859 protein-coding genes, 3 tRNA genes, 14 pseudogenes and 3 riboswitches (2 of these 879 only partly in view) are annotated in these 911,113 nt (G+C 73.2%); of the genes and pseudogenes, 359 read left to right on the top strand and 517 right to left on the bottom strand.

Features of this window, described 5'->3' with window-relative positions; translation table 11 throughout:
- The 11 genes from pgeF to EKG83_RS38870 all read right to left on the bottom strand — a co-directional run.
- A protein-coding gene (gene pgeF, locus EKG83_RS38820; protein WP_033430714.1) for a peptidoglycan editing factor PgeF crosses the window boundary here: on the bottom strand, positions 1 to 476 show its 5' portion. The gene continues 229 nt to the left of window position 1, outside the view; only the first 476 of its 705 coding nucleotides appear in the window; the start codon lies at positions 474 to 476; the stop codon falls past the left edge of the window.
- Positions 477 to 749: 273 nt separating this feature from the next.
- Entirely contained in the window at positions 750 to 2,099 is a 1,350-nt protein-coding gene (ftsZ, locus tag EKG83_RS38825; protein ID WP_033430715.1) for a cell division protein FtsZ, read from the bottom strand.
- A gap of 208 nt (positions 2,100 to 2,307) precedes the next feature.
- Complete coding sequence (locus tag EKG83_RS38830; protein WP_228122374.1) at positions 2,308 to 2,820, bottom strand: DinB family protein; 513 nt, start codon at positions 2,818 to 2,820, stop codon at positions 2,308 to 2,310.
- Positions 2,821 to 2,887: 67 nt separating this feature from the next.
- The gene (locus EKG83_RS38835; RefSeq protein ID WP_033430716.1) at positions 2,888 to 3,613 is read right to left on the bottom strand and encodes a cell division protein FtsQ/DivIB; all 726 of its coding nucleotides are present in this window, start codon (positions 3,611 to 3,613) and stop codon (positions 2,888 to 2,890) included.
- On the bottom strand, positions 3,610 to 5,031 hold the full coding sequence (gene murC, locus EKG83_RS38840) for a UDP-N-acetylmuramate--L-alanine ligase (RefSeq protein ID WP_051765586.1): 1,422 nt from the start codon (positions 5,029 to 5,031) through the stop codon (positions 3,610 to 3,612). Before murC ends, EKG83_RS38835 begins: the two co-directional genes overlap by 4 nt.
- Before the next feature lie 46 nt (positions 5,032 to 5,077).
- Positions 5,078 to 6,181, bottom strand: coding sequence for an undecaprenyldiphospho-muramoylpentapeptide beta-N-acetylglucosaminyltransferase (murG, locus tag EKG83_RS38845; RefSeq protein ID WP_033430718.1), 1,104 nt, complete (start codon positions 6,179 to 6,181; stop codon positions 5,078 to 5,080).
- A gap of 45 nt (positions 6,182 to 6,226) precedes the next feature.
- Positions 6,227 to 7,675, bottom strand: a complete 1,449-nt coding sequence (ftsW, locus tag EKG83_RS38850) for a putative lipid II flippase FtsW (protein ID WP_033430719.1) — start codon at positions 7,673 to 7,675, stop codon at positions 6,227 to 6,229.
- A gap of 82 nt (positions 7,676 to 7,757) precedes the next feature.
- Positions 7,758 to 9,119 carry a UDP-N-acetylmuramoyl-L-alanine--D-glutamate ligase gene (gene murD, locus EKG83_RS38855; RefSeq protein WP_033430720.1) on the bottom strand — a complete coding sequence of 454 codons (1,362 nt, stop codon included), beginning with the start codon at positions 9,117 to 9,119 and terminating at the stop codon, positions 7,758 to 7,760.
- Positions 9,120 to 9,122: 3 nt separating this feature from the next.
- Complete coding sequence (gene mraY / locus EKG83_RS38860; protein ID WP_033430721.1) at positions 9,123 to 10,211, bottom strand: phospho-N-acetylmuramoyl-pentapeptide-transferase; 1,089 nt, start codon at positions 10,209 to 10,211, stop codon at positions 9,123 to 9,125.
- Positions 10,208 to 11,677, bottom strand: coding sequence for a UDP-N-acetylmuramoyl-tripeptide--D-alanyl-D-alanine ligase (locus EKG83_RS38865; RefSeq protein ID WP_033430722.1), 1,470 nt, complete (start codon positions 11,675 to 11,677; stop codon positions 10,208 to 10,210). The genes mraY and EKG83_RS38865 overlap by 4 nt, the downstream gene beginning before the upstream one ends.
- Positions 11,674 to 13,203 carry a UDP-N-acetylmuramoyl-L-alanyl-D-glutamate--2,6-diaminopimelate ligase gene (locus tag EKG83_RS38870; protein ID WP_033430723.1) on the bottom strand — a complete coding sequence of 510 codons (1,530 nt, stop codon included), beginning with the start codon at positions 13,201 to 13,203 and terminating at the stop codon, positions 11,674 to 11,676. The genes EKG83_RS38865 and EKG83_RS38870 overlap by 4 nt, the downstream gene beginning before the upstream one ends.
- A 388-nt stretch (positions 13,204 to 13,591) precedes the next feature.
- On the opposite strand from EKG83_RS38870, the gene EKG83_RS38875 reads away from it, so the two are divergent.
- Positions 13,592 to 14,401 (top strand): transposase family protein, encoded by an 810-nt coding sequence (locus EKG83_RS38875; protein ID WP_084717238.1) that lies wholly within the window; start codon positions 13,592 to 13,594, stop codon positions 14,399 to 14,401.
- Positions 14,402 to 14,432: 31 nt separating this feature from the next.
- Here EKG83_RS38875 and EKG83_RS38880 read toward each other — a convergent pair whose 3' ends face one another.
- The 4 genes from EKG83_RS38880 to mraZ form a co-directional block, all read right to left on the bottom strand.
- Positions 14,433 to 16,334, bottom strand: coding sequence for a peptidoglycan D,D-transpeptidase FtsI family protein (locus EKG83_RS38880; protein WP_033435970.1), 1,902 nt, complete (start codon positions 16,332 to 16,334; stop codon positions 14,433 to 14,435).
- Positions 16,334 to 16,981, bottom strand: a complete 648-nt coding sequence (locus tag EKG83_RS38885) for a hypothetical protein (protein WP_033435969.1) — start codon at positions 16,979 to 16,981, stop codon at positions 16,334 to 16,336. Before EKG83_RS38885 ends, EKG83_RS38880 begins: the two co-directional genes overlap by 1 nt.
- Positions 16,978 to 17,925: a 16S rRNA (cytosine(1402)-N(4))-methyltransferase RsmH gene (gene rsmH, locus EKG83_RS38890; RefSeq protein WP_033435968.1), complete on the bottom strand. Its 948-nt coding sequence runs from the start codon at positions 17,923 to 17,925 to the stop codon at positions 16,978 to 16,980. The genes EKG83_RS38885 and rsmH overlap by 4 nt, the downstream gene beginning before the upstream one ends.
- Before the next feature lie 203 nt (positions 17,926 to 18,128).
- Positions 18,129 to 18,560 (bottom strand): division/cell wall cluster transcriptional repressor MraZ, encoded by a 432-nt coding sequence (gene mraZ, locus EKG83_RS38895; protein WP_033435967.1) that lies wholly within the window; start codon positions 18,558 to 18,560, stop codon positions 18,129 to 18,131.
- Between the two features lie 665 nt (positions 18,561 to 19,225).
- Here mraZ and EKG83_RS38900 point away from each other — a divergent pair.
- Genes EKG83_RS38900 through EKG83_RS38910 form a run of 3 tightly spaced genes read left to right on the top strand, consistent with a single transcriptional unit; the run spans position 19,226 to position 24,064 of the window.
- On the top strand, positions 19,226 to 20,356 hold the full coding sequence (locus EKG83_RS38900) for an AAA family ATPase (RefSeq protein ID WP_063741586.1): 1,131 nt from the start codon (positions 19,226 to 19,228) through the stop codon (positions 20,354 to 20,356).
- Position 20,357: 1 nt separating this feature from the next.
- Positions 20,358 to 21,620 carry a DUF58 domain-containing protein gene (locus tag EKG83_RS38905; RefSeq protein ID WP_033435966.1) on the top strand — a complete coding sequence of 421 codons (1,263 nt, stop codon included), beginning with the start codon at positions 20,358 to 20,360 and terminating at the stop codon, positions 21,618 to 21,620.
- A gap of 2 nt (positions 21,621 to 21,622) precedes the next feature.
- Positions 21,623 to 24,064, top strand: coding sequence for a transglutaminase TgpA family protein (locus tag EKG83_RS38910; RefSeq protein ID WP_033435965.1), 2,442 nt, complete (start codon positions 21,623 to 21,625; stop codon positions 24,062 to 24,064).
- A gap of 607 nt (positions 24,065 to 24,671) precedes the next feature.
- Here EKG83_RS38910 and EKG83_RS38915 read toward each other — a convergent pair.
- The 6 genes from EKG83_RS38915 to EKG83_RS38940 form a co-directional block, all read right to left on the bottom strand.
- A complete protein-coding gene (locus EKG83_RS38915; protein ID WP_033435964.1) occupies positions 24,672 to 25,055 on the bottom strand; it encodes a DUF3040 domain-containing protein in 384 nt (127 codons plus the stop codon).
- Between the two features lie 551 nt (positions 25,056 to 25,606).
- A complete protein-coding gene (locus tag EKG83_RS38920) occupies positions 25,607 to 26,569 on the bottom strand; it encodes a hypothetical protein (RefSeq protein ID WP_153278715.1) in 963 nt (320 codons plus the stop codon).
- Positions 26,570 to 26,726: 157 nt separating this feature from the next.
- The gene (locus EKG83_RS38925; RefSeq protein ID WP_033435963.1) at positions 26,727 to 27,008 is read right to left on the bottom strand and encodes a hypothetical protein; all 282 of its coding nucleotides are present in this window, start codon (positions 27,006 to 27,008) and stop codon (positions 26,727 to 26,729) included.
- A 95-nt stretch (positions 27,009 to 27,103) separates the two neighbouring features.
- A complete protein-coding gene (locus EKG83_RS38930; RefSeq protein ID WP_033435962.1) occupies positions 27,104 to 27,745 on the bottom strand; it encodes a Crp/Fnr family transcriptional regulator in 642 nt (213 codons plus the stop codon).
- Between the two features lie 406 nt (positions 27,746 to 28,151).
- Positions 28,152 to 29,426, bottom strand: a complete 1,275-nt coding sequence (locus tag EKG83_RS38935; protein ID WP_033432640.1) for a DNA polymerase IV — start codon at positions 29,424 to 29,426, stop codon at positions 28,152 to 28,154.
- Between the two features lie 37 nt (positions 29,427 to 29,463).
- Complete coding sequence (locus EKG83_RS38940; protein WP_033432641.1) at positions 29,464 to 30,561, bottom strand: amidohydrolase family protein; 1,098 nt, start codon at positions 30,559 to 30,561, stop codon at positions 29,464 to 29,466.
- Between the two features lie 36 nt (positions 30,562 to 30,597).
- On the opposite strand from EKG83_RS38940, the gene EKG83_RS38945 reads away from it, so the two are divergent.
- Positions 30,598 to 31,929 (top strand): glutamine synthetase family protein, encoded by a 1,332-nt coding sequence (locus EKG83_RS38945; protein ID WP_033432642.1) that lies wholly within the window; start codon positions 30,598 to 30,600, stop codon positions 31,927 to 31,929.
- A 4-nt stretch (positions 31,930 to 31,933) separates the two neighbouring features.
- On the opposite strand, the gene EKG83_RS38950 is transcribed toward EKG83_RS38945, so the two are convergent.
- From EKG83_RS38950 to EKG83_RS38960, 3 genes are all read right to left on the bottom strand, one after another.
- Positions 31,934 to 32,527: a sigma-70 family RNA polymerase sigma factor gene (locus EKG83_RS38950; RefSeq protein ID WP_084716720.1), complete on the bottom strand. Its 594-nt coding sequence runs from the start codon at positions 32,525 to 32,527 to the stop codon at positions 31,934 to 31,936.
- A 231-nt stretch (positions 32,528 to 32,758) separates the two neighbouring features.
- Positions 32,759 to 33,343 (bottom strand): sigma-70 family RNA polymerase sigma factor, encoded by a 585-nt coding sequence (locus EKG83_RS38955; protein ID WP_033432643.1) that lies wholly within the window; start codon positions 33,341 to 33,343, stop codon positions 32,759 to 32,761.
- An 81-nt stretch (positions 33,344 to 33,424) separates the two neighbouring features.
- Positions 33,425 to 34,147: a class I SAM-dependent methyltransferase gene (locus EKG83_RS38960; RefSeq protein ID WP_033432644.1), complete on the bottom strand. Its 723-nt coding sequence runs from the start codon at positions 34,145 to 34,147 to the stop codon at positions 33,425 to 33,427.
- A gap of 34 nt (positions 34,148 to 34,181) precedes the next feature.
- Between EKG83_RS38960 and EKG83_RS38965 the strand changes: the two genes are divergently transcribed.
- From EKG83_RS38965 to EKG83_RS38980, 4 genes are read left to right on the top strand one after another with little or no spacing between them, the layout of a single operon-like run.
- Positions 34,182 to 35,018 carry a ParA family protein gene (locus tag EKG83_RS38965; protein WP_051766296.1) on the top strand — a complete coding sequence of 279 codons (837 nt, stop codon included), beginning with the start codon at positions 34,182 to 34,184 and terminating at the stop codon, positions 35,016 to 35,018.
- Entirely contained in the window at positions 35,015 to 35,647 is a 633-nt protein-coding gene (locus EKG83_RS38970) for a LysE family translocator (RefSeq protein WP_033432645.1), read from the top strand. The genes EKG83_RS38965 and EKG83_RS38970 overlap by 4 nt, the downstream gene beginning before the upstream one ends.
- Positions 35,634 to 36,431, top strand: a complete 798-nt coding sequence (locus EKG83_RS38975) for a DNA-formamidopyrimidine glycosylase family protein (RefSeq protein ID WP_033432646.1) — start codon at positions 35,634 to 35,636, stop codon at positions 36,429 to 36,431. Before EKG83_RS38970 ends, EKG83_RS38975 begins: the two co-directional genes overlap by 14 nt.
- Before the next feature lie 10 nt (positions 36,432 to 36,441).
- On the top strand, positions 36,442 to 37,467 hold the full coding sequence (locus tag EKG83_RS38980; protein ID WP_033432647.1) for a quinone-dependent dihydroorotate dehydrogenase: 1,026 nt from the start codon (positions 36,442 to 36,444) through the stop codon (positions 37,465 to 37,467).
- On the opposite strand, the gene EKG83_RS38985 is transcribed toward EKG83_RS38980, so the two are convergent.
- The 7 genes from EKG83_RS38985 to rimO all read right to left on the bottom strand — a co-directional run bounded on the left by EKG83_RS38985 (position 37,464) and on the right by rimO (position 44,033).
- Positions 37,464 to 38,708 (bottom strand): uracil-xanthine permease family protein, encoded by a 1,245-nt coding sequence (locus EKG83_RS38985; RefSeq protein ID WP_033432648.1) that lies wholly within the window; start codon positions 38,706 to 38,708, stop codon positions 37,464 to 37,466. The two genes, EKG83_RS38980 and EKG83_RS38985, sit on opposite strands and share 4 nt — an antisense overlap.
- Before the next feature lie 338 nt (positions 38,709 to 39,046).
- Positions 39,047 to 39,826 carry a phage shock envelope stress response protein PspM gene (pspM, locus tag EKG83_RS38990; protein WP_033432649.1) on the bottom strand — a complete coding sequence of 260 codons (780 nt, stop codon included), beginning with the start codon at positions 39,824 to 39,826 and terminating at the stop codon, positions 39,047 to 39,049.
- A gap of 16 nt (positions 39,827 to 39,842) precedes the next feature.
- Positions 39,843 to 40,718 (bottom strand): PspA/IM30 family protein, encoded by an 876-nt coding sequence (locus EKG83_RS38995; protein ID WP_033432650.1) that lies wholly within the window; start codon positions 40,716 to 40,718, stop codon positions 39,843 to 39,845.
- 272 nt (positions 40,719 to 40,990) lie between these two features.
- Positions 40,991 to 41,437, bottom strand: coding sequence for a helix-turn-helix domain-containing protein (locus EKG83_RS39000; protein ID WP_033432651.1), 447 nt, complete (start codon positions 41,435 to 41,437; stop codon positions 40,991 to 40,993).
- 156 nt (positions 41,438 to 41,593) lie between these two features.
- The gene (locus EKG83_RS39005; RefSeq protein WP_228122376.1) at positions 41,594 to 42,079 is read right to left on the bottom strand and encodes a CinA family protein; all 486 of its coding nucleotides are present in this window, start codon (positions 42,077 to 42,079) and stop codon (positions 41,594 to 41,596) included.
- Positions 42,076 to 42,660, bottom strand: a complete 585-nt coding sequence (gene pgsA / locus EKG83_RS39010; RefSeq protein WP_033432653.1) for a CDP-diacylglycerol--glycerol-3-phosphate 3-phosphatidyltransferase — start codon at positions 42,658 to 42,660, stop codon at positions 42,076 to 42,078. Before pgsA ends, EKG83_RS39005 begins: the two co-directional genes overlap by 4 nt.
- Positions 42,657 to 44,033 carry a 30S ribosomal protein S12 methylthiotransferase RimO gene (rimO, locus tag EKG83_RS39015; RefSeq protein WP_051766297.1) on the bottom strand — a complete coding sequence of 459 codons (1,377 nt, stop codon included), beginning with the start codon at positions 44,031 to 44,033 and terminating at the stop codon, positions 42,657 to 42,659. The genes pgsA and rimO overlap by 4 nt, the downstream gene beginning before the upstream one ends.
- Before the next feature lie 214 nt (positions 44,034 to 44,247).
- Between rimO and EKG83_RS39020 the strand changes: the two genes are divergently transcribed.
- The 4 genes from EKG83_RS39020 to EKG83_RS39035 all read left to right on the top strand — a co-directional run bounded on the left by EKG83_RS39020 (position 44,248) and on the right by EKG83_RS39035 (position 46,659).
- The gene (locus EKG83_RS39020) at positions 44,248 to 44,748 is read left to right on the top strand and encodes an amino-acid N-acetyltransferase (protein ID WP_033432654.1); all 501 of its coding nucleotides are present in this window, start codon (positions 44,248 to 44,250) and stop codon (positions 44,746 to 44,748) included.
- Between the two features lie 61 nt (positions 44,749 to 44,809).
- Positions 44,810 to 45,661 carry a MerR family transcriptional regulator gene (locus tag EKG83_RS39025; protein WP_033432655.1) on the top strand — a complete coding sequence of 284 codons (852 nt, stop codon included), beginning with the start codon at positions 44,810 to 44,812 and terminating at the stop codon, positions 45,659 to 45,661.
- A 70-nt stretch (positions 45,662 to 45,731) separates the two neighbouring features.
- A complete protein-coding gene (locus EKG83_RS39030; protein ID WP_033432656.1) occupies positions 45,732 to 45,989 on the top strand; it encodes a hypothetical protein in 258 nt (85 codons plus the stop codon).
- A gap of 193 nt (positions 45,990 to 46,182) precedes the next feature.
- The gene (locus tag EKG83_RS39035) at positions 46,183 to 46,659 is read left to right on the top strand and encodes a phospholipase (protein WP_033432657.1); all 477 of its coding nucleotides are present in this window, start codon (positions 46,183 to 46,185) and stop codon (positions 46,657 to 46,659) included.
- A 146-nt stretch (positions 46,660 to 46,805) separates the two neighbouring features.
- On the opposite strand, the gene EKG83_RS39040 is transcribed toward EKG83_RS39035, so the two are convergent.
- Positions 46,806 to 49,352, bottom strand: coding sequence for a DNA translocase FtsK 4TM domain-containing protein (locus EKG83_RS39040; RefSeq protein ID WP_084716722.1), 2,547 nt, complete (start codon positions 49,350 to 49,352; stop codon positions 46,806 to 46,808).
- Between the two features lie 130 nt (positions 49,353 to 49,482).
- Between EKG83_RS39040 and EKG83_RS39045 the strand changes: the two genes are divergently transcribed.
- The gene (locus EKG83_RS39045) at positions 49,483 to 50,253 is read left to right on the top strand and encodes a lysophospholipid acyltransferase family protein (protein ID WP_228122377.1); all 771 of its coding nucleotides are present in this window, start codon (positions 49,483 to 49,485) and stop codon (positions 50,251 to 50,253) included.
- A gap of 112 nt (positions 50,254 to 50,365) precedes the next feature.
- Positions 50,366 to 50,941 carry a dihydrofolate reductase family protein gene (locus tag EKG83_RS39050; protein WP_033432660.1) on the top strand — a complete coding sequence of 192 codons (576 nt, stop codon included), beginning with the start codon at positions 50,366 to 50,368 and terminating at the stop codon, positions 50,939 to 50,941.
- Positions 50,942 to 51,124: 183 nt separating this feature from the next.
- Here EKG83_RS39050 and EKG83_RS39055 read toward each other — a convergent pair whose 3' ends face one another.
- The 5 genes from EKG83_RS39055 to EKG83_RS39070 all read right to left on the bottom strand — a co-directional run bounded on the left by EKG83_RS39055 (position 51,125) and on the right by EKG83_RS39070 (position 54,937).
- On the bottom strand, positions 51,125 to 52,168 hold the full coding sequence (locus EKG83_RS39055; RefSeq protein WP_063741383.1) for an MFS transporter: 1,044 nt from the start codon (positions 52,166 to 52,168) through the stop codon (positions 51,125 to 51,127).
- A 26-nt stretch (positions 52,169 to 52,194) separates the two neighbouring features.
- Positions 52,195 to 52,365 (bottom strand): hypothetical protein, encoded by a 171-nt coding sequence (locus EKG83_RS48725; protein ID WP_228122378.1) that lies wholly within the window; start codon positions 52,363 to 52,365, stop codon positions 52,195 to 52,197.
- Positions 52,366 to 52,542: 177 nt separating this feature from the next.
- Complete coding sequence (locus tag EKG83_RS39060) at positions 52,543 to 53,754, bottom strand: MFS transporter (protein ID WP_033432661.1); 1,212 nt, start codon at positions 53,752 to 53,754, stop codon at positions 52,543 to 52,545.
- Positions 53,755 to 53,931: 177 nt separating this feature from the next.
- Positions 53,932 to 54,105 (bottom strand): DUF397 domain-containing protein, encoded by a 174-nt coding sequence (locus EKG83_RS39065; RefSeq protein ID WP_084716724.1) that lies wholly within the window; start codon positions 54,103 to 54,105, stop codon positions 53,932 to 53,934.
- Positions 54,077 to 54,937, bottom strand: coding sequence for a helix-turn-helix domain-containing protein (locus tag EKG83_RS39070; protein ID WP_033432662.1), 861 nt, complete (start codon positions 54,935 to 54,937; stop codon positions 54,077 to 54,079). Before EKG83_RS39070 ends, EKG83_RS39065 begins: the two co-directional genes overlap by 29 nt.
- Before the next feature lie 121 nt (positions 54,938 to 55,058).
- Between EKG83_RS39070 and EKG83_RS50075 the strand changes: the two genes are divergently transcribed.
- From EKG83_RS50075 to EKG83_RS39080, 3 genes are all read left to right on the top strand, one after another.
- Positions 55,059 to 55,289, top strand: coding sequence for a class III lanthionine synthetase LanKC N-terminal domain-containing protein (locus EKG83_RS50075; protein WP_456153896.1), 231 nt, complete (start codon positions 55,059 to 55,061; stop codon positions 55,287 to 55,289).
- Between the two features lie 437 nt (positions 55,290 to 55,726).
- A complete protein-coding gene (locus tag EKG83_RS39075) occupies positions 55,727 to 56,212 on the top strand; it encodes an RICIN domain-containing protein (RefSeq protein ID WP_033432663.1) in 486 nt (161 codons plus the stop codon).
- Positions 56,213 to 56,283: 71 nt separating this feature from the next.
- Positions 56,284 to 56,808: an RICIN domain-containing protein gene (locus EKG83_RS39080; protein ID WP_170191884.1), complete on the top strand. Its 525-nt coding sequence runs from the start codon at positions 56,284 to 56,286 to the stop codon at positions 56,806 to 56,808.
- Between the two features lie 59 nt (positions 56,809 to 56,867).
- Here EKG83_RS39080 and EKG83_RS39085 read toward each other — a convergent pair whose 3' ends face one another.
- The 6 genes from EKG83_RS39085 to thyX all read right to left on the bottom strand — a co-directional run bounded on the left by EKG83_RS39085 (position 56,868) and on the right by thyX (position 62,763).
- Positions 56,868 to 58,550, bottom strand: a complete 1,683-nt coding sequence (locus tag EKG83_RS39085; RefSeq protein WP_033432665.1) for a ribonuclease J — start codon at positions 58,548 to 58,550, stop codon at positions 56,868 to 56,870.
- A complete protein-coding gene (gene dapA, locus EKG83_RS39090) occupies positions 58,547 to 59,443 on the bottom strand; it encodes a 4-hydroxy-tetrahydrodipicolinate synthase (RefSeq protein ID WP_033432666.1) in 897 nt (298 codons plus the stop codon). Before dapA ends, EKG83_RS39085 begins: the two co-directional genes overlap by 4 nt.
- A gap of 38 nt (positions 59,444 to 59,481) precedes the next feature.
- Entirely contained in the window at positions 59,482 to 60,099 is a 618-nt protein-coding gene (locus tag EKG83_RS39095) for a TIGR03085 family metal-binding protein (protein WP_033432667.1), read from the bottom strand.
- A 13-nt stretch (positions 60,100 to 60,112) separates the two neighbouring features.
- On the bottom strand, positions 60,113 to 61,552 hold the full coding sequence (locus tag EKG83_RS39100; RefSeq protein WP_033432668.1) for a serine/threonine-protein kinase: 1,440 nt from the start codon (positions 61,550 to 61,552) through the stop codon (positions 60,113 to 60,115).
- Between the two features lie 72 nt (positions 61,553 to 61,624).
- Positions 61,625 to 62,014 carry an ACT domain-containing protein gene (locus tag EKG83_RS39105; protein WP_033432669.1) on the bottom strand — a complete coding sequence of 130 codons (390 nt, stop codon included), beginning with the start codon at positions 62,012 to 62,014 and terminating at the stop codon, positions 61,625 to 61,627.
- Positions 62,011 to 62,763 carry an FAD-dependent thymidylate synthase gene (gene thyX, locus EKG83_RS39110; RefSeq protein ID WP_033432670.1) on the bottom strand — a complete coding sequence of 251 codons (753 nt, stop codon included), beginning with the start codon at positions 62,761 to 62,763 and terminating at the stop codon, positions 62,011 to 62,013. The genes EKG83_RS39105 and thyX overlap by 4 nt, the downstream gene beginning before the upstream one ends.
- Positions 62,764 to 62,914: 151 nt before the next feature.
- Between thyX and EKG83_RS39115 the strand changes: the two genes are divergently transcribed.
- On the top strand, positions 62,915 to 63,421 hold the full coding sequence (locus EKG83_RS39115; protein ID WP_033432671.1) for a toxin-antitoxin system HicB family antitoxin: 507 nt from the start codon (positions 62,915 to 62,917) through the stop codon (positions 63,419 to 63,421).
- A gap of 11 nt (positions 63,422 to 63,432) precedes the next feature.
- Positions 63,433 to 64,323 carry a DUF4097 family beta strand repeat-containing protein gene (locus EKG83_RS39120; protein WP_228122379.1) on the top strand — a complete coding sequence of 297 codons (891 nt, stop codon included), beginning with the start codon at positions 63,433 to 63,435 and terminating at the stop codon, positions 64,321 to 64,323.
- Positions 64,324 to 64,421: 98 nt separating this feature from the next.
- Here the strand turns inward: EKG83_RS39120 and EKG83_RS39125 are convergent, their stop codons facing one another.
- From EKG83_RS39125 to EKG83_RS39145, 5 genes are all read right to left on the bottom strand, one after another.
- Positions 64,422 to 64,838, bottom strand: coding sequence for a universal stress protein (locus EKG83_RS39125; protein ID WP_153278717.1), 417 nt, complete (start codon positions 64,836 to 64,838; stop codon positions 64,422 to 64,424).
- 371 nt (positions 64,839 to 65,209) lie between these two features.
- Positions 65,210 to 65,815: a TetR/AcrR family transcriptional regulator gene (locus EKG83_RS39130; RefSeq protein WP_033432672.1), complete on the bottom strand. Its 606-nt coding sequence runs from the start codon at positions 65,813 to 65,815 to the stop codon at positions 65,210 to 65,212.
- 25 nt (positions 65,816 to 65,840) lie between these two features.
- Positions 65,841 to 66,833 (bottom strand): aldo/keto reductase, encoded by a 993-nt coding sequence (locus EKG83_RS39135; protein WP_033432673.1) that lies wholly within the window; start codon positions 66,831 to 66,833, stop codon positions 65,841 to 65,843.
- 63 nt (positions 66,834 to 66,896) lie between these two features.
- Positions 66,897 to 68,102, bottom strand: a complete 1,206-nt coding sequence (locus tag EKG83_RS39140) for a winged helix-turn-helix domain-containing protein (protein ID WP_033432674.1) — start codon at positions 68,100 to 68,102, stop codon at positions 66,897 to 66,899.
- 42 nt (positions 68,103 to 68,144) lie between these two features.
- On the bottom strand, positions 68,145 to 69,011 hold the full coding sequence (locus EKG83_RS39145) for an EamA family transporter (RefSeq protein ID WP_033432739.1): 867 nt from the start codon (positions 69,009 to 69,011) through the stop codon (positions 68,145 to 68,147).
- 65 nt (positions 69,012 to 69,076) lie between these two features.
- Between EKG83_RS39145 and EKG83_RS39150 the strand changes: the two genes are divergently transcribed.
- Complete coding sequence (locus EKG83_RS39150) at positions 69,077 to 69,619, top strand: GNAT family N-acetyltransferase (protein ID WP_033432675.1); 543 nt, start codon at positions 69,077 to 69,079, stop codon at positions 69,617 to 69,619.
- A gap of 21 nt (positions 69,620 to 69,640) precedes the next feature.
- Positions 69,641 to 70,138 carry a YqaA family protein gene (locus EKG83_RS39155; protein ID WP_033432676.1) on the top strand — a complete coding sequence of 166 codons (498 nt, stop codon included), beginning with the start codon at positions 69,641 to 69,643 and terminating at the stop codon, positions 70,136 to 70,138.
- Here the strand turns inward: EKG83_RS39155 and EKG83_RS39160 are convergent.
- From EKG83_RS39160 to rimP, 20 genes are all read right to left on the bottom strand, one after another.
- Positions 70,086 to 70,463: a hypothetical protein gene (locus tag EKG83_RS39160; protein WP_153278718.1), complete on the bottom strand. Its 378-nt coding sequence runs from the start codon at positions 70,461 to 70,463 to the stop codon at positions 70,086 to 70,088. The two genes, EKG83_RS39155 and EKG83_RS39160, sit on opposite strands and share 53 nt — an antisense overlap.
- A gap of 241 nt (positions 70,464 to 70,704) precedes the next feature.
- Positions 70,705 to 71,160 (bottom strand): tetratricopeptide repeat protein, encoded by a 456-nt coding sequence (locus EKG83_RS39165; protein ID WP_033432678.1) that lies wholly within the window; start codon positions 71,158 to 71,160, stop codon positions 70,705 to 70,707.
- Between the two features lie 10 nt (positions 71,161 to 71,170).
- Positions 71,171 to 71,962, bottom strand: coding sequence for a 4-hydroxy-tetrahydrodipicolinate reductase (dapB, locus tag EKG83_RS39170; protein ID WP_033432679.1), 792 nt, complete (start codon positions 71,960 to 71,962; stop codon positions 71,171 to 71,173).
- The gene (locus EKG83_RS39175; protein WP_033432680.1) at positions 71,959 to 73,368 is read right to left on the bottom strand and encodes a M16 family metallopeptidase; all 1,410 of its coding nucleotides are present in this window, start codon (positions 73,366 to 73,368) and stop codon (positions 71,959 to 71,961) included. Before EKG83_RS39175 ends, dapB begins: the two co-directional genes overlap by 4 nt.
- On the bottom strand, positions 73,365 to 75,614 hold the full coding sequence (locus EKG83_RS39180) for a polyribonucleotide nucleotidyltransferase (protein WP_033432681.1): 2,250 nt from the start codon (positions 75,612 to 75,614) through the stop codon (positions 73,365 to 73,367). Before EKG83_RS39180 ends, EKG83_RS39175 begins: the two co-directional genes overlap by 4 nt.
- 226 nt (positions 75,615 to 75,840) lie before the next feature.
- On the bottom strand, positions 75,841 to 76,110 hold the full coding sequence (rpsO, locus tag EKG83_RS39185) for a 30S ribosomal protein S15 (protein ID WP_033432682.1): 270 nt from the start codon (positions 76,108 to 76,110) through the stop codon (positions 75,841 to 75,843).
- Positions 76,111 to 76,234: 124 nt separating this feature from the next.
- Positions 76,235 to 76,708 (bottom strand): 2'-5' RNA ligase family protein, encoded by a 474-nt coding sequence (locus EKG83_RS39190; protein WP_033432683.1) that lies wholly within the window; start codon positions 76,706 to 76,708, stop codon positions 76,235 to 76,237.
- Between the two features lie 17 nt (positions 76,709 to 76,725).
- Entirely contained in the window at positions 76,726 to 77,205 is a 480-nt protein-coding gene (locus tag EKG83_RS39195) for a helix-turn-helix domain-containing protein (RefSeq protein ID WP_033432684.1), read from the bottom strand.
- 91 nt (positions 77,206 to 77,296) lie between these two features.
- The gene (locus tag EKG83_RS39200; RefSeq protein ID WP_051766299.1) at positions 77,297 to 78,238 is read right to left on the bottom strand and encodes a bifunctional riboflavin kinase/FAD synthetase; all 942 of its coding nucleotides are present in this window, start codon (positions 78,236 to 78,238) and stop codon (positions 77,297 to 77,299) included.
- Positions 78,239 to 78,248: 10 nt separating this feature from the next.
- Positions 78,249 to 78,617, bottom strand: a complete 369-nt coding sequence (locus EKG83_RS39205) for a hypothetical protein (protein WP_153278719.1) — start codon at positions 78,615 to 78,617, stop codon at positions 78,249 to 78,251.
- Positions 78,618 to 78,784: 167 nt separating this feature from the next.
- Positions 78,785 to 79,687, bottom strand: coding sequence for a tRNA pseudouridine(55) synthase TruB (truB, locus tag EKG83_RS39210; RefSeq protein WP_084716726.1), 903 nt, complete (start codon positions 79,685 to 79,687; stop codon positions 78,785 to 78,787).
- Positions 79,688 to 79,698: 11 nt separating this feature from the next.
- Positions 79,699 to 81,021: an MFS transporter gene (locus EKG83_RS39215; protein WP_033432688.1), complete on the bottom strand. Its 1,323-nt coding sequence runs from the start codon at positions 81,019 to 81,021 to the stop codon at positions 79,699 to 79,701.
- An 83-nt stretch (positions 81,022 to 81,104) separates the two neighbouring features.
- Positions 81,105 to 82,409, bottom strand: coding sequence for an MATE family efflux transporter (locus tag EKG83_RS39220; protein WP_033432689.1), 1,305 nt, complete (start codon positions 82,407 to 82,409; stop codon positions 81,105 to 81,107).
- A gap of 192 nt (positions 82,410 to 82,601) precedes the next feature.
- Positions 82,602 to 83,609, bottom strand: a complete 1,008-nt coding sequence (locus tag EKG83_RS39225; RefSeq protein WP_228122380.1) for a DHH family phosphoesterase — start codon at positions 83,607 to 83,609, stop codon at positions 82,602 to 82,604.
- 10 nt (positions 83,610 to 83,619) lie between these two features.
- Complete coding sequence (rbfA, locus tag EKG83_RS39230) at positions 83,620 to 84,069, bottom strand: 30S ribosome-binding factor RbfA (RefSeq protein ID WP_033432690.1); 450 nt, start codon at positions 84,067 to 84,069, stop codon at positions 83,620 to 83,622.
- 18 nt (positions 84,070 to 84,087) lie between these two features.
- Positions 84,088 to 84,384, bottom strand: coding sequence for a DUF503 domain-containing protein (locus tag EKG83_RS39235; protein ID WP_033432691.1), 297 nt, complete (start codon positions 84,382 to 84,384; stop codon positions 84,088 to 84,090).
- Positions 84,385 to 84,477: 93 nt separating this feature from the next.
- Positions 84,478 to 87,543 carry a translation initiation factor IF-2 gene (gene infB, locus EKG83_RS39240; protein ID WP_033432692.1) on the bottom strand — a complete coding sequence of 1,022 codons (3,066 nt, stop codon included), beginning with the start codon at positions 87,541 to 87,543 and terminating at the stop codon, positions 84,478 to 84,480.
- Positions 87,544 to 87,632: 89 nt separating this feature from the next.
- Positions 87,633 to 87,902: a YlxR family protein gene (locus EKG83_RS39245; protein ID WP_248782405.1), complete on the bottom strand. Its 270-nt coding sequence runs from the start codon at positions 87,900 to 87,902 to the stop codon at positions 87,633 to 87,635.
- A 97-nt stretch (positions 87,903 to 87,999) separates the two neighbouring features.
- Positions 88,000 to 89,022 carry a transcription termination factor NusA gene (gene nusA, locus EKG83_RS39250; protein ID WP_033432694.1) on the bottom strand — a complete coding sequence of 341 codons (1,023 nt, stop codon included), beginning with the start codon at positions 89,020 to 89,022 and terminating at the stop codon, positions 88,000 to 88,002.
- The gene (gene rimP / locus EKG83_RS39255) at positions 89,019 to 89,543 is read right to left on the bottom strand and encodes a ribosome maturation factor RimP (protein ID WP_033432695.1); all 525 of its coding nucleotides are present in this window, start codon (positions 89,541 to 89,543) and stop codon (positions 89,019 to 89,021) included. Before rimP ends, nusA begins: the two co-directional genes overlap by 4 nt.
- A 156-nt stretch (positions 89,544 to 89,699) precedes the next feature.
- Between rimP and EKG83_RS39260 the strand changes: the two genes are divergently transcribed.
- Together EKG83_RS39260 and EKG83_RS39265 are read left to right on the top strand one after the other, a co-directional pair.
- Complete coding sequence (locus tag EKG83_RS39260) at positions 89,700 to 90,143, top strand: hypothetical protein (RefSeq protein ID WP_033432696.1); 444 nt, start codon at positions 89,700 to 89,702, stop codon at positions 90,141 to 90,143.
- Positions 90,140 to 90,568: a ferritin-like domain-containing protein gene (locus EKG83_RS39265; protein ID WP_033432697.1), complete on the top strand. Its 429-nt coding sequence runs from the start codon at positions 90,140 to 90,142 to the stop codon at positions 90,566 to 90,568. Before EKG83_RS39260 ends, EKG83_RS39265 begins: the two co-directional genes overlap by 4 nt.
- 180 nt (positions 90,569 to 90,748) lie before the next feature.
- On the opposite strand, the gene EKG83_RS39270 is transcribed toward EKG83_RS39265, so the two are convergent.
- Genes EKG83_RS39270 through EKG83_RS39285 form a run of 4 tightly spaced genes read right to left on the bottom strand, consistent with a single transcriptional unit; the run spans position 90,749 to position 93,797 of the window.
- Positions 90,749 to 91,447: a hypothetical protein gene (locus EKG83_RS39270; RefSeq protein ID WP_051766302.1), complete on the bottom strand. Its 699-nt coding sequence runs from the start codon at positions 91,445 to 91,447 to the stop codon at positions 90,749 to 90,751.
- 55 nt (positions 91,448 to 91,502) lie between these two features.
- Complete coding sequence (locus EKG83_RS39275; RefSeq protein ID WP_033432698.1) at positions 91,503 to 92,513, bottom strand: aminotransferase class V-fold PLP-dependent enzyme; 1,011 nt, start codon at positions 92,511 to 92,513, stop codon at positions 91,503 to 91,505.
- Between the two features lie 7 nt (positions 92,514 to 92,520).
- Positions 92,521 to 92,994 (bottom strand): DUF4442 domain-containing protein, encoded by a 474-nt coding sequence (locus EKG83_RS39280; protein WP_033432699.1) that lies wholly within the window; start codon positions 92,992 to 92,994, stop codon positions 92,521 to 92,523.
- A 26-nt stretch (positions 92,995 to 93,020) separates the two neighbouring features.
- Positions 93,021 to 93,797, bottom strand: coding sequence for an SDR family NAD(P)-dependent oxidoreductase (locus EKG83_RS39285; RefSeq protein ID WP_051766303.1), 777 nt, complete (start codon positions 93,795 to 93,797; stop codon positions 93,021 to 93,023).
- Positions 93,798 to 93,858: 61 nt separating this feature from the next.
- On the opposite strand from EKG83_RS39285, the gene EKG83_RS39290 reads away from it, so the two are divergent.
- The 4 genes from EKG83_RS39290 to EKG83_RS39305 all read left to right on the top strand — a co-directional run bounded on the left by EKG83_RS39290 (position 93,859) and on the right by EKG83_RS39305 (position 96,718).
- The gene (locus EKG83_RS39290) at positions 93,859 to 94,266 is read left to right on the top strand and encodes a YjbQ family protein (RefSeq protein ID WP_033432742.1); all 408 of its coding nucleotides are present in this window, start codon (positions 93,859 to 93,861) and stop codon (positions 94,264 to 94,266) included.
- Positions 94,267 to 94,338: 72 nt separating this feature from the next.
- Entirely contained in the window at positions 94,339 to 95,349 is a 1,011-nt protein-coding gene (locus tag EKG83_RS39295; RefSeq protein ID WP_051766304.1) for a flagellar basal body-associated FliL family protein, read from the top strand.
- Positions 95,349 to 96,041: a hypothetical protein gene (locus EKG83_RS39300; RefSeq protein ID WP_033432701.1), complete on the top strand. Its 693-nt coding sequence runs from the start codon at positions 95,349 to 95,351 to the stop codon at positions 96,039 to 96,041. The genes EKG83_RS39295 and EKG83_RS39300 overlap by 1 nt, the downstream gene beginning before the upstream one ends.
- Positions 96,038 to 96,718 carry an HAD family hydrolase gene (locus EKG83_RS39305; protein ID WP_228122381.1) on the top strand — a complete coding sequence of 227 codons (681 nt, stop codon included), beginning with the start codon at positions 96,038 to 96,040 and terminating at the stop codon, positions 96,716 to 96,718. The genes EKG83_RS39300 and EKG83_RS39305 overlap by 4 nt, the downstream gene beginning before the upstream one ends.
- On the opposite strand, the gene EKG83_RS39310 is transcribed toward EKG83_RS39305, so the two are convergent.
- Entirely contained in the window at positions 96,715 to 98,463 is a 1,749-nt protein-coding gene (locus EKG83_RS39310; protein ID WP_033432702.1) for a proline--tRNA ligase, read from the bottom strand. The two genes, EKG83_RS39305 and EKG83_RS39310, sit on opposite strands and share 4 nt — an antisense overlap.
- A 281-nt stretch (positions 98,464 to 98,744) precedes the next feature.
- Between EKG83_RS39310 and EKG83_RS39315 the strand changes: the two genes are divergently transcribed.
- The 3 genes from EKG83_RS39315 (at position 98,745) to yaaA (ending at position 100,779) form a co-directional block, all read left to right on the top strand.
- Complete coding sequence (locus EKG83_RS39315; protein WP_033432703.1) at positions 98,745 to 99,095, top strand: VOC family protein; 351 nt, start codon at positions 98,745 to 98,747, stop codon at positions 99,093 to 99,095.
- A 122-nt stretch (positions 99,096 to 99,217) separates the two neighbouring features.
- Positions 99,218 to 100,030 carry an endonuclease/exonuclease/phosphatase family protein gene (locus tag EKG83_RS39320; RefSeq protein WP_051766305.1) on the top strand — a complete coding sequence of 271 codons (813 nt, stop codon included), beginning with the start codon at positions 99,218 to 99,220 and terminating at the stop codon, positions 100,028 to 100,030.
- Between the two features lie 11 nt (positions 100,031 to 100,041).
- A complete protein-coding gene (yaaA, locus tag EKG83_RS39325) occupies positions 100,042 to 100,779 on the top strand; it encodes a peroxide stress protein YaaA (RefSeq protein WP_033432705.1) in 738 nt (245 codons plus the stop codon).
- Positions 100,780 to 100,929: 150 nt separating this feature from the next.
- On the opposite strand, the gene EKG83_RS39330 is transcribed toward yaaA, so the two are convergent.
- Positions 100,930 to 101,175 carry a hypothetical protein gene (locus tag EKG83_RS39330; RefSeq protein WP_033432706.1) on the bottom strand — a complete coding sequence of 82 codons (246 nt, stop codon included), beginning with the start codon at positions 101,173 to 101,175 and terminating at the stop codon, positions 100,930 to 100,932.
- A gap of 87 nt (positions 101,176 to 101,262) precedes the next feature.
- On the opposite strand from EKG83_RS39330, the gene EKG83_RS39335 reads away from it, so the two are divergent.
- The 3 genes from EKG83_RS39335 (at position 101,263) to EKG83_RS39345 (ending at position 104,209) form a co-directional block, all read left to right on the top strand.
- A complete protein-coding gene (locus tag EKG83_RS39335; RefSeq protein WP_033432707.1) occupies positions 101,263 to 102,228 on the top strand; it encodes a GlxA family transcriptional regulator in 966 nt (321 codons plus the stop codon).
- Positions 102,229 to 102,279: 51 nt separating this feature from the next.
- The gene (locus EKG83_RS39340) at positions 102,280 to 102,768 is read left to right on the top strand and encodes a hypothetical protein (RefSeq protein ID WP_033432708.1); all 489 of its coding nucleotides are present in this window, start codon (positions 102,280 to 102,282) and stop codon (positions 102,766 to 102,768) included.
- A 526-nt stretch (positions 102,769 to 103,294) separates the two neighbouring features.
- Positions 103,295 to 104,209 (top strand): serine protein kinase RIO, encoded by a 915-nt coding sequence (locus tag EKG83_RS39345; protein ID WP_033432745.1) that lies wholly within the window; start codon positions 103,295 to 103,297, stop codon positions 104,207 to 104,209.
- Here EKG83_RS39345 and EKG83_RS39350 read toward each other — a convergent pair.
- Complete coding sequence (locus EKG83_RS39350) at positions 104,172 to 104,759, bottom strand: TetR/AcrR family transcriptional regulator (RefSeq protein ID WP_051766306.1); 588 nt, start codon at positions 104,757 to 104,759, stop codon at positions 104,172 to 104,174. The two genes, EKG83_RS39345 and EKG83_RS39350, sit on opposite strands and share 38 nt — an antisense overlap.
- Positions 104,760 to 104,785: 26 nt before the next feature.
- On the opposite strand from EKG83_RS39350, the gene EKG83_RS39355 reads away from it, so the two are divergent.
- The 3 genes from EKG83_RS39355 to EKG83_RS39365 all read left to right on the top strand — a co-directional run bounded on the left by EKG83_RS39355 (position 104,786) and on the right by EKG83_RS39365 (position 108,881).
- Complete coding sequence (locus tag EKG83_RS39355; protein WP_033432709.1) at positions 104,786 to 105,277, top strand: HXXEE domain-containing protein; 492 nt, start codon at positions 104,786 to 104,788, stop codon at positions 105,275 to 105,277.
- A gap of 179 nt (positions 105,278 to 105,456) precedes the next feature.
- A complete protein-coding gene (locus tag EKG83_RS39360) occupies positions 105,457 to 106,932 on the top strand; it encodes a DEAD/DEAH box helicase (protein WP_033432710.1) in 1,476 nt (491 codons plus the stop codon).
- A gap of 329 nt (positions 106,933 to 107,261) precedes the next feature.
- Positions 107,262 to 108,881, top strand: coding sequence for an ABC-F family ATP-binding cassette domain-containing protein (locus EKG83_RS39365; protein ID WP_033432711.1), 1,620 nt, complete (start codon positions 107,262 to 107,264; stop codon positions 108,879 to 108,881).
- Here EKG83_RS39365 and EKG83_RS39370 read toward each other — a convergent pair.
- The gene (locus tag EKG83_RS39370) at positions 108,878 to 109,894 is read right to left on the bottom strand and encodes a 4Fe-4S binding protein (protein WP_033432712.1); all 1,017 of its coding nucleotides are present in this window, start codon (positions 109,892 to 109,894) and stop codon (positions 108,878 to 108,880) included. The genes EKG83_RS39365 and EKG83_RS39370 overlap by 4 nt on opposite strands.
- 82 nt (positions 109,895 to 109,976) lie before the next feature.
- Between EKG83_RS39370 and EKG83_RS39375 the strand changes: the two genes are divergently transcribed.
- Positions 109,977 to 110,423, top strand: a complete 447-nt coding sequence (locus EKG83_RS39375; protein WP_228122382.1) for a winged helix-turn-helix transcriptional regulator — start codon at positions 109,977 to 109,979, stop codon at positions 110,421 to 110,423.
- Here the strand turns inward: EKG83_RS39375 and EKG83_RS39380 are convergent.
- The 3 genes and pseudogenes from EKG83_RS39380 to EKG83_RS39395 all read right to left on the bottom strand — a co-directional run bounded on the left by EKG83_RS39380 (position 110,413) and on the right by EKG83_RS39395 (position 112,625).
- Positions 110,413 to 111,267 (bottom strand): ArsR/SmtB family transcription factor, encoded by an 855-nt coding sequence (locus EKG83_RS39380; RefSeq protein ID WP_228122383.1) that lies wholly within the window; start codon positions 111,265 to 111,267, stop codon positions 110,413 to 110,415. The genes EKG83_RS39375 and EKG83_RS39380 overlap by 11 nt on opposite strands.
- Positions 111,268 to 111,459: 192 nt before the next feature.
- A pseudogene (locus EKG83_RS48730) lies at positions 111,460 to 111,600 on the bottom strand (GNAT family N-acetyltransferase); the annotation flags it as partial.
- A gap of 416 nt (positions 111,601 to 112,016) precedes the next feature.
- The gene (locus EKG83_RS39395) at positions 112,017 to 112,625 is read right to left on the bottom strand and encodes a PadR family transcriptional regulator (protein ID WP_033432714.1); all 609 of its coding nucleotides are present in this window, start codon (positions 112,623 to 112,625) and stop codon (positions 112,017 to 112,019) included.
- 157 nt (positions 112,626 to 112,782) lie between these two features.
- Here EKG83_RS39395 and EKG83_RS39400 point away from each other — a divergent pair, with 157 nt between their 5' ends.
- Positions 112,783 to 113,730, top strand: coding sequence for a hypothetical protein (locus EKG83_RS39400; protein WP_063741384.1), 948 nt, complete (start codon positions 112,783 to 112,785; stop codon positions 113,728 to 113,730).
- 37 nt (positions 113,731 to 113,767) lie between these two features.
- Here the strand turns inward: EKG83_RS39400 and cobA are convergent, their stop codons facing one another.
- From cobA to EKG83_RS39445, 9 genes are all read right to left on the bottom strand, one after another.
- The gene (gene cobA / locus EKG83_RS39405; RefSeq protein WP_033432715.1) at positions 113,768 to 114,985 is read right to left on the bottom strand and encodes a uroporphyrinogen-III C-methyltransferase; all 1,218 of its coding nucleotides are present in this window, start codon (positions 114,983 to 114,985) and stop codon (positions 113,768 to 113,770) included.
- Between the two features lie 51 nt (positions 114,986 to 115,036).
- Complete coding sequence (locus EKG83_RS39410; protein ID WP_033432716.1) at positions 115,037 to 115,318, bottom strand: hypothetical protein; 282 nt, start codon at positions 115,316 to 115,318, stop codon at positions 115,037 to 115,039.
- A gap of 70 nt (positions 115,319 to 115,388) precedes the next feature.
- Complete coding sequence (locus EKG83_RS39415) at positions 115,389 to 116,174, bottom strand: S1 family peptidase (protein ID WP_033432717.1); 786 nt, start codon at positions 116,172 to 116,174, stop codon at positions 115,389 to 115,391.
- Positions 116,175 to 116,275: 101 nt separating this feature from the next.
- Positions 116,276 to 117,538 (bottom strand): cobalamin biosynthesis protein, encoded by a 1,263-nt coding sequence (locus EKG83_RS39420; RefSeq protein ID WP_033432718.1) that lies wholly within the window; start codon positions 117,536 to 117,538, stop codon positions 116,276 to 116,278.
- A 171-nt stretch (positions 117,539 to 117,709) separates the two neighbouring features.
- On the bottom strand, positions 117,710 to 118,552 hold the full coding sequence (locus EKG83_RS39425) for a bifunctional cobalt-precorrin-7 (C(5))-methyltransferase/cobalt-precorrin-6B (C(15))-methyltransferase (protein WP_153278720.1): 843 nt from the start codon (positions 118,550 to 118,552) through the stop codon (positions 117,710 to 117,712).
- A gap of 1 nt (position 118,553) precedes the next feature.
- The gene (locus tag EKG83_RS39430; protein WP_033432719.1) at positions 118,554 to 119,645 is read right to left on the bottom strand and encodes a cobalt-precorrin-4/precorrin-4 C(11)-methyltransferase; all 1,092 of its coding nucleotides are present in this window, start codon (positions 119,643 to 119,645) and stop codon (positions 118,554 to 118,556) included.
- Positions 119,646 to 119,709: 64 nt separating this feature from the next.
- Complete coding sequence (locus EKG83_RS39435; protein ID WP_084716734.1) at positions 119,710 to 121,122, bottom strand: cobyrinate a,c-diamide synthase; 1,413 nt, start codon at positions 121,120 to 121,122, stop codon at positions 119,710 to 119,712.
- Complete coding sequence (gene cobO, locus EKG83_RS39440; RefSeq protein WP_033432721.1) at positions 121,119 to 121,733, bottom strand: cob(I)yrinic acid a,c-diamide adenosyltransferase; 615 nt, start codon at positions 121,731 to 121,733, stop codon at positions 121,119 to 121,121. The genes EKG83_RS39435 and cobO overlap by 4 nt, the downstream gene beginning before the upstream one ends.
- Before the next feature lie 10 nt (positions 121,734 to 121,743).
- Positions 121,744 to 123,717, bottom strand: a complete 1,974-nt coding sequence (locus EKG83_RS39445) for a putative cobaltochelatase (protein ID WP_033432722.1) — start codon at positions 123,715 to 123,717, stop codon at positions 121,744 to 121,746.
- 59 nt (positions 123,718 to 123,776) lie between these two features.
- Positions 123,777 to 123,844: riboswitch (cobalamin riboswitch) on the bottom strand.
- A 109-nt stretch (positions 123,845 to 123,953) separates the two neighbouring features.
- Here EKG83_RS39445 and EKG83_RS39450 point away from each other — a divergent pair.
- Entirely contained in the window at positions 123,954 to 124,268 is a 315-nt protein-coding gene (locus EKG83_RS39450; protein ID WP_153278721.1) for a DUF6247 family protein, read from the top strand.
- Positions 124,269 to 124,362: 94 nt separating this feature from the next.
- On the opposite strand, the gene EKG83_RS39455 is transcribed toward EKG83_RS39450, so the two are convergent.
- Entirely contained in the window at positions 124,363 to 124,953 is a 591-nt protein-coding gene (locus tag EKG83_RS39455) for a TetR/AcrR family transcriptional regulator (RefSeq protein WP_051766309.1), read from the bottom strand.
- 91 nt (positions 124,954 to 125,044) lie between these two features.
- Between EKG83_RS39455 and EKG83_RS39460 the strand changes: the two genes are divergently transcribed.
- Positions 125,045 to 125,941, top strand: coding sequence for a quinone oxidoreductase family protein (locus EKG83_RS39460; RefSeq protein ID WP_033432723.1), 897 nt, complete (start codon positions 125,045 to 125,047; stop codon positions 125,939 to 125,941).
- Here EKG83_RS39460 and EKG83_RS39465 read toward each other — a convergent pair.
- Positions 125,861 to 127,093 (bottom strand): cytochrome P450, encoded by a 1,233-nt coding sequence (locus EKG83_RS39465; RefSeq protein ID WP_063741385.1) that lies wholly within the window; start codon positions 127,091 to 127,093, stop codon positions 125,861 to 125,863. The two genes, EKG83_RS39460 and EKG83_RS39465, sit on opposite strands and share 81 nt — an antisense overlap.
- Before the next feature lie 36 nt (positions 127,094 to 127,129).
- Here EKG83_RS39465 and EKG83_RS39470 point away from each other — a divergent pair, with 36 nt between their 5' ends.
- Positions 127,130 to 128,308 (top strand): 8-amino-7-oxononanoate synthase, encoded by a 1,179-nt coding sequence (locus EKG83_RS39470; protein ID WP_033432724.1) that lies wholly within the window; start codon positions 127,130 to 127,132, stop codon positions 128,306 to 128,308.
- Here EKG83_RS39470 and EKG83_RS39475 read toward each other — a convergent pair.
- Positions 128,262 to 128,720: a GNAT family N-acetyltransferase gene (locus EKG83_RS39475; protein ID WP_033432725.1), complete on the bottom strand. Its 459-nt coding sequence runs from the start codon at positions 128,718 to 128,720 to the stop codon at positions 128,262 to 128,264. The genes EKG83_RS39470 and EKG83_RS39475 overlap by 47 nt on opposite strands.
- 20 nt (positions 128,721 to 128,740) lie before the next feature.
- On the bottom strand, positions 128,741 to 129,463 hold the full coding sequence (locus EKG83_RS39480; RefSeq protein ID WP_051766311.1) for a S1 family peptidase: 723 nt from the start codon (positions 129,461 to 129,463) through the stop codon (positions 128,741 to 128,743).
- Between the two features lie 177 nt (positions 129,464 to 129,640).
- Between EKG83_RS39480 and EKG83_RS39485 the strand changes: the two genes are divergently transcribed.
- A complete protein-coding gene (locus tag EKG83_RS39485; RefSeq protein WP_033432727.1) occupies positions 129,641 to 130,246 on the top strand; it encodes a LysE family translocator in 606 nt (201 codons plus the stop codon).
- A gap of 53 nt (positions 130,247 to 130,299) precedes the next feature.
- Here the strand turns inward: EKG83_RS39485 and EKG83_RS39490 are convergent, their stop codons facing one another.
- Both EKG83_RS39490 and EKG83_RS39495 read right to left on the bottom strand, forming a co-directional pair.
- A complete protein-coding gene (locus EKG83_RS39490; protein ID WP_033432728.1) occupies positions 130,300 to 131,052 on the bottom strand; it encodes a S1 family peptidase in 753 nt (250 codons plus the stop codon).
- A 53-nt stretch (positions 131,053 to 131,105) separates the two neighbouring features.
- Positions 131,106 to 132,143, bottom strand: coding sequence for a M48 family metallopeptidase (locus EKG83_RS39495; protein ID WP_033432729.1), 1,038 nt, complete (start codon positions 132,141 to 132,143; stop codon positions 131,106 to 131,108).
- Positions 132,144 to 132,212: 69 nt separating this feature from the next.
- Here EKG83_RS39495 and EKG83_RS39500 point away from each other — a divergent pair, with 69 nt between their 5' ends.
- Entirely contained in the window at positions 132,213 to 133,157 is a 945-nt protein-coding gene (locus tag EKG83_RS39500) for an alpha/beta hydrolase (RefSeq protein WP_228122384.1), read from the top strand.
- Between the two features lie 6 nt (positions 133,158 to 133,163).
- Here EKG83_RS39500 and EKG83_RS39505 read toward each other — a convergent pair whose 3' ends face one another.
- Positions 133,164 to 133,409: a hypothetical protein gene (locus EKG83_RS39505; RefSeq protein WP_033432730.1), complete on the bottom strand. Its 246-nt coding sequence runs from the start codon at positions 133,407 to 133,409 to the stop codon at positions 133,164 to 133,166.
- A gap of 450 nt (positions 133,410 to 133,859) precedes the next feature.
- Between EKG83_RS39505 and EKG83_RS39510 the strand changes: the two genes are divergently transcribed.
- Positions 133,860 to 134,492 (top strand): class I SAM-dependent DNA methyltransferase, encoded by a 633-nt coding sequence (locus tag EKG83_RS39510; RefSeq protein ID WP_033432731.1) that lies wholly within the window; start codon positions 133,860 to 133,862, stop codon positions 134,490 to 134,492.
- Here the strand turns inward: EKG83_RS39510 and EKG83_RS39515 are convergent, their stop codons facing one another.
- Positions 134,493 to 135,335, bottom strand: a complete 843-nt coding sequence (locus tag EKG83_RS39515) for a serine hydrolase (protein ID WP_033432732.1) — start codon at positions 135,333 to 135,335, stop codon at positions 134,493 to 134,495. It lies immediately after the preceding gene.
- An 88-nt stretch (positions 135,336 to 135,423) separates the two neighbouring features.
- Positions 135,424 to 136,365: a LysR substrate-binding domain-containing protein gene (locus tag EKG83_RS39520; protein WP_033432733.1), complete on the bottom strand. Its 942-nt coding sequence runs from the start codon at positions 136,363 to 136,365 to the stop codon at positions 135,424 to 135,426.
- A gap of 92 nt (positions 136,366 to 136,457) precedes the next feature.
- Here EKG83_RS39520 and EKG83_RS39525 point away from each other — a divergent pair, with 92 nt between their 5' ends.
- Positions 136,458 to 137,456: an MBL fold metallo-hydrolase gene (locus EKG83_RS39525; protein WP_153278722.1), complete on the top strand. Its 999-nt coding sequence runs from the start codon at positions 136,458 to 136,460 to the stop codon at positions 137,454 to 137,456.
- 226 nt (positions 137,457 to 137,682) lie between these two features.
- Here the strand turns inward: EKG83_RS39525 and EKG83_RS39530 are convergent, their stop codons facing one another.
- Positions 137,683 to 138,240, bottom strand: a complete 558-nt coding sequence (locus EKG83_RS39530) for a TetR/AcrR family transcriptional regulator (RefSeq protein ID WP_228122385.1) — start codon at positions 138,238 to 138,240, stop codon at positions 137,683 to 137,685.
- A gap of 228 nt (positions 138,241 to 138,468) precedes the next feature.
- Here EKG83_RS39530 and EKG83_RS39535 point away from each other — a divergent pair, with 228 nt between their 5' ends.
- Positions 138,469 to 139,122 carry a CatB-related O-acetyltransferase gene (locus tag EKG83_RS39535; RefSeq protein ID WP_084717213.1) on the top strand — a complete coding sequence of 218 codons (654 nt, stop codon included), beginning with the start codon at positions 138,469 to 138,471 and terminating at the stop codon, positions 139,120 to 139,122.
- Positions 139,123 to 139,162: 40 nt separating this feature from the next.
- Positions 139,163 to 141,070 carry a patatin-like phospholipase domain-containing protein gene (locus EKG83_RS39540; protein WP_033435918.1) on the top strand — a complete coding sequence of 636 codons (1,908 nt, stop codon included), beginning with the start codon at positions 139,163 to 139,165 and terminating at the stop codon, positions 141,068 to 141,070.
- A gap of 73 nt (positions 141,071 to 141,143) precedes the next feature.
- Here EKG83_RS39540 and EKG83_RS39545 read toward each other — a convergent pair whose 3' ends face one another.
- On the bottom strand, positions 141,144 to 141,944 hold the full coding sequence (locus tag EKG83_RS39545; RefSeq protein WP_033435919.1) for an SAM-dependent methyltransferase: 801 nt from the start codon (positions 141,942 to 141,944) through the stop codon (positions 141,144 to 141,146).
- Positions 141,945 to 142,244: 300 nt separating this feature from the next.
- Between EKG83_RS39545 and lon the strand changes: the two genes are divergently transcribed.
- A complete protein-coding gene (gene lon / locus EKG83_RS39550) occupies positions 142,245 to 144,599 on the top strand; it encodes an endopeptidase La (protein ID WP_033435920.1) in 2,355 nt (784 codons plus the stop codon).
- An 83-nt stretch (positions 144,600 to 144,682) separates the two neighbouring features.
- On the opposite strand, the gene EKG83_RS39555 is transcribed toward lon, so the two are convergent.
- Complete coding sequence (locus EKG83_RS39555) at positions 144,683 to 145,168, bottom strand: AMIN-like domain-containing (lipo)protein (protein WP_033435921.1); 486 nt, start codon at positions 145,166 to 145,168, stop codon at positions 144,683 to 144,685.
- Positions 145,169 to 145,323: 155 nt separating this feature from the next.
- Here EKG83_RS39555 and EKG83_RS39560 point away from each other — a divergent pair, with 155 nt between their 5' ends.
- Both EKG83_RS39560 and EKG83_RS39565 read left to right on the top strand, forming a co-directional pair.
- A complete protein-coding gene (locus tag EKG83_RS39560; protein WP_033435931.1) occupies positions 145,324 to 145,851 on the top strand; it encodes a YbhB/YbcL family Raf kinase inhibitor-like protein in 528 nt (175 codons plus the stop codon).
- Positions 145,852 to 145,894: 43 nt separating this feature from the next.
- A complete protein-coding gene (locus tag EKG83_RS39565; RefSeq protein WP_033435922.1) occupies positions 145,895 to 147,271 on the top strand; it encodes a mycothione reductase in 1,377 nt (458 codons plus the stop codon).
- A gap of 145 nt (positions 147,272 to 147,416) precedes the next feature.
- On the opposite strand, the gene EKG83_RS39570 is transcribed toward EKG83_RS39565, so the two are convergent.
- Entirely contained in the window at positions 147,417 to 148,670 is a 1,254-nt protein-coding gene (locus EKG83_RS39570) for a CynX/NimT family MFS transporter (protein WP_033435923.1), read from the bottom strand.
- Between the two features lie 86 nt (positions 148,671 to 148,756).
- Here EKG83_RS39570 and EKG83_RS39575 point away from each other — a divergent pair, with 86 nt between their 5' ends.
- Positions 148,757 to 149,428, top strand: coding sequence for a FadR/GntR family transcriptional regulator (locus EKG83_RS39575; protein ID WP_033435924.1), 672 nt, complete (start codon positions 148,757 to 148,759; stop codon positions 149,426 to 149,428).
- A 3-nt stretch (positions 149,429 to 149,431) separates the two neighbouring features.
- Here EKG83_RS39575 and EKG83_RS39580 read toward each other — a convergent pair whose 3' ends face one another.
- Positions 149,432 to 150,340, bottom strand: coding sequence for a LysR family transcriptional regulator (locus EKG83_RS39580; protein WP_033435925.1), 909 nt, complete (start codon positions 150,338 to 150,340; stop codon positions 149,432 to 149,434).
- Between the two features lie 73 nt (positions 150,341 to 150,413).
- Here EKG83_RS39580 and EKG83_RS39585 point away from each other — a divergent pair, with 73 nt between their 5' ends.
- Together EKG83_RS39585 and EKG83_RS39590 are read left to right on the top strand one after the other, a co-directional pair.
- Complete coding sequence (locus EKG83_RS39585) at positions 150,414 to 151,328, top strand: EamA family transporter (protein WP_033435926.1); 915 nt, start codon at positions 150,414 to 150,416, stop codon at positions 151,326 to 151,328.
- Between the two features lie 22 nt (positions 151,329 to 151,350).
- On the top strand, positions 151,351 to 152,271 hold the full coding sequence (locus EKG83_RS39590) for a pentapeptide repeat-containing protein (RefSeq protein ID WP_033435932.1): 921 nt from the start codon (positions 151,351 to 151,353) through the stop codon (positions 152,269 to 152,271).
- A gap of 346 nt (positions 152,272 to 152,617) precedes the next feature.
- Here the strand turns inward: EKG83_RS39590 and EKG83_RS39595 are convergent, their stop codons facing one another.
- The gene (locus EKG83_RS39595) at positions 152,618 to 154,141 is read right to left on the bottom strand and encodes a cobyric acid synthase (protein ID WP_033435933.1); all 1,524 of its coding nucleotides are present in this window, start codon (positions 154,139 to 154,141) and stop codon (positions 152,618 to 152,620) included.
- Between the two features lie 42 nt (positions 154,142 to 154,183).
- Here EKG83_RS39595 and EKG83_RS39600 point away from each other — a divergent pair, with 42 nt between their 5' ends.
- A complete protein-coding gene (locus EKG83_RS39600; RefSeq protein WP_033435927.1) occupies positions 154,184 to 154,888 on the top strand; it encodes an alpha/beta hydrolase family protein in 705 nt (234 codons plus the stop codon).
- Here the strand turns inward: EKG83_RS39600 and map are convergent.
- From map to dxr, 6 genes are all read right to left on the bottom strand, one after another.
- The gene (gene map / locus EKG83_RS39605; RefSeq protein ID WP_033435928.1) at positions 154,875 to 155,732 is read right to left on the bottom strand and encodes a type I methionyl aminopeptidase; all 858 of its coding nucleotides are present in this window, start codon (positions 155,730 to 155,732) and stop codon (positions 154,875 to 154,877) included. The two genes, EKG83_RS39600 and map, sit on opposite strands and share 14 nt — an antisense overlap.
- An 83-nt stretch (positions 155,733 to 155,815) precedes the next feature.
- On the bottom strand, positions 155,816 to 157,615 hold the full coding sequence (locus EKG83_RS39610; RefSeq protein ID WP_084717214.1) for a penicillin-binding transpeptidase domain-containing protein: 1,800 nt from the start codon (positions 157,613 to 157,615) through the stop codon (positions 155,816 to 155,818).
- Positions 157,616 to 157,658: 43 nt separating this feature from the next.
- Positions 157,659 to 158,513 (bottom strand): GNAT family N-acetyltransferase, encoded by an 855-nt coding sequence (locus EKG83_RS39615; RefSeq protein WP_033435929.1) that lies wholly within the window; start codon positions 158,511 to 158,513, stop codon positions 157,659 to 157,661.
- Positions 158,514 to 158,562: 49 nt separating this feature from the next.
- Positions 158,563 to 159,720, bottom strand: coding sequence for a flavodoxin-dependent (E)-4-hydroxy-3-methylbut-2-enyl-diphosphate synthase (ispG, locus tag EKG83_RS39620; RefSeq protein ID WP_153278723.1), 1,158 nt, complete (start codon positions 159,718 to 159,720; stop codon positions 158,563 to 158,565).
- Positions 159,721 to 159,736: 16 nt separating this feature from the next.
- Positions 159,737 to 160,933, bottom strand: a complete 1,197-nt coding sequence (locus EKG83_RS39625) for a M50 family metallopeptidase (protein ID WP_033436069.1) — start codon at positions 160,931 to 160,933, stop codon at positions 159,737 to 159,739.
- 2 nt (positions 160,934 to 160,935) lie between these two features.
- The gene (gene dxr, locus EKG83_RS39630) at positions 160,936 to 162,162 is read right to left on the bottom strand and encodes a 1-deoxy-D-xylulose-5-phosphate reductoisomerase (RefSeq protein ID WP_153278724.1); all 1,227 of its coding nucleotides are present in this window, start codon (positions 162,160 to 162,162) and stop codon (positions 160,936 to 160,938) included.
- A gap of 174 nt (positions 162,163 to 162,336) precedes the next feature.
- On the opposite strand from dxr, the gene EKG83_RS39635 reads away from it, so the two are divergent.
- A complete protein-coding gene (locus tag EKG83_RS39635) occupies positions 162,337 to 162,603 on the top strand; it encodes a GlsB/YeaQ/YmgE family stress response membrane protein (RefSeq protein WP_033431425.1) in 267 nt (88 codons plus the stop codon).
- 138 nt (positions 162,604 to 162,741) lie between these two features.
- Here the strand turns inward: EKG83_RS39635 and EKG83_RS39640 are convergent, their stop codons facing one another.
- The 6 genes from EKG83_RS39640 to EKG83_RS39665 are packed head-to-tail and all read right to left on the bottom strand — an operon-like array spanning position 162,742 to position 169,044.
- Entirely contained in the window at positions 162,742 to 163,392 is a 651-nt protein-coding gene (locus EKG83_RS39640; RefSeq protein ID WP_033431426.1) for a response regulator, read from the bottom strand.
- A 3-nt stretch (positions 163,393 to 163,395) separates the two neighbouring features.
- Positions 163,396 to 165,039 carry a sensor histidine kinase gene (locus EKG83_RS39645; RefSeq protein WP_033431427.1) on the bottom strand — a complete coding sequence of 548 codons (1,644 nt, stop codon included), beginning with the start codon at positions 165,037 to 165,039 and terminating at the stop codon, positions 163,396 to 163,398.
- Positions 165,040 to 165,079: 40 nt separating this feature from the next.
- Complete coding sequence (locus tag EKG83_RS39650; protein WP_033431428.1) at positions 165,080 to 165,904, bottom strand: ABC transporter permease; 825 nt, start codon at positions 165,902 to 165,904, stop codon at positions 165,080 to 165,082.
- Positions 165,901 to 166,743: an ABC transporter permease gene (locus tag EKG83_RS39655; protein ID WP_033431429.1), complete on the bottom strand. Its 843-nt coding sequence runs from the start codon at positions 166,741 to 166,743 to the stop codon at positions 165,901 to 165,903. Before EKG83_RS39655 ends, EKG83_RS39650 begins: the two co-directional genes overlap by 4 nt.
- Positions 166,743 to 167,891, bottom strand: coding sequence for a polyamine ABC transporter substrate-binding protein (locus tag EKG83_RS39660; protein WP_033431430.1), 1,149 nt, complete (start codon positions 167,889 to 167,891; stop codon positions 166,743 to 166,745). The genes EKG83_RS39655 and EKG83_RS39660 overlap by 1 nt, the downstream gene beginning before the upstream one ends.
- Positions 167,884 to 169,044 carry an ABC transporter ATP-binding protein gene (locus EKG83_RS39665; protein ID WP_228122386.1) on the bottom strand — a complete coding sequence of 387 codons (1,161 nt, stop codon included), beginning with the start codon at positions 169,042 to 169,044 and terminating at the stop codon, positions 167,884 to 167,886. Before EKG83_RS39665 ends, EKG83_RS39660 begins: the two co-directional genes overlap by 8 nt.
- Positions 169,045 to 169,243: 199 nt before the next feature.
- Here EKG83_RS39665 and EKG83_RS39670 point away from each other — a divergent pair, with 199 nt between their 5' ends.
- Together EKG83_RS39670 and EKG83_RS39675 are read left to right on the top strand one after the other, a co-directional pair.
- Positions 169,244 to 169,501, top strand: coding sequence for a DUF2631 domain-containing protein (locus tag EKG83_RS39670; RefSeq protein ID WP_033431431.1), 258 nt, complete (start codon positions 169,244 to 169,246; stop codon positions 169,499 to 169,501).
- Positions 169,502 to 169,657: 156 nt separating this feature from the next.
- Entirely contained in the window at positions 169,658 to 170,149 is a 492-nt protein-coding gene (locus EKG83_RS39675) for a beta-class carbonic anhydrase (protein WP_033431432.1), read from the top strand.
- Between the two features lie 392 nt (positions 170,150 to 170,541).
- Here EKG83_RS39675 and rlmN read toward each other — a convergent pair whose 3' ends face one another.
- A complete protein-coding gene (rlmN, locus tag EKG83_RS39680) occupies positions 170,542 to 171,648 on the bottom strand; it encodes a 23S rRNA (adenine(2503)-C(2))-methyltransferase RlmN (protein ID WP_033431433.1) in 1,107 nt (368 codons plus the stop codon).
- 106 nt (positions 171,649 to 171,754) lie between these two features.
- Between rlmN and EKG83_RS39685 the strand changes: the two genes are divergently transcribed.
- Positions 171,755 to 172,390, top strand: a complete 636-nt coding sequence (locus EKG83_RS39685; RefSeq protein WP_033431434.1) for a PadR family transcriptional regulator — start codon at positions 171,755 to 171,757, stop codon at positions 172,388 to 172,390.
- 55 nt (positions 172,391 to 172,445) lie between these two features.
- Here EKG83_RS39685 and EKG83_RS39690 read toward each other — a convergent pair whose 3' ends face one another.
- Positions 172,446 to 173,429, bottom strand: a complete 984-nt coding sequence (locus EKG83_RS39690; RefSeq protein ID WP_033431435.1) for an aldo/keto reductase — start codon at positions 173,427 to 173,429, stop codon at positions 172,446 to 172,448.
- Between the two features lie 64 nt (positions 173,430 to 173,493).
- Positions 173,494 to 174,240, bottom strand: coding sequence for a class I SAM-dependent methyltransferase (locus EKG83_RS39695; RefSeq protein WP_051765919.1), 747 nt, complete (start codon positions 174,238 to 174,240; stop codon positions 173,494 to 173,496).
- A gap of 91 nt (positions 174,241 to 174,331) precedes the next feature.
- Here EKG83_RS39695 and EKG83_RS39700 point away from each other — a divergent pair, with 91 nt between their 5' ends.
- From EKG83_RS39700 to EKG83_RS39710, 3 genes are all read left to right on the top strand, one after another.
- A complete protein-coding gene (locus EKG83_RS39700) occupies positions 174,332 to 175,111 on the top strand; it encodes a VOC family protein (RefSeq protein WP_228122981.1) in 780 nt (259 codons plus the stop codon).
- Between the two features lie 13 nt (positions 175,112 to 175,124).
- On the top strand, positions 175,125 to 176,090 hold the full coding sequence (locus tag EKG83_RS39705; RefSeq protein WP_033431436.1) for a hypothetical protein: 966 nt from the start codon (positions 175,125 to 175,127) through the stop codon (positions 176,088 to 176,090).
- Positions 176,091 to 176,160: 70 nt separating this feature from the next.
- On the top strand, positions 176,161 to 176,928 hold the full coding sequence (locus EKG83_RS39710; RefSeq protein WP_033431437.1) for a VOC family protein: 768 nt from the start codon (positions 176,161 to 176,163) through the stop codon (positions 176,926 to 176,928).
- Between the two features lie 3 nt (positions 176,929 to 176,931).
- Here the strand turns inward: EKG83_RS39710 and EKG83_RS39715 are convergent, their stop codons facing one another.
- From EKG83_RS39715 to rpsB, 5 genes are all read right to left on the bottom strand, one after another.
- Positions 176,932 to 177,783, bottom strand: a complete 852-nt coding sequence (locus EKG83_RS39715) for a phosphatidate cytidylyltransferase (protein WP_033431438.1) — start codon at positions 177,781 to 177,783, stop codon at positions 176,932 to 176,934.
- A gap of 83 nt (positions 177,784 to 177,866) precedes the next feature.
- Positions 177,867 to 178,424: a ribosome recycling factor gene (gene frr / locus EKG83_RS39720; protein WP_033431439.1), complete on the bottom strand. Its 558-nt coding sequence runs from the start codon at positions 178,422 to 178,424 to the stop codon at positions 177,867 to 177,869.
- Positions 178,425 to 178,472: 48 nt separating this feature from the next.
- Entirely contained in the window at positions 178,473 to 179,183 is a 711-nt protein-coding gene (gene pyrH, locus EKG83_RS39725; protein WP_051765984.1) for a UMP kinase, read from the bottom strand.
- 127 nt (positions 179,184 to 179,310) lie between these two features.
- Positions 179,311 to 180,126, bottom strand: coding sequence for a translation elongation factor Ts (gene tsf / locus EKG83_RS39730; RefSeq protein ID WP_033431441.1), 816 nt, complete (start codon positions 180,124 to 180,126; stop codon positions 179,311 to 179,313).
- Between the two features lie 94 nt (positions 180,127 to 180,220).
- Positions 180,221 to 181,051 (bottom strand): 30S ribosomal protein S2, encoded by an 831-nt coding sequence (gene rpsB, locus EKG83_RS39735; protein ID WP_033431442.1) that lies wholly within the window; start codon positions 181,049 to 181,051, stop codon positions 180,221 to 180,223.
- A 353-nt stretch (positions 181,052 to 181,404) separates the two neighbouring features.
- Here rpsB and EKG83_RS39740 point away from each other — a divergent pair.
- Positions 181,405 to 181,860, top strand: a pseudogene (locus EKG83_RS39740) (peptidoglycan DD-metalloendopeptidase family protein); the annotation flags it as partial.
- Between the two features lie 591 nt (positions 181,861 to 182,451).
- On the opposite strand, the gene EKG83_RS39745 reads toward EKG83_RS39740, so the two are convergent.
- The 3 genes from EKG83_RS39745 to EKG83_RS39755 form a co-directional block, all read right to left on the bottom strand.
- A complete protein-coding gene (locus EKG83_RS39745; RefSeq protein ID WP_407690804.1) occupies positions 182,452 to 183,405 on the bottom strand; it encodes a FliA/WhiG family RNA polymerase sigma factor in 954 nt (317 codons plus the stop codon).
- 139 nt (positions 183,406 to 183,544) lie between these two features.
- The gene (locus EKG83_RS39750) at positions 183,545 to 184,522 is read right to left on the bottom strand and encodes a tyrosine recombinase XerC (protein ID WP_033431443.1); all 978 of its coding nucleotides are present in this window, start codon (positions 184,520 to 184,522) and stop codon (positions 183,545 to 183,547) included.
- Positions 184,523 to 184,555: 33 nt separating this feature from the next.
- Positions 184,556 to 184,996, bottom strand: coding sequence for a DNA-processing protein DprA (locus tag EKG83_RS39755; protein WP_051765924.1), 441 nt, complete (start codon positions 184,994 to 184,996; stop codon positions 184,556 to 184,558).
- Between the two features lie 198 nt (positions 184,997 to 185,194).
- Here EKG83_RS39755 and EKG83_RS39760 point away from each other — a divergent pair, with 198 nt between their 5' ends.
- The 3 genes from EKG83_RS39760 to EKG83_RS39770 are packed head-to-tail and all read left to right on the top strand — an operon-like array spanning position 185,195 to position 189,305.
- Positions 185,195 to 186,301 (top strand): tyrosine-type recombinase/integrase, encoded by a 1,107-nt coding sequence (locus tag EKG83_RS39760; protein WP_228122387.1) that lies wholly within the window; start codon positions 185,195 to 185,197, stop codon positions 186,299 to 186,301.
- The gene (locus tag EKG83_RS48735) at positions 186,298 to 188,781 is read left to right on the top strand and encodes a tyrosine-type recombinase/integrase (RefSeq protein WP_228122388.1); all 2,484 of its coding nucleotides are present in this window, start codon (positions 186,298 to 186,300) and stop codon (positions 188,779 to 188,781) included. Before EKG83_RS39760 ends, EKG83_RS48735 begins: the two co-directional genes overlap by 4 nt.
- Positions 188,778 to 189,305: a DUF6262 family protein gene (locus EKG83_RS39770; RefSeq protein WP_084716465.1), complete on the top strand. Its 528-nt coding sequence runs from the start codon at positions 188,778 to 188,780 to the stop codon at positions 189,303 to 189,305. Before EKG83_RS48735 ends, EKG83_RS39770 begins: the two co-directional genes overlap by 4 nt.
- Positions 189,306 to 189,870: 565 nt before the next feature.
- Here EKG83_RS39770 and EKG83_RS39775 read toward each other — a convergent pair.
- From EKG83_RS39775 to EKG83_RS39795, 5 genes are all read right to left on the bottom strand, one after another.
- Positions 189,871 to 190,389 (bottom strand): hypothetical protein, encoded by a 519-nt coding sequence (locus tag EKG83_RS39775; RefSeq protein WP_153278725.1) that lies wholly within the window; start codon positions 190,387 to 190,389, stop codon positions 189,871 to 189,873.
- A 161-nt stretch (positions 190,390 to 190,550) separates the two neighbouring features.
- Positions 190,551 to 191,672, bottom strand: a complete 1,122-nt coding sequence (locus tag EKG83_RS39780) for an XRE family transcriptional regulator (RefSeq protein WP_084716466.1) — start codon at positions 191,670 to 191,672, stop codon at positions 190,551 to 190,553.
- Positions 191,650 to 192,279: a hypothetical protein gene (locus EKG83_RS39785; protein WP_033431445.1), complete on the bottom strand. Its 630-nt coding sequence runs from the start codon at positions 192,277 to 192,279 to the stop codon at positions 191,650 to 191,652. The genes EKG83_RS39780 and EKG83_RS39785 overlap by 23 nt, the downstream gene beginning before the upstream one ends.
- A 91-nt stretch (positions 192,280 to 192,370) precedes the next feature.
- Complete coding sequence (gene cyaB / locus EKG83_RS39790; protein WP_051765928.1) at positions 192,371 to 192,922, bottom strand: class IV adenylate cyclase; 552 nt, start codon at positions 192,920 to 192,922, stop codon at positions 192,371 to 192,373.
- Positions 192,922 to 193,806 carry an aldo/keto reductase gene (locus tag EKG83_RS39795; RefSeq protein ID WP_084716470.1) on the bottom strand — a complete coding sequence of 295 codons (885 nt, stop codon included), beginning with the start codon at positions 193,804 to 193,806 and terminating at the stop codon, positions 192,922 to 192,924. Before EKG83_RS39795 ends, cyaB begins: the two co-directional genes overlap by 1 nt.
- Here EKG83_RS39795 and EKG83_RS49310 point away from each other — a divergent pair.
- A complete protein-coding gene (locus tag EKG83_RS49310; RefSeq protein WP_051765931.1) occupies positions 193,784 to 194,548 on the top strand; it encodes a hypothetical protein in 765 nt (254 codons plus the stop codon). The two genes, EKG83_RS39795 and EKG83_RS49310, sit on opposite strands and share 23 nt — an antisense overlap.
- An 861-nt stretch (positions 194,549 to 195,409) precedes the next feature.
- Here the strand turns inward: EKG83_RS49310 and EKG83_RS39810 are convergent.
- A complete protein-coding gene (locus EKG83_RS39810; RefSeq protein WP_084716487.1) occupies positions 195,410 to 196,294 on the bottom strand; it encodes an AbiV family abortive infection protein in 885 nt (294 codons plus the stop codon).
- Positions 196,295 to 196,518: 224 nt separating this feature from the next.
- Between EKG83_RS39810 and EKG83_RS39815 the strand changes: the two genes are divergently transcribed.
- The 5 genes and pseudogenes from EKG83_RS39815 to EKG83_RS39835 all read left to right on the top strand — a co-directional run bounded on the left by EKG83_RS39815 (position 196,519) and on the right by EKG83_RS39835 (position 200,521).
- A complete protein-coding gene (locus tag EKG83_RS39815) occupies positions 196,519 to 197,106 on the top strand; it encodes a DUF6932 family protein (protein ID WP_051765933.1) in 588 nt (195 codons plus the stop codon).
- A complete protein-coding gene (locus EKG83_RS39820; protein ID WP_153278726.1) occupies positions 197,103 to 197,993 on the top strand; it encodes a hypothetical protein in 891 nt (296 codons plus the stop codon). Before EKG83_RS39815 ends, EKG83_RS39820 begins: the two co-directional genes overlap by 4 nt.
- A gap of 338 nt (positions 197,994 to 198,331) precedes the next feature.
- Positions 198,332 to 199,558 (top strand): hypothetical protein, encoded by a 1,227-nt coding sequence (locus tag EKG83_RS39825; protein WP_153278727.1) that lies wholly within the window; start codon positions 198,332 to 198,334, stop codon positions 199,556 to 199,558.
- Positions 199,559 to 199,687: 129 nt separating this feature from the next.
- Positions 199,688 to 199,882 (top strand): annotated as a pseudogene (locus tag EKG83_RS39830) (DNA-processing protein DprA); the annotation flags it as partial.
- A gap of 351 nt (positions 199,883 to 200,233) precedes the next feature.
- Positions 200,234 to 200,521 (top strand): hypothetical protein, encoded by a 288-nt coding sequence (locus tag EKG83_RS39835; protein WP_153278728.1) that lies wholly within the window; start codon positions 200,234 to 200,236, stop codon positions 200,519 to 200,521.
- On the opposite strand, the gene EKG83_RS39840 is transcribed toward EKG83_RS39835, so the two are convergent.
- Positions 200,506 to 201,693 carry a tyrosine-type recombinase/integrase gene (locus EKG83_RS39840; protein WP_051765937.1) on the bottom strand — a complete coding sequence of 396 codons (1,188 nt, stop codon included), beginning with the start codon at positions 201,691 to 201,693 and terminating at the stop codon, positions 200,506 to 200,508. The genes EKG83_RS39835 and EKG83_RS39840 overlap by 16 nt on opposite strands.
- A gap of 476 nt (positions 201,694 to 202,169) precedes the next feature.
- Between EKG83_RS39840 and EKG83_RS48745 the strand changes: the two genes are divergently transcribed.
- The 5 genes from EKG83_RS48745 (at position 202,170) to EKG83_RS39860 (ending at position 207,966) form a co-directional block, all read left to right on the top strand.
- Positions 202,170 to 202,307, top strand: coding sequence for a hypothetical protein (locus tag EKG83_RS48745; protein WP_157591524.1), 138 nt, complete (start codon positions 202,170 to 202,172; stop codon positions 202,305 to 202,307).
- A gap of 86 nt (positions 202,308 to 202,393) precedes the next feature.
- Positions 202,394 to 202,714 (top strand): hypothetical protein, encoded by a 321-nt coding sequence (locus tag EKG83_RS39850; protein WP_153278729.1) that lies wholly within the window; start codon positions 202,394 to 202,396, stop codon positions 202,712 to 202,714.
- A 651-nt stretch (positions 202,715 to 203,365) separates the two neighbouring features.
- On the top strand, positions 203,366 to 203,497 hold the full coding sequence (locus tag EKG83_RS49315; protein WP_265590303.1) for a hypothetical protein: 132 nt from the start codon (positions 203,366 to 203,368) through the stop codon (positions 203,495 to 203,497).
- Between the two features lie 930 nt (positions 203,498 to 204,427).
- Positions 204,428 to 205,612 (top strand): tyrosine-type recombinase/integrase, encoded by a 1,185-nt coding sequence (locus EKG83_RS39855; RefSeq protein WP_153278730.1) that lies wholly within the window; start codon positions 204,428 to 204,430, stop codon positions 205,610 to 205,612.
- Positions 205,609 to 207,966 (top strand): tyrosine-type recombinase/integrase, encoded by a 2,358-nt coding sequence (locus tag EKG83_RS39860; protein ID WP_051765941.1) that lies wholly within the window; start codon positions 205,609 to 205,611, stop codon positions 207,964 to 207,966. The genes EKG83_RS39855 and EKG83_RS39860 overlap by 4 nt, the downstream gene beginning before the upstream one ends.
- Here the strand turns inward: EKG83_RS39860 and EKG83_RS39865 are convergent.
- The 24 genes from EKG83_RS39865 to allB form a co-directional block, all read right to left on the bottom strand.
- Positions 207,900 to 208,682: a DNA-processing protein DprA gene (locus EKG83_RS39865; protein WP_084716473.1), complete on the bottom strand. Its 783-nt coding sequence runs from the start codon at positions 208,680 to 208,682 to the stop codon at positions 207,900 to 207,902. The genes EKG83_RS39860 and EKG83_RS39865 overlap by 67 nt on opposite strands.
- Positions 208,683 to 208,853: 171 nt before the next feature.
- Complete coding sequence (locus EKG83_RS39870) at positions 208,854 to 210,362, bottom strand: YifB family Mg chelatase-like AAA ATPase (RefSeq protein WP_033431452.1); 1,509 nt, start codon at positions 210,360 to 210,362, stop codon at positions 208,854 to 208,856.
- On the bottom strand, positions 210,362 to 210,715 hold the full coding sequence (locus EKG83_RS39875) for a YraN family protein (protein ID WP_033431453.1): 354 nt from the start codon (positions 210,713 to 210,715) through the stop codon (positions 210,362 to 210,364). Before EKG83_RS39875 ends, EKG83_RS39870 begins: the two co-directional genes overlap by 1 nt.
- A 425-nt stretch (positions 210,716 to 211,140) precedes the next feature.
- Positions 211,141 to 211,464 (bottom strand): DUF2469 domain-containing protein, encoded by a 324-nt coding sequence (locus EKG83_RS39880; protein WP_033431454.1) that lies wholly within the window; start codon positions 211,462 to 211,464, stop codon positions 211,141 to 211,143.
- 23 nt (positions 211,465 to 211,487) lie between these two features.
- On the bottom strand, positions 211,488 to 212,258 hold the full coding sequence (locus tag EKG83_RS39885; RefSeq protein WP_033431455.1) for a ribonuclease HII: 771 nt from the start codon (positions 212,256 to 212,258) through the stop codon (positions 211,488 to 211,490).
- A gap of 10 nt (positions 212,259 to 212,268) precedes the next feature.
- The gene (gene lepB / locus EKG83_RS39890) at positions 212,269 to 213,171 is read right to left on the bottom strand and encodes a signal peptidase I (protein WP_033431456.1); all 903 of its coding nucleotides are present in this window, start codon (positions 213,169 to 213,171) and stop codon (positions 212,269 to 212,271) included.
- Positions 213,172 to 213,187: 16 nt separating this feature from the next.
- Entirely contained in the window at positions 213,188 to 214,081 is an 894-nt protein-coding gene (gene lepB, locus EKG83_RS39895) for a signal peptidase I (RefSeq protein ID WP_033431457.1), read from the bottom strand.
- A gap of 35 nt (positions 214,082 to 214,116) precedes the next feature.
- Entirely contained in the window at positions 214,117 to 214,476 is a 360-nt protein-coding gene (rplS, locus tag EKG83_RS39900; protein ID WP_033431458.1) for a 50S ribosomal protein L19, read from the bottom strand.
- Between the two features lie 148 nt (positions 214,477 to 214,624).
- Positions 214,625 to 215,377: a tRNA (guanosine(37)-N1)-methyltransferase TrmD gene (trmD, locus tag EKG83_RS39905; RefSeq protein WP_033431459.1), complete on the bottom strand. Its 753-nt coding sequence runs from the start codon at positions 215,375 to 215,377 to the stop codon at positions 214,625 to 214,627.
- Positions 215,367 to 215,885 (bottom strand): ribosome maturation factor RimM, encoded by a 519-nt coding sequence (gene rimM / locus EKG83_RS39910; RefSeq protein ID WP_033431460.1) that lies wholly within the window; start codon positions 215,883 to 215,885, stop codon positions 215,367 to 215,369. The genes trmD and rimM overlap by 11 nt, the downstream gene beginning before the upstream one ends.
- An 8-nt stretch (positions 215,886 to 215,893) precedes the next feature.
- On the bottom strand, positions 215,894 to 216,133 hold the full coding sequence (locus EKG83_RS39915) for an RNA-binding protein (protein WP_015104447.1): 240 nt from the start codon (positions 216,131 to 216,133) through the stop codon (positions 215,894 to 215,896).
- Positions 216,130 to 216,582, bottom strand: coding sequence for a 30S ribosomal protein S16 (gene rpsP, locus EKG83_RS39920; RefSeq protein ID WP_153278731.1), 453 nt, complete (start codon positions 216,580 to 216,582; stop codon positions 216,130 to 216,132). Before rpsP ends, EKG83_RS39915 begins: the two co-directional genes overlap by 4 nt.
- A gap of 154 nt (positions 216,583 to 216,736) precedes the next feature.
- The gene (locus EKG83_RS39925) at positions 216,737 to 217,489 is read right to left on the bottom strand and encodes a LamB/YcsF family protein (protein ID WP_033431462.1); all 753 of its coding nucleotides are present in this window, start codon (positions 217,487 to 217,489) and stop codon (positions 216,737 to 216,739) included.
- Positions 217,486 to 218,268 carry a CPBP family intramembrane glutamic endopeptidase gene (locus EKG83_RS39930; protein ID WP_033431463.1) on the bottom strand — a complete coding sequence of 261 codons (783 nt, stop codon included), beginning with the start codon at positions 218,266 to 218,268 and terminating at the stop codon, positions 217,486 to 217,488. Before EKG83_RS39930 ends, EKG83_RS39925 begins: the two co-directional genes overlap by 4 nt.
- Positions 218,269 to 218,277: 9 nt before the next feature.
- The gene (locus tag EKG83_RS39935; protein ID WP_033431464.1) at positions 218,278 to 218,979 is read right to left on the bottom strand and encodes a CPBP family intramembrane glutamic endopeptidase; all 702 of its coding nucleotides are present in this window, start codon (positions 218,977 to 218,979) and stop codon (positions 218,278 to 218,280) included.
- A gap of 181 nt (positions 218,980 to 219,160) precedes the next feature.
- Positions 219,161 to 220,237, bottom strand: coding sequence for an amidohydrolase family protein (locus tag EKG83_RS39940; RefSeq protein WP_194282968.1), 1,077 nt, complete (start codon positions 220,235 to 220,237; stop codon positions 219,161 to 219,163).
- Entirely contained in the window at positions 220,234 to 221,781 is a 1,548-nt protein-coding gene (gene ffh / locus EKG83_RS39945; protein ID WP_033431465.1) for a signal recognition particle protein, read from the bottom strand. The genes EKG83_RS39940 and ffh overlap by 4 nt, the downstream gene beginning before the upstream one ends.
- A gap of 92 nt (positions 221,782 to 221,873) precedes the next feature.
- Complete coding sequence (locus EKG83_RS39950; protein ID WP_228122389.1) at positions 221,874 to 222,419, bottom strand: AAA family ATPase; 546 nt, start codon at positions 222,417 to 222,419, stop codon at positions 221,874 to 221,876.
- Between the two features lie 286 nt (positions 222,420 to 222,705).
- On the bottom strand, positions 222,706 to 225,060 hold the full coding sequence (locus EKG83_RS39955; protein ID WP_051765943.1) for a [protein-PII] uridylyltransferase: 2,355 nt from the start codon (positions 225,058 to 225,060) through the stop codon (positions 222,706 to 222,708).
- Between the two features lie 33 nt (positions 225,061 to 225,093).
- A complete protein-coding gene (locus tag EKG83_RS39960) occupies positions 225,094 to 225,432 on the bottom strand; it encodes a P-II family nitrogen regulator (protein WP_033431467.1) in 339 nt (112 codons plus the stop codon).
- On the bottom strand, positions 225,429 to 226,772 hold the full coding sequence (locus EKG83_RS39965) for an ammonium transporter (RefSeq protein ID WP_033431468.1): 1,344 nt from the start codon (positions 226,770 to 226,772) through the stop codon (positions 225,429 to 225,431). Before EKG83_RS39965 ends, EKG83_RS39960 begins: the two co-directional genes overlap by 4 nt.
- Positions 226,773 to 227,149: 377 nt before the next feature.
- Positions 227,150 to 228,628 (bottom strand): alpha/beta fold hydrolase, encoded by a 1,479-nt coding sequence (locus EKG83_RS39970; protein WP_228122390.1) that lies wholly within the window; start codon positions 228,626 to 228,628, stop codon positions 227,150 to 227,152.
- 164 nt (positions 228,629 to 228,792) lie between these two features.
- The gene (alc, locus tag EKG83_RS39975) at positions 228,793 to 229,797 is read right to left on the bottom strand and encodes an allantoicase (protein WP_033431470.1); all 1,005 of its coding nucleotides are present in this window, start codon (positions 229,795 to 229,797) and stop codon (positions 228,793 to 228,795) included.
- Entirely contained in the window at positions 229,794 to 231,092 is a 1,299-nt protein-coding gene (gene allB, locus EKG83_RS39980) for an allantoinase AllB (RefSeq protein ID WP_033431471.1), read from the bottom strand. The genes alc and allB overlap by 4 nt, the downstream gene beginning before the upstream one ends.
- Positions 231,093 to 231,342: 250 nt before the next feature.
- On the opposite strand from allB, the pseudogene uraD reads away from it, so the two are divergent.
- The 3 genes and pseudogenes from uraD to pucL all read left to right on the top strand — a co-directional run.
- Positions 231,343 to 231,819: pseudogene (gene uraD / locus EKG83_RS48750) on the top strand (2-oxo-4-hydroxy-4-carboxy-5-ureidoimidazoline decarboxylase); the annotation flags it as partial.
- 18 nt (positions 231,820 to 231,837) lie between these two features.
- The gene (locus tag EKG83_RS48755) at positions 231,838 to 232,116 is read left to right on the top strand and encodes a hydroxyisourate hydrolase (protein WP_228122984.1); all 279 of its coding nucleotides are present in this window, start codon (positions 231,838 to 231,840) and stop codon (positions 232,114 to 232,116) included.
- A gap of 2 nt (positions 232,117 to 232,118) precedes the next feature.
- On the top strand, positions 232,119 to 232,997 hold the full coding sequence (pucL, locus tag EKG83_RS39990; RefSeq protein WP_033431472.1) for a factor-independent urate hydroxylase: 879 nt from the start codon (positions 232,119 to 232,121) through the stop codon (positions 232,995 to 232,997).
- Positions 232,998 to 233,004: 7 nt separating this feature from the next.
- Here pucL and EKG83_RS39995 read toward each other — a convergent pair whose 3' ends face one another.
- Genes EKG83_RS39995 through aceB form a run of 3 tightly spaced genes read right to left on the bottom strand, consistent with a single transcriptional unit; the run spans position 233,005 to position 236,248 of the window.
- A complete protein-coding gene (locus EKG83_RS39995; protein ID WP_051765944.1) occupies positions 233,005 to 233,463 on the bottom strand; it encodes an Imm1 family immunity protein in 459 nt (152 codons plus the stop codon).
- Between the two features lie 51 nt (positions 233,464 to 233,514).
- A complete protein-coding gene (locus tag EKG83_RS40000; protein ID WP_033431473.1) occupies positions 233,515 to 234,714 on the bottom strand; it encodes a DUF6986 family protein in 1,200 nt (399 codons plus the stop codon).
- Position 234,715: 1 nt separating this feature from the next.
- A complete protein-coding gene (gene aceB / locus EKG83_RS40005) occupies positions 234,716 to 236,248 on the bottom strand; it encodes a malate synthase A (RefSeq protein WP_033431474.1) in 1,533 nt (510 codons plus the stop codon).
- Positions 236,249 to 236,332: 84 nt separating this feature from the next.
- Between aceB and EKG83_RS40010 the strand changes: the two genes are divergently transcribed.
- Positions 236,333 to 237,088 carry an IclR family transcriptional regulator gene (locus tag EKG83_RS40010; protein ID WP_033431610.1) on the top strand — a complete coding sequence of 252 codons (756 nt, stop codon included), beginning with the start codon at positions 236,333 to 236,335 and terminating at the stop codon, positions 237,086 to 237,088.
- 59 nt (positions 237,089 to 237,147) lie between these two features.
- Positions 237,148 to 237,690: a flavodoxin family protein gene (locus EKG83_RS40015; protein WP_033431475.1), complete on the top strand. Its 543-nt coding sequence runs from the start codon at positions 237,148 to 237,150 to the stop codon at positions 237,688 to 237,690.
- 146 nt (positions 237,691 to 237,836) lie between these two features.
- Here the strand turns inward: EKG83_RS40015 and ftsY are convergent, their stop codons facing one another.
- On the bottom strand, positions 237,837 to 239,240 hold the full coding sequence (gene ftsY, locus EKG83_RS40020; protein ID WP_033431476.1) for a signal recognition particle-docking protein FtsY: 1,404 nt from the start codon (positions 239,238 to 239,240) through the stop codon (positions 237,837 to 237,839).
- 116 nt (positions 239,241 to 239,356) lie between these two features.
- Here ftsY and EKG83_RS40025 point away from each other — a divergent pair, with 116 nt between their 5' ends.
- Entirely contained in the window at positions 239,357 to 240,496 is a 1,140-nt protein-coding gene (locus EKG83_RS40025; RefSeq protein ID WP_033431477.1) for an anhydro-N-acetylmuramic acid kinase, read from the top strand.
- A complete protein-coding gene (locus EKG83_RS40030) occupies positions 240,483 to 242,027 on the top strand; it encodes a sodium:solute symporter (RefSeq protein ID WP_033431611.1) in 1,545 nt (514 codons plus the stop codon). Before EKG83_RS40025 ends, EKG83_RS40030 begins: the two co-directional genes overlap by 14 nt.
- Here EKG83_RS40030 and EKG83_RS40035 read toward each other — a convergent pair.
- Positions 242,003 to 242,938, bottom strand: coding sequence for a GNAT family N-acetyltransferase (locus EKG83_RS40035; protein WP_051765945.1), 936 nt, complete (start codon positions 242,936 to 242,938; stop codon positions 242,003 to 242,005). The two genes, EKG83_RS40030 and EKG83_RS40035, sit on opposite strands and share 25 nt — an antisense overlap.
- 51 nt (positions 242,939 to 242,989) lie before the next feature.
- On the opposite strand from EKG83_RS40035, the gene EKG83_RS40040 reads away from it, so the two are divergent.
- The 6 genes from EKG83_RS40040 to EKG83_RS40065 all read left to right on the top strand — a co-directional run bounded on the left by EKG83_RS40040 (position 242,990) and on the right by EKG83_RS40065 (position 247,014).
- A complete protein-coding gene (locus EKG83_RS40040; RefSeq protein ID WP_033431478.1) occupies positions 242,990 to 243,565 on the top strand; it encodes a maleylpyruvate isomerase N-terminal domain-containing protein in 576 nt (191 codons plus the stop codon).
- 10 nt (positions 243,566 to 243,575) lie between these two features.
- Positions 243,576 to 244,745 (top strand): cytochrome P450, encoded by a 1,170-nt coding sequence (locus EKG83_RS40045; protein ID WP_033431479.1) that lies wholly within the window; start codon positions 243,576 to 243,578, stop codon positions 244,743 to 244,745.
- A gap of 45 nt (positions 244,746 to 244,790) precedes the next feature.
- A complete protein-coding gene (locus EKG83_RS40050; RefSeq protein ID WP_033431613.1) occupies positions 244,791 to 245,132 on the top strand; it encodes a hypothetical protein in 342 nt (113 codons plus the stop codon).
- A gap of 15 nt (positions 245,133 to 245,147) precedes the next feature.
- Complete coding sequence (locus EKG83_RS40055) at positions 245,148 to 245,849, top strand: lysophospholipid acyltransferase family protein (protein ID WP_033431480.1); 702 nt, start codon at positions 245,148 to 245,150, stop codon at positions 245,847 to 245,849.
- A gap of 252 nt (positions 245,850 to 246,101) precedes the next feature.
- Complete coding sequence (locus EKG83_RS40060; protein WP_051765946.1) at positions 246,102 to 246,620, top strand: RNA polymerase sigma factor; 519 nt, start codon at positions 246,102 to 246,104, stop codon at positions 246,618 to 246,620.
- A gap of 13 nt (positions 246,621 to 246,633) precedes the next feature.
- Positions 246,634 to 247,014, top strand: coding sequence for a hypothetical protein (locus EKG83_RS40065; protein WP_033431481.1), 381 nt, complete (start codon positions 246,634 to 246,636; stop codon positions 247,012 to 247,014).
- A gap of 361 nt (positions 247,015 to 247,375) precedes the next feature.
- Here EKG83_RS40065 and smc read toward each other — a convergent pair whose 3' ends face one another.
- The 4 genes from smc to EKG83_RS40085 are packed head-to-tail and all read right to left on the bottom strand — an operon-like array spanning position 247,376 to position 252,574.
- Positions 247,376 to 251,032 carry a chromosome segregation protein SMC gene (gene smc, locus EKG83_RS40070; protein WP_051765948.1) on the bottom strand — a complete coding sequence of 1,219 codons (3,657 nt, stop codon included), beginning with the start codon at positions 251,030 to 251,032 and terminating at the stop codon, positions 247,376 to 247,378.
- Positions 251,033 to 251,090: 58 nt separating this feature from the next.
- Positions 251,091 to 251,741: an anti-sigma factor family protein gene (locus EKG83_RS40075; protein WP_033431482.1), complete on the bottom strand. Its 651-nt coding sequence runs from the start codon at positions 251,739 to 251,741 to the stop codon at positions 251,091 to 251,093.
- Entirely contained in the window at positions 251,738 to 252,244 is a 507-nt protein-coding gene (locus EKG83_RS40080; RefSeq protein ID WP_033431483.1) for a sigma-70 family RNA polymerase sigma factor, read from the bottom strand. The genes EKG83_RS40075 and EKG83_RS40080 overlap by 4 nt, the downstream gene beginning before the upstream one ends.
- Positions 252,245 to 252,277: 33 nt before the next feature.
- Entirely contained in the window at positions 252,278 to 252,574 is a 297-nt protein-coding gene (locus EKG83_RS40085; RefSeq protein WP_033431616.1) for an acylphosphatase, read from the bottom strand.
- 82 nt (positions 252,575 to 252,656) lie between these two features.
- Between EKG83_RS40085 and EKG83_RS40090 the strand changes: the two genes are divergently transcribed.
- The 3 genes from EKG83_RS40090 to EKG83_RS40100 all read left to right on the top strand — a co-directional run bounded on the left by EKG83_RS40090 (position 252,657) and on the right by EKG83_RS40100 (position 254,527).
- Positions 252,657 to 253,379, top strand: a complete 723-nt coding sequence (locus EKG83_RS40090; RefSeq protein WP_033431484.1) for a CAP domain-containing protein — start codon at positions 252,657 to 252,659, stop codon at positions 253,377 to 253,379.
- A gap of 18 nt (positions 253,380 to 253,397) precedes the next feature.
- A complete protein-coding gene (locus tag EKG83_RS40095; protein ID WP_153278733.1) occupies positions 253,398 to 253,919 on the top strand; it encodes a hypothetical protein in 522 nt (173 codons plus the stop codon).
- 128 nt (positions 253,920 to 254,047) lie between these two features.
- The gene (locus EKG83_RS40100) at positions 254,048 to 254,527 is read left to right on the top strand and encodes a hypothetical protein (protein ID WP_153278734.1); all 480 of its coding nucleotides are present in this window, start codon (positions 254,048 to 254,050) and stop codon (positions 254,525 to 254,527) included.
- A gap of 3 nt (positions 254,528 to 254,530) precedes the next feature.
- Here the strand turns inward: EKG83_RS40100 and EKG83_RS40105 are convergent, their stop codons facing one another.
- Positions 254,531 to 255,061 carry a GNAT family N-acetyltransferase gene (locus EKG83_RS40105; protein WP_033431487.1) on the bottom strand — a complete coding sequence of 177 codons (531 nt, stop codon included), beginning with the start codon at positions 255,059 to 255,061 and terminating at the stop codon, positions 254,531 to 254,533.
- A gap of 71 nt (positions 255,062 to 255,132) precedes the next feature.
- Between EKG83_RS40105 and EKG83_RS40110 the strand changes: the two genes are divergently transcribed.
- Complete coding sequence (locus EKG83_RS40110; RefSeq protein ID WP_051765951.1) at positions 255,133 to 256,233, top strand: NAD(P)/FAD-dependent oxidoreductase; 1,101 nt, start codon at positions 255,133 to 255,135, stop codon at positions 256,231 to 256,233.
- A 272-nt stretch (positions 256,234 to 256,505) separates the two neighbouring features.
- On the opposite strand, the gene EKG83_RS40115 is transcribed toward EKG83_RS40110, so the two are convergent.
- A complete protein-coding gene (locus EKG83_RS40115) occupies positions 256,506 to 257,183 on the bottom strand; it encodes a response regulator (RefSeq protein ID WP_033431488.1) in 678 nt (225 codons plus the stop codon).
- A 256-nt stretch (positions 257,184 to 257,439) separates the two neighbouring features.
- Here EKG83_RS40115 and EKG83_RS40120 point away from each other — a divergent pair, with 256 nt between their 5' ends.
- Positions 257,440 to 257,874: a MarR family winged helix-turn-helix transcriptional regulator gene (locus EKG83_RS40120; protein ID WP_033431489.1), complete on the top strand. Its 435-nt coding sequence runs from the start codon at positions 257,440 to 257,442 to the stop codon at positions 257,872 to 257,874.
- Here the strand turns inward: EKG83_RS40120 and mutM are convergent, their stop codons facing one another.
- The 13 genes from mutM to EKG83_RS40185 form a co-directional block, all read right to left on the bottom strand.
- A complete protein-coding gene (mutM, locus tag EKG83_RS40125; protein ID WP_033431490.1) occupies positions 257,875 to 258,732 on the bottom strand; it encodes a bifunctional DNA-formamidopyrimidine glycosylase/DNA-(apurinic or apyrimidinic site) lyase in 858 nt (285 codons plus the stop codon).
- Between the two features lie 10 nt (positions 258,733 to 258,742).
- Positions 258,743 to 258,877, bottom strand: a complete 135-nt coding sequence (locus EKG83_RS49320; RefSeq protein WP_265590304.1) for a hypothetical protein — start codon at positions 258,875 to 258,877, stop codon at positions 258,743 to 258,745.
- A gap of 109 nt (positions 258,878 to 258,986) precedes the next feature.
- Entirely contained in the window at positions 258,987 to 259,790 is an 804-nt protein-coding gene (gene rnc / locus EKG83_RS40135; RefSeq protein WP_051765953.1) for a ribonuclease III, read from the bottom strand.
- Between the two features lie 32 nt (positions 259,791 to 259,822).
- The gene (gene rpmF, locus EKG83_RS40140) at positions 259,823 to 260,005 is read right to left on the bottom strand and encodes a 50S ribosomal protein L32 (protein ID WP_033431492.1); all 183 of its coding nucleotides are present in this window, start codon (positions 260,003 to 260,005) and stop codon (positions 259,823 to 259,825) included.
- A gap of 2 nt (positions 260,006 to 260,007) precedes the next feature.
- On the bottom strand, positions 260,008 to 260,595 hold the full coding sequence (locus EKG83_RS40145; RefSeq protein ID WP_033431493.1) for a YceD family protein: 588 nt from the start codon (positions 260,593 to 260,595) through the stop codon (positions 260,008 to 260,010).
- Between the two features lie 116 nt (positions 260,596 to 260,711).
- Complete coding sequence (locus EKG83_RS40150; protein WP_033431494.1) at positions 260,712 to 261,428, bottom strand: DivIVA domain-containing protein; 717 nt, start codon at positions 261,426 to 261,428, stop codon at positions 260,712 to 260,714.
- A gap of 285 nt (positions 261,429 to 261,713) precedes the next feature.
- Positions 261,714 to 262,196: a pantetheine-phosphate adenylyltransferase gene (gene coaD / locus EKG83_RS40155; RefSeq protein WP_033431619.1), complete on the bottom strand. Its 483-nt coding sequence runs from the start codon at positions 262,194 to 262,196 to the stop codon at positions 261,714 to 261,716.
- A gap of 53 nt (positions 262,197 to 262,249) precedes the next feature.
- Positions 262,250 to 262,816: a 16S rRNA (guanine(966)-N(2))-methyltransferase RsmD gene (gene rsmD / locus EKG83_RS40160; protein WP_033431495.1), complete on the bottom strand. Its 567-nt coding sequence runs from the start codon at positions 262,814 to 262,816 to the stop codon at positions 262,250 to 262,252.
- A gap of 4 nt (positions 262,817 to 262,820) precedes the next feature.
- Entirely contained in the window at positions 262,821 to 263,525 is a 705-nt protein-coding gene (locus EKG83_RS40165) for an SDR family NAD(P)-dependent oxidoreductase (RefSeq protein WP_033431496.1), read from the bottom strand.
- The gene (locus tag EKG83_RS40170; RefSeq protein WP_051765954.1) at positions 263,522 to 264,607 is read right to left on the bottom strand and encodes an MBL fold metallo-hydrolase; all 1,086 of its coding nucleotides are present in this window, start codon (positions 264,605 to 264,607) and stop codon (positions 263,522 to 263,524) included. The genes EKG83_RS40165 and EKG83_RS40170 overlap by 4 nt, the downstream gene beginning before the upstream one ends.
- Positions 264,608 to 264,703: 96 nt before the next feature.
- Positions 264,704 to 265,000, bottom strand: a complete 297-nt coding sequence (locus EKG83_RS40175) for a hypothetical protein (protein WP_153278735.1) — start codon at positions 264,998 to 265,000, stop codon at positions 264,704 to 264,706.
- Between the two features lie 4 nt (positions 265,001 to 265,004).
- A complete protein-coding gene (locus tag EKG83_RS40180) occupies positions 265,005 to 271,043 on the bottom strand; it encodes a PA14 domain-containing protein (protein ID WP_051765955.1) in 6,039 nt (2,012 codons plus the stop codon).
- Between the two features lie 408 nt (positions 271,044 to 271,451).
- Complete coding sequence (locus tag EKG83_RS40185) at positions 271,452 to 274,829, bottom strand: pyruvate carboxylase (protein ID WP_033431498.1); 3,378 nt, start codon at positions 274,827 to 274,829, stop codon at positions 271,452 to 271,454.
- 517 nt (positions 274,830 to 275,346) lie between these two features.
- On the opposite strand from EKG83_RS40185, the gene EKG83_RS40190 reads away from it, so the two are divergent.
- Positions 275,347 to 276,651: a coiled-coil domain-containing protein gene (locus EKG83_RS40190; RefSeq protein ID WP_063741350.1), complete on the top strand. Its 1,305-nt coding sequence runs from the start codon at positions 275,347 to 275,349 to the stop codon at positions 276,649 to 276,651.
- Between the two features lie 111 nt (positions 276,652 to 276,762).
- Here the strand turns inward: EKG83_RS40190 and EKG83_RS40195 are convergent, their stop codons facing one another.
- The 3 genes and pseudogenes from EKG83_RS40195 to EKG83_RS40205 form a co-directional block, all read right to left on the bottom strand.
- Positions 276,763 to 277,578 (bottom strand): hypothetical protein, encoded by an 816-nt coding sequence (locus EKG83_RS40195; protein ID WP_153278736.1) that lies wholly within the window; start codon positions 277,576 to 277,578, stop codon positions 276,763 to 276,765.
- A gap of 301 nt (positions 277,579 to 277,879) precedes the next feature.
- A pseudogene (recG, locus tag EKG83_RS40200) lies at positions 277,880 to 280,057 on the bottom strand (ATP-dependent DNA helicase RecG); the annotation flags it as partial.
- A gap of 120 nt (positions 280,058 to 280,177) precedes the next feature.
- Complete coding sequence (locus EKG83_RS40205; RefSeq protein ID WP_033431501.1) at positions 280,178 to 281,770, bottom strand: DAK2 domain-containing protein; 1,593 nt, start codon at positions 281,768 to 281,770, stop codon at positions 280,178 to 280,180.
- Between the two features lie 145 nt (positions 281,771 to 281,915).
- Here EKG83_RS40205 and rpmB point away from each other — a divergent pair, with 145 nt between their 5' ends.
- Positions 281,916 to 282,107, top strand: a complete 192-nt coding sequence (rpmB, locus tag EKG83_RS40210; protein ID WP_033431502.1) for a 50S ribosomal protein L28 — start codon at positions 281,916 to 281,918, stop codon at positions 282,105 to 282,107.
- Positions 282,108 to 282,597: 490 nt separating this feature from the next.
- Here the strand turns inward: rpmB and EKG83_RS40215 are convergent, their stop codons facing one another.
- The 4 genes from EKG83_RS40215 to EKG83_RS40230 are packed head-to-tail and all read right to left on the bottom strand — an operon-like array spanning position 282,598 to position 285,265.
- Complete coding sequence (locus EKG83_RS40215) at positions 282,598 to 283,272, bottom strand: uracil-DNA glycosylase (protein WP_153278737.1); 675 nt, start codon at positions 283,270 to 283,272, stop codon at positions 282,598 to 282,600.
- Between the two features lie 14 nt (positions 283,273 to 283,286).
- Complete coding sequence (locus EKG83_RS40220) at positions 283,287 to 283,808, bottom strand: gamma carbonic anhydrase family protein (protein ID WP_033431503.1); 522 nt, start codon at positions 283,806 to 283,808, stop codon at positions 283,287 to 283,289.
- Position 283,809: 1 nt separating this feature from the next.
- Positions 283,810 to 284,286, bottom strand: coding sequence for a GNAT family N-acetyltransferase (locus EKG83_RS40225; RefSeq protein ID WP_033431504.1), 477 nt, complete (start codon positions 284,284 to 284,286; stop codon positions 283,810 to 283,812).
- A 13-nt stretch (positions 284,287 to 284,299) separates the two neighbouring features.
- A complete protein-coding gene (locus EKG83_RS40230) occupies positions 284,300 to 285,265 on the bottom strand; it encodes a thiamine-phosphate kinase (RefSeq protein ID WP_033431505.1) in 966 nt (321 codons plus the stop codon).
- 97 nt (positions 285,266 to 285,362) lie between these two features.
- Between EKG83_RS40230 and EKG83_RS40235 the strand changes: the two genes are divergently transcribed.
- Both EKG83_RS40235 and EKG83_RS40240 read left to right on the top strand, forming a co-directional pair.
- The gene (locus EKG83_RS40235) at positions 285,363 to 285,596 is read left to right on the top strand and encodes an Lrp/AsnC family transcriptional regulator (protein ID WP_033431506.1); all 234 of its coding nucleotides are present in this window, start codon (positions 285,363 to 285,365) and stop codon (positions 285,594 to 285,596) included.
- Between the two features lie 20 nt (positions 285,597 to 285,616).
- A complete protein-coding gene (locus EKG83_RS40240) occupies positions 285,617 to 286,195 on the top strand; it encodes a DUF3515 domain-containing protein (RefSeq protein ID WP_051765956.1) in 579 nt (192 codons plus the stop codon).
- A 7-nt stretch (positions 286,196 to 286,202) separates the two neighbouring features.
- On the opposite strand, the gene EKG83_RS40245 is transcribed toward EKG83_RS40240, so the two are convergent.
- Complete coding sequence (locus EKG83_RS40245) at positions 286,203 to 287,270, bottom strand: D-alanine--D-alanine ligase family protein (RefSeq protein WP_033431507.1); 1,068 nt, start codon at positions 287,268 to 287,270, stop codon at positions 286,203 to 286,205.
- Positions 287,271 to 287,334: 64 nt separating this feature from the next.
- Positions 287,335 to 288,723: a MocR-like pyridoxine biosynthesis transcription factor PdxR gene (pdxR, locus tag EKG83_RS40250; protein ID WP_033431508.1), complete on the bottom strand. Its 1,389-nt coding sequence runs from the start codon at positions 288,721 to 288,723 to the stop codon at positions 287,335 to 287,337.
- 67 nt (positions 288,724 to 288,790) lie between these two features.
- On the opposite strand from pdxR, the gene EKG83_RS40255 reads away from it, so the two are divergent.
- Positions 288,791 to 289,453 (top strand): pyridoxamine 5'-phosphate oxidase family protein, encoded by a 663-nt coding sequence (locus tag EKG83_RS40255; RefSeq protein WP_033431509.1) that lies wholly within the window; start codon positions 288,791 to 288,793, stop codon positions 289,451 to 289,453.
- Here EKG83_RS40255 and EKG83_RS40260 read toward each other — a convergent pair.
- The 4 genes from EKG83_RS40260 to EKG83_RS40275 all read right to left on the bottom strand — a co-directional run bounded on the left by EKG83_RS40260 (position 289,422) and on the right by EKG83_RS40275 (position 292,979).
- Positions 289,422 to 289,904 (bottom strand): cysteine dioxygenase, encoded by a 483-nt coding sequence (locus EKG83_RS40260; protein WP_033431510.1) that lies wholly within the window; start codon positions 289,902 to 289,904, stop codon positions 289,422 to 289,424. The two genes, EKG83_RS40255 and EKG83_RS40260, sit on opposite strands and share 32 nt — an antisense overlap.
- Before the next feature lie 210 nt (positions 289,905 to 290,114).
- The gene (locus tag EKG83_RS40265) at positions 290,115 to 291,236 is read right to left on the bottom strand and encodes a cystathionine gamma-lyase (RefSeq protein ID WP_033431511.1); all 1,122 of its coding nucleotides are present in this window, start codon (positions 291,234 to 291,236) and stop codon (positions 290,115 to 290,117) included.
- Between the two features lie 32 nt (positions 291,237 to 291,268).
- Positions 291,269 to 292,273: an NAD(P)H-dependent glycerol-3-phosphate dehydrogenase gene (locus EKG83_RS40270; protein WP_033431512.1), complete on the bottom strand. Its 1,005-nt coding sequence runs from the start codon at positions 292,271 to 292,273 to the stop codon at positions 291,269 to 291,271.
- Between the two features lies 1 nt (position 292,274).
- On the bottom strand, positions 292,275 to 292,979 hold the full coding sequence (locus EKG83_RS40275; RefSeq protein WP_033431625.1) for a lysophospholipid acyltransferase family protein: 705 nt from the start codon (positions 292,977 to 292,979) through the stop codon (positions 292,275 to 292,277).
- Positions 292,980 to 293,061: 82 nt separating this feature from the next.
- Here EKG83_RS40275 and cofC point away from each other — a divergent pair, with 82 nt between their 5' ends.
- Complete coding sequence (cofC, locus tag EKG83_RS40280) at positions 293,062 to 293,673, top strand: 2-phospho-L-lactate guanylyltransferase (RefSeq protein WP_033431513.1); 612 nt, start codon at positions 293,062 to 293,064, stop codon at positions 293,671 to 293,673.
- A gap of 126 nt (positions 293,674 to 293,799) precedes the next feature.
- On the opposite strand, the gene EKG83_RS40285 is transcribed toward cofC, so the two are convergent.
- Positions 293,800 to 295,326 carry an LVIVD repeat-containing protein gene (locus tag EKG83_RS40285; RefSeq protein WP_051765958.1) on the bottom strand — a complete coding sequence of 509 codons (1,527 nt, stop codon included), beginning with the start codon at positions 295,324 to 295,326 and terminating at the stop codon, positions 293,800 to 293,802.
- Positions 295,327 to 295,411: 85 nt separating this feature from the next.
- Between EKG83_RS40285 and EKG83_RS40290 the strand changes: the two genes are divergently transcribed.
- Genes EKG83_RS40290 through EKG83_RS40300 form a run of 3 tightly spaced genes read left to right on the top strand, consistent with a single transcriptional unit; the run spans position 295,412 to position 298,876 of the window.
- Complete coding sequence (locus EKG83_RS40290; RefSeq protein WP_033431514.1) at positions 295,412 to 295,606, top strand: hypothetical protein; 195 nt, start codon at positions 295,412 to 295,414, stop codon at positions 295,604 to 295,606.
- Between the two features lie 59 nt (positions 295,607 to 295,665).
- Positions 295,666 to 297,957, top strand: coding sequence for an RNA degradosome polyphosphate kinase (locus EKG83_RS40295; RefSeq protein WP_033431515.1), 2,292 nt, complete (start codon positions 295,666 to 295,668; stop codon positions 297,955 to 297,957).
- A 7-nt stretch (positions 297,958 to 297,964) separates the two neighbouring features.
- Positions 297,965 to 298,876 (top strand): NUDIX hydrolase, encoded by a 912-nt coding sequence (locus EKG83_RS40300; RefSeq protein WP_153279015.1) that lies wholly within the window; start codon positions 297,965 to 297,967, stop codon positions 298,874 to 298,876.
- A 304-nt stretch (positions 298,877 to 299,180) separates the two neighbouring features.
- Here the strand turns inward: EKG83_RS40300 and EKG83_RS40305 are convergent, their stop codons facing one another.
- The 3 genes from EKG83_RS40305 to leuC all read right to left on the bottom strand — a co-directional run bounded on the left by EKG83_RS40305 (position 299,181) and on the right by leuC (position 302,157).
- Positions 299,181 to 299,927, bottom strand: coding sequence for an HU family DNA-binding protein (locus EKG83_RS40305; RefSeq protein ID WP_033431517.1), 747 nt, complete (start codon positions 299,925 to 299,927; stop codon positions 299,181 to 299,183).
- A gap of 209 nt (positions 299,928 to 300,136) precedes the next feature.
- Positions 300,137 to 300,739, bottom strand: coding sequence for a 3-isopropylmalate dehydratase small subunit (leuD, locus tag EKG83_RS40310; RefSeq protein ID WP_033431518.1), 603 nt, complete (start codon positions 300,737 to 300,739; stop codon positions 300,137 to 300,139).
- A gap of 14 nt (positions 300,740 to 300,753) precedes the next feature.
- Positions 300,754 to 302,157, bottom strand: coding sequence for a 3-isopropylmalate dehydratase large subunit (leuC, locus tag EKG83_RS40315; protein WP_033431519.1), 1,404 nt, complete (start codon positions 302,155 to 302,157; stop codon positions 300,754 to 300,756).
- A 69-nt stretch (positions 302,158 to 302,226) separates the two neighbouring features.
- On the opposite strand from leuC, the gene EKG83_RS40320 reads away from it, so the two are divergent.
- The gene (locus EKG83_RS40320; protein ID WP_051765960.1) at positions 302,227 to 302,928 is read left to right on the top strand and encodes an IclR family transcriptional regulator; all 702 of its coding nucleotides are present in this window, start codon (positions 302,227 to 302,229) and stop codon (positions 302,926 to 302,928) included.
- Between the two features lie 237 nt (positions 302,929 to 303,165).
- Here the strand turns inward: EKG83_RS40320 and EKG83_RS40325 are convergent.
- The 4 genes from EKG83_RS40325 to gltX all read right to left on the bottom strand — a co-directional run bounded on the left by EKG83_RS40325 (position 303,166) and on the right by gltX (position 305,847).
- A tRNA-Glu gene (locus EKG83_RS40325) sits at positions 303,166 to 303,238 on the bottom strand.
- Between the two features lie 110 nt (positions 303,239 to 303,348).
- A tRNA-Gln gene (locus EKG83_RS40330) sits at positions 303,349 to 303,420 on the bottom strand.
- Positions 303,421 to 303,514: 94 nt separating this feature from the next.
- Positions 303,515 to 304,252: an HAD family hydrolase gene (locus EKG83_RS40335; RefSeq protein WP_228122391.1), complete on the bottom strand. Its 738-nt coding sequence runs from the start codon at positions 304,250 to 304,252 to the stop codon at positions 303,515 to 303,517.
- Between the two features lie 104 nt (positions 304,253 to 304,356).
- Positions 304,357 to 305,847 carry a glutamate--tRNA ligase gene (gene gltX / locus EKG83_RS40340; RefSeq protein ID WP_051765963.1) on the bottom strand — a complete coding sequence of 497 codons (1,491 nt, stop codon included), beginning with the start codon at positions 305,845 to 305,847 and terminating at the stop codon, positions 304,357 to 304,359.
- An 89-nt stretch (positions 305,848 to 305,936) separates the two neighbouring features.
- Between gltX and EKG83_RS40345 the strand changes: the two genes are divergently transcribed.
- The gene (locus tag EKG83_RS40345; protein WP_153278738.1) at positions 305,937 to 307,184 is read left to right on the top strand and encodes an FAD-dependent oxidoreductase; all 1,248 of its coding nucleotides are present in this window, start codon (positions 305,937 to 305,939) and stop codon (positions 307,182 to 307,184) included.
- 36 nt (positions 307,185 to 307,220) lie between these two features.
- Here the strand turns inward: EKG83_RS40345 and EKG83_RS40350 are convergent, their stop codons facing one another.
- Positions 307,221 to 307,991, bottom strand: a complete 771-nt coding sequence (locus EKG83_RS40350; RefSeq protein WP_033431522.1) for a fumarylacetoacetate hydrolase family protein — start codon at positions 307,989 to 307,991, stop codon at positions 307,221 to 307,223.
- A gap of 56 nt (positions 307,992 to 308,047) precedes the next feature.
- Here EKG83_RS40350 and EKG83_RS40355 point away from each other — a divergent pair, with 56 nt between their 5' ends.
- Positions 308,048 to 308,668 carry a S1 family peptidase gene (locus EKG83_RS40355; protein WP_033431523.1) on the top strand — a complete coding sequence of 207 codons (621 nt, stop codon included), beginning with the start codon at positions 308,048 to 308,050 and terminating at the stop codon, positions 308,666 to 308,668.
- On the opposite strand, the gene cimA is transcribed toward EKG83_RS40355, so the two are convergent.
- From cimA to EKG83_RS40410, 11 genes are all read right to left on the bottom strand, one after another.
- The gene (gene cimA / locus EKG83_RS40360; RefSeq protein WP_194282969.1) at positions 308,649 to 310,262 is read right to left on the bottom strand and encodes a citramalate synthase; all 1,614 of its coding nucleotides are present in this window, start codon (positions 310,260 to 310,262) and stop codon (positions 308,649 to 308,651) included. The two genes, EKG83_RS40355 and cimA, sit on opposite strands and share 20 nt — an antisense overlap.
- A 221-nt stretch (positions 310,263 to 310,483) precedes the next feature.
- Positions 310,484 to 311,461 (bottom strand): ABC transporter substrate-binding protein, encoded by a 978-nt coding sequence (locus EKG83_RS40365; protein ID WP_033431524.1) that lies wholly within the window; start codon positions 311,459 to 311,461, stop codon positions 310,484 to 310,486.
- Positions 311,458 to 312,207 (bottom strand): ABC transporter ATP-binding protein, encoded by a 750-nt coding sequence (locus EKG83_RS40370; protein ID WP_051765964.1) that lies wholly within the window; start codon positions 312,205 to 312,207, stop codon positions 311,458 to 311,460. The genes EKG83_RS40365 and EKG83_RS40370 overlap by 4 nt, the downstream gene beginning before the upstream one ends.
- A 1-nt stretch (position 312,208) precedes the next feature.
- Complete coding sequence (locus tag EKG83_RS40375; protein WP_084716477.1) at positions 312,209 to 313,294, bottom strand: FecCD family ABC transporter permease; 1,086 nt, start codon at positions 313,292 to 313,294, stop codon at positions 312,209 to 312,211.
- An 88-nt stretch (positions 313,295 to 313,382) separates the two neighbouring features.
- A riboswitch (cobalamin riboswitch) is annotated at positions 313,383 to 313,498 on the bottom strand.
- A 195-nt stretch (positions 313,499 to 313,693) separates the two neighbouring features.
- A complete protein-coding gene (locus tag EKG83_RS40380; RefSeq protein ID WP_033431525.1) occupies positions 313,694 to 314,734 on the bottom strand; it encodes a 3-isopropylmalate dehydrogenase in 1,041 nt (346 codons plus the stop codon).
- Positions 314,735 to 314,967: 233 nt separating this feature from the next.
- The gene (locus EKG83_RS40385) at positions 314,968 to 318,294 is read right to left on the bottom strand and encodes a S8 family peptidase (RefSeq protein WP_033431526.1); all 3,327 of its coding nucleotides are present in this window, start codon (positions 318,292 to 318,294) and stop codon (positions 314,968 to 314,970) included.
- Between the two features lie 282 nt (positions 318,295 to 318,576).
- Positions 318,577 to 320,166 (bottom strand): phosphoglycerate dehydrogenase, encoded by a 1,590-nt coding sequence (gene serA / locus EKG83_RS40390; RefSeq protein WP_033431527.1) that lies wholly within the window; start codon positions 320,164 to 320,166, stop codon positions 318,577 to 318,579.
- Between the two features lie 399 nt (positions 320,167 to 320,565).
- Positions 320,566 to 320,841, bottom strand: coding sequence for a DUF397 domain-containing protein (locus tag EKG83_RS40395; RefSeq protein ID WP_033431528.1), 276 nt, complete (start codon positions 320,839 to 320,841; stop codon positions 320,566 to 320,568).
- Between the two features lie 68 nt (positions 320,842 to 320,909).
- Entirely contained in the window at positions 320,910 to 321,923 is a 1,014-nt protein-coding gene (gene ilvC, locus EKG83_RS40400; RefSeq protein ID WP_033431529.1) for a ketol-acid reductoisomerase, read from the bottom strand.
- Between the two features lie 29 nt (positions 321,924 to 321,952).
- On the bottom strand, positions 321,953 to 322,459 hold the full coding sequence (ilvN, locus tag EKG83_RS40405) for an acetolactate synthase small subunit (RefSeq protein WP_033431530.1): 507 nt from the start codon (positions 322,457 to 322,459) through the stop codon (positions 321,953 to 321,955).
- A gap of 54 nt (positions 322,460 to 322,513) precedes the next feature.
- Positions 322,514 to 324,355, bottom strand: coding sequence for an acetolactate synthase large subunit (locus tag EKG83_RS40410; RefSeq protein ID WP_033431531.1), 1,842 nt, complete (start codon positions 324,353 to 324,355; stop codon positions 322,514 to 322,516).
- Positions 324,356 to 324,673: 318 nt separating this feature from the next.
- On the opposite strand from EKG83_RS40410, the gene EKG83_RS40415 reads away from it, so the two are divergent.
- From EKG83_RS40415 to ilvD, 3 genes are all read left to right on the top strand, one after another.
- A complete protein-coding gene (locus tag EKG83_RS40415) occupies positions 324,674 to 325,111 on the top strand; it encodes a PH domain-containing protein (RefSeq protein WP_170191849.1) in 438 nt (145 codons plus the stop codon).
- Entirely contained in the window at positions 325,108 to 325,554 is a 447-nt protein-coding gene (locus EKG83_RS40420; protein ID WP_051765968.1) for a vitamin K epoxide reductase family protein, read from the top strand. The genes EKG83_RS40415 and EKG83_RS40420 overlap by 4 nt, the downstream gene beginning before the upstream one ends.
- Before the next feature lie 83 nt (positions 325,555 to 325,637).
- The gene (gene ilvD, locus EKG83_RS40425; protein WP_033431532.1) at positions 325,638 to 327,482 is read left to right on the top strand and encodes a dihydroxy-acid dehydratase; all 1,845 of its coding nucleotides are present in this window, start codon (positions 325,638 to 325,640) and stop codon (positions 327,480 to 327,482) included.
- Between the two features lie 80 nt (positions 327,483 to 327,562).
- Here ilvD and EKG83_RS40430 read toward each other — a convergent pair whose 3' ends face one another.
- The 3 genes from EKG83_RS40430 to EKG83_RS40440 form a co-directional block, all read right to left on the bottom strand.
- Positions 327,563 to 327,829, bottom strand: a complete 267-nt coding sequence (locus EKG83_RS40430) for a hypothetical protein (RefSeq protein WP_033431533.1) — start codon at positions 327,827 to 327,829, stop codon at positions 327,563 to 327,565.
- Between the two features lie 5 nt (positions 327,830 to 327,834).
- Positions 327,835 to 328,545 carry a DoxX family protein gene (locus tag EKG83_RS40435; RefSeq protein ID WP_033431534.1) on the bottom strand — a complete coding sequence of 237 codons (711 nt, stop codon included), beginning with the start codon at positions 328,543 to 328,545 and terminating at the stop codon, positions 327,835 to 327,837.
- A 72-nt stretch (positions 328,546 to 328,617) separates the two neighbouring features.
- The gene (locus EKG83_RS40440; RefSeq protein WP_033431535.1) at positions 328,618 to 329,532 is read right to left on the bottom strand and encodes a 2-hydroxyacid dehydrogenase; all 915 of its coding nucleotides are present in this window, start codon (positions 329,530 to 329,532) and stop codon (positions 328,618 to 328,620) included.
- Positions 329,533 to 329,562: 30 nt separating this feature from the next.
- On the opposite strand from EKG83_RS40440, the gene EKG83_RS40445 reads away from it, so the two are divergent.
- Both EKG83_RS40445 and EKG83_RS40450 read left to right on the top strand, forming a co-directional pair.
- Complete coding sequence (locus EKG83_RS40445) at positions 329,563 to 330,429, top strand: alpha/beta fold hydrolase (RefSeq protein WP_033431536.1); 867 nt, start codon at positions 329,563 to 329,565, stop codon at positions 330,427 to 330,429.
- Between the two features lie 10 nt (positions 330,430 to 330,439).
- Positions 330,440 to 331,624 (top strand): PQQ-dependent sugar dehydrogenase, encoded by a 1,185-nt coding sequence (locus EKG83_RS40450; RefSeq protein WP_033431537.1) that lies wholly within the window; start codon positions 330,440 to 330,442, stop codon positions 331,622 to 331,624.
- 88 nt (positions 331,625 to 331,712) lie between these two features.
- Here the strand turns inward: EKG83_RS40450 and EKG83_RS40455 are convergent, their stop codons facing one another.
- The 6 genes from EKG83_RS40455 to gatC all read right to left on the bottom strand — a co-directional run bounded on the left by EKG83_RS40455 (position 331,713) and on the right by gatC (position 338,677).
- Complete coding sequence (locus EKG83_RS40455) at positions 331,713 to 334,367, bottom strand: CHAT domain-containing protein (RefSeq protein ID WP_407690742.1); 2,655 nt, start codon at positions 334,365 to 334,367, stop codon at positions 331,713 to 331,715.
- A 72-nt stretch (positions 334,368 to 334,439) separates the two neighbouring features.
- Positions 334,440 to 334,760: a hypothetical protein gene (locus tag EKG83_RS40460; RefSeq protein WP_033431539.1), complete on the bottom strand. Its 321-nt coding sequence runs from the start codon at positions 334,758 to 334,760 to the stop codon at positions 334,440 to 334,442.
- A gap of 419 nt (positions 334,761 to 335,179) precedes the next feature.
- Entirely contained in the window at positions 335,180 to 336,682 is a 1,503-nt protein-coding gene (gene gatB / locus EKG83_RS40465; RefSeq protein ID WP_033431540.1) for an Asp-tRNA(Asn)/Glu-tRNA(Gln) amidotransferase subunit GatB, read from the bottom strand.
- A complete protein-coding gene (locus EKG83_RS40470; RefSeq protein WP_033431541.1) occupies positions 336,679 to 336,870 on the bottom strand; it encodes a hypothetical protein in 192 nt (63 codons plus the stop codon). Before EKG83_RS40470 ends, gatB begins: the two co-directional genes overlap by 4 nt.
- Positions 336,867 to 338,381: an Asp-tRNA(Asn)/Glu-tRNA(Gln) amidotransferase subunit GatA gene (gene gatA / locus EKG83_RS40475; RefSeq protein ID WP_033431542.1), complete on the bottom strand. Its 1,515-nt coding sequence runs from the start codon at positions 338,379 to 338,381 to the stop codon at positions 336,867 to 336,869. The genes EKG83_RS40470 and gatA overlap by 4 nt, the downstream gene beginning before the upstream one ends.
- Positions 338,378 to 338,677: an Asp-tRNA(Asn)/Glu-tRNA(Gln) amidotransferase subunit GatC gene (gene gatC / locus EKG83_RS40480; protein ID WP_015104569.1), complete on the bottom strand. Its 300-nt coding sequence runs from the start codon at positions 338,675 to 338,677 to the stop codon at positions 338,378 to 338,380. Before gatC ends, gatA begins: the two co-directional genes overlap by 4 nt.
- Positions 338,678 to 338,886: 209 nt before the next feature.
- Between gatC and EKG83_RS40485 the strand changes: the two genes are divergently transcribed.
- Positions 338,887 to 339,540, top strand: a complete 654-nt coding sequence (locus EKG83_RS40485; protein ID WP_033431634.1) for an ACT domain-containing protein — start codon at positions 338,887 to 338,889, stop codon at positions 339,538 to 339,540.
- Positions 339,541 to 339,601: 61 nt separating this feature from the next.
- Here EKG83_RS40485 and EKG83_RS40490 read toward each other — a convergent pair whose 3' ends face one another.
- Together EKG83_RS40490 and EKG83_RS40495 are read right to left on the bottom strand one after the other, a co-directional pair.
- Positions 339,602 to 340,240: a LysE family translocator gene (locus tag EKG83_RS40490; RefSeq protein ID WP_033431543.1), complete on the bottom strand. Its 639-nt coding sequence runs from the start codon at positions 340,238 to 340,240 to the stop codon at positions 339,602 to 339,604.
- Positions 340,241 to 340,494: 254 nt separating this feature from the next.
- Positions 340,495 to 341,205, bottom strand: a complete 711-nt coding sequence (locus EKG83_RS40495; RefSeq protein ID WP_033431544.1) for a 3-keto-5-aminohexanoate cleavage protein — start codon at positions 341,203 to 341,205, stop codon at positions 340,495 to 340,497.
- Between the two features lie 26 nt (positions 341,206 to 341,231).
- Between EKG83_RS40495 and EKG83_RS40500 the strand changes: the two genes are divergently transcribed.
- Positions 341,232 to 341,642, top strand: coding sequence for an SWIM zinc finger family protein (locus EKG83_RS40500; protein ID WP_051765972.1), 411 nt, complete (start codon positions 341,232 to 341,234; stop codon positions 341,640 to 341,642).
- Here the strand turns inward: EKG83_RS40500 and EKG83_RS40505 are convergent.
- Positions 341,623 to 342,129: a GNAT family N-acetyltransferase gene (locus tag EKG83_RS40505; protein WP_033431636.1), complete on the bottom strand. Its 507-nt coding sequence runs from the start codon at positions 342,127 to 342,129 to the stop codon at positions 341,623 to 341,625. The two genes, EKG83_RS40500 and EKG83_RS40505, sit on opposite strands and share 20 nt — an antisense overlap.
- 139 nt (positions 342,130 to 342,268) lie before the next feature.
- Here EKG83_RS40505 and EKG83_RS40510 point away from each other — a divergent pair, with 139 nt between their 5' ends.
- Positions 342,269 to 342,691: a protein-tyrosine phosphatase family protein gene (locus EKG83_RS40510; protein ID WP_033431545.1), complete on the top strand. Its 423-nt coding sequence runs from the start codon at positions 342,269 to 342,271 to the stop codon at positions 342,689 to 342,691.
- A gap of 832 nt (positions 342,692 to 343,523) precedes the next feature.
- On the opposite strand, the gene ligA is transcribed toward EKG83_RS40510, so the two are convergent.
- From ligA to EKG83_RS40535, 5 genes are read right to left on the bottom strand one after another with little or no spacing between them, the layout of a single operon-like run.
- On the bottom strand, positions 343,524 to 345,740 hold the full coding sequence (gene ligA / locus EKG83_RS40515) for an NAD-dependent DNA ligase LigA (protein WP_228122392.1): 2,217 nt from the start codon (positions 345,738 to 345,740) through the stop codon (positions 343,524 to 343,526).
- A gap of 31 nt (positions 345,741 to 345,771) precedes the next feature.
- Positions 345,772 to 346,428 (bottom strand): hypothetical protein, encoded by a 657-nt coding sequence (locus tag EKG83_RS40520; RefSeq protein WP_033431546.1) that lies wholly within the window; start codon positions 346,426 to 346,428, stop codon positions 345,772 to 345,774.
- A gap of 12 nt (positions 346,429 to 346,440) precedes the next feature.
- The gene (locus EKG83_RS40525; RefSeq protein WP_033431547.1) at positions 346,441 to 347,187 is read right to left on the bottom strand and encodes a succinate dehydrogenase/fumarate reductase iron-sulfur subunit; all 747 of its coding nucleotides are present in this window, start codon (positions 347,185 to 347,187) and stop codon (positions 346,441 to 346,443) included.
- On the bottom strand, positions 347,184 to 349,109 hold the full coding sequence (locus EKG83_RS40530) for a fumarate reductase/succinate dehydrogenase flavoprotein subunit (protein ID WP_033431548.1): 1,926 nt from the start codon (positions 349,107 to 349,109) through the stop codon (positions 347,184 to 347,186). The genes EKG83_RS40525 and EKG83_RS40530 overlap by 4 nt, the downstream gene beginning before the upstream one ends.
- 1 nt (position 349,110) lies before the next feature.
- On the bottom strand, positions 349,111 to 349,740 hold the full coding sequence (locus EKG83_RS40535; protein WP_033431549.1) for a succinate dehydrogenase cytochrome b subunit: 630 nt from the start codon (positions 349,738 to 349,740) through the stop codon (positions 349,111 to 349,113).
- Positions 349,741 to 349,813: 73 nt separating this feature from the next.
- Here EKG83_RS40535 and EKG83_RS40540 point away from each other — a divergent pair, with 73 nt between their 5' ends.
- Entirely contained in the window at positions 349,814 to 350,716 is a 903-nt protein-coding gene (locus tag EKG83_RS40540) for a LysR family transcriptional regulator (protein WP_033431550.1), read from the top strand.
- 191 nt (positions 350,717 to 350,907) lie between these two features.
- On the opposite strand, the gene EKG83_RS40545 is transcribed toward EKG83_RS40540, so the two are convergent.
- The gene (locus tag EKG83_RS40545) at positions 350,908 to 351,918 is read right to left on the bottom strand and encodes a methionine synthase (RefSeq protein ID WP_033431638.1); all 1,011 of its coding nucleotides are present in this window, start codon (positions 351,916 to 351,918) and stop codon (positions 350,908 to 350,910) included.
- Between the two features lie 190 nt (positions 351,919 to 352,108).
- On the opposite strand from EKG83_RS40545, the gene EKG83_RS40550 reads away from it, so the two are divergent.
- Complete coding sequence (locus tag EKG83_RS40550; RefSeq protein WP_033431551.1) at positions 352,109 to 353,446, top strand: cellulose binding domain-containing protein; 1,338 nt, start codon at positions 352,109 to 352,111, stop codon at positions 353,444 to 353,446.
- On the opposite strand, the gene EKG83_RS40555 is transcribed toward EKG83_RS40550, so the two are convergent.
- Positions 353,443 to 353,979 carry a cadmium resistance transporter gene (locus EKG83_RS40555; RefSeq protein WP_153278740.1) on the bottom strand — a complete coding sequence of 179 codons (537 nt, stop codon included), beginning with the start codon at positions 353,977 to 353,979 and terminating at the stop codon, positions 353,443 to 353,445. The genes EKG83_RS40550 and EKG83_RS40555 overlap by 4 nt on opposite strands.
- A 39-nt stretch (positions 353,980 to 354,018) precedes the next feature.
- Between EKG83_RS40555 and paaI the strand changes: the two genes are divergently transcribed.
- The gene (gene paaI / locus EKG83_RS40560) at positions 354,019 to 354,414 is read left to right on the top strand and encodes a hydroxyphenylacetyl-CoA thioesterase PaaI (protein WP_051765996.1); all 396 of its coding nucleotides are present in this window, start codon (positions 354,019 to 354,021) and stop codon (positions 354,412 to 354,414) included.
- Here the strand turns inward: paaI and EKG83_RS40565 are convergent.
- Positions 354,377 to 354,766, bottom strand: a complete 390-nt coding sequence (locus EKG83_RS40565; protein WP_153278741.1) for a hypothetical protein — start codon at positions 354,764 to 354,766, stop codon at positions 354,377 to 354,379. The two genes, paaI and EKG83_RS40565, sit on opposite strands and share 38 nt — an antisense overlap.
- A 66-nt stretch (positions 354,767 to 354,832) precedes the next feature.
- Positions 354,833 to 356,005 carry a hypothetical protein gene (locus EKG83_RS40570; RefSeq protein WP_033431554.1) on the bottom strand — a complete coding sequence of 391 codons (1,173 nt, stop codon included), beginning with the start codon at positions 356,003 to 356,005 and terminating at the stop codon, positions 354,833 to 354,835.
- Between the two features lie 41 nt (positions 356,006 to 356,046).
- Here EKG83_RS40570 and EKG83_RS40575 point away from each other — a divergent pair, with 41 nt between their 5' ends.
- On the top strand, positions 356,047 to 356,553 hold the full coding sequence (locus tag EKG83_RS40575; RefSeq protein ID WP_033431555.1) for a DUF6584 family protein: 507 nt from the start codon (positions 356,047 to 356,049) through the stop codon (positions 356,551 to 356,553).
- A gap of 16 nt (positions 356,554 to 356,569) precedes the next feature.
- On the top strand, positions 356,570 to 357,445 hold the full coding sequence (locus EKG83_RS40580) for a serine/threonine dehydratase (RefSeq protein ID WP_033431640.1): 876 nt from the start codon (positions 356,570 to 356,572) through the stop codon (positions 357,443 to 357,445).
- Positions 357,446 to 357,565: 120 nt separating this feature from the next.
- Here the strand turns inward: EKG83_RS40580 and EKG83_RS40585 are convergent, their stop codons facing one another.
- The 5 genes and pseudogenes from EKG83_RS40585 to EKG83_RS40605 form a co-directional block, all read right to left on the bottom strand.
- Positions 357,566 to 357,919: a hypothetical protein gene (locus EKG83_RS40585; RefSeq protein ID WP_153278742.1), complete on the bottom strand. Its 354-nt coding sequence runs from the start codon at positions 357,917 to 357,919 to the stop codon at positions 357,566 to 357,568.
- 36 nt (positions 357,920 to 357,955) lie between these two features.
- On the bottom strand, positions 357,956 to 359,041 hold the full coding sequence (mnmA, locus tag EKG83_RS40590; protein WP_033431641.1) for a tRNA 2-thiouridine(34) synthase MnmA: 1,086 nt from the start codon (positions 359,039 to 359,041) through the stop codon (positions 357,956 to 357,958).
- Between the two features lie 5 nt (positions 359,042 to 359,046).
- Positions 359,047 to 360,222: a cysteine desulfurase family protein gene (locus EKG83_RS40595; protein ID WP_033431557.1), complete on the bottom strand. Its 1,176-nt coding sequence runs from the start codon at positions 360,220 to 360,222 to the stop codon at positions 359,047 to 359,049.
- On the bottom strand, positions 360,222 to 361,592 hold the full coding sequence (locus EKG83_RS40600) for an MFS transporter (protein WP_033431558.1): 1,371 nt from the start codon (positions 361,590 to 361,592) through the stop codon (positions 360,222 to 360,224). The genes EKG83_RS40595 and EKG83_RS40600 overlap by 1 nt, the downstream gene beginning before the upstream one ends.
- A gap of 449 nt (positions 361,593 to 362,041) precedes the next feature.
- Positions 362,042 to 362,755: pseudogene (locus EKG83_RS40605) on the bottom strand (serine hydrolase domain-containing protein); the annotation flags it as partial.
- A 123-nt stretch (positions 362,756 to 362,878) separates the two neighbouring features.
- Here EKG83_RS40605 and EKG83_RS40610 point away from each other — a divergent pair.
- Positions 362,879 to 363,394 (top strand): class I SAM-dependent methyltransferase, encoded by a 516-nt coding sequence (locus EKG83_RS40610; RefSeq protein WP_033431559.1) that lies wholly within the window; start codon positions 362,879 to 362,881, stop codon positions 363,392 to 363,394.
- On the opposite strand, the gene EKG83_RS40615 is transcribed toward EKG83_RS40610, so the two are convergent.
- The 5 genes from EKG83_RS40615 to EKG83_RS40635 form a co-directional block, all read right to left on the bottom strand.
- Positions 363,395 to 364,195, bottom strand: coding sequence for a class I SAM-dependent methyltransferase (locus EKG83_RS40615; RefSeq protein ID WP_033431560.1), 801 nt, complete (start codon positions 364,193 to 364,195; stop codon positions 363,395 to 363,397).
- Between the two features lie 193 nt (positions 364,196 to 364,388).
- Complete coding sequence (locus tag EKG83_RS40620; protein WP_228122393.1) at positions 364,389 to 365,234, bottom strand: lysophospholipid acyltransferase family protein; 846 nt, start codon at positions 365,232 to 365,234, stop codon at positions 364,389 to 364,391.
- Positions 365,231 to 366,001 carry a GNAT family N-acetyltransferase gene (locus tag EKG83_RS40625; RefSeq protein ID WP_033431561.1) on the bottom strand — a complete coding sequence of 257 codons (771 nt, stop codon included), beginning with the start codon at positions 365,999 to 366,001 and terminating at the stop codon, positions 365,231 to 365,233. The genes EKG83_RS40620 and EKG83_RS40625 overlap by 4 nt, the downstream gene beginning before the upstream one ends.
- A 146-nt stretch (positions 366,002 to 366,147) precedes the next feature.
- Positions 366,148 to 367,107, bottom strand: a complete 960-nt coding sequence (locus tag EKG83_RS40630) for an electron transfer flavoprotein subunit alpha/FixB family protein (RefSeq protein ID WP_033431562.1) — start codon at positions 367,105 to 367,107, stop codon at positions 366,148 to 366,150.
- Between the two features lie 14 nt (positions 367,108 to 367,121).
- Entirely contained in the window at positions 367,122 to 367,904 is a 783-nt protein-coding gene (locus EKG83_RS40635) for an electron transfer flavoprotein subunit beta/FixA family protein (RefSeq protein WP_033431563.1), read from the bottom strand.
- Positions 367,905 to 368,195: 291 nt separating this feature from the next.
- Between EKG83_RS40635 and EKG83_RS40640 the strand changes: the two genes are divergently transcribed.
- Complete coding sequence (locus EKG83_RS40640) at positions 368,196 to 369,038, top strand: DegV family protein (protein WP_033431564.1); 843 nt, start codon at positions 368,196 to 368,198, stop codon at positions 369,036 to 369,038.
- Positions 369,039 to 369,109: 71 nt separating this feature from the next.
- Complete coding sequence (locus EKG83_RS47285; protein ID WP_170191851.1) at positions 369,110 to 369,253, top strand: hypothetical protein; 144 nt, start codon at positions 369,110 to 369,112, stop codon at positions 369,251 to 369,253.
- An 86-nt stretch (positions 369,254 to 369,339) separates the two neighbouring features.
- Here the strand turns inward: EKG83_RS47285 and EKG83_RS40645 are convergent, their stop codons facing one another.
- Genes EKG83_RS40645 through EKG83_RS40655 form a run of 3 tightly spaced genes read right to left on the bottom strand, consistent with a single transcriptional unit; the run spans position 369,340 to position 371,600 of the window.
- Positions 369,340 to 370,008 carry a hypothetical protein gene (locus tag EKG83_RS40645; RefSeq protein WP_033431565.1) on the bottom strand — a complete coding sequence of 223 codons (669 nt, stop codon included), beginning with the start codon at positions 370,006 to 370,008 and terminating at the stop codon, positions 369,340 to 369,342.
- A gap of 9 nt (positions 370,009 to 370,017) precedes the next feature.
- A complete protein-coding gene (locus tag EKG83_RS40650; protein ID WP_033431566.1) occupies positions 370,018 to 370,455 on the bottom strand; it encodes a hypothetical protein in 438 nt (145 codons plus the stop codon).
- Positions 370,455 to 371,600 (bottom strand): coiled-coil domain-containing protein, encoded by a 1,146-nt coding sequence (locus tag EKG83_RS40655; protein WP_033431567.1) that lies wholly within the window; start codon positions 371,598 to 371,600, stop codon positions 370,455 to 370,457. The genes EKG83_RS40650 and EKG83_RS40655 overlap by 1 nt, the downstream gene beginning before the upstream one ends.
- 317 nt (positions 371,601 to 371,917) lie before the next feature.
- Between EKG83_RS40655 and EKG83_RS40660 the strand changes: the two genes are divergently transcribed.
- The 5 genes from EKG83_RS40660 (at position 371,918) to EKG83_RS40680 (ending at position 377,844) form a co-directional block, all read left to right on the top strand.
- Positions 371,918 to 372,664 carry a class I SAM-dependent methyltransferase gene (locus tag EKG83_RS40660; RefSeq protein ID WP_033431568.1) on the top strand — a complete coding sequence of 249 codons (747 nt, stop codon included), beginning with the start codon at positions 371,918 to 371,920 and terminating at the stop codon, positions 372,662 to 372,664.
- Positions 372,661 to 374,169, top strand: coding sequence for a 1,4-alpha-glucan branching protein domain-containing protein (locus EKG83_RS40665; protein ID WP_051765977.1), 1,509 nt, complete (start codon positions 372,661 to 372,663; stop codon positions 374,167 to 374,169). Before EKG83_RS40660 ends, EKG83_RS40665 begins: the two co-directional genes overlap by 4 nt.
- Positions 374,157 to 375,407 (top strand): glycosyltransferase family 4 protein, encoded by a 1,251-nt coding sequence (locus EKG83_RS40670; RefSeq protein ID WP_033431569.1) that lies wholly within the window; start codon positions 374,157 to 374,159, stop codon positions 375,405 to 375,407. Before EKG83_RS40665 ends, EKG83_RS40670 begins: the two co-directional genes overlap by 13 nt.
- Before the next feature lie 266 nt (positions 375,408 to 375,673).
- On the top strand, positions 375,674 to 376,474 hold the full coding sequence (locus EKG83_RS40675; RefSeq protein WP_033431570.1) for an IclR family transcriptional regulator: 801 nt from the start codon (positions 375,674 to 375,676) through the stop codon (positions 376,472 to 376,474).
- A gap of 2 nt (positions 376,475 to 376,476) precedes the next feature.
- Positions 376,477 to 377,844: a nucleoside/nucleotide kinase family protein gene (locus tag EKG83_RS40680; protein WP_033431571.1), complete on the top strand. Its 1,368-nt coding sequence runs from the start codon at positions 376,477 to 376,479 to the stop codon at positions 377,842 to 377,844.
- Positions 377,845 to 377,856: 12 nt separating this feature from the next.
- Here the strand turns inward: EKG83_RS40680 and EKG83_RS40685 are convergent.
- Together EKG83_RS40685 and EKG83_RS40690 are read right to left on the bottom strand one after the other, a co-directional pair.
- Positions 377,857 to 378,159: pseudogene (locus EKG83_RS40685) on the bottom strand (acyltransferase); the annotation flags it as partial.
- Positions 378,160 to 378,221: 62 nt separating this feature from the next.
- The gene (locus tag EKG83_RS40690; protein ID WP_033431572.1) at positions 378,222 to 379,112 is read right to left on the bottom strand and encodes an SDR family NAD(P)-dependent oxidoreductase; all 891 of its coding nucleotides are present in this window, start codon (positions 379,110 to 379,112) and stop codon (positions 378,222 to 378,224) included.
- A gap of 90 nt (positions 379,113 to 379,202) precedes the next feature.
- Between EKG83_RS40690 and EKG83_RS40695 the strand changes: the two genes are divergently transcribed.
- Positions 379,203 to 379,784, top strand: a complete 582-nt coding sequence (locus tag EKG83_RS40695) for a TetR/AcrR family transcriptional regulator (protein WP_033431573.1) — start codon at positions 379,203 to 379,205, stop codon at positions 379,782 to 379,784.
- 57 nt (positions 379,785 to 379,841) lie between these two features.
- Here EKG83_RS40695 and EKG83_RS40700 read toward each other — a convergent pair whose 3' ends face one another.
- Positions 379,842 to 380,600, bottom strand: coding sequence for an acyltransferase (locus EKG83_RS40700; RefSeq protein WP_033431574.1), 759 nt, complete (start codon positions 380,598 to 380,600; stop codon positions 379,842 to 379,844).
- Positions 380,601 to 380,680: 80 nt separating this feature from the next.
- Between EKG83_RS40700 and EKG83_RS40705 the strand changes: the two genes are divergently transcribed.
- Both EKG83_RS40705 and EKG83_RS40710 read left to right on the top strand, forming a co-directional pair.
- Positions 380,681 to 381,616 (top strand): nucleoside hydrolase, encoded by a 936-nt coding sequence (locus EKG83_RS40705; protein ID WP_033431646.1) that lies wholly within the window; start codon positions 380,681 to 380,683, stop codon positions 381,614 to 381,616.
- A gap of 67 nt (positions 381,617 to 381,683) precedes the next feature.
- Positions 381,684 to 384,758 carry an NACHT domain-containing protein gene (locus tag EKG83_RS40710; RefSeq protein WP_051765980.1) on the top strand — a complete coding sequence of 1,025 codons (3,075 nt, stop codon included), beginning with the start codon at positions 381,684 to 381,686 and terminating at the stop codon, positions 384,756 to 384,758.
- On the opposite strand, the gene EKG83_RS40715 is transcribed toward EKG83_RS40710, so the two are convergent.
- From EKG83_RS40715 to EKG83_RS40730, 4 genes are all read right to left on the bottom strand, one after another.
- On the bottom strand, positions 384,728 to 385,879 hold the full coding sequence (locus EKG83_RS40715; protein ID WP_033431575.1) for a THUMP-like domain-containing protein: 1,152 nt from the start codon (positions 385,877 to 385,879) through the stop codon (positions 384,728 to 384,730). The two genes, EKG83_RS40710 and EKG83_RS40715, sit on opposite strands and share 31 nt — an antisense overlap.
- On the bottom strand, positions 385,879 to 386,856 hold the full coding sequence (locus EKG83_RS40720; RefSeq protein WP_033431576.1) for a class I SAM-dependent methyltransferase: 978 nt from the start codon (positions 386,854 to 386,856) through the stop codon (positions 385,879 to 385,881). The genes EKG83_RS40715 and EKG83_RS40720 overlap by 1 nt, the downstream gene beginning before the upstream one ends.
- Entirely contained in the window at positions 386,846 to 387,625 is a 780-nt protein-coding gene (locus EKG83_RS40725; RefSeq protein ID WP_033431577.1) for an enoyl-CoA hydratase/isomerase family protein, read from the bottom strand. The genes EKG83_RS40720 and EKG83_RS40725 overlap by 11 nt, the downstream gene beginning before the upstream one ends.
- Before the next feature lie 75 nt (positions 387,626 to 387,700).
- The gene (locus tag EKG83_RS40730; protein ID WP_063741352.1) at positions 387,701 to 388,471 is read right to left on the bottom strand and encodes an ABC transporter ATP-binding protein; all 771 of its coding nucleotides are present in this window, start codon (positions 388,469 to 388,471) and stop codon (positions 387,701 to 387,703) included.
- 173 nt (positions 388,472 to 388,644) lie between these two features.
- Here EKG83_RS40730 and glgX point away from each other — a divergent pair, with 173 nt between their 5' ends.
- The 4 genes from glgX (at position 388,645) to EKG83_RS40750 (ending at position 393,441) form a co-directional block, all read left to right on the top strand.
- The gene (gene glgX / locus EKG83_RS40735; RefSeq protein WP_033431579.1) at positions 388,645 to 390,753 is read left to right on the top strand and encodes a glycogen debranching protein GlgX; all 2,109 of its coding nucleotides are present in this window, start codon (positions 388,645 to 388,647) and stop codon (positions 390,751 to 390,753) included.
- Positions 390,754 to 391,030: 277 nt separating this feature from the next.
- Complete coding sequence (locus EKG83_RS40740) at positions 391,031 to 391,609, top strand: cysteine dioxygenase (protein ID WP_033431580.1); 579 nt, start codon at positions 391,031 to 391,033, stop codon at positions 391,607 to 391,609.
- Positions 391,606 to 391,992, top strand: a complete 387-nt coding sequence (locus EKG83_RS40745) for a rhodanese-like domain-containing protein (protein ID WP_033431581.1) — start codon at positions 391,606 to 391,608, stop codon at positions 391,990 to 391,992. Before EKG83_RS40740 ends, EKG83_RS40745 begins: the two co-directional genes overlap by 4 nt.
- 291 nt (positions 391,993 to 392,283) lie before the next feature.
- Positions 392,284 to 393,441 (top strand): hypothetical protein, encoded by a 1,158-nt coding sequence (locus EKG83_RS40750; protein ID WP_033431582.1) that lies wholly within the window; start codon positions 392,284 to 392,286, stop codon positions 393,439 to 393,441.
- A gap of 69 nt (positions 393,442 to 393,510) precedes the next feature.
- On the opposite strand, the gene glgP is transcribed toward EKG83_RS40750, so the two are convergent.
- Positions 393,511 to 396,063: an alpha-glucan family phosphorylase gene (gene glgP, locus EKG83_RS40755; RefSeq protein ID WP_033431583.1), complete on the bottom strand. Its 2,553-nt coding sequence runs from the start codon at positions 396,061 to 396,063 to the stop codon at positions 393,511 to 393,513.
- Positions 396,064 to 396,775: 712 nt separating this feature from the next.
- Here glgP and EKG83_RS40760 point away from each other — a divergent pair.
- The 4 genes from EKG83_RS40760 to glgB all read left to right on the top strand — a co-directional run bounded on the left by EKG83_RS40760 (position 396,776) and on the right by glgB (position 404,226).
- Positions 396,776 to 398,752: an alpha-1,4-glucan--maltose-1-phosphate maltosyltransferase gene (locus tag EKG83_RS40760; protein WP_033431584.1), complete on the top strand. Its 1,977-nt coding sequence runs from the start codon at positions 396,776 to 396,778 to the stop codon at positions 398,750 to 398,752.
- Positions 398,753 to 398,876: 124 nt separating this feature from the next.
- Positions 398,877 to 400,682: a maltose alpha-D-glucosyltransferase gene (gene treS, locus EKG83_RS40765; RefSeq protein WP_153278743.1), complete on the top strand. Its 1,806-nt coding sequence runs from the start codon at positions 398,877 to 398,879 to the stop codon at positions 400,680 to 400,682.
- 5 nt (positions 400,683 to 400,687) lie between these two features.
- Positions 400,688 to 402,028: a maltokinase N-terminal cap-like domain-containing protein gene (locus EKG83_RS40770; RefSeq protein WP_033436058.1), complete on the top strand. Its 1,341-nt coding sequence runs from the start codon at positions 400,688 to 400,690 to the stop codon at positions 402,026 to 402,028.
- Positions 402,025 to 404,226, top strand: coding sequence for a 1,4-alpha-glucan branching protein GlgB (glgB, locus tag EKG83_RS40775; protein WP_153278744.1), 2,202 nt, complete (start codon positions 402,025 to 402,027; stop codon positions 404,224 to 404,226). Before EKG83_RS40770 ends, glgB begins: the two co-directional genes overlap by 4 nt.
- A gap of 321 nt (positions 404,227 to 404,547) precedes the next feature.
- On the opposite strand, the gene EKG83_RS40780 is transcribed toward glgB, so the two are convergent.
- Complete coding sequence (locus EKG83_RS40780) at positions 404,548 to 404,973, bottom strand: hypothetical protein (protein WP_033435398.1); 426 nt, start codon at positions 404,971 to 404,973, stop codon at positions 404,548 to 404,550.
- A 260-nt stretch (positions 404,974 to 405,233) separates the two neighbouring features.
- Between EKG83_RS40780 and EKG83_RS40785 the strand changes: the two genes are divergently transcribed.
- The 3 genes from EKG83_RS40785 to EKG83_RS40795 all read left to right on the top strand — a co-directional run bounded on the left by EKG83_RS40785 (position 405,234) and on the right by EKG83_RS40795 (position 408,742).
- Positions 405,234 to 405,809, top strand: coding sequence for a snapalysin family zinc-dependent metalloprotease (locus EKG83_RS40785; RefSeq protein WP_033435397.1), 576 nt, complete (start codon positions 405,234 to 405,236; stop codon positions 405,807 to 405,809).
- An 88-nt stretch (positions 405,810 to 405,897) separates the two neighbouring features.
- Complete coding sequence (locus tag EKG83_RS40790; RefSeq protein ID WP_033435396.1) at positions 405,898 to 407,274, top strand: neutral zinc metallopeptidase; 1,377 nt, start codon at positions 405,898 to 405,900, stop codon at positions 407,272 to 407,274.
- Positions 407,275 to 407,305: 31 nt separating this feature from the next.
- On the top strand, positions 407,306 to 408,742 hold the full coding sequence (locus tag EKG83_RS40795) for a neutral zinc metallopeptidase (protein WP_033435395.1): 1,437 nt from the start codon (positions 407,306 to 407,308) through the stop codon (positions 408,740 to 408,742).
- Positions 408,743 to 409,222: 480 nt separating this feature from the next.
- Here EKG83_RS40795 and EKG83_RS40800 read toward each other — a convergent pair whose 3' ends face one another.
- From EKG83_RS40800 to EKG83_RS40810, 3 genes are read right to left on the bottom strand one after another with little or no spacing between them, the layout of a single operon-like run.
- Complete coding sequence (locus EKG83_RS40800; RefSeq protein WP_033435394.1) at positions 409,223 to 410,191, bottom strand: tetratricopeptide repeat protein; 969 nt, start codon at positions 410,189 to 410,191, stop codon at positions 409,223 to 409,225.
- On the bottom strand, positions 410,188 to 411,081 hold the full coding sequence (locus tag EKG83_RS40805) for an SCO6745 family protein (RefSeq protein ID WP_051766954.1): 894 nt from the start codon (positions 411,079 to 411,081) through the stop codon (positions 410,188 to 410,190). Before EKG83_RS40805 ends, EKG83_RS40800 begins: the two co-directional genes overlap by 4 nt.
- Before the next feature lie 27 nt (positions 411,082 to 411,108).
- Positions 411,109 to 411,411 (bottom strand): MTH1187 family thiamine-binding protein, encoded by a 303-nt coding sequence (locus tag EKG83_RS40810; protein WP_033435393.1) that lies wholly within the window; start codon positions 411,409 to 411,411, stop codon positions 411,109 to 411,111.
- Positions 411,412 to 411,455: 44 nt separating this feature from the next.
- Between EKG83_RS40810 and EKG83_RS40815 the strand changes: the two genes are divergently transcribed.
- On the top strand, positions 411,456 to 411,959 hold the full coding sequence (locus tag EKG83_RS40815) for a MarR family winged helix-turn-helix transcriptional regulator (RefSeq protein ID WP_033435392.1): 504 nt from the start codon (positions 411,456 to 411,458) through the stop codon (positions 411,957 to 411,959).
- Positions 411,960 to 412,038: 79 nt separating this feature from the next.
- Complete coding sequence (locus EKG83_RS40820) at positions 412,039 to 413,070, top strand: aminoglycoside phosphotransferase family protein (RefSeq protein WP_051766953.1); 1,032 nt, start codon at positions 412,039 to 412,041, stop codon at positions 413,068 to 413,070.
- Here EKG83_RS40820 and EKG83_RS40825 read toward each other — a convergent pair.
- From EKG83_RS40825 to EKG83_RS40845, 5 genes are all read right to left on the bottom strand, one after another.
- Complete coding sequence (locus EKG83_RS40825) at positions 413,052 to 413,366, bottom strand: DUF3817 domain-containing protein (RefSeq protein WP_033435391.1); 315 nt, start codon at positions 413,364 to 413,366, stop codon at positions 413,052 to 413,054. The two genes, EKG83_RS40820 and EKG83_RS40825, sit on opposite strands and share 19 nt — an antisense overlap.
- 61 nt (positions 413,367 to 413,427) lie before the next feature.
- Complete coding sequence (locus EKG83_RS40830; RefSeq protein WP_033435390.1) at positions 413,428 to 414,471, bottom strand: ABC transporter permease; 1,044 nt, start codon at positions 414,469 to 414,471, stop codon at positions 413,428 to 413,430.
- Complete coding sequence (locus tag EKG83_RS40835) at positions 414,468 to 415,382, bottom strand: ABC transporter ATP-binding protein (protein ID WP_033435389.1); 915 nt, start codon at positions 415,380 to 415,382, stop codon at positions 414,468 to 414,470. Before EKG83_RS40835 ends, EKG83_RS40830 begins: the two co-directional genes overlap by 4 nt.
- A 135-nt stretch (positions 415,383 to 415,517) precedes the next feature.
- Positions 415,518 to 417,695, bottom strand: a complete 2,178-nt coding sequence (locus EKG83_RS40840) for a GH92 family glycosyl hydrolase (protein WP_228122394.1) — start codon at positions 417,693 to 417,695, stop codon at positions 415,518 to 415,520.
- Positions 417,696 to 417,700: 5 nt separating this feature from the next.
- Positions 417,701 to 420,880: a GH92 family glycosyl hydrolase gene (locus EKG83_RS40845; RefSeq protein WP_248782471.1), complete on the bottom strand. Its 3,180-nt coding sequence runs from the start codon at positions 420,878 to 420,880 to the stop codon at positions 417,701 to 417,703.
- Between the two features lie 262 nt (positions 420,881 to 421,142).
- On the opposite strand from EKG83_RS40845, the gene EKG83_RS40850 reads away from it, so the two are divergent.
- From EKG83_RS40850 to EKG83_RS40880, 7 genes are all read left to right on the top strand, one after another.
- Positions 421,143 to 422,126 (top strand): LacI family DNA-binding transcriptional regulator, encoded by a 984-nt coding sequence (locus EKG83_RS40850; RefSeq protein WP_033435388.1) that lies wholly within the window; start codon positions 421,143 to 421,145, stop codon positions 422,124 to 422,126.
- Positions 422,123 to 423,133: a class I mannose-6-phosphate isomerase gene (locus EKG83_RS40855; RefSeq protein WP_033435387.1), complete on the top strand. Its 1,011-nt coding sequence runs from the start codon at positions 422,123 to 422,125 to the stop codon at positions 423,131 to 423,133. Before EKG83_RS40850 ends, EKG83_RS40855 begins: the two co-directional genes overlap by 4 nt.
- A 2-nt stretch (positions 423,134 to 423,135) precedes the next feature.
- Entirely contained in the window at positions 423,136 to 423,897 is a 762-nt protein-coding gene (locus EKG83_RS40860) for an ATP-binding cassette domain-containing protein (RefSeq protein ID WP_033435402.1), read from the top strand.
- Entirely contained in the window at positions 423,894 to 424,883 is a 990-nt protein-coding gene (locus EKG83_RS40865; protein ID WP_033435386.1) for an ABC transporter permease, read from the top strand. The genes EKG83_RS40860 and EKG83_RS40865 overlap by 4 nt, the downstream gene beginning before the upstream one ends.
- A gap of 16 nt (positions 424,884 to 424,899) precedes the next feature.
- The gene (locus EKG83_RS40870; RefSeq protein ID WP_033435385.1) at positions 424,900 to 425,862 is read left to right on the top strand and encodes an ABC transporter substrate-binding protein; all 963 of its coding nucleotides are present in this window, start codon (positions 424,900 to 424,902) and stop codon (positions 425,860 to 425,862) included.
- 233 nt (positions 425,863 to 426,095) lie between these two features.
- Positions 426,096 to 426,551, top strand: a complete 456-nt coding sequence (locus EKG83_RS40875) for a hypothetical protein (RefSeq protein WP_153278747.1) — start codon at positions 426,096 to 426,098, stop codon at positions 426,549 to 426,551.
- 33 nt (positions 426,552 to 426,584) lie between these two features.
- Positions 426,585 to 427,142 carry an NUDIX hydrolase gene (locus EKG83_RS40880; protein ID WP_033435383.1) on the top strand — a complete coding sequence of 186 codons (558 nt, stop codon included), beginning with the start codon at positions 426,585 to 426,587 and terminating at the stop codon, positions 427,140 to 427,142.
- On the opposite strand, the gene EKG83_RS40885 is transcribed toward EKG83_RS40880, so the two are convergent.
- Positions 427,119 to 428,042, bottom strand: a complete 924-nt coding sequence (locus EKG83_RS40885) for an XRE family transcriptional regulator (RefSeq protein ID WP_228122395.1) — start codon at positions 428,040 to 428,042, stop codon at positions 427,119 to 427,121. The two genes, EKG83_RS40880 and EKG83_RS40885, sit on opposite strands and share 24 nt — an antisense overlap.
- Positions 428,043 to 428,162: 120 nt before the next feature.
- Positions 428,163 to 428,504 (bottom strand): annotated as a pseudogene (locus EKG83_RS49905) (helix-turn-helix domain-containing protein); the annotation flags it as partial.
- A 157-nt stretch (positions 428,505 to 428,661) separates the two neighbouring features.
- Here EKG83_RS49905 and EKG83_RS40890 point away from each other — a divergent pair.
- Positions 428,662 to 428,928, top strand: a complete 267-nt coding sequence (locus EKG83_RS40890; RefSeq protein ID WP_033435382.1) for a hypothetical protein — start codon at positions 428,662 to 428,664, stop codon at positions 428,926 to 428,928.
- Positions 428,929 to 429,027: 99 nt separating this feature from the next.
- Here the strand turns inward: EKG83_RS40890 and EKG83_RS40895 are convergent, their stop codons facing one another.
- Positions 429,028 to 430,026, bottom strand: a complete 999-nt coding sequence (locus tag EKG83_RS40895; RefSeq protein WP_033435381.1) for a hypothetical protein — start codon at positions 430,024 to 430,026, stop codon at positions 429,028 to 429,030.
- 128 nt (positions 430,027 to 430,154) lie between these two features.
- Here EKG83_RS40895 and EKG83_RS40900 point away from each other — a divergent pair, with 128 nt between their 5' ends.
- Positions 430,155 to 431,699 (top strand): alpha/beta hydrolase, encoded by a 1,545-nt coding sequence (locus EKG83_RS40900; protein WP_051766951.1) that lies wholly within the window; start codon positions 430,155 to 430,157, stop codon positions 431,697 to 431,699.
- 28 nt (positions 431,700 to 431,727) lie between these two features.
- Here EKG83_RS40900 and EKG83_RS40905 read toward each other — a convergent pair whose 3' ends face one another.
- The 5 genes from EKG83_RS40905 to EKG83_RS40925 all read right to left on the bottom strand — a co-directional run bounded on the left by EKG83_RS40905 (position 431,728) and on the right by EKG83_RS40925 (position 436,973).
- Positions 431,728 to 432,381, bottom strand: coding sequence for a response regulator (locus tag EKG83_RS40905; RefSeq protein ID WP_033435380.1), 654 nt, complete (start codon positions 432,379 to 432,381; stop codon positions 431,728 to 431,730).
- Between the two features lie 23 nt (positions 432,382 to 432,404).
- Positions 432,405 to 434,006 carry a GAF domain-containing protein gene (locus EKG83_RS40910; protein WP_033435379.1) on the bottom strand — a complete coding sequence of 534 codons (1,602 nt, stop codon included), beginning with the start codon at positions 434,004 to 434,006 and terminating at the stop codon, positions 432,405 to 432,407.
- 47 nt (positions 434,007 to 434,053) lie between these two features.
- Complete coding sequence (locus EKG83_RS40915) at positions 434,054 to 434,452, bottom strand: pyridoxamine 5'-phosphate oxidase family protein (protein ID WP_033435378.1); 399 nt, start codon at positions 434,450 to 434,452, stop codon at positions 434,054 to 434,056.
- Positions 434,453 to 434,814: 362 nt separating this feature from the next.
- Complete coding sequence (gene meaB, locus EKG83_RS40920; RefSeq protein WP_033435377.1) at positions 434,815 to 435,780, bottom strand: methylmalonyl Co-A mutase-associated GTPase MeaB; 966 nt, start codon at positions 435,778 to 435,780, stop codon at positions 434,815 to 434,817.
- 5 nt (positions 435,781 to 435,785) lie between these two features.
- Positions 435,786 to 436,973, bottom strand: a complete 1,188-nt coding sequence (locus EKG83_RS40925) for an acetyl-CoA C-acetyltransferase (RefSeq protein ID WP_033435376.1) — start codon at positions 436,971 to 436,973, stop codon at positions 435,786 to 435,788.
- A 125-nt stretch (positions 436,974 to 437,098) separates the two neighbouring features.
- On the opposite strand from EKG83_RS40925, the gene mce reads away from it, so the two are divergent.
- The 3 genes from mce to EKG83_RS40940 all read left to right on the top strand — a co-directional run bounded on the left by mce (position 437,099) and on the right by EKG83_RS40940 (position 440,518).
- The gene (gene mce / locus EKG83_RS40930) at positions 437,099 to 437,542 is read left to right on the top strand and encodes a methylmalonyl-CoA epimerase (RefSeq protein ID WP_033435375.1); all 444 of its coding nucleotides are present in this window, start codon (positions 437,099 to 437,101) and stop codon (positions 437,540 to 437,542) included.
- Positions 437,543 to 437,803: 261 nt separating this feature from the next.
- Positions 437,804 to 439,132 (top strand): crotonyl-CoA carboxylase/reductase, encoded by a 1,329-nt coding sequence (gene ccrA, locus EKG83_RS40935; protein WP_033435374.1) that lies wholly within the window; start codon positions 437,804 to 437,806, stop codon positions 439,130 to 439,132.
- 69 nt (positions 439,133 to 439,201) lie between these two features.
- Entirely contained in the window at positions 439,202 to 440,518 is a 1,317-nt protein-coding gene (locus EKG83_RS40940) for a coiled-coil domain-containing protein (protein ID WP_033435399.1), read from the top strand.
- Between the two features lie 108 nt (positions 440,519 to 440,626).
- On the opposite strand, the gene EKG83_RS40945 is transcribed toward EKG83_RS40940, so the two are convergent.
- A complete protein-coding gene (locus EKG83_RS40945) occupies positions 440,627 to 441,436 on the bottom strand; it encodes a transposase family protein (RefSeq protein WP_084717238.1) in 810 nt (269 codons plus the stop codon).
- Between the two features lie 172 nt (positions 441,437 to 441,608).
- Positions 441,609 to 442,319 (bottom strand): alpha/beta fold hydrolase, encoded by a 711-nt coding sequence (locus EKG83_RS40950; RefSeq protein WP_033432755.1) that lies wholly within the window; start codon positions 442,317 to 442,319, stop codon positions 441,609 to 441,611.
- 37 nt (positions 442,320 to 442,356) lie between these two features.
- Here EKG83_RS40950 and EKG83_RS40955 point away from each other — a divergent pair, with 37 nt between their 5' ends.
- Positions 442,357 to 442,887: a GNAT family N-acetyltransferase gene (locus EKG83_RS40955; RefSeq protein ID WP_033432756.1), complete on the top strand. Its 531-nt coding sequence runs from the start codon at positions 442,357 to 442,359 to the stop codon at positions 442,885 to 442,887.
- Here the strand turns inward: EKG83_RS40955 and EKG83_RS40960 are convergent.
- Positions 442,863 to 443,621, bottom strand: coding sequence for an alpha/beta hydrolase (locus tag EKG83_RS40960; protein WP_228122396.1), 759 nt, complete (start codon positions 443,619 to 443,621; stop codon positions 442,863 to 442,865). The genes EKG83_RS40955 and EKG83_RS40960 overlap by 25 nt on opposite strands.
- Before the next feature lie 395 nt (positions 443,622 to 444,016).
- Positions 444,017 to 444,310, bottom strand: a complete 294-nt coding sequence (locus tag EKG83_RS40965) for a hypothetical protein (protein WP_033432757.1) — start codon at positions 444,308 to 444,310, stop codon at positions 444,017 to 444,019.
- Positions 444,311 to 444,362: 52 nt separating this feature from the next.
- Here EKG83_RS40965 and EKG83_RS40970 point away from each other — a divergent pair, with 52 nt between their 5' ends.
- Both EKG83_RS40970 and EKG83_RS40975 read left to right on the top strand, forming a co-directional pair.
- Positions 444,363 to 444,779, top strand: a complete 417-nt coding sequence (locus tag EKG83_RS40970) for a hypothetical protein (RefSeq protein WP_153278749.1) — start codon at positions 444,363 to 444,365, stop codon at positions 444,777 to 444,779.
- A gap of 5 nt (positions 444,780 to 444,784) precedes the next feature.
- Positions 444,785 to 444,994 (top strand): FmdB family zinc ribbon protein, encoded by a 210-nt coding sequence (locus EKG83_RS40975; RefSeq protein WP_033432870.1) that lies wholly within the window; start codon positions 444,785 to 444,787, stop codon positions 444,992 to 444,994.
- 450 nt (positions 444,995 to 445,444) lie between these two features.
- Here the strand turns inward: EKG83_RS40975 and EKG83_RS40980 are convergent, their stop codons facing one another.
- The 12 genes from EKG83_RS40980 to nucS all read right to left on the bottom strand — a co-directional run bounded on the left by EKG83_RS40980 (position 445,445) and on the right by nucS (position 457,211).
- Positions 445,445 to 446,038: a DUF3558 family protein gene (locus EKG83_RS40980; RefSeq protein ID WP_033432759.1), complete on the bottom strand. Its 594-nt coding sequence runs from the start codon at positions 446,036 to 446,038 to the stop codon at positions 445,445 to 445,447.
- 124 nt (positions 446,039 to 446,162) lie between these two features.
- The gene (locus EKG83_RS40985; RefSeq protein WP_033432760.1) at positions 446,163 to 447,941 is read right to left on the bottom strand and encodes a 3-hydroxyacyl-CoA dehydrogenase family protein; all 1,779 of its coding nucleotides are present in this window, start codon (positions 447,939 to 447,941) and stop codon (positions 446,163 to 446,165) included.
- A gap of 171 nt (positions 447,942 to 448,112) precedes the next feature.
- Positions 448,113 to 448,805, bottom strand: coding sequence for a dihydroxyacetone kinase phosphoryl donor subunit DhaM (gene dhaM / locus EKG83_RS40990; protein ID WP_033432761.1), 693 nt, complete (start codon positions 448,803 to 448,805; stop codon positions 448,113 to 448,115).
- Positions 448,802 to 449,431: a dihydroxyacetone kinase subunit DhaL gene (gene dhaL / locus EKG83_RS40995; RefSeq protein ID WP_033432762.1), complete on the bottom strand. Its 630-nt coding sequence runs from the start codon at positions 449,429 to 449,431 to the stop codon at positions 448,802 to 448,804. The genes dhaM and dhaL overlap by 4 nt, the downstream gene beginning before the upstream one ends.
- Positions 449,431 to 450,432, bottom strand: a complete 1,002-nt coding sequence (gene dhaK, locus EKG83_RS41000; protein WP_033432763.1) for a dihydroxyacetone kinase subunit DhaK — start codon at positions 450,430 to 450,432, stop codon at positions 449,431 to 449,433. Before dhaK ends, dhaL begins: the two co-directional genes overlap by 1 nt.
- Positions 450,433 to 450,512: 80 nt before the next feature.
- On the bottom strand, positions 450,513 to 452,018 hold the full coding sequence (locus tag EKG83_RS41005; protein ID WP_033432764.1) for an aldehyde dehydrogenase family protein: 1,506 nt from the start codon (positions 452,016 to 452,018) through the stop codon (positions 450,513 to 450,515).
- Positions 452,019 to 452,088: 70 nt separating this feature from the next.
- Positions 452,089 to 453,084, bottom strand: coding sequence for a DUF3558 domain-containing protein (locus tag EKG83_RS41010; protein WP_153278750.1), 996 nt, complete (start codon positions 453,082 to 453,084; stop codon positions 452,089 to 452,091).
- A 223-nt stretch (positions 453,085 to 453,307) separates the two neighbouring features.
- Positions 453,308 to 453,553: a hypothetical protein gene (locus EKG83_RS41015; RefSeq protein ID WP_033432766.1), complete on the bottom strand. Its 246-nt coding sequence runs from the start codon at positions 453,551 to 453,553 to the stop codon at positions 453,308 to 453,310.
- A 31-nt stretch (positions 453,554 to 453,584) separates the two neighbouring features.
- The gene (locus tag EKG83_RS41020) at positions 453,585 to 455,270 is read right to left on the bottom strand and encodes a sodium:solute symporter family protein (RefSeq protein WP_033432767.1); all 1,686 of its coding nucleotides are present in this window, start codon (positions 455,268 to 455,270) and stop codon (positions 453,585 to 453,587) included.
- A 149-nt stretch (positions 455,271 to 455,419) separates the two neighbouring features.
- Complete coding sequence (locus EKG83_RS41025; RefSeq protein ID WP_033432768.1) at positions 455,420 to 455,857, bottom strand: hypothetical protein; 438 nt, start codon at positions 455,855 to 455,857, stop codon at positions 455,420 to 455,422.
- Positions 455,858 to 455,992: 135 nt separating this feature from the next.
- On the bottom strand, positions 455,993 to 456,376 hold the full coding sequence (locus EKG83_RS41030; RefSeq protein WP_153278751.1) for a hypothetical protein: 384 nt from the start codon (positions 456,374 to 456,376) through the stop codon (positions 455,993 to 455,995).
- A gap of 175 nt (positions 456,377 to 456,551) precedes the next feature.
- On the bottom strand, positions 456,552 to 457,211 hold the full coding sequence (gene nucS, locus EKG83_RS41035) for an endonuclease NucS (protein WP_033432770.1): 660 nt from the start codon (positions 457,209 to 457,211) through the stop codon (positions 456,552 to 456,554).
- A gap of 101 nt (positions 457,212 to 457,312) precedes the next feature.
- On the opposite strand from nucS, the gene EKG83_RS41040 reads away from it, so the two are divergent.
- Positions 457,313 to 458,650 carry an amino acid permease gene (locus tag EKG83_RS41040; protein WP_084716745.1) on the top strand — a complete coding sequence of 446 codons (1,338 nt, stop codon included), beginning with the start codon at positions 457,313 to 457,315 and terminating at the stop codon, positions 458,648 to 458,650.
- Between the two features lie 2 nt (positions 458,651 to 458,652).
- On the top strand, positions 458,653 to 459,189 hold the full coding sequence (locus tag EKG83_RS41045; RefSeq protein WP_033432872.1) for an NUDIX domain-containing protein: 537 nt from the start codon (positions 458,653 to 458,655) through the stop codon (positions 459,187 to 459,189).
- A 79-nt stretch (positions 459,190 to 459,268) separates the two neighbouring features.
- Here EKG83_RS41045 and EKG83_RS41050 read toward each other — a convergent pair whose 3' ends face one another.
- Together EKG83_RS41050 and EKG83_RS41055 are read right to left on the bottom strand one after the other, a co-directional pair.
- Positions 459,269 to 460,042, bottom strand: coding sequence for an enoyl-CoA hydratase-related protein (locus EKG83_RS41050; RefSeq protein WP_033432771.1), 774 nt, complete (start codon positions 460,040 to 460,042; stop codon positions 459,269 to 459,271).
- 219 nt (positions 460,043 to 460,261) lie between these two features.
- Positions 460,262 to 462,253, bottom strand: coding sequence for a methylmalonyl-CoA mutase family protein (locus EKG83_RS41055; RefSeq protein ID WP_033432772.1), 1,992 nt, complete (start codon positions 462,251 to 462,253; stop codon positions 460,262 to 460,264).
- 92 nt (positions 462,254 to 462,345) lie between these two features.
- On the opposite strand from EKG83_RS41055, the gene EKG83_RS41060 reads away from it, so the two are divergent.
- Positions 462,346 to 462,642 (top strand): hypothetical protein, encoded by a 297-nt coding sequence (locus EKG83_RS41060; protein ID WP_033432773.1) that lies wholly within the window; start codon positions 462,346 to 462,348, stop codon positions 462,640 to 462,642.
- 55 nt (positions 462,643 to 462,697) lie between these two features.
- On the opposite strand, the gene murA is transcribed toward EKG83_RS41060, so the two are convergent.
- Positions 462,698 to 463,957 carry a UDP-N-acetylglucosamine 1-carboxyvinyltransferase gene (gene murA, locus EKG83_RS41065; protein WP_033432774.1) on the bottom strand — a complete coding sequence of 420 codons (1,260 nt, stop codon included), beginning with the start codon at positions 463,955 to 463,957 and terminating at the stop codon, positions 462,698 to 462,700.
- Between the two features lie 105 nt (positions 463,958 to 464,062).
- Between murA and EKG83_RS41070 the strand changes: the two genes are divergently transcribed.
- The gene (locus EKG83_RS41070) at positions 464,063 to 464,635 is read left to right on the top strand and encodes a cob(I)yrinic acid a,c-diamide adenosyltransferase (RefSeq protein ID WP_033432775.1); all 573 of its coding nucleotides are present in this window, start codon (positions 464,063 to 464,065) and stop codon (positions 464,633 to 464,635) included.
- Position 464,636: 1 nt separating this feature from the next.
- Here the strand turns inward: EKG83_RS41070 and EKG83_RS41075 are convergent, their stop codons facing one another.
- The 3 genes from EKG83_RS41075 to EKG83_RS41085 all read right to left on the bottom strand — a co-directional run bounded on the left by EKG83_RS41075 (position 464,637) and on the right by EKG83_RS41085 (position 466,718).
- Complete coding sequence (locus EKG83_RS41075; RefSeq protein ID WP_033432776.1) at positions 464,637 to 465,068, bottom strand: DUF2550 domain-containing protein; 432 nt, start codon at positions 465,066 to 465,068, stop codon at positions 464,637 to 464,639.
- Between the two features lie 22 nt (positions 465,069 to 465,090).
- Positions 465,091 to 465,456, bottom strand: a complete 366-nt coding sequence (locus EKG83_RS41080; RefSeq protein WP_033432873.1) for a F0F1 ATP synthase subunit epsilon — start codon at positions 465,454 to 465,456, stop codon at positions 465,091 to 465,093.
- Between the two features lie 74 nt (positions 465,457 to 465,530).
- Positions 465,531 to 466,718, bottom strand: coding sequence for an MFS transporter (locus tag EKG83_RS41085; RefSeq protein WP_033432777.1), 1,188 nt, complete (start codon positions 466,716 to 466,718; stop codon positions 465,531 to 465,533).
- A 69-nt stretch (positions 466,719 to 466,787) separates the two neighbouring features.
- Here EKG83_RS41085 and EKG83_RS41090 point away from each other — a divergent pair, with 69 nt between their 5' ends.
- Positions 466,788 to 467,534, top strand: a complete 747-nt coding sequence (locus EKG83_RS41090; protein WP_033432778.1) for an IclR family transcriptional regulator — start codon at positions 466,788 to 466,790, stop codon at positions 467,532 to 467,534.
- A gap of 62 nt (positions 467,535 to 467,596) precedes the next feature.
- Here EKG83_RS41090 and EKG83_RS41095 read toward each other — a convergent pair whose 3' ends face one another.
- The 12 genes from EKG83_RS41095 to EKG83_RS41150 all read right to left on the bottom strand — a co-directional run bounded on the left by EKG83_RS41095 (position 467,597) and on the right by EKG83_RS41150 (position 478,382).
- A complete protein-coding gene (locus EKG83_RS41095) occupies positions 467,597 to 468,085 on the bottom strand; it encodes an NUDIX domain-containing protein (RefSeq protein ID WP_033432779.1) in 489 nt (162 codons plus the stop codon).
- 103 nt (positions 468,086 to 468,188) lie between these two features.
- A complete protein-coding gene (atpD, locus tag EKG83_RS41100) occupies positions 468,189 to 469,625 on the bottom strand; it encodes a F0F1 ATP synthase subunit beta (RefSeq protein WP_211269163.1) in 1,437 nt (478 codons plus the stop codon).
- Complete coding sequence (locus EKG83_RS41105) at positions 469,618 to 470,553, bottom strand: F0F1 ATP synthase subunit gamma (RefSeq protein ID WP_033432781.1); 936 nt, start codon at positions 470,551 to 470,553, stop codon at positions 469,618 to 469,620. The genes atpD and EKG83_RS41105 overlap by 8 nt, the downstream gene beginning before the upstream one ends.
- A 7-nt stretch (positions 470,554 to 470,560) precedes the next feature.
- Positions 470,561 to 472,207: a F0F1 ATP synthase subunit alpha gene (gene atpA / locus EKG83_RS41110; protein ID WP_033432782.1), complete on the bottom strand. Its 1,647-nt coding sequence runs from the start codon at positions 472,205 to 472,207 to the stop codon at positions 470,561 to 470,563.
- A 63-nt stretch (positions 472,208 to 472,270) separates the two neighbouring features.
- Positions 472,271 to 473,098, bottom strand: a complete 828-nt coding sequence (locus tag EKG83_RS41115) for a F0F1 ATP synthase subunit delta (RefSeq protein ID WP_033432783.1) — start codon at positions 473,096 to 473,098, stop codon at positions 472,271 to 472,273.
- Between the two features lie 10 nt (positions 473,099 to 473,108).
- Positions 473,109 to 473,657, bottom strand: a complete 549-nt coding sequence (locus EKG83_RS41120; RefSeq protein WP_033432784.1) for a F0F1 ATP synthase subunit B — start codon at positions 473,655 to 473,657, stop codon at positions 473,109 to 473,111.
- Between the two features lie 27 nt (positions 473,658 to 473,684).
- Positions 473,685 to 473,939, bottom strand: coding sequence for an ATP synthase subunit c family protein (locus EKG83_RS41125; protein WP_194282970.1), 255 nt, complete (start codon positions 473,937 to 473,939; stop codon positions 473,685 to 473,687).
- A gap of 64 nt (positions 473,940 to 474,003) precedes the next feature.
- Positions 474,004 to 474,783 (bottom strand): F0F1 ATP synthase subunit A, encoded by a 780-nt coding sequence (atpB, locus tag EKG83_RS41130; protein ID WP_153278752.1) that lies wholly within the window; start codon positions 474,781 to 474,783, stop codon positions 474,004 to 474,006.
- A gap of 151 nt (positions 474,784 to 474,934) precedes the next feature.
- Positions 474,935 to 475,393, bottom strand: a complete 459-nt coding sequence (locus EKG83_RS41135) for a hypothetical protein (RefSeq protein ID WP_051766317.1) — start codon at positions 475,391 to 475,393, stop codon at positions 474,935 to 474,937.
- A 445-nt stretch (positions 475,394 to 475,838) separates the two neighbouring features.
- Complete coding sequence (locus EKG83_RS41140) at positions 475,839 to 476,981, bottom strand: glycosyltransferase family 4 protein (protein ID WP_228122397.1); 1,143 nt, start codon at positions 476,979 to 476,981, stop codon at positions 475,839 to 475,841.
- 89 nt (positions 476,982 to 477,070) lie between these two features.
- The gene (locus EKG83_RS41145; RefSeq protein ID WP_033432786.1) at positions 477,071 to 477,721 is read right to left on the bottom strand and encodes an L-threonylcarbamoyladenylate synthase; all 651 of its coding nucleotides are present in this window, start codon (positions 477,719 to 477,721) and stop codon (positions 477,071 to 477,073) included.
- A gap of 43 nt (positions 477,722 to 477,764) precedes the next feature.
- Positions 477,765 to 478,382, bottom strand: a complete 618-nt coding sequence (locus EKG83_RS41150; protein ID WP_033432787.1) for a hypothetical protein — start codon at positions 478,380 to 478,382, stop codon at positions 477,765 to 477,767.
- A gap of 64 nt (positions 478,383 to 478,446) precedes the next feature.
- Here EKG83_RS41150 and EKG83_RS47290 point away from each other — a divergent pair, with 64 nt between their 5' ends.
- The 3 genes from EKG83_RS47290 (at position 478,447) to EKG83_RS41165 (ending at position 481,331) form a co-directional block, all read left to right on the top strand.
- Positions 478,447 to 479,127 (top strand): hypothetical protein, encoded by a 681-nt coding sequence (locus tag EKG83_RS47290; RefSeq protein WP_051766318.1) that lies wholly within the window; start codon positions 478,447 to 478,449, stop codon positions 479,125 to 479,127.
- 627 nt (positions 479,128 to 479,754) lie between these two features.
- The gene (locus EKG83_RS41160; protein WP_153278753.1) at positions 479,755 to 480,972 is read left to right on the top strand and encodes a hypothetical protein; all 1,218 of its coding nucleotides are present in this window, start codon (positions 479,755 to 479,757) and stop codon (positions 480,970 to 480,972) included.
- A gap of 2 nt (positions 480,973 to 480,974) precedes the next feature.
- Positions 480,975 to 481,331 (top strand): hypothetical protein, encoded by a 357-nt coding sequence (locus EKG83_RS41165; RefSeq protein ID WP_033432789.1) that lies wholly within the window; start codon positions 480,975 to 480,977, stop codon positions 481,329 to 481,331.
- Between the two features lie 121 nt (positions 481,332 to 481,452).
- Here EKG83_RS41165 and prmC read toward each other — a convergent pair whose 3' ends face one another.
- From prmC to rpmE, 5 genes are all read right to left on the bottom strand, one after another.
- Positions 481,453 to 482,313 (bottom strand): peptide chain release factor N(5)-glutamine methyltransferase, encoded by an 861-nt coding sequence (prmC, locus tag EKG83_RS41170; protein WP_033432790.1) that lies wholly within the window; start codon positions 482,311 to 482,313, stop codon positions 481,453 to 481,455.
- Between the two features lie 18 nt (positions 482,314 to 482,331).
- The gene (gene lpdA / locus EKG83_RS41175) at positions 482,332 to 483,717 is read right to left on the bottom strand and encodes a dihydrolipoyl dehydrogenase (RefSeq protein WP_033432791.1); all 1,386 of its coding nucleotides are present in this window, start codon (positions 483,715 to 483,717) and stop codon (positions 482,332 to 482,334) included.
- A 10-nt stretch (positions 483,718 to 483,727) separates the two neighbouring features.
- The gene (locus EKG83_RS49325; RefSeq protein WP_051766319.1) at positions 483,728 to 484,927 is read right to left on the bottom strand and encodes an acyl-CoA thioester hydrolase/BAAT C-terminal domain-containing protein; all 1,200 of its coding nucleotides are present in this window, start codon (positions 484,925 to 484,927) and stop codon (positions 483,728 to 483,730) included.
- Between the two features lie 19 nt (positions 484,928 to 484,946).
- Positions 484,947 to 486,002: a peptide chain release factor 1 gene (gene prfA / locus EKG83_RS41185; RefSeq protein ID WP_033432792.1), complete on the bottom strand. Its 1,056-nt coding sequence runs from the start codon at positions 486,000 to 486,002 to the stop codon at positions 484,947 to 484,949.
- Between the two features lie 133 nt (positions 486,003 to 486,135).
- Positions 486,136 to 486,348 carry a 50S ribosomal protein L31 gene (gene rpmE / locus EKG83_RS41190; RefSeq protein WP_033432793.1) on the bottom strand — a complete coding sequence of 71 codons (213 nt, stop codon included), beginning with the start codon at positions 486,346 to 486,348 and terminating at the stop codon, positions 486,136 to 486,138.
- Positions 486,349 to 486,590: 242 nt separating this feature from the next.
- Between rpmE and EKG83_RS41195 the strand changes: the two genes are divergently transcribed.
- The gene (locus EKG83_RS41195) at positions 486,591 to 486,995 is read left to right on the top strand and encodes a hypothetical protein (RefSeq protein ID WP_051766320.1); all 405 of its coding nucleotides are present in this window, start codon (positions 486,591 to 486,593) and stop codon (positions 486,993 to 486,995) included.
- Between the two features lie 207 nt (positions 486,996 to 487,202).
- Here EKG83_RS41195 and rho read toward each other — a convergent pair whose 3' ends face one another.
- From rho to argS, 6 genes are all read right to left on the bottom strand, one after another.
- The gene (gene rho / locus EKG83_RS41200; protein WP_033432794.1) at positions 487,203 to 489,287 is read right to left on the bottom strand and encodes a transcription termination factor Rho; all 2,085 of its coding nucleotides are present in this window, start codon (positions 489,285 to 489,287) and stop codon (positions 487,203 to 487,205) included.
- Between the two features lie 344 nt (positions 489,288 to 489,631).
- Positions 489,632 to 490,507, bottom strand: coding sequence for a homoserine kinase (thrB, locus tag EKG83_RS41205; protein WP_033432795.1), 876 nt, complete (start codon positions 490,505 to 490,507; stop codon positions 489,632 to 489,634).
- Positions 490,504 to 491,580 carry a threonine synthase gene (gene thrC / locus EKG83_RS41210; RefSeq protein ID WP_033432796.1) on the bottom strand — a complete coding sequence of 359 codons (1,077 nt, stop codon included), beginning with the start codon at positions 491,578 to 491,580 and terminating at the stop codon, positions 490,504 to 490,506. Before thrC ends, thrB begins: the two co-directional genes overlap by 4 nt.
- A complete protein-coding gene (locus EKG83_RS41215; RefSeq protein WP_033432797.1) occupies positions 491,577 to 492,875 on the bottom strand; it encodes a homoserine dehydrogenase in 1,299 nt (432 codons plus the stop codon). Before EKG83_RS41215 ends, thrC begins: the two co-directional genes overlap by 4 nt.
- Before the next feature lies 1 nt (position 492,876).
- A complete protein-coding gene (gene lysA, locus EKG83_RS41220) occupies positions 492,877 to 494,301 on the bottom strand; it encodes a diaminopimelate decarboxylase (RefSeq protein WP_033432798.1) in 1,425 nt (474 codons plus the stop codon).
- Positions 494,301 to 495,944, bottom strand: a complete 1,644-nt coding sequence (gene argS, locus EKG83_RS41225; RefSeq protein ID WP_033432799.1) for an arginine--tRNA ligase — start codon at positions 495,942 to 495,944, stop codon at positions 494,301 to 494,303. Before argS ends, lysA begins: the two co-directional genes overlap by 1 nt.
- A gap of 170 nt (positions 495,945 to 496,114) precedes the next feature.
- Between argS and EKG83_RS41230 the strand changes: the two genes are divergently transcribed.
- The 3 genes from EKG83_RS41230 to EKG83_RS41240 all read left to right on the top strand — a co-directional run bounded on the left by EKG83_RS41230 (position 496,115) and on the right by EKG83_RS41240 (position 499,954).
- Positions 496,115 to 496,921 carry a DUF3105 domain-containing protein gene (locus EKG83_RS41230; RefSeq protein ID WP_033432800.1) on the top strand — a complete coding sequence of 269 codons (807 nt, stop codon included), beginning with the start codon at positions 496,115 to 496,117 and terminating at the stop codon, positions 496,919 to 496,921.
- A 4-nt stretch (positions 496,922 to 496,925) separates the two neighbouring features.
- On the top strand, positions 496,926 to 497,615 hold the full coding sequence (locus EKG83_RS41235) for a DUF305 domain-containing protein (protein ID WP_033432801.1): 690 nt from the start codon (positions 496,926 to 496,928) through the stop codon (positions 497,613 to 497,615).
- Positions 497,616 to 498,064: 449 nt separating this feature from the next.
- Positions 498,065 to 499,954, top strand: a complete 1,890-nt coding sequence (locus EKG83_RS41240) for an acyl-CoA dehydrogenase family protein (RefSeq protein ID WP_033432802.1) — start codon at positions 498,065 to 498,067, stop codon at positions 499,952 to 499,954.
- 357 nt (positions 499,955 to 500,311) lie between these two features.
- On the opposite strand, the gene EKG83_RS41245 is transcribed toward EKG83_RS41240, so the two are convergent.
- Positions 500,312 to 501,445, bottom strand: coding sequence for an ROK family transcriptional regulator (locus EKG83_RS41245; RefSeq protein ID WP_051766334.1), 1,134 nt, complete (start codon positions 501,443 to 501,445; stop codon positions 500,312 to 500,314).
- A 172-nt stretch (positions 501,446 to 501,617) separates the two neighbouring features.
- Here EKG83_RS41245 and EKG83_RS41250 point away from each other — a divergent pair, with 172 nt between their 5' ends.
- Positions 501,618 to 505,892 (top strand): GH92 family glycosyl hydrolase, encoded by a 4,275-nt coding sequence (locus tag EKG83_RS41250; RefSeq protein ID WP_407690743.1) that lies wholly within the window; start codon positions 501,618 to 501,620, stop codon positions 505,890 to 505,892.
- A 6-nt stretch (positions 505,893 to 505,898) separates the two neighbouring features.
- Here the strand turns inward: EKG83_RS41250 and EKG83_RS41255 are convergent, their stop codons facing one another.
- The gene (locus tag EKG83_RS41255; protein ID WP_033432880.1) at positions 505,899 to 506,807 is read right to left on the bottom strand and encodes a cation diffusion facilitator family transporter; all 909 of its coding nucleotides are present in this window, start codon (positions 506,805 to 506,807) and stop codon (positions 505,899 to 505,901) included.
- 198 nt (positions 506,808 to 507,005) lie between these two features.
- On the opposite strand from EKG83_RS41255, the gene EKG83_RS41260 reads away from it, so the two are divergent.
- Positions 507,006 to 507,077, top strand: a tRNA-Arg gene (locus EKG83_RS41260).
- A 111-nt stretch (positions 507,078 to 507,188) separates the two neighbouring features.
- Here the strand turns inward: EKG83_RS41260 and EKG83_RS41265 are convergent.
- Positions 507,189 to 507,626, bottom strand: a complete 438-nt coding sequence (locus EKG83_RS41265; RefSeq protein WP_051766321.1) for a hypothetical protein — start codon at positions 507,624 to 507,626, stop codon at positions 507,189 to 507,191.
- Positions 507,627 to 507,885: 259 nt separating this feature from the next.
- Here EKG83_RS41265 and gdhA point away from each other — a divergent pair, with 259 nt between their 5' ends.
- Positions 507,886 to 509,226, top strand: coding sequence for an NADP-specific glutamate dehydrogenase (gene gdhA, locus EKG83_RS41270; RefSeq protein ID WP_428829927.1), 1,341 nt, complete (start codon positions 507,886 to 507,888; stop codon positions 509,224 to 509,226).
- 189 nt (positions 509,227 to 509,415) lie between these two features.
- Here the strand turns inward: gdhA and EKG83_RS41275 are convergent, their stop codons facing one another.
- Positions 509,416 to 510,300, bottom strand: coding sequence for an NAD(P)-dependent oxidoreductase (locus tag EKG83_RS41275; RefSeq protein WP_033432805.1), 885 nt, complete (start codon positions 510,298 to 510,300; stop codon positions 509,416 to 509,418).
- A 49-nt stretch (positions 510,301 to 510,349) separates the two neighbouring features.
- On the opposite strand from EKG83_RS41275, the gene EKG83_RS41280 reads away from it, so the two are divergent.
- From EKG83_RS41280 to EKG83_RS41290, 3 genes are all read left to right on the top strand, one after another.
- A complete protein-coding gene (locus EKG83_RS41280; RefSeq protein ID WP_033432806.1) occupies positions 510,350 to 510,757 on the top strand; it encodes a MerR family transcriptional regulator in 408 nt (135 codons plus the stop codon).
- A 70-nt stretch (positions 510,758 to 510,827) separates the two neighbouring features.
- Positions 510,828 to 511,181, top strand: coding sequence for a transposase (locus tag EKG83_RS41285; RefSeq protein WP_033432807.1), 354 nt, complete (start codon positions 510,828 to 510,830; stop codon positions 511,179 to 511,181).
- Positions 511,182 to 511,275: 94 nt separating this feature from the next.
- Positions 511,276 to 511,713, top strand: a complete 438-nt coding sequence (locus EKG83_RS41290) for a hypothetical protein (RefSeq protein WP_033432808.1) — start codon at positions 511,276 to 511,278, stop codon at positions 511,711 to 511,713.
- A 10-nt stretch (positions 511,714 to 511,723) separates the two neighbouring features.
- Here EKG83_RS41290 and EKG83_RS41295 read toward each other — a convergent pair whose 3' ends face one another.
- The 4 genes from EKG83_RS41295 to EKG83_RS41310 are packed head-to-tail and all read right to left on the bottom strand — an operon-like array spanning position 511,724 to position 516,778.
- Entirely contained in the window at positions 511,724 to 513,337 is a 1,614-nt protein-coding gene (locus EKG83_RS41295; RefSeq protein ID WP_033432809.1) for a dipeptide ABC transporter ATP-binding protein, read from the bottom strand.
- On the bottom strand, positions 513,334 to 514,203 hold the full coding sequence (locus tag EKG83_RS41300) for an ABC transporter permease (protein ID WP_033432810.1): 870 nt from the start codon (positions 514,201 to 514,203) through the stop codon (positions 513,334 to 513,336). Before EKG83_RS41300 ends, EKG83_RS41295 begins: the two co-directional genes overlap by 4 nt.
- Positions 514,200 to 515,168, bottom strand: coding sequence for an ABC transporter permease (locus EKG83_RS41305; RefSeq protein ID WP_051766322.1), 969 nt, complete (start codon positions 515,166 to 515,168; stop codon positions 514,200 to 514,202). The genes EKG83_RS41300 and EKG83_RS41305 overlap by 4 nt, the downstream gene beginning before the upstream one ends.
- Positions 515,165 to 516,778, bottom strand: a complete 1,614-nt coding sequence (locus EKG83_RS41310) for an ABC transporter substrate-binding protein (RefSeq protein ID WP_033432811.1) — start codon at positions 516,776 to 516,778, stop codon at positions 515,165 to 515,167. The genes EKG83_RS41305 and EKG83_RS41310 overlap by 4 nt, the downstream gene beginning before the upstream one ends.
- A gap of 194 nt (positions 516,779 to 516,972) precedes the next feature.
- Between EKG83_RS41310 and EKG83_RS41315 the strand changes: the two genes are divergently transcribed.
- From EKG83_RS41315 to EKG83_RS41340, 6 genes are all read left to right on the top strand, one after another.
- Entirely contained in the window at positions 516,973 to 517,869 is an 897-nt protein-coding gene (locus EKG83_RS41315) for an ABC transporter substrate-binding protein (protein WP_033432812.1), read from the top strand.
- Entirely contained in the window at positions 517,866 to 519,386 is a 1,521-nt protein-coding gene (locus tag EKG83_RS41320; RefSeq protein WP_051766323.1) for an MFS transporter, read from the top strand. Before EKG83_RS41315 ends, EKG83_RS41320 begins: the two co-directional genes overlap by 4 nt.
- Positions 519,387 to 519,942: 556 nt before the next feature.
- The gene (locus tag EKG83_RS41325; protein ID WP_051766324.1) at positions 519,943 to 520,410 is read left to right on the top strand and encodes a DUF4291 family protein; all 468 of its coding nucleotides are present in this window, start codon (positions 519,943 to 519,945) and stop codon (positions 520,408 to 520,410) included.
- The gene (locus EKG83_RS41330; protein ID WP_033432814.1) at positions 520,407 to 520,769 is read left to right on the top strand and encodes a YciI family protein; all 363 of its coding nucleotides are present in this window, start codon (positions 520,407 to 520,409) and stop codon (positions 520,767 to 520,769) included. The genes EKG83_RS41325 and EKG83_RS41330 overlap by 4 nt, the downstream gene beginning before the upstream one ends.
- A complete protein-coding gene (locus tag EKG83_RS41335) occupies positions 520,759 to 521,994 on the top strand; it encodes an RNA polymerase sigma factor (protein WP_033432815.1) in 1,236 nt (411 codons plus the stop codon). Before EKG83_RS41330 ends, EKG83_RS41335 begins: the two co-directional genes overlap by 11 nt.
- A gap of 72 nt (positions 521,995 to 522,066) precedes the next feature.
- Positions 522,067 to 522,747: a dihydrofolate reductase family protein gene (locus tag EKG83_RS41340; RefSeq protein ID WP_033432816.1), complete on the top strand. Its 681-nt coding sequence runs from the start codon at positions 522,067 to 522,069 to the stop codon at positions 522,745 to 522,747.
- Between the two features lie 44 nt (positions 522,748 to 522,791).
- Here the strand turns inward: EKG83_RS41340 and EKG83_RS41345 are convergent, their stop codons facing one another.
- Positions 522,792 to 524,498 carry an RICIN domain-containing protein gene (locus tag EKG83_RS41345; RefSeq protein WP_033432817.1) on the bottom strand — a complete coding sequence of 569 codons (1,707 nt, stop codon included), beginning with the start codon at positions 524,496 to 524,498 and terminating at the stop codon, positions 522,792 to 522,794.
- Positions 524,499 to 524,620: 122 nt separating this feature from the next.
- The gene (locus EKG83_RS41350) at positions 524,621 to 524,902 is read right to left on the bottom strand and encodes a hypothetical protein (RefSeq protein WP_153278755.1); all 282 of its coding nucleotides are present in this window, start codon (positions 524,900 to 524,902) and stop codon (positions 524,621 to 524,623) included.
- A 326-nt stretch (positions 524,903 to 525,228) separates the two neighbouring features.
- Here EKG83_RS41350 and EKG83_RS41355 point away from each other — a divergent pair, with 326 nt between their 5' ends.
- Positions 525,229 to 525,387 carry a hypothetical protein gene (locus EKG83_RS41355; RefSeq protein WP_153278756.1) on the top strand — a complete coding sequence of 53 codons (159 nt, stop codon included), beginning with the start codon at positions 525,229 to 525,231 and terminating at the stop codon, positions 525,385 to 525,387.
- A gap of 452 nt (positions 525,388 to 525,839) precedes the next feature.
- Here the strand turns inward: EKG83_RS41355 and EKG83_RS41360 are convergent, their stop codons facing one another.
- Both EKG83_RS41360 and EKG83_RS41365 read right to left on the bottom strand, forming a co-directional pair.
- Complete coding sequence (locus tag EKG83_RS41360) at positions 525,840 to 526,043, bottom strand: cold-shock protein (RefSeq protein ID WP_033432819.1); 204 nt, start codon at positions 526,041 to 526,043, stop codon at positions 525,840 to 525,842.
- Positions 526,040 to 526,303 carry a hypothetical protein gene (locus tag EKG83_RS41365; RefSeq protein ID WP_033432820.1) on the bottom strand — a complete coding sequence of 88 codons (264 nt, stop codon included), beginning with the start codon at positions 526,301 to 526,303 and terminating at the stop codon, positions 526,040 to 526,042. The genes EKG83_RS41360 and EKG83_RS41365 overlap by 4 nt, the downstream gene beginning before the upstream one ends.
- A 208-nt stretch (positions 526,304 to 526,511) precedes the next feature.
- On the opposite strand from EKG83_RS41365, the gene EKG83_RS41370 reads away from it, so the two are divergent.
- The 3 genes from EKG83_RS41370 to EKG83_RS41380 all read left to right on the top strand — a co-directional run bounded on the left by EKG83_RS41370 (position 526,512) and on the right by EKG83_RS41380 (position 527,888).
- Positions 526,512 to 526,739, top strand: a complete 228-nt coding sequence (locus EKG83_RS41370) for a hypothetical protein (protein WP_033432821.1) — start codon at positions 526,512 to 526,514, stop codon at positions 526,737 to 526,739.
- A 95-nt stretch (positions 526,740 to 526,834) separates the two neighbouring features.
- Positions 526,835 to 527,449: a DUF2306 domain-containing protein gene (locus EKG83_RS41375; RefSeq protein WP_033432822.1), complete on the top strand. Its 615-nt coding sequence runs from the start codon at positions 526,835 to 526,837 to the stop codon at positions 527,447 to 527,449.
- Positions 527,450 to 527,711: 262 nt separating this feature from the next.
- Positions 527,712 to 527,888 carry a hypothetical protein gene (locus EKG83_RS41380; RefSeq protein ID WP_153278757.1) on the top strand — a complete coding sequence of 59 codons (177 nt, stop codon included), beginning with the start codon at positions 527,712 to 527,714 and terminating at the stop codon, positions 527,886 to 527,888.
- A gap of 31 nt (positions 527,889 to 527,919) precedes the next feature.
- Here the strand turns inward: EKG83_RS41380 and EKG83_RS41385 are convergent, their stop codons facing one another.
- Positions 527,920 to 528,312 (bottom strand): VOC family protein, encoded by a 393-nt coding sequence (locus tag EKG83_RS41385; protein WP_322746622.1) that lies wholly within the window; start codon positions 528,310 to 528,312, stop codon positions 527,920 to 527,922.
- A 107-nt stretch (positions 528,313 to 528,419) separates the two neighbouring features.
- Between EKG83_RS41385 and EKG83_RS41390 the strand changes: the two genes are divergently transcribed.
- Positions 528,420 to 529,367 carry a helix-turn-helix transcriptional regulator gene (locus EKG83_RS41390; protein ID WP_033432824.1) on the top strand — a complete coding sequence of 316 codons (948 nt, stop codon included), beginning with the start codon at positions 528,420 to 528,422 and terminating at the stop codon, positions 529,365 to 529,367.
- A 70-nt stretch (positions 529,368 to 529,437) separates the two neighbouring features.
- On the opposite strand, the gene EKG83_RS41395 is transcribed toward EKG83_RS41390, so the two are convergent.
- Entirely contained in the window at positions 529,438 to 530,367 is a 930-nt protein-coding gene (locus EKG83_RS41395; RefSeq protein WP_407690744.1) for a response regulator, read from the bottom strand.
- Positions 530,360 to 532,369, bottom strand: coding sequence for a sensor histidine kinase (locus EKG83_RS49330; protein ID WP_153278758.1), 2,010 nt, complete (start codon positions 532,367 to 532,369; stop codon positions 530,360 to 530,362). Before EKG83_RS49330 ends, EKG83_RS41395 begins: the two co-directional genes overlap by 8 nt.
- Before the next feature lie 155 nt (positions 532,370 to 532,524).
- Here EKG83_RS49330 and EKG83_RS41405 point away from each other — a divergent pair, with 155 nt between their 5' ends.
- Both EKG83_RS41405 and EKG83_RS41410 read left to right on the top strand, forming a co-directional pair.
- Positions 532,525 to 533,892 (top strand): alpha/beta hydrolase, encoded by a 1,368-nt coding sequence (locus EKG83_RS41405; RefSeq protein WP_228122398.1) that lies wholly within the window; start codon positions 532,525 to 532,527, stop codon positions 533,890 to 533,892.
- Positions 533,893 to 534,333: 441 nt separating this feature from the next.
- Positions 534,334 to 534,927: an NYN domain-containing protein gene (locus tag EKG83_RS41410; protein WP_033432825.1), complete on the top strand. Its 594-nt coding sequence runs from the start codon at positions 534,334 to 534,336 to the stop codon at positions 534,925 to 534,927.
- Between the two features lie 333 nt (positions 534,928 to 535,260).
- Here the strand turns inward: EKG83_RS41410 and EKG83_RS41415 are convergent, their stop codons facing one another.
- The gene (locus EKG83_RS41415; protein WP_033432826.1) at positions 535,261 to 536,082 is read right to left on the bottom strand and encodes an alpha/beta fold hydrolase; all 822 of its coding nucleotides are present in this window, start codon (positions 536,080 to 536,082) and stop codon (positions 535,261 to 535,263) included.
- A gap of 72 nt (positions 536,083 to 536,154) precedes the next feature.
- On the opposite strand from EKG83_RS41415, the gene EKG83_RS41420 reads away from it, so the two are divergent.
- The 3 genes from EKG83_RS41420 (at position 536,155) to EKG83_RS41430 (ending at position 539,311) form a co-directional block, all read left to right on the top strand.
- Complete coding sequence (locus EKG83_RS41420) at positions 536,155 to 537,156, top strand: sigma-70 family RNA polymerase sigma factor (RefSeq protein WP_033432827.1); 1,002 nt, start codon at positions 536,155 to 536,157, stop codon at positions 537,154 to 537,156.
- Positions 537,157 to 537,624: 468 nt separating this feature from the next.
- A complete protein-coding gene (locus EKG83_RS41425; protein ID WP_153278759.1) occupies positions 537,625 to 538,953 on the top strand; it encodes a hypothetical protein in 1,329 nt (442 codons plus the stop codon).
- A 151-nt stretch (positions 538,954 to 539,104) separates the two neighbouring features.
- Positions 539,105 to 539,311 (top strand): hypothetical protein, encoded by a 207-nt coding sequence (locus EKG83_RS41430; RefSeq protein ID WP_033432829.1) that lies wholly within the window; start codon positions 539,105 to 539,107, stop codon positions 539,309 to 539,311.
- Positions 539,312 to 539,352: 41 nt separating this feature from the next.
- Here EKG83_RS41430 and EKG83_RS41435 read toward each other — a convergent pair whose 3' ends face one another.
- From EKG83_RS41435 to EKG83_RS41445, 3 genes are all read right to left on the bottom strand, one after another.
- Positions 539,353 to 539,814, bottom strand: coding sequence for a DoxX family membrane protein (locus tag EKG83_RS41435; RefSeq protein WP_051766336.1), 462 nt, complete (start codon positions 539,812 to 539,814; stop codon positions 539,353 to 539,355).
- A gap of 321 nt (positions 539,815 to 540,135) precedes the next feature.
- On the bottom strand, positions 540,136 to 540,480 hold the full coding sequence (locus tag EKG83_RS41440) for a hypothetical protein (protein WP_033432830.1): 345 nt from the start codon (positions 540,478 to 540,480) through the stop codon (positions 540,136 to 540,138).
- A gap of 57 nt (positions 540,481 to 540,537) precedes the next feature.
- Positions 540,538 to 543,165 carry a glycoside hydrolase family 3 protein gene (locus tag EKG83_RS41445; protein ID WP_051766326.1) on the bottom strand — a complete coding sequence of 876 codons (2,628 nt, stop codon included), beginning with the start codon at positions 543,163 to 543,165 and terminating at the stop codon, positions 540,538 to 540,540.
- Positions 543,166 to 543,524: 359 nt separating this feature from the next.
- Here EKG83_RS41445 and bdeA point away from each other — a divergent pair, with 359 nt between their 5' ends.
- From bdeA to EKG83_RS41460, 3 genes are all read left to right on the top strand, one after another.
- A complete protein-coding gene (gene bdeA / locus EKG83_RS41450; protein ID WP_033432831.1) occupies positions 543,525 to 544,397 on the top strand; it encodes a bis(hydroxyethyl) terephthalate hydrolase in 873 nt (290 codons plus the stop codon).
- Positions 544,398 to 544,762: 365 nt separating this feature from the next.
- On the top strand, positions 544,763 to 545,110 hold the full coding sequence (locus EKG83_RS41455) for an RNA polymerase sigma factor (RefSeq protein ID WP_051766327.1): 348 nt from the start codon (positions 544,763 to 544,765) through the stop codon (positions 545,108 to 545,110).
- A 162-nt stretch (positions 545,111 to 545,272) separates the two neighbouring features.
- Positions 545,273 to 545,521 carry a hypothetical protein gene (locus EKG83_RS41460; protein WP_033432832.1) on the top strand — a complete coding sequence of 83 codons (249 nt, stop codon included), beginning with the start codon at positions 545,273 to 545,275 and terminating at the stop codon, positions 545,519 to 545,521.
- A gap of 5 nt (positions 545,522 to 545,526) precedes the next feature.
- Here EKG83_RS41460 and EKG83_RS41465 read toward each other — a convergent pair whose 3' ends face one another.
- Positions 545,527 to 545,982, bottom strand: coding sequence for an Lrp/AsnC family transcriptional regulator (locus EKG83_RS41465; protein ID WP_033432833.1), 456 nt, complete (start codon positions 545,980 to 545,982; stop codon positions 545,527 to 545,529).
- 93 nt (positions 545,983 to 546,075) lie between these two features.
- Between EKG83_RS41465 and EKG83_RS41470 the strand changes: the two genes are divergently transcribed.
- The 3 genes from EKG83_RS41470 to EKG83_RS41480 all read left to right on the top strand — a co-directional run bounded on the left by EKG83_RS41470 (position 546,076) and on the right by EKG83_RS41480 (position 548,138).
- Positions 546,076 to 546,909, top strand: a complete 834-nt coding sequence (locus tag EKG83_RS41470) for a TIGR03619 family F420-dependent LLM class oxidoreductase (protein ID WP_033432834.1) — start codon at positions 546,076 to 546,078, stop codon at positions 546,907 to 546,909.
- On the top strand, positions 546,906 to 547,313 hold the full coding sequence (locus EKG83_RS41475; protein WP_033432835.1) for a nucleoside deaminase: 408 nt from the start codon (positions 546,906 to 546,908) through the stop codon (positions 547,311 to 547,313). Before EKG83_RS41470 ends, EKG83_RS41475 begins: the two co-directional genes overlap by 4 nt.
- A gap of 153 nt (positions 547,314 to 547,466) precedes the next feature.
- Positions 547,467 to 548,138 (top strand): lytic polysaccharide monooxygenase auxiliary activity family 9 protein, encoded by a 672-nt coding sequence (locus EKG83_RS41480; RefSeq protein WP_033432836.1) that lies wholly within the window; start codon positions 547,467 to 547,469, stop codon positions 548,136 to 548,138.
- 52 nt (positions 548,139 to 548,190) lie between these two features.
- Here the strand turns inward: EKG83_RS41480 and manA (EKG83_RS41485) are convergent, their stop codons facing one another.
- Both manA (EKG83_RS41485) and EKG83_RS41490 read right to left on the bottom strand, forming a co-directional pair.
- Positions 548,191 to 549,297 carry a mannose-6-phosphate isomerase, class I gene (gene manA / locus EKG83_RS41485; RefSeq protein ID WP_228122399.1) on the bottom strand — a complete coding sequence of 369 codons (1,107 nt, stop codon included), beginning with the start codon at positions 549,295 to 549,297 and terminating at the stop codon, positions 548,191 to 548,193.
- Position 549,298: 1 nt separating this feature from the next.
- Positions 549,299 to 550,285, bottom strand: coding sequence for an ROK family protein (locus EKG83_RS41490; RefSeq protein WP_051766328.1), 987 nt, complete (start codon positions 550,283 to 550,285; stop codon positions 549,299 to 549,301).
- 148 nt (positions 550,286 to 550,433) lie between these two features.
- On the opposite strand from EKG83_RS41490, the pseudogene EKG83_RS41495 reads away from it, so the two are divergent.
- Positions 550,434 to 550,679 (top strand): annotated as a pseudogene (locus tag EKG83_RS41495) (pectate lyase); the annotation flags it as partial.
- A gap of 69 nt (positions 550,680 to 550,748) precedes the next feature.
- On the opposite strand, the gene mgrA reads toward EKG83_RS41495, so the two are convergent.
- Genes mgrA through EKG83_RS41510 form a run of 3 tightly spaced genes read right to left on the bottom strand, consistent with a single transcriptional unit; the run spans position 550,749 to position 555,006 of the window.
- A complete protein-coding gene (gene mgrA / locus EKG83_RS41500; RefSeq protein WP_033432837.1) occupies positions 550,749 to 551,729 on the bottom strand; it encodes an L-glyceraldehyde 3-phosphate reductase in 981 nt (326 codons plus the stop codon).
- An 8-nt stretch (positions 551,730 to 551,737) separates the two neighbouring features.
- Complete coding sequence (locus EKG83_RS41505) at positions 551,738 to 552,571, bottom strand: LacI family DNA-binding transcriptional regulator (protein ID WP_211269164.1); 834 nt, start codon at positions 552,569 to 552,571, stop codon at positions 551,738 to 551,740.
- Positions 552,568 to 555,006, bottom strand: a complete 2,439-nt coding sequence (locus EKG83_RS41510) for a glycoside hydrolase family 2 protein (protein WP_033432839.1) — start codon at positions 555,004 to 555,006, stop codon at positions 552,568 to 552,570. The genes EKG83_RS41505 and EKG83_RS41510 overlap by 4 nt, the downstream gene beginning before the upstream one ends.
- Positions 555,007 to 555,547: 541 nt before the next feature.
- Between EKG83_RS41510 and EKG83_RS41515 the strand changes: the two genes are divergently transcribed.
- Together EKG83_RS41515 and EKG83_RS41520 are read left to right on the top strand one after the other, a co-directional pair.
- Positions 555,548 to 556,645, top strand: a complete 1,098-nt coding sequence (locus EKG83_RS41515) for a hemopexin repeat-containing protein (protein WP_033432840.1) — start codon at positions 555,548 to 555,550, stop codon at positions 556,643 to 556,645.
- Between the two features lie 31 nt (positions 556,646 to 556,676).
- Positions 556,677 to 557,243, top strand: coding sequence for an RICIN domain-containing protein (locus tag EKG83_RS41520; RefSeq protein WP_033432841.1), 567 nt, complete (start codon positions 556,677 to 556,679; stop codon positions 557,241 to 557,243).
- A 47-nt stretch (positions 557,244 to 557,290) separates the two neighbouring features.
- Here EKG83_RS41520 and EKG83_RS41525 read toward each other — a convergent pair whose 3' ends face one another.
- From EKG83_RS41525 to EKG83_RS41540, 4 genes are read right to left on the bottom strand one after another with little or no spacing between them, the layout of a single operon-like run.
- Entirely contained in the window at positions 557,291 to 558,154 is an 864-nt protein-coding gene (locus EKG83_RS41525; protein ID WP_033432842.1) for an ABC transporter ATP-binding protein, read from the bottom strand.
- Positions 558,151 to 559,950 carry a dipeptide/oligopeptide/nickel ABC transporter permease/ATP-binding protein gene (locus EKG83_RS41530; RefSeq protein ID WP_033432892.1) on the bottom strand — a complete coding sequence of 600 codons (1,800 nt, stop codon included), beginning with the start codon at positions 559,948 to 559,950 and terminating at the stop codon, positions 558,151 to 558,153. The genes EKG83_RS41525 and EKG83_RS41530 overlap by 4 nt, the downstream gene beginning before the upstream one ends.
- A gap of 13 nt (positions 559,951 to 559,963) precedes the next feature.
- Positions 559,964 to 560,953 carry an ABC transporter permease gene (locus EKG83_RS41535; RefSeq protein WP_033432843.1) on the bottom strand — a complete coding sequence of 330 codons (990 nt, stop codon included), beginning with the start codon at positions 560,951 to 560,953 and terminating at the stop codon, positions 559,964 to 559,966.
- 29 nt (positions 560,954 to 560,982) lie between these two features.
- A complete protein-coding gene (locus tag EKG83_RS41540; protein WP_051766329.1) occupies positions 560,983 to 562,674 on the bottom strand; it encodes an ABC transporter substrate-binding protein in 1,692 nt (563 codons plus the stop codon).
- Positions 562,675 to 562,825: 151 nt separating this feature from the next.
- Here EKG83_RS41540 and EKG83_RS41545 point away from each other — a divergent pair, with 151 nt between their 5' ends.
- On the top strand, positions 562,826 to 564,091 hold the full coding sequence (locus EKG83_RS41545) for an ROK family transcriptional regulator (RefSeq protein WP_033432844.1): 1,266 nt from the start codon (positions 562,826 to 562,828) through the stop codon (positions 564,089 to 564,091).
- 45 nt (positions 564,092 to 564,136) lie between these two features.
- Here the strand turns inward: EKG83_RS41545 and EKG83_RS41550 are convergent, their stop codons facing one another.
- Positions 564,137 to 565,213, bottom strand: coding sequence for an SGNH/GDSL hydrolase family protein (locus EKG83_RS41550; RefSeq protein WP_033432894.1), 1,077 nt, complete (start codon positions 565,211 to 565,213; stop codon positions 564,137 to 564,139).
- A gap of 276 nt (positions 565,214 to 565,489) precedes the next feature.
- Here EKG83_RS41550 and EKG83_RS41555 point away from each other — a divergent pair, with 276 nt between their 5' ends.
- On the top strand, positions 565,490 to 566,347 hold the full coding sequence (locus tag EKG83_RS41555; protein ID WP_033432845.1) for a helix-turn-helix domain-containing protein: 858 nt from the start codon (positions 565,490 to 565,492) through the stop codon (positions 566,345 to 566,347).
- Complete coding sequence (locus EKG83_RS41560) at positions 566,319 to 566,501, top strand: DUF397 domain-containing protein (RefSeq protein WP_033432846.1); 183 nt, start codon at positions 566,319 to 566,321, stop codon at positions 566,499 to 566,501. Before EKG83_RS41555 ends, EKG83_RS41560 begins: the two co-directional genes overlap by 29 nt.
- 2 nt (positions 566,502 to 566,503) lie before the next feature.
- Here the strand turns inward: EKG83_RS41560 and EKG83_RS41565 are convergent, their stop codons facing one another.
- From EKG83_RS41565 to EKG83_RS41585, 5 genes are all read right to left on the bottom strand, one after another.
- Positions 566,504 to 567,139: a ThuA domain-containing protein gene (locus EKG83_RS41565; protein ID WP_033432847.1), complete on the bottom strand. Its 636-nt coding sequence runs from the start codon at positions 567,137 to 567,139 to the stop codon at positions 566,504 to 566,506.
- 27 nt (positions 567,140 to 567,166) lie between these two features.
- Positions 567,167 to 568,453, bottom strand: coding sequence for an NtaA/DmoA family FMN-dependent monooxygenase (locus EKG83_RS41570; RefSeq protein WP_033432848.1), 1,287 nt, complete (start codon positions 568,451 to 568,453; stop codon positions 567,167 to 567,169).
- A 15-nt stretch (positions 568,454 to 568,468) separates the two neighbouring features.
- On the bottom strand, positions 568,469 to 569,350 hold the full coding sequence (locus EKG83_RS41575; protein ID WP_033432849.1) for an LLM class flavin-dependent oxidoreductase: 882 nt from the start codon (positions 569,348 to 569,350) through the stop codon (positions 568,469 to 568,471).
- Positions 569,351 to 569,411: 61 nt separating this feature from the next.
- On the bottom strand, positions 569,412 to 570,467 hold the full coding sequence (locus EKG83_RS41580; protein WP_033432850.1) for an FAD-dependent oxidoreductase: 1,056 nt from the start codon (positions 570,465 to 570,467) through the stop codon (positions 569,412 to 569,414).
- A gap of 13 nt (positions 570,468 to 570,480) precedes the next feature.
- Positions 570,481 to 571,128: a TetR/AcrR family transcriptional regulator gene (locus EKG83_RS41585; protein WP_033432851.1), complete on the bottom strand. Its 648-nt coding sequence runs from the start codon at positions 571,126 to 571,128 to the stop codon at positions 570,481 to 570,483.
- 84 nt (positions 571,129 to 571,212) lie between these two features.
- Between EKG83_RS41585 and EKG83_RS49475 the strand changes: the two genes are divergently transcribed.
- The 5 genes from EKG83_RS49475 to EKG83_RS41610 all read left to right on the top strand — a co-directional run bounded on the left by EKG83_RS49475 (position 571,213) and on the right by EKG83_RS41610 (position 575,191).
- Entirely contained in the window at positions 571,213 to 571,908 is a 696-nt protein-coding gene (locus EKG83_RS49475) for an MSMEG_6728 family protein (protein ID WP_063741387.1), read from the top strand.
- Between the two features lie 80 nt (positions 571,909 to 571,988).
- Positions 571,989 to 572,408 (top strand): DoxX family protein, encoded by a 420-nt coding sequence (locus tag EKG83_RS41595; protein WP_033432852.1) that lies wholly within the window; start codon positions 571,989 to 571,991, stop codon positions 572,406 to 572,408.
- Positions 572,409 to 572,497: 89 nt separating this feature from the next.
- Positions 572,498 to 573,337: an SDR family oxidoreductase gene (locus tag EKG83_RS41600; protein ID WP_033432853.1), complete on the top strand. Its 840-nt coding sequence runs from the start codon at positions 572,498 to 572,500 to the stop codon at positions 573,335 to 573,337.
- A 134-nt stretch (positions 573,338 to 573,471) separates the two neighbouring features.
- The gene (locus EKG83_RS41605) at positions 573,472 to 573,894 is read left to right on the top strand and encodes a YciI family protein (protein WP_033432854.1); all 423 of its coding nucleotides are present in this window, start codon (positions 573,472 to 573,474) and stop codon (positions 573,892 to 573,894) included.
- A 55-nt stretch (positions 573,895 to 573,949) separates the two neighbouring features.
- Complete coding sequence (locus EKG83_RS41610) at positions 573,950 to 575,191, top strand: RNA polymerase sigma factor (protein WP_033432855.1); 1,242 nt, start codon at positions 573,950 to 573,952, stop codon at positions 575,189 to 575,191.
- A gap of 8 nt (positions 575,192 to 575,199) precedes the next feature.
- Here the strand turns inward: EKG83_RS41610 and EKG83_RS41615 are convergent, their stop codons facing one another.
- Positions 575,200 to 575,835, bottom strand: a complete 636-nt coding sequence (locus tag EKG83_RS41615; protein ID WP_033432856.1) for an L-2-amino-thiazoline-4-carboxylic acid hydrolase — start codon at positions 575,833 to 575,835, stop codon at positions 575,200 to 575,202.
- A gap of 115 nt (positions 575,836 to 575,950) precedes the next feature.
- On the opposite strand from EKG83_RS41615, the gene EKG83_RS41620 reads away from it, so the two are divergent.
- Positions 575,951 to 577,156 carry an MFS transporter gene (locus tag EKG83_RS41620; RefSeq protein ID WP_033432857.1) on the top strand — a complete coding sequence of 402 codons (1,206 nt, stop codon included), beginning with the start codon at positions 575,951 to 575,953 and terminating at the stop codon, positions 577,154 to 577,156.
- Between the two features lie 3 nt (positions 577,157 to 577,159).
- Here EKG83_RS41620 and EKG83_RS41625 read toward each other — a convergent pair whose 3' ends face one another.
- The gene (locus EKG83_RS41625) at positions 577,160 to 577,804 is read right to left on the bottom strand and encodes a helix-turn-helix domain-containing protein (RefSeq protein WP_051766338.1); all 645 of its coding nucleotides are present in this window, start codon (positions 577,802 to 577,804) and stop codon (positions 577,160 to 577,162) included.
- An 85-nt stretch (positions 577,805 to 577,889) separates the two neighbouring features.
- Here EKG83_RS41625 and EKG83_RS41630 point away from each other — a divergent pair, with 85 nt between their 5' ends.
- The 5 genes from EKG83_RS41630 to EKG83_RS41650 all read left to right on the top strand — a co-directional run bounded on the left by EKG83_RS41630 (position 577,890) and on the right by EKG83_RS41650 (position 583,614).
- Positions 577,890 to 578,627 carry an NAD(P)H-binding protein gene (locus EKG83_RS41630; protein WP_033432858.1) on the top strand — a complete coding sequence of 246 codons (738 nt, stop codon included), beginning with the start codon at positions 577,890 to 577,892 and terminating at the stop codon, positions 578,625 to 578,627.
- A 147-nt stretch (positions 578,628 to 578,774) separates the two neighbouring features.
- On the top strand, positions 578,775 to 579,299 hold the full coding sequence (locus EKG83_RS41635) for a hypothetical protein (RefSeq protein WP_153278761.1): 525 nt from the start codon (positions 578,775 to 578,777) through the stop codon (positions 579,297 to 579,299).
- Positions 579,300 to 579,421: 122 nt separating this feature from the next.
- The gene (locus EKG83_RS41640) at positions 579,422 to 580,702 is read left to right on the top strand and encodes a PepSY-associated TM helix domain-containing protein (protein WP_033432897.1); all 1,281 of its coding nucleotides are present in this window, start codon (positions 579,422 to 579,424) and stop codon (positions 580,700 to 580,702) included.
- 102 nt (positions 580,703 to 580,804) lie between these two features.
- On the top strand, positions 580,805 to 581,896 hold the full coding sequence (locus EKG83_RS41645; RefSeq protein WP_033432859.1) for an MFS transporter: 1,092 nt from the start codon (positions 580,805 to 580,807) through the stop codon (positions 581,894 to 581,896).
- 86 nt (positions 581,897 to 581,982) lie between these two features.
- Positions 581,983 to 583,614, top strand: coding sequence for a hypothetical protein (locus EKG83_RS41650; RefSeq protein WP_153278762.1), 1,632 nt, complete (start codon positions 581,983 to 581,985; stop codon positions 583,612 to 583,614).
- Between the two features lie 7 nt (positions 583,615 to 583,621).
- Here the strand turns inward: EKG83_RS41650 and EKG83_RS41655 are convergent, their stop codons facing one another.
- Positions 583,622 to 585,040 carry an NB-ARC domain-containing protein gene (locus EKG83_RS41655; protein ID WP_051766332.1) on the bottom strand — a complete coding sequence of 473 codons (1,419 nt, stop codon included), beginning with the start codon at positions 585,038 to 585,040 and terminating at the stop codon, positions 583,622 to 583,624.
- Positions 585,041 to 585,242: 202 nt separating this feature from the next.
- Between EKG83_RS41655 and EKG83_RS41660 the strand changes: the two genes are divergently transcribed.
- Positions 585,243 to 586,406: an alginate lyase family protein gene (locus EKG83_RS41660; protein ID WP_033432861.1), complete on the top strand. Its 1,164-nt coding sequence runs from the start codon at positions 585,243 to 585,245 to the stop codon at positions 586,404 to 586,406.
- On the opposite strand, the gene EKG83_RS41665 is transcribed toward EKG83_RS41660, so the two are convergent.
- The gene (locus EKG83_RS41665) at positions 586,403 to 586,663 is read right to left on the bottom strand and encodes a hypothetical protein (protein WP_153278763.1); all 261 of its coding nucleotides are present in this window, start codon (positions 586,661 to 586,663) and stop codon (positions 586,403 to 586,405) included. The two genes, EKG83_RS41660 and EKG83_RS41665, sit on opposite strands and share 4 nt — an antisense overlap.
- Before the next feature lie 96 nt (positions 586,664 to 586,759).
- On the opposite strand from EKG83_RS41665, the gene EKG83_RS41670 reads away from it, so the two are divergent.
- Positions 586,760 to 588,511 (top strand): hypothetical protein, encoded by a 1,752-nt coding sequence (locus EKG83_RS41670; RefSeq protein ID WP_228122400.1) that lies wholly within the window; start codon positions 586,760 to 586,762, stop codon positions 588,509 to 588,511.
- Here the strand turns inward: EKG83_RS41670 and EKG83_RS49335 are convergent.
- On the bottom strand, positions 588,508 to 589,788 hold the full coding sequence (locus EKG83_RS49335) for an isocitrate lyase/PEP mutase family protein (RefSeq protein WP_033432900.1): 1,281 nt from the start codon (positions 589,786 to 589,788) through the stop codon (positions 588,508 to 588,510). The two genes, EKG83_RS41670 and EKG83_RS49335, sit on opposite strands and share 4 nt — an antisense overlap.
- Before the next feature lie 57 nt (positions 589,789 to 589,845).
- Between EKG83_RS49335 and EKG83_RS41680 the strand changes: the two genes are divergently transcribed.
- Positions 589,846 to 590,526 carry an ArsR/SmtB family transcription factor gene (locus tag EKG83_RS41680; RefSeq protein WP_033432863.1) on the top strand — a complete coding sequence of 227 codons (681 nt, stop codon included), beginning with the start codon at positions 589,846 to 589,848 and terminating at the stop codon, positions 590,524 to 590,526.
- Here the strand turns inward: EKG83_RS41680 and EKG83_RS41685 are convergent.
- Positions 590,523 to 591,272 (bottom strand): PP2C family protein-serine/threonine phosphatase, encoded by a 750-nt coding sequence (locus tag EKG83_RS41685; RefSeq protein ID WP_051766333.1) that lies wholly within the window; start codon positions 591,270 to 591,272, stop codon positions 590,523 to 590,525. The two genes, EKG83_RS41680 and EKG83_RS41685, sit on opposite strands and share 4 nt — an antisense overlap.
- A 55-nt stretch (positions 591,273 to 591,327) precedes the next feature.
- Positions 591,328 to 592,368, bottom strand: a complete 1,041-nt coding sequence (locus EKG83_RS41690) for an ROK family transcriptional regulator (RefSeq protein WP_033432864.1) — start codon at positions 592,366 to 592,368, stop codon at positions 591,328 to 591,330.
- Positions 592,369 to 592,422: 54 nt separating this feature from the next.
- Between EKG83_RS41690 and EKG83_RS41695 the strand changes: the two genes are divergently transcribed.
- Positions 592,423 to 593,442 (top strand): Gfo/Idh/MocA family protein, encoded by a 1,020-nt coding sequence (locus EKG83_RS41695; RefSeq protein ID WP_033432865.1) that lies wholly within the window; start codon positions 592,423 to 592,425, stop codon positions 593,440 to 593,442.
- Positions 593,439 to 593,897 (top strand): heme-degrading domain-containing protein, encoded by a 459-nt coding sequence (locus EKG83_RS41700; protein ID WP_033432866.1) that lies wholly within the window; start codon positions 593,439 to 593,441, stop codon positions 593,895 to 593,897. The genes EKG83_RS41695 and EKG83_RS41700 overlap by 4 nt, the downstream gene beginning before the upstream one ends.
- A gap of 374 nt (positions 593,898 to 594,271) precedes the next feature.
- Here the strand turns inward: EKG83_RS41700 and EKG83_RS41705 are convergent, their stop codons facing one another.
- Positions 594,272 to 595,378 (bottom strand): serine hydrolase domain-containing protein, encoded by a 1,107-nt coding sequence (locus EKG83_RS41705; protein ID WP_153278765.1) that lies wholly within the window; start codon positions 595,376 to 595,378, stop codon positions 594,272 to 594,274.
- A 273-nt stretch (positions 595,379 to 595,651) separates the two neighbouring features.
- Between EKG83_RS41705 and EKG83_RS41710 the strand changes: the two genes are divergently transcribed.
- Entirely contained in the window at positions 595,652 to 597,280 is a 1,629-nt protein-coding gene (locus tag EKG83_RS41710; RefSeq protein ID WP_033432868.1) for a glycosyl hydrolase family 18 protein, read from the top strand.
- 124 nt (positions 597,281 to 597,404) lie between these two features.
- Here the strand turns inward: EKG83_RS41710 and EKG83_RS41715 are convergent, their stop codons facing one another.
- The 7 genes and pseudogenes from EKG83_RS41715 to EKG83_RS41730 all read right to left on the bottom strand — a co-directional run bounded on the left by EKG83_RS41715 (position 597,405) and on the right by EKG83_RS41730 (position 602,543).
- On the bottom strand, positions 597,405 to 598,214 hold the full coding sequence (locus EKG83_RS41715; RefSeq protein ID WP_084717238.1) for a transposase family protein: 810 nt from the start codon (positions 598,212 to 598,214) through the stop codon (positions 597,405 to 597,407).
- Between the two features lie 232 nt (positions 598,215 to 598,446).
- Entirely contained in the window at positions 598,447 to 598,680 is a 234-nt protein-coding gene (locus EKG83_RS49910; protein WP_407690745.1) for a GDP-mannose 4,6-dehydratase, read from the bottom strand.
- 86 nt (positions 598,681 to 598,766) lie between these two features.
- Positions 598,767 to 598,814 (bottom strand): annotated as a pseudogene (locus EKG83_RS49915) (hypothetical protein); the annotation flags it as partial.
- A gap of 122 nt (positions 598,815 to 598,936) precedes the next feature.
- Positions 598,937 to 598,996: pseudogene (locus EKG83_RS49920) on the bottom strand (hypothetical protein); the annotation flags it as partial.
- An 11-nt stretch (positions 598,997 to 599,007) separates the two neighbouring features.
- Positions 599,008 to 599,154 (bottom strand): NAD-dependent epimerase/dehydratase family protein, encoded by a 147-nt coding sequence (locus EKG83_RS49925; protein WP_407690746.1) that lies wholly within the window; start codon positions 599,152 to 599,154, stop codon positions 599,008 to 599,010.
- Positions 599,155 to 599,204: 50 nt separating this feature from the next.
- A complete protein-coding gene (locus EKG83_RS41725) occupies positions 599,205 to 600,962 on the bottom strand; it encodes a M14 family zinc carboxypeptidase (RefSeq protein ID WP_084717030.1) in 1,758 nt (585 codons plus the stop codon).
- A 183-nt stretch (positions 600,963 to 601,145) separates the two neighbouring features.
- On the bottom strand, positions 601,146 to 602,543 hold the full coding sequence (locus EKG83_RS41730) for a M14 family zinc carboxypeptidase (protein WP_033434731.1): 1,398 nt from the start codon (positions 602,541 to 602,543) through the stop codon (positions 601,146 to 601,148).
- Positions 602,544 to 602,706: 163 nt separating this feature from the next.
- On the opposite strand from EKG83_RS41730, the gene EKG83_RS41735 reads away from it, so the two are divergent.
- Both EKG83_RS41735 and EKG83_RS41745 read left to right on the top strand, forming a co-directional pair.
- Complete coding sequence (locus EKG83_RS41735) at positions 602,707 to 602,949, top strand: DUF2630 family protein (RefSeq protein ID WP_033434732.1); 243 nt, start codon at positions 602,707 to 602,709, stop codon at positions 602,947 to 602,949.
- A 611-nt stretch (positions 602,950 to 603,560) separates the two neighbouring features.
- Positions 603,561 to 604,388 carry a MerR family transcriptional regulator gene (locus EKG83_RS41745; RefSeq protein WP_033434733.1) on the top strand — a complete coding sequence of 276 codons (828 nt, stop codon included), beginning with the start codon at positions 603,561 to 603,563 and terminating at the stop codon, positions 604,386 to 604,388.
- A gap of 87 nt (positions 604,389 to 604,475) precedes the next feature.
- On the opposite strand, the gene recD2 is transcribed toward EKG83_RS41745, so the two are convergent.
- Positions 604,476 to 606,641, bottom strand: coding sequence for an SF1B family DNA helicase RecD2 (gene recD2, locus EKG83_RS41750; RefSeq protein ID WP_033434734.1), 2,166 nt, complete (start codon positions 606,639 to 606,641; stop codon positions 604,476 to 604,478).
- Positions 606,642 to 607,490: 849 nt separating this feature from the next.
- Between recD2 and EKG83_RS41755 the strand changes: the two genes are divergently transcribed.
- Positions 607,491 to 608,315 carry a GAF domain-containing protein gene (locus EKG83_RS41755; protein WP_228122402.1) on the top strand — a complete coding sequence of 275 codons (825 nt, stop codon included), beginning with the start codon at positions 607,491 to 607,493 and terminating at the stop codon, positions 608,313 to 608,315.
- 249 nt (positions 608,316 to 608,564) lie between these two features.
- Here EKG83_RS41755 and EKG83_RS48785 read toward each other — a convergent pair whose 3' ends face one another.
- The 3 genes and pseudogenes from EKG83_RS48785 to EKG83_RS41770 all read right to left on the bottom strand — a co-directional run bounded on the left by EKG83_RS48785 (position 608,565) and on the right by EKG83_RS41770 (position 609,976).
- Positions 608,565 to 608,870 (bottom strand): transposase, encoded by a 306-nt coding sequence (locus EKG83_RS48785; RefSeq protein ID WP_228122403.1) that lies wholly within the window; start codon positions 608,868 to 608,870, stop codon positions 608,565 to 608,567.
- A 232-nt stretch (positions 608,871 to 609,102) separates the two neighbouring features.
- Positions 609,103 to 609,210: pseudogene (locus EKG83_RS49930) on the bottom strand (hypothetical protein); the annotation flags it as partial.
- Positions 609,211 to 609,457: 247 nt separating this feature from the next.
- Positions 609,458 to 609,976 (bottom strand): hypothetical protein, encoded by a 519-nt coding sequence (locus EKG83_RS41770; RefSeq protein ID WP_033434735.1) that lies wholly within the window; start codon positions 609,974 to 609,976, stop codon positions 609,458 to 609,460.
- A gap of 111 nt (positions 609,977 to 610,087) precedes the next feature.
- Between EKG83_RS41770 and EKG83_RS41775 the strand changes: the two genes are divergently transcribed.
- The 3 genes from EKG83_RS41775 to EKG83_RS41785 all read left to right on the top strand — a co-directional run bounded on the left by EKG83_RS41775 (position 610,088) and on the right by EKG83_RS41785 (position 613,428).
- Entirely contained in the window at positions 610,088 to 610,762 is a 675-nt protein-coding gene (locus tag EKG83_RS41775) for a response regulator transcription factor (protein ID WP_033434736.1), read from the top strand.
- 26 nt (positions 610,763 to 610,788) lie between these two features.
- A complete protein-coding gene (locus tag EKG83_RS41780; RefSeq protein WP_033434765.1) occupies positions 610,789 to 611,778 on the top strand; it encodes a HAMP domain-containing sensor histidine kinase in 990 nt (329 codons plus the stop codon).
- 336 nt (positions 611,779 to 612,114) lie between these two features.
- Positions 612,115 to 613,428, top strand: a complete 1,314-nt coding sequence (locus EKG83_RS41785; RefSeq protein ID WP_051766808.1) for a DUF4153 domain-containing protein — start codon at positions 612,115 to 612,117, stop codon at positions 613,426 to 613,428.
- Here EKG83_RS41785 and EKG83_RS41790 read toward each other — a convergent pair.
- Positions 613,406 to 614,236 carry an alpha/beta fold hydrolase gene (locus EKG83_RS41790; RefSeq protein WP_211269251.1) on the bottom strand — a complete coding sequence of 277 codons (831 nt, stop codon included), beginning with the start codon at positions 614,234 to 614,236 and terminating at the stop codon, positions 613,406 to 613,408. The two genes, EKG83_RS41785 and EKG83_RS41790, sit on opposite strands and share 23 nt — an antisense overlap.
- A gap of 68 nt (positions 614,237 to 614,304) precedes the next feature.
- On the opposite strand from EKG83_RS41790, the gene EKG83_RS41795 reads away from it, so the two are divergent.
- The 3 genes from EKG83_RS41795 (at position 614,305) to EKG83_RS41805 (ending at position 616,565) form a co-directional block, all read left to right on the top strand.
- A complete protein-coding gene (locus EKG83_RS41795; RefSeq protein ID WP_033434738.1) occupies positions 614,305 to 614,925 on the top strand; it encodes a TetR/AcrR family transcriptional regulator in 621 nt (206 codons plus the stop codon).
- A gap of 67 nt (positions 614,926 to 614,992) precedes the next feature.
- Entirely contained in the window at positions 614,993 to 616,120 is a 1,128-nt protein-coding gene (locus EKG83_RS41800; protein WP_051766809.1) for a mechanosensitive ion channel family protein, read from the top strand.
- Positions 616,121 to 616,163: 43 nt separating this feature from the next.
- Entirely contained in the window at positions 616,164 to 616,565 is a 402-nt protein-coding gene (locus tag EKG83_RS41805) for a hypothetical protein (protein WP_153278767.1), read from the top strand.
- Positions 616,566 to 616,589: 24 nt separating this feature from the next.
- On the opposite strand, the gene EKG83_RS41810 is transcribed toward EKG83_RS41805, so the two are convergent.
- Positions 616,590 to 617,078 carry a hypothetical protein gene (locus tag EKG83_RS41810; RefSeq protein WP_153278768.1) on the bottom strand — a complete coding sequence of 163 codons (489 nt, stop codon included), beginning with the start codon at positions 617,076 to 617,078 and terminating at the stop codon, positions 616,590 to 616,592.
- Positions 617,079 to 617,358: 280 nt separating this feature from the next.
- Positions 617,359 to 620,604, bottom strand: coding sequence for a S8 family serine peptidase (locus tag EKG83_RS41815; RefSeq protein ID WP_033434742.1), 3,246 nt, complete (start codon positions 620,602 to 620,604; stop codon positions 617,359 to 617,361).
- 256 nt (positions 620,605 to 620,860) lie between these two features.
- Between EKG83_RS41815 and EKG83_RS41820 the strand changes: the two genes are divergently transcribed.
- Both EKG83_RS41820 and EKG83_RS41825 read left to right on the top strand, forming a co-directional pair.
- Positions 620,861 to 621,682, top strand: coding sequence for a hypothetical protein (locus EKG83_RS41820; RefSeq protein ID WP_051766810.1), 822 nt, complete (start codon positions 620,861 to 620,863; stop codon positions 621,680 to 621,682).
- 328 nt (positions 621,683 to 622,010) lie between these two features.
- Positions 622,011 to 623,660 carry an FAD-binding dehydrogenase gene (locus EKG83_RS41825; RefSeq protein ID WP_033434743.1) on the top strand — a complete coding sequence of 550 codons (1,650 nt, stop codon included), beginning with the start codon at positions 622,011 to 622,013 and terminating at the stop codon, positions 623,658 to 623,660.
- 220 nt (positions 623,661 to 623,880) lie between these two features.
- On the opposite strand, the gene EKG83_RS41830 is transcribed toward EKG83_RS41825, so the two are convergent.
- Positions 623,881 to 626,604 (bottom strand): AfsR/SARP family transcriptional regulator, encoded by a 2,724-nt coding sequence (locus EKG83_RS41830; RefSeq protein ID WP_033434744.1) that lies wholly within the window; start codon positions 626,602 to 626,604, stop codon positions 623,881 to 623,883.
- A 154-nt stretch (positions 626,605 to 626,758) separates the two neighbouring features.
- Between EKG83_RS41830 and EKG83_RS41835 the strand changes: the two genes are divergently transcribed.
- From EKG83_RS41835 to EKG83_RS41855, 5 genes are all read left to right on the top strand, one after another.
- Positions 626,759 to 627,187, top strand: a complete 429-nt coding sequence (locus EKG83_RS41835; RefSeq protein ID WP_051766811.1) for a hypothetical protein — start codon at positions 626,759 to 626,761, stop codon at positions 627,185 to 627,187.
- 10 nt (positions 627,188 to 627,197) lie between these two features.
- Complete coding sequence (locus EKG83_RS49345) at positions 627,198 to 628,829, top strand: PPE domain-containing protein (protein ID WP_033434745.1); 1,632 nt, start codon at positions 627,198 to 627,200, stop codon at positions 628,827 to 628,829.
- Positions 628,826 to 629,587 (top strand): ESX secretion-associated protein EspG, encoded by a 762-nt coding sequence (locus EKG83_RS41845; protein WP_033434746.1) that lies wholly within the window; start codon positions 628,826 to 628,828, stop codon positions 629,585 to 629,587. Before EKG83_RS49345 ends, EKG83_RS41845 begins: the two co-directional genes overlap by 4 nt.
- A 496-nt stretch (positions 629,588 to 630,083) precedes the next feature.
- Positions 630,084 to 632,207, top strand: coding sequence for a putative bifunctional diguanylate cyclase/phosphodiesterase (locus tag EKG83_RS41850; protein ID WP_170191946.1), 2,124 nt, complete (start codon positions 630,084 to 630,086; stop codon positions 632,205 to 632,207).
- A 45-nt stretch (positions 632,208 to 632,252) separates the two neighbouring features.
- Positions 632,253 to 633,086, top strand: coding sequence for a S1C family serine protease (locus EKG83_RS41855; protein WP_033434748.1), 834 nt, complete (start codon positions 632,253 to 632,255; stop codon positions 633,084 to 633,086).
- A gap of 67 nt (positions 633,087 to 633,153) precedes the next feature.
- Here the strand turns inward: EKG83_RS41855 and EKG83_RS41860 are convergent, their stop codons facing one another.
- On the bottom strand, positions 633,154 to 634,383 hold the full coding sequence (locus tag EKG83_RS41860; protein ID WP_033434749.1) for an SAM-dependent methyltransferase: 1,230 nt from the start codon (positions 634,381 to 634,383) through the stop codon (positions 633,154 to 633,156).
- A 13-nt stretch (positions 634,384 to 634,396) separates the two neighbouring features.
- The gene (locus EKG83_RS41865; protein WP_033434750.1) at positions 634,397 to 635,728 is read right to left on the bottom strand and encodes an FAD-binding oxidoreductase; all 1,332 of its coding nucleotides are present in this window, start codon (positions 635,726 to 635,728) and stop codon (positions 634,397 to 634,399) included.
- 87 nt (positions 635,729 to 635,815) lie between these two features.
- Between EKG83_RS41865 and EKG83_RS41870 the strand changes: the two genes are divergently transcribed.
- Together EKG83_RS41870 and EKG83_RS41875 are read left to right on the top strand one after the other, a co-directional pair.
- A complete protein-coding gene (locus EKG83_RS41870; RefSeq protein WP_033434751.1) occupies positions 635,816 to 637,408 on the top strand; it encodes an acyl-CoA dehydrogenase family protein in 1,593 nt (530 codons plus the stop codon).
- A complete protein-coding gene (locus tag EKG83_RS41875) occupies positions 637,405 to 638,160 on the top strand; it encodes a crotonase/enoyl-CoA hydratase family protein (RefSeq protein WP_033434752.1) in 756 nt (251 codons plus the stop codon). Before EKG83_RS41870 ends, EKG83_RS41875 begins: the two co-directional genes overlap by 4 nt.
- Positions 638,161 to 638,245: 85 nt before the next feature.
- On the opposite strand, the gene EKG83_RS41880 is transcribed toward EKG83_RS41875, so the two are convergent.
- From EKG83_RS41880 to EKG83_RS41900, 5 genes are all read right to left on the bottom strand, one after another.
- Positions 638,246 to 639,460: a hypothetical protein gene (locus EKG83_RS41880; protein WP_033434753.1), complete on the bottom strand. Its 1,215-nt coding sequence runs from the start codon at positions 639,458 to 639,460 to the stop codon at positions 638,246 to 638,248.
- Positions 639,461 to 639,574: 114 nt separating this feature from the next.
- Positions 639,575 to 640,729 carry an acyl-CoA dehydrogenase family protein gene (locus tag EKG83_RS41885; RefSeq protein WP_033434754.1) on the bottom strand — a complete coding sequence of 385 codons (1,155 nt, stop codon included), beginning with the start codon at positions 640,727 to 640,729 and terminating at the stop codon, positions 639,575 to 639,577.
- Positions 640,730 to 640,732: 3 nt separating this feature from the next.
- On the bottom strand, positions 640,733 to 642,649 hold the full coding sequence (locus tag EKG83_RS41890) for an acetyl-CoA carboxylase biotin carboxylase subunit (RefSeq protein ID WP_033434769.1): 1,917 nt from the start codon (positions 642,647 to 642,649) through the stop codon (positions 640,733 to 640,735).
- A gap of 35 nt (positions 642,650 to 642,684) precedes the next feature.
- Complete coding sequence (locus EKG83_RS41895) at positions 642,685 to 644,289, bottom strand: carboxyl transferase domain-containing protein (protein ID WP_033434755.1); 1,605 nt, start codon at positions 644,287 to 644,289, stop codon at positions 642,685 to 642,687.
- A gap of 114 nt (positions 644,290 to 644,403) precedes the next feature.
- Positions 644,404 to 645,192, bottom strand: coding sequence for an SGNH/GDSL hydrolase family protein (locus tag EKG83_RS41900; RefSeq protein WP_033434756.1), 789 nt, complete (start codon positions 645,190 to 645,192; stop codon positions 644,404 to 644,406).
- A 189-nt stretch (positions 645,193 to 645,381) separates the two neighbouring features.
- Here EKG83_RS41900 and EKG83_RS41905 point away from each other — a divergent pair, with 189 nt between their 5' ends.
- The gene (locus EKG83_RS41905) at positions 645,382 to 645,957 is read left to right on the top strand and encodes an SACE_7040 family transcriptional regulator (protein WP_033434757.1); all 576 of its coding nucleotides are present in this window, start codon (positions 645,382 to 645,384) and stop codon (positions 645,955 to 645,957) included.
- 217 nt (positions 645,958 to 646,174) lie between these two features.
- Complete coding sequence (locus EKG83_RS41910) at positions 646,175 to 648,328, top strand: phospholipase A2 (protein ID WP_033434758.1); 2,154 nt, start codon at positions 646,175 to 646,177, stop codon at positions 648,326 to 648,328.
- A gap of 3 nt (positions 648,329 to 648,331) precedes the next feature.
- Here the strand turns inward: EKG83_RS41910 and EKG83_RS49935 are convergent.
- From EKG83_RS49935 to EKG83_RS41930, 4 genes and pseudogenes are all read right to left on the bottom strand, one after another.
- Positions 648,332 to 649,246, bottom strand: a pseudogene (locus EKG83_RS49935) (acyltransferase family protein); the annotation flags it as partial.
- A 32-nt stretch (positions 649,247 to 649,278) separates the two neighbouring features.
- Positions 649,279 to 649,959, bottom strand: coding sequence for an alpha/beta hydrolase (locus tag EKG83_RS41920; protein ID WP_033434760.1), 681 nt, complete (start codon positions 649,957 to 649,959; stop codon positions 649,279 to 649,281).
- Between the two features lie 63 nt (positions 649,960 to 650,022).
- The gene (locus tag EKG83_RS41925) at positions 650,023 to 650,670 is read right to left on the bottom strand and encodes a response regulator (RefSeq protein WP_033434770.1); all 648 of its coding nucleotides are present in this window, start codon (positions 650,668 to 650,670) and stop codon (positions 650,023 to 650,025) included.
- Positions 650,671 to 650,683: 13 nt separating this feature from the next.
- Positions 650,684 to 651,820: a sensor histidine kinase gene (locus EKG83_RS41930; RefSeq protein WP_033434761.1), complete on the bottom strand. Its 1,137-nt coding sequence runs from the start codon at positions 651,818 to 651,820 to the stop codon at positions 650,684 to 650,686.
- 163 nt (positions 651,821 to 651,983) lie between these two features.
- Between EKG83_RS41930 and EKG83_RS41935 the strand changes: the two genes are divergently transcribed.
- On the top strand, positions 651,984 to 652,484 hold the full coding sequence (locus EKG83_RS41935; protein ID WP_033434762.1) for a hypothetical protein: 501 nt from the start codon (positions 651,984 to 651,986) through the stop codon (positions 652,482 to 652,484).
- Between the two features lie 494 nt (positions 652,485 to 652,978).
- Positions 652,979 to 654,541, top strand: coding sequence for a cellulose binding domain-containing protein (locus EKG83_RS41940; protein ID WP_051767062.1), 1,563 nt, complete (start codon positions 652,979 to 652,981; stop codon positions 654,539 to 654,541).
- Here the strand turns inward: EKG83_RS41940 and metX are convergent.
- Both metX and EKG83_RS48805 read right to left on the bottom strand, forming a co-directional pair.
- Entirely contained in the window at positions 654,538 to 655,611 is a 1,074-nt protein-coding gene (metX, locus tag EKG83_RS48800; protein ID WP_033435839.1) for a homoserine O-acetyltransferase MetX, read from the bottom strand. The genes EKG83_RS41940 and metX overlap by 4 nt on opposite strands.
- Positions 655,608 to 656,897 (bottom strand): bifunctional o-acetylhomoserine/o-acetylserine sulfhydrylase, encoded by a 1,290-nt coding sequence (locus EKG83_RS48805; RefSeq protein ID WP_033435840.1) that lies wholly within the window; start codon positions 656,895 to 656,897, stop codon positions 655,608 to 655,610. The genes metX and EKG83_RS48805 overlap by 4 nt, the downstream gene beginning before the upstream one ends.
- Positions 656,898 to 657,116: 219 nt before the next feature.
- On the opposite strand from EKG83_RS48805, the gene EKG83_RS41955 reads away from it, so the two are divergent.
- Together EKG83_RS41955 and rdmE are read left to right on the top strand one after the other, a co-directional pair.
- Entirely contained in the window at positions 657,117 to 658,136 is a 1,020-nt protein-coding gene (locus EKG83_RS41955) for a Gfo/Idh/MocA family protein (protein ID WP_033435841.1), read from the top strand.
- Positions 658,137 to 658,161: 25 nt separating this feature from the next.
- Positions 658,162 to 659,709 (top strand): aklavinone 12-hydroxylase RdmE, encoded by a 1,548-nt coding sequence (gene rdmE / locus EKG83_RS41960; RefSeq protein WP_033435842.1) that lies wholly within the window; start codon positions 658,162 to 658,164, stop codon positions 659,707 to 659,709.
- Here the strand turns inward: rdmE and EKG83_RS41965 are convergent.
- The gene (locus tag EKG83_RS41965) at positions 659,663 to 660,973 is read right to left on the bottom strand and encodes an MFS transporter (RefSeq protein WP_033435843.1); all 1,311 of its coding nucleotides are present in this window, start codon (positions 660,971 to 660,973) and stop codon (positions 659,663 to 659,665) included. The two genes, rdmE and EKG83_RS41965, sit on opposite strands and share 47 nt — an antisense overlap.
- A gap of 401 nt (positions 660,974 to 661,374) precedes the next feature.
- Between EKG83_RS41965 and EKG83_RS41970 the strand changes: the two genes are divergently transcribed.
- The 6 genes from EKG83_RS41970 (at position 661,375) to EKG83_RS41995 (ending at position 666,538) form a co-directional block, all read left to right on the top strand.
- On the top strand, positions 661,375 to 662,184 hold the full coding sequence (locus EKG83_RS41970; protein ID WP_228122404.1) for an SGNH/GDSL hydrolase family protein: 810 nt from the start codon (positions 661,375 to 661,377) through the stop codon (positions 662,182 to 662,184).
- 41 nt (positions 662,185 to 662,225) lie between these two features.
- On the top strand, positions 662,226 to 662,579 hold the full coding sequence (locus EKG83_RS41975) for an SSI family serine proteinase inhibitor (protein ID WP_033435845.1): 354 nt from the start codon (positions 662,226 to 662,228) through the stop codon (positions 662,577 to 662,579).
- A 303-nt stretch (positions 662,580 to 662,882) separates the two neighbouring features.
- A complete protein-coding gene (locus EKG83_RS41980) occupies positions 662,883 to 664,790 on the top strand; it encodes an ABC1 kinase family protein (RefSeq protein ID WP_033435846.1) in 1,908 nt (635 codons plus the stop codon).
- A 31-nt stretch (positions 664,791 to 664,821) separates the two neighbouring features.
- Positions 664,822 to 665,508 carry a hypothetical protein gene (locus tag EKG83_RS41985; RefSeq protein WP_153278769.1) on the top strand — a complete coding sequence of 229 codons (687 nt, stop codon included), beginning with the start codon at positions 664,822 to 664,824 and terminating at the stop codon, positions 665,506 to 665,508.
- 9 nt (positions 665,509 to 665,517) lie between these two features.
- Positions 665,518 to 666,006 (top strand): glutathione peroxidase, encoded by a 489-nt coding sequence (locus EKG83_RS41990; protein ID WP_033435848.1) that lies wholly within the window; start codon positions 665,518 to 665,520, stop codon positions 666,004 to 666,006.
- A gap of 106 nt (positions 666,007 to 666,112) precedes the next feature.
- Positions 666,113 to 666,538 carry an NUDIX hydrolase gene (locus EKG83_RS41995; RefSeq protein ID WP_033435849.1) on the top strand — a complete coding sequence of 142 codons (426 nt, stop codon included), beginning with the start codon at positions 666,113 to 666,115 and terminating at the stop codon, positions 666,536 to 666,538.
- Between the two features lie 45 nt (positions 666,539 to 666,583).
- Here EKG83_RS41995 and EKG83_RS42000 read toward each other — a convergent pair whose 3' ends face one another.
- Together EKG83_RS42000 and gcvH are read right to left on the bottom strand one after the other, a co-directional pair.
- A complete protein-coding gene (locus tag EKG83_RS42000; RefSeq protein ID WP_033435850.1) occupies positions 666,584 to 667,948 on the bottom strand; it encodes an L-serine ammonia-lyase in 1,365 nt (454 codons plus the stop codon).
- A 1-nt stretch (position 667,949) separates the two neighbouring features.
- Complete coding sequence (gene gcvH, locus EKG83_RS42005; protein WP_033435851.1) at positions 667,950 to 668,330, bottom strand: glycine cleavage system protein GcvH; 381 nt, start codon at positions 668,328 to 668,330, stop codon at positions 667,950 to 667,952.
- 146 nt (positions 668,331 to 668,476) lie between these two features.
- A riboswitch (glycine riboswitch) is annotated at positions 668,477 to 668,568 on the bottom strand.
- A gap of 194 nt (positions 668,569 to 668,762) precedes the next feature.
- On the opposite strand from gcvH, the gene ald reads away from it, so the two are divergent.
- The 6 genes from ald to EKG83_RS42035 all read left to right on the top strand — a co-directional run bounded on the left by ald (position 668,763) and on the right by EKG83_RS42035 (position 676,759).
- Positions 668,763 to 669,863 carry an alanine dehydrogenase gene (gene ald / locus EKG83_RS42010; RefSeq protein ID WP_033435857.1) on the top strand — a complete coding sequence of 367 codons (1,101 nt, stop codon included), beginning with the start codon at positions 668,763 to 668,765 and terminating at the stop codon, positions 669,861 to 669,863.
- Positions 669,864 to 670,204: 341 nt separating this feature from the next.
- Entirely contained in the window at positions 670,205 to 670,387 is a 183-nt protein-coding gene (locus EKG83_RS42015) for a hypothetical protein (RefSeq protein ID WP_033435852.1), read from the top strand.
- 6 nt (positions 670,388 to 670,393) lie between these two features.
- The gene (locus EKG83_RS42020) at positions 670,394 to 670,768 is read left to right on the top strand and encodes a hypothetical protein (protein ID WP_033435853.1); all 375 of its coding nucleotides are present in this window, start codon (positions 670,394 to 670,396) and stop codon (positions 670,766 to 670,768) included.
- Positions 670,769 to 670,817: 49 nt separating this feature from the next.
- On the top strand, positions 670,818 to 672,017 hold the full coding sequence (locus EKG83_RS42025; RefSeq protein WP_033435854.1) for an ABC transporter ATP-binding protein: 1,200 nt from the start codon (positions 670,818 to 670,820) through the stop codon (positions 672,015 to 672,017).
- Positions 672,017 to 672,889 (top strand): ABC-2 transporter permease, encoded by an 873-nt coding sequence (locus tag EKG83_RS42030; RefSeq protein ID WP_033435855.1) that lies wholly within the window; start codon positions 672,017 to 672,019, stop codon positions 672,887 to 672,889. Before EKG83_RS42025 ends, EKG83_RS42030 begins: the two co-directional genes overlap by 1 nt.
- A gap of 96 nt (positions 672,890 to 672,985) precedes the next feature.
- Positions 672,986 to 676,759 (top strand): ABC transporter ATP-binding protein, encoded by a 3,774-nt coding sequence (locus tag EKG83_RS42035; protein WP_051767063.1) that lies wholly within the window; start codon positions 672,986 to 672,988, stop codon positions 676,757 to 676,759.
- A gap of 529 nt (positions 676,760 to 677,288) precedes the next feature.
- Here the strand turns inward: EKG83_RS42035 and EKG83_RS42040 are convergent.
- Positions 677,289 to 677,771 carry an SRPBCC family protein gene (locus EKG83_RS42040; RefSeq protein WP_033435816.1) on the bottom strand — a complete coding sequence of 161 codons (483 nt, stop codon included), beginning with the start codon at positions 677,769 to 677,771 and terminating at the stop codon, positions 677,289 to 677,291.
- The gene (locus tag EKG83_RS42045) at positions 677,768 to 678,139 is read right to left on the bottom strand and encodes an ArsR/SmtB family transcription factor (protein WP_211269331.1); all 372 of its coding nucleotides are present in this window, start codon (positions 678,137 to 678,139) and stop codon (positions 677,768 to 677,770) included. Before EKG83_RS42045 ends, EKG83_RS42040 begins: the two co-directional genes overlap by 4 nt.
- A 353-nt stretch (positions 678,140 to 678,492) precedes the next feature.
- On the opposite strand from EKG83_RS42045, the gene EKG83_RS42050 reads away from it, so the two are divergent.
- Together EKG83_RS42050 and EKG83_RS42055 are read left to right on the top strand one after the other, a co-directional pair.
- Positions 678,493 to 682,257, top strand: a complete 3,765-nt coding sequence (locus EKG83_RS42050) for a multifunctional oxoglutarate decarboxylase/oxoglutarate dehydrogenase thiamine pyrophosphate-binding subunit/dihydrolipoyllysine-residue succinyltransferase subunit (protein WP_084717196.1) — start codon at positions 678,493 to 678,495, stop codon at positions 682,255 to 682,257.
- Positions 682,258 to 682,260: 3 nt separating this feature from the next.
- Entirely contained in the window at positions 682,261 to 682,443 is a 183-nt protein-coding gene (locus EKG83_RS42055; RefSeq protein WP_033435814.1) for a DUF6104 family protein, read from the top strand.
- 96 nt (positions 682,444 to 682,539) lie between these two features.
- Here EKG83_RS42055 and fxsT read toward each other — a convergent pair whose 3' ends face one another.
- The 4 genes from fxsT to EKG83_RS42075 all read right to left on the bottom strand — a co-directional run bounded on the left by fxsT (position 682,540) and on the right by EKG83_RS42075 (position 690,118).
- Positions 682,540 to 686,517, bottom strand: coding sequence for an FxSxx-COOH system tetratricopeptide repeat protein (gene fxsT / locus EKG83_RS42060; RefSeq protein ID WP_265590306.1), 3,978 nt, complete (start codon positions 686,515 to 686,517; stop codon positions 682,540 to 682,542).
- Positions 686,514 to 687,509: an AAA family ATPase gene (locus tag EKG83_RS42065; protein ID WP_033435812.1), complete on the bottom strand. Its 996-nt coding sequence runs from the start codon at positions 687,507 to 687,509 to the stop codon at positions 686,514 to 686,516. Before EKG83_RS42065 ends, fxsT begins: the two co-directional genes overlap by 4 nt.
- On the bottom strand, positions 687,502 to 688,989 hold the full coding sequence (locus EKG83_RS42070; RefSeq protein ID WP_153278770.1) for a VMAP-C domain-containing protein: 1,488 nt from the start codon (positions 688,987 to 688,989) through the stop codon (positions 687,502 to 687,504). The genes EKG83_RS42065 and EKG83_RS42070 overlap by 8 nt, the downstream gene beginning before the upstream one ends.
- A 136-nt stretch (positions 688,990 to 689,125) precedes the next feature.
- The gene (locus tag EKG83_RS42075; protein WP_033435810.1) at positions 689,126 to 690,118 is read right to left on the bottom strand and encodes an aldo/keto reductase; all 993 of its coding nucleotides are present in this window, start codon (positions 690,116 to 690,118) and stop codon (positions 689,126 to 689,128) included.
- Between the two features lie 283 nt (positions 690,119 to 690,401).
- On the opposite strand from EKG83_RS42075, the gene EKG83_RS42080 reads away from it, so the two are divergent.
- A complete protein-coding gene (locus EKG83_RS42080; RefSeq protein WP_033435809.1) occupies positions 690,402 to 690,848 on the top strand; it encodes a hypothetical protein in 447 nt (148 codons plus the stop codon).
- 10 nt (positions 690,849 to 690,858) lie between these two features.
- Here the strand turns inward: EKG83_RS42080 and hutI are convergent, their stop codons facing one another.
- From hutI to EKG83_RS42115, 7 genes are all read right to left on the bottom strand, one after another.
- Complete coding sequence (gene hutI / locus EKG83_RS42085; protein ID WP_033435808.1) at positions 690,859 to 692,007, bottom strand: imidazolonepropionase; 1,149 nt, start codon at positions 692,005 to 692,007, stop codon at positions 690,859 to 690,861.
- The gene (locus EKG83_RS42090; RefSeq protein WP_033435807.1) at positions 692,004 to 693,269 is read right to left on the bottom strand and encodes a formimidoylglutamate deiminase; all 1,266 of its coding nucleotides are present in this window, start codon (positions 693,267 to 693,269) and stop codon (positions 692,004 to 692,006) included. Before EKG83_RS42090 ends, hutI begins: the two co-directional genes overlap by 4 nt.
- Positions 693,266 to 694,441, bottom strand: coding sequence for an allantoate amidohydrolase (locus EKG83_RS42095; RefSeq protein WP_033435806.1), 1,176 nt, complete (start codon positions 694,439 to 694,441; stop codon positions 693,266 to 693,268). The genes EKG83_RS42090 and EKG83_RS42095 overlap by 4 nt, the downstream gene beginning before the upstream one ends.
- Positions 694,438 to 696,078: a urocanate hydratase gene (gene hutU / locus EKG83_RS42100; protein WP_033435805.1), complete on the bottom strand. Its 1,641-nt coding sequence runs from the start codon at positions 696,076 to 696,078 to the stop codon at positions 694,438 to 694,440. Before hutU ends, EKG83_RS42095 begins: the two co-directional genes overlap by 4 nt.
- Positions 696,079 to 697,584: a histidine ammonia-lyase gene (hutH, locus tag EKG83_RS42105; RefSeq protein WP_033435804.1), complete on the bottom strand. Its 1,506-nt coding sequence runs from the start codon at positions 697,582 to 697,584 to the stop codon at positions 696,079 to 696,081.
- Positions 697,585 to 697,656: 72 nt separating this feature from the next.
- Positions 697,657 to 698,616, bottom strand: a complete 960-nt coding sequence (locus EKG83_RS42110; RefSeq protein ID WP_033435803.1) for a hypothetical protein — start codon at positions 698,614 to 698,616, stop codon at positions 697,657 to 697,659.
- Positions 698,613 to 699,092, bottom strand: a complete 480-nt coding sequence (locus tag EKG83_RS42115) for a SigE family RNA polymerase sigma factor (protein ID WP_033435802.1) — start codon at positions 699,090 to 699,092, stop codon at positions 698,613 to 698,615. Before EKG83_RS42115 ends, EKG83_RS42110 begins: the two co-directional genes overlap by 4 nt.
- Positions 699,093 to 699,136: 44 nt before the next feature.
- On the opposite strand from EKG83_RS42115, the gene EKG83_RS42120 reads away from it, so the two are divergent.
- From EKG83_RS42120 to EKG83_RS42130, 3 genes are all read left to right on the top strand, one after another.
- The gene (locus EKG83_RS42120; RefSeq protein ID WP_033435801.1) at positions 699,137 to 699,925 is read left to right on the top strand and encodes an IclR family transcriptional regulator; all 789 of its coding nucleotides are present in this window, start codon (positions 699,137 to 699,139) and stop codon (positions 699,923 to 699,925) included.
- Positions 699,926 to 700,136: 211 nt separating this feature from the next.
- Positions 700,137 to 700,478: an IS110 family transposase gene (locus EKG83_RS42125; protein WP_228122405.1), complete on the top strand. Its 342-nt coding sequence runs from the start codon at positions 700,137 to 700,139 to the stop codon at positions 700,476 to 700,478.
- Positions 700,479 to 701,041: 563 nt separating this feature from the next.
- Positions 701,042 to 702,340 (top strand): DUF11 domain-containing protein, encoded by a 1,299-nt coding sequence (locus tag EKG83_RS42130; protein ID WP_194282972.1) that lies wholly within the window; start codon positions 701,042 to 701,044, stop codon positions 702,338 to 702,340.
- Positions 702,341 to 702,534: 194 nt separating this feature from the next.
- On the opposite strand, the gene EKG83_RS42135 is transcribed toward EKG83_RS42130, so the two are convergent.
- A complete protein-coding gene (locus EKG83_RS42135) occupies positions 702,535 to 702,876 on the bottom strand; it encodes a MerR family transcriptional regulator (protein WP_033429163.1) in 342 nt (113 codons plus the stop codon).
- Between the two features lie 52 nt (positions 702,877 to 702,928).
- Between EKG83_RS42135 and EKG83_RS42140 the strand changes: the two genes are divergently transcribed.
- Positions 702,929 to 703,693 carry an alpha/beta fold hydrolase gene (locus EKG83_RS42140; RefSeq protein ID WP_033429162.1) on the top strand — a complete coding sequence of 255 codons (765 nt, stop codon included), beginning with the start codon at positions 702,929 to 702,931 and terminating at the stop codon, positions 703,691 to 703,693.
- 50 nt (positions 703,694 to 703,743) lie between these two features.
- Here the strand turns inward: EKG83_RS42140 and EKG83_RS42145 are convergent, their stop codons facing one another.
- The 4 genes from EKG83_RS42145 to EKG83_RS42160 are packed head-to-tail and all read right to left on the bottom strand — an operon-like array spanning position 703,744 to position 707,018.
- Positions 703,744 to 704,628 carry an ABC transporter substrate-binding protein gene (locus tag EKG83_RS42145; RefSeq protein ID WP_033429161.1) on the bottom strand — a complete coding sequence of 295 codons (885 nt, stop codon included), beginning with the start codon at positions 704,626 to 704,628 and terminating at the stop codon, positions 703,744 to 703,746.
- The gene (locus tag EKG83_RS42150) at positions 704,625 to 705,344 is read right to left on the bottom strand and encodes an ABC transporter permease (RefSeq protein ID WP_153279020.1); all 720 of its coding nucleotides are present in this window, start codon (positions 705,342 to 705,344) and stop codon (positions 704,625 to 704,627) included. Before EKG83_RS42150 ends, EKG83_RS42145 begins: the two co-directional genes overlap by 4 nt.
- Positions 705,344 to 705,943 carry an ABC transporter permease gene (locus EKG83_RS42155; RefSeq protein WP_084716154.1) on the bottom strand — a complete coding sequence of 200 codons (600 nt, stop codon included), beginning with the start codon at positions 705,941 to 705,943 and terminating at the stop codon, positions 705,344 to 705,346. Before EKG83_RS42155 ends, EKG83_RS42150 begins: the two co-directional genes overlap by 1 nt.
- A gap of 49 nt (positions 705,944 to 705,992) precedes the next feature.
- On the bottom strand, positions 705,993 to 707,018 hold the full coding sequence (locus EKG83_RS42160; protein WP_033429159.1) for an ABC transporter ATP-binding protein: 1,026 nt from the start codon (positions 707,016 to 707,018) through the stop codon (positions 705,993 to 705,995).
- Between the two features lie 103 nt (positions 707,019 to 707,121).
- On the opposite strand from EKG83_RS42160, the gene EKG83_RS42165 reads away from it, so the two are divergent.
- Entirely contained in the window at positions 707,122 to 708,678 is a 1,557-nt protein-coding gene (locus tag EKG83_RS42165) for a bis-aminopropyl spermidine synthase family protein (RefSeq protein WP_033429158.1), read from the top strand.
- A gap of 6 nt (positions 708,679 to 708,684) precedes the next feature.
- Here the strand turns inward: EKG83_RS42165 and EKG83_RS42170 are convergent, their stop codons facing one another.
- The 8 genes from EKG83_RS42170 to EKG83_RS42205 all read right to left on the bottom strand — a co-directional run bounded on the left by EKG83_RS42170 (position 708,685) and on the right by EKG83_RS42205 (position 717,324).
- Positions 708,685 to 709,263 carry a hypothetical protein gene (locus tag EKG83_RS42170; protein ID WP_033429157.1) on the bottom strand — a complete coding sequence of 193 codons (579 nt, stop codon included), beginning with the start codon at positions 709,261 to 709,263 and terminating at the stop codon, positions 708,685 to 708,687.
- Complete coding sequence (locus EKG83_RS42175; protein ID WP_051764951.1) at positions 709,260 to 710,507, bottom strand: WXG100 family type VII secretion target; 1,248 nt, start codon at positions 710,505 to 710,507, stop codon at positions 709,260 to 709,262. The genes EKG83_RS42170 and EKG83_RS42175 overlap by 4 nt, the downstream gene beginning before the upstream one ends.
- The gene (locus EKG83_RS42180) at positions 710,507 to 710,809 is read right to left on the bottom strand and encodes a type VII secretion target (RefSeq protein WP_033429156.1); all 303 of its coding nucleotides are present in this window, start codon (positions 710,807 to 710,809) and stop codon (positions 710,507 to 710,509) included. Before EKG83_RS42180 ends, EKG83_RS42175 begins: the two co-directional genes overlap by 1 nt.
- On the bottom strand, positions 710,806 to 711,309 hold the full coding sequence (locus EKG83_RS42185) for a YbaB/EbfC family nucleoid-associated protein (RefSeq protein WP_051764949.1): 504 nt from the start codon (positions 711,307 to 711,309) through the stop codon (positions 710,806 to 710,808). The genes EKG83_RS42180 and EKG83_RS42185 overlap by 4 nt, the downstream gene beginning before the upstream one ends.
- Positions 711,310 to 711,395: 86 nt before the next feature.
- Positions 711,396 to 712,169 carry a hypothetical protein gene (locus EKG83_RS42190; RefSeq protein WP_033429155.1) on the bottom strand — a complete coding sequence of 258 codons (774 nt, stop codon included), beginning with the start codon at positions 712,167 to 712,169 and terminating at the stop codon, positions 711,396 to 711,398.
- Positions 712,166 to 712,666, bottom strand: coding sequence for a YbaB/EbfC family nucleoid-associated protein (locus tag EKG83_RS42195; RefSeq protein WP_051764947.1), 501 nt, complete (start codon positions 712,664 to 712,666; stop codon positions 712,166 to 712,168). Before EKG83_RS42195 ends, EKG83_RS42190 begins: the two co-directional genes overlap by 4 nt.
- 50 nt (positions 712,667 to 712,716) lie before the next feature.
- Complete coding sequence (locus tag EKG83_RS42200; RefSeq protein ID WP_084716146.1) at positions 712,717 to 715,911, bottom strand: sensor domain-containing protein; 3,195 nt, start codon at positions 715,909 to 715,911, stop codon at positions 712,717 to 712,719.
- 225 nt (positions 715,912 to 716,136) lie between these two features.
- On the bottom strand, positions 716,137 to 717,324 hold the full coding sequence (locus EKG83_RS42205) for an NAD(P)-dependent malic enzyme (RefSeq protein ID WP_033429154.1): 1,188 nt from the start codon (positions 717,322 to 717,324) through the stop codon (positions 716,137 to 716,139).
- 288 nt (positions 717,325 to 717,612) lie between these two features.
- On the opposite strand from EKG83_RS42205, the gene EKG83_RS42210 reads away from it, so the two are divergent.
- Entirely contained in the window at positions 717,613 to 718,206 is a 594-nt protein-coding gene (locus tag EKG83_RS42210) for a dTDP-4-dehydrorhamnose 3,5-epimerase family protein (protein WP_033429153.1), read from the top strand.
- 112 nt (positions 718,207 to 718,318) lie between these two features.
- Here EKG83_RS42210 and EKG83_RS42215 read toward each other — a convergent pair whose 3' ends face one another.
- Complete coding sequence (locus EKG83_RS42215) at positions 718,319 to 718,618, bottom strand: S26 family signal peptidase (protein WP_033429152.1); 300 nt, start codon at positions 718,616 to 718,618, stop codon at positions 718,319 to 718,321.
- A 93-nt stretch (positions 718,619 to 718,711) separates the two neighbouring features.
- On the opposite strand from EKG83_RS42215, the gene sodN reads away from it, so the two are divergent.
- The 3 genes from sodN to EKG83_RS42230 all read left to right on the top strand — a co-directional run bounded on the left by sodN (position 718,712) and on the right by EKG83_RS42230 (position 721,587).
- Positions 718,712 to 719,131 (top strand): superoxide dismutase, Ni, encoded by a 420-nt coding sequence (gene sodN / locus EKG83_RS42220; protein WP_033429151.1) that lies wholly within the window; start codon positions 718,712 to 718,714, stop codon positions 719,129 to 719,131.
- Between the two features lie 330 nt (positions 719,132 to 719,461).
- Entirely contained in the window at positions 719,462 to 720,301 is an 840-nt protein-coding gene (locus EKG83_RS42225) for a hypothetical protein (protein ID WP_153278772.1), read from the top strand.
- 638 nt (positions 720,302 to 720,939) lie between these two features.
- On the top strand, positions 720,940 to 721,587 hold the full coding sequence (locus tag EKG83_RS42230; RefSeq protein ID WP_033429150.1) for an HAD family hydrolase: 648 nt from the start codon (positions 720,940 to 720,942) through the stop codon (positions 721,585 to 721,587).
- Positions 721,588 to 721,608: 21 nt separating this feature from the next.
- On the opposite strand, the gene EKG83_RS42235 is transcribed toward EKG83_RS42230, so the two are convergent.
- Positions 721,609 to 723,057 (bottom strand): helix-turn-helix domain-containing protein, encoded by a 1,449-nt coding sequence (locus EKG83_RS42235; RefSeq protein WP_051764943.1) that lies wholly within the window; start codon positions 723,055 to 723,057, stop codon positions 721,609 to 721,611.
- A gap of 189 nt (positions 723,058 to 723,246) precedes the next feature.
- Here EKG83_RS42235 and EKG83_RS42240 point away from each other — a divergent pair, with 189 nt between their 5' ends.
- The 5 genes from EKG83_RS42240 to EKG83_RS42260 all read left to right on the top strand — a co-directional run bounded on the left by EKG83_RS42240 (position 723,247) and on the right by EKG83_RS42260 (position 726,129).
- Entirely contained in the window at positions 723,247 to 723,492 is a 246-nt protein-coding gene (locus tag EKG83_RS42240; protein ID WP_228122407.1) for a hypothetical protein, read from the top strand.
- Positions 723,489 to 723,845, top strand: coding sequence for a hypothetical protein (locus tag EKG83_RS42245; protein WP_051764941.1), 357 nt, complete (start codon positions 723,489 to 723,491; stop codon positions 723,843 to 723,845). The genes EKG83_RS42240 and EKG83_RS42245 overlap by 4 nt, the downstream gene beginning before the upstream one ends.
- Positions 723,846 to 724,024: 179 nt before the next feature.
- Complete coding sequence (locus EKG83_RS42250; RefSeq protein ID WP_153278773.1) at positions 724,025 to 724,999, top strand: hypothetical protein; 975 nt, start codon at positions 724,025 to 724,027, stop codon at positions 724,997 to 724,999.
- A 46-nt stretch (positions 725,000 to 725,045) separates the two neighbouring features.
- Positions 725,046 to 725,651, top strand: coding sequence for a histidine phosphatase family protein (locus tag EKG83_RS42255; RefSeq protein WP_033429147.1), 606 nt, complete (start codon positions 725,046 to 725,048; stop codon positions 725,649 to 725,651).
- The gene (locus tag EKG83_RS42260; RefSeq protein ID WP_084716145.1) at positions 725,644 to 726,129 is read left to right on the top strand and encodes a GNAT family N-acetyltransferase; all 486 of its coding nucleotides are present in this window, start codon (positions 725,644 to 725,646) and stop codon (positions 726,127 to 726,129) included. The genes EKG83_RS42255 and EKG83_RS42260 overlap by 8 nt, the downstream gene beginning before the upstream one ends.
- Here EKG83_RS42260 and EKG83_RS42265 read toward each other — a convergent pair.
- The gene (locus EKG83_RS42265; RefSeq protein WP_084716144.1) at positions 726,104 to 726,592 is read right to left on the bottom strand and encodes a hypothetical protein; all 489 of its coding nucleotides are present in this window, start codon (positions 726,590 to 726,592) and stop codon (positions 726,104 to 726,106) included. The two genes, EKG83_RS42260 and EKG83_RS42265, sit on opposite strands and share 26 nt — an antisense overlap.
- Before the next feature lie 71 nt (positions 726,593 to 726,663).
- Here EKG83_RS42265 and EKG83_RS42270 point away from each other — a divergent pair, with 71 nt between their 5' ends.
- Positions 726,664 to 727,119, top strand: a complete 456-nt coding sequence (locus EKG83_RS42270) for a MarR family transcriptional regulator (RefSeq protein ID WP_033429144.1) — start codon at positions 726,664 to 726,666, stop codon at positions 727,117 to 727,119.
- 39 nt (positions 727,120 to 727,158) lie between these two features.
- On the opposite strand, the gene EKG83_RS42275 is transcribed toward EKG83_RS42270, so the two are convergent.
- From EKG83_RS42275 to EKG83_RS42285, 3 genes are all read right to left on the bottom strand, one after another.
- On the bottom strand, positions 727,159 to 727,953 hold the full coding sequence (locus tag EKG83_RS42275) for an SAM-dependent methyltransferase (protein WP_228122408.1): 795 nt from the start codon (positions 727,951 to 727,953) through the stop codon (positions 727,159 to 727,161).
- 224 nt (positions 727,954 to 728,177) lie between these two features.
- Positions 728,178 to 728,915 (bottom strand): S1 family peptidase, encoded by a 738-nt coding sequence (locus EKG83_RS42280; RefSeq protein WP_033429142.1) that lies wholly within the window; start codon positions 728,913 to 728,915, stop codon positions 728,178 to 728,180.
- 126 nt (positions 728,916 to 729,041) lie between these two features.
- Entirely contained in the window at positions 729,042 to 729,440 is a 399-nt protein-coding gene (locus EKG83_RS42285) for a hypothetical protein (protein ID WP_033429141.1), read from the bottom strand.
- 255 nt (positions 729,441 to 729,695) lie between these two features.
- Here EKG83_RS42285 and EKG83_RS42290 point away from each other — a divergent pair, with 255 nt between their 5' ends.
- A complete protein-coding gene (locus EKG83_RS42290) occupies positions 729,696 to 730,640 on the top strand; it encodes a diacylglycerol/lipid kinase family protein (protein WP_033429140.1) in 945 nt (314 codons plus the stop codon).
- 224 nt (positions 730,641 to 730,864) lie between these two features.
- Positions 730,865 to 731,119, top strand: a complete 255-nt coding sequence (locus tag EKG83_RS42295) for a WhiB family transcriptional regulator (RefSeq protein WP_015104912.1) — start codon at positions 730,865 to 730,867, stop codon at positions 731,117 to 731,119.
- Between the two features lie 131 nt (positions 731,120 to 731,250).
- Here EKG83_RS42295 and EKG83_RS42300 read toward each other — a convergent pair whose 3' ends face one another.
- Positions 731,251 to 732,729 (bottom strand): sensor histidine kinase, encoded by a 1,479-nt coding sequence (locus EKG83_RS42300; protein ID WP_033429139.1) that lies wholly within the window; start codon positions 732,727 to 732,729, stop codon positions 731,251 to 731,253.
- Complete coding sequence (locus tag EKG83_RS42305) at positions 732,730 to 732,945, bottom strand: biotin/lipoyl-binding carrier protein (protein WP_033429138.1); 216 nt, start codon at positions 732,943 to 732,945, stop codon at positions 732,730 to 732,732.
- A gap of 108 nt (positions 732,946 to 733,053) precedes the next feature.
- Between EKG83_RS42305 and EKG83_RS49940 the strand changes: the two genes are divergently transcribed.
- Positions 733,054 to 733,128 carry a 50S ribosomal protein bL37 gene (locus EKG83_RS49940; protein ID WP_096498094.1) on the top strand — a complete coding sequence of 25 codons (75 nt, stop codon included), beginning with the start codon at positions 733,054 to 733,056 and terminating at the stop codon, positions 733,126 to 733,128.
- A 360-nt stretch (positions 733,129 to 733,488) separates the two neighbouring features.
- Here the strand turns inward: EKG83_RS49940 and EKG83_RS42315 are convergent, their stop codons facing one another.
- The 3 genes from EKG83_RS42315 to EKG83_RS42325 all read right to left on the bottom strand — a co-directional run bounded on the left by EKG83_RS42315 (position 733,489) and on the right by EKG83_RS42325 (position 735,727).
- Positions 733,489 to 734,676: a class I tRNA ligase family protein gene (locus tag EKG83_RS42315; protein ID WP_033429137.1), complete on the bottom strand. Its 1,188-nt coding sequence runs from the start codon at positions 734,674 to 734,676 to the stop codon at positions 733,489 to 733,491.
- Positions 734,677 to 734,792: 116 nt separating this feature from the next.
- Positions 734,793 to 735,104 (bottom strand): mycothiol system anti-sigma-R factor, encoded by a 312-nt coding sequence (rsrA, locus tag EKG83_RS42320; protein WP_033429136.1) that lies wholly within the window; start codon positions 735,102 to 735,104, stop codon positions 734,793 to 734,795.
- The gene (locus EKG83_RS42325) at positions 735,101 to 735,727 is read right to left on the bottom strand and encodes a sigma-70 family RNA polymerase sigma factor (protein ID WP_033429135.1); all 627 of its coding nucleotides are present in this window, start codon (positions 735,725 to 735,727) and stop codon (positions 735,101 to 735,103) included. The genes rsrA and EKG83_RS42325 overlap by 4 nt, the downstream gene beginning before the upstream one ends.
- 226 nt (positions 735,728 to 735,953) lie before the next feature.
- Between EKG83_RS42325 and ybaK the strand changes: the two genes are divergently transcribed.
- Entirely contained in the window at positions 735,954 to 736,430 is a 477-nt protein-coding gene (gene ybaK, locus EKG83_RS42330) for a Cys-tRNA(Pro) deacylase (RefSeq protein ID WP_033429134.1), read from the top strand.
- Between the two features lie 5 nt (positions 736,431 to 736,435).
- Here the strand turns inward: ybaK and EKG83_RS42335 are convergent, their stop codons facing one another.
- Complete coding sequence (locus EKG83_RS42335; RefSeq protein WP_033429133.1) at positions 736,436 to 737,047, bottom strand: alpha/beta hydrolase family protein; 612 nt, start codon at positions 737,045 to 737,047, stop codon at positions 736,436 to 736,438.
- The gene (locus EKG83_RS42340; protein ID WP_033429216.1) at positions 737,044 to 737,805 is read right to left on the bottom strand and encodes an SOS response-associated peptidase; all 762 of its coding nucleotides are present in this window, start codon (positions 737,803 to 737,805) and stop codon (positions 737,044 to 737,046) included. Before EKG83_RS42340 ends, EKG83_RS42335 begins: the two co-directional genes overlap by 4 nt.
- A 97-nt stretch (positions 737,806 to 737,902) precedes the next feature.
- Between EKG83_RS42340 and aroA the strand changes: the two genes are divergently transcribed.
- From aroA to EKG83_RS42360, 4 genes are all read left to right on the top strand, one after another.
- Positions 737,903 to 739,168 (top strand): 3-phosphoshikimate 1-carboxyvinyltransferase, encoded by a 1,266-nt coding sequence (gene aroA, locus EKG83_RS42345; RefSeq protein WP_033429132.1) that lies wholly within the window; start codon positions 737,903 to 737,905, stop codon positions 739,166 to 739,168.
- Position 739,169: 1 nt separating this feature from the next.
- Positions 739,170 to 740,180: a ribosome small subunit-dependent GTPase A gene (gene rsgA, locus EKG83_RS42350; RefSeq protein WP_033429131.1), complete on the top strand. Its 1,011-nt coding sequence runs from the start codon at positions 739,170 to 739,172 to the stop codon at positions 740,178 to 740,180.
- Between the two features lie 84 nt (positions 740,181 to 740,264).
- Positions 740,265 to 740,633: a VOC family protein gene (locus tag EKG83_RS42355; protein ID WP_033429130.1), complete on the top strand. Its 369-nt coding sequence runs from the start codon at positions 740,265 to 740,267 to the stop codon at positions 740,631 to 740,633.
- Between the two features lie 74 nt (positions 740,634 to 740,707).
- Complete coding sequence (locus EKG83_RS42360; protein ID WP_033429129.1) at positions 740,708 to 741,283, top strand: maltokinase N-terminal cap-like domain-containing protein; 576 nt, start codon at positions 740,708 to 740,710, stop codon at positions 741,281 to 741,283.
- A gap of 1 nt (position 741,284) precedes the next feature.
- On the opposite strand, the gene EKG83_RS42365 is transcribed toward EKG83_RS42360, so the two are convergent.
- Genes EKG83_RS42365 through EKG83_RS42375 form a run of 3 tightly spaced genes read right to left on the bottom strand, consistent with a single transcriptional unit; the run spans position 741,285 to position 743,851 of the window.
- On the bottom strand, positions 741,285 to 741,776 hold the full coding sequence (locus tag EKG83_RS42365; protein ID WP_033429128.1) for a DUF6912 family protein: 492 nt from the start codon (positions 741,774 to 741,776) through the stop codon (positions 741,285 to 741,287).
- Positions 741,773 to 743,149: a WS/DGAT/MGAT family O-acyltransferase gene (locus EKG83_RS42370; protein ID WP_033429127.1), complete on the bottom strand. Its 1,377-nt coding sequence runs from the start codon at positions 743,147 to 743,149 to the stop codon at positions 741,773 to 741,775. The genes EKG83_RS42365 and EKG83_RS42370 overlap by 4 nt, the downstream gene beginning before the upstream one ends.
- A 45-nt stretch (positions 743,150 to 743,194) precedes the next feature.
- A complete protein-coding gene (locus EKG83_RS42375) occupies positions 743,195 to 743,851 on the bottom strand; it encodes a phosphotransferase (protein ID WP_033429126.1) in 657 nt (218 codons plus the stop codon).
- A gap of 12 nt (positions 743,852 to 743,863) precedes the next feature.
- Here EKG83_RS42375 and EKG83_RS42380 point away from each other — a divergent pair, with 12 nt between their 5' ends.
- Entirely contained in the window at positions 743,864 to 744,661 is a 798-nt protein-coding gene (locus EKG83_RS42380; protein WP_051764964.1) for a TrmH family RNA methyltransferase, read from the top strand.
- On the opposite strand, the gene EKG83_RS42385 is transcribed toward EKG83_RS42380, so the two are convergent.
- A complete protein-coding gene (locus tag EKG83_RS42385) occupies positions 744,650 to 745,045 on the bottom strand; it encodes an HAD-IA family hydrolase (RefSeq protein ID WP_228122410.1) in 396 nt (131 codons plus the stop codon). The two genes, EKG83_RS42380 and EKG83_RS42385, sit on opposite strands and share 12 nt — an antisense overlap.
- A 60-nt stretch (positions 745,046 to 745,105) precedes the next feature.
- Here EKG83_RS42385 and EKG83_RS48810 point away from each other — a divergent pair, with 60 nt between their 5' ends.
- Positions 745,106 to 745,519: an Rv3235 family protein gene (locus EKG83_RS48810; RefSeq protein ID WP_228122411.1), complete on the top strand. Its 414-nt coding sequence runs from the start codon at positions 745,106 to 745,108 to the stop codon at positions 745,517 to 745,519.
- Between the two features lie 531 nt (positions 745,520 to 746,050).
- Here EKG83_RS48810 and secA read toward each other — a convergent pair.
- The 7 genes from secA to EKG83_RS42425 form a co-directional block, all read right to left on the bottom strand.
- Positions 746,051 to 748,936 (bottom strand): preprotein translocase subunit SecA, encoded by a 2,886-nt coding sequence (gene secA, locus EKG83_RS42395; protein WP_033429215.1) that lies wholly within the window; start codon positions 748,934 to 748,936, stop codon positions 746,051 to 746,053.
- A 533-nt stretch (positions 748,937 to 749,469) separates the two neighbouring features.
- Entirely contained in the window at positions 749,470 to 750,147 is a 678-nt protein-coding gene (hpf, locus tag EKG83_RS42400) for a ribosome hibernation-promoting factor, HPF/YfiA family (RefSeq protein ID WP_033429122.1), read from the bottom strand.
- A gap of 431 nt (positions 750,148 to 750,578) precedes the next feature.
- Positions 750,579 to 751,385, bottom strand: coding sequence for a ComF family protein (locus tag EKG83_RS42405; protein ID WP_228122412.1), 807 nt, complete (start codon positions 751,383 to 751,385; stop codon positions 750,579 to 750,581).
- A gap of 85 nt (positions 751,386 to 751,470) precedes the next feature.
- Positions 751,471 to 753,201, bottom strand: coding sequence for an LpqB family beta-propeller domain-containing protein (locus EKG83_RS42410; RefSeq protein ID WP_033429121.1), 1,731 nt, complete (start codon positions 753,199 to 753,201; stop codon positions 751,471 to 751,473).
- The gene (mtrB, locus tag EKG83_RS42415) at positions 753,198 to 754,958 is read right to left on the bottom strand and encodes an MtrAB system histidine kinase MtrB (protein WP_051764937.1); all 1,761 of its coding nucleotides are present in this window, start codon (positions 754,956 to 754,958) and stop codon (positions 753,198 to 753,200) included. Before mtrB ends, EKG83_RS42410 begins: the two co-directional genes overlap by 4 nt.
- Positions 754,959 to 754,968: 10 nt before the next feature.
- Positions 754,969 to 755,646, bottom strand: coding sequence for an MtrAB system response regulator MtrA (mtrA, locus tag EKG83_RS42420; protein WP_033429120.1), 678 nt, complete (start codon positions 755,644 to 755,646; stop codon positions 754,969 to 754,971).
- A gap of 185 nt (positions 755,647 to 755,831) precedes the next feature.
- On the bottom strand, positions 755,832 to 756,473 hold the full coding sequence (locus tag EKG83_RS42425; protein ID WP_033429213.1) for a dTMP kinase: 642 nt from the start codon (positions 756,471 to 756,473) through the stop codon (positions 755,832 to 755,834).
- Between the two features lie 141 nt (positions 756,474 to 756,614).
- Here EKG83_RS42425 and EKG83_RS42430 point away from each other — a divergent pair, with 141 nt between their 5' ends.
- Complete coding sequence (locus EKG83_RS42430) at positions 756,615 to 757,571, top strand: hypothetical protein (RefSeq protein WP_084716142.1); 957 nt, start codon at positions 756,615 to 756,617, stop codon at positions 757,569 to 757,571.
- Positions 757,572 to 757,781: 210 nt separating this feature from the next.
- On the opposite strand, the gene ahcY is transcribed toward EKG83_RS42430, so the two are convergent.
- Complete coding sequence (gene ahcY / locus EKG83_RS42435; protein ID WP_153278775.1) at positions 757,782 to 759,245, bottom strand: adenosylhomocysteinase; 1,464 nt, start codon at positions 759,243 to 759,245, stop codon at positions 757,782 to 757,784.
- A 125-nt stretch (positions 759,246 to 759,370) separates the two neighbouring features.
- On the opposite strand from ahcY, the gene EKG83_RS42440 reads away from it, so the two are divergent.
- Positions 759,371 to 761,746 (top strand): hypothetical protein, encoded by a 2,376-nt coding sequence (locus EKG83_RS42440; RefSeq protein WP_051764935.1) that lies wholly within the window; start codon positions 759,371 to 759,373, stop codon positions 761,744 to 761,746.
- A 1-nt stretch (position 761,747) separates the two neighbouring features.
- Here the strand turns inward: EKG83_RS42440 and EKG83_RS42445 are convergent, their stop codons facing one another.
- Positions 761,748 to 761,963 (bottom strand): hypothetical protein, encoded by a 216-nt coding sequence (locus EKG83_RS42445; RefSeq protein WP_033429118.1) that lies wholly within the window; start codon positions 761,961 to 761,963, stop codon positions 761,748 to 761,750.
- A gap of 406 nt (positions 761,964 to 762,369) precedes the next feature.
- Here EKG83_RS42445 and EKG83_RS42450 point away from each other — a divergent pair, with 406 nt between their 5' ends.
- Both EKG83_RS42450 and EKG83_RS42455 read left to right on the top strand, forming a co-directional pair.
- Entirely contained in the window at positions 762,370 to 762,810 is a 441-nt protein-coding gene (locus tag EKG83_RS42450; protein ID WP_153278776.1) for an RNA polymerase sigma factor, read from the top strand.
- On the top strand, positions 762,803 to 763,768 hold the full coding sequence (locus tag EKG83_RS42455) for a Crp/Fnr family transcriptional regulator (protein ID WP_228122413.1): 966 nt from the start codon (positions 762,803 to 762,805) through the stop codon (positions 763,766 to 763,768). Before EKG83_RS42450 ends, EKG83_RS42455 begins: the two co-directional genes overlap by 8 nt.
- A gap of 46 nt (positions 763,769 to 763,814) precedes the next feature.
- Here the strand turns inward: EKG83_RS42455 and EKG83_RS42460 are convergent, their stop codons facing one another.
- Positions 763,815 to 765,335, bottom strand: a complete 1,521-nt coding sequence (locus tag EKG83_RS42460; protein ID WP_033429116.1) for an amino acid permease — start codon at positions 765,333 to 765,335, stop codon at positions 763,815 to 763,817.
- 84 nt (positions 765,336 to 765,419) lie between these two features.
- Between EKG83_RS42460 and EKG83_RS42465 the strand changes: the two genes are divergently transcribed.
- Both EKG83_RS42465 and EKG83_RS42470 read left to right on the top strand, forming a co-directional pair.
- A complete protein-coding gene (locus EKG83_RS42465; protein WP_033429115.1) occupies positions 765,420 to 766,652 on the top strand; it encodes a glutamate mutase L in 1,233 nt (410 codons plus the stop codon).
- A 10-nt stretch (positions 766,653 to 766,662) separates the two neighbouring features.
- Positions 766,663 to 768,918 carry a hypothetical protein gene (locus tag EKG83_RS42470; protein WP_051764933.1) on the top strand — a complete coding sequence of 752 codons (2,256 nt, stop codon included), beginning with the start codon at positions 766,663 to 766,665 and terminating at the stop codon, positions 768,916 to 768,918.
- A 4-nt stretch (positions 768,919 to 768,922) separates the two neighbouring features.
- Here the strand turns inward: EKG83_RS42470 and EKG83_RS42475 are convergent, their stop codons facing one another.
- The 6 genes from EKG83_RS42475 to EKG83_RS42500 all read right to left on the bottom strand — a co-directional run bounded on the left by EKG83_RS42475 (position 768,923) and on the right by EKG83_RS42500 (position 774,183).
- On the bottom strand, positions 768,923 to 769,843 hold the full coding sequence (locus EKG83_RS42475; protein ID WP_033429114.1) for a cation diffusion facilitator family transporter: 921 nt from the start codon (positions 769,841 to 769,843) through the stop codon (positions 768,923 to 768,925).
- Between the two features lie 44 nt (positions 769,844 to 769,887).
- A complete protein-coding gene (gene manA / locus EKG83_RS42480) occupies positions 769,888 to 771,099 on the bottom strand; it encodes a mannose-6-phosphate isomerase, class I (RefSeq protein ID WP_033429113.1) in 1,212 nt (403 codons plus the stop codon).
- A gap of 11 nt (positions 771,100 to 771,110) precedes the next feature.
- Complete coding sequence (locus EKG83_RS42485) at positions 771,111 to 772,187, bottom strand: SIS domain-containing protein (RefSeq protein ID WP_033429112.1); 1,077 nt, start codon at positions 772,185 to 772,187, stop codon at positions 771,111 to 771,113.
- A gap of 6 nt (positions 772,188 to 772,193) precedes the next feature.
- Entirely contained in the window at positions 772,194 to 772,391 is a 198-nt protein-coding gene (locus EKG83_RS42490) for a Trm112 family protein (RefSeq protein ID WP_033429208.1), read from the bottom strand.
- Positions 772,392 to 772,396: 5 nt separating this feature from the next.
- A complete protein-coding gene (locus tag EKG83_RS42495; protein ID WP_033429207.1) occupies positions 772,397 to 773,749 on the bottom strand; it encodes a phosphomannomutase/phosphoglucomutase in 1,353 nt (450 codons plus the stop codon).
- A gap of 77 nt (positions 773,750 to 773,826) precedes the next feature.
- Positions 773,827 to 774,183 (bottom strand): DUF3499 domain-containing protein, encoded by a 357-nt coding sequence (locus tag EKG83_RS42500; protein WP_084716141.1) that lies wholly within the window; start codon positions 774,181 to 774,183, stop codon positions 773,827 to 773,829.
- 147 nt (positions 774,184 to 774,330) lie between these two features.
- Here EKG83_RS42500 and EKG83_RS42505 point away from each other — a divergent pair, with 147 nt between their 5' ends.
- Positions 774,331 to 774,777 (top strand): metallopeptidase family protein, encoded by a 447-nt coding sequence (locus tag EKG83_RS42505; RefSeq protein ID WP_033429206.1) that lies wholly within the window; start codon positions 774,331 to 774,333, stop codon positions 774,775 to 774,777.
- Between the two features lie 117 nt (positions 774,778 to 774,894).
- Here the strand turns inward: EKG83_RS42505 and EKG83_RS42510 are convergent, their stop codons facing one another.
- Entirely contained in the window at positions 774,895 to 778,242 is a 3,348-nt protein-coding gene (locus tag EKG83_RS42510; RefSeq protein ID WP_084716140.1) for a glycosyltransferase family 2 protein, read from the bottom strand.
- A 67-nt stretch (positions 778,243 to 778,309) separates the two neighbouring features.
- Positions 778,310 to 778,591: a WhiB family transcriptional regulator gene (locus tag EKG83_RS42515; RefSeq protein WP_033429204.1), complete on the bottom strand. Its 282-nt coding sequence runs from the start codon at positions 778,589 to 778,591 to the stop codon at positions 778,310 to 778,312.
- 308 nt (positions 778,592 to 778,899) lie between these two features.
- Between EKG83_RS42515 and EKG83_RS42520 the strand changes: the two genes are divergently transcribed.
- The 5 genes from EKG83_RS42520 to EKG83_RS42540 all read left to right on the top strand — a co-directional run bounded on the left by EKG83_RS42520 (position 778,900) and on the right by EKG83_RS42540 (position 783,713).
- On the top strand, positions 778,900 to 779,646 hold the full coding sequence (locus tag EKG83_RS42520; protein WP_033429203.1) for a site-2 protease family protein: 747 nt from the start codon (positions 778,900 to 778,902) through the stop codon (positions 779,644 to 779,646).
- A 25-nt stretch (positions 779,647 to 779,671) separates the two neighbouring features.
- Positions 779,672 to 780,637 (top strand): 2-phospho-L-lactate transferase, encoded by a 966-nt coding sequence (gene cofD / locus EKG83_RS42525; RefSeq protein ID WP_033429110.1) that lies wholly within the window; start codon positions 779,672 to 779,674, stop codon positions 780,635 to 780,637.
- The gene (locus EKG83_RS42530) at positions 780,630 to 781,964 is read left to right on the top strand and encodes a coenzyme F420-0:L-glutamate ligase (protein WP_033429202.1); all 1,335 of its coding nucleotides are present in this window, start codon (positions 780,630 to 780,632) and stop codon (positions 781,962 to 781,964) included. The genes cofD and EKG83_RS42530 overlap by 8 nt, the downstream gene beginning before the upstream one ends.
- Positions 781,961 to 782,500: an NUDIX hydrolase gene (locus tag EKG83_RS42535; RefSeq protein WP_033429109.1), complete on the top strand. Its 540-nt coding sequence runs from the start codon at positions 781,961 to 781,963 to the stop codon at positions 782,498 to 782,500. Before EKG83_RS42530 ends, EKG83_RS42535 begins: the two co-directional genes overlap by 4 nt.
- A 79-nt stretch (positions 782,501 to 782,579) precedes the next feature.
- Complete coding sequence (locus EKG83_RS42540; RefSeq protein WP_033429108.1) at positions 782,580 to 783,713, top strand: glycoside hydrolase family 6 protein; 1,134 nt, start codon at positions 782,580 to 782,582, stop codon at positions 783,711 to 783,713.
- 270 nt (positions 783,714 to 783,983) lie between these two features.
- Here the strand turns inward: EKG83_RS42540 and EKG83_RS42545 are convergent, their stop codons facing one another.
- Positions 783,984 to 784,376 carry a hypothetical protein gene (locus tag EKG83_RS42545; protein ID WP_051764931.1) on the bottom strand — a complete coding sequence of 131 codons (393 nt, stop codon included), beginning with the start codon at positions 784,374 to 784,376 and terminating at the stop codon, positions 783,984 to 783,986.
- Positions 784,377 to 784,531: 155 nt separating this feature from the next.
- On the opposite strand from EKG83_RS42545, the gene manB reads away from it, so the two are divergent.
- Together manB and EKG83_RS42555 are read left to right on the top strand one after the other, a co-directional pair.
- Positions 784,532 to 785,608: a mannose-1-phosphate guanylyltransferase gene (manB, locus tag EKG83_RS42550; protein ID WP_033429107.1), complete on the top strand. Its 1,077-nt coding sequence runs from the start codon at positions 784,532 to 784,534 to the stop codon at positions 785,606 to 785,608.
- Entirely contained in the window at positions 785,601 to 786,494 is an 894-nt protein-coding gene (locus EKG83_RS42555) for a DNA-3-methyladenine glycosylase family protein (protein WP_033429106.1), read from the top strand. Before manB ends, EKG83_RS42555 begins: the two co-directional genes overlap by 8 nt.
- Positions 786,495 to 786,732: 238 nt before the next feature.
- On the opposite strand, the gene EKG83_RS42560 is transcribed toward EKG83_RS42555, so the two are convergent.
- The 4 genes from EKG83_RS42560 to EKG83_RS42575 all read right to left on the bottom strand — a co-directional run bounded on the left by EKG83_RS42560 (position 786,733) and on the right by EKG83_RS42575 (position 790,348).
- The gene (locus tag EKG83_RS42560) at positions 786,733 to 787,584 is read right to left on the bottom strand and encodes a glycosyltransferase family 2 protein (protein WP_084716151.1); all 852 of its coding nucleotides are present in this window, start codon (positions 787,582 to 787,584) and stop codon (positions 786,733 to 786,735) included.
- A 10-nt stretch (positions 787,585 to 787,594) separates the two neighbouring features.
- Positions 787,595 to 788,038: a DUF4396 domain-containing protein gene (locus EKG83_RS42565; RefSeq protein ID WP_228122414.1), complete on the bottom strand. Its 444-nt coding sequence runs from the start codon at positions 788,036 to 788,038 to the stop codon at positions 787,595 to 787,597.
- Between the two features lie 68 nt (positions 788,039 to 788,106).
- Positions 788,107 to 789,234, bottom strand: coding sequence for a glycosyltransferase family 4 protein (locus EKG83_RS42570; protein ID WP_033429200.1), 1,128 nt, complete (start codon positions 789,232 to 789,234; stop codon positions 788,107 to 788,109).
- 79 nt (positions 789,235 to 789,313) lie between these two features.
- Positions 789,314 to 790,348 carry a glycosyltransferase family 4 protein gene (locus EKG83_RS42575; protein WP_033429103.1) on the bottom strand — a complete coding sequence of 345 codons (1,035 nt, stop codon included), beginning with the start codon at positions 790,346 to 790,348 and terminating at the stop codon, positions 789,314 to 789,316.
- Between the two features lie 20 nt (positions 790,349 to 790,368).
- Here EKG83_RS42575 and EKG83_RS42580 point away from each other — a divergent pair, with 20 nt between their 5' ends.
- The 5 genes from EKG83_RS42580 (at position 790,369) to EKG83_RS42600 (ending at position 796,137) form a co-directional block, all read left to right on the top strand.
- The gene (locus EKG83_RS42580; protein ID WP_228122415.1) at positions 790,369 to 791,289 is read left to right on the top strand and encodes a glycosyltransferase family 2 protein; all 921 of its coding nucleotides are present in this window, start codon (positions 790,369 to 790,371) and stop codon (positions 791,287 to 791,289) included.
- 32 nt (positions 791,290 to 791,321) lie between these two features.
- Entirely contained in the window at positions 791,322 to 791,702 is a 381-nt protein-coding gene (locus EKG83_RS42585) for a CU044_2847 family protein (protein WP_033429102.1), read from the top strand.
- A gap of 79 nt (positions 791,703 to 791,781) precedes the next feature.
- Positions 791,782 to 794,274, top strand: coding sequence for a glycosyltransferase (locus EKG83_RS42590; RefSeq protein ID WP_033429101.1), 2,493 nt, complete (start codon positions 791,782 to 791,784; stop codon positions 794,272 to 794,274).
- Entirely contained in the window at positions 794,267 to 795,352 is a 1,086-nt protein-coding gene (locus EKG83_RS42595) for a glycosyltransferase family 4 protein (RefSeq protein WP_033429100.1), read from the top strand. Before EKG83_RS42590 ends, EKG83_RS42595 begins: the two co-directional genes overlap by 8 nt.
- 344 nt (positions 795,353 to 795,696) lie before the next feature.
- Positions 795,697 to 796,137 carry an Imm1 family immunity protein gene (locus tag EKG83_RS42600; RefSeq protein ID WP_033429099.1) on the top strand — a complete coding sequence of 147 codons (441 nt, stop codon included), beginning with the start codon at positions 795,697 to 795,699 and terminating at the stop codon, positions 796,135 to 796,137.
- Here EKG83_RS42600 and EKG83_RS42605 read toward each other — a convergent pair whose 3' ends face one another.
- Complete coding sequence (locus EKG83_RS42605; RefSeq protein ID WP_033429098.1) at positions 796,138 to 796,881, bottom strand: hypothetical protein; 744 nt, start codon at positions 796,879 to 796,881, stop codon at positions 796,138 to 796,140. It abuts the gene before it with no gap.
- 61 nt (positions 796,882 to 796,942) lie between these two features.
- Between EKG83_RS42605 and EKG83_RS42610 the strand changes: the two genes are divergently transcribed.
- A complete protein-coding gene (locus EKG83_RS42610) occupies positions 796,943 to 797,299 on the top strand; it encodes an SdpI family protein (protein ID WP_033429097.1) in 357 nt (118 codons plus the stop codon).
- Positions 797,300 to 797,865: 566 nt separating this feature from the next.
- On the opposite strand, the gene rfbD is transcribed toward EKG83_RS42610, so the two are convergent.
- Both rfbD and rfbB read right to left on the bottom strand, forming a co-directional pair.
- Entirely contained in the window at positions 797,866 to 798,759 is an 894-nt protein-coding gene (rfbD, locus tag EKG83_RS42615) for a dTDP-4-dehydrorhamnose reductase (protein WP_033429096.1), read from the bottom strand.
- Positions 798,759 to 799,751, bottom strand: coding sequence for a dTDP-glucose 4,6-dehydratase (rfbB, locus tag EKG83_RS42620; RefSeq protein ID WP_033429095.1), 993 nt, complete (start codon positions 799,749 to 799,751; stop codon positions 798,759 to 798,761). The genes rfbD and rfbB overlap by 1 nt, the downstream gene beginning before the upstream one ends.
- A 191-nt stretch (positions 799,752 to 799,942) precedes the next feature.
- On the opposite strand from rfbB, the gene EKG83_RS42625 reads away from it, so the two are divergent.
- The 3 genes from EKG83_RS42625 to EKG83_RS42635 all read left to right on the top strand — a co-directional run bounded on the left by EKG83_RS42625 (position 799,943) and on the right by EKG83_RS42635 (position 803,444).
- Positions 799,943 to 801,451, top strand: coding sequence for an LCP family protein (locus EKG83_RS42625; protein WP_228122416.1), 1,509 nt, complete (start codon positions 799,943 to 799,945; stop codon positions 801,449 to 801,451).
- A gap of 89 nt (positions 801,452 to 801,540) precedes the next feature.
- Positions 801,541 to 802,725, top strand: a complete 1,185-nt coding sequence (locus tag EKG83_RS42630; RefSeq protein WP_033429094.1) for an LCP family protein — start codon at positions 801,541 to 801,543, stop codon at positions 802,723 to 802,725.
- A 23-nt stretch (positions 802,726 to 802,748) separates the two neighbouring features.
- Positions 802,749 to 803,444 carry a TIGR03089 family protein gene (locus EKG83_RS42635; RefSeq protein ID WP_033429093.1) on the top strand — a complete coding sequence of 232 codons (696 nt, stop codon included), beginning with the start codon at positions 802,749 to 802,751 and terminating at the stop codon, positions 803,442 to 803,444.
- Here the strand turns inward: EKG83_RS42635 and EKG83_RS42640 are convergent.
- A complete protein-coding gene (locus tag EKG83_RS42640; protein WP_033429092.1) occupies positions 803,441 to 803,842 on the bottom strand; it encodes a DoxX family protein in 402 nt (133 codons plus the stop codon). The genes EKG83_RS42635 and EKG83_RS42640 overlap by 4 nt on opposite strands.
- 130 nt (positions 803,843 to 803,972) lie before the next feature.
- Between EKG83_RS42640 and EKG83_RS42645 the strand changes: the two genes are divergently transcribed.
- Positions 803,973 to 804,308: an ArsR/SmtB family transcription factor gene (locus EKG83_RS42645; protein ID WP_033429091.1), complete on the top strand. Its 336-nt coding sequence runs from the start codon at positions 803,973 to 803,975 to the stop codon at positions 804,306 to 804,308.
- Positions 804,301 to 804,777, top strand: a complete 477-nt coding sequence (locus EKG83_RS42650; protein WP_033429090.1) for an SRPBCC family protein — start codon at positions 804,301 to 804,303, stop codon at positions 804,775 to 804,777. Before EKG83_RS42645 ends, EKG83_RS42650 begins: the two co-directional genes overlap by 8 nt.
- Before the next feature lie 5 nt (positions 804,778 to 804,782).
- On the opposite strand, the gene EKG83_RS42655 is transcribed toward EKG83_RS42650, so the two are convergent.
- The gene (locus tag EKG83_RS42655; protein ID WP_033429089.1) at positions 804,783 to 805,565 is read right to left on the bottom strand and encodes a hypothetical protein; all 783 of its coding nucleotides are present in this window, start codon (positions 805,563 to 805,565) and stop codon (positions 804,783 to 804,785) included.
- Positions 805,566 to 805,702: 137 nt separating this feature from the next.
- Between EKG83_RS42655 and EKG83_RS42660 the strand changes: the two genes are divergently transcribed.
- Entirely contained in the window at positions 805,703 to 806,575 is an 873-nt protein-coding gene (locus EKG83_RS42660) for a TRADD-N-associated membrane domain-containing protein (protein WP_153278779.1), read from the top strand.
- Positions 806,576 to 806,676: 101 nt separating this feature from the next.
- Here EKG83_RS42660 and EKG83_RS42665 read toward each other — a convergent pair whose 3' ends face one another.
- From EKG83_RS42665 to EKG83_RS42690, 6 genes are all read right to left on the bottom strand, one after another.
- Complete coding sequence (locus EKG83_RS42665; protein ID WP_033429087.1) at positions 806,677 to 807,840, bottom strand: acyl-CoA dehydrogenase; 1,164 nt, start codon at positions 807,838 to 807,840, stop codon at positions 806,677 to 806,679.
- A 38-nt stretch (positions 807,841 to 807,878) separates the two neighbouring features.
- A complete protein-coding gene (gene purE / locus EKG83_RS42670; RefSeq protein WP_265590307.1) occupies positions 807,879 to 808,403 on the bottom strand; it encodes a 5-(carboxyamino)imidazole ribonucleotide mutase in 525 nt (174 codons plus the stop codon).
- The gene (locus EKG83_RS42675) at positions 808,400 to 809,593 is read right to left on the bottom strand and encodes a 5-(carboxyamino)imidazole ribonucleotide synthase (RefSeq protein ID WP_033429086.1); all 1,194 of its coding nucleotides are present in this window, start codon (positions 809,591 to 809,593) and stop codon (positions 808,400 to 808,402) included. Before EKG83_RS42675 ends, purE begins: the two co-directional genes overlap by 4 nt.
- Before the next feature lie 80 nt (positions 809,594 to 809,673).
- Positions 809,674 to 810,669 carry an ABC transporter permease gene (locus tag EKG83_RS42680; protein ID WP_033429085.1) on the bottom strand — a complete coding sequence of 332 codons (996 nt, stop codon included), beginning with the start codon at positions 810,667 to 810,669 and terminating at the stop codon, positions 809,674 to 809,676.
- Entirely contained in the window at positions 810,666 to 811,538 is an 873-nt protein-coding gene (locus tag EKG83_RS42685; RefSeq protein WP_051764929.1) for an ABC transporter ATP-binding protein, read from the bottom strand. The genes EKG83_RS42680 and EKG83_RS42685 overlap by 4 nt, the downstream gene beginning before the upstream one ends.
- Entirely contained in the window at positions 811,535 to 811,924 is a 390-nt protein-coding gene (locus EKG83_RS42690; RefSeq protein ID WP_033429084.1) for a GntR family transcriptional regulator, read from the bottom strand. Before EKG83_RS42690 ends, EKG83_RS42685 begins: the two co-directional genes overlap by 4 nt.
- Before the next feature lie 249 nt (positions 811,925 to 812,173).
- On the opposite strand from EKG83_RS42690, the gene EKG83_RS42695 reads away from it, so the two are divergent.
- On the top strand, positions 812,174 to 812,653 hold the full coding sequence (locus EKG83_RS42695) for a ricin-type beta-trefoil lectin domain protein (RefSeq protein ID WP_033429083.1): 480 nt from the start codon (positions 812,174 to 812,176) through the stop codon (positions 812,651 to 812,653).
- 167 nt (positions 812,654 to 812,820) lie between these two features.
- On the opposite strand, the gene EKG83_RS42700 is transcribed toward EKG83_RS42695, so the two are convergent.
- Positions 812,821 to 813,615, bottom strand: a complete 795-nt coding sequence (locus EKG83_RS42700; protein WP_228122417.1) for a GGDEF domain-containing protein — start codon at positions 813,613 to 813,615, stop codon at positions 812,821 to 812,823.
- 193 nt (positions 813,616 to 813,808) lie between these two features.
- Between EKG83_RS42700 and EKG83_RS42705 the strand changes: the two genes are divergently transcribed.
- Genes EKG83_RS42705 through EKG83_RS42715 form a run of 3 tightly spaced genes read left to right on the top strand, consistent with a single transcriptional unit; the run spans position 813,809 to position 817,254 of the window.
- On the top strand, positions 813,809 to 816,112 hold the full coding sequence (locus EKG83_RS42705) for a sigma-70 family RNA polymerase sigma factor (RefSeq protein WP_063741265.1): 2,304 nt from the start codon (positions 813,809 to 813,811) through the stop codon (positions 816,110 to 816,112).
- 35 nt (positions 816,113 to 816,147) lie between these two features.
- Complete coding sequence (locus EKG83_RS42710) at positions 816,148 to 816,663, top strand: GtrA family protein (protein ID WP_051764958.1); 516 nt, start codon at positions 816,148 to 816,150, stop codon at positions 816,661 to 816,663.
- Positions 816,664 to 816,699: 36 nt separating this feature from the next.
- Positions 816,700 to 817,254 (top strand): GtrA family protein, encoded by a 555-nt coding sequence (locus tag EKG83_RS42715; protein ID WP_033429082.1) that lies wholly within the window; start codon positions 816,700 to 816,702, stop codon positions 817,252 to 817,254.
- Between the two features lie 2 nt (positions 817,255 to 817,256).
- Here the strand turns inward: EKG83_RS42715 and hisN are convergent, their stop codons facing one another.
- Entirely contained in the window at positions 817,257 to 818,042 is a 786-nt protein-coding gene (hisN, locus tag EKG83_RS42720) for a histidinol-phosphatase (protein ID WP_033429081.1), read from the bottom strand.
- Between the two features lie 33 nt (positions 818,043 to 818,075).
- On the opposite strand from hisN, the gene EKG83_RS42725 reads away from it, so the two are divergent.
- Together EKG83_RS42725 and EKG83_RS42730 are read left to right on the top strand one after the other, a co-directional pair.
- Positions 818,076 to 818,747: a response regulator transcription factor gene (locus tag EKG83_RS42725; RefSeq protein ID WP_033429080.1), complete on the top strand. Its 672-nt coding sequence runs from the start codon at positions 818,076 to 818,078 to the stop codon at positions 818,745 to 818,747.
- On the top strand, positions 818,747 to 820,021 hold the full coding sequence (locus EKG83_RS42730; protein ID WP_033429079.1) for an ATP-binding protein: 1,275 nt from the start codon (positions 818,747 to 818,749) through the stop codon (positions 820,019 to 820,021). Before EKG83_RS42725 ends, EKG83_RS42730 begins: the two co-directional genes overlap by 1 nt.
- Positions 820,022 to 820,100: 79 nt before the next feature.
- Here EKG83_RS42730 and EKG83_RS42735 read toward each other — a convergent pair.
- The 8 genes and pseudogenes from EKG83_RS42735 to EKG83_RS42770 form a co-directional block, all read right to left on the bottom strand.
- Positions 820,101 to 820,349 (bottom strand): annotated as a pseudogene (locus tag EKG83_RS42735) (hypothetical protein); the annotation flags it as partial.
- Entirely contained in the window at positions 820,346 to 822,943 is a 2,598-nt protein-coding gene (locus EKG83_RS49350; RefSeq protein ID WP_051764926.1) for a TNT domain-containing protein, read from the bottom strand. The pseudogene EKG83_RS42735 and the gene EKG83_RS49350, both read right to left, overlap by 4 nt.
- Positions 822,944 to 822,957: 14 nt before the next feature.
- On the bottom strand, positions 822,958 to 823,266 hold the full coding sequence (locus tag EKG83_RS42745) for a WXG100 family type VII secretion target (protein ID WP_033429078.1): 309 nt from the start codon (positions 823,264 to 823,266) through the stop codon (positions 822,958 to 822,960).
- Positions 823,263 to 823,724 carry a YbaB/EbfC family nucleoid-associated protein gene (locus EKG83_RS42750; RefSeq protein WP_033429190.1) on the bottom strand — a complete coding sequence of 154 codons (462 nt, stop codon included), beginning with the start codon at positions 823,722 to 823,724 and terminating at the stop codon, positions 823,263 to 823,265. The genes EKG83_RS42745 and EKG83_RS42750 overlap by 4 nt, the downstream gene beginning before the upstream one ends.
- A 162-nt stretch (positions 823,725 to 823,886) precedes the next feature.
- A complete protein-coding gene (locus EKG83_RS42755; protein WP_033429077.1) occupies positions 823,887 to 824,453 on the bottom strand; it encodes a GNAT family N-acetyltransferase in 567 nt (188 codons plus the stop codon).
- A 4-nt stretch (positions 824,454 to 824,457) separates the two neighbouring features.
- A complete protein-coding gene (locus EKG83_RS42760) occupies positions 824,458 to 825,387 on the bottom strand; it encodes a hydroxymethylglutaryl-CoA lyase (RefSeq protein ID WP_033429076.1) in 930 nt (309 codons plus the stop codon).
- Entirely contained in the window at positions 825,374 to 825,907 is a 534-nt protein-coding gene (locus EKG83_RS42765; RefSeq protein ID WP_033429075.1) for a PH domain-containing protein, read from the bottom strand. Before EKG83_RS42765 ends, EKG83_RS42760 begins: the two co-directional genes overlap by 14 nt.
- A gap of 30 nt (positions 825,908 to 825,937) precedes the next feature.
- Positions 825,938 to 826,717 carry a biotin--[acetyl-CoA-carboxylase] ligase gene (locus tag EKG83_RS42770; protein WP_033429074.1) on the bottom strand — a complete coding sequence of 260 codons (780 nt, stop codon included), beginning with the start codon at positions 826,715 to 826,717 and terminating at the stop codon, positions 825,938 to 825,940.
- Positions 826,718 to 826,894: 177 nt separating this feature from the next.
- Here EKG83_RS42770 and EKG83_RS42775 point away from each other — a divergent pair, with 177 nt between their 5' ends.
- Both EKG83_RS42775 and EKG83_RS42780 read left to right on the top strand, forming a co-directional pair.
- On the top strand, positions 826,895 to 828,526 hold the full coding sequence (locus EKG83_RS42775; protein ID WP_033429073.1) for an acyl-CoA carboxylase subunit beta: 1,632 nt from the start codon (positions 826,895 to 826,897) through the stop codon (positions 828,524 to 828,526).
- A complete protein-coding gene (locus EKG83_RS42780) occupies positions 828,523 to 828,735 on the top strand; it encodes an acyl-CoA carboxylase subunit epsilon (protein WP_033429072.1) in 213 nt (70 codons plus the stop codon). Before EKG83_RS42775 ends, EKG83_RS42780 begins: the two co-directional genes overlap by 4 nt.
- On the opposite strand, the gene EKG83_RS42785 is transcribed toward EKG83_RS42780, so the two are convergent.
- Positions 828,732 to 829,127 carry a hypothetical protein gene (locus EKG83_RS42785; RefSeq protein ID WP_153278781.1) on the bottom strand — a complete coding sequence of 132 codons (396 nt, stop codon included), beginning with the start codon at positions 829,125 to 829,127 and terminating at the stop codon, positions 828,732 to 828,734. The genes EKG83_RS42780 and EKG83_RS42785 overlap by 4 nt on opposite strands.
- 116 nt (positions 829,128 to 829,243) lie before the next feature.
- Here EKG83_RS42785 and EKG83_RS42790 point away from each other — a divergent pair, with 116 nt between their 5' ends.
- Positions 829,244 to 829,852: a Maf family protein gene (locus EKG83_RS42790; RefSeq protein ID WP_033429070.1), complete on the top strand. Its 609-nt coding sequence runs from the start codon at positions 829,244 to 829,246 to the stop codon at positions 829,850 to 829,852.
- A gap of 174 nt (positions 829,853 to 830,026) precedes the next feature.
- Positions 830,027 to 831,346 (top strand): dicarboxylate/amino acid:cation symporter, encoded by a 1,320-nt coding sequence (locus tag EKG83_RS42795; RefSeq protein WP_033429069.1) that lies wholly within the window; start codon positions 830,027 to 830,029, stop codon positions 831,344 to 831,346.
- 88 nt (positions 831,347 to 831,434) lie between these two features.
- On the opposite strand, the gene EKG83_RS42800 is transcribed toward EKG83_RS42795, so the two are convergent.
- The gene (locus tag EKG83_RS42800) at positions 831,435 to 832,106 is read right to left on the bottom strand and encodes a hypothetical protein (RefSeq protein WP_051764922.1); all 672 of its coding nucleotides are present in this window, start codon (positions 832,104 to 832,106) and stop codon (positions 831,435 to 831,437) included.
- A 116-nt stretch (positions 832,107 to 832,222) separates the two neighbouring features.
- Here EKG83_RS42800 and EKG83_RS42805 point away from each other — a divergent pair, with 116 nt between their 5' ends.
- The 9 genes from EKG83_RS42805 (at position 832,223) to EKG83_RS42845 (ending at position 840,015) form a co-directional block, all read left to right on the top strand.
- Positions 832,223 to 834,004, top strand: a complete 1,782-nt coding sequence (locus EKG83_RS42805; protein WP_033429068.1) for an acetyl/propionyl/methylcrotonyl-CoA carboxylase subunit alpha — start codon at positions 832,223 to 832,225, stop codon at positions 834,002 to 834,004.
- 10 nt (positions 834,005 to 834,014) lie between these two features.
- Entirely contained in the window at positions 834,015 to 834,389 is a 375-nt protein-coding gene (locus EKG83_RS42810; RefSeq protein ID WP_051764920.1) for a DUF1707 SHOCT-like domain-containing protein, read from the top strand.
- Positions 834,386 to 835,258 (top strand): HAD family hydrolase, encoded by an 873-nt coding sequence (locus EKG83_RS42815; RefSeq protein ID WP_170191784.1) that lies wholly within the window; start codon positions 834,386 to 834,388, stop codon positions 835,256 to 835,258. The genes EKG83_RS42810 and EKG83_RS42815 overlap by 4 nt, the downstream gene beginning before the upstream one ends.
- A gap of 11 nt (positions 835,259 to 835,269) precedes the next feature.
- On the top strand, positions 835,270 to 835,710 hold the full coding sequence (locus EKG83_RS42820) for a GNAT family N-acetyltransferase (RefSeq protein WP_051764917.1): 441 nt from the start codon (positions 835,270 to 835,272) through the stop codon (positions 835,708 to 835,710).
- A gap of 6 nt (positions 835,711 to 835,716) precedes the next feature.
- On the top strand, positions 835,717 to 836,301 hold the full coding sequence (locus tag EKG83_RS42825) for a DUF3558 domain-containing protein (protein ID WP_033429184.1): 585 nt from the start codon (positions 835,717 to 835,719) through the stop codon (positions 836,299 to 836,301).
- Between the two features lie 100 nt (positions 836,302 to 836,401).
- Positions 836,402 to 836,779, top strand: a complete 378-nt coding sequence (locus EKG83_RS42830; protein WP_033429067.1) for a hypothetical protein — start codon at positions 836,402 to 836,404, stop codon at positions 836,777 to 836,779.
- A gap of 28 nt (positions 836,780 to 836,807) precedes the next feature.
- The gene (locus tag EKG83_RS42835; protein ID WP_033429066.1) at positions 836,808 to 838,106 is read left to right on the top strand and encodes a PPE domain-containing protein; all 1,299 of its coding nucleotides are present in this window, start codon (positions 836,808 to 836,810) and stop codon (positions 838,104 to 838,106) included.
- Positions 838,106 to 838,912, top strand: a complete 807-nt coding sequence (locus tag EKG83_RS42840) for an ESX secretion-associated protein EspG (protein WP_051764916.1) — start codon at positions 838,106 to 838,108, stop codon at positions 838,910 to 838,912. Before EKG83_RS42835 ends, EKG83_RS42840 begins: the two co-directional genes overlap by 1 nt.
- 188 nt (positions 838,913 to 839,100) lie before the next feature.
- Positions 839,101 to 840,015 carry a DUF559 domain-containing protein gene (locus EKG83_RS42845; RefSeq protein WP_033429065.1) on the top strand — a complete coding sequence of 305 codons (915 nt, stop codon included), beginning with the start codon at positions 839,101 to 839,103 and terminating at the stop codon, positions 840,013 to 840,015.
- A 114-nt stretch (positions 840,016 to 840,129) separates the two neighbouring features.
- On the opposite strand, the gene EKG83_RS42850 is transcribed toward EKG83_RS42845, so the two are convergent.
- Entirely contained in the window at positions 840,130 to 840,579 is a 450-nt protein-coding gene (locus tag EKG83_RS42850; RefSeq protein ID WP_033429064.1) for a gamma-glutamylcyclotransferase family protein, read from the bottom strand.
- Between the two features lie 128 nt (positions 840,580 to 840,707).
- Here EKG83_RS42850 and EKG83_RS42855 point away from each other — a divergent pair, with 128 nt between their 5' ends.
- The gene (locus tag EKG83_RS42855; RefSeq protein ID WP_033429063.1) at positions 840,708 to 842,111 is read left to right on the top strand and encodes an NAD(P)H-quinone dehydrogenase; all 1,404 of its coding nucleotides are present in this window, start codon (positions 840,708 to 840,710) and stop codon (positions 842,109 to 842,111) included.
- A 57-nt stretch (positions 842,112 to 842,168) separates the two neighbouring features.
- Here EKG83_RS42855 and glpK read toward each other — a convergent pair whose 3' ends face one another.
- Complete coding sequence (gene glpK / locus EKG83_RS42860) at positions 842,169 to 843,671, bottom strand: glycerol kinase GlpK (protein ID WP_033429062.1); 1,503 nt, start codon at positions 843,669 to 843,671, stop codon at positions 842,169 to 842,171.
- 14 nt (positions 843,672 to 843,685) lie between these two features.
- The gene (locus EKG83_RS42865; protein ID WP_033429061.1) at positions 843,686 to 844,426 is read right to left on the bottom strand and encodes an MIP/aquaporin family protein; all 741 of its coding nucleotides are present in this window, start codon (positions 844,424 to 844,426) and stop codon (positions 843,686 to 843,688) included.
- A gap of 197 nt (positions 844,427 to 844,623) precedes the next feature.
- On the opposite strand from EKG83_RS42865, the gene EKG83_RS42870 reads away from it, so the two are divergent.
- Complete coding sequence (locus tag EKG83_RS42870; protein ID WP_033429060.1) at positions 844,624 to 846,339, top strand: glycerol-3-phosphate dehydrogenase/oxidase; 1,716 nt, start codon at positions 844,624 to 844,626, stop codon at positions 846,337 to 846,339.
- Positions 846,340 to 846,448: 109 nt separating this feature from the next.
- Here the strand turns inward: EKG83_RS42870 and EKG83_RS47310 are convergent, their stop codons facing one another.
- Positions 846,449 to 847,153, bottom strand: coding sequence for a TauD/TfdA family dioxygenase (locus EKG83_RS47310; protein WP_051764913.1), 705 nt, complete (start codon positions 847,151 to 847,153; stop codon positions 846,449 to 846,451).
- Positions 847,154 to 847,182: 29 nt separating this feature from the next.
- Positions 847,183 to 850,593, bottom strand: coding sequence for an NB-ARC domain-containing protein (locus tag EKG83_RS42880; RefSeq protein ID WP_084716135.1), 3,411 nt, complete (start codon positions 850,591 to 850,593; stop codon positions 847,183 to 847,185).
- A 332-nt stretch (positions 850,594 to 850,925) separates the two neighbouring features.
- Between EKG83_RS42880 and EKG83_RS42885 the strand changes: the two genes are divergently transcribed.
- Positions 850,926 to 851,306, top strand: a complete 381-nt coding sequence (locus tag EKG83_RS42885; RefSeq protein WP_211269018.1) for a RidA family protein — start codon at positions 850,926 to 850,928, stop codon at positions 851,304 to 851,306.
- 28 nt (positions 851,307 to 851,334) lie between these two features.
- Positions 851,335 to 852,276: a threonine ammonia-lyase gene (locus EKG83_RS42890; protein ID WP_033429057.1), complete on the top strand. Its 942-nt coding sequence runs from the start codon at positions 851,335 to 851,337 to the stop codon at positions 852,274 to 852,276.
- A 48-nt stretch (positions 852,277 to 852,324) separates the two neighbouring features.
- Here EKG83_RS42890 and EKG83_RS42895 read toward each other — a convergent pair whose 3' ends face one another.
- The 6 genes from EKG83_RS42895 to EKG83_RS42920 all read right to left on the bottom strand — a co-directional run bounded on the left by EKG83_RS42895 (position 852,325) and on the right by EKG83_RS42920 (position 860,435).
- Positions 852,325 to 853,620 carry an amidohydrolase gene (locus EKG83_RS42895; RefSeq protein WP_051764911.1) on the bottom strand — a complete coding sequence of 432 codons (1,296 nt, stop codon included), beginning with the start codon at positions 853,618 to 853,620 and terminating at the stop codon, positions 852,325 to 852,327.
- Entirely contained in the window at positions 853,617 to 854,804 is a 1,188-nt protein-coding gene (locus EKG83_RS42900; protein WP_051764909.1) for a M20 family metallopeptidase, read from the bottom strand. The genes EKG83_RS42895 and EKG83_RS42900 overlap by 4 nt, the downstream gene beginning before the upstream one ends.
- Positions 854,805 to 855,001: 197 nt before the next feature.
- On the bottom strand, positions 855,002 to 855,337 hold the full coding sequence (locus EKG83_RS42905) for a hypothetical protein (RefSeq protein ID WP_153278783.1): 336 nt from the start codon (positions 855,335 to 855,337) through the stop codon (positions 855,002 to 855,004).
- 61 nt (positions 855,338 to 855,398) lie between these two features.
- On the bottom strand, positions 855,399 to 856,418 hold the full coding sequence (gene meaB, locus EKG83_RS42910; RefSeq protein WP_033429055.1) for a methylmalonyl Co-A mutase-associated GTPase MeaB: 1,020 nt from the start codon (positions 856,416 to 856,418) through the stop codon (positions 855,399 to 855,401).
- Positions 856,411 to 858,663, bottom strand: a complete 2,253-nt coding sequence (gene scpA / locus EKG83_RS42915; protein ID WP_228122418.1) for a methylmalonyl-CoA mutase — start codon at positions 858,661 to 858,663, stop codon at positions 856,411 to 856,413. The genes meaB (EKG83_RS42910) and scpA overlap by 8 nt, the downstream gene beginning before the upstream one ends.
- Positions 858,660 to 860,435, bottom strand: coding sequence for a methylmalonyl-CoA mutase family protein (locus tag EKG83_RS42920; protein ID WP_033429054.1), 1,776 nt, complete (start codon positions 860,433 to 860,435; stop codon positions 858,660 to 858,662). The genes scpA and EKG83_RS42920 overlap by 4 nt, the downstream gene beginning before the upstream one ends.
- A gap of 99 nt (positions 860,436 to 860,534) precedes the next feature.
- Between EKG83_RS42920 and EKG83_RS42925 the strand changes: the two genes are divergently transcribed.
- From EKG83_RS42925 to EKG83_RS42935, 3 genes are all read left to right on the top strand, one after another.
- Entirely contained in the window at positions 860,535 to 862,226 is a 1,692-nt protein-coding gene (locus EKG83_RS42925) for a serine/threonine-protein kinase (RefSeq protein ID WP_228122419.1), read from the top strand.
- 124 nt (positions 862,227 to 862,350) lie between these two features.
- The gene (locus EKG83_RS42930; RefSeq protein WP_194282974.1) at positions 862,351 to 863,163 is read left to right on the top strand and encodes a purine-nucleoside phosphorylase; all 813 of its coding nucleotides are present in this window, start codon (positions 862,351 to 862,353) and stop codon (positions 863,161 to 863,163) included.
- Positions 863,160 to 864,779, top strand: coding sequence for a phospho-sugar mutase (locus tag EKG83_RS42935; protein WP_033429053.1), 1,620 nt, complete (start codon positions 863,160 to 863,162; stop codon positions 864,777 to 864,779). The genes EKG83_RS42930 and EKG83_RS42935 overlap by 4 nt, the downstream gene beginning before the upstream one ends.
- Here EKG83_RS42935 and EKG83_RS42940 read toward each other — a convergent pair.
- Positions 864,766 to 865,098: a hypothetical protein gene (locus EKG83_RS42940; protein ID WP_033429052.1), complete on the bottom strand. Its 333-nt coding sequence runs from the start codon at positions 865,096 to 865,098 to the stop codon at positions 864,766 to 864,768. The genes EKG83_RS42935 and EKG83_RS42940 overlap by 14 nt on opposite strands.
- Before the next feature lie 188 nt (positions 865,099 to 865,286).
- Between EKG83_RS42940 and EKG83_RS42945 the strand changes: the two genes are divergently transcribed.
- The gene (locus EKG83_RS42945; RefSeq protein WP_033429176.1) at positions 865,287 to 865,736 is read left to right on the top strand and encodes a flavodoxin family protein; all 450 of its coding nucleotides are present in this window, start codon (positions 865,287 to 865,289) and stop codon (positions 865,734 to 865,736) included.
- Between the two features lie 74 nt (positions 865,737 to 865,810).
- On the opposite strand, the gene EKG83_RS42950 is transcribed toward EKG83_RS42945, so the two are convergent.
- The 5 genes from EKG83_RS42950 to EKG83_RS42970 all read right to left on the bottom strand — a co-directional run bounded on the left by EKG83_RS42950 (position 865,811) and on the right by EKG83_RS42970 (position 869,706).
- Entirely contained in the window at positions 865,811 to 866,734 is a 924-nt protein-coding gene (locus EKG83_RS42950) for an aldo/keto reductase (protein WP_084716148.1), read from the bottom strand.
- Between the two features lie 147 nt (positions 866,735 to 866,881).
- Positions 866,882 to 867,790 carry an aldo/keto reductase gene (locus tag EKG83_RS42955; RefSeq protein ID WP_051764954.1) on the bottom strand — a complete coding sequence of 303 codons (909 nt, stop codon included), beginning with the start codon at positions 867,788 to 867,790 and terminating at the stop codon, positions 866,882 to 866,884.
- Between the two features lie 86 nt (positions 867,791 to 867,876).
- A complete protein-coding gene (locus EKG83_RS42960) occupies positions 867,877 to 868,260 on the bottom strand; it encodes a MerR family transcriptional regulator (RefSeq protein WP_033429050.1) in 384 nt (127 codons plus the stop codon).
- A gap of 477 nt (positions 868,261 to 868,737) precedes the next feature.
- Entirely contained in the window at positions 868,738 to 869,136 is a 399-nt protein-coding gene (locus tag EKG83_RS42965) for a type II toxin-antitoxin system death-on-curing family toxin (protein ID WP_033429049.1), read from the bottom strand.
- A 363-nt stretch (positions 869,137 to 869,499) separates the two neighbouring features.
- Positions 869,500 to 869,706, bottom strand: coding sequence for a type II toxin-antitoxin system VapB family antitoxin (locus EKG83_RS42970; protein ID WP_015105038.1), 207 nt, complete (start codon positions 869,704 to 869,706; stop codon positions 869,500 to 869,502).
- A 75-nt stretch (positions 869,707 to 869,781) separates the two neighbouring features.
- Between EKG83_RS42970 and EKG83_RS42975 the strand changes: the two genes are divergently transcribed.
- Entirely contained in the window at positions 869,782 to 870,372 is a 591-nt protein-coding gene (locus EKG83_RS42975) for a TetR/AcrR family transcriptional regulator (RefSeq protein WP_033429048.1), read from the top strand.
- A 60-nt stretch (positions 870,373 to 870,432) separates the two neighbouring features.
- On the opposite strand, the gene EKG83_RS42980 is transcribed toward EKG83_RS42975, so the two are convergent.
- On the bottom strand, positions 870,433 to 871,722 hold the full coding sequence (locus EKG83_RS42980) for a glycoside hydrolase family 18 protein (RefSeq protein WP_033429047.1): 1,290 nt from the start codon (positions 871,720 to 871,722) through the stop codon (positions 870,433 to 870,435).
- A 198-nt stretch (positions 871,723 to 871,920) separates the two neighbouring features.
- Between EKG83_RS42980 and EKG83_RS42985 the strand changes: the two genes are divergently transcribed.
- The gene (locus EKG83_RS42985; protein ID WP_033429046.1) at positions 871,921 to 872,763 is read left to right on the top strand and encodes an NAD(P)H-binding protein; all 843 of its coding nucleotides are present in this window, start codon (positions 871,921 to 871,923) and stop codon (positions 872,761 to 872,763) included.
- A gap of 228 nt (positions 872,764 to 872,991) precedes the next feature.
- On the opposite strand, the gene upp is transcribed toward EKG83_RS42985, so the two are convergent.
- A complete protein-coding gene (gene upp / locus EKG83_RS42990; protein WP_033429045.1) occupies positions 872,992 to 873,615 on the bottom strand; it encodes a uracil phosphoribosyltransferase in 624 nt (207 codons plus the stop codon).
- A 225-nt stretch (positions 873,616 to 873,840) separates the two neighbouring features.
- Between upp and EKG83_RS42995 the strand changes: the two genes are divergently transcribed.
- On the top strand, positions 873,841 to 874,827 hold the full coding sequence (locus tag EKG83_RS42995; RefSeq protein ID WP_033429174.1) for a Gfo/Idh/MocA family protein: 987 nt from the start codon (positions 873,841 to 873,843) through the stop codon (positions 874,825 to 874,827).
- Positions 874,827 to 875,273 (top strand): hypothetical protein, encoded by a 447-nt coding sequence (locus EKG83_RS43000; RefSeq protein WP_051764907.1) that lies wholly within the window; start codon positions 874,827 to 874,829, stop codon positions 875,271 to 875,273. Before EKG83_RS42995 ends, EKG83_RS43000 begins: the two co-directional genes overlap by 1 nt.
- Before the next feature lie 7 nt (positions 875,274 to 875,280).
- Here EKG83_RS43000 and EKG83_RS43005 read toward each other — a convergent pair whose 3' ends face one another.
- The gene (locus EKG83_RS43005) at positions 875,281 to 875,643 is read right to left on the bottom strand and encodes a hypothetical protein (RefSeq protein ID WP_153278785.1); all 363 of its coding nucleotides are present in this window, start codon (positions 875,641 to 875,643) and stop codon (positions 875,281 to 875,283) included.
- A gap of 21 nt (positions 875,644 to 875,664) precedes the next feature.
- Here EKG83_RS43005 and EKG83_RS43010 point away from each other — a divergent pair, with 21 nt between their 5' ends.
- The 7 genes from EKG83_RS43010 to EKG83_RS43040 all read left to right on the top strand — a co-directional run bounded on the left by EKG83_RS43010 (position 875,665) and on the right by EKG83_RS43040 (position 882,016).
- Positions 875,665 to 877,458 carry a caspase, EACC1-associated type gene (locus EKG83_RS43010; RefSeq protein ID WP_051764905.1) on the top strand — a complete coding sequence of 598 codons (1,794 nt, stop codon included), beginning with the start codon at positions 875,665 to 875,667 and terminating at the stop codon, positions 877,456 to 877,458.
- Between the two features lie 65 nt (positions 877,459 to 877,523).
- A complete protein-coding gene (locus EKG83_RS43015) occupies positions 877,524 to 877,814 on the top strand; it encodes a hypothetical protein (protein WP_033429043.1) in 291 nt (96 codons plus the stop codon).
- A gap of 2 nt (positions 877,815 to 877,816) precedes the next feature.
- Positions 877,817 to 878,047: a hypothetical protein gene (locus tag EKG83_RS43020; protein ID WP_033429042.1), complete on the top strand. Its 231-nt coding sequence runs from the start codon at positions 877,817 to 877,819 to the stop codon at positions 878,045 to 878,047.
- A 10-nt stretch (positions 878,048 to 878,057) separates the two neighbouring features.
- Positions 878,058 to 878,696 carry a DUF1707 SHOCT-like domain-containing protein gene (locus EKG83_RS43025; RefSeq protein ID WP_033429041.1) on the top strand — a complete coding sequence of 213 codons (639 nt, stop codon included), beginning with the start codon at positions 878,058 to 878,060 and terminating at the stop codon, positions 878,694 to 878,696.
- 68 nt (positions 878,697 to 878,764) lie between these two features.
- On the top strand, positions 878,765 to 879,730 hold the full coding sequence (gene deoC, locus EKG83_RS43030) for a deoxyribose-phosphate aldolase (RefSeq protein WP_033429040.1): 966 nt from the start codon (positions 878,765 to 878,767) through the stop codon (positions 879,728 to 879,730).
- Complete coding sequence (locus EKG83_RS43035) at positions 879,727 to 881,160, top strand: aldehyde dehydrogenase family protein (RefSeq protein ID WP_033429171.1); 1,434 nt, start codon at positions 879,727 to 879,729, stop codon at positions 881,158 to 881,160. The genes deoC and EKG83_RS43035 overlap by 4 nt, the downstream gene beginning before the upstream one ends.
- Positions 881,153 to 882,016, top strand: coding sequence for an aldehyde dehydrogenase family protein (locus tag EKG83_RS43040; protein ID WP_033429039.1), 864 nt, complete (start codon positions 881,153 to 881,155; stop codon positions 882,014 to 882,016). The genes EKG83_RS43035 and EKG83_RS43040 overlap by 8 nt, the downstream gene beginning before the upstream one ends.
- Here EKG83_RS43040 and EKG83_RS43045 read toward each other — a convergent pair.
- The 9 genes from EKG83_RS43045 to EKG83_RS43085 form a co-directional block, all read right to left on the bottom strand.
- Positions 882,013 to 882,579, bottom strand: coding sequence for a hypothetical protein (locus EKG83_RS43045; RefSeq protein WP_033429038.1), 567 nt, complete (start codon positions 882,577 to 882,579; stop codon positions 882,013 to 882,015). The genes EKG83_RS43040 and EKG83_RS43045 overlap by 4 nt on opposite strands.
- Positions 882,576 to 883,919 (bottom strand): hypothetical protein, encoded by a 1,344-nt coding sequence (locus EKG83_RS43050; protein ID WP_051764904.1) that lies wholly within the window; start codon positions 883,917 to 883,919, stop codon positions 882,576 to 882,578. The genes EKG83_RS43045 and EKG83_RS43050 overlap by 4 nt, the downstream gene beginning before the upstream one ends.
- The gene (locus tag EKG83_RS43055; RefSeq protein WP_033429169.1) at positions 883,916 to 884,701 is read right to left on the bottom strand and encodes an ABC transporter ATP-binding protein; all 786 of its coding nucleotides are present in this window, start codon (positions 884,699 to 884,701) and stop codon (positions 883,916 to 883,918) included. The genes EKG83_RS43050 and EKG83_RS43055 overlap by 4 nt, the downstream gene beginning before the upstream one ends.
- An 18-nt stretch (positions 884,702 to 884,719) precedes the next feature.
- The gene (locus EKG83_RS43060; protein WP_051764902.1) at positions 884,720 to 885,490 is read right to left on the bottom strand and encodes a zf-HC2 domain-containing protein; all 771 of its coding nucleotides are present in this window, start codon (positions 885,488 to 885,490) and stop codon (positions 884,720 to 884,722) included.
- Complete coding sequence (locus EKG83_RS43065) at positions 885,487 to 886,017, bottom strand: RNA polymerase sigma factor (protein ID WP_033429037.1); 531 nt, start codon at positions 886,015 to 886,017, stop codon at positions 885,487 to 885,489. The genes EKG83_RS43060 and EKG83_RS43065 overlap by 4 nt, the downstream gene beginning before the upstream one ends.
- A 50-nt stretch (positions 886,018 to 886,067) precedes the next feature.
- Positions 886,068 to 886,412: a hypothetical protein gene (locus tag EKG83_RS43070; protein ID WP_033429167.1), complete on the bottom strand. Its 345-nt coding sequence runs from the start codon at positions 886,410 to 886,412 to the stop codon at positions 886,068 to 886,070.
- Positions 886,409 to 886,864 (bottom strand): hypothetical protein, encoded by a 456-nt coding sequence (locus EKG83_RS43075; protein WP_033429036.1) that lies wholly within the window; start codon positions 886,862 to 886,864, stop codon positions 886,409 to 886,411. Before EKG83_RS43075 ends, EKG83_RS43070 begins: the two co-directional genes overlap by 4 nt.
- Positions 886,865 to 886,890: 26 nt before the next feature.
- Positions 886,891 to 887,580, bottom strand: a complete 690-nt coding sequence (locus EKG83_RS43080) for a collagen-binding domain-containing protein (protein ID WP_033429035.1) — start codon at positions 887,578 to 887,580, stop codon at positions 886,891 to 886,893.
- A gap of 85 nt (positions 887,581 to 887,665) precedes the next feature.
- Complete coding sequence (locus tag EKG83_RS43085) at positions 887,666 to 888,232, bottom strand: SMI1/KNR4 family protein (RefSeq protein WP_051764898.1); 567 nt, start codon at positions 888,230 to 888,232, stop codon at positions 887,666 to 887,668.
- Positions 888,233 to 888,368: 136 nt separating this feature from the next.
- Between EKG83_RS43085 and EKG83_RS43090 the strand changes: the two genes are divergently transcribed.
- The 5 genes from EKG83_RS43090 to EKG83_RS43110 all read left to right on the top strand — a co-directional run bounded on the left by EKG83_RS43090 (position 888,369) and on the right by EKG83_RS43110 (position 891,983).
- Complete coding sequence (locus EKG83_RS43090) at positions 888,369 to 888,692, top strand: type VII secretion target (protein ID WP_033429034.1); 324 nt, start codon at positions 888,369 to 888,371, stop codon at positions 888,690 to 888,692.
- A gap of 1 nt (position 888,693) precedes the next feature.
- Complete coding sequence (locus tag EKG83_RS43095; RefSeq protein ID WP_033429033.1) at positions 888,694 to 889,842, top strand: bifunctional WXG100 family type VII secretion target/C40 family peptidase; 1,149 nt, start codon at positions 888,694 to 888,696, stop codon at positions 889,840 to 889,842.
- 4 nt (positions 889,843 to 889,846) lie between these two features.
- Positions 889,847 to 890,218, top strand: a complete 372-nt coding sequence (locus EKG83_RS43100) for a hypothetical protein (RefSeq protein ID WP_033429032.1) — start codon at positions 889,847 to 889,849, stop codon at positions 890,216 to 890,218.
- The gene (locus EKG83_RS43105) at positions 890,215 to 890,706 is read left to right on the top strand and encodes a YbaB/EbfC family nucleoid-associated protein (protein ID WP_033429031.1); all 492 of its coding nucleotides are present in this window, start codon (positions 890,215 to 890,217) and stop codon (positions 890,704 to 890,706) included. Before EKG83_RS43100 ends, EKG83_RS43105 begins: the two co-directional genes overlap by 4 nt.
- Positions 890,707 to 890,771: 65 nt before the next feature.
- A complete protein-coding gene (locus tag EKG83_RS43110; protein WP_033429030.1) occupies positions 890,772 to 891,983 on the top strand; it encodes a hypothetical protein in 1,212 nt (403 codons plus the stop codon).
- A gap of 40 nt (positions 891,984 to 892,023) precedes the next feature.
- On the opposite strand, the gene EKG83_RS43115 is transcribed toward EKG83_RS43110, so the two are convergent.
- Positions 892,024 to 893,082, bottom strand: coding sequence for an adenosine deaminase (locus EKG83_RS43115; protein ID WP_033429029.1), 1,059 nt, complete (start codon positions 893,080 to 893,082; stop codon positions 892,024 to 892,026).
- A gap of 396 nt (positions 893,083 to 893,478) precedes the next feature.
- On the opposite strand from EKG83_RS43115, the gene EKG83_RS43120 reads away from it, so the two are divergent.
- Positions 893,479 to 894,687, top strand: coding sequence for a coiled-coil domain-containing protein (locus EKG83_RS43120; RefSeq protein WP_033429165.1), 1,209 nt, complete (start codon positions 893,479 to 893,481; stop codon positions 894,685 to 894,687).
- A 624-nt stretch (positions 894,688 to 895,311) separates the two neighbouring features.
- Here the strand turns inward: EKG83_RS43120 and EKG83_RS43125 are convergent.
- The 6 genes from EKG83_RS43125 to EKG83_RS43150 form a co-directional block, all read right to left on the bottom strand.
- Positions 895,312 to 896,586: a thymidine phosphorylase gene (locus EKG83_RS43125; protein WP_033433965.1), complete on the bottom strand. Its 1,275-nt coding sequence runs from the start codon at positions 896,584 to 896,586 to the stop codon at positions 895,312 to 895,314.
- Positions 896,583 to 896,990 carry a cytidine deaminase gene (locus EKG83_RS43130; RefSeq protein WP_228122421.1) on the bottom strand — a complete coding sequence of 136 codons (408 nt, stop codon included), beginning with the start codon at positions 896,988 to 896,990 and terminating at the stop codon, positions 896,583 to 896,585. Before EKG83_RS43130 ends, EKG83_RS43125 begins: the two co-directional genes overlap by 4 nt.
- Complete coding sequence (locus EKG83_RS43135; protein WP_407690747.1) at positions 896,983 to 898,248, bottom strand: ABC transporter permease; 1,266 nt, start codon at positions 898,246 to 898,248, stop codon at positions 896,983 to 896,985. The genes EKG83_RS43130 and EKG83_RS43135 overlap by 8 nt, the downstream gene beginning before the upstream one ends.
- The gene (locus EKG83_RS43140) at positions 898,245 to 899,315 is read right to left on the bottom strand and encodes an ABC transporter permease (protein ID WP_033433963.1); all 1,071 of its coding nucleotides are present in this window, start codon (positions 899,313 to 899,315) and stop codon (positions 898,245 to 898,247) included. The genes EKG83_RS43135 and EKG83_RS43140 overlap by 4 nt, the downstream gene beginning before the upstream one ends.
- Positions 899,315 to 900,928 (bottom strand): ABC transporter ATP-binding protein, encoded by a 1,614-nt coding sequence (locus EKG83_RS43145; RefSeq protein ID WP_084716922.1) that lies wholly within the window; start codon positions 900,926 to 900,928, stop codon positions 899,315 to 899,317. Before EKG83_RS43145 ends, EKG83_RS43140 begins: the two co-directional genes overlap by 1 nt.
- A gap of 100 nt (positions 900,929 to 901,028) precedes the next feature.
- On the bottom strand, positions 901,029 to 902,165 hold the full coding sequence (locus EKG83_RS43150) for a BMP family lipoprotein (RefSeq protein ID WP_033433962.1): 1,137 nt from the start codon (positions 902,163 to 902,165) through the stop codon (positions 901,029 to 901,031).
- A 407-nt stretch (positions 902,166 to 902,572) separates the two neighbouring features.
- On the opposite strand from EKG83_RS43150, the gene EKG83_RS43155 reads away from it, so the two are divergent.
- The 3 genes from EKG83_RS43155 to EKG83_RS43165 all read left to right on the top strand — a co-directional run.
- Entirely contained in the window at positions 902,573 to 903,073 is a 501-nt protein-coding gene (locus tag EKG83_RS43155) for a YbaB/EbfC family nucleoid-associated protein (protein WP_033433961.1), read from the top strand.
- A gap of 18 nt (positions 903,074 to 903,091) precedes the next feature.
- Positions 903,092 to 904,744, top strand: a complete 1,653-nt coding sequence (locus EKG83_RS43160; RefSeq protein WP_051766605.1) for a hypothetical protein — start codon at positions 903,092 to 903,094, stop codon at positions 904,742 to 904,744.
- A 195-nt stretch (positions 904,745 to 904,939) separates the two neighbouring features.
- Positions 904,940 to 911,113: the start of a hypothetical protein gene (locus tag EKG83_RS43165; protein ID WP_153278786.1), read on the top strand. The gene runs 12,684 nt beyond the window's last position; 6,174 of the gene's 18,858 nt are visible here — the first part of the coding sequence; its start codon is at positions 904,940 to 904,942; the stop codon falls past the right edge of the window.

A 911,113-nucleotide genomic window follows, 5' to 3' on the forward strand; every position in this document is an offset into this window, starting at 1 on the left:
GCAGGCACCTCGTAGCACTGCCCGCACACGGCGGGCCCCAGCAGCACCTCGACCCGCCCGGGCTCGGCACCCAGCTCGACCATCCGCCCCAGCGCCGCCGGCACCACGCCCACGCGCGCCCCGACGCGCCCGGCGTGCACGGCCGCGACCACCCCCGCCTCGGGGTCGCCCATCAGCACCGGCACGCAGTCGGCGGTCAGCACGACCAGCCCCAGCCCCGGCTCCCGGGTGACCACGGCGTCGGTGGCCTCCAGCGGCCCGTCCACGGGCCCGTCGACCACGCCGACCGTGCGCCCGTGCACCTGCTCCATCCACACCAGCCGCTCCGCCCCGAGCCCGATCCCCCCGGCGAGCCGCTCCCGGTTGGCCGCGACGGCCGCCGGGTCGTCCCCCACGTGGTCACCCAGGTTGAACGACTCATACGGCGGCTTGGAAACGCCACCCTCACGCGTGGTCACAACACGACGGATCCGCACCCCCCAAGCTTCCCAGACCCGCGTGTCATGCACTCAGCCCCCGCGTGTCATGCGCTCAACACCGGCGTGTCATGCCTCCAGACCTCGCGTGTCATGCGCTCAGGCCCGCCGAGTCCTGCACTCGCGCCTCCGGCCCGCCGATCCGGCCGGGGCCGGAACGCAGAACTCGGGGGTGCTGAATGCATGACACGCCGGGCCTGGAGGCATGACACGCCGGGTCTGAGTGCATGACACGCCGGTGTTGGAGGCATGACACGCGCGGGTTTTAGGGGGTCAGCGGCGCATGAAGGGGGGGACGTCCACCTCGTCGTCGGGGTCGTCGGTGACGGGGACGGCGCGGTTGGGCAGGCTGCCGCCGGTGCCGGACAGGCCCGGGGACAGGGGGCGGGGGACGCCCGGCTGGGACTGGGCGTGCGGCTGGGTGTGGGACGGCTGGGCGTGGGACTGGGTGTAGGGCGACTGGCCGTTGCCCTGGCCCGGCTGGGGCTGCTGCGGCACGGACGGCCGCTGCGGGACGACCTGCGCCTGCTCGGCCTGCACCGGCTGCACCGCGGGCACGGTGGGCTGCGCCATGCCGGCGGGCTGCGCGGACAGCTCACCCGCGGTCGCCGTGGCGACCGGGTTGCCGCGCGGCGGCCCGGCCAGCGCCTGCGGCTCCAGCTTCTTGTGGGTCGGCCCACCGCTGTCGAAGCCGGCCGCGATCACGGTCACCCGCACCTCGTCGCCGAGGGAGTCGTCGATCACCGTGCCGAAGATGATGTTCGCGTCGGGGTGCGCGGCCTCCTGGACCAGCGACGCCGACTCGTTGATCTCGAACAGCCCCAGGTCGCTGCCGCCGGCGATCGACAGCAGCACGCCGTGGGCGCCCTCCATGGACGCCTCCAGCAGGGGCGAGTTGATGGCCTTCTGGGCGGCCTGCACCGCCCGGCCCTCGCCGCGCGCCGAGCCGATGCCCATCAGGGCGCTGCCCGCCCCGGACATGACCGACTTCACGTCGGCGAAGTCGAGGTTGATCAGACCGGGCGTGGTGATCAGGTCGGTGATGCCCTGCACACCGGAGAGCAGCACCTCGTCCGCCGACCGGAACGCGTCCATCAGCGAGACGCCGATGTCGCCGAGCTGGAGCAGCCGGTCGTTGGGGATGACGATGAGCGTGTCGCACTCGTTGCGCAGCGCCTGGATGCCCTCCTCGGCCTGCTTCGCGCGCCGCTTGCCCTCGAACGAGAACGGCCGCGTCACCACGCCGATGGTCAGCGCGCCGAGCTTGCGGGCGATCGAGGCCACCACGGGCGCGCCGCCGGTGCCCGTGCCGCCGCCCTCGCCGGCGGTGACGAACACCATGTCCGCGCCCTTGAGGACCTCCTCGATCTCCTCCCGGTGGTCCTCGGCGGCCTTGTGGCCGACCTCCGGGTTGGCGCCGGCGCCGAGACCGCGGGTCAGTTCGCGGCCGATGTCGAGCTTCACGTCGGCGTCCGACATCAGCAGAGCCTGGGCGTCGGTGTTCACCGCGATGAACTCGACGCCCTTGAGCCCGACCTCGATCATGCGGTTGACGGCGTTCACGCCGCCACCGCCGATGCCGACGACCTTTATCACCGCGAGGTAGTTGTGCGGGGGCGTCATCGGTCCGCCTTCCTGATCGTGTCCGTGCTCATGTGCTGGAGTGGATGACCACCGGTGTCACACCCGGACGGATCACCACCCGGATTGAAACCCTCAACCAGAGGTAGAGAGTTATGTCAACCCCGTATGTTCCTGCTGGACGTTATGCACCGGGAATGCCTCGGTCCAGCAGCCACGCCGTGTCGTGTCCTGACCGGGTGAGGGGTCACTACTCGCCTGTTACCCCGTCGAGCAGTTCCCGCACCACGTCCAGGTGTCCCGCGTGCCGACCCGTTTCCTCGATCAGGTGGATCAGCACCCAGCGCGTGGAAAGCCGTTCTCCCCCGCGGAACGCGACCTCGTGGTCGAGGTCGAGCCCCGCGACGAGTTCCCGGCTCGCCGCGCACTCCGAAGCGTAGTCGGCCAGCAGACCGGAGATCGTCTCACCCGGCTCGACCCGCCAATCCGCGTCCGGATCCTCCCCTGTGTAGGGCGCCAGGCTCGGTTTTCCGCCGAGCACGACCTGGAACCAGTAGTTCTCCACCCACCGCAGGTGCTTGACCACCCCGGCGGCGGTGTTGAGCCGCGAGGGCAGCAACGACCTCCGTGCCTGCTCATCGGACAGGCCGGCGCACTTGAACCCGATCGTCCCGCGCAGGTAGTCCAGGAACGCGTTCAACAGGGTCCGCTCGTCCCCGGAGAACGGCACCTCGACCCGGTCGTCCCCCACGTCGCTGCTCACCGCGGCAGTATCGCCGCCCGGGCACCGTCCCCGCGCGCGCTTTCCGCGTCCCGCGCTGTGGCGGGTTTCACGAGACGGTCGGCAGCTCCGGGCTGGAGACGTCGAACACCTCGCCCTCGCGGGTCAGCAGGACCTCCAGCACGGCGGCCTTGCGCGGGCTGTCGGCCACCGAGCCCCAGCGGACCTCGCGGCCCGCGCTCAGGGTCAGCCGCACGCCCGACGGCGACCCGGCGGTGACGACCAGCACCTCGCGCCGCAGCGCTTCGGGCAGCTGCGTGACCACGCCCACAGCGGCGTCCAGCGCGGCGCCGGACGCCTTGAGCTCCGGCAGCCCGGCGGGCGGCTGCGCCACCGTGGCGTAGTCGCGGCCGGTGGCGTCCACCAGGTGCGCGCCGTCGCCGGCGAGGACCACGCCGACCGGGTCGCGCTCGTCCACGGTCAGCCGCACCGAGCCGGGCAGCACGCGCTCCACCCGCACCCCGGCCACCCGGCGCAGCTCGCGCACCCGCGCGGCCACCGCCTCGGTGTCCACCCGCACCAGCGGGGTGCCCGGCTCGATCGCGGCCGCTTCGAGGACCTGCACCTCGGTCATCTCGACCACGCCGCGCACCTCGACCTCGCGGACGCCGAGCACGGGCGTGAACCACACCGCGCACACCACCGCCGTGACGACGGTCATGACGAGGATCGCGACCAGCCGCCTGCGGACCACCGTGCGCCGGGACGGGGCGCGGCGCACCGGCCGCCGCCGCGGTGCGGCCGCCGGGCGACGACGCGCCGTCCTCGTGCTCACGCGCGGTCCAGCTCGCCGATGATCTCCGGGCCGAGCACGGTCACGTCGCCCGCCCCCATGGTGACCACCACGTCGCCGTCCCCGACCAGGCCCGCGACCAGCGCGGGCACCCGGTCGAACGACGGCTCGTAGTGCACGCGGCCCTCGGCCAGCGGCACCCGCTCGGCGACCAGCGCGCCGGTCACGCCCGGCTGCGGGTCCTCGCGCGCGCCGTAGACGTCGAGCACGACCACCTCGTCGGCCAGGGCGAGCGCGGCGCCGAACTCGTCGGCGAACAGCCGGGTCCGCGAGTACAGGTGCGGCTGGAAGACCACGACCAGCCTGCCCTCGCCGGCCACCGGCCGGGCGGCGGTGAGCTGGGCGGCCACCTCGGTGGGGTGGTGGGCGTAGTCGTCGTAGACCCGCACGCCCGCCGCGCGGCCCTTGAACTCGAACCGCCTGCGCACCCCGCCGAACGCGGCCAGGCCCTCCAGCACGCCCGCCGGGTCCGCGCCCAGCTCCAGCGCGGCCAGCAGGGCGGCGACCGCGTTGCCCGCCATGTGCTCGCCGGGCACCGCGACCCGGACCTCCAGCACCGCGCCGTCGGCACCGCCCTCGGCGCCCGCGGCCAGCTCGACCTTCACCAGGCCGCCGCCGCCCTCGGGCTGGTAGTCGACCACGCGGGCCGCGCCCGGGCCGGTCGCCGCGCGGCCGTAGGGCCGCACCCGCACGCCCAGCTTCGCGGCCCGCTCGGCCAGCGCCGCCGAGCCGGGGTCGTCCGCGCACACCACCAGCACGCCGTCCGGCTCGATGCGCTGCAGGAAGGAGTCGAACACCGCCACGTACGCCTCGACGGTGCCGTGGTGGTCCAGGTGGTCGGCCTCGACGTTGGTCACCACCGCGACCGACGGCGAGAAGCACAGGAACGACCCGTCGCTCTCGTCGGCCTCGGCGACGAAGACGCCGCCGGTGCCCTGGTGGGCGTTGGCGCCGGACTCGTTGAGGTCGCCGCCGATGGCGAACGACGGGTCCACCCGGCAGTGCTGGAGCGCGACGGTGAGCATCGAGGTGGTCGACGTCTTGCCGTGCGTGCCCGCGACGCAGGCGACCCGGTGGCCGACCATCAGCGCGGCCAGCGCCTCGGCGCGGCGCAGCACGGTCACCCCGCGCTCGCGCGCCGCGACCAGCTCCGGGTTGTCCTCGCGGATCGCGGTGGACACCACGACCGCGGTGGGGCCGCCGGGGAGCTGGTCGAGGTTCGCGCCGTCGTGGCCGACCGCGACGGCCGCGCCCTGGGCCCGCAGCGCGAGCACGGTGCGGGAGTCCTTGGCGTCCGAGCCGGACACCTGCGCGCCGCGCGCGAGCAGGATGCGCGCGATGCCGCTCATGCCCGCGCCGCCGATGCCGACCAGGTGCACCCGCTCCAACACGTCGCTCACCACGCCCTCCAAGCCGAACCCGATCTTCCCGCGCCCACCCCGGCCGTCACTTCCGGATCACGTCCAGCACGATGCGGGCCAGCACCTCGTCGGCCTCGCGGTGCCCGGTGCCCAGCGTCGCCGCGGTCATCGCGGCCAGCCGGTTGCGGTCGGCCACCAGCGGCACCACGTTGTCGACCACCCACTCCGGGCTCAGCTGCTCGTCGGGCACCAGCACGGCACCGCCGGCGGACACCACCGGGCCCGCGTTGAGCGCCTGCTCGCCGTTGCCGATCGGCAGCGGCACGAACACCGCGGGCAGGCCGACCGCGGACACCTCGGCCACGGTCATCGCGCCCGACCGGCACAGCACCGCGTCCGCCGCCGCGTACGCCAGGTCCATCCGCTCCAGGTAGGGCACGGGCACGTACGGCGGCGCGCCCGGCACCGACTGCACCGCCACGGTGTTCTTCGGCCCGTGCGCGTGCAGCACGCCGATCCCGGCCTGCGCGAACGCGGGCGCCGCCGCGGACACCGCGTTGTTGATCGACCGCGCGCCCTGCGAGCCGCCGAACACCAGCAGCACCGGCGCGGTCGGGTGGAGGCCGAAGTGGGCGCGGGCCTGCTGCCGCAGCGCCGCCCGGTTGAGCGAGGTGATCGAGTGGCGCAGCGGGATGCCGATGATCTCCGCGTCGGTCAGGCCGGAGTCGGGCACGGCGGCCGCGACGCGCGCGGCGAACTTCCCGCCGACCTTGTTGGCCAGGCCGGCCTTGGCGTTGGCCTCGTGCACCACGATCGGCACCCGGCCGCGCGCGGCGAGGTACGCGGGCAGCGCCACGTAGCCGCCGAAGCCGACCACCACGTCCGCGCCGACGCGGTCGAGCACGTCCCGGGTCTGCTTGACCGCGCCGCGCACCCGCAGCGGCAGCTTGAGCAGGTCGGGCGTCGGCTTGCGCGGCATCGGCACGGGCGGGATCAGCTCCAGCGGGTAGCCGCGGGCGGGCACGAGCCTGGTCTCCAGGCCGCGCTCCGTGCCCAGCGCGACCACGCGCGCGTCGGGCCGCAGCCGCATCACCGCGTCGGCCAGGGCCAAGGCGGGCTCGATGTGCCCGGCGGTGCCGCCTCCGGCGACCACCACGCACGGTCCGGCCTGCTGGGGAACCCCGGTCACGCACTTCCTCCTCGCGTCGAGAACCGTCTGGGAATGGCTTTGGCGCTATCGCCCGTCACGGCGCCGGGACCGCACGTCGCGGTCCTGGCCGGCCTTGCGGGATTCGCGACGACGGTACTCCGACGGCGGAGCGTGACGGCCGGCCATCCGCCTTTCGTCCACCGGCGGCGGTGCGGCCTTGCGCCCGCGCGGCGGCGGCGAGGGCCGGGACGGCCGCCTGCGGGGCGGCGGCTTGTACGCCTCGGGCGCGGGCAGCTTGAGCACGCCGCCGACCCGGCCGGGGCCCAGCGAGCGCAGCGCGGACACCGCCTCCGGCTCGTGGCGGGCGCAGCTGGCCAGGATGGCGAACACCACCATGGTCGTCACCACCGACGTGCCGCCGGAGGAGATCATCGGCAGCGTGATGCCGGTGACCGGCAGCAGCCGGACCACGTAGCCGATGTTGATCGCGGCCTGCGCGACCAGCCACACCGTCAGCGTCGCGGCCACCATGCGGATCCACGGGTCGGTGTTGCGCGCGGCGATCCGCAGGCCGACCACGGCCAGCAGCGCGAACAGCCCCAGCACCACCAGGCAGCCGATGAAGCCCAGCTCCTCGCCGATCACGGCGAAGATGAAGTCGCTGTGCACGTTGGGCAGGTAGCGCCACTTGGAGCTGCCGTTGGTCAGGCCCTTGCCGAAGAACCCGCCCTCGGCCAGCGCGTACAGCGCCTGGAGCGACTGGAGGCCGGAGCCGGTCGGGTCCTCCTCCGGGTTGAGGAACGACCGCAGGCGGTCCATCCGGTAGGCCGCGGTGATGGCGAACACCGCCGCCGCGGTCACCGCGCCGGTGATGATCACGCCGAACAGCCGCATCGGCGCGCCCACGAACCACAGCAGGCTGAGCAGCACCACGCCCAGGGTGATCGTGCCGGTGAGGTCGGGTTGCAGCATGACCAGCGCGAACAGCAGCAGCGCCACCGGCACCACCGGCACCAGCAGGTGCCGGTACTGGTTGAGCAGCGCGCGCTTGGTGACCAGCACGTGCGCGCCCCACAGCGCGAGCGCCAGCTTGGCCGGTTCGATCGGCTGGAGCGAGATGGACCCGACGGTGAACCACGACTGCGCGCCGTAGTGGGACGTGCCCAGCGGGGTCAGCACCAGGCCGAGCATGATCAGGCAGACGAGCATGGCCGTGGTGCTGACGTGCCGGACCGTCCGCAGCGGGATGCGCAGCACGACCAGGAAGATCACCGCGCCGACGCCCACGTACAGCAGCTGCTTCTTGAACACGCTGTACGCCGACTCGCCGACCGCCACCGCGTCGGGCGCGGACGCCGACAGCACCATGATCAGGCCGATCGCGGTGAGCATGCCGAAGATCGCCAGCAGCAGGTGGAAGTCCGCCAGCGGCCGCCCGAGCCACGCGGTCAACGAGGTGCGCACCGCCACGGCCCGCCGCGGCCGGGGCGGACGCGCCGGCCGCTCCACCGGAGCCCGTTCCACCGCAGTCATGCGCCCATCGTCTCCCGCCTGCCGGTGGAGAACCCGAAAATCCGCCGCGTGTCGCGCGATGCGCACGTGATCCCGGCGGCACCTACCCCGGGTTCACCAGTGTTCGGACGGCCTCGGCGAACGCCTGGCCGCGGTGGGCGTAGTCGCTGAACATGTCCATCGAGGCCGCCGCGGGGGCGAGCAGCACCGCGTCGCCGGGTCGCGCCATGGACCGGGCCGCGCGCACCGCGTCGGCCATGGTCGCGCCGTCGAGCACGGCCACCGGCACGGCCGGCGCGTGCCGGTGCAGCGCGGTGGCGATGGCCTCGCGGTCGGCGCCGATCAGCACCGCGCCGCGCAGCCGGTGCGCCTGCGCGCGCACCAGCTCGTCCACGGACGCGCCCTTGAGCAGCCCGCCCGCGATCCACACCACGCTGTCGTGGGCGCGCAGCGACGCCTCGGCGGCGTGCGGGTTGGTGGCCTTGGAGTCGTTGACGTAGGTGATGCCGCCCGCCTCGGCGACCAGCTCGGCGCGGTGGGCGCCGGGCCGGAAGGCGCGCAGGCCGGCGGCGACCGCCTCGGCGGCCACGCCGTGGGCCCGCGCGAGGGCGGCGGCGGCCAGCGCGTCGGCCACGCCGAGCGGCCCGGCGGGCCGGACCTCGGCCGCGTCGAGCAGCACCGCGCCGTCGCCGAACGCCCGGTCGACCAGCTTCCCGCCGCGCACGCCCAGCTGGCCCTCGGCGGGGTCACCGAGGGTGAAGCCGACGCGGGTCCTCGCCGGGGCCGCCGCCAGCAGGTCCGCCACCACCGGGTCGTCCACGCCGCCGATGGCGACCTCGCCGGTGAGCACGCCCGCCTTGGCCGCGGCGTAGGCCGCGAACCCGCCGTGCCAGTCCAGGTGGTCCTCGGCGAGGTTGAGCAGCACGCCCGCGAACGGCCGCACGGACGGCGACCAGTACAGCTGGAAGCTCGACAGCTCGACCGCCAGCACCCGGCGGCCCGCCAGCAGCGCGTCCACCACGGGCAGGCCGACGTTGCCGCAGGCCACCGCGTCGATGCCGGCCGCGCGCAGCACCGACTCCAGCATGCCGACCGTGGTGGTCTTGCCGTTGGTGCCGGTCACCGCGAGCCACGCGGGCGGGTCGGCCAGCTCCAGGCCCATCCGCCAGGCCAGCTCGACCTCGCCGATCACCTCCACGCCGGCCGCGGCCGAGGCGGCCAGCAGCGGGTTGTCCGGCCGCCAGCCCGGGCTGGTCACCACCAGGTCGGTGCCCGCGGGCGGCCCGACCAGGCCCGGCGCCACGGTGACGCCGGGCGTGAGCTGCTCCAGGGCGTCGAGGCGGTCGGCGGAGGAGTCGGTGACGGTGACCGACGAGGCGTCGGCCGCCAGCAGCGCCTCCACCACCGACCGGCCGGTGACGCCCGCGCCCGCGACGAGGACGCGGCGCCCAGCGAGGAAACCCATGCGTCAGCTCCCGACCGCGGTCAGCCACTCGCTGTAGAACAGGCCGAGGCCGAGCATGCAGCACATGGCCGCGAGCAGCCAGAACCGGATGATCACCGTGGTTTCCGCCCACCCGGCGAGCTCGAAGTGGTGGTGGAACGGCGCCATGCGGAACAACCGGCGCCGGGACGTGCGGAACACCGCGACCTGGAGCACCACCGACAGCGCCTCGACCACGAACAGGCCGCCGATGACGACCATCAGCAGCTCGGTGCGGGTGGTGATGGACAGGCCGGCGACCAGGCCGCCCAGCGCGAGCGAGCCCGTGTCGCCCATGAAGATCTTGGCGGGCGCGGCGTTCCACCACAGGAAGCCGATGCAGCCGGCCATCGCGGCGGCGGCCACCAGCGCCAGGTCCAGCGGGTCGCGCACGTCGTAGCAGCCCGCCACCAGCAGGTTCGAGCAGTTGTAGCGGAACTGCCAGAAGCTGATCACCACGTAGGTGCCCAGCACCATCGCCGACGTGCCGCCGGCCAGGCCGTCCAGGCCGTCGGTCAGGTTGACCGCGTTGGACCAGGCGCTGATCGCGGCGTAGCAGAACACCACGAAGCCGACGATGCCGAAGGACACCACGGCGATGTCGCGCACGAACGACAGGCTCACCGAGGCGGGGGTGATGCCGTCCTTGTTCGGGAACTGGATGACCAGGACCGCGAAGATGATGGTGGCGATGAACTGGCCGACCAGCTTCGCGGTCTTGTTCAGCCCCAGGTTGCGCTGCTTGCGGATCTTGATGAAGTCGTCGAGGAAGCCGACCACGCCCAGCGAGGTGGTCAGCATCAGCACCAGCAGGCCGGACGCGCTGGGCGTCTGGTCCTGCGCGGACGCCGACATCGAGTTGACCAGGTGCGCGCCGAGGTAGCCGGCCCACATCGCGACCAGGATGGCCACGCCGCCCATGGTGGGCGTGCCGCGCTTGGTCTTGTGGTGCTGCGGGCCCTCCTCGCGGATCTCCTGGCCGAAGCCCTGGCGGGAGAAGATCTTGATCAGGTACGGCGTCAGCATGATCGACGCGATCAGCGCGATGGCCGCCGCGATGAGGATGCTCTTCACTTGCTGACCGCCTCCAGGAGGGCCTCGGCAACCCGCCACAGGCCGTATGAGTTGGATGCCTTCACCAGCACGACGTCACCCGGTCGCACCTCGGCGCGCAGCAGCTCCGCGGCCGCCGCCACGTCCGGCACCAGAATCGCTTCTTCGCCCCATGATCCTTCCAGGTGCGCGCCCTGGTGCATCGCGCGGGCGTCGTCGCCGACCACGACCAGCTTGTTGATGTCCAGGCGGACCGCGAGCCTGCCGATCTCGTCGTGCGCGCGGACCGCGTCCGCGCCCAGCTCGGCCATCGGGCCCAGCACGGCCCAGCTGCGGCGCGCCGGGGTGGTGGCGCGGGAGATGGTGGCCAGCGACTTCAGCGCCGCGCGCACCGATTCGGGGTTGGCGTTGTACGCGTCGTTGATGACCGTCACGCCGTCAGGACGTTCGGAGACCGCCATGCGATGCGCGGAGACCCGCTCCGCCCGGCCGAGGGCCTCGGCCACCTGCTCCGGGGTGGCGCCCAGCTCCAGCGCGATCGCGGCGGCGGTCAGGGCGTTGCCGACCTGGTGCGCGCCGTGCACGGCGAGCCGGACGCGGGCCTGCCCCTGCGGCGCGACCAGCGTGAACGAGGCGCGGGCCTGCTCGTCGAGGGCGATGTCGGTGGCGCGCACGGCCGCGTTCGGGCTCTCGCCGACCAGGACGACCCGGGCCCGGGTGCGCCCGGCCATGCCGGCCACCAGCGGGTCGTCGGCGTTGAGCACGGCCACGCCGTCGGCGGGCAGGGCCTCGACCAGCTCGCCCTTGGCCTGCGCGATGCCCTCGCGGGAGCCGAACTCGCCGACGTGGGCGCTGCCGACGTTGAGCACGGCGCCGACGCGCGGCGGGGCGACCCGGCACAGCGCGGCGATGTGCCCGCGGCCGCGGGCGCTCAGCTCCAGCACCAGGAAGCGGGTGTCCGCGGTGGCGCGCAGCGCGGTCCACGGGTGCCCCAGCTCGTTGTTGAACGACCCGGGCGGCGCGATGGTCGGGCCCAGCGGGGCCAGCACCTGCGCGATGAGGTCCTTGGTGGAGGTCTTGCCGGACGAGCCGGTCACGCCGACGACGGTCAGCCCGGTCTGCGCGGCGAGCCGGTCGGTGACGTGGCGGGCCAGCCTGGCCAGGGCGGCGAGCACGGCCGCGCCCGCGCCGTCGGTGTCGCCGGACAGCACGTAGGCGTTGCCGCCGGCAGCGGTGACCGGCGGCGCGATGACGGCGGGCGCGTCGACGGGGCGGCCCGCGAGCACGCCGGCCGCGCCCCGTGCCACGGCCTGGGCGGCGAAGTCGTGGCCGTCGACCCGTTCGCCGGGCAGGGCCAGGAACAGCCCGCCCTCGGTGACCTCGCGGGTGTCGAACTCGACGGAGCCGGTCACCACCTCGTCGCCGGTGGCGTTGTGCAGGGTGCCGCCGACGACCTCGGCGATCTCGGCCAGGCTCAGCGGGATCACTGGAGAACTCCCCGGATGGCGGTGGTCAGTGCCTCGACGTCGGAGAACGGGTGGACCACACCCGCGACCTCCTGGCCGGTCTCGTGGCCCTTGCCCGCGACGACGACCACGTCGCCGGGGCGCGCGAGGGACACGGCGTGCTCGATGGCGCGGCGGCGGTCGCCGATCTCGACGACCTCGCCCCGCTGGTCGGCGGGGACGTCCAGGGCGCCGCGCACCATGGCCTCCCGGATCGCCGCTGGGTCCTCGCTGCGGGGGTTGTCGTCGGTCACGACCAGCACGTCGCTGCGCCGGGCGGCCTCTTGGCCCATCAGCGGGCGCTTGGCGGTGTCGCGGTCGCCGCCGCAGCCCAGCACGGTGATGACGCGGCCGGTGGCGCGGGCCCGCACGGCCCGGAGCGCCAGCGCGACGGCGGCGGGCTTGTGGGAGTAGTCGACCACGGCGGTGAAGTCCTGGCCCTCGTCCACGCGCTGCATCCGGCCCGGCACCCGGACCTCGCGCAGGCCGGTGCGGACGGCGTCGAGCGGGACGCCCCTGGCGTGCAGGCAGGCGATGGCCAGCAGGGCGTTGGCCACGTTGAAGTCGCCGGGCAGGCCCAGTTCGACGTCGAGCCGGGCGCCGCCGGGGCCGTGCGCGGTGAAGGACTGCTCGCCGGTGGCGGTGACGGTGGGGTCCGACGCGGTCCAGTCGGCGTCGCGGGTGGTGGCGACCGTGACGGTGCTGTCCTTGACCAGCCGCGGCCCCCACTCGCCGTCGACGCACACCACCTCCAGCCGGGCCCGGCCGTCGAACAGGCGGGCCTTGGTCTGGAAGTAGTCCTCCATGTCCGGGTGGAAGTCCAGGTGGTCCTGGGAGAGGTTGGTGAACGCGCCGACCGCGAAGCCGACGCCGCCGACGCGCCCGAGGCCCAGGGCGTGGCTGGAGACCTCCATGGTGACGTCGGTGGTGCCGCGCTCGTGCATGACGGCCAGCAGGGCCTGGAGGTCGGGCGCCTCGGGCGTGGTGAGCGCGCTGTCGAGCCGGTCGGTGCCGATGCGGGTCTCGACCGTGCCGATCAGGCCGGTGGCGCGACCGGCGGCCCGCAGCGCCGACTCGATCATGTAGGTGGTGGTGGTCTTGCCGGACGTGCCGGTCACGCCCCAGACGTCCAGCCGCGCGGACGGGTCGCCGTAGACGCGCGAGGCCAGCACCCCCAGCACCGCGCGCGGGTCGGGGTGCACCAGCACCGGCACGTCGCGCACCTTGGCCGCGCCGGCCGCGTCGGTCAGCACCGCGACCGCACCGCCCGCCACGGCCTGGTCGGCGAAGTCGGCGCCGTGCGCCCGGGTCCCGGGCAGGGCGGCGAACAGGTCGCCCGCGCGCACGTGCTGGGCGCGCAGCGTGGCGCCGGTGACCTGGACGTGCGCCCGGTCGGGAGCGGTCAGGTGGGCGCCGACGGCCGCGGCGAGCTCGGCCACGGCAACGGGGTGGGTGCGGGAAGGGCGAGGCGGGGCGGTCGCGACCTTGCCCTCTAGCTTGGCAGGCACGCGCGGAAGGCTACCGGCGCACGCAGAGTGGTCGTCCGGCACGTCCACTCCGGACCCGCCCCACCCCGCGAGTCATGCACTCAACACCCGCGTGTCATGCATCCAGCCCCCGCGTGTCATGCGCTCAAGCCGGGCGAGTCGTGCACTCGGTACCGGTGAGTTCGACGTTCAGCCGGTTCGTGCCGCAGGGCTGAATGTCGAACTCGGGAGGTCTGAGCGCATGACACGCCGGGTCTGAATGCATGACACGCCGGGTCTGAGCGCATGAGCGTTATTCAGAACTGCTGGCTGGGGTGGCCGGTGGTGATGCCTGGGCTGACAGCGCAACAGCCCTGCCCGGATAGGGTCGGTTTCCTCTCACAGAAGCACGACCACCAGGACAGGGCTGTTGCGCTACCACTCTACGACCGGGCTGTCCCCTGCCCAGCTGCGGGAGCTGACCACCCGGATCCGCCAGGTCGTCCCCGATCCCGACCTGCGACGGGGACGACCGCCCGCGCTCAGCCTGCACCGTTGTGTGCTGCTCACGCTGGTGCTGCTGCGCCACAACCTGTCCCAGACCCTCGCGGCCGACCTGTTCGGCGTCTCCCAACCCACCGTCTCCCGGATCTTCCGTCGCTTCACGCCCCTGATCGGCCAGGTCCTCTGTCTGCACACCCCGCGCCTGCCCGACCTGCCGGCCCGCCTGACCACGGTGCTGGTCGACGGCACCCTGATCCCCACCGGCACACGCGCCCACCCCGACCCGCACCCCACCGACGCGCCACGGCGCGGCCCGCACCCCAACCACAACGGCAAACACCGCAAACAAGGACTCTCGATCCAGGTCCTGACCGACCGGCGAGGCCGACTGCTCGCCGTCCTCCCACCCCTGCCCGGCCGCACCCACGACAGCCGCGCCTACCGCCTCTCCGGCCTGGCCGACCTGCTGGCCACCACCGTCGTGATCGGCGATCTGGGCTACCAGGGCACCGGCGTGACCACCCCACGCCGCAAACGCCCCGGCCACACCCGCCACACCCCCACAGACCAGGCATGGAACACCCTGCTCGCCCGGCACCGGTGGCCCGTCGAACGCGCCATCGCCCACCTGAAGAACTGGAAAATCCTCGCCACCGGCTACCGCGCCCGCCTGGCCGAACTCCCCACCATCATCCGCATCGTCACCAACCTCGAGCACTACCGCCTGAGCCGATGACTTCTGAATAACGCTCGAGGACTCGCGCGGGTTAGTTGGAGGTGAGGATCAGGGGGGTGAAGGGGGTTTGGTCGGCGGACATGGGGACCTGGAAGCGTTGGGCCAGGTAGGAGGCGATGTCGTGGAAGAGGGGGGCCGCGGTCATGCCGCCCTTGGTGGGGCGGTCGAGCATGATGCCCACCACGAAGCGCGGGTTGTCGGCGGGGAAGATGCCCGCGAAGGTGATCCAGTGGTCGGAGTAGGAGTAGCAGCTGCACTTGGGGTCGACCTGCTGCGCCGTGCCGGTCTTGCCGCTGACCTGGTAGCCCGGCAGCGCGGCCTGCCAGCCCGTCCCGCTCTGCTGCTGCGGCGCCTTCTGCACCACGGCCCGGAACATGTCGCGCACGGTCTTGGCCGTCTGCGGTGAGACCACCTGCACGCTCTCCGGCCGCGGCGTCTCCTTGCGGGTGCCGTCGGCCGACACCTCGGCCCGGATGACCCTCGGCGGGATGCGCACGCCGTCGTTGGCGATGGCCTGGTACATGCCGGTCATCTGCAACAGCGTCATGCTCAGGCCCTGGCCGATCGGCAGGTTGCCGAACGTCGAGCCGGACCACTGGTTGCGCGGCGGCACGTAGCCGGGCTCCTCGCCGGGCAGCCCCGACTGCGTGCGCTTGCCCAGGCCGAACTTGCGCAGCATGTCCGAGAACCGGTCCGGCCCCACCTGCTGGGCGGTCATCAGGGTGCCGACGTTGGACGACTTGGCGAACACGCCGGTGAAGGTCATGTCCAGCACCTCGTGCTCGGTGGCGTCCTTGATCAACCGGTCCGCGACCTTGATCCGGTCGTCGACCTGGAGCACGCTGTCCGGCTGGTAGATCCCGTCCTCGATGGCCGCCGCCGCGGTCACCACCTTGTTCACCGACCCGGGCTCGAACACCGACGAGACCGCGACGTTCCGCATCTGCTCCTCGGTGGCCTTGCCGAAGTCGTTCGGGTCGAACGTCTTGTCGTTGGCCATCGCCAGGACCTCGCCGGTCCGGCTGTCCAGCACCACCGCGGAACCGGTGCGCGCGCCCGTGTCCTGCGTGTACCGGGTGACCATGCGCTGCAACGCGTACTGCGTGTCCACGTCCAGCGTCAGCTCCAGGCTCTTGCCGGGCGTGGCCGCGGCCAGCTCGCGCGAGCGGTCCGGGCCGGGGATGACCACGTCGTCGTTGCCCTGCATGGTGTCGACGATGCGCCGCCCGTTCTTGCCGGCCAGCAGGTTGTCCTGCGAGTTCTCCAACCCCATCAGGCCGTGCGTGGCGGGCGGCTCCTCGTTCTTGCGCCAGTTCGCCGCGCCGATGATGTTCGACGCCAGGTCGCCGTTGGGGTACACGCGCACCGCCCGGTACTCCGAGCCGATGTCGTCGTACTTGTCGGTGATGACCGCGGCCTTGGCGGGCTCGACGTTGTCCACCAGCTCCACGTAGGTGGTGTCGCGGGACAGCTTGGCGAAGACGGTGTCGCGGTCGGTCTTCTGACCGCCGACCTCCTTGCCCAGCGTCTGCTCGACGAACGCGGCGATGTCGGCGATGCGCTGCTCGAAGCTGCCGATCTTCGGGTTGTCCTCCATCGCCTTGGCCCAGTTCGAGCGCATGATCCGCGGCACGGCGTACAGGGCGCGCGCCTCGACGCTGAACGCGAGCTGGTTGCCGTTGCGGTCCAGGATCGAGCCGCGCTCGGCCGGGATGTCGATGGGCGTGGCGCGCTGCTGCTCGGCCTGCGCGGACAGCGCCTCGGCCTGGAAGCCCTGCACCTGCACCAGCTTCACGCCCGCCGCGAGCAGCGCGCCGACCAGCAGCAGCCGGCCGACCGCCAGGCGCACCCGGCTGTTGCCCCGCCGCTTGGGTGCCGCACCGCGCACGGACAACGGGCGTCGTGCGGGTCTGCCCCGGCTGGGCCCCGGCATCACTGACCTCCTGGTACCGACTGCTCCGTCTGCTGCCCCGAGGCGGGCGGCTGCCCCGAAGTGGGCTGCTGGCCCGACGCGGGCGGGGTGGTCGTCTGCTGCGCCGCGGTCGTGGTGGGCGGCGCGGACGAGGTGCTGGGCGGCGGGGGCGGCTCGACCGCCGACGGCGTGCCGTGCACCTCCACCGTGCCGTCCGGCAGTTGGCGCAGCCACGCCGGGTCGCCGGCGGGCAGCATCCCGAGCTTCGCCGCGGCCGCGGCCAGCTCCAGCGGCGACTCCGCCATGGCCACCTCGCGCCGCAGCTGCTCGACCTGCCGCGCCAGCCTGGTCTCCTCGGCCCGCGCGTCCTGGAGCCGGTAGGAGTCCGCGGTCGCCTGGGTGGACAGCCACATGATCGCCGCGATGCCCACGCCGAGCACGACCATCACCATCACCACGAACGGCGCCTTGGGCGCGGGCGCGGACTGCCGCGTCACCGCCGGCCCGCGCCGGGGCGAGGTGCGCTGCGCCCGCCGCGCGTAGGCCCGCTCGACGGCCGCCGAGCGGCGCCGCTCCGGCGGCACCGCGCGCAGCGCGCGTTCCCGCGGCTTCGCGGACCTGCCCGGCTTCGGCGACGCGCCGCCGCCGGTTCGTGCCGGCGCGGTCACGTCGCCTCCCGGATGCGTTCCGCCGCCCGCAGCCGGACCGGGGCGGACCTGGGGTTCTCCTCGACCTCCCGCTCGGTCGCCTGCTCGGCGCCGCGCGTCACCAGCCGCAGCTCCGGTCCGTGACCGGGCAGCTCGACCGGCAGGTCCTGGGGTGTCCTCGAGGCGGCCAGCGCGGCGAACGCGCGCTTGACCATCCGGTCCTCCAGGGACTGGTAGGACTCCACCACGATGCGGCCGCCGACGGCCAGCACCGACAGCGCCGCGGGCAGCGCGCGCCGCAGCGACTCCAGCTCCTCGTTGACCTCGATGCGCAGCGCCTGGAACGTCCGCTTGGCCGGGTGGCCGCCGGTGCGCCGGGTCGCCGCGGGCACCACCGCGTACAGCAGCTCGACCAGCCGCCCGCTGGTGGTGAACGGCTCGCGCGCCCGCTCCCGCACCACGGCCGAGGCGATCTTGCGGGCGAACCGCTCCTCGCCGTAGTCGCGCAGGATCCGGGCCAGGTCGTCGGCGGAGTAGGTGTTGAGCACGTCGGCCGCGGTCGGCCCGGTGCCCGCGCTCATCCGCATGTCCAGCGGCGCGTCCTTGGCGTAGGCGAACCCGCGCTCCTGCGCGTCGAGCTGGAGGGAGGACACGCCGAGGTCCATCAGGATGCCGTCGACCCTGGCGCCGCCGACCGCCTCGGCGATGCCGTCGTAGGTGGTCTGCACGAACGTCACCCGGTCGCCGAAGGGCGCCAGCCGCCGCCTGGACAGCTCGATGGCCTGCGGGTCGCGGTCCAGGCCGATCAGCCGCACCCGCGGGTGGGCGCGCAGGACCGCCTCGGAGTGCCCGCCCAGGCCGAGCGTGCAGTCGACGAACAGCGCGTCCCGGTCGGCCAGCGCGGGGGCCAGCAGGTCGAGGACGCGGTCGAGCAGCACAGGCACGTGCCGCGCCCGCTCCACCACGAACCCTCCCTGGATCGGTCCCCCTCCTCACGTCAAGCCAAGACGAAAATTCGGGTGCAGTCAGGTCCCCGCCCGCCCGTCGGACCTGGCGCCGGGGAAGGTGCGCCAGGGCCGAAAGCCGAGCGGACCGAGGCCAAACGGCACCCGAAACCTCGAACGAACGACCGTGCTGAAACCACAGCCGGGCTGAACCCGCAACCGGGCTAGAACAGCCCCGGGAACACCTCCTCGCGCGTCTCCGCGTACCGCTGCTCGTGCTCGTCCATGTAGCGCTGCCATGCCTGGGCGTCCCAGATCTCCAGCCGGTTGATCGCGCCGATGACCACGCACTCCTTGGTCAGCCCCGCGTACCGGCGCAGCTCCGGGGCGATCAGGACCCGGCCCTGGCCGTCCGGCCGCTGCTCGTCGGTCCCGGAGAACAGGTAGCGCTGGTAGGCGCGGACCGCCTCGTTGGTGAACGGAGCCTCCGCCACCTTGCGCGCCATCTGCTCGAACTCGGCCCGGGGGAACACGTAGAGGCAGTGGTCCTGGCCCTTGGTGACCATCAGACCCCCCGCTAGCGCGTCCCGGTACTTGGCAGGCAGCGTCAGCCGGCCCTTGTCGTCCAGCCTCGGGTGGTGCGTGCCCAGGAACACGGCGACCCACCTCCCGGTGCCGGAACGCATGTCCGAACCGGCGGCGGGGCCCCCGTCTGCCCCACCGGCCGCCACAGTACCCCACTTTTCACCACAGTCAACGCTGAACCGGGTGGTTGATCGACCCGCCGCTCGACGTTTCCGCAGGTAGAGCGAAGATGGCGGCGGTGGAGGGCGGTGGGGGAAGTTGACCGGCACCACCTCGCCGAGTGAGCCGAACCGGGCCGAAATCCACCCGAACAGCCCAACGAAATCGGGCAAAACAGCGTCTTCGGGGACTCGGGTGGGGGATCGTGGCGGGGCGGTGGTGGAAGGTGGTGGGGCGGCGGCGAGGCGACGGTGGGACGGTAGCCGGGCCGGCGGCGGAGGGCAGTCCGGGCGGGTGTCGCGGCGGCCGGGTCGTGGCGGGCGGCGGGAGCCGTCGGCCGGGTCGTGACGGGTGGCGGGGAATAGCGGCGGCCTCGGCGGCCGGATCGTGTCGAGTCGGTGGCGGAACGTGATAGAGCCGCCGGTGGACCGGGTATCCGCAGCATTCGTGGAAACCGGCAGCGCGAAACTGTTCAATCGGTGTGGGGCGCTTCGCCCCGGTTTGACACACTGCGTGAAACGCTCACCGCCACCGCGAACCGGTCGCGGGAGGGCCGCGCCCTGCTCCAGGAGGTCGAGTGACTCCGAGTACCCAGCCAGCCGCCCTGCCCGAGCACTCCTACGGGGGCGGCGGCGGACCGGCGAACCACGTGAACAACGTGCACGCGCCCGGTGCCGCCCACCCCCAGCAGGGGCAGCAGGTCAGGACCGACGAGGTGCTCGCCGAGCTGCACGCGGTGGTCGGGCGGATCGCCGCGAACGTGGAGAAGGTGATCGTCGGCAAGCCCGACGTGGTGCGGGTCGCGCTGGTCACCCTGCTGGCCGAGGGCCACCTGCTGGTCGAGGACGTGCCCGGCGTGGGCAAGACGTCGCTGGCCAAGGCGCTGGCCCGGTCGATCGACTGCACGGTCAGCCGCATCCAGTTCACGCCCGACCTGCTGCCCAGCGACATCACCGGTGTGTCGATCTACAACCGGCAGGACAACGACTTCGAGTTCCGCCCCGGCCCGGTGTTCGCCAACATCGTGGTGGGCGACGAGATCAACCGCGCCTCGCCGAAGACCCAGTCCGCGCTGCTGGAGTGCATGGAGGAGCACCAGGTCACGGTCGACGGGCAGACCTACCCGCTCGGCTCGCCGTTCATGGTGATCGCCACGCAGAACCCGATCGAGATGGAGGGCACCTACGCCCTGCCCGAGGCGCAGCGCGACCGGTTCACCGCCCGCGTGTCCATCGGCTACCCGGACCCGCAGGCCGAGCTGGCCATGGTGGACGAGCACGCGGGCCACGACCCGCTGGCCGAGCTGCGCCCGGTGTCCGACGGCGAGCAGGTGCGCAAGCTGGTCCACGCGGTGCGGCGGGTGCACCTGTCCCCCGAGGTCCGCCGGTACGCCGTCGAGCTGGTCGGCGCCACCCGGCGGCTGCCGGAGCTGCGGCTGGGCGCGTCGCCGCGGTCGACGCTGCAGCTGGTGCGGGCCGCGCGGGCGCAGGCGGCGCTGGCCGGGCGCGACTTCGTGGTGCCCGACGACGTGCACGCGGTGGCCGTGCCGGTGCTGGCCCACCGGCTGGTGCTGACCGCGGAGGCGTCCGCGGCCCGCCGGTCGCCCGCCGACCTGGTGCGCAACCTGGTCCAGCGGGTGCCGGTGCCGACCGCGGCGCTGGACCCGGCGGGCCAGTTCCTCAACCACGTCAACCCGAACCACCGCTGACGTGCGGGGCGCCCTGTCCGGCCTGACCACCAGGGGCCGGTGCCTGCTCGCGGCCGGGTTCGCGGCCGGCCTCTGCGCGATCGTGCTCAACGAGCGCGACCTGCTGCGCGTGGCGGTCTTCGTGGTGGCCCTGCCGCTGCTGGCGGCGTGGCTGGCGCAGCGGGCCCGGGTGGGCCTGCACGCGAACCGGCAGCTGCACCCGAGCCGGGTCCAGGTGGGCTCGGCGGCGGACGTGCGGGTCGAGCTGCGCAGCGCCGGCCGGCTGCCCACGGGCGGCCTGCTGCTGGAGGACGCGGTGCCGTACGCGCTGGGCGCGCGCCCGCGGTTCGTGGTGGAGCGGCTGCCGCGCAACACGGTGACCGCGCTGCGCTACCAGCTCAAGCCGGTCATGCGCGGTGTCCAGCAGGTCGGGCCGCTGCTGGCGCGGATCACCGACCCGTTCGGGCTGGCCGAGTTCGACCGGGAGATGGCCGGTCGCAGCCGGCTGGTCGTGGTGCCGCGGGTGGTGCCGCTCAACGGGCTGCCCGGCGGTTCCGGCATGGGCTCCGGCGACGACGGCTCGATCCGGCTGCGCGCCGGGCAGGGCGAGGACGACGCCGTGGTGCGCCCGTACCGGCACGGCGACGACCTGCGGAAGGTGCACTGGCGCTCGACCGCGCGGCGCGACGAGCTGATGGTGCGCGTGGAGGAGCGGCCGTGGCGCGGCGGCACGACCGTGCTGCTGGACCACCGGCTGGCCGCGCACCGCGGCGGCGGGCCCGGCGCGAGCCTGGAGTGGGCGGTGTCGTTCGCCGCGTCCGTCTGCCTGCACCTGCACCGGTACGGCCACCAGGTGCGCCTGGTCGGCGACGACGGCCGGGTGCTGGCGGGCGGTCCGGGCGACTCCGGGTACAGCGACGCGGTGGTGCTCGACGCGCTGGCCGCGCTCCAGCCCTCGCACCGGCGCGAACCGGCGGTGGGCGACCCCGGCGCGGGTCAGGAGGTCATCGCGGTGCTGGGCGGCTGCACACCGGCGGCGGTCGACGCGCTGGTGCGCAACCGGCCGCGCGGGATGCGCAGCCTGGCGGTGGTGCTGGACGTGGCGGCGTGGGCGTCGTCGTCGGAGGACCCGGCGCCGAGCGCGGACGACGCGCGGCAGCTGCTCGCCACCGCCGGGTGGGGCGTGGTCGTGGCGCGACCGAACACGCCGATGGGTCAGGTCTGGCAGGAGCTGTGCCACAGCGCGGGCAACCGCGGCCCGGTGGTGCGCACGGAGGTGGGCTGAAGGTGACCGGCAGGACCGCGGTGCGACCGGGCGGCAACTGGGTGGTGAGCAGGACGCCCGCCGTCGCCGGCCTGGCGACCCTGTGCGCCGCGACCGCGCTGACGAGCGTGATCTCGGGCGTGCTGTGGCTGGTGTACCTGGCGGTGACGGTCGCCGTGGTCGGCGGGGCGGGCGTGCTGCTGCGCGCCACCCGCAGGCTGCCGGGGCCGCTGGTGGTGGCGGGCCAGGTGTTCGCGCTGCTGTGCCTGCTGGTGACGATCTTCACGCGCAGCGGCGTGCTGGTGTTCCTGCCGGGTGCGCAGTCGCTGTCCGACCTGTTCGGCGTGCTCGGGCGGGCGCTGGAGGAGGTGCAGACCGGTGTGCCGCCGGTGCCGGACAGCCCGGCGATGCGGTGCCTGGTGATGCTGGCCATCGGCGTGGTGGCGATCGTGGTGGACGGGCTGGCCGTCGGCGCGTCGGCGCCCGCGGCGTCCGGCCTGGTGCTGCTGTGCGTGTTCGCGGTGCCGGCGTCGCTGGCCGAGGAGATGCTGCCGGCGTGGACGTTCGTGTTCGGCGCGGCCGCGTTCGCGCTGCTGCTGGCCGTGGACGGGCAGCACCGGCACGAGGCGTGGCGGGGCAGGTTGCCGGGCGGCGGGCAGAACGGCTCCGGTCCGGCGGCGACCGCGGTGGGCGCGCTGGCCGTGGTGGTCGCGCTGGTGCTCGGCGGCAGCATGACGCTGGTCGGCACGGTCGGGCGGCTGCCCGGCACCGGTGACGAGATCGGCGGCGGTTCCGGCGCGCTGGGGCTGGACCCGATGACCGAGCTGCGCGGCATGCTGAACCAGGGTGCGACGCGGGAGATGTTCCGGGTGCGCGGGCTGCCCAGCTCGGCGTACCTGCGGGCGATGACGTTGCGCGAGTACGTGCCGAACGAGGGCTGGCAGCTCGGCGACAACCTGCCGGAGGGCGTGGCGGCGCTGGGCGCGCTGCCCGAGCAGCCGGGCGACCCCGGTGACGGCGAGGTGACCGAGGTCCAGGTCGAGCCGGTGAACTGGGTGGACAACTGGCTGCCGGTGTACGGCAGGCCGCGCGCGATCCAGGACGTGGACGAGAACTGGCGGTACGACCCCGGGCGCGGGATGGTCTACAGCGTCCGGGCGCGCAAGGCCGGGCAGTACCGGCTGGAGACGGTGCTGTCGACGCCGTCGGCGGACACGCTGCGCGGCGCGCGGGGCGACTACGACGTCGACCCGGTGTACCTGGAGGCGCCGGGCGTACCGCCGCGGGTGGCCGAGCTGGCGCGGTCGCTCGTGAACGGGTCCGGCAACCAGTTCGACCGGGCGACCGCGCTGTACCGGTACTTCACCGACGGCACGCAGGGCTTCAGCTACACCACGGAGACCGCGGAAGGCCAGGGCGTGGACGCGCTGGAGGACTTCCTGTTCAACGGCAAGCGCGGGTACTGCGAGCAGTACGCGTCGGCGATGGCGATCATGGCGCGGTCGGTCGGCATGCCCGCGCGGGTGGCGCTCGGCTTCACCGCCGGGTTCCCGACGGAGGACTTCCAGACGATCACCACGCAGGACGCGCACGCGTGGGTGGAGATCTACTTCCCCGGCTACGGCTGGATGACCTTCGACCCGACCCCGCTGTCGGACGGCCGGGGCGTGACCCCGCCGTACATCTCGGGCCTGGAGGCCGACGACGAGGAGGACGGCTCCAGCGCCACCGCGACCACGACGACCACCACCACGGCGGCGCCGGGTGCGTCGACGTCGGCGTCGGTGCTGCCGGACGCCCAGGCCGGCGACGGGACGGCGGACGGCGGGACGACGATCCCCGCGTGGCACCTGGTGCTGCTGGGGGTGGTGGCGGTGCTCGCGGCGCTGCTGACGTGGTTGGCGCTGGTGGGCGGCCGGGCCGGGTGGCTGATGCGCCTGCCCTGGCTGCGGCCCGCCGTGGCGGCCGCGGCGGTGGTGGCGTGGGCGGTGGTGCTGGCGCTGCTGGTGGCGCTGCTGTGGTGGCCCGCGGCGATCGCGCTGCTGGTGCTGCTGGCCGCGGCGGCGCCCGCCGGGCTGCGCGAGTGGCGGCGGCGGGTGCGGTTGCGGGCGGTGGCCGGGTTGGGGCCGGACGCCGCGGGGGCGGCCTGGCAGGAGCTGGTGGCCGAGTCGGTGGACCGCGGGACGCGGGTGCCGGGCACGGAGACCGTTCGGGTGGCCGCTCGGCGGTTGGTCAAGGCGCACAACCTGGACGAGCAGGGGCGGGACGGGTTGCGCGCGGTGGTCGGTGCGGTGGAGCGGGCCTGGTACAGCGCTCGGGCGGAGGCGGACCCTGCTCTGCCCCGGGCTGTGGCGGACGTGCGGGCCAGTTTGAGCCGGAACGCGCCGTTGGCCTTGCGGGCGAAGGTGTTGCCGCGGTCGGTGCTGCAGCCCCGGGCTCCGGGGGAGAACGACACCAACGAGTGATTTTGGGAAGTGGGTCGGCCCCCGGTGCCCTGGTGGGTGGCGGGGGCCGGTTCAGTTTCGGGTGGTGCTGCGGGGCGCGGGAGCCTGGTCGCGGGGACGGCTGACGGGCGGCAGCTCACGAACGGCAGCTCACGGACGGCGGCTCACGGACGGCCGGTGGTGGCTGGCCGGTGATGGCTGGCGGCTCGCGGGAGGTGGGTCGCCGCTGCCCGGTGGCGGCTGGCAAGTGGCAGCTCACGCGGGCGGCGGGCGGCGGCCGGCCACTGGCAGGCGGCGGCTCTCGGGAGGCAGGCAGTGCCTAGCCGGTGGCGGGCGGCGGCTCACGGGCGGCGGGCGGCCAGTGGCAGGTAGCGGCTCTCGGGAGGCAGGCAACGGCTAGCAGATGGCGGGAGGCGGCTCTCGGACGACCGGGCGGCGGGCGGCCAGTGGCAGGCGGCGGCTCCCAGGAGGCGGGCAGCGGCCAGCCGGTGGCGGGAGGCGGCTCACGGGTGGTGGCGGCTCGCGGGTCACCGGAGTGGCCGGCAGGCGGCGCACAACACCGCACGGCCCGCCCCGTGGTGCTCGGGGGCGGGCCGTGTGCGTTGTTCTGATCGGGCTGTTACGCGGACTACTCGTCCTCGAAACGGCGACGGAAACGTTCTTCCATCTTCTGTGAGAACGAGCTGCGGCTGTGCCGGCTCCCCTCCTCGCTGGGCTCCTCGGCACCCTGGTCACCACGACGCAGCGTCGTCACGGTGAGCAGCACGCCGAAGAACATCAACAGGAAGCCGACGACGCTCACCACCGGGATACCAGCGAGCTTCGGCAACATCACACCTGTCACCAGCAACGCCACACCCACGGCGAACAACGCGATGCCCTGGATGCGACGACGACGGGACGGTTTGCGCAACTTGGCGCCGCGCACGGTGGATGCGAACTTCGGGTCCTCGGCGTAGAGCGCGCGCTCGATCTGGTCGAGCAGTCGCTGCTCGTGCTCGGAGAGTGGCATGGCTCCTCCTCCGGCACAGCGGTCGCGGGCGCCGGGTAATCACGGTTGCCGCCGGTCCCGGCGGACGCCCCGCCCGGGGGGCGTCACAACCAGGATACGATTTGGGAGGCTCGCCGACTACCCAGTCCGTGCCCCTAAGCGGTTCGTTAGGTCACCATCATCCTCACGGGTCAACGGTCAGACCTTCGTGAGGTCGTACATCCCTCCTCCTCGTGCCACCCGCCAGATCAACTGTCAAGAGGCCGTGAGGGGCCTCGGTGGTGCTCCGGGCGCCCGGCATCCCGTGTTCCCGAGCCGTTCACCTGCGGGTTCGGGATCACGTACGGTCCGGCCCGGTGCGGCGGGACGGGGGGCGCGTCGGTGCTGCCGCCGGGTCGGGGCGGTCGCCGGGCCGGCTGGGGCCGCCGCTAACTCCGCTCGGTTGTCGACTCCTCCCGATCGCTAAATTCGCCCGATAGCTGAACCGGTCCCGGGCTGCCGGCTCGGTCCGGTCGTGGAACCGGCCCCGGAGGTCGGTTCAACGCGGTCGTGGAACCGGCGCCGGAGCCGGCTCAATCCGGTCGCCAACCCGCAACCGCCGCCAATGCGAGGCCGCCGACGCGGGTGGGGCGCGCTCGGGCTGTCGCAAGCCTGAGCCCGCCGCCGGCTCGGTCCCGCTGCCGGTCCAGGGCCGTTGTCAGGGCGGGGTCGCTGACGGTTCGGTCCCGCCGCCAACCCAGGGCCGCTGTCGGGGCGGGGTCGCTGACGGCTCGGTCCCGCCGCCAACCCAGGGCCGTTGTCGAGGCGGGGCCGCTGCCGGTTCGGTCCCGCCGCCAACCCAGGACCGCTGTCGGAGTGGGATCGCTTCCGGCTCGGTCCCGCTGCCGGGTGGGGGTGGTCATCGGGGTGGCTGAACCGGTTGAGCCGGGCGGCTTGACCACACCGGTTGAGCCGGGCGGCCTGGCCAGTTCGGCCAGGGCCTGCCTGGCCGGCTCCGGGCCCCTGGACAGCAGCAGCCTCAGTTCGGCGACCCTCGCACCGCCCCGGTGGACGGCCTCCGCCAGGACCGCCCGGATCTCGTCCGGGCGGTCCAGCAACCTGACCGCGTCGGCGGCCGCCCGGGCCGGGGGTGCCACCGGGAAGCCCCCGCGCAGTTCCGGTACGGGCGGGTACCGGGTTCGGGTCACTCGTACGCGTGATGTCGACTCGACCTGCCGGTCGGCCAGGACGTGGACCGGGCCGGTGGCGGTGAGGACGCGCATCCCGTGCAGTTGGAGCGCGTCCCGGCCCGTCAGCACGGCTCCGGCTCCCGCGTAGCGCAGTGCCGCCTGCACGAGTTGCGCCCTTGTCGGTGGTGCGCTGGACAGGAGGAGCACGCCGGGCAGCAGGGGTCGCCACAGTCCGCGAGGGCGGCAGCGGGTGATCAGGTCTTCGCTGGTCAGGCCCAGGGCGAGCAGGTCGGAGGTGGTGGTCACCCGGTGTGGGAGGAGGGTGGCCAGGGCGGTCAGGTCGATGGTGGCGCGGTCGGTGTTCATGTCTTCACGATCGACCTTCCGAGGGCTTTGGTCGACCGTCGGATCGGGATCTGTGGACAACTCGGAAAAGGCCCCCTGCGGACCCCGGTCGGGATCCACAGGGGGCCGGTCCGCGGTGGGCACCCCTCGCTGTCCACCGCCGTCCTTCAGCGCCCCGTCACCGTGCCGCGTGCGCTACTGGCGGACTGGGCTCTTCCCGGCGCCGGCGCTCCACCTCCCGTGAGCGGTGGGCGGAGCGCACGTCGTGCCACGCGTCGTACATCGCGATCACGCCTCCCGCCAGCACCAGGGCCACGGCGGCGGCCAGCGGGCCGCGGGCGTCCGTCTCGACGAGCACCACGACCGCCGCCCACAGCTGGACCGCGGTGAAGACCAGCGTGCAGGCGAGGCGTTCGGCGAACCGTCGGCGGGACTTGGCGGGTTCCTCGTTCTGGTTCATCTTTCCCCCTCTGAGCAGGTCCGACAGCTCATTTGTAGGGGGTTCGCCGCCGGAGTTCTGCGTCAGATGACGCACAACGGGAATTCGGGCGGGAATCAGTTGGTGAAGTCGTAGAGCCGGCTCACGTGGTGTATCTCGATCTTCCGCCGGCCGGTGCTGATGATGCCCTCCTCGCGCAGCGAGCGCAGCACCCTGACCAGCGACTCGCGGGACGTCCCGGCGATCCCGGCCAGCTCCTCCTGGCTCAGCGCGATCGCGCCCTGGTCGGCGATGCCGCGCCGCAGCGCCACGTCGATCAGGACGGCGGCCACCCGCTGGGTCGCGGTGCCGCTGATCTGCACCCGCTGCCGGTCGGTGTCGCGCTGACGGGACACCACCACGGTCAGCACCGCCCACGCGATGCGCGGGTAGCGCTGGCACAGGGTGGCGAACGACGGCGCCGACAGGACCAGCGCCCGCACCCCGCCCAGGGCCCGGACGGTCGCCGAGCGCGGTCGGCCGTCCACGGCGGAGCGCTCGCCCACGATGTCACCGGCGCCGCGGACCGCCAGCACCTTCTCGTGCCCGCCCGCGGTCGTGGCGGTCACGCGGAGCAGGCCGCGGCGGATCACCAGCACGTGGCGGGTGACCTCGCCCTCCAGGCACACCACGGCGCCGGGCGGGTAGTCGCGTTCCGCGCCCGTGTCGACGAGCACCTCGTGCTCGGCGGGCGTGAGGAGGCCCCAGAACCGGTCCACGCGACCAGCGTGCCCAAAGATCGTCGGCGGCGGGGTGAACCGGCCCCCCAACCACCCGAACGGCCCGGTCAGTGGCGTCCCCGAGGTGCGCCGGAGGGTGACTGCCCGGTGACGGAGGACAGGAGGACAGAGGGCGGAGGGCGGAGGGCGGAGGGCGGAGGTTGGCTGCGGGCCGGCGGGGGCGGCCGGCGGGGGCGGGGGTCGACTGGCGGGGTCGGGGGTCGACTGGCGGGGGCGGGGGGCGACTGGCGGGGTCGGGGGGCGACTGGCGGGGTCGGCCGCGGGCTGCCAGGTGTCGGGGTCGGCCGGCGGAGGGCGGCTGTGAAGGCTGGTCACCGTCGGCATCGGCCCCGCTGGACGGGCACCGGGTCGCCGGACGCGCCAGGCCGAAAAAACGCTCCCCCGCTCACTCCGGCCGCGGCGCCCGCTCCCCCGACCTCGCCGGCCCACCGGTCAGCAACGACGCCGGCCGCACCGCCGCACGACCGAACCGCGACCTCGCCTGGTCCGCCGCCTGCTCCGCCTCACGCCACCCGCGCTCGGGCGCGTCGAACATCAACTGCTCACCCCCGTCCCCCTCGACCAGCTGCTCGATCCGCACCCCGATCAACCGCACCGCCCCCGCCGGCACCTGCTCCGCCAGCAGCGCCGCCGCGGTCTGGTACACCTCCTGCGTCACGTCCGTGGCCACCCGCAGCGTCTTCGACCGGGTGATCGTGGTGAAGTCCGCGAACCTCACCTTGATCGACACCGTCCGCCCGCGCAGCCCCCGCGCCCGCAGGCTCGCCGCCGACCGCTCCGACAACCTCAGCAGCTCGCGCTTGAGCAGCTCCCGGTCGAAGTGGTCCACCTCGAACGTCTCCTCGGCGCCGATCGACTTCTCCCTGGTCGACGGCACCACCGGCCGGTCGTCGTGGCCCTGCGCGAGCGCGTGCAGGTGCTCGGCCAGCGCCACCCCGAGCACCCGGCGCAGCCTGGGCAGCGGCGTGGCGGCCACGTCGGCCACCGTCTCCAGGCCGACCCGCGCCAACTGCTCGGCCGTCCGCTTGCCCACCCCCCACAGCGCCGACACCGGCAGCGGGTGCAGGAACGTCAGCACCTCCGACCTCGGCACCACCATCAGCCCGTCCGGCTTGCACATCCCGGACGCCAGCTTGGCCAGGAACTTCGTCGGCGCCACCCCGACCGAGCAGGTGATCCCGAACGCGGCCTCCACCTGCTCGCGCACCGACCGCGCCACCCCCGCCGGGGTCAGCCGCAGCCTGCGCAGGGCGCCGGAGACGTCCAGGAACGCCTCGTCCAGGCTCAGCGGCTCGACCAGCGGGGTGATGTCGCGGAAGATCGCCATCACCCCGCGCGAGACCTCCTGGTACCGGGTGAAGTTCGGGGGCACGAACACCGCGTGCGGCGCGAGCCTGCGCGCGTGCGCGGTGGGCATGGCCGAGCGCACGCCGAACTCGCGCGCCAGGTAGTTGGCCGACGCCACCACGCCCCGGTGCGCCGTGCCGCCCACGACCACCGGCCGGTCCACCAGCTCCGGCCGGTCGCGGATCTCGACCGAGGCGTAGAAGGCGTCCATGTCCACGTGCAGCATCGGGCAGCCGGTGTCGTCCGGCCACCGGTCGCCGCGCGCCAGGAAGCGGTCGACGAGACCGCGTGGCAGGTCCGCACTGCGGCCCACGACCCACCCCCCACAAGCAGAACACCTGTTCGAAACACTACTCCAGTTGGTAGACGCGGTGCGCGTTCTCCCACCCGATCAGGTGAGCGATCCGCTCCGCGTCCGCCTCGCCGAACGCATCCTCCCCCATCCCACCGACGAGGAACTCCGACAGCGCCCGGCGGAAGAACAGCGCCCCGAGGTAGTACAGCTCCGCCAGCGCGTAGGCGTCGGTGGAGAACAGGAACTTCCCGAACGGCACGACCTCCAGCGCCTCGGCCAGCACCCGCCCCGCCTGGTGCGCCACCGCGTGCGTGGCCAGCCCCACGTCCGCGAACACGTGCGGGAACACCTGCGCGAGGTACCCGGCGTGCCGGTGGTACGGGTAGTTGTGCAGCAGCAGGACCGGCACGCCCAGCGGCGCGGTCGCCCGCAGCAGGTCGGTCAGCAGCAGCGGGTCGCACCGGTGCAGCGCCAGGTCCGCGTCGCCGTAGCCGACGTGGAACTGGACCGGCAGCCCCCGCTCCAGCGCCTCCCAGACCAGGAACCGCGACACCACCTCGTCGGCGCACCGCGGCGACCCGCCGCCCAGCCACCGGTCCACCGCCGCCACCACCGACGCGTCCGAGGGCCGCCCGGGCGCCAGGTCCAGCCCCACCCGGTAGGCCGCGATCGACTTGGCCGCGACCGCGGTGGTCGACGCCAGCGCCTCGCGCACGCGCGCCGGGAACCCCGCGGCACCCCCGGGCGCCACCTCCTCGGCCAGCCCCTCCAACCGCAGCACGCCCAGCTCGCGAGCCCCCACGTGCGCCGACGGCGCGGTCAGCCCCTCCGGCCACAACCCGCCGTCCACCAGGAACACCTCGATCCCGGCCGCCGCCAGGAACACCCGGTTGACCTCGGCCGCGCCCAGCGACCGCCGCCGCGCCACGTACTCGTCCGCCGGCGCCATCGGGTCCAGGTCCAGCAGGGGCGCGCACCGCCGCCGCACGGCCAGCCCCAGCGAGGAGTCGAACAGCGAGGTGCCCAGCGGCGACACCGCCGACGCCTCGGTCAGCGCCGCCTCGAAGCCCTCCCGGTCCAGGTCGGTGCCCAGCACGCCGTGGCAGTGGTGGTCCACCAGGCGCGACGACGCCACGAACGGCAGCGGTTCCACTTGTTGGATGGTAGAGACCTGGTGTAACCACGCACGGTGGACACAGCCGAGCGGGAGCACCGGCGGGCGCGGGCCGCGGAGCTCGTGGACGACCTGCTGGAGCGGGACGTGGTCGCGGTCGCGGTGACGTGGGTCGACCACAGCGGCATCACCAGGGTGAAGTCCGTGCCGGTCGCGGGCCTGCCGCGGGCCGCGGCGGACGGGCTGGGCGCGTCACCGGTGTTCGACGCCTTCCTCCTCGACGACACGATCGTCGCGGGCAGGCACGCGGGCGGCCCGGTCGGCGACCTGCGCCTGCACCCGGACCTGGACCGGCTCACCGTGCTGGCGGCCCAGCCGGGCTGGGCGTGGGCGCCCGCCGACCGGTACGACCGGGATGGCGCGCCGCACCCGCAGGACGAGCGGGGCCTGGCCCGCGCGGTCGCCGACCGCCTGGCCGTGCACGGCTACGAGGTGCGGGCGGGCTTCGAGGTGGAGTGGGTGGTCGGCGCGGGCGGCACGGACGAGTTCCGGCCCGCCACCACCGGCCCCGCCTACGGCCACGCCCGCCAGGTCGAGCTGTCGGACTACACCGCCGACCTGATGTCCGCGCTGGCCGACCAGGACGTGGAGGTGCTGCAGTTCCACCCCGAGTACGCGCCGGGGCAGTTCGAGCTGTCCACCGCGCCGGAGGACCCGGTGCACGCGGCGGACACGTCGGTGCTGGTGCGCGAGACGGTCCGGGCCATCACCGCGCGCCACGGGATGCGCGCCTCGTTCTCCCCGAAGGTCACCGCGGAGGGCGTGGGCAACGGCGGCCACCTGCACCTGAGCCTGTGGCGGGACGGCCGGAACCTGTTCGGCGGCGGCGACGGCTGGTTCGGCATGACCGACGAGGCGGAGTGGTTCTCGGGTGGCGTGCTCGCCCGGCTGCCCGCGCTGTGCGCGATCGGCGCGCCGTCGGTGGCGGGCTACCTGCGGCTGGTGCCGCGGCACTGGGCGGCGCCGTACGCGGTGTGGGGCCTGGAGAACCGGGAGGCGGCGTTGCGCCTGGTCGCGGGCCGCGACCTGGAGGTGCGGTGCTTCGACCTGACGGCGAACCCGTACCTGGCGGTGGCCGCGACCATGGCGGCGGGCCTGGCCGGGCTGGTGGACCGGGTGCGGCTGCCCGAGCCGGTGGGCGTGGACCCGGCCGACCTGCCGGACGGGGTGCGGCTGCCCGCGAGCCTGGAGGAGGCGGTGGCGGCGTTCGAGGCGGACGAGGTGCTGGCCGAGGCGTTCGGCGCGGAGTTCGCCGCGACGATCGCGGACGTGCGGCGCGGCGAGATCGCCCGGTTCGCCGGCTGCTCGCCGGAGGAGGTCGCCGCGCTGACCCGCTGGCGTCACTGAGGCACTACTCGCCCAGCGCCTTCCGCAGCCGTTGCAGCGCCCGGTGCTGGGCCACTCGCACGGCGCCGGGGGTCGAGCCCACCACGTCCGCGGTCTCCTCCGCCGACATGCCCATGACCACGCGCAGCACCAGGATCTCGCGCTGCCGCTCGGGCAGCACGCCCAGCAGGCGCCCCATCCGGTCGGACAGCTCGCCGTGCAGCGCCCGCTGCTCCGGTCCCGGCGCGGTGCCCGCGCTGTCGGGCAGCTCCGGCACGGCGTCCGCGCGGTCCCGCGCCGCGGCCCGGTGCACGTCGGCCACCTTGTGCGCGGCGATGCCGTAGACGAACGCCAGGAACGGCCGCCCCTGGTCCCGGTAGGCCGGCAGCGCCTTGAGCACCGCCAGGCACACCTCCTGCGCCACGTCGTCGGCCGACGACCGCGACCGCTCGCCGCGGCCCACGCGGGCCCGGCAGTACCTCACGACCAGCGGCCGGATCAGCGCCAGCAGCGCCTCCACGGCCCTCCGGTCCCCCCGCACGGCCGGCTCGACCAGCGAGTCCGGCCCCCCTTCGGCACGCACCGCGTAGACCGGGACGTCCTCGCAGCTCACGGACATCACCGCCCTCCCCGAGCGGACGGGCGCCCGCCCGCCAACCCCCGGCGTAAGACCGGCACCAACCACCACTGCCATCGCGTGCTCCTCGGCGTCCGCGCGCTGGACCACCCCTTGGGCCACATGCGAGAGCGACGTCGGCACCGCGCGAGGATGACGCAACTCACCGGAAGTTGCTCCGAATGGTGACGTTTGGAACTCTAACGGACTAACGAGCGTCCCCCAATGAACACGCTACGTGACCGCCATCCAGGCTGATCGTTCCACCTCACGGCGCAGCCGCGTCAGCGCGCGGTGCTGCGCGACCCGGACCGCGCCGGGCGAGGCGGCCACCGCGTCGGCGGTCTGCTCGGCCGAGAGCCCCACCACGACCCGCAGCAGCAGGATCTCCTGCTGCTTGTCCGGCAGCACGCGCAGCAGCTCGCCGAGCTTGCGCGACAGCTCGCCGTGCAGGACGCGGCGCTCCGGGTCGGCCGACTCGTCGGGCGCGTCGGGGATCTCGGGCACGGGCTCGGCCCGGTTTCGCCGGTCCGCGCGGTGCGCGTCGGCCACCTTGTGCGCGGCGATGCCGTAGACGAACGCCAGGAACGGCCGGCCGTGGTCGCGGTAGGTCGGCAGGGCGGTCAGCACCGCCAGGCACACCTCCTGCGCCACGTCATCGGCGGAGGAGGACGAGCGCTCCTGGCGGCCCACGCGGGCCCGGCAGTAGCGCACCACGAGCGGCCGGACGGTGGCCAGCAGCTCCGCCACGGCGGCCCGGTCGCCGCCGACGGCCGCGCGCACGCGGGCCTCCAGCTCGTCGGCACCCGGGCCGGTCATGCCCGGGCTCCGGGTAAGGGCGGGTCTCCCACGGCGGTGGTCCTCTGCGGTCGGCGGCGGATGCCTACCGTTCTACCGCACTCAGGCCGACTTGCGCGCCAGCACGTGCAGCCGCGCCGCCACGTCGCGCAGCGGCGACCGCGTCGCGGCGACCAGCTCCAGCTCGGCCAGCGCGTCGGCCGCGCCCGGGTTGGCGTCCAGCACCGAGCCCGGCACCAGGTCGGACACCACGCCGTGGCCCTGCACCAGCTCGACCTTCAGGCCCGCGGCGGGCACCAGCGCCTCCAGCGCGGCCACGTCGAACCGGCGCAGCAGCGGGTCCCTGGTGCCGGCGAGCCGACCGGCCTCGTCGTCCAGCAGCCGCCGCGCCTCCACCAGCCGGCCGGCGATGGCCCGGTGCAGCACGGCCGCGAACCTGTTCGCCACCAGCACCGACACCGCGCCGCCCGGTGCCGCGGCCGCCGCCAGCGCGCCCAGGGCGGCGGTGACGTCGTCCACGACCTCCAGCAGCCCGTGCCCGAGCACCAGGTCGGCCGCGCCGTCCTGGTCGAGCACGTCGGTGTCGCCCTGCACGGCGGTCACCCGGTCCAGCACGCCCGCCTCGGCCGCCCGGCGGTGCAGCGTGGCCAGCGCGTCCGGGCTGGGGTCGACCACGGTCACCGCGCACCCGGCCACGGCCAGCGGCACGGCCCACACGCCGCTGCCGCCGCCGACGTCGAGCACCCTGGGCGGTTCCCCGCCCCGGCGGTCCCGCGCGGCGGCGAGCTCCGTGTCGAGCACCCTGTGTACGGCGTCCGGTCGCATGGCCCCAGAGCGTAAGGGTCGTAGGCTGCACGTTGTGCATACGGTGGCGGTGCTCAGCCTCAAGGGTGGCGTGGGCAAGACGACGGTCGCGTTGGGTCTCGCGTCGGCCGCGCTGCGGCGCGGGGTCCGGACACTGGTCATCGACCTGGACCCGCAGTGCAACGCCACCTCGACCCTGGAGCCCGAGGAGACCGGGGCCAGCATCTACGACGTGCTGCGGGAACCCACCGAGGAGAACCTGCGCAACGCCATCGCGCCCAGCGGGTGGGGCGAGGGCGTGGACGTGCTGGCCGGCTCGGAGGACGCGGAGTCGCTGAACCACCCCGACCCGGGCGAGACCCGCCTGGGCCGGCTGCGCGAGGCGCTGGCGCTGCTGCGCGGCGACGAGGAGCCCTACCAGCTCGTGCTGCTGGACTGCCCGCCGTCGCTGGGCCAGCTGACCCGGTCGGCGCTGGTCGCGGCCGACCGCGCGCTGCTGGTGACCGAGCCCACCATGTTCGCGGTGGCGGGCGTGCAGCGGGCGTTCGAGGCGGTGCAGGCCGAGCGCGAGCACAACTCGGCGCTCCAGCCGCTGGGCGTGGTGGTCAACCGGGTCCGGCCGCGGTCGCACGAGCACCAGTTCCGCATCGACGAGCTGCGCGACATCTTCGGCCCGCTGGTGATGCCGGTCGCGCTGCCCGACCGGCTGGCCGTGCAGCAGGCCCAGGGCGCGTGCATGCCCATCCACGAGTGGGGTACCCCCGGCGCGCGCGAGGTGGCGCTGGCGTTCAACCTGCTGCTGGCCCGCGTCCTGCGGGTGAGCCGCAGCCGCAGGCGGCCCTCGCACCAGGACTTCGACGACGAGGAGATCCAGGAGGCCGTGGAGGCGTGAGCACGACGTCCCTGCTCGCGTTCACCGCGACCGCGCTCCTGCTGGTCGTCACGCCCGGCCTCGACACGATGGTGTTGTTGCGCACCGTGCTCGGCGGCGGTCGCCGGGCCGGGCTGTTCGGCGGCTTCGGCACCACGCTGGGCTGCCTGGTCTGGGGCTGCGCGGGCATCGCCGGGCTGACCGCGCTGCTGGTGGCCTCGCGCCTGGCCTACGACGCGGTGCGCTGGGCGGGCGCGGCCTACCTGCTGTGGCTGGGCGTCTCGGCGCTGCGCGCCTCCTGGCGCGGGCGGTCGGCCGCACCGGTCGACGTGCCGGTGGTCACGCCCGCGGCCGCGCTGCGGATCGGCTTCACCACGAACCTGCTCAACCCCAAGATCGGCGTGTTCTACCTGAGCCTGCTCCCCCAGTTCCTGCCCGCCGACCACTCGTCGGCCGCCTGGGGCGCGGCGCTGGTCGGCATCCACGTCGCGCTGGGCCAGCTGTGGCAGCTGGTCGTGGTGTGGCTGGCCGCGCGGGCCGCGGTGGTGCTCGGCTCGCCCCGCGTGCGGGCGTGGACCGAGCGGCTGACCGCGTCCGTGCTGATCGGGTTCGGCCTGAAGGTCGCCTGGGACAGCGGTGCCCGAGGGTGACACGGTCTTCCTGGCCGGCCACCGCCTGGACGAGGCGCTGGCCGGTCGGACGCTGCTGCGCGGGCAGCTGCGCCACCCCCGGCTGGCCACCGCCGACCTCAAGGGCCGCGACGTGCTCGGCGTGCGGTCGGTCGGCAAGCACCTGTTCACCCGGTTCTCCGGCGACCTGAGCCTGCACAGCCACCTCCGGATGGACGGCGCGTGGCACCTCTACCGGCCCGGCGAGCGCTGGCGGCGCCCCGGCCACCAGGTGCGGGCGGTGCTGGAGGTGCCCGACCGGGTCGCGGTGGGGTTCTCGCTGCACGACCTGGAGCTGCTGCCCACCGACCAGGAGTCCCGGCTGGTCGGCCACCTCGGGCCCGACCTGCTGGCCGCGGACTGGGACGACGGGCACGAGGCCGAGGCGGTGCGCAGGCTCGCCGCCGACCCCGACCGCGAGCTGGGCCTGGCGCTGCTCGACCAGCGCGTGATGGCGGGTGTGGGCAACCTCTACAAGGCCGAGGTGTGCTTCCTGCTGCGCGTCTCGCCGTGGAGCCCGGTGGCCGCGGTGGACCCGGCCGAGGCGGTGCGGCTGTCGCGGAAGCTGCTGCTGGCCAACGCCTGGCGCCCGGAGCAGAGCACCACCGGCGAGCTGGCCCGGGGGCGGCAGCACTGGGTGTTCGAGCGGACCGGCCGGCCGTGCTTCCGGTGCGGGGCGCGGGTGCGGGCCGGCGGGCAGGGCGCGGGGGTGCTGGAGCGGCCCGCGTACTGGTGCCCGCGCTGCCAACCAGGACCGATCGCTTAGGGTAGTCGCCGTGGTCTACAAGAGCGTGGTGCGCAGGGCGTTGTTCCGGATGCACGGCGGTGACGCGGAGCGGGTCCACGAGACCACCCTCGGCGCGCTGGCGGCGGTGAGCCCGGCGGCGAAGCTCGTGCGGCGCGCACCCGCGCCGGGGCGCACGGTGTTCGGCGTGCGGTTCCCCAACCCGGTCGGCCTGGCCGCCGGGCTGGACAAGAACGGCCGGGCGCTGCCCGCGTGGGGCGCGCTCGGGTTCGGGTTCGTCGAGGTCGGCACGGTCACCCGGCACCCGCAGCCGGGCAACCCGAAGCCGCGGCTGTTCCGGCTGCGCGCCAGCGAGGCGATCATCAACCGGATGGGCTTCAACAACGACGGGGCCCAGGCGCTGGCCGACCGGCTGGCCCGCCTCGGGCCGCTGTCCGTGCCGCTGGGCATCAGCCTCGGCAAGTCCAAGGTCACGCCGGTGGAGGAGGCCGTCGAGGACTACCAGGTCTCGCTGCGCGCGCTCTACCGGTTCGGCGACTACTTCGCGGTCAACATCAGCTCGCCCAACACGCCGGGGCTGCGCAGCCTCCAGGACCGGGGCGCGCTGACCGAGCTGCTGGGCGGGCTCAACGCCACGGCGCGCGAGCTGGCCGGCGGCGCGGCGCCCAAGCCGATCCTGGTCAAGATCGCCCCCGACCTGACCGACGAGGCCATCGGCGAGCTGCTGGAGGTGTGCGCGGAGCACGGCGTCAGCGGGCTGATCGCGACCAACACCACGCTGTCGCGCGACGGGCTGGCCTACGCCGACCAGGGGCTGGCGGGCGAGGCGGGCGGGTTGAGCGGCCGGCCGCTGGCCGCGCGGGCGCGCGAGGTGGTGCGGTTCGTCAGCAGGCAGACCGACGGCGCGCTGCCGATCATCGGCGTGGGCGGCATCGCGAGCGCCGACGACGCCAAGCGGATGCTGGACGCCGGCGCGAGCCTGCTCCAGGTCTACACCGGGTTCATCTACGAGGGGCCGGGGCTGGTGCGGCGGATCAACCGGTCGTTGCGCGGCTAGGCGCCGCGGGCGGCGCGCAGCCAGCGCAGCACCGGGTGCAGGATCACCACCAGCAGCGGGCCCCACACCAGGCCGCCCAGCTCCATGTCCCCGACCTCCAGGGTCAGGTCGCCCACGCCCGCGACCAGGGCCGCGCCGCCGACCAGGGCGTTGGCGGGGTTGGTCAGGTCGACCCGGTTCTCCGTCCACACGCGCACGCCGACCAGGCTGATCAGGCCGAACAGCACCAGGGTCGCGCCGCCGACCACGCCCGCGGGCACGGTGCCGAACACCGCGGTGACCTTCGGTGAGAAGGACAGCAGCGCGGCGGCCACCCCGGTCACCGCGAACGCGGCGGTGGAGTAGACCTTCGTCACGCCCATCACGCCGATGTTCTCGGAGTAGGTGGTGGTGCCGGAGCCGCCGCCGAGGCCGCCCAGCGTGGTGGACAGGCCGTTGGCGATGATCGAGTCGCCCACGCTGCCGTCCAGGTTGCGGCCGGTCAGCGCGGCGACCGCCTTGACGTGGCCGACGTTCTCCGCGACCAGCACGAGCACCACCGGCAGCACCAGCAGGGTGACCGACGGGCGCAGCTGCGGCGAGTGGAACTCGGGCAGGCCGAACCAGTCCGCCCGCGCGACCGCGGCCGTGTCGACCAGGCCGGTGGAGAAGCCGAGCAGCCACCCGCCGACCACGCCGGCGAGCACGGAGAACCGGAACGTCGTGCCGCGGCCGAGCACCCCGCACAGCAGGATGATCGCCATGGTGACCACGGCGGGCAGCGGTTGCTCGGCGAAGGGCTCGGTGGCCCGCCCGGACAGGTTGAGCCCGATGATGATCACCACGGCGCCGGTGACGACCGGCGGCATCACCGACTCCAGCATCCGCACGCCCAGCGCCTTGACCGCCACGCCGATGATCAGCACCAGCAGGCCGGCCGCGAGCACGCCGCCGAGCTGGGCGGCGATACCCTCGTCGCGGGCGGCCCACAGCGGTGCGATGAACGCGAACGACGGGCCGAGGTAGCTGGGCACCCGGTTGCGGGTGATGACCAGGAACAGCAGGGTGCCCACGCCGGAGACCAGCAGGGTGGTGCTGACCGGGAGGCCCGTGGTGGCGGGGACGTAGATCGTGGCACCGGCCATCGCGACGAGGTGCTGGGCGCCGAAGCCGATGGTGAGCGGCCAGCTCAGTCGCTCCTGCGGGGCGATGGCGTCACCGTCTGCGGTGCGGCCATCGCCGTGCACGGTCCACAACGCCACGCAACGACCTCCCCGGCGACCAGGCCGAACCACGCTGTTCGACAAGGGATACTGCCACGCCACGTAGTGGCTCGGGCTATGTAACAGTCTGATAATCACACGATCGCAGCAGCGTACGCCACTGATCTGATCATGTCAGCCCAGGTCGGCTACGTAACGTGAGGTAACGGGGGTTCGTGCAGATGGCCTCGCGGCGACCCGCGCGGAGCTTCGGGTGACCGCAGGGTGGTGGCACAGCGCGACCGCCCACGGGCTCAGCGCGACAACCCGCGAGCACAGCGCGACCGCCCACAGGCACAGCGCGACAACCCACAGGCACAGCGCGACAGCTCACGGGCTCAGCGCGACAGCTCGCGCAACCCGGCCGCGAGACCCGCGAGGTGGTCGGTCGCCTCGCCCAGCACCTCGCGGGGGTTGGCCGCGGTGCTCTCGGCCAGCACCCGCCCCGCCGCGGCGACCAGGCCGCAGTACCCCTCCACGCCCTCGTCCAGCTGGGCCCGCAGCCTCCGCACGCCCTCCACCAGCGGCGCGCGGTCCAGCGGCGGCGCCGTGTCGCGGGCCCGCTCCACGGCCTGGAGCTGCAACGACACCGCGCGGATCGCGGCGGCCGCTTCCGCGCCGGTCGCGCGGGCCTGCTCGACCGAGTCCGACGGCACGGAGGTCAGCGCCGCCGAGTCGAGCTGGCGCAGCAGCTCCCGCAGGGTGTCCTCGGCCTCTTCGAGCCGTTCCATCGGCTGCCGCGCGGCCGAGGCCCGGGCGGGCAGCGGCGACCGCGCCGGGGCGGCCGCGAGCTGCTGCCTGGCCTGGTTGACCTGCCGCATCCGCACGCCGGTGCGCACGGCCAGCACCGAGGTGCCGGCGAGCCCGAGGGCCGCGCCGACCCCGACGCCCGGGGCCACCGCACCCACCAGCGCCAGCGTGCCGACCGCGGCGAGCAGGGCCAGCACGATCAGCCAGAAGGTGAGCGCGCGGCTCGACCGGCGGTAGCGCCGGTCGAGCTTCGCGCGCGGGTCGTTCCACGCGGCGACCCGCCGCCGCACCTGGTCCGCGAGCTGCCCCTGGAGCTGACCGCCGACGAACTGGACGATCTCACCGGCCGCCTTCCGCCGGGGATCCATCGCGGACACCATCCTCTCAGCCCTGGTTGGTCTGGGGGTTCTGCTGCTGGGCGGGTGCCTGCTGGACCTGCTGCGTCGGCTGGGCCTGGGCCTGCTGCACGCGCTGCTGGATCTCCTGCTGGATGCTCGCGGAGGCCGACCGGCCGCTGGTGACCTCGCCCGCGACCTTGCCGCCGGACAGGGACGCCCGGATCTGCTCCAGCCGCGCCGAGCCCGCCATCTGCGTGGTCGACTGCTGGACCTCCAGCATCCGGCCCTGCACCGAGTTCTGCGCCAGCTCCGCGGAGCCGAGGGCGGTGGTGTACCGCTTCTCGATCTTGTCGCGGACCTCCTCCAGCGACGGCGTGTTGCCGGGGGCGGCCAGCTCGGTCATCTGGCGCAGCGAGTGGGAGACCTGCTCCTGCATCTTCGCCTGCTCCAGCTGGCTGAGCAGCTTGGTGCGCTCGGCGAGCTTGCCCTGGAGCACCATCGCGTTGCGCTCGACGGCCTGCTTGGCCTGGCCGGCGGCCTGCAACGCCTGGTCGTGCAGGGTCTTGAGGTCCTCGATGCTCTGCTCGGCGGTCACCAGCTGGGTGGCGAACGACTGCGCGGCGTTCTCGAACTCGGTCGCCCGCTGCTCCTCGCCCTTGGCGCGGGCCTCGTCGGCCAGCACGAGGGCCTGGCGCGCCGACGCCTGCAGCTTCTCCACCTCACCGAGCTGGCGGTTGAGCTTCATCTCCAGCTGGCGCTGGTTGCCGATCACCGCCGCGGCCTGCTGCGACAGCGCCTGGTGCTGGCGCTGGGCCTCCTCGATGGCCTGCTGGATCTGCACCTTCGGGTCGGCGTGCTCGTCGATCTTCGACGAAAAAGCCGCCATGAAGTACTTCCACGCCTTCGCGAAAGGGTTGGCCATCTCCTACGCCTGCCTTCTCCGCACGTCCTTGGCTCGCGCTCGTGATTGGCAACGACCCGGTGCTGTTGTTGGTTCCATCGTTCCAGTTGTCCCGCGCGGCTTCCACCGACCCCGGGAGATCTCCGGGATTCCCCTGAGGTACCCCGGACCCACCCCGGGCCTTCCGGCGCCGCCGTGCCCGTGTGACGCGCGGACCGGGCGCGGGGTTGCCACCCAACGCCGAGAGCCGAGCCGGGTGATCCCGGCTCGGCTCGTCGCAGGTCCTCGATGTGCTACGCCGCCACCACGGCGCCGCGCGGCTTGGCGATCGACGTGGACAGCCGGTGCGAGAGCACGGGCTGCAGCCGCAGGTCGGACAGGTCGTTGCCGATCACGGCGGGCACGATCGCGCCGCCCTCCAGGCCGTCCAGACCCGCGCCGTCCAGCCCCGCCGCGGCGGGCGCCGGGCGCTCGGTCAGCTCGGCCGGGCTCGTGACGGGCTGCTGAACCGCGCCGATGTCCGAGGCCACCAGGTGCAGCAGCTCGGACAGGGGCAGGTCCAGCGCCTCGCAGATCGCGGCCAGCAGTTCGCTGGACGCCTCTTTGCGGCCACGCTCCACCTCGGACAGGTACCCCAGGCTGACGCGGGCGGTCCTGGAGACCTCGCGCAGCGTGCGGCGCTGGGTGGTGCGGGCATGGCGGAGCCGATCACCGATCGCCTCGCGTAGCAGCACGGTCATCGCGCGCCTCCTTCCGGCCGGCCGTGCCACCACGTTACCGACCCGCCCCGTCGACGGGCAGTGAGTTCTGTGCACGTCCGCCAAGGGCGAACGAGTGAACCGACGGGTAAGTTCCCGGGTTGTCCGCGTTGTGTGACGGAAAACTCGCTGGTCAGTTCACCTGATCGAGATCTTGAGGTGCTCACCGAGCAGATCAAGGGCCGCCGCGGCGGAGGCTGCGCGCACTTCGTGACGACCACCACCCAGAGTGAACGTTTGCACGGTCGAAACGGATCTACCGGACAAACCGACGTGGACCGTGCCGGGTGGCACCCCGTCCTGCGGGTCGGGCCCGGCCACGCCGGTGAGGCCGAGGCCCCAGGTCGCGCCGCACCGGGTGCGGGCGCCCTCGGCGAGCTGCCGTGCCACTTCCGGGTGAACCGCGCCGTGCTCGGCGAGCAGGTCCGCGTCCACGCCCGCGAGCGCGTGCTTGAGGTCCGTGGCGTAGACCACCAGGCCGCCGCGCACGACGGCGCTGGCGCCGGGCACGTCGGTCAGCGCGACCGCGACCAGGCCGGCGGTCAGCGACTCGGCGGTGGCCACGGTCTCGCCGCGCTCGCGCAGGGCCGCGACCACGTCCCGGGCGTCCACACCACCGCTCACGCCCCGGCCACCGCCCGCTTGCCGCGCGCCCGCAGCCTGACCGCGCGGATGACGTAGTCCACGCCCGTCACCACCGTCAGCACCACGGCCGCACCCATGGTGACCTGCGCCAACGGCTCCAGGTAGGCGGGCAGCGGCAGCAGGTAGAGCCCGATGGCCACGATCTGCACCAGCGTCTTGGCCTTGCCGCCCCGGCTGGCCGGGATCACCCCGTGGCGGATCACCCAGAAGCGCAGCAGCGTCACGCCCAGCTCGCGCACCGCGATGACCACCGTCACCCACCAGGGCAGCTCGCCGAGCAGGCTCAGGCCCACCAGCGCGGCACCGGTGAGCGCCTTGTCCGCGATCGGGTCGGCGATCTTGCCGAAGTCGGTGATCAGCCCGAGCTTGCGGGCCAGGTTGCCGTCGACGTGGTCGGTCACCGAGGCGACCGCGAACACGCCGAACGCGCCCAGCCGCCACCAGAACTGCCTGCCGTCCTCGGCGAACAGCAGGTAGAGGAACACCGGCACGAGCACCAGCCGGGACATCGTCAGCACGTTGGCGATGTTCAGCACCGGCACGCGCGCGGGTTCGGTCACCTGGCGAGCACCTCGACGGCGGAGACCACCAGGTCCACGCCCTCGGCCGCGTCGACGCGGCAGCGCACCAGGTCCCCGACGCGCAGCCCGTCGGCGTTGGTGATCACGCACTCGCCGTCGACCTCGGGCGCCTGGTGCGCGGCGCGGCCGACGCAGTCGTTCTCGTCGTCCTCCTCGGTCTCGACCAGGACGACGACCTCCTCGCCCACGCGCTCCTCGGCGCGCTGCGCGGTCAGCTCCTCGACCAGGTTGGAGATCCGCGCGACGCGCTCGGCGACGGTGTCGGCGTCCAGCTTGCCGGGCAGGCCCTCGGCCTCGGTGCCGTCCTCGTCGGAGTAGCCGAACACGCCCACCGCGTCCAGCCGGGCCTCGGTGAGGAACCGCTCCAGCTCGGCCACGTCCTCCTCGGTCTCGCCGGGGAAGCCGACGATGACGTTGCTCCGGATGCCCGCGCGCGGCGCCAGCGACCGGATCTGCGCGATCAGGGCCAGGAACGACTCGGTCGAGCCGAACCGGCGCATCCGCCGCAGCACCGGCTCGCTGGAGTGCTGGAAGGACATGTCGAAGTAGTCGGCCACGCCCTCGGTGGTCGCGATGGCCCGGACCAGCGTCGGCTTGGTCTCCGCGGGCTGGAGGTAGGACACCCGCACGCGGTCGATGCCGGGCACGGCGGCCAGCCTGGGCAGCAGCTGCTCCAGGCCGCCCAGCTCGCGCGGCAGGTCCTTGGCGTAGGAGGTGGAGTTCTCCGAGACCAGGAACACCTCGCGGACGCCCTGCTCGGCCAGCCACATCGCCTCGGCGACCACCTCGTCGGGGTGGCGGGAGACGAAGGCGCCGCGGAAGGAGGGGATCGCGCAGAACGAGCAGCGCCGGTCGCAGCCCGAGGCGATCTTCAGCGGGGCGACGGGCGTGTCCTCCAGGCGGGTCCGCAGCACGCGCGGCCCCCAGCCGTGGCCCGGGACCTGCACCTCCTCGGCGGCCTTGGGCCGCTGCACGGGCGTGAGCGGGAGCAGGGTGCGCCGGTCGACGGGCTTGTGGGACTCCACGGCCCGGCCCGCCAGCACGTCGTCCAGCCGCTCGGCGAGGGTGCCGTAGTGGTCGAACCCGAGCACGGCGTGCGCCTCGGGCAGGCTGTCGGCCAGCTCGGTGCCGTAGCGCTCGGCCATGCACCCGACCGCGACCACCTTGGCGCCGCTGTCGGCGGCGGCCAGCAGGGTGTCCACGGAGTCCTTCTTGGCCGACTCCACGAAGCCGCACGTGTTCACCACGACCACGTCGGCGTCGTCGTCGACCAGCTCCCAGCCGTCGGCGGTCAGCCGGCCGGCCAGCTCCTCGGAGTCGACCTCGTTGCGGGCGCACCCGAGGGTCAGCATGGCGACGCGCTTGGACGTGGTGGGGGAAGACACGGTGCTCAGGGTAACCGGCGCCGCCGCGGACCAGCGCCGGCCGGTCGGCGGGTGCCCGGGGACGGCGAAACGAGGCGGTAAGAAATCAGGCATATGCGCCCGAAGGATCGTTAGGGCACACCCACGTGCCGTAAGGGCCTCTGACCGCTCGCCCGCCGACGCCGCGGGTTACTTTTGCACCGTGACCGACCGGATCAACGTCCGTCGCGCCCGCACCGGTGACGTGCGCGCGATGAAAAGCCTCATCGACCAGTACGCCGGCAAGGTGCTGCTCGCGAAACCGCTGGTGACGCTGTTCGAGGACATCCAGGAGTTCTGGGTGGCGGAGGAGGACGGGCAGGTCCTCGGCTGCGGTGCCCTTCATGTCCTCTGGGAGGACCTGGCCGAGATCCGGACGGTCGCGGTCGAGCCGGCGCAGAGCGGGCGCGGGATCGGTCACCGGATCGTCGGCAAGCTGATCGAGACGGCGCGCGAACTCCAGTTGGAACGCCTGTTCGTGTTGACCTTCGAGACCGCCTTCTTCAACCGGCACGGTTTCGTGGAGATCGACGGCACGCCCGTCTCCCCCGAGGTCTACGAGGAGATCATGCGGTCGGCCGACGAAGGGGTGGCGGAGTTCCTGGACCTCTCCTACGTCAAGCCCAACACCCTGGGCAACTCGCGGATGCTGCTGCACCTCTGACCATTCGAGCTTGAACTAGAATAGTGTTGACTCGACGATACCGGCGGGCCAGGCTGGGCCCGTGGAGCAGTTGACGGTCGACGAGCTGGCGGTCCGCGTGGGCCTGCCCGGCAGCACCATCCGCATGTACCAGACCAAGGGCGTGCTGCACCCGCCGCGCCGCCAGGGCCGCGTCGCCCACTACGACGCCTCCCACGTCGAACGCCTCACCCTGGTCGGGCGCCTCCAGTCCCGCGGCTTCTCGCTGCCCGCCATCGCCGAGCTGGTGAAGGCCCGCGAGAGGGGCGCGAGCGTGGCGTCCGTGCTGGGCGTCGGCGAGGCCGAGGGGCCCGACGACTGGGTGCGGATCAGGGTGCGCGACATCCGGCGGCTGGTCCCGCTCGGCGACGTGCGGCCGAGCCTGGTGGCCAGGGCCTCGCAGCTCGGGCTGATCCGCTGGCGCCGGGGCTGGCCGCACGCCCGCCGGTGGGCGCTGGAGGCGGGCAACCGGCTCGCCGCGCTGATGGTGCCCAGCGACGACGTGCTCGACAGCTTCACCGACCTGCGGCGCGCCACCGACGCCATCGCGGCCAACTTCGTGGACGTGTTCGAGCGCCGGCTGTGGCCGCAGCTCGCGGACAACGCCGACCAGGAGGACCAGCTCGACCGGGTGCGGGCCCTGCTGGTCGAGCTGACCTACACCGCCGAGACGGCCGTGGTCGGCACGCTGCGCGAGTCGATCCGCGACGCGGCCGAGGAGTTCGCCCGCCGCCACGGGCTGGTGCCCGGGGACGACTTCCGGCCCGCCTGGTTCGAGGAGCCGGTGCCGATCGCCGAGCGGCTGGTGGAGGGGCCCGGCGACGACGAGGTGCCCGACGAGCCCGCGATCCGGCGGTTCCTCGACCGGGACGACCACGACGAGCCGGGCCGGTGAGGGGGTTGCGGCCCGCGCCGGCCGTGACCGCCGGCGTGGTCGTGCACCGCGTCCTCACCAGGCGGCCGTCGTGATCGCGCTGGTGGGCGCGCTGGTCGGGTTGCGCGCGGGCTACCGCTACGACCGCTCGATCAACCGCCACCCGATGCGCTCGGGCGTCAAGCGGCTGGTGTTCTGGCTGCTGCTGCTCCTCGTCGAGTGCCTGACCGTGCCGTCCGCGTTCGCCTCGGCGGGACCGCTGATCGGGCCGCTGGTGTTCGGGTACGTGCTGGCGGTCGGGCTGATCGGCCCGTGGGTGGCGGAGTACTACCGCAGGCGGTCGGCGTGACCGCACCTCCTCCGCGCTGCCCGGGCCGTCGACGACTTCCGGGCCGCCGGGTCCGCGGGGCGGCCCGGCCGCGACCACCGCGTGCGGGCGCGGGTTCACCCGTCTTCGCCGCGGCGTGAGCCGTTCGGGGCTGTCACCGGTCGGGCGCACGGGGTAGTAACCCCTCAAGCCCGTACCACGAGGGGAAACGACCGTGAGAACCCTGCGCGACGCCCTGGCCGGCGTGCTCGCCTCGCTCGCCCTGCTGGCCGGTTCCGGTGTCGGCCACGCGACCGTCGACGCACCGGCCGTGACCGACGAGTACCTGTTCCGCACGGCGCTGGCGGAGTTCACCGCCATCCGGGCCCAGGCGCCGTACGCCGACCAGCTCGACTGGTCGTCCGACGGCTGCTCCTGGTCGCCGGACAACCCGTTCGGCTTCAAGTTCCTCCCGGCCTGCCACCGGCACGACTTCGGGTACCGGAACTACAAGCGGCAGGGGCGGTTCGACGAGTCGACCCGGCTGGCGATCGACAACAACTTCAAGGCGGACCTGTACTTCCAGTGCGCCGGGAACTGGGCGTGCAACCGGACCGCGGACCTGTACTACGCGGCCGTGCGCGAGTTCGGGGCCAGCGCGACGCAGGCGCAGGTGGAGCAGGTGCTCGACCGCATGGCTCGCGGGGTCTGAACGCATGACACGCCCGACCTGAACGCATGACACGCCGGGTCTGGATGCATGACACGCGCGGTCTGAGTGGAGGACACGCGGTGTCCGAGTGGAGGACACGCGCGGGTTCGGGGGGGTGTGCGGGGTGGGCGGCCGGGGGTGGGCGGTTAGTCCTCGGGGTCGTCCACCGGGCCGCCGCCTCGGATGATGTGGACCACCGATGGTAGTTCGTCCGGTTTGATCAGGACCTCGCGGGCCTTGGAGCCTTCCGAGGGGCCCACGACGCCGCGCGTCTCCAGCAGGTCCATCAGCCGGCCGGCCTTGGCGAAGCCCACGCGCAGCTTGCGCTGGAGCATGGACGTGGAGCCGAACTGGGAGGTCACGATCAGCTCGGCCGCCTGGATCAGCAGCTCCAGGTCGTCGCCGATGTCCGGGTCGATCTCCTTCTTCTCGCCCGCCTTCGCCGCGGTGACGCCGTCGGTGTAGTCCGGCTGCGCCTGGTCCTTGACGAAGTTGACGATCTCGGAGATCTCCTCGTCGGCGACGAACGCGCCCTGCACGCGCACCGGCTTCGACGCGCCCATCGGCAGGTACAGGCCGTCGCCCATGCCGATCAGCTTCTCCGCGCCCGGCTGGTCCAGGATGACCCGCGAGTCGGTCAGCGACGACGTGGCGAAGGCCAGGCGCGACGGCACGTTGGTCTTGATCAGGCCGGTCACCACGTCCACCGAGGGCCGCTGCGTGGCCAGCACCAGGTGGATGCCCGCGGCGCGCGCCTTCTGCGTGATGCGGACGATGGCGTCCTCCACGTCGCGGGGCGCGGTCATCATCAGGTCGGCCAGCTCGTCGACGATGGCCATGATGTACGGGTACGGCCGGTACACCCGCTCGCTGCCCGGCGGCGCGGTGATCTCGCCCGACCGCACCTTCCGGTTGAAGTCGTCGATGTGCCGCACCCGGTTGACCTGCATGTCCTGGTAGCGCTGCTCCATCTCCTCCACCAGCCAGGCCAGCGCGGCGGCGGCCTTCTTCGGCTGGGTGATGATGGGCGTGATCAGGTGCGGGATGCCCTCGTACGGGGTCAGCTCGACCATCTTCGGGTCGATGAGGATCATCCGGACCTCGTCCGGCGTGGCCCGCGCCAGCAGCGACACCAGCATCGAGTTGACGAAGCTCGACTTGCCCGAACCCGTGGAGCCGGCGACCAGCAGGTGCGGCATCTTGGTCAGGTTCGCGGTGACGAAGTGGCCCTCGATGTCCTTGCCCAGCCCGATGACCATGGGGTGCGCGTCCTTGACCGTGGACGGCGCGCGCAGCACGTCGCCCAGCCGCACCATCTCGCGGTCGCTGTTGGGCACCTCGATGCCCACCGCGGACTTGCCCGGGATCGGCGCGAGCAGCCGCACGTTGTCCGTGGCCACGGCGTAGGCGATGTTCTTGGTCAGCGCGGTGATCTTCTCGACCTTCACGCCGGGGCCCAGCTCCACCTCGTACCGGGTCACCGTCGGGCCGCGGGTGAAGCCGGTGACCTGCGCGTCGATGGAGAACTGGTCGAGCACCCCGGTGATGGCCTCGATCATCTGGTCGTTGGCCTTGCTGCGGGCCTTGGGCGCGTCGCCGTCCTTGAGGATCGTCGGCGGCGGGAGCTGGTAGTCGCCCTCCACCGCGCGCACCACCAGCGGCGCGGCCCTCGTCTCCGGCTTCGGCTCGGGCGTCGCCTTGGCCTTGACCTTGGGCGCGACCGGCGGCGGTGGCGGTGGCGGTGGCGGCGGGGGTTCCTCCTCCAGCGGCAGCTCCGGCTGTTCGTCGGGCTCGACCGCGGCCGCGCGCCTGCTGCGCGAGGGGCGGCGGAGCTTGACCGGCTTCTCCGGTTCCTCCTCGGCGGCCTCGGCGAAGTCCTCCGGGTCGTCGGTGAAGCCGTCGAGCCGGTCGCCGCGGCGGTTGAGCAGCCCGCCGAGCCGCGCGGGCACCTGGCGGACCGGCACGTGCAGCAGGAGCAGCAGGCCGTAGGCGAAGATCAGCACCAGCAGGGGCCCCGCCACCCACGGCGTCAGGCCCTGCGCCAGGAACCCGCCGGCGAGGTAGCCGAGCGCGCCACCGGCGTCCCGCCGCGCCACCGGGTCCATCGGCAGCCCGCCGACGAGGTGGAACATGCCGAGGAAGCCGACGCCCACCAGGACCGCGCCGATCACCAGCCGGGGCCGGGCCTCCGGGTCGGGGTCGCTGCGCATCAGCGCCACGCCGACGGCCAGCAGCACCACGGGCACGATCACCGCGGGCCCGCCGACCGAGCTGCGCACGGCCACGTCGACCCACTGCCCCACCGGTCCGCCGGCCTGCCACCACACGCCGGCCGCGGCGATCACGGACAGCGCGATGAGGCCGAGCGCGATGCCGTCGCGGCGGTGCTCGGGGTCCAGCTCCTTGCCCCGGCCGACCGCGCGCACCACGCCCCCGGTGCCGCGGCTGAGCCAGCCCCACAGCATGCCGAACGAGCCACCCGGGGGGCCGGACCTGCGGGCGGGCGCCCTCCTGGCCGCGGGCCTCTTCGGGGCCCGGGACGACTTGGCCCGCGAACCACCGGACCGGGAGGCGGTGGAGCGGGAGGCGGTGGAGCGGGACGCGCCGGCGCGGGACGAGCTCGCACGGGGCTTCGACCCGGTTCCGGTGCTGCGGGTCGTGCCCTTGCGCGAGGTCCCAGATCGGCCGGCCATGGTGTATACCGTAGTCCCTCAAGCCCCGGGTGCCCCACGTGTCACGTGGGACGTGACGTGCGCTGCCAGTCGTCCATGGTTGCCCCGAACCCGGTGCGCCGGCACGTCGACACGCCGTAGCCTGCCCGCTGTGTCCACACCACTGCTGTGGCGCGTGCTGACCGCCGTCGACGAAGCCGTCGTCGCCCTCAGCGGACGACTCGAAGTCACCGGCGACGTCCCGGCGGACCTGAGGGGCCGTCCCCTGCTGCTCGCGTCCAACCACATCGGCAACCTCGACCCGTTCGTGCTCATCGCGGCGTGCCGGCGGCTCGGCGTCGCCCCCCGCTTCCTGCTCGCGGGCGGCCTGCTCGACGCGCCGGTCCTGGGGCCGGCCCTGCGGGCGTCGGGGCACCTGCGCGTCGACCGCGCCTCGGCCGACGTCGGCGAGGCGTACCACCGCACGGTGGAGGCCCTCAAGCGCGGCGGCGACCCGATCGCCATGTACCCGGAGGGCCGGATCAGCCTCGACCCGGGGCTGTGGCCGGAGCGCGGCAAGACCGGCGCGGCGCGGCTGGCGCTCAGCGGTGGCATCCCGGTCGTGCCGGTGAGCCAGTGGGGCGCGCACGAGGCCGTGTACTGGGGCAACCTGAAGGTGCAGGGGTGGGCGGACGCCAAGCCCTACCTGACCTCCTACCTGCGGGGGCTGCGGAACCGGCCGACGTTCAAGGTGCACTTCGGCAAGCCCGTGGACCTGTCCGGCCTGGTGGACGGCAAGCCGGGTGACGCGCGGCGCGCGCACGAGCGGATCATGCGCGCGATCACCGAGGGCCTGGTGCCGCTGCGCGTCGACGAACCGGACCTGCCGAAGTTCCACGACCCCACGCGGCCGACGACCGGTTCCAGCCCCTGGCGGCCCTGACCGGGCCTGGTCGAAAAAACTCCGGCACGCGTGTCGATCCGGCGGGCCCCCGTTCGACGCCCTGGTGACGGCACGGAGCACAACCGCACCGAGCACGACCGAGGAGCACCTGATGCGCACCCTGATCTCGACCGCGTTCGTCTCGCTCGACGGCGTCGTGGAAGCCCCCGGCGGGGAGCCGGGCTACCGCAACACGGGCTGGACCTTCAACGGCATCGAGTTCGACGAGGCCGCCTACGAGCTCAAGGCCCGCGAGCAGGACGAGGCCGCCGCCATGATGATGGGCCGCGTCAGCTACGAGGCGTTCTCGCCGGTGTGGCCGGGCATGACCGAGGAGTTCCCCGGCTACAACGCGATGCCGAAGTACGTCGTGTCGACCACGCTGCGGGAGGAGGACCTGGTCACCAACTGGGGTGAGATCACCGTCCTGCGGTCGACGGACGAGGTGGCCGAGGTCAAGGGGGGCGAGGGCGGCCCGATCATCATCCACGGCAGCGCCGCCCTCAACCGCTCCCTGTCCGACGCCGGCCTGATCGACCGCTACCACCTGCTCGTCTTCCCGGTCCTGCTCGGCGCGGGCAAGCGGCTGTTCAGCGACACCGACAAGGACAAGCAGGACCTCGCGCTGGTCGAGAGCCGGTCCTACGGCAACGGCATCCAGAAGCTGGTCTACGACGTCCGCCGCTGACGGGGTGCGCCGGTCCGGGTGCCCGCGTCCGGTACCGGCCACCCCCGGCGGCGGACCGGCGCGCGGCCCGACACCCGGTCCCCGCCGGGCACCCCGCCCGGCCGGGTGACCGAGAGGAGGTCGGGATGCGCGACAGGGACTGGACCGCGCGCCCGGAGAGCCGGGACTGGACCTGGCTCGCCGTCAACAAGACGTGGTGACGACCTGATCGGCCGCTCGCCGGCGGTGTGCCGGCGAGCGGCCGGTCGGCCCGCCGCCACGCCACCGCGCAGCCCGGGCACAGCAGCGCGCCCACCCCGCCGGCCACCGCGACCGCCGTGGCCGGGTCCCACGCGTCGGCCCACAGCCCGCCGACGAGGACGGCCACGCCCTGCGACGCGACCACCCCGACGCCGCCACCCCGACCGCCCGCTCCCGCTCCCCCTCCGGCGTGGCCCGCACGAACCCCGCCTGCGCCTGGAGCAGGTACGCGGTGGACGCCGCCCCGGACAAGCCCCACAGCACGAGCGTCACCACCAGGCCGGGCCGCACCGCGCACGGCACCAGCGGCAGCCCCGCGCCCACCGCCACGACACCCACCAGCCGCTGCCGCAGCGCGGCGGGCACGAACCGCACGAACAGCCACGCGCCCACCACGCTGCCCAGCGGGTCGGCCGCCATCAGCACCCCGACCGCGGTCGGCCCCGCGCCGAGCCCGTCGGCGTACGGGGCGGCCAGCGCCTCGGGCACCACGTACCAGCCGACCAGCCACGCCGGCAGCACCAGCACCCGCCGCCGGGGGTCGCGGGCGACCGAGGCGGCCACCCGCCCCGACGACCCGCCGGACCGCTCCGCCGCCCCGACGACCGCCCGGTCCACCAGACCGACCCGGAGCAGCAGCGCGGACAGCAGGAACGTGACCGCGTCACCGACCAGCGCCACCTCCGGGCTCACGGCGGCGATCAACACGCCCCCGCCCGCGAAGCCCAGCAGCTTCGCGGTCTGCCCGGTCATCTGCCGCACCGCCGGCCCCTGGTCGTACCGGTCGCCCAGGACGTCCGGCAGCACCGCCCCCCGGGCGGCGGCGAACGGCGCCCCCAGCAGCACCACGACCACCAGCAGCGCGCACAGCGCCCACAGCGGCAGCCCTGGCCACGCCATCGCGGCGACGAGCGGGGCCCGCACCAGGTCGCACCCGACCATGACCTCCCGCCGCCGGTACCGGTCGGCGAGCCAGGACAGCAGCACCCCGCCCAGCAGCGCGGGCAGGAAGGTCAGCGCGTAGACGACCGCCGCCCACAGCGCCTCCCCGTCCGCCCGTGCACCAGCACCGCCAGCGCGACCCGCGCCAACTGGTCGCCCAGCACCGAGCACACGTCGGCCGCCCACAGGAACCGGAACTCCCGCACGCCGAACACCGCGACCAGCCCGTCCCCGCTGCGCATCCGGCCAGCCTGCCGCCCGCCGCGCCCCTCCCCCGCGCCTGTCACCAACCGGCCATCACCCGCGCGAGTCGAACCCCCAGCCCCCTCGTGTCGAACCTCCAGCCCCCCCGAGTTCCACATTCGAGCCCACGCCGGGGGTGCGCGAACGTGGAACTCGGGGGTCCGGAAGGTTCGACACTACGGGCGGGAAGGTTCGACTCGCGCGGTTCGGAGGGGGTGCCAGGCCAGGGCGGTGACGGCGGCCACTGCGGCGCCGGCCAGCCAGAACGGGGCCAGTAGGCCCAGGTGGCGGGCCAGGAGGCCGCCGCCGAGGGCGCCCAGGGCCGAGCCGCCGACCGAGGCCAGCTGGTAGGTGCTGCCCACCCGGCCGCGCAGGTGGTCGGGGGTCAGGGTCTGCCGGACGGTGGTCGACACCGAGCCCCAGACCACGGCGTGCACGCCGAACAGGGCCATGACCGCGCCGGCGAGCCACGGGTCCCGCAGCAGGGCCAGCACCGGGTAGGTCAGGGACTCCAGGACGAGACCGGCGCGCAGCAGCAGGACGTGGCCGAACCGGCGTTCCAGGAAGCCGTAGGCCCCCGAACCGACCACGCCGCCGACCGCGCCCGCCGCGATGAACAGGCCGAAGCCGAAGCCGGTCAGGCCCAGGCGCTGCTCGGCGTAGAGCACCCACAGCGCGAACGCGCCGACGCCGGTCAGGTTCATCACGAGGATGCACAGCGCCAGCACGCGCAGCGCCGGGTTGCCCAGCAGCCACCGCACGCCCTCGCGCACGTCGGCGATCAGGGTCGCGGGCTCCCGCGCCACGACCGGTGTGCCGGCGACCCTGGTGACCAGGACCGCGCCGAGCGCGTAGACCAGCGCGTGGAACCCGAACGGCAGCGCCGCCACCGCCGCGAACATCACCGCGCCCAGCGGCGGGCCGACGAGCTGGTTGCCGATGGTGCCGGTGAGGTTCAACCGGGCGTAGGCGCGGCCGAGGAGGTCGCGCGGCACGCTGTTGGCCACCAGCGCGCCGTAGGCCGTGTCGGCCAGGGTCTCGCCGGTCCCGAGCAGGAACGACACGAGGTAGACCAGCCACAGCTGCGCGGCGTCGAGCAGCAGGGCGACCGCGAGCCCGCCGAGGACGGCGGCGCGCAGCGAGTTCACCACCGCGACCAGCGCCCGGCGCGGCAGGCGGTCGACCAGCGCCCCGCTGGTCAGGGCGAACAGCAACCACGGCACCTGCTGGGCGAACGCCGCGCCGGCCACCGCGACCGGGTCCCCGGTCAGCGACGCGACCAGCAGCGGACCGGCGGCCAGCAGCGCGCCGTCACCGAGGTTGGTGATCGCGGACAACCACCACAGGCGCCGGAAGTCGAGATGATCTTGGAAGGTAGTCCTGGGCATGCCAAAGCTCCTGATGAGTGCGGACGCGTGTCGTCTCGGGACAGCGCCTCACCAGGAGCCGGGAATCGGGAACCGGGGAACTACGACCTCAGCGAGGGGACTCCTGGGAGGCGAGCGCACCAACCAGGTCTGCGGACGTCTGCGGCATCAGCCTCCCCTTCCGTGATCGAGTACTGATCAGAGCTTAGCGACGAACGCCCGCCACGCGGCGGGGGTGAAGGCCAACTGCGGAGTGGTGTTCTTGGAGTCCCTGACGCCCACGGCTTCGGACGCAAACGCCACTTCGACGCAGTCTGTGCCCACCCCCTCGCTGTAGCTGCTCTTACGCCACAGCATCGCCTCCTGGTACATCTTCAGCCTCCCGCAGTCGGTCGAACCGGTCCGCCCACTTGGCGAACACCGACCGCGATTGTTCCTCACTCAGCGCCACTCGCGCGAGGTCGTTGCAGCTCTGCTGGGTCGCCTTGGTCGCCTCGAACGTGTCCAGGAACAGCGACACCGACCCGCACTCGACGTAGGTGAGCGGGAAATGGTCGTCGAAGGTCATGAAGGTGAACGGCGAACTCAACGACCGCGGTAGGGCCGCAGCGAAGGGGATCAGTCGCACCCCGCCGCGGAACAACAACTGCAACATCTGCTCGTACATCACCTGCGGGCCGCCGATCATGCGGTGCAGCGCGGCCTCGTAGATGAAGAACCGGGCCTTCGGAGGAAGTGGCTTGTCGAAGATCCCCTGCCTGGTCATCCGGTCGTTCACCGCCAGGTCGGCGTCCAGACCATCCCCCATCAACGCCTGGGCGTAGTCCGCCGTCTGAAGCAGCCCCGGGATCACGATGGTCTGGTAGGAGCGGATCGTCTTGGCCATCTGCTCGTGGAGGATGAGCATCCGCAGGCTGTCCGGCATGGCGACACCGTGGGGCCGGACGTAGTGTCCGCTGTTCGGCTCGTGGGCCAAGGCCATGATCTTGTCGTAAGTCCCGATGTCGACGTGGATGTGCCCGGCCAGGCGGGCGACGTCGTCCGGGCTGGTGCCGCGCATCCCGATCTCCAGTTTGGACAACTTGCCGGCGGACCAGCTCAGTTCCTCCAACAAAGTCTTGGTCCTGACCTTCGCCCGGCGTCGGGCCTGGCGCAGTGCATCTCCGAGTTCGCGACTGAGCGCGTTGGACGTCCTGTACTCCATGCAGGCAAGCTAGGGCGGGCTGATCAGGGGATTCCAGCCAATCGCGCCGAATCCACCCCAAGGGATCACGTGGGGACCAACGGTCCCGAACCGGTTCTCGACATCGGTGAACGCCTTGCCAATGTTGCGCACGCACAACAGCGAAAGTCGACGACGTGCAACTGCACTCCACCCCGGACGGCCTGACCGGCCCCCCGGCCCCCACGTCCTCAGCGACGCCCGGTGGCGGGACGGGCCGCTGCGGGTCGGGTACGGCGGGTCCACCCGGCGCCACCACCGGACGTTCGACGGCGAGCGGGTCCCGGCCGCCGCTCCGGTTCTTCCGCACAAGAGCGGAAAGCCATTCCGGTAGAGCCACCCGCCGTGACGGCGCAGGCGGATGACATCACCTGGACCGGACTGTCGGCGCAGTGCCGCGTCACCCGGATCGCCGCGCACGGCACCTGCCGGTGCCCAGGAGGACGGAGAACCGGGTACTGGTCCACCTCTGTGGACTGATATTTCCGGATAGCGGTTTCCCGGCGCACGTGACCACGCGTCGCCAACGGGCCACTCGGACGTGGGTGGAATTCCGGTGAACCGCTCTCCCCGGGCAGGTCCCCACCGACCGGGAAAGCCCGATGTGACACTGCGGAATTCACCCCTGCGGGCCCCTGCCACCCGCTGGCGATCAAGCAGAACGCGTGTTGTGCTTTATCCGCACCTCCTCGCCGCGGGGCGACGCCCCGGGCACGAGGTTGTTCAGGCCCGCGAAAAATCGGGCAAATTCGACCGAAGGAGTTTTTCAGGATGAACCTCGTCCGTTCGATGTCGATCGCGGTCGCGTCGGTCGCACTCGTCGCCTCAGCCGTGCTGACAGCAGGAACGGCTTCGGCCGACTACGTGTACTACGAGTTCAAGACCGATTCCGGACTTTGCATGGACACCGGGGACCACGATGTACCCCCGGTGGGAACGATCCTCCGCGGGTACGAGTGCAACAGGTCCAACGCGCAGAAGTTCCGCACCGGCTACATCAACGACGACTACTTCAGGATCATCCACAAGACCACGGGCCTATGCGTCACGGCCAACAAGGACAAGGTCTCCTTGGAAAAGTGCAGCCTGAAGACCGACGCCAAGGAGCAATGGGACCACCAGAAGGACAAGACCTTGAAGAACGGCGACCTGGCCCGCCTCCTCAAGGAAAACGGTTACAACAAGCCCCTCACCGCAGAAAAGAAGCCCTCCGGCATCACCAACGATTACCGGTGGAACCTCAACCCCATCGCATAGAGGCTTTCCGGCGGTCCCGTCCCCACCGGCCGCTCGCGGCACCGAACCGAACACCAGCACCAGGAGGACCCATGCCGTCAGTCCGGAGGGTCGGCCCGAGGATCGCGACCGCCGTGTGCCTCACCGCCGGTTCCGTGATCACCGGGGTCACGGTCCCCACGGCGACCGCCGCCCCCGCGCGCATCGCCAGCGCGAACTACATCAGCAACGGGTCCGGCGACTGCCTCACCACCGAGGGCACCAAACCCGAGGTCAACAGCCTGATCACGACCTCGGAGTGCGAGCGGAAGGCCCCTCAGCGCTGGACGCTCGAACCCCACCCCGACGGCGGGTTCGCCATCGTCCACAACAGCTCCGGGCTCTGCGCGGAGAGCGTCGCCGGCCTGGCGGCGGCCACCGCGGTCAAGGTCTCCATCTGCGGCCTGGGCCCCTACGGCAGCCAGCGCTGGTACTACCTGAACGACCGGCGCATCCGCAACTACCAGCAGGCCCGCGACCTCACCCGCACGGGGACCGACGAGCCCGCGATGGCCGTCATGGGCCAGGAACCCGGGGCGGAGAACAAGTGGACGTTCGATCCCGTCCCGCTCGGGTGAGCTGCTGAGCGGGTCCGGTCGGGGCCGCCGCGCGGGGGCGCCCGACCGGACCCGTCGGCTCAGTTCACCGGGATGATCGTCGGCACGATCATCGGCCGCCGCCGGTAGGTCTCGGCGACCCAGCGGCCCACCACGCGCCGCACGGCCTGGGCGATGCGGTGCGAGTCGGTGATGCCCTCGGCCTCGGTGCGCGACAGCTCCATCTCCACCAGCGAGACGGCCTGGTCGAGGGCCTTCGGGTCGTCGGAGAAGCCGCGGCCCGACACGGTCGGCGGGGCGACCGCGCGCCCGCTCGACGAGTCCACCGCCACGGTGATCGCGATGAAGCCGCCCTCGCCCAGCACCAGCCGGTCGGACAGGGTCGACTCGCCCACGTCGCCCACGGACAGGCCGTCGACGTAGACGTGGCCCACCTCGACCCGGCCGCTGACCGCGGCCTTGCCGTCGACCATGTCGACCACCACGCCGTCCTCGGCGATGACCACCCGCTCCTCGTTCACGCCGGTGGCCACGGCCAGCGCCGCGTTCGCGCGCAGGTGCCGCCACTCGCCGTGCACCGGCATCACGTTCGACGGGCGCACCGCGTTGTAGAGGAACAGCAGCTCGCCGGCCGGCGAGTGGCCCGAGACGTGCACCTTGGCGTTGCCCTGGTGCACCACCGTCGCGCCCAGCCGCGCCAGGCCGTTGACCACGCCGAACACCGCGTTCTCGTTGCCCGGGATCAACGACGAGGCCAACACGATCGTGTCACCGGCCTTGATCGAGATCTGCCGGTGCTCGCCGCGCGCCATCCGCGACAGCGCCGACAGCGGCTCGCCCTGCGACCCGGTGGACACGAACAGCACCTGGTCCTCGGGCATGTCCATGGCCTCGTTGAGGTCGACGAACAGCCCGTCGGGCACGTGCAGGAAGCCCAGCTCGGCGGCGATGCCCATGTTGCGGACCATGGACCGGCCGACCAGCGCCACCCGCCGCTTGTACTGCACGGCCACGTCCAGCACCTGCTGCACGCGGTGCACGTGGGAGGCGAAGCAGGCCACGATCACCCGCTGGTTGGCCTTGCGGATGACGTTCTCCAGCACCGGGCCGATCTCGCGCTCCGGCGCCACGAACCCGGGCACCTCGGCGTTGGTCGAGTCCACCAGGAACAGGTCAACGCCCTCGTCGCCCAGCCGGGAGAAGCCCGCCAGGTCGGTCAGCCTGCCGTCCAGGGGGAGCTGGTCGAGCTTGATGTCACCGGTGTGCAGCACCAGCCCGGCGGCGGTGCGGATGGCCACCGCCACGGCGTCCGGGATGGAGTGGTTGACCGCGAAGAACTCCAGGTCGTACGGCCCGAAGGAGCGGCGCTCGCCGTCGGCGATCTCGACCAGCCGGGGCGTCTGCCGGTGCTCCTTGCACTTGGCCGCGAGCAGCGCCAGGGTGAACCTGGAGCCCACTACCGGCACGTCCGGGCGCAGCTTGAGCAGGAACGGAACCGCGCCGATGTGGTCTTCGTGGCCGTGGGTGAGGACCAGCGCCTCGATGTCCTCCAGCCGGTCCTCGATGGCCCGGAAGTCGGGCAGGATCAGGTCCACGCCCGGCTGGTCGTCCTCGGGGAAGAGCACACCGCAGTCCACGACGAGCAGCCGGCCGGCGTGCTCGAACACGGTCATGTTGCGGCCGACCTCGCCGATACCGCCCAGTGCGACGACGCGCAGACCTCCGTCGGGCAGTGGGGGCGGGGGTGAGCTCGGGTTGATCACGCGTTGACTCCCAGTTCGGCCTTCACGGCCTCGATGTCCTCGTTGGTGGGTGGCAGCAGCGGCAGCCTCGGGTTACCCACGTCCAGGCCGCGCAAGCGCAGCGCGGTCTTGGCGTAGGTGACCCCGGGCAGCCTGGTGAACGGCCGCATCAGGGGCAGCAGCCGGTGGTGGATCTCGATGGCGTTCTTGACGTCGCCCGCCTCGAACGCGTCGAGCAGGTGGCGCAGGTGGCCGGCGGCGAAGTGGCCGATGACGCTGACGAAGCCGACCGCGCCGACCGACAGCCACGGCAGGTTCAGCGGGTCGTCGCCGGAGTAGTAGGCCAGGTCGGTGGCCGCGATGACCCGGCTGGCCGCGTGCAGGTCGCCCTTGGCGTCCTTGACCGCGAGGACGCGCGGGTGCTCGGCGAGCCTGAGCAGGGTGTCGACCTCGATGGGCACCACCGAGCGCGGCGGGATGTCGTAGAGCATCACCGGCAGGTCGACCGCGTCGGCCACGGTGGTGAAGTGCGCCAGGATGCCCGCCTGCGGCGGCCGCGAGTAGTACGGGGTGACCAGCAGCAGGCCGTGCGCGCCCGCCTCCTGCGCCTGCTTCGCGAGGTGGACGCTGTGCGCGGTGTCGTAGGTGCCCGCGCCGGCGATCACGGTGGCCCGGTCGCCGACCGCCTCGACCACGGCGCGCAGCACGGCGGCCTTCTCCGCGTCGGTGGTGGTCGGGCTCTCGCCGGTGGTGCCGTTGACCACGAGGCCGTCGTTGCCGAGGTCGACCAGGTGCTCGGCGAGCCGCTGGGCCCGGTCGAGGTCGACCGCCCCCTCGGCGTCGAACGGGGTGACCATGGCGGTGAGCACTCGGCCGAACGGTCGGCCGGGTGCGGCGGTTGGACTCGCGGTCATGTCCGGAAATCTACCGCGTCACCCTCGGCAACCTGCGACTACACACCCCGGTCGAGGCCCCGCACCACGCGCACGTCCGCCTCGGCGCCGTCGTAGTCCACGCGCGCGGCGTCGCGGCCGAAGGCGTGCATCAGCAGCTCCGAGACCTGGCCGGTCAGCACGACGGGGTTCGCGCCGGGCCTGGCCGTGACCGACTGTCCGTCCGGGCGCCGCAACACCACACCTACGGGTGATTTCCGGTAGGTGAGCCGGGCGATGCCGGCCAGCCGCCGCCACAGCTGGTCGTCACGCACCGGATCGGGTGACCGCGGCTCCCAGCCGTCGCGGGCCCGGCGCACGTCCTCGTGGTGCACGAAGTACTCCACCGCGTTGGCCAGGTCGCCCGCCAGCGACACCGGCGAGAGCCGCGGCGGGTTGCGGACCAGGTCCACCAGCTCGGCCCACGGCTTGGCCGCGTAGGAGTCCTGGACCTTCTGCGTGTGCCCGGCCAGCGGCTTGAGCAGGATGCCGGCGGCCGCGTCCGGGCGGCGCTCGCGCAGCGCGAGGTGCGCGGCCAGGTCGCGGGTGCGCCACGGGTCGCACAGCGTCGGCGCGTCGGGTCCCACTTCGAGGAACAGGTCGGTCAGCTGTCTGCGTTCGTCGTCGGCGACACCCATGTCGCCACGCTACTCACTCCGCGGACACCTGGCTGGCGAGCTCGGTCTTGTCCTTGTTCCACAGCGCGCACGCGACCTCGCGGGTGCCCTCGTCGGACTTGGCCGGGTCGGCCCGCCACTCGCCCTCGGTGGGCACCACGGCGGCGTAGGCGAGCTTGTCCTCCTTGTCCTCCACCGGCACCGTGTCGGACATGAAGTGCAGCGTGCAGAAGTCCTCGGCGTAGTTGCGCAGCCACTCCCGCCCCGGGTAGGCGCGCTTGTCCGAGGAGCCGAACGGGGTGCCGACGGCGAAGAACTCCACCCGGTGGCCCTTCGCGCAGTCGGCGTAGTTGACCGTGGTGTTGGGCTCCAGGTAGTTGTCGCCGCACCGGCCGCTGCTGATCTTGAGCTGGTCGGCCGACATCGAGCCGCCGGGGCCGAAGAAGATCGCCTCGGCCATGGCCGCGGGCGGCTGCTCGGTGAACAGCCAGCGGCCCAGGAACGCGCCCGCGACCAGCAGGGCGACCGCGGCCAGCGCGCCCGCGGTGACCAGCAGGGGCTTGAGCCTGGAATTCTTCCGCGCCTGCGTCAGCTGGGTGTGCAGCACGGTCTGCTGGGGCGCGCCGAAGCCCGTGGGCGGGGTGGGCTGGGCGGCGGCGCGTTCGAGCATGGCGCGGGCCTGCGGGCCGGTGAGCCGGGCGTTCGGGTCGGGCATCAGCAGGCCGGTGATCACCGCGCCGAGCGCGCCGTGCGCCCTGGTCAGGCGGGGCGGCTCGTTCATGATCGCGTGCAGCGTGGCCGCCGTGGTCGACCGCTCGTAGGGGTTCACGCCCTCCACCGCGTAGGCCAGCGTGGCGCCCAGCGCCCACAGGTCCGCGGCCGGGGACGCCTCGTGGCCGTGGATGCGCTCGGGCGACATGTAGGCGGGCGAGCCGATCAGGCTGCCGCTGGTGGTCAGGCGCGGGTCGTCCACGGCCTGGGCGATGCCGAAGTCGGTGAGCTTGACCCGGCCGTTCGGGGTGACCATGAGGTTGCCGGGCTTGACGTCGCGGTGCACCACGCCCGCCTGGTGGGCGGACTCCAGCGCGGACAGCGACTGGAGCGCGATCGAGACGACCCGGTCCGGCGGCATCGGGCCGTGCCGGCTGATCAGCGCGGACAGCGTGGTCGCCTCGACCAGCTCCATCACGATGTAGGTCATGCCGCCCTCGACGACCACGTCGAACACGGTGACCACGCCGGGGTCGTTGAGCCGGCCCGCGGTGCGCGCCTCGCGCAGCACCCGCTCCTCCAGCACCCGGCGCTCCTCGTGCGCGATGCCGTCGGGCAGGTGCAGCTCCTTGATCGCGACCTGGCGGCCGATCACGTTGTCCTGGGCGCGCCAGACCACGCCCATGCCGCCGCGCCCCAGTTCGGCGAGCAGGGTGTAGCGGCCCGCGATGACGCGTGGTTGCACGCTCTGTGGACTGTTCACCGCGACTCCTCGACACACCGGCCCCGAACGGGCGCACACGCTAGCTCAGACCGCGCACGGCCCGAACCGGTTTCACGGTTTCGTGACTTCGTGCCCCGAGTTGCGCAGCGCCTGCACGGCGCGGCCGAGGTCGGTGGCCTTCACCAGCAGGTGGTCGGTGTCGTAAGTGGACAGGGCGAACAGGGTCACGCCCGCCGCGGCCAGCTCGCCGGACAGCGCGGCCATGATGCCGGTGAGGGTGAACTCCAGCGGGCCGCGCACGGTGAGCAGGCGCCAGCCGGGCTGGACCTCGTCCGTGCGCGGCGCGTGCTCGCTCGGGCACACGATCGACAGCTCGGCGGGCGTGCGCGTGACGCAGACCAGGCCGGGGCCGTCGAGCAGTCCGGGAGGGACGGACGCGTCGGCCGGCAGGCGGGCGATCGTGTACTCGCCCGGGCGCACGTCGACGACGAGCCGCCTCATCCTTCGGTGACGAGCGGGCTGGAGGCCACCTCCGTGCCGTCGGGCAGGGTGGAGACGGTGAAGTCCGCGAAGGCGTTCGCGGCGGCCTTCTGGAGCTGGCGCAGGCACTCCACGGCCAGGGCGCGGATCTCCACGTCGGCGTGCTCGGTGGCGCGCATGGCGATGAAGTGCCGCCAGGCGCGGTAGTTGCCGGTGACCACGATGCGGGTCTCGGTGGCGTTGGGCAGGACCGCGCGGGCGGCCTGGCGGGCCTGCTTGCGGCGCAGGGTGGCGCTCGGCGCGTCGGAGAACTTGGTCTCCAGGCCCTTGAGCAGGTCGTTGTAGGCGTCGACGCTCGCCTGGGCGGCCTTCATGAACAGCTCGTGCAGCTCGGGGTCGTTCGCGATGACGTCCGGCTCGACCATGGCGGCGTCGCGCTCGGGCACGTAGCGCTGGGAGAGCTGGCTGTAGGAGAAGTGGCGGTGCCGGATCAGCTCGTGGGTGAGCGAGCGGGACACGCCGGAGATGTAGAAGCTCACCGAGCCGTGCTCCAGCACCGACAGGTGGCCGACCTCGATGATGTGCTTGATGTAGCCGGCGTTGGTGGCCGTGGCCGGGTTGGGCTTGCCCCAGGACTGGTAGCACGCGCGACCGGCGAACTCGGCCAGCGCCTCGCCGCCGTCGGCGTCGGTGGACCACGGGACGTCCTCCGGCGGGAAGAACTCCGTCTTCGCGATCAACTGCACCTTGGGCGACGCGGTCTCGGCCATGCCCGAACCCTAACCGACGGCAAATCCTCCAGTTGTACCACCGCTGGGTACCGCGATTCAGAGCATCGCTCCAGCGGTGACGCACGCGTGACGTCATGCCTGGCGTCATCTTGTCCTTGACCGATGTCGTTCGTGGTGTCATGGTGATGTCATGGATCTGTCGCCGTACATCGCAGCGCTGCGCGAAGACCTCGCGACAGCCGCCTCCGCCGGGGACGAGGGCACCCGGCGGACCGCCGCCACGCTGGCCGCGGCCCTGGAGCCGGCCGCCCGGCTGGCACTCATGAACGCCCTGTCCGACCTGGCCGCCGAGGTCACCGCCGCCCTGGGCGGGCCGGTGGTGGACGTGCGGCTGGACGGGCGCGACGTGAAGGTCGTCGTCACCGGCGCCCCCGAGGAGCACCCCGGACCGGAACCGCAGGAGGTCCCCCGGCCCACCGCCGGGGACGCCACGCGCATCACCCTGCGCCTGCTCGACGAGCTGAAGAGCAAGGCCGAGCAGGCCGCGGCCGCGCAGGGCATGTCGCTGAACACGTTCGTCGCGCAGGCCGTCCAGGGGGCGGTCGGCGGGCGGCGCGGGCACCACAAGTCGTGGGGCCCGCCGAAGGACCGGCAGGGCGACCCCGGGTCGCGCGTGCGCGGCTGGGTGCAGGGCTGAAGGGGGAGGACGTGGAGTCCGACGTGGTGCGGCGGCAGAGCTTCGACGAGGTGACCGGGGCGGTCGAGGTCGACGTGGCGTTGCTGGCCGGAGGGGTCCGGGTGCACCTGGTGGACGAGCCGGGGGTGCACGTCGAGGTCCGGCACGAACCCGCCCCGGGTGCCGAGCCGTGGACGGCGGGGCTGTCCAACCTGCTGAGCTGGGTCAACGACCAGTTCGGCGACCGCACGCAGCCCACCGGGGCGGGCGAGGCGGTGCGCGACGCGCGGGTGGAGCTGGTGGACGGCCGGCTGACCGTGCGCTCGTCCAAGGCCCTGCCGCTGCGCGCCGTGCCGCTCGGGGTGACCGTGCGGGCGCCGGAGGGGTCGCACGTGATCGCCAAGGTGGGCACCGCGGACGTCACGGTCACCGGCAGCGCGGGGCGGCTGGAGATCCGCACCGACACCGGCGACATCACCGCGGACCGCGCCGAGGACGAGTCCCGGGTGGACTCGCGGTCGGGCAAGGTGCGGCTGGGCCCGATGCTCGGCGGGGTGCGGGCCAGGACCGGCAGCGGCGACATCGAGGTGTCCTCGATCGGCGGGAACACGGTGCTCCACACCGGCACGGGCCACGTCTGGCTGGGCGCGGTGCAGGACGACGTGCAGGTGCGCACGGGCAGCGGTGACGTGACGGTCGCCGACGCGGCGGCGGGGCGGATCCAGATGGGCACGGGGTCCGGCGACGTGCGCGTGGGCGTGCGACCGGGGGTGGCCGCGGAGGTCGACCTGATGTCCACCTCGGGTGCGGCGCGCAGCGAGCTGGCGGTGTCGGACACGCCGCCGGACAACGCGCCGGAACTGTTCATCACCGGCCGGACCGGAACGGGCAGCGCCCTGGTGACCACGGCCACCACTGCTTAGTCCCCATTCCCGGTCGATCCACGAGAATTGTTCGGGTATTCCGGGTTTCGTCGAATTCGGTAGCCGTGGTGGTCCGTCGACCACCACGGCACCCCTCGTCACACGATCGGCGGATTCACCGCCGGGACGATGACGACCGGGCAGGTCGCGTTCCGCAGGCAGTGCATGATCACCGACCCCATGACCGTCTCCGGGCCCCGCCGGTACCCGTGGCGGCCGAGCACCAGCCCGTCGGCCTCCTCGGCGAGCCGGACCAGCGCGGGCCCGGGCTCACCGTCGAGCACCGCCTCCTCCACGAGCACCCCGTCGTGCGCTCCGAGCCTGGCCAGGGCGTCGCGCAGGATGCGCAGGCGGGCGCCGTGGAAGGCGTCCCGGCCGCCGTTGGACCCGACCATCCCGCACACCGACGCCGCCACCACGGTGCCGCCGTCCCGCGTGTGCCGCACCGCCCACTCCAGAGCCGCCGCCCCCGCAGGCGAGCTGTCCATGCCGACCACGATCTGCTTGGCATCCACCACGTGCCTCCCGCCGGTCGAACGTCACCGAGCAAGGTGAATGGTTCGTCAGCGATCCATTGCTGTCGAGGTGTCGGGGGCGGTCTTTACGTTTTGCTTATGCCCGAAATGTGCGGTCAATCAAGGAACGGCGGAGGGGGCTTTAACAGACCTTGACCCCGATTCCGGGAATCCGCGACCACCACGACCGAGGCGGTTCGCGATCGGCCCGCCCGGCCGCCGGCCGCCCGATCGATCCGGTCACCGAGCGGTCCGACCCGCGGAGGTCCGCGGCGTTCCGGGACCCCCGATCGGCCCACCGCCCGTCAGCCGTCGGGCCGAGCGGCGTCACGCGTCGCCGACGCGCCGGGCGGTGACGCCCCGCCGCCCCGTCACGCCCCCGACCGCAGCCCCGCGACCAGCAGCGACACCACGGCCTCGAACGCCGCGTCCACCCCCGGCTCCGACCACTCCCCCGCGTGCGCCGGGTCGTGGAACCGGGCCGTGGCGGCGAAGACCGCCCGCGCCGCCACCGCGGGGTCCGCGGCGGCGAACTCGCCCGCCGCGACCCCGTCGCGGACGATGCCGGTCAGGTCGTCCACCATCTCGGCGATGTGGGCGGCGACCACGGCGCTGCTCTCGCCCACCAGCACGGTGAAGGTGGCGAACAGCTCCGGGTCGCCCAGGGCCTTCTTCCGCTTGGCCTCGAACAGCGCCGCCAGCCAGGCGCGCAGGCGCTCGGGCGCCGGGGCGGGCGACGTCGCGATCTCGGCCAGGCCCGCGTGCGCGCGGTCGAGCCAGCGCTGGGTCACGGCCTCGCGCAGCGCGGCCTTGGTCGGGAAGTGCCGGTAGACGCTGCCGTGGCTCACGCCCAGCGCGCGGGCCACGTCCACCACCGTCGCCTTGGCCGGGCCGTAGCGGCGCAGCACGTCCTCCGTGGTGCTGAGGATCGTCTCTGCGGTCAGTGCCTCGGCCACGGTGGTGCTCCTCGCGGTCATCGGGTGGTCCCCCGATTGTGCGTGATCACCTCTCGCTGTCGAGGTGGGCCATCTGCGCGGTGGCGTAGCGGTCGCCGGCGGCCTCGGGGACGGTCTCGTCGATCCTGGCCAGGTCCTCGGCGGTCAGGGTGACGTCCAGGGCGCCCAGGGCCTCGGTCAGGCGGTCGCGGCGGCGGGCGCCGACCAGGGGGACGACGTCCTCGCCCCGCGCCAGGACCCACGCGATGGCGAGCTGGGCCACGGAGACGCCCTTGTCGGCGGCGATCACCCGCAGCGTCTCGACCAGGTCGAGGTTGCGCTCCAGGTTCTCGCCCTGGAAGCGCGGGGAGGTCGCCCGGAAGTCGTCGGCCTGCCGCCCCGGCGTCCAGTGGCCCGAGATCAGGCCCCGGGACAGCACGCCGTAGGCGGTGATGCCGATGCCCAGTTCGCGCGCGGTCGGCAGGATCTCCGCCTCGATGCCGCGCGTGACCAGGGCGTACTCGATCTGGAGATCCACGATCGGGTGAACGGCGTGGGCGCGGCGCAGGGTGTCCGCGCCGACCTCGGACAGGCCGATGTACCGGACGTGGCCCTTCTCGACCTGCTCGGCGATGGCGCCGACGGTCTCCTCGATCGGCACCGCCGGGTCCAGGCGGGCCGGGCGGTAGACGTCGACGTGGTCGGTGCCCAGCCGGCGCAGGGTGTAGGCCAGGGAGTTGCGCACCGTCTCGGGGCGGCCGTCGTTGCCGTGCCAGCCGCCGTCCGGGTCGCGCAGGGCGCCGAACTTCACGCTGAGCAGCACGTCGTCGCGCTTGCGGTCGCGCAGGGCCTCGCGGATCAGCAGTTCGTTGTGGCCCATGCCGTAGAAGTCGCCGGTGTCGAGCAGGGTCACGCCGGCGTCGATCGCCGCGTGGATGGTGGCGACGCCCTCGGCCTCGTCGGCCGGGCCGTACAGGTCGGACATGCCCATGCAGCCCAGGCCGAGGGCGGAGACGGCGGGACCGGACGCGCCCAGGCGCCGTTGGTTGATAGCGGTCATGAGACCACTATCAACCATCAGCTGACAGATTTCAATATTTGTTACCCCAAGAGGTGACTCCGGTCACCGCACCACCACCGACAGCGCCGGCGCGAGGTCGCCCCGCGGCACCACCGCGACCTCGTCCAGCCCCAGCCACCCCGCCATCTCCCGCAGCTCCGCGGCCAGCTCGACCGCCACCCGGCCGTGGTCCACCCCGGGCTCCGCGTGCGCCGCCTGCACCCGCAGCACCCCGGCCGCCCGGTCCGCCTTCAGGTCCACCCGGCCCACCAGCCGCCCGTCCAGCAGGAACGGGAACACGTAGTACCCGTGCACCCGCTTGGCCGCCGGCACGTAGATCTCGATCCGGTAGAAGAAGTCGAAGATCCGCTCGGTCCGGGCCCGCTCCCAGATCAGCGGGTCGAACGGGCACAGCAGCGCCCGCCCCTCCACCCGCCGCGGGACGCGCGCCGCCGCGTGCTTGTACGCGGGCGCCTTCCACCCGCGCACCACCACCGGCTCCAGCACGCCCTCCTCCACCAGCTCCAGCACGGCCTGCCGGCTGCGCTCGGGCGCGAGCCGGTAGTAGTCGCGCAGGTCCGGTTCGGTCGCCACGCCCAGCGCCGTCGCCGCGCGGGCCACCAGCTCCCGCGCGCCCTCCTCGGCCGTCACCCGCCGGGCCAGCACCTCGGGCGGCAGCACGCGCTCGGTCAGGTCGTACAACCGCTCGAAGCCGCGCCGCGCCCCGGTGGTCAGCACGCCCTCGCCGAACAGGAACTCGCAGATCTTCTTGACCTCCGACCAGTTCCAGCCCCAGTGGTCCTTGCGCCGCGGCCCGCCGCCCTCCAGCGCCTTCTCGATCGCGCCCGCCCCGACCGGCCCCAGCTCCTTGACCACGGCCACGATGTCCTCGACCAGCCGCGGCGAGCGCGCGGCCAGCTCGGTGTGCCCCTTCCACCACCCCTGGCGCTTGGCGCCGGAGCGCAGCAGCGGCCAGTCCTCCACCGGCACCAGGCTCGCCTCGTGCGCCCAGGTCTCCACCAGCAGCCGCGGCCGGCGGGCGCTGTGCGACCACGCCGCCTCGTCCACCAGCTCCGGCGCGTACGGGCCGAGCCTGCTGAACAGCGGCGCGTAGTGCGCGCGGACCGCCACGTTCACCGAGTCCAGCTGCAACAGCCGCACGCGCGAGAGCACCTTCTGGAGGTGCCGCCTGGTCGGCTCGCCGACCGGTCGCGGGTCCGCGAAACCCTGCGCGCCCAGCGCGATCCGGCGGGCGACGTCTGCGCTCATCGTCTGCACGGGGCGAATGCTCCCACCCGGGTACGACAAAGATCACCCCACCGGCGCGGGCCGGCGCTCCGCCCGGACCACCAGCACGACCGCGAGCACCACCAGCAGCCCGCCCACCGCCTGGAGCGCGCCGAACCGCTCGTCCGCCAGCCACACCCCGAGCACCACGGCGATCACCGGGTTCACGTACGCGTAGGTCGCCACGGTCGACACCGGCAACTGCCCCAGCACGTACACGTACGAGCTGAACGCCAGCAGCGACCCGATCACCACCAGGTACCCCCACGCCACCCACGACGACGCGGTGACGGACCCGGGCGACACGCGCTCCCCGGCCAGCAGGCCCGCCACCGCCAGCACCGCCCCGCCGGCCAGCATCTCCACCGCCGACAGCGCGAACGGGTTCGCGGGCGCGGGCAGCCGGCCGCTCAGGAACGTGCCCAGGGCCCACCCGAACGCCGCCAGCAGCACCACCCACGGCCCCCACCACGACGACCCGCCCACGTCGTCCAGCAGCAGCACGGCCAACCCCACCAGCCCGACCAGCACACCGAGGTGGGTCACCGCGGGCGGCCGCTCGCCGGCGAAGCGCCGCATCAGCACCACGTACAGCGGCACGGACGCCACCAGCAGCGCGGCCAGGCCCGAGGCCACGGACGCCTCGGCCAGCACCACCAGGCCGTTGCCCCACGCGGGCAGCAGCACACCCAGCAGCACGCCGGTGCCGAGCTGCCGCGCCGTCATCCGCATCCCGCCGCGCCAGGCCACCACCAGCGCCAGCACGGCGCCCGCCAGGAAGAACCTCAGCCCGGCCGACAGCAGCGGCGGCATCGACTCGATGGTGAACTTGATGGCCACGTAGGTGGAACCCCACACCACGTACACGACGCCCAGCGCTGCCCAACGCACGACGGTGACGCTGTCATGCGAGACCACCCGGAATCACGCGGATTTCGGCCACTAGGGTTCCGGGCATGGCCGACGCCGCAGTGCGCACCGCGACCCCCGACGACGTCCCGGAGATCGCCCGCATCCACCGCGACACCTGGCGGACCGCGTACCGCGACCTGCTGCCCGAGGAGGTCCTGGCGGACCTCGACCCCGCGGCCGGGTGGGCCGAGGCCGTGGCGGCGGGCCAGGTGCTGGTGGCCACCGAGGGCCGCTGGCTGGTCGGGTACTGCTCGGTCGGCGCGGCGCCCGCGGACGAGGTGGCGCTCGCGAACGGCTCGCTGCCCGCCGACGCGGCCACGACGGCGCTGGTCAGCGTGCTCGTCGAGCCCCGCTGGGGTCGGCGCGGGCACGGCGGGCGGCTGCTGGCCGAGGCGTCCGGGCGGCTGCGCGACGCGGGGGCCACCCGGGCGATCGCCTGGGTGCCGGAGGCCGACAAGAGCTCCACCGCGTTCTACCGGAAGGCGGAGTGGGAGCCGGACGGCACCGTGCGGACCCTGGACGCCGGTGGGCGACCACTGCGGGAAATCAGGGTTTCCGGGGGGTTGACCCCACCTTCTCCGGGCTGATCCGTTGGTAGCCTCGGCCGGGTGCTTGGGTGGCTGTGCCTGACCTTCGGCGTCGCGTTCGGCTCGTCGCTGGTCCCGTTGATCAGCATCGAGTTATTCGTCATCGGCCTGGTGACGCAGCAGCCGCACCTGTCGTGGTGGTGGGTCGGGCTCGCCGTCGCCGTGGGCCAGATGCTGGGGAAGCTGTTCTACTTCCTGGCCGCGCGCGGCTCGCTGCACCTGCCCGCGTTCCTGCGGCGCGCGGAGAAGCCGAAGAAGTCCTCGCCGTGGCGGCTGAGGTGGCGGGCGCGGATGGAGCGGGTGCGCGACCGCTGCCACCGGCACCCGCACTGGATGCTCGGCACGCACGCGGTCAGCTCGGTGGTCGGGCTGCCGCCGTTCATGTTCACCACCGTGCTGGCGGGGCTGGCGGGCATGTCGTCGTGGCTGTTCATGTCCACCGGCGTGGTCGGCCGGTTCGCCCGGTTCAGCGTGCTCGCTGCGTCACCCGCCGCGGTCGCGGGGTGGTGGGTGCACTGACCTCGCGCCGGTGGCGCACCAGGCGCTGCTCGGGCGGGGTCAGCCCGTAGTGGTCGTGGAACTCGGCCTGCTCGTCCTCGGACAGCTCCGGCCCGCCGACGCGCGGCGCGTCCTCGACCTCGCGCCGGTCGACGGGCACCACGAGCCCGCGGTCGCGGACCTGGGCGCCCCGGATGGGCACGAGGGTGGTGCCGCGCGGGCCGCGGACCGAGGCCCACAGGGGACGACCGCCGGCCAGCCACAGCTCCGCCACGGTGCCGATCGGCAGGCCGTGCCGGTCCAGCACGTCGCGGTCGTAGAGGTGGTCCACCGCTGATCGATCCATGCCCTCGCGTCTACCCGACGCGCGGGTGATCTCACGCCGAACCACACGTTCGTGTGACGTGGCTGGTCCGTTCAGGCAGCGGTCGCGGCCGCGCCCAGCGCGGTGAGGACGACGAGCAGGGCCACGAGCAGCCGGAGGTTCAGACAAGTCTTGACCACGGCCTCCACGATACGAAGACTCGCCGCAAGATCAAAGGCGAAAGCCCTTTGATGCCGAATGAATCGTGTCTCACCCGACTGGCTCACACCTGATTCGTCGGCTCCTGGAAGAGCGTGATGGCCTTGCGCATGGTCTCCCGGGCCCGTCCCCGGTCACCCGCCAGGTCGTACGCCTGGGCCAGCGCGAACCACGCCCGCCAGTCGCCCGGCCGGTCCTCCACCTCGGCCCGCCGGCGCTCGAACCACTCGTCCGCGGCCTCCCGGTCCACCCGGCCGGACGGGCGGCGCGGCAGCCCGGAGGTGTCGGGCAGGGCGCCCTCCTCCGCGAGCCGCCGCGCCATCCGCTCCGTGGTGAAGCCGAAGCGCAGGTTCGTCCACGCGATCCAGGCGCCGATCACCGGCAGCAGCAGCACGCCCGCGCCGAGCCCGATCCCGACCGGGTCGCCGGTGCCCAGCAGCACCACCGCCCGGCCGCCGAGCAGCACGAAGTACACCACCAGCGCGGCGGTGACCAGGAACGCGGCGGAACGGGTCCTCATCGGGAGCGGCTCACAGGTCCATGTACTTGTCGAGCCCCACGGACAGCCCCGGGTGCTTCGCGATCGACCGCACGGCCAGCAGCACGCCCGGCATGAACGACTTGCGGTCCAGCGAGTCGTGCCGCAGCGTCAGCGTCTCGCCCTCCGTGCCGAACACGACCTCCTGGTGCGCGATCAGCCCGGCCACGCGCAGCGAGTGCACCCGCACGTCGCCCACCAGCGTGCCGCGCGCGCCGGGCGCCTCCTGCGTCGTCGCGTCCGGCATCGGGCCGAGCCCCGCCGCCTCCCGCGCCTGCGAGATCAGCCGGGCGGTGTGCGCGGCCGTGCCCGACGGCGCGTCGACCTTGCGCGGGTGGTGCAGCTCGACCACCTCGACCGAGTCGTAGTACCGCGCGGCCAGCTCGGCGAACCGCATGGACAGCACCGCGCCGATGGCGAAGTTCGGCGCCACCAGCACGCCCAGCTCCGGCTTCGGCTCCAGCCACTCGGCGATCGTGCCCAGCCTGCGGGCGTCGAACCCGGAGGTGCCCACCACCGCGTGGATGTCGTTGTCCACGCAGAACCGGATGTTGTCCATCACCACGTCGGGGTTGGTGAAGTCGACCACGACCTCGGCGCCCGCGTCGGCCAGGTTGAACAGCCAGTCACCCGCGTCGACCATCGCCACGACTTCCAGGTCCGGCGCGGCCTCGACCGCCCGGACCACCTCCGCGCCCATCCGGCCGCGCGCGCCGATGACGCCCACGCGGAGGGGTTCGGCCGAGGACCCGCTCGCGGGGTCGAGCGAAGGCTGAGTAGTCAAGAGATCACCTCGTGCACCTGGGACGGCAGATCGTCGGCGTGAGCGTAAGGGCCGACCACGGCGGCGGCGACGGGGCGTCGCAGCAGGTCCCGCGCCAGCGCCGCGACCTCGTCGGCGGAGACCGCGTCGATGCGCGCCAGGGTCTGCGCCACCGACAGGTGGTCGCCGTAGTTCAGCTCGCCCTTGCCGATGCGCGACATGCGCGAGCTGGTGTCCTCCAGGCCCAGCACGAGCCCGCCGCGCAACTGCCCCTTGCCCCGGGCCACCTCGGCGTCGGACAGGCCGTCGCGGGCCACCGTGGACAGCACGTCCCGCACCACGCCCGCCACGTCGCCCAGCCGGTCGGGCTGGCAGCCCGCGTAGACCGACAGCGTGCCGGCGTCCGCGTACAGGCCCACCGACGAGTACACCTGGTAGGCCAGGCCGCGCCGCTCCCGCACCTCCTGGAACAGCCGGGAGCTCATCCCGCCGCCCAGCGCGGCGTTGAGCACGTTCAGCGCGAACCGGCGCTCGTCGTGCCGGTCCAGCGCCCGCACGCCCAGCATCAGGTGCGCCTGCTCGGTGTCGTCGGGGTGCAGCACGAGCTTGCGCGCCGACGGGATGCGGGCCCGGCCCACGCGCGGCGCGACGGGCGTGCCCACCCGGTCCAGCCGGTCGCCGAGCCGCTTGCGCACCAGGCGCAGCACCTGCGCGTGGTCCACGTTGCCCGCCACCGCGAGCACCATCCGCGGCAGCGTGTAGCGCCGCTTGTAGAAGTTGAACAGCGCGTCGCGCCGCATGTCCCCGATGGACTGCTCGGTGCCCAGCACCGGGCGGCCCAGCGCGTGCTCGCCCATCAGGGCGTCGAGGAACGCGTCGTGCAGCAGGTCCTCGGGGTCGTCGTCGCGCATGGCGATCTCTTCGAGCACCACGCCGCGCTCGGTCTCGAAGTCGCGCGGCTCGCACAGCGCCTCGAACACCACGTCGCACACCAGGTCCACGGCCAGCGGCAGGTCCTCGTCCAGGACGTGCGCGTAGTAGCAGGTGTGCTCCTTGGCGGTGAACGCGTTCAGCTCGCCGCCGACCGCGTCGATCTCCTCCGCGATCGCCGCCGCCGTGCGGTTGGCCGTGCCCTTGAACAGCAGGTGCTCCAGGTAGTGCGCGGCACCGGCGACGTCCGGCCGCTCGTCGCGCGAGCCGACCTGCACCCACAGGCCCACCGAGGCCGACCGCACGCCCGGCACCCGCTCGGTGATCACGCGCAGCCCCGACGGCAGCAGCGTGCGGCGCACGGCCACGCCGTCGTCGCCGCGCTCCAGGTTCACCGTGGTGCCGGGCTTCTGGAGATGGCCGGGTGCCCGGCGCGGAAGCGGACGGCCGCGGGTGCCCTGGGCACCCGCGGCCGTCCCGTTGACGCTCGTGGTCACTCGGCCGAAGCCTCCGCCGGAGCGGCGTCCTGGGCCGGGTTGTCGGCCTGGGCCTCGTCCGCCTTGGGCGCGTCGGCGTCCTCGTTGACCAGCACGAGGCTGATCTTGCCGCGCTGGTCGATGTCCGCGATCTCCACGCGGAGCTTGTCGCCGACCTTGACGACGTCCTCGACCTTGCCGATGCGCTTGCCGTTGCCCAGCTTGGAGATGTGGATCAGGCCGTCCTTGCCCGGCAGCAGGGACACGAACGCGCCGAACGCCGCGGTCTTGACCACGGTGCCCAGGAAGCGCTCGCCCACCTTCGGCAGCTGCGGGTTGGCGATGGCGTTGATCATGCCGATCGCGGCCTCGGCGGACGGGCCGTCGGCCGCGCCCACGTAGATCGTGCCGTCGTCCTCGATGGAGATGTCGGCGCCGGTCTGCTCGGTGATCGAGTTGATCATCTTGCCCTTGGGGCCGATGACCTCGCCGATCTTGTCGGTCGGGATCTTCACCGAGGTCACGCGCGGCGCGAACGGGCTCATCTCGTCCGGGCGGTCGATGGCCTCGGCCATGACCTCCAGGATGGTCAGGCGCGCGTCGCGGGCCTGGTTCAGGGCGCCCGCCAGCACGTCGGACGGGATGCCGTCCAGCTTGGTGTCGAGCTGGAGCGCGGTCACGAACTCCTTGGTGCCGGCGACCTTGAAGTCCATGTCGCCGAACGCGTCCTCGGCACCGAGGATGTCGGTCAGCGCCACGTACTCGGTCTTGCCGTCGACCTCGTCGGAGACCAGGCCCATGGCGATGCCCGACACCGGCGCCTTCAGCGGCACGCCCGCGTTGAGCAGCGACATCGTGGACGCGCAGACCGAGCCCATCGAGGTCGAGCCGTTCGAGCCCAGCGCCTCGGAGACCTGGCGGATCGCGTACGGGAACTCCTCGCGCTTGGGCAGCACGGGCACCAGGGCCCGCTCGGCCAGCGCGCCGTGGCCGATCTCGCGGCGCTTGGGCGAGCCCACGCGGCCGGTCTCACCGGTGGAGAACGGCGGGAAGTTGTAGTGGTGCAGGTAGCGCTTGTGCGTCTCCGGCGACAGCGAGTCGATCTGCTGCTCCATGCGCAGCATGTTCAGCGTGGTGACGCCCAGGATCTGGGTCTCGCCGCGCTCGAACAGCGCCGAGCCGTGCGCCCGCGGGATCAGCTCGACCTCGGCGGACAGCGAGCGGATCTCGGTCAGGCCGCGGCCGTCGATGCGCACCTTGTCGCGCAGGATGCGCTGGCGGACCAGCTTCTTGGTCAGCGAGCGGAACGCGGCGCCGACCTCCTTCTCCCGGCCCTCGAACTGCTCGGCCAGCTTCTCCAGCACCGACGCCTTGACCTCGTCGATGCGGTTCTCGCGCTCCTGCTTGCCCGCGATGGTCAGCGCCTGGGCCAGCTCGCCCGACGCGGCCTGCTCGACGGCCTCGTAGGCGTCGGGCTGGTAGGCCGGGTAGGTCGGGAACTCGCCGGTCGCCTTGGCGGCCACCCGCGCGAGCTGCGCCTGCGCGTCGCACAGGGCCTTGATGAACGGCTTGGCCGCCTCCAGGCCCGCCGCGACGACCTCCTCGGTGGGCGCCTGCGCGCCCTCGCCGACCAGGTCGATCACGTGCTCGGTGGCCTCGGCCTCGACCATCATGATCGCGACGTCGTCACCGACCACGCGGCCGGCCACGACCATGTCGAACACGGCCTTGCCGAGCTGCTCGTGGGTCGGGAACGCCACCCACTGGCCCTCGATCAGCGCCACCCGGACGCCGCCGATCGGGCCGGAGAACGGCAGGCCGGCCAGCTGCGTGGACGCGGACGCGGCGTTGATCGCCACCACGTCGTACAGGTCGGCCGGGTTCAGGCTCATCACCGTGATGACGACCTGGATCTCGTTGCGCAGGCCGTCCACGAAGGACGGGCGCAGCGGCCGGTCGATCAGGCGGCAGGTCAGGATCGCGTCGGTCGACGGGCGACCCTCGCGGCGGAAGAACGAGCCGGGGATGCGGCCCGCGGCGTACATGCGCTCCTCGACGTCCACCGTGAGGGGGAAGAAGTCGAAGTGCTCCTTGGGCTGCTTCGAGGCCGTGGTGGCCGACAGCAGCATGGTGTCGTCGTCCAGGTAGGCGACGACGCTGCCCGCGGCCTGGCGGGCCAGCCGGCCCGTCTCGAAGCGGATGGTGCGGGTGCCGAACCGACCGTTGTCGATCACGGCTGAAGTCTCGTGGACCTCGATGTCCGTCATGTGCGGAACTCCTCGTCAATGCATGCGGGCCGCAGCGCGCTCGGGCGCGGGGTCGCGGTTCGGACGAGGCCGGTCTTCGATCGAAGTCCCCTGGTCTTCCCGCCAGGGGGCCACTACCGAGGACCGGCGAACTGTCGTCCCGTGCGCCGCGCGTGCGTCCCTACGTGTTGTGTTTGCTTAAGCCGCGGGGGGAGTGATCGTCGTGATCACTCCCCCCGGGCACGTCTCACCTGCGCAGGCCGAGGCGACCGATCAGGTCGCGGTAGCGCTGGATGTCCACCTTCTGCAGGTAGTTGAGCAGCCGGCGGCGACGACCCACCAGCAGCAGCAGACCACGGCGCGAGTGGTGGTCGTGCTTGTGCTTCTTCAGGTGCTCGGTCAGGTCGGCGATGCGCTTGCTCAGCAGCGCGACCTGGGCCTCGGCGGAGCCGGTGTCCGTGTCGTGGACGCCGTACTCGGCGAGGATGGTCTTCTTCTGCTCGGTGGTCAGTGCCACGTTCCCGCTACTCCTAGTTTCCGTTTTCGGTTCCGTGTGGCCCCGCCTGCACGGGGTAGTCGGTACCGGCCGCCACGGACCGCAGCCGAACCCAAATGTCGAGGTTACCAGCAGTGGCCGACGACTACCCGTTTGGCGTGCTCAAGGGCACGCGGTCGAGCACGGTGTAACCCGCGGGCGGGCCGCTGCGGACCAGCGCGACCTCGGTGGCGGTCCACTCCCGACCGGTGAAGGCGGGCAGCGGCAGCTCGTCGTCGCGGCGGCGGGCGCGGGCGACGGTGAGGTGGGGGTGCCAGTCCACCACCCGGGCGGCTTCGCCCAGCTCGGCCAGCGGGCCCTCCACGCCGATCCAGAGGACCTGCCGGAAGTGGCCGCTGCCGGCGAGCCGGAGGGTGGGTGCGGGCACGCCGGCCAGGTCGGCGAGGTGCGCGGCGTGGTGCGCGTCGGGGTCGACCGGGCCGAAGAAGCGGACGGTGACGTGCCAGCGGGCGGGGTCGGCCCAGCGCAGCCGGGGGTGGGCCCGGCGCAGCGGGTCCAGCGCCCCGTCCAGCTCGGCCACCGCCTCGGGGGGCGGGAAGAGGGCGGTGAAGAGGTTCACGCGGCCGGTCCCGGGCTTCAGCGTTCCTTCGCGGCCCGGCGCAGCAGCTCGGCCAGCGACGGGAAGTCCTCGCCCAGCACGTCGGCCGCCTGCGACAGCTCCCGGCGGTCGGCCACGCTGCGCAGCAGCGGGAACACCATGGCCTCGGCGTCGGCGGCCGCGACCGGCAGCGAGTCGCGGCTCACCGTGGGCTTGGACTCGCGCACCTCGTCCAGCGCGCGCTGGAGCGCCTCCGGCGCCCCGGTGGCCACGTCGGGGGTGAGGACCTTGCGCTCCAGCATGATCATCCGGGCCAGCACGGACGGGTTGCCGATCTTGGCGCGCCGCCCGCTCATCACCTGGCTCAGCATCGGCGCGCTGATCCCCAGCACGTCGGCGAGCTGGGCCTGGGACACGTTGAACGCGACCACCAACCGGCGCACGCGGTCACCCAGGGGTTCCCCGTACCACTCGCGCTGGAGCGCGAGGTTGCGCTGGACGATCTTGTGGTCCTCCACCGGCGCCCTTCCCTGGTCCGCTCTACGTGTGAGGCATCTTGCCAGGTCGCGTGGCCGGGCAAGAGCGGTTCCACTCACGTGGCCCACGGCGTCACGCGGGGTCCGGCGCGTCGAGCAGTTCCCGGGTCTCGGCCACGTCGCGGTGCATCTGCTCCAGCAGCGCCTCGACCGTGTCGAACTTCTCCATGCCGCGCAGCCGCCGCACGAAGTCCAGCGCCACCCGCTGGCCGTAGAAGTCCTCGTCCACGTCGAGCACGTACGCCTCGACGCGCCGCTCCCGGCCGGAGAAGGTGGGGTTCGTGCCCACGCTCACCGCGGCCCGGCGGCGGCGGCCGGCGCCGTCGACGAACCAGCACGCGTACACGCCGTCCGCGGGCACGGCGGCGAAGCGGGTGGTGGACAGGTTGGCGGTGGGGAAGCCCAGGTCCTTGCCGCGGCCGTCGCCGCGGACCACGATGCCCTCCAGGCGGTGCGGTCGGCCCAGCGCCTGGGCCGCGGTGGCCACGTCGCCGGCGTCGATGCACGCCCGGATGTAGGTGGACGAGTACGTCACGCCGTCGTCGGTCACCAGGTCCGCCCCCTCGGTCACGAAGCCGAAGCGCGTGCCCAGCTCGCGCAGCAGCCCCACGTTGCCCGCGGCCCGGTGGCCGAAGGTGAAGTTCTCCCCCACCACCACGGCGGCCGCGTGCAACCGGTCGACCAGCACCTCGTGGGCGAACTCGTCGGCGGGCATGCGGGACAGCTCGGGGGTGAAGGGGATGACGCAGAAGACGTCCACGCCCAGGCCCTCGACCAGTTCGGCGCGGCGGTGCAGGCTCGTCAGCTGGGCCGGGTGGCTGCCCGGTCGGACCACCTCGGACGGGTGGGGGTCGAAGGTGATCAGCACGCTGGGCACCCGCTTGTCGGCCGCCAGGGCGACCGCCCGGGCGATCAGCGCCTGGTGCCCGCGGTGCACCCCGTCGAACACGCCGATGGTCACGACGCAGCGGCCCCAGCCGCCCGGAAGGTGGTCCAGCCCTCGCCAGCGTTGCACGCGCGCAAGCCTAAGGGTTGGGGTTGACGTCCCGTCCCGCCTGGTAGACGGTGCCGCCGTCGCGGGCGACCGCGTTCTGGTTGATCGTGGTCGGCGAGTGGATGGTCACCGAGTCGAGGTTGCCCGCCTGCACGACGCCGCCGTGCACGGTGCCGCTGACGCTGTTGTGCACGGAGGGCTGCGGGCGGACCTCGGGTGCCGCCGCCGGGCCGGCCGCGGCCGGCTGCACGCGCATGCCCACGACCACGCCCAGCGCGGTCAGCACGACGACCGCCACCCAGGCCCACGCGTTGGTGGCCAGATCCGTGGCCAGGTTGATCACCACGCCGGTGGTCGACGCCACCACACCGGCCGCGGCCGGCCAGACCCATCTCGCCATGCCCCCACGGTAGGCCCACCAGCCGGGTGCCCGTACCCCCAACGGGTCAATCCCCCGCCCTCGGGCGTCCCCTCCCGCGCGAGTCGAACCCCCAGCCCCCTCGTGTCGAACCTTCGGGACCCCCGAGTTCGACGTTCGGGGGTCCGACGTCCGGGGTAGGGCGCCGGTCAGCCGGCGGGCGTGAGCACGACCAGCGGCTTGGCGATCGGGCCCTCGTCCTTGGCCAGCGCGACCACGTGCCCGTCCGGCCCGAACACCCCGTAGGTCCCGTCCAGCCCGCCCGCGGCCAGGCGCTGCCCGTGCGAGAGGGCCACCGCCTCGCGCGGCGCGATCTCCCGCCGGGGGAACGCCATCGCCACGGCCGCGTCCAGGTCCAGCGACAGCCCCGGCTCCTCCTCCAGCCGCGCCAGCGTCCGGGCCACCCGCAGGTCGAACGGCCCGACCCGGGTGCGCCGCAGGTTCGCCAGGTGCCCGCCGACCCCCAGGTCGGCGCCCAGGTCGCGGGCCAGCGCCCGGACGTAGGTCCCGGACGAGCACTCGATCATCACGTCCAGCTCGGTCGCGCCCTCCTCGCGCCGGATCGACAGCACGTCGAACCGGTGCACGGTCACCGGGCGCGGCGGCAGCTCCACGACCTCGCCGCTGCGCACCCGCGCGTAGGCCCGCTTGCCGTCGACCTTCACCGCGCTCACCGAGCTGGGCACCTGCTGGATCGGCCCGGTCAGCCTGGCGACACCGGCGCGGATCGCCTCCTCCGGCACGTCCGAGGCGTCGGCCGTGGAGACCACCTCGCCCTCGGCGTCGTCGGTGGTGGTGCTCGCGCCGAGGCGGATGGTCGACAGGTACGCCTTGCTGTCCAGCGCCAGGTGGCCCAGCAGCTTGGTGGCGCGCTCGATGCCCAGCACCAGCACGCCGGTGGCCATCGGGTCGAGCGTGCCCGCGTGCCCGACCTTCCGGGTGCCGAGGATGCGGCGGACCCTGGCCACCACGTCGTGGGAGGTCATGCCGTCGGGTTTGTCGACGACGACGAGGCCGGGCGGAACGGGGGGACGAGAAGATGCTGCGGACACGACCGAGCATCTTAGGCGTCGGCCAACACGTCCCAGCGACGGCGACGGACCTCCACCGGCACGACCTCGCCGCGCTCCAGCGCCGCCAGCACCACGCCGCGCGCCCGCAGCCACCACACCACCGTGCGCCACACCCCCAGCAGCAGCACCGCGGCCACCGACAGGAACGCGACCCGGTACGCCTGCGGCGCGCTCAGCGCGGGTTCCACCAGGTCCAGCAGCACGCCGACGACCAGCGCGGTGAACGTGATCGCGGCGAACCCGCCGACGTTGGCCACGCCCGTGGCCGTGCTGACGCGGTGCAGCGGGTGGTAGTCGCGCACGATCGCGAACGCCACGCCGGACACCGGGTTGCCGATCGCCAGCACCGCGAACAGCGCGTACAGCACCGGCGCCGGCAGCACGCCGCCCGGCCAGCCCAGCAGCACCGCCCAGCAGACCACGGCCACGGCCAGGTAGGCGCCGACGATCGGCATGCGCCACACCGGGTACCGCCCGATCACCGCGCCCATCACCGGCCCGGCGACCACGGCCACCAGGACCAGCGTGCTCAGCACCGCCGACGCGGCCGGCCGCGACATGCCCTGCGCCTCGACCAGGTACGGGAAGCCCCACAGCAGGCTCAGCAGCGCGGGGGTGAACATGGTGGTGAAGTGCACCCAGAAGCCCAGGCGCGTGCTCGGCTGCCGCCAGGCCGCGACGACCTTCGCGCCCACCGCGCGCAGCGGCACGGGTTCGGACACCGGCTGCGGCACGCCGTCGGGCACGTCGCGCACCCGCCACGTGACCACGGCCGAGTACGCGGCGGTCGCGCCGCCCGCGATGAGGAACGTGGCGGTCCAGCCCGCGTTCTGCAGCAGCAGCGTCAGCGGCACCGTGGCCACGAGGTTGCCCGCGCCGCCGAGCGCGGCCGACAGGGTCATCACCACGGTGTAGCGGCGGGGCGGGAAGTGGGCGGCGGCCAGGCGCAGCACGCTGACCCACGTCATGGCGTCGCCGACGCCCAGCACCGCGCGGGCGGCCAGGCCCAGCGGGTAGGAGTCGGCGAGCGCGAAGAGGGCCTGGCCGGTGCCCATGAGCAGCGCGGCGGCGGTGAGCACGCGGCGCGGGCCGAAGCGGTCGACCAGCAGGCCGGTCGGGACCTGCATCAGGGCGTACAGGCCGATCTGGAGGACGGTGAACGTGCCGAGCGCGGCCGGTCCGACGGAGAAGCGGTCGCCGGCCTCCAGGCTGGCCACGCCCAGCGAGGTCCGGTGGAACAGGGCTGCCACGTAGACGATGACGGCGGTGGACCAGATCAGCCACGCTCGCTTGGTGGCGCGATCGACCGGCAAGGCGGCGCTCCTCGACTCGGTGCGGCGGCACTTCCAGTATCGAGAAACAGTTGCCTATTGTTAACGATTCCCGGTCGTGCCGCTCACCACACCGCGCCGACCCGCGCCCACTCCCCCGACCTGGTGCGCAGCAGGACCAGCACCAGCCTCAGCAGCATGAACGCCGTCAGCCCGCTCCAGATCCCGACCAAGCCCCACCCGAGCGCGTAGGACGCCCAGGTCAGCGGCAGGAAGCCGAACGCGGCAGCCGCCAGCGTCGCGGTGCGCAGGAACTTCGCGTCACCCGCGCCGAGCAGCACGCCGTCCAGCGCGAACACCACCCCGGCGACCGGTTGCAGCGCGACGAAGAACCACCAGGCGTGCGGCACCTCGTCCAGCACGGCCCGGTCGCTCGTGAACACCAGCGGCAGCGGCCCGGACAGCGCGGCGAACACCACGCCGAGGACGACGCCGAACACCAGGCCGTAGCCGGTGACCTGCCAGGCGAACCGCCGCGCCTGCTCGCGCCGCCCGGCGCCCAGGGCCGCGCCGACGATCGACTGGGCGGCGATGGCCAGCGAGTCGAGCACGAGCGCCAGGAACGTCCACAGCTGCAAGACCACCTGGTGCGCCCCGACCGCGCCGACGGACGTCCTGGCCGCCACCGACGCGGCGGACAGGAAGCACGCCTGGAACGCCAGGCTGCGCAGCACCAGGTCGCGGCCCAGGCCGAGCTGGGCGCGCATCAGGCCCGGGTGCGGCCGCAGGTCGGCCCCCTCGGCCCGCAGCGCCCGGATGAACAACCCGGCCGACAGCACCTGCGCCACCACGTTGGCGACCGCCGAGCCCTCCAGCCCCCAGTCGGCGACGTGCACCAGCACCGGGCACAGCACGGCCGAGATGCCGTTGCCGACCAGCACGTACCGCAGTGGCCTCGCGGTGTCCTGCACCCCGCGCATCCACCCGTTGCCGGCCATGGTGACCAGCACGAACGGTGCGCCGAACAGGGCGATCCGCAGCCAGTCCACGGCGTTGTCGGCGACCTCGCCAGGTCCCGCCAGCAACCGCGCGGCCGGTGCCGCCAGCACCTGCCCCAGCACCACCACGAGCGCGCCGACCGCCAGCGCGAGCCAGGTCGCCTGCACGCCCTCCCCGACCGCCTCGGTCCGCCGCCCGGCCCCGAACAGGCGGGCCGCCCGCGCCGTGGTGCCGTACGACAGGAACGTCAGCTGCGTGGCGACCTGCGTGAACAGCACGCCGCCCAACGCCAGCCCGGCCAGCGCCAACGCCCCGTAGTGCCCGACCACCGCCGTGTCCACCAACACGTACAACGGCTCGGCCGCCAACACCACCAACGCCGGCGCGGCCAACCCGACCACCCGCCGAGCCGGCACCCGCTCCTCCACCAACCCACCCCCCGAAACCGCGCGAGTCGAACCTCCAGGCCCACCGTGTCGAACACTCCGGACCCCCGAGTTCAACATTCGGGGCAACCGGCAGGTCCCGGCCAATCCAAGCACCTCTCACATTCGGGACCTGAACGTAGAACTCGGGGGTCCCGAAGGTTCGACACGAGGGGTCGGAGTGTTCGACTCGCGCGGTTAGGGGGTGGTGGTGCGGGTCAGGGCGGTGCGGAGGTCGGCCAGGACCCGGTCGGCCGGGCCGGTGGCGGTGAAGCCGGCGGCCAGGCGGTGGCCGCCGCCGCCGAGGAGCTGGGCCACCTCGCGGACGTCGACGCGCGAGACCGCGCGCAGGGACACCGACCAGTGGGACGGGCGCAGCTCCTTCAGCACGGCCGCCACCTCGGCCTCGGACGCGGTGCGCACCAGGTCGACCACGCTCTCGACCTCCTCGGGCCGCAGGCCGGCGGCGTCCTCCAGCGTCACCACCGCGTGCACCAGGCCCAGGCCGCCCGCGGCGTCGCGCTCCAGGCACGCCCGGCCCAGCACCTTGGCCAGCATGCCGAGGTACCCGAACGGGTGAGAGTCCATCAGGGGGCGGCTGACCGCCTCGGCGTCCACCCCGGCCGCCAGCAGCCGGGCGGCCACCTCGTGCGTGGACGACGACGCGTGCCGGAACGAGCGGGTGTCGGTGACCAGGCCCGCGTAGATGCACCTGGCCACCGGCTCGTCCAGCTCGACGCCCAGTTCGTCCAGCAGCCGCAGCACGACGACCGCGGTCGCCTCGGCCTCGTCGTCCACCACGTTCACGTGCCCGAACCGCGGGTTCGACACGTGGTGGTCCAGCACCACGACCACCCCGGCGGTGGACACCCGGTCGGCCAACGGCCCCAGCCGCCCGACACTGCCCGTGTCCAGGGCCACCAGCACCGGCGGCGCGGCGGGCACCTCGGCGGCGGGCACCAGCAGCCCGGCCACGTCCAGGTCGCGCAGCGTCTCCGGCACCTCGTCGGGCGCCCCGAACGACACCCGCACCGCGACCCCGCGCCGGTGCAGCACCAGGCCGAGGGCCAGGGCGCTGCCCAGCGCGTCCGCGTCGGGGTTCACGTGCGCGAGCAGGGTGACGTCGGTGGCGTCGGACAGGACCCTGGCCGCCTCGGCGATATCGGCGGTCAGGTCGACAACAGGTGCGCGATGCTCGTTGGACACGACGGGAACGCTAGTCCGCGTCCTCGGCCTCGCGCGGTGGCTTGTACGGGTCGGGTTCGCCGGCGGGTTCGGCACCCGAGGCGATGCGCGCCACCTCGGCGTCCGCCTCCCGCGCCCGCGCCAGCAGCTCGTCCATCCGCCGCGCCTCGTCGGGCACGGTGTCGGTGACGAACGACAGCGTCGGCGTGAACCGGACCCCGGTCTGCTGGCCGACCATGGTGCGCAGCACGCCCTTGGCCTTCTCCAGCGCCGCCGCGGCACCCGCGAAGTCCGGTTCGGCGTCCAGCTTCTCGCCGAGGACGGTGTAGTAGACCGTCGCGTCGTGCAGGTCACCGGTCACGCGCGTGTCGGTGATCGTGACGCGGGCCAGCCGCGGGTCCTTCACCTCGTGCTCCAGGGCGGAGGCCACGATCTGCGAGATCCGCTTGGCCAGCTTGCGAGCCCGTGCCTGGTCGGCCACGGCGCTCCCCTCCTCTTCCTACTCGTCCTCCGGCCCGACCAGCCTGTGGCGGGCGGAGAGCAGCTCCAGTTCGGGGCGTCCGGCCACAAGTCGCTCGCAGGCGACCAGGACGTCCCTGACATGCTCGGCGTCCGCCGCGACGGCCGCCACTCCGATCAACGCGCGGCGATGGAGGTCCAGGTGGCCGGCCTCGGCGACGGACACCTCGAACTTGCGCCGCAGCTCCGCCACGACCGGCTTCACCACGGACCGCTTCTGCTTCAACGAGTGGACGTCACCGAGCAGCACGTCCAGCTCAAGGGCACCGACGAACAAGGTTGATGATCACCCGGGGTGCTCAGGGGCAGCGGGGGGCCGCCCCGGGGACGAACCCCGGGGCGGCCCCGCCACCAACCGACGTGGAGACGGTCAGGCGCGCGGCTTCTCGCGCATCTCGAACGTCTCGATGACGTCGCCGACCTTGAGGTCGGCGTAGTTGCCGAGCGTCAGACCGCACTCGAAGCCCTCGCGGACCTCGGTCGCGTCGTCCTTGAACCTCTTCAGCGAGCTGATCGGCAGGTTCTCCTGGACGACGTTGTTGTCGCGCAGCAGGCGGGCCCGCGCGTTGCGGCGGATCTCGCCCGACAGCACCATGCAACCCGCGATCGTGCCGACCTTGGAGGACTTGAAGACCTCGCGGATCTCCGCGCGGCCCAGCTGGACCTCTTCGTACTCCGGCTTGAGCATGCCCTTGAGGGCCTGCTCGATCTCGTCGATCGCCTGGTAGATCACCGTGTAGTAGCGGACGTCCACGCCCTCGCGGTTCGCCAGCTCCGTCGCCTTGCCCTCGGCCCGGACGTTGAAGCCCAGGACGATCGCGTTGCCGGCGACGGCGAGGTTGATGTCGCCCTCGGTGATGCCACCCACGCCGCGGTGGATGACCCGCAGCTCGACCTCGTCGCCCACCTCGATCTTCATCAGGGCGTCTTCCAGGGCCTCGACGGTACCCGAGTTGTCACCCTTGATGATCAGCGTGAGCTGGCTGGTCTCCTTCAGCGCGGCGTCCAGGTCCTCCAGGCTGACGCGCTTGCGGCGGGCGGCGTTGAGCGCGTTGCGGGCGCGGGCCTGGCGGCGCTCGGCGATCTGCCGGGCCACCCGGTCCTCCTCCACCACCAGGAACGTGTCGCCCGCGCCCGGCACCGAGGTCAGACCGATGACCTGGACCGGACGGGACGGGTACGCCTCGGTGACGTCCACGCCGTGCTCGTCCACCATGCGGCGGACGCGGCCGTACGCGGCGCCGGCGACGATCGAGTCGCCGACCCGCAGCGTGCCGCGCTGCACCAGCACCGTGGCGACCGGACCACGACCGCGGTCCAGGTGCGCCTCGATCGCGACGCCCTGCGCCTCCATCTCCGGGTTGGCCCGGAGGTCGAGCGAGGCGTCGGCGGTCAGCAGGATCGCCTCCAGCAGGCCGTCGATGTTGATGCCCTGCTTCGCCGAGATGTCCACGAACATGGTGTCGCCGCCGTACTCCTCGGCGACCAGCCCGTACTCGGTGAGCTGCTGGCGGATCTTGGCGGGGTTGGCCCCCTCCTTGTCGATCTTGTTGACCGCGACCACGATCGGCGCGTCGGCCGCCTGGGCGTGGTTGATCGCCTCCACCGTCTGCGGCATGACGCCGTCGTCGGCCGCCACCACGATGACCGCGATGTCGGTCGAGTTCGCACCGCGGGCTCGCATGGCGGTGAACGCCTCGTGACCCGGGGTGTCGATGAAGGTGATCAGGCGCTCGTTGCCCTCCAGCTCCGTCGTCACCTGGTAGGCGCCGATGTGCTGGGTGATGCCGCCGGCCTCGCCCTCCGCGACCTTCGCCTTGCGGATGGTGTCCAGCAGGCGCGTCTTGCCGTGGTCGACGTGACCCATGACGGTGACGACCGGCGGGCGGACCTGGAGGTCCTCCTCGCCACCGGCGTCGTCGCCGTAGGTGATGTCGAACGCGTCGAGCAGCTCGCGGTCCTCCTCCTCGGGGGACACGACCTGCACGTTGTAGTTCATCTCGGAGCCGAGCAGCTCCAGGATCTCGTCGGACACCGACTGCGTCGCGGTGACCATCTCGCCGAGGTGGAACAGCACCTGCACCAGCGAGGCCGGGTTGGCGTTGATCTTGTCGGCGAAGTCGGTCAGCGAGGCACCCCGCGGCAGGCGGATCGTCTCGCCGCTGCCCTTGGGCAGGCGGACGCCACCGACCGAAGGCGCCTGCATGTTGTCCATGTACTCCTGGCGCTTCTGCCGCTTCGACTTGCGGCCGCGGCGCGCGGGACCACCGGGGCGGCCGAAGGCGCCCGCGGCACCACCGCGGCCACCGGGGCCACCGCCACCGGGACGACCGCGGAAACCGCCGCCGCCACCACCGGCCGGGGCACCGCCGCCACCGCCACCGGGGCGGAAGCCGCCGCCACCGCCACCGCCGCCGCCACCGGGGCCGCCGCGGAAGCCACCGCCACCGCCGCCACCACCGGGACCGCCGCGGAAGCCGCCGCCACCGCCACCGGGACGACCGCCGCCGCCACCGGGACCGCGACCACCGCCACCGGGGCCGCCGCCGGGACGACCACCACCGCCACCGGGGCGGGGACCGGCCGGGCGACCGGGCATCATGCCCGGGTTCGGCCGCGGCGGCATGTTGCCCGGGTTCGGGCGCGGGCCGCCGGAACCGGCGGAGCCGCCCGGACGGGGACCGGCCGGACGCGGGTCACCGGGCTTGGGCGAGCTGGGGCGCTCGCCGCCGCCACCCGGCGCCTGCGGGCGCGGGCCCTGCGGACGGGGCGCGGGCGCGCCACCGCCGACGCCGAACGGGTTGTTGCCCGGGCGCGGCGGCCGGGGGCCCTGCGGCTTGGGGGCCTGGGGCCTCGGCGGCACCACGGACGGGTTGTTCTGCGCGGCCTGCGGCTGCGGGCGCGGGCCGGGGCGCGGACCGCCCGGCTTGGGCGCCTGCGGGGCCCTGGGGGCCTGGGCCGCGGGCTGCTGCTGCTGGGCGGCGGGCTGCCGCTCGGCGGGCTGCTGGGTCGGCGCCGGGGCCGGGGCGGGCGCCGGGGCGGCCGCCTGCGGCTGGGGTGCCGGCGCGGGCGCCGGGGTCTGGGTCACCGGCGGCTTCGGGGCCTGCGGCTTCGGGCCGGGCACGGGGCGCGGACCGGGTCGCGGACCGGGGCCGGGCACGCCGGGGCGCGGGGCCTCGGCGCGGGGCTCCGCGGTGCGGTTCTGGGCCGCGGGGGCCGGGGCCTGCGGCTTCGGGGGCGCCGGGCGGGCGCCGGACGACTTGGGCTTCGACTCGCCCTTGGCGTACGCGTCGCGCAGCCGACGGGCCACCGGGGCCTCGACGGTGCTGGACGCCGACTTCACGTACTCGCCCTGGTCGGCGAGCTTGGTGAGTAGTTCCTTGCTCGTGACTCCGAGCTCCTTGGCGAGCTCGTGCACGCGGGCCTTGCCTGCCACTGCACTCCTCTGGCGATGGAGGCCGGCGGGCAGTCCCCGTCGACCTCGTCTTATCGTCGCGCGTTCATGTCTTCAGCTTCACGGCTGACTCATGACGGGTCGACCTGCTTCCTTGCTTCCTGTCGGTCGCGGGGCGTTCCCGCGACCTGCTTCGACTGCTGCTCGACGTGACCGCGCACACCCTCCACGTCGAGCGGTCCCCCGATCCGGAAGGCCCGCGGGAACGCCCGTCGCTTCTCGGCGTTGCGGAGGCAGTCCGGGTCGGGGTGCAGCCAGGCACCCCTGCCGGGCAACCTGCGGCGTGTGTCCGGGATCACGACCCCGTCCACGACCACCATGCGCAGCAGCTCGGAGGGCAACGTCCGAGCGCGGCACCCTACGCACGTACGAACTGGGCCGATGTGCTCTGGATCCGATCCCCGACGTTGAACCACTGATAAGTCTATCCCCTACCGCTTATTCAGCCGAACCGGATGTCGCCGCGCCCGCCGGGGCGGAACCGCCGGCGTCCGCGTCGGACCGGATGTCGATGCGCCAACCGGTCAGCCGAGCGGCCAACCGGGCGTTCTGCCCCTCCTTGCCGATGGCGAGGGAGAGCTGGAAGTCCGGCACGACCACGCGGGCCGTCTTGGCGCGCTCGTCGAGCACCCTGACAGAGACAACCTTCGCAGGCGAGAGGGCATTCCCGACGAACGTGGCCGGGTCGTCCGAGTGGTCGATGATGTCGATCTTCTCGCCCGCCAGCTCGCTCATCACGTTGCGCACCCGGGCGCCCATCGGGCCGATGCAGGCGCCCTTGGCGTTGACCCCGGGCACCGTCGAGCGGACCGCGATCTTCGAGCGGTGACCTGCCTCACGTGCCACCGCGGGGATCTCCACGGTGCCGTCGGCGATCTCCGGGACCTCCAGCGCGAACAGCTTGCGGACCAGGTTCGGGTGGGTGCGCGAGAGGGTGATCTGGGGGCCGCGCGCGCCGCGTGAGACGCCCACCACGTAGCACTTGATGCGCGAGCCGTGGTCGTACGCCTCGCCGGGCACCTGCTCGGCCGGCGGCAGGACGCCCTCGGTGTCGCCGAGCTGGACGACGACCATGCCGCGGGCGTTGGCGCGGGCGTCGCGCTGCACCACGCCGCCGATGATCTCGCCCTCCTTGGCGGAGAACTCGCCGAAGGTGCGCTCGTGCTCGGCGTCGCGCAGGCGCTGGAGGATCACCTGGCGGGCGGTGGTCGCGGCGATGCGGCCGAAGCCCTCGGGCGTGTCGTCCCACTCCTCGGCGACCGTGCCGTCGGTGTTCAGCTCCTGCGCCAGCACCCGGACCACGCCCGTCTTGCGGTCGATCTCGACGCGCGAGTGCGGGTGGTGGCCGTCGGTGTGCTTGTAGGCGGTGAGCAGGGCGGTCTCGATGGCTTCGAGCACCGTGTCGAAGGGGATGTCCTTGTCCCGTTCGATCGCCCTGAGAGCGGCGATGTCGACGTTCACTCCGACTCCTCCTCCGAGTGCTTGCCGTCGAGGAGGGCCAACTCCTCGACCGGCGGCTGCTTGAACTCCACTTCCACCACGGCGCGCTCGACGTCCGCGTACTCGACGCGGCGCAGCTCGCCCTTGACCAGCAGCACGACCCCGGTGTCGTCGGCGTCGCCCACCCGGCCGAACCACTCCACCTGATCGGGTTGCTTGACCTTGACCAGGCGCAGCCGGTTGCGCTTCCAGTGGCGCGGCCTGGTGAGGGGGCGCTCCGCGCCGGGGGAGGTGACCTCCAGCGTGTACGGGCCGGCCATCAGGTGGTCGTGCTCGTCGAGGGCGGTGGACACGGCACGGGTGACGCGCGCCACGTCGTCCAGGCCGATCCCGTCGTCGCCGTCGACGACGGCCTTGACGTGGCGGCGACGCCCAGCCTGGTTCACGTCGAGGGACTCCAGGTCGTAGCCGGTGGACTCGACCGCCTCCCGCACGACGGGCGTCAGCTGCGCGGCGAGCTCTCCGCGCGGCGGGCTGGACACGTGGTGACTCCTGTTCGTGGTGTTTCGCGGTGTGCAGCGGGCACGGCGACCCCGGTCGACGCTGCACTCGCCGGCCGTGGTCGCCCAGACTATCTCGTCCGGCGGGGTGCGCACGTCCCACGGGCCACCGGGGCGGCTCTGGCAGGATCGGGACACGTGATCGGTAGAACCGCGCCCAGCAGGCGGGGGGTGCTGCTGGCGGTGGCCGCGGTACCCCTGGCAGTCGCGTGCACCACACCCGAGCCCACCCCGTTGCCGCCGGACGCGCTGGAGGAGCTGATCCGGTCGGCGCGCGCGGACGCCGCCCTGGCCGCGGCCGTGGGCGCGCCGGAGACGGCGACGGCGCGGACCGAGCACGCCGACCGGTTGGCGGCCGAGGTCTACCGCGCCACACCGCGGGTGCCCGGGTCGTCGGTGCCGCCGTCGGCGCCGCCGTCCGTGGCGCCGCCGGCGGGTGCGACGCGGGAGGGGCTGGTGGCGGCGCTGCGGACGGCGCAGAAGCAGGCGGCCGACCTGGTGGCGTCGGTGCCGGCGCACCGGGCCGGGTTGGTCGCGTCGGTGGCGGCGGGGTGCGCGAGCCTGGTGGAGGCGTTGTCGTGAGCGTGGAAGCGGTGCAGGAGGCGTTGGCCGCCGAGCACGCGGCGGTGTGGACGTACGGGCTGGTCAGCGCGTTCATCACGCAGCAGGGCGCGGCGGTGGCGGAGGGCGCGACGGCCCACCGCGCCCGGCGGGACACCACCGAGCGGTGGCTGCGCGACCAGGGCGCCACCCCGACCCCGCCGGCCGCCGCCTACCTGCCCCCGACCCCCGTGGACAGCGCCGCCTCGGCCATCGCGGCCCTGATCGCGGTCGAGACCGACGCGTGCGTGGCGTGGCGCGGCGTCCTGGAGCGCACCGACGACGCCACCCTCCGCACCTCGGCCCTGGACGCCCTGACCACCTCGGCGGTGCGCGCCACCCGCTGGCGCAAGGCAGCCGGCCTGACCCCGCTCTCCATCACCTTCCCAGGCACCCCAGTCGGCTGACCCCGGCGTGTCATGCACTCGAACCGCGCGTGTCATGCGTTCAGCACCCGTGTGTCATGCACTCAGCACCCACGTGTCATGCGTTCAGGCCCTCTGAGCGCTGAACTCGGAGGGTCTGAACGCATGACACGCCGGGTCTGAACGCATGACACGCGCGGCGGGAAGGCATGACTCGCGGGGTTAGGTGAGGTTGGCGGCTAGGCGCAGGGCGTCGAAGCTGATCTTCTTCATCAGGTGGTTGTGCTCGGGTTCGTTGGGGCCGTGCTTGACGGAGTCCGACTCGACGATGACCACGTCGCGGTCGCGCTGGGTGGAGGCGAAGCCGCCGCGGGCCAGGGTGGTCAGGCCCTCGACCTTGACCGCGCCGTCCTTGACCAGGTCGTTCACGTTCCCGGTGCCGTCGCGGGTGGTCAGGTCCTTGAGCTTGGCGGCGTCCTCGGTGGTCTTCATCCGGACCACTGACACGGACGTGTAGACCGTCATCCCGTCGGGGGTGGTGGTCGTGTACAGGCCGCGCGTGAGCTGCTGGCACGGGGTCCGCGTCAGGAACGCCTTCGTCTCCCCGTACGCGTGCACCGCGCAGTCGCTGTCCTTCAGCGGCTCGGGCACCTGCGGCGACTCGGCGAAGGTGAACTGCCCGGCGGGCGCCGACGTGGGGGCTGGTGTCGCCACCGGGCTCTTCTCCGGCTTCACCAGCAGCCAGACCAGGCCGGACACCAGCGCCACGCCGAGCAGCCCCAGGCCCTTGACCAGCAGCCCGCGGCGGGGGCGGGCCGGCGGGGGCGGGGTGGTGCTCATCAGCGAGTCCAACTGCCCCAGCTCGGACCGCCACAGCGGGGCGGTGTCCGACGGCCGGATCGGCGGGATCCGCTGCGTCACCTCTTCGGGTGATTCAGGAGGAACCGACACAAGAACTCACGGTAACGGAAGCGGCTCAGCCGAGCGCTTCGAGCACCAGTTCGACGTCCTCCGCCGAGTTGTACAGGTGGAACGCCAGCCGGACCCGCCCCGCGCGCACGCTGGACCGCACGCCGGCCGCCGCCAGCCGCTCCGCCGCGGCGGGCGGGACGTCGAGCGAGACGATCGCGCTGCCCCGCGCGGGCAGGCCCAGCCCGGTCAGCAGGGCGTCGGCCAACCCGACGTTGTGGTCCCGGACCTCCGCCAGGTCCAGCGACGCCAGGTAGGCCAACGACTCGGCCGCCCCGTACTGCGACAGCCACACCGGCGCCACGTCGAACCGGCGCGCGTCCGAGGCCAGCCGCACCGGCAGCCCGTACACCGTCGCCATCGGGTCCTCGCCGCCGTACCAGTTCGCCGCCACCGGCACGGTCCGCTCCAGCGCCGACGGCGAGCAGGCCAGCCACGCGCACCCGCGCGGCGCCATCAGGAACTTGTACCCGACCCCCACCACCCAGTCCGCCCAGCCCAGGTCCAGCGGCAGCCACCCGGCGGCCTGGGAGACGTCCAGCAGCACCGGCACCCCGGCCGCGCGCAGCCCGCCCAGGTCGACGACCCGCCCGTCGGCCGACTGCACGACGCTCACCGCGACCAGGTCGTGCCCGCCGGCCGCGGCCGGCACCTCGTCCAGGTCGACCTCGGTCACCCGCAGCCCCCGGGCCGCGAACGGGAAGGTCACGCTGGTGAACTCGCCGCGCGCCACCAGCACCGACGCCCCCTCGGGCAGCGCGGCCGCGACCATGGCCACCAGGTGCGCGGCCGTGGCGCCCTGCGCCACCCGCGCCGCGGGCACGCCCACCAGCCGGCCGAACCCCGCCCGCGCGGCGGCGATCGACGGTTCGGCCGAGTCCGGCGTGTCCTGCCCGCCCGCCCACCGCCCCACGGCGGCGGCCACGGCCTCGGCGGCGGGCCGGGGCGGCACGCCGATGCTCGCGGTGTTCAGGTAACCCGGCGGGACGTCGAAGGTGGTGCCGAAAGCGCTGCGCATGTGATCATCACACCGCCCGGAGCGCCCCGCCGTCCACGGACTTCTTGCGCCGCGCGTAGACCTGCTTGCGGGTGCGCGCCACGACCTGGCCCTCCGCGTCGACCACGTCGGTGGTGAACCACACCAGCGCCTTGCCACCGTCGGCCGCCAGCGACCGCACCTCGTCCAGCTGCTCGTCGGTCAGCCGGAACTCCGCGAACACGTCGCCGCGCCCGGGCCGGACGAACTCGATCTCGGCCGCCTTGTCCCACACCACGTGGTCGCGCCGCAGGTGCTGGAGCACCATCAGCATCCAGAACGGGTCGGTCATCGCGAACAGCGAGCCGCCGAAGTGGGTGCCCACGTAGTTCCGGTTCCACCGGTGCATCCGCAGCCGCACCCTGGCGTAGCGGTAGTCGTCGGACAGCTCGACCACGCGGATGCCCGCGAACAGGAACGGCGGCCACAGGTTCATGCCGCGACGGAGACGCGAAGCCTTCATGGGCGACATGTTACCCATGGGTAATTTCAGTGGAGGATGATCGTATTCCTCGTCACCCTCGCCGCCGCGTCCGAGCACAGGAACGCGATCACGCCGGCCACCTCCTCGGGCTGCGACACCTCGTGCGAGGCGCGCACCGCGTCGTTGACCCACCCGGTGTCGACCACGCCCGGCTTGACCACGTTCGCCGTCACGCCGTGCGGCCACAGCTCGCCGCCCGCGGCCAGGGTGTAGCTGTCCATCGCCGCCTTGGCCGCCCCGTAGGACACCTCGCCGGGGAACCCGAGCGGTCCGCCCGAGGTCAGCCCGACGATGCGGCCCCAGTTGCCGCCGCGCGCGACGTGCCGCCGGGCGAACTCGGCGATCATCAGCGCGCTCGCCCGCGCGTCCACGGCGAACTGCGCGTCGAAGGTCTGCGCGGTCACGCCCCGCAGCACCCGCCCGAACCGGTCCACCTCGGTGGCCAGGAACGTGTCCTGCACCCAGGCGGAGGCGTTGTTGACCAGCACGTCCACCGGCCCGAAGACCCGCTCGGCGGTGTCGAACAGCCGCGCCGGCGCGGTCACGTCGGCCAGGTCCGCCTCCACCGCGTGCGCCCGGCCGCCCGCCCCGGTGATCGCGGCCACCACCTGCTCGGCGCCCGACTCGCGGGCGGTGAAGTACGCCCCGGGCAGGCTCGGGTCGGGCGTGGGCACGAACCGCAGGTAGGTGACGAGGACCTGCACCCCCTGCGCCGCGAGGGCCCGCGCGGTGGCGGCGCCGATGCCCTGGTTGGCCCCGGTGACGATCGCGGTGTGGATCACGGCCCGAATCGTGCCGGCCGGTCGCGCGCGGTCGCACGGCGTTTACCGGCACAATGCCGACGTGCGCAGCGAAGAGATCCAAGTCCGCACCGGCTCCGAAGAGGTCGTCTACGACCTGACCCGCCATTGCGAGGACTTCCTGGTCGACGTGGACGGTGACGGCCTGCTGCACATCTGGGTGCCGCACGCCACGGCGGGCGTGGCGGTCCTGGAGACCGGCGCGGGCAGCGACGACGACCTGCTGACCGCGCTCAAGGACCTCCTGCCGGCCGACAACCGCTGGCAGCACCGGCACGGCACGCCCGGCCACGGCCGCGACCACGTGCTGCCCGCCCTGGTGCCGCCGTACGCGACGATCCCGGTGCTGGGCGGCGTGCTGGCGCTGGGCACCTGGCAGTCGGTGTGCCTGGTCGACACCAACGTCGACAACCCGGTCCGGAAGGTCCGGCTGAGCTTCCTGCCCGGGTAGCGGCGGAGCTCCCCCCTGTCGAATCGCTCTCGTCCACCCCGAACGGATGAACCGACGAGGTACGGTGCCCGGGTGACTTACCCAGGTGACGGGCAGACCGGCTGGGGCGGCCAGCCCAACCAGGGCGGCTGGGACCAGCAGGGGCACGGCCAGCAGCAGGGCCAGCAGCAGGGCCAGCCGCAGTACGGGCAGCAGCCGGAGTACGGCCAGCAGTACGGGCAGCCGCAGTACGGGCAGCAGTACGGTCAGCAGCCCTACGGCCAGCCGGACTACGGGCAGCAGCAGTACCCCGGCGGGTACGGCGGCCTCGGCGTGTTCTCCGGTGGCGGGGAGCCGCCGCGCAAGAGCAGGACCAAGCTGTGGCTGGCCATCGGCGCGGTCGTGCTGGTGCTCGTCGGCGGTGGCGCCACGGCGTTCCTGCTGACCAGGGACGAGACCCCGTCGGCCGGGCCGAGCAGCAGCAACACGTCGCAGCCCACCACGACGAGCCGCCCCAAGCCGACCACCACCACCAAGCCCTCGACCGACCCGGCCGCGACCTGCGAACCGGTCAAGCCGGGCTGGAACTGCCTGCCCGTCCCCGCGCTGTCCTACAGCTACGACGTGCCCAAGGGCTGGTCGCCCTCGTCGGGCACCGCACCGGTCGAGGGCATGACCGACGTGCGGCTGACCGGCCTGTCCCTGGTCGACGCCTACGACTGCGGCGGCAAGGGCTTCACCCGCGGCGGCGCGGGCGGCGCGGTCGTGCCGCAGAGCGACCTGGCCGCGGTCGCCAAGGACTTCGCCCAGAAGCTCGGCACCCAGTTCTACAACTCGGCGCCGAAGTCCGAGGTGAAGCTCGGCGAGCCCAAGTCGGTCGAGCTCGGCACCATCGAGGGCGTCCAGGTCGACGCGACCATCACCACCTCCGGCGACCAGTGCCTGGCCACCAAGGGCATGGTCAAGGTGCTGGTGCTCAAGGGCGACCGCGGCTACCACGTGTTCTTCGCCAACGGCGACCTGGAGGGCGGGCCGGCCGACCCGAAGCCGGCGACCGAGGCCGACCTCCAGGCCATGGTCGACTCCGTGCGGCCGCTGGGCTGATGAGCTACACCGGGCTGGGCGCCTACCCGCCGCAGCTCCCGCCGAGGCGGCCGAGCCGGGCACCGCTGTGGATCGCGCTCGCGGTCGTCGCCGTGCTCGCCGCCGTCGTCGGCGTGGTGGCGTTCACCCTGCTCGGCGACCACGAGGGGCAGGCGGGCACGCCGGCACCGACGAGCACCTCGCCCGCGCCGGACTGGCTCGCGGTCGAGGACGACGAGGCCGGCCTGCGCTACGAACTGCCGCCGTCGTGGGAGGAGGGCGGCACCGGCGCGCTGGGCCGCCTCCGGATCACCGGGTCCCACGTGTCCCGGCCGTTCCAGTGCCAGGGGCGCGACATGGTGCAGGCGCAGGCCGTGGCCGGGTCCGTCGCCTCGGGGAACGCCGAGGAGATCGCCACCGACGTGGTGAACCGGCTCGCCCGGGGCGGCTACACGGTCGACGGCACCGCGCCCGGGATCGGCGAACCGCGCGTCGAGACCTCCGACGACCGGGTCGTGGTCAGCGTCGAGGTGACCCCCAAGGCCGTCAACGCCTGCTACGCGCCCGGGGCCGTGGTCACCGCGGTGGCGCTGCGCAAGGGCTCGAAAACCGCCGTCTTCGCCCTCAACGTCGCCCAAGGCGGTCCCCACGCCGCCCAGGGACCGGCCGAGGACGACGTGCGGCGCATCCTGGAAGGCGTCCGGCTGACGTGAACACCCTCGTGCTGTGGGACATCGACCGCACCCTGGTCGACGTGCGCGACCTGGGCCGCCACTGGTACCGCTCGGCGCTGCGCGCGGTGGCCGGGCTCGACCTGGTGCACACGCCCCACTTCGGCGGCCGCACCGAGCGGTGGATCACGCTGGAGCTGCTGACCTCGCACGCCCTCGACCCCACCGAGGAGCTGGTCGCCCGGATGCACGCCGAGCTGGTCGACGTCGCCACCCGCGAGCACGCGCAGCTGGCGACCGCGGGACGCGCGCTGCCCGGCGCGCGGGCCGCGCTGGAGGCGCTGGCGGGGCGGGCGGACGTGGTGCAGTCCCTGGTCACCGGGAACCTGCCGGAGATCGCCCGGTTCAAGCTCGCCGCGTTCGACCTCGACGAGCACCTGGACTTCGGGATCGGCGGCTACGGGCAGCTGTCCGAGCACCGGCCCGAGCTGGTGCTGGAGGCGGTCCGGCTGGCCGAGGCCAAGCACGGCCGCGGGTTCCGCACCGTGGTGGTCGGCGACACGCCGCACGACGTGGAGGCGGCGCTGCGGCACGGCGCCGTCGCGGTGGGCGTGGCCACCGGGTCCAACACGGCCGAGGAGCTGCGCGAGGCCGGTGCGCACGTGGTGCTCACCGACCTCGCCGACACGGCGGCCGTGCTGGCCGCCGTGCTGCCCTAGCCCTTCACCAGATCGGTGAGGTGGGCGACGACGCCGTCCAGCGGCACCTCGACCCGCTCGCCCGAGCGGCGGTCCTTGACCTCGACCACGCCGTTGGCCAGGCCGCGGCCCACCACCACGATGGTCGGCACGCCGACCAGCTCGGCGTCGGCGAACTTCACGCCCGGGCTGGCCTTGCGGTCGTCCAGCAGCACGTCGAGACCGGCCGCGGTCAGCTCGCCCGCGAGCTTCTCACCACCGGCGAGCAGGGTCTCGTCCTTGCCCGCGACGACCAGGTGCACGTCGTACGGCGCCACGTTGCGGGGCCAGACCAGGCCGCGCTCGTCGTGGCTCTGCTCGGCCAGCACGGCGACCAGGCGGGACACGCCGATGCCGTAGGAGCCCATGGTGATCCGGATGGGCTTGCTGTCCGGGCCCAGCGCGTCCAGCGAGAACGCGTCGGAGTACTTGCGGCCCAGCTGGAAGATGTGCCCGATCTCGATGCCGCGCGCGGCGACCAGCACGCCCCGGCCGTCGGGCGACGGGTCGCCCTCGCGGACCTCGGCCACGTCGATCACGCCGTCGGGGGTGAAGTCGCGGCCGACGACCAGGTCCACCACGTGGTGGTCGGCCTTGTCCGCGCCGGTCACCCACGCCGTGCCGCGCACCACGCGCGGGTCGACCAGGTAGCGCACCCCGTTGGCCTGGAGCGCGCCGGGACCGATGTAGCCCTTGACCAGGAACGGGTTGCGGGCGAAGTCGGCCTCCTCCAGCATCGCCACCTCGGCGGGCGCGACCGCGGCCTCCAGGCGCTTGAGGTCGACCTCGCGGTCGCCGGGCACGCCGATGGCCAGCAGCGTCCAGTCCTCCTCGCCCGGCCGCTGGGTCTTGACCAGGACGTTCTTCAGGGCGTCCGCGGCGGTGAAGGTGCGGCCCAGGCCGGCCTGGTTGAGGAAGTCGACCAGCGTGCCGATGGTGGGCGTGCCGGGCGTGTGGTGCACCTGCGCCGCGGGCTTGTCCTCGACGGGCTGCTCCGCGGGCGCGGGCGTGGTGACCGCCTCGACGTTGGCCGCGTAGTCGGACTCCGTGCTGCGCACGAAGGTGTCCTCGCCGGTCTCCGCGACGGCCAGGAACTCCTCCGACGCCGAGCCGCCCATCGCGCCGGACGTGGCGGAGACGATCACGTAGTCCAGGCCCAGCCGGTCGAAGATGCGGATGTACGCCTCGCGGTGGCGCTGGTAGGACTCGGCCAGGCCCTCGTCGGTGAGGTCGAAGGAGTAGGAGTCCTTCATCACGAACTCGCGGCCGCGCAGGATGCCCGCGCGGGGGCGCGCCTCGTCCCGGTACTTGGTCTGGACCTGGTACAGGGTGACCGGGTAGTCCTTGTACGAGGAGTACTCGCCCTTCACGGTGAGCGCGAACAGCTCCTCGTGGGTGGGGCCGAGCAGGTAGTCGGCGCCCTTGCGGTCCTTGAGGCGGAACAGGTTGGGGCCGTACTCGGTCCACCTGTTCGTGGCCTCGTAGGGCTCCTTCGGCAGCAGCGCGGGGAACTGGATCTCCTGCGCGCCGATGGCGTCCATCTCCTCGCGCACCACCCGCTCGACGTTGCGGAGCACCCGCAGGCCCAGCGGCAGCCACGAGTACCCGCCCGGCGCGACGCGGCGCACGTAGCCGGCGCGGACCAGCAGCTTGTGGCTGGGGACCTCGGCGTCGGCCGGGTCCTCGCGCAGAGTGCGCAGGAACAGCGACGACATCCTGGTGATCACGGTGGGTGCTCCTCGTGGCGCGGGTTTGGCGGCAAGGGTAGTGAACGCGGCGGGGTCCGCGCTTCCGGGTTCCGCCCCGGCACCCGCCTGAAGTGCCCGATCGCGGTCCCGGCCCGCACTCCTCGCTCTCAGTCCCCGGCACCGCTCGCACTCCCCTCGCCTCCGATTCCCGCCCCAGCCACACCCCTCCCGCGCTTCCCTGCCCGCCCCGGCCCTCGCCTCCGGCCGTCCACTCGTGCGGCGGCGCGGGTTTTGTCGGTGGTGCCCGCTAGCGTCCGCGCATGACCATCTCGATCGGCATGATCACCTTCGACACCGAGGACCCCCGGCGGCTGGTGGACTTCTGGACCAAGGCGCTGAACACCTCGGTGGCGCAGGACTACGGCGACTTCGTCATGCTCGCCCCCGCCACCGAGGGCGGTGTGAGCCTGGCGTTCCAGCGGGTCGGCGACCCGACGCCGGGCAAGAACCGGGTGCACTTCGACGCGCACGTGACCGACCTGGAAGCCGAGGTCGAGCGGCTGGTCGGGCTGGGCGCGACCGCGGTGGAGCGGCACACCCACCCCGGCCTGACCTGGCAGGTGCTGGCCGACCCGGACGGCAACCGGTTCTGCCTCGCCCACTCCGGCTGACGCCCGCTCGGGAGGCGGGTCCGAACCCGCCCCCGCCCGGTCCGACTCACCGCGCATGGTGGTGGGTACTCCGCCACCATGCGGAGTGACGATTCCCGGATTGGAGCGCGGGCTTGCGGTTGATGACCTGGAACCTGTGGGGGCGCTTCGGGCCGTGGCGGGAGCGCGAGAAGGCGATCATCGACACGCTGCGGGTCGTCGACCCGGACGTGCTGGCGCTCCAGGAGGTGTGGACCTCGGCCGACGGGACATCGCAGCTGGAGGTCATCGCGGAGGCGCTGGGCATGCACAGCGCGGGTTCGGCCCACCCCCTCGGCGACACCGGGCTGGGCCAGGGCAACGCGGTGCTCAGCCGCTGGCCGATCAGCGGGTGGCAGACCGTGGACCTCACCCCGGACCCGACCGACCCGCGGCTGGCGGTGGTGGCCGACGTCGAGACGCCCCAGGGCACCGTGCCGGTGGTCAGCACGCACCTGTCGTGGCGGCCCGACGAGGGCGGGGCGCGGCTGCGGCAGGTGCGGGCGATCCGGGAGCACCTGGCCGCCCGGCCGGCGGGCGTGCTGCCGCCGGTCGTCATGGGCGACCTCAACGCCGAGCCCACCTCCGACGAGGTGCGCGCGCTGACCGGGCTGAAGGCCGACGAGCCGCCGGGGCCGGTGTTCATGGACTGCTGGGAGCAGGCCCGCGGCGGTGAGCACGGGTACACCTGGGACCACACCAACCCCTACGCCGCGTGCACGCCGTGGCCGCGGCGGCGGCTGGACTACGTGCTCATCGCCCTGCCCGACCTCGGCCTGGTGCACCAGAAGCGGATGGGGTGGTTCGAGGTGGACAGCTGCGAGCTGGCCGGGGTGTCCGCGGTGCGCGGGACCGTGCCGTCCGACCACTACGCCGTGGTGACCCGGCTGCGCGTGCTGCCCGACCGGCCGCACTAGGCTCCCCGCTCGTGCTCGTGCTGCTCCCGCCGTCGGAGACCAAGGCCGAGGGCGGTTCCGGCGGGCCGCTCGACCTCGACCTGCTGTCGCACCCCGAGCTGAACCCGGTGCGGGCGAAGCTGGTCGACGCGCTGGTCGACCTGGCCGCCGACGTGCCCGCGAGCCTGGCCGCGCTCGGGCTGTCCGAGCGGCAGGCCGGCGAGGTGGCGCGCAACGCCGAGCTGCGCCGCTCGCCCACCACGCCGGCCCTCGCCCGGTACACCGGGGTGCTCTACGACGCGCTCGGCCTGGACTCGCTGACCAAGGCCGAGCGGAGCCGCGCGCACCGGCGGCTGGCCGTCGCGTCGGCGTTGTTCGGGCTGGTCGGTGGTGGTGACCCGATCCCGGCCTACCGGCTGTCGGGCGGCAGCGCGCTGCCCGCCACCGGGCCGCTGGGCGCCCTGTGGCGGCCGGTGCTGGAGCCGGTGCTGGCCGGCGCCGACGACTTCATGGTGGACCTGCGGTCGAGCCCGTACAACTCGCTGGCCCGGGTGCCCGGGGCGGCGGTGGTGCGGGTGGTGACCGAGGACGCGAAGGGCAGGCGGAACGCGGTCAGCCACTTCAACAAGGCGCACAAGGGACGGCTCGCCCGCGCCCTGGTCGAGTCCCGTTCCGAACCCGCCGACCTCAAATCCCTGGTGCGGGTGGCCACCAGGTCCGGCTTCCACCTGGAACCCACCGGCCCGCACACCGCCGACCTGGTCGTCTGACCCAGGTCGCCGCCCTGGTCGCCCGAGGACGCGCGGTCGGGAGCCCACCCCTCGCCGAACTCCCACCCCGCGCGTGTCCTCCACCCAGACACCGCGAGTCGACCACTCAGGCACCGCGAGTCGAACCTCCAGGACCCCCGAGTTCCACGTTCAGGCGGCCCGGGCGTGCGACACGCGGTGTCCGACCGGAGGACTCGCGGTGTCGGAACGGTGGACACGCGGTGTCGGGGTGGAGGACACGCCGTGCAGGTCGTTGTGCAGTCGGAGCAGGTCTCGGTCTTCCACGTCGTGGCTGCCCGCCAGGCGGGGGGCGAAGGAGGGTCGGCGGCGGTGGTTGCGCTCCAGGCCGTGGACGACCAGCGCCACCACGGCCAGGGTGATCAGGATTGCGGTCATGGCAACAACTGTGCGATGCGCAAGAACCTGCCACCACTGGCAGCTTTGCCATTGTTCGTCAAGATCCAGCCAACTACTGTGGACCCCATGCTGCGCACCGTTGCCGCCGTCGTCATCGACGGCCTGGCGCCGTTCGAGTTCGGGGTCGTCTGCGAGGTCTTCGGCATCGACCGCACCGACGAGGGCGTGCCGCCGGTGGACTTCCGGGTCTGCGGCCCGCAGCCCGGCGCGCCCGTGCGCACCAGCGTCGGCGCGTCCCTGACCCCCGAGCACGGGTTCGACGCGCTCGACGGCGCCGACCTGGTCGCGGTGCCCGCCGTGGGCGTCCGCCCCGAGTACCCGCCCGCCCTGCTGGACGCCCTGCGCCGCGCGCACGCCGCCGGCAGCACCCTGCTGTCGGTGTGCAATGGCGCGTACGTGCTCGGCGAGGCCGGCCTGCTGGACGGTCGCCGCTGCACCACGCACTGGCGGTACGCCGACGACCTGGCCCGCCGCTTCCCCGAGGCCGAGGTCGACCCGGACGTGCTGTTCGTCGACGAGGGCGACATCGTCACCAGCGCGGGCACCGCCGCCGGCATCGACGCCTGCCTGCACCTGGTCCGCCGGGAACTGGGCTCCGCCGTCACCGGCGCGATCGCCCGCCGCATGGTGGTCGCGCCCCAGCGGGACGGCGGCCAGCGCCAGTTCATCGAGCTGCCCGCGCCGCCGCACCGGGCCGACAGCCTCCAGCCCCTGCTGGCCTGGCTGGAGGACCGGCTCGACGAGGAGCACAGCGTGGCCAGCCTGGCCGAGCGGGCCACCATGTCCGAGCGCACGTTCGCCCGCCGCTTCGCCGCCGAGACCGGCACCACCCCGCACCGCTGGCTCACCACCCAGCGCGTGCTGCGCGCCCGCCGCCTGCTGGAGGAGACGGAGCTGACCGTGGAGGACGTCGCCCACCGCTGCGGCTTCGGCACGGCCGCGTTGCTGCGCCACCACTTCACCGCCTTGGTGGGTGTCGCCCCCAAGGACTACCGGCGGTCCTTCTGCCAGCGCGACCGGCCAAAAGTGTGACTGACCGCAGCGAGTTGTCACCTCTCGTGACGGCAGTGCCAGAATGACCGCGTGAGCGCCGACACATCCTCGGACACCGTCACACCCGCCCTGCTCAGAGGGCACACGCAGGACCTGGAGAGCGACCCGCTGGACGCGCCGGAGGCGTTGAAGCGGGTCTGGTCGGGCCTCTGCCTGGCCCGGTTGCTCGGCCTGCGGCTGGCGTGCACGGACCAGGGGTGGCGGCGCCGGCAGGCCAACGCCGAGTCCCTGGAGCACCAGCTCGCCCACGACCTCGGCACCTCGGCCACGTTCGCGGACACCGAACTGCGCCTGCCCGAGGACGGCTCGCCGCGACCGCTGCCCCGCCACGAGGTGGAGGAGGCGGTGGTCGCGCTGGTGGGGTTCAGCGCCACGGCCCGCCGCCGGATGCTCGCCGCCGCGCCGCTGGCGCGCGAGTGGCACGACGAACGCGTGCTGCGGCACGACTCGAAGGTGATGGGCGGGCTGGCCGAGGCGTGGCTGGGCAACCGGGCCGGCTACCGGGTGGAGCGGCGGTAGGGCCGGTGACGGGAGCGCGCCGAGCAGCGGGACGGTGACGAGCGGCGGGACGGTGACGAGCGGCGGGACGGTGACGAGCGGCGAGAGCAGGACGAGTGGCGGGACCGCTCGGCGGCGGGGCCGGCCGCGGGACCGGCTGACCGCGGGACCGCTCGGCGACAGGACCGGCCGACGACAGGACCGGCCGGTCGCGGAACCGGCCCGCGGGAAAACCCGTTGCGGCCGGATCGCGGGTCCGGCAACCTGATCGCGAAACGCGCAGAGCGCCGGTGGTGGAGACCACGGCGGACTTGAGGAGGTGCCAGATGGCCATTGCCGTCCGGGACGTGGCACCGACCCGTCCGCTCGCCCACCCCGCCTGACGCGGCCGGAGCGCAACGCGACCGACTCCCACGCCGGGCGCGGTGGGGCGACCACCCCACCTCACCTGGAGCGAACCCCAGTGCGCGAGCACGCCAGTTCTGACGATTCCGAGACCGACGACGAGGGCTACGACTTCGAATCGCGGTTCGACCACGCCGACGACCTGCGCTGGCAGGTCAAGAAGGCCAGGCAGCAGCGCCGCCGCGACGAGGTGGCGCCCGACCGCCGCGGCCGGCTCACCGAGGAGGCCAGGGACCGCCTGGCCGAGATGCGCGAGGACGCGCAGGCCGCGGACGTCCCGCCCGAGGGCGACCGGTGGTCCACCTGGGGCGACGCCGACCAGGGCCCCAAGCCGCACCCGTCGTGGCTGGTCACCGACCTGTCCGCGGTGGACCGCGAGCTGGGGGTGGTCAAGACCGGCAAGGAGGCGGACGTCTTCCTGCTGGAACGGGCCATGCCCGGCACCGACCGGTCGTGCCTGCTGGCCGCCAAGCGGTACCGCAGCAACGACCACCGGCTGTTCCACCGCGACGCGGGCTACCTGGAGGGCCGGCGCATACGGCGCTCGCGCGAGATGCGCGCGATGACCAACCGCAGCGCGTTCGGCCGCAACCTCATCGCCGAGCGGTGGGCGGTGGCCGAGTTCGCCGCGCTGACCCGGCTGTGGCAGCTCGGCGCCCCGGTGCCCTACCCGGTGCAGCGGGACGGCACCGAGCTGCTGCTGGAGTTCGTCGGCACCGACGGCGCCGCCGCGCCGCGGCTCGCGCAGCTGCGGCCGGACCCCGACGAGCTGCTGGACCTGTGGCGGCAGCTCGTGGACGCGCTGGGGCTGATGGCCTCGGCGGGTCTGGCGCACGGCGACCTGTCCGCGTTCAACCTGATGGTGCACGACGGGCGGCTGGTCGTGATCGACCTGCCGCAGGTGGTGGACCTGGCGGCGAACCCGCGCGGGCCGGAGTTCCTGGAGCGCGACGTGCGCAACGTCGCGGGCTGGTTCACCGGGCGGGGCCTGCCGCCGGAGCTGGCCGAGCCGCGCGAGGTCACCGAGGCCCTGCTGGACGAGGCGGGCCTGCGCTGACCTGGTCCGCGCCGACCCGGTCCGCGCTGAGCAGCGGCCAGACCAGGGCGAACACGTCCTCCGCCGGGCGCGCCCGGTCGGTGGCCAGCCAGTGGTAGACCAGCGGGCCGAACAGCAGGTCGCGCACGAGCTCCGGGTCGGTCCCGGCCCGGAGCTCGCCGCGCGCCACCCCGCGCCGCACCACCCCGTCGACCAGCGCGTGCCGCTCGGCCAGGAACCCGTCGACCAGCCCCGGCACCCGGCGGGCCTCGGCGTGCACCGCCAGCACGACCCACGACAGCCCGTCGACCAGCGCGTTCGCCAGGGCGAGCAGGTCGGCGCGGGCGCTGCCGGTGTCCGGGTCGGCCATCGGCACGACGTCGGTCAGCAGCACGTGCGCCACCAGGTGCAGCTTGGTCGGCCACCGCCGGTAGAGCGCGGGCCGGCCGACCCCCGCCCTGGTCGCCACCGCGTCGAGGGTCAGCGCGTCGAACCCCACCTCGTCCAGCAGCTCCAGCGTGGCGGTGGTCAGGGCCCGGTCCACCCGGGCGCTCCTCGGTCGTCCAGCCATGCGTTACATCATGTAACGTAATTGCCATGGTCAGCAAGAAGGTCACCTGGGGCCTGCTCGCCGCGTGGGTCGTGCACGACCTGGAGGAACTGGTCACCACGGCGCGCTGGACCCGGCGGCAGCCGCGCGTGCCGACCACGACCGCGCCGCACGCGGCGACCGCCATCGGCCTGGTCGGGGTCGTCGTCGCGGCCGCGGCGGCGGACGGCGCGCGCACCGGCGGCCGGTCCCCGTTCTTCCAGGCGGTGCTGACCGGCTTCGGCCTGCACTCGGTCACCCACGTGCTGGGCAGCGCGGTGTTCCGCGGCTACACGCCGGGCGTGGTCACCGCCCCGGTCGTGGTGGCCCCGTTCAGCGTGTGGGCAATTCGTCAACTCCGCCGCGCGGGAATTCGGGTGCACCCCTCGCCACGTGCGCTGATATGGTTCCCGGTGACGGTCGGCGCGGCCCACGCGATTGCCCGTTTGGTCACTCGTGCGGCCGATCGGCCGCACTCGATGCCCGGGCAGCGCCCGTGATCGGCTAGACTGGTGGTGCACCGCCCGGTGGCGCCACGGAGCGCCCCAGGCCGCCGCAGTGGCCGGCGGTGCTCCCAACCACGATCGGCGCGGTCCGCGCGCCGGGCCCGTCCCCGCGATCGCGCCTGCCGGCAAAGCAGAGCAATCCGCCGAGACGTGCCGTGTCCCGGAGGTCAGCTTTGCCACCACTGTCCCAAGGCCGTTCCGAGCGCCCGCAGACCCGCAAGCCGCGAGGCAGGCGCCCAGGCCAGGGGAACCGTCGCCCGGCCCCCGTCGCGGAGCCGGCGACCACCGTCCCAGACCACGTCGAGAGCACGCTCCCCGAGGGCCCGCTGCCCTCGTTCGCCGAACTGGGCCTGGCCGACGAGCTGCTGCGCGCGCTCGACCAGGCGGGCATCACCGACCCGTTCCCGATCCAGGCCGCCACGCTGCCGGACGCGCTGGCGGGCCGTGACGTGCTCGGCCGCGGCCAGACCGGCTCGGGCAAGACGCTCGCGTTCGGCCTCGCCCTGCTGTCCCGCCTGGCCGGCGGCCGGGCCAAGCCGCTCAAGCCGCGCGCCCTGGTGCTCGTGCCGACCCGCGAGCTGGCCATGCAGGTCGAGGAGGCGCTGTCGCCGTTCGCCCGCTCGCTGGGCCTGTGGTGCCGCACCGTCGTCGGCGGCACGTCCTTCCCGCGGCAGATCGACGCGCTGCGCCGCGGCGTCGACCTGCTGATCGCCACGCCCGGTCGGCTCTCCGACCACGTGCGGCAGGGCACGGCCGACCTGTCCGAGGTGATGTTCACCGCCCTGGACGAGGCCGACCAGATGGCCGACATGGGCTTCATGCCCCAGGTGCGGGCCATCCTGGACCTGACCCCGCGCGACGGCCAGCGGCTGCTGTTCTCGGCGACCCTCGACGGCGACGTCGACAAGCTGGTCCGGCAGTACCTGCACGACCCGGTGGTCCACTCGGTCGCGCCGCCGACCGGCAGCGTCACCACGATGGAGCACCACCTGCTGTTCGTGTCCGCCGAGGACAAGCAGTCGGTGGTGACCGAGGTCGCCGCCCGCGAGGGCCGCACGATCATGTTCGTGCGCACCAAGCACCACGTGGACCGGCTGGCCAAGAAGCTGCGGTCGGTCGGCGTGCAGGCGGGTGCCCTGCACGGCGGCAAGGCGCAGAGCGCGCGCACGCGCGTGCTCGGCCAGTTCCGCGAGGGCACGATGCCGGTGCTGATCGCCACGGACGTCGCCGCGCGCGGCATCCACGTGGACGACGTGAGCCTGGTCGTGCACGTGGACCCGCCGGCCGACCCGAAGGACTACCTGCACCGGGCGGGTCGCACCGCCCGCGCCGGCCAGTCCGGCACGGTGGTCACGCTCGTGACGCACGACCAGCGCCGCGCCGTGCAGGGCCTGACCGCCCGCGCCGGCATCCGGCCCGCGTCGACCAAGGTGCGCCCGGGTGACGAGGACCTGATCCGGATCACCGGTGCCCGCGTGCCCAGCGGCGTCCCGGTCACCGAGCCGGAGGTCCCGGTCCGGGCCCGCCGGGGCGGTGGCGGTGGCGGCGGTCCGCGCCGCACCGGCGGCGGCTTCCGCGGCGGCCGCTTCGACCGCGACCGGTCGGGTGACCGCGCGGGCGGGCGCCCGCGCCGGGTGGCCCAGCACTGAGGTTCGCCGGTCCGGGCGGTCGACCCGCCCGGACCGGACGGCTCAGCACTGATCCGGGGGCCGGGCGGTCAACCCGCCCGGCCCCCGGTCGCAGGCCCGGTGGGCGGTGGCACGCGCGTGTCGCCGCCCGCTGGTAGCCTGCCGATCGAGCACGAGTTCCAGGGAGTTCCCTTGCTGGTGGCCGAGGACGACGTCTCCGGGTGAGACCCGGACCACGACCGGCGGTGCCCGCCTTCGCGCGGTGACGCCGCGCCGCGTCGTGCCCGTCCTCCTCCGTCCACCCCGGGCGGCCTCGCGCGCGCCCGCACCTCCCCCGAGGGCTCTTCCCCATGTCCAGGATCACCTGTGCCGACCTGTCCTTCTCCTGGTCCGACGGCACCCCCGTGTTCACCGACCTGTCCTTCACCGCGGGCCCCGGCCGCACCGGCCTGGTGGCGCCCAACGGCGCGGGCAAGTCGACCCTGCTCAAGCTGATCGCCGGCGAGCTGCGCCCCGCCGGGGGCTCGGTCGTGGTCGACGGCGTGCTCGGCCACCTGCCGCAGGCGCTGCCGCTGACCGCCGACCTGACCGCGGCCGACGTGCTGGGCGTCGCGCCCGTCCTGCGCGCCCTGGCGGCCGTCGAGTCCGGTGACGCGGCCGAGGAGCACTTCGCCGCGATCGGCAACGACTGGGACGTCGAGGAGCGGGCCCGCGCCGAGCTGGACCGGCTCGGCCTCGGCGACGTCGCGCTGGACCGCCGGCTGGGCACGCTCAGCGGCGGCCAGGTCGTGTCGCTGGGCCTGGCCGCCCAGCTGCTCAAGCGGCCGGACGTGCTGCTGCTCGACGAGCCGACCAACAACCTCGACCGGGACGCCCGGACCCGCCTGGAGGCCGTGGTCGCCGACTGGCGCGGCTGCCTGCTGCTGGTCAGCCACGACCGGGCGCTGCTCGACCGGGTGGACCGGATCGCGGAGCTGGGCCCGTCGCGGCTGCGGTTCCACGGCGGGAACTTCTCCGCCTACGAGGCGGCCAGGCAGGCCGCGCGGGAGGTCGCGGAGAAGAACCTCCGCAACGCCGAGCAGGACCTCAAGCGGGAGAAGCGGGAGAGGCAGCAGGCGCGGGAGCGCGCCGCCCGCCGCGCGAGCAGCGGTGCCCGCTCCGGTGCCGACATCCCGCGCATCGCCGCGGGCAACCTCAAGCGGTGGGCGCAGGACTCCGCGGGCCGGGCCGACGACGTGCACGGCCGGCGGCTCGACGCGGCGCAGGCGCGGCTGGCGGAGGCCGACCTGGCCGCCCGCGAGGAGCCGGTGCTCGCGCTGTCCCTGCCGGGCACCGAGGTGCCCGCGGGCCGCACCGTGTTCAGCGGCAGGCACATCAGGGTCGACCGCGGCGGGCGGGCGCTGTTCGCCGGCGAGGGCGTGGACCTGGTGGTGCGCGGACCGGAGCGGATCGCGCTGACCGGCCCCAACGGCGCGGGCAAGTCCACGCTGCTGCGGGTCGTCGAGGGCACCCTGGAGCCCGACGGCGGGGTGCTGGACCGGGCCGGGGGCCGGGTGGCGTACCTGTCGCAGCGCCTGGACACGCTGGACCTGTCGCGCACCACTGCGGAGAACCTGGCCGCGGCCGCGCCGGGGCTGTCCCGGACGGACTCGATGCACCTGCTGGCGCGCTTCCTGTTCCGCGACGCGCACGCCGCCGTGCCGGTGGGCGAGCTGTCCGGCGGCGAGCGGCTGCGGGCGACGCTGCTGTGCCTGCTGTTCGCCGAGCCCGCCCCGCAACTGCTGCTGCTGGACGAGCCGACGAACAACCTGGACCTGGCGAGCGTCGGGCAGTTGACCGCCGCGCTCAACGCCTACCGGGGCGCGTTCGTCGTGGTCAGCCACGACGAGCGGTTCCTGGCCGAGATCGGGGTTCGGCGGTGGCTGCGCCTGGCCGGCGGCGTGCTGGCCGAGCAGGGGCCGCCCGCCTAGTTCCCGGGCAGGCCGTTGGACACCCGGCGCACGTCCTTGTGGGGGAACCGCCTGGTCACGTGCTCCTCGGCGGCCGAGCCGGGGCGCACGTAGACCGGTTCGGCCTTGTCCTGGAGCGGTTTGACGACCTGCTCCAGGAACCCCTTGCGGTCGTCGAGGAACGGGCCGATCACGTCCTCGCCCGCCGGGCACGCGGCCATGCAGTAGGCCGCCTTGTAGTTGGGCCGGAACGCCAGGCTCTGCCACATCGACGCGGACTCGGCCGGGGACACCCGGCGGCGGTAGTCGTCGCGGTCGGTGCTGTCGGCGACCTGCTCCACCCAGTCGGTGAAGCCGCTCATGAACTCGCGGTAGTTGTGGGTGTAGCAGTCGAGGAAGTTGAAGGCGCCGTCCTTGGAGATCGCGCCCACCGGGCACGCGGCCACGCACAGCTTGCACTCCAGGCAGGGGTTGTAGTCGATCGGCCCGGTGGGCTCGTCGACCTCGAACTCCGCCACCACGGTGCCGAGCAGGACGAAGTTGCCGAACCGGGGGTGGATCAGGTTGCGGTGGATGCCGATCCGGCCCAGCCCGGCCGCCTGCGCGACCAGCTTGTGCGACACGACCCAGGCGCGCCCGGGGAAGTCGTCCATCTCCTGCGGGAAGGCCGCGGCCGGGTGCACGGCCCGGTACCCGGCGTCCTCCAGCGCCCTGGTCAGCCGGTGCCCCACCACCTCCGCGTCGTCGAGCGCCTGGTGGAACTCGGTGTTGGCGACGCTGCGCAGCGGGCTGCGGACGTTGTCGCGGTTCATCCGCACGCAGAACGCGACGTAGGTGCGGGCGCCGGGCAGCGCCGCCCGCGCGTGCTCCAGGTCGACCGCCAGCTCCGGGCGGGTGACGGGGACGAACCCCGCGTCGTCGGCGCCCGCCGCCAGGGCCAGCTCGCGCAGCCACGACGCGGCGACCGTCGACGGCGGCCGGGTGCGCGGGTGCTCGCGGACCCTTCGCACGGTGGGGTGCTCTTCGATGCCCATGCGGTTCCTCCCCCTCTGGGTTTCGATGGGCAACCTAGCGTCGCTGGGTCCCTGCCGGCAACCCAGGAGTACCGTGGGGGGCGTGGGAGTGGTCATCGACAACGACCGGTGCTCGATCGCGCGCGCCCTGGCCGTGCTGGGCGAGCGGTGGTCGCTCCAGGTCGTGCGGGACGTGTTCAACGGGTTGCAGCGGTTCGAGGACCTGCGCGAGCACCTGGGCATCGCCCGCAACGTGCTGAGCAACCGGCTGGCCGGGCTGGTCGACGCCGGGCTGCTGGAACGCGTGCCCTACCGGGAGTTCGGGTCGCGGCAGCGGCACGAGTACCGGCTGACGGCCGCCGGGCGCGAGCTGTGGCCGGTGCTGGTGACCCTGATGGACTGGGGCGACCGGCACCTGGCCGACGGGCCGCCGCCCGTGGAGCCCGAGCACGTGGGGTGCGGCGGGAAGGTGTCGATGGTGCCGGTGTGCGCGCACGGGCACGTGCTCACCGAACCGCAGCGCGAGCTGGGCCTGCGCCTCAGTTCATGAGCGCGTCGGCGCGGGTGGTGCGCATGTGCAGCACGTGCCTGCCCTCGCGCCGGGTCGTCACCAGCCGCGCCGCCCGCAGCACCGCGATGTGCTGCGACACCGCGCCCGCCGTGACCTCCAGCGCGGTGGCCAGGTCCGTGGTGGTGCGCGGCGCCTCCAGCAGGGTCAGCAGGCGCGCCCTGGTCCGCCCGATCAGCGCCGCCAGCTCGTGCGGCGTCGACCGGTCCTCCCACAGCGCGCCGATGCCCCGCGCCGGGTAGCGCACCACGCCCTGGCCCACCGGGTCGATCTCGACCCACGCCTTCGGCCAGCCGAACACGGTGGGCGAGAGCACCAGGCCGTGCTCGGCCAGGTCCACCCGGTGGTCGGGCTTGCGGTGCAGGACCAGCTCGCCGTCCTCCCAGGTGACCTCCGGGTGCAGGTCGCCGAACACCGCCTCGACGCCCCTGTCCGCCAGCGTCGCCGCGCGCGTGGCGATGTCGGCCTCCAGGACGGTGGTGATGCGCTTCCAGTGGGGCGCGATCAGCACCTCGTGGCAGCGCCGGATCACCGCGGCCTCCGCCGGGGGCGCCCCGCGCAGCTCGGTCTCCAGGTCGGGCATGCGCACGTCGGGCACGGGCAGCAGCTCGGCGGGCTTCGCGGGGCCCTCCAGCCGGGCCAGCAGCAGGTCCAGGTCGGGGATGTCCGCGACCCGCCCGCGCGCCCACCGCACCCACGGCAGGTGGACGGCGTGCGCGCCGGGCGTGCGCAGGCCGTCCACCGCCATCACCGTCTCGAACACCGGCGAGTAGGCGAACCGCACCCTGGCCAGCCCCACGCCGGCGAGCCTCACCCACACCGCCACGACGTGCAGACTAGAGCGCTGCTCGCGAGTCAGCGGACGGGCTGGTCGCGGTCGGTGCGCAGGCGGGCGTGCGCGTGCATGTCGTGCCACCCGTCCGCGTGGAGCAGGGCACCCCGCTGTGTGCCCTCCAGCGAACCCGAGCCGGTCGGCGACGCGGCACGACGCCGGGTTGGCCGTCGAGTGCCGGAGGAACACCCGGTGCAGCCGGGCGGTGTCGAAGGCCCACCGCGTCAGGGCGAGCGCCGCGCGGGCGGCGACCCCCGCCCCGCGGGCACCGGGGAGCACCCAGTACGACAGCTGCGCCGACCCCTCGAACAGGGAGATGGTGCGCAGGCCGGCCTGGCCGACCGGGCGGTCGTCGGTGCCGACGACCGCAGTACCGCGGCTCCACCGGTCGGTCGCGGTCGGCGGGTGGTTCGGGTTCGTCGAGCACCACGCGCACGTGGCCGGGGCGCGGTATCACGAACACCCGGCCGGTCACGCCCGGCGGCAGCGCGGCCGGGTCGACCGGCTCCACGTCCACCCCGTCGTCGTCCTGGACCAGGTCGACGACCTCCTGCCCCCGGGACACCCGCACGCCCAGCTCGGCCGGCCACTCCTCCAGCGGGCGCGTCGGGTCGGCGAACACCGCGTAAGGCACCTTCAGCCCTCGGCCGGGAACCGGTCGGCGACACCCCTCCGGTCCAGCAGCTCCACCCCCACCCCGGCCGGCGCCGGCCCGGCGGGCCCCGCCCCGACCACGGCGACCGTCACCGGTCCTCCCCCCGCGCCCAGCCGGGCTCGTCCCCCTGGTCGGGCCAGGCCAGGGCCCCGGACTCGACCTCGTCGGCGATCTCCTCCACCCACGCCAGCTCGGCCTCGCCCATCCGCACCGCGTACTCGCCCTCCACCAGGAACAGCCGCGGCAGGCCGCCGTCGAGCACGCGGCGGTGCTCCGCCCGCGCCCCGGCCAGCTGCTCGCGCAGGCGGGCGGCCCGCTCCCGCAACGCCGACACCGCGCCCTCGGGCCCCAGCGCACCGAGGTAGCCGACCGCCGAGAGGAACTTCGGGTACTCGGCCCCCGGCACGCGCACCAGCTCCTCCACCCACCGCACGAACTCCGCGCGTCCCACGTCCGTGTGCCGATAAACGGTCCGCTCGGGGCGCGACCCGACCCGGACGGTCTCCCGCGCCTCGATCCACCCGGCCCGCTCCAGCGCCCGGACCACGTCGTACAGCGAGCCGGTGGTCACCTTGAACGCCCGGTCCATCCCGCGTTCGCGCAGGGTGGCCGCCAGGGCGTGGGGATGGGCGGGCGACTCCATCAGCAGGCCGAGCACCGCCAGCCCCAGCGGGTTGGACACCTTCCTCGCGACCAAGTGATCGCCTCCAATCGCTCGGTTCCGAGTATTTGATTCCGAGCTTCGGCTGTCAAGCCGTAGGGCTGCCCGCACCGCCGCCGCGCGGGGTCGCCCCACCCCCGGCCGGCCGGCCCGCACCAGTGATCGCCGGGGCCCTCCGCACCAGGCTGGGCCCATGACGAAGAGCTGGCACCGGCCGACCCTGTGGGTGGCCGTGGTGATGGCGGTGGCCGCGGTCGGGTGCGGCGTCGCGATGCTGGTGGACGGGCGCACGCTCCAGGGCGCCCCGCTGTGGCTCAAGCCGTTCAAGTTCACCGTGTCGCTGGCGGTGTACTCGGCGACCCTGTCGTGGCTGCTCTCGCTGCCGCACCGGGGCAGGCGGTGGACCCGCGGGCTGGGCACCGCGAGCGCGGTCATCCTGGTCTTCGACGTCGGCGTGGTGGTCATGCAGGCCGCCCGCGGCACGTTCAGCCACTACAACCAGTCGGACGACGCGTTCAACGAGCTCGTGGGGCACGCGTTCGGCAAGTCGATCCCGATCATGTTCCTGCTGAACGTGGCGCTCGCGCTCGTGCTGTCGTTCCAGCGCTTCGCCACGCCGGACGTGCGGTGGGCCGTGCGCTCGGGGCTGTACCTGGCCGTGCTGGGCATGTTCAGCGGCTACCTGATGGCCTTCCAGCTCGACAAGCGGGTGACCGCCACCGACGCCGCCGGCCGGCAGGTCGAGCTGGTGGGCGGGCACAGCGTCGGCGTGCCCGACGGCGGACCCGGCATGCCGGTGACGGCCTGGAGCACCACCGGCGGCGACCTGCGCGTCCCCCACTTCGTGGGCATGCACGGCCTGCAGGCGATGGTGCTGCTCGCCGCGGCCCTGACCGCGCTGGGCCTGGCCGAGCGCACGCGCGTGCGGCTGGTCGGCGTCGTCGCGGTCGGCTACCTCGGGCTGTTCTGCACCCTCACCTGGCAGGCGCTGCGCGGCGAGCCGCTGGTCCACCCCGGTGGCGCGACGCTGGTCGCGCTCGCCGCCGTGGCCGCCTGGGTCGCCGCCGGGGTGACGTGGTCGCTGCGGACCCGGACGGCCACCGCGCCGCCACCGCACCCGGTCCCCCAGCCGGTCCGCTGACCGGGGGGGCGCCCCGGCGGGCGCCCCCGCACCGCCCTCAGGCCCGGAGCGGCAGCTCCTTCGCCAGCCCCGCGACCGGGCCGACGACGATGATCGCGGGCGGGCGGACGCCGTGCGCCGCCACGTCGGCCGCCAGGGTGTCCAGGGTGGACGGCACCACCCGCTGCGCGCGGGTGCTGCCCTCCTGGATCACCGACACCGGGGTGTCCCCCGGCCGGCCCGCCCGCAGCGCCGCGGCGAAGGCGCCCGCGCGCTCCACGCCCATCAAGATCACCACGGTGCCCTTGAGCCGGGCCAGCGCGTCCCAGTCGACCAGCGACCTCGGGTCGTCCGGGGCCACGTGGCCGGACACCACCACCACCTCGTGCGCCACCCCGCGGTGCGTGACCGGCACGTCGGCCAGCGCGGGCACGCCGAACGCGCTGGTCACGCCCGGTACGACGGTGACCGGCACGCCCGCCTCGGCGCACGCGACCAGCTCCTCGAACCCGCGCCCGAACACGTACGGGTCGCCGCCCTTGAGGCGCACCACGAACTTCCCGGCCTTGGCGTTGTCCACCAGGGTGGTGTTGATGAACTCCTGCGTCGCGGCCCGGCCGTAGGGGATCTTGGCCGCGTCCACCACCTCGACGTGCGGCGGCAGCTCGTCCAGCAGCTCCCGGGGCGCCAACCGGTCGGCCACCACCACGTCCGCGCGCGCCAGCAGCCGCCGGCCGCGCACGGTGATCAGGTCCGGGTCGCCCGGCCCGCCGCCGACCAGGGCCACGCCCGCCGGCCGGTCGTGGTGGTCGGCGATCGACCCGTCGCGCAGCGCGGCCAGCACGCCGTCCCGCACGCCCGCCGACCGGCGGTGGTGGCCGCCCGCCAGCACGCCCAGCAGCAGCCCGTCGTGCTCGCCGACCGCCGGCGTCACCGCGGTGCCCTTGACCGCCACGTCCGCGCGCACGCAGAACACCCGCCGCGCCTCGGCGTCGGCGGTGACGCGGGCGTTGACCCCGGGGTCGGAGGTGCAGGCCAGCACGTACCAGGCGCCGTCCAGGTCGCCGTCGGCGTACTCGCGGGCGTGCCAGGTCACCTCGCCGGCGTCCACCATGCCCTGGACCGCCGGGGTGACCCCGGGCGAGACGACCTCGACCAGGGCGCCCGCCGCGACCAGCCTGGGCAGGCGGCGCTGGGCGACCGTGCCGCCGCCCACGACGACGACCCGGCGTCCGGACAGGTCCAGGCCCACGAGGTAGTGCTGTTCACCGTGCATGGGTAGAAGGATCCACGTCAGGCAGGTGGTGTCCAACAAGCGTGCGTCACATCACCGGGCGGGCTCCTCCTCGATCTCCGCGCCCACCGCGCGGGAGCCGGCCACGCACGAGACGCCGACGACGCCCCTGTCGCCGGAGACGGTGAGCCACGAGCTGCGGGCGAACTCGCCGTCCTCGCAGGCGACGATCAGCCGGAACGCGCCGGAGCCCGAGCACCAGCCGGTGCCCGAGTCGCCGTGCACCGAGGTGCCGCACGAGTGCAGCGCGCCCGACGCGGACGCCGCGCCGGCGGACGCGAGGGACCACAGGACCAGGATCGGCAGGGAGCGCACAAGGGCACAGCGAACACCGGCGACGTGCCCACGGCCGGGACGCAACCCGGTCGTGGGCACGTCGCGGCCCTCACAGCTGGGCGGTGATCTCCGAGTAGTACGTGGCGATCCGCGAGTACACGCCCGGGTAGCCGGCCTGCGCGCAGCCGCGGCCGAACGAGGTGGCGCCGATCAGCTTGCCGCCCGCCACCAGCGGGCCGCCCGAGTCACCCTGGCAGGTGTCCACGCCGCCCTGCGGGTAGCCCGCGCACACCATGGCGGTGGCGCTGTAGTTGGAGTACGCGGTGCGGCAGGTGGCGTCGGAGGTCACCGGCACGGTCGCGCCGAGCAGGTAGCGCGAGGCCGAGCCGCCCGAGGACGTGGTGCCCCAGCCGAGGATGGTCGCGTTCGTGCCCGCCGCGTACAGCGCGGTGTCGGACGGGGTGGCCAGCGGCAGGTACGGCGAGGGCAGGCTGGTGCCCAGCGTCAGCACGGCCACGTCGTAGCCGGAGCTGGCGGTGCGGTAGCTGGGGTGCACCCAGATCCGCGACACCGTGGCCACGGTGCCCGCCGTGCTCTGCTTGTCGTCCCGGCGGTGCACCACGCGGGTGCTGGACGCCGAGCGGCCGCTCACGCAGTGCGCGGCGGTGACCACCTTGGTGGCGCCGACGAGGGTGCCGCCGCAGAACTGGCCGCCCGAGCTGGTGGCCAGGTAGACCACCCACGGGTAGGTGCTGGTGGACACCCGGGAGCCGCCGACGACGAACGGTGACACGTCGTCGGCGGTGGACGCCGAGGCGGGCGCGGTGGTCATCAGGCCCACCGCGGCCACCGCCGCGGCCAACGAGGTGATCAGGCGACGCAGGGTTTTCGCCATGTCGATCCTTCCAGGCAGGGGTGCGCCGGGACGGCGCACACCCAACACCTAGGACCAACGGGGCAAAGCCGACAACCACCTTTCGAAGGGGGCCCGCGGCTTCACAGTTGACCGGTGACCCCCGTCACACGCACGACATCCGCCCGTACCGGCCCGGCAACAACCGGCCCCGCGCCCACGTCCACGAACGCCACCGCGGCCCCGGCCTCGGCCAGCCGCACCGCGCCCTCCGACCGCACCCGCGTCCCGGGCCGCAGCAGGTGCCGCACCTGGGCCACGCACTCCTCGCTGCCCACCACCACCGACGCCCGCCGCAGCTCCGCCTCGGCCCGGGGCGTGCGCTCGTCGGCGCCGCCGGGACCCAGGCCCACCAGCGCCAGCCTGCCGCGCGGCAGCACGCGCGCCGCCGCCACCGTCACCCCCGCGCCCTTGGCCTTCTCCGCGGCGATCTCCACGCGGCCGCCGCCGGACAGCTCCATCGCGCCGCGCAGCGCGGCCGCCTCGGCCACGCTCGGGATGCCGATCGCCAGCTCCGCCGGGTTCGGCACCGGGATGACCGCCAGCTCCTCGCCGGGGTAGCTCAGCAGCGGGGCGGTGGTCGAGTCGTGCCAGAAGCCCCAGTCCTCCAGGGCGTCGGCGATGCCCTGCTCGGCGACCTTGCGGTCGAGCGTGGCGAACGCGCGGATCGCGCGCAGGTCCAGCCGGCCCTTCTCCTCCAGCTCGGCCAGCGCCGCCGACACCGCCGACGCGGACACGCCGGTGCTCGACCCGACGCCCACCACGAGGGTGCGCGGGACCACCCGGACGACCCGGTCCCGAGCAGGCCCCTTGGGCACCCGGTCGTCGACCAGCACGATCCACCCGGCGTGGTCCTCGGCGCGGTCCTGGACGTTGTGGGGCATCGCGGGCAGCGGGAAGCCCAGCGGGTTGGCCAGCCGCACGGGTTCGCCGAGCCGGATCGCCTCGCCGCACCCGGCGACGTCGCCCTCCACCGCCGCGTCGAGCAGCTCGACCAGCTCGTCCAGCGGCGAGTCGGCCGCCGCGGAGGTCACCACGGGCTGGAGCCCCAGCACGTCGGCGACCCGCTCGGCCAGCGCGCCCGCGTCGCCCAGCAGGGCCACGGCGAAGCCGCCGTCCACGCAGACCACGCCCGGGTCGGAGCGCTCGTCGCGGGCCAGCGGTGCGACCAGCCGCACGGCGGCGCCCGTGCCGAGGAAGAACACCGCCGAGCCCAGGCGGGGCCACAGGCGGCGCAGCGCGGGGCCGACCGGGCCGTCCGGGACGACCGCGTCGGGGCCGAGGAACCCGGCCAGCTCGGCGGCCGCGCGCCTGCCGCGCTCACCCGCGGCGAAAACCCCGATCAAGCTTTCCTCCCGCACCACGCGGCCACCGGGTCGATCGCCGCCAACGCGCCGCCGACCAGCCCGGCCGCGGCGAACACCCCGATCACGTCTTCTTCCTCCCCCACAGCACGGTCACCGGGTTCACCGCCAGCAACGCGCCGCCGACCAGCCCGGCCGCGGCGAACACCCCGATCACGTCTTCTTCCTCCCCCACAGCACGGTCACCGGGTTCACCGCCAGCAACGCGCCGCCGACCAGCCTGGCCGCGGCGAGCTGGCTGCCCCCGACCTCGTACCCCGCCCCGGCCAGCGCGTCCCGGGCGGGTACCACGCGGTCCAGGCCGGGGGTGGCCACCACGACCCGCCGGGCGCCCGAGCGCGCCACCCGCCGCACCACGTCGGCACCGCCGCCGCCGACGAACACCGCGTCCGGGGCGGGCAGCTCGCCCGCCTCGGCCAGGTCCGCCTCCACCACCCGCACGTCCACGCCGTGCGCGGCGGCGTTGGCGATGATCCGCACGCACTGCACCGGGTCCCGCTCCACCGCCACGACCGCGGCGCCCAGCCGGGCGCACTCCACGCCGACCGCGCCGGGTCCCGCGCCGACGTCCCACACCAGCACGCCGGGGCGCGGGGCGAGCCGGGCCAGTGCCAGGGCGCGCACCTCGGCCGCGGCGACCATGCCGTCGCGGTGGGCGAAGTCGTCGTCGGGCAGCGCCCAGTCGCCGGTGGTGGGCGCGAAGTTGTTCTCCGCCAGGCAGAGCAGCGCGTCCGGGGCGTCCCAGCGCCGCACCACCGCGTCCGCCGGGTCCACGGTGGACAGACCGGCGGCCGAGCGGACCACCAGGGTGCGCCGCCAGCCGGCCAGGCCGCGGGCCAGCTCCGCCGGGTCGGCGCCGGACACCACGACGGCGGGGCGCGCCCGGCACACGTTCAGCGCGTGCCGCGCGCCCACCGCGGCGGCGTCCACGACGGTCACGTCCGCCCAGGAGCGGCCGGCCTCGGTGACGAACCGGTGCAGCGCGACGACGTCCACGTCAGTTGGCGCGCTTGCTCTTCTTGGACCGCGGGGTGGCCGGCTTGCGCGGCGTCGTGCTGGCGCGGACCTCGGTCGGCTTGGGCTTCGCGGCGGCGGCGACCACCGGCTTCGACCTGGGCCCCTGCTCGGGCACGACGGGCTCGGCGGGCGCAGCGGCTTCGGCGACCTCGGGCACAGCGGGCGCGGCGGGCTCCTCGGTCGGCACCAGCTCCAACACCGGCGCCGGCACGGGCTCCTCCCGGGGCCTGCGCTGGGCCCGCGCGGCCTCCTGCCAGTCGTGCACCGCCGACCACGCGGCCACCGACGGCGAGCGGTGGGCGCGCTTGCCCCACTTCGACGGCCGCGACCGGCGCGCGGGCACCGGCTCGTCGCCCTCCAGCACCGCGCCCCGCCCCCGGCCCGCCGGCGGCGCGAGCACCTTGCCGACCAGGAACAGCGCGGTCCGGTAGACCTTGTGCTCCTTCACGCACGCCTCCAGCCCGCCGACCGTGGTCTGCGCGACCACCTCGTCCGGCAGGGACACCTTGTAGGCGACCACGACCGGCGTGTCGTCGGCGTAACCGCCCTCGCGCAGCCGCTCGACCAGCTGCCCGGCCCGCGCCCCGGAGGCGGACACGGCCATCGTGGTGCCGTGCGCGGCGAACTCCTCGACGTGCTCGGCGGTCTCGGGCCCGAGCAGCACCAGCGACTGGGCCACGTCCGGGTCGACCAGCTCGCGGCCGACGGACGCGGCCGCCGCGGACAGCTGCGACACGCCGGGCACGACCTCGGTCTCCAGGCCGAGCCGGCGGCACGTCTCCCGCTGCTCCCGCAGGCCCGCCGACAGCGCCGGGTCGCCCGCGTGCAGGCGCACGACCTTCAGCCGGCCCGCCGAGGCCCGCCGGTACAGCTCCAGGACCTCGGACTCGGGCACCCGGGAGAAGTCGACCAGCTCGGCGTCGGGGCGGGCGTGCTCGCGCACGCACTCGGCCTCCACCACGGCGGGGGCCCACACCACCACGTCCGCCTCGGCGATCCGCCTGGCGCCGCGCACGGTGATGAGATCGGCGGCGCCGGGACCGGCGCCGACGAAGGAGACCCGACCAGTCATCACAGCTGCTCCCCATGACACGTTCGGCTGGTGGGCATGGACCGTACCGCGTTCGGGCGTGCCACTAACGAGTGGCCTCAGCCGGTGCGGCCGCCGCGCAGGCCCGCACGAAGCGCGCCACGGCGTCCGGCGTGGCCGCCGGGTGGGTGTGCAGGTACGACGCGTGCACGCCGCCGAGCACGAAGCCCTCGGCCACCGGGCGCTGGTCGTGCCCGCGCCACCGCCAGGCCGGCGTCGCGCCGTGCGGGACGCTCAGCGACGTGCGGTGGAACTCGTGGCCGGTGATCCTGGCACCCGCCCGGGCGAGCACCGAGTCGTGCGGTGCGACCGCGTCGCGGTAGCCCAGGGTGAGCCTGGGCGTCATGGCGCCGTCCGCGTCGACCACCCCGCACATCGGCGCGCCGTCCAGCGACTTCGCCAGGTACAGCAGGCCGCCGCACTCGGCGTGCACGGGCGCGCCGGAGCGGGCCAGGCGGGTCACGTCGGCGCGCAGCCGCTCGTTGGCGGCCAGCTCGGCGGCGTGCTGCTCGGGGAACCCGCCGGGCAGCACCAGGCCGGCCGCGCCGTCGGGCAGCGCCTCGTCGCGCAGCGGGTCGACCACGGCCACCTCGGCGCCCGCGGCGCGCAGCAGCTCCACGTGCTCGGCGTAGCCGAAGGTGAACGCCGCGCCGCCCGCCACCGCGATCACCGGCGCGCTCGTGGTCGTGCCCGCGGGGGCGCCCGCGTCCGCGGACGTGTCCACGGCCGAGGCGACCTCCGCGTGCGGGTCCCAGGTGGGCACCGCCATCGCGGGCACCGCGGCGGCCAGCCGGCGCACCCCGTCCAGGTCGACGTGCCGGGCCACGGCGTCGGCGACCGCCTCCACCGCCGCGACCGCGGCCGCGCCGTGCTCGGCGGCGGTGACCAGCCCGAGGTGGCGGGAGGGCAGCGCGAAGCGGTCGTCGCGCGGCAGCACGCCCAGCACCTCCAGCCCGACCTCGGCGCACGCCCCGCGCAGCACCTGCTCGTGCCGCGCGGAGCCGACCTGGTTGAGCACCACGCCGCCCAGCCGCACGGTCGGGTCGTAGCCGCGGAAGCCGTGCAGCAGGGCGGCCAGGCTGCGGCTCTGGCCGCGGGCGTCGACCACGAACAGCACGGGCGCGGACAGCAGCTTGGCCACGTGCGCGGTGGACCCGACGCCCTCGGTGTCCACCCGGCCGTCGAACAGGCCCATCACGCCCTCGACCACGGCCAGGTCGCAGCCGCGCGCGCCGTGCGCGAACAGGCCCGCCACCCGGTGCTCGCCGACCATGACCGGGTCGAGGTTGCGGCCCGGCCTGCCCGTGGCCACCGCGTGGTAGCCGGGGTCGATGTAGTCCGGGCCGACCTTGAACGGGGCCACCCGGTCGCCCGCCCGGCGCAGCGCCGCCATCAGGCCGGTGGCCACGGTGGTCTTGCCGCTGCCGGAGGCGGGTGCGGCGACCACCAGCCGGTTCACCACTCGATCCCCTTCTGGCCCTTCTGGCCCGCGTCCATGGGGTGCTTGACCTTGGTCATCTCCACCACCAGGTCGGCGGCGTCGACGAGCGCGGCGGGCGCGTACCGGCCGGTGATGACGACGTGCTGGTGGCCGGGCCGGTCGCGCAGGGTGGCCACCACCTCGTCCACGTCGACCCAGCCCCAGTGCAGGGGGTAGGTGAACTCGTCGAGCACGTACAGCCCGTGCCGCTCGTCGGCGATGCGGCGGGCGATCTCGCGCCAGCCCTCCAGCGCGGCGGCCGCGTGGTCGGCCTCGGTGCCCTGCTTGCGGGCCCACGACCAGCCCTCGCCCATCTTGTGCCACTCGACGGGGCCGCCCTCGCCGGTCTGCTCGTGCAGCCGGCCCAGCGCGCGGAACGCCGACTCCTCGCCGACCTTCCACTTGGCGGACTTCACGAACTGGAACACGCCGATGGACCAGCCCTGGTTCCAGCCGCGCAGGGCGAGGCCGAACGCGGCGGTGGACTTGCCCTTCATCTCGCCGGTGTGCAGCACGACCAGCGGCCGGTTGCGGCGCTGCCGCGTGGTGAGCCCGTCGACGGGCACGGCGGACGGTTGACCCTGGGGCATCTTCGCGCTCCTACGCGGCGCGGGCGGCGCGCACGACGCCCGCGACCTGGTCGGCGGACAGCTCTTCCAAGCGCAGGCACGCCGCGTCCAGCGCACCCGCCACGCGCCCGGCCAGGCCCAGCCTGATCGGGCCGTGCTCGCAGTCGACGACCACCGCGGCGACCCCGTCGGCGGCCAGCAGGCCGGCCGCGCGCAGGGCGTCGCGCAGCGGGTCGCCCCCGGTGCCGGACGCGGTGGCGCGCCCGTCGGTCAGCAGCACCAGCAGCGGGCGGCGGCGCGGGTCGCGCACGCGTTCGACCTCCAGCACGCGGCGGGCGCGCAGCAGGCCGTCCGCCAGCGGGGTGCGGCCGCCGGTGCGCAGCGCGCGCAGCCGGGCCGCCGCGGCGTCCACCGAGTTGGTCGGCGGCAGCGCGACGGTGGCCTCCCGGCCCCGGAAGGTCACCACGCCCACCTTGTCCCGCCGCTGGTAGGCGTCGCGCAGCAGGGACACCACGGCACCGCTGACCGCGGACATCCGCTGCCGCGCGGCCATCGAGCCGGACGCGTCGACCACGAACAGCACGAGGTTGCCCTCCCGGCCCTCGCGCACCGACCGGCGCACGTCGGCGTTGCGCAGCACCAGGCCCGGCCCGGTGCGGCCGCGCGCGGCCTGGTGCGGCGCGGCGGCGGCGAGGGTGCCGACCAGGTGCAGGCCGGAGCCGTCGGCGGTGGCGGGGCGGACCACGCGGCCGGTGCGGGCGCGGGCCCGGGAGCGCTTGCCGGGTGCGCCGTCGCCGACGCCGGGCACCTGGAGCAGGCGGGTGCGGAACGCGGGCGCGGGCGCGTGGGAGCGCTCGCCCGAGGTACCCGGCGAGTCCGAAGTGGACGGTGCTTGGCCGGGCGGCTCCGGGCCGTCGTCGGGCCCCTCGTCCGGGCCCCGGTCGGACCCACCGCCGCCGGGCCCGTCGTCGTCCGGGCCGTCCTCCTCCTCGCGGGCGGCCTCCTCGCCCTGCCGCAGGGCGTCGTCCAGCTGCTCCTGCTCCAGGCCGGGTTCGTCGAACGGGTCGCGGCGCTTGCGGTGGGGCAGGGCGAGCCGCACGGCGGCCTCCACGTCCTGCTCGGCCACCTCGTCGGCACCGCGCCAGGCGGCGTGGGCGGTCGCGGTGCGGGCCACCACGAGGTCCGCGCGCATGCCGTCCACCTCGAAGGCCGCGCAGATCGCGGCGATCCGGCGCAGCTCGGCGTCCGGCAGCACCACGGCGGCCAGCCGGACGCGGGCGGCCACGATCCGCTCGGCCAGCTCGGCGTCGCGCGGCGCCCAGCGCGCGGCGAAGCCGTCGGGGTCCGCCTCGTAGGCCAGCCGGCGGCGCACGACCTCGGTGCGGGTGGCCACGTCCCGGGCGGCGCGCACGGTCACGGTGAGGCCGAAGCGGTCCAGCAGCTGCGGGCGCAGCTCGCCCTCCTCGGGATTCATGGTGCCCACGAGCAGGAACGACGCGGGGTGCGACACGGAGACGCCCTCGCGCTCGACGTGCGCGCGCCCCATGGCGGCCGCGTCGAGGAGGAGGTCGACCAGGTGGTCGTGCAGCAGGTTGACCTCGTCGACGTACAGCACGCCCCGGTGCGCGGCGGCCAGCAGGCCCGGCTGGTAGGCGCGGACGCCCTCGGTGAGCGCGCGCTCCAGGTCCAGCGACCCGATCAGCCGGTCCTCGGTCGCGCCGACCGGCAGCTCGACCAGGCGCGCGGGGCGGCGCTCGGCGCCGTCCGCGTGGGGTCCGTCGGGGCAGTCGGCCGGGGCCGCCGGGTCGCAGGCGAACCGGCAGCCCGGCACCACGTCCAGGTCGGGCAGCAACGCGGCGAGCGCGCGGACCGCGGTCGACTTCGCGGTCCCCTTCTCACCTCGGACGAGCACCCCGCCGATACCGGGGTGCACGGCGTTGAGCAGCAGTGCCGTGCGGAGGTCGTCCTGTCCGACGACAGCGGAAAAGGGGAAACGCGCGCCCATGCGGCGGTGTCCTTCCTCGGGTGTCCACGCCCGTGTCCGGTTGCGATCTCTCGGGGGTCGAGTTCCTGACTCCCGGGGTGAACCGGTCACAGTGGCGGGACCGCGCCGGACTTCCACCGGCTTCCTCGCGCACCCCTACAGCCCCGGCATCGTCGCACCTGACGTCGGCGGGGTCCAAGTCCCAGGGGGGCGAGCGCGGTCACACCGGGTCTGGTGGACGGCGCTACGGTGCCGATATGAGCCCACCGGACGCCGACGCCCCGAAGTGGACCGGCGACGCCGAGGCCGCCGCCCGGTTCGGCTCACCGGAGGCCATCCGCGCCGCGTTGCTACCCGAGCAGACCGACGAGTTCGACGCCGCGATCGCCGCGGCCCGGCGAACGCCGCACCTCGACCAACTGCGCGACACCGTGCAGGCGTGGCGACGGATTGCACTGCTCACCAGCCAAACCCCCGCGGAGGCCCGGCGGGTGGCCGAGGTCCGGCGTACCGGAGCGCCGCGTCCCGGCAGCAAGTCCTGGACCGACCTGCGCGCGGAACTCGGCCTGTAGACCGACCACTGGGGCACTCGAACAGCACATGGCGGTCACCCACCTCCTGCCCACCGTCCAGGAGCGCGTTGACGTGCTCGTCGTGACCTGGGTTTCATTCGCCTGACGGACCGCCTCCGGCGGGCTCCGCCTCCCCCGCCAGCACCGCCCGCGCCACGGACAGCACCCCGGCCCGCACCCGCGCCACCCCCAGCCCGCACCGGTGGACCAGGTGGTGCACCACCTCCGCCCGCAGCCCGGCCAGCAGCGCGTGCGCCAGGAACTCCACGTCCGCCCCCGGCTTGACCCGCCCGACCAGCGCCACCAGTCGCGCGTGGGTCAGCTCGGCGTCGGCGTCGCAGGCGATGCTGCGCGCGGACACCCGCTCCAGCGCCATCACCAGCGGCAGGGCGGCCACCACGTGGTCGAACAGGGTGGCCACGTACGTGATCACCCGCTCCTCCGCCGGCAGGTGGTCCGCCTCCAGCAGCTCCCGCGACTCGGCCCGCCACCGCTCGGAACTCCCGTCGACGACCGCCCGCACCAGCCCCTCGCGGTCGCCGAACCGGCGGAACACCGTCCCCTTGCCGACCCCGGCGGCCGTCGCGACGTCCTCCATCGAGAAGCCCTCGGGGCCGCGCTCGACGATCAGCCGAACGGCGGCCCCCAGGATCGCGGCGTGGTTGCGCGCGGCGTCCTTCCGCATCGTGGACTCCCTTGACAGAAGCGGACCGACAGTCCGTATCGTAGCCGCACCAAAACGGACCAATGGTCCGCTTAACTCCCGGGGAGGCGTTGTGCGAGCGGTGCGGTACTCCGAGTTCGGTCCGGCGGGCGTGCTGCGGGTCGAGGAGGTGCCCGACCCGGTGCCCGGTCCCGGGCAGGTGCCGGTGCGGGTGACCGCGATCGGCCTCAACTACGGCGAGACGGTGATCCGCTCCGGCGCGGCGGGCCGGGTGGTGCCCTGGTTCGACCTGCGCCCCGGCGCGTTCAACGCCGAGGTGGTCGGCGTGACCGACGACGGCAGGCGGCTGATCGGCTACTCCGCCGAGGGCTACGCCGAGCTGGGCCTGCTGCCCGAGGACGCGGTGGAGGTGCCGGACGGCGTGTCCGACCACGAGGCGCTGGCCCTCCACCTCCAGGGCACCACGGCCCTGCGCGCGGTCGAGCAGGCACGCGTCGCGGCCGGCGAGCGGGTCCTGGTGGAGGCGGCCGCGGGCGGGGTGGGCAGCCTGGCCGTGCAGCTCGCGCGGCGCGCCGGGGCCGTCGTGGTGGCCGCCGCGCGCGGCAGGCGGAAGCTGGAGCTGGCCCGCGAGCTGGGCGCGCACGAGGTCGTCGACTACGGCGAACCCGACTGGACCGCCGGGGTCGAGCCGGTGGACGTGGTGCTCTCCTCGTCCGGCCGCGAGATCGCCCGCCAGTCCTTCGAGCTGCTGCGCGACGACGTGGGGCGGCTGGTGCTGTTCGGCTTCGCCAGCGGCGAGCCGGTGGACATCACCGCCAATGACGTCTACCGCAAGCACGTGGCGGTGATCGGCCTGTTCAACCCGCTCGACCCGGACGACCTGCGCCGCCTGTTCGCCCTGGACCTCAAGCCGGTGCTGGGCGAGTCGCTACCGCTGGCCGACGCCGCCCGGGGCCACGAGCTGCTGGAGGGCCGCGCCACCACCGGCAAGTTGGTCCTGGTCCCCTAGCACCACCTCGACGCTCGACGGCGCGCGGAACGACAGCAGGCCCAGCATCGGCGGCGGGTCGGCGGAGGCCAGGCGCAGGCGGGGGAACCGGCGCGCGGTCTCCCGCAGCACCACCTCCGCCTCCAGCCGCGCCAGTCCCGCGCCCAGGCAGAAGTGCCTGCCGTGGCCGAACGCCAGGTGCCTGCGCGCCCCCGGCCGGCCCGGGCAGAACCGCTCGGGCTCGTCGAACGCCTCGGGGTCCGACCCGCTGCCCGCCAGCATCAGCAGCAGCGGGGCGCCCGCGGGCAGGTCCACCCCCGACAGGGTGACGGGCTCGGCCGCGACCCGCCGCCACGTGCTGACCGGCGGCTCGCGCCGCAGCACCTCCTCCACGCACGCCGCCGCCACGCCCGGCTCGCCCAGCCGCGACCACAGGTCGCCGTGCCGCAGCACCGCGTGGAACGCCGCGCACAGCAGCTGCGTCGTCGTCTCCTGGCCCGCGATCAGCAGGAAGTAGCACAGCCCGGCCGCGTCCCGCAGCGGCACGCCCTCGGCGCGCAGCGCGCCGAACAGGTCGTCGCCGCGCGGGTCGGCGGCCCTGATGCGCCCGGTGAGCCACCGGTGGAACCCGGCGGCCGGCCCGGCCAGCTCGTGCTGCCGCTCCGGCGTCACGTCACCCCAGAACAGCTCCAGCGACGCGGTGCTCCACGCCTTCAGCGCGTCGACGGCCACGTCCCGGATGCCCAGCACCTCCAGCAGCACCACCGCGGGCAGGTCGCGGGCCAGCACCGGGTGCAGGTCCGCCGTCCCGGTCAGCCCGGCCAGCCGCCGCGCGGTCAGCTCCGCGATCCGCGGCCCGACCGCGGCCACCCGCGCGGGCGTGAGGAACCGGGCGACCAGGCGCCGCAGGCCGGCGTGGGTGGGGGTGCCGTTGTTGGCCAGCGTCGGCGGCAGCGAGAACCCGGCGCGGGCCAGCACCCGCAGCACCGGGCCCGGGATCGGGACGACCGCGGTCAGCGCGTTGTCGGGGTGGAACCGGCGCGGGTCGGCCAGCACCGCCCGCACGTCGCGGTACCGGCTGACCAGCCACAACCCCGTGCGCTCGTCCCGGTGCACGGGCGCCCGCTCGCGCAGCGACCGCAACTGCTCCGGCGCGGGCTGGAAGAGGTCCACGCCGGCACCGTAGTCCCCGGATGCGACACTGCCGGCGTGAGTGTGAGCACAGGTGAGTCGGTGTTCGACTGGATCGACACGCGCGCCGAAGCCCGCGCGAAGGCGGGTCTCGCGCGCCGCGTCCGGCCCCGCCCGGCCGACTCCGCGGACCTCGACCTGGCGTCGAACGACTACCTGGGCCTGGCCCGCGACAAGCGGGTCGCCGGCGCCGCCGCCGCGGCCGCGCTGCGCTGGGGCGCGGGTTCCACCGGGTCGCGCCTGGTCACCGGCTCCACCGAGCTGCACACCGAGCTGGAGTACGAACTGGCGAACTTCTGCGGCGCGCAGTCGGCGCTGGTGTTCTCCTCCGGCTACGCGGCCAACCTCGGCGCGCTGACCGCGCTCACCGGGCCGGGCACCGCGATCGTGGCCGACCAGCACATCCACGCCTCGCTGATCGACGGCACCCGGCTGTCCAAGGCCGACGTGGTGGTCGCCGGGCACTGCGACGTGCCGAAGGTGGCGCACGCCCTGGCCACCCGCGGCAAGCGGCGCGCGCTGGTGGTGACCGACTCGGTGTTCTCCGTGGACGGCGACCTCGCGCCGCTGGCCGAGCTGGCCGCCGCCTGCCGCGAGCACTCCTCCGCGCTGGTCGTGGACGACGCGCACGGCCTGGGCGTGCTGGGCGAGGGCGGGCGCGGCGCGGTGCACGCCGCGGGCCTGGCCAAGGCGCCGGACGTGGTGACCACGGTGACGCTGTCCAAGTCGCTGGGCGCGCAGGGCGGCGCGGTGCTCGGGCCGAGCCGGGTGATCCGGCACCTGGTGGACACCGCGCGCACGTTCATCTTCGACACCGGCCTGGCCCCGTCGAGCGCGGCGGCGGCGCTGGCCGCGCTGAAGGTGCTGCGGGAGGAGCCGGACCGGCCGGCGCGCGCCCTGGGCGTGGCGCGGGAACTGGCGTCCCGGCTGCGCGAGCAGGGCCTGCGGGTGAGCGCGCCGACCGCGGCCGTGGTGTCGGTCCAGGCGCCCTCGCCGGAGGCCGCGGTGGGCTGGGCCGAGGCGTGCCGGGGCCGGGGCGTGGTGGTGGGCTGCTTCCGGCCGCCGTCGGTGCCCGACGGGATCTCCCGGCTGCGGCTGACCGCTCGCGCCGACCTCACCGAGGCCGACGTCGAGCGGGCCGTGCGGGTGATCACGGAGACCGGCGCATCCGCAGGTGCGGTATCCCGTCGTCCATGAACTCCTCGCCCTCGGGCACGAAGCCGAAGCCGGCGTAGAAGTCGGCCACGTAGGTCTGCGCGTCGAGCACGCACCCCGCCCGCCCGACCTCGGCCAGCGCCGCCTCCAGCAGCCGCCTGCTGTAGCCGCGGCCGCGGGCGGCGCGGGCCGTGCAGACCCGGCCGATGCGGAACCCGCCGTCGGGTTCCTCCAGCAGCCGCAGGTAGGCCAGCGGCTCCGCCGAGTCCTCGGCCTCGACCCAGAGGTGCCGGGTGCCCGGCTCCAGGTCACGGCCGTCCAGCTCGGGGTAGCAGCAGTTCTGCTCGACCACGAACACCTCGACGCGCAGCCTGAGCACGCGGTAGAGCTGGTCGGGGGTCAGGTCGGCGGACCACTGCCTGCGCAGGGTCGCGTGGTGTTGTGGGGTGCGCACCGCACCGTGGTACCACAGTCTCAGATCTGCGTGCGGTAGTTCGCCACCGCGGTGTAGACGCCGGGCTGGTCCGGGCGGGCGCAGCCGTGGCCGTAGGACACCACGCCGACCAGCGCGCCGTCGACCACCAGCGGGCCGCCCGAGTCGCCCTCGCAGGCGTCCTTGCCGCCCTCGGGGTAGCCCGCGCACAGCATCGCGCCGGGCCGGTAGCCCGGGACCAGGGCCGCGCACTCGGCGTCGGCGCGGATCGGCACGTCGACCTCGCGCAGCACGCGGCTGGGCGCCTGGAGCTCGCCGGTGCGGCCCCAGCCGTAGACCACGGCGAGGCCGGGGCGCGGCCCGGCGACCCGGACCGGCTCGTAGGGCAGCGGCTGGGCCAGGGTGAGGGTCGCCAGGTCGTCGCCCGAGGCGACCGCGGTGAAGGCGGGGTGCCGCCAGATGGCCGTGACCCGGCTGGAGCGGCCCGCCCGGGTGTCCAGGTCGGCGCGGCCGGCGACCGCGGTCAGCTCGCCGGCCTCCCGGTCGCGCCTGGTCACGGGCGTGCGCTCGACCAGGCAGTGCGCGGCGGTGACGACCTTGTCCGGGGCGATCAGCGCGCCGCCGCAGAAGAAGGTGCCCGCCCGGTCGAACAGGGCGACCACCCACGGCGTGGGCGGCGCCTCCCGGCCGCCGACGACCGCGTCGGCGGGCAGCCCGGAGAAGAGCAGCACGAGGACGGCGAAGATCGGCGCGCTGATGCGCATGGAGCACTCCCCTACGTCACGCGGGCGTACGGGCACAGAGGGTAGCGGAGTGGTCACACCACCGGAATCCGGGTATGGAAACCGGAAAATCTGTTGTTAGGATCTCGTGCGACCGAAGATTTCATGGCAAGTGAGGCAGATCACCAGCGTCTGTCCGGAACATGAAGGGGGCTAACCATGCACCTCGACCTCACCCAGCTCCCGGCGTTCCTCATCGCGTGCGCGGTGGTGATCCTGACGCCCGGCGTCGACGCCTTCCTCCTGCTGCGCACGTCGATGCACGCCGGGACGCGCGCCGGCCTGCTGGCCCTGGCCGGCATCCACACCGCGGCGCTGCTCCAGGTGGCGCTGGTGATCTCGGGCGTCGGCGCGCTGATCGCGCGCTACCCGGCGGCGCTGACCGCGCTGCGCTGGGTGGGCGCCGCATACCTGCTCTACCTGGCCGTGACGATCACCCGCGGCCTGCTGCGGCGCACGACAGAGGCGGCGGAGGTGGTCGCGCACCGGCCGTTCCGGCAGGGGTTCCTGACCAACATCACCAACCCGAAGATGCTGCTGTTCTCGCTGGCGTTCCTGCCGCAGTTCATCGGCACCGGCGACGCCGCGCCCCAGTTGGCACTGCTGGCCGCGGTGTTCCTCGGGCTGGCCGCGCTGTGGGAGCTGATGATCGTAATCGCCGCGGCCCGCGTGGCGGGCTCCCTGCGCCGGCGCGGCGTGACCACGGCGCTGGACGCGGTGTGCGCGGCGGTGTTCCTGACCATGTCGATCGGCCTGGTGCTCTGACGACGAGCGGTGCCCGCCGGCCCCCGCGCACGGGGCCGGCGGGCACCGGCGGGTCACCCCTCGCCGTTCACCTGCTCCAGCAGCACGTCGTGGAACCTGATGACCTTGCTGTAGACGCCGGGCCGGTTCTCGCGGGCGCAGCCCTCGCCCCACGAGGTGACGCCGATCAGCCTGCCGCCGGCCTCCAGGGGACCGCCGGAGTCGCCCTGGCAGGTGTCCACGCCGCCCTCCAGGTAGCCGGCGCAGACCATCTCGTCCGCGTGGAACTGGAAGTAGGCGTCCGCGCAGTCCCCGTCCGCCATCACCGGCACGGTCGCGCCCAGCAGGTACTGCGACACCGGGCCCTGCTCGCTGATGCGGCCCCAGCCGAGGATGTGCCCGGGGGTGCCCGGCGCGTACAGCGCCTCGTCCCCCGGGCCGGCCAGCGGCAGCGGTCGCTCGGACATCCGGTCGCGCAGCGTCAGCACGGCGACGTCCGCGCCCTGGTCCGCGGTCACGTACGAGGGGTGGACCCAGATCCCGCTGAGCCGGGTCACCACGCCCGCCGTGCTCTTCTTGTCCTCCCGGCCCACCACGACGCGGGTGTTGCGGGCGGTGCGGCCGACCGCGCAGTGCGCGGCCGTGACCACCTTGTCCGGCGCCACCAGCGTGCCGCCGCAGAACTGGAAGCCGCTCGTGTCCGTCAGGTAGACCACCCACGGGTGGTCGTCGATGGACACGCGGTCACCGCCCACCACCCGCTCGTCCGCCGTGGCGGTGCCCACGAGCGCCATCATCAACGTCACCAACAACGCGGCGAGCCGCATCGAACCTCCTCCTGATCACGGGCATTCAGGAGAAGTTAGCCAGAACGGAGCAGTCAACTGCTCTGTTCGGCCTGATTTCCACCGAACTTGCTACGCACCTTGTCCGCCGCGCCGGCCACCACGCCGCCCAGCTCGTTGAAGACCTTCATCAGCGGGTCCTCCGACTGGGCCGCCGACTCCTTGTAGGACCGGGCCGCCGCCTTGATGTCCTCGGTGAACGTGCTCGTCGGCCGGTCGTCCTCGCGGCGCGGGTACTCGCCGGTGAGGATGGCCCGGTACTCCCCGCTCGCCGCCCACCGCTGCAGCTCGGCCGCGCGCACCACGGCCAGCGGGTGGGTCAGCGGCCAGGTGCGGATCAGCTTGAGCACCGAGTCGCGCACGTCCTCGACCCGGTCGTACTCCCTGGCCTGGTTGAGGAACTCGGCCGTGTCGACCTCGCTGAGGTCCATGCCGCCCGCCATCGCCACGTGCGCCCGCAGGCCCGCCGCCGGGTCCTGCACGCACAGCAGGCCGGCGCGGTCGCAGGTCAGCTCGGTCTTGCGGTACCACTCGCCCAGCGCCGCGATGACCGCGCGGATCGCCCAGTAGCCGACGGGCATCCAGCCCAGGCCGTACTGCACCTGCATCAGGCGCTGGAGGATCGTCCGGTACAGGGCGTGCCCGGACAGCACGTGCCCCATCTCGTGGCCGATGGCGAACCGCAGGCCGTCCTGGTCGAGCAGGTCGACCAGCCCCGTGGTCAGCACGATGAACGGCTTGTCGATGCCCAGCGTCACCGCGTTGGGCACCGGGTCGCGGCGGACGAACAGCTCCGGCACCGGGTCGACGTCCAGCGTCGCCGCGGTCTCCAGCCGCAGCCGGTCCAGCCGCGGGTACTGCTTCGGCCCCACCCGGATCGACGACGCCAGGTAGACCAGCCGCTCGCCGCGCTCGGTGAACGCGCCCGCCACCGCCTGCAGCACCGGGCCGATGCCCGGCACCGCCCGCAGGACCGCCAGCGCCCCCCGGTCCACCGGGTGCTCGTACGCCCGCGGGCTGATGCCCGGGAAGCGCACGCGCGCCGTGGACCGCTGCTCGATGTCCTCACCCATCCCCCCACAGTGCCACGGTCGGGTGGGCCGGCATTCGCGAACGGGTGAATCGAGGGGCACACTGGCGCCGTGGACGCGATCGAGGACCCGGCGGACGTGCTCGGCCCCGGCTACCAGACCCGCAGGCTGCCGCTGAACGGCGACCTGGAGGCGGTGCTGGTGCGCCGCCGCGCGCGGACGCCGAACCGGGGCGCGGTGCTGTACGTGCACGGGTTCGCCGACTACTTCTTCCAGACCCACGTGGCCGAGCACTTCACCGAGCGGCACTTCGACTTCTACGCCGTCGACCTGCGCGCGTACGGGCGGTCGCTGCGGCCGGGCCAGGTGGCGTGCTACGTCACCGACCTGACCGAGCACTTCGAGGAGATCGACGCCGCGGTGCGGGTGATCCGCGAGGAGGACGGCCACCGGTCGCTGGTGGTGGTGGGCCACTCCACCGGCGGGCTGACCGCGAGCCTGTGGGCGCACGAGCGGCGCGACGACGACGTGCTCGACGCGCTGGTGCTCAACAGCCCGTGGCTGGACCTGGCCGAGCCGTGGCTGCTGCGCACCGCGGGCACGGTGCTGGTCCGGGCGGTCGGCCGGGTCGCGCCGCGCCTGGTGCTGCGGCCCGGCCTGGGCCCGGTGTACGGCCACAGCATCCACCGCGACCACCACGGCGAGTGGGACTTCGACACCGCGTGGAAGCCGGTCGAGGCGTTCCCGGTGCACGCCGGGTGGTTGCGCGCGGTGCGCCGCGGCCACGCCCGGCTGCACCGCGGCCTGGACGTGCGGGTGCCGGTGCTGCTGCTGCGCTCGGGGCGCAGCCACCTGCGCGCCAGGGCGTGGACGGCCGAGGCGATGACCGCGGACACCGTGCTGGACGTGGCGCACATGCAGCGGTGGGGCCCGAAGATCGGCCGGGACGTGCGCATCGTGGCCGTCGAGGGCGGGATGCACGACCTGTTCCTGTCCGCGGAGCCGGTGCGCCGGCGGGCGCTGGCCGAGGTGGACGAGTTCCTGGACTCGATCTGACCCGGCCTAGAGGGGCAGGACCTCCAGCGCGCCGGGGCCTTCGACGTGCCGCACCCCGCTGGTCAGGCACTTCAGCGGGTCGATGGTCAGGCGGGCGCTGAGGAGCACCAGCTCCCGGCCCTCGAAGTCGCCGGAGGTGATGGTGGCCACCACGATGCCGACGTTCTCGCCGAGCGGCCGCCGGCTGAGCGTCATGCCGCCGGTGAAGTACGAGGTGCCGGTGTGGTGCCCGTCCTCGTCCTCCCACCGCACGGTGCCGGTCGCGTTGGCGATCGGGGCGTCGACGGTGCAGCTGATCAGCCCGGACGCACTGGCGGTGTAGTCGGCGAAGGCGTGGTCGCGGTCGACGAGCCGGTTGGCGCGGGGGGGGCGAAGGTGCCGTGCACGCTGACGGTGTTGGGGCGGGGCAGCGCGGTCAGGCCGGGGCTGCTGGTCTGCTCGACGTGGCCGGGGCAGGCCACCGGGGGCGGGTCGTCACCGGCGTTGGCGGCCGGCGCGGTGCCCGCGGCCGTCGCGCAGCCGGTGAGGAGGAGTGCCGCGGCTCGGCGGCGGGGGTGCGTTCCACTGCGGTGCTCCCGTTCCGCCGGGGTCCTACCCGGTAGACGTCCGAACCGGTCGCGGCACGCAGACCCGGTCCCGGTTCCGGGCCGACCTCACGCGATCGGCCCGGTCCCCCGCTGCGCAAGCCCTAGATTCCGCGGGGTGACCGAGCCTTCGCACCTGACCGCCACGCGCGAGTCGTACGACACCGTCGCCGAGACCTACGCCGAGTTCGTGAAACCCCGCTTCGGCGAAGACGTGCTCGGCCGGGCCCTGCTCGGCGCGTTCGTCGAGCTGACCCGCGGGGTCGGCCCCGTCCTCGACGCCGGGTGCGGCCCCGGCCAGGTGACCGCGCACCTGGCCGGCCTCGGCGCGTCGGTGCTCGGCGTCGACCTGTCGCCGAGGATGGTCGGGATCGCCCGCCGGGAGCACCCCGACCTGCGGTTCGAGGTGGGCTCGATGACCGCGCTGGACCAGCCCGACGGCGCGTTCGGCGGGGTGCTGGCCTGGTCGTCGACCATGCACCTGCCGCCGGCCGAGCTGCCCGGGGTGCTCGCCGGGTTCCACCGGGTGCTCGCGCCGGGCGGGCACCTGCTGATGGGCTTCCACGTCGGCGACGAGCACCTGGCGCCCGAGACCGCGTACGGCGGGCACCCGGTGAGCTACGAGTGGTGGCTCAGGCGGCCCGACGACGTGGCCGCGCTGCTGGAGGAGGTCGGGTTCGGGGTCGCCGCGCAGGTGGTCGTGGCGGGCGAGAAGCGGCCGCACGCGTACCTGTTGGGGCGCAGGGCCTGATCAGCCCCGGCGCAGGTGCTCGACGGCGAGCCGGGCGGCCGTGCCGATGACCGCGTCGGCCGCGGGCAGGGTGAAGGCGGTGCTCGCGCTGCGGGTGAACACCGCCACCGCGTAGCGCCCGCCGTCCGGGTACTCGACCACGCCGACCTCGTTGCGCACGGTCGGCAGGCTGCCGGTCTTGCCGGCCACGCGCACGTCGTCGAACGGGAAGCCCGACGCCAGGCGGTGCGGCCACACCTGGAGGCCCATCAGGCGGCGGACGGGCGCGCAGCCGTCGTGCGCCCAGGCGTGCGCGAGCAGCCGGGTCAGGTCGCGCGGGGTGCCGCGGGTGGTGCGGTCCGGGTCCAGGGCGCGCAGCCGGGCCAGCACCACCGGGTCGGCCAGCGCGGCGGGCAGGGTGGCGGGGCGGGCGTCCTCGGCGATGACGGCCGTGAACTCGCCCGCGCGGTGCACCACCTCGGTGTCGCGCAGGCCCAGGTCGCGGGCGAGGGCGTTGAGGGAGCCCAGGCCGAGCACGTCGACCAGGGCGTCGGCGGCGGCGTTGTCCGAGACGGTGATCGCGAGGTGGGCCAGGTCGCGCAGCGACATCGTGACGGGGTCGAGCATGGCGCCGATGCCGGTGGGGCCGGTGGCGCGGTGGTGGTCCAGGGTGAGGCGGGTGGTGGGGTCCAGGTCGCTGTGGTGCAGGGCGACGACGAGCAGGACCTTGAACACGCTGGCCAGCACCACGCGCCGGTCCGCGCCCACGCAGACTTCCCGGTCGGGGCGGTCGAGGTCGACGGCGTGCAGGTGGCCGGTGACGCCCGCGTCGGCGAAGGCGGCTCGGATGCGGGCGGCGCTCATGCCCGGGGCCCCGGGGTTGGCAGCGCGTGTCCCGCGCGGCGCCCGTGCCCGATGCCCCGCGGCCGGTGGCGCGCCTCCGGTGCCGCGGTCATGCCAGGTACTCCGCGGCCGGGCGCGGGAAGCGCGGTGAGCGGTCGTCGTCCGGGCGCATGCCCCGCGCGGTCAGCACCTCGGTCACCGCCGCGGCGAACGCGGCCACCGCCGGGGTGTGCCGGTCGCGCGGCCACGCGCACGCGGTCCGCCACCTCAGGGGCGTGCCGCGCAACGGCCGCCACACCGCGTCGCCGGGCGGTGCGACCCCGTCGTGCAGCGCCACCGCCCCTCCCGCGAGCACCAGGCCCAGCGCGAACTCCGGGTTCCCCGCCTGGTGCACCTCGGCGGGCGTGTAGCCGTGCCGGGCGCAGGTGGTCAGCAGCTCGTCGTGCAGCGCGGGCGCGGCGGCCCTCGGGAACAGCACCAGCGCCATCCCGGCCAGGTCGGCCAACCGCACCTCCGCCGCCGCGGCCGACGGGTGGTCGCGCGGCAGCAGCACGCCGAGCGGACCGGTCAGCACCGGCCCCAGGGCCAGCCACGAGCTGTCGAACGGGAACCGCAGCACGCCCACGTCCAGGGTCCGGTCGGCCAGCGCCCGCAACTGCCCGGCCGTGGCGGCCTCGCGCAGCTTCAGCTCCAGCGGGCTGCGGCGCCGGAACGCGGGCAGCAGGGCCGCCACCGCCCGACCGCCGAGGTCCGGCGGCACGCCCGCGCGCAGCACCCCGGCCTCACCGCGCCGGAACCGCCCGGCCAGCGCCCGCAACCGGTCCTCCCCGGCCAGCACCTCGCGCGCCTCGACGAGCAGCAGGCGGCCGGCCTCGGTCAGGGCGACGCGCCGGGCGTCGCGGTCGAACAGGCGCACGCCGAGTTCCCGTTCGAGCTTGCGGATGCTCTGCGACAGCGGGGGCTGGGAGAGGTGCAGGCGGGCCGCGGCGCGGCCGAAGTGCAGTTCCTCGGCTACCACCAGGAAGTGCCGGAGGTGCCGCAGGAGGTCCACGAGCGGGGACGATATCCGTTCGCGTATCGCCGCGGGCGCGATATCGGACTTGGACGCGGTGCCGGGGGCGCTGGTCTGGTGGAGCCATGTGCGTGAACAGGCGACAGGTGTTGAGGGGCGCGGCGGCGGTCGTCGGGACGGCGGTCGGCACGGCGGCGACGGGAACGGCGGCCGGCGCGTCGGCGCTCGGGCGGACGGGCGGCGAGGCGGCCGAGGCGGCCGGGGCCGACACCTCGGCGGCGGCGTTCGCATCGGGCCGCAACGGGGTGGCCCTGCGCTGGTTGGGCGTCGCGGGCTGGGAGCTGTCGCTCGACGGCCGGCGCGTCCTGGTCGACCCGTACCTGAGCCGGCTGCCGGTGTTCGACGAGGCGGGCGCGTTCATCCCCGACCACCCGCTGGAGGTGCGGTCGGACCTGCTGGACCGTCACCTGACCGAGCGACCCGACCTGGTGCTGGCCACCCACGGGCACTACGACCACCTGATGGAGATCCCCCACGTGGTCGAACGGCACGGTTCGCGGGTGATCGGCACGGAGACCCACCGGCACCTGCTCACCGCGATGGGCGTGCCAGGTGACGGCGTGGTCGTCGCCTCCGGCGGGGAGCACCTGGACTTCCACGGGTTCACCGTCGAGGTGTTCCGCAGCCTGCACAGCCAGTTCGGCTCGTACGGCTACTTCGCGCCCGGCACCCTCACCGCACCGCCGCGCAGGCCCGCGACGATCGGCGACCTGGTGGAGGGCGGCTCGCTGGCCTACCGGGTGACCGCGCGCGGCTTCTCGGTGCTGTTCCTGTCGGGCACGGCGAACTTCGTCGAGCGCGAGGTGGCGGGCCTGCGACCGGACGTGCTCGTGCTGGGCATGAGCGGTCACACGAACGTGTACGACTACACGGCACGGGTGCTGCGCGCGACCCGCCCGAAGGTGCTGGTCCCCAGCCACCACGACGACATGGTGACCCCACTGGACGACCCGGCCCTGCCCGCCAGGGGCAACCCCGCCGCCGCGACCGAACTGGCCGACACGGCGCGGCGGATCGGCCTGGCGGCCAAGGTGCTGGACTCGGAAATCCTGCGCTGGTACGAGTTCTGACCGCGTGGAGGGCGGACCCCCTGCGCGGACACCTCACTGCGCGAACTGCCCGGTTTTCGCCCTTCCCCCACGCCCACCCCACTACCACCAAGCTCACCACCCCGGCCCGATCACCCCGCTCCCAACACCCCGGCCCGATCACCCCCGGCCCAATCACCCCCCGGCCGATCACCCCGCTCCCAACACCCCGGCCCAACCACCCCCAGCCCAACCACCCCCGGCCCAATCACCCCGCTCCCAACACCCCGGCCCGCGCGGCGACGAGCGCCGCGCGGGCCGCGCGCTCCGCAGCGGCCCGGTCGACCGGCTCGCCGGACACCAGCACCCGGTAGAACAGCGGCGCGCAGGTCTGCCGGACCAGCTCCTCGACATCAACCCCCTCGGGCAGCTCCCCCCGCCCGACGGCCCGCTTCGCGATCACCGCGGCAGCGGCGTGCCGGGCCGCGTAGTAGCGGTTCTTGGCCTCACGGGCCCGACTCGCCTGGAGGGCGGCCGCGATCAGGGCCACCGGGACCCGGCTGCGCACGGGGTCGGCGAAGGTGTCGACCACCTCGGTGGCCAGGGCGATCAGGTCACCCTCGACCGAACCGGTGTCGGGGGCGACCCAGTCGACGTCGCGCCCCTGGTCCAGGGCGTCGGCGATCAGCACGTCCACGGTGCCCCAGCGGCGGTAGACGGTGGTCTTGTGCACGCCCGCGCGGTCGGCGACGTTCTCGACGGTCATGCCGATGTAGCCGCGGTCGACCAGCTCCGCGTGCACCGCCTCCAGAACGGCCTCGCGCACGCGGGCCGATCGGCCGCCGGTCCTCCTGCTCTTCACTTTGCAACTCCAGTTGCGTTAGGCACCAAGGAGGTGCCACCATAACGCAACACGAGTTGCAACAGGGGGACCTGAAGCGACACGAGTTGCAGCAAGGCCCCTTCGTGCAACTCAAGTCGCCCCAACTCCCTCTAACGCAACTCAAGTCGCCCCAACTTCTCCGACGCAACACGAGTCGCGACAGGAGCGCTCTTGACCTTCATCCCCGATCCGACCGCCCTGCACCCGCTGCCGCACGCCGACCGCGTCGTGCTGCTCAAGCCACTGGTCACGACGCCGAAGATCGAGGTCGGCGAGTACACCTACTACGACGACCCGGAGCACGCGACCGGGTTCGAGACGCGCAACGTGCTCTACGGGTACGGCCCCGAGAAGCTGGTCATCGGCCGGTTCTGCGCCTTGGCCGCCGGCACCACGTTCATCATGGCCGGCGCGAACCACCTCACCACCGGCGTCTCCACCTTCCCGTTCACGATCTTCGGCGGCGCCTGGCAGGACCGCACCCTCGACCTGGTGACCGGCATCGGGACGCGCGGTGACACCGTGGTCGGCAACGACGTCTGGTTCGGCTACGACTCGCTGGTCATGCCGGGCGTGTCCATCGGTGACGGCGCGATCGTCGCGGCCGGCTCCGTGGTGGTGTCGGACGTGCCGCCGTACGCGGTGGTCGGCGGCAACCCGGCTCGCGTGCTCAAGCTCCGCTTCCCCGAGGACGACGTGGCCCGCCTGCTGCGGGCGCGGTGGTGGGACTGGCCGGTCGAGCTGATCACCGAGCACGCCCGCGTGATCATGGCCGGCACGCCGGCGGACGTCGAGCGGGTCGCCGCGGACAACGGCCTGTGGTGAGTGCTCGCCGGCACCGCCCCCGACGGTGAATCATGGCCCCATGGCGGAGGAGTACGACCGGTACTGCGACCTGACCATGCGGGGCGGCACCACGAGCGGCGTGGTCTACCCGTGGGCGGTGGTGGAACTGGCCCGGCACTACCGGTTCCGCTCGCTGGGCGGCGCGTCCGCGGGCGCCCTCGGTGCCGCCTTCACCGCGGCGGCCGAGCTGGGGCGCGACCGCGGCGGGTTCGACAAGCTGCACGACGTGGTCGACTGGCTCGCCGGGCCGGGCTGGCCGATGGCGCAGCTCTTCCAGCCCAGCGGGCACACGCGCAAGCTGTTCCGCATCGTCACCGCGGTCATGCAGCGGCGGGAGACCACCGGGCGCAGCCCGTTGACGTGCCTGCTGCTCGCGCTGCTCGGCGCGATCGGCTGGCGGGCCCGCGCGTTCCTCGGCCTGGCGCTCGTGCTGTGGCTGGTCGGGCCGACGCTGTGGTCCCGGGTGGTCGACTGGGGCGCGACGCCCACCTGGGCGCTGGTCACCGTCACCGTCGTCGGGCTGGTCGGCGTGCCCGCCGTGGCGGGCCGGCTGCTGTTGCGCGGTGGTGACGCGTGGCTGCGCCGCGCCGGCACCGCGTTGCTGCTCCTGGTCCCGCTGGCGCCGGTGGCGGTGGCCACCCGGTGGTCGGCGGCGAGCCTGGCGACCGCGGCCACCGCCGCGGTGTGCTGGCTGGTGCTCGGCTTCGCGTTCGTCAGCGCCGTCGCGCTCACCTACGGGTTGGGCGCCAAGCGGTTCCTGGACCGGATGGCCTCGACCATCCACTTCGGCCTGGTGCCGGGCACCGGCCGGTTCGAGGCGAACTTCTGGGACCGCCGCTGCGGCGTGCCGCGGTCGACCGGCGTGCCGCCGCTGAGCGACTGGGTCGCCGACCGGCTCGACGACCTGTCCGGTGTCGCGGACCTGACCTTCGCCGACCTGAACACCAACCTGGTGCTGATGACCACGGACCTGTCCGAGGGCCGGCCCTACCGGCTGCCGTTCACCGAGCCGGTCGACCCGTGGCTGTTCTGCCGGACCTGCCTGGGCACCGTGCTGCCGGGGCGGATCGTCGACCGGCTGGGCACCTCCCCGTCGGGGCACCGCTGCCCGCTGCACCCGGAGGAGCCCGTCCACGCCCTGCCGCGCGACCTGCCCGTGGCGCTGGCGGTGCGGATGAGCATGCCGCTGCCCGGCCTGATCGCCGCCGTGCCGCTGGTGCGCGCCGAACCGGAGCCCCGCGTGCACTGGTTCTCCGACGGCGGCATCACCAGCAACTTCCCCATCCACTTCTTCGACCAGCTGCTGCCGCGCTGGCCGACGTTCGGGCTGTCGCTCCAGCCGTACCCGCCGGGTGACGAGCGGGACGTGTGGCTGCCCGAGCAGGACGCCTCCACCAGCGGCGCGCCGTGGCGCGGCATCGGGCGGGTCGGGCAGTTCGCGTCCGCGATCCTCGACACGATGCTGGGGTGGCGCGACACCATGCAGTCCGCGCTGCCCGGCTACCGGGGGCGGATCGCGCACGTCCGGGTCGGCGCCGACGAGGGCGGCACGAACCTGTTCATGCGGCCGGAGGTGATCCGGGCGCTGGCGCGGCGCGGCGAGGAGGCGGGCAGGCTGCTGCGCACCCGCTTCACCGAGGACGCCAAGACCGACCGCTACCGCTGGATCCGCATGCGGTTGGCCATGCGCGAGTACCAGCAGCTCGCCGAGCAGGCCGAGCAGCGCGGCGAGCTGTACCGCGACCTGGCCGCCCGCTACCGGGTGCCGGAGGACCTGCGCGACTGGTTCGCCGTGCCGCCGACGGGCGGTGACCCCTACGCGCGGGAGATCACCCTCACCCTGGACGCGCTGGGCCGCCTGCCGAAGGGGCCCTTCGACGGTGCGCCGCCGGTCGACCCGGACCTGCGCCTGACCCCGCCGGAGTGACGCCGGGGCCGGGCGTCGGCACCCGAGGCCCGGCCCCGCTCACGACTCGTCCCGGTTCAGGGCTCGCCCGGGTTCAGGGCTTGCGGCCGACCCCGGCGTAGGCGCTGATGTAGGCGTCGTCGGAGTCGGGGTACCACTCGGCCAGCGGCACGATCCCGGGTTCGACCACCTCGAACCCGGCGAAGAAGGCGGCGATCTCCTCGCCCGAGCGCAGCACCAGCGGGCTGTCGGTCTTGCGGTAGATGGCGTTGACCTGCTCGCCGCCCTCGATGCCCTCCGCCGAGATCCCGTCCCAGCTGCCGTGCGAGACGGCCAGGTAGCTGCCGGACGGCAGGGCCTCCCGGTAGCGGGCGACGGCCTTGTGCGGCTCGTCCGCGTCGGGCACGAAGTGCAGCACCGCGACCATCAGCAGGCCGATGGGCCGGTCGAAGTCGAGCATCCGGCGGACCTCGTCGCTGCCCAGCACGGAGTCGGGGTCGCGCAGGTCGGCCTGGATGGCGCAGGCCAGCGGGTTGTCGGCGAGCAGCGCCGTGCTGTGGGCGACCGCCACCGGCTCCACGTCCGCGTAGACGACCCGGGCCGACGGGTTGGTCTGGTGCGCGATCTCGTGCACGTTGCCCACGGTCGGGATGCCGGAGCCGAGGTCCAGGAACTGGTCGATGCCCTGGGCCAGCAGGTAGCGCACCGCGCGGCGCAGGAACGACCGGTTCGCGCGGGCCGCGCCGGACATGCCGGGGAAGATCTGCTCGACCGACTTCGCCGCCTCGCGGTCGACCGCGAAGTTGTGCGAGCCGCCCAGGTAGTAGTCGTACATCCGGGCCGCGCTCGGCCGTCCCAGGTCCACGGAGGACGGAACCCAGCTCGCCTGCTCCATGCGCGCATCTCCTCGTTGGTCGACGGCGTGATCGTCGTGGGGTTCCGAATCGGGCACAACCCCCGAACGGACGCTCCGCGTGCGTCCGGTCACAGCCTCGCACACGCGGTTCGCCGTGAAGCCCGGCGTGGTCGTGGTAGATCTTGGACCGGGCACCCGTGCGATCCGTGAAGCCTTCCGGACGTCTCGCCGGGCCCGCCGGTTCCCGCGTCGGAGGGGATCGCTCAGAGCGAACAGCCAGCGGAAACAAACACCCGCTCACCTTGGTTGAGCCAGTCAGACTCAACTTTGGAGGAGATCATGGGCGAGACGTTGGCGCTGCCGGTGCTGCCGCTGGACGACGTGGTCGTGCTGCCGGGCATGGTCGTGCCGATCCGGCTCAGCGGCTCCGACGCCACCGCCGAGGCCCGCGCCGCCGTCGAGGCCGCGACCGCCGCCGGCGGCCAGTCCCGGGTGCTGCTGGTGCCGCGGCTGGACGGCAAGTACGCGAAGGTCGGCACGCTGGCGCTGATCGAGCAGGTCGGCCGCCTCTCCGGCGGCGAGCGGGCCGCCGTCGTGCGCGGCACCGAGCGGGTGCGCATCGGCACCGGCACGACCGGTCCCGGCGCGGCCCTGTGGGTCGAGGCGACGGTCGCCGACGAGTCGCCGGTGGACGAGCGCACCCACGAGCTGGCCCGCGAGTACCGCGCGCTGGTCACCACCATCCTCCAGCAGCGCGGCGCGTGGCAGGTGGTCGACTCCGTGCAGCAGGTGGACGACCCGTCCGCGCTGGCCGACCTCGCCGGGTACGCGTCGTACCTGGACGACGCGAAGAAGGTCTGGCTGCTGGAGACCAGCGACGTGACCCTGCGGCTGGAGAAGCTGCTGGAGTGGGGCCGCGAGTACCTGACCGAGTTGGACGTGGCCGAGACGATCCGCAAGGACGTCAAGGAGGGCGTGGAGAAGCAGCAGCGCGAGTTCCTGCTGCGCCAGCAGCTGGCCGCGATCCGCAAGGAGCTGGCCGAGCTGGAGGGCAAGCCCGCCACCGAGGAGCAGGACTACCGGGCCCGCGTCGAGGGCGCCGACCTGCCCGCGCACGTGCGGGAGGCCGCGCTGGCCGAGGTCGACAAGCTGGAGCGCACCTCCGAGCAGTCGCCCGAGGTCGGCTGGATCCGGACGTGGCTGGACACGGTGCTGGGCATGCCGTGGAACGAGCGCACCGAGGACTCCTACGACATCGCGGGCGCGCGGGCGGTGCTGGACGCCGACCACGCGGGCCTGGACGACGTGAAGGAGCGCATCACCGAGTACCTGGCCGTGCGGCGCCGGCGCGCCGACCGCGGCATGGGCGTCGTCGGCGGGCGGCGGTCCGGCGCGGTGCTGGCCCTGGTGGGCCCGCCCGGCGTGGGCAAGACCTCGCTCGGCGAGTCCGTCGCGCGGGCCATGGGCCGCAAGTTCGTCCGGGTCGCCCTGGGCGGCGTGCGGGACGAGGCCGAGGTCCGCGGCCACCGGCGCACCTACGTGGGCGCGCTGCCCGGCCGGATCGTCCGGGCGATCTCCGAGGCGGGCTCGATGAACCCGGTGGTGCTGCTCGACGAGATCGACAAGGTCGGCGCGGACTACCGGGGCGACCCCACGGCCGCGCTGCTGGAGGTGCTGGACCCGGCGCAGAACCACACGTTCCGGGACCACTACCTGGAGGTCGAGCTGGACCTGTCGGACGTGGTGTTCCTGGCCACGGCCAACGTGCTCGACGCCATCCCCGGCCCGCTGCTGGACCGCATGGAGCTGGTGCAGCTCGACGGCTACACCGAGGACGAGAAGGTCACCATCGCCCGCGACCACCTGCTGCCGCGGCAGGTCGAGCGCGCCGGCCTGGCGCCGGAGGACGTCTCGGTCACCGGGGCGGCGCTGCGGAAGCTGGCCGGCGAGTACACCCGCGAGGCGGGCGTGCGGCAGTTGGAGCGCTCGCTGGCGCGGGTGCTGCGGAAGGTGACGGCCAGGGTGGCGCTGGGCGAGGCCGAGCTGCCGGTGGCGGTGGACGTGCCCGACCTGCGCGGGTACCTGGGCTCGCCCAAGCACACGCCGGAGTCGGCCGAGCGGACCGCCGTGCCGGGCGTGGCCACGGGCCTGGCGGTGACCGGCGCGGGCGGTGACGTGCTGTTCGTCGAGGCGTCGCTGGCCTCGGCGGGCACCGGGTCGGCCGGCGTCACGCTGACCGGGCAGCTCGGCGAGGTGATGAAGGAGTCGGCGCAGATCGCGCTGTCGTACCTGAAGTCGCACGACGAGCGCGCCGCGGTGCTGGCCGAGCGCGGGGTGCACGTCCACGTGCCGGCGGGCGCGGTGCCCAAGGACGGGCCGTCCGCGGGCGTGACCATGACCACGGCGCTGGCGTCGCTGCTGTCGGGTCGCCCGGTGCGCTCGGACGTGGCGATGACCGGCGAGGTCTCCCTCACCGGCCGGGTGCTGCCGATCGGCGGGGTCAAGCAGAAGCTGCTGGCCGCGCACCGGGCGGGCATCACCACGGTCCTGCTGCCCCGGCGCAACGAGCCCGACCTGGACGACGTCCCGGAGTCGGTGCGCGACGAGCTGACCGTCCACCTGGTCGGCGACGTCCGGGAGGTGCTGGACCTGGCGCTCGAACCGGCCACCGCCACCGCCACCACTGCCGCATAACCGCGCGAGTCGAACCCCCACGACCCGCGTGTCGAACCTCCAGGACCCCCGAGTTCCACACTCGGGGGTCCTGGTTCACGGGGTCAGTGGCCCACGTCGATGACCAGGCGGGTGGGTGCGTCGAGCAGGAGGACGCGGTGCCAGGAGTCGCGGCGCAGGCCGAGGCCGACGGTCAGGTTGGCCTCGAAGTCGCCGGTGATGGCGAACGCCTGCACGTTGGCCAGGCCGGGGGTGTCGAACTGGCGCGGGCCGGTGTACGTGGGGTTGCCCGCGTCGTCGTGCGCGGCCGCGGGCGCGCTGCGGACCTCCAGGAAGTAGCTCCCGGGCAGGTTGACCGGGTTGCCGGAGGGGTCCGCGATCAACTGGTCCACGCAGCGGATGAAGAACTCCGGCCGCGGGCCGTTCAGGTCGAGCACGACCCGGTCGAAGCCGGCGTGCTGCCCGGTGCGGACGTTGGTGAGCACCGGGACCAGCGGGGCCTGCGCGCCGGCGGCGGCCGCCGGGATCGCGGCACCCACCGCGACGAGGGTGAGGGCGAGCAGCCCGAAGCGTCTGAGCTTGTTGAGCATGACCCCTCCAAGGGGCGTGTGGACCCGGCTGGCTGCCGGGTCGTACCCCCCAAGACGTGTCGCGCGTCACGGGGTTGCCCGCCGGCCGCCTGCGCGCCCGACCGGGCGGCGATAGGGTTCGGGCAGTCCGGCAAGATCACGTGTGGGAGGCCCCGATGAGCCTTGAGCGCCCCGTCGCTCCCGACCCCTACGCCCTGCTGCCGCAGGTGCCCTCGTTCACGGTCAGCTCGACCGACGTGGAGGACGGCCAGGCGCTGCCGCAGGCCCAGGTCTACGAGGGCGGCAACACCTCGCCGCAGCTGAGCTGGACCGGGTTCCCGGAGGGGACGAAGAGCTTCGCCGTCACCTGCTTCGACCCGGACGCCCCGACGCCCTCGGGCTTCTGGCACTGGGTCGCGGTGAACATCCCGGCGTCGGTGACGTCCCTGGGCACCGGCGCGGGCGCGTCCGACGACGCGCTGCCCGACGGCGCGTTCCACGTGCGCAACGACTACGGCACGCGCGACTTCGGCGGCGCCGCGCCCCCGCCCGGCGACCAGGTGCACCGCTACTACTTCGTGGTGCACGCGGTGGACGTGGAGAAGCTCGACGTCGACGGCGACGCCTCGCCCGCGGTGGTGAGCTTCAACCTCGCGTTCCACACCCTGGCGCGCGCCGTGCTCGTGCCCACCTACGCCCACTGACCGCACCGGGAACAAGTGCCCCACGTCGCGAGTTGGAGCCGACGTGAGGCACTTCGACCTGGTCATCATCGGCTCCGGCTCCGGCAACTCCATCGCCGACGAGCGGTTCTCCGGCTGGAAGATCGCGATCGTCGAGAAGGGCGTGTTCGGCGGCACGTGCCTGAACGTCGGGTGCATCCCCACCAAGATGTTCGTGCACACCGCGGACGTGGCCGCCGCACCGGCCTCCGGCGCGCGGCTCGGCGTCGACGCCCACCTCGACGGCGTGCGCTGGACCGACGTCCGCGACCGGATCTTCGGCCGGATCGACCCGATCTCCGAGGGCGGCAGGCGGTGGCGGGCGGAGGAGAACGCCAACGTCACGGTGTTCGCCAGCACGGCCAGGTTCGTCGGCCCGAAGACGCTCGACACGGGCACCGGCGAGACGATCACGGCCGACCGCTTCGTGCTGGCCGCCGGCAGCCGCCCGGTGGTCCCGGACGTGGCCGACCTCGCCTCCGTCGGCTACCACACCAGCGACACGATCATGCGCCTGGACGCGCTGCCGCCCCGGATGACCATCCTGGGCAGCGGTTTCGTGGCCGCCGAGTTCGCGCACGTGTTCTCCTCGTTCGGCGTCGCGGTGACCGTCGTCGGCCGCTCGGACCTGCTGCTTCGGCACGAGGACCGGGAGATCGCCACGCGGTTCACCCGGATCGCCTCGGAGAAGTGGGACGTGCGGCTGCGCCGCAAGGCGGTGCGGGCCGAGCGCGTGGACGGCGTGGTGCGCCTGCACCTGGAGGGCCCGTCCGGCGAGGAGCACGTGGACGCCGAGGAACTGCTGGTCGCGGTCGGCCGCACGCCCAACTCGGACCTGCTCGACCTGCCCGCCACCGGTGTCGCGCTGCACGCCGACGGCCGCGTGGTGGTCGACGGGCACCAGCGGACCTCGGTCGAGGGCATCTACGCGCTGGGCGACGTGAGCAGCGAGCACCAGCTCAAGCACGTGGCCAACCACGAGGCGCGGGTCGTGCAGCACAACCTGCTGCACCCGGACGAGCCGATCGCCTCCGACCACCGGTTCGTGCCCTCCGCGGTGTTCAGCTCGCCGCAGGTCGCCTCGGTGGGGCTGACCGAGGAGCAGGCGGCCGAGCGCGGGGTGCGGTACGTGGCCGCGTCGCAGGCGTACGCGTCGATCGCGTACGGCTGGGCGATGGAGGACTCGACCGGGTTCGCGAAGGTCCTGGCCGACCCGGAGGACGGGCGGATCCTGGGCGCCCACGTCATCGGACCGCAGGCGCCGACGGTGATCCAGCCGCTGATCCAGGCGATGAGCTTCGGCCTGGACGCCAAGTCGATGGCGCGCGGCCAGTACTGGATCCACCCGGCGATGCCCGAGGTGGTCGAGAACGCCCTGCTCAACCTGCCGCTGGAGTACTGATCGAAAGTGCGCCGGGCCCGGCCGGACCCCTCGAACGGCCGGGCCCGGCGCTTACTTCCGTCACCGACACATCGCGCGGGCGACGTGAGGTGTTATCACTTCACGCGGTGCGGGGGTCGCCGGCTCACGGTGCCGGGTCGCCGGCTCACACGGTGCGGGGGCGGCCCGCCACCCAGCCCAGCGCGGTGAGCAGGACCAGCAGGCCCACCAGCACCAGCATCGACACCGCCCAGCCGCCGGTCGCGCCGCGCAGCACGCCGAACGCGAAGGGGCCCGCCGCGGAGATCAGGTAGCCGATGCTCTGCGCCATCGCCGACAGGCGCGCGGTGTCCGCGCCGGACGAGGTCCGCAGGGAGATCAGCACCAGCGCGAGCGGGAACATGCCCATGCCGACGCCGATCAGCACGGCCCACGCGCCGGGCGCGGCGGCGGGCGCCAGGGCCAGGCCGAGCACGCCGAGCACGGACAGCGCGCCGAGCAGCACCACCAGCCCCGACTGGCTCGACCGCCGGGCGGCCAGCGGCGGCACGACCAGGCTCACCGGCACGCCGAGCACCATGGTGACGGCCAGCAGCAGCCCGGCCGTGGTCCGGTCCACCCCGGCGTCGACCAGGATCTGCGGCAACCAACCCATCACCGTGTAGGCCAGCAGGGACTGCAGGCCGAAGAAGACCGTGATCACCCACGCCAGCGGGCTGCGCAGCAGGGACCGGCCCGCGGGCGCGCGGCGGGCGGTGGCGCGGACCTCCGCGCCGTGCCGGGCGCCGGCCAGCCAGACCAGCAGGGCCGCCAGCGACAGGCACGCCCAGGCGCCCACGGCGAGCCGCCACGAGCCGAGCACGGACTCCAGGACCGGGGTGAGGGCGGCGCCGACCGCGGCGCCCGCGGCGAGGGCCGCGGTGTAGACGCCGGTCACCAGGCCCACCCGGTCGGGGAAGGACTCCTTGACCACCACCGGGATCAGCACGTTGCAGACCGCGATGCCGGCGCACGCGACGAACGTGCCGCCGAGCACCACCGCCGGGCCGTCCACCACGCGCAGCACCAGGCCGAGGGTCAGCACGGCCAGCGACCCGCCGACCGCGCGGGCCATGCCCAGCCGGCGGCCCAGCCACGGCGCGAGGAACGCGGCGAAGCCGAAGCACAGCGTGGGCACGGCGGTCAGGGCGCTGGTCCAGGTCGTGGACACGCCGAGGGAGGCGCGCACGTCGCCGAGGATCGAGGCCAGGCCGGTGACGGCGGGCCGGAGGTTCGCCGCGGCCAGGGCTACGCCGATCGCCAACAGCGTGCTGCCGACCAGGGCAACCTGCCTGCTCCGGCCTCCTGGACCGGCAGCACTACCAGCAGGATGGGCCGCGATCGTCGCATTGGCACCGGGATCGGTGGCAGTGTGGACCATCGACGGTGACCGGTCTGGCTGGGCGTGCTGGATCGTCACGCGCCTACTATTACAGACATGGGATGTTCGGATGAAAGGATGGCGTTGTGCCATTGGCCACTACTCGGCGGGCCGGGCTCGTCGACCAGGTGATCGACCAGATGAGGGGAGCGATCGCCGCCGGTGAATGGCCGGTCGGCCGCCGCATCCCGCCCGAACCCGAGCTGGTCAACGCGCTGGGGGTGGGTCGCAACACCGTGCGGGAGGCGGTGCGCGCGCTGTCCCACGCCGGCCTGCTGGAGGTCCGCCAGGGCGACGGCACGTTCGTCCGCGCCACCAGCGAGCTGTCCGGCGCGGTCCGCCGGATGTGCGGCAGCGAGCTGCGCGACGTGCTCCAGGTGCGCCGGACGCTGGAGGTCGAGGGGGCTCGGCTGGCCGCGTCCCAGCGCACCGAGGAGGAGCTGCGGCGGCTGGAGCAGCTGCTGGCCGAGCGCGACGAGGCGCTGGTCGCCAAGGACTGGGTGCGCCTGGTCGAGCGCGACACCGCGTTCCACGTGCTGCTGGTCCAGTGCTCGCACAACACCCTGCTCGCCGAGCTGTACCAGGGGCTGACCGAGGCCGTGCGGGCCAGCATCACGGCCACCGTGGAGACCGACCACGACGACGAGCACGTCTCGCACACCGGCCTGCTCGACGCGGTGCGCGACCGCGACCCGGCCCGGGCCGCGGCCGAGGCGGGCGGGTTCCTGGAGGACCTGCTGGAGCGCCACCAGGGCTGAGCCTCACGCGGTGTCGCGCTGCTCCCAGCAGGTCCGCAACGCCGCGAGCGCGGCCGTGACGGCGGGGCGCCGACCGGCCTGGGTGCGCCAGACGGCGAACACGCGGCGGGTCGGCGTGGGCACGAACGGCACCGCGCGCACCCCGTCCGGCAGCACGCCCCGGCCGAGCCGGGGCAGCAGCGCGACACCGATGCCCCGGGACAGCAGGGCCAGCTGCGTCTCGTACTCGGCCACGCGGTGGGCCAGGTCGGGCTCCATGCCCGCGCCCCGGAAGGTGTTGACCAGCCAGTCGTGGCAGATCGTGCCCTCCGGCTGGCAGATCCACCGCTCGCCGGCCAGGTCCTCGGGCGCCACCGACGCCCGGTCGGCCAGCGGGTGCCCGACCGGCACCAGCACGTCCGCGACGTCCTCGCCCAGGCGCGCCCGCGACACCGGCTCGGGCACGGGCAGCGGCGCGTTGACCCAGTCGTGGGTGACGGCCAGGTCCAGCTCGCCGCGGGCCACCGCGCCCAGCCCGTCCGGCGGGTCCAGCTCCACCACGCGCACGTCCAGCCGCGGGTGGTCGGCGGCCAGCCGCGCCAGCGCGGCGGGCAGCAGGCCGCGCGCGGCCGTGGCGAACGCGCCGACGTGCAGCCTGCCGACCGCCTCGCCGCGCTGCTCCTCCAGCGCCACCTCGGCCCGCTCGACCAGCGCCAGCACCTGCCGGGCGGTGGTCGACAGCAGGTGGGCCGCGTCGGTGAGCGCGACGCCCCGGCCCCGCCGCTCCAGCAGCGCGGCGCCGGTCTCCCGCTCCAGCTTGGCGATCTGCTGGGACACCGCCGAGGGCGTGCAGTTGAGCGCCGCGGCCGCCGCGCCGACCGAACCGTGGGTGGCCACCGCGTGCAGGGCGCGCAGCCGTCCGAGATCCAACATGCAGCGATGCTAAACGAAAGACTTCAGAAGTAATTGCTAGTGCTAAACGGTTGGTCGCTGAAGAGTGGGTCGCGTGAAACCACGCCACGTCGCCCTCGCGGTCCTCGTCGCCACCATCTGGGGCGTCAACTTCGTCGTGATCAAGGTGGGCCTGCGCGACTTCCCGCCGCTGCTGTTCTCCGCGCTGCGCTTCCTGGCGGCCGCGGTGCCCGCGCTGCTGTTCGTGGGCAGGCCCAGGGTGGCGTGGCGGTGGGTCGTGGCGGTCGCCCTGTGCCTGGGCGTGGCCAAGTTCGGGCTGGTGTTCCTCGGCATGGCCGCCGGGATGCCCGCCGGGCTCTCGTCGCTGGTGCTGCAGAGCCAGGTGTTCTTCACCGTGCTGTTCGCCGCGGTGCTGCTGCGCGAACGGCCGCGGCCGACGCAGCTGGCCGGGATGGGCGTGGCGGCGCTGGGCATCGTGCTGATCGCCCTGGACTACGGCGTGGACCGCCCGCTCTCGGCGTTCCTGCTGGTGGTGCTGGGCGCGGTGGCGTGGGGCCTGGCGAACGTGGCCACCCGCCGCGCCCAGCCGCCGAACGCGCTGAACTTCATCGTGTGGACCAGCGCGCTCGCCGTGCCGCCGCTGCTCGGCCTGTCGCTGGTCTTCGAGGGCGCCGCCGCGGACCTGGCCGCGCTGCGGGCGCTGGACTGGACCGGGGTGGCCGCCGTCCTGTTCATCGCCTGGGTCTCCACGCTGCTCGGCTTCGGCCTGTGGAACCTGCTGCTGAGCCGCTACGAGGCGAGCGCGGTGGTGCCGTTCGCGCTGCTGGTGCCGGTGGCCGGGATGCTGTCCGGGTGGCTGCTGCTCGACGAGACCACCACCGCGGCGCGCCTGGGCGGCGCGGCGCTGGTGGTCGTGGGCATGGCCGCCACCACGGTGCGGCGGCTGCGCCCCGGCCGGAAGGGGTCACCGGCCGTGTCGGAGCTTGACGCCCCCGTGACCGTTCGGTGAGCTGGGGGGTGTGGAGCACCGGGTGCTGTCGGCGAGGACGATCGTGCTCTGGGCGATCGGGCTGGCGGTGGTCGCCGCGTGCTCCACGACCCTGCTGCTGGTGACCCTCGGCTCCGGCGACCCGCGCGACCTGATGCGGCTGGACGCGATCCGCACGGCCTCCGGCATCGTGCTCGGCACCGGCGGCGCGGCGGCGCTGCTGCTCACCGCCCGCCGCCAGCGGTCCACCGAGCTGGACCTGCGGCAGAAGGACCACGACGCGACCGAGCGGCGCGTCACCGAGCTGTACGGCAAGGCCGCCGACCAGCTCGGCAACGACAAGGCGCCGGTGCGGCTGGCCGGGCTGTACGCGCTGGAGCGGCTGGCCCAGGACAACCCGGCGCACCGGCAGACCATCGTCAACCTGGTCTGCGCCTACCTGCGGATGCCGTTCACGCCGCCGCCCGAGGTCGCCGCCCGGGTGCGCCTGCTCCCCCGCGACGCGCAGCGGTTCCAGGAGCTGGAGGTCCGGCAGACCGCCACCGGGCTGCTGGTCGCGCACCTGCGGCCGGACCGGCCCGAGGCGTTCTGGTCGGGCATCTCGCTCGACCTGTCCAACGCGACCCTGGTCAAGCTCGCGCTGACCCACGCCGAGGTCGCCTCGGCGTCGTTCGCGGGCACCACGTTCGTGGGCCCGGCGACGCTGCGGGGCACGGTGGTCACCGGCACCGCCGACTTCCGCGACACCCGCTTCCGCGGCCTGGCCGACTTCCGGCGGGTCGGGTTCGGCGAGGCGTCCTTCCGCGGCGCGGTGTTCGAGGGCGAGACCGACTTCGGCGTGCACACCACGGCCGTGCTCACCGGTGCCCGCACCCGCGTGCGCGGCGTGCGGCACAAGTGGCCCGACGGGTGGACCGAGCGGCCCGACGGCCCGGACTGGGCCGTGCTCGTGCGCGATCCGTAATCACGTGTAGCCCGAACGGGCGACGTATCCCCCGGTGCCCCCACGGTACTTTCTGGGTATGAGGCCAAGCCCCGGTTGGAGGTGTGACGTGTCGACCGCATACGTGATTCACACGTCCCTCACCGGGATGTGCGAGTCCCCGAACGCCTGAACGTCCTTCGCGGACCTCTGACGTCCCTTGCGGACTTCCGACGTCCCGTTCCCCTCTCGACCGTGACCGCACGGTCCAGGCGCGGCGGTTCGCCCGGCTTGGTGGTCGGGCACCCAACCCCGCGCGGACCGGTCGCCGGCACGGCACCGGTGCTCGACGGCCCGCGGCTTGGCGGTCGCGCGCCGCACCGGTACCTCAGGCGACAGGCGGCACGCCGGCGGGCGGGACCACCGGGAGCCCACCCGGGGCGCCGTGCTCCAGCAGGGCCAGCACCGCGTCGGTGTCCAGGTGGTCCGCGACGAGGTCGCCCAGCAGGTCGAGCTGCGCCGCCCGGCGCCCGGCGAAGTCGGTGTCCGGCGCGGGCACGAAGCCCGTGCGGCCCGCGTGGCCCGCGGCCCAGCGCAGGAACTCGCGGCGGAACGCGTCGTTCTCCAGCAGCCCGTGCCAGTGGGTGCCCGCCACCCGACCGCGCAGCGCGCCCTCGGGCGTGCCGTCGGAGAGCACCACCAGTCCTTGCTCGGCGTTGCGCACCACCCGCCCGTGGTGGATCTCGTACCCCGTCACGGGTTCGCCGAACGCCGTGCCGCGCGGCCGGTCGAGGGTCTTGTCGACCTCGAACCGCACATCCACGTCGAGCATGCCCAGGCCGGGCACGTCGCCCGCGCCCGACTCGACCGCGTCCTGGACGTGCCTGCCGAGCATCTGGAAGCCGCCGCAGACGCCGAGCACCGGGCCGGGGTGCGCGGCGACCGCGTCGGCCAGGCCGGTGGCGCGCAGCCAGCGCAGGTCGGCCACGGTCGCCTTGGACCCGGGCAGCACCACCAGGTCCGCGTCGGCCAGCCGGGACGGCTCGGTGACGAACCGCACCGACACGCCCGGCTCGCAGGCCAGCGCCTCGACGTCGGTGGCGTTGGAGATCCGCGGCAGCCGGACCACGGCCACCCGCAGCCACTGGTCGCCGCGCGGCGGCTCGGGGCGGCCGATGACGCCGTCCGCGGTGTAGGACAGCGAGTCCTCGGCGTCGAGCCACAGCTCCTCGCGCCACGGCAGCACGCCGTGCACGGGGCGCCCGGTGAGCGCGCGCAACTGGTCCAGGCCCGGCGCGAGCAGCGCGGGGTCGCCGCGGAACTTGTTCACCACGAACCCGCCGATCAACGCCTGGTCGGCGGGGTCGAGCAGGGCCAGGGTGCCGAACAGGTGCGCGAACACGCCGCCGCGGTCGATGTCGCCGACGACCAGCACCGGCAGGTCCGCGGCCCGCGCCAGGCCCATGTTCGCGATGTCGTCGGCCCTCAGGTTGATCTCGGCGGGCGAGCCGGCGCCCTCGCAGATCACCACGTCGTAGTCGGCGCGCAGCCCTTCCAGCGTCTCCAGCACGGTGGTGAACAGCTCGGCCTTGCGCGCCCGGTAGGACAGCGCCGACACCTCGCCGACCGCGCGGCCCAGCACCACCACCTGCGAGCTGCGGTCACCGCCCGGCTTGAGCAGCACCGGGTTGAACCGCACGCTCGGCTCCAGCCCGCACGCGGCCGCCTGCACCGCCTGGGCCCGGCCGATCTCGCCGCCGTCGCCCGTGACCACCGAGTTGTTGGACATGTTCTGCGCCTTGAACGGCGCCGTCCGCACCCCCTGCCGGGTCAGCCAGCGGCACAGGCCGGCGGCCAGCACGCTCTTCCCGGCGTCCGAGGTCGTCCCCGCCACCAGCAACCCACCGCGCACGAACACCCCTACCCGTCGGTCCCGGCTGACATCATCCACATCATGGTCGACGTGCCCGCCACCGCAGTCCTGGTGCACAGCCCCTACCTCGGACCCGCCAGCCTCCGGCCGCTCGCCGGCGCGCTGGCCGCGCTGGGCCACCCGGTCCTGCTGCTGGACGTGCGCGTCACGGTCAACGCCGCGCCCGTGCACCAGCGCCTGATCGGCGTGTTCGCCGACGCGGTCGAGGACTCCGGGGTCGAGGGCGACCTGGTGCTGGTCGGGCACGGCGCCGCCGGTCCGCTGCTGCCCGCGTTCGCCGACGCCCTGGAGACGCCCGTGCGCGGGCTGGTGTTCCTCGACGCCGAGCTGCCCACGCCCGGCCGGAGCTGGCGCGACGACGCGCCGCCCGAGCGCATGGCGCACCTGAAGTCCATCTCCCGCGACGGCCTGATGCCGCGCTGGGACCTCTGGTTCGCGCCCGAGGCGCTGTCGGCGATGGTGCCCGACGTGCGGCTGCTGGAGGAGATCGTCGGCGAGGCGCCCGAGGTGCCGCTGGCGTTGCTCAAGGAGCCCCGGCCCACCGTGCCGTGGACCGGGCCGTGCTCCTACCTGAGGCTCGGCCCGGCCTGCGACGACGCGGCGGCGCGGGCGGGCGCGCTGGGCTGGCCCGTGGTCCGGCTCGACGCCCACCACCTGGCCGCCGCCACCGCGCCAGGGGACGTGGCGGCGGCGCTGGTGCCGCTGCTCGGCGTCAGCAGAGGGTGAGGATCTCCACGCCGTCGTCGGTCACCAGGACCGTGTGCTCGAACTGGGCGGTCCAGCTCTTGTCGCGGGTGGTGACCGTCCAGCCGTCGTCCCAGATGTCGTGCTCGATGCCGCCGAGGGTGATCATCGGCTCGATGGTGAACGTCATGCCCGGCTCGATCACCGTGGGCACGTGCGGCGCGTCGTAGTGCAGCACCACGAGGCCGCTGTGGAAGGTGCGGCCGATGCCGTGGCCGGTGAAGTCGCGCACCACGCCGTAGCCGAAGCGGTTGGCGTAGGACTCGATGACGCGGCCCACGACGTTGAGCTGCCGGCCCGGCTTGACCGCCTTGATCGCGCGCATGGTGGCCTCGTGGGTGCGCTCGACGAGCAGGCGCACCTCGTCGCTCACGTCGCCGGCGAGGAAGGTGGCGTTGGTGTCGCCGTGCACGCCGCCGATGAAGGCGGTGACGTCGACGTTGACGATGTCGCCGTCCTCGACCACGGTCGAGTCGGGGATGCCGTGGCAGATGACCTCGTTGAGCGAGGTGCAGCAGGACTTCGGGAACCCGCGGTAACCCAGGGTGGACGGGTACGCGCCGTTGTCGCAGAGGAACTCGTGGACGACCGCGTCGATCTCGTCGGTGGTCACCCCGGGCACGACGACCTTGCCCGCCTCCTGCAACGCCTGCGCCGCGAGCCGCCCGGCCACGCGCATCGCCTCGACCACGTCGGGCGGCTGCACCCAGGGGTCGGTGTTGCGCTGGGGTTCGGGCCGGTCGACGTACTCGGGCCGCTCGATCTCGGGCGGCACCGGACGGCGGGGGGACTGCACACCTGGCTGGAGGACGGCACGCACGGACATGCCCCCAGGTTACGGCGCGCCGGGTCGGGTGGTGCGCCGCGTGCCCACTACGCGGGCGCCTCGGCCGTGCCCGGCCGCCCCGTTCACCCCAACGCCGCCAGGAACCGCCCCGACGCCTCCACCGCCGGCGCCGACGAGTTCGTGCCCAGCAGCAGCGTGGCGAAGGCGACGTCCCCCCGGTAGCCGATGAACCAGCCGTGGGAGTTGGTGCCGTCCCCGAACTGCGCCGTGCCGGTCTTGCCGCGCACGTCCCCGTACGGCTGGAGCTGCGTCGCGGACCCCGCCACGACCACCTCGCGCATCATCGCCCGCAGCGGCTCCAGGACCGCCGGGGCGGGCGGGGTCGGGGTGTGGTCCGCCTTGGTCTCCCGACCGGTCAGCAGCGACGGGACGGGCACCTTCCCGGACGCCGCCGTCGCCGCCACCAGCGCCATGCCGAACGGGCTGGCCAGCACCTTCCCCTGGCCGAAGCCGTCCTCGGCCCGCTCCACCACGTCCGTCGCGGGCGGCACCGAGCCGGTGATCGTGGTGACGGCCGGGATCTCGAAGTCGACGCCCAGGCCGAACGAGTCGGCGGCCGCGGTCAGGGCGTCCGGCGTCATCGCGGCCGCGAGCTGCGCGAACGTGGTGTTGCACGACACCGCGAACGCCGTGGTCAGCGGCACGGTGCCCTTGTCGAACTCGCGGTCGTTGGGCACGATCCGCCGACCGTCGACCGTCGTCCTCCCCGGGCACGGCACGGGGGTGTCGGCGGCGACCGCCCCCGACGCGAGGGCCGCCGCGGCGGACACCACCTTGAACGTCGAGCCCGGCGGGTACTGGCCGGTCAGGGCCACCGCGCCCTCCTGGTCGGCCGGGGCGTTCTGCGCCACGGCCAGCACGTCGCCGGTGGTGGCGGACAGCGCGACCAGCATCGCCGCCTGCGGCACCGGCTCCAGCGCGTCCTCGGCCGCGGTCATCACCGCGCGGCTGAGCTTGGTCCCGACGGCCTCGGCGGGCTCGGGCGCCTGCTCGTGCAGCACCTCCACCTCCTCGCCGGCCGCGTTGACGGTGAACACGCGCAGCCCGGCCCGCCCGGAGATGTCCTCCTCCACGAACTTCCGCACCGCGGGCAGCACCTGCGACCCGAACGTGCGCGACGGCGCGAGCAGGCTCTTCTGCGAGGTGAACCGCACGCCCGGCAGGTCGTAGATGGCGGGCTTGACGGTCTGGTAGTCCGCGTCGCGCAGCGCCGCCACCTGGTAGACCTGCCCGGACGGCACCTTCGCCGCGCCCTCGGTGATCGACTGCGGCGTGATCGTGGGGTCGATCGGGTTCAGCGCCGCCGCCAGCGCACCGACCACCGCGTCGCGGTCGCCCGCCTGCGCGGGGTCGAGCAGGACCGACACGACGACCTCCGGCGAGAGCAGCGGCACGCCGTCGCGGTCGAGCACCGGCGCCGGTTCCGGCTTCACCTCGGCCAGGCCCAGCGCCTGCTGCGCGCCGAGCTTCGGGTGGACCGCGGACGGCACCCAGTGCACCTTCCAGTCGTCCTCCTCGCGGCGCAGCTCCAGCTTCGCCTGGTAGCCCCACGCGTGCCCGTGCCCGAGGTCCCAGTCGTAGCCCACCGAAGCCTCGGCCGTGCCCGCGCCGTCGGCCTCGCGCACCTGCTCCACGGTCGTGCGCAGGCCCGCGGGTTTCAGCGCCTCGCGCACCTGGCCCAGCAGCTCCCGGGCCCCGCCCGGGTCGTCGGTGACCGCCGCGGCGCCGTCGAGGTCGCCGGCCGCCACCCTGGTCAGGAAGTCGTTGGTCACCTCGTCCGGGCCGGGGCGGGAGGAGAACAGGCCGCAGCCGCTGACGAGCAGCAGCACGGCCCCGGACAGGGCCAGCGTGCGCGCGATCACGGCGCCGAGTATGCCCGCACGCCGGGCCGGGGCTCGCGCAGGTTCAGAACAGCACGGTGGCGTACCGGCCGACCTGGGTGAAGCCGATCTTGCGGTAGGCGGCCCTGGCGACGTCGTTGTAGGAGTTGACGTACAGCGACGCGGTCCGGCCCATGCCCCTGACCAGGCGTTCCGCCACCGCCGCGGTGCCCGCCGCGCCGATGCCGCACCCGCGCCGGTCCGGCCGCACCCACACGCCCTGGATCTGGCCGACCTTGCCCGACATGGCGCCGATCTCGGCCTTGAACACCACGTCGCCGCCCTCGAACCGGGCGAACGCCCGCCCACCCGCGATCAGCTCGGCCACCCGCGCCCGGTAGGACGCGCCGCCGTCCTCGGCGCACGGGTCGACGCCGACCTCCTCGATGAACATGGCGATGGCCGCGGGCAGGTACCGGTCCAGCTCGTCGGGCCGCACCGGGCGCACCAGCGGGTCGAGCGGGATCGACGGGCTGCCGTCCAGCGCCATCAGCGGCTGGTCGGCGCGCACCTCGCGGGCCGGGCCCCAGTCGGGGGCCAGCTCCTCCCACAGGCCGAGCACCTGCTCGGCGGGCCCGACCAGGGACGAGCACATCCGGCCCCGGCGACGCGCCCGGTCGGCGAAGCTGCGCAGCGCCGCGGCGTCGCCGCACAGCGGGATCAGGTTCGGACCGGCGAAGCACAGGGCGTCGACCCGGCCGCCGCGCAGCGACCGCTGGTCGTACGCCCAGACCTCACCACCGAGCCGCCACGGGTCGAGGCCGGCGACCTCGACCCTGGCCGCGACCATGCAGGACGCCACCGGGTCGGCGGCGAGCACCGCGAGGACCTCGGGCAGGTCCCGCTCGTCGAGCAAACGCGCGCCAGCGAGCCTCAACACGGCTCAAGCGTGCCAGATGGACCGGTGGTCGCGCGCGTCGGACACCCGCTCAGCCGACCGTCACCACCGGCTGGGCACCCTCGACGGGCTCGCCCATCTCCTCGGCGATGCGCATGGCCTCCTCGATCAGGGTCTCCACGATCTGGTGCTCCGGCACGGTCTTGACGACCTGGCCCTTGACGAAGATCTGGCCCTTGCCGTTGCCCGACGCCACCCCGAGGTCGGCCTCCCGCGCCTCGCCCGGCCCGTTGACCACGCAGCCCATCACCGCCACCCGCAGCGGCACCTCCAGGCCCTCCAGGCCCGCGGTGACCTGCTCGGCCAGCGTGTAGACGTCCACCTGGGCGCGTCCGCACGACGGGCAGGAGACGATCTCCAACTTGCGCGGGCGCAGGTTGAGCGACTGCAGGATCTGGTGCCCGACCTTGACCTCTTCGACGGGCGGCGCGGACAGCGAGACCCGGATCGTGTCGCCGATGCCCTGCCGCAGCAGCGCGCCGAACGCCACCGCCGACTTGATCGTGCCCTGGAACGCCGGACCCGCCTCGGTCACGCCCAGGTGCAGCGGGTAGTCGCACTGCTCGGCCAGCAGCTCGTAGGCCCGGATCATCACCACCGGGTCGTTGTGCTTCACGCTGATCTTCAGGTCGTGGAAGTCGTGCTCGGCGAACAGCGACGCCTCCCACAACGCCGACTCCGCCAACGCCTCCGGCGTGGCCTTGCCGTACTTGGCCAGCAACCGCGGGTCCAGCGACCCGGCGTTGACCCCGATCCGGATCGGCGTGCCGTGGTCCCGCGCCGCCCGCGCGATCTCGCGGACCTTGTCGTCGAAGCGCTTGATGTTGCCCGGGTTGACCCGCACCGCCGCGCAGCCGGCCTCGATCGCGGCGAAGACGTACTTGGGCTGGAAGTGGATGTCCGCGATCACCGGGATCTGCGACTTGCGCGCGATCGCCGACAGGGCGTCCGCGTCGTCCTGCGACGGGCACGCCACCCGCACGATGTCGCAGCCCGCCGCGGTCAACTCCGCGATCTGCTGCAACGTCGCGTTCACGTCCGCCGTGACCGTCGTGGTCATCGACTGCACCGACACCGGGAACTCCGACCCGACCCCCACCGACCCCACCATCAGCTGACGGGTGCGCCGCCGCTCCGACAACACGGGGGGCGGCATCGCCGGGATGCCGAGCATGACGCCGTCGCTCATCGCGCTGAAATACCTCTCACTGGCCGAGTCGGATGGGGTTGACGATGTCCGCGGTGACCGTCAGCAGCGTGACGGCGCCACCGACGAAGATCACGAAGTAGGTCAGCGGCAGCAGCCGCAGGTAGTTCACCGGCGCACCGACGGGCAGGCCCCGCAGGCCCCGCACCCAGTTTCGCACCCGTTCGTAGAGGTTGACCGCGATGTGACCACCGTCAAGCGGCAGCAGGGGCAGGAGGTTGAACACACCGACGAAGAAGTTCAGGCCGGCGAGCATGAGCCAGAAGAACTGCCACAGGCCCTGCTCCACCGCCTCGCCGCCGAGCCGGCTCGCGCCGACCACGCTGACCGGGCTGTCCACGTCGCGCTCGGCGCCGCCGATGGCCTCGATGACCGCGGGGATCTTCTCGGGGAACCGCAGCAGGCCCTGCCAGGTGTTGGCGAACATGTCGCCGGTGTACTCGGTGGCCCCGCCCAGCGCGGTCAGCGCGTTGTAGTCGAACTCGCGCTGGTGGATGATCCCGATCGCGCCGACCTCGCGCTTGTAGGTCGAGCCGTCCTTGCGCTGCAGCTCCCGCTCGACCCGCGCCACGTCGACGTTGAGGGTCAGCTCCTGCCCGTCGCGCCGGACCCTGAACTCGGTCGCGCCGACCCGGTCGCGGGTCACCCGCAGCACGTCCGACCAGGTCGGCGTGGCGGTCCCGGCCACGGCCAGGACCTCGTCGCCCGCCCGGAAGCCCGCGTCCCGGGCCGGTGCGGGCGCGCCGGGGGCGCAGTCGGCCGAGGTGCCGCTCTGCACGCACTGGCTGACCTCGGCGACCAGCGGGGTGTCGCGCAGGTTCGGCAGGCCCATGGTGAAGGCCATCACGTACAGGATGACGAAGCCGAGGATGAAGTGCGTGATGGAGCCCGCGGAGAGCACGATCACGCGCTTCCAGGTCTTCTGCCGGTAGAAGGCGCGCCGCTCGTCCTCGGGGCGGACCTCCTCCAGCGCGGTCATGCCGGTGATCTCGCAGAACCCGCCGGCCGGGATGGCCTTGAGGCCGTACTCGGTCTCGCCGCGGCGGAACGAGAAGATCTTGGGGCCGAACCCGATGAAGTAGCGGGTGACCTTCATCCCGAACATCTTCGCGGTGCCCAGGTGGCCCAGCTCGTGCAGCGCGATGGAGATGCCGATGAGCAGCGCGAACAGCAGGATGCCGAAAAAGTAGACCACTGTCAGCCCAGTCCTTCCCGCGAGCCCACCGAGGTGGCCACGAGTTCCCGTGCCCGTACCCGGGCCCACTGCTCCGCCGCGAGCACCTCGGCGACGTCCGCCGGTTCCCGCGCCCAGCCGCCCGCCTCCGCCAGCACCCGCTCGACAGTGTCCACGATGGAGGTGAACGGCGTGCCACCGGCGAGGAAGACCGCTACGGCCTCCTCGTTGGCGGCGTTGTAGACGGCCGGCAGGCAACCCCCGCCGGAGCCCGCCTGCCTGGCCAGCCGCACCGCCGGGAAGGTCTCGTCGTCCAGCGGCTCGAACGTCCAGGCGGTTGCCACGTCGAAGGTACACGCGGACGCGGCGCCCGGGACGCGGTCGGGCCAGCCCAGGGCCAGCGCGATCGGCAGGCGCATGTCGGGCGGGCTGGCCTGGGCCAGCGTGGAGCCGTCGGTGAAGGTCACCATCGAGTGGATCACCGACTGCGGGTGCACGACCACGTCGACGCGGTCGTACGGCACCCCGAAGAGCAGGTGCGCCTCGATCAGCTCCAGGCCCTTGTTGACCAGGGTGGCCGAGTTGACCGTGATGACCGGGCCCATCGACCACGTGGGGTGGGCCAGGGCCTCGCCCGCGGTCACGCCGGCCAGCCCGTCGCGGGTGCGGCCGCGGAACGGGCCGCCGGAGGCGGTGAGCACCAGCCGGGCGACCTCGTCGGACCGGCCGCCGCGCAGGCACTGGGCCAGCGCGGAGTGCTCGGAGTCGACCGGCACGAGCTGCCCCGGCTTCGCGGCCCTGAGCACCAGCGGGCCGCCCGCGATCAGCGACTCCTTGTTGGCCAGGGCCAGGGTCGCGCCGGTGGCCAGCGCGTGCAGCGTCGGCTCCAGCCCGATGGAGCCGGTGATGCCGTTGAGCACCACGTCCGCCGGGGTGGAGTCGACCAGGTCGGTCATCGCGGTGGGACCCGCCAGCACGCGCGGCAGCTTGAACCGCCCGCGCGAGTAGCCGCGCTTCTGCGCCTCGGCGTAGAGGGCGAGGGTGACGTCCTCGACCGCGGTGGCCCGCGCGACCGCGACGGCCTCGACCCCGTGCTCGACGGCCTGCGCGGCCAGGGTGGCCGGGTCCGCGCCCCCGGCGGCCAGCCCGGCGACGGCGAAGCGGTCCCGGTTGGCGGCGATGACGTCGAGGGCCTGGGTGCCGATCGAGCCGGTGGACCCGAGGACCAGGACGGTGCGTGGTGTGCTCATCACGCGCCATTGTCCCGGACGCCCCCAAGCCGTCCGGGGCGCCCCGGACTCGGTCACGGCGGTGGTTTGATAACAGAACGATAACTAGCGCGTTTTCTCACTCGAACGTGGGCACTCCCCGATCAAGCGCCGCGACGGATCCGCCCGCCGCGGCCTTCAGGAAGGAGAGCCCCCGTGGGCATCTTGGGTTGGATCATTCTCGGCCTGATCGCGGGTGCCATCGCCAAGGCCATCATGCCTGGTCGGGACCCCGGTGGCATCATCATCACGATGCTGCTCGGCATCGTCGGCGCCATCATCGGCGGCTTCGTCGGCCGCGCGATCTTCGGGTCCGACATCAACTCGTTCTTCGACCTGAGCACGTGGCTGCTGGCCATCCTCGGCTCGCTGATCGTGCTCGGCGTCTACCGGCTGGTGACCGGCAACCGTGCCAGGGCTTGACGCTTGACCGCCCACCCGGGCGGGCTTGAACCCTGAAGCGCGACCCCCGTCGACCCCCTCGTCGACGGGGGTCGCGCCGCGTTCACGGCCGAACCGGCCTGGTCAACGCCCTCGCCACCCGGTCCGCAAACGCTTGCGTCACCCCGCCAACCCGGCGTCCCGGGCCAGCAGCGCCGCCTGCACCCGGTTGGTCAGCCCCAGCTTCGCCAGCAGCCTGCTCACGTAGGTCTTCACGGTCGCCTCGCTCATGTGCAGCCGCTGCCCCACGTCCGCGTTCGACATGCCCAGCCCCAGCAGGGCCAGCACCTCGACCTCGCGCTCGGTCAGCCCCGCCACCTGGCGCACCGCCTCCTGCCGGCGCGGCTGGCCCACCTGGGCGACCATCCCGACCACCCGGCTGGTCACCATGGGCGACAGGTACGCCTCGCCCGCGTGCACCGCGCGCACCGCCCGCAGCAGCTCCTCCGGCGCCGAGTCCTTGAGCAGGAACCCGGCCGCGCCGTCCGACAGCGCCCGGACGATGTTGTCGTCCTCGCCGAACGTGGTCAGCACCACGACCCGCACCGAGGGCGCCACCGACCGCAGCTCGCGCGCCGCGGCCAGCCCGTCCAGCCGCGGCATGCGGATGTCGAGCACGGCGACGTCCACCCGCCGCTCCTGCGCCACCCGCACGGCCTCCCGCCCGTCACCCACCTCGGCGACCAGCTCGATGTCGTCGGCGGTGCCGAGGATGGCCTTGATGCCCGCGCGCATCAGCGGTTCGTCGTCGGCGATGAGGACCCGGATCAACGCTCACATCCCCTGCAGGTGGGTGTTCTTCTCGACCAGCTTCCCGCCGGCGAAGCAGAACCGCACGATCCTGGTGGCCTGCGAGCTGTAGCTCTGCTCGTCGGCCACCAGGTAGCGGCACTCCGCGCCGGCGGGCTCGGGCGCCGCGTCCGACCGGACGTCGCCCAGGGGCGGTTCGGCGCCGCCGGGCAGCCGCGCGACCACCTCGGCCTGCGACTGGCCCACCTCGATGGAGTCGAACAGCTCCCGGTCGACGACCTTGGTCACGGGCTGGCTGCCGATCCAGGTGTAGCCGCCGACCACCACGACCACCACGACCCCGGCCAGCAGGATCGAGCCGACGCCCGCCCACTTGCGGATGCCGGCCGGGCGGGCGGGCTCGACCAGGTCCTCGGCGGGCTCGTCGGCGGGTTCGTCGCCCGCCGCGGCGGTGTCCTCGTAGGGCAGCACGGCCGCGATCCGGAACCCGCCGGCCGGCAGCTCGCCGACGTGCAGCATCCCGCCCGCCAACCGCACCCGCTCGCCCAGGCCGACCAGGCCGAACCCGGCGCCCTTGGGCCGCCGGACCGGCGGCGGGTCGTTGCGGACCTCCACCACCAGCGCGTCCGGCTCGTACTTCACGGTCACCCGCACGCCCGCGCCCGGCGCGTGCTTGCTGGCGTTGGTCAGGCCCTCCTGGGCGATGCGGTACGCGGCGTGGCTGACCTTCGCGGGCAGCGGCACCGGCTGCCCGCCGCGCACCAGCCCCGCCCGCACCCCGGCCCGCCGCGCGCCCTCGACCAGCTCGTCGATCGCGTCCACGGTGCCCCGGACGTGGTCCTCCTCGGGCTCCTCGGTGCGCCGCAGCACGCCGATGACGCCGCGCAGCTCCTCCATGGCGGTCAGCGCCGCGCTGCGCAGCACCTGGACCGCCTCGCGCTGGCGCTCGCCGAGCCCGGTGTCCAGCGCCAGCGCGCCCGCGTGCACGGAGATCAGGCTGAGCCGGTGGCCGAGGCTGTCGTGCATGTCCTGCGCGATCCGGTTGCGCTCGCGCAGCCGCACCTGGCGCGAGACCATCCGCCGCTCGCGCACCTCGCGCTCCTCGCGCTCCTGCAACGCCGCCACCAGCGCGTGGCGCTGCGCGGCGTACCGGCCGACCAGGAACGGCAGCGCGACGACCATGCCGTACACGGTCAGCATCACCCACGACCCGAACGGCCCGGACAGGCCCGGGGTGGACACGTCCCAGGCCAGGATGTGCAGCGCCAGCGCGAGCACCGCGGTGAGCAGCGCCCGCTGCCACGGCACCACCCGGTAGCCCGCCGCGTAGGCCAGCATGATGACCAGCGCGATGCCGCCGTGCTCGGCGCTGAACACCACCCACGTGGCGGCCAGCAGGGCCACCGCCGGGAACAGCAGCCGCAGCAGGTACAGCGCCGTGTAGCCCACGGCCATGACCGCCACCGCCCACGCCGGCAGCTCGGTGTAGCCGCCGATCAGGCCGGGGAACACGTCCAGCACGAGCAGCACCAGCACCGCGACCACCTCGCGGCCCGCGCGCCACCGGGTGATCCCGCCCAGGCGCTCGGCGTGGTCCCGCAGGAACGCCGCGGGCGCGTCCCGGAGGTCCGGCAGGTCGAGCCGGAACCGCTGCACGACAGAGGTCACGGGCGCCCACGGTAGCCAAGCACCGCGGTGCCGTCTGCGTTCATCGGTCGCGGCCGGCCTCGACGAAAGTTGACGCGGTGCCGGTTCTGCGGGCCCGCCAGGCGGCCGCCAGCACACCGGCGACCAGCAGCAGCGCGCTCACCGCCACCAGCAGCGTGGACAGCGCCACGATCTCCGGCGACACGCCCCGCTTGCTCGCCTGCGCGTAGACGAACACCGGCAGCGTGGTGGAGCCGACGCCGGTCAGGTAGCTCGACGTCACCACGTCGTCGAACGACAGCAGGAACGCGAACGCCGCGCCCGCCGCCACCGCCGGTGCCACCAGCGGCCAGGTGACCGTGCGGAACGCCACCAGCGGGCTCGCGCCGAGGTCCGCGGCGGCCTCCTCCAGCCGCGCGTCCATGCCCGCGACCCGGGACCGCACCACCACGACCACGAAGCTGAGCGAGAACGCCACGTGCGCGGCCAGCAGCGCGCCGAAGCCCAGCGGGATGCCCGCGAGCTTCACGCAGAACCCCAGCAGCGCCACGCCCAGCACCACCTCGGGCACCACCAGCGGCAGGCTCAGCAGCACCGTCCACGGGCCGCGCCCCGGGAACGCCCGCCGCAGGCCGAACGCGGCCAGCGTGCCGATCGCGGTGGAGACCAGGGCGCTGGTCAGCGCCAGGCGCAGGGACAGGCCCAGCGCCTGGAGCACCCGGTCGTCCTCGAAGAGCCGGGCGTACCAGCGCGTGGACAGCCCGGTGATCCGGCTCAGCGACCGGGAGTCGTTGAACGACACCAGCGCCAGCCACGCGATCGGCGCGTACAGGAACAGGAACACCAGCCCGGCCACGCCGCCGAGCACCCACGGCCGCCGGGTCACAGCACGTCCTCCCCGCGCCGGCCGCGCAGCACCAGCACGACCACCACCAGCACCAGCAGCAGCACCGCCATCGCCGACCCGAGCGGCCAGTTGTTGCCGCCGCGGAACTGGTCGTCGATCACGCTGCCGAAGGTCGACTGCTCGACCCCGCCGAGCAGCCGCGGCGTCACGAAGTCGCCCGCCGAGGGCACCAGGACCAGCAGCGACCCGGCCAGCACGCCCGGCGCCACGCCCGGCAGCACCACCCGCAGGAAGGTCGACGCGCGCCCGTGCCCGAGGTCGTGGGACGCCTCCACCAGGCGGTGGTCGAACCGCTCGCACGCCACGTACAGCGGCAGCACCATGAAGGGCAGGAACCCGTAGGTCAGGCCCAGCACCACGGCGGCGTGGGTGAGCAGGAACCCGCCCTCGCGGTCCAGGCCGACGTAGCCGAGCAGGGTGTTGACCAGGCCCTCGCCGTCCAGCAGCGCCTTCCACGCGTAGATCCGGGCCAGGTAGCTGGACCAGAACGGCACCAGCACGGCCGCCAGCAGCGCGGTCCGGTACCGGCCGCCGTGCCGGGCGGTGAACCACGCCAGCGGGAAGCCCAGCAGCAGGCACAGCACCGTGGTGGCGCCCGCGTAGGCCAGGGTGCGGCCGAAGATCGGCAGGAACGCCGGGTCCAGCGCGGTCGCGTACGCCTGCGCGGTCCACGGCAGCACCGCCCGCGCCACGCCCGTGTCGCGGGTGGCGAAGCTGAACTGCACCACCAGCGCCAGGGGCGCGATCAGGAACAGGCCCAGCCACAGCCCGGTCGGCGCGAGCAGACCGGTGGCGACGAGCCAGCGGGGACGTGCCATCAGCCGGTCTTGACCCTGGTCCAGGCGTCGGCGTAGCGGGCCTCCGCCTCCGGGCCGAGGTCCTTGGTGAACGGCAGCTTGGCCAGCTGCTCGTCCGAGGGGTAGACCAGCGGGTCGTTCAGCAGGTCCGGCTCGATGAGCGGCTTGGCGGCCTCGTTGGGGCTGCCGTAGCGGATGGCGTTGGCCAGCGCCGCGCCGACCTCGGGCTCCAGCACGTAGTTGATGAACTTGTGCGCGTTCTCGGCGTGCGGCGCGTCCTTGGGCACGCACAGCAGGTCCACGTAGGACAGACCGCCCTCGGCGGGGATGGCGTAGGCGACGTCGGGGTTGGTGTCGCGGGCCTGGAAGGCGTCGCCGGAGTACGCCTGCGCGAGCGGCACCTGGCCGGAGGTCAGCGGCTCGATCACGTCGGAGGTGATCTGGCCGAGCTTCTTCTTCAGCTCCAGCAGCGCGGTCACCGCCTCGGCGAGCTGCTTCTCGTCGGAGGTGTTCGGGTCGTGCCCGAGCACCAGCAGCCCCACGGCCAGGCCGTCGCGGGCCTCGTCCAGGATCGTGGCGCGGCCCCGCGCGGCGGCCAGGTCGTAGGCGGAGAACCCGGTCACCTCGCCCAGCTGGGAGGTGGAGTAGGCCAGGCCCGTGGTGCCCCAGGCCCACGGCACGGAGTACTGGTTGCCCGGGTCGTAGTCGGCCTCGGTGAACCGCTTCCCCAGGTTCTTCAGGTTGGGCAGCAGGTCGTGGTCGAGCGGCGAGAGCAGGCCGGAGCGCAGGAACCGGCGCAGGAAGTTGTCGCTGGGCACCACGAGGTCGTAGCCCGCCGCGCCGGAGGCGATCTTGGCCTCCATCTCGTCGTTGGTGCTGAAGTTGTCGTAGGTGACCTCGACGCCGGACGCCTCGGTGAAGCCCGACAGGGTGTCCGGCGCGATGTAGTCGGTCCAGTTGTAGAAGTTCAGCTTCGGCTCGGCCTGCGCGTTGGTCGCCCTGACCTTCGTGGAGGGGGTGGTGCTCGGGCCGCTCGGCGCGCTGCCCACGCCGCACGCGCCGGTGGCGGCCAGCGCGAAGAACGCGGTGGAGCGCAGCATCGTCCGGCGCGTCACCCGAGCGGTGTCGACGTCCCACAAACGGGCGATCCGGAGGTTCTTCTCAGTCATCAGCGCTCTCCAGCAGCACGGTGAAATCGGGGTCCCAGGCCATGCGCACGGGTTGTCCGGGCGAGCCCGCGTCGGCGACGCGGCGGGTGTTCTGCGCGAACGCGACCAGCCCCGCCCCGCCGGGCACGTCCACCGCGTACTGCGTGGACACACCGGTGTAGACGACGTCGCGGACGGTGCCGGTGAGCACGCACCAGCCGGCCGGCGGGTCGTCGTCCAGGTCGTGCAGGTGCACCTTCTCCGGGCGCACGGTCGCCGCGACCCGCTGCCCGTGCCGGACCACCCGCCGGTGCAGCGGTGCCCGCAGGCCGGTCACGCCCGGCGCGTCGAGCAGCGCCCAGCCGCCGTCCACGCCGGAGACCCGCGCGTCGAGGATGTTGGAGGTGCCGATGAACCCGGCCACGAACCGGGTCGCCGGGCGCTCGTAGACGTCCTCCGGGTAGCCGACCTGCTCCAGGCGCCCGGCGTTCATCACCGCGATGCGGTGCGACAGCACCAGCGCCTCCTCCTGGTCGTGCGTGACGTACAGGAACGTCGTGCCGACCTCGCGCTGGATGCGCATCAGTTCGATCTGGAGCTCCTTGCGCAGCACCGCGTCCAACGCGCCCAGCGGCTCGTCGAGCAGGAGGAGGCGGGGTCCCGCGGCGAGGGCGCGGGCGATGGCGACCCGCTGCTGCTGGCCGCCGGACAGCTGCGCCGGCCGCCGCTTGGCGTACTGCTGGAGTCGAACCAGTTCCAGGTGCTCACCGACCACCTTCTTCAGCTCCGTGCCGCGCACGCCCTTGCGCCTCACCCCGTAGGCGACGTTGTCCCACACCGACATGTGCGGGAACAGGGCGTAGGACTGGAAGACGGTGTTGACGTCCCGCCGGTAGGGCGGGACGCCCACCATGTCCACGCCGTCCAGCTCGATCCTGCCCGCGGTCGGGTGCTCGAAGCCGGCGATCATGCGCAGCAGCGTCGTCTTCCCGCAGCCGGAGGGGCCGAGCACCGAGAAGAACTCGCCCTCGTGCACCCGCAGCGTGATCCCGTCCACGGCCGTCTGGTCCGCGAAGCGCTTGGTGACGCCGTGCAGCCCGACCTCGACGGGGGCGAAGGTGTCGGGCATGCGTTCCTCGGCCGGGTGGAAGCCGTGGACCGGCTCGTCGGTCAACCTGGTCGCCTTTCCTGGTCCGTCGCGCCTTTTGGGCAGCGCCGAGCCGTGGTTCGACGGGCTGGGTGCGGTGCGGACCGGCGCGAGGGCCGAGGGTAGACGCCGCGGCGGTGCCGCGCACCTCACGTCTCATCCGGAGCGGTGGTGTGCGACGATGGCGGCGAACGTGAACGTGATCGGGCAGGAAGGTCGTGCGGCTGTGTCTTCGTCCTCTGAGCTGGACAGGCGTCCGGCGGTCGACCCCCACGACGAGCCGTCGGCCGAGTGGGGCTGGCACGGCACCTTCCCCAAGGGCATCAGGATCGCGGGCTGGCTGTCCACCCTCGCGGTGTTCTCGCTGCTGATCGGCAACCACCGGGGCCGGGTCGAGAACGTGTGGGTCATCGCGGTGGGCGTGGCCATGGCGCTGGGCCTGATCTGGCTCCAGGTGCGCAGCCGGACGTCCTGGCGGCGCTGAGCCCACCCGTGCGGGTCGGTGGACCAACGGCTGGGTGGTAACCGGCCATTCGGTCCCACCCGCTGAACACCGCTTGCCCGCGTGCGCATGCGGCGATTGGCTCGTCCTCACCCACCGCAGTCGCGGTGCTACTCATAGTAGAAGAGGACTCGCGTCATGAGCGTCACCGACGAACTCCTGGCCAACAACGCCGCGTACGCCGAGCAGTTCTCCGGCCCGCTGCCCCTGCCGCCGTCCAAGGGGGTCGCCGTGGTGGCGTGCATGGACGCGCGCATCGACGTCTACCGGGTGCTCGGGCTCAACGAGGGCGAGGCGCACGTCATCCGCAACGCGGGCGGCGTGGTGACCGAGGACGAGATCCGGTCCCTGGCGATCAGCCAGCGCCTGCTGGGCACGCGCGAGGTGATCCTGATCCACCACACCGACTGCGGCATGCTCACCTTCACCGACGACGGGTTCAAGCGGTCGATCCAGGACGAGGTGGGCGTGAAGCCGACGTGGGCGGCGGAGGCGTTCACCGACGTGGACGAGGACGTGCGGCAGTCGGTGGCGCGCATCCGCAACAGCCCGTTCGTGCCGGTGAAGGACTCGGTCCGCGGCTTCGTGTTCGACGTGGCCACGGGGAAGCTGCGCGAGGTGAAGGACTAGCGGGGCGCGGCGACCCGGTGCACGTCGCAGTACCCGACGTGCACCCGCTGCCACCGGCCATCTCGGCGCAGCAGTGCGTGCCGGGTTCCTCGTGCAGGTGCCGGGGCACTCCTCGACCAGCCGGCGCAGCGGCAGGTGGACCGGGGTGCGCGGGGAGCGGGCCGCCGGTTCCCGGGCCATCGCCGGCTCCGGGGCGTTGTCCACGGTGAGCCGCACGCCGCGGTGGCCCTCGTGCGGCGGGGCGTGCGCGATCGGGCGGACCACCCGGCACTCGTCGCGCCCCGAGCGCACGTGGCCGACGGGCACGCGCCGGCGCCGACCTGCGGACGTCCCCTTTCGACAGGGGCGCGGTAGGCGCGCCGCAGATCGGTCGACCAGCGGTTTCCCCGGGCTCAGCCCTCGGCGGCGAGCTGGCCGCAGGCCGCGGCGATCTCCTGGCCCCTGGTGTCGCGCACGGTGCAGGCCACGCCCTGGTCGTTGACCCGGCGGACGAACTCGCGCTCCACCGGCTTGGGCGAGGCGTCCCACTTCGACCCCGGCGTGGGGTTCAGCGGGATGACGTTGACGTGCACCAGTTGGCCCAGGTGCCTCCGCAGGGTCTTCCCCAGCAGGTCGGCGCGCCACGGCTGGTCGTTGACGTCCCGGATCAGCGCGTACTCGATCGAGACCCGGCGGCCGGTCTTGTCCGCGTACCCGCGGGCCGCCTCCAGCACCTCGGCGACCTTCCACCGGGTGTTGACCGGCACCAGCGTGTCGCGCAGCTCGTCGTCCGGCGTGTGCAGCGAGACGGCCAGCCTGACCTGGAGGTTCTCCTCGGTCAGCTTCCGGATCGCGGGCACCAGCCCGACCGTGGACACGGTCACCGACCGCTGCGAGATCCCCAGCCCCGCGGGCGCCGGGTCGCAGATGCGGTGGATCGCCTCGACCACCCGCTTGTAGTTGGCCAGCGGCTCGCCCATGCCCATGAACACGATGTTCGACAGGCGCCCGGGCCCGCCCGGCAGCTCGCCGTCGCGCATGGCCGCCGCGCCGCGGCGCACCTGGTCGACGATCTCCGCGGTGGACAGGTTGCGGGTCAGGCCGCCCTGGCCGGTGGCGCAGAACGGGCACGCCATGCCGCAGCCGGCCTGTGACGAGATGCACAGCGTCGCCCGGTCCGGGTAGCGCATGAGCACGCTCTCGACCAGCGTGCCGTCGTGGGCGCGCAGCAGCGTCTTGCGCGTGGTGCCGCCGTCGGCCTCGACGCTGCGCAGCTCGGTCCACAGCGGCGGCATGAGGTCGTCGACGAGCCTGGTCCGCGCGTCGGCCGGGATGTCGGTCATCGCGTCGGGGTCGACGGTGAGCCGGCTGAAGTAGTGGTTCGACAGCTGCGCGGCGCGGAACGGCTTCTCGCCGAGCGCCACCACCGCCTCCCTGCGCTGGTCGGCGGAGAGATCGGCGAGGTGGCGCGGCGGCAGGCCGCGCTTGGGCGCGTCGAAGACGAGGGGGAGAGCAGTCATGGCACTTCCAGTGTCCCACGCCCGCGGAGTGTCCTTCACCGTTGCATCGCGATCGGTTCCGATATATCGTAGATACGTCAAGACCGATCGACGACAGGAGTCAACGATGCGTTTCCACCACGAACACCTCCAGCACCGCCTGCACCACCTCCGCGAGCGCGGCGGTGACCCGCGGTTCGGCGGCGGCTTCCGCGGCCGCTTCCCGCTCCCGCCGGACGCGCCGTTCCCGCCCGAGCCACCGGGCTTCCCGGGGCACGGCCGCGGCCACGGTCGCGGCAGGCAGCGGAAGGGCAACGTCCGCGTGGCGGTGCTGACGCTGCTGGTCGAGCGGCCGATGCACGGCTACGAGATGATCCAGGAGATCGGCCGCCGCACCGACGGCCTCTGGCGGCCCAGCCCCGGCTCGGTCTACCCGACCCTCCAGCTGCTGGCCGACGAGGGCCTGGTCTCCGTCGACGAGGAGGCGGGCGGCAAGAAGCTGTTCACGCTCACCGAGACCGGTCGCGCGGAGGCCGCCAAGCACGAGGGCACGCCGCCGTGGCAGCAGGTCAACGACGAGCTGGACGGCGAGGTCCTCAAGCTGCTCACCGCCTCGCGCAACCTGGGCGCGGCGATGCAGCAAATGGCCTACGCGGGCACGCGCGAGCAGAAGTCCCGGGCCGTCGCGGTCCTCGACGAGGCCCGCCGCAGGCTCTACGCGATCCTGGGCGAGCTGGACGTCGAGGACGACACGGACGAGTGACGCCGGAAAAAGCCGCCGCCCCGGGGGACGTCCCCCGGGGCGGCGGCTTCGAGACCTACCAGCGGTCGTGGACCAGCGGCCGGACCAGCTCGTCGTAGACCGCGCGCACCTCGTTCCGCACGTCCTCGGGCAGCGGGGCGAGGTCCGCGGCCGCCGAGTTGGCCCGCGCCTGGTCGGCGTTGCGGGCGCCGGGGATGACCACGGTGACGCCGGGCTGGTCGACGATCCACCGCAGCGCGAACTGGGCCATGGTCGCCCCGGCGGGCACCAGCGGCCGCAGCCGCTCCACCGCCTCCAGGCCGACCTCGTACGGCACGCCGGAGAACGTCTCGCCGACGTCGAACGCGTCGCCGTTGCGGTTGTAGTTGCGGTGGTCGTCCGCGCCGAACTCGGTCGACCGGGTGTACTTGCCCGACAGCAGGCCCGAGGCCAGCGGCACGCGGGCGATGACCGCCACGCCGGCCTCCGCCGCCGCGGGCAGCACCCGCTCCAGCGGCTTGAGCCGGAAGGCGTTGAGGATGATCTGGACGCTGGCCACGTTGGGCCGGGCGATCGCGGTCAGCGCCTCCTCGGCGGTCTCCACGCTCACGCCGTAGGCGGCGACCCGCTTGGCCTCGACCATCTCGTCGAGCGCGTCGAACACCTCGTCGGTGGAGTACACCGGCGTCGGCGGGCAGTGCAGCTGGACCAGGTCCAGGGTGTCCACGCCGAGGTTGGCGCGCGACCGGTCGTTCCAGGCCAGGAAGTTCTCCCTGGAGTAGTTCTCCGGCACCTGGTCGACCCGGCGGCCCATCTTGGTGGCCACGGTGATGCCGGCGTCCCCGCGCTCGCGCAGGAACTTGCCCACCAGGGTCTCGCTGCGGCCGTCGCCGTAGACGTCGGCGGTGTCGAAGAAGTCCACGCCGGTGTCCGCGGCGGCGTGCAGCACCGCCAGCGCGTCGGACTCCTCGACCTGACCCCAGTCCGCGCCGAGCTGCCAGCAGCCCAGCCCGACCACGCCGACCTGCCGACCCAACCTGCGCGCGTTCCTCTGCTCCACGGGCGCCAATCCTAGGTGCGCGCTCCCACCGCCGCCCCTCAGGGCGGCCCCTCGGGTCGGGCGCTCAGGGCAGCACGAGCCCGGCGGGCCTGCGCCGGACGTGGACCCGGTACCCCACCTCGAAGGCCAGGCCGGGCGTCTCGGCGATGGCGCGCTCCGCGACCGGGCCGGAGAACTCGATGCGCAGCACCGCCTCCAGGTCCGACCGCCGCTCGAACCGCCACAGCGCGCGCACGCGCCGCAGCGAGAACCCCCGGTCGGCGAAGAACCGCTCCACCGCCACCGGGTCGTAGCGGGGCTCGTCCGCGCACAGCCACGGCCCGTAGGGCGGGGCCAGGCCGTCCAGGTCCACGACCGCCAGCGCGCCGCCGGGCCGCAGCACGCGCTCCGCCTCGCGGATGCCCGGCTCGCAGCCGGGGCCGAAGAAGTAGGCCGTGCGGGCGTGCACGAGGTCGGCGCTCCCGTCGCGCAGCGGCAGCCGCTGGGCCGGGCCGGCGACCACCTCGGCGTTGGGCAGGTCGGCCACCCGGGCCCGGGCGCGTTCCACCAACGGGCGATGCGGCTCGACCCCGGTCACCGAGCGCGCGTCGGCGGCGAACACCGGCAGGTGGAACCCGTCGCCGCAGCCCACGTCGACCACGTCCCGGCCGGTCCAGTCGCACTCCTCGCGCAGCGCGGCCCAGATCGCGCCGCCCGCGTCCTGGGCGCGGTTCTCGACCTCGTAGACCTCGGGCCAGTGCCAGATGTTCGGGCTCGGCAGCACGTCGGCCGGGCGCACGGCGGCCAGGGCCGCGCGGACGAATCCCTTCACGGGACGACTCTAGAGCCGTAGGTTGATCGAATCCCCGCCTGCCAGGAGGTATGTGGTGTCGATCGTCCCGAATTCTCCCGCTTTGGCCGAGATGCACCACGGCGCGCCGTGCTGGGTGGACCTCGCCACCACCGACCTCCAGGCCACCGTCGACTTCTACACCGGCCTGTTCGGCTGGTACTACTCCGACGTCGACGGCCGCACGGTCGCCGTGGTCGACGGCCTGCCGGTGGCCGAGCTGGTCGCCGCGCCGCGGGCCAGCGCGTGGACGCTCTACCTGAACACCCCGCACGCCCGGGCCACCGCCGAGAAGGCGCACGCGCTGGGCGGCACGCTGCTCGGCGAGCCGACCGAGCAGGTCACCCTGCTCGCCGACCCGACCGGCGCGGTGATCGGCTTCCGCCGCGCGGGCCCCGACTGGCTGTTCGGCACCGACGGGCACGGCGCCTACGCGTGGGCCGAGCTGAACACCCGCGACGGGCAGCTGGCGGACGAGTTCTTCCACGAGCTGTGCGGGTTCGAAGTCACCCAGATCGGTGACGGCCAAGCCGTCGACTACACGCTGTGGGCGATCCAGGGGCACACCGTGCTGGGCCGGCAGCGGATGGGCCGGGCGTTCGAGCCGGGCACCCCGCCGCACTGGATGGTCTACTTCACCGCCGCGCCCGAGATCGGCACCGACTCGGTGGCCACCCGGGTCCTGGAGCTGGGCGGGCGGGTCACCGTGGAGCCTTACGACACGCCGTTCGGGCGGATCACCGTGGTGGCCGACCACTCCGGCGCGGTGTTCTCGGTGATCGACCCGTCCCGCGCCACCCCGCTGACCGACGACGACATCGGCGCGCGGATCGACGACCCGAACGACGAGTGAGGCCCGCCGGCGCATGACCGCCCATCCCGATGCCGCCACGATCGAGTGGTTGCTCGACGCCGACCCGGCCCTGCGGTGGCAGGTGCTGCGGGACCTGACCGACGCGTCCCCCGGGCAGGTGACCGCCGAACGGGCCCGGGTCGCCACCGAGGGCTGGGGCGCCCGGCTGCTCGCGCTGCGCGACGAGGACGGGCGGTGGGCCGGCGGCGCGTGCTTCCCCGCGGACTTTCGCGGCGACTTCTCCGCCGGCCAGCCGTGGACCTCGACCCTGCCGGCGTTGACGCTCCTGCGGGACCTGGGCGTCGACCCGGCCGACGCGCGGGTGCGCGAGGCGGTGGCGCTGGTGCGGGACAACTGCCGGTGGGAGCACGACGGGCAGCCGTTCTTCGCCGGCGAGGTCGAGCCGTGCATCAACGGGCGGACCACCGCGGTCGGCGCGTACTTCGGCGTGGACGTCGACGACCTGGTCGAGCGGCTGGTCGGCGAGCAGCTGGCCGACGGCGGCTGGAACTGCGAGGCCGAGCGCGGGTCGGTGCGCTCGTCGTTCCACACGACGATCTGCGTGGTCGAGGGGCTGCTGGAGCACGAGCGGGCCACCGGCGGCTCGGCGGGGTCGGTGGCGGCCCGCCGGCGCGGCGAGGGGTACCTGCTGCGCAGGCGGCTGTTCCGGCGGCTGGGCACCGGGGAGGTGGTCGAGCCCGCCTGGCTGGAGTTCTCGTTCCCGACCTGGTGGCACTACGACGTGCTGCGGGGGTTGGAGCACTTCCGCGCCGCCGGGCACGCCCCGGTCCCGGAGCTGGCCGAGGCGGTCGACGTGGTGCGGTCGAAGCGGCGGCCCGACGGCACGTGGCCGCTGGAGAACACCCACCCGGGCGCGGTCCACTTCCCCCTCGACGGCGGCGACGGCGGGCCGAGCAGGTGGAACACCCTGCGCGCCCTGCGGGTCCTGGCCTGGTACGACCGCGCCGCGACCGGCTGACGGGCCGTTCTGTCGTACCCCCGGCGTACGGTGCTCGCACGGATTCGAACACCTGTGCGAGGAGGGCGCCATGCCAACCCCCGGAACACCCGCCTGGGTGGAGGTCTCGTCGGAGGACCCGGCCGCCAGCCGGGAGTTCTACGCCCGGCTGCTCGGCTGGACCTACGAGGTGGTCCTCGACCCGCACCACCACGGCTACACCGTCGCCCGGCACGGCGGCGAGCCGGTCGCGGGCGTCTTCGAGAGCGCCGAGGGCGTGCCGCCCGGCTGGCTGCTGCACCTGCACGCGGCCGACGTCGAGGAGGTCGCGGCGCGAGTGCCCGAGCTGGGCGGGGAGGTCGTCGCGGGCCCGCTGGAGGCGCCCGGCGCGAGCCGCGTGCTGCTGACCGCCGACCCGACGGGCGCGGTGGTCGGGTTCCGGCAGGTCACGGGCGCCGCGGCGGCCACGAGCAGGCCGGGGGCGCTGAACTGGGCCGAGCTGACCACGCGGGACGCCGGGGCCGCCGACCGGTTCTACGGCGCGCTGTTCGGCTACGAGGAGCGGCAGCTCGGCGACGGCGGGGCGTTCGACTACAAGACGTGGTCCAAGGATGGCGCGGAGGCCGTGGGGCGGCTGCGGGTGGGCGCGGGGTTCCCGGCCGGGGTGCCGTCGCACTGGATGGTGTACTTCGGCGTCGACCCGGGGGTGGGCGCGGACGCGTCCGCCGAGCGCGCGGTGGCCCTGGGCGGCCGGGTGGAGGTGCCGCCGTTCGACGCGCCGCACGGGCGCACCGCGGTCGTGCGCGACCCGTTCGGCGCGCTGTTCTCGCTGGTCGACGCGGGCGACCGGGTGGGGTGAGGGCTATGCGGGCAGGAACGCCTGGAGCAGCAGCCAGGACACCACGGCCGAGGGCAGCAGCGAGTCCATCCGGTCCATCAGGCCGCCGTGCCCGGGGAGCAGCGTGCCCATGTCCTTGATCCCGAGGTCCCGCTTGATCAGCGACTCGACCAGGTCGCCCGCCGTGGCCGTGACGACGATGGCGGCGCCGAACAGCGCGCCCTGCCACCACTGGCCGCCCAGCATCAGGTCGAGGGTGAGGGCGCCGCCGACCATGCCCGCCACCATCGAGCCCGCGAAACCCTCCCAGGACTTCTTGGGGCTGATGGTGGGGGCCATGGGGTGCTTGCCGAACAGGACGCCGGCCACGTAGCCGCCGGTGTCGGACAGCACGACGCCGATGAGGAACGCCAGGACGCGGAACACGCCGTCGTCCGGCACCACCAGCATGACCGCGAAGGAGGCGAACACCGCGACGTAGGCCACGGTGAACACCGACGCGGTGACGTCCCGCAGGTAGCCGTCCGGGCCGTCCTTGAGCCGCCACATCAGGCAGACGAGCATGGTGACCACGAACGCGCCCAGCACGCCCGCGCGCTCCAGCGGCCAGGCCAGCCACACCGCGGCCTGCCCGCCCAGCAGCACGGGCACCAGCGCGACCCGGACGCCCGCGCCGCGCTTGAGCGCGCCCGCCAGCTCGTAGGTGGACACCGCGACGGCGACCGCCACGACGCCGATGAACAGCTCGCGCACCGTCAGCAGGGCGACCAGGATGACCGCGCCGAGGCCGACTCCCACGGCGATGGCCGCGGGCAGGTCGCGCCCCGCGCGTGATGGGCTCTTCCCCGGCGCGTCCCGCTCACCGCCGACTGACACCTGCTGTGCTCCTGTTCACGGCCGTCCGGCCGGGCAAGGCGTGCGGCCCGCGAAGCGCGCCGGACGCACCGGGTGCGACCTGCTCAGACCTCGAGCAGCTCGGCTTCCTTGTGCTTGACCAGCTCGTCGACCTGCGCCACGTACCGGTGGGTGACGTTCTCCAGCTCCTTCTCGGCGCGGGTGCCGTCGTCCTCGCCGACCTCGCCGTCCTTGACCAGGCGGTCCAGCTCCTCCTTGGCCTTGCGGCGGATGTTGCGGATGGAGACCTTGGCGTCCTCGCCCTTGCCCTTGGCGACCTTGACCATCTCGCGGCGGCGCTCCTCGGACAGCTGCGGGATCACCACGCGGATGACGGTGCCGTCGTTGCTGGGGTTGACGCCCAGGTCGGAGTCGCGGATGGCCTTCTCGACCGAGTTGAGCTGGCTCTGGTCGTAGGGCTTGATGACGGCCATGCGGGCCTCGGGGATGGCGACGCTGGCCAGCTGGTTCAGCGGCGTGGGTGAACCGTAGTACTCGACGACGATGCGGGAGAACATCGAGGGGGTGGCGCGGCCGGTACGCACCGAGGCCAGGTCCTCCTTGGCCACGGACACCGCTTTTTCCATCTTCTCCTCTGCGTCGAGGAGGGTCTCGTCGATCACGGCTGGCTCCCTAGGGTGTGGCGAAGTTCGGCTCGAATCCCAGCAGGTCTAGAAGGACGGGCGACCACCGGGGGTGCTCACCAACGTCCCGATCTTCTCACCGCGCACGGCCCGTGCGATGTTCCCCTCGGTGAGCAGGTTGAAGACCATGATCGGCATGTTGTTGTCCATGCACAGGCTGAACGCGGTCGCGTCGGCCACGTTCAGACCGCGTTCGAGCACTTCGCGGTGGGTGATGTTGTCGAACATCAGGGCGTCCGGGTCGACCTTGGGGTCGGCGGTGTAGATGCCGTCCACGGCCTTGGCCATGAGCACGACCTCGCAGCCGATCTCCAGCGCGCGCTGCGCGGCGGTCGTGTCGGTGGAGAAGTAGGGCATGCCGGCGCCGCCGCCGAAGATGACGACGCGCCCCTTCTCCAGGTGGCGGATGGCGCGGCGCGGGATGTAGGACTCGGCGATCTGCCCCATGGTGATGGCGGTCTGCACGCGCGTCTCGATGCCGTGCTCCCGCTCCAGGAAGTCCTGGAGGGCGAGGCAGTTCATGACGGTCCCGAGCATGCCCATGTAGTCGGCGCGGCTGCGGTCCATGCCGCGCTGCTGCAGCTCGGCGCCGCGGAAGAAGTTGCCGCCACCGATGACGACGGCGACCTGGGCCCCTGTCCGGACGACCGCGGCGATCTGGCGGGACACGGTCTGCACGACGTCCGGGTCGACGCCGACGCCGCCGCCGCCGAACATCTCACCGCCCAGCTTGAGCATCACGCGCCGGTACCCGTGGGCCGGGTCCTCACCGCGCTCGTGGTCTACCTCTGCGCTCACAGGTCCTCCTTCGGACACGGCAAGGGCGGGGTCGCGACGCCAGCGCGCAACCCCGCCCCCACGTGGATCAGGCCTGGCCGACCTCGAACCGGGCGAAGCGGGTCACGGTGACCCCGGCCTCGTCCAGCACGGCCTTGACCGTCTTCTTCGACTCCGTCACCGACGACTGCTCCAGGAGCACGACGTCCTTGAAGAAGCCGTTCACGCGACCCTCGACGATCTTGGGCAGCGCCGCCTCCGGCTTGCCCTCCTCGCGCGCGGTCTCCTCGGCGATGCGGCGCTCGTTGGCGACCACGTCGGCCGGGACCTCGTCGCGGGTGAGGTAGCGGGGGCGCATCGCGGCGATCTGCATGGCGGCGCCGCGGGCGGCTTCCTCGTTGTCGCCGGTGTACTCGACCACGACGCCCACGGCGGGCGGCAGGTCGGCGGCGCGGCGGTGCAGGTAGGTGGTCACCTTGCCGTCGAAGACGGCGACCTTGGCCAGCTCCAGCTTCTCGCCGATCTTGGCGGAGAACTCCTGGACGACCGCGTCGACGGCCTTGCCGTCGAGGTCGGCGGCCTTGAGGACGTCGACGTCGGCCGGGCGGGTGGCCTTGGCGACCGCCACGATCCGGGAGGCGAGCTCCTGGAAGTCGGCGTTCTTGGCGACGAAGTCGGTCTCGCAGCGCAGCTCGATCATCACGCCGTCCTCGGCCACGACCAGGCCGTTGGAGGTCGTGCGCTCGGCGCGCTTGCCGACGTCCTTCGCACCCTTGATGCGCAGGATCTCGACCGCCTTGTCGAAGTCGCCGTCGGCTTCCTCGAGCGCCTTCTTGCAGTCCATCATGCCGGCGGCGGTGAGCTCGCGGAGGCGCTTGACGTCAGCGGCGGTGTAGTTCGCCATCGTGCTGGATCCGTTCCTTATGCGGTTTACGCGCGGTCGTTGGAGTGCGCGCGCCGCGCCACCCCGGCGAGGGGGAGCGCGGCGCGCGGCTCGATCAGGACTGGACGGCCTCGGAGCCCTCGGCGGGCTTCTCGGTCGCCTCGGCACCGACCAGCAGCTCCTGCTCCCACTCGGCCAGCGGCTCGTCGGCGCCCGGCTCGGGCTTGTCGGCGCCGTCGGCGACCTGGGTGCGGGCACCGGAGCGCGCCATCAGACCGGCGGCGGCGGCCTCGGCCACCACCTTGGTCAGCAGCGCGGCGGAGCGGATCGCGTCGTCGTTGCCCGGGATCGGGTAGTCGACCTCGTCCGGGTCGCAGTTCGTGTCGAGGATCGCCACGATCGGGATGTTCAGCTTGCGCGCCTCGCCGACGGCGATGTGCTCCTTCTTGGTGTCCACGATCCACACGGCGCTGGGCACCTTGGACATGTCGCGGATACCGCCGAGCGTGCGCTCCAGCTTGTCCTTCTCGCGGTTCATCATCAGGATTTCCTTCTTGGTGAAACCCTGGAAGCCGCCGGTCTGCTCCATCGACTCCAGCTCCTTGAGCCGCTGGAGGCGCTTGTGCACGGTGGAGAAGTTGGTGAGCATGCCGCCCAGCCAGCGCTGGTTCACGTAGGGCATGCCGACGCGGAGGGCCTCGTTGGCGATGGCCTCCTGCGCCTGCTTCTTCGTGCCGATGAACAGGATCGACCCGCCGTGCGCGACCGTCTCCTTGACGAACTCGTAAGCCCGGTCGATGTAGCTCAGCGTCTGCTGCAGGTCGATGATGTAGATGCCGTTGCGCTCGGTGAAGATGTAGCGCTTCATCTTCGGGTTCCAGCGCCGGGTCTGGTGCCCGAAGTGCACGCCGCTGTCGAGCAGCTGCTTCATGGTGACGACGGCCATGGCCGGGTTCGCACCTCTTCGTTCGGGCGCGCCGGTGTTGTCGGCCGGCACGCGTTCCGGTTCGTCGCGGCGGGCCCGGGTGGCCTGCCGCCCTGGTGCCATTGCCGTCGCCCGAACCTGAGGGTTATCCGACCCTCGGGACCGCCGGACGCCGTGACTCGACCACGGGACGCGGGTCGGATCTGCAGTGGCACGCGAAGTCGCCCTGCACTCACACGGGGCGCGTGACGAGTGTACGCCGGTGGGGGTCGGAACCACGAACCGACCCCGGCAGTTGTCCACAGGTCCGCGAGTTGTCCACAGATCGCCGGAAGCCCCTGGCCGCCCCCGGTCCACCCCGGCACGGTGGACCCATGACCCCCATCACGCGAACACCGCTGGTCCCGCCCCTGGTCCCAGGGCTGTCGGCCCTGTTGGCGGCGCTGCTGGCAGTGCTGGCGACAGCGCTGTCGCCGCCTCCTGCCGGCGCCGCCGGCAGGCCCCACCGCTTCGCCTGGCCCCTCGCACCACCGCACGAAGTGGTGCGTCCGTTCGAGGCACCGCCGAGCCCGTACGCCGCCGGGCACCGGGGCGTGGACCTCCGCGCCGGCCCCGGTGCGGAGGTGCTGGCCGCCGCCGACGGGGTGGTGGTGCACGCGGGCCGGGTGGCCGACCGGCCGGTGGTGTCGCTGGCGCACGCCGGCGGGCTGCGCACCACGTACGAGCCGGTGGAGCCCGCCGTGGGGCGGGGGCGGCTGGTGCGCCGGGGCGAGCGGGTCGGGAGGCTGCGCGCGGGGCACGAGGGGTGCGCGCCGGAGTCCTGCCTGCACTGGGGCGCGCTCCGGGTCGGCCCGCCTCGGGCACACGCCTACCTGGACCCCCTGCACCTGCTCGCGACGGGCCCGGGCCGAGTCCGCCTGCTACCGGTCGACTCCCCGACCCACCGGTCGGCTCCCCCGCCACCGGTCGTCTCTCCTGGCCACCGGCCGACTTCCCCGGCCACCGGTCGACTCCCCTGGCCACCGGCCGACTCCCCCGACCACCGGTCGACTCCCCTGGCCACCGGCCGACTCCCCCGACCACCGGTCGACTCCCCTGGCCACCGGCCGACTCCCCCGACCACCGGCCGACTCCCCTGGCCACCGGCCGACTCCCCCGACCACCGGCCGACTCCCCTGGCCACCGGCCGACTCCCCCGACCACCGGCCGACTCCCCTGGCCACCGGCCGACTCCCCCGACCACCGATCCCCCGGCCAGCAATCGACTCCCCAGGCCCGGCGGCTCTTTCAGGCAGTCCTCCCAGCCGACCTCGGCCGCCTTCCTCCGTCGCTTCCTCCACCGCTTCCGCCGACCAGCCCCGCCGACAACCCCACCGCCGGCTCACCAACCAGCCTCGGAGGCGCGAACCGGAGCTGCCCTGCTAACTCTCCAACTGCTCGTTGAGCTTGGTGCGGAGCCGGAGGACCGCGCGGGTGTGGAGTTGGCAGACGCGGGACTCGGTCACGCCCAGGACCTTGCCGATCTCGGCCAGGGTCAGGTTCTCGAAGTAGTAAAGGGTGACCACGACGCGGTCGCGTTCGGCGAGTTGGGCGATGGCGTCGGCCAGTTGGCGGCGGCTGTCCTGGTCGACGAGCGTGGCGATCGGGTCCTCGGCGCCCTCGTCGGGCAGGGACTCGGCCAGTGACGAGCCCGCGCCGCCCGCGCTGCGGCCCGCCGCGATCAGCTCGTCGAGGGCCACGACGCTGGTCAGCTGGAGCTGGGCGTAGAGCTCGCGCAGCTCACCGAGGCCGATCTTCAGCTCGGCGGCCAGTTCGCGGTCGGTCGGGGTGCGCTGGAGGCGGGCGCCGAGGCGTTCGAGGGCGCGCTCGACGTCGCGGGCCCGGCTGCGGACCGAGCGCGGCACCCAGTCCTGCGAGCGGAGGTCGTCGAGGATGGCGCCCCTGATGCGCTGCATGGCGTAGGTCTCGAACTTCAGGCCGCGCTCGGGCTCGAACTTCTCGATCGCGTCGACCAGGCCGAAGATGCCCGACTGGATCAGGTCGGCCACGTCGACGTGCGCGGGCAGGCCGGTACCGACGCGGCCCGCGACGTACTTGACCAGCGGGGCGTAGTGGAGCACGAGGCGATCGCGCACGGTCTGGTCCTTGGACTCGCCGTAGGTGTGCCAGAGCGCGATGATGCCGGCTTCCACGTCGTCGGCGGTACGCGATTCGGCGGCCGGGTGCGCCGGTCTGCCGGCACCGCCCGCACTGCCGCCGCTGTCCGCGGTGTGCTCGCCGACACCACCGGCACTGCCGCCGCTGTCCGCGGTGTGCTCGCCGACACCACCGGCACTGCCGCCACTGTCCGCGGTGTGCTCGCCGCCGCTGTCCACGGTGTGCCCGTTTCGGGGCGGCTCGTCGTCGACGTGGTGACCGTTCACCCCGGCCGGGGTGTTCGCCTCCGACGAGGTCCCGACGTTCGCGGCGGAGGGAGAGGTCACGGTTGCGGTCCGCGAACCTCCCCCTGCTACGTCAGGAACGGGGGTGGGTTCGGTCATGGATCGCCTTCAGCCGTTCGACGGTGACGTGGGTGTAGAGCTGAGTCGTTGCGAGCGTAGCGTGACCAAGGAGCTCTTGGACGGTGCGCAGGTCCGCTCCCCCTTCCAACAGGTGCGTGGCCGCCGAGTGGCGCAGGCCGTGGGGCCCGGTGTCGATCCCGTCGGGGAGCGCGCCCACCACGTCGTGGACGATCTTCCTGGCGGTGCGCGGGTCGAGCCGCCCGCCGCGCGCGCCGAGCAGCAGTGCCCGGTGTGAACGGTCGCTGACCAGCGCCGATCGTCCGTGTTCCACCCAGCGACGTACCGCGCGTTCGGCCGGAACGCCGAACGGCACCACACGTTCGCGGCTGCCCTTGCCCAGAACCCGAATCACCCTTTGGGAGTAGTCCACGTCGTCGAGGTCGAGACCGCACAACTCCGCGACTCGCACACCCGTCGCGTACAGCAACTCCACCACGGCCTGGTCACGCAGCGCAACCGGATCTCCCTGTTCCGCGCCTACTTCGGCAGCCGCCATCGCGGCGCGGGCCTGCTCCGGGCGCAGCACCTGGGGCAGCGTCCGGTGCGGGCGGGGCGCGGCCAGCCGCGGGCCCGGGTCGTCGGCGAGCAGGCCGGTGCGGGCTGCCCACGCGGTGAACGCCCGGGCGGAGGCCGCGCGCCGCGCCAGCGTCGTGCGGCTCGCGCCGGCCGAGTGCTGCGCGGCCAGCCAGGAACGGAGCCCGGGCAGGTCGACTGACTCCACCGCGGCGTGCTCGGGCGCGCCGGCGGCCAGGTGGACCAGCAGGGCCACCACGTCACCCAGGTAAGCGCGAACCGTGTGCGGGGATAACGCGCGCTCGGAGGCGAGGTGGCGCTCGTAGCCGTCCAGCGCCGCCTTGACGTCGGCAGGCAGCCCGCGACGGAGGCGCGCGAGATCCGCTCTCGGTGTCCGAGCGGGCGGCTGCGGGGACATAGTCCCTGACGCTGCGCCCTCAAGCGCACTTGGTCAAGTATCGCCACGCCAACTCGCCTCCTGGGAGCGCTTCCAACCTGTTTCCGCGCGCTGGGCCAGACCGGCCAGTTCGAGTTCCGGCAGCAGAGCGCGCACCCGCGTGAGCTCGACACCCGACTCGACCGAGATCGCCTCCGGGCTGCACCCCGACGACAGGCCCAACGCTTCGAAGACCCGCATCGCGTCGCCCTGCGGCGCACCGACGTCGGTGTTGCGCGTCGCCTCGACCAGGTCGACGCCGAGCCGCCCGGTGGATTCGAGGATCTCGGCGACGTTGGTGACCGGCAGGGCCTCGCCGGACCGCAGCAGCTCGTGGCAGCCCAGCGAGCTGACCGAGGTGACCGGCCCCGGCACCGCCATGAGCACCCGCCCGAGCGCCGAGGTGGACGCGGCCGTGTTCTTGGCCCCGCTGCGCCGCCCCGCCTCGACCACCACCGTGCCCTCGGCCAGCGCGGCGTTCTCTGAGGGTCGTCACCCTGTGGTGTGACGTTGCATTGAGTTTCCGAGGTGTCGGCACCACAGCGGTTCTGTGGGGGTGTAGCTCTGTGGCTCCTTGTTGCTGATCGAGAAGGAGTAGAGGCAAGGGTGCGAGCGTTTCGAGTGCGGATGCCGTCAGGTAGCCGGTACTGGACGGTGATCGACGACGAGTTGCACGTCATGTCGGTGGCCGATCGGTTCCTGCGGGAGCTGCGGTTCGGGCGGGACCGGGCCGAGTCGACCAGCGAGGCGTACGCCCGTGGAGTCGCGTTGTTCCTGTGCTGGTGTGTGCGGACCGGTCGGGACTGGACGACGGCGGCGGCCGAGATGGGCCTGTTCATGACCTGGCTGAAGTACACCCCGACAGGCGACGGTCAAGTGGTTATCGGTCCCGGTGCGGCACCGGTACGTGGTGAAGCTCGAATCAATGCGGTGCTGGTGGCCGTGCGGGCGTTTCTGTCGTTCGCCGTGGTCAACGGACAAGCCCCGCAGTGGGTTCTCGGGGCGATCTACGAACTGGCGGACACCCGTGATCTGCCGCTGGAAACCCAGAGCGAGGACGGTGGGCTGTTCTACCGACTGCGCGCCCGGCACAGTTTGAAAGAGCCAGAGACCGCGATGGACCGGGCCAGCGATGAGGAGATCGTTGCGCTGTTCATGGCATGTCGTTCGGCACGGGACCGATTGATCGTGTTGCTGCTGTCACGTGTGGGTCTGCGCAGGAGCCAGACCGTAGGGCTACGTCGCAGCGACCTTCATCTGTTGCCCGATAACCGGTCGCTGGGCTGCGACGTGGAGGGAGCCCATCTTCATGTGACTCGGCGAGAGAATGCCAACGGAGCGTGGTCGAAGTCGCGGCGCTCGTACTCGGTACCGGCGGATTTCCTTGTGGTGCAGGCCATCGACCAGTATCTGCTTGAGCGCCATCAGTGCCCGGAGGCTTCCAACAGCGACTTCCTGCTGGTGAACTTGTTCCGGCCACCGCTGGGCGAGCCGATGCCCCCTGGCGCGGTAAATGAGCTGTTCAAGGCACTGTGCGCCCGTGCCGGTCTGGCCAGGTCCGTCACGCCGCACATGTGCCGTCACACCTTCGGCAGCAACCTCGCCGACTCTGGCGCGCTGCTGGATGAAATTCAACATCTGATGGGCCACGCCAGCCCCACCTCGTCGCAGCCTTACCTGCATCCTTCGGTGTCGCGACTGCGCCAGGCCGTCGACCGGGTACCCACTCCCCGCGTGCTAGCTGAGGGAGTTTCTCGGTGATCAGCAGCATCACAGCACACCTTGTCGACCCCCGCACCGAGAGCGCCGAGGGTGCGGAAATCTGGGCCGCGATCGAGCCGGAAAGCCTGAAGATCCTGGGCTGGGACCATCAGCGCAGGGTGCTGGTCTTCCCTGTCGGACACCCGTTGCTGGGATGGAGGGCGTGCAGGGTGACCGGGTGCCACAACGATGGCCGATCCGCGTTGCAGTTGTGCCCCTCGTGCGGACGCCGTTGGCAGGCCGTTGTGGGTACGGACTTCGACACATTCCTGGCGACGCCCAAGCCTGTGATGCGGTGCATCGGGGTGGCACCGTGCGCAGTGGAAGGATGTAAACGCCCGGCGAAGACCACACGGACGCGCCTGTGCGTTACCCACGAGTACCAGAAGGCTTTTCGGCTGAAGCTGCCGCTGGAGCAATTTCTCACACACCCCGAGGTGGTTCCCCTCTCCGCGTTCGGACCCTGCGAAGTCGCGGCCTGCACCCGTGACCGCACGGGCAAAGGTCCGTACTGCCAGCAGCACGCCCAGCGCCATAAACTGCTCAAGAGAGAACCGGCTTTCGACGTCGACCACTGGCGGCGGACGGCCTCGGCCGTCTCCGAGGGCAGCGAGGTCAGTCTGCGCGGCCTGCCGGATCGGGTTGCGGCCGAAGTGATCTACGGCATCCAGCATCGGACCAAGCACGATGTCAAGACCAAGTACCTCATGGTCCGTCCAGCGTGTGACTATCTCCGAGAGGCGGAGGTGTCGACGGTGGAGGATCTTCCGCTTGACACGCTGCCCCGGACCGTCCGGGTGTTCCTGACGTCCGTCGTGAAGGCCCTGCGACGCCGGAGGTCGACGCCGGAAAGCGAGCGCCACAACGACGTATGGGATCTGTACGCCTTTGGCCAGTCCGGGAATCTCACGTTCACCGGGATCACACAGCAGTGGCTCCGAGAGGCAGTCAAACGGTGGGCTTTCAATGATCTTCCGAGGCGGCGCGGCAGCAACGTCAGCAACGTCGTGCAGCAGAAGATCAACTCGGTAGTCCGGCTGTCGGAGAGTCTGCGGCTTCAGCGAGAAGACCACGGTGGAGATCTCGCCGCGCTGAGCCGCCACGACATCACGGCATTCCTCAACCGCCTGGCCTACCTGCAAGACCAGGGCGAGATCAGCGGCTACACGCGCCTCGCGTTGTGTCGCTCGGCTCGGCAGGTGCTGGGCGGGATACATGGTCTGGGCCTGACCGACGCAGGCAACCTCCTGCACGGGCTTCCCAGCAGTTTCATGATCAGTCTCGACGACCTGCCCGACGAGCCAGAGGACAGCGAGGCGGGGAAGGACCTGCCCGCGGAAGTGATGCAGCACCTGTGCTCCCACCTCGACGGGCTGGAGGAAATGACCAGTGCTGACCTGCGGTTCTCTGTCGAACTACTGATCGACACCGGCAGGCGCCCAGATGAGATTGCCAAACTCTGGCTGGACTGCTTGGAGCGCGATCAGGACGGCAAGCCCGTCCTGATCTATGACAACCACAAGACCAACCGGAAGGGGCGGCGACTGCCGATCCCCGAGGCCACCGCTGCGGTCATCGTCGCCCAGCAAGAACGCGTCCGGGCACGTTACCCAGACACCCCGGCGAGCCAGCTCAGACTGTTCCCGAGCACATCCCGGAACCCGGCGGGGAACAGGCCGGTCAGCGATGACTGGATCACTGACCGGCACCGCCGCTGGGTTACCAGCCTGCCTGACATCCACGTGCCCACGATGGTGCAAGAGGGCGGCACGCAGGTGACCAAGATGCTGCCGTTCGATAAGGCAAAGATCTTTCCCTACGCCTACCGCCACAGCTACGCCCAGCGGCACGCCGACGCCGGGGTGGATGTTACGGTCCTGAAGGGCCTGATGGATCACCGCCAGATCACCACTACAGAACGTTACTACCGGGTCGGCGAGCATCGACGTCGAGAAGCGGTTGAACGGGTCGTGGTGATGCAGTTCGACCGACACGGCAACCGAGTCTGGCGGCAGGCCAAGGCGCTGCTGGACTCCGAGCACCTCCGACGCGCGGTCGGTGAGGTCGCCGTTCCCTACGGCGGCTGCTCCGAGCCGTCCAACGTCGCGGCTGGAGGACAGGACTGCCCGCTGCGGTTCCGCTGTGTCGGATGCGGGCACTTCAGCACCGACATCTCCTACCTGCCCGACCTTGAGCACTATCTCGCCGATCTGTTGCGGCACAGGGAGCGTCTTGCGGCGGCACTGGACGCCGACGAGTGGGCGAAGACCGAAGCCGTGCCCTCCGACGAGGAGATCAGGCGCATCCGCCGACTGGTCGACCGGATGAAGGGCGACCTGAACGACTTGTCGGAGGAGGAGCGCGCTCAAATCGAGGAAGCCATCGCGATCGTCCGCCGAGGGCGAGGCAAGATCGTCGGCTTGGGCCTTCCTCGTGTCCGCCAGCCCCTACCCGACCTGCGACCGGAGCGCACCGCATGACCACCGACAATTCGATGATCGAAGGACGGCGGGCGGATTCGGCCCGCCGTCGCCAGCGGGTCATCAAGGCCATCAACGCTGCCAGCACCAGCGGCGGGGAACTGAGCGTGTCGGCGATCGCTCGCGCCGCGGCCGTCGACCGCACGTTCATCTATCGACACCCCGACCTGCTCGGTCAAGTCCGCACCGCCCAAAGCAACCCTGCGGCGGCCGACGGCACCGGCCCCGTGGTGAGCCGAGCCTCCCTGCAAGCAGACCTCGCCAACGCGCACGGCCAGATCAATCGGCAAGCCGCCCGCATACGACAGTTGGAGAACAAGCTGTCGGAGATGCTGGGCGAGCACGCCTGGCGCGAGTCCGGCCTCGGCGCGCCCGCCGACATCGATCAGCTCCAGCGCCGGATCACCGGGCTGGAGCAAGAAGTCGTCATGCTCAAGGGCCGCCTGGAGGAACAAGGCCAAGACTTGGATGCCGCACGAGCTGCCAACCGCGAGCTGATGAGCCGCCTGAACCGGAACGGCTGACGCCAAACGCGACTGCCATGCAGGCGATCGGGATCTTGAAGTTGGGCGGTTTTACCTGATCAGGACATGAGTGAGCCCCTGGGGCAGGGCGCCCCAGGGGCCACTTGCTAGTCTTGATCAGTCGTCTGCGGCACAGACGACTGGCATCAAACCAGCTATGTCTATCAACCCAAGAGAAGACTAGCCGGCGTTTACACGGCTCGTCAACTCGGTGGCCACGGATCACATCACCCTGTGGCTGCCGGGTGCGACCGGCGGTTCGAGGGACCCTCCCTTGGGCTTTGGTGCCATGAGCTGCCGAGAAGCGAGCAGTGAAAACCCGTGCAGGGCAAGGAGTTCTGTTCAGCGTGCCACGACAACACCTCCAGCAGACCTGAAGGCGACGTGTGGGTCTGCGCCGAATGCGGTCGACACCGGGCCAGGCGGCACCGTCGTATCCGGCGCACCCCTCGGTGATCGGAATGATGGGTTCCGCAGCGCATTGCGCTGCGGAACCCATCAAGTCCACAACCTGGCCCGACCCTTTCGACAGCGGCAGTCGGCGCCGGTGGACGGGTGGGCCGACCTAGCCGTCCAGCCCGAGCCCAGGGATCTCTTCCTCGGTGGGCGGCCACCCAGGTACCGGCAACCGTCGGCTGAGTGCCGCGATCACCCAGTCGTTGTCGCGGAGCTTCACGATGAACGAGTGGCCCGCCATAGGCGGACCGCCAGCTTCGACGTACCCGACGTGCTGCGACTCGACGAGAACCACGAGTTCCATGTCGACTCCGACCAGGGTCGGTGCACCGAAGACTCCGAAGTCGCCAGCGAGCATGTCGTACACACGACGCCAGTGAGCGATGTACCAGTCCAGCATGGACTCGGCGTCGGAGCTGTCGGGGTTCGCCTCGGCCAGGGTGGCGGCGCGGCGGTCGTCTACTCGCCCGGCCGTATTGAGTACCCATGCTTGTGCAAGTGCCAGACGAAGTGGTCCGTCGAGAACAGCCCACAGGTGCCAGCCGGGTTCATCACCGTGGAGTTCGGCCGCCCAGTCCAGCACTGTGGCGAGACCGCCCGGCAATGACGACGGGTCGATATCTGCCATGGGGCTTCGCTCCTTTTATTGAAAATGCAATTCGACGACACGAGAGAGTCCCGCCTCGCAAGGTCGCATGTACGCCTGGTTACTGCGCATAAGACTCAAATGGGCAGGTTGAATCTAGATAACCTGTAAGCGGTCCTGTTGCGAAATCGATCATTGGCAGATCACTGCCTATTGATGCTGCGAACAGAAGCCACCGGCGACTTTCGTGGACCGTCGACCTTGTCGGAGGGGGTTGGTGCAATGGACCGGAGTACAGTTGGGTGAATTGCCAGGGTGTCCGCTGCGGGACGATATGGGCGTGCACCAAAACGACGACTGAGCAACGTCCACAGCAGTAGAGGCGCCTCCTGGCCTACTGTGACCGGTTCTTTTTTGCGCCACCCTTTGGCTGAGAGTTGAACGAACAGTGAGCGTCGACGCGTCTCCCCGATCGTTTCAAGCGCAAAGCCGCGCATGATCAACGCCTGTATTGAAACACCCCATGTAGCTTTAAGGCGCGCGTAGTCACTGAGCGAGTTCTTCTCTGTGATGCTTTCCAACACTCGTTGCCGTGGTACCAGCAGCGCGCCTGCAAAGCGGTTGGCCTCGCCCTCCGGGTCCGCCGCGCGAGGACGGAACGTGTGCAGCACGAGGTGGCCGACTTCGTGGGCGAGCGTGAACCGCTCTCGGTCGCCTTGACTTCCCGGGAAACAGCCGATCAGAGCTGGCGCGCCGAGCCCACCCCAATAGGAGACACCGAAGTGTCCACCAGTGGCTGGCGGGTCGTCGGGGTCATCGGTGAGGACAATGGGAGCCACGCCGACCCCGGCTCTCTCCAGCGCCCTGGTCAGGTGAGGAATCGGTTTATCCGGTGCCAGCCGCAGGGTCTCACGGGTCTGCTCGGCAAGTTCTTCGATGTCCTCTTGAGAGAGAGTATCGCTAGTTGCGTACGGCAGTGGGGGTGTGGGGTACCCGGCATCGCCGAGCAGGTCTTCGGTTACCCGGAAACCTTCGCCGTAAAAAGCGTGCACGCGTCGAGTGACTACCTTGCTCGCCGAAGAACTCTTGCGGAAGCGCAGTGAATCCAGCGGTACCGTGGAGGGCTGCACGTGGAAAAAGCGTTGCGGCGTGTCCGTGGCCTTGGAGATGGCCTCAAGTGCGGCTTCGGTTGGTTCACGTGAGCCGGTTTCCACCTCCGAAATCCACGACTGCTGCACGCCCGACACTTCGGCGAGCTGCTTTTGGGTGAAGCCGAGCAGATCCCTCAGGGTCCGCAGACGTTCACCCGGTGAAGCCGCCAGCATCGGTGTCGCCTTCCTCGTCGCGGGGCAGTGCGAGCCCCAGATCGTCATCCGTAGGTTCGAAAGCCAGGTCGGCCAACTCCGCCGCGGTCGGAGGCAGAGGGAAGTCCAAGTCGGTCTCCGCGTGCGAACCCAACTTCCACTCGCCGATCGGCCTGACGACACGGAACCCGGCTGCCGCCGTGGAAGGGTCGATGCGCCACAGGACGAGCAACTTGTCGCGTGCCTCGCCGAACAGGGGGATCATGCCGTCCAGACGCGGCTGCCGGTAGTAGGCGCGACGCGCCTTGTTGCTGCCCGGCGGTGGGACGTCGCTGTCGTTGAGCGCGTGCAGGATGCGGATGCGGTACGACCCGTCGGTCATCCACAAGGCGCCGTTCTGCGCGTGGTTCCCCGACAGAGTCCAATCGCCCAGCTCGCCGTCCATCGTGGACAGGATGTGGTGGGCGTAGGCGCGGATGGTGTGGGTCGCGTGCCAGCGGTAGCTCCCGCCCCCTAGTTCGGGCAGGCGTTCCCGTCGAAGCTGCTCGGCGGAAGCGAACACGTCGTGCAGCGGCTCGCACAGGTCCAGCAGAGCGGTACGGACACGCTCGACGTGGTCGTTAACCATGGCAGCGATATTATCACGAGCAAAGTTAAGGACGCGAGGGGATCATGGTGCCTCTGCGCGAGGGAGCTTGCGCAGAGGCACCCGAAGCACCTCAGCGTTCACGGCCGAGGAGGATGTGGGGGTAGCCGCGGTTGACGCGGTCGCCCAGCTCGATGCCAAGGCCGGCGATGAACTTGTCGAGCCGGGCGTGAGCTTCCTCGATCGTCTCGGCCTCGCCCTTGAACTCGAACTCGACGAAGTCGCCTGCGTCGGCAACGCGGTCGAGCGCGATCTCGACCTCGTCCAGGCGCCAGGTGGTGCGGGTCTTGTCGACGGTCACCATAGGTTGGAACCCCAGGGCCTCGAACGCGTGGCGCAGCGCCTCGATGTCACAGACCGTGGTCTCGTACTCCGTGGCGTGGGCGGTGCCTTCTCCGGGCTTGTGCCACTGCTTGTAGTTGAACGAGGAGCCGCGCTGCTCGATGCGGAAACGTACCCACTCGGTGATCGTGTCCGTGGCAAGGAAGTCCTTGGCCGGGTGGTTGTAGTAGGCGTCGATCTGCCGGGACGGTTCGCTGGCGCTGGCGCCCAGTTCGGCGAGGCGGGCGGTGAGGGCGTCGGCGTCGGGCAAGGCGTACTTCTGCTCGACCTCGGTGTACCGCACTAGTGGTGTCCTTCCTGGGTGTGGGGGTGCAGTGCCGCGCGGATCTGGGCGACCTCGTCGTCGGTGAGTGGGTCGCCGAGGCACGTGACGTCGGTGTGGATCTGTTCAGGGTCTCGGAACCCGACGAGCACGATCGAGTCGAGGGCGTGGTGCAGTGCGTAGCGCAGCGCCACGCGGACCAGCTCAGCGGTGCTGGTGTCGTAGAGGGCGTGCAGCGGCGCGAGTCTGTTGACCAGCCGGCGTAGCGCTTCGGGGGCGAAGCGGGGGTCGTTGTGGCGGTGGTCGGTATCGCTGAAGTGGCGTGGGGCGCGGTGGTCGTGAGCGCTGATGAGCAATCCTTGGCCGAGTGCCTGCTTGATCAGCACGCCGACCCTATGGCGGCGGGCGAAGGCGAAGATGTCGGTCTCGTCGGGGCCGTAGAGCGGGCTGAGCAGGTTGTAGCGGGCGGTGAGGACGTCGGGGCGGATGGTGTGGAACAGCCGCAGGAACCGGCCGGTGTCGGCGGCTTCGGGCCGGTTCTGGTCGGTCCACTGTTCGGCGAAGGTGTGCGGGGCGCGCATCCCGACCGCGTGGATCAGGCCCTGCTCGCGCCACTTGCCCATCAGCTCGACCACGCCGGTCAGGTAGTGGTCGTGTTCGCCGAAGTCAGTGCTGTGCAGGAAGTAGACGTCGAGGTGGTCGGTGCCGAGGTTGTCCAGGGTGGTGGCGAGCTGGTGGCGCATCTGCCGCGGGTGGTACGGGTGGGGGGCGGTGCCGGCGAAGTAACCGACCTTGCTGGAGAGCACCAGCTCGGCGCGGTCCACGTCGCGCAGCAGGCGTCCGAGCAGGCGTTCGGAGCGGCCCAGGCCGTAGACGTCGGCGGTGTCGAACAGGGTGATGCCCAGTTCGTGGGCGTGGAAGACCCTCGCCGGCTGGACCGCCCACGACCTCGGCCTAACCGCCGAAGCCCGCCGCTACCTCACCCAGGCCGTCGCCGACACCCAGGCCGCCGACAATCCCGCCCACTCCGCGATCGTGCTCTACCACCTCGGGCGCGTCCCCCTCGACCGCGGTGACGGGCAGGAAGCGCTCAAGGTCTTCCAGCTCGGCCAGATCGCCGCCCAGGACGCCCACTCCCCGGCCGCCGTCGCCTTGCTGCATACCCACGAAGCCCTCGCCTACGCCCAGATCGGCGACGCCCGCCGGGCCGTCACCTCCCTGCGCCGCGCCGAGGACGAGTACGCCCACGCCGATGACGGCGACGACTGGCCCGAGTTCCTGAAGTTCTTCGACCTCAGCGCCTTGCAGACCAGCGCCGCCCGAGTGCACAACCAGCTCGGCCTCACCAACGCCAAGCATCGCGACGAAGCCACGGTACGCCTCAGCGCCGCACTCGACGAGGTGCCCGCCGACCGCGTCCGGCAACGCGCCTTCAACCTCGCTTGGCTGGCGACCTGCAACCTCGCCGACGGGAACCTGGCTGGCGGCGCCGAGATCGGCAGCCAGGCCCTCGACGCCGTCCGGGAGGTCAAGTCCGTCCGACTGCTCGACGCCCTCGAACCCCTCCAGACTGAGGCCGAACGCCACCAGCGCCACAGCGACGTTCGTCAACTCGCCCACGACATCCGCCAACTCCGCGCCGCGTAAACTCCATAGCTGCAAGCCCCTGAGCTGCGGATACTCAAGATCAGGGGGTGCTCGCGTGATATGATCACGTCTGCAAATAGATCTCGCCCGACCGAGTTACCTCTCACGCTTGACAACAACCGCGAATCGATCCATTCGCACTGGTAGGCGAGGGGCGAGGAGGTCGATTCCGCTTCCTCGTTACCTGGTTTTGACAGGTGCGGATGCTCGGATCAGGGACTACGTTGACGTGGCCGATGCCGCATCGTTCACCCGAAAGGGTGTGCATCGGCCCCAAAGACGCCAAAGGCCGGAGAGGATGCTCAGCAGGGGCGCAATCCCTGCTGACTCTCCGGCCTTGGCAGGGATCACCTCCTGCGCGCCCGATCTGCGGCGAGGATGAGCCCGACCCCGAGGAGCCCGGTGGTCATCGTCACTGCCGGGCTCCAACGGGCAACACCAGCGACGACGATCGTCACGGCTTCACACGCGGAGCCCGTGCACAGCAACACCCACGGGTCCCAGGACCGGCGCCACCACGGTGACCCCTCGTCCTCCGGCTTCTTTCTGTTCTCTTTCCTCTTCTCGTCCAATCAGGCGGTGCTCCTGACCTGCCCGGAGGTGTACGCATGTCGCGCACCTTTGTGGCCTCCGGCACGAGCGTGGCCAGCCACGGCTGGCGGGGTCAGGAACCCGATCGGAGGAGATCAACCGGACTTCGTGGCGCCACCCTAGCGCCATCATCACGACGACGAACCCACGTGATTCCATGCCGCATGGGTGTGTGCAGGTCACGTGCAACTGGGCCAGGAAAAAATCACTGACCTGGGACGTTCGCCCCCATGGCCACGGATCAGCGTCACTGCCTATGACTCGGGACGGCTAACCCTGGTCCTCCGTATCCGTCTCGGCCTGCCCCTCTTCTGCGGGAAGCATGCCGAGTTGGTCGGCAAGCTGAAGCAGTTCGCGGGTCTCGGCCTCGTAACCGGGCTTGCCAAGGTTGGCGAACGGATCGCTTCCTGCACCGGGCAGGTGAAGCCGGTACCCGTCGTTGTTCCACTTGGTCCCGGCACGGCCGCGGCGCATCCCGTCCAACACCTGTTCGGAGAAGTCGGACGAGTCGCCGAGGGACGAGTTGCCGAGCGCGGCGCGCATCTGCTCGATGCTTTCCTCGGATGCCGGCGGCACGTCACGGGCCATCTCCGCTTGCTGCTTGGCCTCGATGTGCTCACCCAGTCGGATCTGCCACCCGATCTGGTGAACGTGGCTGATCACCTCGCGCAGCGACGCCTCGTCCGACGCATCCGCCGGGGTGAGCACGCCGTCCTGCTCGGTGACGTCGACGTAGAAACCGCGCTGCTTGAGCACGTTGTGTCGACATGTCCAGTCCTCGATGTCGCCCAGCCAGTCGCTGTTCGCCTCCGGGTCTGAGGGCTCCGTGCCGAACCAGTACTGCTCCTGCACGAGGAAGTCGTGGACCAACTTGAGCTTGGCCTGGTGGTCGGCCCACAGCTTCCTCAACGCCGTGTTGACGAAGGGCTCGCCTTCGGGTGCGTAGGCGATCTCGACGCGTCGCCGGTGGATGGCGATGGCCTTGCCGGACTCCTCCATGCCGAGGATGGCCAGGGACCGCGCCAAGCCGACGTGGCCTAGGTCCAAGACTGCGACCGCCGACATGAGCAGTCGGTCCGCGTTCGCCAGCAGCTCGTCTTGCAGTCGCACCACCTGGGCGGGTGTCAACGGCGGCAGCGTGTTCTTCCCGGGCATGGCCACAGTGTGTACGACAGCACTGACCATCTCGCCCGCGCCGATGAGGCATCAGTGGGGTTCTGCATGCAGTCCTGGTGGATCTTGCCGAGGTGGCTGCCAGGAGTTGTAGCCCAGCCTAGAGGAGTCGGAGTCGTTACCATTACGCGATCTGACCATGCTGTGACCAGGCGTAACAGGCACCCCCTTGATCTCGATGGATCAACAGGACGTGAAGGAGTGGCGTGTCGATCCATCCCTTTCTGGACGATCAAGAGCACCTCCCACCGGGAAGGTTCCGTCTCTCGTGGGAAGAGGCGGAGGAGCTGCTGGTCGACGACCCTCTGTTTGCCGGCTCGCAGACTCGACCCGAGTTGTGGCGTGGTCTCACCAGGTACATCGCCCGGTTCTTCGAGCTGCAAGAGCAGTACGAGAGCCTGCTGGACGGTCGGCAGCTCGCTCACTTCATCTGGATCGGCGGCAGCTTCGCCAGCAAGAAGCTGGACCCGCGACAGCTCGACCTGTCGATCGCCATCGATGTCCTGGCACGACGGGCACTAGCCGGGCAGCCTGGTGTCCGTTGGTTCAATCAGGCGACCAGCCGAACATACTGCGTAGACAACTACGGAGTGTCACCCATTGAGATCCCGTTTGTCGTAGTTCCTAGCCCGTTCAGGTCGGACAAGCTTGGCCTGGACGAACAGAGCTACCTGCGGGAACGCGGTGCGTGGGATGATTGGTGGCAACGTATCCGGACGCCAGGTGTGGTGGACTGCCCTCCGTCGGAGGAGACTGCGGGAACGGCACGGGGCTACCTGGAGGTGACGCTATGACGAGAGCATGGCGCCAGCGCCTCTCAGTGGAAGACCGTACAGAACTCGACCAGTGGTGGACGACAGTGTCGGCGGGTACACCTCCCGCTGAGCTTGAGCTTGAGGAAGTCGCACGTCGCAACGCGCTCGAAGCGCGACGCGTCTACGACGAGTCGGCAACGCTCGACGAGGAACTGCACGTGCGCCTGCAAGGCCCCCTTGAGGAGGGAGAGCTTCCCTTCGAGCTGGGCCAGGAGCTGTTCAAGCCGCTCCGCGACAGTGTGAACGCGGCCACCAGCGCTCACGTCGATCTCGCACTGGCAGGTGTGATGGCCGGAAGCACGATCCTCCGGATCAAGGCCACGACTCCGCTGCCGGAGGACTCTCAAGCCCCACTGATCGCTCCTGACGCAGTGTCACCCTCCGACCAGGCAGTCCGCGCTCTGCTCGACGTCCTTGCAGAGGCCGAGGCCGAGGGCGACCCGAGAGCCTGGCCTGCCGCTCTCCGGTCGAAGCTGCCCAAACTCGCCGATGTGCTCTACGAGCACAACCTGACTGCCGAGTTCACCTGGCTCGCCAGCAGCGGGGCGATACGGCGCACTCAACTGTCCTCGCGTGGGCAAGCGTTCGTCAGGCAGCTCCGCGAGTACACGGAACAGAAGCGGACGATCGAACTGGTCGGCACGGTCACGGGACTTCGCCAAGCGGGCTGGATCGTCGTCAGCCCTGAACGCGGTCCCGACGTGAACGTCAAGATCGCGCCGAAGACCTTGGCGGCCCTGCGGCTGACGCTGTGGCAGCAAGTTCACCTTGAAGTCGAGGTCACTGCACGAGTCAACCGGGCAGGCGACGAGATGACCTCGCACTACCAGTTCCAACGCGCCCTGCATGCAGCGAACGGCGCCTAACCTGCTCGATCGCTTGCCCCGCGGTCATAGGTCAAAACTGAGCGTTCCTCATCGAGGGGGCCCGTTTGGGCCCCCTCGATGAGGAACGCTCACAAACGGACGTCGGACTTTCTCCCCTACGCTCGGCGGCCTTGGGCTTCCATGTTGAGGCTGGGCTGCTGGCGGGAGGTGGTCGATTGGTGCTCTGAGCAGTGCTGGCTACGTATCATCATCCGATGTCTGTCCGGCTTCCCGTCCACGTCGGCGTGAGCGCTCCGTTGCCGCGCCGTCCCAGGCCGCCAGTGATGCTGGGCAGCCCGCCTCATGGACCCACGACAGCCAAGGTCCAGGCCGGAGTGATGCAATCCTCGCTGGCCAGGGTCGAGATCGACTGGGAACAGTTCGGCTTGGAACCCAGGTGGCTCAAACACGAGACCTCCGACTGCGTCGCCGCCCTCCAGGCTGACTTCAACTCCGGTGCCGCCGAACAACGCAGACTCCTGGCTGGCGCTGCTGTCCGCGATGAAACGGTGCTGTTCGTCGACGTCATCGGCACCGTCGTACCGGACGAATTGCGGTCGACCTCGGACTACGAGGCTTTCCAGCGACTGCCGGACCAAGGCTTCTCTGTCGGCGCCAAGCGCCTCCCGGTGGGCACGCGCCCCGCGCTGGCTGGCGAGGTCAGCGGGGCCGACCGTGACCTGGGACTCAGGCTTCTCAACCGCGACGCGCCGCTGCCGTGGTGGGCACTCGACCTGAGCGGAGACGGCAGAAACCACAACGGTAGATGGATCTCCGAGGAACCGCCCGGCGAGTTGCGGCCGATCCTGCACGACTCGTTGGGCGAACCCGTTGCGGCAGTCTGGGTGTCACCGGACGAGCGACTGCGGTGGTACCTCGTGCCGGACGGCACCGACTGGAACACCATCTTGGACTGGCTTGTCCACCAGGCCATTCCTGCCTACATCCCCAGTGCTGCCTCCCGTTTCAGGCTTGCCTCGTCAGTCGACCCGAGTCTGGAGACCGAAGCGGAAAGCCAGGCACGCAGGGCACTAGTCGAGATGGAGGAAAGGCACGCCGTCGAACGGGCACACCTGGAGAACGTCCTGGCTGAAGCCAGGGCCGCGGCCGACTCCATGCGCGAGGGCCTGCTGTACAGCTCCGGCGACGTGCTCGTCCAAGCCGTTGCCCAGGTCCTGACCGCGGCCGGTTTCGCCGTGGATGATCTTGATGTCTCCCTCGGCGCGACGATCTCAGCCGACCTGCTCGTCACACTCGGTTCTCACCGCCGTCTGATCGAAGTGAAGTCGGCAGGTCGGAGCGCTAGCGAGTCCCTGGTCCTCGACCTGAAACGACACCTGGACACCTGGGCCGTCGTGTCGCCAGGTCAGCCGGTCGAGGGAGGAACCCTCGTCGTCAACCACGACCTGCGGGTCCCTCCAAGCCAGCGGACTCGGCCGGTCTATCGCCGTCGAGAGTTCGTCGCGTCACTAACGCTTCCCGTGATCTCGACACTCGACTTGTACGACTGGTGGCGTGCAGGGAACTGGGACGCGATCCGAACAGCAGTGTGGGGTCGGTCGTAGCACCCACTGACGGGGCAGGCCGCATTCAGTCATGAAGGTTCGACCACCTTGTCGGGTGGGCACGCATCGATGGTGGCGGCAGTCTGGAAACAGCCGGTTGTACAACACAGGCAGACCGGCTAGAGAACCTACGGCATCGACGGCGCGGCCCATCGCGGTGCTCTCGGCGCGGGTGGCCCGACCATCGCGGTGCTGGCCTGCGGGGTGGACACGGCCTACCCGGCGGGCCACCGGGTGCTGATCGACCGCATCGCCGACCAGGGCCTGGTCGTGAGCGAGTACCCGCCCACCCACAGCCCGGCGCGTCACCGGTTCCTTATCCGGACTAACGGTGACCAGGTCGTCATCGGAGTTGGGCAGTGCTTGCGTCTCTAACCCCAAGAAGTGCAGACTGGAAGGGCTGCATGCTGACCCACTACTCGAGGGGTCGGCGCAGCGAGGACGGAGCGGATTCCGACGACGTAGACGTCCTCACAACATGGCGACGAACATGCGGCGATACCGAGCAAGCCGCTTGAGGTGTTGAAGCCCGGACTTGTTCAGGGGGTGGCATCCCCTCCCGAGAGTCCAGCCCGTCGGAGGCGGACCTCAGCTGACCAGCGCTGACTGGTCGGACTGAGGGCTGCCTTCAAGATCGTCAAGTCCTCAGTCCGACCTCCTGTAGGGAGGGCGAGGATGTCGCAGCTCGGTTTGTCTCTTCAGATTTTGTTCGACCTCACCCTTCAGCTCGCCGTCTCGGCCTCGACCGACGAGTCGAGCACGCTGAAGGTTCTGTCCCACCCGGTGGTCATCAAAGGGCTCACCGTGGTCATTTCGTGCCTGCTGGGTCTAGTGGTGGCTCTGGTGGCAGGCATCTTGACCCGCCGAACCCAGCGCCTGAGCATCGCCATTGGTGCTGGAGGCGGTGCGTTCGTCGCGACGGTGTTGCTGTGCATGGCGATCTTGACCTATCTCGTGGAGTAGTGGGCGGTCGCGCTGGCAATCGTCAGATCGAGGTGGGGTCCGGGCGTGGCCTGGACCCCACCTCGGACTAGCTGTTGGATCTCCGCCGTGGTCGAGAGGTGGGCGTGGCCCAGGATGGTCTGCACGTCCCGCTCGGAGAGGTTCTCGTCGGCGACCATGCGCAACGCCGCGGTGTGCCGCAGGTCGTGCATCGACCAGTTCGTGCCGAGCTTCGCGTTGGCCCTGGTGAGAACCTTGCGCAACGCGTCGTAGTTCAATGGGTACCTCCGTAGCCCGTCTCCGCGGTCACGGCGGCGCAGCGTCTGCCAGACCGGTTCGTCCGGGCCCAGCGGAGTGCCCAGGTCGGCCAGGTGCAGCCGCAGCCAGACCAACGCCTCCGAGCTCACCGGCAGCCACTGTTCGGCGCGTGTGCCCTTGCGGATCACCCGCACCCGCTGCTCGCCCCAGTCCACGTCGACCCCGCGAACCCCGAGGACCTCCTCGGCGCGGACGCCGTTGCTGACCGCCATCGCCAGCAGCGCCCGGTCCCGGTTCGAGCCCAGCGCCCCGAACAGCTCCCGCCACCGCTGGTCCGGGATCTTCCGCGGCCGCTGCTTGGGCAGCCTGGGGTTGTAGCGGATCCGCCCCTCCGGACGGAACGGCTCCAGCGGGTTGTGGTGGGCGTTGGGACGTCGTCCCCGCCGATCCAACTGCACGGGGTTGATCAACGGCCCTTCGCCCACCTCCAGCCAGAACTCGTAGAACGCCCGCACCACCGCGTTCGAGTGCCGCACCGTCCTGGCCGCGTAGCGGTCGTCCAAGTAGCGCTTCCGGGTGATCGGGTTGACCGTCCCCGCCGTGGCCCTGGACGCCGTTCGCGCCGAATTCCGCAGCTTGGTGGCGTGCTGCAACCACAACGCCAGGTCCCGCGCCTCGGCCGGGGTCGCCTTGTCCCACTCGACGTCCACCGCCTGGAGCCACCGCCACCACCGCAACAACGCGTAGGCGTAGCTGCGCACCGACGCCGGACGCCCATCCTGCGCCACGAAGTCCGCCAGGTACCGACGCACCGGCCGCACCGCCACCCTGTCGGGGTCGTACACCAGCCACGGCACCACACCCTCAGCCGGCAGGACCCGGCCCCACCTCGGCAGCTGGATCGACCTGACATCCCGCTCCACCTCGTCGAACACACACGCCCCTCACCAGTCGATGACGATGCGAGGTGTACCGACCGCCCACGCGCAAGTAGTCATGCTGATTCGGCGTGTCGTCTCTTAGTCCGGTCAATAGACCTGACCAGGAACCGGCTCATGGGCGATTCTCTGGGGAAGACGGACCTAGTGAGAACCTGGAGGGCTGTTTTCGCAGCTCAGCGACTCAGCAGAGGAGTGTAGTGATCACGACAGGTGTGGGGCAAGGCGCCTGAGAAGTCGTGTCGCGACGCCTTGAAGGTCTGTGGTTGGGAACTCTGACTCTTGGCCGCTCGTTGGTTTGTTGACCGGGCTCTCCTGCGATCGCGGCAGGGCGCGCGTGGGTTGAGGTGCCTCCCCGCTGAGTGCTGTCCGTTCTGTCTGCGCTGGTCATCGCCGCCATCCCGTTTCCCCGGCTCCTTCCCCTGGTTGACGTTTTGAAGGCCCCAATCTGGGCCGGGAGACGGGAGACCGGGATGCCTCTGGAACTGTTAGTCGTGATCATCTCTGCTGGGGCGGGCATCACCGCGTCGGTGATCAACGCTGTCGGCCGGATCGTCGCTGCTCGACTGGGGGCCTCCAAGAAAGCGACTCAGGCCGGTCTGGAGGAGTGAGCGGGTCAGGCTCGGGCGGGGCCGTAAGACCCGCCCGAGTGTGTCTAGGCTGGTTGGCGATCGGTGGCCGGATGAGGGTGAGTTGGATGGCTCATGTGCCGATGACACGCGAGGACGCGGCGGAGTTGTGGGATCTGTTGTGCAGGGTGAACGGGCCTCGTCCCAACCCGATGCCCGAGCATCAGACGGACGAGGAGTGGCGCGAGGGTGCCGTCAACACCTGGTTCGTGTCGGCGACGCTCAGCGGCTGGGACCGGGCGGAGGTCTTCCCGATCGTCGAGGACTTGGCCCGTTGGGCTGCGGAGGATGGTTGGCAGTGGCTGGCTGAGGACTCGGTGGTGTCGAGGCCGGTTCTACCGGCGGACATCAACCACTTGATCGAGTTGCGACGGTCGCTGGAGAGGTGACGGTCGTGGTCGGTCTTGTTCGTGAACCGGCCGGGCTGATTGCCGACGTGCTGCGTCGCCCTGTCGGCGACCAGGGTGGGGCGCCCGCGGTCGTGCTGCGGGCGCCCCGTTGGTGTTACTGCTGCGGCGTGCGCTGGGGAGCGCGTCTGGGCCCGTGGTGGCAGACCTCGCAGACCCAGACGTCGCCGTCGGGCGTCGGTGCCGTCACGTCCTGACAGACGCCGCACCACTCGTGGTTGTTCATCCTGACCTTCTTTCTGCTGGTCAGGGCACCACGCCCCGGAGGAGCTGCTCCTCGGGGCACTCGTCGATGGGGCGTTAGTTGGCGGTCCGGGTTACTTTCGGCCCCAACTTGACGCTCCGAGTTAGCTTGGTTAGTCTCTTTTATGCGTGGAAAAGAGCATAAATAGCTAGTGACGCCCTGTGTGCACCTGCGCCAACAGGTGTGCCGGTGATCATAGCATCCCGGACCTCCTGCGGACTCCCGTGGGAGGTCTGCGGCGTACCCTCGTGTTGCTCGGTCGGATCGAGGTATCTCCCCGCTGAGCCTGTTTCCCCAGGTCAACCTCGGTGTCCTGTCGTCCTGCGTCTGTCTCCGGCAGAAGGTTTGAGGCGACCCCCGTAGTGGGGTCCGCGAACCAGGGGGACTGCATGTCTCTGGACGTCGTGATCGGTGTAGGGGCGGACGTCATCGGCGCGGTGGTCGGCGTGGTCGGGTTGATCATCGCCGCCCGACTGCCGCGGCCCAAGGACGAGGAGGACAAGACCGGGTCGGAGGAGTGAGGGCGGTCGAGGTCGGGCGGGCCGCAGGGCCCGCCCGACCTCGACCGCGGGCTTCAGCCGGTTCGGTTGAGGTTCGCGATGAGTTGCCGGTTCGCTCCCCGCGCGGCCTCCAGTTCCTGATCGCGCTCGTCGAGCTGGCCCTGCCGACGGCGACCTCGCCAACGGCACCGAGATCGGCAACCAGGCCCTCGACGCCGTCCGCGAGGTCAACTCCACCCGCCTGCTCGACGCCCTTGAACCCCTCCAGACCGAGGCCGAGCGGCACCGGCACAACAGCGACGTCCGCCAACTCGCTCACGACGTGCGACAACTCCGCGCTATCGCCTGAACCAGCCGCGGACGCATCGTCACCGCATGGCCACGGTCACCGAGGTGGCGAAACCGGCCTCGGGAGACTCAAAACTGAGGGTTCCTATAGTTCTGTAGTTCCAGGGAAACATAGGAGTGGTCCCACTGGGTGGCCGCCGCCGAAGCAGCCGACGTCGGCCTCCTCGAAGACCACCTTGCGGAGAGGATTGAACGGACTCCTTCACGGGCAACATCCATGTCTGCCGGGCGACTCGCCGCCCGACCATGGCGCGCCTCATCGAGACCGCAGCACATGAGCCATGCTGCTGATCACGTAATCGGACTCAAGTCGACACCGCAGCGCATCCGCCAGCCGCCTCGCCTTGCACGACATCTGTCGTGATCGCTAAGCTGGACTTAGACGGTCACTGAGCTGCGCAAACTCCTCTGCGACGCGCCGCATCAGGCGACGACCCCCACAGAATCCGCGATGAGCCGGTTGCGGGTGAGGTGTGTTGACTGCACTACGGAAGGTTGATCGCATGGTCTTTGATCTCCGCGAGCAGAAGGGTGCGGAGGTCCCACTTGGGTGCGGAGCAGGTACGCGACGTCTCGCGGCTGGTTGTTCCAAGGGTCGGCAGGGTGATCGAGCGGCCGGGCGAGGTGCCCGGCTGGGAGTTGCAGGACGCGGTGGAGGAACCGGTCGCGCCGGTGCAGCAGTTCCTGTCCGACTTCGCCGCTCGCGACAGCAGTCCATCGAGCGTGCGGTCGTACGCGATGGCCCTGCTGCGCTGGTCTCGCATGTTGTGGACGTGGAACGTGGCTTGGGACCAGGCGACCTCGAACGAAGTTCGCGACTACGTGCTGTGGCTGCGGCAGGCGCGTAAGCACCGCCCAACCGAACCGACGACCCTCGTGCCGGGCTCGGTCAACACGAAGACCGGCAAGCGCTACCCCGGAGACGGCTACGCGCCCCGCACTATCAACCACAACCTGGCGGTGCTCTACGAGTTCTACGCATTTCACCTGAATGAGGGACGCGGCCCGGTACGCAATCCGGTGCCGGAGCGGCGGGACCGGAACGCGGAGCGGTTCGCAGCACATCACAACCCACTTCAGGCGTTCCCGCAGGTGAGACGCGGTGCCTATCGACAGAAGGAGCCCAAGCGGACGCCTCGCTCGATCCCGGACGCGGCGGTGGACGATCTGTTCGCCGGGCTGAACAGCCATCGCGACCGGGCGATGATCGCCTTCTACCTGTCCAGCGGAGCCCGGCCCAGCGAGTTGATCACGATGACCAACGAGATGGTCGACCCTGGCAATCAGGCCATCGCGGTGATCAGGAAGGGCTCGCGCAGCCTCCAGTGGCTGCCTGCCAGCCCAGACGCGTTCGTCTGGTTGCGCCTGGCCCAGGCCCAGATGCCCGAGGAGCTGGCCGAGCCGCGGGCGATGACGTGGTGGACCCTGCGACGCCCCTACCGTCCGATGAACTACTTCGCTGTGCGAAGAGTCTTCCAGCGCGTGAACCAGGTCGGTGGCACCAACTGGACCCTGCACGACCTGCGACACACCGCAGCCACCCGGATGGTCACCGATCCCTCGATGAGCCTGACGGACGTCCAGACGATCCTCGGCCACGCCTGGGTGACCTCGACCCAGATCTACACCCAGCCGCGCCAGGAGGAGGTGTTCGCCCACGCCCAAGCCCACTTCAAGCGACTTCGCGAGAAGGAGAGCGACCCGGCTCCTCCGGTGGCGCACCTCCCGGCGACGGCGTCCCGTTACAACCCCGACGACTTGAACGAGCTGTTCGGAGATCTCCGGTGAGCACCACACACGCAGACGGCGCAACGAGGCAGGCCAGCACGGAGAAGTCTGCGCCCCCGCCGACATCTCCGCCGCGCCCGACGAGCTGGCCAGGCACTCGCCTGCTCGCCGCCACAATCATCAGCCGCGGGCACGCCCTGCCGACTGCCGGCCTCTCCTCGGGAGAAGCCCTGTTCAGCCTGAAACGCGTCCTGGCTGCGCTGGAGAAGTTCCCGGGACAGACCTGGCAGGAACGCTGGCTGGCATCGGGCTGCGACACGCCCGATGCGGACTGGATGGACCCGCTGACCAAGGACTGGGGTGGGATAAGCGCAGCTCAGGCCCGTCAGTATGCGATCAGTGGCCTGACCGTGCTGCTCTGCCTGGACGTGATCCGGCCGAGCTACGACTGGCTGCACACGGCCAAGCTGGTCCGGGCGAACCGTCTGATCCGTGAACTGCGCGATCCCGGCTTCGAGAAGCAGCTCACCGACTACGCCCACGACCACGAGATCTCGGCGCCGCAGGCGATGAAGGTCCTGGTGATCCTCAGCAAGGTCATGATGCACACCGGTCGCTCGATCATGGAGATAACCCCTGACGACCTGGTCGAATACCAGCACGCGACGATGGCGCTGCGCGGCAAGGGCGACGGCGTCGACTCCGCCTGGGAGGTGCTGATCCGCCTGGGGGGCTTCCCCAAGGACACACTGCCGTTCCGCCAGGCGACCCACCGCGGTCAGCGCACGACCACGGAGTTGATCGACTACTACGACCTCAAGTGCCAGCCGGTCCGTGACCTGCTGATCCGCTACCTCGACGAACGCGCCCCCACTCTCGACTACAGCACGCTTCGCCAACTGGCCTACAAGCTGGCCTACGCGTTCTGGCAGGACCTGGAGGACCACCATCCGGGCATCTCCAGCCTCGACCTGCCCGCCGAGGTCGCCACCGCCTGGAAGAAGCGCGTGACGAGCATCCGGACCGATCCCTGGCCGATCTTGATGACCATCCGCGCGTTCTACCTCGACATCGCCCACTGGGCGACCTACGACGCGTACTGGGCACCCTGGGCGAGCCGTTGCCCCGTGAGCGCAGCCGACACCAAGGGCCAGGGGAAGCACAAGAAGAAGGTCCGCGCCAAGTATCACCAGCGCACACGGTCGCTCACACCGCATCTACCCAGGTTGCTGCTCGGCGCGGACGAGCACCTTGCCTTCGAGTCCGAACGGCTCGCCCTCGCCCAGCAGACGCCACTCGGCGAGACCTTCAGCTTCCGCGGCCAGGACTACGAGCACACGCCGTTGAAGTCACTCCAGTACAGCAACAGCTACCTCGGCACGGGGCGCGTGTGGCTTCGCGACTTGAGCACCGGGGAACGCATCGACCAGACCCAGCAGGAGGACTTCGCGTTCTGGTCGTGGGCGGCGATCAACACGTTCTACTACACCGGGATGCGGCTGGAGGAGTTGTCCGAGCTGACCAGCACGGCCCTGTTCACCTACCGCCTCCCCGAGACCGGCGAGGTCCTGCCGTTGTTGCAGGTCGTTCCTTCCAAGACGGACGCCGAGCGCATCCTGATGGTGCCCCCGGAGCTGGCGCACGTCTTGGCGCGCGTCAAGCATCGGGTACGCGCCGACAGTCCCGCGGTGCCGCTCGTGGTCCGCTTCGACTACCACGAGAAGAAGACGTCCGCGCCGTTGCCGTTCCTGTTTCAGCGCCGGTACGGCGTCCGACGACGAGTCATCTCCGCGTACTCGTTCGCGGGCATGATCACGCGCACGATCGCCCGAGCGGGGATCGTTGACGCGAACGGCGAGCCGATCCACGTCACCCCGCATGACTTCCGAAGGATGTTCGCAACCGAGGCCGTCTCAGGCGGTCTGCCCATCCACATCGTCGCCAAGCTGCTGGGGCACGAGTCCCTTGCCACCACAGAGGGCTACGCGGCCGTCTATCCCGAGGACGTCGTCCGCCACTACCGCAGCTTCATCACCCGACGCCGTGCCCAGCGCCCGAGCGAGGAGTACCGCGACCCCACCGACACCGAGTGGGAGGAGTTCCACCAGCACTTCCGCAAGCGCAAGGTCGAACTCGGCAACTGTGGCCGCGGCTACGGCACCCCCTGCCAGCACGAGCACGCTTGCATCCGGTGCCCGATGCTTCGTCCGGACGCCAGTCAGCGCGCCCGCCTCGAAGAGATCGTCGTCAACCTCCAGGAACGCCTCGTCGAAGCCCGGGAACGCGGCTGGTTCGGCGAAGTCGAAGGCATCGAGGTCAGCATCTCCGCAGCTCAGGACAAGCTCGCTCAGATGACCCGACAGGTCAACCTGGGGCTGCCCGGCATCCGGTTCGGACAGCCCGAAACGACGTGAATCGACGTCATGTTTCCGGGTGCTCCGGCCGCCTTGGTGGTGCAGAGAAGGAACCGGTGGCGGGCGGGCGTGTGGTTCGGCGGGTACTCGCTCACCACCAGCCCCTGCGCGGCGATGCGCTCGATCAACGCCCGGTGCCCGGCGGGGTAGGCGACGTCCACCCCGCAGGCCAGCACCGCGATGGTGGGGCCGTCCGCGCCGAGCGCGCCCCGGTGCGCCGCGCCGTCGATGCCGTAGGCCGCGCCGGAGACCACGGTGACCCCGGCCCCGGCGAGCCCGAACCCCAGCTCGCCGGCCACGTGCTGCCCGTACCCGGAAGCCGCCCGACTGCCCACCACCGCGACGGCCCGCTGGGTCGACTCGGTCAGGTCGTGGTCGCCGCGCACCCAGAGCGCCAGGGGTTCCAGGCCGCAGCGCAACCCGTTCGCGGCGGCGATGGCCAACGCGTTGAAGGGCCACCTCGGCCACTCGTCGTCCTCGGGGACCACCAGGCGCCCGCCCGCCTCGGTGACGAGTTCGAGGTCCTGCTCGGCCCGGTCCTCGGCGCGGCGGGCGGAGGTCTGGCTGTCGACGGCCGGGGGCACCTCGCCCGCCCTGACCCGCGCCGCCGCCTGGACGGGGCCGACCTCGGCGACGAAGGCGGCCAGGGCGTTGGCCGGTGGTTCGGCTACCCGGGAGAGGTAGGCACGGGCCAGTCGGAGTTCGTCACTGGTCATCGCCGGCTCGCGCGGGAGAGGTGGAGGGAGCCGGAGGGCCGGAGGGGAGGTAGGTGGAGGGGAGGTAGGTGGACAGGGCGGTGAGCCGGGTTGCGGATCGAATGGTGGAGTGATGAGTGGTGGAGTGATGAGTGGTGAGGTGGGTTGGGCGAGGTGCTCGGGTTGAGTGGGTCATGACTTCCTGCGCTCCCTGAACTCCAGGGCGGCTGCCACGTGGTCGGCGGTCGGCTGGGCCTGCTCCGCCAGGTCGGCCAAGGTCCAGGCCACGCGCAGGCAGCGGTCGGCGCCTCGGCCGGTCAGGGCGCCCCTGGACAGGGCCCGGTCGAGGATGGCGGTCGTGGGGCGGGGCAGGGCGAACTCGCGGCGGAGGGCCGGGCCCGGGACCTCCGCGTTCGTCAGCCAGCCGTGGGCCGACCAGCGTTCGGCGGCTCGGGTGCGGGCCTTGTGGACGCGTTCGCGCACCGCGGCCGTGGGTTCCGGTGGGACGTCCACGCTGTTCATGGCGGTCAGGGGGCGCATGGCCACGCGGAGGTCCACCCGGTCCAGCAGCGGGCCGGAGAGCTTGGCCTGGTAGCGCCGTCTCGCCGCGGGGGCGCAGACGCAGTCGATCTCCTTCGGCGGGGCGCACGGGCAGGGGTTGGTGGCCAGGACGAGCTGGAAGCGCGCGGGGTACCGGGCCATGCCGTCCCGCCTGGCCAGGCGGACCTCGCCGTCCTCCAGGACGGTGCGCAGGGACTCCAGCTTCCCGGCGCCGAACTCGCACGCCTCGTCCAGGAACAGCACGCCCCGGTGCGCCCGGCTCACCGCGCCGGGCTTGGCCAGGCCCGCCCCTCCGCCGACCAGGGCCACCGGTGAGGTCGAGTGGTGCGGGGAGACGAACGGGGGTGTCGCGACCAGCGGGGTCTCCGGGCTGAGCAGGCCGGCGATCGAGTGGATCGCGGTCACGCCCAGGGCCTCCTCCGGCGACAGCGGTGGCAGGAGGCCCGCCAGGCGCTGCGCCAGCATGGTCTTGCCGGTGCCCGGTGGACCGGTGAGCAGGACGTGGTGGCCGCCTGCCGCCGCCACCTCCAGGGCCCACCTCGCCTCCGGCTGGCCCAGGACGTCCGCCAGGTCCGGGCCCGGTGGGGGTGGGGCCACCTCCGGCGGCGCGGCCTCGGGGAGGGTGCCGTCGTCGGTCAGCCAGGCCAGGACCTCGGCCAGGGTCGTCGCGCCGTGCACGGCCAGGCCCTCGACCAGCGCCGCCTCCGGCAGGCACGGCGCCGGGACGACGGCCCTGGTCAACCTGGCCCGGCGGGCCGCCAGCAGGGCCGGGAGCACGCCGCGCACGGGGCGCACGCGGCCGTCCAGGGCCAGTTCGCCCAGGAGCACCGTGCCGGTCAGGCGGTCGGCCGGGATGGCCTTCGCCGCCGCCAGGACCACGCAGGCGATGGCCAGGTCGTAGCCCGAGCCGTTCTTCGGCAGGGTGGCCGGGGACAGGCCCAGGGTCACCCGCTGGGTCGGCCAGTCGTGGCCGCTGTTGCGGACGGCCGCCCTGACCCGGTCCTTGGACTCGTGCAGGGCCGCGTCCGGCAGGCCCAGCAGCTGGGTCCGGACGGTGCCCACGCCCACGTCGGCCTCGATCTCGACGGGCACGCCGTCCACGCCGAACAGGGCCACCGACCACGTTCGCGCGAGCGCCATCACACACCCCGCAGGTGGTGCAGGCGGACGCGCCCGGCGGGCGGCCACTCGACGGACACGACGTCGTAGCGGACCTCCACGCCGCCGACCCGGTGCGCGGTCAGCCACTGCTGGGCCGACCGGCGGACGCGGGCCAGCTTGGCCTCGGTCACCGCTTCCAGGGGCGCGCCGCGGGACGTGCCGGAGCGGCACTTGACCTCCACGACGACCAGGCGCCTGCCGTCGGTGGCGACGATGTCCAGCTCGCCCCCGGGGCAGCGCCAGTTGCGCGCCAGGACCGACAGGCCCTGCTGCTCCAGGTAGCGGCAGGCCGCTTCCTCACCGCGTCTGCCCAGCTCGATGGCCGTTCCCATGACTTCCTCCCGGTGTGGGTCGTTGTGATCGACCTTGCCGGGAGGGGCGGGGGTGGGCCATGGCGAAATCGCCGGCTGTGGACAACTCCGGAGCGGGTTGATGGATAAACCCGGATTGTCGGGGGTGCGTGGTAATGGGCGCGAACGCCGCAACGGGCCCGAAGGCCACAACGGGTCAGAACACCGCAACAGGTCAGAACACCGCGACGGGTCAGAACACCGCAACAGGCCCGAACGCCGCGAAGGGCCCACCGAAAGGTGGGCCCCGGCGACGTGGCGGATGTCAGGAGTTGACCGAGCCGTCCCCTGGCGGACGGAGTTCCGGCTGGAAGCCGGACGAGCCGTTGTCCGGCGGCCAGGGTCCCGGCTCGGCCATCAGGAGTCGGACGAGCCGCTCCCCGGCAGCCGGGGTCCCGGCTCGCCCGTCAGGAGTTGAACGGGCCGTCCTCGGGCAGCCGGAGTTCCGGCTTGTCCAGCTCCTCGACGTTGACGTCCTTGAAGGTGATCACCCGGACGTTCTTCACGAACCGGGCGGGGCGGTACATGTCCCACACCCACGCGTCGGACATCCGCACCTCGAAGTAGACCTCGCCGTCCGCGTTGCGGACCTGCACGTCCACCGAGTTGGCCAGGTAGAACCGCCGCTCGGTCTCCACGACGAACGAGAACTGGCTGACGATGTCGCGGTACTCCTTGTACAGCGACAACTCCATCTCGGTCTCGTACTTCTCGAGATCCTCTGCACTCATTACGCCTCCGCGCGGGTGCTCATCTAATCCGCGCCCCTCCTCGTCGCGAGCCTGCCACCGCCGGTCTGCGGGGGTGCTCCATTCTGGACCACGCCGGCGGTCGCGGCGCCCCGCGCCACCGGGTGCGGTGGCTCCAGCCCGTGCCAGCGCGCCGCCGCCGCCACATTCGCATACGACCAGCGGTGTTGCGCACTCGGCCCGTGCTCGGCGAGCGCCGCGGCGTGCTCGGCGGTGGAGTACCCCTTGTGCACGTCGAAGCCGTAGGCGGGCAGCTCCTCGTGCACCCCGGCCATGATCCGGTCGCGCGTGACCTTGGCCAGCACCGACGCCGCCGCCACGCACGCGGCCACCCGGTCGCCCTTGACCACCGGCACGTTGGGCGCGGTCAGCCCGGGCACCGGGAAGCCGTCGGTCAGCACGTACCCCGGATGTGCACCCAGTCGGGCGACGGCGCGGCGCATGCCCTCGATGTTCGCCACGTGCACGCCGATCAGGTCGACCTCGGCCGCCGGGATGACGATCACCGCGTAATCCTGCGCACGAGCCAGCAGCAGGTCGTACATCCGGTCGCGCGCGGCCGCGGTGAGCAGCTTGGAGTCGGTGAGCCCGGGAAACCGCGCCGCGTCACCCGCCCTGAGCACGCACGAGGCCACCACCAGCGGCCCGGCGCAGGCACCGCGACCCGCCTCGTCCACGCCGGCCACGGGCCCGAGGCCGCGGCGGTCCAGCGCGGCCTGGAACGCCCAGGTGCCCGCCGTCTGCCGGACCTGGGCGCGAGGCGGCTTGCAGATCACGTCCCCGACCCTATCTCAGGCGCGGACGCCGGAACCGGGCCCTCACCCGCCTGCCGACCAGCAGCACCGGCCACGCCGCGGCCAGGCCGGCACCGGCGGGCAGCGCGTCCTGCCACGGCGGCGCGCCCAGGGCCACGACCTGCGGGTTGTGGTCGCCGACGCCCTGCCAGCGCGACGGCGGCAGCACGATCGCCCGCGCCTTGCCGACCACGTTGTCCAGCGGCACCGCACCGGCCTCGCCGCCACCGCCCTGGTACCGGGAGTCGTAGGAGTTGTTCCGGTTGTCGCCCATCACCCAGATGTACCCCTCGGGCACCTTGACCTCGGTGAACGACTCCTGCGCGGTGCTGCGGCCCGGCGCCCAGTACACGTACGGCTCGTCGAGCGGCTTGCCGTCCACGAGCACCCGGTTCCGGTCGTCGCAGCACTTCACGGTCTGCCCGCCGACGGCGATGACCCGCTTGACGAAGTCCTCCTCGTTGGCCGAGGGGAACCCGAGCAGCGACGCGGCGCCGCGCAGCGCCCTGGTGACCGGGTTGGTGTCCTCCGGGGTGTCGAAGTCCTTGTTCACCCAGGCGTCCGGCCCGTGGAAGACGACCACGTCACCCGGCTCGACGTCGGTGAAGTCGTAGGTCAGCTTGTCGACCAGCACGCGGTCGCCGAAGCAGCCGTCGGAGCAGCCGTGGAGCGTCTGCTCCATGGACTCCGACGGAATCATGTAGATCTTCGCCAGGAACGCCTGGATGAGCACCGCCAGCAGGACCGCCACACCGACGAGGATGGGCAGCTCCTTCCAGAAGGAGCCCTTCTTCTTGTCCTTCTGGCGGGCGCGGGCGCGCCAGCGCTCGACCTTCTCCTCGTGCCCGGGGTCCTCCCCGTCGGCGGGACCCCTGGCCGGTGCGACGTCTACCACCTGCCCAGCGTACCGATCAGGGCTGTGAGGAGCTGGTCAACCGCCTGCGCACCTTCCGGGTGAACCACACGACCGGCCACGCCGCGGCCAGGCCCGCGCCCGCCGGGAGGCCGGTCTGCCACGCGGGCGCGCCCAGCGCGACGACCTGGGGGTTGTGGTCGCCGATGCCCTGCCAGCGCGACGGCGGCAGCACGATCGCCCGTGCCTTGCCGATCACGTTGTCCTCGGGCACGGTGCCCGCCACGCCACCGCCGCCCTGCACGCGGGAGTCGCTGGAGTTCGTGCGGTTGTCGCCCATCACCCAGAGGTGGCCCTCGGGCACCTTGACCGGCGAGAACGGCTTGTGGTCCTCCGGCGAGGTGCCGGGCTGCCAGTAGATGTACGGCTCGTCCAGCGGCTTGCCGTCGACCTTGACCCGGTGCTGGTCGTCGCAGCACTCCACGGTCTGGCCGCCGACGGCGATGACCCGCTTGACGAAGTCGCGCTCGTTGGGCGGCGCGAGGCCGACCAGGGAGGCGATCGAGCGCAGCCCGGCGACCACGGGGTTGCCGGGCTCCTCGCTGAAGAACTCGTTCTGGCCCCACGAGTCGGGGCCGCGGAACACCACGACGTCACCGGGCTCGATGTCGGCGAAGTCGTAGGTCAGCTTGTCGACCAGGACCCGGTCGCCGAAGCAGGGGCCGGTGCACCCGTGCAGCGTCTGCTCCATCGACGGCGACGGGATCACGTACACCCGCGCCAGGAAGGTCTGGATCAGGATGGTGAGCACGAGCGCGGTGCCGATGAGCACCAGCAGCTCGCGCCAGAGCGGCGGTTTCTTCTTGCCCTTGCCCGCAGTCGGGTCCGAAGAGGACTCGACTGCGGGGTCCTGACCGTCTTCGTCGGCGGAGCGGTGCCCGGGTTCTGCCACGTGGGGCAGGCTACTGGTTCCGCGTGAACCGGCCGTCAGGAGGCCGGCTTGGCCTCGCGCTTCTCGCGGATCTTGGCCGCCTTGCCGCGCAGGTCGCGCAGGTAGTACAGCTTCGCCCGGCGGACGTCGCCGCGGGTGGCGATCTCGATCTCGGCGATGTTCGGGGAGTGCACGGGGAAGGTGCGCTCGACGCCGACGCCGAAGGAGACCTTGCGGACGGTGAAGGTCTCGCGGATGCCGCCGCCCTGGCGGCGGATCACGACGCCCTGGAACACCTGGACCCGCTCGCGGGAGCCCTCGATGACCCGGACGTGGACCTTCAGCGTGTCGCCCGGCCGGAAGCTCGGGATGTCGGAGCGCAGCGACTGGGCGTCAAGAGCGTCCAGGGTGTTCATCGGTGGTCCGTCCTCGTCCTCACGTGTATTGCGTACTCCCCCAGGGCGCGGTCGAACTCGACTTACACACGCGCGGGGGCGGGCCTGGCGCACGCCGGATGAGTTGAACCGGGTGCAGCAACCTGTCCAGTGTGCCAGACGCGGCCGGTCAGGGCGAAATCGCCCCCGTGCGCAGCTCGTCGAGCAGCGCGCGGTCGTGCTTGTCCAGGGCGTCCTCGGGCAGGGCGTCGACCAGCTCCGGCCGGCGCTCCCAGGTGCGGCGCAGCGCCTGGTCGCGGCGCCACCGGTCGATCAGCCGGTGGTTGCCCGAGCGCAGCACGTCCGGCACGGGCAGCTCGCGCCAGACCTCCGGCCGGGTGTAGCTGGGCCCCTCCAGCAGGCCGTCGGAGAACGAGTCCTCGGCCGCGGAGCGCGGGTTGCCCAGCACGCCGGGCAGCAGCCGGGCCACCGCCTCGACCACCACCAGGACGGCCACCTCGCCGCCGACCAGCACGTAGTCGCCGATGGAGAGCTCGTCCACGCGCATCCGCCGGGACGCGTCGTCGACGACCCGCTGGTCGATGCCCTCGTACCGCCCGCAGGCGAACACCAGGTGCTCCTCGTCGGCCAGCTCGCGGGCCACCGCCTGGGTGAACGGCCGCCCGGCGGGCGTGGGCACGACGAGCCGGGTGCGGTCGGTGCAGACGGTGTCCAGGGCGTCGCCCCACACCTGCGGCTTCATCACCATGCCGGGACCGCCGCCGTACGGGCTGTCGTCCACGGCCTTGTGCACGTCGTGCGTCCAGTCGCGCAGGTCGTGGACGCCGACGGAGATCAGGCCGCGGTCGACGGCCTTGCCCAGGAGCGCGGCCCGCAGGGGCGCCAGGTACTCCGGGAAGATGGTGACGACGTCAATCCGCATCGAGCAGGCCCTCGGGCGGGTCGAGCACCACGCGGCCGCCGGGCACGTCGACCGCGGGGACGATCTCCCGGACGAACGGGACCAGGGCCTCGCCGCCGGCCTCGCGCTCGATGACCAGCAGTTCACCGCCCGGACCGTGCACGATCTCCCGGACGGTGCCGACGCGCGTGCCGTCGGTCAGCTCCGCGACCAGCCCTTCCAGCTGGTGGTCGTAGAACTCGTCCGGGTCGCCGGTGGGCGGCAGGTCGTCCGTGCTGCCGAACAGCAGGGTGCCGCGCAGCACCTCGGCCACGTCCCGGGTGAGCACCTCGTCGAAACGCACCAGCAGCCGCCCGGAGTGGTTCCGGGCGGCTGCGACGGTGAGGTTGCGGGACGTGCCGTCGCGCAGTTTCGCGACCAGCACCGAGCCCGGCGCGAACCGGGTCTCGGGCGAATCCGTGCGCACGTCGACGGCGAGCTCGCCGCTGATCCCGTGCGCCTTGGCCACTCGGCCGACGACGACGTCCACGCGCGCGCTCAGCGGTCGGTGTCGACCACGTCGACGCGCACGCCACGACCACCGATGCCGGCCATCACGGTGCGCAGCGCGGTCGCGGTGCGGCCGGACCGGCCGATCACCTTGCCGAGGTCGTCCGGGTGGACGTGCACCTCCAGCGTGCGACCGCGTCGGGTCGTGACCAGGTTCACCCGGACGTCGTCCGGGTGGTCGACGATGCCCCGGACGAGGTGTTCCAGGGCGTCAGCCAACAAGCTCACGCCTCGTCCTTGGCGGCTTCGGCGGCGGGCTCGGCGTCGGCCTTCTTGGCGTCGTCGCGCTTGGCGGACTTCTTCTTCGGCGTGGTGGCCTCGGTCGTCGGCTCCTCGCCGGCGGCGGCCAGCGCGGCGGCGAACAGGTCGGCCTTGCTCGGCTTCGGCTCCTTGACCTTCAGGGTGCCCTCGGCGCCCGGCAGGCCCTTGAACTTCTGCCAGTCGCCGGTGATCTCCAGCAGGCGCTGGACGGGCTCGGTCGGCTGCGCGCCGACACCCAGCCAGTACTGCGCCCGGTCGGTGTCGACCTCGATCAGCGACGGCTCGTCCTTCGGGTGGTACTTGCCGATCGTCTCGATGGCCTTGCCGCTGCGGCGGGTGCGCGCGTCGGCGACGACGATGCGGTAGTACGGCTGACGGATCTTGCCAAGCCGCTGAAGCTTGATCTTGACGGCCACGGGTGTGGGTGCTCCTCGTGCTCAGTGTGCTCAGGGCGGGCAGTCCTCACCCGAGTGGGGCACGGGTGGTGAAAGCCCAGGTGTCTGGGGCGCCATGGCACGGTGAGAGGGACCGACCTCGGCGAACGACCATCAATTCTGCCAGACGACCCCGCTAGCCGGCGAACCGGGCCACTCGAACGCCGCCCGACTCCAGTTCCGCGCGGATCCGGCGGGCGTGCCCGACGGCCCCCGGGGTGTCGCCGTGGACGCAGACGGAGTCGACCTCGGCCGCCACCACCGAGCCGTCGACGGCCACCAGCTCGCCCCGCCCGACCAGCCTCAGGACCTGGGCCACGACGGCCTCCACGTCGGTCAGGACGGCGTTGGGGGCCCGCCGGGGCACCAGGGTGCCCTCCGGGGTGTATGCGCGGTCTGCGAACGCCTCGCGGACCGCGCGCAGGCCGGCCCGCTCGGCGTGGTGCAGCAGCCGGGAGCCGGGCAGGCCCAGCACCGGCAGGTCGCCGAACGCCCGCACCCCCTCGACCACCGCCCGCGCCTGCTCCTCGTGGTGGACGGTGGCGTTGTAGAGCGCGCCGTGCGGCTTGACGTAGGACACCCGGGTGCCCGCCGCGCGGGCGCAAGCCTCCAGCGCGCCGACCTGGTACAGCACCTCGTCGGCCAGCTCGGCCGGGTCGGCGTCGATGAAGCGGCGGCCGAAGCCGGCCAGGTCGCGGTAGGAGACCTGGGCGCCGACGGCCACGCCCCGCGCGGCGGCCGCCCGGCACACCGCCCGCATCGTCGACGGGTCGCCCGCGTGGAAGCCGCAGGCCACGTTCGCACTGGTCACGACGTCGAGCAGGGCGTCATCGTCGCCCAGTCGCCAGACGCCGAACCCCTCGCCGAGGTCGCTGTTGAGGTCGATCACGCGGGCATCACCCCGAGGGAGACGAGCAGGAGGGTCAGGCCGGGCAGGAAGTTGTTGACCACGTGCGCGACCACGCTGGCGGTGAGCCTGCGGGTGATCAGCCGGGCGATGCCGATCGGCAGGGCGATCACGATCAGCACCGAGGTGCGCAGCGGTTCCAGGTGGCTCGCGGCGAAGATCAGCGTGGTGAGCACGAACGCGGCCCAGCGGCTCCAGCGCTGCCGCTCGATGGCGCCCCACAGCAGGCCGCGGTAGATGATCTCCTCGCAGACCGGGCCCAGGAAGCACACGTAGCAGAACATCACGACGGCGGCGGACAGCGGCAGCGCCGTGCCGTCGACCAGCTCGCTGATCGCCGAGGTGGCGTTGCTGTCCCCGACCACCCGCGACCACACCAGGAGGGTCACGTAGGTCAGGCACAGGCCGAGCGCGCCCAGCTTCAGGCCCACCTTCACGTCGGCCCAGTCCCACTTCAGGCGCAGGTCGCGCCACGGGCCGTTGCCGCGCACGTAGGTGACGACCACGGCGACCGCCGCGGCGAGGACCGTCGGCGTCACCGAGCCGACCAGGACGAACGCCACCGAGGAGCCGATGTCCGTGCCGGAGGTGCTGGCCAGCGCCGTGATGAACACGGCGCTGAGCACGAACACGGCCTCCACCAGCAGGAACGCGCCGAAGCCCCAGCGCTGGCCCGTGTTCACCTGCTCCGGCTCACGCCCGACCGCGCGGACGCTCGCGATCAGGCCCGTCGGCGGTTGCTCCGCTGGTTCCACAGCCATCCACCCTAGTCAGCCTGCGTAGAGGTACACGGCGGGCAGCAGGTTGTTCGTCGCGTGGGCGACGATGCTGGAGGCTGCCCGCCCGGTGATCATCCTGGCCGCGCCGATGGCGAGGCCCTGGGCGAAGAGGCCGATCATGCGCCAACTCTCGTCGTGGAGGAAGGCGAAGACCAGCGCGGTGAGGGCGAGGACGACACCCCGCGGGATCCGGTACTGCTCCAGGGCGTGCCACAGGGCACCCCTCACCAGCAGCTCCTCGGTCAGCGGGGCGCCGAGGAAGACGAACAGGGCGGCGGCGGCCAGCCAGATCGTGCGCCCGCCGGAGAGCGCCTCGATCCGCTCCGCCGCCGTGGTCGGGTCGGGGTTCAGGTGCAGCAGGATCGTACCCAGCAACCACGCGGCCAGCAGGGCGGCGCCGCCCGCGGCCACGCCCACCCTGAGGTCGCGGGCGGTGGGCCACAGGCCGAAGTCGCGGTTCGGCCCGGCACCCCGGCGCCAGGACACCACGGCCGGGCCGAGGCCCAGCAGGACGTTGGGCAGGAACACCAGCATCAGCAGCGGGCCGAGCACCGGCGGGTCGGAGACGTCCACCTCGGCGAAGCGGTCGGCGGTCGCGGCGGTGAAGGCCAGGGTGGCCAGGTAGTACCCGGCCAGGCCGGCGAAGAACGCGAGGAACGCCCAGTGCGCCCTGCCGGTGTCCTGTTCCTCCACTCGTCCGAAAGTAGTGCGCTCCGGGCGGGGGCTGCCGCACCGGGCCGCTCAAGATCACCCTGACGGCGGCACCGGCGGGTTCGGGGAGTCGCCGGGAGCGGGAAGAATTCCTCCGGAAGTGCGGTTTCACCGGACGGTCGACCACCCGCGGGGACGCGCCGGTCGCGGCGCCGGCGGGCCGTCAGTCGTGGATGCGGCCCCGCAGCATCACCAGTTTGGGGTGCCGCAACGCGGCCAGGTCCTCGCGCGGGTCCGCCTCGTACACCACGACGTCGGCCGCCGCGCCCTCGGTGAGCGACGGGAAGCCCAGCCACTCGCGGGCCGCCCAGGAGGCCGCGCCCAGGGCCTGGGTGGTGCTCATGCCCACCTCGTGCAGCGCCAGCACCTCGTCGACGATCCGGCCGTGCGCGATGCCGCCGCCCGCGTCGGTGCCCGCGAACACCGGCACGCCCGCCTCCACCGCCCTGGCCACGGTCTCCCGGTTGCGCGCGTGCAGGTCCCGCATGTGGGCCTGGTAGGCCGGGTACCGGTCCGCGCCCGCCGCGATGGACGGGAAGTTCTCGATGTTGATCAGGGTGGGCACCAGGGCGGTCCGGTTGCGCGCCATCAGCTCGATGGTGTCGTCGGTCAGGCCCGTCCCGTGCTCGACGCAGTCGATGCCCGCGTCGAGCAGCGCCGGCAGGGCGTCCTCGCCGAAGACGTGCGCGGTGACCCGGGCGTTGGCCTCGTGGGCGACCTTGATCGCCTCGGTGAGCACGTCCGGCGACCACAGCGGCGCCAAATCGCCGGTGTCGCGGTCGATCCAGTCGCCGACCAGCTTGACCCAGCCGTCGCCGTTCGCGACCTGCTCGGCCACCGCCGAAGGCAGGTCGGCCGGGTCCTCCAACTCCACGCCCAGGTACCGGATGTAGCGCCGGGGCCGGGCCAGGTGGCGGCCCGCGCGGATGATGCGCGGCAGGTCCAGGCGCTCCTGGAGCGGCCGGGTGTCCAGGGGCGACCCGCAGTCGCGCAGCAGCAGCGCGCCCGCGCGGCGGTCGGCCAGCGCCTGGTCCACCGCCTCGGGCAGGTCGACCGCGCCCCGCGGGCCCAGGCCGACGTGGCAGTGCGCGTCGACCAGGCCGGGCACCAGGTACCCGCCGTCGGACACCGTGGTCGCGCCGGGCACCGGCCGGGTGCGCACGCGCCCGTTGACCACCCAGAGGTCGCGCAGTTCGCCGCCCTCGGGCAGCACCACGCCCCGCAGGTGCAGGCCGGTCACTTGTCGAACTTCAGCTTCGACGGGTCGAAGCCGGGCGGGAGCTGATCGAGCCCGCCGAGGCCGGGCGGGAGCTGGGGCGCGCCGCCGGCGCCGGGGGGCACCATGCCGGGCGGCAGCATGCCCGGCACCATGCCGGGGAACCCGCCGCGCACCTTCGGCGGCGTCGGGCCGCGGCCCTTGACCTTCTTGCCCTTCTTCCCCTTCTTGCGGCTGTTCTTGCCGCCGCCGCCACCCGGCAGGCCGAACCGGCCCGCCATCTGGCTCATCATCTTGCGCGCCTCGAAGAAGCGGTTGACCAGGTCGTTGACGTCGCTGACCCGCACGCCCGAGCCGTTGGCGATGCGCAGCCGGCGGGACGCGTTGATGATCTTGGGGTCCTCGCGCTCGGCCGGGGTCATGCCGCGGATGATCGCCTGGACCCGGTCGAGGTGCTTCTCGTCGAGGTTGGCGAGCTGGTCCTTCATCTGGTTCGCGCCCGGGAGCATGCCCAGCAGGTTGGCGATGGGGCCCATCCTGCGCAGCGCCAGCATCTGCTCCAGGAAGTCCTCCAGGGTCAGCTGGCCGGAGCCCAGCTTGACCGCGGCGGCCTCGGCCTGCTCGGCGTCGAACGCCTGCTCGGCCTGCTCGATGAGGGTGAGCATGTCACCCATGCCGAGGATGCGGCTCGCCATCCGGTCCGGGTGGAAGACGTCGAAGTCCTCCAGCTTCTCGCCGTTGGAGGCGAACAGGATCGGCTGGCCGGTGACCTCGCGGACGCTCAGCGCGGCACCGCCGCGGGCGTCGCCGTCGAGCTTGGTGAGCACCACGCCGGTGAAGCCGACGCCGTCGCGGAAGGCGGTGGCGGTGTTGACCGCGTCCTGGCCGATCATCGCGTCGACCACGAACAGCACCTCGTCGGGCTGCACGGCGGCGCGGATGTCCACGGCCTGGCGCATCATCTCCTCGTCGACGCCCAGCCGGCCCGCGGTGTCGACCACGACCACGTCGTGCTGGGCCCGCCTGGCCTCCGCGACGCCGAGCCGGGCCACCGCGACCGGGTCGCCGACGCCGTTGCCGGGCTCGGGCGCGAACACGGGCACGCCCGCGCGCTCGCCGACCACCTGGAGCTGGGTCACCGCGTTGGGGCGCTGGAGGTCGCACGCCACCAGCAGCGGGGTGTGGCCCTGGGCCCGCAGCCAGCGGGCGAGCTTGCCGGCCAGGGTCGTCTTGCCCGCGCCCTGGAGGCCGGCGAGCATGACGACCGTCGGCGGGTTCTTGGCCAGGTTCAACCTGCGGGTCTCGCCGCCGAGGATCGCGACGAGCTCCTCGTTGACGATCTTGACGACCTGCTGCGCCGGGTTCAGCGCCTGGGAGACCTCGGCGCCCTTGGCGCGCTCCTTGACCTTGGCGATGAACGCGCGCACCACGGGCAGCGCGACGTCGGCCTCCAGCAGCGCGACCCGGATCTCGCGCGCGGTGGCGTCGATGTCGGCGTCGGAGAGCCGCCCCTTGCCCCGCAGGTTCTGCAGGACCGAGGTGAGCCGGTCGGAGAGGGTGTTGAACACGGTGCCGCCAGACCTCGCACGTCGATTCCGCCACTGGTCACCCGCCAGGGTACCGGTCACGGGGAAAGTCTCTGTGGCGCCGGGGCGGTCGCTCAGGTCGCGGCCACCGAAAGCCGCAGGCGGTCGCGGCGGGTGAGCACGGTCAGGCCCTGCCAGCCGCGCGGCGGGCGGCCGGCGGCGAAGCGGGCGCGCAGCCGCGCGGCGCGGCGCACGTGCCGGGTGAACGACCGCGAGCGCACCAGCCTGCCCCGCCGGACCTGGCCCTCCAGGGCCTCCTCGGGGCTGGCGTCGAGCCAGGCGAAGTGCCGGGGCCGGTCGGTCAGCAGCGCGACCACCACCAGGTAGGCGCGGGTGGTCGACCGGGTCGACGGCTCGTGCACCAGCAGCAGGCTGCGCGTGGCGGTGACCGCGTACCAGAGGATGCGGGTGCGGTGCACCAGGTGCACCAGCGGCCGGTACAGGCGGTAGGGCACCGCGTCGGGGAACACCTCGCCGAGGCGGCCCCGCACCTGGTCGGAGTCCAGCACGACCGCGGGCTCGCCCCCGGTGTCGGCGGTGGCGAGCAGGGTCGTCTTGCCCGCTCCCGGGAGACCCGCCAGCACGACGAGTGAGCGCGGCCCCACGGCGACGGCGGTCATCGCTTCCATACTAAAAAGACGTTTCGGACGCCGCCGAGTTCCGGCCGCGACCCGCTGTCCCGCCCCGGTCACGCACCGCGACCGGCGCGGTGGTCCGGGGGCGGTCCAACCCCTCGACGGACCGCGCCCGGACCACTCCGGTGCCGGCGACCCGTCGTCCGCGCCCCCCGCGCGGACCCCCTCCACCGGCACGGCCCCAAGCCTGCCGTGCCGGTGGGGTGCCCGGCAGCGTGAGCACCCGCGGGGGTTGTGCGTAGACCTACGCAACCGGCCCCGCGGCAACCGCTCACCTGGCGGCGAGCAGCACCGCGCGCTCGACCTCCCGCCGCCCCGCCGCGTCCAGGCCGCCGGCCGCGGTGAGGGCGAAGGAGTCCACGACCGTGGAGCCCAATGTGGACACCCGCGCCCACACCACGTCCACACCGGACCGCTCCAGCGCGTCGGCCACCCGGTGCAGCAACCCGATCCGGTCGGCCGCGCGCAGTTCGAGCACCACCGCGCCGGTCGACTCGTCGTCGAACCACAGCACCCGCGGCGGCGGCGGGTCCTGCGGCGGGCCGCCGTAGTCGCGCTCCTTGGCGGTGAGCTTGTCCGCCAGCGGCAGCGAGCCGTCCACGGCCCTGGTCAGCTGCTCGCGCAGCAGGGTCACGTCCGGCAGCGAGCCGAACCGGGGCGAGACGGTGAACACGTCCACGGCGGCGCCCTGGTGCGAACGCGCGCTCGCGGCGTGCACCTCCAGCGAGTTCAGCGCCAGCACCCCGGCGGCCCGGGACAGCAGGCCCGGCCGGTCCGGCGCGACCACCGTCACGACCGCGGTGTTCTCGCCCGCGTCGAGCAGCACGTCCGGCCTGCCGCTGCCCGCCACGGCCAGGGCCAGGTCCCGCTGCCGCGGGTCGAGGGGTTCGGGCTCGGGCAGCGGGTCGCCCGCCATGGCCGTGCGGCAGCGGCCCACCAGGTCGTTGATCAGCGACGCCTTCCAGTCGGTCCACGCGCCCGGCCCGGTGGCCAGGGCGTCGGCCTCGGCCAGCGCGTGCAGCAGCTCCAGCAGCACCGGGTCGCCGCCGAGCGTGTCCACCACCCGGCGCACGGTCGCCTCGTCCTCCACGTCGCGGCGGGTCGCCGTGTGCGGCAGGAGCAGGTGGTGGCGCACCAGCGCGCTGAGCGTGGCCACGTCCTGCGGCCACATGCCGATGCGCTCGGCGATCTGCGTGGTCAGCGCCGCGCCGACCTCGGAGTGGTCGGCCTGGCGGCCCTTGCCGATGTCGTGCACCAGGGCGCCCAGCAGGAGCAGGTCGGGGCGCGAGACCCGGGTGACCAGCCGGGCCGCGTGCGCGGTGGTCTGCACCAGGTGGCGGTCGACGGTCCAGGTGTGGGCGGCGTCGCGCGGCGGCAGGTCGCGCACCGCGCCCCACTCCGGGAACAGCCTGCCCCACAGCCCGGTGCGGTCCAGGGCCTCGACCACGTCGATCAGGCCGGCGCCGCTGCCCAGCAGGGCCAGCAGCTCGTCGCGGGCCTCCCGGGGCCACGGCTGCCGCAGCTCGGGCGCCGAGTCGGCGAGCCTGGCCAGCGTGCCCGCGGCGATCGGGTGCTTGCTGCGCGCGGCGGCCGTGGCGACCCTGAGCAGCAGCGCCGGGTCGCGGCTGGGCATGGCGTCCCGCGCCAGCGCCACCTCGGCGCCGTGCAGCACCACGCCCTCGTCCAGCGGGCGGCGGGCGGGCGCGCGCCGCAGCGGGGACCGCGCGAACACCCCCAGCCCGCGCTTGGGCACCGCGGCGCGCGCCGTGCGCATGGCCACGTCCACCGCGTACACGACCGTGCGCGCGGCCGAGGACATGGCGCGCGCCAGCGCGAAGCGGTCCTGCAGGCCCAGCGCCGAGGCCACCTCGTCGCCGTCCTGCGCGCGCAGCACGTCGCGCGGCCGCCCGGCCACCCGGCGCAGCTCCGTGCGCACGTCCAGCAGCAGCTTGCGCGCCTCCTCGACCTCGGCCGACGGGCGGTCGGTCAGCTGCGCCGCGCTCAGCGCGTCCAGCAGCGTCAGGTCGCGCAGCCCGCCGCGGCCGTGCTTGAGGTCCGGCTCGACGCGGTGCGCGATCTCCCCGCTGCGCGCCCACCGCCGGGAGGCGGACTCGGCCATCTCGTCCAGCCTGGTGCGCACGCCCGAGCGCCACGCCTGGCGCGCGCTCTCCACCAGGCGCTGGCTGATCTCCTGGTCACCGGCCAGGTGCCGGATGTCGAGCAGCCCCAGCGCGGTGCGCAGGTCGCCGGCCGCGACGCGCAGCGCCTCGCCGACCGTGCGCACCGAGTGGTCCAGGCCGATGCCGGAGTTCCACAGCGGGTACCAGAGCTTCTCGGCGATCGCGTCCACGCCCTTGTGCCCGTTGTGCACCAGGACGAGGTCCAGGTCCGAGTAGGGCACCAGCTCGCGCCTGCCCAGGCCCCCCACGGCGACCAGCGCGACCCCGCCGCCCGGCCCGCCGACGCCCGCCTGCGAGGCGTGCGCGGTGAGCCAGAACTCGTGCAGGTCGACCAGCGCCTCGCGCAACGACTCCCCCGTCAAACGGCGCCGACCTGGCGCGAGCAGCCGATCACGTGCCCGCACCAGGTCGTCAGCCGTGACGACGGCCGTCTCGGAGTTGTCCATGCGGCCGTCTCCCACTCCCAATCCGGGGAATCCCTATAGGGCGTCCGAGCCGCGTTCCCCGGTGCGGACCCGGATGACGGTGTCGACCGCGGTCACCCAGACCTTCCCGTCACCGATCTTGCCGGTGCGGGCGGCCTCGACCACGGCGTCCAGGACCTTGTCCACGGCCGCGTCGTCGACCAGCACCTCGATGCGCAGCTTGGGCACGAAGTCCACGGCGTACTCGGCGCCGCGGTAGACCTCGGTGTGGCCCTTCTGCCTGCCGTAGCCCTGGACCTCGCTGACGGTCATGCCCAGCACCCCCAGCTGCTCCAGGGACGCCTTCACGTCGTCGAGGGTGAAGGGCTTGATGATCGCCGTGACCAGCTTCATGACTTGTTGCTCCCCTCAAGGACAGCGGTGGCGCCGGCGGTGACGCCGGTCTTGCCGGCACCGCGGGTGCCGATGCCGCTGCCGAACTCGTACGCGGTCTCGGCGTGCTCGGCCTCGTCGATGCCGCCGACCTCGGCCTCCTCGTCGGCGCGGAAGCCGACGACGGCCTTGACCAGGTAGCCGAGCACGAGGCTGAGCACGAAGGAGTACACCAGCACGGACAGCGCGCCCACGGCCTGCCGCCACAGCTGGTCGACGCCGCCACCGTAGAAGAGGCCGTTCACGCCCGCCGGCGCGGCTTCGCTGGCGAAGAAGCCGATCAGCAGGGTGCCGGACAGGCCGCCCACCAGGTGCACACCGACCACGTCGAGCGAGTCGTCGAACCCGAAGCGGTACTTGAGGCTGACCGCCAGGGCGCACAGCGCGCCGGTGATCGCGCCGACCGCGATGGCGCCGATGGGGGTGACCGACGAGCAGGCCGGGGTGATGGCGACCAGGCCCGCGACGATGCCGGAGGCGGCGCCGAGGGTGGTGGCGTTGCCGTCGCGGACCCGCTCGACGAGCAGCCAGGCCAGCATCGCGGAGGCGGTGGCGACCAGGGTGTTGACGAAGGTGACGCCCGCGGTGGCGTTGGCGGCGACCGCGGAGCCCGCGTTGAAGCCGAACCAGCCGAACCACAGCAGGCCGGCGCCGAGGACGACCAGCGGGAGGCTGTGCGGCTTCATCCGGTCCTTCGGCCAACCGACGCGCTTGCCGAGGACCAGCGCCAGCGCCAGGCCCGCCGCGCCGGCGTTGATGTGCACCGCGGTGCCGCCGGCGAAGTCGATGGCGGCCAGCTTGTTGGCGATCCAGCCGCCCGGGTCGACGACGTTGCCGTCGGCGTCCTTGCCGTCGAAGTCGAACACCCAGTGCGCGACCGGGAAGTAGACGATGATCGCCCACAGGCCCGCGAACAGCAGCCAGGGGCCGAAGCGGGCGCGGTCGGCGATGGCGCCCGAGATCAGCGCCACGGTGATGATCGCGAACATCGCCTGGAAAGCGACGAAGACCGTGCTCGGCAGGGTGCCGGACAGCGATTCGGGGCTGAGCAGGCCGTCGAGGCCGAAGAACTCGAAGGGCTTGCCGAGCAGGCCCGCGCCGACGTCCTGGCCGAACGCCATCGAGTAGCCGACGAGGACCCAGAGCACCCCGACCACGCCGATGGCACCCAGGCTCATCATCATCATGTTGAGCACACTCTTGGACCGGACCATGCCCCCGTAGAAGAAGGCAAGGCCCGGCGTCATCAACAGCACCAGTGCGGCACTGGTGAGCACCCAGGCGGTGTCCCCTGTATCCACTGTCGACCTCCACTGCACGTCGGTTGCAGGGAGCATCGGTATGTCCTGTTTCACGCGGCCGCGCCCGAGGTTTCGCGCCGGTGAACTGTCAGGGGCCTGGTGTTACGGGCACGTTTCGCGCGCTTGAAGGGCGCACGTCGACCCGCGATCGGCCCGTCCGGGCACCGGGCCGCCGGTGACGGACCGTGTGAGGACCCCTCGCTCCCGGGTGGTACCGGCGTCCGGAAGGGGCACGTGGCGACGGTGGGTCACGGGCGGGCGGCGGCCGTGCCGGTCGAGCCTGCCAGACCCGCGGGCCGGTCGGCGCACGGGTCCGGCCGCGACGGCGCGAGCCGCCCCCGCCGAGGGGCGGTGGGGGCGGCTCGCGACCCGTGGCGCTACCCGAGCCAGCCGGGCAGGCCGGGCACCGGGCCCGCCGGGGACGGCCGCGCGTCGAGCGGGGCGACCGGCCCGGCGGGCGGTTCGACACCCGGGCAGCGGGCGCCGTCGCGCGGTGCCCTGAGGCTGATCAGGTACTCGTCCATCGCACCGGTCGTGCACCCGCTGCGGCCGTAGACGCCGTGGCCCCAGCCCTCGTAGGTGAGGAGCACGGTGGTGTCGCGGCTCTGCCGGTGCGCGTTGACGGCCCACTCGTACGTGGTGGCCGGGTCGTGCAGGGCGTTGGTCATCAGGATCTCGGGCGCGTCCTCGATCCGCAGCCGGTGCTGGGGGTTGTTCACCCGCCCCGGCAGGCCGACGCAGCCCGCCGTCGCCTGGTGGGCGAGGGGTGAGCCGCGCAGGTGCGGCGCGAGCCGGTTGCCCCGGTCGATCAGGGCGGCGAGCTCGCGGTGGTCCCGCACCCGGATCGCCCAGTCCTGGCAGAACACCGCGCCGAACGGGTACTCGGTGGTCTCCGCCGCGGCCGCGGCGGTCGCGGCGGTCGACGGGCCGCCCGCGAGCAGTGCCGCCAGCTGCTCGGCGAGGGGCGCCCAGTCCGGGCCGTAGAACGCGCTGAACGCGCCGCCGATCAGGTCGTCCGCGGTCAGCTTCCGGCCCGGGTCGCCGGGGACGGTCAGCTCGCCCCGGTCGGCGCGGGCGAGCAGGTCGTCCCACACCGCGGCCACGTCCTGGCCGTGCAGGGCGCACGAGGGGGTGCGGTCGCACCACTCGACGAACTCGGTGAAGGAGTCCTCCGCGCCCACGGCCTCGGTCTCGTAGAACCGCCGGGTGCCCAGGCTGTGGTCCATGTTCGAGTCCAGCACCATCGCGCGGATGTTGCCGCCGAACTCCTCGGCGTACTGCTGGCCGATGAGCGTGCCGTAGGAGACGCCGTAGTAGTTGATCTTCCGCTCGCCGAGCGCCCGGCGCAGCGCGTCGACGTCCCGGACCACCGAGAGCGTGTCGGCGTGGTCGTAGAGCGGCCCGGTGCGGGCCCGGCAGTCGGCGGCGAGCGCGCGGTTGTGCGCGGCCAGCGCCTCGAACCCGGCCCGGTCGGTCGGTCGGGTCGACGGGCCGTTGAGCACCAGGTCGGTGGAGCAGGTGACCGGGTGGCTGCGGCCCACGCCGCGCGGGTCGAAGCCGACGACGTCGAAGCGCTCCAGCACGGCCGGGCTGAAGAACCGGTGCGCCTCCAGCGCGAAGTCCACCCCCGAACCGCCGGGTCCGCCGGGGTTGATCACCAGCACGCCGAGGCGCTTGGCCGGGTCGGTGGCCGCGCGGCGGGCCACGGCGAGGTCGAAGCGCTCCCCGCGCGGGCGCGCCCAGTCGACCGGCAGGTCGAGCGCGCCGCACTCCACCTCGGGCTGTTCGGCGCACGGCGCCCAGTCGACGCGCCCCGCGGTCGGCGTTTCCGCCGACGCGTGGGGCGCCGTTCCCACAGCGAGCGCGAGGGCGGCAACGCCACCTAACGCGCGGATGATCAATCGCACAGGTTCCTCCCACTTCCTGCCACCCGATCGGGTCTACGCAGGCTGGCAAGGGCGTCGTGGGACCCGCAACCGTCTCAAGTCGGACGCGGGATCAGCCTGGGGGCTGACAACTTTCACACGTCCCGGGCAACGGCCTGGTAGCGCCGGGTGAGGACGTCCAGGCCCGCCGGCGTCAAGGCGCCGAACAGCCGCAGGCGCGCCATCCCGCCGTCGGGGAAGATGTCCAGCCGCGCGTGGGTGACCTCGCCGCCGTGGTCGACGCGGAACCGGTGGCGGGTGTCGGGCTGGAGCCGGGTCCGGGGCAGCAGGTCGACCCACCCGCCGTCGCCGCGCCGGCCGCGCACCGACGCCCAGCCCGGCGCGTTGCCCTTGAAGTGGGTGGTGTCCAACTCGGCCAGGTGGACCACGCCGGGCGCGGCGAGCGCGACCTCCACCCAGTCGTTGCCGTCGTCGCGGCGGCGCGCGGTCTCCCAGCCCTCGCCCATCACGGTCGCCTGGCCGGGCGCGATCAGGTTGGCCGGCGAGCCGTAGAACATGTTGCTGCACGCGGTGACCGACGCACCGTTCTCCAGCGCGGCCAGGTCCAGCGCCCCCGGGACCAGCAGCGCCGGGTCGGGCACCGGTTCGCCGTGCACGCGCAGCCGCGCCACGCCGCCGTCGGGGTCGATGGTCAGGCGCACGTGGGTCCAGCGGCGTGCCGAGGGGACGTCGAAGTGGTGCTGCCGGTCCCCGCCGAGGGGCGACCTGGGCACCAGGGTCTCCCAGCCGGTCAGCTCCTCCGGGCCCGGGTAGCCCTCGGCGGCGATCGCCTCCACCGAGGCGAACGGCGGGTGGTTGCCGGTGAAGAACGCGGTGTCGACGACCACGCCCCGGACGACGCCGGGCAGGCCCAGGCGCACCACCGCGTGGTCCACGCCCGGCTCGCGGCGGCGGCGCGTCTCCCAGCCGTCGTAGACCTGGCCCTTGTGGCCGAACGTGTAGGCGCGGAACTCCGGCGCGGCCCTCTTGATCAGGTTCTCCCGCTCGGCGAACAGCTCGTCGTTGGCCCACACCACGCTCCCGCCGACGGCCCGGCAGGCCAGGTCGGGCAGCAGGGTCCAGCCGGGTGCCCCGCTCACGCGCCCCCTCCCCTGGTCAGCAGCCTCCCGCGCGGCCGGTCGCCGACCGGCCGCCCGCGCAGCCACGTCCCCCGCACCACGCCGGACAGCGGGCGGCCGTGGTACGGGGTGACCGGGTTGCGGTGGTGCAGCGCGGCGCGGTCCACCACGAACGCCTCGTCCGGGGCGAACACCGCGAAGTCGGCGTCCGCGCCGGGCGCGATGCGGCCCTTGGTGGTCAGGCCCACCAGGTCGGCCGGGTTGGTGGCCATCCACCGCACCACGTCGGTCAGCCCGTACCCCCGCCGGCGGGCGTGGGTCCACACCGCGGGCAGCCCCAGCTGCAGGCTCGCGATGCCGCCCCACGCGGTGGCGAAGTCGCCCTGCTTGAGGTCCGGCGTGCACGGCGAGTGGTCGGTGACCACCAGGTCGACCACGCCCTCCCCCAGCGCCCGCCACAACCGCTCGCGGTTGGCCGCGTCGCGGATCGGCGGGCAGCACTTGAACTCCGTCGCGCCGTCGGCGATCTCCTCGGCCACGAACACCAGGTAGTGCGGGCACGTCTCGGCGGTGACCGCCAACCCGCGCCGCCTCGCCCCCGCGACGTGCGCCACCGCCTCGGCGCTGGACAGGTGCAGCACGTGCAGCCGGGCGCCCGTCGCGGCGGCCAGGTCCACCACCGCGCCGACCGCGCGCGACTCCGCCCGGTGCGGCCGGGAGTCCAGGAACCCCCGGTAGCCCGGACCCGCCTCGCCGACCTCGTGCGGGTGCTCGGCGTGCACGACGGTCAGCGCGCCGAGCGGCCGCAGCGCGGTCAGCGCCCGGCCCAGCTCGTCCTCGGTGACGTGCGGGAACTCGTCCACGCCCGAGTGGACCAGGAAGCACTTGAAGCCGAACACGCCCGCGTCGTGCAGCGGGCCGAGGTCGTCGGCGTTGGTCGGCACGATGCCGCCCCAGAAGCCGACGTCCACGTGGACCCGGCCGCGCGCCGCCGCCCGCTTGACCTCCAGCGCGGCCACCGTCGTGGTCGGCGGCACGCTGTTGAGCGGCATGTCCACGATCGTGGTCACGCCGCCGGCCGCCGCCGCCCGGGTGGCCGTGGCGAAGCCCTCCCACTCGCTGCGCCCCGGGTCGTTGACGTGGACGTGGGTGTCCACCAGGCCGGGCAGCAGGACCTCGTCCGGCGCCAGCTCGACCACGGCGGGGGCGTCGAGGCGGTCGGCCACCGCGACGACGCGCCCGTCCGCCACGCCGACGTCGGCCGCGCGCTCGCCGTCGGGGGTGATCACCCGCGCGGCGCGTACCACCAGGTCCATGGAGGTCACCTTGCCGGCCGGCCCACCGCGACGCGACCACCCGGGAGTTCCGGGATTGTTTCGGGCGGCGGTTCGCTCTCGCGGACCGCGGCCCGGCTCGGCTCGGCGTCCCTGGTGCCGGAGCAGCCGTGGACCACCATGACCTTGCCGACGGCGGCCGGGATCTCCCGGCCGTTGACACGCCCGGAGGGCGGACATAACGTCCCCCAGGGCGGAAAGGCGATTCCGCGATACAGAAAAGGGAGCTCCCGTGCCCGATCTGCCCGCCTTCAACACCGCACCGCCGGACGAGCTCCGCCCCCTGCTCCTGACCTGCCTCGCGGTGCCCCGCTGGGCCGACGCGGTGCTGGCCGGCCGCCCGTACGCCGACGTGGGCGCGCTGTTCGCCGCCGCCGAGCGGGCCGCCGCCGACCTGACCGACGACGAGGTCCGCGCCGCCATCGCCGGGCACCCGCGCATCGGCGAGCGCGCCGAGGGCGGCGGGGTGGGCGCGCGGTGGTCCGCCGACGAGCAGTCCGGCGTCACCGGGTCCGAGCGCCTGGCCGCCGCGAACGCCGCCTACGAGGAGCGCTTCGGGCACGTCTACCTGGTGTGCGCCACGGGGTTGAGCGGTGCGCGGGTGCTGGCCGACCTCACCGCCCGGATGGCCAACCCGCCGGACGCCGAGCTGCGCGTGGTGCACCGCGAGCTGGTCAAGATCGCGGTGCTGCGGCTGGGGAAGGCGCTGGAGCTGAGCACGTCGACGCTGTCCACCCACGTGCTCGACGCCGAGGCGGGCCGGCCGCGCGTCGGCGTGCCCGTGCGGCTGGAGCGCGACGGCGAGGTGCTGGCCGCCGGCCGCACCGACGACGACGGGCGGCTGCGCTTCGCCGGGGAGCTGGCGCCCGGCGCGCACCGGCTCGTGTTCGAGGTCGACACGCCGTTCTACCCGGAGGTCGTGGTCGCCTTCCGGGCCACCGGCGGCCACCTGCACGTGCCGGTCCTGCTGAGCCCGTTCGCCTACACCACCTACCGAGGGAGCTGACGATGGCCATCGTCCTGGGGCCCAACCAGTACGGGAAGGCGGAGAACCGCCTCGTCGTGGTGTCGCGCGACGGTTCCACCCACACCATCAGGGACCTCACGGTCAGCACGTCGCTGCGCGGCGACCTCGCGGACACGCACCTCACCGGCGACAACAGCAAGGTGCTCGCCACCGACACGCAGAAGAACACCGTGCACGCCTTCGCCAAGCAGGCGCCGGTCGGCGAGATCGAGGACTTCGCGCTGCGGCTCGGCCGGCACTTCGTGTCCTCCCAGGAGGCCATCAGCGGGGCGCGCGTCCTGGTCGACGAGCACCCGTGGCAGCGGATCGAGGGCAATGGTCACTCGTTCGTGGCGGGTGGCGCGGAGAAGCGGACCACCGCCGTGACCGTCGAGGGCGACCGGGCGTGGGTGGTGTCGGGCGTGCGCGACCTGGTGGTGCTCAAGTCCACCGGCTCGGAGTTCCACGGCTTCCCGCGCGACGAGTACACCACGCTGCGGGAGACCGACGACCGCGTCCTGGCCACCTCGGTCACCGCGCGCTGGCGCTACCAGGGCGGCGGGATCGACTGGGCCGCCTCGCACACCGCGATCCGGGGGCTGCTGCTGACCACGTTCGCGACCAGGCACAGCCTCTCGCTCCAGCAGACCCTCTACGCGATGGGCGAGGCGGTGCTGCTGGCCAGGCCCGAGGTGGCCGAGGTCCGGCTGTCCATGCCGAACAAGCACCACTTCGCCGTGGACCTGTCCCCGTTCGGCCTGGAGAACCACAACGAGGTGTTCTACGCCGCCGACCGGCCGTACGGGCTCATCGAGGGCTCCGTGCTGCGCGACGACGCCGAGGACGCCGGGTCCGCCTGGTACTCGCTGCCGATGTTCTGACCGGGTCTCACCGCTCGTAGCGCGCCATCCGCTGGAGGCGCCAGGAGTGGAACAGGTCCGACTCCTCGTACCACTCCACGGTGGTCGGGCGCCGCGCCGTGGCCAGGAACTCCAGCAGCATCGCGCGGAACGTGGGCAGCGGCACGCCCACGCCCGGCGGGAAGTCCGTGTACGGCTCGTCCACGAACGGCGCGTCCGGGTCGCCCTTGGGCCAGCCGCTGAACTCGTCGTCGACGTAGTTCAGGTAGCCCCACGGGCCGCGCACGGCCAGCACCAGGTTGTGGTCGCTCTCGCCCTCGTCGTCGACCTCGCGGCCGAAGTGCTCCAGCATCCCGTCGTTGCACTCGGGCCGCGCCAGGGCGCCGATGAGCAGGTCGACGTCCGCCGCGCACGCCACCACCTGGTACCGGAACTCCGCCCGCTCCAGGTCGGGCAGTCCGGTCCACAACCCGGCCCGCATGGTCATGCCCCCCACGATGACCGCTCGCGCGCGGGTCGGCCCGATGAGAACCCAGGATCACCCCATCCGGCGACGGGCCGGTGCCCGGCGGGACAGCGCCAGCAGGCCGTCGACGTCGAGACCGGTGGCCCGGCGGACCTCGTCGGCGTCGAGCGCGCCGCAGTCCAGGGCCCGCAGGAAGGACGACGACAGGGCCTGGGCGGTGGCGGGTTCGTCCAGCACGGCGCCGCCGGCGCGCTCGACGTACGCCCGCAGCCGCGCCGCGTCGGCCTCCACCCCCTCCAGGTGGAACGCGTGCACGGCCGCGTACCTGGTCACGAGCTGCGCCGGGTGCAGGTCCCAGCCCTGGTAGAAGCCGTGTGCCAACGACCGCCGGACCAGGCCGTAGTGGGTGCGCCACGCCTCTTCGACCCGGTCGCCGACCGGCAGCGCGTTGGTCGAGCCGTCGGACAGCTCGACGCCCGTGCCCGCCGCGGAGACCTGCATGACGTGGCGCGCGAAGTCGCACGCGCCGTGCGCCAGGTGCTGGTGCGCCGCGCCCAGGCCGCAGCCCGCCGTGTAGTCGTAGGTGCCGAAGTGCAGGCCGCTGACCCGGCCCCGGCCCGCCTCGATGAACCGCGGCAGGGCCAGCCTGCCCTCGGGGTCCACCACCGACCGCGTCGTCTCGACCTGGACCTCGAAGCGCAGCGGCAGCCCGAACAGGTCCAGCACCTCGCCGAACACCTCGACCTGCGCCACCGAGGTGACCTTGGGGAAGGTGATCACCAGCCCCTCGGGCGCGCCGCCGAGCGCGGTGAGGAACACGTCCAGGGTGCGGATGCCGCGCTCGCGCAGGGCGGCGGTGTCGAACGACTTGATCCGGAGCCCGAAGCGCGCCGGCGCGGTGCCCGCCGCCAGCCAGTCCCGCAGCACCAGCGCGGTGCGCTCGGCGTCGGCGTCCTCCTCGTCGTCGGCGCGGGTGCCGTAGCCGTCCTCGAAGTCGACCCGCAGGTCCTCCACCGGTTCGGCGGCCAGCTTGGCCCGCACCCGCGCCGGCACCCCCTCCGGCACGCCGAGCAGGCCCACCAGGTCGGGGTGCGCGTCGAGCGCCGCGAGCGCGCCCCCGCCCCAGTCGCGCACGGTCGAGGCGGTGACCCGGTCGGCGGGGACGTAGCAGGTGTGCACGGGCTGGCGGCCGACCGGCCACCGCGTCACCGCGTCGGCCAGCCGCGCGGTGAGCGCCCGCACCGCCGCCGGGTCCAGGGAGGTGCGGGGCACGTCAGGCGATCCGCTCGTAGGCGGGCAGGGTCAGGAAGTCGACGAAGTCGTCGGACAGCGCAACCCGCTCGAACAGCTCCACCGCGGTGCCCACGTGCTCGCCCGCCAGGCCCCGCCGCACTTCGGCCAGCACGGTGCGCACCAGCTCGGCGGTGACCGGCGTGCCGTCGTCGAGCACCACGTCGTTGTGCACCCACTGCCAAAGCTGGGAGCGGGAGATCTCGGCGGTGGCGGCGTCCTCCATCAGGTTGTGGATGGCCGCCGCGCCGTTGCCGCCCAGCCACGACATCAGGTAGCGCACGCCGACGTCCACGGCGGACTCCAGGCCGGCGCGGGTCGCGGCGCCCCCGGCCGAGGAGAACGCGAGCAGCTGGTCGGCGGTCACGGACACCTCGGGCCGCAGCACGTCGAGCTGGTTGGGCCGGTCGCCCAGCCGGGCGTCGAAGACCTCGCGGCACACGGGCACCAGGTCGGGGTGCGCGACCCAGGAGCCGTCGAACCCGTCGCCCGCCTCCCGGGACTTGTCCGCGCGCACCTTCTCCAGCGCCCGCGCGGTGACCTCCGGGTCGCGGCGGTTCGGGATGAACGCGGCCATGCCGCCGATGGCGAACGCGCCGCGCTTGTGGCAGGTGCGCACCAGCAGTTCGGTGTAGGCGCGCATGAACGGCGCGGTCATGGTGATGCTGTTGCGGTCGGGCAGCACGGCGTCCGGGCCGGCGTCGCGGAAGTACTTGATGATGCTGAACAGGTAGTCCCAGCGGCCCGCGTTCAGGCCGGAGGCGTGGTCGCGCAGTTCGTGGAGGATCTCCTCCATCTCGAACGCGGCGGGGATGGTCTCGATGAGCACGGTGGCGCGGATCGTGCCGTGCGGGACGCCGAGCCGTTCCTGGGCGGCGGTGAACACGTCGTTCCAGAGCCGGGCTTCGAGGTGGCCCTCCATCTTGGGCAGGTAGTAGTACGGGCGGCCGAGCGCCGCGTTGTGGAAGAAGTGCAGGCCGAAGTCGACCAGGGCGCCGACGGCGGGCCTGCCGTCGACCTCCAGGTGCCGCTCGGGCAGGTGCCAGCCGCGCGGCCGGACCACGATCGCGGGCCGGTGCACGTCGTCGCGCAGGGCGTAGTGCCTGCCCTCGGGCGAGGTGAACGCGATGGTGCCGCGGGCGGCGTCGTAGAGGTTGACCTGGCCGGAGACGACGTTGTGCCAGTGCGGCGTGTTGGCGTCCTCCAGGTCGGCCAGCCACACCCGCGCGCCGGAGTTGAGCGCGTTGACGGTCATCTTGCGCTCGGTCGGGCCGGTGATCTCCACGCGGCGGTCGCGCAGCGGCTCCGGCGCCTCCGCGACGCGCCAGTCGCCCTCGCGCACGTGCCGGGTCTCGTCGAGGAAGCCGAGCGGGCGGCGCTCCCGGCGGCGGGCCAGCAGCTCGTCGCGGGTGGCGGCGAAGTCGCGGTGCAGGCCGGCCACGAACTCCAGCGCGTCGGGGGTGAGGACCTCGTCGCCTCGCTCCACCTCACCGCCGAGGACGCGAACACCGGACATGGGGGTCCACCTCGATTCAACTCGGTTTCTACTTCGCGGACTATAGTTTTCGCCAGGCGGAACGGCAATCAAGGAGTGGTGTCCGTGGCCCGGGAGTCCAGCGGCGGCGTCCAGTCGCTGCAACGCGCCTTCGACCTGCTGGAACGGCTGGCCGACGCGGGCGGCGAGGCGAGCCTGTCCGAGCTGGCGGCCGCGTCCGGGCTGCCGCTGCCGACGATCCACCGGCTGATCCGCACCCTGGTCGGGCTGGGGTACGTGCGGCAGAACAGCAACCGGCGCTACACCCTCGGCTCGCGGCTCATCCGGCTCGGCGAGACCGCGTCGCGGCAGTTCGGCACGTGGGCGCGGCCGTTCCTGGCGCGGCTGGTGGACCGGGTCGGCGAGACCGCGAACCTGGCCGTGCTGGACGGCGACGAGGTGGTGTACGTGGCGCAGGTGCCGTCGCGGCACTCGATGCGGATGTTCACCGAGGTGGGCCGCCGGGTGCTGCCGCACGGCACGGGCGTGGGCAAGGCGATGCTCGCGCAGCTGCCCCGGGACGAGGCGCGGGCGCTGCTGGGGCGGACCGGCCTGCCCGCGTACACGCCGAACACGATCACCGACGCGGAGGAGCTGCTGGCGTCGCTGGACCGGGTCGTCGAGCAGGGCTACGCGCTGGACGAGAGCGAGCAGGAGCTGGGCGTGCGGTGCGTGGCGGTGCCGCTGCGCGGCGGGCCGGCGCCGGCGGCGGTGTCGGTGTCCGGGCCGGACAGCCGGCTGACCCAGGAGGCGGTGGCGCGCATGCTGCCCGACGTGCTGGCGGTCGCCGAGGAGCTGTCCCTCCAGGCGGGACGCGCTTGACGGAGCTCCGCCACGGGAGTTACATGCACGTACATGCACACAACTCTCGGGGGATTTCGATGAGTGAGCGCAAGTTCCTGTTCGTGCTGGGCAGCGCCCGTCGTGACGGCAACACCGAGCGGCTCGCGCGGTTGGCCGCCGAGCAGCTGGGCGACGACGTCGAGCAGCGGTGGCTGTGGCTGGGGGACGTGCCGCAGGAGCCGTTCCGCGACCTCCGGTACCCGGAGGAGGTCGAGCGGCACCCGCGGGGCACCGAGAAGCTGCTGCTCGACGCCACGCTGGAGGCGACGGACATCGTGATCGCCTCGCCGACCTACTGGTACAGCGTGTCCTCGTCCACCAAGCGCTACCTGGACAACTGGTCGAACTGGGAGCGCGTGCCCGGCTTCATGGACGCGATGGCGACCAAGCGCCTGTGGGCGATCACCGCGCTGGCCGATGAGCCGGAGCAGGCCGCCGCCCTGCTGGACATGCTCCGCCGCGGCGCGCGCTACCTGAAGATGACCTGGTCGGGCGCCCTCGTCGGCGTCGGCAACCGCCCCGGCGACGTCCTCAACGACACCACCGCCCTGGCCGAAGCCAAAACCTTCTTCACCCCCTGACCCCGCGAGTCGAACCTCCAGCACCCTCGTGTCGAACCGTCAGGACCCCCGAATTCCACATTCGCGTCGACCTGGTCGCGCGTGAACGTGGAACTCGGGGGTCTTGGAGGTTCGACACGAGGGGTCTGGGGGTTCGACTCGCGGGGCTAGTCCAGGAGGGCGTCCACGAAGGCCCTCGGTTCGAAGGGGGCCAGGTGGTCGGCGCCCTCGCCCAGGCCGACCAGCTTGACCGGGACGCCCAGCTCGCGCTGCACCTGGAAGACGATGCCGCCCTTGGCGGTGCCGTCCAGCTTGGTCAGCACGATGCCGGTCACGTCGACGACCTCGGCGAACACCCGCGCCTGGGTGAGGCCGTTCTGGCCGGTGGTGGCGTCGAGCACCAGCAGCACCTCGTCCACCGCCGCCTGCTTCTCCACCACCCGCTTGACCTTGCCCAGCTCGTCCATCAGCCCGGTCTTGGTGTGCAGGCGGCCCGCGGTGTCCACGAGCACGGTGTCCACGCCCGCCTCGACGCCCCGCTTGACCGCCTCGAACGCCACCGAGGCCGGGTCCGCGCCCTCGGCGCCGCGCACGGTCGACGCGCCCACGCGCGAACCCCACGTCTCCAACTGGTCGGCCGCGGCGGCGCGGAAGGTGTCCGCGGCGCCCAGCAGCACGGTCCGCCCGTCCGCCACCAGCACGCGCGCCAGCTTGCCGGTCGTCGTGGTCTTGCCGACGCCGTTCACGCCGACCACCAGCACCACGGCGGGCTTGCCCGAGTGCGGCAGCGCGTGGACCGAGCGGTCCATCTCCGGGTGCAGGACGCCCACCAGCACGTCGCGCAGCAGCGCCCGCGCGTCGTCGGACGTCCGCACGCCCCGCGCGGCGATCTGCGCGCGCAGCGCGCCCACCACCTGGTCGGTGACGGCCGCGCCGAGGTCGGCCATGAGCAGCGTGTCCTCGACGTCGGTCCACGAGTCCTCGTCCAGGTCGCCCGCGCCGAGCAGGCCGAGCAGGCCCTGGCCGAACGTGGACCGCGACCGCGACAGCCGCCCGCGCAGCCGCTCCAGCCGGCCCTCGGTGGGCTCGATCTCGTCGATCTCGGACGCCTGCTCGGGCAGGTCGACCTCGACGAACCCGCGCTTGACCGAGTCGCGCGGCACGGCCGCGTCGTCGCCGACGCCCGGCTGGCCGTCGACCTCGGTGCGGTCGGCCACCGGGTGCTCGACGGGCTCCGGCGGCGCGGTCGACACCGGCGGCGCGACGGGCTCCGGCGCGACGGGTTCGGGCGCGACGGGCTCCGGGGGCGTGACCGGCTTGGCCGGTGAGGCGCCCGAAGCCGGCCCGGGGCGCTCCACGACCTCGGGTTCGGGTCGCTCGACCACCGGCGGCGCGGTGGGCGCGTTGAACGTGATCGCGCCACCCGCCCGGTAGCCCTTGGCGGGCTTGTCCGGCTCGGGCTCGGTGAGGCTGATGCGCCGACGCCGGGACAGCACGACGCCCGTCACCAGGGCGACCACGAGCAGTGCCGCGACGACGACGATGATCCAGATCAGGGTCGTGGTGGTCACCGGCCAATCCTCGCACGCCCCGCCGATGTCGCTGATCGACCGGGAACCGGGGCATCCGGCAACTCCCCCACCAACGCCCTTGCGCGCCCGTGCGGCTGTGCAATAGACCACAGGATGTGAGGGTGATCGGACTGATCTCCGGCACGTCGATGGACGCCGTCGACGTGGCCGTGGCCGAACTGGCCCTGGACGGCCCCACCGTCCACCTGGAACCGGTCGAGCACGCCGAGCACCCGTTCCCGGACCACCTGCGCGAACCCCCCACCAGCGCCGCGGACCTGTGCGCGCTCGACACCGGCCTGGGGCAGCTGTTCGCCGACGTGGCCCGGCAGTACCGGGGCGACCTGGTCGCCACGCTGGGCCAGACCGTGCACCACCGGGTCGAGGGCGGCCGCTGCCTGGGCACCCTCCAACTGGGCCAACCCGCGTGGATAGCCGAAGCCACCGGCCTGCCCGTGGTGTCCGACCTGCGGGCGCGCGACGTCGCCGCGGGCGGGCACGGCGCCCCGCTGGCGAGCACCCTGGACGCGCTGTGGCTGGCCGGGTTCGACGGCCCGGCGACCGCGCTGAACCTGGGCGGGATCGCCAACGTCACCAAGGTCTCGCCCGGAGGTGTGGTGATCGCCTACGACACCGGGCCCGGCAACGCGCTGATGGACGTGGCGATGACCGTGCTGACCGGCGGGCGCCGCACCCGGGACACCGATGGCGAGTTCGCCCGGCGCGGGCGCGTGGACCCCGACCTGCTCGACCGCCTGCTCGCCGACCCGTACTACGCGCTGCCCGCGCCCAAGTCCACCGGCAAGGAGCACTTCAACCGCGCCTACCTGGACCGGGTCACCGAGGGCAGGACGATCCGGGCCGAGGACTTCCTGGCCACCCTCACCGAGCTGACCGCGCTCACCGTGGCCGCCGAGTGCGAGGGCACCGTCATCGGCTCGGGCGGCGGGATGCGCAACCCGGTGCTGGTGGAGTCGCTGCGGCGGCGCGTCGACCTGCGCGCCAGCGACGAGTTCGGCCTGCCCGCCGAGGCCAAGGAGGCGTACCTCGCCGCCCTGCTCGGCTTCCTGACGTGGCACGGCCTGCCGGCCAACGTGCCGTCCGCCACCGGCGCCGCCGGACCGCGGCCGCTCGGGTCGATCACCCCCGGCCGCTACCCGCTGCGCCTGCCCGACCCCGCGATCACCGCAGTTCGCGGGCTGGAGATCGGCCGCCACCAGCGGCTCTGGGATGGAGGACCCCGTGCGCGCACTTGACGTCGGCATCATCGGGCTGTTCCTGGTCGGCATGCCGCTGCTGGGGGTGTGGATCGCCGGCAGGCAGCGGTCGGCCGCGGACTACTTCGTCAGCGAGCGCCGCATCCCGTGGTGGGTGGTGTGCGTGTCGGTGGTGTCGGCGGAGACGTCGACGCTGACCGTGCTGAGCGTGCCGACCGTCGGCTACCTGGGCACGATGACGTTCCTGTCGCTGGCGATCGGCTACCTGATCGGGCGCGTGGTGGTCTCGTTCGTGCTGCTGCCCAAGTACGTCGCGGGCGAGCTGGTCACCGCCTACGGCTACCTGGGCGAGCGGTTCGGGCCGGGCGTGCAGGGCACCGCCTCGGTGACCTTCCTGGTGACCCGGCTGCTGGCCGACGGCCTGCGGCTGTTCGCCACCGCCATCCCGGTCAAGGTGGTGCTCGCCGCGTACGGCGTGGACGCCTCGTACTGGGCGATCGTGGCGGTGCTGGGCGCGGCGATGGTGGTCTACAGCTTCCTCGGCGGCGTGCGGGCCGTGGTGTGGGTCGACGCCATCCAGATGCTCTGGTACGTCGTCGGCGCGGCCGCGGTGATCGCGGTGCTGGGCGGCCGGCTGCCCGACGGCTGGTTCTCCGCCGCCGCGGACGCGGGCAAGTTCCAGGTCCTCGACTTCGGCGCCAACCCCCTCACCTCGCCCTACGCCGTGGTCACCGCGTTCGTCGGCGGCGCGGTGCTGTCCATGGCCTCGCACGGCGCGGACCAGCTGATCGTGCAGCGGCTGATGGCCACCAGGGACGTCCGCGCGGCGCAGAAGGCGCTGATCACCAGCGGCGTGGTGGTGTTCCTGCAGTTCGCGCTGTTCCTGCTGATCGGCGTGATGCTGTGGGCGTTCTACCGGGCCGCCGCGCCGGTCAAGGACCTCGGCCTGAACAACAACGACGAGCTGTTCGCGCACTTCATCGTCAACGAGCTGCCGTCCGGGCTGTCCGGCTTCGTGATCGCGGGCATCCTCGCGGCCGCGCTGTCGTCGTCGCTGGGCGCGCTGGCGTCCTCGACGGTGACCGACGTGGTGCAGCGCGTGCGGCGGCGCCCGATGAGCGAGGAGGAGGTGTTCCGGCACGGCCGCGCGTGGACCGTGGTGTGGGCGGGCCTGCTGGTCGCGTTCGCCGGGCTGTTCGCGACGCTGACCCGGCGCGGCAACCCGATCGTCGAGCAGGGCCTGTCGATCTCGGGGTTCACCTACGGCGCGCTGCTGGGCGCGTTCCTGCTCGGGCTGCTGTTCCGGCGGGCCAGGCAGGTCGACGCGGTCGTGGCGTTCGCGGTGACCGTGGCGGTGATGGCGTTCGTGATCCTCGGCGTCAAGTTCGTCGGGCCCGACGCGCGCCTGGCGATCGACTTCGCGGCGGCGGCGCCTGCCAACAAGGTCGTCTCGCTCGCCTACCCCTGGTACACGCCGCTGGGTGTGCTGATCACGCTGGTCGTGGGCGGGTTGCTGTCGTTGCGGCACCGGGCGGACGAGCCGGTTCAGGCCGCCCTGCCGACGCGGTAGGCCACCAGCTCCAGGTGCAGCCGGAAGCCCAGGCGCTCGAACAGGCGCTGGGACGACCGGTTGCCCGCCAGGATCGCGGCGGCGGCCTGGGGGCGGGCCCCGGCCCGCTCGGCCAGCTTCCACACCAGCTCGGTCACCAGGGCCGCGCCCACGCCGTTGCCGCGCACGTCCGGCTCCACCGCGACGAAGTCGACGTAGTACTCGCCCGGATCGGCTTTGCCCGACGCGTAGCCGAGCACCCGGTCCCCGTCCATGGCCACGACGACGGTGTAACCCTTGCGGCCGTCGACCAGGGTGCGGCCGGAGAGGTGGGTGCGGGGGAAGCACCGGTCGTGCAGCACCCGCACGGCCTCGTGCACGGCCGGGTCGGTCGGCAGCACGCGCATCTCCCGGGCCGGGCCGGTGCGCGGGCAGCTCGCCTCGCGCAGCAGCAGGTTGCGCAGCCCGTCGCCGGCCAGCGTGTGGATGCCGCACGGTCGCGCGGCGGAGAAGCCGTGCCGCTCGGCGAACGCGGCGAGCCGCCGGTGCCCGGTGTGGCCGAGCAACTCGCGGTCCGCCACGTCACCGAACAGCGGCAGCGCGGCGGCGTAGAGCGCGTCGGCGGTCTGGTCCCAGATCCGGCTGCCCGCCGGGTGGTTCACCGGCACGTCCACGAACGGGCCGTGCAGGAACGCGCGGCGCAGCTCGGCGTCGACCTCGACGCTGAGCGCGCCGCACACCCGGCCCGAGTCGTCGGTGGCGACCACGGTGCAGGAGGGCCAGTCGGGCTCGAACTCGGCCAGCTCCTCGGCCACGTCGCCCAACGTCTCGCCGAGGTAGCCGATGTGGTGGGCGTCGTCGGCCTGCAACCGCAGGATGAGGGCGGTCACGGCGTCCAGGTCGGCGTGGGCGGCGGGACGGATGTCGTACATGTCTGAGATGGTCGCTCGCGCACCTGACGAACGCGAGGGAGTTTTCTGGTCGTGGACGCGAAGGACGTGACGGAGGTCGCCGCGCACTGCTCGGCGTTCCTGGACGGGGTGGTCGAGGCGGACTGGGCGGCGGTCGTGCCCGGCCTGGGCTGGTCCGCGGCGGGGACGGTGGCGCACGTCTGCGACTGCCTCCTCTGGTACTCGACCGACCTGGCGGCGGGGCCGGTGGAGCTGCGCTCGGTGGAGGTGGGGGTGCGGGCCGACAGCCCGCCCGCGGACCTGGTGCGGACGCTGGAGGCGGCCGCCTCCGTGCTCGCGTCGGTGGTGGCGACCGTGCCGGAGGGCGCGCGCGGGTGGCACCCGTGGGGCGTGGCGGACGCGGCCGGGTTCGCCGCGATGGCCTGCGACGAGATGCTGGTGCACACCCACGACGCCGGGCGCGGGCTGGGCGTGGCGTTCGAGCCGCCCGCCGAGTACGCCGCGAAGGTGCTGGCGCGGCTGTTCCCCGAGGCGCCGACCGACCGCGACCCGGTGGAGACCCTGCTGTGGGCCAACGGCCGGGTCCCGCTGGGCGAGCTGCCCGTGCGCACCGACTGGCGCTGGCACGGCGCGCCCCCGGGCTCCTAGCGTCGGTGGCATGACGGACGACGTCCTGGACATCCCCTTCCCCGACGCCTTCTCCTTCGACCCCTCCCCCACCTGGGCGCGGCTGCGCGAGCAGGCGCCCGCGGTGCGGGTGCGCACCCTCGCGGGCGCGCTGGTGTGGCTGGTGACCCGCTACGAGGACGTGAAGCTGGTGCTGGCCGACCCGCGGTTCTCGCGCGCGGCCGTGGTGGCGGAGGGCGCGCCGCGGGTGGGGGTGTCCAGGCCGCTGCCCGGCACCCTGCCGACCACCGACCCGCCCGAGCACACCCGGCTGCGCAAGCTGGTGTCCGGCGCGTTCTCGCACCGGCGGGTCGAGGCGACCAGGCCGTGGGTGCGGCGGCTGTGCGAGGAGCTGGCCGACGACGTGGTGGACGGCGCGGACCTGCGGCGGGTGTTCGCGCTGCCGCTGCCGATCCAGGTGATCTGCACGCTGCTCGGCGTGCCGTACGAGGACCGCGAGCGCTTCCGCGACTGGGTGGAGCTGTCCTACAGCCTGGAGGTGTCGCAGCGGCCGCGGGTCGAGGCCGCCATGGCGAGCCTGAAGGAGTACATGGGCGCACTGGTGGCGGGGAAGCGGGCGGCGGGGCGGTCGGACGACGTGCTCGACGAGCTGTGCGCCACCCCGCTGACCCACGACGAGCTGGTCGCGTTCGCGCTGAACCTGCTGGTCGCCGGGCACGAGACGTCGGCCAACCAGATCACCAGCTTCGTGGCCACCCTGCTGCGCGACCGGCGGCACTGGGAGCGGCTGGTGGCCGAGCCTGGGCTGGTGCCGAGCGCGGTCGAGGAGCTGATGCGGTTCACGCGGCTCAGCGAGGTCGGGCAGCTGCGGGTGGCGCTGGAGGACGTGGAGGTCGCGGGCGTGGTGGTGCGCGCGGGCGAGGGCGTCATGGCGTCGATCGGCTCGGCCAACCGCGACCCGCGGGCGTTCCCCGCGCCGGACGAGCTGGACCTGGGCCGCGCGCCCAACCAGCACCTGGCGCTCGGCACCGGCCCGCACTTCTGCCTGGGCGCGCAACTGGCGCGCGTCGAGCTGCAGGAGGCGCTGGGCGTGCTGCTGCGGCGGTTCCCGGACCTGCGGCCGGCGCGGCCGGTGGAGGAGCTGGCGTGGCGGCGGGTGCTGGTGAGCGGGCTCGCCGAGTTGCCGATCGCGCTGGGATGAGGGACAGGTGTTGCCGGTGGGGTGGCGTTGGGGAACCCTGGGAGGGTGAGTGAGGAAACGATCCAACTGGAGCTCAACGACAGCGGGGTGGCGGTAGACCTCCCGATGCCCGCCAACCAGCGTGACAAGGTGCAGGACGTTCCTTATCGGCCGGTCGAGTTCCGGGACGACGACCTGCCCAGCGCGCTGGAGCGCGCGGCGACCTGGTTGCGGCAGACGCAGGACTGGCTCGGCGAGGCCGTCGACGTCATCGCGGTCCACCTGGACTACGACGACACGAAGGGCTCGCCGTACTACAACCTGAAGTTGCTGTGCAACGAGGAGGACCTGGCGGGCGCGCCCAAGGTCGTCCGCGAGCGCGACAGCAGCGGGACTACTGACCAGTAACGTACGCTGGGTTCCATGCCTGATCGCGTGTACCCGCCGGTGATCGCCGCGTGCAAGCTCATGTTCCGCGTGCTCGACCTGCGCATCGCCAGGGAGGGCACCGAGCACGTGCCGACCACCGGCGGGGCCGTCCTGGCCGCCAACCACGTGTCCTACCTGGACTTCATCTTCGCGGGCTTCGGTGCCCTGCCCGCCCGGCGGCTGGTGCGGTTCATGGCCAAGCACGAGGTGTTCGAGCACCGCGTGTCGGGGCCCCTGATGCGTGGCATGCACCACATCCCGGTCGACCGGCAGGCCGGGCAGGCGTCCTACCAGCAGGCGCTGTCCGCGCTGCGGGCGGGCGAGGTCGTCGGGATCTTCCCCGAGGCGACGATCAGCCGGTCGTTCACGGTCAAGGAGGTCAAGAGCGGCGCGGTGCGGCTGGCCGCCGAGGCGGGCGTGCCGCTGCTGCCGACCGCGCTGTGGGGCACGCAGCGGCTGTGGACCAAGGGGCGGCCCAAGAGCCTGACCCAGCGGCACGTGCCGGTGACGATCGTCGTGGGCGAGCCGATCGAGCCGACCACGGACGACGCGCTGCGCAAGCGGATGCAGGAGCTGCTGGACGAGGCGCAGCAGCGGTACCCGGAGTCGGGTGAGGGGCAGTGGTGGCAGCCCGCGCACCTGGGCGGGACGGCGCCGACGCCGGAGGAGGCCGCGCGGCTGGACGCGCGCCGGTAGGCCGTTCGAGTGGTCCCGCGCCCGGTCGGTTGAGATCCGGGGGCGCCCCTCCGTTGACGCGTCCGAGGGAGTTCCTGGTCCTCGCCTGCCCGTAACAGGGCGGGCAGGCTCCCCCGAGTCGCACCGAGGAGGGTTCCCGATGGCCTCGCGTCAGGGAACTTCAGGTCGTCCGGGACCGCTGGGAGCCGGGTTGGCGCACCACGACCACCCGACGCCCGGCGTCCCCGCCACCCCTTCCGGGGTGGTGACCGGGTGACCGACGAACGAAGCAAGGGCCCGGAGGACCGGGCCGGTTTCACCGGAGTGGCGCGGAAGCACTGGCGGCCGTTCTACCGCTACGCCTACAGCCGCCTGCGCGACCACGCGGAGACCCAGGACGCCGTCCAGTGCGGGCTGATCAAGCTGCACGCCGCCTGGACGGCGAACCCGGGCCTCGTCGAGCAGAGCCCGGCGTACGCGTTCCGGGTCCTGGTCAACGCCTTCCGGGACCACCTCAGGTCCCGGCGGCGCGAATCAGGACCCGTGGCCGACGTCGACGTGCCGGACCCGTGCGCGGGCCCGGAGCACCGCGTCGTCACGCTCGACCTGCTCCGGTGGGCGTTGGCGGAGATCCCCGAACGACACGCGGAGATCTTCTTCCTGAGGCACTACGGCGGTTACAGCCCCGGCGAGATCGGTGACCGGCTGGGGCTGGGCACGCCGACCGTGAGCACCTACTTGTCCAGCGCGAAGCGGCTGCTGCTGGAGGTGCTCAAGGCAGCGGAGAACTGATGGGGAGGCGAGCATGCGCTTCGACGACCTGCTCGCGAGCGACGCCGAGGCGGTCGAGCGGGAGGTGTCCGGGGTGGACCTGGACGCGATCCTGACCGGTGCGCTCGACGCGCTCGGCGTGGTCCGGACGCCTGACGCCGCCACCGGAACCCCGGCCCGCCACCGGGTGGGCCGGGGTCCGATCCCCGGTGGTCGGGACGACCGGCCGGACGTTGACGACGAGCTGATCGCGTGCCTGCGGCGCGCGGGGGAAGGAGATCCGGCGAGCGCCCGACGTGTCGCGGAGCTGCTCGAACTGCAGGAACGAGCGGAGGAGGCAGTCGCGTGGTGGTGCCGCGCGGCGGAAGCGGGAGATCGCGACGCGATCGCCTACCTCCGGGAGAAGTCCCGCTAGCGCGAACCGGGTGACTCGGCCCGGACCAGGAAACAGGTCCCTCGGAAGATGAGTAAGAGGGATGGTGCCGACCTCGGGGGGTCGGCACCAAGAAGCGACGGGCCGTCGGAAGTAGAGGGGGAACGCTTCCGACGGCCCGCCCTCTTGAGATCCGTGCTCCCCGAAGCGTTGTACCGGGTGCAGGTCCGACCAAGTGGAGGGATGCGCCCATGACCGACCGCGAGCCGACGAACCCCCGGTGGGTCAGGACGATCGACAAGTGGGTCACCGAGGAGCGCATCCGCCGCGACCTGCTGATCGCGCTGGGCATGGTGCTGGTCGCCGTCGTGGTGGTCGCGGGCGTGGCAGGCGCTGATCCCGGTCAGGCCGGCTCGGGTTCGGGCTCGGCCTCCGGTTCGGGCTCGGCCCCCGCCGTCGCCTTCTCCTTCGGCTTGGCCGCCTTCTCCTCCCGCCCCCGCAACCGCTGCGAGATCACCTGGCTGATGCCGTCCCCGCGCATCGACACGCCGTACAGCGCGTCGGCGATCTCCATCGTCGGCTTCTGGTGCGTGATGATCAGCAGCTGCGACCTCTCCCGCAACTGCTCGAACAGCCCGATCAGCCGGTGCAGGTTGGTGTCGTCCAGCGCGGCCTCGACCTCGTCCATCACGTAGAACGGCGAGGGCCGCGCGCGGAAGATCGCGACCAGCATCGCCACCGCCGCCAGCGACTTCTCGCCACCGGACAGCAGCGACAGCCGCTTGACCTTCTTGCCCGGCGGGCGGGCCTCCAGCTCGATGCCGGTGGTGAGCATGTCGTCCGGCTCGGTCAGCACCAGCCGGCCCTCCCCGCCGGGGAACAGCACCTTGAACACGACCTCGAACTCGCGCGCCACGTCCTCGTAGGCCGACGTGAAGACCTCCAGGATCTTGTCGTCGACCTCCTTGACCACGGTCAGCAGGTCGCGCCGGGTCGCCTTGATGTCCTCCAGCTGGTTGGACAGGAACTTGTACCGCTCCTCCAGCGCCGCGAACTCCTCCAGCGCCAGCGGGTTGACCTTGCCCAGCAGCGACAGGTCCCGCTCGGCCCGCTTGGCGCGCCGGGCCTGGGTGTCGCGGTCGTACGGGATGGGCTGCGGCGCGGTGACCGCCTCGCCGCGCTCCTTGGCGGCCTCGTACTCGGCCACCTCCTGCGGCGACGGCGGGATCGGCACGTCCGGCCCGTACTCGGCGACCAGGTCCTCCAGGCCGATGCCGAAGTCGTCGGCGACCTTGGTCTCCAGCTGCTCGATGCGCATCCGCTGCTCGGCGCGCAGCACCTCGTCCCGGTGCACGGCGTCGGTCAGCTTCTCCAGCTCCACCGACATCTCCCGGACCAGGCTGCGCACCTGCGCCAGGTACGCCTCGCGCCGGGTCCGGCGCTCCTGCGCGGCGTCGCGCTCGCGGGCGGCCCGCGCCAGCGACTCGGCGATCCGCTCCAGCGCCAGCTCGCCGCCGCGCACCACGGCCTTGGCCACCACCGCGCCCCGCGCCCGGGACGCCTGGGCCCGCTGGGCGCGTTCCCGCGCCTCGCGCTCGGCGCGGGCGGCGCGCCGCAGGCCCTCCGCCTTGCCCTGCAACGCCCGGGCGCGCTCCTCGGCGGTGCGCAGCGCCAGCCGCGCGTCCACCTCGCCCTGCCGGGCGGACGCCAGCTCCGCGGCCAGCTCGTCGCGGTGCGCGGTGTCCGGCTCGTCCTCCAGCTCCTGCTCCTCCTGCGCGACCAGCAGGCGCTCCTCCAGCTCGGCGAGCCGGAGCAGGTTCTCCTCGCGGGCGGCCTCGACCTTCGCGCGCTGCGCGCGGGCCCGCTCCGCCTCGGCCTCGGCCGAGCGCACCGCCGCGGCCAGCCGGTTGAGCCGTTCCGAGGACCGGGCGCGGCGCACCTTGGCCTCGTTCAGCTGCTCCTTCAGCGCGGCGACCTCGGCGCGGCGCGCCTGCTGCTCGGCCCGCGCGCCCTCCAGGGCGGCCGCGGACTGCTCCAGCGCGCGTTCGGCCAGCGCCAGCTTCTCCGACGCCTCGTCCACCGCGGCCTGGACCTCGATGACGCTCTGGCTGCGCCCGGACCCGCCGACCGCCCAGTCCTCGCCCAGCACGTCGCCCTCGCGGGTCACCGCCCGCACCGACGGGTGCCCGGCCACCAGCGCCCGCGCCCCGGCCAGGTCGTCGACCACGGCCAGCCGGTCCAGCGCCCGGTGCAGCGCGGGCCGCAGCGCCTCGGGCGCCCGCACCACGTCCACCGCCCACCGCGCGCCGGCGGGCAGCGCGGGCCAACCGGAGCGGTCCGGCTCGCCGGAGCCGCCGATCAGCAGCCCGGCGCGCCCGGCGTCCTGCTCCTTGAGCAGTTCCAGCGCGGCCACCGCGTCGGCGCCGGAGGCCACCGCCACCGCGTCCGCGACCGGTCCCAGGGCCGCGGCCAGCGCCACCTCGGCGCCCGGCTCGACGGTCAGCAGCGCCGCCACCGACCCGAGCAGGCCCGGCAGCCGGGACGCCAGCAGCGCGCCCGCGCCGTCCTTGCGGGTCAGGCCCAGCGACAGCGCGTCCACCCTGGCCTTCCACGACGCGATGTCGCGCTCGGCCGCGCGCTCGGCCCTGACCAGCTCCTCGACCCGCGCGCGTGCCGCGTCGTCGGCCTCCACGGCCAGCCGGTGCCGCTCGTCCAGGCCCTCGTCGTCCTCGTCCTCGGTGCCGGTCACCTCGCGGGCCTCGGCCAGCTCCTGCGCCGCCACCTCCGCCCGCTCCACCGCCTCGGCCAGCGCGGTGGACATGCGCTCGATCTCCTCGGCGGTCGCGCCTGTCTTCGACCGCAGCGCCTCGACCTGCCCGGACAGCCGGGCCAGGCCCTCGCGCCGGTCGGCGATCGCGCGCACGGCGGCCAGGTGCGCCTTCTCCGCCGCGGACACCACGCGCTCCAGCTCGGCGCGGGTCTCCACGGCCTCGGCCAGCCCGACCCGGGCCTCGGTCACGCCGTCCTGGAGCTCCTGCTCCAGCAGCGCGGTCTGCTCGGCCTCGGCCTCCAGCTCGTCCGGGTCGCGCCCGCCGCGCGGCGCCTCCACGGCCGCCGACAGGTGCCGTTCCCGCTCCACGGCCAGCCGCACCGTGCCGCGCAGCCGCTCCTCCAGCGCGGAGAGCCGGTACCAGGTGTCCTGGGCCTGCTGGAGCCGCGGCGCGTCGGCCGCGACCTGGTCCTCCAGCTCGTTCTGCTGGAGCTGCGCCTGCTGGAGCGACTTCTCCACCTCGGCCCGCCGGGCGCGGGCCGCCGCCTCGTCCCGCTCCTCGCGCGCCAGCGCCTCGCGCTGGGTCACCAGGTCGTCGGCGAGCAGGCGCATCCGCGCGTCCCGCAGCTCGGACTGCACGACCTGCGCGCGCCGGGCGATCTCGGCCTGCTTGCCCAGGGGCTTGAGCTGGCGGCGCAGCTCGGCGGTGAGGTCGGTCAGGCGGGTCAGGTTCGCCTGCATCGCCTCCAGCTTCCGCAGCGCCTTCTCCTTGCGCTTGCGGTGCTTGAGGACGCCCGCGGCCTCCTCGACGAACGCCCGCCGCTCCTCCGGCTTGGACTCCAGGATCGCGGCGAGCTGGCCCTGGCCGACGATCACGTGCATCTCGCGGCCGATGCCGGAGTCGCTGAGCAGTTCCTGGATGTCCATCAACCGGCACGAGTTGCCGTTGATCTCGTACTCGGTGGCGCCCTCGCGGAACATCCGGCGGGTGATCGACACCTCGACGTAGTCGATCGGCAGCGCGCCGTCGGAGTTGTCGATGGTCAGGGTCACCTCGGCGCGGCCGAGTGGCGCGCGGCCGGACGTGCCGGCGAAGATGACGTCCTCCATCTTGCCGCCGCGCAGGTCCTTGGCGCCCTGCGTGCCCATCACCCAGCGGAGCGCGTCGAGCACGTTCGACTTGCCGGACCCGTTGGGGCCGACCACGCAGGTGATGCCGGGCTCGAAGCGCAGCGTGGTAGCCGAGGCGAAGGACTTGAAGCCCTTCAGCGTCAGGCTCTTGAGGTGCACGCCCGGCAGCGTACCCAAGAACCGCTCACGTCCAGCGCGGGCGCGCTGACCTGCCCGTTCACGGCCGCACCGAGACCAGGACCTGCTTGTCGACCACCACGTCGAGCCGTTCGATCTCCTCCACCCGGAACGACGTCGAGCCGGGGATGCGCTCGTCGTCGGGGTGGTCGGTGCCCCACCAGCCGCCGATCTCGGTGCGGCCGGCGCGGTCGTGGACGATCAGCGCGCAGCGCGCGCCCTCGGGCATGTCGCGCATGGTCATCCACAGCTCCGTGCCCCAGCTCTTGGCGACCAGGTCGATGCTGGCCGCGGCACCGGAGGAGCTGTTGGCGGCCTGCCAGGTGACGCCGGCGGGCGCGTCGTCGCGCAGCAGCGGCGGCACCAGCAGCACCGCGCCGAGCACCACCAGCACCAGCGCGGCGGCGCCGACCAGCAGCGACCACCGCACCCGGCGGCGCGGCGCGGCCGGCTCCGGCTCCGGCAGGGGCGGCAGCGGCCACAGCGCGGGTTCCGGGGCGGGGTCGTCGAAGGGCAGCTCCAGGTCCTCCAGCCGCACCTGGCCCAGCAGGCCGGGCAGCGGCGCGAGCCGCACCATCTCCCGGCGGCAGGTGGCGCAGCCGGGCACGTGCAGCTCGAAGTCGGCCCGTTCCGGCGGGTCGAGCGAGCCGAGCAGGTAAGCGCCCAGCACGACGGTGTGCGTGCAGCTCACGACCTGGTCACCCCACGTTCCTCCAGCGCGTCCCGCAGGGCCCTCAGCGCGTAGAAGCAGCGGGACTTGACCGTGCCGGCCGGGATGCCCAGCACCGTCGCCGTCTCGGCCACCGACCTCCTGCGGTAGTACAGCTCGACCACCACGTTGCGGTGGTCGGCGCTCAGCGAGCGCAGCGCCTCGGCCACCTGCCAGCTCTGCAGCACGTGGTCCACGGCGTCGGAGACCGGCGGCAGGTGCTCGGCCTCGATGGGCACCTCCGAGTTCCGGCCGCCGCGCTTGCGGAAGCCGGAGATGACCAGGTTGCGCGCCACCGTGTAGAGCCACGGCCCCGCGTCGGCCGGGGTGAGCTCGTCGGCGTGCCGCCAGGCCCGCAGCAGCGTCTCCTGGACCACGTCCTCGGCGTGCTGGTGGTCACCCCCGACCATGCGCAGGACGTAGCCGTGCAGCGGGCCGCGCCAACGGCCGTACAGCTGCCTGACGACATCTTCGCCACGGTCCACATCGGTGTACTACGCCACGGACCGGTCCCGCGTTCAACGTTCCACGAAACCCGTGGCGCCGCCGCGCGCCTCCGACCAGCGCTCCACGACCGAGTCCACCCGGCCCGGGGTGTCACCGGAGCGCAGCGCGGCCAGCAACCGCCGGCAGGCGGCGGCCGGCCCCTCCGCGTTCACCTCGACCCGGCCGTCGCGCAGGTTGGCCGCCGAGCCGACCAGGCCCAGCTCCAGCGCCCGGGACCTCGTCCACCACCGGAAACCGACCCCCTGGACGTGTCCCCGCACCCAGGCGGTCAGGCGAACCGTGCGTTCCTCATCAGGCTCGATGGACATGCTGTCGTTCACTCGGTAGTGGTTCCTTCACTCGGTAGTGGTACGGTGCGCGACCGTGAGTGCACGGCGCGGTAACCGATCCGTGATCGGCGGACTCGTGGGCCTGCTCCTCGGCGCGGCCGGCGCGACCGGCGTCGCCTTCGCCAGTCCCGAGCAGCTGGCCCCGTTCGTCGGGAACAGCGCAGCACAGAGCGCGGGTCCGGACAACAACAACACCGGCGTCGGTGGCGTGGGCGGCATCGGCGAGCCCGCGCGGACCGACGAGCCGGTCGTCGTCGTGCCCACGACGACCGGGACGACCACGACCGGGACGACCACCACCACCACCCCGACCACGACGACCACCGGCGCGACGACCACCACCACGACCGGGGCGACGACCACCACCGCGCCCAGCACGTCGTCGGTCGCGCCGACCACCACCCCGCCCGTCCAGGCGACGCCGGCGGAGGAGGTCGTGGCCCTGGTGAACGAGGCGCGCGACCTCGCCGGCTGCAAGCCGCTGACCGTCGACGAGCGGGTGGTGGAGGCCGCGCAGGGGCACAGCACCGACATGGCCGAACGCGACTACTTCTCGCACACCACCCCGGACGGCGTGGACTTCGCCCAGCGGATGCGGACCGCGGGCTACCCCAGCCCGGGCGGCGAGAACATCGCCAAGGGCCAGCGCTCGGCCGAGCAGGTCATGCGGGCCTGGATGAACTCCGACGGCCACCGCCGCAACATCCTCAACTGCGGTTTCACCACCATCGGCGTGGGCCTGGACACCCGCGGCTGGTACTGGACGCAGAACTTCGGCTGGTAGACCCCGACCGAGCGACCCATGGGAGCACCGTTGTACGAGACCCCGGAGCCCGACCGCCCGCGCCCGCGCGTGTCACCGCCCGTGCTGCTGGCCGCGTCCGGGGTCGTCGTGTCGACGGTGTTCGCCGCGATCGCCTCGATCGCGGGCGCGAGCCCGGGTGCCGCGCCCGCCGCGCCCACGCCGCGCGAGGACGTGGTGTCCCGCAACACCCTGACCACGGTGCCGCTGTCCAAGTCGACCTCCGCCACCACCACGACGGCGGAGACGACGACCACCACGACCGACAGCACCAGCACCACGACCGCGGCGACCACCACCACCCGCCGCACGCGCGTGACCACGGTGACCCGGCCGGACGGCACCACCACGACCACCACGGTCGAGGACACCCAGACCCAGCCCACCAACACCGGCGGGCAGCCGACGAACACCCAGCCGACGAACTCCTCGACCTCGAACCCTCCCACGACGGAGCCGTCGAGCGAGCCCACGACGACCACGGCGGCCACCACGACCACGACCGTGTCGAGCACGTCCTAACGACCTCCGCGCCTCGCGGTTGCGGCCCACCACACCATCGTGTGGTGGGCCGCTCCAACGATGAGGTCTTCCCGGCCATCCGCCGATAACCCGGACACCCGACCATCCGACCGGGTTCACACAGGGAGATGGCGTTGTTCGAGGAAGATCATCAAGCGTCACCGGAGAAGAAGGTCTCCTCGGTGGTGCTGCTGGCCGCGGGCGGTGCCGTCGTCGCCACCGTGATCGCCACCCTCGCGTCGATGCTGGCCGCGGAGGGGCCGCAGGCCGTGCCGCCCGCGCCGAGGGCCGAGGTGAGCGACGTGGTCGAGACGTCGGTGACCACCGCGCCGGACGGCAGCACGTCCACCGTCGTGGTCACCGTGTCCACCCGGGTGGCCGTGCCCCGGCCCGACGAGGCGAAGGGCCCCCGGCGCGAGGACGAGCGGCCCCAGCCGGGCCGGGAGCCGGCGCCCGCGGTCGAGGTGCCGTCGCAGCCGCAGCTGACCTCCGCGCCGCCGAGCAACCCCCCGAGCGACCCGCCGGCGTCACCGGGGCCGATCTCGTCGTCCGCCTCCCCGACGCAGCCCGCGACCACCGCGCCCGTCACCACCACCGGGTCCGACTAGCCGCTACCAGACGTCGCCGTCGCGCCAGTCGCAGGCCAGGTCGCCGGACGGGTCGACCGGCACCACCGGCAGGACGAACACCCCGCCGTCCTCGTCCCCGGTGCGCCGGAGGCCGTCCGGCGTCAGCGCGAACGTCCGCCCCGACCAGGGTTGCCAGCCGCACGCCGCGTAGAACTCCAGGGCCTCCTCCGAGGCGCTGAGCGCGCCGAGGTCGTACGCGCCGCGCACCACGTCGCCCAGGGCCGCCATCAGGGCCTGGCCGACGCCGCGGCGGCGGTGGGAGGCCCGCACCGCCACGGCCTCCACGTAGCCGACCCGCAGGGCGCGGCCCCGGTGGAGCACCCGGCGCTGCACCACCGCGCCGTGCCCGACCAGCTCGTCCCCGTCGCGGGCCAGGGCGTGCACGCCACCCAGGGCGTGCTCCCAGTCCTCGGCGGAGAAGTCGCCGTCGAACGCCTCGTCGAGCAGGGCGCGGACCTCCGCGCGCACGGCCTCGGGCAGCTGCCAGGTGTGGGTCGTGGAGACGAGTGACACCCCTCACACCCTAGGGCCGTCACGTCCGGGGCCCGCGTCCCGCTCCACCTGCGACGAGAAAGGACGGGGACATGGCAGAGCACATCGTGGTGGTCGGGGCGGGCTACGCGGGCCTGGCGGCGGCCAAGCTGGCGGCGAGGTGGACCGGGGCCAGGGTCACCCTGGTCAACGAGCGGGACCGGTTCGTCGAGCGGGTGCGGCTGCACCAGCTCGCGGCCGGGCAGCGGCTGCGCGACCTGCCGCTGGGCGACCTGCTGCGCGGCACGGGCGTGGAGCTGGTGGTGGACCGCGTCACCGGCATCGACGCCGAGACGCGGCGGGTGCGGCTCACCGGCGGCGAGCTGACCTACGACCGGCTGGTCTACGCCCTGGGCAGCCGCGCCGGGCTCGACGTGCCGGGCGCCGCCGAGCACGCGCACCCGCTGGCCACCCTGGAGGACGCCGAGGCGCTGGCCGGGGCCCTGCGGGCGGCGCGGCGGGTCGCGGTGGTCGGCGGCGGGCTGACCGGCGTCGAGGCGGCGGCCGAGCTGGCCGAGGCGCGCCCGGACCTGGAGGTCGTGCTGGTCACCGGCGACGAGCTGGGCGCGGCCCTGTCGGCGAAGGGCAGGCGGTACCTGCGCGGGGTGTTCGACCGGCTGGGCGTGGTGGTGCGCGACCGGGTGACCGTCGCCGAGGTCCGCGCCGAGGGCCCGGTGCTGGGCGACGGCGAGCTGGTCCCGGCCGACGCGGTCGTGTGGACGGCCGGTTTCCGGGTGCCCGACCTGGCCCGGGAGGCGGGGTTCGCGGTGGACGCGAGGGGCCGCATGCTCGTCGACGAGACCCTGGCCTCGGTCTCGCACCCCGAGGTGCTGGGCATCGGCGACGCGGCCGCGATCCGGCTGCCGGACGGGCTGGAGCTGCGCATGGCGTGCGCGACGGGCCTGCCGACGGCCCAGCAGGCGGTGCGGGCGCTGGCCGCGCGCATGGCCGGTCGGGAACCCCGACCGCTGCGCTTCCGGTACCGCAACCAGTGCGTCAGCCTCGGTCGCCGCGACGGCCTGATCCAGTTCGTGCGCGCCGACGACAGCCCGGTGGAGCGCGTGCTCACCGGGCGGGCGGCGGCTCGCTACAAGGAGCTGATCGTGCGCGGCACCGTGCTGTTCGAGCGCCACCCCGTGCTGCCGGCGGGGTGAGGCGCGCGGCTCGGAGCGGTGGCCCGCTCGACCGGATCGCCCCGCGGCTCGAAGCGGTAGCCCAACCTGGCCGCGGCCAAGGGCGGGGTGGGCCCCAGGGTCGGAGGCGCGGGGCCGAAGGCGCGGCGTCGGAGGCGCGGGGCGCGGGGCCGGGGCGCAGGGCCGGAGGCGCGGCGTCGGGGCGCGGGCCGGGGGCGCGGGCCGGGAGCGCGGCGTCGGGGCGTGGGCCGGGAGCGCGGGCTCGCGACAGCGTCCCGCTCGTCCGAACCGCCTCACGGCTCGAAGCGGTAGCCCATCCCCGGCTCGGTGACCAGGTGCCGGGGGTGGGCGGGTTCCGGCTCCAGCTTGCGGCGCAACTGGGCCAGGTACACCCGCAGGTAGTGCGTCTCCTTCGCGTACTGCGGCCCCCACACCTCCTGGAGCAGCTGCTTCTGCGCCACCAGCCGCCCCTTGTTGCGGGCCAGGATCTCCAGCAGGCCCCACTCGGTCGGGGTCAGGTGCACCTCGGCGCCGTCGCGGCGCACCTTCTTCGCGGCCAGGTCCACGGTGAACGACGCCGTCTCCACCACCGCGTCCTCGCCCTCCACCACCGCCGCCCGCCGCACCGCCGCCCGCAGCCGGGCCAGCAGCTCGTCCATGCCGAACGGCTTGGTCACGTAGTCGTCCGCGCCGGCGTCCAGCGCCTCGACCTTGTCGGTGGAGTCGACGCGGGCGGAGAGCACGATGATCGGCACGGTCGTCCAGCCGCGCAGCCCGGCGATGACGTCGGTGCCGTCCACGTCGGGCAGGCCCAGGTCGAGCACCACCACGTCGGGCTTGCCCTCGGCGGCCACCTTGAGCGCGGCCAGGCCGTCGTGCGCGGTCAGCACCGAGTAGCCGCGGGCCGAGAGGTTGATCCGCAACGCGCGCACGATCTGCGGCTCGTCGTCGACCACCAGCACCTTCGTCACGCTGAGACACTACGCCCGGCCCGCCCGGCGGCGCCGGGCTCGACCACGTTCCGCGCACTTCCTGATGCTCCCTTGATGTACCTCGTTCGGCCGTTTATGCCATCTTGAGGTGTTCATCTCCGCATCGATGCGGAAACAGTGAGTACATCCGGGTGCGAATGAATCCATTCTCTGGACAGGGATACTGCGATAGTGCGAATGTCCTGTCCGAATTCGGACACTTGCTCACTCACGGTGAGCCGCGAGGAGGTCTTTGATGACCACCAGTGTGACCAATCAGGATGCGTTACAACTCGTGGTCGCCGTGCACCGGCTGATCCGGAGCCTGCGCCAGTCCACGTCCGCCCGGCGACTGCAACCCACCCAGCTCCTGGTGCTGGCGGAACTGGCGTCGCAGGGCCCGATGCGGATAGGGGAGATCGCGGTGCGGGCGCTGTGCTCACAGCCGACGGCGACCACCGTCGTGACCGGCCTGGAGGCCAACGGCCTGGTGCGCCGGGAGGCCGACCCCGCCGACGGGCGGGCGACCATCGTCGAGCTGACCGGCCTCGGCCGGGACACGATCGTGTCGCTCGCGCAGGGGGAGGCCGAGTTGCTGTCGGAACGGCTTTCCCGCCTCAGCCCGGAGGAGCGGGAAACCCTGCGGTCGATGACCCCGCTGCTGAGAAGGCTTGCCGACCCGCCCCGGTAGCTACCCGCGCGGGCGCGGTTGGCAGCGGGGGCACGAATACGAAGAACGATTCATGAAAGGCTCTCGCCTCACCGGCGTCCCGCACCGCCTGCAGGGCTCGTCCTCCCTGCCGTAGACGGCCAGCGACCGGTCGAAGTAACCGGACTGGCCGTTCACGTTGACGTAGAGCGCGTCGAACGAGGTGCCGCCCTCGCCCAGCGCCTCGTGCATCACCTGCGCGGCGTGCGCCAGCAGCTCCGCGGCCTTGGCCCGGCCCAGCTTGTCCGTCGCCCGCAGGCCGTGCAGGCGCGCCCGCCACAGCGCCTCGTCGGCGTAGATGTTGCCCACGCCCGACACCAGCGTCTGGTCGAGCAGGGCGCGCTTGACCTCGGTCCGCCGCCGGCGCAGGGCGGCCACCGCGGCGTCCGCGTCGAACGCGGGGTCCATCGGGTCGCGCGCGATGTGCGCGACCGGCCGCGGCAGCGGCGTGCCGTCGACCTCGACGATCTCGGCCAGCGCCAGGCCGCCGAACGTGCGCTGGTCCACGAACCGCAGCTCGGGGCCGTCGTCGGCGAACCTGACCCGCACCCGCAGGTGCTTCTCGTCCGGCGCGCCGACCGGCTGGACCAGCATCTGGCCGCTCATGCCCAGGTGCGCCAGCATCGCGTCGCCACCCGACAGGTCGACCCACAGGTACTTGCCCCGCCTGCGCGCGGCACGCAGGGTCTGACCGGTCAGGCGCACGGCGAAGTCCGCCGCACCCGGCAGGTGGCGGCGGATCGCTCGTGGGTGCAGGACCTCGACCGCGGCGACGGTCCTCCCGGCGACGTGCTCGTGCAGGCCCCGGCGGACGACCTCTACCTCGGGCAGCTCGGGCACGGGGAGCCGGTCAGCCCTCGGCCGGGGTGTCGGTCTCGCGGTCGGCGGCCTCGGCGCGCTCCAGCTCCTCCAGCAGCTCGTAGGCGGCGGCCTGCGGCTTGGTGGGCTTGAGCATCCAGCCACCGTTCTGGGCGGCGTCCCGCACCAGGACGAGACCCTGGATACCGCCGTTGCGGGAGGCGTTCAGCGGGCGGGACGGGCGCGTGCGACGCGCACGGCGGTTCGTCCGGACGTTCGCGGCATACATTTCGGCGTCAGTCTTCCTGAGTAGGTGAAGTCTGCGTGTTCGCCGAGTTGGGCGCGTGCCCGTTCCCGGACGCGGCGGCTTCCCGCTCCGCCTGGACCCGTTCGTGCAGCACGCGGTAGGCGGCCTCGGCCGCCTTCTGCTCGGCTTCCTTCTTCGTGCTCCCGTCACCGGTGCCGTGCGGCCGGCCACCGACGAACACCGTGGCGGTGAACTCCTTGCGGTGGTCCGGTCCCTGGTCGTCGACCCGGTACTCGGGGACGCCCAGACCCGCCGACGCGGTCAGCTCCTGGAGGCTGGTCTTCCAGTCCAGGCCGGCACCGCGCCGCGGCGCCTCGGCCAGCAGCGGGTCGAACAGGTGGTGGACCAAGGTGCGCGCGGTGTCGATGCCGAACTGCAGGTACACCGCGCCGATGACGGCCTCCAGGCCGTCCGCGAGGATGCTCGCCTTGTCCCGGCCGCCGGTCAGCTCCTCGCCCCGACCGAGCAGCAGGTGACCACCCAGGCCGTCCTCGCCCAGACCGCGGGCCACGCCCGCCAGGGCGTGCATGTTCACCACGCTCGCGCGGAGCTTGGCGAGCTGCCCCTCGGGCAGGTCCGGGTGCGTGCGGTACAGGTGGTCGGTAACGACGAGGCCGAGCACCGCGTCGCCCAGGAACTCCAGTCGCTCGTTGGGCGGCAGCCCACCGTTCTCGTACGCGTACGACCGGTGCGTCAGTGCGAGCGTCAGCAGCTCGGCGTCCAACGGGACGCCGAGCGCTTCGAGCAACGGGGCGCGGTCGGCGGACCGACCACGCGACGACCTACCCCCCACGTCGCGACGCTACCTTCGCTTCGCCAGGGAGGTCAGGCCGGCTGGACGACCTGGCGGCCGTCGTACTGGCCGCAGGCCGGGCAGGCGACGTGCTGCGGCTTCGGCTGGCGGCAGGCCCGGTTCTGGCAGGCCACCAGGTGCACGGCAGCGGTCTTCCACTGAGCGCGGCGCGAGCGCGTGTTCGAGCGCGACATCTTCCGCTTCGGGACGGCCACGACTAGTTCTCCTCTGGATTGTCACGAGTCCCGCCGAACCGCTCCTGGAGAGCGGCCCACCGGGGGTCAATCGTCTCATGCCCGTGGTCGGGGCCGAGATCGGCCAGCTTCCCGCCGCAGTCGACGCACAGCCCGGGGCAGTCCGGCGAGCACAGCGGCACCTGCGGCAGCGCGAGCACGATGGCGTCGCGCACCACGGGTTCGAGGTCGACCAGGTCGTCGTGCAGACGGCTGACCTCGTCCTCCTCGGTGGTCTCGTCGGTCGTGCTGTCCGGGTAGGCGTACAACTCGGTCAGCTCGACCTCGACCTCCGCGGACAGCGGCTCCAGGCAGCGCGAGCACTCCCCTTCGACCACCGTCCTGGCCGTGCCCGTCACGAGCACGCCCTCGACCACCGATTCCAGCAGGAGGTCGAGTTCGACCACGCCCCCCGCCGGTACCGCGATCACGCCCAGCAGGCCGAGACCCTCGGCCGGCACCGTCCTGCCCACCCTGCGGCTGGAGCCCGCACGACGCCCGAGGTCCCTGGTGTCGAAGACCCAGGGCCCGGTGGCTGCGGGACGCGCGGCGGCGTGACGGTGCTCAGGCATGATGTGTGGTTGCTGGCGGGGGACTTACCACGACCAGCCGGTCAAGGGTACGGGACAACGGGCGCTGAGGTGAAATCGGCAGGTCGGACGTCGTGCGGTCGGGTTCCGGGGCCACTTCAGTCGTGGTAGTCGAAGGGGGCGGCGGCACTGGCGACGGCGGGCCCGCGCAGGTGCGAGCGGCCCTTGCCGACGCTGCGCAGGGTGTGCGCGAGCAGGTCCTCGAAGTCGGCCAGCTTGCCGTCCACGTACGCGTCGCACTCGCTGCGCAGCCGCAGCGCCTCGGCCTGGGCGGCCTCCAGGACGCGGGCGGCCTCGACGTGGGCGGCCTGCACGACCTCGGTCTGGGCGACCAGGCGCGCCTGCTCGGCCCGGCCCTCCTCGATCGCGCGCTCGTAGTTGGCCCGGCCCGCCTGGACCATGCGGTCGGCCTCGGTGTGGGCGCGGCCCACCAGGTCCTCGTACTCCTTGCGGCCCGCGGCCACGGTGCGGTCGGCCTGGTCCTGGGCCTCGGCGAGCACGCGCTCGGCGCGGGCGCGGGCCTCGGACAGCATGCGCTCGGCCTCGTGCTGGGCCTCGGCGACCATGCGCTCGGCGTCGGAGCGGGCCTTGCTCAGCCCCTGCTCCGCGTCGTGCTGGGCCTTGCCGACCAGCTCGTCGCGGTGGTCGAGCACGTCCTGCGCGTCGTCCAGCTCCGCGGGGATGGCGTCGCGCACGTCATCCAGCAGTTCGAGCACGTCACCGCGGGGGACGACGCACCCGGAGGTCATCGGCACGCCACGCGCTTCCTCGACGATCGTGACCAGCTCGTCGAGGGCCTCGAACACCCGGTACACGTCACACTCCTCGCGCCCACTGCAGTACCCGTCCAGTGTGCCCTGCCGCCCCCACGACAGCCGGGACCTCCCCCCAGCGTGTCCACTCCCCCGCGCGTGTCATGCCCCCAACTCCCGCGTGTCATGCGTTCAGACCCCGCGTGTCATGCGTTCAGGCCCGCCGAAACCCGCATTCGGACCACCGGGCCGACTCGAACGCGTGGTTCGGGGGTGCTGAGTGCATGACACGCGCGGTCTGGATGCATGACACGCCGGGTTTGAGCGCATGACTCGCGCGGGGGTGGGTTAGCGGCGTTCGGCCAGGCGGATGACGAGGCGTTCGCGGATCGACGGCGGGAGGAGGCTCGACACGTCGCCGCCGTAGGTGGCCACGTCCTTGACCAGGGAGCTGGCCAGGAAGCTGTAGATGGGGTTGGTCGGCATGAACAGCGTATCGACGCCGGTGAGCTGGTGGTTCATCTGCGCCATCTGCAGCTCGTAGTCGTAGTCGCTCACCGCGCGCAGGCCCTTGACGATGGCCTGGATGCCGTTCTCCCGGCAGTAGTCGACCAGCAGGCCGTGCCAGGCGTCGACGCGGACGTTGGGCCACTGCGCGGTCACCTCGCGCAGCATCTCCGTGCGCTCCTCGACCGAGAACAGGGTCTTCTTGTTCTTGTTGATCATCACGGCGACGACGACCTCGTCGAAGAGCTTCGCCGCTCTGCCGATGATGTCCAGGTGACCGTTGGTGGCCGGGTCGTAGGAGCCGGGGCACACGGCACGAGTCATGGTTTCGGACGGTAGCACCCGATCGGACGCACCCACCCAGGTCGTGGCCCGCGTCACCCGGTGGCGCCAACGTGTTCGCCCCAGTACAGCGCGGTGTCGCCGTATCGCTTGCAGCGCAACGATTCCACCACACCCGGCCAGATCGGTTCAGCACCGCGCGCGTCCCGCTCCACGACCACGAGCGACCCCGGCCTGGTCCACCCGTTCGCGACCAGCGCCGACAGCACGCGGTTGAGCTGGTCGTCGGCGACCGCGTACGGCGGATCGGCCAGCACCACGTCGCACGGCGCCTCGGCCGGTTCGCCGACGACGGCCTCCGCGGTGCGGTTGAGCACCACCGCGCCGGGCAGCCCCAGCTCCCTGGCGTTGCCCCGCAGCACTTCGGCAGCCCGCTTGTCCGACTCCACGAACGCCGCGCTCGCCGCGCCGCGCGACAGCGCCTCGAACCCGAGCGCGCCGGACCCGGCGTACAGGTCGAGCACGACCGCCCCGTCGAGGTCCACGAGGGCTTCCAACGAGCTGAACAACGCCTCGCGCACGCGCTCGGAGGTGGGCCTGGTGCCGCGCGGCGGCACCCGCAGCCGCCTGCCGCCCGCCACGCCCGCGACGATCCTGGTCACCCGCTCATCGTCCCAGGTGCGCGCCGCCGTTGACGCCGAGGACCTGCCCGGTGACGTGCCCGGCCGCGGGCGAGGCGAGGAACGCCACGGCCGCCGCGACGTCGGCGGGCGTGCCCGCGCGCCCGTTGGCGGTCTCGCCGACGAGCCGCGCGCGGCGCTGCTCCGTCATGCCGTCGCCGAAGAACCCGGTGTCCTCGACGAACCCGGGCGAGACGACGTTGGCCGTGATGCCGCGACCGCCGAGCCGGGCGGCCAGCTCCGCCGTCCACGCCTCCACCGCCGCCTTGGCCGCCCCGTAGCTGCCGCCGCCGCGCCGACCCGCGATGGACCCGATGGTCACCACGCGCGCCTGGTCGGCCAGGCGGGGTTCGAGGGCCTCGGTGACCAGGACGGCCGTGACGACGTTCAGCTCGTAGTCGTTGAGCCACTGCTGCTTGAGGTCGTCGCCGCCGGCCAGCCCGCCCGCGTTGTTCACCAGCACGTCCACCGGGTCGGGCAGCTCCGCCAGGGCGGCCCGGACGGCCTCGGGGTCGGCCGCGTCGAACGCCACGGCCCGCGCGCCGAGCTCGGCCGCGGTCGCCGCCAGCACGTCCGCGCGGCGGCCGGTGACCACCACGTCCAAGCCCTGCCGGACCAATTCCGCGGCGATGGCCCGACCGATGCCGGTGCCGCCGCCGGTCACCACTGCCGTCCTGGTGCGTGAAGTCATGCGAGCGCCTGCCACCAACCGTCGACCGAAGGGGGTTCGTCGACGTTGATCCTTTCACCCGGTCGTGGGATGGCAAGCGGGATTCCGTGCGCCTTGGCCTCGCGCCACACCCGCTCCACGGGCTCGGACCAGTCGTGGAACGCGAGGTTGAACGTCGCCCAGTGCACCGGGACCAGCAGCCCGCCCCGCACGTCGCGGTGCGCGGCCACGCCCTCCTCCGGCGTCATGTGGATGTCGGGCCAGCCGGGCCCGTACGCGCCGATCTGCACCAGCGCCGCGTCGAACGGCCCGTGCTCCTCGCCGATGCGCCGGTAGCCGTCGAAGTAGCCGGTGTCGCCGCTGTAGTACACGCGGTGCCGCGGCCCCTTGATCACCCACGAGGCCCACAGCGTGGTGTCCCGCTTGAACCCGCGGCCGGAGAAGTGCTGCGCGGCGGTGGCGACGAGGGTGACCCCGGCCACCTCGTGCGACTCGTCCCAGTCCAGCTCGACGATCCGGTGCTCCGGCACCCGCCAGCGGCGCAGGTGCGCGCCGATGCCCAGCGGCACCACGAAGACCGCGTCCTGGTCCCGCGCCAGCGCCCGCACGGTGGCCAGGTCGAGGTGGTCGTAGTGGTCGTGCGAGATGACCACGGCGTCCACCCGGCCCACCTCGTGCAGCTCGTGCGGCACCGGGTGCAGCCGCCGGGGCCCGACCACCGGGGACGGCGAGCAGCGCTCGCTCCACACCGGGTCCAGCAGGACGCGCGCCCCGTCGATCTCCACCAGCGTGGACGCGTGCCCGTACCAGGTGAGGTGCAGACCTTCGGCCGACCGGTCACCGGCGGGCCGCACCAGCGGCACCTCGCCGACCGGCCGCCGCCGCTGCCCGCCGAACAGCAGCTCCCGCAGGGTGCCCGCGGCGCCGTCCGGCGGCATGGTGCGGGTCGGCCGGTCGTTGTGGAACTTCCCGTCCCGGTAGCGCGGCGACCGCCGCACGCGCTCGTCCCCGGGCTTCCCGCCCATCGCGGTGGGCACCTCGCGCGCTGCCCACGCGAGGGCGCCGGCGGACAGGGCGAGCACTGCGGCGGTGACCTTCTTCATGGAGCCTCCAACGCGGCGCCGGGCGGTGGGGGTTCCCCGTCGCGGCGTGACCAACCGCACGGGGGCGGGTCGCGGGACCCGCCCCCTCGCGGTCGATCAGGCGAAGTGCTCCGCCTCGACCTCCGCCGCCCGGTCCGCGGGCAGCCACGTGAGCGCCAGCGGTTCCCCGTACCAGTCGACGACGCCGCGCTCCAGCTCGGCGGCCGTGTCGTGGTCCGCCGGGTCGGCCCGGTCGGAGAACTCCCAGCCGTCCCCGGTGCGCATCACCAGCGCGAGGTCGACCGAGGCGACCCGCTCACCGGACCGGTCCGCACCGCGCCACTCGCGGACCAGCAGGTAGCCCGTGCGGCCCCGGGAGTCCACGACCGACGCGACCCGACCGTCGTGCGCCACCACCTCACCACCACCTCCTGTTGTTCACGTGGTAGTTGTTGGTCATCTTGCCCCTCGTGCCGGCCCGGGACTCGAAGTTGGACTGGTAGCCCCACTTCTTGCCCTTGTAGGCGGGCGGGCGGTACTGGCGCAGGCCGTTCTTGGAGAACAGCCGGTAGCCGGTGTCGGCGGCCCGCTTGGTGGCACCGCGCCCGACCCACATGCGCCCGGCCAGCCACGTGGTCGCCCGCGTCGCCCGGATGCCGCCGGCGAGCCCGTTGGCCGCCTTGGCCGCGCGGACGATCCGGTAGGCGCGGTACGCCCACGCCGCCGCCCCGAGGCCCGGGATGAAGCCCGCGACGGTCAGCGCGATGTCGACCTTGTGCTTCTTGACGAAGTCCTTGGTCTTGTTCCACAGCTTGCCCCAGTCGGGCCACCGGCCGTCGACGTCGGTGTCGTTGACCGGGTCGCCGTTGACGTAGTCGTAGTCGTTGGCGCTGCCGCCCTCGACCGGGTCGACCGACAGGAACCGGCCCAGCAGCGGGCTGTAGGGCCGCGCGCCCATCTGCACCACGGACAGCGAGCCCGCGTGCTCGTGGAGGCGCTGGTGCTGCCCGAGCCACCCGTGGTCGGCCTGCCCGGGCAGGTTGTCCGGGACCTGGTCGGGGTCGACCGCCCCGCCCGCGCCCAGCGGCTCGCCGAACGGGGTGTAGCCCCGCAGCGGGCCGACCTGCCTCCCGTCCGGCCCGGTGGTCAGCACCAGGTCGCCGCGCACGGTCGGGTGGTCCAGGGACGCGGTCACCGCGTCCGGCGTCCACGTGTGGAGGACGCCGCCGGGCAGGCTGATCGTGCGCGACAGCAGCTTCTTGTCCCCGGCCGCGAGCACGAGGTCCGCGGTGTCGCCGGTGCCGGTGAAGCCGTAGGCCAGGTCGGTCTGCCCGTCGCCCGCCGCGGTGGTGCGGCGCACGATGCGGTCGGTGGCGTCCCGGGCGTAGTGCACGTCGGCGGGGTCGGCGCCCGTCGTGCGCACCGCGGTGTTGCGGTCCGCGCTGTCCCACGAGAAGGACGTGGTGGCACCGCCCACCGAGTACCCGGTGGTGTTGCCGTGGTCGTCGTACCGGACGTCGGTCACCGGGGTGGCCCCGGTGGTGGCGAGCAGCCGGTCCGCCGCGTCGTAGCAGTAACCCGTCTCCACCACACCCGAGGCGGTCTCGTCGAGCAGGCGGACCCGGTTGGTGTTCAGCCCGGCGTCCGCCTTGGTACCCGCCGGGCACGCGGCGGGCGCGGACGAGGTGAAGTCGTAGGTGTAGTGGTGCCCCGCCACCCACGCCTCGGTGAGCCTGCCCACCGCGTCGTAGGCGTAGTTCGGACCGGTGGGGCGCGCGTCCACCCCGGCCAGGGACTCGTCCACGACCGTGCCCGCGCGCGTCCTGGTCACCGCCGACACCACCGACGCGCCGTCACCGGTCCGCCACGTGTGGGACGTGGTCGCCCCGGTGCCGTCCCGGCCCACGGCCGACAGCGAGCTGCCGTTGGCGTAGGCGACCGAGGCCAGCTCTCCCGCGGCCGTGTAGGTGGCGGTGGCCAGCGTCGTCGTGCCCAACGTGACGGTCGTCGGGCGGCCGGCGTCGTCGTGGCCGCGCTTGAGCTCCTGCGGCGCGTCGGCCGGGTTCGGCGGGACGACCTTCTCCGCGAGCACCCGGCCGGCCAGGTCGTAGGAGGTCTCCGTGCGCACGCCGTGCACGTCGGTGTACTCGACCACGCGGCCGAGCAGGTCCACCTCGGTGGTGACGGTGCCGACGCGGTCGGACACGGAGGTCACCAGCGGGTTGCCGTCCACCGCGAAGTTCGTGGTGACGACCCGCTCCTCGGCGGAGCCCGTGGCCGGGTACCGCACCTGGACGGCCCGGTCGCGGGCGTCGTAGGTGGTGCACGTCCACTCGCCCGCGGTGCCCTTGGCCACCAGGCGGCCGGACGCGTCGAAGACCTGCTCGTCGACGCGCGCCGGGCCGGTCGCCGGGGCGGTGGACCGCGTGGTCCGGGTCAGGCCGCCCTGGTTGATCGCCTCCACCTCGGTCGTGCACGGGTTGTCCCGCGTCTCGGTGTCGCCGTAGTACTCGTAGGTGGTCGCGGCGCCGTTGGGCGCGCTCTTGCCGGTCTTGCGCAGGTAGCCGACGCCGACCGCCTCGTAGGTGCTGCGCGTGGTCAGGCCCGTCGGGCCGGTGGCGGTGGTCAGGCCGAACACGGCGTCCACGCCGTTGCCGGTGTAGGCGGTCGTGGTCGACTGGCCGGGCACGCCCGCGGACTCGTCCTCGGCGGTGGAGGTGGTCAGGCCGTAGTTGGGCTTGAGGTACCGGCCGGGGACGGGCTCGTAGACGCCGTCGGGCGCGCGGCGCCAGTTGAGGTGCAGCTGGCCGGGGCCGCCGCTGTTGAAGTAGTCGATGCGGATGCGGTGGGTGGAGCCGGCGACGGTGTTGTTGTAGTCGCCCTTGGCGGGGCGGGGGCCGCCGTCGCCCCACATGTCGACGACCAGGGTGTCGTCGATCCACATGCGGGCGCCGTCGTCGACGTGCAGTTCCATGTTGTAGTTGCCGGCGTTGGGGAAGGTGATCAGGCCGTTGAGCCGGATCGAGAACTTCCCGGCGGGGACGCCGGCGGCCGGCGAGGCGGTGTCGGCCCAGTCGGACCGGACCACGCCGTCGGCCGAGCCCAGGCCGGTCTGGTTGACCTTCGCCGCGCCGGTCAGCGTCGTGTTGTCGTGGATCGCGGCCGTCAGGCCGGCCAGGCCCTCGTCGTAGTCGGTGCGGGTGTGCGGCACGGTCGCCGCGCACGCCGCGGTGGGCACCTGGCCGGTGAAGCACGACGCCGGTGCCGGGCCGTAGTTGTCGGTCGGCCGGTCCAGGGCGTCGTAGACCGTGGTGGAGACCCGTCCCGCCGCGTCGGTCGAGGTCAGCTTCAGGTCCCTGGCGTTCCAGGTCTGCGAGGTGGTGCGGCCGGTGGCGTCCGTGGTGGACAGCAGCCGGTACGCGTCGTCGTAGACCACCTTGGTGAAGAACCCGGTCGCCGGGGTCAGGCCCGCCACGTCCACGTACGTGGTGCGCGGTTCGGGGCCGTACCGGTAGCCGTGGCGCGAGCGCTCCTTGCCGCGCGCGGGCACCGGGGTGGTCAGCGCGTCGACGTGCGGCTTGCCGTTGGCGGTGGTGTAGGTGACGCCCGAGGCCGCGTCGGCGGCGAGCTGGGCCGGGTTCGTGCTGATCGTGCCGGCCAGCCAGTCGTTGGCCAGGCTGTCCCGCACGCGGTTGAGCAGGCCGTCGGCGTCGTAGCCGTAGTCGGTGTTCTCCGAGCCCGGGTCCTCGATGCGGGCGAGCCTGCCCTGGCTGTACCACAGGCGGGTGTCGGTGCCGTCCCAGTAGGCGATGCGGCACAGCATCTGGCTCGGCGGCGCGGCGTCCATGCCCGGCGGCACGGTGACGCCGGTGTAGCAGTCGTCGCCGGGGCGGCCGTAGTGCAGCCGGTGGGAGCGCTGCGAGACCGGGTCCTTGATCTCCCGCAGCCGCGAGGGCGAGCCGTCGTAGATGTTCTGCAGCGCGGCGGGCTTGCGGCTGTCGTGCACCGGGGACACCGACTCCAGCTTGCCGTCGGCCCGGAAGACGAACGACTCCGCGCCCTCCACCAGCGTGATGCGGCCGGCGGGGTCGAGCGCGAGCACGCCCTCCTCGCCGCTGGGCGCGGTGTACCCGCCGGCGCTCTTCTTGGTGTAGGTGTGCTTGGCGCCGGTGCCGTCGGTCAGCACCACGTTCTGGTCGGTGACCTTGGCCTCGGTGTAGGTCGAGCCGTCGCCGTCCAGGTCGGCCGACAGCGTCCAGCCGCGCGGCAGGGCGGGCAGGTCGGAGGAGTACAGCCAGTCCGCGGGCACGACCTGCGACGGGACGGTGGTGCCGTCGCTGGTGCGCACGAACAGCCGCAGGTAGGCCCACCCGGTCTGCTCCGCGAGCTCGACCTTGATCGGCACGCGCTGCCCGGCGGTGAGGTTCACCGTGCCGGCCACGCCCCAGTTGACGTCGCTGCAGCACGGCTGGTCGTACACGGACGTGTTGTTGATCCACACCTTCAAGGCGTCGTCGTGGACACCGGCGAACTGGTAGGCGCCGGTCGCGGGGGCCTGGAAGAAGCCCTCCCAGCGCGCCGCGAACCAGTCCTTGGGCAGCGCGGGCTCGAACGGCGAGGTGTCGCCCCAGTCCACGTTGACCTGCGGCTCGGTGCGCACCAGCACCGGCTCCTGGGTGGTGCCGATGCCGCCGTTGTGCGACAGGTCCGGGTAGTACGAGGCCCGCAGGCCCTTGGGCTCCAGCTGCTGGGAGTTGTACGACATCGACACGCCGGCGGAACCGGCCACGGTGTTGAACGTCGGCGACGACTGCGAGGTCATCAGGTTGCCGTTGGCCAGGTTCACCGTCAGCGGGCCCAGCTGGTCGACCGGCGCGGGACCGCGGTCGCCGACGCGCTGGTCGATGCGGAACTTGCGCACCGGGCCGGGCGCCATGGCCACGCCGCTGGTCGCGTGCGCCTGCCAGGAGTAGGTCACGCCGTCCTGGAGCACCGCCTGCGGCACCGTCCAGGTCGGGCTGTCCAGGCAGCCCGAGTCGACCACGACGCCGGACTTGGCGTCCGCGCCCGTGGCGACCTTGAAGCAGTAGCGCACCGGGTCGCCGTCGGGGTCGGAGACCGGCGTGACCTGCAACGTCGGCGACAGGTTGGTGATCACCGCGCCGTCCTCGGGCGCCACGGCGGCCGGGGCGGGCGGCGCGCTGCCGGTGTCGACGGTCAGGGTGGCGCTGAGGTTCTTGTAGGTCCAGACCCCCGGCGCCTCGTGGCCGACGAGCAGGAAGGTCGCCATGTGCCGGATGTCGGCGATGTGCTGGAGGAACGACACGAGGCTCGCACCGGTCAGCGTGCCGACCTGGCCGACCTGGCCGGTGGCCAGCAGCCCGCCCACGCCGTTGAAGTCCATGGCGGAGGCGTGGTACATCGTCGCCGGCCAGGTCTTGTCCGGGCTCAGCGGCGACCGCTGGTTGGTCACGTCGAGCTTCGCGCCCACGATCCGCTGCCCGTAGAGGGACTCGTAGTTGAAGCGGAACGCGCTGCGCCAGTACTTGTCACCGCGGTCGAGGGCGTTGCCGACCTGGATGCCGCAGTTGGTGCACCAGTAGCCGTCGGACTTGTAGGACTCCGCGTAGGCCACGCCGAAGGTGACCGTGGGGTCCACGCTGACCGGGTAGGCGCGGGCCGGGTCGCGCAGCCAGGTCTCGTCCACGGAGACGGTGAGGACCCACTCGTCGCCCGACTTCTCCAGGCCGTAGGTGCCGCCGGTGTGCGCCGGGGGTTCGTCCTCGCCGCCGGAGGAGTCCCAGGTGACGATCGGCGGCATCACGACCTTGGGCGTGCCCCGGCCGTCGCGCAGCTCGACCGTGCCCTGGCCGGTGACGACGGGGGTCAGGGCGCCGGGGTCGAGGGTGAAGCGCCAAGAGGAGCGGGCCGGCGGTTTCGACAGGACGATGGTCTCCTTGACCGACCCCGCCGTGACCTCGTACTTCAGGTCCGCGTCGTCGATCGCGTCGACGTACTCGGCCGACCTGCCCTCGACCCTGGCCTTGCGGCCGCGGGCGGGTCGCTCCGCGCCGAGGGAAACCTCGTGGCCCTCGAACTCGACCCGCACCAGCGACGGGTCCCCGGCGTCGGCGCCCAGGCTCGGCTTGAGCGGGTGCCGCTCGGCCCGGACCCGCCCGGTCCTCGCGTCGGTCTCCAGGGTCGGGTCCACCGGGCTCCACCGGCCCTGCGGGTCCTTCACGTTCAGCGGCTCGGTGGACTGCTTCACCGTCCGCGTGCCGTCGGGGTTCTCGTACTCGGTGGCGAACGTCGACCGCGAGACCACCTTCGACCGCTCGGGGTCGAAGCCCGACCCGCCCGGCCGCCCCGCCAGCGGCGCGAAGTCCGCCCCGGGGTCGGGCTCGGCCACCACCCGGTCGTTCGCCGGTTCGCCCGGCAGCGCGGGCAACTCGCGCACGTCGACCTGTTGCGGTTGGTCGGGTGCCGCGGCGGAGGCGGTTGTGGGCGAAAGTACCGATGCGACGAGCGAAACGCTCAAAACCGCGACGATGGTGTTGACGACACTTCTTCGGCGCACGCCAAAGCGCACGCCCTTGACGGGCGTTCTCACGGATCCCCCCGGTTTGTCCAGGTCAGGCAGGCAGGGATGCCTGCGCGGCGTGAAGCATCGCCGACCTCACAAGGGGTTCACAATAGGCTTTTCGGCTTAAAAACGGACAAATTGTCCCGCCGCAGGACAAAGAAAAATCCCGCTCACCCACCTGGTCGTCCTCGTGTCAGGAAGCAACACGAACAGGGGGTGACGGGAAGGAGTCGCGCGGGGTGCCGGGCCGGGCGCCCGCACGGCGCCCGACCCGGTCCGACCTCACTCCAGCACGATCAGCAGGTCGCCACCCTCCACCTGCTGCACGCCCCGCACCGCGAGGCGCTTGACCCGGCCGGACCTCGGCGCGGTGATCGCCGCCTCCATCTTCATCGCCTCGATGGTCGCCACGGTCTGCCCGGCCTCCACCGAGTCGCCCTCGGCCACGCTCGGCGTCAGCACGCCCGCGAACGGCGCGGCGACGTGGTCGGCGTTGTCCCGGTCGGCCTTCTCCGCCGCGGGCACCTCGGCCGCGATCGACCGGTCGCGCACCTGGATCGGCCGCAGCTGGCCGTTGAGCACCGCCATGACCGTGCGGACGCCCCGCTCGTCGGCCTCGCCGATGGCCTCCAGGCCGATCAGCAGCCGCACGCCCGGCTCCAGGTCGACCTGGTACTCCTCGCCCGGCTTGAGGCCGTAGAAGAAGTCCTTGCTGCCCAGCACGCTGGTGTCGCCGTACGCCTCGCGGTGCGCCCGGAACTCCTTGGTCGGGCCGGGGAACAGCAGGCGGTTGAGCGTGGCGCGGCGGTCGGTCTCCAGGCCCTTCTCGTCCTCCTCGGACAGCTCCGCCACGGCCTTGGGCGCGGGCCGGCCCGCCAGCGCCTTGCTGCGGAACGGCTCCGGCCAGCCGCCGGGCGGGTCGCCCAGCTCGCCGTGCAGGAAGCCGATCACCGAGGCGGGGATGTCGTAGCGGCCCGGGTCGGCCTCGAAGTCCGCGGGCCGGACGCCCGCGCCCACCAGGTGCAGCGCCAGGTCGCCCACGACCTTCGACGACGGCGTCACCTTGACCAGCCGGCCCAGCATCCGGTCGGCCGCGGCGTACATGGCCTCGATCTCCTCGAACTTCTCGCCGAGGCCGAGCGCCACCGCCTGGGTGCGCAGGTTCGACAGCTGCCCGCCGGGGATCTCGTGCGTGTAGACGCGGCCCGTGGGACCGGGGATGCCGGACTCGAACGGCCGGTAGACCTTGCGCACCGCCTCCCAGTACGGCTCCAGGTCGCACACCGCGCGCAGGTCCAGGCCCGTGGCGCGGTCGGTGTGGTCGGTCGCGGCGACGATCGCCGACAGCGGCGGCTGCGAGGTGGTGCCCGCCATCGACGCCACCGCGCCGTCCACCGCGTCCACACCGGACTGGATGGCCGCCAGGTAGGTGGCCAGCTGGCCGCCCGCGGTGTCGTGGGTGTGCAGGTGCACCGGCAGGTCGAACTCCTTGCGCAGCGCCGTCACCAGCCGGGCCGCGGCGGGCGGGCGCAGCAGGCCGGCCATGTCCTTGATCGCGAGCACGTGCGCGCCCGCGCCGACGATCTGCTCGGCCAGCTTGAGGTAGTAGTCGAGGGTGTAGAGGCGTTCCCCGGGGTCGGCCAGGTCGGCGGTGTAGCAGAGCGCGACCTCGGCGACCGCCGTGCCGGTCTCGCGGACCGCCTCGATGGCCGGGCGCATCTGCTCGACGTCGTTGAGGGCGTCGAAGATGCGGAAGATGTCGATGCCGGTCTTGGCGGCCTCGTCGACGAAAGCGCTGGTCACGGCCTCGGGGTACGGCGTGTAGCCGACCGTGTTGCGGCCGCGCAGCAGCATCTGGAGGGTGATGTTCGGCACGGCCTCGCGCAGCGCGGCGAGGCGTTCCCACGGGTCCTCGGCCAGGAAGCGCAGCGCCACGTCGTAGGTCGCGCCGCCCCACGCCTCCAGCGACAGCAGCTGCGGCGCCATGCGGGCCACGTGCGGCGCGACGGCCAGCAGGTCCTTGGTGCGCACGCGGGTGGCCAGCAGCGACTGGTGGGCGTCTCGGAACGTGGTGTCGGTGACGCCGAGGGCCTTGCTCTCCCGCATCCACCGGGCGAAGCCCTCCGGGCCCAGCTCGACCAGCTTCTGCCTCGACCCCGCGGGCGGCTCGGCGCCCAGGTCGACGACCGGCAGCTTCTCCTGCGGGTCGACCGCGGACGGGCGCGGGCCGTTGGGCTTGTTCACCGTGACGTCGGCCAGGTAGGTGAGCATGCGCGTGCCGCGGTCGGCCGGGGTGCGGGCGGTGAGCAGGTGGGGGCGCTTCTCGATGAACGAGGTGGTGACGCGGCCCTCGTAGAAGTCCGGGTCGTCCAGCACCGCCTGGAGGAACGGGATGTTGGTGGACACGCCGCGGATGCGGAACTCCGCCACGGCGCGGCGGGCGCGCGCCACCGCGGCGGAGAACGTGCGGCCGCGGCAGGTGAGCTTGACCAGCATCGAGTCGAAGTGGGCGCTGATGGCCGTGCCCACGCCCGTGGTGCCGCCGTCCAGGCGCACGCCCGAGCCGCCCGGCGAGCGGTAGGCGCTGATCATGCCGGTGTCGGGGCGGAAGCCGTTGGCCGGGTCCTCGGTGGTGATGCGGCACTGCAGGGCGGCGCCGCGCAGGTGCACGGTCTCCTGGCTCAGGCCCAGGTCCGCCAGGGTCTCGCCGCTGGCGATGCGCATCTGGGACTGCACCAGGTCCACGTCGGTCACCTCCTCGGTGACCGTGTGCTCGACCTGGATGCGGGGGTTCATCTCGATGAAGACGTAGTTGCCGTTCGGGTCGAGCAGGAACTCCACGGTGCCGGCGTTGCGGTAGCCGATGTGCCGGGCGAAGCGCACCGCGTCGTCGCAGATGCGTTGACGCAGCTCCGGGTCGAGGTTGGGCGCGGGGGCGATCTCGATGACCTTCTGGTGGCGGCGCTGCACCGAGCAGTCGCGCTCGAACAGGTGCATCACGTCGCCCTCGCCGTCGGCGAGGATCTGGACCTCGATGTGGCGGGGCTCGACGACCGCCTGCTCCAGGAACACGGTCGGGTCGCCGAAGGCGGACTCGGCCTCGCGGGAGGCGGCCTCCAGGGCCTCGCGGAGCGCGCCGCGGTCCTCCACGCGCCGCATGCCGCGGCCACCGCCGCCGGCGACGGCCTTGACGAAGACCGGGAAGTCGATCTCTTCGGCAGCCCGCAGCAGGGCGTCGATGTCGCTGGAGGGCTCGCTGGACCTGAGCACCGGCAGGCCGGCCTCGCGGGCGGCGGCGATGGCGCGGGCCTTGTTGCCGGTCAGCTCCAGCACGTCGGCGGGCGGGCCGATGAACGTGATGCCCGCCTCGGCGCAGGCCCTGGCCAGCTCGGGGTTCTCGGACAGGAAGCCGTAGCCGGGGTAGACCGCGTCGGCGCCCGCCTTGCGGGCGGCCTTGATGATCTCCTCGACGGAGAGGTAGGCCCGGACCGGGTGGCCGGGGTCGCCGATCTCGTAGGACTCGTCGGCCTTCAGCCGGTGCAAGGAGTTGCGGTCCTCGTGGGGGAAGACGGCAACCGTGCCGGCGCCCACTTCGTAGGCAGCGCGAAAGGCCCGGATCGCGATCTCGCCGCGGTTGGCGACGAGGACCTTGCGGAACATGCGGCGTTCCCTCCCGGATACTCGGCGGTGAATCAAGGCACGTTACCTTGCGCGTTCCGCTCCTCGGGAGTTCCGTCTCACGTGACGGACGTCATCGTGATCGATGACTTTCCCGGTCAAGGGCGACGCGACCTGGGACCACGCGTCGGGATTCTCCCTTGTTCGACGGCCCCGCGCAGCCCCTGGGAAGGCGGTACGCGGGTGGCGGCTTGACGTTCCCCGGATCACCCGGCGACCCACCCCGCGGATCACCCGATCGAGACCTTGCTCACCATCGAACACCTGTTCGAGAATGAAGCCATGCAACCGCCACCCGCCCCACCCCCTCGCCGCCCCCTCCACTCCTGCTCCCCCTCACGCTCGGCACCTGACCCATTACGGTCGGTTCGCTACATCGGGTGACCGCAGCCCGTTCCTTCTCGGTAGGGTTGGTCCCATGGCCGGGGCTGAAGGGACTGGGCAGCCTGCTGCCCGCACCCATTTCGACGTCGTTCTGCGCGGGTACAACCAGCGCCAGGTGAACGAGCGCGTGACGCGCCTGGAGTTCGACCTGAAGAACTCCAACAGAGCGCGCGATGCGGCGTCGGCCCAGGTGGCCGAGCTGTCGAAGCTGCTCAACGGCACGCGGGCGGAGCTGGACAAGGTCAAGGCCCAGCTCAACAACCTGGCCAACAGCCCGGTCAACGCGTCCAACGTCACCGAGCGCGTGCGCGTGATGATGTCGCTCGCCGAGGAGGAGATCGCCGACATCCGCAAGGCGGCCCAGGACCAGGCGGCCGCCACCCGTGCCGAGGCCGACCGCGCGGCGGCCGAGGGCCGGGCGGCGCACCAGCGGGCGATGGCCGAGCTGGAGGACCGGCGCCGGCAGTTGGAGGCGGCCCACCAGCAGCGGACCACCGAGCTGGAGCGGCAGTACGGGGAGCGGCGGACCGAGCTGGAGAAGTCGCACGAGGACCTGCGGGCCAAGCTGACCGCCGAGCACGAGGCGCTGATGGCCGAGGCCCGAGCGGACCGCGAGCGGATGACCGCGGAGTTCGAGGCGAAGACCGCGGAGCTGGAGGCGAAGCGGACCGAGCTGGAGCAGAAGTACAAGGGCTACCACGACGACCTGGACAAGGAGTACGACGAGCTGCGCACCAAGCTCCGCCAGGAGCACGAGGTGCACGTGGTCGAGGCCAAGGCGGAGGCGGCGAAGCTCCTCGAAGCCGCCCGGGCGGAGACCGAGAAGCTGCGCGCCGACTCGGAGAAGCAGGTCGCCGAGCTGGAGTCCGAGGCCCTGGCCAAGGCGGAGCAGGCCGTCGCCGACGCCAACGCGCGGGCGGAGCAGACGATCGCCGAGGCCAACGCCCGCGCCGAGAAGACGATCACCGAGGCGGACGAGCACGCCGACCGCCGCACCACCGCGGCCGAGGAGAAGCTGGTCCAGCTGCACTCGCTGCACCGGGAGCTGAGCCGCCAGTTCGCGGCGGCGCAGGAGGCGGTGGCCCACGCGGTCTCCACCCTGACGCCGCTGGAGGGCGACTTGGCCCTGGCCCAGGAGACCTCGGGCACCACTGCGGCCGGCACTACGGAGCCCGGCGCCGAGGCTTCTGCCGCCACCGAGGCGGCCGAGGCGAAGACGGCCGAGATCAAGAAGTCCGAGGTGAAGGCGGTGGGCGCCAAGGCCGAGCCCAAGGCCGAGGTCGGGCCCAAGGCCGAGGCCAAGCCCGGAGCCCAGGCCAAGGCGTCGACCAACGCGGTTGGCGACGCGGCGGGTGGTGCGGCAGGCGACCGGTCCGAGCAGCCGACCACCAAGCTGCCCATCCCCAAGCGGGGCAAGTAGCACCCGGCCCGGGCAGCCCTTCACGAGGAAGCGGCTGCCTGGGGCAACTGCTCCCCGGGTAACTGCTTCCCCGGGCAGCTGCTCTCTGGGCAGCTGCTCTCTGGGCAGCCGCTACCCGGGCAGTTGCTCCGCCGGGACGACCTCCGCCTGGTTCGGCACGGCCACCTCGACCGGCTGCCCCCAGTCGCGGAACCGGGTGGTCGACTGCTTGACCACCTTCCCGTCCAGGGTGAACCGGTACTCGGCCTGCAGCGGCGCGGACGTGTCGTCCACCCACACCGTCGCGTCGATCTTCACGCCGTGGTCGGCCAGCTCGGTGTGTTGCAGTTGGATGTCCTGGTCCTCGATGACCTTCGCCATCTCGAACGCGTTGACCGACACGTCGTACCGGGTCACCGGTTGGCCGTCCAGCTCGGCGGCGCCCTTGCCCACGATCAGCCCCGCCTTGGGCTGGAGGTAGTCCAGCTCGGCGCCCACCATCGCGCTCGGGCCGAACCCGCGCAGCAGGGCGGCCAGCTCGCCGCTGTTGCCGGCCGTGTAGTAGCCCCACTTCTTGCCCGCCGGCATGGGTGCGCCGTCGACCTGCACGTAGGTCCCGGCGGGGACCACGACCAGCGACGTCCGATTGGCTTGTTGACCGCCGGTGGAGATGTTCATCACCATCGACGTGCTCGTCCCGCCGTCGGTGTAGCGCACCGCGCCGTCCACGGTGGTGCGGACCTCCAGGCCCTCGCCGTCGGAGGCGAAGCCCTCGGTGTGGAACGAGGCGGTGGACAGCTCGTCTCGCCGCTGCTCGACGCGTTCGGCCAGCAGTGCCAGTTCACCCTTGGGCGGGGTGGTGGTTGTGGGCGGGGGCCGGTCGTCGGGGGACGCGGTCGAGCAGGCGACCAGCGCCAGCGGGACCAGGGCGAGCAGCAATCGGCGCACGAGTCAGGGTAACCGTCCCGGGGGCGGGCCTCCCGGGGGTGCTCCGGGCTGCTCGCCGGCCACCGGAACCGCGTTCAGGCCCGTTCTCGGCTCACTCGCGCTCCGGCCGCTGGTACCGCGCTCAAGCCTGTCTTCGGCTCACTCGCACCCGGCCACCGGAACCGCGCTCAAGCCTGTCCTCGGCTCACTCGCGCTCCGGCCGCCGGAACCGCGCTCAAGCCTGTCCTCGGCTCACTCGCACCCAGCCGCCGGCACCGCGCTCAAGCCTCCGGACACTGCGCTTCGTCAATCCCCGAGAAGGTCAAGCCTTCTCCAAGTACTCCGCCCGCTCGTCGTCCAGCAACCCGGCCACCAGCGAAGCCAGCCCCGGGTGACCGGACAGGTCGGGATCGCCCTCCACCACCCGCTGCGCCACCACCCGCGCCTCGGCGATCACGTCCTCGTCGCGCAGCAGCGACAGCATCTTCAACCCCGACCGCGTACCCGACTGGGCCGCACCGAGGATGTCGCCCTCCCGCCGCAGCTCCAGGTCGAGCTGCGCCAGCTCGAACCCGTCCAGGGTGGACTCCACCGCCCGCAGCCGGGCCATGGTCGGCGTGCCGTCCGGCATCTCGGTCACCAGCAGGCACAGGCCGGGCGCGCTGCCCCGGCCGACCCGCCCGCGCAGCTGGTGCAGCTGGCTCACGCCGAACCGGTCGGCGTCCATGATGACCATGACCGTGGCGTTCGGCACGTTCACGCCGACCTCGACCACGGTCGTGGCGACCAGCACCTGCACCTCGTTGGCCGCAAACGCCCGCATCACCGCGTCCTTGTCGTCGGGCGCCATCCGGCCGTGCAGGACGTCGATCCGCAGGCCCCGCAGCGGTCCCTCGGCCAGCCGGTTGGCGACGTCCACCACCGCCAGCGGCGGGCGGCGGTCCGAGCCGTCCTCCTTCGGGGGTTCCTCGGCGTCCTCGCCGTCGCCGATGCGCGGGCACACCACGTACACCTGGTGGCCCTTGCGGACCTCCTCGTGGATGCGCTGCCAGGCCCGGTCCAGCCACGCGGGCTTCTCCGCCACCGGCACCACGGACGTGCTGATCGGCGAACGGCCCCGCGGCAGCTCGCGCAGCGCGGACACCTCCAGGTCGCCGTACACCGTCATCGCCACGGTGCGCGGGATCGGGGTGGCCGTCATCACCAGCACGTGCGGGGTGGAGCCGCCGGACCGGGCGCTCAGCGCCGCCCGCTGCTCGACGCCGAACCGGTGCTGCTCGTCCACCACGACCAGGCCCAGGTCGGCGAACTCGACCTTGTCCTGGATCAGGGCGTGGGTGCCGACGACGATCCCGGCCTCGCCGGTCATGATCTCCAGCAGGGCCCGCTTCCGCGCCGCCGCGCCCATCGAGCCGGTCAGCAGCGCCACGCGCGTCGCGTGCTCGGCGCCGCCCAGCTCACCGGCCTGCCCGAGGTCGCCCAGCAGCTCGGCCAGCGACCTGGCGTGCTGCGCGGCCAGCACCTCGGTGGGCGCGAGCATCGCGGCCTGCCGCCCGGCGTCCACGACCTGGAGCATGGCCCGCAGCGCCACCATGGTCTTGCCGGAGCCCACCTCGCCCTGGAGCAGCCGGTTCATCGGGTGCTCGCCGGACAGGTCGGCGGCGATCTGCTCGCCCACCTCGCGCTGGCCTGCGGTCAGCTCGAACGGCAGGCGGGCGTCGAACGCGTCGCGCACCAGGCCCGGCCTGGGCGGGCACGCGGGGGCCGGGCGGGCCGAGGACGACTGGCGGCGCTGGGCCAGGGCCAGCTGCACGGCCATGGCCTCGTCCCACTTCAGGCGCTGCTGCGCCACGGTGATCGCGGCCCAGCCGTCGGGGCGGTGGATGTCGCGGAGGGCCTTCTCCAGGGGGACCAGGCCGCGTTCGCGGCGCAGGTCGTCGGGCAGGGGGTCGACGGTCACGCCGTCCCACACCGCGAGGACCTGCTCGACGCAGTTGGCCACGTGCCAGGACTGGATGCCCTGCGCCGCCGGGTAGACCGGGATGAACGCACCGGCGAACGCGGCCGCGTCCTCGTCGCCTTCCAGGACCTGGTAGTCGGGGTGGGCGAGCTGGAGCTTGCCGTTGAACATGCCCACCTTGCCGGCGAACATGGCCTCGCGGCCGGGCAGCAGCTCGCGCTCGACCTTGCGCGAGCCGCGGCCGAAGAAGACCAGGTGGAGGTCGCTCGAACCGTCGGTGATCACGGCTTCCAGGAGTTCGCCGCTGCGCGACTTCATCCGGCGTTGGCGGGCGCTCTTGACCCTTGCCTGCACGGTGACGTGCTCGCCGAGTTCGAGGCCCTTGATCTCGGTGAGCTGCCCGCGTTCGTCGTAGCGGCGCGGGTAGTGGCGCAGCAGGTCGCCGACGGTGCGCAGGCCCAGGCCGGACTCCAGCGCGTCGGCGCTCTTCTTGCCGAGCACCGGCTCCAGCTTGTCGTCGAAGGTCGTCATCGAGGTCCATTCAACTACTCGGCACCGACAGGGTGGCTGCTCGGTGCTCGGCTGCTCGGCTGCTCGGTTGTTCGGCTGCTGGGTTGTTCGGCTGCTGGGTTGGGCGCTTGGCTGCTGGGTCGGGTGCTCCTACTCGACGCCCACGATGAGGAGCTGGTCCGGTTGGCCGCCCGGGTAGGTGGTCAGCTCGACCTCGGGGTGGGCGGTCCGGAGGTGGTCCTCCAGGGCCCGCTCCAGGTCGGCGGGGGCGTCCCGGCCCAGCAGCACGGTCACCAGTTCGCCGCCGCTGGCCAGCATGCGGTCGACCAGGCGGCACGCCATGGCGCCGACGTCGGCGGCGGGGTCGATGAGGACCACTTCGCCGTCGACCATGCCCAGCAGGTCGCCCGGCCGGCAGCGGCCGACCCAGGTGATGCCCTCGTGCTCGGACACCGCCACCTCGCCGCGTCGGGTGGCGGCGGCGGCTTCGGCCATGGCCACCACGTCGTCGCCCGCGCGCCTGGTCTCCGAGTGCACGGCCAGGGCGGCGAGGGCCTGGACCGGGGAGGAGATCGGGACGACCACCACGTCCTGGCCCGCGGCGATGGCCTGGGCCACGGCGTCGTCCAGCTGGGCGGGGGGTGACGGGTCGCAGGGGAGGACGGTGACGTGCCGTGCCCTGGTGCCGGTGATGGCGGCCAGGAGGTCGTCGGCGGGGTCCAGGACCACGGCGCCCTCGGAGCGGAACAGGTCGGCCGTGCCCGGGCCGGTGACCAGGGCCACCACGGCCCGGTCCCGGGTGAAGCGGGTAGGGGTGGTGGCGGTGAGCTGGTCGGCGAACCTGGCGACGGTGATGCGGTGCGGTCTGCCGGCTTCGATGCCGGCTTCCACCGCCGCGCCGATGTCGTTGCAGTGGACGTGCACGGTCCAGAGGTCGGCGCCGTCGCCCACCACGGAGACGCAGTCGCCCAGGGCTTCCAGGGTGGATTTGAGGCGGGCCACGTCGGGGGTGCCGTCCAGGAGGTACATGACCTCGTACTCGAACTCCGGGGAGCCGGCTTCCCGGGCTGTGGTGAGGGCGTCCCGGGGGGTGGGTGGCTGTGCTGGGGGGTGGCCGGTCGTCAGCTGTGCCGGGGGGCGGCCGGTGATCACGGCGGCGAGGGTGTCCAGGAGGACGACCAGTCCTCGGCCGCCTGCGTCCACCACGCCCGCTTTGGCCAGTACGGCCAGTTGGCGGGGGGTGTCGGCCAGGGCCTCGGTGCCGGCTCGGGCGGCGGCGGTGACGATGTCGGCCAGGTCGTCGGAGGTGCAGTCCCTGGCGGCTTCGGCGGCTGCGTGGAGGACGGAGAGGACGGTGCCGGGGACCGGGGTGGAGACGGCGGCGGTGGCCAGTTCGTCGGCTCTGAGCAGGGCTCGGCGGAGGGAGGTGCCGGTGGCCGTGGCGGCGCCCTGGGCTGCTTCGGCCAGACCCCGGAGGACCTGGGAGAGGATGACGCCGGAGTTGCCCCTGGCGCCGGCCAGGGCGCCCCTGGCCAGGGCGGCCAGGGCGGTGCCCACGGAGTCGGCCGGGGTGCGCAGGAGGGCGTCCAGGGCCGAGCGCATGGTTTGGAGGAGGTTGGTGCCCGTGTCGCCGTCGGGGACGGGGAAGACGTTGATGCGGTCGATGTCCTCCCTGTTGGCGTCCAGGGACCGCACACAGGCGTCCGCCCATTGGCGCACCGCGACCGCATCCAGAGCCCGCATGGCGGGCAGGGTATTCGACCCGGTTTGGAGGCGGTGCGGGCTACCGGTTACCCTGTCTGGGTTGCCATGCCCGGCTGAGGCTTGTGCACGCTTGCGCGCCCGCCGGGGCGTGAGTACCGCTGAGGAAACCTAAGGAGTGGCTGACGTGGCTGCCGTGTGCGACGTCTGTGGCAAGGGGCCGGGCTTCGGCAAGTCGGTCTCGCACTCCCACCGGCGCACCAACCGTCGGTGGAACCCGAACATCCAGACCGTGCGCGCGAAGGTTTCGCCCTCGCAGCGGCAGCGGTTGAACGTGTGCACCTCCTGCCTGAAGGCCGGCAAGGTGGTGCGTGGCTGAGGTCCGCCGTTGGTGGACTTCTTGCTTTTCTCGTTTTAGGCGTGTGAGGGGCCCGGTCACCTGGGGTTGTGCCAGGTGACCGGGCCTCTTGTCGTCCGTGGGCTGCCGAGGGCGGGTACGGGGTGCCAGAGGACGAACCCGCCTGGCCCGGATGGCTTGCTCGGACGCCTGGTGGACGACTTGCGGTGTCCGGGTGGACGTCTGCTGGGTTGCCCTGGGGTGGGGGGTTAAGCGTTGTGTCACTCGAAGGAGTGGCGTGTTGGTGTGGCTGCGCGGGTGGGGGCGAGGCCGGTTGAGCCGTGGGGGTCGTCCGGCTCGATTTGACATGGGGCCCTTACGAGCGCCGGAGGCAGGCCGCAGCCGGCAGGCACGGCGGGGAAGAGCGTCCCGCCGAGCCTGCCGGCTCCGACCAGCCTATGGCACTCGAACCCATGTCAAATCGGGCCTCGTCGGCCGGTGGCTGTTGGGTCCTCGTGGCTGTTGGGCGCTGCTACGGGAGTTTCCAGTCGACCGGGGTGGCGCCCTGTTTGGTCAGGAGGTCGTTGACCTTGCTGAAGGGGCGGGAGCCGAAGAAGCCGCCTGCTGCCGAGAGGGGGCTGGGGTGGACCGACTCGACGCAGGGGAAGGGCTGGAGCAGGGGCTTCAGCGCTCGGGCCTGGCTGCCCCAGAGGATGGCCACCAGTGGGGTGTCCCGTGCCGCCAGGGCCCGGATCGCCTGCTCGGTCACCGGTTCCCAGCCCTTGTTGCGGTGGGAGTTGGACTTGCCCGGTTGGACGGTGAGGGCCCTGTTGAGGAGGAGGACGCCCTGTTCGGTCCACGGGGTCAGGTCGCCGGTGGAGGGCTTGGGGTGACCCAGGTCGGACATGTACTCCTGGTAGATGTTGACCAGGCTCTTCGGGATCGGTCGGGTTTCCGGGGAGACCGAGAAGCTCAGGCCCACGGCGTGGCCGGGGGTCGGGTAGGGGTCCTGGCCCACGATGAGCACCTTGACCGAGTGGAACGGCTGCTGGAAGGCGCGCAGCACGTTCTCGCCGGCGGGCAGGTAGGTGCGGCCGGCGGCCACCTCGGAGCGCAGGAACTCGCCCATCTTGGCGATCTGGTCTGCCACCGGGGCCAGGGCCTGGGCCCAGCCGGCTTCCACGATTTCCTCAAGCGGACGTGCCACGGCGGGACCTTATCTCAGTCCAGGCGGCGGAGTTCCCGGCGGTACCTGGAAATGTTCTCGACGTATTTGTCGACGATGAATTTCCATGCGTTCTCGGGGACCACGTGGCCCTCGCGGACGCGGGCGGGGACGCCCAGGGCCATGGCGCGGGCGGGGATGCGGCCGTCGAAGGAGACGACTGCGCCTGCGCCCACGATGGCGCCTTCCCCGACCGTCGAGCCGTTGAGGACCACCGAGCCCGAGGCGATGAGGCAGTTGTCGGCGATGGTGGCGCCTTCGATGTGGACGTTGTGGCCGATCACGCAGTTCGCGCCGATCAGGGCCGGGTGGACCTCGGTGCAGTGGATGACGGTCCCGTCCTGCACCGAGGTGCGTTCGCCCACTTCCACGCGGCCGTAGTCGCCCCGCAGGACTGCTTGGGGCCAGACGGAGGCGTGCGCGCCCAGGTAGACGTTGCCGATCACGGTGGCGTCGGGGTGCACGTAGGCGTCGGGGTGGATGGTGGGTTCCTGGTCGCCCAGGGCGTAGATCGCCACGTCAGATCCCCAGGTCCTTGGCGAAGCAGAGGCTGTCCGGGTGGTCCCGGTAGACGCCGAAGTTGTCGATGCGGGTGTAGCCGCTGGAGGTGTAGAGGCTGATGGCCTCCGGTTGCCTCGTGCCGGTTTCCAGGACCATGCGCTTGCGGCCCTGGGCCCTGGCCTCGTCCTCCAGGGCCGCGAGCAGGCGCCTCGCCAGGCCCCGGCCCCTCAGGGCGTCCGCGACGTACATGCGCTTGATCTCGGCGTCGCCGGGGCGCAGGGAGTGCTGCGCCTCGTCGTGGGCGCGCCAGCCGCCGCAGGCCACGGGGACGTCGTCCACGTAGCCGACCAGGAAGTGACCCCGGGGCGCGGCGAACTGCGCCGGGTCCACCGGCGTGATGTCGCCGTCGCCGTAGCGGGTCACGTAGACCTGCTGGAGTTCGGCGATGAGCTTGGCCGAGTCCGGATGGTCATACGCGAGCGTGCATAGTTCCACGGTTCCAGGCTACCTAGCGCCAGTGTTCCCAGCCAGGGGGTTTCTCGTAGGCGCGGCCGTCCACGGTCACGCCGCTGCCGTGGCGGACCGTCCCTATCGTCGTCCAGCCGTCGGGGACCGCTGCCGGTTCCGGGAACGTGGCGGCCAGGGCGTGGTCCTCGCCGCCGGTGAGGACCCAGTGGCGGGCGTCCGCGCCCAGGGCCGCCGCCACGTCGATCAGGCGGGGGTGGACTTCCAGGAGTTCCGTGCGGATGTCGATGCCTATGCCCGATTCGTCGGCGATGTGGCCCAGGTCGGCCAGGAGGCCGTCGGAGACGTCGATCATGGCGGTCGCGCCCGCGGCGGCGGCTTGGGGGCCTGCCGCGTAGGGGGGTTCGGGGTTCCGCTGGGCCCCCACCACGGCCACCGGGGAGCGGAATCCTCGTTGGAGGACGGCCAGGCCGCCCGCCGCCCAGCCGAGGCGTCCGCAGACCGCGACCACGTCGCCCACCTGGGCTCCGGAGCGGGTCACCGGTTCCAGGCCGTTCATGTCGCCCATGGCCGTAACGGAGATCACCAGTGTCGCGGAGGACACCATGTCGCCCCCCACCACGCCGGCCCCCGCGATGACCGCCTCCTGCCACAGGCCGGCGGTGATGCCCTCGACCACCGCCGAGGGGGTGTCGGCGGGGCAGGCGAGGCCGATCGTGAGGGCCGTGGGCATGGCGCCCATGGCCGCCACGTCGGCCAGGTTCACGGCGGCCGCCTTGCGGCCGACCTGCTCTGGAGAGGACCAGTCGAGTCTGAAGTGGACACCTTCGACCAGCACGTCGGTGGACACCACCACGCGGCCGTCCGGCGCGGCCACCACAGCCGCGTCGTCACCCGGCCCGAGCAGGGTGGTGGGCGGCTGCGTCCGACCTGCCGTCACCCGGCGGATGAGACCGAACTCACCCACTTCAGCGACCGTGTCCGCGTTCTGCGGCGGCTCCGGACGCAAAATTGCCTCCCGTTCTGAGCAGTCGGAACCCCGACTGAGGTACGTTGCTGTGCACGTTCCTACCCCGACCCAACCTGTCGCGACGAAGGGGCACGCCGTGGTCCACGCATACATCCTCATCCAGACCGAGGTCGGGAAGGCAGCCGCCGTTGCGGCGGAGATCTCCGGCATCCCGGGTGTGGCCCAGGCGGAGGACGTCACCGGCCCGTACGACGTCATCGTCCGCGCCGAGGCCGACACCGTCGACCAGTTGGGGCAGCTCGTGGTCGCCCGCATCCAGAACGTCGAGGGCATCACGCGAACCCTGACCTGCCCGGTGGTCCACCTCTAGCGCCGTGCTGTCATAGCGGCGTGGCACAGGAACCGGAACCCGCCTCGCTGCTCCCCCGACCGCTGCTCGCCGTGGCCCTGGGCCTGCCGGCGCTGCTGGCGGCCGGGGTGGCGGCCGTGGGCCTCTTCTTCGGCGCGGGGGGCAAGGACGACCCCGCCGACCCGTCGGCGGGCCGGTCCGGGCCCGTCGCGCTGGTGCCCGTGCCGGCCCCGCGGGCCGAGTCCGCGGAGTGCGGTGCGCTGCTGAGCGCGCTGCCGATGCAACTGGTCTCCAACGGGGTCACGCTGCCCCGCCGCGAGCTGGCGTCCCCCGCGCCCGCGGGTGCCGTGGCCTGGGGTGACGCCACCCACGAGCCGGTGGTGCTGCGGTGCGGGCTGGAGCGGCCGGGCGAGCTGTCGCCGACCTCGGAGCTGCGCGACGTCTCCGACGTGACGTGGCTGGTGGTGGGTGGCACCGGCGCGGCCACCTGGTTCGTGGTGGACCGGCCGGTGTACGTGGCGCTGACCGTGCCGTCCGACGCGGGCACGGGGCCCCTCCAGGACATCTCGACGACCGTGCGGGACACCCTGGCCGAGGGCCCCGTGGACACCCGGGGCTGACCGGCCCTCAGCGCAGGCCGGTGCCCCGGGCGATCGCCGTCTCCACCAGGGTGGTCAGCAGGTTCGGGTAGTCCACGCCCGTCTCGGCCCACATGCGCGGGTACATCGAGATCGGCGTGAAGCCCGGCATGGTGTTGACCTCGTTGACGACCAGCCGGTCGTCCTCGGTGACGAAGAAGTCGACCCGGGCCAGGCCCTGGCAGTCCAGCGCGCGGAACGCGGCCACGGCCATCTCCCGCAGCTCGCGGGCCACCCCCTCGGGCAGCAGCGCGGGCACGTCGAACTCGCACACGTCGTCGAGGTACTTGGCGTCGAAGTCGTACCAGTCGACCGCGCCGCCGACCACGCGCAGCTCGGCGGGCACGGACGCCTCGACCCGGCCGTCGGGGAACTCCAGCACGCCGCACTCGACCTCGCGGCCGGACACGGCGGCCTCGACGATCACCTTCGGGTCGGTCTTGCGGGCCAGGGCGATGGCGCTGTCCAGGTGGTCCCAGTCGACGACCTTGGAGATGCCCACGGACGACCCGGCGCGCGCCGGCTTGACGAACACCGGCAGCCCGAGGCGGTCCCGGTCGGCCTGCGCCAGCGTGTCCTGGTCGCGCCGCAGCACGGCGAACTCGCCGACCGGCAGGCCCGCGCCGGCGAGCAGGCGCTTGGTGAACTCCTTGTCCATGGCCACCGCGCTGGCCAGCACGCCCGGGCCGACGTAGGGGACGTCGACCAGCTCCAGCAGGCCCTGGACGGTGCCGTCCTCGCCCCACGCGCCGTGCAGCACGGGGAACACCACGTCCACGTCGCCCAGCACCTCGTCCGGCGAGGCGGGCACGAGCTGCCCACCGGACACCGGGACCAGCGAGTTGACCGACGGCAGCTGCCGGTCGCGCACCTCCAGCGCCTTCGTGTCGTCGGCGCCGACCACCCAGGCACCCGCTTCGGTGATGCCGACGGGCACCACCTCGAACCGCTCCCGGTCCAGGTGCGGGAGCACGCTGCCGGCGGACAGGCAGGAGACCTTGTGCTCGCTGCTGCGCCCGCCGAACACCACGGCGACCTTGGTCTTGCGCTGTGTCATGGTTGCCGACCCTACCCGGATGGCGTAACCGGCAGGCCACCCGCGACGGGGACGTGCCCGGCGGTCACCCGAGTGCCGCGCGCAGCAGGTGGATCAGCTCCGGCACGGCGGCGGTGAGCTGGTCGCGGGAGCAGGCGCTGTAGCCGATGGCGGCACCGTGCACCCGCGGCCGGCCCGCGTGGTGGCGGCCGAGGCCGTCGAGCAGCAGGCCCCGGTCGCGGGCCGCGGCGAGCACGTCGCGCTCGGCCTGGGCGGTGGGCAGGGGCACCACGATGTGCGCGCCCGCGTCGTCGCCGAGGACCGGGACGCCCGCCTCGGCGAAGGCCGCCGAGAGCAGGGCGCGGCGGTCGGACAGCTCGCGGCGCAGCCGGCGCAGGTGGCGGCCGAGGTCGCCGTTGCGGGCCAGCTCGACCACGACCCGCTGGCCCGCCGCGGACGGGCCGGTGCCGGTGCGGTCGCGGTGCTCCATCACCTCGGCCGCGATCGGCTCGGGCGCCACCATCCAGCCCGCGCCCAGGGTCGGGGTGAGGATCTTGCTGGTGGTGCCCAGGTGCACGACCACGTCCGGCGCGAGGGCCGCCAGCAGCGGCAGGGGCGCCACGTCGTAGCGCAGCTCGCCGTCGTAGTCGTCCTCGACGACCAGCCAGCCCTCGGCGCGCGCCCGCTCGACCAGGGCCACCCGCCTGCCCGCGGACATGCGCCCGCCCATCGGGTACTGGTGCGCGGGCGAGCAGTAGACGCCCCGCACGCCCGGCGGCACGCCGTCCACGAGCAGGCCCTCCGCGTCGACCGGGGCCTGCACCACGCGCACGCCCGCCGAGCGCAGCGCCCACACCGCCCGCTGGTAGCCGGGCTCCTCCACGGCCACCACGTCACCCGGCCGCAGCACCGACGCGCCCAGCTCCACCAGCGCGGCGGTGGTGCCGCCGGTGGCCAGCACCGACTCCTCGCCCAGCCCGCCGCGCACGGCCAGGCCCCGGTGCCGCAGCAGGTGCTCGGCGACCACGGCGCGGTACTCGGGCAGGCCCGCCCGGGACGGCCGGAACAGCGGCGGCACGTCCGCCGCCGCGCGCCAGGCCCGCCGCCACGCCGCGCGGTCCAGCCCCTCGGCCCACGGCGCGCCCGGCGCCAGGTCCACCACGTCGGCGGGCGCGGGCGCGACGGCGGTGCGGCGGGCGCGGGAGCGCAGCGCGCCGGGCGGCGTGGTGGTCACGTACGTGCCCGAGCCGTGCCGTCCCGCGATCCAGCCCTCGGCGTGCAGCTGCTCGTAGGCCGCCGCCGTCACCGTCCGGCTCACGCCCAGCCGCTCGGCCAGCGCGCGCGTGGAGGGCAGCCGGTCGCCGCTGCGCAGCCTGCCGTCCGCGGCGGCCTCGCGCAGGGCGTCCGCGAGCTGCACGGCCAGCGGCTCGGCCGAGTCGCGGTCGAGTGCGACCGCCAGCGCCGTCTCGACCAAAGTGGCCTCCTGGAATCGCCCTTAATTGGCACTTGAGAGATACCACTTTACCGGAAACGCTGGCCGCATGACGTTGTCGCCGACACCCCGCAGCACGATCAGGCGCGGCCGCCACCACGCCGCGACCGAACGCGCCGCCCTGCACGCCGTCCTCGACGCCGCGCTCGTGTGCCACCTCGCGGTGGTCGTCGACGGCGCGCCGCTCGTGCTGCCCACCGGCTACGGCCGCGACGGCGACACCCTCTACCTGCACGGCTCGACCGGCGCGCGCAGCCTGCGCGAGGCCGCGACCGGCGTGCCGGTGTGCGTCGCCGTGACCGTCCTCGACGGCGTGGTCTACGCGCGCTCGGCGTTCGACCACTCCATGAACTACCGCGCGGCCGTGGTCCACGGCACCGCCGTGCCGGTCACCGGGCCGGAGGCCAAGCTGCACGGCCTGCGCGTGCTCACCGAGCACCTCGCGCCCGGGTCGTGGGACTACGCCCGGCCGCCCACGCCCAAGGAGGTGGCCGCGACGTCCGTGCTCGCGCTCGACCTCGCCGAGGCGTCGGTGAAGATCCGCAGCGGCCCGCCCGGCGACGAGGACGAGGACGTGGCCGCCAACGAGCGGTGGGCGGGCGTGCTGCCGCTGCGCGCGGCCTGGGGCACCCCCGAGCCGGACCCGCTGCTGGTCGGCGACTGGGAGGTCCCGCCGCACGTCACGGCGCGCAGCCGCGCTCCTCTCGGGTAGCGCCCTCGACCGGGTCGAACCGGCGCGGCCGCACGGTGCGCCCGCCGTCGCGGTAGACGTGGACGGTGACGGCCGGGTCGACGCCGTCGTTGCGCACCCGGTGGACGTAGTCGGGGCCGAACACCCGCGACTGGCCGGCCACCAGGTGGTGCAGCACCTGCCGGCCGCCCGTCGCGACCACCTCGGTCAGCGAGCCGCTGACCACGGTGAACGCGCCGGTGGTGAGGCCGTGGTCGTGCAGGCCGGTGTGCTGGCCGGGCAGCCAGCTCATCAGCCACACCTCCTGGTCGGCGGTGCGCTCCACCAGGGCGGCGAAGCGCTCGTCGGGGTCGTAGCGGAGCAGGTGGGCCCAGCGCTCGCGCCGTGCCGCGACGTCGAGGGCGATGCGCACCGGGTGCGGTGCGGCGGCCGACGGGGGCAGGGCGACGGTGTTCTCCGGAACGGCGAACATGGTTCCTTCTCGGGATCTGGTGGCGTGCGAGCGTCAACGGCTCGCCGGGCGCGAGACGATCACCGAGGGAGACAGAGCGCGCTGGCGACCAGGCGGAGGTCGATGTGACCCCGTCCGGCGGTCATGGCGCGGAAGGACATGCCGTCGAGGGTCCCAGCGCCCTCGACGACCCCGCAACCGCATCCCACGAACTGGACGCCGCGCCACCCGTCAGAGGGAACCGAGCACGTCCGCCACGAGGTCCGCGGTGTCCTCGCAGCCCGCCGAGAGCCGCACCAGGCCCTCCGGCACCGGGTCGCCCCACTGCGCGCGCCGGTCCAGGCTCGTGTGCAGGCCGCCGAAGCTGGTGCTCGCGTACACCAGCCGCGAGCGGCCCAGGAACGCCGCGACCGCGTCGGCGTCGGCCAGCTCGAAGGTCAGCACGCCGCCGAACCGCCGCATCTGCCGGACCGCCACCTCGTGGGCCGGGTCGGCGGGCGAACCCGGCCAGCGCAGGTTGGCCACCGCCGGGTGGCCCTTGAGCACCTCGTAGAGCGCGGCGGCGTTCTCCGCCTGGCGGGTCAGGCGCAGGTCGAGCGTGCCCAGGCCGCGGTGGACCAGCCACGCCTCGAACGGGCCGGGGATCGCGCCGCCGGTGGTGCGCGCCGACCGCAGCCGCTCGACCAGGTCGGGGTCCGCGGTGGAGACGTGGCCGAGCAGCACGTCGCTGTGCCCGGCGACGGCCTTGGTGTCGCTGCTGACCACGACGTCCGCGCCCAGCAGCAGCGGCTGCTGGCCGATCGGCGTCGCGGTCGTGTTGTCCACCGCCACCAGCGCGCCCGCCGCGTGCGCGGCCTCGGCCAGCGCCGCGATGTCGCACACGTCCAGGCCCGGGTTGGACGGCGACTCCAGCAGCACCAGCCGCACGCCCTCGAACGACGGGTACGGCCCGGCCGTGGGCGCCTCCAGCACGGTGACGGGCATCTCGGCGACCAGGTTGCGGGTCAGGAAGTAGCCGTCGGCGGGCAGGACCACGGTGTCGCCGGGCGCCAGCACCACGCGCAGCAGCGTCGAGACCGCCGCCATGCCGGACGGGAACAGCACGGCCGTGCCGCCGTCCAGCTCGCCCAGCGCCGCCTCCAGCGCCCGCCACGTCGGGTTGTGCGCGCGGCCGTAGGTGTCCTCGCCGCCCAGGTGGTAGGCCGAGGCGAACACCGGGCCGGCCAGGAACGGCTGCCCCGGCGCGGCCGGCGCGGAGTGGACGACCCGCGTCCCGTCCCCCCACGCGCCCCGCTCGCCTGCCCGCTCCGCCCGCTCGCCGTGCCCGCTCCCCCGGCCGTTCGCCGAATTCACCCGATCGTCTCCCCGCTCGCTCCCCTGCCCGCTCACTCCCGCTCCGCCTTCCGCTCGCGCCCGAGGAGCGCCGCCGTCAGCACGCGCGGGTCCAGTCCCTCGTGGCAAACCCGGTGCACGCCCTCGGTGATGGGCATGTCCACCCCCAGCCGCTCGGCCAGCTCGCGGATCGACGAGCACGACTTCACGCCCTCGGCGACCTGGCCGTGCGCGGCCTCCTGGGCCTGGGCCAGCGTGTCGCCGCGCCCCAGCCTCTCGCCGAACGTGCGGTTGCGCGACAGCGGCGACGCGCAGGTGGCCACCAGGTCGCCCAGGCCCGCCAGCCCGGCGAAGGTCAGCGGGTCCGCGCCCAGCTCCTCGCCCAGCCGGGCGGTCTCGGCCAGGCCGCGGGTGATGATCGAGGCCACCGTGTTGTCGCCGAAGCCGAGGCCCGCGGCCATCCCGCAGGCCAGCGCGATGACGTTCTTGCACGCGCCGCCCAGCTCGCAGCCGACCACGTCGACGTTCGTGTAGGGCCGGAAGTAGGGGGTGGAGCAGGCGTGCTGGAGGTCGACCGCGCGGTCGTGGTCGGTGCACGCGATGACCGTGGCGGTCGGCTGCCCGGCCGCGATCTCCTTGGCCAGGTTCGGCCCGGACACCACCGCGACCCGGTCCTCCGGCACCGAGGCGACCTCCCGGATCACCTCGCTCATCCGCTTGAGCGTGCCCAGCTCCACGCCCTTGGCCAGGCTGACCAGCGTGGCGTCCGCCGGCAGCCGGTCGCGCCAGGCGGTGAGGTTGCCCCGCAGCGTCTGGCTCGGCACGGCCAGCACCACGGCCTGCGCGCCGGCCAGCGCCTTGCCCGCGTCCGAGGTGGCCGACAGGTTCTCCGGCAGGACGACGCCCGGCAGGTAGTCGGCGTTCACCCGGCTCCCGTCGATGGCGTCGGCGACCTCGGGCCGCCGCGCCCACAGCACCACGTCGGTGCCGGCGTCGGCGAGCACCTTGGCGAAGGTGGTGCCCCACGACCCGGCGCCCAGCACCGCGACCCGCTCCACGTCAGACCTTCCGGCCGGGGTGGAAGCCCTCGGGCGCCTGCTCCTGGCGGATCTCCGCGAGCAGGTCCTTGACCTCGCCCATCAGCAGGTCGGTCACCTCGCGCAGCAGCGCCAGGTTCTGCGGGCGGGACCGGTGGGCGGTCAGGTCGACCGGCGGGCCGACCTTCGTCACCACGGTCTTGCGCGGGAACGGGCGGAACTTGCGGCGGTAGTGGTCGTAGAGGTCGCGGGTGCCCCAGCGGGCGGCGGGCAGCACCGGCACGTCGTGCTCCAGCGCAAGCCGCGCCACGCCGGTGCGGGAGCTCATCGGCCAGCCGTCGGGGTCCCTGGTGATCGTGCCCTCCGGGTAGATGATCACGACGAGGCCCTGCTCCAGGGCCTCGTGGGCGGCGCGCAGGCTCTGCTGGGCGTCCGCGGTGCCCCGGTAGACCGGGATCTGGCGGGCGCCCTTGACCACCGTGCCGAGCACTGGGACGTTCCACAGGCTGTGCTTGGCCAGGAAGTGCGGCACCCGACCCCGCCGGTGGGTGAAGACCGCGTCGTAGACCGGGTCGAGGTGGGACACGTGGTTCATCACGATGAGCGCCCCGCCCGTACCCGGGACGTGCTCGGCACCCTCGTCCCGCCGCCGCGCCATCAGCGCGGTGGCCGGGTAGAAGACCGCCGCGGCGAGCCCGACCCAGAAACCGCCCTTCTCCTTGGCCACGTGCACTCCCTCTTCGTCGTGGCCCCGGAGTCTTCCCCGGAGCCCCCGGCCAGGTCCAGCCGGCATCGGGGAGTATGGCGGTGTGCGTGCCGAAGTGGACCTGGTGGTGCCGGTCAAGACCCTGGACCGGGCCAAGTCGCGGCTGGTGGGGGTCGGGCCGGCCCGGTCGGCGCTGGCACTGGCCTTCGCGCTGGACACGATCGGGGCCGCGCTGCCCGCCGTGCGGACTGTGCTGGCCGTCACGTCCGACCCGGCGGTGGTGCTCGAACTGCGGGCGCTGGGCGTGGAGTCGGTGGCCGGCCCCGAGGGCCTGAACGAGGCGTTGGGCTTCGGCTTCGACGTGCTGCGCGGGCGTGACCCGGACTCCGTCGTGGGCGCGCTGCAGGCCGACCTGCCCGCCCTGCGGACCGCCGAGCTGGCCGCGGCCCTGGCCGCCGCGCGCGGCCGGGCGTTCTGCCCCGACCGCCAGGGCACCGGCACCACCCTGCTGCTCTCGGCCCCGGGCGAACCCCTGTCCCCCGCCTTCGGCGTCGGCTCCGCCGAGGCGCACGCCGCCTCGGGCGCCACCCCCCTGACCGGCCCCTGGCCGTCCCTGCGCCACGACGTGGACACCGCCGAGGACCTCGCCCTGGCCTCCACCGCCCTGGGCGTGGGCCGCCGAACCGCCGCCCTCCTGACCCCGGTCTGCGGCTGACCCGCGAACGCAGAACTCGGGGGCTCGGAACGTTCGACACGACGGTCCCGAACGTTCGACTCGCGCGAGTCGAACCTCCAGCCCCCTCGTGTCGAACCTCCAGGACCCCCGAGTTCCACATTCGGGTCAGCAGCAGGCGGTGCCCGGGGTGCAGCGGCCGGTGACCATGGGGCAGGCGTAGCCGTACTCGGGGTCCGGGGCGAGCGGCAAGCGCTTGCGCGGTGCCTGTGCCGACCGCACCACCTCGTCGGGCGGCGAGGTGGTCAGCGTCACCTTCGTGTGCGTGGCCTGCGCGTCGTAGGCGCCCCGGGTGAGCTTCAGGACCTCCACGCCGCGCGCCGCGTCCGCCAGGACCACCCGTCCCCGGTGCCAGTAGGGCGCGAACGACACCGCGCCCTCCGGCCGCCAGTACGCCACCTGGATCGGGTTGGCCGGGTCGGTGATGTCCAGGAACCGCGTCCCCTGCTCGTACCAGGAGTAGGCCACGATCCGCCGGTGCACGTCGAAGTAGTGCGCCGAGCAGAACGCGTCCGGCAGCGTGCCCTCCTGGTCGTCAGGCGACCAGACGCCCACCGTCTTCAGGTAGAACGGCTGCTCCGGCGTCGCCCGCCACGACTCGCCACCGGTCGAGCCCTGGAGCGACGAGATGACGAACCGCCCCTGGTCCTTGCAGGTGGGCGACTCGAACGCCTCCTCGGTGTGCAGCAGCAGGCTGCCCGCCGGGTGCTCGGCCGACGGCCTCGGCCCGTCCGCCAGCGTGCGCCCGACCGGCCGGAACGAGTTGTGCGAGAACGACGTCGGCATGTCCAGCCTCGGCGCCGCGCCGCCCGCGTACGGGACCGGGTCCCACGCGGTGGCCTCGCGCACCCGCCCGGTCAACGGGTCGCGGTGCCGGCCGCGCGTGTAGTAGCCGCGCGTACCGCCCGTGCCCGCCACCCAGGCCACGCCCGCCGCGTCCACCTGGACGTCGTGCGTCATGTGCGTCTCGCCCTGGTCGCGGTTGAGGTCGACTTGGGTGTCCAGCGTCCGCGGGTGGCGCGGGTCGCGGATGTCGGTGACGAACACCTTGCCCGAACGCCGGTAGGTGTCCGGGTCGGTGGACGGCGTGCCGTCGTAGCCGGTCGTCCACAGGTACGCGCAGTCGTTGACGCACGTGGTGATGTGCCCGGTGCCCATCGGCGCGAAGCTCATCAGCTCCAGCCGCGCCGGGTCGGCGGCCGAGACGAAGTACACGCCGGTCGGCCGCTCGCCGCCCACCTGCCTGCCGAACGCGCTGCGCTCGCGGGCCAGGAACACCAGCTTGCGCCGCGGGTCGACGGTGACGTCCTCGTTCTCCCAGAACCGCTGCTCCGGGTCGTCGCCCGGCAGGGCCAGCTCCCGCTTGGTCAGGTGGTCGAGCAGCACCGGGTGGTCCAGGTCGGTGACGTCGTAGGACTTGAGCCCGAACGTCCCGCTGACGAACATCACCTCGCGGTGCCGGTACTGGAGGAAGTTGATCGAGACCGCGCCCTCGGTCTCCGGGAGCGCCGCCCGCAGTTCCACGTTCCTGGCCGCCGCGGGCAGTCCCCGGTCGGCGGCCGGCTCGGCGGCCGCGGCCGTGCCCTGGGTGACGCAACCGAGGAGTACGGCGACGACCGCCGCGATAACCCTCATGCCCACTCCTTCCGGTAAGGGGGCCACAGCGGAGCGTGGCAGCGCCGCGACCCGCCCACCACCTCCGATCGGCTAGCGTTGCCCCGTGCCCGAGCAAGCGACCGTGAGCGCCCACCACCCGGATGGCTCAGCCACCGTCCTGCGGGACGACGGGGTGCTCGTGGACGCGCCGGCCGCCGCGGTGGCCGCCGGCGGGTGGCGCGCGTTGCGGGCGGGTCAGCGGGTGACCGTGGACCGGGACGAGTCGGGCGCGGTGCGGGCGCTGCTGCGCCCGGTGTGACGCGGAGTTCACCTCCTCGTCCGTTCCGATCAGCGCAAACACCCGCGCGTTGAGGAAGAATGCCGATCGTGAGCACCGAGAACACCCCCGAGCAGCCGGCGCCCGGGCGTCGCGCGCGGACACCCCGCGCCGCCACGCCCGCCACGAGCACGGCGCGGTCCGCGAGCACCGCGCGCCGCCCCCGCCCGGCCACGCGCCGCGGCTCCGCGCGAACGGCCGACCGGCCGCCCGCCGAGTCGCCGGCCCGGTCGTTCCCCAGCTCACCGCCCGCGGCCACCGACCCCGAGGCGCAGGCCGACCTGCCCGACGACCGGTACTTCAACCGCGAACTGTCCTGGTTGGACTTCAACGCCCGGGTGCTGGCGCTGGCCGAGGACGCCTCCCAGCCGCTGCTGGAGCGGGCCAAGTTCCTGGCCATCTTCGCGTCGAACCTCGACGAGTTCTACATGGTCCGGGTCGCGGGCCTGAAGCGCCGCGACGAGACCGGCCTGTCGGTGCGCAGCGCGGACGGGCTCAGCCCGCGCGAGCAGCTGGCCAGCATGAGCAAGCGCTCCCAGGAGCTGGTCGAGCAGCACGCCAGGACGTTCCTGGACCACGTCCGGCCGGGCCTGGAGAAGCACGGCATCAGCATCGTCAACTGGGCGCAGCTGACCGACAGCGAGAAGCAGCGGCTGTCGAACTACTTCACCGACCAGGTGTTCCCGGTGCTCACGCCCCTCGCCGTGGACGCCGCGCACCCGTTCCCCTACATCTCGGGCCTGTCGCTGAACCTCGCGGTGACCGTGCGGGACCCCGAGGGCGGCGCGGAGCGGTTCGCCCGGATCAAGGTGCCGGACAACGTGCCGCGGCTGGTCCGGGTGGAGAACGACCGCACCAGCCCGACCGCGACGTTCCTGCCGCTGGAGGAGCTGATCTCGGCGCACCTGGGCGAGCTGTTCGCGGGCATGCAGGTCGTCGAGTGCCACGCGTTCCGGGTGACCCGCAACGCGGACCTGGAGGTCGAGGAGGACCAGGACGAGGACCTGCTCCAGGCGCTGGAGCGGGAGCTGGCCCGCCGCCGGTTCGGGCCGCCGGTGCGGCTGGAGGTCGCCGGCGACATGACCGAGCACATGCTGGAGCGGCTGCTGCGGGAGATGGAGGTCGACCCGGCCGACGTCGTGCAGGTGCCCGGGCTGCTCGACCTGTCGTGCCTGTGGCAGCTCTACAGCGTCGACCGCAAGCAGCTCAAGGACGCGCCGTTCGTGCCCGCGACGCACTCGGCGTTCGGCGAGCGGGAGACGCCCAAGAGCATCTTCGCCACCCTGCGCGAGGGCGACGTGCTGGTGCACCACCCGTACGACTCGTTCTCCACGTCCGTGCAGCGGTTCATCGAGCAGGCGGCGGCCGACCCGCGGGTGCTGGCCATCAAGCAGACCCTGTACCGCACCTCCGGCGACTCGCCGATCGTGGACGCGCTGATCGACGCGGCCGAGGCGGGCAAGCAGGTCGTGGCGCTGGTGGAGATCAAGGCGCGGTTCGACGAGCAGGCGAACATCAAGTGGGCGCGGGCGCTGGAGAAGGCGGGCGTGCACGTGGTCTACGGCCTGATGGGCCTGAAGACGCACTGCAAGACGTCGCTGGTGGTGCGCCAGGAGGGCTCGCGCATCCAGCGCTACTGCCACATCGGCACCGGCAACTACAACCCGAAGACCGCTCGGCTCTACGAGGACATCGGCCTGCTGACCGCCGAACCGACCATCGGCGCGGACCTGACCGACCTGTTCAACGTGCTGACCGGGTACGCGCGGCAGGACCACTACCGCAGCCTGCTGGTGGCGCCGCACGGCGTGCGGCGGGGCATCGTGGAGCGCATCGAGCACGAGATCGAGCTGGCGCGCGCCGGGCAGGCCGCGGGCGTGCGCATCAAGGTGAACTCGCTGGTGGACGAGCAGGTCATCGACTCGCTGTACCGGGCGTCGCAGGCGGGCGTGCCGGTGCAGGTGGTGGTGCGGGGGGTGTGCGCGCTGAAGCCGGGCATCAAGGGGCTGTCGGAGAACATCCACGTCCGCTCGATCCTCGGGCGCTTCCTGGAGCACTCGCGGGTGTTCCACTTCGCCGGGGCCGGGGAGCACTGGATCGGCAGCGCCGACATGATGCACCGCAACCTGGACCGGCGGGTGGAGGTGTGCGTGCGGGTGACCGACCCGAAGCTGACCGCCCAGCTGGACGCCGTGCTCGACTCGGCGCTGGAGGCCACCACGCGGTGCTGGGTGCTCCAGCCGGACGGCGCCTGGCAGGCGTCGCCGTCGGACGGCGGCCGGGTCCGCGACCACCAGACCGAGCTGCTGCGCGCGCACCGCGCACTGGGGTGAGGCGTTGATCAGGGCTGCCGGCGCCGTGCTGTGGCGCGAGGGTTGCTTGGCGGTCGTGCACCGGCCGCGTTACGACGACTGGTCCCTGCCGAAGGGGAAGCTGGACCCGGGCGAGACCGTGCCCGCGGCGGCGGTGCGCGAGGTGCTGGAGGAGACCGGCTTCCGCGCCGTGCTGGGGCGGCACCTGCGCCGGGTGGCCTACGAGGTGGCGGCCGGGCCGAAGACCGTGGACTACTTCAGCGCGCGGGTCTCCTCGGGGGCGTTCGAGGCCAACGACGAGGTCGACGAGCTGCGCTGGGTGCCGTTCGACGAGGCGGCCGGGGTGCTGACGCACGACACCGACCGGTCGGTGCTGGAGGCGTTCCTGGCGGCGCCGGCGGACCTGGCGCACCTGCTGCTGGTGCGGCACGCGAAGGCGGGCAAGCGGGACAACTGGCCGGGTGACGACGACCTGCGGCCGCTCAGCTCCGCCGGGTGGCGGCAGGCGGCGGGCCTGCGGGCCATGCTGCCCCTGTGGGGCGTCTCACGCGTCCACTCGGCGCCGCGCGTGCGGTGCGTGGAGACCGTCCGGGGCGTCGCGGACGACCTGGGCGTGGGCGTGGCGCTGGAGCCGCGCCTGTCCGAGGAGGGCTACTGGCCCGACCGCGAGGCGGCCCTGGTGCGCCTGCTGGAGATCGCCGACGGTCCGGGCACGCCGGTCGTGGCGAGCCAGGGCGGGGTGATCCCGGACGTCGTCTCCACCCTCGCCGACCTGGGCGGTCTCGCCCTCGGGGACGTCCCGTGCAAGAAGGGCAGCACCTGGCTGCTGGCGTTCCGGCGACCCGCCCCGGGCTGGTCCACATCGGACTCGTCCACCGCCTGGCCGCGCCTGGTTTCGGCCCATTACCTGCCCACCGCGCTGCCCAATCCCCCGCACTAATCCCCCTCACCCGTCATATCCCCGAGGCGGCCCCGGGAATGGGCCGCCCGGGTACGGGTTGGGCCGGTCGGGGCACGAATGGGTCCCACCGGATGACTCGCGGTGCCGGAGTGGAGGACTCGCGGTGTCCGAGTGGAGGACACGCGGTTCTGAACGTGGAACTCGGGGGGTTTGGGCGTTCGACACGAGGGGGCCGGGGGTTCGACTCGCGCGAATCGGGGAGCGGGTGGGTGTGCTCAGGGCCCGGTGCGCGTCCGCACCGGGCCCTGAGCGTCGACCGGGGCCGGGGTTGCCCGGCCCCGGGTCACTTCTTCTTCGCAGCCGACGTCTTGGCCGTGGTGGCCTTCTTGGCGGCCGGCTTGGCCGCGGCCGAGGTGGTGGCCTTGGTCGCGGGGGTGGAAGCCGCCTTCGCGGCGGTGGTGGTGGCCTTCGCCGTGCTGGCCTTCTTCGCCGCCGGCTTGGCCGCGGTCGTCGAGGCCGCCTTCGTGGCGGTCGACTTCGGGGCGGTCGCCTTGCTCGCCGTCTTGGCGGGCGCGGCCTTGGTGGCGGTGGCCGCCTTCGCGGCGGTCGCCGTGCTGCCGGCCTTGCTGCGGGTGGCCGGGGCCTTCGTGGCTGCCGCAGCGGTGCGCGCGGTGGTGCTGCGCGCGGTGGTCGACCGCGCCGTGGTGGTGCGCGCGGTGGTGCCGCGGGTCGCCGGGGCCTTGGTCCCCGCCGCCGCCGCCGCGGGCTTGGCCGCCGCGGCCGCGGGCTTCGGGGCCGTCACGCGGGGCAGCTTCTTCGTGCCGCTGATGACGTCCTTGAACGTCGAACCCGCGCGGAACGCGGGCACGTTGGTCTTCTTGACCTTCACGGTCTCACCGGTGCGCGGGTTGCGAGCGGTGCGGGCCGCGCGGGCGCGCTTCTCGAAGACACCGAAGCCGGTGATGTTGACCTTCTCGCCCTTGTGGACGCTGCGGACGATCACGTCGACGATGCCGTCGACCGCGGCAGCGGCGTTCTTCTTGTCGCCAAGGCGCTCGGCGAGCGCCTCGATGAGCTGGGCCTTGTTCACCTTCAGTCCCTCCCAGGACGCTCACGGCCCTAGTCGGGCCGACTGATGGTCACGGTAAGCCCATATGCAAGGAAATACCAATCGCCACGCCAGATTTTTGTTGTGGCGTGGGCGATTACGACCTGTCGAGGGACACCCCGCCGGAGCCCTCCGGCGAAAGGCCGGGGCCGGATTTCCGCTGCTAGAGGGGGAAATCCGGCCCCTTCGGGTCACTTCACGGGCACGGGATCGGTGGTCGGGAGCCACCCGGGCCTGCGCTGCTCGAACTCGGTGATGTCATCGGCGTGCCGCAGCGTCAGGGCGATGTCGTCCAATCCCTCCAGCAGGCGCCAGCGGGTGTACTCGTCGATGGCGAAGGGGGCGGTGAAGTCCTTCGCCACAACGGTGTTGTTCGTCAGGTCGACGGTCACCGGGGTGCCGGGGTCGTTCTCCAGGAGCTTCCAGAGCAATTCGACATCGGACTGCTCGCACTGGGCCGCCAGGAGGCCCTGCTTGCCCGCGTTGCCCCGGAAGATGTCGGCGAACCGGGAGGAGATGACCACCCGGAAGCCGTAATCCATCAGGGCCCACACGGCGTGCTCGCGGGACGAGCCGGTGCCGAAGTCGGGCCCGGCGACCAGCACGCTGCCGGCCCGGTAGGGCTCCTGGTTGAGCACGAAGTGCTCGTCGCCGCGCCAGGCGGCGAACAGGCCGTCCTCGAAGCCCGTGCGGGTGACCCGCTTGAGGTAGACGGCCGGGATGATCTGGTCGGTGTCCACGTTGGACCTGCGCAGGGGCACCCCGACCCCGGTGTGGGTGGTGAACGCTTCCATGGCTCGATCTCCCCTTAGACCAGGTCGGCGGGTGCGGACAGGGTGCCGCGCACGGCGGTGGCGGCGGCCACGAGCGGCGAGACCAGGTGGGTCCGGCCGCCCTTGCCCTGCCTGCCCTCGAAGTTGCGGTTGGAGGTGGAGGCGCTGCGCTCACCCGGCTTGAGCTGGTCCGGGTTCATGCCCAGGCACATCGAGCAGCCCGCCTGGCGCCACTCGGCGCCCGCGGCCAGGAACACCTCGTGCAGCCCCTCGGCCTCGGCCTGGGCCCGCACGCGCATGGAGCCCGGCACGACGAGCATCCGCACCCCGTCGGCCACCCGGTGCCCCCGCAGCACGTCCGCGGCGGCCCTCAGGTCCTCGATGCGCCCATTCGTGCAAGAGCCGAGGAAGACGGTGTCGACCCGGATGTCGCGCAGCGGCGTGCCCGGCTCCAGCCCCATGTACGCGAGCGCCTTCTCGGCGGCCACGCGCTCGTTCTCGTCGCCGATCGCCTCGGGGTCGGGCACCCGCTCGCCCAGCGGCAGCCCCTGCCCCGGGTTGGTCCCCCAGGTGACGAACGGCGTCAGCTCGTCCGCGTTCAGGTGCACCTCGGCGTCGAAAACCGCACCCTCGTCGGTGCGCAGCGTCTTCCAGTGCTCCACCGCCGCGTCCCAGTCGGCCCCGGCCGGCGCGTGCGGGCGCCCCTGCACGTAGTCGAACGTCGTCTGGTCGGGCGCGATCATGCCCGCCCGCGCCCCGGCCTCGATCGACATGTTGCACACGGTCATCCGGGCTTCCATCGACAACGCCTCGATCGCGCTGCCCCGGTACTCCAGGACGTACCCCTGGCCCCCACCGGTACCGATCTTCGCGATCACCGCCAGGATGACGTCCTTGGCCGTGACGCCGGGCCCGAGCCGCCCCTCGACGTTGATCGCCATGGTCTTGAACGGTTTGAGCGGCAACGTCTGGGTAGCCATCACGTGCTCGACCTCGGACGTCCCGATGCCGAACGCCAGGGCGCCGAAAGCGCCGTGGGTGGAGGTGTGGCTGTCACCGCAGACCACCGTCATGCCCGGCTGGGTCAACCCCAGCTGCGGCCCCACCACGTGGACGATGCCCTGCTCCGCGTCGCCCATCGGGTGCAGCCGAACGCCGAACTCGGCGCAGTTCTTCCGCAACGTCTCGACCTGCGTGCGGGACACCGGGTCCGCGATCGGCAGCTCGATGTCCACCGTGGGGACGTTGTGGTCCTCGGTGGCAATGGTCAGGTCCGGCCGCCGGAGGCCGCGCCCGGCCAACCGGAGCCCGTCGAATGCCTGCGGGCTGGTCACCTCGTGCAGCAGGTGGAGGTCGATGTAGAGCAGGTCCGGCTCGGCGCCACTGCCGTGGCGCACGACGTGTGCTTCCCACACCTTCTCCGCGAGCGTGCGGCTCATCGCAACTCCCAAGATCTGGACAGTCGATAGATCTGGACTTCCCAGACAGTGGGAAGTTAGTATCGGCTTGTGGGACAGCATAGCGGGATCGGCGTGCTGGACAAGGCAGTGGCCGTCCTGAACGCCGTCGCAAAGGATCCGTGTGGGCTCGCCGAGTTGTGCAACCGGACGGGCTTGCCCAGGGCCACCGCGCACAGGTTGGCGGTAGGGCTTGAGGTGCACCGGTTGCTGCGACGGGGTTCCGACGGCCGCTGGCGTCCGGGCGCGGCACTGGCGGAACTGGCGGGCGGCGCGACCGACCCCCTGCTCGACGCGGCCTCCTCCGTACTACCGAGGCTGCGCGACATCACCGGCGAGAGCGTCCAGCTCTACCGCCGCGACGGCATGCAACGAGTCTGCGTCTCCTCCGCGGAACCCCCCAGCGGCCTGAGGGACACGGTCCCCATCGGCGCGAGATTGCCGATGACCGCCGGCTCGGGCGCAAAAGTATTGGCCGCCTGGGCCGACCCCAGCACCCAACGCTCAGTCCTGGCCGACGCCGTCTACGGCGAACGCACCCTCCTGGAAGTCCGCCGCCGAGGCTGGGCACAAAGCGTCGCAGAACGAGAACCGGGCGTAGCCAGCGTTTCCGCCCCGGTAAGGGACAGCACCGGCTCGGTAGTAGCCGCAGTTTCCGTCTCGGGCCCAATAGACAGAATGGGCCGCCGTCCGGGCGCCAGGTGGGCCGCCGACCTCCTGGCAGCCGCAGAAGCCCTCCAATCCCGCCTCTAGGCACCAAGGGGGCCCCTCTGTTCGCCCCTGCCCCGCAGGGGCGAACAGAGCCCCCAACAGCCACAACAGAGCCCAGACCCAGCACCAACCCCGACGCCACCAACCCTCACGCGGCAAAGCCGCCGGGGGGTGCAGGGGGGCGAAGCCCCTCCTGCCCGGGGTTTGGGGGTCGGACCCCCAATGTGAAATGCGAAAGATCCCCGTTGTGCGCAAGCACAACAGGGATCTCCCAATCTGTAGCCCCGAAGGGATTCGAACCCTCGCTACCGCCTTGAGAGGGCGGCGTCCTAGGCCGCTAGACGACGGGGCCCTAGAAACTTTCTTCTGTTTTCAGTTTAGCAGATCCGCTCGGTTCTCACCAAATCGGTTCTCGCTGTGTTACCCCGGTAGTCTAGCACATCTTCTTTTCTACCGTTGCAGCTGGGGTACCAGGACTCGAACCTAGACTAACTGAACCAGAATCAGTCGTGCTGCCAATTACACCATACCCCATTGGTTTCCCGGCCCGCTCCCCTCGCCGAGGGGGGCTCTCCGTTCCGCCGGGAAGAATACTAGACCACGCCCCCGGCGGAACGGAAATCGGGGGTCACGCGGAGGTGGCCGCCAGCTCGCAGACCAGGAGTTCGGGCAGCTCAGCGAGGCTGCTGATGGCCGAGATGCCGGCCGGGAGCGCGCCGGTGCGGGAGCCGTGGCGGTTGAGCCAGACGCCCCTCAGGCCCGCGTCCCGGGCGCCGATCGCGTCGGCGTGCAGCCGGTCGCCCACGTGGACGGCGTCGCCGACGTCCACGCCGAGGTCGGCGCAGGCGGTGTCGAAGATCACCCGGTCGGGTTTCGCGGCGCCGACCTCGCCCGCGATGAGGACCGTGTCGAAGTACCGGGCCAGCCCGAGCGAGGCGATCTTGACCCGCTGGTGGCGCCCCGAGGCGTTGCTCACGGCCGCCAGGGGCAGCCCGGCGGCGCGCAGCCACTCCAGGCACGGCACCACGTCCGGGAACAGCCGCCAGCCCGAGGACAGGACCTCCTGGCGCCGCAGCTCCCGGCGGGTCGCCTCCTCCTGGTCCAGCTCCTCGCCCAGCGCCGCGAAGAAGGCGCGGGTCCGGATGTTCCGCATGGTCTCGTACTCCAGCTCGCCGGCCAGGAGCCGGGCGCAGTGCTCGTCGGTGATGCGCTGCCACAGCGACCAGGCGTCGTCGTTGCCCACCATCGCCGCCAGGGCGGCCCGGGACGAGGTGCTGTAGTCGACGAGGGTGTCGTCGACGTCGAGGCACACCGCCCGGATCTCGCCGGTTCTCCGAGGGGTGGAAGTCGGGGCTGCGGTTGTCACCCCGTGAGGCTAGGTGCGCCCGACCCCGGTCCGACTCGACCAGAGAGGTGATATCTGGGGGTTCTTGCACGGTCAAGCATCGCTGAACCCCCCGATCGCACCACTCAGATTGCCCCGAGCGCGCGGCGCAATCGCCCGATCGAGCGACCCTGGCCCACCAGTTCCAGGGATTCGTACAGGGGTGGCGAGACGGTACGGCCCGTCACGGCGACCCGCACGGGGGCGTACGCGTCGCGCGGCCTCAGGCCCAGTCCGTCCACAAGGGACGCCTTCAGGGCGCCCTCGATCGCGGCGGCCGTCCACTCCGGAAGCGATTCCAAGGCGGTGATCCCGGCCTCCAGCACGGGCCGCGCGCCCTCGCCCAGCGCCTTGGCCGCGGCGTCCGCCTCGGGCGCGAAGTCCTGCTCCCGCACGAACAGGAACCGGACCATCGCGGATGCCTCGGACAGCACGACCAGCCGCTCCTGCACCAGCGGCGCGATGCCGGCCAGCAGCGCGCGCTGCTCCCCGGTGGGCTCGGCCGGCAGCACGCCGTCCTTGATCAGGTAGGGCAGCACGCGCTCGACGAAGTCGTCCACCGGCAGCGCGCGCAGGTGCGCGGCGTTGACCGCCTCGGCCTTCTTCAGGTCGAACCGGACCGGGTTGGCGCCGACCCGGGCGAGGTCGAACGCGGCGACCAGCTCCGCCGCGGGCAGGACGTCGCGGTCGTCGGCGACGGGGCGGCCGAGCAGCGCGAGGTAGTTCAGCAGGCCCTCGGGCAGGAAGCCGCGGTCGCGGTAGTGGAACAGGTCCGAGCGCGGGTCGCGCTTGGCGAGCCGCCGGTCCCCCTCGCCCACCACGCGCGGGAGGTGGCCGAACTCCGGGGTGGGGCCGGCCACGCCGACGCGGGCCAGCGCCCGGTGGAGCGCGATCCGGCGTGGCGTGGACGGGAGCAGGTCCTCGCCGCGCAGCACGTGCGTGATGCCCATCAGCGCGTCGTCGACGGGGTCCGCGAACGGGGGCAGCGGTTCGCCGTCGGCGCGCACCAGCACCGGGTCGGGCGTGCCGCCCGCCTTGGCCACGACCTCGCCGCGCACCAGGTCGACCCAGGAGATGTCCTCGTCGGGCATCCGCAGCCGCAGCACGGGCGAACGCCCCTGCGCGCGGAACCCGGCCTTCCGCTCCTCGGTGAGGTCGCGGTCGAAGCCGTCGTAGCCGAGCTTCGGGTCCTGCCCGGCCGCCCGGCGGCGCGCGTGCACCTCCTCGGGCGTGGAGAAGGACTCGTAGAGCTCCCCCGCCTCGACCAGGCGCCGGGCCACGTCGTCGTGCAGGCCGCGGCGCAGGCGCTGCCGGTACGGCGCGTGCGGGCCGCCGACCTCGGGGCCCTCGTCCCAGTCCAGGCCCAGCCAGCCCAGGGCCTCCAGCAGCGGGAGGTACGACCCCTCGCGGTCGGGCGCGGCACCGGCGTCCTCGACGCGGAGCACCACCTCGCCACCCGCGTGGCGGGCGTACGCCCAGTTGACCAGGGCGGTGCGGACGAACTCCACGTGGGGCGCACCGGCCGGCGGCGTGCCGATCCGGACCCGAACCCCTGGAGCGGCTGCTGCTGCGCTCATGACCCGATCAGCCTATCCGCCTTGACCGGCGCCCGCCGCGAGAGCATGCTGGCCTTATTCAACTGGTGTTGAAAAAGGGAGGGAAGATCATGGAACGCACAGGCGTCGCCGTCGTCGGTGGTGGCCCCGCGGGCATGGTGTGCGCGTTGCTGCTGGCCAGGGCCGGTGTCGAGGTGACCGTGCTGGAGAAGCACGGCGACTTCCTGCGGGACTTCCGCGGCGACACGGTGCACGCGTCCACGCTCACGCTGCTGGACGAGCTGGGCCTCGGGCCCTCGTTCGCCGAGGTGCCGCACCAGCTCGTGGACCAGGTGCAGGTGCTGCTGGACAGCGGGCCCCAGACGATGGGCGACATGACGCGGCTGCCCGGGCCGCACAAGCACATCGCGTTCGTCCCGCAGTGGGACTTCCTGGACCTGCTGGCCGACGCGGGCAAGCGCGAGCCGGCCTTCGCCCTGCGGATGGACACCGAGGTCGTCGGCCTGGTCCAGGAGCGCGGCCGGGTGACCGGCGTCCGCTACCGCACCGCCGCGGGCGAGTCGGGCGAGCTGGCGGCCGACCTGGTGATCGCGGCCGACGGCCGCAGCTCGCTGGTGCGCGCCCAGGCCGGGCTGCCGGTGCACGCGTTCGGCGCGCCGATGGACGTGTGGTGGTTCCGCCTGCCGCGCGACCCCGGGGAGCTGACCGGCGCCACCGGGCGGTTCAGCCGGGGCAACGCCATGGTGCTGATCAACCGCGGCGACTACTTCCAGTGCGCCTACCTGATCCGCAAGGGCACCGACCGGATGCTGCGGCAGGAGGGCGTGGAGGCGTTCCGGCGGCGCGTGGTGGCCCTGGTGCCGTGGCTGGAGGACCGGATCGGGACGCTGGAGTCGCTGGACGACGTCAAGCTGCTCGACGTCAAGCTGGACCGGCTGCGGCGCTGGCACACCGACGGCCTGCTGTGCATCGGCGACTCGGCGCACGCCATGTCGCCCATCGGCGGGGTCGGCATCAACCTGGCCGTGCAGGACGCGGTGGCCGCCGCGCGGATCGTGGCCGGGCCGCTGCGGCGCGGCGCGCTCACCACCGCGGTGCTGGCGAAGGTGCGGCGGCGCCGGTGGTTCCCGACCGCGGTGACGCAGGCGGTGCAGCGGCGCATCCAGGACTCGTTCCTCAAGCCGACGCTGGCGGGCACCTCGACCGCCACCCCCGGCCGGCCGCCGCTGCCGGTGCGGCTGATGCGGCGCTTCCCGGTGCTGCAGGGGGTGCCGGCCTACCTGGTGGGCATCGGGCTGCGGCCCGAGCACGCACCGGACTTCGCCCGGCGCGCGCCCGAGCGGATCGAGCGGAGCTGACGGGTCAGCGGTCCACCCGATCGGCGGTCCACCCGATCAGCGGTCCACCACGGAGTTGGTGAGCGTGCCCAGGCCCTCCACGGTCACCGAGACGGTCTGCCCGGCGGTCAGCGGGCCGACGCCGGCGGGGGTGCCGGTCAGGATCACGTCCAGCGGGCGCAGGGTCATCACCGACGAGATGTACTCGATCAGCTCGGGGATGCCGTGCACCAGCAGCGAGGTCCGCGAGTCCTGCTTGACCTCGCCGTCCACCTCGGTGCGGATGGCCACGTCGGACGGGTCGAACTCGGTCTCCACCCACGGCCCCAGCGGGCAGAACGTGTCGAAGCCCTTGGCCCGCGTCCACTGGCCGTCGGTCTTCTGGAGGTCCCGCGCGGTGACGTCGTTGGCGATGGTGTAGCCCAGGACCGCCTGCCCGGCGCGGGAGGCGGGGATGTCCCGGCCGCCGACGCCGACCACCACGGCCAGCTCGCCCTCGAAGTCCACCCGCTCGGACACCGCGGGGAGCTTGATCTCCGCGTTGGGGCCGATGACGGCGGTGTTGGGCTTGAGGAACATCAGCGGGGCGTCCGGCACCTCGTTGCCCAGCTCGGCGGCGTGCTCGGCGTAGTTGCGGCCGATCGCCACGATCTTGGGCGGCAGGAACGGGGCCAGCAGCCGGACGTCGGCCAGGGGCCAGCGGCGGCCGGTGAACTTCGGGTTCGCGAAAGGGTCGTCGGCGATCTCGACCGCGGTCAGGTCGTCGCCTTCGCCTTCGATCGCGGCGAAGGCGAGGCCACCGGGTTGGGCGATACGGGCAATGCGCACGGAGTTCACCCTAACCGGCGGCTGGAAAGCGCACCGGGTGTGCCTAACGTCGTGGGATGCGAACCCTGCTGATCGCGCTCGCGCTGCTGCTGGGGGCGGCCATCCCTGCCTCGGCCGCCCCGGTGCCCCTGGAGGCGGGCACGCCGCTCACCGCGCCGTCCTCCGCGAACCGGTGCGCCAACGGCTACAACGTCCGCGGGTACCTGCTGGTCCCGCCGAACTGCGCGCCCGTCGGCGCGGTCGTCAGCGGTCCCGGCGGCATCGACGTCGGGGCGGTCGTGGCCGTCCGGGAGACCTACTCGGTCGTGCGGATCACCAACACCACCGCGTGGGTCCAGCGGCCGACGATCGCCGGCCGCACCGGCGTCGTCACCGGCTCCGCCGAGACACCGGTGGGCGGCGCGGTGTGCGCGGTGGGCCGCTCCAGCGGGCTGCGCTGCGGCACCGTGCAGGCCAGGAACGTGACGGTCAACTTCCCGACCGGGACGGTGTCCGGCCTCACCCGCACCACCCTGTGCACCGACCCCGGCGAGACCTGGAAACCGGTGTTCACCGGCTCCCAGGCCCAGGGGCACGTGCTGGGCGGCAGCGGGAACTGCTCGACCGGCGGCACGTCGTTGTTCTACCCGGTCAACCGCATCCTCGCGGAGAACGGGTTCACGCTCGTGACGGGCTGACCCGCATCGCCTTGTGCGCGAGCGCGTCGCACAGGGCCAGCCAGCTGGCCTCGACGATGTTGCCGTGCACGCCGACGGTGGTCCACTCCTGCTCGCCGTCGGTCGACTCCACGAGCACGCGGGTGACGGCGTCGGTGCCGTGCTCGGCCGAGGTGGAGCGGGTACCGGCGAGGATGCGGACCTTGTAGTCGTTGAGCTTCACCGCGTCGAGCCACGACAGGTGGGGCAGCAGCGCCTTCCGCAGCGCGGCGTCCAGCGCGTGCACCGGGCCGTTGCCCTCGGCGGTGGCGATGACCCGCTCACCGGACGCGTGCACCTTGACCGTGGCCTCGGACACCACGGCGCCGTCGGGGCGGTGGTCGAGCACCACGCGGTAGGACTCCAGCCGGAACGGCAGCTCGTCCAGTTCGGACAGCTCCGCCTTGAGCAGCAGCTCCAGGGAGGCGTCGGCGGCCTCGAACGACCAGCCGCCCGCCTCCAGCTCCTTGACCTTGCGCACGACGTTGGTCAGGGCCTCGGGCCGGCGGGTCAGGTCGATCCCGAGCTCACGTCCCTTGAGCTCCAGACTGGCCCGACCCGCCATCTCGGTGACCAGCACCCGCATGTCGTTGCCGACGGTGTCCGGGTCGATGTGGTTGTACAGCTCCGGGTCCACCTTGATCGCGCTCGCGTGCAGCCCCGCCTTGTGGGCGAAGGCCGACGACCCGACGTATGCCTGGTGGGTGTCGGGTGCGATGTTCGCGATCTCGGCCAGGGCATGGGAGACGCGGGTCAGCTCGGCCAGCGACTCGTGCGGTAGCACCTGCAGGCCGAGCTTGGTCACGAGGTTCCCGACGACGGCGAACAGGTCCGCGTTGCCCGCTCGCTCGCCGTAGCCGTTCGCGGTGCACTGGACGTGCGTGGCGCCCGCCTGCACCGCGGCGATCGTGTTGGCCACCGCGCAGGACGTGTCGTCCTGGCAGTGGATGCCGACGCGGAAGCCCGTGCGGGCGATGACGTCGGCGACGGTCTCGGACAGGCCGAGGGGGAGCTGCCCGCCGTTGGTGTCGCACAGCACCACCACGTCGGCGCCACCCTCCACAGCGGACTCCAGCACGCGCAGCGAGGTGTCCGGGTCGAAGGCGTAGCCGTCGAAGAAGTGCTCCGCGTCGAGGAAGACCCGGCGGCCCTCCTCGACCAGGTGGCGGACGGTGTCGCGGACCATGGCGCAGTTCTCCGCCACGTCGGTGCGCAGGGCCCGCTCGACGTGCCTGCGGTCGGACTTGGCGACCAGCGTCACCACCGGCGCCTGGCTGTCCAGCAGGGCCTTGACCTGCGGGTCCTCCGTCACCTTGACCCCGGCCCTGCGGGTGGAGCCGAAGGCGACGAGCTGGGCGTGCTTGAGCGCGACCTCGCCCGCCGCGACGCGGGCGAAGAACTCGGTGTCCTTGGGCAGCGCGCCCGGCCAGCCGCCCTCGATGAAGCCCACGCCGAGCGAGTCGAGCAGCCGGGCCACGGCCAGCTTGTCGGTGACCGAGTAGGAGATGCCCTCGCGCTGGGCACCGTCCCGCAGGGTCGTGTCGTAGACGTGGAAGCTATCGCCGAGGGGGGTCACGTGGGGGCTCCTAAGGATCTTGGAAAACAAAAAGACCCCCCGCAGGATGCGAGAGGTCGGCGCGTCGGGTGCTCGGCGGAAGCACTTACCCGACGCGCTGGGAAATAATGATCGCGCTGTGGAGAGCCACGTCGGTGATGGTGCCACAACCCGTCCGGGCTTACCAAGCCACGGACGGGTTGTCCCACATCCTGGTGAACGGCTATCGCCCGCGAACCCGGTCAGGCGCCCGCCAGGAACCGCGCGAACGCCTCGACGGCGGCCGGGTTGCGCGGTGACTCGACCAGGGCCGCGTACGGGAGCGCGAAGAACCTCTTCTCCCTGATGGCGGGCACGTCGCGGAGCGGTTCGTAGGACTCCAGGAAAGCCCGCTTCTGCTCGGGCGTGCTCGCGTCGCCGTCCGCGTAGTCGTTGATGAGCACGACCTCGGGCGCGCGGTCGACCACGGCCTCCCAGCCGACGGTGGTCCAGCTGTCGTCGAGGTCGCCGAAGATGTTCTCGCCGCCCGCCTTCTCGATGATGGCCTGCGGCGCGGCGTTGCGGCCCGAGGTGAACGGCTGGTCGAGCCCGCTGTCGTAGAGGAACACCTTCGGGCGCTTTTCCTTGACCAGCTTCCCGGCGTCGGCTATCTGCTTCTGGTAATCGGCGATGAGCCGTTCGGCCCGGTCCTCGACGCCGAAGATGCGGCCGAGGTTGCGCAGGTCGGTGTAGAGGGCGTCCAGCGGGGGCATGATGCCGCGCTGCTCGCCCACGCCGTTCCGGCACGCCTCGGTGAGCTGGTAGGTGGCGATGCCGAGGTCGGCCAGGGCGTCCGGGGTGAAGCCGGTGCTCTCGGAGAAGCCGTAGTTCCAGCCCGCGAACACCAGGTCGGCGCCGGCGCCCTGGACCAGCTCCTTGCCGATCTTCTCGCCGAGGTGCGGCACGCGCTCGAAGTCGGCCTTCCAGGGCGAGGACGCCACGTCGCCGGACTTCGCGGCGGCGGGGATGACGTACCCGGCCATGCGGTCGCCCAGGCCCAGCGCGAACATCAGCTCGGTGATGCCGGTGTCGTTGGTGACCACGCGGGAGGGTCGCGCGTACGCCACCCGCTCGCCGCAGTTGGTGACGGTCACCTCGGCCGCGGCCCGGGGCGCGGCGACCTCGGCGCCGCACGCCGCGGTGAGCAGGACCGCGGCGAGCGCGGCGAGCGTTCTGGTCACGGGGTGGCCTCCAGGTGGTCGAACAGCAGTTGCGGCACCCCGCTGGTGGGGTGCGCGACGACGTGGGCGCGGACGCGGAAGACCTCGGCCAGCACCTCGGGGGTGAGTACGTCCGCGGGCCCGCCGCTGCGCACGACGCGGCCGCGGTCGAGCACGTGCAGGCGGTCGCAGTGCGCGGCGGCGAGGTTGAGGTCGTGCAGCACGGCCAGCACGGTCACGCCCAGGCCCCGGACCAGGGCGAGCACCGCCAGCTGGTGGCTGATGTCCAGGTGGTTGGTCGGCTCGTCCAGGACCAGCACCTTCGGCTGCTGCGCCAGGGCGCGGGCGATGAGCACGCGCTGCCGCTCACCACCCGAAAGGGTGAGGAAGCCGCGGTGGGCCAGGTGGGCGGCGCCCACCCGGGACAGCGCGTCGCGCACGACCGCGTCGTCGCCGGGGCCGGCGCCGTGCGGGAGGCGGCCCATGGCGACCACCTCGGTGACGGTGAAGTCGAACTCGACGTGGCTGTCCTGGGTGAGCGCGGCCAGGTCGCGGGCGGTGTCCCGGACCTTCAGGGAGGTGATGTCGCGGCCGCCGAGGCGGACCACTCCCCCGTGCGGCACCAGCGCCCGGTAGACGCAGCGCAGCGTGGTGGACTTGCCGCTGCCGTTGGGGCCGACGATGCCGTGCACCTCGCCCCGGCCGGCGGTCAGGTCGACGCCGCGCAGGATGCCGTCGACGGCGAGCGCCCGGAGTTCCAGGTCCACCTCAGCGCCCCCCGAACACGTAGCCGCGGCAGCCCATGAGGAACACGAAGCACGGCACGCCCAGGGCGGCCGTGATGACGCCCAGGGGCAGCTCCTCGGGCGCGGCGAGCAGGCGCGCGGCCACGTCCACCCAGATCAGGAAGCAGGCGCCCGCGAGCGGGGCGACGGCCAGCACCCGGCGGTGGTCCGCGCCGACGGTGAGGCGGACCAGGTGGGGCAGCATGAGGCCGACGAACCCGACCGCGCCGCTGACCGCGACCAGCACGCCGGTCATGGCGGCGGTGACCGCGAACAGGGCGCGGCGCGTGCGGGCGACGTCGACGCCGAGGGTGGTGGCGGTCTCGTCGCCCAGGGACAGGGCGTTGAGGTGCCCGGCGCGGCCGACGAGGTAGGCGGTGCCCGCGACCACCACGGCCGCCGCGACCGGCACCGACGCCCAGGTCACCCCGCCCAGGCTGCCGAGCAGCCAGAACATCGCGGCCCGGGCCGCCTCGCCGCGGGGTGACTGGAACACCAGCAGCATCGCGACCGCGGAGAAGCCGTGGGCCAGGGCCGTGCCGGTGAGGACCAGGCGCAGCGGGGTCAGGCCGCCCCGGCCGGCCACCAGGTAGACCAGGACCATGGCCACCAGGGCGGACAGGAACGCGGCCGTGGACAGCGCGTAGACGCCCAGCGAGGCGAACAGGCCGGTGGTGGCGACCGCGGTGGCGCCGACGCTGGCCCCGGAGGAGATGCCCAGCACGTACGGGTCGGCCAGGGCGTTGCGGACCACCGCCTGGATCGCCACGCCCACCGCCGACAGCCCCGCGCCCACGACGGCGGCCAGCAGCACGCGCGGCAGGCGGATGTCCCACACGATCCGGTACGGCCCCGCCTCGGCGGCCTCCACGACCCCGCCCGTGGCGGCCGCGCGCAGGTAGCGCAGCACGTCGCCGAACGGGACGCTCACCGGCCCGAGCGCCACGCCGCACACCACGGACCCCGCCAGCACGACGACCAGCACCAGGCACAGCGCGGCGGTGGAGCGGGGGCGGCGGGGCGTCGGGGGTGGCGCGGTCGTCTCGACCTCGGTCGCGCTCTCGGTCACCGGGCACCTTCCGGGCAGGTGGCCTCGACCGGTCGGCCCCGGCCCACGCGGACCGGCGCACCCGTCCCGCAGACCACGGCAGGAGTGGAGCTTCTTCCCACCGCCCGCGGGTGATCGGGCTCGCCGAAGGCGACTTCGGCTTACCGTTGCGGGTCAGCGCCGGACTCTCACCGGACTTCCCCCACGGGCGGCACCCGGCACACTACCTCCCCGCGCGAGTCGAACCCCCGGACCCGTCGTGTCGAATCCCCAGGACCCCCGAGTTCGACGTTCAGGACCCTCCAACGCCGAAAACCCCCGGCCCGACGTTCGCGCCCCCCTGCCGGGAGGGGGGCGCGAACGTCGAACTCGGGGGTCTTGAGCGTTCGACTCGCGGGGTCTGGGGGTTCGACTCGCGGGTCAGGCGCCGGTGCGGACGTTGGACGAGACCAGGGCCGCCAGGCGGTCGCCCACGGCGTAGGTCGCGCCCGGCGACGAGTGGTCGCGGGTGGCCAGGTCGAAGGCCACCGACGCCTCGATCCGCCGCGCCGCCTCCGACTCGCCCAGGTGGTCGAGCATCAGGGCCACCGACAGGACCGCCGCCGTCGGGTCGGCGATGCCCTGGCCGGCGATGTCCGGCGCGCTGCCGTGCACCGGCTCGAACATGCTCGGGTTGCGCCGGGTCACGTCGAGGTTGCCCGAGGCCGCCAGGCCGATGCCGCCGGTCACGGCCGCCGCCAGGTCGGTCAGGATGTCGCCGAACAGGTTGTCGGTGACGATCACGTCGTACCGGCCCGGGTCGGTCACCAGGTGGATGGTGGCCGCGTCCACGTGCTGGTAGGCCACGGTCACGTCCGGGTGCTGGAGCGAGACCTCCTCGACCACCCGGGACCACAGCGACCCGGCGTGCGTCAGCACGTTGGTCTTGTGCACCAGCGTCAGGTGCTTGCGCGGCCGGTTCGCCGCCCGGGCGAACGCGTCGCGCACCACCCGCTCCACGCCGAACGAGGTGTTGATCGACACCTCGGTCGCGATCTCGTGGGGGGTGTCCTTGCGCAGGAGCCCGCCGTTGCCCGCGTACAGGCCCTCCGTGCCCTCGCGCACGACCACCATGTCGATCTCCGGCGGGTCGGCGATCGGGCTGCGCACACCGGGGTAGAGCCGCGCCGGGCGCAGGTTCACGTGGTGGTCGAGCTCGAACCGGAGCCGGAGCAGCAGGCCGCGCTCCAGGATGCCGCTGGGCACCGACGGGTCGCCCACGGCACCGAGCAGGATCGCGTCGTGCTGGCGGAGCTCGCCGAGCACCGACTCCGGCAGCAACTCACCTGTGGCGTGCCAGCGCGCCGCGCCGAGGTCGTAGCGGGTGATCTCAGCCGCTGGAACGACCTCACCGAGCACCTTCAGGGCCTCGGCGACGACCTCGGGCCCGATCCCGTCTCCTGGGATCACTGCGAGCCGCATCCACACACCTCCCAGGTATCAGTCCCAACTCACGGGACTAGTTCTCAACGCGAAAGGCTACCGGTCTTATGGGGCGAAACCGCACTCGGAACACACCTCCGTGGCCATCTCTCCCGGACTGCGGGACACCCGAACGGTTCAAGGCCCCCGATCGGGCGTCACCCGATGCGCTTAAACGACTCTGGCCGGCCGGGGCAACCCCCGACCGGCCAGAGCGTCGTACGTCAGGCGGTTCAGCCGGCCGAACCGCTGCCCGAGCGGCCCTTCACCTTCACCACGTCGGCCTTGTCACCGGTGGCGTTGTGGTGGTGCAGGACCAGCAGGCTGTCCGAGCCGTCGGCGGCCAGGGCCGCGGCGTCCCGGTTGACCACCAGCGCGGTACCCGGGCGGGCCAGGTAGGACAGCGCGGCGTCGCCGCCGCCCTGGACCCACAGGCCCGGCTTGAGCGGGTCGAACGACAGCGGGCTGGGGATCGAGTCCACCAGGCCGTCGGTGGAGCCCGGCGCCAGGTAGAAGCCGCTCACGCCGACCTGGTAGGTCAGCCGCGAGGTGTCCGCGGTCGGGTCGATGCCCAGCGCCGACAGCAGCACCGGCAGCACGACCACGTTCGTGTCGAACACGTTGGTGTCGACGTCGCCGAACTGGCCGTTGACGCCCTGGATGTCGACGGTGGCACCGGTGCTCAGGTTCACCGTGGTGGCGACGAGCAGGTCGGTGTCGGTCAGCTTGGTCGCGTACACCTCGTAGTCGAACGCGCCGTCACCGTTGGTGTCGATGTCGACGAACGGCACCGTGTTGCCGCCCAGGTTCTGCCAGTTGCCCCAGGTGGCGAGGCCGAACGCGAGCAGCGCCTCGTCGGGGTTCCCCTGCGCCCTGGCCAGCGGCGCGGTGGACGCGGCGCCGACGTAGCGCAGGTCACCGCTCTTGGCCGTGTCGTTGAGGACGCAGTTGGTGGTGACGTTGCGGCGGCACTCCGGCAGCCGCGGCGAGGTCGCCTGGAGCTCCAGGACGCTGACCAGCGAGCGGTAGGCGCCCTGGTTGAGGCCCCGGCCGGTCAGGTTCAGCACGGCCTGGCCCGACTTGTCGGCCCGGACGCTGTTCACCGTGCCGATGTCGGCCACCGGCTTGGGCGCGGAGTACACCGGCACCCGCAGCGCGACGGACGAGCCCGACTTCGGGGTGAGGACCACGCGGCCGGACGCGTCGGCCAGGAACTGGCGCGGCGTGTCCAGGTGCAGCGGCTCGACCGTCGGGTCGACGGTCTTGCGCAGCGCGGCCGGGTTGTCGATCTTCAGCGTGACCTTGACCCGGGCGATGCCGCGCGGGCTGAGCCGGACGGTGTCGGCCGACAGCTCGTAGCGCACGCCGGGGATCTCGGTCAGGGCCTCGTAGCCGACGGTGTAGTCGACCCACTTGGTGGACTTGTTGACCACCTTGATGGTCTTGGTCAGCGACACCGGCCGCGACACCTCGACCACGCCGAACGACGCGGACACCACGCCCGGGTCGTCCTGCACGAGGGCCAGGACCTGGTTCTCCACCGCGGCCTTGCCGTCGACGCGGCCCGCGCCCACGCGGTTGGGGGCGTAGGTCTTGCCGTCGGCCTTGACGTCGTGGCCGGCGGAGTTCATCACCGCGGCCTTGACCTCCTCGGGCGTCCAGTCCGGGTGGACCTGGCGCACGAGCGCCGCGATGCCGCTGACGTGCGGCGCGGCCATCGAGGTGCCCGAGTTGACCTGCGGCTTGTTGCCGGAGCCGACCAGCACCGAGGCGATGGTGTCACCGGGGGCCGCCACGTCCGGCTTCACGGCCGGGCTGCGCGTGCCGCGCGAGGTGAACGAGCTGGGCGTGTCGGTGATCGACTGGTCGTAGGTCGGCAGCGAGACGGCGAGGTCGCCGCCCAGCCGGACCGCCAACGTGCCCGCGGCCAGCGCGGGGCGCAGCTCGGCGGTGGCCGTGCCGGTCAGCTGCAGCACCGGGATCACCGCGTTGCCCGCGATGCCGGCGTTGAAGTGCTCCAGCTGCGAGGTGAACAGCGCGCCGACCGCGCCCGCGGCGGTGGCGTTGTTCGAGCGGCCGGCGGAGCCGCAACGGCGCGTGGCGTCGTTGTCGTCCCACTCCAGCCACACGATCTTGCCCGCCACGGCGGCCTTGTCGGCGGCGCTGAACGGCGCGCAGCCGTCCTTGTTGCCCGGGTCGCCCAGGGCCACCACGGGGGCGGAGACGCTCTTGCCCTCGTAGTTGTAGTTCTGGCTGTACTGGCCGGGCTTGCGGCCGGCCACGGCGGCCGGCGCGGTCACCTCGGCGGCGTCGCGCAGCACGAACGCGTCGCGGGTGCTGGCCACGGCCAGCGCCTCGGGGGTGTTGCCCGGCGAGCCGCCGATGTCGTACAGGTCGCCGCCGTTGCCCGCGGAGAACACGGTGAGCACGCCGGAGGCGTTGAGCTTGCGGACGAACAGGCTGTCCGGGTCGTCCGGGGCGCCGTAGTCGGAGCCGAGGGACAGGTTGACCACGTCGAGGTGGTCGGAGAAGTCGCCGTCGCCGTCGGGGTCGAGCGCCCAGTCCAGGGCCTGCGCGGTGACGTTGGTCGAACCGTCGCAGCCGAACACCTTCAGCGCGTACAGCAGGGCCTTGGGCGCGGTGCCCGGGCCGATCCGCATCGCGTTGAGCGCCTCGGGGGTGAGCTTGGTGTAGTCGCCCTTGAAGGTGCTGCCGTCGGCGTTGACGCCGAAGCCCGCGGTGGTGCCGGCGACGTGCGAGCCGTGGCCGTTGCAGTCCAGCGGGTTGGGGTCCGGCTTCGGGGTGTTGACCGCCGGGTCGTCGCTGCCGCCGTCGTAGGCGTTGCCGACGAAGTCGTAGCCGCCGACGACCTTGGGGGTCGGGAAGTACGACGGGTCGACCTTGGTCTCGTCGATGGCCTGGAACGCGGCGATGGTGCCGGGGCCGTCGAAGTCGGCGTGGGTGTAGTCGATGCCCGTGTCGATGATGCCGACGCGGACGTCGTCGCCCAACTTGCCGTACTGCTGCCACGCCTTGAGCGTGTTGGTCAGCTGCACGGCGCTGGAGTTCTCGCGGGTCTTCGGCACCACGGTGCGGATGGACTTCACGTCCGCGCGCTGCGCCAGCTCGCGCACCTTGGCCGCATCGGCCTGGACGACCACGCCCGGCACGCCGTTGGCGGTGCGGTAGAGCTCCTTGGTCGCGCCGTCCCTGCCCTTGAGGTCGCCGACCACGCGGTCGACCACCTTGCCGGTGTCGGCCTTGGTGGCCTTGGCGGCGTCCTTCGCCTGCTGCTTGCTGGCGCCCTGGCTGGTCTTCTCCGCGTAGGTGTCGACGGCCGGCTTGGCCTCCAGCTCGACGAACGCGGTGACGCGGCCCTTCGCGGCGGACAGCCGCTGGGCGACCTTCATCTGCAACGTGCCGGCGTCCAGGCCGCGCGCGGCGGCCACGGACTGCGCCGGCTGATCCTCCGCGGCCAGCGCCGTGCCGGTGGACGCCACGAGGAGGATCGTGGCGAACAGCGGTACGGCTGATCTGGCGACAACGCGAGATCGGCTCACAACTTGCCCCAACCGAGGTCGGATACGACCGGGCAGGCAGCGTCGCGACGTTTTCCAGGGGGGACAGCTGCCCGCGTGGTGCCGTGCCCTCTACGGCACCGGGTCAACCTCGTGGGGAGGAACCTAATCCCTCGGTAGAGCCGATCAATTAATCCGAACGAGTGACGACGCCCACAGATTTGACAATCAACCGTTAACTGCAACGCCGCCGGTACCTGCGACGATATCCGTCACCAGGTTCCGGCGGCGTTAGCCCGTTCCGGGGGATGTCCCCCTTTCGGGTCAGTCGAAGTTGACCGAGCGCACCGTGCGGGCGCCGACGGCCGCGCCGATCGGGTCCAGCACGGCGGTGTCCACCGGGCGGTCCACGCGCAGCAGCATGAACGCGTCCTGGCCGTCCTTGGTCTGGCTGATCTGCGCGGCCTCGACGTTCACGCCCGCCTCGCCGAGCAGGGTGCCGACCGTGCCCATCACGCCCGGGCGGTCCGGGTACTCCAGCAGCAGCACGTTGCCCTCGGTGCGCAGGTCGAAGCCGCGGCCGTTGATGCCGACCAGCTTCTGCACCTGGTCGAGGCCGGTCAGCGTGCCCGAGACGGTGATGACCGCGCCGTCGGCCTGCACCGCGCGCACGGTGACCAGGCTGCGGTGGTTGGCGCTCTCCGGCTCCTTGACCAGGTCGACCTGCACGCCCAGCGAGCTGGCCAGCGCCGGCGCGTTGACGAAGGTGACCTGCTCCTCGACCACGCTGGAGAACACGCCGCGCAGCGCGGCCAGCGGCAGCACCGCGACGTCCTCGTTGGACAGCTCGCCGCGCACCTCGACCGTGACGCCGGTCGGGGCCTTGGCCGACAGCGCCGCGACGACCGCGCCGAGCTTCTGCACCAGCGGCAGGTACGGGCGGACCTCCTCGCCGACCACGCCGCCGCCCTGCACGTTCACCGCGTCCGGCACGAAGTCGCCGGCCAGGGCGAGCAGCACCGACCGGGCCACGTCCGTGCCCGCGCGGTCCTGCGCCTCGGTGGTGGACGCGCCCAGGTGCGGGGTGACGACCACGTTGGGCAGGCCGAACAGCGGGCTCTCCGTGGTGGGCTCGGTGGAGAACACGTCGATGCCGGCGCCGCCGACCTGGCCCTCCTTGACCGCCTCGGCCAGCGCCTCCTCGTCGACCAGGCCGCCGCGGGCGGCGTTGACGATGATGACGCCGCGCTTGGCCTTGGCCAGCTGCTCGGCGCCGATCAGGCCCTTGGTCTCCGGGGTCTTGGGCAGGTGGATCGAGATGAAGTCGGAGCGCTCCAGCAGCTCCTCCAGGGTGACCAGCTCGATGCCCAGCTGCGCGGCGCGGGCGGCGCTCACGTACGGGTCGTAGGCGATCAGCGTGGTGCCGAAGGCGGCGATGCGGGCGGCGAACAGCTGGCCGATCTTGCCCAGGCCGACGACGCCGACGGTCTTGCCGTTGACCTCGACGCCGTTGAACTTGCTGCGCTTCCACTGGTGGTCCTGGAGCGTGGCGTGCGCGAAGGGGATCTGGCGGGCCGTGGCCAGCAGCAGGGCGACCGCGTGCTCGGCGGCGCTGACGATGTTGGAGGTCGGCGCGTTGACCACCATCACGCCGCGCTCGGTGGCGGCGGGCACCTCGACGTTGTCCAGGCCCACGCCCGCGCGGGCGACGACCTTGAGCCGGGTGCTCGCCTTGAAGACCTCGGCGTCCACCTTGGTGGCGGAGCGGACCAGCAGGGCGTCGGCGTCGGCGACGGCTTCGAGCAGCGCGGGACGGTCGGTGCCGTCGACGTGGCGCACCTCGATGTCTTCGCCGAAGACGTCGAGAACGGACGGTGCGAGCTTCTCGGCGATCAGGACAACGGGCTTGGTCACGGACGTCGCTCCCAGCGGTCTGGTCGGGTGGGGAGCGCGGGGCCGTCGTTGCAGGTCGTCACCCGCGCCGGCCGGCCACGGCAATGTGTCCGGGTTGTTAACGAGCATAGCCGGCTCCCGCCCCGGCAAGAACGGCGGGTGCCCCGTTTCACCTGCTGGAACGCGGTACGCGCGTCCCATTCGGACCCCTCACCCCCGAGGTGGCCGAACGCAGAACTCGGGGGTCCTGAACGCATGACACGCGAGACCTGAACGCATGACACGCGGGGTCTGAACGCATGACACGCCCGAAAAGCACTTTTTCACCGGCGAGTCATGCGCTCAAGACCCGCGAGTCATGCGCTCGGGACCGGCGTGTCATGCGCTTGGGACCGGTGAGTTGTGCGTTCGGTGTGCGGGTCAGTCGTTCCAGGGTTCGTCGAACTCGCCGTCCTTCACGCCGAGGATGAACGCCTCCCACTCGGCGGGGGTGAAGACGAGGACGGGGCCCTCGGGGTGCGCGGAGTTGCGCATCGCGGTGTAGGTGACGCCGTCGGTGTGCTCGACGAACGCGATCTCGACGTGCTCCTCTTCCTCTTCCGCGCCTTCGTCGTTGCGGATCCACTCGGCGGTCGAGAGGTCGAGGTTGCCCCGGACGTGGGCCTTGTCGTCGTATATGGGCGCGCTGTCGGTCATGCCGCTTAGGTATACCGGAGCCCGCGGTGTCCGGGAACACCGCGGGCCGCCGGGCAAAACCGCAGGTGTTAGGCCGTTTCGGTGATGGGGCGGTCGACCCACGACATGAGGCCGCGCAGCTTCTTGCCGACCTCCTCGATCGGGTGCTGCTCGCCCTCCTGCTGCAACTTGCGGTAGTTGCCGCGGCCGGCGTCGTCCTCGTTCACCCACTCGGTGGCGAACGTGCCGTCCTGGATCTCGCCCAGGATCTTGCGCATCTCCTCCTTCACCGCGGGCGTGACCACGCGCGGGCCGCGGGTCAGGTCGCCGTACTCGGCGGTGTCGGAGATCGAGTAGCGCATGCGGGCGATGCCGCCCTCGTACATCAGGTCCACGATGAGCTTCAGCTCGTGCAGGCACTCGAAGTAGGCCACCTCGGGCGCGTAGCCCGCCTCGGTCAGCACCTCGAAACCGGCCTGCACCAGCGCGGACGCGCCACCGCAGAGCACCGCCTGCTCACCGAACAGGTCGGTCTCGGTCTCCTCCTTGAACGTCGTCTTGATGACGCCCGCCCGGGTGCCGCCGATGCCCTTGGCGTAGGACAGCGCGAGCGCCTGGGCGTTGCCGGTCGCGTCCTGCTCGACCGCGATCAGGGCGGGCACGCCCTTGCCGTCGACGAACTGCCGCCGCACCAGGTGGCCCGGGCCCTTGGGCGCGACCATGGCCACGTCCACGTTGGACGGCGCCTCGATCAGGCCGTAGCGGATGTTGAAGCCGTGGCCGAAGAACAGCGCGTCGCCGTCCTTCAGGTTGGGCGCCACGTCCTGCGCGTAGATGTGCCGCTGCGCGGTGTCCGGCGCCAGGATCATGATCACGTCGGCCTCGGCGGCGGCCTCGGCGTTGCTCAGGACCCGCAGGCCCTCCTCCTCGGCCTTGGCCGCGGACTTCGAGCCCTCGCGCAGGCCGATCCGCACGTCGACGCCCGAGTCGCGCAGGCTCAGCGCGTGCGCGTGCCCCTGGCTGCCGTAGCCGATGACCGCGACCTTGCGCCCCTGGATGATGCTCAGGTCGGCATCGTCGTCGTAGAAGATCTCGACGCTCACTGGTTGGTACTCCCTTTCAAACGGGTGGACTAGCGCACCGCGGTCGCGGTGATGGAGCGGGCGCCACGGCCGATGGCGACCATGCCGGACTGGACGATCTCCCGGAGGCCGTACGGCTCCAGCATCCGCAGCAGCGCGTCGAGTTTTTCAGACGTGCCGGTGGCTTCGACGGTGACCGCCTCGGGCGAGACGTCGACGACCTTCGCGCGGAACAGCTGCACCGTCTCCAGGACCTGGCTGCGCACCGTGGCGTCGGCGCGCACCTTGACGAGCAGGAGCTGCCGCTGCACCGAGGCCGCCGGCTCCAGCTCGACGATCTTGATGACGTTGATGAGCTTGTTGAGCTGCTTGGTGACCTGCTCCAGCGGCAGCTCGTCGACCGAGACCACGATGGTCATCCGGGAGATGTCGGGGTGCTCGGTGCGGCCGACGGCCAGCGACTCGATGTTGAAGCCGCGCCGCGAGAACAGGCCCGCCACGCGGGCGAGGACGCCGGGCTTGTCCTCGACCAGAACGCTCAGGGTGTGCTTCGTCATCATCAGTCCTAGACGTCGTCTTCGTCGTTGCGGTCCCCACCCGGCAGGCGGGCGCTACACATCGTCTTCGTCGAACAGCGGGCGGATGCCGCGGGCGGCCATGATCTCGCTGTTGCCGGTGCCGGCCGCGACCATGGGCCACACCTGGGCGTCCTTGCCGACCACGAAGTCGATGACGACCGGCCGGTCGTTGATCTCCATGGCCTGCTGGATGACCGCGTCGACCTCCTCCTTCGACTCGGCCCGCAGCCCGGCGCAGCCCATCGCCTCGGCCAGCATCTTGAAGTCGGGGATGCGGTGCTTGTGCGTGCCCAGGTCGGTGTTGGAGTAGCGCTCGCCGTAGAACAGGGTCTGCCACTGGCGGACCATGCCCAGGTTGCCGTTGTTGATCACGGCGACCTTGATCGGCAGGCCCTCGATGGCGCAGGTGGCCAGCTCCTGGTTGGTCATCTGGAAGCAGCCGTCGCCGTCGATGGCCCACACCTGGACGTCGGGCACGCCCGCCTTGGCGCCCATCGCGGCGGGCACCGCGAAGCCCATCGTGCCCAGGCCGCCGGAGTTGATCCAGGTGCGCGGCGACTCGTACTTGACGAACTGCGCGGCCCACATCTGGTGCTGGCCGACGCCCGCGGTGAACAGCGTGTCGGCCGGGGTCAGCGCGCCGATCCGCTCGATCACGTACTGCGGGGACAGCGTGCCGTCCTCGGGCCAGTCGTAGCCCAGCGGGAACGTCTCGCGCCACGAGTTCAGCTGGTCCCACCACGGGGTGAGGTCGACCACGCGCGCGGCGTTCTCCTGCTCGGCGCGGACGGCCTCGACCAGCTCGCTGATGATGTCCTTGCAGTCGCCGACGATCGGCACGTCCGCGCGGCGGTTCTTGGAGATCTCGGCCGGGTCGATGTCGGCGTGCACGACCTGCGCGTCCGGCGCGAACGTGGACAGCTGCCCGGTGACCCGGTCGTCGAACCGGGCGCCCAGCGCCACCAGCAGGTCGGCCTTCTGCATCGCGGCGACCGCGGCGACCGTGCCGTGCATGCCGGGCATGCCCAGGTGCTGGGGGTGGGAGTCGGGGAACGCGCCGCGCGCCATCAGCGTGGTGACCACCGGGATGCCGGTGCTCTCGGCCAGCTCGCGCAGCTCCGCGGACGCCCCGGCCTTGATCACGCCGCCGCCGACGTAGAGGACGGGCCGGCGCGCCGCGGCGATCAGCTTCGCGGCCTCGCGCACCTGCTTGCCGTGCGGGCGGGTCGTCGGCCGGTAGCCGGGCAGGCGCAGCTCCGGCGGCCAGGAGAACGAGGTCATCTCCTGGAGCACGTCCTTGGGGATGTCCACCAGGACGGGGCCGGGCCGGCCGGTGGCCGCCAGGTGGAACGCCTCGGCCACCGCGCGCGGGATGTCCGCGGCGTCGGTGACCAGGAAGTTGTGCTTGGTGATCGGCATGGTGATGCCGCAGATGTCGGCTTCCTGGAACGCGTCGGTGCCGATCAGCGGGCGGGACTGCTGCCCGGTGATGGCGACCACCGGGACGGAGTCCATGTTGGCGTCCGCGAGCGGGGTGACCAGGTTCGTCGCGCCGGGGCCGGAGGTGGCCATGCACACGCCGACCTTGCCGGTGGCCTGGGCGTAGCCGGTGGCCGCGTGGCCGGCGCCCTGCTCGTGGCGGACCAGCACGTGGCGGACCTTGGTGGAGTCCAGCAGGGGGTCGTAAGCAGGCAGGATGGTGCCGCCGGGGATGCCGAAGACCACCTCGCAGCCCACCGCTTCGAGGGAGCGGACGAGCGACTGGGCACCGGTCACGCGGATCGGGGCGCCAGTCGGCGGGGCCGGTTTCGGCCGGGGTCCAGGGCGGGGCGACGGCGGCTCGCCGGGAGCCGGTCGCGAGGTTGCGCTGGTCATCTTCTGCCTCGTCGGTAAGGGGGGTGCACGGTCCGGGCACGAAAAAACCCTCGCCAACCCGGACGGGTAGGACGAGGGTCGCGCGTCGACGCAAGCTCGAGCTGCCTAGGCGTCGACGCGCCTGGGAAGTACGAGAACGAGGTTGCGCTGCATGCCGGTGACGTTAACCGTCAAGGGCGGGAAGCGTCAACTGTGCGGGACGGCACTCCCGGATCGTGGAAGCCGGTCGGGCGCGCGACCACCTCCGGACGGGGTGGCCGCGGGCCGCCGGACGGGGTCGCGACCGGCCCCCGGACGGCGGGTGCGACCATTCGGGACGTGCCGAGAGCCGTGTTCCGCATCCCCACTCCAGCCCTGCTCGCCGCCGGCCTGACCGCCATCTGCGTGACGCCCGTGGCGTGGGCCGCGCCCGGCCTGCAGGCCCTCTACCTGCTCCCCCTGGGGTTCGCGGTGTGGGTGGTGCGCAACCGGACCACGGTGGACGGTGAGCGGCTGGTGGCGCGGAGCACGTTCGGCACGCGCGCGGTGCCGTGGGCCGAGGTGAAGGCGATCAAGGTTGACCCGAAGGGGTGGTTGTCGGCGGTGCTCGGGGACGACTCCCTCGTCCGGCTGCCCGCCGTCCGGGCCGGTCACCTGCCGACGTTGGCGGCGGTCAGCGGCGGTCGGGTGCCCGACCCGAGCGCGCCCGCCGAGGAGGGCGCGGCCGACGCGCCTGACCCGGACGCAACGCCGCCGCCCGTAGAGTCCGGGGAGTGAGTTCGAACACCACCCGGGCACCGGGCTGGGTGCCGTTGACCAGCCTCGTGCTGTCCCTGGCCGGCCTGGCCGTCTCGACCTACCTCACCGTCACCCACTTCCGGCGCGGCGCGCTGCTGTGCGCCGAGGGCGAGGTGATCGACTGCGGCACCGTCACCACCAGCGAGCAGTCCGAGCTGCTGGGCATCCCGGTCGCGGTGCTGGGGCTGGCGTTCTTCGCGTTCCTCGTGGTGGCGACCCTGCCGTTCGCGTGGCGGGTCGAGGCGCTGCACTGGGCGCGGCTGGCCGCGGCCGGCGTGGGCGTGCTGTTCGTGGTCTACCTCGTCGCGGCCGAGTTCCTGCTGATCGGGAAGGTGTGCCTGTGGTGCACCGCCGTGCACGTCATCACACTGGCCCTCGCGGGCGTGCTGGTCACCGGCGCCCTGCGGCGGAGTAGCCTCTAAGGCACCGCTGCCACCTCTCGCGCGCCCACCCCCGCGCGCCGCTCGCGAACAGCCTTCTTCACGCAGACTTCCCTGGAGGAGCCGTGCCACCGCTCCGTTCCCGCACCACGACCCACGGCCGCAACGCCGCGGGTGCCCGCGCGCTGTGGCGCGCGACCGGCATGACCGACTCGGACTTCGGCAAGCCCATCGTGGCCATCGCCAACTCCTACACCCAGTTCGTGCCGGGTCACGTGCACCTGCGCGACCTCGGGGACATCGTGGCCGAGGCGGTGCGCGAGGCGGGCGGCGTGCCGCGCGAGTTCCACACCATCGCGGTCGACGACGGCATCGCCATGGGGCACGGCGGCATGCTCTACTCGCTGCCCTCTCGCGAGATCATCGCCGACTCGGTCGAGTACATGGTCAACGCGCACCAGGCCGACGCGATCGTGTGCATCTCCAACTGCGACAAGATCACCCCGGGCATGCTCAACGCCGCGATGCGGCTCAACATCCCGGTCGTGTTCGTCTCCGGCGGGCCGATGGAGGCGGGCAAGGCGGTCGTGGTGGACGGCGTGGCCGTCGCGCCGACCGACCTGATCACCGCGATCGCCGCGTCGGCCTCGCCGGACGTGGACGAGGCCGGCCTGGCCGAGGTGGAGCGGTCGGCGTGCCCGACCTGCGGTTCGTGCTCGGGCATGTTCACCGCGAACTCGATGAACTGCCTCACCGAGGCGCTGGGCCTGGCGCTGCCGGGCAACGGCTCGACGCTGGCCACGCACGCCGCCCGCCGGGAGCTGTTCGCCGAGGCCGGCCGCACCGTGGTGGAGCTGTGCCGGCGCTACTACGAGCAGGACGACGAGTCGGTGCTGCCGCGCTCGATCGCCAACCGCGCGGCGTTCGAGAACGCCATGGCGCTGGACATGGCGATGGGCGGCTCCACCAACACCGTGCTGCACATCCTCGCCGCCGCGCAGGAGGGCGAGGTCGACTTCACCCTGGCCGACATCGACGCGCTGAGCCGGCGGGTGCCGTGCCTGTCGAAGGTGTCGCCGAACTCGGACTACCACATGGAGGACGTCCACCGGGCCGGCGGCATCCCGGCCCTGCTGGGCGAGCTGTGGCGGGGCGGCCTGCTCAACGAGGACGTGCGCACCGTGCACAGCCCGGACCTGGCGTCGTGGCTGTCGAAGTGGGACGTCCGCGCCGCCGACCCGGCGCCCGAGGCGGTCGAGCTGTTCCACGCCGCGCCCGGCGGCGTGCGCACCACGAAGGCGTTCTCCACGGAGAACCGCTGGTCCAGGCTGGACACGGACGCGGCGTCCGGGTGCATCCGGGACGTCGAGCACGCCTACACCCGGGACGGCGGCCTGGCCGTGCTGCGCGGCAACCTGGCCGAGCGCGGCGCGATCATCAAGGCCGCGGGCGTCGACGAGGACCTGTGGCGGTTCGAGGGCCCGGCCCGCGTGGTCGAGTCCCAGGAGGAGGCCGTCTCGGTCATCCTCACGAAGCAGATCCAGCCGGGTGACGTGCTCGTGGTCCGCTACGAGGGCCCCGCGGGCGGGCCTGGCATGCAGGAGATGCTGCACCCGACCGCGTTCCTCAAGGGCGCCGGCCTGGGCAAGAAGTGCGCCCTGATCACCGACGGCCGGTTCTCCGGCGGCACGTCCGGCCTGTCCATCGGGCACGTCTCGCCGGAGGCGGCGGGCGGCGGCGTGATCGGCCTGGTCGAGGACGGCGACCGCATCCTGATCGACGTGCACGAGCGGCGGCTGGAGCTGCTGGTCGACGACGCCGTGCTGGCCGAGCGGCGGGCCAAGATGGACGCCTCGGAGCGGCCGTGGCAGCCGGTCGACCGGGTGCGGCCGGTGACCGCGGCGCTGCGCGCGTACGCCCGGATGGCCACCGACGCCTCCATGGGCGCGGTGCGCGACGTGAACAAGTAGGGGCTCGCTCGACGAGGGGGGCCGGCCGGTGTCCGCACCGGCCGGCTTTCTTCTTCTGCCGACCGCTTCAGCCGGCCTCTTCAGCCGACCGCCAGGGCCGCACCCACGGCCGCGGCGAACACCAGCCAGCTCGCGGCGGCGCCGGTCAGCGGGTCGCGGTCGCGCCGGGCGAGCAGGCCGCCCACGACCAGGGCGGCCAGCAGGCCCAGGGGCGGCAGCAGCGACTGGGCGGTCGGCCGGAACGGGAACGCGACCAGGTAGACGACCGGGATGCCGACCACGAGCAGCGCGAGCTGCGCCGCCGCCGCGACCACGCGCCGGTTCACGCCGCCCGCCCCGGTGCCCACCCGGGTCAGCGGAACACGTAGAGCGTCGCCGTGGTGGCGCCCGCCGCCAGCAGCAGGCACAGGAAGCCCGCCATCAGCGGGTGGCGGAACCAGCTCCGGTTGTAGTCCAGCGACGCCCGGCCCGGTCCGGCGAACAGCAGCCCGAGCGCCATCGCCCCGTACGCCACCTCCAGCTCCACGCCCTCGGGCGCGAAGAACCCGCCCCGGTACTTGAGCGCGACGACGTTCGCCATCACGCCCAGCACCCCGGCCGCCGCCAGCGGCGTGAACAGGCCCAGGACCAGCAGGCCGCCACCGGCCAGCTCGGTGACCCCGGTGACCCACGCCAGGATGCGCGCCTCCCGGAACCCGGCCGCCTGGAGGTACCGCTCGAACCCGTCGATGCCAGGCCCGCCGAGCAGGCCGAACACCTTCTGGAGGCCGTGCACGACGAACGCGCCGCCCAGCGCCAGGCGCAGCGCGAACAGCCCGAGGTCGGCGCTGCCGGTCCACCCGAACGGCCTGCGCTCGTCCTCGTCGTCGTAGCGCGCGGGCTCCCCGACCTCCGCGACCGGCGTGAACCCGGTCGTGTCGAAGGTCTGGGAGTCCCGGTCGAAGGCGCTCCGCCCGTACGACCGGGTGGTGCCGTCGTCGAAGTGGTGCGCTCCCCCGGCCGGGTAGGACCCTTCGTCGGAGTAGCCGCCCGAAGCACCGGAGCGGTCGTCGTGAGTAGCCACGCACCCGCACGTTAGGAGGTTCGGCCGACCACCGCGAGCGTCCGTTCCGCAGCGCGGTTGCACCCGAACGGCCTAGTAATCTCCCCTGACCAGGTTGACCGGCTGCTCACCGCGGGCGAACCGCGCCACCTCGGCGGCCACGACCGCGTAGGCGCGCTCGGTGTTCCCCGTACAGGTGCCCGCCACGTGGGGGGTCAGGAACAGCCCCGGCACCGACCACAGCGGGTGGTCCGCGGGCAGCGGCTCGGGGTCGGTGACGTCCAGCGCCGCCCGCAGCCGGCCCGACCGCAGCTCCGCGACCAGCGCGTCGGTGTCCACCACGGGCCCGCGCGCGGCGTTGACCAGGATCGCGCCGTCGGGCATCCGGGCCAGGAACTTCGCGTCCACCATCCGGGTGGTCTCGGCGGTCAGCGGCACCACCACCAGCACCGCGTCGAACCCGCCGAGCAGGTCGGGCAGCTCGTCCACGCCGTGCACGCCCGGCCGCGCGGTGCGGCCCACCATGGTCGCGGTGGCGCCGAACGGCTCCAGCCGCCGCCGGAACTGCTCGCCCAGGTCGCCCGCGCCGACCACGAGCACCCGCTTGTCCTGGAGCGTGTCGGTCTTGTGGTAGTCCCAGCGGCGCTCCTGCCTGGCCCGCTCGAACACCGGGAAGTCCCGGTAGATCGCCAGCAGCGCCCCGATCGCCCACTCCGCCGTGCTGCCGCCGTGCGCGCCGCGGCACGTCGACAGCAGCACCCCGTCGGGCACCACGCCGACGAACCGCTCCGCGCCCGCCGACATCAGCTGCACCAGCTTCAGCGCGGGCAGCTGGGCGAACACCTCGGTCGGGTCGGTGCTGTGCAGGAACTTCGGCACCAGGACCTCGGCGTGCGCGGCCTCGGCGGGCAGCGGCGCGCCCGGCTCGTAGCGGACGGGGCGGACACCCGCCACCCCGGACAGCACGCGCACCCCCAGGTCGTCGGGGACCAGCACGGTAAGCGTCACGGGGCGGCACGTTACGGCACACTTGCCGCCATGCGGGAGCACGACGTCTTCTCCGCCGACGGCACGCGGATCAGGTTGTGGCGCACCGACACCGCGGGCCCCGACGTGCTGCTGTGCCACGGCCTCGGCGCCGCTCCCGGCGAGTGGCCGGCGTGCCCGTCGGCCCGCGTGCACGGCTGGTACCACCGCGGCACGGCCGCCTCGGCGCGCCCCGACGACGAGTCCCGGGTGACCCCGGCCGACCACGTCGCCGACGCGCTGGCCGTGCTCGACGACGGCGGGGTCGAGCGGTGCGTGGTGGTGGGGTGGTCGCTGGGCGTGACGGTCGCCGCCGAGCTGGCGCTGCGCCACCCCGAGCGGGTCGACGGGCTGATGCTGGTCGCGGGCGTGCCCGGCGACGCGTTCACCGGCTCGGCCGGCCCCGCCTTCGTGCCGCCCGCGCTGCGGCGCCTGCTGGGCGTGTCGGGGACGACCGCGCTGCGGCTGGCCGGGCCGCTGCTGGACGGCGTGCTGCACCGGGTGCCGGTGCCGAACCTGCCCAACCCGGCCGTGGCCGCGCTGCGGCACTTCCTGCGGCACGACTGGCGCTGGTACTTCACCCTGGCGCTGGCCCTGGCCCGCGCGCCCCGGCTGGACCTGAGCGGCGTGACGTGCCCCACCACCGTGCTGGCCGGGCGGTACGACCCGCTGGCGCGCCCGGACGGCGTGCTCGGCCCGGTCTCCGCGCTGCCGCAGGCCAGGGTGCGGCTGCTGCCGAACACGCACTTCCTGCCGCTGGAGGACCCCGGCGTGGTGGTCGAGGAGCTGGAGCTGCTGCTCGACCGGGCGGCCGCGGTGCACCGGGCGGTGCACGGCGTGGAGGTGCCGCTCACCCCGCGTTCACGACCGCGCGCCTAACCTGGGTGCCGTGTCTCGACTGCGTGGAGTGCTGATCGGGTCGGCCCTGGGCCTGCTGGCCGCCGGCTGCGCGAGCTTCCCCGACCAGCCCGCGCCGGCCGAGTGGAGCGCGGCCCAGCAGCTGACGCCGCAGGCGGGCCCGCGGCCCGAGCTGCCCGGCGAACTGCCCCGCAGCCCGCAGGGCCAGCAGCCCGGGCAGTCGCAGACGCCGGTGCCGCCGCCGGAGGGGTGCAAGGACTTCAACCCGGCCGTGGTCGCGACGTGCCTCGAACCGGTGTCCGGGGTGGCGCTGGTGGACGTGAACCAGTCCACCGGCGTGGTGACCGCGCTGGCCACCGAGCGGACCACCGGCAGGCTGCTGCGGGTGACCAAGGACGTCGACCCGGTCGTGGTGGCCGGGTTCGAGGTCGACGCGACCTCGGACGGCGGGCTGACCGGGTTGACGCTGTCGCCCACCTACGCCGAGGACCAGTTGGTCTACGCCTACGTGACCACGGCGACGGACAACCGGGTGATGCGCGTCGCGCCCGGCGACGTGCCGAAACCGGTGCTGACGGGCATCCCGAAGGGGCCGTCGGGCAACCGGGGCGTGCTCGCCTACGACGCCACCGGCGCGCTGCTGGTGGCCACCGGCGACGCGGGGAACCCGGCGCTGGCCGCCGACCCGAACTCGCTGGCCGGGAAGGTGCTGCGGATCGACGGGACCGGCCAGCCGGCGCGCGGCAACCCGACGGCGGGGTCGCGGGTGCTGGCGAGCGGGCTGCGGTCGCCGGGCGGGCTGTGCGTGTCGGGCGACGGGTCGAAGACCTGGGTGACCGACGCCGGCGCGTCGGCCGACGTGCTGTACCGGGTCGAGGCGGGCAAGCCGCTGGGCGCGCCGGCCTGGTCGTGGCCCGAGCGGCCCGGGATCGCCGGGTGCGCGTCGATGACCGACGTGGTGTGGCTGGCGACCTCGGGGACGCCGGGGACGCTGACGCTGCCGATGGGGCCGGACGGGGCGTTCACCGGCAAGCCCGAGGTGTCGATGGAGGGCGAGGACGGGTTCGGGCGGCTGGGGCCGATGGTGGCGCTGGACGACCAGACGGTGCTGGCCGGGACGGTGAACAAGGCGCCCGGCGGGACGCCGGTGTCGAGCGACGACCGCGTGGTGATCATCGTCCGACCCCCGAACGGCGGCAACGGCGGCCGGGACTGAGGCGCGGCCCGAGCCGCGGCGGGATCGGGTTCGGGGTCCCCGACCTCGCGGCGGCGGTAGCGGGTTCCCCCGGTCGAGCGGGCCCGGGTCAGCCCGAGCCCAGGCACACGAACGGGCGGCGCAGCGGGTCCGCGGCGACCGCGTCCGCCAGCGCCACCGCGGGCGACGCGCCACCGGCGAGGTTGCGGTGGAAGTCCGCCATCGCGGCCGCCGACGGCTGGTCGCCGACCTTGCTGGACGCGGCGATCACCGTGCGGGCGCCGCTGGCCAGCAGCGCACCGGCGAACCCCAGCGGCTCGTCGCCGGGCCGCACCCGGTTGAGCGCCAGCTCGCACGCGGCGAGCACCACCTGGTGCGGCAGCCGGCGCACCCGGCCGACCTCGTGCGCGAACAGGGCCCCGTCCACCAGCTCCAGCCGCGAGAACAGGGCGTTCTCCGGCTCGTGCTCGCCGTGCGCGGCGATGTGCGCGAGCCGGGTGCCGTCCAGGGCCTCCAGCACCGCGCCCACCCGCGCCTCGGTGACGCCGAGCAGCTTGGCGTCGGCGTGGTAGTCGGCCAGCCGCTCGATCTCGCCCTGCGCGGCCAGCAGCCCGGGGCCGCGCACCAGCACCACCCCGTTGGCCGGGTCCCGGTCCTCGCGGGTGGCCGACACCCAGGCGGTGGCCGACGGCGCGGCCGCGGTGGGGCGGTTCGCGCAGGTGGGCAGCACGCCCCACGGCACCACGTGCAGCGCGCCGGTGGGGACGACGACCAGTTCGCGGTCGCCGACCATGGGTGCCAGCGGGCGCAGCAGCACCCGGTCGAGCTTGTCGGCCTGGCGCCGCGCGGAGGTCGAGATCACCTCGGCCAGCGGCGGCGGGAGGTGGTCGGGGGCGAGGGCGTTGAGGTCGGCGTGCAGGCGGCGCGCGCCCTCGGTGGCCTCGGCGGCCGACCCGAGGCGCACCATCCGAACCCGGCCGTCGACCAGCACCACGGCGATCAGCTCGTCGTCGGCGACGGCGTAGCTGACCATCGCCCGGTCGCCCAGCCGGGCCAGCACCTCGTCGGCGTCGACGACCGGTCGGGGCGTGCCCCACGGGCCCGCGCCCCAGCCGAGCTGGTTGGCGGCCCGCCGACTGGCCCGGAGCAGCACCTCCAGCCGGGCCGTGGGCAGGCCGTCCAGCCGGGCGCGCAGCAGGGCCCGGCTCAGCCGCCGCACCTCGGTGATCCGCTCGGCCAGCTCGGCGTCCACACCGGACTCGACCGGGTCGTACCGGTAGAGCTGGGCGCGGGTGCGCTCCAGCCAGGTGAACAGGCGCTTGGCGTCGGTCGCCGAGTCGCCGCCGCGCAGCACCAGCCGCACGGCCAGTTCGCCCAGCTCACGGCCGTGCACGGCGGTGCCGGACACCAGTTCGAGGTCGCCCAGCCGGTCGCGCATCCGGCCCAGTTCGGCCAGCCCGGCCCTGGCCTGCGCCAGGGCGACGCGCCGGTTGCCGCGGGCCAGCGCCAGCTCCGCCCGGCACAGCCGCAGCAGCATCCGGTGGTCGATCGGGGTGGTGCGGCGGGGTTCGGGCACGCCGCGCAGCAGCTCGGCGGCGCGGTCGGCGGCACCGCGGCGGATCTCCAGGCGGGCGGCCAGGACCAGCGCGAACGCGGCCTGGTCGGCCAGCTTGAGCGCGGCCAGCTCCCCGGACAGGGCCACCGCCCGCGCCACCACCGCCGCGGTCGGCCGCCGGGGCGCGCCCAGCGCCCGGGACACGTCCACGCGCAGCGCGATCAGGCCCGCCACCGCGGCCCACGCGGGGCTGCCGCGCCGGGCGAGCTTGCGCTGGGCGGCGCCCGCCGTGCGCTTGGCCAGCACCAGGTCGCCGTCCTGGAGGGCGGCGGCGGCGCGGAGCAGCTCGGCCTCGGCGACGTCCTGCCCGATGCGCTCGCGGCGCAGCTCCGGCAGCACCTCGTCGAGCAGCCGGCCCGCCTCGTCGGCCAGGCCCACGCTGATCATCGCCTCGGCCTGGTCGATGCGCAGGCGCAGCAGCAGGCCGGGTTCGAGCTCCTGGAAGGCGCGGTTGGCCTCGTGGTAGTGGCGCAGGGCGGCCGGCACGTCGCCCGCGCGCTGCACGGCGTTGCCCAGCGCGTGCTTGGCGATGGCCGCGCGCAGCGGCAGGTCGTGGGCGTCGGCGAGGGCGGCCGCCCGGTCGAGGTCGCGGATGGCCCGGTCGCCGCGGTACACCTCGCCGTGCGCGTTGCCCCGGTTGGACAGGGCGAGCACGAGCAGGTCGACGACCTCGGGGTCGGTGCCGCGGGCGACCACGCCCTCCAGCCGGGCGACGACGTCGTCGAGCCGCGCGATGCCCTCCTCCATGCGGCCGACCCGGCACAGCAGGGTGGCGCGGTTGAGGTTGACCCTGGTCCACAGCACGGTCCGCAGGGTCCCGTCGCGCAGGGCGGTCAGCTCGGCGTCCACGCCCGCGAGCAGGGTGAGGCCGTCGTCGACGTTGCCGGTCTCGGCCAGGCAGAACGCGAGCGTGGCCAGCAGGCGGGTGCGGACCTCCAGGCGCTGCTCGGGGTTGATGCCCGGGACGTCGAGGAGGGTGAGGCCGCGGCGCATCTGCCGGATGGCCGAGGGGTAGCGGTTGGCGGTCGCGGCGTCCAGCGCGCTGCGGTGCAGCTCCCGGGCGAGCGCGACGGCCTGTTCGGGGTCCGCGCCGTGCCGCGCCGCGGGACCGGTCCCGCGTCTCCCCGGTCCGGACGAATGCGCAGGCACGCTCATATCAGATCACACACAGCAAGCGGGTGCCGCCGGTCGGGGACCGACGGCACCCGCCTGGGCTGCGGGCTAGTTCGTGGTGGTGGCCGCGGCCGGCTCGTCGGCCGGCTTGTACGGGCCGCCGTTGGTCGTCGGGTCGTCGCCGCCCGCGGGCTTGTACGGGCCGCCCATCGGCTTGACCAGGGGGTCGTCGCCCGGCTCGACGACGACGGGCGGGGTGATCCCGCCCGCGTCGAGCACCACCCCGGTCACGGGCCCGTCGACGACGTCGGTGGGCCCGGCGACGACGTCCGGGGTCCCGGCGTCGACGATCTGGTTCTCGATGTCCTCGATGAGCGCGTCCTCGACCTGGTCGATCTCGGCGACGAGCTTCGGGTCGGTTCCGGGCATGCGTTGTCCCTCCCCTGCAACGGACCCCTGCGGGTCTGTCCTCTGCTGGTGATCACTTCGGCGGCCCCCCGACCGACCGAATGGACTCAAGCCTGACACAGATGGACGCAGCCTTGCGGGGAAATTTCACTATGAGCTACTTCAGAGGTGATCTTGCGCACGCCTGACCAGCACTGGTAGCAATCCAACGGAGGTGTTACCACCCGATCGGAGCAATACGTTAACAGAATGCGATCATGCTGGATCCGCAATAAGGGTGCTCCGCGCGGGCCGGCCGAGCTGGAATCCGGTCGCGACACTCGCGTCGCGACAGTCCCGGGTGTCCGTCCGCCCGGAACGGTCGCCACGCCGCACAACGTGACAGGTGCTCGAAAAAGGGGCGGGACCGCGCGGGTCCCGCCCCCTTCACGCGCTCGTGCTCAGGAGCAGCGCGCGATCACCAGCTCGCGCACGCGCTTGGCGTCCGCCTGGCCCTTGGTCGCCTTCATCACCGCGCCCACGATCGCGCCCGCCGCCGCGACCTTGCCGTCGCGGATCTTCGCGGCCACGTCCGGCTGGGCGGCCAGCGCCTCGTCCACGGCGCGCTCCAGCGCCGAGTCGTCGGAGACGACCTTCAGGCCGCGCGCCTCGACCACGGCCTCCGGCTCGCCCTCGCCGTCGAGCACGCCGTTGACCACCTCGCGGGCCATCTTGTTGGTCAGCTCACCGGAGTTCACCAGCGCCACCACCCGCGCGACCTGCGCCGGGGTGATCGCCAGCCCGGCCAGCTCCACGCCGCGGTTGTTGGCCTGCTGCGGCAGGTAGGACACCCACCACGACCGGGCCTCGGCCGGGGTCGTGCCCGCCTCGACCGTGGCCGCCACCAGGTCCAGCGCGCCGGTGTTGACCAGGTCGCGCAGCTCGGCGTCGGTCAGCTCCCACTCCTGCTGCACGCGCCGGCGCCGCTCCCAGGGCAGCTCCGGCAGCGTCCCGCGCAGCTCCTCCACCCACTCGCGCGACGGCGCGACGGGCACCAGGTCCGGCTCGGGGAAGTACCGGTAGTCCTCGGCGGTCTCCTTGGTGCGACCGGAGGAGGTGCTGCCGGTGGACTCGTCGAAGTGGCGGGTCTCCTGCACGATCCGGCCGCCGCCCGCGAGCACGGCCGCCTGGCGGGTCATCTCGAACCGCACGGCCCGCTCGACGCTGCGCAGCGAGTTGACGTTCTTGGTCTCGGTGCGGGTGCCGAACTCGGTCGCGCCCCTGGCCATCAGCGACACGTTCGCGTCGCAGCGCAGCGAGCCCTGGTCCATCCGGACGTCGGACACGTCCAGCGCCTTGAGCAGGTCGCGCAGCGCGGTCACGTACGCCCGCGCCACCTCGGGCGCGCGGGCGCCGGTGCCGGTGATCGGCTTGGTGACGATCTCGATCAGCGGCACGCCCGCCCGGTTGTAGTCCAGCAGCGAGTGCTCGGCGCCGTGGATGCGCCCGGTCGCGCCGCCGACGTGCAGCGACTTGCCGGTGTCCTCCTCCATGTGGGCGCGCTCGATCTCCACCCGCACGACCTCGCCGTCGTCCAGCGCCACGTCGAGCCAGCCGTTGAAGGCGATCGGCTCGTCGTACTGCGAGGTCTGGAAGTTCTTCGGCATGTCCGGGTAGAAGTAGTTCTTCCGGGCGAACCGGCACCACTGGGCGATCTCGCAGTTCAGCGCCAGGCCGATGCGGATCGCCGACTCCACCGCCTTGCCGTTGACCACCGGCAGCGAACCCGGCAGGCCCAGGCACGTGGGGCACACGTGGGTGTTCGGCTCGCCGCCGAACAGGTTGGCGCACCCGCAGAACATCTTGGTGTTGGTGTGCAGCTCGACGTGCACCTCCAACCCCAGCACCGGGTCGAAGCGCTCGACGACCTCGGCGTAGTCCATCAGCTCGTCGACCGACGTCATGCCTTCCCGTCCTTCCGCAGGCCCCGCACGGCCAGCGCCGCGCCGGTGATGGCCACCAGGATGCTCGCCGCCGCGTTGACCAGGGCCAGCTTGTCGTTCTTGCCGCGGGCCGACTTCAGCGTGGAGAACGCGCTGGTCGCGGCACCCGCGGCACCGACCAGGGCGAGGAGCGTGCGCGCCTTCTTCACCGGGCACCCGCCAACTGCGGCACGCCCTGGATCAGCGGCGAGCCCGCCGCCGCGTCCCGCGCCACCTCGTAGGCCGCGGCCACCCGGTACATGCGGTGGTCCTGCAGCGCGGGCGCCATGATCTGCAGGCCCACCGGCAGGCCGTCCTCGTCGGACAGTCCGCTGGGGACGCTCATGGCGGCGTTGCCGGCCAGGTTGGCGGGGATCGTGCACAGGTCGGCCTTGTACATGGCCATGGGGTCGCCGGTGCGCTCGCCGATGCGGAACGCGGTGGTCGGCGTGGTCGGCGAGACCAGCACGTCCACCGTGGCGAACGCCTTGTCGAACTCGCGCGAGATCAGCGTCCGCACCTTCTGCGCCGACCCGTAGTAGGCGTCGTAGTAGCCCGACGACAGGGCGTAGGTGCCGATCATGATGCGCCGCTTGACCTCGGGCCCGAAGCCGGCCTCGCGGGTCAGCGACATGACCTCCTCGGCGCTGCGGGTGGCGTCGTCGCCCACGCGCAGGCCGTAGCGCATCGCGTCGAAGCGGGCCAGGTTCGACGACGCCTCGCTCGGCGCGATCAGGTAGTACGCGGGCAGCGCGTAGTCGAAGCTCGGGCACGACACCTCGACGACCTCGGCGCCCAGCTGCTTGAGCTGCGCCACGGCCGCCTCGAAGCTGTGCAGCACGCCCGGCTGGTAGCCCTCGCCGCTGAACTGCGAGACCACGCCCACGCGCACGCCGGACAGGTCGCCGTTGGCGCCCTGGCGGGCGGCCGCCACGACCGGCGGCACCGGCGCGTCGATCGAGGTCGAGTCCAGCGGGTCGTGGCCCGCGACGACCTCGTGCAGCAGGGCCGCGTCCAGCACGGTCCGGGCGCACGGGCCGGCCTGGTCCAGCGAGGAGGAGAACGCCACCAGGCCGTAGCGGGACACGCCGCCGTAGGTGGGCTTCACGCCGACCGTGCCGGTGACCGAGCCGGGCTGGCGGATCGAGCCGCCGGTGTCCGTGCCGATGGCCAGCGGTGCCTCGAACGCGGCCAGCGCGGCCGCCGAGCCGCCGCCGGAGCCGCCGGGGATGCGGTCGGTGTCCCACGGGTTGCGGGTCGGGCCGTAGGCCGAGTTCTCCGTCGACGAGCCCATCGCGAACTCGTCCATGTTCGTCTTGCCGAGGATCACGACGCCGGCCTCCTTGAGGCGGCGCGTGACCGTGGCGTCGTAGGGCGGCACCCACCCCTCGAGGATCTTCGAGCCGCACGTGGTCGGCACGCCCTCGGTGGTGAACACGTCCTTGAGGGCCAGCGGGACGCCCGCCAGCGGGCCGACCTCGCGGCCGGCGGCGACGTCGTCGTCCACCCTGCGGGCGGCGGCCAGCGCGCCCTCGGCGTCGACGTGCAGGAACGCGTGCACCGCGCCGTCGACCTCGCCGATCCGGTCGAGGTGGGCCTGCGCGACCTCCACCGCGGAGACCTCGCGGGCCGCGATCTTGGCCGCCAGCTCGGCGGCGGTGCTGCGGATCAAGTCGCTCATGCTTCCTCACCCAGGATGCGGGGGACGCGGAAGCGACCGTCCTCGGCGGCGGGGGCGCCCGCGAGCGCCTGCTGCTGACCGAGGCTGGGACGCACCACGTCCTCGCGGAACACGTTGGTCAGCGGAACGGCGTGCGAAGTGGGCGGGATGTCCGCGGTGGCGATGTCGCCCACCGTGGCCACCGACTGCAGGATCACGTCCAGCTGGCCGGCGAACAGGTCCAGCTCGTCGTCGGTGACGGCGAGCCTCGCCAGGCGGGCCAGGTGCGCGACCTCGTCGCGGGAGATGCTGGGCACCTCGTCAACCCCCGGGGGTCTGGTTTTCTCGGATTCTGGACCTGACGAGTCTATTGGCTGGTCAGGGTGGCCTCGTACCGGGTTACCCGCGCTCGCGCGCGTGGGTGCGCGATTTTACCGGTGCGCAACGCCACTGGTGGGTCGGAAAGCGAAGCTGCGTCTGCGAGAATCAGCGGCCGGCGAGTCCATCCAGCTTGGAGGCGTGCACCGTGTCCTTCCTGATCCGGGTCCAGCTCCCGGACCACCCCGGCACCCTGGGTGCCGTCGCCTCCGCGCTCGGCGAGATCGGGGCCGACATACTCAGCGTGGACGTGGTGGAGCGCGGCGCGGGCGTGGCCGTCGACGACCTGGTGGTGGAGCTGCCGTCCGGCCGGCTGCCGGACGTGCTGATCACGGCGGCGGAGTCCATCGAGGGCGTCGAGGTGGACGCGGTGCGGCCGTACGCGGGGGTGCTCGACACCCACCGCGAGCTGGAGCTGGTCGAGGAGGTCGCGGAGGAGCCCGCGCACGGGCTGGCGGTGTTCACCGAGGGCGTGCCGAAGATCATCCGGGCCGGGTGGGCCGTGGTGGTGTCGTGGGACGGGGCGCTGGTGCACCGGCTGACCGCGTCGTCGGCGGCGCCGGAGACCAGGCTGCCGTCGCCGCCGTGGCTGCCGCTGGCGCGGGCGACCGTGCTCGACGGCGACGACGAGTGGGTGCCGGAGACCTGGCGCGAGCTGGGGACGGAGCTGGCCGCCACGCCGCTGGGCAAGCCGGACCGGGTGCTGCTGGTGGGGCGGCCCGGCGGGCCGATGTTCCGGGCGGCCGAGGTGGCGCGGTTGGCGCACCTGGCGGGGATCGTGGCCGTGGTGCTGCCGGACTAGGTCCGGCGGGTCGCCGGTCCCGCTCACCGGGGAACGGCCCCGGTGGGTGGGGCAGACCGCGTCAGTCCTTGCGCCCGGTCACCGCGACGGTCACGCCCAGGCCGATCATCGCCACCCCGCCGGTGCCGCCGACCAGGGCCAGCCGGCGCGGTGAGCGGGCGAACCAGTCCCGCGCGGTGGCCGCGACCAGGCCCCAGGTGCTGTCGCACAGCACCGCGATGACGTTGAACACCAGCCCCAGCAGCAGCATCTGCACCACCACGTGCCCCTGCGCCCGGTCGACGAACTGGGGCAGCACGGCGGCGAAGAACACGATGGTCTTGGGGTTGGCCACCCCGACCGCGAACCCCTCCCACAGCGTGCGCAGGCCGCCGCGCGCCGGGTCGGCGCCGTCGAACGCGGCCCGCAGCGAACCGCGCTCGCGCAGCGCCTTGATGCCCAGGTGGACCAGGTAGGCGGCGCCGACCAGCTTCAACGCGGTGAACACGACCGCCGAGCGCTCCACCACCGACCCGACGCCCAGCGCCACGGCCACCACGAGGGCGTAGGCGCCGAGGGTGTTGCCCAGGACGGTGATCAGCGCGGTGCGGCGGCCCTGCGCCAGTGCCCGACCGACCACGAACAGCACGCTGGGGCCGGGGATCACGATCAGCAGCAGCGACATGGCCGCGAACGCGAGCAGTCGGTCGGTGGTCACCATGACGGGCAGGGTAGACCGGGGTGCGCCGGGGGTCGCGGGGTTTTAGCGCCCGGCTCGGGTCACGCGGTCGCGCGGTCGTGCGGTCGTGCGGTCGTGCGGTCGCGCGGTCGTGCGGTCGTGCGGTCGCGCGGTCGTGCGGTCGTGCGGTCGGGTCGGGCCGGGTCACGCAGTTGCGCGGTCGCGCCGGGCCCGGCCACGCGTTCGCGCGGTGTGGCGCCGGGTTCGGGCCGCCGGCCGCGCGGTCGCGGAGCCCTTCACCGCCGGGCCTGCGCCACCAGCCGGGCGTTGTCGACGGCGGGCGCGCCGTCGCGGTCGAGCAGGGTGTCCTCCAGGCCGATGCGGGTGTCGAGCCCCAGCGCGAGCGCGTGGTCGAGCACCGGCCACGCGCTGTCGTCCTCGCCGTGCAGCAGGATCGGCGCGCCCAGGCCCGCCAGCAGCTCCAGCAGCCGGTCGGCGTGCGCCGTCCCCTCACCCGGCTGGACCTCGGCCAGCACGCGGACCGTGCCGTCGGGCAGGCCGTGGTCGAGCAGGGCGCGGGCGGCGCGCTCGTGGAACACGCCCAGCTCCACGCCGACACCCGCGTCGCGCAGGGCGGCGGCGGTGGCGAGCCAGCCGTCCTCGTGGACGTTCACCGACGCGAAGTCGGGGCGGCCCGCCGCCAGGCCCGACCAGCCGCGCACCAGCTCCGCCCGCCGCACCGGGTCGGGCACGACCCACGCGCCCGTGGTCACGCCGATCTCCGCCCGCGGCACGGCGGCGCGCACCACCGACACCGAGGTCGCCACCTCGGGGCCCGCCAGCACCTCCCGTCCCAGCACGTCGCGCGGGTGCAGGTGGAACGAGGACACGCCCAGCTCGGCGCAGTCGGCGGCGGCCGCGGCCAGCTGGTCGGGGGTGGTCGGCAGGTTCGGGTGGCTGCCCGGGGTGCGGGCGCCGTTCAGACACGCCTGGAGCACGGGACCCACCGAACCACACGGTGTTGGATACCGCCATGCAGACGCTCACCCCGGCCCTGCTCCGACACCACGCGGGCGCCAAGTCGTACTGGCGGGGCCTGACCTACCGGGACGCCGTCGTGGAGCTGGCCGTCCTCTCCCGGCACGTCGACGGGGTCGTGGAGGGCAGGGAACCGTACCGGGTGTCGCTGGCGTGGCGGGACGACCGCCTGACGGGCACCTGCTCCTGCCCCTACGGGTCGCAGGGCTTCTTCTGCAAGCACTGCGTGGCGGTCGGCCTGGTGCTGCTCGACCGCGGCCTGACCGTGCCGCCGCCCGACGCCGAGGACGCGGAGCTGCGCGACCGGTTGGCGTCGCTGGACCACTCGACGCTGGTGGAGCTGCTGTACGAGCGGGCGGCCCGGGACGTGGCGCTGCGCGAGGAGGTCATGCGAGTTCGAGGCTGAACGCGTAGGCGACCACGTCCAGGCCCGGCACCGGGTGCCAGTCGCGCTCGGGCAACCGGCGGAACCCCATCCGCAGGTAGAGGCGGTGGGCGGGGACCATGCGCTCGGAACTGCTCATCACCAGCCGCCGCGCGCCCAGCTCCCGGGCCCGCGCGATCGCCGCCCGCACCAGGGCCTCGCCGACACCGCGCCCGCGCGCCGGCGGGTCCACCGCGAGCATCCGGAACTCGACCTCGCCAGGCCGGCTGACCTCGGCGTACGGCGTGCCGGGGCGGGCGATGGTGACCGTGCCGAGCACCGCGCCGTCCGCGTCCACGGCCACCAGCAGCTCCGCCTGCCGGGCCCGCGTGCCCGCGTCGGCCAGCACGTCGGCGTAACCGCCGGTGTGGCTCTCGACGTGCCGGTCGGCCCGGTAGGCGGCCACCGTGACGGCCCCGGCGGCCGCCCACTCGTCTTCCCGCGCGGACCTCACCACGACGTCGGCCATCTGGTTCCCCTCCACATCGTTGGGCAGGCCCCCGATTGTCATCTTGTCGTCGAGACCGCGGCGGCTGGAAGGGGGCGAGCAGGCGGTGGGTGCCGAACCGGTGCGCGTCCGCACTTCTGCGGATCGCCATGATGGGGGGATGAAGTTGACCGGAGCGATCGAGCTGCCCGACGGCGCGGTGGTGCGCGGTCGGGGTCTGAGGTACCCCGCGCCCGAGGGGACGCCCGACTACGGGCTCTACCTGGGGTCGGAGCGGATGCGGCGCGCCCACTCGTTCGCCTGGCCGCACGAGTGGGTCGAGTGGCCGGACTTCCGGCTGCCGCGCGACTCGGAGCGGGCCGTGGAGATGATCCGCGATTTGCACGCGCGGGCCTCGGCGGGGGAACGGGTCGAGGTGGCGTGCGGGGGCGGGATCGGGCGCACCGGCACGGTGGTGGCCTGCCTGGCGGTGCTGGCGGGGGTGCCGTCGACGGAGGCGGTGGCCTGGACGCGAGCCCACTACCACCGGCGGGCCGTGGAAACGCCCTGGCAGAAGAAGTGGGTGGTGCGGTTTCCGGGGTGATCCGGTCGGTCCCGTGGCGCGGAGGTCTTTGCGGGCGCGGGAATTCTTGCGAGCGCGGGGGTCCTTGCGAGTGCGGGGCCCTTGCGAGCGCGAGGTTTCTTGCGGGTGCTGGGATCCGTGCGAGCGCGGGGGTCCATGCGCGGGACCGGCTCCGGACGAAAAGGGCACCAAGATCGCGGTGTTCGCGCGGGGCCGAAGTGGCGCGAAGCCGAAGTGGCGCACAGGGCCGAGCCGAGGCGAGGGCTCAGCGCCGGACGGACAGGTGGCCCGGGACCAAGACCGGGCGCTGGGCTGGGTATTCGCCACCAGCTTGGCATTCGGCGCCGGGCTGGGGTCGGCACCAGTCCGGCGTCCCGTGCCAGGCCGGCGTCCGGTGGCGGGGCTGGCGTCGGGTGGCGGGTTGGCTGGGGTCCGCGCCAGGCTGGCATCCGCGCCGGGCTGGGGTCCAGCGCGGGCCGGAACCAGCGCCGAGCCAGGGTCCAGCATGGGGCCGGGGCTCGGCATGGGGCCGGGGCCCGGCGTGGGATTGGCCTCCAGCGCTGAGGCGGGGGCTGGTACCGGGCTCGTGTCCAGCGCGGCGTTGGCTGCCGGCACCGGGCCGGCGGGGCCGGCCGTCCCGTCGTGGCGCGTCCCGTCGTGGCGCGGTCCGGGGCGGCGCCGGGTGGCCGGGGTGGCTGGTGCCCGGCGGCGTGGGGTGGGTGGTGGTGTGGGCGGGTGGGCCTCCTGACTGCGTGGCGGGGGTTGGTTGCGACCTCCTTTTTCAACCGAGTGCGCAGGGGGTCGTTTTCGTACACATTCGGCCGATGATCACCCGATCCAGTGACGGGACGGGTCAGACCTCGGCTGTTGCGGGCTCGGTTGTCGGGTCGGCAGCCACAGCCGGGGCAGCGGTCGCGTCGGCAGCAGTGGGGTCCGGGGTCGGGTCCTCGGTCACGGTCGCCACCTCGCGGGCCGCCTCCGGTCCCCGCTCCAACAGCACCCGGAACCCGGCCTCGTCCAGCACCGGCACCTTGAGCTGCTCCGCCTTCTCCGCCTTCGACCCCGGCGACTCCCCCACCACCACGAACGCCGTCTTCTTCGACACCGCCCCCGCCGCCTTCCCCCCGCGCACCAGGATCGCCTCCTTGGCCTCGTCGCGCGAGAAGCCCTCCAGCGACCCCGTCACCACGATCGACAGCCCCTCCAAGTTCCGCGGCGTCGAGGTGTCGCGCTCCTCGGCCATCCGCACCCCGGCCGCGCGCCACTTCTCGACCACCGCCTGCCGCCACGGGGTCTCGACCCACTCGCGTACCGCGGCGGCGATGGTCGGGCCCACGCCCTCGGCCGCGGCCAGTTCCTCCTCCGACGCGGAGACGACGCGGTCGATCGAGCCGAACTCCCGGGCCAGCGCGCGGGCCGCCGTCGGGCCGACGTGGCGGATGGACAGGGCCACCAGGACCCTCCACAGGGGACGCTGCTTGACCGCCTCCAGGTTGTCCAGGAGCTTGAGCGCGTTGGCCGTCAGCTCCCCGCCGATGGTCCGGAACAGGTCGACGCCCAGCAACTCCTCCTCGCCCAGCGAGAACAGGTCGCCCTCGTCGCCGTACGCGTCCGACTCGACCAGGGCCGCCGCGGCCTCGTAGCCCAGGACCTCGATGTCCAGCGCCGACCGCGACGCCAGGTACGCCAGGCGCTCCCGCAGCTGGCCGGGGCAGCCGGCCGCGTTGGGGCAGCGGATGTCGACGTCGCCCTCCTTCATCGGGCGCAGGCCGTGGCCGCACTCCGGGCAGGTGGTGGGCATCTCGAACTCGCGGGCGTCGGCCGGGCGGGCGTCGACCACCGGGCCGAGCACCTCGGGGATCACGTCGCCGGCCTTGCGGATGACGATCCGGTCGCCGATGAGCACGCCCTTGCGCTTGACCTCGCTCGCGTTGTGCAGGGTCGCCCGCGCGACCGTGGAGCCGGCCACCTTCACCGGTTCCATCACGGCGAACGGCGTCACCCGGCCGGTGCGGCCGACCTGCACCTTGATGTCGAGCAGGGTCGTGGTGGCCTCCTCGGGCGGGTACTTGAACGCGATCGCCCAGCGCGGCGCGCGCGACGTGCTGCCCAGCCGCCGCTGCCAGGCGACCTCGTCGACCTTGACCACGACGCCGTCGATCTCGTGCTCGGCGTCGTGCCGGTGGGCGCCCCAGTACTCGACGTGCGCGTTGACCTCGTCGAACGTGGTGAGCACCCTGGTGTGCGAGGACACCGGCAGGCCCCACGCGCGCAGCGCCTCGTAGGCGTCGGACTGCCTGGTCAGCTCGAAGCCCTCGCGCTTGCCCAGGCCGTGGCAGATCAGGCGCAGCCTGCGCGACGCGGTGACCTTCGGGTCCTTCTGCCGCAGCGAGCCGGCCGCGGTGTTGCGCGGGTTGGCGAACGGCGGCCTGCCCGCCTCGACCAGGCGGGCGTTGAGCTCCAGGAAGTCCTCCACCGCGAAGAACACCTCGCCGCGCACCTCGACCAGCGCGGGCACGGGGTGCTCGGCGGTGCCGGTCAGCGTCTCGGGCACGTCGCGCAGGGTGCGGACGTTGAGCGTCACGTCCTCGCCGGTGCGGCCGTCGCCCCTGGTGAGGGCGCGGACCAGCGTCCCGTGCTCGTAGAGCAGGTTGATGGCCAGGCCGTCGATCTTCAGCTCGCACAGGAAGTGCGCGCCGTCGCCGACCTCCTTGTGCACCCGCTCGAACCAGGCGTGCAGCTCGTCGCGCGAGAACGCGTTGTCCAGGCTGAGCATCCGCTCCAGGTGGTCGACCGCGGTGAACTCGGTGGAGAACGTGCCGCCGACCCGCTGGGTGGGCGAGTCGGGCGTGGCCAGGCCGGGGTGGGCCTGCTCCAGGGCCTCCAGCTCGCGCAGCAGCGCGTCGAACTCACCGTCACTGATCGTCGGGGCGTCCAGGACGTAGTAGCGGAACTGGTGGCCGCGCACGACCTCCGCGAGGGCGGCGTGCCGCTCCCGCACGCCCGCGGGCACGTCCTCGACGCCCTCGGCGGAGGCGTCGGTCGGGTTCAACGAGTCGTCGCTGGTCACGGGGGAAGCCTAGTCAGGGGGTCCGACATTTTCATGACCGATCCTCACCCATGCCCCGAACCAGGTCGCGGAACTCCAGCAGGCCGATCGCGCCGACCGGTTCGAGGACGGCGGTCTCCACCCGACCGAGTCGTTCGCCCGCCAGGCGCTCACCGAGCGTGACGTCCAGGGGCAGGAACGTCATGCGCCGGCGGGCGTCGTCATCCAGCTCGGTGAAACCGGGGTGCCAGACCGCGACGTCGACCAGGCCGTCGGAGACCTGGGCGACCACGCGCACGTCGGCCAGCCGCAGCCGCCGGGGGCCGAGGTTGATGGTGACCAGCGTCGGGTCCGGCACGGGCGGCACCGAGTCGTGGTACTCCCAGATGACGTCCTCGGCGGGCGCGGCGGCGATCCACGCGTCGGTCCACGGCCGCAGCCGCGGGTCCTCCTGGCCGGTGACGACCAGCGCGTAGATGGCGCGGTGGCCGCGTTCGAGGGTGAACCTGAGGTCGGGGTGCAGGCCGGCGACCAGCTCGCCGACCCGCTCCTCGACCCGGTCGGGTTCGGCGTCGCCGAGCGCGGCGCTCACCGACGGCAGCAGCTCCGCCCACGCGGCCCAGAACGCGGCCGCGGCCTCGTCCGGGTTGGGCAGGTGGACGGGCGCGGGGTCGGGCTCGCGGCGACGGTGGCGGCGGAACCAGCTCATGGCCCCATTGAACTACGACGTCCGGCGCCCGGTGTGCGCTCGCAGCAGATCGGCGTTGAGGCGGGCGATGGTGGTCAGCGGGATGCCCTTGGGGCACGCCACCGCGCACTCGCCGGTGTTGGTGCAGCCGCCGAACCCGGCGGCGTCGTGCTCGGCCACCATGTCCCGCGCCCGCGACCACCGCTCGGGCTGTCCCTGCGGCAGGACGCCCAGGTGGGTGGTCTTGGCCGCAGTGAACAGCATCGCCGACCCGTTCGGGCACGCGGCCACGCACGCGCCGCAGCCGATGCACGCCGCCGCCTCGAACGCGGTGTCCGCGGCGGGTTTGGGCACCGGCACGGCGTGGGCGTCGGGCGCGCTGCCGGTGGGCACGCCGACGTAGCCGCCCGCGGCGATGACGCGGTCCAGCGCCGACCGGTCCACCACCAGGTCCCGCACCACCGGGAACGGCCCGGCGCGCCACGGTTCGACGGTCACCACGTCGCCGTCGGCGAAGTGGCGCAGGTGCAGCTGGCAGGCGGTGGTGGCGCGCTGGGGGCCGTGCGCGTGGCCGTTGATGACCACGCCGCACGCGCCGCAGATGCCCTCGCGGCAGTCGTGGTCGAACGCCACCGGCTCGTCGCCCGAGGTGATCAGCCGCTCGTTGAGCACGTCCAGCGCCTCCAGGAACGACATGTCCGGCGACAGGCCGTCCAGGGGGTAGTCGACCAGGCGCCCGGTGGGGCCGTTCTGCCGCCAGATCCGCAGGGTCAGCTTCACGCGTAGCTCCGGGTGGTGGGGGTGACGTGCTCGAAGACCAGCTCTTCCTTGTGCAGCACGGGCGGTTGGCCCACGCCGGTGTACTCCCAGGCGGCGACGTAGGCGAACGTGGCGTCGTCGCGCAGCGCCTCGCCCTCGGGGGTGCGGCTCTCGGACCGGAAGTGGCCGCCGCAGGACTCGGTGCGGTGCAGGGCGTCCACGCACATCAGCTCGGCCAGCTCCAGGAAGTCCGCGACCCGGCCCGCCTTCTCCAGCTCCTGGTTGAAGTCCGGGCCGCCCGGGACGGCCACCCTCTGCCAGAACTCCTCGCGCAGCTCCGGGATGCGCTCCAGCGCCTTGCGCAGGCCCGCCCCGTCGCGCTCCATGCCGCACTCGTCCCACATCAGGCGGCCCAGCTCGCGGTGGAACGACTCGACCGTGCGGTCGCCGCGCACGGCCAGCAGCGACTTGAGGCGGCCGCGCACCTCCGACGCGGTGTCCGCCACCTCCGGGGTGTCCGCGGTGACGGGGTCGAACGGCGCGTCGGCCAGGTAGTCGCCGATCACGCCGGGCAGCACGAAGTAGCCGTCGGCCAGGCCCTGCATCAGCGCGCTGGCGCCCAGCCGGTTGGCGCCGTGGTCGGAGAAGTTCGCCTCGCCTATGACGTAGAGGCCGGGGATGGTGGAGCGCAGGTCGTAGTCCACCCACAGGCCGCCCATGGTGTAGTGCACGGCCGGGTAGATGCGCATCGGCACCTCGTACGGGTCGTCGCCGGTGATGCGCTGGTACATCTGGAACAGGTTGCCGTAGCGCTGCTCCACCGCGTCCCGGCCGAGGCGGGCCAGGGCGTCGGCGAAGTCCAGGTGCACGCCGCGCTTCTCGTCGGAGACCTGCTTGGCCGCGCGGGAGGCGATGTCGCGGGGCACGAGGTTGCCGAAGCTCGGGTACATGCGCTCCAGGAAGTAGTCGCGCTCGGCCTCGGGGACGTCGTTGGGCGGGCGCCGGTCGTGCGGGTCGCGCGGCACCCACACACGGCCGTCGTTGCGCAGCGACTCGCTCATCAGGGTGAGCTTGGACTGGTGGTCGCCGCTGATCGGGATGCACGTGGGGTGGATCTGGGTGAAGCACGGGTTCGCGAACAGCGCGCCGCGGCGGTGGGCGCGCCAGATCGCGGTGGCGTTGCAGCCCTTGGCGTTGGTGGACAGGTGGAACACGTTGCCGTAGCCGCCGGTGGCCAGCACCACGGCGTCCGCGAGGTGCGCGGACACCGCGCCGGTCACCAGGTCGCGCACCACGACGCCGCGCGCCCGGCCGTCGACCACCACCAGGTCCAGCATCTCGGTGCGCGGGTGCGTGGTCACCCGGCCCGCGGCGACCTGGCGGGACAGGGCCTGGTAGGCGCCCAGCAGGAGCTGCTGCCCGGTCTGGCCGCGGGCGTAGAAGGTGCGGGAGACCTGCGCGCCGCCGAAGGAGCGGGTGTCGAGCAGGCCGCCGTACTCGCGGGCGAACGGCACGCCCTGCGCCACGCACTGGTCGATGATCTCGGCGCTGATCTGGGCCAGCCGGTGGACGTTGGACTCGCGGGAGCGGAAGTCGCCGCCCTTCACCGTGTCGTGGAACAGCCGCCACACGCTGTCGCCGTCGTTGCGGTAGTTCTTGGCCGCGTTGATGCCGCCCTGCGCGGCGATGCTGTGCGCGCGGCGCGGGCTGTCCTGGTGGCAGAACGACCGCACGCGGTAGCCCAGCTCCGCCAGCGTGGCCGCGGCCGAGGCGCCGGCCAGGCCCGTCCCGACCACGATCACCTCGCGGTTGCGCCGGTTGGCCGGGTTGACCAGGCGCGCGGAGAAGCGGCGGCGGTCCCAGCGGTGCTCGATCGGGCCGACCGGCGCGCGCTGGTCGGCGATGGGGGTGCCCTCGGTGTAGGAACCCGTCGTGTGCGGCATGTCAGCTCACCAACCCGGTGAAGACGGCGAAGGGGACGGACAGGAAGCCCGCGCAGACGACCACGGCCAGGGTCAGGCCGATCGCGCGCGAGGTGGTGACGCCGAGGCTGCGCGTGGCGCTCCACGCGCCGTGGCGGATGTGGAAGCCCAGGGCGACGACCGCGGCGGTGTAGGCCAGCACCACGTACCAGTGCCGGAAGTCCGCCACCACGTTCGCGTGAATCTCGCCGGGCACGCCGTGCGGGTTGAGCCACCCGGCCGTCAGGTCGAGCAGGTGGTAGACCACGAACAGGGCGATGACGACGCCGCCCCAGCGCATGGTGCGGGCCGCGTAGCCGCCCTGGACGGGGCGCCGGTGGGCGTAACGGCCGCGGGCCCGGCGGGCGCGCACGGTCAGCTGGTGGGCGGCGGTGAAGTGCAGGGCGACGGCGGCCAGCAGCGCGACGCGCACCGGCCACACGGCGCCGACCTCGCGCAGCCACCGGCCGTAGCCGTCGAGCGCCGCCGCGCCCGAGAAGAAGGTGAGGTTGCCGAGCATGTGCGCGACGACGTACAGCAGCAGCACGGCGCCGGTGACCGCCATGACGGCCTTTTTGCCGATCGTGGTGCGGTAGAGCCCGATCGTGTCCACGGTTCAAGACGCTAGGAACCCCGGCGACGAGTCGTCCAATACATCGTGGGCTGGCTGAGGATAGCCTGGGGCTATGACGCTCCAACAGCTCGCGTATTTCCTGGCGGTGGCCAGGACGCGGCACTTCACCAGGGCCGCGGCGGAGGTGCGTGTGGCGCAGCCCTCACTGTCCAAGCAGATCCACGCCCTGGAGAAGGAGCTGGGCGCGGAGCTGTTCAGCCGGGCGCGCGGGAACGTCGCGCTGACCCCCGCGGGCGAGGCGCTGCTGCCCGTGGCCCGGCGCATCCTGTCCGATGTGGACACCGCGCGGCTGGAGGTGGCCGAGCTGGTGGGGCTGCGGCGCGGGCGGGTGCGGGTGGGTGCGACGCCGAGCCTGTGCGCCAGCCTGTTCGCGGACGTGATCAAGCGGTACCACGACACCTACCCGGGCATCCGGGTGTCGGTGACCGAGGGCGGGTCGCGGGACCTGGTGGCCGCGCTGGAGGCCGGTGACCTGGACCTGGCGCTGGTGATCGTGTCGCCCGCGGACGCCGACCGGGCGCTGACCGTGGTGCCGGTGCTGCGGGAGGAGCTGGTGGTGGCCTCGGCGGCGCCGCTGGGCGTGAACCGGATGCGGTTGACCGACCTGCGCGAGCACCCGCTGGTGATGTTCCGGTCCGGCTACGACCTGCGGGAGACCACGCTGGCCGCGTGCCGGGGCGCGGGGTTCGAGCCGTCGTTCGCGGTGGAGGGCGGCGAGATGGACGCCGTGCTGCGGTTCGTGGAGGTCGGGCTGGGCGTGGCGATCGTGCCGTCGACCGTGCTGGCCACCCGCTCCCTGCACGGCACCCCGCTGACGCCGACCACCAGCCGGACCATCGCCCTGGCCCACCGCACCGACGTGGCACCCACCTCGGCCGGCCGCGCCTTCCGCACCGTCCTGCTCGACTTCCTGCGCACCGCCCCCCTGCCCACCGGCGTCCACCCCACCCCCTGACCCCGCGCGAGTCATGCACTCAGCCCCGGCGTGTCATGCACTCAGGACCGGCGTGTCATGCGCTCAGGACCCCCGAGTTCGACATTCAGGACCACTTCGGAGCGCTGAACGTCGAATTCGGGGGGCGCGAGCGCATGACACGCGAGGTCTGAACGCATGACACGCGCGGGTTGGGTGCATGACTCGCGCGGTTACCAGGTTTCCGGGGGTTCGGTGAAGGCTTTGGCCAGGTCGCGGGTCAGGGAGAGGGCGCGGCGCAGCCAGGTGGCGTTGGCGCCGGCCAGGCCGCAGGTGGGGGTGGGCACGGCCAGGGTGCCCAGCAGGTCGCGGGGGAAGCCGAGGCGGTCCACCAGGTTCAGGGCCGGTTGGGCCAGGGACTTCAGGGAGGTGGGGTGGGTGGGGGCGACCGCGGGGGTCAGGCCCAGGAACAGGGGGGTCTTGTCCTCCCACGCCTCGCCGATCTCGTCCCAGGTCGACTCGTCCAGCGCGGTGACGTCGAAGGAGACGGCACGGGCGCCGGCACCCCGCATCAGCGCGATCGGCGGGCGCGGGGCGCAGCAGTGCACGACGACGTCGGCGTCCAGCGCCTCGACGACGGCCTGGAGGGTGGCGCGGGCCTCGGGCTCGGGGACGGGCGGGACCGTGCCGAGCTTGGACGGCGTGGGCAGCAGGCCGGCCAGCACGGCGGGCAGCGCCGGTTCGTCGAGCTGCACCACGACCCGCGCGCCGGTGCGCCTGGCGACCTCGGCGACGTGCCGGTTGAGCCCTTCGGCCAGCGACTCGGTGAACTCGCGCAGCGCGCCCCGGTCGGTGAGCACGCGGTGCCCGCGCGGCAGCTCGACGCTCGCGGTGAGCGTCCACGGGCCGGCGGCCTGGACCTTGACCACCCGCGGCGGTGCGGGGTCGGCGGCCTCCTCGAACGCGTCGAGGTCGCGGCGCAGCAGGTCCACCGCCCGCCGGTGGTCGCGGCCGGGGTGGGCGGCGGTCCGGTAGCCGGAGGGGACCACCTCGACCGGCAGGTCGACCAGCAGGCCGGCGGTGCGGCCGATCATGTCCGCGCCGACGCCGCGGGCGGGCAGCTCGGGCAGGTGCGGCAGGTCGGGCAGCTCGCCGAGCACGATCCGCGCGGCTTCCAGCGGGTCCGTTCCGGGCAGCGAGCCGATGCCGGTCGCGGCGCCGGCGGGCCAGGGCAGTCCATCCACCCGCACAGTCTCCCATTCACGGGTTGCGAGGCGTGTACGGACAAAAGGTCTAGACCCATTGACGGCTTGGTCCAGACCACATACCGTCACCTTGTCGGTGCCGACAGTGGCGAGGGGCACCGCCCGCGACCGTGGTGCGGGGGCGTGCCGCGCCCCACGTCCTCGCACCACCCCTTCCCCGGGAGCAGCGATGTCGGTGAAGCGAAAGGTCCTGGCCGCGCTGGCGGCGGCCACCACCGCGGTCCTGACCGCCGGCCTGCTGGCGGCCGCACCGGCGGGCGCCGCACCGAGCCCGACCGCGGTGTTCGCCCAGGACTCCTCGTGGGGCTCCGGCTACCAGGGCAGGGTCACCGTCACCGCCGGCTCCGCGCCGCTGTCCGGGTGGAAGGTCGAGTTCGACCTGCCCGCGGGCACCGCGCCCGGCTCGTACTGGGACGCGACGCTGACCAGCAGCGGCACCCACCACGCGTTCACCAACCGCGAGTACAACGGTTCCCTGGCGGCGGGCGCGGCCACGTCGTTCGGCTTCCTGGTCAACGGCCCGGGCCTGCCCCAGAACTGCAAGCTCAACGGCCAGCCCTGCACGGGCGGCACCACGACGACCACCACGACCACGACCACCACCACGACGACGGACGACAACCCGCCGACAGGCGGCAGCCCCAAATCCGCGCCCTACGTGGACATCACCATGCCGACGCCGTCGCTGGAGTCCGTGGCCCGGGCGACCGGTCAGAAGGTGTTCACCCTCGGCTTCGCGCTCGCCGACAGCACCGGCTGCAACCCCTCCTGGGGCGGCACGATCCCCATCACCGACAGCCGGATCGTCAACGACGTGCGGGCGCTCAAGGCCCTCGGCGGCGACGTCATCGTGGCCACCGGCGGCGCCGTGGGCCCGTACCTGGAGTACTCCTGCTCCACCGCCGACGCCCTGCTGGCGGCCTACAAGAAGTCCCTGGACGCGGTCGGCAGCAACCACCTGGACGTGGACGTCGAGGCCACCATCCCGCACGACATGGTCAACACCGCCCTGAAGAAGCTCCAGACCGAGCGCGGCACGTCGATCAGCTACACCATGCGCGTCCAGGGCGACGACTACGGCATGGACCCGTACTCGGTGCAGGTGCTGCAGAACGCCGCGGCGAAGGGCCTCACCGTCCTGGTCAACCCCATGACCATGGAGTTCGGCACCTCCCGCGCCGACTGGGGCGACGCCGTCATCGCCGCGGCCGAGAGCACGCTGCGGCAGCTCAAGCAGATCTGGCCCGCCAAGTCCGACGCGGAGCTGCGCAAGCTGCTCGGGGTGACCCCGATGATCGGCCGCAACTTCAACGGCAAGGTCTTCACCCAGGCCCACGCCCGCAAGCTCGTGACGTGGGCGAACAGCAACCGGATCGGCCTGCTGGCGTTCTGGTCGGTCGGCCGCGACAACGGCGGCTGCGCGGGCGGCGCCATCTCGCCCACGTGCAGCGGCATCGCCCAGGGCCAGTACGAGTTCACCACCATCTTCAAGGGCTTCACCGGCTAGCCCAGCAGGATCAGCAGGCCCACCGCGATCAGCACCACCGGCAGCACCACGTGCCCCCAGCGGCTCAGGGCGCGGGCCACCACGGGCCTGGTGGCGAACCAGCGGCCCGCCGCGCACCACACCGCCACCAGCACGAGGAAGACCACGACGTAGAGCGTGATGCCGGTGGTGGCGAAGACCGGCACGTAGACGCCGATGTTGTCGCCGCCGTTGGCGAAGGTCACGGCGGCGACGCCCAACGCGCCCGTGGCCGTCGGCTCGGCGTCGTCGTCACCGCCGCGCCACGCCCGCCACGCCGCCTTCAGGCCCAGGGCCAGCGGCAGCAGGCCGAGCCACGGCAGCACCGACGGCGGCAGCAGGGTCGCGCCCAGGGCGGCGGCCACCGCCACCACCAGGATCGCCGCGAACCCCGCGTACTGCCCCAGCACCACCCGCCACGGCGGCACGCCCCGGGCGAAGAACAGCGCCAGCAGCACGATGTCGTCGACGTTGGTCACGGCGAACAGGCCCACGGCGCGAATGACGTCCAGCACGGGGCGAACCTTAAGGTGCTCCGCGTGGACCCCGCGGACATGCTCGCCAACGACCCCGCCTCGACCGCGCTCGGCATCCGGGCCCTCGCACTCGGGGAGGGCACCGCCCGGCTGGCCATGACGGTCACCGACCGGATGCTCAACGGGCACGGCATCGGGCACGGCGGCTACGTGTTCCTGCTCGCCGACACCGCCTTCGCCTGCGCGTGCAACCGCCACGGCTCGGTGACCGTGGCGGCGCAGGCGGAGATCGACTTCATCGCCCCCGTCCGGGCGGGGGACGAACTCGTGGCGGAGGCCGTGGAGCGGGTCCGGTTCGGCCGCGGCGGGATCTACGACATCACCGTGCGCCGGGGCGACGAGGTGGTCGCGGAGTTCCGCGGCCGGAGCCGGACGCTCAGGCCGAGCGCCGCAGGCCCAGCACCTGGAGCGTGACGAAACCGGTCACGGCGACGGCCTGGGCGACGATCAGGAAAACCCCGAAGCCGGTCACCGGGAACCAGCCGGCGAACGCGGTCAGGAAGCTGTCCACCACCCACAGCGAATTGCCGATCACCACCACCGCCACCAATGGGCGGATCGGGCGCGTGCCGAGCAGGAAAACGCCGATCCCGTAAGCCACCAGGAAAATGCCGAGGCCCACCACCAAACCCCTCGGCAACCCGAGCGGGAGGTCGAGCAGGAGGGCGAGCACGCCCAACCCGCCCGAGGCCACGCCGTCGAGCCGGAGGGCGAAGCGGAGCAGGCCGTCGTTGCGGAGCGTCTGAGTCTTCATGGCAGTCGTCATGGCACCGAAACTGCCCGCCGGAGCACTGCCGGCGGTACCACCGGCACTGCCAACGACTGCCAATTCCTACGGCACGACCTGGGCGGACAGGTCCTCGGCCACCAACCGGGCCCCGGCGTTCTGCCAGTTGTGCAGCGTCCGCTCGGGCACCTGGTCGACGAACCACGCCAGCGCCCGCCGCGCGTCCGGGTCCAGGTCCTCGCGCTTGGTCCGCCTGCTGTAGGGCCGGATGCCGGCCACGTAGTAGAAGTAGAGGGCGTTGTAGTAACGCCATTCGTCGCTGGTGCCGAAACCGCCGTCCCGCGGCTTGAGCCTCAGGATGCTCTCCAGCAGCAGGGATTTCAGCTCGGCGGCGCGTTCCAGCGGTTGGTCGGACGCGCCGCGCGCGGCGAGCCGGGCGTCGATCACCGGCAATTGCGTCAACGGGCTCGCGACGAGCTTGCCCAGGTCGCCGTAATTGCTCAGCGCCCGCCTGGTCAGCTTGACGAATTCCGCCGGGTCGAGCGGCGCCCGGCGGGGCAGCGCCTCGGCCGCGTCGCGCAGCTCCGCCCGCGAGTCCGCCACCTCGGGCACCGCGACCCGGTCCACCAGCAGCGCCAGCGGGTTCGCCAGCACCTGCACCGCGATCGCGGCGGCCACCGTGCCGTAGAGCAGCGGCACCAGCCGGTCGTCCAGGAACAGCGCCACCTGGCCGCCGAACACCAGCGCCAGCCCGGTCGAGGTGATCAGCGACCGCACCGCGTCCGCCCGCACGGCCTCGCCCTCGTCGAACGCGTCGGCCACCGCCACGACCACGCCGAACAGCAGCACGTCGACCCCGGCCGAGGCGAGCACGAGCACCCGCGGCAGCACGTCCAGCAGCAGCGCGGCGGAGCTGAGCCCGAACATCACCGTCGCCGCGAGCAGCAGCGCCCGCCGCAACCGCAGGCACAGCACCACCGCGGCGGCCAGCGGCACCAGCACCACCGGCGGTGCGAACCACGCCGCCACCAGCAGCGGCAGCGCGCTGTACCGCCACCAGCGGTCGTAGCGCTCGGGCAGCCAGCACACCACCGCGCCCGTCCACGCCACCGCGGGCACCGCCATCGCCGCCGCCGGCACCGGCAGCACGAGCACCAGGGCGTAGGCCAGCAACCCGGCCGAGGCGCGGCGGAGCAACCGCTTGCGCGGGTCCCTCGCCAGCAGGTACAGCCCCAGCCACCAGGCGAGGCCGAAGGCCACCACCGACACCGCGATCACCGACCGATCCTACGGTTGCACGGGCTGGGACGATGTGGTCCATGCCTGTCGAGGTGACGCTGCGCAGGGCCGCCGAAGAGGTGGGACGCGGTGACCTGGCCAGCGTGCTGCGCGCCAGGCAGCGGCTGGTCGGGCTGGTCACCAGCTTCCCCGACCGGCTGGACCTGCGGGAACGCCTGGCCGAGGTGTACCGGCTGCTCGGCGACGCCGCCCAGGCCGGCAGGTGGAGCTACCTGGCCGAGGAGCGCGACGAGGCCGAGGTCGCGGCGTTCGAACGCGCCTACCGCACCCCGATGGCGCGGTTGGCCGCCCTGAACTGGACCGGCGGCGAGGAGGCCGCGGCGACGCGGACCGCCCGCGACCGGCTGGTGGCGCTGCACGCCGAGGCCACCGAGCAGCTGCGCCGGGAGCTGGTGGTCGCCGACGACCGGGACTCCTCGCCGGTGGCCAACGTGCTGGTGTTACTCGGCCTGGTCGTCGTCCTGCTGTGCTTCGTCGTCGGCGCGGTGACGCTGGTGATGGGCGCGTTCAGGTGGATGACCGGGTGAGAGGATCCTGGTGGGCATGACCGCTGACGTGGCCGCCGCCGCAGACCGCATCCGCCCCTACGCCCGCCGCACGCCCCTGTGGCGCACCGAGGTCGACGGCCGACCGCTCGTGCTCAAGCTGGAACACCTCCAGCTCACCGGCTCGTTCAAGCTGCGCGGCGCGCTGAACGCCCTGCTCACCGCCGGGTCGCCCGACCTCGTGGTCACCGCGTCCGGCGGCAACCACGGCCTGGGCGTCGCCGAGGCCGCGCGGCTGCTCGGCCTGCACGCCACCGTGTTCGTGCCGGTGGGCGCGCCGGAGGGCAAGGTGCGGCGGATCGAAGCCTCGGGCGCGAAGCTGGTCCGGCACGGCGAGACCTACGGCGAGGCCGTGCTGGCGGCGCGGGAGGCGCCGGGGCACTACGTCGAGGCGTACAACTCGCTCGACGTCGTCGCGGGTCAGGGCACCCTCGCGCGGGAGGTCGTGGCGGACGCGCCGGACGTGGACGCCATCGCGGTGGCCGTCGGCGGGGGTGGGCTGGCCGCGGGCACGGCGCTCGGCGCGGACGGGCGGGTGGTGGTCGCGGTGGAGCCGGAGCGGTGCTGCGCCCTGCACCGGGCGCTGGCCGCGGGTGAGCCGGTCGACTCGGAGGTGGACTCGGTCGCGGCGTCGGCGCTGGGCGCCACGCGGGTCGGCGAGGTGCCGTTCGGGGTGCTGGCCGCGCACGACGTGCGGTCGGTGCTCGTGTCGGACGCCGAGCTGCTGGCCGCCCGCGACCGGCTGTGGGAGGAGTTCCGGCTGGCCGTGGAACCGGCGGCGGCCGTGCCGTTCGCGGCCTGGCTGGCCGGTCGGGTGCCTGGTGAGCGGCCCTGCGTGGTGCTGTGCGGGGCGAACACGGACTGGACGCCCTGAGCGCTCGCGGGCAAGGACTCGTGCGGGCGAACGCCGCAGGTGGGCACCCGGATCAGACGCCGTGAACGCCGCGGGTCGGGCGCCGCGGGACCGCCCGGCCCCGCGGCGCCCGACCGCCCGCTAGCGGTCCCGTCCCCGGCCCGGCGGGCAGAACACCACCGGCCGCGGGCCTTCGCCCACCACCCGGTCGTCCTCACCCCGCGCCTGCGCCGGCACGTCGACCTCGACCACCGGCGCCAACTGCTCCACCCGCTCCACCAGCACCTCGACCCGGGCCAGCAGGTCCGCCCACTCGGCCCGGTGCCGGCGCTCCCGGACGACCCACTGCAACGTCCGCGCCTCGGCCCGCAGCCGCTCGTGCTGCTCGGCCGTCAGGCGTTGCGCGGACGGGTGGTCGACCTTGCTCCCCAGCACACCCACCCGGATTTCGACGTCCGCCAGCGTGCGGCGGCGTCGTGCGTTGTCATGCGGCACACCCGCAGTCTTGCAGGCCGCCCCGACAAAAATCCCTCAACCCGTCGAGCTGATGGTGGCGCTGGCCAGCACCAGGTCGCCCGCCGCCGCGTCCGGCCGGTACACCGCGACCGCCTGACCGGGGGCGACGCCGGTCAGCGGCTCGCGCAGGCGCACCAGCAGCTCGTCGCCGACCAGTTCGGCCACCGCGGGCGCGAGGCCGCCGTGCGCGCGCACCTGCGCCACGCACTCGACCGGACCGGTGAACTCGACCCGGGTCACCGGCCGCCGCGCGACGATCTCGGTCACCCGCAGCCGCTCGGCCGAGCCGACCCGGACCGTGCCGGTCACCGGCTCCAGCGACAGCACGTAGCGGGGCCGCCCGTCCGGTGCGGGCGCGTCGATGCCCAGGCCCTTGCGCTGGCCCACGGTGAACTCGTGCACGCCGGCGTGGCGGCCGAGCACGGCGCCGGTGGCGTCGTCGACCAGCAGGCCCGGCTGCTCGCCCAGCCGCCGGGTCAGGAAGCCGCGCGTGTCGCCGTCGGGGATGAAGCAGATGTCGTGGCTGTCGGGCTTGCGCGCCACCTGGAGCCCGCGCCGGGCCGCCTCGTCGCGGACCTCGGCCTTGGTGGACCCGCCCAGCGGGAACATCGCGTGCGCGAGCTGCTCGCGGGTCAGCGACGCCAGCACGTAGGACTGGTCCTTGCCCTCGTCGGCCGACCGGCGCAGCTCCACCCGCCCGTCCACCACGGCCAGCCGGGCGTAGTGGCCGGTGCACACCGCGTCGAAGCCCAGCGCCACGGCCTTGTCCAGCAGCGCCTCGAACTTGATCTTCTCGTTGCACCGCAGGCACGGGTTGGGCGTGCGGCCCGCCGCGTACTCGGCGACGAAGTCCTCCACCACGTCCTCGGTGAACCGCTCCGCGAAGTCCCACACGTAGAACGGGATGCCGAGCACGTCCGCCGCGCGCCGCGCGTCCCGGGCGTCCTCCAGGGTGCAGCAGCCGCGGGCGCCGGTGCGCAGGGTGCCCGGCTTCGCCGACAGCGCCAGGTGCACGCCGGTCACGTCGTGCCCGGCCTCCACCGCCCGCGCCGCAGCCACGGCGGAGTCCACCCCGCCGCTCATCGCCGCCAGCACCCGCATGCCCGTCACACCTCCGCCTTCGTCCGCTTCAAGCCCGCGATGCCCGCCGTGCGGGCGCGTTCGACCACCGGGCCGATCACCTCGACCAGCTCGTCCACCTCGGCCCGCGTGGAGGTGTGGCCCAGGGAGAACCGCAGCGACCCGCGCGCCGCCACCGGGTCCACGCCCATGGCCAGCAGCACGTGGCTGGGCTCGGCCACCCCGGCCGTGCACGCCGAACCGGTCGAGCACTCGATGCCCCTGGCGTCGAGCAGCATCAGCAGGCTGTCGCCCTCGCAGCCGGGGAAGGTCAGGTGCGCGTTGCCCGGCAGCCGGTGCACCGGGTCGCCGTTCACCGCCACGTCCGGCACCACGCCGCGGACCCGCTCGACCAGCTCGTCGCGCAGCGCGGCCAGCTCGGCCGCCGCGCGCTCCCGGTGGTCCACCGCGTGCCGCACCGCCGCCGCGAAACCGGCGATCGCCGGCACGTCCAGCGTGCCCGAGCGCACCTCGCGCTCCTGGCCGCCGCCGTGCAGCAGGGGCGTGGTGGCGACGTCGCGGCCGAGCAGCAGCGCGCCCACGCCGTACGGGCCGCCGATCTTGTGGCCGGTGAGCGTGAGCGCCGAGGCCCCGGAGGCGGTGAAGTCGACCGGCACCGCGCCCAGCGCCTGCACCGCGTCGGTGTGGAACGGCACCGAGCGCCCCGCCGCCAGCGCCGCCAGCTCCTCGACCGGGTTGATCGTGCCGACCTCGTTGTTCGCCCACATCACGGTGACCAGGGCGACGTCGTCGTCCAGCGCGTCGGCCAGCGCCTCGGGGCGGACGCGGCCCAGCCCGTCGGGCTCCAGCCAGGTCACCTCGGCGCCCTCGTGGTCGACCAGCCACTGCACCGCGTCCAGCACGGCGTGGTGCTCCACGGAGGAGGCCACCACCCGCTTGCGGCCGGCCGCGCGGCGGGACCAGTAGACGCCCTTGACGGCGAGGTTGTCGCTCTCCGTGCCGCCGCTGGTGAAGATCACCTCGGACGGGCGGGCGCCCAGGGCGTCGGCGACGTCCTCGCGGGCCTCCTCGACCGCGCGCCGCGCCCGCCGCCCGGAGGTGTGCAGCGACGAGGCGTTGCCCGTGGTGGACAGCGCCCGCGTCATCGCCTCGATCGCCTCGGGGAGCACGGGGGTCGTGGCGGCGTGGTCGAAGTAGGCCATCAGTCGTCCAGGGTAGCCGGGCGCAGCCGTCCCGCGAGCACCGCACCGAGCACCGCCAGCCCCGCCATCAGCAGGTCGAACGGCACCACCGCGGCCGTCGGGGCGGTGGCGGAGGCGACGGCGGTGACCAGCACGCCGCCCAGGCCGACCAGCAGCGCCGAGCCCAGCATGTCGCTGATCTGCAGGGCCGAGGAGTTGAAACCCCGGTCCACGTCGGAGGACGCGGCCAGCGTCAGCACGCTCAGGCTCGACATGGCCACCCCCATGCCGGCCCCGCCGACCGCCCACAGCAGCGGCGTGGCCCACGCCGGACCCCACGGGGGTGCGATGAGCGTCACCCCGCAGATGCCCGCGGCGCTGAGCGCGAACCCCCAGCGGACGAACTTCTCGCGCGGCACGTCCGGCTTGCGCGACTGCCACCAGGCGGCCGCGGACCAGCCGAGCGCGCTGAGCGTGAGCGGGATGCCCGCCGCGATGGCCGAGTAGCCGTGCACGGCGGTCAGGGTCAGCGGGATGAACGCCTCGACCGCGAAGAACGACCCGGCGAGCAGGCCGCGGGCCAGGATCGTCATCGGCAGGCCGGGCCGGGCGGTGAGCGTGCCCTTGGGCAGCAGCACCCGCAGGGCGGGCGCCAGCACCACCAGGCCGACCGCGCCGACCAGCAGGTTCAGCCCGCGCGGGTGCTGCGCGGCCCAGCTCAGCGCGGCCACCCCGACCCCGGCGCCCAGCGCGGCCGCCGGCAGCCCGCGGCGGGTGTTGCGGTCGGGGGTGTGCGGGGGCAGCTCCCGCAGCACCGGCACCAGCAGCAGCACCCCGACCAGCACGAACGGCGCCAGGCCCAGGAACACCCAGCGCCAGCTCAGCACCTCGGTCAGCCACCCGGCCAGCGCCGGGCCGACCAGCGAGGGCACCACCCAGGCGGAGGCGAGCAGGCCGAACACGGCCGGCCGGTCCCGCTCGGGGTAGACCAGGGCGATCAGCACGTAGATGGCGACGACCTGGGCCCCGCCGCCCAGGCCCTGGAGCACGCGCCCGGCCAGCAGCAGCCCCATGTCCCGCGCGGCGCCGGCCACGAGCAGGCCGACCAGGAACAGCGCGGGGCCGACCAGCAGGGACGGGCGGGGGCCGCGCAGGTCGCTCAACCGGCCGGACAGCACGGTCGCCACCACGCTGGCGGCCAGGAACGCCAGGAACGGCCAGGCGTAGAGGTCGTTGCCGCCGAGGTCGGCGACCATCCGCGGCATGGCGGTGGAGACGCCCATGTTCTCGAACGCGAGCAGGGTGACCAGCAGCACCACGCCGACCGTGGGACCCCTCCGTTCGGCGGTCCAGAGGTTGCTCTTGCCGGTGGGGGTCCCCGTCGTCTTCACCGCCCAATGGTTCAACCTCCACCCCGGTGGAGGTCAAGCCGGGCCGTCGCGCGGAGGCGTCGCGAGCTGCGGGAAGCGGGAACACGCCAGGTGGTGGCGAATTCGACGAGCCTGTGGGACGCACCCTCCGGCGGTACCCAGGTCGGTACGTGGGGGACGTGGCAGTGCTCCTACTGGACTGCGATCGAGGGGTCCGACCGCTACCGGACCACGACCTCCAGCGGCGCGACCGTGTGGGTCACCGCGGACCCGGCACACAGCGTTCCCGGCTGTTCCCAGAGCCAGTCGGCGGACGACCGGGCCGCACGGTCGGTGACCGTGCGGGCTCGGGATCGGGAACCAGGCGGCGGTGCCCGCCCTCGTCTGTCCGGTCAGGCCGCGGTCCGCCCGTCGCAGAACACCGCGTCGAGCAGCCCCGGCAGCACCTGCGCGGAGCCGGTCGCCGGGTGCAGGACGGTGACGCCGCAGGCCAGGTCCTGCACGAACACCCCGAGGCCGTAGCGGAAGGCGCCGCTCTTCGGTTGCGGGGTGCGCATCCCGGCCGGCAGGAGCCTGCCGCCGTGCAGCGCGGAGGAGTACGTGCGCAGGTCCTCGGTGGTGGAGATGACGTCGCCGGCGGCGAACAGCAGCGAGGGGTTCTGGCGGGTGACGTCGACCACCTTCCACCCGCCGCCGTCCTGGTAGCGGTAGTAGCCGTGGGAGTGCGGGCCGGGCAGCCCCGACCAGGCGCCCGGCAGCACGGTGCCCCGCAGGCCCAGCGGCTCGAAGACGCGGCGCCGCACCTCGTCGGCGTACGGGCGGCCGGTGACCGCCTCGACGAGCAGCCCGGCCACCGTGTAGTTGGTGTTGGAGTAGCTCCAGCCCGTCCCCGGCTCGAACCGCGCCGGCTTCGCCAGGGCCACCCGCACCAGCTCGTCGGGCCGGTAGGTGCGGAACCGGTTGTCCACCCAGTCCTTCCCGGTGGCGGGGATGCCGGGCGCAATCGTGCCGTCGGGGTGGTACTCGCCGGTGTAGTTGAACAGCCCGCTGGTGTGGCCCGGCAGCATCCGCGTCGTGATGCGGCGGTCCAGGCCGAACCGACCCTCGGCCACCAGTTGCAGCACCACGGTCGCGGTGAAGCTCTTGGTGACGCTGCCCGCCCGGAACCGCCCGTCGGTCGGTGGCGGCCGGCGGCGCGGCGGTCATGGCGACAACGATCGCCCGGTGCCCTGACACGCTCCCCGCCGTCGGTCGGGAACTCCTCGACCTCGCGGGCCGGACGGTCCCGTTGCCCATATCGTCGGTTCGTGGCACATCGTGAACTCCACCGGGACCGCACCCGGGCCGAGTCGTTCGGTTCGGTCGCCCGGCGGTACGACCGCTACCGCCCCGGCTACCCGGCGGCGCTGGTCGACGACCTGGTGGCGGTCGGCCCGACGCGGGTGCTCGACGTCGGGTGCGGCACCGGCAAGGTGGCCGCGGCCCTGGTCGGGCGGGGGCTGCCGGTACTGGGGGTCGAGGTGGACGGGCGCATGGCGGAGGTCGCCGGGGTCTGGCGCCCGCGGCCCCGTCCCCTGCCCGACCCGGTGGCGGGCAGTGCCGCGTTCTCCCCGGCGGTGCGCCGGGTGTACCGGTGGGAGCGCACCCTGACCGCGGACGAGTGGACGGGGTTGGCGTCGACGGTGAGCGACCACCTGCGCCTGGGGCCCGAACGGCTCGCCGGGCTGCTGCGGGAGTTGCGCGTGGTGGTCGGGTCGCTGGGCGGCGGGGTGCGCGCCCGGTGCGAGACCACCGCCCTGCTCGCCCGGCGAACCGACCGGTGATCAGCCGGACCTGGTGGCGCGCAACGAGTACAGCATCGGCAGCCGCGGGTGGCCCGGTGGGAAGCGGTACTCGCCCGTGCCGGTCCGCTCCAGCACGGGGTAGCGCCGGAACAGCGTGGTCTCGCGCTCGCGCAGGAAGTCGACGCGCAGCCCCGCCCCGGCCAGGGCGGTGACCACGTCGCCCAGCCCGTGCTGCCACTGCACCGAGCGCGTGCGGGTCAGCTCCGGGCCGTCGGTGTAGGTGTGCGGGTGGTCGTAGGTCTCGCCGTCGGCGCGGAAGTAGTCGTCCTGGAGCGTGCGGCCGTCGTCGCCGAGCAGGTCGGCCAGCGGGTGGAACTCGACCAGGTAGAGGAAGCCGCCGTCGACCAGCGAGTCGGCCACCACCCGCGCCCACCGCACCAGGTCCGGCAGCCACACCAGGGCGCCGACACCGGTGTAGACGACGTCGAAGCGCTCGCCGGCCAGGGCCTCGCGGGCGGCGTGGACGTCCGACACGACGAACCGGGCGCGGTCGGCCAGGCCGGTGTCCTCGGCCAGCGACCGCGCGGTGCCCACGGCCGGGGCGGAGAAGTCCAGGCCCGTGACGCGCGCGCCGCGCCGGGCCCACGACAGCGTGTCCTGGCCCATGTGGCACTGGAGGTGGAGCAGGGTGCGGCCGGTGACGTCGCCGACCTCGGCCGGCTCGAACGGGCGCAGCGTGCAGGCGCCCGCGCGGAAGCCCGCCAGGTCGTAGAAGTCGCTGGCCGCGTGGACGCGCGTGCGGTCGTCCCAGTTGTCGCGGTTGACCTTGAGCCAGTCCACCGGGCGAAGGTATCCGGCACCCGCACCACCCCGCAGTCGCTTTTCCCGCGCGAGTCGAACCTCCAGGACCCTCGTGTCGAACGCTCGGGACCCCCGAGTTCCACATTCGCGACCCCCGGGTTCGACCGCGAACGTCGAACTCGGGGGTGCTGGAGGTTCGACACGACGGGTCCGGGGGTTCGACTCGCGCGGGTCAGGCGGGGAGGGGGTGCGGGAGGGGGAGGGGGGTGGCGGTGAGGGTGACGCGCTCGGACTCGGCCTGGACCAGGGCGGCCAGCTCGCGGCGGGTGGCGGCGCGGCCCGGGGCGACCTCGTCCAGCACGTGCACCTCGACGGTCAGGTCGCGGGCGCGCAGGACCCGCCGCACGGAGTCCAGCAGGGTGTCGGAGCCGACGAACGCCGGGCGCGTCGTGCCGGTGCCGCCCTGGAGGTAGCGCAGCACCACCGGCCGCACGGGCACGCCGGCGTCCAGCGCGGCCTGGAACAGCGCCGGCCGGTAGCGGCCCGACGCCGTGCCGCACCACGTGGTGCCCTCGGCGTGGATGCCCACCGCCGCGCCCCCGCGCAGCGCGGCGGCCAGCTCGGCGACCGTGCCGGGCAGCAGCGACAGCCGCTCGCGGTCCAGGTAGACCGTGCGCGCGGCGGTGATCAGGCGGCCCAGCACGGGCCAGTCGCGGATGTCCCGCTTGGCCACCAGCCGGATCGGCTGCACGGCGTCGATGGCCAGCTCGTCCAGCCACGACACGTGGTTGGACACCACCAGCACGCCGCGGCCCGGGTTGGCCTGGAACACCGGCCCGACCACCCGCAGCCGCACCCCGAACGCGCCCAGCAGCACCCGGAACCACCCGCGCAGCAACGCCTCGCGGAACCGGCCGCGGGTCAGCAGCGCCACCGCCGCCACCGGCGCACCGCACAGCAGCGCGGTCAGCGCCGAGACCGCCCGCCACGCCGCCCGCCACGCGCCCACCGACGGCGTCGACCGGTCCACGCACCCGTCACCGCACGGCGAGACGGGCATCCACGGGTGCGCGCTCACGCCGCCTCCCCCAGGAAGAACCGCAGGTACCGCTGGTCGACCCGGTCCATGCCCAGCAGCACCGGCAGGTCGGCCACGCCGAAGTCGCGGTCCAGCGCCGGCCGCCCGCACACCCACGCGCCCAGCCGCAGGTAGCCCTTGAGCAGCGGCGGCAGCACGGTCCGCGCGGGCCGCTCGACCGCGTCGACGTCCCACGGGGTCAGCGGCACCACCCGGTACTCGTCGGGCGCGTGGTGCTTGTCGCGCACGACGTCCCACACGCCGGCCGCGAACGACCCGCCGTCGTGCAGCGGCACCGAGGCGCAGCCGATCAGCCACGAGTGGCCGGACAGCAGCATGTAGCGGGCGATGCCGGCCCACACCAGCGACACCACGGCCCCGTTGCGGTGGTCGGGGTGCACGCAGGAGCGCCCGGTCTCCACCAGCGACGGCCGCAGCGCGTCGAGCCGGGACAGGTCGAACTCGGTGTCGGAGTACAGCCCGCCGGCCTCCGCCGCGCCCGACGGCGGCAGCATCCGGTAGGTGCCGACGATCTCGCCGGTGCGGTCGTCGCGCACCACGAGGTGGTCGCAGAACGGGTCGAAGCGGTCCACGTCGTGGCCCGGCACGGACGTGTGCAGGGTGGCGCCCATCTCCTGCGCGAAGACCTGGTGACGCAGGCGTTGGGCGGCCACGACCTCCTCGCCGTCACGCGCGACCAGCAGGGAGTAGCGCGGCGCGTCGGAAGCGGCGTCACCGGTGCTGACAAGCAGTTGGGGCTGCGTCATGGCTCTGGTGTACCGACCGCACGGCGACCGGGAGCAGGTCGTTCCGATGACGCGTCAGTGAGGGCTCGGTTAAGGCGAGGTGCGGGCTGAGAGCGGGAGGAGGGCCGCCCCGTGTAGACAGGACGGCCCTCCTCCAGACGCGGGTGTCAGCCCTTGCGCTTGCCCACCTCTTCGGTGAGCTGGGGCGCGACGTTGAACAGGTCGCCGACCACGCCGAAGTCGGCGATCTCGAAGATCGGCGCCTCCGGGTCCTTGTTGACCGCGATGATGGTCTTCGACGTCTGCATGCCCGCCCGGTGCTGGATGGCGCCGGAGATGCCCAGTGCGATGTAGAGCTGCGGCGAGACCGTCTTGCCGGTCTGTCCGACCTGGAACTGGTGCGGGTAGTAGCCGGAGTCGACCGCGGCGCGCGAGGCGCCCACCGCGGCGCCGAGGCTGTCGGCCAGCTTCTCGACGACGTCGAACTTCTCCGCGCTGCCGACGCCGCGGCCGCCGGACACGACCACCGACGCCTCGGTCAGCTCCGGCCGGTCGCCGCCGACGACCGGCTCGCGGCCGGTGACGCGGGTGACCTTCGCCGGGTCGGCGGCGGGCAGCTCCACGGTCTCCTCGACCGCCTCGGCGGGTGCCTCCTCGGCCTCCACGCCGCCGGGCCGCACCGCGATGACCGGCGTGCCGTTGCTGACCTTCGACTTGACCACGTAGGCGCCACCGAAGACCGACTGGGTGGCGACGCCCTCGCCGTCGAGGTCGACGGCGTCGTAGAGCAGGCCGGAGCCCAGCCGCACGGCCAGCCGGCCGGCGACCTCCTTGCCCTCCAGCGTCGCCGAGACCAGCACGGCGGCCGGGGAGGCGGTGCCCGCGATGGTCGCCAGCGCGTCCACCTTCGGGGTCACCAGGAGGTTCGTGGCGTCCTCGGACTCCACGGCGTAGACCTTGGTCGCGCCGTAGCGGCCCAGGGACTCCCTCACCTTGCCCGCGGTGCCGGGCGATCCGACCACCACCGCGGCCGGGTCGCCGAGACGGCGCGCGGCGGATAGAAGCTCAAAGGTGACCTTCTTGACCTCGCCGTCGACGTGGTCGACGAGGACCAGTACTTCAGACATTCGCTTCCTCGCCTTCAGATGAGCTTCTGGCCGACCAGGTACTCGGCGATCTTGGCGCCGCCGTCACCGGAGTCCTCGACGCGCTGGCCGGCGCTGCGCGGCGGCTTCGGGGCCGCCTCCAGCACCTGCGTCCAGGCCGCGCCCAGGCCCACTTCGCCCGCGTCCAGGCCGAGGTCGGCGACGGTGAGCGTGCTCACGGGCTTCTTCTTGGCCGCCATGATGCCCTTGAAGGACGGGTACCGCGGCTCGTTGATCTTCTCGGTCACGCTGACCACGGCGGGCAGGCTCGCCTCCAGGTGCGCCACGCCCTCGTCGGTCTCGCGCTCGGCCTTGACCGTGCCGCCCTCGACGGTGAGCTTGCGGACCTGGGTGACCTGCGGCAGGCCCAGCAGCTCGGCCAGGATGGCGGGCACGGCGCCCGCGCGGCCGTCGGTGGCCTCGTTGCCCGCGATGACGAGGTCGAAGCCCTCGACCGTGCCGATGGCCTTGGCCAGCACCTTGGCGGTGGTGAGCACGTCGGAGCCGTGCAGCGCCTCGTCGGAGACGTGGACGGCCTTGTCGGCGCCCATCGACAGCGCCTTGCGGATGGCGTCGGTCGCGCGGTCGGGACCCATCGCGATGACGGTCACCTCGCCGCCGTGCGCCTCCTGGAGCAGGAGCGCCTCCTCGACGGCGCGCTCGTTGATCTCGTCCAGCACGGCGTCCGCGGAGTCGCGGTCGAGGGTGTGGTCGGTGTCGGTGAGCTTGCGCTCGGACCAGGTGTCTGGCACCTGCTTGACCAGGACGACGATGTTCATGGGTCCTCTTCGACCTCCTGCGGACGGGCGGCGACGCGCCGGGGCGACTGTTCGAAGCCTGCTTGGTCGCCGTCTCACTTCGGTGACCCGTGACCCTGCCATGTCATCGCCGCGTTGGCATGGTGGTGTCTGCCACCCGGATGTTACCCACCGGTAGCCGGGGTGCAAACCAGAGCAAGCACCCCGTTCGCGTGATGATGCTCACTGGCGGGTTTGACGGCATTCGCGTGACGTCGCGGTTGCCCTTCCGGACGTTACAGCCCCTCCCCCCGCTGGGCTAAGTTCGGCCGCATGTTCCGGCGAGTAGCGATTGTCACGGACTCCACCGCGTGCCTGCCGCCGCAGTTGACCGAGAAGCTCGGCATCACCGTGGCGCAGATCCAGGTCCGCATCGGCGAGTGGGTGGACGACGAGATCCGCATCCCGGTGCCCCGGCTCGTGGACGCCCTGCGCGGGCAGGTCGACGTGACCACCTCGCCGCCCGACCCCGGCGCGTTCTTCTGGGCCTACTCCGACGCGGTGGCCGCCGGCGTGGACGCGGTCGTGTCCCTGCACGTGTCGACCGGGCTGTCGGAGACCGTGGAGGCGGCGCGGCAGGCGGCCACCCAGGTGCGCGTGCCGGTCCACGTGGTGGACACCCAGACCTGCGGGATGAGCCTGGGCTACGCGGTCGTGTCCGCGGCCACCGTGGCCGCCGCGGGCGGTGACGTGGACCAGGTGCTCTCCGCCGCCGCGCACACCGCGCACCGCAGCACCGAGCTGATCTACGTGGACACGCTGGAGTACCTGAAGCGGGGCGGGAAGATCGGGCGGGCTACCGCGCTGCTGGGCTCGGCGCTGTCGATGAAGCCGCTGCTGACCGTGACCGACGGGCAGATCGCGCCGCTGGACCGGGCGCTCGGCGCGGAGCGCGCGGTGCGCAAGCTGGTCGACATCGCGGTGCGGCGGGCGGGCGCCGCGGAGGTCGACATCGCGGTGGAGCACTTCGACGCGGTCGAGCGGGCGCAGACGGTGATGGAGTCGCTGCGCGAGAAGCTGCCCCGCGTGCGCCGGTTCCTGCTCACCCAGGTCAGCTCGGCGATCGGCGCGCACGTCGGGCCGGGCGCGCTGGGTGTGACCGTTTCGCCGGTTTAGAGGTTTTCGGAACTCCCGGTCGCGTTTGGCCGTTGGACGGACAGGGAAGCACGACTGCAAGGAGGTGGGTCATGGCTTCGCTGTTCAACAAGATCGCGGCGTTCGCCCGCAGCCCTCAGGGGCGGCGGTTGGTCGACCAGGCCAAGTACATGGCGCGCGACCCGCGCAACCGCGCCAAGGCGCAGGAGCTGATGCGGAAGTTCCGCAAGCGCTGAAGTTCGGCGGGCGCCGAGCCGGCCGAAGGGCTGGGCCCCGGGAGGCCGGAGCCGCCGAGGGCTGAGCCGCCAAGGGGTCGAACCCGCTAGGAGTTGGACTTCCGGCGGGCGTCCTCGAACGTGCGCAGGTAGCGCAGCCGGAACTCGGTCGCGTCCGGCAGCGGGAACGGCCGGGTCGGCGGCTCCGCCGCCGGCTCCCGGTCGGTCGACGGCTGTTCCGCGGCGGGTGCCGGCGCCCCCGGTCCGGGATCGGGCCCGGGGTGCGCCGGCACTTCCACGAGCACGGGTTCGGGCACGGCGGGTTCGGTGCGGACGGGCTCGGGCGCCGCGGGTTCGGTGCCGGCGGGCTCAGGCAGGGTAGGTCCGGTCCGGTCGGATTCGGCCTGCTCGGCCTGGTCCGCCTCGGCCTGGTCCGGTTCGGGCAGGGCGGGCACCACGTGCATCCGGCGCACCCGGTCCAGCACCACCGGTTCCTCGACCTCCACGTCGGGCACCAGCGCCAGCACGGGCCGGGTCGGCTTCCGCTCGGGCGGCACGGTCGGCAGGCCGATCACCGGGTTGCGGTGGATCGGCCTGCTCACGTAGTCCTCCGGTGGCCAGCGCAGCTCCCGCGGCTCCCGCCCCGCCGCCGGTCCCGGCGCGGGCCCGACCTCGGGTTCGGGCGGTTCACGCCGGAGCATGACCGCCGTGAGCACGCACCCCGCGGCGAACGACAGGGCGCACGCCCCGATCACGAACGCGACCGCACCGGACATCAGCGACCCCTACCCGACGAGCACGTCGACTTGCGGCCCGCCGTCGGACGGCGGGCCCCACACCGGGTCGACCACGACCCGGGTGGTGGTGGCTTCGGCCGGCACGCCCCTCCCGACCAGGAACTCCGGCACGGGCCGCGCCCGCCGCCGGGCGAGCAGGTCGCCCACGCCGAGCCGCACGGCCTCGCCGCCGTTGCCGCGGAACGGCCCGAGCACGTCGCGGCGCGGCGGCCCGGGGGTGGGCGGCCGTGGCGTCGCGACGGGCCGCACGGTGGGGCGCACCGGCTGCTCCGTCGGCCGCGCCGGGCCGGGGCTGGGCGGCGGTGGGAACGGCAGCGCCCCGGCCGGCCCCTCGCCGCAGAGGGCCAGCCCGAGCGCGACGATCCCGGCGGGCACCACGAGCAGCCCCGCCGGCAGCGGCAGGACCGGCGGCCTCCCGCGCACCATCAAGCCCCCACCCGGCGACCAGTGCCGGGCTCGCCCGCGCCGACCTGGCCGGGCCCGTGACCGTCGACCGCGCGACCGTCCACAGCACGGTCGTCGACCGCGCGACCGTCGAGCCCGTGCCCATCGACCGCGCGACCGTCCGCAGCACGGCCCTGCGCGTGCCGTCCGTCGGCCACCTGGCCGGCGCCCGCGTCGGCCTGCCGCGCGGTCGTCTGCTCCGGGATCAGGCTCGGCACGCGGCCCGCCGCCGCCTCCAGCGCGTCGCGCGAGGCGGCCAGCTGGTCGGCCACCGCGCCGCGCAGCTCCTCCAGCTCCTCGGTGCGCTGCCGGACCTCCTCCAGCCGCCGGTGCGCCTCCCGGGCGGCCAGCTTGACCAGGAACGACGCCCGCGTCCTGGCCAGCTCCTCCTGCTCGGCGAAGTGCTGCTCGGCCTCGTGGCGCCGCCGGTTCATGCTCAGCTCGAAGAAGTTCTGCACCTTGGCGCGCCGGGCGTCCGACTCGGCCTCCAGCCGGTCGCACCGCTCGGCGGTCTCGCGCAGCAGCCGGTCCGCGTCCTGCTGCGCCCGCGCCACGGCGGCCTCGCACTCGGCGTCGACCTCCTCGGCGCGCGCCCTCAGGTGCGCCTCGACCTCGGCGCGGCGGCGCTCCAGGGCGACCTCGCGCTGGTCCAGCTCGGCGGCCCGCCGGTTGGCGGCCTCGCGCTGCTCGCGGACCTCGGCGTCGGCGGTGGCGCGCATGGCCTCGATCCGGGCCTCCACCTCGCGCACCCGCTCGGCCAGCTCCACCTCGGCCCGCTGGCGCCGGGCCTCCACCTCGCGCTCGGCGGTCAGCCGCAGCTCGTTGGCCTCGTCCTCGGCCAGCAGCAGCATCCGGTGCATGCGCTCGGTGGCGCCCGCGGTGGTGCCCGGCGACTTCTCCAGCCGCTCGACGCGGGTGCGCGCCTCCTCCAGGTCGCGCCTGGTCATCTCCAGCAGCTTGCGCAGGTCGGCCGCCTGGGCCAGGGCCTCCTCGCGGTCGGCGCTGGTGTACCTCAGCTGCTCCTCCAGCTGTTCCAGGTGCTCGATCACCTGCTTGCGGTGGAATCCTCGGTAGACGACGTCGAAACCCGCGTGCAGCGGAACGATCTCCGGTTCTTTCGCACCCATGGCGGCCCCACTCGTTTGTGAAGATTGGCCGAGGGTACCGAGGACGCGGCACCCCCTCCAGCGCTTGACCGGTCGGGGCTACCCCGCCCGAGCAGCCCCGATGCGCGCCGGATCAGGACAAACACCATCGTGGGAGATCAACACGATATGGGCCCTAGTCACTCGATGGTGTTGTTTCCGGGACAAAGGAACGCCGCACAAGAATGCCCAAAGCCGCCAACACACCGTAATCAGGCCGAGTGGATTCACACGAAAAAGTGAACCTTCAACCGACAGCCGCTTGCTACCCATCAGTAACGAGGAACTAGGCTGCCCGGGTGACCGTCGAGCCGCTGCCCCTCACCGGTGAGCGCACCGTGCCCGGGATCGTCGAGGAGAACTACTGGTTCAGGCGCCACGAGGCGGCCTACCTGGACCTGGTGCGGCACTGCGCCGGCGCGGTGGTGCTGGAGGCGGGCTGCGGCGAGGGCTACGGCGCCGCGCTGGTCGCCGAGCGGGCGGCCCGGGTCGTCGCCCTCGACTACGACGAGCAGACCGCCGCGCACGCCCACCGCGCCTACCCCGGCCTGGCCGTGGTGCGCGGCAACCTGGCGGCGCTGCCGCTGCGGGGCGCCAGCGTGGACGTGGTGGCGAACCTCCAGGTCATCGAGCACCTGTGGGACCAGGAGGGCTTCCTGGCCGAGTGCGCCAGGGTGCTGCGGCCCGGCGGCAGGCTGCTGGTCACCACGCCGAACCGGATCACCTTCTCCCCCGGCCGCGACACCCCGCTCAACCCCTTCCACACCCGCGAGCTGGCACCCGGCGAGCTGCGCGATTTGCTGGTCGGCGCGGGCCTGGAGGTGGAGGTGCTGGCCGGGCTGCGGCACGGGCCCGCGCTGCGCGAGCTGGACGCGGCGTTCGGCGGCTCGCTCATCGACGCGCAGGTCGCCGTGGTGCTGGGCGGCGGCGCGTGGCCGGCCGACCTGCTGGCCGCCGTGGCCTCGGTGCGCAGCGCGGACTTCGAGATCACCACCGACGACCTGGACGCCTCGCTCGACCTGGTGGCCGTGGCGGTGCGCGGGTGAGCACCGGGGGTTCCGAGGGCACCTTCTGCCTGGTCCTGCACAGCCACCTGCCGTGGCTGGCGCACCACGGCGCCTGGCCGGTCGGCGAGGAGTGGCTCTACCAGGCGTGGGCGCACTCCTACCTGCCGGTGGTCGACCTGCTGGAGCGGTTCGCCGCCGAGGGCCGCGAGGACGTGCTCACGCTGGGCGTCACCCCGGTCCTGGCCGCGCAGCTCGACGACCCGTACTGCCTGCGCGGGCTGCACGACTGGCTGGGCGACTGGCAGTTGCGCGCGCACGGCGCCGCGCCCCGGCTGCCCGACCTGGCCGCGCGCGAGCACCGGGCCTCGGCGTGGGCGCTGGAGAGGTTCGAGGCGCGGTGGCGGCACGGCTTCTCGCCGGTGCTGCGGTCCCTGGTGGGCTCGCGGGTGGTCGAGCTGCTGGGCGGTCCGGCCGCGCACCCGTTCCAGCCGCTGCTCGACCCGCGGCTGCGGGCGTTCTCCCTGCGCACCGGCCTGGCCGACACGGCGCTGCGGCTCGGCTCGGCCCCCGAGGGCATCTGGGCGCCGGAGTGCGCGTACGCGCCGGGCATGGAGCACGACTACGCGCGGGCGGGCGTGCGGCGGTTCCTGGTGGACGGCCCGTCGCTGCGCGGCGACACCGCCGCCGGCCGGCCGGTGGGCACCTCGGACGTGGTGTGCTTCGGGCGGGACCTGGAGGTGTCGTACCGGGTGTGGTCGCCGCGGGTCGGCTACCCGGGCGACCCGGCGTACCGGGACTTCCACACCTACGACCACGCCAGCGGGCTCAAGCCGGCCCGCGTCACCGGCAAGAACGTGGCGCCGCGGGACAAGCGGCCCTACGACCCGGTCGCGGCGGACGCGGCGGTGCGGCGGCACGCGGCGGACTTCGTGGACACGGTCGTGGCGCGGCTGCGGGCGCTGAAGGAGCGGCACGGCAGGCCGTCGCTGGTCGTCGCCGCGTACGACACCGAGCTGTACGGGCACTGGTGGCACGAGGGCCCGCGGTGGCTGGAGGCCGTGCTGCGGGCGCTGCCGGAGGCCGGGGTGCGGGTGACCACGCTGCGCGGCGCGGTCGAGGCGGGGCACGTGGGCGCGCCGGTCGAGGTGCCGCCGTCGTCGTGGGGCGCGGGCAAGGACTGGCACGTGTGGAACGGGCCGCAGGTCGCCGACATCGTCGCGGGCAACGAGGGGGTCCAGCGGGAGCTGCTGGCGCTCGACCTGGCCGGGCCGGCGCGCTCGGCGGTGGCCGACCAGGCGGTGCGGGAGGCGTTGCTGGCGCTGTCCAGCGACTGGGCGTTCATGGTCACCAAGGACTCGGCGGCCGACTACGCCCGGTACCGGGCCAAGGTGCACGCGGAGCGGTTCGCCGAGCTGGCCGCGCTGCTGCGGGCCGGGCGCGGCGCGCGGCGGGCCGCGGAGCTGCGACGGGTCGACGGGCCGTTCGGGCACCTCGACGCCCGCGGCCTGGCCGGTGGTTGGGAGGATGGGCCATGCGCGTGCTGATGTTGTCGTGGGAGTACCCGCCGGTGGTCGTGGGCGGCCTGGGCCGGCACGTGCACGCGCTGGCGACCTGCCTGGCCGCGCAGGGGCACGAGGTGGTCGTGCTGTGCCGGCAGCCGACGGGCACGGACGCGGCCACGCACCCGACCACCGACGAGGTCGTCGACGGGGTGCGGCTGGTGCGCGTGGCCGAGGACCCGGCGCACCTGGTGTTCGAGCGCGACCTGGTGGCGTGGACGCTGGCCATGGGGCACGCGATGACGCGCGCGGGCCTGGCGCTGCTGCGCGGCTGGCGGCCGGACGTGGTGCACGCGCACGACTGGCTGGTGACGCACCCGGCGGTCGCGCTGGCCGAGGCGAGCGGCGCGCCGCTGGTGGCGACGGTGCACGCGACCGAGGCCGGCCGCCACGGCGGGTGGCTGTCGCAGGTGCTCAACCAGCAGGTGCACTCGGTGGAGTGGTGGCTGGCCAACCGGGCGGACGCGCTGATCACGTGCTCGGCGGCGATGCGCGCGGAGGTCGCGCACCTGTTCGAGGTGGACGCGGGCGCGATCACCGTGCTGCACAACGGGATCGAGCCCCGGCGGTGGCGGGTGCGGCCGGCCGGCGTGGCGGAGGCGCGGGCCCGGTACAGCCCCGCGGGCGAGCCGCTGCTGCTGTTCTTCGGGCGGTTGGAGTGGGAGAAGGGCGTGCAGGACCTGATCGCCGCGCTGCCGAGGGTCCGGCGGTGGTGGCCGGGGACCCGGGTGGTCGTGGCGGGGACCGGGACGCACCGCGACTGGCTGGTGGAGCAGGCGCGCAAGCACCGGGTGCTGCGGTCGGTGACCTTCGCGGGTCACCTGTCGGACCGGTCGCTGGCGGCGGTGCTGGCGGCGGCGGACGCGGTGGTGCTGCCGTCGCGGTACGAGCCGTTCGGCATCGTGGCCCTGGAGGCGGCCGCGGCCGGCGCGCCCCTGGTGGCCTCCACCGCCGGTGGGCTGGGCGAGGTCGTGCTGGACGGGGAGACCGGGTTGTCGTTCGCGCCGGGGGACGTGGACGGGTTGGCGCGCGCGGTGCGGGCGGTGCTGGACGACCGGCCCGCGGCGGCGCGGCGGGCGCGGGCGGCGAAGGCGCGGCTGGCGACGGACTTCGACTGGGGGCGGATCGCCCGGGGGACGGCGGAGGTGTACCGGGCGGCGGAGGTGCGGGCGCACGAGCCGCTGGGGCGGCCGAAGATCGCCACGGGCAACGCGTTCCTGTGATCCACCACGTCCCGCAGCCGCGCCGGCGACCCTGGGACCGGTGATCGGGGCGGTGCGCGGAGGTCCGACGCGACATCCGCCGTAATGCGGTCACCGGTTCCGTTGGGCGGAATCGGCGCCGGAACGGATCGCCGGAGGACCACTTCGATCACGGTTCCGCCGGGTTCGCCCACCTCCGTTTCCGCCCAACGGAACCGAACCCTGTGCCTACTCGCGCGTCACCGGGATGCTCCGGGCCAACACGAGGCCGCTGATCCGGAGGACGGATGGGCAACAGGGGTAACGGTCGCTCGGTCACGTCGCGCGCGCTGGACCTGCTCGGCGCGTTCGACGTCGAGCACCCGACTTTGACGCTGAGCGAGCTGGCCGCGCGGTGCGGCATGCCCAAGGCGACGGCGCACCGGCTGGTGGGGGAGCTGGAGGCGTGGCGGGCGCTGGAGCGCAACGCCGACAACCGCTACCAGGTCGGCAGCAGGGTGTGGGAGATCGGCCTGCTCTCGCCCGTGCCGCGCAGGCTGCGGGAGATCGCGATGCCGTTCATGCAGGACCTCTACGAGCGCAGCAAGGAGAACATCCACTTCGCGGTGCGCAAGGGCCACGACGCGCTCTACATCGCCAAGCTGACCGGGCACCGGGCCGTGCCGATCATCTCGCGCGAGGGCACCCGGCTGCCCCTGCACCCGACCGGGGTGGGCAAGGCGCTGCTGGCCTTCTCCAGCAGCGAGTTCATCGAGACCTACTGCGCACGACCGCTGGCCCGGTGCACCCGGCACACCATCGTCGAGCCCGGCAGGCTGCGCCGGGAGCTGGCCTTGGTCCGGGCCCGCGGCTACGCGCTGACCAACGAGGAGATGACGCTCGGGTCGCGCTCGGTGGCCGTCCCGGTGTTCGGCACCGACGGCCGGGTCGAGGCCGCGCTCGGGGTGGTCATGCACAGCGTGTGCGGCGGCCTCACCCGCCACGTGCCCGACCTCAAGTCCGAGGCGGCCAAGATCACGCAGGCGATGAACGACCACCGCACGGACCCGTACCCCGGGTTCGTGCACGACCTGCCGCACGAGGGGTAGCCGTGTCCTGGAGCCAGTTGGCCGGTTCGGTCGCGGCGGGCGTGGCCGTGACCGCCATCGCCGCCACCTGCCGCGCCCTGTGGAGCAGGCGGAGGGTGCCCAGGGCGCTGCACCACCGCGTGTCGCGCCGCGGCTACCTGGCCACCGTCCTGCGCACCTCGCGCGACCACGACGTGGCGGGGTTGGACGCATTCGTGCCGAACCTCCAACCCTCCGGGGGCAGCGGGGTCCTGCACGACATCCAGGCCGAGTGGGAGCGGATCAACGGCGCCCTGGGCGTGCGCCTGGTGACCAGGGAGCACCAGGACTGCCTGCGGGCCGGCGCGGAACTGCTGAGCCGGGGCATCGAGGTCCGCGTCGCCGCCGCCGCGGCCGACAGCGACGACTTGTCGTACCACGTGTTCTCGGGCAGGCTGCACCACACCGTGCTCAACCACCGCGATGGCGACCGCGACCGGCCCAACCGCCTCGACGGCATGTCACCCGCCAAGGTGTTCCAGACCCACTTCGAGGACGTCTGGGCCCGGTCCGCCCCGCTGGAGGCCGTGCTGGCGGACCACCTGCTGCGGTCGCTGCGCCGGTGCGGCGACCTGGCGGAGATCGCGGACCGGCTGCGGGACCTCAGGACCAGGTACCGGCTGGACCCGGTGGCCGAGGAGGCGGTGGTGCGGCACTTCGCCTTCCGCCACTCGGCACCGGTCGTGTTCGTCACCGGGCTGCCGGGCGCGGGCAAGTCGCTGCTGCGGAGGCGCCTGGCCGCGAAGCTGACCGCGATGCGGTTCCAGGTGGACGAGCTGACCGACTACGTCTACGCCTACCACGACTTCATGCACCGGGTGATGCGGCTGGACGGCAACCGCGGCACCGGGTTCACCGCGGAGGCGGGCGGCGCGTTCCGGGTGTCCAGCGAGCAGGACCTGACCCCGGCGCTGACCGCGCTGGCCCAGCGCGTGTGGCGCAACCAGGGCGGCACCCCGGTCACGCTGGTGGAGTTCGCACGGTCGGACGTGGTCGAGGCGCTGAACACCTTCGGCGCGGCGGTCCTGTCGTCCGCCCGGGTGATCCACGTGCGGGCGCCCGCGGAAGTCCGCTCGGCGCGCCTGGAGTCCCGCGCGCAGCCGCCGCGCCTGGAAGTCGTGGAGCCGAGCATCAACGTCATCGTGTCCGACGACCACCGGCTGCCCAGCGCGGTGGCCGAGTCGATCTACGCCTCGGACAACTTCGGCAGGCTGCGCGCCCACGAGGGCGTCGTGGGCCGGGTGCACGCCATCGACAACGAGGTGGACGACCCCGGGCACGCCCGCCTGGACGAGGCGCTGACCGGTTTCATCGAGGAGGTCGTGCGGCCCTACCGGGCGTTGAGCGCGTGACGCGGGGCCTGCTCAGGCGCCGTTGCGCGAGCGCTCCAGCGCCTCCCTGGCCTTGCGCGCCATGTCGGCCACGGCGGCACGCCGCACCGCGTCGGCCTCGTAGTCCTCACGGCGGTCCTTGACCACCCGGGCCGGGATGCCCACGGCGATCTTGAAGTCCGGCACGTCCCCCCGCACCACCGCATGCGCGCCCACCACGCACCCGCGCCCGATCCGCGTCCCCCGGGTGACCGTGACCTTGGTGCCCAGCCAGCAGTCCGGACCGATGCGCACCGGCGACTTCACGATGCCCTGGTCCTTGATCGGCAGGCTGACGCAGGGGTCCCGCCCAGGGAACCCCTGCTTTCATCCTCCCGCAGGGGTACGACAAAAACCGCTCAGGAAGGCAGCTCCGGCAGCAGCATCCGGCGCCCGGCCGCGATGCCGCCGTCCACCGGGATCGCCGCCCCGGTCAGGTAGCCCAGTTCGTCCGACGCCAGCGCCAGCACGGCGCGGGCGATGTCGGTCGGCGTCGCCACCCGCTTCAGGCCGTCCACGTTGAGCTGCCCCAGCGCCGCCTTGGCCCGCTCCCACGTGGCGTCGTCGAGGTTCGCCGGGCGGATCATGGCCGTGTCGGTGATGCCGGGCAGGATCGCGTTGACGCGGACGCCCTCCGCGCCGTACTCCAGCGCCGCCGACTGCACGAGCGCCCGCACCGCCTGCTTGGTCGCCTGGTAGGTCGACAGGTTCGGCCTGCCGACGACCGCGCCCACCGACGAGTTGACGATGACGTGCCCGCCGCCGGCCGCGAGCATGTGCGGGATCTGGTGCCGCATCGCCAGGAACACCCCGCGGGCGTTGGTGTTCACCACGTCGTCCCACTGCTCGGGGGTCACCTCGTGCAGCCGGGCGGTGATCTGCACGCCCGCGTTGTTGAACGCGATGTCCACCCGCCCGTACCGCCGTACCGCGCCGTCCACGAAGCGCTGCACCGAGGCCGGGTCGCGCACGTCCGCCTCGAAGTAGGTCGCGTCGCCGCCGGCGGCCCGGATCGAGCGCTCCACGTCCCGCCCCAGCGCGGTCCGCCTGCCGCAGAACGCCACCCTGGCGCCGGCCGCGGCGAAGGCGCGCGCGGTGGCCTCGCCGATCCCCGACGTGCCGCCGGTGACCTGCACGGCCTTGCCCGCGAACGCACCCCGGCCGCGGGCGCCCGCGGCCGGCGCGGCCACCGCCACCAGTCCCGCGCCGAGTGCCCCGCCCAGCACCGCGCGTCGGCTGTGGTCCCCCATGAGCTGCCTCCTAAAGCAACTTGATGTTGCTTTTAGTCTCCAGGCAATTCCCGCATCGCGCAACCACGGGTTGCATTAAGGTTCGAGGCCGTGCCCGAGGAACCACGTCGCCGGCCGGGGGGCCGCAGCGCGCTGGTGCGCGCCGCCGTGCTCGAAGCCGGTCTCGCCGAACTCGCCGACGCCGGCTACCACGGGCTGAGCCTGGAGGGCGTGGCCAGGCGCGCGGGCGTGAACAAGACGACCCTCTACCGCCGCTGGGGCACGCGGGAGGCACTGCTCCTCGACGCCATCCGCGCCCGCGCCACCGCCCGGGTGCCGATCCCCGACACCGGGTCGCTGCGCGAGGACCTGCTGGCCCTGGTCCGCGCCGCCATCGCCAACCTGGCCACGCGCGAGGTGCAGGCGGCGGTGCGGGCGGCCGTCGCGCTGTCGCCGCACGACGCGGCGCTCGCCGAGGCCGGCCGGGCGTTCTGGGCCGAGCGGCTCGACGTGGACGGCGCGGTGGTCCGGCGCGCGGTGGAGCGCGGGGAGATCGCGCCGGTGGACCCGGGACCGGTGGTCGAGGCGGTGCTGGGCCCGCCCTACTTCCGGCTGCTGGTCACCGGCCGGCCGGTCGACGACGACTTCCTGGTCGCCACCGTCGACCTCGTCGTGCGGGGGCTGGCGCGCTAGCCGGCGTGCCGGGTCACCCCCGGAGCCGGCGTGCCGGGTCGCCCGGGAACCGGCGCGCTAGCCGGCGTTCTGGGCGCCGTTGCGCGAGCGCTCCAGCGCCTCCCTGGCCTTGCGCGCCATGTCGGCCACGGCGGCACGCCGCACCGCGTCGGCCTCGTAGTCCTCACGACGGTCCTTGACCACCCGGGCCGGGATGCCCACGGCGATCTTGAAGTCCGGCACGTCCCCCCGCACCACCGCGTGCGCGCCCAACACACAGCCACGCCCGATCCGCGTCCCCCGGGTGACCGTGACCTTGGTGCCCAGCCAGCAGTCCGGACCGATGCGCACCGGGGACTTCACGATGCCCTGGTCCTTGATCGGCAGGTTGACGTCGGCCGTGACGTGGTCGAAGTCGCAGATGTAGACCCAGTCGGCGACCAGGGTGGCCGCGCCGATCTCCACGTCGAGGTAGCAGTTCACCGTGTTGTCCTTGCCGAACACGGCCTTGTCGCCGATGCGCAGCGACCCCTCGTGGCAGCGGATGGCGTTGCCGTCGCCGATGTGGACCCAGCGCCCGATCTCCAGCCGCCCGTAGCCGGGGCGGCAGTGCAGCTCGACCTTGCGGCCCAGGAACACCATGCCGCGCAGCACCACGTGGGGGTTGGCGATCCGGAACCTCAGCAGCCGCCAGTACCGGACCAGGTACCACGGGGTGTACGCGCGGTGCCGCAGGACCCAGCGCAGCGAGGCCAGGGTGAGGAAGCGGGCCTGCGCCGGGTCGCGGCGCGACCGGCGCCACCTGGTCCAGACCGGGGCACCCCACATGCTCGTCACGCGGGCACTCTAACTTCCCGCCGGCGGGCGGGGTGAGGGCGTTCACCCGCTCCGGGACCGCCCGGACCAGGATGGTGGGCGTGACGACCCCTCTCATCATCGACACCGACCCCGGCGTCGACGACGCGTTCGCCCTCGCCCTCGCCGCCGCCAGCCCCGAGGTCGAGCTGATCGGCGTGACCACGGTGTTCGGCAACGTCGGCCTGGCCGACACCACCCGCAACGCCCTGCGCCTGCGCGCCCTGCTCGGCCGCGAGGACGTGCCGGTCGCCGCGGGCGCCGACCGGCCCCTGGTCCACCCCCACCCGCACCTGTCCAGCGCCCACGGCTCCGACGGCCTGTCCGGCCGCGCGGCCACGCTGCCCGAGCCGACCCGGGGCACCGACCCGCGCGACGCGGTCACCCTGATGCGCGAGCTCCTGGAGGCCGCCGACCGGCCGGTCACCATCGTCCCCATCGGGCCGCTCACCAACGTCGCCCTGCTGCTGGCCGCGCACCCCCGGCTCAAGGAGAAGATCGGCCGCCTGGTCGTCATGGGCGGCGGGGTGGACGGCGGCAACATCACCGCCGCCGCCGAGTTCAACCTGTGGAGCGACCCCGAGGCGGCGCGGCGCGTGCTGGTCGAGGAGGACGTGCCCACCACGGTCGTGCCGATGGACCTCACCCACCGGTGCGCGGTGACCGCCGAGTGGCTGGCGGAGCTGGGGCGGACCTCCGCGCGGGCCGCCGCGCTGGTCGGGCTGACCGCCGACTACCTGACCACCTACCGGCGGTTCCTGGGCTTCGACGGCATCGTCGTGCACGACGCGGTCGCGGTGGCCGAGGCGATCCGGCCCGGCCTGCTCACCGGCACGCCGTACGCGGTGGACGTGGACTGCACGTTCGGGCCCGGCCGGGGCGCGCTGGTGGTCGACCGGCGGCTGGAGTCGCGGGCGCCCGGGAACCTGACCGTCGCCACGGACACCGACCTGGACGGGGTGCGCGCGTTCCTGTTCGAGCGGCTGTCCTCGCTCTAGGGGCGGCGTAACGGCGCCCCGACCCGGGCCGATCTCCCCCGCGACACCGCAAGCCCTGGAGACCCGTGTGGCCTGGCGCCCGTCGAAGACCACCGCCGCGGCGGTCGGCATCGCCCTGGCACTGGTGGGCAACATGGCGACCAACACCGTGTCCGTCGACGAGCCGTGGTGGCCGTACGCGGTGTGGGGCGTGGTCGCCGCGCTGGCCGCGGTCGTCCTGGCGGAGCACCGGCGACCTCCCGCCGAGGACGACCTCGTCGCGATCGCCGACCGCCTGGCCGCGGTGGTGCGCGGGCAGTGGCAGGACGAGGTCGCCCGGCGGTCGCTCAACGACCCCTACCCCCTGCCGGTGCGCTGGGACCCCGCACCGGCCGACCTGGTCGCGGACTGGGCCGACATCACCCGGCTGGCGGTGAACGGGATCGGCAGGCCGCAGACCGGGGACCGCGCGGCGTGGGCCGCCTCGGCCGACGAGCTCGCCGGCGGCGACGTGCTCGCGGCCTGGCGCAAGGTGCCCACCGGCCGGCTGGTGGTGCTGGGCGCACCGGGTACGGGCAAGACCGTGCTGCTCGCGCGGTTCGTCGTCGACCTGCTCGACCCCACCACGCGCGTCAAGGGCTCTCCGGTGCCGGTCCTGGTCTCCATCGCCGCGTGGAACCCGGCCGAGAAGGGCCTGGCGGACTGGATGGTGGAACGCCTGGCCGTCGACCACCCCGCGCTCGACCGCGGGACCGCGACCGGCACGCCGCTGCTCAGGCAGCTGATGGGCCGGGAACTGGTCTTCCCGGTGCTGGACGGCTTGGACGAGATCCCGCAGCCGTTGCGAGCCGAGGCGATCGCGGAGCTGAACGCGGTGCTGGCAGGTGGCACGCCGCTGGTCATCAGCAGTCGCACCGACGCCTACCGCGACGCGATCCGCCCGCCTGGCGGAGCGGAGGTCACGCTGACCGGCGCGGCGGGCATCCGGTTGCGGGCGCTGGATGCCGAAGACGTGATCTCCTACCTGCGCAGCAGCGCGGGTGGGCCGGTGAACGCCCGGCGCTGGGACCGCGTCGCGGCGGCGTTGCCCCGGGGCGGCGCGCTGGCCGAGGTCATGCGGACACCGCTGATGACGACCCTGGCCCGGGACGTCCACAACCCGCGGCGCGGAGCCGGGACCGCCGACCTGCCGAGTCCCGACGTGCTGGTCGACCTGCCCGACCGGGAGGCGATCGAACAGCACCTGTTCGACGGCTTCGTCCCGGCCGCATACCGGCCACACCCCACCAGACCGACGCGGTGGCACCCGGAGCAGGCCGTGGCGTGGCTCGGGCACCTGGCGTTCCACCTGGAGCGCAACCGGATGGGCCAACCGGACTTCGCCTGGTGGCAACTGCACCTGCGAACCAGGCCCAGGTCGCCTTCCCGGGGCGCGGCGCTGGCCGTCTGCACGGTGACGGGTCTGGTGGCGGGCATCGCGACAACAGCCCTGTATTCCTCGGCTTACTCGAACGCGTACTTCGTCTGGACCGGTCTGACGGTGTGCGTCACCGCGTACCTGGTCTTCGGATCGGTGTGGTGGCTCACCGACCGGTTCGGCGCGGCCCTCACCGCGAGCGCCGCAACCGCCATCTCCGGCGGTCTCGCCATCGACATCGTCGGTGACCTGGTCATCGGGCCGACGACCCCCGTGCTGCTGATCGCGGCCGGACTCGCCTCGGGGTTCGCCTACCCGCTCCGAAGACGGGGACCGTCCCCCGCGCGGGCCGGGATCGTCGTGGGGCTGGTGGCGTTGGTGGTCTACACCGCCTTGTACGCGACGAACATGCCGTTCCCGGGGGCGTTGAACGCCGCGAGCGCGGACGCCACCCTCACCGGGCTCCTCGTGCTGGTCGCCGTCGTCCTGACCGGGGCCCGCACCGGGCGGTCGGTCCTCGCTTTCATCGCGACCGCCGGCGTGCTGCGCGGGTCCACCGCCTGGTTCGCGGGCTCCGACGGGCGCGAGGTGTTCTTCACCGACCACCAGGTGGTGGTCGCGCTCGCGGCGGGCGTGACGGACGCCGCCCTGGTCGCCGTGGTCGTCCTGGTCGCCCACCGGATGACCCGTCCGGGTGGCGGCCGGCGCCGGGGACTGGTCTGCCTGCTGGTCGTGCTCGTCGTGGGAGCCGGTCACGGCAGCCGCTCCGGCCTCTTCAGCGGCATCTTGGCAGCGCTGCCGGCCGTGGTCGGTTGTCTGCTCGCGTGGCGACCGGTGGCGGCTCGCGACGCCTGGTCCCGGCTCGGCCTCGGGCTGCTCGCCACCGTGATCGCGGTGGTCGGAGGTGTCTACGCCGTCATCGACATCCCCGACCAGGCGATGCGGGAACTACCGGCACCGATCGCCGCCGCGGTCGTCGTCACCGTGCTGGGGGCGTTCATCGCGAAGCGCGACCACGAGCCGCGGGACTGGCTGCGGACGCCCCTCCTCTCCGGGGTCGGCTACGGTGCCGTGCACACCCTGTTCTACGGCCCGGTGTACGGGCTCGCCGTGGGCGTGGTGGTCGGCCTGGCGGTCGAACTGGTCGACCGCCAACTGGCCTCCGACACCCCCGCACGAGGTTTGCGGTTGGCGGAACGAGGTCTCGTCCTCGGCCTCGCCGTCTCCGCGGTGCTGACCGCGCTGCTGGTGTGGCGGTACGACGTGGTGACGGCCGCCCTGCTCGGCCTGGTCGTCGGCGGGGCGGTGGGCATCGCCTACGGCATGGAGGCGCCCCGCACCCCCACCGCGGTGCGGACGCCGGCGGAGGTGCTGGCCCGCGACCGCACCGTGTTCCTGGTCAGCACAGCCGTCGTCACGGTGGCGGTCACCGTGGCGACCGGGTTCGTCGCGGGTTCCGGGTCCGGCTTCGACGTGACGACGGGGCTCGTCGGCGGCCTCACCTACGGTGCGGCCACCGGGGTCTTCGTGGCCGCCGGCCGCACGCAGTGGCTGCGCTACTTCATCGCCCGGTGCGCCCTCGCCCTGACCGGCCGCGTGCCGTGGCGGCTGATGGCGTTCCTGGAAGACGCCCACACCGTGCACGGCGTGCTGCGCCAGAACGGCGCCACCTACCAGTTCCGCCACCTCGACGTGCAGCGCCGCCTGGCCGCCACCTACGTCCGCTCCGCCCGGCACAGCAGGTAGACCGGCCGCGAACCGACCCTGGTCAACGCCACGGTCGCCTCACCCGACCCGGTCAACTTCAACCGCCGCCGCAGCGCGTTGGGGTCCACGTCCAGCCCCCGCACCAGGATCTCCAGCCGTCCCACGTCGTGCGCGCGCAGCACCGACCGCAAGCCCTTCTCGCTGTAGTGCCCGTGCTCGACGACCCGGAACGCCCTGATCCCCGGCGGCGGCTCCGGCCCGGTCAGGTAGGCGATCCGCTCGTCCAGCTGCGCCAGCCCGTGCCGGGCCGCGTAGTGCCGGACCAGGCCCGCCCGCACCACCGCGCCGTCCGGGTCGACCAGCCACTCGCCGGGCGCGGTGACCGGGCAGTCGTCCGGTTCGGCGGAGGTGACCGCCCAGCCCGGACCGTCCGAGCGCAGCACCGTGGCCCGCCGCGCGACGCCCGGGGTGGCCAGGCCCCGCGTCCACAGGCACGCCTCGCGCACCTGGCCGTCCAGGGACACCAGCTCGACCTCGTCCGCCCACGGCGCCACCGCGAAGTCCACGCCCGGCGCGCACTTCACCGCCAGGTCGCGGTCCGCGAAAGCGGCGGCCAGCCCGTCCAGCGGCGGGGTGAAGTCCTCCGGGCGCCAGGTGCGCCTGCCCGCCGAGTCGCGCCGCGCCGGGTCGGCCAGCACCGCGACGCCCCGGGACACCGGGCGCAGCGCGTCGGCCCGCACCAGCGGCACGCCGTCGCCCAGGTTGTGCCGCGCCATGGCCAGCCGCACCGGGTCCAGGTCCGAGCCGAACGACCCCGGCGGCAGCGCCACCAGGTCCGCGCCGATCGAGCACGTCACGTCGTGCACCGGGCCGGTGAAGCGGCGCGCCCGGTGCACCGCGACCGGGTGGGCGGTGGCCTGCTGGAGCGCGTCGGAGGTGAACAGGCCGTCGGTGAAGGGGACCTTCGCGGCGGCCTTGCGCCGCAGCAGCAGCGTCTCCAGCACGGCGGCGAAGTGGTCCGGCGAGACCTCCCGGGCGGCGCGCACGTCGGCCAGCCGGGAGGCGTCGGTCAGCGGCAGGCCGGCCAGCGCGGCCAACGCGGCGCACCCGGCGTCCGAACGCAGGTGCGCCACGTCGTCGAGGCTGAACGCGTACCCCACTAGACCGGCTTGCGGCCCGTCACCGACACGTTGTAGAAGACCTCCCGCGGCAGCACCCTGGCCAGCACGTTCTGGTCCACCCACGACAGCCGCTGCCAGGTGCGGTAGGCGAACATCGCCCAGTTCCAGCCCAGCTTCTCCCGCGGCACGGCGGCCTCGAACGTGCGCACCGGCCAGCCGAACAGCGCCGCCGACAGCTCGTCGGTCACCGCCCGCACGCCCACCGCGCCCGCGCCGCGCGCCACCCGCTCCAGCTCGCCCGGGTCGAACGTGTGCAGGTCGACCACGGCCTCCAGCGCCGCCGCCCGCGACGACTCGTCCAGCTCCTCCTGCGGCCGGCGCCAGTCGCTGAGCGGGCCGAGCCTGGTCACGTTGGTGGTCAGCCACCAGGTGAGCTGCCCGAGCTTGCGCGCGTAGAAGTTGCCGATGTTGGTGGGGTCGCCCGCGAACACGAACTTCCCGCCCGGCTTGAGCACCCGCAGCACCTCGCGCATGGCCGCCGGCACGTCCGGGATGTGGTGCAGCACCGCGTGCCCGACGACCAGGTCGAACGTGTCGTCGTCGTACGGGATGCGCTCGGCGTCGGCGACCCGGCCGTCCACCGGCAGGCCCAGGTGCTCCGCGTTGCGCAGCGCCACCTCGACCATGCCCGGCGACAGGTCGGTCACCGACCCCTTCCCGATCACCTCGCCCTGCATGAGGTTGAGCAGGAAGAACCCGGTGCCGCAGCCCAGCTCCAGCGCGTGCTCGTACGGCCCGACGTCGCCCGCGGCCGCGCGGAACCGCTCGGTGGCGTAGCTGATGCAGCGCTCGTCGTAGGAGATCGACCACTTCTCGTCGTACGTGCCCGCCTCCCAGTCGTGGTAGAGCACGTTGGCGAGCTTGGGGTCGCCGTAGGCCGCCTGGACCTCCTCGGCGGTGGCGTGCGGGTGGGGCCTGGGGTCCCCGGTCGCGGGCTCGGCTGGATCAACGGCCACTGAACTCCGCCTTCCCGGGGCCGTTCTCGATGAACGACGCCATGCCGGTCTTCTGGTCCTCGGTGGCGAACATCGCCGCGAACAGCTGGCTCTCCAGCTTCAGGCCGCTGCCGAGGTCGGTGTCCAGGCCGCCGTCGATGGCGGCCTTGGCGGCGGCGTACGCGCGGGCCGGGCCGTTGACGAACTGGCCGGCCCACCGCTTGGCCGCCTCGTACACGTCGTCGGGTGCCACGACCTCGTCGACCATGCCGATGCGCAGCGCCTCGTCGGCGGCGACGAACCGGCCGGTGTAGATGAGGTCCTTGGCGCGCGACGGGCCGACCAGCCGCGGCAGGCGCTGCGTGCCGCCCATGCCGGGGATGACGCCGAGCAGGATCTCCGGCTGGCCGACCTTGGCGTTGTCGCCCGCGATCCGCCGGTCGCAGCACAGCGCCAGCTCGAAGCCGCCGCCCAGCGCGTAGCCGGTGATCGCCGCGACGGTGGGCTTGGGGATCTCCTCCACCGCGCGCAGCGCCGAGGTGAACGCGCCCGCGCGGGTGGCCATCTCGGCGTAGGACAGCTCGGCCATCTCCTTGATGTCCGCGCCCGCGGCGAAGACCTTCGGCCCGCCGTAGACGATCACCGACCGCACGTCGGCGCGCTCGGCCGCCTCCAGCGCGGCGGCCCGGATCTCCTCCTGGACCTGCCTGTTGAGCGCGTTCATCGGGGGGCGGTCCAACCGGATGGTGCCGATCCCGCCCTCGACTTCGAGCGCCACGAACTCAGCCACGCAGTCCTCCTCGACCCGTGTGTCGGTAGACCCCGCAGGTTACCCCTCGGTAGCCTGCGCGCCGGCCGAGACCGCTCACGCCTGCTTGCGGCGCGCGAAGTACCTCTCGCCCGACCGCTGGAGCTCCAGCGGCTGGTCGAAGGTCTTCGACAGGTTCTCCTCGGTCAGCACGTCGTCCAGCAGGCCCTGCGCCACGATGCCGCCGTCGCGCAGCAGCAGCACGTGGGTGAAGCCCGGCGGGATCTCCTCCACGTGGTGCGTGACCAGCACCATCGCCGGCGCGTCCGGGTCGAGGGCCAGCTCCGACAGCCGGGCCACCAGGTCCTCGCGGCCGCCCAGGTCCAGGCCCGCGGCCGGCTCGTCGAGCAGCAGCAGCTCCGGGTCGGTCATCAGCGCCCGCGCGATCAGCGTGCGCTTGCGCTCGCCCTCGGACAGGGTGCCGAAGGTGCGCTCGGCCAGGTGACCGATGCCCAGCGCGGCCAGCAGCTCCTTCGCCCGACCGGTGTCGAGCTTGTCGTACTCCTCGCGCCAGCGGCCCAGCACCGCGTACCCGGCGCTGACCACCAGGTCGACGACCTTCTCCTCGTTGGGCACGCGGTTGGCCAGCGCGGCCGAGCACAGCCCGATGCGGGGGCGCAGCTCGAACACGTCGGTGCGCCCGATGCGCTCCCCGAGCAGGTGCACCCTGCCCTTGGTGGGGTGCAGCTCGGCGCTCGCCAGCCGCAGCAGCGTGGTCTTGCCCGCGCCGTTCGGGCCGAGCACCACCCACCGCTCGTCCAGCTCCACGCCCCAGTCGACGTCCCCCACCAGCGTGGTCTTGCCCCGTCGAACCGAAACACCCTGCATGTGGATGACCAGATCTTCGTTTTCCACGCTCGTCCTCGCCCCGATCGACACCTTCCCGCGCCATTGTTCTGCAAGGGCCGTGGCGGCCGGCGCGGCGGGGCGGTTGATGTGACGTTGTCGTAGCGCGGCGTGCTCGTTCCCGAACCGTCGGTGCGTACTGGGAGGATCGGACCATGCCCGCCGACTCGATCCTGCTCGCCGGCCGACCGTTCCCCCTCGGGGCGCACCCCGAGGCCGGAGGCGTGCGCTTCGCCGTCTCCGCGCCGCCCGCCGAGGCCGTTGAGGTGTGCCTGATCAGCGAAGACGGCTCCGAGGAACGGGTGGAGCTGACCGAGCGCACGTTCGGCGTGTGGCACGGGCTGATCTCCGGCGTGACGCCCGGCCAGCGCTACGGCTACCGGGTGCACGGCCCGTACGACCCGTCGCGCGGGCTGCGGTGCAACCCGGCGAAGATCCTCGTGGACCCGTATGCGACGAGGATCACGGGCGGGCTCACCGACCTGGACGCGGCGCTGGGCTACGAGGGCGACCCGATGCTCGGCGGCCCGTCGCCGGTGGACTCGCTGGGCAGCGTGCCGCTGTCGGTGGTGACCTCGCCCGGCGGGCCCGACACGGGCGTGAAGCCCGAGGTGCCGTTCGAGGAGGCGGTGGTCTACGAGCTGCACGTGCGGGGGTTCACCAAGCGGCACCCCGGCGTGCCCGAGCACCTGCGCGGCACCTACCTGGGGCTGGCCCACCCGGTCGTGGTCGAGCACCTGGTGCGGCTGGGCGTGACCTCGGTCGAACTGCTGCCCGTGCAGGCGTTCGTCGACGAGCCGTCGCTGATCAAGGGCGGGCGGCGCAACTACTGGGGCTACTCGCCGCTGAACTGGTTCGCGCCGCACCCCGGCTACGCCAGCGAGCCGGGCCGGGAGGTCGAGGAGTTCCGCACCATGGTGTCCGCGCTGCACGCCGCGGGCATCGAGGTGATCGTCGACGTGGTCTACAACCACACCTGCGAGGGCGGGCCGGACGGGCCCACGCTGTGCTACCGCGGGTTCGACGCCCCCGGCTACTACCTGCACATCGAGGGCGGCGGCACGCTCGACATCACCGGCTGCGGCAACACCACCGAGGCGGCGTCGCCGCAGTTCGTGCGGCTGGTGACCGACTCGCTGCGGTACTGGGCGACCGAGATGGGCGTGGACGGGTTCCGGTTCGACCTGGCCTCCACCCTCGGGCGGCCCGGCGGGCGCGGGTTCGACCGGGCGTCGGCGATGCTGACCGCGATCACCACCGACCCGGTGCTGTCGCGGTGCAAGCTGATCGCCGAGCCGTGGGACGCCACCGGCGACGGGTACCGGGTGGGCGACTTCGGCGTGCAGTGGGCCGAGTGGAACGGCCGCTACCGCGACACCGTGCGCGACTTCTGGCGCGGCACGACCAACGTGCGCGACCTGGCCTACCGGCTGTCCGGGTCGTCCGACCTGTACGCCGACGACCTGCGGCGGCCGTGGCAGTCGATCAACTTCGTCACCGCGCACGACGGGTTCACCCTGCGCGACCTGGTCTCCTACAACGGCAAGCACAACCTGGCCAACGGCGAGGACAACCGGGACGGCACCGACGACAACCGGTCGTGGAACTGCGGCGCCGAGGGCGAGACGGACGACCCGGAGGTGCTGGCGCTGCGCGCGCGGCAGGCCCGCAACCTGTTCGCCACCCTGCTGCTGTCCACCGGCACCCCCATGATCACCGCCGGTGACGAGCTGTGGCGCACGCAGCGGGGCAACAACAACGCCTACTGCCTGGACGACGCGACGTCGTGGGTGGACTGGGCACTGTCGCCGGAGGCCGAGTCGGTGCTGGCCTTCGCCCGGCGGGTGATCAACCTGCGGGCGGACAGCCCGGCGCTGCGGCAGCCGGAGTTCTTCGACGGCCGCACCACGCCGTCGGGCGCGCCGGACCTGGTGTGGTTCCGCGCCGACGGCGAGGAGATGGCCGAGACGGACTGGTTCGACGACGGCCGGCGGTTCCTGGGCATGTGGATCGACGGGTCCACGTCGCTGTCCCGGTCCCGCGACGGCGAGCTGGTGTCGGACCACTCGTGGCTGCTCCTGCTGCACGCGGGCGCCGACCCGGTGGACGTCACCCTCCCCGGGCCCGAGTACGGCGGGCGCTACGAGCCGGTGCTCGACACCACCACCGCCGACGGGTCGCCGGCCGCGCCGGTCTCGCTGGCGGCCGGGACGATGGTCACGCTCAGTGGCCGATCGCTGGTGCTGTTCCGCGTGCCCGAGTAAGTTCGCCGGCCGCTCCCGAGGGGTACCCGGGTCGGTGTCCGACGCATTCCTGCCTGCTGGGACGACCTGCGTCGGCCGCCGGCCCGTGGCACCATGCAGGAGTGCCCCGACGGCTGCTGACCTGGTGCGACCGCACGATCGACCTCCTGCTGGTGGCGTCGTGCGGCTGTAGCGGGACGCGGCGCGGCCGGTTGGGCCACCCGTTGACCTGACGGCGCCGCGTCGCGTCTTGATCGCTACCCCGCACTTCCCCGTAGCCTTCGAGGAGCGACACACCGTGACGACCACGATCCCAGGTGCCTACCTGCACCCGAAGCTGGACGTGCAGCTGCTGCGCGACATCATCCACCCCGACCGCGACCTGTGGACGCCGCGCGAGCTGCGCGAGCTGACCTCGACCGTGGCGGCCGAGCTGACCAGCCCGCTGCTGGAGGTCCTGGAGTACTCCGCGGAGCGCCGCTGGTGGGTCCGGCTGGGGCTGACCACCGGCGTCGAGCTGTGGCTGCTGAGCTGGTTGCCCGGTCAGGGCACCGAGCCGCACGACCACGGCGGGGCGGCCGGGTCGTTCACCGTGCTGACCGGCGAGCTGGCCGAGGACTACCGGTACCCGGGTGGGCCGGTCCGCAGCGCCGCGCGGCCGGTGGGCAGCGCGCTCGGGTTCGGGGCGGGCCGGGCGCACCAGGTGGTCAACCGGGGGCCGGTGGGCGCGGCCAGCGTGCACGCCTACTCCCCGCCGCTCGTGCCGACCCGCGAGTACCCGAGCCTGGCCGACGTGCCGGACGTGATCGAGGCGCTGCCCGCGCAGCGCCTGCCGCTGGACCAGCTGGACCTGCTGACCGAACTGGAGGGCCCGTGAGCGCGGAGCGGTTGCTGGACGAGGCGCGGCGCGACCTGCGCCGCGTGACCCCCGACGACCTGGCGGACCTGCCGGACGCCCTGGTGGTCGACATCCGCCCCCAGCACAACCGCGCCGCGGAGGGCGAGGTACCCGGCTCGATCCCCGTGGAGCGCATCGTCCTGGAGTGGCGCCTCGACCCGACCGGCGACCACCGCATCCCCGGCTTCACCGCCGACACCACCGTGGTCGTCGTCTGCAACGAGGGCTACGCCTCCAGCCTGGCCGCCCGCGACCTCCAGCGCCTCGGCCTCCCCAACGCCACCGACCTGGTGGGCGGCTTCCGCGCCTACGCCGCCGCCGGCCTCCCCACCCGCCCGGGCCCCACACCCCCCATCACCTAACTCCCACCCACCCCCGCGCGTGTCCTCCACTCCAACACCACGTGTCCTCCAGTCCGACACCGCGAGTCGAACCTTCCGGACCCCCGTGTCGAACCTCCCGGACCCCCGAGTTCCACATTCGCAGAGCCCAGGCGCTCGACCTGGGGGGCGTGAACGTGGAACTCGGGGGTTCTGAACGTTCGACACGACGGGTCTGAACGTTCGACTCGCGGTGTCTGGGTGGAGGACACGCGGTGTCGGAGTGGAGGACTCGCGGGGAACCGGGGTGGGGGTGGGTGCGTCTGGTGGTGGGTGTGGAAGGTGCTGACCGCGGTCGTCGTGGTGGTGTTGGCGGTTTGGCGGCCCGGGGTGGCGGTGTTCGGCGGGGCCGCGGTGGGGGCCTGGGCGGTGTACGCGCTGGTCAGCGGCGGGTTGCTGGTCGGGGCGCTGCTGTGCGGGGTGCGGGTGTCGCTGGTCGTGGTCGGGGTCGGCGGTGAGGTGCGGACCTGGACTCGGCCCGGGCGGCGGGTGGTGTGGCGGACCGTGCCGCTGGTGGTGGCGGTCGGGTTGACGTCGGTCAAGGCGCCGGTGCGGTGGCGGTTGTGGGGGGCCGCGGTGACCGCCGCGGTCGGGGTGGGGGCGGTGGTCGTGGCTGCTTGGGGGGCGGCTGACTGGGGTGCGGGCGGCTGGGGGTGGGCCGGGAGCAGCGGGGAGCCGGGGTGGCGGGAGTTCTGGCTCGGGTTCGCGGTGGCCGGGACGGCGGTGGTGGGCAACGCGCTGTGGCCGCGGCGGGTGCCGGGGATGACGTCGATCGGGTGGTTCCTGTTCGCGTTGCCCCGGCTGGCGGGGCGGCCGCTGGAGGAGTACGAGGCGATGCCGCTGGTCACCCGGGTGACGGACGCGCTCGCGGTGGGGAGGCTCGACGAGGCCGACGCGGTGTCGGCGGAGCTGCTGGAGCGCCACCCGGGGTTGCTGGTGGCCGCCGGGGCGCGGATCGCGACCTTGACCCTGCGCACGCGGTACGCCGAGGCGTTGCAACTGGTCACGTCGATGGTCGGCCGGCGGGACCTGGAACCCCGGGACATGGCGTTCGTGCTGGCGCAGATGGCCGGTTCCACGGTCAACGCGGTGGAGGCCGGGCTGGTGCCGCGGGACGTCGGGCTGCCGGCGGCCAAGCGGGCGCTGGAGGGTGCGGTGCAGCTGGGCTACCCGCGTTACCGATGCGCGTCCGCGCTGGCCCGGGTGGCGTTGCTGGAGGGCGACCACGCCACCGCGCTCACCCTCGCCGACCAGGCCGGGCAGACCAGCGAGGACGGGTTGGACCGGGCCGACGCGCTGGCCACGCTGGCCCGCGCGCAGATGGCCGCGGGCGACAACGCGGCGGCCCGCGCCACGCTGGTCGAGGCCGAGCGGCTGGCCGGCTGGCTGCCCCGGGTCGTCGAGACCGGTGCCCGGCTCAACATCGACTGAAGGGTTGAAGGACGGGGACCGAAGGACCGGACCCGGGTGCGGACCAGAACCGGCCCGCACCCGGTCGGATCAGCCGGCCAGGACGACGCGGCCCAGTTCGGCCGGTGACGCCAGCAGGTCGTGGCGGGGCAGGACGCGCACCGTGTACCCCACCGCGCCGGCGTGCGACAGCGGCACCTCGACCTCGTAGTTGCCGTTGCCCGCGTAGTCCATGGGGTGCGTGACCACGTCGTACAGCTCGTCCGAGTCGCCCACGCGCCCCAGCGCGACCTGCACGTCCACCTCGGACGGCTCCAGCCCGGCCAGCTCGATCCGCGCCCGCACGCCCACCGGCGAGCCGAGCAGCGGCGTGGCCGAGCCGTTCAGCGACACCTCCGAGTCGAGCACCCGCACCCGCGTCCACGACGCCCGCAGCCGCTGCCGGTACGCCGCCAGCTCCTTGGCACCCCGGTACCCGTCGCCGACCACGGACGCCGCCGACGCCGCCGCGGGCGCGTACAGGGCCTCCACGTACTCGCGCACCATCCGCGACGCCTGCACGGCCGGGCCGAGCGAGGCCAGCGTGTGCCGGACCATCGACAGCCACCGGGTGGGCACGCCGTCCTCGCCGCGGTCGTAGAACAGCGGCGCGACCTGGTTGCCCAGCAGGTCGTAGAGGGCGGCGGCCTCCAGGTCGTCGCGCCGGTTGGGGTCGCCGACGCCGTCCGCGGTCGGGATGGCCCAGCCGTTGCTGCCGTCGTAGAGCTCGTCCCACCAGCCGTCGCGGATGGACAGGTTCAGGCCGCCGTTGAGCGCGGACTTCATGCCGGACGTGCCGCACGCCTCCAGCGGGCGCATCGGGTTGTTCAGCCACACGTCGCAGCCCCAGTACAGGTACCGGGCCATGGACATGTCGTAGTCGGGCAGGAACACGATCCGGTGACGCACGCCCGCGTCGTCGGCGAACCGCACGATCTGCTGGATCAGCGCCTTGCCGCCGTCGTCGGCCGGGTGCGACTTGCCCGCCACGACCAGCTGCACGGGCCGCTCGGGGTGCAGCAGCAGGGCGCGCAGCCGCTCGGCGTCGCGCAGCATGAGGGTGAGCCGCTTGTAGGTGGGCACGCGGCGGGCGAAGCCGACGGTCAGCACGTCGGGGTCGAACACCGAGTCGGTCCAGCCCAGCTCCAACGCGCTGGCGCCGCGCTGGAGCCAGGACGCGCGGGTCCGGCGGCGGACCTCCTCCACGAGCTTGGCGCGCAGGTCGTTGCGCAGCCCCCACAGGCGCTCGTCGGTGACCGGCTCGAAGCCGCGCAGGCCCACGCCCGGGTCGTCGGTCTCGCCGAGCAGCCTGCTCATCTCGGTGGCCGTCCAGGTGGGGCCGTGGACGCCGTTGGTGATGGACCCGATGGGCACCTCGGTGGCGTCGAAGCCCGGCCACAGGCCGCGGAACATCTCGCGGCTGACCGAGCCGTGCAGCTCGGACACGCCGTTGGCGCGCTGGGCGAGCCGCAGGCCCATGTGGGCCATGTTGAACAGGCCGGGGTTGTCCTCGGCGCCCAGGGCGAGGACGCGCTGGGTGTTCACGCCCGGCAGCAGCTGCTCGGAGCCGAAGTAGTGCTGGACCAGGTCGACCGGGAACCGGTCGATGCCGGCGGGCACGGGGGTGTGCGTGGTGAACACCGTGCCCGCGCGCACGGCGGCCAGCGCCTGGTCGAAGTCCAGGCCCTCGCCGGTGACCAGCTCGCGGATGCGCTCCAGGCCGAGGAACCCCGCGTGTCCCTCGTTCGTGTGAAACACCTCGGGCGCCGGGTGCCCGGTCAGGTCGCAGTAGGTGCGCACCGCCCGCACGCCGCCGACGCCGGCCAGGATCTCCTGCTTGATGCGGTGGTCCTGGTCGCCGCCGTAGAGGCGGTCGGTGACGCCGCGCAGGTCGTCGTCGTTCTCCTCCACGTCGGAGTCGAGCAGCAGCAGCGGGACGCGGCCGACCCGCGCCTTCCACACCTTGGCGCGCAGCACGCGGTCGCCGGGCATGGCGACGTGCACCAGGATCGGCGCGCCGGACGGCTCGGTGAGCAGCTCCAGCGGCAGGCCGCGCGGGTCGAGCACGGGGTAGTGCTCGATCTGCCAGCCGTCGAGCGACAGGGCCTGGCGGAAGTAGCCGGACCGGTAGAGCAGGCCGACCGCGATCAGCGGCACGCCGAGGTCGGAGGCCGCCTTGAGGTGGTCGCCCGCCAGCACGCCGAGGCCGCCGGAGTAGTTCGGCAGGGCCTCGGTGACGCCGAACTCCATGGAGAAGTAGGCGATGGCCCGGGGCAGCGGTGGCCCGCCGTGCTGCCGGACCTCCTCCTGGCGGCGCTGGAACCAGCGGGGCCCGGTGGTGTAGCGGTGCAGGTCCTCGTCCAGGGCGCGGAGGTGCGCGAGGAACTGCTCGTCGCGCGCCAGCGCGTCCAGCCGCCCGGGGTCTACCTCGGACAGCAGCCGGAGGGGGTCGTTGCCGACGGCCCACCGCTCCGGGTCCACTGAGGCGAACAGGTCCTGGGTGGGCTGGTGCCACGTCCAGCGCAGGTTCGTGGCGAGGGTGCCCAGGGCCGCCAGCGGCTCGGGCAGGCTGGCTCGGACGGTGAACCGGCGAAGTGCTCGCATGGCGTCGGACCTTATCCCCCATCCAGCGGTGCCGGGCAATGGTCACCCGAACCGATGCAGGGATCGATGCAGCTCTACCTGCGCGGATGCTTGCTTGCAAGTTGTTTCGCCCGCACGCGCCGACCGTTAACACGAGTGGCCGCCGGTCACCCGTTCTCCCGATCCGCGACCGCGCCGGCGGTCACTCTCCGGGGTGCCCCGGAGGCCCCGGTGATCCACCCCCGGGAGAGTGATGATCTTCACACGGACGGGACTCCGAACGCACCGACCGAAGGCGCACGCCACCGGCCGCGCCGCCCCGCCGGCCGCCGCCGGGGGTCGCGCGCCACCGCACGCGGGGATCGCCGGCGGGACACGTCGGGGCGGCGGCCGAAAAGGGGATAGTCGAAGGCGGACAAGGGTTCCACCGGTCACCCGGATCGCCCCGGTCACCCGATCGCGTGGCCACGGACGGGTGCCGCCGGCCCTCCCGGCGCTCGGCCGGCCGGGTGGGCGCCTCGCCCGAACGGGACCGGCGCGGCAGCCCGGGCGCGCCGCCGCGAGCCGGCAGCCTGGTCCCCCGATGCGAGATTGGCGGCGGTGCCGAGTGTGCGATCCGGGCGGACGGGGTAGGAAGACCGGGTAATACAAGAATCCCCGGTGACGGCCCGCCCGATCGCTGCGGGCAAACTTGACCGTGCAAGCGTCGCACCACGCGAGAGGGGCGCTGCCGATGAGCGGACGACTCGGAATCGACGACGTCTCCCCGGCCGTGAGCTGTGGTCGTTACCCGGCGAAGGCCGTGGTGGGCGAGCACGTCCCGGTCGAGGCGACCGTGTGGCGGGAGGGCCACGACGCCGTCGCCGCCACGGTCGTCTGGCGGGGGCCGAACGACCGGGTCGCCAGACAAACCCGCATGGTCCCCCAGGGCGTCGGCCTCGACCGCTGGCGCGCCACCGTCGTCCCGGACGCCCAGGGCTCCTGGACCTTCCGGGTCGACGCGTGGAGCGACCCGTGGGCCACGTGGGTGCACGCCGTCGAGGTCAAGATCGCCGCCGGCCAGGGCCCGGACGAGCTGGCCAACGACCTGGAGACCGGCGCCCGGCTCATCGACCGGGTGAGCCGCCGCCCGGACCGCCGCCGGGAGAAGCCGCTCCTGGCCAACGCCGCCGCCGCCCTGCGCGACACCCACCGGCCGCTCGCCGAGCGCGTCGCGCCCGCGCTGGCCGGCGACGTCCGCCAGGTGATGCACGACCACCCGGTCCGCGAGCTGGTCACCAAGGGCAGGCCGCAGAAGGTCTGGGTGGACCGCGAGCGCGCCGCCTACGGCTCCTGGTACGAGTTCTTCCCGCGCAGCACGGGCGGCCTGGACGAGTCCGGCGTGCCCGTGCACGGCACCTTCGTCACCGCGGCCAAGGAGCTGGACCGGGTCGCGGCGATGGGCTTCGACGTGGTCTACCTGCCGCCGATCCACCCGATCGGGCGAGTGAACCGCAAGGGCCCGAACAACACGCTCACCGCCACCGAGGACGACCCGGGCTCGCCGTGGGCGATCGGCGCGGACGAGGGCGGGCACGACGCGATCCACCCCGAGCTGGGCACCTTCGAGGACTTCGACGCCTTCGTGGCCCGCGCCCGCGAGCTGGACCTGGAGGTGGCGCTCGACCTGGCGATCCAGTGCGCGCCGGACCACCCGTGGGTGCTGAAGTACCCCGAGTGGTTCACCACGCGCCCGGACGGCACGATCGCCTACGCGGAGAACCCGCCGAAGAAGTACCAGGACATCTACCCGGTCAACTTCGACAACGACCCGCAGGGCATCTACAACGAGATCCTGCGCGTCGTGCTGCACTGGGTCGACCACGGGGTGCGGATCTTCCGGGTCGACAACCCGCACACCAAGCCGCCGGACTTCTGGGCGTGGCTGATCTGGACGGTCAAGGACCGTCACCCGGACGTGTTGTTCCTGTCCGAGGCGTTCACCCGCCCGGCCCGCCTCTACGGGCTGGCCAAGCTCGGCTTCACGCAGAGCTACACCTACTTCACCTGGCGCACGACCAAGGAGGAGCTGACCGAGTTCGGCAACGAGCTGGTCGCCCACTGGGACGAGGCCAGGCCGAACCTGTTCGTCAACACCCCGGACATCCTGCCCGAGTCGTTGCAGGTGGGCGGTCCGGGCATGTTCGCGCTGCGCGCGGCGCTGGCGGCGACGATGGCGCCGACCTGGGGCGTGTACTCGGGCTTCGAGCTGTTCGAGCACGAGGCCGTCCGGCCGGGCAGCGAGGAGTACCTGAACTCGGAGAAGTACCAGCTCCGCCCGCGGGACTACGCGGCGGCGGTGGCCGAGGGCCGGTCCCTGGAACCGTGGTTGCGCAAGCTGAACGCGCTGCGCCGGGCGCACCCGGCGCTGCGGCAGATGCGAACACTCCGGTTCCACCACGTCGACAACCCGGCGCTGATCGCCTACTCGAAGCAGGACCCGGGTACCGGCGACACGGTGGTCGTGGTGGTCAACCTCGACCCGCACCAAGCGCAGGACGGCACGCTCTGGCTGGACCTGCCCACGCTCGGCTTCGACTGGCACGAACGGCTCATCGCGCACGACGAGGTGTCCGGGGAGACCTGGGACTGGGGTCAGGCCAACTACGTGCGGCTCGAACCCTGGCGCGCCCCGGCGCACGTCGTGGGCGTGCTGCGCCGGTCCCACTAGGACGAGGTCCGAGCAGCTAGGCAAGCACCAACCCGGTCCCCTTTCACCCACAGTCCCCGCGTCCGCCGAAGGGCGCGGGGCTGTCGAACGTACCCCCGATGAAGTGGGGCGAGGTGGAGCACAGATGCAGGAACAGGCCCGACCCGACGCCGCGCTGGTGGGTCTCGACGACGTACCGCACACCGGCGAGGCCGTCCGCCGGGACGGCCTGCTGGTGGAGCCCCAGGCCGAGGACTTCCGATCGGCCCGGCTGGTACCGCGCGACAGCGGCTGGTTCAAGGGCGCGGTGTTCTACGAGGTGCTGGTCCGCGCGTTCAGCGACTCCAACGGCGACGGCACCGGCGACCTCCGCGGCCTGGCGTCCCGGCTGGACTACCTGGAGTGGCTGGGCGTCGACTGCCTGTGGCTGCCGCCGTTCTACGCCTCCCCGCTGCGCGACGGCGGCTACGACATCAGCGACTTCCGCGCCGTGCTGCCCGAGTTCGGCACCGTCGAGGACTTCGTCTACCTGCTGGACGAGGCGCACCGGCGGGGCATCCGGGTGATCACCGACCTGGTGCTCAACCACACCAGTGACGCGCACCCGTGGTTCCAGGAGTCGCGCCGCGACCCGGACGGCCCGTACGGCGACTTCTACGTCTGGAACGACGACGACCAGAAGTACGCCGACGCCCGCATCATCTTCGTCGACACCGAGACCTCCAACTGGACCTACGACCCGGTGCGCGGCCAGTTCTACTGGCACCGCTTCTTCTCCCACCAACCGGATCTGAACTACGAGAACCCGGCCGTCCAGGAGGCCATGCTCGACGTCCTGCGCTTCTGGCTCGACCTCGGCATCGACGGCTTCCGCCTCGACGCCGTCCCCTACCTGTTCGAGCAGGAGGGCACCAACTGCGAGAACCTGCCGCGCACCCACGACTTCCTCAAGCGCTGCCGCAAGGTCGTCGACGACGAGTACCCGGGCCGGGTGCTGCTGGCCGAGGCGAACCAGTGGCCGGCCGACGTGGTGGAGTACTTCGGCAACCCCGAGGTCGGCGGCGACGAGTGCCACATGGCCTTCCACTTCCCCCTCATGCCGCGCATCTTCATGGCCGTGCGCCGCGAGTCCCGCTTCCCCATCTCGGAGATCCTGGCGCAGACGCCCGAGATCCCCTCGGGCGCCCAGTGGGGCATCTTCCTGCGCAACCACGACGAGCTGACCCTCGAAATGGTCACCGACGAAGAACGCGACTACATGTACGCGGAATACGCCAAGGACCCGCGGATGAAGGCCAACATCGGCATCCGCCGCAGGCTCGCCCCCCTGCTGGAGAACGACCGCAACCAGCAGGAACTCTTCACCGCCATGCTCCTGTCCCTCCCCGGCTCGCCCGTGCTCTACTACGGCGACGAGATCGGCATGGGCGACAACATCTGGCTCGGCGACCGCGACGGCGTCCGCACCCCCATGCAGTGGACCCCCGACCGCAACGCCGGCTTCTCCAGCTGCGACCCGGGCCGGCTGTACCTGCCGGTGATCATGGACCCGGTCTACGGCTACCAGGCGCTCAACGTCGAGGCGCAGCTGAACAACCAGTCGTCCCTGCTCAACTGGACGCGGCGGATGATCGAGGTGCGCAAGCAGCACCACGCGTTCGCCGAGGGCGACTTCACCGACCTGGGCGGCTCCAACCCCAGCGTGCTGGCCTACCGGCGGCGGTGGTGCCGGCCCGACGGGCACGAGGACGTCGTGGTGTGCGTGAACAACCTGTCGCGGTTCCCGCAGCCGGTCGAGCTGGACCTGTCGGAGCACCGCGGCGCGCGGCCGGTCGAGCTGACCGGCGGCGTCCGCTTCCCGCGGATCGGCGACCTGCCGTACCTGCTGACGCTGCCCGGCCACGGCTTCTACTGGTTCCAGCTCGTGGACGAAGACGGCGAGACGAGGTGAGGGACGTGACCGATCCGCACGACCTGGTCGAGAAGGTGGTCACCGAGCTGCCGGCGTGGTTGCCCGCGCAGCGGTGGTTCGGTGGGAAGGACCGCCCGGTCACCTCGGTGCGCCCCCTGCGGACCACGGTGCTGCGGGGCGAGGAGCCGCTGCTGGTGCACCTGGTGGTCGAGGTGGAGCAGCCGGACCGGCGCGAGCCGTACCAGCTGCTGGTCACCGACCAGGTGGAGAACTACGACGCGACGCACGACGCCGAGCTGAACGGGCTGCTGCTCGACCTCATCGCGGGCAACCGGGAGGTCGACGGGCTGCGGTTCGCGCACGAGCCCGGCGTGGAGGTCCAGACCGGCCTGCGCGGCCGGGCGATCAGCGCCGAGCAGTCCAACACCTCGCTGGTGTTCGGCAGCCAGTACATCCTCAAGCTGTTCCGCAAGCTGACCCAGGGCGAGAACCCGGACCTGGTGCTCCAGCGCGCGCTGCACGAGGTCGGCTGCGAGCACATCGCCCAGCCGCTGGGGTCGATCACCGGCGAGCTGGACGGGGAGACCACCACGGTCGGCATGCTCCAGCAGTTCCTGCCCGACGCGGTGGACGGCTGGGCGATGGCCACCACGAGCGTGCGGGACCTGATGGCCGAGGGCGACCTGCACGCCGACGAGGTCGGCGGCGACTTCGCCGGCGAGGCGCACCGGCTCGGGCAGGCCGTGGCCACCGTGCACGCGGACCTGGAACGCGCGCTCGGCTCGCAGCGCGCCGACGCCAACGACATCGAGCGCAGCGTCCAGGCCATGATCACCAGGCTGGACGAGGTGGCCGAGCGGGTGCCGGACCTGCAGCCGTACGTGCCCGCGCTGCGCGAGGCGTTCGAGCAGGCCCGCAACACCCCCGGGGCCATCGCCATCCAGCACATCCACGGCGACCTGCACCTGGGCCAGGTGCTGCGCACCGTGCACGGCTGGCTGCTGATCGACTTCGAGGGCGAGCCGGGCGCGCCGATCGCCCAGCGCACCGCGCTCCGGTCGCCGCTGCGCGACGTGGCGGGCATGCTGCGCTCGTTCGACTACGCGGCGCACCAGCTCCTCGTCGGCCGGCCGGAGGACCACCAGCTGGCCGTGCGGGCGCTGGAGTGGGCGCGGCGCAACCGGGCCGCCTTCACCGAGGGCTACGCGGAGGCCGCGTCCGAGGCGGTGGGCGACCCGCGCAAGCGGGGCTACCTGCTGCGGGCGTTCGAGCTGGACAAGGCCGTGTACGAGGTCGCCTACGAGCACGCGAACCGGCCGGAGTGGTTGACGGTGCCCCTGTCGTCGATCACCCGGATCACTGGAGAGGGAGCTGTGCAGTCATGATCTCGCCCCAGGACGTCGACCGGCTGCTGGCCGGGTCGCACCACGACCCGCACTCCGTGCTGGGCGTGCACCACACCCCTGGAGGCGTGGTGGCCCGGGCGCTGCGCCCGGGCGCGTCCGCGGTGTCGGTGATGGCCGGTGACAAGCGCTTCGAGCTGGACCGGGTGGTCGACGGGCTGTTCGAGGGCGAGCTGCCCGAGCACCCCGGCGACTACCGGCTGGAGGTCGACTACGCCGGGCACGTGGTGGAGGTCGACGACCCGTACCGGTGGCTGCCGACCGTGGGCGAGCTGGACCTGCACCTGATCGGCGAGGGCAGGCACGAGCGGCTGTGGGACGTGCTGGGCGCGCACGTGCGCTCCTACGACACGCCCAACGGCACGGTCACCGGCGTCTCGTTCGCGGTGTGGGCGCCCACCGCGCGGGGCGTGCGGGTGTGCGGCGACTTCGACGGTTGGGACGGCCGCACCACCCCGATGCGCTCGCTCGGCTCGTCGGGCGTGTGGGAGGTCTTCGTCCCCGGCATCGAGGTCGGCACCCGGTACAAGTACCGCATCCTCGGCGGCGACGGCGGGTGGCACGAGAAGGCCGACCCGCTGGCGTTCGCCACCGAGACGCCGCCCGCCACCGCGTCCGTGGTGACCACCTCGCAGCACCGGTGGGGTGACGCGGAGTGGGAGGCGAAGCGGGACGCCACCCGGTGGGTGAACGCGCCGATGTCGGTCTACGAGGTGCACCTGGGCTCGTGGAAGCCCGGCCTGGGTTACCGGGAGCTGGCCGACGAGCTGGCCGACTACCTCACCGGGCACGGGTTCACCCACGTCGAGCTGATGCCCGTGGCCGAGCACCCGTTCGGCGGGTCGTGGGGCTACCAGGTCACCTCCTACTACGCCCCCACCTCCCGGTTCGGCTCCCCCGACGACTTCCGCTACTTCGTCGACCACCTCCACCGCCGCGGCATCGGCGTGATCATGGACTGGGTGCCCGCGCACTTCCCGAAGGACTCCTGGGCACTGGCCCGCTTCGACGGGACCGCGCTCTACGAGCACGCCGACCCCAGGCGCGGCGAGCACCCCGACTGGGGCACCCTGGTGTTCGACTTCGGCCGCAACGAGGTGCGCAACTTCCTCGTCGCCAACGCCCTGTACTGGATCGAGGAGTTCCACATCGACGGCCTGCGCGTCGACGCCGTGGCCTCGATGCTCTACCTGGACTACTCCCGGCCGGAGGGGCAGTGGCTGCCCAACCAGTACGGGGGCCGGGAGAACCTGGACGCGGTCCGGTTCCTCCAGGAGCTCAACGCCACGGTCTACAAGCGGCACCCCGGCGTGGTGATGGTGGCCGAGGAGTCCACCGCGTGGCCCGGCGTCACCCGGCCCACCCACCTGGGCGGCCTGGGCTTCGGGTTCAAGTGGAACATGGGCTGGATGCACGACACGCTGCACTACCTGTCGCGCGAGCCGGTGCACCGGTCGTTCCACCACCACGAGATCACGTTCTCGCTGGTCTACGCGTGGAGCGAGAACTTCGTGCTGCCGCTGTCGCACGACGAGGTCGTGCACGGCAAGGGCTCGCTGTGGCAGCGCATGCCCGGCGACGACTGGAACAAGGCCGCGGGCCTGCGGTCGCTGCTGGCGTTCATGTGGGCGCACCCCGGCAAGCAACTGCTGTTCATGGGCGGCGAGTTCGGCCAGCGCGGCGAGTGGTCCGAGTCCCGGTCGCTGGACTGGCACCTGCTCGACGACCCGCTGCACGCGGGCGTGCAGGCGCTGATCGGCGACCTGAACGCGGTGTACCGGGCCTCCCCCGCGCTGTACTCGGCGGACGACCGGCCCGAGGGCTTCTCCTGGATCGACGCCAACGACTCGGGCGGCAACGTGCTGAGCTTCCTGCGGATCGGCGAGGACGGGTCGGTGCTGGCCTGCGTGGCCAACTTCGCCGGCATGCCGCACCACGACTACCGGGTCGGGCTGCCGCGGGCCGGGCGGTGGCGCGAGGTGGTGAACACCGACTCCGAGTCCTACGGCGGTTCCGGGGTGGGGAACCTGGGCGTGGTGGAGGCCGAGGAGAAGCCCTGGCACGGGCGGCCGGCCTCGGCGGTGCTCCAGCTCCCGCCGTCGGGCGTGCTGTGGCTGGTGCCGGAGGAGCCCGTCGAGCTGCTGGACGAGGACCTGGCGGACGGCGGCACGCTGCTCTGACGCGCGGTTCCCCCGCGCCCGGGTCCGGCCCCGGGCGCGGGGGGACGCGGTCGGGTCAGGTCCGGGGCGAACGGCAGGAACTCGTCGGCCCCGTAGGGGGACAGGATCAACGCCGGGACGCCCAGCCCGGCGGCGGCCGTGGCGGCGAGCGTGTCGAACCGCTGCCGCGCCTCCCCGTCCTGCGCCACCGCCAAGGTCGACATGCCCATCAGCAGCGCCTGGAGCCGGTCGACCTCCTCCGCCGGCTCGGTGCTCACCGCCTCGCGGTGCCGCAGCGCGTTGCGGTGCGTGGCGGCCCACGGGCTCGGTCGCGGGCCCGGCTCAGCGCCGAGGACAGCTCCACGTCCCCTCGGCCGGCCCCTTGGCGGTGGTGACGGCGACCTCGGCCGGTTCGCCGCCGACGTGGTGCGCCGGGTGGGCCGGTGCGGCGAGCAGGTCCCCGTCGAGCGCGGTGGGCATGGTCCCCCCGGTGCCACCCGCCGCGCTCGGACCAGGCGGCCCGCACCAGCAGGGCGACCGCGCACCCTCCCCGGCGGCCACGGTCACCCCGGCCGACCACGATCCGGCGCTCGCCGGGAGCAGCAGCGGGACCTCCAGCATCGCCCCGGCGCCCGACCGCCCCCAGGCCCTCCGGGGGTCGCTGGACGGGCCGCCGGCCTCGACGGTCACCACCGCCCGGATGCCGCAGCCCTCCTCGGCCGGGTCACCGGCCGGCAGGTGGTTCCGGTCGTCGGCGGAGGGGTGCATGCGGGATTCCCACGGCCAGTGGATCACCGGTTCGGGCGAGCCCGTTCACGCGTTGGTGGACCCTTCGGACGCGCTCGGTGACGTCGACCAGGTCGTGGGGCCGGGCGGCCCGGGGTGCCCGGACGCGGAAACCGGGAGCGGGCGGCGCTCGCACGACCCTACTTCCGGGGCTGGTGATCACCCGCGCACCGCTGGTTGTTTGGGTGCGGGAGCCACCCTGTCACCGGCTTCCGGCTTTCCCTGCCAACGAGGAGAACACCATGTCCGTGCGCAAGGTCGCGCGCACCGCAACGCTCGTGCTGAGCCTGCTCCTGCCGCTGGTCGCGGTGGGCGCGCCCAGCGCGGCTGCGGCGCCGGCGGAGCCCGGTGCGCTGGTCCGCACCCTGTACTACGACACCAGCCAGGCCCAGGAGTTCGCCGCCGACTGGGACAAGGCGGCGGCGAACTGGAACGCCTCCGTCACCAGCGTCCGGCTGGTCAAGCGGAGCACCGGCACGCCGACCAACATCCGGATCTACGCCGACAACGGCTGGCCGCGCGCCTACGTCACGTCGCTGGGCAACGGCACCGTCTACATGGGACGCCAGGCCGTCGACCAGGGCTACTACCGGCCCCGCATCAGCACCCACGAGATCGGGCACATCCTGGGCCTGCCCGACCGGCGCACCGGCCTGTGCTCGGACCTGATGTCCGGCTCCAGCGCGCCGGTGTCGTGCCAGAACCAGCTGCCCAACGCCGCCGAGCGCGCCGAGGTCGAGCGCCGGTTCGCCGGTTCGCTCGCGACGGCCGACGCGCGCGTGGCCGGCTACGCGAGCACGGAGTGCTACGTGTACTGACCCGGTGGGACCCGTGGCCGCCCCGCCTGGCGGCCACGGGCCGACCGAACACCACCCTTTAGGGGGTCGGGCCGGGCACAATGGGTCAATGCGGCTCGTATCGGCTCGCCTGGCCCTGCTGACGGCGGTCCTGCTCGTGACCTCGGCCTGCGCCCAGGTGGTGCCGGGCAACCCCGTGGCCGGGGAGACCGTGACCAGGGGGAAGGTCGACCCCGGCTTCATCCGGGGCACCGACGGCGGCCCCATCGACCAGCTCGCGGCCACCGCCATCACCGACATCAACGCCTTCTGGGAGGACGCCTTCCCCGAGGTGTTCGGCGACCCGTGGCGGGAGCTGGAGGGCGGGATCTACTCGGTGGACACCTCCGACCCGTCGGCCGCGCCGCCGCCGTGCACCGAGAAGGCCGCCGACGTGGAGGGCAACGCCTTCTACTGCCCCAGCGCCGACGCCATCGCGTGGGACCGGGCGGCGCTGCTGCCCGTGCTCCAGGACCGGTTCGGCGACGCGGCCGTGGTGATCGTGCTCGCCCACGAGTGGGGGCACGCGGTGCAGAACCGGATGGGCATCACGCCCGAGGCCGAGCGGCGCGAGCCGCGGCGGTTCCCCACGATCCTGACCGAGGCGATGGCCGACTGCTTCGCGGGCTCGTTCATCAAGTGGGTCAACGACGGCGAGTCCGGGCACCTGGACATCGGCTCGGACGTGCTGGACTCGGCGCTGGGCGCGCTGGTCGACTTCCGCGACCCGGTCGGCACGTCGCCGACCGACCGGTCCGCGCACGGCAACGCGTTCGACCGCGTGTCCGCCTTCCAGGACGGCTACCAGCAGGGCACGAAGTTCTGCGCGGCGATGACGGTGGAGAACCGGGCGTTCACGCAGGAGGCGTTCACCAGCCGCCAGGACCGCGAGCGCGGTGGCAACCTGCCGTTCGACGAGCTGCTGACCGAGATCACCCCCGACCTGAACGCCTACTACGAGGCGGTCGTGCGCCAGGCCGGCGGGCAGTGGGCCGAGCCGAGGACCACCCCCACCGAGGAGGAGCCGGACTGCTCCGGCGACCAGGGGCCGGTGGCGTTCTGCCCGGCGGACGGGTCGGTGGAGGTCGAGGTCAAGGAGGAGCTGCCCGAGCTGCACGCGGAGATCGGCGACTTCGCCACGGGCCTGCTGCTGGCCAGCCGGTACGGGCTGGTGGCGCGGAAGGCGGTCGGCGGGGGGCTGGAGGGCGAGGGCGCGGCGACCGGCGCGTTGTGCCTGGCCGGCGCGTACACGCGGGAGGTGTTCACCCGGCAGCAGGGCTTCGGCCTGTCGCCCGGTGACCTCGACGAGGCGGTGAAGGTGCTGCTCGCTTACGACTACGCGGCGCGGGACGCGGTGGGCGAGTCGGCGCTGGAACCGGGGTTCAAGCGGGTCGAGGTGTTCCGCGGCGGCGTGCTGGAGGGGATCAAAGCCTGCGGATTGACCTGATCGGGCGATCCGGCCAAGTAGGGTCTCCGGCATGGCTCGACGGGCATTCCTCCTCACCACGGCTCTCACCGCCGTGCTGGCGTTGACCGGGTGCACGCAGTTGGTGGGCGGTGTGGCCCGGACCGAGCGGCCCGACGTCACCAAGGTGGCCGGGCTCGACATCACCACCGGCGAGAGCGGTCCGAAACCGGGCGTGCCGGACGCCGACCTGCGGGTGGAGAACGGCGACGGCGGCGAGATGGACCGGCTGGCCATCAACACCCTGGCCGACGTCGGCGCGTACTGGGCCGAGCAGCTGCCGGCGCGGTTCGACGTGCCGTTCGAGCCGGTCCGGCGCCTGGTGTCGTACGACTCGAACGGCGCGGGCGTGGAGATCTGCCGCACCAACACCAAGGGCGTGGCCAACGCGTTCTACTGCTCGCTGGACGACTCGATCGCCTGGGACCGCGGCGAGCTGCTGCCCATGCTGGACGACTCGTTCGGGCCGATGGCGGTGGTGACCGTGCTGGCCCACGAGATGGGTCACGCGATCCAGTACAAGCTCGGCGACAAGGGCGGGATCACCCAGGCCACGCCCTCGATCGTCAAGGAGCAGCAGGCCGACTGCTACGCGGGCAACTTCTTCCGGTGGGTGGCCGAGGGCAAGGCCGAGCACTTCCGCATCTCCACCGGCCCCGGCCTGAACCAGGTGCTGGCGACGATGTTCTTCATCCGGGACGGGGCGGGCACGTCGGCGGAGAAGCAGGGCGCGCACGGCAGCGCGTTCGACCGGGTGGCGGCGTTCCAGTTCGGCTTCGCCGGCGACCCGCGGCGGTGCGCGGCGATCGACGAGGCGGAGATCAGGTCGCGGATCACGCAGCAGCCGTTCGCCCGGGAGGACGTCGACCGGGGGCAGGGCAAGGGCAACCTCCCGGTGGACGACCCGAAGGCGCTGGAGGCGCTGGAGGAGTCGCTGCGGGAGGCCCACAAGCAGACCGGTGCCGTGCCGCCCGGGTTCGCCACCTCCGGTGGGACCTGCGCGGACGCGCGCGAGACCTCGCCCGCGTCGTACTGCCCGGCGACCAACTCGATCTCCATCGACCTGACCGAGCTGGTGCGCATCGGGACGCCGCCGAAGCGGGGGCAGCGGGGCGGGATCGGCGACTTCGCGGCGTTCGCGGAGATCGCCTCGCGGTACGCGCTGTCGATCCAGAAGGCGACCGGGTACTCGCTGGAGGGCCCGGCGGCCGGGTTGCGCACCGCCTGCCTGACCGGGGCGTGGGCGGGCAAGACGACGGCCGAGCAGGCGCGGCTGAAGCTGTCGTCGGGTGACCTCGACGAGGCGGTGGCCGAGCTGCTGGCGGACAAGAGCCTGATCGCGGCCGACGTGAACGGGACCGTGGTGCCGTCCGGGTTCGCCCGGGTGGAGGCGTTCCGGGACGGGTTCTTCGACGGTGCGGGGCGCTGCACGCGGAAGTACTCGGGCTGACCGCCGGCCGGGGTCGGGCTCGCGCCTGGTCCGGCTCGCACTCGCGCCCGGAAATCGTCGGACCCCACCGGCAGCTCGTGCCGGGGCAGACCGCCGAGCTGGGTGTGGAGCAGCGGCCGGCCGGTCCTGACCGTGAACGCGTAGTCCGCGCCCCGGTCGCGCAGGTGGTCGGCGTGGCCGCGCCGGGTGTGCGGGGCGTCGGCGGCGACCACCACCCCGGCCGGAAAAACCCGCAGGTCATCGACCCGACCAACGGGAAGTGCCGACCACTCGACCGACACCGCGGGCATCAGGCGCGACAACGAGGCGGGCACGGCCCCCCTCCGATCACGGGACTTCGACAGCCACATGATCACTTGAGGTGCCGTGCCCGTCCCACCGGCAGGGCAAAAGCAGGGGTCCCCCGGCGGGGGACCCCTGCACCGCGATCAGGACCCGGCGGCACCGCACCGCCCAACCGGCGCGGCACCGCCCGGAACGTCAGAACAGGGCGCTGGCCAGGTTCCGGCGGGCCTTGGCCACCCGCTCGTCATCCGCCGGGAACAGCTCGAACAGCCCCACCAGGTGCTCCCGCACCCGGTTCCGCTCGTCCCCGAACACCCGCCGCACCGTGTTGACCAGGCGGGTGAACGCCTGCTCGACCCGGTTGTCCGCCACCTCCAGGTCCGCGGCGGCCAGTTGGGCGTCCACGTCGTCCGGGTTGGCGTCGGCCCGCGCCACGGCGTCGGCGTCCAGGGCCTCGGCCCGCGCGGTGAACCGGACCTGCGCCAGGGCCGCCTTGGCGTCGGCGTTGCCGGGCTCGGCCGCCAGGATGGCCTCGTACGCCGCCTCGGCCGCCGCGTAGTCGCCCTGCTCGAAGGCGTCCTCGGCGGCGGTGAAGCGGGGGTCCTCGACCTCCTGCGCCGGCTCGCCGCCGGCCTGCGCCTCCGCCGCCCGGATGCCGGGCAGCCGGTCGCGCAGCGCGTCCAGCAGCCGCGCGACCCACTGGGTGAACTCGGCTTCCGGCAGCGGCCCGGCGAAGGCGTCCACGGGCTGCCCGGCGGCGACCGCGACGACCGTGGGCACGGACTGGACGCCGAACAGCTGCCCGATGCGCGGGCTGGCGTCGAGGTCGACGCGCGCCAGCAGCCACGTGCCGCCGCCCGCGCGGGCCGCCCGCTCCAGCACCGGCGAGAGCTGGCCGGCCTCGGGGCTCCACGACGCGGTCAGCTCGACGACCACGGGGACTTCCAGCGAGCGCTCGACGACCGACTGGAACGTCGCCTCGGTGACGTCCAGCACCCACGGGCTCGGGCCCTCGCCCGGGGAACCCGGGTCCCCGGCGGGCGGGGGCGGTGCGGCGGCTCGCTGCCTCGCGGCGTCGGCCCGGGCCTTCAGCGCGCCCAGGTCGACCGCCCCGGACAACGCGGCGGACAGTGCGGCGGTCTTGCGGGGGTCTGGCCTCGTCACGCTTCCATCCTGGCACGAGACGCCCGCTGCCCCGCGCCCGGCTGGTCGGCGAGTTGCCGGACCGGATCGATGGCCATGGGATTGGTCCGCATGGCGTCGTTGAGGTCGCCCAGGCGGCGGGCCACCGGTGTCATCAGCCGGGCGAACCGCTCCGCCCGCTCCCGGCCGAGCGCCCGCCACGGCCTGGCCGCCGCCTCGTCGGTGCGGCGCTCGACCTCCGCGCGCAGCTCCCGCCCCGCCTCGGTGAGGCCGTCGGCGAGCAGGCCGCGCGAGCGCAGCGACTCCGCGGCCGCCTCCCACTCCTCCTCCGACCAGCCGCGGGCCTTGCGCAGGTAGGCCGGGTCCAGCTCGTTGTCGGCGCCGAAGAGCACCAGCGCCTCGCACGCGCCCAGGTCGGCGGCCACCAGCGCGGCCACGTGCCCGTCGCCGCGCGACTCGCGCAGCGTGGTGCACGCCTGCCACAGCGCCAGGTGCGGTTCGCCGGGCACGGGCAGCGCCCGGTTGGCCGCGCCCAGCACCCGCCCCTCCACGGGCGCGGCGGCGGCCGCCTCGACGGCCAGTTCCGCGGCCTCGGCCAGGTCCAGGCTCGCCAGCATCCGCCGCAGCGCGCCGTCCACGCCCTCCAGCCGCGCCGCCAGGAACCGCTCCGGGCCGGCGACGTGCCAGGCGTCGGGCAGGGCGCGGGCGACCAGGCGCGGGTGGAAGCTGAAGAACGCGGCGGTGACCACCTCGGGCGAGGCGGCGCCCAGCGGGGCCGCGCGCATGCCGAAGTAGCCCATCCAGCCGCCCCGGCAGCCCAGGGCGTCGGTGACCGCCCGCGACTCCGGTGTGAAGTAGGTGACGTCGTGGTAGGTCTCGAAGCGCAGCCACAGCTCGCGAGGGGTGGTCATGCCCCCGCAATTTAGTAGGACGTCCTACTACTTGTCGCCGGCCAGGTGTTGCTCGACACGCTCCACCTTGGCGCGCAGCTGCCCGGTGTGCCCGGGGCGGATGTCGGCCTTGAGCACCAGGCTGACCCGCGGCGCGGTGGCCTGCACGGCCTCGGTGGCCCGCTTCACCACCGCCATCACCTCGTCCCACTCGCCCTCGACCAGGGTGAACATCGCGTTGGTCTCGTTGGGCAACCCGGACTCCCGGACCACCCGCACGGCCTCCGCGACCGCGGCGGCCACGCCGTCGGACTCCCCGCCGAGCGGGCTGACGCTGAACGCGACGAGCACTGGTTCCTCCTCCGGGTTGGGGTACCCACTGGTAGCTTCGGCGCATGACGTCCCAGCCGCTCCCGTTCGACCCCATCGCGCGCGCCGCCGAGCTGTGGGAGAAGCGGATCGGACCGTCGACGTCGATGGCCGCGGTCACCAGCGTCATGCGAGTACAGCAGATCATCCAGTCGGCCGTGGACACCGCCCTCAAGCCGCACGGGTTGACCTTCGCCCGGTTCGAGGCGCTGGTCCTGCTGACCTTCTCCCGCGCGGGCAGCCTGCCGATGCGCGTCATGGGCGAGCGCCTCCAGCTCCACCCGACGAGCGTGACCAACATCGTGGACCGCCTGGAGGCCGACGGGCTGGTGCGCCGCACGCCGCACCCGACCGACCGCCGCACCACGCTGGTGGAGATCACCGAGGCCGGGCACGCCCGGCGCGAGGCCGCCACCGAGGCGGTGACGTCGGTGGAGTTCGGGCTGCGCGGCCTGACCGACCGGCAGACCGAGCAGCTGACCGAGCTGCTGGCCAAGGTCCGGCGCGCGGTCGGCGACTTCACCGACTGAGACCGACCGGGACCGGCCGGGACCGACCGGGCGGGTAAACCGGTCGACACCGACCGCCCCCGACCGCCACCCTGCCGGGGTGCGCGAGGTCAGGGCGTTGGTGACGGTCGACGGGCGGTACGTCGGCGAGGCGGGGCGGTTCACCGTCGACAGCCCCTGGTGGAACGACGTCGAACCGGTGACCGCGCACCTGGACCGCGCCCTGGGCGTCACCACGAGCGTGCTGCGCCTGGTCGCCACCACCACGTCCACCACGCGCGACGGCCTGGTGACCTACCAGGTGGAGGCCGACCGCGTGCCCGCCGGGCTCACCCGGACCGGGGAGCACGAGTTCCCCGACCACCCGCTGCGGCTGCCGTGGGCCAGGCCGGGCGGGCCGGCGGCGCTGGTCGACTGGGCCGCCCGGCACGTGCGGCCCACCGGCAAACCGGTCCAGGTCAAGACCTGGAACCTGTCGTGCCTCTACCGGCTGCCCACCGCCGAGGGCCCGGTGTGGGCGAAGGCCACACCGCCGTTCATGGCCGACGAGGCCGAGGTGATCCGGCTGGTGGCGTCGGTGGACCCGGCGCTCGCGCCGGTGGTGCTGGCCGCCGAACCGGGCCGGCTGCTGCTGGCCGAGGCGCCCGGCCACGACTGCTGGCACCCCGACGACGAGGTGGTGGAGCGCGTCGTGCCCCGCTGGGTGGCCGTCCAGGCCGCGCTGGCCGGGCCGCCCCGGCTGCGGGTGCGCGGGGTGGACGTGCCGGGCTTCGGCCTGCCCGCCACCCTGCTGCACGGCGACTTCCACCCCGGCAACTGGCGCTCCGGCGGCGTGGTGCTCGACTGGGGCGACGCGCACTGGGGCCACCCGGCGCTCGACGCCGCCCGCCTGGTCGGGTTCGTGCGGCCGGAGCTGCGCGCGGGGATCGAGCGCGTCTGGGCGGGTGCGTGGCTGGAGCACCGGCCCGGCAGCGACCCCGCGGAGGCCCTGCGGCACGCCCGCCCGGCCGCGCACCTGGTGGGCGCGCTGGTCTACCGGGAGTTCCTGGACAACATCGAGCCCAGCGAGCGGGTCTACCACGAGGGCGACCCCGAGGCCGAGCTGGCGCGCGCTCAGTCCCTGGCGGTCTGAACCGCGTCGAGCCGCCCGGTGCGCGCGGCCCACCGCTCGAACACGACCGTGCCGAACGGCGGGATGCTCGCCACCAGCGCCCAGAACAGCGTCACCCGGTCCCACCGCTGCGCGAGCATCAGGGCCACCAGCACGTAGCCGACGAAGATCACGCCGTGGATCGGCCCGAAGACCTTCACGCCGATCTCGTTGCCGACCACCACGTACTTGAAGAACATGCCGGTCAACAGGCCGGCCCAGGACACCGCCTCGGCCATGGCGAGGAGGCGGAACCGGCCAACGGGGCTGGAGAGCATGCCTCCATTGTGGGTGGTGACGGCGCTCACCAGCCCGGCGGGGTGTCCGGTTCGCCCCGTTTCAGTCCTCCCAGCGGAACACCCGGGCGGCGATGGTGCCGACCACGAGGGTGAAGCCGACGAGCACCGCGGCCGGCACGAGCAGCGCCTCCACGCCCTTGCCGCGCACCAGCACGTCGAGCATGCCGTCGTTCATGTGCCGCAGCGGGAAGGCGTAGGACACCTTCTGCAGCCACTCGGGCGCGTTCTCCACCGGGAAGAACGTGCCGGACAGGAACGCCATCGGCATGATGACGATGTTCGCCGCGCCGGACGCCGCCTCCTCGGTCTTGGCGAACGCGCCGACGAGCATGCCGATGGCGAAGAACGCGATCGTGCCGAGCACCAGCAGCGGCAGGGCCAGGTACCACTGGCCGGTGAGCTTGAGCCCGAACGCGGGCAGCAGCGCGACGGCGATGAACACCACGCCCTGCACCAGCGCCGTGCCGACCGAGACGAGGACGCGCGAGCTGAGCACGGCGGCCGCGCCGACCGGGGCGAGCCGGATGCGGCGCAGCACCTGCTTGCGGCGCCACGACACCATGGTCAGCGCCGCGCCGAACACGCCGGCGAACGAGATCGCCCACGACAGGATGCCGGGCGTCAGGTACTGGATGGGCTTGAGCGAGGCGTCCTCGACCGGGCTGGCCTCCAGGGTGAACCTGGGCTGCACGTTCGCCGCGGCCACGTTCATCTTGTCGACCACGCCGGACACGAGGCCGACGACGGTGCCCGCGGCGACCTGGTCGCTGGCCGCGAACGCGAGCTCGACGTCGTCGCCGGACACCACCACGGCGGCGGGCAGGTCGCCGTCGGTGACCTTCCGCCGGGCGGCGTCCGCGCTGTCGTAGCGCTCCAGCTCCACCGCGCCGGTCTCCTCCAGCGCGGTGAGCACCGGGCCGTCGCCGACCGCGCCGACCTTGGTCTTGTCGTCGCCGGGGTCGCCCAGCAGCAGGCCGAACACGACCAGGAACATCAGCGGGAACAGGAACATGAAGAACAGCGTCATCCGGTCGCGCAGGAAGCCCTTGATCATCGCGACGGACAGGCTCTTGAAGGCGGTCATGCGCGGTACTCCCGCCCGGTCAGCTCCAGGAAGACGTCCTCCAGCGTGGCGGTGCGCACCTGGAGCCCGTCGAGCGTGCCGCGCTCGGCCAGCGCGGACAGCACGGGCGCGGGCCTGCGGGTGGAGATGGTCAGCGAGACGTCGTCCTCGTGCGCCTGCTCCACGCCGGCGATGGCCCGCGCGTCCTCCTCGGTCAGCGCGCCCTTCTGCAGCACCACGTGGGTGGGCGCGTCCAGGCCGCGCACGAGCGTGGCCGGGGTGTCCATGGCCAGCACGCGGCCGTGGTCCATGATCGCCACCCGGTCGCACAGGATCTCGGCCTCGTCGAGGTAGTGCGTGGTGTAGACGATGGTCTTGCCGCGCGCCTGGATGGCCCGCAGCACGTCCCACAGGTTGCGGCGGGCCTGCGGGTCCAGGGCGGCGGTCGGCTCGTCCAGGAACACCACGTCCGGGTCGTGCACCAGCGAGCAGGCGATGGACAGGCGCTGCCGCTGGCCGCCGGAGAGCTTGTTCTCCTGCACGTCGGCCTTGTCGGACAGGCCGACCAGCTCCAGCATCTCGTCGGCCTTGCGCGGGTGCACGCCGTACAGGGAGCCGAAGGTGCGCAACTGCTCGCGGGCGGTCAGCTTCTCGAAGAAGCTCGACGCCTGGAGCTGCACGCCGATCCTGGGCAGCAGCGCGGGGTTGCGCGGCCACGGCTCCTCACCCAGCAGCGTCACCCGGCCCGAGTCGGGCTTGCGCAGGCCCTCGACGATCTCCAGCGTGGTGGTCTTGCCCGCGCCGTTCGGCCCGAGGATGCCGAAGAACTCCCCCTCCGCCACGGTGAACGAAACGCCGTCCACCGCCTTCAGCTCGCCGTAGTGCTTGCGGATGTCCGCCACCACGACAGCCGGTATGCGTGCCCCAGTCATGGCTGGACCGTAATGCGCGGGGCGCCGCGAAAAGTGGCCGATCCACTGAAGTGAACGGGGATCGAGACTTTAGGCGCACGCCGCCGTCGCGCTCCGCTCCCGTTCGGTGACGACCCGTTCTCCACATCGTTTCAACTACCCCGGTTCCTCGGTCAACCGGTGTTCGAGCCGCGCACCGCGCAAATCCGCCAGATCCACCCAAACCTCGCCGTGCGGCACCCCGTCGCGCAGCAGGGACCGGGTGTACTGGAGCTTGGCCGGGTCCGCGCCGTCCGCCGCGACCACCACGTCCCGGCCGTCCTCCAGGTGCACCACCGCCCGGCCGAACCGGGGCGCGTTGAGCACGAACCGCCCCGTGCCGGGCGTCACCGGGTACAGCCCCAGGGCCGAGAACACGTACCAGGCCGACATCTGCCCCAGGTCGTCGTTGCCGGTGACGCCGTCCGGCGCCGCCCGGAACAGGGTCTGCGCGGCCCGCACCACCGCGGAGGTCTTCCACGGCTGCCCGATCAGCGCGTACATCCACGGCACGTGCAGGTCCGGCTCGTTGTTGGGGTTGTAGCGGTGCTGGTCGTAGTAGTCGTACGGGCCGACGACCCACTTGCCGCGCGCGGTGCCGGCCGGGTCGGCGACCAGGTCCGGGTAGGCGAAGAACTCGTCCAGCCGCCCCAGCGCGGCCGCCGCGCCGCCCAGCAGCGCGACCAGGCCGGGCACGTCCTGCTGCGCCAGCCACTGGTACTGCCACGCGGTGCCCTCGTGGAAGCCCTCCGGGCCGCGCGGGCTGAACGGGCCCAGCCAGGAGCCGTCGGCCAGCCTGGGGCGCGGGAACCCGGCGAAGCCGCGGTCGGCGATGGCGGCGTCCCACAGCACCCGGTGGTTCAGGCCGCGCCGCCGCAGCGCGACCGCGTCCGCCTCGTGCCCCAGCCCGGCGGCCATGATGGACAGCGAGTGGTCGGCCAGCGCGTACTCCATGGTCGCCGACGCGCCGTGGTGCGGGTCGACGTCCTGCCCCTTCTTCGGGAAGTTCCGGTCGTGGGGCACGAAACCGCGGGCCAGGTAGGTCGGGTTGCCCGCGCGGCCCTCGAACGGCGAGGACGGGGGCGGCACCGAGTCCGAGTTCTGCCGCAGCGCCGCGTAGGCCCGCTCCTCCAGGCCCTCCAGCGCGCCGAACCGCCACAGGTCGACCAGGAACGGGGTCACCGGGTCGCCCGTCATGGTGTTGGTCTCCTGGTTGGCGTACGCCCAGCGGGGCAGCCAGCCGCCCTGCTCGTGGATCGCCAGCACGGACCGCGCCACGTCCCGCGCCCGGCCGGGCCGCAGCAGCGCCAGCAGCTGGTTGTGCGCCCGGTAGGTGTCCCACAGCGAGAAGTACTCGTGGTAGGTCCAGCCGTCCGCCCGGTGCACCCGGTCGTCGAAGCCCCGGTAGCGGCCGTCGGCGTCGCTGCCGGTCAGCGGTTGCAGCAGCACGTGGTACAGCGCGGTGTAGAAGACGGTGAGGTCGTCGGCGTCGGCCGAGGAGACCTCGACGCAGCCCAGCTCGCGCCGCCAGGTCTCCCGCACGGCCGCGCGCAGCTCGTCGAACGACCGGCCGCGCGCCTCGGCGAGGTTGCCCGCCGCGCCCTCGGCGTCCACGTGCGACACGGCCGTCGCGGCGGTCACCGGGGCGCCCTCGTCGAACCGCACCCACTGCCCGCGCAGGCCCGCGCGGCCCTCGGCGCCGCCCCAGTTGCCGGTCGCGCGGAACGGCCGGTCGAACGCGGTGGTGAAGTACGTGGTGTACGCCCGGCCGCCGCAGAACGCCTGCGCGGTGACGGTGCCGGCCAGCGTCCGGTCGTCCACCACGCGGACGCTGCTGGCGAACACCGGCTCCTTGTCGTTGGCCTGCCCCACGTTCACCAGCACGTGCGGCGCGGTGCCGGCGGGGAAGGTGAAGCGCTCGACGCCGGTGCGGGTGGTCGCGGTGCACTCCACCGCGATGCCCGACCGCAGCACCACGCGGTAGTAGCCGGGTTCGCCCACCTCGCCGTCGTGGGTGTAGGCCGCGCCGTAGCGCCGGTGGTCGAACGAGCCGGGCAGCCCGCCGGTCGGCAGGACCGACACCAGGCCGCCCTGCTCCCAGCAGCCCGCGCCGGACAGGAAGAAGTGCCCGAAACCGCGGATCACCGGGTCGTCGTAGCGGTAGCCCGCGTAGTGCGAGCCGATCGGGCTGGAGTGGGCCATGCCGAACGGCGCGGACGCGCCGGGGAAGGTGTTGCCCTCGTCGTCCGTGCCGATGAACGTGTCCACCGCCCCGACCGGGTCGAAGGCCGCCACGGGGTTCACGCCGCCGCGACGGCGAACACGTGGAACGTGCCGCCGGTGACCGTGGCGGGCAGCGTCACCGACCGCACCTGCCTGCCCTCCCGCAACGCGATGGGCGCGGTGGCGAACACGTGCACGTCCATCCGCTGCGACTCGCCGCCGGTGCTGTTGCGGTACGGCGTGGTGGCCACGATCCGGTTGCCGTAGGAGGGCTGCTGGTTCGCCGCGCCGCCGAGCGCCCAGTCCGAGAGGCCCACGTCGGCCGTCTGCGTGGTGCCGTCGGTGTAGGTGATGGTGAGCGTGCCCGAGGACCGGCCGCCCCCCGCGCTGCCGAGCAGGCCGAGCCTGGTGGCGCCCTGCGGCGCGGCGACCACCACGGTCTCGCCGGAGGCGTTGACGTTGTCCGCCTCGCCGGCCGGGGACGCGGGCCAGGTGTAGGTCAGGCCGTCGGAGGTGACCTGGTCGCCGGGTGCCAGCCCGACCTCGGCCAGCGCGTCGCGCGAGTAGCTCCAGCCGAAGCCGTCGAAGTTGCCCAGGCCCTGCTCCTCGTCCGGCGAGGTGCCGACGTTGTCGAACGCCGCGCGCAGGCTGCCCGGCTCGGCCACCAGCACGGTGACCACGGCGCGCTGCCCGTCGGAGAACTCCACCGGCACGCGCAGGGTCTGCTCGGCCGTGCCGGGCGCCACCGAGACCGCCACCGCCACCTGCGCCCGGTCGCCCGGCGGCGGTTCCAGCCGGCCCGACGCCGGGGCGAGGGTGAGCCCGGCGGGCGGCCGGGCGGTCCAGGTCACCGCGCCGGCGCGGCCGGAGAGGTCCTGCGTGCCCACGGTCACCTCGGCCGTGCCGCCCGCCGGAACGACCAGCCTGCCCGGTTCGACGAACGCCCGGCGCGGCAGTTCGCCCTGCCGGAACGACGGCGGCGCGTCGGCCGCGCCGGTGCCCCACGCGGTCGCGGTGACCGAGCGGGAGAACTCGACCGTGCCGCCGCCCGTGACCAGGGATTCCGGCAGCCAGGTGCGGCCCTGCGCGCGGCCGTTGAGCCTGAGGTCCGAGACGTACGCGCCCTCGCCGCTCGCCCGGATGGTGATCGGCGCGGCGTTCGGCCGGGTGATCACGACCTCGTCGAACAGCGGGCTGTTGACCACCAGCTCGGCCCGCCCCGGGATGGCCGGGTACACGCCCAGCGCGGCCCACACGTACCAGGAGGACATCTGGCCGAGGTCGTCGTTGCCCATCAGGCCGTCCGGGCCGGGGCCGAACAGCTCGTCCACCGCGCGCCGGACCACCTCCTGGGTCCTCGCGGGCGCGCCCGCCCAGTTGTAGAGCCACAGCGAGTGCATGATCGGCTCGTTGCCCAGGAACGCGTACGGCTCGGTCGGCCCGGCGTTGAGCTTGGTGAAGAAGTGGTCCAGCCGCTCGCGCGCCACCGCGTCGCCGCCCAGCGCGGTGAACAGGCCGCGCACGTTGTAGGGGACCATCCAGGTGTACTGGGCGGCGTTGCCCTCGACCCAGTTGTCCGGGCTGCCCGGCGAGAACGGTTCCGCGAACGAACCGTCGCGGTTGCGCGGCTGGGCGTGGCCGGTGGCCGGGTTGAACACGTTCTGCCAGTACTGGGCGCGCGTCATGAACGCCTGCCAGGTGGCGCCGTCGCCCAGCCTGCGGGCCAGCTCGGCGATGGCGAAGTCGGCGGTGGTGTACTCCAGCGTGGTCGCGGGCGGCCCCCACACGTTCGCCGCGCCCACCGGCACGTAACCCAGGTCCAGGTACTCCGCCAGCCCCGGCCGCTCCTCGTACCCCAGGGTCTTCTGGGTCGCGCCGCGCAGCATCAGCAGCAGCGCCCTGGACGCGTCGAAGTCCCTGGCGCCGAAGGCGTACGCGCTGGAGACCATCACGTGGTACGGGTCGCCGACCATCACGCCGGTGTAGCCGTTGGCCACGGTCCACCGGTCCCAGGCGCCGCCCTGCTCGGCGAAGGCCACCAGGGACCGGATCATGTCCGACGCCTCCGCGGGCGCCAGCAGCGACAGCAGCTGCATCTCGCTGCGGTAGACGTCCCAGCCGGAGAAGTTGGTGTAGACGGCGTGGCCGCGCTCGGCGGTGCGCACCCGGCCGTCGAACCCGGGGTAGCGGCCGTCGACGTCGGAGAAGACGTTGGGCTGCAACAGGGAGTGGTACAGCGCGGTGTAGAAGGTGGTGCGCCGGGCGTCCGTGCCTCCGGTGACCCGCACCTGGCCCAGCCGGTCGTTCCAGGCCGCGCGGGCGGCGGCGCGCACCTCGTCGAACGAGCGGCCCTCGTTCTCGGCCGCCAGGTTCCGCTTCGCGCCGTCGACCGAGACGAACGACAGGCCGACGCGCATGGTCACGTCCGGGTCGTCGAAGGTCACCCAGCCGCCCGAGCCGGGACCCGAGACCACGGTGTCCTGCGCCGCCGGCGGCCGGTCGCCCTGGGCGTCGAGGGTCTTCGGCGCGTCACCCAGCTCCTCGCGCACCCCGGAACCGCCGCGCTCCTCCGCGCGGCCCGGCGTGACCGCGCCGTTCTTCCACGTGCCGACCGAGGCGAACGGGCGGTCGAAGGTGGCGTGGAAGTAGACGCGGTAGCGGTGGTCGGCGCCGCAGAACCGGCCGCTGGTCGCCCAGCCGCTGATGCTGTCCGCGCCGATGTCGATCTCGGCGTCGTCGGTGCCCGAGATGGAGCCGGAGGTGTTGACCAGCAACGTGGACGTCGCGCCGCCCGGGTAGGCGAACCGGCCCACCCCGGTGCGCTGGGTGACGGTCAGCTCGACCCGCGCCCCGCTGTCGAGGTCGACGCGGTAGTAGCCGGGGCTCGCCTCCTCGTGCTCGTGCGAGAACGTCGCGACGTACCGGGCGGGGTCGGCCGCGGGCGAGGTGGTCACCTCGCCGACGAACGGCGTGATCGGGATGTCCTGGTAGGTGGAGCAGCCCGGCCCGGACAGGTGGGTGAGGCTGAAGCCCCGGATGCGGTCGTCCTCGTAGGAGTAGCCGCCGTGCTGGTGGGTCACCGTGTCCGGGCTCCACTGCACCATGCCGAACGGCACGTCCGCGCCCGGGAAGTTGTTGCCCGCGCCGCCGCCGGTGCCGTGGTCGGGCCCGCCCGGCTCGGTGCCGACGAACGGGTTCACCCAGCCCGCCGGGTCCTCGGGCCGGGGTTGCGCTTCGACCGTCGTCGGATGGGCCATCGTGAGAGCCACCGCCATCGCCAGTAGTGCCGGAGCTGTCCGCACGAGCCGCCTCCTCGTGGCCACCGCCGTCCACGAACCACGCGTAATCGCATAATTGCGGAGCGTGCCGGGGTGGCGTCAACCCCGATCACCCGGGATTGTCCGGTTCGAGACATCGCGGGGCGTTGACATACGGAAACGCGGGGTGTGTGATTCGGCCACTATGACAACGTTGTCCCCGTCCGGCGCGGCAGGCGGCCGCAAGGTGCGGCGCGCCACGATGAACGACGTGGCGCGGCTGGCGGGCGTGAGCATCAAGACCGTCTCGCGCGTGGTGAACGACGAGGCCGGCGTGCACCCGGCCACGGCCGAGCGGGTGCTGGCCGCGATCGACCAGCTCGGCTTCCGGCGCAACCTCAGCGCCCGCAACCTGCGCCGCGGCTCGTCGACCGGCACCGTCGGGCTGGTGCTGGAGGACGTGGGCAACCCGTTCTACTCGGGCGTGACGCGCGCGGTGGAGGAGATCGCCCGGCTGCGCGGGCGCCAGGTCATCACCGGGTCGTCGGACGAGGACCCGGCGCGCGAGCGCGAGCTGGCGCTGGAGTTCTGCTCGCGCCGGGTCGACGGGCTGCTGGTGGTGCCCGCCGGGCTCCAGCACGGGTACCTGGTGCCGGAGATGCGGGCCGGGACGCCGGTGGTGTTCCTGGACCGGCCCGCGGGCGACGTGGTGGTGGACACCGTGCTGGTGGACAACGTCGGCGGCACGGTCGAGGCGGTGGCGCACCTGGCCTCGTTCGGGCACCGGCGGATCGCGTTCCTCGGTGACGCGCCGGACATCTTCACCGCCAACGAGCGCCTGCGCGGCTACCGCGAGGGCTGCGCGCGGGCGGGCATCGGCTACCACGAGTCGCTGGTGGTCATGGGCCCGCACGACGAGGAGTCGGTGCGCAAGGCGCTGTGGGGGCTGCGCACCATGGCCGACCCGGCGACCGCGGTGGTGACCGGCAACAACCGGATCACCGTGCACGCGCTGCGCGCCCTGGCCGGCGCGCCCGAGCGGCCCGCGCTCGTGGGCTTCGACGACTTCGAGCTGGCCGACCTGCTGTCGCCGCCGGTGACCGTGATCGCGCACGACGCGAGCGCGCTCGGCAAGGCGGCGGCGGACCTGCTGTTCGCCCGGCTCGACGGCGACTGCTCGCCACCCCGGCGCGTCGTGCTGCCGGTCAGGTTGGTGGCACGTGGATCAGGAGAGGTAACCGCATGAGCTCCGACAACCAGCCCGTCGCGCTGCCGGCCAACCAGCCGCGCCAGTTCTACCGGGGCGGTGCGGCGATCGCGGCGCTGCGGGACGAGGACGTCGCCGGGCGCGGGCCCGAGGACTGGGTGGCGTCGACCACCACGCAGTTCGGCAAGGCCGAGGCCGGGCTGTCGCGGCTGCCCGACGGGCGCCTGCTGCGCGACGCGGTGGCCGCCGACCCGGTGTCCTGGCTCGGGTCCGGGCACGTGGCCGAGTTCGGCGCGGACACCGCGCTGCTGGTCAAGCTGCTCGACGCCGGGCAGCGGCTGCCCGTGCACTGCCACCCGTCCAACGCCTTCGCCGCCGAGCACTTCGGCTGCCGGCACGGCAAGACCGAGGCGTGGGTGGTCATCGGCACCTCCGGCCCGGACCCGACGGTGTACCTGGGCTTCCGCGAGGACGTGCCGCCCGACGTGGTGGAGGGGTGGGTGGCCGGCCAGGACGCGGCGGCGATGCTGGCCGCGCTGAACCCGGTGCGGGTCTCCCCCGGCGACGCGGTGTTCGTGCCCGCGGGCGTGCCGCACGCCATCGGCGAGGGCGTGTTCATCGTCGAGCTCCAGCAGCCGACCGACTTCTCGATCACGCTGGAGTGGCGCGGTTTCCTCGACGGCCCCGACGCCGGGCACCTCGGCCTGGGCTACGACAAGGCACTGGGGTGCGTGGAGCGCCGCGCCCAGGACGTCGAGGCCCTGGTGCGGCGCACCCGCGCGCTCACCGGCGCGTCGGTGGACCTGCTGGTGCCGCGGGCGGCCCCGTTCTTCCGCGCCGACCGGCTGCACGTGTCGGGCCGGGCGGCGCTGGAGCCCTCGTTCGCCGTGCTGGTCGTGCTGGAGGGCGCGGGCGCGGTCGGGCCCGTCGCGGTGCACCGGGGCAGCACGGTCGTCGTGCCGCACGCGGCGGGCGAGGTCGAGGTGATCGGCGACGTGGTCGCCGTCCGGTGCAGGCCGCCAAGGGTGTCCGACCTCGGGAGCTGACCATGGCGTTACCCCTGTTAGACGCACGGGAGTTGGTGAAGCACTACGGGAGTGTCGAAGCGTTGCGCGGTGCCTCGTTCACCGCGCACGCGGGCGAGGTCGTCGCGCTCGTCGGCGACAACGGGGCCGGCAAGTCGACCCTGGTGAAGTGCCTGTCCGGCGTGGTGCGGCCGGACTCGGGCGAGGTCCTGTTCGACGGCTCGCCGGTGGTGCTGGACTCGCCGCCGGCGGCGCGGGCGCTGGGCATCGAGACCGTGTACCAGGACCTGGCCGTGGCGCCGGACCTGGACCCGGCGGCGAACCTGTACCTGGGGCGGGAGCTGCGCCGCCCCGGGCTGCTCGGCCGGCTCGGCGTGCTGGACCGGCGGGAGATGCGGCGGCGGGCCGCGGCGTCGTTCGAGGAGCTGGGCGTGACGCTGCCCAGCGCGGACGCGCCGGTCGGGTCGCTGTCGGGCGGCCAGCGGCAGAGCGTGGCGGTGGCGCGGTCGGTGGTGTGGGCCAGCCGGCTGGTGTTCATGGACGAGCCGACCGCCGCGCTGGGCGTGGTGCAGCGGGAACGCGTGCTCGACGTGGTGCGGCGGGTCCGCGACCGGGGCATGGCGGTGGTGCTGATCAGCCACAACATGCCCGAGGTGCTGGCCGTGGCGGACCGGGTGGAGGTGCTGCGGCTGGGGCGCCGGGTGGCGCGGTTCGACGCGGCGTCCACGTCGGTGGAGGAGCTGGTCGGCGCGATGACCGGCGCGCTCACCCAGGAGGACTCGTGAGCACCCTGGCGCGCCGGCTGTCCGGCTCCAACACGCTGTGGATCACCCTGGTGCTGGTGGCGCTGGTCGCGGTGTTCGGCGCCCTGCGGCCCGACGCCGTGCTGACGGTGTTCACGCTCCAGACCACGCTGGTCGAGACGTCGGTGCTGCTGGTGCTCTCGGTCGGCATGACGTACGTGATCATCACCTCGGGCATCGACCTGTCGGTGGGGTCGGTGCTGGTGTTCTCCGGCGTCACCTCGGCGATGGCCATGAACGCCCTCAACGGCGGCAACGCCACCGACGCCGGGTGGGGCACGGTGCTCGTCGGCCTGCTGGTGGCCCTGGCCTCCGGTGCGGCGTGGGGCCTGCTCAACGGGGTGCTGGTGGCGCGCACCGGCATCCCGCCGCTGATCGTGACGCTCGGGTCGTTCGGCGCGGCGCTCGGGGCCGGGCAGCTGCTGTCGAACGGGTCGAACGTCAGCGGCGTGCCGACCGCGCTGGGCAACGGCCTGGGCACCGGGACGTGGTTCGGCGTGCCCAACCTGGTGCTGCTGGCCGCGGCGGTGACCGCGGTGGGCGCGCTGGTGCTGGGCACCACGGCGTTCGGGCGGCACACCCACGCGATCGGCTCGAACGAGGAGGCCGCGCGGCGGGCGGGCATCCCGGTGACCCGGCACCTGGTGCGGGTCTACCTGCTGGCGGGCGTGCTGGCCGGGCTGGCCGGGTTCATGGCGCTGGCCTACTTCCGGGTGGCGTCGATCACCGGGCACGACACGGACAACCTCAACGCCGTGGCGGCGGTGGTGATCGGCGGCACCAGCCTGTTCGGCGGGGTCGGGTCGGTGGTGGGCACGGTGCTGGGCGTGTTCGTCCCGGCCGTGCTGCGCAAGGGTTTCGTGATCGTCGGCGTGAACGTGTACTGGCAGCCGATCGCGGTGGCGCTGGTCCTGGTGGCGGCCGTGTGGTTCGACCAGTCGCGGAGGAGGGCGAGGAACAGGCGTTAGCAGAGAGGGCGGGTTGATGAAGGCTGTTGCTCTTCTATCGGTGGCTCTTTTCTCGGTGGCGGCGTGCGGTGGCGGGCAGATCGGCGACACCGGCGGCGCGGGTGACGCCAAGCGGATGGTGCTCATCCCCGGCGTGGCCGCCGAGCCGTTCTACATCTCCCTGGAGTGCGGGTTCCGCGAGGCGGCCTCGGAAGCCGGGTACTCGGTCGACGTGCAGGCGCCCGCGAAGTTCGACTCGACGCTGCAGGCGCCCATCGTCACGGGCGTGCTCGCGAACAAGCCGGGCGCGGTGCTCATCGCGCCGACCGACGACAAGGCGATGGCGGGGCCGGTCAAGCAGCTCGCCGACGCGGGCATCAAGGTCGTCGAGGTGGACACGAGGCTGGAGGACACCTCGATCGCCGTGTCCACGGTGTCGTCGAACAACGAGCAGGGCGGGCGGCTGGCCGCCCGGACCCTGGCCCGCCTGGTCGGTGGCGGGACGGGTTCGGTGCTGGTGCTCAACACGAGGGCGGGGACCTCCACCACCGACGCGCGGGCGGCCGGGTTCGAGGACGAGGTGAAGAAGTACCCGAACCTGCGGTACGTGGGCCAGCAGTACACCGACAACGAGCCCGACCAGGCGGCGTCCAAGGTGACCGCCACGCTGGCCGCGAACCCCGATTTGGTCGGGGTGTTCGCGACCAACCTGAACACCGGCGAGGGCGCCGCCACGGGCCTGCGCAACGCGGGCCGGACCGGCGCGGTGAACCTGGTGGGGTTCGACGCCTCGCCCAAGCAGGTGGCCGACCTGCGGGCCGGGGCGGTGCAGGCGCTGATCGCGCAGGACCCGGCGACCATCGGTCGGACCGGGGTGGAGCAGGCGGTGGCCGCCCTGGAGGGGCGTGAGGTGCGGCGGGACGTCGAGACCGACCTGGTGGCGTTGACCAGGGAGGACATGGACGCCAACTCGCGGTACTTCTACAAGCAGCAGTGCTGAGGCCGCGGGGCTGACCGGTCGGGGCGGGGAGCGCCCCCGCCCCGGCTGCCGCGCTCGCCGCGAGGCGGGAGCAGTGATCGCCGTCTACCGGCCGACGGCCGCGAGCCTTCTGCCCCTGAGGCGTGTGACACAGCCGGAGATGGAGCCCGATTATTGCGGACTTCCAGTTCTTTCATGTGGATACCCTGGCCCGTTGGAGAGCAGCCGTCGGGCCGTTACGGGAGCAGTCGGACATGAGCTACTACGATGACGACGAGGACGACCGCTACTCCGGACCGACTTACAACGACGCGTCAGGCTGGTCGCACAACTCGATCCAAGCTCGCAACATATATGACGGAGTGCATTATTACGCCCCCGACACGGGGGACGGACCGATCGTCTACTTCCGACCGGGTGCGATAGTCGTACTGGTCGGTGTCCTGTACATAATCGCCTCGGCTTACGCCCACGCGATACTCAACCTGGACCTGACGGTCTGGGAGTGGGCAAAACTTGCCGTTAGCAGCCTGCTCGTCATTCCCGTTTTTTATGCCACCGAGCGCACGTTTCACCTGGACGTCTTCGTTGCCCTACGCCTCTTCATCACTCTCGCCATCATAGTCCTTGCATTCTTGCACGGAACGGATTGGGCACTCACTCAAGGACTTGCGAGTTTCATCGGGGACTGGCTGGTCTGGCGCTTCTGAGCAGTCCACCGCGCTCCGGTAGCGTTCTGCCCTGTGGCTGCCGAGGAGACCCCTACCGAGTTGACTCGCTGGACCATCCACGGCGAGCGCCTGGTGGACGACACCCGCAAGCTCAACGTCAGCATCGCCCACGTCGAGCTGCCCGACGGCGTGCACTTCGAGCAGTGGGTGCTGCGGATGCCCAAGGCCGTCATGACGCTGGTCTTGGACGACGCCCGCGACCATGTCCTGATGATCTACCGCCACCGCTGGATCATGGATCGCTGGACGTGGGAGCTGCCCGGCGGCTACCTCGATCCGGACGAGGACCCTGCCGACTGCGCGATGCGCGAAGCCATTGAGGAGACCGGCTGGAAGCCACGCAGCGTCGAGCTGCTGACCACATTCCAGCCGCTCACCGGCACCGCCGACTTCGAAAACCTGATCTACGTGGGCCACGGAGCCGAGAACACCGGCCAGCAGGCCGACATCAACGAAGCCGAGCGCGTCGCCTGGATCCCCCTCGCCAAGATCAAGGACATGCTCGCAGGCGGCGAGATCATCGGAGCCGCCGCGCAGATCGGTCTGCTACACGTCCTGGCCTTCCGCTGACCCGACGATCCCCATAGCCCGCATCTCCGCGAACAGCTCCCCCGCCACCGGCTCACCCGCGAAGGGCGCCAGCCGAGCGGCCACGTCCGCCAGGTACGTCACCGTCCGCACCGAGTTCAGGTTGACCGCCATCCGCAGCGCGGCCAGTCCGACCTCGCACGCCTCCTCCACCCGCCGCTGGTCGGCCAGGATCGAGGCGAGCAACGCCGTGTTGAACAACCGCCCCCGCTCGTACCCCTCGCTCATCTCCAACGACCGCCGAGCGAACCCCTCCGCCTCATCCGAACGCCCGAGATCCCGGAAGCAGTGCGCGAACTTCGCCGCCAGGTACGCCGCGTCGAAGTAGCCCAACCACTCCGGCACCGACGAGCCCTCAGCCGCCGAGAACAACGCCTCAGCCTCCCGCAACACCGCCACGGCCTTCCGAGAGTCGCGCTGCAACGCCAGCCCGTGCGCCTCCATCACCGCGGCTTCGGCCTGCAACACCCCCAGCCCGGTCCGCGAAGCACTGTCCCGAGCCCCACGCGCCAGGTCGACCGCCACCAACGGCGACCGGAAGAACGCCGCGTGATGACTCATCCCCGCCAGCATCTCCGCAGCCAGCGCGTCATCCCCCACGTCCTTGCACAACCGCAACGCCTGCCGCAGGTGCTTGCGCCCCGCGTCGACGTCCCCCACGTCGTAGGCCATCCACCCGGCGAGCTGGTTCATCTCCGCCACAGCTCCGAACAGCTCCCGCCGCACCCCGTCCCGGAACCGCCCAGCCCGCAGCAACGGCACAGCCTCGCCAACGAGGTACTGACTCACCGTCGCCCGCGCGTGCCCACCACCGAACCGGTTGTCGAGCTGCCGGAACGTCCGCGTCATCGCCCGCAGCGTCTCCACGTCAGGCGTCCCCACGACCCGCTCCACAGCCGGCACGGGAGCCCCCGCCGTGAACCACCCGAACGACCGTCCCCGGCGCTCCTGTAGAGACTCCACCGAAGCCTCCTGGAACCGGAACCACAGCAGCGCCTCAGGTACCCGCAGCGCCCGCGCCCACCGTTCGAGCTTCACCAGGTCGCTCGGAGGCGTGCGACCGGCCTCGACGTGGGACACATGCCCCTGCGACAGGCCGAGCCAACGCCCCAGCCGAGCCTGCGTCAAAGCCGGGGTGTGAGCGAACCGGTAGGCCCGCATGATCCGCCCGAAATGGCGCGAGGCGAAAGCCTCACGAAACTCATCGGTAGCCCAGAAGTCCACCGGCTTGACAGGCGCACAGCTCGCCTGAGCATCACGCCGCCCACAAGCCGCGCACAGCCAGGCACGATTGTCGGCCGCTAGCCTCGCCCCGCACCCCCGGCACTGCCGTTTCGCGCCCATCACCACCCCTGACCTGCGCCTGGACCCGAGTGTAGCCACGTGGACACCCGCCGACCTGCGGATATTGGCAGCGTCGATATCTCATGCACCAACGTGGTGCATCGAGCCCGAGCCGTCCCGCATCGTCGTGATCAGAAGAACGACGGAGGAAGTCGGAATGGCCTTCTACGTGCTCGCACAACCGGAAGAACAGGCATCGGCCGCACTGGTCGAGCAGACGCCCGGACAACCGAACCTGATCGCCGACGTCGGCGGTTCGCAGATCGCCGTACAGGTGGCCAACCACCCGGAGGGCCTGAAGCTGGCCGCCGGTTTCGCCTGGGAACTCGCCAGGGCCGCCACGGAGTTCGCCACCCGGTGCCAGGAACTGGCGATGTCCCAGGACCCCAACGCCTACGGCAGGCACGCCGAGATCACCGGCTGACGCCATGACCCCGGAGGACGTGAAGAGCCTGCTCACCTACGACATGTACACCGATCACCCGTGCCACCCTCGTGGTGGCCGGTTCGCGGCCACCGGCCCTCACAGGTACTTGTTGGCCAACTCCGAGTACTCCTTCTCCAGGTCGTCGGCCAGGTAGGCGACATAGGCCCAAGGCACCTCGTGCACGTGGTCGCGCATGCCCAGCAGGTGCCGCTTGGCCCGGGGCGCGTCGTCCGCCAGCGCGAAGGCCGCCGCGAAGAGGTTGTGCGCCTGCAGCGCCCGCGGGTGCGGTTTGCCGGATTCGGCGTCCCACTTGTCGGCCGCCGCGGCGATCTCGTCGCGGTGGCGGCTGAAGTAGCGCATCTTGAGACCGGCGATCTTCAACGCGCTGCGCGCCTGCACGGCGTCCTCGAACTGCTCCAGGAAGATCTCGAAGTGCGCCAGCGGCAGCATCGCCACCACCGGGTTGCCCGGCGGCGCGGCGTCCACGCTGCCCTGCGCGAACGCCATCATCTCCTCGGCCGAGCCGCCCCACTTGGCGGCCAGGATCTGCAACCGCGTCCAGTGCGCCGGGTACAGCGTCGGGCAGCGGGACGCGATCTCGCGCCACACCTCGTCCTTCTGCTCCCGGTCGACCTGCAACCCCAGGCCCGCGGTCTGGAGCTGCGCCCACGGCACGGCGTCGCGCGGGAGGAGCTTGGCCGCCTCGTGGAGGGGGCCGACGGCCTTGCGCAGGGTGCCGAAGAAGACCTTGAACCGGTCCTTGCCGACGCTGTCCGCCCGCCCCGACCCCCGGATCGCCCACGCCTCCCGCACGAACGCCGTGCCGGCCAGCAGCCACAGGTCGGGGTCGCCGTTGCCCTTGGCCAGCTCCAGCAGCTCGTCGGCGTGGCCGATGGCGTGCTCGCCCAGCACCTCGACGCGCAGCGCGCGCACCTCGGGCTCCTCGCGGCACTCCGCCAGCACGGTCGTGGCGGCCCTCAGGTGACCCGCGTCCATCTCCTCCGCGGCGATGTCCAGGATCGCGTCGTCGTAGGTGTGGTCGCGCACGACCTCGCGGGCCACCGCGGCCGGGCGCTTCCTCCGGAAAATCCCCACTCCAGCGACCTTACTTCTCTCCGAGCCCGACCGGCTTAAGTCTTTCGTAGAGCCGAACAGGGCCTTTTTGCGCTTGTCCCCCACAGTACGCACGCGATGGGGTGGGGACCTCGACCGGAGGGGGATCCATGCGAAGAAGACTGTCCACCGCACTGGCCGCGGTCCTGCTCGCCGCCGGGCTGCCCGCCCTGGCCCAGGCCGCACCGGGCCGGCAGTCGGACCGGCAGCCGAACCCGCACTTCGACCAGGTGCTGAGCTGGGCGCCGTGCACCGACCTCGACGGCCTGGAGTGCGCCACCTACACCGCGCCGATGGACTGGCGCACCCCGGCCGACGGCCGGGCCATCACCATCGCGATCAGCCGGCTCAGGCCGGCGAGCGGCCAGGCCAAGGGCGTCGTGCTGACCAACCCCGGCGGCCCCGGCGGTCCGGGCCGCGCGCTGCCGCTGGCGTTCGCGCACCGCGCCAAGCTCGTGGACAACATGGAGGTCATCGGCATCGACGTGCGCGGCACGGGCGCGAGCGACAACCTCACGTGCGGCGGCTTCAACTTCCTGTCGCTGACCGACCCGCGCGACCGGAGCCGGGCCAACACCAGGCTGATCTACGACTCCGCCGAGCTCCAGGCCACCGCCTGCCAGGCCCGCTCGGGCGAGTTCGGCAAGGTGGTCAACACCGAGCAGACCGTCCGCGACCTGGACCTGCTGCGGCACCTGCTGGGCCGCGAGAAGGTGAGCTGGATCGGCTACTCCGGCGGCACCTGGATGGGCGCCTACTACGCGACCTACTTCCCGGACCGCGTGGACAAGTTCGTGCTCGACTCGAACACCGACTTCACCAGCACGTTCCAGGACGTCTTCGACAACTTCGGCTACGGCTTCGAGCGCCGGTTCCGGGTCGACTTCCTGCCGTGGGTCGCCCGGTACGACGAGCTGTACCACCTGGGCACGACCGCCGAGCAGGTGCGGCAGGTGTACGAGACGACGCGGGCGAAGCTGGCCACCGACCCGCTGCTCCTGCCGGACGGCACCCCGATCGACGCGGTGGCGCTGGACCTCACCCTGGTGCAGGTGCAGTACTCCAAGACGGCGTTCCCCGACGGCGCGCAGTTCCTGGCGGCGGTGGCGCAGGCCACCGCCGCGGGCGCGCGCACCGTCGCCGACGTCGGCCTGGCGCGGTACCCGCTCGTCGACTCGATCCTCGGCACCCGGTACGCCATCACCTGCAACGACACGAAGTTCCGCCACAACCGCACCACGCTGGCGCTGGAGGCGGAACGCCTGGGCCGGCAGTACCCGCTGATGGGCTACTACCAGCTGCTGGCGCCGTGCGCGTTCTGGGACCGGCCGGCGCTGGAGCTGAAGCGGCCGACCGGCCGGGGCGTGCCGCCGGTGCTGATGGTGCAGTCGGTGCGCGACCCGGCCACGCCGCTGGAGGGCGCGCAGCGGGCGCAGCGCCGGTTCGAGGGCGCGCGGCTGCTGACCGTGACCGACGAGGGCGACCACGGCATCTACGCGTTCGGCAACGCCTGCGTGGACGACGTGGTGGAGGCGTTCATCGTCGACGGCGCGGTGCCGCCGGCGCAGTCGACCTGCCCGGGTGTGCCGCTGCCCGACCCGACCGCGCCGACCGCCGCCGCGCAGCGGCCGACGTCGTTCGTCTGGCCGCTGTGAGCCGTCGTGAACCGCCGTGGGGGAGGGGTCAGAACGCCGAGCCGCCGTTCTGCCGCCTGCGCGCCGCGTACACACCGGCCTCGGTGCGCCGGTCGAAGCCCAGCTTGTGCAGCAGTGACGACACGTAGTTCTTGACCGTCTTCTCGGCCAGGTACAGCCGGTTCGCGATCTGCCGGTTGGTCAGGCCCTCGGCGATCAGGTCGAGGATCCGCCGCTCCTGCGGGCTCAGCGCCGCGTAGCGCGGGTCCTCGACCGGTCCGCCGCGCAGCCGCTGGAGCACCGTCGCGGTCACGCCCGAGTGCAGCAGCGACCCGCCCGCCGCCAGCGTGCGGATCGCGGAGACCAGGTCGTTGCCCGAGACCTGCTTGAGCATGTACCCGGCGGCGCCCGCCATGATCGCGCCGAACAGCGCCTCGTCGTCGGAGTACGAGGTGAGCATCAGGCACGCGGGCGGCGGCTGGACCGTCGACCGGATCTCGCGGCACACGGTGACCCCGTCGCCGTCGGGCAGCCGCACGTCGATCACCGCCACGTCGGGGCGGTGGGTCACGGCGGCGGTCACGGCCGCGGCCGCGCTCTCCGCCTCGCCGACGACCTCGATGTCGGGTTCCACGGCGAGCAGCTGCTGCAGGCCGCGCCGGACTATCTCGTGGTCGTCCACGAGCAGCACCGAGATGGACATTCCGCCTCCCCGCCCCGACAGCCCTACCCGGATACCAACGGCACTGACCACGTCACCGTTACACCACGCCCCTCTTCCGAGTGAACTTCGCACCCGCCGTCCCACCGCCTGGCCCGCGCGGCCATGTTGACCAGACCGCCGCTGTGCCGGGTGCGACCCGTCGGCAGGCCGGAGCCGTCGTCCCGCACGACCAGCCGCAACGACGTGGCCGCGCGGTCCACCGCCACCTCCACCTCGACGCGGCTCGCGCCCGCGTGCCGGGCGGCGTTGGCCAGCGCCTCGCGCAGCGTGGCCAGCAGGTCCGGCCGCAGGTGGTCGGGCACCACCGAGTCGACCGGCCCGTCCAGCGCCAGGCCGGGCTCGAACCCGAGCAGCCGGGTCGAGTCCTGCACCACCTTGAGCAGCTGGGCGCGCAGGTCGGCGGCGCCCGCGGGCGGTTCGTGCAGCGAGAAGATGGTGCGCCGGATCTCCCGGATGGTCTGGTCGACCTCGGTGACGAAGTCGGCGAGCCGCCGCGCCACCAGCGGCTGCTCCACCAGCCCGTTGAGGCCCTGCAGCCCCAGGCCGAGGCCGAACAGCCGCTGCACGACCAGGTCGTGCAGGTCGCGGGCGATCCGGTCGCGGTCCTCCAGCACGGCCAGCCGCCGCGCGGCACCGGTGGCGCGGGTGAACTCCAGGATCAGCGCGGCCTGCCGGGCGAACGACTCGACCAGCGCCACGTCCGAGGCGTCGAACCCGTGCCGGTCGCCCGCCCGCGCCACCAGCAGCACGCCCAGCACCCGCTCGCCCGCGGCCAGCGGCACGGCCACCGCGGGCCCGCCCCGGCCGGTGTGCCCGGGCAGGGCGTCGAGCACCCCGGCGCGGCCGGTGTCGAACACCCTGGCGCGGCCGGTGTCGAACACCTCGGCGCACTCGCTGACCGCGTCGACCCCGCGCAGGTCGCCGTCGAGCACCCGCGCCACCAGCTCGCCCTGGAGGTCCGGCAGCACCAGCACGGCGGCCTGGCCGTCGGCGGCCAGCCGCGCCCGCACCGCGACCAGGCGCAGCGCGTCCCGGTCGGGGCTGCCGGTGAGCAGCGCGTTGGTGACCTCGTTGGCGGCCCGCAGCCACACCTCGCGCTGCCGGGACTGCTCGTAGAGGCGGGCGTTCTCGATGGCGATGCCCGCGGCGGCGGCCACCGCGAGCACGACCTCGTGGTCGGCGCGGGTGAAGTCGGCGCCGTCCTCCTTGTCGCTGAGGTAGAGGTTGCCGAACACCTCGCCGCGCACGTGCACCGGCACGCCGAGGAACCCGGGCCCCGACGGGTCGAACGCGGTCTCGCCCGGGACCTGCGCCCCCGGCCGGGGCCCGTCGTGCTGGTGGCCCTCACCGTGGGTGAACTCCAGCAGCTGCCGGTTCGGGCCGACCACGGCCAGCGCGCCGTAGCGCGCGCCGATCAGGTCGCACGACGACTCGACGATGCGGCGCAGCACGTCCGGCAGCGACAGGTCGCTGGCCAGCGACACCACCGCGGCGAGCAGCCGGTGCAGCCGCTCCTGCGAGAAGATCACCTCGGCGGTGCGGTCGGTCAGCTCGCGCAGCAGGCCGTCCAGCCGCCCCGCTTTGTCGTCCGGGGGTCCGGGCACTGCGAAACCACCTTCGGCTGGGGGGTCACCGAGGTTAACGCGTCCGGCTACGGAATGCGACGACCCGACAGCACCTCCAGGGCCACGACCAGGTAGTGGTCGTGGTCGCCGTGGTTGCGCGTGGGCAGCGGCAGCTCGCGGAACCGGCCGAGCAGCACCTCGTCCTCGGCCTCGGTGACGTGCCCGATGCCGGTCACCGACCAGCCGCGGGACAGGTCACCGGCCACGTCGTCGATCTGGAAGGCCGCGATCGTGTCCCGGGCGACCAGCGCCGCGCTGCCGTCGGGCACCCGCAGGACCACGGACTCCCCGTCGAGCACGTAGACCACGGGGTGCACGACGGGCAACGCCTGGTTGGTGTAGACGAGGCGCCCGACGGCGGACGCCCCGAGCAGTCGTAGGCACTCCTCGCGGGAGAGGACCTGGAGGCCGGCGGAGTCGTACATGGCGTCCCTCTGCTCCCCTGTTTGCGGGGTTATCACGTTCTGCTCCGTGATCGTCCTTGCCTAGGGTCGGAAGTCCCGGCTTCCACCACCGACCCGGATGGGGGATCTTGGCCACGGCCCGGTACGGCGTGCCGACCTCCCCGCGCGACCCGGCCTGACCAGCGCGGAGCCACCGGCGTCAAGGCACCGGACCGGCCGCGCGGCGCATTCGCGGAACGGGTGCCTGACGAGACGCCGGAAACGCTGTTCGGGCAGTTCCCGCCCCGGCACGGGGCTCACGCCAGGCCGACGACCGGCGCGGTCGTGCCGCCGACCGGCTCACCGCCGGGGCCACGCCCCCAGTCCCCTCGGCCGGCCGGGCCTCACGCCCCGGCCCCCTCCACCAGCCGGTCGGCCGCCGCGTAGGGGTCCAGCTCACCGGCCACGACCCGCTTGGCCAGCGTCTCCAGCGCGTCGCCGCCGCGCAGCCCGCCGAACCGGGACCGCACCCGCTCCAGCGCGATCGCCTCGACCTCGCGCGCGGCCCGCGCGGCCCGCCGCCGGTCCAGCTCGCCGTGCTCGACCATCCAGGCGTGGTGGGCGTCGATCGCGTCCACCACCTCGGCCACGCCCTCACCGCGCGAGGCGACCGCCTTCACCACGGGCGGCCGCCACAGCCCGCCCTCCCGGTCCCGCCGCCCCAGCGAGATCATGTGCTTGAGGTCCCGCGCGGTCTGGTCGGCGCCCTCGCGGTCGGCCTTGTTGACCACGAACACGTCGGCGATCTCCAGCACCCCGGCCTTGGCCGCCTGGACCCCGTCACCCATCCCGGGCGCGAGCAGGACCGCGGTGGTGTCGGCCAGCGACACCACCTCCACCTCCGACTGCCCGACCCCGACCGTCTCGACCAGCACCACGTCGCAGCCCGCCGCGTCGAGCACGCGCAGCGCCTGCGGCGTGGCCCAGGACAGGCCGCCCAGGTGCCCGCGGGTGGCCATGGAGCGGATGAACACGCCCGGGTCGGTGGCGTGCGCGCCCATCCGCACCCGGTCGCCGAGCAGCGCGCCGCCCGAGAACGGCGACGACGGGTCGACCGCCAGCACGCCGACCCGCGCGCCGCGCGCCCGGTAGGCCGCCACCAGGGCGGAGGTGGTCGTCGACTTGCCCACGCCGGGCGCGCCGGTCAGGCCGACCACCCGCGCGTTGCCGCAGAACGGGGCGAGCGCCGCGGCCACCTCCCGCAGCCGCGGGCTGGCGTCCTCCACCAGGGAGATCAGCCGGCCGACCGCGCGCGCCTGGCCGGCCCGCGCGCGGTCGACCAGCCCCGCCACGTCGACGGTGCCGGTCACACCCGTCAGCCCCTGGGCACGCGCACGATCAGGGCGTCGCCCTGGCCGCCGCCGCCGCACAGCGCGGCCGCGCCGACGCCGCCGCCGCGGCGCTTGAGCTCCAGGGCCAGGTGCAGCGCGATCCGGGCGCCCGACATGCCGATCGGGTGGCCCAGCGCGATCGCGCCGCCGTTGACGTTGACCCGGTCCTCGGGGATGCCGAGCAGCCGGGTGGAGACGACGCCGACCGCGGCGAACGCCTCGTTGATCTCGACCAGGTCCAGCTCGGCCGGGTCGATGCCCTCCTTGGCGCAGGCGGCCTTGATCGCGTTGGCGGGCTGCTCGTGCAGGCTGGCGTCGGGACCGGCCACGACGCCGTGCGCGCCGATCTCGGCCAGCCAGGTCAGGCCCAGCTCCTCGGCCTTGGCCCTGCTCATCACGACCACGGCGGCCGCGCCGTCGGAGATCTGCGAGGCCGAGCCGGCGGTGATGGTGCCGTCGGGGGCGAACGCCGGGCGCAGCTTGGCCAGCGTCTCGACCGTGGTGTCGCCGCGCACGCCCTCGTCGGACAGGACCAGCACGGGCTCGCCCCGGCGCTGCGGGACCTCGACCGGCGCGATCTCCTCGTCGAACAGGCCCCGCTCCACCGCCTTGGCGGCGAGCTGGTGGGACCGCGCGGCGAACGCGTCCTGCTCCTCGCGGGTCAGGCCGTAGCGGGAGTTGTGCTTCTCCGTGGAGGCGCCCATGGCGACCTGGTCGAAGGCGCAGAACAGGCCGTCGTGCGCCATGTGGTCGACCACGGTCACGTCGCCGTACTTGAACCCGGCGCGCGACTTGGGCAGCAGGTGCGGCGCCTGGGTCATCGACTCCTGGCCGCCCGCGACGACGATGTCGAACTCGCCCGCGCGGATGAGCTGGTCGGCCAGCGCGATGGCGTCGATGCCGGACAGGCACACCTTGTTGATCGTCAGGGCGGGCACGGACATCGGGATGCCCGCGTGCGCCGCGGCCTGGCGCGCCGGGATCTGCCCCGCACCCGCGGTGAGCACCTGGCCCATGATGACGTACTGGACCTGCTCGGGCGCCACCCCGGCCCGCTCCAGCGCGGCCTTGATGGCGACGCCGCCGAGCTGGGCGCCGGAGAAGTCCTTGAGCGATCCGAGCAGTCGCCCCATCGGGGTACGGGCCCCGGCGACGATGACGGAACCGGACACAGCAGCCTCCACAGCGGGTGTAAGCGGTTGTTAACACGCCACGATACAGAGGGTTACCGATCGGTAGGCTTGTGAGACGTCGCACAGCGGCACCTGCACCGATTCGGTGGTTACCGTTCCCAGCCATGGAAGAACGCCGCGGTTTCGCAACCGCCATCGACCACGTGGGCATCGCGGTGCCGGACCTCGACGCCGCGATCGCCTTCCACCGGGAGCACTTCGGCCTGGAGGTGGCGCACGAGGAGGTCAACGAGGAGCAGGGCGTGCGGGAGGCCATGCTGCGCGCACCGGGCGACGACGGCACGGGCGCCGCGGTGCAGCTCCTCGCGCCGCTGACCCCCGAGTCGACCATCGCGAAGTTCATCGGGCGGTCCGGGCCGGGGCTCCAGCAGCTGGCCTACCGGGTGTCCGATGTGGACGCGGCCTCCGCCGAGCTGCGCGCCAGGGGCCTGCGGCTGCTGTACGACGTGCCCAAGCGGGGCACCGCGAACAGCCGGGTCAACTTCGTGCACCCCAAGGACGCGGGCGGCGTGCTGGTCGAACTGGTCGAACCGGCCGCCGAGCACTGAGATGCCGATCACTCCGACGAGATAAACCAGGACGCCGGTCACACCCCGGCCCTTTTCGCCCACCCCTCCCCTTCGGCCCACCGGCCACATCCCGCCTGCTCGCGGCACCGACCGACCGCCCGGTCAACCGACGACCGAACGGGCGAAAAAGCGAGTGCGGTGGCTCACAGGCCGGACATCTGAATCGGTTACTCGTGGGTAACCTCCGGCAACCCGAGTGGACACATTTCAGCGCCCACCACATTTCCCCATTGCCCCCGAATGGGAGGGAACGCCGTGCAGAAGATCCTCGATGCGATCCTCGCCGACGAACTGGAGGCGATCGGATCGCTGCCCGTACCGGAGAGCTACCGGGGCGTGACGGTCCACGCCGACGAGGTCGGCATGTTCGAGGGTCTGGCCACCAGGGACAAGGACCCGCGCAAGTCGCTGCACGTCGACGAGGTCCCCACGCCCGAGCTGGCCCCCGGCGAGGCGCTGGTGGCGGTGATGGCCAGCGCCATCAACTACAACACCGTGTGGACCTCGATCTTCGAGCCGCTGCCGACCTTCGCCTTCCTCAAGAAGTACGGCGGCCGGCACGACCAGCCCTACCACGTGGTGGGCTCGGACCTGGCGGGCGTGGTGCTGCGCACCGGGCCGGGCGTGCGGGCGTGGAAGCCCGGTGACCGGGTGGTCGCGCACTGCCTGGACGTGCAGCTGGAGCACCCGGACGGGCACAGCGACACCATGCTCGACCCGGAGCAGCGCATCTGGGGCTTCGAGACCAACTACGGCGGCCTCGCCGAGGTCGCGCTGGTCAAGGCCAACCAGCTGATGCCGATGCCCGCCCACCTGACGTGGGAGGAGGCGGCGTCACCCGGTCTGGTGAACTCCACCGCCTACCGGCAGCTCGTGTCGGCCAACGGCGCCGACATGAAGCAGGGCGACACCGTGCTGATCTGGGGCGCCTCCGGCGGCCTCGGCTCGTACGCGACCCAGTTCGCGCTCAACGGCGGCGCGACCCCGGTGTGCGTCGTGTCGTCGCCGGAGAAGGCGGAGATCTGCCGCCGGATGGGCGCGGAGCTGATCATCGACCGCACCGCCGAGGACTACCGGTTCTGGAAGGACGAGCACACCCAGGACGTCTCGGAGTGGAAGCGGTTCGGCGCCCGCATCCGCGAGCTGACCGGTGGCGACGACCCCGACATCGTGTTCGAGCACCCGGGCCGGGAGACCTTCGGCGCGTCGGTGTACGTGGCGCGCAAGGGCGGCACGATCGTGACCTGCGCCTCCACCAGCGGGTACATGCACCAGTACGACAACCGGTACCTGTGGATGCACCTCAAGCGGATCGTCGGCTCGCACTTCGCCAACTACCGCGAGGCGTGGGAGGCCAACCGGTTGGTCGCCAAGGGGAAGATCCACCCGACACTGTCCAAGGTGTACTCGTTGGAGGACACCGGCCAAGCCGCGCACGACGTGCACCGCAACGCCCACCAGGGCAAGGTCGGCGTGCTGGCGCTGGCCCCCGAGGAGGGCCTGGGCGTGCGCGACCACGAGCTGCGCGAGCGCCACTTGACCGGAATCAACCGGTTCCGGGGCGTTTAAAGCGGAATTCCCCCCGATGTGCGGCCGGCAGGTGCCGGCCGCGCATCGGGAGCGGGTAGCGTGCACGGCATGGGCCTCGCCGACGACCGTGACCTCGTCCCCCTGGGATCCGGCTTCGACATCGTCAAGCGCGGGTACGACCGCGGGCAGGTCGAGGAACACCTGGAGCGCCTCGACTCCGACCTGCGCCTGCTCGCCGCCGACCGGGACGCGGCGGTGTCGCAGACCAACGACCTCGCCCGCCAGTTGGAGGCGGCCCGGTCCGAGGTCGCCGAGCTGCGCGGCCAGGTGGAGCGGCTTTCGCTGCCGCCGACCACCCTGGAGGGGTTGAGCGAGCGCCTCCAGCGCATGCTGCGGCTCGCGCAGGACGAGGCCAACGAGATCAAGGCGCGGGCCGAGGCCGAGGGCGGGCACATCCGCGCCAAGGCCGAGGCGGACGCGGCGGCGCTGCGCACCCGGTACGAGAAGCTGCTCACCGAGCTGGACCAGCGCCGGGCCGAGATGGAGGCCGAGCACCGGGGCGTGCTGGAGAAGGCGCGGGCCGAGGCCGAGCGGATCGTGGGCGAGGCGCGCGAGGCGGCGGCCCGGTTGGACGAGGAGTCCCTGCAGCGGCGGACCACGGTCGAGGAGGACTTCGAGATCGCGATGGCGGCCCGCCGGGTCGAGTCGATGAAGACCCTCGCCGAGCAGGAGGCGGCGTCCAAGGCCGAGGCCGACCGGCGCGTGCGCGAGGCGGCCGAGGAGGCGGCGCGCGTGCGGGCCCAGATCAGCCAGGAGCAGGCCGCGTCGACCGCCGAGGCCCAGCGGCTGGTGCGCGAGGCGACCGAGGAGGCCAACCGCAGGCGGCACGACTCGATCAGCGAGGCGACCGCCCGGGTGCAGGAGGCGACCGACGAGGCGAACCGCCGCGTGCGCGAGGCCACCGAGGAGTCCAACCGCCGGGTCAGCCAGGCGAGCCAGCAGGTCGACGCCCTCAAGCAGCTGCGCAACCGGCTGTCCCAGCAGCTGCACGCCGTCCGCACCGCCCTGCACGACGTGACCCCCATGCTCGACCCGCTGGACGAGGAACGCCCCCAGCCCACCCGCCAGCCCCAGCCCACCCCCCAGCAGCCCCAGGCCCAGCAGCCGCCCACCCAGCAGCCCCCGGCCCAACAGCCCCAGGCCCAACAGCCCGCTGCCGCGTCCCCCACCGCTTCCACCACCGCCGCGGCCCCCGAGGCACCCCCGGCCCAGCCGGAAGCCCCCGCTCCGACCCAGCAGCCCAAGTCGGACACCACCCCCGGCGCCGACCAGCCCGCACCTCCCCAGGTCACCAAGCCCACCCCGGACGGCCCAACCCAGAAGATCGCCCGCCCCACCCCCAAGGCCCGCCCCGCCAAGCGCTGAGCCCCCTCGCGCCCCCGCGAGTCGACCCCTCACCCCCGGCGAGTCGAACCTCCAGCACCCCCGAGTTCAACACTCAACCCGCGCGTGTCCTCGAGCGTTATTCAGAAGTCATCGGCTCAGGCGGTAGTGCTCGAGGTTGGTGACGATGCGGATGATGGTGGGGAGTTCGGCCAGGCGGGCGCGGTAGCCGGTGGCGAGGATTTTCCAGTTCTTCAGGTGGGCGATGGCGCGTTCGACGGGCCACCGGTGCCGGGCGAGCAGGGTGTTCCATGCCTGGTCTGTGGGGGTGTGGCGGGTGTGGCCGGGGCGTTTGCGGCGTGGGGTGGTCACGCCGGTGCCCTGGTAGCCCAGATCGCCGATCACGACGGTGGTGGCCAGCAGGTCGGCCAGGCCGGAGAGGCGGTAGGCGCGGCTGTCGTGGGTGCGGCCGGGCAGGGGTGGGAGGACGGCGAGCAGTCGGCCTCGCCGGTCGGTCAGGACCTGGATCGAGAGTCCTTGTTTGCGGTGTTTGCCGTTGTGGTTGGGGTGCGGGCCGCGCCGTGGCGCGTCGGTGGGGTGCGGGTCGGGGTGGGCGCGTGTGCCGGTGGGGATCAGGGTGCCGTCGACCAGCACCGTGGTCAGGCGGGCCGGCAGGTCGGGCAGGCGCGGGGTGTGCAGACAGAGGACCTGGCCGATCAGGGGCGTGAAGCGACGGAAGATCCGGGAGACGGTGGGTTGGGAGACGCCGAACAGGTCGGCCGCGAGGGTCTGGGACAGGTTGTGGCGCAGCAGCACCAGCGTGAGCAGCACACAACGGTGCAGGCTGAGCGCGGGCGGTCGTCCCCGTCGCAGGTCGGGATCGGGGACGACCTGGCGGATCCGGGTGGTCAGCTCCCGCAGCTGGGCAGGGGACAGCCCGGTCGTAGAGTGGTAGCGCAACAGCCCTGTCCTGGTGGTCGTGCTTCTGTGAGAGGAAACCGACCCTATCCGGGCAGGGCTGTTGCGCTGTCAGCCCAGGCATCACCACCGGCCACCCCAGCCAGCAGTTCTGAATAACGCTCCTCCACTCAGACACCGCGTGTCGTCCAGTCCGACACCGTGTGTCCTCCAGTCACACCCCGACCCGGCGCCGCCACCCCAGCACCGCCGAGGCGAACGCCTCCGGCGCCTCCAACGGCGTCAGGTGCCCGACCCCGGCCAACTCGACGTACTCACCCCGCCGCAGCACCCCGGCCAGTTCCCGCGCCAACGGCGGCGGTGTGAGCGCGTCGTGCTCCCCCACCAGCACCAACGCCGGGACGTCGGCCGCCGCCAGCACGTCCGTCGAGTCCGGCCGCACCGCCATCGCCCGCTGCGCCCACGCCACCTCCGCCGGGTCCTGCCCCAGCACCAGCTCCCGCGCCCGCCCGAAGACCGCCGCGTCCGGCGCCGGCCCGAGCAGCCCCGCCAGCACCGCGTCCGGCACCCACCCGACCCCCTCCGCCGCCACCCGCGCGGCCATCCCCAGGCGGTTCGCCCGCGCCTCGTCGGTGTCGGCCCCGGCCCGCGTGTCGGCCAGCACGAGCCCGGCCACCCGCTCCGGCGCGCGCCGCAGCACCGCCATCGCCACGTAGCCGCCCATCGAGCACCCGCCGAGCACCGCCCGCTCGATCCCGCGCTCGTCCAACATCGCCACCACGTCGTCCGCGATGACCACCAGATCGGGTGAACGATCCCCGCCGCGCTGGTCGAAGGTGATCGGTTTCAGCAGGTCACGGACCCCGTCCCACATCCGCGAGTCGAACGGGAAGGCGTGCAGCAGCACCAGGGGCAAGGAAGTCACCCCTGAATTGTCGGGCCCCCTCGTTACCGTCGCGACCATGACCTCCGACCCGGATCAGATCCGCACCGACCGCCTCCTGCTGCGGCGCGTCGGCCCGGGTGACGTGCGCGCGGCGATCGCCGTGCTGTCCGATCCGGGGACGAACCGCTTCAGCCCGGCCGGTCCGCCGTCCGCGGAGGAGGCGGCGAAGGCGCTGGTGGCGTGGCAGGCCCACTGGGCCCGTGACGGCATCGGCTACTGGGCGGTGGAACTGCCGGAGACCGGGGAGGTCATCGGCTTCGGCGGCCTGCGCCACCACGAGCTGGACGGGGAACCGGTGCTCAACCTGTCCTACCGGTTCCGCCCCCGGCACTGGGGCCGCGGCTACGCACCGGAGATGGCACGCGCGGCCGTCGACTGGGCGAGCCGGTCCCGGCCGGGGCGCCCGGTCGTGATCACGACCGTCCCCGACAACGCGCCCTCCCAGCGCGTCGCGGAGAAGCTGGGCTTCGCGCACGTGGGCGACAGCAGGACGGTCGAGGGCCGGGTGCTGGTCTGGCGGCGTCAGGAGGTGGCGATGACCACTTGACGCTGCTCGTGCGGTCCGGACCAGGTGCGCGGCAACGGCGTGGGCACCTCGGGCACGACCGCGGACGCGATCGCGTCGAGCACCTCCTCGGCCTGCCCGACCATGAGGTGCTTGGCCCCGGGGAAGTCGATCACGTCCGCGGTCGGGACGTCCGCGCCGAACCGCCGCCTGGCCTGGGCCGGTGGCAGGTAGGTGTCGAACTCGGGCACCAGGCACACCACCGGCTTGCCGGAACGCGCCCAGGCACGCAGGTGATCACCGGTGCTCCACCGCAACGGAGGGGAGATCAGCACGGCACCGCGGACAACGGGGGCACACCCGTACATCAGCGCGAGGTCGGTCCCGAACGACCAGCCGACGAGCCACACCGAGGGCAGCCCGCGCTCGACCGCGAACGCCAGGGCGGCGGCCACGTCCAGCCGCTCACCGACGGCGTGGTCGAACGCCCCCTCGCTGCGCCCGGCCTCACTGGCGGTACCGCGCGTGTTGAACCGCAACACCGCGAGGTCCGCCAGCGCGGGCAACCGCCACGCCGCCTTGCGGTAGAGGTGGGAGTCCATCATGCCGCCGTGCGTGGGCAGGGGGTGCAGCAGCACCACGGTGGCCCGCGGCGCCCGGCCCAGCGGCAACGACAGCTCGCCGACCAACGCGAGCCCGTCGTCGGTCCGCAACGTCACCGCCTCCCGGCGCGCCGGGAGCACGGTGTTGGCCTTGATCGGAACCTCCTCGCCCACACCACCGATCCTGCCACCCGCCAGGAGGCGCCACGCCGTCGGCGCGGCAGGCGAGGCAGGCACGGTGGCCCCCACACCACTACGGCGCACAGCGGCCGTGGTGGGGCCCTGGAGAGCCGCGCGGGCACCCGCCCACAACGGTCTCCTGGATGGCAACGGCAGGCGTGACCACAGCTCACCGGCTGATCCAGCCACCGGCCGCTCTGGCCACCGGCCACCGGCCGCCTCGGGGCGTCAGCCGCAGCAGGCTGCGTCGGAGCCAGGCCGATGACGTCCGGCTCGTGGCCACCAGCGGCGACGGCCGGCGGCCGTCACCGACGGCGATCACGGCCACCGCCACCAGCGGCCGTCACCAGTGCCCAGCGGCCGTCACCGGTGCCCATCGCCCGTGGCCGTCACCAGCGGCGGGAGCTGGGACCTCTTCGGTTCCGCGCGGTCCAGCAGCCCTGGTGCCAGTGGCGGCGGTCCTCGACCGAGCCGTAGTCGGCGGCGGGCCAGGCGACGACGTGCGGGGTGCCGGGACGGATCTCGTGGTCGCAGCCCGGGCAGCGGTAGGTCTTGGTGGTGGCCGTGCCGGAGACCGAGCGAACCAGCCACTCGCCGTCCGGACCGCTCTCGGCCCGCGCCCACCCGTGGCCGCCGAGGGGTGGCGGTTCTTCGCGGCGGTCTGGGCGGTTCCGGCGTGGCACGAGTGACCAGGGTATCCGGGCTCGCGCTCCGTGATCGCCTACGGTCCATTGGGTGAGCAAGTGGCAACGGGGCATATTGACCGTACTGCTGGTGCTGGAGGTACTGATCACGATCTTGCCGGCGGTGCGCGGGCTGCTGTTCGAAGCCCCCGCGCGCAGCGTTCCGGCCGCCGCGCGGAACGAGGTCGTTCTTCGGGAAACCGATGTGCCGGTCGGCCAGCCACGCGGGGTCCGCCAGGGCGTGCTGCTGGCAACCACGGCGTTGATGCTGGTCACGGCCCTGTCAGCACTGGTGCTGATCTGGTCGCGCCCCGACGCGCGAACGTGGGTGGTGACCTTCACCGGCACCCACGCCGCCGCCGCGGGCCTCGGTTGGGTGCACAGCCTGCCCCTGTTGACGTTGCTCGCGACCGTGACGGCGGTGGCGGTGCCTCTGGTGGCGCTGGCGCCCGGGCGACGGGGACAATGAGCGCCGTGCCCACATACGAGTTCCGCTGCAAGGCGTGCGGTTCGACCTTCGACGTGAAGCGGTCGATGGACGAGGCGTCCGCACCCGCCCCCTGTCCGAACGGCCACGACGACACCGTCAAGCTGCTGACCATGGCCGGCCTCGGCGGCAAGGCCAACGCGCCCGCAGGCGGTGCGGCCGGCGGCGGCTGCTGCGGTGGCGGCTGCTGCGGCTGAGCGAGCCCTCAACCCCGCCCAACTCTGGCCCAGCCCGCCCAACCCGGCCCAGCCAGCCCAACTCAGCCCGACCCGGCCCAGCCAGCCCAACCCGGCCCAACCCGCTCAACCAGCCCAACCCGCTCAACCAGCCCAACCCGCTCAACCGGCCCAGCCAGCCCAACCGGCCGAGCCCGCTCAACCAGCCGAGCCCGTTCAGCCCGCCCAGCCCTGGCCTCGGATAGCTACGGCTCGGCCGGCGGCCAGGTTATCCATGTCTGCTGACGGGTTGGGCTGACCGACCGGGGGGCCGGGCGAGCGGCTGAGGCTGAAAGCCGGCCGAACCCGGCCAAGCCGAAGACCGGGCAGTTCAGCCGCAACCGGCCTGACGCGCCGAGCCACGCCGAAGCCGGACAAAGCAGCCGAAACCGCCGCCGCACCCCGAAACCGGCCGCCGCCCGCCCAACCCGATCAGCCCGTCGGCTCCTTGGACAGCAGCACCTCGGCGACCTTCTTCCCCTGCTCGCAAATGGCCCCGAACCGCGCCGACCCGTCGATCACGATGATCCCGACGCCACCACCGGCGTAGTCCATCACCAGCACGCACGAGGGCTGCACCGACGTGTCCGTGGTCCGGTCGAAGTAGGTCACCTTGCGGTCCCCGACCTGGTACTCGCCGTTGCTCTCCTCGAGGCTGATCGACCGCCCCTCGCGGAACCGCAGCGTCACGCCCACGTCCAGGTTCCCGACCGAGGTCTGCCACTTGCACGACTGGTCGAAGTCGTCGTCGTAGCCCGTCTCGGTCGGCTTGGCCTTCTTGTCCGGCACCTCGTAGGGCAGGTCACCCCACCCCACCAGCTCGCAGATGTCACCGACCGCGCCCGCGTCCGGGTCACCCGGCTCCGAGGGCTCCGACGACCCGGTGGACGGCGCCTGCTGTTCCGTGGTGAACGGCGGGTCGACGTCGAGCAGCTGCTCCGACACCGCGGTGCCGTTCACCGTGTACGCACAGGCACTCGTCACACCGAGCGCCGCCACCAGGAGCGAGATCACCACACGCCGCATGTGTCCACGATGCCAAACGCCGCCCGCCGGCACGTACCCAGGCCGTGCAATCCACGTCGTCGAGCCGCGTGAGCCGCACCCAAGCCGCGCAGCCCACGTCCTCGAGCCGCGCGGCCCACACCCCTCAAGCCGCGTAGTCGCGGAACCCCTTGCCCGTCTTCCGCCCCAACCGCCCCGCCTTCACCAGGTGCTCCAGCAGCGGCGCGGGGGCGAAGCCGGCCTCGCGGAACTCCAGGTACAGCGTCCGCTCGATCGCCAGCGACACGTCCAGCCCCACCACGTCCAGCAGCTCGAACGGCCCCATCGGCAACGAGCAGCCGACCTTCATGGCCTTGTCGATGTCGTCCGCGGACGCGTAGTGCGCCTCCAGCATCTTCACCGCGTCGTTGAGGTACGGGAACAGCAGCGCGTTGACGATGAACCCGGCCCGGTCGCCGCAGTGCACCGGCACCTTGCCCAGGTCCAGGCACACCCGCCGGGCGGTGGCGACGACGTCCGCGGCGGTCGAGATCGTCTCCACGACCTCCACCAGCCTCATCACCTGCGCCGGGTTGAAGAAGTGCAGCCCGACCACGTCGCCGGGCCGCCCGGTGACCGCCGCGCACTCGATCACCGGCAGCGACGACGTGGTGGTGGCCAGCACCGCACCCGGCTTGCACACCTCGTCCAGCGCCCGGAACACGTCCTTCTTGACCGACAGCTCCTCGGCGACCGCCTCGACCACCAGGTCGCAGTCCGCCAGGTCCGAGAACTCGACCACGGGCGTGACGCGGGCCAGCGCGGCGTCGCGCTCGGCCGCCGCCAGCTTGCCGCGCGACACGGCCTTGTCCAGCGACTTGCGCACCTTGGCGACCGCCGCGGACGCCTTGTCCAGCGACCGCGCCCGCAGCACCACGTCGTACCCGCGCTTGGCGAACACCTCGACGATCCCGGTGGCCATGGTCCCGGTGCCGATCACGCCGACCCGCTGCACCTCGCGCGCGGACAGCGCGTCCCCGGCCTCGGCCGGCGTCAGGGCGTCCGGCACGACGACCGGCGAGTCAGGCCCGTCGTAGGTGTAGAAGCCGCGCCCGCTCTTGCGGCCCAGCAACCCCGCCGTGATCATCTGCTTGAGCAGCGGCGCGGGGGCGTGCAGCCGGTTGCGGGACTGGTGGTACATCGTGTCGAGGATCTCGTAGGCGGTGTCCAGGCCGATCAGGTCCAGCACCGCCAGCGGGCCCATCGGGTAGCCGCAGCCGTACCGCATGGCCGCGTCCAGGTCCTCGCGCGTGGCGTAGCGCGACTCGTACATGCGCACGGCGTGGTTGAGGTAGCCGAACAGCAGCGCGTTGGCGATGAACCCGGCCCGGTCGCCCATCACCACCGGCGCCTTGCCCAGCCGCTCGGCGAACGCCACGACGTCGGCCACCACGTCCGGCTCGGTGACGACCGTCCGCACCACCTCGACCAGCTTCAGCACGGGCGCGGGGTTGAAGAAGTGCAGGCCGACGACCTTGCCCGGCCGTCCGGTGTGGACACCGATCTCGGTGATCGACAGCGAGGACGTGTTGGACGCGAAGACCGCGTCGGGGCGGCAGATCCGGTCCAGCTCGGCGAACACGCCCGCCTTGAGGTCCACCCGCTCCGGCACGGCCTCGACGACCAGGTCGACGTCGGCCAGCGCGGTCAGCGAGGTGCCGTACGAGATGCGCGACAGCAGCTCGTCCCGCTCGGCCGCGGTGAGCTTGCCGCCGGCGACCGCGCGGTCGGTCGAGTGCTCCAGGTGGCCCCGCCCGCGGGCCAGCCCGGCGTCGTCCACGTCGACCGCCACGACAGTGACACCGGTCCGGGCGAGCACCTCGGCGATACCGGCGCCCATGGTGCCGAGACCGACGATTCCAACCGTGCTGAACTGGCGCGTCACTGCTTACCTCCCACTCACCGGAGTGGCTACCAGACGGTAACTTGTCGCGACTATCCCACGGTCGTCACTCGTCGTTCCCGTGAGCTTCACCATCGGTATCGAGCAAGTAATCGGTCCAGCGACACGCGAAACCGCACGTGAGAACGCCGTCTCACGCACACCCGGAGGGCACTACTCCCCGAATCCCCCGCCCGCCAGCTCCTCGAACCGCCGCACGGCCTCCGCCGCGTCGGCACCGCTCGCCACGACGCCCACGCTCGCCCCGCCCGGCGCGCCCAGGTTCATCAGCGCCAGCACGGACTTGCCGTCCGCCTCGCCCGTCCCGAACCGCACCACCACCCGGGCGTCGAGCGGGTCGAGGGCGCGCGCCACGAGCGCCGCCGGCCGCGCGTGCAGGCCGGCCTCGTTGGTCAGCAGGACCTCGGCCCGCACCACGTCGACACCCACCTCCTCGCCGGAACCGGCGGAACCGGCGAACCCGGCGGCAGCAGCGCCGACAACACCGCCCGAAGCCCCGGCGGCGGCAGCCACCTCCTCCAGCGACGCACCGCCCTGGGCCCGCACCGCCGCCGCCACCGCGCCCTCCACCAGCGGCGCGTCCACCACCAGCACCGACCCGCCCGCCTCCTCGGCCGCCATGTCGGCCACCATCCGCGCGCTGCCGAGGTCGAACAGCACCACCACCCCGTCCCCGGAGTCGGCCGCCGCCAGGGCGTCCACCACCGCCGCGTAGTCCGTGCCCAGCCCGCCGTCCCCGGTCCCGCCGCACGGCACGATCGCCACCGACGGCGCCATCTGCCCCGCCAGCTCCGCCACCCCGTCCGCCAACCGCCGGCTGTGCGACACCACCACCAGCCCGATCACCGGGCCGCCCCGGCCAGCGCGCCCAGCAGCAGCGCCGTGGACCGCGCACCGGGGTCCAGGTGCCCCGCGCTGCGCTCGCCCAGGTACGACGCCCGCCCCTTGCGCGCCACCAGCGGCACCGTGGACGACGCGCCCTGCTCGGCCGCCTCCGCCGCCGCCTCCAGCACGCCCGCCACCCCGCCGCCGGTCGCGGCCACGGACTCGGCGGCGACCACGGCCGGCGTCAGCGCGTCCACCATGGTCTTGTCGCCCACCTCGGCCTTGCCGCGCGCCACCACACCGTCCAACGCGGACTCCAGCGCCGCCGCCACCGCCGCCGCGTCGAGCACCGCCACGTCGCCGACCGAGGTCGCCGCCCGCAGGAACGCCGTCCCGTACAGCGGCCCGGCCGCACCGCCGACCGTGGAGATCAACGTGGTCGCGGCCAACCGCAGCACCGCACTGGGCGACGCGGGCACCGAGGAGTCCAACTTGGACACCAAAGCCGCGAACCCCCGGTTCAGGTTCTCGCCGTGGTCGCCGTCGCCGATCTCGCGGTCGAGCCGGACCAGCTCGTCCCGGTGCTCGGCCACCACCGCCGCCACCGCCCGCAGCGCCGCCGCCACCGACTCCGCCGTGCACGCCATCACAGCCCCCACCGCAGCGCCGGCGTCCGCACGGGCGCGTCCCACAGCTCCAGCAGCTCGTCGTCGAGCTTGAGCAGGGTCAGCGAGACGCCCTGCATCTCCAGGCTGGTCACGTACGGGCCGACCAGCCGCCGCTCCACCACGATCCCCCGCTCGGCCAGCAGGCGCTCGGCGATGCCGTGCGCCAGGTACAGCTCGATCAGCGGCGTCCCGCCCATGGAGTTGGTGAACAGCAGCACCCGGTCGCCCGCGGTGAACGGCAGGTCCTCCAGGACCGGCTCCAGCAGCGCGGGCACCAGCTCGTCGGCCGGCCCCACCGGCACCCGCCGCCGCCCCGGCTCGCCGTGGATGCCGATGCCCAGCTCCATCTCGTCGTCGCCCAGCGTGAACGACGGCTCGCCCGCGTGCGGCACGGTGCACGCGGTCAGCGCCAGCCCCATGGACCGCACCCGGCCGACGACCCGCCGCGCCAGCGCCTCGCACCCGTCGAGGTCCACGCCGCGCTCGGCCGCCGCGCCGACGACCTTCTCCAGCAGCACGGTCCCGCCCACGCCGCGCCGCCCGGCCGTGTAGAGGGAGTCCTTGACCGCCACGTCGTCGTCGATCACCACCGTGCGCACGTCCACCCCGTCGGCGGCGGCCAGCTCGGCGGCGGTCTCGAAGTTCAGCACGTCACCGGTGTAGTTCTTGACGATCAGCAGCGCACCGGCACCGCCGTCGGTCCGCGCCACGGCCGCCGCGACCTGGTCGGGCGTGGGCGAGGTGAACACCGCGCCCGGGCACGCCGCGTCGAGCATCCCGCGCCCGACGAACCCGCCGTGCAGCGGCTCGTGCCCCGACCCGCCGCCGGAGATCACGGCCACCTTGCGCGGCACCGGCGCGTCCGCGCGCACCACCACGGCCGGGTCGTACTGGACGTCCAGCAGGTCGGCGTGCGCGAGCGCCATGCCGCGCAGCGCGTCCGCCACCACGGTCGCCGGATCGTTGATGACCTTCTTCACGGGTGACCTCCGCTCGGGGGTGGTCACCCATTCCTACTCCACCCGACTGCCCCCAGAAAGCCGGCCGCGGAAAGCCGGCGTCAGCGGCCGTGGAGCACGCGCACCAGCCGCAGCACGTGCTTGACGGTGCGCGAGCCGCGGTCGTAGGTCATCGGGTCGAGCAGGGCGGAGAACCGCTTGCGGGCGACGGCGTGGGCGTAGGTGAACTCGCGCAGCCCGTCCTCGCCGTGGATGCGGCCGAACCCGGAGTCGCCGACCCCGCCGAAGGGCAGGCCGGGCACCGACGCGTAGGCCAGCACCGAGTTGACCGACACCATGCCGCAGCGCAGCCGGGCCGCCAGCTCCTCGCCCCGGCCGCGGGAGAACACCGCGGCGCCCAGGCCGTAGGGCAGGGCGTTGGCGCGCCGCACGGCCTCGTCGGCGTCGGCGACCCGGTTGACCACCAGGGTCGGCCCGAACGTCTCGTCGGTGACGGCGAGGGAGTCCTCCGGCACGTCCACCAGCACCACGGGCTCCACGTACGGCGGCCGGATCGACTCCGGGCCGCCCACGACGGCCCGCCCGCCGCGCTCCAGGGCGTCCTCGACGTGCTTCTGGATGACCTCCACCTGCTTGGGCATGGTGATCGGCCCGAAGTCCGCGCCGGGCTCGCCGCCGGGCCGCAGTTTGCCCGCCTTCTCCGCGACCAGCGCGACGAACTCGTCGTGCACGGCGTCGGCGACGTAGACCCGCTCCACGCCCGCGCACGTCTGCCCGGAGTTGAAGATGCCGCCCCACACCGCGGCCTCGGCCGCCGCGCGCACGTCCGCGTCCTCGGCCACGATCAGCGGGTCCTTGCCGCCGCACTCGACCAGCACCGGCGTCAGCGACGAGGCGCACGCGGCCATGACCTTCTTCCCGGTGGGGGTCGAGCCGGTGAACGCGAGCTTGTCCACCCCGGCCCGGCACAGCGCCGCGCCGGTGTCGCCGAACCCGGTGACCACCTGGAGCACCGGGAACTCGGGTACCACCTCACCGAGCGTGGCGGCCAGGAACACGCCGACGCCGGGGGTGAACTCGGAGGGCTTGAACACCACGGCGTTGCCCGCGGCCAGCGCGTAGGCGATCGACCCCATGGGGGTGAACGCCGGGTAGTTCCACGGCCCGATCACGCCGACCACGCCGAGGGGCCGGTACTCCAGGGTCGCGGCGAAGTTGTACATGAGCATCCCGGGCGAGACCTTGCGCCTGCCGAGCACCTTGGGCGCGTGCCTGGCCGCCCAGTGCAGGTGGTCGATGACCAGCGCCAGCTCCACGCGCGCGTCGTCGGCCGACTTGCCGGTCTCCGCGCAGATCAGCTGCTGGAACTCGTCCAGTCGCTTGACCAGCAGCTTGCGCCACGCGTCCAGCCGGGCGCGCCGCCCGTCGAAGCCCAGGTCGGCCCAGAACGCCGCGGCGCCGCGGGCGACCCGGACCGCCTCCCGCACCTCGGCCTCGGTGGTGACCGGGTGGTGGCCGACGACCTCGCCGGTCCGCGGGTCGAGCGAGGCGAACCGCTCGCGCCCGTCGTCGCCCCGCGCGGTGGTGGTGGTAGCGGTCTGCGTCATGGGGACCTCCAGGCGCGGCACGGGTGTTACCGAACAGTAACGGGTAACTGCCCGTGATGTCAGCCCCCGTTCAGGCCCGGGGGATCTTCCCGACCAGCGCCTTCGCGAAGCCGACCGCCGCGGCGCACCGGTCGAACTCGACCTCCTCCGGCCCGGCCGACTTCACCCGGACCACCTCGCCCTCGTCGTCCGCCTCGGTCCGCTGCACCCAGGTGACCTCGCAGGACGGGAACGAGGTCCGCGCGGACACCTGGTAGCCCTTCACCCCGCCGCCGAGGTCGACCTCGGTCTGGGCGTCGTCGAACTTGCGGTCGTCGGGCACGAACGTGCGGCGCAGGTCCAGCGTCAGCTCGCGGTCCTTGCCCGCCCACGAGCAGTTGTGCAGCCCGTACGGGAACACGTCGGGCTCGCGGCCGACCGCCGCCTCCACCGCCGCCGCGTCCGGCAGGGCGCACGGGTCCAGGGTGATCAGCGAGCCCTTGGCGGGCGTGATCACGCCCTTGCGCGCCTTGACCTGGTTGACCACCGACTCGGCGACCTTGCGGCCGGGCGCGCACGCGTCGCCGTCCTTGTAGCCGATCTGGACGGAGATGCCCAGCCCCGGCTGCTCCTGGGTGATCACCGAGACGAAGCAGGCGCTGTTGTCCAGGGTCTGCTCGTGGCTGCGCAGGCCGGCGAGCTGCTTGTCGGCGTCGGCCAGCTCCACGGTCATGGTCTGGCCGATCTCGACGGTGACCGCGAGGTCCTTGCCCGAGCCGTCCTTCATGAAGTTCGAGCACCGGCTGAACCCGGTGCGGGACTCCACGCCGGGCTCGCCGAGCTCGTCGAGCAGTTCTTCCGCGAGCACCGCGCAGGGGTCGACCAGCCGCAGCCTGTCCGCGGCGAACACCGGGTCGACCGGCTGCCCGACGGGCGCCTTGGCGGTGGTCGGGGCGCCGGTGGTCGCGGTGGCGTTCCCGACCGCGGCCGGGATGGTGCTGCGCGGGAAGGTGCGCTTGGCCAGGTCCGGCCCGGCGCAGCCGGCCAGCAGGAGGAACGCGCTCAGGACGGCCACCAGACGGGTCACGACGTGCACGGTAGCGACCGGTTGCGCCATTCGGGGCGGGAACCCTGTGTCAGTGCTCACGGCGACCTTCGGGAACGATTCAGAAGATCATCGCGCTGTACCCGGTGGACCGCCGACAACGACGAAAGGAGCACCGAATGCGCAAGCGCGTCCGACGCGCCCTCCGCCGCTTCGACGAGTGGACGGTCGAGGCGTTCAACCCCGCCCACGCCGTCCGCCGGACCTACGGCCGGCGCTGATCCCCCTGGTCCGGCACGATGACGGGCCGCAGGGTCGCCCACGCCGCGAACGCCGCGGCCAGCACGACCATGCCGATGCCGGACCACAGGTTGATGTTGAGCCCGTCGGCCTTGGCCAGGTCGGACTCGTCGGTGAAGCCGAGTCCGACCACCACCAGGACCACGCCGTAGAGGGCGAAGAGCACCGCGATCACCAGCCGCAGGTCGAACAGACCGGCCTTGCGCGCCATGGTGACCTCCTCCCGAATTGAAGTCCGGCCGTCAGCCGAAGACGATGTTGAGCACGAGGGTCAGGACCAGCACGCCCGCGCCGAGCAGCACCGGCGAGCGGTACCAGCCGGCGTCGTCGCCGGTGGTGGAGTGCCTGCGGTCCTCCTTGGGCGTGAGGCTGTAGACGAGCCCGCGCAGCCGTTCCTCGGGCACCGGCCGGGTGAACAGGGTGACCGCGACGCTGACCGCGATGTCGACCACGAACGCCACGCCCGCGCCGAGGAAGCTCGCGCCCTGGCCCGGCAGGTCCAGCACGCCGGTCTCGGCCATCACGAACACCGCCACCGCGGCGAGCGTGCCCGCGACCAGGCCGGACCAGCCGGCAGCCGCCGACATGCGCTTCCAGAACATGCCGAGGATGAAGGTGGCGAACAGCGGCGCGTTGAAGAACGAGAACAGCGCCTGGATGTAGTCCATGATGTTGCCGTAGCCGGCGGCCAGGAACGCGGTGCCGATGGCGATCACCGTGCCGCCGATCGTGGCCAGCCGGCCGATGCGCAGGTAGTACTCGTCCGGCCGGTCCTTCTTGACGTAGTCCTGCCACAGGTCGTAGGTGAAGACCGTGTTGAACGAGGACACGTTCGCCGCCACGCCGGCCATGAACGAGGCCAGCAGACCCGTGATCGCGACGCCCAGCATGCCGTTGGGCAGCAGCTCCTCGATCAGCGCGGGCAGCGCGTTGTTGTAGACCACGCCCTGGCTGTCGCCGCCGGCCTTGAGCGCCTGCAGCTCCGGCACGACCAGGGCGGCGATGATGCCGGGGATGATGATCACGAACGGGATCAGCGCCTTGGGGTACGCGCCGATGATCGGCGTGCGCCGGGCCGCGGACATGCTCTTGGCCGACAGCGCGCGCTGCACCTCGGCGAAGTTCGTCGTCCAGTAGCCGAACGACAGCACGAAGCCCAGGCCGAAGACGATGCCGATCACGCTGAGCACCGGGTTCTCGATGCCGGTCAGCTCGGTGGCGGGCCACGCCGACAGGTTCTCCGTGCCGCCGGGGCCCGCGGTGACGCGCTCGACGAGGCCGTCCCAGCCGCCGACCTTGTGCAGGCCCACGATGGTCAGCGGCAGCAGCGCGGCGACGATCACGAAGAACTGGAGCACCTCGTTGTAGATGGCCGCGGACAGGCCGCCGAGGGTGGTGTAGACGAGCACGATCAGCGCGGCGGCGACCACCGAGAACGGGATCGGCCAGCCCAGCAGCAGGTTCAGCAGGAACGCCAGCGCGTAGAGGTTGACGCCCGCGATCAGCACCTGGGCCGCGGCGAAGCTGATCGCGTTGACCAGGTGGGCGCCCTTGCCGAAGCGGCGGCGCAGGAACTCGGGGACGCTGCGCACCTTGGAGCCGTAGTAGAACGGCATCATCACCAGGCCGAGGAACACCATGGCCGGGATCGCGCCGATCCAGTAGTAGTGCATGGTCGCCATGCCGTACTGCGCGCCGTTGGCGGCCATGCCCAGCAGCTCGATCGCGCCGAGGTTGGCGGAGATGAACGCCAGGCCGGTCACCCACGCCGGCAGCGACCGGCCGGAGAGCAGGAAGTCGAGGCTCGACGACACCGACCGGCGGGCGAGGAAGCCGATGCCCAGCACGAAGACGAAGTAGAGGGCGAGCAGCGTGTAGTCCAGCGGTCCGGCGTCGAGCCTCAGGTCCGCCTGCGCCAGTACGGGCACCCTCGCCCACCTCCCCGATCCAACATCCTCAAACACCAGCGAACACTACTCCACAGCGATCAGGCTGACCGTAGTGCACTCCGGCGCTGTTCGCCGGTTTGAACTACCCCGCGCTAAACCTGAGGTGGGCAGGGGTGCGGAAGATGCCACTACCGGGTGAGGACGAACGGGACCTCGGCGTAGAACGGACCGGACGTGGCGCCGATGGTGACCTGGGTGCCGGCCTCCGCGCCGCGGAAGGACTCGGGCACCCGGACGAGGGCCCCGACGAACCGCCCGACGGCGTCGGCCGTGGTGTCGCCGACGCGCTCGCCGTGGAAGGTGAAGACCACGCGACCGTGGGCGGGGTACCCCTCGCCGCTGAGCCGCACCTCGGCGGCCACCGGCCCGGCGAGGGGCTGGGCCGCCAGGCGGGCGGAGGGCGGGGTGACCGCGGTGGTGCTGGTGCCCGCCGGGAGGGGCGCCGCGGTGAGGGCGGGCGGCCCGGTCGGGGTGGGCAGGGCGACCTTGGGCGCCTCGGCGCAACCGGCGAGCAGCAGGACCAGCAGCAGGGCGGCCGGGTGGGGTCTTCGTCTTCGTCTTCGCACAGCGCCTCCCCGGGCCCGTGGAACGAGGGGGTAGAGCGTATATCGGCGAATCGCCCACGCGACGCGGCCGAACGGGCGCATGACGGCGGGGTGCCGTTAGCCGGAAACGCCGCCGGTGACCCACATTTTTGCGGATCACCGGTGCGAGCGGGGAAGCAATCCGACCCACGCGGTGACGGCCCACCTGCCCGTGGCCGACGGGGGCACGGCGTCGCGGTTGAGCTCGGCGCGGCACCTGTCCAGCTCCGCCTCGACGACCTGGAGGTGGGCCGCCGGGGACTGGAGGTGGCGCACCAGGTCGGTCCTGGGCAGCTGCACCGGGTTTCCGGGGGCGCTGGGCGTCGGGTGCACGTCCGACGCCGCCCGCGAGGCGCGCCGGCGGCGAGCAGACCAGCCGGACCTTCCGGGAGCGGTGCTCTGGCCCGGTTCGCGGTCGCCGCCGGTGAACCGGGCGCCAATTGATCCGCGCTGCCGCCGATCCCCGTCCAGCGTCGTCCACCGGAGCGATGCCACGGTCATCCCGGGTCTTCCTCGCACCAAGTCGCGGACAAGGGACCCGTGGTGCTCCACGGCGTGGTTCCAGCCGAGCGGTGGAAGCACGGCCGCGTTGCGGCGCGAGCCGTGAGAGGCGCGGAGGGGTGTTGCGGGTTCGAGCCCGCAACACCCCTCCTGCGGCCGGCCGGATCCCCGGTGGCTAGAACAGCCGGAACTCGTCCGGTTCGATGCCGCGCAGCGCGTCGTAGTCCAGGACCACGCACCGGATACCCCGGTCCTCCGCCAGCGTCCGCGCCTGTGGCTTGATCTGCTGCGCCGCGAACACCCCCTTCACCGGCGCCAGCAACGGGTCGCGGTTGAGCAGTTCCAGGTACCTGGTCAGCTGCTCCACCCCGTCGATCTCGCCGCGGCGCTTGATCTCGACCGCCACGGAGCCCCCGGAGGCGTCGCGGCACATCAGGTCGACCGGGCCGATCGGGGTCGGGAACTCGCGGCGGACCAGGGTCCAGCCCTCGCCCAGCGTGGTCACGTGCTCGGCCAGCAGCTTCTGCAGGTCCGCCTCGACGCCGTCCTTGACCAGGCCCGGTTCGGGGCCCAGCTCGTGCTTGGAGTCGTGCAGGACCTCGGCCAGGGTGATGATCAGCTTCTCGCCCGCCTTGTTCTGCACCACCCACATGTCCGGCTCCTCGATGAGCCAGCACGGCGGGCTCATCCAGTTCAGCGGCTTGTACGCGCGGTCGTCCGAGTGGATCGACACCGAGCCGTCCGCCTTGATCAGCAGCAGCCTCTGCGCCATCGGCAGATGGGCGGTGAGGCGTCCGACGTAGTCGACCTGGCAGCGAGCGATGACGAGGCGCACGGCCGACAGGCTACGGGGTGCGAGCGCCGGGGCACCGGCAGGTACCGTCGGCCGACGTGTCCCCACCACGCCGGCTGCTGCGCACCAAGCCCCTCGACCGGATGACCGAGGAGGGCGCCCGCACACCGCTGCGCCGCACCCTCGGCCTCGTGCCGCTGGTCGCGCTGAGCGTCGGCGCCACGCTGGGCACCGGCATCTTCGTCGTGCTCGGCCAGGCCGCGCCGGTGGCGGGGCCCGCGGTCGCGGTGTCGTTCGCGGTGGCGGCGCTGGCCGCGCTGTTCTCCGCGCTGTCCTACGCCGAGCTGGCGGGCGCGGTGCCGCTGTCCGGGTCCGCCTACTCCTACACCTACGCCACGCTGGGCGAGCTGGTCGCCTGGGTCTGCGGGTGGTGCCTGCTGCTGGAGTACGGCGTGTCGGTGGCCGCGGTCGCGGTGGGCTGGAGCGGGTACCTCAACGCGTTCCTCGACGCCACCCTGGGCGTCCGGCTGCCCGAGGCGCTGACCGGCGGCGTGGTGGACCTGCCCGCGGCGGTGGTCGTGCTGCTGGCCACGGCGGTGCTGCTGGGCGGCGTGCGGGAGAGCGCGGCGGTGACCACGGTCACGACGGCGCTCAAGGTGGCCGTGCTGGTCTTCTTCGTGGTGGTGGCCGTGGTCGGGTTCCGCGCCGAGAACCTGGCGCCGTTCGCGCCGGCCGGGGTCGCGGGCGTCACGGGCGCCGCCTCGCTGGTGTTCTTCTCCTTCATCGGCTTCGACGCCGCGTCCACGGCGGGCGAGGAGGCCCGCGACCCGCAGCGGGACCTGCCGCGGGCCATCGTCATCTCACTGGTCCTGGTCACCGCCGTGTACGTGCTGGTGGCGCTGGCCGCGGTGGGCGCGGTCGGGGTGGACGCGCTGGCCGACTCGGACGCCTCGCTGGCCACGGTGCTGGAGCGGGTCACCGGCTCCGCCTGGCCCGCGACCGTGCTGGCGGCCGGCGCGGTGGTGGCGATCGCGTCGGTGGTGCTCACCGTGCTGTACGGGCAGACGCGGGTGCTGGTCGCCATGTCCCGCGACGGCCTGGTGCCCGCGGTGTTCGCGCGGGTGGGCGCGCGGCGCGTGCCGACGGTGAACACGCTGGTGGTCGGCGCCGTGGTGGCGGTGCTGGCCGCGCTGGTGCCGCTGGGGCAGCTCGCGGAGGCCACGAGCATCGGGACGCTCGTGGCGTTCGGCCTGGTCAACGTCGGCGTGCTGGTGCTGCGGCGCACCCGGCCGGACCTGCCGCGCTCGTTCCGCGTGCCGTGGTCGCCGGTGGTGCCGCTGCTGGGCCTGGGCATGTGCGCGCTGCTGGTGGCGGGGCTCGCGCCCGCGACCTGGGTGGCGTTCGGCGCGTGGTCGGTCGCGGGCCTGGTGGTGTACTTCGCCTACGGCCGGCACCGGTCGAAGTTGGCACAGGGAGAGTGATCGTGGAGACCCTCGGCACGCGCGAGGTGTACGCGAACCCGTGGATGGTGGTCCGGGAGGACGCCATCGGGCGCGCGGACGGGACGACCGGCATCTACGGCGTGGTGGACAAGCCGCACTACGCGCTGGTGATCCCCATGGACGGCGAGCGGCTGCGGCTGGTCGAGCAGTACCGGTACCCGCTGGGCATGCGGCGCTGGGAGTTCCCGCAGGGCACCGCGCCGGACCGGGCCGACCTGCCGCCCGCGGCGCTGGCCGAGCGCGAGCTGCGCGAGGAGACCGGGCTGCGCGCGGGCCGCCTGGTGGAGCTGGGGCTGCTGGACGTCGCCCCGGGCATGTCCAGCCAGCGCGGCCGGGTGTTCCTGGCCACCGAGCTGACCGAGGGGGTGCACGAGCGCGAGCACGAGGAGCAGGACATGCGCTCGGCGTGGTTCCAGCGGGCGGAGTTCGAGGCGATGATCGCCCGCGGCGAGATCACCGACGCCCAGTCGATCGCCGCCTACACCCTGCTCCTGCTGCACGAGCACGCGCAGCCGTGAGGCCCGGGGTCGCGCCGCACCGCAGGTCGGCGTGACCCCCGACCCGGATCGACGGGGGTCCACGGCCGGCCCGGTGCGGTCAGTCCGACCACACCGCCGGGCGCTTCTCCAGGAACGCGGCCATGCCCTCCTTGGCCGCGTCGGTCTGCGACGCCGCGGCCATGACCTCCAGCGCGATCGCGTACGCGTCGGCCTCGGGCCGGTCCAGCTGGGCGTAGATCGTCTGCTTGCCGAGCGCCTTGCTGGCCCGGCTGCCGCGCGTGGCCCGGTGCAGCAGGTCGGCCACGGCGTCGTCCAGCTCCGCGGCGGGCACCACCCGGTTGACCAGGCCCCACCGCTCGGCGGTGCGCGCGTCCACCGGGTCACCGGTCAGCGCCAGCTCCATCAGCCGCTTGCGCCCGACGGCCCGCGCCACCGGCACGGCCGGGGTGTGGCAGAACCAGCCGCCCTTGCCGCCGGGCAGCGCGAAGGCCGCCTCCTCCGCCGCGACGGCCAGGTCGCACGAGGCGACCAGCTGGCAGCCCGCCGCGGTGGCCAGGCCGTGTACCCGGGCGATCACCACCTGCGGCACGGACTCGATGGCGCGCATCAGGTCCGTGCACAGGGTCAGCAGCTCGCGCACGCCCTCCAGGTCGCGCGCGGCGACGTCGGCGAAGTCGTGCCCGGCGCAGAACACCGGCCCCTCGCCCGCGAGCACGACCCCCACCGCGTCGGACGCGGCGACGTCCTGGAACGCGGTCAGCAGCTCGACCAGGTGCTCCCCGGACAGCGAGTTGCGCCGCGCGGCGCGGTCCATGGTGATGCGCACGACGTCATCCGTGCGCTCGACGCGGATGTGCTGGTACTCGGCCATGGGGGGACCGTATCCGGCGGGGCAACCTCCCCGCTCGGCGTCGCGGCCGCGGGGTCGCTGGGGTCGCTGCCCGCGCCGGCCGGCATGACTTGCCCGATCGTGGCGCGCGACGGGACCGGCGGTGGGCCCGGCCGGCCGCGGAACGCGCCCTGGCCGACGGCAACGGCCGCGGTGCGGACCTGCCGGCCTGGTCCGCCCACGCCCGCGGGCCGACACCGCCTAAAGCCCCCGCGCCTCCCGCACCACGGTCACGATCTCGTCCATGATCTGCGTCAGCTCGTAGTCCTTGGGCGTGAACACCCGCGCGATCCCGCGCTCCCGCAGCTTGGCGGCGTCGTCGGGCGGCACGATCCCGCCGACCACCACCGGCACGTCGCCGGCACCCGCCGCCCGCAGGCCGTCGACCACGGCGGGCACGACCTCCAGGTGCGAACCGGACAGGACGGACAGCCCCACCACGTGCACGTCCTCCTGCACGGCGGCCGCCACGATCTGGGCCGGGGTGAGCCGGATGCCCTGGTAGACCACCTCGAAGCCGACGTCGCGGGCCCGCACGGCGACCTGCTCCGCGCCGTTGGAGTGGCCGTCCAGGCCGGGCTTGCCGACCAGGATGCGCAGCCGCTCCCCCAGTTCCTCGCCGACCGCGCGGACGCGCTCGCGCACCCGCCCGATCCCGGCATCCGACTCACCGGACGCCGAGGCCGCGGACACGCCCGTGGGCGCCCGGTACTCGCCGAAGGTCTCGCGCAGCGCCGACGCCCACTCGCCGGTCGTCACGCCCGCCTTGGCGCACGCGATGGTGGCCTCCACGAGGTTCTCGTCCGTCCCGGCCGCGGCCCGCAGCCGGTCCAGGGTGGAGCGCACCAGCGCGTCGTCCCGGCCGGCCCGCCACTCGCGGATCGCCTCGACCGCGTGCCGCTCCACCGCCGGGTCGACCTGCTCGATCGCGTTCGCGCCCTCGGCCTGCAGCGGCGAGGGCTCGGTGGTGGCGAACCTGTTCACGCCCACCACGACGTCCTCACCGGACTCGACCCGGCGCCTGCGCTCGGCCAGCGAGGACACCAGCGCGGACTTCATGTACCCGGACTCGACGGCCGCGACCGCGCCGCCCATCGCCTGCACCCGGTCGATCTCGGCCCGCGCGCCCGCCACCAGCTCGGCGACCTTGGCCTCCACCACGTGCGAGCCCGCGAACAGGTCCTGGTACTCCAGCAGGTCGGTCTCGTAGGCCAGCACCTGCTGCATGCGCAGCGCCCACTGCTGGTCCCACGGCCGGGGCAGGCCCAGCGCCTCGTTCCACGCGGGCAGCTGGATCGCGCGGGCGCGGGCGTCGCGCGACAGCGTCACGGCCAGCATCTCCAGCACGATCCGCTGCACGTTGTTCTCCGGCTGGGCCTCGGTCAGCCCCAGCGAGTTGACCTGCACGCCGTAGCGGAAGCGGCGGTGCTTGGGGTCGGTGATGCCGTACCGGTCGCGGGTGATCTCGTCCCACAGCTGGACGAACGCCCGCATCTTGCACATCTCCTCGACGAACCGGACCCCGGCGTTGACGAAGAACGAGATGCGCGCGACCACCTCACCGCGCCGCTCCTGCGGCACCTGGCCGGAGTCGAACACCGAGTCGAGCACCGCGATCGCGGTGGACAGGGCGTAGGCCAGCTCCTGCACGGGCGTCGCGCCCGCCTCCTGGAGGTGGTACGAGCAGATGTTGATCGGGTTCCACTTCGGCGCGTTCGCCACGGTCCACGCCACCACGTCGGTGATCAGGCGCAGGCTCGGCCCGGGCGGGAACACGTACGTGCCGCGGGACAGGTACTCCTTGATGATGTCGTTCTGCGTGGTGCCGGCCAGGGTCGCGCGGTCCGCGCCCTGCTCCTCGGCCACGCTCACGTACAGCGCGAGCAGCCACATGGCCGTCGCGTTGATGGTCATGGAGGTGTTGGCGTCGCCCAGCGGGATGCCGTCGAACAGCTGCCGCATGTCGCCGAGGTGGCTCACCGGCACGCCGACCTTGCCGACCTCGCCCCGGGCCAGCTCGTCGTCCGGGTCGTAGCCGGTCTGCGTGGGCAGGTCGAAGGCCACGGACAGACCGGTCTGGCCCTTGGCCAGGTTGCGGCGGTACAGCTCGTTGGAGGCGGCGGCGCTGGAGTGGCCCGCGTAGGTGCGCATCACCCAGGGGCGGTCGCGATCGCGGTCGGCCGGGTACGGCACGGCAACCTCCCTACGTCGTTGTTGCCCGTAGCGTACTGACGGGTAACTCACACGCGGCGTGCCGTTGCTCACTGAATCGAAGCCGGGGCACGATGGTGGGCGTGACCGCGCTCACGCCGTTCCTGGTCCTGCTGGTCGTGCTCGGCGTGCTGGGCACGGTGCTCTACTGGGCGTTCGGCAACGACCGCCGCGGCGTGCCCGACCACACGGGCACCGACTTCGGGCTGCTGGTCGAGGTGGCCGCGGTGCCCACGGTCGAGGCGGCGGACGTGCTGGCCTCGCGGCTGCGCCGGGCCGGGATCAGGGTGAGCGTGGTGCGCCGCGGCGGGGTCCACCTGCTGCTGGTGTTCCCCGCCGACGCGCCGGACGCGAAGCTGCTGGTGCGCTGAGTCGGCCTCGGCCGCCGACCCGCTCGGCCGCCGACCCGCTCAGCCCACGACCCGCTCAGCCGCCGACCCGCTCCACGGTCGCCCCGAGGTTGCGCAGGTTCTCCACGAACCCCGGGTAGCCGCGCTCGACGTGGAACACCTCGTACACCTCGGTCACCCCGTCCGCGCACAGCCCGGCGAGCACCAGCCCCGCCCCGGCGCGGATGTCCGAGGCCCACACGGGCGCGCTGGACAGCCGCTCCACCCCGCGCACCACCGCGTGGTGCCCGTCGGTCCGGGCGTCGGCACCGAGCCGCACCATCTCCTCGATGAACCGGAACCGCGCCTCGAACAGGTTCTCGGTGATCATCGACGTGCCCTCGGACACGCTGGACAGCGCGATCGCGAACGGCTGGAGGTCGGTGGCGAACCCCGGGTAGGGCAGCGTCACGAAGTCCACCGACCGCGGCCGGTCGTGCTGGACCACGCGGAACGCGTCGCCCTCCAGCGTGGTGACCTCGGCGCCGGCCGTGCGCAGCTTCTCCAGCACCAGGTCGAGGTGGTGCGGGTCCACGCCGCGCACGGTGATGTCGCCGCGGGTCATCGCGGCGGCGAACGCCCAGGTGGCGCCGACGATGCGGTCGCCGATCACGCGGTGCTCGGTCGGGCGCAGCGACTCCACCCCGTGCACGGTCAGCGTGGACGTGCCCGCGCCCTCGATCTTGGCGCCCATCTGCTGGAGCATCACGCAGATGTCGACGATCTCCGGCTCGCGGGCGGCGTTGTCGATGACCGTGGTGCCGTTGGCCAGCACCGCCGCCATCAGGATGTTCTCGGTGGCGCCGACGCTGGGGAAGTCCAGCCAGATCTGCGCGCCGTGCAGGCCCTCGGCCTCGGCGACCACGCAGCCGTGCTCGATCTCGCTGTGCGCGCCGAGCTTGCGCAGGCCGTTCTGGTGCATGTCCAGCGGACGCGAGCCGATGGCGTCGCCGCCGGGCAGCGCGACGACCGCGCGCTTGCAGCGGCCCACCAGGGGGCCCAGCACGCACACCGACGCGCGGAGCTTGCCCATCGCCTCGGAGTCGGCGCGGTGGTTGAGCTCCGCCGGTGTGGTGATGGTGGCCACGTCACCGGTCAGCGTGACCTCGCAGCCCAGGCTGCGCAGGACGTCCGCCATCAGCGGGACGTCCAGGATCTCCGGGCAGTTGGTGATCGTGGTGGTGCCCTCGGCCAGCAGCGCCGCCGCCATCAGCTTCAGCACGCTGTTCTTCGCGCCCACGACGTCGACCTCGCCGACCAGGCGCGCACCGCCCTGGACCCGGAAGTGCTCGCTCACTTGGGGAACTCCTCGCTCGTCGTGCCGCAATCCTACGGAGGGTCTTGATCGTGCCCGTCCGCGGAGGCGGGTTCGGTGGTGCGCACCTGTCCTAGAGTGCCGGGTATGGCCGTGCACCTGACGAAGATCTACACCCGCGTCGGCGACGACGGGACCACCGGGCTCGGCGACTTCTCGCGCGTGCCCAAGACCTCGCCGCGGATCGCCGCCTACGCGGACGTGGACGAGACCGGTGCCGCGCTCGGCGTCGCGCTGGCCCTCGGCTCGCTCGCGCCGGACGTGACCGAGGTCGTGCGGCGGGTGCAGAACGACCTGTTCGACGTCGGCGCGGACCTGTCCACGCCGATCGCGCCGGACCCGAAGTACCCGCCGCTGCGGGTCACCCAGCCGTACGTGGACCGCCTGGAGTCCTGGTGCGACGAGTTCAACGCCCGGCTGGGCAAGCTGGACTCGTTCATCCTGTCCGGCGGGACGCCCGGCGCCGCGCTGCTGCACCAGGCCCGCACCGTGGCCCGGCGCGCCGAGCGCATGACGTGGGCGCTGGTCGAGGCCGAGCCCGACACCACGAACCCGCTCGCGGCCAAGTACCTGAACCGGTTGTCCGACCTGCTGTTCATCCTGGCGCGGGTGGCCAACCCGGACGGTGACGTGCTCTGGCGGCCCGGGGACAACGCCTAGCTCAGGACGCCCAGGGGATCGAGCGGCCCGGGGGCGCGGACTCCAACCAGGACAGGAAGCCGGTCAGCGCGTCCGGGCCCATCGCGATCTCCACCTCGCCCCGGGCGCCGCTGCACCGCAGCACCACGGCGCCGGAGGGCATGGCGTAGGTCTCGGGGGGCGCGGGCTCGCGGCGGTCGTCGATCTCGAAGCCGTCGCGGGAGATCACCACGTCCGGGCCGGTCCGCAGGCTCAGCACCCGGAACCAGGCGAACTCGTCACCGCGGTAGTGGCCGACACCCAGGTGCCAGCCCCGGCCGGAGGGATCAAGCCGGGACCTCAGCGCCACGTGCACGCCACCGGCCCGCAGCACGCGGACCCGGCGCCACGCGAGGTACGCGAGGACCACCACCGCGACGAACAGGACCACCCCGACGACTTCGGCGATCCCCACGGCGCTCGTCCGCCCGTCCGCGTCAGGCCGTCTGCCCCGCGGCGCGCAGCCGCGCGCTGGCCCGGGCCTTCTCCGCGTCGTCGCCGCTCGCGGCCTTCGCCCGCGCCCGCTCGACGTCGATCTCGCCGGACAGCTCGGCCGTCTCGGCGAGGATGCTCACCCCGTCACCGGTCACGGAGAGGAACCCCCCGTGGACGGCGGCCGTCACGACCTCGCCGTCGGTGGTGCGGATCCGGACCACGCCGCCCTCCACGAGCTGGCCCAGCACGGGCTCGTGGCCCGGCAGGATGCCGATCTCGCCTTCGAGCGTCTGCGCGACCACCGTGGTGGCCGTGCCGGACCACAGGCGGCGTTCCACGGCGACCAACTGGACGGTCATCTCGGCCACGCGCATCTCCCTCGTCTACGGAGTCGAGGAGCAGTCTAAACGGTGGCCCCTACCGAGCGCCGCACCAGGCGTCCTCAGGCACCCCCTACGTGAGGTACCACCCGCCCGGCGGTCGCTCCAACGGCCGTGATCGCGACCGCGCCCAGGGCCGCGACGAGGGCGAACGCGTAGAAGCCCCACGGATAGGCCACGCCCGCCGTGAGCAGCGCCCCACCCAGCACCGGCCCGCAGATCGCGCCGACGCGGCCGACGCCGGCCGTCCACCCGAGACCGGTCGCCCGGTTCGCGTCGTCGTAGGTGCGACCGACGTAGGCGTACACCAGCACCTGCGCGCTGAACACGAAGCACCCGGCCACCAGCACCGCCAGGTACACGCCCACCGTGGGCAGCTTCACGCTCAGCAGGCCCAGCGCCACCGCGGAGGCCAGGAACCAGCCGATCGTCGACGGCCGCACGCCGAACCGGTCGGCCACCGCGCCCGCGACCACCAGGCCGACCACCGCGCCGACGTTGAGGGTCAGCAGCAGCCCCAGCGCCGCGCCCAGCGGGTAGCCCGCCGCGCGCATGATCTGCGGCAGCCACGTGTTGAGCCCGTAGACCAGCAGCAGGCCCATGAACGAGGCCACCCAGAACGCCAGCGTCGCCCGCCACAGGCCGGGCCGGAACAGCGAGCCGACGGCCTGCTTGGCGGGCGTGCCGCGGAACGCCGTGGACTCGGGCAGGAAGAACACCATCAGCGGCACCAGCACGAGCGCCGGGGCCGCGCCGAGCACGAACAGCGCCCGCCAGCCCATCGAGGGGAGCACGGAGATGCCCAGCAGCGCGGTGAGCACGGCGCCCACGTGGTAGCCGGTCATGACGAACGTGGTGGCCCGGCCGCGCTTCGAGGCGTCGGCGAACTCGTTGACCAGCGCGATGGCCGTGGGCAGGCAGCCGCCCAGGCCCAGGCCCGCCAGGAAGCGCAGGCCGCCGAACACCTCCACCGACGGCGCGGCCGCGCACAGCAGGGTGAACAGCGAGAAGCTGCCCACCGACGCGATCAGCGCCTTGCGGCGGCCGATGACGTCGGTGACCGTGCCGATGGCCATCGCGCCCAGCATCATGCCGACCAGGCCCGCGGTGGACACCGCGGACGCCGAGGCCGGGGTCAGGCCCCACTCGCCGCGTTCCAGCAGCACCGGCAGGACGGTGCCGAGCACCACCAGGTCGAAGCCGTCGAGCAGCACCGCCGTCCAGCCCAGCGGGAGCACCCATCTAGTCATGCGCAGAGGGTGAGGCGTGTCACCGGCGCACCGGCAGGTCCCTTCCCGGTCAGTGGAAGACTTCGACGCGTGACCACGCCGAAGTCCTCCCTGGAGCGCGCGTTCGCGCTCCTGTCGGTGTTCACCGTGGACCGCCCGGCGATGACGCTGTCCGAGCTGAGCCGCCGCTCCGGCCTGCCGCTGAGCACCACGCACCGGCTGGTGGCCGCGCTGGTGGAGCTGCGCGCCCTGACCCGCAACCCCGACGGCGGCTACTCGGTGGGCCTGCGGCTGCTGGAGCTGGGCGCGCTGTCGCCGGGCAGCCTGGGCCTGCGCGACCGGGCGGTGCCGTTCCTGGAGGACCTGTACGAGGTGACGCGGCACAACGTGCAGCTGGCCGTGCGGGACGGGCTGGAGGTCGTCTACGTCGAGCGGATCTCCGCGCGGGACGCGGTCAACGTGGTGACGCGCGTGGGCAGCCGGATGCCGTTGCACTGCACGGGTGTCGGCCTGGTGCTGCTGGCCGCGGCACCGGCGGCCGTGCAGGAGGAGGTGCTGGCCGGGCCGCTGAGGCGGTTCACCGAGCGGACCATCGTGCGCCCGGCCGAGCTGCGGGAGGTCCTGGCCCGCGTGCGCCGCGACGGGTACGCGATCAGCGACCGGCAGATCGAGCTGATCACGTTCTCGGTGGCGGCACCGGTGCGGGACGCGGCCGGCGACGTGGTCGCGTCGGTGTCCGTCGTGGTGCCGACGGGGACGCGCACGGACACCGTGGTGCCCGCGGTGCGGGCGTGCGGGCTGGCGATCTCGCGCGCGCTGGGCTGGGCGTCGGCCTGAACGTGGAACTCGGGGGTCCCGGAGGTTCGACACGACGGGGCTGGGGGTTCGACTCGCGCGGGTCAGGGGGTGACGGGCCGCCCCGACTCGCACAGGGCCACCTCGCCCGCCACGAGGGCGTCCAGGGCGCTCTCGATCCGCCGGGCCAGCGCGGGCTTCACCAGGCGGCGGGCGGCGTCGGGGGTGTGCAGGCCGACCGAGCGGATCTCGGGGTCGGTGGGGTCGATCCCGGCCACCTCCTCGGCGGTGACCAGGCCGCCGTCGAAGACGAACGCCAGGCCCTCGGGCATCGGCCCGTCGGCGGGCAGGTGGTCGATCACCAGCAGGCGCCCCAGCGGGCGGTGCAGGCGCAGCTCCTCGGCCACCTCGCGCACCGCCGCCCGCCACGGCGCCTCGCCCGCGTCGACGGCCCCGCCGGGGATCTCCCAGGTGCTCTTGTAGGTGGTCTCGACCAGGAGCACCCGGCCGTCCCCGTCCCGGAACAGGACGCCGGCGGAGGCGCGCTTGCGGTGCAGCGAGGCCGCGTACTCCTCGAACGGCAGCAGGTCCACGGCGCGGCAGGCTACCGGGCGCGGGTGAACCGCCGGTGGTGGCGCCGAAAAGCCCGGAGGGCCGTTCCCGCGCGCGGGAACGGCCCTCCGGTGGAACCCCGGCTCAGTTGCCGGCGAGCTTCTTGGCGTTGGCCTCGACGTCGTCCAACCCGCCGCAGGAGAAGAACGCCTGCTCCGGGTAGTGGTCGAACTCGCCCTTGCACACGCGGTCGAACGCCTCGATCGTGTCCTTGATCGGCACGAACGACCCCGGCTGACCGGTGAACTTCTCGGCCACGATGAAGTTCTGGCCCAGGAAGCGCTCCAGGCGACGCGCCCGGCCGACGAGGACCTTGTCCTCTTCGGAGAGCTCGTCCATGCCGAGGATCGCGATGATGTCCTGCAGCTCCTTGTACTTCTGCAGGATCCGCTTCACCTCCTGCGCCACCCGGTAGTGCTCCTCGCCGACGATGGTCGGCTCCAGGATCCGGGAGGACGAGGACAGCGGGTCCACCGCCGGGTAGATGCCCTTCTGGGAGATCGGACGGGAGAGCTCCGTCGTCGCGTCCAGGTGGGCGAAGGTGGTGGCCGGCGCGGGGTCGGTGTAGTCGTCCGCGGGCACGTAGATGGCCTGCAGCGAGGTGATCGACTTGCCGCGCGTCGAGGTGATGCGCTCCTGCAGCTCACCCATCTCGTCCGCCAGCGTCGGCTGGTAGCCCACGGCGGACGGCATGCGGCCCAGCAGGGTCGACACCTCCGAGCCCGCCTGGGTGAACCGGAAGATGTTGTCGATGAACAGCAGCACGTCCTGGTTCTGCACGTCGCGGAAGTACTCCGCCATGGTCAGCGCGGAGAGCGCGACGCGCATGCGGGTGCCCGGCGGCTCGTCCATCTGACCGAACACCAGGGCGGTGTCGCCGAGCACGCCCATCTCCTCCATCTCCAGGAGGAGGTCGGTGCCCTCACGGGTGCGCTCGCCGACGCCGGCGAACACCGACGTGCCGGAGAACTCGCGGGCGATGCGGGTGATCATCTCCTGGATGAGCACCGTCTTGCCCACGCCCGCGCCGCCGAACAGGCCGATCTTGCCGCCCTTGACGTACGGGGTCAGCAGGTCGATGACCTTGATGCCCGTTTCCAGGATCTCGGTCTTGCCCTCCAGCTGGTCGAACGACGGCGCCTTGCGGTGGATCTCCCACTGCTCGCCGTCGCGGCCCAGCCCCGGCTGGTCGAGGCAGTCGCCCAGTGCGTTGAACACGTGGCCCTTGACGACGTCGCCGACCGGCACGCTGATCGCGGCGCCGGTGTCGCTCACGGTCGCGCCGCGGACCAGGCCGTCGGTGGGCTGCATCGAGATGGTGCGGACCAGGTTGTCGCCCAGGTGCTGGGCGACCTCCAGGGTCAGCGTCTTGGCCACCGCTTCGTAGGTGATCTCCACGTGCAGGGCGTTGAACAGCTCCGGCACCGCGTCGCGGGGGAACTCCACGTCGACGACGGCACCGATCACCCGGACCACACGGCCGGTGCGGGTGGTGGTGGCAGTAGCACTCATGTCACTCATCACTTCCTGCGCCACCGGTAAGCGCGGAGGCGCCACCGACGATCTCGCTGATCTCCTGGGTGATCTGGGCCTGACGGGCCGCGTTCGCCTGGCGGCTGAGGTTGCGGACCAGCTCGGTGGCGTTGTCCGTCGCCGCCTTCATCGCGGTCCGCCGCGCCGCCGACTCCGAGGCCGCCGCGTCCAGCAACGCCGAGAAGAGCCTGGTCTTGACGTACTTCGGGAGCAGCGCGCTGAGCAGCACGTCGGCGCTGGGCTCGAAGGAGTACACCGACTGGAGCCTGGTGGGCTCCGGGTCGTAGTCGACGACCATCGGCGCGATCCGCTTGGCCACCGGCTGCTGGCTCAGCATCGACTTGAACTCGGTGTAGACCACGTGCAGCTCGTCCACACCCAGAACGCCGTCGGGGCCCGGATTGTTCCCCTGGTCGTCGCTGCCCGCGACGAACGCCTCCACCAGCGCGTCGCCCGCCTCGGCGGCGTTGACGTACTGGGGCAGCTGGGAGAACCCGGTCCAGTCGCCGGCGATCTCCCGCCGGCGGAACCGGTAGTAGCCGACGCCCTTGCGGCCGATGACGTAGAGCACGGGCTCCTTGCCCTCGGACCGCAGCAGCGAGAACAGCTCCTCGGCCGCCTTGAGCACGTTGGCGTTGTAGCCGCCGCACATGCCCTTGTCGCTGGTGATGACCAGCACGCCGGCGCGCTTGGGCTGCTTGCGCTCGGTCAGCAGCGGGTGGTCGAGGTTGGCCGACGCCGTGGCCAACGACGACAGGACGCCGGTGATCTCGTCCGCGTAGGGCCGCGACGCCTCGACCCGCTGCTGGGCCTTTGCCAGCCGGGACGTGGCGATGAGCTCGTACGCCTTGGTGATCTTCTTGGTCGAGTTGACCGAGCGGATCCGCTGGCGCAGCTCTCGGATCTGGGCCGCCATGCCTACGTCACTTCTCGGTCGGGGCCGGTCGGTTGACCTTCACCGACTCCTGCCCGACCTTGTCGGCGTCCATCGCGGTGGCCGGCGCGTCGTTCACGACCGGGGCGCCGCCGGACGGGGTGAACTGCTTCTTGAACGCCTCGACCGCGTCGACGATGCCCCGCTCGGCGTCGTCCGAGAGCACCTTGGACTCGCGGATGCCCGACAGGATCGCCTCGTGGTTGCGGCGCACGTGGTCCAGGAACTCCGCCTCGAAGCGGCGGACGTCGCCCACCGGCACCGAGTCCAGGTGGCCCTTGGTGCCGAGGTAGATCGAGACGACCTGCTCCTCGACCGGCACCGGCTGGTACTGGCCCTGCTTGAGCAGCTCGACCAGGCGGGCGCCGCGGTCCAGCTGGGCGCGCGAGGCGGCGTCCAGGTCGGACGCGAACGCGGAGAACGCCTCCAGCTCGCGGAACTGCGACAGGTCCAGGCGCAGCGAGCCGGACACCGTCTTCATCGCCTTGATCTGCGCGGCGCCACCGACGCGGGACACCGAGATGCCCACGTTGACGGCCGGGCGCACACCGGCGTTGAACAGGTCCGACTCCAGGAAGCACTGGCCGTCGGTGATCGAGATGACGTTGGTCGGGATGTAGGCCGACACGTCGTTGGCCTTGGTCTCGATGATCGGCAGGCCGGTCATCGAGCCGCCGCCCATGTCGTCGGACAGCTTCGCGCAGCGCTCCAGCAGGCGGGAGTGCAGGTAGAAGACGTCGCCCGGGTACGCCTCGCGGCCCGGCGGGCGGCGCAGCAGCAGCGAGATGGCGCGGTACGCCTCCGCCTGCTTGGTCAGGTCGTCGAAGACGATCAGGACGTGCTTGCCCTGGTACATCCAGTGCTGGCCGATGGCCGAGCCGGTGTAGGGGGCCAGCCACTTGAAGCCCGCGGAGTCGGACGCCGGGGCGGCCACGATGGTGGTGTACTCCAGCGCGCCCGCCTCCTCCAGCGCGGCCTTGACGCCCGCGATGGTGGAGCCCTTCTGGCCGATGGCGACGTAGACGCAGCGGACCTGCTGCTGCGGGTCGCCGCTCTCCCACGCCTTCTTCTGGTTGATGATCGTGTCGATGCAGACCGCGGTCTTGCCGGTCTTGCGGTCGCCGATGATCAGCTGGCGCTGGCCGCGGCCGATGGGGGTCATCGAGTCGATGGCCTTGATGCCGGTCTGCATCGGCTCGCCCACCGGCTGGCGCTGCAGCACGGTCGCGGCCTGCAGCTCCAGGGCGCGGTTGTCGTCGGCCACGACGTCGCCGAGGCCGTCGATCGGCTGGCCGAGCGGGTTCACCACGCGCCCGAGGAAGCCGTCGCCGACGGGCACGGAGAGCACCTGGCCGGTCCGCTTGACCTCCTGGCCCTCTTCGATCTTGTCGAAGTCGCCCAGGATGACGGCGCCGATCTCGCGCACGTCCAGGTTCAGGGCGACCCCGAGCACGCCGCCGGGGAACTCCAGCAGCTCGTTGGTCATGGTGCCGGGCAGACCCTCGACGATGGCGATGCCGTCGTAGGTCTCCGCGACGACGCCGACCTCTTCCCGGCTGACTTCCGGGGAGTAGGTCGAGACGTACTTCTCGATCGCACTGCGGATCTCGTCCGACGAGATCGTCAGCTCCGCCATGTCGTTCCTGCTCTCACTTCTCGCTTGGAGGAAAGGGGCTTGTGGGCCGCGGTTCCGGTTGGGTCAGCCGGCGAGGTCGCGGCGCAGTGCCGCCAGCCGACCCGCCACGCTGCCGTCGATGACCTCGTCGCCGATCTTGATCAGCAGGCCGCCGCGCAGCGCGGGGTCGACCTCGACGTGGAGGGCGATGGGTCGGGAGTAGATCCTGGTCAGGGTGGCTTCGAGGCGCTCCTGCTGCGCCGCGTCCAGTTCAACCGCAGAACGGACGTGGGCGACGGATCGTTCCCGGCGCTTGGCCGCGAGCGCCGCGAGGTCGCCCAGGCCGTTGACGACGCCGCGGCCGCGCGGTGCGCGGACGAGCTGGTCCACCAGGGACTTGGTGGTGGCGTCGACCCTGCCCTCGATGAGGCTGTCGACCAGCGCCACCTTGCCCGCCGGGTCGGCGCCCGGGTCGGACAGTGCCAGCTCCAGCTCGTGGTTGCCGGCGATGATGCGGCCGAGCCGGAACAGCTCGTCCTCGACCGCGTCGAGCCGGCCGGCGCGCTCCGCCCGCACCAGCAGCGTGGTGCGGGCCAGCGACTCGACGCCGTCCACCAGCTCGCGCGGGCTGGACCAGCGGGAGGTGACGACCAGCGCCAGCACCTGCAGCGTCGGGTCGGCGACCTTGCCGCCGAGCAGGCCGCGCAGCAGCTGCTCGCGCACCGCGGGGTCGGCGGCGTTGTCGGCCAGCGCGCGGCGCAGCGCGGGCTGGCCGGACAGCAGGCCGACGACCGCGAACAGCTCGTCGCCCAGCGTGCCCAGGGCAGCGCTGTCCTCGGTGGCGTCGACGACCTCCAGCAGCCGCAGTTCGGCGGCGGCCAGGGCGTCTCGGCTAGCGGCGTGCAGCGTCATCGGCGTTCCCTCACTTGGTGGCCGGAGCCGACGCGCCGTCGAGCTCGGCCAGGAACCGGTCGACGGTGCCCCGGCGGCGCACCTCGTCCTCCAGCGACTCGCCGACGACCCGGTCCGCCAGGTCGACGGCCAGCTTGCCCAGCTCGCCCCGCAGCTCGGCGACGATCTGCGCGCGCTGCGTCTCCAGCTGGGTCTGGCCCTGCGCGACGATCCGCGCGGACTCCTCCTGGGCCTTGGCGCGCAGCTCGCTGATGATCTGCTCGCCCTCGATGCGGGCGTCGTCGCGGATGCGGGCCGCCTCGGCCCGCGCCTCCGCGAGCTGCGCCTTGTACTGCTCCAGCAGCTCCTGCGCGTGCGCCTGGGCCTGCTCGGCCTTCTCGATGCCACCCTCGATCTTGGCGGCACGCTCCGCGTACAACGTCTCGAAGCGCGGTGCGACGAACTTCTTCATGATGAAGAGCAGCAGCAGGAACGCGACGAGACCGAGGATGATCTCGGACGTGTGCGGGAGGACCGGGTTGATGGCCTCGCCTTCCGCAGCCAGGATGAGGGTTTTCATCTGGGACTTCTCCTAGGCCGAAGAACGTCAGGCGGCGGTGGCGAGGAAGTACACGACGAAGCCGAGCAGCGCGAGGACCTCGACGATGGCGAAGGTGGTCCAGGCCAGGCTCAGCAGCACGCCGCGGGCCTCGGGCTGGCGGGCGGTGCCGCTGATGACCGAGGAGAAGATCAGGCCCACGCCGATGCCCGGGCCGATGGCCGCGAGGCCGTAACCGATCGCCGCGAGACCCGCGTTGGTGACACCGGTGGCGGCTTCCTGGGCAAGAACGATAGCGCTCACTTGTGCTGTTCCCTTTCACTTCGGTCCGCGGAACAACCCGCGGATCGGAGGCTTGTGTTTTCTCTCAGTGCTCTTCGGCCAGCGCCGCGCCGATGTAGTTGGCGGACAGCAGCGCGAAGATGTATGCCTGCAGCACCATGATCAGCGCCTCCAGGAAAGTCAGCGCGATGGCGAACAGGAAGGCGATCGGCGCGACCACCACGGTGATGCCGCCGGCGAAGAGGAGGTACTCACCCGCCAAGGTGAACACCAAGAGGAGCAGGTGACCCGCGAACATGGCCGCGAAGACTCGGATCGCGAGCGTGAGCGGGTTCAGGATGAACTTCTGGAAGAACTCGATCGGGATCAGCAGGATGAGCACGAACCACGGCGCGCCGGGCGGCATGGTCTGGTGCTTCAGGTAGCCGAGGAAACCGTGGCGGCGGAACCCGACGAAGTGGTAGACCGGGTAGATCACCAGCAGCGAGACGGCGAGCGGGAACCCGATGTGCGACAGCGTGGGGAACTGGACGAACGGGATGATCCCGAACAGGTTGTTCACCAGCACGAAGCTGAAGACCGTGAGGATCAGCGGCACGAAGGGCTTGAAGTCCTTGCCGCCGATCTGCTCGCGGGCGATCGAGTTGCGGCCGAGGTCGTACGCCGACTCGGCGAGGAACTGGAACTTGCCCGGGACGAGCTTCAGGTTGCGGGTCGCGGCGATGAAGAACGCGCCGATGATCACGATCGACAGCACCAGCAGCACCATGGGCTTGGTGACGTCGCCGAAGATCGCCGGCGGGAAGAAGTCCTTCGTGCCGGGAGCGACGAACTCATCGCCCGCGGCCAGCACCGTCATGGTCACTGTGTTCCTTCCGGTTCTCCCGGCCGGCGTTCACTCCGCCGGGGGAATCGTCACGATCGGGACTTAACGTACCTTACGGATCGCAAGCGCCCGCGAGAGGCACCCCGTGAAGCCGGGTGTCCCGTCTGCGCGCACCGTACCAGCCGGTAGCTCAGGTGTTGCCGGGGGTCGGGATCACCATCTGACTGCGACTGCGCTTGGAAGCGCGCACCTCCATGAAGGTGGCGACCACGATGGTCGCGGCCATGGTGAGCGCGAGGGCGTTGTCGTGCAGCTCCGGGAACCGGCGCACGACCAGCATCACCGCGATCAGCAGGACCAGCTTCCCGAGGAAGCCGCCGAACGCGGCGATCATGATGAACTGCAGCGGCAGCGCCGCGGTCTTGCGCATCACCAGCAGCGTCGCGACCGAGGACAGGCACGCCACCGCACCGCCGATGAGGGCGCTGACCAGGCCGGGGACACCCGCCAGCACGGTCCACAGCACCGCGGCGGCGGCGACCGTGGCGAGGGTCGCCCACAGGGCGCCGCGGAACATCTCGCCCGCGAGGCGCTGCACGACGGTTTCGTGCGTCCACTCCTTGGTGGTCGCAGGTTCGTCCTGGCTCATGTCACCCCTTCCCACTGGTCGGGACCGAGTGTAAAAGGAGAGTGATCCGAACCCCTCAATCGGGGGGTGGAGAAGCGCGCACTTGCCGAACTCCAACGCCCTCCGGGTGTCCCCCGGGTGTCTTCCAGGCCAACGACGGGTGAACGGTTCGCCCTTCCGGCCGAGGGGCGTGCGCCGACGTGCCGCCGCCGAGAGGGCTCCACGGGGCCGGCGTGCCGCTCGCGCACCGCCGGAGCAGTTCGCGCACGGCGAACTCCCCCGGTCCGGCGCGGGCCCGGGACCACCGGCCGGTCCGGGCACCGCTCGGCCTCCCGGGCGCCCGGCCCCGTCGCGGCCACCGCGGCGTCGACCGCGAGGCCGGTGCCGGACAACCCCCGATCAGGTGGAAGAAGTCCCCGATCGGGGGCGGCGGCCGGGCGGACGACCGGTCGGCCCCGCCCCCGCGTCAGGTCTTGCGCGCCTCGCGGAGCCTGGGCACCGCGGACACCAGCAGGGCCAGCAGCAGCCCGATGCCCAGGCACCACACCACGACCACCACGTCGAACAGGGTCAGCGCGACCGCGCCGAAGGCCAGCACGCCCGCCCACAGGTAGATCAGCAGCACGGCCCGCCGCTGGGAGTGGCCGATCTCCAGCAGCCGGTGGTGCAGGTGCATCTTGTCCGCGGAGAACGGGCTCTCGCCGCGCCGGGTGCGCCGCACCACGGCCATCAGCAGGTCCAGCATCGGCACGAACAGCACCGCGGCCACCACCACCAGCGGCGAGAGCAGGCCGAGCACGTCGGTCGCCCGCACCGACTCGTAGTTGATCTTGCCGGAGGCCGAGATGGTGGCCGCGGCGAGCATCAGGCCGATCAGCATCGACCCGGAGTCGCCCATGAAGATGCGCGCCGGGTTGAAGTTGTGCGGCAGGAAGCCCAGGCACGCGCCGGCGAGCGTGGCGGCGATCAGCGCGGGCGGGTAGGCGCCCACGTCACCGCCGTTGTTGCCCAGCAGGCCGATGGAGAACACGCAGGTGGCCGCGGCGGCGATGAGGCCGATGCCGGCGGCCAGGCCGTCCAGGCCGTCGACGAAGTTCATCGCGTTGACCATGGTCACGGCCAGCAGCACGCTCAGGATCGCGCCCTGGTTCTGGTCCAGCGACAGCAGCGAGCCGGTGTTGCCGCCCGCGTCGCCCCACGGCACCCAGAACAGCATCCACTGGAGCCCGAACAGCACCAGGATGCCCGCCGAGCACACCTGGCCGGCCAGCTTCGTCAGCGAGTCGAGCTCGAACCGGTCGTCCAGCACGCCGACCAGGACGATGACGCCGCCGCCGACGATGACCGCGTACGGGTCGTAGGAGAAGTCGAACGCCGACCGCAGCACGGGCAGCTGGTGGGCCAGCAGCATGCCGCCGAGCACACCCCCGTACATGGCCAGCCCGCCCATCCGGGGCATGGGCTTGACGTGCACGTCCCGCGACCGCGGGTAGGCGACCGCGCCGATCCGGAACGCCAGCGCGCGGACCAGGCCGACGAGCAGGAACGTCACGACGGCGGCGGTCAGCGCGACGAGCAGGTACTCCCGGACCGGGAGGACGTTGGACACGGCAGGAAACTGGCCCACGGCAGGCTAGCCCCTCGGGGACGGGGTGTCGGGCGGTGCGGGCACCACGCTACTCCGAACGGGAAGATCCACTAGCGGGCGACCTCGACCTCGAAGCCCAGCACCTCGGACACCTCGGACAGCGGCACCGCGCCCTCGCGCAGCACCACCGGGTCCGGCCCGGTCAGGTCGACGATGGTGGAGGCGACGTTCTCGGCCGCCGTGCCGCCGTCGAGGTAGACCCCGACGTCCTCGCCGAGCTGGTCCCACGCCTCCTGCGCGGTGGACGCGGGCGGGAAGCCGGACTTGTTGGCGCTGGAGACGGCCATCGGGCCGACGTCGCGCAGCAGTTCGAGGGCGACCGGGTGCAGCGGCATCCTCAGCATCACCGTGCCGCGCGTGTGCCCGAGGTCCCAGGACAGCGACGGCGCGTGCTGGAGGACCAGGGACAGGCCGCCGGGCCAGAACGCCTCGATCAGCGCGCGCGCCTGCCGGGGCACGCTCAGCACCAGGCCGTCGACGGTGGTCCAGGAGCCGACCAGGACCGGTACGGGCAGGTCCGGCCCACGACCCTTGGCTTCCAGCAGGTGGCGGACGGCGGTCGCGTCGAAGGCGTCGCAGCCGATGCCGTAGACGGTGTCGGTGGGGAGGACCACGAGGCGCCCGGAGCGCACCGCGCCCGCGGCGGCGGCGAGGCCCGCGGCGCGGTCGTCCTGGACGCTGCAGTCGTAGATCGTGCTCACCCGGGAGATCCAAGCACAGTGCGGGTTCGCGCGGCGGCGGAGGTCAGCGACCGGGCCGCCGGAGCGGTCGCGCGGCGTCGACGGCCCACTGCCGCCTGCGGTGCGCCAGGGTGGCCCCGAACACGAGCGCGGCGCCGACGGCCACGCCACCCGCGGTGACCGCGGCGCTGCCGACGGCTCCCCCGACGAACGGCAGCACCAGCACCGCCAGCGCCACCACCGCCGCGCCGGGCACCGAGTCCGGCGCGACCCAGCGCCAGCGCTCCGCGCGGTCGAGGCGGTCGAGCAGGTCGTGGGCGAAGTCGACCAGGTCCGGTGCGGGCCGCAGGTCCAGGATCTCGCGCGCGATGGCCCGGCACTCCGCCAGCCCGGCGCGGTCGACGACCACCAGCGCCCCGTCCTCGTCGACGGCCCGCACCTCCGCGCTGCGGGCGGCCAGGGCCACGGCCAGGTGGTCGCGCGCCGCCGGCGGCGGGTGGTACCCGCGCAGCTCCCGGCGCAGCCGCTCCACCGCGGCCGCCGCCCGGCCCTCCACGAGCACGTCGGCCACCGCCGCCCGGGAGCGCATCGCGGCGTCGTCGGCCGGGTCGACCGGCCGGGCGAGGTGCGCGGCGAGCCTGGCGCGCAGCGCGGTCGGCTCGTCCGACCCGTTGACAACCAACGCCGCCCCTCCGGTTTACTGCTGCGAGCTGGGAGGACCCAGGTTAGCCGCGGGGGAGGACGAGGTGGGCAGGCGTTCCGGTGGCGTCGGCGCCCTCCCGCTCGCGGCCGCGCTCACCGCCGCGTACGTGGTGGTGGCCGGCGGCGCGGGCGTGCTGGCCCTGCGCGCCGCCTCCGCTCCCCCGCCGGCGGCCACCACGACCACGACGCCGGGGCTGCCCGCCATCACACCGCCTTCGCCCGCTCCGGGTTCGCCGTCTCCTGCTCCGGGTTCGCCGTCGTCGGTCCCCACCCCGCCCACCACCGACCCCGCCGCCGCGCCACCGGGGTTCCGCACCTCCCGGGCACCGGGCGGCCTGGTGACGGTCGTGCCGGAGGGCTGGCCGGTGCGACCGGGCACGGTGGCCACCACGCTGGTCGCGGCCGACCCGGCGGACCCGCGGCGCGAGGTGCGGTTCGGCGGCGCGCCCGTGACCGACCCGGGCCGCACGCTGCTGGAGCGCATCACCGCGGCGGCGGTGGAGCGGGAGCGGGAACCCGGCCACGCGCGGCTGGGGCTGGGGGCCGCGGAGGTCCGCGGGTTCCCGGCGGTGCGCTGGGAGTTCGAGGAGGCGGGCGCGCGGACCGCGGTCGCCTACTGGGAGACCGGCGGGACCGAGTACGTGGTCTACGCCTCCGGCCCGGCCGGGGACTGGCCCGCGACCGGGGCGCTGCTCACCACGATGGTCGACGCGGCCCGCCCCTGACCGGAGCACCGGGTTCGCGCTTTCGCCCGCTTCGACCGGAATTCGGACCGGGCCGCGCGAACCGCCACTACTGTTCGCGCCAACGGCCCGACCTCCCCATTCCACAAAAGCCACCCGGGTCGCCTGACCGGGGAGTTCTCGCTTTTCCCCGCTGAATTGGAATTCCTCCCGCACCCTTGAGCACAGGGGGAACACATGACCAGTTCCGACCCGGAGAGGTCCCCGAGGGACGAATCGACCCGATACCTGTGCGCGGCCGCGCACCTCGACCGCGAGTTCGCCGACGACGCCGTGCGCGAGTTCCTGTCGGTGCCGACGCGGGCGATCCCGCCCCTCCCCGGCATCGACGGCGCGGCGGTGCTGCGGGAGGCGGTGGCCGCCCGCTCGCGGCGCCGGTGGCGTGACGCCGTCGTGGGCGTGGTGGTGCTCGGCGTGCTGTCCCTGAGCTGGCTGGTGTTCCTCTGGTGGCTGGGGCTCGCGGGCGCGCTGTCGCTGGGACGGGTCGCCGAGGACCGGAAGGACGCGGAGGCGGTGGCCACCCGCCAAGGCGTGATCGTGGGGATCGTCACCGCCATCGTCATCGTCGCCATAAGTGGCATCGCGCTCGCCCTGTCCGCCCCGGAGGCGTTGGCGCGCCTGATCGACCTGCCGTGGGCCTGGTGGCACTCACCGGGCGGGTGGACCGCCTTGGCGCTGCTCGTCGTCCTCGCGCTCGGCGTGCTGCTGCTGGACCGGTGGGCCGTGTGGAAGCTGACCACCACGAGCTTCAGCCGCGAGCACTTCCCCGGCCGCGAGGGCGAGGACCGGTGGGCGCGCGAGTGGCAGGTGAGGTCGCTGGGGGTGGCCGAGCACCAGTTCGCGCTGGACGACGTGCGCGAGGCGGAGGAGCCGGTGGGCGGGACGGACGTGGTCGTCTACCGCGGTTCCCTCCCGTTCGTGGGCGCGGGCGTCGCCTACGAGCCGTGGTCCATGGTGCTGTCGCTCGACCCGGCCGCCGAGGGCGGCGAGGTCGCCGAGGTGGACCTGGTCGAGCTGCACGAGGCGGTCACCCGCGAGCTCGTCGGGTTGGGCACCTCGGCGTCGCTGTCCCCCGGCCACCGGTTGAGCGGGCTGACCGCGTGCGACCGGGTGGTGGTCTCGGCCGCCGAGCTGGTGACGCGGATGGACGACCCGCGCGCCGCCGCCGTGCTGCCCGACCTCACCGAGCGCCCGGTGGAGGCGCTGCCCCCGGAGGTGGTGGCCGAGGTGGTGCGGCGGCCCGAGGAGTGGGTGCGCCACTTCCGCTGCTTCCGGCTGGAGACCTGGGACCGGGCGCTGGTGCTGACCTGGTACCTGCACCTGGGGCGCGACGACCGCCACCTGTACGTGGAGTGGACGCCGAACGTGCTGCTGCCCGTGCGGGAGTCCTACCGCCGCATCGACCTGCCGTCCTCGGCCTGGCAGCCGGTCCTGGGCGCCCTGGGGCGGTGGGCGCGGCTGCCGGTCACCGCGCTCGGCCGGCTGCGGCACGCGGTCGCCCCGATCCCGGTCGACTGGTCGGACGACGAGCCCACCCAGGAGCGGTACGGCGCCGCGCGCACCCTGCGCGAGCTGGGGGCGGGCGACGAGCTGCGGGACTACTTCCAGCTGACGGACCTCGAACGCTACGCCAAGCTCGTCGACCGGCAGCTGCTGCGGTCGATCGGCCGCTTCCTGGAGGAGCGGGGCATCACCACCACCGAGTTCATGCGGCAGGCCACCCAGGTGGAGAACAGGCACGTGCACATCGAGGGCTCGGTGAGCGGCGCCGTCTTCATCGGCGACCGCAACAAGGTCGGGGTCGGCAACCGCGGGGAGAGGGGCTGAGCGTGGGCATCACCATCGGCGGCGACGCGACGGGCGCGGTGTTCGAGGGCGACGACAACCGGGTGGAGGTCGGCGACATCACCGTGGGGGGACGGGTCGGGGCGGACCGGGTGGCCGAGGTCCGGGCGGCGTTGGCGGACCTGCGGGCGGAGGTCGAGGCGGCGCCGGAGGGCACGCCGCGCAAGGAGTCGGCGCTGGACGCCGTCGACGACCTGGACGAGGAGCTGGCGCGGGAGCGGCCGCGCCCCGAGGAGGTGGCCAAGCGGACCGGGAGGCTGTCCGAGCGGGTCACGAGCGGCCTGGCCGCGGCGGCGGGCGTCGCGCTGCTGGTGGAGCGGCTGGGCAACCTGTTCGGTTGACCCACGCCTCACCGGCTCGTGCACCCGGCAGGCGCGCACCTTCGGCCGGCACCCGATCTCCGGCAGGCGCGTGCCCTTCCACCGGCACCCCTCGGCCGGCGCGTCCCCCGCCGACCCGCGCTCAGACCCGGCGGGCCGTGGCGAAGCGGGGCCGGCCGGCCAGGTCGGGGTGGTCGGCCACGTCGGTGAGCACCCGCCGCGCGGCCAGCAGCGCGGGCACGGACTCCCCCTGCGTGTCGTCGTGCTCGATCGCCACGTGCCCGCCCGGCCGCAGCAGGCGCGCGGCGGCGGTGACCACGTGCCGGATCACGGCCAGGCCGTCCGGGCCGCCGAACACGGCCTGGCGCGGGTCGTGGTCGGACACCTCCGGCGGCACCTCGGTGTCGTCCGGCACGTACGGCGGGTTGCACAGCACCAGGTCCACCCGGCCGTCCAGGTCGGACAGCAGGTCGGGCGCGGTGACGTCGCCCGCGTGCAGGGTGATCGGGGTGTCGCCCGCGGCGGCGCGGGCGTCGGCGTTGCGGCGCGCCCACGCCAGGGCGGTGGTGTCCCGCTCGACGGCGTGCACGCGCGCGTCCGGCCGGTGGTGCGCCACGGCCAGCGCCAGCGCGCCCGAGCCGGTGCACAGGTCCACCACCAGCGGGTCCGGCCGGTCCAGTGTGGACAGCCCCCAGACCAGCGGCAGCTCGGTCTCCGGGCGCGGGACGAACACGCCGGGGCCGACGTCGAGGTCGAGGCCGCCGAGGTGGGCCCAGCCGGTGATGTGCTGGAGCGGGATGCGCTCCACCCGCCGCAGCACCACCTTGTGCAGGGCGTCGACCACCGGCGGGTCGACCAGCGGGATGAGCGGCAGCCGGGACCGCTCGACGCCGAGCACGTGCGCGGCGAGCAGCTCGGCGTCCGCCCTGGGGCTGTCGACACCCGCGGCGGCCAGCATGCGTTCCGCTTCGAGGATGGCCAGCCGCAGCGGGTGTCGGGTCATGCGCGCAAGGGTAGGGCGTCAGAAGTTGATCATGTGGCCGGCCAGGCCGTGCACGGCCTCCTTGACCGCCTCGCTCAGCGTGGGGTGCGCGTGCACGTTGCGCGCGACCTCGTGCACGGTCAGGTCCCACTGCTGCGCCAGGGTCAGCTCGGGCAGCAGCTCGGTCACGTCCGGGCCGATCATGTGCGCGCCCAGCAGCTCGCCGTGCTTGGCGTCGCTGATCAGCTTGACGAAGCCCGCCGAGTCGCCCAGGCCGTGCGCCTTGCCGTTGGCGGTGAACGGGAACTTGGCCACCTGCACGTCGAAGCCCTTGTCGCGGGCCTGCGCCTCGGTGTAGCCGAACGAGGCGACCTGCGGCTGGCAGTAGGTGGCGCGCGGGATCATCACGAAGTCCAGCTCCATGGTCTCCGCGCCCGCGATGGTCTCCGCCGCGATGATGCCCATCGACTCGGCGGTGTGGGCGAGCATCAGCTTCGCCGTCACGTCCCCGATCGCGTAGATGTTGGACACGTTCGTGCGACCCCGGCCGTCCACCGCGATCGCGCCGCGCTCGGTCAGCTCCACGCCGGTGTTCTCCAGGCCGTAGCCCTCCACGCGCGGCTGGAAACCGATGGCCTGCATGACCTTGTCGGCCTCCAGGACCTCCTGGGCGCCGTCCTTCGACACGGTGACGCGCACCTTCTCGCCGCTGTCGTCGATGGCCTCGACGCGGGTGGAGGTGCGCACGTCGATGCCGAGCCGCTTGTACCGCTTGGCCAGCTCGGTGGAGACCTCGACGTCCTCCAGCGGCACCACCCGGTCGAGGAATTCCACGATCGTGACCTTGACGCCGTAGTTGTGGAGCACGTAGGCGAACTCCACGCCGATGGCGCCCGCGCCGGCGATGATGATGCTCCCGGGCAGTTCCCTGGTGAGGATCTGCTCCTCGTAGGTCACCACCCGGTCGGACAGCTCCGTCCCCGGGAGGAGGCGCGTGGTGGCGCCGGCCGCGATGATCGCGTGCTCGAACGTGATGGTGTCATCACCCACCCGGATGGTGTTCGCGTCGACGAACGTCCCCCACCCGTTGATCTCGGTGATGTTGTTCTTCTTCATCAGGAAGTGCACGCCCTTGACGCGCCCGTCCGCGACCTTGCGGCTGCGCTCGAACGCGGCGCCGAAGTCGAACTTCACCGAACCGTCGACCTGGATGCCGAAGGTCTTCTGCTCGTGGGTGAAGATGTGGGCGAGCTCCGCGTTGCGCAGGAGGGCCTTCGACGGGATGCAGCCGACGTTGAGGCACACCCCGCCCCAGTAACGCTCCTCGATGACCGCCGTCTTCAGTCCCAGCTGGGCCGCGCGGATCGCGGCGACGTACCCGCCTGGCCCAGCACCGAGGACCACGACGTCGAAGTGTGCGCTCATACCGGACACACTAGGTGGCCGGCTGATCCGACAAGAACTCGATGGTCCGGCGCCACGCGTCGGCGCGGGCGGCGGCCGTGGCGGCCGGGGTGCCGCCCGTCGCGAACCGCACGCCCGGTCCGGGCACCACCACGTCGGTCGTCGGCCGGTGCGGCGGGCCCGCGATCAGGTGCCCCGCGCCCGGGTAGACCACGTGCTCGTACCGGAACGGGTGGTCGTGGGCCGCCAGCCGGCGGTGCGCGACCGCGCTCAGCTCCGCGCACGGCCACGACCGGTCGTCGGCGGATGAGAGCAGCAACACACCGCCGTTGATGCGCTCGACCGGGATCTCCGCGTCCTCGGGGATGCCGTCGGCGAGGTCGAACGCCAGGTGCAGCGGCACCGGCTCGCCGTCGACCACCGCCGCCCGCAGCTCCTCGGGGAACGAGTACGGCAGGTACGGCAGGGGGCGGCCTCCGCGGGTCCAGGGCGCCGCCTCGTGCTCCAGCTTCTGCAGCAGCCGGTGGCCGGGCCCGATGCCCTGGGTCACCACCCCGCTGCCCACCACGCTCACGACCGCGCCGACTTGGGGGAACGTCGCGCCGAGCAGGAGCGCCAGCTCACCGCCGCGCGACCCGCCGACCACCGCGGGGCGCTCGCCCAGCAGGTCCAGGGCCGGGCGGAAGTACTCCAGGGGGATCTCGACCAGGTCCGCCGGCACGCCCGGGGCGCCGAAGTAGGCCAGGGCCAGCGCGGCGAACCCGTGCCCGGCCAGCAGCGCCGCGTCCAGCTCGTGCAGGCCGCCCTCGGAGCCGCCGAGCACCAGCACGCCGGGGTGCGGGCCGCCGTCGGCCGGTTCGAACAGCACGCCCGCCAGGCCGTGCTCGGTGACCTCGGTGCGCTTGACGCCCTCCGGCACGGTCAGCCGCTCGAGGCGGACCGGGCCCGCGCCGTCGGCCTCGACGAACGTGTGACCGTCCGACCGGTCACCCGTTGGTGTCATTGACCAGAACAACCCCATCGGGTCGACGCCCGCGTAGCTGCCGGAGACCGGCGCGTGCCTGGTCAGGTCCACCACGCCGCGCTCGTCGGCCCGGAACACCGCCTCGGCGGCGCGGTCGCCCGTGCCCGCGCGCACGGTCACCGGGCGGTCGGGTTCGAGGTCCACCACGCGGATCTCCAGCGCGGTGTCCAGGGGGGCGCTGATCGGGTTCACCAGGACTTCGGCCATCGCGCGCCCCTCTCGTGCGTCACCCTCCGGCGAGTCGCTCCGCCCGGTCCGCCGCCACCAGGGCGTCGAGCACCGCGTCCAGGTCGCCGTCGAGCACTTGATCCAGGTTATGCGCTTTGTACCCAACCCGGTGGTCGGAGATGCGGGATTCCGGGAAGTTGTAGGTGCGCACCCGCTCGGAGCGGTCCACCGTGCGGACCTGCGAGCGGCGCGCGTCCGCCGTCTCCTGCTGCTGCTTCTCCTCGGCCAGCGCGGTCAGCCGCGCCTGGAGCACCTGCATCGCGCGGGCCTTGTTCTGGAGCTGGCTGCGCTCGTTCTGGCAGGACACCACGATGCCGGTCGGCAGGTGCGTGATGCGCACGGCCGAGTCGGTGGTGTTGACGCTCTGGCCGCCCTTGCCCGAGGAGCGGAACACGTCGACGCGCAGGTCGTTCTCGTCGATCTCGACCTCCACGTCCTCCACCTCGGGGAAGACCAGCACGCCGGCGGCGGAGGTGTGGATGCGGCCCTGCGACTCGGTGACGGGCACGCGCTGCACCCGGTGCACGCCGCCCTCCCACTTCAGGCGCGACCACACGCCGTCGGGGCTGTCGCCGCGGCTCTTGATGGCGACCGTGACGTCCTTGAAGCCGCCCAGGTCGGAGTCGGTGCCGCCCAGGACCTCGGCCTTCCAGCCGTGCCGCTCGGCGTACCGGGTGTACATGCGCAGCAGGTCGCCCGCGAACAGGGCCGACTCCTCGCCGCCCTCACCGGACTTGATCTCCATGACCACGTCCGCGCCGTCGTGCGGGTCGCGCGGCAGCAGCAGCTCGGCCAGCCGCTCCTCCAGCGCGGGCACCGCCCTCGCCAGCTGCTCGGCCTCCTCGGCGAACGCCGGGTCCTCGGCGGCCAGCTCCCGGGCCGTCTCCAGGTCCGACCTGACCTGCTCCAGCTCGCGGGCGGTCCGCACGATCGGGGTCAGCTCGGCGTAGCGCTTGCCGAGCCTGCGCGCGCCCGCCTGGTCGGCGTGCACCGAGGGGTCGGCGAGCTTGGCCTCCAGCTCGGCGTGCTCGGCCAGCAGGGCGTCCAGCGTCACGTCTTCGGCTCCGGGTCCTCGGTCTTGCTCGGTTCCTGCTCTGGTCCTGCCCGGTTCCCGCCCCGGTCGCGGCCGTGGTGCGGAAACGACAACGGCGCCCACCCGCGTACCGGGGTGGACGCCGTTCTGGCAGCTACTTGGCGCGCTTGCCGTAGCGGGCCTCGAAGCGCGCGACCCGACCACCGGTGTCGAGGATCTTCTGCTTGCCCGTGTAGAACGGGTGGCAGTTCGAGCAGACCTCGACGTGGATGGAACCGGACGACTTGGTGCTGCGGGTGGTGAAGGTGTTGCCGCAACCGCAGGTGACCTCGGTCGTCACGTACTCGGGGTGAATGCCGGTCTTCAACGTCTCGTCCCTTTCCTCGGTGGCCGCCGGGTCCTCTTCTGCACGAGGTGAACCGGAGCCGGACTCGACCCGACAGTGTGCCAGATCGGCTGACGTGCGGTGCAACGCGTGCCGGCACCGGGTTGTTCCCGTGGCGGTCGTCACTACCGCTCACCGATGGCGGTCGACCATTTGGCGCAGGGGGTGACCGTTGGCCTACGGGGCGTGCGGACCGGCGTTGCCCGGACGCCACACTTGGGCCCGTGTTGTGCGCTGCCGGACGCCCGCTGCGGCTGGTTCCGTGGCTGGCCGTGCCGTTCCTGTTCAGCGGTTCCGTCCTCGGCCTCACCGGGTTGGGCGACCTCCTGCTGGGTACCGCCGGGTCGGTGACCCTGTCGAGCCCCCTGTTCGGCGCCGGCGTGGCCGTGGGCGTGGTCTCCTCGGGCACCGTGACCTGGGCGGCCCCCTGGCAGCGCACCTGGCTCCGCTGGCCCTACCTGGCCGCCGTGATGTGCCTGGGCATAGCCGTGGACGGCCTCCCCGTCCCGCCGGCCGTCTCACTCCCCGTCGGCCTCCCCCTCCTGGCCCTCCTCGTCACCCAGTACTTCCGCGACCGCCGCCGCACCGCCGCCCTGGCCAAAGCCGGCCTGACCACCCCACCCTGCTGAAACCCCGCGTGTCCTCCACTCAGACACCGCGTGTCCTCCGTTCAGACACCGCGAGTCCACCGCTCAGGACCGGTCAAAGGCCAATTCGCGGTGCGCGAGTGGAGGACATGCGGTGCGCGAGTGGAGGACACGCGGTGTCGGAGTGGAGGACTCGCGGGTGAAAAAGGCCCGCCCGGGGGAACCGGGCGGGCCTGGTGGTGGAGCGGGTCAGTCGTTGTCCGCACCGGGGGTGGTCTTGGCCACCTGCATCAGGAACTCGATGTTGGTGCGGGTCTTGCGCAGGCGGTCGAGCAGCAGGTCGATGGCCTGCTGGCCGTCCAGGGCGTGGAGCACCCGGCGGAGCTTGTGCATGACCGCCAGCTCGTCGGGCGAGAGCAGCAGGTCCTCCTTGCGGGTGCCGGACGAGTCGACGTCCACCGCCGGGAAGGTGCGCTTGTCCGCGATCTTGCGGTCGAGCTTGAGCTCGGCGTTGCCGGTGCCCTTGAACTCCTCGAAGATCACGCTGTCACCCGCGGACCCGGTCTCGACCAGGGCCGTGGCGATCACGGTCAGCGAGCCGCCGCCCTCGATGTTGCGGGCCGCGCCGAGGAACCGCTTCGGCGGGTACAGCGCCGTCGAGTCGACACCACCGGACAGGATGCGGCCGGACGCGGGCGCCGCCAGGTTGTAGGCACGACCCAGGCGGGTGATCGAGTCCAGCAGCACGACCACGTCGTGGCCCATCTCGACCAGGCGCTTCGCCCGCTCGATGGCCAGCTCCGAGATCGTGGTGTGGTCCGACGGCGGGCGGTCGAAGGTGGAGGCGATGACCTCGCCCTTCACCGACCGCTGCATGTCGGTGACCTCTTCCGGGCGCTCGTCCACCAGCACCACCATCAGGTGGCACTCGGGGTTGTTCTTCGTGATCGCGTTGGCGATCGACTGGAGCACCGAGGTCTTGCCCGCCTTCGGCGGCGACACGATCAGGGCGCGCTGGCCCTTGCCGATCGGCATCACCAGGTCGATGACGCGCGTGGTGAGGATGTGGGGCTCGGTCTCCAGGCGCAGCCGCTCGTTCGGGTAGAGCGGGGTCAGCTTGGTGAAGTCCGGCCGGTTGCGCGACTCGTCCGGGTCCAGCCCGTTGATCTTGTCGACGCGGACCAGCGGGTTGAACTTCTGCCGCTGCTGCTCGCCCTCGCGGGGCTGGCGCACCGCGCCGATGATCGCGTCACCGCGGCGCAGGCCGTACTTGCGGACCAGCGAGAGCGACACGTAGACGTCGTTCGGGCCGGCCAGGTAGCCCGACGTGCGGACGAACGCGTAGTTCTCCAGCACGTCCAGGATGCCCGCCACGGGCAGCAGGACGTCGTCGTCGCGCACCTCGGTGTCGGTGCCGCCGCCACCGGCGTCGCCCCGGCCACCGCGACGGCGGCGGTCCCGGAAGCGACGGCCGCGCCGGCCGCCCTCGTCGTCATCGTCGTCCGGACCGGCGTTGGTGCGGTTGCGGTCCTGCCCGCGGTCCCGGTCGCGATCCCGGTCCCGGTCCCGGTCGCGATCCCGGTCACGGCCGCCGCGCTCCTGGCGACCACCGCGGTCGCCCCGGTCACCGCGCTCGCCGCGGTCACCCCGCTCGCTCCGGTCGCCCCGGTCACCGCGCTCGCCGCGATCCCCGCGGTCACCGCGCTCCTGGCGCTGTTCGCGCTGCTCACCGCGCTCGGGCCGGTCCTGCTGGGTCCGCTCGACCACGGGCGCGGCCTGCTGCGGCCGGTCGTCCGCCGCGGGCGCGGCGGCCGGTGCGGCGGCGCCGTCCGGGCTGCCCGCGGGCCGGTTGGCGGAACGGCGGCGGCGGTTGCCCCGGCGACCGCCCTCCTCCTCGCCCGAGCCCGAGCCCGAGGCGGCGCCCGAACCGGACCGCTCGACCACGTCGAGCTGCTGCTGGGTGGGCTTCTCCACCGGCTTGTCGACGGGCGCCTCGGCCGCCTTCTCCGCGGCCGGGGCCTTCTCGGCGACGGGCGCGGCGGCCTTCTTCTCGGCCTTGGGCGGCGTCGCGGCGCTGCCCCGACCGGAGGTGCCGCCCTGCCGCTCCTTGATGGCCGCGATGAGGTCGCCCTTGCGGAGCCCGGCCGTGCCGGTGATGCCGAGCTGACCCGCGAGCTCACGCAGTTCGGCGAGCACCATGCCGGAGAGACCGGCGCGCTTGCGCGGCGGGGCACTGCCGTTCGTAGGGGTGGTCAGAGCGTTCTCCTCGGCTCCGGAACTGGCGGCGTTGGGAGCAGCAGGAGCTTCGCTGCTCAGCACATCGGTGTTGCTCACACATGTCCTTCCTGACCGGACCGCGCCTCCTACGCGGTCCAGCGGAGCTGCCGTCCGGCGGAACGCGGAGCGGCAGTTTCGCCCCGGGGCAGGCGGACTTCGTCGGCGCGTCAGCGCGCGCGAAGGCGGAGCCCTCCAGTACGGGACTTTCGGTCACACGGCGAGCGGGTGCCTTCCAGCGCCAACCCCGTCCATCCGGCACAGGGCCAAGTCACTGGAGGAATGCGATCCGGAGCGAACGTCCGGGCACCACACCGGCGCCCGTGCGCGCGGTGACTGATGGCCCCGAGGGTAGACGCCGGTACGGTCGGTTGCAACAACCGACGCACGGCGCGTCGCGTCACTCAGCCGAGTGGCGCAACGCACACGCCGCCCAGGTCAACGGGGACCCGGAGCGCCTCGAACCCGCCGAGGTCCACCCCATCGGGCAGTTCCCCGTCCGGGGGAAGGGCCAGGACCGTGGGTCCCGCGCCGGACACCGCGGCCGCCACCCCGGCCTCCCGCAGCGCCCGGACCAGGCGCGACGTGGCCGGCCAGGCCGGCTCCCGGTACGGCTCGTGCAGCCGGTCGTCCAGGGCTTTCACCAGCAGCGACGGGTCGTGCGAGAGCGCGTGCACGGCCAGCGCGGACCGGGCCGCGGCGAACGCGGCGTCCTCGTGCGGCACCTTCGACGGCAGCAGGCCGCGGGTCGCGTGCGTGGCGGACCGCTCCGCCGGCACCAGCGCGACCGGCGACACGCCCGGGTGCGGGGTGAAGCGCACCGCGCGGTACCGGTCACCCTCCGTCCACGCGATCACCGCGCCGCCGAACATGCTGGCCGCGGCGTTGTCGGCGTGGCCGTCGAACTCCGCGGCGAGTTGCAACGCGTCCGTGTCCAACTCGCGACCGGCGAGGCCGTGGGCGGCCGCCACGCCGGCCACCACCGCCGCCGAGGACGACCCCAGGCCGCGGGCGTGCGGGATGGCGTTGCGGCACCGCAGCCGCAGCCCCGGCACGTCCAGCCCGAGCCGGGCACCGGCCGCGCGGAAGGCCCGCACGACCAGGTGCCGCTCGTCAGTGGGCACGTCACCGGCGCCCTCGCCGGTGACCTCGATCGCCAGCCCGCCCGGCACGACCTCGAAGTCCAGCTCGTCGTGCAGCCCCAGGGCCATGCCCAGGGCGTCGAACCCGGAGCCGAGGTTCGCCGTGGAGGCCGGGACCCGGACCCGGACGCCGGTCACGCCAGCTCCAGCGCCGAGGCCACCGCGTCGGGGTCGACCGGCACCGGCTCGACCTCGGCCATGCCCAGCAGCGCCGAGTCGGGGTCCTTGAGGCCGTGGCCGGTGACCGTGCACACGACCAGGGAGCCCCTGGGCAGCCGGCCGTCGGCGGCGGTGGCCAGCAGGCCGGCCACGCTGGTGGCGGACGCGGGCTCGACGAAGATGCCCTCGGTCGAGGCGAGCAGCCGGTACGCCTCCAGGATCTTCTCGTCGGTGACCGCCTCGAACAGGCCGCCGGACTCGTCCTTGGCGGTGACCGCGCCGGTCCAGGAGGCGGGGCTGCCCACCCGGATGGCGGTCGCGATGGTCTCCGGGTTCGCCACCGGCTCGCCGAGCACCAGCGGCGCGGCGCCCGCGGCCTGGAAGCCGAACATGCGCGGCGCGGCCGGCACCACGCCGTCGTTCACGTAGTCGGAGTAGCCGCGCCAGTACGCGGTGATGTTGCCCGCGTTGCCCACGGGCAGGCAGTGCACGTCCGGCGCGCGGCCGAGCACGTCGCAGATCTCCCAGGCGGCGGTCTTCTGGCCGACCAGCCGCACCGGGTTGACCGAGTTGACCAGCGTGATCGGGTACTCGGTCGCGGTCTTGGCCGCCAGTTCGAGGCAGTCGTCGAAGTTGCCGTCGATCTGGAGGATGCGCGCGCCGTGCGCCACGGCCTGGGCGAGCTTGCCCAGCGCGATCTTGCCGCGCGGGACGAGCACCGCGGCGGTGAGGCCCGCCTTGGCCGCGTAGGCCGCCGCCGACGCGGAGGTGTTGCCGGTCGAGGCGCAGATGACCGCCCGGACGCCGCCGGCCAGCGCGTGGGTCATGGCCACGGTCATGCCGCGGTCCTTGAACGAGCCGGTGGGGTTGGCCCCCTCGACCTTGACGTGCACCTCGCAGCCCGTCAGCTCGGACAGGTGCTCGGCGTGCACCAGGGGGGTGCCGCCCTCGTGGAGCGTGATCACCCGGGCTCCCCCTGGGAGCTGGATCCGGTCCGCGTAGGCGTGGATGATGCCGGGCCACCCCGGCCGCACGCCCGCTTGGATCGTCATGTCTCTTCGCCTTCCACCCGCATCACGCTGACCACTTCCCTGACCACGGGCAGCCCGCCGATTTTGTCCACGGTCGACCGCAGTGCCGCGTCGGTCGCGGCGTGGGTGACGACGACCAGGCTGGCGTCGTCGACCCGTCCCTCCTGCCGCACCGCCGCGATGCTCACGTCGTGCTCCGCGAACACCGCCGCGACCTGCGACAACACGCCCGCCCGATCGGCGACGTCGAGGCTGATGTGATAGCGCGTGGGGGTTTGCCCCATCGGCCGCACGGGCAGTGCCGCGTAGGCCGACTCGCGCGGCCCGCGCCCGCCCTGCACCAGGTTGCGGGCCACGGCGACGAGGTCGCCGAGCACCGCGCTGGCCGTGGGCGCGCCACCGGCGCCCTGGCCGTAGAACATCATCTCGCCGGCCGCGTCGGCCTCCACGAACACCGCGTTGAACGCGCCGCTCACCCCGGCCAGCGGGTGCGACCTGGGGATCATCGCGGGGTGCACGCGCACCGAGACCGACTCCTGGTCGCCCTCGGTCACGCGCTCGCAGATGGCCAGCAGCTTGACCGTGCGGCCCAGGGCCCTGGCGGCGGCGATGTCGGCCGCGCTGACCGAGGCGATGCCCTCGCGGTGCACGTCGGCGGCGGTGACGCGGCTGTGGAAGGCCAGCGAGGCCAGGATGGCGGCCTTGGACGCGGCGTCGAACCCGTCCACGTCGGCGGTCGGGTCGGCCTCGGCGTAGCCCAGCCGGGTGGCCTCCTCCAGCGCCTCGGCGTAGCCCGCGCCGGTGGAGTCCATGCCGGAGAGGATGAAGTTGGTGGTGCCGTTGACGATGCCCATCACCCGGGTGATGCGGTCGCCCGCCAGGGACTCGCGCAGCGGCCTGAGCAGCGGGATCGCGCCCGCCACGGACGCCTCGAAGTACAGGTCGGCGCCCGAGGCGTCGGCGGCGGCGGACAGCTCGCCCGAGTGCTCGGCGAGCAGCGCCTTGTTGGCCGTGACCACGGACTTGCCCGCGCGCAGGGCGTCGAGCAGCAGGGTCCGGGCGGGCTCGATGCCGCCGATGACCTCGACCACCACGTCGACGTCGGAGGCGACCAGGGCCGCCGCGTCGGTGGTGAGCAGGTCCGCGGGCACCTCGCGGTGCTTGTTGGGCTTGCGCACCGCGATGCCGGCCAGCTCGACCGGCGCGCCGACGCGGGCGGTCAGGTCGTCCGCCTGGTCGACGAGCAGCCGGACCACCTCGGTGCCGACCGTGCCGCAGCCCAGCAACGCGACCTTGATCGGTTTTTGGCTTGGCACGTCATACCTCCAGGCGGAACAGGTCTTCCTCGGTCTCCCGGCGCAGCAGCAGCCGGGCCTCGCCGTCCAGCACGGCGGCGAGCGCCGGCCGGGGCAGCCGGTTGTAGCCGCTGGCCATCGAGTAGCAGTAGGCGCCGGTCGCGGCCACCGCGATCAGGTCGCCGGGCGCGAGGTCGTCGGGCAGCCAGCAGTCGCGCACGACCACGTCGCCGGACTCGCAGTGCTTGCCCACGACCCGGCACAGCACGGCCCCGGTGCCCTCGGCGGCGGCGCGCGAGACGAGCCGGCAGTCGTAGACCGCGTCGTAGAGGGCGGTGCGGATGTTGTCGCTCATGCCGCCGTCCACGCTGACGTAGCGGCGCACCGCACCCGCGTCGAGCTGCACGTCCTTGATGGTGCCGACCTCGTAGACGGTCACCGTGCCGGGGCCCACGACGGCGCGGCCGGGCTCGACCGCGATCTTCGGCACCGGCAGGCCCGCGTGCTCGCACTCCTTGGAGACGATGTTGGTCAGCTGCCGCGCCAGCTCGGCGGGCGGCGGCGGGTCGTCGTCGGAGGTGTAGGCGATGCCCAGGCCACCGCCCAGGTCGACCGTGCCCACGTGCTCCAGGACCTCGTCGCCGTGCTCGTCGCGCAGGTCGGCGAGCAGGCCGATGACCCGGCGGGCGGCCACCTCGAAGCCGCTGGCGTCGAAGATCTGCGAGCCGATGTGGCTGTGCAGGCCGATCAGCCGCAGGCCCTGGCTCTTGAGCACCCGGCGGGCGGCCTCGGCGGCGTCGCCGGAGGACAGCGAGAAGCCGAACTTCTGGTCCTCGTGGGCGGTGGCGATGAACTCGTGCGTGTGCGCCTCGACACCGACGGTGACCCGGATCATCACCGGCTGCACCCGGCCGCGCTCGCGCGCGACGTGGTCCAGGCGGGCGATCTCGTGGAACGAGTCGAGCACGACCGCGCCCACGCCCGCCTCGACCGCGGCGGTCAGCTCGGCGGTCGACTTGTTGTTGCCGTGCAGCGCGATGCGCTCGGGCGGGAAGTCGGCGCGCAGCGCGATGGCCAGCTCGCCGCCGCTGCACACGTCGATGCTCAGGCCCTCCTCGGCGACCCACCGGGCGACCGCCACGGACAGGAACGCCTTGGACGCGTAGTGCACCAGCGCCGGGTCGCCGAACGCGCGCGCGTGGTCGCGGCAGCGGGAGCGGAAGTCGGCCTCGTCCATCACGAACAGCGGGGTGCCGTGCTCCTCGACGAGCCGCCGCACGTCGACGCCGCCGAAGCGGACCACGCCGTCGGCGCCGCGCTCGGCGTTCCGAGGCCACACGTTCGGGTGAAGCCGGTTCAGCTCTTCGGGCGAAGACGGCCGGTTGCCCGCCGTGTTCGACGGGACCAGGACGTCGGCGTGCCGGGGACCGGCCGGGTGCGCGCGCATCACATCCGCTCCGGGGCGGTCACGCCCAGCAGGGCCAGGCCGTTGGCGAGCACCTGGCGGGTGGCCGCGACCAGCTGGAGCCGGGCGCGGTGCAGCTCGGTGGTCTCCTCGTCGCCGCGCGGCAGCACCCGGCACGCCTCGTAGAAGCGGTGGTAGGTGCCGGCCAGCTCCTCCAGGTAGCGGGCCACGCGGTGCGGTTCCCGCAGCTCACCGGCGGTGGCGATGACGCGCGGGAACTCGCCGATGGTGCGGATGAGGTCGCCCTCGCGCTCGTGGGTCAGCTCGTCCAGCGCGTCGCCGGGCGTCACGCCCAGGTCGGCGGCGTTGCGCAGCAGCGACGACAGCCGGGCGTGCGCGTACTGGACGTAGAACACCGGGTTGTCGTTGCTGCGCTTGCGCAGCAGGTCCAGGTCGATGTCCAGGGTCGAGTCGACCGAGGACCGGGTCATCGCGTACCGGGCGGCGTCCACGCCCACCGCCTCCACCAGGTCCTGCATGGTGATCACGGTGCCCGCGCGCTTGCTCATCCGGACCGGCTTGCCGTCGCTGACCAGGTTCACCATCTGGCCGATCAGCACCTCGACCGAGTCCGGGTCGTCGCCCAGCGCCGAGGCGGCGGCCTTGAGCCGGCCGATGTAGCCGTGGTGGTCCGCGCCCAGCATGTAGATGCACAGGTCGAAGCCGCGCGACCGCTTGTCGACCAGGTAGGCGATGTCGCCCGCGATGTAGGCCGGGTCGCCGTCGCTCTTGATGACCACCCGGTCCTTGTCGTCGCCGAACTCGGTGGACCGCAGCCACCAGGCGCCGTTGTCGAAGTACAGCGCGCCGGAGGACTTGAGCTGGTCGACGGCCTTGGTCACGGCGCCGGAGCGGTGCAGCGAGTCCTCGTGGAAGAACACGTCGAAGTCGGTGCCGAACTCGTGGAGGTCCTTCTTGATCTCCTCGAACATGAGGTTCACGCCGATCCGGCGGAACACCTCGGCGGAGTCCTCCGCGGTCAGCGCGCTGGGCTCCTGCCGCAGGACCTCGGCGGCGATGTCGCTGATGTAGCCGCCCGCGTAGCCGTCCTCGGGCGCCGGCTCGCCCTTGGCGGCGGCGATCAGGGACCGCACGAACCGGTCGATCTGCGCGCCCGCGTCGTTGAAGTAGTACTCGCGGGTCACCTCGCCGCCGTTGAAGGCCAGCACGCGGCCCAGCGCGTCGCCGACCGCGGCCCAGCGGGTGCCGCCGAGGTGGATGGGGCCGGTCGGGTTCGCCGAGACGAACTCCAGGTTGATCCGGCGCCCGGCCAGCTGGTCGCCCCGGCCGTAGTCGGCGCCCGCCGCGAGCACGTCGCGCACGATGGCGCCCTGGGCGTCCGCGGCCAGCCGCAGGTTGAGGAAGCCGGGACCCGCCACCTCGACCGTGGAGATGGCGTCGGTCGAGGTCAGCGCCTCGGCGAGCCACGCGGCCAGGTCGCGGGGCGTCACGCCGACCTTCTTGGCGGTCTGGAGGGCCACGTTCGTCGCGTAGTCGCCGTGCTCGGGGTTGCGGGGTCGTTCGATCGTGACCGCTGTCGGCAGGGCGGCGGGGTCGAGACCTCGCGCGGACAGCACGTCCACGGCCGTCGCACGGACGAGTTCAGCTAGCGCAGCGGGAGTCACCCGGCAAGTCTAGGGAAGCGTTCCCGCTGGTCTCGAACGGGATGGGCGTCCCGTCAGGTGAGAAGGGCAACTGTCAACGGCCACCGGCCGTGACGGGCAGTTGACGGTGATCAGACATGGTGTCCCTACACTGGCCGGCGGCACGGGACTATGACGAGACTGAGGCGGACATGACCAGCGGCAAGAAGACGAAGGCCGCGCGCTCCAGCGTTGCGGCGGCGCGCTCCTCGGTGGTGGCGAAGAAGCCGAAGCCCTGGGGGACCATCATCGCGGTGGTCGCCGTCCTGGGCCTGGCCGCGGGCGTGTTCGGCTACGCGTACGTGCAGCTGGACGAGAAGAGCGACCGCGAGGCCGCCCTCGCCCGGTGGAAGCCGTCCGAGGAGAACAAGGACCCCTCGGACCAGATCGCCGGCGTGATCAAGCGCGACTACCAGCCGGGCAAGCACGTCGACGCGCCCAAGCGGGTGGCCTACGACTTCTCGCCGCCGTTCGGCGGGCCGCACGACACCCAGTGGGCCGACTGCAACGGCGTGGTCTACCCCACCGCCGTGCGCACCGAGAACATGGTCCACGCGATGGAGCACGGCTCGATCTGGCTGGCCTACAACCCCGACCAGGTGACCGGCGAGGCGCTGGACAAGCTCAAGGCCAAGATCGACGGCCAGCCGTTCTCGATCATGTCGCCCTACCCGGGGCTGGACAAGCCGATCTCGGTGCAGTCGTGGGGCCACCAGCTCAAGGTCGACACCGCCGACGACGAGCGCATCGACCACTTCATCGAGTCGCTGCGGCGCAACCAGTACACCTACCCCGAGGTCGGCGCCTCGTGCGACAACCCGACCTTCGCCTCCAGCCCGGCGCCGTTCGTGGCCGAGGCGCCCGGCGCGGACGCCGAGCCGATGGGCGCCGAGGCGGAGAGCGCGCGGGGTTCCGCGGCGCCGTCGGCCTCGACCACCGCCTCCTCCGCGGGCAACTGAGCACGTGACCGAGCCGGTCGGGACCGCGCCCGGGCGGGGCAACCTCGCCCGGGTGCTGGTCCTCAGCGCCGCCGTCGTCGCCACCCTGCTCCTCGGCGCGGCGGTCGGCCTGCTGATCCAGCTGCCCAACTCGGAGGACCCCGCGACGCCCGCGGCCGACTCCGTGGACGTGGGCTTCTGCCAGGACATGGCCATGCACCACCTGCAGGCCGTGCAGATGGCCAACATCGCCGTCGAGAAGACCACCGACCGCAACGTCCGGCAGTTCGCGTTCGACGTCGCCAGCACGCAGCTGGAGCAGGTGGGCCGCATGAAGGGCTGGCTCATGCTGTGGGCCCAGCCCGAGCAGCCGCGCGCCGGGCAGCACATGGCCTGGATGTCCGCCGGCGGCGGCGAGCACGCCCACACCACCACCGGCGAGGCCGCCTCCAGCGGCCCGATGCCCGGCATGGCCTCCTCCGACGAGCTGGCCAGGCTGCGCTCGCTGTCGGGCACCGAGGCCGACGTCTACTTCCTCCAGCTGATGCTGCGCCACCACCAGGGCGGCACCGCCATGGTCGAGTACGGCGCCCAGCACGCCGAGCAGCACGCCGTGCGCACCCTCGCCGAGAGCATGCTGAAGTCGCAGTCCAGCGAGGCCGACTACATGCGCGAGCTGCTGGCCCAGCGGGGTGCCGCGCCGCTGGGCGGCTGAAAACGTCACCTGAACAGGTGACTTCCGGCGCGCAGCGCCGTGAGCTGCGAAAACCTGTCCGCCCCCCCGATCGCCCCTGGCATGATCACGCCACCACGCCGCACGACCCGGGGGCAGGTCGTGAGACCGCGGCGACCGCCGCCGCGCCGGCCCTGGCCGACGACCTCGACCCCGGGCGGGCTCCTGTTCGGCGTCTTCGGGAGTTCGGCCCAGGCCGGCGACGAGGGGCCGGCGAGGTCGCGGGCCGGGCGTGCCGCTCACCTCGATCCCGTGGCCCCGGGAACCGCGCGGGCTTGCCGGTTGACCGGCGGACCGCCCTCGCCGAACCCCCCGGCCGGAACCAGTCGGTCACCTGCCCCGCGCCGCCCCGGCCCCGGCGTCCGCGGCCGTCACCCGGATGGGGCTACCCGCCAGTAGTAACGTGGGAGGCCCGGTCCCGGAGGTCCGCGATGACCACGACAGACCCCGAGAAGAACGTCGACGAACGCACCTCCCGCCAGGTAGCCGAACGGGCCCGCGAGACCCGCTGGCGCCACCCCTCCTTCGGCCGCGAGCTGTTCCTCGGCCACTTCCGCCTCGACCTGGTCCACCCGCACCCCACCGGCTCGGCCGAGGACCGCGAGCGCGGCGAGACGTTCCTGACCGCCCTGAAGGAGTACTGCGAGACCAGCGTCGACAGCGCCGAGGTCGAGCGCGACGCGCGCATCCCCGACCACGTGCTCACCGGACTCAAGCAGCTCGGCGCGTTCGGCATGAAGATCAAGCGCGAGTACGGCGGACTCGGCCTCTCCCAGGTCCACTACAACCGCGCCCTGATGCTGGTCGGCTCCCTGTGCCCGGCCCTGGGCGCGATGCTGTCCGCGCACCAGTCCATCGGCGTGCCCGAGCCGGTCGCCCTGTTCGGCACCGAGGAGCAGAAGCGCGAGTACCTGCCCCGCTGCGCCGCCGGCGAGATCAGCGCGTTCCTGCTCACCGAGCCGGACGTGGGCAGCGACCCGGCCCGCCTGGGCACCACCGCCACCCCCACCGACGACGGCTACCTGCTCAACGGCGTCAAGCTGTGGACCACCAACGGCGTGGTGGCCGACCTGCTGGTGGTGATGGCGAAGGTGCCCGGCCGCGGCATCAGCGCGTTCGTGGTGGAGGGCGACTCGCCGGGCATCACCGTCGAGCACCGCAACGGGTTCATGGGCCTGCGCGGCCTGGAGAACGGCGTCACCCGCTTCCACGACGTGCGCGTGCCGCGGGCGAACCTGATCGGCCGCGAGGGCGCGGGCCTGAAGATCGCGCTCACCACCCTCAACACCGGCCGGCTGTCGCTGCCCGCCATCTGCGCGGGCGCGGCGAAGTGGTGCCTGCGCGTCGCCCGCGAGTGGTCGGCCGCGCGCGTCCAGTGGGGTCGGCCGGTGGGCGAGCACGACGCCGTGGCGGGCAAGGTCGCGTTCATCGCCGCCACCGCCTACGCGCTGGAGGCCGTCCTCGACCTGGCCGGCGAGCTGGCCGACGCGGGCGGGCACGACGTCCGCATCGAGGCCGCGCTGGCCAAGCTGTACGGCTCGGAGATGGCCTGGCTGGTCGCCGACGAGCTGGTGCAGCTGCGCGGCGGGCGCGGCTACGAGACGGCCGCCTCGCTGGCGGCGCGCGGCGAGCGGGGCGTGCCGGCCGAGCAGGTGCTGCGGGACCTGCGGATCAACCGGATCTTCGAGGGCTCGACCGAGATCATGCACCTGCTGATCGCGCGCGAGGCCGTGGACGCGCACCTGGCCGTGGCGGGCGACATCATCGACCCGGAGGCCGACGCGGGGCGCAAGGCGCGGGCCGCGGTGAGGGCGGGCGGGTTCTACGCGCGGTGGCTGCCGACCCTGGTGGTGGGCCGGGGGCAGGTGCCGCGGGCCTACGCCGAGTTCGGCCCGCTGGCCGGGCACCTGCGGTTCGTGGAGCGGTCGAGCCGCAAGCTGGCCAGGCAGACGTTCTACGCCATGTCCCGCTGGCAGGGACGGCTGGAGCGCAGGCAGCGGTTCCTGGCGCGGCTGGTGGACATCGGCGCCGAGCTGTTCGCGATCAGCGCGGCGTGCGTGCGGGCCACGACCGGCGGTGACGGCGCGGTGGCGCTGGCGGACGCGTTCGCCGCGCAGGCGCGGGTGCGGGTGGAGGAGCTGTTCGACCGGCTGTGGCGCAACTGCGACGACTCCGACACCGCGCTGGCGCGCAACGTGCTGGCCGGGCGGCTGGCGTGGCTGGAGGACGGGGTGCTCGACCCGTCGATCCCGGGACCGTGGATCGCGGAGGCGGCCGACGGGCCCACCGGGCTGCCGAACGTGCACCGCAAGACGCCGTAGTGCCCTGCGCCCGCCGTGCCCTGCGCCCGCCGTGCCCTGCGCCCGCCGTGCCCTGCGCCCGCCGTGCCCTGCGCCCGCCGTGCCCTGCGCCCGCAGCGCCCTGCGCCCGCAGCGCCCTGCGCGAGGGCCCTACGCACGGGGCAGGTGTTTGCGGGCGCGGCACCTGCCCCGTGCGGCACGGTCGGGAAGGGACCACGTCCCCCGTACTCCCTTTCCGACTCCCCTGTGCCACATTGGAAGGACACAACACCCTCCAGGAGGAGGTGGGGTAACGCTACGTCATTACCTGCCGGTTCACACTTACGACAATTGAGTGAATCAGCAGGTGAGACCCACTCGACTACTCTCAGAGAGTGATCATCTGTGGCGGTCGAACACGAGCTCCCGGGCCGTGCCCAGCCCCATCTCGATCGCCCCGCTGAGCACCGCGCCGTCGCCCAGCTCCCCGGCCACCACGCGCGGCGCCAGCGGCGTCATCCGGCGCAGCGCCGCCTCCATCGGCTCGCGCAGCAGCTCGGTGTTGCCGCCGACGCCGCCGCCCAGCACCACCAGCTCCGGGTCGACCACCGCCACCACCGCGGCCACCACGAACGCCAGCCGCTCCGCCTCCTCGCGCACCGCCGCCAGCGCCCGCCCGTCCCCGGCCGCCGCGGCGGCGAACACCTCCCGCGCCGACCGCGCGACCAGCCCGTGCGCACGTGCCAGCGCCACCACCGACCCCGCCGCCGCGGCCGACTCCACCTGCCCGCGCACCCGTCCGTCCTCTTCGGACTGACCGGGCCAGGGCAGGTAGCCGACCTCGCCCGCGGCACCGTGCGCGCCCCGGAACAGCCGGCCGTCCACCACGATGCCCATGCCGATCCCGGTGCCCACGGTCAGGCACGCGAACACCCCGGCGCCGCGCGCCGCCCCCTGCGCCCGCTCGCCCACCGCGGCCAGGTTGGCGTCGTTCTCCACCACCAGCCCGGCGCCCAGCTCGGCCTCCAGGTCGTCCAGCAGGCCGGGCCGCTCCCAGCCGGGCAGGTTCGGCGCGTGGTGCAGCGCGCGGCTGCGCGGGTCCGGCACACCGGGCGTGCCGACCACCTTGACCAGCAGGTCGTCCCACGACAGCCCGGCGCCCGCGACCGTCGTCGTGGCCAGCTCCTTGACCGTGCGGACCAGCGCGGACGCCGACCGGCACCGGTTGCGCTCGTCCACCCGCGCGATCACCCGGCCCGCCAGGTCGGCCACCGCGGCCCGGATGCGCCGCCGCCCGATGTCCACGCCCAGCACGTGCCCGGCCGCCGGGTCCGGCTCGTAGACCACCGCGGACCGGCCCGGTCCCGCGGTGGTGCGGCCGGTGGGGCGCACCAGGCCGTGCCGCTCCAGGTCCAGCAGCGCCTGGCCGACGGTCGGCTTGGACAGGCCGGTGTCCCGGGCGATCTGCGGCCGGGTCGCCGGGCCGCCCGCGCGCAGCCGGTCGAGCACCGCGCGCTGGTTGAGCACGCGCATCCCCGCCGGGGTGCCCACCGGGGGCTTGGCCGTCACAGCGAGGAAGTCTAGATCCGTTGGAGCATCGGCCGGACAGGCTTGTGGACAAGTTGGGTGACCTCTCTTGACAACGATGTCACGCGGCTATTCGCTTCGCTAAAGATCGACCCGTCTTAGGCGAGAGGCGTGCGCAATGAGGCTCATGCGGGCAAGGAGATCGCTGGTGGTCGTCACGACCGCTGCCCTGGCGCTGGGAGGCGTGGGAGGCTGGTCACCAGCCACCGCCGCACCCGAGCCGGGGGAGCCAACCGTGAGCGAAGCGCTCTTCACCACCTCGTTCGAGGACGGGCAGCCGCAGGCCACGTGGTTGAGCACGGTCGAGACGGGCCCGGACGGCACGCCGAAGACCTCGGGCGTCAACGGCAACGACTCCACCGGCATCCCGGGCAACGTCACCGACCGGGTGGTCGACGTGGCGGCCAACTCCGAGAACTCCGGTTCCGGCGAGGTCAAGGAGAACCTCGTCGACGGCAGCAGCGCGTCGAAGTGGCTGACGTTCACCCCGACCGGCTGGGTCCGGTTCACCTTCGCCGAACCGGTCGCGGTCAAGCGGTACGCGATGACCTCGGCCAACGACGCCCCCGAGCGCGACCCGCGCGACTGGACCCTGCGCGGCTCCCAGGACGGCACCACGTGGACGGCGCTGGACGGCCGCACCGGCGAGGCGTTCGCCGAGCGGTTCCAGACCAAGTCCTACGACCTGGCCAACACCGAGGCGTTCCGGTACTACCAGCTCGACATCACCCGCAACGCGGGCGGCGTGAACCTGGTGCAGCTGGCCGAGGTCCAGTTCTCCGACGGCTCCACCGCCCCGCCCGCGCAGCACATGCGCACCACCGTGGGCAAGGGCGCCAACGGCGGGTACAACGCCAAGGCGGGCGCGGGCTTCACCGGCAACCGCGCGCTGCGCTACCAGGGCACGCACGTGGCCGAGGGCCGCGGCTACTCGTACAACAAGGTGTTCGAGGTCGACATCCCGGTCACCGCGACCACCGAGCTGTCCTACCTGATCTTCCCGTCGTTCACCACCGACGACCTGAACTACCCGGCCACCCACGCCTCGCTGGACCTCGCCTTCTCCGACGGCACCTACCTCAGCGACCTGGGCGCCCGCGACCAGCACGGCTTCGAGCTGTCCCCGCGCGGCCAGGGCGCGGCGAAGTCGCTCTACACCAACCAGTGGAACCGGGTGGCCTCCGTGGTCGGCTCGGTGGCCGCGGGCAAGACGATCAAGCGCATCCTCGTCGCCTACGACAACCCGAGGGGCCCGGCCGCGTTCAACGGCTGGATCGACGACGTCGCGGTCAAGTCCGCGCCCGAGGTGGTGGAGCGCGCGCGCCCGACCGACTGGGTGCTCACCACGCGCGGCACGAACTCCAGCGGTTCGTTCTCGCGCGGGAACAACTTCCCGGCCACCGCGGTGCCGCACGGCTTCAACTTCTGGTCGCCCATGACCAACGCCGGGTCGATCAGCTGGCTCTACGAGTACGCCAAGACCAACAACCGCGACAACCTGCCCACGCTCCAGGCGTTCACCGCCGGCCACGAGCCGAGCCCGTGGATGGGCGACCGGCAGACGTTCCAGGTCATGCCGTCCACCGGTGAGCCCACCGCCGACCGGGCCGTGCGCGCGCTGCCGTTCCGGCACGAGAACGAGACCGCGCGGGCGCACTACTACGGGGTGAAGTTCGAGAACGGCATGCGCACCGAGATCGCGCCGACCGACCACGCCGCGGTGTTCCGCTTCACCTTCGTCGACGGCCAGTCCAACCTGGTGTTCGACAACGTCAACAACAGCGGCGGCCTCACCCTGGACCCGGCCACCGGCGAGGTGACCGGCTTCTCGGACGTCAAGAGCGGCCTGTCCACCGGTGCGACTCGCCTGTTCGTGTACGGCGTGGTCGACAAGCCGGTGACGGCCAGTGGCCGGCTGACCGGCGCGGGCCGCGACAACGTGGCCGGCTACTTCCGGTTCGACACCTCGACCGACAAGACCGTCACGCTGAAGATCGCCACCTCGCTGATCGGCGTGGAGCAGGCGAGGAAGAACCTCGCGCTGGAGGTCTCGGCGTCCGACACGTTCGACTCGGTGCGCGACCGGGCGCAGGCGGCGTGGGACGACGTGCTGGGCGTGGTCGAGGTCGAGGGCGCGACCGAGGACCAGCTGACCACGCTGTACTCCAACCTCTACCGCCTGTACCTGTACCCGAACTCCGGTTTCGAGAACACCGGCACCGCCGACGCGCCCAGGCACCAGTACGCCTCCCCGGTGCGGGCCGCCGGTCCGTCGACGCCCACCCGGACCGGCGCCGAGGTCGTCGACGGCAGGATCTACGTCAACAACGGCTTCTGGGACACCTACCGCACCACGTGGCCCGCGTACAGCCTGCTCACGCCGAAGCGCGCCGCCGAGCTGGCCGACGGCTTCGTGCAGCAGTACCGCGACGGCGGCTGGATCTCCCGCTGGTCCTCCCCCGGCTACGCCAACCTGATGACCGGCACCAGCTCGGACGTGGCGTTCGCGGACGCGTTCGTCAAGGGCGTGGACCTGCCCGACGCCGAGGCCGCCTACGAGGCCGCCGTGAAGAACGCGACGGTGGCGCCGCCGAACGCGGGCGTCGGCCGCAAGGGCCTGGACACCTCGATCTTCACCGGCTACACCTCCACCGCCACCGGCGAGGGCATGTCGTGGGCGATCGAGGGCTACGTCAACGACTACGGCATCGCCAACATGGCGCGCGCCCTGCACGAGAAGACCGGCGAAGCCCGTTACGCCGCGGACTACGAGTACTTCGCCAACCGCGCGCGGAACTACGTCCACATGTTCGACCCGGCCACCGGCTTCTTCCAGGGCCGCAACCCCGACGGCACGCGCCGCGCGGCCCCCGACGAGTACGACCCGCGCGAGTGGGGCCACGACTACACCGAGACCGACGGCTGGAACATGGCCTTCTCCGTCCCGCACGACGGCCAGGGCCTGGCCAACCTCTACGGCGGGCGGGACGGCCTGGCGGCCAAGCTCGACGAGTTCTTCGCCACCCCGGAGACCGCGAAGTTCCCCGGTTCATACGGTGGTGTGATCCACGAGATGACCGAGGCGCGCGACGTGCGGATGGGCCAGCTCGGCCACTCCAACCAGGTCTCGCACCACATCACCTACATGTACGACTACGCGGGCCGGCCGTGGAAGACGCAGGAGAAGGTCCGCGAAATCCTCGGGCGCCTGTACCTGGGCAGCGAGATCGGCCAGGGCTACCCCGGCGACGAGGACAACGGCGAGCAGTCCGCGTGGTGGCTGTTCAGCGCGCTCGGCTTCTACCCGCTCCAGATGGGCAACGACACCTACGCGATCGGCTCACCGCTGTTCAAGAAGGCGACGGTGCACCTGGAGAACGGCCGCACGCTGGTCGTCAACGCGCCCGGGAACAGCGCCCGCAACATCTACGTCCAGTCCCTCAAGGTCAACGGGAAGAAGTGGGACAAGGCGTACCTGCGGCACGAGGACATCGCGTCCGGCGGCACGCTCGACTTCGAGATGGGCGACTCGCCCTCCCGCTGGGCCACCGGTCCCGACGCCGCCCCGCCGTCGCTGACCACGGGCGACGAGCCGCCCGCCCCGCTGCGCGACGTGGCGACGGCGGGGAACACCACGGCCTCCGGCCCCGTGGCGGCCCTGGTGGACGACACCTCGCAGACCAGGGGTTCGGCGTCCTGGCTCCAGGTCTCGCTGCCGGACAACAAGGAGGCGGCCACCTTCTACACGCTCACCTCGGGCAAGGCGGACGGCGACCCGGCGGCGTGGGAGCTGAGGGCGTCGTACGACGGTCAGACGTGGGTGACCGTGGACAAGCGGTCCGACCAGGCGTTCCAGTGGCGGCAGCAGACCAGGGCGTTCAAGATCGAGTCCCCCGGCCACTACCGCCACTACCGCCTGGAGTTCGCCGCCCAGGCCGCGCTCGCCGAGTTCGAACTGCTGTCCGAGCCGTTCGCGCAGTGCACCGCCGTGACCGGTGAGCACCGCGGCGCGCTGCACGTGCGCTCCGGCGTGACCTGCGTGAACGCGGCCACGGTCACCGGCCCGGTCACCGTGGCGGCGGGTGCCTCCCTGTACGTCTTCGGCGGCACCCTGCGCGGTCCCCTGTCGGCCACCGGCGCGGCGGCGGTCGTGCTGGTGGAAAGCGAGGTCGGCGGCCCGGTGGCGATCACCAACGCCACCGGCCAGGTGTCACTGGAGAAGGTGACCGCGGGCGGCCCGGTGAGCCTGACGGGCAACAAGGGCGGCACCCTCCTGGCCGGCAACCAGGTCCGGGGCCCGATGTCCTGCGTGGCCGCCGACCCGCCGCCGACCAACGGTGGGTGGGCCAACGAGGTGAGGGGGCCCAGGACGGGCCAGTGCTCCGCCCTCTAGGTCGGTTCACCAGGGGATTTCGCGGCACCGGTGCGCGGAATCCCCTGGTTCCACCTGCAGGGTGGCGTGCTCGATGTGGTAGCGCGCGGCCAACATGTCCTGAGCGGCCTTCAGGACCTGGGCCGGATCGGCGTCGTCGCAGGTGGTGAGGTGCGCCGAGGCGACTTCCATGCCCGAGGTCAGCGTCCAGACGTGCAGGTCGTGCGCCTCGGCGACGCCGGGCAGCCGCCCCAGCTCGGCCAGCACCTCGGCGACGTCAAGGCGTTCCGGGGCGTGCTGGAAGAGGATGCGCAACGCGCTGGCGGCCAGCTTGTAAGTGCGCGGCAGGACGAAGAGCCCGATCGCCACACCCATGACGGGGTCGGCATACCGCCACCCGAAGAGCAGCGTGACGAGCCCGCTGAGCAGCACCCCCACCGACCCGATGAGGTCGGCGAGCACTTCCAGGTAGGCCCCGCGGACGTTGATGTTCTCCTTGGCCCCGTCCCGGAGCACGAAGAACGACACCAGGTTGGCCGCCAACCCGGCAACCGCCGCCAGGATCACGGGCAACCCGGGCACCGCGGGCGGGTCGCCGAGCCGCCGGACGGCCTCGTAGACCACGTAGGCGGCCACCCCGAACAGCAGGACCGCGTTGGCGAGGGCGGCGAGCACCTCGGCCCGGTAGAGCCCGAACGTCCGACTGCCCCTGGTCCCCGCGTGGCGCGCGAGCAGGATGGCGGCCAGGGCCATCCCGACGCCCAGCACGTCGGTGAGCATGTGGGCGGCGTCGGAGATGAGCGCCAGCGAGCCGGTCGCGATGCCGACGACGAACTCGACCAGCATGAACGCCGCGCCGATGGCGAAGGCGATCCACAGTCGTCCCAGGTGCTCGGCACCGGTGTGGGCGGCCCCGTGGCCGTGTCCGTGCCCCATGGGGCGGAACATATAGTCACATGCGCATGAGTGCAACTCGGCCACTGCGGGGCCGGGTCGCCCCACCGTGTCGGCGGGTACACGGCTTCCTGGTTGGTCAACCCGGTGAAGTCGCAGGTCAACGCGTTGGGGTGACGTTTGGGGGGAGGGGGTGAAAACGCGCTCGTGCGGTGCGCTAAGCTTCTCCCCGTAGCTACGGCCCCCGTAGCTCAGGGGATAGAGCACCGCCCTCCGGAGGCGGGTGCGCAGGTTCGAATCCTGCCGGGGGCACTCTGCGACAAGGCCCTTGACCAGCGCGAAGCCGGTCAAGGGCCTTCGTCGTCCGTCCGGCTGCGTCCCAGTTGGGACCGGCCCCCTACTGTTCACCCAGCCGATCGGCGATCAGCCGTTGGCGGAGACCTGACGGTACTGGGAGTCGCAGCTCAGCTGGGTGCTGCCTTCGAAGTTGCACGCCTTGACCCTGATCCAGCCGCTTTCCGGGATGTTGGCCAGGTTGTGCTCGGTGCAGGAGCCATATCCCGGAGTGGTGTTGATGGTGCGGCGGGTGTCGGGCGAGGTGGAGCGGTAGTAGTAGGAGACCGGGTGGTGGTCCCTGCCGCTGTCGCAGTTGTAGAGGATTTCGCCGGTGGGCTGCCAACAGGCGAATGCGCCCCCGTCCTGGGACACCGACGCGACGGTGCAATCGGCAGCGGCGGCGAACGCCGCGGCCGACGCCGGCACCTGTTCCGCCGGCACGGTCTGCGCGGATGCCGTCCCACCGCCCATGCCGAACACGGTTAACGCGATCGCGGCGACAACCGCGATACCCCCTCGTTTCATGGCTCTCCCCTTGGTCGGACCGCCGAGTGGCTTGCCCCCCGGCCGGCCGGAGGTGATTCTTCGCCCCCCAGCACCGTGTTCGTGCCGATTGGGCCCACTCCACCCCATCGGACCAAGGCGACAGCGCCATCAGCACAGGTGGGCCGCGCTCGTTGCTGACGCACACTGGCCGAATTGTGCCTCGTGAGGTGGAATGTCGGAGTGGGACAGTTGTCCCACTCACGACGATGGCGGTGATCGAGGAGTGGACCGGGTGCCGATCCTGGACGAGAAGTTGGGCGACATCTACGACGACGTGTTGCGCCGCAACCCCGGCGAGGACGAGTTCCACCAGGCGGTGCGCGAGGTCCTGGACAGCCTCGGCCCGGTGGTCGCCAAGCACCCGGAGTACGCCGAGGCGGCCGTGATCCGGCGGTTGTGCGAGCCCGAGCGGCAGATCATCTTCCGGGTCCCCTGGGTCGACGACGCCGGGACCGTGCGGATCAACCGCGGGTTCCGGGTCGAGTTCAACTCCGCGCTCGGTCCCTACAAGGGTGGTCTGCGGTTTCACCCGTCGGTGTACCTGGGGATCGTCAAGTTCCTCGGCTTCGAGCAGATCTTCAAGAACTCGCTCACCGGCATGCCCATCGGTGGCGGCAAGGGCGGTTCGGACTTCGACCCCAAGGGCCGTTCCGACGGCGAGGTCATGCGCTTCTGCCAGGCATTCATGACCGAGCTCTACCGGCACATCGGCGAGCACACCGACGTGCCCGCCGGGGACATCGGGGTCGGCGGCCGGGAGATCGGCTACCTGTTCGGCCAGTACAAGCGCATCACCAACCGCTACGAGTCCGGCGTGCTGACCGGCAAGGGGCTGACCTGGGGCGGCTCGCAGGTGCGCACCGAGGCCACCGGCTACGGCACCGTGTTCTTCGTCGAGGAGATGCTCAAGGCCCGCGGGGACTCGTTCGACGGCAAGAAGGTCGTGGTCTCCGGCTCCGGGAACGTCGCGATCTACGCGGCGGAGAAGGTCCGGCAGCTCGGTGGCACGGTGATCGCCTGCTCGGACTCCAACGGGTACGTCGTCGACGAGCGGGGCATCGACCTCGACCTGCTCAAGGACGTCAAGGAGAAGCGCCGGGCCCGCATCTCCGCCTACGCCGAGACCCGGCCCGGTACCCGCTATGTCGAAGGCGGGTCGGTGTGGGACGTGCCCTGCGACGTCGCGCTGCCCTGCGCGACGCAGAACGAGCTCAACGGGCGTGACGCCGCCACCCTGATCTCGAACGGGTGCGCCATCGTCGCCGAGGGCGCCAACATGCCCTGCACGCCCGACGCCGTCCGGTTGTTCGCCGACGCCGGTGTCCTGTTCGCCCCGGGCAAGGCCGCCAACGCCGGCGGCGTGGCCACCAGCGCCCTGGAGATGCAGCAGAACGCGTCCCGGGACTCCTGGGGCTTCGACCACACCGAGCGGCGGCTCGCGGACATCATGCGCGGCATCCACGACCGCTGCCTGGAGGCGGCCGACCTGTACGGCAAGCCGGGGAACTACCTGGCCGGGGCGAACATCGCCGGTTTCCTCCAGGTCGCCGACGCGATGCTCGCCCTGGGCGTGATCTGAGGCCGTCGCCCCGGGGCCCCCGCTGCCCGTCGACCACCCGACGGGCCGCGGGACCGCGCGGGGCCGGAGGGGTGCGGACGGGTCGTGCGCCGGGCGGAGGTGGGGGCCCCGGGAACGACCGCCGTCCTCGGCGACCTGCCGGGCGGTGCCGGTGTCGCCTTCGCCGCGGAGGGCTGGACACCGCCGGGGTCAGCCGTTGCCGGGTTTGCCGAACTCCTCGATCAGCACCGGGTACTGCTCCCCGCCGTGCCCGGCGGCGATCGCGCGGTCGGCCATCGCCTTGATCAGCTTCGGCAGTTCGGCGTTGACGCCCAGCGCCTCGCTCTCCTCGACCACGTGCGCCATCGCCCGCGCGTCGGTCTCCAGGGCCGACACCTCGGCCGGGAAACGACCGCGGTCGACCTGCTCGGCGTACCCGGGCAGCCACCCGGCCACGCCGACGGCGAGCCGCCGCGCGAACGGCGCGTAGGTCGCGGCGTCGACACCGGCGGTCCTGAGCAGGGCGGTTCCCTGGAGCCAGGCGTTGAGGACGCCCCACATCATGGTCAGGCCGGCGACGTCGTACAGGGCCGCCAGGCCGTGGTCGGCGCCCAGGTGGGTGACGGTGCCGAGGGCGCGGAGGGTCGGCTCGTGCGCCTGGCAGTCCTCCTCCGGCCCGCTGTGCGGGATCACCGCCTCGGCGGTCCCGATGGTGCTCGGGATGGCCATGACGGCGCCGTCCAGGTAGCGGGCGCCGCGCTGCCCGGCCCACCTGGCGGTGTCCCGGGCCTGGGTCGAGCTGCCCGAGGTGAGGTTGACCAGCGTGGTGCCGCCCAGCGCGACGTCGTTCGCGCCGAGCAGGTCGTGCACGGCCCGGTAGTCGGTGAGGCAGATGATCGTCAGGGGGCTCGCGACGAGCGCGTCGTCGACGGTGGGCGCCAGGCGTGCGCCCCCGGCCACCAGCTGGTCGGCCTTGGAGGTCGTGCGGTTCCACACGGTGGTGGGGTGCCCGGCCGCCAGCAACGCGCCGGCCGGCGCGCGGCCCATGAGCCCGAGTCCGATGACCGTGACCGGTGCGTGTGTTTCGTCGTCCATGGCAGCATCGTCAACGTTGATACCGGTGTGAAGGTCAAGCGAGGCTTCGATGCGGATCGGGGAACTGGGTCGCCGGACGGGCGTCGGCGCCCACCAGTTGCGCTACTACGAGGCCCAGGGCCTGCTGGAGCCGGACCGCGGGGCGAACGGCTACCGCGAGTACGGCGAGGACGCCGTGCTGAGGGTGCGGCAGATCCGGCACCTGCTGGGGGCCGGTTTGTCCACCGAGGACATCGCCTACCTGCTGCCCTGCGCCGTCGGCGAGGCGCCCGAACTGCTCGGGTGCCCCGAGCTGCTGGCCGCGATGCGGTCGCGGCTGCGGCGGCTGGACGAGCAGATCGGCAGGCTCGCCCAGTCCCGCGACACCCTGGCCGACTACATCGACGCGGCCGAGCAGGTGGGCGGCGAGCACTACCCGCCCTTCGACGGTTCCGAGCCGGAACCCGTCCCCGCCTGAGCCGGTCGTGGTCGGGAGGGGCTCCCCGGTCGTTACGCTGTGTCGAGACGGTGATGACGGAGGGGCGGCCATGGCGTTCGAGCGGAAGTACAGCGACGAGGTGCGCAACGCCGCTGTCCGCCGGGTTGTCGAGCGCCGCCAGGCCGAGCCGGGCAACCGGTCGATCCTGCGCGAGGTGGCCGAGGAGTTCGAGGTCGGCGAGCAGTCGCTGCGGATCTGGGTGAAGCGGCTCGACGACGGCATGTTCAGCGCGGGCGAGGCCGCCCGGCTGCGGCAGGCGCCGCGGGAGCGGTTGCTGGCCCGCATCGCCGAGCTGGAGGCCGAGCTGGAGGCCGCGCACGAGCGGATCGGGGCGATGGCGGAGGAGATCGAGGTGCTGAAGAAGGCTTCCGCGATCTTCGCCGCCGAGCTGGCCAAGCGCTGACCGCGTCCACAGTGTCCAGATGGCGGTACGCCCCCTTCCCTCCCCTGCCCTTGGCGCACACTGAACGCGCCACCTCGTGCTCGTTGGAGGGCAGATGACCGGGTACGACTACATCAGCGCCATCACGGGCTGCACCACGGACGTCCGGGGGCGGTTCGCCGTGCGGGGGCCCGCGTTCGAGCTGCTGGCGGACGGGTCGGTCGCCTCGGGTGGGCCGGGGCGGGCTCCGGGGCCGCTGGACCTGCTGGTCTCCGCGCTCGTGGTGAACCTCCTGAACGTGCTGCGGGCCGACGGCGATCCCGACGCGGACAACCCGGGGGCGCGCGCGGTGCACGTCCGGGCGCGGACGTCGCGCTACACGCCCAACCGGCTCAAGGTCGGCCGGGTGCTCGTCGAGGTGGTGGTCGACGGGCTGGACGGGCCGGACGTCGAACTGCTGCTGGAGCAGTACCGCGCGGGGTGCCGGGTGCTGCCCGCCGTGTCCACCGTCCTGGACGTCGACATCCGCGCGGTCGTCGCGGTGCCCGCCTAGTGGTGCCCGCCTAGACCGCCAGCAGGGCCCGGGTGTAGTCGTCCCGGGGGTTCAGGACCACGTCGCTGGTCGGGCCGTGCTCGACGATGCGGCCGGCGCGCATGACCGCCACGTGCTGCGCCACGTCGGCCACCACGGCCAGGTCGTGGGTGACGAGGAAGTACGTCAGGTCCAGCTCCCGCTGGAGTTCGGTGAGCAGGTCGAGCACCCTGGCCTGCACGGTGGCGTCGAGCGCGGACACCGGTTCGTCCAGGACCAGCAGTTGCGGGCGCAGGGCCAGGGCCCTGGCGATGGCCACGCGCTGCCGCTGGCCGCCGGACAGCTCGCGCGGCTTCCGGTCCACATAGGACTGCGGCAGCCGGACCAGGTCCAGGAGTTCGCGGACGCGGGCGTGGCGCTCGGCGCGGGTGCCGACGCGGTAGGCGTCCAGCGGCTCGCCGATGATGCCGCGCAGGGACAGCCGGGGGTTCAGCGACTCGAACGGGCTCTGGTACACGACCTGCATGTCGCGCCGCAGGGCGCGCAGCCCGGCGCGGCGCAGGCCGGGCACGTCCCGGCCCAGCACGCGGACCGCGCCCCGGTCTGGGCGTTCCAGGCCGAGGATGATCCTGCTGGTGGTGGTCTTGCCCGAGCCCGACTCGCCGACCAGGGCGAACGTCGTGCCGCGCGGCACGGTGAGCGACACGTCGTCGACGGCCCGCGTGCCGCGCCTGGCCGTGCCGAACCGCTTGGACACCGAGGTCAGCTCGACCACCGGCGGTCCCGGGGGCGGGGCGGTCCGCCCGGCCCGCCGCAGGTGGGCCTCGGCGATGCCGAGCACGCGCCCCTCGGCCATCCGCGCCGAGCCGGCCAGCAGGGCCCGCGTGTAGGCGTGCCGGGGGTTGGCGAAGACCTCGGCGATCGGGCCGGCCTCGACCACCTCGCCGCGTTCCAGCACCACCACGGTCCGCGCGTGGCGGCTGGCCAGGGCGAGGTCGTGGGTGATGAGCACGACCGCGGTGCCGTGGCGGGCGCGGGCCGCGTGGATGGCGCGCAGCACCTCCTGGCCGACCAGCACGTCCAGCGCGCTGGTCGGTTCGTCGGCGATGACCAGCTCGGGGCGCTGCGAGAACGCCATGGTCACCAGCACCCGCTGGCGCATGCCGCCGGACAGCTCGTGCGGGTAGCGGGCCAGCAGGGCGGCCGGGTCGGGGAAGCCGACGTCCTCCAGGTCCTGGCGGATGCGCTCCTCGACCTCCTCGGGCGACAACGGCGAGCGGGCCAGCTTGAACGCCTCGCGCAGCTGGGCGCCGACGGTCTTGGTCGGGTTGAGCGAGGCGATCGGGTCCTGCGGCACGAACCCGATGTGCCTGCCGCGCAGAGCCCGGAAGTCCTCGTCGCCGCGGCGCAGCACGTCCTCGCCGGCGAACTCGATCCGGCCGGCGGTGATGTGCCCGTTGGGCGGCAGCAGCCTCACGACGGCGTGCGCGAGGGTGCTCTTGCCGGAGCCGGACTCGCCGATCACCGCGGTGACCTGGCCCCGGGGGACGTCCAGGGAGACCGACGCCAGCGCGGTGTCCGCGGTGGCGCCGTTCGCGCGCCGGTAGGCGACGGTGAGGTCGGTGACCCTGACGAGCGGTGTCATGCGTGGTCCTCCTGGAGCAGGTGGGCGAGGCGGCTGAGCAGCACGACCACGGCGGTCAGCGCGAGGCCGGGGATGATGGCGACCCACCAGGCGTGCGCCAGGTACTTCTGGCCGCCGGCGATCAGCACGCCCCACTCCGCCGACGGCGGCGCCTCGCCGAAGCCGAGGTAGCTCAGCGAGCCGATGGCGAGCATGGCCAGGCCGAAGTGCAGCGCCGTGTACGACACCACCGGGGAGTAGGTGCTCGGGATGACGTGCCGGGCGACCACCCTCAGCGGGCTCGCGCCGCAGGTGCGGGCCGCCTCGACGTAGGCCAGCGTGCCGGCCCGGATCACGCAGCCGCGGATCAGCCGGGCGAAGCCGGTGGCCTCGCCGACGCCGATGGCGACCGCCGCGACGAACGCGCCGCGCCCGTAGGTGGTGATCACCGCGAGGGCCAGCAGCACGGCCGGGATGGCCATGACCGCCTCGGTGAGCACGCCGAGCACGCGGTCGAGCGGGCCGCCGGGGCGCAGGCCGGACAGCACGCCGACCACCGCGCCGACCACCAGCGCCACCGCGACCGCGAGCAGCGAGGAGAACAGCGAGATCCGCAGGCCGTGCACCACCCGGGAGAACAGGTCGCGGCCGATCTCGTCGGTGCCGAACCAGAACTCGCCGCTCGGCGCGGTGAACGGCAGCCCGTCCAGCTCGTACGGGTCGTGCCAGGTCACCAGGCCCGGGAAGACCGCGACGAGCACCAGCAGGGCGAGCAGCGCCAGGTGCAGGTGCAGTTCGCGGACACGCCTGCGCCCGCGGGTGGCGACGGGCGCGGTCGCGGGGACGGGCTCGGCGACGGCGGTGGCGGTGGCGGTGGTGTCGGTCACGCCCGGGCCTCCGTGGTCGTGGCGCGGCGGCGCAAGCGGGGGTCGAGCAGCGCGTAGCCGATGTCGACCAGGGCGTTGACGACGACGTAGGCCGCGGCCAGCACCACGACCAGGCCGAGCACGACGGTCAGGTCGACCGCCTTGACCGAGTCGACCATGAGCCGGCCGAGCCCGACGCGGGAGAACACCACCTCGACCACGACCGTGCCGCCGAGCAGCTGCCCGATCCGCAGGCCGAACACCGCCAGGAACGGGAACGACGCGTTGCGCAGGCAGTGCCGGTAGAGGATGTGGAACCGGCCGGCGCCCTTGGCGGGCGCGGTGACCGCCGCGTACGTGGTGCCCAGCTCGGTGCGCAGGCCGCTGATCAGCACCTGGGCGAACTGGGCGGCGCCGAGCAGGGCCAGCACCGCCGCGGGCAGCACCAGCGAGGCCGCTCCCCGGCTGCCGTTGGACGGGAACCAGCCCAGCGTGGTGGAGAAGAGGTAGACGAACAGGACGCCGACCCAGAACACCGGCAGGCTCACGTAGGCCGACGGCACCAGCGACGCCAGCGAGCGGACCGCCCGCGACCGCGGGGTGACCGCGAGCACGGCGAGCAGGAAGCCCAGCGGCACCGAGGCCGCCAGCGACACCGCGGCCAGGGTGACGGTGTTCGGCAGCACCTCGGCCAGCAGCCGGGTGACCGGCTCCTCGGTGACCAGGGAGCGGCCGAGGTCGCCGCGCAGCAGGCCGGTGACGCCGTTGGCGTACTGCGTCCACAGGCTGTCGGACAGGCCGACCTCGTCGCGGAGCAGGTCCAGGTCCAGGCCCGCGACGTCGGCCGAGCCGAGGGTGTCGGTGGTGCCGATGCGGGCCAGCACGGCGTCGCCGGGCAGCACGAACAGCAGGAAGAACGACGCGGAGTAGGCGGCGAGGACCACCGCCGCGGCGCGCGCGAGCTTGGCCGCCACGACCCGGATCACGGCTGGTCGATCCACGCGTCGCCCAGCCACGGGATGTGGGTGGCCTCCAGCAGCGGCAGGTGCGTGCTGTTGCGGTGGGCCAGCGGCTGGATGAAGTCGTAGAGCGGGATGTAGTACGCCTCGTCCAGGACGATCGCCGAGGCCCGCGCGGCCAGCGCCCTGCGCTTGGCGATGTCGGGTTCGGCGAGGATCTGCTCGAAGACCTGGTCCAGGTCCTCGTCGAGGCCGCCGTAGGTGGAGCGCAGCACGTCGGCGTCGGGCCGGGTGCCCGAACCCCAGGAGAACGAGTAGTCGCCCGACTGGAGCCGCTGGTTCAGCTCGGCCTGGGTGAGGCTGCCGAACTCCAGCTCGACGCCGATGTCCTTCCACTGCGACTGCACCACGGCGATGTTGGGCTCGTGCGAGATCGTCGACGGGCTGTAGACGAGGGTGAACGCGAGCCGGGCGCCGTCCTTGGCGCGCACGCCGTCCGCGCCGGGCCGCCAGCCCGCCTCGTCCAGCAACCGCTTCGCGCCGTCGACGTCGGTCTTGATCTTGTCGGACTGGTCGGTGAAGTACGGGTTGCTCGCGGTGTAGGCGCTCTTCGGGGCGATGTCGATGGCCGACGCGCGCTTGAGCACGGCGTCGCGGTCGACGGCCAGCGACAGCGCGCGGCGGACCCGCACGTCGTTCAGCCCGGGGACGTCGGTGTTGACCGCGAACCCGAGGGCCGAGCCGGGCAGCGGTTGGCGCCGGATGGTGATCTCCGAGCTGGTGGAGAACTCGGTCTTGTCCGCCGGTTCGGTGTTGTGCAGCAGGTCCAGGCCGCCGGAGCGCAGCTCGGCCGCGGCGATGCTGTTGTCCTGGATGTGGTGGACCTCGATCTTGTCCAGGTGGGCTGGGCCCTGGTTCTCCGCCGGCGCGGGCGGCCAGGCGTAGTCCTCGCGGCGGACGAGCGTGTAGCCCTCCTCGCCCCGGCTCTCGGCGGCCACGAACGGGCCGGAGCCGATGACGCCCAGCCCCTCCTGGCGCTTCTCGAACGGCAGCGCGGCGGTCGCCGGCGCGACGATGCCCAGCACCGTGCTGGACGCCGCCTGGAGGAACGACGAGTTCGGCTTGGCCAGGTCGAACACGACGGTGTTCGGGCTCGGCGTGGTGATCTCCTTGAGCGCGCCGATCCACTGGTTGGCCACGGCGTACTTGGCGCCGCCGTCGCGCAGCGCCTGGTAGCTGAGCTTCACCGCGGTGGCGTCGAGCTTCTCGCCGTTGCTGAACGTGACGCCCTCGCGCAGCGTGAACGCGTAGCGGGTGGCGTTGTCGTTGACCTCCCACCCGGTGGCCAGCCACGGCGCGAACGTGCCGTCCTCGTTGTTGAACACCAGCGAGTCGACCAGGCCGCGCAGCGGTACGGCCAGGCCGTAGCCGGTGGTCGTGGCGGGGTCGAGCGGCTTGCCGCCGCCGGCCGCCCGGTACTTGAGCACACCGCCCTTCACGGGCGTGCCGCTCGCGCTCCCGCCGCCGCCGGCGGCACCGGCGGTGCAGCCGGTGAGCACGAGGCCGAGGACCAGCGCCGCGGCGGCGCGTCTGGGGAGCCGGACGCGCGGGGTCGCGTCGTGGGGATGGCGCTTCATCGTGGGGCACTCACTCTCGTCTCTGGCCGCGTGCGCCGTGCACCGGCAGCACGTGCGCTAGAACGTTAGGCCCGGAAGCGCTCGTAGTAGATAGCGTCTCGCTATATGAAACTTCTACTGTGCGGCCGGTTGTGAATCTACGGTGTAGCCACATACGTCGTAGAACTTCTAACGTGCGCCCCCGAGGAACCCGAATGTCAAAGATCAAGATCGAGGCGACCAGCGCCGTCTTCTACCTGCCGTACTACGTGGCGGAGGAGGAGGGCTACTTCACCGACGAGGGGCTCGACGTCGAGCTCATCCGCCACCGGCCCACCGACGAGACCGGCCTGCGGTTCGTCGAGGACCCGCGCCGGGTGTCCTCGTTCAGCAGCTTCAAGCTGTTCGAGGCGGGCGCGTCGCAGCTGTACAACGCGTGCGAGTGGGGCCAGCTGCGCCGCTCCCAGGACAGCCAGGTCAACGGCAAGGTCGTGGCCCGCCGCGCGGCCGTCGCCAGCCAGGCGATCATCGTCCGCCCCGACTCGCCGTACAACGTCCCCGGCGACCTGGCCGGCGTGCGCGTGGGCGTCAACTTCCACCACGGCTCGCACTACCTGGTGCTCCAGACGCTGGAGGGGTTCCTGGCCCGCGCCGACATCAAGCTGGTCGGGATCAAGGGCAAGGAGCGCTTCGAGGCCCTGCGCGACGGCGACATCGACGCCGTGGCCGTGATGGAGCCGTGGATCACGGTGGCCGAGAAGCAGGGCTACAAGGTGCTCGCCGAGGCGCACTACTACGGCGCGGAGATCGCCAACGACTCGCTCGACGCCGAGACCTTCACCAGGATCAACCGGGCCGTCACGCGGGGCGTGGACCGGATCCACGAGGACATCCGGCCCTACCTCAAGCACTTCATCGAGCAGGCCGCGCCGGTCGCCGAGCTGGTCCCGGACGACTTCAAGCCGGGCCGGCTGCGCTACGTCCACCCCGGCCCGTACCCGGAGGACCACTTCAACCGGACGCTGGACTGGGTCGCCAGCTGGGGCCTGATCGACTCGGACAACGACTTCGGCCGGCTCGTCGACTCCACCAAGATCCTCCAGGAGGCATGAGGACGCAGGCGTTCGGCGGCGCGGCACCGGTCGCGCCGCCGGGCCGCGTTCCCGCCATGCCCACCACCGTGAACCGCCGGGCCGTGCTGCTGCTGTGCGGCACCACCGCCGGCTTCCTCCTGCTGGACGTCCACAAGGTGTCCATCGCGATCCCGTCGATCGAACGCGCCCTGCACCCCGGCCCGGCGGGCATCCAGCTCATCCAGGCCGCCTACGTGTTCTGCTTCGCCGTCACCCTGGTCCCCGCCGGCCGCGTCGGCGACGCGGGCAGGCGGCTCGCCCTCACCTACGCGGGCACGTACCTCTACCTGGCCGCCGGCGTGCTGTGCGCCGTCGCGCCCACGGCCGGTTTCGTCATCGCGGGCCGCGCCCTGCTCGGCATCGCCGCCGGCCTGCTCATGCCGCAGGTGATGGGCATGGTGCAGCAGCTGTTCCCCGCGGCCGAGCGCGGCCGGGCGTTCGGCGTCTACGGCATGTGCGTCAGCCTGGTCACCGCACTCGGCCCCGGCCTCGGCGGCCTGCTCGTCACCACGCTCGGCTGGCGCGGCGTGTTCGTGGTGAACGTGCCGGTGGGCGTGGCCCTGCTCGTCGCCGCGCACGCCCTGCTGCCCGCGGTCGGCCGCGACCAGGGCGGCAGGCGCAGACCGGACGTCGACGTGGTGGGCCTGGCCTTCGGCGGCCTCGCCCTGGTCTGCCTGCTGACCCCGTTCATCTTCACCACCGGCCGCCCCGGCGACGTCGACGCCCGCTGGCTCGCCCTGGTCCCGGCGGTCGGGCTGGCCGCGCTGTTCGCGGCGCGCGGCCGCCGCCGCGTCGCCGCCGGCCGCTCCGGCGTGATCGACCCGGCCCTGCTGCGCATCCCGTCCTTCCGCAACGGCGTGCTCGTCTCCCTGACCTGGTTCGCCGCCGGACCGGGCATCGCCCTGGCGCTGACCCTGTACCTCCAGGAGGCCCGCGGCGTCACCCCGTTCCTGGCCGGTTTGCTGGTGCTGCCGTCGTCGGCGACCTCCGTGCTGGGCTCCTGGCTGGGCGGCCGGCACGTGGTGCGGTTGGGGCGCGTGCTGACCGGCACGGGGATGTTGCTGGTCCTGGCCTCCGCGCTGGGCACGGTGGCCCTGCTGCACAGCCCCCTGCCGACGGCGGCCGTGCTGGTCGGCATCCCGGCGCTGCAACTGGTGCAGGGCCTCGGCGGCGGGTTGGTGGTCTCCCCCAACCACTCCATGACGCTCGTGGACGTCCCGGCCGCGCAGGGCGGCGCGGCCGGGGCGATCGGGCAGCTCGGCCAGCGCATCAGCAACAGCGTGGGCGTCGCGACCGCGTCGACGGCGTACTACTCGACGATCTACGGGGTGGGGTTCACGCTGACCGACGCACCCGCCTCCCTGCACCGCGACGCGCTCGACCGCGCCACGGCCGTGGCGTGCCTGTTCCTGTGCGCGGCGGTCACCGTGGTGCTGGTGGACCTGCGCCGCCAGGTTCGCGGCCGGTCGCTCGGGCGGGCGGTGGTCGGGTCCTGAACGGTCGGGTGCCGTCCGCGGCGGGAACTTTTTTCGGAGTCCCTCATGGACCACCTGGACAGTCGGCGTGACGATGACATGCGCCTGCGCCGCGTCCTGCAAAGGCACAGGAGCAGGTCTTCTTCCACCCCTTTCCGGAGTGGCCTCGAAGTACGTCATCCTTGACCGGTGGCCAAATCGCTTCCTCGGATCACCACACCGGGTGACTGCTTTTCCGGTCGCCCGGCGGCATGATCTCGCCGGTACTCGACGTCCACCGGAGCGCGACAGGAAGGACCTGGCCATGAGCGGGCGGGAGTGTTGTTCGGGCTGTTCGCCCTCGGCGGGGAATGCGTTCCTGCGGCGGGTCGAGGAGCTGGTGGCGGACAGCGGTGTCCACGGTGGGCGGAGGGTGTGGGTCCTCGGTTCGGCTTCGGGGAACCTCTTCCCCTCCGTTGCGGAACCCCTCTTGGAGCCGCGGCACGGGTTGCGCGTCGGAAAGCAGGAGTGAGGGGCGTTGTAAGGGTTGAGCCGGACCGGTCGCGCTCGACCATGACGAAGCCGATAAATCGAATGGATGGCCTACCGCTGCGGCTACGCCCGGAAGCCGGGTCAGGAAAGGGTGTTGGCCATCGACATCACCCGCGAGGGCTTCCACTGGGCCCTGGCGCACTCGGCGCTCAGCCACTTCGACCGCGACGTGCACGGCGACCGCGCCACGTGGGCGGCGGCGGTGAAGCGGGCCCCGGTGCGGGTGCAGTGGGACCCCGAGCGGGACCTGCGGTTCGGGCCGCCGGCGCACCGGGCGATCCAGGTCGGCCTGGGCGGGGACGCGGTGCGGCGCTACGTGGAGGAGTGGATCACCGCCATCACCGACGTCACCGACCTGATGCGGACCGCGGGCGGGCTGGTCTCGGCCAACCGCGACGACGAGGCGCTTGCCCTGCTGCCGGTGGAACGCCCGTACCCGCTGCCCGGGGACGTGGCGGCCGCGCTGGGGCAGAATCCGGTGTCCGAGGCGACCGGTGCGGGAGGTTCACGGTGAAGTACCTGATGCTGATCTACGGCAACGAGCAGGTGTGGAACAGCGTCGACGCGGACGGGTTCGCGCGGCTCGTCGCCGAGGTGGACGCGTTCAACGCGGAACTGCGCGAGTCGGGCGAACTGGTCGACTCCCAGGGCCTGGAGTCCCGGCCGCGGGCGGTGCGGGTGGTCGGGGGCGCGCCGGTGGTCACCGACGGGCCGTACCTGGAGGCCAAGGAGTACGTGGGCTCGTACTTCGTGGTCGACGTCGCCGACGAGGAGCGCGCGCTGGAGATCGCGCGGTCCTACCCGGCCCTGCGCCACAGCCGCGGCCTGGGCGGCGGCATCGAGGTGTGGCCCCTGGTGGACCATGACGGTTGAGCAGCTGCTGCGCACGTTGACGCCGCGGGTGCTGGGCACCCTGGTGCGTCGTCACGGCGACTTCGCGCGGTGCGAGGACGCGGTGCAGGAGGCGTTGATCGACGCGGCCGGCCGGTGGGCCGGGAACGGCGTCCCGGAGCACCCGCTGGGCTGGCTCGTCACGGTCGCCGGGCGCCGGTACGTGGACCTGGTGCGCTCGGACGCCGCCCGGGAACGCCGCGAGCAGGCCGTGTTCGACGCCGTGCCGCGCGACGAGCTGGTCGCCGCGCCGCCGGACGCCGAGCCGGTGCGGGACGACCTGCTGGAGCTGCTGTTCCTGTGCTGCCACCCGGCGCTGACGCCGCCCGCGCAGATGGCGCTGACGCTGCGGGCCGTCGCCGGGTTGACCACGGGCGAGATCGCGGCGGCGTTCCTGGTGCCGGACAAGACGATGGGCCAGCGGATCTCCCGCGCCAAGCTGCGGCTGAAGGAGGTCGGCGCCCGCTTCGAGGCACCGACCGACAACGCGCTGGACGTCGTGCTGCACGTGCTGTACCTGCTGTTCAACGAGGGTTACAGCGCCAGCGCCGGTCCCGTGCTGCGCCGCACCGACCTCACCGGGCAGGCGGTGCGGCTGGCCCGGGAGCTGCACCGGCGGCTGCCCGGCTCGGGTGAGGCGGCCGGGCTGCTGGCGCTGATGCTGCTGACCGAGGCACGGGGCGCGGCCCGCACCGGGCCCGACGGCGCGCTGGTGCCGCTGGCCGAGCAGGACCGGTCGCGGTGGGACCGGGCGGCCATCGCCGAGGGCACCGACCTGGTGACGCGCAGCCTGGCGGCCCACCCGGCGGGCCCGTACCAGGTGCAGGCGGCGATCGCGGCCGTGCACGCCGAGGCGGCCTCGACCGGGGACACCGACTGGCCGCAGGTGCTGGCGCTGTACGACGTGCTGGAGCGCCTGGCGCCCAACCCGGTCACGGCGCTGAACCGGGCGGTCGCCCTCGGCGAGGTGCGCGGGCCGCGGGCCGCGCTGGAGGTCGTCGACGAGCTGGGGCGCGGGGTGCTGGCCGACCACCACCGGCTGCACGCCGTGCGCGCCCACCTGCTCGAACGGGCCGGTGACCGCACCGCCGCGGGCGAGGCGTTCCGCCGGGCCGCGAGCCTGGCGGGCAGCGTGCCCGAGCAGCGGTTCCTGCTGTCGCGGGCGGCCCGGTGCACTTCCTCGGAAGAAATTTCCGGGTCGGTGTAGAAACCCGGTCGCCGGCTCCGATCCCCTGCCGAGCGAGCCCGCCGGGCGTCGCCGGGAGGAAGGAAGTTCGCGATGACCAAGGTGACCGCGCAGCTGTCGGTGTCCCTCGACGGCTGCTACGCCGGGCCGCGCCACGACGGCGGCGACTGGATGGCGTCCGCGGAGGCGAAGGCGTTCTTCCGCGTCACGCGCTGGGCGCTCACCGCGCTGGCGTGGCGGGAGCGGCAGGGCCTCGGCGGTGGCGAGGAGGACGTGAACTCCGCCGTCATCCGCGAGTCGTTCGAGGCGGCCGGTGCCTACGTCATGGGGCGGCGCATGGCCGACGGTGGCGAGGTGCCGTGGGGCGAGGAGCCGCCGTTCCGCGCGTCGGTGTTCGTGGTGACCCACCGCCCGCGCCCGACGCTGGTGCGCGGGGGCGGCACCAGCTTCACCTACGTCACGGACGGCGTCGCGAGCGCGGTCGAGCAGGCGAGGGCCGCCGCCGGCGGGAAGGACGTCGCGGTCGCCGGCGGCGGCGAGCTGGTGCGGCAGGTGCTGGCGGCCGGGCTGCTCGACGAGCTGGAGCTGCACGTCGTGCCGGTCGTGCTCGGCACCGGGTCGCGGCTGTTCGACCTGGACCTGGCCGGTGAGGGGATCGAGCTGACCCCGACCAGGGTCCTGCACACCCCCGAGGTCACGCACATCCGCTACCGCGTGGACGGGCGCGCGCCGCTCGTGCTGGACGACCGCGGTGGCGCGCTGGGCGACCGCTGAGCGCCGAGGGGGGCGGGCGCGGGCCCGCCCCCCTCGCTGCCGGGTCAGCCGGTGACCGGCCTGCCGCCGAAGGTGACGACGAGGCGGCCGTCCGAGGCGTAGGACCAGCCCAGGGCACCGGCGTAGGAGGCGCACCGGGAGCCGTTGGAGCCGGACCAGAACTGGTTGGACGCGTCGACGTCGCCGGTGGTCCGGTCGTTGGTGCCGCTGCCGCTGCGGCACGAGGTGTTGTCGCGGAACACCGAGGAGCCGCCGTCGAAGTTGAAGTTGCGCTCGGCGTTGTCGATGCCGATGTTGCCCGACACGGTCATGGTGCCGAGGTTGCGGTTGTAGGTGAACCCGTGCTTGCCGTTGTCGTAGGCGATGTTGCGCCGGATCACGTGGTTGACGCCGATGTCCTCGCCGCCGAGCTTGTAGCCGTTGCGGTCGCCGTTGCCGGCCTGGGAGCCGTCGCTGAGGGTGCCGTTGCCGTAGGCCAGGGAGTCCTCGATGGTCACCGCGCCGATGGGACCGGTGTCGGTCTTGGTGAACAGGTCCCAGCCGTCGTCGATGTTGTTGTGCGACACGGCGTAGCGGAAGACGTTGCCGGGGCCGGAGGTGAGCTTGGCGGCGAAGCCGTCGGCGTCCTCGCCGTCGGAGTCGGCGTTGTCGTGGGACTCCGCGCCGAGGACGAGGTTGTTGGCCGGCCACTGGTCCTTCGGCGTGGTGGACAGCATCCGCGACAGCTGGAGGCCGGTGTCGCGGTTGAAGCGGGTCACGGTGCGCTCGAAGACGTTGTTGCTGCCGCCGACGAAGATGCCGTTGTCACCGGCGCGCTCGACGACCACGCCGCGCACGTGCCAGTAGTTGCCGTTCACGGCGAGGCCGCGGTTGGCCGGGTCCTCGGCCTGGGCGGAGAAGTTCAGCACCGGGGTCTCGCCGGGGTAGGCGAACAGCTCGGTGCGGTGGGCCGGGGTGCCGTTGTTGCCCGGCGGGATGGTGACGGTCTGCGCGAACCGGTAGGTGCCGCCGCGCAGGTAGATCGTGCCGCCGGGGGCGACGCGGGAGATGGCGGCGGTGAGCGTCGTCGGGTTCTGCTGGGTGCCCGACGCGCCGTCGGTGCCGTTCGGCGCCACGTACAGCGCGGAACCCGGCGGCTGCGTGGTGGTGGTGGTGGTCGTCGTCGTCGTGGTGGTGGTCGTCGTGGTCGAGGTCGGGCCGCCGTCGACCGGGGTGAACGTCCACTGCTTGGTGGCGGCGCCGTCGCAGGAGTTCGTCTGCACCAACGCGCCGGCGGACGTGGCGTTGTCCTTGATGTTCATGCACTTGCCGCCGTTGGCGTTGACCACGCGGTAGTTGGCGCCGCTCGCGGTCAGCGCCCAGACCTGGTTGGCCGCGCCCGTGCACGTCTGCTGCTGGACGGCCTTGCCCGCGCTGGTCGAGGCGTCCTGGACGCCGGCGCACAGGCCGCTGCCGACGGCCGTGACGCGGAAGCCGCCGCTGACCGCGGTCAGCGTCCAGCGCTGGCCGGCCGCGGTGCCGCACGCCTGCTGCCGGAGCTGCGCGTTGGCGGTCGAACCCGGTGCGTCCAGGCACAGGCCGCTGCCGTTGTTCTTCACCGTGTAGGTGCCCGCGCCGACCGCCGCGTTCGCGGGCGTGACGACCGGCCAGGCCGCGAGCGTGGCGGCCAGCGCGATCGCCGCGCCCGCGGCGACCAGCCCCCTGCGAACGCCGCGCGGCCGCGTGGCGGCAGGCTGCTCCGGTGTGCTCATGACAACTCCACTCCCGAACCGTCCCGGATGTTTTCGAGCGCGCGGCGGTCGACCGGTTCTCCGTCGCGGAAATGCGATTCCGCGCAAACCGGAAATCGGTCTCACGGCGGAGGGTAGGAGGTCTACAAGCCCTGGTCAACGGGGGTTTGCAGGGGTTCGCTGCGGTTGCCGGAGTCGAAATCCGTCGAACACCGAGGTGGCCGCCGCCTCAGTTGATCAATCGCCTTTCGCGGCCAATTCGGCCCAATCACATCCGTGAACGGGAACGGCTGTTTTCGCGTGGGCGCGAGGGCCGGTTCCGCGGTTTCCCCGACCACCGGCGGCTCGCGGAAGCCGGCGGCCCAGGCGGCCGGGACAACGACCAGCCCGGCGGTCTCGGCCGGCGCGGTGGCGCTGTCGACCACCACGCCACTGTCATCACGCCGCGGTCACCACACCGCCGTCACCACCGACCGTGCGCGGCCGATGCCGGGCTAACCACACGAGCGAGTGACGTGGCGCGGCTTCCCGTTGTTATTCACCCCGTTGGCGCCCCAGGTGGGCTACACTGGGTGAACACGAGGCCGCTTGCGTCCAACCGATCTCCTGATCGGGACGAGTACCGCGGATCCACTTCCCGCTCCGCCGCACCCACGGCCCGTGCACGCTTCGGCTGCTCCCCCACGTCGTTTGGGCACCGCGTCCCGTGGGGACCCGGTGGGCGCAGCCTCTCGAACCCTAGGAAGACTTGATGTCACAGACGCAGACCCGACCGAACACCGCCAACCCCGGCACGGTTGAGCCGATCGTGTTCAGCCACCCGGACGACGAGAACCGGGTGGTTCCCCAGCAGCTGCGCGGCACCGCGTTCCCGCGCTTCGTGCCGCTGCCCAACTCGGGCAAGGCGTAAAACCCCACTGCCCGCCCGGGAAGGCGTGAGGCTCGCTGCCCGCTTCGAGCGCTCACCTGGGCAAGGCGCAGGGCTCGCCGCCCGCTTCGGGCCCTCACCTGGGCAAGGCGCAGGACTCGCCGTCCGTTTCGGGCGCTCACTTGGGCAAGGCGCAGGACTCACTGCCCGCTTCGAGCGCTCACCCGAGCAGGGCGCAGGACTTGCTGCCCGCTTCGAGCCCTCACCCGAGCAGGGCGCAGGACTTGCTGCCCGCTTCGAGCCCTCACTCGGGCAAGGCGCAAAGCTCGCCGCCTCCTTCGGGCGTTCCCCTCGGGCAAGGCGCGGAAGAGCGCGCCGGGACGGGCGTTTCGCCGTCCGCCCCGGCGGCGCGTCAGATCCCGCCGTGCACCGGACCCCGCAGCGCGTCAGATCCGGCAGCGCACCACATCCTGTGGCGCGTCAGAGCACCCGGATCAGAGCACCCGAACCGCGAGGGCCTGCGGCCCCTTCGGCCCCTCACCGATCTCGAACTCCACCGGCTGGTTGTCCGGGATGCCGTGGAAGGCGTAACCCTGGACCTCGGAGTGGTGCACGAACAGGTCAGCCCCACCACCCGAAGGGGTGATGAAGCCAAAACCCTTGGTGCCGTTGAACCACTTGATGGTGCCCTGGGTCATGGCCGTGCTCCTTCGGTTGACCGGAATGCGCCCGGCGCATCGCGGTGGGGGCTGGTCGCGTCCTGCGCCGCGGCGTCCGGTTGCCGGCCGGAGAGGCCCAGCATGGACAGCAGTTCCCGGCAGTCGCCGACGTCGAGCGAGTGGTCCGCCACCGTGCGGGCGGCCTGGCGCCGCTGCACCGCCTCCGCGCGGTCCGCGACCGCGCGGGCCTCGGTGAAACCGACCGAAGTGGTGTGGGCGGGTCGTCCGAACTGGGTCATGGGTGTCCCCCGTGCGTGTCGGGGAGGAGTGGGACGAGCTGGTGGTCCGGCGACAAGCCGGTGCTCCCGTCTCCGGCCGGGAGACCACCGGACCGGACTGGATCAGGGGACCGCGTCGGCCGGGTGCCGAGCAACTGGTGCCCCAACCCGGCCGACTGTACCGCAGCGGACGCGGGCGTGGGCGGGTGCGACGCAGTACGGTTCCGGCATGGCGGAAGAATCCGGTGGTCCCGCCCTCGCGCCCACGCTGGCCGAGTGGCTGAGGGCGCGCGAGGAGACCAACCAGCACCTGGACGGGGCGACCCCGCCGATCGACGCCCCGTGGGTGCAGCGGCTCGCCGACCTGCTGGCCACCGAGCGGTCGTGGCAGGACCAGTACACCGACCTCATCGCCCTCGGCAGCAGCGGCGGCCGGTTCCCGTCGTCCAACCGCTGACCGGAAGTACGACGTCCCGACCGCACCATCGGCTGCCCGGATCCCGGCCCCCGGACCGATGACCCGACCCGTGCCCAGGCGGCAGGCTCGCGGCCATGACAACGCTCACCAGACCGCGGTGGACCGTGCCCACCGCGCTGATCCTGCTCGCCTTCGTGCCCGCCGTGGCGGGCGTGGTGCGGGTGGTCGACCTGGCCGGGGGCGAGGTCACGGCGGACAACAGCCGGTTCTTCGCCTCGCCGCTGCCGGTGCTGCTGCACGTCGTGGGCGCGACGGTCTACAGCGTCGTCGGCGCGTTCCAGTTCGTCCCCGGCCCGCGCCGGTCGGGGTGGCACCGCCGCGCGGGCCGGCTGCTCGTCCCTTGTGGACTGGTCGCCGCGTTGTCGGGGCTGTGGATGACCTTGTTCCACGAACTCCCGGCCATCGACGGCGACCTGCTGGGCTTCTTCCGCGTCGGGTTCGGGTCGTTCATGGCCGTGGCCCTCGTCCTCGGCTTCACCGCGGTGCGCAGGCGGGACTACGCCTCCCACCGCGCCTGGATGACCCGCGCCTACGCGATCGGGCTCGGCGCGGGTTCGCAGGCCGTGGTGCTCGGCGGTTGGGCGCTCGTCGCCGCACCGCCCGGCGAGGTCGGGCACGCCCTGCTGATGGCGGCGGCCTGGGCGGTCAACCTCGCCGTGGCCGAGTGGGTGGTGCGCCGGAGGTCATGAGGCGTCGCGGGCGGCGCGCCGCCGTTCCCGCTCGGCCACCAGGCGCTGTTCGCGGCCCGCTGGCACGGGGACGTCTCCGGGTTCGCCGCACTGGGCCGCGCCCCGTACCCGGGGTTGCCGGATGGTGAGGTGGAGGAGTGCTGGACTACCCGCGACCCGTTGACCAGCGGGAACCGACCCGCGTCACCGAATGGCTGCGACGGGTCGCCCCGAACGCCGGCCCGTCGTTCCCCCTCGCCTGGCACCTGCCGGGCGCCGGGACGTGGCCGACCACGGTCCCACCGCGCGGGTGCCCGGGAGCCGCACCGTCCGCTGCGACGGTCCCGGGCACGGCCTCTTCGCCGCCATGGCCGACCCGTGCGTCCCGTGCGTCATCGAGCACGCCGGCCGGTACGTCACCACGCGTGAGCTGCCACCCGTGAACACCACGTGCGAGTGATCTTTCCGGGCTCTTCCCGCGTTTGGCCCTCTCACGCCTTCGCTTCCGCGATGCGCAGGTAGTGCTCGTTGTACATCAGGCCCAGGACGTTGCCGAACGGGTCGAGCACCGAAGCGGTGACGTAGCCGGGACCGTGCTCGACCAGTTCGCGGTGGGGGGTGGCGCCCAGGGCGAGCAGGCGCTCCAGGCTCGCCCCGAGGTCGTCCACCGCCCAGTAGGTGATCGGCCCGCCGCCGGTCCGGTCGCCCGTGGCGTACGCGGCGTCGAGGATGCCCAGCTCGTGCAGGAAGTCGCCGACCCGGAACTCCACGTACGCCGGGGTGCCCTCCTCGGGGCGCACGAAGTACGCCTCGATGCCCAGCACCTCGGCGTACCAGTCGCGGGCGGCGGCGACGTCGTCGGCGTAGTAGGTGATGGTGGTCATGCCTCGCAACATCGGTGGTTCCTTCCTCCGTGGGCTTCTGGGACCATCCTCCGAGTTGAAGTGCTCACCGGTTGAGCACTTTTCCAGGACTCTTCCGAGGGGTTCCGATGCGCGCCGACCGCCTGGTGGCAGCCCTGCTGTTCCTCCAGTCACGCCAACGGGTGACCGCCGGGGAGCTGGCGGCCGAGCTGGAGGTGTCCGTGGCCACCGCCCGGCGCGACCTGGAGGCGCTGTCGACCGCGGGCATCCCGGTGTACCCGCAACCCGGGCGCGGTGGCGGGTGGGCGCTGGTCGGCGGTGCGCGCACCGACCTGAGCGGTTTGTCGGCACCCGAGGCACGGGCGTTGTTCCTGCTCGTCGGCCCGGCCGCGGCCATCTCGGGCGAAGCCAGGGCGGCGCTGCGAAAACTGCTGCGCGCGCTGCCCGAGGGGTTCCGCGCCGACGCCGCGGCGGCCGCCGACGCGACCGTGGTCGATTCGGCGGGCTGGGGCGAACCGGACCGGCGGCGCCCGGAGGTGGTCGAGCTGCTGCAACGCGCCGTGATCCACAGGCGGCGGGTGCGGCTCGCCTACGCCCGCCGGGCCGGCGAGGTGTCGGAGCGCCTGGTGGACCCGTGGGGCCTGGTCGACAAGGACGACACCTGGTACCTGGTCGCGGGCACGGAGCGGGGCCGGCGGACGTTCCGGGTGGACCGGGTCGTCTCGGCGGCGGAGACCGAGGAGGTCGCGACCCGCCCGGACGACTTCGTGCTGGCCGAGGCGTGGCGGGGAATCGTCGGCGAGGTGGAGGAGCTGAGAGCGCGGACGGAGGCAACCGTGCTGGTGGAGCCCAGGTACGTGTCCGTGCTGCGCTCCCAGTTCGGCCGCCACTGCGTGGTGGAGGGCGAGTCGGACGACGGCCGGGCACGGGTCCGGCTGGCCGCCCCCACACCACTGGACATCGCCCGCAACCTCGCCGGCTGGGGAGCGCAGTTGGACGTGGTCGCCCCCCGGTCGGTCCAACAAGAACTGGGGCGGCTCGGGGCAGAGCTGGTCGCCCGGTACGTCGAGCGGTGACGGTCGGGTGAGCAGTCGGCGCGTCCTGGTCGTACCTGCACGCGGACCGGCCCAGCACGGCGCCCCGCCCTCAGCGCGGCGCGTCCTGGTCGTGGCGCAGGTAGGTCAGCACGGCGCTGACCCGTCGGTGCAGGGTCGGTTCCTCGGCCAACCCCAACTTGGCGAACGTGGCGTTCACGTGTTTCTCCACAGTGGACTCGGCCAGTAACAACGCGCCGGCGATCGCCCGGTTGTTGCGCCCCTGCGCCATGTGCCGCAGCACGTCGAACTCGCGGGCGGTCAACCGGCTCAGCGGCGAATCGGCGGCCTGGGTGCGCCCGCGCAGCAGGATGTCGACGACCCGCGGGTCGATGGCCGAGCGCCCCGCCTGGACCTCCCGGATCGCCCCGAGGAGGTGGTCGAGGTCGCCCACCCGTTCCTTGAGCAGGTAGGCCAGCCCTTCGGTGCCGGCGTGGAACAGGGCGAACACGTAGGACTCGTCGGCGTGCTGGGACAGCACCACGACCCCGGTACCGGGGTGGGCGGCCCGGATGGCGTGCGCGGCGGTGATGCCCTCGGTGCGGTAGGCGGGCGGCATGCGGATGTCGGTGATCACCACGTCCGGCCGCAGGTCGTCCACGGCGCGCAGCAGCGCGTCGGCGTTCTCGACTGCGGCGAGCACCTCCACCTCGCCGGAGTCCTCCAGCAGCAGCCGGGTGCCCTCGCGGACCAGGTAGTGGTCCTCGGCCAGGACGACGCGCGGTGCGGTGCGATTGGGCGCAGTGCGATCGGGCGCAGTGCGATCGAACCCCGCGCGATCGAACCCCGCGCGATCAGACCCCGCGCGATCAGACCCCGCGCGATCAGACCCCGCGCGATCAGACCCCGCGCGATCAGACCCCGCGCGATCAGACCCCGCGCGATCAGACCCCGCGCGATCAGACCCCGCGCGATCAGACCCGGCGCGATCGGGCGCAGCGCGATCAGGCACGGCGCGATCGGGCGCAGCGCGATCAGGCACGGCTCTCCTCGGGGGCTGGCAGTTCGGCCTGCACGGTGGCACCGCCACCGGGGCTGCCGGTGACCTCCAGTGTCCCGCCGACGGCGTCGGCGCGGTCGAACAGGCCGGTCGGGAGCACGCCGTCGGGGAAGCCGACCCCGTCGTCGCGCACCTCGACGCGCAGCGAGTCGGCGGCGCGGGTGAGCCGGATGGACGCGCGGCTCGCCTCGGCGTGCTTGAGCACGTTGGTCAGGGCCTCGGACACCAGGAAGTAGGCGGACTCCTCCACGGCCGGGGTGAACCGGGCGATCTCCAGCTCCGGTCCGACGTGGACGGCGACCGGGATGGGCGCGCGGCGGGCCCGGGAGCGGATGGCGGCGGCCAGGCCCTGGTCGGTGAGTTCGGGCGGGTGGATGCGGTGGGCCACCTCGCGCAGCGCCTCGATCACCCGGTAGACGTCCTCCTGCACCTCGCCCAGCAGGGGGTCGGCCCGCTCGGGCGCGCGGCGCAGTTGGTTGCGGGCCAGCCGCAGGCGGGTGACCGTGACGACCAGGTCCTGCTGGATGCCGTCGTGCAGGTGGCGCTGGATGCGGCGCCGCTCGGCGTGCTGGGCGTGGATGATGCGGGCCCGCGACGCCTCCAGCTCCCGCGCCTGGCGCTCGATCCGGGCCAGGTGGTCCGACAGCTGCGCGGTCAGCCCGATGTTGTGCACGGCCAGCGCGGCCTGCCTGGCCAGGGTCTCGACCAGCTCGCGGTCCGCCGCGGTCAGGCGTCCCTCGGTGCGGGGCCCGCACTCGATCACCCCCAGCGCGTCGTCGCGGTGCCGCAGTTCGACGCGCAGCTCGGGAGGCGCGTCGTCGACCTCGCCCGCGGTCCCGGTCGGCTGGTCGGCGGTGTCCAGGCTGACCCGCGCCCAGCGCAGGTCCAGGGCGTCGTGCAGGCTGCGGGCCAGCTCGGTGGCCAGCGCCCGCGGGTTGAACACCTGCTCCAGGGTGGCGCCGAAGCGGACCAGGAGTTCCTGCCCGGTGGGTCTGCGCCCGTACACCCACAGCGCCGCGGCCCTGGTCAGGCGGGCTCGCAGCGGCTCGGCGAGCAGCGTCGCGGCGATGGTGGCGGGCACCGCGAGGCCGACCGGCAGGTAGGCGCTCGCCGTCAGGCTCAGCAGGACGACCAGACCGACGCACCACAGCGCGATGACCAGCCACAGCCCCCGGTACCGGGTCGACCGCCGCACCTCGATGTCGACGTCCAGCATCCGGCGGTGGAGCGCGGCCAGCACCAGTGTGCCCGGCACCACGACCGTGGCCACCAGCACGAGCGCCACGCTCGCCCCGCTCCGCCCGGGCAGCAGGCTGGACAGCACCAGCGGCGCCGCCACCACCGCCGCGGTCAGCAGCGCGAGGCCGAGCAGCCAGCGCAGCTCCCGGCGCCGCTCCGCCGGCAGCAACGCGCAGCGCACGACCAGCAGCACCGGTCCGAGCAGGAACACCCACATGCCGACCGGGACGGGACCGAGCGGCAGCCGCGTGTCGGTGAGGGCGACGAGCACGTCCAGCGGCACCAGCAGCCAGAGCGGGCGCAGCACGAACCGCTCGTGGGCGAACCGGTACCGCCCGTCGGGCAGCAGGGCCAGCAGGTGGACGACCAGCACCACCAGCGTCGTCATCAGGGCGCCGAACACGGCCCTCGGCAGGGGGTGCCCGGACCCGGGGCCGCCGATCACCGCGGGCGCGGCGAGGGCGAAGGCGATGACCACGGCGAACAGCGCGCTCGCGCCGACCATCCGGCGCGCCACCGGGTGCTCCCGCACGTGCCACCACGCGAACACGCCGACCAGGTGGCAGGGCAGCGGCCCGGCCAGGGCGACCGCCAGCGCCAGCGGGCCGTACGCCACCGGCGCCATGACCACCGAGCACCCGACGGCCGCCGCGCCCGCGACCGCCGCCGCCCACGTCCAGCGCGTCGGCGAGCGGTAGCTCCCCCCGCGACCGCTCGCCACGATTTCCCCGATCCCGCTTTCCATGGCTCCGATCGTCACGCACTCCGGTCGTTGTCACCAGCAGGGCAGCCTGGTGTGTGGATGGCGGAAAACCTCCATTCGACAGCAAGGCCCACCGGGTGTTTCCCCGAGCCACGACACGGGACGGTTGACGGGCAACAACTCCCGAGGAGGAAAAAATGTCCCGCACAATCCCGACCCGCGCCGCGGCCGCGGGCACCACCTTCATCTCCAGGGCCGCCCTCATCGCCGGCACCGCCCTGGTCGCCAATGCCGTCCTGATGGCGGGCACCGCCCAAGCCGCGCCCGCGCCGCGCTCAACCGCCTCGCACTCAACAGCCCTGCAGCCGACCGCCTCGCACTCGGCCGCCCTGCAGCCGACCGCCCTGCAGCCGACCGCTCCGTGGCAGACCACCTCGCCCCCGACCGCCCCCACCGCCCGCGCCGCACCCGAACTGCGGCTGCCGGCACCCACCGGCCCGCACCGCGTCGGCGTCACGACCCTGCACCTGGTCGACCGCTCGCGGACCGACCCCTGGCCGGACGCCGCCGGGGGCCCCAGGGAGCTGGTGGCCTCGGTGTTCTACCCGGCACGCGACGTGGGCGGCCACCCGGTCGCGCCGCAGCTGCCCCCCGGTGCCGCCGCGGTGTACGGCGGCGTCGCCCCGGTCTTCACCCCCGGTCTGCCCACCGCGGGCGTCGACTGGGCGGCCACCCGCACCCACGCGCACACCGACGCCCCCGCCCGAGCCGTGCGCGCCCCCGTCGTGCTCTACAGCCCGGGCGCGGGCGACCCGCGCGGCCTCGGCACCTCCCTGGCGGAGGAGCTGGCGAGCCGCGGTTACGTCGTGGTGGCGGTGGACCACGCCGGCGAGACCAGCGCGGTGGAGTTCCCCGACGGGCGGGTGCGCCCGATCGCCCTGACCGGCGATCCCCGCACCGACCGGGCGACGTACCGGACCATGGTCGAGACCCGGCTGGCCGACACCCGCTTCGTCGTCGACCAGGTCGAGGCACTGGCCGCGGGCGGCAACCCGAACGCCGACGGCCGTCCCCTGCCCGAGGGCCTGGCCCGGGCGGTCGACGTGCGCCGGATCGGCGCCTACGGCCAGGGGATGGGCGGAACCACGGCGGCCGAGGCGCTGCTGGAGGACCGCAGGTTGGACGCCGCGATCAACCTGGAGGGCTACCTGGACCACCTCCCGGAACGGCCGGGCGAGCCGGGCGAACTGCTGCCCGTCGCCCGCGACGGCGTGGACCGCCCCCTGCTGCTGGTCGGCACCGACGGGTTCCGCGACGCCCGGCACGAACGCGCCTGGTCGGCCCTCCTGGCCCACGGCACCGGGTGCGTCCGGTGGCACCAGCTCCACGACGCCTCGCACTGGGTGCTGACCGACTTCGCCGCCCTGGCCCCGCAGTTGCAGGAAGCCGGTCTCATGACCCAGGCAGACCGGAACCGGCTGGTCGGCGCGATGGCCCCGACCCGATCGGTACCACTGGTGCGCGGACTGGTGGTGTCGTTCCTCGACCGACACCTGCGCCGCTGAGCGGGGAAGGTGGGTCCGATGAACATTGTCCACCCGCATCCGGCGGGGAGGTGGAGGAAGTGAGCCGCCTCAGCCGAGTCGGTGCCGGTGGTCCGGGTGGTGGAGCGGCGCAGCCCCGCGTAACAGCCACCAGCCTTCGATCACCAGTCCGGCCCCGGGGCATCGCCGACGCCGTGCACACGGCTCAGGCCGGGCTCGCGGCGAAAGGGCTCCGAGCACCCGCGCAACGGCGTTCCCCGGTCCCTTTCCGCCGGCGGGATTCGACGTTCCCTCAAGTACGGCCCGTACCACCGCTCGGCGAAAGGAACCCAGTGGACGATCCAACGGTCGATTCGGCAGTCGATTCAGCGGCTGATTCGGTGGCCGATTCGTTGGCCACCGGGACTCGTTCACCCGTTCGGGCAGTGATCCGGGAGGGCTCCCCGTGCCGAAGATCGGGAAGTGGAAGCGGCGCAGCGAGTCCTGCTCATCGACCTCGAGAACATGATCGGCCCGGTCAACCCGCAGCCCGAACTGGTGCGGGGGCGGATCGCGGCGCTGGTGCGCGCGGCGGGACCGGTGCACCACGCACTGGCCTGCTACGCGCGGACCGATCCCCAACTGGACCTGATCGGCAGCGTGCTGGCCGAGATGGGCGTCCCCAGCCGGGTGGTCGTCCCCGGACCGGACGCGGCCGAGAAGGCGCTGCTCGCCCACGCCCGCTACGCACACGACCGGGGCTGCCGGACCTTCAGCGTCGCCTCGGCCGACCGCAGCTTCACCGCCCTGGCCGAACTGGGCGACTTCGAGGTGATCGCCTGGACGAACCAGCAGGTCTCGACGCGCCTGCAGGCCGCCGCCCGACAGGTGCGCCGGGTGCCGCGCTCAAGCCCGACCACCGGGGCGGTGCCGGCCGACCGGGGCCCCAGGCGGGGTTTACCCCTGCTGAGGGCCCTGACCACCGGCGCCGGTCTCGCCCTGGGACACCTGCTGGTCAAGGGACTGGTGGACCAGGCCACCGGCATCGGCCGGCGGCGCGGCGGCCGATGGCGGTGACTCAGGGACGCCACAGACCGATCGGTGGCGCGATGGACTAGTTCGGTGATGCAACCAACCGCCCGACGACGGGGCGACCCAGCTCGACCGGGACAGGGCGGTCCGTGTCGTGTCGGGTGCCGGCGGATGGCGTCCAGCGTGCCCGGTCCACCGGACGCAGTCGCCGCTCTCGCACCATCCACTCCGGACTTCTCGTGGCGCCACCTGCCGGCATCCGAACCTGAACGCGGAACCCGGGGGTCCTGGACCCGCGTGTCGAACGTCCGGGACCCCCGAGTTCCGCGTTGGCGGCCGGTTGGCGCTGGTGATCGGGCGGTGTCGGGGTGGGGGCGGTCAGCCCTTGAGGACTTCGCGCAGCCGGGTGGCGAAGGCGGCCGGGTCCTCGGCGAAGCCGATGTGCCCGCCGGGGAACGTCGTCGGCTCGACGCCCAGGCCGGCGGCCAGTGCGCGGGAGGTCCGCTCGCACAGCTCACCGGTCGAGTCCTCGCCCAGGCCGACCACCACCCGGGTCGGCGCAGTGCGCAAGACCTCCAGGTCCGGCACGAACGCGGTGGTAGGCCGGATCATCCGCGCGTGCTGGTACCACGCGTCGGCCTCGTCCTGGGGGCTCTGGTGGGCGACCATCCCCACCACCACCTCCTCCGGCATGTGGATGTTCGCCACCGCCAGGAACTTCCGCCACGCCCCGAGGTGGTCGCCCGACAGGTGGGTCTCGACGATCTCCTCCACCCGCGCCCGCAGCTCCTCGCGCTCGGGCAGCAGCTCGTTCAGCGGCGGCTCGTGGACCACGGCCGTGCGCACCAGGTCGGGCCGCGCCTGCACCAGCGCCAGCAGGCTGACCGCGCCGCCGCTGGAGCCCACCACGTCCGCCGGGCCCGCGTCCACCTCGGTGATGAGCCGGGCGAGGTCGTCGGCGCGCAGTTCCGCGGTGGCGTCGCGGTCGCGGTCGTCCACCCGGCTGCGGTTGATGCCCCGCGGGTCGGTGGTGAGCACGGTGTGGTCGACGGCGAGCAGGTCGGCCAGCGCCTCGAATGGCCTGGCGTCCATCGGCGCGCCGACCAGCACCACGAGCGGGCCCGAGCCGCGGACCTCGTAGTAGAGGGTCGCGTCGGGGACGCGCAGGGTCGCGGTGGCGATGCTCGCGAAGCCGGTCATGTGGTCCTCCCGGACGGTTCGTGTTTCCCGTTCGGGTGAACCGACTGCCGCTGTCGGGCAGAATCGTCGGTCGTGAGCGAGGTTTTTCCGACGGTCGGTGACGACCTGGCGCTGGCGCGGTCCGGCGACGGCGACGCGTTCGCCCGCCTGGTCGAACCGCTGCGCCGGGAACTGCACGCGCACTGCTACCGGATGCTCGGTTCCAGCCACGACGCCGACGACGCCCTCCAGGACGCCCTGCTGCGCGCGTGGCGCGGCCTGGCCGGCTTCCAGGAACGGGCCTCGCTGCGCACCTGGCTCCACACCGTGGCCACCAACACCTGCCTGGACGCGGTGCGCGGGCGGGGCAGGCGGGCCCTGCCGGTGGACCTCGGCCCGGCCAGCGAGCACGCGGTGGTCGACAACGCGCCGGCGACCGACGTGGCCTGGCTCGGCCCCTACCCGGACGACCCGACCGGCCACTACGTCCAGCGCGAGTCCGTGGAGCTGGCGTTCGTCGCGGCCCTCCAGCACCTGCCGGGCAACCAGCGGGCCGCGCTGCTGCTGTTCGAGGTGCTGGGCTTCTCCGCGGCCGAGATCGCCGAGGCCATGGGCACGTCCACCACGTCGGTGAACTCGGCGCTGGCACGCGCCCGCCGGGTCATCGCCGAGAAGGTGCCCTCGCCCACGCAGCAGCAGGTGGTGCGGCGCATCGGCGACGCGCGGGTGCGCGAGGTGGTGACCCGGTTCTCCACCGCGCTGGAGCGGGGTGACGCGGACGCCCTGGTGGCGCTGCTGACCGAGGACGTCACCTGGTCCATGCCGCCGATGCCCCACTGGTACCGGGGCCTGCCCGCGGTCACCGACTTCGCCGTGCGGTTCCCGCTGGGCACCTGCGGTTCGTGGCGGCACCTCCCGACGCGCGCCAACGGGCAGCCGGCCGTCGCGGGCTACCTGTGGGACGAGGCGGCGGGCGCCCACCTGCCCTGGACGATCAGCGTGCTCACCCTGCGCGACGGCCGGGTCTCGGAGATCACCTCGTTCATCGGGGCGGAGCACTTCGCGCTGCTCGGCCTGCCCGACCGCCTGGCCTGACCCCGGGCCGCCCGGGCCACTCGACCACCTGGCCCGACCTCACGCCGCCCGGCCGCCTCCACCTCGCGCCGCCCGGCCCCGACCGCCTGCCCGACCTCCGACCGCCCGACCGCCTGCCCGACCTCCGACCGCCCGGCCGGCCCGCTCAACCGTCACCCCTGACTTCGTGCTGCCCGGCCCGCCCAACCACCTGCCCCAACCACGCCCCTCGAACAGCCCAGCTCCCCACGGCGAGCCAACTGCCTTTCCCCTATAAACGCGGCCTCAAACTCACTCGATCGAGTGAGATCAGCGCCCTGGGGGAGGTCTCGGCGATGCGAAGTGCGATAGCTTCGCGTTCGATCGCGAGGCCGTTGCCCGGGCCTTCCGCCCCACCCGATGACGCACCCGCGATCGCGTTCCACCTCAGCTGATCGAAGCTTTCCGGCGCGGTCGGCCGTCGACCCCGCGACCTCGTGGAGGGATCCGGTGGCGACAGACCTGGCAGGCGCGGTGGGCGCTCGCCACGACAAGCACCGCTGGTGCACGGGTGACCGCTCCGGCGGCGCGCACCGGCACGTGGCACCGGCCGCGACCGGCGCGCAGGCCGCGCTGGAGGCCGACCTGCTGCTGGCCGTGGGCCGGACGATGGCGGGCCTGCGCCGGCGTGCCCGACCGCTGCGACCGACGTCCGTGGTCCGGCGGGTTCGGGTGACCGGTGGGCTGGTCGCCCTGGACGTGGCGCCGGAGGCGGTCGACGACCTGCTGGCCGAGGTGCTGCCGTGCGCGGTCGGCGCCGAGCGGACCGGTATCCCGGGTGTGCGGCCGGTGCCGGGTCGGGACCACCTCGACCTGCGCGTGACCGCCACCGGGGCGGCGGTTCGGCTGTTGGGCGTGTCCCGGGCGCGGTGGCACGCGGCGGCCGATGTTCTCGCCGATCTGGGCACCCCGCTGTGGCGGGGGCGCGGCGGACCGATGGCCGGGGCGCACACCGGGACGGGTGGTCGGCACACCTCGACGACCACCCCGCTCACCCCGCCAACCGACCCGCACACCGCAGTGGCCTCCGGCGTGCTGAGGCGCCTACCGCTGTGGCGGGGCGCGGCCTGGCTCAGCCCGCTGGTCCGGGACGGCGCCCTGGAGCTGCACTGGCGCGACGGCCCCCGGGCCGAGGCGATCGCCGCGATCCTGACCGACTCCTGCTGCCGCATCCCGGGCGCCACCGCCGTGGCCTACCTCGTCCCCGACAGCGCGGTCCGCTGCCTGCGCCTCTTCCCGGGTGGCACCACCGCACCCCGGCCGGAGCCGGAGTGGGCCTGGTACGAGTGGCTGGCCACGACCGCGCCGGGGCCTGCGCTGGACGTGCCCGCACGCGTGTCGGCCACAGCTCGCGAAACGGTCCCGCCCCACGTCTGGGAACGCCAGGACATGCGGGAAGCCCTGGCCCGGCGCGAGATCGGCGAGGTGTACCGGCTGCTCGGGCGGCACGGCGTCGGCCCCGAACGGGTCGCCGCGCTCACCGGTCAGTCGCCGGCCGAGGTGGTCGCGGTCCTGGGCGGGCTGCCGGTGGTCGACTACGCCTCGCTGTGCGCGGTCGCGGACGGGCTCGGCGTGCCGCGCGGCTACCTGGGGCTGGCCCACGAGGAGGACGCGCGGGCCGTGGCGCGGGGGCGGTGCGGCTGTGACGAGGTGGAGATGCGGCGGCGGTTCCTGGAGCACGCGGCCCTGGTCACGGTGGGCCTGCCGGCGTCGGGTCCGGACCTGCTGTCGTGGCCCGGTTACCACGACCCCGGCTGCCAGTACGCGCTGCCCGCCTGACGATTGTCCATAGTGGACATAAGAGCAACTGGTCGGTGACCACGCGCAGGCCGAGCAGGGCGCTCGGCACCAGGCAGACCCGGCGGGCGGCGGGTCGGGCTGCCCGTCGGACCGCACGACCTCGCCATGGGGCTGGTGCCGTTCCAACCTGATGGCGGGGTACCGGGAGAACCCGGAGACCTCCAGCCGCGACCACGCCGCGGTGCTGCGCCGGGTGGTCGCCATGGCCGGGTCGTCGAAGCAGATGTCTTCGACGTGGACGACCCGCCGGCCGAGAGGGGCGTGGAGGCCACGCACAGCCTTCGGCCTCGACATCTACCTGGACGGCGTGGCCGCCCACCCGACCAGCCGGGGGTGACGGTGCCGCGGGACCGGTCGGGGCCCCGCGGCACCGCGAGATCACCGCCGGTCGACCTGCGCCACCCGCTGCCGCACGGGTGTGTCTGCCGACATGACCACGAGGGCCGCGGTGATCAGGACCAGGTTCTTGACCACGAACTCACCGGTCATGGTCAACAGCAGCGGGTTGCCCGTCCGGAACGCGACGGCCGGCTGCACCACCAGCACCAGGAACGTCCCGCACAGGTGGAGGACCACCAGCAGCGCCACCCAGCGCAACCGCCGTCCCACCACCAGGGCGACCCCCAGCACCATCTCCACCACCCCGAGCACGATCACGAAACCGCTCGGGTCGAGCCACGGGACGGTCTGGGCCACCAGGTCGGCCACCGGCGTGGAGCCGGTCACCTTCAGGGCGCCGAACCAGACGAACACCACGCCCAGCGAGCCCCTGAGCAGGGGGATGCTGAGCGCCCGCAAGGAGTTCGCGTGCGCGTCCAGACGGGACGAGATACTGGTCATCCGCTTCACTTCCTTCGGGGCAGGACCACGTCGTCCCGCTCAGGAGGGTCATCCGGCAGGTGGTCCACGCTGACCACCCGCCGGACTGGGAGCGCTCCCAGAACTGTAACGGTAAGGAAACCGACTGTGAAGGACTCGTGACGTGGATTGGGCTGGAGAGGGGCGCCGGAATGCTCCACCCGCCCGTGGCGAGACGGCCCGGGGACGGGCGAACGGCCCAGCGGAAGGCCGTTCGCGAAAGGTTTTCAGAACCAATCCCGGGCCCGGAACGCAGAACGGCCGCTCCGCCGAATCGGGCGAAGCGGCCGAAAAGCCTCGAACCTAGTACGGGATCTGCGTGAGCCGGTACGACAGGGCCGCCGTCACCGGCACCTCCTGCCACACGGTGGCGACCTTGGTGGCGCAGCCGCCGTCGGCGAACAGCTCCAGCGCCCAGCTGTCGCCGAAGCCGCGCGCGGCCGACCGGGCGGTCGTGAAGCCGAGCGCGCTCACCGGGTGGCACCCGCGCTCCAGGGGTGGTACGGCCCGGTCCCCGATGAAGTTCTCACCCGGGAACAGGCAGTAGGCGCCCACCTGGCAGTGCGGGCTCACGTCGGCGTGGGCGGGCACGGCGGCGGTCAGCGCGGCGGCCAGAGCCAGGCCGGTGATCAGCGAAGGACGTCGCATCGGAGTTCCCCCTCTCACCGACCACTCAACCGGCACCCGACCGCCGCGGCAAGGACCTCAGCCCGCCAGCTCCGCGCACGTCCGCGCGTCCGGGTCGGCCGCCGCCTTGGGCACCCACCGCACGTTCGCGAACGACGCCTGGAACGCGCCCTCGGTGTAGACCAGGAACGGCGTGTTGACCACCTCGAAGTCCAGCCCCCGCTCGGCCAGGCAGGACAGCGGGATCTTCACCGTGGACTTCACCCCGGTCGGCAACCCGCTGAACACCCCGGTCGCGTTGACCTCGCCGAAGCACGGGTAGACGCAGTGCGCGCTGATCACCGTCCGGGCCGCGGGCGCCTGGTGCACGATCACGTCGAACACCAGCGCGGCGTTGGCGTTGAGGTAGCCGCGCAGGTCGCTGCCACCCGCCGGGTCCTGGTAGTAGAGCTGGCCCGCACCCGTGCCGGTCCAGGTCGCCTTCAGCGCGTCGGCCTGCACGTTCACGTCCGCCGGCACCACGTTGAGGTTGGTGTGCGCGGCCTCGCCGTCCGGGCCCAGCTCCGTGCCGCCCCAGTTGTCCGGCGACCCGATGAAGCTGCGGTACGGCGCGACGTCGATCCGGTTGTGGATCTCCAGGTCCTCGGTCGCGACACCGCCGCCGCCACCGCCGGAGCAGCCGGTCTCGGGCGAGGTCTCGTCCAGCCGCCCGATGGTGCGGTGGTTCCAGGTCTTCAGGCCGTAGCCCGGCTTGAACAGCGGGTCGTAGCCCTCGTCACCGGGGTTCAGCGGCGTCTGGCAGGCGCTCTTCGGCCACGAGTAGGACAGCGTGCCGGTGTAGCCGGGCCACGTGTACCGGCCGCGGACCAGCAGGTCGGCCACGCCGCCGCCCTCGGTGCCGGGCAGCCACGCCGCCACGAACGCGTCGGAGCGGTTCAGCTCCTTGTTCACGTGCAGCGGGCGGCCGGAGACGTAGACCGTCACCACCGGGGCGCCCTTGCCGCTGACCTTGTCCAGCACGGCCAGGTCCTGCGGGTACAGCTTGGCGGCCTCCAGGGTGCGCTTGCCGATGTCGCCGACGCCCTCCGCGTACGGGGTCTCGCCGATCACCGCGATCACCGCGTCGAACCCGGCCGGGTCCACGTCGCCGGTCTCGCTGAAGACCACGTTCTGCTCGCCCAGGGCCTCCTTGAGCCCGCCGAGGATGGTCTGGCCGACCGGGAAGTCGGCGTTGGTGTTGCCGGTGCCCTGCCAGGTCAGCGTCCAGCCGCCGGTCTGGTTCTGCATGCTGTCCGCGCTCTTGCCGACGACCAGCACCTTCGACCGCGGCTTGAGCGGCAGTACCCGGTTGTTGTTCTTCAGCAGCACCTGCGACTTGCGCACCGCCTCGCGGGCCAGCTTGCGGGCCTCCAGCGCGTCGGCGGACCCCGCGTGGTCGCGCTCGGAGGGCTTCTCGTCGCTGTCGAGCACGCCGGCGCGGAGCTTGACGCGCAGGATGCGGGTCACCGCGTCGTCGATGCGGGACATCGGGATCTGGCCGCCCTCGACCTGGGCGATGGTGTTGGCGATGAACGCCTTCCAGTCGGCGGGCACCATGAACACGTCGACGCCCGCGTTGACCGCCTGCGCGCACGACGAGTTGGTGCAGCCGGGGATCTGGCCGATGCCGTTCCAGTCGGAGACGACCAGGCCGTCGAAGCCCATCTTGCCCTTGAGGATGTCGTTGACGGCGAGCTTGCTGCCGTGCAGCTTGCCCTCGTTGATGCCGGCTTCCTCGTTGGTCCAGGAGTTGAACGAGACCATCACGGTCTGGGCGCCGGCCGCGAGCGCGCCGTAGTAGCCCTGGCCGTGCACGTTGATCATCTCGGCGTTGGTGGCCGGGTTGACGCCCTGGTCCTTGCCGCCGATCGTGCCGCCGTCACCGATGAAGTGCTTGGCGGTGGCCAGCACGTCGACGCCGCGCTTGCCGCGGCCCTGGAGGCCGATGGTGGCCTCGTAGCCGTAGGCGCGGGTGATCCGCGGGTCCTCGGAGAAGCCCTCGTAGGTGCGGCCCCACCGGTCGTCCTCCACCACGGCCAGCGTCGGCGCGAACGCCCAGTCCTGGCCGGTGGCGCGGATCTGCTCGGCGGTGGCCTCGCCGATGTCCCGGACCAGGCAGGGGTCGTGCGCGGCGCCCAGGCCGATGTTGTGCGGGAAGACGGTCGCGCCGTAGACGTTGTTGTTGCCGTGCACGGCGTCGATGCCCCAGATCACCGGGATGCCGGTGCGGGTCGACTTGGACGCCTGCCAGTAGGCGTCGGCGAGGTCCAGCCAGGCGTCGACCGGCGCGTGCTTGTCGCGGTTCGGCCACGCGCCGCCGCCGTTGAGCACCGAGCCGATGGCGTACTCGCGCACCTCGTCGGCGGTGATCGAGGTGATCTCGGGCTGGGTCATCTGGCCGACCTTCTCGGCCAGGGTCATGCCCGCGACGATCTTCTTGATCCGCCGCTCGTCGGCGGGGTTGGCCTTGATGCGGCTGTCCACCCGCGGCCAGTCCGACAGCTCGGGGAGTCGCTGTTCGATCCGCGCACAGCCGTGTTCGGTGCGCGGTTCGCCGACCACCGGCTGGCGGGAGTCGGTGTGCGGGGCGGCGGTGGCGACACCCCCGGTGAGGAGGCCGGAGGCGAGCACCGCGATCAGGGCGGCGCTCAGGGGTCTGCGGGACATCGGCGGTTCCGTTCGTCAGGGCGACGGCTTTGTCGCGCCCGATCCTCGCTACGCGGGCTGTCTCGGTCAAGAGGTACGTGGGAGCGCTTCCGCGCAGGTAGGGGTCCCGGTCGCGGCCACTTCCCGGTACTCGACCGATCCCGGGAAAGGTCTGCACCAATTTTTGACAACAGCGTTGGTCAAAAGTTCACCCAACTCTGCGTAGCATTCGGAGCAGCCAAACGAGACCACTTGCCGCAGCGAGTGTGGTCCGAATTACTTGACGCGAGAGTAGTTAGTCCAGCACACTGCGAATCGGGCATAACGCGTCCACTCAGGACTATCCGCCGAGTCCTCCCGAACCGGGAAAGAGCACAAGCATGTCTTCGAGGTCACCCCTGTCCCGCCGCGCCCTGGTCCTGGTCGCGGCGGTCGCCCTCACGACGCCGACCGCGGTCGCGCAGGCCGCGGAGAACCCGTACGAGCGCGGTCCGGCGCCGACCACCTCCAGCATCGAGGCCACCCGCGGCCCGTTCGCCACCAGCCAGACCACGGTGTCCTCCCTGAGCGCCAGCGGTTTCGGCGGCGGCACGATCTACTACCCGACCAGCACCGCCGAGGGGACCTTCGGCGCGGTCGCCATCGCACCCGGCTACACCGCGGCGCAGTCCAGCATCTCCTGGCTGGGCCCGCGCCTGGCGTCGCAGGGCTTCGTCATCTTCACCATCGACACCAACTCCCGCTACGACCAGCCCGCCTCGCGGGGCGACCAGCTCCTGGCGGCGCTGGACTACCTGACCACCCGCAGCTCCGTGCGCGACCGCATCGACCCGAACCGGCTCGGCGTGATGGGCCACTCGATGGGCGGCGGCGGCGCGCTGGAGGCCACGAAGGACCGGCCCACCCTGCAGGCGTCGATCCCGCTCACGGCCTGGAACACCACCAAGACCTGGTCCTCGGTGCAGACGCCCACGCTGATCATCGGCGCCGAGAACGACTCGGTGGCCTCGGTGACCACGCACTCCGAGCGCTTCTACACGGGTCTTCCGTCCACTTTGGACAAGGCGTACCTGGAGCTGGCGGGTGCGAGCCACTTCGCGCCGAACTCGTCGAACACCACCATCGCCAAGTACAGCATCGCCTGGCTCAAGCGGTTCATCGACGACGACACCCGGTACGAGCAGTTCCTCTGCCCGGCTCCGCGCGCGCTGGCCATCTCCGAGTACCGCGACACCTGCCCGCATTCGTCGTAACCGGTTCCACCCGGCGTTTCGACGGCAATTTCGACGAATGGCCGGCCCGACTACGCCGTTCGCCCCCCTGAACTGGGCGAACGGCGTTGTCGGTCGCCTACGTGAACACTCTTGCCAATTGTGAAATCGCCGGATACCGTCAGCCTGGGAGCGTTCCCAGAAACTTCCCGCGGGTTCGGACCCGGGACCGCCCCTCGCAGCCCGCGGCGGGTGCTGCGAGGGGCGAACGGCCGCCACCGGCCGACCTCAACGACGAGGTCGACCGGTGGCGGCCCTGGCTTTTCCGGGGGCGGGCACGCGTTCGGCGTGCTGTTCGACCGGCACCCCAAGGTGGTCCACAACCACTGCTTCCGGCTGACCGCGTCGTGGGCCGCCGCCGCACCGCCGCCCGGCGGCTGCGGCTGGTCCGGCGGGTCCCGGCCGAGGCGCCCGTCCCCGACCACGTGGCCGAGCGCGTCGACGACCAGCGGCGGATGGCCGTGCTGCCGGCCGCGGTGGAGGAGCTGCCGCGCAACGAGCGGGAGGCCCTGGCGCTGTGCGTGTGGTCGGGCGTGTCCTACGCGGACGCCGCCGCCGTGCTCGGCATCGCCGGGGTGAGCGTGCGGGCCCGGGTCAGCAAGGCCAAGGCGCGGCCGACCCGCGGGCTGGGCCCGCCGGCCGTCACCGCGACGACCTCCGTGATGCCCGCCGCGATGCCCACGGAGGACCGATGAACACCACCCTCCCCCGGAGCGGGACCTCCCCCCGTACCGGCACGCCGACCGGCCCCGTGTTCCCCGGCCCGTCCCCGCAGCGCGTGACCGAGGTCGAACGCGGCTGCGTCGACGCCGCGCACATCGCCCGCAGCGCCGTGCTCCACCCGGCTCGACCGGTCGGTGGAGGCGACGGTCGCCAACGGCACGTTCGTCGCGCGCATCGAGTACCCGTCGGACTTCACCGCACCGGCCGACCCCGACGTGGGCGACCTGGTCGCGTTCGACGCCGCGGGCACCGAGCCGGCCCGCTACCGCGGCGCGGACCTCACCCACCCCACCCGCTGCTGGGCGAGCCCGGCCGGCGTGGTCGTCCACGGCCGGCACGAGACCGACCCGGCGAAGTGCGAGCCCGCGCGGCCCCGGCGGTGAACTCCCTACCGGGGCGCGGCCGGCGCCACGCCCCGGTAGGGCAGGGTCTGGCTGTAGACGATGTTGGTGGTGGTGCTGCCGAACGCCATCAGCTCGTCGACCACCCGCTCCAGGTGCGCCATCGAGGTGGCCGCGACCTTGAGCGTGTAGCAGTCGTCGCCGGTGGTGCGCAGGCACTCCAGCACCTCGGCGCGCTCGGCGAGCAGCGCGTGCAGCGGTTCGTGCCGGTTGCCCGGGTACTTCAGGCGCACCACCGCCAGCACCGCGTACCCCGCCCTGCCCAGGTCGACCTCGGCGCGGTAGCCGGTGATGACGCCCTCGGCCTCCAGGCGCCGCACCCGCTCGGTGGTGGCCGAGGCGCTGAGGTTCACCCGGCGGCCCAGCTCGGTGAGCGCGATCCGGCCGTCGCGCTGCAGCTCGGCCAGGATGGCCCAGTCGGTCGGGTCGAGGTTCGCGGTCACCGGCCCACATTACCGTGGAATCCACGGCCCGAAGCCCTCCAGACCGGGAAGAGTCCCTTCAGAATCACGTCCAAGATCCATAGCCTTGATCCCGTGAGACTGGGTGTGAACGTCCCCAACTTCGGCCCCGGCACGTCGCCGGAGGTGCTGCGCCGCTGGGCCCTGACCGTCGAGGGCCTGGGCTTCGACCTGCTGATGGTGTCCGACCACGTGGCGGTCACCGCCGACGTGGCCGAGCAGTACCCGGCCCCGTTCTACGAGCCGTTCACCGCGCTGTCCTGGCTGGCCGGCGTCACCTCGCGGATCACCCTGGGCACCACCGTCCTGGTGCTGCCCTACCGGCACCCGCTGCTGGTGGCGCGCATGGCGGCGAACCTGGCGGAGCTGTCGGGCGGCCGGTTCGTGCTGGGCGTCGGCGTCGGGTGGGCGCGCCAGGAGTACGAGGCGCTGGGCGTGCCGTTCGGCGAACGCGGCCGGCTCACCGACGCGGGCCTGCGGACCCTGCGGTCGGCGTGGGCGGACCAGGCCGACTACCGGTCCGGGTCGGTGCCGGTCTGGGTCGGCGGGCACTCGGACGCGGCGCTGCGCCGGAGCGTGCGGCTGGGCGACGCGTGGCACGGCCTGCGGCTGAGCCGCCAACAGTTCGAGGACGCGACGAGGCGGTTGACCGACATCGCCGGGCGCGAGCAGCGGCCGGTGCCCGCGCTGGCGCCGCGCATCCTGCTGCACCTGACCCCGACCGACGCCGGCCCGGACCGCCTGCTGGGCGAGGGCACGCCGGCCCAGGTGCTCGACGACCTGGCCTGGCTGCGCGACCGCGGCGCGGAGTCGGTCGTGCTGGACCCGTTCGTCGGCGACCCCGCCGAGACGGCACACCCCGAGGTCGCCTGGCAGGCGCTGGCGACCGTGCGGAAGGAGTTCCGATGAGCTTGCGCAGGGCGATCGAGCTGGCCGCGGAGGCGCGGGCGGGCGGCAACCCGCCGTTCGGGTCGCTGCTGGTCGGCCCGGACGGCGAGGTGCTGGCCGAGGAGCGCAACACCTCGTTGTCCGACAACGACATCACCGCGCACCCGGAGCTGAAGCTGGCCCGGTGGGCGGCCCGCGAGCTGGCACCGGAGGTGGCCGCGCGCACCACCATGTTCACCAGCTGCCAGCCGTGCGGCATGTGCGCGGGCGCGATCGAGCGGTCGGGGCTGGGGCGGGTGGTCTTCGCGCTGTCGACGGAGCAGTTGAACGCGCTGAAGCCGGGTGGCGGTTTCGCGCCCGTGCCGCAGGAGGGGCCCGACCTCCACGACGAGGCGAGCGCCGTGGTCAAGGGCTACTACGCCTGACCGGAGCAGACCTCTGGGCCGTTGGAACCCTTTGACCGCGGGGATGTCCTTTACCGTCGCATGGGGTTCACAGATTGTGCCGGCTTCGCTACCTTGGGAACTGGGAGCGCTCCCAGTCCGACAGTCGGTTAATCCTCAACGCGGAGGACACACATGACCACCAGACGCGGTCTCCGTTCGGTCATCGGCGTCTTCACCTCGGTCTTGGCGGTCCTCGCCGCCACCCTGGTCACCCTGGTGAGCACCACGAGCGTGGCGAGCGCCCACGGCTCCGTCACCGACCCGCCGTCGCGCAACTACGGCTGCTGGCAGCGCTGGGGCAGCGACCACCTGAACCCGAACATGGGTCAGACCGACCCGATGTGCGCGCAGGCGTGGAAGGCCGACCCGAACGCCATGTGGAACTGGAACGGCCTGTACCGCAACGGCGTGGGCGGCAACCACCAGGGCGCGCTGCCGAACGGCCAGCTGTGCAGCGGCGGCCTGGCCGAGAGCGGCCGCTACCGCGCGCTGGACACCGTGGGTGCGTGGAACACCACCACCAAGCCGCGCCAGTTCACCCTGACGATCACCGACCAGGCCAAGCACGGCGCCGACTACCTGCGGATCTACATCACCCGCCAGGGCGTCGACACCGCCAACACGCCGCTGCGCTGGAGCGACCTGGAGCTGGTGACCACCACCGGCCGCTACGGCACCACCGGCCTGTACCAGGCCCAGGTGAACGCGGGCAGCCGGACCGGTCGGCACGTCGTCTTCACGATCTGGCAGGCCAGCCACATGGACCAGGCGTACTACCTGTGCAGTGACGTGAACTTCCAGTGACACCGGCACGTCCGGGCGCGGCGGTCCACCTGCACGCCGCGCCCGGACGTGGTCACCGGTCGGGGTTCACCGTCGCCCAGAACGCCCGGCCGGTGCCGGCGACCCGGGTCGCGGTCGCGCCGTGCGGCAGGAAGACCGGCTCACCGCCCGCCAGCACGACCCGCTCACCGTCCCGCTCCACCTCGACGTCCCCCTCCACGCACAGCAGCAGCTGCGGCCCGCCACCGGGCAGCACCGCCCCCGGCCGCACCTCGTGCAGCCGGAACTCCGGTTCCGGCGTCGGATAGGTCCTCAGTGGACCGTCCACCACGCCGTCGAGCACGTCCGCCGGCCCGCTGCGCGGGTCCACCAGCTCCAGCACCGCCGGCACGTCGACCGCCTTGGTGGTCAGGCCCGCCCGCACCACGTTGTCGGAGTTGGCCATCAGCTCCACGCCGACGCCGCGCAGGTGCGCGTGCAGCACCCCCGCACCGACGTGGACCGCCTGGCCGGGCCGCAGCCACACCGCGTTGAGCAGCAGCGCCGCCACCACGCCCGGGTCACCCGGGTACGCCCGCGCCAACCCGGCCACGTGCGCCAGCGCGGGCACCCGCGCCGCCGCCCCGGCCACCTCCGCGACCAGCCCGCCCGCCCCGGTCAGCGCCCAGCGCAGCGCGTGCCGGGTCCGCCCGGCCACCAGCTCCGCCCGCAGCGGCGCGAGACCGGGCACGTCCAGGGCGTCGAGCAGCGCCACCGCCTCGGCGGGCGCGCGGAAACCGGACAGGGTCTCGAACTCCGTCAGCGCCACCAGCACCTCGGGCTTGGGCCGGTCGTCGCGGTAGCCGCGCTCGGCGAACCCCAGCACCGCCCGCTCCCGGTCCGGGTGCACCTGGAGCGACAGCGGCGAGTCCACCGCCAGCACCTTGAGCAGGAACGGCAGCCGGGGCCCGAACGCGGCCAGGCTCGAAGGCCCCAGCAGCCCGGCCGGGTTCGCCGCCAGGTGGAGGTCCAGCGGCACGCCGCCGTCGCGCAGCCGCGACGGGTCGTCGGGGTGCGCGCCGACCCACAGCTCCGCCTGCGGCACCGGGCTCGGCGACGGCTCGCCGCGCAGCTCGGCCAGCGCGGTCCGCGAACCCCAGTGGTACTCCCGGACGACCGGGTCCAACCTGCGCACGCCCACGTCAGATCACCGCCGGCGCGGGTTCGCCCACGGGCAGCGGCTCCACCGGCAGCCGCTCGTCCACCAGCAGCGCCGCCGCGCCGATCAGCCCCGAGTCCACCCCCAGCACCGCCGGCCGCACCTCCACCCGCCGCATGAACGCCAGCCCCGGGTAGTCGGCCAGCGGCTCGACCACGGCGGGTCCCAGCAGGTCCCACGCCTGCGCCACCCCGCCGCCGATCACCACCCGGTCGACCTCGCACAGCGCCGCCGCCACCGTGACGACCCGCGCCACCGCCTCACCGCAGCGCCGGAACGCCGCCAGCGCCACCGGGTCGCCCGCGCGGGCCGACGCGGCGAGCGCGACGCCGTCCGCCGTCCCGCCCGGCGGCCGCCACCCCCGCTCCAGCGCCCAGCGGACCATCGACGGCCCGCTGGCCACCGCCTCCGCGCACCCGTGCGCACCGCACCCGCAGGGCGGCCCGGCCGGGTCGATCACGAAGTGCCCGACGTGCCCCGCGTTGCCCGTCACCCCGAACAGCGGCCGCCCGTCGAGCACGAACCCGCCGCCGACGCCGGTGGACACCACCATGCCGAGCAGGCACCCGCTGCCGCGCCCGGTGCCGTGGTGGTACTCGGCCAGCGCCATGCACAGCGCGTCGCCGCCGAGCCGCACCGGGCGGCCGGGCACCAGCGCGCCGACCCGCGCGGTGACGGGGAAGTCGCGCCAGCCGGGGATGTTCACCGGGCTGACCACGCCCGTGCGCAGGTCCATCGGCGCGGCCGAGGCGATGCCCGCGCCGGTGACCTCGCGCCCGGCCGCGGCGGCCAGGTCGAGCAGGTCGACCAGCACGGCCGCCAGGGCCGCCCACACGTCCTCGGCGTTCCCGGCGGGCGTGGGCGCGGCGCGGCGGGCGACCACGGTGCCGCCCGGCCCGACCAGTGCCGCCGCGAGCTTGGTGCCGCCGATGTCGACGGCGAGCGCGACCGGCTCGGACGTGTGCTCCATGGGACTTAGTTAAGCGGTTAAGCAAAGTCCGGTCAAGGGGTGTTGACACCCCCGAACGACGCGGGCGAGGATTGGCACACCGGTCTTAAGGTCCACTTGAGACGGACCGGAGCGGACCGCCGCCGCACCCGACAACAGGAAGAACACCTTGTTCACCCGACGAACGACCACGTTCGCGGCGGGCAGCGCGTTCCCCTTTCCCAACGGCGGGCTTAAGCGGTTCTGCGGCGGCTGCGCCCGCAAGGCGGCGGACGAGGCGCCCCAGCACAACGGGCCGGGCACCACGTACATCCGCAACTTCCAGGTCGACGACTCAGGCAAGCTCTACCGCCCGTGCGGCAACCGCTCCACCCGGTACGCCCGCCACGTCGTGGTGGACGACGTCACGGTGTTCGCGCCCGGCAAGAACGTGGTCGGCATCGACACCAACTACGACGACACCGCGCGGCTGACCCCGCACCGCTCACAAGTGCTTCTCGATCTCCGCCAGCTCCGCCTCGTCGAACTCCAACTTCGCGGTGGCCGCGACGTTGTCCTCCAACTGCTCCACACTGGACGCGCCGATCAGCGCCGAGGTGACGTTGCGCAGCACCCACGCGATCGCCATCTGCGCCAGCGTCTGCCCGCGCTCCCCCGCGATGTCGTTGAGCGCCCGCACCCGCGCCAGCGTCCCCTCGTCGAGCCTGCCCGCGTCGAGGAACGGCGAGGAGCCCGCCGCCCGCGACCCCTCCGGGATGCCGTTGAGGTAGCGGTCGGTCAGCACGCCCTGCGCCAGCGGCGAGAACGCGATGCTGCCCGCGCCGACCTGCTCCAGCGCCGCCAGCAGCCCGTCCTCGACCCAGCGGTTGAACATCGAGTAGGACGGCTGGTGGATCAGCAGCGGCGTGCCCAGCTCGCGCAGCACGGCGGCGGCTGCCAGCGTCTGCTCGGCCGAGTAGTTGGAGATCCCGACGTAGAGCGCCTTGCCCTGCCGGACCACGTGGTCCAGCGCGGCCATGGTCTCCTCGATGGGCGTGTCCGGGTCCGGCCGGTGGTGGTAGAAGATGTCCACGTAGTCCAGGCCCGTGCGCCTGAGCGACTGGTCCAGCGAGCTGACCAGGTACTTGCGCGAGCCCCACTCGCCGTAGGGGCCCTCCCACATGTAGTACCCGGCCTTGGTGGACACCAGGATCTCGTCCCGGTACGGGGTGAAGTCCCGGGCGAAGATCCGCCCGAAGTTCTCCTCGGCGCTGCCGGGCGGCGGCCCGTAGTTGTTGGCCAGGTCGAAGTGCGTCACGCCCAGGTCGAAGGCGCGGCGCAGGATCGCGCGCTGGCGGTCGAGGTCGCGGTCGTGGCCGAAGTTGTGCCACAGGCCCAGCGACACGGCGGGCAGCCTGAGCCCGCTGCGGCCGGAGCGGCGGTAGGGCATGGCGTCGTACCGCGCTCCGGCGGCCTGGTGGGTCATGGGTTTCCTCAGCTGGTCGGTGCGGTGCTCTGGCGCGGGACGAGCGTGGCGGTCGGCGACCAGCGCTCGGCGACGGGCTGCCCGCCGACCAGCTCCAGCACCGACTCCGCCACGGTGACGCCGAACTGGTGCACGTCCACGCTCATCGTGGTGAGCGCGGGCGTGGCCAGCCGGCACAGCGAGGAGTCGTCCCACGCCACCAGGCTGAGCTGCCCGGGCACGGCGACGCCCAGTTCCTTGGCCACGTTCAGGCCGGCCACGGCCATCACGTCGTTGTCGTAGAGGATCGCGGTGGGCGGCTCGTCGGCGGCGAGCAGCGCCGCGGTGAGCTTGGCGCCCGTCTCCTCCGAGTAGTCGCCCTCCAGCACCACCGGTTCGATGCCCGCCTCGGCGCAGCCCGCCAGCAGGGCCGCCGTGCGGGCCCGGGTGTGCAGCAGGGTTTCCGGCCCGCTGACCCGCGCGACGCGGCGGTGGCCCAGCTCCAGCAGGTAGGCCAGCGCCTCGCGCACCGGACCCGCGTCGTCGCTGCGCACCGCGGGCACGGCCAGCTCGTCGGGCTCGCCCACGTAGAGCGCGGGCAGGCCGAGTTCCCGCAGCACCCGCGGCCGCTGGTCGTCCGCGGTGCGGTTGACCACCACCACCGCGTCGACCACCGACCCCGCCGCCCACCTGCGGTAGGCGGCGATCTCGGCGTCCTGGGCGCCCACCACGTGCAGCAGGACGGAGCGGTCGTCCTCGGCCAGCCGCTCCTCGATGCCCGCGATGAACTCCATGAAGAACGGCTCCGCGCCCAGCAGCCGCGCGGGGCGGGCCAGGACCAGGCCGACGGAGCCGGTGGTCACGCCCGCACCGCGCACAGGCCGTTGGCGCTGCGCAGCACCAGCGGCCCGACCAGCTCGTCCGGGTCGGCCGGCGTCGCGGCGGTGCGCACCAGGAACGAGTGGGTCTCGCCCGCGGTCAGCGTCACCAGGGCGTCGTCCACCTCGGCGTCCCCGGCGACCCGGTCGGCCAGCAGGGTCACGTCGCGGGCGAAGGACGTCGCGGTCACGTCGACCCGGTAGCCGCCGTCGACCCGCTCGACGCGCGTGGTCAGCGGCTCGGGGTCGTAGGCCAGCTCCAGGTCCTCCCGGAACAGGTGCGCGGCGCGCGCGTCGGCCGTGGTCGCCACCAGCACCTCCCCCTTCGGGTCCGCGGGCGACAGCAGCTCGTCCGCCAGCTCCAGCGTCGTCACCGACCGCGCCGGCACGTCGAGCGGGAGTCTAACCGCCGCCAGCTCCTCGCCCGCGAAGGTCTGCCGGGACAGCGCGACCTCGCCGGACCAGGTCTCGTCGGTGTCGTTGACCGCGACCAGCGCGTCCCGGCCGTCCCGCGGCTGGACGGTCAGCAGCCGCGGCGCGAAGGCGTGCCGCAGGGCGTAGTACAGCGGTTTCGGCCGCTCCTCACCGTCCACGGCGGCCCACGAGGTGACCGGCCAGCAGTCGTTGAGCTGCCAGACCAGGGCGCCCGCGGTGCGCGGCCAGTGCGAGCGGAAGTGCTCGACGCCGAAGGCGACCGCGCGGGCCTGGTTGAGCTGGGTCGCCCAGTGCCAGTCCTCGAACGCCTCGGGCGCGGGCAGGTGCGGCGCCAGGCCGCGGTCGAGCTTGCCGTTGCCGTCCTCGGCCTTCTGGTGCAGCAGGAACGCGGGCGAGGTCGGCGTCATCGGCTCGTCGTGCACCCACTTGGTCAGGGTCGCCCAGGTGGGCGGGCCCTGGAAGCCGAACTCCGAGCAGAACCGCGGCGCGTGGTCGCGGTAGTGGGTGTAGTCGACCCGGTTCCAGACCTCCCACTCGTGGCGGGTGCCGTGGGTCTCGGCGTTGGGGTGCTCCCGGCCGGGGCTGTACGGGCTGCCGGGCGAGTAGTGCCGGGTGGGGTCGAGCTCGGCGACGACGCGGGGCAGCAGGTCGGTGTAGTAGCCCAGGCCCCAGGTGCGGCCGGCCAGCTCCTCGGCCCAGCCCCAGTCGGCGAAGCCCCAGACGTTCTCGTTGTTGCCGTTCCACAGCGCCAGGGACGGGTGCGAGACCAGCCGGGTGACGTTCTCCCGGGCCTCGGCCTCCACCTCCTCCCACAGCGGGGCGTCCTCGGCGTAGGCGGCGCAGGCGAACAGGAAGTCCTGCCAGACCAGCACGCCGCGCTCGTCGCACACGTCGTAGAAGTCGTCCGACTCGTAGATGCCGCCACCCCAGACGCGCAGCATGTTCATGTTCGCCGCGACGGCCTGGTCCACCCGGCGCGCGAGCCGGTCACGCGTGATCCGAGTGAGGAAGTGGTCGTCCGGGATCCAGTTGGCGCCCTTGGCGAAGATCCGCGTCCCGTTGACCACGAAGGTGAACGGGCTGCCGACCTCGTCGGGCTCGGTGTCCACGGTGATCGTGCGGAACCCGACGCGGCGCGAGGTCCGGTCCACCTCCTCGTCCGCCTTGAGGACGACGTCCAGGTCGTACAGGGGCTGCGCGCCGTGGCCGACGGGCCACCACAGCTCGACGTCCGGCACCTCCACGGTGACCACGGCCGTGGTCCCGTCGACCCGCGCGGTGCCCTCGACCCCGCCCACGGTCGCGACCGCGGTCAGCTCGGCGTCGTCGGCGCGGTCGACCTCCACGTGCACCTCGACCCGCCCGGTGCCGTCCACCACGGTCACCAGCGGGCGGACCGCCGCCAGGCGCGCGGTGGCCCAGCGCTCCAACCGCACCGGCTTCCAGATGCCGGCGGTCTGGAGGTCGGGGCCCCAGTCCCAGCCGAACGAGCAGGCCATCTTGCGGATCGCGTTCATCGGGTGCGGGTAGGCGCGCGGGCGGCGGCCGAGTGCCCGCTCCTGCTCCTCGGCGTAGGCGAGGGCCGAGCGGAAGGTGACCACCAGCTCGTTGGCGCCGTCGCGCAGGTGCTCGCGCACGTCGAAGCGGTAGGAGCGGAACATGTTGGCGGTCCGGCCGAGCAGCGCGCCGTTCAACTCCACCTCGGCGACGGTGTCCAGGCCGTCGAAGGCCAGCTCGACCGACTCGCCGGGCCGGGCGGCCTCGGCGTCGAAGGTCGTCTCGTAGCGCCAGTCGACGCGGTGCATCCACGCCAGCGCGGTTTCGTTGGAGTCCAGGTACGGCTCGGGGACGAGGCCGGCGGCGAGCAGGTCGAGGTGGGTGCTGCCGGGCACCTCGGCGGGGACGTGCCGCACCGCGAGGTCGTCGGGCACCGGCCCGCCCACCGCGCTCAGTCGCCACCCGTCGTGCAGAGTCCTGCGGTTCATCGTTCCTCTTCTCCCGGTGGCGGCCGGTGGGTTTCTGCCGTGTGCCAACAACTACGGCGATTCTTACGCCAGCAACTAAAGTAAGTCAACGAGCTTCGCCCCGGCGGGGCGGGCGCGGGCGGACCGCACGACCCGGGCCGAGGCGGCACCCCGGCGACCCCGGTGCGACCCCTGGGCGCCGCCGGGCCCCGACCGGAAATGGGGAATCCGCCACGGCCACCCGCGCCCACCGATCCCACGTCACCTGGAACCGATTATTCAGAAGGGCGCCAAGACGGCATTCCGCACATGTGCGGAATGCCGTCGCAATACCTTCTCGGGCGTAATAATCGCGCCACCGCGCCAAGGGCCGGCAGAGCATACTCCCTGGTGAAGAGCACCGCACGACAGGCCAACCCGAGACTTCCTCGCACTTTTTTGCTTCACCCTTATGGTTGCTTATAACGCCGTTCCGCCCGGTGCTACCTTGGTTTCCGCCCGAATATGCGGGCCATTGTTTCGAAAAACCACCTTCGGCGGTGCTTCGACACCGGGAGCAACCATGACCATCCAGGCCGTCCTGAGCCGATCCCAACTCAAGTGGGACACCTACATGTTCCTCGGGAACCAGTACGTGTCCTACAGCCTCACCGACAACGTCATCCGCGTCGGTCCGCGGGGCATCGACGCGGGCTGGCCCGGCCTGCGCGACACCCAGTTCGCCGACGCGATCGACGCCGCCGTCCCGTTCTCCTACCGCCCGGACCCCACGAGGCTCGTGCCGCCGCCCGAGCAGGAGTACATCTACATCTTCAAGGGCGACCAGTACGTGCGCTACGACTTCCAGAACGAGCAGATCATCTACGGCCCCCTCGACATCGGCCAGTGGTGGCCGGGCATGAAGGACGCCGGGTTCGACCGGGACATCGACGCCGCCTTCCTGGACCACCGCGACGCCGGCATGTCGATCTTCGAGGACACCTACCTGTTCTTCAAGGGCGACAAGTACATCACCTACGACCCGCGCGCCGACCGGGTGTCCGGGGGCCCGTTCAGCATCGGGGACAAGTGGCCCGGCCTGCGGGCCGCGGGCTTCGACCGGGACCTCGACGCGGTGGTGTACCGCATCATCCCCCCGGTGGCCCTGGGCGGCCCCAACAAGCGGCAGTGCTACTTCGTCAAGGGCGACAAGGTCCTGCACTTCGACCTCGACGAGTGGAAGCCGCTGACCGACGCCCGCCCCATCGGTGACCTCTGGTACGGGCTCAAGGGCACCGACTACGCCTCGACCAAGGCCGCCCCGCCCTTCCCGCAGGTCAAGGCACGCGCCGAGTTCAGGTTCCACTTCAACAACCCCGGCGAGACGGACCCCAACCCCTACGGCTCGATCAGCCTGAACCTCAAGGACGGCCGCCACTTCCGGATCTGGACCCAGCAGAACCAGGGCAACTCCACCCCGGCCCGCAGCACCGCCGCCGCGACCATGAACCTGCCCTTCACCGCGGCCGACATCGCGAGCGTCGGTTTCTGGGTCGACGAGTACGACCTGCTCAGCGGCGACGACTTCCTCGCCCGCAGCACCAAGGACTTCTCCGGCAACGGCTCCTACACCGTGTCCGCCGACGACGGCAGCGTCACCGTCGACATCACCATCACCTGACTCCGGGACAAGCCGGACGGAGGAGCCCACGATGAACACCGAGACCGCACCGAAGGGTGCCGGACGGGCGGCCGGCGCCGGTGCCCGCCCGGCCCACCGCCTCGCGGCGTGCGCGGCCACGCTCGTGCTCGCCCTGGCGGGCACGGTCGCCGTCGCGCCGACCGCACGCGCGGACGACCTGCCGACCGGCACGTTCAAGCTGCTCACCTCCCAGGGCGGGTGCGCCGACGTCGAGTACGTGCGGAGCTTCTGGGTCGCGATCCGCAACAACTGCGCCACCCTCGACACGGGCCAGCAGCTGGTCTACGACCTGCTGACCAAGCAGATCCACGCCCTGAGCAACCCCGGCCTGTGCTTCGAGTCCCAAGCCGGCCTGTTCGGCTACGCCCTCGCCATGCGGGCGTGCGACAACGCCCTCCCCGGCCAGAAATGGGAGCGGTACGTCGTCGCGGCCGGGGGCGTCTACGCGGTCAAGCCGTACAACACCCCCTCCGCGGTGCTGTCGACCGCGGCCGTCGACCTCGGGCAGGCGCTCGGCGTCGACGCACCGGTCAACCCCCTCGCGCCCGCCTACACCTGGACGTTCACGCTCCTCTGAGCCCCGGGAGACCGGCCCACCGGCCGCGAGACCGGTGGGCCGAGGCGTCACGTCGCCACGTCCTCCCAGCGCCGCGTGGTGTGGTCGTACGCGGCGGCGGCGCCGGCCCGCTCGACCTCGGCCGGGTCGATGGCCAGCGAGCGGCCCCGGGCGTCCGGGTTCGGCGCGGCGGACGCCAGGATCTTCGTGTACGGGTGCTGCGGGTTGAGGATCACGTCGTCGGCGGGTCCCCGCTCGACCACCCGCCCCTTGTAGAGCACCAGGACGTCGTCGGAGAAGTGCCGGGCCGTGGCCAGGTCGTGCGTGATGTAGAGGACGGCCAGCTCCTCCTCGCGCTGCAACCGCGCCAGCAGGTTGAGCACGCCCAGCCGGATCGACACGTCGAGCATCGACACCGGTTCGTCGGCCACCACGACCTTCGCGCCCGGTGCCAGCGCCCGCGCGATGGCCACGCGCTGCCGCTGACCGCCCGACAGCTCGTGCGGGCGGCGGTGGGCCACGTCGCGGCCGGGCAGCGACACCCGCTCCAGCAGCCGGACCACCTCGTCCCACCCGTGCGGCCTGCCGTGCAGCCTGAGCGGTCGCTCCAGGTGGTGGGCGATGGTGTGGAACGGGTTGAGCGAGGCGAACGGGTCCTGGAACACCATCTGCACGTGGTCCCGGTACGCCCGGTCGGGCACCCGCGCCCCGCCGTCGTCGGTCACCGCGATCGACCCCGAGGTCGGCTTCTCCAACCGCGAGATCATCCGGGCGATGGTGGACTTCCCCGACCCGGACTCGCCGACCAGCGCCACCGTGCGCCCCGGCGTGAGGGTGAACGACACGTGGTCCACCGCCCGCAGCTTCACCCGCTTGAGGCCCACCCGGACGTGGAAGTCCTTGACCAGGTCGCGTGCTTCCAACGTGGTCACAGGGCACCTCCGGAACCAGCGGGCTCACCCGAGCGGACGAACGCGCCGCGCTCGCCGGTCAGGCTGGGGAACGAGTCGAGCAGTTGCCGCGTGTACGGGTGCTCCGGGTCCTCGTACATCTCCCGCGCGCCCCGGTACTCGACGACCTCGCCCTCCTTCATCACCGCGATGCGGTCGGCCAGCTCCAGCAGCAGCGGCAGGTCGTGGGTGATGAACAGGACGGCGAAGCCGATCTCGTCGCGCAGCCGCAGGATCTCGCGCAGGATGCCGCGCTGCACCACCACGTCCAGCGCGGTGGTCGGCTCGTCCATGATCATGACCTGCGGGTCGAGCAGCAGCGCCATCGCGATCATCACGCGCTGCCGCATGCCGCCGGACAGCTCGTGCGGGTAGGAGCGCAACCGCCGCACGTCCACGCCGACCAGCTTCAGCACCTCCTCGCAGCGGGCCCTGCGCTGCGCCCTGGTCATCTCCGGCCGGTGCGTGGTGAGCACGTCCTCCAGCTGCGCCCGGACGGTCAGCACCGGGTTGAGGGCGTTCATCGCGCCCTGGAAGACCATGGACAGCTTCGACCAGCGGAACTCCCGCAGCTCGCCGGGCGTCAGCGCCAGCACGTCGACGTCGTCCCCGGAGCGGTCGTGGAAGGTCACCGACCCGCCGGTCACCTCGGCCGGCGGCCGGTGCAGCCGGTTGACCGCGTAGGCCAGGGTCGTCTTGCCGCACCCGGACTCGCCGGCCAGCCCCAGGATCTCGCCCCGCCGCAGCGTCAGCGACACGTCCTTGACCGCGTGCACGGGCGTGCCCACCTGGTAGACCACGGACAGGTCCCGCACGGTCAGCACCACGTCGTCGGCGCGCTCCGCCGGCTCCGGGGCCCGCTCCGGCTCCTCCGACGCCCTGCGGGGGATGTCCCGCAGCTTGGGGTTGATGATCTCGTCGATGCTGAAGTTCACCAGCGCCAGGCCGCACCCGAACAGCGCGATGATCAACCCCGGCGGCACGAACCACCACCACGCCTCGCGCTGGAGCGCGAAGCCGTTCTGGGCGTAGTAGAGCATCGTGCCCAGGGTCTGCGAGTTGGACGCGCCCAGCCCCAGGAACGACAGGCCCGCCTCGCTCAGGATCGCGTAGATCACCGCGAACACGAACTGCGAGGCCAGCAGCGGCAGCAGGTTGGGCAGGATCTCCACGGTGATCACGCGCCACGGCTTCTCGCCGGACACCTTGGCCGCCGCCACGTAGTCGCGGTTGCGCAGCGACAGCGTCTGGGCGCGCAGCACCCGGGCCGAGGCCGCCCAGCCGGTGATGGCCAGCACCACCGCGATGGTCCACGAGCCGCGCTGGTCGGCGGGCACGAACGCGGAGATCACGATCACCAGCGGCAGGCCGGGGATGACCAGCATGACGTTGGAGAACAGCGAGAACGCCTCGTCGACGTACCCGCCGACGTAGCTGCCGACGATGCCGAACAGCGCCGACAGCGCGGTGGCCATCACGCCGACCAGCAGGCCGATGTAGAGCGAACCCCGGGTCGCGCTCGCCAACTGGGCCAGCACGTCCTGCCCGGTCAGCGTCGTGCCGAGCGGGAACTCGCCGCCCGGCGAGGTCAGGCCGAGGTCGCGGATGGTGTTCGGGTCGCCCAGCAGCAGCGGCCCGACCAGGCCGAACAGCGTGATCGCCACGATCAGGCCGAGGCCGACGCCCAGCTTGGGCGACCAGCGCGGCAGCATCGACCGCAGGGCGGACCGCCCGCGCCGCACGGGCGGTTCCACGGTGGCGGGACTGAGATCGGTCACCACGTCCTCCTCCTCAGCCGCCGACGCGGGTGCGCGGGTCGATGACGGCGTACAGCAGGTCCACCAGCAGGTTCGCGCCGAGCACGGCGACGGTGATCACCAGGAAGATGCCCTGCATCAGCGCGTAGTCGTTGTTCTGCACGGCCTGGAGCAGCTTGGAGCCGATGCCCGGGTAGGAGAACACCTGCTCGGTGATGACCGAGCCGGACACCACGAAGCCCAGCGAGATCGCGAACCCGGCCACGGACGGCAGCACCGCGTTGCGGGCCGCGTACTTGACCATGATCCGCGAGTCGCGCAGGCCCTTGGCCCTGGCGGTCAGCACGTAGTCCTCGGCCGTGGTGGACACCATCATGTTGCGCATCCCCAGCAGCCAGCCGCCGACCGAGGAGATGACGATGGTCAGCGCGGGCAGCGTGCCGTGGTAGATCGCCGAGCCGATGAACTCGCCGTCCCAGCCCGGCGTGAGCACCACGTCGTAGCCGCCGAGCAGCGGGAACCAGCCCAGGCCCGCCGCCAGCACCGCGGCCAGGATCAGCGCCAGCCAGAAGTACGGCACGGCGGCGAGCACGGTGGTGGCGGGCACCAGGCCGTCCAGCCAGGTGCCGCGCCGCCAGCCGACGAACGTGCCCAGGGCGATGCCGAGGGCGAACGACAGGAACGTCGCGATGCCCACCAGCACCAGGGTCCAGGGCAGGGCCTGCCCGATGATCTCCGACACCGGCGTCGGGAACGACGACACCGACACGCCGAGGTCGCCCCGGAACATGTTGTCCAGGTACGACAGGTACTGCTGGAGGAGCGGGTCGCCGCTGTCGCCGCCGAGCAGCAGCTCGTACGCCCTGCGGGCCGACGGGTCCACGGTCCCGCCCCGTTGCGCGAGCTTCGCCATGAGGATGTCCACCGGGTTGCCCGGCATCAGCCTCGGGATGAAGAAGTTCAGCGTCAGCGCCGCCCAGAAGGCGACCAGGTAGAACGCGAACTTTCGGGCGTAGTACCTCATCGGTCCGCCAATCGGTCCCTAGGTCCCGGTCACTGCCCGGCCGGCTTGAGCTTCAGGAAGATCTCCGAGTGCTCCGGGCGCGCCCAGACGGCCGGGAACGCGTAGAGGTCGTCCTCGGAGGGCCAGCCGGTGAACTTCTTGGCGTTGTACTCGCTGGTGGTGCCGCCGGTCAGGACCGGGATGTACGGGATCGACTTCTCGATCTCGGTCTGGATGGTGTCGAAGTACGGCTGCCGGGCGGCGTCGTCCTCCGGGTCCACGCCCTTGAGCGAGGTCAGCGCCTGGTCCACCGCCGGGTTGGAGAAGCGGGCGAAGTTCGGGTTGGCGACCTCGCCGACCTTGGCCGTGGTGGCGGTGCTGAAGAAGTAGGAGGCGTTGTAGAACGGGTCGGGCGCCGGGCCCTGGTGCAGCGAGTCGATCAGCAGCTCGTACTGGCCGCGGCCGCGCGCGTCGGACCACTCGTTCCACGACACCTGCTGCGCGGTGACCTTGATGCCGACCTGCTGGAGCTGCTGGGCCATCGTCTCCACGGCGGTGATGTAGTCGGTCCAGCCGGCCACCACCTTGAGGGTCATCGACACCGGCTTGCCGTCCTTGGCGTAGATGCCGTCGGCGCCCTTGGCGTAGCCCGCGCCCTCCAGCAGGGCGGTGGCCTTGGCGGTGTCGGGCTGCATCGGCGCGGTGCGCTCCTGGAGCTTGGTCGACACGACGGCCTTGTCGCGCTCCACCAGGGCGAAGCCGGGGGAGATCTCGCTCGCGGTGTTCTCGAAGGCGAGCTGGTTGATCTGGGTGCGGTTGATCGCGTAGTAGATCGCCTTGCGGACCGCGACGTCGGTCTGCGGGCCCTGGCAGCCCAGCTCGGCGTTCGAGCAGGTGAACAGCGCGACCTGGTTCAGCGGGACGGTGATGCCCTTGTAGCCGGGGTAGTTCTTCTCGATGTTGGCCATGTCCGGCACCGGGCCGGTCTGCCAGTCGATCTGGCCCTGGCGCAGCGCCGCCTCACCGGACTGGTTGCCCGACAGCGCCACGTAGCGGATGTTCTTCAGCGCGGGCTCGCCGCCCCAGTAGCCGGGGTTGGCCTTGAGGGTGAACGCCTGCGCCTTGAAGTCGGCGAGCTGGAACGGCCCCGTGCCCACCGGCTCCCTGATGACGTCGGTGGCCGGCGTGGCCAGGTCCTTCCACTTGTGCCGCGGCACGATGTAGATGCGGCCGAGCACCTGCGGCCCTTCCATGTAGGAGGGTTCGGCGAAGGTGATGGAGACGTGCGTGTCGTCGACCGCGGTGGCCGTGCCCTTGTAGCCGGTGCCGTTCATGGACGGGTTGTTCTTGACCATGTCGAGGGTGAACACGACGTCCTCGGCGGTGAACTTCTCGCCGTCGGTCCACTTGGCGTCGTCGCGCAGCTCCACGTCCAGCTTGGTGCCGTCGGCGTTCCAGGTGAAGGTCTTGCCCAGGCGGGGGCGCGGCTCGACGTCGCGGACGTTGTTGAAGAAGAACAGCGGCTCGAAGATCGTGCCGGGTCCCTCCAGCATGGTCGGCGAGAACGGGTTGAAGTTGACCTGCCAGTCACCGGACTGCCCCGTGTAGACGACGAGCGTGTCCGCGTTCTCGCTGCCGGCGTTGTTCGACCCGCCGCCGCAGGCGGTCGCCAGCACGGCGACGGCGGCCAGGCCGGCCGCTGCCGTGCGCGCCCGGAAGAAGCGCTTTGCCTTCAGGAACATCGTTGATTCCTCTCGTGGCCCGAGACCGGCCGCGGTCCCGCGTTGAGGCAGATTGTTAAGTCAACGAAGAAACGAAGTCAACACTTCCGCTTCATCTGCGGGTCAAGTTGCTACCCTTCGTCCGACGAGCGAACCAAGACGGAGGGCCCACGTGAGCGGACCTGCGCGGGCGACGCACCACGCGAGCAGCAAGGCCGCCGTGCTCGACGTGATCCGCGCTGCCGGGACGATCAGCCGCGTCGGCCTGATCAACGCCACGGGCTTCACCGGCGCGACGATCTCCACGGTCGTCCGCAAGCTCATCGACGAGGGCCTCGTGGTCGAGACCGGCCGCGCCGAGTCCACCGGCGGCAAGCGGCGGGTGCTCCTCCAGCTCAACCACTCGGCGCGCTACGCCGTGGGCGTGCACCTGGACCACGCGGGCATCACCTACGTGCTGACCAACCTCGGCGGGTCCGTGGTGGCCCGCATCTCCCGGGCGGGCGCGGGCGCGGCCGAGCCGGGGACCGTCGTCACGCGCATGGCCGACGAGGTCGGCACCCTGATCGACGGCGTGGGCGTCGAGCGCAACCGCGTCCTGGGCCTCGGCCTGGTCTCCCCCGGCCCGTTCAGCTCGACCGCCGGCATCGGCCTGACCCCGCCGTCCATGCGCAAGTGGGAGGACTTCCCCCTGCACCAGGCACTGGAGCAGGCCACCAACCTGCCCGTCGTGCTGGACAACGACGCCACCGCCGCCGCCCTGGGCGAGCACTGGTCCGGTGGTATCGGCGGCACGGCGGCGGCGCTCTACATGGGCACCGGCATCGGCGCCGGCCTGGTGATCAACGGGGTGGCCTACCGGGGCAGCAGCGGCAACGCCGGCGAGGTCGGGCACATCTGCGTGGACGCCAACGGCCCCGAGTGCTGGTGCGGGGCGCGCGGTTGCGTGGAGGTCATGGCCGGGCCCGCCGCCGTGGTGGCCGCCGCCCGCGCCGACCCGGTGCTGGCCCGGTCCGCCGGGTTGACCGGGCGGTCGCGGTCGGTGTCCTCGGACTTCGCGGCGGTCAGCCGGGCGGCCCGGCGCGGCGAGCCGTCCGCGCTGGCCATCCTGGAGCGCTCGGCCCGCTGCGTCGCCACGGCCGCGCGCACGCTGGCCAACATCATGGACCTGGAGGTGCTGGTCCTGACCGGGCCCAGCTTCGCCATCGCCGGGTCGGTGTACCTGCCCGTGGTGCGCGACGAGCTGGACCGGGCGTTCTTCTCCCGGGCCGCGCACGGGGTGGACGTCCGGCTGTCGCGCTCCGCCGCCACCGCGTCCGCGATCGGCGGGGCGGCGCTGGTGCTCCAGTCCGAGCTGGTGCCCCTGCACGAGGGGCTGCGGCTGCCGGAGAACCTGGCGGACTCGGAACCCGCGCCACTGCCGGCCGAAGGGGCCTGAGCTCCGGGGGCCGGGCCTTCGCGCGGCCCGGCCCTGCCCGCGGGGTCAGCCCAGCGCCGCGCGGACGGCGGCTTCGACCGCGCCGGCGGTGGTGGCGTGACCGGCGGCGTTGGGGTGCACCAGCGTGGCCCGCTCGCCGTCCGCGCACGTCAGGGTGAACTGGCCGAGGGGCAGCTCGGCGGGCCAGTAGTCCTCGGCCTGGCCGCAGATCCCCTCCACGTGCTTCTCGGCCGCCGACGTGCACACGTCGTGGCCGCGGCTCGGACCGGCGGCGTCGACGTAGGTGCCGCCGGACAGCTCGGTGACCCCCTCGATGATCTCGTTCAGGTGGGCGAGGACCTCGCGCATCCAGGCGATGTCGCCGTGGGTGGCCGAGAGCACGCCGAAGCCCTCGACCCGGGCGGCCAGCTCGGTGGTGTCCCGGCGGTCGCAGGTGGCGGGGTCGTCGGGGAAGACGGTGGGGTAGCCGACGGTGATCAGCTCGGCCCCCGGGGCCTGGAACGTCACCGCTTGCAGCATGGCGGCGTACTCCCTGGTGACCCGGTCGTACTTGTCGTGGATCGACTCGGGGTCGAAGAACGTGCCCTGGGATTCGTAGGCGTCCCGGCAGGGGGTCGCGTCGTCGGGCTGCCCGACGCCGGCGACCAGGCACGAGATCAGCACCGTGGACACCGGCAGGCTGTTTCCGCCGACGCCGATCGTGACGACCTCGGTGTCCACGCCCAGTTCCGCGCGTTCGACCTGGGCGGCCACGGCCGGCCAGCCGTCCGCCGGCGGTTGGACCGGGCTGATCGGGGTCTGCCGGCTCTCGCCGATCTCGGCCACGGTGGCGCCGCCGCAACTGACGTCGGTCAGCTCGACCGCCCGGCCCGAGGGCGGGTTCGCGGACAGCGCGCGGCCGACCAGGTCGGGGTAGGAGCCGCTGGTGCGGTCGCAACCGTCCCGCTCGCCGCTGCCCAGGGAGGGGCTCGGAGCGCCGATGAACACCCCGGCGGTGTAGGAGTCGCCCAGGGCCGCCCACTTGGCCGCGGGCGCGGCGGTGGCGGGCGGTGCGCCCAGGGCGGCGGTCGCGACGCAGGTGGCGAACAGGCCGGCGACGCGTCGGCGGGTCAGGTCTCGCATGATCACTCCGGTGGCGGTGACGTGGCCCCGCCCCGCGGCGGGACCGCCCCCTGACAGCACCACCACCCCGCTACCGCCGCCGGCCGGCACCGCGACTACCCCACCTGTGGGTGAACGCCTCCGCCCGCCCCCGCCATTGCCGCGCACGCGCAACAATGGCCCAGTCCAAAAACCCGAAATTACTAATAGTTGCCAAGCTGTACCGCAGTAATCCCTTGGGGCGGAATTCCTGGTTGAAGGTGGAAACGGCTGGACAGGTGGTCCTAGCGTGCCCCCATGGACTCACGTTCGTCGAACGCGCTCAGTCGCGAACTCGGTGACGCCCTCCGCAGGGCCCGGTACCGGTCCACCGCCAGGTTCAACGCCTTCGCGGCCGAGATGGGCTGGTCACCCGGGAGGCTGTCGAAGGTGGAACGCGGTACCCGTGGGGCGAGCGAGGTGGACATAGCCCGGTACGTCGGCCACCTGCACGCTGACCAGGAGACTTACAAGCACATCATGAAGCTGGCCCAGGAGCAGAACACGGGACACCTGGTCCGCTCGCACGAGCCGGCGATGCCCGACGACCTGCGCGCGCTGCTCATCCACGAGCAGACCGCTGAGGTCATCTGGTCCTACGAGATCATCGCGATTCCCGGATTGCTGCAAACGGCGGATTACGCTCGCGGGCTCATGCGCACCCCGCAGGGGGAGTATTGCGTAGCCCAGCGAATGAAGCGGCAGAAGATCTTCGACAAGCCCCAGCCGCCACAGGGTCGCTTCTTCATCCACGAGGCGGCCTTGATGCGGGTATCGGGCGGCCCTCAGGTGATGTACGAGCAGATGCTGCAACTGCTGTTCCGCGGCGGGGTGCGATTGGTGCCCTTCGCGGTCGCCCTGCCCGGCTCGCTGGACGTGCCCTTCACGTTCATGACCTTCGCCGAGCACGCGCCGGTCTCGTACTCCAACATCGGGACGGCGGGGGTGTTCTCGGACTCTCCGGACACCACCTTCGGGTTCTACCAGTGCTGCGAGGATCTCGACCGGGTGGCGCTGAGTGAGGGAGAATCGCGGTCGGTGTTCGCCGACTGGGCGGGCCGCTACGACCGACTGCGGGAGGAACAGCGTGAGTCCGGAGGCGATGCGGTGGCGTAAGAGCAGCTACAGCGAGGGCGAGAACACGAACTGCGTAGAGGTGGCCTTCACCCCGGAGGTCGTCGGCGTGCGGGACTCCAAGAACACCACCCCACAGCTGACCTTCCCCGCGTCCGCGTGGCGCGCCTTCCTCGCCACCACCCCGCGCCCCTAGCGTCAGCTACGACCGGCCGCCCACAACATCCCCCGCTCGACCATCGTCCGCACCTGGGGCACCGCCAGGTCCTGCGGCGCGTGCCCCAGCGTGCAGGCGAAGATCCGCCCGGCTCCCCACCGCCGAGTCCACACCGCCGGCACCGTCAGCGGCGCGTGCCAGGGGTCCTCGGGAGCGAACGTGGTGGTCGCGTGCACGTCGTTCAACCCGTCCGTCAGCACCCAGTACTGCTCGGTCCGCACCGTGAACCCCCGCACCCCCGCCACCACCGGGTGCGTCGACACAACGTCCACGCGGTGCTCCACGAAGTCGCCGGGGTGGGCCACGAACTGCCCGCCCACCATCCGCATGTAGCCGCGCGAGTGCCGGAACGCGTCCACCAGCCCGCCGTGCCACCCGGCCAGCCCGGTGCCCGACCGCACCGCGCCCTCCAGGCACCCGAACTGCTCCTCGGTCAGCTCACCGTCGCTCCAGCACTGCACGACCAGGTCGTAGGCGGGCAGCGACGAGTTGTAGACCTCCAGCGAGTCCGACACGTCCACCGCGAACCCCGACGAGCGCAGGAACGGCAGGAACGCGTCCGTCGCCTCCACCGGCGAGTGCCCGTCCCAGCCGCCGCGAACCACGAGTGCCTTCACACCTGAGCACCCTAGGGGCCGGCCGCGCTACAGGGGAGCCAGGCCGAGGTGGTCGCGCAGCGTCGGCCCGGTGTACTCGGTGCGGAACACGCCGCGCTCCTGGAGCAGCGGCACCACGCGGTCGGCGAAGTCGTCGAGCCCGACCGGCGTCACGTGCGGCACGAGGATGAACCCGTCGGCCGCGTCGGCCTGCACCAGGTCGTCGATCTGCCCGGCGATGGTCGAGGGCGAGCCGATGAACGTCTGCTTGGCGCTGGTCTCGATGACCAGCTCGCGGATGGAGAGCTTCTTCGCCTCGGCCAGCTCGCGCCACTTGGTCGCCACCGCGATCGGGTCGCGGTGCATGCGCACGCTGGCGCGTCCCTGCGCGATGTGGTCGCCGCCCACGACCGGGTCGAACGAGGGCAGCGGGCCGTCCGGGTCGTGGTCGGACAGGTCGGCGTTCCAGAGCTGTTCGAGCACCTTGATGGCGGTCTGCCCGCTGACCTGCTGCCGGCGCACCTCGTGGGCCAGCTCGTGCGCCTCGGCGTCGGTGTCCGCGAGCGCGAACGTCGCCGCAGGCAGCACCACCAGGTCCTCCGGCCGCCGCCCGTACTTGGCCAGCCTGCCCTTGACGTCGGCGTGGAACGCCCGGCCCTCCTCCAGGCCGGCGTGGCGGGAGAAGATCGCGTCGGCCTTGGCGGCGGCGAACTCGCGGCCCTCGTCGGAGTCGCCCGCCTGGAGGATCACCGGCCTGCCCTGCGGCGAGCGCGGCAGGTCGAACCGGCCGGAGATGTCGAAGTGCTCGTCGCGGTAGGCGAACTCGCCGCCGTCGCGCCAGGAGTCGAACAGCACCGTCGCCGCGTCCAGGAACCGCTTGGCCCGCTCGTAGCGCTGCTCCTGCGGCAGGAAGCCGCCGCGCCGGAAGTTCTCGCCGGTGAAGGCGTCCCAGGAGGTCACCACGTTCCACGCGGCGCGCCCGCCCGACAGGTGGTCGAGCGTGGAGAACTGCCGCGCCACCTCGTAGGGCTCGTTGAACGTGGAGTTGATCGTCCCGGCCAGCCCGAGCCGTTCCGTCACGGCGGCCAGCGCGGAGAGCACGGTGAACGTGTCGGGCCGGCCCACCACGTCCAGGTCGTAGATCTTCCCGGCCTGCTCGCGCAGGCGCAGTCCCTCGGCGAGGAAGAAGAAGTCGAACTTCGCGCGCTCGGCGGTGCGGGCGAGGTGGGCGAAGGAGGAGAACTCGATGTGGCTGCCCGCGTCGGGGTGGCTCCACACGGTCGTGTTGTTGACGCCGGGGAAGTGCGCGGCGAGGTGGACCTGCTTCTTGGGCATCACGCGGCTCCTCTCTCAGGCGGCGTAGCGGTTGGCGGGCCGGGGCAGGCCGAGGTGACCGCGCAGCGTGGTGGCGGTGTACTCGGTGCGGAACACGCCCCGCTCCTGGAGCAGCGGCACTACGTCGGACACGATCAGCGACAGGTCGTCGGGCAGCCTCTCGGGCCGCAACCGGACCCCGCGCACCCCTGCCGCGTGCCACTCGGCCACCAGGTCGGCGACCTCACCGGGAGCGGACCGGCCGGACACCACGTGGTCGACGAAGTGGTGCGGCGACCGCGCCGCCTCGTCGGGCGACGTGGTGAACACCAGGTCGACCCCACCGGCCTCGCCCGACGACGCCGCGACCAGCGGCTGCCCCTGCGGCGGCCGCGGCGTGATGGACGGCCCCTTCACGCTGAAGTACCGGCCCTCGAAGTCGATGTAGTGCAGCTTGTCGCGGTCGACGAACCGCCCGGTGGCGACGTCCCGGATCTCCGCGTCGTCCTCCCAGCTGTCCCACAGCCGGCGCAGCACCTCGACGTGGTCGCCGGCCTCGGCCACCAACCCGTCCCGGGTCTCCGCGGAGATCTCGCGCCGCCCGAAGAGCCTCGCCTCCGCGGGGTCCTCCGAGACGCGCACCCACACCCCCGCCCGCCCCTGGCTGACGTAGTCCAGCGTGGCGATGGCCTTGGACACGTGGAACGGCTCGGTGTGCGTGGCGACCACCGCGGGCACCAGGCCGATGCGCGAGGTCAGCGGCGCGACCCGGGACGCGACGAGCACCGGGTCCAGCGAGCCGTCCAGCGTCACCAGGTCCAGCAGGCCCCGTTCGGCCTCGCGCACCAGGTCCACCCAGTAGTCCGGGGTGACCCCGTCGCCCTCCAGGGCCACGGCCAAGTGCAGTTCGTTCCCCATCGCACCCCCTCCGTCCTCATCCCGGATTCTGCGCCGGGACCGGGAGGGCGCGGGGGCCTGATCACACCGTGGGACGTTTTCGGGGAACGGGAATAACCCAGCGCGGTTCCGGCGCGGCGTCGGTGAGCACGAGGTCGGCCAGCACCCGCCCCACGGCGGGCGTGAACTTGAACCCGTGGCCGGAGAACCCGGCGGCGACGACCAGCGGGCCGCGGCGGTCCAGCACGAAGTCGCCGGTGGGGGTGGAGGTGTAGGTGCAGTGGATCGGCTCGACCGCGTCGGCGTCCAGGCCGGGCAGCCAGTCGCGGACGTACCGGCGGAGGGCGGCGAGCCGGGTCGGTTCGGGCTGGAAGGAGCGCCGGTCGGGGTCGACGACCGGGCCGCCGCCGTGCAGGCCGACCTTCACGCCCTCACCCGGCGTGGCCAGCCCGTAGACCGTTCCCGTCCGGTGGTGGATGAACGAGGGCCACTCCCGGTCGGCCAGCGGCGCGAAGTGCGCGGGCTGCTCCTCGGTGACGGTCAGCGGTATCAGGTCCCCCAGCAGCTTGCGCGTCCAGGCACCCACCGCCACCACGGCCCGCCGGGCACGCAGGACCCCGCCCTCGGTGACCACCTCCACGCTGTTCCCCAGGGGCCGGACCTCCACCACGCGCGTCCGGTGCCTGACGACGGCCCCGTGGTGTTCGGCGGCACCCTGAAGCGCGGTCACGGCCCGGTCGGCGTGGATGCGCCCGGACTGCGGGTGGAAGAACACCGGCCCGTCGAACCGGAACCCCGGCCACCGCTCCCCCGCCTCACCGGCGGACAGCAGCCGACCGGGCGACCCGGCCGCCGCCAACACCTCGGGCAGGGCGCCGAACGCCCCGTGGTCGATACCCCCGGTCTCGGTCAGCACGTCACCCAGCTCGCGCCACAGCGCCGACGCCTCCAGCGCGAACCGGACGTAGAGCGGGTCGTCGTAGACCAGCCGGAAGATCCGCGAGGCGCCGTGCGAGGCCCCGAACACGTGCCCCGGCCCGAACCGCTCCACCAGCACCACCTCGGCCCCGCGCGCGGCCAGCTGCCACGCGGCGGCCGACCCCATCGCCCCGCCGCCGACCACCACCACGTCCAGCACCCGCCGCCCCCTCTCACCCGGTCGACCGCGCCACCAGCCCCGCCAACTGGTTGACCAGGAACTCCCGCAACCCCGTCGCGAACACCTCGGCCGCCCCCGGCGACCCCAGCTCCCGCATCACCCGGGCCACCGCCTCGGTCGGGTTGGCGTGCGGCCACAGCCCGGCCGTGATCACCAGCACGGCGTGCGCGAAGTGCCGCGCCCCGGCCTCCCCGACCCCCGGCACCCGCTCCCGCACCAACCCGGCCAACCGCCCCGAGTGCACCCCCGCCCGCGCCTTGAACCCCCGGGCCGACTCCACCGAGACGTTGCGCTCCAGCACCCCGGCCATCCCGCTGACCAGCTCGCACAGCAGCGGTCGCGCCACCAGCGAGGCCGCCACCACCGACGCCACCGCCACCGGGTCCCCGACCCCGTCGAGCCGTCCCTCCAGCTCGTCCAGCCAGGCGCCCCACTCCCCGTCCAGGACCTCCAGGAACACCGCCTCCCGGCTGTCGAAGTACCGCAGCACGTTCGACTTGGCCAGCCCCACGCAGTCGCTCAGCTCGCGCAGGCTGATCTCCGCCACCGGCCGCTCGCGCAGCAGCCGGCGCGCCGTGTCGAGGATCGCGCGCCGCCGCTGCGCCACCTGCTCCGGCCGCCGGGCCCGCTGGAACTCCACCCGACCAGGCTAACGACCCGCCCGGTGACCACCCGATGCGGCGACATCCGCTTGCCCCCGCCCCGCCCGGGGTAGACGGCACGGGTGCAGACGTTCCTGCCGTGCCCGACGTTCGGCCGAAGCGCGGCCGCCCTGGACACGCGGCGGCTGGGCAAGCAGCGCGTGGAGACGCTCCAGGTCCTCCGCGCCCTGGTCTGGCCCGAGTACGGCTGGAAGCGCCACCCGGCCGTGCTGATGTGGCGCGGCTTCACCCCCGCCCTGGTCGCCTACGGGGTCGCGGTGTGCGACGAGTGGCGGCGGCGCGGTCACCGAGACGGCGTGCGGGCCGTCCTGCTCGACTACACCGGCGGTTACGAGCCGACCTGGTCGTGGTGCCTGACCGAGGGGCTGCTGCCGCCGTGGCTGGGTGACGAGGAGCTGCACCGCAGCCACCAGTCGTCGCTGATCCGCAAGGACCCCGAGCACTACGGCCCGATGTTCCCCGGCGTGCCCGACGACCTGCCCTACGTGTGGCCCGGCGAGTGCTACCCGCGGGACGTGCCCGACACGCCCGGCCTGGTCGCCTGGTGGCTCGACCGGCCCCCGCTGCCCGACGAGCACCTGCCGCCCGCGCCGCCCCTGGACCACCGGCCCGGCCCGTCCGTCGCCCGCGAGCCCACGCGGGCCGACCTGGAGGCGATGCGGGCCGAGGCGGAGGACCCGCGCACCGTCCGCTTCTTCCGCCAGGGGCAGGTCCTACCCCTCCCGACCAGCCGTTTCACCCTCCAGGTCAACTCCTGAGAAAAAAGTTCGGCGCACGTGTCGATCCGGGCCGGTCCCCGTTCGTCGCTTCGGCAAGACCACCGAAGAGGGGACCGGACATGACCACCACCGAGACCACCGCCGACGCCCGCACCGCCAAGCTCAACGACGTCACCCTGGCCGCCTTCCGGGTCGTGGTGTCGTTCCTGTTCGGCGTCCACGGCCTGATGGGCCTGGGCTTCCTCGGCGGCATCGACGGCCAGGGCACCGCCGTCCCGTTCGGCTCGTGGCCGGGCTGGTACGGCAGCGTCATCGAGCTGGTCGGCGCCGTGCTGGTGCTGCTGGGCCTGGCCGCCCGCCCGGCCGCGTTCGTGCTGTCCGGCGTGATGGCCTACGCCTACTTCACCGTGCACCAGCCGGAAGGGCTGCTGCCGGTCCACAACGGCGGCGAGCTGGCGGCCGTGTACTCCTGGGTGTTCCTGCTGCTCGCCGTGTTCGGGCCGGGCGCCTTCACCCTCCAGCGCGCCTTCCGCCGCTAGACCCCCGCGGTTCCCCGGCGGCGCGCCTCCCCGCGAGGCGCGCCGCCGACGCGTGTTCGAAGCGGGAGGAGCCGGGCAACCCTGCGCCCATGGCCGAAACCGCTATCGAACACCCCGGGTTGACCGACGAGATGCACCCCGAGCCCGACCACGGCGAGCAGACCTACCGCGGCACGGGCCGGCTCGCCGGCAAGCGGGCCGTGATCACCGGCGGCGACTCCGGCATCGGCCGGGCCGTCGCCATCGCGTTCGCGCGCGAGGGCGCGGACGTGCTCATCTCCTACCTGCCCGACGAGGAGAAGGACGCCCGCGACACCGCGCGCCTGGTCGAGGAGGCCGGGCGCCGCGCCGTCACCGTGCCCGGCGACCTGGTCGAGCAGTCCCAGTGCGCGGCCGTGGTGGCGCGTGCCGTGGAGGAGTTCGGCGGCATCGACGTGCTGGTCAGCAACGCCGCCCACCAGATGGCCCAGGAGGACGGGCTCCTCGGGATCGGCGACGAGCAGTTCGACCGGGTGATGAAGACCAACGTCTACGCCCTGTTCTGGCTGTGCAAGGCGGCCGTGCCGCACATGGGCGAGGGCTCGGCGATCATCACCACGTCGTCCATCCAGGGCTTCCAGCCCTCGCCGCAGCTGCTCGACTACGCCACCAGCAAGGCCGCGATCGTCAACTTCACCAAGGGCCTCGCCCAGGACCTGGCCGGGCGCGGGATCAGGGTGAACTCGGTCGCGCCCGGTCCCGTGTGGACGCCGCTCATCCCCGCCACCATGCCGCCGGACGCGGTCGAGGGCTTCGGCGAGGACACCCCGCTGGGGCGCGCCGCGCAGCCCGCCGAGCTGGCCCCGCTGTACGTGTTCCTGGCGTCCGGGGAGTCCAGCTACCTCACCGGTGAGGTCGTCGGCGTGACGGGCGGCAAGCCGTTGACGTGATAACCGCAGGTCAGGGGCCCGTTAAAAGATCTTGGAAAAAATCTCGGTCCCGTGTCGATTTCCCGTTCCGCCCGTTCGTCGTGTGAGCAGGGACCAGGATGGACCGGCTTGGACGAACCGAACGGAGAAGATCGATGCGTTTCATGGTGATCGTGAAGGCGACCGCGGAGACCGAGGCCGGCGTGCAGCCGAGCGAAGAGGTGATCACGCAGATGCACGCCTTCAACGAGGAGCTGGTCAAGGCGGGCGTGATGCTCGCCGGCGAGGGCCTGCACCCCAGCTCCAAGGGCGCGCGCGTGTTCTTCTCCGGTGACGAGCGCACCGTGGTCGACGGCCCGTTCGCCGAGACCAAGGAGCTGATCGCGGGCTTCTGGCTGCTGGAGGTCAAGTCGCTGGAGGAGGCCGTCGAGTGGGTCAAGCGGGTGCCGAACCCGACCGGTGAGCAGTCCCAGATCGAGATCCGGCAGGTGTTCTCCTCGGAGGACTTCGAGAACGCGCCGCAGGAGATCATCGACCGGGAGAACGAGCTGCGCGCCCGGGCCGACGCCCGGGGCTGAACTTCCCCGTTTCCTTGCCGACGCGCGTCGGTAGCTGATCTGATCCCGGGTCGTGATGGCTACCGACGCGCGTCGCGCTGTTGAGGCGGTGTGGCGCATCGAGTCCGCCCGCCTGATCGCCGGTCTGGCCAGGATGGTCCGCGACGTGGGCCTGGCCGAGGAGCTGGCGCAGGACGCCCTGGTCAGCGCCCTGGAGCAGTGGCCGGAGGCGGGCGTCCCGCGCAACCCCGGCGCGTGGCTGATGACCGCGGCGAAGAACCGGGCCGTCGACCTCATCCGCCGCAGGCAGAACTACCAGCGCAAGCTGGAGCAGATCGGCCGCGACACCGAGCACGACCACGCCCCGGACGCGAGCACCGGCGTCGGCGACATCAACGACGACCTGCTGCGCCTGGTGTTCACCGCGTGCCACCCGGTGCTCTCCACCGAGGCCCAGGTGGCGCTGACCCTGCGCATGCTGGGCGGCCTGGCCACCGACGAGATCGCCCGCGCGTTCCTGGTGCCCGAGTCGACCGTGGCCCAGCGGATCGTGCGCGCCAAGAAGACCCTCGCCAAGGCGAACGTCCCGTTCGAGGTCCCCGCGGAGGACGAGCGCGACGCGCGCCTGGCCTCGGTGCTGGGCGTCATCTACCTGATCTTCAACGAGGGCTACTCGGCGACCGCCGGCGACGACTGGATGCGCCCCGGCCTGTGCGAGGACGCCCTCCGCCTGGCCCGCGTCCTGGCCGGCCTGATGCCGAGGGAACCCGAGGTCCACGGCCTGGTGGCCCTCCTGGAGATCCAGGCGTCACGCGCCAGGGCCCGCGTGGGCCCGAACGGCGAACCCGTGCTCCTGCTGGACCAGAACCGCGCCAGGTGGGACCAACTCCTCATCCGCCGCGGCCTGGAGGCGTTGGCGAAGGCGGAGTCCCTGGGCGGCGCGGCGGGCCCGTACGCGCTCCAGGCCGCCATCGCCGCGTGCCACGCGCGGGCGCGGACGGCGGAGGAGACGGACTGGACCCGGATCGCGGGCCTGTACGAGGCGCTGGCGCTGGTCACCCCGTCACCGGTGGTGGCGCTGAACCACGCGGTGGCGATCAGCATGGCGTTCGGCCCGGCGATCGGGCTGGAACTGGTGGACGAACTGCTGGAGGAGCCCGCGCTGAAGGGCTACCACCTGCTCCCCAGCGTCCGCGGCGACCTGCTGGTCAAGCTGGGCCGGAACGACGAGGCCCGGACGGAGTTCGAGCGCGCCGCCGGGCTGACGCGGAACGAGCGGGAGCGCAAGCTCCTGCTCGACCGCGCCGCCGCCTGCTGAAGCCGGGGTCACCCGGTCCGGCCGAAGTGGAACGGGCAGTGCGACCCGCCGGTCCCGATCGTGGTCACCCGCTCGAACCGGAACCCGTGCCGCCCGGGCTCGATCGCGTCGATCCAGCTCCGGTCGAACTCGCACATCACCGGCGCCAGCTCCGACGCGCCGTTGGCCATCAGCACGTCGTAGTAGAAGCAGCGGCGGACATCGGCTTCGAACCGGCTGTCGTCGTCCACCGGGTGCTCGAACGCGAACCCGGCCCCGAACGCGTCGACCTCCCGGGCCCGCACCAGCTCCACCATCGCCCGGTACGGATCGGGCGCCGCGTCGAGCATGGCGGCCGTGGCGGCTCGGACCGCGGGCGCCAGCGGTTCGACGAACGCCGCCCGCACGGCCTCCACGGCGCCCCCAGCCCCCAGTACCGGCGTCAAAACCTCATGCGCCGCAACCAGCAGCAGCGTCATCCGGAGGTTGTGCCGGGCGGGCTCGTCCACGACCAGGTGGCCGTTCCCGGCGATCAGCTCCTCGTGCCGCGCCCGCATGGCAGGCACGTCGTACGCGCTCAAGTGGTCGAAGAACCCCTCAACAACCGCAGCGGTGTCCGCCTCGGCATCGGGGACGTAAGCATCATTGAAGTGGTCGGTGGTCATTGTCGTCCTCTCGCGGTCATGCGAGTACGCCGGCGCACTCCACCGACCAACCGGCGCCGACGAACTCCAGTGTGTCCTGTCACGCCCACGCTACCGTGGGCGCCGGGGGGATCACATGAAGCTGGACCAACGCGACTTCGCGCGCTTCTGGGCCGCGGACACCGTGTCGCTGGCGGGCACGCACGTCACCACGCTGGCGCTCAAGGCCGTCGCCGTCCTCACCCTGGGCGCCTCCACCACCGTGGCCGGCCTCCTGGAATCGGCCCGCTGGCTGCCCTACCTGCTCCTCGGCCTGGTGGCCGGCGTCCTGGTGGACCGCCGCCGCCGACTGCCGCTGCTCATCGGCACCGACTTCGCCCGCGCCGCCGTGCTGGCCCTGGTCCCGCTGCTGGCTTTCACGGGTCTGCTGACCATCCCGCTGCTGGCCGCGATCGTGCTCGTCTTCGGCACCCTGTCCCTGTTCCACGACGCGGCCCACCAGTCGTTCCTCCCCCGCCTGGTGACCAGGCAACAGCTGACGGACGCCAACGCCCGCATGGAACAAACCCGCTCGGCAGCCCAGGGAGTGGGCCCGCTGGTCGGCGGCGCCCTGGTCAAGTTGATCGGCGGCCCCCTGGCGTTCCTGGTCGACGCCGTCTCCTACCTGATCTCCGGCCTGGTCCTGTCCGGGCTCCGCACCCCGGAACCCCCGCCCACCCCGGAAGAACGCCACCTGCGCACCGAGATCCGCGACGGCCTCCGCTGGGTCTACCACCACCCCGTGCTGCGCCCGATGGCCCTGGCCACGCACGCCTGGTTCTTCTTCTCCTCCATGGTCAGCGCCACCTACACCGTGCTCGTGCTGGACGAACTCCACTTCGACCCCTTCGAGTTCGGCGTGACGTTCGCGGTCGGCGGCGCGGGTGCCCTCCTGGGCGCCTCCCTGGCCGGTCGCGCGTGCCGCCGCTTCGGCGAGGGCCAGGTGATCCTGGTGGGCCGCTGGCTCACCCCGGCCGCCTACGCCCTGCTGCCGTTCGCCACCGCCACCACCAGCGGGTTCGCCTTGCTGTGCGCGGCGCAGTTCGCGTTCTACTTCGCGATCGGCCTGGAGAGCCCCGGTGAGATGGGCTACCGGCAGGCGGTCACCCCCGACCGGCTCCAGGGCCGCATGAACGGCACCATGAGGTCGATCAACCGAGCCGCCATCGTGTTCGGCGCACCGCTGGGCGGCGTCCTGGCCGACACGCTCGGCTTCACCACCGCCCTGTGGATCGCGATCGCGGGCCTGACCGTCCAGGCGGTCGGGATCACCTGCTCCTCCGTCCGCACGGCCCGGGTCTGACCCCTAGCAGTACGTCGCCGCCGGCAGGTCGCCCCGCGCGAACGCCCCCGGCGACACCCCCATCACCGCCCGGAACTCCGCGCTCAGGTGCGCCTGGTCGAAGTACCCCAGCTCCACCGCCACCCGCGCCCACCCACCACGCCGCCCCCGGGCCACCACCCGCCGCACGCGGTCCACGCGCGCGAAGCGCTTGGGGGACAACCCCACCGCCCTGGTGAACACCGCCCGCAACTGCCGCTCGCTCACGTTCAAAGCAACAGCCGTCTCGGCCACCCCGCGCGTGCGCAACAGCCCGGTCGCCGCGTGCACCAGGTCCGACCGCCCCGGGTCGATCGACGCCACCCGCCGCAGCAGGGCCGAGGTCAGCGCGGCCGGTTCCAGCGCGTCCGCACCCGACCACAGCTCACCCAGCGGCACCACGCGCCCGGCCAGCTCGTCCGCCGGCACGCCCAGCACGGCCTGCGCCCGCCCCGGCGCCAACCGCACCACGGTCCGCCGCGCGGGCGGCCCCGCGTGGTAGCGCGCCCGGTCCCGCGGCCCGATCACGAACGCGCCCTCGGACGCCGAGCACAGCACCAGCGTGGTGGCGGTGTCCGGCGCGTGCACGTGCGTGACCGCGTCGAGCCTCTGGTGGGCGATGGCGCTCACCCACGGTCGCAGCCGCTGGTCCACACCCGGGACAACCGCCGAAATCTCCAAGAACTTCCCACCACCCCGCGACGAAGCTGGCCCCATGATCGTCATCGCAGGTGCCACGGGCACCGTCGGCCGCGAAGCCACCCGCCTGCTCACCGACCGCGCCACCCCGTTCCGCGCCCTGTCCCGCACCCCCACCGCCGGCCGGACCCACGCCGACCCCGCCGACCCGGCCTCCCTGGGCCAAGCCCTCACCAGCGCCTCGGCCCTGCTGCTCATCGGCCCCGGCACCCCCGACCTCCCCGCCTACGACCAGGCGTTCCTCGCCGCCGCCGAACGAGCGGGCGTGACCCGCGTGGTGAAGCTGTCCTCGATCCCGGTCGGTCCGGTGGCGCGGTGGCACCGGGCGGGCGAGGAGGCGACGCGGACCTTCCCCGAGTGGACCCTGTTGCGCCCCAGCCTGTTCGCCTCCAACTCCCTCCAGTGGGCCCCGCTCGTCGCCGCCGGCGAACCGATCCCCAACCCCACCGGCGACGCCCGCCTGGGCGTGGTCGACCCGCGCGACCTGGCGGAGGTCGCCGTGGCCGCCCTGCTCGACGACCACCACGGCCGCACCTACACGCTCACCGGCCCGGAACTGCTGAGCGCGCCCGAGCAGGTGGCCGTGCTGGCGGAGGTCCTGGGCCGGCCGCTGACGACGGTGGACGCGCCACTGGCCGAGTACGCCGAAGTCCTCCGCGACGCGGCGATCCGGACCGACGACATTGCGTCGGTCCTGGGACGCCCGGCTCGCGACTACGCCACGTGGGCGCGCGAGTGCTACCCCCGCCCCTGACGCCCCACGGCCACCGACCAGCCCCAAACCGACCCCAACTACTCCTGATAGCTCAGCGAACCACCCCCGAACAGCTCAACCGGGGGCGGCCACCCACCGCCTTCCGGCCCTTCTTCGACCCCTCCCCCGCCGCTACGCTGCTGAATCGTGGCACCGGCACCGACCCGCGGAGCCGCGCGCCTGGTGCGCTGCGGCGCGGTCGGGGTGTCCACCGGCCTGCTGGCCGTGCTGGCCCACGCCACCGGCGGCGGCCACCTGCCGTCGCTGCCGCACCTGCTGGTGTTCGCGCTGGCCATCGGCTGGACGTGCCTGCCGCTGACCGACCGGCAGCTGGGCTTCGGCGAGCTGCTGGGCCTGGTCGGCGCGGTGCAGGTGGCCGCGCACGTGTTCCTGGTGCTGCTGTCCCGCCACCCGCGCGAGCTGGTGCCCGCGCCCGCGATGCTCACCGCCCACGCGCTGGCCACGCTGGTCGTGGTCGTCGCCCTGACCGGCTTCGAGCAGGCCGTGTTCCGGCTGGCCGCCGCGCTGGCGGCCGTGCTGCCGCGCCGCCTGGTCCCACCGCCCGCGGTGGCGCCGCTGCGCATCCCCATCGCCGCGCACCCGCCGCAGCCGCTGGCCGAGGTACTGCGCCGCCGCACGGTGCCCCGCCGCGGCCCGCCCGCCCACTCCTAGGTCACCCCTCCCCACACCACCGTCCCCCGGGACCGGTGGCGCCCGCCGTCCCCCCTCGCGGACCGGCGGCACCCACCCGTCCCCGGCACCGGTGGCACCTCCCCGTACCCAGGAGTCCCCCCATGACCGAGTCCTGGCGCAGCCTCGTGCGCCGCTTCCACTTCTACGCGGGCGTGCTCGTCGGCCCGTTCGTGCTCATCGCCGCCCTGACCGGCGTGCTCTACGCCGCGACGCCGCAACTGGAGTCGTGGCTGTACTCCGACCACCTGCGGGTGCCCGCGTCCGAGCAGACCGTGCCGCTGTCCGAGCAGGTCAAGGCCGCCGTCGCCACCCGCCCCGACGACCAGTGGGTCGCGGTCCGCCCCTCGCCCGGACCGGGCGAGACCACGCGCGTGCTGTTCGCCGGCGACGGCGACGCTCGGCCCACGGTGTTCGTCGACCCCGGCACCGGCGCCGTGGTCGGCACCCTGGACACCTACGGCACCAGCGGCGTGCTGCCGCTGCGCACCACCATCGACGAGATCCACCGCAACCTGCTGCTCGGCGAACCGGGCCGGCTCTACAGCGAGCTGGCCGCGTCCTGGCTGTGGGTCGTCGCCCTGGGCGGCGTGTTCCTGTGGTTCAGCCGCCGCCGCGCGCAGCGCGTCAAGACCACGACCAAGCGGCACGCCACGCTCGGCCTGTGGGTGCTGGCGGGCGCCCTGTTCCTGTCCGCGACCGGCCTGACCTGGTCCACCTACGCCGGCGAGAACGTCGCCGACCTGCGCGCGGCGCTGAACTGGAGCACCCCGGCGCTGGGCGGCAACGACGACCACGCCGGGCACGACATGAGCGACCCCATCCCGGTGTTCCCCGGCGAGGTCGACTCCGTGCTGGAGACCGCCCGCACCGAGGGCGGCATCGACGCGGCCAGGATCGAGATCACCGCGCCGCCGATGGCCGGGATGGCCTGGTACGTCACCGAGATCGAGCGCGGCTGGCCCACCCAGGTCGACGCGATCGCCATCAGCGGCGGCGAGGTCTCGGAGCAGGTGAGGTTCAGCGACTACCCGCTGGCCGCGAAGCTGGCCAGGTGGGGCATCGACGCGCACATGGGCGTCCTGTTCGGCTGGCCCAACCAGATCCTGCTGCTCGCCCTGGGCCTGGGCCTGGTGACGATGGTGGTGCTCGGCTACCGCATGTGGTGGCTGCGCAGGCCCACCCGCGGCTTCGGCAGGCCGGTCCCCCGCGGCCAGTGGCGCAAGGTCCCACGAGCACAACTGGTGGTGGTGCTGGTGGTGGCCGCGGCGGTCGGCTGGTTCATCCCGCTGTTCGGCCTGTCCCTGCTGGCGTTCCTGGCCGTGGACGCCTTCCTGGGCACCAGGCGCCAGGAACAACCCCAACCGGAGCCCGAGTCGGTGTGAATTTCCGAGCGACGGCCGGCCCGGCGGCGGGCTAGCGTGGGCGTCATGCGCTTCGGTTGACGCCCCCTACCGCCCCCGGCCCGGCCGCTCGCCCGCCTGGCGGTGACGTGGGCAGCCCTGGCCCACACCGTGCCCCTGTTCCCGCTCTACGCCCTGCTGTTCACCCACACCGGCCTGTCGGACGCCCAGGTCTCGACCCTGTTCGCGATCTGGTCGATCACGGCGGTCGTGGCCGAGGTGCCGCTGGGCGCCTTCGCCGACCGCTTCTCCCGCCGGTGGTCAGTGGTCGCGTCGGGGACCTGCCAGGCCGCCGGCTACGCCCTGTGGACGGCCCTGCCCGGCTTCCCCGGCTTCGCCGCGGGCTTCGTCCTCTGGGGCGTGGGCGGTGCCCTGTCCTCAGGCGCCCTGGAAGCCCTCCTCCACGACGCACTGGAGGCGGCAGGCGCAGCCCCCGCCTTCGCCCGGGTCCTGGGCCGGGTCAACGCGGTGAGCCTCCTCGGCCAGATCCCGGCAGCTTTGCTGGCCACCACCCTGTTCGCCGCCGGCGGCTTCCCCCTGGTCGGCTGGGTGAGCGTGGGGGCGTGCCTGGCCGCCGCCGCGGTAGCCGTCCTACTACCGGAAACCCCGCGCCCGGCCCCGGAGAGCTACCTGACCGTCCTGAGGACGGGCCTGACCGAGACGGCCCGAACCCCGGGCGTGGCCCCGACCGCGCTGCTGGTGGCAGCCCTGCTGGCGGTCGACGCCTTCGAGGAGTACTTCCCGCTCCTGGCCAGGGACTGGGGCGTGCCGGTGGTGTGGGCGCCACTGGCCACCCTGGCGATCCCCCTGGCCGGCGCGGCGGGCGCGGCCCTGGGCGGCACCGGACTCCCCCCGGGCCCGCTGCTGGCCGCCGCGGCGGTGCTCCTGGGCGTGGCGGGACTGGCGGGGCACCCGGCGGGCCTGGCGGCGGTGGCTGTTTTCTACGGCGTCTACCAGTTCGTGCTGGTGGGGGCGGAGGCGCGGTTGCAAGAGCGGATCACCGGTGACGCGCGGGCGACCGTGACCTCGGTGGCGGGGTTGGGCAGCGAGGTGCTGTCCCTGGCCGTGTACGCCGCCTGGGCGGTGGGCGGCGTGCCCGCGGTGGCGGCGGGGGTGCTGCTCCTGGCCGGCTGCCTGACCCGCCTGCGACGCCCGGCGGAGCACAGCCAGGCGTGAGGGACCGCTGGTACCGTCGGCCCGCGTCTCAAGTAATTGCACGTAAGATGAGACCGCGGATCGGCCGTGGTGGAGCGAGGCTGCGCGTGGGTGCTGGTCAGCGGGGCACGTGGCGGGCCGAGCGGCGCGTGCTCGTGGTCGTACGCAACTTCACCACCCTGGACCGCCTCCTGTCCGTGCTCGACGTCCTCGAACTCGACGGTTTCACCGAGGTCGAGTTCACCGTCGACGCCGGCTCCGCCTTCGCCCACGGCATCGCCGACCACGTGCGGCGACTCGGAGGGACCGTTCTCCCGTGGTCGGAAGCGCGCGCCGTGCGATGGGACCTGGTGCTGGCCGCCCACGTGACCCCGGAGCTGGCCGAACTGGCGGGCCCGCTGCTCACCGTGCCGCACGGTGCCGGCTACCGGCGCGTCCCGCCGTCCACCTCCGGTGGTGAGACATCGCCCGCCGGGCTCACCCGCGCAGAGCTGCTGCACGAGGGCCGCCCCGTCCCCGCGCGGATCGGCCTGTCCCACCAGGAGCAGCTGGCCCACCTGCCGGCGGAGGTGCGCGACCGCGCCGTGGTGATCGGCGACCCCGTCATGGACCGGTTGCGCGCGAGCCACGACCTGCGCCACCGCTACCGCGGGCTGCTGGGCGTCGAGCCGCACCAGCGACTGGTCGTGATCAACTCCACCTGGGGCGAGCACTCGACCCTGGGTGTCGCACCGGACCTGCCGCACCGCCTGCTCGCCCAACTGCCCGCCGACGCCTACCGCGTGGCCCTGGTCCAGCACTGGAACATCCGGCAGGCGCACAGCGGGTTCGAGGTCGACCGCGTCCTGCGCGGCGCGCTGGAGTGCGGGCTGATCGCCGTGCCCCCGGAGCGGGGCTGGCACGCCGCCCTCATGGCGGCGGACCTCGTCGTCGGCGACCACGGCTCGGTCACGTTGTACGCCGCCGCGCTGGGCAAGCCGGTGCTGCTGACCTCGGACGGCGGCCCGGAGGTCGACCCGACCTCCGCCGACGCGCGGCTGTGGGCGGCGAGCGAGCGCGTATCCGTCGGGGGCGACCTCAGGAGCCAGGTCGACACGGCGCTGCTCCGGCACGACCCGCGCCGGCTGCGCGAGTTCACCGACCGCGTCCTGGGCGTCCCCGGCCAGTCGGCGCGCCTCCTCAACGACGTGGTCCGCGAGCTGGTGGACCTGCCGCCCGCGCCCCCGCCGCGACTGCCCCCGCTCCCCGAACCGGCCCGGGTCGAGACACCGACCGCCGGCAGCCACTGGTGCGTCGCGAAGATCGGGCCGGGCACCGGGGCGCGGGTGGAGCTGGAGCGGTTCCCCGCCGTGGCGGGCCAGTCGCCGCCGACGGCGGGCGACCCGTTCCTGGTGGTCGACACCCAGCGGGAGGTCGACGAGGTGCGCCGGTCCAACGCGGAAGTCCTCGTCAGCTCCGAGCGGTGGTCGGAGCAGCACGCCCGCGCGTGGCTGCCCGACGTCCTCGACCGGTACCCCGGCGCCGCGCTCGCCGCGGCCCGCCTCGACGCGGGGTGCGTGCTGCGGTTCCGCGACCAGGCGGTGCACGCGCTCGACCACGACGACCCCGCCGTCGCGGCCGCCGCCCTCTACGCCCTGAGGGTCGCCGGGCACGACGCCGCCCGGTTCGACGTGACCTTCGCCAGGGTGGTCGTCAAGGTGGGCACGCTGTCGCGGAACCCCGTGCTGCCCCGTTTCTGACGGCCGCTCACCCCCTCGGTCCACCGGCTCTCCGCGACCAGGTCTCGGCGAGCGGGTCACCGGTCCGGCGCGCCGAGTCGACGCCCAGTTCGCGAAGTTCGCCCCAGTCGTGGTCGAACGCCTCCAGCGCCTCGCAGAGGCGCCACACCTCGTCGTGCAGGCCCGAGACGTGCGCCAGCCGCACCGCCGACCTCAGGTTGTCCCGCTCCGCCGCGAACCAGGCCGCATCGGCGGCCTCCGCACCGAGCAGGTACCACCGGACGATCCGGTGCTCGACCCCGGCACGCGCGAAGGCGGTGTCCTCGCGCACCGCCCGACCGCGGGCGTGCAGCCGGACCAGGGGGTTGAAGCGGAAGCGACCGAACGCGCACTCCTCCAGCAGGTTGGCCTGGCACAGCTGCTCGACCGAGTCCTCCGGCCGCTCGTCGGCGGTCGCCGCGACGACGACGCCGTAGCCGAACTCCGGACCGGGGTGCAGACCCAGCGCGCGGTAGGCGAGCCGACCGGGTTCGGGCAGGCTCGCATAGGCCGCGTCGAAAACGTGCCCCACCCGGCGGTCCTCCACCGAAAGCCGGTCCACGCGCGTCCGCTCGTCGGCGAGGTGGCCCACGAGGTCGGCCACCGCCCAGCGGGGGTGCGTCGACAGCCGGGCCGCGGCCACCCGCAGCGCCATCGGCAATCCCCCGCACAACCGCACCAGATCGCGCACCGCGGCCGGGTCCGACTCCACCCGGCCGTCCGGCACCGCGCTCACGAAGAGCTCCGCGCCCGGCCCCGGTGGCAGCGGACGCAGCTCAACCCCCCGGGCGCCGTCCGCGACCAGCCCGCCGAGCCGGAACCTGCTGGCCACCAGCACCACGCTGCCCGGTGACGCGGGCACGAGGACGCGCACCTGCGCGGGCGCGTCGACCCCGTCGAGCAGCACGAGCGTGCTCGCCCGCGAGGTCAGGCCGCGGAACAGCGCCGCCCGTCCCGGCAGGTCCGGCGGCACGTCCCGGGCGCCAAGCGCGCGCAGGAACGAGGCGAGCACGTCCGCGACCACGACGCCTCCCTCGCTCCGGTAGTCGTCGAGGTCCGCGTGCAGCAGGCCACCGGGGAACCGCCCCGCGTTGCGGCGGCACCAGTCCAGCGCGAAGGCCGTCTTGCCGACCCCCGCCATGCCGGTGAGCACGGCGATCACCGGCACCGGACCGGGAGCGGTGATCAGGTCGAGCTGGTCGGACTCCTCCGTCCGGTCCACGAAGGCGTGCGTCAGCAGGGGTAACTGCCAGGGCGTCGCGGCCGGCGGCGCCGCCTCGCCGAGGTACACCCCGTAGACGTCACGTGCCTGGACGACGCCTCCCACGACCTGCCCGGACACGTCGTTCGACCGGGATTCCCACCCGATCTCGCGGCCCGTGCCGCCGCCCGTCGTCCCCGAGGTCATCCGTGTCCCTGTCGCGCCGGCTGTGCCACGGACGCTACAAGGCATTCGGGGTGTTGGACCTTCAGGTCACCTCGAAAACCACGTTCCCGACCGCCCGGGAACCCGGTCCGGGAGCGCACCCGACCGGAACCGACCGGGGCAGCCGCTTCACCAGCGTGAACATCGTTGACGCCTGTGGTCTGGACCACTAAGACTCGAACTCATGCGCTGGAAATCCCTGCTCCTCGCAACCACCCTCCTCACCTCCCTGAGCACCACGACCGCCACCGCCGCCCCCGCCACCTTCGCCCACCCGGGCGTCCTGGTGGGCAAGTCCCAGCTGGACTTCGTCCGCGACAAGGTCAACACCAACCAGCAACCCTGGCGAGCCGCCTACGACCAGATGCTGGCCCACCCCTTCGCCTCCCTCACCCGCACCCCCAAACCACGCGCCGTGGTGGAGTGCGGGTCCTACTCCAACCCCAACTACGGCTGCACGGACGAGCGCGAGGACGCCCTGGCCGCCTACACGCTCTCGCTCGCCTGGTACATCACCCGGGACGACCGCTACGCCACCAAGGCGATCGAGATCATGGACGCCTGGTCGGCCACCATCCGCGACCACACCAACAGCAACGCGCCCCTCCAGACCGCGTGGGCCGGGTCGACGTGGCCGCGCGCCGCCGAGATCATCAAGCACGTGCGCGGGAACTGGCCGAACTCCGGGCGGTTCGCCACCATGCTCCGCGACGTCTACCTGCCCGAGGTCATCAACGGCCGCACCAGCTCCAACGGCAACTGGGAGCTGTCCATGACGGAGGCTTCCCTGGGCATCTCCGTCTTCCTGGAGGACCGCGCCTCCTACGACAAGGCCGTGTCGATCTTCCGCAACCGCATCGCCGCCTACGTCTACCTCACCACCGACGGCGACCTGCCGCGCACCGTCCCGGGCAGCGGGCTCGACACGCGCGAGGAGATCATCTCCTACTGGCAGGGCCAGAGCACCTTCGTCAACGGCCTGACCCAGGAGACCTGCCGCGACTTCACGCACACCGGCTACGGCCTGGCCGCCGCCTCCCACGTCGCGGAGACCGCCCGGCTCCAGGGCCAGGACCTGTGGGGCGAGGTGCGCGAACGCCTGCGCCACGCCTACGGCCTGCACGCCAAGTACCAGCTCGGCGTCGAACCGGTGCCGTCCTGGCTGTGCGGCGGGACCTACAAGCAGGCGCTCGGGCCGACCACCGAGGTCGCGTTCAACGCGCTCGCCAACCGCCTGGGCATCGCCATGACCAACACCCAGCGCCTGACCGAGCGGCAGCGACCGGCGGGCACCGACAAGCTGTTCATCGCCTGGGAGACCCTGACCCACGCGTCCAACCCCAACTAGCCCACCGCGTCCTCCGCCGAACACCCGAGATCGGCGGAGGACGCGACCCCGAAACGCGCGATCATCCCCGGATGGCGGACTTCCCGTGGCAGGACGGCCGTGACACGCGCGAGCGGGTCCTCGAAGACGCCCTGTCGAAAGCCCTGGAACAGGAGCAGGTCCGCACCGCCCTCGCCGACCTGACCGCACCCGACGTGCGCCGGGCCGTGGCGGAGGTCGAGCGCTCGGTCTTCGCGCCGGTCCGCGACCTGGAGCACGAGTACACCCGCTTGGCGATCCTTGTCCGGTCCTACCGCGAACCCGACCTATTCTCCAGGGCGGTTCTCCCCTTCGGCGCCCAGCTGGTGACCCTGGTGCTCGTCCCGGCCGTCTGCGCGGCCGTCTCGGCGAACGCCCTGCTCACGGAGTTCGGCCTCGGCTACTACCTGGGCTGGTGGTTCACCGGCCTGTTCGCCGCCGCGCTGATCCCGGGAGCCCTGGGGATGCGCGCCTGGCGCGCGGGCCGCCCGAGGCACCTGTGGCCCTTCGGCACCGTCGTCTGGCTCGCCGTCATGCTCGGCCGGTGGGCGCTGCCCGAGGAAGACTGGCAGGTCAGTCTCGTCGCGGCGGGCGTCGTATCCGTCATACTGGTGATGGTGATCTTGGCGACGCTGCCCAAGGCCACCCCGCCACCCAGGTCGACCGTGCCCGCGGAAGCGCTGGCGGCCTTCAACACGTGGTCCGAGGCGGTCCTCCAGGAGGGCGTCCTGCCCATCCTCTACACCTGGATCAACGAGGCGACGATCGCCGAGCACCCGACCCTGCTCGCCCTGCGCGAGGCACCCGCCCTCGTGCGCGCCGACCACGTCCGGATGCACGTCCCGACGCCCGCGAGCGAGGAACTGGTCCGCCTGGTCGCCGGTTCCGAGGGCGGCAGCTTCGCCGTCGCGGGCCCGCGCGGCGCGGGCAAGACGCACCTGCTGCGGGCGTTCTGCGGCGGCCGCTACCGCGACCAGACCAGCGCACCCGACCTGGCCGTCCTGGTGTCGGCACCGGTCGAGTACGTGCCGCACGAGTTCGTGCTCCACCTGTTCGCCGAGACCTGCGAGGCCGCCATCGCCCACACCACCGGGCACCGCACCAAGCGCCGGCCCGGCCCGCTGGCCTCGGCCGCCCACGAGAACCTGGTCCTGCTCAACTACGTGCGCTCCTACAACCGCGAGGTCGGCGGCAAGGGTGGCTTCAAGGGCTTCGAGCTGAACGGCAAGCGGGCCGTCACGCTGGCCGGGCGCGCGTTGACCTACCCGGAGCTGGTGAAGCGGTTCCGCCAGTTCCTCGCCCTGGCCGCGGCCGAGCTGCCCGGCCGGGTGATCGTGGCGATCGACGAGCTGGACCGCATCGGCGCCGGCGAGCCCGCGCGGCGCTTCCTCAACGAGGTCAAGGCCGTCTTCGACGTCCCGGGCTGCCACTACCTGGTGTCGGTCTCCACCGAGGCCCAGTACGACTTCGAGCTGTCCGGCATCGGCCTGCGCAGCGTCTTCGACAGCTCGTTCGACGAGGTCGTCCGGGTCGACTACCTGGACCACAGGTACGCGGGCGCGCTGCTGCGCCGGTACGTGCTCGGCCTGTCCGCGCCGTTCCACGCCCTGGCCTACGCGATGTCCGGCGGCCTGGCCCGGCAGCTCGTGCGCACCGCCCGCGCGATCGTGGAGCTGGGCCGGGAACGACGCGCCCGCCCGCTCTCCGAGGTCGCCGGCACGCTCGTCCGCGCCGAGCTGCTGCGCACGTGCCGGGCGACCGCGGACGCGCTGACCGCCGTGGACGACCTGGACGGCGTGACCGCCCTGCTCCGCGTCCTGGACGAGCAGCCCTACGACCTGTACGCCTACGCCCAGCAGGTGATCAAGTCCTACGACGGCCGATCCGAGCGCGTCGGCCGGCTGCGCGACGCCGTGGGCGCGCGGGTGGTGTTCCTGGCGACCGTCCTGGCGCTGTTCACCGACGACGTCACCGAGGAGCGCCTGGCAGCGGTCGACCTCGACCAGCTCGCCCGCGCCCGCCGGTACGCGGGCACGAACCCCGCCGCGGGCCTCGACCTCCTCGAAGACCTCCGCCAACGCCTCTAGACCAGCCCCTGCACCTCCGCGTACCCCGGCACGTCATCTGGCACGTCCCCGCCGTCCCGCACCGCCAACGCCGCCCGCACGGCCGCCCCCAGCGCCGCCCGGAACGGCAGCGACCCGGTGCTGACCCGCCGCACCCCCAGCTCCCGCAGCCGCTCGACCGGCAACTGCGCCAGCAGGTTCACCGGCACCGGCAGGGCCGCCACCAGCCGAGCCACCTCCCGCTCGTCCGACACCCCGGGCACGAACACCCCGTCCGCCCCCGCGTCCACGTACCGCCGAGCCCGCTCAAGCGTGCTCCCCGTCTCCACCCCCAACCAGTGCGCGTCCACCCGCGCGTTGACGAACAACCCGGGCGCGGCCTCCTTGAACGCCCGCACCACCGCCGCGTGCGAGACCGGGTCCGCCAACCCGTCACCACGCCCGTCCTCCACGTTCACCCCGGCCACCCCCAGCTCGTGCAGCTCGGCGGCCAACTCCCCGCCGCCGGCCCCGGCCTCGACGTCCACGGTCACCGGCACGGGCAGCCGCACCAGCCGACGCGCCAACGCCAGGGTCTCCGCCCGCGCCACCCCCGCCCCGTCGCGCAGCCCGTGCCCCGCCGCCACGCCCAGGCTCGTCGTGCCCACGGCCGCGAACCCGGCCCGCACGAACGCCGCCGCCGACGCGAAGTCCCAGGCGTTGGGCAGCACCAGGAAGTCCTCGTGCAGCCGGTGGAACAGCCGCGCGCCCTCGGCCAGCGCCAGCGCGTGCTCCCGCGCCGGGCACGCGTGCCGCCCGGCCCCGAACCAGGCCGCGCCCAGGTCCACCTCGACCGGCTCGCCGCCGGGCGCGACCCGCCGCGTCACCGGCACCGGCGGCGACGCGCCCGCGACGAGCGCCCGGGTCGCGCCGCACGCCTGCACGAGCAGCCCGACCCGGTTGGCCGTCGCCTCGTCCCACACCCCGCCGAACGCGTCGACCAGCCGCGCCACCGCCTCGTCGGCCCCCGGCACCACCGGCACGTGCGGCTGGTAGCACCGCGCGACCAGCGCCACGTCCCCCGCCACCGCGCGCGGCACGCCCAGCGCCCCGGCCAGCACCGCCACCGGGTCGCCCGGCCGCCGCAGGGCCGCGGGGTCCACCCCGGCCAGCACCCGCTCGACCAGCCCGCGCCGCCGCGCGTGGTCCGCGCCCTCGCTGAACCGCGCCACCCCGGCCCGCAGCCAGGCCACCCCCGAGGAAGCCGGCGGCACCGACGGCACCGCGTACGCCTCGTCCAGCAGCACCCCGTGATCCATGCCGGCCACCGTAGGACCGGAACAGTTCGGTGCGCGCCGAAGCGTGCCCACCGGACAATGACCCCCGTGGCAGCCGATGAACTAGCGGCCCTGGCCGCCCTGCTGGCCGACCGCACCCGCGCGCGGTTCCTGCTCGCGCTGATCGACGGCCGCGCGTGGACCTCGGGCGAGCTGGCCGCCGCGGCGAACGTCGCGCCGTCCACCGCGAGCGAGCACCTGACCCGCCTGGTCGACGGCGGCCTGCTGGTGGAGCGCAGGCAGGGCCGCCACCGGTACGTCCAGCTCGCGGGCCCCGACCAGGCCCGGCTGCTGGAGGACCTGCTGGCCCACCTGGGACCGGCCGGGCCCGCGCCGACGCTGCGGGCGTCGACCGCCGACCGGGCCCTGCGCCGCGGCCGGACGTGCTACGACCACCTGGCCGGGCACCTGGGCGTGGCCATCACCGACGCCATGACCGGGCGCGGGCTGCTCACCGACCAGTGCGCGGTGACCGACGCCGGGCTGGCCTGGCTGGGCGAGCTGGGGTTCCGCCCCACCCGGCGCCCGCTCGCCCGCGCCTGCCTGGACTGGACCGAGCGCCGCACCCACCTCGCCGGCGCGGCGGGCGCCCACGTGCACGCTCACCTGCGGGAACGCGGCTGGGTGCGCGGCGTCGGCACGGGCCGCGCCGTCCGGCTCACGCCGAGCGGCGAGGCGGGGCTGCGCGACCTGCTCGGCCTCTCGCTTCGAAGCCCCTAGCGGCCCAGCCACTTCGGCAGCCACGACGAGTTGCCCGCCGGCAGCACGTCGACCACCAGGCACGTGATGTTGTCCGGCCCACCGCGCGCGTTGGCCGCCGCGATGAGCGCCCGCACGGTCTGCTCCCCGTCCGGGTCCGCGCTCAGCAGCGACGCGATCTCGGCCGCCGTGACCACGTCGGACAGCCCGTCCGAGCAGATCAGGTACCGGTCGCCCGCCCGGACCTCCTGGAAGAACAGGTCCGGGTCGTGCGCGCTGCCCGCCTGGAGCGCGCGCATGAGCATCGACCGGCCGGGGTGCTCGTCGGCCTGCTCGGCGGACATGCGGCCGTCGTCGACCAGGGCCTGCACCATGGTGTGGTCGCGGGTGACCTGGCTCAGCTCGCCGTCGCGGACCAGGTAGCAGCGGGAGTCCCCGATGTGCCCGACGGCGAACCGCTCGCCGTCCCACACCAGCGCGGTGAGCGTGGTGCCCATGCCGCGCATGTCGAAGTTCTCCTCGGCCAGGTCGGTCAGCCGGATGGCGATCCGCCGCGCCGCCTCGGCCAGCTCGCCGAGGGGGTCGTCGGCCTCCACGTCCAGCTCGGCCAGCACCCCCACCGCGATCGAGCTGGCCACCTCGCCGTACGCGTGACCGCCCATGCCGTCGGCCACGGCGAACAGGCGCTCGCTGCAGTACACCGAGTCCTCGTTCGCTTCACGGCGCAGGCCGGGGTCGGTTCCGACGGCGTACCGGAGCGCATACATGCCGGATAGTGAATCACCCGCACGGGTGCCCGTGAGCAGGGCATCTCCAAAAAGGTCACCGGGGACGGCCGTAGAACTCGCTCAGGACGAGCATGGCGGCCCCCGCGGCGACCACGTCATCACCCAGCGGGGTGATCGACACGTCCACCGGCAGCCACTCGTCCTTGGGCAGCCGCGCGCGCACCCCGTCCAGGTAGGCGGCGGGTTCGGCGAGCACCGCGCGGCCCGCGAGCACCACGTGGTCGATGTCGAGCAGCTGCACCAGGTCGGCCACGGCGACGCCCACCACCGAGGTGGCCTCCACCAGGTCGCCGCGGGCGGCGGCGAGGTTGTGCAGCGCCTCCACGCACCCGGTGCGCCCGCACACGCACGTCGGCCCGTCGAGCTGGAGGGTGGTGTGCCCGTACTCGCCCGCGTTGGTCCGCGCGCCCCGGTGCACGCGCCCGTCGAGCAGCATGCCGATGCCCAGGCCCGTGCCGACGAGCACCAGCACGGCGTCGCGCAGCTCCTCGCCGCGCCGCCACGCCTCGGCGACCATCGCGGTGTTGGTGTCCTTGTCGAGCACGACCGGCAGGCCCAGCCGCTCCTCGGCCCACGAGCGCAGCGGCACGTCGTGCCAGCCGGTCAGGCCGTTCGGGTCGTGCACCACGCCGGTGCGGTGGTCGAGCGGCCCGACGAACCCGATGCCCACGCCGATCAGCCGGTCGCTGCGCAGGCGGTCGACCAGGCGGGTCAGCTCGGCCACGAACGCGGGCGGGTCGAAGCCGCGGGGCAGCGGGGCGACCGCGCGGTCGAGCACGGTGCCCGCGAGGTCGGTGAGCACCACGCGCAGCTCGTCCCGCTCGACCTGGGCCCCGAGCGCCAGCCTGCTGTCGGCGACCAGCTTGAGCAGGGTGCGCGGCTTGCCGACGCCCACGTTGCGCGTCCCGGACTCCACCAGCAGGCCGTCGGCGATGAGCCTGCCGACCACCTTGGACACCGCCTGCGGGGTCAGCCCGCTGCGCTCGGCCAGCTCGACCCTCGTCACCGCGCCGGATCGGGCCAGGCCGAGCACCACCGCGTCGTTGTACCCCCGCAGGAAGCGCAAGTTGGCCACGGGATCATCCTCGCACGCCTGGCGTTTATTAAACACTGTTGCTTTAATAAAGCCATGTCTCTTCGCACCGGACTGCTCGGTTACGGCATCGCCGGCCGGGTGTTCCACGCCCCGCTCATCGCCGCCACCCCCGGCGCGGAGCTGTCCGCGATCGTCACCGCCGACCCGGGACGACGTGCCCGAGCCGCCGCCGAGCACCCCGGCGCGACCCTGCTGGGCACCTCCGACGAGCTGTTCGAACTGGACCTCGACCTGGTCGTGGTCGCCTCGCCGAACCGCACGCACGTGCCGCTCGCGCTGGCGGCCGTCGAGGCGGGCGTGCCGGTCGTGGTGGACAAGCCGTTCGCCCCGACCGCCGCCGAGGCGCGGCGCGTGCTCGACGCGGCGCGCGACCGGGGCGTGCCCGTGACGGTGTTCCAGAACCGGCGCTGGGACAGCGACTTCCGGGCCGTCCGGTCGCTGGTCGCCGAGGGCGCCCTGGGCGAGGTCGCGCGGTTCGAGTCGCGGTTCGAGCGGTGGGTGCCGGAGGTCTGGGACAACTGGCGCGAGCTGGGCGCCCCCGAGGAGGCCGGCGGCCTGCTCTACGACCTGGGCGCGCACCTGGTCGACCAGGCGGTCGAGCTGTTCGGCCCGGTGGCGGGCGTCTACTGCGAGCTGGACCGGCGCCGCCCGGGCGTGGCGGTCGAGGACGACGTGTTCGTGGCACTGACCCACCGCGACGGCGTCCGCTCGCACCTGTGGGCCAGCGCGGCGGCGCCGCACCACGGACCGCGCTTCCGGGTGCTCGGGTCGAAGGCCGCCTACGTCTCGCACGGCCTGGACCCCCAGGAGGAGGCCCTGGCCACCGGCAAGCCGTTCAACGATTTGTCGACATATGGCCGTCTGGGCCTGCTCGACGAGGCCGAGGAGGTCGTCGCGCCGCCCGGCGCGTACGCGGAGTTCTACCGCCTGCTGGTCGCGGCGCTGACCGGCGGCGGGCCGCTGCCGGTCGAGCCCGGGTCGGCGGTGCGGGTGCTGGAGGTGATCGAGGCGGCGTTCGAGTCCGCCCGGACCGGGAAGGTGGTGGCGCCGTGAGCCTGCTGGAGGAGTTGGCGGAGCAGGAGGCCAAGCTCGTGTTCACCTCGTTCGACAACGAGGTGGCGCTGGACCTGGGCGCGTTCCTGCTCGACGCGGCCCGCTCGGCGGGGTTGCCGGTGACGATCTCGGTGCGGCGCGGGCGGCAGCGGCTGTTCCACGCGGCCCTGCCGGGCACGTCGGCGGACAACGACGAGTGGATCGACCGCAAGTCCCGGGTGGTCGACCGGTACGGGCAGAGCTCCTACCGGGTCGGCGAGGGGTTCCGGGCGCGCGGCACGACGTTCGAGGAGAGCTCCCGCCTGGACCCCGACCGCTACGCCGCGCACGGCGGGGTGTTCCCGGTGACCGTGGCGGGGGTGGGGGTGGTCGGGACCGTCGGCGTGTCGGGGCTGCCGCAGGCCGAGGACCACGCGTTCGTGGTGGAGCAGTTGGGGCGCTTCCTGGCCCGCTGACCCCGGGCAGCCGACCCCGGGCAGCCAGCCCCGGACAGCCAGCCCCAGGCCACTCGCCCTGGGCCGCTCGCCCCGGGCAGCCGACCACCGGCCCACCAACCCGGCCCACCAACCCGGCCCACCAACCCGGCCCACCCGCCCGCAGCAGCCCCGACCACCACCCACCACCCCGCCCCCCTCAGCGGCCGCACCCCCTCGGGGTCCCAACCCCCTCGGCCGCCGACCACCACCCACCGCCCTCGGCGGCGGCCGTCCGCCCGGCCGCCGCCCGCCACCCGACCGCGTCCCACCCCCGGCGCGGTCGGCCGGAGGGGGCTTCCCGGCGCCCCGGGAAGCCCCCTCCTCAAAACTCAGCGACCCCCGTCAGCGGCCCCTCAGCAGAAGACCTCCTCCAGCAGCTGGTCCGCCCCATTGACCGGCCCGGGGTCCGGCGCCGAGGTCACCGAGGCCGTCAACCGGGTCTTCGTGTCCGCCGTGCTCATCATCAGGGTGGAGTAGCCGGGGATGCCGCCGCCGTGACCCCACACCGTGACCCCGCACGGCAGCTCGGTCGACTCGATCCCCAGCCCGTACCCCTGCCCGGGCCCGGCCTGGACCGTGGTCAGCAGCTCCCGCTGCTGCGCGGGCCGCAGCAGGCGGCCGTCCAGCAGCGCGTCCACGAACCGGCCCAGGTCCTCGGTCGTGGAGATCATCTCGCCCGCCGAATAGGCGACCGACGGGTTGATCTCGGTGATGTCGGCGACCTCGCCGGCCACCCGCACGTAGCCGTGGGCGTGCGGACCGGGCACCTGGACCCGCGTGCCCGGCACGGAGGTGTCCCGCAGCCCGAGGGGCCGCAGGACGCGCTGGGCGACCGCGTCGCCGTAGGGCCGGCCGGTGACCCGCTCGACCAGCATGCCCACCACGACGTAGTTGGTGTTGGAGTAGTTCCACCCGGTCCCGGGTTGGAAGTCCAGCGGCTTGGCCGTGGCGAGCGCGACCAGCTCGGCCGGGGTCCACGTCTTGTAGCGGATGGCCTCGTAGCCGTCCGGGTCGAGCGGCAGGTCCTGCGTGTAGTTGTAGAGCCCGCTGGTGTGCTGGAGCAGGTGCCGCACGGTGATCCGGTCGCCGTCGGGCAGCAGGCCGGGCAGGTAGCGCGACACGGGCGCGTCCAGCTCGACCCGGCCCTCGCCCACGAGCTGGAGCACCACGGTGGCGACGAACGTCTTGGTGACGCTGCCGACCCGGAACCGGCCGTCGGTGGGCACCGGGCGCGGCGAGCCGACCTCGGCCGTGCCCGCGCGGGCGGTGAACTCGCGCCGCCCGTCGACCACGCGCGCCTGCGCGCCCTGCGCCCCGGTGCGGGCCATCTCGTCCAGCGCCCGCTGCACGACCTGCCGGTCGACGCGGTCGCCGCCCGGCGCGGCCACCGCCGTGCCACCGATGCCCGTGACGGCCAGCCCCACCGCGGCGGCCAGGGCGATTCCCCTCTTGACCCTCAACGCGTCCTCCCTGTGATCGTCGAGGGCACCGACCCTGCCCGACCGGCACCGCCGCGCGCGTCACCCCGCGGTTGCCACCCGCGTCACCCCCTGGTGGTCGGCGGCGGACGACTTTAGGCTCTTCCACCCCTAGTGGGAGGGGTTCGCGGAACCGATTCCGAACCCCTGATCACTACTCCGTTCGAGTGACACAAATGGTCTAGACCTTGACCGTGAAGTGGTCTGAACCACATCGTGGCATCACCCTGCACTCCTTCCCTGACGAGGAGCACGATGTCCAAGATCCGATGGCATGTCACAGCGTTGTTCGTGGCGGTCGCCACGTTGGTGGTGGGGCTGGCCGTGGCTCCCGCGGCGAGCGGCGCGGGCGGTGTCTCGGCCACCTTCAGCAAGGGCTCGGACTGGGGCACGGGCTACGAGGGCAAGTACACGATCCGCAACAACGGCACCTCCGCGCTGAGCACCTGGACCGTCGAGTTCGACCTGCCCGCCGGGCACCGGGTCAGCTCGGTCTGGGACGGCTCGCAGACCACCAGCGGCCAGCACGTCACCGTCAAGCCGACCTGGAACGGCAGCGTGGGCGTCGGCGCGTCGGTGAGCTTCGGCTTCAACGTGTCCTACTCGGGCGCGTACTCCGCCCCGGCCAACTGCAAGCTGAACGGCGCGTCGTGCGAGGCGGGCGGGACGAACCCGACCACCACGACCACCACCACGACGACGACCAGCACCACCACCACGACCACCACCAGCACGACGACCACGACCACCACGACGAACCCGCCGGGTGGCAAGAAGAACCTGGGCTACTTCACCCAGTGGGGCGTCTACGGCCGCCAGTACTACGTGAAGAACATCCACACCTCGGGCACCGCCGCGAAGCTGACGCACATCAACTACTCGTTCGGCAACGTGCAGAACGGCCAGTGCACCATCGGTGACGCCTACGCCGACTACGACATGGCCTACACCACCGCGAACTCCGTCGACGGCGTCGCGGACACCTGGGACACCGGCGCCCTGCGCGGCAACTTCAACCAGCTGCGCAAGCTGAAGAAGATGTACCCGCACATCAAGGTGCTGTTCTCCTTCGGCGGCTGGACCTGGTCCGGCGGCTTCGGCCAGGCCGCGCAGAACCCGGCCGCGTTCGCCGAGTCCTGCTACAAGCTGGTCGAGGACCCGCGCTGGGCCGACGTGTTCGACGGCATCGACATCGACTGGGAGTACCCGAACGCCTGCGGCCTGACCTGCGACACCAGCGGCTTCGGCTCGTTCAAGACGCTGTCCCAGGCCCTGCGCAACCGCTTCGGCGCCAACTACCTGATCACCGCGGCCATCACCGCCGACGGCACCAACGGCGGCAAGATCGACGCGGCCGACTACGGCGGCGCGGCGCAGTACCTCGACTGGTACAACGTGATGACCTACGACTACTTCGGCGCCTGGGCGGCCAAGGGCCCGACGGCCCCGCACTCCCCGCTGACCTCCTACGCGGGCATCCCGACCGAGGGCTTCTACTCGGACGCGGCCATCCAGAAGCTGAAGAGCAAGGGCGTCCCGTCCGCCAAGCTGCTGCTGGGCATCGGCTTCTACGGCCGCGGCTGGACCGGCGTCACCCAGTCCGCCCCCGGCGGCACCGCCACCGGCGCCGCGCCCGGCACGTACGAGGCGGGCATCGAGGACTACAAGGTCCTCAAGACCAAGTGCCCGGCCAACGGCACCGTCGCCGGCACCGCCTACGCGCACTGCGGCAGCGAGTGGTGGAGCTACGACACCCCGGCCACCATCGGCGGCAAGATGACCTACGCCAAGAACCAGGGCCTCGGCGGCGCCTTCTTCTGGTCGCTCGACGGCGACACCTCCAACGGCGAACTGGCCACCGCCATCAGCAACGGCCTGAAGTAACCACCCCGAAGTAACCGCACCACCGAAGGGCCCCGCAGGCGTCTCCCCTGCGGGGCCCTTCCCCACTCCCCCACCGGCGAGTCATGCCCCCACCCCGCGCGTGTCCTCGAGCGTTATTCAGAAGTCATCGGCTCAGGCGGTAGTGCTCGAGGTTGGTGACGATGCGGATGATGGTGGGGAGTTCGGCCAGGCGGGCGCGGTAGCCGGTGGCGAGGATTTTCCAGTTCTTCAGGTGGGCGATGGCGCGTTCGACGGGCCACCGGTGCCGGGCGAGCAGGGTGTTCCATGCCTGGTCTGTGGGGGTGTGGCGGGTGTGGCCGGGGCGTTTGCGGCGTGGGGTGGTCACGCCGGTGCCCTGGTAGCCCAGATCGCCGATCACGACGGTGGTGGCCAGCAGGTCGGCCAGGCCGGAGAGGCGGTAGGCGCGGCTGTCGTGGGTGCGGCCGGGCAGGGGTGGGAGGACGGCGAGCAGTCGGCCTCGCCGGTCGGTCAGGACCTGGATCGAGAGTCCTTGTTTGCGGTGTTTGCCGTTGTGGTTGGGGTGCGGGCCGCGCCGTGGCGCGTCGGTGGGGTGCGGGTCGGGGTGGGCGCGTGTGCCGGTGGGGATCAGGGTGCCGTCGACCAGCACCGTGGTCAGGCGGGCCGGCAGGTCGGGCAGGCGCGGGGTGTGCAGACAGAGGACCTGGCCGATCAGGGGCGTGAAGCGACGGAAGATCCGGGAGACGGTGGGTTGGGAGACGCCGAACAGGTCGGCCGCGAGGGTCTGGGACAGGTTGTGGCGCAGCAGCACCAGCGTGAGCAGCACACAACGGTGCAGGCTGAGCGCGGGCGGTCGTCCCCGTCGCAGGTCGGGATCGGGGACGACCTGGCGGATCCGGGTGGTCAGCTCCCGCAGCTGGGCAGGGGACAGCCCGGTCGTAGAGTGGTAGCGCAACAGCCCTGTCCTGGTGGTCGTGCTTCTGTGAGAGGAAACCGACCCTATCCGGGCAGGGCTGTTGCGCTGTCAGCCCAGGCATCACCACCGGCCACCCCAGCCAGCAGTTCTGAATAACGCTCCTCCACTCAGACACCGCGTGTCCTCCACTCAGACACCGCGAGTCGAACGTTCAGGACCCTCGTGTCGAACGTTCAAGACCCCCGAGTTCCACATTCGCCACGGGCAGGCGTCACTTGGCCCAAGCGGTCTCGGACACCGGCGTGCGGTCGCGCAGGGGCTCCCACCAGGCGCGGTTGTCCGCGTACCAGCGGATCGTCTCGCGGACCCCCGCGGCGAAGTCGACCCGCGGCTCCCAGCCCAGCTCGCGCCGGATCTTCGTCGAGTCCAGCAGGTAGCGGCGGTCGTGGCCGGGCCGGTCCGGCACGTGGACCCACTCCCGCCGGTTGTCCTGCGACGCGTACACCGGCAGCTCACTGCCGTCGAGCGCCCGCGTGGTGAACAGCGGCAGCCCTTCTCCGGGAACTGGTTCGGCCCGTAGTTGTTGGCGCGGTTGGTGATGGTCACCGGCAGCCCGAACGTCTCGTGGTACGCCCGCACCGCGTGGTCGGCCCCCGCCTTGCTCGCGTTGTACGGCGTCCGCGGCCGGTAGGGCGACCCTCGGTGAACGCCTCGGCCGCGTCCAGCAGCGCCTGCGTGCCCAGCACGTTGGTCCGGAAGAACCGCGTCGGGTCGAGCACGGCCAGGCTGTTGTGCGACTCGGCCGCGAAGTTCACCACCACGTCGACGCCGGTCAGGTCGTGCTCGGCGACGCCGGCGTGCCCGCGTAGGTCAGCGCGTCCAGCGCCACGACCCGGTCCTCCGGGTGCCCGGCCACCCAGTACCGGGTGAAGTGCGAACCGATGAACCCCGCCGCGCCCGTGATCAGGACCGTGGTCATGCCGGCACGCCACCGAAGGGCCGGGGTCCGGGGACCCCGGCCGCTCGGGGTCAGACGGTCAGGCTCCACGAGTCGATGTAGCCGGTGTCCGCCGAGTACACGTCCTGCACGCGGAGCTGCCACGTGCCGTTGCGCGCCTCGGACGACGCGTTGACCGTGTAGGTGGTGTCGATGTCGTCGCCCGAGTCGCTGCTCGACGACTTCAGCCGGTAGGCGGACCCGTCCGGCGCCACCAGGTCGACCACCAGGTCACCCCGGTAGGTGTGCTTGACGTGCACCTCCACCTGCGTGGACGCCGACGCGCTGCCCTCGCACGCGGAGATGCCGATCCCGCTGCTGACGGCCGCCCCGTTGTCCGGGATCGACACGTCCGTGTCATTCGTCTGCCGCGCGCACCCGGTGGGCGGGTTGCCGCCGCCGTAGGGGTTGGCCGCCTTCTTGGCCGCGTACATCAGCATCGGCAGCGTCTTGGGCCAGAACGTCGACGCCTGGCACGAGTAGGCCGGGAGGAACCCGGAGCACGTCCCCGACGACGGCCCGATCTCCCACACGAACGAGGCAACTCCGAGGTCGTCGTACACCCAGTCGTCGGTCGCGCCGGCCGCGTTGTAGAGCACCTCGCCCGGCTGCCCGTACTGCCAGCCCGACCCGGCCAGCCCGGCCAGGTCCCGCGCCATGGCGCGCAGCGGCGCGTCGTTGCCGGTCCGGTAGGCGGTGGTCCAGCCCCACGGGAACAGCACCAGGTTGGCGTAGCTGTGCATGGAGACGACGACGCCGGTGGTGTCGTCGGGCGCGGCGTCGGTCACGCCCGTGCCGCGCCGGTCGCGGTAGAGGCTGCGCCACAGGGCCTGCAACGCCCGGGTCTCCGCCTCGGAGTTGGCCGAGGGGCCCTTGTAGGTCTGGTCGCACGGGTTGGACGACGTGCCCGCGCCGCCCCAGTGCGAGTCGGTGTTGCGGTTGAGGTCGATGCCGATCTGCGAGGACGACGTGCCCGAGCAGTTTGACCCGTTCGTGTTGTTGGCGTTCTTCCGCTGGTAACGGGGCGAGTTGCCGCCCTGCTGGACGATGTTGACGCCGTCGGGGTTGGCGATCGGGACCACCCACACCTCGGTGGTGTCCAGCAGCGCGGTGACCTCCGCGTTGGTGCCGTAGCCCTGGGTGAGGTGGTCGATCCAGCGCCAGGCGACGTCACCGGTGGTCAGCTCCCGGGCGTGCAGCTGGCCCATCACGAAGAACCGCGGCTTGGGCGCGTTCGGGTCGAGCGCGCAGTCCCCGGCGTTCTTCTTGGTGATGCACACCGCCCGCAGGTCGTAGCCGCCCGAGCCCTGGGTCTTCCGCCAGGAATCGCCGTAGTCGACCACGGTGGCCAGGTCCGGGTAGTTCTGCGCGACCAGGTCCAGGTGGGACCAGTGGGCGTTGATGGTGTGGTAGCCGCCGTAGTAGGTCTCGTTGATGTCGGCGGCTTCGACCTGCGCCTTCGCCTTCGGCGGCGCCCACTCGGGCGCGGGTAAGACCTCGTCCACCACCGCGCTGAACCCGGCCTGCTCCAGCCCGGCCCCCGTGGTCGCGTCGCCGAGCACGAACAGGTACTCGCCGTCGCGGTCCTCCAGCACGTCGAACCCGCGCCCGAGCAGGTTCTGGGCCGACGCCCCCAGCGGCGCGTGCACCTTGTACACGTACGTGGGACCAGCCGGCGCCGCGGTCACGTCGGGTGCAGGGCCCGCCGTCGTGGGACTCGCGCTCACGACGGCGGCCGCCGCCACACCGGCCACGGCCAGCGTCAGCAGTGATCGTCTTCTCGACTTCACGTGGTTTCCTCCTAGGCAGGGTGAATTCGGAGGATGGGGCACGCGCGGACCCCTTGCCCACCCACCAATCGGCCATTGCTGTGCGTGATCGCCACGGCTCGCGGACGGCCGATCAGGCGGGTGGTGCGGAGGCACCCCGCCCGTGGTCCGGACGGGGTAGCCGGTCGTGGAGGCGGCCCGCCGTCAACCGCCGTACGGGGAGGGCGCCTTCTTGGCCGCGTACACCAGCATCGGCAGCAGCTTCGGCCAGAACGTCGACTCCTGGCACGAGTAGGCCGGGAAGAAGCCGGCGCAGGTGCCCCAGGCGGGCCCGATCTCCCACACGAACGAGGCAACTCCGAGGTCGTCGTACACCCAGTCGTCGGTCCCGCCGGCCGCGTTGTAGAGCACCTCGCCCGGCTGCCCGTGCTCCCACTCCTCGCCGCCGAGCGCCGCCATGTCCCGCGCCATGCCGCGCAGGGCCGCGTCGTTGCCGGCGTGCCGGTCGTCGGTCCAGCCCCACGGGAACAGCACCAGGTTCGAGTAGCTGTGCATGGAGACGACGACCCCGGTGGTGTCGGCGGGTGCGGCCTCGTCGACGCCCGTGCCCCGCCGGTCCCGGTACAGGCCGCGCCACAGGGCCTGGAGCGCCTGGGTCTCCGCCTCGGAGTTGGCCGAGGGGCCCTTGTAGGTCTGGTCGCACGGGTTGTCCGAGCTGCCCGGACCGCTCCAGTGCGAGTCGGCGTTGCGGTTGAGGTCGATGCCGATCTGCGAGGACGTCGTCCCCGAGCAATTTGACCCGTTCGTGTTGTTCGCGTTCTTCCGCTGGTAACGCGGCGTGTCCCCACCCTGCTGGACCATGTCGACCCCGTCGGGGTTGGCGATCGGGACCACCCACACCTCGGTGGTGTCCAGCAGCGCGGTCACCTCGGCATCGGTGCCGTAGCCCTGGACCAAGTGGTCGATCCACCGCCAGGCGACATCGCCGGTGGTCAGCTCGCGCGCGTGCAACTGCCCCATCACGAAGAACCGCGGCTTGGGCGCGTTCGGGTCCAGCGCGCAATCTCCGGCGTTCTTCTTGGTGATGCACACCGCCCGCAGGTCGTAACCACCCGAGCCCTGCGTCTTCCGCCAGGAATCGCCGTAGTCGACCACCGTGGCCAGGTCCGGGTGGTCCTGCGCGACCAGGTCGAGATGTGCCCAGTGGGCGTTGACCGTGTGGTAGCCCCCGTAGTAGGTCTCGTCGATGTCGGCGGCCTCGACCTGCGCCTTCGCCTTCGGTGGTGCCCACTGCGGCGCAGGCAGCACCTCGTCGACAACAGCGCTGAACCCGGCCTGCTCAAGCCCGGTGCCGGTGGCCGCGTCGCCGAGCACGAACAGGTATTCGCCGTCGCGGTCCTCCAGCACGTCGAACCCGCGCCCGAGCAGATCCTGGGCGGCCACCCCCAACGGAGCACGCACTTTGTACACGTAAGTGGGACCAGCCAACACACTGGTCACATCAGGTACAGGCCCCGCGGCGGTGGGACTGGCGGTGATCACGGCGGCGACCGCCACCCCGGCCACGGCCAGCGCCGGCAGCGGACGTCGTCTCGGCTTCATTCGGTTCCTCCTGGACGGGTCGGGGAAGGAGGATGCGGCAAGGGCGGCTTCTCCGCACCTCCGCCAACCGATGACCACCCGGAGTGATGACCGCAGGTCAGACCGGTGGTTTCGGTACCCGCAGCCGAGGTACCCCGATCTTGGTCCGGGTGGAGGAGGAGCCGTGGCGGACGAGGAACTGATCGCGCGCATCAACGCGCTGGTGGAGGAAGAGCACCGGCTGGAGGGTTCGCGCGTGGGCGAGGGCTTGTCGGAGGGCGACGCCCGGCGGTTGCGCGACTTGGAGGTCGCGCTGGACCAGACGTGGGACCTGTTGCGGCAGCGCCGGGCGCGCCGCGATGCGGGGCTGGACCCGGACGGCGCGGAGCCCCGCTCCCCCGGCACGGTCGAGAACTACCGGCAGTAGGTGATCCGGGGCCGGCGGCGCACCCGGGCCAGCGGTACGTCCGGGCATCCGGGCCGGCAGCGCACCTGAGCCGGCGGCACACCTGAGCCGGCGATGGATAATTGGCGCCGGGTGAGTGCGCCGAGGTAGGTCGAGCGAAGCCGAACAGGGCAAGTCGAGCCGGCAGGACAGCCCGAGCAGCCCGCGCCGCTGGGCAAGCCAGGCGGGTGCGCCGGGCCGAACTAGACCGGCCGAACTAGACCGGCCGAACTAGACCGGGCTGGCCAGACTGAGCCGGGCCGGGCCGGGCCGGGCCGGGCCGAGCCAGGCCGGGCCAAGCCGGGCCGGGCCGGGCCAGGTCGGGCCGGGGCGGGGGCGGGCCGGGGCCGGGGCGGGGCCGGGGCGGGCCGAGTCAGGCTGAGCCAGGCCGGGTCAGATGGGAGCAGGACAGGTGGCGCCCAGCGAACCGCTGCCCATCCCGCTACACCCCGCCGCTCAACTCACCGCTCAGCCGATCGCCCAACCCACCGTCCAGCCAACCCACCGTCCAGCCAGCCGCCCGACTCACCGCCCAGCCGATCACTTCCCCATCACTTGACCCGTCCCCAAGGGCACCCCCCAACCTCCTCCCCGTGGAGGATGTGCGGGTGGATCGGCTGCTGGGTATCGGTGAGTTCGCCCGCAGGTCGCGGCTCTCGGTCAAGGCGCTCCGGCTCTACGAGCGCCATGGCCTGCTGCGACCGGCCCGGGTGGACGAGGCCAACGGCTACCGCCGTTACCACGAGGACCAGCTCACCGACGCCCGGCTCGTCGCCCTGCTCCGCCGCCTGGACATGCCGCTCGCCGCGGTCGCGCGCATCGTCGCCGCCGACGAGGGCGAACGCGCCGACCTGGTGTCGGCGTACTGGTCCGGTGTCGAAGAGCGGGTGGCCGTCCAGCGGGGTTTGGCCGCGCACCTCCGCGTCGTGCTGTCCGGAGGAAGGGGACTGTCGGAGATGTACCGGATCGAGCAGCGGGAAGTGCCTGAACGTGTGGTGTTGACCGAGCAGCGTCACTTGCTGCAACCGGAGTTGACCGCCTGGATCGCCGCCGCCTGGCAACGGCTGACGAAGGCGGCCGAGGCGCACGGCGGCGTGGCCGCGCCCCCGTACGTGGTCTACCACGGTGAAGTGGACCAGGACAGCAACGGGCCCGTCGAGATGTGCGTTCCGGTCAACGCCGAGGCCCTGCCGCCGGACGTCGCGTCCCGCGTCGACCCCGCGCACACCGAGGCATACGCGCGCCTCCCCAAGGCCCAGGTCGCGTTCCCGCAGATCCTGTCGGCCTTCGACGCGGTCGCCCAGTGGATCAAGGAGAACGACCGCGCGGTCACCGACGCCCCGCGCGAGGTCTACTTCGCCGACTGGGACGCCTCGGGCCCGGACGACGAGGTCTGCGACGTGGCCTTCCCGATGCGCTGACCGCGCGAACGAACCACACGGACGAATTGCGAGTTCGAACCACACCAACGAACGAACCGCGACACCGAACGACCGCGCGACCCCGGTTCAGAGCGACCGGGCGAGCCGGTGGTCCAACGCCGTGTGGCGCCGCCCGGCGCCCACGGTGCGGACCGCCTGCCCGATCGCCTTGCGCGACCCCACCAGCACCACGAGCTTCTTGGCCCGCGTCACCGCCGTGTAGAGCAGGTTCCGCTGGAGCATCATCCACGCGGAAGTGGTGATTGGAATCACCACGCAGGGGTATTCACTGCCCTGTGAGCGGTGAATCGTCATGGCGTAGGCGTGGGTCAGCTCGTCCAGTTCCCCGAACTCGTAGTCCACGTCCTCTTCCTCGTCGGTCCGAACGGTCAGCCTCTGCTCCACGACGTCAATCGCCGTGACCACCCCGACGGTGCCGTTGAAGACGTTCTTCTCGTAGTTGTTGCGCATCTGCGTGACCTTGTCGCCGACCCGGAACACCCGCCCGCCGAAGCGGCGCTCGGGCAGGTCCGGCTTGGCCGGCGTCAAAGCCTCCTGCAGCAACGCGTTCAACCCTCCCGCGCCCGCCGGGCCCCGGTGCATGGGCGCGAGCACCTGCACGTCCGTGCGCGGCTTCAGCCCGAACTTGCGCGGGATGCGGTTGGCGACCACGTCGACGGTCAGGGCCGCCGCGTCCTCCGCCTCCTCGGCCGGGAACAGGAAGAAGTCCGGCAGGCCCTGCACGATCGGGTGGTCGCCGTTGTTGATGCGGTGCGCGTTGGTCACCACGCCGGACTGCTGGGCCTGGCGGAAGATGTGCGTCAGCCGCACGTTCGGCACGGGCCCGCCGTCGGCCAGCACGTCCCGCAGCACCTCGCCCGCCCCGACCGACGGCAACTGGTCGACGTCGCCGACCAGCAGCAGGTGCGCGCCCGGGGCGACGGCCTTGACCAGCTTGTTCGCCAGCAGCAGGTCGAGCATGGACGCCTCGTCGACCACGACGAGGTCGGCGTCCAGCGGGCGGTCGCGGTCGTAGGCGGCGTCGCCGCCGGGCTTGAGCTCCAGCAGCCGGTGCACGGTGCGGGCCTCGTGCCCGGTCAGCTCGGTCAGGCGCTTGGCGGCGCGGCCGGTGGGCGCGGCGAGCACCACGCGCGCGCCCTTGGCCAGCGCCAGCTTGACGATCGACCGGACCGTGAAGCTCTTGCCGCACCCCGGGCCGCCGGTCAGCACGGCGACCTTGCGGGTCAACGCGAGCTGGACGGCCTCGCGCTGCTTGTCCTCCAGCGACGCGCCCAGCCATGCAAACGCCTTCCCCCAGTCGACCTTCTGGAAGGCGGGCATGCGCTCGTCGTCGGTCTTCAACAGCCTCAGCAGTTGGTTGGCCAGCGAGATCTCGGCGCGGTGGAACGCCACCAGGTAGATCGCGGGCTCGCCGTCGGGCATGACCTCGCGGACCACGCCCTCCTCGGCGACCAGCTCGGCCAGGCACTCGATGACCAGGCCCGCGTCGACCTGGAGGATCTTGATCGCGGCGGCGATCAGCTCGTTCTCGGGCAGGTAGCAGTTCCCGTCGTTGGTGGCCTCGCCCAGCGTGAACTGGAGGCCCGCCTTGACCCGCTGCGGGCTGTCGTGCGGGATGCCGACGGCCTTGGCGATCACGTCGGCGGTGCGGAAGCCGATGCCCCACACGTCGTTGGCGAGCCGGTAGGGCTCCTCGCGCACGACGTCGATGGCCTTGTCGTTGTACTGCTTGTAGATGCGCACGGCCAGCGACGTGGACACGCCGACGCCCTGGAGGAAGACCATGACCTCCTTGATGGCCTTCTGCTCCTCCCACGCCGCCGCGATCATCTTCGTGCGCTTCGGCCCGAGCTTGGGCACCTCGACCAACCGCTGCGGCTCGTGCTCGATGACGTCGAGCGCGGCGGTGCCGAAGTGGGTGACGATCCGGTCGGCCAGCACCGGCCCGATGCCCTTGATCAGGCCGGAACCGAGGTAGCGGCGGATGCCCTGGATCGTCGCGGGCAGCACGGTGGTGTAGTCCTCGACCACGAACTGCTTGCCGTACTGGGGGTGCGAGCCCCAGCGGCCGCGCATGCGGATCGACTCGCCCGGCTGCGCGCCCAGCAGCGAGCCGACCACGGTCACCAGGTCGCCGCCGCGCCCGGTGTCGACCCGGGCGACCGTGTAGCCGGTCTCCTCGTTGGCGAACGTGATCCGCTCCAGCACGGCTTCCAACACGGCGTCACCCACGCCGCCACCCTAGGCCGCCGCACCGACACTCCATGCTCAGGCACCGCCACTCCACGTCGAGGCACCAACCCCTAATGTCGAATGTTGACATTGCACATCAGGCCCCTGCGCCATGCTTAAGCAGCGATCCTCGATGTCGAATGTTGACATCTCGTGTCCAGACGCCGGCAGTTCGTGCCCGAGCGCTGACTTTCGATGTCAAATGTTGACATTGCACACTTGAGCACCGCACCTGAGCCCGTACTGAGTGCCAGCATCTCGCGTCTGCACATCGCTACCCGTTGTCGAATGTTGACATTGCACACCCGGGTTGAGTACCTATGCGGACCTTCTAAACGCCCGCACCTCACGCCCGAGAGTCAACAGCTGATGTCGAATGTTGACATCTCGCCTCAAGTCCTAGTGCTGCGTCACGCAACCTTGGTCGGGTAATCGGTCCAGCTGCGAATTGGGTGAGGCGGTGGCGAAGCCGGTCTGGCAGTGGGCTCGGGCGTTGCGCCGGTGGGTGTAGGCCGCGACTCGTGTCTTGACCGCGCTTTTCATCTGCATGGATGGAGTTATCGGCGGGCACAGCGCCTTTCCGGCACCGTCGGGTCCCTTTTGCTGGGTTCCTGTTACGAACCGGGTCTGGTCTAACATCGGTCACGTAGGTACCGGCTTCACTGATGAAGCACCGACCGGCATGCGCCGACGTTTGACCGCGCTACGGCGTTCCACCTGCCTGTCCGGCAACACGCGTCGATCCGACGCTCCTACCCGCTTCTGTCGGTGGTCAAACGTGGCGCGCGGCACGGTTACAAGATTGCCCGCTGTCCGGACCTGCGGTGATCCTCGGTTATCGTTGCTCGCGTGCCCACCCACACCGATCCAGAGCGTCTGGCGGCGGTCCGTCGTTACCACATTTTGGACGCGCCCGCCGACGGTAGTTTCGAGAGCGTCGCCCGTGTCGCCGCGCTCGCCTTCGGCACACCGATCGCGACCGTGACGATCGTGGACGTCGACCGCGTGTGGTTCGCGGCCTGCCACGGTCTGTCGGGCGTGACCCAGATCGGCACCGAGCCCGGCCTGTGCGCCTCGGCCGTGTTGCAGGACGAGGCGTACGTGGTGAACGACGGTGCGATCGACCCCCGCACCCTGGACCACCCGCTGGTGCGCGGCGAGCTGGGCCTGCGCTTCTACGCCGCCGCGCCGATCATCACCGGCGACGGGCACCGGCTGGGCACGGTCAACGTGATCGACCGCGAACCCCGCGAGGTCACCGACGCCCAGGTCGCGACGCTCACCGCGCTGGCCGGGATCGTCGCCGACCAGTTGGAGTTGCGCCTGGCCGCCATCCAGGCGGTGCGTGCCGAACGCGGTTTGGACGAGGCTTCCGGAGTGCACGCCACCGCGTCGGCGAAGTTGGCGGGCCAGCTGCGCCACCTCGCGGCCGGCCACCTCGACGGTGAGCACCCCCGGACGTGCCAGCTCGGCTTGTCGAGCCCCTGCGACAACCCCGTCGAGGTCAAGGTCGCCGATCCGTGGGGCGACTCCGCGTGGGGCTGCATCCGGCACGCCGAAGACGTCATCATCAACGAGCGGTCGACGTTCATCGCCGACGAGAAGCTCAACGGACTGGAGCGCTACCTGCGAGCCGCGAAGCACCGCGCCGCCGGACCGGTGCGCACGCCTTAATACGGTGCGCACGCCTTAATACACTGACCGTCGCACCTGCAGCCCGTACCCAGCGGCTTGTCACGCGGCCTTGGCCGGGTAATGGGTCCGGGTGCGGATGGGTGAGTCGGTGGCGAAGCCGGTCTCGGGCCGGGCGCGGGCGTCGCGCCAGCGGATGAACGAGCCGATGGCGGCGTCCTGCTCGGTGTGGCTGCGGTGGTCGGTGCCGTTGAGGGCGAAATAGCGCAGGGCGGCGAACTCGGCCTCGATTCAGTTCAACCGGCTGGAGCAGGTCGGCGGGGACACCAGTTCGGCGTCATTGTCGGCGGCCCACTCGCGGACGTCGGGGTGCCGGTGCGGGGAGAAGTTGTCCACGACCGGGTGGAGCCGCTGGCCGGGCCACCGGGCGCGCAGGGTCTTGAGCAGGTCGAGGAACTCGCGATGCCGTTTGCGGCGCCGGTTCCGGTAGTGGATCTTCCCCGTGGCGAGGTCGAGCGCGGCGAGCACGTGCATCACGCCGTGATGGCGTTGTAGGCCGCCCGTAATCGGCGGGCGACCCGGCGGACCGCCGGGCACTGCCCTTGCGCGGCATCAGGTTGAGCGGCCCGAACGCGTCCACGCAGATCACCCGTCCGTCGTCGGGCGGGTGGTCGTAGAGGTCGAGGATGCGATGCATCTTCGCGAGGAAGTCCGGGTCAGCGGATGCCTTCCAGGTGGTGGTGGCCTGCCAGGACACGCCGCCGTCGCGCAGGGTGCGGCGCAGCGTCTCCCGGCTGATCGCGGCGACGGTGCCGCGGTCGAGCAGATGGTCGCGCAGCCTGGACAACGACCAGGTCGAGAACGCGGTGATGCCCCAGTCGGCGGGCGCGGTGCGGGCGATCAGGCAGATCCGTTCACGGATCGCCTCACCGATCGTCCGGCTCCGCCCGCCGCTCCATTTTGGGTCTGGCGCCGCGAACCCCCGCTCGTGAAGGCGTGGATCACATCACGCACACAGTCCTCGCTCACCTGCATCAACGAGGTGATGTCCCGGACCGCCTGGCCCTGGCCGGACATCAGCACCACGATCGCCCGCCGCGGCCGTGCAGGACCAGCCTGACCGATCACCCCGACCGATCGATTACCGGGTCACCCCTCCGGGACACGCCACTGGTACCGCGTACTCAGGCGTCGCCGCCGTCCCCGTCGGCATCGTCTCCGCCGCCGCCTGCGTCGCCGTTGCCGTCGTCGTCCGACGAAGTCCCGTCCCGGGGGTCTGGCCGTACCCGCCACTCCTCTCGGACCTTGGGGCCCAGGAGTGCGGTCAGGGCGTCGGGGACACGGGTATCGCGGTGGCCGGGGATCATCAGCGGCTGCTCACCACGCGGCAACAAGTAGAGCGTCGTGCCTGACCGCTCCCCCGGCCCCCCGGTGTGCGTCACGATCACCTTGACCAGGTCGTCCGCGTCCAACCACCGCGTCGACCACCCCTTGCGCAGCCGAACGCCGGCGGCGGTGAACTCGGCCTCGCGCGGCTGCCCCCGGTAAGCCCGCGCCCCCGTCACCGCCGGGGCGAGGAAGGGGACCGCCAGGCAGACCGGGAACCACCACGACGTGACCGGCACCCCGAGCAGCAGCCCTCCCACGAGCACCGGCGCCGCGAGCAACGTGCCGCAGCCGACCGCCGCCCACGCACCGCCCACCCGCGTGGACCACCTGACACCCCGCCCATGGTGGCCCCACCGGACACGCCTGCACAGGACGTTCACAACTCTCACCGCACGCGTCCACGTCCCCCACATACAGTCGATCGCATGACACGCCGGGTACTGGTGGTCGAGGACGACCTGACCATCGCCGAGTCCGTGGCCGCGCGGCTGCGGGCGGAGGGGTTCGAGGTGGAGCTCGCGCACGACGGCCCGTCCGCCGTGGCACGGGCCGTGAACGCGGACCTCGTGGTGCTGGACGTGATGCTGCCGGGCTTCGACGGGCTGGAGGTCTGCCGCCGCATCCAGGCGCAGCGGCCCGTCCCCGTGCTGATGCTGACCGCGCGCGGCGACGAGACCGACCTGCTCGTGGGGCTGGCCGTGGGCGCGGACGACTACCTGACCAAGCCGTTCTCGATCCGGGAGCTGGCCGCGCGGGTGCACGCGCTGCTGCGGCGGGTCGAGCGGGCCGCGTCGGCGGCGGCGAACCGGATCGCCGTGGCCGACCTGGAGATCGACCTGGCCGAGCGGCGGGTGCTGCGCGGCGGCACCGAGGCGCACCTGACGCCGACCGAGTTCGAGCTGCTGGTGCACCTCGCCGAACGGCCGCGCGCGGTGCAGTCGCGGGAACGGCTGCTGAACGAGGTCTGGGGCTGGCACGACGGGTTGGGCGCGGGGACGCGGACCGTCGACAGCCACATCAAGGCGTTGCGCCGCAAGCTCGGCACCGACCTGATCCGCACCGTGCACGGCGTCGGCTACGCGCTGGAGGTGCCGCGGTGACCCTCAAGTCGGCGGTGTCGACGGCCGTGGAGCTGCTGCCCAGGCCGCTGGACCCGGTGCGGTCGATCAAGCTCAAGCTCTGCATCCTGCTGCTGGCCGCGTTCGCGGCGGGGTTCGCGTTCTTCTGGTACCAGATCGGCTGGCTGCCGCCCACCACGACCATCGGCACGATGGCGATCGTGGTCGTCACCTCGCAGGTCCTCGCGCACGGCATGACCAGGCCGCTGCGCGAGATGACGGCGGCGGTGCGGGCCATGCGGGACGGCGACTACAGCCGGCGCGTGCGCGCCACGGCGCGGGACGAGGTCGGTGAGCTGGCGTCCGCGTTCAACCGGATGGCGGCCGACATCGGCGCGGCCGACCGGCAGCGGCGCGAGCTGATCGCGAACGTGTCGCACGAGCTGCGCACGCCCATCACCGCGCTGCAGAACGTGCTGGAGAACGTCGTGGACGGGGTGGCGCAGCCCGACGCGGCGACCATGCGGACGGCGCTGGCGCAGACCGAGCGCCTCGGCCGGCTGGTCGCGGAACTGCTCGACCTGTCCCGCATCGACGCCGGCGCGCACCGGCTGGACAAGGCGGAGTTCCCCCTGGAGCCGCTGCTGACCGACGTGGTGGCGGAGGTCTCGGTGGCCGCCCGGGGGGTGCGGTTCGCCGTGGACGTCTCGCCGCCCGGGGCGGTGGTGTACGCCGACGAGGCGCGGTTGGCGCAGGTGGTGGCCAACCTGCTGGACAACGCGGCACGCCACGGGCCCGCCGGGGGCGAGGTGCGGATCACGGCGGCGGTAGGGCGCGAACTGGTGCTGGAGGTCGCCGACGACGGGCCGGGGATCGCGCCGCAGGACCGGGAGCGGGTGTTCGAGCGGTTCACGCGGGGCGAGCGGGCCGGCGGGGGTGGGACCGGGTTGGGGTTGAACATCGCCCGCTGGGTGGTCGACCTGCACGGGGGGACGATCGCGGTGGTCGACGGGCCGGGGTGCCGGATCCGGGCCACCCTGCCCGCCGCAGCGACCTGACCCGAGGCCGACCCGCACTACGGGCTGAGGCCCACGCCTGCCCTGAGGCCGGAGCCGGAATTGGTCCGAAGCCGGGGTTGGTTCGAAGCCGGGGTTGGTTCGAAGCCGGGGTTGGTTCGAAGCCGGGCTGACGCACGTCTTCGCAGCGCTTCGCACAGGTCCCCGCCCAGGGGGACCCCCGATTTCCATTTAACCAACAACCACCGACATTTCCGGCTGCCCACCCACACTGCCGCACCAAACCGCCGCACCAGACCGCCCACCCAAGCCACCCAAGCCACCCAAGCCACCGCCCCAATTCGGCGGTTGATGACGCACGCCCCCAGGAGCCCCCGCATGTCCCCCACCCGCGTTCTCCTCACCGCCACCGCGGCAGGCACCGCCGCGGCCCTCCTGATCACCCTCGACCGCCCCGGCCTGGGCTGGCCCCTCACCGCCGCCCTCGTCTTCGTCCTCCTGGGCGGCAGGGTCACCCCCGTCTGGGCAACCCTCTCCACCGCCCTCTTCGCGGTCAGCGCCATCACCGCCTCCGAATGGCTCTTCACCCTCTGCGCCACGGCCGGCTGCGCCGCGGCCTCCCTCGCGGTGGTGGGCGGCAGAACGGCGAGGGGCCTCGTGTTCGGCATGGCCGCGGTCCCGGGTGCCGCGTTCCGCGCGATCCCGTGGCTGGCCAAGCACCTCAAGCAGAACGGCGCGCCCAGAACCCGCCCGGCCCTGATCACCCTGGCCCTGTTGACGGTCTTCGTCCCCCTCCTCGCCGGCGCCGACCCGACCTTCGCCGGCCTGCTGACCTCCCTCCTCCCGCACACCTCCGCCGAACCGGTCCTGCTGTTCACCGCAGTCGCCCTGGGCACGCTCGGCGCGTGCCACCTCCTCGTCGTCCCGGTCGTCCTGGACGACGACGTGTCGGGCAGGCGCCGGATCGGGCGGCGGGAGTGGGTGTTGCCGGTCGGGGCGCTGGTGGTGCTGTTCGCGGCTTTCGTCGCCGTCCAGGTCGCCACGCTGTTCGGTGGTGACGACCACGTCCGCACCACCGCCGACCTCACCTACGCCCAGTACGCCCGCTCCGGTTTCTGGCAGTTGCTGGCCGTCACCGTGCTGACCCTGGCGGTGATCGGGACCGTCGCGTACCTGGCCGCGCCGGAGGACCACCGGCCGTTGCGGCTGCTGCTGGGCGCGTTGGGCGCGCTCACCCTGGTGATCGTCGCCTCCGCGCTCACCCGCATGTGGCTCTACCAGCAGGCGTACGGGTTCACGGTGCTGCGCGTGCTGGTCTCGGCGTTCGAGCTGTGGTTGGGCGTGGTGTACCTGCTGGTGCTCGCGGCGGGCGTGCGGATGGCGGGCGCGTGGCTGCCGCGGGCGGTGCTCGCCTGCGGGTTCGTCGCGCTGCTGGGGCTGGCCGCGCTCAACCCCGACCGGTTCATCGCCGAGCGCAACGTGGCCCGCTGGCAGGAGACCGGGAGGATCGACGCGTCCTACCTGGGCCGGTTGTCCGACGACGCCGTGCCCGCGCTGCTGGTGCTGCCCGACGACCTCCGGGTCTGCCGCGACCACCCGGCGGAGGACGACTGGCGCACCTGGAACCTGGGGCGTGAACGGGCGCGGCGGGCGTTGGCCGAGCGGCCCGTCAGCGCGTGCTCACGCCGGTGACGTGGTCGGCGATCATCAGCGCGATGGTGCGGGCGTGGGTGACCGGCGCCCAGTGCCCGGCGTCGACCACGCGTCGCCGCAGGTCGGGGGCCCAGCGCTCGACGCCGTCGTTGACCGCGGCGGTCACGTAGCGGTCGCGCAGCGGCTGGACGAGCTGCACCGGCACGTCCGTCCGCCGCTCGCGGGGTGCGCGCAGGCGGGGGATGAAGTTGGCCCGGTACAGCGCCATGCCGCGCACGCCGTCCTCCACGACGGTGGGCGCCACGGGGGCGTTGACGCCTTCGAGGCGGCGCAGCAGCGCGCCCCAGCGCGGCCCGACGAGGTGGCGCCAGACCAGGGGCGCGACGAGCGGCAGGTGGAACGCGGCGATGTACCAGGAGCGGCGCAGCTGGTTCAGGTCGGACCGCTGCCTCATCCGGTGCCCGACGTGGTCCAGGCAGGGGCCGGAGATGGAGGTGTAGGACGCGATGGGCGCGCCGGGGGTGGTGACGGCCTCCCACGCCTGGATGGAGCCCCAGTCGTGCCCGACGACGTGCACGGGGGCGTCCGGGCTGACCGCGCGGGCCACGGCGAGCAGGTCGCGGCCCAGTTCGGGCAGCCGGTAGGGGGCCAGGCCGCGGGGTGCGCCCGACGCGCCGGCGCCGCGCACGTCGTAGGTGACGACGTGGAACCGCTCGGCCAGCACGGCGGCCACGCCGTCCCACACGCGGTGGGTGTCGGGGTAGCCGTGGACCAGCAGGACCGTCGGCGCGGAGCGGTCGCCCTGCTCGAACACGGCCAGTCGGACCCCGCCGGACTCCACGTGCACGGTTGCCCCCCGGATTACTACGCTGGCGTAGCTTTGGCAAAGCTACGCCACCGTAGCAACATGGTCGGGTGGGCACAACGCGTCGCAAGTACGCCCCGCGCCTGCCGCCGGAGCAGCGGCGCGAGCAGCTGCTGGACGGTGCGCTGGCGCTGATCGCGGGCGGCGGGTTCGACGCGCTCACCATGGAGGCGGTGGCCCGGCGGGCGGGCGTGACCAAGCCCGTGGTCTACGAGCTGTACGCGAACCGGGCCGAGGTCATCGCCGCGCTGCTCCAGCGCGAGGCCGAGCGCGCCACCGCGCAGGTCCTCGGCTCCATCCCGCCCGCCGGCTCCGCCGACCGCCCACCCGCGGACGCCTACGCCGACGGCGTCCGGGCGTTCCTGACCTCGGTGGTCGAGCACCCGGACCGCTGGCGGCTGGTGCTGCTGCCGCCCGAGGGCACGCCGCCGGAGTTCCGGGTGCACGTCGAGCTGGTGCGGGCCCGGGTGCTGGCCCAGGTCAGCACGCTGGCCGACGTCGGGCTGCGGGCCAGGGGCGAGGCGGACCCGGACGCCGAGCTGCTCGGGCACGCCATGCTGGCCCTGGCCGAGATGGCCGGGCGGCTGGCGATCACCGACCCGGCGCGCTTCCCCACCGACCGGCTGGTCTCGTTCGTGGCAAAAATCGCACACGTGCTGCCGAACGGCTGACTTCCCCCGTTCGTGGGTAGGCCCGGGGGAAGCCCCCCGAAAGTACCCTCCGAGGAGGTGCCTCTCCGTGCTCGCAGCCGTGCTGACCTTCGCCGGCTCGTTGCTGGTCGCGCTGGTGGTCGTCACGCTCGTCCACCGGGTCGTCGGCCGCCTCGCCCGGCGGTCCGGCGTGTTCGCCGGGCTGGCCCGGTACGCCCACAAACCGGCGCTGGCCACGGCCGTGCTGGTGGCCGTGCAGTTCTCGCTGGGGGTGGTGGCCAGCGGCGACTGGCGGCCGGTCGCGCTGCACCTGACCGGGATAGCGCTGATCCTGGCCGGGGCGTGGCTGCTCGCCGCGCTGCTGGTGGTGATCGAGGACGCGACCCTGGCGCGCATCCGGGTCGACGTGTCCGACAACCGGCACGCCCGCCGCGTGCACACGCAGATCACGCTGATCCGGCGGGTCACCGTGGTGGTGGTCGGCGTGCTCGCGATGGCCGCGGTGCTGATGACGTTCCCCGAGGCGCGAGCCGCCGGGACCTCGATACTGGCCTCCGCGGGCGTGATCGGCGCCATCGCCGCCCTGGCCGCGCAGTCGCTGCTGGGCAACGTGTTCTCCGGCGTGCAGCTCGCGTTCAGCGACGCGGTGCGCCTGGACGACGTGGTGGTCGTCGAGGGCCAGTGGGGCCGCATCGAGGACATCACGCTGACCTACGTCGTGGTGCACCTGTGGGACGACCGGCGGATGATCCTGCCCACGTCGCACTTCATGAAGACGCCGTTCGAGAACTGGACGCGGACCCAGTCGGCGCTGCTCGGCACGGTCGAGCTGGACCTGGACTGGACCGTGCCGGTGGAGGACATGCGGCAGGAGCTGCGGCACGCGCTGGAGGGCTGCGACCTGTGGGACGGGCGGGTGTCCGTGCTCCAGGTGACCGAGGCCGTCGGGTCGTTCGTGCGGGTCCGGGCGCTGGTGAGCGCGTCCGACGCGGGCCGGCTGTGGGACCTGCGGTGCGTGGTGCGCGAGCACCTGGTGTCGTGGCTGCGGTCCCGGCACCCGAACGCGCTGCCGCAGGTGCGGGTCCACGACCTGCCCCGCGCGGGCCGGGTGTTCGAGCGGGCGGCCAGCGGCGCGTCGGACAACCGCGTGTTCGGCGACAGCGCCGACGGGCAGGAGCGCGTGCAGGCTTTCATGGGGCCCGAGCAACCGCGCTGACCCCGCGCTCCGTCCTGGTGGCAGTAGCGGTTCGGGAGGGTGCATGCGGAAACTGGTGGTGGCGTGCCTGGCCTTGGCGCTGGTCGGCTGCGGGCGGGCCGCCGTGCCCGGTGACCTGCCCACGGTGGTGAGCGTCGTCACGCCGGCCGTCACGGTGCCGTCGTCGACGGGGCCGCTGGGGCCGCAGGCGAGTGCGGCGCTGGGGCGGGCCGCGGAGGCCGGCGCGAGCACCGTGGGGGTGACCGTGTCCACCGAGCCGGGGCTGCTCAAGCAGGTGGTGGCCGGGCTGCGGGCGCTGGGCGCGACCGTCGACACCCCGGACGGCGCGGTCGACCACGTCCGGGCGACCGTGCCGGTGGACGCGGTGGCGCGGGTGCCGGCCCTGGAGGGCGTGCGGCAGGTGGACGTGGACGAACCGCTGTCCAACGGCGACCCGACCCCCTGACCGGCGCGCCCCGCCCGGACGACGTCAGCGGCTGTCCAGGGTGGAGCGGAAGCTCTCCGACCAGGAGAGGTCCACGACCCGCGTGGGCGCCTGCCCCGCGGATGCCGCTCTGGTGACCGGCAGGTCGCCGTGGGTGTGGATCGGCCACGTGGCGAGGACGACGGCCGGGAGCAGCCAGGGGATCGCCCCGGCCGCCCGGTACCCGTACCCGACGAACAGGCCGTGCAGGCCGCGCAGCCACCGCGCCGGCTCGACGCCCTGGAGCCGCGCGTTGCGCGCCACCGTGACGCCCGCGGCGAAGACTCCGCCGCGGAACCCCGCGTCGGGCGGGAAGAGGTCCCCGACGCGTGCCCGGAAGGGTTCGACCGCGCTGCGCCGATGCCGGTCCTCCGGACCTGTCACGAGGCTGCCGCGCATGTTCAGCGAGTCGGAGACGCGCGTGCCCACCGCGTAGAACCCGGCGTCGGCCGTGAAGCCGTCGCGCGGGGAGAAGGCACCGTCGGAGGCTCGCACCGAGTTCGTCGGCGGAGGCTCGTCGGGGCGGTGCTCGGACACCACGTGCCCCCGACCGCTCCTCGCGGCCGGCAGCACCTCGCCGTCGAGCCCCCCGGACGCGTTCGCCGAACCTCGCGTTCGCCCGAAGCCGGGCGCTGCTCCGTGCCACGAACCCGTCCCGCGGTCGACCGGACGCACCACCACGCGCGAGTCCCGTGCGCCCCGCCCGTCCGGGGCCCGGAAAGACCTCGGGGCCACCCCGCGCGCGGCGAGGTGGCCCCGAGGGGGGGAATCCGGACTAGACCACGCTCTGCACGACCACCGCGCCGCGGCCGACGACCGCGCCCTCGGAGGTCTGCACGGTCAGCTCACCGCGCAGCACCCGCCCGGCACCGGGCTGGCCCTGGGCGGTCACCACGCCCGGCACGGTCCAGGTCGCGCCGGCGGCCCGGTCGGCCGCCGTGTCGGTCACCTGGACGGTGCCCAGGCCCGGGGCGGTGAACACGTCGAGGTAGTCGTACTCCGTGGTGCCCGCGGGCACCTCGTAGCCGTCCACCACGACCCGCCACGCGCCCGGCGCGGGGTTGTTGATCGTCACCGACTCCTCGGAGTCGCCGTCCGCCTGCTGGCCGGCGATCACGCACGTGCCGGTGGTGCAGTTGTAGACCAGCAGGTCCAGGTCGGCCGAGACGTCGCTGGTGCGGCCGATGGTGGCCCGCAGCGACGTCGCGCCCGGCAGGACGGTCAGGTCGTAGTTCTGCACCGCCGCGTCCGCGATGGACGGCCGGGCGATCCGGGCGCTGCCCAGGTCGCTGCCGACGAGCTTGCCGTTGAACACGGCCAGCGTGTTGGACACCTGGTAGCTGCGCTCGACCGGCACGCCCGCGGTCGCGGAGGCGATGGTGTCGGGGTTCGGGCTGATCGTGGTGCCCAGCACCGACGCGGTCACCGAGAACGGCGCCTCGGCGGCGTCGGAGGTGCGCCGCGCCTCGACCACGATCTCCCACACGCCCGGCGTCGGGTTGCTCACCGTGCGGCTGGTGGGGCTGCCACCGGCGCAGCCGGCGCCCGCGTCGGGGTTGTAGCAGTTGGTGGACGAGGTGGTGTCGAACGGCACGCCGTACGGGTCGTAGCGCAGGAAGCGCACCTGGCCCTTGCCCGCCTCGCCGCCCGCGGCCATGTCGACGCGCAGCGCGCTGGTGCCCGCCGGCACCCGCACGAAGAAGCTCTTCGACTGGTTGCGCGCGATCGTGCCGGTCTTGGTGACCGCGTGCTTGTCCGCCGCGACGAACTCGTCGGCCGCGAACACGGTGTTCAAGGTCAGCACGTCGATGCCGCGGGTGGCGGCGTTGTCGAGCTTGAGCACCGCCGAGTGGGCACCCGCCGTGCGCGGCTTGACCTTGACCGCGAACTGCACCGGCGCGTTCAGCGGCAGGGTGACCAGCGACGGCGACGAGAACGTGCCGTCGTTGCCCTGCCACTTCACCACGAACTGCTGGTTGCGGTCCGGGCCCGTGGTGCGGGTCAGGGTGTAGGTGCGGGTGTACTCCTTGCCCACCTGCACGCCCTCGCGGTCGTGGATGCCGACACCCGTGTTCGGGGTGGCCAGCAGGCCCGACAGCGCGGTGTTCACGGTCACCGACGTGGTGACCGACTGGATGTTCGGGTGCGCGTTGAGCTGCGTCCACGCCTTCTTGGTGTCGAACAGGCCGGCGCCCTGCTCGTACGCCTGGAGCGTGGAGACCCACTTGGCGCCGGACACGATCGCGTTGCGCAGCTCGGCGACCGGCGGGCGCTGGCCGTCGTGCTCGGCCTTGTAGGCCGACACCAGCAGCGCGGCCGCGCCGGTGGCCTGCGGCGAGGCCATCGAGGTGCCGTTGAGCATCGCGTAGCCCGGGGGCAGCTCGAAGGTGCCGGCCACCGGGCCGGGGTTCTGCCACTGCGGCGTGGTCGAGATCGCCGAGCCGGGCGCGACGATGGTCGGCTTGAAGCCGCCGTCCTCGCGCGGGCCGCGGGAGGAGAAGCCGTGCAGGCCCTCCGCCTGGGCGGTCACCGAGCCGTAGTTGGCCAGCCAGGTCTGCTTGGTGATGTAGGAGCCGACGCTGACCGCGTTGTCCACCACGGAGGGGTCGCCGACGGTGTTCGCGCCCGCGCCGCTGTTGCCGGCGGAGATGAACACCTGGACGTTGTACTCGGTGATGGTGCGGTTGTAGATCTCCGCGCGGGCGTTGTTGCCGTCGTTGAGCGCCGGCAGGCCGCCGATGGAGATGTTGACGACGTCCGCGCCGTTGCGCGCCGCGTACAGCAGGCCGTCGATCAGGCCGCTGTTGGTGCACGACGGGGTGGACAGGCAGACCTTGACCGCCATCAGCTTCGCGCCGGGGGCCGCGCCCTGCATCTTGCCGCCGAACATCTTGTTGGCCGCGGTGATGCCGGCGACGTGCGAGCCGTGCGCCGCGCCCGCGATGCCGATGTTGACGTAGGGGGTGCCGCCGACGTCGTAGTTGGACCGGTCGGTCTGCACCACGAACGCGACGGTTTCGAGCACCGCGGTGGACGGGTTGTCCGTGCCGAAGTGGCCGACGTCCTTCTTGTACTTGTAGTCCAGCATCGCGGCCTGGTCGGTGAAGTCGCCGTCACCGTCCACGTCGACGCGGACTTCCTTGGTGGTGACGTCCTGCAGCACGCCGATCGCGTCCACGCGGTCGCCGTCGCGGTTGATGTCGCCACCGGTCTCGCTGTTGGCCAGGCCGAGGTCGCCCGCTGACTCGCGGAACAGGCCGAAGCTGTAGGGGCCGCCGGTCGCCGGGGCCTTGTAGGTCGCGCCGCCGCTGGTGAACGTGCCGGTGTAGCGGCCCGCCATGGACACCCAGGTGCCGTCGCCGGAGTTCACCGCGTTGGCGTTGTACCAGTCGACGATCTTGCGCTCACCGGTCGACGTGGTGGCCAGCGCCGGGTGGTCCAGGTCGATGCCGGAGTCCATGATGGCGATGGTCGTGCCGCGGCCGTCCCACTTGGGGTGCGCGTCGGTGAACTGCGCCGCCTGGGTGTCCTGGGTCGGCATGTACGGGTTCTTCTTGGGCGTCTTCGCGCCCGGCGCCGGCTGCGGCAGGGGGGTGGTCGCGCCGTCCGGCGCCGGGTCGTCGAGGTCGACCAGGCCGTCGACGTCCACCGCGTTCACCGAGGCGAGCTTGGCGGCCTTCTCGGCCTTGTCGCGCGGCACCGAGACCTTGAGGTAGTCGACGTCGCGCTCGGTGGTCTCGACGACGCCGCCCAGGGCCTTGAGGTCGTTGGCGGCGGAGTCCAGCTTGCCCTCTTCGGCGGCGACCAGGAGCGTGACGTTCGCCTGACCGGCCTTCTCGGCCTCGGCGAGCTGCTCCAGGTCCTGCTTGTCGAGCTGCTTGTCAGCGGGCGCAGGCGCGTTCGGCGCCTCCTGCGCGACGGCCGAACCGGCGGCGGCGAAGCCGAACCCAGTGGTGCCCAGCACGGCGGCCAGCAAGGCCGCACTGGCGCGGTGTCTCCACCGGCTTACTGAGTTGATCACGGCGCAAACCCTTCGTGGGGAAAGAATGGCGCAAGCACATCTCCCCGGCTCTGCGCGAACAATCGGACGAACAGCCCAACAGGAGGAAGCAAATAGGACCGAATGGTCTCTTGCGCGAACGCGCGAGAAGTGCCGCACAAGTCGAGAACGAGTGCGACTCCTCCAGTCAAGGGCCGACCGGCCGGTATGTCAACCAGTGTCAACGGTGAATTCCCGGATCACCCCAACAAACGGTAACAAATCGCACTCCGGGGCGATGGCGAGCAGACTGGGCGGCATCGTGGACGCCGCGTTGATCGACCGGATAGCCGACGAGCTGTACGCCCTGCCGCCGGCGCGGTTCGTCGCGGCCAGGGACGCCCACGCGCGGCTCGCCGCCGAGCGCGGCGACCGGGCCCTGGCCGGCGAGATCGCCGCGCTGCGCAAGCCGACCGCGGCGGCGTGGGCGCTCAACGTGCTGGCCAGGACGGCGCCGGCGGACCTGGCCGGCGCGGCGGCGCTGGGCGAGGAGCTGCGGGCGGCGGGCGAGGAACCGGCCGGCGACGTGCCCCGGCAGCTCGCCGCGCGCCGGCGGGCCGTGCTCGGCGCCCTCGTGCGGCTGACCGGGGAACTGGCGCGCGAGGCCGGCCGGCCGCTCGGCGCGGAGGTCGTGCAGCAGGTGCGCGCCACCCTGGCCGCGGCGTTCACCGACCACGTGCTGGCCGCGCGCATCCGCACCGGGCGCCTGGTCAAGCCGGTCGAGCGGACCGGCGCCGGGCGGACCGCGGCGACCGGGCGCGACGACCTCGCACCCCGCCGCGCGCGACGCCGGGAGCGCCAGTTGGCCGGGGCGGGGCGGGACGCCGACGCGGCCAGGGCGGACGCGCGCCGGGCCGACGTGGCCCTGGCCGAGGCCACCCGGGAGCTGGAGGAGCGCACCGAGCGCACCGAGGCGCTGCGCGCCGAGCTGCGGCGGGCGCAGCGGGCCGAGCACGAGGCGGCCGGCCGGACCCAGCGGGCCCGCCGCCGCGCCGAGACCGCCCACGACCGGCTGACCAGGGCCGAGCAGCGGCTCACCGAGCTGCGGGGTGACGCCTGACACCTCCCCGTACCCCGGGGAACACCTTTCCGGTACCGCCCGTTCTACTAATGGTCGGCGCGAGTGGACGCCGCACCGGACGTCAGGACCGCCAGGGCACTCCCCCCGAGCCCGCCGCGATCCCCATCCCCGAGGCGTTGCGGGTGCGCCCACCCATGCCCGACCGCCGTCGGCCGGACGGAACTCCCCCTCACCGAACGGCCGGCGGCCCCCGATCCCCCCTTCCGGCGGTCCGCACGTCGACGCCGGCGAACTGGCGGCCGAACCCGCCGCCGCCCCGGCGGCTCGCACCGTGTCCACGGCGTGCGCTTCGATCTAGACTCGCCCGATGGACGCGGATGTCATCGTCGTCGGCGCGGGCCTCGCGGGCCTGGTCGCCACCGCCGAGCTGGTCGACGCCGGCCGCCGGGTGATCCTGGTCGACCAGGAGCCGGAGTCCTCGTTCGGCGGCCAGGCGTTCTGGTCGTTCGGCGGGCTGTTCATGGTCGACACCCCCGAGCAGCGGCGCCTGAAGGTGCGCGACTCGGTCGACCTGGCGCTCCAGGACTGGCTGGGCTCGGCCGCGTTCGACCGCGAGTGCGACCACTGGCCGCGGCGGTGGGCCGAGGCTTACGTGAACTTCGCGGCGGGCGAGAAGCGGTCGTGGCTGCACGCGATGGGCGTCCGCTGGTTCCCGCTGGTGCAGTGGGCCGAGCGCGGCGGGTACCTGGCGGGCGGGCACGGCAACTCCGTGCCGCGGTTCCACGTCACCTGGGGCACCGGGCCCGGCCTGGTGGAGCCGTTCGAGCGGCGGGTGCGCGAGGGCGTGGCGCGCGGGCTCGTGCAGCTGAAGTTCCGGCACCGCGTCACCGGCCTGACCGGCACCGGCGGCGAGGTCGACGGCGTCCGCGGCTCCGTGCTGGAACCCAGCGGGGTCGAGCGCGGCGCGCCCAGCTCGCGGGTGGTCGTCGGCGAGTTCGAGCTGCGCGCGCAGGCCGTGGTCGTCACCTCCGGCGGCATCGGCGGCAACCACGAGATGGTGCGCCGCAACTGGCCGTCCCGCCTGGGCACCCCGCCGGAGCGGATGCTGTCCGGCGTGCCCGACCACGTGGACGGCGAGATGCTCAAGGTGGTGCAGGAGGCCGGCGGGAACATCATCAACGAGGACCGCATGTGGCACTACCCCGAGGGCATCGCCAACTACGCCCCCGTGTGGAGCCACCACGGCATCCGCATCCTGCCCGGCCCGTCACCGCTGTGGCTCGACGCCACCGGCCGACGCCTGCCCGTGCCGCTGTTCCCCGGGTTCGACGCCCTCGGCGCCCTGGAGCACATCGTCAAGACCGGCCACGGCTACTCGTGGTTCGTGCTCAACAAGCGGATCATCGGCAAGGAGTTCGCGCTGTCGGGCTCCGAGCAGAACCCCGACCTGACCGGCAAGGACGTCAAGCAGGTCGTCAAGCGGGCGCTGCCGGGCGCGGTCGCGCCGGTCGAGGCGTTCGCCGAGCGCTCCGAGGAGTTCATCTTCGGCTCGACCCCCGCCGAACTGGCCGCCGGCATGAACAAGCTGGCCGGCACGTCCCTGATCGACGCCGACGAGCTGCACCGCACCATCGTCGAGCGCGACCGCCAGGTCATCAGCGGCCTGGGCAAGGACGCGCAGGTCAACGCCATGCGCGAGGCCCGCCGGTTCCTCACCGACAAGCTCATCCGCGTGGTCGAACCGCACCCGCTGCTCGACCCCAAGGCGGGCCCCCTGATCGCCGTCCGGCTGTCCGTCCTGACCCGCAAGACCCTCGGCGGCCTGCACACCGACCTGTCCGCCCGCGTCCTGCGCCCCGACGGCAGCCCCTTCCCCAACGTCTACGCGGCCGGCGAGGCAGCCGGCTTCGGCGGCGGCGGCGTCCACGGCTACCGGGCCCTGGAGGGCACCTTCCTGGGCGGCTGCCTCTTCTCCGGCCGCACCGCCGGCCGCTCCGCCGCCACCACCACCGCCTGACCTGTCCCGAACGCATGACACGCGGGTCTTCAACGCATGACACGCGAGACTCGAACGCATGACACGCGAGACTCGAACGCATGACACGCCGGGCTTGAACGCATGACACGCCCGGAGTGAGAGCGCTTTCACCGGCGTGTCATGCGTTCAGAGCGCGCGTGTCATGCGTTCGGGACCCGCGTGTCATGCGTTCAGGACCGGTGAGTTCTGCGTTCGGGGGTCAGCGGCGGCCGTTCAGCTTGCGGGCCAGGTCGTCGGCGTCGGCCAGGCGCAGGTCGTGGTAGAGGCGCAGCGCGGCCAGCCAGTGGGGGCGGGCGGCCTCGACGCCCTCCGACTGCTCCAGCACGTCGCCGATGGCCCGGTGGCACAGCGCCTCCTGGTACCGGTCGCCCAGCCGCGTCGCCAGCGCCAGCCCCGCCCGGTACGACTCCAGCGCCTCGTCGGAGCGCCCCAGCTGCTGCGACGCCGCCCCCAGCGTGTGCAACGTCGCCGTGTGCGCCTTGGACGGGGCCGAGGGGAACAGGCTCAGCGCCTCCGACGCGTGCCGCAGCGCCTCCTCCGGCTGGTGCTTGCGCAGCAGCACGTTCGCCAGATTGTTCTGGATGCTGGCCCGCGACCGGTCGTCGCCCACCTCGCGGGCCACCTCCAGCGCCTCCAGGATCACCTCCTGCGCCCGGTCGAGCCGGTCGTCGGCCATCAGGCAGTACCCGAGGTTCGCCAGCGCCGCCAGCTCCAGGTCCCGGTCGCCGTCGGCGAGCCCGGCCGCCCGGGTGCACGCGTCGATCGCCTCGTCGATCCGCCCCAGGTCGGCCAGGGTCGACCCCAGCCGCAGCAGGAACGCCGCCTCCGCGTGCCCGTCGCCCAGCTCGCGCGCGGCGGCCAGCCCGATGCGGCACAGGGCCAGCCGGTCCAGCCGGTTGCCGCGGCGGAAGTGGAACGCGTCCAGGCACAGCGCGAGCTGCCAGGTCCGCTCGCGCTCGCCCGCGTTCAGCGCGATGTCCAGCGCCAGCCCGAGGTTCGCCTCCTCCAGCGTGAACCAGTCCAGCGCCGCGTCGTGCGAGGACAGCTCCGGGAACGACGCGGGCCGGTGCTCCGGCGGTCCGAACGGCCGCACGTGGTCGGACAGGTGCGCGCGCGCCGCGTCCGCCACGAACAGGTAGTAGTCCAGCAGCCGATGCGTCGCCAACCGACTGTCCTCTTCGGACTCCAGCACGGCCAGTTGGTGCGTGAACAGCCGCACGAGGTCGTGCCGCGAGTACCGGTCCGGCGTGGACTCGTGCAGCAGGTTCGCGTACGCCAGGGTCCGCAGGTGCGTCCGCGCGCTCACCACGTTGATGTCGAGCAGCGCCGCCGCCGCGTAGCTGTCCAGGTCCGTGCCGGGGTGCAGGCCCAGCCGCCGGAACAGCCGGGCCGCGCCCTCGGGCAGCTCCCGGTAGCTCACCGCCAGCGCCGCGTGCACCCCGCGGCCGGCCTCGGGCAGCGACAGCGCCGACAGCCGGCCCTGCTCGTCGCGCAGCTCGTCGACCAGGGACTGGATGGTCCACCGCGGCCGGGACGCCAGCCGCGCGCCCGCGATCCGCAGCGCCAGCGGCAGCCGGTCGCACAGCTCGCACAGCTCGGCCACCGCCTCGGGCTCCTGCTCGATCCGCGGCCGGCCGAGCAGGGCCGCCAGCAGGTGCTCCGCGCTCTCCTCGGGCAGCGTCGGCACGTGCAGCGACGTCGCGCCCTCGGTCACCACGAGGTCGTCCAGCCGGTGCCGCGAGGTGACCAGCACCAGGCACCGCGCCGAACCAGGCAGCAGCGGCCGGACCTGCTCGGCCGACCGGGCGTTGTCCAGGAACACCAGCACCCGCCGCCCGGCCAGCAGCGACCGGTACTGCGCGGCCTGGTCCTCCAGGTCCGCCGCGATCTGCGAGTCGGTCAGCCCCAGCGCCCGCAGGAACCCGACCAGCGCGGTGCGCGGGTCCAGCGGCTCGGTCTCGTCGAACCCGCGCAGGTTCACGAACAGCTGCCCGTCCGGGAAGTCCCCCGCCACCCGGTGCGCCCAGTGCAGCGCCAGCGCCGTCTTGCCCACCCCGGCCGGTCCGACCAGCAGCCCGATCGCCGAGTCCTGACCCATCAGCGACTCGCCGAGGTCCGACAGCTCCAGCTCCCGGCCGACGAACCCGCGGTGCTCGCGCGGCAGCTGCGCGGGCGCCCGTTCGACCTGCGGCTTCGGCGCGGTCTCGCCGGCCAGCACGGCCTGGTACGCCTCCCGCAGCTCCGGCCCGGGGTCCACGCCCAGCTCGTCGGCCAGCCGCTCCCGCGTCCGGTGGAACAGCTCCAGCGCCTCGGCCTGCCGCCCGGACCGGTGCAGGGCCGGCAGCAGCCGCGCGACCAGCGCCTCGCGCAGCGGGTTCGCCGCCACCGCGTCGCCCAGCGCCGCCACCGCGTCCGCCGCCCGGTCCAGCCGCAGCAGCCGGGTCGCCAGCTCCTGCACGGCCACCAGCCGCTGCTCCTCCAGCCGCGCGGACACGGCCTCGCGCAGCTGGTCGCCGGGCACGTCGGCGAGCAGCGGCCCCCGCCACAGCGCCAGCGCCTCGCGCAGCAGCTCGACGGCCCGCCCGTCCGCCTCGTCCCGGGCGCGACCCACCAGGTCCTCGAACCGGAAGGCGTCCACGGCGTCCCGCGCGCCGGTCAGGACGTAGCCGGGGGCGCGGGTGACGAGCGCGACACCACCGGAGAGGACCTTGCGGAGCTGGGCGATATGTCCCTGGAGGGCGGCTTTGGCCTGGGGTGGCGGTGAGCCGTCCCACACCAGGTCGAGGAGGCGGTCACCCGACACCACCCGGTTCAGCTCCAGCGCGAGCGCCGCCAGGACGGTCCGGCGCTTGGCCGCACCCAGGTGGACCGGCTCCCCACCTGCGGAAACCAGCTCCACCGGACCGAGCAGGTTCACCCGCATCCTGGAAGCCTTTCGGAGCCGCCGCCTTTGGTGAAAGAGTCTCGCACAACCGTCCGCGGCCCCCTGAGGGGCGCGTTGGCCCGGCGTTGGCACCGCGTTGGCGGTCGGCCCCAGGGTGGTTGCGTCCAGCACGCTGCCTCCGCGAGGGATTCCGATGTACATCGCCGAAACCGGGGATGGGCAAGCCCCGTCGCCGCAGAAGGTCGCGACCGCCGCCGCGCAGGTCGTGGCCCTCCAGGAGACCGTGAACTCGGGCCGGGTCTCCCTCGACCCCGCCACCGGCGAGGAGCTGCGCAGGATGCTCCTGGAGCAGATCGACCAGGTCGACTCGTGGCTGGAGCGGGCCGGCCGGCTGGCGCGCCCCGCCCCGCTGGGCGCCAACCCGGTCGGCGACCGGATGGCCCACAAGTTCGAGACCCGCGCCGACGGCGACCCGCGGTCGTTCGTGGCCGTGATGAGCGCCTACCGCGAGGTCCTGCAGCAGACGCACGACTCGGTGCGCAGCGCGATCCGCAACTTCACCGCGGCCGACGACGAGCACCGCCTCGCGATGGCCAGGATCAACGGCACGACCGAGAGCTGAGGCACCGGCGATGAAGCGACTCGAAACCGACATCGTCCTGACCGACGAGCAGAACTGGGCGTCCCGGTCCCACCGCGAGCTGTACGAGGCGGTGCACAACAACAACGACCCCGGCCAGACCGGGGAGATCGGCGCGGAGTGGGGTCAGTTCGGCACCGAGCTGACCGAGGCCGCCCGGCTGATCAACGAGCGGGTGGCGCTCAGCGAGGCCGGCTGGACCGGCGAGTCCGCCGACGCCGCGCGCACCGCGATCAAGATGCTGGCCACCTGGGTCACCGACACCGCGGCCACCGCCGTCGAGGTGGGCAAGCGGGTGCAGGACCAGAGCCAGATCATGGAGAACGCGCGGGCCAGCATGCCCGAGCCGGTCGAGTTCAACTGGGACCAGGCGGCCGGGACGTTCACCGCCGGCGGCATCTCCGGCCTGGCGAGCTCGGCGGCCGACGTGCAGGCGGCCAACGAGCAGGCGCGGGCGCTGCACGAGCACGCCGTGACGGTCATGAGCACGATGGAGCGGGAGTCGCGCGCGGTCGACCAGACCACGCCGCTGTTCGAGCCGCCGTTCAACCCGGTGACCGGGCGGACCGAGGAGCCGCGGGTCATGGCGATGCGGGCGGTCGAGGGCACCACGCTGGCCTCGGCGGCGACCGTGCTCGCCCGGCCCGTCGGGCAGGACGCGGGCGCGCCGTCCGGGTACCAGCAGGCGCAGGCCCAGGCGGTCGTGAGCCGGGAGCAGGCCGCCTACGCGCCGACCGCGCAGCAGCCCGGGACGTACACGTCGTCGTCCGCGCCGCAGGCGTACACCGCGTCCACGCCCTCCTACCAGGCGCCGCAGTCGTACCAGTCGTACCAGGCGCCCCAGTCGTACCAGGCGCCGCAGCAGCCGGCCTACCGACCGGAGGGCACGACGGCGGCCGCCGCGGCGGCGCAGGTGCCGGTGGCCAACCCGTACACGCCGTCGAACACCCACTCGTCGGGCTACACGCCGCCGAACTACGGCGCGACCGGCTACACGCCGCCCGGTGGCAACGGGTACACGCCGTCCGGCGGCTACGTGCCGCCGTACCAGCCGGCCGACCCGAACGCGAAGCCCCGCCAGGGTGGCGGCACGCTGCCGCCCGGGGTCAAGCCGCCCGCCTACGTCCCGGCCGGCAGCCCCGGCACGCCGCCCGTGCACGGCCTGCCCGGCGCACCCGGCACGTCCGGTCGCGCGCCCGGGATGCCCGGCGGGTTCGGCGGCGGCGCGGGCGGGTTCGGCGGCGGTGGCGGCGGTGGCTTCGGCGGCGGCGGGTTCGGGCCGACCGGCTCGGCGGGCGGGTTCGGCCCGACGGGCTCCGGTGGCGCGGGCGGTGCGGGTGGCGCGCTCAGCGCCGGCGGTTCGACGGCCGCGACCGCGCCGAGCGGCCCGCGCGGCCCCGTGCCCGGTGGGTTCGGCCCCGGTGCCGCGGGCGCCGCGTCGTCCCCGATGGCCGGTGGCGCGCCGATGGGTGGCGGCGGTCACGGCGGCCAGGGCGAGGAGGACAAGGAGCACCGGTCCGCGGCCTACCTCAAGGGCGAGGACATCTTCGAGGTGCCCGGCGGCGACCTGCCGCCGTCGGTGATCGGCGGGGCCAAGCCGCGCCGGAAGGGCGACCAGTCGTGATCGAGCCGGAGTTCCTGCTGACGCCGCAGCAGCTGGACGTGCTGTGGTCCGGCCTCGACCTCGGGCGGCTGCCGTACCCGCTGGACGTGCCGAGCCTCGGGAGCACCGAGGAGGAGCGCCGGCAGCTGCGGGAGCGGGTGCTGGCCGAGTACGGCGAGCCCGACCCGCGGCTGGTCGAGCTGCTGCGGCTGCTGGCGGAGCACGAGGTCGCCGTGGACGCGGTGGCGCACGTGGAGCGGGCCGTGCGGGCGGTCGCGGTGTCCGACGGCGTGCGGGGCGCGATGGCGGTGATCGACCGGGGCGCGGTCGGCGTGCTGGGCATCCGGCCGACGGCGCTGGCGCGGTCGATCGTGGAGGTGCTGCCGGAGGGGTCCGCCGGGCCCGGCAGCGCCCTGTCGCTGCGGCTGGAAGCGCTCAACGCGGCCGTGGCGATGCAGGAGGAGCAGGAGGAGGACGAGGACGACCCGTGGGGCGGCGGCGAGCTGGACGAGCGGGCCGCGCTGCAGAAGGCGGGCCTGTCGCGCGAGGACGCCGCGGCGGTCAGCGAGCTGGCCGCCAACCGGGTCGCGGGCGGCCAGTTCGGCGTCACCGTGGGCGGCGGGTTCCGGCGGACGCGGGCGGACACGCTGGTCACCTGGTTCGACACGCCCCAGGGCCGGTACCTGATGGTGCGCGAGGACGGGTGGCTCAGCCTCGCCCCGACTGACAACGACCGCATCGCGAACCGGATCGCCTCGGTGCTGTCCGCGGTGGCCTGAACGTGGAACTCGGGGGTCCCGGAGGTTCGACACGACGGTCCTGAGCGTTCGACTCGCGGTGTCTCAGTGGAGGACACGCGGTGCCGGAGTGGAGGACACGCGGGGGTTGGGTGGTGGACGCGCGCCGGGTGGGTTTCCACCCGGCGCGTCGTGCGTTTGGGGGTCGTGACCCCTGAATTAGGCGGCGGGTGGCGGGGAAATCACCTTTGTGCGCGATTGTGGTGGTCGGCGCGCATGTGTGTGCAGGACGGCGGCGGCGCGGGGCCGGGTGGGGCGGTCGGGGCTGGCGGCGGGGGTCGGGGGCGGGGCGGCGGTGATCGTCTTGCGCCCTCCCCGAGGGTGACCACTAAGCTGAATCGCGCCCCAAGGTCCACCCTTGCACCATTCGAGTGACAAAAGGCCGGAAATGCGCACGTCGACGTATCGCGGTGATCCCGTCGCGCGATACGCCGGCGACGGTTGGCCCTCGACGATTGGCCCGCAGAGCTGAATGAAGATGGTCGAACAGGCAGGCGCGCCGCGGCCGGGTGAGGAGCCCGGGGACAGCCGGGGCCAGTTCGCGCACCGGTGGGCCGCCGCGATCGGCTCGACCGCGGTGTCGGTCCTGCCGCGCCCGCGCCTGGAAGCCCTGCTGGCCTCGTTCACCACCGACCTGCACACCGCGCTGCGCCACGACGGCCCCACCAGCACCGTGCAGCGCGTGGGCCGCGCGATGGTCGAGCACGGCCTGGTCTCCGCCCTCACGCTGGAGCGCACGCTCGCGTTCCTCGGCGACCACGTCCTGGAGCACTTCAACCTGCCCGTCGAGCGGACCAAGCGGCTGATGAGCGTGCTCGGCGCGCTCGCCGCGGGCTTCGCCGACGGCCTGCGGGTGCGCACCCTCGACCAGCAGGAGCAGACCCAGACCCGCGTGCTGCGGCTCACCCGGTCGGCCGAGCTGGCGCTGCGGGCCAGCGAGGCCAAGTTCCGCGCGGTGTTCCGCACCTCGCCCGCGGCCATCGCGGTCACCGCCCTCGACGGCGTGCTGCTCGACTGCAACGACGCCATGCTGGCGATGCTCGGCCGCCCCGCCGAGGAGCTGGTCGGCGCGAGCGGCCGCGAGCTGGTGCACCCCGGCGACCAGGCGGCGCTGACCCGGCTGGCCGAGCGGCTGACCGCGGACGAGCACGACCACGTGCGCGCGGAGCTGCGGCTGATGGGCGGCGACGGCGAGCCGGTGGCCGCGCTGGTGGCGGTGGCGCTGGTGCGCGACGACTCCGGCGCGCCCGCCTACTACGTGGCCGTGCTGGAGAGCCTGGACGAGGTGCGCGCCCTCCAGAGCCAGCTCGTGCGGCAGAGCCTGAACGACGTCCGCACCGGCCTGGCCAACCGCGCGCAGTTCGTCGGCTGGCTGGAGAACGCCGTCGGCAGCCGGGGACCGGCGACGCTCGCGCTGGTCGTGTTCGACCTCGACGGGTTCCGGGTGGTCAACGACGCGTTCGGGCACGAGGTCGGCGACCGGGTGCTCGCCGCCGTGGCCGGGCACCTGCGGTCGGTGTTCGGCGACGTCGGGCAGCTCGCCCGGACCGGCGCCGACGAGTTCGCCGTGCTGATCCGCGACCCGGTCGACGTGCCGACCGTGGTGGCGCTGGTCGAGGAGGCCCTGGACCTGCTGGCCGAACCGGTGTGGGTCGGCGAGGACGGCGTCGGCGTGTCCGCCAGCGTCGGCGTGGTGGTGCGGGGCGCGCGCGGCGGGGACGCGGCGGACCTGCTGCGGTGCGTCGACCTGACGGTGCGGTGGGCCAAGGAGGACGGCAAGGCCCAGTGGGCCCTGTACGACCCCGAGCGCGACCGGCGCCAGCGGACCCCGCTGCGGCTCGCCGCGTCCGTCGCCGGAGGGCTGGAGCAGGGCGACTTCCGGGTGGACTACGAACCCGTGTACTCGCCGGTGGACCGGTCGCTGGTGGCCCTGGAGGCGCGGCTGCGCTGGGACCACCCGGAGGAGGGCCTGGTCGACCCGCTGGAGCTGGAGTCGCTGGTCGCGAGCACCGGCATGGCCGCGCGGCTCGGCGCGTGGGCCCTGGAGCAGGCGTGCCACGACGCGGCGCGCTGGCACGCGGAGTTCGGCGCGGCGGCGCCCGTGCTGACCATGGACCTGACCGCCCGGCAGTGCCAGGAGCCGGAGCTGGTGGCCGAGGTCCGCCGGGTGCTGCGGGAGAGCGGCCTGCCCGCGTCCGGGCTGAAGCTGGAGGTCGACCAGCGGATGCTCGGCCTGGTCAGCGACGAGCAGCTGGAGGAGCTGTCCATCCTCACCGAGCACGGCGTGGACCTGGTGCTCGACCGCGTCGGCGGCGGCAACCCGTGGACCGAGCGGCTGCGCACGCTGCCGCTGAGCGGGCTGAAGTTCCAGGGCGGTCCGGTCCGCGGGCTCGCGGAGGGCGCGGACCCGCTGGAGGAGGACGTGGCGATCAAGCTGATCGGCTGGGTGATGTCCTTCGGCGTCCCGGTGCACGCGGCGGACGTGCGCACGGAGGCCGAGGAGCGGCGCCTGGCCGAGCTGGGCGTGACGGCCGTGCAGGGCCCGCTGTTCGGCGAACCGCTGCCCGCGGACGGCGTGGCCCGGATTCTTGGCAAGTCCTGACGGGACGCTCAGGCTGCTCACAGACCGCGGCGCGACAGTGGGTGCATGGCAGAGGACTTCCCCGCGATGCGCGGGTCGTTGCAGGAACGGGCGCCGTTCTGGCGGCGCACCGGCACGGTCGTGGCCTCGGCGACGCTGGCCGCGGCGCTGTTCGGCGGGGTCACCGGTGGCGTGGTCGGCGCGCTGAACGCGCCGGACGCGGGCACGCGCGTGACCGGCAGCGCGGCGGCGCTGCGAACGGGTTCGGGCACCACCGCGGACGTCTCGGCCGTCGCCGCCGCGGTGCTGCCGAGCGTGGTGCAGGTCAACGTGACCGGCGCGCAGGGCCAGGGGCTCGGTTCGGGCGTGGTGCTGACCTCCGACGGGCGGGTCCTGACCAACAACCACGTGGTCGACGGCGCCCGCGAGGTCACCGTCACCCTGAACGACGGCCGGACCGTCGACGCGGCGGTCGTCGGCACCGACGCGTCCAGCGACCTGGCCGTGGTGCAGGCCGAGGGCGTGAGCGGGCTGACGCCGGCGCGGTTCGCCGACTCCGACCAGGTCAGGATCGGCGACCAGGTGGTGGCCGTCGGCTCGCCGGAAGGGCTCCAGGGCACCGTGACCTCGGGCATCGTCAGCGCCCTCGACCGCACGGTGACCGTCCCGGCCACCACCGGCCGCCGCGGCTCGTCGGTGAGCTACCAGGCGATCCAGACCGACGCCTCGATCAACCCGGGCAACTCGGGCGGGCCGCTGGTCGACTCGGCCGGCGAGGTCGTCGGCATCAACTCGGCGATCTACTCGCCGGCGTCGGACGGCGGTGAGGCGGGCAGCGTGGGCATCGGGTTCGCGATCCCGTCCAACGAGGTCCAGCGGATCGTGTCCGGGCTCGCCTGACGGCCGGGACGACCACTCGGGCGCTCAAGGGAATCCCCTTGAGCGCCCGGAGCGCGGTCACCGCCCGTCAGGCCCAGTCGGGCCGCAGGGGCATCCCCGAGGACGTCCCGTCGAGCTTCACGCCCAGCACCTGGTGCAGCTGGATGTTGTTGCGCTCGAACCCCAGCCGCGACGCGGCCAGGTACAGCCGCCACACCCGGGCGCGGCCCAGGCCGACCTCGGCCACCGCCTCGTCCCACCGCTCGTCGAGGTTGCGGCTCCACGCGGCGAGCGTCAGCGCGTAGTGCTCGCGCAGGTTCTCCTCGTGCCGCACCTCGAACCCGGTGTCGTGCACCAGCGACACGATGTGCCCGGGCCCGACCAGCTCGCCGTCGGGGAACACGTACCGGTTGATGAACCCGCCGGTGCGCGCGGGCTGCCGGTTGTCCGGCCGGGTGATGCAGTGGTTGAGCAGCCGGCCACCGGGCCGCAGCTTGCGGTGCAGGGCCCGGAAGTACGCGGGCAGCTTGGCCTTGCCGATGTGCTCGGTGAGGCCGATCGAGCTGACCGCGTCGAAGTCGCCCTCGCGCACGTCCCGGTAGTCCAGGTGCCGCACCTCGGCCAGATCGGACAGACCGGCCTCGGCGATGGCCTTGCGCGCCCACTCCGCCTGGTTGCGCGACAGGGTGACGCCGAGCGCGCGCACGCCGTACTCGCGCGCCGCGTGCATGACCATCCCGCCCCACCCGCAGCCCACGTCGAGCAGCCGCATCCCGGGCTTGAGCCCGAGCTTGCGCGCCACCAGGTCGTGCTTGGCGAACTGCGCCTCCTCCAGCGTGGCACCCGCCGACGGGTACACCGCGCACGTGTAGGCCATGGACGGCCCGAGCAGCCACTCGTAGAAGGTGTTGGACACGTCGTAGTGGTGGGCGATGGCCTCGCGGTCCCGCGCCTTGGAGTGCCGCAGCCCCCGCAACCGCCGCTCCTGCGGCGGCGGCTCGACCTTCGTGCCCAGCCGGGCCCTGCCCAGGGTGGTCAGCAGCCCCAGCCGCTGGCCCCACGGCACCTCGCGCAGCGACAGCTCCGACAGGCGCGTCAGCGCCCCGTACACGTCGCCGACGATCTCCAGGTGGCCGGTCACGTACGCGCGGGCCAGGCCCAGCTCGCCCGGTGCCGACGCCAGGTAGCTCAGCGCCTCCGGCGAGCGCACCTCGATCCGCACGCCGGCGTCGGCCGGACCCGCCCGGCTGCCGTCGTAGGCGGTGAAGCCGACGTCCTCCCCGCCGACCGCCCGCTGGAACACCTCAGCCAACCGCACGACCTGGCTCCCTTCATCCGCGCAGAACGCACTTGGCGTACAGGTCCGGCAACCGCCCGTCGGGGTCGTAGCGCCGCTTGAGCGCCCGGTAGGCGGACCCGTTGTAGTGGTCCCAGAACTCCTCTTCGCCGTAGTAGGAGTCGGAGTACAGCGACTTGTGCCCGCCCAGCCGGGTGACCTCGGCCTCGATCAGGCGGTTGCGGCTGCCCAGCTCCTCGTCCGGGCGCAGCGACACCGCGGACCAGAAGCCGACGTTGACGTAGAGCACGTCCGGGTCCATCGGGTACAGCGGCCAGCCCGCGCGGTCCCGCAGCCTCAGCGGGCACAGCCACACCGGGCTGATGCCGATCTCGCGGTGGAAGAAGTCCAGGAACTCGGCGAGCCGGTCCACCGGGATCTCCACGTCCTGGATCACCGGCTCCTGCACGGCCTTGTTCAGCCGGTCGGAGAAGCGGTGCCGCCGGTCCCAGGCCACCACCCTGCGGTACACGTCCGACCGCAGGTAGCGCTTGGGCACCAGGCGCCGCACCAGCGGGTGCTGCACGCCGAACGCGCGCGAGCACCAGAACCAGTCGGTGTCCCACCGCCACAGGTAGTCCCGCGCGGTCAGGTAGTCGGTGTGCCGGGCCGGGATCGACCGGTAGTAGATGTCGTTGCCGGTGTAGTCCGACGTCCACGGCGCGGTGGTGGTCCAGTTGGCCAGGGTGAGGTACTGCTCGCCGGCGGAGAACACGGTGCCGTCGATGAAGTCGACCGGTTCGTCCTGGTATGTCCGATCGGCACAGACGGCCTCGACGACCTCGGCGCACTCGGCCGCGTCCCGGAACGGCACGTGCCGCAGCCGCACGTGCGGCGAGACCGGCTCCAGCTCGATCTCCAGCCGCAGCGCGTAGCCGAGGGTGCCGTAGGAATTCGGGAACCCGCGGAAGAGGTCGTCACCCGGTTTGACCACCTCCACGCCGCCCGCGCCGGTCATGACCTCCAGCTCCAGCACGGACTCGTGCGGCAGCCCGTTGCGGAACGAGCTGGACTCGATGCCCAGGCCCGCCACGGCGCCGCCGAGGGTGATGGTCTTGAGCTGGGGCACCACCAGCGGCATCAGCCCGTGCGGCAGGGTGGCGTCGACCAGGTGCTCGTAGGTCGTCATGCCCTGGACCTGCGCGGTGCGCGCCTCCCGGTCGACCGAGAGCACCCGGTCGAATTGCCCCACGTCGAGCCCGCCGGAGGGGTCGGCGCGGAACCGGAACAGGTTCGACGTCGACTTGGCCAGGCGCACGGGTGCGCCCGCCGGTACCGCCGCGTACTGGGCGCGCAGCGCCGCCACCGCCCGCTCGTGATCGCTCACCGGTCAGACGGTAGGCCGGAACGGCTTGATCAGCACCCCCGATTTCGCCGGTACACGAAGTTACCGACCAGTAGTACCCTGACCGGCATGACGCGCGTCACGCACGAGGTGACCAACCAGGTCCCGCCCCTGGTCGACCACGACGTCGCCGCCGACCCGGCGCTGCTGGACGGCCTGCACCGCGGCGGCGCCGCGTGGGCCGAACCGGAGCTGCGGGAACTCGGCGCGCTGGCCGGCACCGCCCGGGTGCAGGACCTCGGCCGGCTGGCCAATGTTCACCCGCCCGTGTTGCACACCCACGACCGGTACGGGCACCGGGTGGACGAGGTCGAGTTCCACCCGGCCTGGCACGAGCTGATGACCACCGCCGTGCGCCACGGCCTGCACGCCGCGCCGTGGCGGGACGACCGGCCGGGCGCGCACGTGGCGCGGGCCGCCAAGTTCTACGTGTGGAGCCAGGCCGAGGCCGGGCACGGGTGCCCGATCTCGATGACCTACGCCGCCGTGCCCGCGCTGCGGGCCTCGCCGGGGCTGGCCGCGCGCTTCGAACCGCTGCTGGCCTCCCGCGAGTACGACTTCGGCCTGCGCGCCCCCGAGGGCAAGCGCGGCCTGATCGCGGGCATGTCGATGACCGAGAAGCAGGGCGGCTCGGACGTGCGCGCGAACACCACCCGCGCGGTGCCCGCCGGGGACGGCTACCTGCTCACCGGGCACAAGTGGTTCACCTCGGCCCCGATGTCCGACGTGTTCCTCACGCTGGCCCAGGCGCCGGGCGGCCTGTCGTGCTTCCTGGTGCCGCGCGTGCTGCCCGACGGCACCCGCAACGCGCTGTTCCTCCAGCGGCTCAAGGACAAGCTGGGCAACAAGTCCAACGCCTCGGCCGAGGTCGAGTACGACGGCGCGGTCGGCTGGCTGGTCGGCGAGGAGGGCCGGGGCGTGCGGACCATCATCGAGATGGTCAACATGACGCGCCTGGACTGCGTGCTCGGCTCGGCCGCGGGCATGCGGTCGGGCCTGACCCAGGCCACGCACCACGCCGCGCACCGCAAGGCGTTCGGCGCGTACCTGGTCGACCAGCCCGCGATGCGCAACGTGCTGGCCGACCTGGCCGTGGAGTCCGAGGCCGCGACCACGGCGGCGCTGTGGCTGGCGGGCAACCGCAGCCGGCTGGGGCTGGCGGTGACCAAGTACTGGGTGTGCAAGCGGGGCCCGGCGCACGCCGCCGAGGCGCTGGAGTGCCTGGGCGGCAACGGTTACGTCGAGGACTCGGGCCTGCCGCGGCTGTTCCGCGAGTCGCCGCTGATGTCCATCTGGGAGGGTTCGGGCAACGTGGCGGCGCTGGACGTGCTGCGCGCGCTCGGCCGGTCCCCCGCCGCGGTCGAGGAGTTCTTCGCCGAGCTGGACGCGGCGCGCGGCGCCGACCGGCGGCTGGACGCGGCGGTCGACGCGCTCAAGGGCGAGCTGGCGGACGTGACCGACCTGGAGGTGCGGGCGCGCAGGCTGGTCGAGCGGATGGCGCTGGCGCTGCAGGGCGCGCTGCTGGTGCGCTACGGGCACCCGGCCGTGGCGGACGCGTTCTGCGCGTCCCGGCTGTCCGGCGACTGGGGCGTCGCCTTCGGCACGCTGCCGCGCGGGGTGGACTTCGGCGCGATCGTGGAGCGGGGGCTGCCGAAGCCGTGAGCACGGTGCGGGTAGAGCGCTCGGGACCGGTGTTCACCGTCCTGCTGGACCGCCCGGACGTGCGCAACGCCGTCGACGGGCCCACCGCCCACACGCTGACCGAGGTGTTCCGCGAGTTCGACGAGGACCCGACCGCGTCGGTGGCCGTGCTGCACGGCGAGGGCGGCACGTTCTGCGCGGGCGCGGACCTGAAGGCGGTGGGCACCGGGCGCGGCAACGACCCGCTGTCGCCGTCGGGCCCGATGGGACCGACCAGGCTGCGCCTGTCCAAGCCGGTGATCGCCGCCGTGGCGGGCCACGCCGTGGCCGGCGGGCTGGAGCTGGCGCTGTGGTGCGACCTGCGGGTGGTGGAGGAGGACGCGGTGTTCGGCGTCTTCTGCCGGCGCTGGGGCGTGCCCCTGGTCGACGGCGGCACGGTGCGGCTGCCCCGGCTGATCGGCACGTCGCGGGCGATGGACCTGATCCTGACCGGGCGGCCGGTGCACTCGGGCGAGGCGCTGCGGATCGGCCTGGCGAACCGGGTGGTGCCCAACGGCACCTCGCGGGCGGCGGCCGAGGAGCTGGCGCGGGAGGTGGCCGGGTTCCCCCAGCTGTGCCTGCGGCAGGACCGGTTGTCGGTGCTGGAGCAGGAGGGGCTGCCGGAGGAGGAGGCGCTGGCCAACGAGCGCGACCGCGGGGTGGTGTCGCTGCGCGAGGTGGAGGCCGGGGTGCGGCGGTTCCGGGCGGGCGAGGGGCGGCACGGGAGGTTCTAGCCGGCTCGGCGGCGGGGTGCCGCCGAGCCGTTCGACGCCGGGCCGTTGGGCGCCGGGCCGTTCGACGCCGGGCCGTTCGACGCCGTTACGGCGCGACGGTCGCCGCCGTGATGGACAGGACGTACCGCATGTCCGCGTACTCGGTCACGGTCCACATCTCGTCGGTCGACTTCCGGTAGGCCATGTCCTCCGGGCCGATCGGCCACATGCCGGGGTACATCTTCGCCAGGTTGCCCGGCTTCCACACCAGCAGGTCGCCGCGGGTGCTCTCGCCCTTGCTGCGGGTGATGTAGTACGTGGCGTTGTCGGGCCCGTTGCCCCCGTCGACGGCGGCCGCGCCCTGCATGCTGATGATGTTCACCTGGTAAGCCCAGCTTGCCGTGGCCACGCCGTTCGCGGCGAACAGCTCGCGGTTGTCGGCGTTGATGTCCCAGCGGAACAGCCGGCTGCCGTCGCCGATCTCGCTGTACTCGGTGACGATGACGCTGTCGGGCGTGGTGGAGCGGTCGAGGGCGATCGCGGAGAACCTGATGTTCTTCGTCGCGTCCACGGGCCGGTAGGTGAACTTCTGCGGCAGCACGTACTGGTAGCCGTAGGCGTAGTACGCGCCGTTGGCGGCGCGGCCGATCTTGGTGTCGTCGGCGGTGGACACCTTCAGGATGTCGCGCAGGTCGTAGACGCGGACGTGGTCGGTGCTCGCGACGTAGAGCAGGTCGCCGTACCAGGTGATGCCGCCCGCGTGGTTGGGGTCGGTGGAGGCGAAGCTGGGCTGCCCGCCGGAGGTGGTGGGCTCCACCAGCAGCACGTGCCGGTACACCGGCTTCAGCGGGTCGGTGCGGTCGACGAAGCTGATCCGCGCGCCCTTGTCGGCGGCGGTGCCGTTCTCCAGGCCGTACCAGGAGACCAGGACGACCTTGCGGCCCTGGTAGAGCCCGTCGTCGTAGGCGTCGCTGCTGGTGGTGATGCCCTGGGGCCGCCAGTCGGGGGTGTGGTCGTCGCCGTCCTGCCAGGCGAAGCCCGCGGCGAAGGCCGGGGACAGGAGCTGGCCCTCGCTCGCGCCGAGGCGGCGGGCGGTGCGGTTGGCGTCGTCGAGGACGGCGGGGACGGCGACGTTGGGCAGGGCGGCCACCAGGGCGTTGTAGTCGGCGTCGTTGGCGCTGCGGCGGAGCTGGAAGTCCGCCGCGTCGAGCTTGACGGCGGTGTCGTCCGCCAGGGCGGCCGGCGCGACGGCCGGCACCAGGCCCAGGGCCAGCGCGGTCGCCGCCAGCAGGGCCAGGCGCCTGTTGCGAGAAATCCTCATGATTCGACCGTAACCCGGTGTTCAACCGGATGTAGCCGAATGCTCACGCAGTGATCACGATCACGGTCGTCCACCCCGGCGGGGCGAACGCCCCACCGGGTGCGGACCGGTGGGTCACCCCAGCCCCAGCTCCCGCGCGATCAGCATCTTCTGCACCTCGCTGGTCCCCTCGCCGATCTCCAGGATCTTCGCGTCCCGGTAGAACCGCCCCACCGGGAACTCGTTCATGAACCCGTACCCGCCGAACACCTGCGTGGCCTCGCGCGCGTTGTCCACCGCCGCCTCCGACGACACCAGCTTCGCGATCGCCGCCTCCCGCTTGAACGGCTCGCCGCGCAGCATCTTCGCCGCCGCCTGGTAGTAGGCCAGCCTCGCGACGTGCGTGCGGGCCTCCATCTCCGCGATCTTGAACTGGATCGCCTGGTACTCGCCGATCTTGCGCCCGAACGCCTCGCGCTCACCCACGTACCGCAGGCACTCGTCCACGCACCCCTGCGCCAGCCCCACCCCGATCGCGGCGATGGCGATGCGCCCCTCGTCCAGCGTCTGGAGGAACTGGGCGTACCCGCGCCCCCGCGCGCCGACCAGGTTGGCCGCCGGCACCCGGCAGTCCTGGAACGACAGCTCGCGCGTGTCCGAGGCGTTCCACCCGACCTTGGAGTACTTGCGCGACACGCTGAACCCGGGCGTGCCCGACGGCACCAGGATCGCCGAGATCTCCGGCTTGCCGTCCTCCCGCCGCCCGGTCACCGCCGCCACCGTGACCAGGCCGGTGATGTCCGTGCCCGAGTTGGTGATGAACGCCTTGGTCCCGTTGAGCACCCACTCGTCGCCGTCGAGCCGGGCCGTGGTGCGCAGGGCGCCCGCGTCCGAACCGCCGCCCGGCTCGGTCAGGCCGAACGCGCCGAGCACCTCGCCGGCCGCCATCCGCGGCAGCCACGTCGCCTTCTGCTCGTCCGTGCCGAACCGGTGGATCGGCATGGCGCCGAGCGAGACGCCCGCCTCCAGCGTGATCGCCACCGACGAGTCGACCCGCGCCAGCTCCTCCAGCGCCAGGCACAGCGCGAAGTAGTCGCCGCCCATGCCGCCGTGCTCCTCGGGGAACGGCAGGCCGAACAGGCCCATCCGCCCCATCTTGGCGACGATCCCGTACGGGAACTCCTCGCGCTCGTAGTACCCGCCGATCACGGGCGCGACCTCGGCCCGCGCGAACTCCTCGACGGTCTTGCGCAGCGCCTCGTGTTCCTCGTCAAGGCGGAAGTCCAACATCGTTCACTCCTCGTGGGGCACGACGACGGCCAGGGGTTCGTCCAGCGCGACCTGTTGGCCGGCCCGGACGCGGACTTCGGCGAGCACGCCCGCCACGGGTGCCGTGACGGTGTGCTCCATCTTCATCGCTTCGACCACGAACAGCGGCTGGCCCGCGGTCACCTCGTCGCCGGCCGCCGCGCGCACCACGAGCACCGTGCCGGGCATCGGGCTGGTCACCGGCCCGCCGCCGGCCGCCGCGGCGGTGCCCGCCACCTCCGCGGGACGGGTCTCGGTCAGCGCCCACGCGCCGCCGTCCGCGCCGAGCCACAGCACGTCGCCGGCCCGCGCCATCGCGTACCGCCGGGTGCCGACCACCAGCGACGAGCCCTCGACGGCGGCGCGCAGCCGCACCGGCTCACCGCCGTCCACCGACACCTCGTCGCCGCGCACGCGCACCGGCACGCCGTCGATCAGCCACGTGGTCCACGCGTGCTCGCCGACGCGCCACCCGTCGCCGCGCTCCCACGGGTCGTCGCCGCGCAGCGAGAGCTGCCGCTCCAGCGCCGCCGCGGCCAGCACCTCGTCCGGCCGGTCCGCGGCCACCAGCGCGTCGAGCTTGCGCTCCACCAGCCCGGTGTCCAGGTCGCCCGCCCGCACGTCCTCGTCGGCCAGCAGCGCCCGCAGGAACGGGATGTTCGTGGTCACGCCCAGCAGCACGAACCGGCCGAGCGCCGCGCGCAGCCGCCGCAGCGCCTCGGCCCGGGTGGCGCCGTGCGCGACGACCTTGGCCAGCATCGGGTCATAGTCGCTGCCGACGGTCAGGCCGACGCGCAGCGCCGAGTCCACCCGCACGCCCTCCGGCTCGGCCAGCGCCAGCACCGTGCCGCCGGTCGGCAGGAACCCGCGCGCCGGGTCCTCCGCGTACACCCGCGCCTCGACCGCGTGCCCGGTCAGCTCGACCGAGGAGAACCCGAGCGGTTCGCCCGCCGCCACCCGCAGCTGCTGCTCGACCAGGTCCACGCCGGTGACCAGCTCGGTCACCGGGTGCTCGACCTGGAGCCGGGTGTTCATCTCCATGAAGTAGTAGTCGCCGGTCGCGCCGTCGACGATGAACTCCACGGTGCCCGCGCCGACGTACCCGACCGACCGCGCCGCCTCCACCGCCGCCCGGCCCATGGCCTCGCGCCGCTCGGGGGTCAGCAGCGGCGACGGCGCCTCCTCGATGATCTTCTGGTGCCGCCGCTGGAGGCTGCACTCGCGCTCGCCGAGGTGGACGACGGTGCCGTGCGCGTCGGCCAGCACCTGGATCTCGATGTGCCGGGGGTTGTCGACGAACCGCTCCACCAGCAGGGCGTCGTCGCCGAACGACCCGCGCGCCTCCCGCCGGGCCGACTCGATCGCCTCGCGCAGGTCGTCGGCGGAGCGCACCAGCCGCATGCCCTTGCCGCCACCGCCCGCGGACGGCTTGAGCAGCACCGGGAACCCGATCTCGGCCGACGCGGCCACCAGGTCGTCGTCGGTCATGCCGACCTCGGTGCGCCCGGGCACCACCGGCACCCCGGCCGCGGACACGGTCAGCTTGGCGCGGATCTTGTCGCCCATCGCCTCGATCGCCTCGGCGGGCGGCCCGATGAACACCAGGCCCGCCTTGTCGCACGCGCGGGCGAACTCGGCGTTCTCGGCCAGGAAGCCGTAGCCGGGGTGCACGGCCCGCGCGCCCGTCGCCAGGGCCGCCTCGACGACCCGCTCGATCGACAGGTAGCTCTCCCGGGCCGCCGCCGGGCCGAGCCGCACCGCCTCGTCGGCCAGCCGCACGTGCCGCGCGTCGGCGTCGGCGTCGCTGTAGACGGCGACGGACCGGATGCCGAGCCCGCGCAGCGCCCGGATCACCCGCACCGCGATCTCACCGCGGTTGGCCACCAGGACGCTGTCGAACATCTCCCGGCGCGACATCTCTTCGCCCACCATCCCCATCACATCCGGAAGACGCCGTAGGAAACGGGCTCGATCGGGGCGTTGGCCGCCGCGGACAGCGCCAGCCCCAGGACGGTGCGCGTGTCGAGCGGGTCGATCACGCCGTCGTCCCACAGCCGGGCCGTGGAGTAGTACGGGTTGCCCTGGTCCTCGTACTGCCGCCGGATCGGCGCCTTGAACGCCTCCTCGTCCTCGGCCGACCAGGAGTCGCCGAGCTGGTCGCGCCGCACCGTGGCCAGCACCGACGCCGCCTGCTCGCCGCCCATCACCGAGATCCGGGCGTTGGGCCACATCCACAGGAACCGGGGCGAGTAGGCCCGCCCGCACATCGAGTAGTTGCCCGCGCCGAACGACCCGCCGATGACCACGGTGAACTTCGGCACCCGCGCGCACGCCACCGCGGTGACCATCTTCGCGCCGTGCTTGGCGATGCCCGCCGCCTCGTACTCGCGGCCGACCATGAAGCCGCTGATGTTCTGCAGGAACAGCAGGGGCACGCTGCGCTGGTCGCACAGCTGGATGAAGTGCGCGCCCTTCAGGGCCGACTCGCCGAACAGCACGCCGTTGTTGGCCACGATGCCGACCGGGTGGCCGTGGACGCGCGCGAACCCGGTGACGAGCGTGGCGCCGTACTCCTTCTTGAACTCCTGGAACCGGCTGCCGTCGACGATGCGGGCGATCACCTCGCGCACGTCGTAGGGGGTGCGGCTGTCGGTGGGCACCACCCCGTACAGCTCGGCGGGGTCGACGGCCGGCTCGGCGCTCGGCTCCACCTGCCAGGGGCGCGGCGGGCGCGGGCCCAGCGTGCTGATGATCGAGCGGACGATGCGCAGCGCGTGCCCGTCGTCCTCGGCGAGGTGGTCGGTGACGCCGGAGGTGCGCGAGTGCAGCTCGCCGCCGCCCAGCTCCTCGGCGGTGACGACCTCGCCGGTCGCGGCCTTCACCAGCGGCGGGCCGCCCAGGAAGATCGTGCCCTGGCCGCGCACGATGACCGCCTCGTCGGACATGGCCGGCACGTACGCGCCGCCCGCCGTGCAGGAGCCGAGGACGGCGGCGACCTGCGGGATGCCGCGGGCGGACATGGTGGCCTGGTTGTAGAAGATGCGGCCGAAGTGCTCGCGGTCGGGGAACACCTCGTCCTGGCGCGGCAGGAACGCGCCGCCGGAGTCCACCAGGTAGACGCACGGCAGGTTGTTGTGCAGCGCCACCTCCTGCGCGCGGAGGTGCTTCTTGACCGTCATCGGGTAGTAGGTGCCGCCCTTGACGGTGGCGTCGTTGGCCACGACCACGACCTCACGGCCGGAGACGCGACCGACGCCGGTGATGATGCCCGCGGCCGGCGCCTCGTCGCCGTACAGGCCGTCGGCGGCCAGCGGGGACAGCTCCAGGAACGGCGAGCCGGGGTCGAGCAGGGTGTCCACGCGCTCGCGCGGCAGCAGCTTGCCGCGGGCGACGTGGCGCTCACGCGCCTTCTCCGGCCCGCCGAGGGCCGCCGCGCGCAGCTTGGCGCGCAGCTCGTCGACCAGGCGGGCGTGCTCGTCGCGGTAGCGCCGGAAGGCGTCGGCCGACTTGTCGGCGGCGCTGCGCAGCACCGGGGCGTCCATCGGGCTCCTCGCGGTTAGCCATCGTTAACCTGAGGAGATGTTATCGCTTGTTAACGGGTCCGGACAAGCCGGAGGGGGCCGCTCGCGCGACCCCCTCCGGGTGAAGCCGCCCGCTCAGCCTGCGGCCGAGGCGAACTGCGGCAGGTAGCCGAGCCGCTGGCCGTTGCGGTTGGGGTGGTAGGACTCCTCGACCGGCCAGGACAGGCTGTTCAGCCACCAGTCCGACGAGCAGATCTCGTGCCCGGTGAACGCGCCGCGCACGTCGCGGTAGGCGAACGACTTCGCCGCCGCGCGGGCGGAGATGACCTGGTACAGGGTGTCGGAGGCGGAGTTGATCGCGGCCCGCTTGGTGTCGCTCAGGCCGACCGAGCAGGAGCCGGGCACCTGGTACATCCGCGGGTAGCCGAGCACCACCACCCGGGCCGACGGCGCCCGGTTGCGGATCTGGGCGTAGACGTTGTCCAGCAGGCCGGGCAGGGTGCCGGTGACGTAGGACTTGGCCTGGTTGACGCGGTTGACGCAGGTCGAGTCGGTGCCCAGGGTGCAGGTGGTGATGACGTCGGAGAAGCCCGCGTCGTTCCCACCGATCGAGATGCTGACCAGCGAGGTGGTCGAGGACAGCGCGCTCAGCTGGTTGTTGAGCACGTCGCCCGTGCGGGCACCGGAGCAGGCCACGAACTTGAAGGACGCGGGCGCGTTCGCGGCGGCCCACAGCGCCGGGTAGGCGTACTGGCTGCGCTTGCAGCTGCCGGAGTCGCTGTAGTACGAGCCGGTGCCGGTGCCGGACGAGTAGGAGTCGCCGAGCGCGACGTAGTTCGCGCCGGCGGCCTCGGCCGGCGTGATCAGCGCCAGCGACGCGGCTAGGGCCAGCGCGGCGCTGGACAGGGTTTTGACAAGGCGCATCGGAGCCTCCCGAGGGAAACAACGCAGGGTGTGATGCGAAGCACAACAACAGGTATCAGCAGGGAGGTGTCGATCAACAGAGTGGGTCAAGAGTTAACAGCGTGTTACCGAAAGTAGTAAACGATCTTCATGTGGCACCGGGGTTAACGGCCGTTTACTCCCGGTGGTCGGGCCGCTTAAGATGGCGGCGTGGCGGACGAACCCGTGAAGCAGAGCCGACGCGACCAGATCCTGGCCGCGGCCGCCGAACTGTTCGCCAGGCACGGCTTCCACGGCGTGGGCATCGACGACATCGGTGCCGCGGTGGGCATTTCCGGCCCGGCCCTCTACCGCCACTTCCGCAGCAAGGACGCGATGCTGGGCGAGATGCTGACGCAGATCAGCCAACGCCTGCTCGACGGCGGCCAGGCGCGCGTCGAGGTGGCCACCGACCCCGACCACGCGCTGCGCGAACTGATCCGCTGGCACGTCGACTTCGCGCTGGACGACCCGGCCCTGATCACCGTCCAGATCCGCAACCTGGCCAACCTGACCGACCCCGACCGCCGCCGCGTCCGAGCGCTGCAACGCCGCTACGTCGAAGTCTGGGTCGAGGCGATCCGCAAGACCTCCCCCGAAGTCGACGAACCCACCGCCCGAGCCGCCGCCCACGCCGTCTTCGGCCTGATCAACTCCACCCCGCACAGCGCCCACCTGGACCGCGACCAGATGGCCAAGCTCCTCTCCCGCATGGCCCTGGCCTCCCTCTCCGGCGCCCTCGCCTAACCCGCAAACCCGCGCGAGTCGAACCTCCAGGACCGTCGTGTCGAACCTCCAGGACCGTCGAGTTCCACATTCGGGCTCGCTCCTGGGTGCGCGAATGTGGAACTCGGGGGTCCTGAGCGTTCGACACGACGGGTCCGGAGGTTCGACTCGCGGGGTGGACACGGTTGGGGTAAGGGGTTGGTGTGGGGGGTGGGGGATTCCGTAGCCTGGCGGACCGATGGGTGACGAGTCGGTGAACACCGCCGGGGGGTGGCCGGGGCTCCGGCTGCTCGCCCGCCTGCCCGCCTGGTTCCGGTTCACGGTCGTCACGGTGGCCGTCTTCGTGTGCGGGGTGATCGCCTCGCGCCCCGCGGGGGCCACCGATCCGGCACCGCCCACCGGCGACGTCGCCGCGGCCGCACGGGCGGTGAACGCGATGACCGGCCCATCCGAGGTCAGCCCGCTGGTCGAGTTCCCGGCGGACTTCACCGAGGTCGTGCACCGCGTCCCGCGCGTCGTCACCGCCCCCGACGGCACCACCCGCGCCATCGACCCCAACGGCGGCTGCTCCGGCCCGGCAGGCGACACCGAGTGGGACTTCGGCGTCGGCTGCCGGGCCCACGACCTCGGCTACGACCTGCTCCGCTACGCCGAGGCCAAGGGCCGCCCCCTCGACCGGCAGGCGCGGCAGGCCCTCGACGACCGCCTCTCCCACGACATGCACGCCCAGTGCGACCTCAACCCCCGCGGCAACGCCGGCCGCTGCCACGCCACCGCCCAGCTCTACACCGCGGGCATGGACTTCAACTCGTGGCGCCAGCGCTGGGGCCCTCCCGGTCACGAACCGGTCCTGGCCTGGGGCTTCGGCAGCGCCGTCGTGGTGTTCCTGCTCATCGCCCGGCTGCCGCGCCCGGACCGCCGCCCCGGACCCACCACCGGCCCCCCGCAACGCCGGGGGCAACCCGACCGCTACGCCACCTTCCTCCGCTTAGCCGCCCTGGGCCTGGTCGTGATCGGCCAGTCGGTGCTGACCGTCCTGCACTGGGCCGGCCTGAGCGCGAACTGGCTGTGGCTGCTCACCTGGTTCCTCCAGGCCACCCCGGTGTTCTACTTCGCGGGCGGCCACGCCAACCTGGTCAGCTGGCGCGCCGTCGAGGCCGAGCACGGCGGCTACGGCCGCTACCTGGCCGCCCGCACGTCCTGGCTGCTGCGCCCGGTGCTGGCGTTCGTGCTGGCCTGGCTGGTCCTCCCGCTCCCGCTGGAGTTGCTCGACGTGGACAAGTCGCGGGTCGAGCTGTTCGGCAGGCTGATCGCCCAGCCGCTGTGGTTCCTGGGCCTCTACCTCGTCGCGGTGGCCGCCACGCCGCTGATGGCCCGGCTGCACCGCACCGCCCGCCTGGTCACCCCGGTCGGCCTGGTCGCGCTGATGATCCTGGTCGACGCGCTGCGCATCGGCTTCGCCTGGCGCACCGGCGGCTACCTGAACCTGCTGCTCGGCGTCCTGCTCCTCCAGCAGATCGGGTTCCACTACGCCGACGGGAGCCTGCTGCGCCTCCCGCGCCGCGCCCTCGCCGCGCTCGCCGCCGCGGCCGTGCCCGTGCTGCTGGCGCTGATCACGTTCGGCGGCTACCCGCGGACCATGATGCCGCTGCCCGGCGAGGGCACCTCGAACCTCAGCCCGCCGACCGCCTGCCTGCTGGTGCTCGGCCTGGCCCAGGTCTGCCTGGTGCTGCTGCTGCGGCCCCGGGTGACCGCGTGGCTGGAGGGGCACCGCACCTGGCGGGTCGTGGAGTTCGCCCGCACCGCCCCGATGACGGTCTACCTCGGCTACCTCACCGCCCTGGCCGCCGTGGTGGGGCTGTTCGGGGTCCTCGACGGGCCCGCCGCGTTCGGCTGGGTGGTCAGCAGGCCCCGCTGGCTGGCCGTGCTGGTGCTGCTGCTCCTGCCCGTGCTGCTGCTGTTCCACCGCTTCGAGCGGGCCGCCGCCCACCCGCCGTGCCGCACCCGGGAGACCCACCGCACCCGGCTGGCCGTCACCCTCGGCGTCGGCTACGGCGCGCTCGGCGTGCTCGGGTTCGTGGTCACCGGGTTCGCGGGCGAGGCCGCCACGCTGGTGCTGTTCCGGGTCGACCCCCTGCAGAACCTGATCCACCTGCTGCTCGGCTGGTACCTGCTGCACACCGCGCACACCGGCACCTGCCACGCCCGCCGGCCCTGGCTGCTGACCGCGCTGGCCTGCGTGCCGCCCCTGCTGGTGCTGGCCCCCGGCGGCGCCGAGATCGCCCTGCACGGCGCGACGATCGCGATCGCCCTGCTGGCGGCGGTACCGAAGCAGGACCAGGCACACCGCGAGGAACAGCGGCAGCCACGTGAAGCGCTCCAGCACCCATAGCCCGTCCGACGGCGGCGTGTTCAGGCCGCGCAGCGACCCGAGCGCCGACCCGACCAGCACCACCACCAGCAGCGCGCTCTGGTGGGTGAGGAACAGCGGCAGCGCGTGGGCGTTCACCGCGGTCGCCCGGAACGAGGGCTGGACCAGCAGCACCAGCCCGACCTGCGCCAGCGCCAGCGCGAGCGCCGCGGCCGACGGCGGCGCCAGGTTCGACACCGCCGCACCCGGCACGCCCACCGCGCTGGCCGGGTAGCCCGCCGCCAGCAGCCAGGCGAACGCCAGAGCGCCCACCCCGAACAGCGCCGCACCCCACGACCGGCGCAGCCCGCGCCGGGCCGCCAGCACACCCACCTGCCACGGCGCGCACCACACCGCGAGCACGTTCACCCAGCCCAGGTCCAGCGCCACCAGGCCGACCGGCACGACCACGCCCCACCACCCGACCCGATCGAGCAGCGGGGTCAGCGCCGACAGCAGGACGTGCACGCAGAGGAACCACAGCGGCGTGACGACCAGGTAGCCGACGGTCCACACCGTCTGCTGCGGCAACCCGCGCAGCGACAACCCGAACAGGACCGCCGCCCACGCGCCGAGCAGCACCGCCACCGGTGGCAGCAGCCGCCGCACCCGCCGCCACCACGGCGCGGTCGACCGGGCCGCGCCGAACCCGCCGACGAAGAAGAACAGGCCCAGCGTCTGCAGCACCCAGGTGAACGGGGCCAGGTCGGGCACCCACCGCAGCGGGCTGTCCACCACCAGGCCCTCGGGCGTGGGCACCGGCGCGGTCACCAGCCAGTGCCCCAGCACCACGCCGCCGACGGCCAGCGCCCGCACGGCGTCGACGACCCGGTCCCGCCCCGCCGAACCCGCCGCCGCCACGCCCCGACCCGAGGCCGCCCCGTCCGGGCTCGCGGCCATCCCGTCCCGCCCCGGGTCCGCCCCACCCCGGCTCACGGCTGCCCGCCCACCACGATCCGGGCCACCGCGCGCAACGCGACCGACCCGGCCCGGAAGTACCCGTCGTGCTCGGCGTCCCCGGCGTCGAACACCCGCGCGCCGAACCCCGGCGCCACCGGGTCGACCCCGTGCCCCAGGTCCCCCAACCGCACCCCGGGCACCCACCGCACCCAGTCCCGGCTCCCCCGCGCCGCCCACACCCGGGTCCCGCCGAACTCGCCCACCGACCCCGCGCGCACCCCCGGCGACCCGAGGAGCACCAGGTCCTCCACCGGCGGCCGGGCCAGCCCGCACACCACCGACCCGTAGCTGTGGCACACCACGTGCACCCGCCCCGGCAGCGCGCGCACGTAGGCGTCCAGCGCCCGCGCACCCTCCCGCGCCAACCGCCCGGCCGCCGCGTCCACGCCGAGCCCGGACGGCGTCCGGTACCCCAGCCAGGCCACCACCGCCACGTCCGCGCGCCCGACCTCCGCGTGCAACGCGCGCGCCGCCCGCCCGACCGTCGCGCCGAACCGACGACCGTCCACATCGGACCCCGGCACCACCACGACCACGTGCGCGGCCCGCGCCAGATCCCCCACCACCTCGACCCGCGGGGAGAACGCGGCAGCCGTCCCACCGGGCGTCGCGAGCACCAGCGACGCCGTCAACAGAGCGATCCTCTTGAGCACGCCCCGGAAGCTAGGGAGGCGACCCGCCCCGGATCGTCACCCCGCCGTACCGTCCCCCGGGCCCTACCGGGGTACCACGAGCCCGGACTCGTAGGCCGCGATCACCGCCTGCGCCCGGTCCCGCAGGCCGAGCTTCGTCAGCACCCGGCTCACGTGCGTCTTCACCGTCTGCTCGGCCAGCACCAGGTGCCCGGCGATCTCGCCGTTGGACAGCCCCTGCGCGACCAGCCGCAGCACCTCGGTCTCCCGCTCGGTGAGCACGTCCAGCGCCGCCGGCCGGACCGCCCGCACCGGCCGCGACCGGACGAAGTCCTCGATCAGCCGCTTGGTCACCGACGGCGCCAGCAGCGCCTCGCCGCGCGCCACCACCCGCACCGCCGCCAGCAGGTCGCCCGCCGGGGCGTGCTTGAGCAGGAACCCGCTGGCCCCGGCCCGCAGCGCCTCGTAGACGTAGTCGTCCAGGTCGAACGTGGTCAGCACGAGCACCCTGACCGGGTCGTCGGCCAGCAGCCGGGTCGCGGTCAGGCCGTCCGTGCCGGGCATCCGGATGTCCATGAGCACCACGTCCGGCGCCAGCCGCCGGGCCAGCGCCACCGCCTCGGCGCCGTCGCCCGCCGACCCCACCACCTCGATGTCCGGCTGGGCGTCCAGCAGGGCCGAGAAGCCCTCGCGCACCATCTCCTGGTCGTCCGCGACCAGCACCTTGATCAACGCCACACCCCCGTCAGCCCCGCCCGGCGGGGATCACCGCCCGCACCTCGAACCCGCCGTCCCCGGTGGGCCCCGCGGTCACCTCGCCGCCGTGCACCGCCACCCGCTCGCGCATCCCCCGCAGGCCGTGCCCGCCACCGCCGCCGCGCGACGGCCCGCCCGCCGTGTTGCGCACGACGACCCGCAGCTCACCGCCCTCGAACCCGACCGAGACGGACGTCGACGAGCCGGGCGCGTGCCGCTCCGCGTTGGTCAGCGCCTCCTGGACGACGCGGTACGCGGTCAGCCCCACCGCACCGGGCACCTCGACGGCGGGCAGCTCGGCCCCGGCGTGCAGCGCGCGGATGTCGGCCAGCCCGGGCTGCGGCACCCGGTCGGCCCGCTGGTCCGCCGCCCGCAGCACGCCCAGCAGCCCCTGCATGTCGGTGATCGCCGCCCGGGCGTCCGCGCCCAGCTCGGTGAACTCCCGCAGGGCCGCCCCGGGCAGGCCGGCGATCCGGTAGGGCGCCGTCTCGCAGCGCACGACCACCTTCGACATGTGGTGCGCGACCACGTCGTGCATCTCGCGCGCGATGCGGGCCCGCTCCTCCAGCGCCGCCTTGGCGTCCCGCTCGGCGTGGAACCGCCGCTCGGCCCGCCCGCGCGCGCCGAACGCGTACCCGACCAGGAGCAGGAGCAGCAGCAGGGCGATCGTCGTGGGCGCCTCCCCCTGCGCCTCGACCCGGGCCAGCAGCAGGGCGAGCGCGGACACCGCGCCGGCGGTCAGCGCGCCCACGGTCAGCGCGACCCGCCCGGCGTGGACCATGCCGACGGCCACCAGCACCGGCAGGTACCAGCACCAGTGCCAGGCGTTGAGCAGCGAGCCTTCGGGTTCCTGCAACAGCCGCGCGACCACCAGGCCGGCCGTGGCGAGCCGCCACGCGCCCAGCGGGGAGTAGAGCAGGAGGGCGTAGCTGCCGGTGACCAGCCCGAACAACAGCGGCCACCACCCGTCCGGGTCGTCGTGCGCGACGTAGTCCGCACTGGCGTTGATCGCCACGACCAGGGCCCAGACCAGCAGCAACGCGCAGACGGGCCGGCGCAGGCGGGTGCCCTCGAAGATCCGCGTGCGGTCGCGGAGCAGCACGACCCGGAGGAAAGTGCGGACCATGCGGCTGATGCTAGGCGGAGCGGGTAACCGGGCACATGCACCCGTGGTGGGTCATACCGGAGTACCACGCCGGCCGACAAGGCGTTGCTTCAGCCGAACACCACCGGGTAGGCAATAGGCAAGAGCTGTGCACACCTACTCTCCCCCGGAAGATGGCCGCCGCATGCACCCCCAGCAAGATCCGGACCGCCGAGCACGGCTCCAGGCCGTGGCCGCCGAGGCCCTGGGCGCCGCCAAGGTCGGCGAGGACGCGGTCGCGGTCGACCTGGTCACCGGCTACCTCAGCGGCTCGCCCGAGGGCAACGAGGAGATCCGGGAGCTGGTGCTGCTGCTGTTCTCGGAGTGCAGCGAGATGGTGGCCGCGCTCGGCTCGGGCGGTGCGACGCCGGTGAAGATGCAGGTCTTCGACGAGGACGGGCAGGAGGTGCCGATCGACGACGCCGACCCGCCGGTCCGCACCGCGATCCGCACGCTGCTGGCCGAGGTGCACGGCGACCAGGAGGCGGCGGCGGAGCAGATCGAGATCGCGCTGGCCAACGGGCAGCCGCAGGAGCTGGCCACGGTGGTGCTCCAGGCGCTGCGGTGGACGGTGAAGCTGGCCGTGGAGTGCGAGGTGCGCGACCTGCCGGTGTCGGCCTGGATCGCCGCCGCGCTGGAGGAGTGACGGCTCGGGCGGGATGACCGCGCCGGCGGGGACGACTGCTCGGGGACGACCGCGCCGGCGGGGATGACCGCTCGGGGACGACTGCTCGTCGCCGCCTGGGCCGTGCCCTGCCTGCGCCTGTTTATCCATCACCGCTCACTTATCCATCACCGCCCGCCGCCTGCCCAGCGCCACCCGCCTACCCAGCACTGCCCGCCTACCCAGCACTGCCACCCGCCGCCCGGGCCCGCACCCTGCCTCTACCTGCTTATCCATCCCCCCGCTTATCCATCACCGCCCGCCGCCCCTAGCCACCCCCCGCCCACCACCCACCGCCCACCGCCCACCGCGCCCCACGCACCCCCCACCCCGCCCGTTCTGCCCCCACTTATCCCTTTTGCCCGCCCACCCACGCGAACCACCCCAGTAAGACCTCTTGACAAACCAAAATGGTCTAGACCAGTCTCCCCGGTGGGCGTGTTTCCCTGCCACCCCCACCGAGGAGGAGTTTCCTCATGTCACGACGACTGGGCGCGCTGCTCACAGCCGGCGCGCTCGCCCTAGGCTCCCTGGCGCTGTCCGCCGCGACCGCGACCGCGGCCCCCGGCCTCACCGCCACCTTCACCAAGACCCAGGACTGGGGCAGCGGCTTCGAGGCGAAGTTCACCGTCGCCAACGGCGGCCCCCAGGCCGTCACCTCCTGGCGGATCGAGTTCGACCTGCCCGCGGGCACCGCCGTCGGCGCCTACTGGGACGTGCTCATCACCCGCACCGGCGACCACTACGTCGCCACGAACCGCAACTACAACGGCAACGTCGGCGTCGGCGCGTCGGTGGCCTTCGGCTTCACCGGCACCGGCTCCGGCGCCCCGCTGAACTGCACGATCAACGGCGCCTCCTGCACCGGCGGCGGCTCGGGCGACACCGTCGCCCCCAGCACCCCCGCCAACCTGCGCGTCACCGGCACCACGGCCAACAGCGTCTCGCTGGCCTGGAACGCCTCCACCGACAACGTGGGCGTGACCGCCTACGACGTCCACCAGGGCACCGGCGTCGCCACCACGGTCAGCGGCACCACCGCCACCGTGACCGGCCTAGCCCCGAGCACCGCCTACACCTTCACCGTGCGGGCCAAGGACGCCGCGGGCAACGCCTCGGGCCCGTCCAACCAGGTGTCCGCGACCACGCAGCCCGGCCAGCAGCAGCCCGGCGGCCGCGGCGCGCCGTACCTGTTCCTCGGCTGGGGCAACCCGCCCGCGCCGCAGACCGTCATGGCCGCCACCGGGGTCAAGTGGTTCACCATGGCGTTCGTGCTGTCCTCGGGCGGCTGCAACCCCGCGTGGGACGGCACCCGGCCGCTGACCGGCGGCATCGACCAGCAGGCCATCAACCAGATCCGCGCGGCCGGCGGTGACGTCGTGCCGTCGTTCGGCGGCTGGAGCGGCAACAAGCTCGGCCCGAACTGCTCGACCCCGCAAGCGCTTGCGGGCGCGTACCAGCAGGTCATCAACGCCTACGGGCTCAAGGCCATCGACATCGACATCGAGAACACCGACGAGTTCGAGAACGCGACCGTCCAGGACCGCATCCTGGAGGCCCTCAAGATCGTCAAGCAGAACAACCCGGGCCTGCAGACCATCGTCACCTTCGGCACCACGACCAGCGGCCCGAACTCCTACGGCAACCGGCTGATCGAGCGGGCCGCGGCGATCGGCGCGAACATCGACGTGTTCACCATCATGCCGTTCGACTTCGGCAGCTCCACCATCGCCACCGACACCATCAACGCCACCACCGGCCTGAAGAACAAGCTCAAGGCCACCTTCGGCTGGACCGACGCGCAGGCGTTCGCGCACACCGGCATCTCCGGCATGAACGGCCTGTCGGACCAGCGCGAGGTGACCACGACCCAGGCGTGGACCCAGATCCGCGACTGGGCCAGGACCAGCGGCCTGGGTCGGTTCTCCTTCTGGGCGGTCAACCGGGACCGCGGCGGCTGCGACGGCCAGGTGTCGTCCACCTGCTCGGGCATCGCGCAGCCGGACTGGGAGTTCACCCGCATCACCGCCGGGTTCTAGGTCAGCAGCTCCTCCACCAGCTTGGCCACCTGGTCGACCTCGATGAGGAAGCCGTCGTGGCCGTGCGGTGAGTGGATCACGCGGAGGTCGTCGGCACCGGGGACGGCGGCGGCGACCTCCGCCTGCGCGCGCAGCGGGTAGAGCCGGTCGGAGTCGATGCCCGCCACGATCGTGCGCGCGGTGATCCGACCCAGCGCCGCCCGCACGCCACCCCGGTCCCGGCCCACGTCGTGGCCGTTCATGGCCCGGGTCAGCACCACGTAGCTCTCCGGGTCGAACCGGCGGAGCAGCTTCTCGGCGTGGTGGTCCAGGTAGGACTCGACGGCGTACCGCCCGTCCGGCTGCACCTCCCGCCCGAACCTCGCGTCCAGCTCGGGCTCGCTGCGGTAGCTCAGGTGCGCGATCCGCCGCGCCACGCCCAGCCCGCGCACCGGGTCCAGCGCGATGGCGTGCAGCTGCGCCGAGGCCAGCGCGATGTTCTCCGCCGACGACGCCGCGGGCGCGGCGAGCACCAGCAGCGACCGCACCCGCTCCGGCCGCGACACCGCCCACTCCAGCGCCCGCATCCCGCCCATCGACCCGCCCAGCACCGCGGCCCACGCGTCGATGCCGAGGTGGTCGGCCAGCAGCGCCTCGGCCGCCACCTGGTCGCGCACGGTGATGTCCGGGAACCGCGCGCCCCACGGCCTGCCGTCCGGCGCGGTCGCCCACGGCCCGGTGGTGCCCTGGCAGCCGCCCAGCACGTTCGGCGCGACCACGAACCACCGCTCCGGGTCCAGCGCGCGGCCGGGCCCGACCAGGCCGTCCCACCAGCCCGGCGTGGGGTGCCCCGGTTCGACCCCGCCCGCCACGTGGCTGTCGCCGGTGAGCGCGTGCAGCACGAGCACCGCGTTCGAGCGGTCCTCGTTCAGCTCGCCCCACGTCTCGTAGGCGACCGACAGCGGCAGGCCGGGCGAGGCGCCCGGGTCGGGCAGGGCACCGCGGAACCAGCGCCGCCGCCCGTGGGGATCCCCCTCCCGCCACCCGCCGGTGGCGGGAGGGGTCTTCCCGACAGTGGTCCCGGGGGTCACAGCACCGACTTGGCGGCGCGGAACCCGGCCTCCAGGTCGGCCTTCAGGTCCTCCACGCCCTCCAGGCCGACGGACAGCCGGATCAGGCCCGGCGTGACGCCCGTGACGACCTGCTCGTCCGCGGTGAGCTGGCTGTGCGTGGTGCTCGCCGGGTGGATCACCAGGCTGCGGACGTCGCCGATGTTCGCCAGCTGGCTGAACAGCTCCAGGCCGTCGACGAAGGCCCTGCCCGCCTCGACGCCGCCGTGCAGCTCGAACGACACGATGCCGCCCTGGCCGTTCGGGAGGTACTTCCGCGCCAGGTGGTGCCACGGGCTGGACTCCAGGCCCGCGTAGTGCACCTTCTCCACCTCGTCGCGCCCCTCCAGCCAGCGGGCCAGCTCCAGCGCGTTGGCCGAGTGCCGCTCCAGGCGCAGCGACAGCGTCTCGATGCCCTGCAGCACCAGGAAGCTGTTCAGCGGCGCGATGGCGGCGCCGGTGTCGCGCAGGCCCTGCACGCGCAGCTTGGCGGCGAACGCGCCGTGGCCGAGCGCGGGCCAGTACTGGAGGCCGTGGTAGCTGGGGTCGGGCTCGTTGAAGTCCGGGAACCTCCCGGCGTCGGAGAACTCGAACTTCCCGCCGTCCACGACCACGCCCGCGATCGCGGTGCCGTGGCCGCCGAGGTACTTGGTGGCGGAGTGGATCACGATGTCCGCGCCGTGCTCCAGCGGGCGCAGCAGGTACGGCGTGGGCACGGTGTTGTCCACGACCAGCGGCACGCCGGCCGCGTGCGCGACCTCGGCCACGCCCTCGACGTCGAGCACGTTGCTGCGCGGGTTGGCCAGCGACTCGGCGAAGAACGCCTTGGTGTTGGGCCGCACCGCGGCGCGCCACGCGTCGAGGTCGTCGGGGTCGTCCACGAAGGACACCTCGATGCCCAGCTTGGGCAGGGTGTAGTGGAACAGGTTGTAGGTGCCGCCGTAGAGGGAGGCGCTGGAGACGAGGTGGTCGCCGGCGCGGGCGAGGTTGAGCACGGTCGCGGTCTCGGCGGCCTGCCCGGAGGCGAACGCCACCGCCGCCACGCCGCCCTCCAGCGCGGCGACCCGCTGTTCGAGCACGTCCTGGGTGGGGTTGTTGATGCGGGTGTAGATGTTGCCCGGCTCCGCGAGGCTGAACAGCGCCGCGCCGTGCGCGGTGTCGCGGAAGACGAACGAGGTGGTCTGGTAGATCGGCGTGGCCCGGGCGCCGGTGGCGGGGTCGGGCGCGGCGCCGGAGTGGACCTGCTTGGTGTCGAACGACCAGGACATGCTGGGGCTCCTGTCTGGCTGGGGGGAGGAGAAGGGCACGCCGAAGGGGGGACGGCAGTGCTGGAACGAGGTGGATCAGCCGATGCGACAGGCCATGCTGGTGACCCGCACGTAATCGACGTGCCGTCGGGCCACCAGCAGACTCATGTGGCTGAAAGTAGCGTTGGGTGAGCATCGACGACAGGGCGTCCACGTCCTGGGACGCCTAGGGTTCGGCCCATGCGCACCGCACTGATCGGCTACGGGCTCGGCGGAGCCGCGTTCCACGCCCCGTTCATCGACACCACGCCCGGCCTCCGGCTGGCGGCCGTGGTCACCGGCAACCCGGAGCGGCGGGCCGAGGTGGGGGCCCGCTACCCCGGGGCGGACCTGATCGCGTCACCGGAGGAGCTGTGGGCGCGGGCCGACGAGTTCGACCTGGCCGTGGTGACCACGCCGAACCGCCTGCACGCCGAGCACGCCCGCGCCGCGCTGGAGCACGGCCTGAACGCCGTGGTGGACAAGCCGTTCGCCGGTTCGGCCGCGGTGGCGCGCGGGCTGGCCGACCTGGCCGCGTCCCGGGGGCTGCTGCTCGCGCCGTTCCACAACCGGCGGTGGGACGGCGACTTCCGCACGGTGTCGCGGCTGGTCGGCGACGGCGAGCTGGGCCGGGTGCACCGGTTCGAGTCGCGGTTCGAGCGGTGGCGGCCGGAGGTCAGGGACTCGTGGAAGGAGTCCGGCGACCCGGCGGACCTGGGCAGCATCGTGTTCGACCTGGGCACGCACCTGGTGGACCAGGCCATCGCCCTGTTCGGCCGGCCCACCTCGGTGTACGCGGAGGTGCGGGTGCTGCGGCCGGGCGCGAAGGCCGACGACGACGCGTTCCTGGCGCTGACCCACGCCGGCGGGGTGGTGTCGCACCTGTGGGCGTCGGCGCTGGCGGCCTCGCCCGGGCCGCGGTTCCGGGTGCTGGGCGACCGGTCGGCGTTCGTGAAGTCCGGGATGGACCCGCAGGAGGAGGCGCTGAAGGCGGGCGCGGTGCCCGGCGGTCCCGGCTGGGGCGAGGACGCGGAGGAGCGGTGGGGCCTGCTGGGCTCGACGCCCGTGCGCACCGAACCCGGCGCCTACCAGGAGTTCTACGCGGCCGTCGCGGCGGGCGCCGCCCCGGTGCCGGTGGCCGACGCGGTGGCCGGGCTGGAGGTGCTGGAGGCCGCGTTCGAGTCGGCGCGGACGGGGGCGGTCATCTCGCTTGCCCACTAAGTCTCTTAGTCACTAAGATTCTTGTATGACGAATGAGCGTGTGCGGGTGTTGGTCGTCGGCACCGGGCTGGGCGGCGCGTCCGCGGCCCTGTTCCTGGCGCGGCAGGGGGTTCGGGTGCTCGCGGTGTCCAAGCACCGCGGCACCTCGCCGCACCCCAAGGCAACCGGGCAGGTCCAGCGGACCATGGAGCTGCTGCGGCAGGGCGGGGTCGCCGACGAGGTGCGCGCCGGCGGTGCGGGGCACGACGCCGGGCTGATCATCAAGGTCGCGGAGAGCCTGCGCGGCCGGGTGTTCCACACCGTCGTGTCGCAGGGCGACGAGCTGGACACCCCGCTGAGCCCCGAGCGGCACGGCATGGCGAGCCAGGACCAGGTCGAGCCGATCCTCGTGCGCCGGGCCCGGGAACTGGGCGCGGACGTGCGGTTCCGGACCGAGCTGGTCTCCTTCCGGCAGGACGACGACGGGGTGACCGCCCGGCTGCTGGACCGGGAGTCCGGGCGGACCTACGAGGTGCGGGCGGACTACCTGGTCGGCGCCGACGGGCACCGCAGCCGCGTGCGCGAGGCGCTGGGCGTCGAGCGCGACGGCCGCGGCACGCTCTCCCGCCACCTCGGCATCGTGTTCGAGGCGGACCTGAGCGACCACATCGTCCCCGGCGCGATCACCCTGTACTACTTCCAGAACCCGGCCTTCACCGGCGCGTTCGTGGCCACCAACACGGCGCGGCGCAACGTGTTCACCGTGGAGCTGGACCCCGCCCGCGAGTCGGCCGCGGACTACCCGCCGCAGCGGTGCGCGGAGCTGCTGCGCGTCGCCACGGACGTGCCGGACCTGGAGCCGGAGATCCTGGAGACCACCGAGTGGGAGATGGCCGCCTGGCTGAGCCGGCGCTTCCGCGTCGGCCGGGTCTTCCTGGTCGGCGACGCGGCCAAGGTGACCCCGCCGACCGGCGGCCTGGGCGGCAACACCGCCGTCGGCGACGGCTACGACCTCGCCTGGAAGCTCGCCGCCGTGCTGCGCGGCGAGGCCGGCGACGGCCTGCTGGACAGCTACGAGGCCGAGCGGCGCCCGTACGCGCGGCTGGTGGTCGACGGCTCGTTCGCCAACTACGTGCAGCGCTTCGCACCGCACCTGGCCGGCCCGGACGTGCCCGCGCCGGTCGACCAGCACGAGCTGACCCTGGGCTACCGCTGCCGCTCCACCGCGGTCGTCATCGAGGACGACGACCCGGCCCCCATGGAGGACCCGAACCGGCCCAGCGGCCGGGCCGGGTTCCGCGCCCCGCACGTCCAGGTCGAGCACGGCGGCAAGACCGGGTCCACCCTGGACCTGTTCGGCGACTGGGTGCTGCTCGCGCTCGACCCGGCCTGGCGCGCCGCGCCCGTCGACGTGCCCGAGCTGGCCGACCCGACCGGCGAGCTGGCCCGGCGGTACGGCACCGGCCCGCGCGGCGCGGCGCTGGTGCGCCCGGACGGCGTGATCGCCTGGCGGACCACCGAGCTGCCCGCCGACCCGGCCGCGACGGTCAGCGCGGTGCTGGACCGGGTCCTGGACCGGGCTCCGGCTCGCTGACGCCCCGGCGCGCGGTCTCCCCGATCGCCAGCAGGCACAGGGCGCTGACCAGCGCGCCACCCACCAGGTACAGCGAGATCGGCCACGAGTCGTGCGTCGGCGTGGCCCCCAGCAGCCACGTCGCCACGACCGGGGACAGCCCGCCGCCGAGCACGGCGCCCAGCTGGTAGCTCAGCGCCACCCCGCTGTAGCGCACGCGCGTGCCGAACAGCTCGGCGTAGTAGGCGGGCATCGGCCCGAAGATCGCCGCCCCACCGGCCATCGCCGCCACCACCGCCAGCACGACCAGGCCCGTCGACCGGGTCTCCAGCAGCCGGAAGAACGGGAAGGCGAACGCGCCGAGGAACACCGCGCCGCCCAGCATCACCGGCAGCCGCCCGACCCGGTCGGCCAGCCGCGCGAACACCAGGATCGCCGCGGCCTGCGCGCAGGAGCCCAGCAGGCCCGCGTTGAGCAGCGTCGAGCGCGGCATGCCGAGCTGCCGGGTGCCGTAGGACACCGCGAAGGTGACCACGACGAAGATGAACATGTTGAACCCCAGGTTCACCCCGGCGCCCAGCAGCACCCGCCGCCACGAGTCGCGCAGCACCGCGACGACCGGCAGCCGCACCGCGCCCGCCCGGTCCCGCGCCTCGCGGAACACCGGGCTCTCCTCCACCGACAGCCGCAGGTACAGGCCGACGCCCACCAGCACGAGGCTGAGCAGGAACGGCACCCGCCAGCCCCAGTCCGGGAACGCGTCGCCGGACACCGCGGTCGACGCCGCCATCGCGCCGTTGGCCAGCAGCAGGCCGATCGGCGAGCCGAGGAACGTCCAGCTGCCGTACCAGGCGGTCCGCCCCGGCGGGGCGTGCTCGACCGCCATCAGGGTCGCGCCGCCCTGCTCGCCGCCGAGGAAGAAGCCCTGCGCGAGCCGCAGGAGCACCAGCAGCAGCGGGGCGGCCAGCCCGATCGACGAGTAGCCCGGCAGCAGGCCGATCAGCGCCGTGCACAGGCCGGTGGCGGTCAGCGTCAGCACGAGCATCGAGCGCCGGCCGACGCGGTCGCCGAAGTGGCCGATCACCGCGGCGCCGAGCGGGCGGGCCAGGAAGCCCGCGCCGAAGGTGGCGAACGCCAGCAGCGTGCCGATCCTCGGGTCGAAGGACGGGAAGAACAGCTCGTCGAACACCAGCGCGGACGCGGTGCCGTAGAGGAGGAAGTCGTAGAGCTCCACCGCGTTCCCGGCCGAAGCGGCCAGCGCCACCCTGCGCACCCCGGAAGCCATCCACCCACCCTGGCCCGGCGGGCGCGATCACGACCTTGACAGTGAGCCAGCTCACAGACAACATCCGACGCGTCTCTGCCTACTCGCCAGTAGTGAGGTTGACGATGCCCTTACGCCCGCCCGCTCGACCGGCAGCACCGACCCGGCTCACGGCGCTCACCCGACACGCAGCGCTCACCCGGCTCACGGCGCTCACCAGACGCGCGGCGTTCACCCGACGCGCAGCGCTCACCCGGCTCACGGCGCTCGCCTGGCTTACGGCGCTCACCCGACGAGCAGCGCTCGCCCGACGCGCAGCGCTCACCAGACGCGCGGCGCTCACCAGACGCGCGGCGCTCACCAGACGCGCAGCGCTCGCCTTGGCCGCAGCCCTCGTCCTGACCACGGCATCGCCGGCTTCGGTGACCGCCTCCCCCGAGCCCCGGGACTACGTCGCCCTGGGCGACTCCTTCGCCTCCGGCCCCCTCATCCCCTTCCAGCGCACCGACCCGCTGGGCTGCTTCCGCTCCACCCGCAACTACGCCGCCCTGGTCGCCGCGGACCTCGGCGCCCGGCTCACCGACGTCACCTGCGGCGGCGCCACCACCCGGCACCTGACCGAGCCGCAGGACGTCCTGCTCGGCCCCAACCCGCCCCAGCTCGACGCGCTGCGCCCGGGCACCGACCTGGTCACCGTGACCATCGGCGGCAACGACGTCGGCTTCGGCGAGATCATCACGAACTGCGCCCAGGACAGCCTGCTCGACCCCCTGGGCAACCCCTGCACCCGCCGCTACACCGCCAACGGCACCGACGAGCTGGCCGCGCGCGTCGAGGCCCTGGGCCCGAAGCTGGCCGCCGTGCTCCAGGGCATCCGGCAGCGCGCCCCGGGAGCGCACGTCGTCGTGGTCGGCTACCTGCGCATCCTGCCGCCCGCGCACGGCTGCTGGCCGCTGGTGCCGATCTCGGTGGGCGACGTGCCGTACCTGGACGCCACCGAGCGCCGGCTCAACGCGGAGCTGGGCGCGCGGGCCGCCGAGGCGGGCGCGGCGTTCGTCGACCCCTACCCGTCGGGGCTCGGCCGGGACGTGTGCCAACTCCCGGGCGTGAAGTGGGTCGAGGGCCTGGTGCCGACCGCGCCCGCCGCCCCCGTGCACCCGAACGCCGCCGGCATGCGCGCGGTCGCGGACCTGATCACCGCGAGCCTGGGGCAGGACCACACTTTCCGGTGAGATGACTGGAGGGAGTGGTGCGGTGGGCCCATGGTGGGCACATGGCACCACTCCCCCTCCTCGCGGCCATCGCCGCGCTGGTACCCGGTTTCGTCGTCCCCGAGTCGAGCTTCGTGCTGAGCACGACGCGGGCCGGGGCGCTCCAGATCGTCAACCTCACCTGCGAGCCCGCCGGGGGCCTGCACCCCAGGGCGGACGAGACGTGCCTGGCGCTGTCCGGGGCGGACGGCCAGGTGGGCGACCTGCCGCCCGGCGAGGCCGTCTGCACGCTGGAGTACGCACCGGTCCGGGTCAAGGCCAGCGGCCGGTGGCGCGGCGAGCGGCGCACGTTCGAGGCCGAGTTCCCCAACGCCTGCGTCATGCGCGCGCAGACCGGACCGGTCTTCGACTTCTGAGCACCGCGGGACCGCCCGGGCGAAGAGCCCGGGAGGGGGCCGCGACACCGCCGCCGAAGTCGTGGCCCCCTCCGCGGGTTTGCCGAGGTCGTCGGACCTCTTGGCAGTGACGTTAGGGAGTAGGTAGCACCACCGTCAACGAAGTTCACATCGGTGAAACCCGCCGGGGCGGTGGGGTTCGCCGATTTCCGTCACGCAGCGGTGGCCCGCCTGCTCCACCCGAGTGATCGGACCTCTTCCGCACGAGCGCTGCGTCTCAACCGTCCCGATCTATCCTCCGCGCGATGCGTTTGGGGGATGACGATGGGTGACTTCCTGCTCTACGCGGTCGGCGTTCCGGTGACGTTCCTGTTGCTGGTCACCGGCATGGCGCTGGGGGCGCGGCGCCTGCTGGGGCTGCGCGTCGGCCTGCTGCGCACCGCGCTGGCGTGCCTGCTGGGCCTGACCTCCAGCGAGGCGGTGCTGAGCGGGGTCCCCGGCCCCGACACCGCGCCCGCGCTGGCCAGCGTCCAGTTCGGGATCTGGGTGCTGACCATGGTCGCGCTGCTCGCCGCGGCCGAGGTCGTGGCGCCCACCGGCACGGTGCCGCCGCCCACCGAGTGGTGGCGCGCGGTGCGCCGGCGGGTGGTGCGCACCCGCCGGTACTCGCGGATCACCGCGATCGCCTTCCGCCACGGCCTCGGGCCGTACCTGCGCGGGCGGGAGCGCACCGACACCCGGCTGGCCCGCTCGCTGCGGCTGGCGCTGGAGGAGGCCGGGGTCACCTTCGTCAAGCTCGGCCAGGTGCTGTCCACGCGGCCCGACCTGCTGCCGCCCGAGGTGGTCGAGGAGCTGGCCCGGTTGCAGGACGAGGTGCCCGCCGCGCCGTGGCCGCGGGTGCGGGAGGTGCTGGTGGCCGAGCTGGGGCGGGCGCCGGAGGAGGTGTTCGCCGAGTTCGACGAGGAGCCGATCGCCGCCGCGTCCGTGGCGCAGGTGCACCGGGCCCGGCTGCGCTCCGGCGCCGAGGTCGTGGTGAAGGTGCAGCGGCCGGACGTGCGGCGGGTGGCCGAGGGCGACCTGGACATCGTGGCCAGGCTCGCCGAGGCGCTGCACGTGCGGACGCGGTGGGGCCGGGCGATCGGCGTGCGCGACCTGGCCGCCGGGTTCGCCGCCGCGCTGCGCGAGGAGCTGGACTTCCGGGTGGAGGCGCGCAACCTCGCGGCGGTGCGCGCGGCGTCGGCCGGCACCGACGTGGTGCTGCCCGCCGCGCACGAGGACCTGTGCACTTCACGCGTGCTGGTGATGGAACGGCTCGACGGTGTGCCGATCCGGACGGCCGCCCCCGCGGACCGCGAGGCCCTGGCGCGGTCGCTGCTCGACGCGCTGCTGCGCCAGGTGCTGGTCGACGGCGTCTTCCACGCCGACCCCCACCCCGGCAACGTCCTGCTGCTGCGCGACGGCAGGCTGGGCCTGCTCGACTTCGGTTCGGTCGGCCGGATCGACGCCCAGCTGCGGGCGGCGCTGGGCAAGCTGCTGCTCGCCGTCGACCGCGGCGACCCGGCGGGCATGCGCGACGCGCTGCTGGAGCTGGTCTCGCGGCCCGACGGGATCGACGAGCAGCGGCTGGAACGCGCCCTGGGCCGGTTCACGGCGCGGCACCTGGGCGCGGGCGCCCGACCGGGCGCGGAGATGTTCGGCGACCTGTTCGGGCTCGTCCACCGGTACGGCCTGGGCATCCCGCCGGAGATCGCCGCGGTGTTCCGGGCGCTGGGCACCGCCGAGGGCACGCTGGCCGCGCTCTCGCCCGGCTTCGACGTCGTGGTCGAGTCCCGGGCGTTCGCCGAGAAGCGGTTCAGCGACCACCTGACCCCCGACTCGCTGCGGCGGGCGGTGACCGAGGAGCTGCACGCCGCGCTGCCCGTGCTGCGCCGGCTGCCGAGGCGGCTGGAGCGGATCACCGGCGCCCTGGAGCAGGGGCGGCTGGGCGTCAACCTGCGGCTGTTCGCCGACGAGCGGGACCGCCTGTTCGTGGTGTCCCTGCTGCACCAGGCCATGCTCACCGTCCTCGGCGCCACGGCCGGCGTGATGGCGGTGCTGCTGCTGGGCGCGGACGGCGGCCCGCGGGTGGGCGCGGACCTGCCGCTGTTCCACGTGCTCGGCTACAACCTGCTGGTGATCAGCGTCCTGCTCGGGCTGCGGGTGGTGGTGGCGGTGTTCCGCCCGCGCGGTTGACCGGCTCGGGGACCGCTGCCAACCTGGCCGCATGGGGGTACCGAGGTGGACCTGGGCCGTGCCGCTGCTGTTCTACGGCGTGGCGTCGTTGTCGGCCGTGCCGCTGTACCAGCCGGGCGCGGCAGAGCTCGAACCGAACGTGCTGGCGGTGCTGGGGACGAGCGAGCACCTGAGGAACCCGGAAGCGGTGGGCGCGTACTGGTTCGGAGTGCTGGCGGCCGGGGCGTTCCTGGCGGAGTGGTGCCAGTGGCGGGCCCGCGTGCACGACACCCGCCCGGTGGTGATCGCGCTCGGCCTGGGCGCCGTGCCGGTGGTCGCCGCCTTCGACCGCCCGGCACCCCAGTGGGCCACCAGCGCGGGGGTCGCGCTGCTGGCGCTGGCGGTCGTGGCGTGGCGGCGCGGGACACTGGTGGGGACGCACCTGGCGACGGGTGCCGGCATCGCGGTGCTGGTGTGGGCGCACCCCGTGGTCGGCCAGTTCGTCGTGCTGGGCGCGGGCCTGTTCGCCTACTCGACCGGGGTGCGGGACAACGCCCTGCGCACGACCGTGGGCGCGTTCGCGGTGGCGGTGTGCCTGTCGGCGACGTTCACCCCGGTCGGCACGGGTTCGGCGTGGGCGTTGGCCAGCCCGGTCCTGCTGCCGGGCGCGGTGCTGGTGATCGGCGGCCTGGTCGGCCTGCGGCCTGCCGTACGGCAGGAGCGGGTCGCGGTTACGTAGCCTCGGGGCATGGACATCCACGACATCCCGGTGCGCACGCTGTCCGGCGAGCCGACCACCCTGGGCGCCCTGGCCGGCAAGGCGCTGCTGGTGGTGAACGTCGCGTCGAAGTGCGGCCTGACGCCGCAGTACAAGGGCTTGGAGCGACTGCACGAGCGGTACGCGGAGCAGGGCTTCTCGGTCGTCGGGTTCCCGTGCAACCAGTTCGCGGGCCAGGAGCCGGGGACCGCGGAGGAGATCGCGACGTTCTGCTCGACCACTTACGGGGTGACCTTCCCGCTGTACGAGAAGATCGAGGTCAACGGCGACGGGCGGCACCCGCTGTACGAGCAGCTGACCGCCGTCCCCGACGCCGCGGGTGAGGCGGGGGACGTGCAGTGGAACTTCGAGAAGTTCCTGCTGTCCCCGGCGGGTGCCGTGGTCGCCCGCTTCCGCCCGGCCACCGACCCGGAGGCCGACGAGGTGGTGCGGGCGGTCGAAGCGGTGCTGCCGGGCTGATTCCCGAGGACACCGACGGCCCCTCGGCTCTCCTGGAGCCGAGGGGCCGTCCCCGCGCGTGGGAAGAGCACCACACCGAGCCGGACTGAACAACGGAAGCGGAGCGATGGTCGGCACACCGCGCCACTCGGTCAGCGTCGCCGGGATCGTGGTCGACGAGTCGGGACGAGTCCTGGTCATCCGCCGCCGCGACAACGGACACTGGGAGCCGCCCGGCGGAGTGCTGGAGTTGGACGAGACCCCCGAGGAAGGCGTCCGTCGCGAAGTCCTCGAAGAGACCGGCACCTCAGTCGAGGTCACTCACCTGACCGGCGTCTACAAGAACATGCGGCGCGGCGTCGTGGCACTGGTCTACCGCTGCGTCCCGCTGACCATTCCTACTCAGGCCACAGCCGAGGCGACCGAGGTCCGCTGGATGACGCTGGACGAAGTGCGCCGAGCCATGTCCCCCGCCTACGCGGTGCGCGTCACCGACGCTTTCGAACCACACCCGCGCACCCGCGCCCACGACGGCACCGACCTCCTGCCGTGACCGCTGCCGGGTCCAGCCCCGGCAGCGGTCCTCAACCCCTCGGGCTCAACACTCGATCACGTTCACCGCCAACCCACCGCGCGCCGTCTCCTTGTACTTGTCCTTCATGTCCCGCCCGGTCTCCCGCATGGTCTTGATGACCTTGTCCAAGGACACGAAGTGCGACCCGTCCCCCCGCAAAGCCATCCGAGCCGCCGTGATCGCCTTGATCGACGCCAGCGCGTTCCGCTCGATGCAGGGAATCTGCACCAACCCCCCAATGGGGTCGCAGGTCAGCCCGAGGTTGTGCTCCATGGCGATCTCGGCCGCGTTCTCCACCTGCTCCGGCGTCCCACCGAGCACCTCGGCCAACCCGCCGGCCGCCATCGAACAGGCCGAACCCACCTCGCCCTGGCAGCCGACCTCGGCACCGGAGATCGACGCGTTCTCCTTGAACAGCACGCCGATCGCGCCCGCCGTCAGCAGGAACCGCACGACGCCCTCGTCCGAGGCACCCGGCACGAACCGCGCGTAGTAGTGCAGCACCGCGGGCACGATGCCGGCCGCGCCGTTGGTCGGGGCGGTCACCACGCGGCCGCCCGCGGCGTTCTCCTCGTTGACGGCCAGGGCGAACAGCGTCACCCAGTCCATCACCCGCAGCGGGTCGGTGGCGTAGTGCTCGGCCGCCAGCCTGCCCCGCATCTCCGCGGCCCGCCGCCGGACCTTCAGGCCACCCGGCAGCACGCCGGTCTCCGTGCACCCCCGCTCCACGCAGTCCTGCATGACCTGCCAGATGTGCAGCAGGCCCGACCGCACCTCGGCCTCGTCCCGCCACGACCGCTCGTTGGCCAGCATCACCCCGCTGATCGGCAGCCCCGTCTCGCGGGTCCGCGCCAGCAGCTCGTCACCGGTCCGGAACGGGTGCGCGACCGGCGTCCGGTCCTCCTTGATCCGGTCCGCGCCGGTGGCCGTCTCGTCGACCACGAACCCGCCGCCGACCGAGTAGTACACCGCCGAGTCCACCACCTCGGCCCCCGCGTACGCGGTGAAGCTCATGCCGTTGGGGTGCAGGGGCAGCGACTTGCGGCGGTGCATGACCAGGTCGCCGTCCTCCGCGAAGGCGATCTCGCGCACCCCGCCCAGCCGCAGCCGGCCCGACGCCCGGACCTCGGCCACCCTCGCCTCGGCCGTCGACGGGTCGACCTCCTCCGGCCGGTGCCCCTCCAGGCCGAGCAGCACCGCCTTCGGGCTGCCGTGGCCGTGGCCGGTGGCGCCGAGCGAGCCGAACAGCTCCACCCGCACCCGGTCGACCGACGCGAGCACCGGCTCCAGCCGGGTCACGAACATCGCGGCCGCGCGCATCGGGCCGACCGTGTGCGAGCTCGACGGCCCGATCCCCACGGAGAACAGGTCGAACACGCTGATGGCCACGTCAGCCCTCGATCAGTTCCGCGTACTTCGCCGCGGTCAGCAACCCGGTGGCCTCCTCGACGGCCACCTTGAACAGCCAGCCCCGCCCGTACGGGTCGTTGTTGATCAGCGACGGGTCGGCGACCACGGCCGGGTTGACCTCGACGACCTCGCCGGTGACCGGCGCGTACAGCTCGCTGACCGACTTGGTCGACTCCAGCTCCCCGCACACCTCGCCGGAGGTCACCCGGGTGCCCACCACCGGCAGGTCCACGAACACGATGTCGCCCAGCGACCCCGCCGCGTACGCCGTGATGCCCACCGCCACCGGGTCCTGGGTGCCCGGCGCCCAGTCGACCCACTCGTGCTCGGGCGTGTACAGCAGCTTCTCCGGATTGGTCACGACAGCGCTCCCTGGGGTCTGGTCCTCGTAACCCCACTCTGTCCTGGTACCTGAGAGCTTCGCCGCGTCCCCGCCGGCCGAACCTTCGGGGACCACGACTTGCACCGTGGGTGCACGCCGGAACAACGCGTGCTTTCCAGAGTCGCCTCGCCCGAGCGGTTCTCGCTGCCTGAGAGTGTGCGGGGTGCTTGCTCCTTCGGCGCCCCGGTCGTGCCGAGGTCTCTCCCGCGCGGGTTCCGGCGCCTCCACGCGACGCCGCGGCCGATGTTCAGTTGGCCCTCGCACGCTAGGTGCCGACCGGGGCGGTGTCAACGCGACGGACGACTTGTCCTCCCGGCACAACGCGCACCCCGCCGCTTGGTGCCACGGGCACGATGACACCGCGAACGGGGTACCCGACCTTTGGTGCAACGACGGCTGAAGGAGCCCACCGTGCGGATCGCAGTTCCCCGCGAGATCAAGAACCACGAGTACCGCGTCGCGCTGACCCCGGCGGGCGCCCACGAGCTGACCGCGCGCGGCCACGACGTCTACGTGGAGGCGGGCGCGGGGCTCGGTTCCGCCATCCCCGACGAGGAGTACCTGGCCGCCGGCGCGAAGGTGCTGGCGAGCGCCGACGACGTGTGGACCGAGGGCGAGCTGGTGCTCAAGGTCAAGGAGCCCATCGCCGAGGAGTACTCGCGGCTGCGCAAGGGCCAGGTCCTGTTCACCTACCTGCACCTGGCCGCCGACCGGCCGCTGACCGAGGCGCTGCTGGCCTCGGGCACCACGGCCATCGCCTACGAGACCGTGCAGACCGCGAACGGCGCGCTGCCGCTGCTGGCCCCGATGTCCGAGGTCGCGGGCAGGCTGGCACCGCAGGTGGGCGCGTTCGCGCTGATGAGGCCGTCCGGCGGCCGGGGCGTGCTGCCCGGCGGCGTGCCCGGCGTGCACCCGGCGCGCGTGGTCGTGATCGGCGGCGGCGTGGCGGGCCTGAACGCGGCCACCATCGCCGCGGGCATGGGCTCCGACGTGGAGATCCTGGACACCAACGTCGACCGGCTGCGGCACGTCGACGCCCTGTTCCAGGGCCGGCTGCGCACGGTCACCTCCACCCGCTACGCGGTCGAGCAGGCCGTGCGCGAGGCGGACCTGGTCATCGGCGCGGTGCTGGTGCCCGGCGCGAAGGCGCCGAAGCTGGTGTCCAACGAGCTGGTGGCGCAGATGAAGCCCGGCTCGGTGCTGGTCGACATCGCCATCGACCAGGGCGGCTGCTTCGCCGACTCGCGGCCGACCACGCACGCCGACCCGACCTACCGGGTGCACGACTCGGTCTTCTACTGCGTGGCCAACATGCCGGGCGCGGTGCCGCGCACCTCGACCTACGCGCTGACCAACGTGACCCTGCCCTACGCGGTGGCGCTGGCCGACCGGGGCTGGCGGGCGGCGCTGGACGCCGACCCGGCGCTGGCCCTGGGGCTGAACACCCACGAGGGCGCGCTGACCAACCTGCCCGTGGCGCAGGCCCACGACATGGCGCACACCGCGATCTGACCAGGGAATGGAGAGGGCCCCGCTCACGTGCTGTGAGCGGGGCCCTCGTCGTGAGAGGCGGCCCGCTCAACCAGCCTGGGGGTCACTGGGAGCGGGCCGCGAGACCAAGCTTAGCCGGAGTTCCGGGTTCGTGCCCAGCGGGCGTACCGGGCCGGCCCACTTTTTCCGCTCCCGGGACTACTTTGCGTGTGCTCGGCTGAAGCGAAAGAGTGAATTCCACCGGTAACGGGTAAGTCACGACGCCCGGGCGGCCGATGCACAGGGCAGGGACCCCGGTCACTACTCAGCGGGGTCGCCCCTTCCGCGGCACCTCGCCGCGCCGCCTCGCGATCGGAGCACCGATGGCTGAACCCCAGGGCTGGATCGACTGCCACGACCCGTTCGGTCGGGACCGGTCCATGACCGTGCTCGTCGAGGACGACCGGGTCCTCCTGGTCGCGCCGCCGGGCGAGTCGGCCGTGATGTCCGTCACGCAGACCCGCCGCCTGCACCACCTGCTCGACCAAGCCGCCGACAGGGTGTGATCGGGCGTGGACGAGGCGCTGCGGGCCGCCGTGCTGCGCCGGTTGGCCCTGCTCGACGAGGTCGCCGAGCGGGGTGAGGCCGAGGCCCTGGTGCCGCTGGCCCGCGCGGAGCTGCACCGCCTGGCCGACGGCTGGCGGCTGCTGCTGACCGTGCACCAGCCCGACCCGGACGGCCGCTGCCGGGCGTGCCCCGGCGTGCTGCGGCACAAGAAGTGGCCGTGCCAGGTCTGGACGATGGCGCACCAGCACCTGATCGGCGAGGCGCCACCCCACCGCGAACGCCGCCGCGCGCGCCGGTCGCACCGCCGCCCGGCGGACCCGGACGCGACCGCGGAACTGCCCGCGGTGGTCTCGAAACCGCGACACGCCCTCCCCGAGTGATCCGCCTGGTGCAGGATGACACCCGGTAGGAGCAATCCGGGAGGGACGCGTGCACGACGGCAGTGGCCGCATCGTGGTGCAGGGCTTGACCAAGCAGTTCGGTCCGGTCGCGGCGGTGCAGAACCTGAGCTTCACGGTGGAACCCGGTTCGGTGACCGGCTTCCTCGGCCCCAACGGGGCAGGCAAGACCACCACCCTGCGGATGCTGCTCGGCCTGGTGACCCCGACCGCGGGCACGGCGCTGATCAACGGCGCCCCGTTCGAGCGGCTGGGCAACCCGGGCCGGGTGGTCGGCGCGGTGCTGGAGGCGCAGGGCTTCCACCCCAAGCGCACCGCGCGCAACCACCTGCGCGTCTACGCCGCCGCGATCGGCGTGCCGGACGGGCGGGCCGAGCAGGTGCTCCAACTGGTGGGCCTGGGCGCGGCGGGTGACCGCAAGGCGGGCGGGTTCTCGCTGGGCATGAAGCAGCGGTTGGCGCTGGCCACCGCGCTGCTGGGCGACCCGCAGGTCCTGGTGCTCGACGAGCCGGCCAACGGCCTGGACCCCGAGGGCATCGCGTGGCTGCGGGCGTTCCTCCAGTCGTTCGCGCGCAGCGGGCGGACCGTGCTGATCTCCAGCCACCTGCTGGCCGAGGTCGAGCAGACCGTCGACCAGGTGGTGATCATCAGCCGCGGCCAGACCATGTACCACGGGCCGCTGGACAACCTGCGCGCGCAGCAGCAGGCGCGGGTGCTGGTGCAGCCGTCGGACGCCGGCGCGCTGGTCAACGCGTTGCGCGAGGAGGGCGTCGCGGGCATCGAGCAGCTGCCCGACGGCCGGATCGCGGTCACCGGCGTGGAGGCCAGGCAGGTCGCGGACACCGCGCTGAAGGCGGGCGTGTCGATCTACGGGATCGAGGAGGAGAAGGCCGACCTGGAGCGGCTGTTCTTCCAGCTCACCAGCGGTCAGTACGCGGCGCCGGGGCAGTTCGGGCAGCCGGGCACCGGCTACTACGCCCCGCCGCCGGGCTACCAGCAGCCGCCCGTGCCGCCGGGGTACCAGCAGCCCGGCTACCAGCAGCCACCGAACCCGTACGCGGCACCGCCGGGCCCGCAGACCCCGGGCACCGGCTACCACCAGCCCGTACCGCCCCCGGGCACGGGCTACCACCAGCCGGTGCAGCCGCCGCCCGGGTACCAGCAGCCACCACCGCCGGACAACCCGTACGGACCACAGCAGGGACAGGGCGGCCTGGGGGGCGGCGCGTGATGGGCAACCTGATCAAGGCGGAGTTCCGCAAGACGACCACCACGGGCCTGTGGTGGGGCCTGATGATCCCGACCGTGCTGCTCGCCCTGGGCTGGGCGCTCGGCTGGGGCGCGCTGGGCAACAGCGTCATGGACGCGATCGACAGCGACGAGGTCCGGCAGATGACCGAGGTGCTGGGCGTCGACCCGGCGAACTGGCAGGTCGCCGTGTTCGGGATCGCGCGCAGCATCAACGTGGCCACCGTGTTCCCGATGATCTTCGGCGGCCTGGCGATCGCCAACGAGATCAACCGCAAGACGATCACCACCACCTTCCTGACCGCGCCGAGCCGGGTGTCGGCGCTGAGCGCGAAGATGCTGGTCTACGTGATCTGGGGCGCGATCTACGGCCTGGCGATCGTGGCCGCGGTGAGCATCGGCATCGCGCTGACCTCGGACGCGGGCGCGCTGCCGAGCGCCGGGGGCTGGCTCGCGCTGGCCGGCGTCGGCGTCCTGTCGTCGATCCTGATGACCATGTTCGGCGTGGGCGTCGGCGCGCTGATGACCAGCGTGATCGGCACCACCGTGGTGCTGCTGCTCTACATGCTGATCATCGAGAACGGCATCCAGCTGGTGCTGGCCTCGCAGGGCCTGCCGGAGGTCATCGGCTTCCTGCCCAACGGCGCGGTGAACGGCCTGACCGGCTCGGTGGCCGCGTCGCTGTTCCTGTCCAACGCGGGCGTGGTGCCGGAGGGCCTGGTGGACGGCCTGCGGGCGCTGGCGGGGGCCCTCGGCGCGTTCGACTGGTGGCTGAGCGGGCTGATCTTCCTGGTGTGGACCGCGCTGTTCTTCGTCGGCGGCTGGGCCGCCACGCAGCGCAAGGACATCACCTGATCCAGTGATCTTGGAAGTGTCACGAGGGCCGTCCCGAATTCGGGGCGGCCCTCGCCACATCCGGACGATCGGAAAGTGTCGGCGTCCAGACCTAATGTGGAGGCCGTGACTACTCCCGACGGCTGGATCCGCAGACTCGCCAAGGCGTGCTGGCGGCACCGCTCCCTCGTGGTGCTCTCGGTCCTCGCCGCCGTCGTCGGGGTCGGCCTCCAGGCGGTCGGCCCGCTGCTGGTCAAGGCCGCCGTGGACGACGCCGTGGCCGGGCGCACCGACCGGCTGGCGTGGCTCGCGGTCGTCCTGGTCGGCCTGGAGGTGCTGACCTTCGGCTCCGCGTTCATGCGCCGCTACCTGGGCGGCCGGCTGGCCGTGGACGTGCAGCACGACCTGCGCCAGGCGGTCTTCGGCGCGGTGCAGCGGCTGGACGGGCCGAAGCAGGACGCGCTGCGCACCGGCCAGGTGGTGTCCCGCTCGATCACCGACCTCCAGCTGGTCAACAGCCTGCTGTCGATGACCCCGCTGGCGTTCGGCACGGTCGTGTTCGCCCTCGCCGCGCTGGTGGCGATGTTCTGGCTGTCGCCGCTGCTCACCCTGATCGCCCTGGTGATCGTGCCCGCCGTGGGCGTGGTCGCGGCGCGCAGCAGGCTGACGCTGTTCCCGGCCACGTGGTCGGCCCAGCAGCGGGCGGCGGACGTGGCGCAGCACGTCGAGGAGACCGTCACCGGCGTGCGCGTGGTGAAGGGCTTCGGCCAGGAGGCGCGCGAGGTCGCCCGGCTGGAGCAGCGGGCGAAGGTGCTGTTCGCCGAGCGGATGCGGGCGGCCCGGCTGACCGCGAAGCCCGCCGCCACCCTGAACGCGCTGCCCTACCTGGGCCAGGTGGCGGTGCTGGCGCTGGGCGGCTGGCTGGCGCTGCGCGGCCAGGTGTCGCTGGGCACGTTCGTGGCGTTCGCGACCTACGTGGCGAACCTGGTCGGCCCGGCCCGGCTGCTGTCGAGCCTGATGGTGACCGCCCAGCTCGCGCGGGCGGGCGTGGAGCGGGTCTACGAGCTGGTCGACTCGCAGCCGGACGTGGTCGACGGCGAGCGGGACGTGCCCGCCGGCCCGGTGTCGGTCGAGCTGCGGGACACCTCGTTCGGCTACACGCGCAGCGAACCGGTGCTGGCCGGGGTGTCGCTGCGGGTCGAGCCGGGCGAGACGCTGGCGGTCGTGGGCACCGCCGGGTCGGGCAAGTCGACGATCTCCCTGCTGCTGCCGCGGTTCTACGACGTGCACTCGGGCTCGGTGCGCGTCGGCGACGTCGACGTGCGCGAGCTGCGCCTGTCCTCGCTGCGCCGCACCGTGGGCGTGGTGTTCGAGGAGGCGTTCCTGTTCTCCGACACGGTGCGCGCCAACATCGCCTACGGCCTGCCGGACGCCTCCGACGAGCAGGTCAGGGCGGCGGCCCGGGCCGCCGAGGCGCACGAGTTCATCGAGGCGCTGCCCCGGGGCTACGACACGGTGGTCGGCGAGCGCGGCCTGACCCTCTCCGGCGGCCAGCGGCAACGCGTGGCACTCGCCCGCGCCCTCCTCTCCGACCCGCGCGTGCTGGTCCTGGACGACGCGACCTCGGCCGTGGACACCGCCACCGAGGCCGCCATCCACCGCACCCTGGCCTCGGTCACCGCCGGCCGCACCACGATCCTGATCGCCCACCGCCGCTCGTCGCTGACCCTGGCCGACCGGATCGCGGTGCTCGACGCGGGCCGCGTGGTCGACGTCGGCACGCACGAGGAGCTGCACGAGCGCTGCCGGCTGTACCGGGACCTGCTGGCGGGCCCCGGCGAGGCCATCGAGCAGGTGGACCCGCGGGCCGACGCCCGCCTGGAGCCCGGCCCGGACGGCGTCACCCCCGAGCTGTGGCCGGCCCCCGAGGGCGACGAGCTGGCCGTGCGCGCGGCGAACCGCTCGGTCGCCGCCGCACCGCGGGCCAGGGGCGGCGGCGGCACGTCGGCCCTGCTGGGCGGCACCCCGCCGACCCCCGAGCTGATGGCCCGCGTGCACGCCCTGCCGCCCGCCACCGAGGAACCCGACCTGCGCGGCGAGGACCCGACCGCACCCGACCCCGGCTTCCGCCTGCGCACGCTCCTGCGCCCGGTCCGCTGGGCGATGCTGGGCGTCGGCGGCCTGCTGCTGGTCGACACGGCCCTGGCGGTGGCGCTGCCCGGCCTGGTCCGGGTCGGCGTGGACCGGGGCGTCGTCGGCAACGCCCCCGGCTGGCTCTGGGCGGTGGGCGCGATCGGCTTCGCCCTGGTGGCGATGGGCTGGGCATCGGCGGCGGCGGGTGCGGTGGTGACGTCCCGGGTGGGCGAGCGCCTGCTGTACCTGCTGCGCGTGCGCAGCTACGCCCACCTGCAACGACTCGGCCTGGACTACTACGAGCGCGAGATGGCCGGCCGGATCATGACCCGGATGACCACGGACGTCAACGCGCTGTCCAGCTTCCTCCAGACGGGCCTGACCACCTTCGCGATCAGCGTGCTGACCGTGGTGGGCATCGCCGTGGCCCTGGTCGTGACCGACCCGGGCCTGGCCCTGGTGGCCCTGTCCGTGCTCCCGGTCCTCCTGATCGCGACGGTGATCTTCCAACGCCTGTCGTCGGCCGCCTACGCGGAGGCGCGCGAACGCGTCAGCGCGGTCAACGCCGACCTCCAGGAGAACGTCTCCGGCCTGCGCGTCTCACAGGCTTACACCAGGGAGGCGCGGTCGGCCGAGGCGTTCGCCGAGCGCAGCGACGCCTACCGGCGCTCCCGCATCCGGGCCCAGCGCTACATCGCCACGTACTTCCCGTTCCTGGCGCTCCTGTCGGGCGTGGCCCAGGCAGCGATCCTGGTGGTCGGCGCCTACCGGGTGGCGGACGGCACCCTGTCCCCCGGCGTCCTGCTGGCCTTCGTCCTCTACCTGGGCCTCTTCTTCGCCCCCCTCTACCAACTCTCCGGCGTCTTCGACGGCTACCAGCAGGCCAGGGTGGGCCTGAGCCGCATCGGCGACCTGCTGCGCACCCCGACGACGGTCCCCCCGGCGACCAACCCCGTGCCGGTGACCGCCCTGAGGGGCGAGGTCGAACTGCGCAACGTCACCTTCGCCTACCAGGGCACCGACCACCCGGCCCTGGAGGACGTGTCCCTGCACGTGGCCCCGGGCGAGACCGTGGCCCTGGTGGGCGCCACCGGCGCGGGCAAGTCGACGCTGGTCAAACTCGTGGCCAGGTTCTACGACGCAACCAGCGGCCAAGTCCTCGTGGACGGCGTGGACGTGCGCGACTACGACCTGTCAGCCCTGCGGCAACGCCTGGGCGTAGTCCCGCAGGAAGCCCACCTGTTCGGCGGTGACGTGGCCGAGAACGTGGCCTACGGCAAACCGGACGCCACCCGAGCCGAAGTCGAGTCGGCGGTCCGCGCGGTAGGCGCCCTCCCCGTAGTCGCCTCCCTGCCCAACGCGTTCCACCAACAGGTGGGAGAACGAGGCCAAGCCCTGTCCGCCGGCCAACGACAACTGGTCGCCCTGGCCAGGGCGGAACTGGTCCAACCAGCCCTGCTCCTGCTGGACGAGGCAACAGCCGCCCTGGACCCGGCCACCGAGTCAGCGGTCCTGGCGGCCTCCGACCACCTGGCCGGCGCCCGGACCACGTTCGTAGTCGCACACCGCCTGGCCACAGCCGCACGAGCCGACCGAATCGTCGTACTGGACGGTGGCCGGGTCGCGGAAGTCGGCACGCACACCGAACTGCTGGCGGCAGGCGGCCGCTACGCCCGACTGTGGGCGCACAGCGTGGGCGACGCGGTACCAGGGGACACCGTCACCGACGACGACCTGACCAGCGCACAGGCGGGCTGACCCACCCACTCACGGCCGGCACCCACCCACCCAACACATGCCATGCCGCGCCCGAGTGAAGGACACGCGGTGCCGGACCGGAGGACACGCGGTGTCCGAGTGGAGGACACGCCGGTGCTGAACGTAGAACTCGGGGGCCCGGAACGTTCGACACGACGGTCCTGAACGTTCGACTCGCGCGGCTTGAACGCATGACACGCCCGGACCCAACGCATGACACGCCGGTACCCAACGCATGACACGCCCGGACCCAACGCATGACACGCCCGGCTTGAACGCATGACACGCCGGGAGGGGGCTGGGGTCGGCGGGGGCCGACGAGGCCCGATTTGACATGGGTTCGAGTGCCATAGGCTGGTCGGAGCCGGCAGGCTCGGCGGGACGCTTTTCCCCGCCGTGCCTGTCGGCTGCGGCCTGCCTCCGGTGCTCGTAAGGGCCCCATGTCAAATCGAGCCGGACGAAACCAAAGGCCGACCAAACCCAACCCAGCCCCAACCCCAACCCCAACCCCAGCCCACAACGCGGAGAGCTAGGAAGCCAGCAGCTCGTCCAACTGCTCGTACCCCTGCGTCACCCCGTAAGACATCCCGCTGGACATGGCCGCATCCCGCCCCTCGACCGTCTCGAACACGCTCACCACGTGCAACCGGGTCCGCCCACCCCCCAGGTCCTCCAGCGTCATCGTCTCCAGGCACACCCCGTCCGGCACCCCCTCGAACGTGAACGTCTGCACGATCCGCTCAGCCGGCCGCACCTCGTGGAACGACCCGTAGAACCCGTACGCCTCGTCCCCCCGCCGGTGCAGGTACCGGTACCCCCCACCGGTGGTGGCGTCCCAGCGCTCCACCTCCATGGTCACCGACCGCGGCCCCAGCCACTTCACCACCAGCTCCGGATCGGTGTGCGCCCGGAACACCGCCTCACGCGGCGCGTCGAACTCCCGGGTGATCCGGATGACCGGCAGCGCCGGGTCCGCGCTGATCGTGGTCTCGGGGTGCGTGATCGCAGTCATGATGCCTCTCCCTCGATATCGGTCCGACCCCGCTCAACACCGCTCTCCGCCATCTCGGCGAGCACGGCGTCCAGCCGCCGGTAGCGCTGCTCGGCCTCGCGCCGATAGCGCTCGATCCACTTCGTCATCAGGTCGAACACCTCCGCCTCCAGGTGGACCGGCCGCCGCTGCGCCTCCCTGCCGCGGGTGACGAGCCCGGCCTCCTCCAGGACCTTCAAGTGCTTCGACACGGCCTGCACGGTCACGGAGTAGGGCTCGGCCAACTCGTTCACGGTCGCGTCGCCCGAGGCGAGCCGCGCCACCATGTCGCGCCGGATCGGGTCGGCCAGCGCCGAGAAGACCCGCGACAACCGGTCGTCCACCACCATCTCCTTACTCAACCGCTCGGTTGAACACGACGATACGACCCCACACCCCACTAGTCAACCAGAAGGTTGAAAGCCCAGCTCAACCCGGCACCGTTCAGCTCCGTGAACGCCTCACACCACCCACCGGCCCGAAGTGCGGACAAAGTCGTCAAGTCGATCCCCACCGGGCACGTGACGGGCATAACCTCAAGTGGTGCTCAAGCACCCATAACGGGACCGACCACCTGATCGATCCTGTGAGCGAACACTCGGCGCTCGGCCCCTCCTGTGTGTGAACTGCACCAGACGGGGGACTAGCCTGGCGATGAGTGAGTCATTACCAAGAGCGAGATGGATAGAGGCGAGCGCCAGCCGTGTCCAGCAGCAGTCCTGCTTCGCAGTTCGGCCCCAATGAGTGGCTGGTCGAGGAGATGTACGAGCAGTTCCTCGCCGACCCGTCGTCGGTAGACCCGGCCTGGCACGACTTCTTCGCCGACTACAAGTCGACGCAGCGGTCGGGCAACGGGACCGCGACGACGGCCGTGACGACGGCCGCGGCGGCAACGACCTCGGCAACGGCCTCGGCGAAGACCACCTCGGCGAACACGACCACCACCGCCGAGAACGGCAACGGCACGTCGACCACCACCGCGCCGAAGCCCGCCGAGAAGCCGGCCGACAAGCCCGCGCAGCCGAAGCAGCAGCAGCAGCCCCAGCAGCCGAAGCAGCAGCCCGCCAAGCAGCCCGCCAAGCCCGCCCCCGCGCAGGCCGCCAAGGCCGCGCCGGTGCAGCAGGGCAGGGGCGAGGAGCAGAAGCAGCTCCGCGGCGCCGCGGCCGCCATCGCCAAGAACATGGAGCTGTCGCTCACCGTCCCGACCGCGACCAGCGTGCGCGCGGTGCCGGCCAAGCTGCTGGCCGACAACCGCATCGTGATCAACAACCACCTCAAGCGCACCCGCGGTGGCAAGGTCTCCTTCACGCACCTGATCGGCTACGCCGTGGTCCGGGCGCTCCAGGCGTTCCCGAACATGAACCGGCACTTCGCCGAGGTCGACGGCAAGCCGTTCGTGGTCACCCCGGAGCACGTGAACTTCGGCCTGGCCATCGACCTGCCCGGCAAGGACGGCTCGCGCTCGCTGGTCGTCGCCTCGATCAAGGGCTGCGAGAACATGACGTTCACGCAGTTCTGGCAGGCGTACGAGGACCTGATCCGCAAGGCGCGGTCGGGCTCGCTGACCTCCGAGGACTTCTCCGGCACCACCATCTCGCTGACCAACCCGGGCACCATCGGCACCAACCACTCGGTGCCGCGGCTCACCGCGGGCCAGGGCGCGATCATCGGCGTGGGCGCCATGGAGTACCCGGCGCACTTCCAGGGCACCAGCGAGCAGGCCCTGACCGACATGGGCGTCAGCAAGATCATCACGCTGACCTCCACCTACGACCACCGCATCATCCAGGGCGCGGAGTCGGGCGAGTTCCTCAAGCGCGTGCACCAGCTGCTGCTGGGCGAGGACGGCTTCTACGACGACGTCTTCACCTCGCTGCGCCTGCCGTACGAGCCGATCCGCTGGGTCGCCGACATCCCCGAGGGCGCGGTCGACAAGACCGCCCGCGTCATCGAGCTGATCGACGCGTTCCGCACCCGCGGCCACCTGATGGCCGACACGGACCCGCTGAACTACCGCCAGCGCAGCCACCGCGACCTGGACGTCCTGTCGCACGGCCTGACCCTGTGGGACCTGGACCGGGAGTTCCCGGTCGGCGGGTTCGCGGGCCAGGAGCGGATGAAGCTGCGCGACATCCTGGGCGTGCTGCGCAACTCGTACTGCCGCACGGTCGGCGTCGAGTACATGCACATCCTCGACCCGGAGGAGCGCCTCTGGATCCAGGAGCGCGTCGAGGTGCCGCACGAGAAGCCGCCGGCCACCGTGCAGAAGTACATCCTGTCGAAGCTCAACGCCGCCGAGGCGTTCGAGACCTTCCTGCAGACCAAGTACGTCGGCCAGAAGCGGTTCTCGCTGGAGGGCGGCGAGACCGTCATCCCGCTGCTCGACGCGGTGCTGGACAAGGCCGCCGAGCACGAGATCGACGAGGTCGTCATCGGCATGCCGCACCGCGGCCGGCTGAACGTGCTGGCCAACATCGTCGGCAAGCCGATCTCCCAGATCTTCCGCGAGTTCGAGGGCAACCTCGACCCGGGCCAGGCGCACGGCTCGGGCGACGTGAAGTACCACCTGGGCGCGGAGGGCAAGTACTTCCGCATGTTCGGCGACGGCGAGACCAAGGTGTCGCTGACCGCCAACCCGTCGCACCTGGAGGCCGTGGACCCGGTGCTGGAGGGCATCGTCCGGGCCAAGCAGGACATGCTCGACAAGGGCGACCAGGGCTTCACCGTGCTGCCGGTCGCGCTGCACGGCGACGCCGCGTTCGCCGGCCAGGGCGTGGTCGCCGAGACGCTGAACCTGGCGCTCGTGCGCGGCTACCGCACCGGCGGCACCGTGCACGTCATCGTCAACAACCAGGTCGGCTTCACCACCGCGCCGGAGAACTCGCGCTCGTCGAAGTACTCCACGGACGTGGCGAAGATGATCGGCTCGCCGGTGTTCCACGTCAACGGCGACGACCCCGAGGCGTGCTACTGGGTCGCCAAGCTGGCCGTGGACTACCGGCAGCGGTTCAACAAGGACGTCGTCATCGACATGGTGTGCTACCGCCGCCGCGGGCACAACGAGGGCGACGACCCGTCGATGACCCAGCCGGCGATGTACGACGTGATCGACACCAAGCGCTCGGTCCGCAAGACCTACACCGAGGCGCTGATCGGCCGCGGCGACATCTCCGTCGAGGAGGCGGAGAAGGCGCTCCAGGACTTCTCCTCGCAGCTGGAGCACGTGTTCAACGAGGTCAGGGAGCTGGAGAAGCACCCGATCAAGACCTCGCCGTCGATCGAGGCGGAGCAGCAGATCCCGGCCAAGCTGCCCACCGGCATCGAGCGCTCGGTGATCGAGCGGATCGCCGACGCGCACGTCGACCTGCCCGACGGCTTCACCCCGCACCCGCGCGTGAAGCCGGTGCTGGAGCGGCGCGCCAAGATGGCCCGCGAGGGCGGCATCGACTGGGCGTTCGCCGAGCTGCTGGCGTTCGGGTCACTGGTGCTGGAGGGCCGCACGGTCCGCCTGGCCGGCCAGGACTCGCGGCGCGGCACGTTCGTGCAGCGGCACGCCACCCTGGTGGACCGCAAGAGCAGCGTGGAGTACACCCCGCTCCAGCACCTGGCCGAGACCCAGGGCAAGTTCATGGTCTACGACTCGGTGCTCTCGGAGTTCGCGGCGCTCGGCTTCGAGTACGGCTACTCGGTGGCCAACCCGGACGCCCTGGTGCTGTGGGAGGCCCAGTTCGGCGACTTCGTCAACGGCGCGCAGCCGATCATCGACGAGTTCATCTCGTCCGGTGAGGCGAAGTGGGGCCAGGTGTCCGACGTGGTGCTGCTGCTGCCGCACGGCCACGAGGGCCAGGGCCCGGACCACACCTCCGGCCGCATCGAGCGGTTCCTCCAGCTGTGCGCGGAGGGCTCGATGACGATCGCGGTGCCGTCGACCCCGGCGAACTACTTCCACCTGCTGCGCAGGCACGCGCTGGACGGCGTGAACCGCCCGCTGGTGGTGTTCACCCCGAAGTCGATGCTGCGCCTGAAGGCCGCGACCAGCCCGGTCGAGGACTTCGTGGAGGAGCGCTTCCAGTCGGTCATCGACGACCGGCGCATCGGCGACCCGAACAAGGTCACCAAGGTCGTGCTCTGCTACGGCAAGATCTACTACGAGCTGCTGGCCGAGCAGGAGAAGCGCGGCACGGACGACTTCGCCATCGTGCGCGTGGAGCAGCTGTACCCGGTGCCCGCGCGCAAGCTGACCGAGGCACTGGAGCGCTACCCGAACGCCACCGAGGTGCGCTGGGTGCAGGAGGAGCCGGCGAACCAGGGTGCCTGGCCGTTCTTCGGCCTGGCCCTGCCGGAGCTGCTGCCGGAGCGCTACCGGGTCTCGCGCGTGTCGCGGCGCCCGATGGCCGCGCCGTCGGCCGGGTCGTCCAAGGTGCACGAGGTCGAGCAGCGCGAGCTGATCACGAAGGCGTTCGAGTAGGCCGTGTACTTCACCGACCGAGGGATCGAGGAGCTGGAGGCGCGCCGGGGCGAGGAGGAGGTCACCCTCGCCTGGCTGGCCGACAAGCTGCGCGCGTTCGTCGACGCGAACCCCGAGTTCGAGACGGCGGTCGAGCGCCTGGCCACCTACCTGGCGCGCGACGACGAAGACGAGTTCGAGGACTGATCGTTCGAGAGGCCCCGCCCCTGCCCGGGGGTGGGGCCTCTCGGCGTTCCAGGCTTTTTCGGCGCCTCTCCGGTGCCGCGGCCGAGGTCGGGGACCTCAGGTCGGCGGTGGTTCGACGTCGCAGTCCAGCCGTCGGCCCGCCGCCGCCAGCACGACTTCGGGGTGACGAGCGCCCAACACCCGCGCCAGGTCCGCCACCGCCTCCGCCATCCGGTTCTCCCCGCTGACGGCAATCCGGTCCACGGCGGCGTTGAAGGCGCATACGAGGGTGTGCGGGTGGTCGGCGCCCAGCACCTGCGCCAGGCGTGGCGAGGTCGACGCGGAGAGCTCGGCCGCCTGCTCCGGGTACCCCAGGAACGCCAGGTCGCTGCTCAGGTTCACCTCGCACGCCAGCGTCATCGGGTGATCCGCCCCGCCCACCTCGCGCAGCGCCCGGGAGGTGGCCAGGTCGAGCTCGTAGGCCGGTTCGACCTGGCCGGCCGCTCGCCGCAGCAGGGCGGTGTTGATCGCACCGGCCAGTGTGAACGGATGCCGCGGGCCGGCGTCGCGAGTCATCCTGCGGTACGCCCGCTCGCCGATGCCCAGTGCGTCCTCCAGCTCGCCGGTCCGCCGCAGCACGTTGCCCAGCGTCATGGAGGCGGCCAGCGAGTACTCGTGCCGCGGACCGAGCCGCCACTCGCACGTGATTACGTTCTCCTTCCCGAGTTCGCGGGCCTGGGCGTAACGGCCAGTGCCGCGCAGTGCGATCACCAGGTTCCGGATGGCCAGCAGGACGTGGTTGTGGTGTGGGCCGAGCCGGGCGCGCATCAGCGGTAGCAGGTCCTCCTGGATGCGCAGCGCTTCGCGGTAGGCGCCGAGACCGATGAGGTCGCGCACCAGGTTGCTGGTGGCGAACAGAGTCCGGGGGTCCTCCGCGCCGTACATCTCGCGGCGCCTGCGCACCACGTCGAGGTCGATGGCCCGTGCTTCGGTGAAGCGGCCGAGCAGGCGCAGGTCCACGGCTACGTTGATCGCGGCGCGCAACGTCCGGTTGTGGTTGTCGCCCCACTTCCGCCGGTGCCGGCGCAACGTGTCGCGGTCGAGCGCGACGGCCTCGTCGACGCGTCCGAGCGCCCTCAGATCCGCGCCCAGACCGTTGGCGACGGTCAGGGTGTGGGAGTGGTCGGCGCCGAACACCTCCGTCAGCCTGCGGAAGGTCTCCTGGTCCCACTCGCCGGCGCCGGCGACGTCGCCCAGTTCGCGCATCGCGTTGGCGACGAGCCGGCACGCCAGCAGGGTCAACTCCTCGTTCCGGTCCCACAGCTCCCGCCAGCGGTGCACCGTGGCCCGTCCCATGTCGAGACTGCCCTCGTAATCACCGATCGCGTAGAGGTGGCGGATGTGGTCGAGCACGAGGACGCGCGCTTGCCGCTCCTCGGCCACCACCAGGTCCACGGCTGCCGTGTGCGGCGCGAGTTCGCGGTACCGTGGCCAGTTGTGCGGCTCGTCCGGCTCGCCGGGGTTGGCCGCGGCGAGCACTGATCGCGCGGCGGCGGTCGCGGCCTCGCACTCCGGCGCCGGCAGCAGTTCGCGCACGGTGTCCTGGACCAGCCCGTGCACCCGGACGCGATCGACGTCGACGTCCAGCTGTGCCAGTGCGACGCGGTCCAGTTCCCCCAGCGCGCGGAGCAGTCGCGATCGATCCCGCAGCACGTCGCCGAGCGGACCGGGCAGGTCCTGCCCTGCGGCGAGGACGTCGATCGGCAGGGGAGCGTCGGCGAGGACCGAGCACAGGTCGAGCACGAGCGCCGCGTCCGGCGCGTGCCGCCGCAGCGCCTGGATCGCGACCGTCCAGGGCGCGCTCCCGGACGGGGCCGCTGACAGGGACTCCAGGTAGTCCACGGCAGTCAACCGCATCTCGGCGAGCCACGCCCCGGCGTGGCGCACCGCCAGCGGGTGATCGCGTAGCGCGGCGGCCACCTGGTCCGCGTCCTCCGGCCCCAACCAATCCGCCTGCGCGCACAGCAGCACGACGCTCTCGGCTCGGGCCAGCTCCGGCACGGGCACCACCCGTGCCGGTCCCGGCCACGTCCGCAGCCGGGTGGTGATCACCACGTGGCCCCCGGTGGGGATCAGGCCGTGCAGCGCCCCTGGTTCGCGGACGTCGTCGAAGACCAGCAGCCAGCGGCCGGTCGCGCGGAGCGCGGCCAGCACGTCCCGCACCGTCCGCGGGACGTCGGAGGACGGGGGTAGCCCCAGGTGGGCGGCTAGGTCGACGAACGAGGCCCGAAGCAGGGACTGGTCGTCGGCGGCCATCCACCAGACCAGGTCGTAGTCCTCCCGGAACCGGTGGGCGCACTGGACGGCGAGCGAAGTCTTGCCCATTCCCCCCGCGCCGACCAAGACCAGCGGCACGTCATCGGACAGCGACCGCCGCACCGCGTCAAGGATGTCGGCACGCCCGATGAAGCCGGGAGTGAGCGGCGGCAGCTCATGCCGGGGCGTCTCTTGCAGCACCGACGACGGGGCCGTGCCGGTTGGGACGGCTCGGAGCCGGGCCGCGGCCTCGGCGTAGCGGCCCCCCAACCGCTGGAGCACGTCGTGGGCCACCTCTGCGAACGGCGGTCCCAGCGCGGCTCCGGCCTCGGCGGCGCGCCCGTCGGTCAACAGGGCGTTGAAGTCGAACGGCGAGCCGAGTCGCCGGGTGACGAAGTCGGACACCTTCGCCAGGACTTGGAGCGCCTCGTGCCTGCCCACCTCGGACAGCAACTCGTCGCGGACCCCTGGTTCGAAGTCGAACCGCAGGTCGTCAACGTCTGCGGCGTCCGCGTCGACCACCTGCAACAAACCGCTCAGGAACACCTCGGCGAGGTGGGCGGGTCTGGAAGAGGGCAGCATGGTGTGCTGCACCAGTCTCATCACCGGTAAGCTGAGCGGTGCGCACGCCAGGTGCACGGCCAGCCGGTAAGCCGTGGTCGAAGCCCGCAGTCGGAACCGGCGGAGCCGCTCCTCCGGGGAGGGCGGTGGCGGCTCGTGCTCCTGCCGGTCCATCCGGCCGGTGAACATCGCGGTGCCCGAGAACCAGCCGGTGCCCGAGCCGGTGACCAGCGCGACCCACGGAACCAGCCAACGGGGCTCCAGTTCCAGCACCGGCACCGGCACGCCCGCGCCAGTGAGGTCGTCGTCGGGGTCGACAGCCTTCACGTCGACCAAGCGGTTCGGTGTGGCCGGTCCGCGCCCTCGCAGTCGAACGCGGGTGAAGTCCGGTCCGCAGCCCTCCCACAGCCGCTGCGGCAGCACCTGCACCACCGCGACCGGGCTCATCGCGGACCACAGGGCGAGCGCTCCGCCCAGCACGCCGTTGCTCCACGCATCGCCCACGCAGTCACTGGCCACCAAGACCAGCCGTTCACCGCCCGGATCGGCCAGCTCGCGCACGTCGTGCACCGCACCCTTCGCGGCGCCGCTCAGCACCAAGCGCCCGCCAGCCGGGGTGTCACCGTCGAACCGCCACGTGCGCACATCGCGGAACGCGCCCAGCCGCACCAACAGCTCGCGGAACTCCGCGATGGTGCGCCGCCACACGACCATGGAACGGCTGTCGTCCACCACCAGCGCTAGGTCCAACCACCGCCGGGGCTCGGGGCGGGTGCGCGGCACCAAGAGGCCGGTGTCCGCGATGTGGTCGGCGGTCGCGACCTCGTCGAGGCGCGTCTCGTCCGTCGACGAGACCGTGCGCTTGAGTGGTCGGAGCGCCCTACCGAGCGCGGACGCGTTCGGTAGGGCGGGCACCGCGGGGCTCTTGGTCCGCGTCTCCCCCGGATCGCCGGCCGGCGTGCTGCCCGAGGGCCCGACGTGCAGCGAGGCGTGCCCGGGTGCGCGAGTCCGCCGGTGGGCAGTCTCTGCCGGTCGGGGCGCCTCGGCCGATCGCGGGGCGCCACGACCGAACGCGGGCGGGCCGGGCGGCGGTGGCGCCGGACCGGCGCCCCTCCCGCCCTCATCGAGGAGTCTCGCGAGCCAGAGGGCATCGGCGAGTTCCTCGGCGGTGACGTCCGGAACCGCCGCGCGGACGAAGTCGACGAAGTCGCGGATCATCCCGGCCCGTCGAGCGGCTGGATGAGCCGGTCCACCAGCTGTTCCCGCGTCGCCGGGTCCGACTTGGCCCCGGACACCGCCAAGTAGACGGCGTTGAGCAGCTGGTCGGTGGCGAGGTCGCCGCGGTCGCGGCGCTCCACGAATCGAGCCACGAGCTCCCTGGTCTCCTCCAGCGCCTCCGGACCGAGGTGTCCCGCGACGATCTCGGCCAGCTTCTCGCTGTCCGGCTGCTGGATGTTCACCTGCTGGCAGCGGCGCAGGAACGCGGTCGGGAATTCGCGTTCGCCGTTGCTGGTGATCACCACGAACGGGAACGCGCGGCAGCACACCTGGCCGCGCGTGATGGTGGCCGATCGCCCCGGGTCCTCGGTCATCACCCGCACCTCGAGGTGGTCGTCGGGCAACCTGCTCAGCTCCGGGATGTCGAACTGCCCTTCCTCGAATACGTTGAGCAGGTCGTTCGGCAGGTCGATGTCGCTCTTGTCCAGCTCGTCGATCAGCAACACCCTGGGCCGCTCACCGGGCAGGAGCGCGGTGCCCAGCGGGCCGAGCCGGACGAACCGGCCGATATCCGGCGGCGCGGCCCCACCGCGCATCCCCGCCTCTTGGAGGCGGCCGATCGCGTCGTACCGGTACAGGGCGTCGCCGAGCTTGGAGTGGCTGCCGATCGGCCAGTACAGGACCGGGCCGAGCTTGAGCTCGTGAGCGACGCTGAAGGCCAGGGTCGACTTGCCCGTACCCGGCTTGCCGGTGACCAGCAACGGGCGCCGCAGGCACAGGGCCACGTTGACCATGTGCACGACTTCCGAGCTCGGCCGGTAGACGCGGGCGCGTGCTTCGGCGGTGGGTCGCGCGCCCGGTGTGGTGGGGGTGACCGGCGCGGAGGTCACCTCACCGGTGAAGACGCGCCACGGTGGGGGCGGCGAGAGCGCTGCGATGTCGTCATGGGGTTCCCCAGTGCCGCGGTAGATGGACAAGCGCGGATCAACCATGGTTCCCCTCTAAACGCGGCGCGCGTAACCGACCGGCGCGCATGAATGGTTCCGGTATTCGGTCGGCGTCGTCCCACAGCAGCGTGATGTGGTTTCCCAGGCGTACTCGGGAGTCGTACCTGCCGCTCGCCTTGCGGCGCAGGTGGAGCACGTGAGCGGGCAGCCGGCGCAGGCCGCCGCCTTCGGCGAGCACTCGCCTAATCTCCTCCTCGAACCACTCCGACAACGTGGGCTCGCGACACCAGGCCACGACTGGCACGCCCGCGTAGAGGGCGGCGGTGAGCTCGTCCCACCCCAGGCCCTCGCGCTCCGTCGGGGGCTCGACCAGCACCACGGCGACGGGCGCGTCATCCAGGACGAGTTCGGCGAACAGACCGTCCGGGGTGGCCACGTGGTTCTTTCCCGACCAGTGCACACCCGCGATCCCGGTCCGGTCACCGTGCGCCGCCAACCAGCGCCACTTGCGCCGCCAGCGGGCGCGCAGGTCCTCGCGCCGCATCCGGTCCAGGCTGCGCACGACCACCACGTGACTGGTGCCGAGCAGGTGGGGGAACACGTCGTCCACGCGCCACTGGTCGATCGGCTGGTGCACCAGGCTCCGGGGCAGGACGAACTCCACCACCAGCTCGTCCAGTTCGGTGCCCGCCACCGCGTGCGCCCGCCGGACCAGCTCCGCTACCTGCCCTGCGACCTGTTGGACGGTGCGCGGCACGTCGTCGCGGAACAGCACCTCATCGGGCCAGCCGGGCTGTTGGAGCCAAGCGGACAGCAGGTAGCGGTCGGGTTCCGCGCCGTCGGGCTGTAGTTGCAACACCACATAACCGGGCGCGGCGTCCGCGTTGGCCTCGCCCGCCGCCGCGCAGAGCTCGACCAGTACTGACCGCCGCAGGTCCAGTCGAGTGGCGACGGTGTCGAGCCAGCGGTGCGCCTCCTCGTGCAGCCCGTTCACCCGGTGCGCCAGGTGTTCGACGAACGCGAGCAGCGGCGGCACCCCGTTCACGTCCACCGCGAGGTCCAGGCAGTCGACCAGACCTGTCACATCGCCCCAGTTCGGCACCGCGTTCCACTGGAACGACGAGGTCGCCCGCCGGAAAGGGGGACCGAGTAGGCCCGGGTCCAGGTCGATCAGCAGGACGAGCAGCGCCCGGTGCTCGGTCGCGGTCAGCAACCGGTCCGGGAACAGGGTCGCCAGCAGTTGGTCGAGACGGGCCATCGGGCGACTGCCCTGGTGGAACACCCGCACCACCTCGACGAGCCCGGCCAGTCCGCCCTCCTGCGCCAGGCACGCGGACAGCAGCGACCACACGTCGTGGTGCGCGTCCGCGTGCCTGGGAAAGGTGAACCCGTCGAGGTGTGTCCTGGCCAGTTCCGCGATGTACAGCTCACGCGAATCCGGTTCACGCATGCCGGGCAGTCGGAGGAAGGCGTCGCACAGCTCGCGGTGTTCGGCCACCGACAACGTACGTTCCCGCCACACCACCGATCCCCCTCGAAACCGGAGAAGCACCCAGCGAATCGCACGGGAAGCGGAAAGACAACACCCGGCACGAGGGTGACACCGGACGGAGTAATTGTGTTTTCCGCATCAATGCGATCGCCAAGTCGGCGGCTTTGCACTACCAGGCGTAAGCCTCCGGCGCGGGCTTGCCCGGGTTCGGCCCCGGCCCCGGGAACAGCTCGTCCAGCCGCCCCAGCACCTCGGCGTCCAGCTCGATCTCCGCGGACCGCAGCGAGCCGTCGAGCTGGTCCATCGTGCGCGGGCCGATGATGGGCGCCGTCACGCCCTCCTGGTGCAGCAGCCACGCCAGCCCCAGGTGCGCCGGGTCCTCACCGAGGTCCGCGGCCAGCTTCTCGTACGCCTCGATCGCGTCGCGGTGCTTGTCCAGCAGGCCCTGCATGCGCTCGCTGTTGCCGCGCGAACCGCCGCCCTCGCGCTGCTTGCGCAGCACGCCGCCGAGCAGGCCGCCCTGCAGCGGGGACCACGGGATCACGCCGAGGCCGTAGTGGCGGGCCGCCGGCAGCACCTCCAGCTCGACGTACCGGTTGATCAGGTTGTAGATCGACTGCTCGCTGACCAGGCCGAGGAAGTGGCGGGTGCGGGCCGCCTCCTGGGCCTGCGCGATGTGCCACCCGGCGAAGTTCGACGACCCGAAGTAGATCACCTTGCCCTGCTGCCGCAGGACGGAGAACGCCTCCCAGATCTCGTCCCACGGCGTGTCCCGGTCCACGTGGTGCATCTGGTACAGGTCGATGTGGTCGGTCTGCAGGCGCCGCAGCGACTCCTCGGCGGCGCGCCGGATGTGCAGGGCGGACAGCCGCGTCTCGTTCGGCCACTCGCCCATGTACCCGTACACCTTGGTGGCGAGCACGGTCTTCTCGCGCCGGCCGCCGCCCTGGGCGAACCACCGGCCGATGATCTGCTCGGTGATGCCCTCGCCCAGCTGCCAGCCGTAGACGTTGGCGGTGTCGAAGAAGTTGATGCCGTGCTCGTGCGCGCGGTCCATGATCGCGTGGCTGTCGGCCTCGTCGGTCTCCGGGCCGAAGTTCATCGTGCCCAGGCACAGGCGGGACACGGAGAGGCCGGAGCGGCCGAGCTGGGTGTACTCCATACCCGCCACCCTGCCCCACCCGGCCCGCTCCTGCCACGGGAGACCAACGGGGTTGGTCCGTTCACCCGAATCACCGCACGCGACCGGCCTCGCAGGTTGCCGGGGACCACACCCGTCCGGGAGGGCAGCCCTGTGACGCTTGAGGCGATCTTCTCCGCCATCGACGACATCGACGCCATCAAGGCCGTCGCGGCGGCCCGGAGCAACCGGGGGCACGCCGAGGAGCTCCGCAAAGCCGCGGCCGGAGGACGCCGCCGGGTTCCCGGGCCCCCGCTCGTCCAAGGTGGGGGAACCGCTCCGCAGCGGCGTGCTCAAGGGCAGGCAGCAGGTGGAGGCGCGCCGCCTCGGGGAGCTGCGCGGCGTGCTCCGCTCCCCGAAGGGGCAGCGCGAGCCGCACACCACCTGGTGGCACCTGACCGACCCACTGCTGCTGGAGCGCGCGGACCTGCGAGCGAGCCCCAAGCAGTGGCGCGACGGCGGCGTGATCGAGTCCCCGACCGCCGGCGTGGATCTCACCCACGACGCTCAAGCGCAGCTCGACAAGCTGGACCGGCGGTCACGCGCCGGGGTCGAGAAGTGGCTGGGACTCCTCGGGAGCGGGGGGCACGAGGCGCTGCACCACCGCGTGACCGGTGACGTACCGGACCGGCTCTGCGCGGCGGCGACAAGCCCCGCTGGAACCCGGACGGCCTCACCGCGCGCATCCGCGCCCTGCGCTGACGCGTCATAGGAACGTCCGCTCAGCGCACCCGCGCCCCCGCCCGCCACACCGCCCACGTCAGCGGCACCCCGGGCCGGTACGCGAGGTGCGTGGCGGACGGCGCGTCGAGCACGTGCACGTCCGCCCGCGCTCCCACGCCCAGGTGACCCACGTCCGTGCGACGCAGCGCCCGAGCACCACCCAGGGTGGCGGCCTCAACGGCCTCGGCCACCGTCATCCCCATCTGGAGCACGGCCGTGGCCACGCAGAACGCCATCGACGTCGTGTACGAGCTGCCCGGGTTGCAGTTGCTCGCCAGGGCCACCGTCGCCCCCGCGTCCAGCAACCGCCGCGCCGGGGCGAGCGGCTGCCGGGTGGACAGGTCGCACGCCGGGAGCAGGGTGGCGACGGTGGGCGAGCCCGCCAGCGCGTCCACGTCGGCACCGGTCAGGTGCGTGCAGTGGTCCACGCTCGCCGCGCCCAGCTCGACCGCCAGCCGCACCCCGGGCCCCTCGCCCAACTGGTTGCCGTGGACGCGCAGGCCCAGGCCGCGCGCGGCGGCGGCGGCCAGCACCTGCCGGGACCCGGCCTCGTCGAACGCGCCCACCTCGCAGAACACGTCCGCCCACCGCACGTGCGGCGCGACGGCGTCCAGCATCTCCCCCGCCACCAGGTCCGCGTACCCGGCCGCGTCCGCGCCCGGCGGGACCAGGTGCGCGCCGAGGAACGTCACCTCGTCCACCACGCCCGCCGCCAGCCGCGCGGACCGCACCTCGTCGGCGACGGTGAGCCCGTAGCCGGTCTTGGTCTCGATCGTGGTGGTGCCCTGGGCCCGCGCCTCGGCCACGTGGCGCCGGAGGTTGGCGGCCAGCTCCTCGTCCGACGCGGCCCGCGTGGCACCCACCGTCACCGCGATCCCGCCGGCGGCGTAGGGCTCGCCGGACACCCGGGCCTCGAACTCGGCGGTCCGGTCGCCCGCGAACACCAGGTGCGTGTGGCTGTCCACCCACCCCGGCAGCGCGGCCCGCCCGCCGACGTCCACCCGCTCGTCGGCCTCGGGCGCACCGCGCGCGGCACCCACCCACGCGACCACGCCGTCCTCGACCACCAGCGCCGCGTCGCGCAGCCGGCCCAGCCCGGGGTCGTTCGTGGTCAGCTCACCGATCCCGGTGATCACCGCGCTGCTCACAGCACCTCCCGCAACAACCGCGCCACGTCACCCAAAGCCTCGTGCACGCCGTCGCGCGCGACCACCCGACCGCCGACCACCACCACGGCCACGTCGGAAGCCGTCGCCACCAGGGGCAGCTGCTCGGCCTGGGCACCGACCGTGCGCACCGAGTCCGTCCGCACCGCCACGAAGTCCGCCGGCGCGCCCACCTCGATCCGCCCCGCCTCCGGCCACCCGATCGCCGCGTGGTTGGTCAGCGCGGCCACCAGCTCCACCGGGGTGAACCGCCCCCTGCGGCCGGTCCGCAACCGCTCGCCGTGCTCCAGCGCGCGGACTTCCAGCAGCGGGTCGACCACGGCGTGCTGGTCGCTGCCCAGCGACAGCGCCACCCCGGCGTCGGCCAGCTCCCGCGCCGGGCCGATGCCGTCGGCCAGGTCCGCCTCGGTGGTCGGGCACAGGCACACCCCCGTGCCCGACGACCCGAGCAGCTCGACGTCCCGCCCCGTCAGGTGGGTGGCGTGCACGGCGGTCGTGCGGGGCGTCAGCGCGCCGGCCTCCGCCAGCAGCTCGGTCGGCGTCATGCCGTACGCGCTCAGGCACGCCTCGTTCTCCGCCGGCTGCTCCGACAGGTGGACGTGCAGCGGCCGATCGGGGAACGCGCCCGCCACCAGCGACAACGTTTCACGTGGCACGGCGCGCACGGAGTGGATCGCCGCACCCACCCTCGTGTTGTCGTCCCCGCGCAGCTCGGCGACCCGGTCGAGCCACCGGTCACCGGTGCCGTCGGTGAACCGCTCCTGCACCCCGCGCACCGGTTCGCCGATGCCCCCGCTGAGGTAGCAGGCGTCCAGCAGGGTGATCCGGATGCCCGCCTCCCGGGCGGCCTGCTTCAGCGCCTCGGCCATCTCGTTGCCGCCCGCGTGCAGGTAGTGGAACTCGCCCACCGCCGTCACGCCGGCCACGGCCATCTCCGCGTAGGCCGCCCGCGCGAGCCGCAGGTACGACGACGGCGTCAGCCGCCCGGCCACCTCGTACATCCGCTCGCGCCACGTCCAGAACGTGCCGCCGTCGCCGTGCGTGCGCCCGCGCAGCGCCCGGTGGAAGGCGTGCGAGTGGGCGTTGGCGAAGCCGGGGAGCACCAGGCCGTGCAGGCGCTCCACGCCGAGCGGAATGGTGTCCGCGGTGGACACGGACGAGATCCGCCCGTCGGTCACCCGCACCAGCACCCGGGACGCGACCCCGTCCGGCAGCCACGCCCGCTCGAACCAGAAGCCCTTCACCGCGCCAGGTGCTCCAGCACCGAGGCCAGCGCCACCACGCCGGCCGCGCAGTCGTCGGGTTCGGCGAACTCCGCCGGCGCGTGGCTCACCCCCGTCGGGTTGCGCACGAACAGCATCGCCGTCGGCACGTGCGCGGCGAGGATGCCCGCGTCGTGCCCGGCACCGGTGGGCAGCGCCGGCACGTCGCCCAGCGCGGACCGCACCTCGGCCGCGAGCCCGGTGTCGAAGCGCACCGTGCCGCCCCAGCTCTCCTCGGTCACCGCCACCTCGCACCCCTCGTCGAGGGCGGCCTCGCGCGCGGCGGCCTCGACCGCGGCCACCACCTCGCGGGTGCGCGGCTCGTCGGCGGCCCGCGCGTCCAGCCACAGGTCGACCGACGAGGCGATCACGTTGGTCCCGCCGGGGTTGGGCACGACCCGGCCCACGGTGGCCCGCGCGCCGCCGGTCGCCGCCCGCCGGGCCGCCACCACCGTGCGCGCGGCGGGCAGCATCGGGTCGTGCCGGTCCTCCACCGGCGTGGCGCCCGCGTGGTTGCCCTGGCCGGTGAAGGTGAACCGCCACCGGCCGTGCGCGAGGATCGAGGACGCCAGCCCGACCGGCACGCCCAGCCCGCGCCCCTGCTCCACGTGCAGCTCCACGAACGCCCCGATCGAGGCCAGCGCCCGGTCGTCGCGGCCCATCCGCAGCGGGTCGAACCCGGCGGCGTGCGCGGCCTCGCCGAAGCTCACGCCGTCCGGGTCGGTGAGCCGGGCGGCCGCGTCGGGCCGGATGGCGCCGGTCAGCAGCCGCGAGCCCAGGCAGGCCACGCCGAAGCGACCGCCCTCCTCCTCCACGAACACCACGACGGCCAGCGGCTTCGCCGGGGTGAAGCCGCGGGAGCGCAGCAGGTCCACGGCCTGGAGCGCCGACACCACGCCCAGCGGGCCGTCGAACTCGCCGCCGCCGGGCACCGAGTCCAGGTGGCTGCCGGTGACCACGGCGCTCGGGCCCGGCGCGCCCCACCACGCCCACAGGTTGCCGTTGCGGTCGGGCCGCACGTCCAGGCCCCGGCGCCGCGCCTCGGCGGTGAACCACTCGCGCAGCTCCAGCTCGGCGCGGTCGAAGCCGTGCCGGGACCAGCCGCCGCGGCGGGCGTCGCGGCCGACGTCGGCGATGTCCGCGAGGCCGGTCACGACGTGGCCATGGGGATCACGACGCCCTGGTCGGCGGCCACGTCCGCGGCCCGCTGGTAGCCCGCGTCCACGTGCCGGATCACGCCCATGGCCGGGTCGTTGGTCAGCACCCGCTCGATTTTGCGGGCGGCCAGCTCGGTGCCGTCCGCGACGGTGACCTGGCCGGCGTGGACCGACCGGCCGATGCCCACCCCGCCGCCGTGGTGCAGCGACACCCAGGTGGCGCCGGAGGCGGTGTTGACCAGGGCGTTGAGCAGCGGCCAGTCGGCGATGGCGTCCGAGCCGTCGGCCATCGCCTCGGTCTCCCGGTACGGGGAGGCCACCGAGCCGCAGTCGAGGTGGTCGCGGCCGATCACGATCGGCGCGGACAGCTCGCCCGAGGCGACCATCTCGTTGAACCGCAGGCCGGCGCGGTGCCGCTCGCCGTAGCCCAGCCAGCAGATGCGGGCGGGCAGGCCCTGGAACTCCACCCGCTCGCCCGCCATCCGGATCCAGCGGGCCAGCTTCTCGTCCTCGGGGAACAGCTCCAGGATCGCCCGGTCGGTGGCCGCGATGTCGGCCGGGTCGCCGGACAGCGCGGCCCACCGGAACGGGCCCTTGCCCTCGCAGAACAGCGGCCGGATGTAGGCGGGCACGAACCCGGGGAAGTCGAACGCGCGCTCGCAGCCGCCCAGCTTGGCCTCGCCGCGCAGGGAGTTGCCGTAGTCGAACACCTCCGCGCCGCGGTCCAGGAACCCGACCATGGCGCCCACGTGGTCGGCCATCGACTCGCGGGCCCGGTCGGTGAACTCGTCGGGCTTGCGGGCCGCGTAGTCGGACCAGTCGTCCACGGACACGCCCTTGGGCAGGTAGGCCAGCGGGTCGTGGGCGGAGGTCTGGTCGGTGACGATGTCCACCGGCACGTCGCGGCGCAGCAGCTCGGGCAGCACCTCGGCGGCGTTGCCGATCAGGCCCACCGACAGCGCGCGGCCCTCCTGCCTGGCCTTGAGCACGCGGGCGATCGCGTCGTCCAGGCCGTCGGCGACCTCGTCGAGGTAGCGGGTCTCCACGCGGCGCCGCGCGCGGGCCGGGTCGACCTCGACGCACAGCGCGACGCCCTCGTTCATGGTCACCGCGAGCGGTTGCGCGCCGCCCATGCCACCCAGGCCCGCCGTGACGGTCAGGGTGCCCTTGAGCGTGCCGCCGAAGCGCTTGTCGGCGACCGCGGCGAACGTCTCGTAGGTGCCCTGGAGGATGCCCTGGGTGCCGATGTAGATCCACGAACCGGCCGTCATCTGGCCGTACATGGTCAGGCCCTCGGCCTCCAGCCTGCGGAACTCCGGCCAGTTCGCCCAGTCGGGCACGAGGTTGGAGTTCGCGATGAGCACGCGCGGCGCCCACTCGTGGGTGCGCAGCACGCCGACCGGGCGACCCGACTGCACCAGCAGCGTCTCGTCGTCGGCCAGGTTCGTCAGCTCCCGGGTGATGGCGTGGAAGCTGGGCCAGTCGCGGGCGGCCCGGCCGGTGCCGCCGTAGACGACCAGGTCGTCCGGGCGCTCGGCCACCTCCGGGTCGAGGTTGTTGTGGAACATGCGCAGGGCCGCCTCGGTCGGCCAGCTGCGCGCGGTCAGCTCGGTGCCTCGGTTCGCGCGGACCATCTACAGGGCTCCACTTCTGATCAGCTCCTCGGCGGCGGCGATCTCCGGGGCGAGGTGGCGGTCCGGGCCGGGGCCCGGCACGACCTCGCGGAGCTTCGCCACGGCCGCGGCGGTGGCGGGTGCGGGCTTGAGGGGGTGGCGCAGGTCCAGGGCGCGGGCGGCGGTGACCAGCTCGACGGCGAGCACGGTGCGCAGCCCGTCGACGGCCCTGCGCAGCTTGCGCGCGGCGGACCAGCCCATGGAGACGTGGTCCTCCTGCATGGCGCTGCTGGGGATGGAGTCCACACTCGCCGGTACCGCCAGGCGCTTGAGCTCGCTGACGATCGCGGCCTGGGTGTACTGGGCGATCATGTGCCCGGAGTCGACGCCCGGGTCGTGCGCCAGGAACGGCGGCAGGCCGTGCGAGCGGTGCACGTCGAGCATCCGGTCGGTGCGGCGCTCGGCGATGCTCGCCACGTCCGCGGTCGGGATGGCCAGGAAGTCCAGCACGTAGGCGATCGGCGCGCCGTGGAAGTTGCCGTTGGACTCGACCCGGCCGTCGGCCAGCACCACCGGGTTGTCCACCGCGGCGGCCAGCTCCCGGTCGGCGACGGTCTCGGCGTGGGCGACGGTGTCGCGGGCGGCCCCGTGCACCTGGGGCGAGCAGCGCAGCGAGTAGGCGTCCTGGACGCGGGTGCAGTCCGGGCCGCGGTGGCTGGCCACGATCTCCGAGCCCGCCAGGAACGCGGCCATGCGCCGGGCCGAGTGCCCCTGGCCGGGGTGCGGTCGCAGCGCCTGGAGGTCGGCGGCGAACGCCCGGTCGGTGCCCAGCAGGGCCTCCACGCTCATCGCGGCGGTCAGGTCGGCCACGTCGAGCAGGCGGTGCAGGTCCGCGATCGCGAGCACCAGCATGCCCAGCATGCCGTCGGTGCCGTTGATCAGCGCCAGGCCCTCCTTCTCGGCCAGCCGCACCGGCTCGATGCCCGCCGCGGCCAGAGCTTGCGAAGCCGGCACGAGCCGGTCCTCGGCGTCGCGGACCTCGCCCTCGCCGGTCAGCGCCAGGGCCGCGGCCGACAGCGGCGCGAGGTCGCCGGAGCAGCCCAGCGAACCGAACTCCCGCACCACCGGCGTGATGCCCGCGTTGAGCATGGCGGCCATCGCCTCGGCGGTACCCAGCCGGACGCCGGTGTGGCCGCTCGCCAGGGTCTTGAGCCGCAGCAGGACCAGGGCGCGGACGACCTCCCGCTCCACCTCCGGGCCCGCGCCCGCCGCGTGCGAGCGGACCAGCGCCTGCTGGAGGGCGGCCCGGCTCTCCGGCGGGATGTGCCGGACCGCGAGCGCGCCGAAACCGGTGGACACGCCGTAGGTGGGCCGGTCGGCCGTTGCCAGGCGGTCGATGTGCGCGCGGGCGGTGGTGACCGCCTCGCGCGCCGCGTCCGTGAGCTCCACGCGTGCGCCCTCGCGGGCAACGGCGTGGACGTCGGCGCGGGTCAGGGGCTTGGGACCCAGCTGCACGGGTTGCTGCATGTGCCCATCCCACCCCGGCGGCCGGGTCCGCACGACCCGGGACCACCCGATGGTGTCTGGTATCCCAGACGTCTACCAGCGCGCCTGCGGCTCCGGGTCGACCACGACGAGGTCGGCCACCTCGACCAGCTCCCCGGCCGACGCCGGGCCCCGGTCCGCGTCCCACCCCGAGACGGTCAGGCGCAGCCCCGGGCCCATGGGCACGCTGAGGCTGCCGGCCGGGGTCTCGGTGTACCACGCGGTGCGCCCCCTGGCGGTGACCTCGCGCTCGCCGGTCTTGGCCGGGGTCATGGTGGTGAGCGCGACGATGTACCGGCGGCCCCGGTGCTCCGCGTCCACCCGGGTGCTCCAGCCCGGGTCGCCCAGCTCCGAGGTCGTGAACGCGGTCGAGCCGGCGAAGGACAGCGGCACGCGGACCCGCCGGTCGTCGGGCTCGACGTGCTCGGCGAAGCGCCGCGCCACAGTGCGCGCGTCGGGGACGCCCTGCGTGGTGACCGAGAGGAACCGGTCCTCGCGGACCTGCCAGTACAGCTGGTCGCCGGCGTAGAAGCCGGGCGCGCCGAGGATCGTGGTCCGGTCCTCGGGGGCGGCGCCTGCCATCGTCGCGGCGAGCTGGGCGGTGTCCCCGGTGCGGACGGAGAAGCCGATCTGCGCCGCGAGCGGTTCGTCGGCGCCCGGCCGGTGGTAGTGGCGCTCCGACCCGTACGACGCGTACGACCGCTGCCACTCGACGAAGCCGTCGGGCACCCACGACGGGCGGTACTCCAGGGGCACGGTCGGCACGGCGGGCCCGGGGTCCACCGCCGTGGTCGGGATCGACGCGGCGGGTGGCGCCGGTTCGGCGGCGGGCCTGGCCACCGTGGTGACCGTCACCACGACCGCGGCGGCCGTCGCGGCGGTGGCCAGCACCAGGAGCAGCGGCTTGCGGGTGCGGCGCGGCCGGTGCAGCGCGGCCAGCACCGGACCGGGCGGCGGGGTGCGCTCCGCCCGCAGGCGCAGGGCCTCGGTGAGCAGCTTCTCGGTGTCGTTCACAGCGCCTCCTTCACCCGCTCGTGCGCGCGCAGGGTGGCCAGCGCGCGGGAGATGTGGCTGCGGACGGTGACCTGGGAGCAGCCCAGGGCCGAGGCGATCTCGGCGTCGTCGCAGCCCTCGTAGTAGCGCAGCACCACGGCCGCCTTCTGCTTGCGCGGCAGCTCGTCGATGAGCTGGAGCATGGCCTCGCGCTCGTCGTAGTGGCCGGTGGTGTCCGGCCCGGGTGGGTCCACGCCGGTCAGCGGGAGGTGGGGTCTGAGCCGTCGGCGCCAGCTCAGGTACTCGTTGGTGACCATCCGCTTGAGGTAGGCCACCGGCGCGTCCACCGCCGAGATGCGCGCCCAGCGCTGCTGGGCCCGCAGCAGGCACTCCTGGACCACGTCCTGAGCGAGGTGCGGGTCGCCCGTCAGCACGGTCGCGTACCGCAGCAGGGGCGTCACCTGCGCGGCGGCGAACTCCTCGAAGCCGGTGGTCATGCCCCTCCAATGCGCGCCGGCGCCGATTTGTTGAGAATGGGTTCGTGGGAGCCAGCAGCGACGTGCCGGCGCTGCGCCGGGGCCTCGCGGTGCTGCGGCTGCTGGCGAGCCGACCGGGACCGCTGTCGGCGGCGGCGGTGGCGCGCGAGCTGTCGCTGCCCAGGTCCACCACCTACCACCTGCTGGCGGAGCTGGCGGCGGCCGGGTTCGCGACCCACTTCCCCGAGGAGCGACGCTACGGGCTGGGCGTGGCCGCGTTCGAACTCGGGTCGGCCTACCTGCGGCACGACCCGCTGGAGCGGCTGGCCCGCCCCGTCCTGCGGCGGCTGGTGGACCAGGTGGGCCGGACCGCCCACCTGGGCGTGCTGCACGGCGCCGAGTCGCTGTACCTGGTGCGCGAGCAGCCGCGGCGCCCCACCGCGATCGTGTCGGACGTCGGTGTCCGGCTGCCCGCGCACCTGACCGCGTCGGGCCGGGCGATGCTGGCCGGGCTGCCCGCGGCGCAGGTGCGGGCGCTGTTCCCGGGGCGCGCGTCGTTCGTGGACCGCACCGGCCGGGGACCGGCGGACCTGCCCGCGCTGCGCCGCCTGCTGACCGCGGAGCGCCGGCGCGGGTGGGCGGTGGAGGACGGGTACGTGACCGCGGGCTTCGCCTCGGTGGCCGCGCCGGTGGTCGACCGGGGTGACCGGCCGATCGCGGCGATCACCGTGACGTTCCGGCACGTGTGCGAGCCCGCGGACGGGCCCGGCTGCGGCGAGGCGTGGCCGGACCTGGCCGCCGAGGTGCGGCGGGCGGCCGACGAGCTGACCGGCCGCATCGGCGGTCGGGCGTAGGGCCTCAGCCCTCCATGAGCCCTCGATCGCCCGGAAGGGGACGTTCCTCGGCGGGGTGTGGCAATCAGCCCTCTGCCACCGGACGGCCCGCGTGGGGTGGCCGCCCCGCCGATCCGGACACCTCGGCCGCCGATCGGGACCTGTGCGCGCGGTCGCTGTCCGTGGAGGTGCCGGCGGGGTCGTCCACTGAGCTGCGAGAACGAGCCACGTGGTGGTCCGCGAACGGATCCGGGTCGGCATCGACGTGGGCAAGACCACCCACCACGCCCGCGCGGTCGACGAGAGCGGAGAAGTCGTCTTCTCCCACCGGGTCGACCACGGCCGGACCGCGACCGAGCGGCTCATCGCGCGTGCCGGCAAGGCGGCCGTCGAGGTGCGGTGGGCGCTGGACCCGACCTCGGGCGCGGCCGGGCTGCTGGTGGTGTTGCTGTTGACCACCGGACAACCGGTGACCTCCGCGTCCGGACAGGCGGTCAACCGCATGGCCGTCGTGCTCGACGCGTTCGCGCGCCCGGATCGGGTCGTGGGTGAACCCCCCACCACCGCCCGGTAACGGCCTGGCGGCCGGGCTCGACCCCGGTGGCGCGGGATTGGACCAGCCCGTCGACCCGGCGGCGCGGGGCGGGCCGCAGTCCGATCTCGTGGTCGGGTTGTCGTACTCGTCGGGGCTCTCGACCGGGGTGATGACCGTCAGCCGGTGCGGCGGTGCGGCGTCGTTCACCTCCCCGGCTGCCGGGCGTGGGGCGGTGGAGGCGCGTCGTGGTCCGACGAGCGGAGCAACGGGCACTCGAATGGCCGACGGCCGCACGGGTGACCGTGATGCGGTTCGCACCGATGTTCGTCGCTGGGCCGATCGGATCTGTCACGCAGAGTCCGCACGGGGGAGTGAAAAAGGCTTTCGGCTGGCGGGAATGGGCCTTTCGGCCCCTGCCATAGGGGTTGTTGCCAGGCAAAGCATGGATGCCCGGTCGCCGCCCGGCCCCTGTCCGAGCCCCGGCCGCACAACAGGCGCCCTCTGTTAACGGTTCGGCCCTGCCCCGCGATCCGACCGAGGCGCGAATCCCCAGCCAGGGTGGTGGCACTGCCTGTGCCTCGCCACGTCGAAACGAGGTACCCGTGCACAGCAAACTCTACAGACGATTAGTCGGCTCGGCCGGTGCCGTGGCCGCCGCCCTGGCCTTCGTGCTGGTCGGTGCGACACCGGGCTGGGCGGTCGCCCCGTCCAACGACGACTTCGCCAACGCCCAGGCCCACACGGGGGCGTTCACCGACAGCCAGAACACCGCGGACGCGACCACCGAGACCGGCGAGGACCGGGCGCTGAGCTGCATCTTCAACGGCAGCTTTCCCGACATCGGCAAGACGGTCTGGTACGGGCTGACGGTCGCCGACGGCACCGAGTTGACCGTGGACACGTTCGGTTCGAACTTCGACACGGTCCTGGTGGTCTACACCGGGGCCGACCTGTCGTCGTTGACCGAGGTCGCCTGCAACGACGATTCCGGCGGTTCCCAGTCCCGGGTGAGCTTCACGGCGAGTGGGTCGACCACGTACTGGATCCAGGCCGGCGGATACGTCTTCTCGTACGGTGCCGAGTCCGGTGATCTGGACCTCAACGTCGCGGCGGGCCCGCCTCCGGGAGCGGACGTGTCGGTGTCGGTGGTCGATTCCCCCGACCCGGTGTCGCTGGGCGACAACGTCACCTACACCGCCACCGTGTCCAACGCCGGACCCGACACCGCGACCGGGGCCACCATGTCGAGCGGGCAGCTCACCGGCGACGCGTTGGGCATCGTGTCCGTCACCCCCAGCCAGGGCTCCTGCACCGTCAACGGCCCGAACGTGAGCTGCGCGCTGGGCGCGATCGCCGCCTCCGCCTCGGCCACCGTGACCATCGTCGGCACCCCCGCCTCCACCAACACGATCTCCTTCAACTTCGGCGCGGGCAGCTCCGTTCAAGATCCGAACACGAGCAACAACAGCTACCGGGTAACGACCACGGTGAACAACGCGCTGGGCTGCACCATCGTCGGCACCAACGGCAACGACACGATCACCGGCACCAACAGCGCGGACGTGATCTGCGCCCTGGGCGGCAACGACACCATCAACGGCCGCAACGGCAACGACACCATCTACGCCGGCGACGGCAACGACTCCAGCTACGGCGAGGACCTGCTCGGCCTGCTCGACAACGGCGCCGACACGATCTACGGCGGACCGGGCAACGACACCCTCGACGGCCAGAACGGCAACGACACCCTCATCGACCACGACGGCACCGACAGCCTCTCCGGCGGCAACGGCAACGACAGCATCAACGTCCAGGACGGCGTGGGCGGCGACACCGCCAACGGCGGCCTGGGCACCGACACCTGCACCGTCGACACCGGAGACACCACCACCGGCTGCTGACACCGGCACACCGGACCACCTCCCGAACCCGCCGCGACGACGACCGCACACCCGGCCGCCGCCGCGGCGGCCCCCGCACCGGCCACGGCGACAGCCGACCACCCGGCCGCCGGATGACGAGATGCACGCCGATCTCAACGACAACCGTCGCCCGCACGTGACGACCACCGCCTGTCGTCACATCGGCAGAGCCATCAAGGCTCCAGGTAGGCCGCCAGCGCCCCGCGCATCCGCCGCAACGCGTCGATCCGGTCGTCCAAACCGGCCAGCTCCCGGCTCAACGCGCCGCGCACCGCCGGACACAGCTCCAGCTCCGGCTGCTCCCCGCTGGCACACGGCAGCAGCTCCCGGATCACCTCGGTGCCCAGCCCCGCCGCCAGCAGCCCCCGGATGCGCCGCACCTCGCCCACCGCGTCGTCGGCGTAGGTGCGGTAGCCGTTGGGCCCGCGGCAACTGCTCAGCAGCCCTTGCTCCTCGTAGTACCGCAGCAGGCGCGGGCTCACGCCGGTCCGCCTCGACAACTCCCCGATCAGCACGCCGCCCCCAAGCCTTGACCTTGACACCGGTGTGAGTGCTTAACGTCGCGCCATGACCGAACATTTCTCGCGCACCGTTCGCGGTTCCGGCCCCGGCCTGCTCCTCGCGCACGGCGGTGGCGGCGGCGTGGAGGCCAACTTCGGCCCGATCCTCGACGGCCTGGCCCGCACCCGGACCGCGGTCGGCGTCGACTACCCCGGCAGCGGCGCCACCCCGCGCGCCACCGGCCCGCTGTCCCTGGACGAGCTGGCCGACGAGCTGGTGCGCGCGGGCGTCGACAGCGGCCTGGAGGAGTTCGCGGTCCTCGGCTACTCGCTGGGCACGGCGGTCGCCGTCCGCGCCGCCACGCGCCACCCCGAGCGGGTCACCGCGCTCGTGCTGACCGCCGGGTTCGCCCGCCCGGACAACCGGATGCGCCTGGCGTGCGCCACGTGGGCCGGGCTCCTCGACGGCGACCGGGTGCTGCTGGCCCGGTTCCTGACGCTCGTCGCGACGGGCCGGACCCGCCTGGCCTCGCTCACGCCGGAGGAGCTGGAGGAGTCGGTGGCCGCGCTCGCCGCGTTCGTGCCGCCCGGCACCCCCGAGCAGGTCGCCCTGGTCGAGCGGGTCGACACGACGGCGGAACTCGCCTCGATCCGGGTGCCGACGCTGGTCGTGGCGGCCACCGAGGACACCCTCGCCCCGCCCGAGCTGTCCCGGCAACTGGCCGACGGCATCCCCGGCGCCGAGCTGGTCGAGATCCGCTGCGGTCACCTGGTCGGCGCCGAGGCGCCCGACGAGTGGCTGCGCGCGATCGAGGAGTTCCTGGCGAAGTGAACGCCGAGGGGCCCGCGCCTCGCGAAGCGCGGGCCCCTGACGTCACACCGCTACAGCGACACGGTCTTGAGGAAGTCCGCCGCCACGTTCGCGATGGTCTGCTTGTCCACGTCGACCCGCTTGACCAGGTCGGCCAGCACCTCCGTGGTCAGCGCCGCGGACACCTTGTCCAGCGCGTCCTTGCCCTTGGCGTCCACCGCGTCCGACCGCAGCAGCGGCACCACGTTCTGCGCCGGGTACATGGTCTTCGGGTCCTCCAGCTCGACGAACCCGTTGGCCTTGATGTCGGCGGAGGTGGTGTAGAGGTTCGCCACCTGCACCTCGCCGTTCTTCAGCGCGTCCACGGTCAGCGGCCCGCCGGCGTCGGTGGTCTTGATCTCGGTGAACGTCACGCCGTACAGCTCCTGGACCTTCGCCTGCCAGCGCTGCGCCCACTCGCCGGCCGCGCCGAGCGCGTACTTGCCGGTGCCGAGGTCGGCGATCGACTTCACCCCGCCGTCCGCGGTGGCCTTGGTGACCACCAGGACGTCCTTGTCCTCCGCCGCGGACTTCTCCAGCACCTCCAGGCCCGCCGGGGTCTTGGCCTTGAGCGCGGCGTAGACCTCCTCGGACTCGGTGGTGGTGTTGGCCTTGTCGAAGTAGTTGAGCAGGTTGCCGCTGTACTCCGGCACCACGCCGAGCGACTTGTCCTGCAACGCCTTGACCACCAGCTCGCGCGCGCCGATGCCGGCCCGCACCGACACGGTCGCGCCCGTCGCGCGCAGCGCGCCGGCGTAGATCTCGGCCAGGATCTTGTTCTCGGTGAAGTCGGCCGAGCCGACCACGACCTCACCCGCTCCGGCAGGCTGGTTCGCGCCGCTCAGGTCCTCCTGCGACCCGCACGCGGTGGCGACCAGCGCGGCCGCCGCGACGATGACGGCCAACGTGCGCTTCATCCCGTGCTTCCTCCCGATTCGGCGGCCACCGGCTTGTTCCGGCGCCGCGCCCGTGCTCCCGACTCCCTCAACCCGGCCGGGACGACCAGCCTGCCCACGCCCGCGAGCAGCACGTCCAGCAGCACCGCGAGCAGCGCGATGAGCAGCGCGCCGCCGATGAACTGCCCGTAGTCCACCACCCGCAGCCCGTCCAGCAGCGGCCTGCCCAGCGTCTCGATGCCCACGTACGCGGCCACCGACGCGGTCGCGACGACCTGGAGCGTGGCGTTGCGCAGGCCGCCGAACAGCAGCGGCAGGGCGTTGGGCACCTCGACCCGCCACAGCCGCTGCGCGCCGGTCATGCCCATGCCGCGCGCGGCGTCCACCACGCCGCGGTCGACGTCCTGGATGCCCGCGTAGGTGCCGGCGAGGATGGGCGGGACGGCCAGCACGACCAGCGCGATCAGCACGCCGACCTCGCCGCCGCCCGCGACCAGGTACAGGAACGTCACCAGGCCCAGCGTGGGCAGCGCGCGCAGGGCGTTGCCGGTGCCCACCAGCAGCACGGCGCCGCGGCCGGTGTGCCCCACGTACAGGCCGACCGGCACCGCGATCAGCGACGCCCCGAGCACCGCGCCCAGGCAGTACAGCAGGTGGGTCCCGACGCGGACCGGGATCGACCTCGGCCCGCTCCAGTTGGCCGCGTCGACCAGCCACGCGAAGGCGTCCGCGAAGATCACCTGCCCACCACCGCCCACGGGGTCAGCCGGTTGCGCAGCAGCACCAGCAGCAGGTCGACCACGAGCGCGAGCACCAGGGTCAGCGCGATGCCGACGACGATCGGCGCGAGGTAGCGCTGGCGGAACCCGTCGGTGAACAGCGTGCCCAGGCCGCCGGCGCCGATCAGCGCGCCGACGCTGACCAGGCTGATGTTGCTGACCGACCCGACCCGCACGCCCGCGGCGAGCACCGGCACGGCCAGCGGCAGCTCCACGGACAGGAACCGGCGCACCGGCCGGAACCCCATCGCGGTGGCGGCGGCGGTGACGTGGGCGGGCACCGCGTCCAGCGCGTCGGCGACCGGCCGCACGAGCAGGGCGGTGGTGTAGACGGTGAGCGCGACGACCACGTTCACCGAGTCGAGCACCTTCGTGCCGATGACCGCCGGGATGATCGCGAACAGCGCCAGCGACGGGACCGTGTAGACCACGTTGGCCGTCACCCCCAGCACCGCCCGCACCGGGCGGAACCGGTGGCACAGCAGGCCGAGCGCGATCGCCAGCACCACCGACACCGCCAGCGGCACCAGCGACAGGTAGGCGTGGTCGAGCAGCATGTCCAGCAGGGCCGCGCGGGTGCCCGCGTCGGCCAGGTAGTCGAGGACCTCACCCACGGCGGCGCTCGATCACGTCCAGCACCTGCCGCGCGGTGACCACGCCCGCCAGCCTGCCGTCGCCGTCCACGGCCACGCCCAGGCCCGACGGCGAGGACAGCGCGGCGTCCAGCGCGCCCCGCACCGGCGCGCCGACCTCGTAGAGCGAGCCGCCGGGCACGACCGCGCCGTCCGGCGCCACCCAGGACCGCGGCCGACGGTCGTCGTCCAGCACGAGCCGCCACCCGTCGCCGTCCGTCGGCGCCTCGCCGACCTCCACCCCGGAGGAGTCCACAAAGGACAGGCTGCGGTAGCCGCGGTCGCGGCCCACGAAGCCGGCCACGAAGTCGTCGGCGGGGTGGGCCAGCAGCTCGGCGGGCGGCGCGTACTGCGCCAGCCTGCCGCCGACGCGCATCACGGCCACCTTCTCGCCGATGCGCACGGCCTCGTCGATGTCGTGCGTGACGAACACGATGGTCTTGGCCAGCTCGGCCTGCAGCCGCAGCAGCTCGTCCTGCAGGCCCTCGCGCACCACCGGGTCGACCGCGCTGAACGGCTCGTCCATCAGCAGCACCGGCGGGTCCGCGGCCAGCGCCCGCGCCACGCCGACGCGCTGCTGCTGCCCGCCGGAGAGCTGCGCGGGGTAGCGCCTGCCCAGCTCCGCGGGCAGGCCGACGAGCTCCAGCAGCTCCGCGGCCCGGGTGCGCGCCGCCCGCCGGGTCCAGCCGGTGAGCAGCGGCACGGTGGCGACGTTGTCCAGCACGGTGCGGTGCGGGAACAGGCCGGCCTGCTGGATGACGTAGCCGATGCCGCGCCGCAGCTTCGGCGGGTCGACGCCCATCACGTCCGCGCCGTCCACCAGCACGGTGCCCGAGGTGGGGTCGATCATCCGGTTCACCATGCGCAGGGACGTGGTCTTGCCGCAGCCGGACGGGCCGACGAACACGGTGATCGTGCCCGCCTCCACCACCAGCTCCAAGCCGTCGACCGCGACCGTCCCGTCGTCGAACCGCTTGGTCACGTCGCGGAACTCGATCACCCGCGCTCCTCCTGCCAGGTCGGCCTAGGTGTCGATCGACCCTAGCCCGTCGCACCGACCGGGGCACGGCGTTCCAGGATTCGGTCAGTAGGCTGCACCGTTTGTGGCAACCGAACCAGTCCGCGCCCTGCTGAACGCCCGCGGCGTGCACGCCCGCAAGCTGCGCCGGGTGCTGGACCTGCTGGTCGAGGACTGGCACCCGCTCGCCGAGCTGGTGCGGCTCCCCGCAGTGCCCAGGCGCACCGTGCAGGAGCTGCTGACCGCGATCGGTGACGACCTGGAGACCAGCGGTGACCGCCACCGCGTGGCACCGGCGAAGGCGGCCGACTACGCGGCGTTCGGCGCGCGCGAGGTCCTCGCCGACCCGCTGGCCGAACTCGTGCGGCAGCACCCCGAGCAGCTGCGGGCGATCGCGGCCGACATCGCCGACGTGCCCCCGCCGCTGGCCGCCCTGGACCACGTGCAGGCGACCGCGGAAACCGCGCTGCGCCGGGCGCTGTGGCTGGACGCCGGCTACGACCTGACCGGGCGGACGCTGCTGTGCCTGGGCGACCACGACCTGACGTCGCTGGCGGTGTGCGCGGTCAACCCGGAGGTCTCGGTCGTGGTGGTCGACGTGGACGACCGCCTGCTGGAGCACATCGACACGCGCGCCGCCGAGCGCGGCCGGCCGGTGCGCACCCTGCACGCCGACTTCCGCTTCGGCCTGCCGCCCGCCGCGCTGGAGTCGGCGGACCTGGTGTTCAGCGACCCGCCGTACACCCCGGAGGGCATGGCCCTGTTCACCGGCCGCGCGATCGAGTGCCTGGCCGATCTGGGCACCGGCCGCGTCCTGCTGGCGCACGGCTTCAGCGACCGCACCCCCGCCCTGGGTTTGAAGGTCCAGCAGGAACTGCAGAAGCTGGGCGTGGTCTTCGAGGCGATCCTGCCCGCGTTCCACCGGTTCGAGGGCGCGCAGGCCATCGGCAGCGCCGCCGACCTGTACGTGTGCAGGCCCACTCGCCGCACCACCGCCGCCCAGCCCAAGACCACCATCTACACCCACGGCCCGCAGTCGGTCGAGGCGACCGGCCCCGGCTCGCAGGCGCTGGCGGCGCTGGTCGACCTGGCACCCAGGCCCGAGTCCTCGCCACCGCCGAAGCCGCGCCAACCGGGCTGGGCCGAACCGGTCGGCAAGGGCGCCGCGTCACTGGCCGTGGACCTGTCCGGCGACCCCGGCCCGTGGCTGCTGCGCACGCTGCTGGCGTGCTCCCCGGGCCGGATGGCCGCGCTGGTGCCGAACAACCACCCGGACGTGGCGTCCGAACGGGGACAGCGCGGGCTGGTGTCGTTGGTGGACACCAGGTTCAAGCTGAAGTTCCTCCGGTCCACCCCGGACGGCAAGCACTGCGTCGTGGTGGCCGACCAGGTGCTCGCCGGGACGCTGGACGCCGGTGGCCTGGCCGTGCGCGAGGTCCTGATGCGCGCCCACGGCAAGCTGGGCAACGTGTGGCGGGAGGCCCTGGTGACCGCGTCGCGGGGGCAGCTGACCAAGCGCGAGGCGCGCGACCGCGTCGCCGCGCACGCGACCGACGAGGACGACCTGGAGCTGAGGCTGATCGACCTGCCCCGGCACCGGATCGCGGCCCTGCTGCCGGCGGTCCGCGCCTCGGCGGGGTGACGCCGGTCAGGACCGGCGTGGCGGCACCGGTTCGAGCGGCCGGGTGGCGGCGAAGGCGACGAAGCCCAGGGCCGCCAACAACGCCAACGGCAACCCCCAGGCGTACGTCGTCTTCGCCTCGGCCGCGTGATCCGGGGACAGCAGCCCGAACCGGTCGAACACGACGGAGACGCGGTCCCCCACCTTGTTCCTGGGGTGGTTGTGGTCGTCCAGGTACACGTCGTCGTAGCGCCGGTCACCGCATTGCAGCGAGTACCACATCTGGGTGTCGTACTTCGAGGTGTCGACCTCCTCCGCCCGGAGGACCTCGCACTCCGAGACCTGCCCGAACACCGCCAGGTACACCGGGCGCCCCACAGCGCCGACGACGATCGCCATGCCGACCGAGATGACGAATCCCACCAGGACCACCCAGCCCTTGGTCCGCATCATCCCGATCGCTACCACGAAGCCGATGCAACCCCCGATGAGACCGACGAACCCGATCCACTTGTACGACGAGTTTCCTATCGCGAACGGTATGCAGGTGACCTGCACGATCAAGCACAGCACGGCCGCCGCGGTGCTGTAACGCCTGCCCTTCACTCGTCCAGGTATCCCGTCTTCCGCTTGAAGGCGTCGTCGCCGCCCCTGCCCTCGCCCTCCACCTCGTCCTGTTTCGTGGCTTCCCGCGTGTAGTCGGCGACGAGCTTGGTGTAGAACGCGCCATCCCCCACGCTCGGCACCGAGTGCGGCGACACCTTGCCGCCGGGGTGCTCGACCGGCTTGTACGGCGTGTAGGCGTCGACCGCTCCCTCGAACCGCTGCTTCACCGGCTGGACGGTCACCTTGTCGGTGACCTTCTGCCAGGTGTTGCCCGCGTCGCCGTAGGCCCGGCCGAACTGCCTGCCCGCATCCGCGAACTTGCCGCCCACGTCACCCAGCGTCGGCCGGGCGTTGCCCCAGTCCTCCATGCGCTTGCCTGCGTCCTCCAGCCCCTGGAACCGCACGTTCGGCGTGTCAGCGGCACTGGCAGCGCGTGTGGTGCCCCCACCGGCGCCCTTGCCGAACCGGCCGAGTCCCTTGAGCACGTCCCCAAGCGAGCCGAACAGGCCCTTCAACCGCCCGAGGATGCGGGTGACGACCCTCATCAGCTTGGCGATCTGCTGGGTGATCCTGCCCAGGACGACCGCCGCGCGGCCGACCGTCCACGCGGCGAACGCGGCGACCGAGCTGCCGAAGCTCACCACCGAGGAGGCGAGCGCGATGACCGCGTTGCGGATGACCTCCCAGATGAACATCGCGATCAAGTCGCGGATCATGCCCCGCACGGCCGCCGTGATGGTGCCCGCCGTGGCCACCTGCTCGGCGACGGTCACGCACGCCCGGCTCACCGCCAGCGTCTCCCCGACCAGCTGTCCCTGGCTCTGCCGGAACCCCTCGGCCGCCGCCTGCTCCCACCCGCTGACCTGCGCCTCGACCGCGTCGTGGTGGGCCTGGGCGATGCCGTCGAGGGCCGCCGCCGCCTCATTCCAGGTCTTGACCGCGGCCTTGATCTTGTCGCCGTTGCCTGCCAGCCAGTCGAGCGGTTCGCGCAGGAAGCTGATGTGCTCGATCAGCCAACCGATGCCCGCCGTGGCCAGGGAACCGAGCGGGTCGATCACCAAGCCGAGCGTGTCCAGGGCGGCGGCGCCCAAGTTGAGGCCGAACTCGGCGTAGTCGCCTTCCTGCGCCGCGCGGTCGAACGAATCGAGGACCTGCGCGTACGACTCCAGCGGCCCCGCACCCGCGAAGTTGTCCGGCGAGCCCGGTTTGCCGGTGTCGACCCCGGTGATCAGCCCGTCGCCCATCAGGCACCTCCCCCGAACCGCTGCTGGTTGCCGTCCTCGACGTCCTCGTACTGCGCCGCCGTGGCGACCGTGTCCGACGCCGCCTCGCCGTTGGCCTCGGCCAACCGCCGGATCGCCTCCGCGGTCTGGGCCGCGGCCTCCTGCGCCCCGTCGGCGAAGAACTGGAGCAGCACGCCGAACGTGTCCGCCCCGAGGTTGATCCCGGCGACCCCGTCGGCCACCGCCGAGATCTCGCCCTGCCGCCCCTCCTGGTCACCGGCGAACCTGCGGAGCTGTCGCGCCTCGACCTCGAACCCGCTCACCGCAGCACCGTCCCGAAGCCGTCCTCGTCGTCGGGCTCGGCACGCCGGTGCGCGGGCCCCGCGGGCCGCGTCGGCCGAACCGGCGGCTGGGACCCGCCCGGCGCGCCCCACGACTCCCGCAGCACGCTGCCCTCCTCGGCAGCCGCGGGTGGCGGTGCCTCCTCCTCCTGCGGGATGAAGCTCGTCAGGAAGTCCATCGCCTCGGTCCCGCCGAACTGCGGCTCCACCACCGCGGCCACCTGCCGCGCCGCCAGGGCCTGCGCCCGCCGCACCGCGGCCATCACCGCCTGCCCGAGCTGGACGTGCGAGAACTCACCCGCCCGGGGCGAGAACTCGATGTGCTGGAGGGCCCCGTTCGGCGCGACCGTGACGGTCACCGCGCCGTCCGCCGACCGCACCGTCGCGTCCGCCTCGCGGATCTGCTGCTGCATGTCCTGCGACCGCCGGGCGAGGTCCTGTGCCCTCGCCTCCAGGTCGGCGATCATCCGTTCCGGGTTCACCTGGTCACTCCGCGTGTTCGTTGGCCTGCCCGGCGAGTATCACCGACGAACCGACCCCGCATACCCCGAATGGCACAAACGCCACATCAACCGGGCAGCGAGCGGGCCAACTCCTCCAGTTTCGCCAGGATGCGGGACAGGGCGCCGACCAGCTTGGCGACGTGCCCGGTGATCCGCTCCAGCACCGCCGCGGCCCGGCCGATCGCCCAACCGGTGAACTCCGCCACCGTCGCACCGCCGCTCGCCTCGGCCGCGGCGAGCGCGACGGCGGCGTTGCGCACCACCTCGGCGGCGAACAGGACCAGCAGGTCGCGCACCACGCCGCGCACGGCGGCCGCGGCGGTGCCCGCCATCGACACGTGGTCGGCGACCGCGGCGCACGTGCGCGACGCGGCGAACGCCTCCTCCACCCACGCCTCCCGCGCCCGCCGGAACGCCTCGGCCGCGTGCGGCGACCAGCCCCTGACCCGCACCTCCACCTCGTCCCGGCGCTCCCGGCCGACGCGCTCCAGGTCGATCGACGCCTGCCGCCACCGGGCGATCTCGTCCTTGATCCGCGCGCCGTCGCCGGCCAGCCAGTCCAGCGGCGCGCGCAGGAACCCGACGTGCTCGACCAGCCAGCCGACCTCGGCCTCGGCGAACGGCGCCAGCGGGTCCAGGACCGCGCCGAGCGTGTCCAGCCACGCGGCGGCCAGGCCCCGGCTGCGCGCCTCCCGGCCGGGCTCGCCGGACCCGACGTCCGGGCCGGCCCGCCGGATGTCCCCCAGGGCCCGCGCGGCGGCCTCGGCGAACGGCCTCAGGAGCGGGCCGAACGCGGCACCGCCCAGGTCGACCCCGGGACGCGCGTCGAGGCCGCTCACCGCGCCGCCCCACCGCCGTCCCCCGGCTCGTCCGGGGCCCGCAGGCTGCGCGGCAGCGGCAGGTCGGCCACCTCGGCGGGCACCTCCGCGGGCACGACCACCGGGTGAACGGCCACGGGGTGAACGGCCGGCGGGGGAACGGCCGGGGCGCCGACCCCGGGCTCCCGCGGCAGGAACCCGGTCAGGAACTCCACCGCCTCGGTCCCCCCGAACTCGACCTCCACGACCTCCGCCACCCGCCGCGCCACCTCGGCCTGCGCCCGCCGCACGGTGGCCATCACCACCTCGCCGAGCCGCGCGTCCGACACCCCCGACGGCGGCAGCGAGAACCGGATGTCCCGCAGCGCCCCGTTGGGCGCGACGGTCACCGTCACCACACCGTCGGGTGAACCGACCACGGCCTCCGCCGCGCGGACGCCCTCCCGCACCTCCCGCGCCCGCCGGGCCAGGTCACGTGCCCTGCCCTCCAGGTCGGCGATCATCCGCGCCGGGTCCACCCGATCGTCACCCCACTCCCGTCGTTCACCCGATCGTGGAGTATCGCGGATCAGCCCGCACGGGGGATGTGCAAGGGGCCCAGCGCCAGCACGGCGCGGAACTCCTTGGGCGGCACCGGCCGGGAGAACAGCCAGCCCTGGTAGGCGTCCACGCCCATGCCGCGCAGCACGTGGAACTGGGTCGCGGTCTCCACGCCCTCGGCCACGCACTGGCGGCCCATCGCCCGCGCCATGTCGACCACCGCGTTGGCCACGGCGGAGTCCGAGAAGTCGTTGCCCACGCCCGACACGAACCGGCGGTCGACCTTGATGATCTGCGCCGGCAGGTCCTTGAGCCGGGCCAGCGACGAGTACCCGGTGCCGAAGTCGTCGACGGCGAACCGGATGCCGCGCCCGACCAGCTCGTCCATCGACTGCCGCACCCGCGAGGGCAGGTCTACCAGCGAGGTCTCCACCAGCTCCAGCACCACGCGGTCCCACGAGATGTCGGCCTCGGCGATCGCGTTGGCCACGATGTCGACGAACTCGGGGTCACCGGGCACCAGCCCGGCCAGGTTCACCGCCACCGACACCGGCTGGCCGCCCGGCGAGGGCCAGCCCGCGGCCTCCTTCAGCGCCGTGCGCAGCACCCACCGGTCCAGCTCGCGCAGCAGGTCGCCCTGCTCGGCCACGGGCAGGAAGATGTCCGGCGGCAGCAGCCCGCGGTCCGGGTGCGGCCAGCGGACCAGGGCCTCGGCGGTCAGCACCGACCCGTCCACGCCGACCACTGGTTGGAAGTGCAGGGCCAGCCCGTCGTGCGCCAGCGCGTCGCGCAACTGGCCCTCCAGGTGGACCTGACGGTCGGCCGAGGCGATCAGCGCGGCGCTGGCCAGCGCCACCCGGCCCGCGCCCGAGCGCTTGGCCTCGAACATCGCCGCGTCGGCGAAGCGCAGCAGGTCGTTGCCGGTGGCCCGGGACCCGTTGGGCACCGCCGCGCCGATCGACGCCGAGACCCGCACGAGCTGCCCGTGCACCGGCACGGCCGTGCGCAGCAGGCCCGCCACCGTGGTGGCCAGCTTGTCCACCCCGCCGACGGCGTCGATGTTCTCGCAGATGATCACGTACTCGTCGCCGGACAGCCTGGCCGCGGTGCAGCCGGCGGGCAGCCCGCCCTCCAGCCGCCTGGCCAGCGCCACCAGCAGCTCGTCGCCCGCGTCGTGGCCCAGCGAGTCGTTGACCCGCTTGAAGTTGTCGATGTCGCAGAACAGCACCGCGACCTTGGCCCGCTCCGGCGAGGCCAGCAGGGTCGCCAGCATCTCCTTGACCAGCGCCCGGTTGGGCAGGCCGGTCAGCTCGTCGTGGGTGGCCTGGTGGCGCAGCGCCTCGGCGGTGCGGCGGCGCTCGGTGATGTCCTGGAACACGATCAGCCAGAACCGGCGGCCGTCGTCCTGCACGGACAGCGCGATGTGCAGCTCGCAGTACACCTGCACGCCGTCGCGGCGGACCAGCACGCGCTGCGGGATGCGGTGCGCGCGCTCGGCGCCGGCCGCGGACATCTCGTCGATCGACGGCAGCGGGTTGCCCACGTCGTCGGGGTGGGTGAGCTGGCTCGCGGTCATGCCGCGCAGCTGCTCCAGGTCCATGCCCAGCAGGTCGCACAGCGCGTCGTTGGCGTCGACCAGCCGCTCGCCCTCGTCGAACAGGCCGATGCCCACGGGCGTGAGCGAGACCAGGTCGGCGAAGCGCTGGCTGGACCGCTTCATGCGGGTCTCGGTGGCGCGCTGCTCGGTGATGTCCTGCGCCGTGCCGACCGCGAGCGGCCTGCCGTCGGCGCCCTTGACCACCACGCCGTAGCAGCGGAACACGCGCACCCGGCCGTCGCGGCGCACCAGCCGGTGCTCCAGCTGGATCGGCACCTCCTCGCCCGCGAGCTGCTGCCACAGGTCGTCGACCCACGCCCGGTCGTCGGGGTGCACCAGGTCGAGGTAGGTCTGGTAGTGGGTGTGCTCGCCGCGCGGCACGCCGAACAGGTCGGTGAGCATGTCCGACCACACGACCTCGCCGGTCTGCAGGTTCCACTCCCACACGCCGAGCTGGGCGGCCTTCTGCGCGTCGGCCAGCCGGCGGCGGTCCTGGCGGAGCTGCCGCTCCAGCGCGCGGGCCTCGGTGACGTCCTGGATGGTGCCGTGCAGCCGGATGATCCGGCCGCCCTCGGACTCGCCGCGCGCCCGGCACACGTAGACGCGGTCGCCGACCTGGCTGCGCACCTCGGCCTCGACCGTGGCGCCCTCCTCGCCGTGCAGCAGCCGGCGGCGCAGGTCCTCCAGCAGGCCGCGGTCCTCCGGGTGCACGCCGCACAGCAGGTCGTCGTCCGGGACGACGCCCAGCTCGGCGTACATCTCCAGCAGCACCTCGCTGCGGTGCACGGTGCCGGGGCGGCCGGCCCTGGTCGGGAACTCGTAGCTCCAGCTGCCCATGCGCGCGATGCGCTGGGCCTCCAGCAGGCGGGCGCGCTCGGTCTCCAGGGCGCGGTCGGAACTCCACTGGTCGGTGATGTCGCGGATGTAGCCGGTGATGAACTGGGTCCGGCCGTCCGAGCGGAGCTTCGCCTCGGCCACGCCGCGGATCCGGCGCAGGCTCCCGTCGGGCAGCACGACCCGGTAGACGATGTCGATGGGGTTGCCGTCGAGCGCGCGGTTGGCCCAGTAGCTGGCGACCATCTCGTAGTCGTCGGGGTGGACCACGTCCAGCACGGCCTGCGCGCCCGGGACCACCTCGCCGGGCTTCACGCCCAGCATCTCGTAGTGCGACTCGGACCAGACCGTGACGCCGGTGGCGGGGTCGTACTCCCAGGAGCCGATCCGGGCCACGCGCTGCACGGTGCGCAGCCGCCGCTGCTCGTCGCGCAGGTCCTCGGCGGCCCTGGCCAGGTCGGAGACGTCCACCATGAGCACCGCGTGCAGGCCGGTGCCGGGCACCTGGTTGCGCACCACGCGCACGGGCAGCAGGGCGCCGTCGGCCTGGTGGAGGCGCAGGTCGTCCGCGGTGCCGACGAGCAGCTCGCCGAGCGTGCGGCCGATCAGGTCGTCGGCGGAGCGGGCCTTGGCCAGCGCGATCGCGGCGGCGCTGGCGCGCATGACCACGCCCTTGGGGTCGCACAGCAGGGTGGGCGCCTCGGGCAGCGCGAGGCCGCCCAGCTCCACCTCGCCGTCCGGCGGGCGCGCCGGGTCCAGCACGACCGGAGCGCGTCCAACCCGCTTGGGCACGGTCCCACCTTCCCGCGTCTACGGCAGGGATGACCGGCCCGACCGCACCCGAAAACGGCGTCCCTCTCCACGGGCGAATATTCACCCGAGGAGAGGGACGGTAGCGCTTCGGAGCGTCATCGCCCACCCCTCAATGGGCTAACGAAACACCGCGGTGGTGGATTCGTCGCCGATTGATGGTTCGTGGACGCGCGCGGCCGGAGCTCTCCCAACTCCGACTTGGGGTCAGGCTACCCCGTCCTCCCGGGCTGCCAAGGCCACGGCGGCGGCCACTTCGGGCGCGACCCGCGGGTCGAGCGCGCTGGGCACGATCCGGTCGGCGGACAGGTCGTCGGCGGCGACCGCGGCGATGGCCTCCGCGGCGGCGAGCTTCATGCGCTCGGTGATCCGCTTGGCGCCCGCGTCCAGGGCACCCCGGAAGATGCCGGGGAAGGCGAGCACGTTGTTGATCTGGTTGGGGAAGTCGCTGCGGCCGGTGGCCACCACGGCGGCGTGCCGACGTGCCACCTCCGGGTGAACTTCCGGGTCGGGGTTGGACAGCGCGAACACGATGGCGCCGTCCGCCATGCCCGCGATCAGCTCCTCCTCGACCGTGGCCGAGGACACGCCGACGAACACGTCCGCGCCGCGCAGCGCCTCGGCGATCCCGCCCTTCAGGCCACTGGCGTTGGTGATCTCCGCCATCTCGGCCTTGATCGGGTTCAGCCCGTCGCGGCCCACGTGCACGATGCCGCGCGAGTCGACCAGCGTCACCTCGCCGATGCCCGCCGCGATCAGGATCTTCGCGCAGGCCACGCCCGCCGCGCCGGCGCCGGAGACGACCACGCGCTGGTCGGCGATGTCCTTGCCGAGGACGGCGTTGGCACCGCGCAGGGCGGCCAGCGTGACCACCGCCGTGCCGTGCTGGTCGTCGTGCATGACCGGCACGTCCAGGGCCTCGACCAGCCGGGCCTCCAGCTCGAAGCAGCGGGGCGCGGCGACGTCCTCCAGGTTGACCGCGCCGAACGACGGGCGCAGCCGGACCAGCGTCTCGACGATCTCGTCCACGTCCGTGGTGTCGAGCACCAGCGGGATCGAGTCGAGGCCGCCGAAGGTCTTGAACAGGGCGGCCTTGCCCTCCATGACCGGGAGGGAGGCGCTGGCGCCGATGTCGCCCAGGCCGAGCACGGCGGTGCCGTCGCTGACCACGGCGACCAGGCGGTGCGCCCACGTGTAGCGGGCGGCCAGGGCGGGGTCGTCGGCGATGGCGCGGCTGACCCGGGCCACGCCCGGGGTGTAGGCGATCGACAGCGCGCGCGAGTCGGCGAGCGAGGCGGTGGTGCCCACGCCCAGCTTGCCGCCCTCGTGGGCGCCGAAGATCTCGTCGTCGGTGAGTTCCGCGGTTTTCAGCGGCTGGTCGTTCAATGCGGTCATCGGGAGTCCCTCCTGCGGTGCGCAATTGGCGGTGGCGCACCGGGACCAGCGTTGTCACGCGGGTCGACGGGGCCTGGCTGCGGTCGGGCGCACGCGGTCTGCACGCGCCACCAAGGAGCGGTGTGCGGGCAAGCATGACAGCGACGACGGCCGCTGTCTGCGACGGGGATCACAGTCTTTTCGCAGGTCAGAGGCGCCTTCCCAGGACGTACGTCCGGTTTTTTGGGCCGACCGGTCAGTTTCCGCAGGCAGGATCGGTAAAGACCGGCCGGGACCTAAGGTGTGCGCATGCAGGCACGTGAGCTGAAAATCCCCGGCGCGTTCGAGTTCACCCCTTCGGTATTCCCGGATAACCGAGGTCTGTTCGTCGCGCCGTTCCAGGAGGCGGCGTTCGTCGCGGCGGTCGGCCACCCGCTGCGGGTGGCGCAGACCAACCACAGCGAGTCCGCGCGGGGCGTGGTGCGGGGGCTGCACTACGCCGACGTGCCGCCCGGGCAGGCCAAGTACGTCCACTGCCCGCGCGGTCGGCTGCTGGACGTCGTGGTCGACCTGCGGGTCGGGTCGCCGACGTTCGGCGAGTGGGAGGCGGTGGAGCTGTCGCCCGACCGGTTCAACGCGCTGTACCTGCCCGAGGGGCTCGGGCACGCGCTGATGGCGCTGGAGGACGGGTCGGTCACGTCGTACCTGTGCTCGGAGGGGTTCAACCCGAAGGCCGAGCGCGCCGTCCAGCCGCTGTCGCTGGGGCTGCCGTGGCCGGCCGACGTCGAGCCGGTGCTGTCGGAGAAGGACGCGGCGGCGCCGACGCTGGAGGAGGCGAGGGCCGCGGGCGTGCTGCCGACGTACGAGGCGTGCGTGGCCTGGTACGAGCGGCTGCGGGGGTAGTTCGGGCAGCCCCGGCGGCAATTCGGGCAGACCCTCCGGGCCGGCGGGTCACCGGGCCGGCGGGTCACCGGGCAGACGGGTCACCGGGCCGACGGATCACCGGGCCGACGGATCACCGCACCCGACGCGGCCGGGGCCAGACCCGGAACCGCACCGTGCCCACCACCTGGGCGGGCCCGAGCGAGCGCGAGTCGGTCGTGCCGAACGGGTTGTCCCCCTCCACGTGCCACCCGTCCCCCTCGACCCGAACGGCCCGCTTGACCGACAACTGCCCGGGCCGCCCGGCCCACCTGACCAGCACCACGTCCCCCACTCGCGGCCGCCGCCCGAACCGCACCAGCACCACGTCACCGCTGCGGAGGGTGGGCACCATGGAGGCCCCGACCACCCGAACCAGCGGCAACGGGTTCACCTCGTCCCGTGCCAACGATCACCTCCACCTGCCCGCGCCAAGCCCCCGGAGTAGGGTTCCGCACGTCGGAGCATCCACTGTCAGGGAGGAAAGATGCGACTTCTGTCGCGCATCCGTTCACTCCGCCGCCCACTCCTGGAGGCCACCGCGCACTGCGACCTCCCGTGCGGTGTGTACGACCCGGCTCAGGCTCGGATCGAGGCGGAGTCGATCAAGGCGATCCAGGAGAAGTACCAGGCGAACGAGGACCCGGAGTTCCGCACGCGGGCCCTGCTGATCAAGGAGCAGCGCGCGGAGCTCGTCAAGCACCACCTGTGGGTGCTGTGGACCGACTACTTCAAGCCGCCGCACTTCGAGAAGTACCCCGAGCTGCACGACCTGTTCAACCGGGCCACGAAGGCCGCCGGCGCGGCCGGCGCCAAGGGTTCCATGGACCCGGCCAAGGGGCAGGAGCTGCTCGACCTGATCGCCCAGATCGACAAGATCTTCTGGGAGACCAAGCAGGCGGCCTGACCACCTGCGCGAACGCGGCGCTGGCCAGCGGGGTTCCTCCCGCTGGCCAGCGCTGTTTTGCATCCGCTGTCGCTATCGAGCGTCTCCCAGCGGCCCAAGACGGCCCAGGACGGTCCGCGTTGGACAGCCCCGGCAGGACTGCGACACAGTCGAACGCGACAAATGCTCGGGTTCACTTACCGCCCCAAACCTCCTAGCGGCCGACTTGACAGACCCGATCCGTTCGAGTCAGCGCGAGCATCTGTAACGCCGATCAGCGCAATCACGACAGGGTCCGCATCCGGAGTCCCGCCGGACGAGCCGGACACGCGCCGCCCGAGGTGAATCACGATGCTGCGACCGCTTCACACCCTGCCCATCTTGTTACTGTTCACAACACTGACACTGTCCGCTTGTAGCGAGAGCAGCAGTTCGACGCAATCTTCCCCTCCGGCAACGTCAAGCAGCATCACGACCACGACGACACCCCCTCGTGCACCCTTCGTTGACACAAAGAGCTACTTCGATCAACTGGCCGATGCAACCAAGACGTCCCTGGAAGGGAAGGGTTATACGGTAACCGTCCGAAAGGACGGGACTCAGCAAGAGCCAGTGGTCGACCAACTCTCCGCGTGGCGGGTGGTGTCCGTGGTCGCTTCTCGCACCTCAGCAGAGGCCACCCTGTACGTACGAAGTGCCGAGCGGACCCCGCAGGAGAAGGTCGACCTGGCCGTTGAGCAAGCCGGGCTGAAGTCGACAATTAGTTCGATCTACGAATCCCCCTCGGCCATGGTAACGGACATCTGTCGAAGCTTGAGCAACACAAGCATCCTCACGCCGACCGAGTTTCTTAGCGGCCAGAGCAGCGACCCTCAGCATCTTGAAGTGTTCAAGATCGGAATCCCACTTCTTTGCCCAGAGCACCAAAAAGCTCTTCAGAACGTCGTCGAGGGCAAGGTGCCGCTCCGCAGCGGAACCTACGAAGTAGGAACAGAAAAAGGACAGGTGAAACCCGGCACCTACCGCACCACCGGCAGCGTGGACGACTGCTACTGGGAGCGGACTCGCGATGACGGCGAGATCATCGACAACAATTTCGCAACCCATGCCAAGTCGATCACTGTCACCATCAGCCCCACCGACGGCAGCTTCACCAGCGAGCGTTGCGGAAGTTGGGAACTAGTGGAATAGCCGATTTCGCCCCCACTACCGAGGGCGCCCGATATTCACTGTCACAATCATTCTTCTGCACTTACCCTAAGACTGAGGACTACCACCTCTCCGCTTACAGAGCACATATAGTTCTACCGCGCGATTCCCACACGGGATCGGCAGCATGAAATAAAGGCCAACCAATGACCCGCCGGTTCTCCCCGTAGCCGATCGCAGAGGCACGCTCTCCGTACGTGTTCCGCAGGCAAGCCTGTGGACTGGTCGACGCCGTCAGGCGTTGAGCTGTCCACAGGCGCGGCAGCCGAACGCCGTGCCCAGAGCTGTCAGGTCGATCACCTGACACTCGCTTCTAATCGGTGTGGCTGAAAGCGTCGGCTCGATCGGAGGTAAGGACTGCCCGGCGACTACCAGGCTTTCTTAGCAGTCGCCGACCCGTCTGCGCGAGAAAGCTGCCAGCTCGACCTCTAGGCGGCTGGCGTGGGCCGACCCACCTCCGCGCGCGCGGGGAAGACACCTCACGACCTGACACTTTGGCGACCATAAGCTCGTTTTCCAAATGCAGAAAAGAAACTCTGAACACCAAGGTTACGCTAGTCGGGCATGTACCAGGCGGGGGGTTGTCGCACCTAGGGCGCTGATGACGTAGGAGTAGGGGCATGGTGACCGCGGTGGTGTTCGACGTGGGTGAGACCTTGCTGGACGACTCCCGGGAGTGGGGTGCCTGGGCCGACTGGATCGGGGTGTCCCGGCACACCTTCTCCACGGTGCTGGGCGCGGTTACCGCGGCGGGGCGGGACAACGCCGAGACATTCCAGTACTTCCGGCCCGGGTTCGACGTTGCTCACGAGCGGCGGTTGCGGGAAGAGGCTGGGGTGGGTGAGCGTATCGAGGACGGCGACTTGTACCCGGACGCGCGGACCGGCCTGGCGCGGCTGCGTGAACTTGGGCTGTGGGTGGGCGTCGCAGGTAATCAGACCGTTCGCGCGGCTGAGCTGCTGCGCGGGCTGAATCTGCCGGTGGACGGCCTCGCGACGTCTGGTGAGTGGGGTGTGGCCAAGCCAGCCCCGGAGTTCTTCGAGCGGGTCGTGGAGATGGCCCCTGCGGCTACTGCCGCTGACGTGCTCTACGTCGGTGATCACCGGGACAACGACGTCGTGGCCGCCAAAGCTGCCGGGCTGCGTACGGCGTTGATCCGGCGCGGACCGTGGGGTTACCTGTGGGCTGATGACCCGTTGGTGCGCCGCGATGCCGACTGGGTGATCGACTCCCTGCACGACCTGCCCAAGCTGCTGACCGCGCCATAGCCGGCACCTAAGCGTGCCTGTTCAGCGAGCGCCGGCCCAAGCCGCCAGGTCCAGCAGGCCGGTGCTGAGTGACGGGTGGGTGCGCAGCAGCACCGACAGGGCTTGGCGTACCTGCGGGTGGGCTCGGGTGTGTTCGGGGGCAGCTTGACGGGCGGCCTGGAGGCAGACGTAGGCGTCTTCGTGGTGGCCGAGGTCGAGCTGGGCGCGGGCCAGGTCGATGTAGTAGTGCGAGCGGCGTTCTGCGGGGAGTTCCCGCGGGGGCTGCCAGGTGGCCGCGCGTTGGATGCCTGCCGGGTCGCGCAGCTCGGCGGCTACGGCAAGCTCGTGGATGCGCAGTGAGGCAGGGCCGAACGCGGTGCCGTGGTAGACGCCTTCGGGTGCCGCATGGATGGCGTAGCGGGCGGTGAGCAGGTGGTCGGCTGCGATGTCGGCTTTGCCCGCTCGGGCGGCCACGACCGCGGCGCGCATGTGGAGAGCGCCGAACGCGGCTGCGGTCGGGGCCTGCTTGAGGTTGCGGGTGGGGATCTGGTCGGCGGCCAGGTCGAGGGCGCGGGCGGCGGCGTGGAGGTCGCCACTGGCGAAGAACGTCTCGGTGCGCACGTAGGACACCGCCGCGGGCAACAGCGGGTCCTCGGATTCCTGGGCTGTCGTGCGCATGAGGTCGATCAGGCGAGCCGACAGGTCGAAGTAGCGGTACTTGTAGGCCACGCCGTCGGCGGCGCGCAGGGCCAGGGTGAGCAGGGAAGCGGCCTGGCGGCGGTCGTCGGCGGCCAGGAGCTGGCGGGCGCGGGCCAGTTCGCCGATCAGGCCGGGTAGGTGGCGGACCAGTTCGCCGTAGCGCGCTTCGAGGCGGTGTTCGTTCATCAGGGCGACGTCGGCGCGCAGCTCGGCAAGGCTGCGGGTGGGGCCGTCGTCGGGTAGATCGAGGATGTCGAGTGCACGGCGTAGGCGCGGGATGGCTACGTGGACGATGTCCAGCTCTTGTGGGCCGGCCGTGCTACCCTGGTCGACCGGCGCCCACGTCGGCTGAGTCGAGAATGCGGGACTCGGGTCCACTGTGCGGCTGGCGTACAGCTCCTGGACGTCGTGGACTTCCCGCACTCCGCCGTTGAACCACCGCAGGTGGTGGGGCACGTGGAGGGCGTTGCACCAGCGTTCGAGGCGTTCGAGGTCGGTGACCGGGCGGCGGGTGCGTTCGATTTCGCTGACCCGGCCCTGGGTGAGGTCGAGCCAGGCCGCGAGGGTGGTCTGTGAGACGGTGGGGTTCTGGGCCTTGCGGTAGGCGCGGAAGACCTCGCCGATGCTGCGGGACTCGAACGCCTCGCGCAGGGCCGGCTGCGTCCAGAACTCACGCGGCAGCGCGGGGGCGCTGAGTGTAGAAGCCGCAGCGCACTTCCCACATTGAATGCCCCGGTTGTCACTGGCCAGGAGCGTGTCACAGGTGCGGCAGCGCCGTTTGAACGTGCCCACTCCTCTGTCCACCCCCTGCCGCAACCCTCGACCACTTCGGAGTGTAGTCCGACGATTACTGACTGACCTGGGGATAGTGGTGATCCCACTAGTACCAGTGGTCGCTGGTATGGGTTCGATCTTCCTTTCGCGTGAATCTGATCCGGCAAGCACCAGACATACGCGGAGGTGAGGCCAATGGGGTTGTACATGCTCCTCCAGACCGAGGAGGAGGCGGCACTGGCCGAGCACGCACAGGGACACCCGTCCCCGGTGATCTCGTCCGACGCGCGGTTGGCTCTGCAGATCGCCGACCGGGAGAAAGGCACGCAGCCTGTTATCCGCTTCGCGCGGGAGTTGGCCGGTGCCGCGCCGGCGTTCGCCGATCGGTGCGAGGCGCTGGCGACGGTGGTCGGCACGACGCCGGACGACGTGGCCAAGGCGGTCAACCAGTGAGTGGTGTCGAGCAGTTGCCGCCGGTGTGTGATGAGGCGTCGTTCCGGGTTCTGGGTGACTACCTGGCCCAGCGGGGCGCGCCGCGGTTGTTCGCGGTGGTGCAGGAGTACGGCCGGTGCGTGAACGCGCATGTCGCGGCCTACGGGATGGCGTTCGAGGACAGGGTGGTGATGTTGTCCAACGACGGCCGGGACTTCACGTTCACGCTGTCGTGCATGGAGAGCGCGGTGGGCTTCTACCACCGCGAGGAAGACGGCCTCACCGCGCGTGTGGTGTGGCTGAGCATGCTCGACGACGCCGAAGCGGAGAGCGAAGAAACATTCACGGCCGGAGCGGTGCGGGTCGCGGCGTAGCGGACGGCCTGAGCGGACCAGTTCCGCAGCCGACCGTGGCGGTATTCGCCGTGTGATCCCACCGCCACGCTCGGCCAAGTCGCGAAACGCGTCGGGTAACGGTTCCGCAAACCGGGCTAATGCCCCGCGACCACGCGCGACCCCTCTCGCACAACCCGTTCCACCTGCGAGGTGACGCGATGACCGCACCGAGGGCAGCAGAGCACGACCGAGAACTCCTCACCGCGTTGAACAACGCCAAGGCGAGCGACTGGCGCGTCGGCGCGGCGGCACGGCTGCGGTGGCTGGAGGACGAGAGCGAGGCGCTCGGAAACCCGAGATCCGCCCAACGGGCATTGCAGGAGGCGCGCCACGTCCTGCTGACCACCCCCGGCAAGAAGCACCTCGTGCGCAGGTGGTGGTCCGGCTGGGACGTGGAGCGCACCTGGCGCGCCCTGCACGACGCGGAGGCCACCATCCTGGGGCTGCGCGCCGCGGCCGACCCGGAGGCGTGCCTGCCCGCCCTCGGCGCCTGGGTGTCGAAGTACCTCCCCGCCGACGACCGGCGGCGGGAGGCGTTGGACCGGATCGACCCCGCGGGTGGCACCGGCGCCCCGGTCGGCCTGGTCGTCGGGAACGCGCTGCGCGCCGCCTTCGAGGCGTCCGACGACCGGCACCGGGCGCTGCGCGGGCACCGGAACAAGCTCATCGTCACCGGCGTCATCCTGTTCACCCTCACGATCGCCCTGGGCGCCGTCGTGTCGTCCGACCCGGCGTTGCTGCCCATGTGCCTGGACAAGCCGCCCGACGACAGGTACTGCCTCGGCACGGACGACAACGGCGACATCTGGTTCGTCTACCTGCTCGGCACCCTCGGCGCCGCGGTGGCCACCGTCCAGTCGCTCCTCAGGCTCGAACCGAGCCCCGCGCCCTACACGCTCAGCGGGTACCTGGCCATCGTGAAGTTCCTCCTGGGCGCCGTGTTCGCGGCGCTGGGCGTGGCGATGGTGGGCACCGGGGCGCTCGCCGTCTCGAACGTCGTGACCAGCCAGGAGGGCCTCGCACTGGCCGCGGTCGTGCTCGGGTACGCCCAGCAGATCGGGACGAGGTTCCTCGACACCGCCTCGACGCGCGTGATGGACGCGGTGCGGCCGGGGCGCGACCCGCGGGGGTAGCCGACGACCCCGGCGAACCGGACACCCCGCCCGTAAGATCACCACCGTGACGTCACACGTCTACCTGCTCCGCCACGGCCAGACCGAGTGGTCCGAGAGCGGCCGCCACACCGGGCGCACCGACATCCCGCTCACCGACACCGGCGTGCAGCAGGCCCGCCGCGCGGGTGCGGTGCTCGCCCGGCTGCGCGCCACGGACCGGCCGCCCGCCCTCGTGCTCGCCAGCCCGCGCCGGCGGGCCTGGCGCACCGCCGAGCTGGCCGGGCTGCACGAGGTCGAGCGGACCGAGGACGTGCGCGAGTGGGACTACGGCGACTTCGAGGGCCTGACCACCCCGCAGATCCGCGAGACCGTCCCCGGCTGGACCGTGTGGACGCACCCGTCGCCCAACGGCGAGACCGAGCGGCAGGTGCACGAGCGCGCGACCGCCGTGCTCGACCGGGCCCGCCGGGCCCTCGCGGGCGGTGACGTGGTGATCGTCGGCCACGGCCACTTCAGCCGCGTGCTCATCGCCGCCTGGCTGGGCCTCCCGCCGAACCAGGGCGTGCACTTCGGGCTGGACCCGGCGGGCACCACCGTCCTGGGCGACGAGCGCGGCGACCCCCAGGTGCGCCGGCTCAACGTCCCGGCCTGGGAGGTCGGCGTTGACTGACCCGCGCGTGCGCCGCGCCCACCCGGACGACGTGCCGGCGATCGTGGGCCTGGTCGAGGAGCTGGCCGAGTACGAGCGCCTGCGCCACGAGTGCCTGATCACCGCCGAGCAGCTGCACGACGCCCTGTTCCGGCCCGGCGCCGCCCTCTTCGGGCACGTGGCCGAGGAGGGCGGCCTGGTCGTCGGCACCGCCCTGTGGTTCCTGAACTTCTCCACCTGGCGCGGCGAGCACGGCATCTACCTGGAGGACCTCTACGTCCAGCCCGCCCACCGCGGTTCCGGGCTGGGCCGCGCCCTCCTCCAGGCCCTGGCCGAGGAGTGCGTCGAGCGCGGCTACGCCCGCCTGGAGTGGTCGGTGCTCGACTGGAACGCCCCGTCGATCGGCTTCTACAAGTCCCTCGGCGCGGTGCCGCTGGACGAGTGGACCGTCTTCCGCCTCACCGACGACGCCCTCACCCAACTGGGGCAGGCCGGCTGACCGCGGCCTGCCGGATCAGCCCGATCCACCACACGAACGTGTAAGCGATGACGGTCGGGTTCTTCACGAACAGCAGCACGGCCAGGTAGGTCGGCGACGAGTCGAACAGCAGGTCGCCGACCACCCGCTCCAGCACCACGTCCGCCACCAGGAACGCCACGCCCAGCAGCACGGCCTGCCACACCAGCGACGGCCAGTGGTGTGACACGAACGTGCGAACGTTGGCCCACCGGGGCCGCTCGTCGCGCATCGCCAGGCGCCACACCACGACCACCAGCGCCACCCGCGCGGCCATCACGACCACCTCGGACGCGAACGCCAGGCCATCCGGCACGCCCCAGTTCACCGCCACGAGCCGCTGCACGGACCCCACCAGGGACAGCCCGACGACCACCGGCCAGTGCCGCGCGTAGAACCGCGCCGCCCACCTCGGCGCCTCCAGCGCCAACCTCAGCTCCGACATCCCCATCCCTTCAGCACTCCGAATATTTTAGTTCAGTGTACTGAAATGTCTGGAGAGGTAAAGTGCCCGGCATGGACGGACGCGACCACGGACGCGACCACGGGCGCGAGCTGAGCACCGCTGTGGTGGCCTTCCACGAGGCCGTGGGCGCCCGGCTGGGGGTGGGCGCGGTCGACCAGCGCGCCCTGGCCCTGATCTCCGCCGAGGGCCCGATGACGGCGGGCGAGCTGGCCAAGCGGATCAACCTGACGCCCGGCGCGGTCACCGGCGTCGCCGACCGGCTGGAGCGGGCGGGCCTGGTGCGCCGCGAACCCGACCCCGGCGACCGCAGGCGCGTGGTGATCAGCGCGGTACCCGGCGCGTTCGGCGGGGTCTTCGCGGGGCTGAGCGCCGCGATGGCGGAGCTGTCCGCCCGCTACTCGCCCGAGGAGCAGCGGGTCATCGCGGACTGGGTCGCCCGCACCGTCGACGTGCTGCGGGAACAGGCGCGGCTGCTCACCGAGGGGCACGCGCCCAGGCGCCGGTGAGCCGGCACGGCCGCGGGCGCCCCGGGCCGGCCCCCGCGCTCACCGCCCGGGACCGGACGGGCGCTTCACCCCGACGGCCCCGTAGGCGACCGCCTCCGCGCCGCCCTCCGGCTCGCCCTCGCCGCGCCACCGGGCGGCCAGCACCAGCCCCGGCTCCAGCAGCTCGAACCCCGCGAACACCGGCTCCAGCTCGGCCTTGGACCGCGCCACGATCGGCGACAGCGTCTCCCCGGCCACCCCGACCAGCTTCTCCACCATCTCCGGCTGCTCGTCGGCGGTCAGGTGGCTGACCACCAGGTAGCTGCCGTCGACGACCGCGTCCCGGTAGCGGGCCACCAGCTCGGCCGGCCGGTCGGCGTCGGTGAGGTACGGCAGGATCCCGACCATCAGCACGGCCACCGGCCGGCTCAGGTCGAGCAGGCCGCGCACCTCGGGCGAGGACAGCACCGCGCCGACGTCGCGGACGTCGACCTCGGCGATCGCCGCGCTCGGGTTGTCCCGCAGCATGGCGCGGCTGTGCGCGACGGTCGCGGGCTCGTTGTCCACGTACACCACGCGGCACGTCGGGTCGACCTGCTGGGCGGCCTCGTGCACGTTGCCCGCGGTCGGGATGCCCGAGCCCAGGTCGAGGAACTGCCGGATGCCCGCCGCCACGCACGCGCGCACCGCGCGCCGCAGGAACGCGCGGGAGTGCTGGACCATCTGGGCGGTCGGGATCTGCGGCATGGACTGCTCGGCGAACTCGCGGTCGACCGCGAAGTTGTGGGCCCCGCCCAGGTAGTAGTCGAACAACCGGGCCACGTTGGGGCGCTCGACGTCACCGGTCGTCGACACCCATCTCGGGGGGTTCTGCACTGCGCACCTCACCCTGCACGGCACCCGGAGCGGCGCGAACGCCTGCCAGACCGTATCTGGCTACTCCGTTCGTGTCCATCCGCCAAACGTGAACACGCAGGGTGATTGTTACTGGTGGACGCCCCTCCGACCAAACCGCGAGGCCCCGGCCGGGGGGAGTGCGGGCGAAGGGGGGCCCGCTCCCCCGGCCGGGGGTGCCGCGGTCACACGCCGGCGTAGGAGCGGATCCAGTCGCGGTAGCGGGTGACGGCGGTGTAGTTGGACCGCGAGGAGCGGTCGCTGGTGGAGGCCACGCCGACCTGGTAGCGGCGGCCGTCGACCGGGCTGGTGGCGAACATCGGGCCGCCCGAGTCGCCGCCGGCGGCGATGCCGTCGACGCGCGTCACCGAGATCGCGATGCCGCCGCGGTAGTCGCGGCCGTTGACCGACGTCACGCGCGTGTTGGCGTACTTCAGGTAGCGGGCCTGGCAGTTGATCTCCGGCTGGTTGGTGCACGTGGCGCCCCAGCCGTAGAGCTGCACGGTCTGGTTGACCTGAACCGCGGTGGTGGTGCCCAGCGGCGCGTAGGTGGCCGACACCGACCGGTCCAGCCGCGCCAGCGCCAGGTCCACCGACGGGTGCTGGATGATCTGGGTGGCGGTGGCCAGGGTGCCGCCGGTGGTCTGGTCCAGGCTGCCGATCCGGAAGGTGTAGGTGCCCGAGGACGCCACGCAGTGCTGCGCGGTCAGGACCCACGTCGGCGCGATGATGGTGGCCGAGCAGTTCTGCTGGCCGTTGCGGAACAGGCGGGCCGCCCAGGGGGCGTCGGTCGCCGTGCCGCCGCCGATGATGTACGGCTCGACGGCGGCGGGCGCGGCGGAGGCCGCCGGCACGACCGCCGTCAGGGACAGCAGCGCGGCGGCTGCTCCGACCACCGCGTGCAGGACGCGATTGAGTCGCATGGATTCGTCACCTCAACGAACGCAGGGAGTGGTGAATTCACCACGCACAGCGTCACTCGTTCAGGTGACGGAGACCACCCGCCGTTAGTCGGCGAACGCACAGCCGATGGTCTGCCCCCGAATGTCCTACTCGTCCGCTTCGTCCAGTCCGGCCGCCCACCGCCGCACCTGCGGGGTGAACAGCAGGACCACGATGACGAGCGAGTACGCGCCGACCAGCGCGCCCCACAGCTGCTGCCCGGACGGCCCGTACATGTACCAGGCCACGCCCAGCAGGAGCAGCTGGACGACGAACGCCGGCGTGGTCCCCCAGCGCTTGCCCAGCACCAGGCCGACCCCGGCCACGCCCACGCCACCCGACAGGACGGTGAAGTAGACCGCCTCGCCGACCACCCCGCCCGGGTTGACCGCGCTGAAGGCCCGCACCACCAGCGCGACCGCGAACGCCAGCCCGACGAGGGCCTGCAACGACGTCAACGCACCGGCCACCCGGACCGCCGCGGGCACCCGCTCCCGGTTCGACACGCTGGACCTTTCCTCACCGTGAGTACTCGTCACGCATCGTAGGCCACCCGGTTGGCGAGTCCCGTTCGACCGCACCAGGGGAGAGGATCAAGGGCAGTCTTCGGCGAGCCGGCGGTCGGGCCGGGGTGCACTTGTCGCAGACGCTCCGCAGTGCGACGCGTGAAAGGAGATCTGGGCCACTTGCGTGCGCGCTAAACGCCCCTACCGGGTGACACGTGATCTGACGCAGGTCACGCGCTGTCCTACCCTGCAGGGGTGCGCGCACTTCTGGTGGTCAACCCGCAGGCGACGGCGACGACGCCTGCCGGCCGCGACGTGCTCGCGCACGCGCTGGCCAGCGAGGTGAAGCTCGACGTGGTCGAGACGGACTACCGCGGGCACGCGGCGGACGCCGCCGCGCGCGCCGTCGTGGACGGGTACGACCTGGTGGTCGCGCACGGCGGCGACGGCACGGTGAATGAGGTGGTCAACGGCGTGCTGCGCGGTGGCGCGCGGCCGGACCTGCCGCTGCTGGGCGTCGTCCCGGGCGGCTCGGCCAACGTCTTCGCGGGCGCCCTCGGCCTGCCCCGCGACCCGGTCGAGGCGACCTACCGCCTGCTCCAGGCCATCGAGCACGGCACCAGCCGCCGGGTCAGCCTCGGCAAGGTGGCCTCCGCCGGCGCGGGCCACGACCACGACCGCTGGTTCACCTTCAACGCGGGCGTCGGCTGGGACGCCGACGTCGTCGCCGGCGTCGAGCACCAGCGCGCCAAGGGCAGGCAGGCGTCACCGGGCCTCTACGCCCGCACCGCCCTGACCAGCTACTTCAACCAGCGCCACGCCCCCGCGAGCCTGACCGTGCAGGTGCCCGGCGAGCCCGCGTTCGAGGACGTGCGGCTGGCGTTCGTGTCGAACACCGACCCGTGGACCTACCTCGGCGACAAGGCGATCCGGCTCAACCCGAGCACGTCCTTCGACGGCGGTCTGGGCCTGTTCGCCCTGCACGGGATGGGTTTGCCGACCGTACTCCGCTATGTCGCGCATCTTTTGGCGACCGATGGGAACCCCAAGGGGGCGAACCTGCTTCGGCGGGACGACGTCGAGTACGTCCGGGTGACGAGCCGCGAGGCCGTCAACCTGCAGGTCGACGGCGACCTGCTCGGCCCGTGCACCGAGGTGGAGTTCACCAGCGCGCCGGGCGCGCTGACGGTGGCCGTGTGACCTCGGCGTTACCGTCGCGCTACCCATCCGCGACGTAGTGGCCCGCCCAGGTGCCGCTGCGTGAAAGCCCAGGTGAACTCGGTCGATCTTTCGGGTGAGTTCACTCACCGGGTTAGTGCTAAACCCTTGACATCCCAGCCGTTCGTGAAAGCATTCACAAGCACCCCAAAACCGACCGCTGACGACCGGCGCGCCCTCGCGCGCCTAGCTGAGGAGTAGTTCCAATGGACTGGCGCCACCGCGCGATCTGCCGCGACGAGGACCCCGAGCTGTTCTTCCCCGTGGGGAACAGCGGTCCTGCGCTCCTGCAGATCGCCGAGGCGAAGACCGTCTGCCGCCGTTGCCCCGTCGTCTCCGACTGCCTCGCGTGGGCGCTGGAGAGCGGCCAGGACGCCGGCGTGTGGGGCGGGATGAGCGAAGACGAGCGCCGCGCCCTCAAGCGCCGCAACGCTCGCACCCGGGCTCGCAGCAACGCCTGAGCCGAACGAGCAGTACTCAAAGCGAGAGGCCCGACACCGTGCCAGGTGTCGGGCCTCTCGTTTGTTGCACACCCTCCCGCATGACCACGTGACCCCGCTGAGGTGGGCAGTCACGTGTGCACGGGAGCAGTCTAACGCCGCGCCCTCAGGGGCACGCGCAGGACCGCCTCTGTACCGCCTTTGGGCCGGCGCCGCAAGCTCAGCGAGCCCCGGAGTTCGGACTCCACCAGCGTCCGGACGATCTGCAGCCCGAGCCGGTCGGTGCGCTCCAGCGAGAAGCCCTGGGGCAGGCCCTTGCCGTCGTCGGAGATCACCACGTCCAGCCACTTCGCCGACCGCTCGGCGTGCACCACGACCTCGCCGCGCTGGCCGGCCGCGTAGGCGTGCTCGAACGCGTTCTGCACCAGCTCGGTCAGCACCATCACCAGCGGCGTGGCCAGCTCGGCGGGCACGATGCCGAACGGGCCGTCCCGGCGCACCACCACCTGCGACTCGGTGGCCGCGACGTCGGACATCATCGGGATGACCTTGTCCACGACCTCGTCGAGGTCCACCCGCTCGTCCACCGACATCGACAGCGTCTCGTGCACCAGGGCGATGGAGGTGACCCGGCGGACCGACTCGGCCAGCGCCTCCCGGGCCTCCTCGCTGCTGGTCCGCCTGCTCTGCAGCCGCAGCAGCGCGGCCACGGTCTGCAGGTTGTTCTTCACCCGGTGGTGGATCTCGCGGATCGTCGCGTCCTTGGACATCAGGGCGCGGTCGCGGCGGCGGACCTCGGTGACGTCCCGGCACAGCACCAGCGCGCCCGCCGCGCTGCCCCGCGGCCGCAGCGGCAGGGCGCGGAACAACACCGCGGCGCCCCGGCGCGACTCGGCCTCGATGCGCATCGACGGCTGCCCGTCCAGCGCCGCCCGGATGCGCTGGGCGACCTCGGTGGCGTCGAACGGGTCCCCGATCAGCGACCGCGTCAGCGGCGCCAGGTGCACGCCCACCAGGTCGGACGCGTGGCCCATGCGGTGGTAGGCGCTCAGCGCGTTGGGGCTGGCGAACACCACCGCGCCCGAGGCGTCCAGGCGGATCAGGCCGTCACCGACGCGCGGGCTCGTGTGCACGTCCGGGGACGGCTCGGTGGTCGGGAACGTGCCGTCGGAGATCATCTGGCACAGGTCCGCGGCGCTGCCCAGGTAGGAGATCTCCAGCGGGCTCGGCACGCGCGGCACCGCCAGGTTGGTGTTGCGGCTGAGCACCGCGATGACCTCGTCGTTGCGCTTGACCGGGATGGCCTCGCGGCGCACCGGCACCCCCAGGTGCCAGCGCGGGTCCTCCTCGCGGCAGATCCGCTGCTCGGTGATGGCGCGCCGCAGCTGCGGGTGCTCGTCGACGTCGACCGCGCTGCCCACGACGTCCTCCGGGTGCGCCGTGGGCGCCGTGGTCGGCCTGGCCTGGGCGACGCAGAGGAACTCGCGGTCGTCCAGCGGCACCCACATGAGGAAGTCGGCGAAGCTCAGGTCCGACAGCAGCTGCCACTCCGCGACCACCAGCTGCAGGTGGTCGACGGCGGCGCCGGAGAGCTTGGTGTGCTCGGCGAGCAGGTCGGTGAGCGTGGACAGCTACTCCACCACCGCGATCAGGTCGCCCTCCTGCACCACGTCGCCGGTCGCGACCGCGATGCGGGTGATCCTGCCGGAACCCTCCGGGAGGACGGGGATCTCCATCTTCATGCTCTCCAGCACGACGACGGTCGTCTCGTGGTCGACCTCGTCGCCCTCCTTGACGGCGATCTGCGCCACGTTGGCGACGATCTCGGCACGGATCTCCTCGGCCATGGCCCTCCTTCGCTCGGTGTCAATCCAACCACGATTCAGGCCCCGTGATGTGCGGTTCAGGGGTCGTGCCACACTGACGTGAGGTAGTTCGAGCACTAGGAGAACCCCATGTCGAAGCGTGCCCGCAAGCGCCGCGACCGCAAGAAGGGCGGCGCCAACCACGGGAAGCGCCCCAACGCCTGAGCGATCCGGCGTGCACGAGGCCCCCGGGACCGCGGTCCCGGGGGCCTTCGGCTTTCCGGGGGAGGGTCGGCGGGGGCGATCGGCGGGTAGGGGCGCTGCTAGGGGTGCATCGGGGTGGGCCGTGCGGGAGCTGGGCGCGCGGCTGCCGCGTCCGGGGCTTCCGGGGCCCGGGAACCCTCCCGGGACCCTCGTACGGCCACCTGCGGCTCTGCCCTCGCGTCCCTGCGGCCCTGCCCTCGCTCACCGGGCCTCGCGCCACCGCGGGACGCCGGCCAACGCGTCGAAAGGCGCCGGCGTCACCGCGAGCCCTCGCATCAGCGGCCCTCGCTCACCGAGCCCTCGCGTCGTCGGCCCCTCGCTTCACCGGCGCGGGAACAGGGCGCGGGGCGCGGCCAGCGACTCCGTCAGCGTGATGCACTGCCCCGCGATCCCGGCCGCCAGCGTCGGCAGGAACGGCGTCAGCTCCGTCGCCAGGGCGCGGCAGGCCGTGAGCAGGGCGGCCAGGACCGCGTCGAGCCGTTCCCCGGCGTCGCGGTCACCGGCCCGCTCGGCGCGCGCCAGGTCCCACGGCCGGGCCTGGTCGGCGTAGCGGCGGGCCGTCACGACGACCCGCCACACCGCGTCGGTGGCCGCCCGGAAGTCGAAGGCGGCGAGCGCGTCGTCCACCCGCCCCGGCGCGTCCCGGCAGGCGGCGAGCAGGGCGTCCGCGCCGGGCAGCAGGCCGGCCGCGGGCGGTCGGCCGCCACGGTAGCGGTGGACCATGGTGGTGGTGCGGTCGACCAGGTCGCCCAGCACGCCCGACAGCTCGGCGGCGGCCAGGCGGGCGACGCGGTCGTCGGCGGTCCCGTCGCGCAGCAGCCACCACCGCACCGCGTCCGCGCCGTGCCGCCGGGCCTGCCGGGCGAGGTCCGGCCCGGTGGGGTGGGCGCAGACGTCCGTGGGCGGCGGCAGCCCGGCCGACAGCAGCACCGCGGGCCAGAGCAGGGCGTGGCGGTGCAGGTCGTCCGCGCCCACCACGTGCACCCGCCGGTCGCCCTCCAGCCACCAGCGCCGGGGGTTCGGGCCGTTGCCCAGGCCGGTCAGGCCGACCGCCGCGTCCCACCACGGCGCCATCACCCGACCGGGGTCGTCGGGCACGGGGACGCCCGTCCCGGCCGGGCCGTCGGCCCGCACGTCGACCACCCCGGCGCCCAGCAGCGCCAGCACCGCGTCCCGGCTCCCGACCGGCTCGACCCGCAGCCCGCCGCCGGCGACCAGCTCCCGCAGCCGCCCGCCGTACCGGGACAGCCGGAAGTACCACCCCTCCCCCGCCCGGCGCAGGTCACCGGCCGCCGCGCAGGCCCGCCACAGCCGCTCCACGCCCACCCGGTGCCCGGGGTCGTCGGCGCCGGCGAGGTCGGTGGACGACAGCGCCAGCAGGTCGCGGGGGTCGCGGTCCGGCGAGACCAGCAGGAAGCGCACCCGGTCGCCCCGCAGGCGGCGGTGGCGGGCCAGCACGTCGGCCCGCACCGCGTCCAGGTGCGAGGCGGTCACGTAGTACCGCGGCATCGGCCCTCCCGGGGTCGGGACCGCGCGACCGTAGCAACGGCCGCCCCCGCCGCACACCGGGTTTTCCGGGTACGACGACGGCGCCGGACCGGGTCCGGCGCCGTCGTCGGGGGATTTCAGTCGGCCTTGGTGGTGGTCGTGGTGGTGACCTCCACGTCGACCTCGACCGTGCCCTCCCGGGTGGTCTGGAACAGGTGGGCGCGCACCCGCCGCCGCAGCTCCTCGGGCGCGTGCTCACCGCCGCACTTGCGGGCCAGCAGCGCCTTCAGGTGCTCCTCGATGCCGTACTGCTCCAGGCACGGGTGGCACTCGTCCAAGTGGGTCTGCAGCAGCGCCTTGCGCTTCTCGTCGCACTCGTGGTCCAGGAAGAGCCAGACCTCGGACAGGACCTCGGAGCAGTCCGTCTCGTGGTGTTCGCCGCAGCTCATCGGTCCGCCGCCTCCCGCCGGCCGTCGCGGAGGAAACCGCGGTCACGCGCGACGTCGGCCAACTGCTCGCGAAGCTGCCTGCGGCCCCGGTGCAACCGGGACATCACGGTGCCGATGGGGGTGCCCATGATGTCTGCGATCTCCTTGTAGGCGAAGCCCTCGACGTCGGCGAGGTAGACCGCGATCCGGAACTCCTCGGGCAGTCTCTGGAGGGCGTCCTTGACGTCTGAGTCCGGCAACCGGTCGAGCGCGTCCACCTCGGCCGAGCGCAGGCCGGTCGACGTGTGGCTCTCCGCCTGGGCGAGCTGCCAGTCGGTGATCTCGTCGGTCGGCTGCTGGAGCGGCTGGCGCTGCTTCTTGCGGTAGCCGTTGATGTAGGTGTTGGTCAGGATCCGGTACAGCCACGCCTTGAGGTTGGTGCCCTCGGAGAACGAGGCGAACGCCGCGTACGCCTTGAGGTAGGTCTCCTGCACCAGGTCCTCGGCGTCGGCCGGGTTGCGGGTCATCCGCAGGGCCGCCGAGTACAGCTGGTCCAGCATCGGCATGGCGTCGCGCTCGAACCTGGCTGCGCGCTCGGCCGTGGTCTCGTCGGCCGGCGTGACCTGCGTTCGCGTGGCTGGCACCGCGCTCCCTTCCCACCTGCCGGTCAGCGCGGTGGACGTCGTCTGGGACGCGTCCGAGGATACGCGGCGCCCCCCGGGGCGGCAGCGGGCGGAACCGCGTGGTGGGCGAGCCCTGACCGTCCTGCCGACCTGCTGGTCCATCACCTCGGTAACCACGTCCTGCGCAACGCCGTCGAACCGGAAGTCATTCCCGGGTCGGGGGCCGGCTCGGCTAGGGTGCGCGATCATGGCCGGACGTGGTACGCCCGCCACCGCGTTGCTGGACAAGCAGAAGGTGGCCCACCAGCTGCACGCCTACGAGCACGACCCCCGCCACGAGTCCTACGGCCTGGAGGCCGCCGAGGCGCTGGGGATCTCACCCGAACGCGTGTTCAAGACCCTGGTCGCCGAGGTGGACGGCAGGCTGGCCGTGGGTGTGGTGCCCGTCACGGGCCAGTTGGACCTCAAGGCCCTCGCCGCTGCCCTCGGGGGCAAGAAGGCGAGGATGGCGGAGGTCGCGGCGGCCGAGCGCGCGACCGGGTACGTGGCGGGCGGCATCTCGCCGCTGGGCCAGAAGAAGCGGCTGCCGCTGGTGCTGGACGCCTCGGCCGAGGCGTTCGGGACGATCTACTGCTCGGCGGGCAGGCGGGGCCTGGAGGTCGAGCTCGCGCCCGCGGACCTGGTGCGGCTGACGCGGGCCGTGGTGGCCCCGATCGCGGGCTGAGCGGGTCAGTCCAAGGGCCGCAGCACCCGGTCCAGCCACTCGCCCGCGGCCCGGTGCACGCCCTCCAGGTCGGCCTTGAGGTTGTGGTCGCCGGGCAGCAGCACGACCTCGCGGTGGTGCGCGGCGGCCGGCCGGCCGAACGGGTCCTTCTCGCCCTGCACCACCAGCGTGGGCACCTCCACGGCGTCCAGCTCGGGCATCCGGGTCCGCTCCGGCCTGCCCGGCGGGTGCACCGGGAAGGCCAGGCACAGCACGGCCACCGCCTGCCCCTCCGCGGCCGTGCGGCAGGCCACCCGCGCGCCGGACGAGCGGCCGCCGAAGACCAGCGGCAGGTCGTCGAACCAGTGGTCGCACAGGTCGTCGGCCACGGCCAGCCACGCCGCGTCGAGCTGCTTGGCCGGGGCGGGCGCCCGCCGGCCCGCCACCCGGTAGGGCTGCTCGACCAGGGCGACGTGCACGCCGACGTCGACCGCGGCCCGGGTGGCGGCCACGAGGTCGGGCGCGGCGATGCCGCCGCCCGCGCCGTGCCCGAGCACCAGCGCCGCCCGGCCCTCGGCCGCGCAGTGCAGCTCGGCCCGCGCCGGGCCGTAGGGGGTCTCGACCACCCGGGTGGTCATGAGAGCTCGAACAAGGTGGGCTCCGGTTTCTCGGACTCCCCCAGGGCGACCGCGTCCACGAGGGACGGGTCGTTGTTCCTGATGCTGTTGACCCGCATGGACACCGGCCGCAGCTCCAGCGCGGCCACCACGGCGGGGTCGGGCGCGAGCAGGTCGGTCGGGTCGGGCCGGTCGGGGTCCAGCCACGCGGACCAGCGGTCGCGCGGCAGCACCAGCGGCATCCGGTGGTGCACGGCGGTCATCTCGCCGATCGCGTCGGTGGTGAGCACCGCGCACGTGATGACGGGCCTGCGCTCGTCGCCCTCCTGCTGCCACCACACCGACCAGATGCCGGCCATGGCGAGGCTGGAGCCGTCACCGGGGTTGATGAAGTACGGCTGCTTGCGGCCCTCCCCGGGCTGCCACTCGTACCAGCCGTCGGCCGGCACGAGGCACCGGCGCTTGGCCGCCGAGTCCCGGTAGGCGGGCTTGGCGAGCACGCTCTCCGACCGCGCGTTGATCATCTTGGCGGCGCCGGAGGTGTCCTTGGCCCAGTGCGGCACCAGGCCCCAGCGCATCACCCGGACGCTGCGCTCCACGGTGCCCGGGTCGGCGTTGCCCTCCTCGTCGCGCGGGTGCCGCTCGACCACCGCGAGCACGCGCTTGGTCGGCGCGACGTTGTAGTCCGGCCCGGGCGCCTCGCCCCCGGTCCCGTCCACCGCGTCGAACTCGGCCGCCAGCAGCGCCGGGTTCTTGGTGGAGGCGTACCTGCCGCACACGAACATCACCCCGCAACGATCACGTCCAGGCGGCCATCGTCGCACGTCGGAATGCCCGGTGCGAGCCGTCGGGAACCCCATGCGGGATCATCGACGCATGACTGAGCAGTGGTCCGCTCCCACCGTCGACGGCCCCGTGCACGCGACGGTACCCGTACCCGGTTCCAAGTCGATCACCAACCGGGCGCTCGTGCTCGCCGCGCTGGCCGACCGCCCCTCCACCGTGCACGCGCCGCTGCGCAGCCGCGACACCCTGCTGATGGCCGCCGCGCTGCGGTCGCTGGGCATCGGCGTCGAGGACGGGCCGGACGGGTCGTGGCTGGTCGCGCCGGGGACGATGCGCGGACCGGCGCGGGTGGACTGCGGGCTCGCGGGCACCGTCATGCGCTTCCTGCCGCCCGCCGCCGCGCTGGCCGTGGGCGACGTGTCCTTCGACGGCGACGAGCACGCCAGGGTGCGGCCGATGACCACGATCCTGGACGCGCTGCGCGCGCTGGGCGCCGACGTGGAGGGCGACGCGCTGCCGTTCACCCTGCACGGCAAGGGCGGCGTGCCCGGCGGCGAGGTCACCGTGGACGCGTCGGCGTCGTCGCAGTTCGTCTCCGGGCTGCTGCTGTCGGCCGCCCGCTACGAGGGCGGGGTGACCGTGCGGCACTCGGGCAGGCCGGTGCCGTCGCTGCCGCACATCGAGATGACGGTGTCGATGCTGCGCGAGGCCGGGGTCGAGGTGGACGACTCGACCCGCGACGTGTGGCGCGTGGCGCCGGGCCCGGTGGCGGCCCTGGACCGGCACGTCGAGCCGGACCTGTCCAACGCCACCCCGTTCCTGGCGGCGGCGGCCGTGACCGGCGGCTCGGTGACCATCCCGGGCTGGCCGGCCCGCACCACCCAGCCCGGCGGCGCCGCGCGCGAGCTGTTCGAGCGCATGGGCTGCGCCGTGGAGCTGACCGCCGGGGGCCTCACCCTGACCGGTCCCGACCGGCTCACCGGCATCGACGTGGACCTGCGCGACGAGAGCGAGCTGACGCCGACCGTGGCGGCGCTCGCGGCCCTGGCCGACGGCCCCACGCGCATCCGCGGCGTCGCCCACATCCGCGGCCACGAGACCGACCGCATCGCCGCCCTCGCCGCCGAGATCAACCGGCTGGGCGGGGACGCCGAGGAGACCGAGGACGGCCTGGTGATCACGCCGCGGCCGCTGCGCGGCGGGGTGTGGCGGGCCTACGCCGACCACCGCATGGCCACCGCGGGCGCCATCGTCGGCCTGGTCGTCGGGGGCGTGGCCGTGGACGACATCGGGTCGACGACGAAGACGATCCCCGACTTCCCGGGGATGTGGTCCGCGATGCTCGGAGCGCGCTGACGTGGCTCGCGGCGACTGGCGGCGGCTCGACGAGTCCGACGTGCGGGTGCGACCGGGCAAGGGCACCCGGCCGCGCACCAAGCGCAGGCCCGAGCACGCGGACGCGGTGCCCGCCATGGTCGTCGGCGTCGACCGCGGCCGGTGGACGTGCGCGGTGGACGACGACCCGGAGCGGCTGGTCACCGCCATGCGCGCGCGGGAGCTGGGCCGCACCCCCGTGGTGGTCGGCGACGGCGTGGGCCTGGTCGGCGACACGTCCGGCCAGCCGGACACCCTGGCCCGGATCGTGCGCGTCGACGAGCGCCGCAGCGTGCTGCGCCGCACCGCCGACGACACCGACCCGTTCGAGCGGGTGGTGGTGGCCAACGCCGAGCAGCTCGTGATCGTGTCGGCGCTGGCCGACCCGCCGCCGCGGCGCGGCTTCATCGACCGCTGCCTGGTCGCCGCCTACGCGGGCGGCCTGGAACCGCTGCTGTGCCTGACCAAGAGCGACCTGGCGCCGCCGGACGACCTGCTCGCCGCCTACGCCGAACTGGCCCTGCCGGTGGTGGTGACCAGGTCCGACCAGGACCCGGTCGAGCTGCGGGAACGCCTGGTCGACCGGGTGTCGGCGCTGATCGGGCACTCCGGCGTCGGCAAGTCCACGCTGGTCAACAAGCTCGTGCCGGACGCCAACCGCGCGGTGGGCGTGGTCAGCGGGGTGGGCAAGGGGCGGCACACGTCCACGCAGGCGGTGGCGCTGCCGCTGCCGGGCGGCGGGTGGGCCGTGGACACGCCGGGCATCCGGTCGTTCGGGCTGGCGCACATCACGCCGGACGACATCGTGGCCGCGTTCCCGGACATGAAGGCGATGGCGGAGGAGTGCCCGTCCGGGTGCGGGCACCTCGGCGCGCCCGAGGACCCGGACTGCATGCTGGACGCGCTGGTCGAGACGGGCGAGGCGTCGCCGGGCAGGCTGGCGTCGCTGCGCAGGCTGCTGGAGTCGCGGGGCAGGTTGGAGGAGTACGACTAGGCCGCGGGCACGGCGGTCGGCCGCCCGATCGGGTGCCCCCCGGGACGTGGGCCGGTGCGGGCGGCGGTAGTACGGTGCGCACCCGTGGCGAAGGTGACCGGCATCGGCGGTGTGTTCCTGCGCGCCCGCAACCCCGCCAGGATGGCCGAGTGGTACCGCAGGCACCTCGGGGTCCCGATGAGCGCGGGTGGCGCGGTGACGTTCCACTGGGCCGAGGCGGAGACCACGACGCTGGCGCTGTTCGCGCAGGACACCGACTACTTCGGGGAGCCCGGCCAGCGCGCCATGCTCAACCTGCGGGTCGACGACCTGGCGGTGCTGCTGGAGCAGCTGCGGGGCCGCGGGGTCGAGGTGCTGCCGCAGACGGAGGACTCCGAGTTCGGCCGCTTCGGGTGGTGCGTCGACCCGGAGGGCAACCGCATCGAGCTGTGGGAACCCGCGCCGGGCATGTAGGCGCGGTCCCCGGTTGGACGCGCGATTCCCCGAAGCGGGAGCGGGGCGCCGTGGTCGCCCGGTAGCGTGCCGCCATGGCGAAGATCCACGCCGGCGCGACCCTGACCCCCGGCTTCCGCGACTTCGTCCCCCGCTGGGTGGCGCGGCAGCCGTGGTACCGGGGTGCGGGCGTGCCCGCCCTGACCCCGGTGGGGTTCTTCCGCTTCGAGGACCCGGCCGGGCAGGTCGGCGTCGAGACGCACCTGCTGGCGGACGGCCCGACCCTCTACCAGGTCCCGATGACCTACCGGGGCGCGCCCGCGGCCGACGTCCCCGCGGACGCCCTGATCGCCACGGCCGAGCACAGCGTGCTGGGCACCCGCTGGATCCACGACGGCGAGGCCGACCCGGTGTGGCGCGACCTCGTGCTGGACCTGGTCCGCACCGGCGGCGCCTCCGCCCCGGCAGGCGGGCCGGGGACCGGCGCCGCGCGGGCCCGGGGCGAACGGCTCGCCCCCGGACCGCTGAACCACGTGCACCTGGTGCGCGTGCCCACCCCCGGCCCCGTCGAGCACCCGCCCGGCACCACCGGGCTCGTGCTGGGCACCTGGCACCCGGGCGGACCGGGCGGCGAGGCGGTCGACGGCTGCCTCGCCGCGGTCAGCCGCTGAACTACATCAGCTCCAGCACGAACGGCAGCTCCTGCGGCGCGTACCAGGCCAGCTCGTGGTCCTCCGCCCCGCCGAGCGCGAACTCCGCGTCCGGGTCGCCCAGGTCGGCCGCGTCGATCACCTCCGCCGCCGCGCGCACGTCGTCCTCCGCCTCCCCCGTGTCCAGGTGCACCGCGGCCACCTGCGCCAGCGCCACCGGCCCGGACAGCTTCACCACCGAGAAGTCCAGGTCGGGCCGCAGCTTCACGTCGTCGACGTCGACCGACACGACCGCCCGCCGCGGCACCGCCTTCTCGTCCGCCGCGATCAGCCGCAGCGACGCGCGCGCCGCGTCGAGCATCGCCGCGTACTCCAGCTCCTCGGTGTCACCGGCCGCGTAGGACTCGCGCAGCGCCGGCGTCAGCGCGAACCCCGTGCCGCCCACCGGCACGAACTGCCCCTGGTCCACCAGGTCGCGCAACACCGCGACGGTCGCCGGGAGGTACACCCTCATGCGGACACCGTTCCCATCAGCTCCTCCACCGACTCCTCCACCATCGCCGCGAGCACGTCCACGTCGGACATGGCGTCGCGGTCGGCGTTCAAGCCGAAGTACACCCCGCCGTCGTACGACGTCACCCCGATCGACAGCGCCTGGTTCTTCGCCAGCGGCACGACCGGGAACATCTCGATCATCCTCGCCCCCGCCGCGTACAGCGGCACCTGGGGACCGGGGACGTTGGTCACCACCACGTTGAACAGCCGCCGCGAGAACGACGACGCCGCCCGCGCGCCCAGCGCGTGCAGCGTCGGCGGCGCGAAACCGGAGAACCGCACCAGCGTCTGCGCCGCCACCGACTGCCCGGACTCCTGGTGGGCGCGCATCGCGTGCGACACGTGGTGCAGCCGCACCACCGGGTTCGGCTCGCCCACCGGCAGGTCCACGAAGTACGCGGCCACCTGCGCCTCGTCGTCGCGCACCGACATCGGCGCCATCGCCCGCATCGTCGTCCCGGCCGTCACGACCTCGCCGCGCGAGAGCAGCCACGTCCGCAGCGCGCCCGACAGCACGGCCAGCACGCCGTCGTTGACGGTGCCGCCGTGCGCGCGGCGGATCGCGCGGAACTCGTCCAGCCGCGCCCGCGCCACCGCGAACCGCCGCTGCGGCGAGATGCGCACGTTCAGGGGGCTGCCGGGCGCGGGCGTCGCCGCCGTGCGCACCGCCGAGGCCAGGCCGCCGAACACCCCGGCCACCTTGCGCACCGCGGCCACCGTGTCCATGGTCGCCGACCGGACGTTCTCCACCAGCTCACCGGGCCGCTGCACGGCCTCGGCCACCGCGTCCGCCACCAGCTGCACCCCGCTCGGCGCGGGCGAGGGCATCCACAGCGACTCCACCGGCGGGCGGGGCGTGGCGGACACGTCCAGGATGACCTGGCCGATCTCCGGCGCGCCCAGGCCGTTGACCACGGCCTGGTGGGTCTTGGTGACCACCGCGGTCCGGTTCCGGGCCAGGCCCTCGACCAGGTAGACCTCCCACAGCGGCCGCGCGTGGTCCAGCGGGCGCGACATCAGCCGCGCGACCAGGTCGTGCAGCTGCCGGTCGCTGCCCGGCTTCGGCAGCGCGGACCGCCGCACGTGGTAGGTGACGTCGAAGTCCTGGTCGTCCACCCACACCGGCCGCGCCAGCCGCCCCGGCACGGGCACGACCTTCTGCCGGTAGCGCGGGACGAACGAGAGCCGCTCCTCGATCAGGCCGACCAGCCGGTCGTAGTCGAAGCCCGTGCGCGGCCTGCGGAACACCGCCACCCCGCCCACGTGCATCGGCGTCGTGGAGTCCTCCAGGTACAGGAACGAGGCGTCCAGCGCGGACAGGCGGTCTGGCATGTCGACCAGGCTAGTCGCTGCCGGGTGGTGCGGTCGGGCCCGTGATCAGCCGGTGCAGTCGGCCACCAGCCGGCGCACGGCGCTGACCTCGGCCTCGTCGCGCTGGTGCCGGGCCAGCCGGATCGCCGCGGCGGCGGGCATGGCCTGGCGCACGTCGCCGTCGACACCCGACAGGAAGCCCCGCAGCAGCCGGGAGCGGGCGAGCCGCTTGAACGGCCGCAGCGGCGCCACCGCCATCGCCAGCCAGCTCATCGCCACGTCCACGCGCCGGTCGCCCCGGCGGGCGCCCGCCCAGTCGACCACCACCGGGCCCTCGGGCCCGAGCACGACGTTGCCGGGGTGCAGGTCGAGGTGCAGCAGGCCGCCCTCGCCGTCCAGGAAACCCGGCGCAGGCACGGCGTCGAGCCTGCGGTGCAACTCGGCCAGCTCCCGCCCCAGCGCGCCGGCCCGCCACGGCCTGGCGTCGACCTCCTGGGACATGCGCGGCCCGGGCACGTACTCCATGACCAGGTCGGTCTCCGAGACGTCGGCGACCCTGGGCACCGGGACGCCCTGCCGGCGCAGGTAGCGCATCAGCTCGGCCTCGGGCCCGGCGGCGCGGCCCGCGCGGTTGCGCTTGACCAGCAGGCCGTCGGGACGCAGGTAGACGTCCGCCTCCCGGCCCGCGGCCAGCAGGCGGTGCGCCTCGTCGCGCGGTGCCATGTGACGATCATCATGGTTGACAGCGGAGAAACAAGCCCCAAACGGGTGGAGGACACTGCTCCCGTGGATGTTTCGCCCAAGGACAAGTTCGTCACCGTCTACGGCCGCAAGCCCGTGCTCGAAGCGCTGGACGACCCGCGGCTGGAGGTGGACAAGGTGGTGCTGGCCGACACCGCGCGCGGACCGGCGGCCCGGGAGATCCTGGACGCGGCCGGCCGGCGGGGCGTGCGGGTGCAGCGGGCGACCGCGCAGCGGGTGAAGGTGCTGGCCGGCAACGGGCGGCACGACCAGGGCGTGCTGGCCGACGTCGTCGCGCCCCGGATGCGGCCACTGGACGTGGCGCTGCGCTCGCACCCCCGGCACGTGCTGGTGCTGGACGGCATCACCACGCCCGCCAACGTAGGCATGATCCTGCGCACCGCGACCGCCGCGGGCATCGAGGGGATCGTGGTGCCGCGCCGGGGCGTCGCCTCGATCGACCCGCTGGTGGTGAAGGCGTCGGCGGGCGTGGCGTTCCGCGCCCCGGTCCTCAAGTGCGCGACGGCGGCCGAGGCGGTCGAGGCGCTGCGGGCGGCCGGCTACCCGGTGTACGCGCTGGACGCCGGCGCGCGGAGCACGGTGTACGACGCGGAGCTGCCCGGGCGGGCGGCGTTCGTGCTGGGCAGCGAGACGGCCGGGGTGTCGGACGACGTGCGGCCCCACGTGACCGGCTGGCTGTCCATCCCCATGGCCGCGGGCGTCGAGTCGCTGAACGTGGCCAGCGCGGCGGCGGTGCTGTGCTTCGAGGTGGCCAGGCGGTCAGCCCAGTAGGACGTCCAGCTCGCCGAGGGTGGCGTCGACGGACCGGTGGTGGACCCCGACCATCCCGGCCGCGACGGCACCGCGGACGTTCACCGCGAGGTCGTCGACGAAAACACACTCGTTCGTGGGAAGCCGAAGAAGCTCGGCGACGAGCAGGTAGACCCGGCGGTCGGGCTTGGCGACCCCGACCTCACCGGACGTGACGACGACGTCGAACACCGGCGCCCAGGCCGAGGGCGGCCGCCACAGGCCGTCCGCGTTGGACAGGATGGCCGGCCGGACCCCCTTGCCCCGGAACCGGCGGGCAGCGGCGACCAGCGGCGGTTCGACGGCGGCGTGGTCATCACCCAGATCGGTGAGCACGCCGCCGTAGTCGAGCACGAGTCCGCGCACCCGCGTTGCCTCCATCAGGTGATCAAGGTACGTACGGCGGCCGCTCGCACTCGGTTCAGCATGCCACCTCAACTGCGCACGCTGCCCCCGTCGTGGGCTCCCGGGACCGCCACCACTGCCCAGGGCCCCTCCCCCAGCTCACCCACCGCCCCGGGTTCACCCGTTCCGGCGCCACGACCTCCCACGGCACCGGATGCCCGCCACTTCCTCATCCCAGCCCTGGAAACCCTGTGCGGCCGACGCCCCGCGAGCCAGTTGGCCAAGACCTTCGCCCCACCAGCCGTCACCGCGCTGTCGCAAGCGGTGACGAGGAACCGAACCCGCCTGGGCCGCTACCGGTTGTGCCAGGTCTCCTCGGACGCGGCGGAGCTGGCGGGCACCCTGCACATGCCGACCCGAACCCGAGCCTTCGCAGCCAGGGTCGAACGCCACGGCGACCGCTGGCAGTGCACCGAATTCCACCTGCTCCCCTGACCCCCGCCGCACTCCCTCCCCGCTCCCCACCGACCTCCCCTAACACGACCGGGTGATCATCAGCCCAAACATGTACGAAAACGCCGTTACGGCCATCGGTTGATGAAATCGAGGCCCGGCAACCACCCCTCCACGACCACAACGGACCCACCCACGAGGCCATGCCACGAGGCCATGCCACCACCCCGGACCCCGGCCACAGCCACGAACCACCAGTGACCCGCCACCCGACGCGCACCACCCAGCGCACACCACCCAGCGCACACCACCCAGCGCACACCACGCCTGACAGCCGACCGCAGCCACCCGCCGACCGCAGCCACCCGCCAGCCACCGCCAGCCACCGCCAGCCACCCGCCGCGAGCCGCCAGCTGTCCGCCGCACCCCGGCGCGATGCCGCCCACTCAGGCGCACTGAAGTGCGGAAACGTGGAAGCGCAAACACGCGGAGGCGGGGCCCCGACCTCGGTCGAGACCCCGCCTCCGCGTGCGTGTTCGCGGTCGCGCGCGCCCGAGGGCTCGCGCGTGCGCGCTAGCGCTGCCCCTTGTTCCGCTGCCCCTTGGCCTGGGCGCGGGCCGCCGCGCGGCGTTCCTTGCGGGTGCCGCTCTGGGAGGCGCCGCCGGCCTGGTTGGGGTTGCCGCCCTTGGTCTGGGCGTCGCCACTCTCGGACGGGCCCGTGTAGGTCAGGCCCTGCTGGCCGCGGCCGTCCAGGCCCTTGCCGCGCAGGGCGGGGGGGATGGCGTTGCCGCTCTGGAGCTGCGCCAGGGCCGGGCCGGCGGGGGCCTGGTTGGCCGCGGCGGCTTCGGCTTCCTGCTGGGCCGCCGCCGCCGCGGCGGCGGCGCGGGCGCGGGCCCGGCTGCCGGCGAGGGGGCCGCCGTTGGCGATGGAGACCTGGACCGGCGGTTCGGGCGCGGGCTGGGGTTCGGCGGCTTCGACCTGCAGGTTGAACAGGAAGCCGACGCACTCCTCCTTCAGGGCGTCCAACATCGTGTTGAACATGTCGAAGCCCTCCCGCTGGTACTCGATCAGCGGGTCGCGCTGGGCCATGGCCCGCAGGCCGATGCCCTCCTTGAGGTAGTCCATCTCGTACAGGTGCTCGCGCCACTTGCGGTCGAGCACCGAGAGGAGGACGCGGCGCTCCAGCTCGCGCATGGCGCCCGCGCCGACGCGGCCGTCGATGTCCGCTTCGCGCGCCTCGTACGCGGCCAGGGCGTCGGCCTGCAGGGTCGCCTTGAGCGATTCGCGGGAGAGGTCGTCCTCGTCCTCGACGAGCTTCTTGTAGTCGAGGGTGATCGGGTACAGCGTCTTGAGCGCCGTCCAGAGCTTGTCGAAGTCCCAGTCCTCGGCGTAGCCGTCGGCGGTCGCGCCGTCGACGTACTCGCCGACGACGTCGGTGATCATGTGCGTCACCTGGTCGCGCAGGTCCTCGCCGTCGAGCACGCGGTTGCGCTCGGCGTAGATCACCTTGCGCTGCTCGTTCATGACCTCGTCGTACTTGAGGACGTTCTTGCGGATCTCGAAGTTCTGCTGCTCGACCTGCGTCTGCGCGCTGCGGATGGCCCGGGTGACCATCTTGTGCTCGATCGGCACCTCGTCCGGCACCTTGAGCCTGGTCATGACGGTCTCGACCATCGCGGCGTTGAAGCGGCGCATGAGCTCGTCCTGGAGGGACAGGTAGAACCGCGACTCGCCGGGGTCGCCCTGGCGGCCGGAGCGGCCGCGCAGCTGGTTGTCGATGCGCCGCGACTCGTGCCGCTCGGTGCCGAGCACGTAGAGGCCGCCGGCCTCGCGGACCTCCTCGCCCTCGGTCTTGACCTCGGCGCTGATCTCCTCGATCAGCTTCGCCCACGCGGCCTCGTACTCCTCCGGCGCCTCCACCGGGTCGAGGCCGCGTTCGCGCAGCTCGTGGTCGGTGATGATGTCGGGGTTGCCGCCGAGCACGATGTCGGTGCCGCGGCCGGCCATGTTGGTGGCGACGGTGACGGCGCCCTTGCGGCCGGCCTTGGCGATGATCAGCGCCTCGCGCTCGTGGTGCTTGGCGTTCAGCACCTCGTGCGGGATGCCCTTGCGGACGAGCAGCTTGGACAGGTACTCGGAGCGCTCGACGCTGGTCGTGCCGACGAGCACCGGCTGGCCCTTCTCGTGCCGCTCGGCGATGTCCTCGGCGACGGCCTCGAACTTGGCCTCCTCGGTCTTGTAGACGAGGTCGGGCTGGTCCTTGCGCTGCATCGGGCGGTTGGTGGGGATGGGCACCACGCCGAGCTTGTAGGTCTGGTGGAACTCCGCCGCCTCGGTCTCGGCGGTACCGGTCATGCCGCCGAGCTTCTCGTACAGGCGGAAGTAGTTCTGGAGGGTGATCGTGGCCAGCGTCTGGTTCTCGGCCTTGATCTCGACGCCTTCCTTGGCCTCGATCGCCTGGTGCATGCCCTCGTTGTAGCGGCGGCCGGCGAGCACGCGGCCGGTGAACTCGTCGACGATCATGACCTCGCCGCCGCGGACGATGTAGTCCTTGTCCTTGTGGAACAGCTCCTTGGCCTTGATCGAGTTCTGGAAGTAGCCGACGAGCGGGGTGTTGGTCGAGTCGTAGAGGTTGTCGATGCCGAGCTGGTCCTCCACGAACTGCACGCCCGCCTCGGTCACGCCGATGGTGCGCTTGCGCTCGTCGACCTCGTAGTGGGTGTCGCGGCGCATGCGGGTGGCCAGGCGCGCGAACTCCAGGTACCAGCGGGACGACTGGTCGGCCGGGCCGGAGATGATCAGCGGGGTGCGGGCCTCGTCGATGAGGATCGAGTCGACCTCGTCGACCAGGGCGAAGAAGTGGCCCCGCTGCACGGTCTCGTCACGGCTCCAGGCCATGTTGTCGCGCAGGTAGTCGAAGCCGAACTCGTTGTTCGTGCCGTAGGTGATGTCGGCCTGGTAGGCGACCCGTCGCTGCTCGGGGGTCATCTCCGAGAGGATCGCGCCGACGGTCAGGCCGAGGAAGCGGTGGATGCGGCCCATCCACTCCGCGTCCCGTCGGGCCAGGTAGTCGTTGGTGGTGACGACGTGGACGCCCTTGCCGGCGAGGGCGTTCAGGTAGGTCGGCAGCACCGAGGTCAGCGTCTTGCCCTCACCGGTGCGCATCTCGGCGATCTGACCGAGGTGCAGCGCGGCGCCACCCATCAGCTGGACGTCGAAGGGCCGTTGGCCGAGGGTGCGCTTGGCGCCCTCCCTGACCACGGCGAACGCCTCGGGCAGCAGTTCGTCGAGGGACTCTCCGTCGGCGTGCCGACGGCGGAACTCCTCGGTCTTCGCGCGCAGCTCCGCATCGGAGAGGTCGACGACGTCGTCTTCGAGGGTGTTGATGTGCGCTGCGATGTTGCGCAGGCGCTTGAGCATCTTGCCCTCGCCAGCGCGGAGCAGTCGGGACAGCACCATCCGGGTCGACCTCATTACCTCATCGCGACGCGCCCGGGGGTGGGCGCCTTCCAGCGGCTCGTCACGGGGGCATGGCGAGCCTTCACCAACTGCCATCGTAGGCAAGTCGTGAAGGTGTGTGCACAGACACAGGTAGGAAGGGGTGCGAAACGCCCCGTGACGGGCGACGGGTTGGGACTCGCTTTACCTGCGGCGGAGTGTTGGCAGGGGGGCGTCGAGGGGTGTCCGAGTGGGCGACACGCGGCGCCGGAGCGGAGGACACGCGGTGTCCGAGCGGAGGACACGCGGGGCCTGAACGTCGAACTCGCCGGGTCTGGAGGTTCGACACGCCGGGTCTGGGGGTTCGACTCGCGCGGGTTGAGGGGTGGCTCGCGGGAGGCGGCGGGCGCGGGTGGGTGGCGGCGTGTGGGGGGTGGGCGCTCGTGGGAGGAGGCAGGGGGAGCGCGGGTGAGGGTGGGTAGGCGTGGGACCCCCGGCGTGCTAGGGACGCCGGGGGTTGAGTGGTCTGGGTGGGGGGACCGTGGTCAGGTGGGTCAGGCCAGCCTGATCACGCCGTAGTCGAACCCTTTCCGGCGGTAGACGACGCTCGGACGTCCGCAGTCCGCGTCGGAGAACAGGTAGAAGTCGTGGCCGACGAGCTCCATCTCGTAGAGCGCCTGGTCCACGGTCATGGGTTTGGCCGGGTGCTCCTTCTCCCGCACCACCCGGCCTGGGAGGTTGTCGTCGACGTCGTCCCAGCGCTGCGCGGGCACTTCCGCCATGCCCTCGTGGTCGGGTTCCGACTCGGTCTCCAGCACCGCGGTGCGCCCGCGCCACGCGCTCTGCGCTTCGCCGTCGATGCCCGGTGGTGTGGTGGCCGTCAGACCACCGGTCGCCTCGGCGACCGACGTCGGGCCACGTCGTCCGTGGTGCACGCGCCTGCGGTCGTGCGACCGGCGCAACCTGCTTTCGAGCTTGGTGACCGCGGCGTCCAGCGCGGCGTAGAAATCACCTGCGCAGGCTTCGGAGCGGACCACCGGACCACGTCCCTTGCCGGTGATCTCCACGCGTTGGCAGTTCTTCGACTGCCTGCGGTTCGGCTCGTGGAAGAGCTCCACGTCGAAGCGGATGACCTTGCGGTCGTAACGCTCAAGCCGGGCCAGCTTTTCGGCGACGTGAACCCGGTAGTGATCGGGCACCTCGACGTTGCGGCCCTTAACGACGATGTCCATACACGACCTCCCTCGCTTAGGGGCGAGCTGTGGCTTTGGATCGTTCGGCACCGGATACGCGATCGTCTTCGCGGACTTGTCGCTGAGGGTTGTCCCCCACCGACCCCACCGGCGCCAGGGTCATGGGCTGTTCGCCTCCTCCCCGCGTTCCGGGAACGCTGATAGCGGTGGACGTTAGCCCGGTATTCGCCGCTGCGACAGCCCCCGAGGCGGGGGAACTCCAAGATTTTCTTGTCGTAACGCAGAGCGACGAAAAATCACGGTTCACCGCCTCCCAGGTGGGCACGCCCGGACACCGCACGGACGCCCGCTCACCCGAACGGTCCAGCCGGTCACGGACATCCACCGGCAGGGCCGCTACGTCGAACAGCCTCCGCATGGCCGTCATGTCAGGCCAACGGTCGAGCGCGCCGGGTGGTTCCCGGCTGAAATCACTCGACCGGGTGGGTTCGTCGAGCGGTGGTCAGTGCGAGGACCCCGGATACCCGGAACCCACCCGATTTCAACACCGAAATGCAGGCGCGCGCCGTGGAACCCGTCGTCACCACGTCGTCCAGCAGGACAACCGGTGTTCCCGGCGGTGGCAGTCCACCCGGAACGATCCGCACCCGACCGGCCAGATTCAGCCTTCGGGACCCCGCGTCCAACCCGATCGAATCGCGAACGCCTTTCGCGAAAGCGAGGGCCGGCGCCACGGGAAAGCCGGACGCCCGTGCCATTCTCAGCACGTGGGAACCGCCTCGGGCGCGAGCCGCCGACGACCGGGAGGGGGCGGGGACCAGCCACGCGCCGATCGGGCCGTCGGCGACCGGAGGGACGAGGGGTGGGGGGACGAGGGGTGGGAGGCCGAGGAGTGGGGGGCCGACGGGTGGGGGCACGTCCGGTGAGGGGGCACCCGGCACCAGCGTGCGCGAGTGCGGGAGGAGGGAGTGGGGCGCGGGCGGGTCGGAGCCGGGCGGGTGGGGGCGGAGTGGGTGGAGGCCGGGCAGGCGTGGGAGGGCGGCGGCGATCAGGGCGCCGAACACGGCGGCCAGGTCGCGCCGCCCCCGCTCCTTGAACGCGAGCACCAGTTCGCGCGCCGCGCCGGCGTAGGGCGCCAGGGCGAACACCGGCGGCCCGGTACCGGTTCCCCGGACGCGCAGCGGCGGCCCGAACGCGGCCAGGCAGCGGGCGCACGCGCGCACGCCCCAGGTGCCGCAGCCGGAACAGCGGGGCGGGAACAGCAGGTTGATCACCATGACCCGAGCGTGCCGGCGACCACCGACAGTCCCGGGCCCCCGGAGCACCCCGGCGGGATTCCCGATCGGGTGAAAAACCGCGGGCTCAGCCCGGGTAGAAGACCTGCGCCCCCGGCCCCACCGCCGTCGTCGACGAGCGCCACACGTCGCTGACGTCCCCGGCGGTCCACAGGCCGCTGCCGTCGACCGCCAGCACGTTGCGCCCGGGCGCCGCGGTCACCGAGGTCACCGGCGCGGTCAGGTTCGAGGTGTTGTACCGCTCGATCCCCAGCCCGTCGATGTTGACCTTGGCGATCGGCCACGTGGCCAGCGACGTGCTGACCACGATCACGTCCTGCGCCAACCAGTCGAGCCCCAGCGCGTTCGCGCCCAGCAGCGACGGCTGGACGTTGCGCGGCGAGCGCAGCGTCACCGCGCCGTCCTGCCCGCGCACCACCGCCGCCACCAGCAGCCGCCCGCCGGCCACCGCCGCGACCCTCGACCCGTCGCGGGACAGGCGCAGCTCGGTGACGGTGCCGTGCGGCCCCAGCTCGGAGGCGTTGACCGTGCGGGCGCTCCACCCGTTGTCGGTGCGCACCACCCGCACCACGTTGGTCCCGTCGACGACGGTCCACACCTCGCCGCTGGGCTCCTCCGCCTGCCCGCTGTGCAGCCACGTCGGCCTGGTCATCGAGGCCGCGGTCAGGTCGATCTGGGCCAGCTCCTCGCCCACCCCGCCGACGCGCAGCCGCACCGAGCCCTCGCCGACGCGGTTGACCACGGCCAGCCGGTTGCCGTCCATCGACTGGGCGGCGGCCACCACCTGGTACTCCCCCGACCCGGCGGGTCCGGGCACCTCCGCGCCGTCGACGTGGCGGACCCGGCCGCCGGTCAGCAGCATGCCGGTCAGGCCGGCGTCCGGCGTGGTCAGGGACTCGCCGGTGGTCACGTCCGCGGACCGCCAGTCGCGCCGCTCGGCCAGGATCTGGTCGCCCTCCACCAGCACCCGGATGCGGCTGCTGCTCACGCCGGTCATCGACTTCACCACCTGCGCCACGACCTGCTTGCGCGCGGCCGCGGTGATGTCGCCCATCTTGGTCAGGTCGACCTGCAGCGCGCCGTCGTCGGCCTCGACGGTGTCCTTGCGCTGCTCCGCGCCGTTGGGGATGGCCGTGGCCAGCGCGCCCCGCATGGCCACCGCGGGCCCCTTGAGCAGCAGTTGCATCACCCGGTGCGGGATGGACGTGGACGGCGCGATCACCACGTACCGGGGGTCGGGCACCAGCACGCTGAAGTCGGTGTTCCAGAAGTACAGCGTCACCCGCCGGTAGAACCGGTTGAACCCGCCCTGCGTCACGTAGATGCCCTCGGGCGGGCTGGAGATGCGCCACTCGCCCTTGCCGTCGCGCTCGACCCCGATGGCGGTGTCGACGGCGCCGACGCGCTCGATGAACGAGTTGTCCTCCGGCAGCAGCCGGCCGACCTGCTTGCCCTGGAGCAGCACGGTGCCGCGCTTGTCGTCGTCGACCGTGGGTCCCGCGGGCACGGTGTTGAACGTGGAGTCGATGATCGTCGGCGTGCCCTTGGTGTTCCAGGTCTTCTTCGCGCCGTCGGTCAGGTACGCCTTGGCCGCGGCGTAGTCGCCGTCGGGGTCGGCCGCGGCGTTGACGAACTCGCGGACCAGGGTGAGCGGGTCGATGCCGGCGGCGGGCTCGGGCGCGGCCGCGCCGGTCGAGCTGCCCGCGGACGGGTTGACCGGGATCGGCGAGGTGCTGGTCGGGATCGCGGCGCAGCCGGACGCGAGCAGCAGGACCAGGACCGCCGCGAGGAGCCTCACCGGACCTCCTCGCGCTCGCCGGTGACCGGTTCGGCGGGCTGCCACGTGATCTCCTCCTCGGTCAGCTCGACCTCCTCGACCGGCTCGGGCGCCTCCGGCTCGGGTTCGGGCGCGACCGCGGGCAGGTCGGGCGGCTCCAGCGGCAGCGGGCTGCCGGTCAGCTCGTACCCCCGCCGGCACGGCAGGGTCAGCCGGAACACCGCGCCGTACCCGCGCTCGCCCCACGCCTGGAGCCAGCCGCCGTGCAGGCGCGCGTCCTCCAGGCTGATCGACAGGCCCAGGCCGGTGCCGCCGGTGCGGCGGTTGCGGGACGGGTCGGCGCGCCAGAACCGGTTGAACACCAGGTCGGCCTCGCCGGTGCGCAGGCCCACGCCGTGGTCGCGCACGACCACCGCGACCGCGTCGTCGTCGGCGCGCATGGTCAGCTCGACGGGCAGGCCCTCGCCGTGGTCGACGGCGTTGGCCAGCAGGTTGCGCAGGATGCGCTCGACGCGCCGGGCGTCGACCTCGGCCACCACCTCGTCGTCGGGCAGGTCCAGCACGATGGCCGAGCCGCTGCTGTTGGCGATGGCGCGCACCGCGTCGTGGGCGCGGCGGGCCAGCACGCGCACGTCGACCAGCTCGGCGGCCAGCTCCTCCACGCCCGCGTCCAGGCGGCTGATCTCCAGCAGGTCGCCGAGCAGCGACTCGAACCGGTCCAGCTCGTCGACCAGCAGCTCGGTGGAGCGGGCCAGGCCGGCGGGGAACTGCTCGCGGGAGGCGTGCAGCACGTCGGCGGCCATCCGCACGGTGGTCAGCGGGGTGCGCAGCTCGTGCGAGACGTCGGAGGTGAAGCGGCGCTGGAGCTGCCCGAACTCCTCCAGCTGGTGGATCTGCCGCTGGATGCTGGCGGCCATCTCGTTGTAGGACTCGGCCAGCCGGGCCACGTCGTCCTCGCCGACCACGGGCATCCGCTCGTCCAGGTCGCCGTCGGCGAACCGCTCGGCGATCTCGGCGGCCTGCCGCACCGGCCGCACGACCTGCCGGGTGACCAGGTTCGCGATCACGGCGAGCAGCACCAGCAGCACCAGGCCGCCGACGACCAGGGTTTTCTGCACGACCTCCGCGGTGGCCTGCTCACCGGTCAGCGGGAACAGCAGGAACAGGTTCATGGCGCGGTCGGACGTGCTGACCAGCCTGCCGACGACCAGCAGCGTCGTCGGCCCGTTCTCCCGCTCGACGGTGGTGATCTGGTAGCCGGTGCTGTTGCGCTCCAGCAGCGCGAACAGCCCGGCCGGCACGTCGCGGTACGGGCCGGCGGCGACCGGTTCGCCGTCCTCGCCGAACTGCCCGGGGTCGAACAGCACGGGCTCGAACGCGCCGGCGCCGGAGCTGGTCGGCGCGAGGTTCGCCCCCGAGCTGTTGATCTTGTTGAGGGCGAGGGCGAACCGGGCCTTCACGCTGTCCGGGCCGGGGTTGAGCCCCGACATCTCGGGCTGGATGGCCGCCGCGGCCGCCTCGGTCTGCCGGACCGCCGCCTGGATCTTGTCCTGGAGCAGCTGGTCGGTGATCTGCACCTGGAGCACCATGCCCAGCACGAACACCACCGCCGAGGACAGCGCCAGCGTGCTGACCACGACCCGCAGCTGCAGCGAGCGCCGCCACAGCTCGCTGAACGCGACCACCCGCCGCCGGGCGCGGTCGGCCGCGCGGCGCGCCTCGCGCACCACGGGGTCGGGCAGGCGCCACCGGCGCGACCGGTCGACGGACGACGTCATCTGCCGCCGATCACGGAGGACCCGCCTTGTACCCGACGCCGCGGACGGTCAGCACCACCTCGGGGTGCTCGGGGTCGCGCTCGACCTTGGAGCGCAGGCGCTGGACGTGCACGTTGACCAGGCGGGTGTCGGCCGCGTGCCGGTAGCCCCACACCTGCTCCAGCAGCACCTCGCGGGTGAACACCTGGCGCGGCTTGCGGGCCAGCGCCACGAGCAGGTCGAACTCCAGCGGGGTGAGCTGGATCGGCCTGCCCTCGCGCAGCACCTCGTGGCCGGGGACGTCGATGGTCAGGTCGCCGATCTGCAGCACCTCGGCGGGCTCGGCCTCGGTGCGCCGCAGGCGGGCGCGGATGCGCGCGACCAGCTCCTTCGGCTTGAACGGCTTGACCACGTAGTCGTCGGCGCCGGACTCCAGGCCCAGCACCACGTCCACGGTGTCGCTCTTGGCGGTCAGCATCACGATCGGCACACCCGACTCGGAGCGGATGGCCTTGCAGACGTCGATGCCGTTCATGCCGGGCAGCATCAGGTCCAGCAGGACCAGGTCCGGCTTGAGCTCGCGCAGCGCGGGCAGGGCGCGGGCGCCGTCGCCCACCACGGCGGTGTCGAAGCCCTCGCCCCGCAGCACGATGGTCAGCATCTCCGCCAGGGCGGGGTCGTCGTCCACGACGAGCACGCGTGCCTTCATGCCCAACATCGTCCCATTACCGGTCGGGAACCCACGCATCGCCCGGTGGTCATCGCCGCTGGTCGCCACACGGGTCCGGTCCGTGACCACTCTCTGCCGCCGTTGCACGTGACCGCCTCGCCTCGCCGAACCGGGATCGTCAGCGGGTCATCGGCGTGGTGGTGACGTTTCGTTACATCCTCATACTAATGGGTGAACCAGCGGTCGACGATGACGTCGACGCGCAGGTCAGCGGTGCCGTCGAGCACCTCCCAGGGTGACAGCCACCCGGCCGCGGCCAACCCGTCGTACACGGCGGCGCACCGGTCCTGGAGGCCGCCGTCGGACTCGTACAGGTCGCGGTCCCTGGCCTCTTCCGCCTCGCGCCGCGCCGCGCGGTCCGCCGCCACGCCCGCGGGCACGCGCAGCAGCAGCTGCAGGTCGGGGATCGGCAACCCGAAGCGCCCGATCTCCAGCTCGCGCACCCACCCGGTGAACCCGCCGTCGGCCGGCTGCCGCAGCCGGGCCGCGCCGTAGGCGGCGTTGGAGGCCACGTACCGGTCGAGCAGGACCACGTCGTGGCCCTCCAGGTCGGCGCGGATGCCGTCGGCCGCGCCCCGCCGGTCCAGGGCGTAGAGCACGGCCATGCCGTGCACCGAGTCGGTCAGGTCGCCCAGCCGCCCGTGCAGGGCGTCGCGCACCAGCTCGGCGTGCACGTCCTGCTCGTAGCGGGGGAACGCGCCGGTGGCGACCGTCATGCCCCGCGCGCCCAGCGCGTCGGTCAACGCCCTGGCCAGCGTGCGCTTGCCGGCGCCGTCCAGGCCCTCGATCACGACGAGTTTTCCCACGAAGAACACCCTAAGGGGCCGATCCGGTCCACGTTCGGCGGCATCACGTCGCCCAGTCGGGTGATGAGACATCCTTTCGATCACCAGATCGAGTGACTACGGTGAACCCAATTTCCGGTTGCGCGAAAGGGTGGTGCCGCGGTGACCGCGGATTCCGGGCACGCCAGACCGGTGGACGAGCCGGTCGGCCACCCGACTGGGGGGTTGCCGAGCGCGCTCGCCGAAACGCTGCGCTACGGACCGTTCCACCGGGCCCTGCACGACGCCATCGCGCACCGGGGCCTGTCCCTGGCCCGGCTGCGCGCGCACCTGGAGCAGCAGGGCGTCCAGGTCGGGCAGTCCACGCTCAGCTACTGGCAGCGCGGCCTGCGCCACCCCGAGGTGCCGCGCGCCATCGCCACCGTGCGGGCCCTGGAGACGGTGCTGCGGCTGCCGCCGGAGTCGCTGGTCGCGCTGGTCGGCCACCGCCCCCAGCCCCGCACGCCCCGGCCCTCGTGGCTGTCACCCGCGCCGCTGCCCGCCGAGTTCGAGACCGTCGCCGACGGCGGCGTCAACACCGAGCTCGACGTGCTGTCCGTGCACGACACCGTGCTGGTCGGGCCGGAACGCGAGCAGCGGTCGATCACCACGCGGCTGGTGGTGCGGGCGGCGAAGGCCGGGCCGGACCGGTTCCTGGCCGTGCACCGGGGCGACGCGGGGTGCCTGATCGACAACGCCCTGGTGCGCACCGGCGAGGGCTGCCGGCTGGGCCGCACGCGGCGCAGGCACGCCGACCGCGGGCTGGCCTTCGAACTGCTGTTCGACCGCAGGCTCGCCGAGGGCGAGGAGCACGTGTTCAGCTTCACCGTGGTCGACGACACCGGCGGGCCGACCCCGGGCCACCACCGCACGTTCCGCGAGCCGTGCCGCAACTACCTGCTGCAGGTGGCGTTCAGCCGCCGCGCCCTGCCCGCGCGCTGCACCAAGCAGTTCCGCGGCGACCCCGGGTCGACCCCGGTGGACCTGGAGGAGCTGGTGTGCGGGCTGGGCGGCTTCGTCAGCGCCTGGTTCGAGGACGTCGGCCCCGGCGTGGCCGGCATCGGCGTCGAGTGGACCTGAGCAGACGCGAAGGAGACGCCGGGGGCGCCTGGCCCGACCACCACGCGAGGTCGCGTCGGCGTGTCGCGACGCGTTTTCCGCCGATCACGCTTTTCGATCGGCGGAAAACACGTCGCGATGGGCCGACTCCCAGGCGACCTCGCCGCCCCGCCGGAGGCGGGGCCATCGAACACAGCCCTCGCCGCCCCGCCGGAGGCGGGGCCATCCAACTCAGTAGCGGTAGTGCTCCGGCTTGTAAGGCCCCTCGACGTCCACGTCGATGTACTCGGCCTGCTCCTTCGACAGCTTGGTGAGCTTGCCGCCCAGCGCCTCCAGGTGGATGCGGGCGACCTTCTCGTCCAGCTTCTTGGGCAGCCGGTAGACCTCCTTGTCGTACTCCCGGTGCTTGGTGAACAGCTCGACCTGCGCGATCACCTGGTTGGAGAAGGAGTTCGACATCACGAAGCTCGGGTGGCCGGTGGCGTTGCCGAGGTTGAGCAGGCGGCCCTCGGACAGCACGATGATCGAGTGGCCGTCCGGGAACACCCACTCGTCCACCTGCGGCTTGATGTTGATCCGCCGGATACCCGGGAAGCGCTGGAGGCCGGCCATGTCGATCTCGTTGTCGAAGTGGCCGATGTTGCCGACGATGGCCTGGTGCTTCATCCGGGCCATGTGCTCGATGGTCACCACGTCCTTGTTGCCGGTCGTGGTGATGATGATGTCGGCCTTGTCGAGCACGTCCTCCAGCACCTGGACGTCGTAGCCGTCCATGGCGGCCTGCAGGGCGCAGATGGGGTCGATCTCGGTGACCACGATCCGGGCGCCCTGGCCGCGCAGCGACTCCGCCGCGCCCTTGCCCACGTCACCGTAACCGCAGATCACGGCCACCTTGCCGCCGATCAGCACGTCCGTGCCGCGGTTGATGCCGTCGACCAGCGAGTGGCGGATGCCGTAGCGGTTGTCGAACTTCGACTTGGTCACCGCGTCGTTGACGTTGATCGCCGGGAACAGCAGCTCGCCGGCGGCGGCCAGCTGGTAGAGCCGCATGACGCCGGTGGTGGTCTCCTCGGTCACGCCGCGGATGCCCTCGGCGATCTTGGTCCACTTGCCGGAGTCCGCCGCGAGGGACCTGCGCAGCGTCTCCAGGACGATCCGCCACTCCTCGGGGTCGTTCGCCTCGGGCTGCGGGACGACACCGGCCTTCTCGTACTGCACGCCCTTGTGGACCAGCAGCGTCGCGTCGCCGCCGTCGTCCAGGATCATGTTGGGGCCGCCGCCGTCCGGCCAGGTCAGCATGGACTCGGCGGTCCACCAGTACTCCTCCAGCGTCTCGCCCTTCCAGGCGAACACCGGGACGCCCTTCGGCTCCTCGACGGTGCCGTGCGGGCCCACCACGACCGCGGCCGCGGCGTGGTCCTGCGTGGAGAAGATGTTGCACGACGCCCAGCGGACCTCGGCGCCCAGCGACACGAGGGTCTCGATCAGGACGGCGGTCTGGACGGTCATGTGCAGCGAACCGGAGATCCGGGCCCCCTTGAGCGGGTAGACCTCCGAGTACTCGCGGCGCAGCGCCATCAGGCCGGGCATCTCGTGCTCGGCCAGCCGGATCTCCTTGCGGCCGAACTCGGCCAGGGAGAGGTCCGCCACGGCGAAGTCGATGCCGTTGCGGGTCTGGAGCCTCTCGGCGGTCATCGCGGGTTCCTCCATCTCGGGTGCAGCCGACCATACCGCCCGCCACGCCGGGTCCCCGAAGTCGGCCGCAACGGTGCGCCCATGCACCACTATGGCCTGGCCGGCCCGAGCTCGTTGGAGGATTGGTGCTGATTCCCGGCCCCGACACGAGGGTGGTCGAACTGCGGGTGCACGGCGTCCAGGGCACCACGCCCCAGTCGCTGGTGGACGCCGTGGCCGCGGTGGACGTGGCGGGCGACGGGCTGGGTCGCGTGGTGCGGCCGGCCGACCGGCTGCGCAGGCCCGTGGCCGGTCCCGTGCTCCAGGCGGGCGGTCGGCCGGTCTCGCGCGTGGTCGAGGGCTACGTGTGGGGCGGCATGACCTCCGGCGGCTGGGCCAAGGCGACGTGGGCGCTGCTGTTCCCGTTCTCGCTGGCCAACGTCGCGCACTGGATGCTGCCGCCGACGCCGGCCGGCAGCGTGGTCGCGCACCTGCTGGGCGTGTGCCTGCGCGCGCTGCTGCGGCTGGCGGCGCTGCTGCTGACCGTGCTGCTGGTGGCGCAGCTCGCGGTGATCAGCCTGGACCTGGTGGCCGCGCAGTGCCTCGCGCCCGGGTCGGCGTGCCTGTGGGGGCCGCCGTGGGCGGGCACCGCGCCGTGGGTGCGGGCGCTGGTCGGCGTGGTGCCGATCGCGCTGGTCCTGCTGGTGCTGCACCGGATGTCCAGTGTGGACTGGCGGATCGAGCGCGGCGAGCCGCGCGCCGCGACCGGGCCGAGCTCCGGCCTGCCCGGCGCGCCCGTGGCCGCCGACCCCGATACGCCCGCGCTGCGCGTGCTGCACCTGGTGGCCGGGCTGGGCACGGCCGTGGTGGTCGCGCTGGGCGGCCCGCCGGGGCCGATCCTCGCGCCGGGCTGGCACGGGCGGGCGATCGCGGGGTGCTGGGCGGCCGGGCTCGCCCTGGTCGGGGTGTCCGCGCTGGGCGCGATGCTGCTGGACGACCCGACGGGCGGCGCGCCGCACCGGGGCGGGCGGTGGCTGCGCGCCGCGCTCGGCCGCGGGCCGCGGCGGGTGCTGCACACCGCCGCGTGGCTGCTGCTGCTGGCGGCCACCGCGCTGCTGGTCCGGCTGCCCGCCGAGCTGCCCGGCGCGGACCTGGGCGTGCAGCTGGTGGCGGCGCTGGTGGCGCTGGTGTGCCTGCTGATCGGGCTGCTGCTGGTGCCCGCGGCGCTGCTGGCCCGGCGCGAGTGGGCCGGGCAGCCGCGCGAGCTGCGGCCGTGGGCGGGCGGTTGGATGGCCGCGCCGGTGGTGGCGCTGGCCGCGCTGCTCGGCGGCGGGTTCGGCGCCGGGCTGGCGCTCTCGCTGCGCCTGGTGCTCGGGCACGGCGAGCTGCCGCGCGGGTACACCTACATCACGCTGCTGTGGGGCGTGGCCGGGGTGCTGGCGCTGGCCGCCGGGGTGGCGATCGCGATCGCCACCGGGATGGTGCGGTGGAGCTCGGTGCGGCGCGAGGAGGAGTGGGCGCGCGAGGCGGCCCTGCTGCACTCCGGGCGCACCCGGGACGCGGCGCGCGCCGCGCGGGCGTGGTGGTGGGCCCGGTGGCAGCGGCGGCACAGCCACCAGGCGGTGCTGGTGGTGGCCGCGGTGCTGGCGTCCGGCGCGGTGCCCGCGGCGTTCCTGCGGCTGCGCGAGGTCGACCCGCCGCCGTGGACGAAGCCGGTGTCCGGGTTCGGCGTGGTGGTGCTGGCGCTGCTGGTGCTGGCGCTGCTGCGCGCCGTGTACCTGGCAGCGCGGCGGCCGGACAAGGCGCGGCAGGTGGGGGTGCTGGCCGACCTGGCGGCGTTCTGGCCGCGCGAGGCGCACCCCGTGGTGCCGCCGTGCTACGCGCTGAAGGTGGTGCCGGAGCTGGTGGCGCGGGTGCGGGAGCACCTGGCCGACCCCGGCACGCGGGTGGTGCTCGCCGGGCACAGCCAGGGCAGCCTGCTCGCGGCGGTGGCCGTGGCCCGGCTGCTGGAGGAGCTGCCGGAACCGGACGCCGAGCGGTTGGGCCTGGTCACGGCCGGGTCGCAGCTCCAGTGGGCGTACCCGCGGGCGTTCCCGGCGGTGGTGCCGCACGGCTCGCTGGCGTCGCTGTGCGGTCGGCTCGGCGGGCGGTGGCGGGCGCTGTGCCGGGGCACCGACGCGCTGGGCGGCGCGGTGACCACGTGGGACCGGCAGGTGTTCGACGGGATGCTGCTGGGGGTGGGGTTCCGGGCCGACGGGACGTCCGGCGCGCTGCCGCCGGCGCGGCGCGGGCCCACGGGCGCCCTGGTGCTCGGCTGCGACCACTGGCTGCCGGACCCGCAGCGGGGGCCGTTCCCGGGGCGGCGGTGGGCGCCGGGGGTGAACCGGCACGCGGACTACACCTCGGACCCGGAGTGGGACCGGGCCGTGGCGATCGCGGCGGGCTTGGAGGGCCTCGACCCGCTGCCGCCGCCGGTGCTGCCGGTCACGCGGCGGGGGCCGGTGGTGTCGCCGGAGCCGTAGGTCAGGTGTCGTCGCGCCCGCCGGGCAGGTCGTGGCCCACGTGGGCGTGGAAGAAGGCGACGGCGACGCCGCTCGCAGCCAGGCCGGCGAGGACCGAGGCCGCGGTGTTGTCCCCGGCGAGGTAGGCCAGCACGCCCGCCGCCGTGCCGCAGGCGAGACCCAGCAGCAGGACGAGGGCGGTGCGGGCGCTGAGCAGGGGCCGCGTGGGGTGGCTCACGGGGTTCCTCCGGGTGGGTGGGACCGGTCGTGGGGCTTGTATGTCGTGGAGCGGCACACATGGCACCGCCGATCCCCATCCACCCCCGATTCGTGCCTTGGGCCGTTCGCCTCGACATAGAACCCTTCGTCCGGGTGAGTTCCGTCCAAGGGGGTCGCGATTGGATGAGACGGATGATCGTCGTCAGGAGGAGGCCGAACTCTGCGACGCATTGGTCGCCAGGGGGTGCGCGGGGCCCGAGTGGCAGAGGTTCGTGGAGGTCATCGCGAAGTACGGGCACGCCCTGATGATGTCGTGGTTGAGGTCCGAGGCGATCTTCGCCAGGTGCGCCGAGAAGGGGTGCGCGGTCGGCGGGCCGCCTCCCTACTGGGAACACGAGGACCTGGTCAGCCTGGCCGGTGACACAGTGGTCAAGGCGATCGACGAGTTCCGGCGCAAGGCCCTGCTCGGCGGGGAGTGGGACCCGGCCGGCGGGGCGAGCCTCAAGTCGTACTTCACCACGGCCTGCGTCTACGCGTTTCCGAACGTCTACCGGAAGTGGAGCACCGACTTCAACCGGCGCCGGCGGGAATCGGCCAGGTCGATGGACCTGGAGGGACTCGTCGGCACCGCCACCACGACCCCGAACCCGGCCGACGCGGCCGTCACCAGGCTCGAGGTCAAACGCGGTCTCGCCGCCATCGCGGACGAACGCACGAGGCAGGCCCTCGTCCTGCGTGAAGCCGGTTACACCGTGAGGGAGATAGCGGAATCACTCGGCACGTCACACGGCACGATCAAAGGTCTGCTGGAACGACATCGGAGAACCGCCGACCAACCGGTCCGGGACGGAGGTGGCAATGCCTAGGCGAACTCACACCGGCACGGACCTGCCTATCGACGACCTGATCGACAACTCCTCGTTCGGCACGGAAGGCGCCCGCGACCTCCGTGAACGGACCCCGGACGACGTTGCCGACGCGATCGTCGACCGGGTCGAGCGGCGTGCCAGGACGGTGCTCCACCGAGGCGACAACGTCGCCGCAGCGGTACCGGGCGTTGCCGAGTTGTCGGCCGCCGGCACGGTGGTCACGGGTTCCCTGGCGGTCGCCACCGCCCCGCGGTGGGGCTCGGGCACAGCCACCCAGGACCCCGTCTGGCCCGGCAACAGCCTGCTGGGTCGTCTGCGGGAGATCACCAGGCAAGAGCTGATCGACATCGGCACGCTCGTGCGCTACACAGCCGATCGCGAGGTGATGGAACAGGACGCGAAGGACACCCACGTCCTCCTGCTGCTCGACGGCTTCGTCAAGGTCCAGGTCACCGACCAACGGGGCAACTCGGCGTTGCTGGCCGTCAGAGGACCGGGCGACCTCGTGGGCGAGATGACCGCGCTGGACCAGGAGCCCCGCCCCGCCACCGTGGTCACGTGCGGCGACGTGGTCGCCAAGCTGATCACCAGCGGGGAGCTGATGAGCTTCCTGCACCGGCGCAACGACATGTTCGTGGAACTGATCGGGATGATCAACGATCGGCTCCAGTGGGCGAACCAGCGCAGACGGGACTTCCTGTCCCACCCGCCCGCCGAACGGGTGGCCCGGGTGCTCGCCGAATTGGTGCAGACCTACGGCCGCGAGGAGCCGCACGGGTGGACGCTGGGCATCCCGCTGACCAAGGTCGAACTCGCCTCGATCGCCGGGACGAAGCCCAGGACCGCCCAGAAGGCGTTCTCCGACCTGCGCAAAGCGGGGGTGGTGGTCAGCCACCTGAGGCGCGACGTGCTGATCCCGGACCTCGCCGCCCTGCGGGAGTTCGCCGGCATCTGACCGGACAGTGGTCCGGTCCCGCCCAGCGGGACCGGACCACCCGCCCTCACGGGATCTCGTCCTCCTTCGCCACCGGCACCGCCGTGGCACCGCGCCGCCCCAGCAGCGAGTGCCGCCGGCTGTAGGTGAAGTACACGACCACCCCCAGCGCCATCCACACCAGGAACCGCACCCACGTCAACGCGGTCAGGTTCAGCATCAGCCACACGCACGCCACGATCGCCAGCACCGGCACCACCGGCACCAGCGGCACGCGGAAGCCGCGCGGCAGGTCCGGCCGGGTCCTGCGCAGCACCAGCACGCCCGCCGACACCAGGACGAACGCGAACAGCGTGCCCACGTTCACCATCTCCTCCAGCTTGTCCGCCGGGAAGAAGCCGGCCGCGAAGGCGACCAGCACGCCGATGAGCGCGGTGATCCGGTACGGGGTGCCGTGCCCGCCGGTGCGGGCCAGGCCGCGCGGCAGCAGGCCGTCGCGGGACATCGCGAACAGCACCCGCGACTGGCCGAGCATCAGCACCATCACCACGGTCGTCAGGCCGGCCAGCGCGCCCACCGAGATGACGGTGGCCGCCCAGTCCACGCCGTTGGCGGCGAACGCGGTGGCCAGCGTCGCGCGCGTGCCGTCGGGCTGGGTCCTCAGCTCGGTGTAGGGCAGCATGCCGGTGAGCACCAGCGACACCGCCACGTACAGCACGGTCACGATGGCCAGCGACCCGAGGATGCCGCGCGGCACCGCGCGCTGCGGGTTCCGCGTCTCCTCGGCGGTGGTGGCGACCACGTCGAAGCCGATGAAGGCGAAGAACACCAGCGACGCGGCGGCCAGCAGCCCCAGCACGCCGTAGGTGGAGCTGCCGAAGCCCGTCATCAGGGAGAACAGCGACTGCTCCAGGCCCGACGCGGTGCTGCCGCCGGTCTGGGCGGGCGGGATGTACGGGCTGTAGTTCTCCGCCTTGACGTACCCGATGCCGAGCACGACCACCAGCAGCACCACCGCCACCTTCACGGCCGTGATCACCGCGCTGACCCGCGACGACAGCTTGGTGCCCACGACCAGCAGGGTGGTCAGCGCCGCGATCAGCAGCAGCGAGCCCCAGTCGACGTCGACGCCGAGCACCGCCGCGGTGGTCTTCACGTCCAGCCCGAGCTGCCCGAGCACCGTCTGCAGGTACAGCGACCAGCCCTTGGCCACGGCGGCCGCGCCGACCGCGAACTCCAGGACCAGGTCCCAGCCGATGATCCAGGCGGCGAACTCGCCGAACGTGGCGTAGGAGAACGTGTACGCGCTGCCCGCCACCGGCACGGTCGAGGCGAACTCGGCGTAGCACAGCGCGGCCAGCGCGCAGGTGATCGCCGCCAGCACGAACGCCAGCGACACCGACGGCCCCGCCATGTTGCCCGCGGTGGAGGCGGTGAGGGTGAAGATGCCCGCGCCGATCACGACCGCGACGCCGAACACGGTCAGGTCCCACGCGGTGAGGTCCTTGCGGAGCTTGGTGTCCGGCTCGTCGGTGTCCGCGATCGACTGCTCGATCGACTTGGTGCGCCACAGCCCGTTCCCCGGCACGGCGTTCGCCTCCTGGTTGGTGTACTGGTCCGTTCAGACTAGAGGTGGGGTGCGACGACCGGCCGCACCGGTAGTTTGCGCCGCATGACCGTGCTGTGCTTGGACATCGGCTCCACGTGGACGAAGGGCGCCCTCGTGTCGGGGGACGGCGAGCTGCTGGGCACGGCGCAGCACCCGACCACCCCACCCGAGGTGCTCCGGGGGGTTGACGCGGTCGCCACCGCTTTAAACGCCGCCGATCGGGTGCTGGCGTGCTCGTCGGCGGGCGGCGGGCTCAAGCTGGCCGTGGTCGGGCAGGAACGCCTGGTCAGCGCCGAGGCCGGCTACCGGGTGGCGCTGTCGGCGGGCGCGCGGGTGGTGCACGTGTCGGCCGGGCCGCTGGACGGCGCGGGCCTGCGGGCGCTGCGCGCGGCCCGACCGGACGTGGTGCTGCTCGTCGGCGGCACGGACGGCGGCGACGACTCGGTGCTGCTGCACAACGCCCGGCGGCTCGGCGCGAACCGCGTCCCGTGCCCGGTGGTGCTGGCGGGCAACGCCGAGGCGCGCGCGGAGGCGTCGCGGCTGCTCGCCGGGCGCTCCGTGGTGGCCACCGCGAACGTGCTGCCGGACGTCGGCGAGCTGGCGCCCGGCCCGGCACGCACCGCGATCAGGGAGGTGTTCCTCCGGCATGTCATCGGCGGCAAGGGCCTGTCGCGGGGGCCGCGGTTCCGCCGGCTGGTGCGCGCGGTGACGCCGGACGCGGTGCTCGGCGGCGTGTCCCTGCTGGCGCGGCGGCACGAAGGCGCGGTGCTCGTGGTCGACGTCGGCGGCGCGACCACGGACGTGTACTCCGCGGTGCCGGGCGCGGACGGGCCGGAGCGGGTGGTCGCGCTGCCGCCGGAGCGCCGCACCGTCGAGGGCGACCTGGGCGTGCGCTGGTCCGCGGACACGCTGGTGACCGCGGCGTTCCAGGACAAGCTGGTCGGCGAGGCCGAGGCGGCGGACCTGCGGGCGGCGGGCGACGACCCGGGCGCCGACCTGCGCCTGGGCACGCTGGCCGCGGTGCTGGCCGTGCGCAGGCACCTGGCGCTGGTCGACGGGCAGCTGGGGCCGCGCGGCGCCGACCTGCTCGTGCTGTCCGGCGGGGTCTTCCGGCACGCGGCGTCCGTGGACGGCGTCGAACGCGCGCTGCGCGCCGACCCGGTGCTGCGGCCGGTGCTGCGCGAGGCGCGCGTCACCGTCGACCGCGACTACGTGCTGGCCCCGGCCGGCCTGCTGGCGGGGGCGGGGCTCGAAGGGGCCGCGGAGAACCTGATCGGCCGAACGGGACTTGCGTAGTGTCGGGCCGGTGGGACCCGTCCGCATCGAGATGTCCGGCGAGGCGGCGACGGTCGTCCAGGCCGGCGCCATCACCGGCGGCGTGCACCTGGGCGCCCCGCGCGCCGCGCCGTCACCGGCCCGCCCGATCACCGGGTGGCACCCGTTCGACCTGGACGTGCACCGGGCGGTCGGGCCGACCGACCTGCCCTACCTGCCCGCCTACCTGCCGCGCGGGCACGACGCGGCGCTCGCCGCGTGGCTCACCCCGCCGTCGACCGGGATGGCGGTGCTGACCGGCGGGTCGTCCACCGGCAAGACCCGGGCGCTGTACGAGGCGGTGGCCGCCCACCTGCCGACGTGGCCGCTGGTCTACCCCCGCACGGCCGAGGACCTGCTGCGCGTGCTCGCCGCCGGGATCGAGCCGGGGACCGTGCTGTGGCTCAACGAGACCCAGAACCACCTGACCGGCACCCACGGCGAGCAGGCTGCGGTGGCGCTGCGCACGCTGCTGGAGTTGCCGGGGCCGTTCGTGGTGCTGGGCACGATGTGGCCGCGGTACTGGTCGGCGCTGGCCGCCCAGCCGCAGGCCGGCGGCCTGCTGCGGCACCGCGTGGAGCGCATCCGGGTGGCCGACCGCCTGACCCCGGCGCAGGCGACCGCCGCCCCCGACGACCCGCGCCTGCGCCGGGCCCTGGCCACCGCGCACGACGGCAGGGTCATCCAGGTGCTGGCCGGCGGCCCGGCGCTGGTCGAGTGCCACGAGCACCCGGACACCACCGAGGACCGCTACGCCACCGCCATCGTCACCGCCGCGCTCGACGCCAGGCGGCTGGGCCACCACGGCCTGCTGCCGGCCGCCCTGCTGGCCGGGGCCGCGCCCGGCTACCTGGACGAGGAGGACCGGGTCGACGCGCCGGGCACCTGGTTCGCCGACGGCATGGCGGTGGCCGCGAGCGACCTGCTGGGCGTGGCGGCGCTGATCCCGAAGCGGCGCGGGCCGGGCGTCGGCCCACCGGACGGCTACGACGTCCACGACTACCTCGACCAGCACGCCCGCACCACCCGCCGCCGGGCGGTCACCCCGGACTCGCTGTGGGACGCCCTGGTCGAGCACACCACCGACCCCGAGGACCGCTTCCGCCTGGCCCGGGCCGCCTACCACCGGCTGCGCTACCGCCACGCCGACCCGCTGTACCGGCAGGCGGCCGACGCCGCTCCCGACTCGGCCGGACGCATGGTCGACGTGCTGGTCACCCACGGCCGGGTCGACGAGGCCGCGGCACTGGTGGCCCGGGACGCGGAGTCGCGCCGGGTCTGGACCTGGCCCTCCTCGGCCGCGGTGCACCACCGCCGGAGGTTCACGGATCTGCTGGTCCACCGGCACGGGTCACGGCGCCACTTCGGCCATCACCTGGCCGACGACCTCATCGCGCTCGGGGAGGAGGACGAGGCCATCGACCTGCTCCGGCACATGGCGGGGCCGAGCGACACCAGGGCCGCCTGGAAGCTGGGCGACCTGCTGGCCCGCCGGGGCCGGTGGCCCGAGGCGCTGGAGGCCATGCGCCACGTCGACCGGCAGCAGGTCATGCCGTGGCTGGCCGAGCACCTGGCCGCCGCGGGCAACCGCGAGCGCCTGCGCGAACTCGCCGAGGCCGGTTGCTTCGAGGCCCAGGTCTACCTGACCGGGCGGATCCCCGACGACATCCCCACCAGGCGGACGCGCGAGTGCCTGCGGGCGACGCGGCCACCGGCCCGCCGGCTGCTCGCCCACCTCCTGGACCACAACCGGACCGACGTCGTGGTCGAGATGGTCATCGCCCGGACCACCCCGTTCGAGACCGTCGAGACCCTGGTCGACCTCGCCGTCGAACGCGGGCACCGACCGCTGCTGATCTCGGTGCTGCGCAGCGTGCTGGACGACTGGGACGTGGCCGACCGCCTCAACTGGGAGTACCGGGCCCCGATGCTGCTGGCCGACCTGCTGGTCGCGGAGGGCCGGTGGGACGACGCGCTGGCCCTGGCCAGGGGTGCGAAGTGGGCCCAGGAGTGGATCCCCCGGCAACTGGCCGCCGCGGGCAACCTCGACCGGCTCCGCGCCCTGGCGGACGCCGAGCAGCCGCACGCCCAGCGGGAGCTGGCCGCCCTGCTCGCCGAGCGCCGGAACTTCACCGAACTGACCGACCGGACGACGAAGGGCGACGAGCACTGCGCGCGGCAGCTCGTCGCCCTCGCCCTGGACGGTGCCCTCCCGGACGGCGAGCGCCTGCTCACCGACGGGTTGTGAACCCCTAGGACCCGACCACCGACCGGTCCAGGTCCGGCTCCAGGTAGATCAGCCGCGCGGCCGGCACCTTGTTCCGGACCCGCCGCTCCGCGTCGTCGATGGCCTGCGCCACCTCGGCCACCGTCAGCCCCGGGCTCAGCGCGATCTTCGCCGCCACCAGCAGCTCCTCCGGCCCGATGTACTGGGTCCTGATGTGGATGACCCGCTGCACCTTCCCCGCCGCCAGCTCGTCCACGATCACGTCCAGCTCGCGCGGCGCGGCGCCCTCGCCGATCAGCAGCGACTTCATCTCGATGATCAGGATGATCGCGATCACGCCCAGCAGCACGCCGATGCAGATGGTGCCGACCGCGTCCCACACCGGGTCGCCGGTGAGCGTCGACAGCCCCACGCCCAGCAGCGCCAGCACCAGGCCGATCAGCGCGCCCGCGTCCTCCAGCAGCACCACCGGCAGCTCGGGCACCTTCGACTGGCGGATGAACTGCCACCAGGTCGCCTCGCCCTTGATCTCCCGCGACTCCTTGATCGCGGTGCGGAAGCTGTAGGACTCCAGCCCGATCGCGACGACCAGGATGACCACCGCGACCACCGGGCTGCTCAGCGGCTCGTGGGCCTCCAGCTTGTGGATGCCCTCGTAGAGCGCGAACACCGAGCCGAGGCTGAACAGCATCAGCGCCACGATGAACGAGTAGAAGTACCGGTCCCGGCCGTACCCGAACGGGTGGGCCACGTCGGCCTTGCGCCTGGCCGTCTTCTGCCCGAGCAGCAGCAGGCCCTGGTTGGACGTGTCGGCGACCGAGTGCACGGACTCGGCCAGCATCGACGACGAACCGGTGATCAGGAAGCCGACGAACTTGGCCGCGGCGATACCGGCATTGGCGACCAGCGCGGCGATGATCGCCTTGGTCCCGCCCCCTGCTGACACGGTTTGCTCCCTATGCGCCCGAGGTCCGAATGGTCGTGGTGACCCTACTCAACCCCGGGGGTGGCGCGGAAAAGCTGGGCGGAAACATCCGACGTGATCACCACGGCCGGGTCGGTGGCCGGCAGCCACACCGACCGACCGCGCTCCAGCACCACCGGCGCGCCGCCGGCGGTCAGCGTCGCCCGGCCGCGCGTGCACACCAGGATCTGCGGCCCGCCGTGGTCCACCACGACCTCCGCGCCCGCGGGCACCTCGACCCGGGACAGCTCGAACTCCGGGCACTCCGTCCGGTACGTCCACACCCCCGGCGCGGTCTGCTCGCCGCGCTGCACGGGCATGTCGCCGCAGCTGAAGTCGAGCACCCGCATCAGCTCGGGCACGTCCACGTGCTTGGGCGTGAGCCCGCAGCGCAGCACGTTGTCCGAGTTCGCCAGGATCTCCACGCCGGTGCCGTGCAGGTAGGCGTGCAGGTTGCCGGCGGGCAGGAAGATCGCCTCGCCGGGCTGGAGCACCAGCCGGTTGAGCAGCAGCGCGGCCAGCACGCCCGCGTCACCGGGGTACGCCTCGCCCAGCTCCAGGACCGTGCGGCACTCCATGTCGAACTCGCCGTGCTCCTTCACGTGCACCACGCACGCGTCCAGCACCTGCGGCAGCAGCACGTCCAGCGCCGTCTGCGGCAGCGTGATCAGCGTGGTGAACAGCGCGCGCAGGCCACCGGAGTCGGGCTGGACCTCCAGCAGCGCGGTGTAGGGCGCGAGGTCCGGCGCGTCCAGGGCCCGCAGCAGCGCCACCGTGCGCTCCGGCGCCCGGAACCCGGCCAGCGCGTGGAACTCGGTCAGCGCGCAGATCAGCTCCGGCTTGGCCGACGGGTCCTTGTAGTTGCGCACCGGCGAGTCGATCGGCACGCCCGCCGCGTCCTCGGCGGCGAACCCCCGCGCGGCCTGCTCGGCCGACGGGTGGGCCTGCAGGCTCAGCGGCTCGTCGGCGGCCAGCACCTTGAGCAGGAACGGCAGCCGCCCGGCCCAGCGGTCGGCGCACCGCGCGCCCAGCTGCCCGTCCGGGTCCTCGGCGAGCAGGTCGAGCAGCGAGCGCGCCCCGCCGTCCGGGCCCACCACCCGCGACGGGTCGCCGGGGTGGGCGCCCATCCACAGCTCGGCCTCCGGGTGCGGTGCGGGCACCTCCCGCCCCAGCAGCTCGGCGATGGCCGTGCGCGACCCCCACGCGTACGCCCGCACCGCGTTCCGCAGCAGTTCCACAGTCAATCCCCTCACACGGCCGGCGTGTACCGCCCGGGCCCGCCCAGCGTGCCCGCGGCCAGGCCCAGGTACAGCGCGGCCAGCTCGAACCGCAGCGCGAGCAGGGCGGCGCACACCGCCTCGCCGCCGCCGACCTCCTCGGCCGGTTCGAGCACGTCGGCTCCTGACAACGTCTCCAGCGCCACCCGCCGGGCGAACTCGGCCTGGGGGCCCCGGCGCACGGCCAGCAGCAGCACCCGCACCAGGCCCTCCTGCTCGTCGTCCGGATCGGCGAAGATGTCCGCACCGGACGTGCCGCGCACCGCCCGGCGGTGCAGCACCGAGCGCGTCAGGGCCTGGGGGTACCCGGCCACGTCGCTGACCAGGCCCGCGTAGGCCGCCAGCACGCCCGCGCCGTGCGCGGCCACCGCCGTGGCCAGGTCGTCCAGGCCCCACAGCAGGGGGGTGCGCTCGGCCACGCGCAGCGCCAGCGCCTTGGCCGGGTTCACGAACGACTCGTGCCCCGGGTGGCAGCGCTCGGCCTCCCGGTCCAGCTCGTCGGCGACCGCCTGGAGGTCCACGTCGAGCAGCCGCAGCGCGTTGAGCGCCACCACCCACGCGGCGAACCCGCGGGCGAAGCCGAAGCCCTGCGGCACGGGCACGCGCGGCGGGATCAGCAGGGCGTGCCGGGCCGCGGACGCGGCCACCGGGCCCTCCGGCTCCGCGGTCAGCAGCACCCGCGCGCCGCGCCGGGACGCCCGGTCGACCGACTCGGCCAGCTGCACGTCACCGGGGTCCTCGGTGTGCGCGAGCACCACGTCCAGCGCGCCCACCCACGCCGGCACGTCGTCGGCGACCACGACCGGCACCGGGCAGCGCGGCCCGAGCAGTGCGGTCACCAGGCCCGCCACGGCGGCACCGACACCGGGTCGGGTGACCATGACCAGCGCGCGGGGCCGCTCGGTGAGCACGCGCTCGACGCCCAGCTCGGCGGCCGCCTCCGCGGTGGCCCGGACCTGCGCGCCGGCGCGGGCGGCCGCGCGCAGCAGGCCGCCCGTGTCGGCGTCGTCGATGCGGGACCGGTCGTCCAGCAGGGTGTCGTCAAGCACGGGTGCTCACCCGGCCGTCGGCTCGACGGCCTCGTCCAGCAGCAGCACCGGGATGCCGTCCCGCACCGGGAACGACCGGCCGCACGAGGTGCAGGTGAGGTAGTCCGCCCGCGGGTCGGCCGCGGTGCCCGCCTTCAGCGGTGCGTGCTCCGGGCACGGGCAGGCCAGGATCTCCAGCAGTTGCGCGTCGAGTTGGACCGCCACGGCGCTCATCCCCTCACGATCGCCAGGACCTCGTCGCGCAGCTTCGCGACCGAGGCCGCGTCGGCGGCTTCGACGTTGAGCCGCAGCAGCGGCTCGGTGTTGGAGGCGCGCAGGTTGAACCACGAGCCGTCGGGCAGGGCCACCGTCAGGCCGTCCAGCTCGTCCAGCTCGACGCCCTCGCGCCCGCCGAACTCGGCCTTGATCGCGGCCAGCCTGCCGTGCTGGTCGGCCACCGTCGAGTTGATCTCACCGGAGGCGGCGTAACGCTCGTAGGCGCTGGTCAGGGCCGACAGCGGGCCGTCCTGCTCGCCGAGGGCGGCCAGCACGTGCAGCGCGGCCAGCATGCCCGTGTCGGCGCGCCAGAAGTCGCGGAAGTAGTAGTGCGCGGAGTGCTCGCCGCCGAAGATCGCGCCGGTCCGGGCCATCTCCTGCTTGATGAAGGAGTGGCCGACGCGGGTGCGCACCGGGGTGCCGCCGTGCTCGCGCACGATCTCCGGCACCGCGTGCGAGGTGATCAGGTTGTGGATGACCGTGCCGCCCGGGTCCTTGGCCAGCTCGCGCACGGCCACCAGGCCGGTGATCGCGGACGGGGACACCGGCTCGCCGCGCTCGTCGACCACGAAGCAGCGGTCGGCGTCGCCGTCGAAGGCCAGGCCCGCGTCGGCGCCGACCTCGCGCACCTTGGCCTGGAGGTCGACGATGTTCTTCGGGTCCAGCGGGTTGGCCTCGTGGTTGGGGAAGCTGCCGTCGAGCTCGAAGTACATCGGCACGACGTCGATCGGCAGGCCGTCGAAGACCTTCGGCACGGTGTGGCCGCCCATGCCGTTGCCCGCGTCCACCACGACCTTCAGCGGGCGGCTGGACGTGAGGTCGACCAGTTCGCGCAGGTAGGCGGCGTACTCGGTGAGCATGTCGCGCTCGGTGACCGAGCCCTCGGCCACGCCCTCGGCGTCGGGCACGCCCCGCTCGACGTCCTCGCGGATCTGCGCCAGGCCGCTGTCCTGGCCGACCGGCGCGGCGCCCGCGCGGCACAGCTTGATGCCGTTGTACTTGGCCGGGTTGTGGGAGGCGGTGAACATCGCGCCGGGCAGGTCGAGCCTGCCGGAGGCGAAGTAGAGCATGTCGGTGCTGGCCAGGCCGATGTTGATCACGTCGACGCCCTGGGCGGTCACGCCGTCGGCGAACGCGGCGGCCAGACCCGGCGAGGAGTCGCGCATGTCGTGGCCGATCACCACGGCGGAACCGCCGACCAGGCGCGCGAACGCCGCGCCGAAGTCGCGGACGACGTCCGCGTCCAGCTGCTCCCCGACTACACCGCGGATGTCGTACGCCTTGACGATGTCGGACAGATCGCGCACGGCCACACTCCCAAGTTGGCTCTTGACACTGCCTCGGGAAGCGTACCGGCGCGCGCGTTCGCGTCGTGTTCGGTCGCTCAGTCTTCGTTGGGGTCGGGCAGAACCCGCAGGTGACCGCGCCTGATGGTGCCCGCGGGCACGTCGGGCACCTCGACCGCGGGGGTGCGGCCCGCCTCGCGCACGGCCTCCGCCAGGGCGGTCAGGTCGTCCACGGTCGGCTCGGGGGCCCGGAACTCGCCCTGGTGCCGCACGACCTCCCAGCCGCGCGGGGCGGTCAGCCGCAGGGCGTGCTCCTCGCAGAGGTCGTAGGAGTGCGGTTCGGAGTACGTCGCCAGGGGGCCCACGACCGCGGTGGAGTCCGCGTAGGCGTACGTGAGCGTGGCGACTGCCGGGTTCCCGCACCCGGTTCGCGAGCACCGTCTCACGCTCCGCACGGCGGGGACGATATCGCGTCCCGCGTCGGGTGTGTTGGATTACCTCCGGCGCGGCGCTGGAGGTGGTCGCGGACTTCGGCGAGTTGCCTGGTCGCGGAGGTACCCGGACGGGGCCGGACGGGGGACAACTACCCTGGAGCCGTGGTGATGGCTCGGGGTTCACGGCGGCAGGGCGCTCCGCGGCGCCGCAACCGCGACCGGCACGGGCGCGGGTTGCGCGGTCCGCTGTACCCGGCCAGCCTGCCGGCCGCGCGCAGCCGCGCCGAGCGGTTCGACGCGCTGGTGCTGGAGGCCCTGGAGCCCATCGAGGCCCGGTGGCGCACCGAGCTGACCCAGTTGGACGTGGCCGTCGACGACGTGCCCGACGTCGCGCCCAACGGCGACGACGGCGACGTGGTCGAGGACGGCAACGTGCCCCTGGCCCGCCTGGTGCCCGCCGGCACCGACCGCCGCGCCCGCATCGTCCTCTACCGGCGCCCGCTGGAGGCCCGCGCCAAGGACGGCGCCGACCTCTCCGACCTGGTCCACGACGTCCTGGTCGAACAGGTGGCCAACTACCTGGGCCTCGACCCCGACGTGATCGACGGCGGCTGACCCTCCCCAACGCACGCCACACAAGCCCCAACCGCATGACACGCGCGCCCCAACCGCATGACACGCGCGCCCTGAACGCATGACACGCCCGGCGCGAGAGCGCTTCCACCGGGCGTGTCATGCACTCAGGACCGGCGAGTCATGCGGTCCGGTCGGGCGTGTCATGCGCTCGGGGGTGGTGAGTTCTACGTTCGCGGGGGGCGGGCGTTGGCGGGCGGGGATGGCGGTCAGGGCGGTGAAGAGGGCGGCGGCCGCCTGGAGGAGCAGCAGGAGTTCGCGGAGGGTGGAGGTGGCCTCGACGCGGACCTCCGAGGCCGTGGTGGGCAGGGTCACACCGACCAGGTGGCCCCAGGCGCGCACGGTGGCCACCTCGCGGCCGTCGACCCACGCGCGCCAGCCCGGTTCCTCCTCGGCGGCCAGCACGAGCAGGCGGCCCTCGGGACCCTCGGACACGCGCACGGCCACCTCGGGCGGTGCGGCCTCCACCGGGGCCGTGCCGGGCGCGCCCAGCTCGGTGGGCGGGTTGCCGCCGGTGCGGGCGCGCCGGGCCTGCTCGGGCGACAGCAGCACGGCGTTCCCCGCCGCGAGCTGCACCCGCAGGACGGGGCGGCCGTCGCTCAGGGACGGGGTCACCGCCACCAGGTCGCCGGCGGCGTCGCGCAGCCGCTGCGCCGACTCCAGGTCCGGCACCACCACGAACGCCACCCCGGAGGCGGCGGCCTGGGCCAGGGCGACGCGCGCCGCGTCCGGTGCGCCGCCGGTCAGCTCGCGCGTCCAGCGCTCCAGGCGGGCGGCGGCGGCCGGCACGGGCACGTAGTCGTCGTCGCCGAAGGCGGGTGGCCGGCCTGCCACCAGGCGTGCCGGGGTGCCCAGGACGAGCACCGCGCGGCCGGTCTCGGCCAGCTCCCGCGCCAGCGTCGACGGCAGCCGCACCGGGTCGGCGGTCAGCGGGCCCGAGCGCAGGCCCAGCACGCCCGCACCGGCCATGACCAGCACCGACACCGCGCCGACCACCGAGACCACCCGCGGCGCCGGCACGGGCGCCACGTCACGCCGGAACGCCGACAGCACCACCCACAGCAGCCCCCAGCCGACCACCACCAGGGGCGCGCCGGTCCACCCCGGCTGCGCCGGCCCGCCGGGCAGCGGCACCACCGCCACGGTCCGCAGCACGATCACCGCGAACCCGCCGAGCACCACCACCGCCACCCCGGCCAGCATCGACCGGTGCGGCCGCAGCGCCGCGGCCGCCAGGGCGAGCACCACGACCGGCAGCCCGACCAGCGGCACCGCGCCCGGTCCGCCGGGCCGCAGGGCCACCAGGTCCACCAGCCCGACCGCGGGCGCCTCGACGAACGCGCCCACGCCGTGCAGCACCACCGACGGGTTCTGCAGCACCACCGCGGGCCACGGCAGCAGCAGCGCCATCGGCAGCAGGACCACCGTGAACAGCGACGCCACCCGCCGCCGCCCGTCGCCGGGCCGCCCCGGCACCACGACGAACCCGGCCAGCGCCGCCAGCGCCACCAGCGCGTGCACCAGCGGCGAGAACGCGCCCACCGCGGCCACCCCCAGCGCCGTGCCCGACGCCACCGGCAGCCACGCCGCGCCCGCACCGCCGCGCAGCACCGACACCACCCCGGCGAACACCGGCGGCAGCAGCACGTGCACCACCACCACGTCCAGCCGCCCCTGGGCGACCGCCGCCGTCGCCGCGGGCAGCAGCGCGTACCCGGCGGCCACCACCGCGCGCACCGGCCGCCGCACGGGCAGCCGCCGCGTCGCCGCGTACGCGGCCAGCCCGGCCAGCGGCGCGTCGCCGAGGAGCAGCACCGCCACCAGCACGGTCGGCGACCCGAGCAGCACGCCCACCGAGCCCAGCACGGCCAGCGCGGCGGGCGCGGGCGCGGTGGTCCCGCCCGCCACGGGGTGCCAGGACGCCAGGTACGCCGACCAGGTCGAGGCCAGGTCGCCCACGGGCAGCAGCCGCCCGCCCGCCAGGTCCGGGCCCAGTCGGCCGGCGTTGGCCAGCAGCCCGAACAGGGTCAGCCCGAGCACCAGCAGCAGCGCCGGTCCGAGCACCACCGACCGCAGCACCCGCGCCCGGTCGACCTCGACGAACACGATCCCCGGCACGGGCGCCGGCGTGCCGCGCGGCACCGGTGACGGGCGCGGGCGGGGCGAGGGCCGCAGACCGGGCGCCGGCGCCTCCACCGGCACGGTCACCGCGGGCCGCCGCAGCCCGCCCGTCGCCCGGGCGGGCCGCCGCCGCGACAGCACGCCCGCGGGCAGCGCCGCCGGGCCCACCGGCGGTCGATCCACTTCGGACGGCAGCGACCACGCGGCGGGGCGGCTGTCGTCGTCGGGCAGCCTGCCCAGCGCCAGGTCGGCCTCGACGCGCCGCCGGATCAGGTGGGCCGCGGCGGCGTGGACCGCGTTGCGCAACCGGGTGAGCCGGCTGGTGGCCAGCCCGCGCACCACGCCGTGCGCCGACCGCTCGGCACGCCCCGCCAGCAGCCGCGCCCGCCCGCCCAGCAGGTACCGCAGCGCGCCCAGCTCGGCGCGCGCGTCGGAGAACCGCCGCAGCAGCAGGAAGCCCAGGGCGCGCAGCACCGCCAGCACCGCGATCCGCGGCAGCCCCAGGGCGAACGACAGCGCACCGCAGTTGACCAGGAACGTCCGCAGCCCGTGGGCCCGGTCCACCGCGCGCGTCGGCGCCGCGACCGCGTCCACCCGCCGCAGGCCCCGGCCGGCCGCGCAGGCGTGCCGCATCCGCGCCACCGGCACGGACAGCACCAGGTGGCCGGCCAGGTTGGCCCGCCAGCCGAAGTCGAGGTCGTCGCGCAGCAGCGGCAGCGCCCGGTCGTAGCCGCCGAGCTCGTCCCACGCCGCGCGCCGCACCAGGGAACCGGCCGAGGGCACCGCCAGGGCCTCGGTGCTCTGCTGGAACGCCCCGACCGGCTCCGCCGCGCCGATGCCGGTCTGCCGGTGGCCGGACGCGTCGGTGGACAGCCCGGCCTCCACGACCAGCCGCGGGTCGGCCCAGTCCAGGCTCAGCGGGCCCAGCACGGCCGCCGAGGGCGACACCTCGGCCGCGGTCAGCAGCGCGGCCAGGCAGTCGGGTTCCGGCGCGCAGTCGTCGTGCAGCAGCCACACCCACGCGCCCGGGTCGCCCCAGCGCTGCACGGCGTGCTCCACGGCGGCGCGCACGGCCTCGCCGAAGCCGGTGTCGCGCGGCAGCTCCAGCACGCCGTCGATCACCCGATCGGTACCTTCGGAAGCCTCGGCGAGCAGCCGCGCGGTCCCGTCGACCGAGCCGGTGTCGACCGCCACCACGTGCCGCGGCCGGGGGCGTTGCGCGCCCAGCGCCGAGAGCGCCGCGCCGAGCCAGCGCTCGCCGTCGTGGCACACCAGCACCGCCAGCACGGGCGCGGTGCGTAGCCGTGGAGCAGCCCCGCTCGTCAAGTGCCGCTCCTAGTTCGTCCGACTACGCCGTGGGACGACCACGGTAAGCCAGGACGACCTCAGGCGATCACACGGCGCGCTTCTTGAGCTTCCTCCGCTCGCGCTCGGACAACCCGCCCCAGATGCCGAACCGCTCGTCGTGCTGCAGCGCGTACTCCAGGCACTCGGCGCGCACCTCGCAGCCGAGGCAGATCCGCTTGGCCTCCCTGGTGGAGCCGCCCTTCTCGGGGAAGAACGCCTCGGGGTCCGTCTGCGCGCACAGGGCGCGCTCCTGCCAGTCCTGCTCATCGGTCACGTCGAACAGGTCGAGCACGACCGGCTCCGGTGCCGGGACGTCCCCGTCCACGATGTGACCCCCGTCGAGTTCCCGGTCAAAGGGTTCCTGCACAGTCCGCCTCCTCGCCTTCCGCTCTCCCCGGTTGGCGGACACCACTCGCCGTCCCCACAACGACGAATGACACCGATGTGATTACACCTGTGTCACAACACCCGGTCAAGCCGAGTCCACAGGACGGGGGACATTCGCGCAGATGGCCGCAGGGGCGCCGGCCAGTGGTACGGACGGTGATTGCGGTGGTGCGGGCCGCGCCGGCGCTTTCCCGAACGGCGCAGCGGCCGAGTTGCCCGTACCCCGATCGGGGAGGCCACACTGGTGTGGTGAAGCGATCAGGGGTACGTCCCAGTCCACTGTTCCTCAGCCTGCTCGCGGTGACGGTGGCGGGCGCCGCGCTGACCCTGTTCGACGGCGCCCTGCTGACCCTGGGCACGGTCCTGTTCGTGCTCGGCGGCTGGGCGGTTTCGCTGTGCCTGCACGAATTCGGTCACGCGATCGTGGCCTATCGGGGCGGCGATCACGCGGTCAGGGCGAAGGGCTACCTGACGCTGGACATCCGCCGGTACACCGACCCGGTGTTCAGCATCGTGCTGCCGCTGGTGCTGCTGGCGTTCGGCGGCATCCCGCTGCCGGGCGGCGCGGTGTGGATCAACCACCACTCGCTGCGCGACCGGCGGGTGGAGTCGCTGGTGTCGCTGGCCGGGCCGGTGAGCAACCTCGTGATCGGCGCGCTGCTGGTGGCGGCGGTGGCGCTGTTCGACCCCGCGCCGGGCCTGGGCGCGGCGCTGTCCTACCTGGCCGCGGTGCAGGTCATCGCGTTCGTGCTGAACATCCTGCCGATCCCCGGCCTGGACGGCTGGGGCGCGATCGAGCCCTACATGTCGTACTCGGCGCGCCAGTTCGGCGCCAAGGCGCGGCCGTGGGCGCCGTTCGTGCTGTTCGCCGTGCTGATCGGGTTCCCGACCATCGGCGCCCTGTTCTTCGACGCGTCGTACTCGCTGTTCGAGCTGATCGGGGGCGACGGCGTGCTGGCCTACTTCGGGCAGGACACCTTCCTGTTCTGGCGCTGACGGCCAGGTGGGAGGATGGCGTCCCGTGAAGGTCGTCGTACTGGTGGGCGGGGTTGGCGGGGCGCGGTTCCTGACGGGGCTCAAGCAGCTCCTGGCCGGTCCGGAGCACGGGATCACCGCCGTGGTGAACACGGGTGACGACGTGTGGATGCACGGGTTGCGGATCTGCCCCGACCTGGACACCTGCATGTACACCCTGGGTGGCGGCATCGACGCCGAGCGCGGCTGGGGCCGGGCCGGCGAGACGTGGTCGGTCAAGGAGGAGCTGGCGGCCTACGGCGCGGAGCCGACGTGGTTCGGCCTGGGCGACCGGGACATCGCCACGCACCTGGTGCGGACCCGGATGCTGCGGGCGGGCTACCCGCTGTCGGCGGTGACCGAGGCGCTGTGCGCCCGGTGGGAGCCCGGCGTGCGGCTGCTGCCGATGTCGGACGACCGGGTCGAGACGCACGTGGTCGTGGAGGTCGACGGCGAGGAGCGGGCGATCCACTTCCAGGAGTGGTGGGTGCGGCACCGGGCCGCGCTGCCCGCGCGGTCGTTCGCCTCGGTCGGCGCGGAGACCGCGACGCCGGCGCCCGGCGTGCTGGAGGCGGTCGCGGAGGCCGACGCGGTGCTGTTCGCGCCGTCCAACCCGGTGGTCAGCGTGGGCACGATCCTGGCCGTGCCGGGCCTGCGCGACGCGTTGCGCAAGACCGAGGCCGGGGTGGTGGGCCTGTCGCCCATCATCGGCGGCAGGCCGCTGCGCGGGATGGCCGACGCGTGCCTGTCGGCGATCGGCGTGGACACCTCCGCCGAGGCGGTCGGCAGGCACTACGGCTCGCGCAAGACCACCAAGGACGGCGTGCTGGACGGCTGGCTGGTGCACACCGGCGACCGCTGCGACGTGCCGGGCGTGGCCGTGCGGGCGGTGCCGCTGCTGATGTCCGATGTGGACGCGACCGCCGCGATGGCGAAGGCGGCCCTGGAGCTGGCCGGTGTCGGCGTTGACTGACCACGCCGCCGAGGGCGCGGTGACCCTGCTGCCGGTGCCGGGCCTGCCCGAGTTCCGGCCCGGTGACGACCTGGCGGGCGCGATCGCGGCCGCCGCGCCGTGGCTGCGCGACGGCGACGTCGTCGTGGTGACGTCCAAGGTGCTGTCCAAAGTGGAAGGTCGGCTGGTGCCGGTGCCGACCGACCCGGAGGCGCGGGACGCGATCCGGCGCGAGTGGGTCTCGGCCGAGGCGGTGCGCGTGCTGGCGCGCCGCGGGCGCACCCTGATCACCGAGAACAAGCTGGGCATCGTGCAGGCGGCGTCCGGGGTGGACGCGTCGAACGTGGCCGGCGACGAGATCGCGCTGCTGCCGGTGGACCCGGACGGCTCGGCGGCGGCGCTGCGCGCGGCGCTGCTCGACCTGCTGGGCGTGCGCGTGGCCGTGGTGGTGACCGACACCATGGGGCGGGCCTGGCGGGTGGGCCAGACCGACGCGGCGATCGGTGCGTCGGGGCTGGCCGTGCTGCACCGCTACGCCGGGTCGGTGGACCGGCAGGGCAACTCGCTGGTGGTCACCGAGGTGGCCGTGGCCGACGAGGTCGCCGCGGCGGCCGACCTGGTCAAGGGCAAGCTGGGCGCGGTGCCGGTGGCGGTGGTGCGCGGGCTGCCGGTGGCCGACGACGGCTCCACGGCGCGCGACCTGGCCCGGCCCGTGGAGGACGACCTGTTCCGGCTGGGCACCGCCGAGGCGGTGGCGCGCGGTCGGGCCGAGGCGGTGCTGCTGCGGCGCTCGGTGCGGGCGTTCACGGCGGAGCCGGTGGACCCCGAGGCGATCCGGCGGGCCGTGGCGGTGGCGCTGACCGCGCCCGCGCCGCACCACACGCGGCCGGTGCGGTTCGTGCGGCTGACCGGGCGGCGCGCGGAGCTGCTGGCGGCCATGCGGCGGCAGTGGGAGGCCGACCTGCGGGCCGACGGGCTGGACGGGGACCGGGTGGCGCGGCGGACGTCCCGGGGCGACTTCCTGCGGGACGCGCCGGAGGTCGTGGTGCCGTTCCTGGTGCGCGAGGGCGCGCACAGCTACCCGGACGCGCGGCGCGCGGGGGCCGAGCGGGCGATGTTCACCGTCGCGGGCGGTGCGGCGGTGCAGGGGCTGCTGGTGGCGCTGGCCGCCGAGGGGCTCGGGTCGTGCTGGGTGTCCTCGACGCTGTTCTGCGCGGACGTGGTGCGCTCGGTGCTGGACCTGCCGGCGGACTGGGAGCCGCTGGGCGCGGTGGCGGTCGGCCACCCGGTGGAGGAGCTGGCGCCGCGGGCACCGCGCGAGCCGGACGAGGGGTACCTGGAGCTGTGAGCCTGCACGCGGACACCGCGGCGACGCTGGCCGGGTGGCGTCCCGCCGACCAAGGCCAGGAGTCGCTGCGGCAGGCGTACCTGGGGTTCCTGGCGGCCCGGCCGGACGCGTGCGCGCGGTCGTGCGAGCCGGGGCACGTCACGGCGTCGGCACTGGTGCTGGACGCGTCCGGGGAGCGGACGCTGCTGACCCTGCACCCGCGCGTGGGCCGGTGGCTCCAGCTGGGCGGGCACTGCGAGCCGGGCGACCGGACGCTGGCCGGCGCGGCGCTGCGCGAGGCGGCGGAGGAGTCCGGGATCGACGGGCTGCGCATCGAGCCGGAGCCGATCCACCTGGACGTGCACCCGATCACCTGCTCGCTGGGCAGGCCGACGCGGCACTTCGACGTGCGGTTCCTGGTGCGGGCGCCGGTCGACGCGCGGGAGGTGCGCAGCGCCGAGTCGCTGGACCTGCGGTGGTGGCCGCTGGACGCGCTGCCGCCGGACGTGGACGACCTGCGCCCGATGATCGACGCGGCTTTGGTCCGAATGGCCTGATTCCCTTGTGATACCGGTCATAGCACTTCATGCTCTTACCGTTCTGGGAGCGCTCCCAGCGCAGTGAGGAGCTGTCAACGTGGACAAGGGATCGAGACGCCGCCGGGCCTGGCTGGCGGCGTTGGTGTCGGTGGGCGTGGTGCTGGGCGGCGGCGTGGCCGAGGCCGGACCGTCGCACGGACACCACGAACGGGCGAAGTTCTACGTGGAACCGGACTCCAACGCGGCGCGGCAGGCCGCGCAGTGGCGGCAGGAGGGGCGGGTCGCCGACGCCGAGCTGATGGAGGAGGTGGCGGCGCAGCCGACCGCGATCTGGTTCACCACCGCGGGTGCCGAGCAGGTCAGGGCCAACGTGCGCGACGTCGTGCGGGCGGCCAGGCGCAAGGGCCAGGTGCCGGTGCTCGTGGCGTACTTCGTGCCGTACCGGGACTGCTCGCAGTGGTCGGCGGGCGGCGCGCGCACCGAGCAGGAGTACAAGGAGTGGATCGACGCGTTCGCGGCCGGCATCGGCAACGAGAAGGCGGTCGTGGTCGTCGAGCCGGACGGGCTGGCGCTGCTGACCAGCGAGCCGTGGTGCACCATCGGGCCGGACGAGGAGCTGGTGCCGCAGCGGTTCCGCGAGATCAACCACGCGGTCGACGCGCTGAAGCGGGGCAGGCAGACGCGCGTGTACCTCGACGCCGGGCACTCCGCGTGGCAGGCGCTCAACGATTACGACGCCGGGTACGGCGAGCCGCGGCAGCAGCTGGGCATCGTGAACCGGCTGCTGCAGGGTGGCGTGACGCGGGCCGACGGGTTCGCGCTGAACACGTCGAACTACCGGTTCACCGCGGACCTGGTGACCTACGGGACGCGCGTGTCCAAGTGCATCTACCTGCGGGTTCGCGGTGCGGCCTCGTGCCCCGCCGACGCCGAGCTGGACGCGCTGCGCGTGCGGGAGTCGAAGATGACGCACTTCGTGCTCGACACCAGCCGCAACGGCCGGGGCCACTACACGCCCGGTGAGGGCGAGACCGACTGGTGCAACCCGCCGGGCCGCGGGCTGGGCGAGCGCCCGACCGCGCACACCCGCATCCCGCTGGTGGACGCCTTCCTGTGGATCAAGCGCCCCGGCGAGTCGGACGGCGAGTGCCAGGGCGGCCCCCCGGCCGGCCAGTGGTGGCCGGAGCAGGCCCTCGAACTGGCCAGGCTCGCCACCCCACCCCTCCGCTGACCCCTCCCCCACTCTCACACGCGGGCGGGCCACTCCCGGCCCACCCGCGTGTCCTCCACTCAGACCCCGCGTGTCCTCCACTCCGCCCCGGCGTGTCATGCACTCCCACCCGGCGTGTCATGCCTTCAGCTCGCGCGTGTCATGCGCTCAGACCACGTGAACTCTGCATTCAGGTCCACCGAGCCCGCGCTGAACGTCGAACTTGGGGGTCGCGAACGCATGACACGCGAGGTCTGAACGCATGACACGCGCGGGGGTGGGGGGGTGGGGTCAGTCGCCGTTCAGGCGTTGGGACAGGCCCTGCTGGGGGTGCGCGGGGCCGCCGGAGAGGCGTTGGGACAGGCTCGGGCGCGAGGTCGTGACCTGCTGGACCGTCGGGATCGGGCCCGGCGCGACGCGCAGCTCGGGTTCCGGGTCGGGTACCGGCGGGGCCGCGGGGGGCGGCGGGGGCGGTGCCGGGCGGCCCGCGGCGACGTGCGCCGCCAGCACCATGGTCGAGTCCGGGTCGCCCGAGCGCGGGTCGACGGCGTCGACGACGCTGCGCGGGATCTGCTGGGTGGCCGACGAGTCCATCGGCGAGGTCATGTTGTCCGGCGTCACGACGTGGATGCCACGTGCACGAGCACGGGCGAGTGCCGCGTCGGCCCGAGCGCGGGGGTCCATCCGGATCTCTCCTGCGTGTGCTTGGGCCGGCGCAGGACGCCGGCGTGCCCGTCGGTGACCCCCGTCGACACGGGACCACCGCCCGTGCCGCCGGAGTGCTCGTGCCAGAGTATTCGCAAACCGCGGGCTGAAGTAAGCGTAGGAGGAAAAACGGCATGTCGGAGCTGCAGGGCGTGGAGGCGGTAGTCCTGGTCGGGGGCAAGGGAACCCGGCTCCGGCCGCTCACCCTGTCGGCCCCCAAGCCCATGCTGCCGACCGCCGGGGTGCCGTTCCTGACGCACCTGCTGTCGCGGATCAGGGAGGCCGGCATCACCCACGTGGTCCTCGGCACGTCCTACAAGGCGGAGGTCTTCGAGGAGCACTTCGGCGACGGCGCGGCGCTCGGCCTGGAGCTGGAGTACGTGGTCGAGGAGGTGCCGCTGGACACCGCGGGCGCGATCCGCAACGTCGCCCACAAGCTGCGCGAACCCGACGTGATGGTGTTCAACGGCGACATCCTGTCCGGTGTGGACCTGCGGGCCGTGGTCGGCACGCACCGCGAGGCCGGCGCCGACGTGACGCTGCACCTGGTCCGGGTGGACGACCCGCGCCGGTTCGGGTGTGTGCCGACCGACGCCGACGGCCGCGTCACGGCGTTCCTGGAGAAGACCGAGGACCCGCCGACCGACCAGATCAACGCCGGCTGCTACGTGTTCCGCCGGGAGGTCGTCGAGGGCATCCCCGCAGGTCGGCCGGTGTCGGTGGAGCGGGAGACGTTCCCCGGCCTGCTGGCGTCCGGTGCGCGCGTGCAGGGGCACGTCGACTCGTCGTACTGGCTGGACCTGGGCACGCCGGCCGCGTTCGTCCGGGGTTCGGCGGACCTGGTGCTCGGGGTGGCGCCGACCGCGGCCCTCGCGCTCCGGGGCGAGGCGCTGGTGCTCGGCGGCGCCGAGGTGCACCCGGACGCGGTGGTCAGGGGCGGTGCCACGATCGGCGCCGGCTGCACGGTCGCCGCGGGCGCGGTGGTCGACGGCGCGGTGCTGTTCGACGGTGCCGTGGTCGGTGAGGCGGCCCGGGTGGAGCGGTCGGTGCTGGGGGCGAACTCGCTGGTCCAGGCCGGTGCGGTGGTGACCGACGCGGTGATCGGCGACGGCGCGGTGGTGGGTGCGCGGTGCGAGCTGGTCGGCGGGGTGCGGGTGTGGCCGGGCGTGGTGCTGCCCGAGGCGGGGGTCCGCTTCTCCGCCGATGTCTGACTCGCGGACGTGGTCGCCGCCGTTCCCGCTGGACCTGGGCGCCGTGCTGGGGCCGTTGCGGCGGGGGCCGGGCGACCCCGGGTTCCTGGTCGACGGCGGGGTGTGGCTGACCGCGAACACGCCGGCCGGTCCGGGCACGCTGCACGTCCGGCGCGCGGACGCGGTGGAGGCGCGGGCGTGGGGTGACGGCGGCCGGTGGCTGCTGGACGGGCTGCCCGCGCTGCTGGGTGCGGCGGACGACGACTCGGCGTTCGAGTGCCACCACCCGCTGGTCGCGGACATGCGGCGGCGGCACCCCGGGATCCGGCTGACCGCGACCGGGCGGGTGTGGGACGCGCTGCTGCCGGCCGTGCTGGAGCAGAAGGTGACCGTGGTGGAGGCGCACCGGTCGTACCGGGAGCTGTGCCTGCGGTTCGGCACGCCGGCGCCCGGGCCGGTCGAGGGGCTGCGCGTGCCGCCGACGCCGCGGGCGGTGCTGGGGATCACCGACTGGGAGTGGCACCGGGCGGGCGTGGACGGCGCGCGGCGGCGGGCGCTGGTCGCGGCGGCGCAGGTGGCGCACCGGCTGGAGGGGGCGTTCGAGCTGGGCGGGGAGGCCGGGCGGGCGTTGCTGCGGAAGGTGCCGGGGATCGGCGGGTGGACGGCGGCCGAGGTGGCGCAGCGGGCGTGGGGCGACCCGGACGCGGTGAGCTTCGGCGACTTCCACCTGGCGGGGACGGTCGGCTGGGCGCTGCTGGGCCGCCGCATCGACGACGACGGGATGGCCGAGGTGCTGGCGCCTTACGCGCCGCAGCGGCACCGCGCCGTGCGGTACATCAGGGTCGCGGGCGTGCGGAAGCCCCGCTTCGGGCCGCGGTTCTCGCCCCGCGACTACCGGGCGATGTGACCCGGGCGGCGCCGAACGCGGGTTTCACCGGGTCTGAGCGCATGACACGCGCGAGCCGAACGCATGACACGCCGGGGCTGGGCGCATGACACGCGCGGGTTGAGGGCATGACACGCCGGGGCTGGGTGTGGAACTCGGGGGTGCTGGAGGTTCGACACGACGGGTCTGGAGGTTCGACTCGCGGTGTCTGGGTGGAGGACACGCGGTGTTGGGGTGGAGGACACGCGCGGGGGTGGGGTTAGCGGGTCAGGAGTTTTTGGCGGAGGGTGAGGCCGGTTTTCACGGCCAGCATGAGGGGGGCCCAGGCCGGGCCGCGGTGGCGGTCGGCCAGGTAGCGGTAGGCGCTGTGGTGGTGGGCGGCCAGCATGCGGGCCGAGGCGCGCTGGGTGGAGTGGCCGCCGATGTGGACCACCTCCGCCTCGGGCACGTAGACGTTGAGCCAGCCCGCGCGGCCCAGGCGGTCGCCCAGGTCCACGTCCTCGAAGTACATGAAGTAGCGCGGGTCGAACCCGTCCACCGAGTCGAACGCCTCGCGGCGCATCAGCAGGCACGAGCCGGACAGCCAGCCGGCGGTGCGCTCCTCCGGGGGCGCCTCCGCCTGCCGGTAGGCCCGCGACCACGGGTTGCCCGGCCAGACGTGCGCGAACAGGGCGTGCCCCAGGCCGCGCCCCAGGGACGGCAGCAGGCGGGCGGACGGGTAGACCGCGCCGGAGGGCTCCCGGATCAGCGGCCCGAACGCGCCGCCGCGCGGCCACCGCTTGGCCGCCTCCAGCAGCAGGTCCAGGCTGCCCGGTCCCCAGGACAGGTCCGGGTTGGCCACCACGACCCACCCGACCGAGTCCGGCAGCGAGGCCACGCCCCGGTTGGCCGCCGCGCCGTAGCCGAGGTTCCCGCCGGTCGGCAGGAACGTCACGTGCTCGTGCGCCGCGGCGGCGCGCTCCGGCACGCCGTCGGTGGAACCGTTGTCCGCCAGCACCACCGACAGCGGCCGGGTGGTCGCCGAGGCCAGCGTGGTCAGGAAGGCGTCCAGGGTCTCACCGGGCGAGTAGGTGACGGTCACGACCGCCAGCCCGTCTCCGTAGCGCGTCACGCGCGTCACCCTAGTGGGCGTGGACGTGGTGCATAACCGCGTGCCCCTTGCCGCGCCCGATCAGCCACCGGTTGACCGGCACGGTCAGCACGAACGCCACGGCCAACGAGAACGCCAGCGCGCCCCAGAACAGCGGGCTCGCCACCCCCGCGGTCATCGCGCCGGGCACGGCCACCATGACCGCGTTGTCGACCACCTCCATGACCGCGATCGAGACCGTGTCGGCGGCCAGGGCGAGCTTCAGCGCCGCCTTGGGGTCCAGGCCGAACCCGAGCACCCGGCGCAGGGTGATCAGGTAGCCGAAGAAGAAGGCGAGCGCGACGGCGAGCACCACGGTGCCCCAGTCGGGCAGGCCGAGCGCGGTGCCGACGACCATGCCGAGGACTTCGCCGATCGCGCAGCCGGTGAGGCAGTGCAGGGTGGCCGAGGCGGCCATCGACCAGGTTGCTCTCATGGCTCGAAATATACCCCCATGGGGTATCCAAGAAGCAAGCGTGAGGGGTGAGGCGTCCGACAGGGGGTTCAGCGGGCGCGGTGCGCCCGGAGGGCCCGCTCGTAGGCCAGCCGGTGCTGGGCCGCCGACGTGGCCCAGGAGAAGTCCTTCGCGCGCACCAGGGCCGCCGCCGCCAGCTCGTCGCGCCGGACCGGGGCGTCCAGCAGCTCGCCCAGCGCGGCCGCGATGTCGCCCGCGCCCACACCGCAGTACGCCACCGCGTCGCCGCCGACCTCGGGCAGGCTCAGCCGCCGGGTGGTCAGCACGGCCGCGCCGCAGGCCATGGCCTCCAGCACGGGCAGCCCGAACCCCTCGCCCAGCGACGGGTAGGCCACCACCTCCGCGCCGCCCAGGAACCCCGACAGCGACCCGAACGGCAGGTAGCCCGCCCGGATCACCCGGACGCGGTGCGGCACGGCGTCCAGCGCCCGCTCCACCTGGTTGTCCCACCCGGGCTGCCCGGCCAGCACCAGCGCGGGCGGGTTCGCCCGCCCCCGGCACGCCTGCGCGAACCCCCGGATCAGCGCGGGCACGTTCTTGCGCGGCTCCAGCGCGCCCAGGAACGCCACGTACGGCGCGCTGCCCAGCGCCAGCAGCCGCCGGACGTCCGCGACCTCCTCGGGCGAGGGCGGGTGGAACCGCTCGGCGTCCACCCCGTGCGGGGCGATGTGCAGCCTGCGCCGGTCGGCCCCGGCCACGCGCGCCAGCTCGTCCGCGGTCGCCCGGGACGGCACCACGCACAGCTCCGCGCGCCGCAGCGAGGCCCGCGTCCAGGCCCGGAAGAACCGCGCCTTCACCGAGGAGTGCAGCACCGCGTCGGTGAAGAAGGTCGCGTCGTGCAGCGTCACCACCGACGCCGCGCGGTTGGCCAGCGGCACGGTGTAGTGCGGCGAGTGCACCACGGCCACGCCCAGCCGGTTCACCAGGCGCGGCAGCGTGGTCTGCTCCCAGGTCAGCCGGGCGGTGCGGGTGGCCACGGCCTCGGTCGCCGGCACGACCCGCGAGTTCGGCGCCAGCGCCGCGTAGAGCTCGGCGTCCCGCGGCTGGCACACCACGCTCAGCCGGGTCCCGTCCGCGTCCAGCGCGGCCACCAGGGAGTCCACGTACCGCCCGACGCCACCCCGGTCGGTGGGCACGGCGGTGGCGTCGATCAGCACGCTGGGTTCGACGGGTGACACGCGCAGAAGGGTACGACCGGCGGCCGGCGGGTGACCTCGAAATGACGCAAACGGTTGCTTAACGAAACAGCCCCAGGTGCACCGCCCAGACCTCGCGCGCGGCGTCGTCCCAGGTGAAAGCCCTTGCCCGGACCCGACCGGCGGCGGCCAGCCGTGTGGCCAACGCCTCGTCGGTCACCACCGAGCGCAACGCCGCCGCCAGCGCCGCCCGGTCGCCGCGCGGCACCGCCACGCCCGCGCCGCCCGCCACCTCGACCAGCGCGGGCGCGTCGGAGTGCACCACCGGCACCCCGGCCGCCATGGCCTCCACCACCGGCAGGCCGAAGCCCTCGGCCAGGCTCGGCGCGGCCAGCACCGCCGCCCGGCGCAGGACGTAGGCCAGCTCCGCGTCGCCCAACCGGCCGAGCAGCGTCACGTGCGGCGCCCGCAGGTCCACCCCGCCCCACCCCGGCGGCCCGACGACCACCAGCGGCAGGCCCACCTCGGCGGTCGCCGCGACCAGCAGGTCGAACCCCTTGCGCGGCTCGACCGTGCCCACGGCCAGCGCGTACCGCGGCGGCACGTCCACCGGCTCCTCGTCCGGCAGCGGCGTCACGCCGTTGTGCACCACGTGCAGCGGCACGGGTCCGGGCGCGCACCGGCGCAGCTCCTCGGCCACCGCCGAGGTCGGCACCACGACCGCGCCCGCCCGCGCCACCGCCCGCCCGATCGCGCGCCGGTGCCACGCCACCCCGCGCGGGGTCAGCGTCTCCGGGTGGGTCCAGGGCACGGTGTCGTGCACGGTGACCACGACCCGCCCGCGCGGCGGCGCCAGGGGCGTGCAGGCGTGCACCGAGTCGCCGCCCGGCCAGTACGGCACGCCGCGCTCCCACGCCGCGATCAACGCCCGCCGCGGCAGCGGCAGCACCCGCGGCCCCTCGACGCCGGGCACCACCGCCGCCGAGACGTCCGCCTGCCTGCTCACGGCCCCGGTCACGGTCCAGCCGCCCGGCGCGGTCCGGGCCAGCGCGGCGGCCAGCTCGCGCGTGTAGCGCCCGGTCCCGCCGGGCACGGGGGCCAGCAACTGCTCGGTCAGCACCACGAGGTTCGGCACGTCGCGTACCGTCTCACGGCGTGTCGAACCCCCGGACGACGGTGGTCGTGGTGACGTGGCGCGGCCGCGACCACATCACCGCGTGCCTGGACGGCCTGGCCCGCCAACGTCCACATCGGACACTGGTGGTGGACAACGCCTCCGACGACGGCACCGCGGCCCTGGTCGCCGCCCACCCCAGCCGCCCGGAGGCCCTGCGCCTGCCGGGGAACGTGGGCTACGCGGGCGGCCTGGCCGCCGCGCTGCCGCACGTGACCACCGAGTACGTGGCCTGGCTCAACGACGACGCCGTGCCCGAGGACGGCTGGCTGGCCGCCCTGGAGGACGCCCTCGACGCCGCGCCGCGCGCCGCCGCCGCGACCTCGTCGATGCTGCTCGCCGACGGCTCGACCCAGTCCGCGGGCGTCCGCCTGACCGCCGACGGCCACGGCGCGGACCTGGTGCTCGCGGGCCGCGAGGTGTTCGGCTTCTGCGGTGGCGCGGCCCTGGTCAGGCGCGCGGCCCTGGTCGAGGCGGGCGGCGTCCCGGAGAGCTTCTTCTGCTACTACGAGGACACCGACACCGCCTGGCGGCTGCGCCTGAACGGCCACGGGGTGCTGTCGGTGGGCCCGGCCCGGGTCCGCCACCGGCACGGCGCGAGCACGAAGCCCGGCTCCCGCCCGTTCCACCGCTGGAACGAGCGCAACCGCCTGCTCACCCTGCTCCGCTGCGCCCCGGCGGCGGTGGCGGTCCGGGAACTGGCGCGGTTCACCGCGATCACCGCCCTGCTGCCGACCCGCCGGAACCGCCCGGACGCGGAGAACTTCCGGGTGGGGCTGCGCGTCCTGGTGCTGCTGGAGGTGCTGGCGCGGCTGCCCGCGACGCTGGTGCAGCGGGCGCGGATCGGCAAGCGGGCGGCGGTGCCCCGGCACGACGTGTGGCGGGAGTGGGCGGGCCGGTAGGCGTTCCGGGACGACGTGTGCGGAGGAGAGAAGTGACCGAGTACGTTGAGGTGCGCACCGAGGACGGCGAGCTGGTGCCGTTCGAGCTGGACGGCGAGTACGACGGCCCCGTCCGCGCCGGCCGGCGCTGGGACAAGGTGCAGGAGACCCTGGAGCAGGGCGTCGAGCGGGCCCGGCACGTCGCCCGCGCGGTGGCCGAGCGGATCGGGGACATGCCACCGCCGCGGCCGGACAAGGTGGCCGTGGAGATCGGGCTCAAGGCCGGGGTGAGCGGGGCGTTCGGCATCGCCAAGTCCTCCACCGAGGCGCACATCAAGATCACCGTCGAGTGGCACCGGGACACCCCGCTGCCCGGCCAACCGGCGGAGGACGGTGAGTCCACACCCGACGGCGAGGTGGCTACCGGGGAGTAGGCGGCCGGGCCGGCCCCGCTACCGAGGCGTAGGACACCTTGACGACACGCTGCGGAGCGTGATGAGGCAGAGTTAGCGCGTGGAGCTAGGGACCCTGCCTGACGTATCGGTGGTCGTGGTCAACTACCGCGGCGCCGAGGACACCACGACCTGCCTGCGCGCCTTGTACGGGGAGCTGGACTACCCCGCGGACAAGCTCCAGGTCGTGGTGGTCGACAACGCCTCGGGCGACGGGAGCGCGGAGCGCATCCGGGCCGCCGAGCCGCGGGCGGAGGTCGTGGAGGCGCCGGCCAACCTCGGCTTCGCCGGCGGCTGCAACCTGGGGGTCGAGCACGCCCGCGGCACCGTCGTGGCGTTCCTGAACAACGACGCCCGGCCCCACCGGGACTGGCTGCGCGCCGCCGTGCGGGTGCTGCGCGCCGAGCCGTCCGTGGGCGCGGTGGCCAGCAAGGTGCTCGACTGGGAGGGCGGGTCGATCGACTTCGTCGACGGCGGCCTCACCTGGTTCGGCATGGGCTACAAGCGCCACGCCGGGCAGCCCGACGACGGCAGCCACGACGCGCCGCGCGACGTGCTGTTCGGCACCGGGTCGGCGCTGGTGGCGCGGGCCTCGGTGTTCCGCGAGCTGGGCGGGTTCGACGACCGGTTCTTCATGTTCTACGAGGACGTGGACCTGGGCTGGCGGATGAACCTGCGCGGCTGGCGCGTCCGCTACGAGCCGGCCTCCCTGACCTACCACCGGCACCACGCCTCGATGTCCCAAGTGGACAGCAGCCGTGAGCTGTACCTGTTGGAGCGCAACGCGTTGGCCGCGCTCTACAAGAACTTCTCCGACGAGACGCTGGCCCGGGTGCTGCCCGCCGCGCTGGCGCTGGTGGTCCGCCGGGCGACCGCGCGCGGCGAGATCGACCCGACCCAGCTGGAGATCACCCGACGCCCGGCGGACCCCGCCGACGACCGCGCGCCCGTGCCGGTGGCGCGGGAGGCGCTGGCCGGGTTCCTGGCCGTCGACCAGTTCGTCGAGCTGCTGCCGTCGCTGGCCGAGTCGCGGCAGGTCGAGCAGGCCGCGCGGCGCGTGCCGGACGCCGACGTCGTGCCGCTGATGCGCAAGGCGCTGGAGCCCGCGTACCCGCTGCCCCGCTACCTGGCCGCGCACGACGTGCTGGTGGACGTGTTCGGGCTGGACGAGGTGTTCGGCCGGCCGCGCCGGGTGCTGGTGCTCACCGGTGACGTGATCTCCGAGCGGATGGCGGGACCGGCGATCCGGGCCTGGCACATGGCCGACGTGCTGGCCGGCGAGCACGAGGTGCGGCTGGTCACGGTCAACCCGGTGTGCGACCCGCCCGAGGCACCGTTCAGCGTGCTGCGGGTGACGCGGCGCGACCTGGGCGAGCACGTCGACTGGGCGGACGTGGTGGTGCTCCAGGGCCACGGCCTGGAGTTCGCGCCGAAGCTGAAGGAGGCGGCCTCCACCAAGGTCGTGGTCTGCGACGTCTACGACCCGATGCACCTGGAGCTGCTGGAGCAGAGCCGCGACGACACCGACGAGAAGCGGGCCGCCGACCTGGCCGGCGTCACCCGCGTGCTGAACAACCAGCTCAAGCGCGGCGACTTCTTCCTGTGCGCCTCGGAGCGGCAGCGGCACTTCTGGCTGGGCCACCTGGCCGCGCTGGGCCGGCTCACGCCGTCGCTCTACGACCACGACCGCACCACGCGGTCGCTGATCGCCGAGGTCCCGTTCGGCCTGCCCGGCAAGCCGCCGCAGCGCACCGGGCCCGGGCTGCGGGCGGCGCTGGGCCTGCCCGCGTCGGACAAGGTGGTGCTGTGGGCGGGCGGCGTCTACAGCTGGTTCGACCCGCTGACCCTGGTGCGCGCGGTGGACCGGCTGCGGGACCGCCGCCCGGACGTGCGGCTGGTGTTCCTCGGCATGAAGCACCCCAACCCCGAGGTGCCGGACATGGGCATCACCGGCGAGACCCGGTCGCTGGCCAGGCGGCTGGACCTGGTCGGGTCGCACGTGTTCTTCAACGAGACGTGGGTGCCCTACCACGACCGGCAGAACTGGCTGCTGGACGCGGACGCGGGCGTGACCACGCACTACGAGCACGTGGAGACCACGTTCGCGTTCCGCACCCGGGTGCTGGACTACCTGTGGGCGGGCCTGCCGATCGTCACCACCGACGGCGACGCGTTCGCCGAGCTGGTGCGCCGCGAAGGGCTGGGCGTGGTGGTGCCGTCCGAGGACTCGGAGGCGCTGGCCGACGCGCTGGAGAAGGTGCTCTACGACGCCGACTTCGCGGCCGCCTGCGGTGACCGGATCGCCGTGGTGCGGGAGCGGTTCACCTGGGAGAACGTGCTCGCGCCGCTGGTCGAGTTCTGCCGCAACCCGCGGCCGGCCGCCGACCGGCTGCCCGGGTCGGCGCACCTGGTGCCCGACCGGGTGCTGGGCAGGCGCGACCGGGTGCTGCGGGACGTCCGGCTGGTCCGCGAGTACCTGGGCGCGGGCGGGCCGGGCGAGGTGGCGCGCCGCGCGACCGGGCGGGTGCTCAAGAAGCTGCGCGGCCATGGGTAGGCCGCTGAAGGTGCTGATCGACGGCACGCCGCTGCTCGGGCAGCGGACCGGCATCGGCCGCTACACCGCGGCGCTGGCCGAGGAGCTGGCGTCCATGCCGGACGAGGTGGACGTACGGGCGGTGGCGTTCACCCTGCGCGGGTGGCGCGCGCTGCGGACCGTGCTGCCGCACGACGTGGTGGCGCGGGGCCTGCCGGTGCCGGCGCGGCTGCTGCGGCGGTTCTGGCTGCGCGGGCCGTTCCCGCCGGTGGAGTTCCTGGCCGGGCCGACCGACGTGATGCACGCGACGAACTTCGTGCTGCCGCCCGCGCTGCGGGCCGGCGGCGTGGTGACCATCCACGACCTGGCGTTCCTGGACGCGCCCGGCGACCTGCCGCCGTCGGACCGGCGGCTGCCGGAGCTGGTGCAGCGGTCGGCCTCGCGCGCCGACGTGGTGTGCACGCCGACCGCCGCGGTGGCGGCGGTGGTGACCGAGCGGCTGGGCGTGCCGCCGGAGAAGATCGTGGTGACGCCGCTGGGCGTCGACCCGGCGTGGTTCGCGGCCCGGCCGCCGGCGCCCGCGCTGCGGTCGCGCCTGGGGCTGCCGGGCGAGTACCTGCTGTTCGTCGGCGCGGGCGGGCCGCGCAAGGGCCTGGGCACGCTGGTGGCGGCGCACGCCTCGCGGCCGTCCCTGCCGCCGCTGGTGCTGGCCGGGCCGGGCGCGCGGGCGGCCGACGACCGGGTGCTGCGCACCGGGTACCTCAACGACGTGGACCTGCGCAGCGTGGTCGCGGGCGCGGCGGCGCTGGTGCTGCCGTCGCGCGACGAGGGCTTCGGGCTGCCGGTGCTGGAAGCGCTGGCGTGCAACGTGCCGGTGGTCTGCACGGACGTGCCCGCGCTCCAGGAGGTCGCCAACGGGTACGCCGCGCACGTGCCGGTGGGCGACGTCGAGGCGCTGGCGCAGGCCATGGCCGACGCGGTGGAGACCCCGGCGACGGCGGCCGACCAGGCCGCGCGGCGAGCGCACGCGGCGGAGTTCACGTGGCACCGGACGGCGGAGCGGACGGTGGCGGCCTACCGGCTCGCGGCCGGGCGGTGAGCGCGGTCGCGGCGTACGCGCGGGCCCGGCTGTGGACCGCGGTCTCCCGGCTCGCGGCCGGGCGGTGAGCGGGCCCTACGAGCCCTTCGCCGGCCTCTCGGGCGCCTTCGTCAACATGCTCCACGACACCTGCCGCGACCCGGTCACGGCACACACACGACGCAGGAACCGCTGGCGCTCGCTGTCGGGGCGGGACGCGGTAGCACCTGTCGAGGGCTCGGGCATGCGGCACAGGATCGCGTATTCACATCACGCGAAACCAGCCCCGCCTGTCACTCGTACCCCAACGGCCCAACAGGCCCCTCGGGTGGTCACGCACCGCGTCCACTGGGATGATGCCCCCCATGAGCTTCACGGCCGTGTGGCCGATCTCCGACCCCCGCGACTCCGACGCCGCCGACAGCCTGACCGCAGGCGGGCCGGAGGACGTGGAAGCCCTGGTGAACCGCCTGGCTGAGCCGGGTGCGGGCGCAGCGGTGCTGGAACACCTCGACCGGGAGACCATGACCGACACCGAGGGCCTGCTGGGCGCGCCGGGTGCCACCCGGATGCCGGACCACGACGTGGTGGTGGCCGTCCGCGACGGCTACGGATACCTGGTGTACACCGACGTCGAGCACGACACCGCGACCCTGGAGGGCGCACCCGAGTCCCCTGGGTACCACTCCGAGTACGTTGAATATCCGGATGGCTCGGGCGTGCCGGTCGAGGTGCTGACCGCCGCGCTGAAGGACTTCCTGGCCACCGCGCAGCGCCCCACCTGCGTGGAGTGGCGGGAGATCTGATCACACCGGGTGACGCACCCAGACGTTCGGTTCCACGTAGACCGCCGCGTTCCGCGCCACCGACGCGACCACCGGCGCCAGCGCGCCCGGCACCACCACCTCCCCGTCCCGGTCGAACGGCAGCCCGGTCCACGCCCGCCACCGCTCCAGCGGCGCCTGCACGGTCGACGAGCACCACGCCACCCCCTCGACCCGTCCCCCGGCCCGGACGTGCGTGCGCAGCCACCGGTCCGCGGGCAGGCCGTCGGACCGCACCCGCGCCGCGTAGTCGGACATGGGCACCAGGGGCTCCGCCGCCTTGTCCGGCGGCCTCAGCGGCACCAGCAGCGACGCCAGGCCGGCCGCCCGCACCGCCGCCCGCAGCGCGTCCAGCACCACCGCCGACAGGCCACGCCCGGCGCACCCCGGGTCCACCGCGATCTCCAGCGCGCACGCGGTGTCGCAGGCGACCCCGTCGAGCGCGTCCTCGGCCGCCCACACGGCCGCCTCGTCCCAGCCCGCCGGGAGGCCCGGTGGACCGCCCCGCGCCGACGAGTACGGCACCGCGATCCCCCGCCCGACCGGCCGCCCGCCCTCCAGCAGCGCCACCACCAGGTGCGGCCACCGCCGGACCACCCGCGCACCCCGCACCAGCAGAGACGCCAGGTTCCCGGCCATGAACGCGGGCGAGCCCGGCGGGTAGGGGATCGCGTAGGTCGCCGAGGCCAGGTCGGGCCGCTCGGCGAGCGTCACCACGTCGTCCACCGGGCACCCCGTTCCTGCTACACATGGAATGACCACATGATCCCGGCCAAGGGGGTTGACCATGGGATCGCAAGCACCGGCGTGGGTCACCGCCCTCCTCTTCGCCGCCCAGGTGCTGCTGGCGGCGTGCCTGTTCACGATGGCCCACCTCGGCGCCCGCGGGAAGCTGCCGCGCAACCCCTTCTTCGGCCTGCGCACCGGCCGGGCGCAGGCCGGTGACGACGTCTGGCGGCACGTCCACCGCCGAGCGGCGCCCCTCGCGTACGCCGCGGTCGCCGCGGTGCTCGTCGGGCTGGTCGCCATGGCCCTGGCCGACGGCGCGGGCCTCCTGGTCGCCCTGCTGGTCACCGACGCGGCCGTGGGCGTGCTGCTCGTCCTGGCCACCTGGCGCGGCCACCGCGACCTGCCCACCGGCTGACCCCGCTCACGACACCGGCGCGGGCCGGTCGACCAGCAGGAAGTTCGCCCGCGACGACAGCACCCCCGGGTCCGGCACCCGCCCCGGCTCCACTCCCGTCCGGTACCGGTCCGGGGACAGCCGCACCAGGCTCTCCGCGCACTCGTCGGCGTGCTCGCGGAACAGGGGCGCGAACGCCTCGGCCGGCGAGTCGGGGTTCCACTCCGGCGGCGCCGCGGCCGTGGCCCGGGTTGGCCACCGGGTGGCCGAACCGGACGCCGTGCGGGCCGAAGTTCCCGCCCAGCGACTTGGGCACCACCGCGTTGGGCCGGACGGTCGCCTCGAACGCCACCGACGGGGTGCGCTCGACCTCCACGAAGCCGATGAACGACCCGTCCACCACGACCGGGTCGGGGTCGGCCGGCTCGTCGGGGAACCGCACCACCTCCCGGCGCGGCAGGGAGCCGCCGTCGGGGTTGCACGGCCACCCGCGAGCCGCGCGCCCGGATGAACCCCGGGTACGCGTCGACGTCGGGGGCGAACCCGTCGGCCCCCGGGCGCTCAAGCCCTCGGAGCGCTCCGGGACCTCAGGGCACCGCCCGTGCCGCCACCGCCGCGGACAGCGCTTCCCGCCAGTGCCGCAGCGGCGCCAGGCCGGCCTCCTCCCACGCCTTGCCCGACAGCACCGAGTACGCGGGCCGCCGCGCGGGCCGCGGGAACTCGTCCGTGGTGCACGGCCGCACCCGCGCCGGGTCCAGGCCCAGCTCGGCGAACACCGCCCGCGCGAACCCGCACCAGGTGACCTCGCCGCCGTTGGTGGCGTGCAGCACCCGGCACGGCGTGGCGCCCCGGGCGACCAGCGACGCCAGCGAGACCAGCCCGCGCGCCAGGTCCAGCGACCACGTCGGCGAACCGAGCTGGTCGTCCACAACGGACAGCGTGTCGCGCTCGGATGCCAAGCGCGCCATGGTCTTGACGAAGTTCGGGCCGTGCTCGCCGTAGAGCCACGCGGTGCGCACCACCCACGCCCGGTCCCACGCCGCGAGCACCCGCTGCTCGCCCGCGAGCTTCGTGCGCCCGTACGCCGACTGCGGCCCGGTCTCGTCGTCCGGCTCGTACGGCCGGGTGCCGTCGCCCGGGAAGACGTAGTCGGTGGACACGTGCAGCAGCGGCACGCCGTGCTCGGCGCACCGCCGCGCCAGCCGCTCGGGCCCGGCCGCGTTCACCTCGAACGCACGGGCCTCGTCGGTCTCCGCCGCGTCCACGGCGGTGTAGGCCGCCGCGTTCACGACCACCGGCCGCAGGCCGCTGTCGCGGGCGTTGGCCGCGAAGGCCGCCACCGCGTCCGCCACCGCGCCCTCGTCGGTCAGGTCCAGCTCCGCCGACGACGGCGCGTGCACCAGCCCGTCGGCGGGCGCCGCGGCCACCAGGTCCCGCCCGAGCTGGCCGCGGCCGCCGGGCACCAGGAGCGCGAGCGCCATCAGCCGGTCAGCGCCGCGCGCTGCTTGAGCGGTTCCCACCACGCCCGGTTCTCCCGGTACCACCGCACGGTGGCGGCCAGGCCCTCGGCGAAGTCGACCCGCGGCGCGTAGCCCAGCTCGGTGCTGATCTTGGTGATGTCCACCGAGTAGCGGCGGTCGTGGCCCTTGCGGTCCTCGACCGGCTCGACGAACGAGTCCCAGTCGCGGCCGGTGGCCTCCAGCAGCCGCGCGGTCAGCTCGCGGTTGGTCAGCTCGGTGCCGCCGCCGATGTTGTAGATCTCACCGCCGCGGCCGCCTTCGAGCACGAGCTGGATGCCGCGGCAGTGGTCGTCCACGTGCAGCCAGTCGCGGACGTTGAGGCCGTCGCCGTAGAGCGGCACCTTCCGCCCGTCCACGAGGTTGGTCACGAACAGCGGGATGACCTTCTCCGGGAACTGGTACGGCCCGTAGTTGTTCGAGCACCGCGTGACGCACACCGGCAGGCCGTGGGTGCGGTGGAACGCCCTGGCCAGCAGGTCGGAAGAAGCCTTGGACGCCGAGTACGGCGAGTTGGGCTCCAGCACGTGGTCCTCGGTCCAGGAGCCCTCGGCGATCGAGCCGTACACCTCGTCGGTGGACACGTGCACGAACTTCGCCACGCCCGCCTCCAGGGCGGCCTGGAGCAGGACCTGGGTGCCGAGCACGTTGGTCAGCACGAAGTCGGCCGACCCGGTGATCGACCGGTCCACATGCGACTCGGCCGCGAAGTGCACGACCACGTCCACCCCGCGCATCACGCCCACGACCAGCTCGCGGTCGCAGATGTCGCCCCGGACGAAGGTCAGCCGGGGGCTGTCGGCGACCGGGGCCAGGTTCGCCTCGTTGCCCGCGTAGGTGAGCTTGTCCAGCACCACCACCTCGGCGTCGGCGTAGGCCGGGTACGAGCCGCCCACCAACTCCCGCACGTAGTGCGAGCCGATGAACCCGGCCCCACCCGTTACCAGCACGCGCATGCTCGATGCCTCCTCATGGCGGTCCCGCGGTCCAAGTCTGTCACGGTTGATAACCGTGCAACCCACCTCGTTGTTACAGCGTCTCCCGTATATAGGGGAAAGTGGGGTGCGGCTCACCGCCCGCCATTAACCTTGACCAGGGGCGGGACCAGCAGGGGGAGGCGGGTGCAGTGGACGTGCGTCCACCCGAGGTGACCGGCAGATCGACGACCCTGCGTGTCCTCCTGGCCACGGGGCGCTCCCTGCTCGCGCTCGTGTCGGCCGCTGTGCTCGCCGTCACGTGGTACGGCTGGTACCACCTCGGCGACATCAACGAGGGCATGACCACCACGGACGTCATCCCGTCGTCGGTCGGCGAGTCCGGTCAGGGCGTGGCGCGCAAGCCGCTCGACGGCGCGGTGGACATCCTGCTGGTCGGCGTCGACAGCCGCACCGACGCGCAGGGCAACCCGCTGTCGGAGGAGGTGCTGGCGCTGCTCAACGGCGGTGTGGCGGACGGCACGCTGAACACCGACACGATGATCCTGGTGCACATCCCCCAGGACGGCACCCGCGCGGTGGCCGTGTCGTTCCCGCGCGACTCGTACGTGGAGATCGCCGACGGCTTCGGCAAGCACAAGCTCAACTCGGCGATGGCGCGGCAGCGCAACCAGACCGCGCAGGACCTGCGCGAGCAGGGCGTGACCGACGAGGCGCGCATCGAGCGGGAGTCGATGCAGGCCGGCCGCCGCACGCTGATCAAGACCGTCGAGGGCCTGACCGGCGGCTCGGTCACCATCGACCGGTACGCCGAGGTCAACCTGGCCAGCTTCTACGAGGTGACCACCGCCATCGGCGGCGTCGAGGTGTGCCTGAACAACGCCACCAGCGACCGGGACTCGGGCGCGGACTTCCAGGCGGGCAGGCAGACCATCGCCGGCGCGCAGGCGCTGTCGTTCGTGCGGCAGCGCGGCGGCCTGCCCGGCGGCGACCTCGACCGGATCGTGCGGCAGCAGGTGTTCATCGGCGCGCTGGCCCGGCAGGTGCTGTCCACCGGCACGCTCACCGACTTCGAGAAGCTGAACCGGCTGGTCACGGCGGTGAAGAAGTCCGTGGTGCTCGACCAGGGGTGGAACATCACCGAGTTCGCCGAGCAGATGCGGGGGCTGGTGTCGGGCAACATCCAGTTCCGCACGATCCCGGTGGGCGACCCGACGGACACCTACGGCGACGGCAACGTGCTGCCGGTCGACCCGGTGCGGGTGCGGCAGTTCATCAAGGGCCTGGCCGGCGACTCGACGGCCAGGACCACCACCACGACCACCACCGGGCCGCCGAACTCGGCGATCACCGTGCACGTCCACAACTCGGCCGGGGTCGCCCGGCTGGCCACCACGGTGCTCGACGACCTGGTGGCGAGGGGCTTCCGGCGCGGCGAGGCGCAGACCGGCACCTACGCCGAGACCACGTCCGTGCGGTACGCGCCGGGCGAGCGGGCGGCGGCCGACCGGGTGGTCGACGCCCTGGGCGGTAACGCCGAGGCGGTCGAGGACGACACCGTGGCACGGGGGGAGGTGCGGGTGTACGTCGGGGCGGACTTCTCCCCGCCGGGCGACCGGTCCGAACCGGCCGCCGCCGGGCTGGGCAAGCCGGAGCCGGTGACCACGACGACCTCTTCCGCCCCTCCGATCACCGCCGACGGCGTGGTCTGCGTCAACTAGCACCGCGCCGCGGCCGGTGCGCCCGGGCGTCCGACCGGCCGAAGGTGGTTAGCCTGATCGGACAGTTCGGGAGTCGGGGAGGAACGCCGGTGAAGGCCGCGTTGATCATCGGGCGCACGCTGCTGGCGTTGGCGTCCGCGGCCGTGCTGGTGCTGTCGGGGTACGGCTGGGCCACCCTGCAACGGGTCCAGGAGAGCGTGAACAAGACCGACGTGCTGACCGTGCTCCAGGACGTGCCCAACGCGCCGCCGGTCGAGGACGGCGCGACCGACGTCCTGCTGGTGGGCAGCGACAGCCGCACCGACGCCCAGGGCAGGCCGCTGCCCGGCGACGTGCTGCGGCGGCTGCGCACCGAGGCGACCGACACGCTCAACACCGACACCGTGATCGTGCTGCGGGTGCCCGAGAACGGCGGCCAGGCGCACGCGGTGTCCATCCCGCGCGACACGTGGGTGAGCGTGCCGCAGTACGGCGACGAGAAGATCAACGGCGCGTACGGGCTGACCAAGCTGCGCACCATGGAGCGGCTGGCCGCGGAGGGCGTGCCGCTGGAGGAGCGGTCCCGGCGGGGCGACCAGGCCGGGCGGATGGCGCTGGTGCAGGTCGTGCAGGACCTGACCGGGGTCCGGGTGGACCACTACGCCGAGGTCAACCTCTACGGGTTCTACCTGCTCACGCAGGTCATCGGCGGGGTGGACGTGTGCCTGAAGGCCCCCACGTCCGACCCGGACTCGGGCGCGAACTTCCCCGCGGGCGTGCAGACCATCTCCGGCGGCGACGCGCTGTCGTTCGTGCGGCAGCGCAAGGGCATCCCCAACGGGGACCTGGGCCGGATCACGCGGCAGCAGGTGTTCATGTCCTCGGCGATGTCGAAGCTGCTGTCGGCGGGCACGCTGGCCGACCCGGCGCGGCTGTCCGGGCTGCTGGACGCGGTGAACAAGTCGATCGTGGTGGACGAGGGGTTCGACCTGGTCACGTTCGCCGGGCAGGCGCAGGGCCTGGCGGGCGGCAACGTGGAGTTCGCCACCATCCCGGTGACCGGGGTGGGCGTGCGCAACGAGCGCGGGCAGAGCGTGGTGACCGTGGACCCCGCGCAGGTGAAGGCGTTCGTGGCGCAGGTGCTGGGCGAGAAGACGACCACGCGGGCGCCGGCGCCGACGACGGCGGTCACGACGACGGCGGTCACGACCACTCAGGGCTTCGCGGGTGGGCGGCTGGTGGCGCTGGACGGGCGGGCGCGGGCGGTGCTCCAGGGCCCGCCGTGCGTGGACTAGGGGCTTCCTGGCATCGTGGGCGCATGAGCGTCACGGATGCCCTGTTCGCGCCCCTGTTCGCGGCGAACCCCGGCCGTCCCCTGATCACCCACTACGACGACGCCGCGGGCACGCGGGTGGAGCTGTCGCGGGCGACCGTGCGGAACTGGGCCGCCAAGACCGCGAACTGGCTGCGCGACGAGCACGACGTGGAGCCGGGCGACGAGGTGGCGGTGCTGCTGCCCGCGCACTGGCAGACGGCCGGCGTGCTGCTCGGGGCGTGGTGGTGCGGCGCGGTGGTGACGGACGACCCGGCGGGCGCGAAGGTGGCGCTCGTACCGCCCGGCGGGACCGCGCCCGGCGCCGCGGTGACCGCGGTGGTGTCGCTGCACCCGATGGGCCTGGGCACCGGCGCCCCGGTGGACTACAACGACGACGTCCGGCTGCACGGCGACGACTTCGCGCCGTGGGAGCCGGTGCCCGGTTCGACGCCCGCGCTGCTGAAGTCCACTGTGGATGAAGTGGTCGCGGAGGCGCACCGCCGGGCGGAGACCCTGGGCATCACGGCGAGTTCGCGCGTGCTGTCCACTGTGGAGTGGTCCCTGCCGGACGGCCTGCTCGGCGGTTTCCTCGCCGTGCTGGCGGGCGGCGGTTCGCTGGTGCAGTGCAGCAACGCCGCACCGGACCTGCTCCCCGCGCGCCGCGCCGCCGAGCAGACCACCCTGGACCTCGTCGGCTAGGCGGGTTGCCGGTCCCTGGCCACCAGGCGGGTGACCGTGAGGGAGCCGGGGTTGAACCCCACCGCCACCGCGGCGGTGGCGAGCACGAGCACCAGCTCGTAGCCGCCCTGGCCCAGCAGGCCGTTGGGCAGGTGCACCAGGAACAGCGCGCCGAGCATGGCGAACGCGAGCAGCGCGCCCACCACCGGCGTGGCCACGCCGAGGACCAGCAGCGCGCCGCCGACCAGCTCGACGATCGCGGTGAACCAGGCGGACAGCGCCGGCAGCGGCACGCCCATGCCCGCGAAGGCGCTCGCGGTGCCGTCCATCCCCCACTCGGTGAACTTCTGCCAGCCGTGGGCGATGAACACCGCGCCCAGCCCGAGCCTGCCGACGAGCGCGGCCACGTCCTTGATCATGTACGACTCCCCTTCGTGTTCGTCCGCTGACAAGCTATATGAATTTTCAACCACCTGGTCGGCCTTGACAGGGAGTCGACAGCACGGTTGTCTAACCAAGTAGTTAGATAACCACTCGGTTAGGTACAACATGGCGGACGACCCCCTGAGCATCACCTTCGCGGCGCTGGCCGACCCGACCAGGCGCGCGATCCTGGCGCGGCTGGCCGAGGGGCCGGCGACCGTGAAGGAGCTGTCCGAGCCGTTCCCGATGAGCGGCCCGGCGATCTCCAAGCACCTGAAGGTGCTGGAGCGGGCGGGCCTGATCAGCCGGGGCCGCGACGCCCAGTGGCGGCCGTGCGCGCTCGACGCGACGCCGCTGCGCGAGGTGTCCGAGTGGGCCGACGGCTACCGCCGCTTCTGGGACGCGAGCTACCGGCGCCTGGACGCGTACCTCGAACGCATGAAGGAGCAGACCGATGAGTGACACCGTCACGTGGACCACCCCGTCGGAGGTCGAGGTGGCCATGACCAGGACGTTCAACGCGCCGCAGGCCCTGGTCTTCGACGCCTTCACCAGGCCCGAGCACGTCGTGCACTGGATGCTGGGCCCCGAGGGGTGGACCATGCCGGTCTGCGAGATCGACCTCCGCGAGGGCGGCGCGTGGCACATGGTGTGGCGCCGGGAGGACGGCCGGGAGATGGCGATGAGCGGGAAGTACCTGGAGGTGGCGCCGCACTCCCGGACGGTGCAGACCGAGTCGTGGGGGCCCGGGTGGCCGGAGACCGTGAACACGACCGAGTTCACCGCTTCGGGTGAGCGGACCACGGTGGTGCACACCGTGCGGTTCCCGTCGCGGGAGGCGCGGGACCGGGCCTTGGAGACCGGCATGCGCGACGGTGCGACGGCGAGCTACGAGCGGCTGGCGGAGTACCTGGTGGCGGTGGTGGCCTGAGGCGGTCAGTTGCCGCGGGCGCCCGTCCCGGCCCTCCCCGGCAACGCCGGGACGGCGCCGAACCAGGTCGACCAGGCCCCGGACCGCACCCCGAGCAGGCGGGCCACGTGCCTGCGGACGCCGGGCGACCAGCCCCGCCACCCGGCCGCGACGAGCCGGTCGCCGAGTTCGGGGTTGATCCAGCGCCGCGCCTTCACCTCCAGCTCCGAACCGCATTTCACCCACTCGACCGGCGCACCCGTCGACTCGTAGGTGACCTCGCGCCCGTGCGTGGTGGTCTTCGAGGCGGCGAAGTCACCGCAGTAGCGGGTCGCCGCGCCGACCCGCCACAGCTGCATCGTGCCGTGCCCGCCCGTGCCGCCCCGGTCGGTCGCCCAGTAGAGGCAGTCGACCGTGGAGTCGTCGTGGAGCAGTCCCTCGAACCGCCACCGGCGGTGGAAGTCCGCCTTGTAGACGCGCCACATCCGACCGCCGAACGTGGCACCCCGCCGGTGGCGGACGCGGATCAGCTCGATCGACCAGGGGGTGTCGGTCGAGTCGTCGAGCTCCCACACCGAGATCTCGCCCTGGACGGTGTTGACCAGCTCGCCCGGCGTCCGCGCCGAGGACTCCACATCCGACAACCTCGCCGACTGCACCGACTCCCGCCGGGGCGGGTAGGTGATCTGCCACCACCAGCCGGACAGCGGCTCGCCGCGTCCGCGCGACCACCGCACCACCGCTGTCGCCAACGCCCACAACGCGGTCGCCACCACGCTCGACAGGACACCGGCCCAGAACAGTTCCATCGGTCCACCTCGCCGTGGGGCAGTCGCCTCGTCGCGATATACCCATCGCTCCGCGCGCCCCGAACATCACCCACACGACCGGATTCGACAGTAAGATCATTCGATCGCCAGTGCGCCGGCCGACGAACGAGACCCAGGTGAGTGATCCTCAGAATATCGACCAAGGCCCGATCCCGGACAACTTGACACCCAAAAGTGACACCGCGCATGCTTTGCCACCTCGGATTCCACAGTGGATGCAGATCGGCTTGTTCACCGCAGGCACGACACTCATGGGCGCCGGGTCTTTCGCGATACTCTTCAAAAGCAGTTTATCCCCGACATCAGGGCTGACCGTCCTGTTCGCGGGGGCAACTCTCGTCCTGGCGCTGACGGAACGCGCTCGCAGGGGCCTCCTCGACAATTATGCGGAGCAGATCAGGGAGCGCGTCGAACGCGAGTCGACGAGCATGCAATTCAACGTTCAGCCAGGCGGCTTGGTTCAGGTCAATTCCTCCGACCAGGACTTTGCCACGATCCGCAACTCGGATTCCCTGGAGAAGCAGGAGGCCATCCTCAGGGAGATCTACACTCAAGGACTGGCCCAGGCCAGGGTGAGCTTCCGGGTGAGCATCGTTTTCGCATCCATCGGGGCGTCGTTCCTGCTGCTCGGCATCGGCCTGGCCATATTCCACGCCCGGACTGACGGGGCCCAGTACGCGAGCATCGTGGCCGGCGCGGCGGGGGTCGTGGTCAACCTGACCTCGAACGTGTTCTTCGTCCAGTCCAACCGCGCCAGGATGAACATGGCCGAACAGGGCACCCAACTGCGCGAAGAGAGCCAGGAGGACCGCCGGCTGAACGCCGCCCGCGAACTGACCAACGCGATAACCAACGACGACCTGAGGAACGAGGTCCGCGCGAAACTCGCGCTTCGCCTGCTGAATACCCCGGAACCCGCGAACGGCGCGAAGGAACAGACCGACGCCGAACCCGACGACCAGGGCAATGCCGACGCCCCGGCGAAGTAGCCGAAGCGGGCGCGAACCCGGAACCCGGCTCCGAGGACAACGGCCTGGAGGCGGCCCGATCGAAGACCAGGCACCTCCAGGCCGTGAAGAGAACCGCCGACTCAGCCGTTGAGCAGCGCCCGCGACATCACGACCCGCTGGATCTGGTTCGTCCCCTCGTAGATCTGCGTGATCTTGGCGTCCCGCATCATCCGCTCCACCGGGAAGTCCCGCGTGTACCCGGCCCCGCCGAACAGCTGCACCGCGTTCGTCGTCACCTCCATGGCCACGTCGGAGGCGAAGCACTTGGCCGCCGCGGTGATGAAGCCCAGGTTCGGCTCGCCCCGCTCCGCCTTCGCCGCCGCCACGTAGACCATGTGGCGGGCCGCCTCCACCTTCATCGCCATGTCGGCCAGCATGAACTGCACGCCCTGGAAGTCGGAGACCGACCTCCCGAACTGCCTGCGGTCCTTGGTGTAGGCGATGGCGGCCTCCAGCGCGCCCTGCGCGATGCCCACCGCCTGCGCGCCGATGGTCGGCCGGGTGTGGTCCAGCGTCTTCAGCGCGGTCTTCAGCCCCGTGCCGGGCTCGCCGATGATCCGGTCCGCCGGGATCGTGCAGTTCTCGAAGTGGATCTCGCGGGTCGGCGAGCCCTTGATGCCGAGCTTGCGCTCCTTCGACCCGACCACGAAGCCCGGGTCGTCCTTGTGCACCACGAACGCCGAGATGCCCTGCGACTTCTTCGGCGCGTCCGGGTCGGACACCGCCATCACCGTGTACCACGTGGACTCGCCCGCGTTGGTGATCCAGCACTTGGTGCCGTTGAGCACCCAGTGGTCGCCGTCGAGGCGGGCGCGGGTGCGCATGGACGCGGTGTCGGAACCGGCCTCGCGCTCGGACAGCGCGTAGGACGCCATGGCCTCGCCGGCCGCGATGGAGGGCAGCACCTGCCGCTTCAGCTCCTCCGACGCCGACAGCAGGATCGGCATGGTGCCCAGCTTGTTCACCGCCGGGATCAGCGAGGACGACGCGCAGACGCGCGCCACCTCCTCGATCACGATGCAGGTGGCCACCGAGTCGGCGCCCTGACCGTCGTACGCCTCCGGGACGTGCACGGCCGCGAAACCGGACTTGACCAGCGCGTTCAGCGCCTCGGACGGGAAGCGCTCCCGCTCGTCGACGTCGGCGGCGTGCGGCGCGATCTCCTTGTCGGCCAGCGATCGGACCGCCTCGCGCAGCGCCTCGTGCTCCTCGGCGAGCTGGTAGGTACCGAAGCTCGGGTCCACGTTAAGTTACCTCCCGGTAGGGCTCCTACCGGGAAATGTTAGCGCGCGTTCACGCCCTTGTCCGGTGTGCCATCGGCAACAACACCCCGCAGCGCCGCGTCCTTCTCCAGCACCAACTCCTCCAACGAGGACTGGAACGCCGCCATCCGCTCCCGCAGCGCCGGGTCCGACGCGGCCAGGATCCGCACCGCCAGCAACCCCGCGTTGCGGGCGCCGCCGACCGACACCGTGGCCACCGGCACACCGGCCGGCATCTGCACGATCGACAGCAGCGAGTCCATCCCGTCGAGGTACTTCAGCGGCACCGGCACGCCGATCACCGGCAGCACCGTCGCCGACGCCACCATGCCCGGCAGGTGCGCCGCGCCACCCGCGCCCGCGATGATCACCCGCAGCCCTCGGGACGCCGCCGACGCCGCGTAGTCCAGCATCCGCTGCGGCGTGCGGTGCGCGGAGTACACGCCGACCTCGCAGGTCACGCCGAACTCCGCCAGCGCCTCGGCGGCGGCACCCATCACCGGCCAGTCCGAGTCGCTGCCCATGATCACACCGACCTGCGTCACCGCTGTCCTCCGTGGATGTCGTAACCGTCCGACCACACGCCGTCGGACAGCCAGTGCGCGGCCAGCCGCGCCCGCTCCCGCACCTCGTCCATGTCCTCGCCCAGGAACGTCACGTGGCCGATCTTGCGCCCCGGCCGCTCCGCCTTGCCGTACAGGTGCACGTGCGCGTCGGGGAACCGGGCGAACAGGTGGTGCAGCCGCTCGTCCGGCCCCATCTCCGGCGGCGACGCGGCACCGAGCACGTTCGCCATCACCACGGCGGGCGCGACCAGGTCCGTCGCGCCGAGCGGGTAGTCCAGCACGGCCCGCAGGTGCTGCTCGAACTGCGAGGTCCGGGCACCCTCGATGGTCCAGTGGCCGGAGTTGTGCGGCCGCATCGCCAGCTCGTTGACCACCAACCCGTCGGCGGTCTCGAACAGCTCCACGGCCAGCAGCCCGACCACGCCCAGCTCTGCGGCGACCCGCAGCGCCAGCTCCTGCGCGGGCTCGGCGACGGCCTCCGCGCCGGGCGCGGGCGCCAGCACCTCCACGCAGATGCCCTCCTGCTGCACGGTCTGCACCAGCGGCCACGCCGCGCCCTGCCCGAACGGCGAGCGCGCGACCAGCGCGGCCAGCTCGCGGCGCATGGGCACGCACTGCTCGACCATCAGCGGCGTGCCCGCGCCCAGCAGCTCGGGCACCACGCGCTGCGCGCCCTGCGGCGTGTTCAGCATCCACACGCCCCGGCCGTCGTAGCCGCCGCGCTGCGCCTTGAGCACGCACGGCCAGCCGTGCTCCGCGCCGAACCGCAGCACGTCCGCGGTGTCCAGGACCTCGGCGAACGGCGGCACCGGCAGCCCCAGCGCGGCCAGCCGCCTGCGCATCACCAGCTTGTCCTGGGCGTGCACCAGCGCGTCCGGCCCGGGGTGCACCTTGACCCCGTCGGCGACCAGGGCGCGCAGGTGCTCCTGCGGCACGTGCTCGTGGTCGAACGTGACGACGTCGCAGGACTTGGCGAACCCGCGCAGGGCGTCGAGATCGGTGTGCCCGCCCAGCTCCACGTCGCGGGCGACGAGCGCGGCGGGGTCGGAGTCCGACTCGGCGAGCACCCGCAGCGACTGGCCGAGCGGGATGGCGGCCTGGTGCGTCATGCGGGCGAGCTGGCCGCCGCCGATCATGCCGACGGCGGGGAGGCGGGTTCGGGAGTCCACGGGTCGGTGATTCTACCTGCACAAACAGCGAGGTCCCGCACGCACCCGGCGGACGTGCGGGACCTCTCCGGCGAATCCCGTCACACCTGGTGCGCGCGCCCGACCCACCAGAACGCCAGCGCGAGCAGCCCGGCGGCGAGCGCGGTGAACACGCCCACCTCGATGAGCTGGAACGGCACCAGCCGGTCCAGCGGCTGGTAGTCGGTGTAGACGTCGGTGATCCCGTGCTCGACCATGCACCGCTGGAAGCTGCCCACCGGGCTGTCGCCGCACGGGCTGGTCACCAGGTCGACCTCGTTGCCGGCACCGTCGAGGTAGCCCATGTCGACCACCATCGCGTCCGGGGGCGGCCCCTGGAGCGCGCCGTCCCGGCCGGCGCGGAACGGCCGCACGTCGCGCAGCGGCGCCAGGTAGTACGGCCGCCACATGCTCGCCACGAGGCCGCGCACCAGGAAGAACCCGACCAGCGCGAGCCCCATCGACAGCACCGTGCGGCGGGTGACCGCGCCGAGCGCCAGCCCCAGCGCGAAGCCGAACGCGGCGTAGCCGACCTGCACCTGCGGCACGACCTCGAACACGTCGTAGTCGAACGGCCGGAACGGCGGGTCGCCCACCGCGTGGGCGTTCATGCTGTTCATCAGGGTCACCAGGGCCGCGCTGAAACCGGCGGTCAGCCCGATCGCGGGCACGCCGAGCAGCACGACCTGGCCGGTCAGCCAGCGCACCGGGGAGAGGTCCTGGCCCCACACCGTCAGGTGCGTGCGCTGCTCGTACTCGCGCGACAGCAGCGGCGCGGCCCAGAACACCGCGATCAGGGCACCGCCGAACGTCGGCAGGAACGTCAGCGCCTCGCTCGCCCCGGTGTAGGTGTAGCCGGGGAGCGGCAGCTCGTGCCGGACGTGCCCGCTGGCCTCGACGTGCCAGGTCATGACCAGGGCCACCGCCGCCAGCCCCACGACGGGGACGGCCGTGGCCAGGACGGTCCAGCGGTGCCGGCGCCAGGTCAGCCAGAGCAGGTCGCCCCAGCCCACCCGGGCCCGGGTCACCACCGGGGCGGCGGTCGCGGTGGCGGTCACGCGGCCGCCCCCTTCCGGGTGGCGGCGAGCTGCGCGAGCACGTAGTCCTCCAGGGTCACCGGCCGCTCGCGCCACGGCCCGGCCACGACCGGCCGGGGGTGGCCGTCGGGCAGCCGGACCAGGAACGTCGACTGGTTGCCCCGGTGCCGCGCCTCGACGACCTGCCCCAGCGCGGGCGGCACCTCCGAGCGCGGACCGGTGTAGCTGACGTGGTGGGCGAGCAGCTCGTCCAGGTCGCCGCCCGCCAGCAGCCTGCCGTGCGCGAGCAGCAGCAGGTGGTCGGCCACGCCGCCCAGCTCGGCCACCACGTGCGTGGACAGCACCACCGTCGTGCCGGTCTCGTCGACCTCGGCCAGCAGCTCGGCGGTGACCTCGCGGCGGGCCAGCGGGTCGAGGTTGGCCAGCGGCTCGTCGAGCATGAGCACGTCCGGCCGCGAGCCGACCGCCAGCGCGAACGCCACCTGCGCCTGCTGGCCGCCGGACAGCCGGCCGCACGCCCGGTCCAGCGGCACCTCGAAGCGGTCCAGCCAGCGGCGGGCGCGCGGCTCGTCCCACACGACGTTCAGGCGGGCGCCGAGGCGCAGCATGTCCGCGACGGTGAAGCGCCGGTAGACGGGCTTGTCCTGGGACACGAACGCCACCCGCCCCGCCACGCCCGCCTCGCCCTCGTCGGCGCGCAGCAGGCCCGCGAGGACCGTCATCAGCGTCGTCTTGCCCGCGCCGTTCGCGCCGACCAGCGCCGCCACCCGGCCGCGGGGCAGCTCGAAGGTGCACCCGCGCAGCGCCCACGCGTCCTTGTAGCGCTTGCCCAGCCCCCGCGCGCGCACCGCGACCGCGGTGGTGTCGACAGGTTCGACCACGGTCGTCATGCGACCGCCACCCCTTCCCCGTTGGCCAGCACCGAACGCACCAGGGCGTCGATGTCCTCGGTGTCCAACCCCGCCTCCCGCGCCTCGCGCACCCACCCGGCCAGCCGCGCCCGCAGGGCGGCCATCACCTCGGGGTCGGCCGACCCGAGCCCCGCCTTGACGAACGTCCCCGAGCCCTGCCGCGCCTCGACCAGGCCGGACAGCTCCAGCTCCCGGTACGCCTTGAGCACCGTGTTCGCGTTGACGCCGCTGCTCGCGACGACGTCGCGCACGGTCGGCAGCCGGTCGCCCGGGCCCAGCCAGCCCAGGCGCAGCGCCTCGCGCACCTGGCGCACGAGCTGCAGGTAGGCGGGGAGGCCGCTGGACCGGTCGATCCGGAACTCCACGGGGTCCCCCAAATTGTTCTACTCGACTAAGACAGTAGAATACACCGCCCGCCGCGCGGTCACCCCCCTGGGGCACCGCGCCTCGCACGGTGGGGTGCCGCCATCTCCCGCGTCCGTGACCGGCGCGCCGCCCACTTCGACCGGACCGTGTCATTCACCGCCACCATGGTCGTTTTCGGCGCTCGCGGGTTCTTTCCCGCCCCTTTACTCGTCGGTGCACGCGAACACCGACTCCCGAAGGACAAGCGAATGGCACTCGGACGAATCCTCGCCACCGTCGCCGCGGCCGCCTCGGCGCTGCTCGTCGCACCGACCTCCCACGCCGCCGGACCCGACGCGCAGCAGGACGAGTGGGTGATCGAGAGCCACACCACCCCGGGCGACGTGTGGGACCAGACCAACTGGGCGTGGGACCCCGATTACCCGGTCATCCCCCACCCGTACCACGGGGAGTACAACCAGAGGTGGTACATCTCCGACGACCACACCATCACGAGCAAGGCTTACGGGTGGTGCGTGACCTCGCTCGACGGCAAGCTGGCGGGCCGCCCCTGCGACGGCTCCGAGAGCCAGCAGTGGGTGGGCACGTCCTACGACGGCTACGAGACCTGGCTGTTCGAACTGGGGAGCACCGACCAGTGCGCCACGCACAACGGCGTCTACAAGGAGCTGGTCCTGGCGCCGTGTGAACCCGGGCGGTCCGACCAGCGCTGGATCATCCGCAAGTAACGCCGGGAGCGCGTCGGCCGGGCGCGTCCCGGCCGACGCGCCGACGCGCCGACGCGGCGGCGCGCGGCGGAACAGCGCGAGGGAACGGCCCGGCGCGACGGCGCGCGGGCACCGGGTCCTCGGCGCGGAGGGGTCGGCACCTCAGGTCAGCGCCCTGGGCGGAGGGGTCAGCGCCCTAACCCGGCGACCAGGGCGACCGCCCGGTCCCAGGTCTCCGGCAGCTCCTCCTGCCACACCCGGACCGGCCCGGTGGGCGCGACGTGCGGGTCCACCGCCAGCCGGTCGGCGGTGAGCAGGCGCAGGTTGGCCACGGCCCGGGCCAGGGTGGCGTCCCGCCGCAGCAGCACGCAGGCCGTGGCCGGGCCTATCGACGCGAGGGTCTGCCCCTCGTCGAACACCTCCCGCAACGCGTCCGCCAGCAGCGTCATCGCCACCACGCGCGACCAGCCCGTGACCCGGCTCAGGTCCAGCGCCGCCAGCACCAGCACGTAGCCGCGGGGGCCCTCCGCGTACACCTCGCGCAGCCGGGTCCGCAGGTAGGCGGAGGTGGCCAGGCCGGTCAGCGGGTTGTCCGCCGCGCAGTTCGCCGCCTGCCTGCTCATCACCTCGCCCCAGCCCAGGGCGGTGGCCCGGAGCATCCGCGCGGGCACGGCGTCCACGTCCGGCGAGACGACCCCGTCGGCCCCGGACGGGCCGGTGAGCACGGCGTGCAGCGCGGCCAGGTCCAGCAGCGTCTCGGCCAGCCCGGAGCCCGACTCCGCCCGCGCGCCGCCGAGCCGGTACAGCTCGCCGCTGGGGTCCGCGGTGCCCAGCACCGCGCGGCAGACGTCGTCGACCTCGCGCACGGGCCAGTCGGCCGGGAACGCCCACCCGGCGGCCATGGTCGCGGTCCGCCACCTCGACCGCAGGACCCGTGACCCGTCCGCGCCGAACCGCCGTGCCACCGCTACCCGAACACCCACCCGGATGCCTCCTCGACGTCGGTCTGACGAATACGGGACGTCGCGGGCGCTCATCCATGACGGCACTTCCAGGACACGATTGAGGGTCTACCCGTGACGGTGCGCGACCCGGTGCGACAGACTGTCGCCGCGCGAGGAGGGGAATCACGTGGCGACCGTTCCCGCTGAGGTCCAGGGACCGAGCGATGCGGAGTTGATCGACTCCGTCCGGGCCGGGGCGATCGACGCCTACGGGCAGCTCTACGAACGGCACGTGGGCGCCGCGTACAACCTGGCCCGCCAGCTCGCCCGGTCCTCCGCCGAGGCCGACGACCTGGTCTCCGAGGCTTTCGCCAAGGTGCTGGACACGCTGCGCGCCGGTCGCGGGCCGGACACGGCGTTCCGCGCCTACCTGCTCACCGCGCTGCGCCACACGGCCTACGACCGGACACGCCGGGAGCGCCGGGTCGAGCTGGCCGACGACGTCGCCGAGGTCGCGCCCGAGGCCACGGCCGTGCCGTTCGCCGACACCGCCGTGGCGGGCCTGGAGCGGTCGCTGGCCGCGCGGGCGTTCGCCCGGCTGCCCGAGCGCTGGCAGACCGTGCTCTGGCACACCGAGATCGAGGGCCAGTCGCCCGCCGAGGTCGCGCCGCTGCTGGGCCTGACCGCCAACGGCGTGTCCGCGCTGGCCTACCGGGCCCGGGAAGGGCTCAAGCAGGCGTACCTCCAGGTGCACCTGGCCGAGACGCAGGCCGAGCGGTGCCGCGCGACCGTGGACCGGCTGGGCGCGTGGACCCGCGGCGGCCTGTCCAAGCGGGAGACCGCCCAGGTCGAGACCCACCTGGACGAGTGCGCCGACTGCCGCGCGCTGGCCGCCGAGCTGGCCGACGTCAACGGCGCGCTGCGCGGGATCGTCGCGCCCATGGTGCTGGGCGCCGGCGCCACCGGCTACCTCGCCGCCGCCGCGGGCACCGCGAAGGCCGCCGCGGCCGGTGCCGCCGCCGCCGCGAGCGCGGGTTCGGCGTCGGCTTCGACGGGTTCCGGCGGCAACGTCCTCACCGCCGCGCCCCGCCAGCTGCTCGGCGCGGCGGCCTCGGCCGCGGCCCTGGTGATCGCGGTGGTGATCGGCCTGGCCGCGGGCGACGACGAGGACCCCGCCGCGCAGGTCGCGCCGCTGCCGACGACGACCGTGCGGGCGACCACCGCGCCGTCGCCGGACCTGTCGACGACGCAGGCGACCACGACCACCACGACCGAACCGACCACCACCACCGCGCCGACCACGACCACCGAACCGGCGACGACGACCGCGCCCACCACGACCACCGCCGAACCCACCACCGAGGCGCCCCCGGCCGCCCGACCGGAGCCGCGGCCGGAACCCGAGCCCGAACCGCGGCCCGAGCCCGAACCGACGCCGCCGAACCTGGTGCCGACCGTGCCCAGCGGGTTCCGGCTGACCCCCGGCGCCGACCCGGTCGAGATGCCGATCACGGTGCGCAACTCCGGCCAGACGGCCTCGGTGCCCGCGAGCGCCGCGCTCCTGCTGCCGCCCGGCGTGCGGTCCGTCGGCGCGCCGGCCTCGTTCGCGGGCGGCCGGCTCGCCCAGCTCGACGGCGCGGCCGGGCAGACCGTGACCTGCCCGGCGGGCACCGGCGCGGTGACCTGCGCCACCGCGCAGGGCATCGCGCCCGGCGGCACCGCCACGTTCCTGTTCCACCTCCAGGCCGACTGGGAGGCGGTGACCGGCCGCATCACCGGCACCATCACCGCGGGCACCGCCCTGAGCGTGGCCGTCGAGGTGGACGTCGAGGTCACGCCGGTCGAGGACGCCCTGGACCTGCGGGTGCGCCAGTGGCACCACGGCTTCTGGGACCCGCGGCTGGACGTCTCGGTCACCAACACCGGCGGCCGGGCGGGCGCGATGCGCCTGGTGGTCGAGTCCGACGAGCACGTCGCGCTGGTCGCGCTGTGGCCCGGGTGCCGCCGGTCGCAGCACCGCGTGGTGTGCGAGCAGCAGTTGGCGCGGGGCGCGACCTTCCGGGTGCCCGTGTGGGTGCTGGGCCTGCCGTGGCGGCACGGCGTGGTGCGGGTGAGCGCGACCCTGGGCACGGCCGCGAAGAGCCTGGAGGTGCCGCTCGAACCGCACCCCGGGCACGATGCCGAGCCGGAGCCGCCGGTCGGCACGCCGCCGACGCAGGCCCCCGCGCCGACCACGACCGCGAGGCCCGCCCCGGCGACGACCACGCCGCCCGGCACCACCACCCCGGCGCCGCCCACGCCGACCGGCACGCCCACCGGGCCGACCACCGGGCCGACCACCCCGCCCACCGAGCCCCGACCCACCTCGCGGACCGAACCGACCTCGGCCACGCCCGAACCGACCACCCCCGCGCCGGAGCCGGAGCCGACCCCCGAGCCGACCACCCCGGCACCCGAGCCGTGCGCGCCGCGGCCCCCGTGGCTGCCCCCGCTGCTGGGCGACCTGCTGCCGGGGCTGTGCCCACCCCCTTCGTGATCGACCGGGCGGGGTGCCGATAGCCTGCCGGGGTGCTGCCACTAGTGCGCAGGGCCCTGGGCCGGCTGCCGGAACCGCTCCGCTTCCTGATCAACAAGCACCGGGAGCTCATCCGCTTCGCCGCCGTCGGCGGCACGACGTTCCTGATCGACAACGGCATCTGGTACGCGCTGAAGCTGACGTTCCTGGACGACAAGGTGGTCACGGCCAAGGCGATCGCCGTGCTGGTGGCGGTCATCGCGTCCTACGTGCTCAGCCGCGAGTGGTCCTTCCACACCCGCGGTGGCCGTGAGCGGCACCACGAGGCGGCGCTGTTCTTCCTGGTCAGCGGCATCGGCATCGGGGTGAACCTGCTGCCGCTGTACGTGTCGCGGCACGTGTTCGACCTGCACTCGGAGGTCGCGGACTTCCTCAGCGGCTCGGTGCTGGGGATGCTGCTGGCCACCGGGTTCAAGTTCTGGGCGATGCGGAAGTTCGTCTTCCCCGAGGCGGGCGCGCGCGAGCCGGTGCGGCCGCTGCGCGCGGTCCCGGAGCAGCGCGAAGTCGCCTGAACGGGCCGTTGTGCCGTTTCTCCGTAGACTGCACTGGTGTCCGTGCTGGAGAACGTGGTCCTGCGCCTGCCCCAACCGCTGCGCGCGCTGGCGCTCAAGCACCGCGAGCTGCTGAAGTTCGCCGTGGTCGGCGGCACCTGCTTCGTGATCGACACGGCCATCTTCTTCGGCCTGAAGTCGCTGGTGCTCAGCGACCACCCGGTCACCGCGAAGGTGGTGGCCACGCTGGTCGCCACGATCGTGTCGTACGTGCTCAACCGGGAGTGGTCCTTCCGGACCAGGGGCGGGCGCGAGCGCAGGCACGAGGCGGCGCTGTTCTTCCTGGTCAACGGCATCGGCATCGTGCTCAACTCGATGCCGCTGTGGGTGTCCCGCTACCTGCTGCACCTCCAGGAGCCGAACGTGAGCCGGCTGGCCGAGGAGGTCTCCGACTTCCTCAGCGCCCAGGTCGTCGGCACCCTGATCGCCATGGCGTTCCGCTGGTACAGCTACAAGAAGTGGGTCTTCCCGCAGGCCGGCTACCGGCCGCGCCGCGTGACCAGGGCCTACGACCTGCCCGAGGAGGACGAGCAGGCCCTGGGCCACTCGTGAACCTAGCGGCGCCCGGCGAGCACCTCCAGCGCCGCGTCGTGCAGGTGGCCGTTGCTGGTCAGCACGCTGCCGCGGTCGTGCCGGGCGACGCCGCCCAGGTCGGTGAACCGCCCGCCCGCCTCGGTCACCAGCACCTGGAACGGCGCGACGTCCCACGGGTTCACGATCGCCTCGGCGGCCAGGTCGATCGCGCCCTCGGCGACCAGGCAGTGCTGCCAGAAGTCGCCGAACGCCCGGTTCTCCCAGCACGCGTCGACCAGCGCCAGGTACGCCTCGCGCGAGTGGTGCTCGACCCACGAGCCCAGGTGCGTGGTGGACAGGTAGGCGTCGCCCAGGTCCCGGACCCCCGACACGGCGATCGGCCGCTCCCCCGAGGCGTCGGAGGTGAACGCGCCGCCGCCCTCGTGGGCCCACCAGCGGCGGCCCAGCGCGGGCGCGCTGACCACCCCGACGACCGGCCTGCCGTCCTCGACCAGGGCGATCAGCGTCGCCCAGACCGGTACGCCGCGCAGGAAGTTCTTGGTGCCGTCGATCGGGTCGACCACCCAGGTGCGCCCGGCGCCCACCTCGCCGCCGCGCTCCTCGCCCGCGACCCGGTCGCCGGGCGCCGCCCCGGCCAGCACGGCGCGCACGGCGTCCTCCACGGCCACGTCGGCGTCGGTCACCGGGGTGCGGTCGGGTTTGCGCTCGACCACGAGGTCGTGCGCCCGGAAGCGGGCGGTGGTGATCGCGTCGGCCTCGTCGGCGAGGCGGAGGGCCAGGGCGAGATCTGCGCGAAGGGCGGACACGCCGGGGATCGTGCCACGCCTACGCTGGGTGGTGTGAGCGTGGTCTTGTTGGCCGAGGACGACCCGGCGATCGCGGAGCCCCTGTCCCGGGCGTTGCAGCGGGAGGGTTACCAGGTCCAGGTCGTCGGTGACGGCCCGGGTGCGTTGCAGGCCGCCGAGCACGGCGGCATCGACCTGCTGGTCCTCGACCTCGGCCTGCCGGGCATGGACGGGCTGGAGGTGTGCCGCCGGCTGCGCGCGGGCGGGCGGGGGCTGCCGGTGCTGATGCTCACCGCCAGGTCCGACGAGGTCGACTTCGTGGTCGGGCTCGACGCGGGCGCGGACGACTACGTGGCCAAGCCGTTCCGGCTGGCCGAGCTGATGGCCCGCATCCGGGCGCTGCTGCGGCGGCGCGCGCCGGGCACGCTGGAGGCCAACGGCGTGCGGGTCGACCTCGCCGCCCGCCGCGTCACCGTGGACGGGCAGGAGGTGCAGCTGGCGAACAAGGAGTTCGAGCTGCTGCGGGTGCTCGTCCAGCGCGCCGGCCAGGTGGTGCACCGCGACGAGATCCTGTCCGAGGTGTGGAACGACCCGGAGCTCAAGAGCAGCAAGACCCTGGACATGCACATGTCGTGGCTGCGCCGCAAGCTCGGTGACACGCGCGGCGTCGAGCGCCGCATCGCGACCGTGCGCGGCGTCGGGTTCCGCTTCAACACCTCCGACTGATGCGCGGCCGCATCCTGCGCGCCATCCTGCTGGCCGTGGCGGTCACCGGGATCGCCCTGGGCATCCCGCTGGGCTACACGGCCCTCCAACTGGTGAAGGGCGCCGCCCTCAACGACCTGACCACCCGGGCCCAGCGGATCGCCGCGTCCCTCGACGACCAGATCGCCGGCGGGCAGCCGATCGACCTGCGGCCGGTCGAGGTGGGCGTGCCGGAGGGCGGGCACCTGGTGGTCACCTCGGGCGACCGGGTGCTGGAGTTCGGCCGCACGCCCGTCGACGGCGCGCTGATGGTGGAGGTGCCGATCGCGCAGCGGGGCACCGTGCGGCTGGAGGTGTCCTCGACCCCGGTGCACACCTCGCAGTACCAGGTGGCGGCGCTGGTGGTGCTGCTGGTGGTGCTGTCGGTGGGCACCGGCACGGTGGTGGCCACGGTCACCGCCCGCAGGCTCGCCGAGCCCCTGCGGCACGTGGCGGCGCGCGCGGCGCGGCTGGGCGCGGGCGACTTCCGGCACGACGACCGGCGGCACGGCGTGCCCGAGCTCGACCTGGTCGCCGACGCGCTGGACAAGTCGGCCGGGGCGCTGGCGCAGCTCGTGCAGCGGGAGCGGGAGCTGGTCGGTGACGTGTCGCACCAGTTGCGCAGCAGGCTGACCGCATTGCAACTGCGCCTGGAGACGCTGTCGGTGCACCCGGAGCAGGAGACGGCCGCCGAGGCGCGGGCCGCGCTGGAGCAGGCCGAGCGGCTGGCCGAGGTGCTGAACGAGATGCTGGCCGCCGCCCGGGCCGCCCGCGCGGTCGGCGCGGAGCCGCTGGACCTGGGTGCGGAGCTGACCGCCATCGTCGAGGAGTGGCGCGAGCCGCTGCGCCGGGGCGGGCGCGCGCTGCGGGTGCGGGTGCCGCACGGGTTGCTGGCGCGCGCCACGCCCGCCCGGCTGCGCGAGGCGATCGGGGTGCTGCTGGACAACGCCCTGCGGCACGGCGAGGGCCAGGTCACCGTGTCCGCGCGCCGGGACGAGGGCACGGTGGTGGTGGAGGTGACCGACTCGGGCGCGGGCGTGCCCGACGAGCTGTCGCAGCACATCTTCGAGCGCGGCGTGTCCGGCGGCGGGTCGACGGGGGTGGGCCTGGCGCTGGCCCGCGCCCTGGTCGACGCCGACGGCGGGCGGTTGGAGCTGTCCACGGCCCGGCCCGCGACGTTCGCGGTGTTCCTGCCGGTGCCGAAGGCCGAGGACGTGGTGGGGGTGAGCTGGCGGACCGACCTCACGCCCCGGTAGGCGATCCGGCGGGTGGCGCGGGCGCTGCGCGGTCCCCGGCGGGAGCGGTCCGGGCGGTGGGCGCCCCCTGGTCCGCGACCGGCAGCACGCCGACCGCGCCGCGCACGACCTGCGCCCACACCAGGCGCCCGAACAGGTAGTGGCAGGCCACGTCCTCGTTGGTGAACGCGGCCCAGTCGTAGCGGTTGCCCTGCTCGCGCCAGAAGACCTCGAAGCCCTCCTCGGTGGGCAGCAGGCACCACCTGTTCTCGGCCTCCGCCCCGATCGACACGACCTCGGCGGGCACGCCGACGGCCAGCAGCCAGCCCTGCACCGACTCGGCGTTCACCGGACCTCCTCCAGGTACCCCAGGGCGACCAGGTCGGCCACGGGGTGGGTGGTGCGGTAGCGGACGCCACCGCCGGGCTGCCCGAACCACTCGGCGGACAGCGTGAACCACACCGGCAGCACCTCGGCCACGCGGTAGCGGTGGTAGCCCGCCCCCAGCAACGCCGGCGGCAGCGAGCGGGCGGCGTAGGCGGTGCCCGGCTCGGACAGCACCCGGCCCTCCGGCGGGCCGAACCGGTCCAGCTCGACGCCGACCGCGAGCACACCCGGCTGACCGGCCTCGTAGCCGCCCTCGGGGAACAGCTCGCCGGGCGGCCAGGCGTACTCGGGCGGGTCGGACCGGACCAGGAACCGGCGGTCCCAGTCGCGCTCGTGCAGGCCGGCCAGCGGGTCGTGGCCGACCAGCAGCGCCGGGTCCGGTGCGGCGCCGGGTGCGAGCACCAGGCGCGGGCGGGCCGTGGCGGGCCTCGGGTCGGCGGCCGGGGTGTCGAGCGCGCCGGACAGCCGGGACGTCAGCCGGTCGCCGTGGGTCAGGTCCAGGCCGTAGCGGGCGGAGGTGTCGACCAGGTGCCGGTCGGGGTGGCCGGCCGGTTCGAACCGCAGGCCGGCCGCGAACGCGCGCTCGCCCGACGGCGGCGGGAGCTGGCGGGCCGGGGCGGTGCGGGGCCGGGGCAGCGTGCCGCCGGGGAACATGTGGAGCAGGAACAGCGCGGCGGCCTCCGTGGTCGGCCGCGCGGTCCGCGCGGCGGGCACGGGCTCCGGCTCGGGGCCGTCGGGTTCGGCGGGTGCCGCCGGGGCGGGGCCGGTCGGGAGCGGGGTCCTCCGGTCACCGCCGTGGCGGCCGACCGGGATCGGGATGACGGCGAACGCGAGGGAGCCGTCCTGCGCCGCGTCCTCGACGTCCCGGGCGGCGGCGAGCAGCGCCTCGCGCAGGTCGCCGGTCACCGACTCGCCCTTGGCCTCGCCGGCCTTGGCGTCGCCCTTGGCCTGGCCGTCGGCCTTGACGTCGGTCTTGACCTGGCTGTCGGCCTTGGCCGTGGCCGCGTCCTTGGCGGCACCCTGGCCCTGACCTTGGCCCTGCCCCTGGCTCTGCGCGCCCTGCCCGGAACCGGACCCGGAGCCGGCCCCGGACCCTTGCGCCGTGCCCTGGGCGCCCTGGCCCGGCACGCCCGGCTGCCCGGTCTGGGCCGCACGCGCTTCCGCCTTGGGCGCGGCAGGCGCCGCCTGGCCCTGCTGGGCCGGGGCTTGAGCGGCGGCGTTGGCGGCCGGGGACTGCGCCACCGCGGCCGCGGCCGCACCGGCGGGTCCGGCGGCGGGCGCGCCACCGGTCGGACCGCCGAACGCCGGGCCCTGCGGCACGCCCTGGTTCGCGGCCGGGGCCGCGGGCTGCTGCGCGGGTGCCTGCGGGGCATCGACCGGCAGCACGGGCCGGTCCAGCAGGGCCGCACCCGCCTGGGTGGTCGTGCCGTCGGGCCGGGGAATCGCGTCGACGACCGGCGCGGCGCCCGGGACGTCGCCCACCACGTGGTCCACCACGCCGCCGACCTGGTTCACGACCTGGTTGACCAGGCCGGGGGCGGGCGCGCCGGAACCGGGTCCGTGACCGCCCTGCCCGCCACCCTGACCACCGCCCTGGCCGGGCGCGCCGTCGTGACCGGGGTTCACCACGCCCGCCACGACGTCCCGACCGGTGTCGACCACCGGGTCGAGCACCGCGCCGACCGTGTCGGTGACGCCGCCCAGCAGCCCGCCGATCAAGCCGGGAGCCTGCTGGTTGCCACCGGGCCCACCACCGGGCCCACCGCCCGCGCCGGGACCCGTCGAACCAGGACCGGGAGCACCGGGACCGGTGGCGCCGGGACCGCCGTCGGGACCGTTGCCGCCGCCCAGCAGGTTGTCGACCAACCCGCCACCGCCCAGCAACCCGCCGGGCAACCCACCGCCGTGCGACTGGTTGCCGCGCCCCTGGTCAACGCCCTGAACAGGCGCATCACCACCGGGTCCACCGGGTCCACCAGGTCCACCGGGCCCGTGCGAGTCGGGCCCGTGCACGCCGGGGTTGATGTCGACCGGCGGCCGGCTCCCGCCGACGGTCACCCCGCTGTCCAGCCGCACCGCGCTGGTCAGCGCGTCGGTCAGGTGGGCGGCGTTGGCCGCCGCGCCGCGGATCGCCGTGTCCAGGCCCAGCAGCGCGGTGGGGTGCCCGGCGTTCGCGGCCTGCTGCGCCGCGTCGCTGTTCCTGGCCAGGTTCACCAGCTCGCGCACCAGCTCGACCTTTGCCGCGCCGACCTGCTCGGCCGCGTGGTCGAGCCGGTCCGCCGCCGCGTGGCAGCCGCGCACCACCCGGTTCAGCTCGCCGTCCGGGGCGGTGAACGCGGCCCACCGCCCGCGGGCCGCCTCGCCCGCCGGGCCGCCCATCGCGCCCAGCGCGCGGGTGGCCGCGCCGTCGGACTCGCCGGCCAGCGCGGCGAACCCGGTGCCCGCCTCGCGCCACGCCGCGGCGGACGCGCGCATCGCGTCCTCGTCGGCCCGGGGCCACGCGACCCCGGCCTTGGCGGCGACCTCGGCCAGTTCGGCCGGCAGCTCGATCCCCATGACGGCCCCCAGACTCAGATCGCGCGCAACGCGTCGGTGTTGCCCTGCTCGGTGTCGCGGTAGGTGCGGGCGGTCTCGGCGAGGCGTTCCCCGACGCCGCCGAACCCGGCGCCCAGCGCCCCCATCCCGGTCAGCACGTCACCGGTCGGGCCCACGTGCCCCGCGGCGAAGCTCTGCCCGATCGCGTCGTCGCCCCAGCAGGCGCCCAGCGGGTCGAGCACCCCGGTCAGGTCGGCCGCGATCCGGCCGGCGCGCTCGGCGAAGGCGCCGAAGTCCTGCGCGCCCTCGGTGAGCCGGGCCAGGTCGGTGTGGAAGCCGGTCATCTCACGCTCCTCCCGGTGGCGTCGACGTTCAGCCAGTCGCGCTGCTCGAAGTCCTCGTCGTCGTCGGCCGGGCGGCGCCGCGCGGCCGGCTCGGGCGGCGCGACCTCCTCGGGCCGCAGGTCGGCGGTGCCGCGCACCAGCGCCTCCGGGTCGGTCCCGGCAGGCAGCACGGGTTCCAGCGCCTGGTAGGTGCGCTCGGCGGCCTTCGCCGCGGCCTCGCGCGCGGTGCGCACGACGAGCTGCGCGAGCTGGGCGGGCCGCAGCCGGTAGGCGGCGTCGGTCAGTTCCAGGTCGGTGAGCGTGCCCCGGGCGTCGACCACCGCGGTCACCACGCCGTCCGGGCTGGTCGCGGACCCCGACACGCGGGCCAGGTCGCGCTGCACGGACGCCAGCTGGTCGCGGCTGCGCCGGTAGTCGGCGAGCAGCTCGTCGACCCGGGCGCGGTGATCGGTCGTCACGGCCACCTCCGGTTTGAACCGTCGCCGGGCATGGTCGTCGGTCGCGCGTTGGACGTTACGACCCGGCGGCCGGTTCCGGGGCGCTCCTGGGAAATCCCGGTGCGCACGGCGCGGTCGGCGGTTCGGGCCGGCGCCGCACCAGGGGGCCGGGGTGGTGCCCGGTCACGGGGCGAGCCGGACCAGGGCCCGGTGCGCGCCGCGGCGCTCGACCAGCTCGAACCCGGCGTCGAGGAACATGCCCAGGGTGCCGTGGTAGAGGTCGCCGGAGGCGGCCTTCGCGCCCCCGGTGTCCACCGGGTAGCCCTCGACCAGCAGGGCGCCGCGGTCGTGGGCGAACCGCACGGCGTGCTCCAGCAGCTCCGCGCCCAGGCCGCGCCTGCGCGCGGTGCGGTGCACGAAGAAGCAGGTGACCGACCACGTGCCGGTGGTGTCCTCGTCGGCGGGGACCGGCGCGGCCACCGGCGAGCGGGCCAGCCGCGGGTAGCTCGACCGGGGCGCGACCGCGACCCAGCCGACCGGCCGCTCCCCCTCCAGCGCGAGCAGGCCCGGCGGCGCGCCCTCCCGCGCGCGGGACCGCAGCAGCTCCCGGTTGCCGGCCGAGCCGTTGGCCCGCATCCGCGCGGGGCTCTGCCAGAACCACGTGCACCAGCAGCCGGCGCGGGCGCCGTTCGGGCCGAACAGCTCCTCCAGCAGCGGCCAGGTCTCCCCGGTCAGCTCCACGACCCGCACCGCGCTACCCCCGCAGCGCCCGCACCACCCGGGACGGGCTCGGCCGCCCGAGCCGATCGGCCATCCACGCGCTGGTGTCGGCCAGCCGGTCCAGGTCCAGGCCGTGCTCGACGCCGAGGCCGTCGAGCATCCACACCAGGTCCTCGGTCGCCAGGTTGCCGGTCGCGGACTCCGCGTAGGGGCAGCCGCCCAGGCCGCCCGCCGACGAGTCGACCGTGGTCACGCCCGCCTGGAGCGCGGCCAGCGTGTTGGCCAGCGCCTGGCCGTAGGTGTCGTGGAAGTGCACGGCCAGCCGGTCGACCTCGCCGAAGGCCGCCAGCAGCGCGGTGACCTGGCCCGGCGTGGCCACGCCGATGGTGTCGCCGAGCGAGAGCTGGTCGCAGCCCATGTCGAGCAGCCGCTTGCCGACGCCGACCACCTGGTCGCGCGGGACGGCGCCCTCCCACGGGTCCCCGAAGCACATCGAGGCGTAACCCCGAACCCCCAGGCCCTCGGCCTTGGCGCGGGAGACCACCGGGTCGAACATCGCGAACTGCTCGTCCAGGGACCGGTTGAGGTTGCGCCGGGCGAACGACTCGGTGGCGCTGGCGAAGATCGCCACGTGCGTCACGCCGGCGGCCAGCGCGCGCTCCAGCCCGCGCTCGTTGGGCACGAGCACCGGGTAGTCGACGCCGGCCCGCCGGTCCAGGCCGGCCAGCAGCTCCTCGGCGTCGGCGAGCTGGGGCACCCACTTCGGGTGCACGAAGCTGGTCGCCTCCAGGACCGCGGCGCCCGCGTCGGCCAGCCGGTCCAGGAACTCCAGCTTGGTGGCCACGGGCACCACCGCGGACTCGTTCTGCAGGCCGTCCCGCGGCCCGACCTCCCAGATCGTGACGCGGTCGGGCAGCCCACCGCCCGGGACCGCCTCCGGCAGACCGACCTCACGCGCGCCCATCCGTGCTCCTGTCCTCCTGTCGGTGCGCGCCGCCGAGCACCCGCTCCAGGGTCGCGCGCACCTCGACCACCCCCGGGACGTCGTCGAACTCCAGCGGCCCGTCGGCCGGGCCGACCGGGTCGGCCGGGTCCACCACCAGCGTGCCGCAGCCCAGCAGCCGGTCCACCGCCCCCTGCCGGAACCGCACCCCGCGCACCATCGCCAGCGGCAGGTTCAGCCGGGCCCGGCTGAACACGCCCATCCGGCACATCACCCGCTCGTCGGTGACGATGAAGTGCGTGGTGCCCCAGCGCAGCACGGGCGCCACCACCAGCCACGCCACCAGCACGGCGGCGACCGCGGCCAGCACGAGCCACGCGGTCGGCGCCCACGACAGGGCCGACACCGGCCCGGCCAGCCACGTGCCGCCCAGGACGACCACGAGCAGCACGGCCACCGGGGCGGACAGCGCCTTCCAGTGCGGGTGCTTGTGGATCACGACGCGCTCGCCGGGGCCGAGCAGGTCGTCCGGGTGCGCCACGGCGGTCCCTCCGGTGACTGGTGCCGGCCTTCACCGTACCCGCAGGTGCACCACGTCCCCGGCGGAAATCGGGTGGTCGGCGCCCGCCTCGTCGCGCACCACCAGCGTGCCGTCCGGCGCGAGGTCGTGGGCGGTGCCGAGCAGGGGCCCGCCGCGGGCCAGCTCGACCCGCACCGGGCGGCCGAGCGTGGCGCAGTTCCGCCGGTACTCCTCGCGCAGCGCCGGGTCGTCGCCGCCCAGCCCGCGCCAGCGCAGCTCCAGGTCGTGCAGGCGGGTGAGCAGGGTGACGGCCAGGTCGGCGCGGTCCAGCGGCCCCGGCGAGTGGTTCTCCAGGCTGGTCGGCGCCAGGCCGCCCGCGCCGGGTGCCACGTCGTCGGGCAGCCGGGTGACGTTCAGCCCGATGCCGAGCACGACCGCGGACCCCGAAGTGATCTCGGCGAGCACCCCGGCCGCCTTCGCCGGGCCGACGAGCAGGTCGTTGGGCCATTTGAGGGCGGCCCGCACCCCCACGTCCGCCGCCGTGCGCACCAGGGCGACGCCCGCCAGGAGGGTGAGCCAGGGAATCCGACCGGGGGGCACGCCGTCCGGTCGGAACAGCACGCTCAGGTACAGGCCGCCGGTGGGCGAGACCCAGCCCCGGCCGCGCCTGCCCTGGCCCGCGGTCTGCTCCAGCGCGATCAGCGCGGTGCGGTCGGGCGCGCCCCGGCCCGCGGCGGCCCGCAGGTCGGCGTTGGTCGATCCGGTGCTGGCGACGACGTCGACCGCGGCGTAGGGGCCGACGAGCCGGTCGCGGAGTGTTGCGGCGTCCACGGTTGAGCAGGGTAGGAGCGGCCCGTCCCGCCCGCTGTGTCGGAGCGGGTGTGGACGGCGGGACGGGCAGCCCCGCCAAGCCTGCAACCTCCAGCGCGCTGGAGGTCAACACGCCCGATGGTGAGCTGGGCTACTAGCCCGGACGGACCCTGGTGCGCCTGGCTAAGCTGCGCGGTCATGAGCAGTGCGACCGCCCCGATCGGCCCGGAGCCGGATCTCCACACCACGGCCGGGAAGCTGGCCGACCTGTACCGCCGCAACGAGGAGGCCGTGCACGCCGGTTCGGCGCGCATGGTGGAGAAGCAGCACGCCAAGGGCAAGAAGACCGCCCGCGAGCGCATCGAGCTGCTGCTGGACCCGGGCTCGTTCGTCGAGCTCGACGAGCTGGCGCGGCACCGCTCCACCAACTTCGGCCAGGACCGCAACCGCCCGTACGGCGACGGCGTGGTGACCGGCTACGGCACCGTCGACGGCCGCCCGGTGTGCGTGTTCAGCCAGGACGTCACCGTGTTCGGCGGCTCGCTCGGCGAGGTGTACGGCGAGAAGATCGTCAAGGTCATGGACCTGGCGATCAAGACCGGCCGGCCGATCATCGGCATCAACGAGGGCGGCGGCGCCCGCATCCAGGAGGGCGTGGTCTCGCTCGGCCTCTACGGCGAGATCTTCCGCCGCAACGTCGCCGCGTCCGGCGTCGTGCCGCAGATCTCGCTGATCATGGGCGCGAACGCGGGCGGGCACGTGTACTCCCCCGCGCTGACCGACTTCGTGGTGATGGTCGACCAGACCTCGCACATGTTCATCACCGGCCCGGACGTGATCAAGACCGTCACCGGCGAGGACGTGGGCTTCGAGGAGCTGGGCGGCGGCCGCACCCACAACACCAAGTCCGGCAACGCGCACTACCTCGCAGGTGACGAGGAGGACGCCATCTCCTACGTCAAGGAGCTGCTGTCCTTCCTGCCCGCCAACAACATGTCCGAGGCGCCCGTGTTCGACGCGCCCGACGACGTGCTGCACGGCTCGGTCGAGGACTCCGTCACCGAGTCCGACCGCGAGCTGGACACCCTCATCCCGGACTCGGCGAACCAGCCCTACGACATGCACGAGGTCATCACCCGCGTGCTGGACGACGGCGAGTTCCTGGAGGTCCAGCCGCTGTTCGCGCCGAACATCCTGATCGGCTTCGGCCGGGTCGACGGCCACTCGGTCGGCGTGGTCGCCAACCAGCCGACCCAGTTCGCGGGCTGCCTGGACATCGACGCCTCGGAGAAGGCCGCGCGGTTCGTGCGGACCTGCGACGCGTTCAACATCCCGGTGCTGACCTTCGTCGACGTGCCCGGCTTCCTGCCCGGCACCGACCAGGAGTGGAACGGCATCATCCGCCGCGGCGCCAAGCTGATCTACGCCTACGCGGAGGCGACGGTGCCGCTGGTCACCGTGATCACCCGCAAGGCGTACGGCGGCGCGTACGACGTGATGGGGTCCAAGCACCTGGGCGCCGACGTCAACCTGGCGTGGCCGACCGCGCAGATCGCGGTCATGGGCGCGCAGGGCGCGGCCAACATCGTGCACCGCAAGACCCTGGCGAACGCGGTGAACAACGGCGAGGACGTCGACGCCCTGCGGGCCCGGTTGCAGCGGGAGTACGAGGACACGCTGTGCAACCCGTACGTGGCGGCCGAGCGCGGCTACGTCGACGCGGTGATCCCGCCGTCGTACACGCGGGCGCACGTGGCCCGGGCGCTGGCGGTCCTGCGCGACAAGCGCGAGGTCCTGCCGCCCAAGAAGCACGGGAACATCCCGCTGTGAGCGCGGCACCGCACCTCCGGGTGGTGCGCGGCAACCCGGACGACGAGGAACTGGCCGCCGTCACCGCCGTCGTGGCGGCCCTGTCGGCGGCCCGGGCCGAGGGGCGGGAGCAGCCCCGCCGGTCGGCGTGGGCGGACCGCTCGCGCCTGGTGCGCAGGCCGCTGGACCGCGGTCCCGGCGCCTGGCGCGCGTCGGGCCTGCCCGGCTAGCAGTCCACCCGGCGGCTGGTGACCCGGGCGTCGGTGACGCCGACCTCCCGGCACCGGACGCCGTCGGGGACGCGCAGCCGCACCCGCAGCCAGAGCCGACCCGCGTCTTCCCGCGACTGGAGCACTTCGACGTCGTCCCCCCGGGTGATCGCCCGGGGGACGGCGTCGAGGCTGCGCAGGGCGCGGGCGGTGGTGGTCAGCTCGACCATGACCCGGTCCTCCGCGCGGTCGCTGGGCGTGGCGAAGGGCCAGAACGGGACGCCGTACCCGACCGGGTCGCTCGCCACGACCCTCACCGCCACCCCCAGGACGAGGGCGGCCGGCAGGACCGCCAACCACCGGTGCCGGCCGCGTTTCCGCTCGGTCCGGCCGACTACCAGAGCACGCCGCACGCCTTCGAGGTTGCCGAAGGGGCGCGGGGGCGCGCATCGGTAGTTCTACGCAACCGGGGCCGGCGCGCGGCGCACCTGCACACGCGCCCCCGCCACCCCCGCCCTAGGCTGCCCCCGTGCGCTTCGTCCTGGCCTCGCAGTCCCCCGCCCGCCTAGCCGTCCTCCGCGCCGCGGGCGTCGAGCCCGTCGTCCGGGTGTCCGGGGTCGACGAGGACGCCGTGGCCGCCTCGCTGGTCGACCCCACCCCCGAGCAGCTGGTCACCGCCCTCGCCCTGGCCAAGGCGGAAGCCATCGCCGCCGGGGCCGCCGACACCGAGGTGATCGTCGGCTGCGACTCGATGCTCCTGACCTCCGACGGCGAGGTGCACGGCAAGCCCGGCACCGTCGACGTGGCCCGCGAGCGCTGGAAGCGGATGGCCGGCACCACCGGCACCCTCCTCACCGGCCACGCCGTCCTGCTGGTCCACGACGGCACCGTCGTCGACCGGGCCGTCGACCACGAGGCCACCACCGTCCGGTTCGGCCGCCCCACCGACGACGAGCTGGAGTCCTACCTCGCCACCGGCGAGCCGCTGCACGTGGCGGGCGCCTTCACCCTCGACGGGCTGGGCGGCTGGTTCGTCGACGGCATCGACGGCGACCCGTCCAGCGTGATCGGCATCAGCCTGCCGCTGACCCGCGCCCTGCTGCGCCGCCTGGGCGTCTCGGTGTCCGACATCTGGTAGCGGTTGTCACATTTCGCCTGATCCGGGAAGCTCGCCCCACCTGGTTCGCGTTGGGGGAGCCGATGAACGAATTGCTGACGCGTCGCCGTCACATCGACTTCGGGCGCCGGACGAACACGGGCTGTCACCACTGACCTCCCCGCCGTTCACCCCTGCGCACACACCGGAGCAGTCGTGTCGTTCATCCGCACCTACACCAAACCGAAGGTGTTCGGCGTCACCGTGCTGGCCGCGCTCGTCCTGGGCGCGCTGGCCGGCTACGTCGCCAAGACCGCCGAGCAGGAGTGGCTGACCACCACCCTGGGCCACATCGGCGACGTCTTCACCAGCCTCCTGCAGTTCACCGTCATCCCCCTGGTGTTCACCGCGATCGTCGTGGGCATCACGAGCCTGCGCCGCCTGGGCACCAACCGCGCCGCGCGGCTCGGCGGCAAGACGCTGCTGTGGTTCGCGATCACCTCGTTGATCGCGGTGCTCATCGGCCTGGCCATCGCCCTGGTCTTCCAGCCCGGCTCGGGCGTGCGGGTGGAGCCGTCGCAGTCGGCCGTGGAGCGGCTGTCCGCGCGCGACCCCGGTTCGTGGAGCACGCTGCTGGAGACGCTGATCCCGAGCAACCTGTTCACCGCCTTCACCGAGGGCGAGGTGCTCCAGGTCGTGTTCATCTCGGTGCTGGTCGGCTTCGCCGCCTACGCGCTGGGCGAGCGGGCGACGCCGTTCGTCACCCTGACCCGGTCGGTGTTCGACCTGATCCAGAAGATCGTCGGCTGGATCGTGCTGCTCGCCCCGATCGGCGTGTTCGGCCTGATCGGCACGGCGTTCGCGACCTACGGCAACTCGTTCGTCCGCCCGCTGTTCTCGCTGATCGCGGCCGTGTACGGCGGGTCGCTGCTGGTGCTGTTCGTGGTCTACCCGCTGCTGCTGCGGTTCGTCGGCCGGGTCAGCCCGGTCACGTTCTTCGCCAAGGCGTGGACGGCGATCCAGTTCGCCTTCGTGTCCCGCTCGTCGGGCGCCACGCTGCCGCTGAGCCGCCAGACCGCCGCCAACCTCGGCGTGGACCCCGACTACGCGTCCTTCGCCGTGCCGCTGGGCACCACCACCAAGATGGACGGCTGCGCCGCGGTGTACCCGGCCATCGCGACGGTGTTCATCGCGAACCTGTTCGGCGTGGAGCTGGGCATCTGGCAGTACGTGGCGATCGTCGCGGTGGCCGTGTTCGGCGCCCTGGCGACCGCGGGCACCACGGGCTGGTTCACCATGCTGACGCTGACCCTGGGCGCGGTGAACATGCCGCCGGAGGTCATCGCCACCGGTGTCGCGGTCGTCTACGCGATCGACCCGATCCTGGACATGGTCCGCACCGCCACCAACGTCACCGGCCAGATCACCGTGCCGGTGCTGGTGGCCCGCGGCGAGGGCCTGATCGACGACGAGGTTCTCAACAGCCCCAGCGAGCCCCCGCTGCTGTCCGGCCCGCGCGAGCCCGTCCCCGCCTGATCCCGCCGAAGGGCCACGAGCGCGTTGCACCCAAGTGCAACGCGCTCGTGGCTTTCAGGGCACGGATCGTTGCCCTTGAGTGCACACATCAGGTGCCGCACGCAGTGAGATCGGCGACATCGGGCACCACGGTCGGCCAGCCCGGCAGCAGCTCCTGCGCGTCGACCACCGCCGTGCACCCCAGCTCCCCGCCCCCGCCCGCGAGCGAGAACACCTGCGCGAACCGCCGCGGGCAGTCGACCCCGGGCGGGCACTCCCGCTGCACCGCCACCACGTCGGCCACCGCGTCCCGGTCCACGTCGTGCAGCGCCAGGTAACCCCCGCCGGCCACGTACGGCACCTGGGCCCGCGACCACGCCCCCGACCTGCGCACCAGCACCTCGCCGCGCGCCTCGGCCCCCGCGTCGCCCCGCACCAGGCACACCGCCACCTCGGCGTCCGCGCACTGCAGCGACCGCTCGGTGATCACGGCCCCCGAAGCGGCGATGGTCAGCTCGAACACGTTCGGCCCCGAAGTCCCCGAAGTCCGGATGCGCCCCACCCCCGAACCCACGAGCAGTTCCACCGCGTCCGACCCGACGGCCCGCGACACCACCGGGCGGCACGGCGCGGCACCGCACCGCAGCTCGTCCCGGGGCGGCTCCGCCCCGGTCACGGCGGGGTCGTCCGGCCGCACCGACCAGGCGAAGGCCAGCCCGGCGACCGCGGTCACCGCGGCGAGGCAGGCGACCACGAGCACGGCGGCGGGCGGGCGGGGCACGGTTGCCCATTGTTTCACCGAAGCGTGAGCTGTCTCTCCGCCACCGGGTAGTGCGGGGTCACTAAACTCCCCCTCCATTGCCGCTCCAAGTTCCAGCTTGCAGGAGGTAGGACGTCGTGTCGCTGCGCAAGGTCCTCGTCGCCAACCGCGGTGAGATCGCCGTCCGGGTCATCCGCGCCTGCCGGGACGCCGGTCTGGCCAGCGTCGCCGTGTACGCGGACCCGGACCGGGACGCCCCGTTCGTGCGGCTCGCCGACGAGGCGTTCGCCCTCGGCGGCAGCACGCCCGGTGAGAGCTACCTGTCGGTGGACAAGCTGCTCGACGTCGCCAAGCGCGCCGGCGCCGACTCCGTGCACCCCGGCTACGGCTTCCTGTCCGAGAACGCCGACTTCGCGCAGGCCGTGCTGGACGCCGGCCTGACCTGGATCGGGCCGACCCCGCAGGCCATCCGCGACCTCGGCGACAAGGTGACCGCGCGGCACATCGCGACGCGCGCGGGCGCGCCGCTGGTGCCCGGCACCAAGGACCCGGTCTCCGGCCCGGACGAGGTGGTGGCCTTCGCCGAGGAGCACGGCCTGCCCGTGGCCATCAAGGCGGCGTTCGGCGGCGGCGGCCGCGGCCTGAAGGTGGCCCGCACGATCGAGGAGATCCCCGAGCTGTTCGACAGCGCGGTGCGCGAGGCCGTGACCGCGTTCGGCCGCGGCGAGTGCTTCGTGGAGCGCTACCTGGACAAGCCGCGCCACGTCGAGGCGCAGGTGCTGGCCGACCAGCACGGCAACGTGATCGTCGTGGGCACGCGCGACTGCTCGCTCCAGCGCCGCCACCAGAAGCTGGTCGAGGAGGCGCCCGCGCCGTTCCTCACCGACGAGCAGCGGGCGACCATCCACAGCTCGGCGAAGGCCATCTGCAAGGAGGCCGGCTACCACGGCGCCGGCACGGTCGAGTACCTGGTCGCGGTGGACGGCACCATCTCGTTCCTGGAGGTCAACACCCGCCTCCAGGTCGAGCACCCGGTCAGCGAGGAGACCGCGGGCCTCGACCTCGTGCGCGAGCAGTTCCGCATCGCCGCGGGCGAGGAGCTGCGCTTCACCGAGGACCCGACCCCGCGCGGGCACTCCATCGAGTTCCGCATCAACGGCGAGGACGCGGGCCGCAACTTCCTGCCCGCCCCCGGCACCGTCACCACGTTCACCGCGCCCTCCGGCCCCGGCGTGCGCGTCGACGCGGGCGTGGAGAGCGGCACCGTCATCGGCGGCCAGTTCGACTCGCTGCTGGCCAAGCTGATCGTCACCGGCGAGGACCGCACCCAGGCCCTGGAGCGCGCCCGCCGCGCCCTGGACGAGATGGTCGTCGAGGGCATGGCCACCGTGCTGCCGTTCCACCGCGCGATCGTGCGCGACCCGGCGTTCATCGGCACCGACGAGGGCTTCACCGTGCACACCCGGTGGATCGAGACCGAGTTCGACAACACCATCCCCCCGTTCACCGGCGGCGCGGAGGCCGAGGAGGACGAGCCGCGGCAGACCGTCGTGGTCGAGGTCGGCGGCCGGCGGCTGGAGGTCACGCTGCCCGGCGACCTGGCGATTGGCACCGGCGGCGGCGGTGCCGGTGGCGGCGCGAAGGCGGCGGCCAAGGCCAAGCCGCGCAAGCGCGGTGGCGGCAAGTCCGGCGGTGCGGTGTCCGGCGACGCGGTGGCCGCGCCCATGCAGGGCACCATCGTCAAGGTCGCGGTGGAGGACGGCCAGCAGGTGGAGGCGGGTGACCTGCTCCTGGTGCTGGAGGCCATGAAGATGGAGAACCCGGTCACCGCGCACAAGTCCGGCGTGATCACCTCGCTGGCGGCCGAGCCGGGCGCGGCGGTCACCCAGGGCACCGTCCTGTGCGAGATCAAGGAATAGGCTCGGCGATGTGAGCGAGCGGGAGATCCGGATCGGCGACGCGGAGCGCGAGCAGGCCCTCGAACTCCTCGGCACGCACCTCGGCGAGGGGCGGCTGACGGTGGACGAGTTCGGTGAGCGCTCCGCCCGCGTCGCCACCGCCCGCACCCGCGGCGACCTGCTCGCCCTGTTCGCCGACCTGCCCGCGCCGCGGCCGCGGTTCGCGCAGGTCGCGCCGCTGCCGGGGGCCGGGCGGGGGGTGCTGCGGTTCGAGCCGTGGCTGACCGGCGCGGCGCTGCCGGTGGCCATCGTGGTGTCCGTGGTGCTGTTCTTCCTGGTCAAGACGCCGCTGGTGTTCGTGCTCGTGCCCGCGGTGATGCTGCTGCTGGCCCGGGGCAACCGGTGACCGCGCCGTCGCTGCTGCTGCTCGACCTCGACGGCGTGCTGCGGCGGTTCGGGCCGGACGCGCCGATCGAGGAGGAGTTCGGGCTGCCGCCCGGGTCGCTGGCGCGGGTGTCGCACTCCCTGTCCCGGCCCGCGATCGTCGGCGAGGTCGGTGACGAGCGGTGGCGCGAGGCCGTGCGGGACCAGCTCGTCCGCGAGGGCGTCCCGGCCGACCGGGCCGCCGGCGCGGTGGCCGCGTGGACGCGCGTCGGCGAGGTGGTGCCCGAGGCGCTGGAGCTGGTGCGGCGGGTCCGCGGGCGGTGCCGGGTGGCGCTGCTGTCCAACGCCACCGACCGGCTGCCGCGCGACCTGGCCGAGCTGGGCCTGGACCGCGAGGTGGACGCGGTGGTGACCTCGGCGCGGCTGGGGGTGGCCAAGCCGTCGCCCGAGGCGTTCCGGCGGGCGCTGCGGGTGCTCCAGCACTCGGCGTCGGGCACGCTGTTCTGCGACGACCACGCGGAGAACGCCGAGGCGGCCCGGGGCGTCGGCATCGACGCGGTGCACACGCCGGACTTCCCCGCCCTGCACGAGGCGCTGGCCTCCCGCGGCCTGCTGGCGGAGGGCACCGGCGGCGGGACCACCGGGGCGGACGGCGCGCTGCTGCTGGTCCTGCACGACCGCGACGACGCCGAGGAGGCCGCGCGGGAGCTGGCCGAGGCCGGGTGGGCACCGTGCGCGGTGCACCGGGACCTGCTGGCCGGCGAGGACGACGCCGAGGACGCCGACTGGGTCGTCGAGCTGGTCACCGGGCCCGACGGGCGGGCCGCGTCGCTGCACCGCGGGCTGGTCGAAGGGCTGGCCGCCCGCTACGACGGCTTCGTCACGGACTAGTCTGCCCGGCCATGGAGGCCGTGGAGATCAACGCGGGTGAGTTCTACCTGCGACAACTGCGCGCCGACGACCGCATCGACGACCGGGCGGCGCTGGCGGGCGGCGGTCTCTGCCCGGACGTGGCCGCGGCGGGCGAGCACATCGCCGAGCGCGCGCGGCAGTGGCACGCCGACGAAGCCTGCTCGTGGGCGGTGTGCGACCAGCTCACCGGCACCGCGGTCGGCGAGGTCGCGCTCACCGCGGCCGGCGAGCTGACCTGCTGGACCACCCCCGACCTGCGCGGCAGGGGCATCGCCACCCACGCCGTGGGCGCGGTGCTGCGGTTCGGGTTCGGCTTCCTCGACCTGCCCGGGATCACCGCGAGACCCCCCGACGAGGCGGCCCGACGCGTCGCCGCGAAGTGCGGCTTCGTCACACGGGACCCACTCGGCGTGTGGACACGGCTACGGTAGGTGCTCATGAGGGCCGTGGGTGTGATCATCGCCACTTTGTGCGCGTTGGCAACCGCCTGCACGCCCTTACCGGAGAACACCGCGGACGGCGGTCCGCACGAGGCCGACATCGCGTCCGCGACCACCGCCCCGTCCCTCCCGCGCAGGCCGCGGGAGGTGCTGCTGGACGGGCTGGACCCGTGCGCGGTGCTGTCGCCGCAGCAGCGGGTGCGGCTGAACCTGGACAACCCGCCCAGCGCGTACCTGGAGACGAGCTTCGGCAACGCGAAGGCGTGCACGATGCGCAGCAACATCAGCGGGAACGTCGTGCGCCTCGCCCTCGTCACAGCGGAGGGCGTCGGCGTGTGGCTGGACGAGAACGCGCAGGTGGAGGCCGAACCGACCACCATCGCCGGGTTCCCGGGTTTGACGGTGCGCACGCCGGGCATGGAGCAGGTGTGCAACGTGGAGGTGGACGTGGCCGAGGGTCAGTTCCTGGACGTCATGTTCCGCGACGGCGGCAATGAAACGAAAGCGACGCAGGACACGCTATGCCTGGGGGCGCTGCGGGCGGCCGAAGAAGCCATCGCCGGTTTGCTGCAGCACCGCTGACCCACGCGGGGGATGGTGGCCGCCACCTACTCCCCGTTGTCGGACCCTCTGGCTAGAGTGACCCTGCGCGACGGAATTCGGGAAGACGGGGAGGTCGTCCATGCCTTCGGAAGACCACGGGCGTGGCGCCGACACGGGCTCGCCACCGCCCGTGTCGCACACCTTGAACGTGGACCCCGGCGCGATCCCGGGCCTGCGCAGCGCGTTCGCGGGCGCCCTCTCGAAGCTGGACCAGCAGATCGAGCTCGCGATCACCGAGATCAGGGTGCGGCCCTGGGCGGGCGACCCGGTGAGCCAGGAAGCGGCCGAGCAGTTCAACGAGCGCTCCCTGGAGTCGGGCGACTCGGCGCTGGCCGCGCTGCAGAACTACCAGCGGCAGCTGAAGTCGGCCATGGACGCGCTGACCCTGGTCGAACGGCAGTACCAGTCCATCGAAGACGACAACACCGGGTTGATGGGCCAGCAGGGCGGCCGCTGACCACCCGGCCCAGGCAAGGGGAATCTTCATGCCCGATGGACACCGCTGGAACGGCTACAGCCACGAAGAGCTGTACGAGCGGATCCACTCCGGTCCCGGACCGGGGGCGTCGCACGCCTCGGTCGAGCGGTGGGCCGGCGTCTCCGCGGCGCTGACCGAGATCAACGCCGAGCTGCACGCCGGCGTGATGCGCTCCGGCGCCAAGTGGGAGGGTGACGCCGCCGAGCGCGCGCGGATGGGCATCAACCCGCTGGCCGCGTGGGCGGACGAGGCCCGCGGCGGCGCGGACGTGATGCGCGTCTCCGCCGAGCTGCAGGCCGACTACATCGCCAAGGCGCGCGCGGACATGCCCGCGCCGGTGCCGGTGACCGCGGAGAAGCCGAACGTGGTGGTCGGCCTGCTGACCGCGCTGGTCGGCGGGCAGACGGACTACGAGCAGCAGGAGCAGGCGCGCGACGCCGCCGAGCAGCGGGCGCGCGAGGTCATGGCGACCTACGCGTCCAGCACCACCTCCAACACCAGCACGCTGGGGCAGTTCCACCAGCCGCCGCAGCTGGTGATCAGCGCGCCGGACGTGGTGCGCAACGACGCGGCGGGCGTGTCGGGGCCCGGGTGGGCCCTCGGCGGTCCGCGCGGCGGTCGCGGCCGCTGGGGCGGGCGTGGCCGCTACGGCGGCGGTCGCGGCGTCCGCGGCACCACGCCCGGGTACCGGTCCACCCCGGCGCCGGGCGGCACCACCGGCACCACCGGCACGTCCTCGGCCGGCGGCACCCGCACCTCCTCCGCGTCCCCGTCCGCGCCCGCCCACGCCCCGACGACGGGCCCGACCACGGGCGCCTACGGCCCCGGCGGCGTGCTCGGCGGTTCGCAGGACCGGCGCAGGTCGTCGTCGTCCTCCGGCTCCTCCGAGCAGGGCGCGGTCACCCCCGACACCACCGAGCAGCAGTCGAGCGCGCAGCAGCACGGCGGCGCGGGCGGCGCGGAGCACCGCCTGCCCGTCGGCACGACGTCGGTCAGCTCGGCGGAGTTCGGCGCGTTCGCGGCCAACGCCCAGCACGCGGCGGTCGCGGGCCCGGGCGGCTCGGCGGGCCCGATGACGGGCGGCACCGGCCAGGCGGGCAACAACGACACCGTGCACAAGCGCACCGTGGGTGTGGCGCCCGCGCAGCAGGCGTTCGACCCGTTCGGCGGGCTGGGCGCGGCGCGCGGCGGCGAGGAGGAAGAGGACCGGACGCACGACGCCGCCGACTACCTGCGGGAAACGGACGACATCTACGGCATCGGCGGGTTCTCCCCGCCCGTGATCGGGGAGAGCACCACCCTCTGATGACGACGTTCGGTCTGGACCTGGGGCTCAACGACGTGCACCACGAACCGGTGACCATCTCGGCGCTGGAGTTCGACGTGCTGTGGGAGCACCTGCGGCTGGAGACCATGCCGCTGGTGCTCAAGGTGCCGTCACCGGGCAAGACGCACGGCGAGCGCGCCGAGCTGGAGCGCCGGGCGTGGTCGGACCTGGAACGCCGCGGCCTGGGCCGCCCGGTGTCCCTGGACCCCATGCTGGAGGACCTGCTCCACCTGCTGAACCGCCCGCAGCACGAGGTGGACGGCCGCCTGTGGCTGGGCCGCAGCGTCCGCGTCCTGGCCGCGGCCAAGGGCCAGTCGGCCGTCCTGGCCGTCCTGGACAACGACCAGCTGACCCTGCGCCCCGCCTCCAGCGAGGGCCTCCCCCGCGAAGCCCTGACCGCCCTCCCCCCTCTCAACGCGGGCCCAGGCCACTCGATCACCCTCCCCAGCGCCGACCTGGACGCCGCGGCCGCCGCCTCCCCCACCCCGGACGACCTGCCGAACGCCCTGATCTCCCGAGGCGTCCGCCCCGCGGACGCCACCGCCCTGGCCGAGATGTTCCGCGACGCCGACCACCGGGGCCAGTTCGGCGCGGCCCACCGCGACAAGTGGGGCAAGCGCGTCCGCACCGACAACGTGGTCGCCTTCTTCGACACCTCGGCCGGCCGCTACCTCCAACTCCGCCGAGCCACCCCCGGCCAACCCCCCTGGTCCACCATCTCCCCCACCGACCACCGCCGCCTCCTCCACCACCTGGAATCCCTAACCCACCCCCCCACCCCCTAACCCCACCCCCACTCCGCGCGTGTCATGCCTGCAGTCCCCGCGTGTCATGCACTCAACCCCCGCGTGTCATGCACTCAGGCCCGGCGTGTCATGCACTCAGCACCGAGGAGTTGGACATTCGAAGGCCAGCCCGTTACACCTTCGAGTGAACCGCGTACGAAATTCGCGGCCTCGCTCCTCGGTTTTGCATGATCCAGATCCCTGAGGGCCTTCACGGCGCCTATCCGCGAACCGCCTTGCACGCTCACCTCGGCCCCAAAGGTCTGCAACGTGCCATCCAAGACGGCCACCTGGTCAGCTACTGCCGCACGGTGGTCATCCAACGGGCACGGATGACCAACCTGCACACCCGCGCCGCTGCCGCACTGCTGATGGCGGGACCGGACGCGGCCCTCTCCAACCACACGTCCGCTTGGCTGCACGGTTGCACCGCCGCGGAGACCGCCCGGGTGCACCTGACCATCGGTTACAACCGCGCCATCCGCCCTCGTCCCGGCGTGGCCGTCCACCAGCAGACCTTCGATCCGACGGATGTCATCGAGCTTGACGGCCTGCGTTGCCTCGTGATCGAGCACGCGATCAGCGAAATGCTCTGTCGAGGCCGTCGCAGCACCGCACTGGCCTGTGCTGATCAAGCCCTCGCACAGGTCGCTTCCGGACAACGGTCACGGTTCAAAGCGGATCTCGCCGCGCGGATCGCGGCCCGTCGTGACCCACGCGGACGTCGACAGGGTCTGCTCCTGCTGGACCTCTCCACTGGCCTGCCCGAGTCACCGGCGGAGAGCACTTTGCTGCTGTTGATCGCCGAAGCGGGCTTCCCCGTGCCCGAGCCGCAGTACTCGGTGTGCGACCTGGACGGCCGTGAGATCTGGCGGCTCGACTTCGCCTGGCCGGACCGGCGCGTGGCGCTCGAGTACGACGGCTACGCCGCGCACGTCGGCAAGGCCGATGCCGACCAGGCACGAGCTGACGACCTGCGGCAACGTGGCTGGACGGTGTTGCGGGGCGCGGCCCCTGACCTGCGAGACACCACCAGGCTGTTCCGACACCTGAGTGCCGCGCTCGCAGCACCTACGCCCAGGTCTCGCAGGTTCTGGCTGTAGAGCTCGGCGGTCGCGAATGCATGACACGCCGAACCTGAACGCATGACACGCGGGTGCTGAACGCATGACACGCGCGGTTTGAGTGGAGGACACGCGCGGGGGTGGGGTGGGGGGTTAGGGGCCTATGCCTTGGCAGGGGCGGGTTCGCAGGTCGGCTACGTAGTCGTCGGGGGCGCCGGCTGCTTCGGCGGCGTCGGCGACCACGCCGATGTAGCGGGCGGAGGGCAGGCCGCCCTCGTAGGCGTCCAGGACGTAGAGCCAGGCGGTGACCGAGCCCTCCAGGGTCTGGACGCGCAGGCGGATCTTCTTGTAGAGGCCCAGGGCCCCTTCCCAGCGGTCCAGGCGGGACTCGTCACGCGGGCTCACGTCGTAGAGGACGCAGAACACCTGCGAGTCCGGGTCCTCGACGATGGTGGCGAGCGCGCCCTCCCAGCCCAGGTCCTCGCCACCGAACGTCAGACGCCAGCCGGCGAGCCACCCGGTCCCCGCCATCGGGGAGTACGGGGCTCGCTCCATCATCTGGTTCGGGTCCATGTTGGATCCGTACGCGGCATAGAGCGGCACGGAGGACAGCCTAGCGACCTCTCGATCACCAGGAGGCACGAGAAGACCGGACGACACGCCCCTGCACCCGACCGCGTACCTTTGTCAGGGCTGCGAACAGCGCAGACAACCCCGGAGGAGGACGTGGCGTGACCCGCATCGTCATCATGGGCGGTGGCCCGGCTGGTTACGAGGCGGCGCTCGTAGCGGCCCAGCACGGCGCCGACGTGACCATCGTCGAACGCGAAGGGCTGGGCGGCGCCTGCGTGCTCTACGACTGCGTGCCGTCGAAGACGTTCATCGCGTCGGCGGGCGGGCGCAGCGCCTTCCGCAACGCCGGTGAGCTGGGCATTCGCATGGACAACACCGAGGCCGCGGTCGAGCTGCCCACGGTCCACGGCCGGGTGAAGGGCCTCGCGCTCGCCCAGTCCGCCGACGTCCGGGCCCGCCTCCAGCGGGAGGGCGTGCGCATCGTCAACGGCACGGCCAAGTTCTGCGACGGCTCCAAGGGCCTGGCCCAGCACGAGGTGGTCGTGCTCGTCGAGGACGGCACCCGCGAGGTGCTGCCCGCCGACGTGGTGCTCATCGCCACCGGCGCGACCCCGCGCGTCCTGCCCGGCGCCGAGCCGGACGGCAAGCGCATCCTCACCTGGCGCCAGATCTACGACCTCCCCGAGCTGCCGGAGCACCTGGCCGTCATCGGTTCGGGTGTCACCGGTGTGGAGTTCGCCTCCGCCTACACCGAGCTGGGCGTGAAGGTGACCATGGTCTCTTCACGCGATCGTGTGCTCCCGCACGAGGACGCCGACGCGGCCGCGGTGCTGGAGGACGTCTTCGCCGAGCGCGGCACCGCCGTGGTCAAGCACGCCCGCGCGGACCGGGTGGAGAACGTCGGCGACGGCGTCCGGATTCACCTGGAGGACGGTCGCACGATCGAGGCGAGCCACGCCCTGATGACCGTCGGCTCGGTGCCCAACACCACCGACCTCGGCCTGGAGAAGGTCGGCATCGAGGTCGGCCGCGGCGGGTACATCCCGGTCGACCGGGTCTCCCGCACCAACATCTCCGGCGTCTACGCGGCGGGCGACTGCACCGGCGTGCTGCTGCTGGCCTCGGTGGCCGCCATGCAGGGCCGCATCGCCATGTGGCACGCGCTGGGCGAGGGCGTCAGCCCGATCAAGCTCAAGACGGTCGCCGCGAACGTGTTCACCAACCCGGAGATCGCCAGCGTCGGCATCAGCCAGCAGGCGATCGACTCCGGCGAGGTGCCCGCGCGCACCATCATGCTGCCGCTGGCCACCAACCCGCGGGCCAAGATGGAGGGCCTGCGCCGCGGCTTCGTCAAGCTGTTCTGCCGCCCGGCGACCGGCGTGGTCATCGGCGGCGTGGTGGTCGCGCCGAACGCCAGCGAGCTGATCCTGTCCATCGCGATGGCCGTGCAGAACCAGCTCACCGTGGAGGACCTGGCCACCACGTTCTCGGTCTACCCGTCGCTGACCGGGTCGATCACCGAGGCCGGCCGCCAGCTCATGCGCCACGACGACCTGGACTGACGGGCAGAGACTGACGGGCAAAGGGGGGCGGCGGGAAGGCCGCCCCCCGGGCAAGACCTACTCGACCCAGTCGAAAGTCCTGGTCACGGCCTTCTTCCACAGGTGGTAGTGCCGCTCGCGCGCCTCCTCGTCCATGGCGGGCTCCCACTGCTTGTCCCGCGCCCAGTTCTGCCGGATGTCGTCCTCGGACTCCCAGAACCCGACGGCCAGCCCGGCGGCGTAGGCGGCGCCCAGCGCGGTGGTCTCGTTGACCACCGGCCGGATCACCGGGACGCCCAGGATGTCGGCCTGGAACTGCATCAGCAGCTCGTTGACCACCATGCCCCCGTCGACCTTCAGCGAGGTCAGCGCGACGCCCGAGTCCGCGTTCATGGCGTCGATGACCTCGCGGGTCTGGAACGCCGTGGCCTCCAGCACCGCCCGCGCCAGGTGCCCCCGGTTGACGTACCGGGTCAGGCCGACGATCGCGCCGCGCGCGTCCGACCGCCAGTAGGGCGCGAACAGGCCGGAGAACGCGGGCACGAAGTACGCGCCGCCGTTGTCCTCGACGGTGCGCGCGTGCTCCTCGATCTCCGCCGCCGTGGTGATCATGCCGAGGTTGTCGCGCAGCCACTGCACCAGCGACCCGGTGACCGCGATCGAGCCCTCCAGCGCGTACACGGGCGCCTGCGAGCCGATCTGGTAGCAGACCGTGGTGAGCAGGCCGTTGTCGCTCATCACCTTCTCCGTGCCGGTGTTGAGCAGCACGAAGTTGCCGGTGCCGTAGGTGTTCTTCGCCTCGCCCGGCGACAGGCACGCCTGCCCGAACGTGGCCGCCTGCTGGTCGCCGAGGATGCCCGCGATGGGCACGCCGGCCAGCGCGCCGCGCTCCCGGACGTGGCCGTAGGTCTCCGACGACGAGCGGATCTCCGGCAGCATCGACAGCGGGATGCCCAGGTCGGCGGCGATGCCCTCGTCCCACGACAGCGTGTCGAGGTCCATCAGCAGGGTGCGGGAGGCGTTGGTGGGGTCGGTGACGTGCACGCCGCCGTCGACGCCGCCGGTCATGTTCCACAGCACCCAGGTGTCCATGTTGCCGAACAGCAGGTCGCCCGCCTCGGCCTTCTCCCGCGCGCCCTCGACGTTGTCCAGGATCCAGCGGACCTTGGGACCGGAGAAGTAGGTGGCCAGCGGGAGCCCGGTCCTGGCCCGGTACCGCTCCTGGCCGCCCGACGCGCCCAGCTCCCGGCAGATCCGGTCGGTGCGGGTGTCCTGCCAGACGATCGCGTTGTACACGGGACGGCCGGTGGTGCGGTCCCAGACCAGCGCGGTCTCGCGCTGGTTGGTGATGCCCACGGCGGCGATGTCCTTGGCGGTCAGGTCGGCCTTGGCCAGCGCGCCCGCCGCCACCTGCCGGGTGTTGGTCCAGATCTCGTCGGCGTCGTGCTCGACCCACCCCGCCCTGGGGAAGATCTGCTCGTGCTCCTTCTGGTCGACCGAGACCACCCCGCCCGAGTGGTCGAAGATCATGCACCGGGTGGACGTGGTGCCCTGGTCGATCGCGGCCACGTACTGCGTCATGCCGGCTAGTCCTTTCAGACCGGGAGGGTCAGGTAGAGGAGGGCGGCGAGCGCGCCGCCGACGAGCGGGCCGACCACCGGCACCCAGGCGTAGCCCCACTCGGCGGCGCCCTTGCCGCGGATGGGCAGGACCGCGTACGCGATGCGCGGCCCGAGGTCGCGGGCGGGGTTGATGGCGTAGCCGGTGGGGCCGCCGAGCGAGTTGCCGATGCCGACGACGACGAACGCCACGCCCGCGTAGCCGAGCGCCGCGTTGCCGAGCTGCGGCACGCCGTCCGCGGCCTCCTTCGCGCCGGGGCTCAGCAGCACCCAGGCGACCAGCACGAACGTGCCGATCACCTCGGTGACGACGTTCCAGCCGGCCCGGGGGACGGTCGGGCCGGTGCAGAAGATGCCGCGCGTGCCCGCGGGGTCGTCGTGCGCGTCGAACTGGGCCTTGTAGGCCAGCCAGGCGAGCACGGCGCCGAGGAACGCGCCGAGGAGCTGGGCGGCGAAGTAGGCCGGCACCTGGCTCCACGGCGTCTTGTCCGCGATCGCCAGGCCCAGGGTCACCGCCGGGTTGAGGTGCGCGCCGCTGGGTGCGGCGATGCTGGCGCCCGCGAAGACCGCGAACCCCCAGCCGAAGTTGATCAGGAGCCACCCGCCCGAGTTGCCGAGCGTGTCCTTCAGCACGACGTTGGCGACGACACCCGCGCCCAGCAGGATCAGGATCGCGGTGCCGAGGGTTTCCCACACGAAGATCGAACCGCTGGTCATCAGCCCACCCCCTCGACTTGGCGAGGGAACAGCGCTGTCCGGGTCCGGCGGCGCTGCCCACCCCACACGACGTCCGCCTGACGCTAGTTCCGCGCTGATCACTTGTCCACGGGTGGCGTACCGACGGGTAACCTGGTCGAGTCAGTACGGGTAGTCGTGGTCGGGCTCCTCGCGCGGTCGACGGTTGGGGAGGCGTTGTGGTTTCGCCCGCTACGGGTCGGCTGGGACCCGACGAGCGCTCGCGGTCCTGGGAGCGCCTGGGCTCCGAGACGTTCGACCTGGTGATCGTCGGCGGCGGCGTGGTGGGCGTCGGCGCCGCCCTGGACGCGGCGACGCGCGGGCTGCGGGTCGCCCTGGTCGAGGCGCGCGACCTGGCCTCGGGCACCTCGTCGCGGTCCTCGAAGCTGTTCCACGGCGGGCTGCGCTACCTGGAGCAGTTGGAGTTCGGGCTGGTCCGCGAGGCGCTGCGGGAGCGCGAGCTGATGCTCACCCGCATCGCGCCGCACCTGGTCAAACCGGTGTCGTTCCTGTACCCGCTGGCGCACCGGCTGTGGGAGCGCCCGTACACCGCGGCCGGCCTGCTGATGTACGACACGATGGGCGGCGCGCGGTCGGTGCCCGGCCAGAAGCACCTGACGCGGGCCGGCGCGCTGCGGATGGTGCCCGCGCTCAAGCCGTCGGCGCTGATCGGCGGCATCCGGTACTACGACGCGCAGGCCGACGACGCCCGGCACACCATGATGGTCGGCCGGACCGCGGCCCACTACGGGGCCGTGGTGCGGACCTCCACGCAGGTGGTCGGCTTCCTGCGGGAGGCGGACCGGGTGTCGGGCGTGCGGGTGCGCGACGTGGAGGACGGGCGCGAGGTCGACGTCCGGGCGCACGCGGTGGTCAACGCCACCGGGGTGTGGACCGACGAGCTGCAGCGGCTGTCCGGCAGCCGGGGGCGGTTCCGGGTGCGGGCGTCCAAGGGCGTGCACGTCGTGGTGCCGCGGGACCGGATCGTGGCCGAGTCCGGGCTGATCCTGCGCACCGAGAAGTCGGTGCTGTTCGTGATCCCGTGGCGCAACCACTGGATCGTCGGCACCACCGACACCGACTGGAACCTGGACCTGGCGCACCCGGCGGCCACCCGCAAGGACATCGACTACGTCCTGGAGCGCGTCAACTCGGTGCTGGCCACGCCGTTGACGCACGACGACATCGAGGGCGTCTACGCGGGCCTGCGGCCGCTGCTGGCGGGCGAGAGCGAGTCGACGTCGAAGCTGTCGCGGGAGCACGCGGTGGCCCGGGTGGCGCCGGGCCTGGTGGCGATCGCCGGCGGCAAGTACACGACCTACCGGGTGATGGCCGCGGACGCGGTGGACGCCGCGGCGGTCGACCTGTCCGGGCGCATCCAGCCGTCGATCACCGACAAGGTGCCGCTGGTGGGCGCGGACGGCTACCACGCGCTGGTCAACCAGGCCGACCAGCTGGCCGCCCGGTACGGGCTGCACCCCTACCGCGTGCGGCACCTGCTGGACCGGTACGGGTCGCTGGTGCACGAGGTGCTGGGGTCGGCCGACCCGGAGCTGCTCAAGCCGGTGCCCGCCGCGCCGGACTACCTCCAGGTTGAGGTGGTCTACGCGGCGTCGCACGAGGGCGCGCTGCACCTGGAGGACGTGCTGACCCGGCGGACCCGGATCTCGATCGAGTACCCGCACCGGGGCGTGGCGTGCGCGCCCGCGGTGGCCCGGCTGATGGGCGGGGTGCTCGGCTGGGACGAGGCGCGGGTGGACCGCGAGATCGCCGTCTACACGGCGCGGGTCGAGGCGGAGCGGGCCTCGCAGGCCGAGCCCGACGACGAGGCGGCGGACGCGGTGCGCTCGGCCGCGCCCGAGGCCCGGCCCCGGCTCACCGAACCGGTGAGCTGACCGGACCGGTTCGTCGACCGCCGGCCGGTCGGTCGACGGGCGGCGCCCGGCCCGGCCGACGGCCACCGGGACCACCCGGTCGGCGAGCCGACCGGCAACGACCCGCCGCTCACCCCACCGGCGAACCCACCCGCACCCCCACCAGCGCGCGGCGCAGGTGACGGCGCGGGTCGCCGAACGCGGTGCGCGAGTGCAGCATCCGCCAGTTGTCCCAGATCAGCAGCCCGTTGGTCTCGACCTTGACCGCCACGTGGTGCCGGGCGAAGAAGCGCAGCCCCTCGGCCACGTACCGGGCCGACAGCTCGTCGCGGACCCGCAGGTCCAGCGTGCTGAACCGCAGCACCGCGCCGTCGGGGTGGTGCCGCAGCACCGGCCGCACCACCCCCCGGTCGACCCGCTCCGGGGTCCTCCCGGGGCTCGTGCGCCACTCGTAGGCCGTGCGCGCCAAGCCCTCCCGCTCCTCCGGCGAGAACGACGCCAGCAGCGCGTACCCGTCGGCGAGGGTCGTCTCGCCGCCCGGCCCCTCGGCGGCCCGCACCGCCCACAGGGCGACGTAGCGCGGCGGCAGCCCCGGGAACTCGTACCACTCGGTGTGCGGGCGCAGCTCCCCGGTGTTGTAGGGCGTGACCTCCTCGTCCTCGAACGCGAGGCTCGGCCTGATGTCGCGCACCAGCTCGCCCGCGTACTGCGGCAGCAGCGGCCCGAGGCGCGCCACCTCCGCCGGGTAGTCGACGTCGTGGTCGGGCGGGGGCACGTAGGCGTACCCCCGGTCGCGCAGGGACGTGCGCACCAGGTCCGTGTCCAGCAGGGCCACCGCACTTCCTCCCGGGTAGGCGCCCGCCCTCAGGTCGCGGGCGGGATGAACGTGAACTGGTAGAGGCCGCCGGAGCTGCCGATGCAGAACGCCTCGCCGTCCGGGAACCACGCCACCGCGTTGGCCCGGCCGTTGGTCCGCATCGCGGCGCTGAGCTGCCAGGTCACCGACTCCCAGACGCGCACCGCCACCTCGTGGCTGCTGACCGCCAACCACCGGCCGTCCGGGGAGAACGCACAGCCGGACGCGCCCGCCGCCGAGGTGAGCGCCGCGTCCGCCGACCAGTCGCCGGTGCGCCACACCCGCACCTTCGCGTCGGCGCCGACCGTGGCCAGCCAGGCGCCGTCCGGGGAGAACGCGCCGCACGTCGCGCCGCCGCGGTGCGCGACCCACCTGGCCGCGGGCTCCCACGTGCTGGTGTGCCACACCACCACCTCCCCGTCGGCGGCGCCGGTCGCCAGCCACACGCCGTCGGGCGAGAACAGGCACCACCCGAGGTCGGACCCGGCGGTGGCGACCGCGTGCCCGTCCCGGGCGCCCCAGACCCGCAGCCGCCCGTCGGCGGCCACCCCGGCCAGCACCGCGCCGTCCGGGGAGAAGGCGCAGGACACGAGCGGTGCGCCGCGCTCCAGCGGCAGCGGCCCGCCCTCCCACGACGGTGCCCGCCACTCGTGGGGCACGCCGTCGCCGCCCGCGGTCACCAGGCGCGTGCCGTCCGGGGAGAGCGCGCAGCACGTCACCGCGCCCCGGTGCACGGCGACCACCTCGCGCCGCACCGGCGCGGAACCCGCCCACACGCACACCACCCCGTCGCCGCCCGCGGCCACCACCCACGCGCCGTCCGGCGACACCAGGCAGTGCTCGACCGCCCGGTTCTGCTCGTAGCGGCCGCCGCGCCGGCGGTCCGCGGCCAGGTTCCACACCCGCACGCCGTGGTCGTCGCCGGTGGAGGCCACCCACCGGCCGCCGGGCGCGAACGCGCACGAGGTGACCTGCTCGGTGTGCCCGCGCATCACCACGTCCTCGGCCCACGTCGCGGTGTCCCAGACCCGCATGGTCCGGTCGGCCCCGGTGGTCACCAGCCGCCCGCCGTCGGGGGCGAACGCGCAGCCGGTGACCCGCCCGGCGTGCGTGGTCAGCACCCGGTCGTCGGCCCAGGCGCCGGCGCGCCACACGTGGGCGCCCGAGTCGCCGACCGCGACCAGCCAGCGGCCGTCGGGCGAGAACCGGCAGCCGTGCGCCGCGCCGACCCGGCCGCGCAGCACCGCGGCGTCGGTCCAGTCGGTGTCCCACACCCGCACCGAGCCGTCCGCGCCGGTGGACGCCAGGCGCCTGCCGTCGGGCGAGAAGGCGCAGCCGGTGACCGCGCCGACGTGGTCCTCCAGCACCACGTGCCCGGTCCAGTCCCCGACCTGCCACACGTGCACCTGGCCGCCGCCCGCGGTGGCCAGCCACCGGCCGTCCGGCGACCACGCGCAGTCCGCCACCGGCGCGGTGTGCCCGCGCAGCGCCTGGACCTCGCACCAGGTGAGCACGTCCCACACCCGCACCACCCAGTCCGCGCCCGCGGTCGCGAGCCAGCGGCCGTCGGTGGAGAACGCGCAGCCCAGCACGGGCGCGCCGGAGCCCTTGAGCACCACCTGGCCCACCCACGAGTCGGTGCGCCACACCTGGACGCCGCCGGCGCCGGTGGTGGCCAGCAGGCGGCCGTCCGGGGACACCGCGCAGCGGGACGTCCCGTCGGTCCGCGCCGGCAGCACGCGCAGCAGCGCCGGGTCCACGGCCGGGATCGGCCAGCGGTTGGCCACCCGGGCGACGTTGCGCGACAGCCGGGCGGCGAACGCGGCCACCACCTCCCTCAGCTCGGGCACCGACCCGAGCCTGCTGACCAGCAGGTCGTCGTGCGAGTGCACCGGCTCGACGGGTCCGAGCAGGTGGCCCTTGCGCACCAGCGCGAGCCGCATGGCGGTCGCCACGGGGTCGTCCACCCGCACCAGGTCCGCCTCCAGCGCGGGCAGGCCCAGCGCCCGGATCTTCTCCGCGCCCCAGCGCAGGTCGCGCACCAGCCGCCGCAGCTCGTCGGACTGGCCCGCCTCGGTGAGGTGGTAGGCCAGTTGGCGCCGCAGGTAGTCGGCGGCGGGCGGCAGGTTCCACCACTCGTCGCCCGGGATCGAGTACACCGCGCGCAGGGACTTGAGGAACGCGGCGTTGACCTCGGCCAGGTCGTCGCCCAGCTCGTGGCGGAGGTGGTCGCGGATGACGTCGTGCAGCCCGAGCGCGGCGGCACCGCGCTCGTAGGCCCGGATCAGCGACAGGTCGGCCAGGTCCTCGCACAGCTGCCTGGTCTCGGCCGCGGTCGTGCCCCACAGCACCGACAGCATGGCCAGCGGGATGTCGGTGTCCTCGGCGAAGATGCCGAGCTGGAGGTAGCAGGTCCGCTGCCGGGGCGTGAGCAGGCGCAGGCTCGCGGCCACGGTCAGCCGCACGGCGTGGTCGCGGCTCGCGCCCACGCGCACGTCCAGGAACGAGGGCCCCTCGACCTCCAGCTGCCGGGCCAGCAGCGCCGCCGCGTCGGCCGGTGCCTCGCCCTCGCGGACGTGCCCGAGGATCGCGCCGTTGACCATCGCCAGCAGCAGGGGCCAGTTGCCGGTGACGTGCAGCAGCCGGTCGGTGGTGCCGGCGGGCAGGTCGGGCAGGCCCCGGGAGAGCAGTTCCAGCGACTCGGCGCCGGCCATCTCGTCGATGCGCAGGGTGCGGGCGGTGGGCGGCAGGCAGCCGACGTTGCGGGTGGTGACCAGCCTCGTGGTGGCCGAGCCGCCGTAGGAGAACGGCTTGTACTGCTCGGCGGTCCACACGTCGTCCACCACGAGCAGGACGTTCGCGCGCTCGTCGAGCAGGCGCCCCAGGTGCAGCCCGGCCTGCTCGGGGTCGGAGAACTGCGGCCGCTCCCCGGTCAGCTGGGCCGACAGGTCGTTGACGGTGGAGGCCAGCTCGGCGCCGCGGCGCTCCTCGCCGACGGTGGCCCACAGCAGGCCGCCGCCGAACGCCTCCCGCACCTCCGGCCGCCCGCACACCTGCACGGCCAGCGTGGTCTTGCCGAACCCGCCCGCGCCCTGCAGGGCGGTCAGGCCGATCAGCTCGTGCCGGTCCGACACCAGCATCCGCACCAGGGCGTTGCGCAGGGCCGGCCGGTCGACCGGCTCGTCGAGCTTGGGCAGCATCCACACCCGCGGCCCGTGCCGGCGGCCCGGTGCCGCCGCGACACCCGCGCCGACGTATTCGAGAATTACCCACAGGAATCCGAGCAGCAGCACGCCCGCCGCGAGTACCCACCTCGTCGAACCGCTCACCAGGCCACCGGTCGCGAGGTTCAGCAGACCCGCGACCACAATGCTGATCGTGACCATGACCGCAGCCCGGACCTGTGGTCTGTCGAACATGGCGCCATGATGCCGTTTCCGCCTCCCCCGAACCACAAAGAGACTTAATCGCGACGAGAAGACCCCGGCGACCCACCCGATCGGGTCACAAAAGTGCTCCGCGAGTCGTCCGAAACCGTAATCGTGCGGTCTGTTACCTTTGTCGCGGGCCAACTATTCGAAGCCGACTCGAATCCGCGCACGCCCGCCCGGACAACACCCGCCGCACCCGGACGACCGATCATGACAACCCGCATGACGGACAGACACCCGGACCCCGCCGGGGGTAATTTGGCGGCGGACCGCGCCCGGGCTTTCGCGTCGGCACCCAGCAACGGGAGGAGATGTCGACCGTGACGGATGGACACAGCGACGCGGCCGAACCCGCCTTCACCCTCGGGCCGTACTCACCGGCCACCAGGGCGGGCAACCTGGTGTTCACGTCCGCGCAGTCGGGCGTGGACCCGGCCACGAACGAGGTGCCGCCCGGCGGGTTCGAGGCCGAGTGCCGGCAGGCGTTCGCGAACCTGTCCCGCACCCTCAAGGCCGCCGGGGCGGAACTGGCCGAGGTCGTGAAGATGACCGTCCTCTACACCGACCTGTCCTACCTGCCGGTCATCAACGAAATATTCACCGAGACCTTCCCCGACACCCCGCCGGCCCGCACCGCCGCGGTGGTGCGGCTGGCCGGCAACCGGCGCATCGCGATCGACGCCATCGCGGCCACCTCCTGACCGGCACGTCCGAGCGAACGGGAACCCGGTGGAACTCATTTCGATCAACGACGTGCGCGAGGCGGCGGCGCGCGTCGCCGCGGTGGTGGTGCGCACCCCCGTGCTGAAAGGCCCCGGCCGCGATCTCCTGCTCAAACCGGAAAACCTCCAGACCACCGGTTCCTTCAAGATCCGGGGCGCCTACAACGCGGTCGACTCGATGCCGCCGGAACAGCGCGACCGGGGCGTCATCACCTATTCGTCGGGAAATCACGCGCAGGCGCTGGCCTACGCCGCGCGCAGCCACGGCGTGCACTGCACGGTGGTCATGCCCGACGACGCGAAACCGGTGAAGGTGGCCGCCACCAGGGCGCTGGGCGCCGACGTGGTGATGGTGCCGCCCGCCGACCGCAAGGCCCACGCCGAGCGGCTCGCCGCCGAGCGCGGGTTCGCGCTGGTGCCGCCGTTCGACCACCCGCTGGTGATCGCGGGCCAGGGCACGGTCGGCCTGGAGCTGGTGGAGGACGTGCCGGACGTCGAGGTGGTGCTGGTGCCCGTGGGCGGCGGCGCGCTGGCCGCCGGGGTGGCCGGCGCGGTCAAGGCGCTGCGCCCGAGCGCGAAGGTCGTCGGCGTGGAACCGGAGCTGGCCGCCGACGCCGCCGAGGGGCTGCGCGCGGGCGCGCGCGCCGAGTGGCCGATGAGCCGGACGGGCCGCACGATCGCCGACGGCCTGCGCACCAACCTGTCCGACCTGACCTTCGCCCACCTGAAGGCGTACCTGGACGACATCGTCACCGTGACCGAGGACGAGCTGCTCGACGCGGTGCGCACGCTGGCCACCACCACGCACCTCGTGGTCGAGCCCAGCGGTGCGGCCGCGGTCGCCGCGCACCTGAACCACGCCGACGAGCTGCCCGCCGGCCGCACGGTGGCCGTGCTGTCCGGCGGCAACGTGGACGGCTCGCTGCTGGCCCGGGTGCTGGCGGGGTGAGGCACGCGCCTTCCCGTGCGACCGCGGGCCGCACGGGAAGGTGACGCGTCAGGCCAGCGCGGCCAGCGCGGCGTGCACCAGCACCCGCACGCCCACCAGCAGCGCGCGTTCGTCCAGGTCGAACGTCGACTGGTGCAGGTCGAGCTTCGGGCCGTGGCCGGGCCACACGCCCAGCCGGCCGAACGAGCCGGGCACCTGCTCCAGGTACCAGCCGAAGTCCTCGCCCGCCGAGGACTGCTCGGTGCCCGCCAGGGCGTCCTCGCCCAGCGCCGCCTCGACGCCCGCGCGGAGCAGCATCGTGCTGTCGCGGTCGTTGACCACCGGCGGCACGCCGCGGCGGTGCAGCAGGTCGAAGCCGACGCCGGTGGGCGCCAGCAGCGCCGTGACCAGCTCGTGGACCAGGCCCTCCAGCTCGGTCCACACCTCGCGGGTGCCGGTGCGCAGCGTGCCGCGCAGGACGCCGTCGCGGGGCACCACGTTCGGCGCCTCGCCCGCGTGCACCGCGCCCCACACCAGGACCGTCCCCGAGCGCGGGTCGACCCGGCGCGACAGCAGCACCGGCAGGCCGGTGATGACCGTGCCGAGCGCGTGCACGAGGTCCGCGGTCAGGTGCGGCCGCGAGGTGTGGCCGCCGGGCGAGGTGAGCCGCAGCTCCAGCATGTCGCTGGCGGAGGTGATGGCGCCCACCCGGGTGCCGATCCGGCCGACCTGCAGCCGCGGGTCGCAGTGCAGGCCGAAGATGCGCTCGACCCCGTCCAGGCCGCCCGCGGCGATGACGTCCAGGGCGCCGCCGGGCATGACCTCCTCGGCCGGCTGGAAGATCAGCCGGATGCGGCCGGGCAGCTCGGTGGCCGACGCGAGCGCCAGGGCCGCGCCGAGCAGCACCGTGGTGTGCCCGTCGTGCCCGCAGGCGTGGCTGACGTTCTCGACCGTCGAGCGGTGCGGCAGGTCGTTGGCCTCGGGCAGCGGGAGGGCGTCCAGGTCGGCCCGCAGCGCCACGCACCGGGGTCCGCTGCCGATGTCGCAGATCAGGCCGGTGCCGGTGGGCATCAGGCGCGGCTTGAGCCCGACCGAGAGCAGCAGGTCGTGGATCATCCGCGTGGTCGCGTGCTCCTGGCGGGACAGCTCCGGGTTGGCGTGGATGTGGCGGCGCCAGCCGACGACCTCGGACGCGTTGCGCTTGAGCCAGTCGTCGAGCCACTCCGGTCCGCGACCGGCCCCCAGGTCCTCCACGGGAAAATCCTCCACGGGGGGAATGGTGACCCCGTCGATGGCCGCGAGCACGTCGGTTTCTCCTTCCGGACGACCGGCGGAGAGGCCGACACCGGGATCGATGACGGTCACCGGGCACCCCCGACCTGGTCCGCGACGCGCGTGAGAAGCCGGGTTCGCTGCTCCGCGCTCGTCGCCGCGTCGATTGTTGTCCAGGCGAGGGCGAGCGCCCCGTCGAGCACAGCTCGGTCGGCCGAAGCCGAGGCACAGGCGGTCGCGAACTCGATTTGGTGGTTCACCGCGTCTCCGCAGTCGATGGCGATGGTCGGGTGGATGGCCGGCAGCGCACGGGTGACGTTGCCCATGTCGGTGCTGCCGATCTTCTGCTGGAGCTCCTCCTCGGGGCTCAGCGGGTGCCGGCCCAGCTCGACGGCGGCGCGCCGGTAGGCGTCCGCGAGCCAGGGGTCGGGGGTCAGCTCGGCGTAGACCGGGGAGACCTTCACCACTTCGTGGGTGCAGCCGGTGGCCAGCGCGCCGGCGGTGAAGCAGCGGTTGATCCGCTCCTCCAGCCGGTGCAGGGACTCCAGGTCGTCGGCCCGCAGGTCGAACATCGCCGAGGTCCGGGCGGGCACCACGTTGGGCACGGTGCCGCCGCGGGTGACGATGCCGCTGACCATCTGGCCGGGTTCCAGGTGCTGGCGGGCCAGGCCGATGGCGACCTGGGCGATCGTGATCGCGTCCGCCGCGTTCACGCCCAGGTGGGGCGCCGCGGCGGCGTGCGAGGGCTTGCCGGTGTAGTGGACCTCGACGTCGGTGATGGCCAGGGACCGCGCGGCCACCGCCTCGTACGGGGCCGGGTGCACCATCATCGAGAACGCCACGTCGTCGAACACGCCGCGCTCCAGCATCAGCACCTTGCCGCCGCCGACCTCCTCGGCGGGCGTGCCGACGACCCGGACGGTCAGGCCCAGCTCGTCGGCCACGTCGCGCAGCGCGAGGGCCGCGCCGGCCGAGGCGGCGGCGATGACGTTGTGGCCGCACGCGTGGCCCACCTCGGGCAGGGCGTCGTACTCGGCGCACAGGCCCAGCACCAGCTCGCCGGAGCCGAACGAGGCGGTGAACGCGGTGTCCAGGCCCGCCACCCCGCGCTCGACCTCGAAGCCCTCGGCGGCGAGCAGGTCGGCGACCTTCGCGGCGCTGCGGTGCTCGGAGAATGCCTGTTCCGGCTCCGCGTGGATGCTGTGCGAGAGGCCGATCAGGGCATCCGAGTACCGCTCGACGGCCGAGCGCGTGCTCATCTTGAAGTCGGTACCCATTTCGCGTCCATCCTGCATTACGACTCGGCAGGCCCGACGCGCCGCGCGTTGATCAACCGGCAGCCGGTCGTGCGGGTGCGCCGAGCGGTGCGCTGAGTTCGGTGAGACCGATCAAGTCCACCCGGTTTCCACCGACCCGCAAGCACCTCCCGGCGCCGCCCCCGTACTTCGTGAGGTCGGACCTCACACCGCGGGGCCTAACCGGACTTGCGGCCCGCCTTCCACTTCGCCCAGCGCTTCTTGTTCCTCCAATAAACGAGGGCGAACAGCGCCAGCGCGATACCACCGAGCCACAACTTTTTCCGCGTCTCGGGGTTCACGCCCTGGGCGGGTTGCTGCGGGGCGTCGATGTCCGGCCCCGGCCCGACGGTGGCACCGGGTTGCAGGGTCTCGTTGCCGGGCACCGGGGCGTCCGTGGTCTGGACGACGTACCCGACCTGCGACGACGGTGCCGCCACCGCCGCGCTCGGCACGGTGAGGGCACCGGCGAGCACGAGCAGGAACCCCGCGAGCACAGATCGCCACATGGTCACCAAGCCTAGTCACCGCCACTCCCGGTTACCACTGTCAGCGGTCGACCAAACCGGTGAGCACTCACGTCCCGTGCACACCGGGTGCACCGTGCACCCCGGATGCACCGAACGCGGCCAGGATGCGCTCCGCGGCCAGCGTCGCGGTCAGCTCGCCGTCGCGCACCTGCCGCTCGACCTCGGGCACCAGCGCCCGCACGGCGGGTGCCGAGCGCAGCCGGGTCAGCAGCTGGTCGTTGACCATCGCCCAGGTCCACTCGACCTGCTGGCGCCGCCGCCGCCCGGCCAGCTCGCCGGCCGCCGCCAGGGTCTCCCGGTGCCTGGCGACCTGCTGCCACAGGGCGTCCAGCCCGGTGCCGTCCAGGCCGCTGCAGGTCAGCACGGGCGGGTGCCACAGGGCGTCCGGCGGGCGCAGCAGGCGCAGGGCGCCGGCCAGCTCGCGGGCGGCCTTGCGGGCGTCCAGCTCGTGCGGGCCGTCGGCCTTGTTCACCGCGATGACGTCGGCCAGCTCCAGCACGCCCTTCTTGATGCCCTGGAGCTGGTCGCCGGTGCGCGCGAGGGTCAGGAACAGCGAGCAGTCCGTCATGTTCGCCACCGCGACCTCGGACTGGCCGACGCCGACCGTCTCGACCAGCACCACGTCGTAGCCCGCGGCCTCGACCAGCACGATCGACTCGCGCGTCGCCTTGGCCACGCCGCCGAGCGTGCCGGAGGTGGGCGAGGGCCGGATGAACGCCGCCGGGTCCACCGACAGCCGCGCCATCCGGGTCTTGTCGCCCAGGATCGACCCGCCGGTGCGGGTGGACGACGGGTCGACGGCGAGCACCGCCACCCGGTGGCCCAGGCCGGTCAGCACCGTGCCGAACGCGTCGATGAACGTGGACTTGCCCACGCCGGGCACGCCGGTGATGCCGACGCGGTGCGCGCCGCCGGCGTGCGGCAGCAGCTCGACCAGCAGCTCCTGGGCCGCCGCCCGGTGGTCCGGGCGGGTGGACTCGACCAGGGTGATCGCCCGCGCGAGGGTGCCGCGGTCGCCGGCGAGCACGCCCTTGGCGTACGCGCCGACGTCGACCGGCCTAGGCATGCCCCGGCTGCGCCCGTCCGCGCGCCTGGTCGTGGGCCTGCCCGTCGGCTTGGCCGTCGGCCTGCTCGTGCGGCTGGTCGTGGCCCAGCTCGTCGGCGAGCCTGCGCAGCAGGTCGCCGGCCGCGTCCGCGATCACCGTGCCGGGCGGGAAGATCGCCGCCGCGCCCGCCGCGCGCAGCGCGTCGAAGTCCTGCGGCGGGATGACGCCGCCGACCACGACCATGATGTCCTCGCGGCCCAGCTCCGCCAGCGCCTCGCGCAGCGCGGGCACCAGGGTGAGGTGCCCGGCGGCCAGCGACGACACCCCGACGATGTGCACGTCGGCCTCCACGGCCTGGCGCGCCACCTCGTCCGGGGTCTGGAACAGCGGGCCGACGTCGACGTCGAAGCCGAGGTCGGCGAACGCGGTCGCGATCACCTTCTGGCCGCGGTCGTGGCCGTCCTGGCCCATCTTGGCGACCAGGATGCGCGGCCGGCGGCCCTCCTGCTCGGCGAAGGACTCGACGAGCCCGCGGGTCGCGTCCACCTCGGACACGGCACCGACCTCCTGCCGGTAGACGCCGGTGATGGTGCGGATCTGGGCGGAGTGCCTGCCCCACACCCTGCCCAGCGCCTCGGAGATCTCCCCGACGGTGGCCTTGGCGCGGGCCGCGTCCACGGCCAGCTCCAGCAGGTTGCCGCTCCCGCCCGCGGCGCTGGTCAGGGCGTCCAGGGCGCGGTCGACGGCGGCCTGGTCGCGCTCGGCGCGCAACCGCTCCAGCTTGGCCAGCTGCTGCGCCCGCACGCCCGCGTTGTCGACCTTGAGCACCTCGATCCGCTCGTCGACCTCGACGCGGTACTTGTTCACGCCGATCACCGGCTGCCGCCCGGAGTCGATGCGCGCCTGGGTGCGCGCGGCGGCCTCCTCGATGCGCAGCTTCGGGATGCCCGCGTCGATGGCCTTGGCCATGCCGCCCGCCGACTCCACCTCGGTGATGTGCGCCCACGCCCGGTGCGCCAGGTCGTGGGTCAGCCGCTCCACGAACGCGCTGCCGCCCCACGGGTCGATCACCCGCGTGGTGCCGGACTCCTGCTGGAGCAGCAGCTGGGTGTTGCGGGCGATGCGCGCGGAGAAGTCCGTGGGCAGCGCCAGCGCCTCGTCCAGCGCGTTGGTGTGCAGCGACTGCGTGTGGCCCTGGGTGGCGGCCATCGCCTCGACGCAGGTGCGGGCCACGTTGTTGAACACGTCCTGCGCGGTCAGCGACCAGCCGGAGGTCTGGGAGTGCGTGCGCAGCGACAGCGACTTGGGGTTGCGCGCGTCGAAGCCCTTCACCAGCTTCGCCCACAGCAGGCGGGCCGCGCGCAGCTTGGCGACCTCCATGAAGAAGTTCATGCCGACCGCCCAGAAGAACGACAGCCGCGGCGCGAACGCGTCCACGTCCAGGCCCGCGTCCCGGCCCGCGCGCAGGTACTCCACGCCGTCGGCCAGCGTGTACGCCAGCTCCAGGTCGGCGGTCGCCCCGGCCTCCTGCATGTGGTAGCCGGAGATCGAGATGGAGTTGAACTTCGGCATCCGCTGCGAGGTGAACGCGAAGATGTCGGAGATGATCCGCATCGACGGCTGCGGCGGGTAGATGTAGGTGTTGCGGACCATGAACTCCTTGAGGATGTCGTTCTGGATGGTCCCCGCGAGCTGGTCCGGCTTCACCCCCTGCTCCTCGGCCGCGACCACGTAGAGGGCCAGCACCGGCAGCACGGCGCCGTTCATGGTCATCGACACGCTCATCCGGTCCAGCGGGATGCCGTCGAACAGCTGGCGCATGTCGTAGATCGAGTCGATCGCCACGCCCGCCATGCCGACGTCGCCCGCCACGCGCGGGTGGTCGGAGTCGTAGCCGCGGTGCGTGGCCAGGTCGAAGGCCACCGACAGGCCCTTCTGGCCCGCGGCGAGGTTGCGGCGGTAGAAGGCGTTGGACTCCTCGGCGGTGGAGAACCCGGCGTACTGCCGGATGGTCCACGGCTGGTTGACGTACATCGTCGGGTACGGGCCGCGCAGGAACGGCGCGATGCCCGGGTAGGTGCCCAGGAAGTCCAGGCCGGCGGTGTCGGCGGCGGTGTAGACCGGCTTGACGCCGATGCCCTCCGGCGTCTCCCGGACCAGCGCGTCGGCGCCCTTGCCGGTGGCCTCCTGGAGCGCGGCGTGCCACCGGTCCGCCTCGACCGGGGTCGGTTCCCCCAGGTCGACGTCGGCGAAGTCCGGGATCATCGCGCCACCCCCAGGAAGTCGAACGTGCGCTCCAGGACGTCGAGCGCGCGGCAGCCCGTGAAGACGTACTCGTCGATCTCGGCGTCGGACTTCTTGCCCGCGAGCAGGACCCGTTCGGCGCCCGCGTCGCGCAGGGCCCGCGCCACCGGGGCGGCCAGCTCGGCGTAGCCGGCCTCGCTGCCGCACAGGCACGCGACCCGGGCGCCGCTGGCGCGGAACCGCTCGACCACGTCCTCCGCGGTCCTGGTGGGCCCCGCGTCGGGTGTCTCGATGCCACCGGCCTGGAACAGGTTCGCGGCGAACGAGGCCCGCGCGGTGTGCGCGGCGACCGGGCCGAGCGTGGCCAGGAACACCCTGGGCCGCTCGGGGCTCGCGTCGGCGGCGTCGCGCAGCGCCTCGTACGCCTGCGCGTACCGGACGCGCGGCAGGCCGCCGCCGGGTTCCTCCGGCGCGGGCGGGCGCACCACCGGCTGCTCGCCGAGGTGGGGGAACTCGCTGACGCCGGTGATCGCGTCGGTGCGGTCGGCCAGGTTGGCGCGGCGCTTCTCCCAGGTACCCGCGATCCGGTCCGCGACCAGGTCGAACGCGGCGGGCAGGCCGCCCGCGGCCTCGATCTCGCGGAACCACGCCCACGCGGCGCGCGCCAGGTCGTCGGTCAGCCGCTCCACGTACCAGGAGCCGCCGGCCGGGTCGATCACCCCGGCCAGCCGCGACTCCTCCAGCAGCAGCGACTGGGTGTTGCGGGCGATGCGGCGGGAGAAGTCGTCGGGCAGGCCGATGGCCGCGTCGAACGGCAGCACGGTGACCGCGTCCGCGCCGCCCAGGCCCGCGCCGAAGCAGGCCAGGGTGGTGCGCAGCATGTTCACCCACGGGTCGCGGCGGGTCATCATCGCGGGCGAGGTGACCGCGTGCTGGAGCTGCGGCGCGGGTTGGTCGACCACCTCGGTGACCCGGGCCCACAGCCGCCGGGCGGCGCGGAACTTCGCGATGGTGAGGAACTGGTCGGCGGTGGCCGCGTACCGGAACTCCAGCAGCCGCACGGCCTCGGCGGCGGTCAGCCCGGCCCCGGTCAGCCGCCGCAGGTAGGCCACACCGGCCGCCAGGGAGGCGCCCAGCTCCTCGGCGTCGCTGCCGCCCGCCTCGTGGAAGGGCAGGCCGTCGACCACGACCAGGCGCAGCCCGGGGAACTTCCGGGCCTCGGGCAGCAGGTCGAGCAGGGCCGCGAAGTCGGCGGGCTCACCCGTGCGCGCCTGGACGCCGAGGGGGTCGGCGCCGACGTTGCCCCGCACCTCGCTGGGCAGCACCGGCCGCTGGTCCCACAGGCGCAGCGCGGCGCGCCCGGCGGCCAGGAAGTCCGGGCCGGCGTCGACGACCACGGGCGCCAGGTCCAGGTAGACCTCGGCCAGCAGGTCGTCGTAGCGGGCCGGGTCGACGCCCTTGAGCCACAGCGACGTGACGCCGTTCTCCAGGTCGGCCATGACCGCCTCGCGGTCGGCGACCCGGTGCTGCTGGCGGACGTCCCAGCCGTCGACCGCGCCCTGCGGGCGCCCGGCCCTGGTGAACGGGGCCAGGCCGGGGAAGCCGGCGTCCGGCGCGCGGTCGGCCGCGGTGTAGAGCGGCTGCACGTCAATGCCGTCGTAGGTGGTGGTGATGAGGGATTCGAAGGGCGCGCCCGACTTGCCCAGCACGCCCCGGACGAGCTCCAGCCACTGCTCGCGCTCAGGCGTGGGGAACTCCGCGGCCAGCGCCAACTCGCCTGACGGCTCCATCATGCTCCGCAGTGTTACTCAACAGTAGGATCACGGCTATGTGAGGTCCACCGCCGTGAACGATGCAGATGGCAGTCTTCCACGCTGATGGACGATGGTGCTGTGGAAACCATAGGGCGGGAAGGCGCGGCAGGGGGTACCCCAGAAGACCCCCTTGAAGTCCCCGGCGAAGGCCGCCTGATCGCCGGCCGCTACCGGCTCAGGCACGTGCTGGGGCGCGGCTCGATGGGCACGGTGTGGGCCGCGCACGACGAGGTGCTGCGCCGGGACGTCGCGGTCAAGGAGGTGCTGCTCCCGCCCGGCGCGCCCGACGGCGAGGCGACCGTGCTGCGCGAGCGCACCCTGCGCGAGGCCCGCTCGGCGGCGGCGCTGGCGCACCCGAACCTGGTGACGCTCTACGACGTGGCGCAGGTCGACGGCGACCCCTACGTGGTGATGGAGCTGGTGCCGTCGTCGTCGCTGGCCGAGGTGGTGCGGCAGCGCGGGCCGCTGACCGACGCGCAGGGCGCGGTGGTGGCGGACGCGGTGGCCGCGGCGCTGGAGGCGGCCCACCGGGCGGGGATCACGCACCGGGACGTCAAACCGGGCAACGTGCTCGTCGCCCACGACGGCCGGGTGAAGCTGACCGACTTCGGCATCGCCCGCAACGTCGCCGAGGCCACCCTGACCAGCCGCGGCATCACGCTGGGCACGCCCGCGTTCATCGCGCCCGAGGTGGCGGCGGGCGGGGAGGTCACGTCGGCGGCCGACCAGTGGTCGCTGGGCGCCACGCTGTACGCCGCGATGACGGGCGTGCCGCCGTACGAGGGCGCGAACGTGCTGCAGACGGTCAACCAGGTCGTGCACGGCGAGGTGCCGTCGGCCTCGGTGTGCGGCGCGCTGGGGCCGGTGGTGGCGGGCCTGATGACGCGCGACCCGGCGGAGCGGCTGCCGCTGGCCGAGGTCCGCCGCGTGGTCCGGCCGCTGCTGCCCGAGCCGGGCGCGGACGCGTTCCCCGCGGACGCACCCACCCGACCGGTGGTCGAGGTGGTGCGCCCGCCCGCGGTGCCGGCCAACGCGCCCCTGGCCGCCGACCCGGGCCCGCTGCCGTTCCGGCCCACCGCCCCCGCCGGGCCCGGCAGGAGGTCCCGCCCGCTGCTGGCCCTGGCCGCGGTGGTGCTGTTCGCGGTGTGCGCGGCCGGCGGGTTCGCCCTGACCAGGACGGTGGCCGGCGCGTCGGTCCTGCCGCCGCCCGCGGTGCACGCTCCCACCCTGCCGTCGCTGACCGGCACCCCGTCCCTGCGCCCCACCACCACCTCCGCGGCCACGGCCAACGGCGAGCAGGGGGCGGAGTTCACCATCTCGGTGGGTGCGGACTGGACGGGGTTCCTGGAGCAGCGGGCCAACAAGGGGCTGGTGCCGAGCACGGTGGTGCACCTGGTCGCGCCGGGCGGGGCGCACGAGGTGGCGGTGCAGCGGTTCCCCGACTACCACCCCGGGCACGTGGTCGACGACTACGTGCGGGTGGTGCGGTCGCGGTGGGGCGGGGACCGGTACTTCGGGGAGGGCCTGGAACCGGTCGAGGCGGCCGGCGGGTGGGAGGCGGCGGTGCGGTACAGCTACCGGACCGCGGAGCGGGCGGCCGACGTGCGCGGCGTGGCGACCGGCCCGGACCTGCGGCGGAGCCGGTACTCGCTGGTGCTGCCGCGGGGGGCGGACCTGTGGGTGGTGGAGGTCGTGGTGCCGACCGAGCAGGAGGAGACGGGGCGGGAGCTGTTCGACGCCGTGGCGCCCACGTTCGCGGTGGTGGGTTAGCCGCCCGGGCTTCGGGCACCTCGCGCACCGGCTTCCGACCGGTCGGGGCCCATGACGCGGCCCGCGCCGTTGCGCTTCCCGCCACTGGGGGCAACGCAGCGTGACGGCGATTAGGCTGCCGGCCGTGACCGCCATCAGTGAGAACACCACCCCCGAGGCCCTGGCCACCGACGCGGCCCGCGCGCTGGCCGAGCGCACCGGGGTGGACAGGCACGACATCGCCGTGGTCCTCGGGTCGGGCTGGCGCCCGGCCGCGGACCTGATCGGGGAGCCCGCCGCCGAGGTGCCCATGGCCGAGCTGCCCGGGTTCGAGGCGCCCACCGCCGTCGGCCACGGCGGCACGATCCGGTCGGTGCCGGTCGGCGACAAGAACGTGCTGGTCATGCTGGGGCGGACGCACGGCTACGAGGGCAAGGGCGTGGCGAAGGTCGTGCACGGCGTGCGCACCGCCGCCGCGGCCGGCGTCGGCACCGTGGTGCTGACCAACGCCGCCGGCGGCCTGCGCCAGGGCATGGTGGTCGGCCAGCCCGTGCTGATCAGCGACCACCTGAACCTCACCGCGTCGTCACCGCTGGTCGGCGCCCGCTTCGTCGACCTCACCGACCTGTACTCGCCGCGGCTGCGCGAGCTGGCCCGGGGCATCGACCCGTCCCTGGAGGAGGGCGTCTACGCGGGCCTGCCCGGGCCGCACTTCGAGACGCCCGCCGAGATCCGCATGCTGCGCACCATGGGCGCCGACCTGGTCGGCATGTCGACCGTGCTGGAGGCCGTCGCGGCCCGCGCCGAGGGCGTCGAGGTGTTCGGGCTGTCGCTGGTCACGAACCTGGCGGCGGGCATCACCGGCGAACCGCTCAACCACCAGGAGGTGCTGGAGGCGGGCCAGGCCGCGGCGAGCCGGATGGGCGAGCTGCTGCGGGAGCTGGTGACCCGCGCATGAGCCTGTCCCCGGCGCTGCGCGACGCGGCGTTCCGCTGGATCGCCGACGACCCCGACCCCGACACCCGCGCCGAGCTGCAGGGCGTGCTGGCCAGGGCCATGGCGGGCGACGCGGCGGCCGTCGACGACCTGGCCGACCGGATGTCCGGGCCGCTGGAGTTCGGCACGGCCGGGCTGCGCGGCCCCGTGCGCGCCGGGCCCAACGGCATGAACCGGGCCGTGGTCGTGCGCACCACCGCCGGGCTCGCCACGTGGCTCAAGGCCAACGGGCACGTCGGCACGGTGTTCGTCGGCCGGGACGCGCGGCACGGGTCGGAGGCGTTCGCGGCGGCCGCGGCCGGGGTGCTGGCCGCCGAGGGGTTCACCGTCCGGGTGCTGCCCGGGCCGCTGCCGACGCCCGTGCTGGCGTTCCTGGTGCGCGCGCACGACGCGGTCGCCGGGGTGCAGATCACCGCCTCGCACAACCCGCCCGCGGACAACGGCTACAAGCTGTACCTGGCCGGTGGCGGGCAGATCGTGCCGCCCGCGGACCGGGAGATCGAGGCGGCGATCCGGACCGTGCCCGCGGCCGTGTCGGTGCCGCTGTCGGACGACCACGGGACCGTGCCCGACGCGGAGGTCGACGCCTACCTGGAGCGGGTCGCGTCGCTGCCGCGCGGCACGGCGCGGGACCTGCGGGTGGTGCTGACGCCCATGCACGGCGTGGGCGGCGCGATGGCCGTGGAGGCGCTGCGGCGCGCCGGGTTCACCGACGTGCGGGTGGTGCGGGAGCAGGCCGTGCCGGACCCGGCGTTCCCGACCGTGGCGTTCCCCAACCCGGAGGAGCCGGGCGCGGCGGACCGGCTGCTGGAGCTGGCCGCGTCGGTGGACGCGGACCTGGCGATCGCGCTGGACCCGGACGCCGACCGGTGCGCGCTGGGCGTGCGCGGGCGCGACGGGGCGTGGCGGATGCTGCGCGGCGACGAGACCGGCGTGCTGCTCGGGTCGCTGGTGCTGTCCACCACCGACCACCCGGACCCGCTGGTGGCCACCACGATCGTGTCATCTTCGCTGCTGAGGTCCATCGCGGCCGCGCACGGCGCCCGGTACGCGGAGACGCTGACCGGGTTCAAGTGGCTGGTGCGCGCCGGCGAGGGGCTGGTGTTCGCCTACGAGGAGGCGCTGGGCAACTGCGTCGACCCCGCGCACGTCAACGACAAGGACGGCATCTCGGCGGCCGTGGTGGCGTGCGACCTGGCGGCCGGGCTCAAGGCGAGCGGGCGCGACCTGCTCGACGCGCTGGACCAGCTCGCCGTCGACCACGGCCTGCACCTGACCGACCAGGTGTCGCTGCGGTTCACCGACCTGAGCCGGATCGGGGCGCTGATGGCGCGGCTGCGCGCCGAGCCGCCCGCCGGGTTCGCGTTCGAGGACCTGCTGCCCGGGGCCGACGTGGTGCGCCTGACCCGCGACGGCGCGCGGGTGGTGGTGCGACCGTCCGGCACCGAGCCGAAGCTGAAGGCGTACCTGGAGGTCGTGGAACCGGTGTCGGGCGACCTGCCCGCGGCGCGCTCCCGGGCCGCGGGCAGGCTGGCCGACCTGCGCGATCAGGTCTCCGAGCTGCTCACGACGCCATAGCGAGCAGCAGGCACAGCACGGCGACGCCGAGCGCCCCGCCCGCCACCAGGTACGCCCGCTTGGTCGGCGGGGCCACCGGCGTGCGGCGGTGCTCGGTGAACGCGGCCACCGAGATCCGGCCCGCGATGTAACCGGCCGTGCACAGCGCCACGCCGGTGGCCAGGATCATCGTGTTGACGTCCCACGGGCTGTGGTCGACGCCCGGCCACAGCGCGATGAAGACCAGCGGCAGGCCGATGAGCGCCAGGCTGACGCCGATGCCGGCGCCCCAGGTGATCCGCCGGTTCCGATCCATCGTGGCGATGCTGCGAGTGTTCATGACTCCCTCCCGGTCACCATTAAAGACGCGCGGGGGTCGGCCCGGTTGCCGGGGACCCGTCGGCGATCTTGCGCGGTTCACCCGAACGGCCCTGCGGCGGTGCCGTGACCAGCGGTTCCGGGGTGGTCTCCAAGGTGGTCACGGGGGTGGTCTTGCGGCGCCGGCCGGGACGGGGGAACCTGTCGCCCGTGCCCCGCCTGCTGATCGTCCACCACACCCCGTCGCCGAACCTGCAGGCGGTGTTCGAGGCGGTGGTCGCCGGGGCGACCGACCCGGAGGTCGGGGGCGTCGAGGTGGTGCGGCGACCGGCGTTGGGGGCCTCGGTGGCGGACGTGCTGGAGGCCGACGGGTACCTGCTGGGGACGCCGGCCAACATCGGGTACATCAGCGGCGCGCTCAAGCACTTCTTCGACACGGTCTACTACCCGTGCCTGGACGCCACGCGGGGCCGGCCGTTCGGCGCCTACGTGCACGGCAACCAGGGCGTCGAGGGCGCGGTGAAGGCGATCCGGGACATCACGGCGGGCCTGCGGTGGCGCCCGGTGGCCGACACCCTCGTGCTGACCGGGCCGCCCGACGCCGCCGCCTTGCGGCGGTGCTGGGAACTGGGCGCCACGGTCGCCGCCACGCTGACCTGACCCCGGCGGTCCCGGTCACGGCGCGGAGGCGGCCACCTGCCCGTCAGGTGGCCGCCTCCGCGCCGTGCTTCCACCTACCTGCCGATGATCCGCAGCGTCCCGGCGTCGTAGCGGTCGCCGGCGACCGCGTCCGCGGGCACGGCACCGGCGATGCGCTCCACCTGCGCCGCGGTCAGCCGGATGTCCGCGGCGGCGACGTTCTCCTCCAGGTACGCCACCCGCTTGGTGCCCGGGATCGGCACGGCGCCCTGGTGGTGCACCCAGGCGAGGGCGATCTGGCCCGGCGTCGCGTCGTGCTCGCGGGCCACCTCGCGCAGGGACTCCACCAGCGCGACGTTGCGGGCCAGGTTGTCCTCGGCGAACCGCGGCATGCGCGAGCTGCGCCGGATGTCGTCGGGGGCGAAGTCGTCCGGCGAGGTGTAGCGGCCGGTCAGGAAGCCGCGGCCCAGGGGCGAGTAGGCGACCACGCCGATGCCCAGCTCCCGGCAGGTCGGCGCGACCTCGTCCTCGATCTCCCGCGACCACAGCGACCACTCGGTCTGCACGGCCGCGATCGGGTGGACGGCGTGCGCCCGCCGGATCGTGTCGGCGCCCGCCTCGGACAGGCCGAGGTGGCGGACCTTGCCCTGCCGCACCAGCTCGGCCATCGCGCCCACGGTGTCCTCGATGGGGGTGTTCGGGTCGACGCGGTGCTGGTAGTACAGGTCGATGTGGTCGACGCCCAGTCGGCGCAGCGACGCCTCGGCGGCCTGCTCGACGTACTCGGGGTCGCCCCGCACGCCCCACACCGCGCCGCCGTCGCGGACCAGGGCGAACTTGGTGGCCAGCACGACCTCGTCGCGGCGGTCCCGGACGGCCCGGCCGACCAGCTCCTCGTTCGCGCCCGCGCCGTAGAGGTCGGCGGTGTCGAGGAACGTGACGCCCAGGTCCAGGGCGCGGTGGATGGTCGCGATCGACCCGGCCTCGTCGCCCGGGCCGTAGAACTCGCTCATCCCCATGCAGCCCAGGCCCTGCGCGCTGACCTCCAGCGCGCCCAAACGGCTCTTCTCCACAGCCCCGTCCCTCCCCAGTGCACGACCGTACGGGCCCCACTGTGCCCGGGCAGCGCGCGTTCAATCAAGTATTTGAGGTATATTCGATATCGATCAACGATTCGACATCTTCATCATCTCGGGCGTGTAGCGCTCACCGGCGACGGTGGTCGCGGCGGCCTCGATCGCGCGGAGGTCGCCCGGGGACAGCGCCAGGTCGGCCGCCGCGACGTTCTCCTCCAGGTACTTCACCCGCTTGGTGCCCGGGATCGGCACCACGTCCTGCCCCTGGTGCTGCACCCAGGCCAGCGCGAGCTGCCCGGCGGTGGCGCCGCGCTCCTCGGCGAGCTCCCGCAGGGCCGCCACGATGGCGTTGTTGCGGGCGAGGTTGTCGGGCGAGAAGCGGGGCAGGCCGCGGCGCATGTCGTCCTCGGCGAGGTCGTCCACCGAGGTCACCCGGCCGGTCAGGAAACCGCGGCCCAGCGGGGAGAACGGGACGATCCCGATGCCCAGCTCGCGGCAGGTCGGCAGCACCTCGGCCTCGATGTCGCGGGTCCACAGGGACCACTCGCTCTGCAGGGCGGTGATCGGGTGGACGGCGTGCGCGCGGCGGATCGTGGCGGCACTCGCCTCGGACAGGCCCAGGTGGCGGACCTTGCCCTGCCGCACCAGCTCGGCCATCGCGCCCACGGTCTCCTCGACGGGGACCTCCGGGTCGACGCGGTGCTGGTAGTACAGGTCGATGTGGTCGACGCCCAGCCGCCGCAACGACGCCTCGGCCGCCTGCCGGACGTAGGCGGCGTCGCCGCGGGGGCGCCGGTCCGGGTCGGCGAGGGCGAACTTCGTGGCGAGGACGACCCGGTCCCGCCGGTCCGCGATGGCCCGGCCGACCAGCTCCTCGTTCGCGCCCGCGCCGTACACGTCGGCGGTGTCGAGGAGGGTGACGCCCAGGTCCAGGGCGCGGTGGACGGTGGCGATGGACTCGCGCTCGTCGCCGGCGCCGTAGGACTGACTCATGCCCATGCAGCCCAGGCCCTGCGCGCCGACCCGCAGCTCACCCAGCCGCCGCTGCGCCAACCGCTGCCCACCCGACTGCTCACCCGACCCGGTCACGCGGTGATCCCTTCCACGAAGGTGTGCTCCAGCTGCTCGTAGTGGGAGATCTTGTACTCCAGCACGTCGAGGCACGACTGGAGCTCCGCGATGCGGGAGCGCACCGAGGCGCGGTGCTCGAACAGGATCTGCTTGCGCCGGCCGGCGGTGGGGTCGCCGCGGTGCCTGAGCTGGGCGTACTCGCGCATCATGCGGATGGGCATGCCCGTGGTGCGCAGGCGGGTGAGGAAGGCCAGCCAGCTGAGGTCGTCGTCGGTGTAGGTGCGCCGTCCACCCGAGTCCCTGGCGGGCGGGTCGACGAGACCGATGCGTTCGTAATAGCGCAGGGTGTCGATCGACAATCCGCTGCGCTCGGCCGCCTGGGCGATCGAGTAAGTCACGATGTCGACGGTAGGAGCTGGAGTGCACTCCAGGTCAACCCGGTTCGCGCATTCGGTGAACTCTTCCGGGCAACCAGGACTTTCCCGGCCAGGGGTGTGACCAGGTATTACGACCGATCAGGGGTTCGGCTGCCCCGGACCCACCAGCCCCAGCCCGACCAAACCCAGCCCCCACCGGACCCAGCCCCCACCGGATCCAGCCCGACCAGACCCAGCCCCCACCGGACCCAGATCACCAGGCCCAGACCTGCCGGACCGGAACCCGCCGGACCGAGATCGCCAGCCCGAGATCGCCGGTTCGAAGGTCGCCGCGCAACAACCCCCGTGCCGCAGGCCGTCAGGCAACAAGCCGCCGTACCGCAAGACGCCGCGCAACAAGCCGGGCGCCGCAAGCCGCCGTGCAACGAACCGCCGCACCGCAGGCCGCGTTCAGCCCACCCCCGTGCATCCCCCGCTACGTATCCCCTGCCCGCCCCATCACCCCTCGACCTCGTCCGCCGGTTTGGGCATGCCCCACGCCTCCAGGTGCGCCGCCAGCCCGGGCACGTCGATCTGCTCCCGACCCAGCGCCCGCACCAGGTCCAGCGCGTCATCCTCGTCGGCGTCTATCCACCAGCCGTTGATGTCGCACAACGTCACGGCCGCCACCCAACCCAGGCGCCAGTTGCCCTCGGCCAGGGGGCGCGTGCGCACGATCGAGTCGAGCAGGGCCGACGCTTTGAGCCAGAGCGTGTCGTACGCCTCGACCCCCAGCACTGTCGCCCTGGGGCGGTGAGCTGCGGAGTCGAGGAGACCTAAGTCGCGCACGACCAGGTCCCCACCGGTGACGGCGGTCGCCAGCACGAGCAAGTCGCCGGCGTCGAGGTAGTTGACCACTGCTTGACGCGCTCCCTGTCCCGAGGGGCGGGGGCTGCGGCTCGACCTCACCGCATCCGGGCAGCACCTGCCGCCACTACCCACCCCCTCAGGTCCGTGTCGCCTCCCCGCCCGAGCGGCGGCGAGGATGGTGTCGGCCGCGTTGTGCACCGAAGCGCAACCTGAACGCGACCCGATCTTCAACGGCGCACCATACCGGTGCACCCCTGATCTGCGGGGACGTTCGCACGCGCGTCGGGGCGGCAGGCGAGGGACATGGTCGTTGAGCTGCATGGATCGATCGTATCGAACATGTGTTCGAACGGGGAGGGCGCGCGGCGTCCCACCACTCGAACGTGTGAGGGGTGCGGGATGCCGCAAGCGTCAGGCGGAGCCCAGCCGGTCCAGCAGCCCCCGGTACTTGGGGAGCACGCGCCCGAGGACCTCGGACAGCTGCTCCTCCTTCTGCAGGCGTGCCCAGCGCTCGGCCAGCGCCAGGCGCACGACCTCCTGCTTGGAACGCCCCTCGGCCGCGGCGAGCTCGTCGAGCCGCCGGTTCTCCTCGTCGCTCAGACGCAGGGTCATAGCCATGGAGAACGACGGTACCAACTTGATACCACATTGACCAGACCAAGTTTGGTAACGCCGTTTTGGTACGATTCGGCGGTGCCTCGACCGAAGACCCACGACGAAGCGCTGCGCGTTCGCCTGCTCCACCGGGCCGGCGAGCTGCTGTCCGCCGAGGGCCCGGGCGCTCTGAGCTTGCGCAGGCTCGCGGCGGATGTCAACACCTCGACCACGGCGGTGTATTCGCTGTTCGGGGGCAAGCCGGCGCTGCTGAACGCCCTCTACGAAGAGGGGTACCGCCGTTTCAGTGAACGGCTCGTCGCGCTCCCCGAGACCGACGACCCCGTGGAGGACATCATCCAGAGCGGCCTGGCCTACCGGCAGAGCGCGCTCGCCGACCCGCAGTTCTACCTGGTGATGTTCACCAAGGTCGTGCCGAACTTCGAACCCACGGCCGAGGCCAGGGAGGCGGCGGACCGGACGTTCCTGCCGCTGGTGCGCAACGTCGCCCGCGCCGTGGCGGCCGGGGTGTTCGTCGAGGCCCAGCCCGAGGAGATCGCGCTGGGCATGTGGGCCCTGGTGCACGGCCTGGTGAGCCTGGAGCTCATCGGCGACCTGCCGCCCGAGGCGGACATCGGCTCGATGTACGAGCGCACCATCCGCGCGCACGCCAACGGCTGGCGGAGGTGAGGGTGGGGCCCGGGGAGGCGGCCGCCGCGAAACCTCCCCGGACCCCGGTGGACTGCCCGCTCAGGACAGTCCGCTGGTGAGCGCCCTGATCAGCTCGCCGTCGGCGGTGTCGCCGTCGAGCGACCAGATCATCGCGCCGCCGAGGCGCCGGTCCGCCACGTAGCGGCCCTTGCGCCTCATCTCGGTCGGGTCGTCCCAGGTCCAGAACGTGGTGCCGTCGAACAGCCACGCGTGCCCGGCCGCGGGGTCGCGGTGCACGGTGAAGTCCGCCAGCCGGGCCTTGAGGACGCGGTAGTCCTCGTAACCGGCCTCGTAGGTCGCCGGGGCGGGCCCGGTGGCGTTCTGGAACAGGCCGTTGTTCGCGTTGGTCACGCCGGTCCAGCCGCGGCTGTAGAAGGGCACGCCCAGCACGAGCTTGGACTTCGGCGCCCCCTCGGCCAGGTAGTGGTCGACGGCGACCTGCGAGCTGAACGGCAGGGGTGCCGGGTCGCCGGCGGGCGTGCGGAGCGCGGACTGCTGGTTGGTCCGCGGGTCCCAGGCGCCGTGGAAGTCGTAGCCCTGGACGGTGCCGAAGGTCAGCAGCCCGAAGACCCGGGAGACCTCGAAGCCGCGGTCGACCTGCCGCGGGTCGGCGGGCAGGAACGCGGTCAGGTCGTAGGACCGGCCGGTGCGCCAGGTCAGCCTGCCCAGCTGCTTGCGGTACTCGACCAGCAGCGCGGTGAAGTTCCGCCTGTCCTCGGGGCGCACGACGTTGCCGGGCGCGCCCTCGGAGGCGGGCCACTCCCAGTCGAGGTCGACGCCGTCGAAGACGCCGGCCGCCGCACCCGGCTCGGCGCCGGGCAGGTTGCCCTTGAGCCACATGTCCAGGCACGACGCGACGTGCGCGGCGCGCGACTCGGGCGTGAGGGCCGCGTTGGAGAAGTACTTGGAGCCGGACCAACCGCCGAGGGAGATGTTGATCCGCAGGCGGGGGTACTTCGCCTTGAGCTGCTTGAGCTGGTTGAGGTTGCCCGACAGCGGCTGGCCGGCCACGTCGGCGCGACCGCTGACGCTCTGCTCGGCGCCGAACGGGCGCTGGTAGTCGGCCCACGGGTCGGAGCTGACGCACCTGCCGGACTCGTCGAGGAAGCCGAACGCGTAGTTCAGGTGCGTGAGGCGGGGCGCGGTGCCGTTGGTGACCAGGTTCTTCACCAGGAAGTTGCGGTCGTAGCCGCTCCACTGCGTGTAGTACCCGACGGTGCGCGTCCCGGCGTGCCCGCGGTCGTTGTCGTGGGCGACGGCCTGCGGCGCCAGTGACGCGGTCAGCGCGGTGGCCAGCAGGGCCGGTAGCACCCATCTCCTGCTCGACATGGTCCTCCTCGCCGGCACAACCTTGTGGTCCAGACCACGGTAGTGATGAGGTCTAGACCATTGCTACGGCCGAACGGCGCAATCCGCGCACCCCGGGTGGCGGGGGTGGTTTCTGCAAAAGTTTGCATGTGCGCACGGGGTGGTCGACCCGCTAGCGTCGGTGTTCAAGTTTGAACAACGATCTCCCAGGGGGAACGAGTGACGATCCTGGTCACCGGCGCGACCGGCACCATCGGTGGCGCCGTGGTGCGGCAACTGGCGAAGGCGGGCGTGCCCGTGAAGGCGTTGACCCGCAACCCGGCGCGGGCCTCGCTGCCGGGCGGGGTGGAGGTGGTGGGGGGTGATTTGACACGACCGAGTGAACTTCCGCTGGCGGGCGTGACCGCCGCGTTCCTGATCGCCGCGCTGGAGGCCGAGGACCCGGCCGTACCCGCGAAGGCGTTCCTCGACCACGCCCACGACCTGCGGAAGGTGGTGTACCTGTCCAGCAGCGCGGTCACCGCGGAGCGGCCCGGCAGCTACGAGGCGCACCGCGACGTGGAGCGCGTCATCGAGGAGTCGGGCGTGGCGTGGACGCACGTCCGGCCCGGCGAGTTCATGAGCAACAAGCTGATCTGGGCGCGGGACGTGAAGGAGCGGGACGTGGTGCGTGCGCCGTTCCCGGACTCGGTCGGCGCGCCCGTGCACGAGGACGACGTGGCGGAGGTCGTCGTGCACGCGCTGCTGCACGAGGGGCACGCCGGCAAGGCGTACACGCTCAGCGGGCCGGAGGCGCTGACGCACCGGCAGCAGGCCGAGGCGTTCGCGGCGGGGCTCGGGCGGCCGATCGGGTTCGAGCGGTTGACCTACGGGCAGGCCCGGGCCGCGCTGATCCGCGACGAGGGGCTGCCGTGGGACACCGCCGAGTACCTGATGGGGTACATGGCGCAGCACGCCGAGGAACCGGCGGAGGTCACGCCGGACTTCGAGCTGGTCACGGGCAGGCGCGGCCGGACCCTGGCCCAGTGGGCCGCCGACCACGCCGCCGACCTGACCCCGTGAGTCGAACCTTCGGCACCCCCGTGTCGAACCTCCGGGACCGGTGAGTTCCACGTTCGGGACCCCCGAGTTCGACGTTCACGTCGAACTCGGGGGGCCTGAACGCATGACACGCGGGGTCTGGACGCATGACACGCGCGGGTTGGGCGCATGACACGCGGGGCGTGAATGTGGAATTCGGGGGGTCTGGGGGTTCGACACGACGGGGCTGAGGGTTCGACTCGCGCGGGGTCAGACGGTGCCGTACTGGCGGTCGCCGGCGTCGCCGAGGCCGGGGACGATGAAGCCCGAGTCGTTCAGGCGCTCGTCGACGCTGGCGGTGACCAGGCGGACGGGCAGGCCGGAGGCCGACAGGTGCTCGATGCCCTCGGGGGCGGCCAGGCAGCAGATGGCGGTGACGTCGGTGGCGCCCCGGTCGGTCAGCAGGCGGATCGTGTAGGCCATGGAGCCGCCGGTGGCCAGCATCGGGTCCAGCACGAGGACCGGGCGGCCGGCCAGGGAGTCCGGCAGCGACTCCATGTACGGGGTCGGCTGCAGGGTCTCCTCGTCGCGCGCCAGGCCGACGAAGCCCATCTGGGCGTCGGGGATCAGCTTGTGCGCCTGGTCGGCCATGCCCAGGCCGGCCCGCAGCACCGGGACCAGCAGGGGCGGGTTGGCCAGCCGGTGGCCGGTGGTGCGGGCGACGGGCGTGTGCACGCGCTCCTCGGCCACCGGCAGGGAGCGGGTGGCCTCGTACACGAGCATCACCGTCAGCTCCTGCAGCGCGGCGCGGAACGCCGCGTTGTCGGTGCGGGCGTCGCGCATGGTGGTCAGCCGCGCCCGGGCCAGGGGGTGATCGACGACGAGGACGTCCATGGTCGAACAGTATGTGGTACCCCCGACCGGTGCCCGACTCACCCGCACCGGCCGTCCCCGGTGGGCCGGGCTCGCCGGAGCCGGTCACCGGGCGGGTGCGCTCGTCGGCGTTCTCCGGTGGCGGCGGGCACCTTGCCCGCCCTCCCGCGACGGGGTCGCGTTCCGACCGGAGATCCGGCGTTTGGGGCCCGATGAGGTGGTGCCCGGGGTAGTAGCGTCGTGACCGTGGCTGATCACGTGCGGATCGGTGTGTTGGGGGCGGCGCGGATCGTGCCGGCCGCGTTGGTCCGGCCGGCGCGGGCGGTGGGGACCGCGGTGGTGTCGGCGGTGGCCGCCCGGGACGCGGGGCGGGCGCGGGAGTTCGCGGACAAGCACGGGATCGCGCGCGTGCACGACGACTACGCGTCGTTGCTGGCCGATCCCGACATCGACGCCGTGTACGTGCCGTTGCCCAACGGGCTGCACGGGAAGTGGACGCTGGCGGCGTTGGCGGCCGGGAAGCACGTGCTGTGCGAGAAGCCCTTCGCGGCCAACGCGGAGGAGGCGGCGCGGGTCGCGGCGGCGGCGCGGGACAGCGGGCTGGTGGTGATGGAGGCGTTCCACTACCGGTACCACCCGCTGACCGCCCGGCTGGTCGAGGTGGTGGCCGAGCTGGGCGAGCTGCGGCACGTGGACGCGCGGCTGTGCTTCCCGCTGCCCCGGTTCACCGACATCCGGTACTCGCTGGAGCTGGCGGGTGGCGCGCTGATGGACGCCGGGTGCTACCCGGTGAACCTGGTGCGGCTGCTGGGCGGCGGCGAACCCGAGGTCAAGTCGGCGCGGGCGCTGCTCAAGGGCGAGGGCGTGGACCGGGCGATGCGCGCCGAGCTGAAGTTCCCCGGCGGGCACACCGGCACGGTGGTCACGTCGATGTGGTCGCACTCGCTGCTGAAGCTGTCGGCGCGGGTGCTGGGCGCCAACGGCGAGGTGCGCGTGCTCAACCCGTTCGCGCCGCAGGGTGGGCACCGGCTGGCGGTGCGGCTGAAGGGGCACCGGCGGGTCGAGCGCTTCGACCGGCGGCCGTCCTACGAGTACCAGCTGGAGGCGTTCGCGGACGCGGTGCTGCACGGCAAACCGTTCCCGACCACGCCGGACGACGCGGTGGCGACCCTGCGCGTGATCGACGACATCTACCGCGCCGCCGGGCTCCCGGTGCGCCGACCGGTGGACTGATGCGCCGACTCTGGGCGCTGCTGCTGGTCGCCGCGGTGGGGTGTGGTGCGCCGCCGGCGCCCGTCGCCGCGAAGTCCGGCACGGGCGAGCTGCGCACCGACCTCGACCCGCTGCTCACCCGGTTCCCGGCGCTCGACGGCACGACCGGCGCGCGGTGGATGTCCGGCACCCGCGGCCGCGCGGACGTGCCGGGTCCCTCGACGTACTGGATCGACGCGGTGGTCGAGCTGCCGGCGGCGCGGGTCGAGGAGCTGGTGTCCGCCCACTCCCCCACCGACGAGGGCAGGTCGCCGGACGTGGTCGACGGGATGCGCGACCACCTGCCCGCCGGGCCGTTCCTGACCGGCGCCGCGCTCGACGCCGCGTTCCACCGCGGGAGCTGGTCGGCCTCGGCCCACCTGGCCCGGGGAACCGGGCGGCTGGTGCTAGTCGCGACCGGCGGGTGACGACCGGTCAGCCCTCGACCTCCTTGCGCAGGAACGCTTCCACGGCCCGCTGCCCCTCGGCGTCGACGGGTCCGGTGATCTCCAGCCGCCGGTCGCCGTCGCGGACGACGAGCTTGCGCTTGGAATCGCGGTTCACCCAGTCCCGCAGCGCCATCGCCACCTGGCGCAGCACCGGCGAACCGGCCAGGGCGACCACGATCGTGGTGACCGACGCGGCGTCGAGGCCCTTGCTGCCGGCCGGCGCCGCACCGTTCCCGGCGAACTCGACGCGGTCCAGGTCGAGGGCCCACAGCTCGTCGAACAGCAGGCGGGCGTCCGCGTCGGCGCGCACCGGGTCCTCGTCCTCGACGGTCACGGAAAACACGGCCATGGGCAGGCACACTAGACCGCCATGAGGACGGCGCTGCTGATCGCCACGGATTCGTACTCGGATCCGGCGTTCAGCGCCCTGCGGGCCCCGGGACACGACGTCGCCTCGCTTCGCGCGGTGCTCGCGGACCCGGCGATCGGGGCGTTCCGGACGCAGGTCCTGGTCAACCGGCCGGCGCAGGAGGTGCGGGAGCGGGTCGAGGACCTGTTCGCCACCGCCGGCCTCGACGACCTCGTGCTGCTCTACCTCTCCGGCCACGGCGTGAAGGACCGGCAGGGGCGCCTGCACTTCGCCGCCACCGACACCCGCGCCGACCGGCTGCGGACCACCGGTGTGCCGGCCGAGCTGGTGCGCGAGCTGATCCACGAGAGCCGCAGCCGCAAGGTCGTCGTCCTGCTCGACTGCTGCTACAGCGGGGCGTTCCCGGCCGGGATGCGGCCCAAGGGCGGCGCGGTGGACGTGGCCGAGCTGGTCGAGGGTCGCGGTTGCGCGGTGATCACCTCGTCCACCCACCTCCAGCACGCCTTCGAACCCGACGGCACGGCGGAGGTGTCGACCGGCCCCGCGTCGGTGTTCACCGGCGTGGTCGTCGAGGGGCTGCGGACGGGCGCGGCGGACGTGGACGGCGACGGCGCGGTCACCGCGCGGGACCTCTACGACTACGTCCACGAGCACGTGCGCCGGCTCACGCCCCACCAGACGCCCACCAGCGGCGGGGTGGTCAGCGGCGACCTGCTGGTCGCGCACGCGCCCCGGCGGCCGGCCGGCGGTTCGGCAGTGCGGGTGGCCGCCGCCAAGGCCCTGGGCGACCTCGGGGATCCGGAACGCGCGGCGGCCGTGCTGCGGGGCGCCGCCGGCGGCCCGGCAGTGGCGCCGCCCCGCGAGTACCGGTTCCCCGCACGGCTGGACGGCAAGGGCGGTCCGGTGGCGTTCAGCCCCGACTCGTCCCTGCTGGCGGCCGCCGGCACCGTCTGGGACACCAGGACCTGGCAACCCGCGTCCCGGCTACCCCGGCACGACCGCCCACGTGCCTTCAGCCCGGACGGGCACCTGCTCGCGGTGGCCGGTCCCAGGGGCATCTCGCTGCGGTCGACGGCGGCCTGGCACGAGGTCCGGTTCCTGCCCGCCCTCGCGCGGTACCTGCGGTTCAGCCACGACGGCGGGCTCCTGGTCGCCTGGCGGCCCGGCACCCTCTCCCTCTGGGAGGCGGCGGACGGCACCTGGCAGTCCGCGCCACCCGCGTGGGAGGGCGTCTGGGCGGTCGACGTCAGCCGGTCGTCACCCCGGCTCGCCGTGATCGGCATGCCGAGGGACGAAATGCTGCGGGTCGAGCTTTTCGACACCTCGACCCGGCAGCTGATCGCGCGCCACCCGCTCCGGGAAGCCGAAGCGATGGGCCTGAGCCCGGACGGCGGCCTGGTGGCGCTGTCCTCCTCCACGGCGACCGTCGTGCTGCGGACCGTCGACTGGGCACCGGTCGCGGAACTGCACACGCCGTCGGCGCTCCGGGAGCCCGGCCCGGTCTTCGTGGACGACAGCACGCTCGCGGTCCACGCGCACCACGGGCTGGAGCTGTGGGACCTGCCGACCCGCACGAGGGCGTTCCGCCTGGAGACCGACCTCGAACACCTGGACTTCAGCCCCGACGGGCGGTTCGCGGCGGTCTCCGACCGGAACGGCCCCCCGCGCGTCTGGGCCCGGGACCGCGGCGACCTGGGGCCGCTGCCGATCGACCCCGCCCCACCGGTCACGCCCGCCGAGCGGGTGGGGACGAGGTGGTGGCGACGCGTCGTCAACCGGGCCCGACCCACCTAGGCTTCGCGGATGACCCGGTTGTCCCCCACCTGCCGACCTCGGCGGGCCGGAGAACGGCGCTCCCGGTGGCCACCGACCAGCACGACGCCACCGCCCTCGCCGCGGTGCCGGGCGACCCGGCGGTCGGCGCGTTCGGCACGCGCGTCCTGCTCAACCGCCCGGCGCAGGAGATCCGCGAGGAGGTCAACGACCCGTTCGCCGAAGCGGGCCCGGACGACGTCGTCCTGCTGCGCAGCCCGGACCCGGCGTTCCGCGCGGCCGGCGTCCAGGTGCTCAAGGCCCGGGCCGCCGCCGGTTGCGAAGGCTCGGACCTGGTCAGCGTGCGGGACACCACCACCACCAAACCGCCGGCCTGACCGTGGCGCTGGGCGGCTCCGACCGGATCCGCCTGGTGGACGTGCGGACCGGGGCGGTGTTCCAGGACGTCCACGGGAACGACCCGGTGTTCAGCCCGGACGGGCGGCTGCTGGTGGCACAGCCGCGGAACCCGCACGAGCCGGCCCCGGTGCGGGCCCACGCACCGGAAGACCTCGAACCGTTGCCGACCGGCTGGGCGGAACCGGTCGTCACCCGTTCCCCCGACTCCTAGACTCACCCGGGTGAGCGACGAGTTGGTCCCGGACCCCCGTCAGATGCGCGCCTCGGACGCCGACCGCGAGAAGGTCGCCCAGGTGCTCCAGCGGGCCCACGGGGAGGGCAGGCTGGACCTCCACGAGCTGGACGAGCGCCTGGCCTCCGCCTACGCCGCCAAGACCTACGGCGACCTCGTGCCGCTGACGGCCGACCTCGGCATCCCCTCGCCCGCGCTCCTGCCCACGCCGGTCCAGCAGCACCTGCCCGCCTCGCGCGTCGGCGGCACGCCGGGGTCGGCGAACTCCTTCGCGTTCTGGTCGGGCGTCGAGCGGCGCGGCGACTGGGTGGTGCCGGTGACGCACAACGCGGTCGCGATCATGGGCGGGGTGGTGATCGACCTGACCAGGGCGCGGTTCGCGCAGCAGGAGACCACGATCAACGCCTACGCGCTCATGGGCGGCATCGAGGTGATCGTGCCGCCGGACGTGACCGTGCGGGTCGACGGGATCGGCTTCATGGGCGCGTTCGAGGACAGCACGCACAAGGGCGAGCCGACCGTCCCGGGCGGGCCCGTGGTGCGGGTCACCGGGTTCGCGATGATGGGCGGGGTCGAGGTGAAGCGGCCGAAGAAGAAAAAGGTCAAGCACCCCGAGATCGAGGACTGAACAACCCCCTGAACAGGCGAAACGTCCTCACTTAGGACGGCCGTCCCAGTCCGCCTAGACTCGGCGGCATGGCTGCTCCAACGACATCGCCGTCGCTGCCCCCGGCGCTCGCGGACGCCGTCCGCGACGACGCGTCGCTGCGCCGGTTCCTGCACGGGCTGCCCGGTGTGGACCAGGTCGGCGTGGAACAGCGCGCGGCCGGGTTGGGCACGCGCAGCATCAAGAAGGCCGCGAAGCTGTGGGCCATCGACGCGGCGATCGGCATGGTCGACCTGACCACGCTGGAGGGCGCGGACACCCCCGGCAAGGTGCGGTCGCTGGCCGCGAAGGCCCGCCGGCCCGACCCGGACAACCCGGACGTGCCGAAGGTCGCCGCGGTGTGCGTGTACCCGGACATGGTCGCCACGGCCGTCGGGGAGCTGCGGGGCACCGGGATCGGCGTGGCCAGCGTGGCCACCGCGTTCCCGTCGGGCCGCTCCAGCCTCAAGGTCAAGCTGGAGGACACCGCCTTCGCCGTGGAGGCGGGCGCGACCGAGATCGACATGGTGATCGACCGGGGCGCGTTCCTCTCCGGCCGCTACGGGCAGGTGTTCGACGAGATCGTGCAGGTCAAGCACGCCTGCGGCGACGCGCACCTGAAGGTCATCCTGGAGACCGGCGAGCTGGCCACCTACGACAACGTGCGCCGCGCCTCGTGGCTCGCGCTGCTCGCGGGCGGCGACTTCATCAAGACCTCCACCGGCAAGGTCTCGCCCGCGGCGACGCTGCCGGTCACCCACGTGATGCTCCAGGCCGTGCGCGACTGGCGCACCCAGACCGGGCAGCTGCGGGGCGTCAAGCCCGCGGGCGGCATCCGCAGCACCAAGGACGCGATCAAGTACCTGGTGGCCGTGCACGAGGTGGCCGGCCCGGAGTGGCTGACCGCCGAGCTGTTCCGGTTCGGCGCCTCGACGCTGCTCAACGACCTGCTGATGCAGCGGCGCACCCAGTTGGAAGGCCACTACAGCGGCCCCGATTACGTGACGGTGGACTGACCATGTGGGAATACGCGCCCGCGCCCGAGTCGCGGGACATCGCGAACCTCAAGCCGACCTACCGGATGTTCGTCGACGGCCAGTTCGTCGAGGGCGGCGGCGAACCGCTGAAGACGGTCAACCCCGCCACCGAGGAGGTGCTGGCCGAGGTCTCCACGGCCACCGCCGCCGACGTGGACAGGGCCGTGAAGGCCGCGCGCCGCGCCTACGACCGGGTGTGGGGCCGGATGCCCGGCGCCGAGCGGGCGAAGTACATCTTCCGCATCGCCCGGCTGGTCCAGGAACGCGCGCGCGAGCTGGCCGTGCTGGAGTCGCTGGACAACGGCAAGCCGATCAGGGAGTCGCGGGACGTGGACGTGCCCACGGCCGCCGCGCACTTCTTCTACCACGCGGGCTGGGCGGACAAGCTCGGCCACGCCGGCCTGGGCCCGGACCCGCGCCCGCTGGGCGTGGCCGGCCAGGTGATCCCGTGGAACTTCCCGCTGCTGATGGCGGCGTGGAAGATCGCGCCCGCGCTGGCCTGCGGCAACACCGTGGTGCTCAAGCCCGCGGAGACCACGCCGCTGACCGCGCTGGTGCTCGCGGAGATCATCCAGCAGGCCGACCTGCCGCCCGGCGTGGTCAACGTCCTGCCCGGCGCGGGTGACGTCGGCGCCGCGGTCGTGTCCCACCCGGACGTGGACAAGGTCGCGTTCACCGGTTCGACGGACGTCGGCAAGACCATCCAGCGGCAGCTCGCCGGCACCGGCCGCAAGCTGACCCTGGAGCTGGGCGGCAAGGCCGCCAACATCGTGTTCGACGACGCGCCGCTGGACCAGGCCGTCGAGGGCATCGTCAACGGCATCTTCTTCAACCAGGGCCACGTGTGCTGCGCCGGCTCGCGCCTGCTGGTGCAGGAGTCGGTGGCCGACGAGCTGCTGGAGAAGCTGCGCGTGCGCGTGTCCGCGCTGCGCGTCGGCGACCCGCTGGACAAGAACACCGACGTGGGCGCGATCAACTCGCGCGAGCAGCTCGTGAAGATCCAGGAGCTGGCGTCGTCCGGCGAGGCCGAGGGCGCCGAGCGCTGGACCTCGTCGTGCCCGTTGCCGGACAAGGGCTTCTTCTTCGCGCCGACGGTGTTCTCCAACGTGTCGCAGGCGATGCGGATCGCGCGCGAGGAGATCTTCGGGCCGGTGCTGTCGGTGCTGACCTTCCGCACGCCCGACGAGGCGGTGGCCAAGGCGAACAACACGCCGTACGGGCTGTCCGCGGGTATCTGGACCGAGAAGGGCTCGCGGATCCTGTGGGCGGCGCAGAAGATGCGCGCCGGCGTGGTGTGGGCCAACACGTTCAACCGCTTCGACCCGACCGCCCCGTTCGGCGGCTACCAGGAGTCGGGCTTCGGCCGCGAGGGCGGCCGCACCGGGCTGGAGGCGTACCTCGATGTCTGATCGGATCTCGGTCGCGAAGACGTACAAGCTCTACATCGGCGGCGCGTTCCCGCGGTCGGAGTCGGGCCGCTCCTACCCGGTGACCGACGCCAAGGGCGCGTTCCTGGCCAACGCCGCGCAGGGCTCGCGCAAGGACGCCCGGGACGCGGTGGCCGCGGCGCGCAAGGCGTTCCCCGGCTGGTCGGGCGCCACCGCGTACAACCGCGGGCAGGTGCTCTACCGGGTGGCCGAGGTGCTGGAGGGCCGCCGGGAGCAGTTCACCGCCGAGGTGGCCGCCGCCGAGGGCGTGGCGGTGAAGAAGGCGCAGTCCCTGGTGGACGCGGCGATCGACCGGTGGGTCTGGTACGCGGGGTGGACCGACAAGGTCGCGCCCGTGCTGGGCGGGGCGAACCCGGTGGCCGGGCCGTACTTCTCGTTCTCCGTGCCGGAGCCGACCGGCGTGGTGGCGGTGCTGGCGCCCCAGCAGTCGTCGCTGCTCGGGCTGGTCAGCGTGGTGGCGCCGGTGATCGCCACCGGCAACACCGCGGTGGTGGTGTCCTCGCAGGACCGGCCGCTGCCCGCGGTCACCCTGTCGGAGGTGCTGGCCACCTCCGACCTGCCCGGCGGCGTGGTGAACGTGCTGACCGGGCGGACCGCGGAGATCGCGCCGTGGCTCGCCTCGCACGCCGACGTCAACGCGCTGGACCCGACGGGCGCGCCCGAGTCGACCCGGGCGGACCTGGAGCGGGCCGCCGCGGGCACGGTGAAGCGGGTGCTGCGCGTGCGCGCCGGCGAGGACTTCACCCGCGAGCCGGACCTGGCCCGGCTGCGGGCGTTCGTGGAGACGAAGACGGTCTGGCACCCGATGGGCGTCTAACGGCGGCAGCCGAACGCGCTGTAGGCCAGCAGCCCCGCGCAGCCCAGCACGACCGCGGCCGCGGTGGCCGCGGTCGTGCCGGCGGGCTGCACGGGCCAGCCGAGCAGGTGGTCCGCCCAGTCCTCGCCGGCGGGCACCACGAACGTGACACCGGTCCAGGCCACCGGCGGCGCCCAGGCCGCGCGCGAGCCGAACAGGCACGCGCCGAGCGCGGCCAGCCCGGCGAGCCCGACCACGTCGCGCAGCACGAACGCCCCCGGCGCCACCGGGTCGGCGACCAGCCCCACGGCCAGCAGCAGCCCCGCGACCAGGGCCGCGCCGAGCAGCAGGTGGGCGGCCCGGCGGGGCGGCCAGCCGAACGCGGCGGTGCGCTCCAGCTCCGGGTCGTGCCCGCCGAACCCGACCGCGACGGCCGCCACCCCGACGGCGGCGGCGAACGAGGTCAGGCGCGGGTCGCCGCCGGGTTGGGCGAGGAGGCCGACCAGGCCGGTGGCGACGACGGCGGTGGCGGTCGCGGCGGGCACCCGGCGGGCGCGGGCGTGGAGGACGAGCCAGCGGGTCACGCCGCCTCCCCCACCAGCACCGCCAGCGGATCGCCGGAACAGGCCGCCTGCGCCTCCCGAGCCGCCTGCACCCGCACCGCCTGCTCCGCCACCGGCACCGCCCGCAACGCCCCCCAAGCCGCCACCGCCCGCTCGTCGGCCCCCTCCGGCACCCACTGCGACACCTCCGACGGCTTGCGGAACCCACCGGTCACCCACGCGGTCATGACCCACCGCGCCGTGTCCTCCCGCAGTCCGGCCTCCTCGGGCAACCCGCCGCACCGCCGCGTCCCGGCCCCCGCGACCAGCGCCCCCACCACCAGATCGGGCGCCAACGGCGAGAAGCCGAAGTAGAAGACCTCGTCCAGGTGCACCCACAGCACGTCCGCGGCCTCCGCACCACGCGTCTCCGCCCCGGTCGGCGCGCGCCCGGCGACCTCGCGCACCTCGACGGGCGGCGACGGCAGCTTCCCCAGCAACCGCAACGCCTCGCGCGCCGGCCCGGCCAACGCGGCCCGCTCGCCCTCGTGCACCCGCGTCAGGCACAACCCGTCCGCGCACACCACCTCGGCCGCCACCGGATCGGGTGACAGAGCCCCGTCCGCCCCGGCCGGCAGCACCGCCACCGCCACCGCACCGGCCACCAGCACCGGCAGCGCGGCCGACCACCACCGGCGCGCCACGCACAGCAGCACCCCGGCCAGCGCCACCCCGGCGAACCACACCGCCTGCCCGAGGTTCACCGACCCGGCCACCCGGACGTACAGGTCCCGGGGCGACGGCACGGTGGGCCCGAGCAGCGTCCACGGCACCCGCTCCTCCGCCCCGGGCCCCACCACCGGGACCATCAGCGCCAGCGCGGCCACCGCCGCGACCGGCGGCGTCAGCGGGAACGGGACCACCCGCCCGAGGCCGACCCCCAGCCAGGCACCCGCGACCAGCGCGAGCACCCCGACCAGCACCACCGGCAGCCAGCCCCAGTGGAAGTACGTGGTGGCGGCCGGGAGCTGCACCGCCCCGACGGCCACCACCACCAGGTACGCGCCCCCGAGCGCCACGGCCACCGCCGCCAGCGTCCGCAGCAGCCGGTGCGAGCGCGGCCGGGGCGTGGAGCCGAACAGCTCCTCCACCCCCGAGCGCCGGTCCCGCAGCCCCAGCAGCGCACCGCCGCCGACGGCCAGCGGCCAGGCGAAGACCAGCATGTACCGGATCCAGCCGGCCATCGACGACCACTGGCGCACCCACGCCGTGCCGCCCTTCGCCGGCGGTCCCCAGTACAGCAGCCAGACCACGACCAGCAGCACCAGGCCGCCCAGCAGCAGCGCCGAGGTCCGCCGCAGCTCGATCCCGACGATCCTCACCAGGCACCGCCGAGCAGCGCCGAGTAGCCGCGCTCGATGGGGCTGTCGCCCACGTCGTCCGGCCCACCCGCGGCGGCCAGCTCGGCGGGCGTGCCCTGGAACACCAGCCTGCCCGCGGCCATGAGCACCACGTCCGCGCAGGCCGCGGCCACGTCCTCGACCAGGTGGGTCGACACCACCACGCACGAGTCCTCGCCCAGCTCCTGCAGCAGCTCCCGGAACCTCACCCGCTGCCCGGGGTCCAGCCCGGCCGTGGGCTCGTCGAGCAGCAGCAGCTCCGGGTCGTTGACGATGGCCTGCGCGATGCCGGCCCGCCGGACCATGCCGCCGGAGAGCGTCTTGAGCCGGTCGTCGGCCCGCTCGGCCAGGCCGACCCGCTCGACGGCCCGCTGCACCGCGCCGGGGACGTCCCGGGCGGGCATCTCCTTGAGCCACGCCACGTACTCGACGAACTCGCGGACGGTGAACCGCTTGTAGTAGCCGAAGTCCTGCGGCAGGTAGCCGAGGCCGCGGCGCGGCGACCGCAGGTCGACCCGCCCGGACACCGACCGCCCGAACAGCTCCAGCACGCCCGACGCGGGCCGCAGCACCGTGGCCAGCGACCGGATCAGCGTGGTCTTGCCCGCGCCGTTGGGCCCGAGCAGCCCGTGCACGCCGCGGCCCAGTCGCAGGTCGAGCCCGTCGACCGCGATCCGCCTGCCCGCGCGCACGCGCAGGCCCTCCGCCCGCACCTGCCAGGCGTACTCCGTCGGCGCGACCTCCGCCGCGCCCACCGCGCGCACCATCCGTCCCCTCCCCCGTCACGGCCGCGCGTAGGACGCGGACCTGAAGAACACGGCGGTGGCGCCCCCGACCAGCGCCACCGCCCACCCCGCCGCCGCGCCGGGCACGAGCACGACCGGCACCACGCCGAGCACCAGCGCCGGGCCCACCACGAACGCCACCCACGCGACGGCCGTGGCGACGGCGGCCCGGCGCACGCCGACCACGCTGCCCAGCGCGAGCGCCACCGAGGTGACGGCCAGGCTCGGCAGCAGCCAGTCGGCGGGTGACGCGCCGACCAGCCGGCCGCCCAGCAGCAGCGCGGGCAGCACCACCACCAGCACGGCCAGGGTCCGGCGCAGCACCAGTTCCAGCCCGGCCCGCGCGGTGGACGCGACCAGCTCGTGGGCCGGGTCGAGCGCCCGCGTCCACGCACCCGCCACGCCCAGCACGGGCACGACCGGCGCGAGCAGCAGCAGCACCGGCGGCATCTCGTCCCGGGGCGCCACGAAGTCCAGGAACAGGGTGGCGAGGACCACGAGCCCGGTCATCACCAGCCACGGGGCCACCGCGGGCGTCACCCACCAGCCCGGCCGGCGGCGCACCGGCGCGGGCTGCCCGGCGGGCTCCAGCCCCGCCCACACCGCCGCGGTCAGCCCGGTGACCTCCGGCGGCGCGGCGTCGGCCAGCCGCAGCCGGCACAGCTCGCAGGTCTCCAGGTGCGCCTCGACCGCCCACAGCCGGTCGGCGGGCAGCTCGGCGCCCGCCGCGTAGCGGGCGATCAGCTCGGCGGACGCGTGCTCGTTCACGACAGTGCCTCCCGCATGGCGATCCGGGCCCGCCGGGCGCGGGTCTTGACGGTGCCCTCGGGCACCCCGAGCAGCACGGCGGTCTCGCGCACGGTCAGCCCGTCCAGGACCATCGCCTGGAGCACCTGCCGCAGCTCGGGCGCGAGGTCGCGCAGCGCGCCGCCGACCTGGTCGCCCAGCGCGCCGGCCAGCACCTCGTCCTCGGCGGCGGGCGCGGGGGCGGGCGCGGGCAGCGGCCGGTCGTGGCGGGCCCGGCGGCGGAAGGCGTCGACCAGCCGGCGCGCCGCGATCGTCCACAGCCAGCCGACCGCCGAACCGCCGGCCGCGGCACCCGCGAACGACCCGGCACCCCGCCACACCGCCAGGTAGGTCTCCTGCATCACCTCGGCGACGACCTGGTCGTCGGTGCAGCGGCGGCGCAGGCGCACGGCGAGCCACGGCGACGTGCGCCGGTAGAGCTCCTCGAAGGCCGCGCGGTCACCGCGGGCGACCGCGCGGACCAGCTGCTCCTCGTCCACACCCGGCAAGACGACCGCTCGCGGGGAACGGTTCTCACCAGGGAGTGATGTGCGTCACATCAGTACCACTGGTTCTCGTCCGCGGTCGCGCTCGACTCGGCCTCGCCGACGGCCCGGTGCACCAGCGCCGCCACGGCCTCCTCCAGCTCGCGCCGGACGTCGCCCTCCCGCTCGGTCTTCACCGCGATCGCGACCTCGCTGCGCCCGGGCCCCTCCTCGACGACGACCAGCTCACCCCGGTAGCCGTTCTCGTCCCAGGACACCGCGCGGCGCCCGGCGTCCACCCGCGGGGTCGACCCGGCCAGGCCGGGCAGGTGCTGCGGCAGGCTCTCGGGGCGCGCCAGGAACCGGAACAGCTCGTCCGCGCCCAGGTCGACCGGCGCTCGGTACTGGTAGCTGGTCATGGCCACCGGGTACCCCGGTTCCGGCCGAACGCACGGCCGCGCCGCCCGGGAACGTCACCCGGCCGGGGGAACGGGCGGGGGTGCCGGGCCAGCGCCGGCAGGGCCGCGCCGGCCACCACCAGCGCGCCGCCCAGCAGCACGGGGCCGCCCACCCGGGCACCGGTGCCGGCCAGCTCGTCCGGGCGCTCCACCGGCCCCTGCCCCACCGACGTCGTGGTGGGAGCCGTCAACCCGTCCGTGGTCGTGGTGGTGGTGCTGCCACACGTCACGGCGTCCTCGAACGGCGCGTAGTGGATCTCGCCGCCGCTGCCGCCCACCGTCCCGCCGTGCACCAGCGAGCGGACCACCGCGCCCCCGATGTTGGCGTCGCTCCGGTCGGCCAGGGCGGCGCCGGGCGCGTACACCGTGCCCCACACCGTGATCGTCCCCGGGGTGGTGAAGTTCCACAGCACGTGCCGAGGTTGTCCAGGGCCTCCAGCTACGCGCCGGTCAGCGTGAGCACGTTCAGGCCCGGCTGGAGCCCGTGGCGTTCGGGTCGGTCCCGTTCCACGGCCCGCGGCCGTTCTGGTCCCGCAGCACCACCGTCGACGGGCACCGGGCCACCTCCGCGGCGATCCCCCGGTAGGTGGCGAACAGCGACGCGAAGTCGAACCCGGAAGCCCCGCCCACCGACGCGGCCGGCTGCGAGGTCTGCACGGCCGGCGCGGGCCCGCCGCCCGGGTCGCCGCCCGACGGCACCACGAACGTGACCCCCGCCGGAGGGCAGCACGTCCGCCCCGGACAGGTCCCCGACCTTGGCGTACGACTGGTTGAGCACGGTGAGCCGCGCGCCCGCCGGGCTGCCCGCGAAGTCCAGGCGCCCGCCCACGACCAGGCTGGTCGGCCGGTCGTCACCGGGCAGCACGTAGGTGCCGGGGTTGTCCGGCCCCGCGTTGCAGGTGCGGAACCGCACGTCGCCGCCGACCGCCACCGGGCCCTCGGTCTCGTTCTCGTTCAGCTCCGCGCCGGTCTCCACCAGCACCAGGAACCCGTGGCTCGGGTCGGCCGCGACGTCGTCCGGCGCGACCGGCCGCAGCGGGTTCACCGCGACGCCCGCGCCGAGCGCCGGCGTGCCGCCGAGGACGACCGCCGGCGCCGCCACCGCGGCCGCGAGCCGGTTGATCCGCATGTTCCACTCCCGGGGAGGACGACGACCTGCCCCGGAGCCAACGGCAAGAACCGGTGGTCGGCACGCCGGGTCACCCGACGGTGTGTCAGTCGGTGCGCCAGCCCAGCCGGCCGGCCGAGTCGACCAGGGGTTCGCAGTGGCCCAGCCGGCCGCGGCGCTCCAGGGCCGTGGCGATCCGGTCCAGCATCTCCTCCAGGCCCGCCCACTCGGGCGCCACCATCCCGCCCGCCTCGCGGTCCCACTCCACCACGCACCCGCACCGCGCGCCCGGCCGCAGGTCCAGCGCCAGCGCGTCACCGCACCCGTCGAACGCGATCGGCAGCCACCGCGGGTGGAAGCCCACCGTCGGCTCACCCGCCCCGGTGTCCCGCTCGGCGGGCCAGAACCGCTGCTTCAACCGCCACGAGCGCAACGCGTCCGACGGGCCCAGCGGCGTGTAGAAGGGCGGCAGCACCTCGGCGTAGGCCAGGTCGGCCGTGCCACCGCACACCGACCACCACGCGCGCAGCTCCGCGGGCGGCTCCAGCCCCGTGCCGGCCACCAGCGCCTCGACCGCGGCCTCGCCCTCCGGGGGCACGAACGCCCGCGCGGTCGCGGGGGCGTGGTCCTCCAGCCACGCCGCGATCCTGGCCCAGTGGCGCAGAACACCCACCCCGACATGATCACCTCAAGCCGGGCGCCCGGGGTACCGCCCATCGGGCACGATCTGCCGGAACGCCGCACGTCCAGCCCCCGGATGGGGCAGGATCGCTCCTCGCACGGGGACCGCAACACGAGGGGGACGGGGCGTGGAACGGGGTTTCGGCGTCGACACCGCCGCGCTGTCGGCGTACGGCGGCACGGCCGCGGGGCTGGCGGACGAGCTGGGCGCGGTCGGCACGTCGACGTTGGCGGGCACGACCTCGGTGGGCGCGGGCGGCTTCGGCCCGCTCGGCGACGAGGTCGGCCTGGGCGCGGCGTTCCAGCGCGCGGCACAGGCCCAAGTGGACGGTGTGGCCGCCGCCGCGGCCGCGCTGTCGGGCCTCGCCGAGGCGGCGCGCGGCGCCGGCGCGGCGTACGCGGAGCAGGAGGCGCGGCACGGCGCCGACCTCGGCCGGGCCTACCGGGTCTGACGTGGACGTCGGCGGTTTCCTGGCGGCCTTGGTCCGGCCCATGAAGGACCACCTGGCCAAGCTGGAGGGCGACACCGGCGGCGCCACCCGCGCCGCGGACGCGTTCGGCCGCGCCTCGACGGCGCTGACCGAGCTGGACGGCAGGCACACCGGCGCGGCGAACGCCGCCCTCGCCGACTGGTACGGCGACCGGGCCACCGCGTTCCAGCAGCGGGTGAGCGCGTTCTCCACCGGCGTGGGCACCCTGGCGCGCAACGCGACGACCACCCGGCAGGCCGCCACCGAGGCGGTGAACGCGGTCGACTCCGGCAAGACCGCCGTCCAGGGCCTGATCGACGAGTTCACCGGCTGGGCGCAGCCCCGGCTGGCGGCGGCGGCCGCGGTGTCGCTGTTCGGCGGCCTGGGCGCGGTGCTCGCGGTGGCGGCGGAGGTGACCGCCAAGGCCCGCGAGTACGAGGGCAGGACCGGGCGGGAGCTGGAGCGGGTCCGCACCGAGCTGACCGCCGCCGTCACGAAGCTCCAGGGCCTCGAACAGCCCTCGTTCGCCGGCCTGGGCGACCCCATCGGCGCCGAGGCGACCGGCACGACGTCCGCCTCCTCCGCCGACGGCGGCACCAACGGCTCCGGTGGCGGCACCGGCGGCGGTTCCGGCGGCGGTGGCGGTTCCGGTGGTGGCGGCGGCGGTTCCGGCGGCGGAGGTGGCGGCGGCCCGGTCGGCCCGCGCCTCCCGGTGGCCATCCCACCGCAGCCGGGCACCGGCGTGGGCGTGAACCTGCCCGACGGCAGCAGCGCCGAGGCACCCAACGAGATCGCCGCGCGGGCCGTGCGCAACGCCCTGTCCGCGCTCGGCACCCCGTACGTCTGGGGCGGCGCGAACCCGCCGCAGGGCACCGACTGCAGCGGCCTGACCCAGTGGGCGTACCGGAACGCGGGCTTCGACATCCCGCGCCCCGCGTCCTCGCAGGCGATGGGCGCCTCCGTGCCGCCCGGCCAGCTCCTGCCCGGCGACCTGGTGGTGTGGGACGGGCACGTGGCCATGGTGATCGGCAACGGGCAGATGGTGGAGGCGGGCGACCCGGTGCAGGTCAACCCCGTCCGCACGGACAACATCGGCATGGCCTTCATGGGCTTCTACCGACCGACGGGCTGAGGACGTGGACGAGGCGGAGCGGGCGGCCCGGCGGGTCGCCGACACCCGGCAGCGGATCGGCGAGCACCTGGCGCGCACCGGACCGGTGCGCGGCCGGGCGTCGTCACCGGACGGCGCGGTCACCGTCGTGGCGGCACCCGGCGGCCCGCCCCAGGAGGTCCGGGTGACCCCGGCGGCGCTCGCCCTGGGCCCCCGGGCGCTGGCCGACGAGATCCTGCGGGTCGCCGCGGCGGCGTCGCGCGACGCCGCCGACCGGGCGCACCGCGTGCTGGAGCGCGTGGCCGACCCGGCGACCATGCGGGCGCTGACCGAGCTGGGCTTCGAACGCGGCCCGGACGACGACTTCGGTGGCACGTACCCGAGGGGGCCGCGGTGACCCAGGAGCAGCGGCTCGCCGCCGCCGAGGCGCTGACCGACGTGCTGGCCCGCACCACCGGCACCGCCGAGCACCCCACCGGCCTGGCCCGCGCCACCGCGACCGCGACCGGCGAGCTGGTCTCGCTCGACCTGCACCCGGCGGCCCTGGCGCAGGGCCCGGGCGCGGTCGGCCGCCTGGTCGTGGAGACCGCCCGGCTGGCCACCGACGCGGCGGCGCAGAAGAGCTACAACGAGCTGGCCAAGGCCCTGGGCGACGGCCTGGCCACGGCCGTCGAGGCGTTCGCCGGCCCACCGCCGTTCCGCACCGCCACGACCACCCCGCACGGCACCCCGGCACCCCCTCCGCGCACCTCACCGCCCTCGCCGCCACCCCCTCCGCGCACCTGGCGACAGCAGGCGAGGCGCACCGCACCGCGTCCCCGCCCCGACGCGTTCGACGATGACGACGACTACTTCGCCGACCCGTTCCGTGGTCAACGGCAGTAGGAACTGATCGACCCCGTACTCTTGCCCCCGCATCGCAAAGGGGCATGGCGGGACCGGGAGGTCGGATGGCACAGGACATCGTCCCGATCGAGCTGGGGCTCACCCAGGGTGATGTCGTCACCCTGTGGGCACCGCGCTGGCGGGAAGAGGGCGAGGAGTGGGAGGCATTCCTCGGCCACGAGGAGGACCTGTACGCCTTCCCCGACGCCGCGCACCTCGCGGCGTTCGTGCGCAAGGCCGAGGAGCACGACCTGGTCGACCACCCGGCGTGGCACGTGGTGCCGGGCCTGGGCGTCGGCGAGCTGTCGCCGGACGACAACCACCAGTTCGACCTGGTCGGCGTGCCGGAGCTGGTCGCCGAGGAGCCCGACACGTGGGTCATCGGCGAGCTGGCCGACGTGGTGTCGATCGTGCGGTCGCTGGCCGACGTGTGCGACCTGGAGAAGGTGCACGAGGTCCTGGACTCGGCGGACGGCTTCGCGCTGCTGCCGCAGGGCACGCTGCCGTTCACCGGTCGCGAGGGCCAGGCGCTGTGGACCGAGCTGGCGCGGGTCGTGGCCGAGCGGTGGGACGACGTGCTCGACGCGATCGACGGCGTCGTCACCACGCCGGAGGTCGACGGGAAGGCGCTGGAGGTCGCCCAGGAGGAGCTGGCCGAGTTCGAGGCGGCCAACGCCGCCGCCGTGGGCGCCGAGGGCGACGACGAGGACGAGGACGGCGAGGAGCCCGTCGGGTTCTGGGGCGAGGTCGGCATCGACCCGATCAAGGTCATCACCGGGGCGGGCGAGTACTACACGCTCCGCTGCTACCTGGACGACCAGCCGGTGTTCCTGGGCCGCAAGGGCCGCATCGACGTGTTCGGGTCCCCGCGCGCGCTGGCGCGGTTCATCGTCGAGGCCGACGACAACGACCTCGCCGAGGTCTCCACCTGGGGCGAGCTGGTCACCAAGGCGACCGGCGGCGACCTGGAGGTCGAGGTCGACCCGGACAACGTCTACGTGTTCACCGGCCTGGACGAGGACATCGCCGAGGGGCCGGACGCGGTGGACCCGACGCAGCTCGACCTCGCGGTGGAGCTGCTGGAGGACGCCGGCGAGTGGGCCGGTGACGACCAGGTGAAGGTGCGGCTCAACGGCTCGGAGCGGCTGGGCTGGCTGGTGAACTACGTGCTCAAGCCGGACCCCACGCGGCTCGCGCCGAGCGCGCCGTTCGACGACGAGGTCACCGCGTGGCGCACGCTGGTGGCGCAGTTCGAGGACCGGCTCAGGGTCCACTGAGCCGGACGGGGGGCGGTCCGCCGGACCGCCCCCTCCCGCGTCACAGCGCGGCGTAGCCGGGCTCGATGACGTCCCGGATCAGGGCGCGGCGCTCCTCGTGCGGCAGGAACGCGGCCTTGGCGGCGTTGACCGTGAACTTGCGCAGGTCGTCCGCGCCGAAGCCGAACTGCTCGACGACGGTGGCGAACTCGCCGGTCAGCGTCACGTCGCTCATCAGCCGGTTGTCGGTGTTGACGGTGACCCGGAAGCCCAGCTCGTGCATCCGCTTGATGGGGTGCTCGGCCAGCGAGGCGACCGCGCCGGTCTGCACGTTCGAGGTGGGGCACATCTCCAGCGCGATCCGGCGGTCCCGCACGTAGGCCGCGAGCCGGCCCACCTCGTCGCCCTTGATGTCCTCGGCCAGCCGCACGCCGTGGCCCAGGCGCTCGGCGCCCGCCAGCTGCACGGCCTCCCACGCCGACTCGGCGCCCGCGGCCTCGGCCGCGTGGATGGTGAAGTGGGCGTTCTCCCGCCGCAGGTACTCGAACGCGGACAGCTCCCGGCTCGGCGGGAAGCCCGCCTCGGGGCCCGCGATGTCGAAGCCGACCACGCCCGCGTCCCGGTAGCGCACGACCAGGTCGGCGATGCGCTGCCAGCCGTCGTTCTGGCGCATGGCGCACAGCAGCGTGCCGACGCGGATCTTCCCGCCCGACGCCTCGCGCCCCTGCCGGAAGCCCTCCTGCACGGCCTCCACGGCCTGCTCCAGGCTCAGCCCGCGCTCGGTGAACAGCTCGGGCGCGTAGCGGATCTCGGCGTAGACCACGCCGTCGGCGGCCAGGTCCTGGACGGCCTCGGAGGCCACCCGCACCAGTGCCTCCTCGTCCTGCATGACGCCGCACGTGTGCGCGAAGCCCTCCAGGTAGCGGACCAGCGAGCCGGAGTTGGCGTTGTCGCGGAACCAGTTGCCCAGCGCGACGGGGTCGGTGGTGGGCAGGCCCTGGTGGCCGCAGGCGTCGGCGAGTTCGATCACCGTCTGGGGGCGGAGGCCACCGTCGAGGTGGTCGTGCAGCAGCACCTTGGGGGCACCGCGCAGGGCCTCGTGGGTAAGCGGGGTCGGCATGGCCGTCACCGTATACCGCCGACACGCCACGGCGGTCCGGACCGGAACGATCATGACGCGGTATGATCACCGGCATTTGACCGAGTGTGTCCAGAACCACTCGTTCAGGTTGCTCACACGTCGTTGTTCATCCGTGATGCAGAACTTTCCGCAACCACAGCGGGAACTTTAGTCACTCACACGGCGGATGCTCACTCCTCGCTGTCACGAACGACCTTTGAGTTACCCCCAGGTAGGATCGGCCGCCGTAACTCGAACGGAGTACATGCTAGGCCGCAACGGGCGGTCCCGCCCGGGGGCTGCTACAACCCCCCACCCCAACGCGGTTAGGCTCCCGGAGGTCTCCCCTCCCCTGGACGAAGGCACCGAGCCGTGAACGAGAACAACAACTCCACGATGTCCTTCGATCGGATGCGCAACATGCTCACGCGCGCCGCGGAGATCCGTGAGAGCGAACAGCAGCAGATCTTCGACGCACTGGACGAGATCCACGCGCGGATGTCCCCGCTCGAGTCGCTGGGTTCCGTTCGCAAGCGCCTGTCCGAGCTGCCCGACCGGACCGAGGTCAGCGTGCTGGCCGAGCGGCTGGACGAGGCGCTGGCCAAGCTGGAGGCGCAGGACAACGCCGTGCAGGGCATCGGCCGCGCGGTCGACGGCCTGGTCGACAAGCTGGCCAAGCCGTTCGCCCAGCTCGACGGCAGGCTCGACGGCGTCGCCGGCAGGTTCGAGGGCGTGGCCGGCCGCATGGACGGCCTGGAGGACAAGCTCTCCCACATCCACAAGCGCCTCGACGACCTCGAACTGCACCTGGACAAGCAGGACACCAAGGTCGACCAGGTCCCCAACGCCATCATCGCCCCGCTGCGCGAGCGCATCGAGGCCCTGGAAGCCGCCCTCCGCGGCCGCCTGGACGAGGTGGACGAGGGCGTGCACGAGCACCTGGACGGCACCCGCGAGGCGCTGCAGCGCTCGGTCACCGACTCGACCAACGCCCTGCACGCCCGGGTCGACGAAACCAGGGACAACCTCAACACCACCCGCGACGGCCTGCACGCGGCACTGACCGAAACCCGCGACACCCTCCACGGCGCCCTCGCGGACACCCGCAGCACGGTCACCGGCAAGCTGGACGAGACCCGCGAGTCCCTCCACGCGGCCCTGGACGAGACCCGCGACCAGGTGGACGCGACGGACCGCCTCGAAGCCCTGGCCCAGCGCCTGGAGCAGGTCACCTCGCGCCTGGACACCATGACCACGCGCCTCGACGCCGTCGAAGACGACTTCGCCACCCGCCTGGCAGAACTGTCCGGCGTCGTCGAGCAGGGGATCGCCAAGGTGGAGACCACCCTCTCCGCCCGCCCGGACACCGAGAACCTCGCCAACCTGGTCCGCAAGAGCAACCAGGAATCCGAACTCCGCATCGGCGGCCAGCTGGACGAGGCCATGGCCACCTTCGCGGAGCTGATCCTCGGCGGAGGCTCCCCCACCCCGCCCCCGCCCCCCACGGCCCTCCCGCGCCCCCAGCGCCGCACCCGCAAGAACGGCTCGAAGCCGTCGGACAACCGCAACGTGGACGACGACGACCTGACCGCCGAAGGCGCCTGACCCACCACAAAAGGCCCGACCGCCCCGGCGGCCGGGCCTTTTCGCTGTTCATCCCCTGCCCGACCGGAGGACACGCGGTGCCGGACCGGAGGACACGCGGTGTCCGAGCGGAGGACACGCCGGTGCTGAACGTAGAACTCAGGGGCCCGGAACGTTCGACACGACGGGTCCGAACGTTCGACACGACGGGCCTGAAGGTTCGACTCGCGCGGCTTGAACGCATGACACACCCGACTTCAACGCATGACTCGCGCGCCCCAAGTGCATGACTCGCCCGATCTCAACGCATGACTCGCCGGCGCCCAACGCATGACTCACCCGACCTCAGTGCATGACTCGCCCGACCTCAGTGCATGACTCGCGCGACCTCAATGCATGACACGCCGGTGGGAGCGCGACCACGCGAGGAAGTGGCGTGTTTGTTCACTGGGGGGTTGCTCGTGGTCTCCCGTATGGCCTGGGCGCAGCCCTACCGCGCTTGTCAAGGGTCCCGCACGCTTTTCGCGGGGCCCTTGACAAGGGTGGTTGCCTCCGGCAGGCCATGCGGGAGGGCACGAGCCCGCTTTTCCCCCCGGCGGCCTGCCCAGCGGCGAGCGCCCGCCCGTGAACCCCGAACGAAAAAGATCAACCCTGGACGGTGGAGATCACCAGAGGACCGGCGGGCACCGGGGCCTCACCCACCGCGTACCCGCCGGCCAGGGCGTCCAGAGCCCCGGCCACCGCATCCGGCGTATCCGTGTACAACTCCAGCAAGGGCTGCCCGGCAGAAACCGGCTCCCCAGGCTTGACCAGGCACAACACCCCAGCCCCAGCCTGCACCGGATCCTCCTTCCGAGCCCGCCCGGCCCCCAACCGCCAAGCCGCCACCCCCACCGCATAAGCATCCAACGCGGTCAGGTACCCGTCCTCCTCGGCAACCACCACATGCCGATGAGCCCCCCGGGCCAAAGGCGCAGAAGGGTCCCCACCCTGGGCCCGGATCATCCGGGCCCAAACCTCGTAAGCCTCCCCCGAGGCCAACACCGCCGCGGGATCAGCGGAAATCCCCACCGCCGCCAGCATCTCCCGAGCCAACGCCACCGTCAGCTCCACCACATCAGCCGGCCCACCCCCGCGCAAGACCTCGACCGACTCCTCGACCTCCACCGCATTCCCCACAGCCCGCCCCAACGGCACCGACATATCAGTCAGCAAAGCCCGCACGGCCAACCCGTGGGAAACCCCGATGGACACCAACGCGGAAGCCAATTCCCGCGCCCGCTCCAACGATTTCATGAAAGCCCCGGACCCGACCTTGACGTCCAGGACCAACGCCGAAGCCCCCTCGGCGATCTTCTTCGACATGATGGAAGAAGCGATCAGCGGAACCGACTCGACGGTCCCGGTGACATCGCGCAACGCGTAGAGCTTCCGATCGGCAGGCGCCAACCCGGAAGTGGCCGCGCAAATCACCGCCCCCACCGACCGCAACTGCGCCACGACCTCGTCCACCGACAACTGGGCCCGCCACCCGGGAATGGACTCCAGCTTGTCCAGCGTCCCCCCGGTGTGCCCGAGCCCCCGCCCGGACAACTGCGGCACAGCCGCCCCGCAAGCAGCCACCAACGGCGCCAGCGGCAGGGTGATCTTGTCACCCACCCCACCGGTGGAGTGCTTGTCCACCGTGGGCCGCCCGACGTCGAGGGACAACCGCTCCCCAGACCGCACCATGGCCCGGGTCCACCGCGCCGTCTCCGACGCAGACATCCCGTTCAAGAAGATCGCCATGGCCAACGCCGCCATCTGCTCTTCCGCGACCAGCCCACGCGTGTACGCGTCCACCACCCAGTCGATCTGGGCATCGGACAACACCGCACCGTCGCGCTTGGCCCGAATCACGTCAACAGCGGCATAGCTCACGGCAGATCCTCCGGTCCGAACGCATCGGGCAGCACCCGGCTCATCGGCAACACCCCGGAAGGCGTGTCAACCAAGCACCCGGCGCCACCCAACTCGTAAACAACCTGCCGACACCGCCCGCACGGCATCAACAACTCCCCGCCGCCGCTGCGACAGGCCAACGCCACCAACCGCCCGCCCCCGGTCAGGAACAACTGACCGGCCAACGCGCACTCGGCGCACAACCCCACCCCGTAGGAGGCGTTCTCGACGTTGCACCCGACCACGATCCGCCCGTCGGAGCACAACGCGGCCGCCCCCACCTGCAACCCGGAGTACGGACAATAAGCAGACTGGGCGGCCTCGACGGCACGCTCCCGCAAAACCGCCCAGTCCACCTCGGGAGAACCGACCACATCACTCACGGCGGTACACCACACCGTCGGCCGCCGGCATCCGCAACCGCTGGGAAGCCACCGCCAACACGATCAGCGTCACCAGGTGCGGCGCATAAGTGGTCAGCTCGGACGGCACCTCGTCCACCGAGTAGTACACCGCGTACAGGGCCACAGCAGCCACCAACCCGGCCGCCGCCGCGAACCACCGCCGCCGCACCAACTGCCAAACAACAATCACGCCCAACAACAACACAGCGCCATAGATCAGCGCCAGGAACGTCGTCCCACCGGACCGCAACTGCAACCCGTCCGCGTACCCGAACAGAGCGGCACCGCCCAGCAACCCACCGGGCCGCCAGTTGCCGAAGATCAACGCCGCCAGGGCGATGAACCCGCGCCCGTTGGTCTGCCCCTCCAGGTACCCGGGCTGACCGGGGTTCAGCACCAGCGCCGCACCACCGATGCCGGCCAACGCCCCGGACGCGATCACCGCGACGTACTTGTACCGGTACACGTTCACCCCCAGCGACTCGGCCGCCACCGGGTTCTCGCCGCAGGACCGCAACCGCAACCCGAACCGGGTCCGCCACAGCACGAAGTAACTGCCGACGACCAGCAACACCGCCAGCATCACCAGCGGCGACACCCCGGTCACCAGCCCGCGCAGGATCCCGGCCACGTCCGACAACCCGACCCGCTGCTGGTCCTCCAGCTCACCGAGCCAGTCCGACAACCCGGCAGCCGAGTAGGTGTCGAACTTCGGCACCGCCGGCGACTCGCGCGGGTTGTGCGACAGCGGGAAGAAGATCAGCGTCGACAGGTACTTCGTCACCCCCGCCCCGAGCAGGTTGATGGCCACACCGGACACGATGTGGTTCACCCCGAACGTCACCGTCGCGACCGCGTGGAGCAACCCGCCCAGCGCGCCGAACACCGCCGCCGACACCAGCGCCGCCCAGGGCCCCCACTGGTACCCGGCCCAGGCCGCGCCCCAGGTGCCCATGATCATCATGCCTTCGAGCCCGATGTTGACCACACCGGCCCGCTCCGCCCACAACCCGCCCAGGGCGGCCAGCAGGATCGGCAGCGCCAGCCGCACCGCCGTCTGGATCGTCCCGGTCGAGGTCAGCTGCGGCACCCCGGTCAGGTACGACGTCGTCGACAGCAGCACCACGGCACCGGCGACGCCCAGCGCGCCGAGGGCCCAGCCCGGGATCCGCCGGGCCCGCCGCGGCGGCGGCACCGTGGTCGGCGCCTCCGACGGGTTCATCAGGGAAGTACTCACGCCGCACCCACCGTCCCGAGCTGCCGCCCGACCTGCCGCTGCTGCGCGGCCAGCTCGAACCGGCGCACCACCTCGTACGCGACCACGACCGACAGCACGATCGCGCCCTGCATGATCGTCACGATCTCCCGCGCCACGCCCACGTTGTCCAGGGCGAGGGCCGACTTGTCCAGGAACGCCCACAGCAGCGCGCCGAACGCGATGCCGCCCGGGTGGTTGCGGCCCAGCAGCGCGATCGCGATGCCGGAGAACCCGATGCCCGCCGGGAAGTTCAGGTTGTAGGTGTGGTCGCGGCCCAGGATCTCGGGCATCGACACCAGCCCGGCGACCGCGCCGGACAGCAGCATCGCGATCAGCACCATCTTCTTGGCGTTCACGCCGCCCGCCGCGGCGGCCGTGGCCGACTCGCCGGAGGCGCGCAGCTCGAACCCGAACCGGGTCCGGTTCATCATCACCCAGTACCCGATGCCCAGCGCCGCGGCCAGGAACACCAGGCCGAACACCGTGCCGGACGACCCGAACGAGATGCCGGGCACCCACCCGCTCTCCGCGATCTCGGGGGTGCGGATGTTGTTGCCGCGCAGCTCGCCGAACACGTCGTCGCCGATCAGGTAGGCCGCGAGCCCCAGCGCCAGCCCGTTCATCATGATCGTCGAGATGACCTCGTTGACGCCCCGGGTCACCTTCAGCACCGCCGGGATGGCGGCCCACAGGGCACCCACCACCGCGGCGGTCAGGATGATCACCAGCGCGTGGATGCCGGGCGGCAGCACGATCGACCCGCCGACCACGGCCGCGACGACCGCCGCGACCCGGTACTGGCCCTCGACGCCGATGTTGAACAGGTTCATCTGGAACCCGATCGCCACCGCCAGCGCCGCGATGTAGTAGGTGCCGGTGCTGTTGACGACGTCCACCGCGGTGGTGCCCTCGCCGACCTGCGACATCATCGCCCCGAACGCCCGGAACGGGTTCGCGCCGGACACCACCAGCGCGATGCCGCACAACAGGGCGGAGAACAGGATCGCCAGCACGGGCGGCAGCAGTTTGCCGCGCAAGATTCCCATCAGTCGCCTTCCACTCCCGCAGCACCACCAGCACCAGCGCCACCGGCACCAGCACCAGCGCCACCGGCACCCGCGGCACCAACCGCGTCCGCGGCCGTGGCACCCGCCCCGGCACCGGTCATCGCGCTGCCCAGGTCCTCGGGCGTCACGGTCGCCGGGTCCGCGTCGGCCACCAGCCGCCCGCGCAGCATCACCTTGATCGTGTCGGACAACCCGATCAGCTCGTCCAGGTCCGCCGAGATCAGCAGCACCGCCAACCCGCGCGCCCGGGCCTTCTTGATCTCGTCCCAGATCAGCGCCTGCGCGCCCACGTCCACCCCGCGCGTGGGGTGCGAGGCGATGAGCAGCACCGGCTCACCCGACAGCTCGCGCCCCACCACCAGCTTCTGCTGGTTGCCGCCGGACAGCGCGGCCGCGGCCACGTCGATGCCGGGCGTGCGGACGTCGAACTCGCGCACGATGCGCTCGGTGTCCGCCTTGGCGCCCGCCAGGTCCAGCCACTGCCCCTTCGACACGGGCCGGCGCGTCTGGTACCCCAGCACGCGGTTGGCCCACAGCGGCTGGGTGAGCAGCAGGCCCTGCCGGTGCCGGTCCTCCGGCACGTACCCGATGCCCGCCTCGCGCCGGGCCAGCGTGCCCGCGCGGGTCAGGTCGCGGTCGCCGAGCAGCACCCGCCCGTGGTGGGCGCGGCGCATGCCCATGATCGTCTCGACCAGCTCGGTCTGCCCGTTGCCCTCGACGCCGGCGATGCCGACGACCTCGCCCGCGCGCACCACCAGGTCGATGTGGTCGAGCACCGGCCGGGTGCCCTCCTCGGCCACCAGGCCCAGGTCCTCCACCCGCAGCACCACCCGGTCGGTCACGGTCGACTCGCGGGTCTCGGGGCTGGGCAGCTCGCTGCCGACCATCATCTCGGCGAGCTGCCGGGAGCTGACGGTCCTCGGGTCGGCCGTGCCCACGGTCGTGCCGCGGCGGATCACCGTGACCGAGTCGGCGATGGCGCGCACCTCGTCGAGCTTGTGGGAGATGAACAGGAAGGTGAAGCCCTGCTCCTGCATGGCGCGCAGGGTGGTGAACAGCTCGTCCACCTCCTGCGGCACGAGCACCGCGGTCGGCTCGTCCAGGATGATCACCCGGGCGCCGCGGTAGAGGACCTTCAGGATCTCCACCCGCTGCCGGTCGGCGACGCCGAGCCGCTCGACCAGCACGTCGGGGTCGACGCCCAGCCCGGTGGCGGCGGCCAGCTCCAGGATGCGCTTGCGCGCCCGGCCGCCGATCCCGTGCAGGGACTCCGCGCCCAGCACGACGTTCTCCTGCACGGTCAGGTTGTCGGCCAGCATGAAGTGCTGGTGGACCATGCCGATGCCCGCCTTGATGGCGTCGGCGGGGGTGCGGAAGCGGACCGGCCGGCCGCCCACCTCGATGGTGCCCTCGTCGGGCTGCTGCATCCCGTAGAGGATCTTCATCAGGGTGGACTTGCCCGCACCGTTCTCGCCGCACAGGGCGTGCACCTCGCCGGCCCGGACGCTGAGGTGGACGTCGCTGTTGGCGACGACCCCCGGGAAGCGCTTGGTGATGCCCGACAGGACGACGGCGGGGGTGGTAGTGCTCATGGAAGCTCCGTCTTGTCTCCGGCTCTTCAGCCGGGTCTGACCACGCACTGGGCCCCGCGAGTGTGCTCGCAGGGCCCAGTGCGCCGGAGGCCGGATGGGGTTACAGGCTGTCCTTGACGGTGATCTCGCCCTTGATGATCTGGGCCTTGTAGCCCTCCAGGACCGCCTGGAGGTCGGCGTCGATCTTGCCGCCGGAGGTGGCGTAGCCCACGCCGTCGACGGACAGGTCGAACACCTTGGGCAGGCTGGCCAGGTCGTTCTTGGCGACCGCGCCCACGAAGTCGAACACCGCGACGTCCACGCGCTTGAGCATGGACGAGACGATCACGTCCTTGGACTCGGCGACGGTGGTCTGGTTGTACTGGTCGGAGTCGACGCCGATGGCCAGGGCGTTGCCCGCCTTGGCCGCGGAGAACACGCCCTTGCCGGACGCGCCGGCCGCGTGGTAGAGGACGTCGGCGCCGGCCTCGATCTGGCCGGTCGCGGCCTCCTGGCCCTTGGTCGGGTCCTGGAAGCCGGTGAAGTCGCCGGCCGGGGTCAGGTACTTGCGCTCGATCTTGATGTCGGGCGCGGCGGCCTTGGCGCCCTGCTCGAAGCCCGCGTCGAACTTCTGGATCAGCGGGATCTCCACGCCGCCGACGAAGCCCACGTGGCAGGACTTCGACTTGTAGGCGGCGATGACGCCGGCCAGGAAGGAGCCCTGCTGCTCGGCGAACACCAGCGGGGTGACGTTGGCCGCGCCCTCGACGGCGCCGTCGACGATGGCGAACTTGACGTTCGGAAACTCCGGCGCGACGACGCCCAGCGACTCGGCGTAGGCGAAGCCGACGCCGATGATCGGGTTGTAGCCCTCGCTCGCGAGCTGGCGCAGGCGGGTCTGCTTGGCGTCCTCGGGCTCGTTCGGGGCGGCGGTCAGCTCCTTGACGTTCTCCGGCTTGAGGCCGTACTCGGCCTTGGCCTTGTCCAGGCCCGCCGCGGCGGAGTCGTTGAACGACGCGTCGCCGCGCCCGCCGATGTCGTAGGCGAGGCCGACCTTGAGCGCGCTGCCGTCGATCTTCTCACCCGAGGACGCGGTGCTCGACCCGGCCGCGGCGGCCGGCGGCTTGTCAGCCAGCTTGCAGCCCTCGGCGTTGTTGCCCTGCCCGGACCCGGTGTTGTTGCCACCGCTGTCCTTGGCGCACGCGGCCATCGACAAAACGCTGGTCAGCGCGATCGCGGCCACTGCGATGCCGCGCATTCGACGACGCACAGCTCGTCTCCCTCCCTGCTCATCGAGCAGACATCCCCGACGGCGTAGTCGGGTTCCGAGTGGCGAACCGTACCCCGTGGTAATCACCGCTGCGCGCGTGCCGGCCCGCACGTGACCTAATCGTTGGTGCACCCGGCCGGCTCCGCCACTCGGGGTGATCCCCCGACTTCCGGGCGTCGTAACCCGTCACCGGCTGTCAGCGGGTGAACCGGCCGGAGTACGCGTCCGTACTGCCAGGTGGAGGCCGGGACCAACGGCGGGGTCCCGGCCTCCGCCGTGTCTTCGGTCACCCGCAGCCGCCTGCGGGTTTAACCCGTTGGTGGCGCGTTGGGCCCGCGTTGGCGGGTGGGGGTGGACTCCAGGCTGCACCGGTATCCACCCCAGGAGGCAGTTCCTTGGACCCGCAGCAGTGGCTCGACAACTTCGAGGCCAGGGTCGCCGACCTGCAGCGCAAGTCGGCCGACATCCAGGAGGGCCTGGCCGGCTCGCAGGCCACGGTGGCCAGCCCGGACGGCGCGGTCACCGTCACCGTCGGCCCCAACGGCGGCCTGCTGGACATCCGGCTCGGCCACCGCGCGACGGAGCTGGGCGCCTCCCGCCTCACCGCCCTGATCATGCAGACCGCGCGGGCCGCCCAGAAGCAGGCCGCGCAGCAGGTGATGGCCGTGTTCGAGCCCCTGGGCGCGGGCACCGAGGCGATGCGGATGATCAGCGACGCCATCCCGGACGACGAGGACGCGGTCGACGAGCGCGACTACGCGGAGCCGGAGCCGGAGCCGGAGCCCGCGCCCCCGCCCCCCGCACCGGTGCGACCCCTCGGCGGCGCGCAGCCGCGACCCCCGTCGCGCGGGCCCCGCCCCGCCGACGACGAAGACGACGACAACCAGCCCTGGTGACCCGGAAGGTCCGCGACCATGCCTGAGACCCCGATCGACGCACCCCCCGGCATCGAACTGACCGAGGAGAACAAGCTCAAGGGCACGCTGTTCATCTCGGCGTGGGACGAGATGATCTCCTCGATCGGCAAGGACGCCGAGACCGAGACCGAGAAGGCGCTCGACATCACCTTCGCCACGATCGGCGCCGTCTCCTCGACGGTCATGCTGGCGGTGGACCCGTTCGGCACGCTGCTCGGCGCGGGCATCGGCTGGCTGCTGGAGCACGTGTCGTTCCTGCGGGAACCGCTCGACCAGCTGATGGGCGACCCGGACGAGATCAACGCCAACGTCGAGGCCCACAAGAAGCAGGCCGCCGAGCTGCGCGTGCTCGCCGAGGACCACCGCAAGGGCCTGGTCGACTTCGACGGGTGGAGCGGCCAGTCCGCGGACGCCTTCAAGGCCAGCATGGAGGCCCTCGGCCAGGAGCTGGACACGCTGGCCAACGGGGTCGAGCAGAAGGCGAAGATCGTCGCGATCTGCGGCGTGCTGGTGCAGGTGCTGCGCGACATCGTCCGCGACATGATCGCCCAGTTCCTCGGTTCGCTGCTGGCGGCGGGCATCGCCGCGGCCGCCGCCGCGATCTTCACCTTCGGCGCCTCGATCGCCGCGTTCATCACCTACGCGGTCGCCAAGGGCACCGCGCTGGCCGTGAACATCGGCTCCCGCATCGCGCGCCTGCTCGGGTCGCTGGGCAGGCAGGCGGGCCGGATCAAGAACCTGGACGAGATCACCGAGAACCTGGGCAAGAACTGGAACCGGTTCGAGAACATCGCCGACGTCGCCGAGGTGACCTACGAGTCCTGGAAGGCCGGCAAGGGCGTCGACCGCGAGATCGACAAGGCGCTGGGCGAGGACGCCAAGAACGACGCGGAGCGGGCGCGGGTCGAGAAGGAGTACGAGAAGGTCGAGGAGGCCAACGAGAAGTACGAGGAGGCGAACGAGAAGTACGAGGCGGCCAAGGACAAGGAGACCAAGGAGTCCGAGGACGTCTCCAAGGCGTACGACCAGCTCAACACCGCCGCCGACAAGGTCGCCGCCGCCAACGGCCGGGCCAACGCCGCCGTCGAGGAGGCCAACGCCGCCGCCGCGCGCGGTGACCAGGCCGGCTACGACGCCGCCATGGCCAAGTACGACGCGGCCAAGGCCGAGGGCGAGTCGGCCCGCGCCGAGGCGGCCAAGGCCGCGGAGAACGCGGCCCGCGAGAGCCGCGAGCTCGCCGACGCGGCCAAGGAGAGCAAGGCCGCGCTGGACGCCACCAAGCCGCTCGACGACGCCGCGAGCGCCGCGTACGACGAGTTCAAGCGCAACAACCCCGGTGGCGAGGACGACCCGGCCCGCACCGCCGCCGAGAACGACCTCACCACCAAGGGCGACGCGGCCAAGGACGCGAACGCCCGCTACGAGCAGGCCAACCTCGACCTGGCCAACGCCAACGCGGCGGCGGCCGAGGCCAACGCCAAGGCGTTCGCCTCCGGCAGCGAGGCCGACTCGAAGGCCGCCGAGGAGGCCCAGCGCCGGGCGCAGGAGGCCACCCTCAAGGCCCAGCAGGCGGCGGCCGAGGCGAAGTCGGCGGGCGAGGCCGCCAAGTCGAGCTACGACTCGTACCAGTCGCAGTACGCGCAGCAGTAGCAGTTCGCGCCAGACCCGCCCGGCCCCGGGTCGGGCGGAGCACACCCCGGAGAGGCAGCCATGGCACGCGGCGGAAGCTCGAACCCCACGAGTGACCCTTCGAGCACTTCGTCGGTCAACCCGCCGCCGCCACCGCCCCCCGGCGGCACCAACACGCCGGGGGGCAGCTCCGGGATCGGCCAGAGCGCCGACCGGATGCAGTACATGCAGAAGTACGCGGCCGACCTCCAGTCGCGGCTCACCACCATCTCCGGTGGCCTCCAGGGGCTGAAGCTGGCCCCGAACGCGCTCGGCCCGATCGGCCTGGCCACCATCCCGTCGCTCAACAGCTCCAACGACGCGACGGTCCAGCAGACGAACAACGCGTCGAGCACCTTCGGCAAGGTCAGCGAGGGCATCAAGGCCACCGCGGAGACCATGAAGGGCACCGACAAGTTCAGCGGGGACCAGATCAAGAAGATCGACCCCAACTGGAACGTCAAGAACCTGCCCGGGGCCACCGGCCCGACGCCCGCCCCGATCGGCAACAACAACGGGCCGAAGGTGGCGCCGGTCACCAACGTGCCCGGTGCTTCGGGGCCGACCGGCGGACCGGTCGGGAACAACGGCGGGCCCAAGGTGTCGCAGGTCACCAACGTGCCCGGCGCTTCCGGGCCGGGTGCCACCGGCGGCAAGAACACCGGCGGGCCCAACGTCGGGCCGATCAAGAACGTGCCCGGTGCGGGTGGGGTGAACGTGCCCGGCGGTGGCAAGACGCCCGGTGGGCCGAACGTCGGGCCGATCAAGGACGTCCCCGGTGCCACCGGGCCGGGTGGTACCGGCGGGTCGAAGACGTCCGGCGGGCCGAACGTGGGACCGATCAGGAACGTGCCCGGCGCCGGTGGCGTCAACGTGCCCGGTGCCAAGGGGGTCACCGGCGGGCCGTCGGTCGGCCCCATCACCAACGTGCCCGGGGCGACCGGGGCGGGTGGCACCGGCGGGGGCAGGACCTCCGGCGGGCCGAACGTCGGGCCGATCACCAACGTGCCCGGGGCGACCGGAGCGGGTGGCACCGGCGGCGGCAAGAACTCCGGCGGGCCGAACGTGGGGCCGATCAAGAACGTGCCCGGCGCCGGTGGCGTCAACGCGCCCGGCGCCAAGGGGGCCACCGGCGGACCGTCGGTCAGCCCCGTCACCAACGTGCCGGGGGCCAGTGGCGCGAACCCGCCCGGTGGCGGGTCCAAGGGGACGGGTGTGCCCTCCGCCGGGCCGATCACCAGCCCTCCCGGCGCGACCACCGGCGGTCCGTCGTCGACCAGGGGCGGGCTCACGCCGGGCGCGTCCACCGGGGTGACCACGCCGCCGCCGGGTGCGAACCAGACGACGGCGCCGCGCACGTCCGGCGCGCCCACCGGGGTGCCCGGCGCGACCCCACCGCCCGTGGCCGGTGCCCCCGGTGCCGCTCCCGGCGCCGCGGGGGCCGCGGAGCGGTCGAGCAGGTTCACCGGCGGGCCGGGCAAGGGCGTGTTCGACGCGCCGAAGTCCCCGACCGCGGACGGCACCATCACCAAGGCCCCGCCGACGATGTCGTCCACCCCGCCGCCGGCCCCGAAGCCGACCATCGGCGGGCCGACCCCGAGCCCGAGCGTGCCCAGCCCGGGCACGCCGAACACCCCGAGCACGTCGGGCCCGATCGCACCGCCGACCGGCACGCCCACGACCGCCACCCCGCCGACCGGCACGCCTTCGACCGGCAACCCGGCGGTCAACACCCCGTCGGCGACGCCCAAGCCCGGCGTCACCCCACCGGTCGGCACCCCGACCACCGGTACGCCGCAGGCCGGCGCACCCCCGGTCGCCCCGCCGCCCACGGCGGGCACCCCCGGTGCCACCGGTCCCGCGGACCGTTCGAGCAGGTTCACCGCCGGCCCGGACAAGGGCGTGTTCGACGCGCCCAAGCCGCCCACCGCGGACGGCACCATCACCAAGGCCCCGCCGACGACGTCCTCCACCCCGCCGCCGGCCCCGAAGCCCACCCCCATCACGCCGACGGCCACCCCGGACACCAGCACGGCCCCGCCGCAGACCTCCCCGCGGCCGAACACGCCCCAGGTGTCCACGCCACCGGTGTCCACCCCGCCCGCGAACCAGAACACCAACACGCCCGCGCCGACCTCAACGCCGACGCCGACGCCGCAGGTGAAGACCCCGCAGACCGCGACTCCCCCAACGGCGCCCCCACCCGCAGGGACGACGCCCACCAGCCCACGCCCCAGCACCCCTCCGACCAACACGCCCCCAGTCAGCACCCCACCGACCAACACGCCCCCAGTCAGCACCCCACCGACCAACACGCCCCCGACCAACACCCCTTCCCCCGGCACTCCCCCGAAGGGGAGCACCCAAGGCACCGGGTCCTCGTCCACCAGCACGCCGTCCACCGACGCCCCGTCGACCACCGCACCCGAGGTCGTGGGTGTGGTCCCGATCGTCACCCCGCCCCCCACGCCCCCCACCACCCCCAAGGGGCCCAAGCGGACCGAGGGCGAACGCGTCCTGGCCGACGAGGGCTGGCGGCACAGCGACAAGGGCCACGACCACCCCGACGCGTCGTGGACCAAGCACCCGAACCCGGTGGGCACGGACCGGATCGACGCCGTCCGCGACCAGGTGCCGCCGACCCGGCACGTCAGCGAGTCCGGCGGCCTGACCAACGACAGCAGGATCACCGTCGGCCCCGACGGGCGGCCGCGGTTCGACCTGGTCACCTGGGGTGGTGACATCGGGTTCGACGTCCGGCGCATCGTGTTCCCCGGCACGGACGGCAAGCCCGACACGATCGTCCAGGACCGCACCTTCAAGCTCTACATCGACAACGCGGCCGACTTCACGCCCGACCAGATCGCCGAGTTCCAGAACAACGCCAAGACCGGCATGGACCAGATCTGGAACAAGGGCTACCAACTGCCGCGCGGTGACCAGCTCAACCAGCACGTCGAGTTCACCAACGACCCCGCCCAGGCCACCGGGCACATCACCATCACGCCCGCCGGCAGCAGGCCCGACCTGACCCACCTGCCCATCGACGCCAAGCCCGAGCACTTCGCGCACGAGATCGGCGGGCACGCCAGCGGCCTGGACGACGGCTACCGCGAGACGCCCGGCGAGGGCCCGCGCATCTTCCAGCACTCCGACGGCAAGGTGGTCACCCACCTCGACGGCACCACGGAGGTCGTCGGCACCGGCCGCGTGACCAACGACAGCGGCATCATGGGGCCCAACGCGGGCCGGTCGGACGCCCAGGTCATGCCGCGCGACCTGTGGACGCTCGACAAGCGGGGCCCCAACCCCGACTTCATCACGCCGACGCCGGCACCGACCACCCCGTCGGTCACCACCCCGCCCACCAGCACCCCGCCGGTCGGCACGCCACCCACCGACACCCGGTCCACCGACGCGCCGCCGGTCACCACCCCGCCGGTCACCACCCCGCCGACCAGCGCACCCCCGGCCGGCACCAAGCCCACCAACACCCCGACCCCCGAGCGCAGGGCACCGGGGTTCCCCACGCCGCCGTCCAACCCGCAGGCGAGCACGTCCACCGCACCGCCCCCCGGCGGCCCGGTGACCCTCGACGACATCTACGACACCTACTTCGACAGCGACTTCGACAACGACGCCGACAGCGTCACCACCATCGACAGCACCCCGCAGAGCGAGATCGACGCGGACGTCGACACCAACGCCGATCACGTCATCACCTTCAACCCCGAAACGGGCTTCGCGGAGGTCGCCAACCCCGGCACCACCAACCCCGGCACCACCGACCTCGGGACCACCGACGTCGAAGCGGCCCCCGCGCCCGTCATCGACCCCGCGCCGAACCCGCTGTCACCGGACAACGCCCCGATCGTGACCAGGAACTACACGATCGTGTCCGACGGCTCGGTGCCCCCGTTCACGTTGCAGAGCACGAGGGCCACGCTCCAGCCGACGGGTGGCTTCCCCGCCGTGCTGCCGGTGGTCCAGCAGACCCCGGTCGGCAAGCCGTACATGTCGTTCTCCGCCGACGGCACGATCGCCGTGCCCGTGGGCGGGAAGGGCAACTTCAAGGAGTTCTACGCCACGCCCCAGGCGGTCGTCGAGGCGAACTCGCGGCTCCGCGAGGTCGGCAGCAAGGTCACCCTGGAGATGGTGCCGGGCAACAAGGTGCGCCACGGCAACAGCGGCGCGGAGGTCGAGCTGGTCCAGGTCCGGCCGACGTTCAAGTCGACGCCGCCGGGCGTGTGCAGCGAGTTCTCCATGGGCATCATCGGCGGCACGCACAGCCAGGCCGTGTTCCGCCCCACCGACCCGGACGCCCTGCCGACCCTGGGCAAGATCGCCAACGGCGGCCCGCTCCAGTTCCAGGGCACGCACGAGCTGGCCGACGCGCTGGCCTCGGCGGCGCACGACCCGAACGCCTCGATCGACCCGGACGCGGTCGTCAACTCCATGTCCGCGTCCTCGGTGAACAACAACCCGATGCCGGGCAAGGCTTACGGTTCGGCGCTGCGCCCCGGCACCGACGCCCGCGCCCGCCTGGACGAGGCCGCCAAGAAGCTGGGCGTGAACCAGTTCGCCTGGGCCCGCCCGGGTGAGGCGTACGTCGCCCAGTCCGTCGCCGCGCCCGCGATCGGCCCGGACGGCCGGCCCGAGCCCAACTACGGCCTGAACTACGCCCGCGGCGACGCCGAGGCCGGCGCGCAGCTGCCGCAGGTGTGGGGCTACCACTTCGGTTCGGTGGTGATCGACAGCGCCGACAGCCAGAGCCAGATCACCGTGGAGACCGTCCGCCAGGGCGGCCTGCGCAAGTGGGAGCTGGACCAGGCGATCAACCAGAACCTGAACGCGCACCAGCACGACCTGGAGGCCATCCGCACCCAGCTCCAGAACGACCCCGCGGCGACCGACGCGCAGAAGAGGCTGGTCGACCAGCTGATCACCATCCGGGACACCCGCGCCACGCTCGCCGACCCGTCCGTGACCGGCGGCGACCGGCAGATGGCCGAGGTCGAGCTGCAGAACGCCGAGCTGGGCGCCCGCCAGTCGATCAACAGCCTGTCCGGCAAGGACAACCTGCCCCAGCCGGGCCAGCTGTGGTTCATCAACCAGTACAGCCGGGCCGAGGGCGAGACGTTCTTCGACAAGTGGGGTCACGTCGACACCCCGGACGTCCAGATGCAGCTGGCCAACCCGCTGGTCGCGGTGACGGTGGCCAACAGCGGCCGGGCGGACGTCTCGATCCCGCTGCCGGACGCCCGCGACCTCGACGTGGACGCGGTCGCGCGCGGCGAGGTGGACCCGCCCGGCGCGGGCATGCTCACCGGCCTGGCCCGCACCGCGGTGGAGGCCGCCCTGTGGCGGCAGCGCAACGGCCTGCCGCTGCCGGAGATCCACCTGGAGGGCTACAGCAACTCGCGGTTCCGGCCCGACCAGAACAGCCGGCACCGGGCCGACGTGGCCGCGGCGTTCACCAGGCGCGAGGTGATCCGGCTGCTCGGCGAGCTCCAGCAGGGCCTGCCGCCCAACGAGCCCCGGCTGACCAGCCACCAGATCCCGATCGTGGTCGACCCGCGCGGCCGGGACGTCCCGCCCGGCACGACGCCCGACCAGAGCCGCCGGGTGCACGGCGAGGTGGTCATGCCGCCGACCCCGAGCACCACCGCGCCCCCCGCCCCGGTCTCCTCCCGCCCGGCACCCCCGACGTCGACCGCACCGCCCACCGGCACGCGGTCGATGACCCCGCCCCAGCCCGGCACCCCGCCGACCAACGCACCCAGCACCAACACGCCCAACACCAACGCACCCAGCACCAACGCACCCAACACCGACACGCCCAGCACCAACGCGCCCACCACCGACGCACCGGTCACCCCGCGCAGCAAGGACGTCATCTCCGACGAGTCCTGGCGCCACTCCCGCGAGCGCACCGCCGACTGGTTCGCCCCCGAGGGCCGCGCCGAGCCCTCCTCCTGGCAGGGCCGCCGGGAGGGCGCGCACGTCCGCACCGTCGACACCGAGGTCGCCGACGTCCGCACCGACAGCACCGTCACCGACCTCAAGTCCTACCTCGGCATCATCAAGTACGACCTGCGCCGCATCGAGACCGACCACGGCGGGTGGGTCAAGGACTTCACGGTCAAGGTGCACCTCAAGCCCGGCGACGGCATCGACGCCGCCACGATCGCCCAGGTCCGGGAGAACGCCGCCAAGGGCGTGGACCGGCTGCTCAACCAGGGCAACCGCCTGCCCAGCGGCGACCAGTTCCACGTCACCCTGGAGTTCACCGACAACCCGGCCGACGCCCACACCACCATCGAGGTGGGCAACACCGACACCGACCAGCTG

The organism is Saccharothrix syringae, from assembly GCF_009498035.1.
GTDB lineage: Bacteria > Actinomycetota > Actinomycetes > Mycobacteriales > Pseudonocardiaceae > Actinosynnema > Actinosynnema syringae.

Excerpts from the sequence above, each read along its gene's own strand:
- ftsZ (WP_033430715.1), bottom strand. The coding sequence starts at position 2,099 with ATGACGCCCCCGCACAACTACCTCGCGGTGATAAAGGTCGTCGGCATC.
- ftsW (WP_033430719.1), bottom strand. The coding sequence starts at position 7,675 with ATGACTGCGGTGGAACGGGCTCCGGTGGAGCGGCCGGCGCGTCCGCCC.
- murD (WP_033430720.1), bottom strand. The coding sequence starts at position 9,119 with ATGGGTTTCCTCGCTGGGCGCCGCGTCCTCGTCGCGGGCGCGGGCGTC.
- EKG83_RS38880 (WP_033435970.1), bottom strand. The coding sequence starts at position 16,334 with ATGCCGGGGCCCAGCCGGGGCAGACCCGCACGACGCCCGTTGTCCGTG.
- EKG83_RS38915 (WP_033435964.1), bottom strand. The coding sequence starts at position 25,055 with ATGCCACTCTCCGAGCACGAGCAGCGACTGCTCGACCAGATCGAGCGC.
- EKG83_RS38920 (WP_153278715.1), bottom strand. The coding sequence starts at position 26,569 with ATGAACACCGACCGCGCCACCATCGACCTGACCGCCCTGGCCACCCTC.
- EKG83_RS38925 (WP_033435963.1), bottom strand. The coding sequence starts at position 27,008 with ATGAACCAGAACGAGGAACCCGCCAAGTCCCGCCGACGGTTCGCCGAA.
- EKG83_RS38950 (WP_084716720.1), bottom strand. The coding sequence starts at position 32,527 with ATGTCCGTGAGCTGCGAGGACGTCCCGGTCTACGCGGTGCGTGCCGAA.
- EKG83_RS38955 (WP_033432643.1), bottom strand. The coding sequence starts at position 33,343 with ATGACCGGCCCGGGTGCCGACGAGCTGGAGGCCCGCGTGCGCGCGGCC.
- EKG83_RS38960 (WP_033432644.1), bottom strand. The coding sequence starts at position 34,147 with ATGCGACCGGACGCCGTACACAGGGTGCTCGACACGGAGCTCGCCGCC.
- pspM (WP_033432649.1), bottom strand. The coding sequence starts at position 39,826 with ATGGATCCCCGGCGGAAGGCGGCCGGTGAGATCGTCCAGTTCGTCGGC.
- EKG83_RS38995 (WP_033432650.1), bottom strand. The coding sequence starts at position 40,718 with ATGGCCAACCCTTTCGCGAAGGCGTGGAAGTACTTCATGGCGGCTTTT.
- EKG83_RS39000 (WP_033432651.1), bottom strand. The coding sequence starts at position 41,437 with ATGACCGTGCTGCTACGCGAGGCGATCGGTGATCGGCTCCGCCATGCC.
- rimO (WP_051766297.1), bottom strand. The coding sequence starts at position 44,033 with ATGCTGACCCTCGGGTGCGCCCGCAACGAGGTCGACTCCGAGGAGCTG.
- EKG83_RS39040 (WP_084716722.1), bottom strand. The coding sequence starts at position 49,352 with ATGGCCGGCCGATCTGGGACCTCGCGCAAGGGCACGACCCGCAGCACC.
- EKG83_RS39050 (WP_033432660.1), top strand. The coding sequence starts at position 50,366 with ATGCGCACCCTGATCTCGACCGCGTTCGTCTCGCTCGACGGCGTCGTG.
- EKG83_RS48725 (WP_228122378.1), bottom strand. The coding sequence starts at position 52,365 with ATGCGCAGCGGGGACGGGCTGGTCGCGGTGTTCGGCGTGCGGGAGTTC.
- EKG83_RS39060 (WP_033432661.1), bottom strand. The coding sequence starts at position 53,754 with ATGCCCAGGACTACCTTCCAAGATCATCTCGACTTCCGGCGCCTGTGG.
- EKG83_RS39065 (WP_084716724.1), bottom strand. The coding sequence starts at position 54,105 with ATGTACCAGGAGGCGATGCTGTGGCGTAAGAGCAGCTACAGCGAGGGG.
- EKG83_RS39070 (WP_033432662.1), bottom strand. The coding sequence starts at position 54,937 with ATGGAGTACAGGACGTCCAACGCGCTCAGTCGCGAACTCGGAGATGCA.
- EKG83_RS50075 (WP_456153896.1), top strand. The coding sequence starts at position 55,059 with ATGTTGCGCACGCACAACAGCGAAAGTCGACGACGTGCAACTGCACTC.
- EKG83_RS39075 (WP_033432663.1), top strand. The coding sequence starts at position 55,727 with ATGAACCTCGTCCGTTCGATGTCGATCGCGGTCGCGTCGGTCGCACTC.
- EKG83_RS39080 (WP_170191884.1), top strand. The coding sequence starts at position 56,284 with ATGCCGTCAGTCCGGAGGGTCGGCCCGAGGATCGCGACCGCCGTGTGC.
- dapA (WP_033432666.1), bottom strand. The coding sequence starts at position 59,443 with ATGACCGCGAGTCCAACCGCCGCACCCGGCCGACCGTTCGGCCGAGTG.
- EKG83_RS39095 (WP_033432667.1), bottom strand. The coding sequence starts at position 60,099 with ATGGGTGTCGCCGACGACGAACGCAGACAGCTGACCGACCTGTTCCTC.
- EKG83_RS39105 (WP_033432669.1), bottom strand. The coding sequence starts at position 62,014 with ATGAGGCGGCTCGTCGTCGACGTGCGCCCGGGCGAGTACACGATCGCC.
- thyX (WP_033432670.1), bottom strand. The coding sequence starts at position 62,763 with ATGGCCGAGACCGCGTCGCCCAAGGTGCAGTTGATCGCGAAGACGGAG.
- EKG83_RS39115 (WP_033432671.1), top strand. The coding sequence starts at position 62,915 with ATGGATCTGTCGCCGTACATCGCAGCGCTGCGCGAAGACCTCGCGACA.
- EKG83_RS39130 (WP_033432672.1), bottom strand. The coding sequence starts at position 65,815 with ATGACCGCGAGGAGCACCACCGTGGCCGAGGCACTGACCGCAGAGACG.
- EKG83_RS39135 (WP_033432673.1), bottom strand. The coding sequence starts at position 66,833 with ATGACCGCTATCAACCAACGGCGCCTGGGCGCGTCCGGTCCCGCCGTC.
- EKG83_RS39140 (WP_033432674.1), bottom strand. The coding sequence starts at position 68,102 with ATGAGCGCAGACGTCGCCCGCCGGATCGCGCTGGGCGCGCAGGGTTTC.
- EKG83_RS39150 (WP_033432675.1), top strand. The coding sequence starts at position 69,077 with ATGGCCGACGCCGCAGTGCGCACCGCGACCCCCGACGACGTCCCGGAG.
- EKG83_RS39160 (WP_153278718.1), bottom strand. The coding sequence starts at position 70,463 with ATGGATCGATCAGCGGTGGACCACCTCTACGACCGCGACGTGCTGGAC.
- EKG83_RS39165 (WP_033432678.1), bottom strand. The coding sequence starts at position 71,160 with ATGAGGACCCGTTCCGCCGCGTTCCTGGTCACCGCCGCGCTGGTGGTG.
- EKG83_RS39180 (WP_033432681.1), bottom strand. The coding sequence starts at position 75,614 with ATGACGGACATCGAGGTCCACGAGACTTCAGCCGTGATCGACAACGGT.
- EKG83_RS39205 (WP_153278719.1), bottom strand. The coding sequence starts at position 78,617 with ATGGCGAGATGGGTCTGGCCGGCCGCGGCCGGTGTGGTGGCGTCGACC.
- EKG83_RS39275 (WP_033432698.1), bottom strand. The coding sequence starts at position 92,513 with ATGCGCAGCGCTTTCGGCACCACCTTCGACGTCCCGCCGGGTTACCTG.
- EKG83_RS39280 (WP_033432699.1), bottom strand. The coding sequence starts at position 92,994 with ATGAAGGCTTCGCGTCTCCGTCGCGGCATGAACCTGTGGCCGCCGTTC.
- EKG83_RS39300 (WP_033432701.1), top strand. The coding sequence starts at position 95,349 with ATGAGCTACACCGGGCTGGGCGCCTACCCGCCGCAGCTCCCGCCGAGG.
- EKG83_RS39315 (WP_033432703.1), top strand. The coding sequence starts at position 98,745 with ATGACCATCTCGATCGGCATGATCACCTTCGACACCGAGGACCCCCGG.
- EKG83_RS39320 (WP_051766305.1), top strand. The coding sequence starts at position 99,218 with ATGACCTGGAACCTGTGGGGGCGCTTCGGGCCGTGGCGGGAGCGCGAG.
- EKG83_RS39330 (WP_033432706.1), bottom strand. The coding sequence starts at position 101,175 with ATGACCGCAATCCTGATCACCCTGGCCGTGGTGGCGCTGGTCGTCCAC.
- EKG83_RS39335 (WP_033432707.1), top strand. The coding sequence starts at position 101,263 with ATGCTGCGCACCGTTGCCGCCGTCGTCATCGACGGCCTGGCGCCGTTC.
- EKG83_RS39350 (WP_051766306.1), bottom strand. The coding sequence starts at position 104,759 with ATGGCTGGACGACCGAGGAGCGCCCGGGTGGACCGGGCCCTGACCACC.
- EKG83_RS39355 (WP_033432709.1), top strand. The coding sequence starts at position 104,786 with ATGGTCAGCAAGAAGGTCACCTGGGGCCTGCTCGCCGCGTGGGTCGTG.
- EKG83_RS39365 (WP_033432711.1), top strand. The coding sequence starts at position 107,262 with ATGTCCAGGATCACCTGTGCCGACCTGTCCTTCTCCTGGTCCGACGGC.
- EKG83_RS39370 (WP_033432712.1), bottom strand. The coding sequence starts at position 109,894 with ATGGGCATCGAAGAGCACCCCACCGTGCGAAGGGTCCGCGAGCACCCG.
- EKG83_RS39400 (WP_063741384.1), top strand. The coding sequence starts at position 112,783 with ATGACGAAGAGCTGGCACCGGCCGACCCTGTGGGTGGCCGTGGTGATG.
- cobA (WP_033432715.1), bottom strand. The coding sequence starts at position 114,985 with ATGCACGGTGAACAGCACTACCTCGTGGGCCTGGACCTGTCCGGACGC.
- EKG83_RS39415 (WP_033432717.1), bottom strand. The coding sequence starts at position 116,174 with ATGGCGAAAACCCTGCGTCGCCTGATCACCTCGTTGGCCGCGGCGGTG.
- EKG83_RS39430 (WP_033432719.1), bottom strand. The coding sequence starts at position 119,645 with ATGACTGGTCGGGTCTCCTTCGTCGGCGCCGGTCCCGGCGCCGCCGAT.
- cobO (WP_033432721.1), bottom strand. The coding sequence starts at position 121,733 with ATGCCCCAGGGTCAACCGTCCGCCGTGCCCGTCGACGGGCTCACCACG.
- EKG83_RS39445 (WP_033432722.1), bottom strand. The coding sequence starts at position 123,717 with ATGGGCGCGCGTTTCCCCTTTTCCGCTGTCGTCGGACAGGACGACCTC.
- EKG83_RS39450 (WP_153278721.1), top strand. The coding sequence starts at position 123,954 with ATGAGCCCACCGGACGCCGACGCCCCGAAGTGGACCGGCGACGCCGAG.
- EKG83_RS39455 (WP_051766309.1), bottom strand. The coding sequence starts at position 124,953 with ATGCGGAAGGACGCCGCGCGCAACCACGCCGCGATCCTGGGGGCCGCC.
- EKG83_RS39480 (WP_051766311.1), bottom strand. The coding sequence starts at position 129,463 with ATGCGCATCAGCGCGCCGATCTTCGCCGTCCTCGTGCTGCTCTTCTCC.
- EKG83_RS39485 (WP_033432727.1), top strand. The coding sequence starts at position 129,641 with ATGCACCTCGACCTCACCCAGCTCCCGGCGTTCCTCATCGCGTGCGCG.
- EKG83_RS39490 (WP_033432728.1), bottom strand. The coding sequence starts at position 131,052 with ATGCGGCTCGCCGCGTTGTTGGTGACGTTGATGATGGCGCTCGTGGGC.
- EKG83_RS39495 (WP_033432729.1), bottom strand. The coding sequence starts at position 132,143 with ATGGGTGAGGACATCGAGCAGCGGTCCACGGCGCGCGTGCGCTTCCCG.
- EKG83_RS39515 (WP_033432732.1), bottom strand. The coding sequence starts at position 135,335 with ATGAGCGCCGCCCGCATCCGAGCCGCCTTCGCCGACGCGGGCGTCACC.
- EKG83_RS39540 (WP_033435918.1), top strand. The coding sequence starts at position 139,163 with ATGGCGGAGGAGTACGACCGGTACTGCGACCTGACCATGCGGGGCGGC.
- EKG83_RS39545 (WP_033435919.1), bottom strand. The coding sequence starts at position 141,944 with ATGGAGCAGGCGAGCTGGGTTCCGTCCTCCGTGGACCTGGGACGGCCG.
- lon (WP_033435920.1), top strand. The coding sequence starts at position 142,245 with ATGGGCGAGACGTTGGCGCTGCCGGTGCTGCCGCTGGACGACGTGGTC.
- EKG83_RS39555 (WP_033435921.1), bottom strand. The coding sequence starts at position 145,168 with ATGCTCAACAAGCTCAGACGCTTCGGGCTGCTCGCCCTCACCCTCGTC.
- EKG83_RS39560 (WP_033435931.1), top strand. The coding sequence starts at position 145,324 with ATGAGCCTTGAGCGCCCCGTCGCTCCCGACCCCTACGCCCTGCTGCCG.
- EKG83_RS39570 (WP_033435923.1), bottom strand. The coding sequence starts at position 148,670 with ATGGTCCACACTGCCACCGATCCCGGTGCCAATGCGACGATCGCGGCC.
- EKG83_RS39580 (WP_033435925.1), bottom strand. The coding sequence starts at position 150,340 with ATGTTGGATCTCGGACGGCTGCGCGCCCTGCACGCGGTGGCCACCCAC.
- EKG83_RS39600 (WP_033435927.1), top strand. The coding sequence starts at position 154,184 with ATGGTCGACGTGCCCGCCACCGCAGTCCTGGTGCACAGCCCCTACCTC.
- map (WP_033435928.1), bottom strand. The coding sequence starts at position 155,732 with ATGTCCGTGCGTGCCGTCCTCCAGCCAGGTGTGCAGTCCCCCCGCCGT.
- ispG (WP_153278723.1), bottom strand. The coding sequence starts at position 159,720 with ATGAGCGACGGCGTCATGCTCGGCATCCCGGCGATGCCGCCCCCCGTG.
- dxr (WP_153278724.1), bottom strand. The coding sequence starts at position 162,162 with ATGAGCACACCACGCACCGTCCTGGTCCTCGGGTCCACCGGCTCGATC.
- EKG83_RS39655 (WP_033431429.1), bottom strand. The coding sequence starts at position 166,743 with ATGGCACGTCCCCGCTGGCTCGTCGCCACCGGTCTGCTCGCGCCGACC.
- EKG83_RS39660 (WP_033431430.1), bottom strand. The coding sequence starts at position 167,891 with ATGACTGAGAAGAACCTCCGGATCGCCCGTTTGTGGGACGTCGACACC.
- EKG83_RS39675 (WP_033431432.1), top strand. The coding sequence starts at position 169,658 with ATGAGCGTCACCGACGAACTCCTGGCCAACAACGCCGCGTACGCCGAG.
- rlmN (WP_033431433.1), bottom strand. The coding sequence starts at position 171,648 with ATGACTGCTCTCCCCCTCGTCTTCGACGCGCCCAAGCGCGGCCTGCCG.
- EKG83_RS39685 (WP_033431434.1), top strand. The coding sequence starts at position 171,755 with ATGCGTTTCCACCACGAACACCTCCAGCACCGCCTGCACCACCTCCGC.
- EKG83_RS39700 (WP_228122981.1), top strand. The coding sequence starts at position 174,332 with ATGCACCACGGCGCGCCGTGCTGGGTGGACCTCGCCACCACCGACCTC.
- EKG83_RS39705 (WP_033431436.1), top strand. The coding sequence starts at position 175,125 with ATGACCGCCCATCCCGATGCCGCCACGATCGAGTGGTTGCTCGACGCC.
- EKG83_RS39710 (WP_033431437.1), top strand. The coding sequence starts at position 176,161 with ATGCCAACCCCCGGAACACCCGCCTGGGTGGAGGTCTCGTCGGAGGAC.
- pyrH (WP_051765984.1), bottom strand. The coding sequence starts at position 179,183 with ATGCTCAAGCTGGGCGGTGAGATGTTCGGCGGCGGCGGCGTCGGCGTC.
- tsf (WP_033431441.1), bottom strand. The coding sequence starts at position 180,126 with ATGGCGAACTACACCGCCGCTGACGTCAAGCGCCTCCGCGAGCTCACC.
- rpsB (WP_033431442.1), bottom strand. The coding sequence starts at position 181,051 with ATGGCCGTCGTCACCATGAAGCAGCTGCTCGACAGCGGCGTGCACTTC.
- EKG83_RS39750 (WP_033431443.1), bottom strand. The coding sequence starts at position 184,522 with ATGTCCCCGCAGCCGCCCGCTCGGACACCGAGAGCGGATCTCGCGCGC.
- EKG83_RS39770 (WP_084716465.1), top strand. The coding sequence starts at position 188,778 with ATGACCACCGACAATTCGATGATCGAAGGACGGCGGGCGGATTCGGCC.
- EKG83_RS39775 (WP_153278725.1), bottom strand. The coding sequence starts at position 190,389 with ATGGCAGATATCGACCCGTCGTCATTGCCGGGCGGTCTCGCCACAGTG.
- EKG83_RS39780 (WP_084716466.1), bottom strand. The coding sequence starts at position 191,672 with ATGCTGGCGGCTTCACCGGGTGAACGTCTGCGGACCCTGAGGGATCTG.
- EKG83_RS39785 (WP_033431445.1), bottom strand. The coding sequence starts at position 192,279 with ATGGTTAACGACCACGTCGAGCGTGTCCGTACCGCTCTGCTGGACCTG.
- EKG83_RS39810 (WP_084716487.1), bottom strand. The coding sequence starts at position 196,294 with ATGCCCGGGAAGAACACGCTGCCGCCGTTGACACCCGCCCAGGTGGTG.
- EKG83_RS39820 (WP_153278726.1), top strand. The coding sequence starts at position 197,103 with ATGACGAGAGCATGGCGCCAGCGCCTCTCAGTGGAAGACCGTACAGAA.
- EKG83_RS39825 (WP_153278727.1), top strand. The coding sequence starts at position 198,332 with ATGCAATCCTCGCTGGCCAGGGTCGAGATCGACTGGGAACAGTTCGGC.
- EKG83_RS39835 (WP_153278728.1), top strand. The coding sequence starts at position 200,234 with ATGTCGCAGCTCGGTTTGTCTCTTCAGATTTTGTTCGACCTCACCCTT.
- EKG83_RS48745 (WP_157591524.1), top strand. The coding sequence starts at position 202,170 with ATGCCTCTGGAACTGTTAGTCGTGATCATCTCTGCTGGGGCGGGCATC.
- EKG83_RS39850 (WP_153278729.1), top strand. The coding sequence starts at position 202,394 with ATGGCTCATGTGCCGATGACACGCGAGGACGCGGCGGAGTTGTGGGAT.
- EKG83_RS49315 (WP_265590303.1), top strand. The coding sequence starts at position 203,366 with ATGTCTCTGGACGTCGTGATCGGTGTAGGGGCGGACGTCATCGGCGCG.
- EKG83_RS39865 (WP_084716473.1), bottom strand. The coding sequence starts at position 208,682 with ATGACCAGTGACGAACTCCGACTGGCCCGTGCCTACCTCTCCCGGGTA.
- EKG83_RS39870 (WP_033431452.1), bottom strand. The coding sequence starts at position 210,362 with ATGGCGCTCGCGCGAACGTGGTCGGTGGCCCTGTTCGGCGTGGACGGC.
- EKG83_RS39875 (WP_033431453.1), bottom strand. The coding sequence starts at position 210,715 with ATGGGAACGGCCATCGAGCTGGGCAGACGCGGTGAGGAAGCGGCCTGC.
- EKG83_RS39880 (WP_033431454.1), bottom strand. The coding sequence starts at position 211,464 with ATGAGTGCAGAGGATCTCGAGAAGTACGAGACCGAGATGGAGTTGTCG.
- rplS (WP_033431458.1), bottom strand. The coding sequence starts at position 214,476 with ATGAACACCCTGGACGCTCTTGACGCCCAGTCGCTGCGCTCCGACATC.
- trmD (WP_033431459.1), bottom strand. The coding sequence starts at position 215,377 with ATGCGGATTGACGTCGTCACCATCTTCCCGGAGTACCTGGCGCCCCTG.
- EKG83_RS39930 (WP_033431463.1), bottom strand. The coding sequence starts at position 218,268 with ATGGCTGTGGAACCAGCGGAGCAACCGCCGACGGGCCTGATCGCGAGC.
- EKG83_RS39950 (WP_228122389.1), bottom strand. The coding sequence starts at position 222,419 with ATGACCGCCGTCGCCGTGGGGCCGCGCTCACTCGTCGTGCTGGCGGGT.
- EKG83_RS39955 (WP_051765943.1), bottom strand. The coding sequence starts at position 225,060 with ATGGACAACTCCGAGACGGCCGTCGTCACGGCTGACGACCTGGTGCGG.
- EKG83_RS39960 (WP_033431467.1), bottom strand. The coding sequence starts at position 225,432 with ATGAAGCTGGTCACGGCGATCATCAAGCCCTTCACCCTCGACGACGTG.
- allB (WP_033431471.1), bottom strand. The coding sequence starts at position 231,092 with ATGGACCTGGTGGTACGCGCCGCGCGGGTGATCACCCCCGACGGCGAG.
- pucL (WP_033431472.1), top strand. The coding sequence starts at position 232,119 with ATGGCCATCGTCCTGGGGCCCAACCAGTACGGGAAGGCGGAGAACCGC.
- EKG83_RS39995 (WP_051765944.1), bottom strand. The coding sequence starts at position 233,463 with ATGACCATGCGGGCCGGGTTGTGGACCGGACTGCCCGACCTGGAGCGG.
- aceB (WP_033431474.1), bottom strand. The coding sequence starts at position 236,248 with ATGTCCGGTGTTCGCGTCCTCGGCGGTGAGGTGGAGCGAGGCGACGAG.
- EKG83_RS40015 (WP_033431475.1), top strand. The coding sequence starts at position 237,148 with ATGAGTGAGCGCAAGTTCCTGTTCGTGCTGGGCAGCGCCCGTCGTGAC.
- EKG83_RS40035 (WP_051765945.1), bottom strand. The coding sequence starts at position 242,938 with ATGTACGACATCCGTCCCGCCGCCCACGCCGACCTGGACGCCGTGACC.
- EKG83_RS40045 (WP_033431479.1), top strand. The coding sequence starts at position 243,576 with ATGACGGACGACGTCCTGGACATCCCCTTCCCCGACGCCTTCTCCTTC.
- EKG83_RS40055 (WP_033431480.1), top strand. The coding sequence starts at position 245,148 with ATGCCTGATCGCGTGTACCCGCCGGTGATCGCCGCGTGCAAGCTCATG.
- EKG83_RS40065 (WP_033431481.1), top strand. The coding sequence starts at position 246,634 with ATGCGCTTCGACGACCTGCTCGCGAGCGACGCCGAGGCGGTCGAGCGG.
- EKG83_RS40085 (WP_033431616.1), bottom strand. The coding sequence starts at position 252,574 with ATGTCCATCGAGCCTGATGAGGAACGCACGGTTCGCCTGACCGCCTGG.
- EKG83_RS40095 (WP_153278733.1), top strand. The coding sequence starts at position 253,398 with ATGGGAGCACCGTTGTACGAGACCCCGGAGCCCGACCGCCCGCGCCCG.
- EKG83_RS40100 (WP_153278734.1), top strand. The coding sequence starts at position 254,048 with ATGGCGTTGTTCGAGGAAGATCATCAAGCGTCACCGGAGAAGAAGGTC.
- EKG83_RS40110 (WP_051765951.1), top strand. The coding sequence starts at position 255,133 with ATGGCAGAGCACATCGTGGTGGTCGGGGCGGGCTACGCGGGCCTGGCG.
- EKG83_RS40120 (WP_033431489.1), top strand. The coding sequence starts at position 257,440 with ATGACCACCAGTGTGACCAATCAGGATGCGTTACAACTCGTGGTCGCC.
- EKG83_RS40145 (WP_033431493.1), bottom strand. The coding sequence starts at position 260,595 with ATGCCTGAGCACCGTCACGCCGCCGCGCGTCCCGCAGCCACCGGGCCC.
- coaD (WP_033431619.1), bottom strand. The coding sequence starts at position 262,196 with ATGACTCGTGCCGTGTGCCCCGGCTCCTACGACCCGGCCACCAACGGT.
- EKG83_RS40165 (WP_033431496.1), bottom strand. The coding sequence starts at position 263,525 with ATGACTTCACGCACCAGGACGGCAGTGGTGACCGGCGGCGGCACCGGC.
- EKG83_RS40170 (WP_051765954.1), bottom strand. The coding sequence starts at position 264,607 with ATGAAGAAGGTCACCGCCGCAGTGCTCGCCCTGTCCGCCGGCGCCCTC.
- EKG83_RS40185 (WP_033431498.1), bottom strand. The coding sequence starts at position 274,829 with ATGTTCCGCAAGGTCCTCGTCGCCAACCGCGGCGAGATCGCGATCCGG.
- EKG83_RS40205 (WP_033431501.1), bottom strand. The coding sequence starts at position 281,770 with ATGCGGGCTCTGGATGCGGTCGCGGTGCGCCAATGGGCGGACGCCTGT.
- EKG83_RS40245 (WP_033431507.1), bottom strand. The coding sequence starts at position 287,270 with ATGACACAGCGCAAGACCAAGGTCGCCGTGGTGTTCGGCGGGCGCAGC.
- EKG83_RS40255 (WP_033431509.1), top strand. The coding sequence starts at position 288,791 with ATGACGTTGTCGCCGACACCCCGCAGCACGATCAGGCGCGGCCGCCAC.
- EKG83_RS40260 (WP_033431510.1), bottom strand. The coding sequence starts at position 289,904 with ATGTTCGCCGTTCCGGAGAACACCGTCGCCCTGCCCCCGTCGGCCGCC.
- EKG83_RS40285 (WP_051765958.1), bottom strand. The coding sequence starts at position 295,326 with ATGAGGGTTATCGCGGCGGTCGTCGCCGTACTCCTCGGTTGCGTCACC.
- EKG83_RS40295 (WP_033431515.1), top strand. The coding sequence starts at position 295,666 with ATGCCGATCGTGAGCACCGAGAACACCCCCGAGCAGCCGGCGCCCGGG.
- leuD (WP_033431518.1), bottom strand. The coding sequence starts at position 300,739 with ATGGAAGCGTTCACCACCCACACCGGGGTCGGGGTGCCCCTGCGCAGG.
- leuC (WP_033431519.1), bottom strand. The coding sequence starts at position 302,157 with ATGAGCCGCACGCTCGCGGAGAAGGTGTGGGAAGCACACGTCGTGCGC.
- gltX (WP_051765963.1), bottom strand. The coding sequence starts at position 305,847 with ATGAGCGCAGCAGCAGCCGCTCCAGGGGTTCGGGTCCGGATCGGCACG.
- EKG83_RS40345 (WP_153278738.1), top strand. The coding sequence starts at position 305,937 with ATGGAACGCACAGGCGTCGCCGTCGTCGGTGGTGGCCCCGCGGGCATG.
- EKG83_RS40355 (WP_033431523.1), top strand. The coding sequence starts at position 308,048 with ATGCGAACCCTGCTGATCGCGCTCGCGCTGCTGCTGGGGGCGGCCATC.
- EKG83_RS40380 (WP_033431525.1), bottom strand. The coding sequence starts at position 314,734 with ATGCGGCTCGCAGTGATCCCAGGAGACGGGATCGGGCCCGAGGTCGTC.
- EKG83_RS40395 (WP_033431528.1), bottom strand. The coding sequence starts at position 320,841 with ATGACCGACAGCGCGCCCATATACGACGACAAGGCCCACGTCCGGGGC.
- ilvN (WP_033431530.1), bottom strand. The coding sequence starts at position 322,459 with ATGACGAAGCACACCCTGAGCGTTCTGGTCGAGGACAAGCCCGGCGTC.
- EKG83_RS40410 (WP_033431531.1), bottom strand. The coding sequence starts at position 324,355 with ATGACCAGCGCAACCTCGCGACCGGCTCCCGGCGAGCCGCCGTCGCCC.
- EKG83_RS40445 (WP_033431536.1), top strand. The coding sequence starts at position 329,563 with ATGCGGGAGCACGACGTCTTCTCCGCCGACGGCACGCGGATCAGGTTG.
- EKG83_RS40460 (WP_033431539.1), bottom strand. The coding sequence starts at position 334,760 with ATGCCCGGAACCGACCCGAAGCTCGTCGCCGAGATCGACCAGGTCGAG.
- gatB (WP_033431540.1), bottom strand. The coding sequence starts at position 336,682 with ATGACGTCGGTCGACGAGCTGATGGACTACGCCGAGGTCGTCGAGCGC.
- gatA (WP_033431542.1), bottom strand. The coding sequence starts at position 338,381 with ATGAGCGACTTGATCCGCAGCACCGCCGCCGAGCTGGCGGCCAAGATC.
- EKG83_RS40490 (WP_033431543.1), bottom strand. The coding sequence starts at position 340,240 with ATGGTGACCACCGACCGACTGCTCGCGTTCGCGGCCATGTCGCTGCTG.
- EKG83_RS40500 (WP_051765972.1), top strand. The coding sequence starts at position 341,232 with ATGCAGACGCTCACCCCGGCCCTGCTCCGACACCACGCGGGCGCCAAG.
- EKG83_RS40505 (WP_033431636.1), bottom strand. The coding sequence starts at position 342,129 with ATGGCCGACGTCGTGGTGAGGTCCGCGCGGGAAGACGAGTGGGCGGCC.
- EKG83_RS40510 (WP_033431545.1), top strand. The coding sequence starts at position 342,269 with ATGAAGTTGACCGGAGCGATCGAGCTGCCCGACGGCGCGGTGGTGCGC.
- EKG83_RS40520 (WP_033431546.1), bottom strand. The coding sequence starts at position 346,428 with ATGAGCTGGTTCCGCCGCCACCGTCGCCGCGAGCCCGACCCCGCGCCC.
- EKG83_RS40530 (WP_033431548.1), bottom strand. The coding sequence starts at position 349,109 with ATGCCGCACACGACGGGTTCCTACACCGAGGGCACCCCCATCGCCGAC.
- EKG83_RS40540 (WP_033431550.1), top strand. The coding sequence starts at position 349,814 with ATGACGCTCCAACAGCTCGCGTATTTCCTGGCGGTGGCCAGGACGCGG.
- EKG83_RS40550 (WP_033431551.1), top strand. The coding sequence starts at position 352,109 with ATGTCGGTGAAGCGAAAGGTCCTGGCCGCGCTGGCGGCGGCCACCACC.
- paaI (WP_051765996.1), top strand. The coding sequence starts at position 354,019 with ATGCTCGCCAACGACCCCGCCTCGACCGCGCTCGGCATCCGGGCCCTC.
- EKG83_RS40565 (WP_153278741.1), bottom strand. The coding sequence starts at position 354,766 with ATGACGACTGCCATGAAGACTCAGACGCTCCGCAACGACGGCCTGCTC.
- EKG83_RS40575 (WP_033431555.1), top strand. The coding sequence starts at position 356,047 with ATGCCTGTCGAGGTGACGCTGCGCAGGGCCGCCGAAGAGGTGGGACGC.
- EKG83_RS40580 (WP_033431640.1), top strand. The coding sequence starts at position 356,570 with ATGACCGCTGACGTGGCCGCCGCCGCAGACCGCATCCGCCCCTACGCC.
- mnmA (WP_033431641.1), bottom strand. The coding sequence starts at position 359,041 with ATGCGGGTGCTGGCGGCGATGAGCGGCGGGGTGGACTCCGCCGTGGCT.
- EKG83_RS40595 (WP_033431557.1), bottom strand. The coding sequence starts at position 360,222 with ATGGCCTACTTCGACCACGCCGCCACGACCCCCGTGCTCCCCGAGGCG.
- EKG83_RS40625 (WP_033431561.1), bottom strand. The coding sequence starts at position 366,001 with ATGACGCAGCCCCAACTGCTTGTCAGCACCGGTGACGCCGCTTCCGAC.
- EKG83_RS40630 (WP_033431562.1), bottom strand. The coding sequence starts at position 367,107 with ATGTCTGAAGTACTGGTCCTCGTCGACCACGTCGACGGCGAGGTCAAG.
- EKG83_RS40635 (WP_033431563.1), bottom strand. The coding sequence starts at position 367,904 with ATGAACATCGTCGTCCTGGTCAAGCAGGTGCCAGACACCTGGTCCGAG.
- EKG83_RS40640 (WP_033431564.1), top strand. The coding sequence starts at position 368,196 with ATGTTCCGGCGAGTAGCGATTGTCACGGACTCCACCGCGTGCCTGCCG.
- EKG83_RS47285 (WP_170191851.1), top strand. The coding sequence starts at position 369,110 with ATGGCTTCGCTGTTCAACAAGATCGCGGCGTTCGCCCGCAGCCCTCAG.
- EKG83_RS40645 (WP_033431565.1), bottom strand. The coding sequence starts at position 370,008 with ATGTCCGGTGCGGTCGCGTTCGTGATCGGGGCGTGCGCCCTGTCGTTC.
- EKG83_RS40650 (WP_033431566.1), bottom strand. The coding sequence starts at position 370,455 with ATGGTGCGCGGGAGGCCGCCGGTCCTGCCGCTGCCGGCGGGGCTGCTC.
- EKG83_RS40655 (WP_033431567.1), bottom strand. The coding sequence starts at position 371,600 with ATGGGTGCGAAAGAACCGGAGATCGTTCCGCTGCACGCGGGTTTCGAC.
- EKG83_RS40670 (WP_033431569.1), top strand. The coding sequence starts at position 374,157 with ATGCGCGTGCTGATGTTGTCGTGGGAGTACCCGCCGGTGGTCGTGGGC.
- EKG83_RS40675 (WP_033431570.1), top strand. The coding sequence starts at position 375,674 with ATGGGCAACAGGGGTAACGGTCGCTCGGTCACGTCGCGCGCGCTGGAC.
- EKG83_RS40690 (WP_033431572.1), bottom strand. The coding sequence starts at position 379,112 with ATGGGGGACCACAGCCGACGCGCGGTGCTGGGCGGGGCACTCGGCGCG.
- EKG83_RS40730 (WP_063741352.1), bottom strand. The coding sequence starts at position 388,471 with ATGCAGGGTGTTTCGGTTCGACGGGGCAAGACCACGCTGGTGGGGGAC.
- glgX (WP_033431579.1), top strand. The coding sequence starts at position 388,645 with ATGCCCGCCGACTCGATCCTGCTCGCCGGCCGACCGTTCCCCCTCGGG.
- glgP (WP_033431583.1), bottom strand. The coding sequence starts at position 396,063 with ATGCGAGCACTTCGCCGGTTCACCGTCCGAGCCAGCCTGCCCGAGCCG.
- EKG83_RS40760 (WP_033431584.1), top strand. The coding sequence starts at position 396,776 with ATGAGCGGACGACTCGGAATCGACGACGTCTCCCCGGCCGTGAGCTGT.
- treS (WP_153278743.1), top strand. The coding sequence starts at position 398,877 with ATGCAGGAACAGGCCCGACCCGACGCCGCGCTGGTGGGTCTCGACGAC.
- glgB (WP_153278744.1), top strand. The coding sequence starts at position 402,025 with ATGATCTCGCCCCAGGACGTCGACCGGCTGCTGGCCGGGTCGCACCAC.
- EKG83_RS40780 (WP_033435398.1), bottom strand. The coding sequence starts at position 404,973 with ATGCACCCCTCCGCCGACGACCGGAACCACCTGCCGGCCGGTGACCCG.
- EKG83_RS40785 (WP_033435397.1), top strand. The coding sequence starts at position 405,234 with ATGTCCGTGCGCAAGGTCGCGCGCACCGCAACGCTCGTGCTGAGCCTG.
- EKG83_RS40790 (WP_033435396.1), top strand. The coding sequence starts at position 405,898 with ATGCGGCTCGTATCGGCTCGCCTGGCCCTGCTGACGGCGGTCCTGCTC.
- EKG83_RS40795 (WP_033435395.1), top strand. The coding sequence starts at position 407,306 with ATGGCTCGACGGGCATTCCTCCTCACCACGGCTCTCACCGCCGTGCTG.
- EKG83_RS40805 (WP_051766954.1), bottom strand. The coding sequence starts at position 411,081 with ATGACCACCCCTCGCGAGCTGTGGCTGCGCTTCGAGACCTACCACGAC.
- EKG83_RS40815 (WP_033435392.1), top strand. The coding sequence starts at position 411,456 with ATGACGTCCCAGCCGCTCCCGTTCGACCCCATCGCGCGCGCCGCCGAG.
- EKG83_RS40825 (WP_033435391.1), bottom strand. The coding sequence starts at position 413,366 with ATGCTCTCCAGCCCCGTTGGCCGGTTCCGCCTCCTCGCCATGGCCGAG.
- EKG83_RS40830 (WP_033435390.1), bottom strand. The coding sequence starts at position 414,471 with ATGACCGCCTTCAAGAGCCTGTCCGTCGCGATGATCAAGGGCTTCCTG.
- EKG83_RS40835 (WP_033435389.1), bottom strand. The coding sequence starts at position 415,382 with ATGACTGGGGCACGCATACCGGCTGTCGTGGTGGCGGACATCCGCAAG.
- EKG83_RS40845 (WP_248782471.1), bottom strand. The coding sequence starts at position 420,880 with ATGGCCCATCCGACGACGGTCGAAGCGCAACCCCGGCCCGAGGACCCG.
- EKG83_RS40850 (WP_033435388.1), top strand. The coding sequence starts at position 421,143 with ATGAACGACGTGGCGCGGCTGGCGGGCGTGAGCATCAAGACCGTCTCG.
- EKG83_RS40855 (WP_033435387.1), top strand. The coding sequence starts at position 422,123 with ATGAGCTCCGACAACCAGCCCGTCGCGCTGCCGGCCAACCAGCCGCGC.
- EKG83_RS40860 (WP_033435402.1), top strand. The coding sequence starts at position 423,136 with ATGGCGTTACCCCTGTTAGACGCACGGGAGTTGGTGAAGCACTACGGG.
- EKG83_RS40870 (WP_033435385.1), top strand. The coding sequence starts at position 424,900 with ATGAAGGCTGTTGCTCTTCTATCGGTGGCTCTTTTCTCGGTGGCGGCG.
- EKG83_RS40875 (WP_153278747.1), top strand. The coding sequence starts at position 426,096 with ATGAGCTACTACGATGACGACGAGGACGACCGCTACTCCGGACCGACT.
- EKG83_RS40890 (WP_033435382.1), top strand. The coding sequence starts at position 428,662 with ATGGCCTTCTACGTGCTCGCACAACCGGAAGAACAGGCATCGGCCGCA.
- EKG83_RS40900 (WP_051766951.1), top strand. The coding sequence starts at position 430,155 with ATGCGAAGAAGACTGTCCACCGCACTGGCCGCGGTCCTGCTCGCCGCC.
- EKG83_RS40905 (WP_033435380.1), bottom strand. The coding sequence starts at position 432,381 with ATGTCCATCTCGGTGCTGCTCGTGGACGACCACGAGATAGTCCGGCGC.
- EKG83_RS40915 (WP_033435378.1), bottom strand. The coding sequence starts at position 434,452 with ATGTACGACTCCGCCGGCCTCCAGGTCCTCTCCCGCGAGGAGTGCCTA.
- mce (WP_033435375.1), top strand. The coding sequence starts at position 437,099 with ATGGAAGAACGCCGCGGTTTCGCAACCGCCATCGACCACGTGGGCATC.
- ccrA (WP_033435374.1), top strand. The coding sequence starts at position 437,804 with ATGGGAGGGAACGCCGTGCAGAAGATCCTCGATGCGATCCTCGCCGAC.
- EKG83_RS40940 (WP_033435399.1), top strand. The coding sequence starts at position 439,202 with ATGGGCCTCGCCGACGACCGTGACCTCGTCCCCCTGGGATCCGGCTTC.
- EKG83_RS40955 (WP_033432756.1), top strand. The coding sequence starts at position 442,357 with ATGACCTCCGACCCGGATCAGATCCGCACCGACCGCCTCCTGCTGCGG.
- EKG83_RS40980 (WP_033432759.1), bottom strand. The coding sequence starts at position 446,038 with ATGCGGCGTGTGGTGATCTCGCTCCTGGTGGCGGCGCTCGGTGTGACG.
- dhaL (WP_033432762.1), bottom strand. The coding sequence starts at position 449,431 with ATGGCGTGCACGGCGGAGTCGGTGGCGGCGGCGCTGCGGGCGGTGGCG.
- EKG83_RS41005 (WP_033432764.1), bottom strand. The coding sequence starts at position 452,018 with ATGACGCAGACCGCTACCACCACCACCGCGCGGGGCGACGACGGGCGC.
- EKG83_RS41015 (WP_033432766.1), bottom strand. The coding sequence starts at position 453,553 with ATGGCGCGCAAGGCCGGTCTGTTCGACCTGCGGCTGGTGATCGCGGTG.
- EKG83_RS41030 (WP_153278751.1), bottom strand. The coding sequence starts at position 456,376 with ATGACCGTGGCATCGCTCCGGTGGACGACGCTGGACGGGGATCGGCGG.
- EKG83_RS41040 (WP_084716745.1), top strand. The coding sequence starts at position 457,313 with ATGACCGAGGAGGGCGCCCGCACACCGCTGCGCCGCACCCTCGGCCTC.
- EKG83_RS41050 (WP_033432771.1), bottom strand. The coding sequence starts at position 460,042 with ATGGCCGAGTACCAGCACATCCGCGTCGAGCGCACGGATGACGTCGTG.
- EKG83_RS41060 (WP_033432773.1), top strand. The coding sequence starts at position 462,346 with ATGGTGGGCGTGACCGCGCTCACGCCGTTCCTGGTCCTGCTGGTCGTG.
- EKG83_RS41070 (WP_033432775.1), top strand. The coding sequence starts at position 464,063 with ATGGCCGTGCACCTGACGAAGATCTACACCCGCGTCGGCGACGACGGG.
- EKG83_RS41085 (WP_033432777.1), bottom strand. The coding sequence starts at position 466,718 with ATGACTAGATGGGTGCTCCCGCTGGGCTGGACGGCGGTGCTGCTCGAC.
- atpD (WP_211269163.1), bottom strand. The coding sequence starts at position 469,625 with ATGAGTGACATGAGTGCTACTGCCACCACCACCCGCACCGGCCGTGTG.
- EKG83_RS41105 (WP_033432781.1), bottom strand. The coding sequence starts at position 470,553 with ATGGCGGCCCAGATCCGAGAGCTGCGCCAGCGGATCCGCTCGGTCAAC.
- atpA (WP_033432782.1), bottom strand. The coding sequence starts at position 472,207 with ATGGCGGAGCTGACGATCTCGTCGGACGAGATCCGCAGTGCGATCGAG.
- EKG83_RS41115 (WP_033432783.1), bottom strand. The coding sequence starts at position 473,098 with ATGACGCTGCACGCCGCTAGCCGAGACGCCCTGGCCGCCGCCGAACTG.
- EKG83_RS41120 (WP_033432784.1), bottom strand. The coding sequence starts at position 473,657 with ATGAAAACCCTCATCCTGGCTGCGGAAGGCGAGGCCATCAACCCGGTC.
- EKG83_RS41135 (WP_051766317.1), bottom strand. The coding sequence starts at position 475,393 with ATGAGCCAGGACGAACCTGCGACCACCAAGGAGTGGACGCACGAAACC.
- prmC (WP_033432790.1), bottom strand. The coding sequence starts at position 482,313 with ATGACCCGACACCCGCTGCGGCTGGCCATCCTCGAAGCGGAACGCATG.
- lpdA (WP_033432791.1), bottom strand. The coding sequence starts at position 483,717 with ATGAGCGCACACTTCGACGTCGTGGTCCTCGGTGCTGGGCCAGGCGGG.
- EKG83_RS49325 (WP_051766319.1), bottom strand. The coding sequence starts at position 484,927 with ATGGCCGAAGTCCTGGTGAACCCGATCAGCGCCCCCCTGGACACCGCG.
- thrC (WP_033432796.1), bottom strand. The coding sequence starts at position 491,580 with ATGACGATCCAAGCGGGCGTGCGGCCGGGGTGGCCCGGCATCATCCAC.
- lysA (WP_033432798.1), bottom strand. The coding sequence starts at position 494,301 with ATGCGCGCGCACCCGGCCGGTCCCCGGCACGCCGACGTCCTGGTCCCG.
- EKG83_RS41230 (WP_033432800.1), top strand. The coding sequence starts at position 496,115 with ATGACCAGCGGCAAGAAGACGAAGGCCGCGCGCTCCAGCGTTGCGGCG.
- EKG83_RS41240 (WP_033432802.1), top strand. The coding sequence starts at position 498,065 with ATGACCACGACAGACCCCGAGAAGAACGTCGACGAACGCACCTCCCGC.
- EKG83_RS41245 (WP_051766334.1), bottom strand. The coding sequence starts at position 501,445 with ATGCGCGTGCTCAACCAGCGCGCGGTGCTCGACCGGCTGCGCGCGGGC.
- EKG83_RS41250 (WP_407690743.1), top strand. The coding sequence starts at position 501,618 with ATGAGGCTCATGCGGGCAAGGAGATCGCTGGTGGTCGTCACGACCGCT.
- EKG83_RS41255 (WP_033432880.1), bottom strand. The coding sequence starts at position 506,807 with ATGGGGCACGGACACGGCCACGGGGCCGCCCACACCGGTGCCGAGCAC.
- EKG83_RS41265 (WP_051766321.1), bottom strand. The coding sequence starts at position 507,626 with ATGAAACGAGGGGGTATCGCGGTTGTCGCCGCGATCGCGTTAACCGTG.
- EKG83_RS41275 (WP_033432805.1), bottom strand. The coding sequence starts at position 510,300 with ATGGACGACGAAACACACGCACCGGTCACGGTCATCGGACTCGGGCTC.
- EKG83_RS41280 (WP_033432806.1), top strand. The coding sequence starts at position 510,350 with ATGCGGATCGGGGAACTGGGTCGCCGGACGGGCGTCGGCGCCCACCAG.
- EKG83_RS41285 (WP_033432807.1), top strand. The coding sequence starts at position 510,828 with ATGGCGTTCGAGCGGAAGTACAGCGACGAGGTGCGCAACGCCGCTGTC.
- EKG83_RS41290 (WP_033432808.1), top strand. The coding sequence starts at position 511,276 with ATGACCGGGTACGACTACATCAGCGCCATCACGGGCTGCACCACGGAC.
- EKG83_RS41295 (WP_033432809.1), bottom strand. The coding sequence starts at position 513,337 with ATGACACCGCTCGTCAGGGTCACCGACCTCACCGTCGCCTACCGGCGC.
- EKG83_RS41310 (WP_033432811.1), bottom strand. The coding sequence starts at position 516,778 with ATGAAGCGCCATCCCCACGACGCGACCCCGCGCGTCCGGCTCCCCAGA.
- EKG83_RS41315 (WP_033432812.1), top strand. The coding sequence starts at position 516,973 with ATGTCAAAGATCAAGATCGAGGCGACCAGCGCCGTCTTCTACCTGCCG.
- EKG83_RS41320 (WP_051766323.1), top strand. The coding sequence starts at position 517,866 with ATGAGGACGCAGGCGTTCGGCGGCGCGGCACCGGTCGCGCCGCCGGGC.
- EKG83_RS41325 (WP_051766324.1), top strand. The coding sequence starts at position 519,943 with ATGGCCTACCGCTGCGGCTACGCCCGGAAGCCGGGTCAGGAAAGGGTG.
- EKG83_RS41335 (WP_033432815.1), top strand. The coding sequence starts at position 520,759 with ATGACGGTTGAGCAGCTGCTGCGCACGTTGACGCCGCGGGTGCTGGGC.
- EKG83_RS41340 (WP_033432816.1), top strand. The coding sequence starts at position 522,067 with ATGACCAAGGTGACCGCGCAGCTGTCGGTGTCCCTCGACGGCTGCTAC.
- EKG83_RS41345 (WP_033432817.1), bottom strand. The coding sequence starts at position 524,498 with ATGAGCACACCGGAGCAGCCTGCCGCCACGCGGCCGCGCGGCGTTCGC.
- EKG83_RS41355 (WP_153278756.1), top strand. The coding sequence starts at position 525,229 with ATGTCACAGACGCAGACCCGACCGAACACCGCCAACCCCGGCACGGTT.
- EKG83_RS41360 (WP_033432819.1), bottom strand. The coding sequence starts at position 526,043 with ATGACCCAGGGCACCATCAAGTGGTTCAACGGCACCAAGGGTTTTGGC.
- EKG83_RS41365 (WP_033432820.1), bottom strand. The coding sequence starts at position 526,303 with ATGACCCAGTTCGGACGACCCGCCCACACCACTTCGGTCGGTTTCACC.
- EKG83_RS41370 (WP_033432821.1), top strand. The coding sequence starts at position 526,512 with ATGGCGGAAGAATCCGGTGGTCCCGCCCTCGCGCCCACGCTGGCCGAG.
- EKG83_RS41375 (WP_033432822.1), top strand. The coding sequence starts at position 526,835 with ATGACAACGCTCACCAGACCGCGGTGGACCGTGCCCACCGCGCTGATC.
- EKG83_RS41385 (WP_322746622.1), bottom strand. The coding sequence starts at position 528,312 with ATGACCACCATCACCTACTACGCCGACGACGTCGCCGCCGCCCGCGAC.
- EKG83_RS41390 (WP_033432824.1), top strand. The coding sequence starts at position 528,420 with ATGCGCGCCGACCGCCTGGTGGCAGCCCTGCTGTTCCTCCAGTCACGC.
- EKG83_RS49330 (WP_153278758.1), bottom strand. The coding sequence starts at position 532,369 with ATGGAAAGCGGGATCGGGGAAATCGTGGCGAGCGGTCGCGGGGGGAGC.
- EKG83_RS41405 (WP_228122398.1), top strand. The coding sequence starts at position 532,525 with ATGTCCCGCACAATCCCGACCCGCGCCGCGGCCGCGGGCACCACCTTC.
- EKG83_RS41415 (WP_033432826.1), bottom strand. The coding sequence starts at position 536,082 with ATGACCGGCTTCGCGAGCATCGCCACCGCGACCCTGCGCGTCCCCGAC.
- EKG83_RS41430 (WP_033432829.1), top strand. The coding sequence starts at position 539,105 with ATGGCGGGGTACCGGGAGAACCCGGAGACCTCCAGCCGCGACCACGCC.
- EKG83_RS41435 (WP_051766336.1), bottom strand. The coding sequence starts at position 539,814 with ATGACCAGTATCTCGTCCCGTCTGGACGCGCACGCGAACTCCTTGCGG.
- EKG83_RS41440 (WP_033432830.1), bottom strand. The coding sequence starts at position 540,480 with ATGCGACGTCCTTCGCTGATCACCGGCCTGGCTCTGGCCGCCGCGCTG.
- EKG83_RS41445 (WP_051766326.1), bottom strand. The coding sequence starts at position 543,165 with ATGTCCCGCAGACCCCTGAGCGCCGCCCTGATCGCGGTGCTCGCCTCC.
- bdeA (WP_033432831.1), top strand. The coding sequence starts at position 543,525 with ATGTCTTCGAGGTCACCCCTGTCCCGCCGCGCCCTGGTCCTGGTCGCG.
- EKG83_RS41475 (WP_033432835.1), top strand. The coding sequence starts at position 546,906 with ATGAGCTTGCGCAGGGCGATCGAGCTGGCCGCGGAGGCGCGGGCGGGC.
- EKG83_RS41480 (WP_033432836.1), top strand. The coding sequence starts at position 547,467 with ATGACCACCAGACGCGGTCTCCGTTCGGTCATCGGCGTCTTCACCTCG.
- EKG83_RS41490 (WP_051766328.1), bottom strand. The coding sequence starts at position 550,285 with ATGGAGCACACGTCCGAGCCGGTCGCGCTCGCCGTCGACATCGGCGGC.
- mgrA (WP_033432837.1), bottom strand. The coding sequence starts at position 551,729 with ATGACCCACCAGGCCGCCGGAGCGCGGTACGACGCCATGCCCTACCGC.
- EKG83_RS41510 (WP_033432839.1), bottom strand. The coding sequence starts at position 555,006 with ATGAACCGCAGGACTCTGCACGACGGGTGGCGACTGAGCGCGGTGGGC.
- EKG83_RS41515 (WP_033432840.1), top strand. The coding sequence starts at position 555,548 with ATGACCATCCAGGCCGTCCTGAGCCGATCCCAACTCAAGTGGGACACC.
- EKG83_RS41520 (WP_033432841.1), top strand. The coding sequence starts at position 556,677 with ATGAACACCGAGACCGCACCGAAGGGTGCCGGACGGGCGGCCGGCGCC.
- EKG83_RS41535 (WP_033432843.1), bottom strand. The coding sequence starts at position 560,953 with ATGAGGTACTACGCCCGAAAGTTCGCGTTCTACCTGGTCGCCTTCTGG.
- EKG83_RS41540 (WP_051766329.1), bottom strand. The coding sequence starts at position 562,674 with ATGTTCCTGAAGGCAAAGCGCTTCTTCCGGGCGCGCACGGCAGCGGCC.
- EKG83_RS41550 (WP_033432894.1), bottom strand. The coding sequence starts at position 565,213 with ATGCGAGACCTGACCCGCCGACGCGTCGCCGGCCTGTTCGCCACCTGC.
- EKG83_RS41555 (WP_033432845.1), top strand. The coding sequence starts at position 565,490 with ATGGACTCACGTTCGTCGAACGCGCTCAGTCGCGAACTCGGTGACGCC.
- EKG83_RS41570 (WP_033432848.1), bottom strand. The coding sequence starts at position 568,453 with ATGCCCAAGAAGCAGGTCCACCTCGCCGCGCACTTCCCCGGCGTCAAC.
- EKG83_RS41575 (WP_033432849.1), bottom strand. The coding sequence starts at position 569,350 with ATGGGGAACGAACTGCACTTGGCCGTGGCCCTGGAGGGCGACGGGGTC.
- EKG83_RS41595 (WP_033432852.1), top strand. The coding sequence starts at position 571,989 with ATGACCACCACCGAGACCACCGCCGACGCCCGCACCGCCAAGCTCAAC.
- EKG83_RS41600 (WP_033432853.1), top strand. The coding sequence starts at position 572,498 with ATGGCCGAAACCGCTATCGAACACCCCGGGTTGACCGACGAGATGCAC.
- EKG83_RS41605 (WP_033432854.1), top strand. The coding sequence starts at position 573,472 with ATGCGTTTCATGGTGATCGTGAAGGCGACCGCGGAGACCGAGGCCGGC.
- EKG83_RS41610 (WP_033432855.1), top strand. The coding sequence starts at position 573,950 with ATGGCTACCGACGCGCGTCGCGCTGTTGAGGCGGTGTGGCGCATCGAG.
- EKG83_RS41615 (WP_033432856.1), bottom strand. The coding sequence starts at position 575,835 with ATGACCACCGACCACTTCAATGATGCTTACGTCCCCGATGCCGAGGCG.
- EKG83_RS41620 (WP_033432857.1), top strand. The coding sequence starts at position 575,951 with ATGAAGCTGGACCAACGCGACTTCGCGCGCTTCTGGGCCGCGGACACC.
- EKG83_RS41630 (WP_033432858.1), top strand. The coding sequence starts at position 577,890 with ATGATCGTCATCGCAGGTGCCACGGGCACCGTCGGCCGCGAAGCCACC.
- EKG83_RS41640 (WP_033432897.1), top strand. The coding sequence starts at position 579,422 with ATGACCGAGTCCTGGCGCAGCCTCGTGCGCCGCTTCCACTTCTACGCG.
- EKG83_RS41655 (WP_051766332.1), bottom strand. The coding sequence starts at position 585,040 with ATGACCTCGGGGACGACGGGCGGCGGCACGGGCCGCGAGATCGGGTGG.
- EKG83_RS41660 (WP_033432861.1), top strand. The coding sequence starts at position 585,243 with ATGCGCTGGAAATCCCTGCTCCTCGCAACCACCCTCCTCACCTCCCTG.
- EKG83_RS49335 (WP_033432900.1), bottom strand. The coding sequence starts at position 589,788 with ATGGATCACGGGGTGCTGCTGGACGAGGCGTACGCGGTGCCGTCGGTG.
- EKG83_RS41680 (WP_033432863.1), top strand. The coding sequence starts at position 589,846 with ATGACCCCCGTGGCAGCCGATGAACTAGCGGCCCTGGCCGCCCTGCTG.
- EKG83_RS41685 (WP_051766333.1), bottom strand. The coding sequence starts at position 591,272 with ATGTATGCGCTCCGGTACGCCGTCGGAACCGACCCCGGCCTGCGCCGT.
- EKG83_RS41695 (WP_033432865.1), top strand. The coding sequence starts at position 592,423 with ATGTCTCTTCGCACCGGACTGCTCGGTTACGGCATCGCCGGCCGGGTG.
- EKG83_RS41710 (WP_033432868.1), top strand. The coding sequence starts at position 595,652 with ATGTCCAAGATCCGATGGCATGTCACAGCGTTGTTCGTGGCGGTCGCC.
- EKG83_RS49925 (WP_407690746.1), bottom strand. The coding sequence starts at position 599,154 with ATGACCACGGTCCTGATCACGGGCGCGGCGGGGTTCATCGGTTCGCAC.
- EKG83_RS41730 (WP_033434731.1), bottom strand. The coding sequence starts at position 602,543 with ATGAAGCCGAGACGACGTCCGCTGCCGGCGCTGGCCGTGGCCGGGGTG.
- EKG83_RS41775 (WP_033434736.1), top strand. The coding sequence starts at position 610,088 with ATGACACGCCGGGTACTGGTGGTCGAGGACGACCTGACCATCGCCGAG.
- EKG83_RS41785 (WP_051766808.1), top strand. The coding sequence starts at position 612,115 with ATGTCCCCCACCCGCGTTCTCCTCACCGCCACCGCGGCAGGCACCGCC.
- EKG83_RS41805 (WP_153278767.1), top strand. The coding sequence starts at position 616,164 with ATGCGGAAACTGGTGGTGGCGTGCCTGGCCTTGGCGCTGGTCGGCTGC.
- EKG83_RS41820 (WP_051766810.1), top strand. The coding sequence starts at position 620,861 with ATGGCGAGCAGACTGGGCGGCATCGTGGACGCCGCGTTGATCGACCGG.
- EKG83_RS41825 (WP_033434743.1), top strand. The coding sequence starts at position 622,011 with ATGGACGCGGATGTCATCGTCGTCGGCGCGGGCCTCGCGGGCCTGGTC.
- EKG83_RS41830 (WP_033434744.1), bottom strand. The coding sequence starts at position 626,604 with ATGCGGGTGAACCTGCTCGGTCCGGTGGAGCTGGTTTCCGCAGGTGGG.
- EKG83_RS41835 (WP_051766811.1), top strand. The coding sequence starts at position 626,759 with ATGTACATCGCCGAAACCGGGGATGGGCAAGCCCCGTCGCCGCAGAAG.
- EKG83_RS49345 (WP_033434745.1), top strand. The coding sequence starts at position 627,198 with ATGAAGCGACTCGAAACCGACATCGTCCTGACCGACGAGCAGAACTGG.
- EKG83_RS41850 (WP_170191946.1), top strand. The coding sequence starts at position 630,084 with ATGGTCGAACAGGCAGGCGCGCCGCGGCCGGGTGAGGAGCCCGGGGAC.
- EKG83_RS41855 (WP_033434748.1), top strand. The coding sequence starts at position 632,253 with ATGGCAGAGGACTTCCCCGCGATGCGCGGGTCGTTGCAGGAACGGGCG.
- EKG83_RS41870 (WP_033434751.1), top strand. The coding sequence starts at position 635,816 with ATGACGCGCGTCACGCACGAGGTGACCAACCAGGTCCCGCCCCTGGTC.
- EKG83_RS41880 (WP_033434753.1), bottom strand. The coding sequence starts at position 639,460 with ATGAGGATTTCTCGCAACAGGCGCCTGGCCCTGCTGGCGGCGACCGCG.
- EKG83_RS41885 (WP_033434754.1), bottom strand. The coding sequence starts at position 640,729 with ATGTTGGACTTCCGCCTTGACGAGGAACACGAGGCGCTGCGCAAGACC.
- EKG83_RS41890 (WP_033434769.1), bottom strand. The coding sequence starts at position 642,649 with ATGTTCGACAGCGTCCTGGTGGCCAACCGCGGTGAGATCGCGGTGCGG.
- EKG83_RS41895 (WP_033434755.1), bottom strand. The coding sequence starts at position 644,289 with ATGGACGCCCCGGTGCTGCGCAGCGCCGCCGACAAGTCGGCCGACGCC.
- EKG83_RS41900 (WP_033434756.1), bottom strand. The coding sequence starts at position 645,192 with ATGCGCCTTGTCAAAACCCTGTCCAGCGCCGCGCTGGCCCTAGCCGCG.
- EKG83_RS41910 (WP_033434758.1), top strand. The coding sequence starts at position 646,175 with ATGGGTGACGAGTCGGTGAACACCGCCGGGGGGTGGCCGGGGCTCCGG.
- EKG83_RS41930 (WP_033434761.1), bottom strand. The coding sequence starts at position 651,820 with ATGGTCCGCACTTTCCTCCGGGTCGTGCTGCTCCGCGACCGCACGCGG.
- EKG83_RS41935 (WP_033434762.1), top strand. The coding sequence starts at position 651,984 with ATGCACCCCCAGCAAGATCCGGACCGCCGAGCACGGCTCCAGGCCGTG.
- EKG83_RS41940 (WP_051767062.1), top strand. The coding sequence starts at position 652,979 with ATGTCACGACGACTGGGCGCGCTGCTCACAGCCGGCGCGCTCGCCCTA.
- EKG83_RS48805 (WP_033435840.1), bottom strand. The coding sequence starts at position 656,897 with ATGTCCTGGTCGTTCGACACCAAGCAGGTCCACTCCGGCGCCGCGCCC.
- EKG83_RS41955 (WP_033435841.1), top strand. The coding sequence starts at position 657,117 with ATGCGCACCGCACTGATCGGCTACGGGCTCGGCGGAGCCGCGTTCCAC.
- rdmE (WP_033435842.1), top strand. The coding sequence starts at position 658,162 with ATGACGAATGAGCGTGTGCGGGTGTTGGTCGTCGGCACCGGGCTGGGC.
- EKG83_RS41965 (WP_033435843.1), bottom strand. The coding sequence starts at position 660,973 with ATGGCTTCCGGGGTGCGCAGGGTGGCGCTGGCCGCTTCGGCCGGGAAC.
- EKG83_RS41975 (WP_033435845.1), top strand. The coding sequence starts at position 662,226 with ATGGCACCACTCCCCCTCCTCGCGGCCATCGCCGCGCTGGTACCCGGT.
- EKG83_RS41980 (WP_033435846.1), top strand. The coding sequence starts at position 662,883 with ATGGGTGACTTCCTGCTCTACGCGGTCGGCGTTCCGGTGACGTTCCTG.
- EKG83_RS41985 (WP_153278769.1), top strand. The coding sequence starts at position 664,822 with ATGGGGGTACCGAGGTGGACCTGGGCCGTGCCGCTGCTGTTCTACGGC.
- EKG83_RS41990 (WP_033435848.1), top strand. The coding sequence starts at position 665,518 with ATGGACATCCACGACATCCCGGTGCGCACGCTGTCCGGCGAGCCGACC.
- EKG83_RS41995 (WP_033435849.1), top strand. The coding sequence starts at position 666,113 with ATGGTCGGCACACCGCGCCACTCGGTCAGCGTCGCCGGGATCGTGGTC.
- EKG83_RS42015 (WP_033435852.1), top strand. The coding sequence starts at position 670,205 with ATGGCTGAACCCCAGGGCTGGATCGACTGCCACGACCCGTTCGGTCGG.
- EKG83_RS42030 (WP_033435855.1), top strand. The coding sequence starts at position 672,017 with ATGGGCAACCTGATCAAGGCGGAGTTCCGCAAGACGACCACCACGGGC.
- EKG83_RS42040 (WP_033435816.1), bottom strand. The coding sequence starts at position 677,771 with ATGACTGCGATCACGCACCCCGAGACCACGATCAGCGCGGACCCGGCG.
- EKG83_RS42045 (WP_211269331.1), bottom strand. The coding sequence starts at position 678,139 with ATGGTGGTGGACGACCGGTTGTCGCGGGTCTTCTCGGCGCTGGCCGAC.
- fxsT (WP_265590306.1), bottom strand. The coding sequence starts at position 686,517 with ATGATCCGCGACTTCGTCGACTTCGTCCGCGCGGCGGTTCCGGACGTC.
- EKG83_RS42065 (WP_033435812.1), bottom strand. The coding sequence starts at position 687,509 with ATGGTTGATCCGCGCTTGTCCATCTACCGCGGCACTGGGGAACCCCAT.
- EKG83_RS42075 (WP_033435810.1), bottom strand. The coding sequence starts at position 690,118 with ATGGAGTACACCCAGCTCGGCCGCTCCGGCCTCTCCGTGTCCCGCCTG.
- hutU (WP_033435805.1), bottom strand. The coding sequence starts at position 696,078 with ATGGTCCGCGCGAACCGAGGCACCGAGCTGACCGCGCGCAGCTGGCCG.
- hutH (WP_033435804.1), bottom strand. The coding sequence starts at position 697,584 with ATGCAGCAACCCGTGCAGCTGGGTCCCAAGCCCCTGACCCGCGCCGAC.
- EKG83_RS42115 (WP_033435802.1), bottom strand. The coding sequence starts at position 699,092 with ATGACCACCGGCTTCGAGGAGTTCGCCGCCGCGCAGGTGACGCCCCTG.
- EKG83_RS42140 (WP_033429162.1), top strand. The coding sequence starts at position 702,929 with ATGACCGAACATTTCTCGCGCACCGTTCGCGGTTCCGGCCCCGGCCTG.
- EKG83_RS42145 (WP_033429161.1), bottom strand. The coding sequence starts at position 704,628 with ATGAAGCGCACGTTGGCCGTCATCGTCGCGGCGGCCGCGCTGGTCGCC.
- EKG83_RS42155 (WP_084716154.1), bottom strand. The coding sequence starts at position 705,943 with ATGCTGCTCGACCACGCCTACCTGTCGCTGGTGCCGCTGGCGGTGTCG.
- EKG83_RS42175 (WP_051764951.1), bottom strand. The coding sequence starts at position 710,507 with ATGGGCGACGGGCTGATCACCGGGGTCGACACCGGCAAACCGGGCTCG.
- EKG83_RS42205 (WP_033429154.1), bottom strand. The coding sequence starts at position 717,324 with ATGACCGCATTGAACGACCAGCCGCTGAAAACCGCGGAACTCACCGAC.
- EKG83_RS42210 (WP_033429153.1), top strand. The coding sequence starts at position 717,613 with ATGCAGGCACGTGAGCTGAAAATCCCCGGCGCGTTCGAGTTCACCCCT.
- sodN (WP_033429151.1), top strand. The coding sequence starts at position 718,712 with ATGCGACTTCTGTCGCGCATCCGTTCACTCCGCCGCCCACTCCTGGAG.
- EKG83_RS42225 (WP_153278772.1), top strand. The coding sequence starts at position 719,462 with ATGCTGCGACCGCTTCACACCCTGCCCATCTTGTTACTGTTCACAACA.
- EKG83_RS42230 (WP_033429150.1), top strand. The coding sequence starts at position 720,940 with ATGGTGACCGCGGTGGTGTTCGACGTGGGTGAGACCTTGCTGGACGAC.
- EKG83_RS42240 (WP_228122407.1), top strand. The coding sequence starts at position 723,247 with ATGCTCCTCCAGACCGAGGAGGAGGCGGCACTGGCCGAGCACGCACAG.
- EKG83_RS42250 (WP_153278773.1), top strand. The coding sequence starts at position 724,025 with ATGACCGCACCGAGGGCAGCAGAGCACGACCGAGAACTCCTCACCGCG.
- EKG83_RS42265 (WP_084716144.1), bottom strand. The coding sequence starts at position 726,592 with ATGTCGGAGCTGAGGTTGGCGCTGGAGGCGCCGAGGTGGGCGGCGCGG.
- EKG83_RS42270 (WP_033429144.1), top strand. The coding sequence starts at position 726,664 with ATGGACGGACGCGACCACGGACGCGACCACGGGCGCGAGCTGAGCACC.
- EKG83_RS42280 (WP_033429142.1), bottom strand. The coding sequence starts at position 728,915 with ATGCGACTCAATCGCGTCCTGCACGCGGTGGTCGGAGCAGCCGCCGCG.
- EKG83_RS42295 (WP_015104912.1), top strand. The coding sequence starts at position 730,865 with ATGGACTGGCGCCACCGCGCGATCTGCCGCGACGAGGACCCCGAGCTG.
- EKG83_RS42305 (WP_033429138.1), bottom strand. The coding sequence starts at position 732,945 with ATGGCCGAGGAGATCCGTGCCGAGATCGTCGCCAACGTGGCGCAGATC.
- EKG83_RS42315 (WP_033429137.1), bottom strand. The coding sequence starts at position 734,676 with ATGCCGCGGTACTACGTGACCGCCTCGCACCTGGACGCGGTGCGGGCC.
- rsrA (WP_033429136.1), bottom strand. The coding sequence starts at position 735,104 with ATGAGCTGCGGCGAACACCACGAGACGGACTGCTCCGAGGTCCTGTCC.
- ybaK (WP_033429134.1), top strand. The coding sequence starts at position 735,954 with ATGGCCGGACGTGGTACGCCCGCCACCGCGTTGCTGGACAAGCAGAAG.
- EKG83_RS42335 (WP_033429133.1), bottom strand. The coding sequence starts at position 737,047 with ATGACCACCCGGGTGGTCGAGACCCCCTACGGCCCGGCGCGGGCCGAG.
- aroA (WP_033429132.1), top strand. The coding sequence starts at position 737,903 with ATGACTGAGCAGTGGTCCGCTCCCACCGTCGACGGCCCCGTGCACGCG.
- EKG83_RS42360 (WP_033429129.1), top strand. The coding sequence starts at position 740,708 with ATGGCGAAGATCCACGCCGGCGCGACCCTGACCCCCGGCTTCCGCGAC.
- EKG83_RS42365 (WP_033429128.1), bottom strand. The coding sequence starts at position 741,776 with ATGAGGGTGTACCTCCCGGCGACCGTCGCGGTGTTGCGCGACCTGGTG.
- EKG83_RS42370 (WP_033429127.1), bottom strand. The coding sequence starts at position 743,149 with ATGCCAGACCGCCTGTCCGCGCTGGACGCCTCGTTCCTGTACCTGGAG.
- EKG83_RS42375 (WP_033429126.1), bottom strand. The coding sequence starts at position 743,851 with ATGGCACCGCGCGACGAGGCGCACCGCCTGCTGGCCGCGGGCCGGGAG.
- EKG83_RS42380 (WP_051764964.1), top strand. The coding sequence starts at position 743,864 with ATGGTTGACAGCGGAGAAACAAGCCCCAAACGGGTGGAGGACACTGCT.
- EKG83_RS48810 (WP_228122411.1), top strand. The coding sequence starts at position 745,106 with ATGCCACCTCAACTGCGCACGCTGCCCCCGTCGTGGGCTCCCGGGACC.
- secA (WP_033429215.1), bottom strand. The coding sequence starts at position 748,936 with ATGGTGCTGTCCCGACTGCTCCGCGCTGGCGAGGGCAAGATGCTCAAG.
- hpf (WP_033429122.1), bottom strand. The coding sequence starts at position 750,147 with ATGGACATCGTCGTTAAGGGCCGCAACGTCGAGGTGCCCGATCACTAC.
- EKG83_RS42405 (WP_228122412.1), bottom strand. The coding sequence starts at position 751,385 with ATGGTGATCAACCTGCTGTTCCCGCCCCGCTGTTCCGGCTGCGGCACC.
- mtrB (WP_051764937.1), bottom strand. The coding sequence starts at position 754,958 with ATGACGTCGTCCGTCGACCGGTCGCGCCGGTGGCGCCTGCCCGACCCC.
- mtrA (WP_033429120.1), bottom strand. The coding sequence starts at position 755,646 with ATGAAGGCACGCGTGCTCGTCGTGGACGACGACCCCGCCCTGGCGGAG.
- ahcY (WP_153278775.1), bottom strand. The coding sequence starts at position 759,245 with ATGACCGCCGAGAGGCTCCAGACCCGCAACGGCATCGACTTCGCCGTG.
- EKG83_RS42455 (WP_228122413.1), top strand. The coding sequence starts at position 762,803 with ATGCCTAGGCGAACTCACACCGGCACGGACCTGCCTATCGACGACCTG.
- EKG83_RS42465 (WP_033429115.1), top strand. The coding sequence starts at position 765,420 with ATGACCGTGCTGTGCTTGGACATCGGCTCCACGTGGACGAAGGGCGCC.
- EKG83_RS42505 (WP_033429206.1), top strand. The coding sequence starts at position 774,331 with ATGGCTCGGGGTTCACGGCGGCAGGGCGCTCCGCGGCGCCGCAACCGC.
- EKG83_RS42545 (WP_051764931.1), bottom strand. The coding sequence starts at position 784,376 with ATGGACCCCCGCGCTCGGGCCGACGCGGCACTCGCCCGTGCTCGTGCA.
- manB (WP_033429107.1), top strand. The coding sequence starts at position 784,532 with ATGTCGGAGCTGCAGGGCGTGGAGGCGGTAGTCCTGGTCGGGGGCAAG.
- EKG83_RS42555 (WP_033429106.1), top strand. The coding sequence starts at position 785,601 with ATGTCTGACTCGCGGACGTGGTCGCCGCCGTTCCCGCTGGACCTGGGC.
- EKG83_RS42565 (WP_228122414.1), bottom strand. The coding sequence starts at position 788,038 with ATGAGAGCAACCTGGTCGATGGCCGCCTCGGCCACCCTGCACTGCCTC.
- EKG83_RS42595 (WP_033429100.1), top strand. The coding sequence starts at position 794,267 with ATGGGTAGGCCGCTGAAGGTGCTGATCGACGGCACGCCGCTGCTCGGG.
- EKG83_RS42600 (WP_033429099.1), top strand. The coding sequence starts at position 795,697 with ATGAGCTTCACGGCCGTGTGGCCGATCTCCGACCCCCGCGACTCCGAC.
- EKG83_RS42610 (WP_033429097.1), top strand. The coding sequence starts at position 796,943 with ATGGGATCGCAAGCACCGGCGTGGGTCACCGCCCTCCTCTTCGCCGCC.
- rfbD (WP_033429096.1), bottom strand. The coding sequence starts at position 798,759 with ATGGCGCTCGCGCTCCTGGTGCCCGGCGGCCGCGGCCAGCTCGGGCGG.
- rfbB (WP_033429095.1), bottom strand. The coding sequence starts at position 799,751 with ATGCGCGTGCTGGTAACGGGTGGGGCCGGGTTCATCGGCTCGCACTAC.
- EKG83_RS42635 (WP_033429093.1), top strand. The coding sequence starts at position 802,749 with ATGAGCGTCACGGATGCCCTGTTCGCGCCCCTGTTCGCGGCGAACCCC.
- EKG83_RS42640 (WP_033429092.1), bottom strand. The coding sequence starts at position 803,842 with ATGATCAAGGACGTGGCCGCGCTCGTCGGCAGGCTCGGGCTGGGCGCG.
- EKG83_RS42645 (WP_033429091.1), top strand. The coding sequence starts at position 803,973 with ATGGCGGACGACCCCCTGAGCATCACCTTCGCGGCGCTGGCCGACCCG.
- EKG83_RS42650 (WP_033429090.1), top strand. The coding sequence starts at position 804,301 with ATGAGTGACACCGTCACGTGGACCACCCCGTCGGAGGTCGAGGTGGCC.
- EKG83_RS42655 (WP_033429089.1), bottom strand. The coding sequence starts at position 805,565 with ATGGAACTGTTCTGGGCCGGTGTCCTGTCGAGCGTGGTGGCGACCGCG.
- EKG83_RS42685 (WP_051764929.1), bottom strand. The coding sequence starts at position 811,538 with ATGACGACCGTGGTCGAACCTGTCGACACCACCGCGGTCGCGGTGCGC.
- EKG83_RS42695 (WP_033429083.1), top strand. The coding sequence starts at position 812,174 with ATGGCACTCGGACGAATCCTCGCCACCGTCGCCGCGGCCGCCTCGGCG.
- EKG83_RS42730 (WP_033429079.1), top strand. The coding sequence starts at position 818,747 with ATGCGCGGCCGCATCCTGCGCGCCATCCTGCTGGCCGTGGCGGTCACC.
- EKG83_RS49350 (WP_051764926.1), bottom strand. The coding sequence starts at position 822,943 with ATGGGGATCGAGCTGCCGGCCGAACTGGCCGAGGTCGCCGCCAAGGCC.
- EKG83_RS42745 (WP_033429078.1), bottom strand. The coding sequence starts at position 823,266 with ATGACCGGCTTCCACACCGACCTGGCCCGGCTCACCGAGGGCGCGCAG.
- EKG83_RS42760 (WP_033429076.1), bottom strand. The coding sequence starts at position 825,387 with ATGGGCGCGCGTGAGGTCGGTCTGCCGGAGGCGGTCCCGGGCGGTGGG.
- EKG83_RS42775 (WP_033429073.1), top strand. The coding sequence starts at position 826,895 with ATGAGCAGTGCGACCGCCCCGATCGGCCCGGAGCCGGATCTCCACACC.
- EKG83_RS42820 (WP_051764917.1), top strand. The coding sequence starts at position 835,270 with ATGGAGGCCGTGGAGATCAACGCGGGTGAGTTCTACCTGCGACAACTG.
- EKG83_RS42825 (WP_033429184.1), top strand. The coding sequence starts at position 835,717 with ATGAGGGCCGTGGGTGTGATCATCGCCACTTTGTGCGCGTTGGCAACC.
- EKG83_RS42830 (WP_033429067.1), top strand. The coding sequence starts at position 836,402 with ATGCCTTCGGAAGACCACGGGCGTGGCGCCGACACGGGCTCGCCACCG.
- EKG83_RS42835 (WP_033429066.1), top strand. The coding sequence starts at position 836,808 with ATGCCCGATGGACACCGCTGGAACGGCTACAGCCACGAAGAGCTGTAC.
- EKG83_RS42840 (WP_051764916.1), top strand. The coding sequence starts at position 838,106 with ATGACGACGTTCGGTCTGGACCTGGGGCTCAACGACGTGCACCACGAA.
- EKG83_RS42845 (WP_033429065.1), top strand. The coding sequence starts at position 839,101 with ATGATCCAGATCCCTGAGGGCCTTCACGGCGCCTATCCGCGAACCGCC.
- glpK (WP_033429062.1), bottom strand. The coding sequence starts at position 843,671 with ATGACGCAGTACGTGGCCGCGATCGACCAGGGCACCACGTCCACCCGG.
- EKG83_RS42865 (WP_033429061.1), bottom strand. The coding sequence starts at position 844,426 with ATGACCAGCGGTTCGATCTTCGTGTGGGAAACCCTCGGCACCGCGATC.
- EKG83_RS42880 (WP_084716135.1), bottom strand. The coding sequence starts at position 850,593 with ATGTTCGACAGACCACAGGTCCGGGCTGCGGTCATGGTCACGATCAGC.
- EKG83_RS42900 (WP_051764909.1), bottom strand. The coding sequence starts at position 854,804 with ATGGGTACCGACTTCAAGATGAGCACGCGCTCGGCCGTCGAGCGGTAC.
- meaB (WP_033429055.1), bottom strand. The coding sequence starts at position 856,418 with ATGCCTAGGCCGGTCGACGTCGGCGCGTACGCCAAGGGCGTGCTCGCC.
- scpA (WP_228122418.1), bottom strand. The coding sequence starts at position 858,663 with ATGATCCCGGACTTCGCCGACGTCGACCTGGGGGAACCGACCCCGGTC.
- EKG83_RS42920 (WP_033429054.1), bottom strand. The coding sequence starts at position 860,435 with ATGATGGAGCCGTCAGGCGAGTTGGCGCTGGCCGCGGAGTTCCCCACG.
- EKG83_RS42935 (WP_033429053.1), top strand. The coding sequence starts at position 863,160 with ATGAGCCTGTCCCCGGCGCTGCGCGACGCGGCGTTCCGCTGGATCGCC.
- EKG83_RS42940 (WP_033429052.1), bottom strand. The coding sequence starts at position 865,098 with ATGAACACTCGCAGCATCGCCACGATGGATCGGAACCGGCGGATCACC.
- EKG83_RS42950 (WP_084716148.1), bottom strand. The coding sequence starts at position 866,734 with ATGGGGATGAGCGAGTTCTACGGCCCGGGCGACGAGGCCGGGTCGATC.
- EKG83_RS42955 (WP_051764954.1), bottom strand. The coding sequence starts at position 867,790 with ATGGGCATGAGTCAGTCCTACGGCGCCGGCGACGAGCGCGAGTCCATC.
- EKG83_RS42970 (WP_015105038.1), bottom strand. The coding sequence starts at position 869,706 with ATGGCTATGACCCTGCGTCTGAGCGACGAGGAGAACCGGCGGCTCGAC.
- EKG83_RS42980 (WP_033429047.1), bottom strand. The coding sequence starts at position 871,722 with ATGTCGAGCAGGAGATGGGTGCTACCGGCCCTGCTGGCCACCGCGCTG.
- upp (WP_033429045.1), bottom strand. The coding sequence starts at position 873,615 with ATGGACGTCCTCGTCGTCGATCACCCCCTGGCCCGGGCGCGGCTGACC.
- EKG83_RS43000 (WP_051764907.1), top strand. The coding sequence starts at position 874,827 with ATGCGCCGACTCTGGGCGCTGCTGCTGGTCGCCGCGGTGGGGTGTGGT.
- EKG83_RS43005 (WP_153278785.1), bottom strand. The coding sequence starts at position 875,643 with ATGGCCGTGTTTTCCGTGACCGTCGAGGACGAGGACCCGGTGCGCGCC.
- EKG83_RS43010 (WP_051764905.1), top strand. The coding sequence starts at position 875,665 with ATGAGGACGGCGCTGCTGATCGCCACGGATTCGTACTCGGATCCGGCG.
- deoC (WP_033429040.1), top strand. The coding sequence starts at position 878,765 with ATGGCTGCTCCAACGACATCGCCGTCGCTGCCCCCGGCGCTCGCGGAC.
- EKG83_RS43040 (WP_033429039.1), top strand. The coding sequence starts at position 881,153 with ATGTCTGATCGGATCTCGGTCGCGAAGACGTACAAGCTCTACATCGGC.
- EKG83_RS43070 (WP_033429167.1), bottom strand. The coding sequence starts at position 886,412 with ATGACCAGCTACCAGTACCGAGCGCCGGTCGACCTGGGCGCGGACGAG.
- EKG83_RS43080 (WP_033429035.1), bottom strand. The coding sequence starts at position 887,580 with ATGCGGATCAACCGGCTCGCGGCCGCGGTGGCGGCGCCGGCGGTCGTC.
- EKG83_RS43110 (WP_033429030.1), top strand. The coding sequence starts at position 890,772 with ATGGCACAGGACATCGTCCCGATCGAGCTGGGGCTCACCCAGGGTGAT.
- EKG83_RS43115 (WP_033429029.1), bottom strand. The coding sequence starts at position 893,082 with ATGCCGACCCCGCTTACCCACGAGGCCCTGCGCGGTGCCCCCAAGGTG.
- EKG83_RS43120 (WP_033429165.1), top strand. The coding sequence starts at position 893,479 with ATGTCCTTCGATCGGATGCGCAACATGCTCACGCGCGCCGCGGAGATC.
- EKG83_RS43140 (WP_033433963.1), bottom strand. The coding sequence starts at position 899,315 with ATGGGAATCTTGCGCGGCAAACTGCTGCCGCCCGTGCTGGCGATCCTG.
- EKG83_RS43145 (WP_084716922.1), bottom strand. The coding sequence starts at position 900,928 with ATGAGCACTACCACCCCCGCCGTCGTCCTGTCGGGCATCACCAAGCGC.
- EKG83_RS43150 (WP_033433962.1), bottom strand. The coding sequence starts at position 902,165 with ATGCGCGGCATCGCAGTGGCCGCGATCGCGCTGACCAGCGTTTTGTCG.
- EKG83_RS43160 (WP_051766605.1), top strand. The coding sequence starts at position 903,092 with ATGCCTGAGACCCCGATCGACGCACCCCCCGGCATCGAACTGACCGAG.